Source organism: Knoellia sp. LjRoot47, assembly GCF_964253435.1.
GTDB lineage: Bacteria > Actinomycetota > Actinomycetes > Actinomycetales > Dermatophilaceae > Knoellia.
On record NZ_CAXUQS020000001.1, the window covers coordinates 1,734,628 to 2,646,167 of the forward strand.

At 71.2% G+C, this 911,540-nt stretch carries 835 protein-coding genes, 13 tRNA genes, 1 other RNA gene, 5 pseudogenes and 2 riboswitches (2 of these 856 only partly in view); of the genes and pseudogenes, 481 read left to right on the forward strand and 373 right to left on the reverse strand.

Annotated features, from left to right (window positions below; genetic code table 11):
• Together ACSQ11_RS08505 and ACSQ11_RS08510 are read left to right on the forward strand one after the other, a co-directional pair.
• A protein-coding gene (locus ACSQ11_RS08505; RefSeq protein ID WP_436004704.1) for an LCP family glycopolymer transferase crosses the window boundary here: on the forward strand, window positions 1-149 show its end. The gene continues 973 nt to the left of window position 1, outside the view; the window shows 149 of its 1,122 coding nt (coding positions 974-1,122); its start codon lies beyond the left edge, outside the window; it ends in the stop codon at window positions 147-149.
• Window positions 150-303: 154 nt separating this feature from the next.
• On the forward strand, window positions 304-993 hold the full coding sequence (locus tag ACSQ11_RS08510; RefSeq protein ID WP_436004705.1) for a transglycosylase family protein: 690 nt from the start codon (window positions 304-306) through the stop codon (window positions 991-993).
• A 3-nt stretch (window positions 994-996) separates the two neighbouring features.
• On the opposite strand, the gene ACSQ11_RS08515 is transcribed toward ACSQ11_RS08510, so the two are convergent.
• Window positions 997-1,251, reverse strand: coding sequence for an acyl-CoA-binding protein (locus ACSQ11_RS08515; protein WP_436004706.1), 255 nt, complete (start codon window positions 1,249-1,251; stop codon window positions 997-999).
• 217 nt (window positions 1,252-1,468) lie between these two features.
• On the opposite strand from ACSQ11_RS08515, the gene ACSQ11_RS08520 reads away from it, so the two are divergent.
• The 11 genes from ACSQ11_RS08520 (at window position 1,469) to ACSQ11_RS08570 (ending at window position 9,950) form a co-directional block, all read left to right on the forward strand.
• Window positions 1,469-2,749, forward strand: coding sequence for a sensor histidine kinase (locus tag ACSQ11_RS08520; protein WP_436004707.1), 1,281 nt, complete (start codon window positions 1,469-1,471; stop codon window positions 2,747-2,749).
• A gap of 248 nt (window positions 2,750-2,997) precedes the next feature.
• Complete coding sequence (locus ACSQ11_RS08525; RefSeq protein WP_436004708.1) at window positions 2,998-3,531, forward strand: TasA family protein; 534 nt, start codon at window positions 2,998-3,000, stop codon at window positions 3,529-3,531.
• 97 nt (window positions 3,532-3,628) lie between these two features.
• On the forward strand, window positions 3,629-4,195 hold the full coding sequence (locus tag ACSQ11_RS08530; protein WP_436004709.1) for a signal peptidase I: 567 nt from the start codon (window positions 3,629-3,631) through the stop codon (window positions 4,193-4,195).
• Between the two features lie 118 nt (window positions 4,196-4,313).
• Window positions 4,314-6,092 (forward strand): Ig-like domain-containing protein, encoded by a 1,779-nt coding sequence (locus ACSQ11_RS08535; protein WP_436004710.1) that lies wholly within the window; start codon window positions 4,314-4,316, stop codon window positions 6,090-6,092.
• Complete coding sequence (locus ACSQ11_RS08540; RefSeq protein ID WP_436004711.1) at window positions 6,092-6,478, forward strand: hypothetical protein; 387 nt, start codon at window positions 6,092-6,094, stop codon at window positions 6,476-6,478. The genes ACSQ11_RS08535 and ACSQ11_RS08540 overlap by 1 nt, the downstream gene beginning before the upstream one ends.
• A 2-nt stretch (window positions 6,479-6,480) precedes the next feature.
• The gene (locus ACSQ11_RS08545; RefSeq protein WP_436004712.1) at window positions 6,481-7,194 is read left to right on the forward strand and encodes a response regulator transcription factor; all 714 of its coding nucleotides are present in this window, start codon (window positions 6,481-6,483) and stop codon (window positions 7,192-7,194) included.
• Entirely contained in the window at window positions 7,187-8,035 is an 849-nt protein-coding gene (locus ACSQ11_RS08550; protein ID WP_436004713.1) for a histidine kinase dimerization/phospho-acceptor domain-containing protein, read from the forward strand. Before ACSQ11_RS08545 ends, ACSQ11_RS08550 begins: the two co-directional genes overlap by 8 nt.
• Before the next feature lie 217 nt (window positions 8,036-8,252).
• Entirely contained in the window at window positions 8,253-8,453 is a 201-nt protein-coding gene (locus ACSQ11_RS08555; protein WP_436004714.1) for a TSUP family transporter, read from the forward strand.
• 70 nt (window positions 8,454-8,523) lie between these two features.
• Window positions 8,524-8,751: a hypothetical protein gene (locus tag ACSQ11_RS08560; RefSeq protein ID WP_436004715.1), complete on the forward strand. Its 228-nt coding sequence runs from the start codon at window positions 8,524-8,526 to the stop codon at window positions 8,749-8,751.
• A gap of 504 nt (window positions 8,752-9,255) precedes the next feature.
• Window positions 9,256-9,459: an HNH endonuclease gene (locus ACSQ11_RS08565; RefSeq protein WP_436006733.1), complete on the forward strand. Its 204-nt coding sequence runs from the start codon at window positions 9,256-9,258 to the stop codon at window positions 9,457-9,459.
• 5 nt (window positions 9,460-9,464) lie between these two features.
• Window positions 9,465-9,950 carry an SMI1/KNR4 family protein gene (locus ACSQ11_RS08570; protein WP_436004716.1) on the forward strand — a complete coding sequence of 162 codons (486 nt, stop codon included), beginning with the start codon at window positions 9,465-9,467 and terminating at the stop codon, window positions 9,948-9,950.
• Here ACSQ11_RS08570 and ACSQ11_RS08575 read toward each other — a convergent pair.
• The 3 genes from ACSQ11_RS08575 to ACSQ11_RS08585 form a co-directional block, all read right to left on the reverse strand.
• A complete protein-coding gene (locus ACSQ11_RS08575) occupies window positions 9,938-10,513 on the reverse strand; it encodes a tyrosine-type recombinase/integrase (RefSeq protein WP_436004717.1) in 576 nt (191 codons plus the stop codon). The two genes, ACSQ11_RS08570 and ACSQ11_RS08575, sit on opposite strands and share 13 nt — an antisense overlap.
• Window positions 10,491-11,072, reverse strand: coding sequence for a phage integrase central domain-containing protein (locus tag ACSQ11_RS08580; protein WP_436004718.1), 582 nt, complete (start codon window positions 11,070-11,072; stop codon window positions 10,491-10,493). Before ACSQ11_RS08580 ends, ACSQ11_RS08575 begins: the two co-directional genes overlap by 23 nt.
• Window positions 11,073-11,250: 178 nt before the next feature.
• Window positions 11,251-11,323 (reverse strand) — tRNA-Thr (locus tag ACSQ11_RS08585).
• A gap of 200 nt (window positions 11,324-11,523) precedes the next feature.
• On the opposite strand from ACSQ11_RS08585, the gene ACSQ11_RS08590 reads away from it, so the two are divergent.
• Both ACSQ11_RS08590 and ACSQ11_RS08595 read left to right on the forward strand, forming a co-directional pair.
• Window positions 11,524-12,867 carry an MFS transporter gene (locus ACSQ11_RS08590; RefSeq protein ID WP_436004719.1) on the forward strand — a complete coding sequence of 448 codons (1,344 nt, stop codon included), beginning with the start codon at window positions 11,524-11,526 and terminating at the stop codon, window positions 12,865-12,867.
• An 84-nt stretch (window positions 12,868-12,951) separates the two neighbouring features.
• Window positions 12,952-13,461, forward strand: a complete 510-nt coding sequence (locus ACSQ11_RS08595) for a hypothetical protein (RefSeq protein ID WP_436004720.1) — start codon at window positions 12,952-12,954, stop codon at window positions 13,459-13,461.
• A gap of 38 nt (window positions 13,462-13,499) precedes the next feature.
• Here the strand turns inward: ACSQ11_RS08595 and ACSQ11_RS08600 are convergent, their stop codons facing one another.
• The 4 genes from ACSQ11_RS08600 to ACSQ11_RS08615 form a co-directional block, all read right to left on the reverse strand.
• Window positions 13,500-14,027: a hypothetical protein gene (locus ACSQ11_RS08600; protein ID WP_436004721.1), complete on the reverse strand. Its 528-nt coding sequence runs from the start codon at window positions 14,025-14,027 to the stop codon at window positions 13,500-13,502.
• Window positions 14,028-14,250: 223 nt separating this feature from the next.
• The gene (locus ACSQ11_RS08605) at window positions 14,251-15,417 is read right to left on the reverse strand and encodes an acyl-CoA dehydrogenase family protein (protein ID WP_436004722.1); all 1,167 of its coding nucleotides are present in this window, start codon (window positions 15,415-15,417) and stop codon (window positions 14,251-14,253) included.
• A gap of 42 nt (window positions 15,418-15,459) precedes the next feature.
• Complete coding sequence (locus ACSQ11_RS08610; RefSeq protein ID WP_436004723.1) at window positions 15,460-16,284, reverse strand: SGNH/GDSL hydrolase family protein; 825 nt, start codon at window positions 16,282-16,284, stop codon at window positions 15,460-15,462.
• Complete coding sequence (locus ACSQ11_RS08615) at window positions 16,281-16,958, reverse strand: uracil-DNA glycosylase (protein WP_436004724.1); 678 nt, start codon at window positions 16,956-16,958, stop codon at window positions 16,281-16,283. Before ACSQ11_RS08615 ends, ACSQ11_RS08610 begins: the two co-directional genes overlap by 4 nt.
• Before the next feature lie 68 nt (window positions 16,959-17,026).
• Between ACSQ11_RS08615 and ACSQ11_RS08620 the strand changes: the two genes are divergently transcribed.
• The gene (locus tag ACSQ11_RS08620; protein ID WP_436004725.1) at window positions 17,027-17,422 is read left to right on the forward strand and encodes an ArsR/SmtB family transcription factor; all 396 of its coding nucleotides are present in this window, start codon (window positions 17,027-17,029) and stop codon (window positions 17,420-17,422) included.
• Window positions 17,423-17,426: 4 nt separating this feature from the next.
• Window positions 17,427-17,921 (forward strand): SRPBCC family protein, encoded by a 495-nt coding sequence (locus ACSQ11_RS08625; protein WP_436004726.1) that lies wholly within the window; start codon window positions 17,427-17,429, stop codon window positions 17,919-17,921.
• A 112-nt stretch (window positions 17,922-18,033) separates the two neighbouring features.
• Here the strand turns inward: ACSQ11_RS08625 and ACSQ11_RS08630 are convergent, their stop codons facing one another.
• Window positions 18,034-18,393 (reverse strand): ArsR/SmtB family transcription factor, encoded by a 360-nt coding sequence (locus ACSQ11_RS08630; RefSeq protein WP_436004727.1) that lies wholly within the window; start codon window positions 18,391-18,393, stop codon window positions 18,034-18,036.
• 115 nt (window positions 18,394-18,508) lie between these two features.
• Here ACSQ11_RS08630 and ACSQ11_RS08635 point away from each other — a divergent pair, with 115 nt between their 5' ends.
• The 12 genes from ACSQ11_RS08635 to ACSQ11_RS08690 all read left to right on the forward strand — a co-directional run bounded on the left by ACSQ11_RS08635 (window position 18,509) and on the right by ACSQ11_RS08690 (window position 29,821).
• A complete protein-coding gene (locus tag ACSQ11_RS08635; RefSeq protein ID WP_436004728.1) occupies window positions 18,509-19,000 on the forward strand; it encodes an ArsI/CadI family heavy metal resistance metalloenzyme in 492 nt (163 codons plus the stop codon).
• Entirely contained in the window at window positions 18,997-20,076 is a 1,080-nt protein-coding gene (arsB, locus tag ACSQ11_RS08640) for an ACR3 family arsenite efflux transporter (RefSeq protein ID WP_436004729.1), read from the forward strand. Before ACSQ11_RS08635 ends, arsB begins: the two co-directional genes overlap by 4 nt.
• Complete coding sequence (locus ACSQ11_RS08645) at window positions 20,073-20,510, forward strand: arsenate reductase ArsC (RefSeq protein ID WP_436004730.1); 438 nt, start codon at window positions 20,073-20,075, stop codon at window positions 20,508-20,510. The genes arsB and ACSQ11_RS08645 overlap by 4 nt, the downstream gene beginning before the upstream one ends.
• Window positions 20,511-20,535: 25 nt before the next feature.
• Window positions 20,536-21,222, forward strand: coding sequence for an HAD family hydrolase (locus ACSQ11_RS08650; RefSeq protein WP_436004731.1), 687 nt, complete (start codon window positions 20,536-20,538; stop codon window positions 21,220-21,222).
• A gap of 89 nt (window positions 21,223-21,311) precedes the next feature.
• Entirely contained in the window at window positions 21,312-21,626 is a 315-nt protein-coding gene (locus ACSQ11_RS08655) for a DUF3263 domain-containing protein (protein ID WP_436004732.1), read from the forward strand.
• 3 nt (window positions 21,627-21,629) lie between these two features.
• A complete protein-coding gene (locus ACSQ11_RS08660; RefSeq protein WP_436004733.1) occupies window positions 21,630-22,094 on the forward strand; it encodes a hypothetical protein in 465 nt (154 codons plus the stop codon).
• Between the two features lie 96 nt (window positions 22,095-22,190).
• Window positions 22,191-22,859, forward strand: coding sequence for a hypothetical protein (locus tag ACSQ11_RS08665; protein WP_436004734.1), 669 nt, complete (start codon window positions 22,191-22,193; stop codon window positions 22,857-22,859).
• Window positions 22,860-23,034: 175 nt separating this feature from the next.
• Window positions 23,035-23,637, forward strand: coding sequence for a hypothetical protein (locus ACSQ11_RS08670; RefSeq protein WP_436004735.1), 603 nt, complete (start codon window positions 23,035-23,037; stop codon window positions 23,635-23,637).
• Window positions 23,638-23,762: 125 nt separating this feature from the next.
• Window positions 23,763-24,374 (forward strand): hypothetical protein, encoded by a 612-nt coding sequence (locus tag ACSQ11_RS08675; protein ID WP_436004736.1) that lies wholly within the window; start codon window positions 23,763-23,765, stop codon window positions 24,372-24,374.
• 327 nt (window positions 24,375-24,701) lie between these two features.
• Window positions 24,702-26,327, forward strand: coding sequence for a chaperonin GroEL (groL, locus tag ACSQ11_RS08680; protein WP_436004737.1), 1,626 nt, complete (start codon window positions 24,702-24,704; stop codon window positions 26,325-26,327).
• Between the two features lie 158 nt (window positions 26,328-26,485).
• Complete coding sequence (locus ACSQ11_RS08685; RefSeq protein ID WP_436004738.1) at window positions 26,486-27,268, forward strand: ABC transporter ATP-binding protein; 783 nt, start codon at window positions 26,486-26,488, stop codon at window positions 27,266-27,268.
• Between the two features lie 3 nt (window positions 27,269-27,271).
• On the forward strand, window positions 27,272-29,821 hold the full coding sequence (locus tag ACSQ11_RS08690; RefSeq protein WP_436004739.1) for an ABC transporter permease: 2,550 nt from the start codon (window positions 27,272-27,274) through the stop codon (window positions 29,819-29,821).
• A 91-nt stretch (window positions 29,822-29,912) separates the two neighbouring features.
• Here ACSQ11_RS08690 and ACSQ11_RS08695 read toward each other — a convergent pair whose 3' ends face one another.
• Window positions 29,913-30,203: a WXG100 family type VII secretion target gene (locus ACSQ11_RS08695; RefSeq protein WP_436004740.1), complete on the reverse strand. Its 291-nt coding sequence runs from the start codon at window positions 30,201-30,203 to the stop codon at window positions 29,913-29,915.
• A gap of 125 nt (window positions 30,204-30,328) precedes the next feature.
• On the opposite strand from ACSQ11_RS08695, the gene ACSQ11_RS08700 reads away from it, so the two are divergent.
• Both ACSQ11_RS08700 and ACSQ11_RS08705 read left to right on the forward strand, forming a co-directional pair.
• A complete protein-coding gene (locus ACSQ11_RS08700) occupies window positions 30,329-31,069 on the forward strand; it encodes a DUF4031 domain-containing protein (protein WP_436004741.1) in 741 nt (246 codons plus the stop codon).
• Window positions 31,070-31,272: 203 nt separating this feature from the next.
• Window positions 31,273-31,887: a DedA family protein gene (locus tag ACSQ11_RS08705; RefSeq protein WP_436004742.1), complete on the forward strand. Its 615-nt coding sequence runs from the start codon at window positions 31,273-31,275 to the stop codon at window positions 31,885-31,887.
• Between the two features lie 2 nt (window positions 31,888-31,889).
• Here the strand turns inward: ACSQ11_RS08705 and ACSQ11_RS08710 are convergent, their stop codons facing one another.
• The 8 genes from ACSQ11_RS08710 to ACSQ11_RS08745 form a co-directional block, all read right to left on the reverse strand.
• Window positions 31,890-32,537, reverse strand: coding sequence for an HD domain-containing protein (locus tag ACSQ11_RS08710; RefSeq protein ID WP_436004743.1), 648 nt, complete (start codon window positions 32,535-32,537; stop codon window positions 31,890-31,892).
• A 12-nt stretch (window positions 32,538-32,549) separates the two neighbouring features.
• Window positions 32,550-34,421, reverse strand: coding sequence for a DUF2339 domain-containing protein (locus ACSQ11_RS08715; protein WP_436004744.1), 1,872 nt, complete (start codon window positions 34,419-34,421; stop codon window positions 32,550-32,552).
• Between the two features lie 87 nt (window positions 34,422-34,508).
• Complete coding sequence (locus ACSQ11_RS08720; protein WP_436004745.1) at window positions 34,509-36,041, reverse strand: S1C family serine protease; 1,533 nt, start codon at window positions 36,039-36,041, stop codon at window positions 34,509-34,511.
• 47 nt (window positions 36,042-36,088) lie between these two features.
• A complete protein-coding gene (locus ACSQ11_RS08725) occupies window positions 36,089-37,549 on the reverse strand; it encodes an ATP-binding protein (RefSeq protein ID WP_436004746.1) in 1,461 nt (486 codons plus the stop codon).
• Between the two features lie 13 nt (window positions 37,550-37,562).
• Complete coding sequence (locus ACSQ11_RS08730; RefSeq protein ID WP_436004747.1) at window positions 37,563-38,276, reverse strand: response regulator transcription factor; 714 nt, start codon at window positions 38,274-38,276, stop codon at window positions 37,563-37,565.
• A gap of 92 nt (window positions 38,277-38,368) precedes the next feature.
• Window positions 38,369-39,001: a hypothetical protein gene (locus ACSQ11_RS08735; RefSeq protein WP_436004748.1), complete on the reverse strand. Its 633-nt coding sequence runs from the start codon at window positions 38,999-39,001 to the stop codon at window positions 38,369-38,371.
• Between the two features lie 138 nt (window positions 39,002-39,139).
• Window positions 39,140-40,780 carry a DNA repair helicase XPB gene (locus ACSQ11_RS08740; protein WP_436004749.1) on the reverse strand — a complete coding sequence of 547 codons (1,641 nt, stop codon included), beginning with the start codon at window positions 40,778-40,780 and terminating at the stop codon, window positions 39,140-39,142.
• A gap of 6 nt (window positions 40,781-40,786) precedes the next feature.
• Complete coding sequence (locus tag ACSQ11_RS08745; RefSeq protein ID WP_436004750.1) at window positions 40,787-41,533, reverse strand: hypothetical protein; 747 nt, start codon at window positions 41,531-41,533, stop codon at window positions 40,787-40,789.
• Window positions 41,534-41,618: 85 nt separating this feature from the next.
• On the opposite strand from ACSQ11_RS08745, the gene ACSQ11_RS08750 reads away from it, so the two are divergent.
• Window positions 41,619-42,560: a hydroxymethylglutaryl-CoA lyase gene (locus ACSQ11_RS08750; protein WP_436006735.1), complete on the forward strand. Its 942-nt coding sequence runs from the start codon at window positions 41,619-41,621 to the stop codon at window positions 42,558-42,560.
• Window positions 42,561-42,615: 55 nt separating this feature from the next.
• Here the strand turns inward: ACSQ11_RS08750 and ACSQ11_RS08755 are convergent, their stop codons facing one another.
• Window positions 42,616-44,901, reverse strand: a complete 2,286-nt coding sequence (locus tag ACSQ11_RS08755) for a helicase-associated domain-containing protein (protein WP_436004751.1) — start codon at window positions 44,899-44,901, stop codon at window positions 42,616-42,618.
• 44 nt (window positions 44,902-44,945) lie between these two features.
• Between ACSQ11_RS08755 and ACSQ11_RS08760 the strand changes: the two genes are divergently transcribed.
• Complete coding sequence (locus tag ACSQ11_RS08760) at window positions 44,946-45,866, forward strand: aldose 1-epimerase family protein (protein ID WP_436004752.1); 921 nt, start codon at window positions 44,946-44,948, stop codon at window positions 45,864-45,866.
• On the opposite strand, the gene ACSQ11_RS08765 is transcribed toward ACSQ11_RS08760, so the two are convergent.
• Window positions 45,853-47,118 (reverse strand): MFS transporter, encoded by a 1,266-nt coding sequence (locus tag ACSQ11_RS08765; protein ID WP_436004753.1) that lies wholly within the window; start codon window positions 47,116-47,118, stop codon window positions 45,853-45,855. The genes ACSQ11_RS08760 and ACSQ11_RS08765 overlap by 14 nt on opposite strands.
• Window positions 47,119-47,349: 231 nt before the next feature.
• Between ACSQ11_RS08765 and ACSQ11_RS08770 the strand changes: the two genes are divergently transcribed.
• From ACSQ11_RS08770 to ACSQ11_RS08780, 3 genes are read left to right on the forward strand one after another with little or no spacing between them, the layout of a single operon-like run.
• On the forward strand, window positions 47,350-47,754 hold the full coding sequence (locus ACSQ11_RS08770; RefSeq protein WP_436004754.1) for a cold-shock protein: 405 nt from the start codon (window positions 47,350-47,352) through the stop codon (window positions 47,752-47,754).
• The gene (locus tag ACSQ11_RS08775; protein ID WP_436004755.1) at window positions 47,754-48,491 is read left to right on the forward strand and encodes a DUF3027 domain-containing protein; all 738 of its coding nucleotides are present in this window, start codon (window positions 47,754-47,756) and stop codon (window positions 48,489-48,491) included. The genes ACSQ11_RS08770 and ACSQ11_RS08775 overlap by 1 nt, the downstream gene beginning before the upstream one ends.
• 9 nt (window positions 48,492-48,500) lie before the next feature.
• Window positions 48,501-48,803, forward strand: a complete 303-nt coding sequence (locus ACSQ11_RS08780; RefSeq protein ID WP_436004756.1) for a DUF2530 domain-containing protein — start codon at window positions 48,501-48,503, stop codon at window positions 48,801-48,803.
• Window positions 48,804-48,899: 96 nt separating this feature from the next.
• Here the strand turns inward: ACSQ11_RS08780 and ACSQ11_RS08785 are convergent, their stop codons facing one another.
• Window positions 48,900-50,381: an NCS2 family permease gene (locus ACSQ11_RS08785; RefSeq protein ID WP_436004757.1), complete on the reverse strand. Its 1,482-nt coding sequence runs from the start codon at window positions 50,379-50,381 to the stop codon at window positions 48,900-48,902.
• 118 nt (window positions 50,382-50,499) lie between these two features.
• Between ACSQ11_RS08785 and ACSQ11_RS08790 the strand changes: the two genes are divergently transcribed.
• Both ACSQ11_RS08790 and ACSQ11_RS08795 read left to right on the forward strand, forming a co-directional pair.
• The gene (locus ACSQ11_RS08790; RefSeq protein ID WP_436004758.1) at window positions 50,500-50,955 is read left to right on the forward strand and encodes a MarR family winged helix-turn-helix transcriptional regulator; all 456 of its coding nucleotides are present in this window, start codon (window positions 50,500-50,502) and stop codon (window positions 50,953-50,955) included.
• Window positions 50,952-52,250 (forward strand): MFS transporter, encoded by a 1,299-nt coding sequence (locus tag ACSQ11_RS08795; RefSeq protein WP_436004759.1) that lies wholly within the window; start codon window positions 50,952-50,954, stop codon window positions 52,248-52,250. The genes ACSQ11_RS08790 and ACSQ11_RS08795 overlap by 4 nt, the downstream gene beginning before the upstream one ends.
• Before the next feature lie 237 nt (window positions 52,251-52,487).
• On the opposite strand, the gene ACSQ11_RS08800 is transcribed toward ACSQ11_RS08795, so the two are convergent.
• From ACSQ11_RS08800 to ACSQ11_RS08815, 4 genes are all read right to left on the reverse strand, one after another.
• Window positions 52,488-53,807, reverse strand: coding sequence for a lytic murein transglycosylase (locus ACSQ11_RS08800; RefSeq protein WP_436004760.1), 1,320 nt, complete (start codon window positions 53,805-53,807; stop codon window positions 52,488-52,490).
• A 260-nt stretch (window positions 53,808-54,067) separates the two neighbouring features.
• Window positions 54,068-55,192: a phosphoserine transaminase gene (serC, locus tag ACSQ11_RS08805; protein WP_436004761.1), complete on the reverse strand. Its 1,125-nt coding sequence runs from the start codon at window positions 55,190-55,192 to the stop codon at window positions 54,068-54,070.
• Between the two features lie 151 nt (window positions 55,193-55,343).
• Window positions 55,344-56,498, reverse strand: coding sequence for a citrate synthase 2 (locus ACSQ11_RS08810; RefSeq protein WP_436004762.1), 1,155 nt, complete (start codon window positions 56,496-56,498; stop codon window positions 55,344-55,346).
• Between the two features lie 154 nt (window positions 56,499-56,652).
• Entirely contained in the window at window positions 56,653-57,339 is a 687-nt protein-coding gene (locus ACSQ11_RS08815) for a hypothetical protein (protein ID WP_436004763.1), read from the reverse strand.
• 30 nt (window positions 57,340-57,369) lie between these two features.
• Here ACSQ11_RS08815 and ACSQ11_RS08820 point away from each other — a divergent pair, with 30 nt between their 5' ends.
• From ACSQ11_RS08820 to ACSQ11_RS08840, 5 genes are all read left to right on the forward strand, one after another.
• Window positions 57,370-58,602: an MFS transporter gene (locus tag ACSQ11_RS08820; protein ID WP_436004764.1), complete on the forward strand. Its 1,233-nt coding sequence runs from the start codon at window positions 57,370-57,372 to the stop codon at window positions 58,600-58,602.
• A gap of 16 nt (window positions 58,603-58,618) precedes the next feature.
• Window positions 58,619-59,326 (forward strand): metal-dependent transcriptional regulator, encoded by a 708-nt coding sequence (locus ACSQ11_RS08825; RefSeq protein ID WP_436004765.1) that lies wholly within the window; start codon window positions 58,619-58,621, stop codon window positions 59,324-59,326.
• Between the two features lie 178 nt (window positions 59,327-59,504).
• Window positions 59,505-60,341 (forward strand): hypothetical protein, encoded by an 837-nt coding sequence (locus ACSQ11_RS08830; RefSeq protein ID WP_436004766.1) that lies wholly within the window; start codon window positions 59,505-59,507, stop codon window positions 60,339-60,341.
• 232 nt (window positions 60,342-60,573) lie between these two features.
• Window positions 60,574-60,724: riboswitch (cyclic di-AMP (ydaO/yuaA leader) on the forward strand.
• A gap of 2 nt (window positions 60,725-60,726) precedes the next feature.
• The gene (locus tag ACSQ11_RS08835; protein ID WP_436004767.1) at window positions 60,727-61,533 is read left to right on the forward strand and encodes a C40 family peptidase; all 807 of its coding nucleotides are present in this window, start codon (window positions 60,727-60,729) and stop codon (window positions 61,531-61,533) included.
• 101 nt (window positions 61,534-61,634) lie between these two features.
• Complete coding sequence (locus ACSQ11_RS08840; protein WP_436004768.1) at window positions 61,635-62,222, forward strand: DsbA family oxidoreductase; 588 nt, start codon at window positions 61,635-61,637, stop codon at window positions 62,220-62,222.
• 138 nt (window positions 62,223-62,360) lie between these two features.
• On the opposite strand, the gene ACSQ11_RS08845 is transcribed toward ACSQ11_RS08840, so the two are convergent.
• A tRNA-Arg gene (locus ACSQ11_RS08845) sits at window positions 62,361-62,432 on the reverse strand.
• A gap of 87 nt (window positions 62,433-62,519) precedes the next feature.
• Here ACSQ11_RS08845 and ACSQ11_RS08850 point away from each other — a divergent pair.
• A complete protein-coding gene (locus tag ACSQ11_RS08850; protein WP_436004769.1) occupies window positions 62,520-63,791 on the forward strand; it encodes an MFS transporter in 1,272 nt (423 codons plus the stop codon).
• Here the strand turns inward: ACSQ11_RS08850 and ACSQ11_RS08855 are convergent.
• Complete coding sequence (locus tag ACSQ11_RS08855; protein ID WP_436004770.1) at window positions 63,778-64,599, reverse strand: enoyl-CoA hydratase/isomerase family protein; 822 nt, start codon at window positions 64,597-64,599, stop codon at window positions 63,778-63,780. The two genes, ACSQ11_RS08850 and ACSQ11_RS08855, sit on opposite strands and share 14 nt — an antisense overlap.
• Before the next feature lie 111 nt (window positions 64,600-64,710).
• On the opposite strand from ACSQ11_RS08855, the gene ACSQ11_RS08860 reads away from it, so the two are divergent.
• Window positions 64,711-68,460, forward strand: coding sequence for an AAA domain-containing protein (locus tag ACSQ11_RS08860; RefSeq protein ID WP_436004771.1), 3,750 nt, complete (start codon window positions 64,711-64,713; stop codon window positions 68,458-68,460).
• Window positions 68,457-68,732: a hypothetical protein gene (locus tag ACSQ11_RS08865; RefSeq protein ID WP_436004772.1), complete on the forward strand. Its 276-nt coding sequence runs from the start codon at window positions 68,457-68,459 to the stop codon at window positions 68,730-68,732. Before ACSQ11_RS08860 ends, ACSQ11_RS08865 begins: the two co-directional genes overlap by 4 nt.
• A gap of 70 nt (window positions 68,733-68,802) precedes the next feature.
• Here the strand turns inward: ACSQ11_RS08865 and mscL are convergent, their stop codons facing one another.
• Together mscL and ACSQ11_RS08875 are read right to left on the reverse strand one after the other, a co-directional pair.
• A complete protein-coding gene (gene mscL, locus ACSQ11_RS08870; RefSeq protein WP_436004773.1) occupies window positions 68,803-69,171 on the reverse strand; it encodes a large conductance mechanosensitive channel protein MscL in 369 nt (122 codons plus the stop codon).
• Window positions 69,172-69,300: 129 nt separating this feature from the next.
• Window positions 69,301-69,984: an SAF domain-containing protein gene (locus ACSQ11_RS08875; protein WP_436004774.1), complete on the reverse strand. Its 684-nt coding sequence runs from the start codon at window positions 69,982-69,984 to the stop codon at window positions 69,301-69,303.
• A 133-nt stretch (window positions 69,985-70,117) separates the two neighbouring features.
• On the opposite strand from ACSQ11_RS08875, the gene ACSQ11_RS08880 reads away from it, so the two are divergent.
• Window positions 70,118-71,860, forward strand: coding sequence for a DEAD/DEAH box helicase (locus ACSQ11_RS08880; RefSeq protein WP_436004775.1), 1,743 nt, complete (start codon window positions 70,118-70,120; stop codon window positions 71,858-71,860).
• Window positions 71,861-71,888: 28 nt separating this feature from the next.
• Here the strand turns inward: ACSQ11_RS08880 and ACSQ11_RS08885 are convergent, their stop codons facing one another.
• Complete coding sequence (locus tag ACSQ11_RS08885; protein WP_436004776.1) at window positions 71,889-72,215, reverse strand: FmdB family zinc ribbon protein; 327 nt, start codon at window positions 72,213-72,215, stop codon at window positions 71,889-71,891.
• Window positions 72,216-72,391: 176 nt separating this feature from the next.
• Complete coding sequence (locus ACSQ11_RS08890; protein WP_436004777.1) at window positions 72,392-73,987, reverse strand: potassium/proton antiporter; 1,596 nt, start codon at window positions 73,985-73,987, stop codon at window positions 72,392-72,394.
• 46 nt (window positions 73,988-74,033) lie between these two features.
• Between ACSQ11_RS08890 and ACSQ11_RS08895 the strand changes: the two genes are divergently transcribed.
• On the forward strand, window positions 74,034-76,691 hold the full coding sequence (locus tag ACSQ11_RS08895; RefSeq protein WP_436004778.1) for a penicillin acylase family protein: 2,658 nt from the start codon (window positions 74,034-74,036) through the stop codon (window positions 76,689-76,691).
• 18 nt (window positions 76,692-76,709) lie between these two features.
• Here the strand turns inward: ACSQ11_RS08895 and ACSQ11_RS08900 are convergent, their stop codons facing one another.
• Window positions 76,710-77,279, reverse strand: a complete 570-nt coding sequence (locus ACSQ11_RS08900) for a 5-formyltetrahydrofolate cyclo-ligase (protein WP_436004779.1) — start codon at window positions 77,277-77,279, stop codon at window positions 76,710-76,712.
• 63 nt (window positions 77,280-77,342) lie between these two features.
• Here ACSQ11_RS08900 and ACSQ11_RS08905 point away from each other — a divergent pair, with 63 nt between their 5' ends.
• Genes ACSQ11_RS08905 through ACSQ11_RS08930 form a run of 6 tightly spaced genes read left to right on the forward strand, consistent with a single transcriptional unit; the run spans window position 77,343 to window position 82,769 of the window.
• The gene (locus ACSQ11_RS08905) at window positions 77,343-78,728 is read left to right on the forward strand and encodes a UTP--glucose-1-phosphate uridylyltransferase (protein ID WP_436004780.1); all 1,386 of its coding nucleotides are present in this window, start codon (window positions 77,343-77,345) and stop codon (window positions 78,726-78,728) included.
• Window positions 78,725-79,930, forward strand: a complete 1,206-nt coding sequence (locus ACSQ11_RS08910; protein ID WP_436004781.1) for a molybdopterin molybdotransferase MoeA — start codon at window positions 78,725-78,727, stop codon at window positions 79,928-79,930. Before ACSQ11_RS08905 ends, ACSQ11_RS08910 begins: the two co-directional genes overlap by 4 nt.
• Before the next feature lie 55 nt (window positions 79,931-79,985).
• On the forward strand, window positions 79,986-80,522 hold the full coding sequence (gene moaC / locus ACSQ11_RS08915) for a cyclic pyranopterin monophosphate synthase MoaC (RefSeq protein WP_436006737.1): 537 nt from the start codon (window positions 79,986-79,988) through the stop codon (window positions 80,520-80,522).
• Window positions 80,519-81,007, forward strand: coding sequence for a MogA/MoaB family molybdenum cofactor biosynthesis protein (locus ACSQ11_RS08920; RefSeq protein ID WP_436004782.1), 489 nt, complete (start codon window positions 80,519-80,521; stop codon window positions 81,005-81,007). Before moaC ends, ACSQ11_RS08920 begins: the two co-directional genes overlap by 4 nt.
• A complete protein-coding gene (locus ACSQ11_RS08925) occupies window positions 81,007-81,672 on the forward strand; it encodes a GNAT family N-acetyltransferase (protein WP_436004783.1) in 666 nt (221 codons plus the stop codon). Before ACSQ11_RS08920 ends, ACSQ11_RS08925 begins: the two co-directional genes overlap by 1 nt.
• A gap of 26 nt (window positions 81,673-81,698) precedes the next feature.
• Window positions 81,699-82,769, forward strand: coding sequence for a hypothetical protein (locus tag ACSQ11_RS08930; protein ID WP_436004784.1), 1,071 nt, complete (start codon window positions 81,699-81,701; stop codon window positions 82,767-82,769).
• A gap of 66 nt (window positions 82,770-82,835) precedes the next feature.
• Here the strand turns inward: ACSQ11_RS08930 and ACSQ11_RS08935 are convergent, their stop codons facing one another.
• A complete protein-coding gene (locus tag ACSQ11_RS08935; RefSeq protein WP_436004785.1) occupies window positions 82,836-84,050 on the reverse strand; it encodes an AI-2E family transporter in 1,215 nt (404 codons plus the stop codon).
• A gap of 72 nt (window positions 84,051-84,122) precedes the next feature.
• On the opposite strand from ACSQ11_RS08935, the gene ACSQ11_RS08940 reads away from it, so the two are divergent.
• The 3 genes from ACSQ11_RS08940 (at window position 84,123) to ACSQ11_RS08950 (ending at window position 85,596) form a co-directional block, all read left to right on the forward strand.
• A tRNA-Ala gene (locus tag ACSQ11_RS08940) sits at window positions 84,123-84,195 on the forward strand.
• Between the two features lie 252 nt (window positions 84,196-84,447).
• Window positions 84,448-84,630 carry a hypothetical protein gene (locus tag ACSQ11_RS08945; RefSeq protein WP_436004786.1) on the forward strand — a complete coding sequence of 61 codons (183 nt, stop codon included), beginning with the start codon at window positions 84,448-84,450 and terminating at the stop codon, window positions 84,628-84,630.
• A gap of 135 nt (window positions 84,631-84,765) precedes the next feature.
• Window positions 84,766-85,596 (forward strand): SDR family NAD(P)-dependent oxidoreductase, encoded by an 831-nt coding sequence (locus tag ACSQ11_RS08950; RefSeq protein ID WP_436004787.1) that lies wholly within the window; start codon window positions 84,766-84,768, stop codon window positions 85,594-85,596.
• On the opposite strand, the gene ACSQ11_RS08955 is transcribed toward ACSQ11_RS08950, so the two are convergent.
• Together ACSQ11_RS08955 and ACSQ11_RS08960 are read right to left on the reverse strand one after the other, a co-directional pair.
• A complete protein-coding gene (locus tag ACSQ11_RS08955; RefSeq protein ID WP_436004788.1) occupies window positions 85,593-85,901 on the reverse strand; it encodes a hypothetical protein in 309 nt (102 codons plus the stop codon). The genes ACSQ11_RS08950 and ACSQ11_RS08955 overlap by 4 nt on opposite strands.
• Before the next feature lie 33 nt (window positions 85,902-85,934).
• Window positions 85,935-86,078, reverse strand: a complete 144-nt coding sequence (locus tag ACSQ11_RS08960) for a hypothetical protein (protein WP_186827891.1) — start codon at window positions 86,076-86,078, stop codon at window positions 85,935-85,937.
• 142 nt (window positions 86,079-86,220) lie between these two features.
• Here ACSQ11_RS08960 and ACSQ11_RS08965 point away from each other — a divergent pair, with 142 nt between their 5' ends.
• Complete coding sequence (locus tag ACSQ11_RS08965; protein ID WP_436004789.1) at window positions 86,221-87,222, forward strand: YihY/virulence factor BrkB family protein; 1,002 nt, start codon at window positions 86,221-86,223, stop codon at window positions 87,220-87,222.
• An 11-nt stretch (window positions 87,223-87,233) separates the two neighbouring features.
• Here the strand turns inward: ACSQ11_RS08965 and ACSQ11_RS08970 are convergent, their stop codons facing one another.
• Both ACSQ11_RS08970 and ACSQ11_RS08975 read right to left on the reverse strand, forming a co-directional pair.
• Window positions 87,234-90,788 (reverse strand): TM0106 family RecB-like putative nuclease, encoded by a 3,555-nt coding sequence (locus ACSQ11_RS08970; protein ID WP_436004790.1) that lies wholly within the window; start codon window positions 90,786-90,788, stop codon window positions 87,234-87,236.
• Between the two features lie 43 nt (window positions 90,789-90,831).
• On the reverse strand, window positions 90,832-92,397 hold the full coding sequence (locus tag ACSQ11_RS08975) for a dolichyl-phosphate-mannose--protein mannosyltransferase (protein ID WP_436004791.1): 1,566 nt from the start codon (window positions 92,395-92,397) through the stop codon (window positions 90,832-90,834).
• A gap of 51 nt (window positions 92,398-92,448) precedes the next feature.
• Between ACSQ11_RS08975 and rsmI the strand changes: the two genes are divergently transcribed.
• Window positions 92,449-93,294 (forward strand): 16S rRNA (cytidine(1402)-2'-O)-methyltransferase, encoded by an 846-nt coding sequence (gene rsmI / locus ACSQ11_RS08980; RefSeq protein ID WP_436004792.1) that lies wholly within the window; start codon window positions 92,449-92,451, stop codon window positions 93,292-93,294.
• 111 nt (window positions 93,295-93,405) lie between these two features.
• Here the strand turns inward: rsmI and ACSQ11_RS08985 are convergent, their stop codons facing one another.
• Window positions 93,406-93,744, reverse strand: a complete 339-nt coding sequence (locus tag ACSQ11_RS08985) for a TraR/DksA family transcriptional regulator (protein WP_436004793.1) — start codon at window positions 93,742-93,744, stop codon at window positions 93,406-93,408.
• 62 nt (window positions 93,745-93,806) lie between these two features.
• Complete coding sequence (locus ACSQ11_RS08990; protein WP_436004794.1) at window positions 93,807-95,798, reverse strand: adenylyl cyclase; 1,992 nt, start codon at window positions 95,796-95,798, stop codon at window positions 93,807-93,809.
• Window positions 95,799-95,965: 167 nt separating this feature from the next.
• Between ACSQ11_RS08990 and ACSQ11_RS08995 the strand changes: the two genes are divergently transcribed.
• The 5 genes from ACSQ11_RS08995 to ACSQ11_RS09015 all read left to right on the forward strand — a co-directional run bounded on the left by ACSQ11_RS08995 (window position 95,966) and on the right by ACSQ11_RS09015 (window position 101,635).
• The gene (locus tag ACSQ11_RS08995; protein WP_436004795.1) at window positions 95,966-96,832 is read left to right on the forward strand and encodes an aldo/keto reductase; all 867 of its coding nucleotides are present in this window, start codon (window positions 95,966-95,968) and stop codon (window positions 96,830-96,832) included.
• 120 nt (window positions 96,833-96,952) lie between these two features.
• The gene (locus ACSQ11_RS09000) at window positions 96,953-97,660 is read left to right on the forward strand and encodes a succinate dehydrogenase cytochrome b subunit (RefSeq protein WP_436004796.1); all 708 of its coding nucleotides are present in this window, start codon (window positions 96,953-96,955) and stop codon (window positions 97,658-97,660) included.
• Between the two features lie 15 nt (window positions 97,661-97,675).
• Window positions 97,676-99,721, forward strand: a complete 2,046-nt coding sequence (locus ACSQ11_RS09005) for a fumarate reductase/succinate dehydrogenase flavoprotein subunit (RefSeq protein WP_436004797.1) — start codon at window positions 97,676-97,678, stop codon at window positions 99,719-99,721.
• Complete coding sequence (locus tag ACSQ11_RS09010) at window positions 99,718-100,461, forward strand: succinate dehydrogenase/fumarate reductase iron-sulfur subunit (protein WP_436004798.1); 744 nt, start codon at window positions 99,718-99,720, stop codon at window positions 100,459-100,461. Before ACSQ11_RS09005 ends, ACSQ11_RS09010 begins: the two co-directional genes overlap by 4 nt.
• 214 nt (window positions 100,462-100,675) lie before the next feature.
• Window positions 100,676-101,635, forward strand: a complete 960-nt coding sequence (locus ACSQ11_RS09015; RefSeq protein WP_436004799.1) for a hypothetical protein — start codon at window positions 100,676-100,678, stop codon at window positions 101,633-101,635.
• Window positions 101,636-101,718: 83 nt separating this feature from the next.
• On the opposite strand, the gene ACSQ11_RS09020 is transcribed toward ACSQ11_RS09015, so the two are convergent.
• Complete coding sequence (locus ACSQ11_RS09020; RefSeq protein ID WP_436004800.1) at window positions 101,719-102,492, reverse strand: CPBP family intramembrane glutamic endopeptidase; 774 nt, start codon at window positions 102,490-102,492, stop codon at window positions 101,719-101,721.
• A 48-nt stretch (window positions 102,493-102,540) separates the two neighbouring features.
• Window positions 102,541-103,158, reverse strand: coding sequence for a DUF4126 domain-containing protein (locus ACSQ11_RS09025; RefSeq protein ID WP_436004801.1), 618 nt, complete (start codon window positions 103,156-103,158; stop codon window positions 102,541-102,543).
• Between the two features lie 130 nt (window positions 103,159-103,288).
• Between ACSQ11_RS09025 and ACSQ11_RS09030 the strand changes: the two genes are divergently transcribed.
• The 5 genes from ACSQ11_RS09030 (at window position 103,289) to rsmA (ending at window position 109,261) form a co-directional block, all read left to right on the forward strand.
• Window positions 103,289-104,080, forward strand: coding sequence for a siderophore-interacting protein (locus ACSQ11_RS09030; protein ID WP_436004802.1), 792 nt, complete (start codon window positions 103,289-103,291; stop codon window positions 104,078-104,080).
• Between the two features lie 71 nt (window positions 104,081-104,151).
• The gene (gene metG / locus ACSQ11_RS09035) at window positions 104,152-105,957 is read left to right on the forward strand and encodes a methionine--tRNA ligase (RefSeq protein ID WP_436004803.1); all 1,806 of its coding nucleotides are present in this window, start codon (window positions 104,152-104,154) and stop codon (window positions 105,955-105,957) included.
• A complete protein-coding gene (locus tag ACSQ11_RS09040; protein ID WP_436004804.1) occupies window positions 105,954-106,817 on the forward strand; it encodes a TatD family hydrolase in 864 nt (287 codons plus the stop codon). The genes metG and ACSQ11_RS09040 overlap by 4 nt, the downstream gene beginning before the upstream one ends.
• A gap of 318 nt (window positions 106,818-107,135) precedes the next feature.
• Window positions 107,136-108,230, forward strand: coding sequence for a ubiquitin-like domain-containing protein (locus ACSQ11_RS09045; RefSeq protein WP_436004805.1), 1,095 nt, complete (start codon window positions 107,136-107,138; stop codon window positions 108,228-108,230).
• Window positions 108,231-108,376: 146 nt separating this feature from the next.
• Window positions 108,377-109,261: a 16S rRNA (adenine(1518)-N(6)/adenine(1519)-N(6))-dimethyltransferase RsmA gene (gene rsmA / locus ACSQ11_RS09050; protein WP_436004806.1), complete on the forward strand. Its 885-nt coding sequence runs from the start codon at window positions 108,377-108,379 to the stop codon at window positions 109,259-109,261.
• Here rsmA and ACSQ11_RS09055 read toward each other — a convergent pair.
• Window positions 109,238-110,245, reverse strand: a complete 1,008-nt coding sequence (locus ACSQ11_RS09055) for an NAD-dependent epimerase/dehydratase family protein (RefSeq protein ID WP_436004807.1) — start codon at window positions 110,243-110,245, stop codon at window positions 109,238-109,240. The genes rsmA and ACSQ11_RS09055 overlap by 24 nt on opposite strands.
• Window positions 110,246-110,340: 95 nt before the next feature.
• Between ACSQ11_RS09055 and ACSQ11_RS09060 the strand changes: the two genes are divergently transcribed.
• Entirely contained in the window at window positions 110,341-111,279 is a 939-nt protein-coding gene (locus ACSQ11_RS09060) for a 4-(cytidine 5'-diphospho)-2-C-methyl-D-erythritol kinase (RefSeq protein WP_436004808.1), read from the forward strand.
• Window positions 111,279-113,150, forward strand: a complete 1,872-nt coding sequence (locus tag ACSQ11_RS09065) for an ABC-F family ATP-binding cassette domain-containing protein (protein ID WP_436004809.1) — start codon at window positions 111,279-111,281, stop codon at window positions 113,148-113,150. The genes ACSQ11_RS09060 and ACSQ11_RS09065 overlap by 1 nt, the downstream gene beginning before the upstream one ends.
• A gap of 153 nt (window positions 113,151-113,303) precedes the next feature.
• Here ACSQ11_RS09065 and ACSQ11_RS09070 read toward each other — a convergent pair whose 3' ends face one another.
• Window positions 113,304-113,804 carry a MarR family winged helix-turn-helix transcriptional regulator gene (locus ACSQ11_RS09070; RefSeq protein WP_436004810.1) on the reverse strand — a complete coding sequence of 167 codons (501 nt, stop codon included), beginning with the start codon at window positions 113,802-113,804 and terminating at the stop codon, window positions 113,304-113,306.
• A 105-nt stretch (window positions 113,805-113,909) separates the two neighbouring features.
• Here ACSQ11_RS09070 and ACSQ11_RS09075 point away from each other — a divergent pair, with 105 nt between their 5' ends.
• Window positions 113,910-114,719, forward strand: coding sequence for a methyltransferase domain-containing protein (locus ACSQ11_RS09075; RefSeq protein WP_436004811.1), 810 nt, complete (start codon window positions 113,910-113,912; stop codon window positions 114,717-114,719).
• On the forward strand, window positions 114,719-115,105 hold the full coding sequence (locus ACSQ11_RS09080; protein ID WP_436004812.1) for a glyoxalase: 387 nt from the start codon (window positions 114,719-114,721) through the stop codon (window positions 115,103-115,105). The genes ACSQ11_RS09075 and ACSQ11_RS09080 overlap by 1 nt, the downstream gene beginning before the upstream one ends.
• Window positions 115,106-115,108: 3 nt before the next feature.
• Here the strand turns inward: ACSQ11_RS09080 and ACSQ11_RS09085 are convergent, their stop codons facing one another.
• Together ACSQ11_RS09085 and ACSQ11_RS09090 are read right to left on the reverse strand one after the other, a co-directional pair.
• Entirely contained in the window at window positions 115,109-115,984 is an 876-nt protein-coding gene (locus ACSQ11_RS09085; RefSeq protein ID WP_436004813.1) for a hypothetical protein, read from the reverse strand.
• Window positions 115,985-116,011: 27 nt separating this feature from the next.
• Window positions 116,012-116,665, reverse strand: a complete 654-nt coding sequence (locus ACSQ11_RS09090) for a TetR/AcrR family transcriptional regulator (RefSeq protein ID WP_436004814.1) — start codon at window positions 116,663-116,665, stop codon at window positions 116,012-116,014.
• 105 nt (window positions 116,666-116,770) lie between these two features.
• On the opposite strand from ACSQ11_RS09090, the gene ACSQ11_RS09095 reads away from it, so the two are divergent.
• A tRNA-Gln gene (locus ACSQ11_RS09095) sits at window positions 116,771-116,849 on the forward strand.
• 14 nt (window positions 116,850-116,863) lie between these two features.
• On the opposite strand, the gene ACSQ11_RS09100 is transcribed toward ACSQ11_RS09095, so the two are convergent.
• Both ACSQ11_RS09100 and ACSQ11_RS09105 read right to left on the reverse strand, forming a co-directional pair.
• Window positions 116,864-117,385: a dihydrofolate reductase family protein gene (locus ACSQ11_RS09100; RefSeq protein ID WP_436004815.1), complete on the reverse strand. Its 522-nt coding sequence runs from the start codon at window positions 117,383-117,385 to the stop codon at window positions 116,864-116,866.
• A gap of 57 nt (window positions 117,386-117,442) precedes the next feature.
• On the reverse strand, window positions 117,443-118,321 hold the full coding sequence (locus ACSQ11_RS09105; RefSeq protein WP_436004816.1) for a LysR family transcriptional regulator: 879 nt from the start codon (window positions 118,319-118,321) through the stop codon (window positions 117,443-117,445).
• An 82-nt stretch (window positions 118,322-118,403) separates the two neighbouring features.
• On the opposite strand from ACSQ11_RS09105, the gene ACSQ11_RS09110 reads away from it, so the two are divergent.
• The 3 genes from ACSQ11_RS09110 to ACSQ11_RS09120 all read left to right on the forward strand — a co-directional run bounded on the left by ACSQ11_RS09110 (window position 118,404) and on the right by ACSQ11_RS09120 (window position 122,204).
• On the forward strand, window positions 118,404-119,624 hold the full coding sequence (locus tag ACSQ11_RS09110; protein ID WP_436004817.1) for an MFS transporter: 1,221 nt from the start codon (window positions 118,404-118,406) through the stop codon (window positions 119,622-119,624).
• Window positions 119,625-119,769: 145 nt separating this feature from the next.
• Window positions 119,770-121,197, forward strand: a complete 1,428-nt coding sequence (gene glmU / locus ACSQ11_RS09115; RefSeq protein ID WP_436004818.1) for a bifunctional UDP-N-acetylglucosamine diphosphorylase/glucosamine-1-phosphate N-acetyltransferase GlmU — start codon at window positions 119,770-119,772, stop codon at window positions 121,195-121,197.
• Window positions 121,198-121,199: 2 nt separating this feature from the next.
• Entirely contained in the window at window positions 121,200-122,204 is a 1,005-nt protein-coding gene (locus ACSQ11_RS09120; protein ID WP_436004819.1) for a ribose-phosphate diphosphokinase, read from the forward strand.
• Between the two features lie 71 nt (window positions 122,205-122,275).
• Here ACSQ11_RS09120 and ACSQ11_RS09125 read toward each other — a convergent pair whose 3' ends face one another.
• Entirely contained in the window at window positions 122,276-122,827 is a 552-nt protein-coding gene (locus ACSQ11_RS09125) for a CGNR zinc finger domain-containing protein (RefSeq protein ID WP_436004820.1), read from the reverse strand.
• Between the two features lie 80 nt (window positions 122,828-122,907).
• Between ACSQ11_RS09125 and ACSQ11_RS09130 the strand changes: the two genes are divergently transcribed.
• The 6 genes from ACSQ11_RS09130 to ACSQ11_RS09155 all read left to right on the forward strand — a co-directional run bounded on the left by ACSQ11_RS09130 (window position 122,908) and on the right by ACSQ11_RS09155 (window position 133,652).
• Window positions 122,908-123,960 carry an EamA family transporter gene (locus ACSQ11_RS09130; RefSeq protein ID WP_436004821.1) on the forward strand — a complete coding sequence of 351 codons (1,053 nt, stop codon included), beginning with the start codon at window positions 122,908-122,910 and terminating at the stop codon, window positions 123,958-123,960.
• Window positions 123,961-124,243: 283 nt separating this feature from the next.
• Window positions 124,244-124,936, forward strand: a complete 693-nt coding sequence (locus ACSQ11_RS09135; protein WP_147062064.1) for a 50S ribosomal protein L25/general stress protein Ctc — start codon at window positions 124,244-124,246, stop codon at window positions 124,934-124,936.
• 173 nt (window positions 124,937-125,109) lie between these two features.
• On the forward strand, window positions 125,110-125,700 hold the full coding sequence (gene pth, locus ACSQ11_RS09140; RefSeq protein ID WP_436006739.1) for an aminoacyl-tRNA hydrolase: 591 nt from the start codon (window positions 125,110-125,112) through the stop codon (window positions 125,698-125,700).
• 355 nt (window positions 125,701-126,055) lie between these two features.
• Window positions 126,056-127,402 carry a sugar transferase gene (locus tag ACSQ11_RS09145; protein ID WP_436004822.1) on the forward strand — a complete coding sequence of 449 codons (1,347 nt, stop codon included), beginning with the start codon at window positions 126,056-126,058 and terminating at the stop codon, window positions 127,400-127,402.
• Window positions 127,403-127,832: 430 nt separating this feature from the next.
• On the forward strand, window positions 127,833-132,101 hold the full coding sequence (locus ACSQ11_RS09150) for a LamG-like jellyroll fold domain-containing protein (protein WP_436004823.1): 4,269 nt from the start codon (window positions 127,833-127,835) through the stop codon (window positions 132,099-132,101).
• 120 nt (window positions 132,102-132,221) lie between these two features.
• The gene (locus ACSQ11_RS09155) at window positions 132,222-133,652 is read left to right on the forward strand and encodes a polysaccharide biosynthesis tyrosine autokinase (protein ID WP_436004824.1); all 1,431 of its coding nucleotides are present in this window, start codon (window positions 132,222-132,224) and stop codon (window positions 133,650-133,652) included.
• A 58-nt stretch (window positions 133,653-133,710) separates the two neighbouring features.
• Here the strand turns inward: ACSQ11_RS09155 and ACSQ11_RS09160 are convergent, their stop codons facing one another.
• Window positions 133,711-134,946, reverse strand: a complete 1,236-nt coding sequence (locus ACSQ11_RS09160) for a glycosyl hydrolase family 28-related protein (RefSeq protein WP_436004825.1) — start codon at window positions 134,944-134,946, stop codon at window positions 133,711-133,713.
• A gap of 273 nt (window positions 134,947-135,219) precedes the next feature.
• Here ACSQ11_RS09160 and ACSQ11_RS09165 point away from each other — a divergent pair, with 273 nt between their 5' ends.
• The 3 genes from ACSQ11_RS09165 (at window position 135,220) to ACSQ11_RS09175 (ending at window position 142,331) form a co-directional block, all read left to right on the forward strand.
• The gene (locus tag ACSQ11_RS09165) at window positions 135,220-136,461 is read left to right on the forward strand and encodes a hypothetical protein (protein WP_436004826.1); all 1,242 of its coding nucleotides are present in this window, start codon (window positions 135,220-135,222) and stop codon (window positions 136,459-136,461) included.
• Between the two features lie 132 nt (window positions 136,462-136,593).
• Window positions 136,594-141,771 carry a LamG-like jellyroll fold domain-containing protein gene (locus ACSQ11_RS09170; RefSeq protein ID WP_436004827.1) on the forward strand — a complete coding sequence of 1,726 codons (5,178 nt, stop codon included), beginning with the start codon at window positions 136,594-136,596 and terminating at the stop codon, window positions 141,769-141,771.
• Complete coding sequence (locus ACSQ11_RS09175; RefSeq protein WP_436004828.1) at window positions 141,768-142,331, forward strand: hypothetical protein; 564 nt, start codon at window positions 141,768-141,770, stop codon at window positions 142,329-142,331. Before ACSQ11_RS09170 ends, ACSQ11_RS09175 begins: the two co-directional genes overlap by 4 nt.
• A 94-nt stretch (window positions 142,332-142,425) precedes the next feature.
• Here ACSQ11_RS09175 and ACSQ11_RS09180 read toward each other — a convergent pair whose 3' ends face one another.
• Genes ACSQ11_RS09180 through gmd form a run of 5 tightly spaced genes read right to left on the reverse strand, consistent with a single transcriptional unit; the run spans window position 142,426 to window position 146,039 of the window.
• A complete protein-coding gene (locus ACSQ11_RS09180) occupies window positions 142,426-142,881 on the reverse strand; it encodes an adenylyltransferase/cytidyltransferase family protein (RefSeq protein ID WP_436004829.1) in 456 nt (151 codons plus the stop codon).
• A complete protein-coding gene (locus ACSQ11_RS09185) occupies window positions 142,878-143,627 on the reverse strand; it encodes a CDP-alcohol phosphatidyltransferase family protein (RefSeq protein ID WP_436004830.1) in 750 nt (249 codons plus the stop codon). The genes ACSQ11_RS09180 and ACSQ11_RS09185 overlap by 4 nt, the downstream gene beginning before the upstream one ends.
• Entirely contained in the window at window positions 143,624-144,049 is a 426-nt protein-coding gene (locus tag ACSQ11_RS09190) for an adenylyltransferase/cytidyltransferase family protein (RefSeq protein ID WP_436004831.1), read from the reverse strand. Before ACSQ11_RS09190 ends, ACSQ11_RS09185 begins: the two co-directional genes overlap by 4 nt.
• Window positions 144,046-144,999, reverse strand: coding sequence for a GDP-L-fucose synthase family protein (locus ACSQ11_RS09195; protein ID WP_436004832.1), 954 nt, complete (start codon window positions 144,997-144,999; stop codon window positions 144,046-144,048). The genes ACSQ11_RS09190 and ACSQ11_RS09195 overlap by 4 nt, the downstream gene beginning before the upstream one ends.
• Window positions 144,996-146,039 (reverse strand): GDP-mannose 4,6-dehydratase, encoded by a 1,044-nt coding sequence (gene gmd, locus ACSQ11_RS09200; RefSeq protein WP_436004833.1) that lies wholly within the window; start codon window positions 146,037-146,039, stop codon window positions 144,996-144,998. The genes ACSQ11_RS09195 and gmd overlap by 4 nt, the downstream gene beginning before the upstream one ends.
• A gap of 52 nt (window positions 146,040-146,091) precedes the next feature.
• Here gmd and ACSQ11_RS09205 point away from each other — a divergent pair, with 52 nt between their 5' ends.
• Complete coding sequence (locus ACSQ11_RS09205; protein ID WP_436004834.1) at window positions 146,092-146,970, forward strand: glycosyltransferase family 2 protein; 879 nt, start codon at window positions 146,092-146,094, stop codon at window positions 146,968-146,970.
• Here the strand turns inward: ACSQ11_RS09205 and ACSQ11_RS09210 are convergent.
• From ACSQ11_RS09210 to ACSQ11_RS09220, 3 genes are read right to left on the reverse strand one after another with little or no spacing between them, the layout of a single operon-like run.
• Window positions 146,919-148,160 carry a glycosyltransferase family 4 protein gene (locus tag ACSQ11_RS09210; RefSeq protein WP_436004835.1) on the reverse strand — a complete coding sequence of 414 codons (1,242 nt, stop codon included), beginning with the start codon at window positions 148,158-148,160 and terminating at the stop codon, window positions 146,919-146,921. The two genes, ACSQ11_RS09205 and ACSQ11_RS09210, sit on opposite strands and share 52 nt — an antisense overlap.
• Window positions 148,157-149,305, reverse strand: a complete 1,149-nt coding sequence (locus tag ACSQ11_RS09215; protein WP_436004836.1) for a glycosyltransferase — start codon at window positions 149,303-149,305, stop codon at window positions 148,157-148,159. Before ACSQ11_RS09215 ends, ACSQ11_RS09210 begins: the two co-directional genes overlap by 4 nt.
• Window positions 149,302-149,838, reverse strand: coding sequence for a WcaF family extracellular polysaccharide biosynthesis acetyltransferase (locus tag ACSQ11_RS09220; RefSeq protein WP_436004837.1), 537 nt, complete (start codon window positions 149,836-149,838; stop codon window positions 149,302-149,304). The genes ACSQ11_RS09215 and ACSQ11_RS09220 overlap by 4 nt, the downstream gene beginning before the upstream one ends.
• Before the next feature lie 119 nt (window positions 149,839-149,957).
• Here ACSQ11_RS09220 and ACSQ11_RS09225 point away from each other — a divergent pair, with 119 nt between their 5' ends.
• The 6 genes from ACSQ11_RS09225 (at window position 149,958) to ACSQ11_RS09250 (ending at window position 157,596) form a co-directional block, all read left to right on the forward strand.
• On the forward strand, window positions 149,958-151,418 hold the full coding sequence (locus tag ACSQ11_RS09225) for a hypothetical protein (RefSeq protein WP_436004838.1): 1,461 nt from the start codon (window positions 149,958-149,960) through the stop codon (window positions 151,416-151,418).
• 11 nt (window positions 151,419-151,429) lie between these two features.
• On the forward strand, window positions 151,430-155,080 hold the full coding sequence (mfd, locus tag ACSQ11_RS09230; RefSeq protein WP_436004839.1) for a transcription-repair coupling factor: 3,651 nt from the start codon (window positions 151,430-151,432) through the stop codon (window positions 155,078-155,080).
• A gap of 14 nt (window positions 155,081-155,094) precedes the next feature.
• On the forward strand, window positions 155,095-155,610 hold the full coding sequence (locus ACSQ11_RS09235; protein ID WP_436004840.1) for a hypothetical protein: 516 nt from the start codon (window positions 155,095-155,097) through the stop codon (window positions 155,608-155,610).
• A 4-nt stretch (window positions 155,611-155,614) separates the two neighbouring features.
• The gene (locus ACSQ11_RS09240) at window positions 155,615-156,361 is read left to right on the forward strand and encodes a MazG family protein (RefSeq protein ID WP_436004841.1); all 747 of its coding nucleotides are present in this window, start codon (window positions 155,615-155,617) and stop codon (window positions 156,359-156,361) included.
• Between the two features lie 57 nt (window positions 156,362-156,418).
• Entirely contained in the window at window positions 156,419-156,958 is a 540-nt protein-coding gene (locus tag ACSQ11_RS09245) for a hypothetical protein (RefSeq protein WP_436004842.1), read from the forward strand.
• A gap of 95 nt (window positions 156,959-157,053) precedes the next feature.
• Window positions 157,054-157,596 carry a DUF3824 domain-containing protein gene (locus tag ACSQ11_RS09250; RefSeq protein ID WP_436004843.1) on the forward strand — a complete coding sequence of 181 codons (543 nt, stop codon included), beginning with the start codon at window positions 157,054-157,056 and terminating at the stop codon, window positions 157,594-157,596.
• A gap of 34 nt (window positions 157,597-157,630) precedes the next feature.
• Here the strand turns inward: ACSQ11_RS09250 and ACSQ11_RS09255 are convergent, their stop codons facing one another.
• On the reverse strand, window positions 157,631-161,803 hold the full coding sequence (locus ACSQ11_RS09255) for an nSTAND1 domain-containing NTPase (RefSeq protein ID WP_436004844.1): 4,173 nt from the start codon (window positions 161,801-161,803) through the stop codon (window positions 157,631-157,633).
• A 147-nt stretch (window positions 161,804-161,950) separates the two neighbouring features.
• Here ACSQ11_RS09255 and ACSQ11_RS09260 point away from each other — a divergent pair, with 147 nt between their 5' ends.
• The 7 genes from ACSQ11_RS09260 (at window position 161,951) to ACSQ11_RS09290 (ending at window position 168,072) form a co-directional block, all read left to right on the forward strand.
• Window positions 161,951-162,262 carry a hypothetical protein gene (locus ACSQ11_RS09260; RefSeq protein WP_436004845.1) on the forward strand — a complete coding sequence of 104 codons (312 nt, stop codon included), beginning with the start codon at window positions 161,951-161,953 and terminating at the stop codon, window positions 162,260-162,262.
• A 179-nt stretch (window positions 162,263-162,441) separates the two neighbouring features.
• Window positions 162,442-163,578 carry a PfkB family carbohydrate kinase gene (locus ACSQ11_RS09265; RefSeq protein ID WP_436004846.1) on the forward strand — a complete coding sequence of 379 codons (1,137 nt, stop codon included), beginning with the start codon at window positions 162,442-162,444 and terminating at the stop codon, window positions 163,576-163,578.
• Window positions 163,575-164,507: a pseudouridine-5'-phosphate glycosidase gene (locus ACSQ11_RS09270; protein ID WP_436004847.1), complete on the forward strand. Its 933-nt coding sequence runs from the start codon at window positions 163,575-163,577 to the stop codon at window positions 164,505-164,507. The genes ACSQ11_RS09265 and ACSQ11_RS09270 overlap by 4 nt, the downstream gene beginning before the upstream one ends.
• Before the next feature lie 208 nt (window positions 164,508-164,715).
• Window positions 164,716-166,014: a phosphopyruvate hydratase gene (eno, locus tag ACSQ11_RS09275; RefSeq protein WP_436004848.1), complete on the forward strand. Its 1,299-nt coding sequence runs from the start codon at window positions 164,716-164,718 to the stop codon at window positions 166,012-166,014.
• An 11-nt stretch (window positions 166,015-166,025) separates the two neighbouring features.
• Window positions 166,026-166,580 carry an FtsB family cell division protein gene (locus ACSQ11_RS09280; RefSeq protein ID WP_436004849.1) on the forward strand — a complete coding sequence of 185 codons (555 nt, stop codon included), beginning with the start codon at window positions 166,026-166,028 and terminating at the stop codon, window positions 166,578-166,580.
• A complete protein-coding gene (locus ACSQ11_RS09285; RefSeq protein WP_436004850.1) occupies window positions 166,577-167,125 on the forward strand; it encodes a DUF501 domain-containing protein in 549 nt (182 codons plus the stop codon). The genes ACSQ11_RS09280 and ACSQ11_RS09285 overlap by 4 nt, the downstream gene beginning before the upstream one ends.
• The gene (locus tag ACSQ11_RS09290) at window positions 167,122-168,072 is read left to right on the forward strand and encodes a Ppx/GppA phosphatase family protein (protein ID WP_436004851.1); all 951 of its coding nucleotides are present in this window, start codon (window positions 167,122-167,124) and stop codon (window positions 168,070-168,072) included. The genes ACSQ11_RS09285 and ACSQ11_RS09290 overlap by 4 nt, the downstream gene beginning before the upstream one ends.
• A gap of 20 nt (window positions 168,073-168,092) precedes the next feature.
• Here ACSQ11_RS09290 and ACSQ11_RS09295 read toward each other — a convergent pair whose 3' ends face one another.
• The gene (locus ACSQ11_RS09295; protein ID WP_436004852.1) at window positions 168,093-168,782 is read right to left on the reverse strand and encodes a TetR/AcrR family transcriptional regulator; all 690 of its coding nucleotides are present in this window, start codon (window positions 168,780-168,782) and stop codon (window positions 168,093-168,095) included.
• A 215-nt stretch (window positions 168,783-168,997) separates the two neighbouring features.
• On the opposite strand from ACSQ11_RS09295, the gene ACSQ11_RS09300 reads away from it, so the two are divergent.
• From ACSQ11_RS09300 to ACSQ11_RS09320, 5 genes are all read left to right on the forward strand, one after another.
• A complete protein-coding gene (locus ACSQ11_RS09300; RefSeq protein ID WP_147062052.1) occupies window positions 168,998-169,330 on the forward strand; it encodes a PadR family transcriptional regulator in 333 nt (110 codons plus the stop codon).
• Window positions 169,327-170,397, forward strand: coding sequence for an HAAS signaling domain-containing protein (locus ACSQ11_RS09305; RefSeq protein WP_436004853.1), 1,071 nt, complete (start codon window positions 169,327-169,329; stop codon window positions 170,395-170,397). Before ACSQ11_RS09300 ends, ACSQ11_RS09305 begins: the two co-directional genes overlap by 4 nt.
• Window positions 170,398-170,478: 81 nt before the next feature.
• Window positions 170,479-170,553: transfer RNA gene (locus ACSQ11_RS09310), tRNA-Leu, on the forward strand.
• Window positions 170,554-170,730: 177 nt separating this feature from the next.
• Complete coding sequence (locus ACSQ11_RS09315) at window positions 170,731-171,591, forward strand: Bax inhibitor-1/YccA family protein (protein ID WP_436004854.1); 861 nt, start codon at window positions 170,731-170,733, stop codon at window positions 171,589-171,591.
• A 10-nt stretch (window positions 171,592-171,601) separates the two neighbouring features.
• Window positions 171,602-171,871, forward strand: coding sequence for a hypothetical protein (locus tag ACSQ11_RS09320; protein WP_147062049.1), 270 nt, complete (start codon window positions 171,602-171,604; stop codon window positions 171,869-171,871).
• Here ACSQ11_RS09320 and ACSQ11_RS09325 read toward each other — a convergent pair.
• Complete coding sequence (locus ACSQ11_RS09325; RefSeq protein WP_436004855.1) at window positions 171,812-172,984, reverse strand: SGNH/GDSL hydrolase family protein; 1,173 nt, start codon at window positions 172,982-172,984, stop codon at window positions 171,812-171,814. The two genes, ACSQ11_RS09320 and ACSQ11_RS09325, sit on opposite strands and share 60 nt — an antisense overlap.
• Window positions 172,985-173,116: 132 nt before the next feature.
• Here ACSQ11_RS09325 and ACSQ11_RS09330 point away from each other — a divergent pair, with 132 nt between their 5' ends.
• From ACSQ11_RS09330 to ACSQ11_RS09340, 3 genes are all read left to right on the forward strand, one after another.
• Window positions 173,117-174,493 carry a cystathionine beta-synthase gene (locus tag ACSQ11_RS09330; protein WP_436004856.1) on the forward strand — a complete coding sequence of 459 codons (1,377 nt, stop codon included), beginning with the start codon at window positions 173,117-173,119 and terminating at the stop codon, window positions 174,491-174,493.
• Window positions 174,494-174,628: 135 nt separating this feature from the next.
• Window positions 174,629-176,671: an FAD-dependent oxidoreductase gene (locus ACSQ11_RS09335; protein WP_436004857.1), complete on the forward strand. Its 2,043-nt coding sequence runs from the start codon at window positions 174,629-174,631 to the stop codon at window positions 176,669-176,671.
• Between the two features lie 344 nt (window positions 176,672-177,015).
• Window positions 177,016-177,297 (forward strand): hypothetical protein, encoded by a 282-nt coding sequence (locus tag ACSQ11_RS09340; RefSeq protein WP_436004858.1) that lies wholly within the window; start codon window positions 177,016-177,018, stop codon window positions 177,295-177,297.
• A 92-nt stretch (window positions 177,298-177,389) separates the two neighbouring features.
• Here ACSQ11_RS09340 and ACSQ11_RS09345 read toward each other — a convergent pair whose 3' ends face one another.
• Together ACSQ11_RS09345 and msrA are read right to left on the reverse strand one after the other, a co-directional pair.
• Window positions 177,390-177,992, reverse strand: coding sequence for a GNAT family N-acetyltransferase (locus ACSQ11_RS09345; RefSeq protein ID WP_436004859.1), 603 nt, complete (start codon window positions 177,990-177,992; stop codon window positions 177,390-177,392).
• A 64-nt stretch (window positions 177,993-178,056) separates the two neighbouring features.
• Window positions 178,057-178,749, reverse strand: coding sequence for a peptide-methionine (S)-S-oxide reductase MsrA (gene msrA / locus ACSQ11_RS09350; RefSeq protein ID WP_436004860.1), 693 nt, complete (start codon window positions 178,747-178,749; stop codon window positions 178,057-178,059).
• Window positions 178,750-178,847: 98 nt separating this feature from the next.
• Between msrA and ACSQ11_RS09355 the strand changes: the two genes are divergently transcribed.
• Both ACSQ11_RS09355 and ACSQ11_RS09360 read left to right on the forward strand, forming a co-directional pair.
• Window positions 178,848-179,366 carry an RNA polymerase sigma factor gene (locus ACSQ11_RS09355; protein ID WP_436004861.1) on the forward strand — a complete coding sequence of 173 codons (519 nt, stop codon included), beginning with the start codon at window positions 178,848-178,850 and terminating at the stop codon, window positions 179,364-179,366.
• A complete protein-coding gene (locus ACSQ11_RS09360) occupies window positions 179,363-180,835 on the forward strand; it encodes a hypothetical protein (protein WP_436004862.1) in 1,473 nt (490 codons plus the stop codon). Before ACSQ11_RS09355 ends, ACSQ11_RS09360 begins: the two co-directional genes overlap by 4 nt.
• A gap of 75 nt (window positions 180,836-180,910) precedes the next feature.
• Here ACSQ11_RS09360 and ACSQ11_RS09365 read toward each other — a convergent pair whose 3' ends face one another.
• The gene (locus ACSQ11_RS09365) at window positions 180,911-181,186 is read right to left on the reverse strand and encodes a GlsB/YeaQ/YmgE family stress response membrane protein (protein ID WP_436004863.1); all 276 of its coding nucleotides are present in this window, start codon (window positions 181,184-181,186) and stop codon (window positions 180,911-180,913) included.
• Window positions 181,187-181,376: 190 nt separating this feature from the next.
• Between ACSQ11_RS09365 and ACSQ11_RS09370 the strand changes: the two genes are divergently transcribed.
• From ACSQ11_RS09370 to ilvA, 7 genes are all read left to right on the forward strand, one after another.
• Entirely contained in the window at window positions 181,377-182,402 is a 1,026-nt protein-coding gene (locus ACSQ11_RS09370) for a GNAT family N-acetyltransferase (protein WP_436004864.1), read from the forward strand.
• Between the two features lie 33 nt (window positions 182,403-182,435).
• Window positions 182,436-183,635, forward strand: coding sequence for a cystathionine gamma-synthase (locus ACSQ11_RS09375; protein ID WP_436004865.1), 1,200 nt, complete (start codon window positions 182,436-182,438; stop codon window positions 183,633-183,635).
• A gap of 9 nt (window positions 183,636-183,644) precedes the next feature.
• Window positions 183,645-184,955: a glutamate mutase L gene (locus ACSQ11_RS09380; RefSeq protein WP_436004866.1), complete on the forward strand. Its 1,311-nt coding sequence runs from the start codon at window positions 183,645-183,647 to the stop codon at window positions 184,953-184,955.
• A gap of 143 nt (window positions 184,956-185,098) precedes the next feature.
• Window positions 185,099-185,524 carry a VOC family protein gene (locus tag ACSQ11_RS09385; protein WP_436004867.1) on the forward strand — a complete coding sequence of 142 codons (426 nt, stop codon included), beginning with the start codon at window positions 185,099-185,101 and terminating at the stop codon, window positions 185,522-185,524.
• Complete coding sequence (locus ACSQ11_RS09390) at window positions 185,524-186,492, forward strand: ATP-binding cassette domain-containing protein (RefSeq protein WP_436004868.1); 969 nt, start codon at window positions 185,524-185,526, stop codon at window positions 186,490-186,492. The genes ACSQ11_RS09385 and ACSQ11_RS09390 overlap by 1 nt, the downstream gene beginning before the upstream one ends.
• Entirely contained in the window at window positions 186,489-187,337 is an 849-nt protein-coding gene (locus ACSQ11_RS09395) for an ABC transporter permease (protein ID WP_436004869.1), read from the forward strand. Before ACSQ11_RS09390 ends, ACSQ11_RS09395 begins: the two co-directional genes overlap by 4 nt.
• 161 nt (window positions 187,338-187,498) lie before the next feature.
• Entirely contained in the window at window positions 187,499-188,737 is a 1,239-nt protein-coding gene (gene ilvA / locus ACSQ11_RS09400; protein ID WP_436004870.1) for a threonine ammonia-lyase, read from the forward strand.
• A 174-nt stretch (window positions 188,738-188,911) separates the two neighbouring features.
• Here the strand turns inward: ilvA and greA are convergent, their stop codons facing one another.
• Entirely contained in the window at window positions 188,912-189,400 is a 489-nt protein-coding gene (greA, locus tag ACSQ11_RS09405) for a transcription elongation factor GreA (RefSeq protein WP_436004871.1), read from the reverse strand.
• Between the two features lie 323 nt (window positions 189,401-189,723).
• The gene (locus ACSQ11_RS09410) at window positions 189,724-190,086 is read right to left on the reverse strand and encodes a DUF4307 domain-containing protein (RefSeq protein ID WP_436004872.1); all 363 of its coding nucleotides are present in this window, start codon (window positions 190,084-190,086) and stop codon (window positions 189,724-189,726) included.
• A 111-nt stretch (window positions 190,087-190,197) separates the two neighbouring features.
• On the opposite strand from ACSQ11_RS09410, the gene mca reads away from it, so the two are divergent.
• Together mca and ACSQ11_RS09420 are read left to right on the forward strand one after the other, a co-directional pair.
• Window positions 190,198-191,139, forward strand: coding sequence for a mycothiol conjugate amidase Mca (gene mca / locus ACSQ11_RS09415; RefSeq protein WP_436004873.1), 942 nt, complete (start codon window positions 190,198-190,200; stop codon window positions 191,137-191,139).
• The gene (locus ACSQ11_RS09420) at window positions 191,136-191,489 is read left to right on the forward strand and encodes a hypothetical protein (protein ID WP_436004874.1); all 354 of its coding nucleotides are present in this window, start codon (window positions 191,136-191,138) and stop codon (window positions 191,487-191,489) included. The genes mca and ACSQ11_RS09420 overlap by 4 nt, the downstream gene beginning before the upstream one ends.
• On the opposite strand, the gene trhA is transcribed toward ACSQ11_RS09420, so the two are convergent.
• On the reverse strand, window positions 191,424-192,122 hold the full coding sequence (gene trhA, locus ACSQ11_RS09425; RefSeq protein ID WP_436004875.1) for a PAQR family membrane homeostasis protein TrhA: 699 nt from the start codon (window positions 192,120-192,122) through the stop codon (window positions 191,424-191,426). The two genes, ACSQ11_RS09420 and trhA, sit on opposite strands and share 66 nt — an antisense overlap.
• Before the next feature lie 91 nt (window positions 192,123-192,213).
• Here trhA and ACSQ11_RS09430 point away from each other — a divergent pair, with 91 nt between their 5' ends.
• From ACSQ11_RS09430 to ACSQ11_RS09440, 3 genes are all read left to right on the forward strand, one after another.
• A complete protein-coding gene (locus ACSQ11_RS09430; RefSeq protein WP_436004876.1) occupies window positions 192,214-192,975 on the forward strand; it encodes an isoprenyl transferase in 762 nt (253 codons plus the stop codon).
• A 442-nt stretch (window positions 192,976-193,417) separates the two neighbouring features.
• The gene (locus ACSQ11_RS09435; RefSeq protein ID WP_436006741.1) at window positions 193,418-194,707 is read left to right on the forward strand and encodes a PhoH family protein; all 1,290 of its coding nucleotides are present in this window, start codon (window positions 193,418-193,420) and stop codon (window positions 194,705-194,707) included.
• A 263-nt stretch (window positions 194,708-194,970) separates the two neighbouring features.
• Window positions 194,971-195,726 (forward strand): hypothetical protein, encoded by a 756-nt coding sequence (locus tag ACSQ11_RS09440; protein WP_436004877.1) that lies wholly within the window; start codon window positions 194,971-194,973, stop codon window positions 195,724-195,726.
• A gap of 92 nt (window positions 195,727-195,818) precedes the next feature.
• Here the strand turns inward: ACSQ11_RS09440 and coaA are convergent, their stop codons facing one another.
• Entirely contained in the window at window positions 195,819-196,787 is a 969-nt protein-coding gene (coaA, locus tag ACSQ11_RS09445) for a type I pantothenate kinase (RefSeq protein WP_436006743.1), read from the reverse strand.
• Window positions 196,788-196,893: 106 nt separating this feature from the next.
• Here coaA and glmS point away from each other — a divergent pair, with 106 nt between their 5' ends.
• From glmS to tsaD, 9 genes are all read left to right on the forward strand, one after another.
• Window positions 196,894-198,753: a glutamine--fructose-6-phosphate transaminase (isomerizing) gene (glmS, locus tag ACSQ11_RS09450; RefSeq protein ID WP_436004878.1), complete on the forward strand. Its 1,860-nt coding sequence runs from the start codon at window positions 196,894-196,896 to the stop codon at window positions 198,751-198,753.
• A gap of 30 nt (window positions 198,754-198,783) precedes the next feature.
• Window positions 198,784-199,134 carry a holo-ACP synthase gene (locus tag ACSQ11_RS09455; RefSeq protein ID WP_436004879.1) on the forward strand — a complete coding sequence of 117 codons (351 nt, stop codon included), beginning with the start codon at window positions 198,784-198,786 and terminating at the stop codon, window positions 199,132-199,134.
• Window positions 199,135-199,140: 6 nt separating this feature from the next.
• Window positions 199,141-200,631 (forward strand): bifunctional ADP-dependent NAD(P)H-hydrate dehydratase/NAD(P)H-hydrate epimerase, encoded by a 1,491-nt coding sequence (locus tag ACSQ11_RS09460; RefSeq protein ID WP_436004880.1) that lies wholly within the window; start codon window positions 199,141-199,143, stop codon window positions 200,629-200,631.
• 92 nt (window positions 200,632-200,723) lie between these two features.
• The gene (gene alr / locus ACSQ11_RS09465; protein WP_436004881.1) at window positions 200,724-201,899 is read left to right on the forward strand and encodes an alanine racemase; all 1,176 of its coding nucleotides are present in this window, start codon (window positions 200,724-200,726) and stop codon (window positions 201,897-201,899) included.
• Window positions 201,899-203,095, forward strand: coding sequence for an alpha/beta fold hydrolase (locus ACSQ11_RS09470; protein WP_436004882.1), 1,197 nt, complete (start codon window positions 201,899-201,901; stop codon window positions 203,093-203,095). Before alr ends, ACSQ11_RS09470 begins: the two co-directional genes overlap by 1 nt.
• Entirely contained in the window at window positions 203,092-203,547 is a 456-nt protein-coding gene (tsaE, locus tag ACSQ11_RS09475; protein ID WP_436004883.1) for a tRNA (adenosine(37)-N6)-threonylcarbamoyltransferase complex ATPase subunit type 1 TsaE, read from the forward strand. The genes ACSQ11_RS09470 and tsaE overlap by 4 nt, the downstream gene beginning before the upstream one ends.
• Entirely contained in the window at window positions 203,541-204,197 is a 657-nt protein-coding gene (gene tsaB / locus ACSQ11_RS09480) for a tRNA (adenosine(37)-N6)-threonylcarbamoyltransferase complex dimerization subunit type 1 TsaB (protein ID WP_436004884.1), read from the forward strand. The genes tsaE and tsaB overlap by 7 nt, the downstream gene beginning before the upstream one ends.
• A complete protein-coding gene (rimI, locus tag ACSQ11_RS09485) occupies window positions 204,194-204,658 on the forward strand; it encodes a ribosomal protein S18-alanine N-acetyltransferase (protein WP_436004885.1) in 465 nt (154 codons plus the stop codon). Before tsaB ends, rimI begins: the two co-directional genes overlap by 4 nt.
• Entirely contained in the window at window positions 204,655-205,701 is a 1,047-nt protein-coding gene (tsaD, locus tag ACSQ11_RS09490) for a tRNA (adenosine(37)-N6)-threonylcarbamoyltransferase complex transferase subunit TsaD (RefSeq protein ID WP_436004886.1), read from the forward strand. Before rimI ends, tsaD begins: the two co-directional genes overlap by 4 nt.
• Window positions 205,702-205,867: 166 nt before the next feature.
• On the opposite strand, the gene ACSQ11_RS09495 is transcribed toward tsaD, so the two are convergent.
• Both ACSQ11_RS09495 and ACSQ11_RS09500 read right to left on the reverse strand, forming a co-directional pair.
• Window positions 205,868-206,107 carry a hypothetical protein gene (locus ACSQ11_RS09495; protein WP_436004887.1) on the reverse strand — a complete coding sequence of 80 codons (240 nt, stop codon included), beginning with the start codon at window positions 206,105-206,107 and terminating at the stop codon, window positions 205,868-205,870.
• Between the two features lie 89 nt (window positions 206,108-206,196).
• A complete protein-coding gene (locus ACSQ11_RS09500; RefSeq protein WP_436004888.1) occupies window positions 206,197-206,673 on the reverse strand; it encodes a DUF6326 family protein in 477 nt (158 codons plus the stop codon).
• A 160-nt stretch (window positions 206,674-206,833) separates the two neighbouring features.
• Between ACSQ11_RS09500 and ACSQ11_RS09505 the strand changes: the two genes are divergently transcribed.
• The 4 genes from ACSQ11_RS09505 to ACSQ11_RS09520 are packed head-to-tail and all read left to right on the forward strand — an operon-like array spanning window position 206,834 to window position 209,551.
• Window positions 206,834-207,994: a sensor histidine kinase gene (locus tag ACSQ11_RS09505; RefSeq protein WP_436004889.1), complete on the forward strand. Its 1,161-nt coding sequence runs from the start codon at window positions 206,834-206,836 to the stop codon at window positions 207,992-207,994.
• On the forward strand, window positions 207,991-208,650 hold the full coding sequence (locus tag ACSQ11_RS09510) for a response regulator (protein ID WP_436004890.1): 660 nt from the start codon (window positions 207,991-207,993) through the stop codon (window positions 208,648-208,650). Before ACSQ11_RS09505 ends, ACSQ11_RS09510 begins: the two co-directional genes overlap by 4 nt.
• 38 nt (window positions 208,651-208,688) lie before the next feature.
• Entirely contained in the window at window positions 208,689-209,138 is a 450-nt protein-coding gene (locus tag ACSQ11_RS09515) for a hypothetical protein (RefSeq protein WP_436004891.1), read from the forward strand.
• Window positions 209,135-209,551 (forward strand): NUDIX domain-containing protein, encoded by a 417-nt coding sequence (locus ACSQ11_RS09520; RefSeq protein WP_436004892.1) that lies wholly within the window; start codon window positions 209,135-209,137, stop codon window positions 209,549-209,551. The genes ACSQ11_RS09515 and ACSQ11_RS09520 overlap by 4 nt, the downstream gene beginning before the upstream one ends.
• A 291-nt stretch (window positions 209,552-209,842) precedes the next feature.
• Here the strand turns inward: ACSQ11_RS09520 and ACSQ11_RS09525 are convergent, their stop codons facing one another.
• Window positions 209,843-211,132 (reverse strand): glycoside hydrolase family 3 N-terminal domain-containing protein, encoded by a 1,290-nt coding sequence (locus tag ACSQ11_RS09525; RefSeq protein ID WP_436004893.1) that lies wholly within the window; start codon window positions 211,130-211,132, stop codon window positions 209,843-209,845.
• Between the two features lie 39 nt (window positions 211,133-211,171).
• On the opposite strand from ACSQ11_RS09525, the gene ACSQ11_RS09530 reads away from it, so the two are divergent.
• Both ACSQ11_RS09530 and ACSQ11_RS09535 read left to right on the forward strand, forming a co-directional pair.
• Window positions 211,172-212,146 (forward strand): nucleoside hydrolase, encoded by a 975-nt coding sequence (locus ACSQ11_RS09530; protein WP_436004894.1) that lies wholly within the window; start codon window positions 211,172-211,174, stop codon window positions 212,144-212,146.
• Window positions 212,146-212,976: a ribokinase gene (locus ACSQ11_RS09535; RefSeq protein WP_436004895.1), complete on the forward strand. Its 831-nt coding sequence runs from the start codon at window positions 212,146-212,148 to the stop codon at window positions 212,974-212,976. The genes ACSQ11_RS09530 and ACSQ11_RS09535 overlap by 1 nt, the downstream gene beginning before the upstream one ends.
• A gap of 83 nt (window positions 212,977-213,059) precedes the next feature.
• Here ACSQ11_RS09535 and ACSQ11_RS09540 read toward each other — a convergent pair whose 3' ends face one another.
• The 3 genes from ACSQ11_RS09540 to ACSQ11_RS09550 all read right to left on the reverse strand — a co-directional run bounded on the left by ACSQ11_RS09540 (window position 213,060) and on the right by ACSQ11_RS09550 (window position 217,405).
• Entirely contained in the window at window positions 213,060-214,292 is a 1,233-nt protein-coding gene (locus tag ACSQ11_RS09540) for a THUMP-like domain-containing protein (protein WP_436004896.1), read from the reverse strand.
• Between the two features lie 62 nt (window positions 214,293-214,354).
• A complete protein-coding gene (locus ACSQ11_RS09545; RefSeq protein ID WP_436004897.1) occupies window positions 214,355-216,520 on the reverse strand; it encodes a SpoIID/LytB domain-containing protein in 2,166 nt (721 codons plus the stop codon).
• A 54-nt stretch (window positions 216,521-216,574) separates the two neighbouring features.
• Complete coding sequence (locus ACSQ11_RS09550; RefSeq protein ID WP_436004898.1) at window positions 216,575-217,405, reverse strand: GNAT family N-acetyltransferase; 831 nt, start codon at window positions 217,403-217,405, stop codon at window positions 216,575-216,577.
• Between the two features lie 311 nt (window positions 217,406-217,716).
• On the opposite strand from ACSQ11_RS09550, the gene groES reads away from it, so the two are divergent.
• Window positions 217,717-218,010: a co-chaperone GroES gene (groES, locus tag ACSQ11_RS09555; RefSeq protein ID WP_035947970.1), complete on the forward strand. Its 294-nt coding sequence runs from the start codon at window positions 217,717-217,719 to the stop codon at window positions 218,008-218,010.
• A gap of 246 nt (window positions 218,011-218,256) precedes the next feature.
• A complete protein-coding gene (gene groL / locus ACSQ11_RS09560) occupies window positions 218,257-219,870 on the forward strand; it encodes a chaperonin GroEL (RefSeq protein WP_436004899.1) in 1,614 nt (537 codons plus the stop codon).
• Window positions 219,871-220,024: 154 nt separating this feature from the next.
• On the opposite strand, the gene ACSQ11_RS09565 is transcribed toward groL (ACSQ11_RS09560), so the two are convergent.
• Window positions 220,025-225,124, reverse strand: coding sequence for a GH92 family glycosyl hydrolase (locus tag ACSQ11_RS09565; RefSeq protein WP_436004900.1), 5,100 nt, complete (start codon window positions 225,122-225,124; stop codon window positions 220,025-220,027).
• A gap of 246 nt (window positions 225,125-225,370) precedes the next feature.
• On the opposite strand from ACSQ11_RS09565, the gene ACSQ11_RS09570 reads away from it, so the two are divergent.
• The gene (locus ACSQ11_RS09570; RefSeq protein ID WP_436004901.1) at window positions 225,371-226,375 is read left to right on the forward strand and encodes a LacI family DNA-binding transcriptional regulator; all 1,005 of its coding nucleotides are present in this window, start codon (window positions 225,371-225,373) and stop codon (window positions 226,373-226,375) included.
• Window positions 226,372-227,412, forward strand: coding sequence for a class I mannose-6-phosphate isomerase (locus tag ACSQ11_RS09575; RefSeq protein ID WP_436004902.1), 1,041 nt, complete (start codon window positions 226,372-226,374; stop codon window positions 227,410-227,412). The genes ACSQ11_RS09570 and ACSQ11_RS09575 overlap by 4 nt, the downstream gene beginning before the upstream one ends.
• A gap of 15 nt (window positions 227,413-227,427) precedes the next feature.
• Here ACSQ11_RS09575 and ACSQ11_RS09580 read toward each other — a convergent pair whose 3' ends face one another.
• Window positions 227,428-227,649, reverse strand: coding sequence for an RNA-binding S4 domain-containing protein (locus ACSQ11_RS09580; RefSeq protein WP_436004903.1), 222 nt, complete (start codon window positions 227,647-227,649; stop codon window positions 227,428-227,430).
• A 44-nt stretch (window positions 227,650-227,693) separates the two neighbouring features.
• Here ACSQ11_RS09580 and ACSQ11_RS09585 point away from each other — a divergent pair, with 44 nt between their 5' ends.
• Complete coding sequence (locus tag ACSQ11_RS09585; RefSeq protein ID WP_436004904.1) at window positions 227,694-228,383, forward strand: aspartate/glutamate racemase family protein; 690 nt, start codon at window positions 227,694-227,696, stop codon at window positions 228,381-228,383.
• A 114-nt stretch (window positions 228,384-228,497) separates the two neighbouring features.
• Here ACSQ11_RS09585 and ACSQ11_RS09590 read toward each other — a convergent pair whose 3' ends face one another.
• Window positions 228,498-228,785: a WhiB family transcriptional regulator gene (locus ACSQ11_RS09590; RefSeq protein ID WP_436004905.1), complete on the reverse strand. Its 288-nt coding sequence runs from the start codon at window positions 228,783-228,785 to the stop codon at window positions 228,498-228,500.
• Window positions 228,786-229,026: 241 nt separating this feature from the next.
• Here ACSQ11_RS09590 and guaB point away from each other — a divergent pair, with 241 nt between their 5' ends.
• Together guaB and ACSQ11_RS09600 are read left to right on the forward strand one after the other, a co-directional pair.
• Window positions 229,027-230,577 (forward strand): IMP dehydrogenase, encoded by a 1,551-nt coding sequence (guaB, locus tag ACSQ11_RS09595; protein ID WP_436006745.1) that lies wholly within the window; start codon window positions 229,027-229,029, stop codon window positions 230,575-230,577.
• 48 nt (window positions 230,578-230,625) lie between these two features.
• The gene (locus ACSQ11_RS09600; protein ID WP_436004906.1) at window positions 230,626-230,790 is read left to right on the forward strand and encodes a hypothetical protein; all 165 of its coding nucleotides are present in this window, start codon (window positions 230,626-230,628) and stop codon (window positions 230,788-230,790) included.
• A gap of 3 nt (window positions 230,791-230,793) precedes the next feature.
• Here ACSQ11_RS09600 and ACSQ11_RS09605 read toward each other — a convergent pair whose 3' ends face one another.
• Both ACSQ11_RS09605 and ACSQ11_RS09610 read right to left on the reverse strand, forming a co-directional pair.
• Window positions 230,794-231,834 carry a P1 family peptidase gene (locus ACSQ11_RS09605; protein WP_436004907.1) on the reverse strand — a complete coding sequence of 347 codons (1,041 nt, stop codon included), beginning with the start codon at window positions 231,832-231,834 and terminating at the stop codon, window positions 230,794-230,796.
• Between the two features lie 103 nt (window positions 231,835-231,937).
• Window positions 231,938-233,569 carry a DHA2 family efflux MFS transporter permease subunit gene (locus tag ACSQ11_RS09610; protein ID WP_436004908.1) on the reverse strand — a complete coding sequence of 544 codons (1,632 nt, stop codon included), beginning with the start codon at window positions 233,567-233,569 and terminating at the stop codon, window positions 231,938-231,940.
• 142 nt (window positions 233,570-233,711) lie between these two features.
• Between ACSQ11_RS09610 and ACSQ11_RS09615 the strand changes: the two genes are divergently transcribed.
• The 5 genes from ACSQ11_RS09615 (at window position 233,712) to ACSQ11_RS09635 (ending at window position 240,016) form a co-directional block, all read left to right on the forward strand.
• Window positions 233,712-234,833, forward strand: coding sequence for a GuaB3 family IMP dehydrogenase-related protein (locus ACSQ11_RS09615; RefSeq protein ID WP_436004909.1), 1,122 nt, complete (start codon window positions 233,712-233,714; stop codon window positions 234,831-234,833).
• Window positions 234,834-234,919: 86 nt separating this feature from the next.
• Complete coding sequence (locus tag ACSQ11_RS09620; RefSeq protein ID WP_436004910.1) at window positions 234,920-236,512, forward strand: succinic semialdehyde dehydrogenase; 1,593 nt, start codon at window positions 234,920-234,922, stop codon at window positions 236,510-236,512.
• Window positions 236,509-238,323 (forward strand): GMC oxidoreductase, encoded by a 1,815-nt coding sequence (locus ACSQ11_RS09625; protein WP_436004911.1) that lies wholly within the window; start codon window positions 236,509-236,511, stop codon window positions 238,321-238,323. The genes ACSQ11_RS09620 and ACSQ11_RS09625 overlap by 4 nt, the downstream gene beginning before the upstream one ends.
• A 26-nt stretch (window positions 238,324-238,349) precedes the next feature.
• Window positions 238,350-239,222 (forward strand): SDR family NAD(P)-dependent oxidoreductase, encoded by an 873-nt coding sequence (locus ACSQ11_RS09630; RefSeq protein WP_436004912.1) that lies wholly within the window; start codon window positions 238,350-238,352, stop codon window positions 239,220-239,222.
• Window positions 239,219-240,016, forward strand: coding sequence for a 2-oxo acid dehydrogenase subunit E2 (locus ACSQ11_RS09635; RefSeq protein ID WP_436004913.1), 798 nt, complete (start codon window positions 239,219-239,221; stop codon window positions 240,014-240,016). The genes ACSQ11_RS09630 and ACSQ11_RS09635 overlap by 4 nt, the downstream gene beginning before the upstream one ends.
• A 107-nt stretch (window positions 240,017-240,123) precedes the next feature.
• Here ACSQ11_RS09635 and ACSQ11_RS09640 read toward each other — a convergent pair whose 3' ends face one another.
• Both ACSQ11_RS09640 and ACSQ11_RS09645 read right to left on the reverse strand, forming a co-directional pair.
• On the reverse strand, window positions 240,124-241,917 hold the full coding sequence (locus ACSQ11_RS09640) for an ABC transporter ATP-binding protein (protein WP_436004914.1): 1,794 nt from the start codon (window positions 241,915-241,917) through the stop codon (window positions 240,124-240,126).
• Window positions 241,918-241,920: 3 nt separating this feature from the next.
• Complete coding sequence (locus ACSQ11_RS09645; RefSeq protein WP_436004915.1) at window positions 241,921-243,705, reverse strand: ABC transporter transmembrane domain-containing protein; 1,785 nt, start codon at window positions 243,703-243,705, stop codon at window positions 241,921-241,923.
• A gap of 78 nt (window positions 243,706-243,783) precedes the next feature.
• On the opposite strand from ACSQ11_RS09645, the gene ACSQ11_RS09650 reads away from it, so the two are divergent.
• The 5 genes from ACSQ11_RS09650 to ACSQ11_RS09670 all read left to right on the forward strand — a co-directional run bounded on the left by ACSQ11_RS09650 (window position 243,784) and on the right by ACSQ11_RS09670 (window position 250,167).
• Complete coding sequence (locus ACSQ11_RS09650) at window positions 243,784-244,575, forward strand: SURF1 family protein (protein WP_436004916.1); 792 nt, start codon at window positions 243,784-243,786, stop codon at window positions 244,573-244,575.
• A gap of 1 nt (window position 244,576) precedes the next feature.
• Complete coding sequence (locus ACSQ11_RS09655; RefSeq protein ID WP_436006747.1) at window positions 244,577-244,951, forward strand: DUF3817 domain-containing protein; 375 nt, start codon at window positions 244,577-244,579, stop codon at window positions 244,949-244,951.
• Between the two features lie 137 nt (window positions 244,952-245,088).
• Entirely contained in the window at window positions 245,089-245,727 is a 639-nt protein-coding gene (locus ACSQ11_RS09660) for a snapalysin family zinc-dependent metalloprotease (RefSeq protein WP_436004917.1), read from the forward strand.
• A gap of 55 nt (window positions 245,728-245,782) precedes the next feature.
• Window positions 245,783-247,372 (forward strand): glutamine-hydrolyzing GMP synthase, encoded by a 1,590-nt coding sequence (gene guaA / locus ACSQ11_RS09665; RefSeq protein ID WP_436004918.1) that lies wholly within the window; start codon window positions 245,783-245,785, stop codon window positions 247,370-247,372.
• 65 nt (window positions 247,373-247,437) lie between these two features.
• The gene (locus tag ACSQ11_RS09670; RefSeq protein ID WP_436004919.1) at window positions 247,438-250,167 is read left to right on the forward strand and encodes an asparagine synthase-related protein; all 2,730 of its coding nucleotides are present in this window, start codon (window positions 247,438-247,440) and stop codon (window positions 250,165-250,167) included.
• Between the two features lie 74 nt (window positions 250,168-250,241).
• On the opposite strand, the gene ACSQ11_RS09675 is transcribed toward ACSQ11_RS09670, so the two are convergent.
• The gene (locus tag ACSQ11_RS09675) at window positions 250,242-251,288 is read right to left on the reverse strand and encodes a lysylphosphatidylglycerol synthase transmembrane domain-containing protein (protein WP_436004920.1); all 1,047 of its coding nucleotides are present in this window, start codon (window positions 251,286-251,288) and stop codon (window positions 250,242-250,244) included.
• Window positions 251,285-252,127, reverse strand: a complete 843-nt coding sequence (locus tag ACSQ11_RS09680; protein WP_436004921.1) for a PIG-L deacetylase family protein — start codon at window positions 252,125-252,127, stop codon at window positions 251,285-251,287. Before ACSQ11_RS09680 ends, ACSQ11_RS09675 begins: the two co-directional genes overlap by 4 nt.
• Window positions 252,128-252,153: 26 nt before the next feature.
• Between ACSQ11_RS09680 and ACSQ11_RS09685 the strand changes: the two genes are divergently transcribed.
• Both ACSQ11_RS09685 and ACSQ11_RS09690 read left to right on the forward strand, forming a co-directional pair.
• Window positions 252,154-253,299, forward strand: coding sequence for a glycosyltransferase family 4 protein (locus tag ACSQ11_RS09685; RefSeq protein WP_436004922.1), 1,146 nt, complete (start codon window positions 252,154-252,156; stop codon window positions 253,297-253,299).
• Window positions 253,296-253,979 carry an NUDIX hydrolase gene (locus ACSQ11_RS09690; RefSeq protein ID WP_436004923.1) on the forward strand — a complete coding sequence of 228 codons (684 nt, stop codon included), beginning with the start codon at window positions 253,296-253,298 and terminating at the stop codon, window positions 253,977-253,979. The genes ACSQ11_RS09685 and ACSQ11_RS09690 overlap by 4 nt, the downstream gene beginning before the upstream one ends.
• Window positions 253,980-253,983: 4 nt before the next feature.
• Here the strand turns inward: ACSQ11_RS09690 and ACSQ11_RS09695 are convergent, their stop codons facing one another.
• Window positions 253,984-254,427 (reverse strand): hypothetical protein, encoded by a 444-nt coding sequence (locus ACSQ11_RS09695; protein WP_436004924.1) that lies wholly within the window; start codon window positions 254,425-254,427, stop codon window positions 253,984-253,986.
• A 3-nt stretch (window positions 254,428-254,430) separates the two neighbouring features.
• A complete protein-coding gene (locus ACSQ11_RS09700; protein ID WP_436004925.1) occupies window positions 254,431-255,891 on the reverse strand; it encodes a PspC domain-containing protein in 1,461 nt (486 codons plus the stop codon).
• Window positions 255,892-256,017: 126 nt separating this feature from the next.
• On the opposite strand from ACSQ11_RS09700, the gene ACSQ11_RS09705 reads away from it, so the two are divergent.
• The 3 genes from ACSQ11_RS09705 to ACSQ11_RS09715 are packed head-to-tail and all read left to right on the forward strand — an operon-like array spanning window position 256,018 to window position 258,338.
• Window positions 256,018-257,268, forward strand: a complete 1,251-nt coding sequence (locus ACSQ11_RS09705; RefSeq protein ID WP_436004926.1) for an ATP-binding protein — start codon at window positions 256,018-256,020, stop codon at window positions 257,266-257,268.
• Complete coding sequence (locus ACSQ11_RS09710) at window positions 257,269-257,970, forward strand: LuxR C-terminal-related transcriptional regulator (protein ID WP_436004927.1); 702 nt, start codon at window positions 257,269-257,271, stop codon at window positions 257,968-257,970.
• A gap of 26 nt (window positions 257,971-257,996) precedes the next feature.
• A complete protein-coding gene (locus tag ACSQ11_RS09715) occupies window positions 257,997-258,338 on the forward strand; it encodes a hypothetical protein (RefSeq protein ID WP_436004928.1) in 342 nt (113 codons plus the stop codon).
• Between the two features lie 18 nt (window positions 258,339-258,356).
• Here the strand turns inward: ACSQ11_RS09715 and ACSQ11_RS09720 are convergent, their stop codons facing one another.
• The 9 genes from ACSQ11_RS09720 to ACSQ11_RS09760 form a co-directional block, all read right to left on the reverse strand.
• The gene (locus ACSQ11_RS09720; protein ID WP_436004929.1) at window positions 258,357-259,358 is read right to left on the reverse strand and encodes a quinone oxidoreductase family protein; all 1,002 of its coding nucleotides are present in this window, start codon (window positions 259,356-259,358) and stop codon (window positions 258,357-258,359) included.
• A 4-nt stretch (window positions 259,359-259,362) separates the two neighbouring features.
• Window positions 259,363-260,454 (reverse strand): sulfate/molybdate ABC transporter ATP-binding protein, encoded by a 1,092-nt coding sequence (locus ACSQ11_RS09725; protein ID WP_436004930.1) that lies wholly within the window; start codon window positions 260,452-260,454, stop codon window positions 259,363-259,365.
• Window positions 260,451-261,245 (reverse strand): ABC transporter permease, encoded by a 795-nt coding sequence (locus tag ACSQ11_RS09730; RefSeq protein WP_436004931.1) that lies wholly within the window; start codon window positions 261,243-261,245, stop codon window positions 260,451-260,453. The genes ACSQ11_RS09725 and ACSQ11_RS09730 overlap by 4 nt, the downstream gene beginning before the upstream one ends.
• Before the next feature lie 13 nt (window positions 261,246-261,258).
• Window positions 261,259-262,080, reverse strand: a complete 822-nt coding sequence (gene modA / locus ACSQ11_RS09735; RefSeq protein ID WP_436004932.1) for a molybdate ABC transporter substrate-binding protein — start codon at window positions 262,078-262,080, stop codon at window positions 261,259-261,261.
• Window positions 262,077-262,469, reverse strand: coding sequence for a TOBE domain-containing protein (locus tag ACSQ11_RS09740; RefSeq protein ID WP_436004933.1), 393 nt, complete (start codon window positions 262,467-262,469; stop codon window positions 262,077-262,079). Before ACSQ11_RS09740 ends, modA begins: the two co-directional genes overlap by 4 nt.
• A 39-nt stretch (window positions 262,470-262,508) precedes the next feature.
• A complete protein-coding gene (locus ACSQ11_RS09745; protein ID WP_436004934.1) occupies window positions 262,509-263,366 on the reverse strand; it encodes a uracil-DNA glycosylase in 858 nt (285 codons plus the stop codon).
• Window positions 263,363-264,352, reverse strand: coding sequence for a non-homologous end-joining DNA ligase (gene ligD, locus ACSQ11_RS09750; RefSeq protein ID WP_436004935.1), 990 nt, complete (start codon window positions 264,350-264,352; stop codon window positions 263,363-263,365). The genes ACSQ11_RS09745 and ligD overlap by 4 nt, the downstream gene beginning before the upstream one ends.
• 115 nt (window positions 264,353-264,467) lie before the next feature.
• Window positions 264,468-266,225 (reverse strand): DUF222 domain-containing protein, encoded by a 1,758-nt coding sequence (locus tag ACSQ11_RS09755; protein ID WP_436004936.1) that lies wholly within the window; start codon window positions 266,223-266,225, stop codon window positions 264,468-264,470.
• Window positions 266,226-266,305: 80 nt separating this feature from the next.
• Complete coding sequence (locus ACSQ11_RS09760; protein WP_436004937.1) at window positions 266,306-267,037, reverse strand: alpha/beta fold hydrolase; 732 nt, start codon at window positions 267,035-267,037, stop codon at window positions 266,306-266,308.
• Window positions 267,038-267,119: 82 nt separating this feature from the next.
• Here ACSQ11_RS09760 and ACSQ11_RS09765 point away from each other — a divergent pair, with 82 nt between their 5' ends.
• Together ACSQ11_RS09765 and ACSQ11_RS09770 are read left to right on the forward strand one after the other, a co-directional pair.
• Window positions 267,120-267,464, forward strand: a complete 345-nt coding sequence (locus ACSQ11_RS09765; RefSeq protein WP_436004938.1) for a PadR family transcriptional regulator — start codon at window positions 267,120-267,122, stop codon at window positions 267,462-267,464.
• Between the two features lie 2 nt (window positions 267,465-267,466).
• Window positions 267,467-268,135 (forward strand): hypothetical protein, encoded by a 669-nt coding sequence (locus ACSQ11_RS09770; RefSeq protein WP_436004939.1) that lies wholly within the window; start codon window positions 267,467-267,469, stop codon window positions 268,133-268,135.
• A gap of 39 nt (window positions 268,136-268,174) precedes the next feature.
• Here the strand turns inward: ACSQ11_RS09770 and ACSQ11_RS09775 are convergent, their stop codons facing one another.
• Complete coding sequence (locus ACSQ11_RS09775) at window positions 268,175-268,753, reverse strand: TMEM165/GDT1 family protein (RefSeq protein WP_436004940.1); 579 nt, start codon at window positions 268,751-268,753, stop codon at window positions 268,175-268,177.
• Between the two features lie 322 nt (window positions 268,754-269,075).
• Here ACSQ11_RS09775 and pcrA point away from each other — a divergent pair, with 322 nt between their 5' ends.
• The gene (pcrA, locus tag ACSQ11_RS09780; protein WP_436004941.1) at window positions 269,076-271,553 is read left to right on the forward strand and encodes a DNA helicase PcrA; all 2,478 of its coding nucleotides are present in this window, start codon (window positions 269,076-269,078) and stop codon (window positions 271,551-271,553) included.
• Window positions 271,554-271,650: 97 nt separating this feature from the next.
• Here the strand turns inward: pcrA and ACSQ11_RS09785 are convergent, their stop codons facing one another.
• Entirely contained in the window at window positions 271,651-272,436 is a 786-nt protein-coding gene (locus tag ACSQ11_RS09785) for a M23 family metallopeptidase (RefSeq protein ID WP_436004942.1), read from the reverse strand.
• A gap of 159 nt (window positions 272,437-272,595) precedes the next feature.
• Complete coding sequence (locus ACSQ11_RS09790; protein WP_436004943.1) at window positions 272,596-273,594, reverse strand: esterase/lipase family protein; 999 nt, start codon at window positions 273,592-273,594, stop codon at window positions 272,596-272,598.
• Window positions 273,595-273,764: 170 nt separating this feature from the next.
• Between ACSQ11_RS09790 and sucC the strand changes: the two genes are divergently transcribed.
• The 8 genes from sucC (at window position 273,765) to ACSQ11_RS09830 (ending at window position 280,310) form a co-directional block, all read left to right on the forward strand.
• Window positions 273,765-274,937: an ADP-forming succinate--CoA ligase subunit beta gene (gene sucC / locus ACSQ11_RS09795; protein ID WP_436004944.1), complete on the forward strand. Its 1,173-nt coding sequence runs from the start codon at window positions 273,765-273,767 to the stop codon at window positions 274,935-274,937.
• Between the two features lie 39 nt (window positions 274,938-274,976).
• Window positions 274,977-275,858, forward strand: coding sequence for a succinate--CoA ligase subunit alpha (gene sucD, locus ACSQ11_RS09800; RefSeq protein WP_436004945.1), 882 nt, complete (start codon window positions 274,977-274,979; stop codon window positions 275,856-275,858).
• Window positions 275,859-276,002: 144 nt separating this feature from the next.
• Window positions 276,003-277,256: a cell division protein PerM gene (locus tag ACSQ11_RS09805; protein ID WP_436004946.1), complete on the forward strand. Its 1,254-nt coding sequence runs from the start codon at window positions 276,003-276,005 to the stop codon at window positions 277,254-277,256.
• Window positions 277,257-277,279: 23 nt separating this feature from the next.
• Window positions 277,280-277,879, forward strand: coding sequence for a phosphoribosylglycinamide formyltransferase (gene purN, locus ACSQ11_RS09810; RefSeq protein ID WP_436004947.1), 600 nt, complete (start codon window positions 277,280-277,282; stop codon window positions 277,877-277,879).
• Window positions 277,880-277,959, forward strand: a riboswitch (ZMP/ZTP riboswitch).
• A gap of 44 nt (window positions 277,960-278,003) precedes the next feature.
• Window positions 278,004-279,641, forward strand: coding sequence for a bifunctional phosphoribosylaminoimidazolecarboxamide formyltransferase/IMP cyclohydrolase (gene purH, locus ACSQ11_RS09815; RefSeq protein WP_436004948.1), 1,638 nt, complete (start codon window positions 278,004-278,006; stop codon window positions 279,639-279,641).
• Window positions 279,642-279,729: 88 nt separating this feature from the next.
• Window positions 279,730-279,903, forward strand: a complete 174-nt coding sequence (locus ACSQ11_RS09820; RefSeq protein ID WP_436004949.1) for a hypothetical protein — start codon at window positions 279,730-279,732, stop codon at window positions 279,901-279,903.
• A gap of 10 nt (window positions 279,904-279,913) precedes the next feature.
• Window positions 279,914-280,084, forward strand: a complete 171-nt coding sequence (locus tag ACSQ11_RS09825; protein WP_436004950.1) for a hypothetical protein — start codon at window positions 279,914-279,916, stop codon at window positions 280,082-280,084.
• Between the two features lie 16 nt (window positions 280,085-280,100).
• Complete coding sequence (locus ACSQ11_RS09830) at window positions 280,101-280,310, forward strand: hypothetical protein (RefSeq protein ID WP_436004951.1); 210 nt, start codon at window positions 280,101-280,103, stop codon at window positions 280,308-280,310.
• 89 nt (window positions 280,311-280,399) lie between these two features.
• On the opposite strand, the gene ACSQ11_RS09835 is transcribed toward ACSQ11_RS09830, so the two are convergent.
• From ACSQ11_RS09835 to ACSQ11_RS09895, 13 genes are all read right to left on the reverse strand, one after another.
• A complete protein-coding gene (locus tag ACSQ11_RS09835) occupies window positions 280,400-281,548 on the reverse strand; it encodes a ring-opening amidohydrolase (RefSeq protein WP_436004952.1) in 1,149 nt (382 codons plus the stop codon).
• A 65-nt stretch (window positions 281,549-281,613) separates the two neighbouring features.
• Window positions 281,614-282,555 (reverse strand): carbamate kinase, encoded by a 942-nt coding sequence (locus ACSQ11_RS09840; RefSeq protein WP_436004953.1) that lies wholly within the window; start codon window positions 282,553-282,555, stop codon window positions 281,614-281,616.
• 167 nt (window positions 282,556-282,722) lie between these two features.
• Window positions 282,723-283,571 carry a class I SAM-dependent methyltransferase gene (locus ACSQ11_RS09845; protein ID WP_436004954.1) on the reverse strand — a complete coding sequence of 283 codons (849 nt, stop codon included), beginning with the start codon at window positions 283,569-283,571 and terminating at the stop codon, window positions 282,723-282,725.
• A gap of 149 nt (window positions 283,572-283,720) precedes the next feature.
• On the reverse strand, window positions 283,721-284,818 hold the full coding sequence (locus ACSQ11_RS09850) for an alpha/beta fold hydrolase (protein ID WP_436004955.1): 1,098 nt from the start codon (window positions 284,816-284,818) through the stop codon (window positions 283,721-283,723).
• A gap of 21 nt (window positions 284,819-284,839) precedes the next feature.
• Entirely contained in the window at window positions 284,840-286,336 is a 1,497-nt protein-coding gene (locus tag ACSQ11_RS09855) for a carboxyl transferase domain-containing protein (protein ID WP_436004956.1), read from the reverse strand.
• Window positions 286,333-287,505 (reverse strand): CaiB/BaiF CoA transferase family protein, encoded by a 1,173-nt coding sequence (locus tag ACSQ11_RS09860; protein ID WP_436004957.1) that lies wholly within the window; start codon window positions 287,503-287,505, stop codon window positions 286,333-286,335. The genes ACSQ11_RS09855 and ACSQ11_RS09860 overlap by 4 nt, the downstream gene beginning before the upstream one ends.
• Before the next feature lie 107 nt (window positions 287,506-287,612).
• Window positions 287,613-288,248 (reverse strand): HAAS signaling domain-containing protein, encoded by a 636-nt coding sequence (locus ACSQ11_RS09865; RefSeq protein WP_436004958.1) that lies wholly within the window; start codon window positions 288,246-288,248, stop codon window positions 287,613-287,615.
• On the reverse strand, window positions 288,245-288,589 hold the full coding sequence (locus tag ACSQ11_RS09870) for a PadR family transcriptional regulator (RefSeq protein WP_436004959.1): 345 nt from the start codon (window positions 288,587-288,589) through the stop codon (window positions 288,245-288,247). Before ACSQ11_RS09870 ends, ACSQ11_RS09865 begins: the two co-directional genes overlap by 4 nt.
• Before the next feature lie 55 nt (window positions 288,590-288,644).
• Window positions 288,645-289,121: a nucleoside deaminase gene (locus ACSQ11_RS09875; RefSeq protein ID WP_436004960.1), complete on the reverse strand. Its 477-nt coding sequence runs from the start codon at window positions 289,119-289,121 to the stop codon at window positions 288,645-288,647.
• Window positions 289,122-289,144: 23 nt separating this feature from the next.
• Window positions 289,145-289,654: a hypothetical protein gene (locus ACSQ11_RS09880; RefSeq protein ID WP_436004961.1), complete on the reverse strand. Its 510-nt coding sequence runs from the start codon at window positions 289,652-289,654 to the stop codon at window positions 289,145-289,147.
• A 108-nt stretch (window positions 289,655-289,762) separates the two neighbouring features.
• The gene (locus ACSQ11_RS09885) at window positions 289,763-290,605 is read right to left on the reverse strand and encodes an SDR family oxidoreductase (RefSeq protein ID WP_436004962.1); all 843 of its coding nucleotides are present in this window, start codon (window positions 290,603-290,605) and stop codon (window positions 289,763-289,765) included.
• A 7-nt stretch (window positions 290,606-290,612) separates the two neighbouring features.
• Window positions 290,613-292,592, reverse strand: a complete 1,980-nt coding sequence (locus tag ACSQ11_RS09890) for a hydantoinase B/oxoprolinase family protein (RefSeq protein ID WP_436004963.1) — start codon at window positions 292,590-292,592, stop codon at window positions 290,613-290,615.
• The gene (locus ACSQ11_RS09895; RefSeq protein ID WP_436004964.1) at window positions 292,589-294,694 is read right to left on the reverse strand and encodes a hydantoinase/oxoprolinase family protein; all 2,106 of its coding nucleotides are present in this window, start codon (window positions 294,692-294,694) and stop codon (window positions 292,589-292,591) included. The genes ACSQ11_RS09890 and ACSQ11_RS09895 overlap by 4 nt, the downstream gene beginning before the upstream one ends.
• A gap of 131 nt (window positions 294,695-294,825) precedes the next feature.
• Here ACSQ11_RS09895 and ACSQ11_RS09900 point away from each other — a divergent pair, with 131 nt between their 5' ends.
• Window positions 294,826-295,056: a hypothetical protein gene (locus tag ACSQ11_RS09900; RefSeq protein WP_436004965.1), complete on the forward strand. Its 231-nt coding sequence runs from the start codon at window positions 294,826-294,828 to the stop codon at window positions 295,054-295,056.
• Window positions 295,057-295,210: 154 nt separating this feature from the next.
• On the opposite strand, the gene ACSQ11_RS09905 is transcribed toward ACSQ11_RS09900, so the two are convergent.
• The 7 genes from ACSQ11_RS09905 to ACSQ11_RS09935 all read right to left on the reverse strand — a co-directional run bounded on the left by ACSQ11_RS09905 (window position 295,211) and on the right by ACSQ11_RS09935 (window position 303,585).
• Window positions 295,211-296,143: a carbon-nitrogen hydrolase family protein gene (locus tag ACSQ11_RS09905; protein ID WP_436004966.1), complete on the reverse strand. Its 933-nt coding sequence runs from the start codon at window positions 296,141-296,143 to the stop codon at window positions 295,211-295,213.
• Window positions 296,143-296,799: an SRPBCC family protein gene (locus ACSQ11_RS09910; protein ID WP_436004967.1), complete on the reverse strand. Its 657-nt coding sequence runs from the start codon at window positions 296,797-296,799 to the stop codon at window positions 296,143-296,145. The genes ACSQ11_RS09905 and ACSQ11_RS09910 overlap by 1 nt, the downstream gene beginning before the upstream one ends.
• Window positions 296,796-299,228, reverse strand: coding sequence for an aerobic carbon-monoxide dehydrogenase large subunit (gene cutA / locus ACSQ11_RS09915; protein WP_436004968.1), 2,433 nt, complete (start codon window positions 299,226-299,228; stop codon window positions 296,796-296,798). The genes ACSQ11_RS09910 and cutA overlap by 4 nt, the downstream gene beginning before the upstream one ends.
• Window positions 299,225-299,761, reverse strand: coding sequence for a (2Fe-2S)-binding protein (locus ACSQ11_RS09920; protein ID WP_436004969.1), 537 nt, complete (start codon window positions 299,759-299,761; stop codon window positions 299,225-299,227). Before ACSQ11_RS09920 ends, cutA begins: the two co-directional genes overlap by 4 nt.
• On the reverse strand, window positions 299,758-300,660 hold the full coding sequence (locus tag ACSQ11_RS09925; protein ID WP_436004970.1) for an FAD binding domain-containing protein: 903 nt from the start codon (window positions 300,658-300,660) through the stop codon (window positions 299,758-299,760). Before ACSQ11_RS09925 ends, ACSQ11_RS09920 begins: the two co-directional genes overlap by 4 nt.
• A 93-nt stretch (window positions 300,661-300,753) precedes the next feature.
• Window positions 300,754-302,265, reverse strand: coding sequence for a uracil-xanthine permease family protein (locus ACSQ11_RS09930; RefSeq protein WP_436004971.1), 1,512 nt, complete (start codon window positions 302,263-302,265; stop codon window positions 300,754-300,756).
• Between the two features lie 162 nt (window positions 302,266-302,427).
• Entirely contained in the window at window positions 302,428-303,585 is a 1,158-nt protein-coding gene (locus tag ACSQ11_RS09935; protein WP_436004972.1) for an ROK family transcriptional regulator, read from the reverse strand.
• A 120-nt stretch (window positions 303,586-303,705) separates the two neighbouring features.
• Here ACSQ11_RS09935 and ACSQ11_RS09940 point away from each other — a divergent pair, with 120 nt between their 5' ends.
• Window positions 303,706-304,992 carry a DUF1479 domain-containing protein gene (locus ACSQ11_RS09940; RefSeq protein WP_436004973.1) on the forward strand — a complete coding sequence of 429 codons (1,287 nt, stop codon included), beginning with the start codon at window positions 303,706-303,708 and terminating at the stop codon, window positions 304,990-304,992.
• Between the two features lie 86 nt (window positions 304,993-305,078).
• Here the strand turns inward: ACSQ11_RS09940 and ACSQ11_RS09945 are convergent, their stop codons facing one another.
• Window positions 305,079-306,407, reverse strand: a complete 1,329-nt coding sequence (locus tag ACSQ11_RS09945; RefSeq protein WP_436004974.1) for a PucR family transcriptional regulator — start codon at window positions 306,405-306,407, stop codon at window positions 305,079-305,081.
• Window positions 306,408-306,485: 78 nt separating this feature from the next.
• Between ACSQ11_RS09945 and ACSQ11_RS09950 the strand changes: the two genes are divergently transcribed.
• From ACSQ11_RS09950 to ACSQ11_RS09965, 4 genes are all read left to right on the forward strand, one after another.
• Window positions 306,486-307,181: an oxamate carbamoyltransferase subunit AllH family protein gene (locus tag ACSQ11_RS09950; protein WP_436004975.1), complete on the forward strand. Its 696-nt coding sequence runs from the start codon at window positions 306,486-306,488 to the stop codon at window positions 307,179-307,181.
• Window positions 307,178-308,674: an FdrA family protein gene (locus ACSQ11_RS09955; RefSeq protein ID WP_436004976.1), complete on the forward strand. Its 1,497-nt coding sequence runs from the start codon at window positions 307,178-307,180 to the stop codon at window positions 308,672-308,674. Before ACSQ11_RS09950 ends, ACSQ11_RS09955 begins: the two co-directional genes overlap by 4 nt.
• Window positions 308,671-310,119, forward strand: a complete 1,449-nt coding sequence (locus ACSQ11_RS09960; RefSeq protein ID WP_436004977.1) for a DUF1116 domain-containing protein — start codon at window positions 308,671-308,673, stop codon at window positions 310,117-310,119. The genes ACSQ11_RS09955 and ACSQ11_RS09960 overlap by 4 nt, the downstream gene beginning before the upstream one ends.
• A 337-nt stretch (window positions 310,120-310,456) precedes the next feature.
• The gene (locus tag ACSQ11_RS09965; protein WP_436004978.1) at window positions 310,457-311,320 is read left to right on the forward strand and encodes a bifunctional methylenetetrahydrofolate dehydrogenase/methenyltetrahydrofolate cyclohydrolase; all 864 of its coding nucleotides are present in this window, start codon (window positions 310,457-310,459) and stop codon (window positions 311,318-311,320) included.
• Window positions 311,321-311,498: 178 nt separating this feature from the next.
• Here the strand turns inward: ACSQ11_RS09965 and ACSQ11_RS09970 are convergent, their stop codons facing one another.
• From ACSQ11_RS09970 to ACSQ11_RS09985, 4 genes are all read right to left on the reverse strand, one after another.
• Window positions 311,499-312,965, reverse strand: coding sequence for a S8 family peptidase (locus tag ACSQ11_RS09970; RefSeq protein ID WP_436004979.1), 1,467 nt, complete (start codon window positions 312,963-312,965; stop codon window positions 311,499-311,501).
• Window positions 312,966-313,159: 194 nt separating this feature from the next.
• Window positions 313,160-314,203, reverse strand: a complete 1,044-nt coding sequence (locus ACSQ11_RS09975; protein ID WP_436004980.1) for a glutathione synthetase — start codon at window positions 314,201-314,203, stop codon at window positions 313,160-313,162.
• Window positions 314,200-315,369 carry a flavohemoglobin expression-modulating QEGLA motif protein gene (locus ACSQ11_RS09980; protein WP_436004981.1) on the reverse strand — a complete coding sequence of 390 codons (1,170 nt, stop codon included), beginning with the start codon at window positions 315,367-315,369 and terminating at the stop codon, window positions 314,200-314,202. The genes ACSQ11_RS09975 and ACSQ11_RS09980 overlap by 4 nt, the downstream gene beginning before the upstream one ends.
• Complete coding sequence (locus ACSQ11_RS09985; protein ID WP_436004982.1) at window positions 315,366-316,190, reverse strand: N-formylglutamate amidohydrolase; 825 nt, start codon at window positions 316,188-316,190, stop codon at window positions 315,366-315,368. The genes ACSQ11_RS09980 and ACSQ11_RS09985 overlap by 4 nt, the downstream gene beginning before the upstream one ends.
• A 92-nt stretch (window positions 316,191-316,282) precedes the next feature.
• Here ACSQ11_RS09985 and ACSQ11_RS09990 point away from each other — a divergent pair, with 92 nt between their 5' ends.
• Complete coding sequence (locus ACSQ11_RS09990) at window positions 316,283-317,140, forward strand: ceramidase domain-containing protein (protein WP_436004983.1); 858 nt, start codon at window positions 316,283-316,285, stop codon at window positions 317,138-317,140.
• Window positions 317,141-317,184: 44 nt separating this feature from the next.
• On the opposite strand, the gene ACSQ11_RS09995 is transcribed toward ACSQ11_RS09990, so the two are convergent.
• Window positions 317,185-318,174: a malate dehydrogenase gene (locus ACSQ11_RS09995; protein WP_436004984.1), complete on the reverse strand. Its 990-nt coding sequence runs from the start codon at window positions 318,172-318,174 to the stop codon at window positions 317,185-317,187.
• A gap of 96 nt (window positions 318,175-318,270) precedes the next feature.
• Here ACSQ11_RS09995 and galE point away from each other — a divergent pair, with 96 nt between their 5' ends.
• Both galE and ACSQ11_RS10005 read left to right on the forward strand, forming a co-directional pair.
• Complete coding sequence (gene galE / locus ACSQ11_RS10000; protein WP_436004985.1) at window positions 318,271-319,284, forward strand: UDP-glucose 4-epimerase GalE; 1,014 nt, start codon at window positions 318,271-318,273, stop codon at window positions 319,282-319,284.
• A gap of 119 nt (window positions 319,285-319,403) precedes the next feature.
• Window positions 319,404-319,847, forward strand: a complete 444-nt coding sequence (locus ACSQ11_RS10005; RefSeq protein ID WP_436006749.1) for an N-acetyltransferase family protein — start codon at window positions 319,404-319,406, stop codon at window positions 319,845-319,847.
• Window positions 319,848-319,946: 99 nt separating this feature from the next.
• Here the strand turns inward: ACSQ11_RS10005 and ACSQ11_RS10010 are convergent, their stop codons facing one another.
• From ACSQ11_RS10010 to aqpZ, 3 genes are all read right to left on the reverse strand, one after another.
• On the reverse strand, window positions 319,947-320,357 hold the full coding sequence (locus tag ACSQ11_RS10010) for a nitroreductase family deazaflavin-dependent oxidoreductase (RefSeq protein ID WP_436004986.1): 411 nt from the start codon (window positions 320,355-320,357) through the stop codon (window positions 319,947-319,949).
• 926 nt (window positions 320,358-321,283) lie between these two features.
• Window positions 321,284-323,494, reverse strand: a complete 2,211-nt coding sequence (locus tag ACSQ11_RS10015) for an NADP-dependent isocitrate dehydrogenase (RefSeq protein ID WP_436004987.1) — start codon at window positions 323,492-323,494, stop codon at window positions 321,284-321,286.
• A gap of 139 nt (window positions 323,495-323,633) precedes the next feature.
• Window positions 323,634-324,470, reverse strand: a complete 837-nt coding sequence (aqpZ, locus tag ACSQ11_RS10020; RefSeq protein WP_436004988.1) for an aquaporin Z — start codon at window positions 324,468-324,470, stop codon at window positions 323,634-323,636.
• Between the two features lie 85 nt (window positions 324,471-324,555).
• Between aqpZ and ACSQ11_RS10025 the strand changes: the two genes are divergently transcribed.
• Complete coding sequence (locus tag ACSQ11_RS10025; protein WP_436004989.1) at window positions 324,556-325,722, forward strand: nucleotide sugar dehydrogenase; 1,167 nt, start codon at window positions 324,556-324,558, stop codon at window positions 325,720-325,722.
• 22 nt (window positions 325,723-325,744) lie between these two features.
• Here ACSQ11_RS10025 and ACSQ11_RS10030 read toward each other — a convergent pair whose 3' ends face one another.
• The 9 genes from ACSQ11_RS10030 to ACSQ11_RS10070 all read right to left on the reverse strand — a co-directional run bounded on the left by ACSQ11_RS10030 (window position 325,745) and on the right by ACSQ11_RS10070 (window position 336,620).
• Window positions 325,745-327,133 (reverse strand): hypothetical protein, encoded by a 1,389-nt coding sequence (locus ACSQ11_RS10030; protein ID WP_436004990.1) that lies wholly within the window; start codon window positions 327,131-327,133, stop codon window positions 325,745-325,747.
• 44 nt (window positions 327,134-327,177) lie between these two features.
• Window positions 327,178-328,266: a glycosyltransferase gene (locus ACSQ11_RS10035; protein ID WP_436004991.1), complete on the reverse strand. Its 1,089-nt coding sequence runs from the start codon at window positions 328,264-328,266 to the stop codon at window positions 327,178-327,180.
• Window positions 328,267-328,324: 58 nt separating this feature from the next.
• On the reverse strand, window positions 328,325-329,803 hold the full coding sequence (locus ACSQ11_RS10040) for an O-antigen polysaccharide polymerase Wzy family protein (RefSeq protein ID WP_436004992.1): 1,479 nt from the start codon (window positions 329,801-329,803) through the stop codon (window positions 328,325-328,327).
• A complete protein-coding gene (locus tag ACSQ11_RS10045) occupies window positions 329,794-330,783 on the reverse strand; it encodes a glycosyltransferase (protein WP_436004993.1) in 990 nt (329 codons plus the stop codon). Before ACSQ11_RS10045 ends, ACSQ11_RS10040 begins: the two co-directional genes overlap by 10 nt.
• 235 nt (window positions 330,784-331,018) lie before the next feature.
• Window positions 331,019-331,612 carry a sugar transferase gene (locus ACSQ11_RS10050; protein WP_436004994.1) on the reverse strand — a complete coding sequence of 198 codons (594 nt, stop codon included), beginning with the start codon at window positions 331,610-331,612 and terminating at the stop codon, window positions 331,019-331,021.
• Entirely contained in the window at window positions 331,609-332,469 is an 861-nt protein-coding gene (locus ACSQ11_RS10055; RefSeq protein WP_436004995.1) for an NAD-dependent epimerase/dehydratase family protein, read from the reverse strand. Before ACSQ11_RS10055 ends, ACSQ11_RS10050 begins: the two co-directional genes overlap by 4 nt.
• Window positions 332,466-333,551: an ATP-grasp domain-containing protein gene (locus ACSQ11_RS10060; RefSeq protein WP_436004996.1), complete on the reverse strand. Its 1,086-nt coding sequence runs from the start codon at window positions 333,549-333,551 to the stop codon at window positions 332,466-332,468. The genes ACSQ11_RS10055 and ACSQ11_RS10060 overlap by 4 nt, the downstream gene beginning before the upstream one ends.
• Entirely contained in the window at window positions 333,548-334,792 is a 1,245-nt protein-coding gene (locus ACSQ11_RS10065) for a DegT/DnrJ/EryC1/StrS family aminotransferase (RefSeq protein WP_436004997.1), read from the reverse strand. The genes ACSQ11_RS10060 and ACSQ11_RS10065 overlap by 4 nt, the downstream gene beginning before the upstream one ends.
• 16 nt (window positions 334,793-334,808) lie before the next feature.
• Window positions 334,809-336,620, reverse strand: a complete 1,812-nt coding sequence (locus tag ACSQ11_RS10070) for a polysaccharide biosynthesis protein (protein WP_436004998.1) — start codon at window positions 336,618-336,620, stop codon at window positions 334,809-334,811.
• Between the two features lie 609 nt (window positions 336,621-337,229).
• Here ACSQ11_RS10070 and ACSQ11_RS10075 point away from each other — a divergent pair.
• The 3 genes and pseudogenes from ACSQ11_RS10075 to ACSQ11_RS10085 all read left to right on the forward strand — a co-directional run bounded on the left by ACSQ11_RS10075 (window position 337,230) and on the right by ACSQ11_RS10085 (window position 340,543).
• Window positions 337,230-338,918 carry an N-acetylmuramoyl-L-alanine amidase family protein gene (locus tag ACSQ11_RS10075; RefSeq protein WP_436004999.1) on the forward strand — a complete coding sequence of 563 codons (1,689 nt, stop codon included), beginning with the start codon at window positions 337,230-337,232 and terminating at the stop codon, window positions 338,916-338,918.
• Window positions 338,919-339,073: 155 nt separating this feature from the next.
• Window positions 339,074-339,343: pseudogene (locus ACSQ11_RS10080) on the forward strand (Wzz/FepE/Etk N-terminal domain-containing protein); the annotation flags it as partial.
• Between the two features lie 162 nt (window positions 339,344-339,505).
• Window positions 339,506-340,543, forward strand: a complete 1,038-nt coding sequence (locus ACSQ11_RS10085; RefSeq protein ID WP_436006751.1) for a polysaccharide biosynthesis tyrosine autokinase — start codon at window positions 339,506-339,508, stop codon at window positions 340,541-340,543.
• Window positions 340,544-340,677: 134 nt separating this feature from the next.
• Here the strand turns inward: ACSQ11_RS10085 and ACSQ11_RS10090 are convergent, their stop codons facing one another.
• The gene (locus ACSQ11_RS10090; RefSeq protein ID WP_436005000.1) at window positions 340,678-341,262 is read right to left on the reverse strand and encodes a low molecular weight phosphatase family protein; all 585 of its coding nucleotides are present in this window, start codon (window positions 341,260-341,262) and stop codon (window positions 340,678-340,680) included.
• Between the two features lie 95 nt (window positions 341,263-341,357).
• Here ACSQ11_RS10090 and ACSQ11_RS10095 point away from each other — a divergent pair, with 95 nt between their 5' ends.
• Window positions 341,358-342,167 (forward strand): exodeoxyribonuclease III, encoded by an 810-nt coding sequence (locus tag ACSQ11_RS10095; protein ID WP_436005001.1) that lies wholly within the window; start codon window positions 341,358-341,360, stop codon window positions 342,165-342,167.
• 1 nt (window position 342,168) lies between these two features.
• Here the strand turns inward: ACSQ11_RS10095 and galK are convergent, their stop codons facing one another.
• Entirely contained in the window at window positions 342,169-343,323 is a 1,155-nt protein-coding gene (galK, locus tag ACSQ11_RS10100) for a galactokinase (RefSeq protein ID WP_436005002.1), read from the reverse strand.
• Between the two features lie 31 nt (window positions 343,324-343,354).
• Between galK and trpS the strand changes: the two genes are divergently transcribed.
• The 3 genes from trpS to ACSQ11_RS10115 are packed head-to-tail and all read left to right on the forward strand — an operon-like array spanning window position 343,355 to window position 346,101.
• Window positions 343,355-344,389 carry a tryptophan--tRNA ligase gene (trpS, locus tag ACSQ11_RS10105; protein WP_436005003.1) on the forward strand — a complete coding sequence of 345 codons (1,035 nt, stop codon included), beginning with the start codon at window positions 343,355-343,357 and terminating at the stop codon, window positions 344,387-344,389.
• A 10-nt stretch (window positions 344,390-344,399) separates the two neighbouring features.
• Window positions 344,400-344,912 carry a 2'-5' RNA ligase family protein gene (locus ACSQ11_RS10110; RefSeq protein WP_436005004.1) on the forward strand — a complete coding sequence of 171 codons (513 nt, stop codon included), beginning with the start codon at window positions 344,400-344,402 and terminating at the stop codon, window positions 344,910-344,912.
• A 1-nt stretch (window position 344,913) separates the two neighbouring features.
• Window positions 344,914-346,101 carry a YihY/virulence factor BrkB family protein gene (locus ACSQ11_RS10115; protein ID WP_436005005.1) on the forward strand — a complete coding sequence of 396 codons (1,188 nt, stop codon included), beginning with the start codon at window positions 344,914-344,916 and terminating at the stop codon, window positions 346,099-346,101.
• Window positions 346,102-346,116: 15 nt separating this feature from the next.
• On the opposite strand, the gene rfbD is transcribed toward ACSQ11_RS10115, so the two are convergent.
• Together rfbD and rfbB are read right to left on the reverse strand one after the other, a co-directional pair.
• Window positions 346,117-346,971: a dTDP-4-dehydrorhamnose reductase gene (gene rfbD / locus ACSQ11_RS10120; RefSeq protein ID WP_436005006.1), complete on the reverse strand. Its 855-nt coding sequence runs from the start codon at window positions 346,969-346,971 to the stop codon at window positions 346,117-346,119.
• On the reverse strand, window positions 346,971-347,978 hold the full coding sequence (gene rfbB, locus ACSQ11_RS10125) for a dTDP-glucose 4,6-dehydratase (protein ID WP_436005007.1): 1,008 nt from the start codon (window positions 347,976-347,978) through the stop codon (window positions 346,971-346,973). Before rfbB ends, rfbD begins: the two co-directional genes overlap by 1 nt.
• Before the next feature lie 65 nt (window positions 347,979-348,043).
• Between rfbB and rfbA the strand changes: the two genes are divergently transcribed.
• A complete protein-coding gene (gene rfbA, locus ACSQ11_RS10130) occupies window positions 348,044-348,922 on the forward strand; it encodes a glucose-1-phosphate thymidylyltransferase RfbA (RefSeq protein WP_436005008.1) in 879 nt (292 codons plus the stop codon).
• The gene (locus ACSQ11_RS10135; protein ID WP_436005009.1) at window positions 348,922-349,521 is read left to right on the forward strand and encodes a dTDP-4-dehydrorhamnose 3,5-epimerase family protein; all 600 of its coding nucleotides are present in this window, start codon (window positions 348,922-348,924) and stop codon (window positions 349,519-349,521) included. Before rfbA ends, ACSQ11_RS10135 begins: the two co-directional genes overlap by 1 nt.
• Window positions 349,522-349,523: 2 nt before the next feature.
• Here ACSQ11_RS10135 and ACSQ11_RS10140 read toward each other — a convergent pair whose 3' ends face one another.
• The 3 genes from ACSQ11_RS10140 to manA form a co-directional block, all read right to left on the reverse strand.
• A complete protein-coding gene (locus ACSQ11_RS10140) occupies window positions 349,524-350,798 on the reverse strand; it encodes a D-alanyl-D-alanine carboxypeptidase family protein (protein WP_436005010.1) in 1,275 nt (424 codons plus the stop codon).
• Window positions 350,799-350,846: 48 nt separating this feature from the next.
• The gene (locus ACSQ11_RS10145) at window positions 350,847-352,013 is read right to left on the reverse strand and encodes a glycosyltransferase family 4 protein (RefSeq protein WP_436005011.1); all 1,167 of its coding nucleotides are present in this window, start codon (window positions 352,011-352,013) and stop codon (window positions 350,847-350,849) included.
• A 73-nt stretch (window positions 352,014-352,086) separates the two neighbouring features.
• Window positions 352,087-353,271 carry a mannose-6-phosphate isomerase, class I gene (gene manA / locus ACSQ11_RS10150; RefSeq protein WP_436005012.1) on the reverse strand — a complete coding sequence of 395 codons (1,185 nt, stop codon included), beginning with the start codon at window positions 353,269-353,271 and terminating at the stop codon, window positions 352,087-352,089.
• 102 nt (window positions 353,272-353,373) lie between these two features.
• On the opposite strand from manA, the gene ACSQ11_RS10155 reads away from it, so the two are divergent.
• A complete protein-coding gene (locus tag ACSQ11_RS10155) occupies window positions 353,374-354,459 on the forward strand; it encodes a mannose-1-phosphate guanylyltransferase (protein WP_436005013.1) in 1,086 nt (361 codons plus the stop codon).
• A 27-nt stretch (window positions 354,460-354,486) separates the two neighbouring features.
• On the opposite strand, the gene ACSQ11_RS10160 is transcribed toward ACSQ11_RS10155, so the two are convergent.
• The gene (locus ACSQ11_RS10160; RefSeq protein WP_436005014.1) at window positions 354,487-356,079 is read right to left on the reverse strand and encodes an ABC transporter permease; all 1,593 of its coding nucleotides are present in this window, start codon (window positions 356,077-356,079) and stop codon (window positions 354,487-354,489) included.
• Window positions 356,076-357,044, reverse strand: a complete 969-nt coding sequence (locus tag ACSQ11_RS10165; RefSeq protein ID WP_436005015.1) for an ABC transporter ATP-binding protein — start codon at window positions 357,042-357,044, stop codon at window positions 356,076-356,078. The genes ACSQ11_RS10160 and ACSQ11_RS10165 overlap by 4 nt, the downstream gene beginning before the upstream one ends.
• 53 nt (window positions 357,045-357,097) lie before the next feature.
• Between ACSQ11_RS10165 and ACSQ11_RS10170 the strand changes: the two genes are divergently transcribed.
• The 6 genes from ACSQ11_RS10170 to ACSQ11_RS10195 all read left to right on the forward strand — a co-directional run bounded on the left by ACSQ11_RS10170 (window position 357,098) and on the right by ACSQ11_RS10195 (window position 362,955).
• Window positions 357,098-357,622 (forward strand): GbsR/MarR family transcriptional regulator, encoded by a 525-nt coding sequence (locus tag ACSQ11_RS10170; RefSeq protein WP_436005016.1) that lies wholly within the window; start codon window positions 357,098-357,100, stop codon window positions 357,620-357,622.
• A 168-nt stretch (window positions 357,623-357,790) separates the two neighbouring features.
• Complete coding sequence (locus ACSQ11_RS10175; protein ID WP_436005017.1) at window positions 357,791-359,014, forward strand: amidohydrolase; 1,224 nt, start codon at window positions 357,791-357,793, stop codon at window positions 359,012-359,014.
• Window positions 359,007-359,405, forward strand: a complete 399-nt coding sequence (locus tag ACSQ11_RS10180) for a cytidine deaminase (protein WP_436005018.1) — start codon at window positions 359,007-359,009, stop codon at window positions 359,403-359,405. The genes ACSQ11_RS10175 and ACSQ11_RS10180 overlap by 8 nt, the downstream gene beginning before the upstream one ends.
• A gap of 60 nt (window positions 359,406-359,465) precedes the next feature.
• Complete coding sequence (locus tag ACSQ11_RS10185) at window positions 359,466-360,755, forward strand: thymidine phosphorylase (protein ID WP_436005019.1); 1,290 nt, start codon at window positions 359,466-359,468, stop codon at window positions 360,753-360,755.
• Window positions 360,755-361,873, forward strand: coding sequence for an adenosine deaminase (locus ACSQ11_RS10190; RefSeq protein WP_436005020.1), 1,119 nt, complete (start codon window positions 360,755-360,757; stop codon window positions 361,871-361,873). The genes ACSQ11_RS10185 and ACSQ11_RS10190 overlap by 1 nt, the downstream gene beginning before the upstream one ends.
• Window positions 361,874-362,040: 167 nt before the next feature.
• Complete coding sequence (locus tag ACSQ11_RS10195) at window positions 362,041-362,955, forward strand: hypothetical protein (RefSeq protein ID WP_436005021.1); 915 nt, start codon at window positions 362,041-362,043, stop codon at window positions 362,953-362,955.
• 139 nt (window positions 362,956-363,094) lie between these two features.
• Here the strand turns inward: ACSQ11_RS10195 and ACSQ11_RS10200 are convergent, their stop codons facing one another.
• Window positions 363,095-363,916 carry an RDD family protein gene (locus tag ACSQ11_RS10200; RefSeq protein ID WP_436005022.1) on the reverse strand — a complete coding sequence of 274 codons (822 nt, stop codon included), beginning with the start codon at window positions 363,914-363,916 and terminating at the stop codon, window positions 363,095-363,097.
• A gap of 53 nt (window positions 363,917-363,969) precedes the next feature.
• On the opposite strand from ACSQ11_RS10200, the gene ACSQ11_RS10205 reads away from it, so the two are divergent.
• Window positions 363,970-364,965: a stage II sporulation protein M gene (locus ACSQ11_RS10205; RefSeq protein WP_436005023.1), complete on the forward strand. Its 996-nt coding sequence runs from the start codon at window positions 363,970-363,972 to the stop codon at window positions 364,963-364,965.
• Window positions 364,966-364,969: 4 nt separating this feature from the next.
• Here the strand turns inward: ACSQ11_RS10205 and ACSQ11_RS10210 are convergent, their stop codons facing one another.
• From ACSQ11_RS10210 to ACSQ11_RS10280, 15 genes are all read right to left on the reverse strand, one after another.
• On the reverse strand, window positions 364,970-366,262 hold the full coding sequence (locus tag ACSQ11_RS10210) for a DUF58 domain-containing protein (RefSeq protein WP_436005024.1): 1,293 nt from the start codon (window positions 366,260-366,262) through the stop codon (window positions 364,970-364,972).
• Window positions 366,263-366,281: 19 nt separating this feature from the next.
• On the reverse strand, window positions 366,282-367,274 hold the full coding sequence (locus ACSQ11_RS10215; RefSeq protein WP_436005025.1) for an AAA family ATPase: 993 nt from the start codon (window positions 367,272-367,274) through the stop codon (window positions 366,282-366,284).
• On the reverse strand, window positions 367,271-368,467 hold the full coding sequence (locus ACSQ11_RS10220) for a DUF4350 domain-containing protein (protein WP_436005026.1): 1,197 nt from the start codon (window positions 368,465-368,467) through the stop codon (window positions 367,271-367,273). The genes ACSQ11_RS10215 and ACSQ11_RS10220 overlap by 4 nt, the downstream gene beginning before the upstream one ends.
• A complete protein-coding gene (locus ACSQ11_RS10225; protein WP_436005027.1) occupies window positions 368,464-369,093 on the reverse strand; it encodes a DUF4129 domain-containing protein in 630 nt (209 codons plus the stop codon). The genes ACSQ11_RS10220 and ACSQ11_RS10225 overlap by 4 nt, the downstream gene beginning before the upstream one ends.
• Window positions 369,090-370,316 (reverse strand): hypothetical protein, encoded by a 1,227-nt coding sequence (locus ACSQ11_RS10230; RefSeq protein ID WP_436005028.1) that lies wholly within the window; start codon window positions 370,314-370,316, stop codon window positions 369,090-369,092. The genes ACSQ11_RS10225 and ACSQ11_RS10230 overlap by 4 nt, the downstream gene beginning before the upstream one ends.
• Before the next feature lie 73 nt (window positions 370,317-370,389).
• Complete coding sequence (locus ACSQ11_RS10235) at window positions 370,390-372,405, reverse strand: VWA domain-containing protein (protein ID WP_436005029.1); 2,016 nt, start codon at window positions 372,403-372,405, stop codon at window positions 370,390-370,392.
• Between the two features lie 51 nt (window positions 372,406-372,456).
• On the reverse strand, window positions 372,457-373,842 hold the full coding sequence (locus ACSQ11_RS10240; protein ID WP_436005030.1) for a magnesium chelatase: 1,386 nt from the start codon (window positions 373,840-373,842) through the stop codon (window positions 372,457-372,459).
• 77 nt (window positions 373,843-373,919) lie between these two features.
• The gene (locus tag ACSQ11_RS10245; protein ID WP_436005031.1) at window positions 373,920-374,537 is read right to left on the reverse strand and encodes a uridine kinase family protein; all 618 of its coding nucleotides are present in this window, start codon (window positions 374,535-374,537) and stop codon (window positions 373,920-373,922) included.
• The gene (locus ACSQ11_RS10250; RefSeq protein WP_436005032.1) at window positions 374,534-375,448 is read right to left on the reverse strand and encodes an aldehyde dehydrogenase family protein; all 915 of its coding nucleotides are present in this window, start codon (window positions 375,446-375,448) and stop codon (window positions 374,534-374,536) included. Before ACSQ11_RS10250 ends, ACSQ11_RS10245 begins: the two co-directional genes overlap by 4 nt.
• 8 nt (window positions 375,449-375,456) lie before the next feature.
• Window positions 375,457-376,896 carry an aldehyde dehydrogenase family protein gene (locus ACSQ11_RS10255; protein ID WP_436005033.1) on the reverse strand — a complete coding sequence of 480 codons (1,440 nt, stop codon included), beginning with the start codon at window positions 376,894-376,896 and terminating at the stop codon, window positions 375,457-375,459.
• An 11-nt stretch (window positions 376,897-376,907) separates the two neighbouring features.
• Entirely contained in the window at window positions 376,908-377,918 is a 1,011-nt protein-coding gene (gene deoC, locus ACSQ11_RS10260) for a deoxyribose-phosphate aldolase (protein WP_436005034.1), read from the reverse strand.
• 219 nt (window positions 377,919-378,137) lie between these two features.
• The gene (locus ACSQ11_RS10265) at window positions 378,138-378,608 is read right to left on the reverse strand and encodes a DUF1992 domain-containing protein (RefSeq protein WP_436005035.1); all 471 of its coding nucleotides are present in this window, start codon (window positions 378,606-378,608) and stop codon (window positions 378,138-378,140) included.
• A gap of 62 nt (window positions 378,609-378,670) precedes the next feature.
• Window positions 378,671-378,946, reverse strand: a complete 276-nt coding sequence (locus tag ACSQ11_RS10270) for a hypothetical protein (protein WP_436005036.1) — start codon at window positions 378,944-378,946, stop codon at window positions 378,671-378,673.
• A gap of 25 nt (window positions 378,947-378,971) precedes the next feature.
• A complete protein-coding gene (locus ACSQ11_RS10275; protein WP_436005037.1) occupies window positions 378,972-380,681 on the reverse strand; it encodes a phospho-sugar mutase in 1,710 nt (569 codons plus the stop codon).
• Window positions 380,682-380,691: 10 nt separating this feature from the next.
• Window positions 380,692-381,540, reverse strand: coding sequence for a purine-nucleoside phosphorylase (locus tag ACSQ11_RS10280; RefSeq protein ID WP_436005038.1), 849 nt, complete (start codon window positions 381,538-381,540; stop codon window positions 380,692-380,694).
• Window positions 381,541-381,568: 28 nt separating this feature from the next.
• On the opposite strand from ACSQ11_RS10280, the gene ACSQ11_RS10285 reads away from it, so the two are divergent.
• A complete protein-coding gene (locus tag ACSQ11_RS10285; RefSeq protein WP_436005039.1) occupies window positions 381,569-382,987 on the forward strand; it encodes an NAD(P)H-quinone dehydrogenase in 1,419 nt (472 codons plus the stop codon).
• A gap of 142 nt (window positions 382,988-383,129) precedes the next feature.
• Entirely contained in the window at window positions 383,130-383,906 is a 777-nt protein-coding gene (locus ACSQ11_RS10290) for an Rv0909 family putative TA system antitoxin (RefSeq protein WP_436005040.1), read from the forward strand.
• A gap of 75 nt (window positions 383,907-383,981) precedes the next feature.
• On the opposite strand, the gene ACSQ11_RS10295 is transcribed toward ACSQ11_RS10290, so the two are convergent.
• The 3 genes from ACSQ11_RS10295 to ACSQ11_RS10305 form a co-directional block, all read right to left on the reverse strand.
• On the reverse strand, window positions 383,982-384,686 hold the full coding sequence (locus tag ACSQ11_RS10295) for a peptidylprolyl isomerase (RefSeq protein ID WP_436005041.1): 705 nt from the start codon (window positions 384,684-384,686) through the stop codon (window positions 383,982-383,984).
• Window positions 384,687-384,833: 147 nt separating this feature from the next.
• Window positions 384,834-386,606 (reverse strand): acetyl/propionyl/methylcrotonyl-CoA carboxylase subunit alpha, encoded by a 1,773-nt coding sequence (locus ACSQ11_RS10300; protein ID WP_436005042.1) that lies wholly within the window; start codon window positions 386,604-386,606, stop codon window positions 384,834-384,836.
• A gap of 80 nt (window positions 386,607-386,686) precedes the next feature.
• The gene (locus ACSQ11_RS10305) at window positions 386,687-387,190 is read right to left on the reverse strand and encodes a MarR family winged helix-turn-helix transcriptional regulator (RefSeq protein ID WP_436005043.1); all 504 of its coding nucleotides are present in this window, start codon (window positions 387,188-387,190) and stop codon (window positions 386,687-386,689) included.
• Between the two features lie 40 nt (window positions 387,191-387,230).
• Here ACSQ11_RS10305 and ACSQ11_RS10310 point away from each other — a divergent pair, with 40 nt between their 5' ends.
• On the forward strand, window positions 387,231-388,232 hold the full coding sequence (locus ACSQ11_RS10310) for a DMT family transporter (protein ID WP_436005044.1): 1,002 nt from the start codon (window positions 387,231-387,233) through the stop codon (window positions 388,230-388,232).
• Window positions 388,208-389,044, forward strand: coding sequence for an aldo/keto reductase (locus ACSQ11_RS10315; RefSeq protein ID WP_436005045.1), 837 nt, complete (start codon window positions 388,208-388,210; stop codon window positions 389,042-389,044). The genes ACSQ11_RS10310 and ACSQ11_RS10315 overlap by 25 nt, the downstream gene beginning before the upstream one ends.
• 15 nt (window positions 389,045-389,059) lie before the next feature.
• Here the strand turns inward: ACSQ11_RS10315 and ACSQ11_RS10320 are convergent, their stop codons facing one another.
• From ACSQ11_RS10320 to ACSQ11_RS10330, 3 genes are read right to left on the reverse strand one after another with little or no spacing between them, the layout of a single operon-like run.
• The gene (locus ACSQ11_RS10320) at window positions 389,060-390,520 is read right to left on the reverse strand and encodes a VWA domain-containing protein (protein WP_436005046.1); all 1,461 of its coding nucleotides are present in this window, start codon (window positions 390,518-390,520) and stop codon (window positions 389,060-389,062) included.
• A 14-nt stretch (window positions 390,521-390,534) separates the two neighbouring features.
• Window positions 390,535-391,416, reverse strand: a complete 882-nt coding sequence (locus tag ACSQ11_RS10325; RefSeq protein WP_436005047.1) for an AAA family ATPase — start codon at window positions 391,414-391,416, stop codon at window positions 390,535-390,537.
• Window positions 391,417-391,432: 16 nt separating this feature from the next.
• Window positions 391,433-393,319, reverse strand: a complete 1,887-nt coding sequence (locus ACSQ11_RS10330) for a vWA domain-containing protein (protein ID WP_436005048.1) — start codon at window positions 393,317-393,319, stop codon at window positions 391,433-391,435.
• Between the two features lie 121 nt (window positions 393,320-393,440).
• Between ACSQ11_RS10330 and ACSQ11_RS10335 the strand changes: the two genes are divergently transcribed.
• Complete coding sequence (locus ACSQ11_RS10335) at window positions 393,441-394,364, forward strand: PfkB family carbohydrate kinase (protein WP_436005049.1); 924 nt, start codon at window positions 393,441-393,443, stop codon at window positions 394,362-394,364.
• A 202-nt stretch (window positions 394,365-394,566) separates the two neighbouring features.
• On the opposite strand, the gene ACSQ11_RS10340 is transcribed toward ACSQ11_RS10335, so the two are convergent.
• The 3 genes from ACSQ11_RS10340 to ACSQ11_RS10350 all read right to left on the reverse strand — a co-directional run bounded on the left by ACSQ11_RS10340 (window position 394,567) and on the right by ACSQ11_RS10350 (window position 396,871).
• Entirely contained in the window at window positions 394,567-395,322 is a 756-nt protein-coding gene (locus ACSQ11_RS10340) for a LuxR C-terminal-related transcriptional regulator (protein ID WP_436005050.1), read from the reverse strand.
• Window positions 395,319-396,578, reverse strand: coding sequence for a hypothetical protein (locus ACSQ11_RS10345; protein WP_436005051.1), 1,260 nt, complete (start codon window positions 396,576-396,578; stop codon window positions 395,319-395,321). The genes ACSQ11_RS10340 and ACSQ11_RS10345 overlap by 4 nt, the downstream gene beginning before the upstream one ends.
• A gap of 101 nt (window positions 396,579-396,679) precedes the next feature.
• Complete coding sequence (locus ACSQ11_RS10350) at window positions 396,680-396,871, reverse strand: hypothetical protein (protein WP_436005052.1); 192 nt, start codon at window positions 396,869-396,871, stop codon at window positions 396,680-396,682.
• Between the two features lie 130 nt (window positions 396,872-397,001).
• Between ACSQ11_RS10350 and ACSQ11_RS10355 the strand changes: the two genes are divergently transcribed.
• A complete protein-coding gene (locus ACSQ11_RS10355) occupies window positions 397,002-397,454 on the forward strand; it encodes a helix-turn-helix domain-containing protein (protein ID WP_436005053.1) in 453 nt (150 codons plus the stop codon).
• Window positions 397,447-398,856 (forward strand): serine/threonine-protein kinase, encoded by a 1,410-nt coding sequence (locus ACSQ11_RS10360; protein ID WP_436005054.1) that lies wholly within the window; start codon window positions 397,447-397,449, stop codon window positions 398,854-398,856. The genes ACSQ11_RS10355 and ACSQ11_RS10360 overlap by 8 nt, the downstream gene beginning before the upstream one ends.
• A gap of 4 nt (window positions 398,857-398,860) precedes the next feature.
• Here the strand turns inward: ACSQ11_RS10360 and ACSQ11_RS10365 are convergent, their stop codons facing one another.
• Together ACSQ11_RS10365 and ACSQ11_RS10370 are read right to left on the reverse strand one after the other, a co-directional pair.
• The gene (locus ACSQ11_RS10365) at window positions 398,861-400,900 is read right to left on the reverse strand and encodes a vWA domain-containing protein (protein ID WP_436005055.1); all 2,040 of its coding nucleotides are present in this window, start codon (window positions 400,898-400,900) and stop codon (window positions 398,861-398,863) included.
• A gap of 106 nt (window positions 400,901-401,006) precedes the next feature.
• Complete coding sequence (locus tag ACSQ11_RS10370; protein WP_436005057.1) at window positions 401,007-401,414, reverse strand: MerR family transcriptional regulator; 408 nt, start codon at window positions 401,412-401,414, stop codon at window positions 401,007-401,009.
• 63 nt (window positions 401,415-401,477) lie between these two features.
• Here ACSQ11_RS10370 and ACSQ11_RS10375 point away from each other — a divergent pair, with 63 nt between their 5' ends.
• The 3 genes from ACSQ11_RS10375 to ACSQ11_RS10385 all read left to right on the forward strand — a co-directional run bounded on the left by ACSQ11_RS10375 (window position 401,478) and on the right by ACSQ11_RS10385 (window position 405,496).
• The gene (locus ACSQ11_RS10375; RefSeq protein WP_436005059.1) at window positions 401,478-402,668 is read left to right on the forward strand and encodes an acyl-CoA dehydrogenase family protein; all 1,191 of its coding nucleotides are present in this window, start codon (window positions 401,478-401,480) and stop codon (window positions 402,666-402,668) included.
• A gap of 28 nt (window positions 402,669-402,696) precedes the next feature.
• Window positions 402,697-404,280 carry an acyl-CoA carboxylase subunit beta gene (locus ACSQ11_RS10380; RefSeq protein ID WP_436005061.1) on the forward strand — a complete coding sequence of 528 codons (1,584 nt, stop codon included), beginning with the start codon at window positions 402,697-402,699 and terminating at the stop codon, window positions 404,278-404,280.
• Between the two features lie 151 nt (window positions 404,281-404,431).
• The gene (locus tag ACSQ11_RS10385; RefSeq protein WP_436005063.1) at window positions 404,432-405,496 is read left to right on the forward strand and encodes a S8 family serine peptidase; all 1,065 of its coding nucleotides are present in this window, start codon (window positions 404,432-404,434) and stop codon (window positions 405,494-405,496) included.
• Between the two features lie 68 nt (window positions 405,497-405,564).
• Here the strand turns inward: ACSQ11_RS10385 and ACSQ11_RS10390 are convergent, their stop codons facing one another.
• On the reverse strand, window positions 405,565-406,233 hold the full coding sequence (locus ACSQ11_RS10390) for a Maf family protein (protein ID WP_436005065.1): 669 nt from the start codon (window positions 406,231-406,233) through the stop codon (window positions 405,565-405,567).
• Window positions 406,234-406,310: 77 nt separating this feature from the next.
• Between ACSQ11_RS10390 and ACSQ11_RS10395 the strand changes: the two genes are divergently transcribed.
• On the forward strand, window positions 406,311-406,895 hold the full coding sequence (locus ACSQ11_RS10395) for a hypothetical protein (protein WP_436005067.1): 585 nt from the start codon (window positions 406,311-406,313) through the stop codon (window positions 406,893-406,895).
• Window positions 406,896-406,912: 17 nt separating this feature from the next.
• On the opposite strand, the gene ACSQ11_RS10400 is transcribed toward ACSQ11_RS10395, so the two are convergent.
• Window positions 406,913-408,811 carry a Na+/H+ antiporter gene (locus ACSQ11_RS10400; protein ID WP_436005069.1) on the reverse strand — a complete coding sequence of 633 codons (1,899 nt, stop codon included), beginning with the start codon at window positions 408,809-408,811 and terminating at the stop codon, window positions 406,913-406,915.
• A 132-nt stretch (window positions 408,812-408,943) separates the two neighbouring features.
• Here ACSQ11_RS10400 and ACSQ11_RS10405 point away from each other — a divergent pair, with 132 nt between their 5' ends.
• Window positions 408,944-410,221 (forward strand): lipase family protein, encoded by a 1,278-nt coding sequence (locus tag ACSQ11_RS10405; RefSeq protein ID WP_436005071.1) that lies wholly within the window; start codon window positions 408,944-408,946, stop codon window positions 410,219-410,221.
• Window positions 410,222-410,320: 99 nt separating this feature from the next.
• Here ACSQ11_RS10405 and ACSQ11_RS10410 read toward each other — a convergent pair whose 3' ends face one another.
• Window positions 410,321-412,036, reverse strand: a complete 1,716-nt coding sequence (locus ACSQ11_RS10410) for a DUF885 domain-containing protein (RefSeq protein WP_436005073.1) — start codon at window positions 412,034-412,036, stop codon at window positions 410,321-410,323.
• 132 nt (window positions 412,037-412,168) lie between these two features.
• Between ACSQ11_RS10410 and ACSQ11_RS10415 the strand changes: the two genes are divergently transcribed.
• Window positions 412,169-412,708, forward strand: coding sequence for a MaoC family dehydratase (locus ACSQ11_RS10415; protein WP_436005075.1), 540 nt, complete (start codon window positions 412,169-412,171; stop codon window positions 412,706-412,708).
• 78 nt (window positions 412,709-412,786) lie between these two features.
• On the opposite strand, the gene ACSQ11_RS10420 is transcribed toward ACSQ11_RS10415, so the two are convergent.
• Together ACSQ11_RS10420 and ACSQ11_RS10425 are read right to left on the reverse strand one after the other, a co-directional pair.
• A complete protein-coding gene (locus ACSQ11_RS10420) occupies window positions 412,787-414,103 on the reverse strand; it encodes a hypothetical protein (RefSeq protein WP_436005077.1) in 1,317 nt (438 codons plus the stop codon).
• Entirely contained in the window at window positions 414,096-414,596 is a 501-nt protein-coding gene (locus ACSQ11_RS10425) for a SigE family RNA polymerase sigma factor (RefSeq protein WP_436005079.1), read from the reverse strand. The genes ACSQ11_RS10420 and ACSQ11_RS10425 overlap by 8 nt, the downstream gene beginning before the upstream one ends.
• A gap of 116 nt (window positions 414,597-414,712) precedes the next feature.
• Between ACSQ11_RS10425 and ACSQ11_RS10430 the strand changes: the two genes are divergently transcribed.
• A complete protein-coding gene (locus ACSQ11_RS10430; protein ID WP_436005081.1) occupies window positions 414,713-415,132 on the forward strand; it encodes a VOC family protein in 420 nt (139 codons plus the stop codon).
• A gap of 3 nt (window positions 415,133-415,135) precedes the next feature.
• On the opposite strand, the gene ACSQ11_RS10435 is transcribed toward ACSQ11_RS10430, so the two are convergent.
• The 4 genes from ACSQ11_RS10435 to ACSQ11_RS10450 all read right to left on the reverse strand — a co-directional run bounded on the left by ACSQ11_RS10435 (window position 415,136) and on the right by ACSQ11_RS10450 (window position 418,178).
• Complete coding sequence (locus tag ACSQ11_RS10435; protein ID WP_436005083.1) at window positions 415,136-416,155, reverse strand: hypothetical protein; 1,020 nt, start codon at window positions 416,153-416,155, stop codon at window positions 415,136-415,138.
• On the reverse strand, window positions 416,148-416,645 hold the full coding sequence (locus ACSQ11_RS10440) for a SigE family RNA polymerase sigma factor (RefSeq protein WP_436005085.1): 498 nt from the start codon (window positions 416,643-416,645) through the stop codon (window positions 416,148-416,150). Before ACSQ11_RS10440 ends, ACSQ11_RS10435 begins: the two co-directional genes overlap by 8 nt.
• A gap of 118 nt (window positions 416,646-416,763) precedes the next feature.
• A complete protein-coding gene (locus ACSQ11_RS10445; RefSeq protein ID WP_436005087.1) occupies window positions 416,764-417,678 on the reverse strand; it encodes a hypothetical protein in 915 nt (304 codons plus the stop codon).
• Window positions 417,675-418,178, reverse strand: coding sequence for a SigE family RNA polymerase sigma factor (locus ACSQ11_RS10450; RefSeq protein ID WP_436005089.1), 504 nt, complete (start codon window positions 418,176-418,178; stop codon window positions 417,675-417,677). Before ACSQ11_RS10450 ends, ACSQ11_RS10445 begins: the two co-directional genes overlap by 4 nt.
• Window positions 418,179-418,315: 137 nt before the next feature.
• On the opposite strand from ACSQ11_RS10450, the gene ACSQ11_RS10455 reads away from it, so the two are divergent.
• The 7 genes from ACSQ11_RS10455 (at window position 418,316) to ACSQ11_RS10485 (ending at window position 423,865) form a co-directional block, all read left to right on the forward strand.
• Window positions 418,316-419,161 carry a PHP domain-containing protein gene (locus ACSQ11_RS10455; protein WP_436005090.1) on the forward strand — a complete coding sequence of 282 codons (846 nt, stop codon included), beginning with the start codon at window positions 418,316-418,318 and terminating at the stop codon, window positions 419,159-419,161.
• Window positions 419,158-420,048 carry a formyltetrahydrofolate deformylase gene (gene purU, locus ACSQ11_RS10460; protein WP_436005092.1) on the forward strand — a complete coding sequence of 297 codons (891 nt, stop codon included), beginning with the start codon at window positions 419,158-419,160 and terminating at the stop codon, window positions 420,046-420,048. Before ACSQ11_RS10455 ends, purU begins: the two co-directional genes overlap by 4 nt.
• 50 nt (window positions 420,049-420,098) lie before the next feature.
• Entirely contained in the window at window positions 420,099-420,983 is an 885-nt protein-coding gene (locus ACSQ11_RS10465; protein ID WP_436005094.1) for a RecB family exonuclease, read from the forward strand.
• A gap of 49 nt (window positions 420,984-421,032) precedes the next feature.
• Entirely contained in the window at window positions 421,033-421,416 is a 384-nt protein-coding gene (locus ACSQ11_RS10470; RefSeq protein ID WP_436005096.1) for a VOC family protein, read from the forward strand.
• A gap of 5 nt (window positions 421,417-421,421) precedes the next feature.
• Entirely contained in the window at window positions 421,422-421,889 is a 468-nt protein-coding gene (locus ACSQ11_RS10475) for a VOC family protein (RefSeq protein WP_436005098.1), read from the forward strand.
• A gap of 67 nt (window positions 421,890-421,956) precedes the next feature.
• Complete coding sequence (locus tag ACSQ11_RS10480; protein ID WP_436005100.1) at window positions 421,957-422,739, forward strand: ParA family protein; 783 nt, start codon at window positions 421,957-421,959, stop codon at window positions 422,737-422,739.
• Between the two features lie 67 nt (window positions 422,740-422,806).
• Window positions 422,807-423,865 (forward strand): NAD(P)-dependent alcohol dehydrogenase, encoded by a 1,059-nt coding sequence (locus ACSQ11_RS10485; RefSeq protein WP_436005102.1) that lies wholly within the window; start codon window positions 422,807-422,809, stop codon window positions 423,863-423,865.
• A 233-nt stretch (window positions 423,866-424,098) separates the two neighbouring features.
• Here the strand turns inward: ACSQ11_RS10485 and ACSQ11_RS10490 are convergent, their stop codons facing one another.
• Window positions 424,099-425,715: a DEAD/DEAH box helicase gene (locus tag ACSQ11_RS10490; RefSeq protein WP_436005104.1), complete on the reverse strand. Its 1,617-nt coding sequence runs from the start codon at window positions 425,713-425,715 to the stop codon at window positions 424,099-424,101.
• A gap of 197 nt (window positions 425,716-425,912) precedes the next feature.
• On the opposite strand from ACSQ11_RS10490, the gene ACSQ11_RS10495 reads away from it, so the two are divergent.
• Window positions 425,913-426,590, forward strand: a complete 678-nt coding sequence (locus ACSQ11_RS10495; protein ID WP_436005106.1) for a ferritin-like fold-containing protein — start codon at window positions 425,913-425,915, stop codon at window positions 426,588-426,590.
• 179 nt (window positions 426,591-426,769) lie between these two features.
• Here ACSQ11_RS10495 and ACSQ11_RS10500 read toward each other — a convergent pair whose 3' ends face one another.
• The 3 genes from ACSQ11_RS10500 to ACSQ11_RS10510 all read right to left on the reverse strand — a co-directional run bounded on the left by ACSQ11_RS10500 (window position 426,770) and on the right by ACSQ11_RS10510 (window position 428,160).
• The gene (locus ACSQ11_RS10500) at window positions 426,770-427,039 is read right to left on the reverse strand and encodes a GlsB/YeaQ/YmgE family stress response membrane protein (protein ID WP_436005108.1); all 270 of its coding nucleotides are present in this window, start codon (window positions 427,037-427,039) and stop codon (window positions 426,770-426,772) included.
• 173 nt (window positions 427,040-427,212) lie between these two features.
• Window positions 427,213-427,455 carry a DUF3107 domain-containing protein gene (locus tag ACSQ11_RS10505; protein ID WP_436005110.1) on the reverse strand — a complete coding sequence of 81 codons (243 nt, stop codon included), beginning with the start codon at window positions 427,453-427,455 and terminating at the stop codon, window positions 427,213-427,215.
• 63 nt (window positions 427,456-427,518) lie between these two features.
• Window positions 427,519-428,160: a TetR/AcrR family transcriptional regulator gene (locus tag ACSQ11_RS10510; RefSeq protein WP_436005112.1), complete on the reverse strand. Its 642-nt coding sequence runs from the start codon at window positions 428,158-428,160 to the stop codon at window positions 427,519-427,521.
• A gap of 123 nt (window positions 428,161-428,283) precedes the next feature.
• Here ACSQ11_RS10510 and ACSQ11_RS10515 point away from each other — a divergent pair, with 123 nt between their 5' ends.
• Genes ACSQ11_RS10515 through ACSQ11_RS10525 form a run of 3 tightly spaced genes read left to right on the forward strand, consistent with a single transcriptional unit; the run spans window position 428,284 to window position 436,046 of the window.
• Window positions 428,284-429,513 carry a ThiF family adenylyltransferase gene (locus ACSQ11_RS10515; protein ID WP_436006753.1) on the forward strand — a complete coding sequence of 410 codons (1,230 nt, stop codon included), beginning with the start codon at window positions 428,284-428,286 and terminating at the stop codon, window positions 429,511-429,513.
• A gap of 48 nt (window positions 429,514-429,561) precedes the next feature.
• Window positions 429,562-432,705, forward strand: coding sequence for an ATP-dependent helicase (locus tag ACSQ11_RS10520; protein ID WP_436005114.1), 3,144 nt, complete (start codon window positions 429,562-429,564; stop codon window positions 432,703-432,705).
• Complete coding sequence (locus ACSQ11_RS10525; protein WP_436005116.1) at window positions 432,702-436,046, forward strand: UvrD-helicase domain-containing protein; 3,345 nt, start codon at window positions 432,702-432,704, stop codon at window positions 436,044-436,046. The genes ACSQ11_RS10520 and ACSQ11_RS10525 overlap by 4 nt, the downstream gene beginning before the upstream one ends.
• Here the strand turns inward: ACSQ11_RS10525 and ACSQ11_RS10530 are convergent.
• On the reverse strand, window positions 436,012-437,511 hold the full coding sequence (locus tag ACSQ11_RS10530) for a macrolide 2'-phosphotransferase (RefSeq protein ID WP_436005118.1): 1,500 nt from the start codon (window positions 437,509-437,511) through the stop codon (window positions 436,012-436,014). The two genes, ACSQ11_RS10525 and ACSQ11_RS10530, sit on opposite strands and share 35 nt — an antisense overlap.
• A gap of 41 nt (window positions 437,512-437,552) precedes the next feature.
• Between ACSQ11_RS10530 and nudC the strand changes: the two genes are divergently transcribed.
• Window positions 437,553-438,515 (forward strand): NAD(+) diphosphatase, encoded by a 963-nt coding sequence (gene nudC / locus ACSQ11_RS10535; protein WP_436005120.1) that lies wholly within the window; start codon window positions 437,553-437,555, stop codon window positions 438,513-438,515.
• A gap of 14 nt (window positions 438,516-438,529) precedes the next feature.
• Here nudC and ACSQ11_RS10540 read toward each other — a convergent pair whose 3' ends face one another.
• Window positions 438,530-438,790, reverse strand: a complete 261-nt coding sequence (locus ACSQ11_RS10540) for a mycoredoxin (protein ID WP_436005122.1) — start codon at window positions 438,788-438,790, stop codon at window positions 438,530-438,532.
• 57 nt (window positions 438,791-438,847) lie between these two features.
• On the opposite strand from ACSQ11_RS10540, the gene ACSQ11_RS10545 reads away from it, so the two are divergent.
• The 7 genes from ACSQ11_RS10545 to ACSQ11_RS10575 all read left to right on the forward strand — a co-directional run bounded on the left by ACSQ11_RS10545 (window position 438,848) and on the right by ACSQ11_RS10575 (window position 443,921).
• Window positions 438,848-441,034, forward strand: a complete 2,187-nt coding sequence (locus ACSQ11_RS10545; protein WP_436005124.1) for an ATP-dependent DNA helicase UvrD2 — start codon at window positions 438,848-438,850, stop codon at window positions 441,032-441,034.
• A 129-nt stretch (window positions 441,035-441,163) separates the two neighbouring features.
• Complete coding sequence (locus ACSQ11_RS10550; protein WP_436005126.1) at window positions 441,164-441,388, forward strand: hypothetical protein; 225 nt, start codon at window positions 441,164-441,166, stop codon at window positions 441,386-441,388.
• 141 nt (window positions 441,389-441,529) lie between these two features.
• Window positions 441,530-441,817, forward strand: a complete 288-nt coding sequence (locus ACSQ11_RS10555; RefSeq protein WP_436005128.1) for a WhiB family transcriptional regulator — start codon at window positions 441,530-441,532, stop codon at window positions 441,815-441,817.
• Window positions 441,818-441,897: 80 nt separating this feature from the next.
• Entirely contained in the window at window positions 441,898-442,029 is a 132-nt protein-coding gene (locus ACSQ11_RS10560) for a hypothetical protein (RefSeq protein ID WP_436005130.1), read from the forward strand.
• A 362-nt stretch (window positions 442,030-442,391) separates the two neighbouring features.
• Window positions 442,392-442,889 carry a cysteine dioxygenase gene (locus tag ACSQ11_RS10565; protein WP_436005132.1) on the forward strand — a complete coding sequence of 166 codons (498 nt, stop codon included), beginning with the start codon at window positions 442,392-442,394 and terminating at the stop codon, window positions 442,887-442,889.
• Window positions 442,886-443,299, forward strand: a complete 414-nt coding sequence (locus ACSQ11_RS10570; protein WP_436005134.1) for a rhodanese-like domain-containing protein — start codon at window positions 442,886-442,888, stop codon at window positions 443,297-443,299. Before ACSQ11_RS10565 ends, ACSQ11_RS10570 begins: the two co-directional genes overlap by 4 nt.
• Window positions 443,300-443,339: 40 nt before the next feature.
• Window positions 443,340-443,921, forward strand: a complete 582-nt coding sequence (locus tag ACSQ11_RS10575; protein ID WP_436005136.1) for an HhH-GPD-type base excision DNA repair protein — start codon at window positions 443,340-443,342, stop codon at window positions 443,919-443,921.
• An 85-nt stretch (window positions 443,922-444,006) separates the two neighbouring features.
• On the opposite strand, the gene ACSQ11_RS10580 is transcribed toward ACSQ11_RS10575, so the two are convergent.
• From ACSQ11_RS10580 to ACSQ11_RS10590, 3 genes are all read right to left on the reverse strand, one after another.
• Complete coding sequence (locus ACSQ11_RS10580; protein WP_436005138.1) at window positions 444,007-445,341, reverse strand: ABC1 kinase family protein; 1,335 nt, start codon at window positions 445,339-445,341, stop codon at window positions 444,007-444,009.
• A complete protein-coding gene (locus tag ACSQ11_RS10585) occupies window positions 445,338-445,949 on the reverse strand; it encodes a hypothetical protein (RefSeq protein ID WP_436005140.1) in 612 nt (203 codons plus the stop codon). The genes ACSQ11_RS10580 and ACSQ11_RS10585 overlap by 4 nt, the downstream gene beginning before the upstream one ends.
• 139 nt (window positions 445,950-446,088) lie before the next feature.
• Window positions 446,089-446,250, reverse strand: a complete 162-nt coding sequence (locus tag ACSQ11_RS10590; RefSeq protein ID WP_009775774.1) for a DUF5679 domain-containing protein — start codon at window positions 446,248-446,250, stop codon at window positions 446,089-446,091.
• 291 nt (window positions 446,251-446,541) lie between these two features.
• Between ACSQ11_RS10590 and ACSQ11_RS10595 the strand changes: the two genes are divergently transcribed.
• The gene (locus ACSQ11_RS10595; protein WP_436005142.1) at window positions 446,542-447,087 is read left to right on the forward strand and encodes a M48 metallopeptidase family protein; all 546 of its coding nucleotides are present in this window, start codon (window positions 446,542-446,544) and stop codon (window positions 447,085-447,087) included.
• A gap of 13 nt (window positions 447,088-447,100) precedes the next feature.
• Here the strand turns inward: ACSQ11_RS10595 and ACSQ11_RS10600 are convergent, their stop codons facing one another.
• Window positions 447,101-447,763: an NUDIX hydrolase gene (locus ACSQ11_RS10600; RefSeq protein WP_436005144.1), complete on the reverse strand. Its 663-nt coding sequence runs from the start codon at window positions 447,761-447,763 to the stop codon at window positions 447,101-447,103.
• Window positions 447,760-449,202, reverse strand: coding sequence for a zinc-dependent metalloprotease (locus ACSQ11_RS10605; RefSeq protein ID WP_436005146.1), 1,443 nt, complete (start codon window positions 449,200-449,202; stop codon window positions 447,760-447,762). The genes ACSQ11_RS10600 and ACSQ11_RS10605 overlap by 4 nt, the downstream gene beginning before the upstream one ends.
• A gap of 88 nt (window positions 449,203-449,290) precedes the next feature.
• On the opposite strand from ACSQ11_RS10605, the gene ACSQ11_RS10610 reads away from it, so the two are divergent.
• Window positions 449,291-449,746 carry a molybdenum cofactor biosynthesis protein MoaE gene (locus tag ACSQ11_RS10610; RefSeq protein WP_436005148.1) on the forward strand — a complete coding sequence of 152 codons (456 nt, stop codon included), beginning with the start codon at window positions 449,291-449,293 and terminating at the stop codon, window positions 449,744-449,746.
• Complete coding sequence (locus ACSQ11_RS10615) at window positions 449,743-450,873, forward strand: YlbL family protein (RefSeq protein WP_436005150.1); 1,131 nt, start codon at window positions 449,743-449,745, stop codon at window positions 450,871-450,873. The genes ACSQ11_RS10610 and ACSQ11_RS10615 overlap by 4 nt, the downstream gene beginning before the upstream one ends.
• A gap of 18 nt (window positions 450,874-450,891) precedes the next feature.
• Here ACSQ11_RS10615 and ACSQ11_RS10620 read toward each other — a convergent pair whose 3' ends face one another.
• The gene (locus tag ACSQ11_RS10620) at window positions 450,892-451,428 is read right to left on the reverse strand and encodes a PPA1309 family protein (protein WP_436005152.1); all 537 of its coding nucleotides are present in this window, start codon (window positions 451,426-451,428) and stop codon (window positions 450,892-450,894) included.
• 92 nt (window positions 451,429-451,520) lie between these two features.
• Here ACSQ11_RS10620 and ACSQ11_RS10625 point away from each other — a divergent pair, with 92 nt between their 5' ends.
• A complete protein-coding gene (locus tag ACSQ11_RS10625; RefSeq protein WP_436005154.1) occupies window positions 451,521-454,658 on the forward strand; it encodes a UPF0182 family membrane protein in 3,138 nt (1,045 codons plus the stop codon).
• A 39-nt stretch (window positions 454,659-454,697) separates the two neighbouring features.
• Here ACSQ11_RS10625 and ACSQ11_RS10630 read toward each other — a convergent pair whose 3' ends face one another.
• A complete protein-coding gene (locus tag ACSQ11_RS10630; RefSeq protein WP_436005156.1) occupies window positions 454,698-455,753 on the reverse strand; it encodes an FUSC family protein in 1,056 nt (351 codons plus the stop codon).
• 163 nt (window positions 455,754-455,916) lie between these two features.
• Here ACSQ11_RS10630 and ACSQ11_RS10635 point away from each other — a divergent pair.
• The 4 genes from ACSQ11_RS10635 (at window position 455,917) to ACSQ11_RS10650 (ending at window position 460,215) form a co-directional block, all read left to right on the forward strand.
• Window positions 455,917-455,993 (forward strand) — tRNA-Met (locus ACSQ11_RS10635).
• Window positions 455,994-456,084: 91 nt separating this feature from the next.
• Window positions 456,085-457,494, forward strand: a complete 1,410-nt coding sequence (locus tag ACSQ11_RS10640; protein ID WP_436005158.1) for an NAD(P)/FAD-dependent oxidoreductase — start codon at window positions 456,085-456,087, stop codon at window positions 457,492-457,494.
• A gap of 79 nt (window positions 457,495-457,573) precedes the next feature.
• A complete protein-coding gene (locus tag ACSQ11_RS10645) occupies window positions 457,574-458,860 on the forward strand; it encodes a M16 family metallopeptidase (RefSeq protein ID WP_436005160.1) in 1,287 nt (428 codons plus the stop codon).
• A complete protein-coding gene (locus ACSQ11_RS10650) occupies window positions 458,857-460,215 on the forward strand; it encodes a M16 family metallopeptidase (protein ID WP_436005162.1) in 1,359 nt (452 codons plus the stop codon). Before ACSQ11_RS10645 ends, ACSQ11_RS10650 begins: the two co-directional genes overlap by 4 nt.
• 4 nt (window positions 460,216-460,219) lie before the next feature.
• On the opposite strand, the gene hisN is transcribed toward ACSQ11_RS10650, so the two are convergent.
• A complete protein-coding gene (hisN, locus tag ACSQ11_RS10655; RefSeq protein WP_436005164.1) occupies window positions 460,220-461,002 on the reverse strand; it encodes a histidinol-phosphatase in 783 nt (260 codons plus the stop codon).
• 193 nt (window positions 461,003-461,195) lie between these two features.
• On the opposite strand from hisN, the gene ACSQ11_RS10660 reads away from it, so the two are divergent.
• The 5 genes from ACSQ11_RS10660 (at window position 461,196) to ACSQ11_RS10680 (ending at window position 467,243) form a co-directional block, all read left to right on the forward strand.
• Window positions 461,196-462,851 carry a peptide ABC transporter substrate-binding protein gene (locus tag ACSQ11_RS10660; protein ID WP_436005166.1) on the forward strand — a complete coding sequence of 552 codons (1,656 nt, stop codon included), beginning with the start codon at window positions 461,196-461,198 and terminating at the stop codon, window positions 462,849-462,851.
• A gap of 282 nt (window positions 462,852-463,133) precedes the next feature.
• Window positions 463,134-464,063: an ABC transporter permease gene (locus ACSQ11_RS10665; protein WP_436005168.1), complete on the forward strand. Its 930-nt coding sequence runs from the start codon at window positions 463,134-463,136 to the stop codon at window positions 464,061-464,063.
• The gene (locus ACSQ11_RS10670; protein WP_436005170.1) at window positions 464,056-464,976 is read left to right on the forward strand and encodes an ABC transporter permease; all 921 of its coding nucleotides are present in this window, start codon (window positions 464,056-464,058) and stop codon (window positions 464,974-464,976) included. The genes ACSQ11_RS10665 and ACSQ11_RS10670 overlap by 8 nt, the downstream gene beginning before the upstream one ends.
• Window positions 464,977-464,992: 16 nt before the next feature.
• Entirely contained in the window at window positions 464,993-466,024 is a 1,032-nt protein-coding gene (locus ACSQ11_RS10675; RefSeq protein WP_436005172.1) for an ABC transporter ATP-binding protein, read from the forward strand.
• On the forward strand, window positions 466,017-467,243 hold the full coding sequence (locus tag ACSQ11_RS10680; RefSeq protein ID WP_436005174.1) for an ABC transporter ATP-binding protein: 1,227 nt from the start codon (window positions 466,017-466,019) through the stop codon (window positions 467,241-467,243). Before ACSQ11_RS10675 ends, ACSQ11_RS10680 begins: the two co-directional genes overlap by 8 nt.
• A gap of 79 nt (window positions 467,244-467,322) precedes the next feature.
• Here ACSQ11_RS10680 and rsgA read toward each other — a convergent pair whose 3' ends face one another.
• The 3 genes from rsgA to ACSQ11_RS10695 are packed head-to-tail and all read right to left on the reverse strand — an operon-like array spanning window position 467,323 to window position 470,178.
• Window positions 467,323-468,354, reverse strand: a complete 1,032-nt coding sequence (gene rsgA, locus ACSQ11_RS10685) for a ribosome small subunit-dependent GTPase A (protein WP_436005176.1) — start codon at window positions 468,352-468,354, stop codon at window positions 467,323-467,325.
• On the reverse strand, window positions 468,354-469,652 hold the full coding sequence (gene aroA, locus ACSQ11_RS10690; RefSeq protein ID WP_436005178.1) for a 3-phosphoshikimate 1-carboxyvinyltransferase: 1,299 nt from the start codon (window positions 469,650-469,652) through the stop codon (window positions 468,354-468,356). Before aroA ends, rsgA begins: the two co-directional genes overlap by 1 nt.
• Complete coding sequence (locus tag ACSQ11_RS10695) at window positions 469,639-470,178, reverse strand: DoxX family protein (protein ID WP_436005180.1); 540 nt, start codon at window positions 470,176-470,178, stop codon at window positions 469,639-469,641. Before ACSQ11_RS10695 ends, aroA begins: the two co-directional genes overlap by 14 nt.
• 106 nt (window positions 470,179-470,284) lie before the next feature.
• Here ACSQ11_RS10695 and ACSQ11_RS10700 point away from each other — a divergent pair, with 106 nt between their 5' ends.
• Window positions 470,285-471,127 (forward strand): SOS response-associated peptidase, encoded by an 843-nt coding sequence (locus ACSQ11_RS10700; protein ID WP_436005182.1) that lies wholly within the window; start codon window positions 470,285-470,287, stop codon window positions 471,125-471,127.
• Window positions 471,124-471,753: an alpha/beta hydrolase family protein gene (locus ACSQ11_RS10705; protein ID WP_436005184.1), complete on the forward strand. Its 630-nt coding sequence runs from the start codon at window positions 471,124-471,126 to the stop codon at window positions 471,751-471,753. Before ACSQ11_RS10700 ends, ACSQ11_RS10705 begins: the two co-directional genes overlap by 4 nt.
• Here ACSQ11_RS10705 and ACSQ11_RS10710 read toward each other — a convergent pair.
• Window positions 471,750-472,298, reverse strand: a complete 549-nt coding sequence (locus ACSQ11_RS10710; RefSeq protein WP_436005186.1) for a ferritin — start codon at window positions 472,296-472,298, stop codon at window positions 471,750-471,752. The two genes, ACSQ11_RS10705 and ACSQ11_RS10710, sit on opposite strands and share 4 nt — an antisense overlap.
• Before the next feature lie 159 nt (window positions 472,299-472,457).
• On the opposite strand from ACSQ11_RS10710, the gene ACSQ11_RS10715 reads away from it, so the two are divergent.
• Entirely contained in the window at window positions 472,458-473,084 is a 627-nt protein-coding gene (locus ACSQ11_RS10715) for a sigma-70 family RNA polymerase sigma factor (RefSeq protein ID WP_436005188.1), read from the forward strand.
• Window positions 473,081-473,395, forward strand: a complete 315-nt coding sequence (gene rsrA / locus ACSQ11_RS10720) for a mycothiol system anti-sigma-R factor (RefSeq protein WP_436005190.1) — start codon at window positions 473,081-473,083, stop codon at window positions 473,393-473,395. The genes ACSQ11_RS10715 and rsrA overlap by 4 nt, the downstream gene beginning before the upstream one ends.
• A 134-nt stretch (window positions 473,396-473,529) precedes the next feature.
• Here the strand turns inward: rsrA and ACSQ11_RS10725 are convergent, their stop codons facing one another.
• Complete coding sequence (locus ACSQ11_RS10725) at window positions 473,530-473,604, reverse strand: 50S ribosomal protein bL37 (RefSeq protein WP_009775747.1); 75 nt, start codon at window positions 473,602-473,604, stop codon at window positions 473,530-473,532.
• Between the two features lie 162 nt (window positions 473,605-473,766).
• On the opposite strand from ACSQ11_RS10725, the gene ACSQ11_RS10730 reads away from it, so the two are divergent.
• The 3 genes from ACSQ11_RS10730 to ACSQ11_RS10740 are packed head-to-tail and all read left to right on the forward strand — an operon-like array spanning window position 473,767 to window position 476,445.
• Entirely contained in the window at window positions 473,767-473,895 is a 129-nt protein-coding gene (locus tag ACSQ11_RS10730) for a hypothetical protein (protein WP_436005194.1), read from the forward strand.
• Window positions 473,896-473,914: 19 nt separating this feature from the next.
• On the forward strand, window positions 473,915-475,162 hold the full coding sequence (locus ACSQ11_RS10735) for an HD domain-containing protein (RefSeq protein ID WP_436005196.1): 1,248 nt from the start codon (window positions 473,915-473,917) through the stop codon (window positions 475,160-475,162).
• Entirely contained in the window at window positions 475,159-476,445 is a 1,287-nt protein-coding gene (locus ACSQ11_RS10740; protein WP_436005198.1) for an HD-GYP domain-containing protein, read from the forward strand. Before ACSQ11_RS10735 ends, ACSQ11_RS10740 begins: the two co-directional genes overlap by 4 nt.
• A gap of 78 nt (window positions 476,446-476,523) precedes the next feature.
• On the opposite strand, the gene sodN is transcribed toward ACSQ11_RS10740, so the two are convergent.
• Together sodN and ACSQ11_RS10750 are read right to left on the reverse strand one after the other, a co-directional pair.
• A complete protein-coding gene (gene sodN / locus ACSQ11_RS10745; RefSeq protein WP_436005200.1) occupies window positions 476,524-476,925 on the reverse strand; it encodes a superoxide dismutase, Ni in 402 nt (133 codons plus the stop codon).
• 57 nt (window positions 476,926-476,982) lie between these two features.
• On the reverse strand, window positions 476,983-477,351 hold the full coding sequence (locus ACSQ11_RS10750; protein ID WP_436005202.1) for a S24/S26 family peptidase: 369 nt from the start codon (window positions 477,349-477,351) through the stop codon (window positions 476,983-476,985).
• 172 nt (window positions 477,352-477,523) lie between these two features.
• On the opposite strand from ACSQ11_RS10750, the gene ACSQ11_RS10755 reads away from it, so the two are divergent.
• A complete protein-coding gene (locus tag ACSQ11_RS10755) occupies window positions 477,524-478,681 on the forward strand; it encodes an NAD(P)-dependent malic enzyme (RefSeq protein ID WP_436005204.1) in 1,158 nt (385 codons plus the stop codon).
• Between the two features lie 40 nt (window positions 478,682-478,721).
• Here the strand turns inward: ACSQ11_RS10755 and mmuM are convergent, their stop codons facing one another.
• Complete coding sequence (gene mmuM / locus ACSQ11_RS10760) at window positions 478,722-479,606, reverse strand: homocysteine S-methyltransferase (RefSeq protein WP_436005206.1); 885 nt, start codon at window positions 479,604-479,606, stop codon at window positions 478,722-478,724.
• Window positions 479,607-479,655: 49 nt separating this feature from the next.
• Here mmuM and ACSQ11_RS10765 point away from each other — a divergent pair, with 49 nt between their 5' ends.
• Window positions 479,656-480,624 (forward strand): zinc-binding dehydrogenase, encoded by a 969-nt coding sequence (locus ACSQ11_RS10765; protein WP_436005208.1) that lies wholly within the window; start codon window positions 479,656-479,658, stop codon window positions 480,622-480,624.
• Window positions 480,625-480,643: 19 nt separating this feature from the next.
• On the opposite strand, the gene ACSQ11_RS10770 is transcribed toward ACSQ11_RS10765, so the two are convergent.
• From ACSQ11_RS10770 to ACSQ11_RS10790, 5 genes are all read right to left on the reverse strand, one after another.
• Window positions 480,644-481,339 carry a GDSL-type esterase/lipase family protein gene (locus ACSQ11_RS10770; RefSeq protein ID WP_436005210.1) on the reverse strand — a complete coding sequence of 232 codons (696 nt, stop codon included), beginning with the start codon at window positions 481,337-481,339 and terminating at the stop codon, window positions 480,644-480,646.
• Between the two features lie 3 nt (window positions 481,340-481,342).
• Window positions 481,343-481,519, reverse strand: coding sequence for a DUF6104 family protein (locus ACSQ11_RS10775; protein WP_186828012.1), 177 nt, complete (start codon window positions 481,517-481,519; stop codon window positions 481,343-481,345).
• Window positions 481,520-481,592: 73 nt separating this feature from the next.
• Window positions 481,593-485,447: a multifunctional oxoglutarate decarboxylase/oxoglutarate dehydrogenase thiamine pyrophosphate-binding subunit/dihydrolipoyllysine-residue succinyltransferase subunit gene (locus ACSQ11_RS10780; protein WP_436005212.1), complete on the reverse strand. Its 3,855-nt coding sequence runs from the start codon at window positions 485,445-485,447 to the stop codon at window positions 481,593-481,595.
• Between the two features lie 247 nt (window positions 485,448-485,694).
• Window positions 485,695-486,501, reverse strand: a complete 807-nt coding sequence (locus ACSQ11_RS10785) for an ABC transporter permease (RefSeq protein ID WP_436006755.1) — start codon at window positions 486,499-486,501, stop codon at window positions 485,695-485,697.
• Window positions 486,501-487,478 (reverse strand): ABC transporter ATP-binding protein, encoded by a 978-nt coding sequence (locus ACSQ11_RS10790; RefSeq protein WP_436005214.1) that lies wholly within the window; start codon window positions 487,476-487,478, stop codon window positions 486,501-486,503. Before ACSQ11_RS10790 ends, ACSQ11_RS10785 begins: the two co-directional genes overlap by 1 nt.
• Window positions 487,479-487,649: 171 nt before the next feature.
• Between ACSQ11_RS10790 and ACSQ11_RS10795 the strand changes: the two genes are divergently transcribed.
• Both ACSQ11_RS10795 and ACSQ11_RS10800 read left to right on the forward strand, forming a co-directional pair.
• Window positions 487,650-489,005, forward strand: coding sequence for a hemolysin family protein (locus ACSQ11_RS10795; protein WP_436005216.1), 1,356 nt, complete (start codon window positions 487,650-487,652; stop codon window positions 489,003-489,005).
• Window positions 489,002-490,039, forward strand: a complete 1,038-nt coding sequence (locus ACSQ11_RS10800) for a hemolysin family protein (protein ID WP_436005217.1) — start codon at window positions 489,002-489,004, stop codon at window positions 490,037-490,039. Before ACSQ11_RS10795 ends, ACSQ11_RS10800 begins: the two co-directional genes overlap by 4 nt.
• 248 nt (window positions 490,040-490,287) lie before the next feature.
• On the opposite strand, the gene ACSQ11_RS10805 is transcribed toward ACSQ11_RS10800, so the two are convergent.
• Window positions 490,288-490,362 (reverse strand) — tRNA-Arg (locus ACSQ11_RS10805).
• Window positions 490,363-490,436: 74 nt separating this feature from the next.
• Between ACSQ11_RS10805 and ACSQ11_RS10810 the strand changes: the two genes are divergently transcribed.
• From ACSQ11_RS10810 to rho, 7 genes are all read left to right on the forward strand, one after another.
• Window positions 490,437-490,871 (forward strand): response regulator, encoded by a 435-nt coding sequence (locus tag ACSQ11_RS10810; protein WP_436005219.1) that lies wholly within the window; start codon window positions 490,437-490,439, stop codon window positions 490,869-490,871.
• Between the two features lie 9 nt (window positions 490,872-490,880).
• On the forward strand, window positions 490,881-492,527 hold the full coding sequence (gene argS / locus ACSQ11_RS10815) for an arginine--tRNA ligase (RefSeq protein ID WP_436005221.1): 1,647 nt from the start codon (window positions 490,881-490,883) through the stop codon (window positions 492,525-492,527).
• 11 nt (window positions 492,528-492,538) lie between these two features.
• On the forward strand, window positions 492,539-493,978 hold the full coding sequence (gene lysA, locus ACSQ11_RS10820; RefSeq protein WP_436005223.1) for a diaminopimelate decarboxylase: 1,440 nt from the start codon (window positions 492,539-492,541) through the stop codon (window positions 493,976-493,978).
• 38 nt (window positions 493,979-494,016) lie between these two features.
• On the forward strand, window positions 494,017-495,345 hold the full coding sequence (locus tag ACSQ11_RS10825; RefSeq protein ID WP_436006757.1) for a homoserine dehydrogenase: 1,329 nt from the start codon (window positions 494,017-494,019) through the stop codon (window positions 495,343-495,345).
• A 1-nt stretch (window position 495,346) separates the two neighbouring features.
• The gene (thrC, locus tag ACSQ11_RS10830; protein WP_436005225.1) at window positions 495,347-496,435 is read left to right on the forward strand and encodes a threonine synthase; all 1,089 of its coding nucleotides are present in this window, start codon (window positions 495,347-495,349) and stop codon (window positions 496,433-496,435) included.
• A 3-nt stretch (window positions 496,436-496,438) separates the two neighbouring features.
• A complete protein-coding gene (thrB, locus tag ACSQ11_RS10835) occupies window positions 496,439-497,371 on the forward strand; it encodes a homoserine kinase (RefSeq protein ID WP_436005227.1) in 933 nt (310 codons plus the stop codon).
• Window positions 497,372-497,625: 254 nt separating this feature from the next.
• Window positions 497,626-499,728 carry a transcription termination factor Rho gene (gene rho / locus ACSQ11_RS10840; protein WP_436005229.1) on the forward strand — a complete coding sequence of 701 codons (2,103 nt, stop codon included), beginning with the start codon at window positions 497,626-497,628 and terminating at the stop codon, window positions 499,726-499,728.
• 4 nt (window positions 499,729-499,732) lie between these two features.
• Here the strand turns inward: rho and ACSQ11_RS10845 are convergent, their stop codons facing one another.
• The 3 genes from ACSQ11_RS10845 to ACSQ11_RS10855 all read right to left on the reverse strand — a co-directional run bounded on the left by ACSQ11_RS10845 (window position 499,733) and on the right by ACSQ11_RS10855 (window position 502,448).
• Complete coding sequence (locus ACSQ11_RS10845; RefSeq protein ID WP_436005231.1) at window positions 499,733-500,326, reverse strand: N-acetyltransferase family protein; 594 nt, start codon at window positions 500,324-500,326, stop codon at window positions 499,733-499,735.
• A gap of 9 nt (window positions 500,327-500,335) precedes the next feature.
• Complete coding sequence (locus ACSQ11_RS10850; protein ID WP_436005233.1) at window positions 500,336-501,880, reverse strand: APC family permease; 1,545 nt, start codon at window positions 501,878-501,880, stop codon at window positions 500,336-500,338.
• A gap of 64 nt (window positions 501,881-501,944) precedes the next feature.
• Window positions 501,945-502,448 carry an Lrp/AsnC family transcriptional regulator gene (locus tag ACSQ11_RS10855; RefSeq protein ID WP_436005235.1) on the reverse strand — a complete coding sequence of 168 codons (504 nt, stop codon included), beginning with the start codon at window positions 502,446-502,448 and terminating at the stop codon, window positions 501,945-501,947.
• Window positions 502,449-502,560: 112 nt separating this feature from the next.
• On the opposite strand from ACSQ11_RS10855, the gene ACSQ11_RS10860 reads away from it, so the two are divergent.
• From ACSQ11_RS10860 to glyA, 7 genes are all read left to right on the forward strand, one after another.
• Window positions 502,561-503,745 carry a trans-sulfuration enzyme family protein gene (locus tag ACSQ11_RS10860; protein WP_436005237.1) on the forward strand — a complete coding sequence of 395 codons (1,185 nt, stop codon included), beginning with the start codon at window positions 502,561-502,563 and terminating at the stop codon, window positions 503,743-503,745.
• Window positions 503,746-504,073: 328 nt separating this feature from the next.
• The gene (locus tag ACSQ11_RS10865; RefSeq protein WP_436005239.1) at window positions 504,074-504,832 is read left to right on the forward strand and encodes a hypothetical protein; all 759 of its coding nucleotides are present in this window, start codon (window positions 504,074-504,076) and stop codon (window positions 504,830-504,832) included.
• Between the two features lie 243 nt (window positions 504,833-505,075).
• Window positions 505,076-505,291, forward strand: a complete 216-nt coding sequence (gene rpmE / locus ACSQ11_RS10870; RefSeq protein WP_436005241.1) for a 50S ribosomal protein L31 — start codon at window positions 505,076-505,078, stop codon at window positions 505,289-505,291.
• A 107-nt stretch (window positions 505,292-505,398) separates the two neighbouring features.
• A complete protein-coding gene (prfA, locus tag ACSQ11_RS10875) occupies window positions 505,399-506,481 on the forward strand; it encodes a peptide chain release factor 1 (protein ID WP_436005243.1) in 1,083 nt (360 codons plus the stop codon).
• On the forward strand, window positions 506,478-507,335 hold the full coding sequence (gene prmC, locus ACSQ11_RS10880; RefSeq protein ID WP_436005245.1) for a peptide chain release factor N(5)-glutamine methyltransferase: 858 nt from the start codon (window positions 506,478-506,480) through the stop codon (window positions 507,333-507,335). Before prfA ends, prmC begins: the two co-directional genes overlap by 4 nt.
• 317 nt (window positions 507,336-507,652) lie before the next feature.
• Window positions 507,653-508,438, forward strand: coding sequence for an L-threonylcarbamoyladenylate synthase (locus ACSQ11_RS10885; protein ID WP_436005247.1), 786 nt, complete (start codon window positions 507,653-507,655; stop codon window positions 508,436-508,438).
• The gene (gene glyA / locus ACSQ11_RS10890; RefSeq protein ID WP_436005249.1) at window positions 508,435-509,709 is read left to right on the forward strand and encodes a serine hydroxymethyltransferase; all 1,275 of its coding nucleotides are present in this window, start codon (window positions 508,435-508,437) and stop codon (window positions 509,707-509,709) included. The genes ACSQ11_RS10885 and glyA overlap by 4 nt, the downstream gene beginning before the upstream one ends.
• 62 nt (window positions 509,710-509,771) lie before the next feature.
• Here glyA and ACSQ11_RS10895 read toward each other — a convergent pair whose 3' ends face one another.
• Window positions 509,772-511,172, reverse strand: a complete 1,401-nt coding sequence (locus ACSQ11_RS10895; protein ID WP_436005251.1) for an exopolysaccharide biosynthesis polyprenyl glycosylphosphotransferase — start codon at window positions 511,170-511,172, stop codon at window positions 509,772-509,774.
• A 126-nt stretch (window positions 511,173-511,298) separates the two neighbouring features.
• Here ACSQ11_RS10895 and ACSQ11_RS10900 point away from each other — a divergent pair, with 126 nt between their 5' ends.
• From ACSQ11_RS10900 to ACSQ11_RS10955, 12 genes are all read left to right on the forward strand, one after another.
• Window positions 511,299-511,733, forward strand: a complete 435-nt coding sequence (locus ACSQ11_RS10900) for a hypothetical protein (protein ID WP_436005253.1) — start codon at window positions 511,299-511,301, stop codon at window positions 511,731-511,733.
• The gene (locus ACSQ11_RS10905) at window positions 511,730-512,002 is read left to right on the forward strand and encodes a hypothetical protein (protein ID WP_436005255.1); all 273 of its coding nucleotides are present in this window, start codon (window positions 511,730-511,732) and stop codon (window positions 512,000-512,002) included. Before ACSQ11_RS10900 ends, ACSQ11_RS10905 begins: the two co-directional genes overlap by 4 nt.
• A gap of 85 nt (window positions 512,003-512,087) precedes the next feature.
• Window positions 512,088-512,903, forward strand: a complete 816-nt coding sequence (gene atpB, locus ACSQ11_RS10910) for a F0F1 ATP synthase subunit A (RefSeq protein ID WP_436005257.1) — start codon at window positions 512,088-512,090, stop codon at window positions 512,901-512,903.
• Window positions 512,904-513,008: 105 nt separating this feature from the next.
• Window positions 513,009-513,224: an ATP synthase F0 subunit C gene (locus tag ACSQ11_RS10915; protein ID WP_186828029.1), complete on the forward strand. Its 216-nt coding sequence runs from the start codon at window positions 513,009-513,011 to the stop codon at window positions 513,222-513,224.
• Window positions 513,225-513,275: 51 nt separating this feature from the next.
• Entirely contained in the window at window positions 513,276-513,947 is a 672-nt protein-coding gene (locus tag ACSQ11_RS10920; RefSeq protein ID WP_436005259.1) for a F0F1 ATP synthase subunit B, read from the forward strand.
• Window positions 513,947-514,756, forward strand: coding sequence for a F0F1 ATP synthase subunit delta (locus ACSQ11_RS10925; RefSeq protein ID WP_436005261.1), 810 nt, complete (start codon window positions 513,947-513,949; stop codon window positions 514,754-514,756). The genes ACSQ11_RS10920 and ACSQ11_RS10925 overlap by 1 nt, the downstream gene beginning before the upstream one ends.
• Before the next feature lie 118 nt (window positions 514,757-514,874).
• Complete coding sequence (atpA, locus tag ACSQ11_RS10930) at window positions 514,875-516,512, forward strand: F0F1 ATP synthase subunit alpha (protein ID WP_436005263.1); 1,638 nt, start codon at window positions 514,875-514,877, stop codon at window positions 516,510-516,512.
• A 136-nt stretch (window positions 516,513-516,648) separates the two neighbouring features.
• Window positions 516,649-517,551 carry a F0F1 ATP synthase subunit gamma gene (locus ACSQ11_RS10935; protein WP_436005265.1) on the forward strand — a complete coding sequence of 301 codons (903 nt, stop codon included), beginning with the start codon at window positions 516,649-516,651 and terminating at the stop codon, window positions 517,549-517,551.
• A gap of 11 nt (window positions 517,552-517,562) precedes the next feature.
• Window positions 517,563-519,026: a F0F1 ATP synthase subunit beta gene (gene atpD, locus ACSQ11_RS10940; RefSeq protein WP_436005267.1), complete on the forward strand. Its 1,464-nt coding sequence runs from the start codon at window positions 517,563-517,565 to the stop codon at window positions 519,024-519,026.
• An 18-nt stretch (window positions 519,027-519,044) separates the two neighbouring features.
• Window positions 519,045-520,778 carry a hypothetical protein gene (locus ACSQ11_RS10945; protein ID WP_436005269.1) on the forward strand — a complete coding sequence of 578 codons (1,734 nt, stop codon included), beginning with the start codon at window positions 519,045-519,047 and terminating at the stop codon, window positions 520,776-520,778.
• A gap of 135 nt (window positions 520,779-520,913) precedes the next feature.
• A complete protein-coding gene (locus ACSQ11_RS10950; protein WP_436005271.1) occupies window positions 520,914-521,183 on the forward strand; it encodes a F0F1 ATP synthase subunit epsilon in 270 nt (89 codons plus the stop codon).
• 19 nt (window positions 521,184-521,202) lie between these two features.
• A complete protein-coding gene (locus tag ACSQ11_RS10955; RefSeq protein ID WP_436005273.1) occupies window positions 521,203-521,634 on the forward strand; it encodes a DUF2550 family protein in 432 nt (143 codons plus the stop codon).
• 15 nt (window positions 521,635-521,649) lie between these two features.
• Here the strand turns inward: ACSQ11_RS10955 and ACSQ11_RS10960 are convergent, their stop codons facing one another.
• Window positions 521,650-522,315, reverse strand: a complete 666-nt coding sequence (locus tag ACSQ11_RS10960; RefSeq protein ID WP_436005275.1) for a cob(I)yrinic acid a,c-diamide adenosyltransferase — start codon at window positions 522,313-522,315, stop codon at window positions 521,650-521,652.
• Window positions 522,316-522,428: 113 nt separating this feature from the next.
• On the opposite strand from ACSQ11_RS10960, the gene ACSQ11_RS10965 reads away from it, so the two are divergent.
• From ACSQ11_RS10965 to ACSQ11_RS10975, 3 genes are all read left to right on the forward strand, one after another.
• On the forward strand, window positions 522,429-522,791 hold the full coding sequence (locus tag ACSQ11_RS10965; protein WP_436005277.1) for an STAS domain-containing protein: 363 nt from the start codon (window positions 522,429-522,431) through the stop codon (window positions 522,789-522,791).
• Window positions 522,792-522,813: 22 nt separating this feature from the next.
• Window positions 522,814-523,860 carry an acyltransferase family protein gene (locus ACSQ11_RS10970; RefSeq protein ID WP_436005279.1) on the forward strand — a complete coding sequence of 349 codons (1,047 nt, stop codon included), beginning with the start codon at window positions 522,814-522,816 and terminating at the stop codon, window positions 523,858-523,860.
• 136 nt (window positions 523,861-523,996) lie between these two features.
• A complete protein-coding gene (locus ACSQ11_RS10975; protein ID WP_436006760.1) occupies window positions 523,997-526,015 on the forward strand; it encodes a protein meaA in 2,019 nt (672 codons plus the stop codon).
• Between the two features lie 119 nt (window positions 526,016-526,134).
• Here the strand turns inward: ACSQ11_RS10975 and ACSQ11_RS10980 are convergent, their stop codons facing one another.
• Window positions 526,135-527,448, reverse strand: coding sequence for a GNAT family N-acetyltransferase (locus ACSQ11_RS10980; RefSeq protein ID WP_436005281.1), 1,314 nt, complete (start codon window positions 527,446-527,448; stop codon window positions 526,135-526,137).
• A 98-nt stretch (window positions 527,449-527,546) separates the two neighbouring features.
• Between ACSQ11_RS10980 and ACSQ11_RS10985 the strand changes: the two genes are divergently transcribed.
• Window positions 527,547-528,170, forward strand: a complete 624-nt coding sequence (locus ACSQ11_RS10985; RefSeq protein WP_436005283.1) for a histidine phosphatase family protein — start codon at window positions 527,547-527,549, stop codon at window positions 528,168-528,170.
• Here ACSQ11_RS10985 and nucS read toward each other — a convergent pair.
• Window positions 528,167-528,862 (reverse strand): endonuclease NucS, encoded by a 696-nt coding sequence (gene nucS, locus ACSQ11_RS10990; protein WP_436005285.1) that lies wholly within the window; start codon window positions 528,860-528,862, stop codon window positions 528,167-528,169. The genes ACSQ11_RS10985 and nucS overlap by 4 nt on opposite strands.
• A 71-nt stretch (window positions 528,863-528,933) precedes the next feature.
• On the opposite strand from nucS, the gene ACSQ11_RS10995 reads away from it, so the two are divergent.
• The 7 genes from ACSQ11_RS10995 to ACSQ11_RS11025 all read left to right on the forward strand — a co-directional run bounded on the left by ACSQ11_RS10995 (window position 528,934) and on the right by ACSQ11_RS11025 (window position 537,464).
• Window positions 528,934-529,350 carry a hypothetical protein gene (locus ACSQ11_RS10995; RefSeq protein WP_436005287.1) on the forward strand — a complete coding sequence of 139 codons (417 nt, stop codon included), beginning with the start codon at window positions 528,934-528,936 and terminating at the stop codon, window positions 529,348-529,350.
• Between the two features lie 58 nt (window positions 529,351-529,408).
• Window positions 529,409-531,187, forward strand: a complete 1,779-nt coding sequence (locus ACSQ11_RS11000; RefSeq protein ID WP_436005289.1) for a 3-hydroxyacyl-CoA dehydrogenase family protein — start codon at window positions 529,409-529,411, stop codon at window positions 531,185-531,187.
• A gap of 133 nt (window positions 531,188-531,320) precedes the next feature.
• A complete protein-coding gene (locus ACSQ11_RS11005) occupies window positions 531,321-532,319 on the forward strand; it encodes a hypothetical protein (protein WP_436005291.1) in 999 nt (332 codons plus the stop codon).
• Between the two features lie 149 nt (window positions 532,320-532,468).
• Window positions 532,469-534,928 carry a GcvT family protein gene (locus ACSQ11_RS11010; protein ID WP_436005293.1) on the forward strand — a complete coding sequence of 820 codons (2,460 nt, stop codon included), beginning with the start codon at window positions 532,469-532,471 and terminating at the stop codon, window positions 534,926-534,928.
• Between the two features lie 165 nt (window positions 534,929-535,093).
• Complete coding sequence (locus tag ACSQ11_RS11015) at window positions 535,094-535,678, forward strand: hypothetical protein (RefSeq protein ID WP_436005295.1); 585 nt, start codon at window positions 535,094-535,096, stop codon at window positions 535,676-535,678.
• Between the two features lie 91 nt (window positions 535,679-535,769).
• Window positions 535,770-536,069: a hypothetical protein gene (locus ACSQ11_RS11020; RefSeq protein WP_436005297.1), complete on the forward strand. Its 300-nt coding sequence runs from the start codon at window positions 535,770-535,772 to the stop codon at window positions 536,067-536,069.
• A gap of 42 nt (window positions 536,070-536,111) precedes the next feature.
• A complete protein-coding gene (locus ACSQ11_RS11025; RefSeq protein WP_436005299.1) occupies window positions 536,112-537,464 on the forward strand; it encodes an AI-2E family transporter in 1,353 nt (450 codons plus the stop codon).
• 96 nt (window positions 537,465-537,560) lie between these two features.
• On the opposite strand, the gene ccrA is transcribed toward ACSQ11_RS11025, so the two are convergent.
• Window positions 537,561-538,901 carry a crotonyl-CoA carboxylase/reductase gene (gene ccrA, locus ACSQ11_RS11030; protein WP_436005301.1) on the reverse strand — a complete coding sequence of 447 codons (1,341 nt, stop codon included), beginning with the start codon at window positions 538,899-538,901 and terminating at the stop codon, window positions 537,561-537,563.
• Window positions 538,902-539,027: 126 nt separating this feature from the next.
• On the reverse strand, window positions 539,028-539,483 hold the full coding sequence (gene mce / locus ACSQ11_RS11035) for a methylmalonyl-CoA epimerase (RefSeq protein ID WP_436005303.1): 456 nt from the start codon (window positions 539,481-539,483) through the stop codon (window positions 539,028-539,030).
• A gap of 166 nt (window positions 539,484-539,649) precedes the next feature.
• On the opposite strand from mce, the gene ACSQ11_RS11040 reads away from it, so the two are divergent.
• The 7 genes from ACSQ11_RS11040 to ACSQ11_RS11070 all read left to right on the forward strand — a co-directional run bounded on the left by ACSQ11_RS11040 (window position 539,650) and on the right by ACSQ11_RS11070 (window position 548,800).
• A complete protein-coding gene (locus tag ACSQ11_RS11040; protein ID WP_436005305.1) occupies window positions 539,650-540,864 on the forward strand; it encodes an acetyl-CoA C-acetyltransferase in 1,215 nt (404 codons plus the stop codon).
• 34 nt (window positions 540,865-540,898) lie between these two features.
• Window positions 540,899-541,882: a methylmalonyl Co-A mutase-associated GTPase MeaB gene (gene meaB, locus ACSQ11_RS11045; protein WP_436006762.1), complete on the forward strand. Its 984-nt coding sequence runs from the start codon at window positions 540,899-540,901 to the stop codon at window positions 541,880-541,882.
• A 10-nt stretch (window positions 541,883-541,892) separates the two neighbouring features.
• Window positions 541,893-543,581, forward strand: coding sequence for an FAD-dependent oxidoreductase (locus ACSQ11_RS11050; RefSeq protein WP_436005307.1), 1,689 nt, complete (start codon window positions 541,893-541,895; stop codon window positions 543,579-543,581).
• Window positions 543,582-543,643: 62 nt separating this feature from the next.
• Window positions 543,644-543,955 carry a thiamine-binding protein gene (locus tag ACSQ11_RS11055; protein ID WP_436005309.1) on the forward strand — a complete coding sequence of 104 codons (312 nt, stop codon included), beginning with the start codon at window positions 543,644-543,646 and terminating at the stop codon, window positions 543,953-543,955.
• 132 nt (window positions 543,956-544,087) lie between these two features.
• Window positions 544,088-547,240 (forward strand): FtsX-like permease family protein, encoded by a 3,153-nt coding sequence (locus tag ACSQ11_RS11060; protein WP_436005311.1) that lies wholly within the window; start codon window positions 544,088-544,090, stop codon window positions 547,238-547,240.
• Window positions 547,237-548,091: an ABC transporter ATP-binding protein gene (locus tag ACSQ11_RS11065; RefSeq protein WP_436005314.1), complete on the forward strand. Its 855-nt coding sequence runs from the start codon at window positions 547,237-547,239 to the stop codon at window positions 548,089-548,091. Before ACSQ11_RS11060 ends, ACSQ11_RS11065 begins: the two co-directional genes overlap by 4 nt.
• A complete protein-coding gene (locus ACSQ11_RS11070; RefSeq protein ID WP_436005316.1) occupies window positions 548,075-548,800 on the forward strand; it encodes an ABC transporter ATP-binding protein in 726 nt (241 codons plus the stop codon). Before ACSQ11_RS11065 ends, ACSQ11_RS11070 begins: the two co-directional genes overlap by 17 nt.
• 10 nt (window positions 548,801-548,810) lie before the next feature.
• Here the strand turns inward: ACSQ11_RS11070 and ACSQ11_RS11075 are convergent, their stop codons facing one another.
• The gene (locus ACSQ11_RS11075) at window positions 548,811-550,154 is read right to left on the reverse strand and encodes a 6-phospho-beta-glucosidase (RefSeq protein WP_436005318.1); all 1,344 of its coding nucleotides are present in this window, start codon (window positions 550,152-550,154) and stop codon (window positions 548,811-548,813) included.
• Complete coding sequence (locus ACSQ11_RS11080; RefSeq protein ID WP_436005320.1) at window positions 550,151-550,909, reverse strand: DeoR/GlpR family DNA-binding transcription regulator; 759 nt, start codon at window positions 550,907-550,909, stop codon at window positions 550,151-550,153. The genes ACSQ11_RS11075 and ACSQ11_RS11080 overlap by 4 nt, the downstream gene beginning before the upstream one ends.
• 143 nt (window positions 550,910-551,052) lie before the next feature.
• On the opposite strand from ACSQ11_RS11080, the gene ACSQ11_RS11085 reads away from it, so the two are divergent.
• From ACSQ11_RS11085 to ACSQ11_RS11140, 12 genes are all read left to right on the forward strand, one after another.
• Window positions 551,053-552,252: a PfkB family carbohydrate kinase gene (locus ACSQ11_RS11085; RefSeq protein WP_436005322.1), complete on the forward strand. Its 1,200-nt coding sequence runs from the start codon at window positions 551,053-551,055 to the stop codon at window positions 552,250-552,252.
• Window positions 552,249-553,610: an extracellular solute-binding protein gene (locus tag ACSQ11_RS11090; protein WP_436005324.1), complete on the forward strand. Its 1,362-nt coding sequence runs from the start codon at window positions 552,249-552,251 to the stop codon at window positions 553,608-553,610. Before ACSQ11_RS11085 ends, ACSQ11_RS11090 begins: the two co-directional genes overlap by 4 nt.
• Window positions 553,610-554,566, forward strand: coding sequence for a carbohydrate ABC transporter permease (locus ACSQ11_RS11095; protein WP_436005326.1), 957 nt, complete (start codon window positions 553,610-553,612; stop codon window positions 554,564-554,566). Before ACSQ11_RS11090 ends, ACSQ11_RS11095 begins: the two co-directional genes overlap by 1 nt.
• A complete protein-coding gene (locus ACSQ11_RS11100) occupies window positions 554,566-555,369 on the forward strand; it encodes a carbohydrate ABC transporter permease (protein ID WP_436005328.1) in 804 nt (267 codons plus the stop codon). Before ACSQ11_RS11095 ends, ACSQ11_RS11100 begins: the two co-directional genes overlap by 1 nt.
• A gap of 79 nt (window positions 555,370-555,448) precedes the next feature.
• Entirely contained in the window at window positions 555,449-558,205 is a 2,757-nt protein-coding gene (locus ACSQ11_RS11105) for a sugar-binding protein (protein ID WP_436005330.1), read from the forward strand.
• Between the two features lie 25 nt (window positions 558,206-558,230).
• Window positions 558,231-558,752, forward strand: coding sequence for a MarR family winged helix-turn-helix transcriptional regulator (locus tag ACSQ11_RS11110; protein WP_436005332.1), 522 nt, complete (start codon window positions 558,231-558,233; stop codon window positions 558,750-558,752).
• 190 nt (window positions 558,753-558,942) lie between these two features.
• Window positions 558,943-559,614, forward strand: coding sequence for a hypothetical protein (locus tag ACSQ11_RS11115; RefSeq protein WP_436005334.1), 672 nt, complete (start codon window positions 558,943-558,945; stop codon window positions 559,612-559,614).
• On the forward strand, window positions 559,611-560,606 hold the full coding sequence (locus ACSQ11_RS11120; protein WP_436005336.1) for a hypothetical protein: 996 nt from the start codon (window positions 559,611-559,613) through the stop codon (window positions 560,604-560,606). The genes ACSQ11_RS11115 and ACSQ11_RS11120 overlap by 4 nt, the downstream gene beginning before the upstream one ends.
• A gap of 75 nt (window positions 560,607-560,681) precedes the next feature.
• Window positions 560,682-561,740 (forward strand): co-chaperone YbbN, encoded by a 1,059-nt coding sequence (locus ACSQ11_RS11125; RefSeq protein ID WP_436005338.1) that lies wholly within the window; start codon window positions 560,682-560,684, stop codon window positions 561,738-561,740.
• 1 nt (window position 561,741) lies between these two features.
• The gene (locus ACSQ11_RS11130; RefSeq protein ID WP_436005340.1) at window positions 561,742-562,794 is read left to right on the forward strand and encodes an alpha/beta hydrolase; all 1,053 of its coding nucleotides are present in this window, start codon (window positions 561,742-561,744) and stop codon (window positions 562,792-562,794) included.
• Between the two features lie 5 nt (window positions 562,795-562,799).
• Window positions 562,800-563,546, forward strand: coding sequence for an esterase family protein (locus ACSQ11_RS11135; RefSeq protein ID WP_436005342.1), 747 nt, complete (start codon window positions 562,800-562,802; stop codon window positions 563,544-563,546).
• Between the two features lie 63 nt (window positions 563,547-563,609).
• The gene (locus tag ACSQ11_RS11140) at window positions 563,610-564,875 is read left to right on the forward strand and encodes an ATP-grasp domain-containing protein (protein WP_436005344.1); all 1,266 of its coding nucleotides are present in this window, start codon (window positions 563,610-563,612) and stop codon (window positions 564,873-564,875) included.
• Between the two features lie 79 nt (window positions 564,876-564,954).
• Here the strand turns inward: ACSQ11_RS11140 and pgm are convergent, their stop codons facing one another.
• Genes pgm through ACSQ11_RS11165 form a run of 5 tightly spaced genes read right to left on the reverse strand, consistent with a single transcriptional unit; the run spans window position 564,955 to window position 574,243 of the window.
• A complete protein-coding gene (gene pgm / locus ACSQ11_RS11145; protein WP_436005346.1) occupies window positions 564,955-566,619 on the reverse strand; it encodes a phosphoglucomutase (alpha-D-glucose-1,6-bisphosphate-dependent) in 1,665 nt (554 codons plus the stop codon).
• A complete protein-coding gene (gene glgB / locus ACSQ11_RS11150) occupies window positions 566,616-568,985 on the reverse strand; it encodes a 1,4-alpha-glucan branching protein GlgB (protein ID WP_436005348.1) in 2,370 nt (789 codons plus the stop codon). The genes pgm and glgB overlap by 4 nt, the downstream gene beginning before the upstream one ends.
• Window positions 568,982-570,469, reverse strand: coding sequence for a maltokinase N-terminal cap-like domain-containing protein (locus tag ACSQ11_RS11155; protein WP_436005350.1), 1,488 nt, complete (start codon window positions 570,467-570,469; stop codon window positions 568,982-568,984). The genes glgB and ACSQ11_RS11155 overlap by 4 nt, the downstream gene beginning before the upstream one ends.
• The gene (treS, locus tag ACSQ11_RS11160; RefSeq protein WP_436005352.1) at window positions 570,462-572,192 is read right to left on the reverse strand and encodes a maltose alpha-D-glucosyltransferase; all 1,731 of its coding nucleotides are present in this window, start codon (window positions 572,190-572,192) and stop codon (window positions 570,462-570,464) included. Before treS ends, ACSQ11_RS11155 begins: the two co-directional genes overlap by 8 nt.
• A gap of 5 nt (window positions 572,193-572,197) precedes the next feature.
• Window positions 572,198-574,243: an alpha-1,4-glucan--maltose-1-phosphate maltosyltransferase gene (locus ACSQ11_RS11165; protein ID WP_436005354.1), complete on the reverse strand. Its 2,046-nt coding sequence runs from the start codon at window positions 574,241-574,243 to the stop codon at window positions 572,198-572,200.
• Between the two features lie 111 nt (window positions 574,244-574,354).
• On the opposite strand from ACSQ11_RS11165, the gene glgP reads away from it, so the two are divergent.
• Window positions 574,355-576,955 (forward strand): alpha-glucan family phosphorylase, encoded by a 2,601-nt coding sequence (gene glgP / locus ACSQ11_RS11170; RefSeq protein ID WP_436005356.1) that lies wholly within the window; start codon window positions 574,355-574,357, stop codon window positions 576,953-576,955.
• 110 nt (window positions 576,956-577,065) lie between these two features.
• On the opposite strand, the gene ACSQ11_RS11175 is transcribed toward glgP, so the two are convergent.
• Genes ACSQ11_RS11175 through ACSQ11_RS11185 form a run of 3 tightly spaced genes read right to left on the reverse strand, consistent with a single transcriptional unit; the run spans window position 577,066 to window position 580,952 of the window.
• Window positions 577,066-577,662 (reverse strand): hypothetical protein, encoded by a 597-nt coding sequence (locus ACSQ11_RS11175; protein ID WP_436005358.1) that lies wholly within the window; start codon window positions 577,660-577,662, stop codon window positions 577,066-577,068.
• 9 nt (window positions 577,663-577,671) lie between these two features.
• Window positions 577,672-578,685 carry a TAXI family TRAP transporter solute-binding subunit gene (locus ACSQ11_RS11180; protein ID WP_436005360.1) on the reverse strand — a complete coding sequence of 338 codons (1,014 nt, stop codon included), beginning with the start codon at window positions 578,683-578,685 and terminating at the stop codon, window positions 577,672-577,674.
• The gene (locus ACSQ11_RS11185) at window positions 578,682-580,952 is read right to left on the reverse strand and encodes a TRAP transporter permease (RefSeq protein ID WP_436005362.1); all 2,271 of its coding nucleotides are present in this window, start codon (window positions 580,950-580,952) and stop codon (window positions 578,682-578,684) included. Before ACSQ11_RS11185 ends, ACSQ11_RS11180 begins: the two co-directional genes overlap by 4 nt.
• 171 nt (window positions 580,953-581,123) lie before the next feature.
• On the opposite strand from ACSQ11_RS11185, the gene ACSQ11_RS11190 reads away from it, so the two are divergent.
• From ACSQ11_RS11190 to ACSQ11_RS11205, 4 genes are all read left to right on the forward strand, one after another.
• Window positions 581,124-581,501 (forward strand): hypothetical protein, encoded by a 378-nt coding sequence (locus ACSQ11_RS11190; protein ID WP_436005364.1) that lies wholly within the window; start codon window positions 581,124-581,126, stop codon window positions 581,499-581,501.
• A gap of 226 nt (window positions 581,502-581,727) precedes the next feature.
• Window positions 581,728-582,957: a CpaF family protein gene (locus tag ACSQ11_RS11195; RefSeq protein WP_436005366.1), complete on the forward strand. Its 1,230-nt coding sequence runs from the start codon at window positions 581,728-581,730 to the stop codon at window positions 582,955-582,957.
• A complete protein-coding gene (locus ACSQ11_RS11200) occupies window positions 582,954-583,643 on the forward strand; it encodes a type II secretion system F family protein (protein WP_436005368.1) in 690 nt (229 codons plus the stop codon). The genes ACSQ11_RS11195 and ACSQ11_RS11200 overlap by 4 nt, the downstream gene beginning before the upstream one ends.
• A gap of 25 nt (window positions 583,644-583,668) precedes the next feature.
• On the forward strand, window positions 583,669-585,168 hold the full coding sequence (locus ACSQ11_RS11205) for a recombinase family protein (protein ID WP_436005370.1): 1,500 nt from the start codon (window positions 583,669-583,671) through the stop codon (window positions 585,166-585,168).
• Window positions 585,169-585,527: 359 nt separating this feature from the next.
• Here ACSQ11_RS11205 and ACSQ11_RS11210 read toward each other — a convergent pair whose 3' ends face one another.
• The 9 genes from ACSQ11_RS11210 to ACSQ11_RS11250 form a co-directional block, all read right to left on the reverse strand.
• Window positions 585,528-586,142 carry a hypothetical protein gene (locus ACSQ11_RS11210; RefSeq protein WP_436005372.1) on the reverse strand — a complete coding sequence of 205 codons (615 nt, stop codon included), beginning with the start codon at window positions 586,140-586,142 and terminating at the stop codon, window positions 585,528-585,530.
• Window positions 586,143-586,293: 151 nt separating this feature from the next.
• Window positions 586,294-587,724, reverse strand: coding sequence for a hypothetical protein (locus ACSQ11_RS11215; protein ID WP_436005374.1), 1,431 nt, complete (start codon window positions 587,722-587,724; stop codon window positions 586,294-586,296).
• Between the two features lie 180 nt (window positions 587,725-587,904).
• Entirely contained in the window at window positions 587,905-588,123 is a 219-nt protein-coding gene (locus tag ACSQ11_RS11220; RefSeq protein WP_436005376.1) for a hypothetical protein, read from the reverse strand.
• A 1,125-nt stretch (window positions 588,124-589,248) separates the two neighbouring features.
• Complete coding sequence (locus ACSQ11_RS11225) at window positions 589,249-589,458, reverse strand: hypothetical protein (protein WP_436005377.1); 210 nt, start codon at window positions 589,456-589,458, stop codon at window positions 589,249-589,251.
• 110 nt (window positions 589,459-589,568) lie between these two features.
• Window positions 589,569-590,846, reverse strand: a complete 1,278-nt coding sequence (locus tag ACSQ11_RS11230) for a hypothetical protein (RefSeq protein ID WP_436005379.1) — start codon at window positions 590,844-590,846, stop codon at window positions 589,569-589,571.
• Window positions 590,847-590,864: 18 nt separating this feature from the next.
• Window positions 590,865-593,705, reverse strand: coding sequence for an FtsK/SpoIIIE domain-containing protein (locus ACSQ11_RS11235; RefSeq protein ID WP_436005381.1), 2,841 nt, complete (start codon window positions 593,703-593,705; stop codon window positions 590,865-590,867).
• A 97-nt stretch (window positions 593,706-593,802) separates the two neighbouring features.
• Window positions 593,803-594,627 carry a hypothetical protein gene (locus ACSQ11_RS11240; protein ID WP_436005383.1) on the reverse strand — a complete coding sequence of 275 codons (825 nt, stop codon included), beginning with the start codon at window positions 594,625-594,627 and terminating at the stop codon, window positions 593,803-593,805.
• Window positions 594,628-595,456: 829 nt separating this feature from the next.
• Window positions 595,457-596,023: a hypothetical protein gene (locus tag ACSQ11_RS11245; RefSeq protein WP_436005385.1), complete on the reverse strand. Its 567-nt coding sequence runs from the start codon at window positions 596,021-596,023 to the stop codon at window positions 595,457-595,459.
• A gap of 197 nt (window positions 596,024-596,220) precedes the next feature.
• A complete protein-coding gene (locus tag ACSQ11_RS11250; protein WP_436005387.1) occupies window positions 596,221-597,207 on the reverse strand; it encodes a tyrosine-type recombinase/integrase in 987 nt (328 codons plus the stop codon).
• Between the two features lie 199 nt (window positions 597,208-597,406).
• Between ACSQ11_RS11250 and ACSQ11_RS11255 the strand changes: the two genes are divergently transcribed.
• Window positions 597,407-597,916, forward strand: a complete 510-nt coding sequence (locus ACSQ11_RS11255) for a hypothetical protein (RefSeq protein WP_436005389.1) — start codon at window positions 597,407-597,409, stop codon at window positions 597,914-597,916.
• A 63-nt stretch (window positions 597,917-597,979) separates the two neighbouring features.
• Here ACSQ11_RS11255 and ACSQ11_RS11260 read toward each other — a convergent pair whose 3' ends face one another.
• A complete protein-coding gene (locus tag ACSQ11_RS11260; RefSeq protein WP_436005391.1) occupies window positions 597,980-598,978 on the reverse strand; it encodes a hypothetical protein in 999 nt (332 codons plus the stop codon).
• A 120-nt stretch (window positions 598,979-599,098) separates the two neighbouring features.
• Window positions 599,099-599,443, reverse strand: coding sequence for a hypothetical protein (locus ACSQ11_RS11265; protein WP_436005393.1), 345 nt, complete (start codon window positions 599,441-599,443; stop codon window positions 599,099-599,101).
• Window positions 599,444-599,676: 233 nt separating this feature from the next.
• Here ACSQ11_RS11265 and ACSQ11_RS11270 point away from each other — a divergent pair, with 233 nt between their 5' ends.
• Entirely contained in the window at window positions 599,677-601,482 is a 1,806-nt protein-coding gene (locus ACSQ11_RS11270; protein WP_436005395.1) for an SIR2 family protein, read from the forward strand.
• A gap of 47 nt (window positions 601,483-601,529) precedes the next feature.
• On the opposite strand, the gene ACSQ11_RS11275 is transcribed toward ACSQ11_RS11270, so the two are convergent.
• Window positions 601,530-601,964, reverse strand: a complete 435-nt coding sequence (locus tag ACSQ11_RS11275; protein ID WP_436005397.1) for a hypothetical protein — start codon at window positions 601,962-601,964, stop codon at window positions 601,530-601,532.
• Window positions 601,965-602,030: 66 nt separating this feature from the next.
• On the opposite strand from ACSQ11_RS11275, the gene ACSQ11_RS11280 reads away from it, so the two are divergent.
• Window positions 602,031-603,281 (forward strand): hypothetical protein, encoded by a 1,251-nt coding sequence (locus ACSQ11_RS11280; protein ID WP_436005399.1) that lies wholly within the window; start codon window positions 602,031-602,033, stop codon window positions 603,279-603,281.
• A 45-nt stretch (window positions 603,282-603,326) separates the two neighbouring features.
• Window positions 603,327-604,115 (forward strand): HNH endonuclease, encoded by a 789-nt coding sequence (locus tag ACSQ11_RS11285; protein ID WP_436005401.1) that lies wholly within the window; start codon window positions 603,327-603,329, stop codon window positions 604,113-604,115.
• Here ACSQ11_RS11285 and ACSQ11_RS11290 read toward each other — a convergent pair.
• The 13 genes from ACSQ11_RS11290 to ACSQ11_RS11350 all read right to left on the reverse strand — a co-directional run bounded on the left by ACSQ11_RS11290 (window position 604,023) and on the right by ACSQ11_RS11350 (window position 614,028).
• Window positions 604,023-605,450 (reverse strand): DNA cytosine methyltransferase, encoded by a 1,428-nt coding sequence (locus ACSQ11_RS11290; RefSeq protein WP_436005403.1) that lies wholly within the window; start codon window positions 605,448-605,450, stop codon window positions 604,023-604,025. The genes ACSQ11_RS11285 and ACSQ11_RS11290 overlap by 93 nt on opposite strands.
• A gap of 76 nt (window positions 605,451-605,526) precedes the next feature.
• Window positions 605,527-605,829 carry a hypothetical protein gene (locus tag ACSQ11_RS11295; protein ID WP_436005405.1) on the reverse strand — a complete coding sequence of 101 codons (303 nt, stop codon included), beginning with the start codon at window positions 605,827-605,829 and terminating at the stop codon, window positions 605,527-605,529.
• A gap of 12 nt (window positions 605,830-605,841) precedes the next feature.
• Window positions 605,842-606,273, reverse strand: coding sequence for a very short patch repair endonuclease (locus ACSQ11_RS11300; RefSeq protein WP_436005407.1), 432 nt, complete (start codon window positions 606,271-606,273; stop codon window positions 605,842-605,844).
• Between the two features lie 21 nt (window positions 606,274-606,294).
• On the reverse strand, window positions 606,295-606,759 hold the full coding sequence (locus ACSQ11_RS11305; RefSeq protein WP_436005409.1) for a class F sortase: 465 nt from the start codon (window positions 606,757-606,759) through the stop codon (window positions 606,295-606,297).
• A 267-nt stretch (window positions 606,760-607,026) separates the two neighbouring features.
• Complete coding sequence (locus ACSQ11_RS11310; protein ID WP_436005411.1) at window positions 607,027-608,301, reverse strand: hypothetical protein; 1,275 nt, start codon at window positions 608,299-608,301, stop codon at window positions 607,027-607,029.
• A gap of 204 nt (window positions 608,302-608,505) precedes the next feature.
• Window positions 608,506-609,810 carry a hypothetical protein gene (locus ACSQ11_RS11315; RefSeq protein ID WP_436005413.1) on the reverse strand — a complete coding sequence of 435 codons (1,305 nt, stop codon included), beginning with the start codon at window positions 609,808-609,810 and terminating at the stop codon, window positions 608,506-608,508.
• Window positions 609,807-610,253, reverse strand: a complete 447-nt coding sequence (locus ACSQ11_RS11320) for a hypothetical protein (RefSeq protein WP_436005415.1) — start codon at window positions 610,251-610,253, stop codon at window positions 609,807-609,809. The genes ACSQ11_RS11315 and ACSQ11_RS11320 overlap by 4 nt, the downstream gene beginning before the upstream one ends.
• Before the next feature lie 161 nt (window positions 610,254-610,414).
• Window positions 610,415-610,597 carry a hypothetical protein gene (locus tag ACSQ11_RS11325; protein ID WP_436005417.1) on the reverse strand — a complete coding sequence of 61 codons (183 nt, stop codon included), beginning with the start codon at window positions 610,595-610,597 and terminating at the stop codon, window positions 610,415-610,417.
• 19 nt (window positions 610,598-610,616) lie between these two features.
• A complete protein-coding gene (locus tag ACSQ11_RS11330) occupies window positions 610,617-610,949 on the reverse strand; it encodes a hypothetical protein (RefSeq protein WP_436005419.1) in 333 nt (110 codons plus the stop codon).
• 174 nt (window positions 610,950-611,123) lie between these two features.
• Window positions 611,124-611,462 carry a hypothetical protein gene (locus ACSQ11_RS11335; protein WP_436005421.1) on the reverse strand — a complete coding sequence of 113 codons (339 nt, stop codon included), beginning with the start codon at window positions 611,460-611,462 and terminating at the stop codon, window positions 611,124-611,126.
• Window positions 611,463-611,550: 88 nt separating this feature from the next.
• The gene (locus ACSQ11_RS11340; protein WP_436005423.1) at window positions 611,551-612,039 is read right to left on the reverse strand and encodes a hypothetical protein; all 489 of its coding nucleotides are present in this window, start codon (window positions 612,037-612,039) and stop codon (window positions 611,551-611,553) included.
• Between the two features lie 934 nt (window positions 612,040-612,973).
• Window positions 612,974-613,702 (reverse strand): hypothetical protein, encoded by a 729-nt coding sequence (locus tag ACSQ11_RS11345; RefSeq protein WP_436005425.1) that lies wholly within the window; start codon window positions 613,700-613,702, stop codon window positions 612,974-612,976.
• An 83-nt stretch (window positions 613,703-613,785) separates the two neighbouring features.
• Window positions 613,786-614,028, reverse strand: a complete 243-nt coding sequence (locus ACSQ11_RS11350; protein WP_436005427.1) for a hypothetical protein — start codon at window positions 614,026-614,028, stop codon at window positions 613,786-613,788.
• 151 nt (window positions 614,029-614,179) lie between these two features.
• Here ACSQ11_RS11350 and ACSQ11_RS11355 point away from each other — a divergent pair, with 151 nt between their 5' ends.
• The 5 genes from ACSQ11_RS11355 (at window position 614,180) to ACSQ11_RS11375 (ending at window position 617,838) form a co-directional block, all read left to right on the forward strand.
• On the forward strand, window positions 614,180-614,818 hold the full coding sequence (locus tag ACSQ11_RS11355; protein ID WP_436005429.1) for a DUF2637 domain-containing protein: 639 nt from the start codon (window positions 614,180-614,182) through the stop codon (window positions 614,816-614,818).
• The gene (locus ACSQ11_RS11360) at window positions 614,818-615,066 is read left to right on the forward strand and encodes a ribbon-helix-helix protein, CopG family (protein WP_436005431.1); all 249 of its coding nucleotides are present in this window, start codon (window positions 614,818-614,820) and stop codon (window positions 615,064-615,066) included. The genes ACSQ11_RS11355 and ACSQ11_RS11360 overlap by 1 nt, the downstream gene beginning before the upstream one ends.
• A complete protein-coding gene (locus tag ACSQ11_RS11365) occupies window positions 615,063-615,356 on the forward strand; it encodes a hypothetical protein (RefSeq protein WP_436005433.1) in 294 nt (97 codons plus the stop codon). Before ACSQ11_RS11360 ends, ACSQ11_RS11365 begins: the two co-directional genes overlap by 4 nt.
• 16 nt (window positions 615,357-615,372) lie before the next feature.
• Window positions 615,373-615,621 carry a hypothetical protein gene (locus ACSQ11_RS11370; RefSeq protein ID WP_436005435.1) on the forward strand — a complete coding sequence of 83 codons (249 nt, stop codon included), beginning with the start codon at window positions 615,373-615,375 and terminating at the stop codon, window positions 615,619-615,621.
• A gap of 651 nt (window positions 615,622-616,272) precedes the next feature.
• Window positions 616,273-617,838: a hypothetical protein gene (locus ACSQ11_RS11375; protein WP_436005437.1), complete on the forward strand. Its 1,566-nt coding sequence runs from the start codon at window positions 616,273-616,275 to the stop codon at window positions 617,836-617,838.
• A gap of 341 nt (window positions 617,839-618,179) precedes the next feature.
• Here the strand turns inward: ACSQ11_RS11375 and ACSQ11_RS11380 are convergent, their stop codons facing one another.
• Window positions 618,180-619,484, reverse strand: coding sequence for a DNA methyltransferase (locus tag ACSQ11_RS11380; RefSeq protein WP_436005439.1), 1,305 nt, complete (start codon window positions 619,482-619,484; stop codon window positions 618,180-618,182).
• Window positions 619,485-619,783: 299 nt separating this feature from the next.
• Between ACSQ11_RS11380 and ACSQ11_RS11385 the strand changes: the two genes are divergently transcribed.
• Window positions 619,784-620,542 carry a hypothetical protein gene (locus ACSQ11_RS11385; protein WP_436005441.1) on the forward strand — a complete coding sequence of 253 codons (759 nt, stop codon included), beginning with the start codon at window positions 619,784-619,786 and terminating at the stop codon, window positions 620,540-620,542.
• Between the two features lie 414 nt (window positions 620,543-620,956).
• Entirely contained in the window at window positions 620,957-622,264 is a 1,308-nt protein-coding gene (locus ACSQ11_RS11390; RefSeq protein WP_436005443.1) for a hypothetical protein, read from the forward strand.
• Between the two features lie 108 nt (window positions 622,265-622,372).
• Here the strand turns inward: ACSQ11_RS11390 and ACSQ11_RS11395 are convergent, their stop codons facing one another.
• Window positions 622,373-622,780, reverse strand: coding sequence for a hypothetical protein (locus ACSQ11_RS11395; protein ID WP_436005445.1), 408 nt, complete (start codon window positions 622,778-622,780; stop codon window positions 622,373-622,375).
• Between the two features lie 5 nt (window positions 622,781-622,785).
• Complete coding sequence (locus ACSQ11_RS11400) at window positions 622,786-623,598, reverse strand: hypothetical protein (protein WP_436005447.1); 813 nt, start codon at window positions 623,596-623,598, stop codon at window positions 622,786-622,788.
• Window positions 623,599-623,787: 189 nt separating this feature from the next.
• Here ACSQ11_RS11400 and ACSQ11_RS11405 point away from each other — a divergent pair.
• The 7 genes and pseudogenes from ACSQ11_RS11405 to ACSQ11_RS11435 form a co-directional block, all read left to right on the forward strand.
• Window positions 623,788-623,991, forward strand: a pseudogene (locus ACSQ11_RS11405) (type II secretion system F family protein); the annotation flags it as partial.
• Window positions 623,988-624,920 carry a type II secretion system F family protein gene (locus ACSQ11_RS11410; RefSeq protein WP_436005448.1) on the forward strand — a complete coding sequence of 311 codons (933 nt, stop codon included), beginning with the start codon at window positions 623,988-623,990 and terminating at the stop codon, window positions 624,918-624,920. The pseudogene ACSQ11_RS11405 and the gene ACSQ11_RS11410, both read left to right, overlap by 4 nt.
• Window positions 624,921-624,942: 22 nt before the next feature.
• Complete coding sequence (locus tag ACSQ11_RS11415; protein WP_436005450.1) at window positions 624,943-625,152, forward strand: hypothetical protein; 210 nt, start codon at window positions 624,943-624,945, stop codon at window positions 625,150-625,152.
• A 1-nt stretch (window position 625,153) separates the two neighbouring features.
• Entirely contained in the window at window positions 625,154-625,543 is a 390-nt protein-coding gene (locus ACSQ11_RS11420; protein WP_436005452.1) for a TadE/TadG family type IV pilus assembly protein, read from the forward strand.
• Window positions 625,540-625,992, forward strand: coding sequence for a TadE/TadG family type IV pilus assembly protein (locus ACSQ11_RS11425; RefSeq protein ID WP_436005454.1), 453 nt, complete (start codon window positions 625,540-625,542; stop codon window positions 625,990-625,992). The genes ACSQ11_RS11420 and ACSQ11_RS11425 overlap by 4 nt, the downstream gene beginning before the upstream one ends.
• Window positions 625,993-626,078: 86 nt before the next feature.
• Window positions 626,079-626,483, forward strand: coding sequence for a pilus assembly protein TadG-related protein (locus ACSQ11_RS11430; protein ID WP_436005456.1), 405 nt, complete (start codon window positions 626,079-626,081; stop codon window positions 626,481-626,483).
• A gap of 36 nt (window positions 626,484-626,519) precedes the next feature.
• Entirely contained in the window at window positions 626,520-627,188 is a 669-nt protein-coding gene (locus tag ACSQ11_RS11435; RefSeq protein WP_436005458.1) for a Pr6Pr family membrane protein, read from the forward strand.
• Here ACSQ11_RS11435 and ACSQ11_RS11440 read toward each other — a convergent pair.
• Window positions 627,168-627,851, reverse strand: a complete 684-nt coding sequence (locus ACSQ11_RS11440) for a hypothetical protein (protein ID WP_436005460.1) — start codon at window positions 627,849-627,851, stop codon at window positions 627,168-627,170. The two genes, ACSQ11_RS11435 and ACSQ11_RS11440, sit on opposite strands and share 21 nt — an antisense overlap.
• Before the next feature lie 483 nt (window positions 627,852-628,334).
• On the opposite strand from ACSQ11_RS11440, the gene prfB reads away from it, so the two are divergent.
• Both prfB and ACSQ11_RS11450 read left to right on the forward strand, forming a co-directional pair.
• Window positions 628,335-629,447: a peptide chain release factor 2 gene (gene prfB / locus ACSQ11_RS11445; RefSeq protein WP_436005462.1), complete on the forward strand. Its 1,113-nt coding sequence runs from the start codon at window positions 628,335-628,337 to the stop codon at window positions 629,445-629,447.
• 36 nt (window positions 629,448-629,483) lie between these two features.
• A complete protein-coding gene (locus ACSQ11_RS11450; RefSeq protein WP_436005464.1) occupies window positions 629,484-629,960 on the forward strand; it encodes a TY-Chap domain-containing protein in 477 nt (158 codons plus the stop codon).
• Between the two features lie 51 nt (window positions 629,961-630,011).
• Here ACSQ11_RS11450 and ACSQ11_RS11455 read toward each other — a convergent pair whose 3' ends face one another.
• Complete coding sequence (locus tag ACSQ11_RS11455; RefSeq protein WP_436005466.1) at window positions 630,012-632,099, reverse strand: cell wall-binding repeat-containing protein; 2,088 nt, start codon at window positions 632,097-632,099, stop codon at window positions 630,012-630,014.
• 310 nt (window positions 632,100-632,409) lie between these two features.
• Between ACSQ11_RS11455 and ACSQ11_RS11460 the strand changes: the two genes are divergently transcribed.
• Window positions 632,410-633,774, forward strand: coding sequence for a 3-hydroxybutyrate oligomer hydrolase family protein (locus tag ACSQ11_RS11460; RefSeq protein WP_436005468.1), 1,365 nt, complete (start codon window positions 632,410-632,412; stop codon window positions 633,772-633,774).
• Window positions 633,775-633,893: 119 nt separating this feature from the next.
• On the opposite strand, the gene ACSQ11_RS11465 is transcribed toward ACSQ11_RS11460, so the two are convergent.
• Complete coding sequence (locus tag ACSQ11_RS11465; RefSeq protein ID WP_436005470.1) at window positions 633,894-635,462, reverse strand: MDR family MFS transporter; 1,569 nt, start codon at window positions 635,460-635,462, stop codon at window positions 633,894-633,896.
• Entirely contained in the window at window positions 635,455-636,015 is a 561-nt protein-coding gene (locus ACSQ11_RS11470; RefSeq protein WP_436005472.1) for a MarR family winged helix-turn-helix transcriptional regulator, read from the reverse strand. The genes ACSQ11_RS11465 and ACSQ11_RS11470 overlap by 8 nt, the downstream gene beginning before the upstream one ends.
• A 144-nt stretch (window positions 636,016-636,159) precedes the next feature.
• On the opposite strand from ACSQ11_RS11470, the gene ftsE reads away from it, so the two are divergent.
• The 6 genes from ftsE (at window position 636,160) to ACSQ11_RS11500 (ending at window position 642,559) form a co-directional block, all read left to right on the forward strand.
• Window positions 636,160-636,957, forward strand: a complete 798-nt coding sequence (ftsE, locus tag ACSQ11_RS11475) for a cell division ATP-binding protein FtsE (RefSeq protein WP_436005474.1) — start codon at window positions 636,160-636,162, stop codon at window positions 636,955-636,957.
• Complete coding sequence (ftsX, locus tag ACSQ11_RS11480) at window positions 636,954-637,859, forward strand: permease-like cell division protein FtsX (protein WP_436005476.1); 906 nt, start codon at window positions 636,954-636,956, stop codon at window positions 637,857-637,859. Before ftsE ends, ftsX begins: the two co-directional genes overlap by 4 nt.
• 134 nt (window positions 637,860-637,993) lie before the next feature.
• On the forward strand, window positions 637,994-639,397 hold the full coding sequence (locus tag ACSQ11_RS11485; protein WP_436005478.1) for a peptidoglycan DD-metalloendopeptidase family protein: 1,404 nt from the start codon (window positions 637,994-637,996) through the stop codon (window positions 639,395-639,397).
• 100 nt (window positions 639,398-639,497) lie between these two features.
• Complete coding sequence (gene smpB / locus ACSQ11_RS11490; RefSeq protein WP_436005480.1) at window positions 639,498-639,983, forward strand: SsrA-binding protein SmpB; 486 nt, start codon at window positions 639,498-639,500, stop codon at window positions 639,981-639,983.
• Window positions 639,984-639,987: 4 nt separating this feature from the next.
• Entirely contained in the window at window positions 639,988-641,964 is a 1,977-nt protein-coding gene (locus ACSQ11_RS11495; RefSeq protein ID WP_436005482.1) for a DUF2207 domain-containing protein, read from the forward strand.
• A gap of 70 nt (window positions 641,965-642,034) precedes the next feature.
• On the forward strand, window positions 642,035-642,559 hold the full coding sequence (locus tag ACSQ11_RS11500; protein WP_436005484.1) for a type 1 glutamine amidotransferase domain-containing protein: 525 nt from the start codon (window positions 642,035-642,037) through the stop codon (window positions 642,557-642,559).
• Between the two features lie 82 nt (window positions 642,560-642,641).
• Here ACSQ11_RS11500 and ACSQ11_RS11505 read toward each other — a convergent pair whose 3' ends face one another.
• Complete coding sequence (locus tag ACSQ11_RS11505; RefSeq protein ID WP_436005486.1) at window positions 642,642-642,815, reverse strand: CsbD family protein; 174 nt, start codon at window positions 642,813-642,815, stop codon at window positions 642,642-642,644.
• Between the two features lie 76 nt (window positions 642,816-642,891).
• Window positions 642,892-646,299: a pyruvate carboxylase gene (locus tag ACSQ11_RS11510; RefSeq protein ID WP_436005488.1), complete on the reverse strand. Its 3,408-nt coding sequence runs from the start codon at window positions 646,297-646,299 to the stop codon at window positions 642,892-642,894.
• A gap of 139 nt (window positions 646,300-646,438) precedes the next feature.
• Here ACSQ11_RS11510 and ACSQ11_RS11515 point away from each other — a divergent pair, with 139 nt between their 5' ends.
• Window positions 646,439-647,341, forward strand: coding sequence for a phosphatidylinositol-specific phospholipase C/glycerophosphodiester phosphodiesterase family protein (locus ACSQ11_RS11515; RefSeq protein ID WP_436005490.1), 903 nt, complete (start codon window positions 646,439-646,441; stop codon window positions 647,339-647,341).
• Window positions 647,342-647,412: 71 nt separating this feature from the next.
• Complete coding sequence (locus ACSQ11_RS11520; protein ID WP_436005492.1) at window positions 647,413-648,132, forward strand: DsbA family oxidoreductase; 720 nt, start codon at window positions 647,413-647,415, stop codon at window positions 648,130-648,132.
• Window positions 648,133-648,173: 41 nt separating this feature from the next.
• Here ACSQ11_RS11520 and ACSQ11_RS11525 read toward each other — a convergent pair whose 3' ends face one another.
• Window positions 648,174-648,551, reverse strand: a complete 378-nt coding sequence (locus ACSQ11_RS11525; protein ID WP_436005494.1) for a winged helix-turn-helix transcriptional regulator — start codon at window positions 648,549-648,551, stop codon at window positions 648,174-648,176.
• Window positions 648,552-648,660: 109 nt separating this feature from the next.
• Here ACSQ11_RS11525 and ACSQ11_RS11530 point away from each other — a divergent pair, with 109 nt between their 5' ends.
• The 3 genes from ACSQ11_RS11530 (at window position 648,661) to ACSQ11_RS11540 (ending at window position 650,926) form a co-directional block, all read left to right on the forward strand.
• A complete protein-coding gene (locus tag ACSQ11_RS11530) occupies window positions 648,661-649,521 on the forward strand; it encodes an SDR family oxidoreductase (protein WP_436005496.1) in 861 nt (286 codons plus the stop codon).
• A 99-nt stretch (window positions 649,522-649,620) separates the two neighbouring features.
• Window positions 649,621-649,988, forward strand: a transfer-messenger RNA (tmRNA) gene (gene ssrA / locus ACSQ11_RS11535).
• 101 nt (window positions 649,989-650,089) lie between these two features.
• Window positions 650,090-650,926: a phosphatase PAP2 family protein gene (locus ACSQ11_RS11540; RefSeq protein ID WP_436005498.1), complete on the forward strand. Its 837-nt coding sequence runs from the start codon at window positions 650,090-650,092 to the stop codon at window positions 650,924-650,926.
• Here ACSQ11_RS11540 and ACSQ11_RS11545 read toward each other — a convergent pair.
• Window positions 650,883-651,545 carry a hypothetical protein gene (locus ACSQ11_RS11545; RefSeq protein ID WP_436005500.1) on the reverse strand — a complete coding sequence of 221 codons (663 nt, stop codon included), beginning with the start codon at window positions 651,543-651,545 and terminating at the stop codon, window positions 650,883-650,885. The genes ACSQ11_RS11540 and ACSQ11_RS11545 overlap by 44 nt on opposite strands.
• A complete protein-coding gene (locus ACSQ11_RS11550) occupies window positions 651,542-652,162 on the reverse strand; it encodes an SIMPL domain-containing protein (protein WP_436005502.1) in 621 nt (206 codons plus the stop codon). The genes ACSQ11_RS11545 and ACSQ11_RS11550 overlap by 4 nt, the downstream gene beginning before the upstream one ends.
• Window positions 652,163-652,272: 110 nt before the next feature.
• Here ACSQ11_RS11550 and ACSQ11_RS11555 point away from each other — a divergent pair, with 110 nt between their 5' ends.
• The 8 genes from ACSQ11_RS11555 to ACSQ11_RS11590 all read left to right on the forward strand — a co-directional run bounded on the left by ACSQ11_RS11555 (window position 652,273) and on the right by ACSQ11_RS11590 (window position 661,656).
• On the forward strand, window positions 652,273-653,679 hold the full coding sequence (locus tag ACSQ11_RS11555) for an NAD-dependent malic enzyme (protein ID WP_436005504.1): 1,407 nt from the start codon (window positions 652,273-652,275) through the stop codon (window positions 653,677-653,679).
• Entirely contained in the window at window positions 653,676-654,059 is a 384-nt protein-coding gene (locus ACSQ11_RS11560) for a VanZ family protein (protein ID WP_436005506.1), read from the forward strand. The genes ACSQ11_RS11555 and ACSQ11_RS11560 overlap by 4 nt, the downstream gene beginning before the upstream one ends.
• A gap of 264 nt (window positions 654,060-654,323) precedes the next feature.
• Window positions 654,324-656,600: a DEAD/DEAH box helicase gene (locus ACSQ11_RS11565; protein ID WP_436005508.1), complete on the forward strand. Its 2,277-nt coding sequence runs from the start codon at window positions 654,324-654,326 to the stop codon at window positions 656,598-656,600.
• Window positions 656,590-657,150, forward strand: a complete 561-nt coding sequence (locus ACSQ11_RS11570; RefSeq protein WP_436005510.1) for a YqgE/AlgH family protein — start codon at window positions 656,590-656,592, stop codon at window positions 657,148-657,150. The genes ACSQ11_RS11565 and ACSQ11_RS11570 overlap by 11 nt, the downstream gene beginning before the upstream one ends.
• 31 nt (window positions 657,151-657,181) lie before the next feature.
• On the forward strand, window positions 657,182-657,493 hold the full coding sequence (locus ACSQ11_RS11575; RefSeq protein WP_147067190.1) for a DUF3039 domain-containing protein: 312 nt from the start codon (window positions 657,182-657,184) through the stop codon (window positions 657,491-657,493).
• Window positions 657,494-657,712: 219 nt separating this feature from the next.
• Window positions 657,713-658,681, forward strand: a complete 969-nt coding sequence (locus ACSQ11_RS11580) for a zinc metalloprotease (RefSeq protein WP_436005512.1) — start codon at window positions 657,713-657,715, stop codon at window positions 658,679-658,681.
• A gap of 140 nt (window positions 658,682-658,821) precedes the next feature.
• On the forward strand, window positions 658,822-659,787 hold the full coding sequence (locus tag ACSQ11_RS11585) for a zinc metalloprotease (RefSeq protein WP_436005514.1): 966 nt from the start codon (window positions 658,822-658,824) through the stop codon (window positions 659,785-659,787).
• Window positions 659,788-659,895: 108 nt separating this feature from the next.
• Entirely contained in the window at window positions 659,896-661,656 is a 1,761-nt protein-coding gene (locus tag ACSQ11_RS11590) for a DEAD/DEAH box helicase (protein WP_436005516.1), read from the forward strand.
• Window positions 661,657-661,662: 6 nt separating this feature from the next.
• Here the strand turns inward: ACSQ11_RS11590 and ACSQ11_RS11595 are convergent, their stop codons facing one another.
• Entirely contained in the window at window positions 661,663-662,157 is a 495-nt protein-coding gene (locus ACSQ11_RS11595) for an Lrp/AsnC family transcriptional regulator (protein ID WP_436005518.1), read from the reverse strand.
• Between the two features lie 107 nt (window positions 662,158-662,264).
• Here ACSQ11_RS11595 and hppD point away from each other — a divergent pair, with 107 nt between their 5' ends.
• The 8 genes from hppD (at window position 662,265) to ACSQ11_RS11635 (ending at window position 668,432) form a co-directional block, all read left to right on the forward strand.
• Window positions 662,265-663,509 carry a 4-hydroxyphenylpyruvate dioxygenase gene (gene hppD, locus ACSQ11_RS11600; RefSeq protein ID WP_436005520.1) on the forward strand — a complete coding sequence of 415 codons (1,245 nt, stop codon included), beginning with the start codon at window positions 662,265-662,267 and terminating at the stop codon, window positions 663,507-663,509.
• A gap of 227 nt (window positions 663,510-663,736) precedes the next feature.
• Window positions 663,737-664,267 carry a histidine kinase gene (locus ACSQ11_RS11605; protein WP_436005522.1) on the forward strand — a complete coding sequence of 177 codons (531 nt, stop codon included), beginning with the start codon at window positions 663,737-663,739 and terminating at the stop codon, window positions 664,265-664,267.
• Window positions 664,268-664,308: 41 nt separating this feature from the next.
• On the forward strand, window positions 664,309-665,109 hold the full coding sequence (locus tag ACSQ11_RS11610; RefSeq protein ID WP_436005524.1) for a DUF4097 family beta strand repeat-containing protein: 801 nt from the start codon (window positions 664,309-664,311) through the stop codon (window positions 665,107-665,109).
• Window positions 665,106-665,876, forward strand: coding sequence for an ABC transporter ATP-binding protein (locus ACSQ11_RS11615; RefSeq protein WP_436005526.1), 771 nt, complete (start codon window positions 665,106-665,108; stop codon window positions 665,874-665,876). The genes ACSQ11_RS11610 and ACSQ11_RS11615 overlap by 4 nt, the downstream gene beginning before the upstream one ends.
• Entirely contained in the window at window positions 665,873-666,649 is a 777-nt protein-coding gene (locus tag ACSQ11_RS11620) for an ABC transporter permease (RefSeq protein ID WP_436005528.1), read from the forward strand. Before ACSQ11_RS11615 ends, ACSQ11_RS11620 begins: the two co-directional genes overlap by 4 nt.
• Window positions 666,650-666,728: 79 nt before the next feature.
• Entirely contained in the window at window positions 666,729-666,932 is a 204-nt protein-coding gene (locus ACSQ11_RS11625) for a DUF4177 domain-containing protein (protein ID WP_436005530.1), read from the forward strand.
• An 8-nt stretch (window positions 666,933-666,940) separates the two neighbouring features.
• Window positions 666,941-667,639 (forward strand): alpha/beta fold hydrolase, encoded by a 699-nt coding sequence (locus tag ACSQ11_RS11630; RefSeq protein ID WP_436005532.1) that lies wholly within the window; start codon window positions 666,941-666,943, stop codon window positions 667,637-667,639.
• Window positions 667,640-667,652: 13 nt separating this feature from the next.
• Entirely contained in the window at window positions 667,653-668,432 is a 780-nt protein-coding gene (locus ACSQ11_RS11635; protein WP_436005534.1) for an RDD family protein, read from the forward strand.
• A gap of 30 nt (window positions 668,433-668,462) precedes the next feature.
• Here the strand turns inward: ACSQ11_RS11635 and fahA are convergent, their stop codons facing one another.
• Together fahA and ACSQ11_RS11645 are read right to left on the reverse strand one after the other, a co-directional pair.
• Complete coding sequence (fahA, locus tag ACSQ11_RS11640; protein WP_436005536.1) at window positions 668,463-669,692, reverse strand: fumarylacetoacetase; 1,230 nt, start codon at window positions 669,690-669,692, stop codon at window positions 668,463-668,465.
• A complete protein-coding gene (locus ACSQ11_RS11645) occupies window positions 669,689-670,567 on the reverse strand; it encodes a hypothetical protein (protein WP_436005538.1) in 879 nt (292 codons plus the stop codon). Before ACSQ11_RS11645 ends, fahA begins: the two co-directional genes overlap by 4 nt.
• Window positions 670,568-670,689: 122 nt before the next feature.
• Here ACSQ11_RS11645 and ACSQ11_RS11650 point away from each other — a divergent pair, with 122 nt between their 5' ends.
• Entirely contained in the window at window positions 670,690-671,985 is a 1,296-nt protein-coding gene (locus ACSQ11_RS11650; protein ID WP_436005540.1) for a homogentisate 1,2-dioxygenase, read from the forward strand.
• 38 nt (window positions 671,986-672,023) lie between these two features.
• On the opposite strand, the gene ACSQ11_RS11655 is transcribed toward ACSQ11_RS11650, so the two are convergent.
• From ACSQ11_RS11655 to ACSQ11_RS11690, 8 genes are all read right to left on the reverse strand, one after another.
• A complete protein-coding gene (locus tag ACSQ11_RS11655; RefSeq protein WP_436005542.1) occupies window positions 672,024-673,163 on the reverse strand; it encodes a uroporphyrinogen-III synthase in 1,140 nt (379 codons plus the stop codon).
• Window positions 673,160-674,398 carry a uroporphyrinogen-III C-methyltransferase gene (cobA, locus tag ACSQ11_RS11660; RefSeq protein WP_436005544.1) on the reverse strand — a complete coding sequence of 413 codons (1,239 nt, stop codon included), beginning with the start codon at window positions 674,396-674,398 and terminating at the stop codon, window positions 673,160-673,162. The genes ACSQ11_RS11655 and cobA overlap by 4 nt, the downstream gene beginning before the upstream one ends.
• Window positions 674,395-674,793: a nitrite reductase small subunit NirD gene (nirD, locus tag ACSQ11_RS11665; RefSeq protein ID WP_436005546.1), complete on the reverse strand. Its 399-nt coding sequence runs from the start codon at window positions 674,791-674,793 to the stop codon at window positions 674,395-674,397. Before nirD ends, cobA begins: the two co-directional genes overlap by 4 nt.
• A complete protein-coding gene (gene nirB / locus ACSQ11_RS11670) occupies window positions 674,790-677,366 on the reverse strand; it encodes a nitrite reductase large subunit NirB (protein ID WP_436005548.1) in 2,577 nt (858 codons plus the stop codon). The genes nirD and nirB overlap by 4 nt, the downstream gene beginning before the upstream one ends.
• Before the next feature lie 85 nt (window positions 677,367-677,451).
• Window positions 677,452-678,912: an FAD-dependent oxidoreductase gene (locus tag ACSQ11_RS11675; protein ID WP_436005550.1), complete on the reverse strand. Its 1,461-nt coding sequence runs from the start codon at window positions 678,910-678,912 to the stop codon at window positions 677,452-677,454.
• Complete coding sequence (locus ACSQ11_RS11680; protein WP_436005552.1) at window positions 678,909-681,065, reverse strand: molybdopterin oxidoreductase family protein; 2,157 nt, start codon at window positions 681,063-681,065, stop codon at window positions 678,909-678,911. The genes ACSQ11_RS11675 and ACSQ11_RS11680 overlap by 4 nt, the downstream gene beginning before the upstream one ends.
• Window positions 681,066-681,071: 6 nt before the next feature.
• Window positions 681,072-682,433 carry an MFS transporter gene (locus ACSQ11_RS11685; protein ID WP_436005554.1) on the reverse strand — a complete coding sequence of 454 codons (1,362 nt, stop codon included), beginning with the start codon at window positions 682,431-682,433 and terminating at the stop codon, window positions 681,072-681,074.
• A gap of 104 nt (window positions 682,434-682,537) precedes the next feature.
• Complete coding sequence (locus ACSQ11_RS11690; RefSeq protein WP_436005556.1) at window positions 682,538-683,848, reverse strand: nicotinate phosphoribosyltransferase; 1,311 nt, start codon at window positions 683,846-683,848, stop codon at window positions 682,538-682,540.
• Window positions 683,849-683,872: 24 nt separating this feature from the next.
• On the opposite strand from ACSQ11_RS11690, the gene clpS reads away from it, so the two are divergent.
• From clpS to rdgB, 6 genes are all read left to right on the forward strand, one after another.
• Window positions 683,873-684,163, forward strand: coding sequence for an ATP-dependent Clp protease adapter ClpS (gene clpS, locus ACSQ11_RS11695; protein ID WP_436005558.1), 291 nt, complete (start codon window positions 683,873-683,875; stop codon window positions 684,161-684,163).
• Between the two features lie 117 nt (window positions 684,164-684,280).
• Entirely contained in the window at window positions 684,281-684,991 is a 711-nt protein-coding gene (locus ACSQ11_RS11700) for a DUF2017 family protein (protein ID WP_436005560.1), read from the forward strand.
• Between the two features lie 9 nt (window positions 684,992-685,000).
• The gene (gene murI / locus ACSQ11_RS11705; RefSeq protein ID WP_436005562.1) at window positions 685,001-685,843 is read left to right on the forward strand and encodes a glutamate racemase; all 843 of its coding nucleotides are present in this window, start codon (window positions 685,001-685,003) and stop codon (window positions 685,841-685,843) included.
• A complete protein-coding gene (locus ACSQ11_RS11710; protein ID WP_436005564.1) occupies window positions 685,840-686,631 on the forward strand; it encodes an MBL fold metallo-hydrolase in 792 nt (263 codons plus the stop codon). The genes murI and ACSQ11_RS11710 overlap by 4 nt, the downstream gene beginning before the upstream one ends.
• A gap of 10 nt (window positions 686,632-686,641) precedes the next feature.
• Complete coding sequence (rph, locus tag ACSQ11_RS11715; RefSeq protein ID WP_436005566.1) at window positions 686,642-687,403, forward strand: ribonuclease PH; 762 nt, start codon at window positions 686,642-686,644, stop codon at window positions 687,401-687,403.
• Window positions 687,400-688,035: an RdgB/HAM1 family non-canonical purine NTP pyrophosphatase gene (gene rdgB / locus ACSQ11_RS11720; RefSeq protein WP_436005568.1), complete on the forward strand. Its 636-nt coding sequence runs from the start codon at window positions 687,400-687,402 to the stop codon at window positions 688,033-688,035. The genes rph and rdgB overlap by 4 nt, the downstream gene beginning before the upstream one ends.
• A gap of 102 nt (window positions 688,036-688,137) precedes the next feature.
• On the opposite strand, the gene ACSQ11_RS11725 is transcribed toward rdgB, so the two are convergent.
• A tRNA-Leu gene (locus tag ACSQ11_RS11725) sits at window positions 688,138-688,217 on the reverse strand.
• A 634-nt stretch (window positions 688,218-688,851) separates the two neighbouring features.
• On the opposite strand from ACSQ11_RS11725, the gene bcp reads away from it, so the two are divergent.
• Together bcp and ACSQ11_RS11735 are read left to right on the forward strand one after the other, a co-directional pair.
• On the forward strand, window positions 688,852-689,328 hold the full coding sequence (bcp, locus tag ACSQ11_RS11730; protein WP_436005570.1) for a thioredoxin-dependent thiol peroxidase: 477 nt from the start codon (window positions 688,852-688,854) through the stop codon (window positions 689,326-689,328).
• Window positions 689,329-689,332: 4 nt separating this feature from the next.
• Window positions 689,333-689,584 carry a DUF3618 domain-containing protein gene (locus ACSQ11_RS11735; RefSeq protein WP_436005572.1) on the forward strand — a complete coding sequence of 84 codons (252 nt, stop codon included), beginning with the start codon at window positions 689,333-689,335 and terminating at the stop codon, window positions 689,582-689,584.
• Between the two features lie 29 nt (window positions 689,585-689,613).
• On the opposite strand, the gene ACSQ11_RS11740 is transcribed toward ACSQ11_RS11735, so the two are convergent.
• Entirely contained in the window at window positions 689,614-690,195 is a 582-nt protein-coding gene (locus tag ACSQ11_RS11740; protein ID WP_436005574.1) for a DUF305 domain-containing protein, read from the reverse strand.
• A 205-nt stretch (window positions 690,196-690,400) separates the two neighbouring features.
• Here ACSQ11_RS11740 and ACSQ11_RS11745 point away from each other — a divergent pair, with 205 nt between their 5' ends.
• On the forward strand, window positions 690,401-690,832 hold the full coding sequence (locus ACSQ11_RS11745) for an SRPBCC family protein (protein ID WP_436005576.1): 432 nt from the start codon (window positions 690,401-690,403) through the stop codon (window positions 690,830-690,832).
• A 50-nt stretch (window positions 690,833-690,882) separates the two neighbouring features.
• Here the strand turns inward: ACSQ11_RS11745 and ACSQ11_RS11750 are convergent.
• The 4 genes from ACSQ11_RS11750 to orn form a co-directional block, all read right to left on the reverse strand.
• A tRNA-Lys gene (locus tag ACSQ11_RS11750) sits at window positions 690,883-690,958 on the reverse strand.
• Between the two features lie 73 nt (window positions 690,959-691,031).
• Window positions 691,032-691,646 carry a copper resistance CopC family protein gene (locus tag ACSQ11_RS11755; RefSeq protein ID WP_436005578.1) on the reverse strand — a complete coding sequence of 205 codons (615 nt, stop codon included), beginning with the start codon at window positions 691,644-691,646 and terminating at the stop codon, window positions 691,032-691,034.
• Window positions 691,647-691,711: 65 nt separating this feature from the next.
• Window positions 691,712-691,787, reverse strand: a tRNA-His gene (locus ACSQ11_RS11760).
• A gap of 49 nt (window positions 691,788-691,836) precedes the next feature.
• On the reverse strand, window positions 691,837-692,523 hold the full coding sequence (gene orn / locus ACSQ11_RS11765) for an oligoribonuclease (RefSeq protein WP_436005580.1): 687 nt from the start codon (window positions 692,521-692,523) through the stop codon (window positions 691,837-691,839).
• Between the two features lie 38 nt (window positions 692,524-692,561).
• Here orn and ACSQ11_RS11770 point away from each other — a divergent pair, with 38 nt between their 5' ends.
• On the forward strand, window positions 692,562-693,746 hold the full coding sequence (locus ACSQ11_RS11770) for a PrsW family intramembrane metalloprotease (protein ID WP_436005582.1): 1,185 nt from the start codon (window positions 692,562-692,564) through the stop codon (window positions 693,744-693,746).
• Window positions 693,746-695,092 (forward strand): M20 metallopeptidase family protein, encoded by a 1,347-nt coding sequence (locus ACSQ11_RS11775; protein ID WP_436005583.1) that lies wholly within the window; start codon window positions 693,746-693,748, stop codon window positions 695,090-695,092. Before ACSQ11_RS11770 ends, ACSQ11_RS11775 begins: the two co-directional genes overlap by 1 nt.
• A 6-nt stretch (window positions 695,093-695,098) precedes the next feature.
• Here ACSQ11_RS11775 and ACSQ11_RS11780 read toward each other — a convergent pair whose 3' ends face one another.
• The gene (locus ACSQ11_RS11780) at window positions 695,099-695,776 is read right to left on the reverse strand and encodes a 4'-phosphopantetheinyl transferase family protein (protein WP_436005585.1); all 678 of its coding nucleotides are present in this window, start codon (window positions 695,774-695,776) and stop codon (window positions 695,099-695,101) included.
• A gap of 67 nt (window positions 695,777-695,843) precedes the next feature.
• Between ACSQ11_RS11780 and ACSQ11_RS11785 the strand changes: the two genes are divergently transcribed.
• Window positions 695,844-696,635: an alpha/beta fold hydrolase gene (locus ACSQ11_RS11785; RefSeq protein ID WP_436005587.1), complete on the forward strand. Its 792-nt coding sequence runs from the start codon at window positions 695,844-695,846 to the stop codon at window positions 696,633-696,635.
• A gap of 3 nt (window positions 696,636-696,638) precedes the next feature.
• Here ACSQ11_RS11785 and ACSQ11_RS11790 read toward each other — a convergent pair.
• A tRNA-Arg gene (locus tag ACSQ11_RS11790) sits at window positions 696,639-696,711 on the reverse strand.
• 115 nt (window positions 696,712-696,826) lie between these two features.
• Between ACSQ11_RS11790 and ACSQ11_RS11795 the strand changes: the two genes are divergently transcribed.
• The 4 genes from ACSQ11_RS11795 to ettA all read left to right on the forward strand — a co-directional run bounded on the left by ACSQ11_RS11795 (window position 696,827) and on the right by ettA (window position 702,684).
• On the forward strand, window positions 696,827-698,542 hold the full coding sequence (locus ACSQ11_RS11795) for a dynamin family protein (RefSeq protein WP_436005589.1): 1,716 nt from the start codon (window positions 696,827-696,829) through the stop codon (window positions 698,540-698,542).
• On the forward strand, window positions 698,539-700,206 hold the full coding sequence (locus tag ACSQ11_RS11800; RefSeq protein WP_436005591.1) for a GTPase: 1,668 nt from the start codon (window positions 698,539-698,541) through the stop codon (window positions 700,204-700,206). Before ACSQ11_RS11795 ends, ACSQ11_RS11800 begins: the two co-directional genes overlap by 4 nt.
• A gap of 178 nt (window positions 700,207-700,384) precedes the next feature.
• Complete coding sequence (locus ACSQ11_RS11805) at window positions 700,385-700,954, forward strand: single-stranded DNA-binding protein (RefSeq protein ID WP_436005593.1); 570 nt, start codon at window positions 700,385-700,387, stop codon at window positions 700,952-700,954.
• A 47-nt stretch (window positions 700,955-701,001) separates the two neighbouring features.
• Entirely contained in the window at window positions 701,002-702,684 is a 1,683-nt protein-coding gene (gene ettA, locus ACSQ11_RS11810) for an energy-dependent translational throttle protein EttA (protein WP_436005595.1), read from the forward strand.
• Here ettA and thpR read toward each other — a convergent pair.
• Window positions 702,671-703,255 (reverse strand): RNA 2',3'-cyclic phosphodiesterase, encoded by a 585-nt coding sequence (gene thpR / locus ACSQ11_RS11815; RefSeq protein WP_436005597.1) that lies wholly within the window; start codon window positions 703,253-703,255, stop codon window positions 702,671-702,673. The genes ettA and thpR overlap by 14 nt on opposite strands.
• A 49-nt stretch (window positions 703,256-703,304) precedes the next feature.
• Here thpR and ACSQ11_RS11820 point away from each other — a divergent pair, with 49 nt between their 5' ends.
• Window positions 703,305-704,216: an LLM class F420-dependent oxidoreductase gene (locus ACSQ11_RS11820; protein WP_436005599.1), complete on the forward strand. Its 912-nt coding sequence runs from the start codon at window positions 703,305-703,307 to the stop codon at window positions 704,214-704,216.
• Window positions 704,217-704,237: 21 nt separating this feature from the next.
• On the opposite strand, the gene ACSQ11_RS11825 is transcribed toward ACSQ11_RS11820, so the two are convergent.
• Window positions 704,238-704,978, reverse strand: a complete 741-nt coding sequence (locus ACSQ11_RS11825; protein ID WP_436005601.1) for a methyltransferase domain-containing protein — start codon at window positions 704,976-704,978, stop codon at window positions 704,238-704,240.
• Between the two features lie 11 nt (window positions 704,979-704,989).
• Window positions 704,990-705,631 (reverse strand): TetR/AcrR family transcriptional regulator, encoded by a 642-nt coding sequence (locus ACSQ11_RS11830; RefSeq protein ID WP_436005603.1) that lies wholly within the window; start codon window positions 705,629-705,631, stop codon window positions 704,990-704,992.
• A gap of 72 nt (window positions 705,632-705,703) precedes the next feature.
• Between ACSQ11_RS11830 and ACSQ11_RS11835 the strand changes: the two genes are divergently transcribed.
• Entirely contained in the window at window positions 705,704-706,855 is a 1,152-nt protein-coding gene (locus ACSQ11_RS11835) for an acyl-CoA dehydrogenase family protein (RefSeq protein ID WP_436005605.1), read from the forward strand.
• Between the two features lie 150 nt (window positions 706,856-707,005).
• On the opposite strand, the gene ACSQ11_RS11840 is transcribed toward ACSQ11_RS11835, so the two are convergent.
• From ACSQ11_RS11840 to fabG, 4 genes are all read right to left on the reverse strand, one after another.
• Window positions 707,006-707,512 (reverse strand): SRPBCC family protein, encoded by a 507-nt coding sequence (locus tag ACSQ11_RS11840; protein WP_436005607.1) that lies wholly within the window; start codon window positions 707,510-707,512, stop codon window positions 707,006-707,008.
• Entirely contained in the window at window positions 707,509-707,865 is a 357-nt protein-coding gene (locus tag ACSQ11_RS11845; protein ID WP_436005609.1) for an ArsR/SmtB family transcription factor, read from the reverse strand. Before ACSQ11_RS11845 ends, ACSQ11_RS11840 begins: the two co-directional genes overlap by 4 nt.
• A gap of 74 nt (window positions 707,866-707,939) precedes the next feature.
• The gene (locus tag ACSQ11_RS11850; protein ID WP_436005611.1) at window positions 707,940-709,061 is read right to left on the reverse strand and encodes an acyltransferase family protein; all 1,122 of its coding nucleotides are present in this window, start codon (window positions 709,059-709,061) and stop codon (window positions 707,940-707,942) included.
• The gene (gene fabG / locus ACSQ11_RS11855; RefSeq protein WP_436005613.1) at window positions 709,039-709,794 is read right to left on the reverse strand and encodes a 3-oxoacyl-ACP reductase FabG; all 756 of its coding nucleotides are present in this window, start codon (window positions 709,792-709,794) and stop codon (window positions 709,039-709,041) included. Before fabG ends, ACSQ11_RS11850 begins: the two co-directional genes overlap by 23 nt.
• A 158-nt stretch (window positions 709,795-709,952) precedes the next feature.
• Between fabG and glgX the strand changes: the two genes are divergently transcribed.
• From glgX to treZ, 3 genes are read left to right on the forward strand one after another with little or no spacing between them, the layout of a single operon-like run.
• A complete protein-coding gene (gene glgX, locus ACSQ11_RS11860) occupies window positions 709,953-712,103 on the forward strand; it encodes a glycogen debranching protein GlgX (RefSeq protein WP_436006764.1) in 2,151 nt (716 codons plus the stop codon).
• Between the two features lie 5 nt (window positions 712,104-712,108).
• Window positions 712,109-714,568 carry a malto-oligosyltrehalose synthase gene (gene treY / locus ACSQ11_RS11865; RefSeq protein ID WP_436005615.1) on the forward strand — a complete coding sequence of 820 codons (2,460 nt, stop codon included), beginning with the start codon at window positions 712,109-712,111 and terminating at the stop codon, window positions 714,566-714,568.
• The gene (treZ, locus tag ACSQ11_RS11870) at window positions 714,565-716,295 is read left to right on the forward strand and encodes a malto-oligosyltrehalose trehalohydrolase (RefSeq protein ID WP_436005617.1); all 1,731 of its coding nucleotides are present in this window, start codon (window positions 714,565-714,567) and stop codon (window positions 716,293-716,295) included. The genes treY and treZ overlap by 4 nt, the downstream gene beginning before the upstream one ends.
• Window positions 716,296-716,371: 76 nt before the next feature.
• On the opposite strand, the gene ACSQ11_RS11875 is transcribed toward treZ, so the two are convergent.
• Both ACSQ11_RS11875 and ACSQ11_RS11880 read right to left on the reverse strand, forming a co-directional pair.
• The gene (locus ACSQ11_RS11875) at window positions 716,372-717,337 is read right to left on the reverse strand and encodes an acyl-CoA thioesterase (RefSeq protein WP_436005619.1); all 966 of its coding nucleotides are present in this window, start codon (window positions 717,335-717,337) and stop codon (window positions 716,372-716,374) included.
• Window positions 717,338-717,365: 28 nt separating this feature from the next.
• On the reverse strand, window positions 717,366-718,823 hold the full coding sequence (locus ACSQ11_RS11880) for a PLP-dependent aminotransferase family protein (protein WP_436005621.1): 1,458 nt from the start codon (window positions 718,821-718,823) through the stop codon (window positions 717,366-717,368).
• A gap of 62 nt (window positions 718,824-718,885) precedes the next feature.
• Between ACSQ11_RS11880 and ACSQ11_RS11885 the strand changes: the two genes are divergently transcribed.
• Window positions 718,886-719,677: a YczE/YyaS/YitT family protein gene (locus ACSQ11_RS11885; protein WP_436005623.1), complete on the forward strand. Its 792-nt coding sequence runs from the start codon at window positions 718,886-718,888 to the stop codon at window positions 719,675-719,677.
• On the opposite strand, the gene ACSQ11_RS11890 is transcribed toward ACSQ11_RS11885, so the two are convergent.
• Window positions 719,588-721,735, reverse strand: coding sequence for a RecQ family ATP-dependent DNA helicase (locus tag ACSQ11_RS11890; protein WP_436005625.1), 2,148 nt, complete (start codon window positions 721,733-721,735; stop codon window positions 719,588-719,590). The two genes, ACSQ11_RS11885 and ACSQ11_RS11890, sit on opposite strands and share 90 nt — an antisense overlap.
• Before the next feature lie 41 nt (window positions 721,736-721,776).
• Window positions 721,777-723,168 (reverse strand): serine hydrolase domain-containing protein, encoded by a 1,392-nt coding sequence (locus ACSQ11_RS11895; RefSeq protein ID WP_436005627.1) that lies wholly within the window; start codon window positions 723,166-723,168, stop codon window positions 721,777-721,779.
• A 57-nt stretch (window positions 723,169-723,225) separates the two neighbouring features.
• Between ACSQ11_RS11895 and ACSQ11_RS11900 the strand changes: the two genes are divergently transcribed.
• On the forward strand, window positions 723,226-723,702 hold the full coding sequence (locus tag ACSQ11_RS11900; protein WP_436005629.1) for an acyl-CoA thioesterase: 477 nt from the start codon (window positions 723,226-723,228) through the stop codon (window positions 723,700-723,702).
• Window positions 723,699-724,391 (forward strand): hypothetical protein, encoded by a 693-nt coding sequence (locus tag ACSQ11_RS11905; RefSeq protein ID WP_436005631.1) that lies wholly within the window; start codon window positions 723,699-723,701, stop codon window positions 724,389-724,391. Before ACSQ11_RS11900 ends, ACSQ11_RS11905 begins: the two co-directional genes overlap by 4 nt.
• 149 nt (window positions 724,392-724,540) lie before the next feature.
• Here the strand turns inward: ACSQ11_RS11905 and ACSQ11_RS11910 are convergent, their stop codons facing one another.
• The 7 genes from ACSQ11_RS11910 to pepN all read right to left on the reverse strand — a co-directional run bounded on the left by ACSQ11_RS11910 (window position 724,541) and on the right by pepN (window position 734,487).
• Window positions 724,541-725,971 carry a DUF222 domain-containing protein gene (locus ACSQ11_RS11910; protein ID WP_436005633.1) on the reverse strand — a complete coding sequence of 477 codons (1,431 nt, stop codon included), beginning with the start codon at window positions 725,969-725,971 and terminating at the stop codon, window positions 724,541-724,543.
• A 238-nt stretch (window positions 725,972-726,209) separates the two neighbouring features.
• On the reverse strand, window positions 726,210-727,619 hold the full coding sequence (locus tag ACSQ11_RS11915) for an MFS transporter (protein ID WP_436005635.1): 1,410 nt from the start codon (window positions 727,617-727,619) through the stop codon (window positions 726,210-726,212).
• Window positions 727,620-727,710: 91 nt separating this feature from the next.
• The gene (locus ACSQ11_RS11920; RefSeq protein WP_436005637.1) at window positions 727,711-728,526 is read right to left on the reverse strand and encodes a glycerophosphodiester phosphodiesterase family protein; all 816 of its coding nucleotides are present in this window, start codon (window positions 728,524-728,526) and stop codon (window positions 727,711-727,713) included.
• 3 nt (window positions 728,527-728,529) lie between these two features.
• Complete coding sequence (locus tag ACSQ11_RS11925; protein WP_436005639.1) at window positions 728,530-730,314, reverse strand: glycoside hydrolase family 13 protein; 1,785 nt, start codon at window positions 730,312-730,314, stop codon at window positions 728,530-728,532.
• Between the two features lie 254 nt (window positions 730,315-730,568).
• Window positions 730,569-730,976 (reverse strand): globin, encoded by a 408-nt coding sequence (locus ACSQ11_RS11930; protein WP_436005641.1) that lies wholly within the window; start codon window positions 730,974-730,976, stop codon window positions 730,569-730,571.
• A complete protein-coding gene (locus tag ACSQ11_RS11935; RefSeq protein WP_436005643.1) occupies window positions 730,973-731,932 on the reverse strand; it encodes a mechanosensitive ion channel family protein in 960 nt (319 codons plus the stop codon). Before ACSQ11_RS11935 ends, ACSQ11_RS11930 begins: the two co-directional genes overlap by 4 nt.
• Complete coding sequence (pepN, locus tag ACSQ11_RS11940; protein ID WP_436005645.1) at window positions 731,929-734,487, reverse strand: aminopeptidase N; 2,559 nt, start codon at window positions 734,485-734,487, stop codon at window positions 731,929-731,931. Before pepN ends, ACSQ11_RS11935 begins: the two co-directional genes overlap by 4 nt.
• Before the next feature lie 114 nt (window positions 734,488-734,601).
• On the opposite strand from pepN, the gene ACSQ11_RS11945 reads away from it, so the two are divergent.
• From ACSQ11_RS11945 to ACSQ11_RS11955, 3 genes are all read left to right on the forward strand, one after another.
• On the forward strand, window positions 734,602-735,216 hold the full coding sequence (locus tag ACSQ11_RS11945) for a mycothiol-dependent nitroreductase Rv2466c family protein (protein WP_436005647.1): 615 nt from the start codon (window positions 734,602-734,604) through the stop codon (window positions 735,214-735,216).
• Window positions 735,217-735,274: 58 nt separating this feature from the next.
• On the forward strand, window positions 735,275-735,742 hold the full coding sequence (locus ACSQ11_RS11950) for a ribose-5-phosphate isomerase (RefSeq protein WP_436005649.1): 468 nt from the start codon (window positions 735,275-735,277) through the stop codon (window positions 735,740-735,742).
• A gap of 93 nt (window positions 735,743-735,835) precedes the next feature.
• On the forward strand, window positions 735,836-736,942 hold the full coding sequence (locus ACSQ11_RS11955; RefSeq protein WP_436005651.1) for a PP2C family protein-serine/threonine phosphatase: 1,107 nt from the start codon (window positions 735,836-735,838) through the stop codon (window positions 736,940-736,942).
• Between the two features lie 62 nt (window positions 736,943-737,004).
• Here ACSQ11_RS11955 and ACSQ11_RS11960 read toward each other — a convergent pair whose 3' ends face one another.
• From ACSQ11_RS11960 to ACSQ11_RS11975, 4 genes are read right to left on the reverse strand one after another with little or no spacing between them, the layout of a single operon-like run.
• Window positions 737,005-737,619 carry a GTP-binding protein gene (locus tag ACSQ11_RS11960; RefSeq protein WP_436005653.1) on the reverse strand — a complete coding sequence of 205 codons (615 nt, stop codon included), beginning with the start codon at window positions 737,617-737,619 and terminating at the stop codon, window positions 737,005-737,007.
• Window positions 737,600-737,983 (reverse strand): DUF742 domain-containing protein, encoded by a 384-nt coding sequence (locus tag ACSQ11_RS11965; RefSeq protein ID WP_436005655.1) that lies wholly within the window; start codon window positions 737,981-737,983, stop codon window positions 737,600-737,602. Before ACSQ11_RS11965 ends, ACSQ11_RS11960 begins: the two co-directional genes overlap by 20 nt.
• An 11-nt stretch (window positions 737,984-737,994) precedes the next feature.
• Entirely contained in the window at window positions 737,995-738,405 is a 411-nt protein-coding gene (locus ACSQ11_RS11970; protein ID WP_436005657.1) for a roadblock/LC7 domain-containing protein, read from the reverse strand.
• 1 nt (window position 738,406) lies between these two features.
• Window positions 738,407-741,415 (reverse strand): ATP-binding protein, encoded by a 3,009-nt coding sequence (locus ACSQ11_RS11975; protein WP_436005659.1) that lies wholly within the window; start codon window positions 741,413-741,415, stop codon window positions 738,407-738,409.
• A 218-nt stretch (window positions 741,416-741,633) separates the two neighbouring features.
• On the opposite strand from ACSQ11_RS11975, the gene trmB reads away from it, so the two are divergent.
• Window positions 741,634-742,320, forward strand: a complete 687-nt coding sequence (gene trmB / locus ACSQ11_RS11980; RefSeq protein ID WP_436005661.1) for a tRNA (guanosine(46)-N7)-methyltransferase TrmB — start codon at window positions 741,634-741,636, stop codon at window positions 742,318-742,320.
• Window positions 742,321-742,336: 16 nt separating this feature from the next.
• Here the strand turns inward: trmB and ACSQ11_RS11985 are convergent.
• Window positions 742,337-742,410: transfer RNA gene (locus ACSQ11_RS11985), tRNA-Pro, on the reverse strand.
• Window positions 742,411-742,534: 124 nt separating this feature from the next.
• Between ACSQ11_RS11985 and ACSQ11_RS11990 the strand changes: the two genes are divergently transcribed.
• Window positions 742,535-742,608, forward strand: a tRNA-Gly gene (locus ACSQ11_RS11990).
• A 58-nt stretch (window positions 742,609-742,666) separates the two neighbouring features.
• Here the strand turns inward: ACSQ11_RS11990 and ACSQ11_RS11995 are convergent.
• Window positions 742,667-743,611 (reverse strand): zinc metalloprotease, encoded by a 945-nt coding sequence (locus ACSQ11_RS11995; protein ID WP_436005663.1) that lies wholly within the window; start codon window positions 743,609-743,611, stop codon window positions 742,667-742,669.
• A gap of 272 nt (window positions 743,612-743,883) precedes the next feature.
• On the opposite strand from ACSQ11_RS11995, the gene tig reads away from it, so the two are divergent.
• Entirely contained in the window at window positions 743,884-745,248 is a 1,365-nt protein-coding gene (gene tig, locus ACSQ11_RS12000) for a trigger factor (RefSeq protein ID WP_436006766.1), read from the forward strand.
• Window positions 745,249-745,367: 119 nt separating this feature from the next.
• The gene (locus ACSQ11_RS12005; RefSeq protein ID WP_436005665.1) at window positions 745,368-745,835 is read left to right on the forward strand and encodes an SRPBCC family protein; all 468 of its coding nucleotides are present in this window, start codon (window positions 745,368-745,370) and stop codon (window positions 745,833-745,835) included.
• A 33-nt stretch (window positions 745,836-745,868) separates the two neighbouring features.
• On the opposite strand, the gene ACSQ11_RS12010 is transcribed toward ACSQ11_RS12005, so the two are convergent.
• A complete protein-coding gene (locus tag ACSQ11_RS12010) occupies window positions 745,869-746,933 on the reverse strand; it encodes a LacI family DNA-binding transcriptional regulator (protein WP_436005667.1) in 1,065 nt (354 codons plus the stop codon).
• 136 nt (window positions 746,934-747,069) lie between these two features.
• On the opposite strand from ACSQ11_RS12010, the gene ACSQ11_RS12015 reads away from it, so the two are divergent.
• The 3 genes from ACSQ11_RS12015 to ACSQ11_RS12025 all read left to right on the forward strand — a co-directional run bounded on the left by ACSQ11_RS12015 (window position 747,070) and on the right by ACSQ11_RS12025 (window position 749,796).
• Window positions 747,070-748,356: an MFS transporter gene (locus ACSQ11_RS12015; RefSeq protein WP_436005669.1), complete on the forward strand. Its 1,287-nt coding sequence runs from the start codon at window positions 747,070-747,072 to the stop codon at window positions 748,354-748,356.
• A 130-nt stretch (window positions 748,357-748,486) separates the two neighbouring features.
• On the forward strand, window positions 748,487-749,110 hold the full coding sequence (locus tag ACSQ11_RS12020) for an ATP-dependent Clp protease proteolytic subunit (RefSeq protein WP_436005671.1): 624 nt from the start codon (window positions 748,487-748,489) through the stop codon (window positions 749,108-749,110).
• 26 nt (window positions 749,111-749,136) lie between these two features.
• A complete protein-coding gene (locus ACSQ11_RS12025; protein WP_436005673.1) occupies window positions 749,137-749,796 on the forward strand; it encodes an ATP-dependent Clp protease proteolytic subunit in 660 nt (219 codons plus the stop codon).
• Between the two features lie 181 nt (window positions 749,797-749,977).
• On the opposite strand, the gene ACSQ11_RS12030 is transcribed toward ACSQ11_RS12025, so the two are convergent.
• The gene (locus ACSQ11_RS12030) at window positions 749,978-750,922 is read right to left on the reverse strand and encodes a hypothetical protein (RefSeq protein ID WP_436005675.1); all 945 of its coding nucleotides are present in this window, start codon (window positions 750,920-750,922) and stop codon (window positions 749,978-749,980) included.
• Window positions 750,923-751,273: 351 nt separating this feature from the next.
• Here ACSQ11_RS12030 and clpX point away from each other — a divergent pair, with 351 nt between their 5' ends.
• Together clpX and ACSQ11_RS12040 are read left to right on the forward strand one after the other, a co-directional pair.
• Window positions 751,274-752,548 carry an ATP-dependent Clp protease ATP-binding subunit ClpX gene (clpX, locus tag ACSQ11_RS12035; protein WP_436005677.1) on the forward strand — a complete coding sequence of 425 codons (1,275 nt, stop codon included), beginning with the start codon at window positions 751,274-751,276 and terminating at the stop codon, window positions 752,546-752,548.
• A gap of 75 nt (window positions 752,549-752,623) precedes the next feature.
• A complete protein-coding gene (locus ACSQ11_RS12040; RefSeq protein WP_436005679.1) occupies window positions 752,624-753,046 on the forward strand; it encodes a hemerythrin domain-containing protein in 423 nt (140 codons plus the stop codon).
• A gap of 211 nt (window positions 753,047-753,257) precedes the next feature.
• Here the strand turns inward: ACSQ11_RS12040 and ACSQ11_RS12045 are convergent, their stop codons facing one another.
• The 5 genes from ACSQ11_RS12045 to ACSQ11_RS12065 are packed head-to-tail and all read right to left on the reverse strand — an operon-like array spanning window position 753,258 to window position 757,529.
• Complete coding sequence (locus tag ACSQ11_RS12045) at window positions 753,258-753,791, reverse strand: hypothetical protein (RefSeq protein WP_436005683.1); 534 nt, start codon at window positions 753,789-753,791, stop codon at window positions 753,258-753,260.
• The gene (locus ACSQ11_RS12050; RefSeq protein WP_436005685.1) at window positions 753,788-755,257 is read right to left on the reverse strand and encodes a DUF58 domain-containing protein; all 1,470 of its coding nucleotides are present in this window, start codon (window positions 755,255-755,257) and stop codon (window positions 753,788-753,790) included. Before ACSQ11_RS12050 ends, ACSQ11_RS12045 begins: the two co-directional genes overlap by 4 nt.
• Window positions 755,254-756,249: an AAA family ATPase gene (locus ACSQ11_RS12055; protein WP_436005687.1), complete on the reverse strand. Its 996-nt coding sequence runs from the start codon at window positions 756,247-756,249 to the stop codon at window positions 755,254-755,256. The genes ACSQ11_RS12050 and ACSQ11_RS12055 overlap by 4 nt, the downstream gene beginning before the upstream one ends.
• On the reverse strand, window positions 756,250-756,747 hold the full coding sequence (locus tag ACSQ11_RS12060) for a hypothetical protein (protein WP_436005689.1): 498 nt from the start codon (window positions 756,745-756,747) through the stop codon (window positions 756,250-756,252).
• Complete coding sequence (locus ACSQ11_RS12065; protein ID WP_436005691.1) at window positions 756,744-757,529, reverse strand: DUF4129 domain-containing protein; 786 nt, start codon at window positions 757,527-757,529, stop codon at window positions 756,744-756,746. Before ACSQ11_RS12065 ends, ACSQ11_RS12060 begins: the two co-directional genes overlap by 4 nt.
• 189 nt (window positions 757,530-757,718) lie before the next feature.
• Here ACSQ11_RS12065 and ACSQ11_RS12070 point away from each other — a divergent pair, with 189 nt between their 5' ends.
• Complete coding sequence (locus ACSQ11_RS12070; RefSeq protein WP_436005693.1) at window positions 757,719-758,408, forward strand: hypothetical protein; 690 nt, start codon at window positions 757,719-757,721, stop codon at window positions 758,406-758,408.
• Here ACSQ11_RS12070 and ACSQ11_RS12075 read toward each other — a convergent pair.
• The 5 genes from ACSQ11_RS12075 to eccD all read right to left on the reverse strand — a co-directional run bounded on the left by ACSQ11_RS12075 (window position 758,397) and on the right by eccD (window position 765,842).
• The gene (locus tag ACSQ11_RS12075; protein ID WP_436005695.1) at window positions 758,397-759,095 is read right to left on the reverse strand and encodes a lysoplasmalogenase family protein; all 699 of its coding nucleotides are present in this window, start codon (window positions 759,093-759,095) and stop codon (window positions 758,397-758,399) included. The two genes, ACSQ11_RS12070 and ACSQ11_RS12075, sit on opposite strands and share 12 nt — an antisense overlap.
• Window positions 759,092-761,758: a valine--tRNA ligase gene (gene valS, locus ACSQ11_RS12080; protein ID WP_436005697.1), complete on the reverse strand. Its 2,667-nt coding sequence runs from the start codon at window positions 761,756-761,758 to the stop codon at window positions 759,092-759,094. Before valS ends, ACSQ11_RS12075 begins: the two co-directional genes overlap by 4 nt.
• A 133-nt stretch (window positions 761,759-761,891) precedes the next feature.
• Complete coding sequence (locus tag ACSQ11_RS12085; RefSeq protein ID WP_436005699.1) at window positions 761,892-763,100, reverse strand: S8 family serine peptidase; 1,209 nt, start codon at window positions 763,098-763,100, stop codon at window positions 761,892-761,894.
• Window positions 763,101-763,162: 62 nt separating this feature from the next.
• Window positions 763,163-764,503, reverse strand: coding sequence for a type VII secretion protein EccB (gene eccB / locus ACSQ11_RS12090; protein WP_436005701.1), 1,341 nt, complete (start codon window positions 764,501-764,503; stop codon window positions 763,163-763,165).
• A 7-nt stretch (window positions 764,504-764,510) separates the two neighbouring features.
• Window positions 764,511-765,842 carry a type VII secretion integral membrane protein EccD gene (eccD, locus tag ACSQ11_RS12095; RefSeq protein WP_436005703.1) on the reverse strand — a complete coding sequence of 444 codons (1,332 nt, stop codon included), beginning with the start codon at window positions 765,840-765,842 and terminating at the stop codon, window positions 764,511-764,513.
• Window positions 765,843-766,064: 222 nt separating this feature from the next.
• Here eccD and ACSQ11_RS12100 point away from each other — a divergent pair, with 222 nt between their 5' ends.
• From ACSQ11_RS12100 to ACSQ11_RS12115, 4 genes and pseudogenes are all read left to right on the forward strand, one after another.
• The gene (locus tag ACSQ11_RS12100) at window positions 766,065-766,385 is read left to right on the forward strand and encodes a WXG100 family type VII secretion target (RefSeq protein ID WP_436005705.1); all 321 of its coding nucleotides are present in this window, start codon (window positions 766,065-766,067) and stop codon (window positions 766,383-766,385) included.
• Window positions 766,385-766,678 carry a WXG100 family type VII secretion target gene (locus ACSQ11_RS12105; protein WP_436005707.1) on the forward strand — a complete coding sequence of 98 codons (294 nt, stop codon included), beginning with the start codon at window positions 766,385-766,387 and terminating at the stop codon, window positions 766,676-766,678. The genes ACSQ11_RS12100 and ACSQ11_RS12105 overlap by 1 nt, the downstream gene beginning before the upstream one ends.
• 187 nt (window positions 766,679-766,865) lie before the next feature.
• The gene (locus ACSQ11_RS12110; protein WP_436005709.1) at window positions 766,866-767,501 is read left to right on the forward strand and encodes a hypothetical protein; all 636 of its coding nucleotides are present in this window, start codon (window positions 766,866-766,868) and stop codon (window positions 767,499-767,501) included.
• Window positions 767,502-767,635: 134 nt separating this feature from the next.
• Window positions 767,636-768,448: pseudogene (locus ACSQ11_RS12115) on the forward strand (S8 family peptidase); the annotation flags it as partial.
• A 470-nt stretch (window positions 768,449-768,918) separates the two neighbouring features.
• Here the strand turns inward: ACSQ11_RS12115 and ACSQ11_RS12120 are convergent.
• Window positions 768,919-769,035: pseudogene (locus ACSQ11_RS12120) on the reverse strand (hypothetical protein); the annotation flags it as partial.
• 17 nt (window positions 769,036-769,052) lie between these two features.
• Here ACSQ11_RS12120 and ACSQ11_RS12125 point away from each other — a divergent pair.
• A complete protein-coding gene (locus tag ACSQ11_RS12125; protein WP_436005711.1) occupies window positions 769,053-770,582 on the forward strand; it encodes a hypothetical protein in 1,530 nt (509 codons plus the stop codon).
• A 93-nt stretch (window positions 770,583-770,675) separates the two neighbouring features.
• Here ACSQ11_RS12125 and ACSQ11_RS12130 read toward each other — a convergent pair whose 3' ends face one another.
• Window positions 770,676-772,280, reverse strand: a complete 1,605-nt coding sequence (locus ACSQ11_RS12130) for a hypothetical protein (protein WP_436005713.1) — start codon at window positions 772,278-772,280, stop codon at window positions 770,676-770,678.
• Between the two features lie 135 nt (window positions 772,281-772,415).
• Between ACSQ11_RS12130 and eccCa the strand changes: the two genes are divergently transcribed.
• Window positions 772,416-776,384 (forward strand): type VII secretion protein EccCa, encoded by a 3,969-nt coding sequence (eccCa, locus tag ACSQ11_RS12135; RefSeq protein WP_436005715.1) that lies wholly within the window; start codon window positions 772,416-772,418, stop codon window positions 776,382-776,384.
• Between the two features lie 80 nt (window positions 776,385-776,464).
• Complete coding sequence (locus ACSQ11_RS12140) at window positions 776,465-777,232, forward strand: lysophospholipid acyltransferase family protein (protein ID WP_436005717.1); 768 nt, start codon at window positions 776,465-776,467, stop codon at window positions 777,230-777,232.
• A gap of 107 nt (window positions 777,233-777,339) precedes the next feature.
• On the opposite strand, the gene ACSQ11_RS12145 is transcribed toward ACSQ11_RS12140, so the two are convergent.
• Genes ACSQ11_RS12145 through ACSQ11_RS12170 form a run of 6 tightly spaced genes read right to left on the reverse strand, consistent with a single transcriptional unit; the run spans window position 777,340 to window position 784,452 of the window.
• Window positions 777,340-777,879 (reverse strand): NUDIX hydrolase family protein, encoded by a 540-nt coding sequence (locus ACSQ11_RS12145; RefSeq protein ID WP_436005719.1) that lies wholly within the window; start codon window positions 777,877-777,879, stop codon window positions 777,340-777,342.
• Window positions 777,880-777,908: 29 nt separating this feature from the next.
• Window positions 777,909-778,751 (reverse strand): ECF transporter S component, encoded by an 843-nt coding sequence (locus ACSQ11_RS12150; RefSeq protein WP_436005721.1) that lies wholly within the window; start codon window positions 778,749-778,751, stop codon window positions 777,909-777,911.
• Entirely contained in the window at window positions 778,748-780,382 is a 1,635-nt protein-coding gene (locus ACSQ11_RS12155; protein ID WP_436005723.1) for an ABC transporter ATP-binding protein, read from the reverse strand. The genes ACSQ11_RS12150 and ACSQ11_RS12155 overlap by 4 nt, the downstream gene beginning before the upstream one ends.
• Window positions 780,379-781,509 (reverse strand): energy-coupling factor transporter transmembrane component T, encoded by a 1,131-nt coding sequence (locus ACSQ11_RS12160; protein WP_436005725.1) that lies wholly within the window; start codon window positions 781,507-781,509, stop codon window positions 780,379-780,381. The genes ACSQ11_RS12155 and ACSQ11_RS12160 overlap by 4 nt, the downstream gene beginning before the upstream one ends.
• A 37-nt stretch (window positions 781,510-781,546) precedes the next feature.
• The gene (locus tag ACSQ11_RS12165; protein ID WP_436005727.1) at window positions 781,547-782,461 is read right to left on the reverse strand and encodes a hypothetical protein; all 915 of its coding nucleotides are present in this window, start codon (window positions 782,459-782,461) and stop codon (window positions 781,547-781,549) included.
• A complete protein-coding gene (locus ACSQ11_RS12170) occupies window positions 782,458-784,452 on the reverse strand; it encodes a hypothetical protein (RefSeq protein WP_436005729.1) in 1,995 nt (664 codons plus the stop codon). The genes ACSQ11_RS12165 and ACSQ11_RS12170 overlap by 4 nt, the downstream gene beginning before the upstream one ends.
• Window positions 784,453-784,983: 531 nt before the next feature.
• Here ACSQ11_RS12170 and ileS point away from each other — a divergent pair.
• The 5 genes from ileS to ACSQ11_RS12195 all read left to right on the forward strand — a co-directional run bounded on the left by ileS (window position 784,984) and on the right by ACSQ11_RS12195 (window position 791,959).
• Window positions 784,984-788,367 carry an isoleucine--tRNA ligase gene (gene ileS / locus ACSQ11_RS12175; protein ID WP_436006768.1) on the forward strand — a complete coding sequence of 1,128 codons (3,384 nt, stop codon included), beginning with the start codon at window positions 784,984-784,986 and terminating at the stop codon, window positions 788,365-788,367.
• Window positions 788,368-788,501: 134 nt separating this feature from the next.
• Window positions 788,502-789,449 carry a sterol desaturase family protein gene (locus ACSQ11_RS12180; RefSeq protein WP_436005731.1) on the forward strand — a complete coding sequence of 316 codons (948 nt, stop codon included), beginning with the start codon at window positions 788,502-788,504 and terminating at the stop codon, window positions 789,447-789,449.
• Between the two features lie 17 nt (window positions 789,450-789,466).
• Entirely contained in the window at window positions 789,467-789,958 is a 492-nt protein-coding gene (locus ACSQ11_RS12185) for a helix-turn-helix domain-containing protein (RefSeq protein ID WP_436005733.1), read from the forward strand.
• Window positions 789,959-789,981: 23 nt separating this feature from the next.
• Window positions 789,982-790,425 carry a VOC family protein gene (locus ACSQ11_RS12190; protein WP_436005735.1) on the forward strand — a complete coding sequence of 148 codons (444 nt, stop codon included), beginning with the start codon at window positions 789,982-789,984 and terminating at the stop codon, window positions 790,423-790,425.
• A 133-nt stretch (window positions 790,426-790,558) separates the two neighbouring features.
• Window positions 790,559-791,959, forward strand: a complete 1,401-nt coding sequence (locus ACSQ11_RS12195) for a bifunctional folylpolyglutamate synthase/dihydrofolate synthase (RefSeq protein ID WP_436005737.1) — start codon at window positions 790,559-790,561, stop codon at window positions 791,957-791,959.
• Window positions 791,960-792,144: 185 nt separating this feature from the next.
• Here ACSQ11_RS12195 and ACSQ11_RS12200 read toward each other — a convergent pair whose 3' ends face one another.
• Window positions 792,145-792,813, reverse strand: coding sequence for a cation transporter (locus ACSQ11_RS12200; protein WP_436005739.1), 669 nt, complete (start codon window positions 792,811-792,813; stop codon window positions 792,145-792,147).
• 39 nt (window positions 792,814-792,852) lie between these two features.
• On the opposite strand from ACSQ11_RS12200, the gene ACSQ11_RS12205 reads away from it, so the two are divergent.
• The 9 genes from ACSQ11_RS12205 (at window position 792,853) to lpdA (ending at window position 802,223) form a co-directional block, all read left to right on the forward strand.
• A complete protein-coding gene (locus ACSQ11_RS12205) occupies window positions 792,853-793,119 on the forward strand; it encodes a hypothetical protein (protein ID WP_436005741.1) in 267 nt (88 codons plus the stop codon).
• Window positions 793,116-793,538, forward strand: a complete 423-nt coding sequence (locus ACSQ11_RS12210) for a DUF4233 domain-containing protein (protein WP_436005743.1) — start codon at window positions 793,116-793,118, stop codon at window positions 793,536-793,538. Before ACSQ11_RS12205 ends, ACSQ11_RS12210 begins: the two co-directional genes overlap by 4 nt.
• A gap of 10 nt (window positions 793,539-793,548) precedes the next feature.
• Window positions 793,549-793,971, forward strand: a complete 423-nt coding sequence (gene ndk, locus ACSQ11_RS12215; RefSeq protein ID WP_436005745.1) for a nucleoside-diphosphate kinase — start codon at window positions 793,549-793,551, stop codon at window positions 793,969-793,971.
• 159 nt (window positions 793,972-794,130) lie between these two features.
• Window positions 794,131-796,215: a M14 family zinc carboxypeptidase gene (locus tag ACSQ11_RS12220; protein ID WP_436005747.1), complete on the forward strand. Its 2,085-nt coding sequence runs from the start codon at window positions 794,131-794,133 to the stop codon at window positions 796,213-796,215.
• 240 nt (window positions 796,216-796,455) lie between these two features.
• Entirely contained in the window at window positions 796,456-797,466 is a 1,011-nt protein-coding gene (locus ACSQ11_RS12225) for a rod shape-determining protein (RefSeq protein ID WP_436006770.1), read from the forward strand.
• On the forward strand, window positions 797,463-798,302 hold the full coding sequence (mreC, locus tag ACSQ11_RS12230) for a rod shape-determining protein MreC (RefSeq protein WP_436005749.1): 840 nt from the start codon (window positions 797,463-797,465) through the stop codon (window positions 798,300-798,302). The genes ACSQ11_RS12225 and mreC overlap by 4 nt, the downstream gene beginning before the upstream one ends.
• Window positions 798,299-798,787: a rod shape-determining protein MreD gene (gene mreD, locus ACSQ11_RS12235; RefSeq protein ID WP_436005751.1), complete on the forward strand. Its 489-nt coding sequence runs from the start codon at window positions 798,299-798,301 to the stop codon at window positions 798,785-798,787. Before mreC ends, mreD begins: the two co-directional genes overlap by 4 nt.
• The gene (gene mrdA, locus ACSQ11_RS12240) at window positions 798,784-800,799 is read left to right on the forward strand and encodes a penicillin-binding protein 2 (protein WP_436005753.1); all 2,016 of its coding nucleotides are present in this window, start codon (window positions 798,784-798,786) and stop codon (window positions 800,797-800,799) included. Before mreD ends, mrdA begins: the two co-directional genes overlap by 4 nt.
• 26 nt (window positions 800,800-800,825) lie before the next feature.
• Complete coding sequence (gene lpdA, locus ACSQ11_RS12245) at window positions 800,826-802,223, forward strand: dihydrolipoyl dehydrogenase (RefSeq protein ID WP_436005755.1); 1,398 nt, start codon at window positions 800,826-800,828, stop codon at window positions 802,221-802,223.
• Window positions 802,224-802,350: 127 nt separating this feature from the next.
• Here the strand turns inward: lpdA and ACSQ11_RS12250 are convergent, their stop codons facing one another.
• From ACSQ11_RS12250 to ACSQ11_RS12270, 5 genes are all read right to left on the reverse strand, one after another.
• The gene (locus tag ACSQ11_RS12250; RefSeq protein WP_436005757.1) at window positions 802,351-802,746 is read right to left on the reverse strand and encodes a VOC family protein; all 396 of its coding nucleotides are present in this window, start codon (window positions 802,744-802,746) and stop codon (window positions 802,351-802,353) included.
• A gap of 133 nt (window positions 802,747-802,879) precedes the next feature.
• Window positions 802,880-803,350, reverse strand: a complete 471-nt coding sequence (locus ACSQ11_RS12255) for an SRPBCC family protein (protein ID WP_436005759.1) — start codon at window positions 803,348-803,350, stop codon at window positions 802,880-802,882.
• A complete protein-coding gene (locus ACSQ11_RS12260) occupies window positions 803,347-803,697 on the reverse strand; it encodes an ArsR/SmtB family transcription factor (RefSeq protein WP_436005761.1) in 351 nt (116 codons plus the stop codon). Before ACSQ11_RS12260 ends, ACSQ11_RS12255 begins: the two co-directional genes overlap by 4 nt.
• Window positions 803,698-803,728: 31 nt before the next feature.
• The gene (locus ACSQ11_RS12265) at window positions 803,729-805,153 is read right to left on the reverse strand and encodes a pyridoxal phosphate-dependent decarboxylase family protein (RefSeq protein ID WP_436005763.1); all 1,425 of its coding nucleotides are present in this window, start codon (window positions 805,151-805,153) and stop codon (window positions 803,729-803,731) included.
• 106 nt (window positions 805,154-805,259) lie between these two features.
• The gene (locus tag ACSQ11_RS12270; RefSeq protein ID WP_436005765.1) at window positions 805,260-805,811 is read right to left on the reverse strand and encodes a CGNR zinc finger domain-containing protein; all 552 of its coding nucleotides are present in this window, start codon (window positions 805,809-805,811) and stop codon (window positions 805,260-805,262) included.
• 107 nt (window positions 805,812-805,918) lie between these two features.
• Here ACSQ11_RS12270 and ACSQ11_RS12275 point away from each other — a divergent pair, with 107 nt between their 5' ends.
• The 4 genes from ACSQ11_RS12275 (at window position 805,919) to ACSQ11_RS12290 (ending at window position 811,721) form a co-directional block, all read left to right on the forward strand.
• Window positions 805,919-807,151 carry an MFS transporter gene (locus ACSQ11_RS12275; RefSeq protein WP_436005767.1) on the forward strand — a complete coding sequence of 411 codons (1,233 nt, stop codon included), beginning with the start codon at window positions 805,919-805,921 and terminating at the stop codon, window positions 807,149-807,151.
• Between the two features lie 59 nt (window positions 807,152-807,210).
• Entirely contained in the window at window positions 807,211-808,734 is a 1,524-nt protein-coding gene (locus ACSQ11_RS12280) for an amidohydrolase (RefSeq protein WP_436005769.1), read from the forward strand.
• Between the two features lie 158 nt (window positions 808,735-808,892).
• Window positions 808,893-809,162: a 30S ribosomal protein S15 gene (gene rpsO, locus ACSQ11_RS12285; protein WP_147066313.1), complete on the forward strand. Its 270-nt coding sequence runs from the start codon at window positions 808,893-808,895 to the stop codon at window positions 809,160-809,162.
• A gap of 165 nt (window positions 809,163-809,327) precedes the next feature.
• Entirely contained in the window at window positions 809,328-811,721 is a 2,394-nt protein-coding gene (locus ACSQ11_RS12290; RefSeq protein WP_436005771.1) for a polyribonucleotide nucleotidyltransferase, read from the forward strand.
• 85 nt (window positions 811,722-811,806) lie between these two features.
• On the opposite strand, the gene ACSQ11_RS12295 is transcribed toward ACSQ11_RS12290, so the two are convergent.
• Window positions 811,807-812,832, reverse strand: a complete 1,026-nt coding sequence (locus tag ACSQ11_RS12295) for a hypothetical protein (protein WP_436005773.1) — start codon at window positions 812,830-812,832, stop codon at window positions 811,807-811,809.
• A 185-nt stretch (window positions 812,833-813,017) separates the two neighbouring features.
• The gene (locus tag ACSQ11_RS12300) at window positions 813,018-813,158 is read right to left on the reverse strand and encodes a hypothetical protein (RefSeq protein ID WP_436005775.1); all 141 of its coding nucleotides are present in this window, start codon (window positions 813,156-813,158) and stop codon (window positions 813,018-813,020) included.
• A 198-nt stretch (window positions 813,159-813,356) separates the two neighbouring features.
• On the opposite strand from ACSQ11_RS12300, the gene dapB reads away from it, so the two are divergent.
• On the forward strand, window positions 813,357-814,100 hold the full coding sequence (dapB, locus tag ACSQ11_RS12305) for a 4-hydroxy-tetrahydrodipicolinate reductase (RefSeq protein WP_436005777.1): 744 nt from the start codon (window positions 813,357-813,359) through the stop codon (window positions 814,098-814,100).
• Here dapB and ACSQ11_RS12310 read toward each other — a convergent pair.
• The 4 genes from ACSQ11_RS12310 to ACSQ11_RS12325 are packed head-to-tail and all read right to left on the reverse strand — an operon-like array spanning window position 814,097 to window position 816,466.
• Complete coding sequence (locus ACSQ11_RS12310; RefSeq protein ID WP_436005779.1) at window positions 814,097-814,411, reverse strand: AzlD domain-containing protein; 315 nt, start codon at window positions 814,409-814,411, stop codon at window positions 814,097-814,099. The two genes, dapB and ACSQ11_RS12310, sit on opposite strands and share 4 nt — an antisense overlap.
• A complete protein-coding gene (locus tag ACSQ11_RS12315; RefSeq protein ID WP_436005781.1) occupies window positions 814,408-815,169 on the reverse strand; it encodes an AzlC family ABC transporter permease in 762 nt (253 codons plus the stop codon). The genes ACSQ11_RS12310 and ACSQ11_RS12315 overlap by 4 nt, the downstream gene beginning before the upstream one ends.
• Entirely contained in the window at window positions 815,166-815,744 is a 579-nt protein-coding gene (locus tag ACSQ11_RS12320; protein ID WP_436005783.1) for an N-acetyltransferase family protein, read from the reverse strand. The genes ACSQ11_RS12315 and ACSQ11_RS12320 overlap by 4 nt, the downstream gene beginning before the upstream one ends.
• Window positions 815,741-816,466, reverse strand: coding sequence for an enoyl-CoA hydratase-related protein (locus tag ACSQ11_RS12325; protein ID WP_436006772.1), 726 nt, complete (start codon window positions 816,464-816,466; stop codon window positions 815,741-815,743). Before ACSQ11_RS12325 ends, ACSQ11_RS12320 begins: the two co-directional genes overlap by 4 nt.
• A 36-nt stretch (window positions 816,467-816,502) precedes the next feature.
• Here ACSQ11_RS12325 and ACSQ11_RS12330 point away from each other — a divergent pair, with 36 nt between their 5' ends.
• On the forward strand, window positions 816,503-817,327 hold the full coding sequence (locus tag ACSQ11_RS12330) for an FAD-binding oxidoreductase (protein WP_436005785.1): 825 nt from the start codon (window positions 816,503-816,505) through the stop codon (window positions 817,325-817,327).
• Window positions 817,328-817,364: 37 nt separating this feature from the next.
• Here ACSQ11_RS12330 and ACSQ11_RS12335 read toward each other — a convergent pair whose 3' ends face one another.
• Window positions 817,365-817,829 carry a dihydrofolate reductase gene (locus ACSQ11_RS12335; protein WP_436005787.1) on the reverse strand — a complete coding sequence of 155 codons (465 nt, stop codon included), beginning with the start codon at window positions 817,827-817,829 and terminating at the stop codon, window positions 817,365-817,367.
• A gap of 86 nt (window positions 817,830-817,915) precedes the next feature.
• Window positions 817,916-818,707, reverse strand: coding sequence for a thymidylate synthase (locus tag ACSQ11_RS12340; RefSeq protein WP_436005789.1), 792 nt, complete (start codon window positions 818,705-818,707; stop codon window positions 817,916-817,918).
• Window positions 818,708-818,779: 72 nt separating this feature from the next.
• Between ACSQ11_RS12340 and dapA the strand changes: the two genes are divergently transcribed.
• The 3 genes from dapA to ACSQ11_RS12355 all read left to right on the forward strand — a co-directional run bounded on the left by dapA (window position 818,780) and on the right by ACSQ11_RS12355 (window position 824,280).
• Window positions 818,780-819,667 (forward strand): 4-hydroxy-tetrahydrodipicolinate synthase, encoded by an 888-nt coding sequence (dapA, locus tag ACSQ11_RS12345; protein WP_436005791.1) that lies wholly within the window; start codon window positions 818,780-818,782, stop codon window positions 819,665-819,667.
• A complete protein-coding gene (locus ACSQ11_RS12350; RefSeq protein ID WP_436005793.1) occupies window positions 819,664-821,349 on the forward strand; it encodes a ribonuclease J in 1,686 nt (561 codons plus the stop codon). The genes dapA and ACSQ11_RS12350 overlap by 4 nt, the downstream gene beginning before the upstream one ends.
• Window positions 821,350-821,550: 201 nt before the next feature.
• On the forward strand, window positions 821,551-824,280 hold the full coding sequence (locus ACSQ11_RS12355) for a DNA translocase FtsK 4TM domain-containing protein (RefSeq protein ID WP_436005795.1): 2,730 nt from the start codon (window positions 821,551-821,553) through the stop codon (window positions 824,278-824,280).
• Between the two features lie 35 nt (window positions 824,281-824,315).
• Here ACSQ11_RS12355 and ACSQ11_RS12360 read toward each other — a convergent pair whose 3' ends face one another.
• Window positions 824,316-825,437 (reverse strand): MauE/DoxX family redox-associated membrane protein, encoded by a 1,122-nt coding sequence (locus ACSQ11_RS12360; protein ID WP_436005797.1) that lies wholly within the window; start codon window positions 825,435-825,437, stop codon window positions 824,316-824,318.
• A gap of 53 nt (window positions 825,438-825,490) precedes the next feature.
• Here ACSQ11_RS12360 and ACSQ11_RS12365 point away from each other — a divergent pair, with 53 nt between their 5' ends.
• Window positions 825,491-826,198: an ion channel gene (locus ACSQ11_RS12365; protein ID WP_436005799.1), complete on the forward strand. Its 708-nt coding sequence runs from the start codon at window positions 825,491-825,493 to the stop codon at window positions 826,196-826,198.
• Window positions 826,199-826,209: 11 nt separating this feature from the next.
• On the opposite strand, the gene ACSQ11_RS12370 is transcribed toward ACSQ11_RS12365, so the two are convergent.
• Together ACSQ11_RS12370 and ACSQ11_RS12375 are read right to left on the reverse strand one after the other, a co-directional pair.
• Window positions 826,210-827,403: a dipeptidase gene (locus ACSQ11_RS12370; protein ID WP_436005801.1), complete on the reverse strand. Its 1,194-nt coding sequence runs from the start codon at window positions 827,401-827,403 to the stop codon at window positions 826,210-826,212.
• A gap of 16 nt (window positions 827,404-827,419) precedes the next feature.
• The gene (locus ACSQ11_RS12375) at window positions 827,420-828,397 is read right to left on the reverse strand and encodes a hypothetical protein (RefSeq protein ID WP_436005803.1); all 978 of its coding nucleotides are present in this window, start codon (window positions 828,395-828,397) and stop codon (window positions 827,420-827,422) included.
• A gap of 199 nt (window positions 828,398-828,596) precedes the next feature.
• On the opposite strand from ACSQ11_RS12375, the gene rimO reads away from it, so the two are divergent.
• The 5 genes from rimO to ACSQ11_RS12400 all read left to right on the forward strand — a co-directional run bounded on the left by rimO (window position 828,597) and on the right by ACSQ11_RS12400 (window position 832,137).
• A complete protein-coding gene (gene rimO / locus ACSQ11_RS12380) occupies window positions 828,597-830,024 on the forward strand; it encodes a 30S ribosomal protein S12 methylthiotransferase RimO (RefSeq protein WP_436005805.1) in 1,428 nt (475 codons plus the stop codon).
• Window positions 830,021-830,677 (forward strand): CDP-diacylglycerol--glycerol-3-phosphate 3-phosphatidyltransferase, encoded by a 657-nt coding sequence (pgsA, locus tag ACSQ11_RS12385; RefSeq protein WP_436005807.1) that lies wholly within the window; start codon window positions 830,021-830,023, stop codon window positions 830,675-830,677. The genes rimO and pgsA overlap by 4 nt, the downstream gene beginning before the upstream one ends.
• Window positions 830,674-831,147 carry a CinA family protein gene (locus tag ACSQ11_RS12390; protein ID WP_436005809.1) on the forward strand — a complete coding sequence of 158 codons (474 nt, stop codon included), beginning with the start codon at window positions 830,674-830,676 and terminating at the stop codon, window positions 831,145-831,147. Before pgsA ends, ACSQ11_RS12390 begins: the two co-directional genes overlap by 4 nt.
• Before the next feature lie 109 nt (window positions 831,148-831,256).
• Window positions 831,257-831,559 carry a helix-turn-helix domain-containing protein gene (locus ACSQ11_RS12395; protein ID WP_436005811.1) on the forward strand — a complete coding sequence of 101 codons (303 nt, stop codon included), beginning with the start codon at window positions 831,257-831,259 and terminating at the stop codon, window positions 831,557-831,559.
• Between the two features lie 11 nt (window positions 831,560-831,570).
• On the forward strand, window positions 831,571-832,137 hold the full coding sequence (locus tag ACSQ11_RS12400) for a GrpB family protein (RefSeq protein WP_436005813.1): 567 nt from the start codon (window positions 831,571-831,573) through the stop codon (window positions 832,135-832,137).
• Between the two features lie 191 nt (window positions 832,138-832,328).
• On the opposite strand, the gene ACSQ11_RS12405 is transcribed toward ACSQ11_RS12400, so the two are convergent.
• The 4 genes from ACSQ11_RS12405 to ACSQ11_RS12420 are packed head-to-tail and all read right to left on the reverse strand — an operon-like array spanning window position 832,329 to window position 839,794.
• On the reverse strand, window positions 832,329-833,195 hold the full coding sequence (locus tag ACSQ11_RS12405) for a DNA-formamidopyrimidine glycosylase family protein (protein ID WP_436005815.1): 867 nt from the start codon (window positions 833,193-833,195) through the stop codon (window positions 832,329-832,331).
• A 6-nt stretch (window positions 833,196-833,201) separates the two neighbouring features.
• The gene (locus ACSQ11_RS12410) at window positions 833,202-837,941 is read right to left on the reverse strand and encodes an ATP-dependent helicase (protein WP_436005817.1); all 4,740 of its coding nucleotides are present in this window, start codon (window positions 837,939-837,941) and stop codon (window positions 833,202-833,204) included.
• Between the two features lie 15 nt (window positions 837,942-837,956).
• Window positions 837,957-839,168, reverse strand: coding sequence for an MFS transporter (locus ACSQ11_RS12415; RefSeq protein WP_436005819.1), 1,212 nt, complete (start codon window positions 839,166-839,168; stop codon window positions 837,957-837,959).
• A 38-nt stretch (window positions 839,169-839,206) separates the two neighbouring features.
• Complete coding sequence (locus tag ACSQ11_RS12420) at window positions 839,207-839,794, reverse strand: helix-turn-helix domain-containing protein (RefSeq protein ID WP_436005821.1); 588 nt, start codon at window positions 839,792-839,794, stop codon at window positions 839,207-839,209.
• A 97-nt stretch (window positions 839,795-839,891) separates the two neighbouring features.
• On the opposite strand from ACSQ11_RS12420, the gene ACSQ11_RS12425 reads away from it, so the two are divergent.
• The gene (locus ACSQ11_RS12425; RefSeq protein ID WP_436005823.1) at window positions 839,892-840,116 is read left to right on the forward strand and encodes a DUF3046 domain-containing protein; all 225 of its coding nucleotides are present in this window, start codon (window positions 839,892-839,894) and stop codon (window positions 840,114-840,116) included.
• Window positions 840,117-840,119: 3 nt separating this feature from the next.
• Window positions 840,120-841,127, forward strand: a complete 1,008-nt coding sequence (locus tag ACSQ11_RS12430; RefSeq protein ID WP_436005825.1) for an NAD(P)H-dependent flavin oxidoreductase — start codon at window positions 840,120-840,122, stop codon at window positions 841,125-841,127.
• A gap of 44 nt (window positions 841,128-841,171) precedes the next feature.
• Here ACSQ11_RS12430 and ACSQ11_RS12435 read toward each other — a convergent pair whose 3' ends face one another.
• The gene (locus ACSQ11_RS12435; RefSeq protein WP_436005827.1) at window positions 841,172-842,068 is read right to left on the reverse strand and encodes an RNase H family protein; all 897 of its coding nucleotides are present in this window, start codon (window positions 842,066-842,068) and stop codon (window positions 841,172-841,174) included.
• Between the two features lie 35 nt (window positions 842,069-842,103).
• Between ACSQ11_RS12435 and ACSQ11_RS12440 the strand changes: the two genes are divergently transcribed.
• From ACSQ11_RS12440 to ACSQ11_RS12450, 3 genes and pseudogenes are all read left to right on the forward strand, one after another.
• Window positions 842,104-842,565 (forward strand): GNAT family N-acetyltransferase, encoded by a 462-nt coding sequence (locus tag ACSQ11_RS12440; RefSeq protein WP_436005829.1) that lies wholly within the window; start codon window positions 842,104-842,106, stop codon window positions 842,563-842,565.
• A 291-nt stretch (window positions 842,566-842,856) separates the two neighbouring features.
• Window positions 842,857-843,855, forward strand: a pseudogene (gene recA, locus ACSQ11_RS12445) (recombinase RecA); the annotation flags it as partial.
• A 74-nt stretch (window positions 843,856-843,929) separates the two neighbouring features.
• A complete protein-coding gene (locus ACSQ11_RS12450) occupies window positions 843,930-844,610 on the forward strand; it encodes a regulatory protein RecX (protein WP_436005831.1) in 681 nt (226 codons plus the stop codon).
• A gap of 126 nt (window positions 844,611-844,736) precedes the next feature.
• Here the strand turns inward: ACSQ11_RS12450 and ACSQ11_RS12455 are convergent, their stop codons facing one another.
• Entirely contained in the window at window positions 844,737-845,372 is a 636-nt protein-coding gene (locus tag ACSQ11_RS12455; RefSeq protein ID WP_436005833.1) for a YceI family protein, read from the reverse strand.
• A 286-nt stretch (window positions 845,373-845,658) separates the two neighbouring features.
• On the opposite strand from ACSQ11_RS12455, the gene ACSQ11_RS12460 reads away from it, so the two are divergent.
• Both ACSQ11_RS12460 and miaB read left to right on the forward strand, forming a co-directional pair.
• Window positions 845,659-846,630: a homocysteine S-methyltransferase family protein gene (locus ACSQ11_RS12460; RefSeq protein ID WP_436005835.1), complete on the forward strand. Its 972-nt coding sequence runs from the start codon at window positions 845,659-845,661 to the stop codon at window positions 846,628-846,630.
• Between the two features lie 25 nt (window positions 846,631-846,655).
• On the forward strand, window positions 846,656-848,173 hold the full coding sequence (miaB, locus tag ACSQ11_RS12465) for a tRNA (N6-isopentenyl adenosine(37)-C2)-methylthiotransferase MiaB (RefSeq protein ID WP_436005837.1): 1,518 nt from the start codon (window positions 846,656-846,658) through the stop codon (window positions 848,171-848,173).
• 91 nt (window positions 848,174-848,264) lie between these two features.
• Here miaB and ACSQ11_RS12470 read toward each other — a convergent pair whose 3' ends face one another.
• On the reverse strand, window positions 848,265-848,504 hold the full coding sequence (locus ACSQ11_RS12470) for an antitoxin (protein WP_436005839.1): 240 nt from the start codon (window positions 848,502-848,504) through the stop codon (window positions 848,265-848,267).
• A gap of 108 nt (window positions 848,505-848,612) precedes the next feature.
• Here ACSQ11_RS12470 and def point away from each other — a divergent pair, with 108 nt between their 5' ends.
• From def to ggt, 4 genes are all read left to right on the forward strand, one after another.
• The gene (gene def, locus ACSQ11_RS12475) at window positions 848,613-849,266 is read left to right on the forward strand and encodes a peptide deformylase (protein WP_436005841.1); all 654 of its coding nucleotides are present in this window, start codon (window positions 848,613-848,615) and stop codon (window positions 849,264-849,266) included.
• On the forward strand, window positions 849,256-850,197 hold the full coding sequence (miaA, locus tag ACSQ11_RS12480) for a tRNA (adenosine(37)-N6)-dimethylallyltransferase MiaA (protein ID WP_436005843.1): 942 nt from the start codon (window positions 849,256-849,258) through the stop codon (window positions 850,195-850,197). Before def ends, miaA begins: the two co-directional genes overlap by 11 nt.
• A gap of 1 nt (window position 850,198) precedes the next feature.
• Entirely contained in the window at window positions 850,199-851,080 is an 882-nt protein-coding gene (gene dapF / locus ACSQ11_RS12485; RefSeq protein WP_436005845.1) for a diaminopimelate epimerase, read from the forward strand.
• A gap of 166 nt (window positions 851,081-851,246) precedes the next feature.
• Complete coding sequence (gene ggt, locus ACSQ11_RS12490) at window positions 851,247-853,076, forward strand: gamma-glutamyltransferase (protein ID WP_436005847.1); 1,830 nt, start codon at window positions 851,247-851,249, stop codon at window positions 853,074-853,076.
• A 108-nt stretch (window positions 853,077-853,184) separates the two neighbouring features.
• On the opposite strand, the gene ACSQ11_RS12495 is transcribed toward ggt, so the two are convergent.
• Window positions 853,185-853,808: a class I SAM-dependent methyltransferase gene (locus tag ACSQ11_RS12495; RefSeq protein WP_436005849.1), complete on the reverse strand. Its 624-nt coding sequence runs from the start codon at window positions 853,806-853,808 to the stop codon at window positions 853,185-853,187.
• A 21-nt stretch (window positions 853,809-853,829) separates the two neighbouring features.
• Here ACSQ11_RS12495 and hflX point away from each other — a divergent pair, with 21 nt between their 5' ends.
• The 3 genes from hflX to ACSQ11_RS12510 are packed head-to-tail and all read left to right on the forward strand — an operon-like array spanning window position 853,830 to window position 856,985.
• Window positions 853,830-855,311 carry a GTPase HflX gene (hflX, locus tag ACSQ11_RS12500; RefSeq protein ID WP_436005851.1) on the forward strand — a complete coding sequence of 494 codons (1,482 nt, stop codon included), beginning with the start codon at window positions 853,830-853,832 and terminating at the stop codon, window positions 855,309-855,311.
• 3 nt (window positions 855,312-855,314) lie between these two features.
• Window positions 855,315-855,914 (forward strand): GNAT family N-acetyltransferase, encoded by a 600-nt coding sequence (locus ACSQ11_RS12505; RefSeq protein ID WP_436006774.1) that lies wholly within the window; start codon window positions 855,315-855,317, stop codon window positions 855,912-855,914.
• Window positions 855,915-855,923: 9 nt separating this feature from the next.
• On the forward strand, window positions 855,924-856,985 hold the full coding sequence (locus ACSQ11_RS12510; RefSeq protein WP_436005853.1) for a GNAT family N-acetyltransferase: 1,062 nt from the start codon (window positions 855,924-855,926) through the stop codon (window positions 856,983-856,985).
• Window positions 856,986-857,042: 57 nt separating this feature from the next.
• On the opposite strand, the gene ACSQ11_RS12515 is transcribed toward ACSQ11_RS12510, so the two are convergent.
• Both ACSQ11_RS12515 and ACSQ11_RS12520 read right to left on the reverse strand, forming a co-directional pair.
• Window positions 857,043-857,387 (reverse strand): putative quinol monooxygenase, encoded by a 345-nt coding sequence (locus ACSQ11_RS12515; RefSeq protein WP_436005855.1) that lies wholly within the window; start codon window positions 857,385-857,387, stop codon window positions 857,043-857,045.
• Between the two features lie 130 nt (window positions 857,388-857,517).
• Entirely contained in the window at window positions 857,518-857,790 is a 273-nt protein-coding gene (locus tag ACSQ11_RS12520; RefSeq protein ID WP_436005857.1) for a hypothetical protein, read from the reverse strand.
• Window positions 857,791-857,935: 145 nt separating this feature from the next.
• Here ACSQ11_RS12520 and ACSQ11_RS12525 point away from each other — a divergent pair, with 145 nt between their 5' ends.
• Window positions 857,936-858,346: a VOC family protein gene (locus ACSQ11_RS12525; protein WP_436005859.1), complete on the forward strand. Its 411-nt coding sequence runs from the start codon at window positions 857,936-857,938 to the stop codon at window positions 858,344-858,346.
• A gap of 366 nt (window positions 858,347-858,712) precedes the next feature.
• Here ACSQ11_RS12525 and ACSQ11_RS12530 read toward each other — a convergent pair whose 3' ends face one another.
• Window positions 858,713-859,495, reverse strand: a complete 783-nt coding sequence (locus tag ACSQ11_RS12530; protein ID WP_436005861.1) for an alpha/beta fold hydrolase — start codon at window positions 859,493-859,495, stop codon at window positions 858,713-858,715.
• Between the two features lie 361 nt (window positions 859,496-859,856).
• A complete protein-coding gene (locus ACSQ11_RS12535) occupies window positions 859,857-862,451 on the reverse strand; it encodes a DEAD/DEAH box helicase (RefSeq protein ID WP_436005863.1) in 2,595 nt (864 codons plus the stop codon).
• Window positions 862,452-862,589: 138 nt separating this feature from the next.
• On the opposite strand from ACSQ11_RS12535, the gene ACSQ11_RS12540 reads away from it, so the two are divergent.
• The 7 genes from ACSQ11_RS12540 to rpsT all read left to right on the forward strand — a co-directional run bounded on the left by ACSQ11_RS12540 (window position 862,590) and on the right by rpsT (window position 870,911).
• On the forward strand, window positions 862,590-863,297 hold the full coding sequence (locus ACSQ11_RS12540) for a hypothetical protein (protein WP_436005865.1): 708 nt from the start codon (window positions 862,590-862,592) through the stop codon (window positions 863,295-863,297).
• A 51-nt stretch (window positions 863,298-863,348) separates the two neighbouring features.
• Window positions 863,349-866,087, forward strand: coding sequence for an MGH1-like glycoside hydrolase domain-containing protein (locus ACSQ11_RS12545; RefSeq protein ID WP_436005867.1), 2,739 nt, complete (start codon window positions 863,349-863,351; stop codon window positions 866,085-866,087).
• Window positions 866,084-866,869 carry a glucose 1-dehydrogenase gene (locus ACSQ11_RS12550; protein WP_436005869.1) on the forward strand — a complete coding sequence of 262 codons (786 nt, stop codon included), beginning with the start codon at window positions 866,084-866,086 and terminating at the stop codon, window positions 866,867-866,869. Before ACSQ11_RS12545 ends, ACSQ11_RS12550 begins: the two co-directional genes overlap by 4 nt.
• 78 nt (window positions 866,870-866,947) lie before the next feature.
• A complete protein-coding gene (locus ACSQ11_RS12555; RefSeq protein WP_436005871.1) occupies window positions 866,948-869,224 on the forward strand; it encodes an ATP-dependent DNA helicase in 2,277 nt (758 codons plus the stop codon).
• Between the two features lies 1 nt (window position 869,225).
• Complete coding sequence (locus tag ACSQ11_RS12560; RefSeq protein ID WP_436005873.1) at window positions 869,226-869,459, forward strand: hypothetical protein; 234 nt, start codon at window positions 869,226-869,228, stop codon at window positions 869,457-869,459.
• On the forward strand, window positions 869,443-870,438 hold the full coding sequence (holA, locus tag ACSQ11_RS12565) for a DNA polymerase III subunit delta (RefSeq protein WP_436005875.1): 996 nt from the start codon (window positions 869,443-869,445) through the stop codon (window positions 870,436-870,438). The genes ACSQ11_RS12560 and holA overlap by 17 nt, the downstream gene beginning before the upstream one ends.
• Window positions 870,439-870,650: 212 nt before the next feature.
• Window positions 870,651-870,911, forward strand: a complete 261-nt coding sequence (gene rpsT / locus ACSQ11_RS12570) for a 30S ribosomal protein S20 (RefSeq protein ID WP_436005877.1) — start codon at window positions 870,651-870,653, stop codon at window positions 870,909-870,911.
• A gap of 84 nt (window positions 870,912-870,995) precedes the next feature.
• Here the strand turns inward: rpsT and ACSQ11_RS12575 are convergent, their stop codons facing one another.
• Both ACSQ11_RS12575 and ACSQ11_RS12580 read right to left on the reverse strand, forming a co-directional pair.
• Entirely contained in the window at window positions 870,996-871,772 is a 777-nt protein-coding gene (locus tag ACSQ11_RS12575; RefSeq protein WP_436005879.1) for a lysozyme, read from the reverse strand.
• 99 nt (window positions 871,773-871,871) lie between these two features.
• Window positions 871,872-872,357, reverse strand: coding sequence for a type II toxin-antitoxin system PemK/MazF family toxin (locus ACSQ11_RS12580; RefSeq protein WP_436005881.1), 486 nt, complete (start codon window positions 872,355-872,357; stop codon window positions 871,872-871,874).
• Window positions 872,358-872,528: 171 nt separating this feature from the next.
• On the opposite strand from ACSQ11_RS12580, the gene lepA reads away from it, so the two are divergent.
• The 3 genes from lepA to ACSQ11_RS12595 all read left to right on the forward strand — a co-directional run bounded on the left by lepA (window position 872,529) and on the right by ACSQ11_RS12595 (window position 875,542).
• The gene (gene lepA / locus ACSQ11_RS12585) at window positions 872,529-874,394 is read left to right on the forward strand and encodes a translation elongation factor 4 (RefSeq protein ID WP_436005883.1); all 1,866 of its coding nucleotides are present in this window, start codon (window positions 872,529-872,531) and stop codon (window positions 874,392-874,394) included.
• Window positions 874,395-874,594: 200 nt separating this feature from the next.
• On the forward strand, window positions 874,595-875,062 hold the full coding sequence (locus ACSQ11_RS12590; protein WP_436005885.1) for a hotdog fold domain-containing protein: 468 nt from the start codon (window positions 874,595-874,597) through the stop codon (window positions 875,060-875,062).
• A 36-nt stretch (window positions 875,063-875,098) separates the two neighbouring features.
• The gene (locus ACSQ11_RS12595; RefSeq protein ID WP_436005887.1) at window positions 875,099-875,542 is read left to right on the forward strand and encodes a nitroreductase family deazaflavin-dependent oxidoreductase; all 444 of its coding nucleotides are present in this window, start codon (window positions 875,099-875,101) and stop codon (window positions 875,540-875,542) included.
• Between the two features lie 7 nt (window positions 875,543-875,549).
• On the opposite strand, the gene ACSQ11_RS12600 is transcribed toward ACSQ11_RS12595, so the two are convergent.
• The 3 genes from ACSQ11_RS12600 to ACSQ11_RS12610 are packed head-to-tail and all read right to left on the reverse strand — an operon-like array spanning window position 875,550 to window position 877,870.
• A complete protein-coding gene (locus tag ACSQ11_RS12600) occupies window positions 875,550-876,116 on the reverse strand; it encodes an NUDIX hydrolase (RefSeq protein WP_436005889.1) in 567 nt (188 codons plus the stop codon).
• The gene (locus ACSQ11_RS12605; RefSeq protein ID WP_436005891.1) at window positions 876,113-876,913 is read right to left on the reverse strand and encodes a tyrosine-protein phosphatase; all 801 of its coding nucleotides are present in this window, start codon (window positions 876,911-876,913) and stop codon (window positions 876,113-876,115) included. Before ACSQ11_RS12605 ends, ACSQ11_RS12600 begins: the two co-directional genes overlap by 4 nt.
• 18 nt (window positions 876,914-876,931) lie before the next feature.
• Window positions 876,932-877,870, reverse strand: a complete 939-nt coding sequence (locus tag ACSQ11_RS12610; RefSeq protein WP_436005893.1) for an NAD(P)-binding domain-containing protein — start codon at window positions 877,868-877,870, stop codon at window positions 876,932-876,934.
• A 295-nt stretch (window positions 877,871-878,165) separates the two neighbouring features.
• Here ACSQ11_RS12610 and hemW point away from each other — a divergent pair, with 295 nt between their 5' ends.
• Together hemW and ACSQ11_RS12620 are read left to right on the forward strand one after the other, a co-directional pair.
• Window positions 878,166-879,392 carry a radical SAM family heme chaperone HemW gene (gene hemW, locus ACSQ11_RS12615; RefSeq protein WP_436005895.1) on the forward strand — a complete coding sequence of 409 codons (1,227 nt, stop codon included), beginning with the start codon at window positions 878,166-878,168 and terminating at the stop codon, window positions 879,390-879,392.
• A gap of 108 nt (window positions 879,393-879,500) precedes the next feature.
• Window positions 879,501-880,271 (forward strand): SDR family oxidoreductase, encoded by a 771-nt coding sequence (locus tag ACSQ11_RS12620; protein ID WP_436005897.1) that lies wholly within the window; start codon window positions 879,501-879,503, stop codon window positions 880,269-880,271.
• 88 nt (window positions 880,272-880,359) lie between these two features.
• On the opposite strand, the gene ACSQ11_RS12625 is transcribed toward ACSQ11_RS12620, so the two are convergent.
• Complete coding sequence (locus ACSQ11_RS12625; RefSeq protein WP_436005899.1) at window positions 880,360-880,992, reverse strand: DUF4870 domain-containing protein; 633 nt, start codon at window positions 880,990-880,992, stop codon at window positions 880,360-880,362.
• A gap of 232 nt (window positions 880,993-881,224) precedes the next feature.
• The gene (locus tag ACSQ11_RS12630) at window positions 881,225-882,103 is read right to left on the reverse strand and encodes a DUF3097 domain-containing protein (RefSeq protein WP_436005901.1); all 879 of its coding nucleotides are present in this window, start codon (window positions 882,101-882,103) and stop codon (window positions 881,225-881,227) included.
• 69 nt (window positions 882,104-882,172) lie between these two features.
• Here ACSQ11_RS12630 and hrcA point away from each other — a divergent pair, with 69 nt between their 5' ends.
• From hrcA to ACSQ11_RS12645, 3 genes are all read left to right on the forward strand, one after another.
• Window positions 882,173-883,204 carry a heat-inducible transcriptional repressor HrcA gene (gene hrcA, locus ACSQ11_RS12635; protein ID WP_436005903.1) on the forward strand — a complete coding sequence of 344 codons (1,032 nt, stop codon included), beginning with the start codon at window positions 882,173-882,175 and terminating at the stop codon, window positions 883,202-883,204.
• A 76-nt stretch (window positions 883,205-883,280) separates the two neighbouring features.
• On the forward strand, window positions 883,281-884,414 hold the full coding sequence (gene dnaJ / locus ACSQ11_RS12640; RefSeq protein ID WP_436005905.1) for a molecular chaperone DnaJ: 1,134 nt from the start codon (window positions 883,281-883,283) through the stop codon (window positions 884,412-884,414).
• A 28-nt stretch (window positions 884,415-884,442) separates the two neighbouring features.
• On the forward strand, window positions 884,443-885,186 hold the full coding sequence (locus tag ACSQ11_RS12645; protein WP_436005907.1) for a 16S rRNA (uracil(1498)-N(3))-methyltransferase: 744 nt from the start codon (window positions 884,443-884,445) through the stop codon (window positions 885,184-885,186).
• On the opposite strand, the gene ACSQ11_RS12650 is transcribed toward ACSQ11_RS12645, so the two are convergent.
• Window positions 885,187-886,272, reverse strand: coding sequence for a Gmad2 immunoglobulin-like domain-containing protein (locus ACSQ11_RS12650; RefSeq protein WP_436005909.1), 1,086 nt, complete (start codon window positions 886,270-886,272; stop codon window positions 885,187-885,189). It abuts the gene before it with no gap.
• Entirely contained in the window at window positions 886,269-886,802 is a 534-nt protein-coding gene (locus ACSQ11_RS12655; RefSeq protein WP_436005911.1) for a SigE family RNA polymerase sigma factor, read from the reverse strand. The genes ACSQ11_RS12650 and ACSQ11_RS12655 overlap by 4 nt, the downstream gene beginning before the upstream one ends.
• A 60-nt stretch (window positions 886,803-886,862) precedes the next feature.
• On the opposite strand from ACSQ11_RS12655, the gene ACSQ11_RS12660 reads away from it, so the two are divergent.
• The 7 genes from ACSQ11_RS12660 to ACSQ11_RS12690 all read left to right on the forward strand — a co-directional run bounded on the left by ACSQ11_RS12660 (window position 886,863) and on the right by ACSQ11_RS12690 (window position 894,354).
• On the forward strand, window positions 886,863-887,222 hold the full coding sequence (locus tag ACSQ11_RS12660; protein WP_436005913.1) for a histidine triad nucleotide-binding protein: 360 nt from the start codon (window positions 886,863-886,865) through the stop codon (window positions 887,220-887,222).
• A gap of 24 nt (window positions 887,223-887,246) precedes the next feature.
• Complete coding sequence (locus ACSQ11_RS12665; RefSeq protein WP_436005915.1) at window positions 887,247-888,365, forward strand: PhoH family protein; 1,119 nt, start codon at window positions 887,247-887,249, stop codon at window positions 888,363-888,365.
• Window positions 888,362-888,829: an rRNA maturation RNase YbeY gene (gene ybeY, locus ACSQ11_RS12670; protein ID WP_436005917.1), complete on the forward strand. Its 468-nt coding sequence runs from the start codon at window positions 888,362-888,364 to the stop codon at window positions 888,827-888,829. The genes ACSQ11_RS12665 and ybeY overlap by 4 nt, the downstream gene beginning before the upstream one ends.
• A gap of 51 nt (window positions 888,830-888,880) precedes the next feature.
• Window positions 888,881-890,182, forward strand: coding sequence for a hemolysin family protein (locus ACSQ11_RS12675; protein WP_436005919.1), 1,302 nt, complete (start codon window positions 888,881-888,883; stop codon window positions 890,180-890,182).
• Window positions 890,175-891,128, forward strand: a complete 954-nt coding sequence (gene era, locus ACSQ11_RS12680) for a GTPase Era (RefSeq protein ID WP_436005921.1) — start codon at window positions 890,175-890,177, stop codon at window positions 891,126-891,128. Before ACSQ11_RS12675 ends, era begins: the two co-directional genes overlap by 8 nt.
• Before the next feature lie 285 nt (window positions 891,129-891,413).
• Window positions 891,414-893,276, forward strand: coding sequence for a BCCT family transporter (locus tag ACSQ11_RS12685; RefSeq protein ID WP_436006776.1), 1,863 nt, complete (start codon window positions 891,414-891,416; stop codon window positions 893,274-893,276).
• Window positions 893,277-893,319: 43 nt separating this feature from the next.
• Complete coding sequence (locus ACSQ11_RS12690) at window positions 893,320-894,354, forward strand: aspartate-semialdehyde dehydrogenase (protein ID WP_436005923.1); 1,035 nt, start codon at window positions 893,320-893,322, stop codon at window positions 894,352-894,354.
• Window positions 894,355-894,386: 32 nt separating this feature from the next.
• Here the strand turns inward: ACSQ11_RS12690 and ACSQ11_RS12695 are convergent, their stop codons facing one another.
• Window positions 894,387-895,283, reverse strand: coding sequence for a GNAT family N-acetyltransferase (locus ACSQ11_RS12695; protein WP_436005925.1), 897 nt, complete (start codon window positions 895,281-895,283; stop codon window positions 894,387-894,389).
• A 133-nt stretch (window positions 895,284-895,416) separates the two neighbouring features.
• On the opposite strand from ACSQ11_RS12695, the gene ACSQ11_RS12700 reads away from it, so the two are divergent.
• The 4 genes from ACSQ11_RS12700 (at window position 895,417) to leuA (ending at window position 900,141) form a co-directional block, all read left to right on the forward strand.
• Complete coding sequence (locus ACSQ11_RS12700; RefSeq protein ID WP_436005927.1) at window positions 895,417-896,052, forward strand: ArsR/SmtB family transcription factor; 636 nt, start codon at window positions 895,417-895,419, stop codon at window positions 896,050-896,052.
• Complete coding sequence (locus tag ACSQ11_RS12705) at window positions 896,049-897,347, forward strand: MFS transporter (RefSeq protein WP_436005929.1); 1,299 nt, start codon at window positions 896,049-896,051, stop codon at window positions 897,345-897,347. The genes ACSQ11_RS12700 and ACSQ11_RS12705 overlap by 4 nt, the downstream gene beginning before the upstream one ends.
• Window positions 897,348-897,371: 24 nt before the next feature.
• A complete protein-coding gene (gene ddaH / locus ACSQ11_RS12710; RefSeq protein ID WP_436005931.1) occupies window positions 897,372-898,139 on the forward strand; it encodes a dimethylargininase in 768 nt (255 codons plus the stop codon).
• A 259-nt stretch (window positions 898,140-898,398) separates the two neighbouring features.
• Window positions 898,399-900,141 (forward strand): 2-isopropylmalate synthase, encoded by a 1,743-nt coding sequence (leuA, locus tag ACSQ11_RS12715; protein ID WP_436005933.1) that lies wholly within the window; start codon window positions 898,399-898,401, stop codon window positions 900,139-900,141.
• 120 nt (window positions 900,142-900,261) lie between these two features.
• On the opposite strand, the gene ACSQ11_RS12720 is transcribed toward leuA, so the two are convergent.
• From ACSQ11_RS12720 to ACSQ11_RS12730, 3 genes are all read right to left on the reverse strand, one after another.
• Window positions 900,262-903,708, reverse strand: coding sequence for a phosphodiester glycosidase family protein (locus tag ACSQ11_RS12720; RefSeq protein WP_436005935.1), 3,447 nt, complete (start codon window positions 903,706-903,708; stop codon window positions 900,262-900,264).
• 141 nt (window positions 903,709-903,849) lie between these two features.
• Window positions 903,850-904,473, reverse strand: a complete 624-nt coding sequence (locus tag ACSQ11_RS12725; RefSeq protein WP_436005937.1) for an alpha-ketoglutarate-dependent dioxygenase AlkB — start codon at window positions 904,471-904,473, stop codon at window positions 903,850-903,852.
• 65 nt (window positions 904,474-904,538) lie between these two features.
• Window positions 904,539-905,555 (reverse strand): peptidoglycan-binding protein, encoded by a 1,017-nt coding sequence (locus ACSQ11_RS12730; RefSeq protein WP_436005939.1) that lies wholly within the window; start codon window positions 905,553-905,555, stop codon window positions 904,539-904,541.
• A gap of 207 nt (window positions 905,556-905,762) precedes the next feature.
• Between ACSQ11_RS12730 and recO the strand changes: the two genes are divergently transcribed.
• Both recO and ACSQ11_RS12740 read left to right on the forward strand, forming a co-directional pair.
• Entirely contained in the window at window positions 905,763-906,488 is a 726-nt protein-coding gene (recO, locus tag ACSQ11_RS12735) for a DNA repair protein RecO (protein WP_436005941.1), read from the forward strand.
• On the forward strand, window positions 906,485-907,282 hold the full coding sequence (locus ACSQ11_RS12740) for an isoprenyl transferase (RefSeq protein ID WP_436005943.1): 798 nt from the start codon (window positions 906,485-906,487) through the stop codon (window positions 907,280-907,282). Before recO ends, ACSQ11_RS12740 begins: the two co-directional genes overlap by 4 nt.
• A gap of 96 nt (window positions 907,283-907,378) precedes the next feature.
• Here the strand turns inward: ACSQ11_RS12740 and ACSQ11_RS12745 are convergent, their stop codons facing one another.
• The 5 genes from ACSQ11_RS12745 to ACSQ11_RS12765 all read right to left on the reverse strand — a co-directional run bounded on the left by ACSQ11_RS12745 (window position 907,379) and on the right by ACSQ11_RS12765 (window position 911,055).
• Window positions 907,379-907,804, reverse strand: a complete 426-nt coding sequence (locus ACSQ11_RS12745) for a Fur family transcriptional regulator (RefSeq protein WP_436005945.1) — start codon at window positions 907,802-907,804, stop codon at window positions 907,379-907,381.
• Window positions 907,801-908,829 (reverse strand): metal ABC transporter permease, encoded by a 1,029-nt coding sequence (locus ACSQ11_RS12750; protein WP_436005947.1) that lies wholly within the window; start codon window positions 908,827-908,829, stop codon window positions 907,801-907,803. The genes ACSQ11_RS12745 and ACSQ11_RS12750 overlap by 4 nt, the downstream gene beginning before the upstream one ends.
• On the reverse strand, window positions 908,826-909,638 hold the full coding sequence (locus ACSQ11_RS12755) for a metal ABC transporter ATP-binding protein (protein ID WP_436005949.1): 813 nt from the start codon (window positions 909,636-909,638) through the stop codon (window positions 908,826-908,828). Before ACSQ11_RS12755 ends, ACSQ11_RS12750 begins: the two co-directional genes overlap by 4 nt.
• Window positions 909,635-910,594: a metal ABC transporter substrate-binding protein gene (locus ACSQ11_RS12760; protein WP_436005951.1), complete on the reverse strand. Its 960-nt coding sequence runs from the start codon at window positions 910,592-910,594 to the stop codon at window positions 909,635-909,637. The genes ACSQ11_RS12755 and ACSQ11_RS12760 overlap by 4 nt, the downstream gene beginning before the upstream one ends.
• 179 nt (window positions 910,595-910,773) lie before the next feature.
• On the reverse strand, window positions 910,774-911,055 hold the full coding sequence (locus ACSQ11_RS12765; RefSeq protein ID WP_436005953.1) for a DUF6703 family protein: 282 nt from the start codon (window positions 911,053-911,055) through the stop codon (window positions 910,774-910,776).
• 123 nt (window positions 911,056-911,178) lie between these two features.
• On the opposite strand from ACSQ11_RS12765, the gene ACSQ11_RS12770 reads away from it, so the two are divergent.
• Window positions 911,179-911,540 carry the 5' portion of a glycine--tRNA ligase gene (locus ACSQ11_RS12770; protein ID WP_436005955.1) on the forward strand. It continues 1,054 nt past the right edge of the window, so 362 of the gene's 1,416 nt are visible here — the first part of the coding sequence; its start codon is at window positions 911,179-911,181; the stop codon falls past the right edge of the window.

A 911,540-nucleotide genomic window follows, 5' to 3' on the forward strand; every position in this document is an offset into this window, starting at 1 on the left:
CGGCGGCGTTCCACAGGGTCGACCCGACCAAGGTCGGTCGCACGGTCGCGACCGGTGGCTTCGGCTGGAGCCGGGACCGCCAGTCGATCGTCATCCCCAGCGCGCAGTCACGGGCAGCCTTCGTCCGGTTCCGGTCCGGCCGGCTCTAGCTCCTCCCGTCATGTGGGTGCCGACACGCGACGCGGGGAGTTGCGTGACACGTGGGACTCAAGTTACAGTCGTGTAGTTCTGTGACTGGATTGAATTGTGTGACAGAAGTGACGTAGCGTCCTTTGTCGTCCCCTGACGCAAAGGACTTCGGTCATGCTCTTCGCCCCTGAGTTCCCCGCCCATCCGACGCGACGCCGACCGGTCCGCCGCTCGCTCGTCGGGGCCGCGCTCCTCGCCTCGACCGCCTCGGTCGCCGTCCTCGGACTGGCCACGGGTGCCGGTGCCACCGAGACGGTCTGGGACCGGGTCGCGCGCTGCGAGAGCGGTGGCAACTGGGCGATCAGCACGGGCAACGGCTACTACGGCGGGCTGCAGTTCTCGGCCTCGACCTGGACGGCGTTCGGGGGGCAGCGCTACGGGGCCACGGCGAACCTCGCGCCCAAGGCCCAGCAGATCGAGATCGCGCAGAAGGTGCTCAAGGCCCAGGGCCCCGGCGCCTGGCCCACCTGTGGCAAGCGCGCCGGGCTCACCGTCGCCAACGGGACGACCGCCGCGGTCTCGCGCTCCACGACCCGGTCGATCTTCCCCCTCGTCGTCGACGGCCAGAAGGGCCGGCTGACCCGCATCGGTGTCGAACAGTGGGTCGGCGGCACCACCGATGCCACGTGGTCGCGCTCCGACGTCAAGAAGCTCCAGGTCAAGGTGGGCTCGCAGCCCGACGGCTCGATCGGCCCGAAGACCACCAAGGCCCTTCAGGCCAAGGTGGGGGCCACCCAGGACGGCTCGTGGGGGCCGAAGACGACGGCCGCCCTCCAGCGCTACCTCAACCGCATCCTCAGCTGAGGCTCACGCGCCGGTGAGCCTCGCGACCTCGGTGACGTAGTCGGCCTCGGCCTGCTCGCGCGACGTTCCGGCCAGTGCGGACCAGGCGTCGTGCTTGGCCCGACCCACGGGGTTGGTGAAGCCGGGGCGCTTGCCCTCGACGTCTCCTGAGGTGGCCTGCTTGTAGAGGGCGTAGAGACGCAGCTTGGTGTCGTTGCCGGGGTCGTCGGCGAGGTCGCCCACGGCCTTGACGGCCTTCTCGAACTCGGTGCCAGCCATGGGCATCAGGCTAGCGGCCGGGCAGCCCGGGGTGCCCCGCCTCGTGAAGGTCTGCGGCGCCAGGGCCCGATCCGCGCGGTTCTTCGCCTTATGGCGTCCGGCGGAGGGAGCCTGTGCTGTGAAGCCTCGCGCGACACGTATATCTTCCGTGGGGGGCCCGGCGAGCGGGCGCGGCGGCGTTCTGGGAAAATGACGTCCGGATCAGGAAGGTTGGGGCATGGGGCCGACGACGAGGGAGACCTCCGCGAGCGATCGGGAGATCGAGCGTTACGGTGCCCTCAGGGACCCTGCGGGCAAGGACCTCCAAGCCATCGTCGAGCTCGCCGCCGACCACTTCGGTGTGCGCTCCGCCGCCATCAACCTCATCACGAGCGACAAGCAGCACCAGATCGCCGCAGCCGGCTTCGAGCCCTCGATCTGCGCCCGAGAGGACTCGATGTGCGCGGTCGTCGTGGACGAGCCGGAGGCGGTCGTCGTGTCCGACGCGAGTCGGGACACCCGCTTCGCCGACAACCCGTTCGTCACCGGCGTGATCGGCTCCATCCGTTTCTATGCCTCCGCACCTCTCGTGACGTCGGACGGGGTCACGTTGGGTCGGCTCTGTGTGTTCGACGACGAGCCGAGGGAGACCACGCCTGAGGAGTCGCACGCCCTCGAGGTCCTCGCCGCACGGGTCATGGACGTCCTCGAGCTCCGGCTCAGCCACCGCGAGGTCGAGCAGTCCCTCGGGGAGCTGACCCGAACCCGCGACGAGCTGCGCCGATCCAACGAGGCGCTGGCCCACTTCGCGAGCCAGGTCAGCCACGACCTGCGCAACCCGCTCATGGTGATCAGCGCCAATGCCGAGATGCTCGCGTCGGAGGCCGGCGTCGCCGACCAGCCCGAGCTCGCCGAGATGGTGCGTGAGATCAGCGACGCCGGCGACCGGATGAGCCGGCTGATCCGCAGTGTCCTGGCCCATGCCAGCGAGGGCGGCGGCTTCGCCGTCGGTCGGGTGCCGCTCGGCCCGGTCTTCGCCCAGGCCGTGAGCGACCTGCGTCCCGTCGTGGGTGCGACCGCGGCTGAGGTCGTCGTGCACGACCTGCCGCACCTGCCGGGCGACCCGGACATGCTGTATGCCGTCGCCGTGAACCTTCTCGACAACGCACTGAAGTTCACCCGGCCCGGTGTCCCGCCGCGCGTCGAGGTGCGCGCCGAGCGGCGCGGCGACGTGTGGCGGGTCGTCGTGCACGACGACGGCATCGGCATCCCCGAGCAGCACGCGGAGTCGGTGTTCCTTCCCTACGTCCGGCTGTCGGCCAGCGACCCCGACGGGCCGGACGACCCGGTCGACGGCCATGGTGTGGGCCTGTCGACGGTCAAGCGGATCGTCGAGTCCCACGGCGGCAGCGTCGGAGTCGACTCCCGGACCGGCGCGGGTGCGACGGTCTGGTTCGAGCTGCCCGCCAGCACCGCGGCTCTCGACGAGGTCGCCGGAGTGCCCGGCCGCGACGCCTGACTCCGCGGAGCCCGCAGGATCGGGTCACACGGAGATCTTCCACGTTTCGTGTGGAATCTCCGGCCGTGACCGACCCGTCGTGAAAATTCGACCGTGGGGGGTAGCGGTGGGGAAGTTCCGTCCTGTGGGCGAATTTGTGGAACTCGCGAGTAACCCGTGTGGAGAAGCCGTGGAAGTTGAATCTCTAACGTTCTTGCTATCCCACACCGGACTCGCCGGTCACACACCACCAGCCAGGAGCAGAACCCATGAGCATCGCCGCCAAGAAGGTCCTCGTCCCCCTCACCGTCCTGCTCGCCGCCGGCGCGCTGGCTGTCGGGTCCGGTGCGACCTTCAGCTCCGAGTCCAGCAACACGATCAGCTCGGTCACCTCGGGCTCGCTGACCCAGCTCAACTCCAAGAAGGACGCGGCGATCTTCAACCTCACCAACCTCAAGCCTGGTGACACCCTCAACGGCTCGGTGACGATCACGAACACCGGCACGCTGCCCGCCACCTTCTCGCTCACCGAGGTCGCGTCCACCAACGGATTCACGGATTCGAACCTCAAGCTCGTCATCAAGAACACGACGACGAGTGCGACCGTCTTCGACGGCACCTTCGGGGGGCTGGAGGATGGCAAGAAGACCGACCTCGGAGAGGTCGCCGCAAAGGCCGCCAACACCTACGTGTTCACCGTGACCCTCGACAAGGACACCCCCAACGACGACCAGGGCAAGACGGCCTCCGCCACGTACCAGTGGAGCTCGGTCCAGCTCGCTGCCACCTCCACCGACCAGTGACATCGCGGGGGCGCCGCCACCGGCGCCCCCGTCACCCCGCCGCACCCGCGGCGGCCCCGGCACCCGGACAGCCACTCGGACACGGTAGGAGCCCACCATGCAGCGTCTCGCCACGATGACGTCGCGCTTCGCGCGCACCCTCACGAACGTGTGTCTCATCGTCATCACGCTCGCGTGCACGGCATACCTGCTCCCGTCCGCCTTCGGCTACGAGCGCTACGTCATCACCGGCGGCTCGATGACCGGGTCGATCTCCAAGGGCTCGATCGCCTTCGAGAAGCGCGTCCCGGTCGACGAGCTCGCGGTCGGCGACGTCATCACCTACCTCCCGCCGAGCGCGAGCGGGGTCCCGAACCTCGTGACCCACCGCATCGTGGAGGTGGGCACCGACGCGCAGGGCGCGTCCCGCCTGCGGACCAAGGGCGACGCGAACCCCGCGGTCGACCCGTGGACCTTCTCGCTCGTCGCGACCGAGCAGCCCGTCGTCCAGTTCTCGGTGCCGAAGGTGGGCTACCTCTTCATCGCTCTCGCCGACCGCGACACGAGGATCCTCGTCATCGGGGTGCCGGCCGGCATCATCGCGCTCCTGGCCCTCGTCGAGCTCGTCAGGAACGTCGCGGGGTCCATGACCACCCGCGGCGGCGGCGTCGCGCGCACCACGTAGCAAACCGGGGAGTCGTGGGGGAGATCCTGTGGACCTCCCGTCGAGACCCCCTCCGTAGCGTTTGACCTGCACGCCACGCGTGCACCTGGCCGTCCCGACCGACCAACGAGGAGCTGCAGTGTTCGACCGCCGTTCCGCCGCGCTCCTCGTCCTCGCGCTCGCGGCCGTGATCGGGCTCAGCGCCCCCGGCTTCTCGTCGGCGGCCTACACGACGACCACGTCGAGCAGCGCGACCGTCAGCGCGGCCGCCGACTGGACGCCCCCCACCGTGACCATGGTCGCGCCGGCCTCGCCCGCGATCGACACTGTCACCCTGGCGGCGAGCGCCTCCGACGGCGAGACCGGCGTGCGCGACGTGACGATCGAGCAGCGGCTCGTGGGTGCCACCACCTGGACCACCGTGTGCACCACCGCCACGTCGCCGTACTCCTGCGCGTGGAACACCGCCGCGGTCGCCGACGGCACCTACGACCTCCGAGCCCGCGCCGTCGACCGCGCCGGCTACGCCGCGACCTCGACCTCGGTCCGGACGACCGTGGCGAACACGGCTGCGGTGGTCCTCGCATCACCGGGCTCCTTCGTGAGGAATGCCGTCCAGCTCTCCGCGAGCGTCCAGAACTCCGGCGGGCTCACCTACACGGTGCAGGTCCAGTACTCCGTCGCCGGCGCCAACTCCTGGAAGACGCTCTGCTCCAACCTCTCCTCGCCCTACACGTGCTCGTGGGCGACCACCGCCGACGCGAACGGCGCCTACGACCTGCGAGCCGTCGCGACGTCGGGTGGTTCCACCTTCACCTCGGCCGTCGTGGCCAACGTGACCGTGGACAACCTCGGCCCGACGGTGACGGTGACCGACCCCGGCACCCCGTTGCGCGGCACGAAGACCTTCGCCGCCACGGCCTCCGACGCCCATTCCGGCGTGGACCAGGTGACGATCCAGTACGCCCTCACCGGCTCCTCGACCTGGCAGACCCTGTGCACCCGTACCGCCACGCCGTACTCCTGCTCCGTCGACACCTCGACGCTGCCGGACGGCACCTACGGCTTCCGCGCCGTCGCCCGCGACCGCGCCGGCAACACCACGACGTCGTCCGTCGTGGCGAACCGGGTCGTCGACAACTCCGTCTACACGGTGTCGATGGTCGACCCCGGCACGGTGCTGTCGGGCACGGTCACCCTCTCGGCCGACACGACCTCCACCGGGCCCATCACCTCGGTGCGCATCCAGTACGCCACCACCGGCGGGTCCACGTGGACCGACGTCTGCACCGACACCACCTCGCCGTACTCCTGTGCCTGGGATACGACCAAGGTCGCCGACGGCGCCTACGACTTCCGGGCGATCCTCACCCCCGCCACGGGTGCGCCGACGACCTCCGCCGTCCTCACCGGCTCCCGGGTCGACAACGACCCGCTCCGCGGCGTCGACATCCAGGCGACGAACGGCGGGACCATCGGCAAGCTGGACTCTGGTGACCAGCTGACCTACACCTGGAGCTCCCAGCTCAACCTGGCGTCGGTCGCGAGCGGCTGGACCGGAAGCAGCCAGGCGGTCACCGTGACGGTGACCAGCGACACCCTGACCGTCTCGGGCGCCAGCGGCGGGCCGGTCAACCTCGGCTCCGTCAACCTCAACCAGGTCTACGTCAAGAACGGCAAGACGGTGACGTTCGCCGCCACCATGACGGCCGGCACCACCACCGTCGGTGGCGTGGCCCGCACGACTGTCACGGTTGTCCTCGGCAATCTCAGCTCCGGAGGCGGCGGCCTCCTCGAGACCGTCGCACAGAGCGCCGAGATGGTGTGGACACCTTCCGCTGCGGTGACCGACCTCAATGGCGGGGCCTGCTCCACGGCAGCGGTCACCGAGACCGGCGCCCTGGACAGGGACTTCTGATGGCCTGCCACACGACCCGCTACTCCACCGGCGCTGCCGCCACCACGGCCACGCTCGGGGTGCTGCTCGTCGGCGTCGCCCAAGGCCCCACCCCCGTCGACGCGATCACCGGTGCACTCGGTGCTGCCACCGCTGCTGTCGCCGTCGTGGGCCTCCTCCGTGGTCAGCGGTTCGGCGCGCGGCTCACCGCGGCGACGCTCGCCGTCGTGAGCGGCGGGCTGGCTCTCGTGCAGATGGTCCTCGGACCCCTGGGCTCGTCGCGCGCCGGCTTCTCGACGCTCGGCCTGATGGTGGCGCTCGCGAGCGTCGGCACGCTCGTCCTGCTGGACAGGGCGGCGCTGCACCGTGGCGCGCACGCCTTCTCGACCCGCATCTATGCTCGGTGACCATGGCGCACGTGCTGGTCGTGGAGGACGACGACAAGATCGCAGCCCCACTCGTGCGAACGCTTGAGCGAGAGGGCTACTCCGTCGAGCGGGTGGCTGAGGGCCTCGTCGCCGTCGAGCGGGTGCGTGAGACCGCCGTCGACCTCGTCCTGCTCGACTTGGGCCTCCCCGACATCGACGGGCTCGACGTCTGCCGCACGATTCGTGACGGCGGCTACCGCGGCGGCATCATCATCCTCACGGCGCGAGACGGTGAGCTCGACCTCGTCGTCGGGCTCGACGTGGGTGCCGACGACTACCTCGCCAAGCCCTTCGGCCTGTCGGTCCTCCTCGCGAGGGTGCGTGCGCTCTTCCGCCGCAACGGCGTCGGTCCCCAGCCCGCCCTGCCGCCCATGCCGCCCCTCGATCCGGTCGTCGCCCCGAGCGGGTTCCGCGTCGACGTGGAGGCGCGCCGGCTCTGGGTCGGCGACACCGAGCTCCAGGTGACGTCCAAGGAGTTCGACGTCGTCGCCCTGCTCGACTCGAAGCGCGGCGCGGTCATCAGCCGCGACCAGCTGATCAGCGACATCTGGGACGAGAACTGGTACGGCTCCACCAAGACCCTCGACGCGACGATCGGCCGCCTGCGGCAGAAGCTCGAGGAGGCCCACGCGCCCGCCCGGATCACCACCGTGCGCGGGGTCGGGTTCCGTCTCGAGGACACCCCCGATGCGTGAGCGGCTCATCGCCCTCTTCGTCGGGCTGACCGTCGCGGTTCTCGCGCTGTCCGGCATACCCCGTGCGTATGCCGTCGCGGACCTCGTGCACGCCAACGAGCTGAGCAAGGCGGACCGGTCGGCCGACCTCATCGCGGCCGTCATCACCGAGCGGGCGTCGACGGGCGGGGTCGTCACCGAGGTGTCCCTCGACCCGTTGGTCCAGCGTGACGAGAGCGTCGAGTACGTCACGTCGGGAGGCGCGGTGACGCGTGCCGGCACCCTGACCCAGCGCCCGTCCTCCGACGACATCTCGGTGACCCGCACGATCCCCGGCGGGGGCCGCCTCACCCTGTGGCGCTCGGGCGACGTCGTCGAGGAGAGTGTCTCGGACGCCGTGCTCCCCATGGTGCTGCTCGCGGTGGCGCTGCTGCTCGCCTCCGCCCTCGTGGGCTCCGTCCTGGCGCGGCGCCTGTCGAAGCCGTTCGCCGAGCTCGCCTCGGTCGCCGACGACATCGGCGAGGGCAGGTTCGACGTCGAGGTGCCGCACTACGCGATCCCCGAGGCCGAGGCCATCGGCGACGCCCTGCGCCGCGGCGCGAGCCGTCTCGACGAGCTCGTCGAGCGCGAGCGCTCGCTCGCGGTCAACGCCTCGCACGAGCTCCGTACCCCGATCGCCGCGCTCCGGCTCGAGCTCGAGGACCTCGCGATGTGGCCGCAGACGCCGCCAGAGGTCGCCGAGGAGCTGCGCGGCTACATCCCCGAGCTCAAGCGGCTCAGCGCCGCGGTGACGCAGTACCTCGACACGGCCCGCGACCAGCGCCGGGCCAGCAACGGCTTCGGCCCGGACCTGCCGACCTAGACCGCCGGTTCGGTGACCTGCCCGAGCGCGGCGAACCGGTCGAGCCGGGCGGCGTGCCGCTCCTCGTCGGGCGTCGCGAGCAGCGTGGCGAGCTCGTGCTCGAGCGGGTCTACGGCGGCTACTTCGGTGCGGGTTCCGGCGTGATGATGCTCGCCTCCTCGGGCTCGGGACCTCGCTCGAGTTCCGGACGCTCAACGCGCTCAAGACGTTCGCGGTCATGGTGTCCAACGTCGTCGCGACCGTGGTCTTCGTCGCGATCGCACCCGTCGACTGGCGGGCCGTCGTGGTCCTCGCCGCCGGCTCGGTGGTCGGGGGCTACGTCGGGGCACGCATCGGACGAGTCATGCCCGCGGCGTTGCTGCGCACCCTCGTGGTCCTGGCCGGGGTCACCGCTGCCGTGCTCCTGTGGGTCGGGTGAGCGCGGCTGCCCCGATGGCCCGGCTGGCGCCACGCGCACGTCGGACCGCTGTCGCGAGTACGGTCGACGGATGACGAGCGACGCCGGCACAGACGCCCACCACGACGACGCGCACGACGAGGTCCGGGACGACAGGGTGGGCCGGCGTGCGGAGCTGCTCCCCGAGGAGCAGGCGGTCGGCAGCGACGACCCGGAGGCCCAGGCCCGCGCCATCCTCGCCGAGTCGCAGGAGCGGACCGAGCACCCCGAGTCCACGCGACACGACTCCACCCAGACGCCGGATCCCGACGAGCCCTGAGGCGGTGCGGGTCCCTCGTGAGAGCTGGCGAGGGGACTTGAACCCCTAACCACCTGTTTACAAGACTTGCACCCTGCGGAACCGCAAAACCGTAGCTGACCTGCACAGACGTCGGTGGCCTTTCGGCGCGATCCCAGGCTCGTGCGATACACGTGCGATTAGCCATGACCATCCCTGCCTACGTCTGGCGCACGCATCTCATGTCTAGCCCCGACACGTGAGACGAGTTTAGGCGTCAGTGATGGCCGAGACTTGACCATCGCGGGGTGCGGGCTTTCCGCTGCGTCGCTGATGGTCGCCTACCGCGCCGGTTGGTCCCACGTTGACTCTGCGCTCGAGGCAACTCCGCCTGTCCGACAGTGAACGCCCCCCACGTAATTAGTGTGCCGCAGGTACATCCCGACCGCGTCTGCGCAGATTCTTAGAATCTGTCGAAGGTAAGGAGCGGGTAAATAGTTCGTCTGATTTTGGTCAAGATGTCAGTGACCGCCGTGGGGCTCCCGCATCCTTCTTGCGGGTCGGCACAAGCCGGAGCAGGGTGGTGGCAACCGTTCGACGGATTCCAGACTTGCAAATGAAGCCGCGGGCTTGGCCCGGACTCCAGCCGGGTACACGTGGCACCACCACCAGGATGTGGGACTGATGCAACTCATCAATAGGGACGTCCACCGCGCTACTGGTCACACCGGTGGCTTTTCGCTGAGGTGATCAGAGTGCCGAACGATTTCTTTGAGGACGACGACTACTACACGGGTCCGCCCATCGCGCAGGACCTAATCCGGCGCGCTGAAGCATCACTCGAAGTACGGCTTCCAGTCAGGTACTTGGAACTGCTCAGTGAGCGGAACGGCGGCACGCCGGTCCGGCGGTGCTACCCGACCGGGTTCGAGACGTCATGGGCCCCGGATCATTTTGAGATCTCTGGTGTGCTCGGAGTCGGAGGTGACCGCAGCATTGACTCCACAATCGGCCTGGGGAGCGCCGATCTGGTTCAAGAGTGGGGTTATCCCGACATCGGCGTGGTCATCTGTGACACGCCCTCCGGTGGGCATGACACGGTCATGCTCGACTACCGCGCGTGCGGGCCTCGTGGCGAGCCGTCCGTCGTATACGTCGACGAGGATCGAGTCCCCCAAGAAATCGCCTCCTCCTTCGAGGTCTTCGTTGCGCAGCTCACCGAATGCCCTCAAGGCGCGTGATGGTCAGGCGGTTTGCTGCATTGGTGCTCGCGATCGTCGCGGTCCTCCTTGGCGTGCCCTCGGCCGCCGGGGCCACCCCTGGCACCCAGGCACACCCGCCAACGCCTACGTCCACGGTGCCGAGCATCGCCCCACCGAGAGAGCCGGGCCAACGTCGCGCCCGTGTGCCGCAGGTTGTGAACCCTGAGGTCATCCCGTCCCGCGACCGCGCGGGCCTTGCTGAAGGCGTCGTGGAACACAGTCGGCTGCAGATGGCTCGTCCCGTCCGTGGCAGGAAACAAGAGCGACTCCTGACCTCGCGACACGAACCGGTCCAGATGCTCCTTAAGCGCCGGGACAACGTGGGGCGGGATCGACACAACCCGTCGTCCAGCCGCCGACTTTGGAGACCCGACCATGGGCTTGCCCGCGACCCACGCCACCGAGCGCTCCACACGCACAACCTTCTTCGCGAGATCGATGTCCTTGCGCCGGAGCTCCAGCACCTCGCCAATCCGCATCGCGCACCACGAGCACAGCAACGCGATGGCGCGCCGGATCTCAGGCAGGTTCGCCACGATCACCGAGAGCTCGTCGATGGACGCAGGGCGGATCTCGCGGGCGCGCGGCACCCGATGTCGCCGACCTGATCCGGCACGGGTTGGCCACGATCTCCTCGTCAGTCACGGCAGTGTTCATGATCGCCTTGAGCAGGGAGTAGGCGCGCGCGTTGACCGTCGGAGTTGCCTCGTCCAACTTCCCCCACCACGCCCGCACCGTCGCAGGTGTGATCTTCGCGAGTGCCAGGTCGCCGAAGTCGTCTAGGAGGTAACGCTGCAGCAGGTGCTCGTATCCCTCACGGGTCCGCGGCTTGAGCCGCCGGTCGCGCAGCCAAGTCTTGGCATACGCCTCGAACGAGAAGGCGTCGCCCCTGTCGCCGAGCCGGAGCTTCGGCGGCGTCCACGTGCCTGCCTGGATCATCGCCCGCTCTGCCGCCAGCCAGCCCTCCGTATCTCCCTTGTAGTCGAAGGTCCTCGGTGCGTGGTGCGTGCCCATGTCGGGTCCGTAGTAACTCGCCTGCCAACGCTTCGAGGGCAGCTTGCGCAGGTAGCCGAAACCGCGGCGGTTCGCCTTACCGGCCATCGCGCGCCGCCACGTCGAGGGCCCTCAACCGCTCGGTCGCCGGCGGCGTTCGGACGATAGATGGACGATACGAGAGTGAAACCGTGCCCTCAGATGTCCAGTCGTGTCCGCATCTCCGCTGCCCACTCATGTTGGCAAAACCGCTGGTCAGGGGCACCATCGGGCCCCTCGAGCACAGAGCTGGCGAAGAGACTCGAACTCTCAACCACCTGTTTACAAGACAGGTGCGCTACCGATTGCGCCACGCCAGCGCGCGTCGGCGAGCAGTGCGCCCCCGACGGCCTCCCGAACTTTACCCGCCGGCCCGGGTGCCGCGGCCCGATCCCGTCCGGCGGCCCGGTCAACGACGACGTCCCCGCCCCCGCACACCCGTCGCTCCGGGACGCGCGAGGTGGAGCCGCGTCGTGGACGGGGGCGGCCGGCATACCTGCGCCGTCCCTAGAATCGAGCGGTGACGCGACCCCTCCGACGACAGATCCACGACATCGGACGTCGTCGGGCTTGGGTCATCTGGGCCGTCGCGCTGTCGGTCTACACCGTTGCCGTCTTCCACCGCACCTCGCTCGGCGTCGCGGGTCTCGTCGCGGCGGAGCGCTTCGACATCACGGCGTCGCAGCTCGCGACGTTCACGGTGGTCCAGCTCGTCGTGTATGCCGGCATGCAGATCCCCGTGGGCGTCCTCCTGGACCGCTTCGGCTCGCGCCGACTCCTGCTCGTCGGGCTGGCGCTCATCTCGGTCGGACAGCTGTGGTTCGCGTTCGCCGGGAGCTTCGGGGTGGGGCTCGCGGCGCGCGTGCTGCTGGGCATGGGCGACGCGATGATCTTCACGAGCATGCTGCGCCTCGTCGCGCTGTGGTTCCGGGTCAAGCAGGCACCGGTCATCACCCAAGTCAGCGGCATGGTGGGGCAGCTCGGCGCGGTCGCCGCTGCGACCCCGCTGGCCGCCGCCCTGAGCAGGTTCGGCTGGGAGCGTTCGTTCGGCATCTCCGCCGGCGTCGGCGCGCTGCTGTCGGTCGCGCTGTTCCTCGTCGTCAAGGACTCGCCCTACACCGGCATGGCGGTCGAGAAGATCAAGGTCCGCGCGCTCGCCCGCACGCTCGGCGAGGTGTGGGGCAACCCGGGCACACAACTCGGCATGTGGATCCACTTCACCGGCCAGTTCGGCGCGACCGTCTTCACGATGCTCTGGGGCTACCCGTTTCTCGTCGAGGGACAAGGGCTGAGCAAGAACACCGCCGGCACGCTGCTCATCACGCTCACCCTGTCGGCGATGGTCGCCGGCCCGGTCGTCGGCAGCCTCACCGGACGGCTGCCCTACCGCCGCTCGCAGATCGTCCTCACGATCGTCGCAGCGATCGCGACCACCTGGGCGCTCGTCCTGCTCTGGCCCGGCCGTGCCCCGCTGCCGCTGCTCGTCCTCCTCGTCTGCGTCACCGGCTGCGGTGGCCCGGGCTCGATGGTCGGCTTCGACCTCGCCCGCAGCTTCCACCCCTCCGACCGGCTCGGGCGCGCCAGCGGCGTCATCAACATCGGTGGCTTCTTCGCCTCGCTCGTGACGATGGCGCTCGTCGGGCTCATCCTCGACGCCCGCGCTCCCGAGGGGCCCGGGAGCTACACCCTCACCGACTTCAAGGTCGCGCTGTCGGTGCAGTTCCTCCTGTGGGGGCTCGGCGCGTTCCAGATCTGGCGCTATCGCCACAAGGGGCTCGAGTTCGTCGACGAGCACCCGGGCGCGCTCGACGCCCTGCGCTCCGGCGAGACGCTCCTGCCCGGCATCTCGCGCGACCCTGACTGATCCCCGGCCGTGGCGTCGAGGCGGGAGGGTCGACAGTCGACGTACGGCCAGCGCGAGGTCTTCCGGTAGGGCGTGGCTGGTGCGATGCTGAAGGTCGAGGGGTCGACCGCAATGACGGGGGTGGCACGCATGGATTCCTCGCCCATCAACCGGCTGCTGCTGAGTGCAGGAGCAGTGCTCACGATCGTCTTCTTCACGGGGGCATGGTGGGCCGACAGGGCTGGTCGCGGATTCTGGGCCAACGCGCTCGTGGAGCTTGGCGGCGCCGCAGCCACCCTCGTCCTCATCGACCTCCTTCTGCCGCATCTGACGAGGCTGGTCGCCAAGGTGCAGTCCAGCGGAAGCGCTCGAGTCGCCAAGAGGATCGGCGACGAGCTCGCTCTCGTGGAGCCAGCCTTCGCGCTGATCATCGACACGGCGAGGGGGAGCGGTGAAGGGCATGCAGCAGCCGCCTTCTCCCGGTTTGAGAGCGCCCTTCAGGAGAAGTGGGGCCGGCGACTCACGGACGAAGAGCGCGACATGCTGCGTCGAATCGTGTCTGTTCGGCTCAGTGAGGCGGCACGCGTCTTCGAGGAACGTCGAGATGGCGGCTGAGTGATCCGTGCGTGGCCGCCGCGGCGATGTCTTGCGGCTCAGGTGGGTAAGGGCGAGAACCACGTGATGCCGACAGCGATGGCGAACAGGGCGAGCGCGAGCCCCCAGGCGAGCTGACCGCGTCTCATGTCCTCGCGAGCTCCAGCCACCCGCTGCAGGTAGCGCTCGGGTGTGGCAGCCGGACCTGCGAGCTCGGTGAGCCACGAAGGGCCGTTGGCGGCACGCACGAGCAGGAGGAGCCCGGCGAGGGCGCTCGCGATCGAGAGCCCGAGGACGATCATCAGGGCGGTCCGGGTGTCACCCGTGTACTTCATGAAGCCCTCGCCCGGCTTGATCGCCAGGCTCGCGAGGATGAGGGTGAAGGTCGCCCCGATCCCGTTTCGCCACCCGTCGGCGCGCTTGCGGACCACCTCGAGCATCGTCCTGGCCTCGTCGGCCGTGGGCTGGTAGGTGCCGTCGGCGGCGACCTCGTCCTTCGCTGTGCCTCCGCGCTCCTTGATGTCGGCACCGAGATCCGACTTGAGCCTCTCGACCGCCGCCGCGCCGTCCCTGTTCGCTGGTCCCACTCCGACCACCCCTCGTCCCCGACGGCGTCCTCGGCCGGACACCGAACGTTTCAGGCTAGCGCCGTCGACCCGGCGTGGAGAAGAGGTCGCCAACGCGTCACCCCGGCGACGCGTGTCGGTCACCGGCCGGGTCCGTCGGGCGACCTATAAAGAGGTGACCGGGCCGTGTATGAGACGGCCCGGTCTGTCGTTCCCGGACGGGGGCGGTGCGCGGCCGCGGCCGTCAGCGCAGGACGTGGCGGCTGATGACGAGCCGCTGGATCTGGTTGGTCCCCTCGAAGATCTGGGTCACCTTGGCCTCGCGGAACATCCGCTCGACGGGGAAGTCGGCGGTGTAGCCCGCCCCGCCGAGCACCTGGATCGCGTCGGTCGTCACCTTCATGGCGGCGTCGGTGGCGAGCAGCTTGGCGACCGCCGCCTCCTTCGAGAAGGGACGGCCCGCGTCCTTGAGCCGGGCGGCATACAGGTAGGCCGCACGCGCACCGGAGACCGCGGCCTCCATGTCGGCGATGACGAACGCAAGGCCTTGGTTCGACGCGATCGCGCGTCCGAACTGCTCGCGCTCCTTGGCGTACGCCGCCGCGACGTCAAGTGCGGACTGCGCGAGTCCGGTTGCAGCAGAGGCGATCCCGAGCCGACCCGCGTCAAGGGCGGACAGCGCGATGGCCATGCCCTGACCTTCGTCGCCGATGCGGTTGGCGCCGTCGACGGGCACCCCGTCGAAGATCACCTCGCGCACGGTGTCGCAGTGCAGCCCCATCTTCTTCTCCGGCGCACCGAAGGTCATGGCGTCCGACCCGGCCGGGACGATGAAGCACGAGATGCCGCGCCCGCCGTCGTCGGAGGTGCGCGCGAACGTCGTGTAGTAGTCGGCATGGCCCGCGTGGCTGATCCAGGCCTTGCGGCCCTTGATCGCGTATGCCGTCCCGCCGCCCTCGTCGGACCGCGTCGCCTTCGTCGTCATCGAGCCGACGTCGGACCCGGCGAGCGGCTCGGACAGGCAGTAGGCGCCGAGCTGGTCGCCGGAGAGCATCCCGGGCAGGAGCGCCTCCTTCTGCGCGTCCGTCCCGAACGTCGTCACGGGGTAGGCCGTGAGCGAGTGCACCGACACACCGACGGCGACGCTCATCCATGCCGACGCGATCTCCTCGACGACCTGGAGGTAGACCTCGTAGGGCTGCGCCCCGCCACCGAACTCCTCGGGGTGGGGGAGCGACAGCAGCCCGGCCCGACCCAGCGTGCGGAACACCTCGGTGGGGAAGGACTCGCCCTCGGCCGCGGCACGCTCGGCGTCGTCGACGCGCGGGCGCAGCTCCTTCGCGCAGATCTCGCGGGTGAGAGCGATGAGGTCATCACCGTCGGAGGTGGGCATGAGGCGGGTCACCGGCATACCCGCGACTGTAACGCCCGGCGAAGCGGGTCAGGACCCGCCTCAGGGACCGTCGACGAAGGGGCGCATCGGCGACAGCTCGGGGCGCTTGGGGTCGAGGTGGTCGCCGCTCGACTGGCCCTTCATCCGTCGCTGCACCCACGGCGCGAGGTGCTCGCGCGCCCATGCCGCGTGCGCCTGCAGCTCCTGACGGCGGGTCGTCGCGTCACCGGCGGGAAGCGGTGTGCGCCAGTCCTCCTCGTCGGTGGCGTGCCCCAGCGCGGTGAGCGCGGCGAGCGCCACGCGGCGGTGGCCCTCGGTCGTGAGGTGGATGCGGTCGTCGGCCCACAGGCGCCAGTCGCGCAGCGCGGGCATGCCCCAGAGGTTGAGGACGTAGCAGCCGTGCCGCTGCGCGATGGTGAAGATGTTGGCCGCGTGCACGGCGTGACGACCACGCAGGGGCTTGAGCAGCCCGGCCTCCTGCGGGTCGACCGGTGTGGCGAGCAGGACGTCGGAACCGTTCTGCCGCAACCGGATCACCGCGGCCTCGAGGGTGTCCATGAGCTGGTTGGTGTCGACGTTGGGGCGCAGCAGGTCGTTGCCGCCGCCGACCATCGAGACGAGGTCGGGCGCCATCTGCACGGCCTTGTCGAGCTGGGGGCCGACGACGTCGGCGAGCAGCCGCCCGCGCACGGCGAGGTTCGCGTAGCGGAACGGCAGGTGCTCGAGCCCGGCGAGGTCGTGCAGGGACTCGGCGAGGCGGTCGGCCCAGCCGATGTAGGCGTTGTCGTTCTCGGGGTCCGGGTCGGACATGCCCTCGGTGAACGAGTCGCCGATGGCGACATAGCTGCTCCAGACCTTGGTGGGCGCGGAGGGGATCGGGTTCACGGCAGACTCCAGTCGAGCGGTGCGGCTCCCTGCTGCTCAAGGAGGTGGTTGACCCTGCTGAACGGTCGCGACCCGAAGAATCCGGAACGCGCCGACAGGGGAGAGGGGTGTGGGCTCTCCACACACGGTATGCCGTCCAGCCGGCTGCGCAGCGACCGCGCGTCCCTGCCCCACAGAAGGGCGACGAGCGGGCCGCCCCGGGCCACGAGGGCGTCGATCGCGCAGTCGGTGACCTGCTCCCAGCCCTTGCCACGGTGGCTCGCCGAGGCGCCGGGCCGGACGGTGAGGACACGGTTGAGCAGGAGCACACCGCGCTCGGCCCACGGCGTGAGGTCGCCGGTGCTCGGTGCGGGCACGCCGAGGTCGCTCTGCAGCTCGGTGTAGATGTTGGCCAGGCTGCGCGGGATCGGCCGGACGTCCGGCGCGACGGCGAAGCTCAGCCCGATCGGGTGCCCCGGCGTGGGGTAGGGGTCCTGTCCGACGACGAGCACCCGCACGTCGTCGAGCGGCTGCTCGAACGCGCGCAGCACGTGGTCGCCGCCGGGGAGGTAGCCACGGCCGGCCGCGAGCTCCTCGCGCAGGTACGCGCCGAGCTCGGAGAGCGTGGGCTCGACGGGGGCGAGGGCCCGTGCCCACGAGGGGTGGACGAGCTCGGCGAGGGGGCGGGTGGTCATCACCTCAACCTAGCCCGGTGACCTCGACCCCTGGACAACGTACAACCGAATGGTTGTATGTTTGTCCCGTGTCCACGACCGACGAGCAGGACGACCGGGCCGACGCACTGTTCCACGCCCTCGCCGACCGGACGCGTCGCGACATCCTGCGTCGCGTCCTGGCGGGGGAGCACTCCGTGTCGGCACTCGCAGGCAGCTACGACATGAGCTTCGCCGCCGTGCAGAAGCACGTCGCGGTGCTCGAACGGGCCGGTCTCGTCACCAAGCGCCGCAGCGGGCGCGAGGCGCTCGCCAGCGGCGAGGTCGACGCGCTGCGCTCGGTCGCGTCGATGCTCACCGAGCTCGAGGCCGTGTGGCGCGGCCGCATCGGCCGGATCGACGACCTCCTCGCCGGTCTCACCGACGCCACGCACGACCCGGACACCACGCACGACCCGAACCGCCCCACCCAGGAGAAGGAGTAGGACCATGCCCGTCACCGACATCACGACCGACAGCGACGCACGCTCGATCGTCGTCACGTGCGACTTCGCAGCACCGGTCGACCGCATCTGGGAATTCTGGACCGACCCGCGCCAGCTCGAGCGCTGGTTCGGCCCGCCCGGCTACCCGCTCACCGTCACCACGCACGACCTCCGGCCGGGTGGGCGCGTCAACTACTACATGACCTCGCCCGAGGGTGAGAAGTTCGGCGGCTACTGGGACGTGCGCTCGGTCGAGCCCACGAGCCGGCTGGCCTACGCCGACGGCTTCGCCGACGCCGAGGGCAACGCCGCCGAGGGCCTGCCGCTCGGGGACACGGTCGTCGAGTTCAGCGAACACGACGGAGGCACGCGGGTGGCCTCGACGACGGTCTACGGCTCGGCCGAGGACCTGCAGAAGGTCATCGACATGGGCATGGAGGAAGGGCTGACCCAGGCGGTCGGCCAGCTCGACGAGGCCCTCGTGGCCGACGCCGCCTGACCCGCCGCAGAAGGAGCGCCGGGGGAGCCCCCGGGTGTCGGGGATCCGGGCCTGTCCGAGTTCGGATGTGCCCGGATCCCCGACACTCGACAGGGCGTCAGGCGACACCGTGTCAGACGAAGATCGAGCGCACGTCCTCGATCCGGCTCGGCACGACCCGAAACCAGGCCCAGGTGCCGCGCTTCTCGCGCTCGATGAGGCCGGCCTCGGTGAGGATCCTGAGGTGGTGGCTCACCGTCGGCTGGGCGAGTCCGACCGCCGGCGTGAGGTCGCAGACGCACGCCTCTCCGCCCTCGCTGTCGCGGATGATGCTGAGCAGCTGCAGCCGGACCGGGTCCGCGACGGCCTTGAGGAGTGCGGCGTGGGTCTCGGCCTGGTCCCGCGTCAGCCCGCCCGGCGTCGTGATGCCGCAGCACGTGGTCGTCGTGGTCGCGCTCGGTGCGCTCGCGCTCGGCGCGGTCGTCGTCGTCATGCGTGCCCTTCCCCTCGGCTGTGCGGCATGATGCGTCCAAGATATTGACGGACGTCGATATATGCGCTTTGCTCTGCATATCGACGTCCGTCAATCTATCCGAAGGGACCCGCCGATGACCACCACGTCCAGCTCCCGCGTCCAGCTCGCCCTCAACGTCACCGACCTCGAGGCGTCGATCGCGTTCTACTCGGCGATGTTCGGCGTCGAGCCGGCCAAGCGCCGCCCGGGCTACGCGAACTTCGCCGTCGCCGAGCCGCCGCTCAAGCTCGTCCTCATCGAGACGACCGACGACGTGCGCGGGTCCGGCACGGCCGGAGCGCTCAACCACCTCGGCGTCGAGGTCCCGTCCGTCGAGGGGGTCGCCGCCGCGCGCGAGCGGTTCGCCGAGGCCGGTCTGGCTGCCTTCGACGAGAACGACACGACCTGCTGCTACGCCCTCCAGGACAAGGTCTGGGTCCACGACCCCGCCGGTGCGCCGTGGGAGGTCTACACCGTCAAGGACGAGAACCCCGCGGGTGCGCGCCCCGCGACGGCGAGCCTCGAGGTCCTCGACGTCTCCGGTCGCCAGCCCGACGGCTCCGCCTGCTGCACCGCCATCGCGTGAGCGCGACCGACACCCGTCCCGAGCCCGACGTCGTGGCTCCGCGGCTCTCGACCCTCGACCGCTTCCTCCCCGTCTGGATCGGCATCGCCATGGCGGTCGGTCTCGGCCTGGGGAGGGCGGTGCCGGGTCTCGGTGACGCCTTGGGTGCCGTCGAGGTCGACGGGGTGAGCCTGCCCATCGCGATCGGGCTGCTCGTCATGATGTACCCGGTGCTGGCCAAGGTGCGCTACGACCGGCTCGACTCGGTCACCGGCGACCGGCGGATGCTCGGCGCCTCGCTCGTCCTCAACTGGGTCGTCGGCCCGGCGCTCATGTTCACCCTCGCCTGGCTGCTCCTGCCCGACCTCCCGGAGTACCGCACCGGCCTCGTCGTCGTCGGCCTCGCCCGCTGCATCGCCATGGTCATCATCTGGAACGACCTCGCCTGCGGCGACCGCGAGGCGGCCGCGGTGCTCGTCGCCCTCAACTCGCTCTTCCAGGTCGTCGCCTTCGCGGGACTCGGCTGGTTCTACCTGTCGTGGCTGCCGGGTCGACTCGGGCTCGAACAGGACTCGCTCGACATCTCGACCTGGCAGATCGCCTCGAGCGTCCTCGTGTTCCTCGGTGTCCCGCTCGTCCTGGGCTACCTCTCGCGACGGGTGGGGGAGAAGCGCTGGGGGCGGACGGCATACGAGGCCTCGTTCCTCCCACGGGTCGGGCCGTGGGCCCTCTATGGGCTGCTCTTCACGATCGTCGTGCTCTTCGCGCTGCAGGGCGACCAGGTCACGTCACGGCCCCTCGACGTCGCGCGGATCGCCCTGCCGCTGCTGGCCTACTTCGCGCTCATGTGGGGCGGCGGCCTCCTGCTCGGGCGAGCGCTCGGGCTGGGCTACGAGCGCACGACGACGCTCGCCTTCACCGCCGCCGGCAACAACTTCGAGCTCGCCATCGCCGTCGCCATCGCCACCTTCGGCGTCACCTCCGGCCAGGCCCTCGCCGGTGTCGTCGGCCCGCTCATCGAGGTGCCGGTGCTCGTCGCCCTCGTCTACGTCTCGCTCCACCTGAGGAGCCGTCTCTTCCCGAAGGAATCCGCATGACCACCGACACCGCCACCAACCGCCCCTCCGTGCTCTTCGTCTGCGTCCACAACGCCGGCCGCTCGCAGATGGCCGCCGGGTGGCTCGAGGCGCTCGGCGGCGGTCGGGTCGAGGTCCGCTCGGCCGGCAGCGCGCCCGCCGACACCGTCAACCCGGCCGCCGTCGAGGCGATGGCCGAGGTGGGCATCGACCTCGCTGCAGCCACACCCAAGGTCCTCACGACCGAGGCGGTGCAGGCCTCCGACGTCGTCATCACCATGGGGTGCGGCGACGCGTGCCCGATCTTCCCGGGCACGCGCTACGAGGACTGGGTGCTCGAGGACCCCGCGGGCAAGGGGGTCGACTCCGTCCGCCCGATCCGCGACGAGATCCGCGCGCGGGTGCTCGCGCTGCTCGACAGCCTCGGCATCGAGCCCGCCGGCGGCACCCGCTGAACCGCGGACCGGCCGTCGCGAGAGGATGGCGGGTGTGACGACACCGCGCTGGCAGACGATCTTCTTCGACCTCGACGGCACCCTCGCCAACACCATCCCGCTCATCGTGGCGAGCTACCAGCACGCCTTCCGCGAGGTGCGCGGCGAGGAGATCGACGCGATCCGGGCCAAGTCCTGGATCGGCCGCCCGCTGCTCGCCGCCCTCCTCGAGGAGGACCCCGAACGCGGTCACGACCTCGACCGCACCTACCGCGAGTGGAACCTCGCCAACACCGAGCGCCTCATCCAGCGGTATGCCGGAGTGCCCGAGATGCTCGAGAGCCTCACCTCGTCCGGTGCGAAGGTCCATGTCGTGACGAGCAAGCGTCGCGAGACGGCCCGGCTCGCGCTCGCCGGCGTCGGCATCGACCACCTCATCGACGTCGTCGGGGCGCTCGAGGACACAACGAGGCACAAGCCGGACGCCGAGCCGCTGCTCGCCGCCTCACGCGCCGTCGGCGTCGACCCCACCACCGCGGTCTATGTCGGTGACGCCACCGTCGACATCCTCGCCGCGCGCGCCGCGGGCATGCCGGGCGTCGCCGTGACCTGGGGCGCCGGTGAGCGCGACGCCCTCGAGGCGACCGGCCCGGAGACGATCGTCGACACGGTCGACGACCTCACGGCATACCTGCTCGACGGGGCTCCTGTGACTCGTGAGGCGCGTGAGTAGGCACGCCCGAGATCTGTCCAGCGGACACGCCGACCCTAATGACAGCCGTGTCATTCGACCGATAGGGTGGCACTCGCAGCCGCCGCACCATGAAGGGTCGAACCGTGAACGCCGTGCACGAAGAGCAGTCCGCAACGCCCGAGGCCGAGGGGCTGACCGATCGTGACCGCCGGATCATCGACTTCGAGCGGCAGTGGTGGAAGTACGCCGGGTCCAAGGAGTCGGCCATCAAGGAGCTCTTCGACATGAGCCCCACGCGCTACTACCAGGTGCTCAACGCCCTCATCGACAGCCCGGTCGCCCTCGCGCACGACCCGATGCTCGTCAAGCGCCTGCGCCGCCAGCGCGCGACCCGCCAGCGGGCGCGTTCGGCTCGTCGCCTCGGTCTGCAGCCGCAGGGCTGACCCGTGAGCGAGCTCGACTGGAGCACGCCGGAGGGCCTCGCGGCCATCAAGGACCACCTCGCCGCCCAGATCGAGGGCTGGCGCCCTCCCGTCGCGTATGCCGTCGGGCTCAGTCCCGCGTCGAGCTCGGTCGAGTGGGTCTTCCCCCACGTCAACGTCCCCGGTGGCCGGCACAGCCTGCCGGCGGTCGTCCTCGCGACGATCCTGGGTCACGACGGGTCGACCGCGACCCTCGACCTCACCACCTCGCAGCTCGCGGCTGCCGTCGAGTCGCTCGAGCCGGCGCAGGCCTGCACGACGCTCGACCACCCCAACCTCGCCGCCTGGGGCGAGGCGCTGGCCGAGGCTTCCTCGAACCCGGCCCGCTCGCTCGTCGCCGTCTACGTCGCCGACCTCGAGGACCCCGTGTCCTCAGAGGCCGACGGGGCCATGCGCGCGACGTTCGAGGGTCACGCCCCGACCCTGTGATCCCGTGGTCCCGCGCGGCGCGTACGACTTCGGTCTGACCGGCGCTGGACGTCCGGACGATGTGACGGCACCGCCCGGCCCGCGATCGTTGAACCCATGAGCGGGCAGACCTTCGAGATCGCGTATGCCGGTCACACCCATCGCGTGGTCGTCACCGACTCGGGGCTCGCCCGTGAGTACGTGTGGACCTGCGACGGAGTCGAGGTGGCGAGACGGCAGTCGCTCGACGACCGCGTCACGCTCACCCCGAAGTCCCCGCCGGGGTCCGAGCCCGAGACCGGGGCCCAGTCCGGTGAGATCGGGAAGATTCGCGTCCGGGCAGGCTTCACCGGGGTGCGGCGGGCGACGCTCGTCATCGCCGGCACCGAGGTCGACCTCGTGCCCGAGGCCGGTTCGGCCGCGGCGCGCAGGGAGGAGCGGGTCCGAGCGCACCCGCGCCGCCACGTCGCGCTCCACACGACGGCGGCGCTCGCGAAGGTTCTCATCCCGGTGCTGGGCATCGGGCTCGTCATCTCGTGGCTGCCGAGCATCGACCTGCCGCGCATCCCGTGGCCCGACATCGATCTGCCGTCCCTGCCCTGGCCCTCGATCGACCTGCCCTCGCTGCCCCGGCCCGACTGGGAGCTGCCGTCGTGGGTGCGCTGGGTGCTCGACAAGGTGAAGTACGTCTGGCCGGTCCTCCTCGCGTTCGGCATCGCCCAGCACGAGGTCCGACGCCGCCGCGACCAGGACCAGCGCCGGTCCGAGAACAAGGTCGAAGGCTGACGTGTTCGCGCCCCGTCTTTGGGGGTCGGAGCACGGTCGGGCCCACGGTACGCCCGGGCCCGGATGGCTTCTTCGCGGAGCACGCAACCTTGAGGGGTTCGAGAGCGTCTGAGGGGTCAGGGCCACAGGGCGTGGCCCACGACCGGCCCAGTGCCGAGAACCGGGGGACAACGTCATGTCACGCACGCTTCGCACCATCGGTGTCGTCGCTCTCACCGCCACGACCTTCACTGCCGTCGCGGCGTCGGCCCACGCCGCGCCCATCGCCACCACGCCGTTCAGCCAGACCGTCATCGGGGAGTGGCGCGTCGAGGGGACGCTGGCGGGGGCGCCGGGCAACGTCCACACCGGCTTCGTCAACCTCAGCGACGGCACAGGTCGCCTGACGGCGATGAGCGCCTACGACTGGCAGTGCCCGGACGAGACCACCTCACCCGACGAAGGCGCGTGCACGCAGGTCCGCACCACCAGTGCCACGGACTTCGAGAGCTCGCCGGACCTGGTCATCGACCGAGGGCTCCGGGCGGGTGCCGGGTCCGCCTCCGTCATCGGTGAGGTCTCGGACGGACAGGGCCCTGCAGTGCCCACCACGGTCGACGTCGCCGTCGATCTTCACGCAGCCGGCCGGCTGACGCGAGAGGTCTACGAGCAGTCCGACGAGACCGGCGGGACCTACACCGTGGTGGTGCGGCAGCGCGCGGCCATCGGCTCCGTGACCTACAACGGGGTCCGCGTCACGGGCGTGACGGGTCACGTCCTCACCCAGACCCGGCGCTGAGCGAACGAGCCACGACTCTGCTCGACGTCGGACGCAACCTCGGGAGGGCTCGTGTCGTAGTGATGGTCAGGAGCTCCGCAGGGGTGGCTCACGAACGGCCTCGTGCCGGAACCAGGGGGAACGTCATGTCTCGTATCACTGTTCGCACCATTGCCGCGGTGGGCGCCGCGGCTGCAGCATCGATGGCCATCGTCACGCCGGCTCACGCCGCCGGCGTCACCGTGTCCGAGTCGGTGGAGACCAGCTGGCACGTGGTCGGCGTCTTCGCCGGGATTCCCGGCAATGTCCACACTGGCAACATCGTCGTGACCGACGGGACGGCCCTCGACGGCAGCCCGTACACCAGCGCGTGGGTCTCCTTCGCCGACTGGCAGTGCCCCGCGGTCACCACGTCCCCGGACTCGGGGGAGTGCACCAGGATGCGCGGCACCGACAGCAACGGTGAGGACTCGGGCGCTGCGGTGACCCTCGGCCCCAAGCTCGGCGCGGCCACGGTCGACACGACCTTCGCCTCGGGCTGGAGTACGCCCACGGGCTGGGTCGCGGCCGACATCACCATCGACCTCGACCTCGTCGGGACGGGCAGGGTCGCGCGGAAGGTGGACCGGCTCGAGGCCGCGGAGGGCGGCTGGTACGTCGCGGCAACCCAGTCCCGGTCGGCGTCCGTGAGGGGCACGGTGGCCGGCGTCCCCGTCGACGGTGGTACCGCGCGCCTGGTGCGCACGACGAACCGCTGACCCGCCGCACGCCCGGCCGCTGACCACGAGGTGGCCCGACAGGAGCAGAGGTTGGCGAGCCGAGCACCGATGGGTGCTCGGCTCGTCACTTTCTGCGCGTCTCGGGCGAGCTGCCCTCGCGAGGTGGGCGGACGGCATACCGGGGCGTTTGCACTCTCCACCTGAGAGTGCCAATAATGGCGTTAGCACTCTCCGCGTGAGAGTGACAAATCCTGGCCAGACCGGTGAGGGTCGGCACGCGTGCATGACATGAGGCACGCGCGCTCGGCTCGTCCGTCGCGGGCACCATCTGGCCACCACCTTCGTCGTGTGGGAGGAACCACCCGAATGGCCAAGATCATCGCTTTTGATGAAGAGGCTCGCCGCGGTCTCGAGCGAGGAATGAACATCCTCGCCGACGCCGTCAAGGTCACCCTGGGTCCCAAGGGCCGCAACGTCGTGCTGGAGAAGAAGTGGGGCGCCCCCACGATCACCAACGACGGTGTGTCCATCGCCAAGGAGATCGAGCTCGACGACCCCTACGAGAAGATCGGCGCCGAGCTGGTCAAGGAGGTCGCCAAGAAGACCGACGACGTCGCCGGTGACGGCACGACGACGGCGACCGTCCTCGCCCAGGCACTCGTCAAGGAGGGCCTGCGCAACGTTGCCGCCGGCGCCAACCCGATGGCGCTCAAGCGCGGCATCGAGAAGGCCGTCGCGGCCGTCTCGGACGAGCTGCTCGCCAACGCCAAGGACGTCGAGACCAAGGAGCAGATCGCTGCCACCGCCTCGATCTCCGCTGCTGACCCCCAGATCGGCGAGATGATCGCCGAGGCCATGGACAAGGTCGGCAAGGAAGGCGTCATCACCGTCGAGGAGAGCAACACCTTCGGCCTCGAGCTCGAGCTCACCGAGGGCATGCGCTTCGACAAGGGCTACATCAGCCACTACTTCGTCACCGACGCCGAGCGCATGGAGACCGTCCTCGACGACCCGTACGTCCTCGTCGTCAACTCCAAGATCGGCTCGATCAAGGACCTGCTGCCCCTCCTCGAGAAGGTCATGCAGTCCGGCAAGCCGCTCCTCATCATCGCCGAGGACGTCGAGGGCGAGGCCCTGTCGACGCTCGTCGTCAACAAGATCCGTGGCACGTTCAAGTCGGTCGCCGTCAAGGCTCCCGGCTTCGGCGACCGCCGCAAGGCCATGCTGGCCGACATCGCCATCCTCACCGGTGGCCAGGTCATCTCCGAGGAGGTCGGGCTCAAGCTCGACACCGCCGAGCTCGACCTGCTCGGCAAGGCCCGCAAGGTCGTCGTCACCAAGGACGAGACGACCATCGTCGAGGGCTCGGGCGACGCCGACCAGATCCAGGGTCGCGTCAACCAGATCCGCGCCGAGATCGAGAAGTCGGACTCCGACTACGACCGCGAGAAGCTCCAGGAGCGCCTCGCCAAGCTCGCCGGCGGCGTCGCCGTCATCAAGGCGGGCGCGGCCACCGAGGTCGAGCTCAAGGAGCGCAAGCACCGCATCGAGGACGCCGTGCGCAACGCCAAGGCTGCCGTCGAGGAGGGGATCGTCGCCGGTGGTGGCGTCGCCCTGCTCCAGGCCGGCAAGGCTGCGTTCGACAAGCTCGAGCTCGAGGGTGACGAGGCGACCGGCGCCAACATCGTGCGTGTCGCGATCAGCGCCCCGCTCAAGCAGATCGCCATCAACGGCGGTCTCGAGGGTGGCGTCGTGACCGAGAAGGTGTCGAACCTCGAGTCCGGCTGGGGCCTCAACGCCGCCACTGGCGAGTACGTCGACCTCATCGCGGCCGGCATCATCGACCCGGCCAAGGTGACGCGCTCCGCGCTGCAGAACGCCGCGTCGATCGCCGCGCTGTTCCTCACGACCGAGGCCGTCATCGCCGACAAGCCCGAGAAGGCTGCGCCGGCGATGCCCGGTGGCGACGAGATGGGTGGCATGGGCTTCTGATCTCCTGATCAGGACTCCACGGCACACGCCAACACGAGGGCGGTCTCCCCACGGGGAGGCCGCCCTCCTGCGTCCCCTGTCCTGTCAGGGTTCTCTCAGGGTCGCGTCGGGGACAAACCCCCTGCCCGTATGCCGTCCGCGCGCCTAGCGTGGTCGGCATGACCACTGACCTCGCTCCCGAGCGCAGCGCCGCGACGGCACCGCCGAAGGTGGCTGCCCGCGTCACCGACCTCATCAAGACCTACGGCTCCGGCGACACCGCCGTCACGGCCCTCAAGGGTGTCAGCCTCGACATCGCCGCCGGGGAGTTCACCGCCATCATGGGCCCGTCGGGCTCGGGCAAGTCCACGCTCATGCACTGCGCGGCCGGGCTCGACTCGGTGACCCGGGGCTCGGTGCGCCTGGGTGACACCGAGCTGACCACGCTCAAGGAGAAGGACCTCACCAAGGTCCGGCGCGACCACATCGGCTTCGTGTTCCAGTCCTTCAACCTCATCCCGACGCTCAACGCTGCCGAGAACATCCTGCTCCCGCTCTCGATCGCCGGTCGCAAGCCAGACCGCGAGTGGTACGACCTCGTCATCGAGACCGTCGGCCTGCGCGACCGGCTCGGCCACCGCCCCGGTGAGCTGTCCGGAGGGCAGCAGCAGCGCGTCGCGTGCGCCCGTGCCCTCGTGAGCCGGCCCGAGATCATCTTCGCCGACGAACCGACGGGCAACCTCGACTCGACGTCCGGCGCGGAGGTGCTCGGCTTCCTGCGCCGGTCGGTGGACGACTTCGGCCAGACCATCGTCATGGTGACGCACGACCCCGGTGCAGCGAGCTGGACCGACCGCGTCGTCTTCCTCGCCGACGGCCGGATCGTCACCGAGCTCCGTCAGCCCACTCCGGAGCGGATCCTCGAGACGATGAAGAGCATCGACGCGAAGGTGCAGGGCTGACCCGTGCTCCGTGCCAGCTGGAAGAGCCTCATGGCCCGCAAGCTGCGGCTGTTCATGAGCGCCTTCGCGATCATCCTCGGAGTGGCCTTCGTCGCCGGCTCCTTCGTCTTCACCGACACCCTGGGACGCAGCTTCGACTCGATCATGAACAGCACCGTCGGCGACGTCGTCGTCCGGCCGGTGTCGGGTGAGGTCGACCTCGAGGCGCAGCCGTCGACGGCCACCGTGCCGGGCTCCCTCGTCACCGAGCTCGCCTCCACGCCCGGCGCTGCCCGTGCCGACGGCAACATCACGAACTTCGGCACCTTCGTCGTCGGCAAGAACGGCAAGCTCATCGGCGGCTTCGGCCCGCCCGGGATCGGCGCCAACTACACCGACGGCCCGGCCGCCAAGGGCCTGCAGCCGCTGAGCATCGACGTCGGCCGCTGGCCCGAGGCCGCGGGCGAGGTCGTGCTCGACGCGAAGACCGCCGACAAGGCCGGATACCTCGTCGGCGAGAAGGTCAACATCGTCAGCTCCGGCGCCCAGCCGCGCATCACGGCGAAGCTCGTCGGGATCGCGACGATGGAGGGCGGCACCGCCGGCGCGAGTCTGGCCATCTTCGACACCGCCGAGGCCCGCAAGCTCTTCATGGAGGGCAAGGACACCTACAACGACATCTGGGTCACCGCGGCCGACGGGACGAGCCAGCAGGAGCTGCGCGACGCCGTCGCGGCAAAGCTCCCCGCGGGCGTCGAGGCCGTCACCGGTGACTCGGCCGCCAAGGCGGCGGCCTCGGACATCCAGGAGGCGCTGGGCTTCATCACGACGTTCCTGCTGATCTTCGCCGGAGTGGCGCTCGTCGTCGGGTCGTTCCTCATCGTCAACACGTTCAGCATCCTCGTGGCCCAGCGGTCGCGTGAGCTCGCGCTCTTCCGCGCGCTCGGCTCGACCCGGCGCCAGGTGGCGCGGTCGGTGCTCTTCGAGGCGACCGTCATCGGGCTCGTCGGGTCGGTCGTCGGGCTGGGCCTCGGCGTCGTCATCGCCATCGGCATCCGGACCCTGTTCGGCCAGTTCGGCCTCGACCTCAGCGGCCAGTCGCTCATCATCTCGCCGCGTACCGTCATCGTCTCGCTCGTCGTCGGCCTCGTCGTCACGCTCGTGGCGGCATACCTGCCCGCCCGCAAGGCGGGCAAGGTGCCGCCGGTGGCGGCCATGCGTGACGACGCCCTCCTCGCCGAGAGCGGCATGCGCGGACGCACCATCGTCGGCACGGTGCTCACCGTCGCCGGGGCGGGGCTCCTCGGGGCCGGCCTGTTCGCCGACGTCCCCAAGCCCACCTACTGGGTCGGCGGAGGGATCCTCGGGATCGTCCTGGGCGTCGCGCTCATCAGCCCGATCGTCGGACGCCCCGTCATCGCCGGGGTCGGCTGGCTCTATCGCCGGTCCTTCGGCGCCGTCGGGCTCATGGCCCAGCAGAACGCGCAGCGCAACCCGCGCCGGACCGGTGCCACCGCGTCCGCGCTCATGATCGGCGTGACCCTCGTGTCGATGATGGCGGTCTTCGGCGCCAGCGCGAAGGCGAGCATCGACAAGGCGGTCGAGAAGGAGTTTGTCGCCGACTACGTCGTCTCGAGCGTGGTCGGCACGCCGTTCTCCACCGAGGTCACCAAGGAGCTCGCGGCCGTCCCCGGCGTCGAGGAGGTCGCGGCGTTCCGCTGGGACGCCGTCAAGTCCTCGGCCAAGGGTGAGAACAGGGGCGTCATCGGGATCGACCCGGGCCACGTCGGGGTGCTCGGCCCCACCCCGATGGTCACGGGGCGCCTCGCCGACCTCACGTCGACGACGGTGTCGATCTCGCAGGAACGGGCCACGACGGACCGGCTCCAGGTCGGCTCGAAGGTCGACCTCACCCGCGGTGGCACGACCAAGCCGTTCACGGTCGGGGCGATCCACGGCGAGTCCGCGCTCCTGTCGGCCGACTACCTCCTGAGCCTGCCGGCGCTGGAGTCGCTGGGCGGCCCGAAGACCGACTCGTTCGTCTTCGTCGCCCGTGAGCCCGGCACCGTCCCGGCCCAGGTGGGGCGCGACCTCGACCGGGCGCTCGCCGACCTGCCGGTCGTCACGGTCAAAGACCAGGGCGAGTTCGCCGACGAGCAGCGCAGCCAGATCAACCAGATGCTCTACCTCATCTACGCCCTGCTCGGCCTGGCCGTCATCATCGCCATCCTCGGCATCATCAACACCCTGGCGCTGTCGGTGATCGAGCGGACCCGCGAGATCGGGCTGCTCCGCGCCGTCGGGCTCAGCCGCCGCCAGCTCAAGCGGATGCTGCGACTCGAGTCGATCGTCATCGCCCTGCTGGGTGCGGCGCTCGGGATCGGTCTGGGGGTGGCCTTCGGGGTCGCGCTGCAGCGCTCGCTCGCCGACGACGGCATCGACGTGCTCGCGGTGCCGTGGCCCCAGCTCGTGCTCTTCGTGGCGCTGTCAGGGCTCGTCGGGATCCTCGCGGCGTGGTGGCCGGGGTGGCGGGCCTCGCGACTCGACATCCTCCGGGCGGTCACGACCGAGTGACCTGCGACTTATTGCCCCATTGGGCCCCTTCCAGCGGAGGTTCACCTTCGCTGCTCGGGCCCAATGGGGCAATAAGTCGAACGGGTGCTGCTCAGGTGAACATCCGCATGTTCTGCGCCTCGGTCTCGGCGTACTGCGCACCGGCGGCCGCGAGCACCTGACCGATCGAGTCGAGCGACGCCTGGACCTGACGCTGGGTGCCCTGCCACTGGGTGACGACCCCGTGGAACTGGGTCGCGGCCCCGCCCTTCCACGCGTCCTGGAGCGCGGTGAGCCGGGCCAGCATCTGGGCGACCTGCGCCTCGATCTCACCGGAGATGCGGGCGATGTCGCCGGAGGCCGCCGAGATGCGGTCGGTGTCGACCTGGAACTGCGTTGCCATGGTGGGTCCCCTCTGTCCTCGCCGCACCGGACGGTGCGACCTTGGGGACGACGGTAGGGAGAACCGCCGAGGACGCCGCGGAGTTGTCCACAGCCTCCGCGAGCAGCCCGGCATACGATCGCGGGGTGCTGCTCATCGACCCGCCCGCCTGGCCGGCCCACGGACGGCTGTGGTCCCACCTCGTGAGCGACACCTCGTTCGAGGAGCTGCACGACTTCGCGCAGCGTGCCGGCATCCCCAGACGGGGGTTCGAGGGGGACCACTACGACGTGCCGGAGGAGCGCTACGACGCTGTCGTCGCGGCAGGGGCGGTCCCGACCGAGGGCCGCGAGCTCCTCAGACGCCTGCAGCACAGCGGACTCCGCATCCCGAAGCGCAAGCACGAGCGCGTCGTCCTCAGCACCCCGGACGCGCCGTGGCTCCCGCCGGGTGGTCGTGCCGACGTCATCGCCTCGCGCCAGGACGACGCGCCGCCGCGCACCGTCGTCGTCCGCGCGGTGCTCCGCGACCAGCGTGGGCTCCACGTCGTCGAGCGGCCCGACGGGCGAGGGCTCGACCTGCCGACGCGACCGGTCGCCGATTGCGAGCGCGCGAGTGACGCCGTCCGTGCCCTCGGTGACGACCTGGGTGTGCGGGCCGAGCGAGCGCGGTTCCTCGGCTACGTGCGCAACGTCGTGCGTGAGCCGGACGCGGACTACCCGTGGCCGGTCCCGACGGCCTGCTTCGCGCTCTTCGTGCTCCCTGCGGCCGGTCTGCTCGGCGGTCGGTGGCTGCCCACGGGGCGGCAGCAGGGTGAGCTGGGAGAGCGGCACTGGTGGCCGCTCGTCGCCCCCGGCGCGGACGGCGTCGTGGGCCACGGTCACTGACGTCGCGGCAGGCCCCGGCCGTTCCCGGCCTCCGTCCCTGACGTCGACCCCGGCTCGCGTCCCTGAGCTCACCCGGGGCCACTCAGGGTGGCGCCGGTGCGGCACCCCATGGTGGCGGTCGAGCCGGGCGTCCACGATGGGAGGGCAGGAACACCCGCCGACCGACGTCGGGCCTGAAATGCCTGTGCCCAGGGGAGATTCGCGTGTTCGACGCCGTCAACACCCTCATCGAGCAGAACGCCGCTGCGCTCTGGCTGCTCCCGGCACTCTTCCTCCTCGCGACCTTCGACGCGCTGCTGCCTCCGGTACCGAGCGACTCGGTGGTCATCGCCCTCGCCGCGTTCGGCGCGGCCTCGGGATCGCCGCACCTGATCGCCCTCGGCGCCGTCGCGGCGGCCGGGGCATTCGTCGGTGACAACCTCACCTTCACCGTGGCGCGGCGCTCCGGTCTCACCCGCCTGAGGACCAGCCCTCGCCCGAAGCTGCGCGCGGCCTTTCTGCGTGCCGAGGCCGAGCTCGAGCGTCGCGGTGGCCTCGCCATCGTCGTTGCCCGCTACATCCCCGTCGGCAGGGTCGGCGTCAACGTCACGGCAGGAGCGGGGGCGTTCTCGCAGCGGCGGTTCGTGCTCCTGTCGGCGCTGGCCGCGACCAGCTGGGCGACCTGGTCGGTCGCCATCGGCGCGCTCGCCGGTCACTGGGTCGAGCAGAACCCGTTGCTCGGGGCCATCGGTGGCGTCGCGGTGGCCGGCGCCCTCGGGCTCGTCGTCGACCGGCTGATGTCGCGTCCCGCGCGAGCCTCCCGGGCTTCAGCGCCCTGACGTCACTGGGGTCCCGCGAGCCGGTCCAGCTCGCGCGACAGGTTGTCGCGGGCCGCCGACTCCCACAACCGTCGGGCGTGCTCGGTGCGATAGATCGTCTCCCGCTGCAGGAAGGGCCGCAGGATCGCGCTCCTGCCGGTCGCGTACGCGTCGGCGGGGACGGCGGCATACTCCCTCCGGACATCCGCGCAGTAGGTGTCGAAGCGCTCGCTCGGTGCGCCGAGGATCCACAGGTCGGCGTCGTGGAACGCCGCGTGCGGTCCGCTCGTGTCCCGGACCTCGTGCGCCTGAGACGCCTCGACCAGGGCACACGTCAGGTCGACCACGTCGCCGCCGATCCCACTGGCGGACAAGGTCGCTCGCGCCAGCTCGGAGCTGAGCCGCTCGTTGTCCGCAGGGGCCTCGACGTCGTAGACCGCGTCGTGGAACCACGCCGCGAACACGGTGGCGGCCCAGTCGGTGTCCGAGTCGACGGCTGAGGGGCGCAGCTCGGTGAGCGCAGCGAGGACCTCGTCGAGGTGGCGCAGGTCGTGGTAGCAGCGGTGAGGCTCCGCCCACCTCCGCGCGAGGTCCGCACGAAGGGAGAGGAGGCCGCGCACGTCACCCCTGACGACTCGCGCGGCCTCCTCCCACAGCTGGTCCCGCTCCATGCGGGAAGTCTCTCAGGCGGCGGCCTCCGGCGCCCGCGTGCGCTCGAGGGCCCTCGCGTATGCCGTCCCGCTGGCCAGGAGGAGCAGTCCCGTCACGATGAACGCGGCCACCCGCCACACCCCGTCCAGGGTCGCGAGGTCGAAGAGGAAGAGCTTTGCGACGCTCACCGCGGCCAGCCCGAGCCCGAGGCGGAGCGAGAGGCCCCGACGCGAGTCGGCGCGCAGCCCGTGGACCAGCAGCCAGGCCGCCGTGACCATCCACATCACGGTCGCGAGGGCGTGGCCTGCGAGGAAGCCCGCCGAGGTGGCGCCGAGGACGTCCCCGAGGAGCAGCCCGACCGAGATGACGGCCACGGCCGATGTGGCGAGTCCGGCGATGAGAGCGGCCACCCGGGTGAGCCGACGCACGCGGGCCGGGACGCCCCGGACCACGTCGACACCCCAGGCGCCGAGCGCGGCCACGCCACCTGCGAGGGCGCTGTCGAGCAGGGCGGAAGCGGCGTCGTGGTTGCGGGCCGACCAGATGTCGATGTAGGCCGTGGGGTGCGTGAGGTAGGCGACCGAGGCGACGACCGTCGTCCCCGCTGCGACCCAGAGCGTGACGCGGGAGCGCGTCGTGACGGCGGCCGCGGCATACCCGAGGGCCGTGAGGATGATGCCGGTGACGACCCAGCGCTCGGGGGCGCCGCTCGTGACGGCGAGCAGTGCGGAGACGCCCGAGACGGCGCCGAACGTCGTGGACAGCGGCGTCGGCACGGGCCCGACCGGCGAACGCGACGTCACGGCCAGCGCCACGGCGAAGGCCACGGCGACGAGGGCGAAGCCGGTCGTGCGCAGCACCTGGTCGTGGACGCCGAAGGCGGTGAGCAGCGCAACGGTCGAGACGGCCACGGTGGCGCTGCCGACGAGGTCGGTGCGGTCGTGACGGGCCGCGGAGACGGCCCCCACGACGGCGAGGAGGGCAAGGGCGCCGGCGGCGAGGATCGCGACCCGTGAGGGTGCGCCGTCGCCGACGTTCACCGCGATCCCGAGCAGGACCAGGCTGCTCGCCGGAAGGGTGCGGGCGACGGCGAGCATCGGCCACCCACGGTCCCCCCGGGCGAGCAGCGCGGCGGCCGACAGGACGACGACGAAGAGCGAGACCTCGTCGCCGAACCGCTCGGTGACGACGGGGGCCAGCAGGCTCGCGCCGAGGACGGTGACGACGGCGAGCAGCTGCCGGTCCCAGCGGCGCGCCAGGACCAGGCCGCTCACGGCGACGACGGCCGCGACGGCCAGCCCGGCGACGCGGGGGACCCAGCCGTAGACCGTGGTGACCGCGACGACGTCGAGGTAGCCCGCGGCATACCCCGTGGCCGCGATGGCGACGGGAGCGGCGCTGGAGCGGCCCAGCCCCGTCTCACGGCCGCGGACGACATGGGCGGTCACGACGAGGCCGACCGCGAGGAGGACGCCGAGGGCCACCCGCAGCTCGGGGACGAACCACCCCTGCTGCATCGCCAGTGCGAGGAGCAGGGCGACACCGATGAGGGTGACGACCGCACCGGCGAGGGCGAGGACCCGCGTCACGGCGCCCTCGCGCTGCCACCACGACGGCAGGGCAGGAGCGGCGGGGACGGGCACCTGCTGGGGCATCGCCGGTCGCGTCGGGGTCGGTGCTGCAGCGGGGGCGGTGGCCGGCGCCCGCGTGGACGGCTGGGGTGCCGTGGGAGCGGCGGGCGCCGGACCTGCCGGACGCTGGGCCCAGGACTCGGGTGTCGTGGTGGTCTGGACCTCGAGGGCCGCGCGCATCCGGGCGAGCCCGTTGCCCACGGCATACATCCGGTTCATGGCGTCGGCGAACTCGTTCTCGAGGCGCCGCACGTCCTGCAGCTGATCGCTCATGGGTACAGCGTGGGACGCGAAGTACCCCGACTCCATGAGTCGGGGTACTCAGCGGGGCACCCGGTCAGGTGGTCCTTTGGTGCGGTGTCAGCTGGCCGGCGCGGCGGCGAGGGTCGCCGAGATCTCCTGGCTCGCACCGTCACGCAGCACCGTGAGCCTCACCGTGTCGCCGACGGCGTACTCGCGGATGTGCGCCACGAGCGACTCGGCGGAGTCGACCCGCTCGTCGTTGACGGCGGTGATGACGTCGCCGGGCTTGAGTCCGGCCTTCTGCGCGGGGGTGTTCTCGGAGACGGTGCGGATCTGGGCGCCGGCGCGGGTGGCGCTGCCGTCGGAGGCGGTGCCGTCGGTCGGTGCCACGCCGAGGTAGGCGTGCTCGGCGGTGCCGTCGGCGATGAGCTGCTTCGCGATCGAGGCGGCCTCCTTGACCGGGATGGCGAAGCCGATGCCGATGTTGCCGCTCTGCGACGAGCCCGAGGACCCGAGGGACGCGATCGAGGAGTTGATGCCGACGAGCTGGCCGTCGGCGTTGACGAGGGCGCCACCGCTGTTGCCGGGGTTGATCGCCGCCGAGGTCTGGATGGCGTTGGTGACGACGGGCTCGCTGTTCGACTGCTGCTGGGGCTGCTGGCCGAACGGGTTCTGCTGCTGCGGCTGCTCCTGCGCGGCCTCGGTCGTGACGGGGCGGTTGAGGGCGCTGACGATGCCCGTCGTGACCGTGCCGGCGAGCCCGAGCGGGTTGCCGACCGCCATGACCGGGTCGCCGACCTTGAGCGCGTCGGAGTCGCCGATGGAGATGGGCTGGAGGGCCTTGGGCGCGCCCTCGATCGTCACGACCGCGAGGTCGGTCGAGGGGTCGGTGCCCTGGATCCGGCCCTTGAACGTGCGGCCGTCGGAGAGCGTCACCGTCAGCTCGTTGGCGCCGGCGACGACGTGGTTGTTGGTGAGGACGTGGCCCGAGCCGTCGATGATGACGCCGGAGCCCTCGCCGCTGTCGGTCTTGATCGCGACCACGCTCGGCGACACGGCGGAGGCCGTGTCGGTCCAGTTGGGGGCCTGCGGGTTGCTCTGCGAGACCGGCGCCGTCGAGGTGCCGCGACCCAGACTGGAGGAGGACGACGCAGAGGAGGCGGCCTGCGTGTCCTGCGACCCCAGCTGGGTCGCGGCATAGGTGCCTCCCGACGCGAGGGCGGCGGTCAGCGCAGCGACCGCGAAGAGCTCACCGACGCGGCGCCGCGGGCGCGGCTCCGGACGAGGGCCCTGCGGTGCTGCCCCGGGGGCCGGCGGAGGGGGAAAGACCGGTCCTGCGGGTTCGTGGGCGCCGTACCAGGTGGTCGGCGCGGGGTGGCCGTGGTCCGACGCGGTGCGGCCGTCCGGGGCGTGGCCCGTGCCGTATCCGCCCGGCGCGTGCCCCACCGCGGGGTGTTCGCGCGTGGCCTGCTGCGGGAGCGTCTGGGTGGTCGCGCCACCGGCGTACCCGGCGTGGGTGTCGGAGCCGGCGGAGGTGCCGGGGGTGGCGGGGGTGGGGGCGGAGGTCGAGGCGGGAGCCTCGGGAGCCTTCGGAGCCTCGGGGTTCGTGCCGGTCTGCTGTCCGGTCGTTCCGGGCTGCTGGTCGCTCATTGCGTCTCCTTCGTCGGGCTGGCACTCCTCACTCAAGTGCCCCGACATCAAGAGCCGCTGGGCCGGGCCTGTGAGGCGCCTGTGGGAATCCGCACGACGAACGTGGCGCCGCCGCCGGGGGTCTCCTGGACCCCGACACGCCCCCGGTGCGAGCTGACGATCGCAGCGACGATGGCGAGGCCGAGACCGTTGCCACCACCGGCGGTGCGGCCGCGGGACGGGTCCGCGCGGTAGAACCGTTCGAACACTCGATGCGCTGTGCCAGAAGGGATTCCGTCACCGTGGTCACGCACCTCGAGGACGCCGTCGGCGCCGTCGACGCCCACGGCCAGTTCGATGGCAGTGCCCGCTGGCGTGTGCCGGACGGCGTTGGCGACGAGGTTGGTGACGACCTGTCGCAGACGCGACTCCGACCCCCACACGACGGTGGCGTCGACGGGCCCGGCGAGGCCGGTGAGCGAGATGCGGCGCTCGGGCTCACGGGCCCGCGCATCGGCGGTCGCGTCGGCCGCGAGGACGGTGAGGTCGACCTCGCCCATCGCCGTCGTGGGCTCCTCGTCGAGCCGGGCCAGGGTGAGCAGGTCCTCGACGAGGCCGCTCATGCGACCCGACTCGGACTCGATGCGCTCCATGGCGGCGCGGGTGTCCTCGGGGTCGGAGATGGCTCCCTGCCGGTGCAGCTCGGCGTAGCCGCGCACGGTGGCGAGGGGGGTGCGCAGCTCGTGGCTGGCGTCGGCGACGAACTGGCGCATGCGGTCCTCGGATGCCTCGCGCACGGCGAACGACGACTCGATCTGGGCGAGCATGACGTTGAGGCTGCGCGACAGCGAGGTCACCTCGTCGTCGGCCGCCCGCACCGGGATGCGCCGGGTGAGGTCGCCACCGGCGATCGCGGCGGCGGTGTCTTCGATCTGGGTGAGCGGGCGGAAGGCGCGGCGGACGGCATACCACCCGAGCAGTGCCGACCCGGCGAGGACGAGGGCGCTGAGCGCTCCGGTCGTCACGAGGAGTCGCGCCACGGTCTGCTTGACCGAGCGCAGCGGCACGCCGACCGCGAACGTCGCCTCGTCCTTGCCGACGGTGCCGGCGATGAAGCGCCAGTCCATCTCGCCGTCGACGGACTGCACGGTGAACGGCTTGCCGTTGCGAACTCGTCGGTCCGTGAGCGCGAGCCGCGGCACCTCGGGGTGCATCCGCTCGGTGGTGGGGTTGACGCTCATGGTCTCGCCGTTGACGGGGAAGAGGACGAAGGCGTAGTTGGTCGGCGTCGTGTCGTCGTCGCCCTTGGTGAGGTCCGTCAACGCCTGTGTCGCAACGGGTTTGGCGACGCCCTTGAGCTCGGAGTCGACGCGGCCGAGGAGGTCGCGCTGCATGAGGTAGGCCGTCGCCAGGTTGGAGACGAGGAGCGCCGCCGCGAGGACGACGAGGACGATGGCGACGAGGCGCACACGCAGCGGCATCGCCTCGAGCCGCTTGACCACGGCCTGGGACGGAACGGTCGACGACATGAGGTGAGTGACCTCAGGTCTGCGGCGGCAGGCGCAGCACGTAGCCCACACCGCGCTTGGTGTGGATGAGCGAGGGCAGGCCCTCGGTGTCGATCTTGCGGCGCAGGTAGGAGATGTAGGACTCGACGATGCCGCTCTCGCCGCGGAAGTCGTACTCCCACACGTGGTCGAGGATCTGCGCCTTGGACAGCACCCGGTTGGGGTTGAGCATGAGGTAGCGGAGGAGCTTGAACTCCGTCGGGCTCGTCTCGATGACGCGGCCGGCGCGGCGCACCTCGTGGCTGTCCTCGTCGAGCTCGAGGTCCTCGAACCGCAGCGAGGCGCTGTCGTCGAGCTCGCCACGGGTGCGGCGCAGGACGGCCCGGATGCGCGCGACGACCTCCTCGAGGCTGAACGGCTTGGTGACGTAGTCGTCACCCCCGACGGTGAGACCCTTGATCTTGTCGTCGACCGAGTCGCGCGCGGTGACGAAGACGATCGGCACGTGGCGCCCGGACTCTCGCAGCTTGCGCGTCACGGCGAAGCCGTCCATGTCGGGCAGCATGACGTCGAGGACGCAGAGATCGGGGTGGCTCTCCTCGGCGAGCCGGACGGCGTCACCGCCGGTGGCTGCGGTGACGACCTCGAATCCGGCGAACCGCAGGGACGTGGCGAGGAGCTCGCGGATGTTGGGCTCGTCCTCGACGACGAGGAGCGTGGCCTCGGGGGCTGCTGGGTTGGCGCTCACGGGACCAGTCTCCCGCCGCTGTCTGGGAGTTCGCTGGACGTATGCCGTGTCCTCGCCCGTGCGGGTCCGTGCACGCGCGCGCCGGTCGCGGCCTAGCGGGACTGGAGGGCGTCGAGGGCGACGGCCATCGCAGCGCCGATGCGCCAGTCGATCGGGTGGCCGTCCACCGGGGGGAGCTCGACCTCGTAGACGTCTCGCAGCGCCGGCTTCTTGGTGCTGCTCATGACGACCTGGCCGTCGGGGAGCGTGAAGTCGAAGTGGAAGAGGAACGGCACCGGGATCTCACCGATGACCGGGACGAAGTCCCAGATGCGCCGCACGATGGCGATCGTGTGGTTGCGTTCCTGGCCGAGCGAGACGCGGTTCGCACCGTCGGTGAGGTGCCACGTCGAGCGCAGCAGCGACTTGCCGAAGTCCTTGCGGAACTGTCCGATCGCCCCTCCCGCAGCGTCGGTGATGTCGTAGGTCGCGCCGAGGTCCATCCGGGTGCGGGCCTTGAACCCGAACACCGGCTGGCTCTTGCCCGCGTCGGAGAAGAACGTCACCTGCTCCTTGAACGCCAGCCGCTTCTGCTCGGCGAACGCCCACAGCCCGACCTCGGTGCCGTCGGGTCCGACGCCGTGGATCTCGTAGCGGTTGACCATCATCGTGAGCTTCTGGCGGACCCGGAACCGAGTCGGCTGGGCGGTGGGCTCGGTCGGGGTGCCCTGCGGCGGCTGCGTCATGCGCGCCACTCTCACACGCTTCGCTCTCGTATGCCGTCCGCTCGCGTCGCGTGTCGGCGCGTCGGCTCAGACGAGCACCCTGTGGCGAGACGAGCACGTCTGGGTGCTCGTCTCGTCAACCGGTGATCGTCTCGAGGTCTAGTCGAGGTCGGTGGCGTCGATGATGCGGTAGGCGTAGCCCTGCTCGGCCAGGAAGCGCTGCCGGTGGGCGGCGAAGTCTGCGTCGACCGTGTCGCGGGCCACGACGGTGTAGAAGTGCGCGGTGCGGCCGTCACCCTTGGGGCGGAGCACCCGTCCGAGGCGCTGGGCCTCCTCCTGGCGCGAGCCGAACGTGCCCGACACCTGGATGGCCACGCTGGCCTCGGGGAGGTCGATGGAGAAGTTCGCGACCTTCGAGACGACGAGCAGGCTGATCTCACCGACGCGGAAGGCGTCGTAGAGGCGCTGCCGCTCCGTCACCGACGTCTCGCCGGTGATGACGTCGGCCCCGAGCCGGTGCGAGAGCTCGTCGAGCTGGTCGAGGTACTGGCCGATCACGAGCGTGGGCTCACCACGGTGGCGCGCGACGAGCTTCTCGACGACCGGGAGCTTGGAGTCCGAGCAGGAGGCGAGGCGGTAGCGGTCCTCGGGCTCCGCGACGGCATACGCCATCCGTTGTCCGTCCGGGAGCGTGACCCGGACCTCGACGCAGTCGGCGGGCGCGATGTAGCCCTGCGCCTCGATGTCCTTCCACGGCGCGTCGAACCGCTTGGGCCCGATGAGCGAGAAGACGTCGGACTCGAGGCCGTCCTCACGGACAAGGGTCGCGGTGAGCCCGAGCCGGCGCCGGGCCTGGAGGTCGGCCGTCATCCGGAAGATCGGCGCCGGGAGGAGGTGCACCTCGTCGTAGACCACGAGCCCCCAGTCGCGGGCGTCGAGCAGGTCGAGGTGCGTGTAGACGCCCTTGCGGCGCGTCGTGAGCACCTGGTAGGTCGCGATGGTGACCGGGCGGATCTCCTTGCGGGCGCCGGAGTACTCGCCGATCTCGTCCTCGGTGAGGCTCGTGCGCCGGAGCAGCTCGTCCTTCCACTGGCGCGCCGACACGGTGTTGGTCACGAGGATGAGCGTCGTCGCGGAGGCCTTGGCCATGGCACCGGCGCCGACGAGCGTCTTGCCTGCGCCGCAGGGGAGGACGACGACTCCCGAGCCGCCGTCCCAGAACCCGTCGACCGCCTGCTCCTGGTAGGGCCGCAGCGTCCAGCCCCCGCTCTGGTCGAGGCTGATGGCGTGCGCCTCGCCGTCGACGTAGCCCGCCTCGTCCTCGGCCGGCCACCCGACCTTGAGCAGCTCCTGCTTGAGGTGGCCGCGCTCGCTCGGGTGCACGACGACCGTGTCCTCGTCGAGGCGCTCCCCGATGAGTGGCTTGATCCGCTTGTGCCGCAACACCTCGGTGAGCACGGCCCGGTCGGTGGTGCGCAGGACGAGCCGCCCGTCGTCGTCCTTGGTGAGGGTGAGCCGGCCGTAGCGCGCCATCGTGTCGGCGACGTCGACGAGCAGCGCGTGCGGCACGGGGTAGCGGCTGTGCGTCACCAGGGCGTCGACGACCTGCTCGGCGTCGTGCCCGGCGGCCCGTGCGTTCCACAGGCCCAGGGGCGTGATCCGGTAGGTGTGGATGTGCTCGGGCGCCCGCTCGAGCTCGGCGAACGGTGCGATCGCCCGACGCGCCTCCGCCGACCTCGGGTGCTCGACCTCGAGGAGGAGCGTCTTGTCGCTCTGGACGATGAGTGCGCCGTCAGTCACGCGACCTCAGTACGAGTAGTCGGAGTCGTAGCTGCTGTTGCTGTCGAAGCCGCCGGCAGCACCCACCGCGATGAAGACGATGACGGCGATGATGACGAGAGCGACCGCGATGCCGAAGCCGATCCAGCCGAACTTCGTCAGGCGCCGCGCACCCACCGGATCGTCGTTGTTCTTGGTCAGGCCCATGATGCCGAGGACCAGGGAGGGGATGACGAAGATGTTGCAGCAGCTCACGAGGGCGAGTCCGGAGACGATGGTGAGGACCAGCGCGCTCGTGTTCTGCGGCGGCGGGGCGCCGTAAGCGGCCGGAGGGGCCTGCCACTGTCCGGGGGCCTGGTAGGGCGGGTAGCCGCCGGGCTGGGCCTGCGCACCGGTCGCGGCATACGGGTCGTATGCCGGCTGCTGCGGCAGGCCGTACGGGTCCGCCGGGGGCGGTGGCGGGGTCGCGGCATACGGGTTCGTCGGCTGGGCGCTCGACCCGAGGTACGGGTTGCTGTCGCCACGCGGCTGCACGGGGGGAGCGTCGTAGCCGGGGTACTGCGGGGCCGGTGGGACCGGGGGAACGGGCGCCTGCGGGGCCGCCTGGGTGTCGCCGCCCTGGGGGATGTGCTCGGTCGGCGCCGACTGCGGCTGCGGCGACTCGGGCACGGGAGGGGTCGGGTCCTGGGAGGAGGCATGGGGTGCCGTCCAGTCCGGGCTGGCCGTCGGATCCGAGTACTCCCCCTGCTGCGGGTCCTTGTCGTTCTCGCTCATGGCGACAAGGTATCCCGCCGGGCCCTCCACGCGTGCCCAGGTCCGGAGGACTCGCACGAGGTGCGTGTCAGGATGAGGCATGAGCATGCGCACTCCCCAGGTCGAGGCCGACCCGACGCTCCCGTCGGAGATCACGATCTACGAGGTCGGTGCGCGTGACGGCCTGCAGAACGAGAAGTCGGTCGTCCCCGCCGAGGTCAAGGCCGAGTTCATCCGGCGCATGGCGTCCGCGGGTCTCGCGACGATCGAGACGACGTCGTTCGTCAACCCGCAGTGGGTGCCGCAGCTCGCCGACGCCGCCGAGGTGCTCGAGCTGCTCGGCGACGAGGGTCTCGGGCCGAAGCGGCCGGTGCTCGTGCCCAACGAGCGAGGCCTCGACCGCGCCCTCGAGGCGGGGGTCGGCGCCGTCGCGATCTTCGGCAGCGCGACCGAGACCTTCGCCCGCAAGAACCTCAACCGCACCGTCGACGAGTCCATCGACATGTTCCGTCCCGTCGTCGAGCGCTCCCGGGAGGCCGGTCTCTGGGTCCGGGGCTACGTGTCGATGTGCTTCGGCGACCCGTGGGAGGGACCCGTCCCCGTGCAGCAGGTCGTCGACGTCGCCGAGCGCCTCATGGACCTCGGCTGCGACCAGCTCTCGCTCGGCGACACCATCGGCGTCGCCACCTCCGGCCACGTCGCCCATCTCCTCGATGCGCTGCAGGAGAGGGGGATCAGCCTCGACAGCACGGCCGTGCACTTCCACGACACCTACGGCCAGGCCCTGAGCAACACCCTCGTCGCACTCCGCCACGGCATCACCGTCGTCGACTCGTCCGCCGGTGGCCTCGGAGGCTGCCCCTACGCCGAGAGCGCCACCGGCAACCTCGCCACCGAGGACCTCGTCTGGGCGATGGAGGGAGCCGGGATCCGCACCGGCGTCGACCTGGAGAGCCTGCTGGCCACCAGCGCGTGGATGGCGCAGCAGCTCCGGCGTCCCTCACCCTCCGCCGTCGTCCGCGCCCTCACCCCCGCCGCCGACGACTGAGCGCCCGCGGGAACGGAGCGGAGCCGCAGGCGAAGCCGGCGACCGAAGAGACCGCTCAGTCGGCGACGACGCCGGTGATGCGGTGGACCGAGAGGGTGCGCGTGACGCCCTCGCTGGTGCCGGTGACGCGGCCACCGTCGAGGCGCTCGGGATAGAAGAGGAGCCGCTGGGTGCGGCCGACGCCGTCGGAGTAGCCCAGCCACACGGCACGGCTGTCGGCGATGGCCTCGCGGAGCACCGCCACCGAGGTCGTCGGGTCGTTGGCGGGGATCGGCGGCCCGGTGCGCCCACCGGGGGCGACAGCGGCCCGCGCCCGGGCCTCGGTCTCCGACGCGCGCAGCCCCGCGACGAGTGAGGTGATCTGGGCCTGGTCCATCGCCTGCACGAGGGCGGGATCGACCGAGCTGCGCCGCACGACACGTCGCACGGGCCGGGCCGGGACGGTGACGGTCCCGGCGGCCGACTCGGCGACGGGGGAGAAGCCCTCCTCGCGCAGCACCTCGAGGACGACGTCGGGCCGCACGGGTGAGGTGAGGACGGTCGGGGCGATCCGACGCAGCTGGAGGGCCGAGAGCGCGCGGTGGGCGAGCATGACGTCGAGACCTGCCTCGTCCTCGCTGCGGATCACCGCGCTGACGCCGCGGACCCGCACGGTGCCGTGGCGGCGGGCGGCGTCGCGCACGAGGTACTCGAGGGGCTGCGGCACAGGGGTGCTGCTCGCGTCGCGCAGGCCCGCGAGGATGTCGTCGCCGGTCCACCCCGTGTCGAGGCAGCGCCGGATCGAGTCCTCGCTGAACCGGTGCACCGTGGCGCCACCGCGAGACTCGACGTCCGCGACCATGCGCAGGAAGGCCGCGAGCGAGCCGGTGACCGGCCCGGGAGCGATAGCGGTGAGGTCGGCCTGGAGCAGCACGGCCTCGACCGGCGCAGGCAGGTGCGGGTGGATGGACTCGGCCACGCCGGTGAGATCGCCGTCCGACGCGAGCAGCGCGCGCCCGGCCCCGCTGAGCGCTCCGTGCCCGGTGACGCCGAGCCACGCGCCCTCGGCGAGCACCGCCTCGACGACGCTCTCGAGGGTTCGGGGGACGCGTCGGGGCCGTCGCCAGCGCACTGCGGCGGCGAGGTCGGTGGGCGTGGGAGCCACACCCGACGGCGCACCGGCGAGCAGGTCGAGGACGGCGCGGCGCAGCGACCGGATCGGTGGCCACTGCACGTCGGCCCCGAGGGCGTTGACCACCGAGGAGGCGTCCGTGCGCGAACCCACCCGGTGCGGCGCCCGCGTCGTCGACAGCCACGCCTGCGCGAGCCGGGCCCACCGCTCGCCGCCGGGCTCGGTCTGCCACGCGTCGTACTCCGCGGTCGGCACCCAGTGCGGGTCCACTTCCCCGTCGTCGGCGACGAGGTCGGCGATGAGGGCGAGCTCGACGAGGTATGCCGTGTGCTCCGGTGCCGTGTCGAGGCGCGTCGCCGCGGCTTTGAGGTCGCGGACCGCGAGGCCACCGGTGCGCAGGACGCGCGGCGGCGTCTGCGACCACGCGTCGAGGAGCTCGTCGAGGAGGGCCAGGACCTCGGAGGCGGCGGCGCCGGCGGCGGCGTCGACCGCGTCGACCTTGCGCTCGGGTCCGGTGACGGCCGGGGGCTCGAGCTGGACCTCACGGTGGACCCGGCCCTCACGCAGGGTCATCGCGACCTCCCGGGGGAGCGCGATCTGGTCGGCGGCGACCGCCCTCACGAGACCCTGGGTGAGCAGCCAGCGTGGGCCGTCGTCGGAGGGCCCACGGCGTCCGGGGGCGTCCTCGGCGGCCACGATGCCCACCGCCGGGCCCCAAGTGAGGCGGTCGAGGACGGCGCGAGCCCGCGGGGGTGCCTGTGCGACCGCCGCACGGATCGTCGTCTCGTCGGGGGCGTCGCCCCCGGGCAGGTCGTCGCCGCTCGGTCCGAGCCCGGCGAGGGCCTCGCCGAGGACGTCCTTGGCGGTCCGGGTCACGACGGTTCCCTCCGGGGCGCGCCACACGAGGGCGAGGCGCCACAGGTCGTCGAGCAGGCGTGTGGCGCTCGCGGCGTCGATGCCGCCGAGCAGCCGGGCGAGCTCGGCGGGCGTGACGCTGTCGCCGGCCACGGCTGCGGCCTCGAGCGCCTGGATGTGCGCGAGGTCGAGCCCGTCGACCGCGCGCAGGGTGCTGGCGCGGGTCGAGCTGCGTGACGCCAGCGCCGTGAGGTCGCTGGGTGCCGGGCGGGCGAGGTCCGGCCTCGCTGCGAGCAGCGCGGTCAGCTCCGCGTCGGAGCGTCCCCGGATGTCGTCGGCCAGGGAGCGGCTCGGGGCAGGGGAGGCAGGCGGCACTGCACCACCGTAGTCCCGGTGGGTCACGCGTAGATTCGGCTTCCATGAGCGCATCGACGCCGTCACCCACCGGCGAGCAGTGGCACCTGTCCGCCGGCTCCGACGAGCTGGTCGTGGTTGAGGTCGGCGGCGGTCTGCGCAGCTGGACGCGTGACGGGGTCGACGTGCTCGCGGGCTACGCCGCCGACGCCCCGTGCACCAGCGGCCGCGGCCAGCAGCTCATCCCGTGGCCGAACCGGATCCGCGACGGGCTCTACTCCCACGACGGCGTCGAGCACCAGCTGCCCCTCACCGAGGTCGAGCACGGCAACGCCAGCCACGGACTCGTCCGCTGGGCGCCGTGGCGCCTCGTCGAGCGCACCGAGTCCTCGCTGACCGTCGGGCACCGGCTCTTCCCCCAGCCGGGCTGGGACTGGCACCTCGAGTCGACGACGACGTATGCCGTGGGTCCCGCCGGCCTCACCGTCACCGTCCGCGTCGCGAACGTGGGGCAGGGCACGGCCCCGTTCGGCTACGGCGCCCACCCCTACGTCGCCATCGGGGACGCACCCGTCGAGGACGTCGAGGTGACCATCCCGGGTGACACGTGGGTCGAGGTCGACGAGCGGCTCATCCCCACGGCGAAGCACCCGGTCGACGGCTCGCCGTTCGACTTCCGGGCAGCGAAGGCGATCGGCACGGGGCGTCTCGACACGGCATACACGGGTCTCGAGATCGTGGACGGGCACTGGACCGTCACGGTGACCACGCCGGGTCGCGGGGCCGTCGACGTGTGGGCCGACGCGAAGGCGCTGCCCTGGGCGCAGGTGTTCTCGGGCAAGGCCGAGGCCGACCAGAGCGGCGAGCACGGCATCGCCGTCGAGCCGATGACGTGCCCGCCCGACGCCTTCCGATCCGGAGACTCGCTGCTCGAGCTCGGCCCGGGCGAGACGTGGACCGGCTCGTGGGGGATCAGCCCGCGCTGAGGCCGTTCTCGGTCGGGGTGAGTCGCCGCTCGAGGCGGACGATGGCGCCCGCCATGACGACGAGCCCCCCGATCATGGTGATGATGAAGACCGCGGACAGGTCGTGCTGGAGCAGGAATCCCGAGACGATCGGTCCGAGGATCGCGCCACCCTGGAAGGCGCCGGCGTTGACCGCGTTGGCCCGGCCACGGACGTGGTCGTCGGCCATGTCGTTGGTGATCGCCGGGATCGCGATCTGCATGAAGATCTCGCCGAGCCCGAAGACGCCCATGAAGGCGACGACCGCGACGGCCGCGAGCACCGACGGCACGAGGCCGGCGGCCGACAGGACGAGCCAGGACACGACCCACAGCGCCACCATGACGAGGAGTCCGCGGGTGCGGCGGCGACCGGTGACGGCCTTGAGCACGGTGAACTGGAGCGCCACGATGACGAGCGTGTTGATGGCGAACGCGAAGCCGATGACCTGCGTCGAGACGCCACCCACTTGGCGCGAGAACGCCGGGAAGCCGGACTCGATCTGGCCGTAGCCGATGAAGGTGCACAAGAACGTGATGAACGTCAGCCAGAGCACGGGCGGGCGCCGCAGCAGGTCGAGGTAGCCCACCGTCGGGGTGTCCGCGGAGCGCTCGGCGCGGCCCGAGACGTGGCGCAGCGGACCGAGCAGCAGCCCGATGGGCACGAGCATGCTCACCGCGTCGGCGAGGAAGATCAGCGTGAACGTCATCGGCTCACGCACGTCGACGAAGAGGCCGCCGATGACGCCACCGAGGCCGATGCCGAGGTTGACGAGGGCGAAGTTGACGCCGAAGTACTGCTGGCGCAGCGGCCCCGACACCACCGACGCGATGAGGGCGTTGAAGGCCGGCCACGAGACGCCGAAGTTGAAGCCGAGCAGCACGAAGCCCAGGACGAACGCCGGCACCGAGGTGGCGAACGCCAGGACGGCGCAGCCGAGCAGCTGGGCGGTCGTGCCGGCGAGCAGCATGCGGCGGGCGCCGATGCGGTCGGTGAGCGAGCCGCCGGGACCGGTGACACAGAGGGCGACGACGGCGATGAGGGCGAGCAGCGTGCCGGCCGTGCCGAGCGAGATGCCGCGGACCTCGTGGATGTAGATCACGGTGAACGGCAGCGTGAGCCCGCGCCCGAGGGTCTGGATGGCGACGGTCGAGAGCAGCCAGCGGCCCGGTGTCGGCAGGTCGGCCCAGAACTGTCGCAGGCTCACCTTGGGTCGCTCGGTCTCGGTGCTCACCGGGGAACTCTCCCAGCCCGGACCGACACCGCCCAAGCGACTTCTTGCGAGTTCGCAGAGTTGCGAGCGCAGCGAGCCACTCTGCGAACTCGCAAGAAGTCGCAAGGGGCAGGGAGGAGGAGCGAGAAAGGTGTGCGCGCGGCATCAGTGCTGGCAGATACGCTGTGCGAGTTAGCCCGGAGGTGCGACGACCGCACTCCGGACCACCCACAGCAGTGACAGAGGTGCCCCGTGCCGACTGGCAAGGTGAAGTTCTACGACTCCGACAAGGGGTTCGGTTTCGTCTCGACTGACGACCCCACCGAGGGCGGCGACGTCTTCGTGCCCTCGAGCGCCCTGCCCGAGGGCGTGACGTCCCTCAAGAACGGCGCCCGGGTCGAATTCGGCATCGTCGAGGGACGGCGCGGCGCGCAGGCCCTCTCGCTCCGCCTCCTCGAGCCCGCCGCGAGCGTCACCGCCAACCGCAAGGTGCGCGACCGCAAGCCCGCCGAGGAGATGGAGGTCATCGTCGAGGACCTCATCACGCTGCTCGACTCGGTGCAGAGCTCGCTGCGTCGCGGCCACTACCCGGACAAGGGCCACGGCAGCAAGGTCGCCCAGGTGCTCCGGGCCGTCGCCGACGACCTCGACGTCTGATGCCGGCCGTCAAGCCCGATCCCACCCTCAAGGGTGCGCTGGACCTCGCCCGCGAGGCCGCCGAGTCGATCGCCGAGGCCGGCACCGTCGGCGAACACCTCGGCATGGAGATGGTGCAGGACCGCGTCGCCACGCACTACTTCGCGTGCACCGCGAAGGCCTACCCCGGCTGGCGCTGGGCGATCACCGTCGCGCGCGTCCCGCGCTCGAAGGTCGTCACGGTCTCGGAGACCAACCTCGTCCCGGGTGACGGTGCGCTGTTGTCACCCGAGTGGCTCCCGTATGCCGACCGCCTGGCTCCCGGGGACATCGGTCCCGGAGACGTCACGCCCAAGATCGACGACGACCCGCTGCTCGAGGCCGGCTTCGAGGCCACGGGTGACGAGGACGTCGACCAGGTCGCGCTGCACGAGCTCGGCCTCGGCCGTCCGCGAGTGCTCTCCGCCGAGGGCCGCGAGGCCGCGGCCCAGCGCTGGTACGACGGCGACCACGGCCCGAACGCCCCGGTCGCCCAGAAGGCGCCGGCTCCGTGCTCGTCGTGCGGGTTCTTCATCCCGATGGCAGGTGCCCTGCGGTCTTTTTTCGGCGTGTGCGCCAACGCCTGGTCGCCCTCCGACGGTTCCGTCGTGAGTCTTGACCACGGCTGCGGCGCCCACTCCGAGGTCGACATGGACGCCCCCGAGCCCGAGGTCATCGCCCCACCGGTGCTCGACGACACCCAGCTCGAGCGGGTCTGAGCAGGCGCCGTGAGCGAGTCCGAGACGGGCAGCGAGCCGCGCGTGGACGGCATACCGGCTGGTGACGTGCCCGAGGGCGTGACGAGCAGCGAGGTCGAGGTCCTGCGCGCGATGCAGGTTCCGACCCAGCGGATCATCGCCATCGGGCTCGTCCTGTGGGCCGTCGCGCTCGTCGTCACGCTCGTCGTCCCCGCCCTGCACGAGGGGGACCGCTCGTGGTGGCCGTGGGGCTGCGTCGCCGGGTTCGTGCTCGGCGCGATCGGCTTCGCCTACGTCCGGCGCGGCCGCGGCAACGCCCACGACGCCGGCTGAGAGCCCGTCTCAGGGCTGCGACTTATTGCGACTTTGCAGAGCCACTCGCTGCGCTCGCAGCTCTGCAAAGTCGCAATAAGTCGGGGTGGGGCTGCGTCAGACGCCGAGGGCGGTCTTGATCGGGTCGATCGCGAAGTAGAGGACGAAGAGTCCGGCGACGAGCCACATGAGCGGGTGGATCGAGGCGGCCTTGCCCCGCACGACCTTGATGAGGACGTAGGCGACGAAGCCGGCGCCGATGCCCGCGGTGATCGAGTACGTGAACGGCATGAGCACGATGGTGAGGAACGCCGGGATGGCGATCTCGACGTCGTCCCAGTCGATCTCCTTGACCTGCTGCATCATGAGGAAGCCGACGAGGACGAGCGCCGGGACGGCCGCCTCGGACGGGACGACCTTGATGAGCGGTGCGAAGACCATCGACAGCAGGAAGAGCAGTCCCGTGACGACCGACGCCAGGCCGGTGCGCGCGCCCTCTCCGACACCCGAGGCCGACTCGATGTAGCTCGTGTTGGACGAGACGCCCGCGGCGCCACCGGCGGCGGCGGCGAGCGAGTCGACGACGAGGATGCGGTCGGTGTGCGGCGGCAGGCCGTCCTCGTCGAGGAGGTCGGCCTCGTGGCCGATGGCCGTCATCGTGCCCATGGTGTCGAAGAAGTCGGCGAGCATGAGCGTGAAGATGAGCAGCGCGGCCGAGACGATGCCGACCGACTGGAAGGAGCCGAGCAGCGAGAACTGGCCGACGGTCGAGAACGACGGGGTGTCGATGATGTCGTCCGGCAGCGTCGGGACGATGAGGCCCCAGCCGGTGGGGTTGACCTTGTCGCCCATGACCATCGGGCCGATCTTGGCGATGGCCTCGATGACGATGGCGAGCACCGTCGTCGCGGCGATGGCGATGAGGATGGCGCCACGGACCTTGCGGACCCAGAGCACGACGATGAGGACGAGGCCGGCGACGAAGACGAACGTCGGCCAGCCGCCGAGGAACCCGTCGACACCGAGCTGGACGGGCACCGTGCCCGAGGCCGTGCGGCGCACGAACCCGGCGTCGACGAACCCGATGAGCGCGATGAACAGGCCGATGCCGACCGAGATCGCGACCTTGAGCTGCTTGGGCACGGCGTGGAAGACCGCCTGGCGGAACCCGGTGAGCACAAGAACGAGGATGATGAGGCCCTCGAGGACGACGAGGCCCATGGCATCGGCCCACGTCATCTGCGACGCGACGGCGAATGCGACGAAGGCGTTGAGCCCGAGTCCGGTGGCGAGCGCGAGCGGGAAGTTCGCGACGACACCCATGAGGATCGTGAGCAGGCCGGCGACGAGCGCGGTGCCCGCGGCGATCGCTGGGAGGTTGGAGCCGTCGCCGGCGCCACCTCCGAGGAAGTCGCCGTTGACGTCCTTGGCGAACCCGAGGATGAGCGGGTTGAGCACGACGATGTAGGCCATCGTGAAGAACGTGACGACCCCGCCTCGCACCTCCCGGCCGATCGACGAGCCGCGCTCGGTGATCTTGAAGTAGCGGTCGATCGAGGTGGACCCGGTGCGCGGGTCGGCTGAGGTGGCAGTCGGCATGGCGGAACCATAGCGAGGGAGGGGGCGAGGCGGCATACGGCGTCCGCGCCAGCCGCTGCACGTCCAATGGCCGGACTCCCGGAAATACTTAGCAGACGTAATGAGTTAGGCTAAGTACATGACTGCTGACACCTCGCCCACGTATGCCGCCCTGCGGCCGTCCGCGGTGTCCGCCCTCGCCGGTGAGCTCCGGCTGGCCTGCATGCGCATCTCGCGCCGGGTCCGCTACGAGAGCACTGACCTCATCGCCCCGCACCACTTCTCGGTGATGTGCCGGCTCGAGGAGTCGCCGCGCACGCCCGGCGAGCTCGCCGAGATCGAGAAGGTCAGTGCGCCGAGCATGACCCGAACCGTCGCCGGTCTCGTCGAGCTCGGCTACGTCGAGCGGACCCCGGACCCCACCGACAAGCGACAGGTCATCGTCGCGCTCACCGCCGACGCCCGGAAGGTCCTCAAGGAGACCCGCCGACGCCGCGACCAGTGGATGTCGGTCCGCGTCGGGCACCTCGACCCCGAGGAGCAGGCGATCCTTCTGCGCGCCTCCGAGATCCTCACCAAGGTGGCCAACGAGTGAGCCCCACCTTCACCTCGTTCACCGAGCGCAACTACCGCATCTTCTATGCCGGGTCCTTCGTCTCCAACGTCGGCACCTGGATGGGCCGCGTGGCCCAGGACTGGCTCGTCCTCACCGAGCTCACCGACCACTCGAGCCAGGCGCTCGGCATCGTCACCGGCCTGCAGTTCCTGCCGTTCCTCGTCCTCGCCCCGTGGGCCGGCGCGATCGCCGACCGGTTCCCGCGGCGCCAGATCCTCCTCGTCACCCAGGGTCTGCTGCTCGTGACGAGCCTCCTGCTCGCCGGCCTCGTCCTGCTCGACGTCGCCGCGCTGTGGCAGGTCTACGCGATCGCCCTCCTCCAGGGCGTCATCACCGCCATCGACAACCCGGCCCGCCAGTCGTTCGTCTCCGAGATGGTCCCGCGCGACAAGCTCGCCAACGCGGTGGCGCTCAACAGCGCGTCGTTCAACGCCGGGCGGCTCATCGGCCCCGGCGTCGCGGGCCTCATGATCGCGGGCTACGGCACCGGCTGGACCCTCCTCGTCAACGTCGGCACGTTCGTCTTCGTGCTCGTCGCGCTCGCGCTGCTGCGCACGAGCGAGCTCATCCCGGCACCGCTCACCCGCGGCAAGGGCGCGATCCGCGAGGGCCTGCACTACGTCCGCAACCGACCCGACATCCAGGTCGTCATGCTGCTCGTGTTCGTGCTCGGCACCTTCGGCATGAACTTCCAGGTGACGACGGCCCTCATGGCCACCCAGGAGTTCGGCAAGGGCCCGACGGAGTACGGCATCCTCGGCTCGATCATGGCCATCGGCTCGCTCACCGCAGCGCTGCTCAGCGCGCGACGGGGGGAGCCGCGGCTGCGGGTCCTGCTCCTGTCGATGGCCGGCTTCACACTCGCGACCACGGCAGCGTCGCTGGCCCCGACCTACGAGCTGTTCGCGCTGGCCCTGGTCCCGACCGGGCTCAGCGCGCTCACTGCCCTCACCACGGCCAACGCCATGGTCCAGCTGCGCACCGACCCCCTCGTACGCGGCCGGGTCATGGCCCTCTACATGGCGATCTTCATGGGCGGCACGCCCATCGGCGCGCCGATCATCGGCTGGATCGGCGAGGTGTGGGGCGCGCGCTGGACCATCGCCATCGGACCGATCGCCATCGGCATCACGCTGGTCTGCGTCATGTGGTGGATTGCCCGGCAGCAGAATGTCCGCGTGAGCTACGAGTCGCAGCGCTCCCCGCGCATCACCATCGAGACCGTGCCGGTGCGCGACACCGTCACCGAGCCCGCGCCCGAGGCCGCGCGATGACCCCGGCCTTCCGTCGGCGGATGACGCTCGGCGTCCTCGCGGTCCTCGTCGTCGTGGCCGTCGTGTATGCCGTCCTCACCTGAGGCGCCGCAGCTCACCTGACGCCGCCGCGCACCTCGCGCCGGCCAGGCGCCCCGTACTCCGCGCCCCGCGCCCCGCGCACCGATCTGGCCCGACACCCCACCTGCTGGTGTCGGGCCAGACCCGATCGGGGCGCCGTCGCGCCCGACGCACGGGTTACGGGACGAGGACGACGTCCTTGTAGGGCAGGACGACGGGGATGGTGACCAGACCGACCTTGACCGAGACGGTCACGGTGTTCTTGACGGTGTCGACCTTCGCGACCTTGGTGCTCACGCCGAGGTACTGCCCGGCCGTGATCTTCACCGTGTCACCCACGGAGAAGGGGTCGGGGTCGACCGCCACCGTGGTCGAGGGGAGCGGCGTCGCCGTCACCTTGGGCAGGGGCACCGGGACCGCCGGCTTGGGTAGTGGCGCCGGCTTGGGGGCGGGGGCGGGGACTGCCGCGGTCGGCTTGGGAGCGGGCTGCGCCGGGCCGGAGGACGGCTTCGGTGCAGGTGCCGGGGCGCCCGGCTTGCTGCTCGGGGCCGTCGACGGGCGTGCGGTGGCGCCGGGCGAGGCGCTCGCCCCGGGGCCGGGCTGGGAGCCGGCGGGGGGAAGATAGGGCGAGCGCCCGGCATACCCGGGCGGCAGGGCCGTCGCAGGGACGACGGAGTGCCCGGCCCGGTAGGAGGCGGCGATGCTCGTCACCTTGGTGACGTAGTCCATCGAGTAGTTGTAGCGCAGCACGGCGCGGGTGAGGTCGCTCGGTTGGGTGAGGTCGCCCGAGCCGGAGCAGAGGTAGACGCCGGCAGCGGTCGCCGCGTCGGACATGTTCTGCGGGTCGCGCCGGCCGTCGCCGTTGCCGTCGGCCCCGACGGACTTCCACGTACCGGGGATGAACTGCATCGGCCCGACCGCGCGGTCGTAGACGACGTCGCGGTCGTAGCGACCGCCGTCGGTGTCGGTGATGCGGGCGACGCCGCTGCCGGTGAGCGGGATGCCGAAGATGCCGGGGACGGCGGTGCCGGCGGCGTCGAGCAGGTTGCGGCCCCACCGGCCGTGGTCGCTCTCGACCTTGCCGATGCCGGCGAGCAGGGCCCAGTCGATCTTGCAGCCGGGGTCGGCCTCGGCGAGGAGCCGCTCGGCCGCCTGGTAGGCCGCGAGCGCCTGGGCGGGGATGCCGCTGGCGACGCTCGACATGCCCCAGGTCTGGGGCTCGAGCGGCAGGGACTCGGGCGGGATCGACGAGTTGCCTGCGGGGAGGGCGAGCGGCGGGAGCGCGGGCAGGGCGGGGAGGGTGCTCACGCCACCGGCCTGCTGGACGGCGACGGGCGGGACGACGAGGCGGGGGCGCTCCTGCCTCTGCGGTTCGGTGGCGGCGACGGCGGCGACGCCGGTCGTGGTCACGGCGATCGCGACGACCGCTCCGGCGATGCGTCGGCCGGTCGTCGTCCGCAGTGCGTCCAGCGCGACCCGAGGTGTGGCCAGGGCCATGTCCGCTCTCCTTGATGTCACGTCGTCGTGAGCTGTGCTGCCGCAAGGTTACCCGGAAGAAACTGCGGGGAGGACCTTGCGGGTGAGGCACTCCACATCCTTCGACAGCACCGTGCGTCGCACCTGTCCCATACGACCCCGCGGCGGTGGGCGTGGACCGGACCCGGACAAGGAGAACGGCGCCGGGGCAAGGGAGGCAGACCCTTGCTCCGGCGCCGTTGTCCGGGGAACCCGTCAAGGGGTCCCTCCCCGCGGCAGCCTCAGAGGGCCGCGACGACGTGCTCGATGGAGGCGATGAGCTTGCTGACGTCCTCGGGCTCGACGGCCGGGAAGGTCGCGACGCGCAGCTGGTTGCGGCCGAGCTTGCGGTAGGGCTCGGTGTCGACGACGCCGTGCGCACGCAGCGTCTTCGCGATGACCGAGGCGTCGACGGCGTCGTCGAAGTCGATGGTCGCGACGACCTGGCTGCGGGCGGCGGGGTCGGCGACGTACGGCGAGGCGTAGTCGACCGACTCGGCCCACGCGTAGAGCCGGTCGGACGAGTCCTTGGTCCGGGCGGTGGCCCAGTCGAGGCCACCCTGCTGGTTGAGCCAGCGGACCTGCTCGTCGAGGAGCGCGAGCGTGCCGACGGCCGGGGTGTTGTAGGTCTGGTCCTTGCGGCTGTTGTCGATCGCCGTCGGGAGGCTGAAGAAGTCGGGCACCCAGCGGCCGGTCCCGGCGATCTCGTCGACGCGGGCGAGTGCGGCGGGGGAGAAGAGTGCGAGCCACAGGCCACCGTCGGCGGCGAAGCACTTCTGCGGGCCGAAGTAGTAGACGTCGGTCTCGGCGACGTCGACGGGCAGGCCGCCGGCACCGGAGGTGGCGTCGATGAGGACCAGAGCGTCGTCGGCGGCGCCCTCGACACGGCGCACGTCGGTCATGACGCCCGTGCTCGTCTCGTTGTGCGCCCACGCGTAGACGTCGATGCCGTCCTCGGCGACCGCCGTCGGGCGCGTGCCCGGGTCGCTCTTGATGATCGAGGACTCGCCGAGGAAGGGCGCGTTCGAGGTCACGGCGCCGAACTTGCTCGAGAACTCACCGAACGCGAGGTGCTGGGCGCGCTCACGGACGAGCCCGAAGGCGGCGATGTCCCAGAACGCCGTCGCCCCACCGTTGCCGAGCACGACCTCGTAGCCCTCGGGGAGCGAGAAGAGGTCGGACAGGCCGGAGCGCACCGACTTCACGAGGTTCTTGACCGGAGCCTGGCGGTGGGAGGTGCCCAGCACGGTCGTGCCGAGGGAGGCGAGGAACTCGACCTGCTCGGGGCGGACCTTCGAGGGGCCCGAGCCGAAGCGGCCGTCGGCGGGAAGGAGGTCTGAGGGGATGGTGATGGCTGCGTCAGTCACCCGGCCATCCTCCCGCAGCCGTCCCGGGCCCTCGGTGTGAGTTCACCCACCGGACTCCTGCCCGCGGACCGAGACGGTCCACGCACACGGAACGGCACGGCATACGGAAGAAGGACTCCGTATGCCGTGCCGTCGCGTCGTGCGGTGGGGCTCAGCTCTCGCGCCAGCCGGCGACCGACTCGATGCCGCGGGTGCTCTCGCCGATGTAGCGCGAGCTCGGGCGGATGAGGCGCCCGGTCTGCTTCTGCTCGAGGATGTGCGCGGCCCAGCCGGCGGTGCGCGCCGAGACGAACAGCGGCGTCATCATGTTGCCGGGGACCTCGGCGAAGTCGAGCAGCACGGCCGCCCAGTAGTCGACGTTGGTCTCCATCTTGCGCTCGGGGTGACGCTCGGCGAGCGCGGCGATGGCGGCCTTCTCGAGCTCGAGCGCCACCTCGTAGCGCGGGGCGCCGAGCCGCTTGCAGGTGTCGCGCAGGACGGCGGCGCGCGGGTCGTAGGCCCGGTAGACGCGGTGCCCGAAGCCCATGAGGCGCTCGCCGCGGTCGAGGACACCCTTGACGTATGCCGTCGCGTCACCCGTGCGCTCGACACCCTCGATCATGTGCTGGGCGCGCGAGGGGGCGCCACCGTGCAGCGGCCCCGAGAGGGCGCCGATGGCACCGGACATGCAGGCCGCGACGTCGGCGCCGGTGGAGGCGATGACCCTGGCCGTGAAGGTCGAGGCGTTCATGCCGTGCTCGGCGGCGGAGATGAAGTAGGCGTCGATGGCCTCGACGTGGGCCGGGTCGGGCTCGCCGCGCCAGCGGATCATGAAGCGCTCGACGATCGTCTTGCCCTCGTCGACGCGACTCTGCGGCACCATCGGCTTGTCCTGCCCGTGGGCGGACTGCGCGATGAACGACAGGGCCATGACGGAGGCTCGGGCGAGGTTGTCGCGGGCCTCGGCGGCGTCGATGTCGAGGAGCGGCTTGAAGCCCCAGACCGGCGCGAGCTGCGCCAGGGCCGACTGGACGTCGACCCGGATGTCGCCGGTGTGGACGGGCAGCGGGAACGGCTCGGCCGGCGGAAGTCCCGGGTCGAACTCGTTGTCCACGAGGAGCCCCCACACCTGGCCGAAGCTCACGCGCCCGACGAGGTCCTTGATGTCGACGCCGCGGTAGCGCAGCGCGCCACCCTCCTTGTCGGGCTCCGCGATCGTGGACTCGAAGGCGATGACGCCCTCCAGTCCCGGCCGGAAGTCGGGGTCGGGGGCGGCCGTCGCGGCCGTGCCTGCGGCGGTGGTGTCGGTCTCGGACTGCGCTGTCACAAGTTCCCTCGTCTCGGGGGTCTTCCGGTGTCGGGCAGCACTCATTGTGCATGCCGAACCCCGGTGCGGGTGGATCAATCTGTGGGTGGTCAGTGGCTGGTCAGGAGGTGGCCGGGGGAGTGGCCCCAGGCGATCGGGTGCGGGTCAGGGCGGGTCAGGTGGTGGGCGGGTCGATGGCGATCCACGTCTGGTCGGCCCGGGCGAGCAGCCGGCCGTCGGCGGTGAACAGGGCCGACCCGGCGTGGCGCTTGCGCCCGTCGTCGCCGCGCGACCACGACAGGACGATGTGCTCCTCACCGAGCGCCGGGGGCGTGAAGACCTGCGCGGTCATGGTTCCGAGGACCATGAGCGTCGTCGGGAACCCGGCCGCCTTGCCACCCGGACAGTCGAGCGCGGCCCAGACCTCGGGAGGCGAGTCGTCCCGGGGAGTCCAGGTCGCGGCATACGTGCTGGTGCCCTCGACCCGGCCGGAGCGCATCCGCAGGCCGGTCGGGTGGGCGGGTCCGCAGCCGTAACAGGTGGGGAAGGGGTGCTCGTCCGCCGTGAGCGCGTGGGCCTCGGCGGCGTGGGCCCGCTCGAGCGTCACCGGGTCGGGCAGTGGGCCGTCGGGGGTCGGCGCGGCCGTGGCGGTGGCGACGACGTCGTCGCCGTCCCGCAGGGTGGTCGTCTCGCCGACGTCGAGGGTGAGCTCGCGGTCCAGCGGCGGGGGGAGGCGCAGCCGCACCGAGACCGCGGGGGCGTCCTGCGTCACCGGGGTGGAGCTCGCCACGAGCCCGCTCACCCAGCCTCCGTTGCCCGACGTCGGGGGGCCGTTGTATCGACCCGGGATCACCACGTGCACGGGGACAACCTACGTGTCAGGGTGGCGAGCGTGCCTGCCGCCGAGGAGTTCTCGCTGCGCAGCATCGCCCTGCCGGCGTTCGGGCCCACGGCGGTGTGGTCGGTCGGCATCGGCGCGGCCCTGCCGGTCGTCGCCCTGAGCGCCCGCAACCTCGGCGCCAGCGTGGCGGTGGCCGCGGCGTTCGTCCTTATCGAGGGGATGGCGGCGTTCGTGTCGTCGCTGCCGGCCGGCTCGCTCGTCGCCCGGATCGGGGAGCGGCGGGCCCTCGTCGGCGCCGCCGTCGTGGACGCGCTGGGCGCCCTGCTCGCCGTCGTCGCCCAGAACCTCTGGACGCTCGGGATCGCCATCGGGCTCATGGGGACGACGGGCTCGGTCTTCCTCCTCGCGCGCCAGTCCTGGCTCACGGCGCGGGCGCCGGTGCGGCTCCGGGCTCGCGCGATGTCGACGATGGGCGGCGTGCAGCGCATCGGCCTCTTTGTCGGGCCCTTCGTCTCGGCCCCCATCATCGCCGTGTGGGGAACCCAGGCCGCGTATGCCGTCGCGGTCGTCGCGGGCCTGCTCGCCGCGGTGTGGGCGTGGTTCGGGCTGCGCGTCCCGGCCGGGGTCGACGACGCCGAGGGGCAGGGCTCTGACGGTGCGCCGACGCAGGAGCGGGTCGGCCTGCGGGACGTCGTCCGCAGCCATCGCCGCGTTCTCACGACCATCGGTCTCGGCGTGCTCGTCATCGGCGCCGCGCGCCAGGGCCGTTTCGTCATCGTGCCGCTGTGGGCCGAGTCGGTGGGGATCACCGACAGCCAGACCGCGCTGATCTTCGGCATCGCCGGGGGAGCGGAAGTGCTGCTGTTCTATCCGGCCGGCTCGGTGATGGACCGCTTCGGGAGGGTCTGGGTGGCCGTCCCGTTCCTGCTCGTGCTCGGCGTCGGGATGGTGCTGCTACCGCTGACGCACGGGTTCGCCGCGGTCGCCGCGGTGTCGACGGTCATGGGGGTCGGCAACGGGCTCGGCTCGGGCATCGTCCAGACCCTCGGCGCCGATGCGGCGCCCGTCGCGGGACGGGCGCAGTTCCTCTCCGCCTGGCGCTTCCTCTCGCTCATCGGCCAGAACGGCGCGCCCCTCCTCGTGAGCGGGGTGACGCTGCTCGCCGGGCTCGGTCCGGCATGCGTCGTCCTCGGGGTGCTCGTGCTGGGAGGTGCGCCGTGGCTCGCACGGTGGCTCCCGGCATACGACCCCCGTCGTGGGAGCGTCCCGGCCCGGGTGAGGTGAATGAGAGAATGAGCAGGTGACCGACCTCATCGACACCACGGAGATGTACCTCCGCACCGTCTTCGAGCTCGAGGAGGAGGGCATCACTCCTCTGCGGGCCCGCATCGCCGAGCGCCTCGGCCACTCCGGTCCGACCGTGTCGCAGACCGTGGCCCGGATGGAGCGCGACGGGCTGCTCGCCGTCGCGGGGGACCGCCACATCGAGCTCTCCGAGGAGGGCCGCCGCCTCGCGACGCGGGTCATGCGCAAGCACCGCATCGCCGAGCGCCTCCTCGTCGACGTCATCGGCCTCGAGTGGGAGTACGTCCACGACGAGGCCTGCCGGTGGGAGCACGTCATGTCCGACCGCGTCGAACGCAAGATCCTCGCGCTCCTCGCCGACCACGCCGAGTCGCCCTACGGCAACCCGATCCCAGGGCTCGAGGAGTTCGGCGAGGCGCTCGCGGAGGACTTCCGCACGGGCCTGTCGACCCTCGCCGAGGTCGCCGACACCGAGCCGGTCACGGTGACGGTGCGCCGCATCGGCGAGCCCGCGCAGGTCGACCACGAGGCCCTCGGCCTCATCACCGCCGCCGGCCTGCTCCCGGGCCAGCTCGCCGTCGTCCGTCGTGACGGCACCCGCGTCGTCGCCGCGCTCCAAGGTGCCGACGAGGCGACCGGTGTCTCGCTGCCCGACGACATCGCGAAGCACGTGTTCGTCGCACGTGCGGCACGTCACACCTGAGCCACTGCGGGCACGCTGAGGCGGCGTCTGGGGCGTGCTGGGCCACGCACGTGATGACGCACCGGGCCGTCACCGGCCCGGGTGCGACCCTGATCGACTGGCCGTTACCGGAATGTGACTTCACGTCCGGTCGCGGCTACGGTGGAAGAATCCCTGATCCACCGAGAGGTTCTCTTTCGTGCTTTCCCCTGACACGCGCGCCGGTCGACGCCGCGCGCAGACGACTCGTCGTCTGCCCGACCTGACCGCAGCGTTCTCCTCCCTGTCCCGCCCGACCCTCGTCAAGGGTCTCGTCGGTCTCGGCCTCGCCACGAGCGTCGCCGCAGCCGTCGCGATCCCCGTGCAGGCCTCACCCGGCCAGATCGAGCTCGGCTCCCAGACCAACGCCCTCGTGGCCCGCGACCGTGCACAGGCCGCGCAGGACACGACGTCGCGCAGCACCGCGCGCACGTCCGTCGCCGGTGGCCGCGTCGCGATGAAGGCCCCGGCCGCCGCCCAGAGCGCGGCCGTGTCGGCCGGCCCGGCCGGTGTGACCGCGGTGGCCAAGCCGAAGCCCACCCCGACACCGACCAAGACGCCCGAGAAGAAGACCGAGAGCTCGTCGGAGGAGTCGTCCTCGAGCTCGTCGGAGTCCTCGTCCTCGTCGTCGACCAAGGTCAGCGGCAGTGGTGTCTCGATGGCCTTCTACGACTGGTGCCAGGGCAAGAGCCTGGGCTCCAACGCCTCCAAGGTGTGCTCCGCGGTGCGCTCCAACTTCGGCATCGAGAACATCGGCGGGTTCCGCGCCGGCGCCGGGGACCACGGCTCCGGCAAGGCCGTCGACGTCATGGTCACCGGTTCGCGCGGCGACGCCGTGGCGCAGTGGGCGATCAACAACATGAGCGCCTACAACATCACCTACGTCATCTGGAAGCAGCGGATCTGGCTCGCCGGTGCGTCGAGCTGGCGCGCGATGGAGGACCGTGGCTCGGTCACGGCCAACCACTACGACCACGTGCACATCTCGGTCGAGTGACGTCGACGAGCGTCTGACGACGGGCGGGTGGGGCCGATGCGGCCCCACCCGCCCTCGTCGTCCTGCCGTGTCGGAGAGGCTCCGTATGCCGTCCGTGCAGGCCTCGGAAGTTCCTCGGACAACCCGCCGTGACCCAAATGTGACTTTGCCGAAAGGGTCCGGTACGGTGGCTTCGGCTCTTCCTCCCCTGGGTCGAGCTGTCACGACGGACTGCTGAGTCCTGCCACCGTCACTGACTGCAACGCAAACCGCTTGGCAGGAGCGGGGGACCCACTTCCGGGTCGACCTCCGGGTCGTCCCTTGGGGTTAAGCCAGTTCCGACTGGCCGGGCAGAACTTCTCGTCCGAACCCGACAGCTCACCCCGTAGGCATCGAGAGGTTCACCGTGGCTCACTCCACCCATGGGCGTCACCGCGCGCCCGGGCGACACAACCCCGTCGTCGAACTGTCCACGATCGCGTCGCGCGCAGGCGTGACCGGCGCCAAGGCATCCGCGGTTCTCGCAGCCTCCGGTGGCCTCGTCGCGGCGTTCGCGCTCCCGGCCTCCGCCGCGCCCGAGAAGACCGTCAAGGACGTCACGACCGCCGCGCCGGCTGCTCCCGCCGCTGCCCCGGCCGCGCCCGCGATCTCCGCCCCGGCCGCCTCCCCGACCGTCAGGGGTGCCGCTGTCGGCGCCGTCGGCGTCACGGGTGTCAAGGTCGTCGCCAAGCCCAAGCCGAAGCCGAAGCCGAAGCCCAAGCCGGTCGTCAAGGAGGAGACCCGTGAGGGTGCTCTCGTGGCCGCCAGCGAGCGCTCCTCGGACGACAAGGCCAGCCGCAGCACCTCCCGCGAGTCGATCTCGACCAGCTCGGTCAAGCAGTCCTCGAGCCAGATCGTCAACATCGCGCGGACGCTCCTCGGCATCGCCTACGTCTACGGCGGCGACGACCCCTCGGGCTTCGACTGCTCGGGCTTCACCCAGTACGTCTACCGCAAGGCCGGCATCTCCATCCCGCGTACCGCGTCCGCCCAGCAGCGTGAGGGCACCCGCGTGAGCAGCCCGCAGCCCGGCGACCTCGTCTTCTACGGCAGCCCCGCTTGGCACGTCGGCATCTTCACCGGTGGCGACATGATGATCGACTCGCCCCGCACCGGGAAGTCGACCAGCGAGCGCAACATGTTCGGCACGCCGACCGAGTTCCGCCGCTACTGAGCGACTCCGGCTGACACCTGATCGAGCGCCCCTGACCCGTACGGGTCAGGGGCGCTCGTCGTCCCGTCGGGTCCGGGTGCCGGGTGTGCTTGGGTGGAGGGATGGCTGAGCTCGTGCTGGAACTCTGGGGTGACGTGATGGACCCGTGGTCCCACGTCGCCAAGCGGCGCGTGGAGGCAGCGGTGGTGGCGTCGTCGAGACCTGCTGACATCGTCCTGGTCCACCACGTCCTCGCGAACCCGGCCGTGTCGGTCTCGGAGCTCGAGGAGGCCGCCGTGGCGGGTCGGCCCGACGGCATCGACGTCACGCTCTCCGAGGTCCCGGCCACCGACCCGACCGACGCGCACCGTCTCGTGGAGCTGGCCCACGCCCTTGGCGGGCCCGCCCTGCAGGGGGCGATGCTCGAACGCCTGCACGTCGCGGTGTTCACCGAGCAGCTCGACATCGGCGACCCGATGGTGCTGCAGCGACTCGCCGCCGAGGCGGGCCTCGACGAGCGTCGGGTCGCGGCGGTGCTGGCGTCCTCGGACCATGCCGCCGACCTCGAGTCCGACGCCTCCGCCGCACGCGACCTCGGCATCGAGAGGTCGCCGCACCTCGTCGTCGACCACCGGCTGGGTCTGGGTGGCCCGGCCGGCATCGAGGACTACCTCGCACTCATCGAGCAGGCACTGGCCGAGCAGCCCTAGGACCCCGCAGGGCGATGCAGCCCATGGAGTACGTCGACCAGGTGCCTGTCGAGGGGCGCAGCCACTCCTGCAGGCCGGCGAACCAGCGCTCCACGCCGTACCCTCGCCGCACGGGCTGGCGACGGCTGCGTCGACTTGTGCCCTCGGCAGGATTCGAACCTGCGACACCTTCTTTAGGAGAGAAGTGCTCTTCCCCTGAGCTACGAGGGCGGGGAGGCCTGATGGCCGCCGACAAGACTAGTTGACCGCCGACCGGGCGCCGTACCCGTGTCGCGGGCGGACGGCATACTTCGGCGGGTGACCGCAGCCGACGCACCGCAGACGCACGACGACCCCGTCCAGCAGCGGACCGTCGCGACGCTGTCGATGTCCCAGGTGCTCGGCGGCGTCTCGCTCGCGAGCGGGGTGGCGGTCGGCGCGCTGCTCGCCGAGCAGGTGTCGGGGTCACCGACGTATGCCGGTCTCGGCTCGACCTTCCAGGTGCTCGGCTCGGCGCTCATCGCCATCCCGATGGCCCGGCTCAGCGCGGCGCGCGGGCGTCGGCCCGGGCTGGCGCTCGGCTACGTCCTGTCGTTCGTCGGGGCGCTGGGGCTCATCGTCTCGGGCATCGTCGGCAGCTTCGCGCTGCTGCTCGTCGCGAGCCTGCTCTTCGGCGGCTCGACCGCCTCGAACAACCAGGCCAGGTATGCCGCGGCCGACCTCGCGAACCCGGCCCACCGTGGGCGCGACCTCAGCCTCGTCGTGTGGGCCACGACGATCGGCAGCGTGCTCGGACCCAACCTCGTGGGCCCGAGCGAGCCGGTGTCACGCCTGCTGGGGATCCCGCGGCTCACCGGGCCGTTCGTCTTCTCGCTCGTCGGGCTGACCTTGGCCGTCCTCGTCCTGTTCCTCAGGCTGCGGCCGGACCCGCTCGTCGAGGCCCGGCGCCGCGTGGCCGACCTCGACCCGCACGCCGCCGGCCCCACGCACGGCTCGATCGGCCGCGGTCTGCGGGTCATCGCGGCCCGGCCGCAGGCGCTGCTCGGCGTCATCACCCTCGCCCTCGGCCACGTGACGATGGTGAGCGTCATGGTCATGACGCCGCTGCACATGCGTCACGGCCATGCCGACCTCACGATCATCGGGTTCGTCATCAGCATGCACATCCTCGGGATGTTCGCCTTCTCGCCGCTCACGGGCATGGCCGTCGACCGGCTGGGCGGGCGCACCGTGGCGATGGTGGGGTCGGGCATCCTCGTCGTCGCGACGCTGCTCGCGTCCACGGCGCCGATGGGGCACTCGAACCGGCTGCTCGCCGGGCTGTTCCTGCTCGGGCTGGGCTGGTCGTGCACGCTCGTCTCCGGCTCCACCCTGCTCACGAGCGCCGTGCCGACGACCGAGCGGCCCGGCGCGCAGGGGGCGAGCGACCTCGTCATGGGGCTCGCGGCCGGCATCGGCGGCGCGCTCGCGGGGGTCGTCGTCGACCGCGCCAGCTTCCACGCCCTCGCGCTCGGTGCCCTCGTCGTCGCCGTGGCGATCGGGGTGGCGGCGCTCGTCCTGCGGGAGCGCGAGCCGGTCAGCGTCCGCTGAGGCCCGGCCAGTTCGGGGTGCGCTTCTCGGCGAACGCCGCGACACCCTCCGCACGGTCCGCGCTGAACGCCGTCGCGTGCCAGCGGGCGTCCTCGAGGTCGAGGCCCTGCGCGAGGGTGACGTCCATGCCGCCGCGCATGGCTGCCTTGGCGTTGCGCACACCCACGGGGGAGTGTGCGGCGATGACGGCGGCGAGCTCGAGCGCCGTGGCGCGGGGGTCGTCGACGACCCGGTCGACGAACCCGAGTGCGAGCGCCTCGTCGCCCCCGACCCGTCGGGCCGTGAAGATGAGGTCGGCAGCCCGCGACCAGCCGACCCGGCGCGTGAGCAGCTGGGTGCCCCCGCCGCCCGGGATGACGCCGACCGAGACCTCGGGCAGCGCGAAGGTCGACTTCGACGAGGCGACGACGAGGTCGCAGGACAGGGCGATCTCGCAGCCGCCGCCCAGCGCGTAGCCGTCGACCGCGGCGATCGCGGGCACCGGCAGGTCGAGGATCCCTCGGTATGCCGTCCGGTTGCCGGGCCGCTGCGCGCGCAGCTCGTCGTCGGTCAGGGCGTTGCGCTCCTTGAGGTCGGCGCCGACGCAGAAGGCCTTGGGGTGCGACGAGGACACGACGACGGCCCGGGCGGAGTCGTCCGAGGCGACCGACTGGGCAGCGTCGGTGAGCGCCTTGGCCATCGCCGTCGACACCGCGTTCATCGCCTCGGGCCGGTCGAGGACGAGCTCGACGACGCCGGAGTCGTGGCGCACCACCCGCACGAGGTCGGACGGGGAGGAGTCGGTCTGCGGCGCTGCATCCTGGGACATGACGCCATCCTCGCCGATCCCGTGGGCCCGCCGTCAGGTGGCCACGAACGGAGGGTCTCGCCACGAGTGGCGGCACACGGCATACGGGCGGGTCGTTGTTAGCCTGCTGAGGTGAGCGAAACCGGACCGCAGTCAGAGATCGACTCGCGGACCGAGCGGGTCCGCCACGCCGTCGCGGGCTGGACCAGGCACCTCGTGGACCTCGGTGGGCGCAACACGCTCCTGTGGTACCGCGATCTCCCGTCGGGGACCCTCGACCTCACCACGGCGCACCCCGGCGGGGTGGCGATGCTGCTCGCCGGCCGGCCCACCCGGCTGAGCGACCTGGTCCGCGAGCCGGCGGCGTTCGACGAGGCCCGGCGCCGGGCCCGGACCATCGCCGGCAAGGCGCGCGAGCTGCGCGAGGAGCGCGGGATCGACACCGGCTTCGTCGCGGTCGGGATGGCCACGTGGAGCCTCGGCCGCGCTGGCGCCGCCGCTGCCCGGCAGCCCGCGGCGCCCGTCCTGCTGCGCTCCTGCACCCTGCGTCCGACGACCCCGCAGCACGACGACTACGAGCTCGACCTCGGCGACGAGATCGAGCTCAACCCGGTGCTCGAGCACTACCTCGCGTCCGAGCAGGGGATCACGCTCGACTCCGAGCGCCTCGAGGGCCTGGCGCACACGCCCAACGGCTTCGACCCCTACCCCGCGTACGCCGCGCTGACCGAGGCCTGTGCGTCGGTGCCGGAGTTCGAGGTGGCGCCGCGGATCGTGCTCGGCACCTTCTCGTACGCCAAGCTGCCGATGGTCGCCGACCTCGCCGCCCACGGTGACGCGCTCGCGGACCATGACGTCATCGCGGCCATCGCGGGCGACCCCACGGCGCTGCGCTCGGTCCGGCACGAGCTGCCCTCGAGGGAGCCCGACGTCGTGCCCGACCCCGCGGGCGGCCTGCTCATCCTCGACGCGGACTCCTCGCAGCAGGAGGCCATCGAGGCCGCTCGCTCGGGTGCCCACCTCGTCATCCACGGTCCGCCCGGCACCGGCAAGTCGCAGACCATCGCCAACCTCGTCGCAGCCCTGGCGGCCGACGGCAAGCGGGTCCTCTTCGTCGCCGAGAAGCGGGCGGCGATCGACGCCGTCGTCGGCCGGCTCGACCGGGTGGGGCTCGGCGACCTCGTGCTCGACCTGCACGACGGGGCCCGCGGTCGCCGTCGCATCGCCGGCGAGCTGGCGGCCGCGCTGCCGGGGCGTGCCCCGCGACCGGCCGACCCGCCGAGCCGCGACGTCGACCGGCTCCGGGCCGCTGCCGCGACCCTGCGCGAGCACCGCGACGCCATGCACGACCCGCGCCACCCGTGGGGCGTCTCGGTGCACGACGTGCAGGAGGCGATCAGCGGGCTGGGTCTGGGGGACCGTCCCCCGCACTCGCGGGTCCGCATCCGGGGCGAGGCCCTCCAGTCACTGCCGCGCGAGCGCTACGAGGTGCTCACCCGCGAGCTGACCCGGGTCGCGTCCCTCGGCGCCTGGCGCACCGACCGTGGCGTCGACCCGTGGTTCGGAGCGACCGTGCGCACCCCCGAGGACGCCGTACGGGCGCGCGAGCTCGTCGAGCGCTGGTCGGGGTCAGCCGTTCCTGACGTGGGCCGGACCCTCGTCGACGTCTTCTCCGGGCTGCGGCTGCCGGACTCGACGACCGTGCGCGACTGGGGACGCATCCTCGACACCGTCGCCGAGGTGCGCGACACGCTCGAGACCTTCCGTCCGGAGATCTTCGACGTGCCGCTGGGTGAGTTCGTCGCCGCGACCGGGACGCCGGAGTACCGCGCGTCGGTCGGCGCGGACCTCGGCTGGTGGGAGCGGCGGGGGCTGCGGCGTCAGGTGCGTCGCTACGTCCGCCCGGGTCGCCCGCCCGCAGACCTGCACGCCGCCCTGCTCGCCGCGAACCAGCAGCGCAGCGCGTGGAAGGAGATGGCGGGGGCCGGTGGCCGCCCGGAGATGCCGGCCGACCTCGACCGCGCCATGGAGTCGTATGCCGGCCTGGCCGCCGACCTCGCGTGGCTCGACGAGCGGGTGCCCCGCACCGAGGAGTCGGTCCCGCTGCTCGACGTCCCGCGCGAGGAGCTCGCGGAGCGGCTGCAGTCTCTCGCTGACGCCCCCGAGCGCCTTGCCGTGGTGCCCTCGATCATCGGACCGGTCGAGTCGATGCGTGCAGCCGGGCTCGGCGCGCTGCTCGACGACCTCGCTGCACGGCGCGTCGAGGCCGACGACGTGCCCGCCGAGGCGGACTTCGTCTGGTGGAGCTCGGTGCTCGACGACATCGCCCTGCGCGACCCGCGGATCGGCGCCCACGACGGCGAGGACCTCCGCCGCACGGTCGGCGAGTTCGCCGGTGCGGACCGGGAAGTGCTGCGGCAGAACGCCTCCCGGGTGCGGGCGTCGGTGCGCGCCAACGTCGACCGGGTGCTCGCCGACTCGCCCGAGCTCGAGAGCATCGTCCGCGCAGAGGGCGCGAAGTCGCGTCGGCACCGGCCCCTGCGTGACCTGCTCCCGGTCGCGGGCGAGCTCCTCACTGCCGTCCGCCCGTGCTGGGTGATGAGCCCACTCGTCGTCGCCTCGGTCCTGCCACCGGGAGTGACCTTCGACGTCGTCGTGTTCGACGAGGCCTCGCAGATCCCGCCGGCCGAGGCGGTGTCGGCGATCTCGCGGGCCCGTCAGGTCGTGCTCGCCGGTGACGCGAAGCAGCTGCCGCCCACGTCGTTCTTCACCACGGTGAGCGACGCGGGCGAGGCCGCGCCCGACGACTCGCTCAGCGAGGGTGTGGAGTCGATCCTCGACGTCCTCGCGGCCACCCTCCCCAGCCGCCACCTGTCCTGGCACTACCGGTCGCAGGACGAGCGGCTCATCTCCTTCGCCAACGAGCACGTCTACGACGGCTCGCTCGTCACCTTCCCCGGCACCGGGTCCGCGCCGGTGCTCCGTCACGAGCTCGTCGACGGTGTCGGTGTCATGGCCGAGGGCGCCGCGAGCGTGGAGACGACGCAGGCCGAGGTCGAGCGCGTCGTGGACCTCGTCCTCGAGCACGCCCGCAGCCGGCCGGGCGAGAGCCTCGGCGTCATCGCGCTCGGGCTGGCCCACACCCAACGGATCGACGACGCCGTCCGGCGAGCGCTCCAGGGCCTCGACCCGCAGACGGCGGCCTTCTTCACCGAGGACGTCCACGAACGGTTCTTCATCAAGAACCTCGAACGCGTCCAGGGCGACGAGCGCGACGCCATCATCCTGTCCGTCGGCTACGGCAAGACCCCGCACGGCCGGGTCCTGCACCGCTTCGGACCGCTCAACGTCGAGGGCGGGGAGCGCCGCCTCAACGTCGCGATCACCCGGGCCAAGCGCAGGATGACGGTGGTCTCCTCGATCGGCGCGGACGAGCTCGACCCCAACCGGCTCAAGGCACGTGGCGCCCAGATGCTGCGCGACTTCCTCGCCCACGCCGCCTCCTCCACGGCGGCCGCCGCGACGGGCGAGCCGGCCGAGGTGGCGCCGAGCGCCCCGGTCGAGTCGGTCGTCATGGCCGAGTTCGCCCGGCGGCTGCGGGCCGGTGGCCTCGTCGTGCACGAGCGCTACGGCTCGTCCGTGGACCCTATCGACCTCGCCGTGGAGGACCCCCAGCGTCGCGGTCGACTGCTCGTCGCGGTCGAGTCCGACGGACCGGAGTATGCCGCGATGCCCAGCGCCCGCGACCGCGACCGGCTGCGTGCCGAGCACCTCTCTCGCCTCGGGTGGAAGCACGTGCGGGTGTGGACCCGGGACGCGTTCCGCGACCCGGCGCGCGACGTCGCCCGGATCCAGGCCCTGGCCGAGCGCGGGGGATCGTGACCCGGCGCAGTCGTCGCGCGTCCAGCGCCCCGCAGCGGGTCGGCTCGGACGAGGGGCTCACGTCGAGCCGCCCGGCGCTCGAGGTGTCGGATCAGGAGTCCGAGAAGGAGACGCCGAGACAGGCCGAGGCGGGCTCGAAGGTGGGCGGACGGCATACGCCGCGCAGGGCCGAGCAGACCAAGGACGACACGGACGAGGGCTGGGGCGAGCCCGGGGACGACGACGCGTCGGCCCGGTGGCTGCGGGAGAACCGTCCACCGCACTGGTCCTGACGACGCGCGACGGGGCGGCGGCCGGCAGGTGCCGACTGCCGCCCCGTGGCGGCGGTGTGGTGCTGCCCGATCAGAGCCCGGGACGCGCGCGCAGGCTGTCGCGGATCTCCTTGAGGAGCTCGGTGTTGGGGTCGACCGTCTCGGCCTCCGGCTCGTCCGGGAACAGACGCGCCTTGGCGGCCTCGTAGGGCTTGACGACGAAGAAGTAGACGACGGCCGCGAGGATGAGGAACGCCACGAGCGCCGTGATGAAGGCGCCGATCGGCAGGTCCGCCGGCTTCCACGCGCTGAAGTCGGGCTGGTCGCCGGCCTTGCCGACGATGCCCATGATGACGTCGACCATGGCCTCGACGACCTTGCCGAACGCTCCTGCGATGACGAAGGCCACGGCGAGCTCGACGAGGTTGCCCCGCATCACGAAGTCCTTGAAACCCTGCATGGGTCCGGTCCTTTCACTTGGAGTGGCACGTGCTCGGCGGACGCCGCCGAAGCGTGGACCACGCTACAAGTTGGGTCCGCCGGCCAAGGTGAACAGCATCGGGCCTTTTGCGATGCGTGACCGAGGATCTCAGGCCGTCACCACGGCGAGCACCGTCGGCGCCCCGCCGTCAGGTCGCTGACCAGCGAAGATGCGCTCGAGATCGGCCGGTTCGAGGGCCACGACGAGCCCCCGCCGCCCGTCGTCGGCCCCGGGCAACGATCCGGTGAAGGAGGCCTTTCCGGGCGTGTCGACGCCCAGGACGAGGACGTCCCGGGCCACGGCGGCCCCGCCGGTGTCGGGATACACGGTCACCCGGCGACCGGCGGACACGAGGTCGAGGGCGTGCGCGTCGGCGACGAGGAGGTGGGCGGCGACGGTCCCCGGTGGGGCACCGTCCACGGACGACCGAGGCACGAGACGGGTGGTCGTGACGACCTCCCCGGCCTCCATGCGCGAGGTGAGTCGGCGACCTACGAGCAGTCCGACGCCATCGACCGGGACCGCCGCCACCGGAGCGTCCTCACCCGTGATCTCGGCCGCCTGAAGGTCACGGGCGCTGAGCACGGTGCCGCCGTCCAGCCCCCGCGACGCGACCACCACGGACGTCGTCGCCGGTGGGGGAGGGCGCACCAGCCCCACGAGCAGCAGCGCCGCGGCCGCCGCGCACAGCCCGGCGAGGGCCCGGCGCAGGGTCCGGCGTCGCCAGCGGGCCCGTCGGGACGGGCCGAGGACCCGGGGACGGCGCAGGACGGGCAGACGCAGGTGAGGCATGCCCCGACGCTAGGAAGGACACGACGGGCAGGACAGGCGCGAGAGGCACGGTTGTGGACGAATGGCCACGCGTTGACGGCCTGTGGACGAGTGGGAGTCGCCGCCAGAGGCCTCGCGGCACTACGGTCGAGCAGTGAGCGACGACGACCCGGGCACCGAGACCACCGACCAGCCGACCTTCGCCGACCTCGGCCTCGACGAGCGGGTCGTCAAGGCGCTCCGGGACATCGGCTACGAGACCCCCTCGCCGATCCAGGCGGCGACCATCCCCGCGCTGCTCGAGGGTCGTCACGTCGTCGGTCTGGCGCAGACGGGCACGGGCAAGACGGCGGCGTTCGCCCTGCCGATCCTCAGCCGCCTCGACCTCAAGCAGAAGACGCCGCAGGCGCTCGTCCTCGCCCCCACGCGCGAGCTCGCCCTCCAGGTCTGCGAGGCCTTCGAGAGGTACGCCTCCAAGATGCCCGGCGTCCACGTCCTCCCCGTCTACGGCGGGCAGGGCTACGGCGTCCAGCTCAGCGCCCTGCGCCGCGGTGTCCACATCGTCGTCGGCACGCCCGGCCGGATCATGGACCACCTCGAGAAGGGCACGCTCGACCTGTCGGAGCTGCGTTTCCTCGTCCTCGACGAGGCCGACGAGATGCTCAAGATGGGCTTCGCCGAGGACGTCGAGACGATCCTCGCCGACACCCCGGACGACAAGCACGTCGCGCTCTTCTCGGCGACGATGCCCTCCCAGATCCGCCGGATCTCGAAGAAGTACCTCACCGACGCCCTCGAGATCACCGTCGAGCGCAAGACGACGACGGCGCCCAACATCACCCAGCGCTACCTCTTCTGCTCGTACCCGCAGAAGATCGACGCCCTGACCCGCATCCTCGAGGTCGAGAACTTCGAGGGGATGATCGTCTTCGTCCGCACCAAGAACGAGACCGAGATGCTCGCCGAGAAGCTCCGGGCCCGTGGCTTCTCCGCTGCCGCCATCAACGGCGACGTCGCCCAGGCCCAGCGCGAGCGCACCGTGGCCCAGCTCAAGGCGGCCAAGCTCGACATCCTCGTCGCGACCGACGTCGCCGCCCGTGGCCTCGACGTCGAGCGGATCAGCCACGTCGTCAACTACGACATCCCCACCGACACCGAGTCCTACGTCCACCGCATCGGCCGCACCGGGCGCGCCGGCCGCACCGGCGACGCGATCTCCTTCGTCACGCCACGGGAGAAGTACCTCCTCAAGGCGATCGAGAAGGCCACCAAGACGACGCTCACCGAGATGCAGCTGCCGTCGGTCGAGGACATCAACGCCACCCGTCTCAACCGCTTCGACGACCGGATCACGATGGCCCTGCAGTCCAGCGACCTCGACGCCTTCCGCGACGTCATCGCGCACTACGTCCGCAACCACGACGTGCCCGAGGCCGACGTCGCCGCGGCCCTCGCCATCGTCCTGCGTGGCGACGAGCCGATGCTGCTCGACCCCGAGCCGGTGCGCCCACCCCGCCGCGAACGCGACTCCGCGCGCGATCGTGACGACCGGGGGCCGCGCCGCGACCGTGACGACCGGGGCGGACGCGAGCCGAAGCGGGGACCGTCGGGTCCGATGACGACCTACCGCATCGCGGTCGGGCGGCGACAGCACGTCGAGCCGCGCCAGATCGTCGGCGCGCTCGCCAACGAGGGCGGGCTCGGTCGCCAGGACTTCGGCCGGATCGACATCCGGGCCGACCACTCGCTCGTCGAGCTGCCGGTGACACTGCCGGCGGGGGCGTGGGAGAAGCTGCGCGGCACCCGGATCTCGGGTCAGCTCATCGAGCTGCGCGAGGACCGCGGGCGTCCGGGGCGCCCGGACAGGAAGCCGCACCGCAAGGGCCCGCGGGCTTGAGCGCGGCCGCCGTCCCGCCCGGGAGAGCTCAGGCCGAGGCGGCGGACGAGGTCGTCGTCGAGGACGTGCTCGACGACGGGCTCGAGGTCGAGCCGGAGGTCGAGGTCGACGACGAGGAGCTGCTCGAACCCGACGACGTGTCGGACGACGTGCTCGCCGGCGTCGAGCTGCTCGACGACGACCGCGAGTCGGTCCGGTAGAACCCGGAGCCCTTGAAGACGACGCCGACCGAGTTGAAGACCTTGCGCAGGGACCCGCCGCACTCGGGGCAGACCGTGAGCGAGTCGTCGCTGAAGGACTGGACCGCCTCGAAGTGGTGGTCGCAGTCGCGGCACGCGTAGGCGTACGTGGGCACGGGTTCCTCCTGGCCAATGCGGGTGAGCAGGGTCAAGGATACGGAACGCGCGGACATGCTCCGGTATGCCGGCCGCCCCAGGCGCGCTCCCGGCATACCTTCCGCTCTTGCGTCCGCAGAAGTGGTCGTGTTCCCGACCACGGTCGCGGACGCTGCCGTGTGCCGGAGCGCCGGGGTCAGTCGGCGGTCGACCACCCGGCGAGGCGCCCCTGGCGGCTGACGTCGCGCAGCCGCTTCTCGACGACGGACCGGACGGCGGCGGGGGTGACGACGAGCAGCTGGTCGCCGCGCCGCAGCGGCGTCGTCTCCTTGGGGACGAACGACGCGCCCTCGCGCACGACGAGGGCGACGTTGGCCCCGGGCGGCAGCCGGAGCTCGTAGACCTGCACCCCGGCGAGCCGAGAGCGCGGACCGACCGTCACCTCGAGCAGGTGTGCCCCGATGTCGTCGAACGGCGTCGCCTCGAGGGCGAGGTCGTAGGTGTGGTGCGCGCGGTCGAGCCCGAGGCGGTGCGCCACCCACGGCAGGGTCGGCGCCTGGACGAGGGTGAACATGATGACGAGGACGAAGACGAGCTCGAAGATGCCGTCGACCCCTTCCGCCCCGGCCGTGACCGGCACGGTGGCGAGGACGACGGGGACGGCGCCGCGCAGCCCGGCCCACGCCAGGAACCCTTGGGTGCGCCAGCCGATCCCGAACGGTGTGCACGACACGAGCACCGACAGCGGCCGGGCCAGCAGCAGCAGCACGAGCCCGAGGACGAGCGCGGGGACGACCTGCTGAGGGAAACCGGCTGGGTCGGCCAGCAGGCCGAGCATGACGAAGAGCCCGATCTGCGCGAGCCACCCGAGCGCGGTCGCGAACCCCGAGACCGCGGCCCGGTGCGGCAGCCCGGTGTTGCCGAGGACGAGCGAGGCGAGGTAGCAGGCGATGAACCCCGAGGCGTGCACGACGTCGGCGGCGGCGTAGGCGAGCACCGACACCGCAACGACCCCGATGGCGAACAGTGCCGAGGATCCACCGGCGACGCGCGCCATCAGCCGGCCCCCGACCCAGCCCACGGCGAGCCCCACGACGCTGCCGACGACGAGCTCGAGGGTGATGAGCACGGCGAGAGACCACCACGAGTCGGCCCCCGTGCCCGCGGCCGACCCCGTGGCCAGCGCCGTGACGATGATGACGACGGGGGCGTCGTTGAAGCCCGACTCGGCCTCGAGCATCCCGCTGATGTGGCGGGGGAGTGGCACCTTGCGCAGCACCGCGAAGACCGCGGCGGCGTCGGTGGAGGCGAGGATGGCACCGATGATGAGGGCCGTGGTCCACGGCATCTGCAGCACGAGGTGCGCGGCCAGGGCGACGACGAGGATCGAGACGAGGGCGCCGACGGTCGCCAGGGCCGCGGCGGGCGCGAGCGAGCCACGGATCGTGTCCCACTTCGTCGTCACGCCGCCCTCGGTGAGGATGAGGACGAGGGCGGCGTAGCCGAGGACCTGGGTGAGCTCCTCGTCGGAGAAGTCGATGCCGAGCCCGCGGTTGCCGAGGACCAGCCCGATGCCGAGATAGATGAGCAGCGAGGGCAGGCCCGACCGCGTCGACAGCTTGACGGCGGCGATCGCGACGATGAGGACCGCGGCGCCGATGAGCAGCGCGATCGACAGCGCGTGGAGGTTGTCGGGCTCCGCGGTGACGACCGCCGTGGCCGCGGTGACCACGCTGTCGACGGGGGCGCCGGACGACATGCCGCTGCCCGGCATACCCGACGTCGTGATCACGGCCCGTCCTTGCAGGTGATGAGGATGACTGTCCTAGTCTCGCAGGGTGAGTCCTCTCCGCGTCGCGCGTCGCGCTGCCCTGGTCATCGGCGGCATCCTCGTCGTCGCTGCCCTCGTCCTCTCCGTCGTCGGCGTGTCCCTGGTGCGACGGTCCTTCCCCCAGACCGAGGGCGAGATCACGGTCCCTGGGCTCGCGGCCAAGGTCGACGTGCTCCGCGACGAGCGCGGCATCCCGCAGATCTACGGCGACAGCCTCACCGACATCGCCAAGGCGCAGGGCTTCGTCCACGCCCAGGACCGGTTCTTCGAGATGGACCTGCGCCGCCACGTGACGTCCGGCCGACTGTCCGAGCTCGTCGGCGAGGCCGGCCTCGAGACCGACAAGGTCGTCCGCACGATGGGCTGGCGACGCGTCGCCGAGGAGGAGCTCCCGACGCTCGACCCGCAGACCCGCACGACGCTCCAGGCGTACGCGGACGGCGTCAACGCCTACCTGCGTGGTCGCTCGCCGTCGCAGGCATCGCTCGAGTACGTCGTCCTCGGCACCAAGGTCGACAACTACCAGATCGAGAAGTGGACGCCGGCCGACTCCATCGCGTGGCTCAAGGCGATGGCGTGGGACCTGCGCGGCGACTACTCCAACGAGCTCGCCCGCGCCCGCCTCTCCACACGCGTGACCGGCGCCCAGATCGCCGACCTCTTCCCGCCCTACGACGTCGCCAACACCCCGATCCTCGCGCCCGACCAGTGGGCGCCCCGCTCGACGCCCGGCCAGGTCTCCTCGAGCATCCCCGCAGCCCTGAGGTCGTCAGCGACGCGGGCCTCGGCCCGCGAGGTCGCGGACGCGATCGGCAGCGCCTCCGCGCAGGACGCGTATGCCGCGGTGGGCCGCGCGCTCGCAGCCGTCCCCGCGCTCATGGGCCGCGGCGAGGGCATCGGCTCGAACTCGTGGGTCGTCGGGCCGCAGAAGTCGGCGACCGGCAAGCCGCTGCTCGCCAACGACCCGCACCTCGCGCCGGGAATCCCGGGCATCTGGTACCAGGTCGGGCTGCACTGCCGCGAGAAGTCCGAGCAGTGCCCGCTCGACGTCGCCGGGTTCTCGTTCTCCGGGGTGCCGGGCGTCGTCATCGGCCACAACGACAAGATCGCGTGGGGCTTCACCAACCTCGACCCCGACGTGAGCGACTTCTACCTCGAGAAGATCGACGGCAACCGGGTGCAGCGCGGCGCGACGTTCGAGCCGCTCCAGACCCGTCGTGAGGTCATCAAGGTCGCCGGCCAGCCCGACGAGACGATCACGGTGCGGTCGACCCGTCACGGCCCGATCATGTCCGACGTGCTCCCGGCGCTCGACGACGCCGGCGAACGCTCACCGGTGCCGCCCGTCGAGGGCCAGGCGACGGCGGGCCAGCAGGACTTCGCGGTCTCGATGGCCTGGACCGGGCTGCAGCCGGCCAAGACCGCCGACGCGATCTTTGCGCTCAACGTCGCGCAGGACTTCACCGAGTTCCGCCAGGCCGCCAAGCTCTTCGCGGTCCCCGCGCAGAACCTCATCTACGCCGACGTCGACGGCCACATCGGCTACCAGGCGCCGGGCCAGGTGCCGGTGCGGGTCTCGGCCTTCAAGGGTGCGCCGCCCGGCTACTGGCCGGCGCCGGGCTGGGACGAGACCTACGACTGGCAGGGGTTCGTGCCGTTCGACTCCATGCCGTACGCGCTCGACCCCGACGAGGGCTTCATCGTCACCGCCAACCAGGCCGTGACGGCGAGCCAGACACCCTTCCTCACGACCGAGTGGGACTACGGCTACCGCTCGCAGCGCATCCGTGAGCGCATCGAGTCCGCGACCGAGAACGGCGGGACGCTGACGGCGGCGAAGATGGCGTCGATCCAGATGGACTCGCGCAACCAGTTCGCGCCGACCCTCGTCAAGGCGCTGCTGGCGGTGCCGCTGGCCGGACCCGGTGACTCCGAGGACCAGGTCGCCTTCACCCGCGAGGCGCAGGACCTCCTGCGCGACTGGGACTACACGACCCCCGCCGACGGCTCGCGAGCCGGCGCGGCTGCGGCCTACTACAACGCCGTCTGGGCCAACCTGCTCCGCCTCCTCTTCGACGACGAGGTGCCCGAGGGGCTCGAGGCCGACGGCAACAGCCGGCACATGGCCGCCGTGACCCGCCTGCTCCAGAACCCCAAGAGCCCTTGGTGGGACAACCGCCAGACGCCGGGCATCACCGAGAGCCGCGACGAGATCCTGCGCCAGGCCCAGGTCGAGGCCCGCCTCGAGCTCACCCGCAAGATCGGCAAGGACCCCGACGACTGGCGCTGGGGCAAGCTGCACACCCTCGACCTCACCCACCAGGTCATGGGCGGCGACGGTGTGCCCGGCATCGTCCGGAGCATCTTCAACCGCGGCGGCTACGAGATGCCCGGCGGCTCCTCGATCGTCAACGCCAACGGCTGGCGCGCCAACCTCGGCTACGAGACGAGCTGGGCGCCGTCGATGCGGATGGTGGTCGACCTCGACTCGTTCGACCGGTCCACGTGGATCAACCAGACCGGCGCCAGCGGCCACGCCTTCAACGGCCACTACGACGACCAGACCGAGGACTGGGTCGAGGGCCGTCAGCACCCGTGGGCGTTCACCGAGAAGGCGGTCCGCGAGGCCACTGACGAAGAGCTCACGCTCGTCCCCGGCAGCTGACCGGGCAGCTGACCGGGGTCAGAGCCAGGTGGTCCCGTCAACGGTGAGCACGCCGTCGACGGGCAGGTCGTGCCCGTCACGGGGCAGCGGCGCCTCACGGGCATCCCTCAGCTCGCCCGGGTGGAGAACGACGACGACGCGTGCACCCGTGCCCCGACGCAGCAGCGCCCGGTCGTAGCTCCCGCCTCCGCGCCCCAGCCGCGTGCCGGCGGTGTCGGCCGCGAGCCCCGGCGCCAGGACGAGACCGGCGGCCGAGACGGAGTCGGGACCGAGCGGCATACGGCGTTCGTCTGCCGCGTCGCACCAGTCGAGGTCGTTGTCGGGCAACGTGACAGGGACGAGCACCCGTATGCCGTGCGTCGCGAGCGCGCTGATCGTCGCGGCCGTGGGTGGCTCGGTCCGCAGCGCCTCGTAGGCGGCGACCGTGTCGCCGCCTACGAGCCGGAGCTCGTAGACGAGGGCGCGGACCCGCTCCGCGAGGGCGGAGTCGTCGGCGTCGCGGTCGCGGGCCGCGACAATCTCGCGCCGGGCCGCCAGCAGCACCGGCCGCAGTGCCGCCTTGTCGTCGTCCACGGGTGCTGCTGCCATCGCACCAGTGTCGCCGGGGGATCGCACAGCGTCTGCACGGCTCGCTCACCTAGTGTTGCCGACATGGGCGACGACGGGCTTCGACAGGCCACTGACCTGATGCGTGAGCGAGGGGTGGACGAGCGCGCGATCGGCGCCTTCACCCGCTTCTACGGCCTGCTCGAGGCCGAGGCGACCGGCTACATCACCGAGGACTCCATCGAGCCGCTCGGCGCGGTGCAGTCGCTGGCCGACCTCGAGGTCGACGAGGACGAGCTGCCGGGGGTGCTTGCCGCGTCGGCGGTGCTCAAGCTCAACGGCGGGCTCGGCACGTCGATGGGGATCTCCGGTCCCAAGACGGCGCTGCCGGTGCGTGACGGCCTGAGCTTCCTCGACATCATCGCCAGGCAGGTGCTCGCGATCCGGGAGAAGTACGACGTCGAGCTCCCCGTCGTCTTCATGGACTCGTTCCGCACCCAGGACGAGACGCTCGAGCTGCTCGCGAAGCACCCTGGGCTCGAGGTCGAGGGCCTGCCCCTGTCGTTCCTCCAGAGCGCCGAGCCCAAGCTGCGCGCCGACGACCTCACCCCGGTCTCGTGGCCCGATGACCCCGAGCTCGAGTGGTGCCCGCCCGGGCACGGCGACGTCTACATCGCGCTCCAGTCCAGTGGTCTGCTCGACACGTTGCGGGACAGGGGCATCCGCTACCTCTTCCTCTCCAACGGCGACAACCTCGGTGCGACGTTCGACCCTCGCATCCCGGCGTGGATGGCCCGCGACGGCGTCCCCTACGTCGCCGAGGTGTGCGAGCGCACCCGCAACGACCGCAAGGGCGGCCACCTCGCGCGGCGCCGTGACGACGGCCGGATCGTGCTGCGCGACTCCGCGCAGGTCGCGCCGGGCGAGGAGGAGTACTTCGCCGACAACGAGCGCCACGAGTACTTCCACGTCAACAACCTCTGGGTCGACCTCGACGTCCTCGCCGACCAGCTCGCGCAGCGGGCCGGCGTCCTCGAGCTGCCGATCATCGTCAACAGGAAGACCGTCGACCCGACCCGCAAGGACTCGACCCCGGTCATCCAGATCGAGTCCTCGATGGGCACCGCGGTCGAGGTGTTCGAGGGGTCGCAAGCGCTCTTCGTGCCGCGCGACCGCTTCCGTCCCGTCAAGACGACGAACGAGCTGCTCCTCGTGCGCTCCGACCTCTACGAGCTCGACGACGAGAGCCGTGTCGTCTCCCTCATCGACCACGAGGAGCCGTTCATCGACCTGTCGAGCGACTTCACGTTCATCCAGGACTTCGACGCCCACTTCCCGCACGGCGTCCCCGCGATCCGCGAGGCGCACTCGCTCGTCGTCGACGGCGACGTGACCTTCGGCCGCGACGTCACGTGCGTCGGTGACGTCACCGTGCGTGCGGACTCGCCGCGGACCATCGAGGACGGCGCGCGGCTCGAGGGGGAGGTGTGAGGACGGTCGAGGAGCACCGGGCGGCGCTCGTCGGCCTCGTCTCCGCGCTGCCGCCCGTGATCGTGGGGCTGTCCGAGTCGCTCGGCCGGGTGCTCGCGGCCGACGTGGTCGCCGCAGTGGACCTCCCCGGTTTCGACAACAGCGCCATGGACGGGTATGCCGTCCGCTCGGCCGACGTCGCCGGCGCCAGTGCGGCGTCGCCGGTCGTCCTCGACGTGGACGGAGACATCGCGGCGGGGGACACCCGCCGCCACGAGCTGCGTCCCGGCGCGACGATGCGCATCATGACGGGCGCGCCGATGCCCATGGGTGCCGACGCGGTCGTACCGGTCGAGGAGAGCGACGGCGGCGTGCAGCGGGTGACCCTGATGCTGGCGGCCGAGTCGGGGCGGCACCTGCGCCGTCGTGGTGAGGACGTCCGAGCCGGAGACGTGGTGCTGCGAGCCGGCGTCCGGGTGAAACCCGGCAGGCTGGCCCTCATCGCGGCGGCCAACGTGCCCGAGGTGTCTGTGGCCGCGCGGCCCCGGGTGTCGGTCGTCTCCACCGGTGACGAGCTGGTGCTCGCGGGCTCCTCGCTCGACCACGGCCAGATCGTCGACTCCAACCGGCCCATGCTCATGGCGCTCGTCGAGGCGGCGGGTGCCGAGCTCGTCGGGTTCGGCCACGTCGGCGACGACGGGGAGGCGCTGGCCTCGATGCTCGAGCTCGGTCGGGGCGAGCCCGACCTCGTGCTCACGACCGGAGGCGTGTCGATGGGCGCCTACGACACCGTCAAGGAGGTCCTGTCCCGCACCGGCACGGTCGAGTTCACCAAGGTGGCGATGCGTCCCGGGATGCCGCAGGGCGCCGGGCTCGTCGGACCACGGCGGACGCCGATCATCACGCTCCCGGGCAACCCGGTGAGCTCCTTCGTCTCGTTCCACGTGTTCGTCGTGCCCGTGCTCCGGGCCCTGGCTGGGCTCGACCCCGAGCTCGCGATGACCGAAGCCGTTGCGGCGCAGGGATGGTCGTCCGTGCCCGGCAAGGTCGAGTTCACCCGCGTCGTGCTCGGGGGTGGTCGGGTGCGGCCCTCGGGCGGTCAGGGCTCGCACATGCTCGGCGCCCTGGCCGAGGCCACCCACCTGGCCCTGGTCGACGCAGCGACCACGAGGGTGAGCGAGGGTGACGTGGTCCACCTCCTCCCGCTCGTGGGTGAGAATTGACCTCGTGGCCACCGATGACCCGGGCTCGACCCGACAACCTCTCGCTCCACCCGAGATGCCGACTCGGGTCGAGGCCAGCATTATCGGGTCACCCAATAATGCTGACGCGGGGAAGCCGGGGGGGACGGGTCTGACCCATGTCCGGGCCGACGGCACGGCGCACATGGTCGACGTCTCGGCCAAGGCCGTCACCGCCCGCGAGGCGAGTGCCCGCGGACGGGTGCTGCTCTCTCACGCCGCGGTCGCGGCCCTGAGGGACGGGACCGTCCCCAAGGGTGACGCGCTCGCGGTCGCGCGGCTGGCCGGCATACAGGCGGTCAAGCGCACTCCGGAGCTCGTCCCGCTCGCGCACCCGGTCGCGGTCCACGCGGCCGCGGTCGACCTCGAGGTCGCCGACGACGGCGTCGACATCTCCGCCACGGTGCGCACCGCCGACCGCACGGGCATCGAGATGGAGGCGCTCACTGCGGTGGCCGTCGCCGCGCTCGCCCTCATCGACATGGTCAAGGCCGTCGACAAGCACGCCCGCATCACCGACGTCAGGGTCACCGCGAAGTCCGGCGGGCGCTCCGGCGACTGGACCGAGCAGTGAGCTCGGACCTTCGGGGGCGCCGGGCCGTCGTCGTCACCGCCTCGACCCGGGCGGCCCACGGCGTCTACCCGGACAAGGGCGGCGCGCTCATCGTCGAGACCCTGCGTGGCTGGGGTGCCGACGTCGACGACGCCACCGTCGTCCCGGACGCCGAGATCGCGTCGGCGCTCACCGCCGCGCTCGTAGCTGCGCCCGACCTCGTCCTCACGACCGGGGGCACCGGCATCAGCCCCACCGACGCGACGCCCGAGGCGACCGCGCCGCTGATCGAGCGCGAGGTCCCCGGCATCGCCGAGGCGATCCGGGCCGCCGGTGTCGCAACCGGGGTGCCGACGGCGATGCTCTCCCGCGGCCTCGCCGGGGTCGCCGGTCGCACGCTCGTCGTCAACCTGCCCGGCTCGACCGGCGGTGTGCGCGACGCCCTCGCCGTCCTCGAACCCGTGCTCGCCCACGCGCTGAGCCAGCTCGCCGGTGGTGACCACTGATGCGGTGGGGTCGCCAGCGCGAGGAGTGGTCGGTCGTCCTCACGGGCACGACCCCGACCGGCTACCCGATCCTCCTGCGACCGTTGCGCCCCGAGGACGCCGACGACTACGTGTCGGTGCGGGCGCGCAACAAGCACTGGCTCTCGCCGTGGGACGCGACCTCACCGGTCCGCGTCTCGGGTTCGCGCACCTTCGACGACGTCGTGGCGTTCTACCAGGAGGAGGCACTCGCCGGGCGGATGCTGCCGTTCGTCATCGAGGTCGGGGGTGAGCTCGTCGGGCAGGTCAACGTGAGCAACATCGTGCTCGGCTCCTTTCGCTCCTGCACGGTCGGCTACTGGGTGGCCCAGGCCGTGGCCGGACGCGGGATCGTGCCGACCGCGCTGGCGCTCGCGGCCGACCACGCGTTCGGTGTGCTCGGCCTGCACCGGGTCGAGGTCAACATCCGCCCCGAGAACGTCGCCAGCCTCGCCGTCGTGCGCAAGCTCGGCTTCCGCGACGAGGGCCTGCGACCCCGGATGCTCCACATCGACGGCGACTGGCGCGACCACCGGTCGTTCGCCCTGACGACGGAGGACCTCGACGGCGCAACGGTCATGGCCCGTCTGACCCACTCGTCACAGCAGTCACTTGGGCGACACACCGTCGAGGGTCCGACTGCCTGACCTCCCGCACGCATAACGTCGGGTTCGTGCAGCCGAGCAGCCTCATCTTCCTGGTCATCATCGGGATCTGGGCTGCCTATTTCGTCCAGTACTGGGTCCGTCGCCGCGAGCACCTCGCCACGATCCGGTCGGTCGACGCCTTCTCCGAGACGATGCGCGTCCTCCAGCTGCGCGCCCCTCTCCCGAGCGTCGACGGTGGCAGCCAGGCCCCCCGCACGTATGCCGTGAGCCCCGCCCGCGCGATGCGTCCCCAGGTGACGGTCAAGCGGGCCGAGGCCTCGACGATGCTGCGCGAGGACGTCTCGCCGACCTCGGCCTCGGCGCCGACGGCCCCGATGCCGGAGCGTCGCCGTCCCATCTCCACCCGTGAGGTCGAGCCGGAGGTCGCCACGATGCGACCGAGCCGCGCCACGCGAGGGATCGTCCTCGTCGTCGGTCTGCTCGGCACCGTCGTCTTCGGCCTCCTCGCCGCTCTCGGTGTCCTCGTCGTCTGGTCGCCGCTGGTGCCCCTCGCCATGGCCGCCGCCGGCTTCGCGTGGCTGCGCGCCGGCGTCCGGGCCGAGATCGAGGCGCGCCACGACGCCCGCCGCGAGGCGCAGCGGATGGCCCGCCGGTCCACCTCGAGCCGCCGAACCGTCGACGCAGTCGCTGCACCGATGGCGCGGACCGTCGTGTCCGAGCCGGTCATGACGCACGAGCTCGACGCCGAATCCGAGGTCGACACCGAGTCCGAGATCACCCAGCCCGGGGTCGCCGAGCGGTCCTCCAGTGCGGTCCCGTTCGACGTCTCCGCGCAGGCCGAGACCGTCGAGGCAGCTGCCGCCCAGGCCGCCGTCGAGGCCCAGCCGGTCGTCGAGCGGCCCGCCGCCCAGCAGCCGGTCGCCGAGCGAGCGGTCGAGCACGAGGTGGCCCTGCCCGAGGTCGACGAGGACGACATCCCGTTGACCTGGGACCCCCGCCCGGTGCCGCGCCCGACCTACACCATGAAGGCCAAGGCTCCCGAGCGTCCGGCGATGGCCCCGCAGGCCGAGGTGGAGCGCGAGGACGAGCACACGGCATACGACGACGTTCCGCAGCGTCGGATCAGCGGTCTCTGACCGCAGGCCCCGCACGCGACGACGCCGGCCCCGAGAATCTCGGGGCCGGCGTCGTGTCGCGATGGGCTACTTCTCCTCGTCGGCCTCCTCGACCTCCTCCTCGAGGTCCTCGGGCACCTCGCGTGAGTCGAGGAGGTGGTGCCCCACCGCGTTGAGAACCGCGACGAGCGGGACGGCGATGAGGGCGCCGATGATGCCGGCGACGACGACACCCGCGGCGATGCCGAGGATGACGGCGAGCGGGTGCACGCGCACGGCGCGGCCGAGGAGGAACGGCTGCAGCACGTGCGACTCGAGCTGCTGCACGGCGATGACGCCACCGAGCATGATGAGCGCCTTGACCGGTCCGAGGGCGACGAGGGCGAGCAGCACCGGTACCGCGCCGGAGATCGCGGCACCGATGACGGGGACGAACGCACCGAAGAAGACGAGGACCGCGACACCCGAGGCGAAGGGCACCCCGAGCACGGCGGCGACGATGCCGATGCCGAGGGCGTCGACGGCGGCGACCGCGATCGTCGCACGGGTGAACGCCGACAGCTGGCCCCAGGCGATGACGCCGGAGGAGTGGACGCGGTCGCGCGAGGTGCGCGGGAAGAGCCGGACGACCCAGGCCCAGATGCGCTCGCCGTCGTAGAGGAAGAAGAACAGCGCGAACATCGCGATGAAGAAGCCGGCGACAAGGTGCGTGAAGGTGAGGCCGGCCTGGGCCGCGGTCTCGCCGAGGTTGCCGTTGCCCGAGCTCACCTGCTCGCGCGCCCGGTCGATCCACTCGTCGACCTGGGTGTCGGTGATCCCGAACGAGTTGCGGAACCACGTGCGGACCTCGTCGATGCCCTGCCCGACCTGGTCGCTGATGTCACTGAACTGCGAGGTGAACTGCGACCCGACGAAGCTCAGCGCACCGATGGTGAAGGCGAGCGTGCCGACGACGGTGAGACCGGCGGCGGCGCCGCGCGGCAGCACCCGGGAAAGGGAGCGCACGAGCGGGTAGAGCAGGGCGGCGAGGAGCAGGGCGACGATGAGCGGCACCGTCACCTCGGAGAGGTAGGCGAACAGCCACAGCGCACCGAACAGCGCGGTCGCGACGACGATGAGCCGCCACGACCACTCGCTCGCCGTGCGGACCCCCATCGGCACCTGCCACGCCGCCGGCTGGTGGGTGGGGTCGGTGTCCTGGTTCTCGGTCGTGGGGGTTGTCGTGGGTGCTGGTGCCCCGAGTCGGGGAAGGTCCGCGGGGTCGGCCGAACCGGCCCTGCTGGACGGCATACGAAGTCGCATGGGTGTGAGCGTATGCCGCGCCGATCCCGGTTTCGTGCGTGGCGCTTCCCGGTGTTATCGTGACTGCGCTCTGGGGCTGTAGCGCAGTTGGTAGCGCGTCTCGTTCGCAATGAGAAGGTCCGGGGTTCGATTCCCCGCAGCTCCACCGGTGACAGAAGGGCCGAGTCCTCGCGACTCGGCCCTTCTGCCGTTCCCGGGTCCTTGGGCGGTGTGCCCGTGGGTCTCGCGCGACGGGAACCGACTAGTGCTTGGCTGCACCGGGCTGGGTGGGTCGGGCCGATCTCAAGATGGCCCGTGCGGGATTGGCCCTCGCGCGGCGCCCCGTGTCACGGTGAAGGGCATGATCCACCTTCCACCTCGACGGTCCACGTCCCAGAACAGGCGCGTCATCTCACGCGTGGAGGCCGCTGTCCTGTGGCTGGCCTTCGGCTACGGGGTCATCGGCGCGGTGCTGTCGATCTATGTGGCGGACGTGCACGGGCGGCAGTCGATGCTGCGTGTGGGAGCGGCCTTGGTGCTGCTTGCGGGGGTGTCGGCGGCCGGACTGTTCCGGCTGCAGGAGGTCCCGACGCGGCGCTGACCAACGCAGCGGCTCCTCCCCTGGGAGCCGAGTGATGTGCCGTGAGAAGGTGAAGGCGCGATTTCCCTGACGCTCCATCCCTTCTCGAGGGCCGAGTCTCATCAGACTCGGCCCTCTGTCGTCCCCCGAGAGGACATGCACGTGGACCCGAGGACCATCGTCATCACCGGAGCCAGCGACGGCATCGGTGCCGCGGCCGCGCGAGAGCTCACCGCGCGGGGCCACCGCGTCGTGCTCGTCGGGCGCTCCCCGGAGAAGACCCGGGCCCTCGCGGCCGAGCTGGGGGCGCCGTTCCACCTCGCCGACTACGCCGAGCTCGACCAGGTGCGCCGACTCGCGGCCGAGCTCGCGGCGGCATACCCACGGATCGACGTCCTGGCCAACAACGCCGGCGGCATCATGGGCGACCGGACGATCACCGTCGACGGGTACGAGAAGACGTTCCAGGTCAACCACCTCGCCGGGTTCCTGCTCACCACCCTGCTCCTGCCGACGCTCGTCGCGAGCGATGCCACGGTCATCCAGACGTCGTCGCGCGCGGCCCGCGCCTTCGGGAGGTTCGACATCGAGGACCTGCAGAACGAGAAGGCGTACTCGCCCCACGTGGCCTACGGCAACGGCAAGCTCGCCAACATCCTCTTCACCCGCGAGCTCGACCGTCGCTACGCCGACGAGGGCATCTCGACGGCGGCCTTCCACCCCGGGATCGTGGGTAGCAACTTCGCCAGCGACACCACCCACCCGATGCGCTTCGTCTACCACACACCGCTCATCAAGAACCTGTTCACGACGTCGTCGAGCAAGGGCGCGGAGCAGCTCGTGTGGCTGGCGGAGGGGCAGCCGGGCACGACCTGGGAGCGCGGCGAGTACTACGAGAAGCAGAAGGTCGTGGCCTCCAGCGCGCACGCCCGGGACGACGGGCTGGCCCGGCGGCTGTGGGACGAGTCCGAGCAGATGGTCGCCTAGGCGGTCTCGGTCGCGGGGTTCGCGCCGGCTGAGGGGTCCGAGCGGTTCGCACGGGCCCACGCGACGATCTCGTCTGGCCGGTTCATCGCGGTGCCGTCGTCGAGGACGAGCACCGGCACGAAGAACGAGCCGGTGAGTGCGTGCACCTCGCGGCGCACCCGGCGCTGGAGGAACCGGGGCAGGTGCTCCTGACCCCTGGCCTTGACGACCTCGGGGCGATGGCCCGCGTCGATGAGTGCCTGGTGTGCCTTGTGGCAGTCGTGGTGGTCGTTGCCACCCGTGCCCCAGCAGATGTAAAGCCTCATGGCGCCTCCTGACGCTCGCTGTCTCCGGCGGGCCTACAGGTCGAGCATCCTCGGCCGGTCGGAGTCGGCACGCACGAGGTAGCCGCAGCGCCGGCACTCACGCATGTCGAGACCCTCGCGACGGAACCGGCGCCACCGGTGCCCGCGCACCCGGCATACGAGGTCCTTGGCCCTCATGCCGGTCAGTCTCCACCCTGGCCCGACCACCGTCCATGGCCTACTGGGTCGGTGCCGGCTATGGCGAGCTGCCGAGGGCACCTCGCAGGCATCGACGCGGCTGGCGCGGTCGCGAGGCCCCCGGTGTGGTGAGATTCGTCGCGTGGGTGTCGTCGACTCGCTGGACCGGTTCCAGCGCAAGCACCGCGTCGTGGGGTACCCGCTCGCGGTCGTCTACAAGTTCTTCGACGACCAGGCGGGCTACCTCGTGGGCCTCATCGCCTACTACGCGTTCCTGTCGTTCTTTCCTCTGCTCATCATCTTCACGACGGTCCTCAGCGTCGTCCTGTCCAACTATCCCGACCTCCAGCAGCGGGTCCTGGACTCCGCGCTCTCGGAGATCCCCGTCATCGGGGCGCAGCTGGGTGAGCCGCAGTCCCTGCGCGGGAGCGCCACGGGGATCATCGTCAGCGGCATCGTCGCGCTCTACGGCGGGCTCGGTGTCGGGCAGGCGTTCCAGTACGCGATGAACTCGGTGTGGGGGGTGCCGCGCAACGCACGGCCCAACCCGTTCCACGCACGGGGCCGCAGCTTCGTCCTCCTGCTGACGATCCTGCTCTTCGTCGTCATCACGACCTCGATCACGATCCTCAGCGCCCGAGGCATCGACAGCTACCCGGTGCTCACCCGGGGCGCTGTGACCGTCGCGACGCTGCTCGGGACCGCTCTCGCGTTCGCCCTCGGGATGCGCCGAGCCGTGGCCCTCGACCTCAGCCTGCGACAGGTCGCGGTCGGTGCCATCGGGGCGGCCCTCACCTGGCAGGGGTTGCAGACCTATGGAGTGGGGTTCGTCGAACGAGCGATGAGCTCGACCTCCGCGACCAACGGCGTCTTCGGGCTCGTCATCGGTCTGTTCGCCTTCTTCCACCTCGCCGCCCTCGGCACGATCCTGTCCGCCGAGGCCGACGTTGTGCGGGCCAACGACCTCTACCCCCGCGCGCTGCTCACCCCGTTCACCGACAACGTCGACCTCACCGACGGCGACCGCCGCGCGTACGCCCAGCAGGCGCGCATCGGCAGGTTCAAGCAGTACCAGCAGATCGACGTCGACTTCGAGCGCGTCATCGACCCGCCGCCGGCCGACCCGGGGGACTCGCGGCGCTGAGACTCACGGGCTCAGCCGGCGGACCTCGCCGACGTGGCCGCCACCTGCGTCGTCGTCACCGCGCGCTCGCAGAGTCCGAGGAAGGCGCCGAGGGCGACGAGCTCGTCGGGCGTGCGCGGCGCGAAGTCCGTGAGCACGCTCGAACGCACGATGTATGCCGCGTGCTTGCCTCGTGAGACCGCCACGTTGATGCGGTTGCGCTGGAGGAGGAAGCCCATCCCGCGGGAGACGTCGGCGTGGGCGGACGCGGCCATCGACAGGATCGCGATCGGTGCCTCCTGACCCTGGAACTTGTCGACCGTGCCGACCGCGACGTCGTCGTGGCCGGCCGCCCGCAGACGAAGCTTGAGCACGCCCACCTGGCTGTTGTAGGGGGTGATGACGCAGAAGTCCTGCTGGGTCAGCGCCCGTCCGTTCGCGGCGTCCGGTTCGTCCGGAGCGGTCCACGTGCGCCCGAGGAGGTCGTCCACAAGGGCGACCACGGCATCGGCCTCCTCGGGCGAGATGTTCTTGTTGTCGCGGTGGTCGACGAGCACCTCGTGGACGCCGGGCTCGACGCCGTCGAGCGTGCGTTGCGCCGTGGCGTGGTCCTCGGAGGTGAGCTGCCCGGCATACGACAGGTGTGAGACGGCCTCCGTGAGTCTCGGGTGCATGCGCCACGTCGTCTCGAGGAAGTAGCCGAGCTCGCGCGGGAGGAGATCGTCGTCGCCGGCGAGCCAACCGAGCGCCGAGTGGTCGATCGGCTCGGCATGGGTGCCCTGCGACACCTGCGGCAACTGGGCCGGGTCGCCGAGCAGCAGGAGGCGCTGGCCCGCCATCGACACCGCGAGGGTCTTGCCCAGCGAGAACTGCCCGGCTTCGTCGATGACGACGAGGTCGAGTGAGCCGCGCTCGATCCGGTGGGTGTTGGTGAGGTCCCAGGCCGTCCCGCCCACGACGACACCGAGGCCGGCCGCTGCGCGCTCGGCGACGAACCCGGCGAGGTCGTCGGACTTCGCGAGGGCGGTCCACTCGGGGGCGTCTGCGTACTTGGGGGCCTTGCCCACCTGGGATCCGTCGACACCGGCACGGACCACGGCGTCGAGGATGTTCTCGACCGCGGCGTGCCCCTGGGAGCAGACGCCGACCTTCCAGCCCAGACCCACGAGGCGGGCGATGACCCGGGCGCCGACGTAGGTCTTGCCCGTCCCGGGCGGCCCCTGCACCGCGACGTAGGAGTCGTCCATGCCGGTCAGGGCGGCGGTGATGGCCTCGATGAAGCGGCCGTCGCCCGTGCCCGGAGTGGGAAGGGGCTCGCGGGAACGCAGGCGTGGTGGCGTGCGCAGCAGGACGTCGATGCCCGCGCGCTGGGGGAGCGTCGGGTGCCCGTGCAGGACCTCGCGTGCGAGCTCGTGCAGGGCGGCGTCGATGCTCCCCGTGCCGACGGTGCCCTTGGGGACGAAGGCCACCGGGAAGTCGTCGATCTCGGTCTTGGCGGGAGCGTTCTCGAGAATGGTGAGCCGTTGGAAGACCCTGCCAGTGTCCGCGATCTCCTCCGCGGCCTCGATGATCTCCACCCCACCGGGGCTCCTGGCGTGTGCGTTGCCCGGGAGGTGGTCCGCGGGGGGCGGGAACGCTGGCGGGGCGGAGTAGAGCGCGGCCACCTGGCCCCCGACGTCGAGCAGGGTGCCGCCGGCGGGGTCGACGCGCACGGCGTAGCGGCGCTTCGAGCCGCTGCGGGGAGTGGGCTTGTGCCACCCCTCGAGCAGCTCCGGCTCGCCCTCGATGACGGCGACGCCGCTCGAGCGCATCCAGCTCTGGACCGGGTGCTTGATCCGGTCGTAGTGCTCCCACCAGAAGGGCTTGTCCTCGCGGGCGTGGAAGAGCACCGACGCGGCAACCAGCGCGACCGCGTGGTCTCGTGGGGTGCGTTGCGCCGGCTGGACGTCCTCGACGAGAGCACGCAGGGCGGCCTCGAGCTCGAGCGCGGCGGCGCGGTCCTCACTCACCGGTTTGGGTTCCACGACCTCGACGACCTCGCCCGTCCCGCCGCCCGGGACCTGGCGCACGAGCCAGTCCCGCAGCAGGCGGGTGGAGATGCAGTCGTCCTTGTTGTACTCGGCGATCCCGTCGAGGATGTCCTTGGCGGCGTCGTAGCGCTGCTGGACGCGCGCCATCATGAACCGGTGGTACTCGACGATCGAGTCGTCACCCTTCTGCAGGTCCGCGGTGCGTGCCTGCATGTAGAGGGGCTCCAGCTTCTTGATCGAGTACGACCGCTGCGAGACCCGGATGGCTCCCCGCACGGTGGCATAGAGGTCGACGAACACGTCGTCGCGCAGGAACTGGTCGATGTCGTCCTCGCACACGGCATGCCGTGAGGCCAGCCTCTTGAGTGCCGCCGTCTCGTACGGCGCGTAGTGGTAGATGTGCAGCCCGGGCCACAGGCGGCGCCGCTCCTTGACGTAGTCGACGAACGCGATGAGCGCCTGCTTCTCCTGCGCCCGGTCGTGGGCCCAGAAGGGCAGGAAGACGTCCTCGCCGGAGTCCACCTCCACCACGCCGAAGAGGTACTCGAGGCCCCAGTCCCGTGACCCCCGCTCGGACCAGAGGGGGTCGCCCTCGAAGTCGAAGAAGAGGTCGCCCGGGCTGGCCACGGGCAGCTGGCGGATGGGCGCCTCGTCGTGGACCTCGAACGCCATGGGGGCGCGGGGGTCGTCGAGCTGGGTGAGCTGGAGCCGCGCCTGGGCGCGCAGCCTCTCGACCCGGGACTCCTGGATGCCGGGGACGTGCCCGGTCGAGGCAGCCAGGTCGTCGATCGTCGTGATGTCGGCAGCGAGGAGGTGCTTCCTCGTGCTCGGCCGCACACCCGCGACGAGCAGCAGGTCACGGTGTGCGAGCACCTCGCCCTCGCAGACCTCGCAGCGTCCGCACGCCAACCACCGCTCGTCGCCCCACCGTCCGGGCGCGTCCGTTGCGAGATGCTCGTCGATGACGCGCTGGAGCCGAGCGAGCCGGGACCGGTAGACGGGCACGATCTCGGTCAGGGGGTAGTCGCGACGGTCGTCGTTGCCGAGCACGAGCCGAGCCACGGGCGCGGTCGGGACACCGTGGTCCTGGAGCTGCGCGGCATACGCGGCGACCTGCAGCAGGGCGGGGACGTTGGCCGAACGCGCGAGCTTGGTGTCGCTGACGAGCCAGCCGTCGTCGGTGCGCTCGAGGAAGTCGGCGTAGCCGAGGACGTCACCGTCGAAGAAGGTCGCCTGGCACAGGACGGCCGCGTCGGACTCGAGTGCCGCAAGGGTCTCGCGCATGGCGGCCTCGCGGCCGGCTCGGGAGTGCTCGCCACCGGTGAGGTCGCGCACCCGACCCGGGTAGAGGGCGCCGAGCCGGATCCGCTCGAGGTTCTCGTGGGCGTTGCCCAGCTCGATGATGCGGTCCATCATGTCCGGGCGCTCCTCGTCGGGCCGGGGGGCACGCCCGAGGAGCCCGTCGAGGTCCCGGATCAGCGCGAACTCGCACTCCGACGCGGTGCGCAGGTCGTGCGGGCTGATGACGGGGCGGTCCTCGCCCGGGAAGAAGAACACCACCTCACCGTAGGCGGGAGAACTGACAGAGCCGGGGACCGACTCAGATCCAGGAGCGGAACCACATGAGGCGCAGCCAGTGGTCGTAGGGCACGACCTGCGCGGCATAGATCGGGTAGAACCACGCGAACAGCGCGATGGTCAGCAACAGATAGCCACCCACGACCAGCGCGCCGATCCGCCGTCGCTCCCTCGACGCGGACGGACCACCGAGCACCAGCCCGATGCAGAACACGATCGCGAGCACCACCCACGGCTCGAACGCCACGGTGTAGAACGCGTAGATCGTCCGCTCCTGGTACATGAACCACGGCCCGTACCCCGCGACCACCCCGGCCAGCACCGCCCCCGCACGCCAGTCGCGCCGCACGACCCAGTGGAACGCGCACACGAGCAGGGCGACGATCCCCACCCACCAGATCGAGACCGTGCCGATCGTGTGCACAGCCTGCGAGCACTGGTCGACCGTGCACTCGCCCTGCCCGCGGGTCGTCCCCTCGTAGAAGAACGACGTCGGCCGTGCCTGGATCATCCAGCCCCACGGGTTCGACGAGTACGAGTGCGGCGTCGTGAGCGTGGTGTTGAACTGCCACATGTCCTGGTGGTACTTCACCCAGTTGCGCAGCACCGCCGGCAGCCACTGGATGCCCTCGCCGGGATGGAAGGTGTTCCACTGCCGGTGGTAGCCGTTGCTCGACGCGAACCACCCCGACCACGACGCGACATAGACGACGGCGGAGGTAGCGACGAGCTGCACCGCGGCATACGGGCCGTCCTTGAACACGCCCTCGCGCCACCACGGACGGATCCCGACGGCGCGACGGGCGCCCATGTCCCAGAACACCGTCATGAGCCCGAAGACCGCGAGGAAGAACAGTCCCGACCACTTCGTCGACACGCACAGGCCGAGCGAGAGCCCCGCGAGCCAACGCCACGGGCGCGGTCCCAGCCACGGTCCCTTCGTCAGGGGTATGCCGTCCACGTCCTCCGCGTCCCGGCTCCCCGCCCACACGGCCAGCCGTTCGCGGGCCCGGTCGCGGTCGACGACGAGCGCCGCGAACCCGGCCAGCGCGAAGAACGACACGACCATGTCGAGGATGCCGGTGCGCGACATCGCGAAGTGGGTGCCCTCGACGGCGAGCAGCAGCGCCGCGATGCAGCCGAGGACGGTCGAGCCGAACAGTCGCCGCGCGACCCGTCCGAGGATGAGGATCGACAGCGTGCCGAGCGCGGCGACGGTGAAGCGCCACCCGAACGAGCTCGTCGGCCCGAACAGCCACTCGCCGGCGCCGATGAGCCACTTGCCGACCGGCGGGTGGACGACCATGTCGCCCTGGTCGCTGAAGACGTTGGTGTTGCCGGCGTTCCAGAGCTTGTCGGCGTCCTCGTTCTTGCCCTGGACGCGCAGCTCGACGCCGTGCTGGATGAGCGACCAGCCCTGCTTGACGTAGTAGGTCTCGTCGAAGACGAGCGAGTGCGGCCGGTCGAGGTGCCAGAACCGGAGGAACCCGCCGATCGCCGCGACGAGCAGCGGTCCGACCCATCCCCAGACGACGTCGGTGGGTCGGGTCCCGAGCAGGCGGGCGCGCAGCTCGTCGGTCCGGGTCACCGGCACATCGTAGGCATCACTCTTGTGCGCCGCCCGTGCAAGGATCGCGGCATGACTTCTGGCTCGGGTGAGGGTGTGCTCGTCCTGGCGGCGACGCCGATCGGCGACCCCCGCGACGCCGCGCCACGGCTCGCCGACGAGCTCGCCACCGCCGACGTCATCGCCGCCGAGGACACGCGCCGCCTGCGCCGTCTCTGCCAAGCGCTCGACGTCAACCCGACCGGGTCGGTCGTGAGCTACCACGAGCACAACGAGGCCTCCCGGACCGCGGACCTCGTCGAGAGACTTCGCTCAGGCGAGCGGGTCCTCGTCGTGACCGATGCCGGTATGCCGTCCGTCTCCGATCCCGGGTACCGCCTCGTCTCGGCCGCTGTCGGCATCGACGTCCGGGTGACCTGCGTACCCGGCCCGTCGGCGGTGCTCATGGCGCTCGCCGTGTCGGGGCTGCCGGTCGACCGGTTCTGCTTCGAGGGGTTCCTGCCGCGCAAGGGCGGCGAGCGGGTGCGGGCGCTCCGTGCGCTCGTCGACGAGCACCGGACGATGGTGTTCTTCGAGGCACCGCACCGGATCGCGAAGTCGCTCGCCGACATGGAGGCGGTCTTCGGTGGTGGGCGTCGCGCGGCGGTGTGCCGCGAGCTGACCAAGACCTACGAGGAGGTGCGTCGGGGCTCGCTCGTCGAGCTCGTCGCGTGGGCCGACGACGGCGTCAAGGGCGAGATCACCGTCGTCGTGTCGGGGGCGGACGTGGTCGTCGGTGACGTCGAGAGCCAGCTCACCGGCATCCTCGACCGGGTCGCGGCGGGGGAGCGGCTCAAGGACGTGTGCGCCGACGTCGCCTCGGCGACCGGCCTGTCCAAGAAGGCGCTCTACGACGCCGCCTTGGCCGCCCAGCGCTGAGGCCGACCGCGTCCGGACCGGTTTGTCGGGGGAGTCCTGCGTCGTCGGGGCCGAACTCGCGGCCGACGACGCGAGATGGCGGCGACAACGGCCGCCGCGGCCGCACGCAGGTCAGGGTGACGGACAGGTGACGCAGGTGCGCGCGGTGGGCCGGGCCTCGAGGCGGGCGTCGGCGATGTCGCGTCCGCACCGCTCGCAGATGCCGTAGGTGCCCTCGTCGAGACGGGCCAGTGCGGCGTCTACCTCGTCGAGGTGGCTGCGTGCTTGCTGTGCGAGGGCGTCGACCTGCGAGCGCTCGAACGCGATCGTCGCGCCTTCGGGGTCGTGCTCGTCGTCGGCGTTGCTGTCGCGCGAGGCGTCGACGATCCGGTCGAACTCGCCGGTCAGCGCCGCCAGCCGCTCGAGCGTCGCCTGTCGGTCCTGCTCGAGGACGTCGCGGATCTCCTGCATCACCTCAGGCTGTCACGCGGCCCCGACAGCCACGTGGCCCCGACACCGCCGGGGCCGCGCGCTCACGGCGCCGGGTAGTCGACGACGTAGCTCGGCTGCCCCGACCTCGTGCTGTCGACCCGGGCGCCGGTGTCGTTGACGACGTGCTCGATCGCGCCGGCGTCGAGGTTGACGGTGAGGACGTGGTGCAGCCGCACCCCGGGCCGCTCCGGCACCTCGAACCCCCGCTCGGTGACGATCGACGGGTCGTTGCGGTTGTAGACGTAGACCCCGCCGCCGTAGAGCCGGTGCCGCTGGACCGCGTCCGCGACCGTGTAGCCGGTCCAGCCGCGTGTGCCGTCAGGCCGGTTCCACTCCGCCTGCGATGGCGGGTCGTAGGGCAGCTCGTTCTGGTAGAGCACGACCTCCCCGTCCTCGCCGTTCCAGATGGTGTTGTGCTGCTGGTAGTGCTCGACGAAGAGCCCGGTCGCGTGCACCCGGTCGCCGTTGACGACGAGCCCGACCCGGCCGATGTTCGTGCGCCAGCGGTCGGTGTCGCCGCTCGCCCCGGCCGTGAACCCCTCGACGCCGTGGTCGGCCCGCCACACCCACGCGTGGTCGATGAGGACGTCGTCGGCGTCGATCCGCAGCGACACGTCCGCCTTGCCGACGTGGGGCCCACCGACGCGGAAGTAGACGTCGTTGAGGGTCGTGCTCGGTATGCCGGCCCGCGCAGAGCGTGGGACCCGCGCCCCCGTCGCGTTCTTGCCCGCCGGTCCCGGGCGGCCCACCTGCATGAGCGTGGGCGACAGCGTCGTGCCTGCGTCGATGGTGACCCCGGCGACGACGACGCCGTGCGCCTGCTTGTCGACGACGAGCGGCACCGCTCCGCGGACGGCGGTCAGCGTGGCCTGCCCCATGCCGAGCACGACGGTGTCGTCGCGCCGGATGACGAGGCTCTTGTCGACGTCGTAGATCCCGGGGGTGAGCAGCAGGTGCTTGCCACGGGAGAGCTGGCTGGCGAGCTCGGTCGCCGCGTCAGCCGGCGTCGCGACGTGGAAGGCCGAGAGGGGGAGGGTGCGCCCCGCGGCGCTGCCCGTCGTCCAGTCGGTCCCGCGCGAGCTCGTCCGGGCATCGGGCACCCGCACCTGCCACGCGCCTCGCCCGTCGACGAAGAGGAACGGCTTCTCGCGGCTGACCGAGGTGCGGTCGAGCGTGGTGTACGGCGGGTTCGGGAAGCCCTGCTCCGGGGGCGCCCCGACGGTGCCGGCGAAGACCTGGTTCCACACCCCGTTGGACCAGCTACCGATCTCGGAGTTGCGGGTGATCCACTGCTGCTGCGACCCGTTGATGACGGCGCCGGCGCGCGAGTCGGCGAGGAAGCCTCCGCTCGCGAACTGGGGACCGGCCGTGCAGTAGTCCATGAGCGAGAGGTTCCCGCCGCGGATGTCGACCCGTCGCAGCGACGACGCCTGCGAGACCGCCCAGAAGTTCGCCGACGCCCGGCACCCGTCCTGGCCGGTCCCGTTGACCTGGATCGTGAGGTTGGACATCGAGCGCCAGAAGTTGTTGAGGGCCACGCAGTAGGGCTGCGACGGCGCGTCGGCCAGGCACCGGTTGTAGACCTCGACCTTGCCGTTGATCACGGTGTCCGACGGGGAGGCCCCGAGGCCGGCGACCTCGGTGTAGTAGCCGACCTTGATCTGCAGCGGCTGGGTGGCGGTGCCGTAGGTCCCGGGCCTGAAGAGCAGGCTCCACCGGGCGCTGCCCATCTCGTCGTCGACCTGCTGCGCATGGATCGCGTCGGCCCGGGCCTGGATCTGCGCGACCGGCATCGACGGGTCGAAGACGACGACCCGCGGGCCGAGCGTCGTCGCGCCGCCGGGTGGTGCCTGCGCCAGGGCCGGAGCCGGCAGAGCCGGAGCCGAGACGCCCGGAGCAGACACTCGCGGAGCAGAGGCGGCCGCCGGGCCACCGAGCAGGGCGGTGCACAGGCCCAGCCCCGCCGCGGCCAGGAGGGCCAGAGGACGGGACCGCAGTGCGGGTCGCGAGGCGGGGGACAGGGCACCGAACATGGGCAGGCCTTTCGCGAATCGGGGCTGCGCTGCCCCGAAGTCGCCAGCATGCCAGCGCGGTGTGACCTGCGCCACACCTGGTCGACAGGCGGTCCTCACGACCCAGCGCGAGAACCCGACCGCGGCTCCCGGCCGACCTGTCGGATCCGCTGGTTAGGTTGGGAGACATGCAGACACGCACCCTCGGAGACATGCAGGTCGGCGCGATCGGCCTGGGCCTGATGACGTTCGACCAGAGCGGGAGCCAGCCGCGACAGCAGCTGATCGACACGGTGACGGCGGCGCTCGACGCCGGCGTCACGCTCTTCGACACCGCCGACGCCTACGGCCCCGGCGAGGAGAAGGGCGAGGGTGCCCAGGGCGAGAACGAGCGGCTCATCGCCTCGATCCTCGACGAGCTCGGCGTGCGCGACCGCGTCCTGCTCGCGACCAAGGGTGGTCACGTCCGCACCGACGGCGGTGGCTGGGACACCGACAGCTCCGCCGACCACCTCCGCGCCGCCGTCGACGCCAGCCTCGGCCGCCTCGGCGTCGAGCAGCTCGCGCTCTGGCAGCACCACCGGCCCGACCCGGCCGTCCCCTACGACGAGGTCATCGGCACCCTCAAGGAGATCGCCGACAGCGGCAAGGTCGCCCGCATCGGCCTCTCCAACGCCGACCCCGACCAGATCCGCGCCGCCCACACGGTGCTCGGCGAGTCCCTCGTGAGCGTCCAGAACCAGTTCAGCCCGGCCTTTCGCAGCAGTCGCCCCGAGATCGACGTCTGCGAAGAGCTCGGTCTCGCCTTCCTGCCGTGGAGCCCACTGGGTGGGCTGGGTGACGCCAAGGCGCTCGCCGACAAGTACCCCGCGTTCGCCGAGGTCGCGGGCGCCCACGGCGTGAGCGCCCAGCAGGTCGCCCTTGCGTGGGAGCTCGCCCAGTCACCTGTCGTCATCCCCATCCCCGGGGCCAAGCGTCCGCAGTCGGTCACCGACTCCGCGGCCGCTGCCGACCTCGAGCTCACCGCCGAGGAGCTGGCGCGCCTCGACGCGTGAGCCGAGCCGGACGACGGCAGGGCAACGCACGGCATACGCGTCGGTAACGTGCATATCTCACACGTGAGTTAGGCCTGCCTGAGCAGGTGACCGCTCGCAGGTCGGGGTACCTTTCGTTCCATGCCCACGACGACGCTCTCCCCGCGCGGGACCACGGCGCGGAGCACGACGATCGCGCTCAAGCTGCTCATGGCAGTGACCGGCCTGGTCTTCGTCGGATATCTCCTGCTCCACATGTACGGCAACCTCAAGGCGCTGCAGGGAGAGGAGGCGTTCAACTCCTACGCAGAGCACCTGCGGACCTTCGGTGAGCCGATGCTCCCGTACGGCGGCCTGCTCTGGATCGTGCGAGTCGTCCTCCTCGTCTCGATCGTGGGCCACGCGTATGCCGCGTACACCCTGTGGAGCCGCGCCGGCTCCGCGCGACGCACGAAGTACGCTGCGGTCAAGACCGCCGCCACCTCGAAGTGGATGCGCTGGGGCGGGACGTTCCTCCTCGTCTTCATCGTCTGGCACCTGCTGCACTTCACGATCGTCAAGATCTCGCCCAACGCCGACAAGCAAGGCATCGACGTCACCGCCAACCCCTACAAGCTCGTCGTCGCGAGCTTCGAGGTCTGGTGGATGCTGCTCATCTACATCGCGGCGATGGTCGCGCTGTTCATGCACCTCATGCACGGCGTCTACAGCGCGCAGCAGACCCTGGGCTGGACGAGCTCGCCCAAGGCGCACGCGCGGGCGAAGTCGATCGGCCTCGTCGTCGCCGCGCTCATCGTCGTCGGGTTCCTCATCCCGCCGCTGTCCATCGCATTCGGCCTGATCGACTGAAGGTGTCGCTGACCCATGACTGAGAACACCACTGGCACGGACGCCCCCACCGGCTCCAGCCCCTACGGCGGTCTCTACGCCGAGGGCTTCGCGATCGCCGACCACAAGGCGCCGGACGGCCCCATCGAGAACAAGTGGACCCGCCGCAAGTTCGAGGCCGCCCTGGTCAACCCGGCGAACCGGCGCAAGATGTCGGTCATCATCGTCGGCACCGGGCTTGCCGGTGGCGCTGCCGCCGCGACCCTCGGCGAGGCCGGCTACCACGTGAAGTCGTTCTGCTTTCAGGACTCCCCGCGCCGCGCCCACTCCATCGCCGCGCAGGGTGGCATCAACGCCGCCAAGAACTACAAGGAGGACGGCGACTCCGTCCAGCGCCTCTTCTATGACACGGTCAAGGGTGGCGACTACCGCTCGCGCGAGACCAACGTCTACCGCCTCGCCGAGGTGAGCGCGAACATCATCGACCAGTGCGTCGCGCAGGGTGTCCCGTTCGCCCGCGAGTACGGCGGCCTGCTCGACAACCGCTCCTTCGGTGGTGTCCAGGTGTCCCGCACGTTCTACGCGCGTGGGCAGACGGGCCAGCAGCTCCTCATCGGCGCCTACCAGGCCCTCGAGCGCCAGGTCGCCGCCAAGACCGTCGAGCAGTTCACCCGGCACGAGATGCTCGAGGTCATCGTCGACGGTGAGGGCGCCGAGCGCCGCGCCCGCGGCATCATCGTGCGCGACCTCGTCACCGGTGAGATCGAGACCCACCTCGCCGACGCCGTCGTGCTCGCCTCGGGTGGCTACGGCAACGTCTTCTTCCTCTCCACCAACGCGATGGGCTCCAACGTCACCGCGACGTGGCGTGCGCACCGCAAGGGCGCCTACATGGCCAACCCCTGCTACACGCAGATCCACCCGACGTGCATCCCGGTCTCGGGCGAGCACCAGTCCAAGCTCACGCTCATGTCCGAGTCGCTGCGCAACGACGGTCGCATCTGGGTGCCCAAGAACCGCGAGGACTGCGACAAGGACCCGCGCGAGATCAAGGAGGAGGACCGCGACTACTACCTGGAGCGGATCTACCCCGCCTTCGGCAACCTCGTGCCCCGCGACATCGCCTCGCGCCAGGCCAAGAACGTCTGCGACGAGGGTCGCGGCGTCGGCCCGGTCGTCGGCGACTTCCGCCGTGGCGTCTACCTCGACTTCGCCGACGCCATCGAGCGCCTCGGTCGGGACGCGGTGGAGGCCAAGTACGGCAACCTCTTCGACATGTACGCCCGGATCACGGGCGAGGACCCGTATGCCGTCCCGATGCGGATCTACCCGGCGGTGCACTACGTCATGGGCGGGCTCTGGGTCGACTACGACCTCCAGTCCTCGATCCCCGGCCTCTTCGTCACCGGTGAGGCGAACTTCTCCGACCACGGCGCCAACCGCCTCGGCGCCTCCGCCCTCATGCAGGGTCTGGCCGACGGCTACTTCGTCCTCCCCAACACGATCCGCGACTACCTCGCGACGGTCCCGAAGTCGGACCTCACCGAGGACAGCCCGGCCGTGGTCGAGGCGCGCACGTCGGTGCAGGAGCGCACCGAGCGCCTGCTCTCCATCAACGGTGAGCGCAGCGTCGACAGCTTCCACCGCGAGCTCGGCAACATCATGTGGGAGTACTGCGGCATGGAGCGCAGCGAGGAGGGCCTGCTCAAGGCCATCGACCTCATCCGCGGGCTGCGCGACGAGTTCTGGCGCAACGTGCGCGTGCTCGGTGCTGCCGACACCCTCAACCAGTCGCTCGAGAAGGCCGGCCGCGTCGCCGACTTCCTCGAGCTGGGCGAGCTCATGTGCATCGACGCCCTGCACCGTCGCGAGTCCTGCGGCGGTCACTTCCGCGCCGAGAGCCAGACCGAGGACGGCGAGGCGCTGCGTCATGACGACGAGTTCGCCTACGTCGCCGCCTGGGAGTTCACGCCGCCGAGTGGCGAGCAGGAGGGGGTCGGCGCCGGCATGGGCCAGCCCGTCCTCCACAAGGAAGACCTCGTGTACGAGTTCATCGAGCTGAAGCAGCGGAGCTACAAGTGAATCTCACCCTCAAGATCTGGCGACAGACCGGGCCGAACGACAAGGGCGGCCTCGTCACCTACCAGGTGTCCGACATCAGCCCCGACATGTCCTTCCTCGAGATGCTCGACGTCCTCAACGAGGAGCTCAACGCCAAGGGCGAGGAGCCGATCGCGTTCGACAGCGACTGTCGTGAGGGCATCTGCGGCATGTGCGGCCTCATGATCTCGGGCCACGCCCACGGTCCGGAGCGCACGACGACCTGCCAGCTGCACATGCGCTCGTTCAGCGACGGCGAGACGATCACCGTCGAGCCGTGGCGCGCCGAGGCGTTCCCGATCGTGCGCGACCTCGTCGTCGACCGTGGCGCCTTCGACCGCATCATCCAGTCCGGTGGCTACATCTCGGCCAATACCGGCGCGGCCCCGGACGCCCACGCGGCGCCCGTCCCCAAGCCCGCCGCGGACCGGGCCTTCATGGCCGCCGAGTGCATCGGGTGCGGTGCCTGCGTGGCCGCCTGCCCCAACGCCAGTGGCATGCTCTTCATGGGCGCCAAGATCACCCACCTCGGTGAGCTTCCCCAGGGCCAGCCCGAGCGCGACGCCCGCGTCGTCTCGATGGTCAACCAGCACGACCACGAGGGCTTCGGCGGCTGCACCAACATCGGCGCGTGCTCGCAGGCCTGCCCCAAGGGCATCCCGCAGGACGTCATCAGCCAGCTCAACAAGGACCTGCGCACGGCCCTCAAGCACGGCCACTGACGCAACCTCTCCACGCGGTCGCGAGCGGGCGGCATACGGGATCCCTTCCGTATGCCGCCCGCTCGCGTTCGTCGTCCACCCACCTCGTCGACGAGTCGGGCACTGTGTGACGAGTCGGGGCTTCGGCGACCCTCGACTCGTCACACCACCCCCGACTGGTGAGGCCTGGGGACAACTCGACGGCGCCGCCGGCCAGTCCTGCGATCCTCGGGAGATGCTCGGACCGCCCCGCCACCCTTGCTTCGACCCGAGCGGGTTGTCGAGGACGGCCGACCTGCGTCGGGTCGGGATCGAGCCGAGCCGTGGCGGGTGGCGACAGGTTCGCACGGGTGTCTGGCTGCCGGAGGAGAGCGCCGCGGCGCTGACCCCGGTGGACCTTCATGCCGCCCTGGTGCACGCCACGATGCGCACCCACCGGGCGGGGGAGTCCGTGACGTTCGCGGCGGAGTCGGCCGCGGCGGTCCTGGGGATTCCCCGGATCAGGGCATGGCCCGGGACGGTGCGACACCTTGTGACACGTCGGGGAGTCAGCGGGTCGTCGGTGCTCCGACCTCTGCTGGGCGCTGAGACCGGGGCCATCCGCGTGCACGGCCTGCTGGTGACGCCTCCGGCTCGTACCGTCGTCGACCTGGCGCGGTACGGCGCGCTGGAGGACGCGGTCACGGCCGCTGACTACTGCCTCCGACACGCGATGTGCACGCGTGACGACCTCGCCGCAGAACTCGCTCTCGTCCCGAGGCGAGCGCGGGGACGCGCATCGGCCGCGACGGCCGTGGCCATCGCCGACGGGTCGAGCATGTCGCCGGGCGAGAGCTTCTCGCGCGTGCTGATGTTCCGCCTCCTCATCCCGAGGCCGCGTCTGCAGGTCTCGTTCACGGACGCCGATGGCCTGATCGGTGACGTGGACTTCTGGTGGGAGGGGGCGGTGGGAGAGTTCGACGGTCGGACCAAGTACCGCATCCCGCCCGGCGCCAGCCACGAGGAGGCGGGGCGGGTGCTCTGGGCCGAGAAGAAGCGTGAGGACCGGCTTCGACGCCAGACGCAGGTGGCCCGCTGGGTGTGGGCCAACCTGCTGAGCCCGAACCAGCTGCTCGCGATCCTCGCCGACAAGGGAGTGCGGCCCGAGCGGCGGTCGACGTGGCTCGACCGGGATGACCAGTCGGGGGTTGCGTGACGAGTCGGGCCACTCGCGACCCCCGAATCGTCACAGGACCCCCGACTGGTCATCCCGGGTGACCGTAACCAGGGCCTGCGGCGTCAGAGCCAGGACAGGTGGTCCTTGAGCAGGGCGTAGCCGACGAACGCGACGACGTCGAGCACGGTGTGCGCGACGACGAGCGGCCCGACCCGCTTCGTCCTCGTGTAGAGCCACCCGAAGACCAGGCCCATGACCGCGTTGCCGACGAACCCGCCGAACCCTTGGTAGAGGTGGTACGACCCGCGGATCAGCGCTGACGACACCAGGATTCGCGACGTCGACCACCCGGCTTGCGACCACCGGGTGAAGAGGTAGCCGACCATGACGACCTCCTCGAGCACTGCGTTCTGCGCGGCGGCGAGCACGAGCACCGGCACGGCCCACCAGACGTCGGTGAGGTTCGCCGCCGCAATGGTGGTGTTGAGGTCGAGGGCGCGCGCGACGGCATACAGGCCGAGACCCGGGATGCCGATGAGCGCCGCGAGACCGAGTCCGCGCACGAGGTCTCGCGCCGGCTGGGTCCAGTCCCACCCGATCGCGAACCGCGCCCGCACGTCGCCGCGCGACAGCAGGTGCAGCGCGAGCACCACCGGCACGAGCGCCAGGGCGATGCCGACGAGCTGGTAGGCGAGGTCGAGCCACGGGCGGTCCGGCGTCACCGACGAGTTCATCGCCGTCGTCTGCGACCCGAGCGGCCTGCCGGCGGTGAGCTTGCGGACGAGCGAGAGCACGCTCCAGATCGCCGAGGCGCCGAGCGAGACACCGAGGACGAGCCACGTCTCGATGAGGAGGTCACGCCGGGTCAGTGGGCGCTGCTCGACGGGGGCCTCCATACGGCGCAGCCTATGCAGCCCGGGTGCACGCCCGCTGGGAGCCGGCTCTCAGACTCGTGGGTATGCCGTGTCCGGCCCGACCCGCGACTCGCGCCGCTTGCGCCACCTCCGGACCTTGAGCCAGAGCCAGATGAGGAGCCACGCGAGCGCGATGAGCGCGAAGATCACGAGGATCGGGATGAAGATCGCGACGAGCGACAGCCCCAGCGACGCCCCGTCCTCGGCGGTCGACACCACCGGCGCGCCCGCGCCGAGCGTTCCAGCGTTGATCGCCGGCCGGGCGGCCATCTTGCCCGAGTGCACGAGTCCCGACACGACGATGCCGAGCACGACGCCCACCCAGGGGTTGTCGCCCATCCACGTCGACTTGTCGAGGTCCTCGGCGGCGGTGGTGGCGGCGAAGATCAGCCCGCCCATGCTCGGCCGGATGAACGTCTGGATGGCGTCGTTGACCGTGTCGACCGCGGGGATCTTGTCGAGGACGAGCTCGGTGAGGAGCAGGAGCGCGCCGACGCCGATCGCCCACGGCGACTCGATCCACTCGAAGCTCGTGGGCAGCGTGATGACGTCGGTGAACCGCGCGATGAGCGCGACGATCATGAACGGGATGTAGGCGTTGAGCCCTGCCGCGGCGGACAGCCCCATGCCGGTGAGTGCGGCGATCACGTGTCGACCTCCAAGTCCGGCGGCGCACAGTGCGCGCCGTCTCAGGTCATGTCTACTCGAAAGGGGATCGCGGAACACTGAGGGGCGGCGCGGAGTTTGACCTGCCGGCCAGCCACCCGAGGAGCCCGCGTTGTCGACCCGTCTCACCGTCACCAGCACCGAGCAGCTGACCCCACGCCTGCGGAGGGTGTGGTTCCGCAGCGACGACCTTTCGGCGTTCGAGGGCAGCGACGCGACCGACCGCTACGTCAAGCTCGTCTTCCCGCGCCCCGGTGTCGCGTACCCCGAGCCGTTGGACATGCGGGCGCTGCGCGCGACGATGCCGCCGCAGGACCTGCCCGTCGTGCGGACCTACACCGCGCTCTTCCCCGACGTCGCGTACGGCACGCTGGCCATCGACTTCGTCGTCCATGGCGACGAGGGCGTGGCCGGTCCGTGGGCGGCCGCCGCGCAGCCCGGCGACACGCTGCTCGCCAACGGTCCGGGTGGGGGCTACCGTCCGGACCCGGACGCCGACTGGCACCTCCTCGCCGGCGACGAGTCGGCCATCCCCGCCATCACCGCGGCCCTGCACGCCCTGCCCGACACCGCCGTGGCGAGGGTCGTCCTGCTCGTCGACGACGTCGAGCACCGCCCCGTGCTGGCAGCGGCCTCGGGCGTCGAGGTCACGTGGGTGCACCGTGCGGACGGTGGGGACCTCGTCGAGGCCGTCCGGGCGCTCGAGTGGCGCGAGGGCCGGGTCCACGCCTTCGTCCACGGCGAGGGTGGCGCGGTCATGCACGGGATCCGCCCCTTCCTGCTGCGCGAACGCGGTCTCACCCGTGACCAGGGGTCGATCTCTGGCTACTGGCGGCTGGGCCGCACCGAGGAAGGCTTCCGCGACTGGAAGTCCGAGCTGGCCGCAGCCGAGTCCGCGACCTGACCGACGGAGCCGACCCGGGAGGGGAGCGGACGGCATACGAGCAGGGACGCCGCGCCGCCTAGGATTCAGCAGTGAGCAAAATCCTCTCTGCTGTCGCCTGGCCGTACGCCAACGGTCCGCGCCACCTGGGCCACGTGGCCGGGTTCGGTGTGCCCTCCGACGTCTTCAGCCGCTACATGCGCATGGCCGGCCACGACGTCCTCATGGTGAGCGGCAGCGACGAGCACGGCACCCCGATCCTCGTCCTCGCCGACAAGGAGGGTGTGACGCCGCAGGAGCTCGTCGACAAGAACCACGCGATCATCGCGCACGAGCTCGCCGACCTCGGCTGCTCCTACGACCTCTACACGCGCACGACGACGGCCAACCACTACTCCGTGGCGCAGGAGCTGTTCCGGCAGGTCCACGCCAACGGCTACATGATCGAGCAGACGACGCGGGGCGCGATCAGCCCGAGCACGGGCCGTACCCTGCCCGACCGCTACATCGAGGGCACCTGTCCCATCTGTGGCTACGCGGAGGCGCGCGGCGACCAGTGCGACAACTGCGGCAACCAGCTCGAGCCGACCGACCTCATCGAGCCCAAGTCCAAGATCAACGGCGAGACGCCGGAGTTCATCGAGACGCAGCACTTCTTCCTCGACCTGCCCGCGCTCGCCGACGCGCTGCAGGAGTGGCTCCAGGGCCGAGAGGCGAGCGGGACGTGGCGGCCCAACGTCATCAAGTTCAGCCTCAACATCCTCGAGGAGATCCGCCCGCGAGCGATGACCCGCGACATCGACTGGGGCATCCCGGTCCCGCTGGAGGGCTGGGAGGACCAGCAGGCCAAGCGTCTCTACGTCTGGTTCGACGCGGTCATCGGCTACCTCTCGGCATCGGTCGAGTGGGCCCGCCGCCTCGGCGAGCCCGAGCGCTGGCGCGAGTGGTGGAACGACCCCGAGGCCCTGTCCTACTACTTCATGGGCAAGGACAACATCACCTTCCACTCGCAGATCTGGCCGGCCGAGCTCCTCGCGTATGCCGGTCGCGGCGCCAAGGGTGGCGAGCCGGGGACGTTCGGCGAGCTCAACCTGCCGACCGAGGTCGTGAGCAGCGAGTACCTCACGATGGAGGGCAAGCAGTTCAGCTCGAGCCGCGGCCACGTCATCTTCATCCGCGACGTCCTCGACCGCTACGGCCCCGACCCGATCCGCTACTTCATCTGCGCCGCCGGCCCCGAGAACCAGGACAGCAACTTCACCTGGGCCGAGTTCGTCCAGCGCAACAACTCCGAGCTCGTCGCAGGCTGGGGCAACCTCGTCAACCGGACCGGAGCGATGATCGCCAAGAACTTCGGTGAGATTCCGCAGCCCGGGGCGCTGGAGCCGGTCGACGAGGCGGTGCGAGCGGCGACGCTCAAGGCGTTCGACACCGTCGGCGACCTCCTCGCGAAGCAGCGGATCAAGGCCGCCGTGGGTGAGGCCATGCGGGCCGTGGGCGACGTGAACAAGTACGTCACCGACACCGAGCCGTTCAAGCTCAAGGGCGAGGACCAGCGCGAGCGTCTGGCCACCGTGCTCCACACCCTCATCCAGTGCGTGAGCGACCTCAACACGATCCTCGCGCCGTTCCTCCCGCACGCCTCCAACCGGGTGCACGCGTTCCTCGGCGGACAGGGCGAGTTCACCCCCATGCCGGTCGTCGAGGAGGTCTCCGGGCTCGACGAGGGCGACCGGGACCGGAGCTACCCGATCATCACGGGGGAGTACACCGGCACCCCGCGCTGGGAGTCCCGGCCCGTCACGGTCGGCGCGGCCATCGCCAAGCCCACCGGGGTCTTCGTCAAGCTAGACGAGTCGGTGGTGGAGGAGGAGCTCGCGCGGCTCCAGCAGTCGTGACGCCCACCGACGCCACGACGAGGTCGAGCCGCACCGCGGTCCCCGACCTCCCCGACCCCCTGCCGATCGCGGTCGTCGACAACCACACCCACCTCGACATCGAGCGTGAGGGCGTGGCCGTCGACGTCGCCGACCTCCTGGCTCGCGCCAAGGCCGTGGGCGTCGACCGCGTGGTCCAGATCGGCTGTGACCTCCCGGCCGCCCGCCAGACCGTCGTGATGGTCGACACGTATGCCGCGATGCTCGGCGGCGTGGCCCTGCACCCCAACGAGGTGCCCGGGCTCGCTGCGAGCGGGAGTCTGGACACGGCATACGAGGAGATCGAGAGCCTCGCGAGGCACCCCCGGATCCGGGTCGTGGGGGAGACGGGTCTGGACTACTTCCGGACCGGCCCCGACGGGAAGGGCGTGCAGCAGGACAGCTTCCGCTGGCACATCGACCTGGCCAAGCGTCTCGACAAGGCGCTGCAGATCCACGACCGTGACGCCCACGCCGACGTCCTGCGCATCCTCGAGGAGGAGGGGGCACCGAGTTCGACTGTGCTGCACTGCTTTTCGGGCGACTTGCCCATGGCGCAGGAGTGCGCCGAGCGTGGCTACTACCTCTCCTTCGCGGGCACCGTGACGTTCAAGAACGCCCACGGACTGCGCGACGCGCTGAGCGTCACGCCGCTCGACCGGCTGCTCGTCGAGACCGACGCGCCCTACCTCACTCCCCACCCCCACCGGGGCGCCGTCAACGCCCCCCACCTCGTGCCGCTCACGGTGCGCGCGATGGCCGCGACGCTCGGCGTCGCGGTGCCGACGCTGTGCCAGGCGCTGTCCGAGAACTCGGAGCGGGTCTACGGCCCCTGGACCTGAGCGCACCCGTCACACGAGCCACACCAGTGACACCCGTGGTCCACGTCACCGTTACCGAAATTTGACCTTTGCGGCCGTTGTCGGGATGGTTGATGGGTTGGCCGGAGCTGGGCTTCGGGCGAAGACAGGGGCGAGGACGCTGGTTTCACCACCGAGCGCACCTCGCTCTCCTGTTGTCGGAACCCCTCCCCTGGGGGCTCCGCGGGTCCACCCCTGAGGACCTGTCGCTCGCCTCGGTGTCCGGAGAGACCGATCCCTGGAGCACTCTTGATTTCTCGTCCCCTGCGTCTTGCTGCCCAAGGTGCTGCGGCACTGACGGTGGCCGCCGGTTCCTTCGGCGTTGCCCACCTCGACAAGGCCGTCGGCCTCACCGTCGACGGGCAGTCCTCGTCCCTCCACGTCTTCGGCTCGACCGTCGGGGACGCACTCGCCAAGAAGGGGATCACCCTCGGCGAGCACGACCAGGTCGTCCCCTCGGCCAGCAGCCCGATCGAGGACGGCGACACGATCTCCGTGCGCTACGGCCGCAAGCTCACCGTGAACGTCGACGGTGTCGCCAAGGAGTACTGGACGACGGCCACGACCGTCGACGCCGCCCTGCGTGACCTCGACATCCGCGCCGGCAGCAACGCCAAGCTCTCGGCGTCGCGCTCGCAGCCGATCGGCCGCCAGGGCCTCGACCTCTCGGTCACCACGCCCAAGAAGGTCATCCTCTTCGCCGACCGCAAGCGCGTCGAGCACATCACGTCCGCCGCCACCGTCGCCGACGCCCTGCGTGAGCTCGGCGTCAAGGCCGACCAGGACGACCGCGTCTCGCCGAAGCCGGTCACGGCCCTGAAGAACGGCCTCGGCATCACCGTGCAGCGCGTGAACCAGCAGACGGTCACCAGAACCCAGGCGGTCGCCCACGCCACCACGACGAAGAAGGACGCCTCGCTCCTCGAGGGCACCCGCAAGATCGTCACCGCGGGCAAGGACGGCCTGAAGTCGGTCACCCTGCGCCGCCTGCTCGTCGACGGCAAGGTCACCACCTCCACCGTCACGAGCTCCAAGGTGCTCAAGCCCGCCGTCACCGAGGTCGTCTCGGTCGGCACCAAGGCCAAGCCGGCCGCGCCCAAGCCGTCGACCCCGGCGACCAGCGCGGGCAACACCTCCGGCGCCGGCCTCAACCTCTCGAACGCCGCGATGTGGGACCGCATCGCCGAGTGCGAGTCGAGCGGCAACTGGTCGATCAACACCGGCAACGGCTACTACGGCGGACTGCAGTTCGACTACGGCACCTGGCTCGGTGCCGGTGGTGGCGACTTCGCCCAGCGTGCCGACCTCGCGTCGCGCGCCGAGCAGATCACCGTCGCCAACCGCGTCTACGCCGACCGCGGCCTCCAGCCGTGGGGTTGCGCGCACGCAGCCTGACCGTTCAGGCACGGCCTGACCTCGTCAGGCCCACCGCCTGTCTCGTTCAGGCGCACCGCCTGACTCCGTCAGGCACACCGACTGAGGCCGGGCCGCGTATGAGGGGGCCCGGCCTCAGTGGCGCCCACGGTCGTAGGGTGGCGCCCATGTCGACGTCAGGGCTCCTCGGGGCCGCCCAGATCCGCGAGCTGGCCGCGCGCCTCGGCATCCGCCCCACGAAGACCTGGGGCCAGAACTTCGTCATCGACGCCAACACCGTCCAGCGCATCGCACGGGTGGCCGGGATCGGCGCGGACGACGTCGTCGTCGAGGTCGGGCCGGGGCTCGGCTCGCTCACCCTCGCCCTGCTGCCGGTGGCCCGCCACGTCACCGTCGTCGAGGTCGACCCCGTCCTCGCCGAGGCGCTGCCCGAGACGGTGCGCACCGTCGCTCCCGCCGTCGCCGACCGGCTCACCGTCGTGCACGCCGACGCCCTGCGCGTCGAGGAGCTGCCCGGTGACGCCCCGACGGCGCTCGTCGCGAACCTGCCCTACAACGTCTCGGTCCCGGTCGTCCTGAGCTTCCTCGAGCGGTTCGACTCGATCGAACGGATCCTCGTCATGGTCCAGCTCGAGGTCGCCGAACGCCTCGCCGCCAAGCCCGGCTCCAAGACCTACGGCGTGCCGAGCGTCAAGGCGGCCTGGTACGCCGACGTCGCGCTCGCGGGCAACGTCAGCCGTTCGGTGTTCTGGCCGGTGCCCAACGTCGACTCCGGCCTTGTGTCGCTCATCCGTCGCGACCCGCCCCGGACGTCGGCCACCCGTGAGCAGGTCTTCGCCTGCATCGACGCGGCCTTCGCCCAGCGCCGCAAGACGCTGCGGGCCGCCCTCGCCCCGTGGGCCGGTTCGCCCCAGGCGGCCGAGGCCGCGCTCGTCGCCGCCGGCATCGACCCGCGCACCCGTGGCGAGCAGCTCGACGTCCACCAGTTCGCGGCGGTCGCGAGCGCGCACGCCGCGAACGTTGGTGCGTCAGTGGCCGAGCAGCCCCAGTAGCCGTCGTTCGGTCGCGTCCGAGAGACCGCACCGTCTCGGGTTGCTCGCCTCACGCGTCTCCTCGTATGCCGCCGCGTCCCGGAGCGTCTCCGCCACCGGTCGGTGGGTGAGCCCGGCCGCTCGGGCCGCCGCGCCGGTGTGGGCACCGAACCCGCGCCACTCGGGGTCCGAGATCCACAGGGGCAGGCTGTCCTCGCCCATCCACTCCTGGACTCCCTGCTCGGCGAGCCACTCGGCCGGGGCGGTGACGAGGGGACCGGTGTGCCCACCGACGTCGCGGGCCACCGAGATCAGGCCTGCGAGGGTGTCGGGCTCGCCGACCGCGTCGACGGTCCCCGGGGTCTGCGACGCGGCGCACCGCACGAGCCACGACGCGAGGTCGCGCACGTCGACGACCGCCATGGGCAGGTCGAGGGCGTCGGGCGCGAGGACGGCGCCGTGCGCACCGACGGGGTGCGCGAAGCGCCACGGCCACCAGCCGGACCGGCCGGACCAGTCGCCCGGTCCGCCGATGAGCCCGGCGCGGGCGACGAGCGAGCGCTCGGGGCCGAAGCCGTCGAGCACGGCGGCCTCGCACGCGACCTTCGCCTCACCGTAGGTGCTCATGTCCTCCATGACGTCGCCCTCCAGCGGGGCGAGCAGCGGGACGGTCTCGTCGGTCGCGAGACCGGAGTGGACGGCATACACGTTGCCGGTCGACACGAAGACGTAGTGGTCCGCCACCGGTTCGAGACCCGCGACCGCGCGGCGGACCTGGCCCGGCTGGCGGGCGACGTCGACGACGGCGTCCCAGCGCTCGGCCACGTCGGTGACCGCGTCGAGCCCGTCGTCGGCGTCGCGGTCGGAGCGCACCCACGCCGCGCCCGCGGGGACGCCGCCCGACTCGCCGCGGGCCACGCAGGTCACGTCGTGGCCGTCGGCCACCGCCTGCTCCGCCACCGCACGTCCGAGCATCGCCGTCCCACCGAGCACGAGGAGTCGCATGCGCCCAGTGGACCCCGGGACCGGTCCGGCCGGCCACCGTGTTCGCTGAGGGCGTGGATGTCGGGGAGCCATCGAGCCATGACTAGGGTGGCCGCATGACCTCGGCCCACACGGACCCGGCGCCCGTGACGGTGCGCGTCCCCGCGAAGGTCAACCTCGAGCTCCTCGTCGGCCCGTTGCGCGACGACGGCTTCCACACGCTGTCGACGGTCTACCAGGCCGTCAACCTCCACGACGACGTCACGGTCGCGCTCGACGACGAGTGGGGGTGCAGCGTGAGCGGCCAGTACGCCGACGTCGTGCCCACCGGCTCCACCAACCTCGCCCTGCGCGCCGCCCGGCTCCTCGCCGCGGAGACGGCGATCGACACGCCCGTGCACGTGACGATCGCTAAGACGATCCCGGTGGCGGGTGGCATGGCCGGTGGCTCCGCCGACGCCGCCGCGGCCCTCGTCGCGTGCGACCGGCTCTGGGGCCTCGGGATGTCGACCGAAGAGCTCGAGGAGTATGCCGCGGAGCTCGGTTCCGACGTGCCGTTCCTCATCCGGGGTGGCACGGCGATGGGCAGCGGTCGCGGTGAGCGGCTGGCGCCGGTCCTCGCCCGCGGCAGCTACCACTGGGTCTTCGCGATCAGCGACATCGGGCTCTCGACCCCCGAGGTCTACGCCGAGTGTGACCGCCTGCGCGGTGACAGCTCGCCGCGCGCGGCCACGCCCGAACCCAACTCGCAGCTCATGAGCGCGCTGCGCACCGGCGACCCGCACGCCCTCGCCCCGCAGCTCACCAACGACCTGCAGGAGGCCGCGGTCTCGCTGCGCCCCGAGCTCGGCGAGCTGCTCACGAGCGGGATGGAGTTCGGTGCCCTCGGCGGCATCGTCTCCGGGTCGGGACCCACCGTCGCCTTCCTCGTCGAGGACGTCGAGGCCGCCATCGACCTCACGGTCGCCCTCACCGCCACCGGTGCCGCCCGCGAGGTCCGCAAGGCCATCGGGCCCGTGCACGGCGCCCACGTCATCCCCGCCCGGGTCGACTAGTGGCCGTCCTCATCTCCGTCGAGCGCGCCGCCCTCGCGCTCGGCACCGCCCAGGTGCTCGACGGCGTCTCGCTCGGCGTCTCCGGAGGCGACCGCATCGGCATCGTCGGGCGCAACGGCGGCGGCAAGACCACCCTCCTCCGCGTCATCGCCGGTGAGCGCGACGTCGACAACGGCCGCGTGGCCCGGCTCGGCGGCGCGACCGTCGGCGTCCTCGCCCAGGACGACTCGCTCGACCCGTCGGCGACGATCCGCGAGGTCGTGCTCGGCGACCGTGCCGAGCATGTCTGGGCCGGCGACGCGCGCATCCGCGACGTCCTCACCGGACTGCTCGGCGGCATCGACGCCCCCGCCGTCGGCGGGCTCGACGCGACCGTCGCCGGCAAGTCCGGTGGTGAGCGCCGCCGCCTCGGCCTGGCCAAGCTCCTCGTCGACGACCCCGACGTCCTCCTCCTCGACGAGCCGACCAACCACCTTGACGTCGAGGGCGTCGCCTGGCTCGCCGAGCACCTCGTCCGGCACCGCTCTCGCCCCGACAACGCGCTCGTCGCCATCACCCACGACCGGTGGTTCCTCGACGCCGTGGCCACCCGCACCTGGGAAGTCGTCGACGGCGAGGTCAACGGGTTCGACGGGGGCTACGCGGCATACGTGCTCGCCAAGGCCGAGCGCGAGCGGATGGCGCGGGTCACGGCCGAGCGACGCAACAACCTGCTCCGCAAGGAGCTCGCCTGGCTGCGCCGCGGAGCGCCGGCCCGCACGTCGAAGCCGAAGTTCCGGATCGACGCCGCCAACGCCCTCATCGAGGACGTGCCGCCGCTGCGCAACGACGTCGAGCTCATGGCGTTCGCGACGACCCGGCTCGGCAAGGACGTCATCGACCTCCTCGACGCGTCGGTGTCGGTGGGCGACCGCACGCTCCTCGACCACATCACGTGGCACCTCGCACCCGGCGCGCGCATCGGCATCGTCGGCGTCAACGGCTCGGGCAAGTCCACGCTCCTGCGCGCGCTCGCCGGAGAAGTGCCCCTCAGCGCTGGCAAGCGCAAGCAGGGCGTCACCGTGCGCATCGGCCACCTCACGCAGGAGGTCCGCGAGCTCGACCGCCTCGCCGACGCCCGGGTCATCGAGGCCGTCGAGGAGGTCCGCAAGGTCACCGTGCTCGCCGGCAAGGAGGTCACCGCGTCGTCGTTGGCCAAGCGCCTCGGCTTCCCCGGCCCGCGGCAGCAGACCCGCGTGCGCGACCTCTCCGGTGGCGAGCGTCGCCGGCTCCAGGTGCTGCGGATCCTCATGGACGAGCCCAACGTCCTCCTCCTCGACGAGCCCACCAACGACCTCGACATCGAGACCCTCACATCCCTCGAGGACGTCCTCGACGGTTGGGCCGGCACGCTGCTCGTCGTCTCGCACGACCGCTACCTCCTCGAGCGCATCGCCGACCAGCAGGTCGCGCTCCTCGGCGACGGGCGCGTGCGGGAGCTGCCCGGCGGCGTCGAGGAGTACCTCCGGCTCCGCGCCACGGTCACCCCCTCGTATGCCGTGTCCTCACCCACCGCTTCCCCCGCCAGTTTCGGCTCCGGCTCCGGCTCGCAACGTCAGCGTCCAGGGTCGTCGGAGCAGCCGTCGACGCCGACGCACGAACCGAGCGCGAGCCCGGCCGAGCAGCGTGAGGCGCGCAAGGTCATGGCCCGCGTCGAGAAGCAGCTGACCCGGCTCGCCCAGCGCGAGGAGCGGATCCACGCGGCGATGGCCGAGCAGGCCGCCGACCACGCCAAGGTGCTCGAGCTCAACGCCGAGCTGCGCGAGGTCGTCGACGAGCGCGAGGTCCTCGAGCTCGAGTGGCTCGAGGCCGCCGACGTCCTCGAACCCTGAGAGGCGACCACCCGGCATACCCCGATGGCTTGTGTCCGCAACCCTGGTCGGGAACCGCGCCATCCTTGCGGACGCACCCGCTCGGTGCCGGGCCTGCGTCCGCAACCGTGGTCGGGAAGCTCGCCACCACTGCGGACGCGAGCGCCTCGCGGGTCAGGGTTCGGAGCGCTCGAACGGGGTGAGCAGGAGGCGGAGCTGGTCGGCCAGGTCGGTGCGCTGGCCGTTGGGGAGGTCCGCGAGCAGCTCGCGCTCGTGCGCGAGGAGGTCGTCGAGGGCGGAGTCGACGGTCCGCATGCCTTCAGGGGTGAGGCGGACGATGACGCCGCGACGGTCACGCGGGTCCGGGTGGCGCTCGACGAACCCCCGGGCGAGCAGCCGGTCGACCCGGTTGGTCATCGTCCCGCTCGTCACGAGCGTCTGCGCCACGAGGGCGCCGGGGGAGAGCTCGTAGGGCGCGCCGGCGCGCCGCAGCGCCGACAGCACGTCGAACTCCCAGCCGTCGAGGCCGTGTTCGCTGAACGCGGCGCCGCGGGCGAGGTCGAGCCGCCGCGCGAGGCGGGAGATGCGGCTGAGGATCTCGAGCGGGGTGACGTCGAGCTCGGGACGTTCACGACGCCACGCCGAGACGATACGGTCGACGTCATCCTCGGGCATGAGGGCGACTGTACTCCCGTCAAGTATCTTGACATCAAGATAACGGCGGGCCAGAGTTGGGGACGAGCGCCGGAGCGGCCGCTCGGGACTGCAGGAGGAGCAACGATGCGCACACAGCCGAGCTGGGACCCCGCGGCATACGCCCGTTTCGACGAGCAGCGCAGCCGTCCCTTCGCGGACCTCGTCGCGCAGGTCCGCTCCGACGAGCCGTCGCTCGTCGTCGACCTCGGCTGCGGCAACGGACCGGCGACCCTCACACTCGGCGAGCTGTGGCCGGACGCGCGCATCGTCGGTGTCGACGCCGCCGAGTCCATGCTCGAGGCGGCCCGAGCGCTCGACACCGACAACCGCGTCGAGTGGGTCCAAGCGGACCTCAAGGACTGGGACCCTGCCTCGCTCGGCGAGGCCCCCGACGTCGTCATCACGAACTCGACGCTGCAATGGGTCCCCGGCCACCTCGACCTCCTGCCGACCTGGGTCGAGGCGCTCGCGCCCGGTGGCTGGCTGGCCCTCCAGGTTCCCAACAACTTCGACGCCCCGAGCCACGCGCTCATGCGCGAGACCGCGGCGACGCACCCCCGCGCCAACGAGCTGCTCGCCGCGCTCGACCTGCCCGCGGTCGGCGAGCCCAAGACCTACCTCACCTTCCTCAGCCGGCTGGGCACGAGCGTCGACGCGTGGGAGACGGTCTACTCGCACGTGCTCGACCCCGACGAGGAGTCCGAGAACCCCGTCCTCGACTGGGTGAGCAGCACCGGCCTGCGCCCGGTCCTCGACATCCTCCCGGAGGGGGAGGAGCGTGATGCGTTCCTCGAGCCGTATGCCGTGGCGCTGCGCGAGGCCTACCCGCGCAGCGAGGTCGGCGTCCTCTTCCCGTTCCGCCGCGTCTTCGCGGTCGCCCGGAAGAACGACTGATGGCCGTCGTCGGCCTGCACCACGTGCAGCTCGCCTGCCCGGCCGGCACCGAGGACCTGCTGCGCCACTTCTACGGCGTCGTGTGCGGTCTGCCCGAGATCCCGAAGCCGCCTCTCCTCGCCGCCCGCGGCGGCGTCTGGTTCGCCGCCGGCGAACAGGAGCTGCACTGCGGGGTCGAGGAAGGGTTCGCGCCGGCGCGCAAGGCCCACCCGTGCTTCGGCGTCGACGACGTGGCGGCGCTGGCCGCGGCGATCGCGGGTGCCGGTGGAGAGGTGCGTTGGAACAACGAGGTGCCGGGCGTCCAGCGGTTCCACACGGACGACCCGGTGGGCAACCGCGTCGAGTTCCAGCAGGTCGCCCCGCCGAAGCTCGACTTCACCGTCTGACGCTCACGCCTGCACAACCTCGGTCCCAGGGTTCTGGAGCTCGGTGAGCTCGGTGAGCTCGGTCGGCGTTCTGCGCCACCGGATGCCGGCGGAGTCGGTGAACTCCATCGACCACCGCGACGCACCGAAAGTGGGACGGAAGCTCGTCCCCAGGACGCGAGACCTGCCGTCGTTGAGGCTTGCGACCAACCATTCGTAGCGTTCCCGTGTGGTGCCGGCCGGCTCGCCCAGTGGTCGGCGCCGTCGGTCGTACGCCTCCCACTCGCGTCGAGCGTCGCTTCCGAAGGCACTCACGTCCGGGACGAACGGGGACGGTAGCGCGCGCCAGCTCAGCAGGAGGGGGCCGTCGGACACACTGCCGACCTGGATCCCAGAACGCAGTGCGACCTCGATGCGCTGCTCGAAGGGCCCTGCAAGCATCGTCGGCTCGAGGACCGGGATCTCGCGCACGCACGGCGCCGTGTCGACGTCGAGGGCATCGGTCGGGAGGCCCAACGGTCGCGGCAGGGATGCTGCGGGAGCGAACGCCACCAACACGTGGACGTCCTTGACCGGTTCGCCCGAACCGTTCGCGACGACGACGTACTGACGTCGGGCCTTCTCGCCGCCGTTCCAGTCCTCCTCGCGCCACAGCAGGCGGCAGGCCACGAGGCGCGCCTGTGCCTCGCGTCGCTGTGCCACCTCGACGGCGAACCGACCGCGCTCGATGCGCACCAGCTCGGCCGAGTCCCGTGCGGCCTCCGCGGCGATACGAGTGCTCTTGGCGGTGTAGCGGACGGCATACGCGGACACGAGCAGGGCCGCCGCCGTGACGAGCCCGGAGAACCAGGTCGAGACGTCTCCCCACGCCACCTCAGCCACCCATCGTGGTGCGCCCATTGGCTCAGAATAGGGGCGCGGTGCCGCTCAGGCGTGGGTGATCTGGGGCTTGGACTCGAGTCCGGTGAGGCCGTTCCACGCGAGGTTGACCAAGGCAGCGGCGACGTCACGCTTCTTGGCCTTGGGGTTCTCGAGCCACCACTGGCCGGTGAGCGCCACCATGCCGACGAGCATCTGCGCGTACATCGGTGCCTGCTTGGGGTCGAGCCCGCGGTGGGTGAACTGTGCCGCCAGCAGGTGCTCGACCTGCGACGCGACGTCCGACATGAGCGAGGCGAAGTTGCCGGTCTGCTGCCCGGGCGGCGAGTCGCGCACGAGGATCCGGAAGCCGTCGGTCGAGGTCTCGATGTAGTCGAGCAGCGCCGTCGCGGCCCGCTCGAGCAGCGCGCGCGACCCGCCCTCGGACGTCAGCGCACCCGCGATCGCCCCGAGCAGCGCCTGGATCTCGCGGTCGACGACGACGGCATACAGGCCCTCCTTGCCGCCGAAGTGCTCGTAGACGACGGGCTTCGAGACGCCCGCGACGCTCGCGATCTCCTCGACGGTCGTCGCCTCGTAGCCGCGGTTGGCGAAGAGCTGTCGGCCGATGCCGATGAGCTGCTCTCGTCGTTGGGCCCCCGTCATCCGCCCCCGCGGAGCACGCACCTTGGTCGCTGCCTGGTCTCGACTCACTCGCCCCATTGTGCCCTGCGTGGCAAGCGGTCGCTGAAGCGACGTGGGTGAGGTCCCCCACGGGGTCAACTACCCTGTGCGTCGTATGCCGTGGGCTCGCCTCGCGCGCATCGTTCCCCGGTTGGTCTGCCGGCAGGGCCCGCCTGACTTTGAATCAGGACTAGCGACGTAGGTTCGACTCCTACCCGGGGAGCAGTGGTGCCTTGCTCAGGCGTCGCGGACCACGGAGTAGCGGCCGCACATGAAGTCGCGGTTGCGGGCCACCTCCTCGAGGCGGAGCTCGACGTGACGGGGCAGGACCGGCGCCCCCGCGCCGAGGGTCACCGGGGCGTACTGCACCCACACCTCGTCGAGCAGCGCGGCGTCGTGGAACTGGCCGGCCAGGTCGCCACCGCCGACGATCCACACGTCCTTGCCGTCGGCCGTGTCCAGCATCTCGGCGTGCACCTGCTCCACGTCGGCAGTCGTGTAGGTGACCTGCTCGGACGGGGCGAAGTCGCGGTGGGTGAACACCCAGGTCGGCTTCGGCGTCCAGCCGTCGGGGTCGTGGTCGAGCAGCCACTGCCACGTGCTCGCACCCATGGCGCAGGCGCCGACGCGCGGGGCGAACGTGTCGTAGCCCATGTCCACGTCACCCGCGACGTCGCGCGAGAGCAGCCACTCGAGCGAGTGGTCGGTCGTCGCGATGAAGCCGTCGAGGGTCGAAGCCGTGTAGTAGATCGTCGCCATCTCCCCACCATCGCACCGCCCGCCGACAGGGCCCGGGTCTCGCGCCCTCAGCCGGACTCAGGACCTGAGTGCGACCGACGGCCCGACGAAGTCGAGGAAGCGAGCCGCCGGTGGCGCCAGCACCCGGTCGGTCCGCCAGGTCAGCCCGATCGTGCGCCGGGCGGCGGCGGTTGCCAGCGGGATGCCGGTCGTCCCGGTCTGGCCGGCGAACTGCTCGGGCAGCACCGCGACGCCCAGCCCGGCGGACACGAGGCCCTCGATCGTCGCGAGGTCTGCGCTCTCGAACGACACCGTCGGTGAGACCCCGGCTTCGGCCAGCAGCTCGTCGACGAGGGCGCGGTAGCCGAAGCCGGGCGGTGTCGTCACGAGCTCCTCGTCGCGCAGCGACGCGAGCGAGATCCGGCGCCGCGACTGCCATCGGTGGCCCGGCCCCACGACGACGACGAGACGCTCCCGCTGGAGCGGCAGCCACCCGAACGGCCCGTCCGGCAGCCACGAGGTGATGGCCAGCTCGACGGCGCCGGAGTCGAGGTCTCGGGTGATGTGGTGGTGCGGCTCCTGGGTGAGCAGGACCCGCACGGACGGGGCCGACGCGTGGAACTCCCGCAGCACCCGTGGCACGAGCGAGGTCGACATCGAGTCGAGGAACGCGAGCCGCACCGTCCCGCTCTCGGGGTCGAGCCGCCCGGCGAGGTCGGCCAGCACCTGGGCGTGCCGGGCGCCGATGTCGCGGGCGGCCTCGAGGACGAGCTCGCCGTCGGGCGTGAGGACGACACCGCTCGGCACCCGCTCGAACAGCCGTGTCCCGAGCTCGGCCTCGACCCGGGCAAGGGCCCGCGAGAGGGTCGGCTGGCTCACCCCGAGCGCGCCTGCGGCCTCGGTGACGTGCCCGTGCTCGGACAGGGTGACCAGCCAGCCGAGATCGCGTAGCTCCATGGGCCCATCATGCGCTCCACGCATGGCGATTCGCCATGGACGACATTGGACGTATGGAGCGCGACCGCGTCACCCTCGAGGAGTGACGCTCTCCACCAGAACCGAACCCGGCCACCGACCGGGCACGACGGGATACCGGAGGGTCGTCCTGTCGCTGTTCGCCGCGGGTGTCGCCACGTTCACGCTCATCTACGGGTCCCAGTCGCTCTTCCCCGCCCTCGCAGCCGACTTCGAGGTGTCTGCCGCCGACAGCACCCTGTCCCTCTCGCTCACGACCGGCGCGCTCGCGCTCACCCTCCTGCTCGCCGGGCCGCTGTCGGACCGCATCGGCCGCACCCGGCTCATCCACGCGAGCCTCCTCACCTCCGTCGTCGTGGCGGGCGCCTCGGCCGTCGCACCGACCTGGCCCACGTTCCTCGGTCTTCGACTCGTCCTCGGCGTGACGATCGCCGGGCTGCCCGCGGTGGCCACGGCATACCTGCGTGAGGAGCTGCACCGGGGAGCGCAGGCGCGCGCGGCAGGTCTCTACATCGGCGGCAACGCCATCGGTGGCATGACCGGACGGCTCGCGACCGGCCCCGTGGCCGACCTCTGGGGCTGGCGGTGGGCCCTCGGTGCCGTGGCCGCACTCGCCCTCGTCTGCGCCGTCGTCGTGTGGTTCGCCCTGCCTGCCTCACGCCACTTCGTGCCCCGCCCGCCCGGGCGTCGCCATGCCCTCGCCATGACCCGGCGCGCCCTGACGGACCCGGTGCTGCTCGCGCTCTACGGCATCGGGATGCTCGGCTGCGGCGCCTTCGTCGCGGTCTTCAACGCCCTCGGCTTCCGCCTCACCGGCCCCGCGTTCGGGTTGAGCCTGGGCGCTGCGAGCCTCGTCTTCCTCGTCTGTGCCTGTGGGTCCTTCGGATCCGCGGTCGCCGGGCGGCTCGCGGACCGCTTCGGGCGCCGGGCCGTCGCACCCGCCGGTGCCGCCCTCGCCCTCGCCGGGCTGGCTGTCACGCTCTCGGGCGACCTCGTCGTGGTCGTGGCCGGCATCGCGATCATGACGGCAGGCTTCTTCGTCGTCCACGGCGTCGCCAGCGGCTGGGTCCCCGTGCGCGCCCACGCCGGGGGAGTGGCCGCCGGACAGGCCGCCTCGCTCTACCTCTTCGCCTACTACCTCGGCTCCTCCCTCTTCGGGACCGCCGGCGGACATGCCTGGTCGTATGCCGGGTGGCCCGGTGTCGTGGTCCTCTCCGCCCTGCTCTTCGGCGGGGCCGGGGCGCTCAGCCTGCTCGTGCGGCGCACCCCGGCGCTGGCCACCTGAGGGACCCCGGGAAGGGGCGGGACGGCATACGGCCGACTCGTCGGTAGAGTGGCGCGGTACGCCGCCACGAACCTCGGGAGCACCGCTCGTGACCAATGCCCGGCCCGCCGCAGTCATCATCCTCGCCGCAGGCGAGGGAACCCGGATGAAGTCAGCCACCCCCAAGGTGCTGCACCGGATCGGGGGCCGCAGCCTCGTCGGGCACGCCATCGCGGCCGCCCGCGTCACCGGCCCGCAGCACCTCGCCGTCGTCGTCCGGCATGAGCGTGACCTCGTCGCCGCGCACATCGCCGAGGTCGACGCCGAGGCCACGATCGCCGACCAGGACGAGGTCAAGGGCACCGGTCGCGCGACCGAGTGCGCCCTCGACGCCCTTCCGGCCGACCTCACTGGCACGGTGCTCGTGACCTACGGTGACGTCCCCCTGCTCACCGGCGAGACCCTCGTGGACCTCGTGGCGCGCCACGAGGCGTCCGGCAGTGCCGCGACCGTCATCACGGCGCACCTCGACAACCCCCAAGGCTACGGCCGCATCGTGCGTGACCACGCCGGTCACGTCGCCGGCATCGTCGAGCAGAAGGACGCCAGCGAGGAGGAGCGCGCGATCACCGAGATCAACTCGGGGATCTACGCCTTCGACGTCGCCGTCCTGCGCGAGGCCCTCGGCCAGGTCGGCACCGACAACGCCCAGGGCGAGAAGTACCTCACCGACGTGCTCAGGATCGCCCGTGACGGCGGCCGGACCGTCGACGCCCACGTCATCGACGACCTCTGGCAGACCGAGGGCGTCAACGACCGTGTCCAGCTCGCGGCCCTCGGCAAGGAGCTCAACCGGCGCAACAACGAGCGGTGGATGCGCGAGGGCGTGACGATCGTCGACCCCGCGACGACGTGGATCGACAGCGACGTGAGCATCGGCCGCGACGCGATGATCCTCCCCGGCACCCAGCTGCTCGGCGCGACGTCGATCGGCTCCGAGGCCCGCATCGGCCCCGACACGACCCTCACCGACACCGAGGTCCACGACGGCGCCGAGGTCAAGCGCACCGAGGCCGTCCTCGCCGTCATCGGCGAGCGCGCGACCGTCGGGCCGTTCTCCTACCTCCGCCCCGGCACCGTGCTCGGGGTCAAGGGCAAGATCGGCGGCTTCGTCGAGACCAAGAACGCCCGAATCGGCGACGGCGCCAAGGTCCCGCACCTCACCTACTGCGGCGACGCGACGATCGGCGAGGGCGCCAACATCGGCGCCGGCACGATCTTCGCCAACTACGACGGAGTCGCCAAGCACCACACGACGATCGGCGCGCACTCGTTCATCGGGTCCGACACGGTCATCGTCTCGCCGGTCGACGTCGCCGACGGCGCGTACGTCGCCGCGGGCAGCGCGATCACCGCCGACATCGAGCCGGGCCAGATCGCCGTCGCCCGAGGTCGCCAGAAGAACGTCGACGGCTGGGTCGCCCGGGCCCGCGCCGGGACGAAGACCGAGACGGCGGCTCAGGCGGCCACGCAGGCGGGCACCCGGCATACGGGCGCGCTCGCGGACCGGTCCACGGACGAGGGAAAGGCCTGAGCATGAGCAAGGACGACCGGCCCAAGTCCGCCAACATCCGCAAGAAGCCCAAGAAGCAGCTGATGATCTTCAGCGGCCGCTCCCACCCGGGGCTGGCCCAGGAGGTCGCCGCGCTCATCGGCACCGAGCTCGTCCCGACGAGCGCCTACAACTTCGCCAACGGCGAGATCTACGTCCGCTACGAGGAGTCCGTCCGCGGCTCCGACGCGTTCGTCATCCAGAGCCACAGCGCGCCGCTCAACGACGCGATCATGGAGCACCTCATCATGATCGACGCCCTCAAGCGGGCCAGCGCCAAGCGCATCACGGTCGTCATGCCGTTCTACGGCTACGCCCGCCAGGACAAGAAGCACCGCGGCCGCGAGCCGATCTCGGCCCGCCTCATGGCCGACCTGTTCCGCGCGGCCGGCGCCGACCGACTCATCGCCGTCGACCTCCACACCGACCAGGTGCAGGGCTTCTTCGACGGGCCCGTCGACCACCTCATGGCGCAGCCGGTGCTGTCCGACTACGTGTCGGCGAAGTACGGCCACGAGGACCTCGCCGTCGTCTCGCCCGACGCCGGCCGCATCAAGGTCGCGGAGCAGTGGTCCAAGCGCCTGGGTGGCGTGCCGCTGGCCTTCATCCACAAGACGCGCGACATCAACCAGCCCAACCAGGCCGTCGCCAACCGCGTCGTCGGTGAGGTCAAGGGCCGCGTCTGCGTGCTCGTCGACGACATGATCGACACCGGCGGCACGATCACCAAGGCCGCCGACGCCCTCAAGGCCGACGGTGCCAAGGACGTCATCATCGCGGCGACGCACGCGATCCTCTCGCCGCCGGCGACCGAGCGGCTGCGCGACTGCGCGGCGCGGGAGGTCATCGTCACCAACACCCTGCCGATCGCCCCCGAGAACGAGTTCGAGGGGCTCACCGTCCTGTCGATCGCGCCGCTCATCAGCGCCGCGATCAAGGAGGTCTTCGAGGACGGCTCGGTGACGAGCCTCTTCGGCGGCCGCGCCTGACCCCGCCCTTCTTCGACTGATTGCGACTTCGCAGAGTTGCTTGCGACCCTCGCCACTCTGCGAAGTCGCAATCAGTCGGACTGCTGACGGGCTCTGTATGCCGCGACGTGCGCCTTGTTGGCGCACGTGCCGTCGCAGTAGCGGCGGCTGCGGTTCTTGCTGAGGTCGATGACGGCGTCGCCGCAGTCGTCCGCGGCGCAGACACGCAGGCGTTCGGTCTCGCCCGCGCGGATGAGGTCGATGATGGCCATGGCAGCCTCGACCGCCATCCGCTTGGCGATCGGGTCGTCGTCCTCGGTGGCGTGGATGTGCCAGTCGAGGTCGTCGTGGCGGACGAGCCGGGGAAGGGCCCGGTGCTCCGCGAGCAGCTCGTTGACGCCGTCGACGAGTCCCTCGACGTCGCGGCTCCACAGCTCACGCAGCCGGGGACGGAGAGCGTGGACGTCGTCGAGCTCGGCCCGGGTGCGCGGCCGGCCACCGCTCCACTCCCACGCGTCGAGGTGCGCCACGAGTGCGGCGACGGTCGGCAGCTGCTCGTCGGTGTCGTCGCCGAAACCCTCCGCAGAGTTCATCAGCGCCACGGCGTGCTGGAGCGTCAGCTCCGTGTCATATGCAAAGACCATCTTGACTCCTGACATCCGGCAGGTCTAGCGTCACGCAGGTAAGGACCAACCCGACACATTACTCCTGACGAGGTGGCATCGTGAACGCAGGCATCCAGACCCGTACGCCGCGCGCGATGTTGGTGGGGTTCCTGCTCGTCCTGCTCGCGTCGGCGACCTTCGGCTCGTCCGGCGCGTTCGCCAAGTCACTGCTCCAGGTCGGGTGGACCCCGGGCGGAGTCGTCACGTGGCGGGTCGGGTTCGCCGCGCTCGTCATGGCGCCTGTCGCCCTCTGGGCGCTGCGCGGCCGGTGGCAGCTCCTGCGCCGCAACGCCGGGCAGGTCCTCGCGTTCGGTGCGGTGGCCGTCGCCGGGTGCCAATTCGCCTACTTCAACGCCGTCGAGTCGCTGTCGGTCGCGGTGGCGCTGCTCCTCGAGTACCTCGGGGTCGTCTTCGTCGTCGGCTGGATGTGGGCCGCGCACGGGCGGCGCCCCTCGCGCCTCACCCTCGCCGGGGTCGTCCTCTCGGTCGCGGGTCTCGTCCTCGTCCTCGACGTCTTCTCCGGTGTCGAGATCTCGTGGGCCGGCGTCGTCTGGGGCCTGCTCGCGGCCGTGGGCCTGGCCACCTTCTACGTCACGTCCGGTCACGAGCACGAGGAGTCGCTCCCGCCGCTCGCCCTCGCCGGGTTCGGACTCGGTGTCGGCGCGGTGCTGCTCGTCGTGGCCAGCGCGACCGGGCTCATCGACTACGCGACCGCCCGCGAGAGTGTCGAGATCGCCGGGGCCACCGTCGCGTGGTGGGTGCCCGTCGCCGAGCTCGCGGTCGTCGCCGCCGCCATCGCCTACGGCGTCGGTGTCATCGGCACACGCCTCGTCGGCGCCACCATCGCGAGCTTCGTCGGGCTGTCCGAGGTCCTCTTCGCCGTCCTCATCGCCTGGGCCCTGCTCGGCGAGCTGCCGGGGATCGTCCAGCTCGCCGGCGGTGCGCTCATCCTCGCGGGTGTCGTGGCGGTTCGGCTGGGGGAGGCCAACGCCGACCAGGCCGACCTGCTCGGTGGTGACCCGACGGCCGCCTCCGCGGGTGACCCCGGCGCCTCCGCCGATGAGTCCGTCGTCGATCCCCTCGTCGAGCCCACCGCAGCGCACCCGCGCTGACCCCGGGACGGGGGCGGACGGCATACGCCGATTGGCCTGCCACGCACCGCTGGCCTAGACTCTCGGGGTTGCCTCGGCGAGGGACGCTGCACCGGCCAGAGCTGTTCGGGCCATGCGCGTCCGTGATCGACGCGGTGGCCGTAGATCCTGAGGTCGCAGAGACCGGATGATCCGCGGGCCAGCGCGCCTGTCCGTGCCGTGTCCCGCGTCGAGGCCGCCGCAGACGTCGACCCCCCCCACCGCCGTCACCCGATCGATTCGCCTCAAGTCACCAGGAGACACCGTGTCCAACGACACCATCAAGCTGCAGGCCGAGACCCGTACCCAGTTCGGCAAGGGCGCGGCCCGCCAGATCCGCCGCGACCACAAGATCCCCGCGGTCATGTACGGCCACGGCGCGGCCCCCGTCCACATCACGCTCGTCGGCCACGACGCGATGATGGCGCTGAAGAACCCGAACGCGCTCCTCACGATCGTCCTCGACGGTGACGAGCAGATGGCTCTCGCCAAGGACGTCCAGCGCGACCCGATCAAGCCGGTCATCGAGCACATCGACCTCGTCATCGTCCGCAAGGGCGAGAAGGTCACCGTCGACGTCCCCGTGCACCTCGAGGGCGAGGCCGCCCCCGAGACGGTCGTCAGCCTGGACCACTCGAGCCTGCAGGTCGAGGCCGAGGCCACCAACATCCCCGAGTCGGTCACCGTCTCCGTCGAGGGCCTCGAGGCCGGCACCCAGATCCTCGCCGGCGCCGTCGAGCTGCCCGCCGGTGCGACGCTCGTCACCGACGCCGAGGCGCTCGTCGTCAACGTCACCCAGCAGATCTCCGCCGAGGCTCTCGAGGCCGAGCTCGCCGAGGCCGAGGCCGAGGCCGGCATCGAGCACGAGGAGTCCGACGAGGACGCCGAGGCGACCGAGGGCGAGGCTGCCGAGGGCGAGGCGACCGAGGGCGACGAGGCGAAGTCCGAGGACGCCTGAGTCCCCACGCCTTTGCGTGACTGACGCGCATCCCGAACGGGCCCGGTCCACTGCGGACCGGGCCCGTTCGCGTCCCCGGTCCGGCTCGCTGCGTCAGCAAGGGTGGTCGAGAAGGCGACCAGCATTGCGGACGCAGGCACCCGGCATACTTGCTCGTTGTGAGTGAGACGTGGATGGTCATCGGCCTGGGCAACCCGGGACCGACGTATGCCGGCAACCGCCACAACGTCGGAGCGATGGTCATCGACGAGCTGGCCTCGCGGACGAGGAGCGCGCTGCGCGCGCACAAGGCGCGGGCGTCGGCGGCCCAGGTGCGGATCGGCACCGGGCCCGGGGGAGTGCCCGGCCCGAGCGCGGTCATCGCCGTGCCACACAGCTACATGAACGAGTCCGGTGGGCCGGTCAAGGCGCTCATGGGGTTCTTCTCGGTCGGCCCCGAGCGGCTCGTCGTCGTCCATGACGAGCTCGACATCCCCGCCGGTGACGTCCGGCTCAAGCTCGGCGGGGGCGAGGGCGGTCACAACGGGCTGCGCTCGATCTCGAAGTCGATCGGCACGCGCGACTACCTCCGGGTGCGCGTTGGCATCGGTCGCCCACCCGGTCGGCAGGACGCCGCCGACTACGTCCTCAAGGACTTCTCGACGACCGAGCGCAAGGAGCTCCCCTTCCTCCTCGGCGATGCCGCCGACGCCGTGGAGATGCTCGTCACCCAGGGGTTGCTCGACACCCAGCAGCGGTTCCACGCCCCTGCCGCCCGGAGCTGAGTGGTCCGTTCGGGCCAGGGGGTGTCATCAGTGAGACGGAGGCACTAGCCCCTTTGCGCAGATCACCCCACTGGACCGGCCTATCTTTGCGGTTTCGTGACATGTGCGCGGCGCCGCCTCCCTAACGTCCCAGACAGCGCAGCACGCGTTGATGGGAACGACCGTTTGGGGAGTCGTTGTGAAGAACCTGCGAAGTGGACGGGCCAAAGGTGCGGGAGGGGCTGCGCCACTGGACGTCGAACGCACGCCGAGGGTGGTGATCGACAGACTACGAACTGCCCCGCGCAAACCCCCCGTAATGGTCGACCCGACTCCGAACGCACGGGAGTGGCCGGCCGCCTATCGACGGCGGCTGGTGGTCAGCGACGTGTTCAGCGGAGTCATGGCGAGTGTGGTCGCCGCCATCTGGGCGCCGCCGGTGGCCCACGGCGCCAGCCTGTTCGTGCTCACCCCGATCGCCTGGGTCGCCGCCGTCGCCCTCAACCAGGGATACCTCGGGCGCAACTTGGGCCACGGCGCCGAGGAGTACTCCTCGGTCGCGCGTGCGGGTGCGGTCCTGCTCGGCGCCATCGGGCTCACGTCGTTCATGCTCACGCTGACCCCGGCCCGCAGCCACATCGTCGTCGTCGCAACGCTCGTCATCGTCTCCTCGCTCGTGATCCGCAGGGCGCTGCGGGCTTGGTTGGTGCGTCAGCGCCGCGACGGCCGCTACCGCCAGCGGACCATCGTCGTCGGGACGGTGGGGTCCGCGAGCGAACTCATCAGGGAGCTCCGTCGGTCGCCGTCGAACTTCTTCGACATCACGGGTGCCTGCGTCAGTGGTGCCGAGGACGTCACTGACGTCGACGGCGTGCCCGTGGTCGGCAACCCGAGGGACGTGGCCCTCGCTGTCGACTTCAACGACGCTGACATCGTCGCCGTGAGCGGACACCCCGGTCTGTCCGGACGGGACCTGCGAGAGCTGGCGTGGGAGCTCGAGGACCGTCAGGTGGACCTGGTCATCTCCCCGGGAATCTTCGAGGTGGCAGGGCCGCGACTCTCACTGCGTGCCGAGGCGGGGGTGTCCCTCCTTCACCTGGAGCGGCCCGGTCACACCCCCGTTCGTCTCAGGGTCAAGCGCTTGCAGGACCTCCTGCTGGCACCCGTGATCGTCGTGCTGGCCCTGCCGATCCTGTTGCTCATCGCGGCGGCGATCCGTCTCGACTCGCCCGGCCCGATCTTCTTCCGCCAGACCCGTATCGGTCAGCGCGGTCAGGAGTTCAGCATCTTCAAGTTCCGCACGATGCGGGTCGACGCCGAGGCACATCTCGCCGCTCTGGCCGCCGAGGGGCACGAGGTCAACTCGGTCCTGTTCAAGTCCAGGACGGATCCCCGGATCACGAGGGTCGGGAGGGTCCTGCGACGGTTCTCGCTGGATGAGGTCCCCCAGCTGTTCAACGTCCTGCACGGAGAGATGTCTCTCGTCGGGCCTCGTCCGGGGCTGGCCGCCGAGGTCGACAAGTACGAGCCCGATGCGATGCGTCGGCTCCGGGTGCGACCGGGCATGACGGGACTGTGGCAGGTGAGCGGCCGTTCCACCCTGGACTGGGAGCAGACGGTGCGGCTCGACCTCTGGTACGTCGACAACTGGTCGTCGATGCTCGACCTCCAGATCCTCATCCGCACGGCCCGGGCCGTCATCGGCGGCAACGGTGCGTACTGACCGCCGTCAGGGTCGGGACCGGCCGGGCGGCCACAGCCCGGTGTGCATGGTGTGGTCACGCCGTGGCCGGTCACGTGGTCACACCAGATCACGAGGCATGGGAACAACGGCGGCTTTTCGACGATCCGCGACGCGGCACCGAGTCGGCGGTCCTACGGTGATTCGGGGCGCGCCCACGCAAACCCCAACCGGACAGGGTCGCCGAGCCTGAGCTCGCGACGCCACGAGCACAACAGCCGAGCACAACAGCACAGCCGCGGGCCTGCCAAGGGCATCGTCCCGCCAGGACGACGCCACGGTGACGCCGCCACTCTCACGCACAGCCCAAGGGAGCCTGCCCATGCCACGCTCAACAGGAATCGGTACGTCGTCCTCATCCCCGACGACGCGGTTCCGACACAGCCTCGGGCGCTGGACCGCGGCGGTCACCGTGGGTCTTTTCGCGTGCGTCTCGCTGTCCGTGATCCCCGCCGTCCCTGCGGCGGCAGTCTCACCGGGAGTGGGCTTCACCGGAGACGCCCTGTCCACGTGGCAGACCGACGGCATCGTGTGGACCCTGGCCGAGGCCGGATCTCGGGTGTACGCGGGCGGTTCGTTCGCCTCCGTGCGGCCGCCGGGGGCAGCCCTGGGCACGTCAAGCCAGCCCGCCGCGAACATGGTCGTCCTCGACTCGGCCACCGGTGCCCCGACGGCCTGCCGCCTCGACTTCACCATCGGTACCGGTACGGCGACGGTGCGCTCGACGGCGGTCTCGGCCGATGGCGGCACGCTCTACGTCGGCGGCTACTTCGGTGCGGTCAACGGCATCTCGGTGAGCAACCTCGCCGCCATCGACACAGCCACCTGCACCCCTTCCGCAACGTTCCACCCCGCCGTCGCGAGCGTCGTGCGGGCGATGGCGGTGTCCGGTGACACGCTCTACCTCGCCGGCGACTTCGTGTCAGTGGGGGGGCAACCCCGTCAGTACCTCGCCGCCGTCGACGGAAGGACGGGCGCGGTCCGACCCTGGCTCGCGGATGCCGACCAGCCGGCGCGGGCCATCGCCGTGACCCCGGACGGAACGCGGGTCATCGTCGGAGGTGAGTTCAGCCAGGTACGGGGAGCCAACTCGAGGGCACTCGCCGTGCTGTCGGCCTCCGACGGGTCGCTGGTCCGGGCCTACCCCGCTCCGTTCATCCCGTCGACGTCAGCCGTCAAGGACATCGCGGTGGACGCGGCGAGCAACTCCTTCTACATCGGCGCCGAGGGCACCGGAGGTGGAGTCTTCGACGGCCGCGCCGCCTTCTCGCTCGACACGCTCGACCAGCGCTGGCGAGACACCTGCCTCGGTGCCACCCAGGCGGTCCTCGTCTTCCAAGGAGCTTTGTATGCCGGGCACCACCTCCACGACTGCCGCACCATGGGTGGGTTCCCCGACCGCGAGCGTCAGTACCTCACGGCGCAGTCGACCGCAGACGGTTCGTTCCTGGGCTGGTACCCCGACACCAACGCTGGCAACGGCGAGGGCATCGGTCCACGCGACCTCATGACGGCCACGGGGAGCGGCACTCCCCAGCTCTGGCTTGCCGGTGAGTTCACCACGGTCAACGGCAAGGCCCAGCAGTCCCTCACCCGCTTCGGGTCCACGCCCGACATCGGCTCTCCGAGTCTCCCGGTCGTCAACGTCTCCAGCCTGGCCAAGGGGACGGCGCAGGTGCACATCCAGGGAAGCCAGGACACCGACGACGCAGACCTCACCTACTCCGTGTTCCGCAACGGGGGTTCCACGCCCGTGTGGACCGGGTCCGCGAGGTCGTGGTGGTACACCCAGCCCCAGCTGACCTTCGTGGACACCGGCCTCACCCCGGGGACTACCGTCTCCTACCGCGTCAGGGCCAGCGACGGCGTGACGTCCAGCGTGCTCTCGACCGCCGTCTCCACCGTCGTGGCGGACTCCGACAACCCCTACGCGTCGGCAGTGCTCGCCGACTCACCGGAGATGTTCCTCAGGTATGACGACGTCCTCGGGACGACCTTCGCCGCCGACTCCAGCTCGGGTCGCGTCGACGGGACCTACAGCGGCGGGACCACCCGCGCCGCAGGCGCCCTGTCGGCCGGTGCAAACACGGCTCTGGGCCTCAACGGCACGTCTGCATACGCCTATACCGACGCCGTCCGAGCCGCGCCGGCCGACGTCACCGTCGAGACCTGGCTGCGGACCACGACGACGCGAGGCGGGCGGATCGTGGGCTTCAGCCAGGGCAACATGCGCCAGAGCACCACGACCGACCGACAGCTCTACATGCTCAATGACGGCCGTGTCTCTTTCGGCGTGCAGGCGCCGGCGTACACGGTCCTCACGAGTCCCAACCCTCTCAACGACGGTGCCTGGCACCACCTCGTCGGCACCCGGGGACCGGAGGGCATGGCGCTCTACGTCGACGGAGTGAGGGTCGGACTCAACGGAGTCAGCGGCTCGGTCTCCTACACGGGCTACTGGCGCGTCGGCTGGGACACCACGAGCGGCTGGCCGTCGCGTCCCACCTCTGCCTACTTCGCAGGGGAGCTGGACGAGACCGCCGCCTACACGAAGGTGCTCACGGCCGACCGCGTGGCCGCCCACTACCGCGCGTCCGGTAGGACCTTGGCCGCGGTGCCGACTCCCGCGGACGCCTACGGGCGCACCGTGTCCGGTGACGGACCTCTGCTCCAGTGGCGTCTCGACACGACCTCCGGATCGACGCTGCTCGACTCGACCGAGGCACGGCTCGATGCGACCCGCGACCCCTCCACCAGCCTCGGGGTCGCCGGTGCGCTGGCCACGGGGACCGCGCTCCGGCTCGAGGGTGGTTCGGTGGGGGCTGCGGCAGCGGTGCGCTCGACCGGGTCACCCAACGACTACACCCTCGAGACCTGGGTGCGTTCGACCAGCACACGCGGAGGCCGCTTCCTCGGGATGGGGTCGTCGCCGACGGGCACCAGCACGACCGTGGACCGGCAGCTCTACCTGCGCGACGACGGCCGGGTCTCGTTCGGCTACCTCAACGGCAACAGCCGAACGGCGGTGTCCTCGACGTCCGCGATCAACGACGGGGTGTGGCACCACGTGGTCGCCACCCGCACGGCGGGTGCCACCCGTCTCTACGTCGACGGGGCCCTGGCTGCCTCGGGCGGAACGAACACCACGTCCTCCACGACGGGATGGTGGCGCCTCGGCGGTGACCGTCTCACCTCATGGCCGAACACGCCACGCAACACCCACCTCGCGGGTGACCTCGACGAGGTCGCGGTCTACGGGAAGGCCTTGTCGGCATCGGCCGTCTTCGCCCATTACGCGACGGCCCGCCCCGCGGCCGACGCGACACCGCCGAGCGCCGTCAGCGGCCTCGCGGCCACGGTGGGCGCCAACGGCGTCACGCTCGCCTGGGACTCCGCCACCGACAACGTCGGCGTCGTGCGCTACGAGGTCTACCGGAGCAACGACCCGTCCGTGCCGTTGACCGCTGGGAACCTCATCGGCCAGCCCACGACGACGTCCTGGACCGATGAGGTCGCTCCCGGCGCTTGGAACTACCGGGTCCGTGCCGTGGACTCCGCGGGCAACGCCGGTCCGGCGAGTGCCGTGCAGTCGGTCGACACTTCGGGTCCCACCCAGGTGACGGGACTCGAACTGACGCGGACGCCCGGCGGAGTGAGCCTCTCGTGGGCCGCGGCTACCGACAACGTCGGTGTCGTGACGTATCGCGTCTACCGCACGAGCAGCCCGACGTCACCGCTGACGGCCGCAGACCTCGTCGCGGAAGGTGCGTCGACCTCGGCGACCGACACCCCGCCGCCGGCCACGTGGTCGTACCGCGTCGTGGCGGTGGACGGTGCGGGCAACGTCGGACCGGCGAGCGACCCGGTGACGCGGGACCTGGCGCCGCCCTCGGCCCCGACGGCTTTCGTGGGGTCCGCGAACGGTACGGCGATCACGCTGACGTGGGCTGCGGCCACGGACAACGAGGGAGTCGTCGGCTACGAGGTGCTGCGGTCGGCCACCCCTGACGCCGGAGTCGACGGGTCGACGGTCATCGCCACGGTGTCGACCACGACGAGCTCGGACACACCCGCGGCAGGGTCTTGGGTGTACCGGGTGAGAGCGACGGACGCAGCCGGCAACGTCGGTCCGGTCAGCCTTCCGGTGACCGTGGACAACAGTGCTCCGGAGCCCCCGACGGTGGCCACCGTGCCGGTCTCGCTCGACACGTACGTCAACCAGGGAGCACCCTCAGCCACGTACGGCACGAGCACCTCGCTGGCCTCGCGCGGCGCCACGGGCACGACGGCATACAACGCGTACCTCAACCTGACGCTGCCCGGCGCCCCCGTGGGGAAGCACCTCACCAAGGCCACGCTCAGGGTCCTGACGACCTCGCAGACGATCGCGGGCTCGGTGGACACGCACCAAGTGCGAGCGACCACGAGTGCGTGGTCGGACGCGACGACGTGGAACACGCGTCCCACGTTGGGCACGGCCGTGCTCGGTGAGCTGCGCGCCGGCACCGTGCCGTCCACGGCCTACGAGGTCTCGTTGGACGTCACGGCGATCGAACCGCTGCTCGGCGGCGACATCGGAATCGCCCTGACCAGCCAGGGGTCGGACAACCTTTGGATCGGCTCGAAGGAGGCGACCGCGAGCCAGCGCCCGACGTTGGTCCTCGAGTTCAGTAATTTCTGAGTGGTGACCGCGCACCGCCCACCGTGGCGCGTAGACTCCTCACGCCCCGGAAAGGGAGCTCGGGGGTTTGTCAGAGTCGTGCGTCCGCGCCTGCGGGCCGGTGATCCTCGGAGCCACTTCATGAGCCTGTTCGACTACGTCCGGGTCCTGCGCAAGCGCTGGGTCCTCATCGCCGTGCTCGGTCTACTCGGTGCCGGCGCCGGCGCCGTGGCGACCCAGCTCGTCGCCCCTCGCTATGAGGCCCGGGCCGAGCTGTTCGTGGGCAGCGTGGTGGATCCGGACGGCAGTCAGGGATCGGCGCTGCAGAGCTCCGAGTTCACCATGCAGCGCATCAGGTCCTATGCGCGTCTGGTCGACAGCCCCTTGGTGCTCAACCCCGTCATCGAGCAGCTCGACCTGGGCGAGTCGCGTGGGCAGCTTGCGGCCAGGACGTCGGCCTCCTCGCCACCCGACACCGTATTGCTCGTCGTGTCCGTCGAGGACGCCGACGCCGCGCGCTCCGCTGACATCACCAATGCCGTGGCCACGCAGCTGGCGAAGGTCATCCAAGCCCTGGAGAGCTCGACGAGCGGGGCCGTTCCGGTCAAGCTCACCGTGGTCCAGCCGGCGAGCACCCCGGAGTTCCCGACCCAACCACGTCCCCGCCTCAACCAGGCGCTGGGCCTGGTCGCCGGACTCACCCTGGGCCTCGTGGCGGCGGTCCTGCGCGAGGCGCTCGACACGAGCGTCCGCAGCGCGGAGGAGGTCGACGAGATCACGGGCACCGCCACCTTGGCGCGGGTCCCGTACTCGGGGAAGTTCGGCTCGACGCCCGCCATGGTGCTCATGGCCAACGAACCCCTCGCCGAGCCCTTCCGCCGGGCGCGGACCAACATCCACTTCGCTTCGGTGGACAGCCCTGTGCTCTCCTTGGCCGTCACGAGCTCGGTGGCCTCCGAGGGCAAGACGACGACGAGCCTCAACCTCGCCCTCGCCTTCGCCCAAGCCGGGTCCAGCGTCGTGCTCATCGAGGGCGACCTACGCCGTCCGATGCTGACCCCGTTGCTCCGCATGGGTGTGGGGCTCGGCCTCACCGACGTCATCGCCGGTCAGGCCACGCTTCCCGAGGTGCTGCAGGACCTCGAGGCTGGCAAGATCTCGTTCATCGGGCACGGCACCATCCCGCCCAACCCCAGTGAGCTGCTGGCTTCCAAGGCCATGTCGAAGGTGCTGGCCGACTTGCGGGACACCTTCGACGTCGTCATCGTCGACACCCCTCCGCTGCTCCCCGTCGTCGATGCCGCCGTGGTGGCCGGCGCCGTCGACGGGACGGTGCTCGTCGCGCGCTACGGCGCGGTCACCCGCCAGCAGCTGGCGCGGTCGGTGGCCAGCCTCGAGGCCGGCAACGCGCGGCTGCTCGGCACCGTGCACACCTTCGTCCCGGACCGGGAGCCGGGCTACACCTACCGTGCGCCGGTCACCGAGCTGAAGCGAAGTCGCCGCAGGGGGATCCGGTCCTGGTTCAGGCCCTGGCGGCGGGCCGGTCGGCAACCGGTCGAGGAGACTGGCTGACGGACGAGGTCGTCGAGCCCGTACCTCCTCTCGATGTCGACCCCGTCGAGGCGCGCCTTCAGCCCGCCGCCGTGTCATGGATGTCGATGCAGTCCCGAAAGGCGTACCGCGTCGGCGTCGGCGTCGAACGAAGGAAGCCCTTCGGGCCGTAGGCCACCCGGTGGTGCAGGAGCCGGGTCCCTTCATAGATCATGCGTCCTCCCGCCGCGGGCCTCGCCCCGGCGGCGACCACGTGGCTCCCGGCCAGGGCGCAGTCCCGGTAGCGCACCAGCGGCAGGCGGTTCCCACCCGTCGTGCGATAGACGTGCAAGGCATAGCCGGCGGCACTCGGGTTCTGGAGCGAGGCGACGTCCGAACAGGAGTCGAAGGTCACGCTGCCGTTCTCCCAGGCACAGTCGATGATCCGGTGGTTCGCCGCCTTGGGCTCGAAGCGCACCCCCTGGACGAGGAGACGCGCGACGGACGGGTCGCCGTTGCGGCGGGGCAGGTGGATTGCCGTGCACGGTCCGATGTCCTTGGAGGCCATGCTCCAGGACCCGCCGAGGATGTTGATGCTTCCCCCTCGGTCGAACCGGAGCATCGTGCCCTTGCGCAGCGCCATGTGGCAGTTGAGCAGCATGAAGTTGAGGAACTGGTTCTGCTGCGCGTTGTTCGCGGGAGAGGTGATACCGACCCGAAGCATCGCGTCGGTCACCGTGAAGTCCACCGACGTCGAGCAGCCGTCGAACATCCACTCCGAGTTGTTGTTGGCCTGCTGGTCCCCGTCGATGCCGATCACGCGGTCCCATGTGCCGCGCCACTCCACGCGCTCGAAGCTGATGTTCTGGTTCTGACCGGTGCCGTATGCCGGGTACCTGAGTCGGTCGTCCTCCCCGTCCCGGGACCAGAAGTACGCAAAGCGGTTGCCGGGGTTCTCGGATCGGAAGGAGAGCTCGGCGACCTTGAGGTAGCGCAGGCGAACGGCAGCGGTGAGGAGGTTGCCGGCCCTCGGGTCCTCCACCCTGGCGGCGGTCCGGTCGTAGAGGATCTCGCTCACCCGAGGGCCACAGCCCAGGATGCTCAGGCCGAAGACAGGGTCGGAACGGCCACGGGTGGGGGACCACATGAGCGTGTCGGGGCGGGTCACCCGGTAGGTACCCGGCGGGAAGAAGAGGGCGTGACTCACCACGTCGTCGCGCCGGCCCGCAAGCACGGCGGACACAGCACGCCGGATGGCCATCGTGTCGTCGGTCCGCCCGTCGCCCACCGCCCCGTGGGCGCGGACGTCGACGAACCAGGGCGGCCTCGGTGTCACGATCGTCGATGGTGTGACCGTGCTCGCCTCAGCTGTCTGGCCCCGCGAGGACGGCACGCAGGCCGTCGCACCCATCGCCAGGGCAGCGAGCGCTCCGCCGGTCACAGCGTGTCTTCTCGGGACGGCTGCGGAAGGCGGCGTGTCTGGACTATCGTCGCCGGGGGAGAAGGACGCGGGTGTTCTCATGCTCATGCGAGGCCTGCCTGTCCTCGGCCCCGAACATATGGATGACGCACGACGTCCGTCGGGGCTCGACCAGATCAGGATAGGCCGATGAGGGGACTCGCGGGGAAGCGCTTCGTCGGTCTGGTCCTGCGCGTGGGGCCGCAGCTTCTCGACCAGGCCTTGTCGAGCGTCTCCAACGTCCTGGCCGTGGTCATGGTGGCACGCGCCCTCGGCGCCGAGGGGTTCGGTCGGTTCGCGGTCGTCTTCGCGGTGCTCACCCTCGTGCTGGGCGTGTGCCGTGGCCTGCTCGGCACGCGGGTGGGATTGCAACCGACAGCGGCGGCGACTCGGATCGAAGGGGACGCGATGCTCGGCCTGGTGGTCCTCGCCGCTCCCAGCATCGTTCTCCTGGTCGCGGCGGTCGCTGTGACCCTTGTGGGCGACCTGGGGCCCATCGTCGTCGTGGTGTCGCTCGCGGCCCCGGTGGTGTGTGCTCAGGATCTGCTCAGGCACGTCGCGATCGCCGGGGGGCGCGCGTGGGTCGCCGTGGCATCCGACGGGTCTTGGTGTGCGGGACTCCTCGTGCCACTGGTGTCCGGTTGGGAGCCGGACGCCACCCGTGCGTTGGGAGCATGGCTGGTGGCAGCGGTGCTCGCCCTGGGCGTCGCGGTGGTCGGGCTGAGGCCCAGACCGTCCCTCAGGCGCGCGTCGACGTTGTGGCGTCAGCGGGTCCCGATCTCCGAGTCCGTCGCGCTCGCGTCCCTCACGGGTGCTGGCGCGGCCCTCCTCGTGACCACCGTTGCGGCAACCGTGGTCGGCCCGGCAGCCGCCGGCGCACTGCGCGGCGCCAGCACCCTCATGGGCCCGCTCAACTCTCTCTTCGCCTGGTCCGCGATCGCCCTCACGCCTGCGGTGGTTCGCCGGCCTGCAGCAGCTCGGGGACGGGCTTGCGTCCTCGCCTCGATCGGGCTCGCGGCCACGGCACTGGCGTGGTGCGCCGTCGTGCTCCTCGTCCCGGACTCCTGGGGTACGGCGCTGCTGGCCGACACGTGGGACGGGGCCCGGGCGGTGCTGGGCTGGACGTCGGTCGAGTTCGTCGCGCTTGCCGTGGGCGCCGGGGCGACGCTCGGCCTCAAGGTCGGCGGTCATGCCCGGGTGCTCACTCAACAGAAGACGGCCTATGCCATCGGTCTGGTCGCTGTCGCCACGTTGTCGGCGCTCTGGCTCGGAACGGCCGTGGCGGTGGCAGGAGCGCTTGCGCTTGCTGCCGTGACCGCGACGGGGTTCGCCTGGTGGCGACTCGCGCGCCTGTCGGACCAGGACCGTTCTCACGCTCCGGTGGCCAAGTAGCCACCCCCCATTGTGATCATGCCACGAGTGGTATTCAGGTCATTCTGTGGTAACAGGGGTCGGCGCGGGGTCCGGGGTCCTAGCGTGACCGGCGGGGTCCCACCGATCCTTCCCCTCCGTCTGGGAGTAGCAATGAGCCTGATTCGCCGCGGAATCGCCACCGTCGCCGCCGCCCTCATCGCCACGGGAGTCACGGCGGCCCTGCCGCCGACTGCCTCCGCCGCGACACCGGCGCCTCCCACGGTCACTGCAGACGTCCTTCCGACGTGGCAGACCAACGGGATCGTCTGGACGACCGCGTCGATCGGGAACACGGTCTTCGTCGGAGGGACCTTCACGTCCATCCGGCCGCCGGGATCCGCGGCGGGTTCGGGGGAGCAGGCCAGGCAGAACTTCGCCGCCTTCAACGCGACGACCGGTGCGCCGCTAGCCTGCGCGCCGTCGTTCACCAGGAGCGCGGGCGGCGCCACCGTCCGGGCGATGACGATCTCCCCCGACGGGCGCACGCTCTACGTCGGTGGTCTCTTCAACGCCGTGGGGGGCGCCTCGGGCTGGAACCAGGTCGCGGCCGTCGACATCGCCTCCTGTGCCGTGAGCACGAGCTTCCGCCCGCAGGCCAGCTCGACGGTTCGGGCTCTGGCGGCCACCGGGTCCTCGGTCTATTTCGGTGGTGACTTCGTCACGGTCAACGGTCAGGCGCGTCGCTACCTCGCCTCGGCCACGCCCGCAGGAGCGCTCACACCATGGACCGCCACGGCGGACCGCGTGGTGCGAGCCCTTCTCGTGGCCCAAGGTGGAGCCACCGTTCTCGCCGGCGGTGACTTCTTCGACGTGTCGGGGTCGCAGTCCCATGCACTCGTCGGGCTCGACGCCACGTCCGGCGCCGTGGTGCGGACCTTCGACTGGATCGAGGCGAACTCGGTCACCAAGCACCTCAGCACCGATGGCACCAACTTCTACCTGTCGGCCGAGGGCACGGGTGGTGGGGTGTTCGACGGCAAGCTCGCCGGTCGCATGTCCGATCTGAGTCAGGTCTGGGTCGACCGGTGCCTCGGTGCCACGCAGGCGACCATCCCCATGGGTGGGATCCTCTACGCCGGCCACCACCACCACAACTGCTCGTCGACGCCGGGAGGTTGGCCCGAGCTCAACAGCCGGCAGCACCTCACCGCTCACGACGTGCGTGACACCGAGATCCAGTACTGGTACCCCAACACGAACGGTGGCCTGGGGGAGCAACTCGGCCCGCGCACCCTCACGGCGACCAACGGCATCCTCTGGCTCGGTGGTGAGTTCACCCGCGTCAACGAGGTGGGGCAGCAGGGTCTGGCACGGTTCGCCTACCAGCCGGACACGGGCGCGCCGGACACCCCCGCGGTGTCCGCCAGCAGCCTGCGACCCGGCGAGGCCGTCGTGCGCTGGAGATCCTCCGTCGACCTCGACAACGAGACCCTGACCTACAACGTCTACCGCAACGGGTCGTCGACGCCCGTCTACACCGCCTCCGGCAAGTCGCACATGTGGCTGGGACGCCCGCAGATGTCCTTCCGTGACACGAACGTCACGAACGGCCAGTCGTACCAGTACCGCGTCACGGCGTCCGACGGCACGAACGTCAGCCCGCTCTCCGCGGTCGCGTCGGTGACCGTCGCCACGACGGCGTCCGCCTACGCGGGCCGCATCCTCGACGACGGGGCCACTGCCTACTGGCGACTCGGTGAGACGTCCGGCAACGTGGTCGCTGACAGCGCAGGCGACAACGGCGCAACCGCTCGGGGCGGGTACACGCGCAACGTCACTCCTGGCGCGCTCGTCAACGACACCAACCGAGCGACCTCCTTCAACGGAGTGGACGGTTTCACCTCGGGAGACAGCTACAGCCCGTCGCCGTCGGTGTACTCGGTCGAGGCCTGGTTCCGGACCAGCTCGACGTCCGGAGGCAAGATCGTCGGCTTCGGCGATGGTCGCACGGGCAACAGCGGGAACTACGACAAGCACATCTGGATGACGAACGACGGCCAGCTGCGCTTCGGTGTCTGGAACGGCCGACCCGACGTCGTCGAGAGCCGCTCCGGGCTGAACAACGACCAGTGGCACCACGTCGTCGCGTCGCAGGGGCCGTCCGGGATGGCCATGTTCGTCGACGGTGAGCTCGTCGGACGCAACACCGTGACGACCAACCAGCCCTACAGCGGAGTCTGGAAGATCGGTGGCGACAACCTCAACGGCTGGCCCACCGACGCCTCGAGCTCCTACTTCGCGGGGAGCGTCGACGAGGTCGCGGTGTACCCGAGCGTCCTGAGCACTCAGAAGGTCATCGAGCACTACACGGCGAGCGGCCGCACCCTGCCGGACGACACGGTCGCACCGGAGGCTCCTACGGGTGTCAGCGCTTCCCACCGGGGCACGCAGACGACCGTTCGATGGGTCGAGGCCGTGGACAACCGCTTCGTCGCCTCGTACCGGATCCACCGGGGCACGACGCCCGACTTCACCGTCAGCGCCTCGAACGTCGTGGCGACCTCGACGACCACCGAGTCGGTCATCACCGGCCTCCCCGAGGGGATGAACTACCTCAAGGTGGTCGCGGTCGACGGTGCGGGCAACGTCGGGCCGCCCTCGGAGGCGGCGGTGGTTCGTGTCACGGCGCCGCCGAGCGACACCTATGGCGCGGCTGTCTACGGTGACTCGCCCTCCATTTACTACCGGCTGGACGAGACGTCCGGCACCACGGCGTTCGACTCGAGCGGCAACGGACGCAACGGCACCTACGACAACGGGGTGCTCCAGGGCATGCCGGGTGCGTTGCCCGGCAACGCGGGTGCCAACTTCGACGGGGTCGACGACGGCATCCACACCAACGACACGTTCAACAACCCGAGGAACTTCAGCCTCGAGGCGTGGTTCCAGACCACGTCGAACAACGGCGGCAAGATCATCGGGTTTGGGAGCTCGCCCACCGGCGGAAGCGGCGGCTACGACCGTCACGTCTTCCTCTCCAACGACGGCCGCATGACCTTCGGCGTCTGGACCGGCTTCCCCAACACGATCAACACCGCCCAAGCCGTGAACGACGGCAAGTGGCACCACGTGGTCGCGACCCAGAGCTCGGTCACCGGGATGGCCCTCTACCTCGACGGCCGGCTCGTGGGGACCAACGGTCAGACCGAGGCCCAGGACTACACCGGATACTGGCGCGTCGGTGGTGACAACCACTGGGGTTGCTGTAGCGGGTGGCTCGCGGGCTCGATCGACGAGGTGGCGGTGTACGACCGTGCCATCCCGGCTGGCACGGTGGGCGACCACTTCCGTGCCGGCGGTGGGGACCTCCCGGTCAACACCAAGCCGGTCGCCTCGTTCACGACCAGCTGCACCACCCAGGCCTGTGTGCTCGACGGACGTGGCTCGAGCGATGCGGACGGCTCCATCGCCTCCTATGCCTGGGATCTCGGTGACGGGACCACGTCCACGGCCTCCACGGTCGACCACACCTACGCCTCACCCGGTACCCGCACGGTGACGCTCGTCGTCAAGGACGACCAGGGCGCCTCGAGCGACCCGGTGAGCCACGACGTGACGCCGTCGGCGCCGCCGACCCCCGCGGACGCCTACGGTCGCGCCGTGCAGTCCGACCGGCCAGCGACCTACTGGCGGCTCGACGACTCGACCGGTTCGACCACGGCGGACTCCGGACTCACCGGCAACCCCGGAGGGGTCAGCGAGACCGTCACGCGCGGCGTGCCCGGGATACCCGGCGCCGCGGGCAAGGCAGCCAGGACCGCGGGCACGTTCGGCAGCGGCGTCATCGCGACCCGGCCTGTCGACGACCCTCGCGTCTACTCGCTGGAGACCTGGTTCTCCACCACCACGACGGCCGGTGGCAAGCTCATCGGCTTCGGGCGCTCGAACTCCGGGGAGAGCTCCAACTACGACCGGCACGTCTGGATGCGCGACGACGGGTCGCTGGCCTTCGGCACCTACACCGGCGCCCTCAACGTCATCACCTCGGCCGCCGGTCTCAACGACGGCCAGTGGCACCACCTCGTGGCCACCCAGGGGCCCGACGGCATGAAGCTCTACGTCGACGGGACCTTGGTGGGTGCGGATCCCCAGACCGGGGCAGAGCCCTACACCGGCTACTGGCGCATCGGTGGTGACACGACGTGGGGCGGCAACTCGAGCAACTGGATCGACGCGAGCTTCGACGAGGTCGCGATCTACACGACGGTCCTGCCCGCCGCACGGGTCACGGAGCACCACCGGGTGGGCGCGGCCACCGAGCCCGTCAACGAGCTGCCCACGGCATCGTTCACCGACGACTGCACGTTCCTCGCCTGCACGCTGGACGGCTCCGGCAGCAGCGACTCGGATGGCACGGTCGTTGGCCACGCCTGGCAGGTCGAAGGCGTCGGATCGCGCAGCGGGGCGACCACCTCGGTGACGTTCCCGGCCGCAGGTTCGTACGACGTGACCCTCACCGTCACCGACGACAAGGGTGCGACGAGAGCCGTGACCAGGACGCTGACCGTGACAGCACCCCCGCCGAACGAGCCGCCGACCGCTCGCCTCACCGTGAGCTGCACCGGGATGACGTGTGCAGCGGACGGCCGGACGAGCAGTGACGGTGACGGGACGATCACGGACTACGCATGGAGCTTCGGCGACGGAGGCACCGCCACCGGTTCCACGGCCAGTCACACCTACACCGGGGCCGGGACGTTCACGGTGCGGCTCACGGTGACCGACGACGACGGCGACACCGGGACCGCGACGGCCACGGCGACGCCGACGGCCCCCGCGCCACCGCAGACCGTCTCGCTCGTCGCCACCGCGGACGGCTACGCCCACAGCGCGAACGCGTCTCTGCTGACGGGGACGCATCGGTCCATGCTCAGCGACGGGTCGCCCACGGTCACCGCCTTCACCCGGTTCGCGCTCCCGGCAGCTCCGGCAGGAACCGAACTGCTGTCGGCCACCCTGCGGGTGCGGACCGTGGGAACCACCACGGCACCGTCCGTTGACAGCCTTTCGGTCCGTTCGGCGGCGAACTCGTGGGACGAGTCCACGCTCAACTGGACGACGCGGCCGGCGACCGAGGCCGCGAGCCTCGGTTCGGTCGGGTCCCTCCCTGCCACGAACACGGCATACGAGATCACGCTCGACAAGGTGGCGATCGCTGCCCTTCTCGGACAGGACCGAAGCTTTGCCCTCGTCTCCGGCGGGGGTGACGCCGTTGAGCTCCACACCCGCGAGAGCACAACGGTGGCCGCGCGACCGACCTTGGTCCTGACGTTCGGAGTGACACCATGAGCATCAGAGTCAAAGTTCTCGCCGCAGCCGGCCTCGTGCTCCTCTCCCTGACGGCGTGCAGCGACACCGAGTCGACGGCGGCGGCACCACGGCCGGGTCCGACCTTCGACGGGGTCGTGGACCTGCCCACCCCCCGCGTGGTCCCCACGCCGAAGGCGGCCGACTGCCGGGACCGGGTGGGCGACGCGACCGGTGTCGTCGACCTCCAGGCGGTACGGGTCACGGCGGACGCCAAGAAGGGCGTCACCGTCACGTACGACTGGAAGGGAGAGACGCCCTCCATGGGACGGGCGCTGTGGGTCACCACCGCGTCGGCCGGCAAGTCCGGTGGCGCCGTGCTGCGGTGGGAGTACCGCTGGTCCAACGGCAACATGGAGACGGCGGTCGTGGACGTCGCCCAGGACCAGGAGACGCTCGTGCGAGGCACGGGTGTCGTCAAGGACGGAACCCTCACGGTGACCTTCCCCTCGGGGGTGACCGGAGGTCTCGACCCAGGGTGGGTCTACACCGCGACGGTCAATGTCGAGGGCGACGACTCGGACTCCTGCGACGCTCGCTGATCACCGCTGCCCGCAGCTGTGGCGTCACGTGGCGCCACGGCTGCGCGGCGCGGGCCGTGCGACGCGCACCGCGTCCACGGCGTCCAGTTCCGCGTCAGGCTCGGGGCCGACCGTCCTCGGGTCCGCCGAGGGTGGTGAGGATGCCGCGGATGCGTGAGCTGGAGGTGTGTTCGGTGTACGGCAGGTAGTGCACTGCGACACCCACCTCCTCGAACCGGCGCTCGAGCTCGGTCCACTTGGCCGAACCGCGCCAGTCATCCCCCTTGAAGACGACGTCGAACCTCATCTGGCTCCACGTGACCAGCTTGTCGAGGCTGACCTCGCCCACTGCGGCGTCGACGACGTCGATACTGCGGACGATCGCGAGGCGCTCCTCGAACGGGATGACGGGTCGCTTCCCCTTCTGTGCCATGCACACCTCGTCGGTCACGACACCGGCGATGAGGTAGTCGCACTGCATCCTAGCCCGGCGAAGGACGTTGAGGTGACCGATGTGGAACATGTCGTAGACCCCGGGGCTGTACCCCACGACACCCATCGCGCCGCTCACGCCTGCGTCCTCGGCGCAGCGAGGTCGTGCCGCCACCGGCGCAGGAACAGTGCCGTGAGGACCGCCTGGACGCCCAGCAGGGCCGCCCAGGTGCCGGCGAAGACCGTGGGCCAACCCCAGAGCAGGAACACCAGGCAGGTCGACCCGTAGTCGGCGGGGAGCATGAGCACCGCCCGTAACGCCGAACCGCGGCCCCACGCGCGCTCGTCGGTCGTGGTGGAAGGGGTGGCAGGGGCTCGGCGCAGCTTCTCGTGGAGGAGGCCCCCGGAGAAGGAGACCACCGCGGTCAGCTGGGCGAGGAGGGGTAGGACCAGCCATCCGGCCGCCATGTCTGCGCGGAACCAAGCGATGAGGACCGCGGCTGGCAGCAGAACGTGCTTCGCGGCGTCGAGGACATGGTCGAGCCATTCACCGGCAGGGGAACCAGCCCCTCGGAGGCGAGCCAGCTGTCCATCGGCACTGTCGAGGGCGAATCCGAGGGCCAAGAGGATGGCGACACCGATGCCCACCACGGGTGTGGGACTCGGGAGCGCGACGGCTGCCAGGGCCACTATTGTCGTCGCGAAGCTCAGCAGGCTCACGGCGTCCGGGGTCAGCCCGGTCCGGTGCGCCAGTGCGGCGAGCAGGCGCCCCGCCGGTCGGTTGACCCATCGAAGGTATGCCGGCGCGCCAACGGCCGACTTCTGCGCTCCGGACAGTCGTGCGAGGGAGTCCCGGACGCCCTCGCGTGGATGCGCCTCCGTCATCGTTCCCACTCCTCGGCGACCTCGCGGAGCAACGTGCTGCTCGTCGTCCGCGTGTAGGGGAAGTAGACGACTCGGACGCCCACCGCGGCGAACTCCTCCTCGTAGCGGTTCCAACTGTCCGAGCCCTTCCAGTCGTCGCCCACGAAGGTGACGTCGAAGCGCAGGTTGCGCCACGCCTGCATCTTGTCCAGGTCCACCTGCGGGACGACGTGGTCGACGCCCCTGATGCTCTGCACGATCTCCATCCGCTCCACGAGCGGCACCACGGGTGGACGACCCTTGAGTTCCGTCGCGAGCTCGTCGGTGCTCACCCCCACGATGAGGTAGTCGCACCCCTCGCTGGCGCGCTGGACGATGTTGAGGTGCCCGACGTGGAACAGGTCGAACACCCCCGTGGTGTAGCCGATGACCTTCCGGTTCACGTCCGCGCACCGGCGGCATGCGTGCGGTACCACGCGACCACGTCGCGGATGCCGTCGTCGAGCTCCACCGAAGGCGACCAACCAAGGCCGGCGATGAGGGTCGTGTCAAGGACCTTGCGAGGCGTCCCGTCGGGCCGGCTCGTGTCCCACTCGGTCTCCCCCTCGAAGCCGGCATGCTTCGCAACGATCTCGGCGAGCTCGGCGATCGTGAGGTCACGGCCGGTGCCGATGTTGACCTGACTGTCGCCGTCGTACTCGTCGAGGAGGTGGAGGCACGCGTCGGCCATGTCGTCGACGTGGAGCAGCTCGCGCAGCGGCGTGCCCGTGCCCCAGTTGGTCACGGACGTCCGGCCCTCGTCGACGGCCTCGACGTAGCGGCGCACCAGTGCTGGGAGGACGTGGGACTCTCCCCGGGTGAAGTTGTCTCCGGGTCCGTAGAGATTGGTGGGCATGGCGGAGATCCAGCTTCGGCCGTGCTGCCGGCGCACGGCCTGCACGTGCAGGATGCCGGCGATCTTGGCGATCGCGTAGGCATCGTTGGTCGGTTCGAGGGCACCGGTCAGGAGGTACTCCTCACGGATCGGCTGCGGTGCGAACTTCGGGTAGACGCACGACGATCCGAGGAACAGCAGCCGCTCGACGTCGTGCGCCAGAGCTGCGTCCATGACGTTGACTTGGATGCGCAGGTTCTCGGTGAGGAAGTTCACGGGCTGGGTCGCGTTGGCCAGGATCCCACCGACCTTCGCGGCCGCCAGGACGACGTGCTGAGGGCGGTGCTCGCGCACCCAGGCGAACGTTGCCTCCCGGTCTCGCAGATCCAGGTCGCCGCTCGTGGCCCCGATGATGTGCGAGAAGCCCGCGGACTCCAGGCGGCGTCGGATGGCCGACCCGGCGAGGCCCCGGTGGCCCGCGACCCACACCACCGCGTCACGGTCGAGCCGAGTCGTCATGAGGCGAGGTGCGCAGAGGGCCAGGAAGGAAGCGAGACGGCGTCGATCCACGGGCGGCCCTCGTGCTCGAGGGCCTTGACGTCCGCGTCCACCATGATCCGCACAAGCTGGTCCGGCGTGACCTCCGTCTTCCAGCCCACCGCCCGCTCGGCCTTGCCGGCGTCACCGATGAGCGCGTCGACCTCGGTCGGGCGAAGGTAGCGTTCGTCGAAGCGAACGTACTTCTCCCAGTCCAGGCCGACATGGTCGAAGGCCGTGGACACCCAGTCCCGTACCGAGCAGGGGACCCCTGTGGCCAACACGTAGTCGTCGGGCTCGTCCTGCTGAAGCATCCGCCACATGCCCTCGACGTACTCGGGGGCGTAACCCCAGTCACGCACCGCGTCGAGGTTGCCCAGGTAGACGTGGTCGTCGAGGCCAGCCTGGATGCGGGCGACCGCCCGGGTCACCTTGCGGGTCACGAACGTCTCACCACGCCGCGGGCTCTCGTGGTTGAACAGGATGCCGTTGGTCGCGTGCATCCCATAGGCCTCGCGATAGTTGCGGGTGACCCAGTACGCATAGACCTTGGCAGCGCCGTAGGGGGACCGTGGGTAGAACGGGGTGCTCTCGTCCTGCGGAGGAGGCGTCGCGCCGAACATCTCCGAGCTGGACGCCTGGTAGTAGCGGCAGTCGAGTCCGACCTGCCGGATGGCCTCGAGCAACCGGATCGTGCCCATTCCCGTGGCGTCGCCCGTGTGCTCGGGTTCGTCGAAGCTCACGCGCACGTGGGACTGGGCGCCGAGGTTGTAGACCTCGTCGGGGTGGAGCTTCGACAGGAGCGTCGCGAGCCGGGTCCCGTCCGTCAGGTCTCCGTAGTGGAGGAAGAAGCGCGCATCCTCCTCGTGGGGGTCGACGTAGAGGTGGTCCACCCGAGAGGTGTTGAAAGTCGAGGCGCGACGCACGACGCCATGGACCTCGTACCCCTTGGCAAGGAGCAGCTCCGCGAGATAGGAACCGTCTTGTCCTGTGACCCCCGTGACCAGCGCGCGCTTCACCATTCGCGCAGCGTATAGCCAGACGCGGAGCTTCCGCAGGCACTAGCGTGAACCCATGAACCAGCCGCCCGTCCCCGGACGACTGCCCATCGTCGTGGCCATTCCGACCAAGGACGAAGCCGCCAACATCGAGCTCACCGTGGCCTCGGTCCGCGATCGGTTCGAAGCCGTCGTCGTCGTCGACAGCATGAGCTCGGACGAGACGGTCGCCCTGGCCCGGGCCGCCGGAGCCGACGTGGTGGAGTACCGCTGGGACGGCGGCTACCCGAAGAAGAAGCAGTGGTGCCTCGAGAACGTCCGCACCGACATCGACTGGCTCCTCTTCCTCGACGGTGACGAGACGCCGAGCGAGGAGCTCCTCGCCGAGCTCGACCACGTCTTCGCGCGGACACCGGACTGCGCGGCATACGACATCCCCCTGCGTTACTCCTTCGCCGGGCAGACCCTTGAGCACGGCTACACGGTGGTCAAGCGCAGCCTGCTCGACCGCACCCGTTGCCACTACCCGGCGGTGGATGACCTTGAGGCGCCCGGCATGGGGGAGCAGGAGGGGCACTACCAGCCCGATGCCCCCTCGTCCCGTCGGCTCGGCGGGACGATCCTGCACGAGGACCTCGACCCGCTCAACACGTGGTTCGCAAGGCACAACCGCTACTCGGACTGGGAGGCGTGGCTCGAGGAGAACCCTCGGGTGCGCGCCCAGGTCGTGGGTCTCAAGACCCGGCAGGGCCGGCTCTTTCAGCGTATGCCGGGCAAGCCCTTGGCGTTCTTCCTCTACACCTACCTGCTGCGCGGAGGCTTCCGCGACGGCTCGGCCGGGCTCGACTACGCCTTGGCGCTGAGCTTCTACCGCTGGCAGGTCGCGGCGAAGGTCAGGGAGTCTCAGCGCCTCGCATCGCGCACGTCGACGAGCGAGCGGACCCACGTCTCGTAACCGTCCACCGCCGCCTGGCGGGAGAGCACGTCCGCCGCGTAGCGTCGTCCGGCCGCACCCATCACTTGGGCCCGCGCGGGGTCGCCGGCAAGCTGCTGCACCGCGCGGAGCAGCTCTGCGGGGCTGCCGGGTGCGACGACCACCCCGGCGCCAGAGCTCGAGATCTCGTGCGCCGTGGCGCCGTCGGGATCGACCGCGGCCACGACCGGCCGTCCCGCCCAGAAGTAGGTCGTGAGCTTGCTCGGTACGGACATCTCGCTCACTCCCGGGCGCTCGTTGACGAGAAGGATGTCGGCGTGGGCCAAGGCGGCGGCGAACGCCCCGTCCGGCAGCGGGCGGACCAGGTCGACCGCGTGGTTGCCCTGCGCCCAGCGTTCGAGCAGAGTGCGTTGGTTGCCGTCGCCGAGGAGCACGAAGCGGACTCGTGGTCCGCCGGGCCCGACCAGACCGGCGGCGTCGATGACGTTCTCGAGCCCTTGCTTGGTCCCCATGTTGCCGGCGTGCAAGACGATGACCTCGTCCTCCGCCCAGCCGAGTCGCTCCCGGGTCCACTGCGGGTCCGCCTCCTGCGACGGTGGTTCGCTCCAGTTGCGGATGACGCGGATCCGGTCGAGGGGCACGTCGAGGTCTCGGTTGATGGTTCGGGCGAACCGGTCGTGGATGACGGAGACACCGTCGGCGGCGCGGAGGAGTCCGCCCTCGAGCCGGACCACCGGCCGGGTGAGACGCCCGTCGGCGACGGCAGTCTCGGTGACGGCACGGCTGTAGATGTCCTGGACGATGATCCCCAGGGCGGGACGTCGGCGACGGGTGAGGCGCACGCTCGTCAGTGCGGCCGAGACGCCGAGCAGCGAGGGAGTCACGGCGAGGACGACGTCGGCGGGGGGCATCGGCCGGGCCAAGGAGTGCGCTGCGAACGACGCCTCCAGCGCGATCCGCGCGCCTGCCGAGCCACCTCGGACCAGGTGCCGCAGCCGCCGCACCGGCACTCCGTCCACGACCTCGTCGGAGGACAGGCCGGTGTAGCCCGGTTCCAGGCTCCAGGCCGGGTAGTGGGGGTAGCCGGTGACGACGCGCACGTTATGACCGCGTTCGGCCAGCCCCGAGGCCATCCCTGCGGTGTACCGGGCGATGCCGGTGGGTTCCGGGGCGTAGTTCAACCCGTGGATGAGGATGCGGAGCCCGCTCATGGTCGAGGTCCGGTGAGGACGGGCCGCCGGGATGTCGCCGTCGAGTAGAGCTCGAGCAGCCGGTCGACGACGACCTCCAGGGCGAAGGTGCTCGCGGCGAGCTCATGAGCCGCGGTGGAGGCGCGCTCGGCGTTATCACGCTCGAGGAGCGACAGGACCGCCGTCGCCACGGCGTCCGGCCCCTCCGCCACACATCCGGCGCCGGCGGAGGCGACCTCGCCGGAGAGTCCGTTCGTCGGACTCACGACGACGGGCGTGCCGACGCTGAGCGACTCCAGGACCGACATGGGGAAGGGCTCGTGCTCACTCGGCAGCACGTAGACGGACGCGGATGCAAGCAGGTCCATCGCGGCTTGGTGTCCGACCGGGCCGATGACGTCCACAGCAGCGTCGAGGCCGAGATGTCGCACTCTCTCGAGCGTCGGAGCGAGCTCACCGGAATCCGGCCCTGCCAGGAGAAGGCGAGCACGTGGGTGCTGGCGCAGGACCTTCGCAAACGCTTCGACGAGCATCACGGGTCGCTTGCGCGACTGGAAACGAGCCAGGTAGAGGATCCGCGGTGGTCCCTCGTCACGGCTCGGACGGGGTCCGACCGGCACGCCGTTGACGAGTCGCTCGAGCTGTCCGGCGCGGCCGGGCCCCGCGACCGCCTCCACCTCGCGTGCCTCGTGAGACGTGAGGTACGTCGTGACATCGGCTCGCCGAAGCACCGTGCGTACGGCGAGGCGATCGACGAGGCGCGCCAACGGCTTGTCGGTGCTGTCGACCATTCCGTGCGTCTGCAGGACGAGCGGGACGTCGGCGGCGACAGCCATCCGTGCGACCGGTGCCGTGACGAGGTCACGCATGAGGTGGACGTGCACGACGTCGGCGCCCCGGACCAGGGATCTCGCCTCGCGCAGGAACGACCCGGACGTGATGCCGCTGACCTCGAACCGCGGCAGGAGGTGACGGGCCCGGTGGAGGTGGGCGGGGACACCCTCTACCTGCGCGGGGAGCTCTCCATCGAAGCCGTCCGCCAGAGCGAGGATCCGGGCGTCCACGCCCCGTGACCGCAGGCCCTTGCTCAGGTTGAGTGCGACCCTGGTCGGGCCACCGAACGCATGGGTGGGCGTGTGCAGCGTCACCACGTGCAGGACCTTCATGACGCGTGCGGGATCGGTCGGGTCCCCGAGGCTGTGAGCAGGGTCTGCGGGAGCAGGTCGCGCGAGGCGACGACCCCGGCACCCACCACTGCGCCCTGACCGATCGTGACCCCTGCGAGGACGGTGGCCCGGGCCGCGACCCAACACCCGTCCTCCAAGGTCACGGGAGCGTTCGCATACCGGAAGTCGGCGCGTCGGTGATCGTGGGAGCCGGTGCACAGGAAGGCCTCCTGCGAGACGCAGACGTCGGACCCGATGCGGACCGGTTCGAGATCGAGGATCCAAGCGCCCTCGCCGATCCACGAACGGTCTCCGATGGTGAGCTTCCAGGGCCACAGGACGCGAACCCGATGCCGGATGAGGACGTTCTCGCCGATGGTGGCACCGAAGGCGCGCAGCAGCTGGACACGTACCCGGGCGGGACAGAACCACTTGATGAAGAGCAGGTTCATGACGACGAACCAAGCAGCCTGGACGAACCTCGGCCGTCCCTTGTCGTAACCGGCCGTAGTAAAGGCCTCCAAGTCCCGCACGGATCTAACATATCCACATGACGGCGCCGACCCCGGTCGATTCGAGGAACCCGGGGCCACCGAGCCCGGAGGACTCGACGACCCGGGCGCCAGCACTCCACCGACCTCCGCTGAGTCGCGTGCACCGGTGGTGGTCGGCGCTCGGAGCCGCCGGGGACGTCGTGGTGCTGTCCGGTCTGGCTGCCCTCATCCCGCTGCTCATCGCGCTGTACCCGGGGCCGGGCCGACGCGACCTCGCCCTCGCGCTCGCGCTCGCGCTCACCTGCTACTCAGGGACGCGGCTGGCGATGGTGCTGCGTGGACCCGGAGTGAGACTGCTGCAGGCGGCCTTCTGGCTGTTCACCTATGTGGCCATGGGGGTCGCCCCCCTCGCCCAGCTGGTGCTCGACCAGTACCCCACGCCGGTCCTGGGGACGAGGAGCACGGTCGCGACCGCATGTGCGTTGACGCTCGCCGGGATCGTCGCCTACGACGTGGGAACGCATGTCGCGGGCTCGACCTCTCTCGGTGCGATCGCGGAGGTCCTCGACCGGCGCCGGATCGTGCCGACGCGGTTGGTCGCTCTTGCGCTGGCCGGCATCGTTCTCGCGGCCGTCCTCGTCGTCCTGCTCGGCGGTCCGGCTGCGTTCTTCACCAGTCGCCAGGCCATCAGCGGTGGACTGCGCTCGGACTCCGGGTCCAACGCGGGCCCGGCCATCCTGCGATCGTTCGGCACCGTCCCAGTCCTCGTCGGGCTGCTCGTGACCACCCGCTGGCTCAGGCTGGACCCGGTCCGACGTAGGCAGGTGAGCGTGTGGGCGCTGTGGCTCGTGCTGCTCCTGGCCAATGCGGTCGTCAACAACCCCATCTCGAACCCGCGCTACTGGTTCCTCACGGTGGCCTTCGCCATCATGTTCGTCGCGGTGACCCCTCGCCCGCCGGTCGTGCGACTCTTCATGGTCGTCGCCGTCGGGGCTGCCATCCTGCTCTTCCCCTTCATGGACCGGTTCCGCTACTCGGACGGAGCAGGTCCGACCGTCGAGGCCTCGTCGTGGCTGGATCCGCTGACGATCAAGGACTACGACCAGATGGCGATGTTCGCCAACGCGATCTCCTATGTGGCGGAGGAAGGACACACGTGGGGGCGTCAGTTCGTTGGAGCGCTCTTCTTCTTCGTGCCGCGCTCCGTGTGGTCCGGAAAGTCGCACGACACCGGCGTCGTCCTCGGGGAGTACCTCGGGACGAACAACACCAACCTCTCGGCACCCTTGTGGACGGAGATCTGGATCGACTTCGCTCCCCTGGGGCTGATGGCCGCGTTCTTCGTCTACGGCTATCTCTCCGCGAAGGTCGACCGTGCCTTTTCGGCGTCGGTCGCCAGCCGCGATCCGATGTCGATCGCAGCGGTCGTGGTACCGGTCGTGGCGGGCTACCAGTTCATCGTGCTGCGGGGCTCGATGCTCCAGGCAACCGGTCGTCTGGCTGTCATCATCATCACGGCGTTCGTGACGTCTGTCGTGGTCGCCGTTGCGACGTCGGCGGACGGTGCCGTCGAGGGGGAGGACCCGCCACCAGGTCCACCTGTCGGTCCACCGAACTAAACTGACGGGCGATGCCCACGCTGCAACCCCTCGTCGACCAGCTCGGCGCGGCACCCCAGATCTCCTCCCTCCTCGACACCGCCACCGCCCGTGGCACGTCGTCGCTCGACGTCTCCGTGAGCGCCGGTGCCAGGCCCACCCTCATCGCCGCGGCGGTCCAGCGGCTGCGGGCCACCGCGCCCGACCGACTGCCGCTGCTCGTCGTCACCGCAACGAGCCGCGAGGCCGAGGACCTCACGGCCGCGCTCGGCTGCGTCCTCGATCCCGACGTCGTCGCCGACTTCCCCTCGTGGGAGACGTTGCCCCACGAGCGGCTCAGCCCGCGCTCCGACACCGTCGGCCGCCGTCTCGCTGTCCTGCGCCGCCTCGCCCACCCGGCCACGGTCGCCGAGGACGACGCCGCGCACGGGCCGCTGTCGGTGGTCGTCGCTCCCGTGCGGGCCGTGCTGCAGCCGATCTCCACCGGCCTCGGAGACCTCGAGCCGGTCGCGCTGCGCGCCGGTGAGGACCACGACCCCGACGCGGTCGTCGAGGGCTTGGTCAACGCCGCCTACAGCCGCACCGACCTCGTCGAGCGACGCGGCGAGTTCGCCGTCAGGGGAGGCATCCTCGACGTCTTCCCGCCGACCGAGGAGCACCCGCTCCGGGTCGAGTTCTGGGGCGACACGGTCGAGGAGATCCGCTGGTTCAAGGTCGCCGACCAGCGCTCCCTCGAGGTCGCCGAGCACGGCCTCTGGGCCCCGCCGTGCCGTGAGGTGCTGCTCACCGACACCGTGCGCGACCGCGCCGCCGCCCTCGCCGACCAGCTGCCCGGCGCTGCCGACCTGCTCCACAAGCTCGCCGCCGGCATCGCCGTCGAGGGCATGGAGTCGCTCGCACCCGCCCTCGTCGACGGCATGGAGTCGATGCTCGACAGCTTCCCCGCAGGGTCGCCCGTCGTGGCCTGCGACCCCGAGCGGGTCCGCACCCGCGCCCACGACCTCGTCGCCACGAGCCAGGAGTTCCTCGAGGCAGGCTGGGCCAACGCCGCCGCCGGCAATGCCGTCCCCATCGACCTCGAGAAGATCCTGGGGTCCGCGTCGTTCTGGTCGGTCGCCGACCTGCGTGACCACGCGCGCGACACCGAGCACCCGTGGTGGGACCTCACGCCGTTCGCCCTCGACACCGAGACCGTTGACACGACCGACGGCGAGGTGGCCGAGACCGGGACCGAGGACGCCACGGCATACCGCGGTGACATCGAGTCGGCGGCGGCCGACCTGCGGCGCTGGACCGACGACGGCTGGCGGATCCTCGTCGCCACCGACGGACAGGGCTCGGCCAAGCGCATCGTCGAGGTGCTCGGCGAGGCCGAGGTGCCCGCCCGCCTCGACGCGACCCCCGAGGCGCTCGGAGACTTCGACCCCGGCGTCGTCCACGTGACGACCGCACAGCTCGGTCGTGGGTTCGTCCACCCGGGCAGCCGGCTCGTCGTCCTCACCGAGACCGACCTCACCGGCACGCCGTCCTCCGGTCCGTCGACCAAGGACATGCGGCGGATGCCGTCCCGCCGCCGCAACCAGGTCGACCCGCTCCAGCTCAAGCCCGGCGACTTCGTCGTCCACGAGCAGCACGGAGTCGGCAAGTTCGTCGAGATGATGCAGCGCACCGTGCAGGGCGCGACCCGCGAGTACCTCGTCATCGAGTACGCCGCGTCCAAGCGAGGCCAGCCCGGCGACCGGCTCTTCGTGCCCACCGACCAGCTCGACCAGGTGACGCGCTACGTCGGCGGCGAGCAGCCCACCCTCAACAAGATGGGCGGCTCGGACTGGAAGCAGACCAAGACCAAGGCCCGCCGCTACGTCAAGCAGATCGCGGCCGAGCTCATCCAGCTCTACTCCGCCCGCATGGCGACCAAGGGGCACGCCTTCAGCCGCGACACCCCGTGGCAGCGCGAGCTCGAGGACGCCTTCGCCTACGTCGAGACGCCCGACCAGCTCAGCTCGATCGACGAGGTCAAGGCCGACATGGAGCGCGAGGTCCCGATGGACCGACTCCTCGCCGGTGACGTCGGCTACGGCAAGACCGAGATCGCCGTGCGCGCCGCGTTCAAGGCGATCCAGGACGGCAAGCAGGTCGCCGTGCTCGTGCCGACGACGCTGCTCGTCCAGCAGCACCTGCAGACCTTCACCGAGCGGTATGCGCCCTACCCCGTGACGGTCAAGGCGCTGAGCCGCTTCATCTCCAAGAAGGAGTCCGACGCCGTCATCGAGGGCCTGGCCGACGGCACCGTCGACCTCGTCATCGGCACCCACCGGCTCCTGTCCGACTCGATCAAGTTCAAGGACCTCGGGCTCGTCGTCGTCGACGAGGAGCAGCGCTTCGGCGTCGAGCACAAGGAGCAGCTCAAGTCGCTGCGCACCGCCGTCGACGTGCTCGCGATGTCCGCGACGCCGATCCCGCGCACGCTCGAGATGGCCGTGACCGGCATACGCGAGATGTCCACTCTCGCAACGCCTCCCGAGGAGCGGCACCCCGTCCTCACCTACGTCGGTGCCTACGAGGAAAAGCAGATCACCGCCGCCATCCGGCGCGAGCTGCTCCGTGAGGGGCAGGTCTTCTACATCCACAACAAGGTGTCGACGATCGAGAAGGCCGCGGCCCGCATCCGCGAGCTCGTCCCCGAGGCGCGCATCGCGGTCGCCCACGGCAAGATGGGCGAGCACAAGCTCGAGGAGGTCGTCGTCGACTTCTGGGAGAAGCGCTTCGACGTCCTCGTCTGCACGACGATCGTCGAGACCGGCCTCGACATCTCCAACGCCAACACGCTCATCGTCGAGCGGGCCGACCGCCTCGGGCTGAGCCAGCTGCACCAGCTGCGCGGCCGTGTCGGGCGTGGCCGTGAGCGGGCCTACTCCTACTTCCTCTACCCGCCCGAGGTGCCGCTCACCGAGACGGCGCACGACCGGCTCCAGACGATCGCGAGCCACACCGACCTCGGCTCGGGCATGCAGGTCGCGATGAAGGACCTCGAGATCCGCGGCGCCGGCAACCTCCTGGGCGGCGAGCAGTCGGGGCACATCGCGGGGGTCGGCTTCGACCTCTACGTCCGGCTCGTCGGCGAGGCCGTCGCGAGCTTCCGCGGCGACGCCGACGAGGAGATCGGCGAGATCAAGATCGAGCTGCCGGTCGACGCCCACCTCCCGCACGACTACGTGCCGGGGGAGAGGTTGCGGCTCGAGGCCTACAAGAAGCTCGCGACCGTCGCCGACGAGGCGGCGCTGGACGAGATCCTCGCCGAGCTCGTCGACCGCTACGGCAAGCCGCCGGAGCCGGTCAACAACCTCATCGAGGTGGCTCGTCTGCGCACCGTGGCGAGGGCCGCGGGTATCCGCGACATCTCGGTCCAGGGCAACACCGTCCGGTTCGGACCGGTCGAGCTGCGCGAGAGCCAGGAGCTGCGCCTGCAGCGCCTCTACCCGGGCTCGATCATCAAGCCCGCACTCGGCACGATCCTCGTGCCCAAGCCCATGACGGCCCGCATCGGAGGGCAGCCGCTGCGCAACCGCGACGTCCTCGAGTGGGCGGGTGCGGTGATCCGCAGTGTCGTCATGGACAATGTCGGGGTAGCAGCCACGGTGGCCACCACCGGATCCACGACCGGATCCCGGGCCACCCGTTGACGAAGGGACACCCAGTGAAGGCCGCAAAGGCTCGCACGACCGCCATCGCCCTCGCGGGCGTCCTCGCCCTGTCCGCCTGCGCGGGCACGACCTCGGCCGAGACGGCTGCGGTCGTCGACGGCCGCGTCATCACCGAGCAGCAGGTGCGCGAGGCGACCGCCCAGATCAACAGGGCGTTCAAGCCCGAGCAGCCGCTCACGGCCGCCCAGACGCTGACCCTGCTCATCCGGGCGCCCTACATCAACGAGGCCGCGGCCGCCGCCGGCCGTGCGCAGAGCGAGTCCGCGGCTCGCGCGGCGCTCAAGGACTTCCCCGAGACGCCGGCCGACTCCACCGTCGAGATCCTCCAGGCCGAGGCGAGCCTGCAGCAGGTCGACGACGCGGGTCGCCAGGCGCTCACGAAGAAGTTCGCCGAGATCCCGATGAAGATCAACCCCCGCTACGGCACCTTCGACCCGCAGCAGGCCTCGGTCGTCGCCGCCCAGCCCAACTGGATGGTCCCGGCGGCGCCCACCGCACCGGTGCAGTGACGTCGTGGGGCGGCTGAGCCTCCTCGTCACGAGCCCCCGCGTCGCGCCGGGCCTGATGTCCCGCAGTGCCTGGTATGCCGTGGAGTCGGCGTCCGTGCGCCTGTCCCGCGACCTGACCGAGCCGCTCGTCGACGCCGTCGTCGAGTCGGGGCTGTCGGTCGACGCCGTGGGCGAGGAGCTGTCGCCGCCCGAGCTGGCGCGGCTGCTCGTCGACCGGTCGCGCGAGTGCGACGTCGTCTGGCTCGGTTCGTCCGACGCCGACCCGGGGCTCACCGACGCGATCGCGTCCGAGGTGTCGCGGCTCGAGACCCCGCCCGAGGTCGAGATGGTCGTCGGCTCGTGGGACGTGCCCGGCTCGCGCCTCCTCGACGCCGTCGCCGTCATGGACCGGCTGCGCTCGCCCGGTGGCTGCCCCTGGGACGCGAAGCAGACCCACGAGTCGCTGGCGAAGTACCTCACCGAGGAGGCCGCGGAGACGGTCGAGGCGATCGAGTCGGGCGACCGGGAGCACCTCGCCGAGGAGCTCGGGGACGTGCTGCTCCAGGTGCTCTTCCACGCGCGCGTCGCCGAGGACGCGTCGGAGGCCGACGAGCGGTTCGACATCGACGACGTCGCCGGAGGGCTGGTCGCCAAGCTCGTCCGGCGCCACCCGCACGTCTTCGCCGACGGCGACGCCTCCACACCCGAGGAGGTCGAGGAGGCCTGGGCGCGGATCAAGGCGCAGGAGAAGGCCGACAGGTCGGCTCGCTGAACCCGTTCCCTCGGCCCTCGTCGTGTGCCACGGTGTGGTGATCACCGGGGAGGCCGCATGTCAGCTCAGGTTCCGCAGAGTCCGCAGGTCCCGCGGGTTCCGTCAGGGCCGGCCGGGTCGCCGGTTCCGCACTCCGTCGCTCCGGGCACGCCTCGGACGCAGAGCGCTTCGGGCTGGGCCCTCGGTCTGTCCGCCGCCGCCCTTGCCGTCTCGCTGACGGTCGCGGGGTTCCTCGTGCTGCAGATGTTCTTCGGGTTCGCGCTCGCGCCATTCGGCTGGTTCGCCTACGCGCCCGGCTCGACCGAGATCGAGATGGGTGAGCCGATACCGATGCTCAACGAGGCGTCGGTGGTCGTCGACCCGTCCGGCGGCGTCACCGGTGAGGCGGTGGCCGCGGCACTGTCGGGTTCGCTCGACCCCGACGGTGGCCGGCTCCGGTGTCGCGACGTCCGGCCGGTCGTCGCGGACGCCACGTCCGTGTGCACGCATGAGGGTCTCCCGGAGGAGAGGGTCGTCGTGCTCTTCCTGGACGGCTCGGGCCGGTTCGTGTGGACGCAGGTCCCCATCGGCTCGAACAGCTACCTGCCCCGGGACTGAGAGGGACCGGCACCGTCGGGTCACGAATCGACCGTTCGACCGACCGTGGAGCCGTCCTCGTGCGACTCTGTGCTCCCCGCACCCAGGAGCCCTCGTTGTCGCAGCAGTACCCGCCCTCCGGACAGGGACCGTATGCCGGCCCGCCGCCCTACTGGGTCCAGAGCCGGTATGCCGGCCCACCCCCGTCGGGTGCGCCCGATCCGTATGCCGGCCCGCCGGCATACGTCGGCATGTCGGCACCTCCTGCGCGAGGTGGTGGTCTCAACCCGTGGCTGGCCGGGCTCGCCGGGGCGGGGGTGGGGGCGGTGCTCACCGTGATCGCGATGACCGTGCTGCCCATGCTCTTCTTCGGACTCGTGCTCGGTGGCGGCTTCATGGGCGACGAGGGGTTCATGGGTGGTCCCCCGACCGGTCGGGTCGCCGTCGGGCCGGACGGCTCCGTGACAGGTGAGGCCCTGGCGGAAGCGCTGGTGCGGGACGACGACTTCTACTACGAGGAGGTGTCCTGCCCGGCGACGGCGAAGGTCGCCACCGACGAGACGACGATCTGCGAGGGCAACGACGGCGTCGAGGACCTGCGGATCGTCGTGGTGTTCGACGGCACCGATGGGACGTTCGCGACCGCCGACCTCTGGTGAGCAGCGACGCGGGCGGACGGCATACCGGCGCGGGTCAGTCGGCGCACACGGGGATGAACGGCCGGTTGGGCAGGTGCAGGCGCCACTCCTGCTCGGTGAGGCCACGTCCCGCCAGCCGGCACGCGGTCGCGAGCCACGACGCCGGGTCGAGGTCCCAGGTGCGGACCGACCCCGAGACCCCCGCGAAGGTGATCCGTCGCCCGTCGTCGCTGAAGCCGGGCGTGCCACCCTCGTCCACGACGACCGTCGCCTGCAGCACTCCCGTGTCGGCGTCCCAGTAGCTCAGTCGTCCCTCTTCGACGCTGGCGAAGAGCCGGCCGTCCCTGCTGTACGCGCTCGACCAGCCGACGAGCTGCGACTGGTTCGGGTTCGGTCGCCAGATCCATCGCATCGTCGCGGCGTCGACCATGCCCAGCCCGCTGTCGGTCCCGAGTGCGAGTCGCCTGCCGTCGGGGGAGGGCCAGAGGTTCTTGACCTTCGTCCCGAGGTCGGGCATGGGCCTCACGCTCCCCGACACGTAGTCGACGATCCGGTCCGGGAGGAAGACGGTGCGGTTGTCGGGGCTCAGCGCGATCGTGGGCAGCTCCCTGGGGTCCGGGCTGCCGTCGGCCTTGACGTACACCTGGATGGGGTCGCGCACCGGCTTCAGGGTCCTGGCGTCGAGCGCGTGGATGCGGCCCGTCGTCGAGCCCACGACGAGGCGGCTGCCGTCCGCCGAGAAGAAGGCGATCCCCGCACCCTCGCCGTCAGGGTCGGCCGAGAGCAGGTGCTCCGTGAGCTGGCGCCCGCTGGTGGCATCCCAGGTGCGCACCTGCGGCGACCCGCTCGTGACGTTGACCGTGGTGCCGTCGGGGTGCCACGCGAAGTCGATGAACGACCGCTGGGGCAGACCCGGCTCGATGGTCCTGCCGAGCTGCCCGGTCGCAACGGTCCGGGTCGTGAACCTCTGCCCTCCCTCGACGTAGCCGACCGCCGTTCCGTCGGGGGAGAAGCGGACCAGTGGCTCGTTCCAGTCGAGAGGTGGGGTGACGGCACCCTTGAGGAAGCGCCGGTTCCCGGTGAGGTCCCACGCCTGCAGCAGGCCGTCGAAGGTCTTGGTGTAGACGGTGGTGCCGTCCCCGCTGAAGGCCGGCTGCTCACCGGCGTTCTCCTCGACGAGGACCTCACGGGGTTCCTCTCCCGTGACGTCCCACACCACGAGGCGGTCACCCGCGGTGGCCACCCGTGTGCCATCTCGCGAGAAGGCCACCGAGGTCACCCAGCCGTAGCCGGAGAGGAAGCCCTTCGACCTGAGGGTCGCGGTGTCCACCAAGGCCACCTCGGCCCCGGCGCCGAGGGCGAGCGTGGCGCCGTCCGGAGCCACCGCGATGACGTCGGAGAGCTGGCGGACGCCGAACGCCGGCGGCAGGAGGACGCGGCTGGTGCCGGCCGGCAGCTCGGTCACGACGAACCTGTTCTCACCGGTGGACCAGACCGTCCGGCCGTCCGAGCTCGGCAGCGAGAAGTCGGTGTCCGGCAGCGCCAGGAGCCGAGGGCGTGCGGGGGCCTGCAGGTCCCAGATGGCCGTCACCGGCTCGCGGGTCCCGCCGATGTCGACCATCCGCGCAGCGAGCCTCCGGCCGTCGGCGCTGAACATCAGGGTGTTCCAGACGTTCGTGCCGGGAGGCTGGCCGCCGGGCTGGGTGCTCGCCCTTGCCCCGGACCGGTCGAGCAGCACGATCGCGGGCTGGTCTCCGTTCTCGACGTCGTCGCGCCACATCGAGACGGCAGTGAGACTGCCCTCCGCGCTCGACGCCACACCGACCCCACGGAGGCGCTCCCGTCCCGGCACCGGGCGAAGGGTGGTGCCGTCGTAGGTGGCCAGCCCCGAGGGGGAACCCATGCTGAGCAGCTCGTCGGTCGCGGGGTTGACCGCAAGGTTGAGGATGTTGTCCGTCGTGCGGGTGGAGGCGGTGAGGGCGGGTCCCCTGGCCAGCGACGCCAGCAGGGCGCTGCGGGTGTCGTAGGAGTCGTCCAGCGCCACCCCCGCGGCGGCGAGGAGGATCGACCGGTCGAGGTCGTCGGACGCCAGGGCCTCGGCGCCGAGCCGTCGCGCGTCGGCGGCTCGGGCCTGCTGCGACGCCGTCGCCGCCTCGCGGTCGGCGCGGTCGCCGCTCGCCTTGGCCACCGTGCCCAGCGCGATGGCAACGGCGAGCGCCGCGGCGGTCCCTGCAAGGCCCAGCCGGAGGCGGTTGTTGAGCCGGCGCTCGCGGCGCACCTGCTCCTTCGTCGCGCGCTGCTCCCGCTCGGCGAGCGCGTGCGAGGACTCGAGGAAGGCGAGCTCCTCCGGGGTGAGCGCGGGATGCGACCGCGCGTGCCACTCGGACGCCCGCGCCTGGCGTGTGCCGCGGTAGAGCTCGCTGTCGGGCCGGCCGAGCTCGTCCCAGCTCTGCGCGGCGACGCTGAGGTGACGCATGATCCGCAGGCCCTCGACGTCCTCGTCGAGCCAGGACCGGAGCCGTGGCCAAGCGACGGCGAGGGACTCGTGGGCGATCTCGATGGTGTCACCGTCGCTGGCCAGCAGGCGTGCCGCGACGAGCTGCTCGACCAGCTCGGAGTGCGCGGCGTCGGTGGTCACCGTCCGACGCGGCACCCGGGTGCGGACGGGGTCGCCGCCCTCGTCCGGCGAGACGAGCCGGAGCATGAGCTCGCGGACGATGTCCTGCCCCCGGGCGTCGAGCCGTCTGAAGAGCCCCTCCGCCGACTGCGCGACGGCCGCGCGCACACCCCCGGTCACGGCATACCCGTCCACGGTGAGCGTCGCGCCCTCGCGGTGGGCCCAGGTCTGGCGCAGCACGTGCGAGAGCAGGGGCAGGGCCGCCGGCTCGCCGGTGACCTCGCGCAACAGCAGGTCGACGAGGCCGGGCTCGAGTCGCAGGCCCGCCTGCGCGGCCGGGCCCTCGATGGCGCGCCGCAGGTCCTCCTCCGCCATCGGCCCGAGGAGGTAGAGCCCGGACTCCACGACCCGGGCGAGCTCGGGGTGGCTGGACAGGTCGCCCAGGCGGTCGGCGCGCATCGACACCACGAGCTGCCCCCGCCCCGACTCGGCGAACGCGACGACGGCGTCGACGAAGTCGGTGCGCTGCGGCGAGTCCGGTGGCAGCGCCAGCGCCTCCTCGCACTGGTCGACGACGAGCACGTCCTGGGGTCGCAGGTGCAGGGCGGTCAGGGTGTCGGCCGGGTGGGGACCGGGTGTCATGACGTGGACGCGGCGCCCGTCGCGCTCGAGGGCGGCCCCGACCCCGGCGCGTGCCAACGACGACTTGCCGCACCCCGAGGGCCCGAGGATGGCCACGACACCGGACTCGCCCAGGCGCCGCAGGCACGCCAGGACGTCGCTCTCCCGCCCGAAGAACGTCGACGCGTCGCCGATGTCGTAGGCGATGAGCCCCAGGTAGGGGCAGTCGGCGCTCGACGGTGACAGGTCCGCCGCGGCGACCGAGAGCTGCGGGTCCTGCCTGAGGATCGCCTGTTCCAGCTCGACCAGCTCGGGTCCGGGGTCGAGGCCGAGTTCCTCGACCAGCGTCTGCTTGGCCCGGTGCAACGTCTGCAGCGCGTCACCCTGGCGCCCCTCCTGGTACAGGGCGAGCGCCAGCAGGCCCCACCGGCGCTCACGGGTCGGCTGCTCGTGGACGAGACGGCTGACGACGGTGAGAACGTCCCGGTGATGGCCCGCGCGCAGCCCCGCCTCGGCGTGCAGGTCCTCGGCGTCGCGCCACAGCTCGAGCAGCCGCTCGGACTCGGCGCGCCCCTGCTCCCAGTCGGCCAGCTCGACGAACGGCTCGCCCCGCCACAGCTGCCGGGCTTGGCCCGTGACGAACAGGGCACGCTCGGGCTCGCCGTCGGCCAAGAGCTGCCGGGCCCGCACCAGGAGGTGCTCGAACTGCGCGTGGTCCATCTCCTCGCGGTGGAGGGTGAGGCGGTAGCCGTGCGCGGTCGTCTGGACGGACTCCGGGCCCAGCGCCTTGCGCAGCCGGGAGATGCACCCCTGGACGACCTTCTGCCAGCTGTCCGGGAGGTGGTCCCCCCACAGCGTCTCGGCCAGCGCCTGCGTGCTCAGCTCCGAACCCGGTCGCGAGGCGAGGGCGAGCAGGATCACCCGGTCTCGGGGACTCAGGGGCGTCTGTCCGTCGTCGACCTGCAGGGATCCCAGCAGCGCGATGCGCATGCCTCGACTGTGGAACCGGGCGACAGGCCCGTCAATAGCACTGATACCCGGCTGATACCGCACCGATGACCACTTGGTACCACCCCGTGCGACAACGGAGTCCGGACACCCCGTCCGACACCCCACCGGTCACGAAAGGACCACGCCATGTCGCACACGACCAGCCTCCGCCGGGCACTCACCGTCGCCGGTGCCACCGGGATCCTCGCCTTCTCGGTCGTCGGGCCCGCCAGCGCCCGCCCCGACCCCGGCAACGGCTCCCAGCAGGAGTGGAGCTGCCAGACCGACTGCTACGAGGGCGGTACCACGCCCGGCTCGGTCAGCACGGTGACGATCGACGACAACGCGCTCGAGATGCTCCAGCTCGGCGGGGGTGTCCTCGCCGGCATCGCGCTCGCCGGCGCCGGGGTTGCCCTCGTGTCGCGCCGCAGCCACCGTCACGCCGCTCACCCGGCGTGACCTGGCCGCCGTCACGCACTGACACGGAAGGGTCCGGTCCGCAGGGGGACCGGACCCTTCCGTATGCCGTGACGCCCGTCCGTCCGCCTGTCCCCGGCCGTGACCGTCCTCAGCGTGAGGCACGGCCCCACGGCACAGGACTCTTGCTTGTTCTTCCAAACTCTGCTTGTATATGCAATGTGAAACTCACGCCACAGGAGCAGGCAATCCTCGCCCAGCTCCGCGCCGACCCGCTGCTCGACGCGGCCGCGCTGGCTGACCGCCTCGGCACGACCCGGGCGTCGATGTCGGTGGCCCTGTCCAACCTCACGCGCAAGGGCGCGATCCTCGGCCGCGGCTACCTGGTGCGGGGCGAGGCCGGTGTCGTCGTCGTCGGCGGAGCGATCATGGACGTCAAGGCACGCTCGACGTCCCGACTCGACCCGGCGACGAGCAACCCCGGAACCGTGTCGACCAACCCCGGCGGCGTCGGGCGCAACATCGCTGAGAACCTCGCGCGACTGGGCACGCCCACCCACCTGGTGGCCGCCGTCGGGAGCGACTCGTTCGGTGAGGAGCTCCTCGGTCACACCCGCACCGCCGGCGTGAGCCTGGATCACGTCGTCGTCGGCACGCGACCCACCGGCACCTACCTCGCCGTCCTCGACCACGAGGGTGACCTCGCCGTCGCCGTGTCCGACATGAGCGCCACCGACAGCCTCACCGTCGCGGACGTCGAGCCGGCCAAGGCGCTCGTCCAGCACTGCGACCTCCTCGTCGTCGACGGCAACGTCCCGCTCGTCGTGGCGACCTGGCTGGCCGACCTCGCCGGCGCCGCCGGCGTCCCGGTCGTGCTGGAGCCGGTCTCCGTGGTCAAGGCGGGGCGCCTGCGACCCCTCCTCGCACCGGCTCGGCCGGTGCTCGCGGTCACCCCCAACATCGCCGAGCTCGCCGCCCTCGTTGACCGTGAGGTCGCCGACACGGTCCCCGCGATCAGCCGCGCGGCCGCCGACCTGCACGACCTCGGCGTCCGTCACGTCTGGGTGCGGCGGGGCGTTCGGGGGAGCCTGCTCTCCTCGATGGCCGCGGACGGCGCCGGTCGCCCGACGGTCAGCACCGACAGCACCATCAGCTCCGAGGTCGTCGACGTGACCGGCGCCGGCGACTCGATGACCGCCGGCTTCGTCCATGCCCTGCTGCGTGACGACGACCCGGTCGCCGCCGCCGCGTTCGGGCAGGCCACGGCCGCCCTCACGACCGAGTCCGTCCACACCGTCCGCCCCGACCTCACCGCCGCGCTCGTCTCCGGGCGCCTCACGTCACAAGGATCCGCATGAGCACCGTCACCACCACCCCGCACTCTGCCCTCGCCCTCGCACCGGAGGTCGCCGAGGCTCTCACGGCCGGCCGCCCCGTCGTCGCACTCGAGTCGACGATCATCAGCCACGGCATGCCCTACCCGCGCAACGTCGAGATGGCACGCGAGGTCGAGCAGATCGTGCGCGACGGCGGCGCCACCCCGGCGACGATCGCCGTCCTCGACGGTGTCGCCCGGATCGGTCTCTCGGCCGACGAGCTCGAGCTGCTCGCCACTCACGAGGACGTCGCCAAGGTGAGCCTGCGCGACCTCCCGCACGTCATGGCCACCAAGCGCCACGGCGCCACGACCGTCGCCTCGACCATGCGGCTGGCGGCGCTCGCCGGCATCCGCGTCTTCGTCACCGGTGGCCTGGGAGGCGTGCACCGCGGCGCCGAGGACTCCATGGACGTCTCGGCCGACCTCACCGAGCTGAGCCAGACCGACGTCGCCGTCGTCTCGGCCGGCGTGAAGTCGATCCTCGACATCGGCCGCACCCTCGAGGTCCTCGAGACGCTGGGCGTGCCTGTCGTCACGGTGGGCTCGGACGAGTTCCCGTCGTTCTACTCGCGCTCGTCGGGCTTCACCTCCCCGATGCGCAGCGACACCGTCGAGGAGCTCGCCGAGATGATGCGCATCAAGTGGGACCTCGGCCTGCGCGGGGGCCTCGCGGTGACCAACCCCGTGCCCGCCGAGGACGAGATGACGCCCGACGAGATCTCCGAGCTCATCGACCGGGCCGTCGCCGAGTGCGGCGAGCGCGGCATCATCGGCAAGGACATCACCCCGTTCCTCCTCGGCCGGATCGTCGAGCTCTCCGACGGCCGCAGCCTCGACACCAACATCGCGCTGGTGCGCCACAACGCTCGCCTCGGCGCCGCCCTCGCCGTCGCCCACGCCGCCCTCTGACGCCGGAGCCTGCGAGACGAGCAGAGCGTGCCGAGGCGAGCACCCATCGGTGCTCGCCTCGCGCATTCGTGCTCGCGTGGAACGGGGGGTGGTCGCGAACCGCAACGGACCACGCACGTATGCCGGGGGTGCGGGTCGGTCGGTCGGCCTGCGGCGGGCACGGGCTAGGCTCAGGACGACACCCCTCCGTCCCACCTCAGGAGCACCAGTGGCCAGCATCGACGCCGTCGGCGCACGCGAGATCCTTGACTCGCGAGGCAACCCCACCGTCGAGGTCGAGGTCGCCCTCGACGACGGGACCATGACCCGCGCTGCCGTGCCCAGCGGCGCCTCCACCGGCGCCTTCGAGGCAGCCGAGCGCCGTGACGGTGACAAGAACCGCTACCTCGGCAAGGGCGTCGAGAAGGCCGTCGACGCGGTCATCGACGACCTCGGCCCCAAGCTCCTCGGCTTCGAGGCGCACGACCAGCGCCTCGTCGACGCCGAGATGATCGCCATCGACGGCTCCAAGAACAAGGAGAAGGTCGGCGCCAACGCGATCCTCGGCGTGAGCCTGGCCGTCGCCAAGGCCGCCGCGGAGTCGGCAGGCCTGCCGCTGTTCCGCTACCTCGGTGGCCCCAACGCGCGCGTCCTGCCGGTGCCGATGCTCAACATTTTGAACGGTGGCTCCCACGCCGACTCCAACGTCGACATCCAGGAGTTCATGATCGCGCCGATCGGCGCCGAGACCTTCCGTGAGGCGCTGCGCTGGGGCGCCGAGGTCTACCACTCGCTCAAGGCCGTCCTCAAGGAGAAGGGCCTGTCCACGGGTCTCGGCGACGAGGGTGGGTTCGCGCCCAACCTCGAGAGCAACCGCGCCGCGCTCGACCTCATCCTCGAGGCGATCGAGAAGGCCGGCTACACCCCCGGTGAGCAGATCGCCCTCGCGCTCGACGTGGCGGCCAGCGAGTTCTACGACGAGGCCGACGGCGGGTCCTACTCCTTCGAGGGCGGCAAGAAGTCCGCCGCCGAGATGGTCGACTACTACGCCGACCTCGTCGCCTCGTACCCGCTCGTCTCCATCGAGGACCCGCTCAACGAGGACGACTGGGACGGCTGGAAGGCCATGACCGACCGCCTCGGCACCCAGGTCCAGCTCGTCGGCGACGACCTCTTCGTCACCAACCCCGAGCGCCTCGCCCGCGGCATCGAGACCGGCACCGCCAACGCGCTGCTCGTCAAGGTCAACCAGATCGGCACCCTCACCGAGACCCTCGACGCCGTCGAGATGGCCCAGCGCGCCGGGTTCCGCTGCATGATGAGCCACCGCTCCGGCGAGACCGAGGACACGACGATCGCCGACCTCGCCGTCGCCACCAACTGCGGCCAGATCAAGACCGGCGCACCGGCCCGCTCCGAGCGCGTCGCCAAGTACAACCAGCTGCTCCGCATCGAGGAGGAGCTCGACGACGCCGCCGAGTACGCCGGAGCCGCGGCCTTCCCGCGCTTCACCGCCGGCAAGGCCTGAGGCGGGAGCGGATGGCACGCGGGAGCAGCCGCGGACCCGGATCGTCACCACGACGTCCGGCATCCTCGCGACCGACCTCGCGTGCCCGTGTCACCCGCGCCACCCGCGGCGGCGGTCCGGCGAGCCCGAGCCGGGCCTCCGAGATCGCGGCGGCGAGCTGGCGCGGCCGGCTCACCGCCGCGCGGAGCAACCGCCGCACCCTGCGCCGGATCGCCCTCGGCGCCGTCGCGCTCTTCCTCGTCGTGCTCGTCGCACCCACCCTGCGGGCCTACGTGCAGCAGAAGTCCGACATCAGCGCCATGCGCGACCGGGTCGCCTCGCAGAAGGTCACGGTCGAGGAGCTCCAGGCGGAGCAAGCTCGCTGGGAGGACCCCGCCTACGTCGAGCAGCAGGCCCGTACCCGCCTCAAGTTCGTCAAGGTCGGAGAGAAGTCCTACACCGTGCTCGACCCCCAGGTGCGGCAGCCCACGGGCGCCATCGCGCACAGCACCGAGGTCCCCGGACCCTGGTACGACACCGTCTGGTCCTCGATGAAGGCGGCTGACGTGCCCGCCAACCGCCGGTGAGCGCTCCGACGGGCGCCACCCCGGACCCCACACCGGTCGCGCAGGCGGACCTCGACGCCGTGGAGCGCCAGCTCGGGAGGATCCCGCGTGGGGTCGTCGAGGTCTCGCACCGCTGCCCGTGCGGCGAGCCCGACGTCCTGCGCACCCTGCCGCGCCTGCCCGATGGCACGCCGTTCCCGACATCGTTCTACGCCACCTGCCCCCGGCTCACCGGCGCGATCAGCACCCTCGAGTCGCAGGGTGTCATGCGCGACATGACCGACCGCCTGGGCGAGGATGCCGAGCTCGCCGAGCGCTATGCCGCTGCGCACGCCGACTACCTCGCCCGCCGCGGCGGGCTCGGCCAGGTCGACGAGATCGACGGCATCAGCGCCGGGGGCATGCCCGACCGCGTCAAGTGCCTGCACGTCCTCGTCGCGCACTCGCTCTCGGTCGGCGAGGGCGTCAACCCGCTCGGCGACGAGGCCCTCGAGATGCTCCCCGACTGGTGGGCGCACCACCCGTGCACCGAGCTCGCCGAGGGCACCCCGGACGCCGGACGGTGACCCGGGTCGGCGCCGTCGACTGCGGCACGAACTCGATCCGCCTCCTCGTCGCCGACGTCGACAACTCCGGTGCGCTCACCGACGTCGTCCGTCGCACCGAGGTCGTCCGGCTCGGCTACGGCGTGGACCGCACCGGGGTCATCGACCCCGTCGCCATGGAGCGCACGCTCGCCCAGACGCGCGAGTATGCCGTCCAGTGCCGCGAGCACTCCGTCGAACGAGTGCGCTTCGTCGCCACCTCGGCCTCGCGTGACGCCCGCAACGCCGGTGAGTTCGTCGCCGGGGTCGAAAAGGCCTTTGCCGCAGCGGGATTCGACGTCTCACCCGAGGTCGTGAGCGGCGATGTTGAGGCCAACCTGTCCTTCACCGGCGCGACGGGCGACCTGGTCGCGGCGAACGTCGCCGGTCCCTACCTCGTCGTCGACCTCGGTGGCGGCTCGACCGAGCTCGTCCGTGGCACCACGTCCGTCGAGGGCGCCCGGTCGGTCGACGTCGGTTGTGTCCGCATCAGCGAGAGACACCTGCGCAGCGACCCACCGACGGCTGACGAGATCGCCGCCGCGACCCGCGACATCGCCTCGGCGCTCGACCGTGCGCAGGAGGTCGTCGACCTCGACGGCATCGTCACCGTCGTCGGCCTGGCCGGGAGCATCACGACGATCACGGCGCACGCACTGGGTCTCACGGCATACGACCCGCGACGGATCCACCTCGCGGAGCTGAGCCCGGCAGCGCACCGCGAGGCCTCGCAGAGCCTGCTTCACATGACGACGGCGGATCGCGCAGCGCTCGGCTTCATGCACCCTGGTCGCGTCGACGTCATCGGCGCCGGCGCCCTCGTGTGGCACGAGGTCCTCGGCCGGGTCCTCGAGCACTCACCGAGGGCTCAGGTCGTCACCTCGGAGCACGACATCCTCGACGGGATCGCGCTGAGCTGCGCCAGCTGACCTGCGCGGCCCGACCCGCGTCAGGTGAGGTCGACGTCCGGGACGGTCTCGGAGGTGTAGGAACGGAAGCCGTTCCACAGCACGGCCATGACGATCTCGACGGCCATGTCGAGGGTGATCTCGGGGTTGCGCAGCCGCCACGCCGCAACTCGCTCGTTGGTGGCGATCATGATCTCGGCCATGGCCTCGCGGTAGGGCATGGGGTAGGCCGCGATCTGCGGGATGTCACCGAAGCGCTCGGCGATGTCGCGAGCCTGCGCCTGGCGGATGTTCTCGATGTCCTGTCCGGCGACGACCGCCACGGCTGACTCCTGCATGTAGACCTTGAAGCTCCCGCGACGCCGCTCGAAGAACTCCATGAACGAGCGGACCCCGGCGCGGAAGTAGTCCTCGACGGGGGAGTGTGGCGGGATGCTGTCGATCGCCGCCTTCGTCGACGAGAGCAGGTCCTCGCGGGCGCGCGCGACGACGGCGACGAGGAGGTTCTCCTTGGACCCGAAGTGGTCGTAGATCACCGGCTTGGTGATGCCCGCCTCGGCGGCGATGAGCTCCATCGTCGTCTCCTGGTAGCCGTGCCCGGCGAAGACGTTCTCGGCGACGTCGAGCAGCTGGCGCTCGCGCTCGTCGCGCTTCATCCTGGGCGCGCGCGGGGTCCCCTTCGCGGGACCGCGGCGGCGGGCGGGCGATGACGGGATGTCCGTGGAGCTCATACGGGGAGGTCGTCCGATCTGGGTGCTGCGAGGGAGTGCCCGAAGCCTACCGAAGGTGACGCGCGCGACCTCTGGGTCGGGGCCTTCGGGGGCGCCTCGCGGTGGGTGACACGCGGATCGCTCGCGCGGTTGGCGCACTAATGCGTATTGCGTAGTACTGTGCACCGTGCGCCATCAGGTCGATGGGCAGAGAGAGAAGCAGGGGGTGCCCGCGGATGGACGCCACACAGCTCGTCAAGGGAGTGCTCGACCTCGCCGTGCTCGCCGTCGTCGCACGCGAGGACGGCTACGGCTACGACGTCGTGCGCCGGCTGCGGGCAGCAGGGCTCGAGGACGTCGGCGACGCCTCGGTCTACGGGACGCTGCGGCGCCTCTACAGCGCGGGGGCGCTCACGTCCTACGTCGTGCCGAGCGACGAGGGACCACACCGCAAGTACTACGGGATCAACGCGCAGGGCCGTGATGCCCTCGCCAGCCAGGGCAAGACGTGGGCCGCCTTCGCAGGGACGATGGCCGGCCTCCTCGACGAGGCAGGAGTGAAGGCATGAACGACACCATGTCGACCGAGGTCCGTGAGTACGTCACCCGGGTCCGGGCCGCCCTCTCCGACCTCCCGGTCGCGGACGTCGAGGAGTTCACCACCGGCATGGAGGCCGACCTCGCGGAGCGGCTCGCCGAGCCGGGGGAGGGCACCCTGAGCGACCGGCTGGGCAGCCCGGAGGTGTATGCCGCAGAGCTGCGTTCCGCTGCCGGCCTGCCTCCGCGCGTGGCCGGGGTCGAGCCGAGGAAGCCTGCCGGAGAACGTCTCTCGGCGACGTGGGCCCGAGTCAGCGGCCAGGTCCTCGAGGCGGCGCCGTGGATCAGTGATTTGCGACCGGTGTGGTGGTTCGTGCGCGGCGTCGCGCTCGCCGCCCTCCCGGCGGTCATCGTCGGCGGGAGCATCGTGTGGCTCGGGGCGTTCGGCGCCGTCGTCTCCGTCGCGCTCGGGCTGCTGGCGCGCCACCGCCACCTCACCGGTGGTTGGGTCGGGCCTGTGCGGGTCGTCGGCAACCTGCTCGCGGTGCTGCTCCTGCCCGTCGCCTTCCTCCTGCTCGTCGACGGCCATGACCCCTACGCCGACGAGGTCTACAGCGACGAGCCCGTGTCCGGCACGTCCGGGGTGACCAGCAACGGCGAGCAGGTGACGAACCTCTACGCCTACGACGAGACCGGTCGCCGGATCGACAAGGTCCGGTTGCTCGACCAGAACGGGCGTCCGCTCGAGGTGGGCGAGGACTTCGCCTACGCACTCCCCGACAGCCAGGAGCTCGACGCCCTGCGGGACCCGCGGACGGGTGAGCTGATGATCCCGCGCGACGTCTTCCCGCTGAGGTGGGACGACCGCACCGGCTGGGAGGGCATGGGGATGGGCGAGTGGCAGCCGCCGCTGGCGATCGCACCGCTGCCCGGTCCGGTGCCCGTCGTCCCGAACGACGGTCCCGCGAGCGCATCGCCCAGCCCCACGCCCACGCTGTCACCCACGCCGTCGCCGACGGCCCCGCAGACGTCGCCGAGCACAGGGGTCTCGGCGACACCCACCCCGACGCCGAGCCTCAGCCCGAGCCCGTCGCGGTGAGTGCTTGCGTCCGCAACCCTGCTCGCAGGGGCGACCAGAGTTGCGGACGCACGCTGGGGGTGGGCGGCATACAGTGAGCCCGCCCCCGTGGCCCAACTGGCAGAGGCAGGCGACTTAAAATCGCTCCGGGTGCGGGTTCGAGTCCCGTCGGGGGCACTCGCAGGCTCGTCCCCCCGTCAGGACCCGCCGTCGGGGGCACTGCCTCGCTCGTCCCGATGACCTCGATCGTTGTCCACAGGTGACCGTGCCACGGGAACTGTGGAGGCCCCGGCACGGTTGAATGGTGTGACGACGCCGCGCCAACGCCGTGGCGCCAGACCTACGGAGGACTCGATGGCCAGCAACCCGGCCTTCAACCGACTCGAGAAGGACGCGCAGTCCGGCTACGCCGGCTTCGGGGGGCGCGGCTCCGCGAACCCGGGCAACGTCTCGTACGCGCAGCAGGGGACGACCGACCAGTGGGGCTCGCAGCAGCAGCTCCAGGACATGTACAACTCGCCGTCCGCCGGCCCGGTCGACACCGGTCGCGTGACGATGGACGACGTCATCATGAAGACGATGGGTCTGTTCGCCCTCGTCCTCGGGGTCGGTGCGGCTGCTTGGTATGCCGCGGCCCAGAACCGGGACCTCGGGCTGCTCCTGACGATGGCCTGGGCGCCGATGTTCGCCCTCGGTCTCGTCATCGCCTTCAAGAAGACGCTCAGCGTGCCGCTCATCGTCGCGTATGCCGTCGTCGAGGGTGTGTTCGTCGGGGCGATCTCACAGTTCTTCGAGGCGCGTTGGCAGGGTGTCGTCCCGACGGCCGCGCTGGCCACGGTCGCCACCTTCACCGGCATGTTCCTGGCCTACAAGAGCGGGCTCATCAAGGTCACCGACAAGTTCCGCCGGATCGTCACGATGATGGTCTTCGGCTACGCGATCTTCGCTCTCATCAACTACCTGGTCCTGCCTCTCCTCCTCCCCAGCTCCAGTTCCGAGATCGGGTTCGTCGGCGGCACGTCGGGCATCCTCATCTCGCTCTTCGCCGTCGGTCTGGCCGCGGTGACGCTCGCGCTCGACTTCGACATGATCGACCGCGCCATCGCGACGGGTGCGCCGCAGAAGTACAGCTGGCTGCTCGCCCACGGCCTCATCGTCACGGTCGTCTGGCTCTACATCGAGTTCCTGCGCCTCTTCGCGCGGATGCGCGACTGACCAGGCGCTGATGCACCGCCTCCCCGACGACGTCTCGCGGGAGCTCGAGCGCGTGGTCCGCAGGTGGCGTGAGCTGCCCGCAGACCGCGCGCTCGCCGCGTCCCCGGCGGTGCGCGACGTCGTCCAGGACCTCGCCGACGCCACGGCAGGTCAACCCGTGCCTGACCTCGGTCCGGGCGTGCTCATCGACCAGCTGCGCGTCCTCGTGTGGGACGCAGCGTCAGCGGGGGTCCCCGAGCTCACCGAGCGGCTGGCCGACCTGCGCCGCAGCCTGCCCTGAGGCCGCCGCCCCGCCCGCGGTTGCACTCGTCCCCGACGTGGCCGACGTGCCCGACGTGCCCAACGTGCCCGACGTCGCCGCCTCCTCGGCGCCCGACGCGTCGGGCTGGGGGTCGCGGGCCGACGGCACGGCGTCATGGCGTCGCCGCAGCAGCACGGCCCACCGGCCGCGCGGTCCTCGTGCCTGGCCCCCGACCTCGGTCGGCGAGACCTCGGTCCCTGCGTCCTTGACCGCCTGCCCTGCGGCCACCGCCACCGGTCCGACACCCTCGCCGCGACGCGCCTCGGGCGCGCGGTCGGCCGTGTCGTGGCCCCAGACGCCGAGGGCGGCGCAGACCGACGGCAGCAGCGCCGCGGCGGCCCGGGCATAGCCGGCAGGGGAGGGGTGGAAGCGGTCCTCGCTGAACATCGTCTTGGGGGAGGCGGCGAACTCGTGGCCGAGCAGGTCGCCCAGCGACACCGTGCGACCGCCGGCCTCGACGACCGCGATCGTCTGGGCAGCCGCCAGGTCACGGCTCCACCGCCGGGCCAGGAGGCGCAGCGGCTGCGCCAGCGGCTCGATGGTGCCGAGATCGGGGCAGGTGCCCACGACGACCTCGGCGCCGAGGGCACGGATCCGCCGCACGGTGAGCTCGAGGTGGCGCACGGCGGTCGCCCGGTCGACGCGGTGGGTGACGTCGTTGGCGCCGACCATGACGACGACGACGTCGGGGGTGATCGACTCCAGCCCCTCGGCCAGCTGGCGCTCGAGGTCACTCGACTCGGCGCCGACGACGGCGCAGTTGGTGAGGTGGACGCGCCGCCCCATGAGGGCGCTCACCCCGCTGGCGACGATCGCGCCGACGGTCTCGTGCGGGTTGTGCGCGCCCATGCCGGCGGCGCTCGAGTCGCCGAGCACGAGGATCTCGATCGGCTCGCCGGGCCCGGCGCCGTAGGTCCCGTCGTCGTCGGGGGAGGAGTCGAAGGGAGTGCCGACGATCCGGCGTGCGAGCAGCGCCTCGCCCTTGATCACGGCGTAGCCGACCGCACCGAGAGCGGCGCTGGCCGCGGCCAGACCACCGCCCCCGTATGCCGCAGTCGCTGCGATCTTGCGTGCTCGCCGTGCGCGTCCCATGCCGTCGTGCCACCCTCCTGAAAGCGTCCCTCCACGCTAACCGACGCCGACGACGCAGGGGCGCGGACCCGGCATACCGAGGCCGTGACGTCACCGTCCGGCAACCCGCGGCGGGGATGGGAGGATGGGGGCATGAAGTATGCCGAGCACATCGTCGACCTCGTGGGCAACACCCCGCTCGTGAAGCTGAACTCCGTCACCGACGGGATCGCCGCGACCGTCCTCGCCAAGGTCGAGTACATGAACCCGGGCGGCTCCGTGAAGGACCGCATCGCCCTCAAGATGGTCGAGGCCGCCGAAGCCTCGGGCGCCCTCAAGCCGGGCGGCACCATCGTCGAGCCGACGAGCGGCAACACGGGCGTCGGACTCGCGCTCGTCGCGCAGCGCAAGGGCTACAAGTGCATCTTCGTGTGTCCCGACAAGGTGAGCGAGGACAAGCGCAACGTCCTCAAGGCCTACGGCGCCGAGGTCGTCGTCTGCCCGACCGCCGTCGCGCCGGACCACCCCGACTCGTACTACGAGACCTCGGACCGCCTCGTGCGCGAGACCGAGGGTGCGTGGAAGCCCGACCAGTACTCCAACCCCAACGGCCCCGCCTCGCACTACGAGAGCACCGGCCCCGAGATCTGGCGCGACACCGACGGCCGCCTCACCCACTTCGTCGCGGGTGTCGGCACCGGCGGCACGATCACCGGCACCGGCCGCTACCTGCTCGAGAAGAGCGCCGACCGCGAGGGTGGCCGGGTCGAGATCATCGGTGCCGACCCTGAGGGCTCGGTCTACTCCGGCGGCTCCGGTCGCCCCTACCTCGTCGAGGGCGTCGGTGAGGACTTCTGGCCGAGCGCCTACGACCCCGAGGTCGTCGACCGCATCGTCGCCGTGTCCGACGCCGACTCGTTCGACATGACCCGTCGCCTCGCCCGTGAGGAGGGCCTGCTCGTCGGTGGCTCCTGCGGCATGGCCGTCGTCGCCGCCCTCGAGGTCGCCAAGGACCTGCCCGCCGAGGCCGTCGTCGTCGTGCTCCTGCCCGACTCGGGCCGCGGCTACATGTCCAAGATCTTCAGCGACGACTGGATGAGCTCCTACGGCTTCATGGACTCCGACGCCGACGCCACCGTCGGTCAGGTGCTGCGCACCAAGAGCGGCGACCTGCCCGCCCTGGTGCACACCCACCCCAACGAGACGATCCGCGACGCCATCGAGATCCTGCGCGAGTACGGCGTCTCGCAGATGCCCGTCGTCAAGGCCGAGCCGCCCGTCATGACCGGCGAGGTTGCGGGTTCGGTGAGCGAGCGCGAGCTGCTCGAGCTGCTCTTCGTCGGCAAGGCGACGCTCCACGACTCCGTCGAGAAGCACATGGGCAAGGGCCTGCCGCTCGTCGGCGCCGGCGAGCCCGTCGCCACCGCGCGCCACGAGCTCGAGACCGCCGACGCCGTCCTCGTCATCGACGACGGCAAGCCCGTCGGCGTCCTCACCCGGGCCGACCTCCTGGGTCACCTCGTGGACTGACACCACCCAGCCACGTCGACAGGCGGGGTATGCCGGGAGCGCGAGCACCCGGCATACCCCGCCTTTGGTCCATCGAGAGCAACGACACAGCCCCGGGCGGTAGGCCCCGCACGAGCTGTTCCCTACTCTCGAGTAGTGACTGCCTTCCCGCACCTGCTCGCCTCGCTCGACCTCGGACACCTCACCCTGCCCAACCGGGTCGTCATGGGGTCGATGCACACCGGCCTCGAGGACCGGGCGCGCGACTTCCCCAAGCTCGCGGCCTTCTTCGCCGAGCGGGCGCGCGGGGGAGCCTCGCTCATCATCACCGGCGGGTTCGCGCCCAACATCGAGGGCACGCTGCTCCCGCTCGCGTCGAAGCTCACGACCCGGCGCGAGGCCCGGCAGCACCGCGTGCTCACCGAGGCGGTCCACGCGGAGGGTGGTCGGATCGCCCTCCAGCTGCTCCACGCCGGGCGCTACTCGTACACCCCGTGGTGTGTCGCGCCGTCGGCGGTCAAGAGCCCGATCTCGAAGTTCCGGCCCCGTGCCCTGTCGGCGCGCGGCGTGGAGCGCACGATCTCGGCGTTCGTCCGGTCGGCGCGGTTGGCCCGTGAGGCCGGCTACGACGGTGTCGAGGTCATGGGGTCCGAGGGCTACCTCATCAACCAGTTCCTCGCACCGCGCACCAACCAGCGCACCGACGCCTGGGGCGGGACGCCCGAGAAGCGTCGCCGTTTCGCCGTGGAGATCGTGCGACGCATCCGTGCAGAGGTGGGGGAGGACTTCCTCGTCATCTACCGGATCTCGGCGGTCGACCTCGTGCCCGAGGGCCAGACCTGGGACGAGGTCGCCGCGCTCGCCCGCGAGGTCGAGGCCGCCGGTGCCTCGGTGCTCAACCTCGGGATCGGCTGGCACGAGGCGCGCGTCCCGACGATCGTCACCTCCGTGCCCCGCGCGGCCTTCGCCTCGTATGCCGGCCGCCTCAAGTCCGAGACGTCGCTGCCGGTCATCGCGACGAACCGGATCAACATGCCCGAGGTGGCCGAGGGGATCCTCGGTGCGGGTGACGCCGACCTCGTCTCGCTGGCCCGGCCCTTCCTCGCCGACCCCGAGTGGGTGCGCAAGGCGGCGGAGTCACGCGTCGACGAGATCAACACCTGCATCGCCTGCAACCAGGCCTGCCTCGATCACACCTTCAGGAAGCAGCGCGCGACCTGCCTGCTCAACCCCCGTGCCGTCCACGAGACCGAGCTGGTGCTGGGGCCGACGCGTGCTGCGAAGCGGGTGGCCGTCGTCGGCGCCGGGCCGGCGGGTCTGGCGTGCGCGACGGCGCTGGCCGAGCGCGGGCACACCGTCGACCTCTTCGAGGGGCGCGACGACATCGGTGGGCAGTTCGCCATCGCGCAGCGCATCCCCGGCAAGGAGGAGTTCTCGGAGTCGATCCGCTACTTCCGCCGCCGGTTGGAGGTGACCGGTGTCCGGGTGCACCTCGGCCGGGTGGTGGGTGCGGACGAGCTGCGTGACGGAGGGTTCGACGAGGTCGTCGTGGCGACGGGCGTGGAGCCGCGCGTGCCGTCGATCCCGGGCGTCGACCACCCGTCGGTGATGACATACGCGGAACTGGTCCGCGGTGAGCGCGAGGCCGGTGCGCGGGTGGCCGTCGTGGGTGCCGGCGGCATCGGGGTCGACGTCTCGGAGTTCCTCACGGCGCAGCCGTCGGCGGCCCTCGACCTCGACCTGTGGCGAGCCGAGTGGGGTGTCGGCGACCCGGCGGCGTCCCGCGGCGGCCTGGCCGCGCCGGTCGTCGAGGCGCCGAAGCACGAGGTGGTCCTGCTGCAGCGCAAGGCCTCCGGTATCGGCAAGGGCCTGGGCAAGACCACCGGCTGGGTGCACCGCGCCTCGCTCAAGGCCAAGGGCGTCGAGCAGGTGACCGGTGTGTCCTACGACCTCATCGACGACGATGGCCTGCACGTGTCGTTCGCAGCGGAGGACGGGTCGGACGGCACACGCGCCTCACGCGTCATCGCCGTCGACAGCATCGTGCTCTGCGCCGGGCAGGAGTCGGTTCGGACCCTTGCCGACGAGCTCGCCGAGTCGGGTCTGCCCGTGCACGTCATCGGCGGAGCCGACGTCGCCGCAGAGGTCGACGCCAAGCGCGCGATCCGCCAGGGCACCGAGCTCGCCGCCCGCATCTGACCACCGGGTCCCACACCCGTACCGGGTTCTTTTCGCAGCGGGGGTCGCCGACCGGCCCATCTGCGCACCCTCCCGCCCGAGACGTGTCTTTGCTTCCACCCCACGACGCAAAGACACCCCCATTCGCGCCACGAGCCGACGCAAAGACACCCCCATTCGCGTCAGGGGGTGACGCAACGGGCCTGTGCTTCAGAGGTCTGGAGCAGATGGGGGTGTCTTTGCGTCGTCAGGGGGAGCAAAGACACTCCTCTGGAGGGGTACCTCCGGGAGGCCGCGTCCCGGCGTGGTGAATGGTCCGACGCGATCGGCCCGGTGGCCGGATCCGGCGTGGGACGCTGACGTCCATGACTGGGTGGTGGTGGGTCGTCGTCGTCCTTGCCGTGCTCGGCGCCGTCCTCCTGGCCGTCGGGTTCGTCCAGATGAGGAACGCCCGGCCGGAGCCTGGCATCAGGGGTGGCTTCGGCGGCCCGGCCGGCAGCTCCGACGTCGGGTCGCACCCTGGTTTCGAGGCGCCGGGTCCACGCGACCACTGGAAGGTCGGCGCCCCGCTGCGCATCGCCGGCTTCGCGGCGCTCGCCACGGCCGCGATCCTCGGTGTCGCGCTCACCATCGCCAGGGCCGTCTGACCCGGATCACGCCGGGCAGTGACCACACGTGGCGGCCATCGACAGGTCCCACACATCGCGGCGCCCATGCCGCGATCCGTAGGACCTTCTCATCAGGCGCCGCCAGCCCGCACCCAGTCGGACTCGAGCACGGCCATGAAGTGCACGTCGACCCACTCGCCGTCGAAGAGCAGCGCCTCGCGCCCCACTCCCTCGTGGACGAACCCGACCTTCTCGTAGACGTACCGCGCCCGCGGCTTGAAGTCGTAGACCTCGAGCGTGATCCGGTGGAGCCCCAGCGCGCGGAACCCGTGGTCGACGACGAGCCGCGTCGCCTCCGTCCCAAGCCCGCGGCCACGACCGGCAGCGCCGATGAGGGTCCGGAACCAGCACGCCCGGTTGTCCTCGTCCCAACCCGCGAGGACGACCTCGCCGACGACGTCGTCGCTCGCGTTGTCGACGACGGCGAGCACGAGGCGGTCGTCGGCGACGGCCCACTCGCCGTAGATCTCGCGCATCCGCTCGATCGGCATCGTCGGCGGGTCGGCCGCCTCGGCGCTCGAGTGCACCGAGCCCGTGAGCCGCGCGACCTCCGGGTCCTGACGGATGATCCTGTCGATGGCGTCGGCGTCCTCTGCGCGGATGGGACGCAGGGTCACGAGCTCGCCCACGAGCGTCGGTTTGGCCGAGAAGCCCTCGGTGGAGTCAGCGGTCACGCACGGCACTGTGCCACGCGAAGGGCGTCACGGCATACGGGACCTGCCTGAGGCGACGACAGCGTCAGGCGGGCGGGACGATGTCCGTCTGGGCCGGGAGGTTCGCGACGCCGATCGGGCAGGTGAGCCCGTTGGGGCCGTGGTTGCAGTAGCCGTTCGGGTTCTTGTGAAGGTACTGCTGGTGGTAGTCCTCGGCGTACCAGAACGTGCCGGCGTCCTTCGCGGATGCGAGCTGGGTGGTGATGTCCCCGGCCTTGACGCGCGTCAGCTCACCCTGGAAGGCCTCACGCGTCGCGCGAGCGGCAGCCTCCTGCTCCGGCGTGGTCCAGAAGATCGCGGACCGGTATGCCGTCCCGATGTCGTTGCCCTGCCGGTTCGCCGTCGTGGGGTCGTGGTTCTCCCAGAAGGCCTTGAGCAGCAGCTCGGGGGTGGTCTGCGTCGGGTCGTAGGCGACCAGGACGGACTCGGCGTGGCCGGTGCGGCCGGTGCAGGTCTCCTCGTAGGTCGGGTTCGGCGTGAACCCACCCATGTAGCCGGCCGCCGTCGTCACGACACCCGGGAGCTGCCAGAAGATGCGCTCGGCACCCCAGAAGCAGCCCATCGCGACATAGAGGACCTCCGTGCCCTCCGGCCACGGACCCTCGAGCGGCGTCCCCAGGACCTCGTGGGTCGTGGGCACCGTGAAGGGGCGGGTGTCGCGGCCGGGCAGGGCCTCGGCGGCGGTGGGCATCGTGGTCTTGGCGCGCGATCCGAACATTGCTGGAGCTCCTCCATGGCGAGCGGGTGGGGCGGGGCCTCTGGGTGCAATGCTGCCGGGGACTCAATGATTCCCGGAAAGGGTGCGTCCAAGAAGGCATGAGCGACACACAGGGGGGCGATCTCGACGCATGGCTCGACGCCGCCATGCCGAAGATCTACGGCCTCGCCTACGCACTCACCGGTGAGCGCACCGCGGCCGAGGACCTCAGCCAGGAGGCGCTCGCGACCGTCGTGCGCAAGTGGGGACGTGTCTCGCAGGCGCAGAGCTCCACGGCATACGCGCGGCAGATCGTCGTCAACACCTTCTTGAGCCAGAAGCGCAAGCGGTGGTCGCGCGAGGTCGTCTCCGACGACGTCGTGCAGGAGCTCGGCCCTGCGAGCGTCGACCACGCCGACACCGTCGTGACCCGCGATGCGCTCCTCACCGCACTGGCCGGGTTGCCGCCCCGCCAGCGAGCGGCGGTCACGCTGCGCTACTTCGAGGACCTGCCCGACGCCGCGATCGCGACGGCCATGGGCTGCTCGGTGAGCACCGTCCGGTCCACGATCCACCACGCCCTGGCCGCGCTGCGCTCCGGAGCCGCGGCCCTCGATCTCAAGGGAGTTTCGTCATGACGACCCAGCTCGAGGACCAGCTGCGCAACGTGCTGCGCGACGCGCCGGAGCCCGACTGGCACGCCTTCCGTGTCGCCGTCGACGAGCGCGCCGGTCGGCAACGACGCGCGCGTGTGCTGCGTGGCTCGCTCGGTGGGCTCGCCGCGGCCGCCGCGGTGGCCGCCATCGCGATCGGTGCCGCGAGCTCACCGCTCTTCGAGGGGGAGCGGGCCCGGCCGGCCGTCTCCGGGACCCCGGGCCCCTCTGCCTCGCCGAGCGTGGAGGTGCCGGACACGACGGCGTTCCAGCCGAAGGTCAGGCTCGCGAATGGCAGGTACACGATGCCGATGGACTTCCCGGACGTCGCACCGCGCCGCACGTCCGCACCCGAGGGGCTGACCCGGACCCGGGCGACCGGGCTGTCCGCGTTCTCGAGCCTCGCCTCCGCACCCTGCCTCACGGAGGAACAGGCCGCCCAGCCCCAGCCGTGGGGCAGCAGCGGGTGGGACTACGACGGCGTCGGGCCGCAGGGGGCGCGGCGCCAGGGCGGGCTCGAGCTCACCGGCTGGCCGGCAGGCACGGCGTCGACGGCGATGCGACAGCAGGACGAGAACTCGGGTGCGTGCGCCTTCGACACCAGGTTCACGAGGGTGGGGTGGCCCGGGCTGGACGTCACGCTCGGCAACCAGTTCGTCGTCGACGCTCCCGACGAGACGGGCGGCAAGAAGTACGCCGCCGTCCGGCGGGTCGGCGACGTCACGGTGAGTGCGTGGGCGTTCACCGAGGGCCAGGAGGCGTCGTTGTCAGCCGCACGTGAGCTCGTCGACGGCGCAGTCGCGGGTCTGCTGCGGAGCAAGGTGCTCGAGTCGCCGGTTCCGGTCGCCTACCAGTGGCCGAACGGCATGACGGAGGCGTTCCCGGACGGCACCGAGTTCGTCCTGCCCGCCATCGCACCCTCCCCGGCCACGCTCGGGCTCGGTCAGCTCGTGCAGGAGCCGGGCATGATGAGGTCCTCGATGGGGACCGTCCCCGTGTTCGGGGCCCAGGTCGGAGACCCCAGGCACCCGGGCGAGAAGACCGTTGCGGTGCGTGAAGCCGAGTACTACCTCACCGGTGCGGGCCAGGAGTCGAGTGGCGTGCAGCCGCTGACGAAACTCGTCTGGTCCTCCTTCCCCGACGGACAGAAGGCCTTCGACGAGATCGTGGCGAACCGGGGCACCGCGAGGTGGTTCAGCCGGACGCAGCGGGAACCATGGACCGGCCACGAGGCGGCGACGAGCTTCCTCGCCACGCAGGAGGACACATGGCCCGGGTCCTTCGCGAAACAGGTCGCGCTGCGGCTCGAGGGCGACGTGCTCATCTCGGTCGTCTCCCAGGCCCGGACCCAAGCCGAGGCACGGTCCATCGCGACGAGGCTCGCCGACGAGGCGGCCACCAACCTCGTTGCCTTCGGCCGGGGCCCGGACGGGCGGCCTGGCAACGGCAGGTGACCCGAAGCGGCACCCCGGCGACGACGCGGGCCCGCCCTCACGAGGAGGACGGGCCCGTCGGCGTGCGGTCGCGGGTCAGACGCGCGAGCGGTTGCCGGTCAGGGCCTTGACGCCGAAGAGCAGGAGGCAGGCTCCGGCGATGGCCGTGATGAACGTGAAGATGAGGCCGGCACCATCGGTGTCGACACCGAGCAGGCTGAGCAGCAGGCCGCCGAGGAAGGCGCCGACGATCCCGACGACGATGTTGAGCAGGATGCCCTGCTGCGCGTCCGTGTTCATGATCTTGCTGGCGATCCAGCCGGCCAGTCCGCCGATGATGATCCAGGCGATGATTCCCATGGTTCCGGGCATGTTGCGTACCTCCGTGTTGGTGCACTGTCTTCATTGCAGAGCGATCCACAGTAGGGACGCGGGTCGGCTGGATGGGTCGTAGAGGTGGCTTGACCGCAGGCGTTACCGGAACGTGTCTATGGCCGGGCGCGGTCCCGGGGCGTCCGGAATCCGGTGGCTCCGCCCGCCGCTTCCGGAGGACCATGGCGCCATGACCATAAGGATCGTCCCCGTCACGACGCTCGACCCCGCTCCGGAGCCGGCGGCGCTCGCGCGGGCCTGGAACGAGGTCTTCGTCGCAGCCACCGTCGCGACGATGGGCGACGACCACGACGCGTGGTCGATGGCGTCGCGTCGGGCCCGGGAGTCGTCGACGACGTGGAGCCACCGCTACTTGGCGGCGGTCGCGGAGGTCGACGGCGCCGACCGGGTGGTCGCAGCTGCCGAGCTCATGCTGCCGCTGCGCGACAACCTGGAGCTGGCGATGGTCGACGTCGCCGTCGACCCCGACCACCGTCGCCGCGGCGTGGGGACCCGCGCCCTCGAGCACGTCACCAACCTTGCCGTCGCGGCGGCGCGGACGACGCTCGTCGCGGAGACGGCATACCCGAACGGCGGACTGGACCACGGCGAGGGGTTCCTCGACCGCCACGGGTTCCGGGTCGGCCAGACGATGCTGCGCAACGACCTCTCCGTCGAGGTCGGCTCCGTCGAGGCCGGCTCCGACGACGAGGTGCCCGCGACACCGGGATACGTCGTCGAGACCTCGACGGACGACACCCTCGACGCGTGGCTCGAGGACCGGGCCCACCTCCAACGACGGATGAGCACCGACTCCCCGGTGGGGGACCTCGAGTTCCACGAGGAGGAGTGGGACACCGCCCGGCTGCGGGCTCAGCGCGAGACGACCCGGCAGAGCGGCCGGCGCGCGTTCGAGTCGGTGGCGCGCCACCTGGGCAGCGGGCGGCTCGTCGCGTTCACCCAGCTCCAGGTGCCGACGGCCGAACCGGTCCTCGCCTACCAGCAGGACACCCTCGTGCTCCGCGAGCACCGGGGGCACGGGCTCGGTGCGGCGGTCAAGGCCGCGAACCTCCGGGCACTGCGCACCGCGTTCCCGCAGGCGCGCACCCTGCGCACGTGGAACGCCGAGGAGAACGGCCCGATGCTCGCCGTCAACGAGGCGCTCGGCTACCGGACGACCGCGGTCCTGCGGGAGTGGCAGAAGCGGCTCGCCTGAAGCGGACGTGGGCACCCGGCATACGCTGTCCGCATGTCCGACTCGAGCAGCGACCAGACCCTCGGTTTCTCCACCCGCGCCCTCCACGCGGGGCAGGATCCGGACCCCACGACCGGCGCGGTCGTCACCCCGATCTACCAGACGTCGACCTACAAGCAGGACGGCATCGGCGGGTTCCGGGGCGGCTACGAGTACAGCCGCAGCGCCAACCCCACCCGGACCGCGCTCGAGACCGGCTTCGCCGCGCTCGAGGGGGGTGAGCGCGGGTTCGCGTTCGCCTCGGGCCTCGCCGCCGAGGACACCGTCCTGCGGGCGCTGCTCAGCCCGGGCGACCACGTCGTCGTGCCCTCCGACGCCTACGGCGGCACCTACCGGCTCTTCAACAAGGTCCTCAAGCACTGGGGAGTCGAGCACTCCATCGCCGCGATCGCCGACAACGACGCCGTGCGCGCCGCGATCCAGCCCGGCCGCACCCGCGTCGTGTGGGTCGAGACCCCGACCAACCCGATGCTCGGGATCGCCGACATCACGGCGCTCGCCGAGATCACACACGAGGCCGGCGCGCTGCTCGTCGTCGACAACACCTTCGCCTCGCCCTACCTCCAGCAGCCGCTCGCGCTCGGCGCCGACATCGTCCTGCACTCGACGACGAAGTACTGCGGGGGTCACTCCGACGTCGTCGGCGGCGCGGTCGTCGTGGCGCACGGCGTGACGGTGCCGTGGTTCGACGGCGAGTCCGCGAGCGACCGGGTCGCGTTCCACCAGAACTCGATGGGCGCCGTCGCCGGACCCTTCGACTCGTGGGTGGTCCAGCGCGGGCTCAAGACCCTCGCGATCCGCATGGAGCGCCACTGCGACAACGCCGAGAAGATCGTCGAGTTCCTCCAGGGGCACGACGGCGTCACCGCCGTGCACTACCCGGGCCTGCCCGACCACCCCGGCCACGAGGTCGCCTCGCGACAGATGAAGCGCTTCGGCGGGATGGTCGCCTTCCGCGTCAAGGGCGGCGAGGACGTCGCGGTCAAGGTGTGCGCCGAGACGCAGATCTGGACCCTCGGCGAGTCGCTCGGCGGCGTCGAGTCGCTCATCGAGCACCCGGGCCGCATGACCCACGCGTCGGTCGCCGGCACCGAGCTCGAGGTCCCCTCGGACCTCATCCGCCTCTCCGTCGGCATCGAGGACGTCGAGGACCTCATCGCCGACCTCAAGCAGGCGCTCGACCGGCTCACCTGAGTCACCGCCGTGTCGCTCGTCCTCTGCGTCGACGTCGGGTCGACGTTCACCAAGGCTGTCCTCGTCGACGTCTCGTCCGGCGCGCTCGTGGGTGCCGCGTCGTCCCCGACGACCGTCGCCACCGACGTCATGGACGGCGTCGATGCCGTATGCCGTGAGCTCGCCTCCCACGGTCCCGTCGCCGAGACGCTCGTCTGTTCGTCCGCGGGCGGCGGTCTGCGGATCGCCGTGGTCGGCTACGAGCGCGAGGTGACGTCCGAGGCCGGGCACCGGGTCGCGCTGTCGGCGGGTGGACGGGTCGTGCACGTGTCGGCCGGGCCGCTGACCGGGGAGGGCGTGCGGTCGCTCCGGGCGGCGACGCCTGACCTCGTGCTGCTTGTCGGCGGCACGGACGGCGGCAACGCGGATGTGCTGCGGCACAATGCTTCTCGGCTCGCCAACGCCCGGCTGCGCGCGCCGGTCGTCGTCGCGGGCAACGCCGAGGTCGCCGACGAGGTCGCTGCGGAGCTGGAGCGCACAGGCCGGCGTCACGTCGTCACGAGCAACGTCCTGCCGCGCATCGGGGTCATCGCGCCGGATGCCGCGAGGGCCGCGATCCGCGCGGCCTTCCTCGAGCACGTCATCGGTGGCAAGGGACTGTCGCGCGGTCGCGGCTTCACCGAGCTCGTGCGCGCCGCGACCCCCGACGCCGTCCTGCGCGGGGTCGAGCTGCTCGCCGACGTGCGCGGCGAGGACGTCGTCGTCGTCGACATCGGCGGTGCGACGACCGACGTCTACTCCGTGCTCCGGCCCCAGGGCGAGGACGCCGAGATCGAGCGCGACGTCGCCGGCTCGATGTGGCAGGAGCGCACCGTCGAGGCCGACCTGGGCATGCGCTGGAACGCGCTCGGCATCGTCGAGGCAGCGCAGCGCGAGCACCTCACGCTGTCGTCCGAGACGGTCACGTATGCCGGCCACGTCGCCTCCGCGACCGGTCACCGGGCGTCGACGCCGCAGGAGTGGTCGCAGGAGGGCGAGCTGGCGCGTGCCGCTGCGCTCGTCGCGGTGCGGCGGCACGGGCGGCCCCGCGTCGTGGGCGACCGGCCCCGTCCGCTCGCCGACGTGGGCCTGGTGCTCGGGTCCGGTGGCGTGTTCCGCCACGGGCCGGTCGAGCTCGCCGACGGGGTGCTGTCCGCGGTCGCCTCCGACCACGCGGGGGGCTGGACGGTCCCTGCGTCGGCAGCGCGAGGTGTCGACACGGCATACGTGCTCTTCGCGTGCGGTCTGCTCGCCGACGCGTACCCCGAGGCGGCCCGCGCGCTCGCCCTCACCGTCACCTGACGTCTGGCGTCCGCTCGTCCGTGGGGTTTGCCCCGGGGAGTGGTCCGGTCGGGTCGTGCCGTGCGCTCTCCACCGTCCGGTGGACCCCGGGTCCGCCGAAAAGCGGTGGGCCGCTGTCGGTGGTCGCCCCTACGCTCGGGCCCATGAGTGAAGACACCGCTCAACCGAGCGTCCGACCGATCCTCGACCTCGTGGTCCTCGACTGTCCCGATGCCCTCTCGCTCGCCCAGTTCTACGGGGAGGTCCTCGGCTGGGGCCTCGAGTCCGACTCCGACCGTGACTGGGCCACGCTCGAGCCGCCGGGTGGTGGTGTCTCCCCGGAGCGCCCCGACGGGCGCACGACGCTGGCCTTCCAGCGCATCGAGGACTGGGTGGCGCCGACCTGGCCCGGGGGCTCGCACCCGCAGCAGTTCCACCTCGACCTCGCCGTCGACGTGATCTCCGAGGCCGAGCCGTCGGTGGTCGCCGCGGGAGCCACGGTGCACGAGCACCAGCCGAGCGAGTCCGGCGGCTTCAGGGTCTACCTCGACCCGGCCGGTCACCCCTTCTGCCTGGTCGGGAGGCCGTGATGCGCGACATCGTCATCGAGGCCCGCGACCTCGTGAAGAAGTTCGGTGACTTCACCGCCGTCGACGGCGTGAGCTTCGAGGTGCCCAAGGGGTCGGTCTTCGGCCTTCTGGGTCCCAACGGCGCCGGCAAGACGACCACCGTCCGCATGATGACGACGCTCGCCGTGCCGACGAGCGGGTCGGCCAGCGTCGCCGGCCACGACGTCGTCCGCGAGCCCGAGGCCGTGCGTGCGTCGATGGGCCTCACCGCCCAGAGCGCCACGGTCGACGAGCTGCTCACCGGCCGTGAGAACCTCCGCCTCATCGGTGACCTCTACGGCCTCGACCGCCGGTTCGTGCGCAAGCGCACCGACGAGCTGCTCGAGCAGTTCTCGCTCACCGAGGCCGGCGACAAGGTCGTCAAGGAGTACTCCGGCGGCATGCGGCGGCGCATCGACCTCGCGGTGAGCCTCATCGCCCACCCGTCGGTGCTCTTCCTCGACGAGCCGACGACCGGGCTCGACCCGCGCAGCCGCGTCGAGCTCTGGGACGTCCTGCGCGACCTCGTCCGCGACGGCACGACGCTGCTGCTCACGACGCAGTACCTCGACGAGGCCGACCAGCTCGCCGACGACATCGTCGTCATCGACAAGGGGCGGATCATCGCCCAGGGCACGCCGCTCGAGCTCAAGAACCAGTCGGGTTCGGCCAGCCTCGTCGTGACCGTCTCGCGGCACGACCAGGTCCGGCAGGCGGCCGAGCTGCTGCAGGGCGTCGTCGGCGAGGTCCACGTCGACGAGGACGCCCGCAAGCTCACGGCACCCGGTGGTGACGTCGGCGCCCTGTCGCAGGTGGCGACGCGCCTCGACGACGCCTCCATCGACGTCGACGACCTCGGCATGCAGCGGCCGAGCCTCGACGACGTCTTCCTCGCCCTCACCGGCCACAAGGCCGAGGACACCAGCAACCAGGAAGAGGTGCCCGCATGAGCGCCGCCACCGATGCCATCGCCATCGACCGCACGGCGCCCAAGCCCCAGGGCGCGGGACGTCTCCGGCAGATCGTCGCCCTCGTGCGGCGCAACCTCACGCACATCAAGCGCCAGCCCGAGATGCTCACCGACGTGACGATCCAGCCGATCATGTTCGTGCTGCTCTTCGCCTACGTCTTCGGCGGCTCGATCAACATCCCCGGAGTCGACTACAAGCCGTGGCTGCTCCCCGGGATCATGGCCCAGACGATCGCGTTCAGCGCGTTCATCGTCGCCATCGGCCTCAACACCGACATCGGCAAGGGCATGGTCGACCGGCTCCGGTCGCTGCCGATCCAGCGCTCGTCGATCCTCGTGTCCCGCTCGATCGCCGCGCTCATCCACTCGAGCATCGGCGTCGCCGTCATGTCCGTCACCGGCCTCTTCATCGGCTGGCGGATCAATGAGGGTCTGCTGCGAGGGCTGCTCGCCTACGGGCTGCTGCTCCTCTTCGGGTTCGCGATGATCTGGGTCGGCATCCTCGTCGGCTCGGCGATGCGCTCGGTCGAGGCCGTCAACGGGCTGATGTTCACGACGATCTTCCCGATCACCTTCCTTTCCAACGCGTTCGCACGCACCGACGTCATGCCGTCGTGGCTGCGGACGATCGCCGAGTGGAACCCGATCAGCTCACTGGCGCAGGCGATGCGCGACAACTGGGGCATCGCCGGCCTCCCGGTGCGCGCCGACGCCCCGTGGCCGCTCCAGCACCCCGAGCTCGCGACGGTCATCTGGTCGCTCGCGATCACGGCGATCATCGCCCCGCTCGCGCTGCGCGCCTTCAACGCCCGCACCACCGACTGACCGGCTCGCCCACGCTCGGCGTGGCGCCGGCCGCTCGGGGTGGCTCTCACGGACCTCGCAGCACCCCCTCGGTGCCGCGAGGTCCGTGCGTGCGCGGTGGGGTCGTGGTGACGGGTTCGGCGGTGTCACCGGGTCGTCCGGGCGCGACTAACCTCGGCCCCATGACACCCACATCGTCGTCGGTGACGGTGGCCGAGATCCGTGCCGCCGCTGACCTGCTCTCCACCGTCATCGCTCCGACACCCATGGAGTTCAACCGGGGACTGTCCCAGCGCGTCGGCGCGGACGTCTTCCTCAAGTGCGAGAACCTCCAGCGCGCCGGGTCCTTCAAGATCCGCGGCGCCTACACGCGCATGTCCAAGCTCACCGACGACGAGAAGGCCCGCGGTGTCGTCGCGGCCAGCGCCGGCAACCACGCGCAAGGCGTCGCGCTCGCGGGCCAGATGCTCGGCATCGAGGTCAAGGTCTACATGCCGGTGCGCGCTCCCATGCCCAAGGTGCAGGCCACCAAGGCCTACGGCGCGACGATCGAGCAGGTCGGCGAGACCCTCGACGAGTCCCTCGTCCACGCCCGCGCATGGGCGCAGGAGACCGGGGCCATCCTCATCCACCCGTTCGACCACGACGACATCGTCACCGGGCAGGGCACGTGCGGGCTCGAGATCCTCGAGCAGTGCCCCGACGTCAAGACGATCGTGGTGGGCCTGGGCGGCGGCGGGCTGCTGGCCGGCATCGCCGTCGTCATGCGCGAGCTGCGGCCCGATGTGCGGATCATCGGGGTCCAGGCCGAGCAGGCCGCGGCCTACCCCGGCTCGCTCGCCGCCGGTCACCCCGTGGCCGCGGCGAAGATGCAGACGATGGCCGACGGCATCGCGGTGGGCCTGCCCGGAGACGTGACGTTCCCGATCGTGCGCGACATGGTCGACTCGGTCGAGACGGTGAGCGAGGAGGGGATCTCGCGCGCGCTGCTCTTCCTCCTCGAGCGCGCCAAGCTCGTCGTGGAGCCGGCCGGCGCGTCGGCGGCGGGCTGGCTGCTCGAGAACGCCGGGCGGAGCGACATCGAGGGCCCGGTTGTCTGCGTCCTGTCCGGCGGCAATATCGACCCGCTGCTCATGATGCGGATCATCCGGCACGGCATGGTCGCCGCCGGCCGCTACCTCCAGTTCGCGGTGCGGGTGCCCGACACCCCGGGGTCGCTCGCCGCGATCCTCGCCGACTGCGCCGGGCTGGACGCCAACATCCTCGAGATCGAGCACATTCGCACCGGCCCCCAGATCAGCGTCGACGAGGTCGAGATCGCGCTGCGCCTCGAGACCCGCGGCCCGGAGCACTGCGAGCGGGTGCTGCGCGCGATGAGCGACAAGGGCTACACGATCGTGCGCGAGTCCGTGCAGGACTGACCCGGCTCGGTCCTGCGGCGCGGCCCGACCGAGCTGTCGAGAGGAGAGAACACGCCGAGTCGGCGTCGCGCCACCGGCGTGTTCTCTCCTCTCGACCCGCCGTGACACCGGCCCGGACGCGAGAGGGCACCCACCCGAAACATGGGATGGGCGCCCTCTCGGGTGCTGCGGAGGTCAGCCGCTGTAGGGCTTCGCGTCGAGGATCTTGACCTCGATCTGCTTGCCGTTGGGGGCCTCGTAGCTCACGGTGTCGCCGGCCTTGTGGCCGTTGACCGCGGAGCCGATCGGGGACTGCTCGCTGTAGACCTGGAGGGTGCCGTCCGCGATCTCGCGCGAACCGAGGAGGAAGGTCTCCTCGTCGCCGAAGATCTCGGCGGTGACGACCATGCCCGGCTCGACGATGCCGTCGTCGGGCGGGGTCTCGCCGATGATGGCGTTCTCGAGCAGCTGGGTCAGCTGGCGGATGCGGGCCTCGTTCTTGCCCTGCTCCTCGCGCGCAGCGTGGTAGCCACCGTTCTCCTTGAGGTCGCCCTCCTCGCGCGCCGCCTCGATCTTGGCGACGATGTCGGCACGGCCGGGGCCGGAGAGCTCCTCGAGCTCGGACTTGAGGCGGTCGTACGCCTCCTGGGTCAGGTAGCTCGCCTTGACGACGGTCTCGCTCACTGAGATTCACTCCTCGGGTGCCCGTGACCGGGCGACGTGCGCCGCCTGCGTCAGGGTGGTGGTGGTCCTACGTGAAAGGGCCCGGGGCCTGAACCGTTGCTTGGTTCGGCGGGCCCCAGACCCATGGTGCAAACAACAAGGATAACAACGCGGCGTCCCAAAAGCACGTCCGTCCGGGCGCGCGTGCTGGCGCGCGAGCCCCGCTCGACCCGACTTCGTCCCGCTCGACCCGACTTCGTCCCGCTCGACCCCCGTTGCCCACCCGGGTCGAGCACCGCTTTATCGGGTCACCCGATAAAGCGGACGAGGGAGGTGACCTCGGGTCAGGGGGTGCGGACGCAGGAGGCGACGACGCCGGTCACGGCCCGGGCGCTCGTGCGCACGGACACCTCACGGTGCACCGACTTCGCCCCGGCCGGCACCTCGTCGTCCTTCGTCCCGACGCGGCCGTGGCGGACGTCCTGGGCCTCGACGGTGCAGCGGACCGCGGCGCCGTCGGGACGGTGCACGTCGTAGGCCACCCGCACCTCGGAGTCCGACACCACGTCGTACGACACGACGTCAGCGCTCAGCGCGTTCGCCGAGGCCAGCCCGAACCACACGACCGCTGCGACCATGGCGCTGATGCCGACGGCACCGACCACCCACCAACGAGCAGTGCCCGGCGCGGGGCGGGGGAGGGGCATGACGGTCCTGGTCCTGTCGACGGGGCACGCACGGGGCGCTGTGTGGGAGTGCGAGGATGGAGCCCGACCATTGTCGCCTGCGCGACTCCACGAACCCGAAGGGCCCTCGACGTGTCTGACCGCCTCCGTCTCATGTGCGTCCACGCGCACCCCGACGACGAGTCGAGCAAGGGCGCCGCGGTGATGGCGAAGTACGTCGACGAGGGGCACGACGTCCTCGTCGTCTCGTGCACCGGTGGTGAGCGCGGCGACGTCCTCAACCCCAAGCTCGCCGACGACCCGCACATCCTGCGCGACCTCGCCCAGGTCCGCCGCGACGAGATGAAGCGCGCTCGCGAGATCCTCGGCGTCGACCACACCTGGCTCGGCTTCGTCGACTCGGGGCTGCCCGAGGGCGACCCGCTGCCGCCGCTGCCCGACGGCTGCTTCGCGCTGGAGCCGCTCGAGGTGACAACCGAGGCGCTCGTGCGCGAGATCCGGCGATTCCGTCCGCACGTCATGACGACGTACGACGAGAACGGCGGCTACCCGCACCCCGACCACATCATGTGCCACGACGTCTCGATGGCGGCGTTCGAGGCGGCGGGTGACCCGACGGCATACCCGGGAGCGGGAGAGCCGTGGCAGCCGCTCAAGATCTACTACAACCAGACCTTCAGCCGCGGTCGTGTCGTCGCCTTCCACGAGGCCCTCACCGCCCTCGGTGAGGAGAGCCCGTATGCCGCGTGGCTCGAGAACTGGGACCCAGCCCGCGAGCGGACGATCACGACGCGGGTCGTGTGCGACGCCTGGTTCGAGCGGCGCGATGCCGCGCTGCTCGCGCATGCCACGCAGATCGACCCCGACGGCACCTTCTTCAAGGTCTCACGCGAGGAGCAGGCGCGAGTCTGGCCGTGGGAGGACTACGAGGCCGGGCTGTCCTACGTGCCGATCGTCGAGGGGGAGGACGACCTCTTCGCGGGCCTGCCCACCGACGTCGCCGAGGCCGACGCGCTCGCGACCTCCGGCTCGCTCACCATCGCCCACGACGGACGGAAGGCCCGCACCGCATGATCCTCGACCGACTGCTGCTCGCCGCACCGTTCGCCCCGTCGCCGACGCCGAGCCCCAGCCCCACCGACGACCTCACCCCGAGCCAGGCCGCCGCCCCCGGCGTGTGGGCGTTCGTGGCCTTCCTCTTCCTCGTCGTCTCGCTGTGGCTGCTCATGCGCAACATGAACGCGCGGCTGCGCCGGATGTCCTACAAGCAGAAGGCCGCTGAGCGCGACGCGCTCGCCGCGCAGGAGTCACAGGACGGGAAGGACGCCGACCAGGGCGCAACCGACGCGGACCCCAGCTCAGACCCGGTCGTAGAGCGCGATGGACGCGGCGATGTAGTGGGAGACGAACGCGAGGATCGTTAGCGCGTGGAAGATCTCGTGGAACCCGAACCACCGAGGTGACGGGTTCGGGCGCTTGATCCCGTAGACGAGCGCGCCGACCGTGTAGAGCACGCCACCGGCGACGACGAAGGTCACGACCGTCGTGCCCGCGTGCCGCAGCAGCGGTCCGAGGAAGAAGACGGCGACCGAGCCGAGCGCGACGTAGACCGGCACGTAGAGCCAGCGCGGCGCGTGGATCCACACGAGGCGGAAGACGACGCCGAGGATGGCCCCGGACCAGACGATCGCGAGCAGCGTGCGGCTCTGGTCACGGGGCAGCAGCAGCGCGAACGGTGTGTAGCTACCGGCGATGATGAGGAAGATGTTGGAGTGGTCGATCCGCTTCAGCGCGGTGCCCCATCGGGGCGACCAGGTGCCGCGGTGGTAGACCGCGGACATCGAGAAGAGCAGCACCGCGGTGACGGTGAAGACCGCGGCCGCCGCGCGCGCCTGCACGGTGTCACCGAGGACGACGAGGACGAGGCCGCCGATGAACGCGATCGGTGCCATCGCGAGGTGGAGCCAGCCGCGCAGCTTGGGCTTGACGGCGTCGAGAACGGCATCGACGCGCTCCTCGAGGGCATCGAACGTGCGGGTCTCGCGTGAGGTGCTCATGATCAACACAACGATACCTACGTTTGCGTAGGTTCCGGACCGGGAGCGACGTGCCCTCCGTCTCCTCTGCGCCCGGCGGTACGGTGACCGCATGGCGCTCAGCGATGTCCTCTACACGGCATACGAGCGTCGTCTGGCCAAGCACCTCGGCCCCGAGAGCGTGCCTCGACACGTCGGCGTCATGCTCGACGGCAACCGTCGCTGGGCCAAGGCGCGGGGCGCCGGGACGAGCGAGGGACACCAGGCTGGCGCCGACAACATCGCCAACCTGCTCGGATGGTGCGAGGAGGTCGGTGTCGAGGTCGTCACGCTCTGGCTGCTGTCGACCGACAACCTCAACCGCTCGGAGTCCGAGCTGCGCCCGCTCCTCGGCATCATCGAGCGCGCCGTCGACGCGCTCGCCGACGCCCGGCGCTGGCGCCTGCACGTCGTCGGTGCCCTCTCCCTCCTGCCCGAGGCCACCCGCGAGCGCCTCGAGGCGGCCGCGGCACGCACCGCCGACGTCGACGGGATGCTCGTCAACGTCGCGGTGGGCTACGGAGGCCGCCGCGAGATCGCCGACGCGGTGCGCTCGCTCCTGCTCGAGCACGCCGACCTCGGCACCTCGATCGAGGAGCTCGCCGAGATCCTCGATGTGGAACACATCGCCGAGCACCTCTACACCAAGGGCCAGCCCGACCCCGACCTCGTCATCCGCACGTCGGGGGAGCAGCGACTGGGCGGCTTCCTTCTGTGGCAGAGCGCGCACTCGGAGTTCTACTTCTGCGAGGCCTACTGGCCCGACTTCCGCAAGGTCGACTTCCTGCGCGCGCTGCGCGCGTTCGGCGAGCGCCACCGCCGCTTCGGCTCCTGAACGCCAGGGCGGGCCACCGCCGGCAGCAGCCGATCGCACGCGTCTCGCGAGCCACAGAAGCCACATATGGCCCGTCCGTCACACGGGCCCACCGCGACCTATGTGTCGCGCGGATGAACACGTCGCGACACGCCGCGAGCGTCCGTATGCCGGGTGTCCGGCAGTCGTAGCGTCACGACTGACGCACCACCCCGGTGCGTTCGGGAGGCCCATCGCATGGAGCACACCACGCTCCGGAGGAGGGACCACTCTCGGCTCCCTGCTCGTGGCAGTGGGTCGACCGGGTTCCACACCTTCGAGCCGGCGCACGACGTCAGCGTGCGCGCCTAGGAGCCCTGCCGTGGCCACGACCTCGCCCTCGCCCGTTTCCACCCCGACGACCACCGCCGGGAGTCCCCGGCGCAAGCGCGCGGCCGCCACGGCCACGGTCGCCGAACCGGCCCTGCGGACCTACGTCCTCGACACCTCGGTCCTCCTCTCCGACCCGCGGGCGATCCTGCGCTTCAAGGAGCACGAGGTCGTCCTGCCGGTCGTCGTCGTCACCGAGCTCGAGGCCAAGCGGCACCACCCGGAGCTGGGCTACTTCGCCCGCACGGCGCTGCGGCTGCTCGACGACCTGCGGATCAAGGCGGGTCGCCTCGACGCCCCCGTCGCCGTCGGTGACGTCGGTGGGACCCTGCGGGTCGAGCTCAACCACACCGATCCCTCGTCGCTGCCGGCCGGCTTCCGCCTGGGCGACAACGACACCCGGATCCTCTCCGTCGCCAAGAACCTCTCCAACGAGGGCCGCGCGGTGACGATCGTCAGCAAGGACCTGCCGATGCGGGTCAAGGCGTCGGCCTGCGGCATGGAGGCCGAGGAGTACCGCGCCGAGCTCGCCGTCGACTCCGGCTGGACCGGCATGTCCGAGGTCGAGGTGACCACCGAGGAGATGGACCACCTCTACGAGTACGGCCGCCTCGAGCACCTCGGCGCCGCCGAGATGCCGTGCCACACCGGCCTCAAGCTGCTCTCCCCGCGCGGCAGCGGCCTCGGCCGGGTCGGCGCCGACAAGCAGGTGCGCCTCGTCAAGGGCGACCGCGACGCCTTCGGGCTCCACGGCCGCAGCGCCGAGCAGCGGATCGCGCTCGACATCCTCCTCGACCCCGACATCGGCATCGTCAGCCTCGGCGGACGCGCGGGCACCGGCAAGTCGGCGCTGGCCCTCTGCGCCGGTCTCGAGGCCGTCATGGAGCGCCGGACGCAGCGCAAGGTCGTCGTCTTCCGGCCGCTCTACGCCGTCGGCGGCCAGGAGCTCGGCTACCTGCCCGGTTCCGAGTCCGAGAAGATGAACCCGTGGGGGCAGGCGGTCTTCGACACCCTCTCCGCCCTCGTGTCGCGCGAGGTCGTCGAGGAGATCCTCGACCGGGGGATGCTCGAGGTCCTGCCGCTCACCCACATCCGCGGTCGCTCGCTCCACGACGCGTTCGTCATCGTCGACGAGGCGCAGTCGCTCGAGCGCAACGTCCTGCTCACCGTCCTGTCCCGGATCGGCCAGAACTCCAAGGTCGTCATGACCCACGACGTCGCCCAGCGCGACAACCTCCGCGTCGGTCGTCACGACGGCGTCGCGGCGGTCATCGAGAAGCTCAAGGGCCACCCGCTCTTCGCCCACGTCACGCTCACCCGCAGCGAGCGCAGCCCGATCGCGGCGCTCGTGACCGACCTCCTGGAGTCCGAGGACAGCCTCTGACGCGTTCTTCACCACCCACGAACCGGTATGCCGGCCGCTCACCTCGAGCGGCCGGCATACCGGTGTCTGCGTGCACAGACGGGTGTGCGATCGTGACGGGGGTCACCTGCTCCTGACCCGTTCGCACCGTGTGCGGATGAGCACGACAGGACCTCGTGGTTTGATCACCGGGCGGGTCATCGCGTACGTTGGTCTCGATTTGGTAACGCAGCCCGACTGGATCCTCAGCCGGGCTGTTCTGCGTAGTGAGAGGAACACCTTCGATGAACAGCCGGTACCGCGGTCGCCACCGCGGGCGCCACGCGCGTCCATCCGAAGCCCCCCTGACGGTCGCGCTGGGCGTCGCCCGCCGCCCCGCCGTCACCGCCGGCATGGCCCTGGCCCTCGTGGGGACCGGAGCGGTCGGCGTGAGCGCCAACGACGCCGTCGCCGACTCCGAGCCCTTCACCCTGAGCTCGTCGGCGATGACCCAGGCCGCCATGTCGGCCCGTGAGAGCGCGACCGACAGCGCCCGGATCTCGCGTGACCGCGCCGGCGTCAACACCCAGCGCGCCGCGATCAACGCCAAGGCGCAGGCCGAGGCCGACGCCAGGGCCAAGGCCGCCGCGGCCGCCGCCAAGGTCAAGGCCGAGGCGCTCGCCAAGGCTCGCGCCGAGGCCGCCCAGAAGGCTGCCCGCGAGAAGGCGCGCGCCGCCGCGATCGCCAACGCGCAGCAGGACCCCCGCTCGGCCGCCCGTGCTCTCATGTCCGACCAGGGCTGGGGCGACGGCCAGTGGCGCTGCCTCAACCTCCTCTGGGAGGGCGAGAGCTCCTGGGACCACACCGCCGAGAACTCCTCGTCCGGCGCCTACGGCATCCCGCAGAGCCTGCCCGCGAGCAAGATGGCGAAGTTCGGCTCGGACTACCGCACCAACCCGATCACCCAGATCACGTGGGGCCTCTGGTACATCAAGCAGTCGTACGGCAACCCGTGCAACGCCTGGGACCAGTGGCAGGCCCGCTCGCCGCACTGGTACTGAGCCAACCACGCCGCCTTCGAGCGACAGCGAGACACGCGCACGCCGGACCCCACGGGTCCGGCGTTCTGCGTGTTCCGGCGCCGAGCCGCTCCTCAGAGCCGGCGGAGCCGGATGTGGGTCACGGCGTGGTCTTCGCCCTTGGAGAGTACGAGCGTGGCCCGGTCGCGGGTCGGCTCGACGTTGCGGAGCAGGTTGGGCTCGTTGATCCGCTCCCAGATGCCGGACGCCGTCTCGCGCGCCTCGGAGTCGGTCAGCGCGGCATACCGGTGGAAGTAGGACTCCGGGTCGGCGAAGGCGGTCTCGCGCAGCCGCAGGAAGCGCTCGACGTACCAGCTGCGCAGCTGGGCGACCGGGGCGTCGACGTAGACCGAGAAGTCGAAGTAGTCGGAGAGGACCTGTCGGGTCCGCTGGTCCGAGCGCACCGTCGCCGGCTGGAGGACGTTGAGGCCCTCGACGATGAGGACGTCCGGCTGGTCGACGACGATCTCCTCCCCGGGGACGATGTCGTAGGTGAGGTGCGAGTACACCGGGGCGGGCACGCGCGGCATACCCGACTTCACGTCCGCGACGAAGCGCAGCAGCGCGCGACGGTCGTAGGACTCCGGGAAGCCCTTGCGCTGCAACAGTCCTCGCGCCTCGAGCTCGGCGTTGGGGCGCAGGAAGCCGTCGGTGGTGATGAGGTCCACGCGGGGCGTCTGCGGCCAGCGGCGGAGCAGCTCGCGCAGCACGCGGGCCGTCGTCGACTTGCCGACGGCCACCGACCCCGCGATGCCGATGACGAACGGGACCTTGGCCGGGCGTTCGCCGAGGAAGTCGGTCGTCACCCGGTGCAGGCCCGCGGTGGCATTGACGTAGAAGGCGAGCAGCCGGGAGAGGGGCAGGTAGACCTGCTCGACCTCGCGCATGTCGACGCGGTCCCCGAGGCCACGCACCCGGGCGATGTCGTCAGGGGTGAGGCTCAGCGGGTGGTTGTCGCGCCGGGCGGCCCAGTCGTCCCGGGTGAAGTCGAGGTAGGGCGAGGGCAGCGGCGCGCGGGGCGCCGGCGGCTCCACCGACGCCATCTGGTCGGGCCCGGGCACGGGTACGGCGGGTGTGGCAGACACGCGGGCCATTGTGGCTCACGGCGAGCGTTCGAGGGTGGGGGAGCGAGCCATTACGCTTGCGGCCATGTGTGGAATCGTGGGATATGTCGGCAGGGCCATGGACGAGCGCGCCGAGAGCGTCGTCATGGAAGGTCTCGCCCGTCTCGAGTACCGCGGCTACGACTCGGCGGGCATCGCCCTCGTCACCGACGACGGTGTCGCCTCCGAGAAGCGCGCCGGCAAGCTCGAGAACCTGCGCGGCGCCCTCGAGGCCCGCCCGCTCGCCGCTGGCCGCACCGCCATCGGGCACACCCGCTGGGCGACCCACGGTGGCCCGACCGACGGCAACGCCCACCCGCACCGTGGTGGCGACGAGGACAAGCTCGCCCTCATCCACAACGGCATCATCGAGAACTTCCACTCGCTCAAGAAGGAGCTCCTCGCCGAGGGCGTGAGCTTCGACAGCGAGACCGACACCGAGGTCGCCGCCAAGCTCGTCGGGCGCGCGTTCGACCAGACCGGTGACCTCACCACGGCGATGCAGCAGGTCGTGGGCCGGCTCGAGGGCGCGTTCACGCTCCTCGCCGTCCACGCCGACCAGCCCGGCGTCGTCGTCGGCGCCCGCCGCAACAGCCCGCTCGTCGTCGGCCTCGGTGAGGGCGAGAACTTCCTCGGCTCCGACGTCGCCGCGTTCATCGGCTACACCCGCCACGCGCTCGAGCTCGGCCAGGACCAGATCGTCACGATCACCCCCGAGGGTCACGAGGTCATCAACTTCGACGGCTCGCCGGCCGAGGGCAAGGCCTACGAGGTCACCTGGGACGCCGCGGCCGCGGAGAAGGGTGGCTACGACACGTTCATGGAGAAGGAGATCTTCGACCAGCCGCACGCGGTCGGTGACACCCTCCTCGGTCGCACCGACGAGGACGGCCACCTCGTCCTCGACGAGCTGCGGATCAGCGAGGAGCAGCTCAAGAACGTCGACCGCATCACCGTCGTCGCCTGCGGCACCGCCGCCTACGCCGGCATGGTCGCCAAGTACGCCATCGAGCACTGGACCCGCATCCCCGTCGAGGTCTCGCTCGCCCATGAGTTCCGCTACAGCGACCCGATCGTCAACGAGCGCTCGCTCGTCGTCTCCATCAGCCAGTCCGGCGAGACGATGGACACCCTCATGGCCGTCAAGCACGCCCGCGAGCTCGGCGCCCTGACGATCTCGGTGTGCAACACGCACGGCTCGACCATCCCGCGCGAGTCCGACGCCGTCCTCTACACCCACGCCGGCCCCGAGATCGCGGTGGCCTCGACCAAGGCGTTCCTCGCCCAGATCACCGCCTGCTACGTGCTCGGCCTCTATCTCGCCCAGCTGCGTGGCGGCACCTTCGCCGACGACGCCCAGGCCGTGATGAAGGAGCTGCACGAGGTCCCCGCCAAGATCGAGGAGCTGCTCGGCACGATGGACCGGGTCCAGGAGATCGCCCGCTTCATGGCCGACACCCGCTCGGTGCTGTTCCTCGGCCGCAACGTCGGCTTCCCCATCGCCATGGAGGGTGCGCTCAAGCTCAAGGAGCTCGCCTACATCCACGCCGAGGGCTTCGCCGCCGGCGAGCTCAAGCACGGGCCGATCGCGCTCATCGACGCCGGCCAGCCGGTCTTCATCGTCGTGCCCGGACCGGACACCCCGCACGAGCTGCACAAGAAGGTCGTCTCCAACATCCAGGAGATCCGCGCCCGTGGCGCCCGCACCATCGTCATCGCGCAGGAGGGGGACGAGGACGTCGTGCCGTTCGCGGACGAGGTCATCCGTGTGCCGCGCACCTCGCCGCTGCTCCAGCCGCTGCTCACCGTCGTGCCGCTGCAGATGTTCGCCCTGCACCTCTCGACCGCCAAGGGCCTCGACGTCGACCAGCCTCGCAACCTGGCGAAGTCGGTCACGGTCGAGTGACCCGGTGCCGGTGACCAGCGGGACCCAGCGATGATCGTCGGCACCGGGATCGACGTCGTCGACATCCCGCGCTTCGCCGAGACCCTCGAGCGCACGCCGGGGCTGCGGACGCGCCTGTTCACCGAGGCCGAGCGTGACCTGCCCATGCGCTCGCTGGCGGCCCGGTTCGCCGCCAAGGAGGCGCTGGCCAAGGCCCTCGGTGCACCGGTCGGGCTGGCCTGGACCGACGTCACCGTCGAGCGCGGTGACGACGGCCGGCCGCACATCGTCATGCAGGGCACCGTGCAGGCCCGCGCCGACGAGCTCGGGGTGCGGCACATGCACGTGTCGCTGTCGCACGACGCCGGGATCGCCTCGGCCGTCGTCATCGCAGAGAGCTGAGACACCGTGATCGAGGCGTGGAGCCCCCAGGACGTGTATGCCGCCGAGGCGGCCCTCGAGGAGGAGCTCGCCTCCGGTGAGCTCATGGCGCGAGCCGTGGAGGGCCTCGCCGAGGTCGTCGCGGCGCGAGTGACGCAGCTCGACGCCGAGACGGTCATCGCTCTCGTCGGCCCCGGCAACAACGGGGCAGACGCCCTGTATGCCGTGGCGCACCTCGCGGAGGCCGGTGTCAGCTGCGCTGCGGCGCACGACCCGAGCCGGGTCCACGAGGGTGCCCTCGAGGCGGCCCGGGTTGCCGGGGTCGTGCTCGTCACCGGCGCCGAGGCCCTCGAGGACGTCGCGGAGGCCGACATCGTCCTCGACGGCATCGCCGGGCTCGGCGGACGGCCTGGACTGCCCGACGCCGCCGCCGCCTGGGTGGCCGCCATCTCCGACGACGCCCACGTCATCGCCGTCGACCTCCCCTCGGGGCAGGCCGCCGACGGCAGCGGGTTCGACCCCGACGGCGTGCTCGCCGACGAGACGGTGACCTTCTCGGTGGCCAAGCCCGTGCACCTCCTGCCGCCCACGGAGCAGGCTTGCGGGTCGCTCACGGTCGTCGACATCGGGCTGACATTCGACACCGCGCCCTCGGTCGTACGGCTGGGCTTCGACGACGTCGCCGACCTCTGGCCGGTGCCCGGACCCGACGACGACAAGTACTCGCGAGGCGTCCTCGGTGTCGTCGCCGGCGGAGAGCAGTACTCCGGCGCCGCCGTCCTGGCCGTCACGGCCGCGGTGGAGGCCGGGGCCGGCATGGTCCGCTACGTCGGGACGCCGACGCCCGAGGGCCTCGTCCGGGCTGCCGTGCCCGAGGCGGTCCACGGCGAGGGCCGCGTCCAGGCCTGGGTCGTGGGACCCGGGCTCGACGTCACGTCGACGCGTCGCGAGTCGGCGACCCAGCTCGGCGTGGCGCGCCGGGCCCTCTCGGGCGAGGAGCCGGTGCTCGTCGACGCGGGCGGCCTCGACCTCGTCGACGACGCCGTCATCGACGCGCGCCGCGACCGCCCCACGCTCCTCACCCCGCACGCGGGCGAGCTCGCGACGATGCTCACCCGGCTCGGCTCCGGGCCGCGCGCACGCTCGCGCACCCAGGTCGAGCGGGCCGCGGTCGAGGCCGAGCCGCTGCGCCATGCGCGAGCCCTCGCCGACCGGACCGGGATGACCGTGCTCCTCAAGGGCTCGACGACCCTCGTCGTGCCCGCGGACCCCGCCGAACCCGTGCGCTCGCAGGCGGACGCGCCGGCCTGGCTCGGCACCGCCGGCGCCGGGGACGTCCTCGCGGGGCTCGTGGGCACCCTCTTGGCCGCAGGGCTCGCTCCTGCCGACGCCGGCGCCCTTGGCGCCCTCGTCCACGGGGTGGCCGCGGACCGGGCCAGCGGCGGGGGTCCGCTGCGGGCACTCAACGTGGCACACGGCATACCGGGCGCTGTGGCGCACCTGCTCACCCGCCACTGAGGGGCGCCCACCTCTGCAGCGTCTGCGGATTCGGCGGCTAGAGCGACCTCTTCCGCAGACGCAGGCGGTCCCCACCTAGACTTGACCGCCTCATGACTTCGCCAGCCGCCCCCGTCTCCACCGTGCCGCCCGAGGGCGCAACGGCGTGGGTGACGATCGACCTCGACGCGATCTCCGACAACGTGCGTGAGCTCGCCCGCCGCTCGCCGGGTGCCGAGGTGATGGCCGTCGTCAAGGCCGACGCCTACGGTCACGGACTCGTCCACAGCGCCAGGGCCGCCGTCGCGGGCGGCGCCACCTGGCTCGGCGTCGCCCAGCTCGCCGAGGCGCTGCAGCTGCGCGCCGCCGGTGTCACGACGAGGGCGCTGACCTGGCTCTATGCCCCCGGCGCCGACTTCGGTGCGGCCATCGACGCCGACCTCGACCTCTCCGTCGCCGCGCCCTGGGCTCTGGACGCCGTCGCCGCGGCGGCCCGCGAGCGCGGACGCACCGCGCGCATCCATGTCAAGGTCGACACCGGGCTCGCCCGCAACGGTGCCCTCGGGCAGGGATGGACCGACCTCATCGCGGCGCTCGGCCCCGTCGTCGCCGAGGGCGCGGTCGAGGTCATCGGTGTCTGGTCGCACTTCGCCCTCGCCGACGCCCCCCAGCACCCCACGGTCCTCGCCCAGCGGGAACGCTTCGTCGAGGCCGCCGAGGAGCTGGAGCGGGCCGGCATCCGACCGCAGGTCCGTCACCTCGCGAACTCGGCGGCCGCGCTCACCAATCCCGACGCGCACTTCGACCTCGTCCGCCCGGGCCTCGCGGTCTACGGGCTCTCGCCGGTGCCCGACCTCGGTGCCCCCGAGGACTTCGGGCTGCGCGAGGCCATGCGTGTCACGGCCCGCCTCGCGCTCGTCAAGCACGCACCGGCCGGGCAGGGCGTCAGCTACGGCCACATCTACACGACGACGCAGGACACGGTCCTCGGGCTCGTGCCGCTCGGCTACGCCGACGGGATCCCGCGCCACGCCGGGTCGCTCGGACCGGTCCAGGTCGACGGGCGACGGTTCACGGTGGCCGGGCGCGTCTGCATGGACCAGTTCGTCCTCGACCTCGGACCCTCGTATGCCGGCGGTGCCGGTGACGAGGTCGTCATCCTCGGGCGCGGGGCCGACGGCGAGCCCACCGCTCAGGACTGGGCGACGGCGATCGGCACGATCAACTACGAGATCGTCACGAGGATGAGCAGCCGGCTGCCGCGGGTGCTCGTCGGGGGAGATGCGTGATGGCCGGTATCGGCAAGGCCATCGGCCTCGGTGCGGCTGCGGCTGCCGCGGCCGGTGCCGCTGCGGCGGGTCTCGCCGCTGACCGGGCCGCCGCCGAGAGGCGCCGGCTCAACAGCCTCGACCCCGCCGACGGCTTCACCCACGTCGCCGACGAGGAGCTCAAGGTCATCGCGACCGACGGGCTCAACCTCCACGTCGAGATCGACAGCCCGCGCGACCTCGACCCCGAGCTGCCGACGATCGTCCTGTCGCACGGTTTCTGCCTCAGCCTGCGCAGCTGGGTGCTGCAGCGGCGGGCGTTCGTCGAGGCCGGCTACCGCGTGGTCCTCTGGGACCAGCGCAGCCACGGCGAGTCCGAGATCTCCGACCTCGAGCACTGCACCATCGACCAGCTGGCCCACGACCTGCGTGCCGTCATCGACGCCACGTGCCCGGAGGGCCCGATCGCGCTCGTCGGCCACTCCATGGGCGGCATGACGACGATGGCCTTCGCCCGCCACAGCCCCGAGCTCGTCCGCGACCGGGTCATGGCGGTGGCGTTCATCTCGACCGCAGCCGGTGGCGAGGGCCTCACCGACCTCGGCATGGGTCCGCTCGTCGGGCGCGCCATCGGACAGGTCGGCCCTCGGCTGCTCTCCCGGCTCGCGCCCCACCAGCGCTGGCTCGCGCCGGTGCGCCGCTTCGGCCGCAACGTCGAGGGCTCGATCGTCGACCGCTTCTCCTACGACTCGCCGGTGAGCGAGGGGCTGATCCGCTTCACGTCCGACCTCATCCTCGCCACCCGGTTCGAGGTCATGGCCGCCTTCATCCCGGCGATCCAGAGCCACGACGAGCTCGAGACCCTGCACGCCCTCGTCGACAAGGAGGTCCTCGTCGTCAACGGCGAGGGCGACCTGCTCACGCCCCCGGCGCACAGCGACAAGATCGTCGACCGGCTGCCCGGCTCCGAGCACGTCGTCGTCCGCGATGCCGGTCACCTCATCATGCTGGAGCACCCCGAGGTGGTCACCGGGCAGATCCTGTCGCTGCTCCACCGGGCCGAGCTCGCGGCGGCCGCGGCGATCCCCGTCGCCGAGAAGCCACGCGTGCGGCGGGTCCTCGTCGACATCGCCAAGGGGCGGCGGGTCACCAAGGCCCGGTCCGGCGCCGGCGCTCCGGGGTCCGGATCGCGATCGCCCAGCAGGGCCACGTCGTGACGCCGAGGGTGCTCGCCACCGCCGACGACACGCGCGCCTTCGGCGAGGAGCTGGCCCGTGGTCTGCGCGCCGGTGACCTCGTCATCCTCACCGGCGGTCTGGGGGCCGGCAAGACCACGCTGACCCAGGGGCTGGCCGAAGGTCTGGGCGTACGCGGCCCGATCACCTCGCCGACGTTCGTCATCGCCCGCGTGCACCCCTCGCTCGTCGAGGGCCCCGCGCTCGTCCACGTCGACGCCTACCGCCTCGGCGGGTTCGCCGAGCTCGACGACCTCGACCTCGACGCCGACATCGAGGCCAGCGTCACCATCGTCGAGTGGGGTCACGGGCTCGCCGAGGACCTCTCCGACGACCGCCTCGAGGTCGTCCTCGACGCCGACCCCGAGACCGAGCGACGCACCGTCGTCGTCACCGGTCACGGTGACCGCTGGAAGGATGGTGTGCCGTGCTGATCCTGGCCATCGACACCTCGACCTCCGCCATCACGGTGGCGCTCCACGACGCGACCTCGGTCCTGGCGGTGGAGTCGCACCTCGACCCGCGCGCCCACACCGAGTGGGTCGCCCCGCTCATCGCCTCGTGCCTGGCCAAGGCGTCGGTCACGCCGGACGACCTCACGGCCGTCGCGGTGGGCAACGGCCCGGGGCCGTTCACCGGTCTGCGTGTCGGCATCGTCACCGGGCTGACCATGGGGCACGCGCTCGAGGTGCCGGTGCTCGGCATCGGCAGCCTCGACGTCCTCGCCGAGCAGTCCGCCGGTCTCACCGAGGGCGAACTGCTCGTCGCGTCCGACGCCCGGCGCAAGGAGGTCTACTGGGCGCGGTATGCCGTCCGTCCCGGTCGCGTCGAAGCCCTCACCGAGCCCGCGGTGGACCGGCCCGCCGACCTGCCCGACGACGTGCGCGCGCTGCCGACGGCGGGACGTGGTCCGGCGCTCTATCCCGAGCTCTTCCCCCATCCTCTGCCGGTGCTCGACGTCGACGCGGCCGTGCTCGCCCGGATCGCCGTCGAACGCACGCTCGCAGGGGTTCCGATGCCCGTGGAGCCGCTCTACCTGCGGCGCCCCGACGCACTCACGACCGCTGAGCGGGCCGCGCGATGACGACGGCCCGCGATCTGGTCTGGACCGACATCCCCGACCTCGTGCGCCTCGAGACCGAGGCCTTCCCCGACGACGCGTGGAGCGAGGGGTCCTGGTGGGGCGAGCTGGCCGGACGGCCTCGCCGTGACTACCTGGCCGTGGAGCGCGAAGGTGAGCTCGCGGCATACGGAGGCATCGACCACGGCGGACAGGTTGCCGACCTCATGACGATCGCCGTGGCACCCGGACACCGGGGGAGTGGCATCGGTGGGGAGCTGCTCACCGAGCTCGAGACGCGCGCGGCGACCGGTGGTGCCGAGGCGCTCATGCTCGAGGTGCGGGCCGACAACGAGCCGGCGCGCACGCTCTACGTCCGACGCGGCTACGACGTGCTCACGGTGCGTCGCGGCTACTACCAGCCCGGCAACGTCGACGCGCTCGTGATGCGGAAGATGTTGGGAGAGAAGGGAATTCAGGCATGAGTGCAGAGCAGCCACTGGTCCTCGGGATCGAGACCTCGTGCGACGAGACCGGTGTCGGCATCGTCCGCGGCGAGACCCTCCTCGTCGACGCGGTCGCGAGCAGCGTCGACGACCACGCACGTTTTGGCGGTGTCGTGCCCGAGGTGGCCAGCCGCGCGCACCTCGAGGAGATGGTGCCGACGATCGAGCGCGCCTGCCGCGAGGCGGGTGTCCGGCTGCGGGACCTCGACGCGGTCTCGGTGACGTCCGGACCGGGCCTCGCCGGGTCGCTCATGGTCGGCGTCGCCTCGGCCAAGGCTCTCGCGCTCTCGCTCGGCGTGCCGCTCTACGGCGTGAACCACCTCGCCTCGCACGTCGCGGTCGACATCGTCGAGCACGGTCCGCTGCCCGAGCCGACGATGGCCCTGCTCGTGTCCGGTGGGCACTCGTCCCTGCTCCTCGTCCCCGACGTCACGAGCGACATCCGCAGCCTCGGGTCGACGATCGACGACGCCGCTGGTGAGGCGTTCGACAAGGTGGCGCGGGTGCTCGGCCTGCCGTTCCCGGGCGGTCCCTACATCGACCGGGCGGCGCGCGAGGGCGACGTCGTCATCGACTTCCCCCGCGGCCTCACGACGGGGCGTGACATGGAGCGCCACCGCTTCGACTTCTCGTTCTCGGGGCTCAAGACCGCGGTGTCACGGTGGGTCCAGGCGCGCGAGGCCGCCGGCGAGCCGGTGCCCGTCAACGACGTCGCCGCGTCCTTCCAGGAGGCCGTCGTCGACGTGCTCACCCGCAAGGCCGTCCTCGCCTGTCGCGAGCAGGGTGCCCAACACCTCCAGATCGGTGGTGGCGTGGCGGCGAACTCGCGCCTGCGAGCCATGGCGCAGTCGAGGTGCGACGACGCCGGGATCGAGCTGCGGGTGCCGCGACCGGGGCTGTGCACCGACAACGGCGCGATGGTCGCCGCGCTCGGTGCGCAGATGGTGCTCAAGGGGCGCGACGCCTCGCGGCTCGACCTGCCCGCCGACTCGTCGATGCCCGTCACCCAGATCTCCGCCTGACCCTGGGCCTGGCCATCGACGTGCCAGTGCGGGCTGGACCCGACAGTCGGCCAGGGTGGGGCCCGCTCACATGTCTGCTGGCCCCAACGCGTCGCGGGCCGTCGATGAGTCATCCGTCATCGGCGGCCCGCGACCACGTCTGGGGGCGTTCCCGGTGCCCCAGGGTCTAGCGGACGCTGGTCCAGTGGAACGCGTAGACGGTTCCGTAGCCCAGGTCGCGCTTGTAGCACGACCTGGTGATCTTGGTCCACGAGCTGACGTACGTGCGCTGCTTGTCGAGGCACTGGCTGTAGGTGCCGTCGACGATGTAGATGTTGTCGCCGGCGGCCTGGGCCGGGCTCGCGAACGCCAGCGCGGACATGCCGAGAACTGCTGCGGTGGCGGCCGTTCCGAGGATGCGGTTCATGGGAGATCCTTCTGTGGTGCGGGTCGGTGGATGCCCGTCATCGTGTGCAGGTGCGCTGCGGAACCACTGCGATTCCACTGCGCATCCGCTCAGACCCGTTGTGCCGTCTGGAAGGCGGCCCGGTCCGGGCTGGCCGGCGCCGTCGCAGCGCGAGGCCAGGTCACGGCATACCTCACGATGAGCGCGAGCAGGGCGAGCTCGAGGACGACGCCGAGACCGTAGAACCACAGGTAGGACCCGCCCGCGATGTTGAACACCGTGGCAGGGACGTAGACCGCGGCGACGACGAGGTTCGTCATGCGGTTCGCCCTCGCGGGGAGCGTCATCGACAGCACGATCATGAAGATCGGGATCGAGACGAGCGTCAGGGCCGACGCCGAGAACGCCTGGGAGAGTTCGAACTCGAACACCTTGTTGTCGAGGATGTCCGTGATCGTGCCGGGAGTGTAGAAGCCGAGGATGTCGACGTAGGCGTAGAGGAATATGAAGCTCGTCCACGCTGCCGCGAGCTTGGCCTTCACCGGCATCGGTCGGTCGTCGAGGGTGGTGGGTCGGGGTGCGCTCATCGTGGGGCTCCTTGGGCCGTGAGGGTGGGTGCATCCACGGTGGCCGCGCCCGTGTGGTCGGCGCCTCGGGCTTGGGGCCGGGTTCGGGCGCCGAAGGCATGGTTCGCCTCTCGTCCTTTCGGTGGAGACGCCGTGGCAGGCCGGTCCCTAGGCTGAGCCCGTGGTCATCGCCCGGCGCTCCGTCCGGCCCGAGCGCTCCTTCTGGCAGGAGCCCCGGCCGCCCGGCGCCGCGCCCCTCGGACGACTCGACCGGTGGGGGGTGGGCGTGTTCGCGCTGGCCGCCCTGGTCGAGGGCGCCGCCCGGCCGGATCTGGCGTGGCGGTCGGTGGTGACGGTGCTCGCCCTGGTGCTGGTGCCCGCCCTGCTGTGGCGACGGGCCCGTCCGCTCGGCGCGGTGCTGGTCGGGTGGGGCGTCGTCGGGCTGCTCTCCGTCGCCCAGCTGGCCACGGGCGTCCGCGACGTCGGGCTCGTCTCGATGACGGTCGTCCTGCTCCTGCTCTTCTCCCTCGTGCGCTGGGGTTCGGGCCGGGAGGTCGTCCTGGGAGCGGCGTTCGTCATGGCCGTCGTCGTGCTGGGGATGGTTGTCGGTGCCGCTGGCTGGGCCGACGTCTTCGGCGGCACCGTCCTCCTGATGCTCGTGGTCGCCCTCGCGGCGGTGTTCCGCTACCGGGCGGACCTCGTGCGCCGCCAGCTGTCCGAGATCCGCAACGAGGAGCGGGTGGCGCTCGCGCGAGAGCTGCACGACACCGTGGCGCACCACGTCTCGGCGATCGCGGTGCAGGCGCAGGCGGGTCGGGTGGTCGCCGGCACGCAGCCGGAGAAGGCGGTCGACGTGCTGGCCGCGATCGAGTCCGAGGCGTCGCGAACGCTGGCCGAGATGCGGTCCATGGTGCGGGTCCTGCGCGAGGAGGACTCCGTGGACTACGCGCCACAGCCGGGCGTCGCTGACCTGCCCGCCTTGGCGCGGCCCGATGCGACGCCCACCGTCGAGGTTTCGCTCGACGGATCCCTGCGCGGACTGGCGCGCCCAGTGGACGCCGCGCTCTACCGGCTCGCACAGGAGTCGGTCACCAATGCCGTCCGTCACGCCCGGGGCGCGACCTGCGTCGCGATCGTCGTATGCCGTGAGAGCGACGCCGTGCGCCTCCGGGTCACCGACGACGGGGAGACCGAGCCTCGGCTCGCCGCTCCTGAGCCCGGGTTCGGCCTGCTGGGCATGGCCGAGCGCGCCCAGCTCCTCGGTGGGTCGCTCACTGCAGGGCCGGGTCCCGGGGGTGGCTGGGTGGTCGAGGCCACGCTGCCGATGGGGACCGGCTCATGAGCGTCCGGGTCGTCGTGGCCGACGACCAGGACCTCGTCCGGACCGGGCTGGTGATGATCCTCGGCGCGCAGCCCGACATCGAGGTCGTCGGGGAGGCGGCGGACGGGCTGGCTGCTCTGGAGGTGGCGCACAGGTTGCGTCCCGACGTCCTGCTCGTCGACATCCGGATGCCCGGGCTCGACGGCGTGGAGGTGACGCGGCGACTGGCCGGTCCGGATGCGAGCGAGCCGATGGCCGTCGTCGTCATCACGACCTTCGACCTCGACGAGTACGTCCTCGGCGCGCTGCGTGCCGGAGCCCGCGGTTTCCTGCTCAAGGACGCCGGGCCGGAGCTGCTCGTGCAAGCCATCCACGCAGCGGCGTGCGGGGATGCGCTCATCGCGCCCAACGTCACCCGCCGGCTGCTCGCGACCTTCGCCGACCAGTCACCTGAGCGGCCGGTCCAGCCCGTCGAGCCGATCACCGAGCGCGAGGAGGAGGTTCTCGCGCTGGTCGCCCGGGGCAGGACCAATGCCGAGATCGCCGCCGAGCTCTACGTCGGGCTGAGCACGGTCAAGACTCATGTCGCGTCGCTGATGACCAAGCTCGGTGCCCGCAACCGCGTCGAGATCGCGATGTGGGCCCACAACACCCGACGGGTCCGGGCCGGTGAGTAGCCGCGCCGGGGAGGCCCTGCGCCTGCGATGATCGGTCGATGTGCCCGGAGAGCGAGCCCGGTGACGCGGCGGCCGTCCGCCGACGACAGGCCCGCGAGAACGCCGAGTACCACGAAGCGGCTGCGGCACGGGTCGCGGAGGCCGAGGCGCTCAGGACCGCGGCGATGGTGACGACGTTCGCCGACGAGATGCGCGCGGCGGGTGTCGAACCCACTCGCCTGAGGGCGCGCCCCTACAGCGGCAGCGGGAGCCTGCGCACCGACGTCGTCGGCTGGTACGTGCGCCGGGACCGCAGCGCCGCCGTCGGTACGGACGGCCGGTGGTACGTCCTCGTCGTCGCGCCGAGCCTGCGTGGACGGCTGACGGGCGTACACCTCGAACCCACCGTCGCACCGCTCCAGGTCGGGGCCGGGGGCCGTGACGGCGACTCCATCGCCTTGGACGTCCTGCTCAGGCTGCGCCTCGATGCCGGGCACGACTTCCCGTGATCTCCGTGGTGGTGGGTGCGCTGGTTCGCGGGCCATCGGTCCTGCTTGCGTATCGGAACAGCAGCAAGCGGGCCTACCCGTCGGTGTGGGAGCTGCCTGGTGGAGTGGCGGAGACCGGCGAGTCGGAGATCGACAGCCTGACCCGGGAGCTGCGCGAGGAGCTGGGGGTGGACATCGCGGCTGACTCGGTGAGTCACCTGTGCCGTGTCACTGTTGAGCCCGAGGGCGGGGCGGCAGTCATCAGCGCCTGGCTGGTCCGCGACTGGCAGGGCACGCCCACCAACATGGCCCCAGAGGAGCACGATGCCATCCGGTGGTTCGCCATCGACGACCTGCCGCCGCCCGTCCATGTCCCCGTGCGTGCAGCCCTGCTGGATGCCATGAAGGGCAACCGTGGGTGGCTTGAGCCCTAGGTTGGCCCGATGAGGCTCCGGGACGGTCGGTCAACCTCGGTCTGACCACGCCCGAGCGCGAGGGGCGAGACACCGATCCCGACCAGGTCGAGGTCGACGTCCGGTCCACGGGCGACGGGATCATGCGCCTGTACAACGTGTGGGACTCAGGGCGGGGCCAGGGGCGGGAGTCACAACGACACACCAGCGGAATGGTGCGCGAAGCGCTGCCGGACGGGTATCGCTACCACTGCAGTGACATCAACCCGGCGCCGACATTCAGGGCGCTCGTGTTCAGTCTGGTGCGCCACGTCAGCCGCAGCTGATGAGACCCATCCGCTCCTTGAGCGCGACGACCCGCATCACCGACGTCTCGAGCTGGTTGGCGAACTCCTCGTCGGCCCGCGCCTTTGCGCCGAGTGCGTCGATCATGGCCGGCACCGACTTCGGGTCACCGGTGAGCAGGATGTCGCCGCCGGCCTCGATGTAGCGAGTAGCCCTCTCCGCAGCCGGGATCGACCGCACCGCCTTGGCGTTGATGTCGTCGGTGATGACGACGCCCTCGTAGCCGAGCTGGCCGCGGAGCAGGTCGGTGATGATCGGCTTGCTGAACATCGCCTGCGTCTTGGTCGCGTCGAGCCCGGGGTAGCGCGCCGACGACACCATGACGAGCCCGGCACCCGCCTTGACCCCGGCCGTGAACGGCGCGAGGAACGGATCGGACGGTGTCGCAACGGAATCCGTGATGCCGGTCGTGTTGAAGTCGGTGTTGTTCTCGACGCGGCCGAGGCCGGGGAAGTGCTTGACCGTCCCCATGACGCCGCCCTCGATCATGCCCTTGAGGAACGCGCTCGACGCCTTGGTCACCGTCTCCGGGTCGGAGCCGTACTGCCTCGCGTACTTGCCGATCGGCTCGTTGTTGCGACCGATGTCGGCAGGCACCGTGTCGGTGACCGGCGCGAGGTTGACGTTGATCCCGACCGCCTTGAGCTCGCCGGCCCAGCCCTTGGCCGCGGCCGTGAGCTCGCTCGCGGACATCTGCGCCTGCACCTTGGCCGACGGCACCTTCGTGAAGCCCTCGCCCCGCAGCTGCCGGACCTCCCCGCCTTCCTGGTCCGCGGCCAGGAGGAGGGGTATGCCGGCCGTCGCGGCTTCCGTGGCCTGGTCCTGCAGGTGGGCGCTCGTCTGCTCGACCCGGGCGGCACCGTCCCAGCCGCCCAGGTAGATGACGTTGCCGACGTGCTCGTCGGCGATGAGGCCGTCGAGCGCCGTGCGCGAGGCGGCGGTGTCGAACGCCACCATGACGAGCTGGCCGATGGCCTGCTCCTCCGAGAGCGAGTCGGCCTTCTGGCGCACGCACGCACTCACGTCGAGCGGCGCGCCACTCGCGGACGAGGACGGGCTGGAGCTGTCCGTCGGCGACGGCGAGGTCGTCGACCCGGTGCCGGGGCTGCTCGGGGAGCTCGCGCTCGCCGATGGCGTCGTCGAGGCCGCGTCGTCGGGGGTGGAGCCACCGCAGCCGGCGGCGAGCGCGCCGACGAGGGCCAGGGCGAGGGTCGCGCCCAGACGGGGACGAAGGACGGTCGTGGAGCGGGAAGTCACCCCCCCGACGCTACGCGACCCACGGCATACGCTCGGTCCATGCCTCTGCCCGTGATCCTCGACGTCGACACCGGAGTCGACGACGCCTGCGCCCTCATCCTCGCCGCGCTCCACCCCGAGGTGGACCTGCGCGCGGTCACCTGCGTGGGCGGCAACGCACCGCTGGCCGACGTCGTGCGCAACACCCTCACCGTGCTCGAGGCCTGCGCCTCCTCGCACGTCCCGGTCGCGCCGGGCGCCTCGAGGCCCCTGCTCGAGAAGGCCGTCGATGCGCGCCACGTGCACGGGGACGACGGCATGGCCGATCTCGGCTGGGCGCCGCCGACGACGAGCCCGGACCCGCGCCACGCCGTCGACGTGCTGCGTCAGGTCATCGACGAGGCGCACGCCACCGGGGCGCCGGTCACCCTCGTGCCGCTGGCCCCGATGACCAACATCGCCCTGCTCGCCCGCATGTACCCGGACTCGTTCGAGCGGATCGGTCGGATCGTCTTCATGGGCGGCGGCGCCATGGTGAGCAACGCGACGGCCGCAGCGGAGTTCAACGTCTTCCACGACCCCGAGGCCACCGCCGTCGTCCTCGACGCCACCGCCGAGCACGACGTCCCGGTGACGATGTACGGCCTCGACGTCTTCTACGAGCCGCGCATCGGCCTCGACGACTGCGCCGAGCTCGCCGCGCTCGACGAGCGGGGTCCCGGAGCCCTGGCTGCGGGGCTGATGCGCTTCATGAGCCACAGGTTCGACGCCGACAGCGCGACGATCGGTGACGCCGGAGCCCTGGCGATGCTGCTCGACCCCGACGCCGTGCGCACCGAGCGCCTGCCCGTGAGGGTCGAGCTCGCGGGATCGTGGACGCGCGGTCGCACCATCGTCGACACTCGCGACTGGTCCGGCGACATGGAGCACGACCCCCACGGTCTCGCCGAGGCCCAGGTCGACGTCGCGCTCGAGATCGACGGTCCCCGCATCGCGCGGCTCTGGCTCGACACGATCCGCGGAGCACACCGCTGATGGGCCGCGTCATGGTCCTCGGGTCGCTCAACGTCGACCTCGTCACCCGCGTCGAGCGGCATCCGCAGCCGGGCGAGACCCTCCTCGGCGAGGGGCTCGAGCAGCTCGCCGGAGGCAAGGGCGCCAACCAGGCGGTCGCCGCCGCGGCTGCGGGCGCCGACGTGCTCATGGTCGGGTGCGTCGGCAGCGACGCGGGCGGGACGGCATACGTCGAACGCCTGCGCCGCCTCAACGTCGACGTCTCGAGGATCCGTGTCGTCGAGGGCGAGGCGAGCGGTCACGCGCTCATCGCGGTCGACGACCGGGCCGAGAACACGATCATCGTCGTGCCCGGCGCCAACGGCCTCCTCGACGACACCGAGGTCGACGCCGTCGACCTGCTCGGCCCCGGCGACGTCCTGCTCCTCCAGCTCGAGGTGCCGCTGCCGGTCGTGTGCGCCGCCGCGAGGCGCGCCTCGCACCGCGGTGCCCGCGTCGTCGTCAACACCGCTCCGTATGCCGCCCTCCCGCCCGACGTCGTGGCGCTCGCCGACCCGGTGGTCGCCAACGAGCACGAGATGGTCGCGCTCGCGGAGTCCGGTGCCGAGCCGGCCTCGTTGCTCGTGACGTTCGGTGCCAACGGCGCGTCCTGGGACGGCACCAGCGTCCCGGCCCACTCCGTGGCCGCTGCCGACGTCTTCGACACGACCGGTGCCGGTGACGCGTTCTGCGGAGCGCTGGCGGCCGCGCTCGCGTCAGGGGCCGACCGTGAGGTGGCGCTGGAGCGGGCACTCGCCGCCGGTGCCGATGCCGTGCGGCACGCGGGCGCCCAGCGCGACCCCGCCCTCTGACGTCTGGGCTTCCTCGACTGATTGCCCCACCGGGACAACTCGCTGGCGCTCGTCGTCCCAGTGGGGCACTCAGTCGGATGGCACTAGGCGGGGGTGACGACGAGCGCCGTCGGTGCGCCGCCGACACGGGTGAGCACGACCGTCGCCTGCTCGCCGCTGCCCGCCTTGGTCCCGATCCTGAGGTCGCGGCGCAGCTGCTCGTCGTCGAGGCGGACACCACGCTTCTTGATGGTGAGCCCGGTGACGCCGTTGCTTCGCAGCCAGGCACGCAGGGTCTTGACGTGGAACGGCATGGCCTCGTGGACGGCATACCGCCGGGTGTAGGGGAGCGACACGTCGCGCGAGGTGAGGACGTAGCCCGAGCCCTCGTCGGACTCCACCCCGCTGGTGGCCCGGGTCGCGGCCCCCACGAGACCGGCCCGGATGACGGCCTTGTCGACGTCGTGCAGCCAGGCTCCGACGTCGGCCAACGACTCGGCGAGGCGGGGGATGTCGTCGGCCATCGACTCGTCGACCACGACGGGGGCGGCGTCCGGACCCATGACGCGGGCGGTGCGGCCTCGTCGCAGGACGAGCGGTCCCCACCACAGCGCACACTCGACGACGTCACCGGCCCACGACGTCCACTGCGCCTCGGTGCCGGAGGGAATCGCGGCGTGGTCGAAGCCGGGGCTGAGCTTGACGCCGGTCGCGGGCACGGCCGCGGCGACCTGCTGGACGAAGTCCCACGAGGGCGAGATGTCGTCGAGGCGGAAGGTCCGGCGCGTGCGGCCGGTGATGTCCGCGACGCCACGGGTGCGGCGGGCGGGGTCGAGCCACGCACCCACCCGGTTGCGCCCCGGGTCCACCCCGAACCGCACGTCCTCGGCCCGGCCGAGGCGGGCCCGCGAGTCCGGCCACGGGCGCAGGTTGGCGTCCGCGACGGCGGCGGTCACCGGGTCGGAGTCGACACCGCGGACCGTGACGCCGAGCGAGGACAGGGTCACGGAGTCGGCGCCGATGCCGCACCCGAGGTCGTGGACGGTCGCGAGGCTGGCCCGGCTGAAGCGGTGTGCGTGCGCGACCGCCACCTCGAGCCGGGTGGCCTGCTCGAGCCCGTCGGGCGTGAAGAGCATGTCGGCGGCGAACTCACCGAACTTCGCCGTCGCGCGGGCGCGCAGGCGCTGCTGGGTGAGGGCCGCCGCCGCGAGCTCCGGTGCGTGTCCGGCGCTGCGAAGCTGGTCCTGGAGAGTGAGGACCGACCCCTCGTTGTAGGGCGGGAGGGACCTCAACAGCTCCTGGCCATCAGGGGCAGCCAGGGCCCTCACCACGCTCACGTCCACTGGCCAACCTTCTCACCCCGAGGGGCCCGGACCCGAGTCGGCCCGGGCGCGAGGTGTCAGCTGCCGAAGGTCAGCGTCGTCCACCCGGAGCCGATGAGGATCCTCGTGCCGATGGCGCCCTTGCCGTTGCCACGGTAGGCCCAGAGCTTGCCGGTGCTGTCCCGCATGACGAGGTCGACGAAGCCGTCACCGTCGACGTCGCCCATCCCGGTGAAGCCCGAGAACGCGCCGAAGCCGGTGCCGATGGCCTTGGGGCCGAGGTAGGTGCCGGTCGGTGAGAAGCGCAGGAGGTACAGTGTGCCGACACTGTTGAAGCCCACGAGGTCGGTGCCGCCGTCGCCGTCGAAGTCACCGATCGCCTCGAGCTCACGCAGGCTGCCCCAGCCGGTGCCCTTGCTGATGCGCGGCTTCCACGTGCCCCGCCCGTTGGTCGGGTACTGCCACAGGACGCCGGCCTTGTCGCGCGCCAGGATGTCGACCGCGCCGTCGCCGTCGAGGTCCCCGGGGGCCACGACCGCGTTGAACGCGTGCCACCCGGTGCCGATCTTGGCGATGGACAGGACCTTGCCGGTGCCGTCGCCACGGCGCAGCGTCAGGGCTCCGTCGGTGGAGCGGGTGAGGATGTCGGCGCGGCCGTCACCGGAGAAGTCGCCCGGGGCGAGCACCTCGGGCGCGACAGGGACGCCGGTGGCGATGAGCGTGCGCGGCAGCCAGCCCGAGCGGCCGTTCGACGGGTAGTTCCACAGGGCGCCGGACCCGTCGCGGGCGATGACGTCCGAGAACCCGTTGCCGGCGAAGTCGGAGCCGACGCCGGAACCGACGGAGGTGAAGTACGTCGAGCGCAGCGCCATCGACGAACGGAAGGTCTCGGCATTGACCACCTGGGTGCCGCTCGTGCCCGTGAGGGTCAGGGCCGTTGCGCGGCCGCCGTACCAGGCGCCCTTGCCGTCGCGGGACAGCGTCATCGAGCGGAAGGTGCCGATCTTGGGCCAGGCCTTCTCGATCGCGCTCACCGGCATCGTGAGGTAGGACCACGTGTCGGGGGCCTCGGGGTAGACGCCGTCATACGGGTCGGCCTTGGCCACCTGGTAGGCGAGGTTCGAGGCCACGGTCTGGCCGCCGTTGGTCGAGCTGAACTCGGTGACCGCGATGGCCGTGCCGTACTTGCGGACCTGACCGGAGGTCCCCGCCACGGCGGCGTTCGAGTTCGGGTGCTCGGGGTTGGAGCTCGTCAGGCCCGGGTAGACCTGGCACGCGGTGGTGTCACAGATGTCGAAGCCGTCGGCGCTTCCCAGCCGCGCAGCGGTGTAGGACCGTGCGGCCACGGCCTGGGACTTCACGGCCTCGAGACCCCACGAGGCCGGCATCTCGGCGGGGACGACGGATCGGAGGTAGCTGTCCATGGGGACGACGTTGACGGTTCCTGGCGAGGTCGTCGCCCCGCCGCTGTAGCGCACCGTGGTGTAGGTGGAGCGCAGGCCGCCCCGGTACTGGCGGTTGCCCGACGGGGTGCGCAGCGTGAGGACCGAGCTCGCGACCGAGCCGTCGCCCACGAAGGTCAGGGCCTTGGCCGTGGCGAACGACGCACACGTCGAGGTGAAGGGTGCCCACCTCGAGGCGCCGGTCGAAGGGTTGGTGATGAAGGCGGTGAGGGTGAACCCGCCACCGAGCTTCGGCGAGGCGCGCCACCAAGAGGTGTTCGGCGTCGCGAGCAGGTCGGTGCACGTCCCGTCCGTGAGGACGAGACCGGTCTTGGCCTGGACCTCCGTGGGGAGGGTGCCCATGGCGGTGAGGCGGACACGGACCTCGGGGTTACCGACGCTCGCCGTCACGGTGCCGGGGTAGTAGAAGTCGAGGATCTGGGCGGCGGTCTTCCCCTGGCTCGCTGCCCCGCGAGCTCCCCATTGCGACATGCCGCGTCCGTGACCGAACCCACGCCCCTGCAGCCCGACCACCGGTCCGGTGACCGCCGCGGTCCGCGTCGAGGTGCCGGCGGTCGTGCCCGACGTCTGCGTCGCCAAGGAGCCGGCAGCCGGGACGAGCTCGGCGGCGGGCGTCGCGGCGGCGGGCGCAACGGCCGGCGCAACGGCCGCACCGGCGACGGGAGCGGCGCCCGGGACCCCGGTCGTGGCCGCCGCAGCGGCGGGCGTCGCGACGGCGAGCAGGGGAGCGGTCACGACAGCGGTGGCCGCGAGCGCGGCGGCGAGGGGGAACTTTTTCACGCCGTCAGCATGCCGCCCGGGGCCGGCGACGGACCGGATGTCACCCAATCGATATCAAGCTGTGTCCGCGCCCCCGCGGCTCCAGACGTACGGCGTCGTCGTCGTGACCTTGACCAGACCGCTCCGCTCGAGGATCGGGCGCGAGAACTCGGTCGAGTCGCTGTTGATCCAGCGCTTGCCGTGGGCGATCGCCGAACGGGCCCGTGCCGCCGTGAGGGCGCGGTAGATGCCTCGGCCCCGGAACTCGGGCCGCGTCGCGCCTCCCCAGACCCCCGCGAACTCCGTGCCGTCGACGGGCTCGAGCCGTCCGGCGCTCACGACCTCACCGTCGACCTCCGCCACCCACATCTCCATGTCGTCGCGGGTGCGGAGGCGGTGCAGGACCTCTTCGTCGTGGGCCGCGGCTTCCTCGGCGCTGTCGCCGAACACCTCGGCCTGCAGCGCGAGCATCCGCCGGACGTCGTCCTCGTCGGTGACCTGCCGGACGACCACGCCCTCGGGCAGGTCGACGTCGACGGCGAGCAGGGCGGCGTCGCCGACCATGACCGACTCGCTCTCCTCCGCCTCGAACCCGGCTGCCAGCAGCGCCTCGTGCAGGCCCGGCGCGTGGTCGTGCCCTCGCGTCTTCCACTCCACCTTGGCGACCTCGGGGTCGCGGCGGTAGTACTCGACGGCTGCGGCGACGAGCTCGCGGACCGAGTCCTCGGTCGCCGGCCCCGCCTCGGTGTCGAGGCTGCGGTAGGTGATGAAGCCGCGCCCGCCCAGGTACGTCGCGAGGACGAGCGGGCCGAGCTCGGTGAACGACAGTGCCGACGGCACCTCGGCCTCACGACGGAGCTGGGCGTCGTAGGCGGCGAGCAGGGCGGAGCGGTCGGCATCGGTCATGCGCAGGAGCCTCGCGGCACCGCGGGCCGGGCCGCAACCGATTTGCCGCCCCACGCGTGGAGGCCCCACGCCAGCCCACACGCCGGGCTTGCGCGAGTGCGCCCACGGCGAACACGGAGCCCGAGGTCTGGCACTCAGGTTGACCGAGTGCCAGCGCGAGCCTAGATTTGGGTCATTGGCACTCACCCTCGGTGAGTGCCAGCGCAGGCCGACCGACTCGACCCCCGCGACGGCGAGCTCGACCACCGGCCACATGGCGCACGAACTGCATCTTGTCCACCTTCGACTCATCCCAAAGGGGAGGTCACACAGTGTCGGTTTCCATCAAGCCGCTCGAGGACCGCATCGTCATCAAGTCGCTCGAGGCCGAGCAGACCACGGCGTCCGGTCTCGTCATCCCGGACACCGCGAAGGAGAAGCCCCAGGAGGGCGAGGTCCTCGCGGTCGGCCCCGGTCGCATCGACGACAACGGCAACCGCGTCCCGCTCGACGTCACCGTCGGCGACCGCGTCATCTACAGCAAGTACGGCGGCACCGAGGTCAAGCACGGCGGCCAGGAGTACCTCATCCTGAGCGCCCGCGACATCCTCGCCATCGTCGGCTGACGAGCCGCGAAGGCAACGCAGGGCGCCCAGCGCCCTGGGTCCCACGCTCTGCGTGGGCGGCCCGCAGCGGTGAGGAAGCCGACGGAAGGACTCAGTCGGCTGTCCTCATAAGAACCACCACGTATGCCGTGGGCGCACCTCCCACGGTGAGCCCACGGCATACGCGCTTCACACCCTGCTTGCGTCTGCGTGAACGGCTGCTAGAGCCACCGCCGACGCAGACGCAACGACAACAGAAGGACATTCATGGCCAAGGAACTGGAGTTCAACGACTCCGCCCGCAAGGCGCTCGAGCGGGGCGTTGACGCCCTCGCCAACGCCGTCAAGGTGACGCTCGGCCCCAAGGGCCGCAACGTCGTCATCGACAAGAAGTGGGGCGCCCCCACGATCACCAACGACGGCGTGACCATCGCGCGCGAGGTCGAGCTCGAGGACTCCTACGAGAACCTCGGCGCGCAGCTCGCCAAGGAGGTCGCGACCAAGACCAACGACGTCGCCGGTGACGGGACGACCACCGCGACCGTCCTCGCCCAGGCCATGGTCCGCGAGGGCCTGCGCAACGTCACCGCCGGTGCGGCCCCCGCCGGTCTCAAGCGCGGCATGGACAAGGCCGTCGAGGCCGTGTCCGCCAAGCTGCTCGAGACCGCTCGCGACGTCGACGGCAAGGACGAGATCGCCTCCGTCGCCTCCCTGTCCGCCCAGGACAAGGAGATCGGCGCCACCATCGCCGACGCGTTCGACAAGGTCGGCAAGGACGGCGTCATCACCGTCGAGGAGTCCTCGACCGCCGCCACCGAGCTCGAGTTCACCGAGGGCATGCAGTTCGACAAGGGCTACATCTCGCCCTACTTCGTCAGCGACCCCGAGCGCATGGAGGCCGTCCTCGAGGACGCCTACATCCTCATCAACCAGGGCAAGATCTCGGCCATCGCCGACGTCCTGCCGGTCCTCGAGAAGGTCGTGCAGTCGGGCAAGCCGCTGCTCATCATCGCCGAGGACATCGACGGGGAGGCCCTGTCGACGCTGGTCGTCAACAAGATTCGCGGCACGTTCAACGTCGCCGCCGTCAAGGCGCCCGGCTTCGGTGACCGCCGCAAGGCGATGCTCCAGGACATGGCCGTCCTCACCGGTGGCCAGGTCATCGCCGAGGAGGTCGGGCTCAAGCTCGACACCGCCGACCTCACCGTGCTCGGCCAGGCCCGTCGCGTCGTCGTCACCAAGGACAACACGACGATCATCGACGGCTCCGGCGACCACTCCGAGGTCGAGGGTCGGGTCAACCAGATCAAGGCCGAGATCGAGCGCACGGACTCCGACTGGGACCGCGAGAAGCTCCAGGAGCGCCTCGCCAAGCTCGCCGGTGGCGTCTGCGTCATCAAGGTCGGTGCCCACACCGAGGTCGAGCTCAAGGAGAAGAAGCACCGCATCGAGGACGCCATCTCGGCGACCCGCGCGGCCATCGAGGAGGGCATCGTCGCCGGTGGCGGCTCGGCTCTCATCCAGGCCGTCAAGGTCATCGACACGCTCGGCCTCGAGGGCGACGAGAAGGTCGGCGCCGCCATCGTGCAGAAGGCCGCGGCCGAGCCGCTGCGCTGGATCGCCGAGAACGCCGGTCTGCAGGGCTACGTCGCCGTCGCCAAGGTCTCCGAGCTCGAGCCGGGTCAGGGCCTCAACGCCGCGACCGGCGAGTACGAGGACCTCGTCAAGGCCGGCGTCATCGACCCGGTCAAGGTCACCCGCTCCGCCCTGCGCAACGCCGCCTCGATCGCGTCGATGGTCCTCACCACCGACACGCTCGTCGTCGACAAGAAGGAGGAGGAGCCGGCTCCCGCCGCCGGTGGCCACGGCCACTCGCACTGAGTCTTCCTCCCGCACGAAACGCGTATGCCGCGTGCCTCCCTCCGGGGACGCACGCGGCATACGCGTTTCTGCGGTTCTCCTGTGCGACTTATTGCGACTTCGCAGAGCGGCTCGCTGCGCTCACAACTCTGCGAAGTCGCAATAAGTCGGGGTGTCAGGTGACGGTGACCGCCACGGTCGCGAGGACGTCGTTGCGGCTGTCGCCGACGAGCACCCTCACGGTGTAGGTCCCGGCGGTGGCCCAGGTGTGGGTCCCGCTGAGCGTGGCCGTGCCGTCGGCCGCCACGGTGACCTTCGCGTCGGCGGTGGCGCTGCCGTCACCGAACGCGACCCGGGCGGTGTAGCCGCCCGCGGCCGGGACGCCGCCGGAGACCGTGCCGAGCGTGACCGTCGACGCGGTGCCGGACTTCGCGGTGGCGCCGGTGGCCGGGGCGACCGCGAGCGGCGTCCCGTTGTCGGCCACGGCGAACACGTGGATCCGGCCGTTGGCGTGCGGGTCGCCCGTCTGGGTCGGCAGCGTCACCGACTGCACGGTCTTGCCGGCCGGGATGGTCAGCGGCGCGGTCGCGAACAGCTTGAGGTGGCAGCCGTCCGTGCTCGTCCCGTTGAGCCGTGAGGTCATCTCCACGGCGATCGTGTTGCCGAACTTCGCCGAGCCGCACCAGTCTCCATACTGGATCTTGTATGCCGTGCTCGTCCCGTCCGTGAACGTCACCGTCCCGGTCGTGTCCTGGTCCTTCTGGGTCGCCGTGCCGATGAGGCTCAGCTTCGTGGCGCCCGGGGCGAGGCTCACGGGCAGGGCCTGCCCGGCACCGGTGGCGTTGTCGTTCTCACCGGCGGGGATCGCCGGCATCGAGAACCGCAGGTCCGTGCCGGGCACGGTGAGGAGCTTGCCGGGAGAGGCGCCCGCCGCGGTGAGGGCCGGACGCGAGACGCCCGCCTGGTCACCGTCGCAGGTGCTCTCCTCACCGGGGTTGCCGATGCACACGAGGTTGAACCCGCTGGCGTACGACGGGACGACCGCCTGGTGGACGGTCACCCCTCCGACCGCCGAGACGTCACCCTTCTTGTCCGTCACGGTGACGACCGGCTCGTAGTAGCCCGGCTCGGCGTAGGTGTGCTGGGCGCGCACGGTGTACGAGCCGAGCTCACCGGCCTTGATCTGGCCCGGGCTCGTCGTGCCGTCGCCCCAGTCGACCGAGGCGGTGTAGTCCGCGGCCGTCGAGCCCTTGCCGCCGGAGAAGGTGGCCACGACGCCGGAGACCGGCTGGCCCTCGAGCCCTTCGTCGTCGTCCGACGCGGTGACCTTGACGTCGGTGCGCTCGGCCTTGGACCCGTCGGTGAGGAACTCGACCTCGGTGAGCGTCGGGGTCCCCGCGCTGCGGGTCACGACGAGCCGGTAGGACGTGTAGGTCCCGGGCTTGTCGATCTTGAACGGACGGGTCTGCGTCCGCCAGGTGAAGGCCTCGTTGGTGCGCGTGTCGAGGGTCTTCCACTTGACCCCGTCGTTGCTGCCCTCGATCCGCCATGCCGACGGGTCGCCGGCCTGGGCGCCGTTGGTGAGCGTGTAGAACGTCGCCCGCTGGCCGATGCCGCTCAGTCCGTAGGTCACGGTGGGCGTCGGGATGGTGAACGTCGTGCCGGTGGTCGACGAGTTGTCGAACAGCGCCTGCGCGTCGCTCGACGTCGCGGTACCGAAGGCCGAGGCGGTGCCGCGGCGGGGGCCGGTGGCGTCCCGCAGCGGGGCCGGGAGGTCGTCGCCCTGGGTCAGGGACGGGGGAGCGTCCTTGGCCTTGGACCCGAAGTCGGACGGCTTGGCGCCCATGGCGAAGTCGATCGTCGTCGCCCCGGCGAGGTCGCTGTGCGCGATCGAGACACCCGAGTGCTTCTTGCCGCCGACCTTGAGGTCCTGGACGTAGATGTTCTCGTCCGAGTTGTTCGGGGCGTTGATGACGAGGTCACCTTGGGTGCGGTGGACGGTCGCCTTGGTGAACGCCGGCGACCCGACGGCCCACTGGGGCGACCCGACCTGGAGCGGGTAGATGCCGAGCGAGGAGAGGGTGTTCCAGGCCGACTGCTCGCCGTTGTCCTCGTCACCCGGGTAGCCCTGGCCGATCTCGCTGCCGACGTAGAGGCGACGCAGGATCTCGCGCACCTTCTCGGCCGTCCGGTACTGCTTGCCCGTGTAGTTGTACATGTACGGGATGTGGTGCGAGACCTGGTTGCTCATGCCGAACATGCCCATGCGGACGTCGCGCGCCTCGATGATCTCGTGGATGATGCCGCCGTAGCTGCCCGGCTTGGTGCCGGTCTCGGGGGTCGTGAAGAAGGTGTCGAGCTTCTTGGCCATCGCCTCACGGCCACCGAGGAGGTTGGCCAGGCCGTTGCCGTCCTGCGGCGCGTGGAACGCGAAGTTCCAGCCGTTGGTCTCGGTGTAGCCGTTGCCCCAGACCTCGGGGTCGTAGGACTCGGCGAAGTCACCGCCCGCGTCCCGGACCTGCAGGAAGCCGGTCTCGGGGTTGAAGTGGTTGACGTAGTCGGTCGCCCGCTTGAGGAAGTACTCGGACTCCTCCCGGAGCGTGGCCTTGCGGGCCGCCGGGACCGAGGGGTCGGTCGCGAGCTTGGCGGCCTGGTTGCCGATGCCGAAGTCGTTGACCATGCCCTCGAGGCCCCACGACACGCTCTCGTGGGTGCTCTCCGGCGTGAAGCCGAGGAAGATCGACGACGCGAGCCCCTTGCGACCGACGCCCGAGGACGGCGGCAGCACGGTGGCGTTCTTGAGCCCGGCCTCGTAGGTGCCCATCTTGTCGGGCAGCGGGACGCCCTTGACGAACGCGTCCGCGAAGGAGACGTCCGAGCTCGTGCCGGTCATGAGGTCGGCGTAGCCCGGCGAGGACCAGCGGGCGACCCAGCCGCCGTCGCGGTATTGCTGCACGAAGCCGTCGGCGATCTCGGCCGCGATCTCCGGGTAGAGGAGGGAGTAGGCCGGCCACACGGTCCGGTAGGTGTCCCAGAAGCCGTTGTTGACGTAGATCTTGCCGTCCTTGACCGCGGCGTTGGTGTTGGTCGGGGTGGCGGTGCCGGTCTTGCCGGACACCGGGCTGGCGTACTGGTAGCGCGGCGCCGAGGCGGTGCCGGTGTTCTCGAACTGGCTGTTCGGGTACAGGTTGAGCCGGTAGAGGTTCGAGTAGAGCGTGCGGATCTCGGACTCGTTGGCGCCCTCGACCTCGACGACGTTGAGTCGCTTGTCCCACATCGCCTTGGCCGCGCCCTGGACGTCGCTGAACGTGCGTCCGGCGAGCTCCAGGCCGTGGTTGGCCTTGGCCTGGTCGAGCGAGATGAACGAGGTCGCGATGCGGAGCTCGACGTCACGGTCGGTGGTCGTGTCGAACGTCGCGTAGCGCGTGCCGGTGTGGCCCGACGGCGCGGTGCCGGTGGCCTTGGCCGCACGGTCGAACACGCCGTAGACGAACATCCGGCTGCGACCCACGGACAGGCCACTGCCGTTGTCGACCCAGCCGGTCATCGTGCCGGCCGCGGGGTCGACGGTGAACGAGCCGTTGTTGTCGACGGTGTCGACGACGAGGCTGCCGCTGGGGGCCGACTGCGGGAAGGTGAAGCGCCAGACGCCACCGTGGTCCGCCGGGGCCGTCTCGGCGATGATGCCGCCGTCGAGGTGGACCCGGTAGTGGTCCGGTCGGGCGACCTCGTCCTTGTGGTCGAAGGCCAGCGCCCGGCCGCTCGCACTGCCGGTGGGGACCCCCTGCGTGATCGAGGGCATGACCGACATCTGGTTGCGGTCACCCATCCACGGCGAGGGCTCGTGCGAGATGCCCAGGCCCTGCAGGGTCGGGCGGTTCTGCGCGTTGTTGCCGGCCTGGTAGTCGTACTGCCAGGTCTGCGAGTTCGCGTTGGTCACGGGGGTGAAGAACGTGAAGCCGTTGGGTACGGCGCTGATCGGCAGGTTGTTGCCGCGCGAGAAGGAGCCGGAGGAGTTGGTCCCGCGACGGATGTCCACGGCATACGTCGGGCTCGTCCGATCCAGCGTGGCGGGGGCCGGGTCGACCTTGACGTCGTCGACCCACCCACCGAACCTCGTCTCGGCGGTCGGCTTCGCGGTGTTGTCGTAGCCGAGGAGGATCGCGTCGATGGTCTTGCCCGCGGCCTTGGTGCCGAGGTCGATCTCGACCGAGTTCCACTGGTTGGCGTAGAGGATCTTGCCCACGCCCTGGCCGTTGGGGGAGGCCGGTGTGGCGTGCATGTCGGTGGCGCCCAGGCTCGACAGGAACGTCCCGTCGGTGAAACGCAGGTCGACGGCCGTGTAGGTCGACGGGTAGGTCAGGTCACCCGAGATCATGTCCGGGAAGATCTTGTAGCTGAGCCGCGAGCGGTCGCCCACCGGCACGTCCACGTCGAAGAGCCGGTTCCACGCGAAGCCGCGTCCGGCGGCGGTGTGCGACCCGCCGTAGCGCAGCGACTTCACGCCGGTCCAGCCGACGAGCGACTTGATGTTGAAGCCGGAGCGCGGGCCGGACCCCACGGTCGAGACCATCGGCGAGGCCGTGGGCTCGCTCGGGTCGATCTCGCCGAACAGGCCCCAGTCGGCCAGCTGGACGATCGGGCCGCCGTTGTTGGCGGTGACGTCGAGGCGGTAGTAGCTGTAGTCGCCCGGGGTCGTCACGGTGAACGACTGCTTCTGCCCACGCGAGGCGAAGGCCAGACCCGTGCGTCGGTCGAGGTCGGTCCACGTCGTGCCGTCGGTGGAGCCGCGGAGCGTGACGTCCTTGGGGTCGCGCTCGGGTGCGTCGTTGCCGGAGGTGAGCGACCAGGTCAACGCGCGCTTGGGGGCGGACAGCTGGTAGCGGACCCACCCGGTCGTCGCGAACGCGAGCCACTTGGTGTCCGGGTTGGAGTCGGTGAGGTTGGAGGCGACCTCACCCGGCGGGTTCTCGGCGCTCGCGGTGATGCCGGTGACCGAGCCGAGCAGGCTGCCGTCCGCGGCAACCCCGCCGGTGACGTTCTGCTGGCGCGGGCCCGTGCCGTCGACCTCGACGGTGGAGGCCAGGGGCTGGGGCTGCCCGTCCTCGAACGAGGTCGACCACGCGCCGCCCTCGGCGGCTGCGCTCGGTGTGGCGGGCGCAGCCGGCGCCCCCGCTGGTGGTGCGGCGTAGGCACCGGCGGCTGTGGCTCCGCCCAGTGCGAGGGCGAGGGCTCCGGCTGTCAGCCCTCGTGGGACGGCGGTCGTCAGGCGCATGTTTCCTCCGGGCTCTTCGCCCACGCAGGGTCGGTCACCCTTGACCGACGTCCCTCCCGACCCTGTCGGTATGCCGTCCGCCCCGCAATGCGAGACCCCGTCCTTGTCCGGTGGAGACAGACGATCGGACAAGACCGGTGCGGGAGCGCCCGTGGCGCTCGCGCCACATTGCCCCGCCCCACGCTTTTTGGTGAGATCGACCCTGTGACAGCGTTGTCAGGGAAGCGGACATCGGCGCGGCCGACCATGGCCGACGTCGCGGCGGAGGCCCACGTCTCCGTCAAGACGGTGTCGCGGGTCGTCAACCGTGAGCCGGGGGTGCGCCGCGACACCGAGCAGCGCGTGCGTGCGGTCATCGACCGCATCGGGTTCATGCGCCACGACGGCGCCCGGATCCTGCGACAGGGCCGGACCCAGACGATCGCCCTCGTCGTCGAGGACCTCGCGAACCCGTTCTACTCCCAGATCGGCGCCGCCGTGGAGCGGGAGGCGCGCATCCGCCAGTACCAGCTCATCACGGCCTCCGCCGAGGGCTCCCCGACCCGTGAGCGCGTCGTGCTCGAGGGCCTCATCAATCGACGCGTCGACGGCCTCGTCGTCGTCCCGGCGGGGGAGCGCCCGGCCACCGACCCGACGGTCGCGGCGAGCGGCACCCCGATCGTCTACGTCGACCGCCCGGTGCGCGGCGAGCCGTGCGACACCGTCATCAGCGACAACCCCGGTGGGGTCCGCAGTGCCGTCGAACACCTCGTCGCCAACGGGCACCGGCGGATCGCCTTCCTCGGTGACGACGCGGAGTTCTGGACGGCCCGCCAGCGGCGCGAGTCCTTCGTCGCGATCCACGACGCGCTCGGCCTGCCCGGCGACACGCGGATCGCCATGGGGCCGCACACCGTCGAGACGCTCGCGACCCGGCTCGACGCGTGGTCGCGCGAACGCACCCCCATCACCGCGGTCATCACCGGCAACAACCGCGTGACGCTCAACGCGCTTCACGCGATGCGTCAGGTGGGCATCGAGATGGGACTCGTCGGCTACGACGACTTCGAGCTCGCCGACCTCATCGAGCCCGCCGTCACCGTCGTCCACCAAGACCCCACCTCGATCGGGCAGAAGGCCGTCCTCCAGCTGTTCGCACGGCTCCTCGGCGACGAGTCGCCGGCCCAGACCGTCGTCATGCCCACCCGACTCGTCGTCCGCGAGTCGGGGCGGCTCCCCGCATCGCTTCGTGCACGGAAGGCACTCCCATGACCGACACCTCCACCACCACGAAGCCGGCCGCGACCGCCACGCTGGCAGCCAACACCCCCCATCGCTTCTACCGCGGTGGTGAGCGCATCCTCGCCTTCCGCGGACTGGAGGTCCCCGAGGACTTCGACGGCTACCGTCCCGAGGACTGGGTGGGCTCCACCGCCCGCCTCTTCGCCGAGGGCGGCGGGGGAGTGACGACCCTCGAGGGTGGGGTCGAGCTCCCCGACGCGTTCGCGTCCGACGCCCGCGGCTGGTTCGGCGAGGCGCACGTCGCGCGTTTCGGCGGGGACCCCAACCTGCTCACCAAGCTGCTCGACAGCGGCGAGCGCCTGCCGGTGCACTCGCACCCGAGCCGCGAGTTCGCGGCGGCCCACCTCGACTGCGACCACGGCAAGACCGAGGCGTGGATCGTCCTCGTCGCCGAACCGGGCGCGACCGTGTGGGTCGGCTTCCGCGACGAGCTCTCCGACGACGACCTCGCCGGGCTCGTCGACGCCCAGGACGAGCGGCTCCTGGCCGCGCTCAACCCGATCGAGGTCTCCGCCGGCGACTCCGTCCTCGTCCCCGCGGGCCAGCCCCACGCCATCGGCGAGGGCGTCCTCATCCTCGAGCTCCAGGAGCCCACCGACTTCTCGGTGATGCTCGAGCACGAGCGCTTCGGTCTCGAGCTCGACCACGCCTTCCTCGGTCTCGAGCGTCCGCTCGCCCTGCGCAGCGTCGACCACGGTCCCGTCGACACGGCCCGGCTCGCCTCGCTGCGCACCCGGTGGAGCGACGTCGAGGGCTCGGGCGCAGCACTCCCCGACGAGGCGAGCGCCTTCTTCCGGGCCGAGGTCGTGCGGCCGGTGACGGGCGCCGTCACGGTCGACGCGGCATACGCCGCCGTCGTCGTGGTCCGCGGCTCCGGAACGCTCACGACGAGGCACGGGGCACGCGAGGTGCGTGAGGGCGACGTGCTGCTCGTGCCGCACAGCGCCGGTGACGTCACCGTGGGCGGGGACGTCACCCTCATCCGGTGCATGCCGCCCGCCCCCTGACGCGGACTCCGTGGATCAGCTCTCGGCAACGACCGCGAAGGTCTCGCCGGCGTAGGTGACCGTGTCGCCGGGCCGCACCTGGCGGCCGCGGCGTGTGTCGACCTCGCCGTTGACCTCGACCTCGCCGGCCTCGATGACCGCACGCGCGTCGGCGCCGTCCTCGACGACCGAGGCGAACTTGAGGAGCTGGCCGAGCCTGATGCTCTCGCCGGCGATGGGGATCTCGATGGGGGTCACGCGGCAAGGATAGGTGTCCGGCTCGGTGGCCTAGGGTGCGAGGCATGCGCATGCTGGGAGTCCTGGGCGGGATGAGCTGGACGAGCACGGAGAGCTACTACCGGCTCCTCAACCGCGGGGTGGCGGACCGGCTCGGCGGGCTGCACTCGGCCCGGCTGCTCCTGCACAGCGTCGACTTCGCACCGGTCGCCCGGGCGCAGCACGACGGCGACTGGGACGCCACCCTCGCCGTGCTCGCCGAGGCCGCGAGGGGTCTGGAGCGCGGTGGCGCCGAGGCTCTCCTGCTCGCCACCAACACGATGCACAAGCTCGCCGAGGAGCTCGAGAAGGGCTGCGGCCTGCCGCTGCTGCACATCGCGGACGCCACGGCCGACGCGATCCTCGCCGACGGTCTGGACCGGGTGGGGCTGCTCGCGACCGCCTTCACGATGGAGCAGGACTTCTACACCGGCCGGCTCGCGGGCAAGGGCCTCGACGTGCTCGTGCCCGACGAGGGACAGCGCGCCGAGGTCCACCGGATCATCTACGACGAGCTGTGCCTCGACGTCGTGCGTGACGAGTCGCGCGAGGTCTACCGCGAGGTCATCACCTCGCTGGTCGACCGAGGTGCCCGTGCGGTCATCCTCGGGTGCACCGAGATCTCACTGCTCGTCTCGCAGGAGGACAGCAGCGTCCCCCTCTACGACAGCACCCGCATCCATGCGGATGCGGGTGTGTCGTTCATGCTCGGGTGACCGGGACTTCACACCCTGATCCGGCCCGGTCACCCGGCACGATGTGCCGGGTGTCTGAGAATGTCCCTGGTCACTCCCAGTCACCCGGCGGTCGATCACTCGCGGCGAGGTCGGTCAGCTCGCGAGCTCACGTCTGTTGATGACCCGGATCCGTTCGTCCTCGGTCATGCCGCCCCACACCCCGTAGGGCTCACGGGAGGCGAGGGCGTGCTCACGGCAGCGCCGCAGCACGGGGCAGCTGTCGCACACGGCCTTGGCCCGGTCGTCACGGCTGCGACGCTGGTTGCCGCGCTCGCCCTCGGGGTGGAAGAAGACCTCGGGGCTGACCTGACGGCAGTGACCCTCGAACTGCCACTCCCAGACGTCGAGCGTCGGCTTGGGCAGTCGTGCGATGTCAGTCATGACCCCTCCTGTCCGCTGCGTACCGAGTCCTCGGCACGCTCTCGTGGCCGCACCCCTCGTGGGCACAGTCAGGCTAGGAACCAGTTGGCAAGATCCGGGTCAGTGCGGAGTAAGAAGTTGGCAAAATCAGGGCGCCGGATGCCGGTTCGGCCCTTCGGGGCCGCTGCCCTAGAATCGGTGGATGAGCCTTGGTGTCGACCGCCCCACCCACCTCGAGGCCGAAGCCGCCGCTCCGGCGCCGATGACCACCCCGCCCCCCGCGGTGAGCGCAGCGCCCGAGCTGGGCACGTCCGGCCTCCCCGCCCCCTTCGCCGAGCTCGGCCTCACCTACGACGACGTCCTGCTCCAGCCGGGCGAGACCGACGTCATCCCGAGCGAGGTCGACACGACGTCGCGGCTCACCCGTGAGATCAGCCTGCGGGTGCCGCTCATCTCTGCCGCGATGGACACCGTGACCGAGGCCCGCATGGCCATCGCCATGGCCCGCCAGGGTGGTCTCGGGATCCTGCACCGCAACCTCTCGATCGAGGACCAGGCCTACCAGGTCGACCTCGTCAAGCGGACCCAGACAGGTCGCATCTCCAACCCCGTGACGATCGGCCCCGACGCCACGCTCGAGGAGCTCGACGAGCAGTGCGGCCGCTACCGCGTCTCGGGCCTTCCGGTCGTCGACGCCGGCATGCACCTCCTCGGCATCGTCACCAACCGCGACCTGCGCTTCACCCCGGTCGCGGAGTGGGGGACGACGCTCGTGCGCGACGTCATGACCCACTCGCCGCTCATCACCGGTCGTGAGGACATCAGCCATGACGAGGCCACGAGCCTGCTGCGCCAGCACAAGCGCGAGCGCCTGCCGCTCGTCGACGGCGAGGGTCGTCTCACAGGGCTCATCACCGTCAAGGACTTCGTCAAGTCCGAGCAGTTCCCGCACGCGAGCAAGGACGGCTCCGGCCGCCTCCTCGTCGGTGCGGCCGTCGGCTACTTCGGTGAGGCCTGGCAGCGCGCCACGACCCTCATCGAGGCCGGTGTCGACGTCCTCGTCGTCGACACGGCCCACGGTCACGCGCGCCTCCTGCTCGAGATGATCGAGCGCCTCAAGAAGGACCCGGCCACCCGGCACGTCCAGATCATCGGCGGCAACATCGCCACCCGCAGCGGCGCCCAGGCGCTCATCGACGCAGGCGTCGACGGCGTCAAGGTCGGGGTCGGCCCCGGCTCGATCTGCACCACCCGTGTCGTCGCAGGTGTCGGCGTCCCGCAGGTCACCGCGATCCACAACGCCGCCCAGGCGTGCGGCCCGGCCGGCATCCCGCTCATCGGCGACGGTGGCCTCCAGTACTCCGGCGACATCGCCAAGGCGCTGGTCGCCGGCGCCGACTCCGTGATGATCGGCTCGCTCTTCGCCGGCTGCGAGGAGTCGCCCGGCGAGCTCGTCTTCATCAACGGCAAGCAGTTCAAGGCCTACCGCGGCATGGGCTCGCTCGGCGCCATGAGCTCGCGCGGCAAGAAGTCGTACTCCAAGGACCGCTACTTCCAGGCCGATGTCACGAGCGACGACCAGATCGTGCCCGAGGGCATCGAGGGGCAGGTCGCCTACCGCGGACCGGTCGGCGCCGTCGCGCACCAGCTCATCGGCGGCCTGCACCAGTCGATGTTCTACGTCGGCGCGCGCACCGTGCCGGACCTCAAGGCCAAGGGCCGCTTCGTCCGGATCACCACCGCGGGTCTCAAGGAGAGCCACCCGCACGACATCTCGGGCATCGTCGAGGCGCCGAACTACTCCTCGCGCTGAGGGTTCGTGCGTCACACTGGGTGCACCAGCGGACGCAGGAGGGCGCAGATGGCCGACACCGGGACCTCGAGGGACCTCGAGCAGAGGGTGCACGTCGACCTGCCGCGCATCACGGTCGACCAGATGACGACCTCTCAGGACGTCACGCCGCCGCCGGACCCCACGGGTGGTCAGGACGTCGACACGGAGTTCATGATCCGCCACTTCGGCTGAGCCTCAGCCGGCGGTGAGCCGGTCGCGCCACGACGACAGGGCGGCCCCTCCCTCGGCGGCGCGGTCGACGGACGTCGCGGCGAGCATCGCGTGCCCGATGGCGCGGGTGACGCAGTCGGCTGCCACTGCCTGGATCCGGACCAGGTCGAGCTCGCTCGGCGCTGCGACCTCACCCGTCGCGAGGGTGAAGATCGCGTCGCCGTCGTATGCCGTGTGCACCGGTGACAGGGCCCGCGCGAGTCCGTCGTGGCTCACCTCGGCGAGCTTGCGGCACTGCACCTTGGTCAGCGTGGCGTCCGTGGCCACGACACCGATGGTCGTGGCGGTTCCCGCGCGCAGTGCCTCGAACGCGGCGTCCTGCTCGTCCCAGTGGGCTCTCACGAGAGCCGGGTCGGGTGCGGGCACGTCGGCGAACTCGTCCGCGAGACCGGAGCGGACGGCATACAGGCTGCCGTCGGCAGCGCAGGGTGAGCCCATCGCGTTGACGACAACGAGCGCGCCGACGGTCACGCCGTCGACGACGGCGCTCGCCGTGCCGACTCCGCCGCGCAGCCCGCCGGAGCGGGCACCGGTGCCGGCGCCGACCGAGCCCTGCGCCACCGCACCGTCACGCGCCTCGCGCCAGGCCCGAGCGCCGTCCTCGGCCCCGGGCGCGTTCTCGAAGACGCCACCCCGGGCGAGGTCGAAGACGACCGCGGCAGGGACGATCGGGACCACCTGCGTGGGTTCGCCGACCGGCCAGCCCAGCCCGGCGGCATACGCCTCCCGCATGACGCCGTCCGCAGTCGCGAGGCCGAACGCGCTGCCGCCCGAGAGGACGACGGCATCGACCCGGTCGACCGAGCACGTGGGGGAGAGGAGGTCGGTCTCTCGGGTGCCGGGCGCGCCGCCGCGGACGTCGACGCCGCCGACCGCGCCCTCGGGCGGGACGACGACCGTGACGCCGGTGAGCCAGCCGGGCTCGTCGCGGGTGACGTGGCCGACGCGTACGCCACCGACGTCGGTGAGGGCGTTGTGCGGTCCGGGACGCGGTGCCTGCATCATGCCCCCAGCATGCCGACCCCAGAACGACTTATTGCCCGTGTGGGCGTCCTTGAGGGTCGGCGCGCCGACCGCTCAAGGGCCCACACGGGCAATAAGTCGAACCTCAGTGGAGGATGACCGGAGGAGCGACCTGGGCGGCGTCCTCGTCGTCGAGCAGGTGGCTCTCCTCGTGCTTGCGCGGCAGGAAGGCCGCGGAGACGAGGGTGAAGGCGACCATGATCGCGGCGACGAGGAAGGTGTCACCGAAGACCTCACCCATGTTGTGGCGCACCGCGTCGAGCAGGGCGGCCTGACCGGCGGCCGGGTCCTGGAACCTGCCGAGGATCTCGGCGACGGCCGGGAACTTCTCGAGCAGCCCGCCCACCTGCGACGGGTCGACCTTGGCGGACTCCTCACCGAACGCGCGCGCCTGCGAGACGAGGCGGTCGTTGTTGAGGCCGTTGGTGAGGACGACCGAGATGATCGCGACACCGATGGAGCTCGCGACCTGCTGGCTGATGTTGAGCAGCGTCGAACCGCGGGCCACCTGGTGCGCCGTGAGCGTCTTGATGGCCGAGGTCATGAGCGGCATCATCGTCGCGCCCATGCCGAGGCCCATGACGAAGAGCACCGGGATGAGGTAGCCCCAGTAGGACGTGTCGGCGTCGACCTGGGTCAGCGCGAACATGCCGCCGGTGATGATCGCGAGACCGAACGGCACGATCCGGCCGACCGGCATCTTGTCGGCGAGCGCGCCGGCGATCGGCATCGTCAGCATGGCGCCGATGCCCTGCGGGGCCACGAGGAGGCCGGCGTCGAGCGCGCCCTCGCCACGGACCTGCTGGAGGTAGGTCGGGACGAGGAGCAGGCCGCCGAAGAAGGCGCCCGCGAAGATGAACATCGTGATGATCGAGACGGTGAGGTTCTTGTTCTTGAACAGCCGCAGGTCGAGCAGCGGGTGCTCGGGGCGGAAGCTGTGGAACACGAACGCCACCATGAGCGCGATGCCGACGCCGGCGAAGCCGAGGACCTTGGGCGAGGCGAAGGTGCCCTCGTCGGGGATCGAGGAGACGCCGTAGAGGAACGAGGCCAGACCCGGGCTCATGAGCGCCATGCCGAGGAAGTCGAAGGACTCGGTCGGCTCGGGGTTGTCCTTGGGCAGGGCCCACGCGGCGTACGCGAGGGCGGCGACGCCCAGCGGCAGGTTGATGAGGAAGATCCAGTGCCACGACACCTTGTCGATGAGCCAGCCACCGAGGATCGGGCCACCGATCGGGCCGAGGAGCATCGGCACACCGAGGATGGCCATGAGGCGGCCCATGCGGGCGGGGCCCGCGGCGCGGGTCATGATCGTCATGCCGAGCGGCATGAGGAGGCCACCACCGAGACCCTGCACGACGCGGAAGAGGATGAGCAGGTTGATGCTCGTCGCCGCGGCGCAGAGGACGGACCCGAGGGTGAAGAGGAGCAGCGCGAGCATGTAGAGGCGCTTGGTGCCGAAGCGGTCGGCCGCCCAGCCGGTCAGCGGGATGACCGTGGCGAGGGCGAGCGTGTAGGCCGTGACCGTCCACGCGACCGTGGCGTACGGCAGCGGGTTGTCGGCACCCGTGAAGGTGACCTGGAGGTCCGGCAGCGCGACGTTGACGACCGTGATGTCGAGGATCGACATGATGGCGCCGAGGACGACGACACCCGCGATCTTGAGGACGGCACCGTCGATCTTGTCGGGGTACTCGGTGTGGGCAGGACTGGACACGGGGGAAGGACTCCTCAGAGCAATGGGTGGTGTGGTCGGCTCCATTGCCGGCGCGCGGGAACACCCGCACCGAGCATTGTGCTCCGCCCCCAACCTTCGACGCCAGTCCGTTATTCCTCGGGCGCGTGGGTAGGCTCCGGGGGTGAACGAGATCGAGATCGGACGTGGCAAGCGGGCCAGGCGCGCGTACTCCTTCGACGACATCGCCGTGGTGCCGTCGCGCCGCACGCGCGACCCCGAGGAGGTCTCGGTGGGGTGGCAGATCGACGCCTACCACTTCGACCTGCCGGTCATCGGAGCCCCGATGGACTCGGTGATGTCCCCCGAGACGGCGGTGGCGTTCGGCAAGCATGGCGGTCTGCCCGTGCTCGACCTCGAGGGCCTGTGGACCCGCTACGAGGACCCGGCGCCGCTGCTCGCCGAGATCGCCACGCTCGAGCCGGCGCTCGCGACCGCGCGGATGCAGGAGATCTACCAGGCCGACATCGTCCCCGAGCTCATCGTCGAGCGGCTGCGCGCGATCCGTGACGCCGGTGTCACCGTCGCCGGCGCGCTCACCCCGCAGCGCACCCAGCAGCTCTGGAAGACCGTCGTGGACGCGGGTGTCGACCTCTTCGTCATCAGGGGCACGACGGTCTCGGCCGAGCACGTGTCGAGCCGGGCCGAGCCGCTCAACCTCAAGCGCTTCATCTACGAGCTCGACGTGCCCGTCATCGTCGGTGGCGCGGCGTCGTACTCCGCCGCGCTGCACCTCATGCGCACCGGCGCGGCCGGCGTGCTCGTCGGCTTCGGTGGTGGTGCCGCGCACACGACGCGTCGCACGCTCGGGATCCACGCGCCGATGGCCTCGGCGATTGCCGACGTCGCTGCCGCCCGCCGCGACTACCTCGACGAGAGCGGCGGCCGCTACGTCCACGTCATCGCCGACGGCGGTGTCGGCACGAGCGGCGACATCGTCAAGGCCGTCGCCTGCGGTGCCGACGCCGTGATGCTCGGCGCAGCCCTCGCCCGGGCCACCGAGGCGCCGGGCCGCGGCTTCCACTGGGGCCCCGAGGCGCACCACTCCGAGCTGCCGCGCGGCGAGCGCGTCGAGGTCGGCGCCGTGGCCTCGCTCGAGGAGGTCCTGTTCGGCCCGAGCAAGGTGGCCGACGGCACGACCAACCTCGTCGGTGCCCTGCGCCGCGCCATGGCCACGACCGGCTACACCGAGCTCAAGGACTTCCAGCGGGTCGAGGTCGTCGTCGCGCCCTACGAGGGCGGCTGACCCGGCCCGTTCCTGAACGCGGGGGTGGGGCGCAGGTCTCACCGTCGTCCCTGTTCTGCGGGCCGCGCGGAGGTTACTCTGGGGTAATGGCCGACGTCATCGCAGACCCGGAGCTGGACCCCACCGCCACGTATGCCGTGGACCCGAGCCGCGCACGCAGGCTCGCCTCCCGCGTCGTCGCGAGTCCCGGGGCGGAGCAGCACGTGAGCCACACGCCGATGACCGGTGCGCCCCTCGCCTCGCTGCCCGTCTCGTCGCCGCAGGACGTCTCGGTCGCCGTCGCGACGGCCCGGGTGGCCCAGCGCGCCTGGTCCCGCACCAGCCTGTCGCAGCGGGCCAAGATCCTGCTTCGCTTCCACGACCTCGTGCTGGACCACCAGGTCGAGCTCCTCGACCTCATCCAGCTCGAGAGCGGCAAGACGCGCCACGACGCCTTCGCCGAGATCGCCGACACGGCCAACACCGCACGCCACTACGCCCGGCGCGCCCCGTCCTACCTCAAGGACGAGCACCCCATGGGGGTCTTCCCGCTGCTGACCCAGACGGTGGTGAGCCACCTCCCCAAGGGCGTCGTCGGCATCGTCTCGCCGTGGAACTTCCCGCTCATCCTCGCGATCACCGACGCCCTCCCGGCCCTCATGGCCGGCAACGCCGTCGTGCTACGCCCTGACCAGCAGACGTCGCTCACGGCGCTCGCGGCCCACGAGCTGCTCGTCGAGGCTGGGCTGCCCGAAGGTGTGCTCCAGGTCGTGCTCGGACCGGGGTCCACCACTGGTCAGGCGGTCGTCGACCAGGCCGACTACGTCTGCTACACCGGCTCCACTCCCACCGGCCGCACCGTCGGCGTGGCCGCTGCGCAGCGCCTCGTCGGCTTCAGCCTCGAGCTCGGCGGCAAGAACTCGATGTACGTCGCGGCCGACGCGGACGTCTCCAAGGCCGTGTCGGGTGCGCTCCGCGCCTGCTTCAACGGTGCCGGGCAGGTCTGCATCAGCGCCGAGCGCTTGCTCGTCCACCGCGACGTCCACGCGGAGTTCGTCACGTCGTTCGTCGAGGCGGTTGAGGAGATGCGGCTCAGCACCGCGCTCGAGTACGGGCCCGACATGGGCTCCCTCGTCGGGCAGGCCCAGCTCGACACCGTGACCCGGCACGTCGACGACGCGCGGGCCAAGGGTGCCATCGTGCTCGCCGGTGGTCGCGCTCGGCCCGACATCGGCCCGTTCGTCTACGAGCCCACCGTGCTCACCGGGGTCACCGCCGAGATGGAGTGCCGCGACGGCGAGACGTTCGGGCCGGTCGTGTCGCTCTACGAGGTCGACTCCGACGAGCAGGCCATCGAGCTTGCCAACGACACCGAGTACGGCCTCAACGCGTCGGTGTGGAGCCGCGACGTGCGCCGCGCCCGCCGGATCGCCTCGCGCATCCGCACCGGCACGGTGAACATCAACGACGGCTTCATCCCCGCGTGGGCGAGCACCGGCGCGCCGATGGGTGGCATGAAGGCCTCGGGGATCGGCCGGCGCCACGGTCGCGAGGGCATCCTCAAGTACACCGAGAGCCAGAACGTCACCGCGCAGCACGGTCTCGCCCCGCTGGCGACGATCCCCGGCGTCTCGCAGGAGACCTACACCAAGGGGCTCACTCTTGCGCTGCGCGCCATGAAGGGCGTGGGGCTGCGGTGACGCGGACCGACCCCGACGTCGGCAGCCCTGCACCCTCCGAGGCTCCGGCCGTCGATCGTGACGTCGACGTCGACGTCGTCGTCATCGGGACCGGGTTCGGCGGTGCGGTGGCCGCCCTGCGACTGGCCGAGAAGGGCTACACGGTGCACATGCTCGAGGCGGGTCGCCGGTTCGAGGACGAGGACTTCGCGCGCACCTCGTGGGACCTGCGCAACTACCTCTGGGCGCCGGCCCTCGGCTGCTACGGGATTCAGCGGATCCACCGGCTGCCCGACGTCATGATCCTCGCGGGTGCCGGGGTGGGTGGCGGCTCACTCAACTACGCCAACACGCTCTACGTGCCGCCCCCGGCGTTCTTCCGCGACCAGCAGTGGGGCCACATCACCGACTGGGCCGACGAGCTGGCGCCGCACTACGAGACCGCGTCGGCGATGCTCGGGGTCGTCGAGAACCCGTGCGAGGGCCCGGTCGAGCAGATCTGGCGCGAGGCCGCCGCCGACATGGGGGTGCCCGAGAGCTTCCGCAAGGCGCCCGTCGGCGTCTTCTTCGGAGAGCCGGGCGTCGAGGTCGAGGACCCGTACTTCGGTGGCGCCGGGCCGCGACGCACCGGCTGCGTCGAGTGCGGCAACTGCATGGTCGGCTGTCGCCACGGGGCCAAGAACACGTTGCGCAAGAACTACCTCCACCTCGCCGAGGCCCTCGGTGTCGTCATCGAGCCGATGCGCACGGTGACCCGGCTGGGAGTCGTGCCGGGAAGCGACGGTGCGGACCCGGCATACGGGAACGGCGGAGCCGTCCACCGGGTGCTGCACGAGCGCACCGGACCGGTCCGCGGCCGGGACGCGCGGGTCATCACCGCGCGGCACGTCGTCGTCGCCGGCGGCACCTGGGGAACGCAGTCGCTGCTCCACGCGATGCGCGACGAGGGTGAGCTGCCGCGGATCTCGGAGCGCCTCGGCCACCTCACGCGCACCAACAGCGAGGCGTTGCTCGGCGCGATGACGCAGCACCCACAGCCCGAGGCCGGACTCGCCGAGGGAGTCGCCATCACGGCGTCGTTCCACCCGGACGAGCACACGCACGTCGAGAACGTGCGCTACGGGCCGGGCTCCAACGCGATGGGGCTGCTCACGACCCTCATGGTGCCCGGCGAGACGAGGTGGCCGCGCCCGGTGCAGTTCCTCATCGAGCTGGCTCGCGAGCCACAGGCGCTGCTCAGGCAGTTCCCGATGACGACGCGGTGGAGCGAGCGCACGATCATCGGGCTGGTCATGCAGTCGCGCGACAACTCGCTGCGGGTGTCGGGCCGGCGTGGGCTGTTCGGCCGACGGCGGCTCACCTCGCAGCAGGGCCACGGCGATCCGAACCCGACCTACATCAAGGAGGGCCACGACTCCATGCGAGCCGTGGCGCAGCGGCTCCGGGAGGTGACCGGCGACTACACCGTGGCCGGTGGGACCTGGGGTGAGGTGTTCGACGTGCCCCTCACCGCGCACTTCCTCGGTGGCGTGGCGATCAGCGAGAGCCCGACGAGCGGTGTCATCGACCCCTACCACCGCCTCTGGGGCCACCCGGACATCTCCGTCGTCGACGGGTCCGCGGTCTCGGCCAACCTCGGGGTCAACCCGTCGCTGACGATCACCGCGCAGGCGGAGCGGGCGATGTCGCTGTGGCCCAACAAGGGTGATGCCGACCAGCGCCCCGCGCAGGGTGAGGACTACCGACGGCTCGACCCGGTGCCCGCGGCCCACCCCGCCGTGCCCGAGGTGCGCCGGGTCGATCTCGGTATGCCGGCGCTGCAGACGGTCTGAGCGCTGCGGTCCCGCAGACTGTGACGGTGCGACTCTCCGGCAGACATGTCCTCCTCACCGGCGCGACCGGCTCCCTCGGTCGACCCCTGGCCCGTGAGCTGGCCCGCCGCGGAGCCCGGGTCACCGTGGTCGCCCGCGGGCTCGGGCCACTGCTCGAGCTCGCCGACGAGGTCAGGGGACATGCCGTCCCGGCGGACCTCACCGACCTCGCGTCGCTGCCCGACGTCGTGGCCGCCGCCGTGGCGGAGCAGGGACAGGTGGACGTGCTCGTGCACAACGCCGGGGTCGAGGCGGTCGGGCCCTTCGCGCACGCCGGTACGGGTGACGTCGAGCGGACGGTTGCCCTCAACATCGCCGCTCCGCTCGAGCTGACGCGGCTGGTCCTGCCCGCGATGATCGCCCGCGACAGCGGGTCCGTCGTGGCGATGTCCTCCCTGTCCGCGGTCGCCACCTTCCCCGGCCTGTCGCTCTACGGCGCCACGAAGGCCGCCCTGTCGGCGTCGATGGCCGGGCTGCGGCTCGAGCTGCGCGGCACGCGAGTGCGGACGCTGACCGTCGAGATCGGCCCGGTGGCCTCGTCGATGATGGACCGGATCGTCGAGGACCCGACGTCGGCAGCGGCCTTCGCGAGGGCGCGCCGCACCCGGGTCCTGCATGACCTCGAGCCGGCCGACGTGGCCAGGTCCGTCGTCGCGGCCATCGAGGCAGGGCGCCCCCGTCTCACCCTGCCGAGGCGGGCGGCAGCGCTCGCCGGGCTGTCGCACGCACCACGAGCCGTCGTCCGCGCGGCCCTCACCGGGGTCGCGCACGTCACGCACGCCGCGCCCGCCGCGCCCATTGCACTCGTCGCGCCCGCCGATCCCGTCGCCCGGCCCGCGTCCGACGGGACGACGGGATGAGCCCGCGCAGCGTGCGCCGCAAGATCGCCGTCGCGACCTGGCGCGCGCCCTCGGAGGGCCGGATCTCGGCGCGGGTCGAGGTCGACGTGTCGGCCGTGCTCGACCACGTCGACCGGCTGCGGTCCGAGCACGGGGTCCGGGTGACCCTGACCCACGTCGTCGGCGCCGCCCTCGGACGGGCCATGCGCGAGGTGCCCGAGGCCAGGGCGCGGGTGGTGTTCGGGCGGATCGTCCCGATCGAGGACTGCACGGTCGCCTTCGCGGTCGACATCGACGACGGCGCCGATCTGGCACCCGTGCGCGTCCACGACGTCGACCGCCTCACCACCGCGGAGGTCGCCCGAGCCGTTGAGAAGGGTGCGCGCGACCTTCGTGCCGGTGAGGATCGCGCGTTCCGTCGGTCGAGCACGATCCTGCGAGCGCTCCCCGTCGCGGCCATGCGCCCGGCCGTGGGGCTGGCGAGCGTGGTGACCGGCGGCCTGGGTCGCGGCTTCGTCGGGCAGCCCGGACGGCCCCTCGGGACGGCCTTCGTCTCCAACGTCGGAAGCCTCGGGCTCGACGAGGCGCACCTGGCCGCGGTGCCTTTCGCGCGCGTGCCCGTCTATCTCGCGGTCGGCGCCGTGCGGGACCGTCCCGTGGTCGTCGACGGCGAGGTCGTCGTCCGTCCCACGGTCGTCCTCGTCGCAACCGCCGACCACCGGATCGTCGACGGCGTCCACGCGGGGATGCTTCAGAGGGCGCTGCTGCGTCATCTGTCGGACCCGGCCGGCATGGACGTGCCCGCGCGTCCCTGAGGTTCGCCTGCCCTCCCAGAGCGTGGGACCCGGTCCCTCAGTCCGCCCACGCAGAGCGTGGGACCCGATCCCTCAGTCCGCTCACGCAGAGCGTGGGACCCGGTCCCTCAGTCCTCGTCTCTCCACGCGCGCCACAGCGCGGCGTACGCGCCGTCTCGCGCGATGAGCTCGTCGTGGGTGCCGAGCTCGGTGATCCGGCCGTCCTCGACGACACAGACCCGGTCGGCGTCGTATGCCGTGTGCAGCCGGTGCGCGACCGCGACGACGGTGCGGCCCTGCGTCACCGCCGCGAGCGAGCGCTCGAGGTGGCGCGCGGCGCGAGGGTCGAGCAGCGAGGTCGCCTCGTCGAGGACGAGGGTGTGCGGGTCGGCCAGGACGAGCCGGGCGAGGGCGAGCTGCTGCGCCTGGGCCTCGGTGAGGACGTGCCCACCCGAGCCCACGGTGGTGTCGAGACCGTCGGGCAGTGCCCGGACCCAGCCGGCCGCGTCGACCGCGTCGAGCGCGGCATACACGTCGTCGTCGGAGGCGGACGGGCGCGGGAGGCGGAGGTTCTCACCCACGGTGCCGACGAAGACGTGGTGCTCCTGGGTCACGAGCGCGACCTCCCCGCGCAACGTGGGCAGGGTGAGATCGACGAGCGGGACGCCACCGACGGTGACGCGGCCCGTGCGGGGGCCGTCGATGCCGGCCATGAGCCGGCCGAGCGTCGACTTGCCGGCGCCGGACGGCCCGACGATCGCGAGCCGCTCACCGGGTCGCAGGGTCAGTGAGACACCGTGGAGGACGTCGCGCCCCTCGCGGTAGGAGTAGCGGACGTCCTCGACCTCGATCGTCTCGCCGAGCGGCTCCTCGCCGGTGGCGACGCGGTCGGGTGGCACCTCGCCGACACCGAGGACACGCGACAGCGAGGTCGCGGCGAACTGGATCTCGTCGAGCCAGCTGATGAGGTCGCCGAGAGGGTCGAGCATCTGCTGGATGTAGAGGGTGACCGCGGTGGCGGCGCCGATCGAGATGTGGCCGTTCCAGGCGAGCCAGCCGCCCCAGAGCACGGACACGGCGATGGGGAGGAAGAAGCCGATCTCCAGCCACGGGAACCATCGCAGCCGCAGCCCGACGCCGACCCGCTCGGCACGACCCGCCTCGTCGAGCGCGTCGTCGAACCGGGCGGCGCGCTCGGACGAGAGCCCGAGGTTGTCCATGGTGCGCAGACCGTCGATGGTCTCGGCGCCGACGGAGTTGAGCCGGGCATAGCTCGCGTGCTCCCAGAGGTAGACCCGACCGGCGCGCCTGAGGTACCAGCGGCTCGAGGGGACGTGGACGAGCAGCGGCGTGAGGAGCGCCAGGGCCGCGAGCGGCGAGGTGATGACGGCGGCGACGACCGTGGCGGTGACCGTCATGACGGACACGACGATCGCCGGGATCCCGAACCGGATGACGTGGGTCATCGCGTCGATGTCGTTGGTCGTGCGGGCGACGAGGTCGCCGGTGCCCGCGCGCTCGAGCGTCGACAGGGGCAGGCGGACGGCGTCGCGCACGAAGTCCTCACGCAGACGCGCGAACACGTGCTCGGACAGGATGAACGCCGCCCGGCGGGCGAGCCAGGTGAGCACGGTCTGGGCGAGGATCGCGGCGACGAGCACGGCGATGAGGAGGTCGATCCGACGCAGGCTGGCGGCGCGGGTCCCGGAGCGGGTGACCTCCTCGACGACCTGCCCGACGACCCACGGGCCGACGAGCCCGACGAGCGCGGCGAGGCCGTGGAGGGCGAGGACCCAGAGGAGTGGGCGCCGGTGGTCGCGCAGCAGGACCCGCGTGTGGGCGACGACGGTCTGGCGGCTCGCGATGGGCAGCGAACGCTTGGCGTGGTCGGTCTCGCCGATCTGGGTGAGGATCGGGGTCATCGGTCAGTCGTCCTCTCCGCGCAGGACGATGCGCCGGTATGCCGGGTGGTTGCGGACGAGGTCGCGGTGCGATCCCTGCGTCGTGACGATGCCGCCCTCGACGACGAGGACACGGTCCGCCCGGTCGAGCACGAGAGGGCTCGCCGTGACCACGACGGTCGTGGAACCGTTGCGGTGCTTGGGGATCCGCTCGGCGATGCGCGCCTCGGTGTGCGCGTCGACGGCGCTCGTCGGCTCGACGAGGACGAGGACCTCGGGGTCGCGCAGGAGGGCGCGTGCGAGCGCGAGGCGCTGGCGCTGGCCGCCGGAGAGCGATCGGCCGCGCTCCTCGAGCTCGCCGTCGAGCCCGCCGTCGATCGACTCGATGGCGTCCATCGCGTCGGCCGTGTGGAGGGCAGCGAGGAGGGCGTCGTCGTCGGGGGCACCGTCCGGGTCGGTCGTCTCGCCGCCGAGCTCGCGACGCACCGGCCCGCTGAACAGGTGCGGGTCCGACTGCGACACGACGATGGTGCGGCGGACGAGCTCGATCGGCACGTCGTCGATGGCGACGCCGCCCAGGGTGACCCCGTGGCGTCCCGCGACGGTGCGCCCGAGGCGCGCCGCGATGGTGGCGGTTTCCTCGGGGTTCGCCGACACGATCGCCGTGAGGCGTCCCGCCTCGATCCGCACGCCCGATGCCGGGTCGACGAGGTCGCCGACCGCCAGCGCCGACCCGGAACCGGGAGCGGCGCCGGCGTCAGCGCCCGCGTCGGCGCTCGCGGCGGAGGCAGCGGCGGAGCCCGGGTGGTCGGGCTCGGCGACGAGGATCGCGACGAGGCGCCGCGCCATGACCCGCGAGGTGATGAGCTTGTTGACGAACTCGGTCGCCGTCCGCAGCGGCATCGTGAGGAAGGCCGTGTAGCCGTAGAACGCGACGAGCTGACCGGGCGAGATGTCACCGGCGACGGCGAGGTGCGCTCCGAGTCCGGTGACGACCACGACGAACACCCCGGGCAGGAGCACCTGCGACGCGTCGAGCAGCGCCTGCACGCCCGACAACCGCACGCCGGCAGCGCGCACGCGACCGGACTGGCCGGCATACCGGCTCAGGAAGGTCTCCTCACCGCCGACCCCGCGCAGCACGCGCAGCCCCGAGACGGTGTCGGCGCCGAGCGCGGTGAGCTCGCCCGACTCCGCGCGCTGGGCCTCCTGGCGCTTCTGGAGCGGGCGCATGACGAAGGCGAGCGAGGCGAGCAGCAGCGGGCCACCGATGAGCATGACGAGCCCGAGCAGCACCGAGCCGTTGAGCAGGATGACCGACACGACGACGAAGCTCGCGATGGCGCCGGTGAACCGGGCCGACACGTCGAAGACCTGTCCGACCTTCCAGAAGTCGTTGGCGAAGGCCGTGAGCACCTCGCCGGCGGGCCGGTCGCGGGTCAGGGCCGGACCGGCGCGACGGACCGCGCGCTCGGTGACGATCGCCGAGCGGAACGCCGCGAAGAGCCAGTTGCGCACGGCGAACCAGTGGCGCAGGTTGGTCGTGGCGGCGCTGACCAGACCCATGCCGAGGATGACGCCGGACCAGAGGAGCAGCGCGCGGCCGTCGCGCGCGACGAGCCCCTCGTCGATGGCCTTGCCGATGGCGGCCGGCACGAGGGCGATCGACAGCATCCACGGGATGCCGAACGCGGCACCGCCGACGACGGTGCGCCACTGCCGCCGCACCAGCCAGAGCAGGAGGCGGTCGGCGTCTTTCGGGGGAGTGGCATCGGCCTCGAGGGCGTAGGGCCAGGGTGTCGTCGGCATCTCGCCTCCCACGGTAGGAGTCGGCACCGACGTCGAGCCACCGAGTTTCCGCTCAGGGCACCGGTTTAGGCTCGAGAGGTGCTCCGGACCGCGATCAAGCCACGCAACCTCGCGCTGCTCGCGGTCGCCGTCCTCGTCGTCATCGCCTTCATCCAGCTGGGTCGCTGGCAGCTCGGTGTCGCCGAGGACGAGGCGCTGAAGGAGTCCCTGGCCAAGGCCCGCTCGCAGCAGCCGGTCGCGGTCGAGACGGTGCTGCAGCCGCACTCCGAGTTCCCCGGCGTCCTCAGCACGCGCCCGGTGTCGGCGACCGGTGAGTTCGGCACCGACCAGGTCGTCGTGGCCAACCGGCGGCTCGACGGCCGGATCGGCTACTGGGTCGTCGCGCCGCTCCGGGTCGAGGCGAGCGGGGCGACCCTGCCGGTGCTCCGCGGCTTCGTCACCTCGCCCACGGACCTGCCGCCGGTCCCGTCCGGGACCGTCACCGTCACGGGTGGGCTGGCTCCACCCGAGTCCCCGTATGCCGGCGAGTCACCTCCGCAGGGCCAGCTCGGCTCGGTCGACACCTCCGTCCTCGTCGGGCGGTGGCCCGGCGACCTCTACAACGCCTTCGTCTTCCAGCAGGGGGAGTCGCCCGCCGCGGCGCCGTCCTCGCTCGGCACGATGGAGCGGGTGCCCACGCCGTCGGGTGAGACGGGCTTCAAGTGGCGCAACGCGGCATACGCGCTGCAGTGGTGGGCGTTCGCGGGGTTCGCGCTCTACATGTGGTGGCGCATCGTGCGCGACGAGGGCCGCGAGGACGCCGCGGCCCGCAAGGGCGGGGCCGCTGCCGCCGGGACCGGGCGCGGCGGCGACAATGGTGGGCGTGAGTGACATGAGCGACGTGGACCAGGGCACGACCAGCGACCGGGGCGCCATCCGGGACGAGAGTGCGGCGCGCAAGGCGCTGACCTTCTTCAAGGTCATGGCCTTCGTCGTCGGTGTCGGGCTGCTCGTGCTCGTCGTCGAGATGGTGCTCGAGTACGCCACCTCGATGAGCGGTGAGCAGAACCCGCTCAAGTGGTGGCCGCAGCCGCACGGCTTCATCTACATGGTCTACCTCGTCGCCACGGCCAACCTCGGCTTCAAGGTGGGGTGGTCGCTGCCGCGGATGGTCGGCGTCATGCTCGCCGGCTGCGTGCCGTTCCTGTCGTTCTGGGTGGAGCGGCAGGTGGCCCGCGAGGTCGAGGGACGTCTGGGCTCCCGTTGACCAACTTGACGAAGCGCTGACCGGACCAACGGACTCTTGACCTCCCACGGGGAGGCTGTTGGCGGACCGACGCCTAGACAGGAAGGGTGCCCCGACCACGACGGGCACCGACCAGTCAAGGAATGAGGAACCATCCGATGGCACTTCGCCGATCCCTCGCCGCTGCACTCGTCACCCTCGCAGGTGCGGCTGCGCTGACCAGCGCCCCCACCGGGGCCGTCGCCGCACCCGACCACGACGGGAGCCGCGGCGTCGCGGCATACACCAAGGGTTCGCTCGACCCGAAGATCCAGGCGGCGCTCGAGAAGCAGCTCGCCGAGGCCAAGAAGCAGGCCGCCCGCGAGGACGCGTCCGGGGCGAAGCAGAACCGGACCGCGGCCTACGTCATCTACTACGACGACTCGCAGGCACCGAGCTTCGACTCGCTCATCGACCAGAACGCCGCCATCTGGAACGCCCGGGTGAGCAACGTCCAGCTCGTCGAGCGCGACGGCGCGGCCGGCGCCCTCAAGTACTACGAGGGCAACGACTCGCGCGGCTCGTACTACTACGGCAGCGGCAACGGCGACGGCTACGTCTTCATGGACTACTCGCAGGCCAACACCTACGCGCCGCTGCGGATCGTCACGCACGAGACCGGGCACGCGCTCGGCCTCCCGGACCGCTACACGCAGCCGTGCAGCAAGCTCATGTCCGGTGGCGGCCCCGGCCCGTCGTGCACCAACCCGTACCCGGACTCGGTCGAGGCCTCCGAGGTCAACACCCTCTGGCGCTGACCCCCGACCACCGGCGGCCCACGGCGTGAAGTGCGCCGCGGGCCGCCGGTAGCCTGTGCGTGTGAGCGAGACCCCCCACCTGTCCGACCGTCCCGTCCTCGTCGTCGACTTCGGCGCCCAGTACGCCCAGCTCATCGCGCGGCGGGTGCGTGAGGCCAACGTCTTCAGCGAGGTCGTCCCGTCGACGATGCCGGCGAGCGAGATGCTCGCCAAGGAGCCGGCGGCGATCATCCTGTCCGGCGGCCCGAGCTCGGTCTACGAGGAGGGCGCACCCAGCCTCGACCCCGCACTGCTCGACGCCGGGGTGCCGGTGTTCGGCATGTGCTACGGCTTCCAGGCGATGGTCCAGGCCCTCGGCGGCACGGTCGAGCACACGGGGCTGGGGGAGTACGGCTCGACGCCGGCGCAGATCTCCGACACCGACTCGACCCTCTTCAACGGCCAGCCCTCCGACCAGTCGGTGTGGATGAGCCACGGTGACGCGGCGACCGCTGCTCCCGACGGCATGCGGGTGACCGCGGCCACGTCCGGCGCCCCCGTCGCAGCCTTCGAGGACGACGAGCGCCGGCTCTACGGCGTGCAGTGGCACCCCGAGGTCATGCACTCGACCTTCGGCCAGCGGGTCCTCGAGAACTTCCTCCTGCGCGGGGCCGGGCTCTCGGGCGACTGGACGGCGCACAACGTCGTCGAGGCCCTCGTCGAGCAGGTCAAGGAGACCGTCGGCGACAAGCGCGTGCTCTGCGCCCTGTCCGGTGGGGTCGACTCCTCCGTCGCCGCCGCCCTCGTGCAGCGCGCCGTGGGCGACCAGCTCACCTGCGTCTTCGTCGACCACGGACTCCTGCGCTCCGGCGAGGCCGAGCAGGTCGAGAAGGAGTTCGTCGCCGCCACCGGCGTGGACCTCGTCGTCGTCGACGCCCGGGAGCAGTTCCTCGGTGCGCTCGCCGGAGTCTCGGACCCCGAGGAGAAGCGCAAGATCATCGGCCGCGAGTTCATCCGCGTCTTCGAGCAGGCTGCCCGCGACGTCGTCGGGTCGGCCGAGCGAGACGGTCACCCGGTCGAGTTCCTCGTCCAGGGCACCCTCTACCCGGACGTCGTCGAGTCCGGCGGCGGCACGGGCACGGCCAACATCAAGTCGCACCACAACGTCGGCGGCCTGCCCGACGACCTCCAGTTCACGCTCATCGAACCGCTGCGCCTGCTGTTCAAGGATGAGGTGCGCCAGGTCGGTCTCGAGCTCGGCGTGCCCGAGGGCATCGTCTGGCGCCAGCCGTTCCCGGGGCCCGGCCTCGGCATCCGTATCGTCGGCGAGGTCACTGCGGAGCGGCTCGAGATCCTGCGCGCCGCCGACCAGATCGCCCGCCACGAGCTGTCCGCTGCCGGTCTCGACCGCGAGATCTGGCAGTGCCCGGTCGTGCTCCTCGCCGACGTCCGCTCGGTCGGCGTCCAGGGCGACGGCCGCACCTACGGCCATCCCGTCGTGCTCCGTCCGGTCTCGTCCGAGGACGCCATGACGGCCGACTGGACGCGCGTGCCCTACGAGGTGCTCGCCAAGATCTCGACCCGCATCACCAACGAGGTGCGCGAGGTCAACCGGGTCGTGCTCGACGTCACGAGCAAGCCGCCGGGCACCATCGAGTGGGAGTGAGGGCCCCGGCCCGACTCGTGGCAGGCTTGACCGGAACCCCGAAGCAGAACTGAGGTCCCCAACGCATGTGTGGCATTGCCGGCTACTACGGCCTGAGCGCGGACGAGGCGCTCCTGAGCTCGATGAACGACGTCCAGCTGCACCGCGGACCCGATGGCGAGGGCATCTTCGTCGACGGTCCCTGCGGCCTCGCGCACCGGCGACTGTCCATCATCGACGTCGCTCACGGCCAGCAGCCGATGGCCACCGCGGACGGTCGCTACTCGATCGCCTACAACGGCGAGGTCTACAACTACCTCGACCTGCGGGCCGAGCTCGAAGGCCTGGGTCGCACGTTCGAGACCGACAGCGACACCGAGGTCGTCCTCCAGGCGTTCGCGCAGTGGGGCGGCGAGGCGTTCGACCGCTTCAACGGGATGTTCGGCCTCGCCATCTGGGACCGTGACGAGCAGCGGCTCACCCTCGCGCGCGACCACTTCGGCATCAAGCCCGTCTACGTATGCCGGGTGCCGGCTCCCGCTGCTCCTCTTGCGTCTGCGGATGGGGTCGCTAGAACCACCGAATCCGCAGACGCTGGGGGTGGTCAGGGCGAGGCGCTGCTGTTCGCGAGCGAGATCCGCCCGATCCTCGCCAGCGGCCTCTACGAGAAGAAGCCCAACGAGCGCTCGATCTACCGCTACCTGCGGTTCCGCGCCCACGAGGACGGCACCGAGACGTTCTTCGACGGCATCGAGCGGCTCCAGCCGGGAGAGATGCTCGAGGCGGACGCCGACGGCATACGTCGCACGATGTTCACGCGCCTGCGCGAGGAGCTCGCGGAGCTGGCCAAGGAGCAGCGCCCCTACGACGAGGCGGCTGCCGCGGAGTACAAGGAGCGGTTCATCGAGGCCGTGCGCCTCCGGCTCCAGTCCGAGGTGCCGGTCGGGACCTCGCTCTCCGGCGGGCTCGACAGCTCGGCCGTCGCCGTCATCATCAACCAGCTCATCAACGAGGGCGACGAGCGGACCGAGTCGGTCGGCGTGCAGCAGAACACCTTCAGCGCCGTCTTTCCGAACTCGATCAACGACGAGGAGAAGTACGTCGACGAGGTCCTCGAGATCTGCGAGGGGCACGTCGACGGCCACAAGATCCTGCCCAAGCCCGAGGACTTCAAGGCCGACCTGCGCGACTTCATCCGCACGCAGGAGGAGCCGCTCATCTCCAGCGGTCCCTACGCCCAGTTCCAGGTCATGCGCGAGGCGACCAAGCACGTCACCGTCCTCCTCGACGGCCAGGGCGCCGACGAGATGATGGCCGGCTACATCCCCTACTACGCCGTCTACCTTCGCCAGCTGCGTGCCCAGGGCGCCAAGGCGGCTGCGGCCGAGCTGAGCAAGTCCCTCGATGTGCTCTTCCGACTCGGGCGGTTCCGGGTCAAGGCCAAGCTCAAGGGCCGCAAGGACGTGTCGGTGACGTCGCTGCTCAAGCGCGACTTCACCTCGCGCTACACCGACGAGCGCTTCCCGGTCGAGCAGTCCAACCTCAAGAAGCGCCTCATCGAGGACCTGTTCCACAACAGCCTCCCGAGCCTGCTGCGCTACGAGGACAAGAACACGATGCGCTTCAGCCTCGAGGGGCGCGTGCCGTTCCTCGACAAGGAGGTCGTGAAGTTCATCTTCAGCCTCACCGACGAGGCGATCATCAAGGACGGCTGGAACAAGCGCATCCTGCGTGACGCCACCCGTGGCCTGCTGCCGGAGTCGATCAACCGCCGTCGCAACAAGATCGGGTTCACGACGCCGCAGTCCGAGTGGTTCATGCGGCTCAAGAACCACTTCTACTCGGTCTTCCTCAGCGAGTCGTTCGCCAACCGGCCGTACTTCGAGCAGACCGAGGTCCTGCACGCCTTCGAGGGCTGGATCAAGGGCAGCAACAACGCCGACACGATGATGTTCTGGCGCCTCATCAACCTCGAGCTGTGGCTCCAGGAGTACTTCGACGAGGCGCCGCAGGTCGACAAGGCGGTGGCCCAGGCCGCGCCCAAGGCCGACGTCGAGCCCAATGCGGGCAAGTCCCTCGACATCACGACGGCGCGTGGCGAGACGGTCCGTCGCTACCCGCTGCGCACCGAGCTCTTCGCTGCCGACGACGACCTCGACGCCAAGGTGCTGCCGCGCATCGACGAGTTCTTCGAGGCCCTGCCCGCCGCCGGCCCGGAGCACGGCGCTGCCACCCGGGGTCGCTGGTATCTCTTCATCTCCGAGAAGATCATCGCCATCACCCAGGGCCGGTCCTACTTCATCTGGGACATCAAGGTCGGCAAGCCGGCGCGGGTGCTGTCCAAGTACGTCACGCGCACCCCTGCCGGCATCGGTCTCGGGTCGCCCTTCACGATGCAGCTCGCCATCGAGGAGGCCGGGCTTCCCCGCGTCCTGTATGCCGCTGCCGGCGGTGCCGTGGGCAAGGTCCTGGGTCGCAAGGGGCTCTTCTACGAGCTCGTCGGCAACGACATCGCGGCCATCGACGGCCCGACCGAGTACAGCGCGTACCCGTCCAACGTATCCGCCAAGCTCGCGCCCAAGGACCCCGACCGGGTGGCCGCACGCCTCTCGGCCGCGATCCGCGACCGGGTGCCCGCGGCATACCGGGAGACGTTCGCCGGCACGATCGTCATGGACGCCAACGACATCGGTCGCAACGTCCTCGGCAGCGACGTCCCGGGCGACAAGGCGCGGTTCGAGGAGATGTTCGCCGACAACCCGCTCGGTCAGGGCAGCGAGCAGACCCCGATGGCGCTCGTCTTCATCCAGGACTGACCCCGCACGTCCCACTGATTGCCCCACCGTGAGGCGACCCGCCTCACGGTGGGGCAATCAGTTGCCGTGGGTCGTTAGGGGGTGACGGCCTTTGCGGGCTCGTCCTCGCCGGAGGCCCCCTTGACGCGCGGGCTGAGCGACCACGCGAGCCAGCCGAGCGCGCCCAGCGGCACCTCCATGAGGTGGGTGAAGATCGAGAAGAGGATGACGCCCGTGGCCGCCGCGGCCGGTGGCGCTCCCCAGCCGACGAGGGCGAGGACCGTCGCGGACTCGGTGACGCCGACACCTCCGGGCGTGATGCCGACGGCGGTGAGCAGGCGTCCGATCGCGAACGCCGCGAAGAGGATGCCCAGGGGCAGCGCGACGTCGAGCGAGTTCATGATGAGGACGAAGAGCAGGTAGTAGAAGCCGAAGAAGCCGACCATCCCGAGGGTCATCTGGACCCACCCGGTGCGCACGACTTCGCTGATCCGGCCACGCATGTCCTGCACGAGGGCGTCGATGCTCATGGTCCTCTTGCGCCGCCTGAAGAGCGGCCCCAGCACGCGGTCGAGCCCCCGACCGATCGTCTGGGCGGCGCTCTCGCTGACGAGGATCGCGACGAACGCACCGAAGATCGCCAGGCCGGAGATCGTGGCTCCCCACGCGAACCGCGTCAGTGACGTGGGCAGCCCGTCGTTGCCGACCCAGAGCATGACGATGGCGATGATCGGCAGCGCGATCCGAGCGAGGGTGTTCCAGACTCCCGTGACGATCGCCGAGGTCGACACGTCGCGGTTCGAGAAACCCCACGAGCGCAGGATCGTGTAGGTGGCGGCGAGCCCGACCGCGCCACCACCGGGCAGGAGGTTGCTCACCGACGAGCCGCAGATGTTGACGATGAACGCGCGCCAGTGGCTCAGACCGGGCAGCGAGCCGGTGAACGTGAACGTGTAGCAGCCCAGCCCCACGAGCACGAGCCCGAGGAAGCCGAGCGCCTGCATGGCCGACACGGCCTGCAGGTGCGCGAACACCTCGGACCACGTCGTCTTGGCGAAGCGCGGGAACCCCCAGCCGAGCAGGGCGACGGCGAGCGCCAGCCCCACCACCGCCCGCAGGACCTGCTTGGTGCGCGTACTCACGAGAGCCCCTCGAAGATGTCGGTGCGTATGCCGTCCGCGCCCCCGCGCGGCCGGCTCGGGTCGCGGAACCACTCCCGACCGAAGACGAGGTCGTAGAGCGGCCGCGGGATGCGCAGGAACGCGGCGAGCGTGCGGTCGCCGCTCTGCGACCCGTCGTTGGAGGCCTGCGACGCATGCGCCCGCATGGAGGCGCGCTTGGCCGGGATCTGGCGTCGGACGTCGATCCGGTGGGTGATGTCGGCCCGGGCGGTGAAGGCCCGCTCGAAGCTCGTGGGGTCGAACTCCTCCGGGAAGCGGTAGACCCGCCCCACGAGCCGGATCGCCCGCGCGATGGTGTCGCGGGGGACGGTCGCCTCGAGCACGCGGGGCGTTCCGGCGATCTCGGCCGCACGTGCGCCGACCTCGTGCACCCGCACGTGGTCGCGGTGGCCGTAGCCGCCCGCTGCGTCGTAGGTGAGGAGCACGTCCGCCTGCTCGTCGGCGAGGACCGCGGCGAGCCGCGCGGCGGCCTCCTCCACGGGGGCGCGGCAGAATCGCACCCGGTCGGGCGGGTCCTCCGGGACGGGGCCGTCGTGCCCCGAGTCGGCGTAGCCCAGCCACTCGACGCGGTCCACGCCGAGGGAGTCCGCGGACCGGCGGGCCTCGTCCAGGCGCACGGCGGACAGGTCCCCGCCCTCACGGAAGTCGTCGGAGGCGAGGCCCAGGGCGCCGTCGGTGGCGACCACGAGGACGACGCGGTGCCCCTGCGCTGCAGCCTTGGCCATGGTGCCGGAGGTGAGGAGGGCCTCGTCGTCGGGGTGGGCGTGGAAGGCCACGAGCGTGCGAGTCATCGCGTCCATCCTGACGCATGGCAGGGTGGACGCTCGTGAGGATCGCCCTTTTGTCGGACTGCTACCTGCCCCGCCTCGGCGGGATCGAGGTGCAGGTGCACGACCTCGCGCACCGGCTGGCCGCGGCCGGGCACGAGGTCGAGGTCGTCACGGCCACCGCCGGCGAGACCCGCACGCACACGACGACGACCGCCGGTGGCGTCACGGTGCACCGCCTGCCGCTGCCCGTGCCGGGCTCGCCCCCGGTCAACCCGTTCGTCAAGGACGAGGTACGCGACCTGCTCACCACCGGCGGCTTCGACGTCGCGCACGCCCACATGGGCGTGGTGAGCCCCTTCGCGACCGACCTCGTCGGCGTCGCCCTCGGCGCGGGTATCCCGGTCGCCGCGACCTGGCACTGTGTCATCGCCCGCAGCGCGCCGGTCTTCCGGCTGCTCGGTCACGCGCGCCGCTGGCACGACGCCGGCGTGGCGCTGTCCGCCGTGTCGTCGATGGCCGCCGAACGGGTCGCGCAGATCGCCGGTGGCGCCGACGTCCACGTGCTCGGCAACGGCATCGACGTCGACCACTGGCAGCCACCGCGGACCCTCGGCGTCGACCGTCCTGACGACGGTGTGGTGCGGGTGGTCAGCGCGATGCGCTTCGTCCGGCGCAAGCGACCCGGGGCACTCGTCGAGGTGCTGCGCGAGGCCCGCGCCCGGCTCGACGCGTTCGCGCCCGAGGTCCGCCTCGAGGCCCACCTCGTCGGCGACGGACCCCAGCGCAGGCTCGTCCGTGCGCAGCTCGACCGGCGCGGCGTCGACTGGGTGCACACACCGGGTCGCCTCACCCGCGACGCGCTGCGCGACCTGCACTGGCGCAGCGACGCCTACCTCACGACCGCTCGGCTCGAGGCGTTCGGCATCGCCGCCCTCGAGGCGCGCACCGCCGGGCTCGCGGTCCTGGCGCACGCTGGCACCGGGGTGGACGACTTCGTGCGCGACGGGCGCGAGGGGGTGCTCCGCTCCTCCGACGCGGGGCTCGCAACCGCCCTCGCCGAGCTCGCCTCGCGTCCCGACGAGCTGGCCCGACTGCGTCACCACAACCTCACCACGGCGCCGGAGCAGTCGTGGGAGCGCGGCGTCGAGGCCACCCTCGACGAGTACTCCCGCGCGCAGCGTCTCCACGGGAGCACGTCGTGATCTCGATCGTCGCCCTGAGCGAGGGACGCGAGGTCGAGCGGTTCGCCCTCGGGCACGGTCACGACCCCGCGGCCGAGCTGGCCGGCCGGGGATGGGTGGGCTCGCCGCTGTCCGCCGCGAGGAGCTCGCCCGACGACCTCGAGATCCGGTATGCCGTGCAGCGCCTCGACGTCGACGCGGCCCGCGCGGCCGGCCCGGTCGTACCGCGCGACGACGACCTCGCGGAGGACGACGTCGCGAATGCCGTTCCGTACCAACGCATCGCGGCGTATGCCGTCGTGCGCAGCTCGCGTGGGGTGCTCATGACCGAGCTGTCCGAGCGCACCAACGCCGCCGGTCTCTGGAACCTGCCAGGAGGTGGGCTCGACCCCGGCGAGGAGCCGAGCGACGCGGTCGTCCGCGAGGTGCACGAGGAGACCGGGCAGCGCGTGTCGGACGTCCGGCTGCTCACCGTCATGACCCGGCACTGGGTGGGGCGCGCGCCGAGTGGCCGGGTCGAGGACTTCCACGCGGTCCGGCTGTTCCACACGGCGGTGTGCGCCGACCCCAGCGATCCCGTGGTGCTCGACGTGGGCGGCTCGACCTCGGCAGCACGGTGGGTGGACGAGACCGAGCTCGCGAGCCTGCCGCTCGCGAGCTCGGTCCCGGACGCACTCGCCGTCGCCGGCGGTGCTGCGTGAGTCCTCAGCCCCTGTACCGCTGACCACGCAGACCCGCCAGTCCGAGGACGACGAGCAGGACGCCGCTGCCGACGACGGCGACGGGTCCGACGACACCCCAGGGGATGTCGAGATCGGTGGCCTGCGCGAGAAGCACCGCGATGACGGTGAGCAGGCCGAGGAGGCCGACGACCGAGGTGGTCGGGGCCGGGCCGGACTTGTACTCGGGCACGACCGTGGTGCCCTGGTAGGGCGCGTACTGCGCCGTGGGGGAGGAGACCGTCGGGCCGGCCCCCGAGGTCGGGCGCTCGCTGGTCGCGTCCTCCGCTGACGTGGCCACGGTCGGCGTGGCCTCGGTGGTCCCGGCGTCGAGCGCCGTGGCGTCGGTGCCCGTGGATCGCCCCGCGGTCGACCTGTCCGACTCGTCGAGGAGGGTCTCGATGCGGGTGGTGTCGTCGTGCTGGCTCATTGCTCAGCCCTCCTGGATGGTGATTTGGCCGACGGTGATATCGGCGCGGACGATGACGTCGGGAGCGCCCGAGCCGACGCTGAGGCTCAGCGTCTCGCTGGGGCCGTCGTTGCCGCCGTCGTCGCGGTCGGAGATGCCCTCGGGCAGGTCGCCGACGACGCGGACCTCGCCGAACTCGGCCTTGGCCCGGATCTGGGCGCTGGCGCCGGAGGGCACGATGATCGTCATCTCGCCGGCACCCTGTTCGATGTCGAGCTCCTGCGGGGCGACGGTGGGATCGGGAAGCGTCGCGGACGGGCCACCGCTCGGGACTGGTGCGGCCAGCGAGGCGAAGAGTGGTCGCAGGTCGATGGTCGCCCGTCCGACGCTGTGGTCGAAGTGCTGGGTCGTCGTCGAGATCGAGGGCGTCCAGGTGCGCACCCCGCGGTCGCCCTCCCAGTTGCCCTCGACGATGCCGGCCGTGCCGACACCGACGCCGAGGATCATCACGAGGATCGCCGAGAGGATGCTCCGGCGGCCGGTGAGACCGATGATCATCGTGGCCAAGGAGGCCGCACCGAGGGCGAGGACTCCACCGAACAGCTCACGCGAGCCGGGGAAGCCGACCGGGCCGTCGAGCATGAGCCCGGCGCCGTAGCCGACGACCGCGAGCCCGAGGACGAGCGCGAAGCCGGCCATGCCGGCGGTCCGGCGACGAGGCCGCGGCGGGGGAGGAGGGGCGAGCGGAAGGTGGGCCCGCGGGGGGACGGGAGGCGCCGGCGGCGGCTGCCACCCCTGCGAGGCAGGTGCGTCGGCCCACGCCGTCCCGGTGCCACCCATGCTCGGCGCCATGGGAGGCGCGGCGGGGGCGGCGGGTGAGCTCGCGGCATACGACGTCCCGGCTTGTGTCGTCCCGGCGTGCGGGGTCGCGGCGTAGGGGGTTCCGGCGTAGGGGGTTCCGGCGTACGACGCGGTCTGCTCCGTGCTCCCACCGGGGCCGGCGGCGGACTGCCACGCGGACGTGGAGCCCTTGCCCTGCTCGTGCCGCCAGAACAGCCAGCCGACGATCGCGAGCGGGATGACACCCCAGCCGATGAGGAAGCCGTTGTCGCCGAAGACGATCGCGGCGATGACGAGCAGGACGATGACGGAGATGATGATCGCTCCGCTGGCGTCGCTGCCGTCGCGGCGCTCGATGGCGTCACGCGCCATGATCCGGCCGCCGTCGTCGGGCATGAGCAGCCACAGGACGAGGTAGGCGACGATCCCGAACCCGCCGAAGAGGGTGAGCGCGATGAACGCGGCCCGGATGAGCACCGGGTCGACGTCCACGCGCCGGGCGATGCCGGAGCTGACGCCGGCGAACCACTGGCGGGAGCGGTCGCGGCGGAGCCCGGTGGAGGTGATGTCGTCCCAGAACTTGCTGCCCTGCGGGCGACCCTGGGACTCGGCGCCGGTCTGCGCCTGGTGCGGTGTCTGCGTCATGTCATCAACAGTGGCCGACCGGACGGGCTCCTGCCATGAGGGTCGACCCTGACGACCCCCTGAGGGGACCCCCACGACACCCCGGCAGGGGTCACCACCACGGCGATCGTGCGTCAGGATGGTGGTGTGCCCACACCGTACGAGCGCGTCGCGCAGCCCGCGGACCTCCCCACCCCGGGGCGTCCGCCGCTGACCCGACCCGTGTCCGGCCGCTGGGTCGGTGGCGTGTGCGCCGGCATCGCGGACCACCTCGACGTCAGTCTGCGGTGGGTGCACCTCGTCTTCGTCGTCCTCGCCGTCCTCGGCCCGGGCATCCCCATCTATCTCTTCCTCTGGGCCGTGACCCCGTCGAGCGACACTGCCGGCGAGCGCCGCGACCCCGGCGCGCTGCGTGCCGTCACCGGTCTCGGGGAGTCACGGTGGGGGATGTTCGTCGCGGCCGGTGGCCTCCTCGTCCTCGTCGGTGCGGTCGTGGGGCTCCAGCTGGCCGGGGTCGACGTGCGGGCCGGCGTGCTCCTGCCGCTGCTCCTCATCGCCGCCGGGGTCACCGTCGCGTGGTCGCACCTCGACGACGCGGAGCGCACCAAGTGGCTCGGCACCCAGCAGCAGGACCGCGGGATGCTGTGGCTGCGGCTCGGCCTCGGCATCGTCGTGGCCGTGATCGGCATCCTCGTCCTGACGATCCGTGGCGGCTCCCTAGCCGAGATGGGCGACGCGCTGCTCGCCACGCTCGCCGTCCTCGTGGGCGCTGCCCTCATCGCCGCGCCGTGGGTGGTCCGGCTGTGGCGCGACTACCGCGAGGAGCAGGAGGTCGCCGCCCGCGCCAACGAGCGCGCCGACATCGCCGCCCACCTCCACGACTCCGTGCTCCAGACGCTCGCCCTGATCCAGCGCCGTTCGCACGACCCGGCCTCCGTGACCCAGCTCGCGCGTGCCCAGGAGCGCGAGCTGCGCTCGTGGCTGTATGCCGGCCCCGCCGGTTCCGACGAGACCCTCGCCTCCGCGGTCACCGCGGCCGCCCACGACGTCGAGGACCACGGCGGCGTCGTCATCGACCTCGTCGTCACCGGCGACCGCCCCCTCGAGGAGCACGGCACGGCCCTGGCCCGGGCGATGCGTGAGGCGATGCTCAACGCGACGCGGCACGGGAAGCCGCCGGTGACGGCATACGTCGAGATCGGCCCGACCGGTGTCGAGGCCTACGTACGAGACCGGGGCGAGGGCTTCGAGCTCGACGACATCCCGGAGGACCGGCTCGGGGTCAGGGCCTCGATCCTCGGCAGGATGGAACGACACGGCGGGACCGCACGGGTCCGGCGCCGTGAGGACGGAACCGAGGTGGAGCTCACGCTGCCGCCTCTCGAAGGAGACGACTAGATGTCCACGCAGCCGAACCAGGCCAAGGGTCCCGTCCGGATCGTCCTCGTCGACGACCACCGGATGTTCCGGACGGGTGTGCGCAGCGAGCTCGCCGAGGAGGCCGGCGCGAGCATCGAGATCGTCGGCGAGGCGCCCGACGTCGAGGCCGCCGTCAAGGTCATCCGCGATACGCGTCCCGATGTCGTCCTGCTCGACGTCCACCTCCCCGGTGGCACCGGCAAGGGCGGGGTCGACGTCATCAACGGCTGCTACGGCGTCGAGTCCGCGGCGGGCGCGCCCGTGCGCTTCCTCGCGCTGTCGGTGTCGGACGCCGCCGAGGACGTCATCGCGGTCATCCGCACCGGCGCTCGCGGCTACGTCACCAAGACGATCACGGCGCGCGACCTCGGCACGGCGATCCGCCGGGTGGCCGACGGCGATGCGGTCTTCTCACCCCGGCTCGCGGGGTTCGTCCTCGACGCCTTCGGCGCGGCCGCCGGTGAGATCGCCGAGGTCGACGAGGAGCTCGACCGGCTGTCGGCGCGAGAGCGCGAGGTCATGCGGCTCATCGCGCGCGGCTACCAGTACAAGGAGGTCGCCAAGGAGCTCTTCATCTCGGTGAAGACCGTCGAGACCCACGTCTCGTCGGTGCTCCGCAAGCTCCAGCTGTCGTCCCGCCACGAGCTCACGGCGTGGGCGATGGGGCGGCGTCTCGTCTGACCGAGGCGCCCGGATAGCCTCCCGGCATGGATGCCCTCAAGATCGTCTTCGTCGTGCTCCACCTGCTCGGCCTGCTCGCCATCGTCGGCAGCGTCGTCGTCCGGCGAGGCGTCCCGACACCGGCGCTCGTGTGGGGCGCCCGCGCGCAGATCGTCACGGGCCTGGTCCTCGTGGGGATCAACGAGACCGGTGACGGGGACGTCAACCACACCAAGATCGCCGTCAAGCTCCTCGTCGCGCTCGCCGTGGCCGCCTGCGCCGAGATCGCCGCCGGTCGTGAGCGTCGCGGTCAGGGCAACCCGAACCTCGTCCACGCCGCCGGCGCGCTCGCAGTGCTCAACACGCTCGTCGCGGTGCTCTGGAACTGAGGCCCTCATCCCTTCGGATCAGGGGACGAGGACGAGCTTGCCCTGGGTGCGCCGTCCCTCGAGATCGGCGTATGCCGTCCGCGCGTCCTCGAGCGGGTAGCGCCCACCGATCGTGATCTCGACGTCGCCGGACTCGATCCAGTCGAAGAGCTCGGTCGTGCGGGCCCGCAGCTCGTCGGGGGTCGCGATGTAGGCGCCGAGGCTCGGACGGGTCACGAAGAGCGAACCCAGCTTGTTGAGGCGCTGGAGGTCGAAGGGCGGGACCTGGCCGCTCGCGCCGCCGTAGAGCACCATGAGCCCGCGCGGCTTGAGCGAGGCCAGCGACGCCTCGAAGGTGTCCTTGCCGACGCCGTCGTAGACCACGTCGACGCCGACGCCGTCGGTGAGGTCGCGGACGGCGGCGGCGACATCGTCGACCTGGCTGTAGTCGATGAGCTCGTCGGCGCCGCGCGAGCGTGCCGTCTCGAGCTTCTCGGGGGACCCGGCCGTGGCGATGACCCGGCCGCCGCGCTTCTTGACCATCTGGGTGAGCAGCTGGCCGACGCCGCCGGCGGCGGCATGGACGAGGGCCACGGTGCCCTGCTGGACGGCATACGTGCTCGTCGAGAGGTAGTGCGCGGTGAGGCCCTGGAGCATCGCGGCGGCAGCGGTCTCGAGGTCGACGCCCGGCGGGACGTGGACGAGGTTCTTGGTGTCGACGGGGGCGTAGGCCTGCGAGGAGCCGAGGCCCTGGCCCCACGCGACGCGGTCGCCGACGACGAAGTTGCTCACGCCGTCGCCGACCTGCACGACCTCGCCGGCGCCCTCGCTGCCCGACACGAACGGCGTGGGGATCGGGTAGACGCCTTCGCGTTGGTAGGTGTCGATGAAGTTGACCCCGGCGGCCGCGACCCGCACGAGCACCTGGTCGACGCCGGGCTCGGGCAGTGGCTGGTCACGGACCTCGAGGACGTCGCCACCCCCGTTGCGGGTCACGACGAGGGCGGGGGCGGACTCGGGCAGGGAGGAACCAGACGTCATCACCTCAGGCTAGCGACGTGGATCGGGCCGGGTGCAGGTGGACCTCGGTGGCCTTGACCGAGAGCACGACGCGCGAGCCACGGGCCAGGCCGAGGTCGGCGACGGCGGGCGGGGTGATGTCGGCGCTGAGGAGGTCGGTGCGGACGCGGACGAGCTGACCATGGGGCTCGAGGTCGGTCACCGTCGCGTCGAGGCTGTTGCGGGGGCTGCCGTGCGGGGTGTCGAGGTGGACGCCGACCGCGGAGGGGGCGACGACGGCTGCCGCGGGGGAGCCGTCCTCGAGCGCGGTCTCGGCGATGCCGTGGAGGAGGCGACCGTCCGGCATACGGAGGTGGCCGCCGCTCGCGACGCCGCGCACGAGGTTGAGGCCGGCGAAGCGCGCGCCGAAGTCGCTCGTCGGCCGGCTGAGGACGCGGCTCGTCTCTCCCTCCTCGACGATCCGACCCGCATGCATGACGGCGACGCGGTCCGCGAGCAGCGCGGCGTCGAGGACGTCGTGGGTCACGACGAGCGTCGTGCGGTCCTGCGTGACGCGTCGCAGGAGGTCGCGCACGTCGGGAGCGGCCTCGACGTCGAGCGCGGACAGGGGCTCGTCGACGAGGAGCACCGCGGGCTCGGTGGCGAGGGCGCGCGCGACGGCGACCCTCTGCGCCTGGCCGCCGGAGAGCTCGCGCGGACGACGACGCGCGTATGCCGTCATCCCCACCTCCTCGAGCCAGTGCGCCGCCCGCTCGGTGGCGGTCCGCCGGTCGGCACCGCTCGCGCGCGGGCCGAAGGCGACGTTGTCGAGGGCGCTGAGGTGGGGGAAGAGCCGGGCGTCCTGGGCGAGGAGCGCGATGTGGCGGTCGTGCGGCGGGACCCAGGTGCGGCCGGCGGCGTCGGAGAGCGTGCGGTCGCCGAGGGTGACGGTGCCGCGGTCGGGTCGCAGGAGACCGGCGGCCACAGCGAGGACCGTCGACTTCCCGGCCCCGTTGGGGCCGAGCAGCGCGACAGTCTCGCCCTCGTTGACGTGGAGGTCGACGGCGACGTCGCGGGAGTCGACGGTGACGTCGACGTGGAGCGGGCGCAGTGCGGTGCTCGGTTGGGTGGGTGTCACTGGACCCCTCCGGCGAGGGAGTCGCGGCGGGCGCGGGTGAGGCCGATGACGAGGACGGCGACGGCGACGAGGACGAGGCTCAGGGCGACCGCGGCCCGCGGGTCGCCCTCGCGCTGGAGGTAGATCTCGAGCGGCAGGGTGCGCGTCGTGCCCTGGAGGCTGCCGGCGAAGGTGATCGTCGCGCCGAACTCGCCGAGGCAGCGGGCGAACGCGAGGATCGAGCCGGAGACGAGGCCCGGGAGCGCCAGCGGGATCGTCACCCGGCGGAACGTCGTCGTCGGGCCGGCGCCGAGGGTCGCGGCGACGTCCTCGTAGCGCGTGCCGACCGTGCGGAGCGCGCCCTCGAGGCTGAGGACGAGGAACGGCATCGCGACGAAGGTCTGCGCGATGACGACGGCCGTGGTGGAGAACGCGACCTGCAGACCGAGGACGTCGAGCGTCTCGCCGAGCAGCCCACGCCGCCCGAACGCCTGGAGCAGCGCGATGCCGCCGACGACCGGGGGGATGACCAGGGGGACGAGGACGAGCGAGCGCAGGAGCGTGGCGGCCGACCCGGTGGTCCGGGCGAGGACGACGGCGAGGGGGATGCCGAGGACCAGGCACAGCAGGGTGCTCACGACGGCCGTGCGCAGGCTGAGCAGGAGGGCGTCGGTCGAGGCGTCCGTCGTCACGAGCGACCCGAAGCTGCCCCAGTCGACGCTCAGCGCCATGGCGACGATCGGCAACCCGACGAAGAGCGTGCCGAGGGCGGCCGGCAGGAGCAGCCAGCGGGGGACGAGGGGCGGGGTCACGGCGCAGAGGGCGTCAGGGTGCGGTGAAGCCGGCGTCGGCGAGGATCTCGAGACCTTCGCTGCCGCTGACGACCCCGACGAACTCCCGGGCGAGCGTCACGTCGGTGGCGGCCTTGAGCGTGCCGATCGGGTAGACGTTGACGGCCGACGTGGCCTCGGGGAAGTCGATGCCGGTGACCTCGTCGCCGGCACCCGCGACGTCGGTGACGTAGACGAGCCCGGCGTCGGCCTCGCCCGAACGCACCTTGCCGAGGACGTCGGTCACCGACTGCTCCTCGCTCACGGGTGTGATGTCGATGCCGGCGGCCTTCTCGACGTCCGCGCTCGCGGCACCGCAGGGCACGGCAGGGGCGCAGAGGACGACCTTCGTGCCCGGCTTGGCGAGGTCGGCGAGGCCGGTCACCTTGGCCGGGTTGTCGGCAGGGACGACGATCTGCAGGGTGTTGGAGACGAAGGGCTCGGGGTCGCCCGCGACGAGGTCGTCGGCGACGGCCTTGGCCATCGTGGACTCGTTCGCGGTGGCGAGGACGTCGGCGGGGGCGCCCTCGGACAGCTGCGCCACGAGGCCCGACGAGCCGCCGAAGCTGAAGCGCACCGTGACGCCCGGGTGGGTGTCCTCGAAGAGGCCGCCGATCTCCTCGAACGGCTTCTGCAGCGAGGCCGCGGCGAACACCGTGAGGGTGCGCGCTGTCGTCGGGGTCGCGCTGCCGCCGCTGCGCGGCTCGACCTCCCCGCGGTCGGCGCCGTTGTCGCCGCCGCCGCACCCGGCGAGCGCGAGCAGAACGGCACTCGCGCCGGCAGCGGCGGCCGCGCGGACGGCATACGCGGCCTTCACGGCGTCTCCACGATGACGGACGTCGACTTCACGACGGCCACGGCGACCGAACCCGGCTCGAGCCCCAGCTCTCGGACGGCTTCGGACGACATGAGGGAGACGACGCGGAACGGGCCGCACTGCAGCTCGACCTGCGCCATGACTGTGTCCATGGTGATGGCGGTGACGAGACCGACGAAGCGGTTGCGGGCCGAGCGGCCGACGCTCGACGGGTCGGCGACCGAATGCGCCTGCTCGCGGGCCAGGAGAGCCACGGCGTGGCCGTCGACGACCTTGCGGCCGGCGTCGTCGGTGGTCGCGTCGAGGGCCCCGCTGTCGACCCAGCGCCGGACGGTGTCGTCACTGACGCCGAGGAACATCGCGGCCTCGGACAGGCGCATGTGCGGCATGAAGGCAACTATAGACCCGCAGATGCGGGCTCGTGGGCCTCAGGCCCGCAGACTGGTGAGCACCTCGTCGAGCATGGTGGGGGTGAGGCGTCCGGTGTAGGTGTTGTGCGGGCTCACGTGGTAGCAGCCGACGAGCCTCACCGGGTGGCCCGTGGAGGTGTGCAGGACGACCTCGGCGCCGTGGGCGAACTTGGGGCGCGGGCGGGGCACGTCCCAGCCGAGGCTCGTGGCTGCAGCGAGCACGCCGCGCCAGCCGATCTCGCCGAGCGTCATGACGACACGGAGGCGGTCGCCGAGCAGCTCGACGTCGCGGCCGAGCCAGGTCGCGCAGGTCGAGCGCTCGGCCGGGGTGGGCGCGTTCGCGGGCGGCGCGCACCTCACGGCGGCGACGATCCGTATGCCGTGCAGCGCGAGGCCGTCGCCGGCGCCGACGGAGGTGGGCTGGTTCGCGTAGCCGGTGCGGTGCAGGGCGGCGTAGAGGAAGTCCCCGGAGGCGTCGCCGGTGAACATGCGGCCGGTGCGGTTGGTGCCGTTGGCGGCCGGTGCGAGGCCGACGATGAGGGTGTCGGCGTCGGGGTCGCCGAAGCTCGGTCCGGGTCGGCCCCAGTAGGGCTGGGCGGCGAAGGACGCCCGACGGTCCTGTCTCGCAACGGTTTCGCGCCAGTCGACGAGCCTCGGGCAGGCGCGGCAGACGGAGACGCGGGCGTCGAGGTCGGCGAGCGTGTGGGCCCCGGCGGCGAAGGTGGTGACGTCGTCGGTGGTGCGGGCCACGGGTGTGGTGGCATCGGCCGGGTCGTGCGGCCAGCCGGTGCCCGGTGGGACGGGGGAGAGGAACGGGTCGTGCGTGATCGGGTGCGCGTCGGGGCCGACGCGCACCACTCCGTCGTCCGCTGTCATGGCTTCGTGTCGTCGTCCTCGGGCTCCGGCGGGGTGTCGGCACCCTCGCGCTCGTCGCGGTCGGCCCACTCGAGCAGCGGCGCGATGTCGAAGACGGCCTTGTCGATGTCGGCGTGGAGGTCGCCAAGGGACCCGAAGCGCTCCGGCACGGTGGCGATCGTGCAGTCCTGGGGCTCGACGTCGTCGACCTCGTCCCAGCGGATCGGGGTCGAGACGGTGCCGATCGGGTTGCCGCGCACCGAGTACGCGCTCGCAATGGTGTGGTCGCGCGCGTTCTGGTTGTAGTCGACGAAGACCGCCTCGGGATCGCGGTCCTTGCGCCACCACGTCGTCGTCACGTCCTCGGGCGCGCGGCGCTCGACCTCGCGGGCGAAGGCGAGGGCGGCGCGACGGACGTCCTTGAAGCCGTGGTCGGGCGCGATGCGGACATAGACGTGGAGCCCGTGTCCGCCGCTCGTCTTGGGCCACCCGGTGGCGCCGAGCTCGTCGAGCACCTCGTGGGCGACGTGGGCGACGCGACGGACCCGGTCGAACGGCGCGTCCGGCATCGGGTCGAGGTCGATCCGCCACTCGTCGGGCTTCTCGGTGTCGGCGCGGCGGCTGTTCCACGGGTGGAACTCGACGGTGCTCATCTGCACGGCCCAGACGACGTGGGCGAGGTCGGTCGGGCAGAGCTCGTCCGCGTGGAGCCCGTAGCGCGGGAAGTGCAGCCGCACCGTCTCCAGCCACGGTGGCGCTCCACGCGGCACGCGCTTCTGGTGGACCTTGGTGCCGTCGACCCCGTCGGGGAAGCGGTGCAGCATCGTCGGCCGCTCGCGCAGGGCGCCCACGATCCCGTCGCCGACGGAGATGTAGTAGTTCGCGAGGTCGAGCTTGGTCTCGCCGCGCTCGGAGAAGTAGACGCGCTCCGGGCTGGACAGCTTGATCTCGTGGCCGGCGACGTCGAGGATCACCGGTTCGCCGAACTCACCCTTGCGAGAGGCCATGCACGACACCGTATGCCGTCCGCCTCCCGATCCGGGGCGCCTTGCGTCGTCGGTGGGTCGACGTCGTGAGGCGGTGGGCCTTTGGCGGTGGGTGGGCGGCGGGTGGTGGCGGTGGTCAGAAGGGGATTGCCTCGGGGTCGGGCTTGGCGCGGGTGGACCGGTGGGGCGTGTCGAGGGTGAGGGTGTGGTGGCGGCCGGTGGTGTGGTGGGTCAGGTGTCCTGGTGTGGAGTCGGTGCGGGGCAGTGGTCCGGTGAGGAGGTGGCCGCGGGCGTCCCAGACCTTGGGTCGGGTGCGCGGCGTCAGGGGGATGGCTTCGTGGTCGAGGAGGGCGGCGAGCTCGTCCTCGAAGGTGGCGGGCGCTGGTGTGGTGGGTGCGGTCGTGGGGGTGTTGCCGGGCGTGGTGTTGCCGGGCGCGGTGGGGTGGGGCGCGCTGGGGTGGGTGGCGGTGGCGAGGTGGAGGTGGTCCACGGGCCAGGTGGTGGATGCGTGTGCGGTGGGGTCGTGCCAGGTGACGCGTCCGTCAGGGTGCAGGTGCACGGTCCAGCCGGGTCGTTGCTTGATGCGGTGGTGGTGTCGGCACAGGGCGATGAGGTTGCTCGGGCTGGTGGGTCCGGTGGGCCAGGGTCGGACGTGGTCGAGGTCGCACTGCCTGGCGGGGGTGGAGCAGCCGGGGAAGCGGCATCCGCCGTCGCGCAGCCGCACGAGGCGGGCCATGCCGTCGGGGATCCGGTAGGCGGGGGTGGGTTCCTCGGCGCGGCGCGACCGTGCGGGTCGGGTACGTCCGGTGGCGAGCGCTTCGGGCACGTCCCCGGCGACCAGGGCGCCGGTGTCGGGGTCGCAGACCAGTTCGCGGTCGCGTCGCGTCGCCTTCTCGGTCGAGGTGGTGGCGTCGTCGACCCAGGCTCGAGGGACGAAGGTGGTGCCGGGGGCGCCAAGTCCGCCGACTTCCATCAGTCCGTCGGTGCAGGAGGGCGCGGCCAGTCCAGCGTCTGCGTCGCTTCCACCGGCGCTTCCGGCGGTGGCGTCGGCGGGCCGCCCTGCATCGTCGCGTGCGGTCTGGGTCATCGAGGCGGAGCCGGGGTCGTCGGCTGCGCGGGTGGTGTGGACGACGACGGCGACGTCGCAGTGGTCCAGGACGAGCTCCATGAGGGCGTCGGCGCGGGCGAGCTCGAGGGTGGGTGCGGTGCCGTCGCGGACCTTGCGGCGGGCGAGCTCGGTGATCGCGGCCCAGGCGGTGCGGGACTGCTCGACGAGGAACTCGCCGCGCCAGGCGTCGGTGCCGTGGCTGCCGGTGCGTCGGGTCAGTCCGCGTCGGGAGCGTTCGTCGTCGGCGTGGGCGGCCACGGCTTCGGGGTCGATGATCGCGGCGGCACGCGCCAGCAGCTGGCGCAGCGGTCCGACGGTGAGCCCGGCCCAGCGTGGCGCGACCAGGCCGACGACAGCGGCCGCGGACTCCGGGGACAGGAACTCGGTCTCCTCGGTCACGGCCGCGGCGCGTCGTTCGTCGAGGTCACCGCACGCCATCGCATCGACCACGGCCGGGGTGCGGGTCAGCTGGTCAATCGCCTGGCTCACCCGCCGCGACGCGACATGGACCGACACCCCCATCCGGGGTGCGGCGAGCTCGGGTGCGTCCATCCGCTGGTAGCCCACCCCGTGGTGGACCTCGACCGTGGTGCCGTCCTCCTGCAGGTGCGGCTCACGCGCCGACAGGTGCGCCAGCGCGAGTGCCTGCCGTGCCGACGCGGCGTCCTTGTCGCGCTGCGCGGCCTCGATGACGTCGAGGAGCTCTTCGGTGGTCAGCCCCGCGACCTCACCTCGCAGCACGGCATGCCGGCCCTCGTGGGCGGCAGACGCGGAGGTGGCTTCCATGAAGCAACCTTACCCGAACACATGTTCGATAACAAGAGTTGTCCACACGAACTCGGTTCTGCCACAGGCGAACACGCGAGTCAGCGAGGAGGCGGGGAGTCTACGTGCAAGGGGAACCCTGCGGCCGTCGCGATCGCTGCGGCGAGCTCGGCCGGCTTGGACCACATCGGCCAGTGGCCGGTCGGCAGATCGACGAGCTCCAGCCGCCGGAACTCGGTGAGCCCACGGAGGAACGGGGCGCCCTGGGCGGCATACACCGTGTAGTCCGAGGACGGGAACGCCGTGCAGATGACCGTCCCGGGGACGTCGAGTCGGGCGTCGTTGCGCAGGACGACGGGTTCGCGGACCGTCGCGCCCGGCTGGGGGACGGCGCGGTCGCGGAAGGTCTGGAGCTGCGCGTCGGTGAGGTCGCGCATCGACCCGTCCTCGAGCTCCGCGTCGTAGACGGCGGCGAGCGGGAGACTGTCGTCGTCGAGCTCGGCGTTTATCGCGTAGCCGTCGGCGACGGGGGCGGTGTCGACGTAGACCACGTGGTCCACGAGGGTCGGGTCACGGTCGAGGACGACGGTCCCGGGCACCGCGGCCCCGCTGTGGACGACGAGGACCCGGCGCGCAGCCTGCGGGTCGAGTGCTGCGACGATGGCGTCGGCCTGCTGGTCCACGGTTGCGCTGGGGTCCGGCGACGTCTCGGAGAGGCCGGGAAGGGTGAGGGCATCCACGGCGAAACCCCTGTCGCGCAGTCGAGGGGCCACCTCGTCCCACGCCCAGGCGCCGAGCCAGAAGCCGGGAACGAGGACGATCTGGGTGTTCATGTCCCCACTTTGGCACCGGGACTCGACGTCGTGCGCGTCCAGCTAGTTGACATACCCAACTAGGTTGCAGAACCATCTAGCCATGGGGCGTCGCACCGTGCGGGAGGACAGGCAGAGCCAGTGGCTCAAGGGCGTCCTCGACCTCGCCGTGCTCGCGGCACTCTCGCGGGAGACATCGGCCTACGGCTACACGCTCATGGCCTCGCTCGCCGACCTCGGCTTCGACGGGATCAAGGGCGGCACGATCTACCCGCTCCTCGGCCGGCTCGAGGACGATGGGCTCGTCAAGAGCGAGTGGGTGACGGGTGAGGCGGGGCCGGCGCGCAAGTACTTCTGGCTCACCGCCGCCGGACGGGCCGAGCTCGACGCCGGCCGCGACGGCTGGCGCACCTTCTCGTCGTCGATGACCAAGGCACTGGAGGGGTGAAGATGTCGACATCGCAGTGGCACTACAGCCAAGCTCTCGCGGAACAGCTCCGCATCAACGGCGTCGATGAGCCCAAGGTGCGTGAGATCGTCGCGCAGGTCGAGTCGCATGTCGCTTCGACGGGTGAGGACCCGGTCGACGCCTTCGGGCAGCCCGTCACGTATGCCGCTCAGTGGCAGCCGTTGTCGCCGTTGTGGTGGGTGCGGCGAGTCGGCGTGGCGGGCATCGTGAGCGTCGGGGTCTTCTGTGTCGTCATGGCGGTCGTCAAGGGTGGTCCGTGGACCGCTGCCGTCACGATCGACCTCAGCGATGTCGTCACCCTCGCGACGCTGTTCGTCCTCCTCGCGATCCTGCCGTGGACGAGCGAGCTCTGGCTGAGCCGCCGGCGCGGGGCCAACCTCGGAGAGCGCCACCCGCCGTCCGACTGGCCGGTTCGCTGCGCGTCATCGACGGTCGCCATCCTCGGTGTCACGGCCTTCGCCTGGCTCAGCGATGGTTCCGAGTCCACGATCCTGCAGGTCGCTCGGTGGCACCTGGCTGTCGTCGGCCTGATCGGAATGAGCCTCATGTTCGCGGCCCCGGCTCACCCCGGCGACCCTGCCCGTCCGGTCGACGCTCCATGGGCGCCACACCGCACCTGGCGAACTCGGCTGCGCCGGCTCCTGCCGTGAGGCCGAACCAAGGGGCGGAGCCGGCGCCACCGAACAGCGTCAGCGCGAGGTGATGCCCTCGATGATGAGGATGACGCCGAACACGACGAACGCGAGCGTCGCGCCGTACTTGATCGCCTTCTCGGGCAGCTTCTTGCCGAGCAGCGCGCCGGCACCGATGGCGAGCGCGTCGGCCAGGACCATGCCGAGCGTGGAGCCGATCCACGTGCCGAACCAACCCTCCTGCGTGGCGAGGGTGATCGTGGCGAGCATCGTCTTGTCGCCGAGCTCGGCGAGGAAGAACGCGACGCCCACGGCGAGCACGGCGGCGCCGGTGCTGCGACGGGCCTTGTCGGCCTCGTCCTCGGTGAGCTCGTCACCGCGCAGCGTCCACGCCGCGAACGCGAGGAACGCGATACCGGCGACGATCGAGATGAGCCACTGGTAGCCCTCGAAGCTCGTCCCCACCCATGCGCCGATGCCGACGGACAGCAGGTGGACGATCGCGGTGGCGGCGGTGATGCCGATGAGTACCTGTTTGACGCTGTAGCGGGTGGCGAACGTCATCGCCATGAGCTGGCTCTTGTCACCCAGCTCCGCCACGAAGATCACGGCGGTGCTCAGCAGGAATGCGTACATGGGGGTCTCGGTCTCCTTGTCGCCCGGCCGAGGTTGTCCCGGGGGACGTCCCTTCGACCAGGCACGTCCGGTCAAAGGGTCGTGGTACTGGTCGAAAGTCTCGTCCGCCACCTCGAGGTGGCCCACCGCACCGGACCCGGAGGTCAGTGTGTCGACGCGGTTGTTGGGGACTACTCCCTTTCGCGCTCACAGCCTAACCGGGCGGCCGTCGCTTCCCCAATCGTCCGTATGCCGGCCGCCCACCCGGGCGCCCGCCGCGCGGTGAGTCCGGCCCCGGGACGGGTCTGCGGTGTGGGCGCCACGACGTAGGGTTGGACCCGAGATGAGCACCCTTTTCGACGGCATGGACTTCGGTTCGCCCGACTCCGCCAAGGCCCCGCAGACCGACCCCGCCACGCACGACAGCGCGCACGCCGCGCTCGTCAACGAGGCAGGCGTCCCGTCGTGGGCGGTCTCGGACGAGTCCGGCGAGGCGCCCGCCGCCGCGCCCGCCTGGGGCGGTCGCACCACGGACCCCGACGAGCTGCTCGAGGGCCTCAACGAGGAGCAGCGCGAGGCGGTCCTGCACGCCGGAAGCCCGCTGCTCATCATCGCCGGCGCCGGCTCGGGCAAGACCCGCGTGCTCACCCACCGCATCGCCCACCTGCTCGCCGCCCGCGGCGTCCAGCCGGGCCAGGTCCTCGCGATCACCTTCACCAACAAGGCCGCGGCCGAGATGCGCGAGCGGGTCGCCGACCTCGTCGGCCCGCGCGCCAAGGCGATGTGGGTCATGACGTTCCACAGCGCCTGCGTGCGCATCCTGCGCCGCGAGGCCGACAAGGTCGGCATGAAGTCGACCTTCTCGATCTACGACGCCGCCGACAGCCAGCGCCTCATGTCGATGGTCATCCGCGACATGGACCTCGACCCCAAGCGCTACAACCCCCGCACCTTCAGCCACCAGGTCTCCAACCTCAAGAACGAGCTCGTCGACGAGGAGACGTATGCCGCCCGCGTGGGCGGGGAGCCCAGCGCCGAGAACCCGGGTGGCACCCACACCGAGCGGCTCCTCGCTGAGGCCTACACGGCATACCAACGTCGTCTGCGGCAGGCGAACGCGCTCGACTTCGACGACATCATCATGCTCACGGTCCACATGTTCCAGGCGTTCCCCGACGTCGCGGAGCACTACCGGCGGCGGTTCCGGCACGTCATGGTCGACGAGTACCAGGACACCAACCACGCGCAGTACCAGCTCATCCGCGAGCTCGTCGGTCACGAGGGCAAGAGGTCCGAGCACTCCGTCGAGCCCAGCGAGCTCGTCGTCGTCGGTGATGCCGACCAGTCGATCTACGCCTTCCGCGGCGCGACGATCCGCAACATCGTCGAGTTCGAGGAGGACTACCCCGACGCGCGCACGATCCTGCTCGAGCGCAACTACCGCTCGACCCAGACGATCCTCACCGCCGCCAACGCCGTCATCTCGCGCAACGAGTCGCGCCGCAAGAAGAACCTCTGGACCGACTCCGGCGCGGGCGCCCAGATCATCGGCTACGTCGGCGACAACGAGCACGACGAGGCGTCGTTCGTCGCGCGCAGCATCGACAAGCTCGGTGACGAGCACGGGACCAAGCCCGGCGACGTCGCCGTCTTCTACCGCACCAACGCGCAGTCGCGTGCCCTCGAGGAGGTCTTCGTCCGGGTCGGACTGCCCTACAAGGTCGTGGGCGGCACCCGGTTCTACGAGCGACGCGAGGTCAAGGACGCGCTCGCCTACCTGCGCGTGCTCTCCAACCCCGCCGACACGGTCAACCTGCGTCGCATCCTCAACGTGCCCAAGCGCGGCATCGGCGACCGCGCCGAGGCTGTCGTCGCCGCCCTCGCCGAGCGCGAGCGCATCTCCTTCGTCGAGGCCCTCGGCCGCCCCGAGGACGCCCCCGGCATCGCGACCCGCTCGGTGACCTCGATCAAGGCGTTCACCGCGCTCCTCGAGGACCTCGGCACGGTCCGCGACGACGACGAGGCCGGGGTGTCCGACCTCCTCGAGGCCATCGTCGAGAAGTCCGGCTACCTCGCCGAGCTGCGGGCCAGCCACGACCCGCAGGACGAGACCCGGATCGAGAACCTCGCCGAGCTCGTCGCCGTCGCCCGCGAGTTCGACGAGGCCCGGGCCGAGACGGGTGAGGTCAACAGCCTCGAGGACTTCCTCGAGCGCGTGTCGCTCGTCGCCGACGCCGACGAGATCCCCGACTCCGCCGAGGCCGAGGAGCAGGGTGTCGTCACGCTCATGACGCTGCACACGGCCAAGGGCCTGGAGTTCCCCGTCGTCTTCCTCACCGGCATGGAGGACGGCACCTTCCCGCACCTGCGTTCGCTCGGCGACCCCAAGGAGCTCGAGGAGGAGCGGCGGCTCGCCTACGTCGGCATCACCCGCGCCCGCGAGCGGCTCCACCTGTCGCGTGCGGCGGTGCGATCGGCGTGGGGTGCGCCGCAGTACAACCCGCCGAGCCGGTTCCTCGACGAGATCCCGGCCGACCTGCTCAGCTGGGAGCGCGAGCTCAGCGGCGCCGCCGCCATCGGTCACCGCGGCCAGCGGCCGGCCGTCGCCTCGCTCGCCGCACGCCCGGGCGTGCGGTCACCGGGCAACCGGCCGATCATCCCGCTCGCCGCCGGCGACAAGGTCACCCACGACGCCTTCGGCCTGGGTTCGGTGGTGCGCACGATGGGCGAGGGTGACAAGACCCAGGCAGAGGTCGACTTCGGTGGCGACACCGGGGTCAAGCGCTTCCTCCTGCGCTTCGCCCCGCTCGAGAAGCTCTGACGAGCCGGCCCCGCGGCGGCATACGCGAGCAGGAACGCCGAAGGGCGGCACCCGGGGTGGGTGCCGCCCTTCTGGCGCGTCCTGCTGGAGCCTCAGCTCACTGCAGGCCCTTGTCCCGCAGCCACGGGCCGGGGTTGACCGGGCCGCCGCCGTCGGGGTGGATCTCGAGGTGCAGGTGCGGGCCGGTGGAGCGACCGGTGTTGCCGCTGCGACCGACGATGTCACCGGGCATGACCTTCTCGCCGACGTGCGAGGAGAAGCTGTCCATGTGGGCGTAGTAGGACTCGGTGCCGTCCCAGTACTTGATGCGGACGAGGTTGCCCATGTTGCCGTGGCGACCGACGAAGACGACCTCCCCGCGCGACATCGCGCGCAGCGGGGTCCCCGTGGCGGTGCCGAAGTCGTTGCCCCAGTGCATACGTCCCCAGCGCATGCCGTAGCCGGACGTGAACTGGGCACCCTCGATGGGGCTGACCCAGCGCTTGCCCTCTCGCTCCATCTTCGCCTCGGCGGCGGCGAGCGCGGCGGCCTTGGCCTTCGCGGCCGCGGCGACGCGGGCGTTGTTGCGGGCGACGCGCTTCTTCTCCGTCGCGCGGCCCTGGATGGCGGCGGTCTGGATCGCGATCTGCTGGCGACGCGTCGAGAGGTCGGCCTGCTCGGCGACCTCCGTGGCGGCCTGCTCACGGGCCGTCTGCGCCTGTGCAGCGGTCAGGTCCAGCGTCAGCGGGGCCGACTCGGCGACGGATGCGCCGGTGGCCGTGACGACCAGCGCCGCGGCAGCGGCACTGGGCAGGACGAAACCGGGGTGCAGGGCGCGCGGGACTCGACTCGTCGCAGGTTTGCGATGCCGGCCACGGTGACGCCCCTCGTAGGGGTGACTCAAGGCAGGGATACCTCACGTGCAGGGGACACGGGAGCGTCAACCGTACCGTGACCTGACCGTTATCCAAAGCCGGGTGTGGAAATCGGGGAGCGAGGAAACGGCGCGGACGACGCGTTTCCCGCGTCCCACCTCGATGTTCACGTCACGGTGTGACGCGCGTCACTTCCCCGAAGACGCCGTATGCCGTCCGCTCCCGCTACGTGTCGCGGACCGCGAGCCCTCGGTGGACCGACCGCGGGGAGCGAGCGGGGTGACGCCCGGGGTCACGGTCGCACCCTCGGGGTCGAGCTCCGCCAGCGCCGTCGAGATGCCGTGGACAACGTCGCCGACGATCGCCAGCGAGATGTGCCCGACGCCGTGCAGGCGGATGTTGCGCACGGAGAGGTCCGGGTGGCGCAGCGCGCCGCTGCCCTGCGGGACGATGACGAGGTCGCTGTCGGACCAGTAGCAGATGAAGCGCGTCGTGCACTGCGGCGCCGGCTCGTCGAGCTCGCGGATGAGGCCGCTGCCGGGGCGCATTTGGCCGATGAGCCGGGTGGGTGCGGCGTAGGCGGCGTACGTGCCCTGGTGGGGCGTGCCGAGCGTGACGAGCGTGTGCACGCGCTCGTCGCCGCCGAGGCGGGTCACGTAGTAGCGGGCGATGAGGCCGCCGAGGCTGTGTCCGACGATGTGGATCTTCTCGTAGCCGGTCTCGGCGACGATCGCCTCGATCTCCTCGCCCAGCTGGGCGGCGGCGGTGCGCACGTCGGCGGTGAAGGGCGAGTAGTTCATCGCGTAGATCGAGCCGAAGCCGCGGCGGGTCAGGCCGCGCCGGAGGAGCGTGAAGATCGACCGGTTGTCGATGAGGCCGTGGACGAGCAGGATCGGCGTCCCCGCGGCCTCGACGTTGGAGATGAGGAGTCCGCGCTGCACGGGCGCGAGGTGCTCGATCCGGTAGGGATGGCGGCCGTCGGCACGCTCCTGGAAGATCCCGAGCGGGTACGTCGCGAGGTGCGTCGTCATCCACGCACCCTCGATCGCCATCCCGACCATGGCCCGTGGGGTGAGCAGCGGCCCCAGTCCGCGGGCCGCCGACGAGGCGCTGCCCAGGGCGCGACGGGCACGGCCCATCACAGTCGTCCGCGGCTCCGCGGGGTGCATCCACATCGAGGCATCCATGGTTTCCTCACCGTATAGCGCCATCGGCGGCCCTGTGGTTGTCGTGAGGATCACGCTTCGCGACGTGTCCGGATCGAGACCCGCGGACGAGGACCCCGTCGTCGCGGCGCTAGTCTCGTCCCGGACAAACCAGTGGTCACCCAATGACACGTGAGGACGGGAACGAATCCGTGGACCTTTTCGAGTACCAGGCACGAGATGTGTTCGAGAAGCACGGTGTACCCGTGCTGGCAGGCGCGGTGGCCACCACCGCGGCGGAGGCTCGAGCAGCCGCCGAGGCCATCGGCCCCAAGAGTGGCGGGGTCACCGTCGTCAAGGCGCAGGTCAAGACCGGCGGGCGCGGCAAGGCCGGTGGCGTCAAGGTCGCCAAGTCGGCTGACGAGGCCGAGCAGCTGGCCGGCGAGATCCTCGGCATGGACATCAAGGGCCACACGGTCCACCAGGTGATGATCGCCCAGGGCGCGCAGATCGACGAGGAGTACTACTTCTCCGTCCTGCTCGACCGGACCAACCGCACCTACCTTGCGATGTGCAGCAAGGAGGGCGGCATGGAGATCGAGCAGCTCGCCGTCGAGCGTCCCGAGGCCCTCGCCCGCATCGCCGTCGACCCCAACGTCGGCATCGACACCGCCAAGGCGCAGGAGATCGTCGATGCGGCCGGCTTCGACGCCGAGACCGGCGCCAAGATCGTGCCCGTCCTCGAGAAGCTGTGGGTCGTCTACCGCGACGAGGACGCGACGCTCGTCGAGGTCAACCCGCTCGTGCGCACCAACGACGGCGACATCGTCGCCCTCGACGGCAAGGTCACCCTCGACGAGAACGCGGAGTTCCGTCACGAGGACCACGCGGCGCTCGAGGACAAGGCCGCGGCCGACCCGCTCGAGGCCAAGGCCAAGGCCAAGGGCCTCAACTACGTCAAGCTCGACGGCCAGGTCGGCATCATCGGCAACGGCGCGGGGCTCGTCATGAGCACGCTCGACGTCGTCGCCTACGCCGGTGAGGCGCACGGCGTGAAGCCCGCGAACTTCCTCGACATCGGTGGCGGCGCCAACGCGCAGGTCATGGCCGACGGCCTCGACGTCATCCTCGGCGACGAGCAGGTCCGCTCCGTCTTCGTCAACGTCTTCGGTGGCATCACCGCCTGCGACGAGGTCGCCAACGGCATCAAGGGTGCGCTCGAGATCCTCGGCGACCACGCCACCAAGCCCCTCGTCGTCCGCCTCGACGGCAACAACGTCGACCAGGGCCGGGCCATCCTCAACGAGCTGGACCACCCGCTCGTGACCCAGGTCGACACGATGGACGGCGCCGCGGCCAAGGCCGCCGAGCTGGCTGCCAACTGACCGCCCGACGGCTGACGAACCCCTAGGAAGCGCACACACATGTCTATCTACCTCAACGCTGACAGCAAGATCATCGTGCAGGGCATGACCGGCGGCATGGGCTCCAAGCACACCGCCCTCATGCTCGACGCCGGCTCCAACATCGTCGGTGGCGTCAACGCCCGCAAGGCCGGCACCACCGCCGAGATCGGCGGCAAGGAGCTGCCCGTCTTCGGCTCGGTCAAGGAGGCCATGGAGGCCACGGGCGCCAACGTCTCGGTCGCCTTCGTGCCGCCGCAGTTCGCCAAGGACGCCGCGATCGAGGCCATCGACGCCGAGATCCCGCTCCTCGTCGTCATCACCGAGGGCATCCCGGTCAAGGACACCGCCGAGTTCTTCAACTACTCGATCGGCAAGAAGACCCGGATCATCGGTCCGAACTGCCCCGGCATCATCACGCCGGAGGAGTCGCTCGCCGGCATCACGCCGCACACGATCGCGGGCAAGGGCCCCATCGGCCTCGTCTCGAAGTCGGGCACCCTGACCTACCAGATGATGTACGAGCTGCGTGACTACGGCTTCACGACCGCCATCGGCATCGGCGGCGACCCGGTCATCGGCACGACGCACATCGACGCCCTCGAGGCGTTCGAGGCCGACCCCGAGACCAAGGCGATCGTCATGATCGGCGAGATCGGTGGCGACGCCGAGGAGCGCGCCGCGGCCTACATCAAGGAGCACGTCACGAAGCCGGTCGTCGGCTACGTCGCCGGGTTCACCGCGCCCGAGGGCAAGACCATGGGCCACGCCGGCGCCATCGTCTCCGGCTCGTCGGGCACCGCGCAGGCCAAGAAGGAGGCCCTCGAGGCCGCCGGCGTCAAGGTCGGCAAGACGCCGTCCGAGACGGCCGACCTCATGCGCGAGATCATGAAGAGTCTCTGAGCTGCGGGTCTCTGACCAGAGCGTTCGCGAGCGGGCGGCATACCGAGAAGTCTTTCGGTATGCCGCCCGCTCGCGTTCCCGGGTCTGCTCGCCTCGGCGTGTGCGCCGGGATCCGGATGGGTGCTCGGGGGAGACTGGGCCACGATGACCGTTCTGGAGATGCTTCGTGGTGTGCGCCCCTCCGCCGACGCGGACGACGCGGGCGGCGCCCCGTCGCAGGCCCCCTCGTGGCTGCCCCTGCCGGTGCGCGACGTCCTCGTGGGCGTCGCGACCGGCGTCCTCTCGCTCCTCGTCGTCGTCGTCCCCACCCTGCTCGGCTGGCTGCTCGACCCGCGCCCCGGCGGCTCGCTGGCCGAGCCGCTCGGTGCCGGCTCGTCGCTGTGGCTGCTCGTCCAGGGAGCGCACCTCGGGGCAGACGCGACCCGCGTGGCCTTCGTGCCGCTCGCGCTCGGGGCGCTCGCGGTCTGGCTGGCCTCCCGCGGCGCCGGTCGGGCCCTCGAGACCGCCGATGCCGATGACGAGTTCTTCGCCGAGCTGCTGCCCCGCTCGGTGACGGCCACCGCTGCTCGCTGGTGGCTCGGGTATGCCGTCGCCCTCGGCCTCGCGTCCGCCCTCACCCTCGTGGGGTCGCTGCCGCTGCGCTGGCTCAGCCTGCCCGTCCCGGTCGTCGTCGTCCCGCTGGTCGCGCTCGTGCTCGCCGTCCGGCGGCTGTCGCGCGAGGCGGACGTGCTCGGTCCCCGCTTCGACGTCCTCGTCCCGCCGGAGACGGCCCGGCGTGCCGGCGGAGCTGCGGCGCGGGGCCTCGCCCTGCTGCTCGGTCTCGCCACGGCGACCGTCCTCGGTGCGGTGGTCGTGCGCTGGGACGCCGTCTCCGGCCTGCAGGCGGAGGTGGGCGCGGGCTTCCTCGGGAGCCTCCTCCTCGTGGCCGCCCAGGCCGCCGCCCTGCCCAACCTGGCCCTCTGGGTCGTCGCCCTGCTCGCGGGGCCGGGCTTCTCGGTCGTCGACGGTGCCCACACCTCGCTCGCCGGCTCGGCGAGCGGGCTCATGCCGCTCGTGCCCGTGCTCGGCGCCATGCCCGAGCCGGGGCCGTGGCCGTGGTTCACGCGGCTGCTCGTCGTCGTCCCCGTGCTCGTCGGCGCCTACATCGGACGGCGCTCCCTCGCCGCGGTGGCCCGGCTGTCGTCGCTGCGCACCAAGGCGTCGGTGGCGGCGTTCGCGTGCGTGCTCGTCGCGGCGGCCGTCGGACTGCTCGACGGGATCGGGGGTGGCTCGCTCGGCGCCTACCGGCTCTCCGACATCGGGGCGCACGCCCTGGGGACGTCGCTCGCCGTCGGCGGCGAGCTCCTCCTCGGTGCCCTCGGCGTCGTGGCGTGGGACGCCTGGCGCCTGCGCCGCTGAGCACGCACGCGCCAGTCGATAGGGTGCTCGACGTGACTGAACCCGCCGGCATCGTCGTCCTCGTCTCGGGCTCGGGCACGTTGCTCCAGGCACTCCTCGACGCGAGTCTCGACCCGGCATACGGGGTTCGGATCCTTGCCGTGGGAGCGGACCGCGACGACATCGAGGGGCTGCGCCGGGCGGAGCGAGCGGGGATCGAGACGTTCGTGTGCCGGGTGCGCGACTACGACGACCGGGGTGCGTGGGACGAGGCGCTGGCTGCCGAGATCGCCTCTCGCGCACCGGACTTCGTCGTCACGGCTGGCTTCATGAAGATCCTCGGGCCGGCGACGTTGGGTGACCGGACGATCCTCAACACCCACCCCGCGCTGCTGCCGAGCTTCCCCGGCGCGCACGCCGTGCGGGACGCGCTCGCGCACGGGGTCAAGGTCACGGGGACGACGGCGCACCTCGTGGACGCCGGCGTCGACACCGGCCCGATCCTCGCCCAGCGAGCCGTCGAGGTCCTCGACGACGACACCGAGGAGACGCTGCACGAGCGGATCAAGGTGCACGAGCGCGAGCTGCTCGTCGAGCTCGTCGGCCGGATGGGCCGGGACCGGGACGCCGCGCCGGGCCGTTAGGATCGGGGGGACGACTGGCGCAGGTGGACCACCACCGGGGAGTCACACATGGGACCGCATCGCCCGCCTGGGTGCACCCGCTGAGCACGACCGCACCCCCAACGCCGCGATTGGAGCCACCACCATGGCCGTTTCCGTCAGCACGCCCGGTCCGACCCAGGACCTCCGCCCCGTCCGCCGGGCGCTCGTCAGCGTCTTCGACAAGACCGGGCTCGAGGACCTCGCCCGTGGGCTGCACGGGGCCGGCGTCGCGATCGTGTCCACGGGTGGCTCGGCCGCCCTCATCGAGGGGCTCGGCATCCCGGTGACCGAGGTCGCCGACCTCACCGGCTTCCCCGAGTGTCTCGAGGGGAGGGTCAAGACCCTGCACCCGCTCGTGCACGCCGGCATCCTCGCCGACACCCGCAAGCCCGACCACGTCGAGCAGCTCGGTGAGCTCGGTGTCGAGCCCTTCGACCTCGTCGTCGTCAACCTCTATCCGTTCGCCGACACCGTGGCCTCGGGCGCCGGCGCCGACGACGTCGTCGAGAACATCGACATCGGCGGCCCGACCATGGTCCGTGCCGCGGCCAAGAACCACCCGAGCGTGGCCGTGGTCGTCGACCCGACGGCATACGACGAGGTCCTGGAGGCCGTGCACGGAGGCGGGTTCACCTTCGAGCAGCGCAAGGCGCTTGCCGCGAAGGCGTTCGTGCACACGGCGACCTACGACGTGCACGTGGCGTCGTGGATGGGCAACGCCTACACCGACACCAGCGAGGGTTCCGGCTTCCCGCAGTGGGCCGGCGCGACGTGGACGAAGTCGGCGGTGCTGCGCTACGGCGAGAACCCGCACCAGAGCGCTGCGCTCTATGCCCACGGCTTCGCGCCCGAGCCGGGTCTGGCGCAGGCGAAGCAGCTCCACGGCAAGGAGATGTCCTACAACAACTACGTCGATGCCGACGCCGCCGTGCGTGCCGCGTACGACCACGGCGACCAGCCCACGGTCGCGATCATCAAGCACGCCAATCCGTGCGGGATCGCGGTCGGCGCCGATGTCGCCGACGCCCACCGACGGGCGCACGCGTGCGACCCGGTCTCGGCGTTCGGCGGGATCATCGCGACCAACCGCACCGTGACCGTCGAGATGGCCCGCACCGTCGCCGACATCTTCACCGAGGTCGTCGTTGCGCCCGGGTTCGACGACGACGCGCTCGAAGTGCTCACGGCGAAGAAGAACATCCGCCTCCTCGAGGCGGCGGCGCCCGCGCGCGGGGAAGCCGAGATCCGGCCGATCTCCGGCGGTCTGCTCATGCAGCACCGCGACACCGTGGACGCGGTCGTCACCGACGAGTCGGGTGCGGTCGTCGGTGGCGACGACGCGGCGAACTGGCGGCTCGTCTCCGGTGAGGCGGCCGACGACGCGACACTGGCCGACCTGCAGTTCGCGTGGCGCTCGGTGCGCGCGGTGAAGTCCAACGCGATCCTCCTCGCCTCCGACGGAGCCTCCGTCGGCATCGGGATGGGCCAGGTCAACCGGGTGGACTCCTGCCACCTCGCGGTGTCGCGGGCGAACTCGGGCGAGGTCGAGCGGGCCCGGGGCGCGGTGGCGGCGTCGGACGCGTTCTTCCCGTTCGCCGACGGGCTGCAGGTGCTCCTCGACGCCGGTGTCCGCGCGGTCGTCGCGCCGGGTGGCTCGATGCGCGACCCCGAGGTGATCGAGGCTGCGACGGCTGCCGGCGTGACGATGTACTTCACCGGGACGCGCCACTTCGCGCACTGACCCCGAGGAGGGCTTGCCAGCCGGGCGCGGCCGCTGGATATTGGTCGTGTCAGTCGCAGGATCTCCCGTCGGGAGAGGGGAAGCTGCCATGTCGGTGGACCTCGTCGTCCAAGGTGTTCTCGCTCTGCTCCTCACGCTCATCGCCGTGGCATTCGTCGTGCTCGTCGTCGAGATCGTGGGCGACCGCAGGATGCTGCGCCGGCTCGCCTCGCAGGAGGTCGTCGAGCCCGGTGGGTCGGGGAGTGGTGCGGTCAGGGAGTGAGGAGAGGGACATGTTCTGGACCCTCGCAGGCGTCGTGCTGCTCGCCGTGCTCGTCGGGGCCTGGGTCTACGACCGGAGGTTCGGGATGGACCTGTCCCACCGTGACGCGGGGCGGCTCAACCAGGCGCAGGGCGACGGTGACGTGAGTCGGTTCAACAACGGGGGCAGCTCGGGGTTCTGAGGAAGGGAAGGGTTCGATGCTCTGGCTCTGGGGAACGATCGCGGTGGTGCTGGCCCTCGTCTTCGTCGGCGCGTGGTTCTACGACCGCCGTCACACGGGCGGCTCGGAGTTCGGCGGGGACCTCATGACCCGGCGGCACGAGATGGACGCCCGCAACGACACACGCGCCTACGGCGGCGGGGGCGTCGGTGGGTTCGGCGGTGGCTTCGGCGACGGCGGGACCTGACACCACGAGACACGCGATGAGGGTCCGGAGGCGATACCGCCTCCGGACCCTCATCGCGTCCCCTCACGGGGAGCAGCACGTGCCGAGCGTCAGACGGTCGGCGCTCCCGGAGCGGCGTAGCCGGTGGGCTCGCCCTCGCCGAGGTCGACGATCGCGGCCACGGGGCCACCGCCGTCGGGGCCCTGGTGGGCCGCTGACACCGACACGAACACGGCCGGGTCGCCGGTCACCGAGGCGGTGACGCCACCGACGGCGGACTTGATCTGACGGTGCCAGTGCACGTCAGAGTCGTCGAGCATGGCGTTGCGGCGACCCCGGACCTGGCCGTCCTGGCTGACCTCGCACTTGAGGAACACGTTGACGAGACGGCCCTTGAGGTCGCTCGTGTGGGCGCGCTCGGGCAGCTCGAGGCCGGCGTCCTTGATGGCCTCCCAGATGCCGTCGGCGTCGAGGGCGTCACGCATGACCGAGTGACCGATGCGGTAGCGGCCACCGACACCGCGGGCGTTGCCCACGACGACGACCTGCGCCTGGTCGAGCTCGACGCCGGAGGAGCACGACGCCACCGACGAGAAGAGCGAGCGGTTCTCCATGACGTCGGCGTCGGTGGGCATCTCGATCTCGCCGAGGGCGACGGCGATGCCGAGGCCGGTCGTGCCGTTGGAGAGGTCCATCGACTCGTGGGTGTGGTGCGTCCACACCTTCTGGCCGCGCGACTCGGCGTCACGGATCGTGTGGATCGTCAGCAGCGGGGTCTTGGTCTGGACGTAGTGCACGTCCTTGGGGTCGGTGATGCCGGCGCGCTCCATGGCGACCTTCACGGCGTCGGCGACCTTGGAGATCATCCCGGTGTAGCCGATCTCCTCGGGCTTGATGGCCTCGCTCATGGCGAAGCCGACGGTGAGCCGCAGGTCGTCGGTCTTCTCGGCCTTGTCCTCGGGCACGGTGGCGAAGATCGTCGCGTGGGGGCTGATGATGCCGTCGGTGCCGCCGGACCAGACGATCGGGACCTGCTTGACCTGGTCGGCCGGGGCGCCCTTCTCGACGAGCACCTCGCGGAAGGCGCGGTCGGCGATGATCCGGGTGTAGTCGTTGACGCCGCCGTTGCCCTCGGTCTTGCCGATGATGGCGATGACGCGGCTCGCCTCCATCACGCCGTCGTCGATGAGCTTCGCGAGCTCGGAGGCGTCGGAGACGCTGTGGATCGGTACCTTGCGGACCTCGATGGCTTCTGGCACGACGTGACCTTTCTGGATGCGGAACCGCTGCGGGACAGTGGAACTGGGTGGGAAACTCGGGTGGTTCAGTCTTCGGGGGTGGTGTCGATGACGGTGCCGAACTCGCTCTCGACCGCATCGGTGATGTGCTCGAGGGACGTGATGATGCTGCGCCCCCCACTCTCGGCGAAGCGCAGTGCCGCGTCGACCTTGGGACCCATCGACCCCGACGCGAACTGGCCGTCGGCGGCATACGCCTGCATCTGCGCGAGCGAGGTGAGGCCCAGCGGTCGCTCGTCCGGGGTGCCGTAGTCGACCATCGCGTGGTCGACGTCGGTGGCGATGATGAGGATGTCGCAGCCGAGCTCCTGCGCGAGCAGTGCCGCGGTGAGGTCCTTGTCGATGACCGCCTCGACGCCGCGCAGGCTGCCGTCCTCCTCGCGGACGACCGGGATGCCGCCGCCGCCGGCGGCGACGACGACGTGGCCCGACTCGACGAGGGCGCGGATGGCGCCGAGGTCGAGGATCTCGCGGGGTTCCGGCGAGGCGACGACTCGCCGCCAGCCCTTGTCGCCGCGGTCCTCCCACTGCTGACCGTGGTCGATCATCTGCTGGGCCTGGTCGGCCGGCAGGTAGCGACCGATCGGCTTGGTGGGCGACTGGAAGTGGGGGTCGTCGGCTGCGACCCGGGTGCGGGTGACGAGGGCCGCAACCGGACGGGCGACACCGCGACGGGCGAGCGCGGGCTCGAGCGCGTCGAGGATGGTGAAGCCGATCGTCCCCTGCGTCTGCGCGCCGCACCAGTCGAGCGGCACCGGCGGGACGACGTGGGCGGCGACCTCGTTCTTGACGAGCAGGTTGCCCACCTGGGGTCCGTTGCCGTGGGTGAGCACGACCTCGTGGCCGGCCCCGACGAGCTCGGCGACGTGCTGCATCGCCTCGGTGATGGCGCGAACCTGGTCGGCCGGGTGAGCCGTCCCGTCGGGCGACGTCATGGCGTTGCCGCCGAGTGCCACGAGTACGCGCACCGACCCACCTCCTGCTCGGGGAGGCACACCACGTCGGTATGCCGTTGCGGCGAGCCTAGGGAGGGGGCCGGGTGCGAGCGTTGGCATGACCTGACAGGCGAGGCGGCTCCGTTTGTCAGGTGTGACGGTGCTGGAGCCGCCCCGCGTGGTCAGGGTGCGGGCGGGGGTCAGGTTCGGGTGGCGGTGAGCAGGAGGTACTCCCAGTCGAGGACCGTGCGGTCGGTGCCGCGGTCGAACCGCTCGGCGAGCGCGCGCAGGTCGGCGTCGAGCGCGGCAACGCGCTCGGGGTCGTCGGCGATGTGGCGGTAGACCGCGATCGTCGGTCCGTAGTTCGCCTTGAAGAAGTCGACGAAGTGCTGCGGCGTCGCGAACTGGTCGACGACGAGGTCCTGCTGGACGGCGCTGTCGATGGTGGCGCGGTCGCCGAAGAGCTCGCGCACGTGGTCCACATGACCCCACAGCGGAGGCGGCTGGGCACCGGGAGGCGGCGGGGGAGCGTAGGGCTTCATCGTCGCGAACATCTGGCCGATGAACCCCTCGGGCGTCCAGCTGAGCAGGCCGATCGTGCCGCCGGGACGGACCACGCGCACGAGGTGGTCGGCGACGGCCTGGTGGTGCGGCGCGAACATCACGCCGACGCACGAGACGACGGTGTCGAACTCGCCGTCGTCGCAGGGAAGGTCCTCGGCGTCGGCGACCTTCCAGGTGAGCGTGAGGCCCTCGGCCTCGGCGGCCTCCCGGCCGCGGTCGAGCAGCTCGGGGGTGAGGTCGGTGGCGACGACGTCGGCGCCGGTGCGGGCCGCAGGGATCGCGACGTTGCCGGAGCCGGCCGCGACGTCGTGGACCCGCTGCCCCGGGCCGATCCTCGCGGCCTCGACGAGGACGGGTCCGAGCGGCGCGATGATCTCGCTCGCCACGGCTGCGTAGTTGCCGAGCGCCCACATCGCGCGGTGTGTGGCCTTGAGGGCGGCGTCGTCGGTGGTGGTGGTCGTGCTGGTGCTGGTGCTGGTGCTCATGCGGTGCTCCTGGGCTGGGTCGCGGATCTGGTGCTTCCCAACGTAGGAACGGGCCCGGGGTCACCACATCGGCACGTGCACGCAGACGCCAGGCGCTCGCGAGGCGTGCGCTGACGGCATACGCGTATGCCGTGATGCGCTCTCCCGGGTCAGGTCGCAGTGAGCAGGCGGGCGACGGCTGCGGTGCGTGCGGACTTCCCGTGCAGGTCGAGCTTGGCGTAGACGTTGCTGAGGTGGCGTTCGACGGTTCGGGTGCTGAGGACGAGCTGGGCAGCGATCTCCTCGTTGTCGAGGCCACGAGCGGCCAGGGAGAGGATCTCGCGCTCGCGTGCGGACAGCGCCTCGAGCGAGGCGCCGTCGGAGGGCGCCGGCGCGGGGACGCCGTCGCCCCGGATGGGTTCGTTGAGGAAGCGCCGCAGCTCGGCCCGGAACACCGACCATGCCGGCTCGTCCTCGAGGACGATGTGGTTGTCGCTCTCGAGGCAGACGAGGCGGGCACCGTCGATGTGGCTCGCGAGGTAGCGGGCCTCGGAGAAGTCGTTCATCCGGTCACCGCGCGAGTGGATAACGAGAGTGGGGACGTCGAGGGAGTCCAAGAGGTGAGAGGAGTCGGCGGACAGCCGCTGCCTGCGCGAGCTGCGCGCGGTGTCCGCGTCGGTGGACACGCGCTGGAGCTCGTCGAGCCAGGTGTGCTGCTCCTCGGTGGCGTTCGGGATCATGAGCGAGGTGAAGACCCGGCGGAACCCGGAGTCGGGGCGGGCCCAGCCGACCTTGATGAGCGCGTCGAGGGTGTCGTTGAGCTCGGACTCGGTGGCATCTTTGTCCTGCTGCCCCGAGTAGCTGCCGTAGAAGGCGAGCCGCGACACCCGCTCGGGATGCGCGGCGGCGTAGGCGATCGCGACCGGCCCGCCCTGCGCCATCGCGAGCAGGTCGAACCGCTCGTGGCCGGCGTCCTCGACGACCGCCTCGAGGTCGGCGAGCCGCAGCTCGAGCGAGTGGTCCTGCACCCCGCGGTCGGACAGGCCGTGACCGCGCTCGTCGAAGCGGATGACCGTGCGGTAGCGGCCCCACTCGTGGAGGTAGTGCCGCCACACGGGGGAGACCCAGTCGTGCTGGAGGTGGCTCAGCCAGCAGGAGTCGACGAGGAGCGGCGGACCGTGTCCGTGCACGGCATACGCGATCTGCACCCCGTCGGCGGAGCGACAGAAGCGGATCTCTTGCCGTGGCGTGGGTCCGTCATCGACCACGCCTCATCGTAGGACGGTGGCTCAGCCGAGGCGGCGGTATCGGGAGTGCCGGTCATCGAGCCGCTGCGCGCGGTCGCGGTCGCCGAGGTCGGCGAGCTCGTGCCGGATGGCCTGGGCCATGCGGCGGCAGAAGGCCTCCGGCTCGTCGGACGCGTCCGGGTGCTCGGCGACGATGCGGTCGACGATTCCGTCCTCGAGGAGGTCGAGCGAGCGGACGCGCTGGCGCTCGGCGAGCTCCGGTGCACGGTCGGGAGTGCGGTAGAGGATCGCCGACGCACCCTCGGGCGGCAGAGGCGACAGCCACGAGTGCTGGGCGCTGATGACGCGGTCGGCGGGCATGAGCGCGAGGGCGCCACCGCCGGTGCCCTGGCCCAGCAGCACGCAGACGGTCGGGACCTCGAGGACGACGAGCTCGGAGAGGCAGCGGGCGATCTCACCGGCCATGCCACCTTCCTCGGCCTCCTTCGACAGCGCGGCGCCGGCGGTGTCGATGATGGAGACCAGTGGCAGGTCGAGCTCGGTGGCGAGCTTCATCCCGCGCCGGGCGACGCGCAGGCCGGACGGGCCGAGCGGCGCCTCGGTCTGCTCGCCGCGACGGTCCTGACCAAGGACGACACACGGTGTGCCCTCGAAGCGGGCAAGGGCGAGGAACAGTGAACGGTCCCACTCTCCGGCACCTGTGCCGAAAAGGGGCAGCACGTCGGTGGCGCCGAGCTTGAGCAGGGCACGGACCCCCGGTCGGGCGGCGTTGCGTGAGCGCAGGATCGAGTCCCAGGCGGGCACGTCGTCCAACGGCTCCTTGGGCACCTCCGGTGCCGGGGTGGAGTCGTGCGGCGCGAGCACGAGGTCGAGGAAGCGAGCGGCCGTGGCGGTGAGCAGCTCGACCGGGAGCACGGCGTCGAGCAGACCGTGGGCGAAGAGGTTCTCGGCGGTCTGCACGTCGTCGGGGAACGGCTGGCCGTAGAGCGCCTCGTAGACGCGGGCGCCGAGGAAGCCGATCGTCGCGCCGGGCTCGCCGACGGTGACGTGACCGAGCGAGCCCCACGAGGCGAACACGCCGCCGGTCGTGGGGTGGCGCAGGTAGGTGATGTAGGGCAGGTGCTCGCGCTTGTAGGCCGCGACGGCCGCCGAGATCTTCACCATCGTGACGAACGCCGGGGTGCCCTCCTGCATGCGCGTGCCACCGGAGGCGGGTGCGGCGAAGAGGGGGAGACGCTCGCGGGTGGCGCGCTCGAAGGCGAGAACGATCCGTTCGGCTGCCGCCACGCCGATCGAGCCGGCGAGGAACTTGAACTCACCCGCGATGACGGCGACCCGGTGACCGCCGATCCGCCCCTCGCCGGTGACGATGGACTCGTCGGTGCCGGCCTTCTCGGCAGCGGCGGCGAGCTCGACGGCATACGGGCTGCCCTCCTGAGCCACGGCGAGAGGTGCGTCGTCCCAGCTCTGCCACGTGCCGTCGTCGAGGACCGCCGCGATGAGCTCGCTGGACGTGGGACGTGCCGGCTTGTCGCTCATGCCGGGTCCTCCTCGGCGAGCCACGCCCGCACGCTGTCGTTGTGCTGGCCGAGGGTCGGCGGGGCGAGGTGGGTCTCGCGGCCACCGGCAAAGGCGTTGTCGTCCAACCGGATCGGCGGTCCGGGGATCTCGATCGAGCCGAGCACCGGGTGGTCGACATCGAGGACGAGACCCTGCGAGCGGGTCTGGTCCCAGTCGTAGACGCGGTCGATGGTGCGCACCTCGCCGGCCGGGATCCCGAGCTCGTCGAGCCGGGGGAGGAGGTCGTCGAGCCGCCACGTCGCGAACGCCTCGTTGAGAGCGGCGGTCACCCGGTCGCGTCCCGCCGCGCGCTCGCGGTTGGTCGCCATCCCGGGTGTCGCCGGGTCGATGCCGAAGGCGGTGGCGAGCTTGACCCACAGCGACTCGCTGCCGCATGCGACCTGGACGTCGCCGTCGGCGCAGTGGAAGAGCCCGTAGGGGGACAGGGCCGGGTGGTGGTTGCCCTGCGCGTGCCCGACGTGGCCGGCGACCGTGTAGGCCGTGCCCTGGAACGCGTGCGCGCCGACGACCGCGGCGAGCAGCGAGGTGCGCACGACCCGGCCGGTGCCGGTGGTGTTGCGCTCGTGGAGGGCGGAGACGACGCCGTACGCGCCGTACATCCCGGCGAGCAGGTCGCCGATCGGCACGCCCACGCGCTGCGGAGAGTCGGCGTCGGGTCCGGTGACGGACATGAGCCCGGCCTCGCCCTGGGCGATCTGGTCGTAGCCCGCGCGCCCACCCTGCGGACCGTCGTGACCGAAGCCGCTGATCGCGAGCACGACGAGACGGGGGTTGAGCTCGTGGAGCCGGTCGTTGCCGAAGCCGAGGCGGTCCATGACCCCCGGACGGAAGTTCTCGATGAGGACGTCGGCGCGCTGGACGAGCCGGGTGAGCACGTCGCGCCCGTCGTCGGACTTGAGGTCGAGGGTGATCGACTCCTTGTTGCGGTTGGCGCTGAGGAAGTACGTCGAGATCGGGTCGTCCTCGGGCCCGACGAAGGGCGGTCCCCAGCCCCGCGTGTCGTCACCGGTGGGCGACTCGACCTTGATGACGCGAGCACCCATGTCGCCCAGCATCATCGCGGCGTGCGGGCCGGCGAGGGCTCGGGACAGGTCGACGACGGTGATGTCCTGCAGCGGTCCGGTCATGCCCCGAGCCTAGGTAGCGGGGGTGCTCTCGTGATCGGGCAGGTCGTGGCAAGACGGACGCCGCCGGGTGTCACCTTCTGCCAATTACCGCGTCGTATGCCGTCCGCTCACCTCGGCCCGCCGCGTCGCCCAGCCGCGCGCACCAGACGGACGAGCACACGGACGGCGATCCCCAGTGCGAGGCCCGACACTGCCGGAGAGAGGACCGAGATGTCGGCCAGCCCTGCTGCGGAGAGTGCCGCGAGCGTCACGGGATAGAGCAGGAGCGAGCGGAACTTGTCGGCAGAAGCCCAGACCTCCGCCATGGATGTGAGCACCACCAGGCAGAGCCACGGGAGCAGGAAGAGCATGCCCGTGAAGACGAGCTCGGAGGCATGCGGCGCCATGGAACCGGACCCCAGCCAGCGCAGGAGCGTCAACAACGTCAGCAGGGCCAGGCCGGCACCGTTGAGGAAGCAGGCGACGTGAGCCAGCCACGGCGACGGGCGCGGTCGCGGAGACGGGACGACAACGGTCGTGGGGCGGACGGCATACGCCTCGTCGGCGACGGACTGGGGCGAGCCGAGGCCGGCCAGCGCCCGGCGGACGTCGTCCTCGGACGCGTCAGGGGGCAGGCTCGCGTCGAGGTGCTCGTGGACGCCGGCAAGGACCTCGGCACGCTCGCCGGGGTCGACCCCGTGCAGCATGAGCTCGAGGTCGCGCAGCCAGGCGGTCACGAGCGGGTGCGTGGTGGCTGGAGTCATGCTGTGTCCCCCTGGAGAGCAGAGTCGACGGCGTCGCGGAAGGGCTTCCACGTGCGCGTGAAGGCGGCGAGCGCATCGCGGCCGCCGGGGGTGAGCGAGTAGTAGCGGCGGGGCGGGCCCTCAGCCGACTCCTGCCACGTCGTGTCGACGAGGCCTGCCTTGCGCAGCCTGGCGAGGAGTGGGTAGAGCGTGCCCTCGCCGGACATGAGGACGCCGTCAACGGTGAGGCGTCGGGCGATGTCGAGGCCGTACAGCTCGGCGTCGCGCAGCATCGCGAGCACGCAGTACTCCAGCGCACCGCGCCGGAGGTGCGTCAGGATGGCGTCGTCGCCGGGTACCATGCGACACAAGATAGCGCATCCGACGGTGTCTCGGCAGATCCTGCGGCGGGTGGCGTCAGTACTCCGTGCGGTCGGCCGTGCGCGCCCACGCGTCGAAGGGCTCCTGTGCTCGCGGCGTCGGCACGTGCAGGCGCTGCAACGGCCAGGCCCCGGGGTCGGGCGTCGGGTCGAGGAGCCCGTGGAAGGCCGCGTCGTCGAACCCGGCACCGGCGGCTGCATGCCGGTCCGCCGCATGGACGACGGCGTCCACGCGGGCCCAGAGGGCGGCCGAGAGGCAGAGCGGGCAGGGCTCGCACGAGGCGTAGACCGTGGCCCCGTCGAGCGAGAAGTCCCCAACGGTGCGGCAGGCCTCACGGATCGCGACGACCTCGGCGTGGGCGGTCGGGTCGAGGCTGGCGGTGACGCGGTTGGCTCCCTCTCCGACGACGGCGCCATCGCGCACCACGACCGCTCCGAACGGGCCGCCGCCGTTGGCGACGTTGACGATGGCGAGGTCGACGGCACGGTCGAGGAAGCGCTGGTGGTCGGTCACCGCCTCATGGTGCCACCGGGTGCTCAGATGCCGGCGCGCGAGTCGGACCCGGGCTCGGTCTCGGCGTGCGTCATGAACTCCCAGACGAGCCAGTGGGCGAGCGCGACGAGCAGGATGAGCAGCGTCGCCTCCGCCTGCAGCGGGGTGATCCCGAGCGGCTCGACGATCTCGGGCGCGACGCCGAGGACGGCGATGACGAAGTAGATGGCCGCGGCGATCCACCGGTGCCGGGCGAAGAGCCCCGAGTCCCCGTCGGCTCGTGACCGCTGGAGCAGCCGCAGGGTCGACCAGCACCCGATGAGGGCGACGACGACGAAGCTCACGCGCCACACCACGGGGTTCTCGGTCCCGCCGACTTGGGCGAAGAGTCCCATGAGGGCGGGCAGGAGGAACGCGAGGTAGATGCCGCCTGCGTCGCGCCGACCGTGCTCGGTGCGCAGCCACGCCTCGTGCTTCTGGACGACGGTCCACCACAGCCCGACCAGGGTGAAGCACGTCGCTGAGAACAGCGCATAGAACGTCGACACATCCATGAGGACCTCCCGCTGCGGACTCCGTCCACGCTAGCGCCGCCCTCGTCACACGCCTAGGCCTTGTCGGGTGTTCGGCGGGGCCCCGACGAGGCTTCGATGGGGCGTGTGTCAGGCGGTGACCGCGTCGCGCAGCACGTCGGTCCAGGTGCGCGGCTCACGACCGAGCAGGCCCCGCAGGGTCGCGGGATCGCCGACGAGGCCGTCGCGGTCGTAGGACCGGAACATCGCGAGCAGTTCCTCACGAGCCTGCTCCGGCAGCGACGCACCGGGTCCACTCGCCCACGCATCGCGGTCGAGCTCGACCGCCTCGACCGTGCGACCCAGAACATCGCCCGCACGGGCTGCGAGGTCCCGCACGCTCAGCACCTCGGGGCCGGCGAGGTCGTGGGTCGCCCCCTCGTGCCCCTCCTGCGTGAGCACGAGGGCCGCCACCTCGGCCACGTCGTCGAGGTCGACGTTCGTGAACGCCGAGTCGAGCGAGTAGGGGACGACCATCCGTCCCGAGAGAGCGGCGTCGACGAGGTTCTGGTGGTACGCCGCCGGACGCAGGACGGTGGTCGTCGCGATCGTCGACCGGACGACCTGCTCCGCCTCGGCCTTGCGCAGGTGGTGCGGCATCGACGCGTCGTCGGGGTGGAGCACCGAGTGGAACGCGAAGCGCGAGATCCCCTCTGCCGCAGCGGCTTCCGCCACCCGCCGGGCGATACCCACCTCGTCCGGGTGGACGTTGGGCGCCAAGTGGTAGACCGCGTCCACCCCCGCCACGGCGACCGGAAGGCCGGTGCCCGACAGCAGGTCGAGAGGGACGACGTGGACGGACGGGCCGGCATACACCGGACTGGTCGACCCGGGACGGACGGCAGCCCGCACGGTGACCGCACGCGCCAGCAGCGCGCGCGTCACGGCGCGGCCGGTCTTGCCGGCCGCGCCGATGACGAGCACCTCGGTCATGGACCGGTCACATCCAGTCGTACTCGCTCGCCGTGGCACCGTCGGCCAGCTGGGCATAGCCCGGTCCGCGGTCGAAGAACGGCTCGTCCGAACGCTGCTCACGCATCTGCGCGCGCAGCGACTCGCTCGCCTCGACGTCGACGCTCACGTCGTCCTTGTCGCCCGTGGCGACGACGCCGTATGCCGTCCGCGCACCCTCGAAGGACACCTTGCCCCAGCGCAGGTCGCGCTCGACCTCGTCGAGGGGGCGCTCGAGCGGGTCGCCCCAGCCGCCACCACCGGTGGTGCGGATGCGGATGACCTGCCCGGCCTTGACCGGCTCGGCGTCGGCGAGGGCGTCGACGACGCGCTCGTCGGGCCCGCCGACGTCGATGGTGACGTGGAACGGCATACCGGCCTTGCCGCCCTTGACGCCCCAGCAGGCGAGGATCGAGCGGTCGGCGATGGACATGAAGTTCGCGTCCTGGAGCATCCGGATGTGCTTCTCGTAGCCGAGGCCACCGCGGTAGCGGCCGGCGCCACCGGAGTCCACGGCGAGGCCGAGGCGCTCGACGATGAACGGGAAGCGCGACTCGGTGAACTCGGTCGGGAGGTTCCGCGAGTCCGGGACGACGTGGATGGTGTCCTCGCCGTCGGCGTAGTAGCGACCGCCGGAGCCGCCGCCGAGCACCTCACGCATGAGGTAGTCGTTGCCGTCGCGGTCCTTGCCGTAGACGCCGGTGTAGCGGATCGTCTCCTGGTCGGCCGGCATCTTGCCGTCGACGGCCTTGGCGACGACGCCGCCGAGGACACCGAGCAGGCGCAGGATGACGAACGTGCGGGCGTTGGTGGGCGCCGGGTAGATCGGGGTGAGCAGCGTGCCCTTCTCGGGGAAGCGCATCTCGATGAGCGGCACGATGCCCTCGTTGACGTCGAGCTCGGCCATGCGCTCGGGGGTGTCGGCGAGGTTGCGCAGGATCGGGGCGAGCCACTTCTTGAGGAAGTTGCCGCCGACGTAGTCGCCGCAGTGGTTGATGGGGCCCTTGGCCTGCTTCGCCGTGCCGGTGAAGTCGACGATGAGCCGGGCGCCACCGGGGAAGTTGGTCTCCGGGTCGGCGGGGGCATCGTCGACCTTGGTGAGCGTGATCCGCTGCGTGTGCAGCATCGGCTCGTCGACGCCGTCGTGCTCGGCGTAGTCCTCCCAGACGTAGGTGCCCGCAGGGATCTTCGACAGGATCTCGCGACGGTAGGTCTCCGTCGTGCTGTCGAGGATCGCGTCGAACGCCGCCTCGACGCTGTCGCGGCCGTAGCGCGCGAACAGGTCGGAGAGCCGGCGCGCACCCATGAGGCACGCGGAGCACTCGGCGTCGAGGTCGGCGGCGAGGCTGTCGGGCATGCGCGAGTTGCGGGTCATGATCCGCAGCGCCGCCTTGTTGGGCACGCCCGCGTCCCACAGCTTGATGGGCGGGACCGACAGGCCCTCCTCGAAGACCGACTGCGCGCCACTGGGCATGGACCCGGGGCAGGCGCCGCCGATGTCGTCGTGGTGGCCGAAGGCCTGGACGAACGCGACGACCTCGCCGTCGTGGAAGACGGGGACGGTGACGCAGAGGTCCGGGAGGTGGCCGATGCCGCCCTCGGACTCGTAGACGTCGTTGTGGAAGAAGACGTCGCCCTCGCGCATCTCCTCGAGCGGGAAGTCCCGGGCGATCGGGTGGACGAGCGCGGAGTACGAGCGGCCGGTGAGCTTGCGCAGCTGGCGGTCGTGGATGCCGGCGCGGAAGTCGTGGGCGTCGCGGATCATGGGGGAGCGCGAGGTGCGGGCGATCGAGGTCTCGACCTCCATCTCGACGCTCGCCAGGGTGCCCTGGACGATCTCGACGAGGATCGGGTCGACGGTGCTGCCGGGCTCGGTGAGCCGCTTGCCGTGCTCGTATGCCGTGGGCAGGCCGGCCGGGTTCACCGGTGCACCTGTCGCTCCCTGGGGCGCAGCGGTCGTGGTGCTCACTTGTCCTCCTTGGTGATGACGAGGTTGCCGTAGGTGTCGACGCGGACGACGAAGCCGGGGTGGACGGGCACCGTGGAGCCGAACTCCTCGATGATCGCCGGGCCGGTGATGGTGTCGCCGACGGCGAGGTCGGGGCGCCACCAGACTCCGGTCTCGACGTAGCCGTCCTCGGCGTCGAAGCAGACCTCACGGGTGGAGCGACGGGCGCGGTCCTCGACCGAGCCGGCGTCCTCGGCGACGGGGGCCAGCTCCTGCAGCTCGGGACGTGTGATCGGGCCGACGCCGGTGACTCGCAGGTTGACCCACTCGACCTGCTGGGTCGGGTCGCCTCGGAAGTCGTAGCCGTAGAGCTGGCGGTGCTCGTCGTGGAACGCCTCGGCGACGCGTCCGGCGTACGCCTCGTCGATCACGGCGTCGGTGGGCGCCGTGACCCGGACCTCGTAGGCCTGGCCGAAGTAGCGCAGGTCGACGGTGCGGGTGAACTGGTGCTCCTCCGCGGCGAAGCCCTCCTTGGCGAGCGCGGCGGCGGCCCGCTCGGTGAGCGAGGAGAAGGTCTTCTCGATCGCCGCGTGGTCGAGAGCCGCCTGCTTGGCGACCTGCGTCTGCACGTAGTCGTTCTTGACGTCGACGGTGAGCAGGCCGAAGGCGCTGACGTTGCCCGGGTTCGGCGGGACGACGACACCGGCGAGGTCGAGGATGTCGACGAGGCGGCAGGCCAGCAGCGAGCCGGAGCCACCGAAGGTCGTGAGCATGAAGTCGCGGACGTCGAGACCCCGCTTGACGCTCACCTGGCGCAGGGCGTTGGCCTGGTTCCACGCGGAGATCTCGAGGATGCCCGTGGCGCAGCGCTCGAAGTCGAGGCCGAGGCGCTCGGCGAGGGCCTGCACCCCCGTGCGCGCCGCCTCCACGTCGAGCGGGATCTCGCCACCGAGGAGGTGCGGGGGGATGCGGCCGAGGGTGACGTGCGCGTCGGTGATCGTCGGCTCGGTGCCGCCCTTGCCGTAGCAGAGCGGACCCGGGTCTGCGCCGGCCGAGTGCGGGCCGACCTTGAGGGCGCCCTCGGGCGAGACCCAGGCGATCGAGCCGCCACCGGCGCCGACGGTGACGACGTCGATCATGGGGATCTTGCTCGGGTAGGCGCCGACGGTGCCCTCGGTCGTCAGGGTCGGCTCGCCGTCGAGGACGACGGAGACGTCGGTCGAGGTGCCGCCACCGTCGCAGGTGAGGATCTTGTCGAAGCCGGCCTTCTGCGCGATGAGGGCGGCGCCGAGCGCGCCGGCGGCGGGGCCGGACATCGTCGTCGTGATCGGCTGGTGCACGACCTCGTCCGCGGAGAGGACGCCGCCGTTGGACTTCATGATGTAGAAGGGGATCTCGCGCCCCGAGCCCTTGGTGAAGCCGTCGAGCCGTTCGTGGATGTTGGTGACGTAGCGGCTGACGTTGGGCTTGACCGCGGCGTCGACGAGGGTGGTCATCGAGCGCTCGTACTCGCGGTACTCGCGCAGCACCTCGCTCGAGATCGACACGATCGCCTCGGGGTGCTCCTCGCGCAGGATCTCGCGCATCCGCAGCTCGTGCTCGTCGTTGGCGTAGGAGTGCAGGAAGCACACACCGATCGTCGTGATGCCCTGCTCCTTGAACCAGCGGGCCGCGGCGACGGCGCTCTCCTCGTCGAACGGGCGGATCTCGTTGCCCTCGAAGTCGAAGCGGCCACCGACCGTGCGGACCGACTCGGCGGGGACGATGCGCGCGGGCTTGACCCAGAAGTAGGAGTTGCCGTAGCCGTCGGGCACGGCCTGGCGGGCGATCTCGAGCATGAACTCGTAGCCCTCGGTCGTGATGAACCCGAGCTGCTCGACCTTGCCCTCGAGGAGCTTGTTGGTCGCGACCGTCGTGCCGTGGCAGACGGCGGTGATGTCGTCACCGCTCGCGTCCATGAGCCCGAGCACCTTGTCGATGCCGTTGATGAACCCGTCTGCGGGGTTGCTCGGGGTGCTGGGGGTCTTCGTCGTGACGAGATCCCCCGAGTCCTCGTCGAAGGCCACCACGTCCGTGAACGTGCCGCCCGTGTCGATCCCGATCCTGATGCGTCGCTGAGCCATGTCAGAGATTCAAGCGGGGTATGCCGGGTGGTCGCCTTGTCAATCTGTGCCAACGGATCGGGGATATCGCCTCAGAACCCGCCAACCGGCTCCCGGCATTCCGGGAGCTGCCGGCATACGAGGGTGTGGAGGTGGACCTGCACGGGTCGACCGGTATCGGGTGCACGGACACCGTGCAGGCGGACGGCCCGGCGGCTTTCGTCGCGCACTACGAGAAGGCGATGGCCGACTCGGGGTGGACCGTGGCGCGTGACGGGTCGGGGGTCTTCGGGCGCAGCGACGTGGGCGGTCTGCGCTTCGACCCGCTCGAGGGCAACAGCGTCGGGGTCTACGCGCTGTCGCCCGACGAGTACGGCGGCTGAGCGCTCCCGGGCGGCACCGGGGCCGGCAAGTCCCACCGTCGGGTCCGGACTGCTCGCGCACGTCGATCTCGCGCAGGCACGCCGACATGGCGACGTGGTGCTGCGAGATCGACGTGCCGCCGCGTGGTGGACCCGACGGTCGAGAGGGGCGAGGTCAGTCGCCCTCGGGCTTGTGGTCGGGACGCGGGCCGCCGTGCGGGAACGACGTCTTCGCCGGCGACTCGAGCTCCTCGCGGTGGCCGCGGATGAGGTCGAGGTTGCGGTCGCGCAGGTGGTCGAAGCCTTGGCTGATGTTCGAGCCCGGAGTGAGCGATGACAGCGCGGTCTCGGGGTCGAGCCGGGCCGACACCCAGCCCTCGTGCGACGCGGCCTTGGCCACGATGGTCGCGTTGGGGGTGACGATGTGGCTGTTGCCGAAGTAGATGACGCCCGCCGGGTCGATGCCGGTGGCGTTGGCGCCGATGACGAAGACATGGTTGTCGTAGGCCCGGGCCCGCGAGGTCAGCTCCCAGATGTCGGCGGAGCGGAGCAGGGCCGACGGCCGGCAGATGATCTCGGCACCCTGGACGGCCTGGATGCGCGACAGCTCGGGGTAGTCGCCGTCGAAGCAGATGATCATGCCGATGCGGCCAAGAGCGGTGTCGGACACCGTGACCGTGTCACCGGGGGTGACCCAGCCGCCGCCGGAGACGGCCTCGGTGCAGAACGGGTGCGTCTTGCGGTAGACGCCGAGCAGCGAGCCGTCGGTGTCGACGAGGATCGACGCGTTGTAGACGGTGCCGCGCTCCGGGCCGCGCTCGTAGGTGCCGACGCAGAGGACGATCCCGAGCTCCTTGGCGAGGTCCTGGAACGGCTGCGACATGGCGCCGGGCAGCTCGCTCACGAGGTCCCAGAGCTGCTCGACCGAGCAGTCCGGCGTGAAGCCGGTCGTCGCCGACTCGGGCAGCACGACGAGCTCGGCACCGGTCTCGGCGACGCAGCGTCGCACGAAGTCGAGGCACCGCTCGATGTTGGCCTCGACGACCTGGGGGGTGAGCGACCCGCGGACGGGCGCCACCTGGATCGCAGCAGCAGTGAACGGACGCATCAGCGACCTCCGATGAGCCAGCCGACGACGACGCCGGCAAGGGCGACGCCCGCTCCGAAGAGGGCGCCCTGGACAAAACCTGATCCGGAACCGCCGGCCGCAGCGGAAGCCGCGGAGCCGGCATACACACCGGTCTGCGGTGCGCCGACGGGAGCGACGGCGTCGCCGGGAGCAGCGCCCGCACCGACCGCGGCGGGTGCGGCGCCAGCGGGACGCTCGCCCGCGATGTCGCGGTCGAGGGCGGTGAACATCTGGCCGGCCATCTTGCGGGCGACGCCGGCGAGCATGCGCTGTCCGACACCGCCGATGGGTCCGCCGACGATGGCGTCGGCCTCGTAGGAGATGGCCGTGCCGCCGCCCTCACCCGGAGCGAGCGAGACGTCGACGGTCGTCGCGATCGTGCCCGGGGCACCGGCGCCCTCGGCCTTCATCGTGAAGGCGGTCGGCTCGGTGACGTCGGTGATCGCGACCTCGCCGTCGTAGGAGCCCTTGATGGCCGCGACGCCCGCCATGACGGTCATCGCGTAGCGGCCGGGGGAGAGCTCGCGCAGCGACTGGCAACCGGGGATGCAGCGGGCGAGCACGGCGGGGTCGTGGACGGCGGTCCACACCTGCTCGGGGGAGGCGGCCATGGTGGCAGTGCCGGAGATCTTCATGCGGACTCCTGGGTGGGGGTCGTGTTGGTCGGGGTGCTGCTCGGGGACTCTGCGGCGGCGGCGTGCTCGCGACGCAGGTCCCACAGCTCGGTCGGGCTGATGGGCATCGAGCGGATCGGGAAGCCCTCGGCGTCCTCGATCGCCGAGGCGATGACGGCGGTGACGGGAATGGTGCCGGCCTCGCCAGCACCCTTGATCCCCAGCGGGTTGAGCGGCGAGGGCGTCTCGAGGTGGTCGGTCTCGATGTGCGGGACCTCGGAGGCGTAGGGGATGAGGAAGTCCATGAACGAGGCGTTGAGCAGCTGCCCGGTCTCGTCGTAGGCCATCCGCTCGTACAGCGCGCCGCCGACTCCCTGCGCGACGCCGCCGTGGACCTGGCCCTCGACGATCATCGGGTTGACGACGGTGCCGCAGTCGTGGATGACGCAGTAGCGCAGGATGGTGATCTCGGCGGTGACGGGGTCGGTCTCGACGATGGCCGCGTGCATGCCGTTGGCGAACGTCGCCTGGGTCGGCGAGTAGAAGTCCTTGCCCTCGAGGCCCGGTTCGTCGTCGTCGGCGACCGGGGGCTTGTCCATGTCGAAGGCTCCGGCGAACTGCGTTGCGGCCTTGGCGGACTCGTCGAAGGCGTAGCGCAACGGGTTCGACATCACGGCCACCGTCGACAGCGCGATGGACGCGTGTGGCGCTCCCTTGACGCTGATCGTGCCGTCCTCGATCTGGAGGTCGGCCTCGCTCACCTCGAGCGCGTCGGCGGCGATCCGCAGGGCCTTGGCCCGCACCGCGCGAGCCGCGAGGGCCACGGCGTTGCCCGACATCACGGCGCCGCGCGACGCGAACGTCCCCACGGCATACGGCATCCGCCTCGTGTCACCGGTGGTGACGTGGACGTCGTCGATCGAGACGCCGAGCTCGTCGGCGACGATCTGGGCGAGGATCGTCTGGTGACCCTGCCCCTGGGTGGTGAGGCCGGTGGCGACGTTGACCCGTCCGCTCGTCTCGACGTGCACGTGCCCGCCCTCGTAGGGGCCGACGCCGGTGCCCTCGACGTAGCAGCCGATGCCGAGCCCGACCTTGCGTCCCTCGGCCTCCGCCTGCTCCCGGTATGCCGTGAAGTCGTCCCAGCCCACGAGCGCCTTGAGCTTGGCGAGGGAGGCGGGGAAGTCTCCGGAGTCGTACTTGAGCGGTCGGCCGTCCTGGAAGAGCAGGCCCTGGTCGTAGGGCATCTCCTCGGGCTGGATGAAGTTGCGGGAGCGGACCTCGGTGCGGTCGATGCCGAGCTCGGCGGCGATGGCATCCATGGTCCGCTCCATCGCGAAGCAGCCCTGAGGGCGGCCGGCGCCCCGATAGGGCGTCACGAGAACGGTGTTGGTGTACATCGACCAGAACTCGACGCGGTAGTTCTGCGGCTTGTAGGGACCGAGCAGCTGGGTCGCGGTGATGATCGGGACGATGACGCCGTAGGGGAGGTAGGCGCCGTTGTCGTGCCAGAACTTCACGTCGAGTGCCAGGAGGCGTCCGTCGTCGTCGAAGCCGACGGTGACCTGCTGGAGCTGGCCGCGCTCGTGGGCGCTGGAGGTGAAGTGCTCCCGTCGGTCCTCGGTCCACTTGACGTCGTGGTCGAGCTTGCGCGCGGCCCACGGGATGAGCACCTCCTCCGGCCACGGGTGCATGATCTTGACGCCGAAGCCGCCGCCGACGTCGGGCGCGATGCACTCGACCTGCGCGAGGGGGAGCTGGAGCTTGGCGGCGACGGCCGCGCGCACACCGGTCGTGGTCTGGGTGGACGAGTGGATGCGCATCCGCTGCTCGTCGCTGTCCCAGTGCGCGTGGACGCCCTTGCCCTCCATCGGCATGCAGGCGCTGCGCTCGATCTCGAGGTCGAGGGTGAGGGTGCGAGGTGCCTCGGCCATCGCGGCCTCGACGTTGCCCACCTCCTGGAGCAGGTGTGCCGCAACGTTGCCCGGCGCGTCGTCGTGGACGAGCTGCTCACCGTCACGCGACTTCTCGAGCCCGACGACGGGGGGCAGGAACTCGTAGCTGACGACGATCCGCTGGGCGGCGTCCTCGGCGAGGTAGCGGTCGCGCGCAACGACCATGACGATGGCCTCGCCCACGTGGTTGACGTCGTCCTTGGCGAGGGCGTGGCCGGTGCGGCCGGCGACGATGCTCGGGTGGGGGATAAGCAGTGGCAGCCGGTCACCGGCAGGCCCGTCGAGGTCCTCGTGGGTGTAGACGGCGATGACGCCGTCCACCTCGAGCGCGCCGTCGACGTCGATGTCGGTGATGCGAGCGTGGGCGTGCGGGCTGCGGACGAACGCGACCTCGTATGCCGTGTGCCCCAGGTCGTCGAGGTAGCGCCCGTTGCCGGTGACGAGGCGCGGGTCCTCCTTGCGTTGGACGGGGGCGCCGAACTGGCGGGTGGTCACGCGCGCTCACCCGCCTCGGTGGTGCTGCTCGTGGAACGCTCGCGCTTGATCTCGGCGGCGCGGACGACGGCCTTGCAGATGTTCTGGTAGCCGGTGCAGCGACAGAGGTTGCCCGAGATCGCCTCGCGGGCCTCGTCGAGCGTGGGGTCGGGGTTCTCCTCGATGAAGGCGGAGATCGTCGTGACGAATCCCGGTGTGCAGAAGCCGCACTGGAGCCCGTGGCACTCGACGAACGCCTGCTGCACCGGACCCATGGCCTCCTGCGTGCCGAGTCCCTCGACGGTGGTGAGCTCGTGCTCCTGGGCCGAGACGGCGAACATCAGGCACGAGCGCATCGGGTCGCCGTCGACGAGGACGGTGCAGGCGCCGCAGACGCCGTGCTCGCAGCCGACGTGGGTGCCGGTGAGGCGCAGGTCGTGGCGCAGGAAGTCGGAGAGCAGCCGGCGGGGCTCGACGGCGCGGGTGTGCTCGACGCCGTTGACCCGCAGCGTCACGTCCACGAGGGCGGGTGCGGTCTGGTCGGTGTCGGTCATGCGTGTCCCTCGGTCGTGGTGGTCGCCGTCTCGGTGGTCGTGGCTGCAGTGGTCAGCGCGCGTCTCGTGAGCTCGACGGCGAGGGCCCGGCGGTAGTCGCTGCTCGCGTGGATGTCGGCCTCGGGTGCGATGCCCGCCTGGACGAGCTCCTCGACGCCATTCCAGCTCGTGGTCGAGACCGGCTGTCCCGCAACGGCCTCGGACAGGTCGAGCACGACAGGGATGTCGGTGACGGACACGTATGCCGCCCGCGCCGTGCGCACGACCGCATCCGTCCCCTCGCCCTCCAGCTCGACGGCGACGCCGAGCCCGGCGAGTGCGTAGTCGCCGTGGCGCCGGGCGGACTCGAGGAACGCCGTGAGCGTGCCGGGGGTGAAGCGTCCGAAGCGCACGGCCTCGAGGATCTCGTCGGCCTCGAGCACGGTCTGGAGCGGACCCTCGAAGAACTCGGACGCCGCGATCTCGCGCCGACCTCGCGGGCCGATGGCCTCGATGACGGCGTCGGTGAGGACGGCGATCGACGGCATCTCGCCGGCCGCGTCGGCGTGGGCGATGGAACCGACGGTGGTGCCGCGGTTGCGGATCGCCGGGTGGGCCACGTTGCGGAGCGCCTGACGCAGAAGGGGGAGGACGGCATACGCCTCGTCGTGCTTCTCGAGCTGCGCGTGCCGCACGGTGGCGCCGACCCGGACGTGGGTGTCGGTGACCGTGACGGTGCCGAGCCCGTCGACCCGGTTGATGTCGACGAGGTGCGCCGGCTGGGCCAGGCGCATGTTGAGGACGGGGATGAGGCTCTGGCCCCCGGCGAGGACCTTGCCGTCGTGCCCCACCTCGCCGAGGACCGTGACGGCCTCGTCGAGCGTGCGGGGGGAGTGGTGCACGAACGGTGCCGGTTTCACCTGTGGGCTCCTTGCCTGCTGGTCGTGCTGTGCGTTCTGCGGGAATGGCGCCGCCCCGCCCGAAGTCGTCCCCGGGCGGGGCGGCGGCGAGTCTCAGGGCCTGCGGTCGCGGTCCTGGTCGCGCCGGCCCGGGTCGCCCGGGTAGCCCGACTGGTAGAGGTCGTCGATGCCGTCCTCGTCACCGTAGACGCGGTCACCGGTGGTGATCGCGGTGCCCCCGGCGGCGCCGTGGCCGTCGGCGCGGTGGCGCAGGTCGGCCGGTGCGATGGATCGGGCGAGGTGGAAGGCGCCGATGGCGACGATGGTGCCGAGCGCGATGCCGCTCAGGGTGAAGTCCTCGCTGAACTTCATCTTGACGTCGCCGATGCCGATGACGATGCCGGCCGCGACCGGGACGAGGTTGATCGGGTTCGCGAAGTCGACGCCGTTCTCCTTCCAGATCTTGGCGCCGAGCAGGCCGATCATGCCGTAGAGCACGACCGTGATGCCGCCGAGGACGCCACCGGGGACGGAGGCGACGAGCGCGCCGAACTTGGGCGAGAGGCCGAAGAGGATCGCGACGATCGCGGCGACGTAGTAGGCAGCGGTCGAGTAGACGCGGGTCGCGGCCATGACACCGATGTTCTCGGCGTAGGTCGTCGTCGGCGAGCCACCCACGGACGAGGCGAGGACCGTGCCGACGCCGTCGGCAGCGATCGCGCGGCCCATGTCCTTGTCGAGGTTGTGGCCGGTCATCTCGGCGACGGCCTTGACGTGGCCGGTGTTCTCGGCGATGAGCGCGATGACGGCGGGCAGGACGAGGAGGATCGCGGCGGTGGAGAAGCTCGGGGCGTGCCAGCCGACGACCTCGGTGCCGTCGGCGTTGAAGATCGTCTTGGCCGGGAAGCCGAACCAGGCGGCGTCACCGATGCCCGACGTGTTCCAGCGGAAGTGGTCGGTCGCCTCGGTGGCGCCACCGAGGACGGAGTTGATCTGACCCACCGTCTTGTCGAGGATCCACGAGAGCAGCGTGCCGAAGATCAGCGCGAGGAAGATCGCGACGCGGCTGATGAAGCCCTTGAAGGCCACGGCGCAGACGATCGTGAAGAGCATCGTCAGCAGGGCGACCCACTGGTCCTGCGGCCAGTAGATGTTGGCCACGACGGGCGCGAGGTTGAAGCCGATGAGCATGACGACGGCGCCGGTGACGACGGGAGGCAGCACCTTGTGCAGCACCCCGGAACCGACGAAGTGGATCGCGACGCCGACGAGCGCGAGGACGAGTCCGGCGACGAGGATCGCGCCGGTGACCTCCGCGGAGTCACCGCCCTGGGCACGGATGGCTGCGACACCACCGACGAAGGCGGCGGACGTGCCGAGGTAGCTCGGGACGCGGCCCTGGACGATGAGCAGGAACGCGATGGTCGCGATACCGCTCATCATGATCGCCAGCTGGGGGTTGAGACCCATGACCAGCGGGAAGACGAAGGTGGCGCCGAACATCGCGACCACGTGCTGTGCGCCGAGGCCGACGGTGCGGCCCCAGTCGAGACGCTCGTCGGGCGCGACGACGTCATCGAGCCCGAGCGTGCCCTCCTTGACCTTCCAACCAAGACCAAGAGCCATGTGTGCCTACTTTCGTCAGCGGACGGCGTGCAGGGGTCACGTCGTCGTGGTGATGAGGACGCTAGTTGTGCGGTCCTCCGGGACATTCGTCAATCTCTGACAGGGGAGCCCGCGGACCGTTGGCAACTCGGGGTGGCCCGTGTCACACGGCTGTCATACGCGTCATGTTGACACGGCGCCCGGCTGCGCGGACCACGTTGCGAGCAACTCGCCGAGCGCGTGGATCCGGGCTCCGGTGAGGGGGGCGTCGTCGGTGATGGCGGCGCGCTCGACGGTGGTGGCGACGCCTTCCGCCGTCGCGAGCGCTGTGGTCACCGCCTCGACGATCCGGGTATGCCGTCCCCAGCGTCCGCTGAGTACGACCAGCTCCGGGTCGAGCAGGTAGGCGTGGGCCACGGCGACCTCGGCGACGGCGGCGGCGAGGCGGCGCGCGTGACCGACGTCGCCGTCGAGGTCCTCGAGCAGCGACTCGACGTCGACGGCCTTGCTGTCGTCGCGGAGGTAGCCGAGCGAGGCGAGGCACTCCATGAGGGTGCCGCTGGGTGCGCGGGTGGCGCCGTGGGTGTCGCGGTTCGGCACGGACGTGCGGGAGTAGGCGATCTCGCCGGCGAGCCCGCGGGCGCCGTGGAGGGGGCGGCCTCCTGCCCACATCGCGGCGCCCATGCCCTCGTCGAGGTAGAGGTGGAGGACGTCGTCGACACCGGCCGCGACGCCCTGGGTGTGTTCGGCGAGGAGCGCCCAGCTGACGTCGTTGTCGACGATGGGAGTGACGGGGACCACCGGCGCGAGGAGCCGTACGGGGTCGAGCTCGCCGACGAGGAACGGGCTCTCGGGCAGCTCGACGACGCGGCCGGTGCGCCGGTCGACCGGGTCCGCGACGGACACGGTGACCACCCGGATCGGGCCGGGGGAGTCGGATGTGAGCGCCCGGCATACGGCGGTCAGGGCGCGGCCGAGGGAGCCCGGGGTGACCGGGGCGGAGAGGGAACGGCGACGCGTGGCGAGGACCCGGCCGTCGAGGGCGACGACCTCCCCGACGACGCCCTCGGGCCCGGCCTGGACGGCGAGGGCGCACCCGGCCGCGTCGTTGACGGTGAGGTAGGTGCCCGCGCGACCGCGGCCCCCCGAGGTGCGCTCGCCCTCGACGACGACGCCGGCCTCGAGCAGCCGGGCGACGCTCTGCGACACGGTCGGCTTGGAGAGACCGGTCGCCGTGGCGGCGGCGGCGCGGGTGAGCTGGCCCGCGTCGGCGACGGCGGCGAGGACGTGCCGGTCGCTGAGGGAGCGGAGCAGGTCGAGCGAGGGGAGGTCGACGGTCACGGACCAGCCTTTCGTTAGGACTCCTTGCAAACTAGCAGAGGGTGGCGCTACGCTCGGCGCACGAGTTTCCAGTCAGGACTCCTAACAAACCCCAACCCGAGCGAGAAGGAGTGGTCGAGGATGACCGCCAACGTCGAGGTCCAGCCGCTTCCGCACTGGGAGACCAAGCCCGAGGACGTCACCGGCGCCACCGTCGAGATCAAGCGGGCGCTCAAGGAGCGCATCGCCCGGAGCGGTCGGACCGTCGAGGAGGTCTTCGCCGACCTCGAGGCCCGCATCGCCCGACGCGTCGAGGCGATCCAAGCCGAGCGCGAGGCCGGCGAGCAGGTCTGGCCGGTCATCGACTTCGCCGACATCGAGGCCGGGACCGTGCCGCCCGAGCTCGTCGCGAAGGTCAAGGAGCGTGGGTGCGCCGTCGTCCGCGGCACCTTCCCGCACGAGCAAGCGCTCCAGTGGGACCGCGACATCGTCGACTACACGACGCGCAACGAGTTCTTCGAGAAGTACACCGGGCCGGCCGACGACTTCTTCGCGAGCGTCGAGAGCACGCCGGAGATCTACCCCATCTACTGGTCGCAGCCGCAGATGGAGGCCCGCCAGAGCCCGCGAATGGCTGCGGTGCAGGGCTTCCTCAACAGCCAGTGGACGTTCGAGTCGCAGGGTCGGCAGTGGTTCGACCCGAACCGCGACTCGCTCTACCCCGACCGCATCCGCCGCCGCCCCCCGGGCACCGACTCGGCGGGGTTGGGCACGCACCTCGACACCGGCAGCATCGACCTCTACATGACGCAGGGCTACCAAGACGTCTTCCGTCACGTGTTCTCGGGCGACGTCGAGAGCTATGACCCGTGGGACGCGGCGCACCGGACCGAAGCCGTGAACTACCCGGCGTCGACGATGTGCTCGGCGTTCCGCACCTTCCAGGGCTGGACGGCGCTGTCCGACATGGGCCATGACCAGGGCGTCCTCCACACCGTGCCGATCCCCGAGGCGATGGCCTATCTCATGCTGCGTCCGCTGCTCGACGACGTCGCCGACGACGAGCTCTGCGGCATCGCGCACAACCAGACGTTCCCGATCTCGTGGAAGTGGCACCCGCTCCTCATGGAGGCCGTCTCGGGCATCCCGGACGTGCAGGCCGGCGACACCGTGTGGTGGCACTGCGACCTCATCCACTCGGTGGCCGAGGTGGAGGACCAGGTGGGCTGGGGCAACGTCATGTACATCCCGGCCGCGCCGTGGTGCCCCCGCAACGAGGCGTATGCCGGCTCCGTCCGCGAGGCCTTCCTCACCGGGTCCAGCCCGAGCGACTTCCCCGAGGAGCACTACGAGCGCGACTGGGAGGGCCGCTTCCAGCCCGAGCAGCTCAACGAGATCGGTCGCCGCGGCCTCGGCCTCACCGACTGACCCGTCGAGACGAGCACCAATGCGTGAGGCGAGCACCCCTCGGTGCTCGCCTCACGCATTCCTGCTCGTCTCGTGCCCCGGGCGTCTCAGACGCCGCGCATCTGGCGGATCCGCAGCGCGAGCGCCAGCGTGAGGCGCAGCTGTGGGTCGGTCGTGAAGGGGCCGAGCATCTGCTCGAGCTTGGCGATGCGGTAGCGCAGCGTGTTGTAGTGGAAGAACAGGATGCGCGCCGTCTCGGCGACGTTGAGGTTGGTGTCGAGCAGCACCTGGAGCGTCTGGCGGAGGTCGGCGTACGACGACTGGTCGTCCGTGGCCAGCTCACCGAGTGCCTCGTCGACGAACGCGCGCAGGTCCGCCGAGTCGGGGATGAGCGACAGCAGCCGATAGATGCCCAGCGCGTCGAAGTGCATCACCGCGGCCTCGCCCTGCATCTGCCGGCCGACCGCGACGGCACGCAGCGCCTCGGAGTACGCGCGGGGGATGTCGGCGACGGAGTCCAGTGGACGTGAGACCCCGGTCGAGAACGACCGACGCCCGCCTCCGCCGTCGCCACTGACGACCTTGATCATCTCGCCGACCGACCGCATCACGGTCTCCTGCTCACCCTCACCGCCGCAGGGCGCGGGCATGAGCGCCACGACCTCCTGCGAGAACCCCGCCACGGGAGCCTTGGGGTCGCGGGTCCGCACGGCCTGCACCCAGGCCCGGACGAACCTCTCCTGCAACGAGCGCACCTCGTCGCTGGCGCGTGAGGTGTGGGAGTCGTCCTCGTCGGTCTCGGCGACGACGACGACCATCCGCCGGTCGAGGTCCCAGCCGAGCGAGGCGGCATGGGCGACCGCCTCGACGGGGCCGCCGCCGCGGCCGACAAGGATGTCGCGCAGGAACTCCGCGCGGTACTTGCCCTCGACGGCCGACACCGCCTGCTCCTTGGTGATGGCGAGCGCGGCCACGGTCGCGGCGCGCTCGAGCCCGTGCACGTCGGTGGTGCCGAGGTGCCGCCCGGGGGTGAACACGGCGAGCAGCCCGTGGTCCGACGTCCCGGCCACGATGCGCACGAGGGTCCGTTCGGACTTCACGTCGCCCGGCTCGCGCTCACCCACCGGCTCGTCCTCGACGATGAGCCGCCCGGTCCGGTCGAAGCAGTCGAGCGCGAGGACGGCGGCGACGTCGTCCTCGGAGCCAGCGGTCGTCGTCACCCGCCCGTCCGTCGTGGTCACGAGGGCCACGCCGGTGAAGAGCTCGACGAGCGACTCGCAGAGGTCACCGAGGGAACCCCCACGCAGCACGGTCTGCACGAGGATCCGGTTGACCTCGTCCTCACGGCGCAGCAGCTCGGCCTGGTGATCGACGACGCGACGCAGCGACTCGACCGTCGTGGCGTCCTCGACGGTTCCCGGGCCATCCGATGGCAACTGCTGGGCCTGAGACGCCAGATCGTTGGCAACTTTTACCATCCGGCCAGAGTAGCCCGGCTGACTAGCGTCCTAGGGGTGCATCCCAGAATCCCGGCCGCGGCCTCTCCGCTCACGCAGGGACTCGTCACGGGGACGCGCCGCCCCGCCGTCGTGCTCGCGGCCTTCCCGACCGCGCTCTACCTCGGCCTGCCCGGCCACTCGTCCGTGCTGCCCGTCGTCACGAGCGACGCACTCATCCTGCCCACGGCCATCCGCCTCCCGACCCCCGGTCCGCGTGACTGGGGCGTCCGCGCCGGTGACGTCGTGACGGTCGGGGGATACGTCGTCTCGCTGCCGAACCACGGCATACGGGCCGTGCGGTCGTGGCGACCGCGCCACGTCGCGACCGGAGCGCCGCGTCGCGAGGCGTTCGACTGGGCTCCGCTGCTCGCCGAGGTCGGTCGCGGCGAGGGGCTCACCCCGCGCTCGGACGACGTCCTCTGCGGCGCGCTCCTCGCGGCTCGCGCCCTCGGCCTCGCGCTGCCGGACGCGCTCCCGCTCGAGCGCACCACCAGCCTGTCGGCGTCACTCCTCGTCGCCGCGAAGGCCGGGTATGCCGTGTCCTGCGTCGTCGACCACGTCACCGATGCGGTGGCCGGCGTCGTCGACCTCGAGCTCTCGCGTCAGCGCGTCCTCGAGATCGGCCACACGTCCGGCGAGGGACTCCTCGCCGGTGTCGACCTCGCCCTCAACCTCGTCAACAGCCCTCTGCCGGAAGGAATCCCGTCGTGAGCATCACCCACGTCGATGTGCGCCGAGGCGCCTACCACGACTCCGTGACCCTGCTCCAGGTGTCACGCACCGTCGCCGACGTCGACGGCGTCGAGGCCGCCCAGGTCGCCATGGCCACCGAGCTCAACGTGGAGGTGCTGGCCGGCATGGGCTTCGACGTGCCCGACGGTGCCGGGGCCAACGACCTCGTCGTCGCCGTCCGCGCAGCCGACGACGCAGGTGTCGCCGCCGGCATCGCTGCCGCCGAGGCCGCCCTCTCCGCGAAGTCGGCTCCGAGCAGCGGCGGCTTCGGTGACGCGCCGCCCCCGCGCACCACCGCTGCCGCTGTTCGTGCCGGTGGTGCGGACATCGCGCTCATCTCGGTGCCGGGGCGCTACGCCGCGACCGAGGCGCTCGACGCCATCGGCGCCGGGGCGTCCGTGATGCTCTTCTCGGACAACGTGTCCGTCGAGGACGAGGTCATGCTCAAGGACGCGGCGGCCGCCGCCGACGTCCTCGTCATGGGCCCCGACTGCGGCACGGCCGTCGTGGGGGGAGTGGCGCTCGGTTTCGCCAACGTCGTCACCGCCGGACCGGTCGGCATGGTGGCCGCGTCGGGCACGGGCGCGCAGCAGATCATGTGCCTGCTCGACGCCGCCGGTGTGGGGATCTCGCACTGCCTCGGTGTCGGTGGCCGCGACCTCAAGACCGCGGTCGGCGCCCGCTCCACCCGCCAGGCACTCGCGGCCCTCGCCGCCGACCCGGCGACGACCTCGATCGTCGTCGTCTCCAAGCCGCCGGACGAGGAGGTCCTCGCCGACCTCGAGACGTATGCCGCAGGGCTGGGTGTCCCGGTCCGCTGGGCGACGCTCGGGTCGGGCCGCCCTGACCTGACCTCCGCGGTCGAGGCGGTGCTCGAGGCCGAGGGTCGCGACGTGCCGAAGTGGCCGAGCTGGGTGGCCGACGGGGACCCCGAGGTGGGGTCGGTCACCGGCAGCCTGCGCGGGCTCTTCTGCGGTGGCACCCTCGCCGACGACGCGATGCTGCTCGCCGCCGATGCGCTCGGCGACATCCGCTCGAACATCCCGCTGCGCGACGACCTCGCGCTCGGGTCGGACATGAGGGACGACGGTCACCTCGTCATCGACTTCGGCGACGACGGCCTCACCCAGGGTCGGGCCCACCCGATGATCGACCCGACGCTGCGCATGGAGCGGATTGCGGCCGAGGCCGTCGACCCGACCTGTGGCGTGCTGCTGCTCGACCTCGTGCTCGGCTTCGGCGCCCACCAGGACCCGGCCGGTGAGCTCGCCGACGCGATCCGTGCCGCCAAGGAAGCCGCACGCGGTGCCGGGCGCGAGCTGCCCGTCGTCGTGTCGGTCACCGGCACCGAGTCCGACCCGCAGGGCCTCACCCGCACCGGCGAGACGCTCGCCGCCGCCGGCGCCTCCGTCTTCCTGTCCAACCGCGATGCCACCCGGCACGCCCTGTCCTTCCTGGGGAGCACCCGATGACCTCGACCACCTCCGCCACCCCCGCTGCGTCGGGCGCCACACCGCTGCGCGGACTGTTGTCGGTCGAGTCGCCGGCCGTCGCGACCGCCGGTGTCGGCCTGTTCGCCGACGCCCTGCGTGGTCAGGCGGTCTCCGTCGCCGAGGCCGACTGGCAGCCGCCGATGCCCGGCACCGAGGCCGACCTCGCCCGCGTCATGGCGGACGCGCGGCGTGCGGAAGCCAACGCGACGGCATACGCGCGTCTGGTCGCCTCGACGGCCGAGCTGTGCGACGTCAAGCAGGCCAAGGACGCGCTCGGACTCGAGCGCGGGACGTTCCTGCACGCCGGGCCGCCCATCGACTGGGAGCGGGCGTCGGGTCCGCTGCGCGGGGCGTTCATCGGCGCGGTGCTCTTCGAGGGCCTGGCCGACAACGCCGAGGAGGCCGAGAAGAAGCTGGCCGCGGGCGAGTTCACGTTCGAGCCGTGCCACCACCGCGACGCCGTCGGCCCGATGGCGGGTGTGGTGTCGCCGTCGATGTGGATGTACGGCCTGCGCGACGAGGTCCACGACGCATGGTCGTGGTGCTCGCTCAACGAGGGCCTGGGCAAGGTGCTGCGCTACGGCGCGTACGGGCCCGAGGTCGTCGACCGCCTGCACTGGATGACCGACGTGCTCGGCCCGATCCTCCAGCAGTCGGTGCGCGCGACGGGTCCGTTCGACATCAAGTCGATCCTTGCCCAGATGCTCCAGATGGGCGATGAGGGCCACAACCGCAACCGCGCCGGCTCGCTCATGCTCCTGCGCGAGCTGCTCCCGGGGATGATCACGGCCGACGCGTCCTCGAACGACATTGCTGAGGCGGTGCGCTTCTCGGGTGCCAACGAGCACTTCTTCCTCAACCTCGGTATGCCGGCCTGCAAGCTCGCGACGATGGCGGCGCACGGGATCCCGGGCTCGTCGCTCGTGACGACGATGGCGCGCAACGGGACGGACTTCGGGATCCGGGTGTCCGGCACCGGCGACGAGTGGTTCACCGGTCCGGCCAACACGCCGCAGGGGCTCTTCCTCGGTGACTACGGGCCGGACGACGCGAACCCCGACATCGGTGACTCGGCGATCACGGAGACGGCCGGCATCGGCGGGTTCGCGATGGCGGCGGCGCCGGCGATCGTGAAGTTCGTCGGTGGTGACGTACCGTTCGCGCTGCGGGCAACGCAGACGATGTACGAGATCACGCTGGGGGAGCACCCGATGTTCCAGGTGCCGATCCTCGACTTCCGCGGGACGCCGACCGGCGTCGACGTCGTCTCGGTCGTGCGGACCGGGATCCTGCCGCAGATCAACACCGGCATGGCGGGGCGCGTGGCGGGCACCGGGCAGGTGGGCGCCGGACTGGTCAACCCGCCCGTTGAGTGCTTCCCCGCGGCGCTCGCCGCGCTCGGTCGCGCGGTCCCCAGCGCGTAGGGAGCATCGCCCGGTCCGCGCCGCGAGGCGCGGTAGGGGTAGGTCGGGAAGCCCGCCCCAGAGGTACCTCGCCAGAGGAGTGTCTTTGCTCCCGCTGGCGACGCACAGACACCCCCATCTGCTCCACGTCGTGACGCGAAGGCCCGTTGCGTCAGCCGGCGGGAGCGAATGGGGGTGTCTGTGCTGCGGCTGGTGACGCGAAGGCCCGTTGCGTCAGCCGGCGGGAGCGAATGGGGGTGTCTGTGCGTCGTGGGGTGGAGCAAAGACACTCCTCGGGCGGGGTGATGGTGGGGTGGCGCTTCCCGGGAGGGGACGCGGCTCTGGGAGGATGGCGGCCGTGACGGCTCAGATACTCGACGGCAAGGCGATCCTCGCGACCATCAAGGAGGAGCTGCGCGGCCGCGTGGCCGTCCTCGCCGAGCACGGCATCACTCCCGGCCTCGGCACGGTGCTCGTGGGCGACGACCCGGGGAGCACCTGGTACGTCGGCGCCAAGCACAAGGACTGCGCCGACATCGGACTGTCGAGCATCCGGCGTGACCTCCCGGCGGACTCCTCGCTCGATGACGTCCTCGGCGTCGTGCGCGAGCTCAACGCCGACCCCGCCTGCACCGGCTTCCTCGTCCAGCAGCCCACCGGCCTCGACGAGAACCGCATCCTCGCCGAGGTCGACCCGGCCAAGGACGTCGACGGACTGCATCCGACCAACCTCGGCTGGCTCGTCCTCGGCCAGGAAGCGCCCCTGCCCTGCACCCCGGTGGGCGTCGTCGAGCTGCTCCGTCGCTACGAGGTGCCGATCGCCGGCGCCCGCGTGGTCGTCGTCGGTCGCGGCATCACGGTCGGCCGCCCCCTGTCCCTCATCCTCACCCGTCGCTCCGAGAACGCCACCGTCGTCCAGTGCCACACCGGCACGGTCGACCTCGCCGCCGAGGTGCGCCGCGCCGACATCGTCGTCGCGGCGGCAGGCGTCCCCGGCCTCATCACCGGTTCGATGGTCAAGCCCGGTGCCGCCGTGCTCGACGTGGGCGTGAGCCGCGTCGTCGAGGACGGCAAGTCGGTCATCGCCGGCGACGTCGCCCCCGACGTCGCCGAGGTCGCCGGCTGGGTCAGCCCCAACCCGGGCGGCGTCGGCCCGATGACCCGCGCGATGCTCCTCACCAATGTCGTCGAGATCGCGGAGAAGCAGGCCGGCCTGCGCTGACCGCCCGCCTGCCCTGACCAGCCGGCGCGGCGCAGCAGCCGGCGCGGCGCAGCAGCGCACCGAACGTGCACGAGGCCCGTGTCCCCCAGGGAGGGGACACGGGCCTCGTCGTCCAGCGGTGAATCAGCGGTGAACCATCAGTGGGTCAGCCGTGGGCCGGCTGCCCGGGAGACGAGCGTCACGGAGTGACGGCGTCCAGGGCGTCGACCATGCCGGCGCCGTAGTAGCCGGCACCCTTGGCGCCGCCCTCACAGGTGGCGTCGTTCACGCCGTCGCGGTTCGCGTCGTAGAACTCGGGGCAGGCCAGGGAGTCGGCCTCGCGCTCGAGGGTCTTGACGGCCTGCTTGGCGTTGAGACCGGTCTCCGTGCCACGCAGCAGCGCAACGACACCGGCCACGTGCGGACCAGCCATCGAGGTGCCCTGCTTGTAGCCCCAGCCACCACCGACGACGGTCGACAGGATGCGGCCGTTCTTGTCGGGGGTGTCGGCGACGACGCGCGAGTCACCACCGGGAGCGGTGACGTCGATGACGCCCCGGCCCCAGTTGGAGTAGTAGGACTTCACGGCCGTCGGGCCGACCGACGAGACGGCGACGGTGTTGCCGAGCTCGACCGGCATGTCGTAGCAGTGCTGGTCGGTGTCACGCGGCTGCGGCTCGGGCGTGTTGTTGGGGCTGCCCATGTCGGTGATCGGCTTGGACAGGTCCCAGGCCGAGTTGCCGGCCGAGGCCACGTTGACGACGTTCTTCTTCTCGCTGTACTTCAGCGCGCGCTCGACGGCGAGGATCGCGGCCTTCTCGTCGAGGTTGGACTTGCACCACAGCGCGTACGGGTCGATGTAGTACGAGTTGTTGGTGACCTCCATGCCCTTCTCAGCCGCCCAGATGAAGCCACAGATGGCGTACTCGGGGTAGATGTAGCCGGCGTCCTCGACGACCTTGACCGAGGCGAGCTTGACGTTGGGCGCGACACCGACGATGCCGACACCGTTGCGGGCCGCGGCGATCGTGCCGGCCACGTGCGTGCCGTGGTCGGACGTCGTGGGCTGCCACTTCGTCGGGCTGGTGTTGGGGACACCGCGGTCGGTGCAGTCGACCGACTGCGACGCGTCGACGTTGGCGGCGAGGTCGGGGTGGTCGGCCTCGATGCCGGAGTCGAGCACGCCGACGGTGATGGCGCGGTTGCCGTCGGTCTTGAGGTGGGCCTTGTCCGCACCGATCTGGCGCATGTCCCACTGGTTGGCGTTGAGGGGCTCCTTGGTGTCGTCGCCGCCGGAGGTGCCCGGTCCGAGACCCTTGACCGTGCCGTCGGGAACGATCGTCGACGCCGGCTCGTAGGCCTGCATCGCGCGGGAGGGGCCCGCAGCGACGATGCCCTTGGCCTGGCGGGCCTGGTCGTCGAAGGTGTCGTCGGTGGCGCTCGCGATGACGATGCCGATCTGCGGCCACTCCTGCACGACGGTCCCACCGGCTGCCTTGACGGCGGCGACGGCCTTGTCGGTCCCGGTGCCACCCTGGGCCACGATGAACGACGTCTTGCCGATCGGGGCTGCCCCCGCGGGAGACGACGTCATCGCGGTGGCGGACACGGCACACGTCGCGGTGGCGGCGATGGCTGCGGCCTTGCGCACGAAGGTCGAGTTCACGTTTTCCTCCTGGTTGTGGGCCGCCTCATCGCGACCCACCACGAGACCCTGCCAGTGGCTCAGGACCGAAGTCCATAGTTCTCACAGATTTTTCTGCGATTCCCGCACGCGCCGTCGATGCATGAGGTATGCCGGCCGCCCGCCTCGACGAGGAGGCGGGCGAACGGCATACGCGAGGGTGTGAAAGAGGGTTCTCAGAGGGTGGCGAGGCGCAGGTTCGTCAGCTCGTCCGGGTAGTGGCGCTTGATGGCGAGCTTGCGCTCGAGGTCCGCGATGATCGGCGGGGCGTAGTCGTGGCCGTAGAGGTTCTGGCACGAGCCGAGCCCGCCCGGGCTGAAGACGTTGACCTCCATGAGCTTGTCGCCGACGATGTCGAGCCCGACGAGAAACATCCCGTCGGCGACGAGCTTCGGACGGACCGCCTCGACGAGCTCGAGCATCTCGTCGGTGATCGCGACCTTGCTCGCCTTGCCGCCGGCCGACATATTGCTGCGCAGGTCTTCGCCGCTGCTCTTGCGGCGGAACGCGGCGACGCGGCCGTCCACCTCGAGCGGCCGCCCGTTCATGACGAACATGCGGACGTCGCCGTCCTCGGCGGCGGGGAGGTACTCCTGGGCGACGACGTAGCCGTCGCGGGCGATCGCCTCGATGATCTGGCTGAGGTTGGGCGACTCGTCGCTGTTGACGAGGAAGACGCCGCTGCCGCCCGAGCCCTGGAGCGGCTTGAGCACGGCGCGGCCGCCGAGGTCGGAGATGAACGACGCGATGCGGTCCTCGTCGCGCGAGATGAGCGTCTGCGGCCGCACCGCCTCGGGGAAGTGCTGGAAGTAGGCCTTGGACAGCGCCTGGGCGAGGTTGGTCGGGTCGTTGACGACGAGGACCCCGGAGGCGGCGAAGAGCTCGCCGAACGCGACCGCCGCGGTGTTGGCCCACGGCCGGTCCTCGGCGTCCTCGGCGGGGTCGTTGCGCAGCATGACGACGTCGAACTCTCCCAGCGGGAGTCGCTCCTCGACGTCGGGCTTCTGCACGTCGCCGAGGTAGCGCTCGAGGGAGCGGTAGCTCTTGGCCTTGCCACCACGGGCCCGGGCCGTGAGCGACCCGTCGGGTTCGTAGGCGAAGTCGCCAATGCCCATGAGATAGGCCTCGTGACCCATCTGCGTGGCCGCGAGGGCGAGCCGTGTCGTCGTGTAGACGGGCTTCTCGCTGAGGACGTCGTTGACGACGAATCCGATCTTCATGCTGCTCCTTCGATGAGGCCCGCCACGTCGTCGGCCTGGTCGGCCGCGGCGGCGAGCCGGGTCTGTGCGGCGGCGTCCTCGAGGTAGCGAGGACGCAGCCGTGGTGGGTTGAGCACGCCTCGGTCGTCGAGGTCGCGGATGAGTGGCAGGTCCTCGAGCGAGAACTTGCCGAGCCAGAGCAGGTCGAGCTCGCCCCCGTCCCGCAGGTGCACGAGGAGCTCGACGAGGCCGCGCAGGTAGATCGCGTCCTTGCTCAGCCCGCCCGACCGGTAGGCGCGCATCGTCGTGGTGAAGGCGCTGTTCTCGGGGAAGCCCTCGTCGACGAGCGCCCGCCACGCCTCGACGAAGCCGGCGCCCGAGTGCATGCGGTGGACGGTGAGCACGCGGGCGGCGAGCTGGCGCAGGCGGAACGGCGTGAGCTGGCCGCAGCCGATCTCCGCGAGGACGGCGAGGCCCTCCTGGGTCTCGTCGTAGCCGGCCAGGCCCGAGCCGAGGACACGCACCGGTTGGGCGGCGCCGTTGACCTGGGTGACGAGGTGCGTGCCGACCTCGTGCTGGATGAGGGCGTTGGCCCGCGAGACCTGGACGGCGGAGTCGGTGTCGATGAGCAGGGTGTTGCCGCTCACCATGACGCCGTTGACGTCGTCGCGCATCTCGGCGTGGATGTCGATCTCGGGGTCGATCTCGCGGTAGTGGTCGATCTCGGCCTGCGCGAGGGCGAGGAACGCGGGGGCGTCGAGGCTCTCACCCGGACCCTCGCTGCGGTGGACCCGCTCGAGGATGCTCTCGGCCTGGGCCTGCAGCTCCGGCGAGGCCGCGCCGTAGAGCTGGATGCTCAGGGCGCTGAAGTCGTCGGTGTCGCGGGCCTTGAGCATCTCGATCTGGAGGGCGAGCTCACGGTGCTTGGCGCGCAGCAGGTGTCCGAGCGTGGGGTCCCCGACGGAGGCGACGTCGATGTTGTCGAGCGCCTTGGCCAGCACGTCGGGGGAGACCTCGAGGGGCCGATAGGTGAAGTCGGGCTCGGTGGCGCGGCCCTCGGCGAACTCCTGCCGGACGGCGTCGGCGTTGACCGGCGTGACGTCGAGGAGGAACTGCATACTGCCCGCGGTCTGGGCGAGGGTGTGGTCGATCGCGAGGTCGGCGACCGACAGCTCTGCGCGGCTCATCCTCGCGTGGTCGGGGCCGAGGCACCGGTGGTCGCGGCGAGCGCGCGCAGCACGGGGTCGACGGTCTGGCCCAACGCCTGCGCCAGCGTCGCGATCCGCGCCCGGTCCGGCTGCCCGGTCCACTCGTCCATGTAGGTCTTCTTGAACTCGAGCGCGAGGGCGACGCCGTGGTCCGGGTAGCGGTCGTGGACCCACGCGCAGAGGTGGGCGCCCTTGAACCGGACGTTCTCGCGCACGTCGATCTCGCCCCCGGCCGTCTGCGTGCCGCCGAGCGTCGTCATGAACGTGTCGACGACGTCGCCCCAGCGGTCGCGGTCGAGGGAGCCGGTGCCGACGTTGACCTCGGGGTTGTCCTCACCCGGGGCGTCCGGCTGGTCGGCGCCGTCGCGGCGGTGGTTGTAGGAGTGCACGTCGTAGAGGACGAACGGCCCTCGCTCGGCCACGGCGTCGAGGCGCTCGCCGAGCGCGGCGTAGAAGCCGTCGTGGGTCTCCAGCGACCGCTCGGTCACGTCCGCGGGCAGAGGTGTCTCGCGCCAGACGTCGAGCCCCCAGCAGTCGTCGGGCGACCGGTAGACCGCACCGTCGCGGTCGCGGTTGAGGTCGACCTCGAAGCGCGACCGGTGGACGACGACCCGGGCGGGGCACTGCGCCCCGATCGCGTCGGTGAAGGGGTCCTCCTCGCGCAGCCGCGTGGCCTCGTCGAGCACCATGAGCCCCGCGGTCTCGTCACGCAGGTCGTGTCCGGTGTGGATGGCCGTGGCGACGAGCTGGCCGGACCAGTCCCCGTCGAAGGAGAAGGCATCGTTGCTGGTGAGGGGCATCCGTCCTGTCTACCCGACGCACCGTCGCGCGCCGGACACTGGCTCTGACCAACTTCGATCTGGTGCAACGGCACCACGGTTATCGTGACGCCGTGGCGGGCCGGAGCGGGGTGCAGGCGCAGGAGCGGACGACGCAGGCGCCCGACCGCCGCCCGCTGCTCGTCGCCGGCGCCACCGCGGCAGCCTCGCTCGCCCTCGTCCTCGCCGCCGTGCGCTGGGGCTGGCTCGGGCCCGACGTCGGTCGCGGCGACGGCTTCTGCGAGGCCGCGCGCGACGGGTGGATCCGTCAGCCGGCCAACACGTGGAGCAACCTCGGCTTCGTCGCCGCGGGTCTCGCCGTCGCCGCGCAAGCCGCCCACCGTCACCGGCTCGGCCTCACCCTCGGCGCCCACCCGGGGCTGGCCACGGCGTTCGCCGCGCTCGTCGTCCTCCTCGGGCCGGGCAGCATGGCGATGCACGCCACCCAGAGCGACCTCGGCGGCCACCTCGACCTGCTGAGCATGTTCCTCGTGTCGGGGTTCGCGCTCGCCTACGCCCTCGTGCGCTTCGTGCGGCGCGGACCTGCGCTCTTCGCGGTCGTCTTCGTCGCCGCCGTCGTCGCTGGGATGGCGGTCCACCTGCGCGGCGGCGACGTGCCCGTCCTCGGCCACATCGGCAACGCCGCCTTCGCCGTCGAGCTGTGGGTCGCCATCGGGCTCGAGGTGGCGCTGTCGCGCCGCGTCGAGGCCAGGCAGGACCGCGCCTGGGCCCTCGCCTCCGTCCTCACCCTCGGCGTCGCCTTCGCGATCTGGACGACCGGCATGCGCGGTCACGCCTGGTGCCGGCCGGACTCGCTGCTCCAGCAGCACGGCGCGTGGCACCTGCTCTGCGCCGCGGCGGCATACCTGCTCTTCCGCCACTACGCGGCCGAGCGGCCCCGAGAAGGCGAGCACCCGGCATACCGTCCTTGAATCGGAGGTATGCCGGGTGCTCGGCTCGCGCTGTCGCGCTCGGCTCAGATGAGGCCCAGGCCCTTGACGGCGTCGCGCTCCTCTGCGAGCTCGGCCACGGAGGCGTCGATCTTGCCGCGGGAGAAGTCGTCGATGTCGAGGCCCTGGACGATGCTCCACTGGCCGTCCTTGACGGTGACGGGGAAGGAGCTGATGAGCCCCTCCTCGACGCCGTAGGAGCCGTCGGAGCGCACGGCCATCGAGACCCAGTCGCCTTCGGCGGTGCCCTCGACCCAGGTGCGGGCGTGGTCGATGGTCGCGCTCGCGGCGGAGGCGGCCGAGGACGCACCGCGCGCCTCGATGATGGCGGCGCCGCGCTTGGCGACGGTAGGGATGAAGGTGCCGGCCAGCCACTCCTGGTCACCGACGGCCTCTGCGGCGTTGCGACCGCCGACCTCGGCGTGGAAGAGGTCGGGGTACTGGGTGGCGGAGTGGTTGCCCCAGATCGTCATCCGCTTGATCTCGGTCACCGGGACGCCGAGCTTGGCCGCGAGCTGGCTGATCGCGCGGTTGTGGTCGAGGCGGGTCAGCGCCGAGAACTGCGACGTGGGGATGTCGGGGGCGTTGCTCATCGCGATGAGGGCGTTGGTGTTGGCCGGGTTGCCGGTGACGGTGATGTGCACGTCGTCGGCGGCGACCTTGTTGAGGGCCTTGCCCTGCGGGGCGAAGATGCCGCCGTTGGCCTCGAGGAGGTCACCGCGCTCCATGCCCGGGCCGCGGGGGCGCGCGCCGACGAGGAGGGCGTGGTTGACGCCGTCGAACACCTTCTCCGCGTCGTCGCCGATCTCGACCTTGGCGAGCGTCGGGAACGCGCAGTCGTCGAGCTCCATGACGACGCCCTCGAGGGACTTCAGGGCCGGGGTGATCTCGAGCAGTCGCAGCTCGACGGGGGTGTCGGGGCCGAGCAGGGCGCCGGACGCGATGCGGAACAGCAGGCTGTAGCCGATCTGACCGGCAGCGCCGGTGACGGCCACCTTGACGGGGGTCGGGCTCACGATGAGTACCTCTTCATACGGGGACGAGGGTGGTCGCTCGTGACGCTATCAGCGCCCGCACAGGGTCGGTGCAGAGCCCGGCCCTAGGCTGGGGGCATGCACGTTCTCGTCTCCGGGGGAGCCGGCTACATCGGCTCGCACACCGTCGTCCAGCTCGTCGCGGCAGGCCATGAGGTCACCGTCGTCGACTCCTTCGCCAACGCGAAGCCGTCCGTGGTCGGGCGCATCGAGGCGCTCACCGGGCAGCCGCTCGACGTGCGGTCCTTCGACCTCACCGACCGCGACAAGACCGAGGCGACGTTCGTCGACACCCAGATCGACGCGGTCATCCACTTCGCCGGGTTCAAGGCGGTCGGGCAGAGCGTCTCCGAGCCGCTGGCCTACTACGAGAACAACCTCGACACGACCCTGTCGCTGCTGCGGGCGATGGACCGGCACGGCGTGCGCACCCTCGTCTTCTCGAGCTCGGCGACGGTCTACGGCGCGACGCCGGTCGTGCCGATGACCGAGGAGGCGCCCACGTCGGCGACCAACCCCTACGGCTGGACCAAGGTCATGAACGAGCAGGTCCTGCGCGACATGGCCGTGGCCGACCCGACGTGGCGGATCGCGCTGCTGCGCTACTTCAACCCGGTCGGCGCCCACCGCAGCGGCACGATGGGTGAGGACCCGAGCGACGTGCCCAACAACCTCATGCCCTACCTCGCGCAGGTGGCGGTCGGACGCCGCGAGAAGCTCTCGATCTACGGAGGCGATTACCCGACCCCCGACGGGACCGGTGTGCGCGACTACATCCACGTCGACGACCTCGCCGCCGGGCACGTCGCCGCGCTGCACCGGCTCGCATCGACCGACACCCCGCTCAACACGTGGAACCTCGGCACCGGTCACGGCACCTCCGTCCTCGAGATGCTCCACGCCTTCGAGCGTGCGGTGGGCCGCGAGCTCCCGCACGAGATCGTCGACCGGCGCCCGGGTGACATCGCCGAGTCCTACGCCGACCCGACCAAGGCCGAGGCCGACCTCGGCTGGCGCGCGACCCGCACGATTGACGACATGTGCGAGGACACTTGGCGCTGGCAGAGCAGCAACCCGAGCGGCTACCCGTGAGCGACGCCCGCGCCGACTCCGACGCCGGCCACGACGACGGCCTGCTTGCGTCAGTGCGCAGGGTCGCCAGAGCAGCCGTCGGCGCTGACGCGACGCCGGGGCGGCAGGGACACGGGCAGGTGAAGGTGCGGCCGGCGACGCGTCACGACGTGCCCGCCATCGTCGCGCTGCTCGCCGACGACCCGCTGGGAGCCGCGCGCGAGGACCTCAGCGACCCGGCGGCATACCTCACGGCCTTCGACGCGATCGACGCCGACCCGGCGCACGCGCTCGTCGTCCTGGACGACGACGGCGAGGTCGTGGGGACGCTCCAGCTCACCATCCTCCCCGGGCTGTCGCGGCACGGGTCGACGCGGGCGCTCATCGAAGCGGTGCGCGTGGCCAGCAGCCACCGTGGGCAGCGGCTCGGCGAGCTGCTCGTCGGCTGGGCAGCGGACGAGGCCCGCCGCCGCGGCGCCGTCATCCTCCAGCTCACGACCGACGCGACCCGGGTGGACGCGCAGCGGTTCTACGAGCGGCTCGGGTTCGTCGGGAGCCACGTGGGGATGAAGCTGCCTCTCTGAGCGCCGCGCTGCTCCGGTGCTCCGGTGCCGCACATTCGGTGTCGGACATCCGGGGCCAAGCATCCCTCCGAGACCCCGGATCGCCGACACCTGAGTGGCTCAGCCGGCGCGGCGCAGCCTCAGCACGGGCATGACGCGGTCGGTCTTCTTCTCGTACTCCCCGAACCCGGGCGCCTCGGCGACGATGGCCGGCCACACCTCGGCGCGCTCCTCCGGCGAGAGCACCTCCGCGTCGACCTCGAACGTCTCGGTGCCGACCTCGACCTCGAAGTGCGGGTTGGCCCGGATGTTGTGGAACCAGTCAGGGTTGTCGGGCGCGCCGCCCTTGGACGCGATGACGAGCATCGACCCGTCGTCCTGCGGGAAGTAGCGCAGCGGCGAGACCCGCACCGTCCCCGTCCTCGCACCGATGTGGTGAACGAGGATCATCGGTGCGCCCTGGAACGGCCCGCCGACCCGGCCCTCGTTGGCCCGAAACTCCTCGATGACGCTCGTGTTCCAGTCGCTCATGACCCGACGCTACGTCCGATCCCGAGAAACGGGTATGCCGTGCGCCGAGCGAGCGTGCGCGTCGTCTAGCTGCGGAGCCGGGGTGACCCGATGGGTGTATGAGCGGCTCGGCTTGGTGGACGGCCATGGGGGCATGGAGCTTCTGTGGTGAATGCTTCGCGCAGGCGAAGTTGCTCCATACGCTCCGCGGTTGGCGACGAAGACCCAGAATGGCCCGGTGAGCACCAAACTTATCGTCGCAGGCTTTGTGGGAGTGGCCATAGTTGCCGGGTCGACCGCAGGGGTGGGTAGCTATTTGGCGACCAAATCCAGTATGCCGACGAGCGCTAGTTCGCCGCCCAGAGCCGCAGCGTCGACCTCGGAAACTGCGGCACCAGCCGCGACAGTGGAAACTCCGTCCACCTCATCTTCCCCGCTCCAAGTACCCCCCTCGGTCTCGACCCCGACGCCCACCTCCGAAGTGGCTTCACCACGGTCATCCCCACAATCTCAGATGCCTGTGCCAACGAAGACACCAAAGACCACCCCCAAGCCAGCGCGCACGACCCCCAAGCCGATCCGCACGACACCGCAAGCAGAGGTGTGCGTTCCAGATCCCACGTGGTCTGCCCGACAGGAGCGAAACCGAATCGCTCGCGAAGCGCAGACGCACAACTACAACGTCGAGATCAACATGGCGATCAACAGGGGAGATATGGACGAGGCCACTAGGTTGCAGGACGAGTTCAGTGCACTGCAGCAGAGTTGGGCCGAGGATGACGCACTGGATCCACAACCGAAGTGTTGACGTGGCGTGGTACCGCCCGGGACACGAGGCGTGTTCAGTGTTGACCTCGGCGATGCACACGTAGGCCAGACACTGCACGTCGGCCGTCCCACCACTCGAGGTGATAGGACGGCCGACGTCACGATGTGGCTGATGCTGGTCAGCGCAGCGCTGCAAGCGCCTCGTTGAAGGTCGACGACGGGCGCATCACGGCCGTGGTCTTCTCGGCGTCCGGGCGGTAGTAGCCGCCGATGTCGGCCGGCGAGCCCTGGACGGCGAGCAGCTCGTCGTTGATCTTCTGCTCGTCGCGCGTGAGCGACTCCGCGACGCCGGAGAACGCGGACGCGAGCTCGGCGTCGTCGGTCTGCTTGGCGAGCTCCTGCGCCCAGTAGAGGGTGAGGTAGAAGTGGCTGCCGCGGTTGTCGATCTGGCCGACCTTGCGCGCCGGGCCCTTGTTCTCCTGGAGGAGGGTCTCGGTGGCGCGGTCGAGGGTCTCGGCGAGGACGCGGGCCTTGGCGTTGTCGGTCGAGTCCGCGAGGTGGCGGAACGACTCGGCGAGGGCCATGAACTCGCCCAGGCTGTCCCAGCGCAGGTAGTTCTCCTGGACGAGCTGCTGGACGTGCTTGGGCGCGGAGCCACCGGCGCCGGTCTCGAAGAGGCCGCCACCGTTCATGAGCGGCACGACGGAGAGCATCTTGGCGGAGGTGCCGAGCTCGAGGATGGGGAAGAGGTCGGTGTTGTAGTCGCGCAGGACGTTGCCGGTGACCGAGATGGTGTCCTCGCCGCGGCGGATGCGCTCGATGGAGACCTTCGTCGCCTCGACCGGGGACTTGATCGAGATGTCGAGACCGTCGGTGTCCTCGTCCGCGAGGTAGGTCGTGACCTTGGCGATGAGGTTGGCGTCGTGGGCGCGGTTTTCGTCGAGCCAGAAGATCGCGGGCGTCTGCGAGGCGCGGGCCCGGGTCACGGCGAGCTTGACCCAGTCGCGGATCGGGGCGTCCTTGGTCTGGCACGCGCGCCAGATGTCACCGGCGTTGACCTCGTGCTCGAGGAGGATGTCACCGGCGGCGTTGACGACCTGCACGCGGCCGGCCTCGGCGAGCTCGAAGGTCTTGTCGTGCGAGCCGTACTCCTCGGCCTTCTGCGCCATGAGCCCGACGTTGGGGACCGAGCCCATCGTCGTCGGGTCGAAGGCGCCGTGGGCGCGGCAGTCGTCGATGACGGCCTGGTAGACCCCGGCGTAGGAGCTGTCGGGGACGACGGCCAGCGTGTCGGCCTCCTCGCCGTCCGGGCCCCACATGTGGCCCGACGTGCGGATCATCGCCGGCATCGACGCGTCGATGATGACGTCGCTCGGGACGTGCAGGTTGGTGATGCCCTTGTCGGAGTTGACCATGGCCAGCTCGGGACCGGCGGCGAGACCGGCCTCGATGTCGGCCTTGATCTCGTCACCGTTGTCGAGCGAGGAGAGGCCGTCGAGGATGGCACCGAGACCGTTGTTGGGGGAGAGGCCGGCGGCCTCGAGGGCGGCGCCGTGCTTCTCGAAGACCTCGGGCAGGAACGCGCGCACGACGTGGCCGAAGATGATCGGGTCCGAGACCTTCATCATCGTCGCCTTGAGGTGGACGCTGAAGAGGACGCCGTCGGCCTTCGCCTTGGCCACCTGCTCCTTGAGGAAGGCGTCGAGCGCGGCGGCCCGCATGACGGTGGCGTCGACGACCTCACCCTCGAGGACCTTGAGGCCGTCCTTGAGCACGGTCGTGCCCGAGTCGGTGACGAGCTGGATCGTCAGGGTGTCGGCCTGGTCGAGGACGACCGACTTCTCGTTGCTCGCGAAGTCGTCGTGACCCATCGTCGCGACGTTGGTCTTGCTGTCGGCGCTCCAGGCACCCATCGAGTGCGGGTGCGCCTTGGCGTAGTTCTTCACCGAGGCGGGGGCGCGGCGGTCGGAGTTGCCCTCGCGCAGGACCGGGTTGACGGCGCTGCCCTTGACCGAGTCGTAGCGGGCCTTGGCGTCGCGCTCGGCGTCGGTCGTCGGCTCGTCGACGTAGGCCGGGAGGTCGAAGCCCTGACCCTGGAGCTCCTTGATCGCGGCTTTGAGCTGCGGCACAGAGGCGCTGATGTTGGGCAGCTTGATGATGTTGGCCTCGGGCGTCTTGGCCAGGTCACCGAGCTCGGCGAGCGCGTCCGCGGTCTTCTGGTCGTCGGGCAGCCGGTCCGCGAAGGCGGCCAGGATGCGCGCCGCGACGGAGATGTCGCGCGTCTCGACGTCGACGCCGGCGGTGGAGGCGAAGGCCTCGATCACCGGGAGGAAGGAGTAGGTCGCGAGGAGAGGTGCCTCGTCGGTGAGGGTGTAGATGATCTTGGCCATGGGCCGAAATCTACCGAACGCCCGATCAGGCCCTGTACGCCGTCCGCGCACCATCGACTGATTGCGACTCATTGCGACTTCGCAGAGTCACTCGCTGCGCTCGCGACTCTGCGAAGTCGCAATGAGTCGATCGTCGATCTCAGACAGTGGCGCGGGGGGCGTCGGGGTCGACGCCGTCGGGGACGACGACGTCCTCGGCCCGGACCTGGCCGGTGATGTCGCGGTCGCGGCGGTCGACGCCGGTGATGAGGTGGAAGGTCGCGCCGGCGATGGCGGCGCCGATGACCGGCGCGAGCCAGAACAGCCACAGCTGCCCCGGGGCGCCGTTGCCGTTGAAGAACGCGACCGCCGTCGAGCGGGCCGGGTTGACCGAGGTGTTGGAGATCGGGATGGAGATGAGGTGGATGAGCGTGAGGCACAGGCCGATCGCGAGCGGGGCGAAGCCGGTCGGGGCGCTTTCGCGGGTGACGCCGAGGATGACGTAGACGAAGAACATCGTCAGCAGCACCTCGGCGCACAGGACGGCGAACATCGAGTAGCCGCCGGGGGAGTGCTCGGCGAAGCCGTTGGCCGCGAGGTTGCCGGTGGGGACGAAGCCGTCGCGCCCGCGGGCGATGGCCCACAGCGCGCCGCCGGCGGCGAGGCCACCGAGGACCTGCGCGACGACGTAGCCGGGTACGTCCTTCCACTCGAAGCGCTTGGCGATGGTGATGCCGATCGTCACGGCCGGGTTGAAGTGCGCTCCGGAGACGTGCCCCACGGCATACGCCATCGTCACGACCGTGAGACCGAAGGCGAGCGCGACGCCGAGGAAGCCGATCCCGAGGTGCGTCGGGGCGCCCGAGCCGAGCGTGGGCGTCGAGAGGAAGCCGGCGGCGAAGATCGCCGAGCCACACCCACCGAAGACGAGCCAGAACGTGCCGACGAACTCCGCGAGCAGGCGCTTCGACATCTCAGGGATCAGCATGGCGCCCATTGTGGCCCAAACGGCGGGGCGGGAGGGTGATGCGGCGGAGGCACCGCACCGTGTCGGTCCGAGGGCTCCCCGGTAGGTTGGCGGCGTGAAGATCTCCGTGGTGGGCCTGGGTTATGTCGGCCTCTCCAACGCCGTCGTCCTCGCCCAGCACCACGACGTCGTCGCGGTCGACCTCAACCCGGCGCGTGTCGACCAGGTCAACCGGCGCGAGTCGCCGCTCGTCGACCCCGAGCTCGAGGACTACCTGGCGCACCGCGAGCTGTCGCTCACCGCGACGACCTCGGCCGACGAGGCGCTGCCCGGGTCGGACTACGTCATCGTCGCGACCCCCACCGACTACGATCCGGACCGCGATTTCTTCGACACGTCGTCGGTCGAGTCGGTCATCGCGTCGGTGGCCGCGCTCGCGCCGGACGCCACCGTCGTCGTGAAGTCCACGGTGCCGGTGGGGTTCACGGAACGGATGCGGACGGCATACGCCGGTCTCGACGTCGTCTTCTCGCCCGAGTTCCTGCGTGAGGGACGCGCGCTGCACGACAACCTGCACCCGAGCCGGGTCGTCATCGGTGGGTCCAGCGACGCGGCACGACGCTTCGGCGAGATGCTCGTCGAGGGCGCGCTCGACGAGGACGTCCCCGTCCTGCAGACGGAGCCGACCGAGGCCGAGGCGATCAAGCTCTTCGCCAACACGTTCCTCGCGATGCGGGTCGCCTACTTCAATGAGCTCGACACGTATGCCGTGTCGCACGGTCTCGACACCCGCGCGATCATCGACGGGGTCGGGCTGGACCCGCGGATCGGTTCGCACTACAACAACCCGTCCTTCGGCTACGGCGGCTACTGCCTGCCCAAGGACACGCGCCAGCTGCTCGCGAACTACGACCAGGTGCCGCAGAACCTCATCCGGGCGATCGTCGACTCCAACACGACGCGCAAGGACTTCATCGCCGCCGACATCCTGCGGCGCAAGCCGCAGGTCGTCGGGATGTACCGCCTCATCATGAAGGCCGGCTCGGACAACTTCAGGGTGTCGAGCATCCAGGGGATCATGAAGCGGATCAAGGCCAAGGGCATCGAGGTCGTGCTCTACGAGCCGGCGCTCGAGGACGACCGCTTCTACAACTCCGAGGTGATCCGCGACCTCGAGGAGTTCAAGTCACGCTCGGACGTCATCGTGGCCAATCGGCTGAGCGAGAACCTCGACGACGTGGCTGACAAGGTCTACACCCGCGACCTCTTCGGCCGGGACTGACGGGCCCGCGCAACCTACGCGCTCACGCGTGCCGCTGAGGTCCTGCCGCAGCCGAGGCGCTCCGAAGTGCTGTCGCCAAGGAGTTCCGTTGCCACCACAGATACCCAGCCCAGGCCAGACCTGCAGGCAGCCACACCCATGGCTGCAGGGTGCCGCTCGAGGCGACGAGGAACAGCACGATGACGACGAGCTCCGCCGCTGACTCGCGGTACCGGTTCAGACCCAGGTGTCGCTGCGTGACTAGCTCCAGAAGGAGTGTGCGAACGATGACGACCACCGTCAGTGAGAGCACCAGCCCCAGTGGGCTCTGGAGCACGCTGACGGCGACCCATGACAGAGCTGCGGCAAGCAGCAGGCATGCGACATTTACAACCGTCAGGACACGTTCGCGGCGCAGAGCCTGAAGAAAGGGGATCGCGAAGAGCCTCGTTCTGCTCTCGAACACCACGAGGGGCATGAGTGCCGCGATGTACGCGGGGAGGTCCCTGAAGTCGGGCAGCCACTGACTAACGAATACGGCCATGGGGAGGTAGCAGATGAGAGCGAGGACGAGTACTGGTGCAACCCGGTTCAGCCCTGTCGAGTAGATGGAGCGGTAGGAGTTCGGGTCGCGTCGTCGAATACTCGGAAGAATCAGGAGACTGATGGGCGTCAGCACGGTGAGCAAGGTGTTCTGCAGAGAGAAGGCGAGCGAGATCTCTCCGAAGACCGCCACCCCGAACCCTCGCTCGGCCGCGAAACGGGAGACTCCCGTCACGAGAACAGTCGCCAGGGCTGCGAGGTTGACGTAGAGGCCGCCGCGCAGTGACTCCAGGATCTCGCGTCGATCTCGCGACCATGGCTCTGGCCGGACGGCGACGACGGACCAAGTCCGATGAAGGGTATAGACCAGTCCGACGACGCGCCCGGCGACATCCGTCCACAGAAGCAGTTCGAAGCTTCGGTGGTCGGTCACCAGCACACCCCCGGCAAGGGTCACGTGGACCAATCGCTCGATGACCGTCGACCGCGCGTATAGAGCGACGACGTTGGCTGCTTGGTACACGAAGGTGATGAGTGACCGGACCAGGTAGAACCACGTCGACAGGCACGCGAGCATGATGACCAAGGCTGTGGCCGGGTCCTTGACGGCGAGGGTGGCAAAGGTCGCGATCCCCCCGAGTGCGATCGTGGCCAGGACTGCGAGTGCCCGGAGGTGGCCCGACACCATGCGTCCGGGAATCTCGGTCAAACGGATGCCGCTCAGCCGCAGGAAGAGGCCGTCTGCGAGCCCGAAGCTGAGGTAGCCGAGGTAGGTGGCGTAGAACAAGTACAGCTGATAGTGACCGTAGTCCTCGCGTGAGATGAACTTCGGCAGAACCAGCATGAGGCCGGCGAGCAGCGCGCTGGCGCCGATGGTGCCCCCGAGCATGTGCAGCGCGTTTCGAGCAAACTGTCCCGGAAGAGGTAGCCTCATCAGCTCTGACGGGCCCGTCCGGCACCCGCAGCCCGATCGAACAACGTGATCAGGCCGGCGCGAAGGGTGGTGCTGTCGAACCGGGTACCGGCAAGGGGCGACTCTCCCTCGATCCGATGATACGCAGCTCCGGTGACCCGCTCGATGACGTCTGCCCACTCTGCCTGCGGCGCGTCGAGGGGTAGGAATGTTACGGTCCCAGTCGCGTCGCACTCACGTGAGACCCGGTCCGAGACCACGGACGGCAAGGACGCAGCTTGAGCCTCGAGAATCGCGTAGGGAAGGCCTTCGAAGAGGGAAGGCAGAACCGCCACGTCGGCTGCCTGCAACAGGTCTGGCACATCGGACCGACGACCCAAGAATTGGATCCGCTCGGCCAATCCGGCTGAACGGGCGAGAGCTTCGGTCGCGGACCGAAGCTCGCCATCCCCGACGAGCAGCGCATGCACATCCACGCCGCGGTCCGAGAGCTCGCTCACCACGTCGATGACCAGTCGGTGGTTCTTCTCCGGTCCGAAGCGAGCCACGTGAGCGATCACGGTTGCCGACGGCGGGACTCCCAGCTCTTTACGCATGGCCGTGCGGCGAGCGGAGTCGTGGACGAAGGGAGCCAGGCTGAAGGCATTCGGGATGACCTCGAAAGAGGAGCTTCCGTAGAACCAGCGGCCGGCTTCCGCGGAGCACGCAAAGCGAAGGTTGGCGTGGATGCGGAGGAGCCGCTGGTTGACGGGGTGCAGCCAGCCGGCCACGAACGTCCCCATGTTCCGGGTGGAGTGGCTGTGGACGATGCGGACAGGCACGCCGCGCCGGTGAGCGTTCACTGTGGGGGCCAGGGTGTTCAGCACGCTCTGGTGGCTCCAGACCACGTCGAAGGCGGTCGTGCGGAAGAGTCGGCGCACGTCGGCGTAGTGGCGCACAGGATGCCGTCCGCGCGCGGCCACGTGGACGACTCGCCCGCCGGACGAGAGGATCTCTTCCTCGTACGCGATTTTCGCGCGGTCGGCAAGGAACCAGCACTCGTAGTCGTCGAGCAGCGCGCGGAAGGCGCCGAGGATAAAGGACTCCTTCCCGCCAGGGTTCTCTGTCATCCCGACGAAGAGGAGCCTCGGCCTGCGCCCGTTGAGGGCCTCAACAGTGGGGTGGGGATCAGGGATGGGCTGCACGCCGTCGCCTTGTCTGTCGAAGATGTTGTCGGTCGCTCGGACTGGCCGCTCGTACCACATAGACGGTCGCCGCCAAGAGAGGGAGCGCCACCAGGCTGGGGATGGACAGCGGGTCCACCAAGGGCTGGACGTAGCTGCCCCTAGGAACGAAAAGCGCACCTTTAAGGAGCATGAGAGTCGCGAAGGTCGCTAGGAACCCGCCGGCGAGCGTCCGAGTGGCACGTGTGAGGAGAATCCCGTAGACCGCTGATCCCACGAAGATGCCGATGGCTCCGAAGTCGACCAGGAGCTCGGCGATGTAGCTCGACCCGTAACCCACGCCCCGGACGTAGTCGTAAGGGGCGATGAGGTAGCTGATCGTGTGTGCGTACTGGTGTCCCTCGATGGCCCGTTCCGCACTCTGGCCCTGCAGCCTGGGTGCTTGGGATCCCGTCGCCAGGGCGATGGCTTTCTGGGCTGACTCGATCATGGGCCCGAAGGAGTACCACCGACCCTCTGGGACGACTGAAGAGTACTCATAGCCCGAGGCGACGACCCGGACGCTCACTCCCTGAGAGCGCAGGAAGTCCAGAACGGGTGCGAGGTATCCACTAGCCGATGCCGTGAGCCGCCCGCGCTGTGAACCCACCGCATTCATCACAGCCAGGGCGAACGGCATGAGTGCGAGCATGCCCACCACGCGCCAGCGCGTGAACCACCTTTCGTCATAGGTGAGCTGGCGGTGGTACAGATACATGGTTACGAGGCCGACGCTGAGAATGAACTCTGACCGGACCAGGGTGATGAGGCTGAAGGCTCCGACGAGTACGTAGGCGCCACAGGACACGAGTGCGCCTCGCTTCGACGGACGCGCTGCCAGATAGGCGAAGAACGAGATGTGGAAGAGGGCCTCCGCCACGCGAAGGTAGCCCGGGGCAGCGGCCGCGGTGAGGCGTCCTTCGAAGAACCCCAAGCTCGAGATGATTCGTGCGGCGGACCACATGGTGTACAGCTGAAGGGGAATGGTGAGGACGAAGAGGAATGCTGCTGCCTTGCGGATGGCCGGCATCGTCGGGGAGTCGGACGGGGTCGAGGATGGCGCCGGGGCGCCGGTCACGAACCATCCGAGGAGGAGTCCGGAGAGACCCAGGAACAGTGCCGTGTTCGTCTGGACCAGCGCCTCTTCACTCGCGATGTCTGTACCGAGCACTCCGCCCGCGTTCGGTGGCGTGCCAAAGGTGGCGTTGATCGCCTGTCGGCTGATCAGAAAGAGGACGAAGCAGACGACGAACGCCAGCAGGGGAAAGGCGCGCCGGCGGTCGAGCCAGGCCACGAAGCCCACCACCGTTGCGAGGAGCAGGGTCGCATAGGTCGTCAGGACGGCTGACTCTGTCCAAATGCCCGCGCCGAGAAGGACAAGGGATGCCGCAACGCCCCAGACAGTCGAGAGCGTGGTCCCAACCGGACCGGCTCCTACCTGCACAACGCCCTCAGCTCAGACGCGAACGCTCTGTAGAGCAGGTCGCCGTCAGCCGTGTGGGCCCACCTGCCCCGTGCTTCCTCGCGGTGCAGTTCGTACTCGCGAGGCGACGCGTCAAGGATCCTTGTCTCCAGGCGCTCGGCCAGTTGTGCAGCACCGGCGTCGGCTGGAAGTAGCCAGTCAGTTAGGTCTGGTCCCAGCAGTTCGGCGGTTCCACCGACATCCGTCGCGATGGGAGGGACACCGCAAGCCATTGCCTCCATGACCGACACCGGTACCCCTTCGCTCGTGGACATGTTGACGAAGGCCGTTGGTCGCAGCTCCTGGTAGACCTTGAAAATGCGACGGTTCGGGACATAGCCGAGGAAACTCACATGCTCGGCATTTTCGTAGCGGCTGCGCAGCGAGGAGGCATAGCCTGAGGCGCCGGAACCCACGTGTGTCCACCTCACGTCATGACCCCGGTCACGAAGCAGTTGCACGGCTTCCCCGACCAGGTCAAGTCGCTTCAGGGGGCGGATCATCGAGCATGTGACGATGGTGGCGGGCTTCTGACGACCCGCCACCGCCCCGTTCGGAGGGGGCGTCCCAAGCCGTCTGGTGGAGACCTTCGTGGCTGCGTGCGGATACGTGGTGGTGAGATACCTCGTCGCGGCGTCAGAGACAGGGTGGACGCTGGTCACCTCTTCCAAGAGGGCACGCCGCTGTGGCAGGTACTTCACGGGGGATGCGTGGACATTCACGTCGTAACCGTGAGCCCGCGAGACCAGCGGGCTCTGCCATCCACGTCGAGCTCGCAGATCAGCGGCGACCCGGGCGCACAGGTAGAACCAGTACGCGTAGATGACATCGGGTTGCCTTGAGGAGAAGTGCTCACCCAAGGCTTCGTCGATGGCACGAGTCACGGCCTCGGACCTGCCCAAGAAGTAGGTCTCGTATGCCAGATGGAGCGGGTTCGAGGTCTCTCGGAGGCCGAGACTCAAGCGGCGCGTGCCTCGAGCCACCAGGCTCGGCAACGACCGTCGGTGATCGGGTAGAGGCGCCCTGATCACGGTGACGTTGGAAGGGACCTCGCGAGGTGCCTCAGTGGACGTCTGCATGCACGGAACAACGACGATTTCGTCGAACTCCGATGCAAGGTGGCGAAGCTCGAGCTCGAGATACTCCTCTCCGGTACCGAAGGGGAAACGGTTGGTCAGCAGCAGAAGACTGCGAGGGCTAGCCATTGCGGTGCAACCCCTGTTGCGACTGAACGCGCAGCAGGGTCTTCGCAAGTATGGACACGTCGAGTCGGAATGATCGAGAGTCGACGTACCTGGCGTCGTTCGTGAACCGCTCGGAGATCTCCGCGGAGTTGCGGTTGAGGACCTGGTCGAGGCCGGTGATCCCAGGACGTACCTCGAATCGTCGCAGCGCCGTGTCGTCGTAACGGTTCTGATTCCCGGTCGGGCTCGGTCGAGGACCGACGAAGCTCATCTCACCTCGGAGGACGTTGACGATCTGCGGCAGCTCGTCCAGCGAGGTCTTGCGAAGGAACGCGCCGAATGCCGTCACGCGTGCGTCGCTCGGAGAGTTGTAGGTGCTCCCATCGGCATTTCGAATGTCCGGAGCGCCGACGCTCATGCTGCGGAACTTCCACATCGTGAACTCGGCCATGTCCTTGCCGAGTCGGGTGGACTTGTAGAGGGCGGGTCCGCCGTCTCGTCGGATGACGGGGACGGCGACGGCCGCCACCAGCCCCAGCACAGGTAGGCCCACGAGGGCCAAGGAGATGTCCACGGCCCTTTTTCCGTGCCGGTGGTAGAACGTCATCGTTGCCTCCTGCGGCGGGCGATGTCGACGAGAGCCTGCCGAACGTCGTAGGACGGGTGGTAACCCAGACGGTCCTTGGCCAGGCTGATGTCGAGCTCGGTGCCGCCTTCGCCGCCGCATGCGGTGTCCATCCGATTGACGTGGGTGTCCGCCCCGAAGGCCGCGGCTGCGGCTTCGGCGAACTCGCCAAGTGACACGGGGGAACCCGAACCGATGTTGAGTACGCCTGTGACGTCTGGACGGGCGAGCGCAGAGCAGAAGGCGTCGCTGACATCAGCGACATAGACCAGGTCGCGACGGCGATCCGAATCGCCCGTCACCGTGATCGGGAGACCCGCCTCGGCCTGGCGGATGAAGGCATTGACCGCGTAGTCGTTCTCTTCGTCCGCGGCGAAGACGTGGCCGAGCCGGAGCGAGAGCGTGCTCAGTCTCCCTTCGCCCAGGAGGCGGGTGACCTGTTCTTCGACGTGCTTGCTGAGCCCGTACGCGGTCGCCGGCCGAACGGAGTCGTCTTCGCTCCACGGGCCGGTTCCGGAGTACACCGCGATCGAGCTCGCCCCGAGAAACCGGCTCGCACCCACGGCGACCGCGGCCTCGACCAGGTTCTGCGTCGTCGCAAGACCGGGGAACCACGGATCCAACCGCGAGCTGGGCTCGCGCCGCCAGGCCAGATGGATCACAGCCTCGACGCCGGACAGGATGTCGACCAAATGGGGCATCGTGTAATTCGTCTCCACGACACCCTGCCGCCCGCCCTGGGGGCGTCCCAGAACCAGCACCTCGTGCCCGGTATGCCGTAGGCCGGCCACAACCTCCCGACCTACGACACCGGATCCTCCGCTGACGGCGATCTTCATGCGGTTCGCGGTGCGATGAGGTAGCCGATCTTCTCGTAACGCCCGTTGATCGTGCGAACGGTCTCGCCCGGCGCGTAGTAGGGCGTAACGCGGGAATCGTCATACTCCGCGACGGAGCCCGGGACCTGACACGTGAAGTCGATGTCCCATGTTCCCTGGCTTCGTGCCGAGATGTCGCTCGGTGGGGTGCCGTCGATGAGGTGCGACCAGGTCAGATCGAGAAGATCCACACCGTAGGACGCCCGGACAAGCTTCCACAGGTGACAGCCGTCGAGCCGTGGGGAGATCTCAATCAACTTGGCCCCGTGTCGGGTGACCTTGGCCTGCGCGTAGACCGGACCGTCGGTGATCCCCAGCAGCGTCGCTGCCTCGTTCACCATCGTCGCCACATCGGAGGCAGCCTGCTCCCCGATCGCGGAAGCGGGCATGGTGTGCCCGCTCACGAGACCGATGTGCTCCGGCCACACGTGCCGGTCACTCACCGCGTTGAAGACCGGGCGCCCGGCCACCAGATAGCTGTTGACCGAGACCTCCGGCCCCTCCAGCCATTCCTCGACGATTGCCGTCTGGGTCCTCGAAGCCTCCTGCGCTCTCACGAGCGCGGCCCCGAGGTCATTGTCGTCGACACGGGTGATGCCTCGCTGGCCCTGCGAGTCAGCGGGCTTGACGATCACGGAACCCGCGACAGAGGGCTGGGGGTCATTCGGGCCGACGCGGGCGTACCACGGATTCCCTCGGAACGCGCTCTCGGCCAGCATCGCTCGCATCAATGTCTTGTTGTTGCACGCCGTTGCCACGGCCTCGCCCACGAGATGCGGGAGGCCGAAGGTCTCGCCGACCCATCCCACGACGGGCATGGCAACATCCGAGCCCACCGAGTACACGACGTCGATCTGTTGGGATGTCAGATAGTCAACCAAGCGGTCGCGATCCGTGAAGGAGAAGTCCGCCCGCGCGTCTGCGAGAGCCGAGGCGGGGCCGGGGTCAGCAGCGCAGACATGCACCGACTCTCCACGGCGCTGCGCTGCGGCGACGGCATCAGCCTGAACGGCCGCGGCGCCCAATACGAGTACGCGTTTCATGAACGGCTCATCTCCTCGAGCAGCATGAGCCCGACCCGGTCGATGTCCTCGTCGGTGAGAAGCGTGTGGAGCGGCAGGGTGATCTCGCGTTCGAAGGCTGCGACTGCGTGCGGAGTGCTGACCGGCGACCAACCGAGATTGCGGTATGCCGTCATCAGTGTCAGGGGCTTGTAGTGGACATTCGTTGCGACGCCCCTGTCGGCCAACCTAAGGATGATTCCGTCGCGCCGTTCCTGGTTCGGCTCGGGGAGAAAGGCCATGGCCAGGTGGGCCGAGGACACTCCCTCGGAGAAGTGGTCCATCAACCGAAGGTCAGTCGACGCGAACATCTCGGCGTAGCGCCGCAGCATGTCGCGTCGTCGATGCAGCATGTCAGATAGCCGGCCGAGCTGTGAGACGCCCAGCGCCGCTTGGACGTCGGTCATGTTGGCCTTCTGCGCGAGATCGAGGATGTCGTAGTCCCACGACCCGCCCTTGCTCTTCGACAGCGCATCCTTGGTCTGTCCGTGGAGGCTGTCGCGACGCACTGTCCGGTACAGGTCGTCCGACTCGAATCCCATGTCCTCAGCGCGGCGCCACGTAATGGCGCCACCCTCGGCCGTGGCCAAGTTCTTCACGGCGTGGAAGGAGTAGCACGTGAAGTCGGCCAAGGAGCCAACCGGTTGCCCGTCAGGCCCGATGGCACCCACCGAGTGCGCTGCATCCGCGACCACCGCAATCCGGCCCAAGGCTTCCTGTGCTTCGCCGGCTGGACGGAAGTCGCTCCGTCGGGCTTCGACGGCCTCGAAGATGGGCCGGTAAGGGGCAGGGATACCCGCGAGGTCGACGGCGATAACCGCCTTGGTCCTTGAGGTGATCGCCCCAACGACCTGTTCGGCAGTCAGGTGGGGGGTGGGTCCCGGGGTATCCACGAGCACGGCTCGGGCGCCGACGTGATGGACCACGCTCGCCGACGCGGTGTACGTGTAGGCCGGGACGATGACCTCGTCGCCCGGTCCGACACCGAGGACACGGAGTGCGGCGGCCATGGCGGCTGTGGCGGAAGCCATGGCCACGCAGTCCGACGTACCCGACAGCTGGGCCAACTCGATCTCGAACTCCCGAGTGCGCGGCCCGGTGGTGATCCATCCGGAGCGCAGGACGTCCGCGACCGCGTCGATGTCCTCTTCGCGGATGTCCGGCGGAGAGAAGGCGATAGGTTTCAACTTTGGCATCCATTCAAGAACGATGGTCTGGGGCACCTTCTACTGGAGTGGTTTACGGTCCCGACTGGCGCGACGAATCTGCCATGACGTCTGAATCTGCATCGGTGCCGGCTCCGCTCTCGCGAGCCATCCAACGCAGTGTTTCCAGGGGAAGCTGGGTGGGCGCCTTCAGCAGCTCGTCAGCCGAGATAGCGGGGACGGCCACGTGGCTCACCAGCGGGTGAGGAGATCGCTGAAGCTGCTCGCCGTCGGCGAACAATTCCTCGCTCATCTTTTCGCCACCGCGCAAGCCGGTGTACACGATCTCGACATCCTGCCTGCCGGAAAGCTCGATCAGAGTCTTCGCAACCTCGAGAATCTTGACCGGTTCGCCCATCTCCAGGACCATAACCTCACCGTCGCGGCCGATGGCGGCGGCCTGCAGAACCAACTGACACGCTTCAGGAATGAGCATGAAGTAGCGCTCCACGTCAGGATGCGTCACGGTCACCGGGCCACCCTGTTCGATCTGGGCTGTGAACGCCGCGATGACCGAGCCTCGCGACCCTAAGACGTTGCCGAAGCGAACGCTCACATAGACGCCTTGGTCGAAGGACGCAAAGCCTGCGGTGAGTCGCTCGGCGATGCGCTTGCTGTAACCCAGCACGGACCGGGGGTTCGCCGCCTTGTCGGTGGAGATGTTGACGAAGATCTGCACGCCGGCGTCGTGCGCGGCGGCGAGGACGTTGCGCGTTCCGAGGACGTTGGTCTGCCATGCTTCCAGTGGGAACAGCTCGAGAAGGGTGAGGTGCTTCAGAGCCGCTGCATGGAACACGACCTCCGGTTGCTCCTCCTCGAAGATGCGGCTGAGAGCCTCTCGGTCACGGATGTCGCACAGAGCGAGCGTGCCGTCATCGAGAAGGGCCCTGCCCGTCAGGCTCATCTGTGTGCTGTGGAGGGCAGACTCGTCGCGATCTAGCAGGATCATCTTGGCGGGCCCGAACTTGGCGATCTGTCGCGCCAACTCGGATCCGATCGAGCCGCCTGCTCCGGTGACCAGGACGCGTTTGCCTGTGATCGACTGTGAGATCGAGGCAGCATCCATCGTGATGCGTTGGCGTCCCAGAAGATCCTCCAGGTTGAGCTGACGAAGGTCAGCACCGCGTGGGGGTCCCAGCAGACGTGACGCGGGGGGGAGCACCAGGAGCTCGAGACCCAGCTCCCGTGCGAGATCACGGATCTCCCGCATCCGATCCGCGGGGAGTGATGGCATTGCGACCGCGAGCGTTGTCGCCTTGGTGCGACCGACGAGGTCCGCAATCTTGTCGGACCCACCGGTGACCCGAAGACCCTCCAACGGCATTCGTTTCTTGCGCGGATCGTCATCGACGACGGCGACAGGCACGAATTTGCCGTCGGACGTGACGTCGCGGGACAGGGCTCGAAGGAGTTGGCGACCCCCTTCACCTGCGCCGTAGACGATGACGGGGACGTCGCCCTCGCCGAGGTCTGGAACGCCCCAGCGATAGGAACGCACGATGAATCGAAGCGCGAACATGCCGACGAGGGCAATGACTGGCGCGACCAGGGGGAGACTGCGGGGAACGGTGAAAAGGTCGCTGAAGACTCGAAGCGAGACGAGTAGGCCTCCCACGATCAACACGCTCGCCGCCACTTGGGCGGTCTCCTCGAACGAACCACGACGATGGTCGAACCACAGGATGTCCAGCGCCAGACTGATCAGCACTTGCGCGGCCGTTGCAAGCAGGGCGAAGACGACCACTGGCTGCTGAATTGCCAGGTCGGCGTCGAGGTCGAAACGGAGCCAAGCGGCCGTGATGGTGGCGGCGAGGACAATGAAGCCGTCGACGACGGCCCATCCCAACTGAGCAGCGACTTCTCGGCGAATGAGGGAGGACGGCGCGTGCACAGCGGTGCCTTCGTGAGTCGGTGGGGGCCTGAGAGTCGGGCGTGGGGAGCATGGCCCCCCGGATGACCCCGATCAGACTAGTTGATGTCGGTGGTGTCCTAAGACACAGGTCCTACGCGATCCTTCGAGGCCTAGTTCTGGCTGGCCGCGTCTCCTTGGGCGGTCGGGACGGCCCACCCCTTGGGCCGCCGTCGGCTCACGAGGTGGTTTGCGTGTGCCTGGAATGCCAGCGGAACGCCATGCCTGGTCCTCACGGCGGGACCGCAGGGGAGCAGGCGCTGGTCGCGGCCTAGTGCATGGGGGTCGTCAGATCTCGCCGCGCGCTTTTCCCTGTGTCCCGTTAAGTTGAAGAGGCTGAGTCGTATCGCCCCGTGATCCACGGGCTCCTCTGTTGGGAACCGAGAGAAGAAGGTCGGTCTCATGTCGCGTGCACGTTCAATTCGCCAGACGGTTGGAGCGGTCATCGCTTGCGGACTCGTAGCCAGCGTATGGGGGAGCCAGCCTGCCAATGCTGAACCCACAGTCTTCGTGTACAAGCGTGTTGTTGTCCCCGAGACGCACAGCATGCCCATGAAGCGTGTTGAGAATTCTGCGAGCGCGGTGGCGCAGATGAACAGCCTCATTGACGACTGGATCGAGAATCGTTCCAAGTTCAAGTACGGAGCCGCTCAAAATCTGTTCAAATACGGTTCGCGACCGACGACCGACGCCGCCGGACTCTACGACATCGACTGTTCGTCCTTTCTTCAGGCCGTTTTGGAAGGCATCAAGTACGCGACGAGCCTTTACACCCCCTCCGCAGCGTCGAACTATTCCGATCTCGGCACGACCATGCCCTTCTCCACGCTGACGGAGCCGAATCACACCATCAACCGCCGGATGCTTTCGAGCACTTTGGGAGAGTGGGCCTACAATCGAGGTTACTGGTTCGCCGCTCGACCCGACTTTTCGAACGTCAAGGTCGGGGATGCATTGTTCTGGCATGCCTACCCGAAGGTGGACTCGGCGGGCGCGCCGATCTGGAAGCAGGTGAGCCACACCGCTTTCGTGACGAAGATCTTGTCCGATGGCTACTTCGAGGTCGCAGATGCAACCGAGGTCACCAGCGCCGGGATGAACCTCATAAGTCGCCGAACGCTGCATGCCACCGACCTGCACCGTTATCAGGTCTACTCAGCGGCACGGTTTCCCTTGGACCTGATGTGGTCCTGGGGGGACAGCGCGTCCAAGTCGGCCGTTACTCTCGGCTGGAGCTATGAAGCAGCAGCCAGCCGATGGGCGTTCCTCACCTCGAGCACGAGCAGGCATCGAGACGGGTGGTTCGATATCGACGGGAAGCGCTACTACTTCGACTCCGAGGGCTACGCAGTGTTCGGGCAGGTCTCGATTGGTGGGTCGACTTACTACATCGACCAGAATCTTGGGTCAATCTCCGAGGCCGCGTGGGAAGACGTGCTGACCGAGCGAGACAAGCACTTCGGTGAAGCCTCGAAGGTGTACGACCACTTCACGCCCGAGACGCGCGGGTGGCAGAAGATTAACGGATCGTGGTTCTACTTCATTCCGAGTTCGGGCTTCATGGTCCGAGATGGCTGGCAGTCCATATATGAGCCGCCCCTTGGTCGTTCGAGCTGGAACTACTGCAAACACAACGGGCAGTGCATCGACCAGCTGTACAAGGAGAACGCCATGACATTCATGTCGATAGCGGGTCCGGCGGACTACGCCCGAGGTTGGTATACCGTCGACGGTTTCACTCGGTACTTTCGGGAAACGACGACGGCCTCGATGGCAGAGGGCTTCCAGCAAATCGACGGGAATTGGTACTACCTTCGCCAAACGACGGGAACGAAGGCTTATGGCTGGCAGTATGTCGACGGAAAGTGGCGCTATCTCGATCCGTCGACCGGCGTGCTGAAACTGGCGGGCGTGCACTTCATCGTCGACTCCTATGACGCGGTCACGTGGTCCAGCGGAACTGGCTACTACTCCGTCGAGCAGTTCATCACGGCTCCGGACGGCAAGAAGTACGTCACGGTCCCGGGTCCGGGGAAATACGTAACCGGTTATCGAAACATCGGCGGGTCTTGGTATTACTTCGGAACCGATGGCGCCATGGTCACGGGGTGGCATTACTCAGACGGGACATGGCATTACTATCGGACGAGCGGCACGTCGGCTTTGGGCAATCAGTACATAGACGGCCGGTGGTACTACTTCGCCAGTTATAACGTGGGAGTAGCTACGCGTTGACGGGTGTAGCCAGAGGTGGTCATAAGCCTCCATGGGCGGGGCGCCGCTGACCTTTCTGACGGTGCGCGGCGCCCCCGCCGTGCGCGACCGATCGCCAGGAAGAGCGAATGCCGGCTGGCCGGTATGGTGGGCGCGGCCGGAACGCGCCGGTCGTGATGACGTTAGGAACCCGCTTGGACCCCATCGCCTATGTGCAGATTCTGCGGCGTCGCTGGCGGACCTTCTTGGCGGTGGCCCTGGCTGTGCTCGCCGTCGCCGCGTCAGTCACGCTGCTCGCGACGCCTTCCTACACCTCGAGCACCCAGTTCTTCGTGTCCACGGCGGATACTGCGAACGGCAGTCAACTTGCACAGGGCGGCACCTTCACCCAGCAGCGAGTCAAGTCCTACAGCGAGTTGCTGAAATCGCCGAAGCTCCTTGACCCAGTGATCTCGAAGGCTGGGGTGGACACGACGCCGGGGGCGCTCGCGGACCACATCTCCGCAACCACTCCTCCGGACACGGTTCTGATCGACGTGACGGTGACCGACACGGATGCCACCGTCGCGCGAGACATTGCCCAGGCTGTAGCCGATGTCTTCCCGACCGTGGTGACCGATCTCGAGCGCGTCAATCCTGCGTCAGACAGCCCGGTCAAGGTCACCCTCCTGCGGGAGCCGACGACCGCCACCAGCCCAGTGAGCCCCCGTCCCGCACGCAACCTGGCACTCGGCCTCGTCCTCGGCCTGCTCGCAGGGTTCGGAGCCGCGGTGGTCAAGCAGCTCCTCGACACCAAGCTGCGCACCAAGGAGGACGTCGAGGCCATGACCGAGGCCGTCGTCCTCGGCGGGATCCCGTTCGACGCCGACGCCGAGAAGCACCCCCTCATCATCCAGGCGGACCCGTTGGCGGGGCGCGCCGAGGCGTTCCGGGCGCTGCGCACCAACCTGCAGTTCGTCGACGCCGCCAACCACCCCCGCGTCATCGTCGTCACCTCGTCGATCGCCGGTGAGGGCAAGTCGAGCACCACGGCCAACCTCGCGCTCGCCATGGCCGAGTCGGGTGCCAGCGTCTGCGTCATCGAGGGCGACCTGCGTCGCCCCCGGCTGCTCGCCTACCTCGGCCTCGAGGGCTCCATCGGTCTCACCGACGTGCTCATCGGCCGCTACGAGCTCGACGACGTGCTGCAGCCGTTCGGGGCGCACTCGCTCACCGTGCTCGGTGCCGGCGCGTCGCCGCCCAACCCGAGCGAGCTGCTCGGCTCGACGTCGATGCGCAACACCCTCGAGGAGCTGCGCCGACGCTACGACTACGTCCTCATCGACGGCGCGCCCGTCCTGCCGGTGACCGACTCGACCGTGCTCACCCGCCTCGCCGACGGCGCGATCATCGTGGCCGGCAGCGGCGTCGTCACCAAGGACCAGTTCGACCACGCGCTCGAGACCTTCGAGACGGTCAACGGCACCGTGCTCGGCATCGTGCTCAACCGCATCCCGCGCCAGGCGCGTGGCGGCTACTACGACTACCGCTACGAGTACCGCCCCGAGGGTCAGTCCGCGCCGAAGCGGAGCGACTCCACCCGTCGGCGCCGCAAGGGCAACGACGAGACGACGACACGCCCGCGCAAGGACCTCGTCGGCAGCTGACCCGCTGCTCCACGCACCACACGCACGACACGCACGACACAGAAGAGCGCCCCCGGCACGTGCCGGGGGCGCTCTTCTCTTCTGGTCCAGCGGGGTTGTCGTTCCGGGCGTGTCGCGCCGCGGACGAGGGGGCGTCAGCCGCGCAGGGCGGCGACCACGGCGGGCAGCGAGGAGGAGATCTCGGTGACCATCTGGTCGAACACCTCGGGGTCGCGACGGAAGGGGTCGACGATCCCGGACTGCTCGGGCAGGCGCGGGTGGACGATGCCGCGCTTGCTGATCGCCGCGGCAGCGACCTTGGCCACCCGGTTGTGGCCCGGGGCGGCCGCGATCTCCTCGGGCGTCACGGCGGCGAGCAGGTCGCCGAGGTCGTGCAGGGCGAACGAGTAGCGCAACGCCCGCGGGTGGAGTGGCACGACCTCGGAGAGGTGCTCGCGGGTGGCGCCGATGACGAGGTCCGAGGCCGCCACGATCTCGCGGGTGATCTGGCGGGCGGCGAAGCCTTCGGCGTTGGCTCCCACGGCGACGAGGCGACGCGCCGACTCGGGGTCGACCGGGGATCCCACGAGGGCTCCGGTGCCGGCGCTCGACACCGCGATCCCCGTCCCCGACAGCTCGTGGGCCAGGACCCGCTCGATGTAGGGGGACCGGCAGATGTTGCCCGTGCACACCACGAGGATGCGGCCATTCGTCGTCTGATGGTCGCTCTCGAACGTCATGGTCACAGCCTAAGCGGGCGTCCTGAACGACGACTGTGAGCCCCGGCATTCGGACGCCTGACCTGCGGCTTCGCGAGCTCGCCTAGGCTTGGTCGGTGCGTCTCATCTCGGCCAACGTCAACGGCATCCGTGCCGCAGCCCGTCGGGGAGGGCTGGACTGGCTCCTCGCCCAGCACGCCGACGTCATCACGCTGCAGGAGGTGCGGGCGAGCGACGACCAGCTCGCCAAGGTGCTCGCCGACGCAGGCTTCGGCGACTGGCACGTCATCTCGGCCCCCGGCCGCACCAAGGGCCACGCGGGCGTCGCCGTCCTCACCCGACAGCCCCCGCTGCGCACGAGCACCGACATCGGTACGGTCGAGTTCACCGACGCCGGCCGCTGGGTCGAGGTCGACGTGCGCGGCCCCGCCGGTCCTGTCACCGTCATCTCGACCTACGTCCACACCGGCGAGGCGCGCACCCCGCGCCAGGACGAGAAGCTGCGCTTCCTCGACGCGGTCGGCTCGCGGCTCGAGGCCCTCACGGCGGACGACGGGTATGCCGTCCTCACCGGTGACCTCAACATCTGCCACTCCGCGCACGACCTCAAGAACTGGAAGGGCAACGTCGGCAAGTCCGGGTTCCTCCCCGAGGAGCAGGCCCACCTCGACCGGTGGGTCGCCGAGCACGGCTGGGTCGACGTCCACCGCACCCTGCACGGCCCCGGGCCCGGGCCCTACACGTGGTGGTCGTGGCGCGGCAAGGCGTTCGACAACGACGCCGGCTGGCGCATCGACTACCAGTTCGCCAGTGCCCCGCTCGCGCGGCTGGCGACGCGCGCCGAGGTCGGCCGCGCGGCGGCATACGACCAGCGGTGGAGCGACCACGCGGCTCTCACCGTGGACTACGCGATCACGCTGGGGTGATCTAATCGCGTTGTGCGGGGCCCGACGCGGTGACCGCGAACGACACCGGCGCGGTGAGCCGGGCCTGCGCGAAGGCCTCCTCGATCGCGCTCGACAGCCGGTCGACGTCGTCGGCCCGGACGAGCGAGATCGCCGACCCGCCGAAGCCGCCGCCGGTCATGCGCGCACCGAAGGCGCCCTGCGCCACGGCCGTGTCGACGACGAGGTCGAGCTCGGTGCAGGAGACCTCGTAGTCGTCGCGCAGCGACTCGTGCGAGGCGACGAACAGGCGACCCACCTCGTCGAGGTCACCGTCGCGCAGCGCGTCGACGACCGCGTCGACGCGGTCGATCTCGGTGACGACGTGTCGGGTGCGCCGACGCAGCTCGTCGTCGGGGAGCGCGTCCAGGGTCTCGTCGAGCGGTCGGCCGACGACGTCGCGCAGGAACTCGACGCCCAGCAGGTCGGCCGCCTTCTCACAGGAGTCGCGCCGGGCGCCGTACTGTCCGTCGGCCAGCGCGTGGCTCGCCCGGGTGTCGGTGACGAGCAGGACGACGCCGTGCGCCTCGAGGTCGAACGGCACCTGCGACGTCGCTCCGTCACGGCAGTCGAGCCGCAGCGCGTGCGCCGGCGTGCAGTGCATCGCGGCAGCCTGGTCCATCCCTCCGGTCGGTGCGCCGGCGACATCGTTCTCGGCGCGCTGGCACGCGGTTGCCAGCGCCTCGCGTCCTTCCGCCGACTCCATCAGGCCCAGCCCGAACAGGTCCGAAGCCGCGGCGGCCACCGAGCACTCCAGCGCGGCCGAGCTCGACAGGCCCGCCCCGAGGGGCACCCGGCCGTCGACGAGCACGTCGAGGCCGCGGACGGCATACCCGGCTTCTCGAAGGGCCCAGAGGACACCCGCGACGTATGCCGTCCACCCGCTCGGTTGCCCGGCCGCCACCTCGTCGATGCGCACCTCGACGGACGACTCCTCCTGGAGCGAGGCGATCCGCAGGACGTCGTCGTCGCGCGCCGAGGCCGCGCACGAGGTGCGGTGGGGGAGCGCGATGGGCAGGGCGAGGCCGCCGTTGTAGTCGGTGTGCTCGCCGATGAGGTTGACCCGACCGGGCGCCGACCACACGCCGTCGGGGGCGTGACCGTAGAGGGCGGCGAAGGTCTCCGGGAGGCGCGGCACGCTGCGAGTCTAGGTGGGGCCACCTGACACAATGACGCGCATGTCCGCACCCGTGACCCCTCAGGCGGCTCCCCGGATCCTCTCCGGGATGCAGCCCACCAGCGACTCGCTCCACCTCGGCAACTACCTCGGGGCGCTGGTCAACTGGGTGAAGCTGCAGGACGAGTTCGACGCCTACTACTTCGTGGCCGACCTCCACGCCCTCACCGTCCCGACCGACCCGGCGGTGCTGCGCGACCGCACCCGCAAGACCGCGGCGCAGTTCATCGCCGGCGGCGTGGACCCCGAGCGCTCGGCGGTGTTCTGCCAGAGCCACATCACCGAGCACGCCGAGCTCGGCTGGGTCATGAACTGCCTCACCGCCGACGGCGAGGCCCGCCGGATGACGCAGTTCAAGGACAAGACGGCCAAGGGGCAGAACGCCAACGTCGGGCTGCTCACCTACCCGATGCTCATGGCCGCCGACATCCTCATGTACGACGCGGCGTTCGTCCCCGTCGGTGAGGACCAGCGCCAGCACCTCGAGATCACCCGCGACCTCGCGACCCGCTTCAACACGCGCTTCGGCGAGGCGCTCGTCGTCCCCGAGCCCTACATCGTCAAGGGCGCGGCCAAGATCCAGGACCTCCAGGAGCCGACGGCCAAGATGAGCAAGACCGGCTCGTCGCCCAAGGGCCTCATCGACCTCATGCAGGACCCCGCCAAGATCGCCAAGAACATCAGGTCCGCCGTCACCGACACCGAGGCCGAGATCCGCTACGACGTCGACGCCAAGCCGGGTGTCTCCAACCTCCTCGTCATCCACTCGATCCTCTCGGGCACACCGGTTCCCGAGCTCGAGGCGGCGTTCGCGGGGCGCGGCTACGGCGATCTCAAGAAGGAGGTCGCCGACGTCGTCGTGGCCGCGGTCGAGCCCTTCCAGGCGCGGATGCACGAGCTGCTCGACGACCCGGCCGAGCTCGACCGGATCCTCGCGTCCGGGGCCGAGCGCGCTCGCGTCGTGGCGCAGAAGACGATGTCACGCGTGCGGGAGCACGTCGGCCTGCTGCCCGCTGCTGCCCGCTAGGGTCGAACGCATGCCCACGCATGGAGTGGCCATCACCGTGCCGGAACCCTTCGGCGCGGCCCTGCAGGACGCCCGGGAGCGCTTCGGTGACCCGCTGGCGCGGTTCATCCCGCCGCACATCACCCTGCTGCCGCCGACCGAGATCGACGAGCCGTCGCTCGAGGCGTTCGAGACGCACCTCGAGGTCGTGGCGCAGGCGCACGCGCCGTTCCGGATGGCCCTGTCCGGGACGGGGACGTTCCGTCCGCTGTCGCCCGTGGTCTTCGTCCAGGTCTCGGCCGGCATCTCGCAGTGCGAATTGCTGGAGACCGCCGTGCGCAGCGGACCGGTCGAGCGCAGCCTCGAGTTCAACTACCACCCGCACGTCACCATCGCCCACCACCTCGACGAGTACCGGCTCGACGTCGCGTTCGACGGGCTCGCCGACTTCCGGTGCAGCTTCGAGGTGACGTCGTTCGAGCTGTTCCACCAGACCGACGACGGCGTGTGGCGTCCGCTGTCCACCTACGCACTGAAGGGCTGACATGGACCGCCTCAAGGCGATCTGGGCCAGTGTCCAGCGAACCCGCCTCTGGCACGCGTGGAAGCGCTACGGCGACTCCCGCGGCAACCTCCTGGCCGGCGGCATCGCCTACTTCGCCTTCTTCTCGCTCTTCCCGGTGCTGGCGCTGGCCTTCACGGTCTTCGGCGTGCTGCTGCAGGACAACCAGCAGTGGCTCGACCAGATCCGGGACTACCTGAACGCGACCCTGCCCGGGTTCATCAAGGACGGTGACACGGGCCTCATCCCGCTCGAGACGCCCGGAGACGGTGCCCTGACGATCACCGGTCTCGTCGGTCTCGCCGGCCTGTTGTATGCCGGCCTCGGCTGGCTGGGTGCCCTGCGCGACGGCATCCGCACGATCTTCGGGGCCGAGGGTGAGCCGGGCAACGCCGTGACCAACAAGCTGCGCGACCTCGGCGTCCTCGTCGTGCTGGGCCTGGCGATCGTCGTCTCCGCCGCCGTGACCGGCGTGGCCAGCGCGCTCACGGGCTGGATCGCCGAGGCCATCGGCCTGGGCGGGCAGCAGTGGCTGCTGCGCGCCATCGCCCTCGTCATCGGCGCCGCGCTCGACGCTCTCGTCGTCCTCGTCATGCTCCGCCTGCTGTCCGGCGTCGACGTCCCGTGGCGGGGCCTCGTCGGTGGCGCCGTCGTCGGCGGCATCGGTCTCACGCTGCTCAAGGTCCTCGGCACGAGCCTCATCGCCGGCACGACCAACAACCCGCTCTTCGCCTCGATCGCCCTCGTGGTCGGCCTGCTGGCGTGGCTCAACTTCATGTCGCGGATCATCCTGCTCGCCGCCGCGTGGAGCGCGAACTCGCTCGAGGCCGGCGGACTCGCCGACCTCAGTGAGGGGCAGCGCAGCAAGCTCGCCGAGGGGCCGGCCCTGCCGGTCTCGGCGTCGCTCGACCCGACCGTGCCCGACCCGGTGTGGCTCGGTGTCCCGCCGGAGCCACAGCGAGGGGCGGGTCACGCCGAGGAGGGGCGCACGACGGTGGGCGCGGGCTCCGCGGTCGGGGGCGGCCGGCATACGGACCGGGTCGTCGCCCCGCGCCCGACGCGCGCGGACGACCGGGTCAACCTCGCGATCGGCGCAGCCCTGGGGGCCTCGGCCGCCGCCGGACTGGGGCTGGCCGCACAAGTGCGGCGCCGCGCCACCGGCCGCCGCTGACCTCGACCGCCCCGCTCAGCCCGCCGGGAAGAGGTGCGCGGCGGCGCGACGCAGGCCGTCGCGCCAGTCGGGCAGGGCGTGCAGCCCCTCGCTCGCCCAGCGTTCGTGACCGAGGACGGAGTATGCCGGCCGGGGCGCGGGTCGGGGGAACGCCTCCGTCGTCGTCGGGTTGACCCTCGTGGGGTCCAGACCCAGCTCGTCGAAGATCGCCCGCGCGAACCCGAACCACGTCGTCTCGCCGCCGCTCGTGCCGTGCCAGAGGCCGCCGGGTGCGTCGGCCTCGACGAGGCGGATGATCGCGTCGGCGAGGTCCATCGTCCAGGTCGGCTGGCCACGCTGGTCGTCGACCACGGACAGGGTCTCGCGTTCGCCGGCGAGCCGAGCCATCGTCGTCGCGAAGTTGGAACCCCCAGCGCCGTACAGCCAGGCCGTCCGCACGACGAGCGCGCCCGGGCAGTGGGAGAGGACGGCCCATTCGCCGGCCGCCTTGGTGCGGCCGTAGGCCGAGCGGGGAGCGATCGGCGCGTCCACGGCATACGGGCTCGTGGCGTCACCCGAGAAGACGTAGTCGGTCGAGACGTGGACCATCCGGGCGCCGCTGCGCGCGCAGGCGGCAGCGATGTTCGCAGCGCCGACCGCATTGACGGCAAAGGCCTCGGACTCATGTGCCTCCGCGTGGTCGACGGCAGTCCACGCGGCGAGGTTGGCGACGACGTCCTGACCGTCGACGGCCTCCCGACAGGCCTCGGCGTCGGTGACGTCGAGGTCGGCGCGGCGCAGGGCGCTCACCTCGTGGCCGGACTTCTCGAGCAACGGGACGAGGTCGTGGGCCAGCATCCCGGCTGCCCCGGTGACGACCCAGCGAGCCATCAGCGCGACAGGACGGACTGCGTCAGCGCGTACTTGCGCTCGGTCGCGTCCTTCATGGGACGCCACCAGTCCTCGTGTTGCCGGTACCACGCGATGGTCGCGGCCAGGCCCTCGCGGAAGCTGGGGTACTCGGGGGACCACCCCAGCTCCGTGCGAAGCCGGCTCGAGTCGATCGCGTAGCGGCGGTCGTGGCCCGCGCGGTCGGTGACGTGGTCGTAGTCGTCGGCGCCCTGGCCCATGAGCTCGAGGATGTCGTGGACCACGGTCCTGTTGTCGACCTCGCCGTCCGCGCCGATGAGGTAGGTCTCACCGATCTCGCCCTTGTCGATGATCGTCCAGACGGCGCGGTTGTGGTCGTCGACGTGGATCCAGTCGCGGACATTGAGGCCATCGCCGTAGAGCTTCGGGCGGACACCGTCGAGGACGTTGGTGATCTGCCGGGGGATGAACTTCTCGACGTGCTGGCGCGGGCCGTAGTTGTTGGAGCAGTTCGAGATCGTCGCGTCCACACGGAACGAACGCACCCAGGCCCGCACGAGCAGGTCGCTGGCCCCCTTGGTGGACGAGTAGGGGCTCGACGGGTTGTAGGGCGTGGCCTCGGTGAACCGCGCCGGGTCGTCGAGCTCGAGGTCGCCGTAGACCTCGTCGGTGGAGATGTGGTGCAGGCGACGGCCGTGGCGCCGCACCGCCTCGAGAAGCGTGTAGGTGCCGACGACGTTGGTGTGCACGAAGGGCCACGGCTCCGAGAGCGAGTTGTCGTTGTGCGACTCGGCCGCGAAGTGCACGACGAGGTCGCACTGCGAGACCAGCCGGTCGACGAGGTCGGCGTCAGTGATGTCACCGCGCACGATCTCGGCCCGGTCCTCCACACCGGCGAGCGACGCCCTCGAGCCGGCGTACGTCATGGCATCGAGGACGGTGATCTCCACCTCCGGCCGCGTGGCGAGGGTGAGGTGGACGAAGTTGGAGCCGATGAAGCCGGCACCGCCGGTGACCAGTACACGCATCTTGGCAGGCTAGCGAGTTCTGCGAACCGCTCAGGACGGTTCGCAGACTCTCGTAGGGTTGCCGCATGAAGGGGATCATCCTGGCGGGGGGCTCCGGGACACGGCTGCACCCGATCACCCGTGCCATCAGCAAGCAGCTCATGCCGGTCTACGACAAGCCGATGGTCTACTACCCGCTGTCGACGCTGATGATGGCCGGGATCCGCGAGGTGCTCGTCATCACGGCGCCGCAGGACCTCGACCAGTTCGAGCGCCTTCTCGGCGACGGCAGCGAGTGGGGCATCGAGATTTCGTATGCCGTGCAACCCAGTCCCGACGGCCTGGCGCAGGCGTTCATCATCGGCGAGGAATTCATCGGTTCGGACTCGGTCGCCCTCGTCCTCGGAGACAACATCTTCTACGGCACCGGTCTGGGTCGCTCGCTCGAGGGCCTCAACGGGCTGCGCGGCGGCCACGTCTTCGCGCACCACGTACGCAACCCGACGGCATACGGCGTCGTGGAGTTCGATGCCGACGGCAGGGTGCTCTCCATCGAGGAGAAGCCCACGGAGCCGAAGTCCAACTACGCGGTCCCGGGCCTGTACTTCTACGACAACGACGTCATCCAGATCGCCAAGAACCTCACGCCCAGCGCGCGTGGCGAGCTCGAGATCACTGCCGTCAACGACGCCTACCTCCAACGTGGTGACCTCGCCGTCACCGTCCTGCCACGAGGCACCGCGTGGTTCGACACCGGCACCTTCGAGGGCCTCATGGACGCGAGCCAGTTCGTCGCCGTCATCGAGGCTCGGCAGGGGACCAAGATCGGCTGCGTCGAGGAGATCGCCTGGCGGGCCGGGTGGATCGACGACGACCACTTCGCCGGACTGGGCGACGCGCTGGCCAAGAGCGGCTACGGCGGCTACCTCCACGCCTGTCTCGATCAGGGCAAGGAGCTGCCCTGATGGAGATCGAGCCGCTGGCCGTCGAAGGGGCGTTCGTCGTGACGCCTCGGCAGATCGCCGACGAGCGGGGAAGATTCCTCGAGTCCTTCCGTGGTGACCTCTTGGCGGAGCACCTCGGGCACCGTCCCGACGTCGTGCAGACCAACGTCTCCGTGTCCGCCGCGGGGACGGTCCGGGGCATCCATTTTGCCGACATCCCGCCGGGTCAGGGCAAGTACGTCACCGCGATGACCGGCGCCCTCGTGGACTACGTCGTGGACCTGCGCGTCGGCTCGCCCACCTTCGGGCAGTGGGACTCCGTGCTCCTCGACACCGTCGACCGGCGTGCCGTGTGGATCAGCGAGGGTCTCGGCCACGCGTTCCACGCGCTGGAGGACGACACCACCGCGATGTATCTCTGCACGGCGACCTACAACCCCACGGGCGAGCACGGCATACATCCGCTCGATCCCGAGGTCGGCCTCGACCTGCCCGCGGGCCTCGCGGCGACGCTGTCACCCAAGGACCAGGCCGCCCCCACGCTCGCCGAGGCGAGCCGCTCGGGACTGCTGCCGACGTATGCCGCGTGGCAGGCGCACATGGCAGCCCTCCGGGACTGAGGTCAGCGGCGGCGTCGCTCGCGTCCGCGGCGCCGGCTCACGAGGAGCAGCCCGACGAGGGCCGCCCCACCGGCCAGCGGCAGCAGCGACGGCGTCACCGCACCGTTGGACGAGGTGAAGGCGGCGGCCATCGAGGTGGGGCTGTCCTCGTCGCTGCGCTTCGAGTCGCCCATTGCGCCGTCCTGGGGTGCGTCCGGTGCGTCAGGAGCGGCCGGCGCAGCCAGCGGCTCGGGGACCTCTCCGCGCTCGACGAGCCGGCCGATCGGGGTGACCTGGTCACCGTGTGCGAAGGCCCAGTCGAGCAGCGAGGCGGCGGGGCGCCAGCTGCTGCCGGTGCCGTACATCTCGGTGACGAGGTAGGTCTTGCCGCCTCGGCGGGCGGCGCCGATGAAGGTGCGGTGCGCCGCCTTGGTGAAGCCGTTCTTGACGCCGATGGTGCCGGGGTAGTTCCACAGCAGTCGGTTGTGGTTGCCGATCGCGTAGGAAGGGCGGGCGCGGCCGGCGACGGCGCGCCCCGGGAACCTCGACGCCTTCGTCGTCGCGATCCGTACGTAGTCGGGGTTGGCGATGGCGGCCCGTCCGATGAGGGCGAGGTCGTAGGCGCTGCTCTGCTGGCCGGGCGCGTCGAGACCGCTCGGGTCGACGACGACGGTGTCGTGGGCGCCGAGCTCGTCGGCGAGCTCTCCCAGCTCGTCCACCGTCGAGGGGACGCCGCCGTTGAGCGCCGCGAGACCGTAGGCCGCGTCGTTGCCGGACGACATGATGAGCGCCTCGAAGAGCTGCTTGGCGGTGTAGGTCTGGCCCGCGACCATGCCGACACGCGTGCCCTCGGCGTTGGACTCCGTGGCCGTGGCGGTGAGCACCGCGGTCGGGGCGATGCGGGGCAGGAGGTGGATCGCGGTGAGCGCCTTGAGCGTGCTCGCCGGGAGCAGCGGGGCGTGCGGGTTGCGGGCAGCGAGGACCTCGCCGGTGTCGGCGTCGGCGATGAGCCAGGCCACGTCGCTCATGGCGGGCGGCGCGGGGACGCCGCGCGGGGCGTCGAGCAGGACGGTGTCCATCGGCGCCAGCCCGGGCCCGCCGATGCTCTGGGTGGGGTCGAGGCGGCGCGTCACCGGCGGCAGGGTCGGGCTGGGGGAGGCGGTCGGGGACGCGGTCGCCCCGGGTCGCGCGGTGGCGGCCGGCGTGGGCGTCGGGGTCGCGATGGCGGTCGGTGCAGCGCCGACGAGGGCGGCCGTGGCCAGGGCCGCGGCTCCGACGGCGATCGTGCCACTGCGCATCGAGGCTCCTCTCGTCCGGCCCGCCTCCGGTGGAGGGCCCCGAAGAGGTTACGCGACGCGCAGGGTGCGGGAGCGTCGCGCCGTGTCGTAGTGCCCGACGAGCTGCTCGGTGAGGCTCTCCCACGAGCGGCCGCGCACGGCGAGCTCGGCGTCGTGCCCCAGGGTGCTGCGCCACGTCGCGTCACCCACGAGCGCGTCGACGTGGTCGTGGAGCGAGCCGGGCGTGTCGGGGTCGAAGAGGAGCCCGGTGCGGCCGTGCTCGACGATGTCGAGCGGGCCACCCCGGGCCGGCGCCACGACGGGCAGCCCGACCGCTGCCGCCTCCTGCAGGGTCTGCCCGAAGGTCTCGCGGGTGCCGGTGTGCACGAAGACGTCGAACGCGGCATACGCGCGGGCGAGGTCGTGACCCGAGCGTCGGCCGAGGAAGACGGGGGAGCGGTTGGGGCGGCCCGGCATCGAGGCGACCGCCTCGGTGAGCCGGGCGCCGACGTGCGCGCGGCTGGGTCCGTCGCCGACGATGACGAGGCGCGTCCCGGGGATCTGCGCGACCTCGGTGAGGCGCCAGAGCTCCTTCTCGGGAGCGAGGCGTCCGACGTAGCCGAGGAGCACCTCCCCGCTCGGGGCGAGCGCCCGGCGCAGCTCGGCCGTGCCCGGGTCGGTGCGCCACACCGGTGAGAACAGGCCGGTGTCCACGCCGCGGGCCCACAGGTCGGTGCGCGGGACGCCGTGGCGCCGCAGCTCGTCGAGCGTCGGGTTCGAAGGGGCGAGGGTGAGGTCGGCGTGCGCGTGCATCCGGCGGATCCATCGCCAGGCAGCGCTGGCGGCGCTCGCCCCGACACGGCCGGGACCGTGCTGCTGCAGATAGCTCGGCATGTCGGTCTGGTAGATCGCGACGGCCGGGGTGCGGGTGCGGTCGGCCAGCTGGAGCGCACGGGCGCCGAGGACCAACGGCGACGCGGCGTGGATGACGTCGGGCTCGAAGTCCTCGAGCGCGTGCCGCAGCGCGGGTGTCGGGACGCCGGTGGGGAACTGCCGCACGGTGAACGACGGCAGGCCCCGCACCGCGAACCCCTCGAACGTTGCCGGTGCCGGGCCGGGGGCGAGGATGAGGGCCTCGTGACCGAGGGCGCGCAGCGACTGGGCCACCCGGCACACGCTCGTCGTCACGCCGTTGAGCGTCGGGAGGAACGACTCGGTGACCATCGCGACTCGCATGCGTCCACGGTCCCGAGGGCGGATGGTGCGACGGCGGCGCCGCGAGGTGTGTCAGGTGAGCAGCAGGTGAACGTCAGACCGTCGGAAGCGTGACGAGGTAGACCTCGCCGCTGCCGGTGGCTACGACGTCGTGGTCGCGGGCGGAGAGGTAGGCCGCCTGCACCGGACCGAGCTCGAGCGAACCGGTGGGGCCGGCGAGGAGCACGTCTCCGTGGAGGCAGAACACGAGTCGAGGTGTCCTGTCGCCGGGAAGCAGGAGGCGCGTGGGCCGGTGAAGGTGGCGAAGGGCGAATCTGTCGGAGCTGCTGGGGAAGTGGTCCGTGGCAGGTAGGGCAGGGTCCCGATGGGCTCGACCCACGAAGCCGTCGGCCCCAGGGTCGACGATGCGGAGCAGCTCGGGGATGTTGATCTCCTTCTTGGTGAGCCCTGCCCTCACGACGTTGTCGGAGTTGGCCAGCACCTCAATGCCGAGCCCGCTGACGTAGGAGTGCAGGACGCCCGCGGGCACGTCGATGTAGTCGCCCGGCTCGAGGACGTGGTGATACATGAGCAGGAGCACGGCCAGGCCGATGTCGTCCGGGTGGTCCTCGGCAACGCGGACCACTGCCGCGCAGTGGTGCCCATCGGGATCGGCGCTGGCGGACAAACGCACGCAGGCGGCCACGAGCTCGCGCACGAAGCTCGCCTGCTCGTGCGCCGGGACGGCCAGGATGTCGGCAAGGAGGGCGTGGGCCGGATCGGGTGTCCCGACGGCATCCTCGACCAGCCTACTGAAACGCGGGACGCGCAGTCTGTGGGCCAGCGCGCATGTCTCATCGATGGTGCGCATCCCGACGAAGACCCGAAACGGCGAGATTGCGACCAGCATCTCGGGCTTGGCCCAGTCGTCGACGTACGTCGCGTCCTCGTAGCCTGTGGCCCGATCGCGCATGCGGATCTCGCGAGCCTGCTCAGCGGTCGGGTGCGCCTGGATCGAGATGGCCCGCCCGGGCGCGAGGACCTTGAGGAGGAACGGCAGCCGACCCTCGTATGCCGTGCAGCACTCGGCGCCCATCTCACCCTCGGGGTCGGCCCGGATGACGTCGGCGAGCGTCGTGGCCACGCCGTCGCGGGTCAGGCTGCAGGGCCCGCTCTCGTGGGCTCCCATCCACAGCTCGGACTCGGGCTCGGCGCTCGGGATGGGGCGGCCCTGGAGGCTGGCGATCGAGACGTGCGACCCCCAGGCGTCGGTGAAGAGCACCGGCTCCAGCTGGTCCATCGCTCGTCCTCCCGCCCGTGGCACGTGTCCGCCCAGCCCATCTGCGGGTGGCGTGGTCCAAGGATCATAAATGGGGGTCCCGCGTTGGTTAGCCTGATTGGCATGTCAGCGATCCCGGGCTTCTGGGCCGTCATCCCTGCGGGCGGGGCGGGTACCCGTCTGTGGCCGCTGTCCCGGGCGGGCCACCCCAAGTTCCTGCACGACCTGACCGGGTCGGGCCGCAGCCTGCTGCAGGAGACCCTCGACCGGGTCTCGCCCTTGGCGGGCGAGAGCGTCGTCGTCGTCACCGGCGCCGCCCACGTCGACGCCGTCCGTGAGCAGCTCCCGTCGCTCGGTGCCGGGGCGCTCGTCGCCGAGCCGGCGCCCCGGGACTCGATGGCGGCGATCGGTCTGGCGGCGGCCATCGTCGAGGCCCGCGACCCCGAGGCGGTCATCGGGTCGTTCGCCGCCGACCACGTCATCCCCGACGCCGAGGCGTTCCGCGCGTGCGTCGTCGAGGCCGCAGAGGTGGCGCGCGACGGTCGCCTCGTGACCATCGGGATCGAGCCGACTCACCCGTCGACGGGGTTCGGCTACATCCAGATGGGGCGTGCCCTGAGCGGCTCGACGACCGCGCGCCGGGTCCGCCAGTTCGTCGAGAAGCCCGATGCGCGGCGGGCCGCGGCGTATCTCTCCACCGGTGAGTTCCGGTGGAACGCAGGGATGTTCGTCGTGCGTGCCGCGACGCTGCTCGACCTGCTGCACCGCTGGCACCCGGAGCTCGCCTCGGGGTTGCGGGCGATCGCCGCCGACCCCTCGCGGTTGGAGGAGATCTGGCCGACCCTCGAGAAGATCGCGATCGACCACGCCGTCGCCGAGCCCGCCGCCGACATCGGGGTCGTGGCCGTCGTGCCCGGCGACTTCGCGTGGGACGACATCGGCGACTTCGCCAGCCTCGCGGCCCTCCTGCCCGAGCCCGGTGAGGGTGAGGGGCTGCGGGTGCTCGGCGACGCGTCGCTCGTGCATGCGGTCGACTCGACTGGCCTCGTCTCGCCGCGCGGTGGACGCCCGGTGGCCGTGGTCGGTCTCGACGACGTCGTCGTCATCGACTCCGGTGACGCGGTGCTCGTGACGACGCTCCAGCGCGCCCAGGACGTCAAGCGGATCGTCGAGCAGCTCAAGGAGCAGGGCCGCACTGACCTCACCTGACCGCCTGCCGCAGGTCCTCCGCTGGGGTCAGGCGGCGTCGCGGACGCGGTATGCCGCGAAGGCCAGTCCCGTCGTCACGACGGCGACCGCGCAGAGCACGACCGTCGGCAGCGCTGTGACGTCGCCGCCGGGCAGCTGCGGCACGTGCGCGAACGGCGAGACGTCGATGAGCCACTGCGGCAGACCGACCGTCGCCCCCAGCTCCCCGAGCCCGAACGCCACGGCGAGCGCTCCCCATGCGACGGCCGAGGCGTGGTGCGGCACCGCGGCCGCGGCGAGGACGGCGATCGCCACCATGACGAGGACCGCGGGGACGCGGACGAGCGCAGCGGCGAGCATCGGCACGAGACCCGGCGCCTCGCCCTGGCCGCTCGACGTCACGGCGACGGCGAGGCCGATGGCGACGAGGAGCGCGACCGGGAGGGCGACGGCATACAGGGTGTGGGCGCCGAGCCACGACCGCCGCGAGGTCGCGGTCGCGAGGACCGGTTCGCCCCGGCCGGCGCGTTCCTCGGAGGCGAGCCGCAGGGCGACCGAGATCCCGGCAGCCGCGGCGGCGACGGCGGCGAAGGCGAGCTCGGTGGAGAGATAGATGTCGGTGATCGTCCCGGCGCTGCCGCCGAGCTTGGTGAGCATGTCGACGATGGCCGGGTCGGACGCCATGTCGGCCACCGACGCGACGAGCCCGCCGAGGACGATGCCGAGCACGACGAAGGCGATGAGCCAGCCGAGTGCAGCAGGGCGGGCCAACCGGCCGACGAGACCGAGCGGGGTGCCGAGCCCGTCGCGCGCCCGGTCGGGACCGGGGCGGGGGGCGATGAGGCCCGAGCCGACGTCACGACGGTCGAGGAGCGAGAACGCGAGGGCGACGAGCACGGCGGTGAGGGCCAGCGCGAGACCGAGGACCCAGATCCGGTTGTCGCCGTAGGCGGCCACCTTGGACGACCAGCCGAGCGGGCTCGCCCACGACAGCACGGACACGGAGCCACCGGCGGTGTCGCCCACGGCGCGGAGCAGGAACATCGCACCGAGGACGCCGAGCGCGATCCCGGCGCACGCCCGGGCGCTCGTCGTGAGCTGTGCGGCGACGGCGGTGACCCCGACCATCGCCAGTCCGGCGACCACCCAGGCGACGCCGAGGGCGATGGAGCCGAGGGGGTCGAGGCCGAGGGCGACGAGCCCGACGGTGGACAGGGCCCCGGCGCCGACGACGGCCGCGGTGGCGAGCGTCATCGCCGCCGCGAGGGGAGCGCGGCGCCCGACGACGGCGGCGCCGACGAGCTCGAGCCGGCCGACCTCCTCCTCGACGCGCGTGTGACGGCGCACCACGGCATACGCGAGCAGCCCGACGAAGACCGCACCCATGAGCACTGTCTTGAACACCGAGAGGGCGTCGCGGTTCTCGGCGCCGACCGGGCCGTACATCGCGACGACCGACGGGTTGGCGAGGACGCTGCCGAGTCCCGCGCGAGCCTCGGCGTCGGTCGGGTAGAGGTCGATGGTGGCCTGGGCCGAACCGACCGACAGCGCGGTGAGGGCGAGCAGGCTGACGGGGATGAGGACCCGGTCGCGCCGCCATGCCAGGCGGAGGAGGGTGCCGGTTCCGGTGAGGGTGCTCATCGGACCTGCGCATCCTCGCTGCTGGGGGTGGTCGGGCTGGTCGCGCCGGTGGGGCTGGTCGCGCCGGTGGCGCCGGTCGGGCCGTAGTGCGCGAGGAAGAGGTCCTCGAGGCTCGCCGGCTCGCAGGTGAGGGTGACGAGCCCCAGGCGGTCGAGCCGGCTCACCGCCTCGCCGACATGGGCCGCGTCGACCGACAGCTGGACGTCGGTGCCCGTCGCGTCGACATGGACGTCTTCGACACCAGGCCACGTCGAGATGTCCTGTCCCGCAGGCGTTCTCACGATCGCGTGCACCGTCGACCGCGAGAGGTGGCGCAGCTCGGTGAGCGAGCCGGACTCGACGACGCGGCCGGCGCGCACGATGCTCACCCGCTCGCAGGCGCGCTCGACCTCGCTGAGGATGTGGCTCGAGAGGAGCACGGAGTGGCCCCGCAGCCGCGCCGCGTGCAGCTCGTCCTGGAACACCCGCTCCATGAGGGGGTCGAGGCCCGACGTCGGCTCGTCGAGGATGAGCAGGGGAGCGTCGGAGGCCAGGGCGGCGACGAGGGCGACCTTCTGCCGGTTGCCCTTGGAGTAGGAGCGCGCCTTCTTGGTCGGGTCGAGCTCGAAGCGCTCGACGAGGTCGCGTCGGCGCCGCTCGTCGAGCCCGCCGCGCAGCCGCGCGAGGACGTCGATGGTCTCGCCGCCGGTGAGGTTGGGCCACAGGGCGACGTCGCCGGGGACGTAGGCCACCCGCCGGTGCAGGTCGGTCGCGTCCGTCCAGGCGTCCCGTCCGAAGAGCCGGGCCTGCCCGGAGTCGGCACGCATCAGCCCGAGGAGGATGCGCACGGTCGTGGACTTGCCCGAGCCGTTCGGTCCGAGGAAGCCGTGCACCTCGCCCTCGGCGACGGTGAGGGCGAGGCCGTCGAGGGCGACGGTGCTGCCGAACGTCTTGCGCAGGTCCTGGGTCTCGATGACGCTGTCCACGACCCCGAGCGTACGCCTGTTTCACAAATTCGTGAATGCTCTAAACTTCCGGTATGCCGTCCCGCCCCGCCGCCGCTGCCCGTGCGCATCTTGCGGGCTCCCGGGGAGGTCCCCAGGTCACGCACCGTGAGTCGCACGCCATCGTCGAGCGGCTCGGTGCGGCCCTGTCGACCGCGGGCTTCCCGCCCATGCCCTCACGGGTCTTCGCCGCGCTCCTCGTCGACGAGGACGGGCGGATGACCTCGGCCGAGCTCACCGAGGAGCTGTCGGTGAGCCCGGCGGCGGTGTCCGGGGCGGTCCGCTACCTCACCCACGTCGGCCTGCTGCGTCGTGAGCGTGAGCGGGGTGGACGGCGTGATGTCTTCGTCGTCCTCGACGACGCGTTCCACGGGGCGCTCACCAACACCGACCAGACCTACGCCGGGATGATCCAGGCCCTCGCCGACGGGGTCGAGCACCTCGGCGCGGGGTCGACGGCGGGGGCGCGGCTGCAGCTGTCGCGTGAGTTCCTCGAGTTCGTCACCGACGAGATGAGCGGCATCATCGACCGCTGGGAGGCCTACAAGGCAGCCCGCTGACCGCCGACCCCGTGCCGCCCCCGCCGCCGCGCCACCCCCGCCGCGCAGCCGCCGTGCCGCCCCCCGCACTGGCAACGTCTGCGTCAAGGGTCGTTCTAGCAGCCGTTGCCGCCGACGTTGCGGATGGGGAGTGGGCGTGAACCACGCGCAAGTAGCATGGGTGCTCCCATGACTGACACCCTCACCGCCCTCGGCGCCAGCGTCGCGTCGGTACTCCCTGAGCTCGTCGAGATCCGCCGGGACCTGCACGCCCACCCGGAGCTCTCGCGTCAGGAGACGCGCACCACGGGGATCGTCGCTGCCCGCCTCGAGCAGGCGGGCATCCGCGTCCGCCGGCTGTCGGGCACCGGACTGGTCGCCGACCTCGGAGCCGACTCGCCGGCATACCGGGTCGCCCTGCGCGCCGACATGGACGCCCTCCCGGTGCAGGAGCAGACCGGTCTGCCGTTCGCCTCGGTGACCGACGGCGTCACGCACGCGTGTGGCCACGACGTCCACGTCACCGCGCTCCTCGGTGCGCTGCTCGCGCTCAAGGAGCAGGAGCAGGCGCTCCTCGAGCGCGGCACGGCCGTCCGCGCGATCTTCCAGGCTGCCGAGGAGGTCATCCCCGGTGGCGCGCTCGAGGCGATCGCCGACGGCGTCATGGAGGGGGTCGACGCGATCTTCGCCGTGCACTGCGACCCCTCGCTCGACGTCGGCCAGGTGGGTCTGCGCGAGGGCCCGATCACGGCGGCCTGCGACCACCTGCGCGTCCACCTCTCCGGTCGCGGCGGGCACACGTCGCGTCCGCAGCTCACCGAGGACCTCACCTACGCGCTCGCCAAGGTCGTCACCGACGTCCCGGCGGCCCTGTCGCGCCGCCTCGACCCGCGCGCCGGCGCCGCCCTCGTCTGGGGCACGGTCCGCGCGGGCACGGCGAGCAACGTCATCCCGAGCACGGGGGAGTGCAGCGGCACCCTGCGGATGCTCGACGCCAACGCCTGGCTGTCGGTCGGGCCGCTGCTCGACGAGATCGTCCAGGGCGTCGTCGCGCCCTACGGCGTCGAGGCCCGGCTCGAGCGGGTCAAGGGCGTGCCGCCGGTCGTCAACCAGGCCGACGCCATCGACGCGCTGCGCTTCGCCTGCCTCGGCACCGGGCTCCAGATCGCGCCGACCGTGCAGTCGCTCGGCGGTGAGGACTACTCCTGGTACCTCGCGCACGCACCCGGTGCGATGGCGCGGCTCGGCACGCGCACACCCGGTGGTCGGACCTACGACCTGCACCAGGGCGACGTCGTCGTCGACGAGGACTCGATCGGTTGTGGCGCACGGCTGCTCGCGTCGGTGGTCGTCGCTCACACGGTCAAGGCCGGGGGAGACATCATCGACATCGAGGGGGCCACTCATGAGTGACGTCGACTGGGATGCGTTGCGCGACAGGGCGATCGAGATGACGAAGCGTGCCTACGCGCCCTACTCGAACTACCGTGTCGGCGTCGCCGGGCTCACCGACGACGGTCGGGTCGTCGCCGGGTGCAACGTCGAGAACGCCGGCTACGGCGTCACGCTGTGCGCCGAGTGCGGCATGGTCTCCGAGCTGCACGCCACCGGCGGTGGCCTGCTCGTCGCGGTCTACTGCGTCGACGGCCGGGGCGAGGCGCTCATGCCGTGCGGACGCTGCCGTCAGCTCCTGTGGGAGAACGGCGGTGCGGCCTGCCGGATCATGACGCCCGAGGGCATCCAGACGATGGAGCAGGTGCTGCCGCAGGCGTTCGGACCGGACAACCTGGCCCAGCGTCCCTGACCCGTCGGGCGCCTGCCGGAGCCGTCGTGGCGCGGTCGCGCCGGGTGACATGATGGCGCCATGAGCGAGAGTCACGACGCCGTCGACGTCATCACCACCAAGCGCGACAAGCGAGAGCTGAGCGACGACCAGATCCGCTGGGTCATCGACGCCTACACCCGCGGCGCCGTCGCCGACGAGCAGATGAGCGCGCTCGCGATGGCCGTCCTGCTCAACGGGATGAACCGGCGTGAGATCGCGACGTGGACGGCGGCGATGATCGCCAGCGGCGAGCGGATGGACTTCTCGTCGCTGTCGCGCCCGACCGCCGACAAGCACTCGACCGGCGGGGTCGGCGACAAGATCACCCTGCCGCTCGCGCCGCTCGTCGCCGTCTTCGACGTCGCCGTCCCGCAGCTCTCCGGACGCGGCCTCGGTCACACCGGTGGCACCCTCGACAAGCTCGAGTCGATCCCCGGCTGGCGTGCCGACCTCACCAACGAGGCCATGCTCGCCCAGCTCGACGACGTCGGCGCCGTCATCTGCGCCGCCGGCACCGGCCTCGCGCCCGCCGACAAGAAGCTCTACGCCCTGCGCGACGTCACCGGCACGGTCGAGGCGATCCCGCTCATCGCCAGCTCGATCATGAGCAAGAAGATCGCCGAGGGCACCGGCGCGCTCGTCCTCGACGTCAAGGTCGGTTCCGGCGCGTTCATGAAGAACCGCGAGGACGCCACCGAGCTGGCCCGCACGATGGTCGAGCTCGGCACCGACGCCGGGGTCAACACCGTCGCGCTCCTCACCAACATGCAGACGCCGCTGGGTCTCACCGCCGGCAACGCGCTCGAGGTCCGGGAGTCGGTCGAGGTCCTCGCCGGCGGCGGCCCCGAGGACGTCGTCGAGCTCACCGTCGCCCTGGCGCAGGAGATGCTCAAGGCGGCCGGTCGCGACGGCGACGACGTCGCCGCCGCCCTCAAGGACGGCCGGGCCATGGACGCGTGGCGCCGGATGATCGCGGCGCAGGGCGGCGACCCCGACGCCGAGCTCCCCACCGCCAAGCACACCGAGGAGATCCTCGCGCCGGCTGACGGCGTCCTCACCCAGCTCGACGCCTATGCCGTCGGCGTCGCCGCCTGGCGCCTCGGCGCGGGGCGGGCGCGCAAGGAGGACCCGGTGCAGGCCGGTGCCGGCATCGAGCTGCACGCCAAGCCCGGCGCGGTCTTGCGTGGCGGAGAGAAGCTCATGACGCTCCACACGGACACGCCGGAGAAGTTCGAGCGGGCCAAGGAGGCGCTCGAGGGTGGCTTCACCATCGCCCCGGAGGGCTCACGCCCCGACCTCCTGCCGCTCGTCATCGACCGGATCTCCTGATGACCGACACCACCGACACCACCGACACCACCGCGGCCGTGCCCGCGGACATCGTCGCCCGCGCCCCCAAGGCGCTGCTCCACGACCACCTCGACGGCGGTCTGCGGCCCCAGACGATCATCGACCTCGCCGGGGAGTCCGGCTACGACGGGCTGCCGGCGGACGACGCCGAGGCGCTCGGGGCGTGGTTCCGCGACAGCGCCGACTCGGGCTCCCTCGTGCGCTACCTCGAGACGTTCAGCCACACCGTCGCGGTGATGCAGACCCCCGACCAGCTGCGCCGTGTCGCCCGCGAGTGTGCGCTCGACCTGGCCGCCGACGGCGTCGTCTACGCCGAGTCGCGCTTCGCCCCCGAGCTGCACGTCGAGGGCGGGCTCGACCTGCCCGAGGTCGTCGAGGCAGTGCTCGCTGGTTTGCGCGAGGGCGAGGAGGAGGCGGCGGCCGCCGGGACCCCGATCCGCATGGTCTCCCTGCTCACCGCGATGCGCCACGCCGCCAAGAGCGACGAGATCGCTCAGCTCGCGGTGCGCTACCGCGACCGGGGCGTGGGCGGGTTCGACATCGCCGGCGCCGAAGCGGGCTTCCCGCCCAGCCGTCACCTCTCGGCCTTCGAGTACCTCCGCCGCGAGAACGCCCACTTCACCATCCACGCCGGCGAGGCCTTCGGTCTGCCGAGCATCTGGGAGGCCATCCAGTGGTGCGGCGCCGACCGGCTCGGCCACGGCGTCCGCATCATCGACGACATCAGGAGCGAGGGTGACTCGCACACCCTCGGTCGGCTCGCGGCATACGTGCGGGACTGCCGGATCCCGCTCGAGATGTGCCCGACCTCCAACCTCCAGACCGGAGCGGCGGAGTCGATCTCGGAGCACCCGATCACGCTCCTCAAGGACCTGCGCTTCCGCGTGACGATCAACACCGACAACCGGCTCATGTCGGGCACGTCGATGTCGCGCGAGATGCAGCTCCTCGTCGACGACGCCGGGTGGACCCTCGACGACCTGCGCTGGGCGACGATCAACGCGATGAAGTCGGCGTTCATCCCGTTCGACGAGCGGCTCGCGATCATCGAACGGGTCGTCAAGCCGGGGTATGCCGCGTTGTCGGCTGCGACCTGACCCCTTGCGTCTGCGGATTCGGCGGTTCTAGCCGCCGGATCCGCAGACGCAAGAACGCCGTGAGGTATGCCGTCCGGCCGTCCACAGGTTGCCCGATCGCCTTGCGTCGTCCACAGGTGGCGCGCACCCGGGTACCGGGGAAGGGCTGGCTGATCGAGCGTGGGTGGATGCCGATCCGCCGCCCCCGTCCAGACCTGGCCGACGACCTCGAGGTGACCGCGGGAGTCCTCCCTTCTGCGGCCCTTCGCCGTTCGGGGGTGACGAGGGGGTTGAAGAGGGCGATGGTCGACGGCGGTCGCTGGAGGGCGGTGCCCGGCAAGGGGATCGTCGTGCCGGGCGGTCGCGCCGACGAGGCCCGGTGGCGCGAGGCGCTGATGAGGGTGGGTCCGCAGGCTCGGCTCGGTGGGGTGACGGCCCTCGAGGTCGACGGACTGCGTGGGTTCGCCGAGCCGTGGATCCACATCTGGGTGCCGAAGGGGTTCGAGAAGCAGCGGGTCCCCGAAGTCCGGCTCCACGAGACCCGGAGGTGGACTGAGGCGGACGCCGCCGGCAGCGGTGTGCCGCGCTCCAACCGCGCAGTGTCGACCGTGCAGGCGGCCCTGTGGTCCGTCACTCTGCGGCAGGCGGCACTGTGCCTCGTCATGCCGATCCAGCAGCGAATCGTCCCGGCGGAGCAGGTCGCGGTCGAGCTCGACCGCATCGCCCGACACCGCTTCCGCACACCGTTGCAGGCCGTGTTGCGTGACATCCGGCTCGGTGTCGAGTCGCTCAACGAGCTCGACTTCACCGTCGAGTGCCGCCGACGAGGTCTGCCCGAGCCCCACCGCCAGGTGCTGCGACGGCTCTCGCACGGGCGTGCCGTCCTCGACGTCGTGTGGGAGGACTACGCCGTCGTGGTCGAGGTCAATGGTGCGGGTCACCACGCCCTGGACGTCGCGATGCGCGACGAGGTGCGGATCACTGACCTTCAGGCACAGGGCAACGCGGTGATTCCCGTCTCCGTGCTCACGCTCCGGTGTCACCCCGACGCGCTGTTCGACGCTCTCGCCAACCTCCTGCGCAGTCGCGGCTGGCCCGGCTGACCCCAGTGCGTCTGCGGAAACGGTGGTTCTAGCAACCGAAGCCGCAGACGCAATGAGGGCTGCTGGGATGCCGACTTCCTGCGTCTGCGGAAACGGCGGTTCTAGCAACCGAAGGCGCAGACGCAAGGAGGGCGGTGCGTCAGCCCAGCGGGTCGGGCGGGAGGAGGCGGTGCGCTCGCGCCGCCTCGGAGTGCAGCCGGTCGAGGTCGCGCCGGCGACGCTCGGCGAGCACGGCCCGCAGCACCCACTCGGGGTGGACCCCGGCGGGCGGCGGCGGGGACACGTGCCGCAGCACCTGTGCTGACAGGTCCTGCCCGAGGTGCGCGCGGGCCTGCGGCGTGAGGCTGCCGGTGCGGGTGAGGAACTGGCGCACCCCGATGGTGAGCGCGGCGGGCATCGGTCCGATGTCGGTGGCGCGCACCCAGTACTCGAGTGCCGGGGGCGCCTCGGGCGGGCTCGTCACCTGCAGCTTGTGCCGCAGCGACATCGCATAGGTCCCGGCCGCCATGTCACCCAGGCGCTTGGCCCGCGGGTGGATCACGGCCGCGACGACGGCCGGCGCACCCTGCAGGAGATAGAACTCGACGAACCCGACGAGGTGACGGATCACGCTGTGCCGCACCGTGATCGGGCCGCCGTCATCGCGCACGACACGCAGGCCGAGGGCGTACTTGCCGGGGCTGCGTCCCTTGGTGACGACCTCGAAGAGCACCGGCAGGATCACCGTGAGGCCGACGACGAGCACGAGGACGGCCGCCTGGGCAACGGCGTCCGACATCGACCCGACGAGCATGCCGACGGCAAAGACCGCCGCGACGGCGAGCACGAAGGTGATGACGAGGTCGATGAGCCGGGCGGCGACGCGACTGAGGACGCTGGCCACCGGCACCTCGACGGACACGCCCTCGCCCGTGACGACGTCGTCGCCGGCATAGGTGCGGTAGCCCCCGTCGATGCTCATGGACGGAAGGCTAACCTCCGACCGCGCGAGCGCGAGCGACATAGAGTGACGCCGTGGACCTCGACGCCTTCATCGCCACCCACTTGGGTCAGTGGCGTCGGCTCGAGGAGCTCGTCGGTCGGCACCGCCTCACCGGCGCGGAGTCGGACGAGCTGCTCGACCTCTACCAGCGGGTGAGCACGCACCTCTCCGTCGTGCGGTCGTCCAGCCCCGACCCCTCGCTCGTGAGCTACCTGTCCGCGCTCCTGGCGCGGGCACGGCATACGGCAACAGGGTCCCGGGCCACGACGTGGCGGGACGGGGCACGGTTCTTCACCCAGACGTTCCCGGCCGCGCTCTACCGCACGCGCTGGTGGTGGCTCGCCACGACGGCGGGCAGTGTGCTGCTGGCGCTCGTCGTGGGGGCGTGGGCGGTGCGGCACCCCGAGGTGTTCACCCAGCAGATGACGCAGGCCGAGATCGACGCCTACGTCGGGACCGACTTCGAGAACTACTACTCCGAGTACCCGCACCACGAGTTCGCGACGCTCGTGTGGACCAACAACGCGTGGGTGGCGGCGCAGTGCATCGCCCTGGGCGTGCTCGGACTGCCCGTGCTGTGGGTGCTGGCGCAGAACGTCATCAACGTCGGGATCGCCGGCGCGCTCATGGTGAGCCACGACCGCGGGTCGCTCTTCTTCGGGCTGATCCTCCCGCACGGGCTGCTCGAGCTCACCGCGATCTTCGTCGCCGCCGCCGTCGGACTCCGGCTGTTCTGGTCGTGGATCGAGCCCGGCCCTCGAAGCCGGCTCGACTCGCTCGCGGCCGAGGGGCGCACCGCTGCGGGCGTGGCGCTGGGGCTCGTCGTCGTGCTGTTCGTCAGTGGCGGCATCGAGGGTTTCGTCACCCCGTCCGGTCTGCCGACGTGGGCCCGCATCCTCATCGGCGTCGCCGCCGAGTCGCTGTTCTTCGCCTACGTCTTCGTCGTCGGGCGGCGGGCGGTCCGCGAGGGCGCCACCGGCGACGTCGCCGAGAGCGACCGAGGCGCCACCGCCCCCATCGCCGCCTGAGGGGTCAGAGCAGACCCTGGCGCTTGAGGGCCAGGTAATGGTCGACCAGCGCCAGCGGCAGCCGGTCGGGTGTCTCGTCGAGCACCTCCACCCCGAGCGAGCGGAACGCTCCGGCCGTGCGCGCGCGCAGCCCGACGGTGCGCTCGGCCGCGGCGGCGGCATACACGTCGGTCGCGCTGTCGCGACCCCGACGCATCCGGTCGACGGCCGGGTCGGCGACCGAGGCCACGACAACCCGGTGCCGGGCGGCAAGAGCCGGGAGCACGGGCAGCAGCCCCTCCTCGAGCGCCGAGGACTCGAGCGGCGTGATGAGGACGACGAGCGCCCGCTGCGTCCCGACCCGCGCCACCTCGGCAGCGAGGAGCCTCCAATCGGCCTCGATGAGCCTGGCGTCGACCGGCGCGAGCTCGGAGATCGCGCCGTGCAGGACGCCGACGCGGTCGTGGCCGGAGACGTGCGCCCGTACCTCGCGGTCGCCGGCGATGACGTGGATCCGGTCGCGGGCGTGCCCGGCGATGGCGGTGAGGAAGAGGGCCGCGTCCATGCCCGAGTCGAGCCTCGGAGCGTCGTCGATGCGGCCGGCGCTCGTGCGTGACGTGTCGAGCACGATGATGATGCGCCGGTGCTGCTCGGGCTGCCAGGTACGCACGACGAGGTCGCGGCGACGGGCGGTCGCGCGCCAGTCGATCGAGCGGACGTCGTCGCCCTCGACGTAGTCGCGCAGCGAGTCGAACTCCGTGCCCTGCCCCCGCGTCCGCATGGCCGCACGTCCGTCGAGCTGGCGGAGCACGGCGAGCCGGCTGGGGATGTGCCGACGCGAGGGGAAGGCGTGCAGGACCCGCAGCCGACCGGGGACCTCGACCGACGCCTGGCGGGCGGCGACACCGAGCGGGCCGCGCAGCCGCAACGTCACCCGGTCGGCGTGGCGGTCACCGCGGCGGGTGGGGGTGAGCGTCGTGGTGAGGCGAGTGCGTTCGCCGCCGGGGAGACGCAGCGTATGCCGTGTCAGCTCCGCTCCCGCTGACGGCGGCCAGGCGTCGCGCAGCACCCCGCGGACCGAGCGCGAGCCGGGGTTGGTGACGAGGAGCGACGTCCTCACCGACTCGCCGAGCCGCACCGACGCCGGCAGCTCGCGCTCGAGCTGGAGCGACCTCGGCCGAGCCGCGAGCAGCACGTCCACTGCAACGACCATCCCGCACAGCAGCAGCCACAGCCACACCGTCGAGGCGGCGGGTCGGAGCACCACCGGGACGATGCCCAGGAGGACGAGCCAGAGGGCTCTCGGGGTCAGTGCCATCGGGACGGGTACCGGCGGCTCAGCGGGGGACGGGGACGGAGCCCAGCGCGCTGTCGAGGACGGCGGACACGTCGACACCCTCGAGCTCGGCCTCGGGCCGCAGCGACAGGCGGTGGGCCAGCGTGGCGTGCGCGAGGGCCTTGACGTCGTCGGGTGTGACGTAGCCACGTCCGTTGAGCCAGGCCCACGCCCGAGCCGTGGACATGAGGGCGGTCGCACCACGGGGGCTCACCCCGAGCGAGAGCGACGGCGAGTGCCGGGTGGCGCGCGCGATGTCGACGACATAGGCCGCGACGTCGTCGCTGACCTCGACCTGCCGGACCGCCTGCGCGCCGGCCTCGAGGTCGGCGGCCGAGGCGACGGCGTGGAGCCCGGCGGCGCCGAGGTCGCGCGGGTCGAACCCGTCGGCGTGACGCCGGAGCACGGCGACCTCGTCGTCGCGCGGCGGCAGCGGCAGGGTCACCTTGAGCAGGAAGCGGTCGAGCTGGGCCTCGGGGAGCGGGTAGGTGCCTTCGTACTCGACGGGGTTCTGGGTGGCGGCGACCATGAACGGCGACGGCAGCGGGTGGGGCTGGCCGTCGACGCTGACCTGGCGCTCCTCCATGGCCTCGAGCAGCGCCGACTGCGTCTTGGGAGGCGTCCGGTTGATCTCGTCGGCGAGCAGGATGTTGGTGAAGACCGGGCCCTGGCGGAAGGTGAAGTCGCTCGTGCGCGCGTCGAAGACGAGCGAGCCGGTGAGGTCGCCCGGCATGAGGTCGGGCGTGAACTGGACCCGCTTGGTCTGCACGTCGAGGGCCTGCGACAGCGACCGGACGAGCAGCGTCTTGGCGACGCCGGGCACGCCCTCGAGCAGGATGTGACCCCGGCAGAGCAGCGCGACGAGCAGCCCGGTGACGGCGGCGTCCTGACCGACGACGGCCTTGGCGACCTCGGCGCGCACGCGGAGCAGGGCGTCGCGTGCCTCTGGCGCCGTGGCCTGGGGGGCGGAGGTGCGGGTGGGGTTCTCGGTCATGGGCGGTGTGCCTTCTCCTCGAGGTCGGACAGGTCCTGGGCGAGCCGCACGAGAGCGGCGTCGTCGGTGGGATGGGGGCCGGAGACGAGGTCGAGGACCTCGCTCACAGGACGACCGGTGGCAGCCGAGATGGCCCGGGCGACGGTCTCGACGGAGTCGCCCCGCCGCAGGCCCAGGCGGGAGCGGAGGCGGTCGAGCGTGGCGAGCCGCAGCACGGTGGCGGCGCGTGGCCGGTCCTGTGCGCGGCGGTAGAGGCGGCCTCGGCTCTCGGTCGTCTCGACGGCGCGCACGACGACGGGCAGGGGCTCCGGCACGAGGCGTCCGAGCCGGCGACCGCGGACGAGAGCGAGGACGACGAGCGAGAAGCCGACGAGGGCCAGCGACGGGGTGAACCACGCCGGCAGCAGCGACCCGTCCTCGACGTCCTCGGAGTCCGCGAGGTCGGTGACGTCGGGCTGGTACCAGAGCAGCCGCGGGGAGCCGCCGAGCAGCCGGAGCGCGATCGCCGCGTTGTGCTCCTGCGTGATCTGACCGTTGGTGAAGCCGGTGGTCGTGCCGATCACGGTCATCGGCGGGTGCGCGGGGCTGGACGGCAGCTCGATGAGGCCGGCGCCGTGGTCGCCGGACCCGTCGTCGCCCCCGTCGTCACCCGACCCGCTCGTCAGGGTGAGCGGGAAGCACACCTTGGCGCCCGTGGTCCCGCTGCCGGGCTCGTAGCGCGCGTCGATCCCGACGAGCGAGTCGCCCTCGTCGACGGTGCCGATGTCGCACCTGCTCTCGACCCGGACGTCGGCGCCGATGGGCAGCGCCGTGGCGTCGGCGCGCAGGGCCCGCAGCTGTCCGGTCGACGGCGACAGCACGACGAGCCTCTCGACCCCGAGCGTCTCCTGCCGCAGCGTCGTCGCCGCGGCCGTGCCGAGGTTGCTCGTGTTGGCGATGACCACCGTGGTCTCCTCGTCGACCTCGGCCAACGCGTCACGCACGTCGTCGACAGAGGTGAAGGTCTCGACGTCGACGCCGTTGTCCTCGAGGACGGCGACGAGGGCGGCCGCGCCGGTCGGCCCCACGCCCTCGGGGTCCATCGCGTCACCCGGGGGCGTTGTGGCGATGGCGATCGCGGCGAGGGCGCCGACGCCGAGCAGGATGGCCAGCGCCCACAGCCCGGTGCGCCGCCACCTCGACAGGGCGGTCACCGCTGCGTCCCGATCGGAGTGAGCCGGGGACGGGCGCGACCCAGGCGCTCGTCGAGGTCGAGGACGGCGCGGCCGTCGGACTCAGCCGCCCGGTCGTGGCCGTAGCGCACCGCGTCGAACCGGTCGGCCGCCGCCCGGACCCCGCCGGTCTCGTCGGGGAAGGCCTTCGACAGCTCGAGGGACGCCTCGTGGGCGGTGCGACCGGGCAGGTCGTCGAGCACGGTCCGCTCCACCGACGCCGCGACGATCGCGCGGTAGCCGTCGAGCACGACCGTGTCCCAGTCGCCCTGTCTCGCAGCGTTGCTCGCGCGAAGCCTGTATGCCGTCGCGTCCACTCCGCGCTCGTCGAGGACTCCGCGGTCGGTCGCCGACCGGCGGGCACGGGCCTCGGGTCGGAGCAGCACCACGACCACGAGCGCGATGAGGGCGAGGGCGACGAGGACCACGACGACGAACACCCAGGACGGGAGGCCGGGGCCACTCGTGTCCAGGAGCCCGAGCAGCCACTCACGGAAGCGGTCCCAGAGGCTGGGCTCGACGGCATACCGAGGCTTGGAGAGCTCGTCCTGGAGCAGGCGCCGGCCCTCGCTCCGCGTGGGGTCGAGAGGTGGCGTGTCCAGGATCATGCGGTGGCGCGGGACCAGGGCGGTGCCGCCGTGCCCTGCGCTGTCTGGACGAGCTGGACGTCGAGTCCCTCGCGGCGGATGCGCGAGTCGACGTAGAGGAGGGCGTCGAGCCCGGCGGTGATCGGGGTCGTGATGGCGCCGCCGATGATGCCGCTCACGCCGGTGACGACGGCCTGCCAGACGTACATCTGGTCGAGTGGGATGCCGGTGAAGGCGAGGGCGAACGCGATGATCGCGAGCGGCGAGGTGATGAGCGAGCCGACGATGCCGATCATGATCGAGGCGAGAAGCCGGATGCCGAGCAGGCGCCAGAAACCGGAGCCTGACGTGAGTTGCCACGACCGGGCGAAGGCGCGACCGACGCCGAGGTTCTCGAGGATCACCGACGACGTGACGAAGGCCAGCCGGGTCCACAGGAAGAGGGTCGCCGGGACGGCGAGCACGAGCGCGAGCAGCAGGAGGCCGAAGCCCGCGGCGATCGTGCCGTCGCTGCCGCTCGTGCCTCCGCCGATGAGCAGCACGAGGGGGATGGCCATGATGAGCGCCAGCGTGCCGATGATGGCCAGCGAGGTGAGCACGGTCGCGCCGGCGAGCGCCCAGATGCGCGAGATCGTGCCGCGCCAGGTCTCGCCGGCGGTGACCTTGCGGCCGAGGACGGCCTGCCCGATGACGTAGGCGAGGAACCCGGCGAGGAGGATCGCGGAGAACCACGACCCGATCGAGGGGACCATCGAGCCGAGCGTGCCGACGAGCCCGGCGGTGTCGTTGCTCACCGACTCCTCGAGGGTGATCGAGCGCTCCTGGCTCGACACCCACGCGCCGAGCGCGGTGAAGGGCACGAGGAACACCGTCGAGGTGAGGGCGGCGAGCCCCACGGTCGCCCCGACGTTGCCGCGGACGGCGCGGAACACGCCACCGAAGAGGTCGTTCAGCGTCAGCGGGCGCAGCGGGATGATCCCGGGGCGGAAGTCGGCGTAGCGCGGCAGCTGCTGTGGCGTGAGGTAGGGCGGCTGCTGCGGGACCTGCTGGGGCGCGGGCGGGTACTGCTGCTGGTGCGGCGGGTACTGCTGGGGCGCGGGCGGGGACTGCTGCGACGCCGGGGCGCCGGGATAGCCGCCGGGAGCGGCAGGCGGGCCGGGCGGAGGACCGGGGTGGCCGGCATACGGGTCCTGCTCGGGACGTCGGGAAGCGCTTCCCGGTGCGGACCAACCCTGGTCGCTCATGTGCGTGTGCCTCCCCGTGGCGCTGACTGGTCTGAACCCTAACCGAGGCGCGGTCCCGGTCGAGGGCACCTCGTCACACCCAGAAGCCGCGTCCGCCGTTCCAGTCGCCGAAGTGGTCGCGGTAGGACGTGCCCGGGCCGCGCGACCCGAGGTAGGAGCCGACGACGGCCGCGCCCAGGTCGTCGAGCTCGGGGCTCACCATCCGCCCGCCGACCCGCCGCGCCATCGACTCGATGAAGCGGGCGAGGCCGGGGTCCTCGCCGAGCCGGAAGAACGTCACCTGCGCCCCGAGCCGTGCCGAGCCGTCGAGCTCGCGCACCGAGTGGGCGATGGTGACCGGGTCGGGTGGGTACGAGAACCACACCTCGCCGTCGGGTTCGAGGTGGGCGGTGGGCTCACCGTCGGTGACGACGAGCAGCACCGGCTGCGCGTTGGGGTGCTTGCGGAAGAAGCGGTTGGCCAGGAGCAGGGCATGGTGGAGGTTCGTGCCCTTGGCCCACCTGGCGTCGAGGGCGGTGAGCTGCTCGATCTCCATGACCTCGGCGTGCCGGCCGAAGCCGATGAGCTCGAGGTGGTCGCCGCGGAAGCGCGAGCGGATGAGCTGGTGCAGGGCCAGTGCGGTGCGCTTCATCGGCACCCAGCGGCCGTCCATCGCCATCGAGAACGACGTGTCGACGAGCAGTGCCACGGCAGCCTGGGTGCGGGCCTCGGTCTCGACGACCTCGACGTCGTCGATGGTGATCCGCAGGGGGGAGCCACCACCGTCACGCAGGACGGCGTTGGTGATGGTGCGCGGCACGTCCCAGGGCTCCGTGCCGCCGAACTCCCAGCGCCGGGTGGCGCCGGAGGGCTCGCCGGCGAGCCCGGTCGTGCGTGACTCGCGGGCTCCGGCGCGTCCGCTCATCCGGTCGGCGACGTCACGCAGGAGGGCCTTGCCGAGCTGTCGCATCGCCTTGGGGGAGAGGCGGAGCTCACCGTCGGAGCCGCGCTTGAGGTAGCCGCTGTCGCGCAGCGCCCGCTCGAGCTCCTGGAGGGCGCGGGCGTCGACGACGGCCTCGTCGCCGAGCTGGCGGGCGAGGGCGTCGAGGTCGATGTCGTCGAGCCGGGCCCCGCCGTAGGACTGCGAGAGCTGGTCGGAGAGCGCGTCGAGCTGGGCGAGGTCCTGCAGGGCGCCGGTGCCGTCGCCGAGACCGAGCCCCTCGCCGCCCTCGAAGCTCTCCGAGCCCGACCAGTCCTCACCCGGGCGCAGCGACTGCAGGTTGCCGTCCATCCGGGCGAGCTGCTCCACGAGACCGGGCGACCCGAACGCCTGCTGGGACAGCTCCGCGAGCTCGGCCCGCTGCTCCGGTGTCATCGACGCCAGCATCCGCTGGGCCGCCGCGGCCCGCTGGGCGAGGGCGTCGACGAGCTCGTCGACGGTGGCGGGGTTCTCGGGGAACCAGTCGCCGTGCTTGGCCATGAACTGCTCGAAGGCGCGGTCGACCTCGGCCCTTGATTCGGGTGAGCCGTCGGACTGCTGGTGCTTCTCGAGGAGGTCGTTGAGGTCGGAGAGCATCTCCTGCACCGCCGCGCGGTCCTCGTCGGTGGCGCCCTCGAGCGCCTGCTTCATGCCGGCGAACCGCTGATCGAGCAGCTCGCGCCCGAGGAGGTCCTTGATCTGCTCGTAGGCCTCGCGGGCGTCGGTGCTCTGCCAGTCGTAGGACGAGAGCTCGGTGACTGCGGCCGCGGTCGACTCCGGCAGCGCCCCGAGCTGGAGCTCGCGGAAGGCGCGGTCGTCGTCGTCCATCGTGATGTCGCGAGCGAGCTGTCCGCGCTCGGCGGTGACCGCCTTGTCGAGCAGCTCGCGCACCTGGCGCATCGTCCCGCCGAGGTCGTGGCGTTCGAGGATCTCGCGGCGGCGCTCGGCGAGCCGGCGAGCGAGGTCGTCGAGCCCGCGCTGGTCGGCCCCGCCGCGGCGGAGGAACTCGCTCATCGCGCGCTCGGGGGAGTAGCCCGCCATGACGTCCTGCCCGATGGCGTCGAGCGCCTCGGCGAGGTCGACGGGCGGCGCGAGCGGGTCCCCGCCGTCGTACCTGCGGTAGCGGTTCATCGCGACCCGGCTGGGTCCGCGGACCCAGCCGACCCGGCATACGAAGGCAGCTCAGCCATAGACGGTCTCCCCGCGCCCCGTCTCCTTGCCGATCCTGCGGGCGAGGAACAGGCCCTCGAGGGCCAGCTCGATGGCGCCGGCACGTGACCCGTCGTCGGTGGCGCCGAGGCGGTCGGTGATCTGGTCGTAGACGTCGGACTCCCCGAGCACCGGCAGCCCGGCGAGGAAGTCACGGGCGCTGACCCGTGCCCCGGTCGTGACGATCGCGCCGTCCTCGATGGCCTCGACCAGCAGCCGGAGGTCGACACCGCCGAGGTGGGCGCGCACCGTCTCGGCGATCGCCGTGCGGAGCAGGTGCGTGAGGATCTCGGTCTCGCGCCCCTCCTCGCCGGTCTCGAACTCGATCTTGCCGCCGAGGACCTCGACGGCGGTCTCGAGGTCGACGACGCGGGCGACGGGGGTCTCCTCGCCCTGCGTGGTGGCGCGGTGGAGCGCCGCCGCAGCGATGGTCTCGGCACCGGCGATGGCGAACCGCGCGCTCACGCCCGAGCGCTGGTCGACGCTCGACGACTCGCGCAGGGCCCGCGTGAAGCGGGCGAGCACCTCGAGCAGGTGGTCCGGGACGTCGGCGACGAGATCGGCCTCCTGCGCGATGACCGCGATCTCCTCCGTGACCTCGTGCGGGTAGTGGGTGCGGATCTCGGCACCGAAGCGGTCCTTGAGCGGGGTGATGATCCGGCCGCGGTTGGTGTAGTCCTCGGGGTTGGCGCTCGCGACGACGAGCACGTCGAGCGGCAGCCGCAGGACGTAGCCGCGGATCTGGATGTCGCGCTCCTCCATGACGTTGAGCATCGCGACCTGGATCCGCTCGGCGAGGTCGGGCAGCTCGTTGATCGCGACGATGCCGCGGTGGCTGCGGGGGATGAGCCCGAAGTGGATCGTCTCGGGATCACCGAGGCTGCGTCCCTCGGCGACCTTCATCGGGTCGACGTCGCCGATGAGGTCGGCGACGCTCGTGTCGGGGGTCGCGAGCTTCTCGGCGTAGCGCTCCTCGCGGTGGCGCCACGTCACGGGCAGGTCGTCGCCGAGCTCGGCCGCCCGCCGGATCGACGCCGGGGTGATCGGCTCGAACGGGTCCTCGCCGAGCTCCGAGCCCTCGATGACGGGGGTCCACTCGTCGAGCAATCCGACGAGCGCGCGCAGCAGGCGGGTCTTGCCCTGGCCGCGCTCACCGAGCAGGACGACGTCGTGGCCGGCGAGCAGCGCCCGCTCGACCTGCGGGATCACCGAGTCGGAGAACCCGTGCAGACCCGGCCACGGGTCCTCGCCGGCGCGGAGCTTCGCGAGCAGGTTGTCGCGGATCTCCTGACGCAGGCGCTTGGGCTGGTGGCCGGCTGCGCGCAGCTGGCCGACGGTCCGGGGCTCAGGTGCAGTCACCCCTCCACGCTAACCCCGCGTGCAAGGACCTCCACAGGCCTTGTCCGTATGCCGTCCCGTCACCGACGCGGACAGGCTCAGGCGTGCGCGTGGCTGAGGCGCGCCTCGACGTCCTTGGCCCGGGCGGACTCGGCACCGAGCGCCACCTGGCGCGCCACCACGGTGGGCTCGGCGCGCATCAGGGCGAGTCCGCGCCGGACGAGCACCATCGGCGGCTTGCGGCGCTCCTTGAGGTCGCGGGCGAGCCGACGGACGAACGTGACGAACGGGCGGTGGTGGATGCACCACGCGCTGTGCAGGACACCGGCCGACCGGAGCTCCTCGACGACCTCGGCCGCGAAGATCCCCTCGGCCAGCACCAGCTCGCCGGGCGCCACGGTCACCGTGGTCGAGCCCACGGCCCGGCTCTGCGACAGGTCGTAGACCGGCGTGAGGGTCGAGCCCGTGTCGACGAGCTCGCAGAGCGCGGCCACGGCAGCTGCCTCGTCCCACGAGTCCGGGTGGTCCCAGTCGATGATCCCGAGCTCCTCGCTGCGCGGCATCGACGGGTCGTCGAGGTCGCGGTAGAAGTCGTCGAGTCGCACGATCGGCCACCCGTGTGTGTGGTGCAGCCGTTCGGCCAGACGCGACTTGCCGGCACCGCTGGGCCCGGCGAGGACGACGACGCGCGCTCGACCGGTGTGCTCCGCGGTCACCGGCCCTTGGGGTGCCAGACCGTCTTGGTCTCGAGGAAGGCGGTGAGTCGGGACAGGTCGGGCGTCGCGGTCCAGTCGGGCTCGACCGCCTCGGCGCCGTTGCCGCCGGGGCGCAGGACGCGCTTGAGGTTGTCGGCGCTGGCCTCCTCGAGGGCGGCCCAGTCGACGCCCTCGGCACCCGCGGCGCCGGCGAGGTCGATGGCGTTGACGTCGCGGTGGCTCGCCAGCCAGGGGGCGATCTCGGCGGCCCGCCCGCTGATGATGTTGACGACGCCACCGGGCACGTCCGACGTCGCGAGGCACTCGGCGAGCGTGATCGCCGGCAGCGGGCGCTCGGCGCTGGTCACGACGACGACGGCGTTGCCAGAGACGATGACCGGCGCGATGACCGAGACGAGGCCGAGGAGGCTTGACTCCTGCGGCGCGAGGACGGCGACGACGCCGGTCGGCTCGGACGCCGAGATGTTGAAGTACGGGCCCGCGACGGGGTTGAGCCCACCGAGGATCTGGACGTACTTGTCGGACCACCCGGCATACCAGACCCAGCGGTCGATCGCCTGCGAGACAACGGCTTCGGCCGCCGCGGCGGTGAGGCCCTCGGCGTCACGGACCTCCTGCACGAGCTGCGGACGACGCGACTCCATGACCTCGGCGACGCGGTAGAGGACCTGACCGCGGTTGTATGCCGTGGCGCTCGCCCAGCCGGGCTGCGCGGCGCGCGCGGCGGTCACCGCGTCGCGGGCGTCCTTGCGCGAACCCTGCGCCGCGTTGGCGAGGAACCGCGGGGTGGCGCCGGCGCGAGCGCGGCCGGACGGCGCGGCATACACCTCGTAGGAACGACCGCTCTCGCTGCGGGGGAACTTGCCCCCGATGTAGAGCTTGTAGGTCTTCTTGACGTCGACGCGACTCATGGTCGGGCTCACGCTCCGGTCTTGACGTAGGGCTCGAGACCGTGGCGACCGCCCTCGCGGCCGTATCCGGACTCCTTGTATCCACCGAACGGGCTCGTCGGGTCGAACTGGTTGAACGTGTTGGCCCACACGACACCGGCCTTGAGCTGGTCGGCCATCCAGAGGATGCGCGAACCCTTCTCGGTCCAGATGCCCGCGGACAGGCCGTAGGGGGTGTTGTTGGCCTTGGCGACGGCCTCCTGCGGCGTGCGGAAGGTCAGCACGGACAGGACCGGGCCGAAGATCTCCTCCTGCGCGATGCGGTGCGTCTGCGTGACACCGGTGAACACCGTTGGCCTGAACCAGAATCCCTTGCTCGGGAGCTCGCAGCCGTTGTCCCAGCGGGTCGCGCCCTCGCCCTCGCCGGCGTCGGTGAGCGCGACGATCCGGTCGAGCTGTGCGCGGCTGTTGATCGCGCCGACGTCGGTGTTCTTGTCGAGCGGGTCGCCGACGCGCAGGGTCTCGAGGCGGCGCTTAAGGCGACGCTCGACCTCGCCGGCGATCGACTCCTGCACGAGCAGGCGTGAGCCGGCGCAGCAGACGTGGCCCTGGTTGAAGAAGATGCCGTTGACGATGCCCTCGACGGCCTGGTCGATGGGGGCGTCGTCGAAGACGATGTTGGCGGCCTTGCCACCGAGCTCGAGCGTGGCCTTCTTGCGGGTGCCGGCGATCGCGCGGGCGATCATCTTGCCGACGCCGGTCGAGCCGGTGAACGCGAGCTTGTCGATGCCGGGGTGGTCGACGATCGCCTGACCGGTCGGGCCGGCGCCGGTGACGATGTTGACGACGCCCGGGGGCAGGTCGGCCTGCTGGCACACCTCGGCGAAGAGCAGGGCGGTGAGCGGCGTGGTCTCGGCCGGCTTGAGGACGACGGTGTTGCCGGTGGCCAGGGCCGGGGCGATCTTCCACGCGAGCATGAGCATCGGGAAGTTCCACGGGATGATCTGGCCGACCACGCCGTGCGGGCGCGGGTTGGTACCGAGCGAGGCGAACTCGAGCTTGTCGGCCCAGCCCGCGTTGTAGAAGAAGTGGGCCGCGGCGAGCGGGATGTCGATGTCCCGGCTCTCCTTGATCGGCTTGCCGTTGTCGAGGCTCTCGAGGACGGCGAACTCGCGCGCGCGCTCCTGGAGGATGCGGGCGATGCGGTAGAGGTACTTGCCGCGGTCGGTGCCGCTCATCCGCGACCAGACCCGCGTGTATGCCGTCCGCGCCGCCTTGACGGCCGCGTCGACGTCGGCCTCGGAGGCGTCGGAGACCTCGGCGAGGACCTCCTCGGTGGCCGGGCTGATCGACTTGAAGGCGGTGCCGCTGCCGTCGACGAACTCGCCGTTGATGAACAGGCCGTAGCTGCTCTGGAGGTCGACGACGGCCCGGGACTCGGGGGCCGGTGCGTACTCGAAGCGTGACATCAGGGGGTCCTTCAGTAGGCCGTGGAGGGGGAGTCGTCGGCGATGTAGTTGGCGCCGGAGTATGCGCCGGTCGTCATCCGCTGACGCTGCAGGAGGAGGTCGTTGAGCAGGCTGCTCGCGCCGAAGCGGAACCACTGGTTGTCGAGCCAGTCGTCGCCGGCGATCTCGCTCACCGTGACGAGGAACTTCAAGGCGTCCTTGCTCGTCTTGATGCCACCGGCCGGCTTGACGCCGATCATCTCGCCGGTGAGGTCGCGCCAGTCGCGGACCGCCTCGAGCATGATCAGGGTGACGGGGAGGGTGGCGGCGGGCTGGATCTTGCCGGTGCTCGTCTTGATGAAGTCGCCACCGGCGAGCATCGACAGCCAGCTGGCGCGGCGGACGTTGTCGTAGGTCACGAGCTCGCCGGTCTCCATGATGACCTTGAGGCGTGCGTCGCCGCACGCCTGCTTGACCTCGGCGATCTGGTTGAACACGGTGAGGTAGTCGCCGCTGAGGAAGGCGCCACGGTCGATGACCATGTCGATCTCGTCGGCGCCGGCCTTGACCGCGTCCTTGGTGTCGGCGAGCTTGACCGCCATGCTCGCGCGGCCGCTCGGGAAGGCGGTGGCGACGGCGGCGACCTTGACGCCGCTGGCGCCCAGGGCCTCCTTGGCCGTCTCGACCATGTCGCCGTAGACGCAGACCGCCGCAGGACGGGGCGTCGACAGGTCGCTCGGGTCGGGAAGCAGCGCCTTGGCGGCGAGCCCGCGGACGCGTCCCGGGGTGTCGGCGCCCTCGAGCGTCGTGAGGTCGATCATCGAGATGGCGAGGTCGATGGCCCACTGCTTGCTCGTGGTCTTGATCGACCGGGTGCCGAGCCCGGCGGCGCGGGCCTCGCAGCCGACCTGGTCGACGCCGGGAAGCCCGTGCAGCCAGCGGGTCAGTGCCTGGTTGGTCAGGCGCGAGACGCCGAGCAGGTCGCGGGCGCGAGACGTGGCGTCGACCGCAGGGGTGACGGGGGTGTCAGTGGTGGTGCTCACCCCCGGAGTCTACCGGCGGGGTCGAGGGCCTCCTACCGCGCGAAACCGCCACACGGCACCGGCTCTGGTGCCCCACACGTTGCGTCAGCGTCTTCGGTGGCTAGAGCCGCCGTTCTCGCTGACGCAACGAAGGGGGCGGGTGCTTGCGTCTGCGGCTTCGGTTGCTAGAAGCACCGTTTCCGCAGACGCAAGGGAGGTGGTGTCCGATAGTCGGCGGACTCAGCGGCGCCAGAGCCGCCACCAGCGGCGGCCGCGGGTCAGGCCGGGGCGGGTCTCCTCGGGTGGGGTCGGGGGCTCGAGCGTCGCGCGCAGGGCCCGCCACTGCTCGACCATCTCCTCCACGTCGACGGTCGGTGCCCACACCGGCGACGCCTTCCCGATCACCGGCCGGCGGCGGTCGTCGATCACGCGTGCGTTGTAGTCACGCAGCACCTCGCGCACGCCCTCCTCGGACCGGACGTCGAGCAGGGACTCGGGGAACGACGCCCGCTCGCGCCGCAGGAGCATCACCGGCGGCAGGGCGTCGGAGGCGTCGAGGCCCTCGCGCTCCATCATCCTCTTGACCCACCAGTCCGGATCCGGGTCGTCGAGCCCGCTCAGGGGCTTGCCGGTGCCGGGCAGGTCGTCGAACTCGCCCCTCTCCTGCGCCTCGCGGATCTGCTTCTCGACCCAGGACTCGTGAAAGGCCATGGCGCCATTGTGCGACGGGACGCCTCACGGCGGCGGGTGTGAAGCGCGTCGGTCGAGGAATGTCAGGCGTCGATGTCCCGGTCCTTCGACGACGCGAGCACGCTCTGTCCGAAGGCCCACCAGAAGCCGGTGGCCACGCCAGGGATCGCGATCGTCCAGTTCGGCACGGCGTCGACGTTTCCGGCAACGACCGCCCAGATGGTGAGCACGGCGGTAAGGAGCCAGGCGATGGTGAGGTGGCGCTGCTGCATGAGGTGTCTCCGGATGTCGGTGAAGTGGTCACCACCGATCCTCCCCGCCGGTCGCGCACGCGTGATCCGCCATCCGGCGGATGCCACCCGTGACGAGTGTCATGGGTGGAACTCAGGGGGTCGTCGCGGCCTCGAGGTCGCCACGGATCGCGGCGAGGCGCTCGGCGGCACGCGTCCGCGCACCGGCGAGGTCGTCACCCTCGACGGCCTCGATCACCTCGAGGTAGACCTTGAGCTTCGGCTCGGTCCCGGACGGTCGGACGATGACCCGCGACTCGTCGGCGAGGAACCAGCGCAGACCCTCAGTGGGCGGCAGGCCGCCGTCACCGGCGGCCAGGTCGTCGAGGCGTGAGACCTCCACTCCCGCAACCTCGGTCAGCGGCTCGGCACGCAGACGGCCCATGACCCTGTCGATGAGCGAGAGGTCCTCGACACGCACCGAGAACGAGTCGGTCGCGTGCACCCCGTGCTCGACGGCCAGCTCGTCGAGGCGGTCCGGGATGGACCGGCCCTGCGCCTTGAGCGACGCCGCGATCTCGGCGACGACGAGGGCTGCGGACACCCCGTCCTTGTCCCGCACCTGCTCCGGGTCGACGCAGTAGCCGAGCGCCTCCTCGTAGCCGTAGCGCAGGCCCGGCACCCGTGAGATCCACTTGAACCCGGTGAGCGTCTCCTCGTGGGCGACCCCACGGGCGCGGCACACGGTAGCGAGCATCCGCGACGACACGATCGAGTTGGCGAACACCGCACCCTCGGACACGCCCCGGTCGAGCAGGTGTGCCCCGAGCAGGACCCCGACCTCGTCGCCACGGAGCATCCGCCAGCCACCCGGCCCGGGGACGGCGACGGCACAGCGGTCCGCGTCGGGGTCGTTGGCGATGACGACGTCGGGGCCGGTCTGCTCCGCCAGGTCGAGGGCGGCGTCCATCGCGCCCGGCTCCTCGGGGTTCGGGAACGAGACCGTCGGGAACATCGGGTCCGGCTGCGCCTGGCTGGGCACCGGCAGGGGCGCGGCGTAGCCGGCCGCCTCGAACGCCCGCGCCACCGTCTCCGAGCCGACGCCGTGCAGCGCGGTGTGGACGACGACGAGGTCGCGCGGCGAGTCGGTGGCGACGACGTGGACGACCTGCGACAGGTAGCTCTCGAGCACCTCGTCGTCGAGCGTGTCCCACCCGTCGTCGGGGCGCGGCACGTCGGCGACGCGGTCGACTCGCGCGATCTCGGCCGCGATCTCGGTGTCGGACGGCGACACGATCTGCGAGCCGTCCCCGAGGTAGACCTTGTAGCCGTTGTCCTGCGGCGGGTTGTGGCTCGCCGTCACCATGACGCCCGCGTCGGCGCCGAGGTGCCGGATCGCGTACGCGAGAACAGGTGTGGGCAGCGGCCGCGGCAGGATGACGGCCCGGCCACCGGCGCCGACGACGACCGCGGCGGTGTCGCGCGCGAAGACGTCGGAGTTGGTCCGTGCGTCGAACCCGATGACGACGAACGGGTCGTGGTCCTTCTTCTTGAGGTATGCCGTGAGGCCGGCTGCCGCTCGGATCACGACGACGCGGTTCATCCGGTTCGGGCCGGCCCCGAGTGCCCCACGCAGACCGGCGGTGCCGAACTCGAGCATCCCGGCGAACCGGTCTCCGAGGTCGGTGAGCGCCGCGTCATCCCCGCCGTTGGCGGCGTCGAGCACCGACTGGAGCTCGGCGCGGGTCTGCTCGTCGGGGTCGTCGGCCAGCCATGCCTGGGCTGCCTCGAGCAGCTCGGACTGCTCGGCGGTCGAGCCGGAAGGTGAGGTGTCCGCGGACTCGTGGCGGCCGGCATACGTCATGGCGTGTCCCTCAGATCTTCGCCACGACGGCGGCGAGGAGGCGACCACAGCGCTCGGCGGCCGCCTTGCCGGCCTCGAGGACCTCTTCGTGGTTGAGCGGGGTCTTGGAGATGCCGGCCGCGGGGTTGGTCACGAGCGAGATGCCGAGGACGTCCATGCCGCTCTGGCGCGCGGCGATCGCCTCGAGCGAGGTCGACATGCCGACAAGGTCGCCGCCGAGGACCTTGGCCATCTGCACCTCGGCCGGGGTCTCGTAGTGGGGGCCGCGGAACTGGACGTAGACGCCCTCCTGGAGGTCGGCGTCCACCTCTCGGGCGAGGTCGCGCAGGCGCGGGGTGTAGACGTCGGTGAGGTCGACGAAGTTCGCGCCCTCGATGGGGGAGTGAGCGGTGAGGTTGATGTGGTCGCGGATGAGAACCGGGGTCCCGGGGAGCCACTCCTCGTGCAGGCCACCGCAGCCGTTGGTGAGGACGATGGTGCGGCAGCCGAGCGCCGCCGCGGTGCGGACGCCGTGGACGACGGCGCGGACGCCGCGGCCCTCGTAGAAGTGCGTGCGGGTGCCGTAGACCAGCGCGCGACGGCCGGTGTCGCCGATCGCGACCGAACGCATCGTGCCCGAGTGGCCCGCGACCGCGGCCTTGCCGAAGCCGGGCACGTCGGTGTTGCCGATCTCGGTGAGCGTCTCGCCGACGAGGTCGCCGGTCTGGCCCCAGCCGGACCCGAGGACGAGTGCCACGTCGTGGCTCTCGACGCTGGTGCGCTCGCGGATCACGGCCGCTGCGGCCTCCGCCACGGCGAAGGGGTCGGTCGCCGGGTCGGCGAGGTCGAGCGGGGGCTGGGCGGCGGCGTTGTCGGTCACGCGAGCAGGGTATCGGCAGCGTGGTTGGATGGTCCGCGTGAATGCGCGAACGACTCGAGTGGTCATCCTCGGCGGTGGGCCGGGTGGATACGAGGCGGCTCTCGTCGCAGCACACCTCGGGGGAGAGGTGACGATCGTCGACCGCGACGGGCTCGGTGGCGCGGCCGTCCTCACCGACTGCGTCCCGTCCAAGACGCTCATCTCCACGGCCGACTACATGTCCGAGTTCGAGACCGCGGCCGACCTCGGCGTCCACCTCGAGGACGGCGAGGGCGACGAGGTGAGCGACGCCAAGGCCGAGCTCGCCGAGGTGAACGCGCGGGTCAAGGACCTCGCCGCGGCGCAGAGCCGCGACATCACCGACCGCGTCGAGGAGGTCGGCGTCCGCATCGTCCCCGGCACCGGTCGACTCGTGTCGCCGTCCAAGGTCGAGGCGACCCTCGCCGACGGGGGCACCGAGGTGCTCGACGCCGACGTCGTCCTCATCGCCACGGGTGCGACGCCCCGGGTCATGGACACCGCGCAGCCCGACGGCGAGCGGATCCTCACCTGGCAGCAGATCTACGAGCTCGACGAGCTGCCCGAGCGCCTCGTCGTCGTCGGCTCCGGCGTCACGGGTGCCGAGCTCGCGCAGGCCTACCTCGGGCTCGGCTCCGACGTCGTCCTGGTGTCCTCACGCGACCGGGTGCTCCCCGGCGAGGACCCCGACGCCGCGACGGTCATCGAGGACGTCTTCAAGCGCCGCGGCATGGAGGTCCTCGGTCGCTCGCGCATGGCCGGTGTCGAGCGTCGCGGTGACGGGGTCGTCGTCCGCCTCGTCGACGGTCGCGAGGTCGAGGGCTCGCACGCCCTCCTCGCCGTCGGGTCGATCCCCCAGACCGCGGGCATGGGCCTGGAGGAGGTTGGCGTCGAGCTCACCGAGTCGGGGCACATCGCCGTCGACCGCGTCTCCCGCACGTCCGTGAGGGGCGTGTATGCCGCGGGCGACTGCACCGGGGTCCTGCCCCTCGCGTCCGTGGCCGCGATGCAGGGCCGGATCGCGATGTCGCACGCGCTCGGCGACGCGGTCGCCCCGCTCAACCTCGGCGTGGTGTCGGCCAACATCTTCACCGACCCCGAGATCGCGACGGTCGGCATCTCGCAGAAGGCCGTCGACGACGGCACCGTCGACTGCGATGTCGTCACGCTCCCGCTCTCGCGCAACCCGCGAGCCAAGATGTCGGGCATCCACGACGGCTTCGTCAAGCTGTTCGCGCAGAAGGGTTCTGGCGCCCTCATCGGTGGCGTCGTCGTCGCCCCCCGCGCCTCCGAGCTGATCTTCCCCGTGACGCTCGCCGTGCACCACCGCCTCAACGTCGACCAGGTGGCCAACACCTTCACGGTCTACCCGTCGCTGTCCGGGTCGATCGCCGAGGCGGCGCGCCGCCTCCACTCGACGCTCGGCTGACCCGGTTCGACGGGCTGCGAGCGGAGGTCGACGCGGTGATGCGGCCCGACCCTCGGCCATCGGCGCCCAAGACCCACAGCGCCCCCACCCGTGGCTAGTTTGGAAATCATCCGAACCGTCCACGCAGTGGGAGTGATGCCCGATGAGTGACCAGAAGCGACCGATCAGCGGCGACGAGGCCATCAACAAGGCCAAGGAGTACGCCAAGGACAACCCGGACAGCGCCCGCAGCGCCATCGACAAGGTCGAGGACTTCCTCGACTCCAAGACCGGTGGCAAGTTCTCCGGGATGATCGACAAGGGTGGCGACCTCGTCGAGAAGGGCCTGGGGATCCCGAGCAACGAGGGAGGCACGCTGCCGTCCGAGCCGGGCACGGCCCCGCCGGCCGACCCCGGGGCTCCACCGGCGGACCCGGGCTCCACCCCCACGACGCCGACCACGCCCACCACGCCGACGCCGCCGTCCGAGCCCGCGCCACCGACGACGCCCGCCGAGCCGGCGCCCACGACGCCCACCGAGCCGACGTCCCCGTCGCAGCCGCAGCAGCCCTCCGAGGTGCCCGTCCCGAACCCGTCGCCGGGCACCGGTGACCCCCAGCCGCAACAGGACCCGACGGCTCCGTCGGACTCGACGGACACGACGGCCCCGCCGTCGACGATCCCGGGCGAGGGCGCCGAGCAGGTGCCCGAGCCCTCGTTCCCGCCCGCGGACACGCAGTCCGGGTCGCCCGGCGCTCCGAGCCCCGGGTCGCCCAGCCCCGGCGAGGGTGGCGGGCTGCCCGAGGGCGGCTCGACCCAGCAGGGCGACCCGGGCTCGACCACCGCTCCCGGCGGCAGCCAGCCGGCCGACGGGGGCCAGCAGATCGACCTCGGTCAGGACGACGTCTCCGGTGGCGGGGGCGCTCCGCCCACCCGATGACCCGCGCGAGGTGACGCGCGAACGCCCCGTGCGCCGGACGGCATACGGGGCGTTCGCGTTGTGCGAGAGGGGCGTTCAGCCGCGCTGGCCGACGACGCGCACGTCCGTGATCCAGACCGGTGACGCGGGCGGGCCGTCCTGGTCGGGGTCGGCGATGCCGGCCGCGACGATGGCGTCGAGCGCCTCGTAGCCGCTGACGAGGTGCCCCATGACGGTGTAGTTGGGGGAGATGTTGGCGAAGCTGTGGACGACGAAGAACTCGCTGCCGTTGGTCCCCGGCCCCTGGTTGCCCATGGCGATCGTGCCGCGCGGGTAGGTCAGTGACGGGTTCACCTCGTCGTCGAACTCGTAGCCGGGGCCGCCCTCCTCCTGCCGATAGATGTCGCCGCACTGGAGCACGCCGAGCCGGGCGGTGTTCGTGAGGCGGAAGCACTGGCTCATGTCGTAGAAGTCGGCCTTGGCGAGGTGGGCCAGGCTGCCGACCGCGCACGGTGCGAGCTCGCGGTCGAGGCGGAAGACCATCGGGCCGTAGTTCGTCGAGACGCGGACCTCGACGGTGCCGTGAGACTTCTGCTTCGCCTTGGGGATCGTCACCGGGCGCGCGGCGGGCCGGTCCGGCGTGGGCCGGAACTCGCAGGTCGCCGGCTGCTTGCCGCGCTCCGAGCTCGCGTATGCCGTCCCGCCCGGGACCGCGGTGAGCGCGAGGAGGGCACCCGCTGCGGCCGTCGTGGCCAGGGCGCGTCGGAGGTACGTCGAGAGGGTGCTCGGATGCGTTCTCATCCCTCGAACGTAGCGACGCGGCGCCGGTCCCGCTCGGTGAGCGAGGGCCGGCGCCGCGTCGGTGGTGCGTGCGGTGTGCGCGGGTGGTGCGGGGTGCGCGGGTGGTGCGGTGTGTGCGGGTGGTGCGGTGTGTGCGGGTGGTGCGGGTCAGGCGTCCTTGATCTCGCAGAGCACCTGACCGTTGGTCACGGTCGCGCCCACCTCGGCGGACAGGCCGCTCACCGTGCCGGCCTTGTGGGCGGTGATGGGCTGCTCCATCTTCATCGCCTCGAGCACGACGATGAGGTCGCCCTCGGCCACCTCGGCGCCGTCCTCGACGTTGATCTTGACGATGGTGCCCTGCATCGGCGCGGCGAGGGAGTCCCCGGACGCGGCGGCGCCGGCCTTGCTGCCACCGGAGCGCTTGGGCGCCTTCTTCTTGGCCGCGGCGCCACCGCCGCCGCCGAGCGAGAGGCCCGCGGGCAGGACGACCTCGAGGCGGCGTCCGCCGACCTCGACGGTCACGCGCTGGCGCTCGCCAGCCTCCTCGTCGGCGCTCGCGGCATCGCCGGCGAACGGGGCGATCTGGTTGTCGAACTCGGTCTCGATCCAGCGGGTGTGCACGGTGAACGGCTCGTCACCCTCGGGTGCGAACGCCGGGTCGCTCACGACGGCCTGGTGGAAGGGCAGGACCGTCGGCATGCCCTCGACCTCGAGCTCGGCGAGCGCGCGGCGCGAGCGCTCGAGGGCCTGGTGGCGGGTACGGCCGGTGACGATGAGCTTGGCGATCATCGAGTCGAACGCGCCTGCCACGGTGTCGCCCTCGACGATGCCGGCGTCCCAGCGGACACCGGGTCCCTGGGGGACGACCATGCGCGAGACCGTGCCGGGTGCGGGCATGAAGTTGCGGCCGGCGTCCTCGCCGTTGATGCGGAACTCGAACGAGTGCGCGCGCGGCGCCGGGTCGTCGAAGCCGAGCTCCTCGCCGTCGGCGATGCGGAACTGCTCGCGGACGAGGTCGATGCCGGTGACCTCCTCGGTGACCGGGTGCTCGACCTGGAGGCGGGTGTTGACCTCGAGGAAGCTGATCGTGCCGTCCTTGGCGACGAGGTACTCGCAGGTGCCGGCACCGACGTAGCCGGCCTCGCGCAGGATCGCCTTGGAGGCGCGGACGAGCTCGGCGTTCTGCTCGTCGGTGAGGAACGGCGCGGGGGCCTCCTCGACGAGCTTCTGGTTGCGGCGCTGGAGCGAGCAGTCGCGGGTCGAGACGACCACGACGTTGCCGTGCTGGTCGGCGAGGCACTGGGTCTCGACGTGTCGGGGCTTGTCGAGGAACTTCTCGACGAGGCACTCGCCGCGACCGAAGGCGGTGACGGCCTCGCGGACGGCGGACTCGTAGAGGTCGGGGATCTCCTCGAGCGTGTGGGCGACCTTGAGGCCGCGACCGCCACCGCCGTAGACCGCCTTGATGGCAATCGGGAGACCGAACTCCTTGGCCAGCGCGACGACCTCGTCGGCGTCCTTGACCGGGTCCTTGGTGCCGGGGGCGAGCGGGGCGTCGGCCTTGACGGCGATGTGCTTGGCCTTGGCCTTGTCGCCGAGTGCGTCGATGGCCTCGGGGCCCGGGCCGATCCAGGTGAGCCCGGCGTCGATGACGGCCTGGGCGAACTCGGCGTTCTCGGCGAGGAAGCCGTAGCCGGGGTGGACGGCGTCGGCGCCGGCCTCCTTGGCGACCTCGATCAGCTTGTCCTGGAGGAGGTAGGAGTCGGCAGGGGTCGTGCCACCGAGGGCGTAGGCCTCGTCGGCCACCTTGACGTGCAGCGCGTCACGGTCGGGCTCGGCGTAGACGGCGACGGAGCCGATGCCGGAGTCCTTGCAGGCGCGGGCGATACGGACGGCGATCTCGCCGCGGTTGGCGATGAGGACTTTGCTGATGGCCATGACCGGGACTGTAGTGGGTCGGCGCAGCAGTCGCTTTCGAAGGTCTCGCGGGGTCGGTCACACCCGCCCGGCGCCCGGGGTCAGACGTCGAGGGAGCGCGCGAGGGCGAGCAGGCCACGCTCGAGACCCGCACGTTCGGCGGGTGAGAGGACCTCGAGCAGGCGCGCCTCGTTGGCCATGTGGGCGGTGAACGCCGTGTCGATGAGGTCGCGGCCCTTCGCCGTGAGCGCGACGAGACGGGACCGGCCGTCGCTGTCGCTCGGGCGGCGTTCGACGAGGCCGAGGGTGACGAGGCGATCCACCCGTTTGGTGACGGCACCGCTCGTGACGACGGTCTGCTCGGACAGGTCCGACGGCGTGAGCGCGCAGTCGCCACCCTGCCGGCGCAGCGTGGCGAGGACGTCGAACTCGCCCTCGCCGAGGCCGTGCTCGGCATAGACCCGCACGAGCTCGGTCGTCAGCGCTGCAGCGACGCGGTGCAGTCGGCCGATGACGAGGAACGGCGTCGGGTCGAGGTCGGGCCGCTCGGTTCGCCACTGCTCGACGATCTGGGCGGCGCGGTCCGGAGGGTGCTGATCGGGCATGGGGTGGAATATACCTTCCTCGGAAGGTATTGTGTCTTCCGTGGAAACTATTTCTGGGAAGAAGCTCGGCGGGCTCGCGCTCGTCGCCGTCACCGCGATCGCCCCGGTCGTCTGGGGATCGACGTATGCCGTGACGCACCTCTTCCTCCCCGCCGACCGCCCGCTCTTCGCCGGGGTCATGCGGATCCTGCCCGTCGGCCTGCTCCTCCTGCTCTGGCACCGCCGGCTCCCGCGCGGGTCCTGGTGGTGGCGCTCCGCGGTCCTCGGCACGCTGACGATGGGGCTGTTCGTCGCCCTGCTCTTCGTCGCCGCCACCCGGCTGCCGAGCGGCCTCGGAGCGACGATGACCGCCATCGCCCCGATGGTGACGATGCTGCTGGCATGGTCGATCCTGCGGGAGCGGGCGACGACGGCGACGGTCGTGGCGTCCGTCGTCGGAGCGCTCGGCGTGGTCCTGCTCGTGCTCCAGGGCGATGGTGCGGGCCACGTCGACCTCGTCGGGCTCCTCGCCTCGGTCGGCGCCGTCACCTCCGCGAGCGCCGGCTTCGTCCTCACCAAGCGGTGGAGCGTGGACGAGCGCGTGCTCGTCGTCACCACCTGGCAGCTCGTCGCGGGTGGGCTCGCGCTCCTGCCGTTCGCGCTCCTCGTCGAGGGGCCGCCGCCAGCCCTGCCGCTGTCGGGCTGGTTGGCGCTGGCCTACCTCGGCATCATCGGCTCCGGCGTCGCCTACGTCGCGTGGTTCAAGGGGCTGGCGTCCATGAGTGCCGGCGCCGTCGCCGTCATCGGACTGCTCAACCCCGTCTCGGGCACCGTCCTGGGCGTCGTGCTCCTCGGCGAACCCTTCGGACCGGTGCACCTGCTCGGGCTCTCACTCGTCCTCGGCAGCGTCGTGCTCGCCCAGCCCCAGGCCCGCCGCCTCCTTGCGTCTGCGCCTTCGGCGGCTCTAGCGACCGGATCCGCAGACGCTGGGGGTGGCGGGCGGACACGAGAGGTGGGCACCCGGCATACGGTGGACGCATGCCCATCAACGACATCACCCTGACGTCCGGTACGCAGCAGATCACGATCCCGCAGGTCGGCTTCGGCGTGTGGCAGGTCCCCGACGACGAGGTCGACGCCGCGGTGCTGGCGGCCCTCGAGACCGGCTACCGGCACATCGACACGGCCAAGCTCTACAACAACGAGTCCGGCGTCGGCCGGGCGCTCGCGGCGACCGACGTGCCGCGCGACGAGATCTTCGTGACGACCAAGGTGTGGCCGAGCGAGTACGGCGCGCAGGAGACGACCGACTCGTTCAACGCCTCGATGGACCGGCTCGGGCTCGAGACGCTCGACCTGTTCCTCCTGCACTGGCCGTTCCCGCAGGAGGACCGCTACGTCGACGCGTGGAAGGCGCTCCAGGCGCTGCGTGACGCCGGGCGGGTGCGCGCCGTCGGCGTCTGCAACTTCCACGTCGACCACCTGCAGCGGCTGTTCGACGAGACGGGGGAGTGGCCGGCGATCAACCAGATCGAGCTCCACCCCTACCTTCAGCAGCGCGAGGTGGCCGAGTTCAACGCCGAGCACGGCATCGTCACCGAGGCCTGGAGCCCGCTCGCCTCGGGCCAGCAGGTGCTCGACGACCCGGTCATCGGAGGCATCGCGCAGCGGCTCGGCGCGACCCCGGCACAGGTCGTCATCGCGTGGCACATCGCCCGCGGGTTCGTCGTCCTGCCGAAGTCGGTGACGCCGTCGCGCATCACCGAGAACTTCGCCGCCGCCGAGCTCGCGCTGAGCGAGGACGACATGGCGCAGATCGCCGCCCTCGACCGCGGCTTCCGCACCGGCCCGAACCCGGACGAGTTCAACGGCTGACCGCCCTGTGTGCGGTCAGACGGGGAGGAGGCGGGACACGAACTCCCTGAGCTGGGCGATGTTGCGGCACTCGTGCATGTCGACGATCTCGCTGTAGCGCAGCGCCACCGAGTCGCCGCTGCCCCACATGCGCGCGGGCTCGGGGTTGAGCCAGGAGACGTGGCGGGCACGCGAGGCGATCTCGCGGAGCATGTCGAACTGCGGGTCGGTGTGGTTGGAACGGCCGTCGCCGAGGATGAGCACGGCGGAGCGGTGGCCGATGACGTCGAGGTGGTGCTCGACGACGTCGGCGAAGACGGCGCCGTAGTCGCTGTTGCGGTGCCAGCGGGTCATCCGCGACAGGTCGTCGAAGGCGTGGCTGAGGTCGCTGCCCGGAGCCGCGCCGATGACGTCGTCGGTGAGGTCGTCGACCCGGTTGACGAACCCGAGGATGCGCACCCGCCGGAACTGCGCCGCGAGCGCCTGGACGAGCAGGATCGTGAACCGCGAGAAGCCCGCGACCGACGACGACAGGTCGCACAGGATGACGACGTCCGGGCGGTGCGGGCTCGCGTGCTGGAGAGCAGGACGGATCGGTATGCCGCCCGTGCTGAGTGAGCGTCGCAGCGTGCGCCGGATGTCGATGGAGCCGCGCGAGGCGCGTCGTCGCCGGGCCGCGAGCCGCGTCGCCAGCTTGCGGGAGAGCGGCTGGATGGCGCCGCGGAGCTCGTCGAGCTCGGCGGGCCCGGCGAGGAGGAAGGGCGTCTGCTCGGCGGGTGGGCGGACGGCATACCGGCTGATCCGGTCGGCGCCGCGCGCCTCGGCGTTGCGTCGGCGCGTCTCCGTCTCGACGCGGCGCCGGAACGCCGCGACACCGGTGCGCAGCTCGTCCCGCGTGAAGCGGGAGGCGAAGCCTGCGCCTCCCGCCGGCCCGCTCACGCCCGCGCCGGCACCACCCGACCCGCCGCTGCCGTCACCGGAACCACCGGGAGCGTCGACAGCGGCGTCCTGCATCCGGGCGAGCGCGCCGGCGATGGCCGTCTGGGGAGCGAGGGTGTCGAGCGCCCGTTGCGCCGAGAACGACCCGGTGGTCGCGGCGTTGGCCAGTGCGCCGAGCTCGGCGACGACGCGTGCGGCGAGCTCGTCGAGGGCGCGCTCGTCACCGGCGGCCAGGGCACGAGCCAGCTCGTCGCGCAGCTCGGCCGCGCGGGCCCGCCGCTCCGGGAGGGTGGCCGGTGGCGCGTCCGCCGAGATGCCGGCTCGGTCGCCGAGGGCAGCGGGGAACCACACGTCGTAGAGGTCGTCGAAGACCTGTCGCTGCCCGGCACGGCGCAGGAAGGCGGCCGCGAGCCCCTCGCGCAGGCGCTCGCGGTCGTCGAGCCCGAGGACGTGGGCGGCCGCCCCGGCGTCGACCACCTCGCTCGTCCCGACGACGACGCCGTGACCGCGCAAAGCGCGGGCGAAGCCGACGAGCCGGGAGTCGAGTGCGGTGGACACGGCCGGGTCCCGGGTCAGCTCGCCGGCAGGTCGAGGGCGACGGCGGCCCGCTCGATGTCGTCCTGGTGCTTGAGGAGGACGCCGAGGTTGTCGCGCACGAGCTCGGCGCTGAGGTCGCCGTCCTGCGTGGCGCCGAGGGCGATGAGCGTGCGCGCCCAGTCGACCGTCTCGGCGACCGACGGCGCCTTGCGCAGCCGCAGCTCGCGCAGGCGCTGGACGAGTCGCACCACCGAGGCGACGAGCGCGTCGTCGAGACCGGGGGCGCGCAGGGTCACGATGCGCTGCTCGAGGTCGGCGCTCGGGTAGTCGATGTGGAGGAAGAGGCAGCGGCGGCGCAGCGCCTCGGACAGCTCGCGCGTGGCGTTCGAGGTGAGGACGACGAACGGCCGGTGCGTCGCGGTGATCGTCCCGAGCTCGGGCACCGTCACCTGGAAGTCGCCGAGGATCTCGAGGAGGAGGCCCTCGATCTCGACGTCGGCCTTGTCGAGCTCGTCGACGAGCAGGACGACCGGCTCGTCACTGCGGATCGCCGCGAGCAGGGGTCGGGGGAGGAGGAACTCGTCGCTGAAGATGTTGTCCCGCAACGCATCCCACCCGTCGGCGGAGTCGCGCTCGGCGGTGATGCGCAGGAGCTGCTTGGCGTGGTTCCACTCGTAGAGAGCCCGTGACTCGTCGACGCCCTCGTAGCACTGGAGCCGGATCAGCCTGGCGCCCGTGGCGGCCGCGACCGCCTTGGCGAGCTCGGTCTTGCCGACACCGGCCGGGCCCTCGACGAGCAGCGGCTTGCCCAGCCGGTCGGCGAGGAACGTTGTCGTCGCGATCGCGTCGGACGCGAGATAGCCGGTCTCACCCAGCCGGTCGCGGGCGTCGTCGATCGAGTCGAAGCGAGGAGTCACCTCGCCATCCTGACACTCAGGACGTCGACGGCTTCCCCTGGGCTCCCTGTCGCGTCCGGACGATCCGGTATGCCGTCCCACCGGCTCCCAGGAGCGCCACCGCTCCCAGCCCGACCCAGAGCAGCAGGCTCGAGCCTTCGTCGCCGTCCTGGGAGTCACGTGCGACCATGCTCGGCTGCGGCGATGTCGACGGCTGCCCCGACGGCGATGCGCCGGGCGAGGTGGACGCGCTCGGTGCGGTCGCGGCATACGACGGCTCGCCGGAGGCGGTGCCCTCGACGGTGACGGTGAACGTCATCGGCACGGCCGAGGCGTTGCCTCCCTTGTCGCGGGGGACCGCGATGCTGACGAAGTGGTCGCCGGCGAGGTCGGTCGAGATGCCGACGACGTCGCGGTTGCGGTAGCGCACCTCGCGGCTCACCTGGCTCGTCGGCTTGTCGGCCCCGAAGGTCCCGCTGGACAGGCCCACCTCCCCGACGACCCTGCGGTCGGGGGCGTAGATGACGGGGTTGTAGTGGACGAGCCGGCGGACGCCGTCGGTCACCGAGCCCGGCGTCGGGAGGACGGAGAGGGCGATGTGCTGTCCCCACGAGACCGGGACCCGGTAGAAGATCGTCTCGCCCGGCACGAAGGTCTCGGTCCAGGTCCCGGGGGTGATCCTGGGTGCGGACGAGAAGCTCACGCCGCCGACGACGGGCTTCGCGCGGCCCGCCGCAGGGGCGGGCCGGGTGGCCTGCGAGCGGTCGGCCTCCGGGAGGGCGTCGGCGTCCGTGACGGGCGGCTCCTCCATGACGAGGATCTCGACGGGCTGGGGCGTCGGGGCGCCCGCGGTGCGGTCGAGGCTGAGGGTGAGGCTGGGCGCGGTGGCGCACTCGTCGGCCCGGACGTTCTCGACGGACGAGGTGCCCGCGACCCGCAGGGTCCGCGTGACGAGGTGCTGGAAGTCGCTCGTGCCGATCCGGTTGGCCGGTCCGTTGTCGCAGGTGCCGTCCGCGCTCTCGACGCGCATCTGCACGGTCTCGTCGTTGTTTCCCGTCTCGGAGTAGCCGGGCCGCATCGTCATGGCGACGCGCAGCGTCGAGCCCGGGATCGTCCGGCGCAGCGCGTAGTGGCGCCGGCCCTCGCCAGTGGTGAGGGTGTCGGTGTACTGGCCCGCGGCGATCTCCGGGGCCCCTGTGGCGGCCGCGGTGCCGACGACCGGGACGCCGCTCACCGTGAACGGTCTGAGGGCGCGTTGGCTGAGCTTGCTCAGCGAGGTGGCGAGCTGGTCGGCGTCCTTGGCGTCGAAGTAGGTGCCGTTGCCGGCGCCGGCGATGCACTGGAGCTGGGCGCGTGCCTTGGCGTCGACGCCGAAGCCGACGGTGTCGATCTGGAGGTTGATGCCGGCTGCGGTGAGCTTCCTGACGACGGGGCAGGGGTCGGGGACGCAGGACTCCTCGCCGTCGGAGACGAGGACGATGTTGCGCTTGCCCTCGGTGCCGAGGTCCTTCATCGACTCCTCGAGCGAGTGGGCGATGGGGGTCTCACCCAGGGCCGAGACGGCGGCGATCGTGGACGTCAGCCTCGGCTTGTCCACCGCGACGATGGGTGCGACGAGCCGGGTGTCGGCGCAGGCCGCGGGGGTGGGCCTGCCCTTGCCGTCGACCGTGGCGCCGTAGACCCGCAGCCCCACCTGGGCCGTGGCCGGGAGCGCGCCGACCACTCCGGTGAGGGCCTTCTTGGCGGCCTCGATCTTGGTGAGCCCGCTCGGGTCCTCGGCCTTCATCGACCCGGACGCGTCGAGCACGAGCAGCAGCCTGCCGGGCACGGGCTCGTCGGCAATGCCCGCGGCGCGAGCGTCGGTGGCGATCAGCCCGGACAGCCCGGTGACCGCGGCCAGGACCAGCGTCGTGATGGTGCGCATGTGTCGTCCTCCCCCTGCGATGTCGAACGCCACGACCCTAGCGTTTGCAATCGCAAACGGGCAACCCGAGCCCCGGGGAGGACTCCCCGGGAACGAGACTCCACGGCATACGCTGCGGTCCATGTCTCCCCGGGTGATCCACACCGCGCAGGCGCTCGTCGACGTCGTCGTCGACGTCCCGGCGCTGCCGCGTCGCGGTGGCAACGTCATGGCGCCGCCACCCCACGAGTACGCCGGGGGAGCGGTCAACATCCTCCTCGCCGCCGCGCGCCAGGGAGCCGAGTGCGTCCATGCCGGGGCCACGGGGACGGGACCGCACGGTGACCTCGTGCGGTCCGCGCTGGAGGCGGAGGGCGTCGTCGTCTCCAGCCCGGTCGTCCCCGACCTCGACACCGGTATCTGCGTCGTCATGCTCGAGCCGACCGCCGAGCGCACGTTCGTCACCACCCAGGCCGCCGAGCGCGTCATCAGCGTCGAGTCGCTGCAGACCTCGCAGCCGGCGGCTGGTGACCTCGTCTGCGTGAGTGGCTACAGCCTCACGGGTACGACGCGAGATCCGTTGCTGCAGTGGCTCGCTGGGCTCCCCGAGGACGTCGAGGTCGTGCTCGACCCGGGTGCGATCTTCGCCGAGCTCGACGACGACATCCGCTCACGGATGCTCGCGCTGACGACCGTCTGGACCGGCAACGCCGAGGAGAGCGAGGCACTCACCGGCGAGTCCGACATCGTCCGCGCCGCCGCACTCTGCACCGAGCACCTCCCAGACGGAGCCGTCGCGATCGTCCGCGACGGCCCCGAGGGGTGCGCCGTCCACGCCGACGGGGAGACGACCGACCTCGACGGCTACCCGCAGAAGCCGGTCGACACCAACGGGGCCGGCGACACCCACACCGGCGTGCTCGTGGCCTGCCGGGCCGCCGGCACCGGCTGGGTCGAGGCCGCACGGCGCGCCAACGCCGGAGGTGCGATCAAGGTCACCCGGCGCGGCCCGGCCACGGCGCCGACGTCAGGCGAGATCGACGACTTCCTCGCCGAGCGCGCCTGACGCGGCGTCAGGGCGCTTCCTCCAGCGCATCCACGGACGGACTGACGCGTCGTCGTGCGCAGGGTCGATCACCGATCAGTGTCCAGCCTGAACACCTATAGGTGATCGACGCCGTCAGGCACCCCTGCGCCGTGCCGATCGGCCGAGCGGGAGCAGAAGCCGCCAGGCGTCGCGGTGACGTGGCAGCCGGTATGCCGTCCGCTCACCTCGTCGGACGCAGGCGCCACCACGGTTCGGCCCGGCGCTCGGCCACCGCCGGCGCCGTCGGCACCTCGGCAGGGCGTGCCGCACCTGCCCCGGTAGGCCCTGCGGGAGCCGGCCAGTACTCGAGCAGGTCGCCGGGCCCGAGCCCCAGCGCGTGCTCGAGCTCGGCGGGCACGACCCGCTGGAAGTGCTCCGAGACGCTGCGGCTCACCTCGGCCCAGTAGCCGCGCAGGGTTGACTCCGACAGGTGGAGCTGGGTGCTCATCTCGGCATAGGTGAGACCGCGGGCACGACCGGCGAGAACCTGGCGCTGGCGCTCGGACAGGATCGTCAGGCTGTTGCGGCGGACGAGCACCTCGACGAGCCCGATGACCGAGGGCGGCACGACGACCTCACCGTCAGCGACGGCCGTGATGACCTCCTCGGCGCGTGCGGTGGGCGCCGACTTCGAGACGACCCCGCTCGCGCCGGCCGCGAGGCAGGCCGCGAGGACGAACCGTCGCTCCTCCTGGCTGAAGACGCAGACCCGGTATCCCGCGGCGACGGCCGCGCGGATCGCCGCGACGCCCTGCCTAACGTCGGGCTGGCTCGCGTTGCTGAGGTGCAGGTCGAGCACGAGGGCGTCGGCCACCGGCCTCGCGGCCAGCATCGCCTCGATCGTCGACCAGCCGCCCGCGAACCGCAGCCCCGGCATGAGCGCCGGCAGCGACTCGCGAATCACGGTGGCGTCGTCGACGACCGCGACCGTCCTCATCGGGCGGCCTCGTCGGACATCCGCAGGCACGGACCGGTCAGGGTCACCGTGGTGCCGACCCCGGGGGTCGACGAGATGGTCACGTCCATCCCACGGCGACGCATCTCACCCACGACGACCTGACGCAGGCCGACGCCCATCGAGGCGGCGCTGACCTCGAAGCCGACGCCGTCGTCGTGCAGCGTGACCACCCACATCTGGGTCCCACCATCACCGGCCGGTGGCGCGTCGGCGTGCACGACGACGGACTCGGCGTCGGCGTGGTCGCGCACGTTGAGCAGGAGGCTGGCGAGCGCCTGGTCGAGCGCGGCGGCCTGCGCCGCGTCGATGTGGGCGCCCTCGGCGAGGTCGACGTTGAGCTGCATCGGGAGGTCGAGGAAGCGGTCGCACGTGGCACTGACGACGGCGCGCAGGGCGACGCCCCCGGAGCCGGAGCCCGGCCCGGGCTCCGTGGCCCCTCGACCCTGGAGGTAGGAGCGCATCCGGACCGACTCGAGCTGGGCCTCCTTCTGGAGGAAGCCGCGGGTCTCGTCGTCGATGGTGGGGTCACTGAGCATGCGAATCACCGCCGCTCCGTTGTGGATCGCGAGCTGGGCCCGGCGTTCCTCCTCGCGGCGGCCGAGCTCGGTGGCTTCGGCACGTGCCTGGTCGCCGTCCTGCGCGACCCGCCGGAAGTAGCCGAGGATGAGCCGTCCGACGCTCGGCAGGACGAGGAGCGTGAGGACGTTCGCGATGATCGTCGTGGCCGTGTCGGCGTCCCAGGCCGGTGCCGCGAAGACGAGGCTCGCCGCACACGCCGCGACCACGCCGCACACCCACTGCCACCGGGGCATGAGTACGCCGGCCCCGGTCGCGAGCACCGCGAGCAGGTGGGCGGGGAACGGTGCGATCCACGACCCCACGAGGAACGCGTCGGTCACGGTGAGCGAGCCCAGCAGCATGAGGGCGATCGCCAGCGAGAGGTCGAGCGTGAAGCCGCGCGGGCTCAGCGGGCCTCCCCGCCGGAACACCACGAAGCTCACGACGAGACTGCTCGCCGCAGCGGCACCCCAGCACACGGCATACAGGCCGGGTCGCGGCGAGATCGAGACGGCCTGCACGAGTCCCGGGACCATCTGGACGAGCGTCCCGAGCCGGATGCCGATGATGAGCAGCGCCACGGCGTGGTCGGTGCCACGGGCCGTGCTCGGGAGCCGGCCGGCGTAGTCCGCCCACCGGCTCGCGGAGCCGCGCACCGGCCCTCGTGTCGTCCCCACCCGTCAGATCTTGCCGCACCGACCCAGTCTGGGTCGTGGGCGAAGGCGCCGACACCCACGAAAACGCGGAACGGCGGCGGGGCTCTCGTGAGGCTGCGGGGTCAGCTCGGGTGGCCCTCGGACTCGGCCTGCTCGTCGGCAGCCGCGGCGTCGGCCTCGGCGCTCGCGGCCTCGAGGGCGGCACCGGCCCGTCGGCGGTCGAGGAGGAACTTGCCCAGCCCGGCGGCGACGACGGCCGTCACCGTGCCCGACATGATCCAGGCGAAGGCGGACGGTTCGTCCGAGCGGTCCATGGGCACTCCTCGTCGTGGCTTCCGGCCCCGGGGTGGGGCGTCCATGGCTCACGGTGCTCGACGGTGAGGCCGGGGTCAAGGAGGCTCTCGGCGGCCGGCCCGGGCTCGGGCCCACACCTAGGATGCTCGGGTGACGACGACCGACAACCTCGAGCAGCAGCGGGCCCTCTACGGCGCCCCGCTCTCGGAGCTGGGCGCGACCGTGCGCGAGGCCCTCGGGCTCACGCAGGGGCGGCTGGCCGAAGTGCTCGGCCTGTCGGCGCCGATGCTGTCGCAGCTGCTCAGCGGTCAGCGGGTCAAGATCGGCAACCCGGCTGTCGTGCACCGTCTCCAGCTCCTGCTCGACCTGTCGGCGGACGCCTCCGAGCTCTCGAACGAGGAGCTCGGCGCGCGGCTCGCCGCCATCCGGGAGGAGCAGTCGACCCTCACCGGCTCCTCGACCGACGACGTCGCGCTCGTCCGCTCCCTCGCCGCCTCCGCGACGACGGCGCAGCTCCGCGCGGTCGCCGCCGAGGCGGACCGCCTCGGTGCGCGACGTCTCTCCGATCTGCTGGGACGCGCCTCCGAGGTCGCGCATGGGTGAGGTCTTCGCCGGTCGCTACGAGCTCCTCGACCCTCTCGGCGAGGGTGGCATGGGTACCGTGTGGCGGGTCTGGGACGCCCGCGAGGAACGCCTCGTCGCGGCCAAGGTGCTGCGCCAGTCCGACGCCGTCTCGCTGCTGAGGTTCGTGCGCGAACAGGCGTTCCGGGTCGTGCACCCGCACGTGCTCACGCCGCTGTCGTGGGCCGGCGAGGACGACCGCGTCCTCTTCACGATGCCGGTCGTCGAGGGTGGCTCGGTCGCGTCCCTCATCGGCGACCACGGCGCCCTGCCACCCCTGCTCGTCGCCGAGGTCCTCCGCCAGCTCTCGAGCGCGCTCGGAGCCGTGCACGACGCCGGGATCCTGCACCGCGACGTCAAGCCGGCCAACGTCCTGCTGGCGGCCACGGGCACGGAGCGCCCCCACATCTTCCTCACCGACTTCGGCATCGCCATCGAGCTCGACGGGGTCCGTCTCACCCAGACCGGTCAGTGGTCGGGCACCCCCAGCTACACCGCGCCGGAGTCGCAGACCGGGGCCGAGCCGGATCCCACTGCCGACCTGTATGCCGTGGGGCAGGTCGGTGTCGCGATGCTCACCGGTGAGCGGCCCTCGGCTGCTCCGACGCGTCCCGAGGGGACGCCGGACGTGCTCTGGGACCTGCTGCTCGACCTCACGCGTCTCGACCCGGGTGAGCGGCCGGCCTGCGCGGCCGAGGTCACGCGGCGGCTCGCGGTGCCGGAGCTCGACTGGCGCGAGGGTGCGATGGGCGACGTCGAGGTACTGCGCCACGTCGCCGAACCGTCGGCGGGGGTGGCACAGCTGAGCGCGAGGGCGGAGGACCTCACCCGGGTGCGGCAGGACCCGACCCCACCTTGTCCGCCTGTCGGTGACGGACGTGGCGACGCGACCGTGACGCCGGGTCGGCCGGACGCTGCGACCCTGGGCTCGTCAGCAGTGTCGAGCGGTCAGCCAGCGTCCGCCGAGTCGAATTCGCCTGTGCCACAGGACAGGCCACGTGCGAACGGGCGTTCCGCCAAGGTCTTCGCGGTGGCAGCGGTTGCCGCTGCCGTGCTCACCGCCGTGGTCGTCTGGTCGCCCTGGTCCGGTGAGGGTGAAGGGCCGTCGAGCCGTCCGACCCCGACGTCGGGGCAGGCCTCGCCGTCCACCACCGACCCGACGCCGACCGTCACCAACGCGTCCCCCACCCCGACGCCGACCTCGACTCCGTCGGCGACCCGGGGCTCGGTCGGGGTCGGCACGGTGGTCGTCGCCGTGGGGCAGCCCTGCCAGTTCAACGACGTCGGCGTCCGCGAGGAGACCGTCTCGGGTGAGGCCGTGGTCTGCCAGCGGCGAGCCGACGGCACCTATGCCTGGGACACGCCGCCGGGTGAGGCGCCCTGACGCGCTAGGGGCGCGGATCGCCGACGGCCGGCTGGTCGTCACGCGACCCGGGTGAGGCGGCGGTGCTCCGGCGCCTCAGCACCCCAGCCGTGACCGCACCGAGCGCGACGAGGGCGACCAGGCCCGCACCGACCCAGACGAGCGGGGAGGGACCGTCGTCGTCCGAGGTCGCCCCTGTCGTCGTCGCAGCGTCCGCCGAGGACGGCGAGGACGACGGGGAGCTGCTCGGGGAGGCGGTGGGCGACGCGGTTGGTGAGGCGGCGACGTCGGGGGAGGGGCCGGCATACGTCGGGGTGCCGGTGACCGACCCCTCGACGGCGACCCGGATGCGGACGGTGACGGGAGCAGCGCTGTCCTCGCCGGCCTTCTCGGCCGAGCGCTGGATGGCGAAGTAGTAGTAGCCGGGTCCGGTGACCTGGCGCAGCGGCACGAAGGAGTAGGGCCCGTTGCCGAACGCGGTGCGGTTGTTGTAGCGGATCTGCGGGGTGTACTCGCCGATCATCACGGGCGAGCCCGACGGGCCGAGCGAGCCGCCGTTGTCCGGGTCCGAGCCCGAGGTGCGCGTCAGCGGGTAGCGCCACGGGTTCCACGCGCCGACGTTGAACTGCGTGTAGGACGTCGAGCCCAGCTCGAGCTTCTGCCCCGGGGTCGGCGCGTCGACGGTGAAGGCGAGGCGCTGCCCGAAGTCGCCGCGCACGCGGTAGTAGATCTGCTCGTCGGGGAGGATGACGTCCGAGTACGTGCCCGGGGTGAGCGTGAGCGCATCGGAGAAACCGCCACCGCCGGTGACGGGCCGACCCGCACCCTGGGCCGGGGCCACGAGTGGGGGGACAGCGGTCGGCTCGACGGCCGGCGGCAGGGAGGCGGAGTCGGTCACGGACGGCTCCTCGACGAGGAGGACCTCGGCCGGCGTGGCGCCGGGGGCCCCCTTGGACCGGGCGACCTGGACGACGAGGTCGGTCGCGGTGTGGCACGGGTCCTTGTCGTCGGCGTCCTCGGGTCCCAGGACGCGCACGGCCGTGACGACCGAGCCGGTGCCACCGAAGCGGATCCCCGACTGCCGCTGGCACTCGCGGCCGGTGGGCAGGGTGACGACGACCCGCATCGCCTCGCTGTTGTAGGCGTCCGGGGTGGGGCCGGGGCGCGTCGTCACCGAGAGCAGGGTGGTCGACCCTGCCGCCCGCGTCACGCGGTAGTAGCGCGCTGCCTCGTCCGCCACGAACGAGTCGGTGTACTGGCCCGGCGTGAGGGTGGGTGCGCTCTCTGCCGTGGGCGTCGCCTTCACCGGCGTCCCGCTCACGGTGAAGGGTCGCAGCGCGCGCTGGCTGAGCTTGGACAGCGAGGTGGTGAGCTGGTCGGCGTTGCGCGCGTCGTAGTAGGTGCCGTTGCCGGCATTGGCGATGCACTGCAGCTGCTGCCTGGCCCTGGCGTCGACACCGAAGCCGACGGTGTCGATCTGGAGGTCGATGCCGGCGCCGGTGAGCTTCTTGACCACGGGGCAGGGGTCGGGGACGCACGACTCCTCGCCGTCGGACACGAGGACGATGTTGCGCTTTCCGGTCGCGCCGAGGTCGGTCATCGCCGCGGTGAGCGAGCCCGCGATCGGCGTCTCACCGAGCGCCCTGACGGCAGCGATGCTCGACGTGAGCCCCGCCTTGTCGAGGGGGCCGATGGGGGAGACGAGCCGGGTGTCGGCACAGGCGGCGGGCGTCGGCTTGCCCTTGCCGTCGACGGTGGCGCCGTAGACACGCAGCCCGACCTGGGCGCTGTCGGGGAGGGCGCCCACGACGCCGGTGAGGGCCTTCTTGGCGGCCTCGATCTTGGTGAGACCGGACGGGTCCTTGGCCTTCATCGACCCGGAGGCGTCGAGCATGAGGAGCAGCTTCCCGGGCACCGGCTCGTCCGCGGAGGCCGTCGCGGGTGTCGCCGCCGTCACGGTCACCCCGGCCGTCTGGGCCATCGCGACGCCCCCTCCACAGACGAGCCCCATGACGGCGCCGGCGACGGCGACGGTGGCGACGAGTGTGCGACTCCTGGAACGCATGACTGGGATCCCCTCGTGCGACGATGTTTGCGATAGCAAACCTAGCCGTCCCATGCGGCCGATGCCATCCTCCCCGATGGGGAGCACTCCCCGTCGCGGCGCGGCCTCATCGTGTCCGGTCGAGGTCCTCGCGGCAGCGCTGCTCGAAGCGACCCAGCTCGGCCAGGGCGTCGTCGAGGTCGCGGCGCCGCTGCTCGAGGTCGGCGCGGCGCTCGTCGATCTGGGCCAGGACGTACTCGAGCTGGCTGCGACGGCCCCGGGGTGCGTCGTAGAGGTCGATGATCGTGCGGATCTCCTCGAGCGGGAAGCCGAGCCGCTTGCCGCGCAGGATGAGGCCGAGTCGGGTCCGGTCGCGACGGTGGTAGATCCGGGTCGTGCCGCGACGTTCGGGCGTGATGAGGCCGAGCTCTTCATAGTGCCGCACGGTCCGGTGGGTGACGTCGAACTCCTCGGCGACCTCGCGGATCGTCCAGGTCTGCTCGGTGCCCACAGGGGCCTCGGTCCGGGTTGCCACGGTCGGGAGTATTGCTTTACGTTGACGTCAACGTCAAGACCTGACCGCCCCGAGAGGACACCGATGTTCGAGCTCAGCCAGGACCACGAGGACTTCCGCAAGGTCGTGCGCGACTTCGCCGAGCGCGAGGTCGAGCCGCACGTCGCGCAGTGGGACCGGGACTCGCACTTCCCGACCGACCTCGTGCCCAAGATGGGTGACCTCGGCCTGTTCGGGCTCGTCGTCCCCGAAGAGTTCGGCGGCAGCCTCGACCCCGAAGAGGGCGGTGCGTTCACGAGCCTCTGCGTCGCCATCGAGGAGCTCGGCCGCGTCGACCAGTCGATCGGCATCACGCTGAGCGCGGGCGTGGGCCTGGGCATCAACCCGATCCTCAGCTACGGCACCGACGAGCAGAAGCAGCAGTGGCTGCCCGACCTCGTCGCCGGCCGTGCGCTCGCGGGCTTCGGCCTCACCGAGCCCGACGCCGGCTCCGACGCCGGTGCCACCCGCACCAAGGCCGTCCGTGACGGCGACGAGTGGGTCGTCGACGGCGCCAAGGCGTTCATCACCAACTCCGGCACCGACATGACCTCGGTCGTCACCGTGACTGCCCGCACCGGCACCGACGACAAGGGTCGGCCCGAGATCAGCGCGATCATGATCCCCACTGGCACACCGGGATTCACCGTCGAGGAGCCCTACCACAAGCTCGGCTGGCACATCTCCGACACCCACGGCCTCAGCTTCGCCGGCGCGCGCGTCCCGGCCACCAACCTCCTCGGCGAGCAGGGGAGCGGCTTCAAGCAGTTCCTCAAGACCCTCGACGACGGCCGCATCGCCATCTCCGCCCTCGCGCTGGGACTCATCGAGCGGATGCTCGCCGAGAGCACGGCATACGCGTCGTCCCGCACGGCGTTCGGCAAGCCGATCGCGGTCAACCAGGGCATCTCGTTCCAGCTCGCCGACCTCGCCGTCATGGCCGAGACGAGCCGTGTGCTGACCTACAAGGCCGCGTGGCTCAAGGACGAGCACGACGCCGGTCGCCGCTCGGTCGCCGAGGTCAAGAAGGCCGCGGCGATCGCCAAGCTCTATACGAGCGAGGCCGCGGTCTCGGCGACCCGGATCGCCACCCAGGTGTTCGGCGGCAACGGCTTCATGGAGGAGTACCCCGTCGCCCGCTTCTACCGCGACGCCAAGATCCTCGAGATCGGCGAGGGCACGAGCGAGGTGCAGCGGATGGTCATCGCACGCCACCTCGGTCTCCCGACCGCCTGACCGTCCGCCGCACTGAGAGAGTGAGCCCATGCCGGTGAGCGACCAGTCGCATCAGTCCTCGTCCAGCGACCCCCGCGTCGCCGACGTCCGCGCCCGTCTCGAGGCGGCCCACGCCGCGTCGGCGTCGGCTCCCGACAAGGCCGCGGCCAAGCTTGCGGCGCAGGGCAAGCTCTATGTCCGCGACCGGATCGCGCTGCTCGTCGACGAGGGCAGCTTCGTCGAGGACGGCCGCTACGCCAACGCTCTCGCGACCGGTCTCCCGGCGGACGGCGTCGTCACCGGTCGCGGCACGGTCGACGGCCGGCCCGTGATCGTCATCGCCAACGACCCGACGGTCAAGGCCGGGTCCTGGGGCGCCCGCACGGTCGAGAAGATCGTGCGCGCCACCGAGATGGCGCTGCGCGAGGAGCTGCCGGTCTTCTGGTTCGTCGACTCCGCAGGCGCCCGCATCACCGACCAGGTCGAGATGTTCCCCGGGCGCCGCGGTGCCGGGCGGATCTTCCACAACCAGGTCGCCCTCTCGGGCAAGGTCCCACAGATCTGCTGCCTCTTCGGCCCGTCGGCCGCCGGCGGCGCCTACATCCCGAGCTTCACCGACCTGCTCATCATGGTCGAGGGCAACGCGTCGATGTACCTCGGCAGCCCGCGCATGGCCGAGATGGTCGTGGGCGAGAAGGTCTCGCTCGAGGAGATGGGCGGCGCGCGCATGCACTGCACTGTCTCGGGCGTCGGCGACATCCTCGCCTCCGACGACGCCGAGGCCATCGAGCTCGCCCGCCTCTACTTCTCCTACATGCCGCAGAACTGGCGCTCACCCCTGCCGTCGTATGCCGTGGAGCAGCCGAGCGCGCCCCTCACCCGGGCGTCGGTCCCGGAGCGCGAGAGCCAGCCCTTCGACGTCCATGAGGTCATCGACGGCCTCGTCGACGACGACAGCTTCTTCGAGATCAAGTCGCTCTTCGCCCCCGAGCTCGTCATCGGGCTCGGCCGAATGGACGGCGAGACCGTCGGCATCGTCGCCAACAACTCGATGGTCAAGGGCGGCGTGCTCTTCACCGACAGCGCCGACAAGGCTGCCCGGTTCATCTGGCTGTGCGACGCGTACTCGATCCCGCTCGTCTACCTCGCCGACGTCCCCGGCTTCATGATCGGCTCCGAGGTCGAGCGCGGCGGCATCATCCGGCACGGCGCCAAGATGGTGTCGGCCGTCTCCTCGGCAACCGTGCCGCAGCTCTGCGTCGTCGTCCGCAAGGCCTACGGCGCCGGGCTCTATGCCATGGGTGGGCCCGGTTTCGGCCCCGACGCGACGATCGCGCTGCCGACCGCGCGCATCGCCGTCATGGGGCCCGAGGCGGCCGTCAACGCGGTCTACGCCAACAAGATCGCCGAGGTCGAGGCGGCCGAGGGCGTCGAGGCACGGGACGCGTTCGTCGCCGCCCGGCGCGCCGAGTACGAGGAGGACGTCGACCTCGAACGCCTCGCCGCCGACCTCGTCATCGACCACGTCGTCGAGCCCGAGGACCTGCGTGACGAGCTCGTGCGAAGGCTGCGCTATGCCGCGCACCGGGACCGTGCGTTCGCGACCAAGCGACGCGGCATACCGCCGGTCTGAGGCCCATCGCGGGGCCTCGGTGAGGGGAGGTGTGGCGGTCGTCACTGTGACATTGCCCGCGTCCCCGAGCCCCCACCGCATTGGTTTCTCTGGGTAGCCTCGAAAGGTCCAGGCCTCACCGTCGAGGCCGAAACCAGCGAAAGGTTCCCTGATGCGCGCACTCCGCCGCACCACCGCCCTGGCGGGAGTCCTCGGACTCGCCGCATTCGTCGCCACCGCAGCCCCGGCCAGCGCAGCCACGAACGACCCGCTGCGAGGGAAGCAGTGGGGCCTCACCCAGGTCCGCGCCGAGCAGGCCTGGCCCACCACGCGTGGAGCCGGCGCCACCATCGCCGTCGTCGACACCGGTGTCGACCTGAACCACCCCGACCTCGCCGCCAAGCTCGTCCCCGGCGCGACCTTCGTCGGGTGCACCGGCGGCGCGACCGTCTGCAGCGATGGCAACTGGAAGGGCGTCGACGGCGTCGGCCAGGACGTCGACGCGCACGGCACCCACGTCTCCGGCATCGCCGCCGCCATCACGGACAACGGCACCGGCGTCGCCGGTGTGGCCCCCGACGCGAGCATCATGCCGATCAAGGTCCTCGAGGACGGCTCGGGCAACACGGCCGACATCGCGCGCGGCATCCGCTGGGCGGCCGACCACGGCGCCGACGTCGTCAACCTCTCGCTCGGCTCGCTGCCGGGCACCCAGGTCCTCTCGATCGTCGGTCTCGACAACGAGGTCGAGGACGCCATCGCCTACGCCCGCACCAAGGGCGCCGTCTCGGTGATCGCCGCCGGCAACACCTCGACCATCGCCTGCACGAGCCCCGGCTTCTCGAGCTCGGGCATCTGCGTCGGCTCCACCGACAAGAACGAGCTGCACTCGGCCTTCTCGGAGCTGCCGATCAAGCCCGACCTCAAGGTCGTGTCCGCCCCGGGTGGCTTCGCCTTCGGTGGCTGCGACGACGACGTGTGGTCGACCGTCCCGACCGAGGCGCCCAGTGGCTGCGGTGTCGCGGGCTACGACGCCTTCGCCGGCACCTCGATGGCGACGCCGCACGTCGCCGGCGTGGCCGCGCTGCTCCTCGCGCAGGGCCGCACGGTCGACCAGACCGAGAAGGCGATCCTCACGACCGCGCGCACGCCGGTCCTCGGCCTGCGCGGCCAGTTCAGCCCGCTCTACGGCTACGGCGTCGTCGACGCCCAGGCTGCCGTCGCCGCCGCGCGCTGAGGCACGCACGCAGGTATGCCGTGGCGCGAGGGGGCGTCACGGCATACCTCTGCGTCGTGCGAGGCGCGTCAGGGCCTGCGCAGCTGGTGCCACGCGACGCCGAGCTCCCCGAGGAGCTCGCGCAGCAGCGGGAGCGAGACCCCGACGACGTTGGACGGGTCACCCTCGATCGCCGTGACGTAGGCCGCGCCCAGCCCGTCGAGGGTGAACGCCCCGGCCACCCGAAGGGGTTCGCCGGTGGCGACGTAGGCAGCGATCTCGTCGTCGGTGAGGTCGGCGAAGTGCACCGTCGTCGAGGCGGTCGCGCCGAGGCTGCCCGACGTCCCACCCTCCTCGGGGTCCCGGTCGTCGATCACCCAGTGGCCGGTGTGCAGGACGCCGGAGCTGCCGCGCATGCGACGCCACCGGTCGGTCGCCTCCGTCTCGTCCGCCGGCTTGCCGTGGACCTCGCCGTCGAGCTCGAGCACCGAGTCGCAACCCAGGACGAGTGCCTCGACCTCATCAGCGTCGACCCGGGACCGGGCGACCGACTCGGCTTTGGCACGCGCAAGCAGCAGCGCGACGTCGGCGGGTTCGAGCCGGCCGTGCACGGCCTCTGCCGCGGCCACGGCGGCGTCCTCGTCGACCTCGCTGACCTGCACGAACGGCTCGACTCCAGCCGCGCGCAGCGTTGCGAGCCGCGCCGGCGAGGCCGAGGCGAGCACGAGGAGAGGCGTCGGTGAAATGGTCTCTGGCACGCAGACACCGTAAGGTGTCGGGCGTTTGTGAGGCTGACCGACAGGTCATGTCCGATCGACGACAAGGAAGTTCCCCCATGCGCCCGATGACACGACGGGACCGTTCTCACGGCCTCGCCACGACACGACGGCTCATCATCGCCGGCGCGGCGCTCGTGCTCGTCGGCTCCGCCGCCGAGCTCCAGCAGGCCATCGACGACGGGTCCACCCGGCCCTCTCAGGTCGAGGCCGCCGACGCGCCGCTCGGACCGACGAGCCCGGCCGGTCCGGCGAGTCCCACGGCCTCCGCTGGTGCCGCGAGCCCCGCACAGGGAGGCGCGTCGACCTCGGGCGGGTCGACGCCCGAGGCCACGGAACCCGGCACGACCGCTCCGTCCATGACCCCCGCGACCCCCGAGGCCGTCGAGAGCACGGCGAGCGAGCCGACGGCCTCGCGCACCGCGGCTGCCTCGAGGTCCGCGCGCCGGGCGTCGCCGTCCACCAGCGCACCGTCGACCACCAGCCCCACCGGGACGCCGGCTCCCTCGCCGACGACGCAGTCGCCGAGCCCGGCTCCGTCGAGCCCCTCGCCGACACCGTCTCCCTCCGACGACGAGGACGACTCGGTGCTCGGCAACCTCCTCGGCCTCTTCGGCAACAGCGGGCACCGCACCGGTTCCTGAGCCGGTGCGCTGACGCCTCAGCCCAGCGCGCCGTCCACGAAGCACCAGCGCCACGCCTCGCCCGGCTCCAGCGAGCGCATGACCGGGTGCTGCGTCGCGTCGAAGTGCTTGCTCGCGTGCTGACCCTGTGAGGAGTCGCAGCACCCGACGTTGCCGCAGCGGGTGCAGATCCGCAGGTGCACCCACGTCATGCCCTCGCGCAGGCAGTCGACGCACCCCTCAGAGCTGGTGGGGACGGCGCAGTCGGGCTCGGACTCCAGGTGCTCGCACGCCGTGGCCACCTGGTCGGGGGCGCGCAGGTCGGCCTCGCGCAGCCGCGCCGCCTTCGCCGTCGTCCAGGACAGGGCGGCCTCCTCGGCGTCGAGCTGGTTCATCACGCCGGAGAGGATCTCGTGGTCGACCTCGTCCTCGTCGCGGATGCGGAGCAGCTCGCCGCGCTCGGCCTCGAGCATGATCGTGCGCAAGCGCCGGCGGGCCTCGCTCGGGGTCTCGTCGTCCCGCGGCCCCAGGGTGCCGAGCCGCTCCCAGATGCGGTTGACACGCAGCTCGGCGTTGCCCCGCAGGTCCTCGGCGACGTCGGGGTCCACCCGCTCGGCCGCGTCGAGCGCCCGCAGCCCGGCGCCCGTCGTCGCCCGGAGCACGGTGGCCTCCTGCAGGGCGTCCTCGCGGGGGTCCGGTCCGCGCACGTCGAGCGCTCGCGCGAGTGCCGGGAGGGTCGAGGACTGCAGCGCCAGGGTGCCGACGGTGACGATGAGGGCGATGAGCACGAGCGTTGGCCGGGCGTCGGTCGTCTCGGGCAGGGTGAGCGCGGCCGCGAGCGTCACCACGCCGCGCATGCCCGCCCACGACGTGACCCCGGTGCTCGGCGCGTCGATGGGGGCGCGCTCGGCCGAGCCGAACCGTGCGGTGACCCACGTGAACGGGAAGATCCACAGTGGGCGCAGCAGGAGTACCGCCACCAGCACGACGAGCCCGACGAGTGCCGCGCGCCCGAGGGAGATCTCGCTCGCCCGCACGTCCGTGACGAGGCGCGACAGCTGGAGCCCGATGAGCAGGAAGACGGTGTTCTCGAGCAGGAAGGTGATGCTCGCCCAGTTGACCCGCTCGCTGAGCCGGGACGCGGCCGACTGCAGCACCGGTGCCTTGTGGGCCAGCATGAGGCCGGTCGTCACGACGGCGAGCACGCCGCTGGCTCCGAGGAGCTCGGCGGGAAGGTAGGACAGGAACGGCGCCGTGAACGACAGCGCGGTGTCGGAGGCAGCCTCGGTGAGGTGCTTGCGGATGACGCCGATGAGGACGAAGACGACCCAGCCGACACCGAAGCCCCCGACGACCGCGAGCCCGAAGTCGCGAGCCACCGAACCCACCGAGACGGCGCCGTGCGAGGCGAAGCCGTGGTGCGAGGTCGCCAGCCCGGCCGCGGCGATGGCGGTGCGGAGCGTGACCAGCGCCGTCGCATCGTTGAGCAGCGACTCGCCCTCGAGGATCGTCGTCACCCGCCGGGGCAGGCCGATGCCGCGGGCCACGGCGGTCGCGGCGACGGCGTCCGGGGGAGCGACGATCGCACCGAGGGCCACGGCGACGGCGAACGGGATCGGCAGCAGCCACCACGCGATGAGCGCGACACCGAACGTCGTGAAGAGGACGAGCCCCACCGACAGCCCGAGGATCGCTCCCCGGTTCGCGCGGATGTCGACGAGCGACGTCCCGCGGGCCGCGGCATACAGCAGGGGTGGGAGGAGCCCGAGGAGGACGACGTCGGGGTCGAGCGAGACGTCCGGCACGAACGGGAGCACCGACGCGACGAGCCCGACGAGCAGCAGGGCGATCGGTGAGGGGAGTCCGAACGGGGCGCACAGCCGCGCGACGACGATGACCGTCACGGCGATGGCGACGAGGGTGAGGGCGAGGGTCACCGCCACATTGTCCGTGCCGTCGGGCCCGAGAGCGAACGTCGTCCGGAAGCGCATCTGTTGCGACCCCGGTTACTCCTCGGTAGGTTCGGCTCACCGCGTCGTGCACCATCCCCATCGAACGCAAGGCTGACAATGACGTCACGCACCTTCCGCCGGCTCCTCGTCCCGCTCGCAGCGCTCGGCCTGGTGGCCGCCGTCGCGGCCCCCGCCTCCGCCGGCCCCGACTCGGTGCCCGGCACGGCCGGCGCCACCACGGTCACCGGAACGGCCGAGCCGGCGCGCCCGGCCTTCTACGAACCGCCGGCCCTCCTCCCGTCGACACCGGGCACGCTCATCCGCACCGAGCCGGCGACGTTCTTCCTCGACCCGCTCGGGCTAGGCGGTCTCGGGCTCACCGCGACCCGCGTCATGTACGCGTCGAAGGACCGTATGGGCCGCAGCATCGCCGTCACCGGCACCGTCTTCGAGCCCAAGGCGCCCTGGGTCGGGATCGGCTCGCGACCGCTCATCAGCTATGCCGTCGGCACGCAGGGGATGGGCGACCGGTGCGCCCCGTCGCGCCAGATGTCCGAGACGCTCACCGAGTACGAGCACTACCTGCTCAAGGGCTACCTCGTGCGCGGCTACGCCGTGGCGCTCACCGACTACCAGGGGCTCGGCACACCGGGCACGCACACCTACGTCAACCGGGTGGCCCAGGCGCGGGCCGTGCTCGACATCGCGCGGGCCGCGATCCGCCGCCCCGGCACGGCGCTCACCTCGACGACACCCATCGGGCTCTACGGCTACTCCCAGGGCGGCGGGGCGACCGCGGCCGCCGCCGAGCTGGCGCCGACCTACGCCCCCGAGCTCCGGGTCAAGGGTGCGCTCGCCGGTGCGCCACCGGCCGACCTCAAACCCGTCGCCGCGAACCTCGACGGCAGCCTCTACGCCGAGTTCCTCAACTTCGCGCTGCTCGGGCTCGCCGCCGGCTATGGCGTGGACCTCGACGACTACCTCAACGACCGGGGCCGCGCGGTCGCGGCGGCCACCGAGAACCACTGTGTCTTCGACCTCGCCTCGTCGGCGTTCCAGAGGTCGAGCACGCTGACCAAGGACGGCCGGCCGCTGACCGCCTACCTCGCCGAGGAGCCCTTCGCCTCGATCGTCGCCGACAACCGGATCGGCCGGGTCAAGCCGACGGTGCCGGTGCTCATCTCGCACTCGGGCCTCGACGACGTCATCCCGTATGCCGTCGGCCGCCAGCTCGCCAAGGACTGGTGCGCGAAGGGCGCCAACGTGCGGCTCTCGACCAACGTCGTCCCGCTCCACGTGGGTGGCGTGGCGCCGTCGTCGGCCGAGAGCTATGCGTTCTTCGAGGCCCGCTTCGCCGGCCTCCCGCAGGTCAGCGGGTGCTGGGCGATCTGGTGAGCTCGCTTGTGCGACACCGCACCTGACCCACGAAGGTCTGCCGTCCGCTCGAGGTGAGCGGACGGCATACCTTCGTGTTCTGCTGTGCGAGAACGGAGCTCAGCGGCGCATGGCCTCGACGAGCACGTCGAGGCCGACGGAGCCGACGTCGAGCGCGCGCCGGTGGAAGGCCTTGGGGTCGAACGAGTCGCCCTCTGCCGCAGCGGTCTCGTCGCGCAGCTGCATCCAGATGCGCTCGCCGATCTTGTAGCTGGGGGCCTGTCCCGGCCAGCCGAGGTAGCGGTCGAGCTCGAAGCGCAGCGACGCCTCGTCGTTGTTGGCGTGGGCGCTGAGGAACTCCCACGCCTTGTCGTAGGTCCACTCGCCGCCACCGACCTCGGCCGGCGCCTCGAAGCCGCAGTGGATGCCGATGTCGAGCACCACCCGGGCGGCGCGGAGTGACTGCGCGTCGAGGAAGCCGAGGTAGTTGCCCGGGTCCTCCATGAAGCCGAGCTCGACCATGAGCCGTTCGGCGTAGAGGGCCCAGCCCTCGCCGTGCCCGCTCACCCAGCAGAGCATCCGGCGCCACCGGTTGAGCAGCTCGGCACGGTAGGTCGTCTGAGCGACCTGGAGGTGGTGGCCGGGGACGCCCTCGTGGTAGACCGTGCTCAGCTCGGCCCACGTGCCGAACGTCTCGACGCCCTTGGGCACCGACCACCACATGCGGCCCGGGCGGGTGAAGTCCTCGCTGGGGCCGGTGTAGTAGATGCCGCCGGTGTGGGTCGGGGCGATCCGGCACTCGATGGTGCGGACCGGGCCCGGGATGTCGAAGTGGGTGCCGTCGAGGAGGTCCATGACCTCGTCGGCCTTGGTCTGCATCCACGCCTGGAGGGCGTCGGTGCCGACGAGGCGATAGGCCGGGTCCTCACCGAGGTGGGCCATCGCCTCCTTCACGCTCGACCCCGGCAGGATCCGCTCGGCGGTCCGGCGCATCTCGGCGTCGAGGCGCGCGGTCTCCTCCTGGCCCCACGCGTAGGTCTCCTCGAGGTCGACCGTCGCCCCGAGGAAGTGACGGCTCGCGAGCTGGTAGTGCTCGCGGCCGACGGCGTCCTCCTCGCGAGCCCGGGGCAGGAGCTCGTCGGCGAGGAAGGTCCTGACCGTGGCGTACGCGTCGGCGGCGCGGCGACCCGCGGCGTCGAGGTCGGCGGCGAGGGCTTCGGGCAGTGGCTGGCCGTCCGAGGTACGGGCCCCGCCGGTGAACGTCGCGAAGAAGCCCTCGTCGCCGACGAGGTCGCGGCACTGCGCCATGCACGACTCGACCTGGCGGCGGGCCGAGATGCGCGTCGGGTCGGCGTCGACCGACGCCAGCAGCGAACCCTGCCACTGCTCGAGGGCGCGGGGCAGCGCGCCGAGGCGGCGGGTCACCGTCGCCCACTGCTCCTGCGTGTCGGTCGGCATGAGGTCGAAGACGTCGCGCACCGACTGCATCGGCGAGGCGATGACGTTGAGGTCGCACTGGTCGAGCCCGGCCTCGTGGATGTCGACGTCGAGCTGGAGCCGCTCACGCATCGCGGCCACGGTCACCCGGTCGATGTCGTCCACGGGCTCGGCCGTCTCGAGCCGGGCGAGGGTCGCGCGGGCGAGGTCGGCCCGGGCGCGGTAGCCGGCGGGGGAGAAGTCGTCGAGCTCGTCCTGGCGCACGTCCACGCCGAGGTAGGTCGCCTCGATCGGGCTGCTCTCCATGACGGAGTCGAAGTGCTGCTCGGCGATCGCGTCGACGGCGGTCGGGGTCCGGTGGGTCGTGGAGGTGTCGGTCACCGGGCGAACGCTACCCATGCCCGCTCGCCCCTGTCCTCCGCCTTCTCGTGCGGCCCGTCCGGAGCCCTGCTCCGCATCGGGCGCGGGCTGTGAGGGAACGCACGCGGCAGACCCGCGCGGAGACCGGTGGTGGCAGGCGAGGATGGGCGCATGCAGTTCGGACGCAGCTACGAAGAGTTCGAGGTCGGAGCGACCTACAAGCACTGGCCCGGCAAGACGGTCACCGAGTTCGACGACCACATGTTCTGCCTGTTGACCATGAACCACCACCCGCTCCACCTCGACAGCCACTACGCCGAGGAGACGACGCAGTTCGGCAAGAACGTCGTCGTGGGCAACTACGTCTACTCGATCCTGCTCGGCATGAGCGTCCCCGACGTCTCGGGCAAGGCGATCGCCAACCTCGAGATCGAGAGCCTGCGCCACGTCGCGCCGACCTTCCACGGCGACACCCTCTATGGCGAGACGCGCGTGCTCGACAAGTGGGAGAGCAGCTCCAAGGACGACCGCGGCGTCGTGCACGTCGAGACCATCGGCTACAACCAGGACGGCAAGGTCGTCTGCATCTTCCGCCGCAAGGTCATGGTCCCCAAGGACAACTACCTGCAGGCGCGCGGCGGCGAGCAGCCCGGCCGCCCCACCCCGCAGCCCGACAAGAACTGGCCCGGCCCCGAGGCGACGCAGGGCTGAGTCTCCCTCTCGCGCAACGCAAGCGGACGGCATACCGAGAAATCCCGGTATGCCGTCCGCTTCCGTTCCCGGGTCGGGTCACCCCGCGCTGAGGGGTGCCAGGCTCGGGGTGACGATGCCGTCCGGCGTGCACACCTTCGCCCGCAGGTCCAGCGACCGGTTGGTGTCCGGCAGGGGCTGCAGCTGCAGGGTCCAGCCACTGCCGAGCGCGACGTCGGTCGCGTCAGCGAGGGTCGGGCGGCTCGTGAGCTCGGTACCGGAGAAGTCGATGTCGCAGACGTCGTGCCCGGTGGGGAGGAAGAACGCGGCCACGAGCCGGTCGCCCGCGTGGACGAAGTCCCAGAAGGCCGCGGTCGGGACCTCCGGCACGTCGACCTCGAGGAGGACACCGGCAGTGGGATCGGTCGAGCTCGCGGGACCCTCGGTCACGCCCTCGCCGGTGCACCCGGCGCCCGGGTGGGCCCGGACCTCGACGGAGACGTCGGTCGTGCCGAGGTAGTCGGGGACGGTGTGCCTGGCCCAGGTCCGGGCCGAGTCCTGCGCCGTGCCGAGCTCGTCGAGGTCGCACGTCTTCTGCACTCCGGGGCCGGCGGGTGTTGCCCCGAGGCTGTGGTCGGAGATCTGGGGCAGGTCGCGAGCGACGACCCGGTCGCCGTCGCAGATGTCGACGGTGCCGCTCGTGGCGGCCGCGTTGAGCATCGAGGGGTCGATGGGCTGGACCACGACGTCCCAGTCGCCGCGGCGGACGGTGACGCCGTCGGGGAGCGTGCTGGCGAAGGAGTACCCGCACGGGCGCTGGCCCTGGGGCAGGAGGAGCACGGCGGCGTTCGCGACGGTCCACGCGGCGCTCGTGGGGCGCTGGGTGAGCCCGAGGCTGAGCTCCGTCGTGTCGCCGTCCTCCGACTGGGCCAGGACGTTGCTGGTGCAGCCCCCCGAGAGGATCTCGGCCGTCACGTTCACGGCGCCCCCGCTCGGCAGCGTGCCGGGAGCAGAGGCCGTGAGCCACGGGGTCCGGGTCACCGAGGTGTCGTCGGGGAAGCACCGGCCGCTCGCGGCCGACGTCGCCGACGCTGCGGGGGTGACCGACGGGGACGTCGAGGGTGAGGCCGACAGGGACCCCGACAGCGGCGAACCGCCTGCGGGGGCCACGGACGCGTTCGGTGTGCCCGGCAGCGCCAGCGCGAGCGCGGTCGCGGCGGCGGCGAGCCCGACGACGCCACCCCCGGCGGCGGTGAGGCGCCGACGGAGCCGGATCCGACGACCGGTGCGGAAGGTCGCGTCGAGGTCGTAGCGGAGCTCGGGGCCGGGTGCGCGGACGAGCAGGTCGTGGACGTCGTGGACGTCGTGGACGTCGTGGACGTCGTGGGTGTCGTGGTGGCGGCCGGGGTCAGACATGGTGGCCCTCCTTGAGGTCCTGGGCGGCGAGCGACTCGCGGAGCCGGGCGAGGCCGCGGGAGGCGCTGCTCTTGACGGTGCCGACGCTGACGTCGAGGAGGTCGGCGACCTCGGCCTCGCTCAGCCCGGCGTAGTGGCGCATGACCACGACCTGGCGCTCCCGGGTGGGGAGGGTGGCGAGCAGCGCGACGATGGAGCCGGTGTCCTCGGGCTCGCGGTCGTGGTGCGTCTGCTCGGGCAGGTCGCCGACCGTGGTCTCGCGCCGGCGCCGTCGGTGCGTGTCGATGTGGTCGTTGAGGATGCACCGCCGTGCGTAGGCCATGGGCTGCCGTTCGCGCAGCCAGCCCCAGCGGACATAGAGCTTGACCATCGCCGACTGCACCAGGTCCTCGGCCTGCGTCGCGTCGCCGCAGATGAGCCATGCGGTCCGGAGTAACCGCGGGGTCGCCCCCGTCGCGAACTCCGCGAACTCGTCGTCGTGCCTGCCTGCCATCTCACCCCCGTTCTCTCGCGTCATCATTGCCCCCCTACGACGGAGCAGCCCGGCCAAAGGTTGAGTGTCGGGAATCCGGTGGCCGCGACCGGTCGCGCGGTGCGAGGGTGGCGGCCATGACCTCACGCATCTCGCACACGTCCGTCGACTCGCGCAACGCCCACGACCAGTCCCACTGGTGGAGCGAGGTGCTCGGCTGGTCGCAGGACCCGAAGGACCCGAACCTCCCCGGTCACGAGGAGTGCATGATCTTCAGCCCTGACGGCCGGCAGCGGGTGCTGTTCATCGAGGTCCCCGAGGGCAAGACCGTCAAGAACCGCCTCCACCTCGACCTCACCCCGACCGACCGCACCCGCGACGAGGAGGTCGAGCGACTGCTGGCCCACGGTGCGACCCTCCACCAGGACCTGCGTGACCTGCCGGGACGTCCGGCCGGCTCGGGCTGGGTGACGCTGCTCGACCCCGAGGGCAACGAGTTCTGCATCCTGCGCAGCGAGTCCGAGCGTCCGGACCCGTACGCGCACCTCGTCGTCTGAGGCCTACTTCACAGCGTCCGTATGCCGGGTGCCCGCCTTGTCGGTCCACGTCACGGACGTGACCCGCGGACCTTGGCTGGCCCCGGGCGCGGTGGCGTCCGCGAATGCGACAACCTCACCGGAGCCGGCGAGCAGCTCGGTGAAGACTGCGGAGTGGTAGTCCTCGTCCGCCCAGAGGAAGGTGACGTCGCGCGCTCCAGCAGGCAGGAGCGTCACCGAGCGCCAGGTCCACCCGCCGCCCTTCTCTGCCTTCTGTCCGTAGCCCATCGTGGTCGTCGCGTCGTCGCCCACCGGCTTGGTCGAGCCGCCATCGGGCGTGAAGACCCCCATGTGCCGGGCGTCTCGATCGACCCAGAACGTGTCCGTGCCTGCCAGCTTAGCGCTCTGGAGGCGTTGCCCCGTGGCCGACCGGACGACACCGTCGCCCTTGTCGTTCATCCACGTCACCCCGGCATACCTGTCGGTGTCCGTCGGCTCATCGAACCTCAACGCGATCGCCTGGTAGTCCGTGCCGGGGAGCAGCTGGTTGTCCTGCTCGATCCCGCCGAGGGCGTCGTTGGTGAGGACGAGGAACTTCGCCGCCGAGGCCGGGGCCGTACCGAGCATGACTCCCTCGGCGCCCGAGCCGGTCCCCATCGAGACGACGGTCGCGTCGGCGCTCGACCCCGCGAGCTGCTGCCGTGACGTGCCCGAGCCCTTGTAGAACATGACGTTCGGCTGGTCGGCCGGGGCGCCCGGACGCACCTCGACGGACCAGTCGCCGTCGAACAGGGCGGCGGACACGCGCCGGCCGGCGTCGACGGAGGTCGAAGGTCCGGCTGGCAGCGCCTCCCCGCCGAGGCCGGAGCCGAGGGTGGTGAAGGCGATCGCGGCGGCGGCAACCGCGGCACCGGCGCCGAGTCCGGCCCGGCGCAGGTTGCGGCGGCGCAGGCGACGACGGCCGCCGGTGTGCACGGCGTTCTCGTCGACGGAGAGGGCGGGCGACGGGGGAGCGGCGAGGAGCTCGAGGATCGGGTCAGACATGACGGTCTCCTTCGGGGACGAGCAGGGCACGCAGGCGGGCGAGGCCACGAGAGGTCGACGACTTGACCGTCCCGGTGCCGATGTGGAGGACGTCGGCGGTCTCGCGCTCGGAGAGGCCGACGTGATGGCGCAGCACGACGCACTGGCGCTCGCGGACGGGGAGCTCGCCGAGGGCCACTGTGAGGTGGTCGGCGAGGACGACCTGGTCCGAGCGGTCGGACTGTGCGGTCTCGGGGACCTCGTCGGTGAGGCGCTCGCGCCAGCCACGGCGGTGGCTGTCGGTGTGGAGGTTGACGAGGACCCGTCGGGCGTAGTTGTGGGTCCCACCCGCCTCGATGCGCGGCCACGCGACGTAGACGCGCTCGAGGGTCTCCTGCACGAGGTCCTCGGCGCTGCTCGCGCCGCCGGTGAGCAGCCACGCCAACCGCAGCAGCCGTGGGGAGCTCGACCGCATGAACTCGTCGAACGACCCGTCATCCCGCTTGCTCACGACACCACCTCTTCTCCATCACCATCGAACCGGACGCCCTAGGTACGGGCGTCCGGTCCGAAAGGTTGTCACGCGCAGCGAGGAATCGTGGTCGACGCGACGACAGCGACATCGCCGGTCAGGACGGACGCGCCGCCGTGTCTCCGTCGAGGGTGACCGTCGACCCGTCCTGCAGCCGGAGCTCCAACGACTCCGGGGCGAGCGGCGCAGCCATGGCGACAGCGCGCGGCATCGAGATGACGGAGAACCCCACCGACCAGTCCTCGCCGGGGACCGGCAGCTCGAACACGCCCATCGCCTCACCGGTCACGGGCTCGCCGCTCTCGGCGACGACGTCGGCGACCCGCCACGTCGTGACGAGCACGGTGTTGTCCTCGCTCACGATGAACAGCGACCGCGCGTCGGGCCGGCCGCTCTCGATCGCCATGTGGGCCACGATTCTGGGCCCGTCCGACTCGAGCATGCCGGCGAACGTCCGCTCGCCCGACGCGGAGGCCCCTCCCTGCTGGACCAGCTGCATCCTGAACGTGGTCTGGCCGATGCGCTGTGGCGCGGACCACTCGGAGGCCGTGGGGGTCGGCGTGCTCGTCGGGGAGACGGCGGGCGTCGGCTTCGACCCGGTGGACCTCGTGGGCGTGGGGGTGCTCGACGGCTCGGGCTCCCCGGTGCGGGTCGGTGTGGCGGTCGGGGTCGCGGTCGGGGTCACGACGGCGGTGGGTGTGGCCGTCGGGCCGGCGGTGACCGAGGCGGACGGAGTCACCGTCGGGGTGATCTCCGGTGTGGGTGTCGTCGTCGGCGTGGGCAGCGCGGGCAAGGCGTCGCCGTCGCCGGGGCGGGGCGCGAGGATCCCGATCGTGCCCGCGACGACGAGGGTGGCGGCGGCAGCACCGGCGGCGGTGAGGACGCGGCGGCGCACGACGACGCGGCGGCCACGGGCGACGACAGCGCCGCCGGGGACGCCCAGGTCGATCGGAGCGCCGGACGCGGCGCCACGCAGCCGGCTGCGGAGCTGGTCGTCGATGTCGGGGGTCATCGCTGGCTCCCTTCGGGAGAGGGGTGGGCTGTTCGGAGGGTGGCGAGGCCACGGGAGGCGCCGGACTTCACCGCGCCGACGGAGATGCCGAGCACGTCGGCGGTCTGGGCCTCGGAGAGGTCCTGGTAGTAGCGCAGGACGACGATCCGGCGCTGCTGCGCGGGGAGCAGGTCGAGCAGCCGCAGGATCTCGTCACGGTGCTCGACGGCGGAGTCGGGACGCAGCGCCAGCTCGGGCACGTCGCCGACGACCTCGCGCGAGGTCCTGCGCCAGGTGTCCGTCTTGTGGTTGACGAGGACCCGTCGGGCGAACGCGAGGGCGGAGTCGCGCCGCACCCTGGGCCACGCGGCATACGTCTTGACGAACGCCGCCTGGACGAGCTCCTGCGACCGCTCGGTCGAGCCGGTGAGCAGCCACGCCGTGCGCAGCAGCGACGGCGTCGCGTCGGTCATGAACGCCGTGAACGCGGCGTCGCGTTCGGCCTTGGACTCCCGTCCCATGTGTCCCCCTCGTCGTGGTCCCACCCAGCACTACGGGGGTGTGCCGCAGAAGGTTGCCTCGTCGTGCCAGCTGGCACGCGCTGCCACGTCGGCGCCGGCTCCCCTCGGCCGGCGCGCGGCCCGCCTAGGGTAAGCCCGTGAGGATCGACCTGCACACGCACTCGACCGCGAGCGACGGCACCCAGAGCCCGACCGAGCTCGTCGCCGAGGCCCGGGCTGCGCGGATCGGCATGATCGCCCTCACCGACCACGACACCACCGCGGGCTGGGAGGAGGCAGTCGGCGCCGCCGTGCAGCACGGGGTCCGGCTCGTGCGGGGCATCGAGATCTCGTGCAGCCGCGACCACCGCAGCATCCACCTGCTGGGCTACCTGCCCAACCCCGACGACCCGCGCCTCGTCATCGAGCTGGCCCGGGCCCGCGACAGCCGGGTGACCCGGATGGACCGGATGATCGAGCGGATGGCCGCTGACGGCATACCGGTGTCCGTCGAGGAGGTCCGCGCCCAGGTGGCGCCCGGCGCGACGCTCGGCCGGCCCCACCTCGCCGACGCACTCGTGGCCAACGGTGTCGTCACGGACCGGGACGAGGCGTTCCGCGACCTGCTCCACGACCGCAGCCGCTACTACGTCGGGCACTACGCCCCGGACCCCACAGCCGCGATCCGACTCGTGCGGGGCGCCGGGGGAGTGCCGGTCCTCGCGCACCCGTTCGCGATGCGCGGTGCGACGGTCTCGGACGAGCTCGTGGCCGAGCTCGCCGCCGCAGGGCTGGCCGGCATCGAGGCCCACCACCGCGACCACGAGCCGGCCGACGTCGAGCGTGCCGTCCGCCTGGCGCAGCGGCACGACCTCGTCGTCACGGGCAGCAGCGACTACCACGGCGCAGGCAAGCTCAACCGTCTCGGCGAGCGCACCACCGAGCCGCGCGAGTGGTCACGTATCGTCGAGCAGTCCTCAGGCGTGAAGGTGGTGGAACCGTGACCGATGCCGTGACTCGGCGCATCAACATCGAGGACGAGGGTGACCTCGTCCTCACGCTGTCGTGCCCCGACCGCCCGGGCATCGTCGCGGCGGTGAGCCAGCACCTCTTCGAGCGGCAGGCCAACATCGAGGAGAGCCAGCAGTTCAGCGACCACCGCACCGGTCTCTACTTCATGCGCGTGCGGTTCGCCACCGGGCAGGCCGAGCTCGACGTGGACCGGTGGCGCGGTGAGTTCGCCTCCGTCGCAACGGAGTTCGACATGACGTGGGAGATGCGGCCCGCCGCGACGGCATACCGGACTCTCGTCATGGTGAGCCGGTTCGGCCACGTCCTCAACGACCTCCTCTTCCGCTGGAAGTCCGGTCAGGTCAACGCCGACATCGTCGGGATCGTGAGCAACCACACCGACCTCGAGCCGATGGCGCGCTCCTACGGCATCCCGTTCCACCACATCCCGGTGACCAAGGAGACCAAGGCCGAGGCGGAGGCGCAGCTGCGCGAGCTCGTCGCCGAGCACGACGTCGAGCTCATCACGCTCGCCCGCTACATGCAGGTGCTCAGCGACGACCTCTGCCGGGACCTCGGCGGACGGGTCATCAACATCCACCACTCGTTCCTGCCGAGCTTCAAGGGCGCCAAGCCCTACCACCAGGCCTACGCGCGCGGCGTCAAGGTCATCGGAGCCACGGCGCACTACGTCACGGCCGACCTCGACGAGGGTCCGATCATCGAGCAGGACATCCACCGGGTCGACCACCGGATGGACGCCGAGGACCTCGTCGCCGCCGGCGAGGAGGTCGAGTCGCGGGTCTTCGCCCGCGCCGTGAGGTGGCACTGCGAGAGTCGGGTCATCCTCAACGGCGACCGCACGGTCGTCTTCAGCTGACCTGTGGACGACTCGGTGGGCGTGTCGGCGCGGCTGGCTAGGTTGGCGTCGTGACGCAGGTGGGTGCCGGGCGACCGGTCCAGACGGAGTTCGCGGGCATGCCGCCGAGGCTGTATGCCGCGAGCCCCTCACGCCTGCTCGCCCTCGTCGACTGCCCGCGCCGCTACCGCATGCAGTACCTCGACCGGCCCCGGCCCGAACAGCGACCCCAACGGGCGCACACGTCGTTCGGGCTCGCGGTGCACAACGCCCTGCGTGACTGGTGGGACCTGCCGCGCGACCGGCGCACGGCGTCCGCGGGCCGTGAGCTCGTGCGCGAGTCGTGGATCGACGTCGGCTTCCGCGACCCCGAGCAGTCCTCGCAGTGGCGCCGCCGCGCCCAGGAGCACGTCACGGCCTACCTCGCGGGGGTCGACCCCGACGACCACCCCACCGGCATCGAGCGCACGGTGTCGTTCGTCAGCGGGGCGCTGCGGGTCACCGGCCGCATCGACCGGCTCGACGACCGCGACGGTGAGCTCGTCGTCGTCGACTACAAGACGAGCCAGAAGCCGCTCGGCGAGGCCGACGCCCGCACGTCCCTCCCGATGGCCCTGTATGCCGCAGCCGTCTGGAAGATGTTCCGTCGTCCCTGCCTGCGGGTCGAGCTCCACCACGTGACCTCGGGCGAGGTCGTCGAGCACACCCACACACCCGAGTCCCTGACCCGCAAGGTCGACGAGGCCAAGTCCATCGCGCGCGACGCCCAGCGCGCGGACGCCGACTTCGCCGAGCGCGGGGTCGAGTCCACGCTCTTCCCGCCGGTGGTCGGCCCGCTGTGCACGTGGTGCGACTTCCGTGCGCACTGCCCCGAGGGCCAGACGGCGGGGCCGGAGAAGTCCGGGTGGGCGGCGCTCGAGCCCGCCGAGGTCCCCCGCGCGGTCGAGGTCGACTGATCCTCGCCGCGGGTCGCCGTGTGTCGGCGCCGGGTGCAAGGGTGGGCCCATGATCGTCGATCACATCGGAATCACCTGCGCCGACCTCGAGGCCTCCAAGCGCTTCTACGACACCGTCCTCGCGACGCTCGGCCATCGCCGGGTGCTCGACGTCGAGGTGGCGGTCGGCTACGGCGCCAATAGCCCCGACTTCTGGATCGCGCAGCCGGAGGTCGAGTCCGACAACCGGGAGTCGCACCTCGCGTTCACCGCGTCGGGCGTCGAGGCGGTCCACGCCTTCCACGCGGCGGCGACGGGCCTCGGTGCCGAGACGCTGCACGAGCCCCGGCTCTGGCCGGAGTACCACCCGGGCTACTACGCCGTCTTCGTGCGCGACCCCGACGGCAACAACGTCGAGGCCGTCTTCCACGGCGCGGCGCCGGCGGGGGAGTGAGGGTCATGGAGCAGCGCGTCTCGTTCATCACGCTGGCCGTCGCGGACCTCGCCGCGTCGCACCGCTTCTACGCCGAGGGCCTGGGGTGGGCCCCGGAGTTCTTCGACGCCGAGGAGGTGCTCATGTTCCGGGCGGGTCCCCAGACGGTGCTCTCGCTCTGGGACCGGGCGCACTTCGAGGCCGAGGTCGGTGCTCCGGCGCAGACCGGGCCCGGGGTCGTGCCGATCACGCTGAGCCACAACGTGCACGAGCGCGGCCAGGTCGGCGACGTCCTCGCCGACGCCAGGGCCGCGGGTGCCAGCGAGGTCTCCGACGGCGTCGAGCGCGAGTGGGGCGGCTACACCGGCTACTTCGCCGACCCCGACGGCTTCCGGTGGGAGGTCGCGTGGAACCCCGGCCCCGTCGGCCGGCTCGTCCTGCCACCCGTGTCCGACACCACCCGACGGGTGGACACGGGGACCGACGCGGGCTGAGAGACTGGGGCGCGGGTCTCACGCTCTGCGTGGGCCGGCATACCGACTCTTCTCGCTAGGACCCCACGTGCCCCCTCGCAAGCGCGCCACCGGCGCCACGATCCTCGCCGTCGCCAACCAGAAGGGTGGCGTCGCCAAGACCACCTCGGTCGCCTCGCTCGGTGCGGCGTTCGCCGAGCTCGGTAAGCGCGTGCTGCTCGTCGACCTCGACGCGCAGGCCTGCCTGACGTTCAGTCTCGGTGTCGACCCCGACGAGGTCGAGGAGTCGATCCACCACGTCCTGCTCGGCCAGGTGGAGATCGGCGACGTCATCGTCGAGTGCGAGGACGGGGTCCACCTCGTCCCCAGCTCGATCGACCTCGCCGGAACCGAGGCCGTGCTGCTGGGGCGCCCGGCCCGCGAGTACGTCTTGCAGACCGCGCTCGAGCCGATCCGCAAGGACTACGACGTCATCCTCGTCGACTGCTCGCCGAGCCTCGGGGTGCTCACGCTCAACGCGCTCACCGCGGCGAGCGGCCTCATCATCCCCATGCCGTGCGAGATGCTCAGCCATCGCGGCGTCGGCCAGCTGCTCGACACCGTCGCCGACGTCAAGCGCTTCCTCAACAAGAAGCTCAAGGTCGTCGGCATCCTCCCCACCCTCTTCGACGGTCGCAGCAACCACGCCCAGGAGGTGCTCTCCGACGTCGGCGAGCGCTACGGGCTGCCGGTGCTCTCGCCGCCGATCCCGCGCACCGTGAGGTTCGCCGAGGCCCCCGCGGTCGGTCGCTCGATCCTCGCGACGTCACGCACCTCTAAGGGCGCCCGCGCCTACCGCGACGTCGCCACGAGCCTGCTGCCGCAGCTCTAGCCGACGGCGCCGAGGAGGCCTCTTCGCCCGGTCGGGAGCACGTCTTCCACGGGGTTACGGTGGAGACATGCCCACCACCACACGAGCTCTGTCCGTCCCCTCCGCCGGCGCTCCCTTCGAGGCCGTGGACCTCGAGCGCCGCGACCTGCGCGACGACGACGTCCGCATCGACGTCGCCTTCGCCGGCATCTGTCACAGCGACATCCACACCGTCCGCGACGAGTGGGGTGCCGCGCACTACCCGATCGTCACCGGCCACGAGATCGCCGGTACCGTGAGCGCCGTCGGCGACGGCGTCACGAAGTACAAGGTCGGCGACCGGGTCGGCGTCGGCTGCCTCGTCGACTCCTGCACCGAGTGCGAGAACTGCAAGAACGGCCAGGAGATGTTCTGCTCCAACGGCTCGGTCGGCACCTACAACAGCCAGAACTACGACGGCGAGTGGGCCGCCGGCGGCTACAGCCAGCAGATCGTCGTCACCGAGCGCATGGTCCTGCGCATCCCCGAGGGCATCGAGCTCGACGAGGCCGCGCCGTTGCTCTGCGCCGGCATCACGACGTACTCGCCGCTGCGCCGCTGGGGCGCCGGCCCGGGCAAGAAGGTCGCCGTCGTCGGCGTGGGTGGGCTCGGCCACATGGCCGTCAAGCTCGCTGCCGCGATGGGCGCCGAGGTCTCGACGCTCTCGCGCTCGTCCGCGAAGGCTGACGACGCCAAGGCGCTCGGCTCGAGCAACCACATCGCCACGAGCGACGAGGACGCGATGAAGGCCGCCAAGGGCAGCTTCGACCTCATCATCAACACGGTGAGCGCCGACCTCGACATGGAGACCTACGTCCGGCTGCTGCGCCCCAACGGCGCGCTCGTCAACGTCGGCCTGCCGCCGAACAAGCTTGCCGTCAACCCGGGCAGCCTCATCGGCGGCAACAAGGTGCTCACCGGCAGCAACATCGGCGGCATCGGCGAGACCCAGGAGATGCTCGACTTCTGCGCCGAGCACGGCATCGGCGCGACCATCGAGACGCTCGACGCGAGCGACACGACGACGGTCGACGCGGCATACGACGAGGTCGTGGCGGGCAAGGTCCGCTACCGCTACGTCATCGACACCTCGACCATCCCCGCCTGACCGACCCCCGCGACCGTCGGGTCCGGCTCGCGCCGCCACGTCGATCTCGCGGCGCACTGTCGTCGTGGCGGCATGCCGCTGCCAGATCGACGTGCCCGTGCAGGGTGGACCCGACGGTCGACCTGGCCGCAGGCGCAGCAGACACGAGGCCCGTCCCGCACACTGCGGGACGGGCCTCGTGTCGTCCGGGGTGGAGGACCGTATGCCGGCCGCCCACCCGAGCTCGGACCGAGTCAGTCGGTGGAGGCCGCCGGCTTGCCGCCGCGGGTGCGACGACGGCTGCGGCTGCGGCGCGGGGCGCTCGAGCCCTCGGTGCCCTCGCCCGACGTGCTGTGTGCCTCGCCGTCACGCGAGCCCCTGGCCCGGTCACCGTCACGCGCGCCACGGCCACGGCCGCCGTCACGCGCACCGCCGTCACGCGAACCACCGTCGCGCGAACCGCGACCACCGGCCGGGCGACGACCGCTGGACTTGCCGGTCTCACCGAGGTCCTCGAGCGTCTCGGCGTCGAGGCCGGCGCGGGTCTGCGCCGACTTGGGCAGGCGACCCTTGGCCTCGCGCGGGATGTCCATCTGCTCGTAGAAGTGGTCCGAGGAGGAGTAGGTCTCCTCCGGGTCCGGGATGCCGAGGTCGAGGGCCTTGTTGATCATCGTCCAGCGGTGCAGGTCGTCCCAGTCGACGAAGGTCACGGCGATGCCGGTCTGGCCGGCGCGACCGGTGCGGCCGATGCGGTGGACGTAGGTCTTCTCGTCCTCGGGGCACTGGTAGTTGATGACGTGGGTGACGTTCTCGACGTCGATGCCGCGGGCGGCGACGTCGGTGGCGACGAGGACGTCGACCTTGCCCGAGCGGAACGCGCGCAGCGCCTGCTCGCGCGCGCCCTGGCCGAGGTCGCCGTGGATGGACGCGGCGGCGAAGCCACGCTCGACGAGGTCGTCGGCCACCTTGGCGGCGGTGCGCTTGGTGCGGCTGAAGACGATCGTCAGGCCCCGGCCGTTGGCCTGGAGCATGCGGGCGAGCATCTCGACCTTGTCCATGGCGTGCGCGCGGAAGACATGCTGGGTGATGGCCTTGACCGTCTGCGAGGTGTCACCCTCGCCCTCCTGCATGGCGCGGATGTGAGTCGGCTGCGTCATGTAGCGACGGGCCAGCGCGACGACCGCGCCCGGCATCGTCGCCGAGAAGAGCATCGTCTGGCGGGCCGGGGAGGTCATCGCGAGGAGCTTCTCGACGTCGGGGAGGAAGCCGAGGTCGAGCATCTCGTCGGCCTCGTCGAGGACGACCGTCTTGGCCCGCGACAGGTCGAGGTGGCCCTGCTTGGCGAGGTCGATGAGACGACCCGGCGTGCCGACGACGACCTCGACGCCCTTCTGGAGGGCCTCGATCTGCGGCTCGTAGGCGCGGCCGCCGTAGACGGTGAGGACGCGGATGCCGCGGGTCTTGCCGGCACGCTCGAGGTCGGCGGCCACCTGCACGGCCAGCTCGCGGGTCGGGGCGACGGCGAGGGCCTGCGGCTTGCCCTGGTGGGCGAAGCCCTCCCAGGCGTCGTCGCCACGGGCGATGACCTTGTTGAGCAGCGGGATGCCGAAGCCGAGGGTCTTGCCCGTGCCGGTCTTGGCCTGGCCGATGATGTCGTGCCCGGAGAGCGCGACCGGCAGGGTCATCGCCTGGATCGGGAACGGCGTCGTGATGCCGTGGCCGGCGAGGGCCGACACGATGTCGGGGTGGATCGGGAAGTCGGCGAAGGTCTGCTCGACCGCCGTCGCCTGCTTGGTCGCCTCGATGGCGGCCTCGTCGGGGATGGCCTCCGCCGTCGCGGGGTCGGCAGGGATCGTCTGGCTGTCAGTCATGGGAACTCTCTGATCGGCGGCATCACGCGCGGACTGCTCGTCGCCGCTGTGGCGGGCCGATCGGAGGTCTTCGGGCGGGCGCTCTCGTGAGGCCCTCACACTGATGTTCGTCGTGCCGACCGGGCACCGTGGACCTTCGCAGCCTACCGTGCGTATGCCGTCCGCCCCGCCACCGCGGGATCGCTAGGCTGCGCGGCATGGAGACGAACCCGCCCGAGGGCCTGGACGACCCGGCATACCGCGCTGCCGTCGTGGACCTGCTCGGGGTGCTCGCCTACGGCGAGCTCACCGCCTGCATCCGGATGGCGACCGACTCCGACCTCGCCCCGTCGCTGCGGATCAAGGCGCAGATGGCCGGCTTCGCCTCGACCGAGTACCGGCAGTACGAGCTGCTCGTCGCGCGCCTCGACGACCTCGGGGTCGACGCCGAGGTGGCGATGCAGCCGTTCGTCGCGCCGTTCTCCGCGTTCCACGACCGCACGAAGCCCAAGAGCTGGGTCGAGGGCCTCGTCAAGGCCTACGTCGGCGACGGCATCGCGAAGGACTTCTACCGCGAGATGGGCTCGTTCGTCGACCAGCGCACGCGCGACGTCATGGACCACGCCCTCGACGACGCGGGCACCGGCGAGTTCATCGTCGGCGTCGTGCGCGACACCCTCAAGACCGACCCGACGGCCAAGGGGCGGCTCAGCCTCTGGGGTCGGCGGCTGCTCGGTGAGGCGCTGAGCCAGGGCCAGTCCGTCGCCGTCGAGCGCGACGCCCTGACCGGCCTGCTCGTGGGGGGTGGCGCCGACCTCACCGAGATCGGGCAGATGTTCACCCGGCTCACCGACAGGCACAGCGAGCGCATGGCCCGGCTCGGCCTCACCGCCTGACGCTCCGGGTCTCGCTTCGGTGAGGGGGCGGGTCGCTCATGAGATGGCGATACGCGCTCAGTCGCTCCTTCGTCACGAACGCGCGCATCGCCATCTCATGAGCTCGGCTCCCGAACACCACGAAGGCCCCGACCGTCTGGCGGTCGGGGCCTTCGCTGTGTCTGTCAGCAGGCGGGGTGTCAGACCTGCTTGCGGCCGGTGGCCATGCCGTAGCCCACGATGAGCAGGGCGGCGACGACGATGCCGGCGAGGAACGGGATGAACTCGAACCCGCCGTTGCCGTTGTTGTAGCCCAGCTGGTAGACGAGCCAGGATCCGATGAGCGAGCCGAGGATTCCGAGGATCACGGTCACCAGGACCGAGATGCTCTGACGTCCCGGAAGGACGAGTCGAGCCAACGCTCCGATGATGGCACCGACGATGATGGCGCCGATGATGGTTCCGATCACGGGAACCGCTCCTTTCTGGCCCTGTCGGGCACGAGGTCGGCCACCGGAATGGTGGCCTTGAACGCTTCGAGCCTATGCCACAAAACGCTCTGCGAACGGGGCGCGAGCAGGCCCTTTTTCCTCGTGCTGCCGGTGTCATCGCAGCAGGTCAGCGCGGCTTTCGCCGCGGGCGGTCACTCGGTGTGGTCGGGGCGGATCTGGCCGAAGCCGACCCGGCTCTTCTCGGACTCGCCGACCTGCACCCACCCCAGCGCACGGCCGGGGACGAGGACCTGTCGGCCCTTGGTGTCGGTGAGCCGGAGCACCCCTCCGTCGACGAGCGCGGCGTCGATCGCCTGCGCGACCTCGTCGGCGGATGCGTCGGTCTCGAGTGCGATCTCGCGTGCGACGTTCTGCACGCCGATGTTGACCTCCACGGTCTGCTTCCCTTCGGTTCGTGGTGGTCGCGCGGCAGAGGCCGCGGACCTGTTCACGAGAGGCTAACCGTGCGCGGCCTCCGAACGTTCCCCGCCCGTGCGGGGCAGCGAGCCGATGCCTCGCCAGGCGAGGGCGCTCACGAGGGCGCAGGCGTCGTCGCGCGCGAGGTCGGACTCGGCGGCGAGCCAGTGGCGCGCGGTGATCTGGGCCATGCCGGCGAGCCCGACCCCGAGGAGCATCGCCTGCTCGTCGGGGATGCCGGAGTCCTCGGCGATGACGTCGGCGATCGCCTCGGCGCAGGACAGCTCGAGGCTGTCGAGCCGGGCCCGGACCTGCGGGACGCTCGTGAGGTCGGACTCGAAGACCATCCGGAAGGCAGCGCCCTCGCGCGAGACGAAGTCGTAGTAGGCGCTGATCGTCGCCGCGACGCGGTCCTTGTTGTCCTCGGTGGGGCGGGCGAGCGCCTCCCGCACGAGCTGCTCGAGCGTGTCGCAGTGCTGGTCGAGGAGGGCGAGGTAGAGCTCGAGCTTGCCGGGGAAGTGCTGGTAGAGCACGGGCTTGGAGACGCCGGCGTGCTCGGCGATGTCGTCCATGGCCGCGGCGTGGTAGCCGCGCTCGACGAAGACCGCCTGTGCTGCCTCGAGGAGCTGGGCGCGCCGCTCGGATCGGGGCATCCGCTGGCCGCGGGGAGTGCTCGGGTCCATGACATTCCTGTCTGACGTGTCGTTCTCCTGTGGTCCGCGTCATCGTACGGTCCGCGAAGGGCCCCGAGGAGCCATCGACGTATCGTGACCTGTGTGGACGCCTCCGGCGGGCCGAGCGCCCGTATGCCGCTCGCTCCCGTCGGCGAGGAGCTCTCACCTGCCGACCGGACGCGCTTCGCCCGCCACGTCATCCTCCCGGGGGTCGGCGCGCAGGGACAGCGCCGGCTGAGGTCGGCCCGGGTCCTCGTCGTGGGTGCCGGCGGGCTGGGCTCGCCGGTGCTCCTCTACCTCGCGGCAGCCGGCGTCGGCCGTCTCACCGTGGTCGACGACGACGTCGTCGAGGCGACGAACCTCCAACGCCAGGTGGTGCACGGCGTCGCCGACGTCGGGCGCGCCAAGGTCGACTCCGCCGTGCAGGCCCTCGCGCTCCTCGCGCCCGAGGTCGAGGTGCGGCCGGTCTCGCAGCGGCTCGTCGCCGACAACGTGCTCGACCTCGTCGCCGACCACGACGTCGTCGTCGACGGCGCCGACAACTTCCCGACCCGCTACCTCGTCGGCGACGCGTGCGCCCGGCTCGGCGTGCCGCACGTCTGGGGCTCGGTCTACCAGCACGACGCGCAGGTGAGCGTCTGGTGGTCCGGAGTGGGGCCCTGCTACCGCTGCGTCTTCCCGACGCCCCCACCGCCGGGTGCGGTGCCCTCGTGCTCGACCGGGGGAGTGCTCGGCGCGAGCGTGGGGGCGGTGGGGTCGGTCATGGCCGAGGAGGTCGTCAAGCTCCTCGTCGGTGGCGGGGAGCCGCTCATCGGTCGACTGCTCCTCCACGACGCCTGGCGCCAGGAGTGGAGCACGATCGCCGTCGCGGCCGACCCGGACTGCGTCGTCTGCGGCACCGGCGCCGACCCCTTGCGTCCGCTGGGGATCGACGCGGACTCCACGTCGACGGGATCGCCGGACGCTGCCTTCGACGGGTCCGGCTCGGGCCCGGGCGACGGAGCGGGCACCAGCGCTCCGGGGCTGCCGTCCATCTCGGTGGGCGACCTCGCACGACGCCTCAGCGCCCGCGAGTCCGGGTCGGACGCCTTCGTGCTCGTCGACGTCCGCGAACCCGGCGAGCGCGAGGTCGTCGTCATCCCGGGCGCGGTGGCGGTGCCGCTGGGTGAGGTTCGTGCACGCGGGGCGGAGGCGCTCGCGGACGCCGCGGACGGCATACCCGTGCTCGTGCACTGCAAGACCGGCGCGCGCTCCGCGGAGGCCGTGGAGCGTCTCCGGGCCGACGGGGTCGACGCCGTCGACGTCACCGGTGGGGTCCTCGCGTGGGTGCGCGACGTCGACCCGAGCCAGCCGACCTACTGAGTCCGAGGGCAGCACGCGGGTGTCGGTCGGACGTGATGGGATTCCGTGGTGCTGACCCTGCGACGAGCCGCGACGACCGAGGTCGCGGTCCCGGACCTCGACCCCGTGCAGCAGTCCGTCGTCGACTGGCGCGGGAGCGGCGTGCTGCGCGTGCTCGGCGCGCCCGGCACGGGCAAGTCGACGGTGGCCGTCGAGCTCGTGGCGGCCCAGGTCCGTGACGGGCTCAGGCCGGAGCAGTGCCTCGTGCTCGCCGCGTCGAGGCGTGGCGCGGCCCGGCTGCGCGACCGGGTGACCGCACGAGTCGGGGGCACCTCGACCGAGCCGCTCGCGCGGACCTTCCCGTCGTTCGGGTTCGGTGTGCTGCGGGCGTCCGCCGCGCTCGCGGGCGACGCGCCTCCCCGGCTCCTCAGCGGTCCCGAGCAGGACGTCGTGCTCCGCGAGCTGCTCGCCGGTCACGCCAGCGGTGAGACGCCGGGGCCGCGGTGGCCCGAGCGGGTGCGCCTCGCGCTGCCGACGCGTGCGTTCCGCGCCGAGCTGCGCGACCTGCTCATGCGCACCGTCGAGCTCGGCCTCGACGCCGACGAGCTCGAGCGCCTCGGACTCGAGCACGAGCGCGACGAGTGGGTGGCCGGCGCCGAGCTCCTTCGCGAGTACGACGAGGTCACCGCCCTCCTCACCCCGGGTGCCTTCGACCCGGCGCTCATCCTCGGTGCGGCCGCGGGGGCGCTCGACGAGGACACCGACCTCGCCGACTCGGTGACCGGGGCCCTGCGCCTCGTCGTCGTCGACGACGCGCAGGAGATGACCCCGGCGGCCCTGAGGCTGCTCGAGGTCCTCAGGCGGGTCGCACCGGCCGCGGGGATCGTCCTGCTCGGCGACCCCGACAGCGCCACCCAGACGTTCCGCGGAGGCGACCCGGCGCTGCTGGCGCGCGAGTGGGCGGTGCTCGGCGACGGCCCGACCGTGGTCCTTCCACGCAGCCACCGCCTGCCCGAGCGGTTGCTCGAGGTGACCGGCGCCGTCGCCGGCCACGTCGGCGTTCTCGGTGACGCCTCGCACCGTCGGGTCGACCCCACCGGCGCGGGTGGGGACGTCGAGGTCCACCTCCTGCGCTCGGCGAGCCAGGAGGCCGGGTTCGTCGCCTCGCGGCTGCGTGCGGCGCACCTCCTCGACGACGTGCCCTGGGGCGACATGGCGGTCGTCGTACGTGGACAGGCCCGCAGCGCCGCCCTCCGGCGCGCCCTCCAGTCGGCGGGTGTTCCGGTGAGCGCGGCCGAGGCCGAGCTGCCGGTGCGTGACGAACCGGCCGTGCGACCGCTGCTCGCGCTGCTCCAGATCGTCATCGATCTCGGGCTCGGCCGCACCGAGGAGGTCCCGGTCGACGTCGCGCTCGACGTCCTCGTGTCCCCGCTCGGGGCGGCCGACCCGGTCGAGCTGCGGCGGCTGCGACGCACCCTGCGGCGCGACGAGCTCGATGCCGGAGGTGCGCGCACGAGCGACGAGCTGCTGGCCGAGGTCCTGCTGCGCCCGGCGGTGCACGACCGCCTCGGCAGCGAGGGCCGGTCGGTGCAGCGGGTGGGCCGGATGATCCTCGCCGGGCTGGCGGCGTGCGCCACGCCCGACGGCACGTGGGTCGCCGGGACGAGTGCCGAGGCGATCCTCTGGGCGATGTGGGACGCCTCGCGGCTCGCGGGGCCGTGGCGCGAGTCCGCGCTGGCCGGAGGAGCGGCCGGGGCGCGCGCCGACCGTGACCTCGATGCCGTCCTCGCCATCCTGCGGGCGGCCGCGACCTTCGGTGAGCGGCTGCCCGGCTCCTCGCCCGAGGCCTTCCTCGAGCACGTCCTCGGCCAGGACGTGCCGGGCGACACCCTGGCGGCCCGCGCGCCCGCCGGAGACACGGTCTCGCTCCTCACTCCTCAGGCCGCCGCCGGCCGTGAGTGGCCGCTCGTCGTCGTCGCCGGCGTCCAGGAGGGCAGCTGGCCCGACCTGCGGCTGCGCGGGTCGCTGCTCGGGTCCACCGACCTCGTCGACGTGGTGCGCGGGCGCGCCGGCGGTCACCGGGCGGCGCTCGCGGCGGTGCGCCACGACGAGACCCGCCTCTTCCACGTCGCCGTGTCGCGAGCCACCCGCGAGCTGCTCGTCACCGCGGTCCGCAGCGAGGACGAGCAGCCCTCGCCCTACCTCGAGGTGGTCTCACCCCTTCCCGACGACGCCGAGCGCCGCGAGCTGAGCGACTGGGCCCGGCCGATGACCCTCCCGTCGCTCGTCGGTGCGCTCCGCCGCGACATCGTGTCCGACGAGGCCCCCCGACGAGGAGCCGCGATCACCGCGCTGGCCCGGCTGGCGCGCGAGGGCGTCCCGGGTGCCGACCCCGCGTCGTGGTGGGTGCTTCACGGGATCTCCGACGACCGGCCGCGCCGAGGTCCCGACGACGTCGTACGGGTCAGGCCCTCGACGATCGACGCCTTCGGCTCCTGCCAGCTCAAGTGGGCGCTCACCACGGCGGGCGGCGACGGGCCGATGATCGGTCAGCGCGACGTCGGCACCCTGATCCACGAGATCGCCGCCGAGGGCGACGCGGACGCCGCCACGATGCGCGGGCTCCTCGACGAGCGATGGGCGCGGCTCGGCCTGCCCGCCGGATGGTCCACCGACCTCAAGCGACGCGAGGCCGGGCGGATGCTCGACCGCCTCGCCCGGTTCTTCGGTGAGAACACCGCGGCCGGCTGGCGCCGTCTCGCCGCCGAGGAGTCGATGAGGGTCGAGCTCGGCCGGGTGCAGCTCCGGGGCAGCGTCGACCGCCTCGACGTCGACCCCCACGGAGCCGTCCGGGTCATCGACTACAAGACCGGGTCCAGCAAGCCCAAGGCCGACGACGTGCCGCGGCACGCCCAGCTCGGCGCCTACCAGCTCGCCGTCACGACCGGCGCCTTCGGGCACCTCGGGGTCGAGCCGACGTCGGGCGGGGCGGCCCTGCTGCACCTCGGCAAGGCCGCCAACCAGAAGACGACGATCCAGGTGCAGCCACCGCTGTCGCGCGACGAGGACCCGGGCTGGGCCGAGGAGCTCGTGCGCGAGACCGGCGAGGCCATGGCCGGTGCGACCTTCACGGCGACCCCGAGCGACGACGTCTGCCGGACCTGCCCGGTGCGGAGCTCGTGCCCGGCCCAGCCCGAGGGGAGGGCCCTGTGACCGTGTCCGCCGTGGGTGCGCGCTACTCCGCTGCCGACGTCTCGAGCGCCATCGGCCTGCCGCACCTGCCGACCCCCGAGCAGACGGCGGTGATCGAGGCGCCGCTCAAGCCGCTGCTCGTCATCGCGGGAGCCGGTTCGGGCAAGACCGAGACGATGGCTGCACGCGTGGTGTGGCTCGTTGCCAACGGGTTCGTCCAGCCCGACGAAGTCCTCGGCCTCACCTTCACCCGCAAGGCCGCGACCGAGCTCGCCGACCGCATCGGCAGCCGTCTCGCCCAGCTGCGCCGGGTCGGACTCTGGACCCCCGCCGACGACGACGGGGCACCCTCGCTCGGTGCCGACGTGAGCGTGTCGACATACCATTCGTATGCCGGCCGCCTCGTCCGCGAGCACGGCCTGCGGCTGGGCTACGAGGCCGACACCCGGCTGCTCTCCGAGGCGGCTGCGTGGCAGACCGCCCACGAGGCGGTGGCGCGCTACGACGGCCCGATGGACGGGGTCGAGAAGGCCGAGTCCACGGTCACCGCGGCAGTCGTCGACCTCGCCGGTGAGATGGCCGAGCACCTCCAGAGTCCCGAGTCCGTTGCGGCACACCTCGACCGGGTCATCGCCCACCTCGACGGCACGGAGCGCGGCGACACCCGCAAGAAGGCGCACCCGGCGAGGGCGGAGCTCGACAACCTGCGGCTCCGGCGTGCGGTGGTGCCGATCGTCGAGGACTACGCACGGCTCAAGCGCTCCCGCGATGCGATGGACTTCGCCGACCAGATGGCGCTCGCCGCACGGCTCGCGATGACCTTCGACGACATCGGGGCGATCGAGCGGGCACGTCACCGGGTCGTCCTGCTCGACGAGTTCCAGGACACGTCCGAGGCGCAGCTCGCGCTGCTCAAGTCGCTCTACGTCGCCCCGGGCGAGACGTCCGCCGTCACTGCAGTCGGGGACCCGCACCAGTCGATCTACGGATGGCGCGGGGCGAGCGCGACGACGCTGACCCGGTTCGCCGAGGAGTTCGCCGACCCCGACCCCGCCGAGAAGCGCGACCTCTCGACGAGCTGGCGCAACGACTCGGCCATCCTCGACGTCGCCAACCATCTGGCGCGCCCGCTCCGTGACACCTCCCGCGTCCCGGTCGAGCCGCTGTCGGCACGGCCCGGTGCGGGGAGGGGGTCCGTCGAGGCCTCGCGGCTGCTCACCTCGGCGGACGAGGCCGACCACGTCGCCCGGTGGCTGGCGGCGCAGCGGGCACGCGGTCAGGTCAGCGCTGCCGTGCTCTGCCGCAAGCGGGCCGAGTTCGCCACCGTGACGGCAGCGCTCGAGGACCACGACATCCCGCACGAGGTCGTGGGACTCGGTGGGCTGCTGCTCACCCCCGAGGTCGAGGACGTCGTCGCCCTCCTCCACGTCGTCCAGGACCCGGCGCGGGGCGACCACCTCGTCCGGCTGCTCTCGGGGCCGATGATGCGGCTCGGCATCGCCGACCTCGACGCGCTGGCTGCGTGGTCGCGCGACCAGCAGCACCGGCGCGGTGGGTCGGTGGCGCGCCACGAGAGGGACCTCGCCCCCGATGCGGCCGACGCGCCGAGCATCGTCGAGGCCCTCGACTCGCTGCCGCCCGACGGCTGGGTGGGCCCCGAGGGCGAGCGCCTCTCCGAGATCGCCGCGACCCGTCTCGCCGGCCTCGGCGCCACGGTGCAACGGCTGCGGGGGCTGACGTTCCTGCCCCTCGCCGACCTGGTGATCGAGGCCGAGAAGGCGCTCGGCCTCGACATCGAGGTGCTCGCGCGGCCCAACTACACCCCGACGGCCGCCCGGGCCCACCTCGACGCCTTCGGCGACGTCGCGGCCCAGTTCGCGATGAGCGCCGACCGGGCCACACTCGGTGGCTTCCTCGACTGGGTCAAGGCAGCGATCGACGAGGAGCGGGGGCTCGACCGCGGCTATGCCGACGCCACACCCAACGCCGTGCAGGTCATGACGATCCACGCGGCCAAGGGTCTCGAGTGGGACGTCGTCGCCGTCCCCGGACTCGTCGAGAGCACCTTTCCCGCCCACAACCTCCACACCTCCGCGTTCAAGGGCGGGGAGTGGGTCATCTCCTCGCCCAAGGACAAGGGGTGGCTGGCGGGCTTGCAGGACGGCGGGCTGCCCTACGAGCTACGCGGCGACCGCGACGGTCTTCCCGACCTCGGGTGGCGCAGCGCGGACGGGTGGGACGACCTCGCCCAGCGCCTCGAGGACTTCGCCGTCGCCGGTGGCAGGCACGCGATCGCCGAGGAGCGACGTCTCGCCTACGTCGCGGCGACCCGGGCCCGCCACGCGCTGCTGCTCACGTCGAGCGTGTGGAGCCGGCCCAAGACCCCGCGGGTCACCTCACGCTTCCTCGAGGAGGTCCTCGAGGTCGCCGAGCCCGGTGGTCCCGCCGGCGAGGAGGGCGATGGTCCCGGTGCCGGGCGCGGAGGTGCGGGTTCGGTGCGCCGTGGCGTGTGGGTGGAGCTGCCCGAGCCGCCCGACGACGGCACCACCCTCGTCAAGCCGGGGACCGAGGAGGGGGCGGAGTTCTGCTGGCCGGTCGACCACCTCGAGCACCGCCGGCGCCGCGCGCTTCCCGCCGCTCAGGCGGTCCGTGACGCGATGCCGTCGCTGGAGGACTCCGCCCCCGACGGTCCCTGGGGTCGGGAGCTCCGCGTGCTGCTCGCCGAGAGGGCGGCACGGGCCAGTCGTCACGCCGACGTCGTGCACCTCCCGTCGCACCTGTCGACATCGTCCCTCGTCGCGTTCGCCACCGACCCCGAGCGGTTCGCCTCCGAGCTGCGCCGCCCGATGCCGTCCGCCCCGGCCGCGGCGGCCCGGCGCGGCACGGCCTTCCACGCGTGGGTCGAGGAGCACTACGCGCGGGCCGCCATCGTCGACATCTTCGAGCTGCCGGGCAGCGCCGACGACGACCCCGTGTCGGACGACGAGCTGCCGGCGATGCGCGAGCGCTTCCTCGCCAGTCCGTGGGCCTCCCGGCAGCCGGCCGAGATCGAGACCTCGCTCGAGACCGTCGTCGACGGCGTCGCGATCCGCGGGCGCGTCGACGCCGTCTTCGCCGACATCGAGGGCGCCGACTGGGTCATCGTCGACTGGAAGACCGGGAGCAGGCCGACCGGGGAGGTGGCGCGAGTGCGCGCACTCCAGCTCGCGGCATACCGGATCGCCTGGGCGCGCCTGCGCGGTCTGGACGCGGAGCGGGTGCGAGGGGCGTTCTACTACGCGGGGACAGGTGAGACCGTCTGGCCCGAGCTCGTCGGCGAGGCCGAGCTCAGCGCTCTGCTGCGGGAGGTGCCGGCCGGCTGACGTCACCCTCGTCGTCGGTCTCGACCCTCGGTCGCTCCGAGGCGGGGAACGAGCGGGGGGTCCAGCTCACCTCGTCGTCGGCCTCCTCGTCGGACTGGTGCCAGCGGGCCACGGGCTCAGCGGTGGTGGCGTCGTCGGGCTCCGGATCGTGCTCGGTCGCAACGGGCTCGGCGTCGTCGTCGGTCTCGCGCTCGAGGGTGTCGGCCTCGTCCTCGCCGGCGACCTCGGCCTCGTCGCTCTCGTCCCCGTTGCCCTCGGAGTCGTGGGAGTCGCCCGTGACGTGGCTGGTGCGGGGGGCGTCGTCGACGCGCAGCTCGAACACGTCCGCGTCCACCAGCGCGGGTGCCGCGCCCGCGTCCCCGCTCGTCGTCCCACTCGCACTGGTGGTCCCACTCGCACTCGTGCTCGACCCCGCGGGCTCGAACTCGACCTCGACGTCCTCGTCGTCGTCCTCCTCCGCCACGACCGGCGGGGGAGTCGCACGCCCTCGCAGCGCCACGGGGGTGAGCGAGCTGGGGCGGTAGTCGTCGTCGGCGTCCTCGGCGTGCACCTCGTCGTCGAGCCGGCGCAGCCTGCTCGAGAAGCCCTCGACCGCGTCCGAGTCGCCTCGGGCGTCGGCGCGCATGAGGTCGGCGAGGATGCCGAGCTCGGCCGCGAGGCGGGCGCGCACGAGCAGGTTGCCGTCGGGGCGCTCGACGCGGGCGTGCGCGTAGGCCTCGAGGACCGTCTCGAGGGCCGCGGGGTCGGCCTCGTCGACGAGCGCCGCGAAGTCGTCGGCGGGGTCGGCGACCTTGGCGTCCTCCCAGCCCGTGAGGCCGCGGATCCGGCCGGTCGAGGCGTCGCTGTCGTCCTCGAAGACCGCGAGGACCTGGTCACCGGTGAGGTCGCCGTGGACGCACGTCGGCGCGAAGCGCCACAGCGCGACGTCCTCGAGCGCGTGCTCCCACCGGGCGAGCAGCGCCGTCGGGACGCGTCCGGACTCTGCGGCACGGTCGAGCTCGGTGAGCCGCCGACGGCGGTAGGAGTCGGTGTCGTAGGTCGGCATGCCTGCCTCGTCGAAGAGGCGGACGTCGGTGTTGTGCAGAGCGGCGAGCGCACGGCCCAGCTCGGCGGCGGGCCCCGGCCCCGGCGGCAGCTCGTCGAACGCGAGGTTCTGTCCGGGCAGGAAGGCGTAGATCATCGCGCGGCCACCACCCTTGAGCTCGACGAACCCCTTGGGCGACGGGATGGAGAACGGGAGCCGCCGCGCGAGCATCTGCAGCAGCGGGACGGTGAGGTCCATGCGGGCACCCGCGGCCTCGCTGCGCGGAGCACGCACGACCCAGCGACGGTGCTCGCTGTCTTGGACGAACGCGACGTCGTAGTCCTGGTCCGGGACGCTCGGCAGGGCCTCGACACTCACCGGGTCCAGGCCCGGGACGGCAGCGCTGGCCAGGGCGGCTAGGAAGGTCGGGGTGCGTTCCACCCGTTCACCGTATGCCGTGAGCGCACCCTAGGGTGGTCAACGTGGCCCGAGTAGCAACGAGTCTTCCGTCCCTGGCCCTCTCGCGTGGGGGCCTCGACCGCCACAGCGAGCTGCGGACCGAGCCCGGTCTGCTCCACGTCCTCCTCGACGACCCGGCCACGCGGGTGCTCGAGCTGGTGGACGGCCGCGCCGTCGTCACCGAGGCTCCGGACGGTCGGGTGGGGCTGGCCTATCGCGCGCCCGAGGCCGCCGACCACGACCGGTTCACTGCCTACCTCGGGCACGACGGCCCGACCGGCGGGACGGCATACGTGCTCTCGGTCGCCGACGAGACGAGCGCGGCGGGCGGTGCGACGGGCGGCGTCGACACGCCGCAGCGGCAAGGGCTGCGTGGCGTCGGTGCGCAGCTCGACGACCTCGACGCGGGCGTGCTCACCACGGCCACGGGACTGGCCAACTGGCACCGGCGCCACGGCTACTGCCCGCTGTGCGGCACCCCGACGACGCCGGCGCAGTCGGGCTGGATCAGGGTGTGCCCCGCCGACGGGAGCGAGCACTACCCCCGCACCGACCCGGCGGTGATCATGTCGGTCGTCGACGAGCGCGACCGGCTCCTGCTGGCCCGCGGTGTCGGCTTCGCACCGCACGGCATGTCGGTGCTCGCGGGGTTCGTCGAACCCGGTGAGAGCCTGTCGGCCGCCGTGGCCCGTGAGGTCCACGAGGAGGTCGGGGTGCGTGTCACCGACGTCACCTACCTCGGTGACCAGCCGTGGCCGTTCCCCTCGTCGCTGATGATCGGCTTCACCGCGCGGGCGGTCTCGACCGAGCTGGTGCTTCAGCAGGACGAGATCGAGGAGGCGCGCTGGTTCGAGCGCGAGGAGCTGGCCCGCGCCGTCGCCGACGGGTCGCTGCGCATCTCGAGCCGGATCTCGATCGCCCGCCGGCTCATCGAGCACTGGTACGGCGAGGAGATCGACGCCCCCGAGGCGACCCTGCGCGGCTGACGCCGCCGAGGGAGTCAGGCGCCGAGGCGCTGCTTGACCTCGCCGATCGACGGGTTCGTCGCCGCCGACCCGTCCGGGAAGACGACGGTCGGGACGGTCTGGTTGCCACCGTTGACCTGCATGACGTAGACCGCCGCGTCCTCGTCGCGTTCGATGTCGACGACGTCGTAGGCGATGCCCTCACGGTCCATCTGCGACGAGAGGCGGCGGCAGTAGCCGCACCAGCTCGTCGAGTACATCGTCACGGTGCCGGCGGCGGGGGTCGGGGTGCTCATGGCGCTCCTGTGGAAGGCGGGGTCGGGCGGTCGGGCCCGACACCTAGGATCGCACCGATGTCCTCCCTGCCCGCACACCCGTCCGCCGACGCGGTCCTCGACGGCCTCGACCCGCAGCAGCGCGAGGTCGCGGCCAACCCGACCGGCCCCATGGTCGTCCTCGCCGGTGCCGGCACGGGCAAGACCCGCGCGATCACCCACCGCATCGCGTATGCCGTCCTCTCCGGGGCGCAGCAGCCGCAGCGCACGCTCGCGGTCACCTTCACGGCCAGGGCCGCGGGTGAGATGAGGACCCGGCTGCGCGACCTCGGCGTCGGTGGTGTGCAGGCGCGGACCTTCCACGCGGCCGCGCTGCGCCAGCTGCACTACTTCTGGCCGCAGGCGATCGGCGGCGCGGCGCCCGAGGTCATGCCGCACAAGGCCGGCGCCGTCGCCGAGGCCGCGGGCCGGCTGCGGATGCGCTTCGACCGCACGGGGATCCGCGACCTCGCGGCCGAGGTCGAGTGGGCCAAGGTCAGCATGCTCACCTCCGAGACCTACGCGACGGCGGCGCGCACCGCTGGCCGGGAGGCACCCGGCCTCGACCTCACGGCGATGGCGCGGGTGCTCGCGGCCTACGAGGAGGTCAAGGCCGAGCGCGGGGTGATCGACTTCGAGGACGTCCTCCTCGTCCTCGTCGGCATCCTCGAGGAGAACGACACGGTCGCCCGGGCGGTGCGTGAGCAGTACCGCAGCTTCGTCGTCGACGAGTACCAGGACGTCAACGCCCTCCAGCAGCGGCTCCTCGACCTCTGGCTGGCCGACCGCAAGGACATCTGCGTCGTGGGCGACCCGGCCCAGACGATCTACTCGTTCACGGGCGCCTCGCCGGCGCACCTCCTCGGGTTCCGGTCGCGCCACCCCCAGGCCCGGCAGGTCGAGCTCGTGCGCAACTACCGGTCGACGCCCGAGATCGTCGGCCTCGCCAACCTCGTGCTGCGCTCCCCGAGTGGGGGGCGGCGCAGCGGCTCGGTCGTCCTCGAGGCCCAGCGCCAGGGTGGCCCCGCGCCGACGCTCGCCCACCACGACGACGACCCGGCGGAGGCGGCGGCCGTCGCCGGCCAGATCGCCGACCTCGTCGCCGCCGGCACCTCGCCGGCCGACATCGCCGTGCTCTTCCGCACCAACGGGCAGTCCGAGGTCGTCGAGTCGGCGCTCGCGGACCGCGGCATCCCCTACCTCGTCCGCGGCGGGGAGCGGTTCTTCCAGCGCAAGGAGGTCCGCGACGCCGTGGTCCTCATGCGTGGCGCCGCGCGCTCCGACGACGGCTCGGTGACCCTGCCCGAGCTCGTGCGCGACGTGCTCCTCGGGGCCGGCTGGTCGCGCGAGGTCCCCGTCGTCGGAGGAGCCGCACGCGAACGGTGGGAGTCGCTCGCCGCCCTGGCCGCGCTCGCCGACGACCTCTACGCCGCCGACGGCGAGGCCCGCATGCCCGCGTTCGTGCGTGAGCTCGACGAGCGCATGTCGGCCCAGCACGCCCCGTCGGTGCAGGGCGTCACGCTCGCGTCGTTGCACGCCGCCAAGGGGCTCGAGTGGGGGACGGTCTTCCTCATCGGCTGCTCCGACGGCTACCTCCCCATCACGATGGCCGACACCCCCGAGGCGATCGAGGAGGAGCGCCGTCTGCTCTACGTCGGTGTGACCCGCGCCCGCGACCGTCTCGTGCTCTCGTGGTCGGGCGCCCGCACCCCCGGCGCCCGGGCGACGCGTCGGCCCTCCCGCTTCCTCGACGGCACGGCGAGCATCCTCGGCGAGGGCGCCCGCTCGCAGCCCAAGCGCTCGACGCGCGTCGGCGGCTCCGGAGGCAAGGCAGCCAAGGTCGCTCGCCGGAGCACCTGCCGCACGTGCGGCAAGGACCTCGAGACCGCGGGGGAGCGGACCGTGGGGCGCTGCTCGACCTGCCCGGCGACCTACGACGAGGCCCTGTTCGAGAACCTGCGCGAGTGGCGACTCGCGACGGCACGAGCAGCGAGCGTGCCGGCATACGTCGTCTTCACCGACGCGACGCTCACGGCCATCGCCGAGCAGGCGCCGGACGACGTGGCCGCGCTGTCGTCGATCAGCGGCGTCGGCCAGCGCAAGCTCGACCTCTACGCCGCGCAGGTGCTGGCGATCCTGGGTGGCGCGACACCCGAGTCCGTCGTCGAATCCGCGACAATTTTTTCCGACGAATCCGGCTCTGCCGCAACGGATTCGGGCGCCTGATGCGACGCCCCCACAAAACATCTCGTTAATTCCGTTGCACGCCGTCTCGCCGACCCCCTAGCCTGATCTCACACAGCACGACGACCGTCGTGCCGCCGCAGCACCAGAGCAGTGAGGAGGGTTGGCCGCATGGAGACCACGAAGAGCATCGCAACGGACTACGCCGTTCCGTTCCGCACGCGTGAGCACCAGGGCGCTCTGCCGACCCTCGCGCCCATCAGCGTTCCGGTCCAGGGGATCAGTGTGTCCGCTGCCGGCATGGGCGCCCCGAAGGGCGCCGGTGTCCGCGCCGATGCCGCCTTCGACCTCACCACGGGTGTTCTGTCCGCCTCCTGCCAGGCGTCGCCGCTGTAGTCCAGCAGCGACTGGCCTCCAGGCCGCGGAACCCACCCGGGATCCGCGGCCTTTTTCGTTGTCCGTCGATCCGCAGACCATCACACAACCGACGCAACACAACCCCCACCCCGACCGGGTGGGAGAAGGAGGTGACACCCCGTGCAGCTGACCGACCTCATCGACGCACAGGAGTGCACTGCAGAACTCGGTGACTCCGTGCCCTGTCGCGAGAACGACGCGGAGATCTGGTTCGCCGACACCCCCGCCGGAGTCGAGTTCGCCAAGGCCCTCTGCGGGACCTGCCCCATCAAGGCCGCCTGCCTCGCGGGTGCCCTCGACCGGCAGGAGCCGTGGGGCGTCTGGGGCGGCGAGCTCTTCGAGCAGGGAGTCGTCATTCCCCGCAAGCGGCCCCGCGGCCGCCCGCGCAAGGAGACCGTCGCCGCATGACCGGCACCTCGCGCCTCGCGCTCGACACCGTCGAGCGCCACCCGACCTCATGACCACCCACCTGGATCCTTGGAGGAACCATGTACCGCAGGCGAATGCAGCAGGTTCGTCGCACCCTGCACGAGCGCAACGTGCACGAAGCACAGCGCAAGGCGCAGATGCACCTCGAGCGCGAGCGGATGCTCGCCGAGGTCCGCATGATCGTGCGATGACCGACCAGGATCGGCGCCGCTCCCACGCCGGGGGCGGCGCCGTTCCATGTCCGGCGACGTGCCGTCCCCGCGCGGACGGCCGGGTATCCCGTCCTCGTGCGGACGCGCGCCTATGCCGTCCGCTGCCCACTCCCTGAGACGTCCCCCTCTCGCGGTGGACCGGTCGGGGACACCGTGGTTCGCTCTTGCCATGTCGTCGACCGCAGCCGCCCGGATCCTCCCGGTCATGCCCGCTGCCGTCATGTGCTGTCGCTGTTGCCGCTGACGCGTTCCCCGCTCGCCGCACCGCCTCGCCGCACAGCCTCCCGGTCGCCCTCGTGGCTCGACCTCCTCACTGACGACACCCTTCTCGAAAGAGTCCCATGACCCTCGCGCGTCCCACCTCCACCCTCCCCGGCGTCAACACCTTCACGCCCGTCCAGCTGCTCCGCGTCGCTCGACTGTTCGCCGCCGACCCCGAGCTGCCCGACCTCCTCCCGGCCCGTGCCGAGGACCCGGGTGGCCGGCGCTGGCACCAGCTCGCCGAGACCCACCACCTCCAGCTCTGGGTCATCGAATGGCCCCCCCGCGCCAGCACGGGCTTTCACGACCACGGAGGCTCGCGCGGCGCGTTCACGGTCGTCCGCGGCTCGCTCACCGAGCGCCAGGTGGTCCACGGTGCCCTCCACGAGCGCGTCCTGGGTGAGGGGGAGGGCCGCGCCTTCGGTGCCAACCACCTGCACGACGTCGTCAACACCGGCGAGGTCGCCGCGCTGAGCGTGCACGCCTACTCGCCGCGCCTGGACCAGATGACCCACTACGACCTCGTCGACGGCGCCCTCGTGCCGTCAGGAGTCGAGCAGCGCGGAGTCGGCTGGTGAGCGGCACCGGGATCGAGGAGCAGCTCCAACAGGCCCGCGACCGACTCGACCGTCTCTCGGCGCGTGAGGCCTGGCGCGAGGTCAGGTCCGGCGCCGCCTGGCTGGTCGACATCCGCCCCGCCGCGCAGCGCGCCGAGGAGGGCGAAGTCGCCCCCGGCCTCGCCCCGCTCGTCGTCGAGCGCAACGTCCTCGAGTGGCGCTTCGACCCGCGACAGGACGCGGTTCTGCCGGGGGTCGACTTCGACACCCGCGTCATCGTCCTCTGCCAGGAGGGCTACACCTCGAGCCTGGCGGCGGACGCCCTCCGCTCGCTGGGGCTCGAGAGGGCGACCGACGTCGTCGGCGGGTTCGCCGCCTGGCGCGGCCAGGGCCTGCCCGTCGCGCGCACGAGCGAGCTGCTTCGGGCCTGACCACCGCGGCCGTGGTCCGGGGCCGTCCTAGGCTGGGCCCATGCCCACGCTGACGATCGCCCAGGACCCGGCCGCCGACAAGGTGCTCAGCGAGGACCCGTTCGCCCTGCTCACCGGGATGCTGCTCGACCAGCAGTTCCCGATGGAGCGGGCCTTCGCCGGCCCGGCCAAGGTCCTCGAGCGCTTCGGCACCCTCGACGTTTCCGAGATCGCCGCCGCCGAGCCCGAGGCCTTCGCCGACCTCTGCGCGACCCCGCCCGCCGTGCACCGTTACGGCCGGTCGATGGCGGCGCGCATCCAGGCGCTGGCCACCGTCGTGCGCGACGAGTACGCCGGTGACGCCAGCCGCATCTGGACCGACGCCGCCACCGGCGCCGAGCTGTTCGGCCGGGTCACGAAGCTGCCGGGCTTCGGCGAGCAGAAGGCCAAGATCTTCGTCGCGCTGCTGGCCAAGCAGCTCGACGTCCGCCCCGACGGCTGGGAGGAGGCGGCGGGTGCCTACTCCGAGACCGGCAGCTTCCGCTCGGTGGCCGACGTCGTCGACGCGGAGTCGCTCCAGAAGGTTCGCGACTTCAAGAAGTCGGCCAAGGCCGCCGCCAAGGCCGCCGCCGCGAAGGACTGAGCCACCCCACGGGGTCGGGGAGCGCGGGCGAGCCGCGCAGCGCGACCCGGCGGGACGGCATACACGCAGGAGGTATGCCGTCCGCTCACCGAGCCGGCGGGAGCGCGTCCTCGTCGATGCCGGGGACGTGCGCGAGGACGAGCTCGCGCATGGGCACCCGACCGCCGATCTGGCACAGCACGCCGATGCACCCGAGCCACACCCGGTGGATGAGGAGGTACTCGGGCGGCAGGTTGAACCGCAGCCCGACGAGGAACTCCTCGCGTCGCGGGTCCTGGATCGTGCCGGACACCGACCGCAGCCAGCTCCGGCTGAAGGTGAAGCTCTCGTGCTCGAGGGGCTCGACGAAGGTCTGCAGGTAGTGCAGCAGCGCGGTGTCGGAGACCTCGACCCCCGGGCGGATGAAGCCCTCGCGCCGCAGGACCGCACCGAGCGCCGCCTCGTCGCCGGCCAGCGTCTGCGTGATGAGCTCGCCCATCGAGCTCGGCATGCCGTCGGGCAGGCGGTTGACCGCGCCGAAGTCGAGGACACCGAGGCGCCCGTCGGGGGTGATCCGGAAGTTGCCGGGGTGCGGGTCGGCGTGGAGCAGACGTGCCCGGTTGGGGCCGCGCAGGAGGAACTCGAGGTAGAGCCCGGCGGCCTCGTCGCGCTCGGCCGGCGTGCCGTCGGCGATGACCTGCGAGAGCGGCCTGCCGTCGACCCACTCCGAGACGATGACCTGCGAGGAGTAGGCGAGGACGTCGGGCACGAAGACGTCGTCGTCGTCGCGGAACGCCCTTGCGAAGACCTTCTGGTAGCCGGCCTCGAGGGCGTAGTCGAGCTCCTCGCTCATGCGGGCCTTGACCTCGTCGAGGATCGGCCCCATGGCGATGCCGGGCACCATGGCGCCGGCGAGCCGGGCGACCCGCGACAGCTGGTTGATGTCGGACAGCAGGGCCTCGCCGGCGCCGGGGTACTGCACTTTGACCGCGACCGGGCGGCCGTCACGCCACACGGCGCGGTGCACCTGGCCGATCGACGCGGCGGCGACGGGCCGGTCCTCGAAGGACTGGAACTTCGCGGTGCGCCAGCGCGGTCCGAGCTGCTCGGCGAGGATCGCGTGGACGCGCTCGACCGGCATGGGCGGGGCCGCGTCCTGGAGCTTGGTGAGGGTGGCGCGGTAGGGGCCGGCAAGCTCCTCGGGCATCGCCGCCTCCATCACCGACAGCGCCTGCCCGAACTTCATCGCGCCGCCCTTGAGCTCACCGAGCACGGCGAAGAGCTGCTCGGCCGTGCGCGCCTGGAGCTCGGCGGCGATGGCTTCCGCCGGTGCACCGCCGACCCTGCGGCCCAGTCCCACGGCCGCGCGCCCGGCATGACCCAGCGGCAGGCCGACGAGCTTGGCCGTGCGCGCGAGGGAGCGTCGGGGGATGTCACTCACCCCGCCATTGTGTCGTGACCTCCTGACAGGTGTGCCGGCACTCCCGCAGACGGGCACACGGGGCACATCGGGTGGCGCTCCCAGTGGCGGTGCGTGACGGTCGGTCCGTCGACCTCGATCTCGGTGGAGACCCCGACGAGCCGGCTCGCCCCGGCGACCTGGGCGAGCACGACCGTGGCGGTGACGGCAGCGGTGAGGACGCCCAGCCCGCCGGCGGGGAGGGCGACGGGGTCGAGCGCGAGGCGGCTGCTCGGCAGCGCCCCGACGGCATCGAGGTCGTGGGCGACGAGGGCGTGGCAGCGCCAGCAGGCGCCGAGGCCGGGGACGACGAGAGGGCCGATCGTGCTCACGTGGCCGTCGCACGTCACCGGCAGGTGCGGGACGCCGGCCCGGTGCCACGGGCTCGCCGCCTCGACGGTCACCGTCGACCCGGCCACGAGCACGACGGCTGCAGGCCGGTCGCGTGGGCTCGTCGACATCAGGGCCTCCGCGGCGTCGGCGGCGAAGGGCCCGCCCTGCACGCGGGTGGCACCGGCGAGGCGGAGCTGGCGGCTGATCTCCTCGGGGAGACCGCCGCGGCCGTCCACGACGACGAGCGGGTGTGGCATCGGTGCCTCCGGGATCGGGTGGTGCCGCCAATCTGGCACACCCGCGGGGCGCCGCCTCCGCGTCATCCACAGGCCCTCGGACGCACCGCGGCCCCCGGTGGTGAGCCGGGGGCCGCTGGGAACGAGAGGGCTGGGGCGCTCAGGCCTTGCCGAGGATGCGGTTGAGGTTCGTGCCGCACACGGGGCACTTGCCCTTGGCCATGCGGCGGCCGTTGTCGGAGACGACGACGTTGCCCTCGGCCTCGCGCTTCTCCTTGCACTTCACGCAGTAGAACTCGCCCTTGTAGGTCTCGTCAGCCATTGCAACTCCTTGGTCGTGGTGCCGCGGATGAGCGGCGATGACCGTTTCACCCTAGACCGCGGGAGCACGCGTTCGTGCTCAGCCACGCGTGCCTGCACCGCGTGGCGCGGGGGGTTCTGTGCGCGCCGATCGCCCCATGCTTCACGTGCGCACCACGAGCCCCACTGGCCCCATTCGGCGGGTCGTCGTGCCTCTCCAGCCTCTCACCGCGCCGTGTCGACGGGCGCACCGGGTGCTCCGCCCACCGCGCGCCACCCACCCGTTGTCGGGCGTCTGGCCTACCGTTGAGGGGTGAGCACCGAGGACGTCGAGGTCCGGCGCAGTCACCGTCGCCGCCGCACCGTGAGTGCGCGCCGCGAGGGCGACCGTGTCGTCGTGCTCATCCCGGCCTCGATGTCCCGCGCCGAGGAGCGCGTCTGGGTCGCCCGCATGGTCGACCGGCTCGAGGCGGGGGAGCGGCGTCGCCGACCGAGCGACGACGGCCTCATGGCCCGCGCCACCGAGCTCTCCGAGCGCTACCTCGGCGGCCACGCCCGCCCGCGCTCGATCCGGTGGGTCACCAACCAGCGTTCGCGGTGGGGCAGCTGCACCCCGTCTGACGGCTCCATCCGGCTCTCCGACCGGCTCCAGGGCATGCCGACCTATGTCGTCGACTACGTCATCCTCCACGAGCTCGCCCACCTGCTCGTCGGTGGCCACAACCGCGACTTCTGGACCCTGCTGCGCTCCTACCCCAAGCTCGAGCGCGCCCGCGGGTTCCTCGACGGGGTGGCGCTGGCCAAGGGTCTCGACCTGGCCGACGATGACGACGACGTCGTCGAGGACGCCTCCGCCTGAGCCGCCATGGGGCTCACAAGCCCAGGGCCCGCCGGGTCGCCCCGACGAGGGCCGAGAGCTCGGTGCGCGTGCCCTGCGGCAGCGCCGTGGTCGGCCACCACGCGACGTCGAGGGACTCCTCGCTCGTCACGGGCACCGTCTCCCGGTCGAGCACCGCGGCGAACCGCACGTCGAGGTGCCCCCGGCACCAGCCGAAGTCACCGACCAGCTCGTGCTGGTCGAGCTGCACGACGACGGGCGCGGGCGTGACGGACGCGACCCCGGACTCCTCGCGACCCTCGCGGGTCGCGGCGGCGAGCAGGCTCTCGTCAGTGGTCTCGAGGTGGCCGCCGAACTGGAACCACTGCCTCGCCCGACGGTGGTGGGTGAGGAGCACGTGGCCCGCGTCGGGCGTGATGACGAGACAGCTCGCCGTGAGGTGCTCGCGTGGGCCCGCCTTCGCGACCCCGTCCGGATGCCGCTCGAGATGCGCGAGGTATGCCGTCCGCAACCGCTCCTGCGCGGCGTCGGGTGCGCTCCAGGCACGCAGGACCCGGGTGGCGTCGGCGTGGAGATGGGCGAACGCCCCCGCCACGTCGACCTCGAGGTCTGCTGCCTGAGCCGACGCGTGGGTCGGTGACGGGCCGGTCGGTGACTGCTCGGTCGGTGACTGCTCGGTCGGGGAGGGACCGGTCACCGGGCGGACGGGTCGTCGGGCGTCGAGCCCTCGGTGGGGCCCTCGCCGGAGTCGCCCCGCAGCAACGCGGAGAGCTCGGCGTCGAAGTCGTCGCCGCTCGCGCTCGAGCGCTGTCGCTCGACGTAGCCGAGCGGGTCGTCGAGGTCGGCGGCGTCGGGAGCGACGTCGGGGTGGGCCCAGGCCGCGTCGCGCGCCTCGGCTCCACCTGAGGCCTCCAAGGCCGCGAAGAGGTTGGCGGCGTCACGGAGACGTCGGGGTCGCAGCTCGAGCCCGACCAGTGCGGCGAAGGTCTTCTCGGCCGGACCGCCGCTGGCGCGGCGACGGCGGATCGCCTCACCGAGGGCCTCGGCCTGGGGCAGGTGCGGCGAGACGGCGGCGGCCGCGACGACGTCGACCCAGCCCTCGATGAGGGCGAGCAGCGTCTCGAGCCGCGACAGCGCGGCCTTCTGGGCGGCGGACTGCTGGGGGGCGAAGAGCCGTCCGGCGAGGGCCTGCTGCATCGCCTCGACGTCGGTCGGGTCGATCGAACGCAGACCCTCCTCGATGGCATCGGTGTCGATCGTCGTGTCCCGCGCGTAGTCGCGGACCGCGGCGAGGACCTGCGGGCCGAGCCACGGGACCGCGTGGAACAGGCGGGTGCGGGCGCTCTCGCGCACCGCGAGGTGGAGCCGTGCCTGCGGCTCGTCGATCTCGAGGCCGGCGGCGAACGCGGCGATCGCGCCAGGCATGAGCACGACGTCGGGGGCGGGGACGAGCGGGAGCGAGACCTCTCCGCCGGTGAGGACCTCGCCGGCGAGGGCACCGACGGCCTGACCGAGCTGGACGGAGAACATCGAGCCCTGCATGCGGCGCAGCATCGGCGCCATCTGGCCCATCATCGCCGCGGGGTTGGTGCCGGGCGGGACGAGGCCCTCGGGCAGGCCGCCCTCACCGAGCTGACCGAGCTGCTTGGTCATCGCGGCACCCATGGCGTCCCCGACGCCGACGGCGATGGGGTCGACGAGGTCGCGCCACACCGGCATCGTCGCCTCGACCCACTCGGAGCGGCTCCAGGCCCGGCCGACGAGACCGGAGTGGTCGAGGTCGGTCACCGCGTCGAGCCAGAGGTTCGCGACGTCGACCGCCTCACGGGCGTCGCTCGACACCGCGGTCGCGACCGACGGGTCACCCTCGGCGGCGACCGTCTTGCGGGCGATGTCGGTGGCCACGCTGACGTCGACCGAGCCACTCTCGTCGGCGCCGGCGAACATCGCCTGCACCTGACCGGCGACCATCTGGAGCATCTGCGGGTCGACGTCGTCGAGCCCCATGTTGCGCATCATCTCGACCATCTGGGGGTCCAGGTCCGCACCTCCCGTGAGGCCGCGAAGGACCTGCTCCAGCTCCGGCGGGAGGCCCTGCTCCTCGGGCTCGTCGGGGCGGTCGTGCGAATCGGTCACTGAGGGTCTCCTCGGGCGGCGGTGCGATGATGTGGTCTCATCAGTACCCAACCACGGATGGTCCGCGGATAGTTCCGAGGAGGAGCGCGTGCAGCACGACCTCACGAGCGTCCCGGCCGTGCCCGGCACCGTCGCCCTCGCCGAGATCCGCGAGGCCCCGCTCTCGGTCGACGAGGTGCTCGCGAGCGTCCAGGACCCGACCTGCGGTGGCATCACCGTGTTCGTCGGCGTCGTGCGTGACCACGACCGCGGGCAGGAGGTCTCCTCGCTGGACTACACCGTCCACCCGACGGCCGCCGACCGGTTGCGCGAGGTGAGTGAGGACGTCGCGGCGCGCTCCGGCGCCGTCCGGCTCGGCGCGCTCCACCGCGCCGGCCACCTCGAGATCGGTGACGTCGCCGTCGTGGTCGCGGCGTCCGCCGCCCACCGCGACGCCGCCTTCGCGGCCTGCCGCGACCTCATCGACACACTCAAGGCCGAGGTCCCGATCTGGAAGCACCAGCAGCTGGGCGACGGCGGCACCGAGTGGGTCGGGCTGCCGTGAGCACTCCCGACCCGACCGCCTCCGCGGGCGGCGCCGGCTCGTCCGCGCCCCACGACCTCGACGCCGCCTCCGGCACGAACCCGTATGCCGTGAGCCGCCGCAGTGGCGGGCTCCTGTCGTCGCTGTTCCTCGTCATCGTCATCGCTGCCGGGCTGTCGTTCATCCCCCTGCCCTACGTGATCTTCCAGCCGGGCCCGATCACCAACACCCTCGGCACGCTCGACGGCAAGGAGATCATCCAGGTCAAGGGAGCCACGGCATACCCCGCCAAGGGCGCACTCGACTTCACGACCGTGCGGGTGACCGGCGGACCGGGCGTGCGGGTCAACCTCTTCGAGCTCGCCGAGGCCGCACTGCGCCCCGACTACGAGATCTACAAGCGCGAGGAGATCTACCCGACCGAGACGACCCGCGAGCAGATCCAGCAGGAGAACGCCGCCGAGATGGTCGACTCGCAGGAGGTCGCGGCAGCGATCGCGCTCCGCGAGACCGGCCGGACCGTCCCGGAGCGGGTCGTCGTCTCCGCCCTTCCCGAGGGATCGCCCGCCAAGGGCGTGCTCGAGCCCGGTGACGAGATCCTGTCCGTCGCCGGGACCGCGACGCCGGATGCCAAGGCGGTCCAGGCCGCGGTGCAGGCGCAGAAGGCCGGTGCCCCGGTCGCGATCGTCGTGCGTCGCGACGGCACCCAGAAGACCGTGTCGGTGACGACCCGCGACGTCCAGGGCAGGACGGTCGTCGGTGTCTCGCTCGGCCGCGACTACGACCTCCCGGTCGACGTCACCATCACGGCCGGGGGAGTGGGCGGTCCGTCCGCGGGCACGATGTTCACCCTCGCCGTCTACGACCTGCTGACGCCCGGTGACCTCACCGGCGGCAAGCGCATCGCGGGCACGGGGACGATGGAGCCCGACGAGTCGGTGGGACCCATCGGCGGCATCCGGCAGAAGCTGGCGGGTGCGCGCAACGGCGGCGCCGACTACTTCCTCGCCCCCGCCGACAACTGCGACGAGGTCGTCGGGCACGTCCCCGACGGGCTCGAGGTCGTCAGGATCGGCTCCTTCGACGACGCGCTCGGTGCGGTCAAGGCGATCGCGGCCGACGACGTGGCGTCGCTGCCCCGCTGCTGACGCTGACCGCGCCTGCGGTCAGTCGCTGAAGGTCGACCGCAGGGCGGCGACCAGCCCGGGTGCGATGTCGGACCCGGTGGCGACCCGGTCGTCGCGGTCGTGCTCGCGCTGGCGCAGCAGGCAGATACTCCGGCCGTCACGAGTGACGGCCGCGAGGAGCCGCACGTCACGGCGGTCCGGGTGCTCGGCGAGGGCGGCGACGGCGGCGTCGCGGTCCTGGGGCAGGTCGCGCTCCGCCTCCGGTGGGACGACGAGGCGCTCGACGACGATGGCGCAGCCGAGCACCGTGTCGGGCCACGCGATCTGACCGAGCAGCGACTCGATCGACTCGTTCTCGGGCAGGTCCTCCTGCTCGATCGCGGTGAGTGCACCGTCGACCTGGTCCGAGACCGTGAGCCCTGCGGCGAGCTGCGGCTCGCGGGTGAGCAGGTCGGCCGTCGAGACCAGGGCGAAGAGCCGCGGCGGCTGGTCCCATCCCCCGGAGGCGACGTGGCGCTCGGTGTCGAGGGCGGCGAGGGACAGCGGTTCGGTCACGGGCTGCGAGGCGGAGGTCACGGGCCCATCCTCGCGCACACATGTCGGGAAGATAGGGTCACCCTTCAGCCCGGGTCCGCTCGGGGAGTTCACGGACCTGGAGTGAGCGAACAGTGAGCCGGCCAGAGTGGTTCGACGGTATCGACCCCGACGACGCAGACAAGCAGTCCGGGGGGTCAGGTCCGCGTGATCCGGGCGGACCCGCCCGCGGTCCCGGTGCCGGGGGTGGAGCAGGAGCCGGCGGCAACGTCCGGCGTCCCGGTCGGCCCGGCGGCCCGGGTGTGCCGCCGAGGAGGGGACCGCTCGGCACGACCCTGGCGATCCTCGCCGGGCTCGCGATCCTCGCCCTCATGGCGGCGGGCGTCCTCACCGACGTGTGGTGGTACGACTCCGTCGGCTTCCGCAGCGTCTTCCTCACCCAGCTCGGCACCCGCGTGCTGCTGTTCGTGGCCGCCTTCGTCATCACCGCCGGCGCGGTCGCCGCGAGCCTCATCGTCGCCTACCGCTCCCGGCCGCGGCGCATCCTGCCGTCCCCGTCGGCGCAGGTGCTCGACCAGTACCGCCAGGTTCTCGACCCGCTGCGCCGCCTCGCGACGATCGTCGTGCCGTCCGTGCTCGGGCTGCTCGCGGGCGCGGCGGCGATGGGCGCCTGGCGCACGTTCCTTCTCTGGCGCAACGCGGTGCCGTTCGGCACCAAGGACCCCCAGTTCGGGCTCGACGTGGGCTTCTTCGTCTTCACGCTGCCGTGGCTGCGCTTCCTCGTGAGCTTCTTCACGGTCGTCCTGCTGCTGGCGCTGCTCGCTGCGGCGTTCACCCACTACGTCTACGGCGGGCTCCAGCTGCCCGGACGCGGCGAGACCACGCGCGCGGCGTTCATCCAGGTCGCGACGCTGGCCTCCCTGCTCGCCCTCGTGCGCGCCGCCGCCTACTGGCTCGACCGCTACAGCCTCACCACGAGCGAGTCCAAGCTCATCACCGGCATCACCTACACCGATGCCAATGCGGTACTCCCGATCAAGGCGATCCTCGCGGTCGCGACGGTGATGTGCGCCGGCTTCTTCATCGCGTCGATCTGGACCCGGAGCTGGCGCCTGCCGCTCATCGGGGTCGGTCTGCTCACCGTGCTCTCCGTCGTCGCCGGCGGCCTCTACCCAGCCGCGGTCCAGTCGCTCAAGGTGCGCCCGTCGGAGAAGTCGCTCGAGGCCCAGTACATCCAGCGCAACATCGACGCCACCCGCGCGGCCTTCGGCATCGACGGCATCAAGAAGACGCCCTACTCCGCCACGACCGACGCCGAGCCCGGGCAGCTGCGCGAGGACGCCGAGACCATCCCCGGCATCCGGCTCGTCGACCCCAACGTCGTCTCGCCGACCTTCCGTCAGTTCGAGGGCCTGCGCCAGTACTACGCCTTCCCCGACATCCTCGACGTCGACCGCTACTCGATCGACGGCAAGAAGAGCGACTCGGTCGTCGCCGTGCGTGAGCTCAACCTCGCGGGCGTCCCCGAGAACCAGCGCAACTGGCTCAACGACCACACCGTCTACACCCACGGCTTCGGCTTCATCGGTGCCTACGGCAACAAGCGCACGAGCGAGGGCGACCCCCAGTTCTTCTCGAGCGGCTTCTCCACCAAGGGCCCGATGGGCGTCGACTACGAGCCGCGCATCTACTTCGGCGAGGAGTCGCCGAGCTACTCCATCGTCGGCGCCCCCAACGGCGCCAAGCCGCGCGAGTTCGACTTCCCGGACGACCGAGGCGAGGGCGGCCAGGCCAACAACACCTACGAGGGCTCCGGCGGTGTGGCCATCGGGTCCTTCGCCCGCAAGCTCGCGTATGCCGTGAAGTACCGCGAGCCGAAGTTCCTCCTCTCCGACGCGGTCAACTCCGACTCGCGGCTGCTCGACCACCGCAGCCCGCGCGAGCGCGTCGAGCGCGTCGCCCCGTGGCTCACGGTCGACGGCAACGCCTACCCCGCCGTCGTCGACGGCCGGGTCAAGTGGATCGTCGACGCCTACACGACCACCGCCCGCTACCCCAACAGCCGCCTCACCGACCTCGCCGAGGCCACCTCGGACTCGGTGAGCGAACGCTCGTCGAGCGTCGTCGTCGCCGGCGCCGGTCAGGTCAACTACATCCGCAACTCGGTCAAGGCCACCGTTGACGCCTACGACGGCCAGGTCAAGCTCTACGGCTGGGACACCAAGGACCCGATCCTCAAGGCCTGGAGCAAGGCGTTCCCCGGCGCGGTCTCCCCGATGTCGGAGATGTCGGCCCAGCTCATGAGCCACGTCCGCTACCCGCAGGACCTGTTCAAGGTCCAGCGCCAGCTGCTCTCGAGCTACCACGTCACGGACGCCAACTCCTTCTACGGCGGTGGCGACTTCTGGCGGGTCCCCAAGGACCCGACGCACGCGACCCAGGACCAGCCGGTCTACTACCAGTCGCTGGCGATGCCGGACCAGCCCGGGCCGGCGTTCTCGCTCACGACGACGTTCATCCCGTCGGGCTCGGGCCGAGAGATCCTGCGCGGGTTCCTCGCGGTCGACTCCGACGCCGGAGGTACGGCGGGCAAGCCGGCCGAGTCCTACGGGTCGATGCGCCTGCTCGAGCTGCCACGCAACTCCGCCGTCGACGGGCCGGGTCAGGTGCAGAACCAGATCGAGGTCAGCACGGCTCGCTCGCAGAGTCCCAGCGAACCGCTCAACCTCAGCCAGTTCATCGCCCAGAACCGCCAGTCGGGCAAGCAGCTGACCTACGGCAACCTGCTCACGCTGCCGGTGGGAGAGGGCCTGCTCTACGTCCAGCCGATGTATGTCCAGGCCTCACGTGAGGGCGGGTCGTTCCCGCAGAACAAGGCGACCGTCGCGGTCTTCGGCAAGCGGATCGCCTGGGGCGAGACGCTCGACCAGGCGCTCGACGGCCTGTTCGGTGGCAACTCCGGTGCCAGTGCCGGCGACAGCGGCACCGACTCCGGTGGTACGCCGACGTCTGGTGGGCCGACCCCGACCGACCAGACGCCCAGCGCCCAGCTGGCCGAGGTCATCAAGGACATCGAGGCGGCGAACGCCGCGGGTCAGGCGGCCCTCAAGAAGGGTGACTTCGCGGCCTACGGCGAGGCCCAGAAGGACCTCCAGGCCGCGATCGCCCGCGCGGCCGCGATCAGCCCGCAGCTCGTGACGCCGGCTCCCGGTGCCTCCGCCTCGCCGAGCCCCACGGCGACTCCCACGCCGAGCCCTTCGGCCTCACCCTGACCCGACGGGTCGACCCGCGCAACAGCGAGACCGCCGCGTTCACCACTGGTGGGCGCGGCGGTTCTCGATCGCGAGGAGGGCGACGGCCACGACCGCTCCGATGACCGTCTCGACGCCCCGGTCGAGGACGAGCGCCGGCGCGGACTGTGACGCTCCCAGCTGGCCCATGAGCAGTGCCATGGGCGTGATGAAGAGCAGGGCGAGGCCGTAGTTGCGGCCGACGAGGAGCTCGGTGACGACCTGGAGCACGACGACGACGAGCACGAGCGGGACCGGGTCCAGCCCGAGGAGCAGCAGCGGGATGCTCGTGAGGAGGCCGAGGACGGTCCCGGCGATGCGGTGACCCGCGCGCAGCGCCTGGTGGGCCCGGCCCCGCACGCTCAGCGGCGCCGCCGCCGCGACCATCGCCCACCACGAGTGCCCGAGCCCGGCCGTGGTCGCGACCGCTCCCGCGACACCGACCGCCACCATGTAGCGCAACGGGTCGGGACCGCGGGGCGAGCGGAGCCGGGCCCGGGGTTGGGGCACGGTCCGGGTCACGACGGCGCCGATGTTGCCGACGACGAGCGCGAAGGCAGCGCTCGCGGCCGCGACCGCAAAGGCGATGGGGACGTCCGACCACGTGGCGTGCGTCGCCGCGACGGTGCCGAACGCGAAGATGAGGAACAGCGGACCCGAGGGGTGCCAGTCGAGGACGGTCGACAGCAGCGACCCCACGCCGGCCACCCCGACCGCCGCGAGCACGAGCACCCACGGACCGGCGCCGGACGCCGCGAAGGCAGCACCCAGTCCGACGCACGTCACCAGCGCGAGGCCGGCGGTCGCCTGCATGACCGCGCGTGGGACGTGGACGTGGTTGCGCCCGTAGAGCGAGGTGAACGCGCCGAACGCGGCATACACCGCCCAGGGCGTGCGGCCGAGCGCGATGACCGTGAGCAGGGGCACGGCGACGCTGAGCCCGGCCCGCAGGGCGACGCGGTGCGAGCCCGGCGGCACCGGGTTGAGCCGGAGGAGGTCGCGCACCCCGAAGTCGAGGGTCGGGGGACGTGAGGTCGGCGACGACGCCCTGCTGCCACCGGTCCACATGCCCGCCATCGTCCCACCGTCCCGCGGGCGGCGAGCGGGTCGGTGGGGGGAGCGCGGGGGGTCGTGGGTCGACGTCACGGCCCACCGGCGCGGGCTCGACCCACCGGATTTGGTCCTCGCGTCGGTGTCCCGTAACCTAGAACCACCGAGCGGCCGCAAGGTCCTCACTCGTCGCGGGGTGGAGCAGCTCGGTAGCTCGCCGGGCTCATAACCCGGAGGTCGCAGGTTCAAATCCTGCCCCCGCTACCAACCGACAACGGCGGGTCGTCACTGACGGCCCGCCGTTCGTCGTTTTTCCGGCAGGGTGGAGGTCACCCGGCCAGCCACGAGGAGGCACAGCATGACCACGCACCGCGTCGTCGTCATCGGTTCGGGCTTCGGCGGGCTCTTCGGCACGCAGGCCCTGCGTCGCCGCAAGGACGTCGAGGTCACTCTCGTCGCCAAGACGACCCACCACCTGTTCCAGCCGCTGCTCTACCAGGTGGCGACCGGCATCCTCTCCGAGGGCGGCATCTCGCCGAGCACTCGCGAGATCCTCGCCCGCCAGAAGAACGCGCGCGTCATCCTCGGCACCGTCACCGACATCGACCTCGAGGCCAAGACCGTGACCAGCGAGGTGCTCGGCCGCGAGACCGTGACGCCGTTCGACACGCTCCTCGTCGCCGCCGGCGCCGGTCAGTCCTACTTCGGCAACGACCAGTTCGCCGAGTACGCCCCGGGCATGAAGAGCATCGACGACGCCCTCGAGCTGCGCGGCCGCATCTTCGGCTCGTTCGAGTGGGCAGAGCTCGCCACGTCGCCGGCCGAGCGCGACCGCTACCTCACCTTCGTCGTCGTCGGCGCCGGTCCCACCGGTGTCGAGATGGCCGGCCAGATCGCCGAGCTCGCCCACCGCACCCTCAAGCGCGACTTCCGCGCCATCGACACCCGTCAGGCGCGCATCGTGCTGCTCGACGCCGCCCCCCAGGTGCTGCCCTCGTTCGGTGACCGGCTCGGTGGCGCGGCCCGCAACCGCCTCACCACGATGGGCGTCGAGGTCGAGCTCGGCACCAAGGTCGTCGGCGTCGACTCCACCGGCATCGACATCGAGAAGGCCGACGGGACCCGCGACCGCATCGAGGCCGCGACCAAGGTCTGGGCCGCCGGAGTCCAGGGCTCCGAGCTGGGCGCCATGCTCGCCGCGCAGTCCGACGCCGAGCTCGACCGCGCCGGTCGCGTCCTCGTCAACCCCGACCTCACCCTCCCCGGTCGCCCCGACGTCTACGTCGTCGGCGACATGGCCTCCCTCGACGGCCTCCCCGGCGTCGCACAGGTCGCGATCCAGGGCGCCCGCTACGCCGCCAAGCACCTCAAGGCGCGGCTCGACGGCAAGCCCGCGCCCGAGAAGTTCTCGTACTTCGACAAGGGTTCGATGGCGACGATCTCGCGGTTCAGCGCCGTGGCGAGCGTCGGCAAGCTGCGGTTCTCGGGCTTCCTTGCCTGGGTGCTGTGGCTCGCGATCCACATCGTCTACCTCATCGGCTTCAAGCAGCGGATCACCACGCTCCTGCACTGGATGGTGAGCTTCATCGGCCGTGGCCGCTCCGAGCGCACCGTGACCGCACAGCAGATCCTCGCGCGCAACATCATCCGCAACATCCCGCCCGAGGACCTGCCTAAGCTGCCGGTCGTCGAGACCGACCACCTGCCGACGCCGAGCTCGAGCGCGTCCGCGAGCACGACGGCGGCCGAGGCCGAGCACGCGAGCTGACCGGCCGGCATACCCGCGGGTCGTCCACGTCCCACGCCGGACACGGATCGGGCGCGCCCACGCCACGTAGGGTGGCGCCATGCCGCTCGACTACCCGGTCCACGAGCGCACCCTCCCCAACGGGCTGCGCGTCGTCGTCTCACCGGATCCCAGCGTCCCCAACGTCACGGTCAACATCTGGGTGGGAGTCGGGTCGCGCCACGAGGCACCCGGTCGCACGGGGTTCGCGCACCTCTTCGAGCACCTCATGTTCCAGGGCTCGGCCCACGTCGCGAGCGGCGAGCACTTCGAGGCGCTCATGGCACAGGGCGGGCGGCTCAACGCGACGACGTGGTTCGACCGCACCAACTACTTCGAGACGGTGCCCAAGGGTGCGCTCGAGCTCGCCCTCTGGCTCGAGGCGGACCGGCACGGGCACCTGCTCGACGCGGTGAACCAGGCCAACCTCGACAACCAGCGTGACGTGGTCAAGGAGGAGAAGCGCCAGCGCTACGACAACCAGCCCTACGGCAACGCGCTCATCGACGTCTACGCCGCGACGTTCCCGGAGGGGCACCCGTACCACCACCCGACGATCGGCTCGATGGAGGACCTCGACGCCGCGAGCCTCGACGACGTCCATGCGTTCTTCCGGAGCCACTACGCGCCGGACAACACCGTCCTCACGCTGTGCGGCGACGTCACACCGCACGACGGGTTCGCCCTCGTGGAGCGCTATTTCGGCGCGATCGAGTCGAGCGGGGAGCCCCGGCGCGGACCGGTCGAGGCGCTCGCTCCGCTCACCGAGCCCGTGCGCGTCGAGCGCCGCGAGGACGTGCCCAACGACCGCCTCCACGTCGCCTTCCGGCTGCCCGTCGACGAGACCCCCGAGTTCGACGCGGTGAGCCTCGCCCTCGACGCCCTCGGTGGCCTGGCGTCGTCGCGCCTCGTCCGCCGGCTCGTGCGCAAGGAGCAGACCGCCCTCGGCGCCCACGCCACGTCGTGGGGCTTCGTCGACGGGGTGTCCCTGGGGTTCTTCGTCCTCGACATCGCCGACGAGGCCGACACCGACGCCGTCGAGCAGGCGCTCGTCGAGGAGCTCGATCGGTTCGCGGTCGAGGGACCGACCGAGGCCGAGATGGACGCCGCCCTCGCCCAGGCCGAACGCGGCTGGCTGTCGGTGCTGGCGAGCCAGGAGGAGCGCGCCGACGCGCTCTCGCACTACGCCTCGCTCCACGGTGACCCGAACCTCGTCAACACCCACCTCGACCGGCTGCGTGCCGTGACCCCGGAGCAGGTGCGGTCCGCGGCCGCGACCTGGCTGCGTCCCGAGAGCCGAGCCGTGGTCGCCTACCGCGCCCATGTCGCGAGCGAGGAGGTCGCATGAGCACCACCGCCGCAGCCCGTCCCGAGGTGGCACCCCCCGAGCCGTGGACCTTCCCGATGCCGCAGGAGTCGGTGACGGAGAACGGGATCCGACTTCTCTCGTATGCCGTCCCCGGCCAGTACGTCGTCTCGGTCCGCCTCGTCGTGCCGCTCTCCCTCACCGACGAGCCCGCCGACCGTGAAGGGGTCGCCGCGATGACGGCACGACTCCTCGACGAGGGCACCGCCGAGCACTCGAGCGAGGAGTTCGCCGAGCTCATGGAGCGCACCGGCATGGTGCTCGGGGCCGCTGTGACCGACGGCGCGCTGAGCGTGGATGTCGATGTGCCGCAACGATTCCTGCCGCAGGCGTTGGACCTGCTGAGACAGGCCCTCTCCGAGCCCGCCTTCCCCGAGGCCGAGGTGCGCCGCATCCTGCGGAGCCGGCTCGCCGAGATCGAGCAGGAGCGCGCCTCCGCGCCCCACCGTGCGGCCCGCGAGCTCACCGCCAACCTGTGGGCGCCCAGCGAGCGCGCCTCCAGGCCCGCGGCAGGCACGCCCACGACGATCTCCGCGATGAGTCGGGACGACGTCGTCGCCTTCCACCGCACCCACATCGGTCCGCGCGGAGCCACCCTCGTCGTCGCCGGGGACCTGGACGGGATCGATGTCGCCGAGGTCGTGGCGACCGGGCTCGGCGGCTGGGCCAACCCGGACCACGTGCCGGCCACCCCCGCCCGGCCCCCGGTGCCCGCCGGGGGAGAGGCCCGCGTGGTGCTCGTCGACCGGCCCGGCTCGGTCCAGAGCGAGCTGTCGGTCGCCGTTCCCGGTCCGGACCGGTCCGTGGAGAGCGGGTGGGCGCCCTACCCCGTCCTCAGCTTCATTGTCGGTGGCTCCCCGAGCGCGCGCGTCGACGCCGTGCTCCGCGAGGACAAGGGCTACACGTACGGCATCCGCGCCGCCTTCCGTCCGCGGGCCCGCGGTGGGTCGTTCGTCACCGCGGGGTCGGTGCGTGCCGACGCGACGGTCGACGCCCTGAGGTTGCTCGTCGAGATCCTCGAGAAGGCACGAGAAGGCTTCTCGGACAGCGAGATCCGCAGCGGGGTGGACTACGTCGTCCAGACCGCACCGGGTCGCTACGCGACGGCGGACGCCGTGGCGGACGAGGCCTCCGCGCTCGCCATCGAGGGCCTCCCGCTCGACTTCCAGACGCAGACCCTCGCCGCGATGCGCGAGCTCGACGACGCGAGGCTCACCACGGCATACGCAGACGTCGTGACGGGGGAGTGGGTCGTCATCGTCGTCGGCGACGCGGCGAGCCTGCGCGAGGACATCGAGGGCCTCGGCCTCGGACCGGTGACGGTGGTCCCGGCCTGAGGCCCTAGAGGCCGATGCGGGACAGGACCTCGTCGTGGAGAAGGCCGTTGGTCGCCACGGCGTTGCCGCCGAAGGGGCCGTCCTCGCCCTTGAGCGACGTGAAGCGTCCTCCGGCCTCGGTGACGATCGGCACGAGCGCGACCATGTCGTGCAGGCCGAGCTCCGGCTCGGCCGCGATGTCGACGGCACCTTCGGCGAGGAGCATGTAGGACCAGAAGTCGCCGAACGCACGCTCGCGCCAGCAGTCCCGCGCGAGGTCGAGCACCGCCTCCTGGCGACCCACAGCCTCCCACGAGGTCGCCGAGCTGTAGGACAACGAGGCGTCGCCGAGTGAAGACACCTGCGAGACCGAGATGCGCTTGGCCGACGTGAGGCTGCGGCCGGCCCAGGCGCCACTGCCCTGTGCGGCCCACCACCTGCGGTTGAGGGCGGGCGCGGCGACGAGGCCGAGGACGGGCTGTCCTGCGTCGATGAGCCCGATGAGGGTGGCCCAGACCGGCACGCCGCGCACGAAGTTGTGGGTCCCGTCGATCGGGTCGATGACCCACTGGCGCGGACCGTGGCCCGTCGGCTCCATCTCCTCGCCGATCACGGCGTCCCGTGGGCGGGTCCGCTTGAGCTGCGAACGCACGAGCTCCTCGGCGCTGCGGTCGGCGTCGCTCACGAGCGTGAGGTCGGGTTTGGACTCCACCCGGAGGTCCTCGGCGCGGAAGCGTGAGACCGTCACCCGCTCGACGGCGTCGGCGAGGACATGGGCAAGTCGCAGGTCGTCGTCGTAGGTCGGCACGCCCGTCACCGTAGCCCCTCGCAAGGGTCACAATCGGGTCTCGTGTCGGTCACGCCCGTTCCGCGCGTCGCCGATCTGGTCTTACATGGGGTCCGCGTGCCTCACGGTGCGCGGGGGCCACCCGACCGGGACCGGCTCTCACTTGATGTCCGTTTCCTTTCCCTGGGACGGATCGACACGTAGGAGGACATCCATGCGAGGAACCACTCGCACGGTGGCCGTTGCCGGCATCTCGGCGGCAGCGCTGCTGCTCGCAGGTTGTGGCGGCGGCGGCGATGAGGGCGGCGACACGACCGACTCCGCAGCGAAGGCCGGCGGTGCGATCACCGTCCGTGGCTGCAACCCCGAGAACCCCCTGATCGCGGGCAACACGTCCGAGACGTGTGGCGGCAACGTGCTCGACGTCATCACGGCCAAGCTCGTGAAGTACAACGTCGACACCGCTGCTCCCGAGAACGACATCGCCGAGTCGATCGAGACCTCGGACAACCAGAACTTCACGGTCAAGCTGAAGAAGGACTACAAGTTCCACGACGGCACCGTCGTCAAGGCCAAGAACTTCGTCGACGCCTGGAACTACACGGCCTACGGCCCCAACGCCCAGCTCGGCTCCTACTTCTTCGAGCCGGTCGAGGGCTACGCGGACCTCCAGTCCGAGGACCCGGACGGCGACGGCCCGCAGAAGGCCCCGACGCCCAAGGCCAAGGAGATGACCGGCCTCAAGGTCGTCGACGACACCACGTTCACGATCAAGACCACCGAGAAGGTCGCAAACCTCCCGGTGCGCCTCGGCTACACGGCGTTCTCGCCCCAGCCCGACGCGTTCTTCACGGACCCGAAGACCTTCGGTGACAAGCCGATCGCCGCCGGCCCCTACAAGGTCGACGCGTGGACCAAGAACTCCGAGATCAAGCTCTCCAAGTTCGCCGACTACAGCGGCGACAAGAAGGGCAACCTCGACAACATCACGTTCAAGATCTACCAGGACAGCAACGCGGCCTACGCCGACGTCCAGGCCAACCAACTCGACGTGACCGACGAGGTCCCGGCCAGCGCCCAGATCGACGACAAGTACAAGACCGACCTTCCGGACCGCAACCTCCAGAAGCCGGTCGGCGTCATCCAGACGATCACCACGGCCCCGGCCAAGGTGGACCCGAACTACGGTCCCGAGGTCCGCAAGGCCATCTCCATGGCGATCAACCGCGAGGCCATCATCAAGGCCATCTTCAACGGCTCGCGTGAGCCCGCGACCGGCTGGGTCTCCCCGGTCGTCGACGGCTACAAGGCCGACGTCTGTGGCGAGTTCTGCAAGTACGACCCGGCCAAGGCCAAGGAGCAGCTCGCCAAGGCGGGTGGCTTCAAGGGCGGCAAGATGACCCTCTCCTACAACGCTGACGCGTCGCACAAGGAGTGGACCGAGGCCACCTGCAACAGCATCAAGCAGGCTCTCGGTGTCGACTGTGTCGCCACCCCCGTGGTCGACTTCTCCACCTTCCGGACCCAGATCCACGACCGGAAGATGAAGGGCATGTTCCGCACCGGTTGGCAGATGGACTACCCGTCGATCGAGAACTTCCTCGCGCCGCTCTACGGCACGGGCGCCTCGTCCAACGACGGTGACTTCTCCGACCCGGCGTTCGACGCCAAGCTCAAGGAGGCCGCTGCGGCCACCGACGCTGCCGAGTCGAACAAGCTCTACCAGGAGGCCGAGGCGATCGTCGCCAAGGACATGGCGACCATCCCGCTGTGGTACTCCACGGCCACCTTCGGTTGGTCGGACAAGGTCACCAACGTCAAGTCCACGCCGTTCGGTGTCCCGGACTACGCGGGTATCTCGCTGAAGTGACCCCAGCGCGTCGGGTGAGCACCTGACCCGACATCAGCAGGCTGTCGGCCTGCCGGCACTCGCCGGCAGGCCGACAGCATGCCGGGGGTACATTTCCCCCACGGGGCACGAGACCCCGAACCGGAGCCCCAGCTCGCCCGGCGCCCTTCGATCCGTCAGGTAAGTTGCTGTACCGGCCAGGCCCACAAAGCCGTCCACAACTCTTCTCGAGACGCGCGTACGCCGTCTCGCCGTGCCCCTCCGCCACCGCGGACCGGGCCGACAGTGACCTCAGGAGGTGACATGGGCAAGTACATCGTCAGGCGACTGCTGCAGATGATCCCGGTGGTCCTGGGAGCAACCTTCATCATCTTCGCCATGGTCTTCGCCCTGCCCGGAGACCCGACCGCCGGCAAGTGTGGCGAGCGGCCTTGTTCGCCCGAGTACGTGGCGAAGTTCAAGGAGGAGCACAACCTCAACGACCCGCTGCCCGTGCAGTACGGCAAGTACCTCGGCAAGTTCGTCCAGGGCGACCTCGGCACGAACTACTACGGGATCCCGGTCAAGGAGGACCTCGCCAAGCGCTACACGATCACCGGTCGTCTCGCCCTCATGGCGATCGCCTTCGAGGCGATCATCGGCATCCTCGCCGGTGTCCTCGCCGGTGTGCGCAAGGGAAGGTTCATCGACAACCTCGTCACCGTGAGCACGCTGTTCGTCATCTCCATCCCGGTCTTCGTCATCGGTGTGCTCCTGCAGTACCTCTTCGGCATCAAGTGGGGCATCTTCCCTGCGACCGTCCCGAGCCTCGAGGCCTCGACGTGGTCGCTCGTGCTCCCGGCCTTTGTCCTCGGGTCGCTGTCCATCGCCTACGTCGCGCGCCTCACGAGGACCAACCTCGTCGAGAACCTGCGCGCCGACTACGTGCGCACGGCCGCGGCCAAGGGTCTGACGAAGTCCCGCGCCGTCGGCGTGCACACCCTGCGCAACTCGCTCATCCCCGTCGTCACCTTCATCGGCGCCGACTTCGGTGGGCTCCTTGGTGGAGCGATCGTGACCGAGCGCATCTTCAACATCCAGGGAGTGGGTGGCTACATCTGGAAGGGCATCAACTCCCGCGACGGTGTCGCCGTCGTCTCCGCGGTGACCGTGCTCGTCATCGTCTACCTGCTCGTCAACCTGCTCGTCGACCTTCTCTACGGCGTGCTCGACCCGAGGATCAGCCATGACTGACTCCCTTGCCGTCAGCGTCCAGCCCGCAGCCGGCGACGACGTGGGCGAGGCCCGTTCGCTCGCCCAGGACGCCTGGCGCTCGCTCCGCAAGAACAAGATGTTCTGGATCTCCGTGGTCCTCATCGCCCTGTTCGTGCTCATGGCGGTCTGGCCCTCGCTGTTCACCAAGACCGACCCGACCTTCGGCGACATCAACAACGTGCGCCAGACCCCCAACGCCAACGCGTGGTTCGGCACCGACACCCAGGGCTACGACATCTTCGCCCGCACCATCTACGGTGCCCGGGCCTCGATCATCGTCGGCATCCTCACGTCGCTGGCCACCCTGCTCGTCGGTGGTGCGATCGGCATCATCGCCGGCTTCTACGGCGGCTGGATCGACGCGCTCGTCTCGCGCATCACGGACATCTTCTTCGCCATCCCGCTGCTCCTCGGCGGCATCCTCTTCATGGCGAGCTTCCCCAACAAGGCCGACACGCCCTACTTCCTCATCGTCGGCAAGGTCGTCCTCACCCTGACGATCTTCGGGTGGCCCTCGATCGCGCGCCTCATGCGTTCGAGCGTCCTGCAGGTCAAGCCCAACGAGTACGTCCTCGCGGCACGTGCTCTCGGCGCGAGCCCGTGGCGGATCATCCGGTCGCACATCCTCCCCAACGCGCTGGCCCCGGCGATCGTCGTCTCGACGATCAACCTCGGTGCGTTCATCGTGGCGGAGGCGACCCTGTCCTTCCTCGGCATCGGCCTCACGCCGCCGGCGATCTCGTGGGGCGTGGCGATCAGCGACGCCCTCGTGGCCGTCCGGACGTACCCGCACATCCTTCTCTTCCCCAGTCTGTTCCTCAGCCTCGCGGTCCTGGCGTTCATCCTGCTCGGCGACGCCGTGCGTGACGCCTTCGACCCGAAGTCTCGATGAGCAGGAGGAGCAACCAGTGACCACCACCACCAAGTCAGTGGCGCCCGCATCGGACTACAAGCCCGACGCCGACGGACGCCTCCTCGAGGTAGACGACCTCTACGTCGAGTTCCACACCGCCGAGGGTGTCGCCAAGGCGATCAACGGCGTCTCCTTCGACCTGCACCAGGGCGAGACGCTCGCGATCCTGGGCGAGTCCGGCTCGGGCAAGTCCGTGACGGCGCAGGCCATCATGGGCATCCTCGACATGCCGCCGGCGGTCATCCCCTCTGGGGCGATCCGCTACTGCGGCCAGGACCTGCTCACGATGCCCGAGGAGCAGCGGCGCAAGGCGCGTGGCCCGGAGATCTCGATGATCTTCCAGGACGCGCTGAGCTCGCTCAACCCGACCTTCCCGGTCGGCTGGCAGATCGGCGAGATGTTCCGGCAGCACCGGGGCATGAACAAGTCCGACGCCTACGCGCAGGCCGTCCGCCTCATGGAGCGCGTCGCCATCCCCGGCGCCAAGGACCGGGTGAAGAACTACCCGCACCAGTTCTCCGGCGGCATGCGCCAGCGCATCATGATCGCGATGGCGATCGCGCTCGACCCGGCGGTGCTCATCGCCGACGAGCCGACCACCGCCCTCGACGTCACCGTCCAGGCGCAGATCATGGCCCTGCTCGCTGAGCTCCAGGAGGAGCGTCAGATGGGCCTCATCCTCATCACCCACGACCTCGGCGTCGTGGCCGACGTCGCCGACCGTGCATCCGTCATGTATGCCGGCCGCATCGTCGCGCAGGCGGGGATCGAGGACCTCTACGCCCGCCCGGCCCACCCCTACACGCGCGGTCTGCTCGAGTCCATCCCGCGGCTCGACCAGAAGGGCCAGACGCTCGCCGCCATCGGTGGGCTCCCGCCGAACCTCACCCGGATCCCGGCGGGCTGCGCCTTCAACCCGCGCTGCCGCATGGCCCAGGACGTCTGCCGCACCGACGTGCCGGCCCTGCGCCACATCGCCAACCAGGACTCCGCCTGCCACTTCGCCGAGGAGGTCCTCAATGGCTGACGTCATTCTCAAGGCTGACAACCTCTACAAGCACTACCCCATCAAGGGTGGTGTGCTCCGCACGACGACCGGTCATGTCAAGGCCGTCGACGGCGTCTCGTTCGAGCTCCAGCGGGGTGAGACCCTCGGCATCGTCGGCGAGTCCGGCTGTGGCAAGTCGACCCTGGGCCGCGTGCTCATGCGTCTCGAGGAGCCGACGTCGGGCACCGTGAACTTCGACGGTGTCGACATGTACTCGCAGAGCGGATCGGCGATGCGCAAGCTGCGTCGCGACATCCAGATCGTGTTCCAGGACCCCTACACGTCGCTCAACCCGCGCAAGACGGTCGGCGACATCATCGGGGAGCCCTTCGAGATCCACACCGACGTCGTCCCCAAGGGCGGTCGTAAGAAGGGCGTCCAGGAGCTCCTGGAGATGGTCGGTCTCAACCCCGAGCACATCAACCGCTACCCGCACCAGTTCTCCGGCGGCCAGCGCCAGCGCATCGGCATCGCCCGAGGCATCGCGCTGCGACCCAAGGTCCTGATCTGCGACGAGCCGGTCTCCGCGCTCGACGTCTCGGTCCAGGCACAGGTCATCAACCTCATGGAGAAGCTGCAGGACGAGCTCGGCCTGTCCTACATCTTCATCGCGCACGACCTCTCGGTCGTTCGGCACATCTCCGACCGCGTCGGTGTCATGTACCTCGGGCGCATGGTCGAGCTCGGCACCGAGGAGCAGATCTACCAGCGTCCGACCCACCCCTACACGCAGGCCCTGCTGTCGGCGGTGCCGGTACCGGACCCGCTCATGCGTGGCAAGCGCGAGCAGATCGTGCTCTCGGGTGACGTGCCCTCGCCGGCGAACCCGCCGTCGGGCTGCCGCTTCCACACGCGCTGCTTCAAGGCGCAGGACCGCTGCAAGGTCGACGACCCCGAGCTCATCGACCGTCCCGACGGCGTGGGCGAGCACCGCTCGGCCTGCCTGTTCGCCGAGCCGCGTGTCATCGTCGAGACTGTCGACGTGTCCGACGTCGAGGTGGACACGCGCTTCGCCAGCACCGAGGTGGTCGACCTCGACACCTTCGCCGAGGCCGACGACCTGCTCCCCGCCGACGCGGCCAGCGTGGCGCAGAGCTCGCAGGTCGTGGGTGAGACCGAGGGTCCGCTGGACCGCCCGGCCGACACCCACCGGCTCATCGACGACGAGCCGACGGAGCAGCGCGACCCGCGCATCTGACGCGGCGCCGCCTCCACGGCACGCACGGCGAGGGCCCGGACGGAATCTTCCGTCCGGGCCCTCGTCGTGCGTGCAGGGGTCAGTCGCCCTTCTCGGGCGTCCTCGTGCGGAGCAGGCGCCGGAGCGACTCGAGCCGCGAGGCCCCTGCCGGTCCGGCGTGACCGCCGGCCACCCAGTCGTCGAGGGCGCACTCCTCCTCGTCGTGGGTGCAGCCGCGGGGGCACTCGTCGGTACCGGCCTCGAGGTCGGGGAAGTGCGTGATGATGCGTTCGGGGTCGACGTGCGCGAGGCCGAACGAGCGGATGCCCGGGGTGTCGATGACCCAGCCGTCACCGTCCGGAAGCCGCAGCGCCACCGCGGACGTGCTCGTATGCCGTCCGCGCCCGGTCACGTCGTTGACCACGCCCGTCGCGCGGTAGGCGCCCGGGACGAGGGCGTTGACGAGGGTCGACTTGCCCACGCCCGAGTGGCCGACGAGCACGCTGACCCGCCCGCGCAGCGCGTCGCGGAGCGCGTCGAGACCGTCGGTGCCGTCGCTGCCCGAGGTGGCCGTGACGACCGCAGGGACCTCGAGCGGGGCGTAGTTCTCGAGGAACGGTCCGGAGTCGGCCAGGTCTGCCTTGGTCAGCGCGAGCAGCGGCGCCATGCCGGCGTCGTAGGCGGCGACCAGGCACCGGTCGATGAGCCGGGGCCGCGGCTCGGGGTTGGCGAGGGCAGAGACGACGACGAGCTGGTCGGCGTTGGAGACGATGACCCGCTCGACGGGGTCGGTGTCGTCGGCCGTGCGTCGCAAGAGGGTCCGGCGAGGCTCGACGCGCACGATCCGGGCCAGGGCGTCAGGGCTGCCGGACACGTCCCCGACCAGCGCGACGTCGTCACCGACGACGATGCCCTTGCGGCCGAGCTCCCGGGCGCGCATGGCGATGACGACCCGTTCGTCGTCGAGCCCGTCGCCGACGAGCACGGTGTAGCGGCCGCGGTCGACGCCGGTCACCATGGCGGGCACGGCGTCGAGGTGCGCCGGGCGGTCCTTGGAGCGGGGGCGGGAGCCCCGCTTGTTGGGCCGGATCCGGGCGTCGGACTCGTCGTAGTCGCTCGTCGAGCGGGCCATCAGGCGGTGCGCCCCTGGGCCGAGCGCTCGTGGAGCATGCCCGACCACAGGTCCGTGAAGGTGGGCAGGGTCTTGGCGACGGTGCCCGGGTCCTCGATGACGAGTCCCGGCACCGCGAGTCCGAGGACGGCGCCGGCCATGACCATGCGGTGGTCGGCGTAGGTGGAGAAGCGACCGGGGGAGAGGGGGCGCGGCACGATGCGGAGGCCGTCGTCGGTCTCGGAGACCTCCGCGCCCAGCGCGCCGAGCTCGCGGGCGAGGGCGGCGAGCCGGTCGGTCTCGTGGCCCCGGATGTGCGCGACCCCGCGGATGACGGTCGGCCCGTCGGCCAACGCCGCGAGGGCGGCGACGACCGGGGTGAGCTCGCTCGCGTCGTGGAGGTCGAGGTCGACACCGGTGAAGCCGTCGGCCGCGCTGACGGTGAGCCCGTCACGGGCGAGGACGACGTCGGCGCCCATCTCGTCGAGGATGTCGCGGATGTCGTCGCCGGCCTGCGTCGTGTGCTGCGGCCACCCGGGCACGTGCACCCGCCCATGGGTGACGAGGGCGGCAGCGAGGAAGGGCGCGGCGTTGGACAGGTCGGGCTCGACCTGGACGTCGAGGGGGTTGAGCGGGCCGGGCTCGACGCGCCAGACGTCGGTCTCGGTGTCGTCCACGTCGGCCCCGGCGTCACGCAGGGCCTCGACGGTCATCGCGATGTGCGGCTGGCTGGGCACGGGTGCGCCTTGGTGGCTGATCGTCACGCCCTGCTCGTAGTGCGCTCCGGAGAGGAGCAGCGCCGAGACGAACTGTGACGACGCCGACGCGTCGAGCGTGACCTCCCCGCCGCGCACCACACCGGAGCCACGGATGACGAACGGCAGGGTGCCCCTGTCCTCGTCCCTCACGTCGACGCCGAGGGCCCGCAGGGCCTCGAGGGCTGGGCCCATCGGCCGGGTGCGGGCGTGCGGGTCGCCGTCGAAGGCGACGTCGTCGCGAGCGAGGGCGGCGAGCGGCGGGACGAACCGCATCACCGTGCCGGCGAGGCCGCAGTCGATCGTCGAGTCCCCGCCCGTGCTGCCGGGGGTGACGAGCCAGTCGTCGGCGTCGACGTCCTCGACACCGACCCCGAGGGATCGCAGCGCCTGTGCCATGAGCAGGGTGTCGCGCGACCGCAAGGGCGCCCGCAGCCGGGAGAGGCCCCCCGCGCGAGCGGCGAGGACGAGGAAGCGGTTGGTCAGCGACTTGCTGCCGGGGAGCTCGACGGTGGCGTCGACCGGTCCCTCGGCGGCCGGGCAGGTCCAGTCAGGTGAGGGCATTCTGTGCCTGGGCCGCCTTGAGTCGGGCTTCGCGCCGGGCCGCCTTGGCGGCGTGCCGGGCCTCTCGCTTGGTCGTGTGCACGGTGCGCTGCGCGCTCGCGCCAGCCTTGCGCGCGCGGTAGGCCAGGCTCGGGCGACCGTCGGTGTCGACGGCCGCGAGCAGCAGGCCGCCGAGCAGGCCGAGGTTCTTGAGGAACTGCACGCGCTGCTGGCTGCGCTTCTGCGGGTCGGACTCGTTCCAGAACGGGTGTGCCGCGAGCGTCGTCGGCACGAGCGTGCCGGCGAGCACGGTGGAGGCGATGCGGGGGAGGTGACCCGTCGCGAGCAGCGCGCCGCCGCCGACCATCGCGACGCCGTTGGCGCGCACGAGGAGCTCGGGGTCGTCGGGCAGACCCACCTTGGGTGCCTGGTCGAGGACGGGCCGGGCGGCCTTGGCCTTGGCGCCGGGGTGCTTGAGCTGGTCGAGACCTCCGACGACGAACATGGCAGCAAGCATGGGACGGGCAACACGACGCACGAGGGACATGCGTCCTCCTCACGGGTCGGGACGGATCGTGGACCTGTTCCTACCGTAGTTGGTGCTCACGGCTCCGTGTCGTCCGCGTGTCAGCGCCCCTGCGTAGATTGGGCGCATGTGCGGGCGCTACGCGGCCACGGCCAACCCTGACGAGCTGACCCTTGAGTTCGAGGTCGACGACGACCGCACGACCGAGCCCACCCGCAGCGTGCTCGTCAACCCGCAGTCGCCGCCGGCCGGCACCCCCGACCACAACATGGCCCCCACCAAGCAGGCGCCCGTCGTGCTCACCCGGGCCCCACGTGGCAACGACGACGCCCCACCTGCCCGCCAGCTCCGGCTCCTCACCTGGGGCCTGGTGCCGAGCTGGTCCAAGGATCCCAAGGCTGGGGTGCGGATGATCAATGCCCGTGCGGAGTCGGTGCTCGACAAACCGGCCTACGCTAAGGCTGCCGCGCGTCGACGCTGTCTCGTGCCGGGTCGGGGCTGGTACGAGTGGCAGGTCTCACCGACCGCGACCGACGCCAAGGGCAAGCCGCTCAAGCAGCCCTTCTTCACTGCACGCGACGACGGCACGAGCTGTGCTTTCGCCGGCCTCTACGAGTTCTGGCGCGACCCGGCGGTCGCCGACAACGACGACCCAGCCGCGTGGCTCACGACCTTCACGATCATCACGACCGAGGCCGAGCCCGGTCTCGACCGCATCCACGACCGCCAGCCCCTCGTGCTCGACCGCGAGCAGTGGGCCGACTGGCTCGACCCCGGGCTCACCGACCTCGGCCACGTCGGCGAGCTCCTCGCCGCGCGAGCACCCGGTCGCTTCACGGCATACCCCGTCTCGCGGGCCGTGAGCAGCAACCGGTCCAACGGGCCCCAGCTCCTCGACCCCCTCCCCGAGTCCGAGCTGCACGGTGTCGTCGACCCGATGACCGGCGAGATCCTCGGCGGCACGACGTGAGCACCCGTCTCGTCGAGGTCGAGACACCCCTCGGCCCGGCGCACGCGCACGTCGACCGACCGGTTCACGCCCGGGGCACTGTCGTGCTCACCCATGGGGCCAGCGGCCGGCTCACCGGGGCCGACCTCCTCGCGGTGCGCGACGGACTCGTCGCCTCCGGGTGGGCGGTCGCGTTCGTCCAGCAGGCGTGGGGCGTCGCAGGACGCCGTATGCCGCCGCGTCCCGTCCCGCAGGACGAGGCCTGGCTGCCGGTGGTCGAGTCGCTGCGCACCGGCCGTGGCCGACTCCCGGGACCCCTCGTCCTGTCGGGCAAGAGCAACGGTGCGCGGGTGGCCTGCCGCACGGCGTCCGACCTCGGGGCCGACGGTGTCCTGTGCCTGTCCTTCCCGCTGCACCCGCCGGGGCGGCCCGAGGTCTCCCGGGCCGACGAGCTGCGGCTGCCCGTCGGGGCCGGCATCCCGTTGCACGTGGTGCAGGGGGAGAAGGACCCCTTCGGCACCCCGGGTGAGGTGCGCGCGGAGCTGGACGACCCGGCATACGTCACCGCGGTCAAGGGCGAGCACACGATCAGGGCGACGGGTCCGCTCGTCGAGGCGGCGCGGGCGTTCGTCGAGACGCTCGACTAGCCGGCGCTGAGCATGCCGCCGGCCGCCTCGGGCGCAGAGGCGTCGTCCGGGTCCTCCTGCGGCTCGCGGGCGAGGTGCTCCTCGACCTGAAACCAGTCGTCCCCCGCGCGCTCGGTGATCGTGAGGAGGGTCTTCATCGAGGAGACCTCCTCGACCTGCTCCTTGAGGAACCACAGCATGAACTGCTCGCTCAGCACGTCGCCCTCGGCCCGAGCCGCCCGGAAGAGCGCCTCGCACTGCTCGGTGACCTTCTGCTCCTGCGCGTAGGCGAGGGCGATCGGCTCGGCGGGCTTGGCGAACTCGTTGCGGACGGCGTCGACGCCCGGGATCTCGACGCTCCAGTCACGGTCGAGCATGTAGCGGACCATCATCATCGCGTGGTTGCGCTCCTCGACGCTCTGGGCGTAGAAGCGCTCGGCGAGGCGCGGCAGGTCGAGGTCGTCGAACCAGACGGCGATCGCGATGTACTGCTGGCTGGCGGTGAACTCGTGGCGGACCTGCTCACCGAGGAGCGTGACGAAGGAGGACTCGGACGACGTGAACATGCGCAAACGCTACAGGCGGGGAATGGCGCCGTCCCCACGCCTGTTGACTCCTGCGATCAGGCACCGCGACCCGGTGGTGCCCAGCTGCGTTCGAGAGGTGTGCCCGTGCTGGTCCTGCACACGACGTCCCCCGCCGAGACGGGTCTAGGCTGGAGTGCGATGACGACACCACAGACGACCTCCGACGAGACGACCGTCGACGTGGCCTCCGAGACCCCCGCCGAGCGCCAGGCGCGCTTCGAGGCCGAGGCCCTGCCCCTTCTCGATCAGCTCTACGCCGCGGCGCTGCGCACGACGCGCAACCCTGCGGATGCGGAGGACCTGCTCCAGGAGACCTACGCCAAGGCGTTCGCGGCGTTCCACCAGTACCGCCCCGGCACCAACCTGCGCGCGTGGATGTACCGGATCCTCACCAACACCTACATCAACACGTACCGCAAGAAGCAGCGCGAGCCCCAGCAGTCCGACGCGGCGGACGTCGAGGACTACCAGCTGGTGCGCGCCGAGTCGCACACGAGCTCGGGCCTGAAGTCCGCCGAGGCGGAGGCGCTGGACCACCTGCCCGACTCCGAGATCAAGCGGGCGCTGCAGGACCTGCCGGAGGACTTCCGGATGGCGGTCTACCTCGCCGACGTCGAGGGGTTCGCCTACAAGGAGATCGCCGAGATCATGGGGACGCCGATCGGCACCGTCATGTCCCGTCTCCACCGCGGTCGCCGCCAGCTCCGCGAGATGTTGACCGAGTATGCCGCGGAGCGCGGCTTCGGCAAGGAGGTCTCGTCATGAACGAGATGCACGAAGGACACGCGACCGGGACGTCGCAGACGCCAGAGGCGCACGTCGAGTCGCACGCGGAGTGTTCGGAGGTCCTGCACCGGATCTACGAGTACCTCGACGGCGAGATGCAGCCAGCCGACGTGGCCCGGGTCGCCCAGCACCTCGAGGCGTGCGGTCCCTGCCTGAGCGAGCACGACCTCGACCGCGCGGTCAAGGCAGCGGTGCGGCGCTCGAACGCCCAGGAGCAGGCCTGCCCGGACTCCGTGCGCGTGCAGATCCTCCAGCGCATCACCATGGTGCGGCTCGAGCTGGACGGCTGAGCCGCGCCGCTGCGCGACGGGCGGGGGAGCCGTGCCCGCGCGGCGAGAACGCCTGAGCCGCGCGCGACACGCCCGACATGACGAAGGGACGACCACCAACGGTGGTCGTCCCTTCGTCGTCTGCTGCGCAGTGCTCAGGCGTTGGGCTTGCGGCCGTGGTTGGCCTTGTTGCCCTTGCGCGAGCGGCGCTTGCGGGCGCGCTTGCTCATGGGAACTCCTCGAGATCGGGGTGCAACGGTGACCAGGTGCCCTGCAGCGTGCCGGGGCAACGCAGATCACTTGTCCAATTCATTGTCGCACACGTTGAAACCGTGAAAGGATGAGCCCGTCTTCTTCCGGCTTCCCTGGTCGGATCAGAGAAAGGTCTCCTCATGCGCACTCTTCGCATCCTCGCCTCCGCCGTCGCGCTCGCCGCGCTCGCTTCCGTCGGCGCCAGCGCCGCCCAGGCCGAGGCCGCGCCCTCGCGTCCCATCATCCAGCTTGATGGCTGGCAGTGGTAGGCATCTGCCCCATCGGGTGATGCCGGAGTCTCCGACTCCGTTATTTGTGCGCTACGGCACGCCGACCTACATCGGCGTCACCGTTCTTCTTGCGGGGGGACTGGCCGTGGGCTGCCACCAGCGATACGGGTGGCCCTCGGACTGGCCCGCACTGGGTCTGCTCGCCTTCATCGGAGCCCTGACCTGGTGGTTGCCGTCGACGTCGAGTGACGGCCTGAGCCACTTCACCGCCGACAACGTCGTCGTCCTGGCCGCGATCCCCATCGTCGGTCCGGTCGGTGCCGGTGTCGTCGGCCTCGTCATGGCGGCGCTGACCCGTCGGCGCATCCCGGCGTACCGTCGCGCGTTCAACATGGCGATGGCGTCGTCGTCGGCCATGGTCGGAGGTCTGGCCTACGACCTGGCTGGTGGGTCGTTCACGGTCGCCGAGCTCCACGGGGCCGTGCCGCTCATCCTCCATGTCGGCCTGCCCATCGTCGTCGCTGACGCCGCCAACCTGCTCGCGAACGCCGTGCTCGTCGCCGGGGTCATCAGGCTGTCCGCCGGGGTGCCGTTGCGCCTCCAGCTCGCCGACATGCTCCAGAGCTCGGGGCTGACCCAGTTCGCCTACGGCATCGTCGCGTTCGTCGTCGTCATCATGTGGCTCCCGGGAGACCTCGGGCCCGTGGCGGTCCTCATCGGTCTCGCACCGCTCGCCGGCGCCCGCTGGGCGCTCCTGCAGTACGGCGAGGAGCGCGAGGCCCGCGAGCGTGCGCTCGGTGCCCTCGTCGCGGCGATCGAGACCCGCGCCCCTGAGCTCGAAGGCCACAGCGCGCGCGTCTCGTCGATGGCCGGTGTCATGGCCCAGGAGCTCGGGCTGCGCCCCAAGGAAGTCGCCGACGTGCGCACCGCCGGGCTGCTCCACGACCTCGGCACCGTCGTCGTCGCCCCCGGGCAGGAGGGACTCGACCACCAACGCAGCGCAGTGCTGCGCGGCGCGGCGATGCTCCAGGACCTGCCATTCCTCGCCGGCGCCTCCGCCGTCATGGAGCAGGTCGCGTACGCGGCGCCCGACGTGCCCGCGTCGACGCTCTCCGCCGAGGTCGTCCGGGTCGCCGACGACTTCGACCTGCTCCTTCTGGGCGAGGACATCGGCCCGTCCGAGGCGCTCGAGCGGCTGCGCCAGCGACCGTCCTCCGTCGACGGCGAACGCGTCCTCGCCGCACTCGGCAGGGCCCTGCGAGCTCGTGACGAGGCCGCTGCCCCGGGTCCGATGGTGACCACGTGACCCGTCGGCACCGCACCGAGACCCTCGTGCTCGGCCTCGCCGCGCTGACCCTGCTGTGGTCGCTCGTCGAGGCCGGCGACGACCTCGTCCCGAGCGTCCAACGGCACCCCGGGATCATCGGGGCCTTCCTCGTCGTCATCATGGTCGGCGAGCTCTTCCGGGTCGTGATGCCGTCCGGACGGATCGCGGCCCCGGTGGCCACCGGCGCCGGGATCGCCCTGTCGCTCCTCGGCCCGGTCTACGGTCTGGCGGTCTTCGACGTCCCCGCCGGTGTGGTGACGCTCGTCGTCGCGACGTCCCTGGGGCTGGCTCTCGTGCTGCGGGCCCTGCTCGGCCGCCCCGCCCAGTGGTACCTCGTGGCCGCGCGCACCGTCGGCGTGGCGATCACGGCGACCCTCATGCGGGTCGGTGTCGTCGACGGGCAAGGGGTCTGGGCCTGGCAGCTCGACACCGAGCGCGAGGCGTGGCTCATCGCGCTCGTCATGATGGCTGCCGCGGCCGCGGGGATCTTTGCCGACCTCGTCCTCACCGGGCTAGTCCAGGCGGAGCGGTGGGAGCTCCCGGCCGCCAGCACGCTGCGCGACGAGCTGGGGGAGGCGCAGGCGTTGACCTTCGGTGTCCTCGCCGCCGGTCCGCTCGTGGCGTTCCTCGCCCCGGTCATCGGCCTGCTCGCCCTGCCGCTCGGGCTGCTCCCCATGGTGCTCACCTATGTCGCCGTGCGCCGCTACGCCACCAACCGTGCGACCTACCGCCAGACGATCGCCGCGCTGTCGCGGCTCACGGAGGCCGCCGGCTACACGCCGGCCGGTCACGCGTCGAGGGTCGCCGAACGGTCGGTCGCCATCGCCCGCTCGATGGGGCTGCACGCCGACCAGATCCAGGAGCTCGAGTACGCCGCGCTGCTGCACGACCTCGGCCAGGTCGGACTGCGCGCCCCGATCCCGGACGGCGCCACCGTCCTCGCCGCCCCCGACGACCAGCGTCGCATCGCGTCCGAGGGTGCCCGGATCGTGCGTCGCACCGAGGTGCTCGACGACGTGGCCGACCTCATGGAGCGCCAGACGACGCCGTTCCGCCACGTGCGCGAGTGGGGCGAGGAGGTGCCGCTGGCGAGCCGGATCATCAAGGTGGCCAACGCCTACGACGACTTCTCGCACGGGCGCACCGACGGCGTCTCCGTCGACGCGGCCCTCGAGCGCATCCACCTCGGTCTCGGCTACGAGTACGACCCCGAGGTCGTCGAGGCCCTCATCCGGACGAACCCGGTGCCGGGCGCGCGCTGACCCGGTCCCGCTCCGCCCACGCGAATGACGCAGGGCCCCGACGCCATGCGTCGGGGCCCTGCGTCGTGACGTCGTGCGTCAGGCCTTCTTGGTCTCCTTGAAGATCGCGTCGATCTCGTCGATCTTCGCGAGGAGCTCGTCGGCCTTGGCCGCGTCGAGCTCACCCTTGGTGCCCGAGGCGCCGGCCAGCTTGGTCGCCTCGTTGATGAGCGTGTGCAGGTTCGGGAACTTCTCGAAGTGCGGCGGCTTGAAGTAGTCGGTCCACAGCACCCAGAGGTGCTCCTTGACAAGCTGCGAGCGCTGCTCCTTGATGAGGATGGCGCGCGTGCGGAAGTCGGGGTCGTCGTTGTCGGCCACCTTGGCGATGATCGCCTTGATCGACTCCGCCTCGATGCGTGCTTGGGCGGGGTCGTAGACGCCGCAGGGCAGGTCGCAGTGGGCGCTGACGTCGGTGACGCTGAAGAGGGTGGGCAGGCGCATGAACGGTCCCTTTCGTTGGGCGGTGGGTCGGCCACCGTCCAACCTACAACCCACGACTCAGGAACGACCGGGCGTATGCCGTCCGCGTATCCACCGTGGTCGGGGCCGCAGTCGAGCCAGGACGACCGCGGCCACGTCGGTGTCGTCGAGCGACCCGACGTCGAAGGACGTCACGCCCTCGCGGGGGTTGTCCGAGTCGAGCCACCAGCGTGAGCGGTCGTCGGGGTCGCGACCGGCCAGCCGCTTGACCGACAGCGGGCGTGGAGTGCCGTCGGGCTCGTCGGGGAGCCGGACGACCGCGACGTCACCGACGTGGGCCGCGGCACCCCAGAGCGACAGGAGGAGGTCACCCTCGTGCAGGGTCGGCTCCATCGACCTGCCGGTGACCCGGAGCAGCCGCGGTCGGGGGACGGGGGAGCCTCGCACGGGCCGATTGTGGCATTCCGCACGTGTCGAGCCACTGACGCGGCCGCGGGACGCGTGCGAGGATGGCCGGGCGCGGCACACCTCCCGCCCCTCGCCGTCCCCCACCGGGGACGAGGCTCGACCCGCCGACCCGCGTCGGCGCGGCACCTGTCTTCTCGTTGGGAGTTTCCTCATGTCTGCGTCCCCGTCGTACCCGAGCTTCGACTTCGAGGGTCCGGTGTTCCGCGCCCACGAGGGCGGCAAGCTCGGCGTACACGCCACGCAGCCGCTGCGGGACCGCGACGACCTCTCGCTGCTCTACACCCCCGGCGTCGCCGACGTGTGCCGGGCCATCGCCGAGGACCCGTCCCTGTCGGCGCGCTACACCGCCCGCCGCAACACCGTCGCGGTCGTCACCGATGGCACCGCGGTGCTGGGGCTCGGCGACATCGGCCCGCTCGCGGCCATGCCGGTCATGGAGGGCAAGGCGATCCTGTTCAAGCACTTCGGCGAGATCGACGCCGTCCCCGTGTGCATGGAGACGGGGAGCGTCGACGAGATCGTCGAGGCGGTCGCCCGGATCGCGCCGTCCTACGGCGGCATCAACCTCGAGGACATCTCGGCGCCCCGGTGCTTCGAGATCGAGGCCCGGCTCAAGGAGCGCCTCGACATCCCCGTGTTCCACGACGACCAGCACGGCACCGCCATCGTCGTGCTCGCCGGCCTCCTCAACGCCGCCAGGGTCGTCGGTCGGTCCCTGACGGACCTGCGCGTGGTCGTCGCGGGCGCCGGCGCGGCCGGGGTCGCAGTGACCGGCCTGCTCCAGCGTGCCGGGGTGCGCGACGTCGTCGTGTGCGACTCGCGCGGGATCATCTCGCCGTCCCGAGCCGACCTCACCGGGCACAAGCACCGGCTCGCGGCCTCCACCAACCCTCGCGGTCTGAGTGGCACCCTCGCCACGGCGCTCGTCGACGCCGACGTCTACGTCGGTGTCTCGGGTGGCACGGTGCCCGAGGCAGACGTCGCCCGGATGGCGGCGGGCTCCATCATCTTCGCGCTCGCCAACCCCGACCCCGAGGTCCACCCGGACGTCGCGCACCGCCACGCGGCGGTCGTGGCCACCGGGCGCTCGGACTTCCCGAACCAGATCAACAACGTGCTCGCCTTCCCCGGCATCTTCCGGGGCGCGCTCGACTCCGGCGCGACCCAGATCACCGAGGCCATGAAGATCGCGGCCGCCGAGGCGATCGCGGCGATGGTGCCCGAGCCGAGCGCCGCCGAGATCGTGCCGAGCGTCTTCGCACCCGGGGTGGCCGACGCCGTCGCGGCCGCGGTGGCGCGGCTCGCCTGAGAGACCTGCCGAGCCGGGTGCCGGCGACTCGACTGCCGGCTCAGCTGCGGACGGCGTCCGCGATGGCGCGGACGCCGTCCGCAGCGATGCCGCAGCACCCTCCGACGAGCGCGGCGCCCTGGTCCCTCCAACCGCGGACCGTGGAGGCCTCGAACTCGGACGAGCCCTCGGTGGTCCAGCTCTGGGTGGCCGCGTCGTAGACCGCACCGGCGTTCGGGTAGACCACGAACGGGACGCGGGGCCGCGCCGAGGCCAGGAGCTCCTCGACGTGGCGGGGCGCCGTGCAGTTCACCCCGACCGCGACCGCGGCGTCGCCCACGACGTCGACGGCCTCGGCGAATGGTGCGCCGCCGTTGACGCGTCCGCCCGAGGTGGCCGAGTAGGTCACCCAGTACGGCAGGTCCGGCGCGAGCTCACGCAGCAGGTCGACGACGACCTCGGCCTCCGCCAGCTCCGGGATCGTCTCCACGGCGACGAGGTCCGGGCCGGCGGCGACGAGGGTCTCGAGCCGGCGGGCGTGGAAGTCCCTGAGCCGGGCGCGCTCGACGTCGGGGTATCCGGTGTACTCCGAACCGTCCGCGAGGTGCGCACCCCAGGGCCCCACCGACGCTGCGACGAGCGCTCGCTCGCCGGCCGCCTCGCGAGCCAGCCGCACCGAGGAGGCGAGGTCCTCGTCGCACTGCTCGGCGGTCAGGCCGGCGGCGAGGTAGCCCGCATGGCTCGCCTGGTACGACGCGGTGATGACGACGTCGGCGCCGGCGTCCACGAAGCCCCGGTGCGCCGCGACGAGCTCGCTCGGGGCCTCGCGCAGCAGGCGGGCAGACCAGAGCAGTCCCGAGAGGTCGTGCCCGCGCTGCTCGAGGGCGGTCGACAGGCCGCCGTCGAGGACCACGGTGCCGGCGTCGATGCGGTCGGAGATGGTCATGGCCACATCGTCGCACCGCTGTCGCAAACCGCTGGATAGGGTCGAACCCATGCTCGCCGCCTACGCCGTGTCACAGTCCGCAGACGACCCGCTGTCCGGTCTCGAGGTGGGGGAGCGTCCTGACCCCGAGCCGCGTGACGGCTGGGTCGTCGTCGACCTCAAGACCTGCGCCCTCAACCACCACGACGTCTGGTCGCTGCGTGGTGTGGGTCTGCCTGCCGACCGGTTGCCCATGGTCCTGGGCTGCGACGGAGCCGGTGTCGACCCGGACGGCAACGAGGTGCTCGTCCACGCCGTCGTCCCCTCGGACGGGTGGCAGGGCGACGAGACGCTCGACCCGCGGCGCACGCTGCTCTCCGAGCTCCACGACGGAACCCTCGCGACCAAGGTCGCTGTCCCGCGCGCCAACCTCGTCCCCAAGCCGGCCGAGCTGAGCTGGGAGCAGGCGGCCTGCCTTCCGACCGCGTGGCTCACGGCATACCGGATGCTCTTCACGAACGCAGGGGTGCAGCCCGGAGGCACGGTCCTCGTCCACGGGGCTGCCGGCGGTGTCGCGACGGCGCTCGTCCAGCTCGGCTCGGCCGCGGGGCTGCGCGTCTGGGTGACGAGCCGCGACGAGGCCAAGGGTGAGCAGGCGGTGGCGCTCGGTGCCGACCGGGCGTTCGGCTCGGGGGAGCGCCTGCCCGAGCGCGTCGACGCCGTGATGGAGACCGTGGGCGCCGCGACGTGGTCACACTCGGTCAACTCGCTGCGTCCCGGCGGGACGATCGTCATCTCGGGAGCGACGTCGGGTGACGCGCCGGCGAAGGCCGAGCTCACCAAGATCTTCTTCAAGCAGCTGCGGGTCGTCGGCTCGACGATGGGGACGCGAGACGAGCTCCAGCGGCTCGCGTCGTTCGTCGTCGCGAGCGGGATCGAGCCGCTGGTCGACTCGGTCGTGCCGCTGGCGAACGCGCGTGAGGGCTTCGCCCGGATGGTCGAGGGTCAGGTGACCGGCAAGGTCGTCTTCACGACGTGACCCGTGGGGGCTCCGGCCCTCAGATCTGGAGCCACTCGTTCCAGCCGTTGTGCAGCACGAGCCACGCGATGAGGCCGTAGCCCGCCTGCCCGGGGTGGTGCCCGTCGCGGCCGGCCGCCAGCTCGGAGCGCCACTGGTCGTGGCCGAGCAGCGGGCGGAAGCAGTCGACGAACGGCACCGAGCGACGCGCGCACACGTCGGCCTGGGCCTCGACGAGCACCGCGAGCTTGTCGTTGAAGGCCGCGTCGCTGCTCGGTGGCGGGCTCACGACGAACGCCGAGACACCGTTGCTGGCCGCCTCGTCGAGGATGTTGGCGAGGTTGAGGCGGTGCCGCGCGAGGGTCACACCTGCCGCGATGTCGTTGGCGCCCACCGAGACGACGAGGCGCCGCTCGCCGCGGTCCTTCCAGCGCGGCGGGCACTCGGTGTGCCAGCGAGCGAGGACGTCACCGCTCGTCTGGCCGCGGACGCCCAGGTTGTATGCCGTGAGCTCGAGGTCGGGGTGCGACGTGCGTCCCACGACGCGTGTCACCCAACCCTGGCCCTTGGGGTCACCGACCCCGGCGACCATCGAGGCCCCCATGAAGACGATGGCGACGTCGCGCGGGCCCTCGCTCGGCACCGCGAACGCGGCGCTCGGGCGGAACTGGAGGTCGGCGCCGTCGTGCTCGTCGTGGTCCGCGGGGCTGCCGGGGAGGGTGTGGTCGTTGCTCATCGGTCAGTCGTCCTCGTCGTCGAGCCGGGCCAGCCACGTGGCGAGCCGCTCGACGGGGGTCTCGAAGTCGGGGTTGAGGTCCACGAAGGTGCGCAGCTGTTCGGCGAGCCAGGCGAGGGTGACCTCTTCGTCCCCCCGACGCGACTCGAGCTCCTCGATCCCTCGGTCGGTGAAGTACACGTCGAAACCCTAACGCGCAGGAGCGGCCCCGTCCGTGAGGACGGGGCCGCTGGGGGCGTGCTGTGTCAGTCGGTCAGCGGGTGAAGGCTGCCGCGACGAGCTCGGCCTGCTCGGCCTGGTGCTTCTTGGTCGATCCGGTGGCCGGGGACGCCGATGCCTTGCGCGAGAGGACGCGCAGCGGACGCTGCACCCCGAGCTCGGCCAGGGCACCGGGCAGGTTGAGCGCGAGGAAGGGCCACGCACCCTGGTTCTGCGGTTCGTCCTGGACGACGACGAGCTCGGCCTCGGGGTACTTCGCCAGCTCGTCGGCGAGCTCCTGGGCCGGGAGCGGGTAGTACTGCTCCAGGCGCAGGATCGCCGTGCTCGTGTCGCCGCGCTTGGTGCGCTCGGCCTCGAGCTCGTGGACCGCCTTGCCGGCGGCGAGGAGCACGCGGTCGACGGTGCCGCTCGTCGCGCCCTCGCGGTCGGGCAGGACGGGACGGAACGTGCCGGTGGTGAAGTCCTCGGGCATGCTCGACGCGGCCTTGAGGCGCAGCATCGACTTCGGGGTGAAGACGATGAGCGGGCGGCGCGGACGGGCGTAGGCCTGGCGGCGCAGCAGGTGGAAGTACGACGCCGGCGTCGACGGGTAGGCGACGGTCATGTTGTCCTCGGCGCACATCTGCAGGAAGCGCTCGATGCGGGCCGACGAGTGGTCGGGCCCCTGTCCCTCGTAGCCGTGGGGGAGCAGCAGGACGACCGACGAGCGCTGGCCCCACTTCTGCTCGGAACTGCTGATGAACTCGTCGATGATCGTCTGGGCGCCGTTGAAGAAGTCGCCGAACTGCGCCTCCCACAGGACGAGCGCGTCGGGTCGCTCCACCGAGTAGCCGTACTCGAAGCCCATCGCCGCGAACTCCGAGAGCAGCGAGTCGTAGACCCAGAACCGGCCCTGGCCCTCGCCGAGGTAGAGCAGCGGCGTCCACTCGAGCGCGGTGCTCTTGTCGATGAGGACGGCGTGGCGCTGCACGAACGTGCCACGGCGGCTGTCCTGCCCGGCGAGTCGGACGGGGGTGCCGTCCTTGAGCAGCGAGCCGAAGGCGAGGAGCTCGCCGGTGGCCCAGTCGATGCCGCCCTGGCTGATGCTCGCCACGCGCTTCTCGAGCATCTGCTGGAGCTTGGGGTGGACGGTGAAGCCCTGCGGGGGGTTGGCGAAGACCTCGCCGATCGCCTTGAGCTCCTCGGGGGAGATCGCCGTCTCGGTCGCGGAGCCGGTCGTGGCGTCGGTCGTCTGTGCCGTGGGCGGCTCGAGACCCGTGTGGCCCTCGACGTCGGTGCCGGTGTAGTTGTCGTCGGCGGCCCTGGCGGCCTCCGCGTCGTTGGCCTTGAGGGCCTCCTTGGTCTCGACGAAGACCCGCTCGAGCTGCTGCTGGTAGTCGCGCAGCGCGGCCTCGGCGTCCTCGACCGTGATGTCACCGCGGCCGATGAGCGACTCGGTGTAGAGCTTGCGGACGCTGCGCTTGGCCTCGATGAGGTTGTACATGAGCGGCTGCGTCATCGACGGGTCGTCGCCCTCGTTGTGGCCGCGACGGCGGTAGCAGACCATGTCGATGACGACGTCCTTGGCGAACTCCTTGCGGAACTCGTAGGCGAGCTCGGCGACGCGCACGCACGCCTCCGGGTCGTCACCGTTGACGTGGAAGATCGGGGCCTGGATCATCCGGGCGACGTCGGTGGAGTACGTCGACGACCGCGACGAGCTCGGCGAGGTGGTGAAGCCGACCTGGTTGTTGATGACGACGTGCACGGTGCCGCCGGTGCGGTAGCCGCGCAGCTGCGAGAGGTTGAGCGTCTCGGCGACGACACCCTGTCCGGCGAACGCCGCGTCACCGTGGAGGAGGACGGGCAGGACGGTGAAGTCCTCGCCGGCGAGGTTGAGCCGGTCCTGCTTGGCGCGCACGATGCCCTCGAGCACCGGGTTCACCGCCTCGAGGTGCGAGGGGTTGGCCGCGAGGTAGACCTTGGTCGTCGCGCCGCCCTCGGCGGTGAAGGTGCCCTCGGTGCCGAGGTGGTACTTGACGTCGCCAGAGCCCTGGACGGACTTGGGGTCCTGCTTGCCCTCGAACTCACGGAAGATCTGGCCGTAGGACTTGCCCGCGATGTTGGCGAGGACGTTGAGGCGGCCGCGGTGCGGCATGCCGATGCAGACCTCGTCGAGGTCGTCCTCCGCGGCACGCGACAGGACGCGGTCGAGCAGGGCGATGACCGACTCGCCACCCTCGAGGGAGAAGCGCTTCTGGCCGACGAACTTGGTCTGCAGGAACGTCTCGAACGCCTCTGCCGCGTTGAGCTTGCGCAGGATCCGCAGCTGCTCCTCGCGGGTCGTCTTGGCGTAGCCGACCTCGATCTTGGACTGGATCCACTCGCGCTGCTCGGGGTCCTGGATGTGCATGTACTCGACGCCGATGCTGCGGCAGTAGCTGTCGCGCAGGATGCCGAGGATCTTGCGGAGCTTGAGGAACGGCTCGCCGCCGAACCCGCCCGTGGCGAAGAACCGGTCGAGGTCCCACAGCGTCAGGCCGTGGCTCGTGACGTCGAGGTCCTGGTGGCGGCGCTGCTTGTACTCGAGCGGGTCGGTGTCGGCCATGAGGTGGCCGCGCACGCGGTAGGCGTGGATGAGCTCCTGGACGCGAGACACCTTGTTGATGTCGTCGTCGTGCGAGGCCGAGATGTCCTGGACCCAGCGCACCGGCTCGTAGGGGATGCGCAGGCTCTCGAAGATCTCGTCGTAGAAGCCGTTGGCACCGAGCAGGAGCTGGTGGATGACGCGGAGGAACTCACCGGACTGCGCACCCTGGATGATGCGGTGGTCGTAGGTGCTCGTCAGCGTGAGGATCTTGGACACGGCGTTGCGGTTGAGCGTCTCGTCGCTCGCGCCCTGCCACTCGGCGGGGTAGTCCATCGCGCCGACGCCGATGATCGCGCCCTGACCCGCCATGAGGCGGGGGACCGAGTGCACGGTGCCGATGCCGCCGGGGTTGGTCAGCGAGATCGAGGTGCCCTGGAAGTCCTCGACGGTGAGCTTGCCGCCGCGGGCCTTCTTGACCATCTCCTCGTATGCCGTCCAGAAGTGCGCGAAGTCCATCGTCTCCGCCGCCTTGATCGACGGGACGAGGAGCTGGCGGCTGCCGTCGGGCTTCTCGAGGTCGATGGCGAGGCCGAAGTTCACGTGGGCCGGGGTGATGAGGACCGGCTTGCCCTTGTCGTCGGTGCTGAAGCCGGCGTTCATGGCCGGCATCGCGCCGAGGGCCTTGACGACGGCGTAGCCGATGAGGTGGGTGAAGCTCACCTTGCCGCCGCGCGAGCGGGCGAGGTGGTTGTTGATGACGATGCGGTTGTCGACGAGCAGCTTGGCGGGCACGGCGCGCACCGACGTCGCGGTCGGGACCGCGAGCGAGGCCTCCATGTTGGTCACCACGCGGGCGCTGGCGCCGCGGATGGGGGTGGTCTCGGGGGCGTTGACCGCGCCCTCGCTCTTGGTGGGGGCGGCGTCACGCGGCTTGGGCGCCTCGGCCGGCTTCTCGGTGGTGGCGGCCTCGGCCTTGGGTGCCTCGCTCTTGGGCGCCTCCGCCTTGGGGGCCGCGGTCTTGGCGGGCTGCGCCTGGGGTGCCTCGCTCGCGGGGGCCTGCGACCTGGGTGCCTCGGCCTGGGGGGCGGGCGCGGCCTTCGCTGCCGGTGCGGGGGCGCTCGCGGCGGGGGCGGTGGTCGCGGTGTTGCCGTTGTCCTTGCCGGACTGGCCGGTCGCCGGGTCATAGTCCGCGAAGAACTCCCACCACGCCCTGTCGACCGAGTTCTTGTCCTTCTTGTACTGCTCGAAGAGCTCGTCCACCAGCCATTCGTTGGGTCCGAATGCGGTCAGGGGGTCGCTCGAAGCGGGCTGGTCAGGCACGGCGTATACGCCTCTTTCTGCGTGTCGACATCGACGTTCACGTGTCCGCCAAGCCTATCTCTCCGTCGCGTGCGCGCGAGGGTGGGTCCACGGCCGCGCCGAGCACGTCGTCGCAGGCCACGACGCGACGAGAACGAGCCGGTCCGACGTGGGGTGCGCCCACGGCATACCGGCTCGTTCCTTCCTTGCCCCACCGCGGGGGAGACCGGCCCCTGAACCCGGTCCCCGCACCCGCGGTGAGGAGGTCCTAGGAGATGTCCTGCCGCACGGTCCGCCACGTGCCGATGGCGCTGAGGACGCCGGCGTAGGCGGCGAGCACCAGGGCGGCGGCCCACCACGCAAGTGGCTGGACGGCGTTGTCGCCGCCCTGCGTCACGCCGCTCACCATGGCGCTCGTGGCCTGGCCGGGCATGAACTTCGCGATGTGCTCCTGGCCGAAGTCCCAGAAGGTCAGGGCGAAGCTGGCGAGCGGCTCGATGACCTGGGCCACGCCGACCGCGATGAGGAGCGCGGCCACCTGGTTGGGGATGAGGATGCCGACGCCGAGCCCGATGAGGGCCCACAGGCCGAGCACGAGCAGGCTCAGGGCCAGCGCCCGGAGGACCTCAGCGCTGGGGAAGGGGTCGAACCCACGCGCCTGGAGCACGATCGCCCCGGCCACGACCGAGCCGACGAGCGAGATGAGGCCGTAGATCGCGCCGATGCCGAGCAGCGCCACGATCTTGGCCGCCATGACCCGCCCCCGCTTCGGCGTGGACAGGAAGGTGCTCGTGACGGTCTTGTGGCGGTACTCGGAGCCGATCTGCATGATGCCGATGACGAGGGTGAGCGTGTAGCCGATCGTCAGCCCCGAGGTGTAGACGCTGTTGGCGACCTGCAGCGGGCTGCCCGTCGGCTGGCCCGCCGCGATCGACTCCGGGGTGGGCGGGATGGTCAGGAGGAACCCGAAGAGCACCGCGAAGGCCGCGGCGCAGAGGAACATGCCGATGGCCATGCCCCACCAGAGGCGGGTGGTGAAGAACTTGAGGAACTCCGACTTGACGACCGCGAGCATCACTCGTTGGCTCCTTCCTGGCCGGAGACGGCATCGGCCTCGACCGGCACGGCGCCGTCCCCGAGGTTGCGGTTGGTGCCCTCGGTGAGCTCGAAGTAGAGCGCCTCGAGGTCGGCTTTGCGGTCGCGCAGCTCCCAGACCGGGAGGCCCGCGCGCAGGGCGACGTCACCGACGAGTCGCTTGTCGGTGGTCTCGGCGATGAGCTCGCCGTCGGTGCCGGGCGAGCTCATGACGTCGGCGACCCTCAGGGCGCCGGCGAGCTGCTCGGGGTCGGAGGTGCGCACGATCGTCGAGGGCGCGCCGCGCAGCTCGGCCATCGCGCCCTCCCGGACGAGGCGGCCGTTGGCGATGATGACGACGTCGTCGACGGTCTGCTCGACCTCCTGGAGGAGGTGGCTCGAGACGAGGATCGTCTTGCCCTGGGTGCTGAGGTGACGCAGGAACCCGCGCAGCCAGCGGATGCCCTCGGGGTCGAGGCCGTTGGACGGCTCGTCGAGGATGAGGACCCGGGGGTCGCCGAGCAGGGCCGCGGCGAGGCCGAGGCGTTGGCGCATGCCCATGGAGTACTCACCCGCGCGCTTGCGCGCAGCAGCCGGTATGCCGGTGAGCTCGAGGAGCTCGTCGACGCGGCTCACGGGGTGGCCGCCCGCGGCGGCGAGGACCCGGAGGTGGTCGCGACCGCTGCGGCCGGGGTGGAAGTTCGTCGCCTCGAGCGCCGAGCCGACCATCGACTGGGGGTGCTCGAGGTCGCCGTAGGCGCGACCGTCGATCGTGGCCGTGCCCGCGCTGGCGTGGACGAGCCCCAGCAGCATGCGCAGGGTGGTCGTCTTGCCGGCGCCGTTGGGTCCGAGGAAGCCGGTGATCCGGCCGGGCTCGACGCTGAAGGTCAGCCGGTCGACGGCGGTGAACGTGCCGAACGTCTTGGTGAGGTCGCGCACCTCGATGCGCGCGCCCGTCGTGGACGCAGCCGTGGTCATCGAGATCCACCCCCCGTGGTCTGGTGTGAGGCCATGCCCCGAGTCTGTCAGCCTCTCCCGACGTGAGGGTCAACCGCGTGGTGGAGGCGAGTCCCTCCAGAGGATGAACCGCGGGTCCGGGGAGCCGGCGAGGTCCCCGTTCGCGCAGGGCTTCCCTAGGATGGCTCCACTATGACCGAGTGGTTACTCGTCCTCGCCGGCATCGCGCTGACGCTGGGGACCGCCCTGTTCGTCGCTGCCGAGTTCGCGCTCGTCGCCCTGGACCGTCCCTCGGTCGAGAAGGCCGTCGAGCGCGGTGACACGCGGGCCCGCACCGTGCTCTCGTCGCTGCGCAGCCTCTCGACCCAGCTCTCCGCCTCGCAGGTGGGGATCACCCTCACCACGCTGGTGCTGGGCTTCCTCGCCAACCCCTCGATCGGCGCGCTGCTGCGTGGCCCGCTCGAGTCGGCCGGGCTCGGCGAGCCGCTGGCGTCCCGCGTCGGCTCGGTCCTCGCCATGGTCCTCGCCACCGTCTTCTCGATGATCGTCGGCGAGATGGTCCCCAAGACCCTCGCCATCTCGACGCCGCTCGCGACGGCCAAGGTCGTCGCCGCGCCCGTGCGGTGGTTCGCGCTCGCGTTCCGGCCGATGATCCTCGTGCTCAATGGCGCCGCCAACTCGGCGCTGCGCGCGATGGGGGTCGAGCCCCAGGAGGAGCTGTCCGCCGCGCGCAGCCCCGCCGAGCTGGCCTCGCTCGTCCGCACCTCCGCCGAGGCCGGGACCCTCGACCTCGGCACCGCCCGCCTCGTCACCGCCTCGCTCGGCTTCGGCGCGCAGACCGCGGCCGACGTCATGACCCCCCGCTCGCGCGCCACGGCGATCGACCGGGGTGCCTCCGCCCGCGAGTGCGTCGAGCTCGCCCGCCAGACCGGACACTCGCGCTTCCCCGTCATCGACGACGACTGGGACGACGTCGACGGCGTCGTCCACGTCAAGAAAGCCATCGCCGTCCCGCACGAGCGACGCGACGACGTCCCGGTGTCCGCGCTCATGACCCCGCCGCTCGTCGTCCCGGAGACGATCCGGCTCGACCCGCTCCTCATCCACCTGCGCGACAGCGGTCAGCAGTTCGCCATCGTCGTCGACGAGTACGGCGGCACCTCGGGCGTCGTCACGCTCGAGGACCTCGTCGAGGAGATCGTCGGCGAGGTGTCCGACGAGCACGACCGCAGCCAGACGACCGGACGCCAGCAGGCCGACGGCTCCTGGACCGTCCCCGGCCTCTGGAGGCCCGACGAGGTCAAGAGGCGCACCGGCATCGACATCCCCGAGGGGCCGGCATACGAGACCGTCGCGGGCTTCGTGATGTCCGAGCTCGGCCGCGTCCCCGCGGTCGGCGAGGTCGTCGAGCTCCCCGGCTGGCGGATCACGGTGGTCGACATGGAGGGCCGCCGGGTGGACCGGCTGCGCTTCGCGCCCGTGCCCGTCCCGGTCGAGGGTGATGCGACCACGCCGCACGCCGACGAGGACGAGGGGGCGCCGGCATGAGCGTCGGAACCATCCTCATCACCGTCGTCCTGCTCCTCGCCAACGCGTTCTTCGTCGGCGCCGAGTTCGCGGCCATGTCGGCCCGGCGCAGCCAGCTCGAGCCGCTCGCAGAGGAGGGGAGCAAGGGTGCGCGAACGGCGCTCGACGCCATGTCGCGCACCGGGATCCTGCTCGCGACCGCCCAGCTCGGCATCACGGTCTGCTCGGTCCTCCTCGGCGCGGTCTCGGAGTCGGCGCTGCACCACGCCCTCGTCGGTCCCGTCGAGGCGGTGGGCGCACCCGAGGCGCTCGCGGACGTCCTCGCCCTGGTCCTCGCCCTCCTCGTGGTCGTGTTCCTCCACGTCGTCGTCGGCGAGATGATCCCGAAGAACATCTCCATCGCCACGCCGGAGCGGGCCGCGATCGCCCTCGTGCCGGCGCTCGTCGTCGTCTCGCGCATCGTCAGGCCCGTCATCGCCGCCATGGACTGGGTGTCCAAGCTGCTCGTGCGGGCGCTCGGTGTCGACCCCAAGGACGAGCTCGCGTCGGCGTTCACCGCGGAGGAGGTCGCCCAGATCGTCTCCGAGTCGCACAAGGAGGGACTCGTCGAGGCGGAGCAGTACGGCCTGCTCGGCGCGGCCCTCGAGTTCAGCGACAAGGACGCGCGCGACGTCGGCGTCCCGCTCGAGGAGCTCGTCACCGTCGGGCTCGAGACCACGCCCGACGAGATCGAGCGGCTCGTCGCCCGTCACGGCTTCTCCCGCTACCCGGTCGCCGGCCGCGACGGGACGCTCACCGGCTACCTCCACCTCAAGGACGTGCTCTTCGCCGGCGAGGACGAGCGGCTCCAGCCGGTGCCGGCCAAGCGCATCCGTCGGATGGCCAACGTGCGACGTGACGACGAGGTCGAGTCGGTGCTCGCGACGATGCAGCGCACGGGGTCGCACCTGGCGCGGGTCGTGGCCGACGACGGCGAGGTGCTCGGTGTCGTCTTCCTCGAGGACGTCATCGAGGAGCTCGTCGGCGAGGTGACCGACTCGTCCCAACGCGGCTGACGGGCTGTGGTCCGGCACGGCACGGGCCTGCGGCCCTGAACCCGACCCGACTGCGTCGGGCGACCTCGCGGTGCCCCCGCCGGGGGCACGCGAAAGGCCGGTGTACTGACGCTCCGCGCCATTCACCGGCCTTCTCCGCGTGCCCCCGCCGGCGCTCTCACTGCGTTCGAGGCGCCTGTTGCTTCTGCCGTGGGCACCAACGACGAAAGACCTGGAACGCGCTTCGCGCAATCCAGGTCTTTCGTCGTTGGTGCCCCCGGCAGGATTCGAACCTGCGCTCCCGCCTCCGGAGGGCGGTGCTCTATCCCCTGAGCTACGGGGGCTCAACATGTCCGAATGATGACGATGCGGACCGTTTGTGGGGCGTGAGGGAGGGTAGCAGCCTAGAGTTCCCACCATGGAATCAGGGCAGATTGCCGTGGCGGTGACGCCGCCACCCCTGGTTCTCGTGTGCGACGACATCGACTCGATCCGCGACATCATCCGCATCAACCTCGAGCTCGAGGGCTTCGACGTCCTCGAGGCCGTCGACGGTCACGAGGCGATGAGCCGGCTCATCGACCCCTCCGCGCGGGTGCCCGACGTCATCCTCCTCGACGCGCAGACCCCACGCCGCGACGGCTGGTGGGCCATCGCCGCGATCCGGTCGCACCCGCGCCTCGCCCACGTCCCGACCGTGCTCGTCACGGCGTCGACGACGGCTCACGACCGCAGCGAGGCGGCGCTCGCCGGGTTCGACGCGTTCGTCGCCAAGCCGTTCGACCCGGTCGAGCTCGTCGAGGTCGTCTCACGCCTCGCGACCGACGGCAGGCCCGCAGCACCCGGCCAATAGACTTCGGGGGTGACTCCCGAAGAACTCTCGTCCGCGATCCGGGCTGCCCTGCTCGAGGCCACTGCCGCCGGTGACTTCACCGCCGAGATCCCCGCAGAGGTGCGTGTCGAGCGACCGAGGAACCGCGACCACGGCGACTGGTCGACCAACATCGCGCTCCAGCTGGCCAAGCCCGCCGGTATGCCGCCGCGCGAGCTCGCGACCTCCCTCGCCTCGCGTCTCGGGCAGGTCGAGGGCATCGCAGCGGTCGACGTCGCCGGACCGGGCTTCCTCAACATCGCCCTCGACACGGCCAGCGCGGGCGAGCTGGCCCGAAGCATCGTCGAGAGCGGGACGGCATACGGGCACAACGACTCCGAGGCCGGGCACACGATCAACCTCGAGTTCATCTCGGCCAACCCCACAGGGCCGCTGCACATCGGCCACACGCGCTGGGCCGCGCTCGGCGACTCGATGCGCCGTCTCCTCACCGCGTCGGGCGCGGACGTCACTGCCGAGTACTACATCAACGACGCCGGCGCCCAGATGGACAAGTTCGCCCTGAGCGTCCTCGCCGCGGCCAAGGGTCAGCCGACCCCCGAGGGCGGCTACCCGGGCGCCTACATCGGTGAGCTCGCCGCCGCAGTCGTCGAGCAGCGTCCCGACGTGCTCGACCTCCCCGAGGACGAGGCCGTCGCGGTCACCCGCCCGCTGGCCTACGAGGCGCAGCTCGCCGAGATCCGGGCGACGCTCGAGCGGTTCGGTGTCTTCTTCGACGTCTGGTTCTCCGAGAACGAGCTCCACGAGGGCGGCGCGGTCGAGAAGGCCGTCGAGCGGCTGCGCGAGCAGGGTCACGTCTTCGACGAGGGCGGTGCGGTGTGGCTGCGCACGACCGACTTCACCGACGACAAGGACCGCGTGCTCATCCGGGCCAACGGCGAGCCGACCTACTTCGCCGCCGACGCTGCCTACTACCTGAGCAAGAAGGACCGCGGCTTCACCGAGAAGATCTACCTCCTCGGCGCCGACCACCACGGCTACATCAACCGGCTCAAGGCGATCGCGTCCGCGGCCGGTGACGACGCCGAGGTCAACATCGACGTCCGCATCGGCCAGCTGGTCAACCTCAACGGCGCCAAGCTGTCGAAGCGGGCGGGCAACATCATCGAACTCAACGACCTGCTCAACTGGATCGGCAGCGATGCCGTCCGCTACTCGCTGGCGCGCTACCCGGCGGACAGCCCGCTGAGCCTGGACGGCGAGGAGCTGCGCAAGCAGACCAACGACAACCCGGTCTTCTACGTCCAGTACGCCCACGCCCGCACCGCCAACGTCGCGCGGCTCGCAGGGGAGGACGGCGTGCGCCGCGAGGACGGGTTCGACCCTTCCCTGCTCGCCGACCCCACCGAGGCGACGCTGCTGGCGACGCTCGGCGACTTCCCCCGGGTCGTCGCCCAGGCCGCGCACCTGCGCGAACCGCACCGGGTCGCCCGCTACCTCGAGGACCTCGCCGGCCGCTACCACAAGTGGTACGACACCTGCCGGGTCCGGCCGATGAACGCCGAGGAGGAGGTCACCGACCTCCACCGGACCCGCCTGTGGCTCAACGACGCCACCCGCCAGGTGCTCGCCAACGGCCTCGACCTGCTCGGCGTCAGCGCGCCCGAGCGGATGTGAGGTCCTGACCGATGCGTTCGCACGAGGCCGGTGCGCTCCACGCCGAGGGCTACGGCGGCCCGCCGCTGTACCTGCCCTACCCCGACGACGTCATGGCGCTGCTCCCGCAGCTCTGGCCGGAGTCCGTGTGCCGTGACGACGAGGGCCGCCTGCAGGTCGCCGGAGTCGACGTGGTGAGCATCGCGCGCGAGTTCGGGACGGCGGCATACGTCGTGGACGAAGGCGACTTCCGCGCGCGGGCGAGCGCGTTCCGCGACGAGTTCGCGGCACCGTTCGAGACGGTCTGCGGTGGTGCCGACGTCTACTACGCGGGCAAGGCGTTCCTCTGCACGTCGGTGGCGCGATGGGTTGCGGAGGAGGGACTTTCGCTCGATGTCTGCAGCGGCGGCGAGCTCGCCGTGGCTCAGCGTGCCGGCTTCCCGGCGCAGCGCATCGGATTCCACGGCAACAACAAGTCGCTCGACGAGATCCGCGCGGCCCTCGACTACGGCGTCGGGCGGATCGTCGTCGACTCGTTCGTCGAGATCGAGCGGGTCGCCGAGCTCGCCGCCGAGCGCGACGTCGTGGCTCCCGTGATGATCCGCGTGACCGTCGGCGTCGAGGCGCACACGCACGAGTTCATCGCCACCGGTCACGAGGACCAGAAGTTCGGCTTCAGCCTCGCCGGTGGCCAGGCCCTCGAGGCGGCCAGGGCCGTCCTCGCCCGCGACTCGCTCGACCTGCGCGGGCTGCACTCGCACATCGGCAGCCAGATCTTCGACACCGGTGGCTTCGAGATGAGCGCCCGGCGTCTCATCGGCCTGCACGCGCTCATCGCCGACGAGCTCGGACACGATTGCCCCGAGATGGACCTCGGCGGCGGCTTCGGCATGGCCTACACGTCGCAGCACACGCCCATGTCGCCCGCCGAGCTCGGGGAGCAGCTGGCCGACATCGTCGGACGCGAGTTCAAGGCGATCGGCGACGGCGACCTCTCCCGCGTGCCGAGGGTGTCGATCGAGCCGGGCCGCGCGATCGTCGGGCCGTCGACGTTCACGCTCTACGAGGTCGGCACCGTCAAGGAGGTCGCGCTGGGCGACACCCATGCCCGCACCTACATCTCGGTCGACGGCGGCATGAGCGACAACGTGCGGCCGGCGCTCTACGAGGCCGACTACTCCTGCACCCTGGCCAACCGCAGCTCCGACGCGGCGCCCATGCTGGCCCGGGTCGTCGGCAAGCACTGCGAGAGCGGCGACATCGTCGTGCAGGACGAGTGGCTCCCGGCTGACACCGGACCGGGCGATCTCATCGCCGTCCCGGGGACCGGCGCCTACTGCCGGGCGCTGTCCAGCCAGTACAACCACACCCCTCGTCCGCCGGTGCTCGCGGTCCGAGACGGCCTGGCACGGGTCATCGTGCGCCGTGAGACCATCGACGACCTGCTCGCGCTCGACGTCGGGGAGCTGTGATGTCGAGCCCCACGCCTGCTGAGGAGAACCCCACCGAGATGGCTGCCACCGGGTCCGACGCGCCCACCCTCAAGGTCGCGCTCCTCGGGTGCGGTGTCGTGGGATCCTCCGTCGCCACGATGCTCGTCACCAACGGCGACGACCTCGCCGCCCGCGTCGGGGCCCGGCTCGAGCTCATCGGCATCGCCGTCCGCCGTCCCGACCGCCCGCGCCCCGACGTCCCCGTCGACCCGGCCCTGTTCACCGCGGACGCCGACACCCTCGTGCGCAGCGCCGACATCGTCATCGAGGTCATCGGCGGCATCGACCCGGCCCGCGGACTCATCCTCACTGCGATGGAGCACGGAGCCTCGGTCGTCACCGCCAACAAGGCACTCCTGGCCGAGGACGGACCGACCCTGTACGCCGCGGCCGCCGAGCACGGCGTCGACCTCTACTACGAGGCCGCGGTCGCCGGCGCCATCCCGATCGTTCGGCCCATGCGTGAGTCGCTCGTCGGCGACGACGTCGTGAGGGTGCTCGGCATCGTCAACGGCACGACCAACTTCGTCCTCGACAAGATGGACACCACCGGTGCGGGCTTCGCCGAGACGGTCGAGCAGGCGCAGGCGCTCGGCTACGCCGAGGCGGACCCCACTGCCGACGTCGAGGGCTTCGACGCCGCGGCCAAGGCGGCGATCCTCGCGTCCCTGGCCTTCCACACCCGGGTCGCCAGCGGCGACGTCCACCGCGAGGGCATCACCGAGGTCACGGCCGCCGACGTCCAGGCCGCACGCGACATGGACGCCGTGGTCAAGCTGCTCGCGATCTGCGAGCTCCAGCGTGACGACGCCGGCGTCCCGAGCGGCGTCACCGTCCGCGTGCACCCGGCGATGATCCACCGCAGCCACCCGCTCGCCTCGGTCCGCGACGCCTACAACGCCGTCTTCGTCGAGGCGTCCGCAGCCGGCGAGCTCATGTTCTACGGCAAGGGAGCGGGGGGCGACCCCACGTCCTCGGCCGTCCTCGGTGACGTCGTCGCGGTCGCCCGCCACCGCCTCGCCGGTGGCCACGGCCCGGTCGAGTCCGCCTACGCCGACCTGCCCGTCGTCCCCATGGGTCACGCGTCGACGAGGTACCACATCAGCCTCGCCGTGGCCGACCGCCCGGGCGTCCTCGCGCAGGTCGCCTCGGCGTTCGCCGACCACGACGTGTCGATCGAGACCGTACGCCAGCGCGTGCTGGGCGAGGGCGACGACTCGCGAGCCTCGCTCGTCATCGTCACCCACCGTGCCCCCGACTCGGCGCTGGCCGCGACGGTCGAGGCGCTCGCGGGTCTCGAGACCGTCGACGAGGTCGTCTCGTGGATGCGCGTGGAAGGAGCCTGACGTGGCACACCAGTGGCGCGGAGTGATCCGTGAGTATGCCGACCGCCTGCCGATGCTGGCCGGCTCACCTGTCGTGACCCTGCACGAGGGCGGCACGCCGCTCATCCAGGCCGAGCACCTCTCCGAGCTCGTCGGGGCCAACGTCCTCGTCAAGTACGAAGGGCTCAACCCGACGGCGTCGTTCAAGGACCGCGGCATGACCGCGGCGATCTCGTACGCCAAGGGGCGCGGCGCCAAGGCCGTCATCTGCGCGAGCACCGGCAACACCAGCGCAAGTGCGGCTGCCTACGCGACCAAGGCCGGCATGACCTGCGCGGTGCTCGTGCCCGAGGGCAAGATCGCGATGGGCAAGCTCAGCCAGGCGATCGCCCACGGCGCGACGCTCATCCAGGTCGACGGCAACTTCGACAACTGCCTCACCGTCGCCCGCAAGCTCGCCGAGGTCCACCCGGTCGAGCTCGTGAACTCGGTCAACCCGGCCCGCATCGAGGGGCAGAAGACCGCGGCGTTCGAGGTCGTCGACGCCCTGGGCGACGCCCCCGACATCCACGTCCTGCCCGTCGGCAACGCCGGCAACATCACCGCGTACTGGCGCGGCTACACCGAGTACGCCACCGACGCCGAAGGGCTGCCCGCGGTCGCCACCCGGACCCCGCAGATGTGGGGCTTCCAGGCGGCCGGTGCGGCACCGATCGTCCTCGGCCACCCGGTCGACGACCCCGAGACCATCGCGACCGCGATCCGCATCGGCAACCCCGCCTCGTGGCGGCAGGCCGAGGCCGCCCGCGACGAGTCGGGCGGTCGGATCGAGTCGGTCACCGACGAGCAGATCCTCGCCGCCCACCGGCTGCTGTCCTCGACCGAGGGCATCTTCGTCGAGCCGGGCTCGGCCGCGAGCATCGCCGGTCTCGTCCAGGCGAGCGAGCGTGGCGAGGTCCCCGCCGACGCCACGATCGTGTGCACCGTCACCGGCCACGGGCTCAAGGACCCCCAATGGGCGCTGCGCACCGCGGACGGGTCTGAGGTCGAGCCGGTCCGGGTCGGTGCCGAGGCACGTGCCGTCGCCGAGGTCCTCGGCTTCGAGGGCTGAGCGTTGGGGGAGTGGCAGCCCGGAGCGTCGGTCACCGTCCGGGTGCCGGCGAGCAGCGCCAACCTTGGTCCGGGCTTCGACTCCGTCGGCATGGCCCTGGGTGTCTGGGATCGTTGCCGCGCAACGCTGCTCGACTCCACCGACCTCGAGATCCACGTCTTGGGTGAGGGAGCGGGTGGTGTGCCCACTGACGCGACCCACCTCGTCCACCGCAGCCTCGTCCACGCCTTCGAGGACCTGGGCGAGGAGGCGCCGCCCGGTCTCCGGCTCGAGTGCGTCAACGCCGTGCCACACGGCCGCGGCCTGGGTTCGTCCGCGACGGCCATCGTCACGGGGATCGCTCTCGCCCACGCTCTGCGGGCGGTGCGCGACGGGCGCAGCGCCGACGACATCGATCTCGAGGCCGTCAACGACCTCGCTGCGCGGCTCGAGGGTCATCCCGACAACTCGTCGGCGAGCGTCTTCGGGGGTGTGACGCTGTCATGGTCGGACGACCCCGCCACGGGGACCACCACCCTCCGCCTCGCCCCGCACCCCGACGTCGTGCCGGTGGTCTTCACCCCCGGCACCCAGCTGTCCACCGCGACGGCCCGCGCCGTCCTGCCCGCGCAGGTCCGGCTCGCCGACGCGGCCGCGAACTCGGCGCGCGCCGCGCTGCTCGTCCACGCGCTCACGGTGGCGCCCCAGCACCTCCTCGACGCGACCCGCGAGTGGCTCCACCAGGAGCCGCGGCGCCCGTCGTACCCCGCCTCCATGGCGCTCGTCGACTCGCTCCGGGCGGAGGGGCACGCTGCTGTGGTCTCGGGCGCCGGACCCAGCGTCCTCGTCCTCGCCACGACCGCCACGGCCGACGCGGTGAGCACCGCGGGAGGCGACGCGTGGCGGGTGCTGCGACCCGGCATACCGGGCCGCGGTGTGGGCCTCGAGAGCGCCTGACCGGCCGCTCGGTCGTCCTACCACCCCGTGGTATGCCGTGGTGTTACTGTGGTGGCGCGGTCGCAGTTGATGCCGGAGGGGTTCTGATCTCACCGATGCCTACCGCGACTCGCATCCTCCACCTTGGGCCGGTCGTGCCGTGCCACTCGCCGATGTCGGCAGGCCCCGTGGATCCAGTCCGCCAGGTCCCTGGCACCCACTTTCGGCCCCTGCCCCGCGTGGCTCGGGCCCACTGACGAGGGGAAGGATCCTTCGTGACAGACACCACCACTCTTGAGGCGTCGTCGGCATCCGGGCAGGGCCCGCGCCGATCGGGCTCGCTGACGGCCATGCGCCTCGCGGAGCTCCAGGGGCTCGCCTCGAGCATGGGCATCACCGGCACGGCCAAGATGCGCAAGGGCGACCTCGTCGCCGCGATCAAGTCGCGCCAGAACGGTGACAGCGGCCCGGTCGCCGCCGCGGCCGCGGCCGAGGAGCAGCCCCGCCGCTCGCGCCGTGCCTCGTCGTCCGGCCAGACCACGCCGCGAGCCGAGACGCCCGACGCGACGCAGGCAGCCGCTGCCGACACGCCGGAGGCCGACGGCTCCGCCGCGCAGGAGCGCCCCGAGCGCACCCGCCGAGGCCGCGACGCCGATGCCGCGGGCCGGTCCAAGGACACGCGAGAGTCCCGTGAGACCGAGTCCGAGCAGCGGACCTCCGACCGCGGCGAGCGCACGCAGTTCAAGGACGACCGCGGTGACCGTGGCGACCGCGCGGCCCGCAGCCAGGACGCGGACGAGCCGGCCCAGCGCGCCGACCGCACCGAGCGCAACGACCGTGCGGACCGCAACGACCGTGCGGACCGCAACGACGGCGGCGACCGCAACGACCGTGCGGACCGCACCGAGCGCAACGACCGCGGCGACCGCAACGACCGTGCGGACCGCAACGACCGCAACGACCGCGGCGACCGCAACGACCGTGCGGACCGCAACGACCGCAACGACCGCGGCGACCGCAACGACCGCGGCGAGGCCCAGCAGCACGACCAGCAGGGCCAGGACGGCGACGACGACGAGGGTGGCCGCAGCGGTCGCCGCCGTCGCAACCGCAACCGCAACCGCGACAAGCGCCGCAACCCCGCCCAGGGCGGCACGGAGACCTCGACCGAGAACGAGCCCCAGATCCACGAGGACGACGTGCTCGTCCCCGTCGCCGGCATCCTCGACATCCTCGACAACTACGCGTTCGTGCGGACGTCGGGCTACCTCCCGGGCGACAACGACGTCTACGTGCCGCTCGGCATGGTCAAGCGCAACGGGCTGCGCAAGGGCGACGCCGTCGTCGGCGCGACCAAGGCCCCGCGCGAGGGCGAGGAGCCGCAGCAGCAGAGCGTCGGCTCGCGCAACAGCCGCCAGAAGTACACGCCGCTGGCCCGCCTCGACACCATCAACGGCATGAGCTCCGACGACGCGCGCACGCGTGCCGAGTTCGGCAAGCTCACGCCGCTCTACCCGCAGGACCGCCTGCGCCTCGAGACCGACGCGGCGAACCTCACGACCCGGATCATCGACCTCGTCGCGCCGATCGGCAAGGGCCAGCGCGGCCTCATCGTCGCCCCGGCCAAGGCCGGCAAGACGATGGTCATGCAGGCGATCGCCAACGCGATCACCACCAACAACCCCGAGGTCCACCTCATGGTCGTGCTCGTGGACGAGCGCCCCGAGGAGGTCACCGACATGCAGCGCGCGGTCAAGGGTGAGGTCATCGCCTCGACCTTCGACCGTCCGGCCGAGGACCACACCACGGTCGCCGAGCTGTCGATCGAGCGCGCCAAGCGTCTGGTCGAGATGGGGCACGACGTCGTCGTGCTCCTCGACTCGATCACCAAGCTCGGTCGCGCCTACAACCTCGCCGCCCCGGCGAGTGGCCGCATCCTCTCCGGTGGCGTCGACTCCGCCGCGCTCTACCCGCCGAAGAAGTTCTTCGGCGCCGCGCGCAACATCGAGAACGGTGGCTCGCTCACCATCCTCGCGACCGCGCTCGTCGAGACCGGGTCGCGCATGGACGAGGTGATCTTCGAGGAGTTCAAGGGCACCGGCAACATGGAGCTCAAGCTCGACCGTGGGCTGTCCAACCGCCGGATCTTCCCGGCCGTGGACATCAACAACTCGGGCACCCGCCGCGAGGAGATCCTCCTCGCGCCGGAGGAGCTCAAGATCATGTGGAAGCTGCGCCGCGTCCTCGCCGCGCTCGACAGCCAGCAGGGCATCGAGCTGCTGCTCGACCGGCTCCGCAAGAGCAAGACGAACTACGAGTTCCTCAAGCAGGTCCAGCAGACCAGCTCGAACAAGCTCGAGGACGACAGCGACGACTGAGCGTTCACGTCACCACCACGAGGCGGTCTCCCGGTCCGGGAGGCCGCCTCGCGGCATACGGAGGGCGCAGAGGAACGACGGCGTATGCCGGCCCGTGCGGTGCAGGGGACCCGCGCTCACCTCCCGCGGTCGTCCGGCAGCCTGCGCATGGTCGGGAACGCCGACTCCGTGAAGCCATGGAGCGGTAGATGACGGCGCCGCCGGCGGTGGCGGCGAGGTCGACACGGTCCGCGCCGGCGTCCTGTTCGAGCCAGCGGACGAGCTCGGTCATGACCGCCCGTGCGAAGCCGCGCCCGCGGGCGTGGGGGAGGGTGGCGACGTTGGAGACGAAGCCGAGGCGGCCGTGCGGGAGGGTCGGCGCCGGGATGGCGGGCAGCACCTCGGCGAGACCACCGGCGAGCACCTGGCCCTCCTCCTCGACGACGAGGACCAGCGTCTGCTCGTCGTCGACCTTCGCGGTGAACCACGCTCGTGCGGCCTCACGCCACGTCGGGTCGGCGAGGGCGGCCGGGGGTGTGCCCATCGCCTCGAACATGAGCACCCGCAGGCGCATGCAGTCGTCGATGTCGTCCGCGGTGGCGCGTCTGGGGCGGGGCATGCGGTGACGCTAGTCCAGCGTGGGCGCGCCCTTCGCGTCCGTGTCGGCGGCCAGGTCGTGGCGTCGGCCGTAGCCAGTGGCGACGAGGTTGCCGGGGGCGAGGTTGGAGTGGCGTCGGCCGTAGGCGAAGTAGATGACGAGGCCGATTGCGAGCCACGCCAGGAAGCGCAGCCAGGTGCCGACGGCGAGGCTCGCCATGAGACCGACGCAGCTCAGCGCCGAGACGATCGGCAGCAGGGGGACTGCCGGCGTCCGGAAGGGGCGCTCGAGCCGGGGCTTGGTCCGGCGCAGCACGGCGACGGCGATCGAGACGACGAGGAACGCGAAGAGCGTCCCGATGCTCACCATCTCGGCGAGGGTGTGGAGCGGGACGAACGCGGCGAGCAGGCAGACGACGGCGGTCGTCGCGACCGTGATCCGCAGCGGGGTGTGGAAGCGCGGGGACACCTGGCCGATCGACGCCGGCAGCAGTCCGTCGCGGCACAGGGCGTAGCCGATCCGGCCCATCGCGACGATGTCGACGAGAATCACCGAGCTCAGCCCGGCGACGGCGGCGATGCCGATGAGGACCGAGGCCCAGCCCATGCCGACCTGGTCGAAGGCGTCCGAGATGGGGGCGCCTTCGCTCAGGCCGGAGTACTTGACCATGCCCGTGATGACGAGGCACACGGCGAGGTAGAGGAAGGTGCAGATGAGCAGCGTGCCGATGAGGCCGCGTGGCATGTCCTTGGCCGGGTCCTTGGTCTCCTCGCCGAGGTTGGCGACGGCCTCGAAGCCGCTGTAGGCGAAGAACACGATGGCCGCGGCGACGAAGACCCCGGTGACGCCGAACGCGGTCGGGGTGGCGCCGGTGACCCACTGCCAGAACGGCTGCTCGAGACCGGTGGTCTGGAGGTCCTCGGAGAGCGGCTGCGACGGCGGGATGAACGGTGAGAGGTTGGCCAGCTTGACGAAGAAGATGCCGACGACGATGACGAAGAGGCAGACCGACACCTTGATGGCGACGAGGGCGTTGGTGACCCACTTCGACTCGCGGATGCCGACGGCGGCGACGACGCCGAGGACGAGCGCGATGCCGAGCGCGCCGAGGTTGACGCTCGACTCCTCACCGAAGAACGTCGTCGGCAGTGAGAACGCCTCCTGGAGGTAGCCCGACCATCCGCGGGCGACCACCGCGGCGCCGAGCGCGAACTCGAGGATGAGGTCCCACGCGATGATCCACGCGAAGATCTCGCCGATCGTCGTGTAGGCGTAGGTGTAGGAGCTGCCGGCCGTCGGGACAGCTGCCGCCAGCTCGGCGTAGCAGAGGGCTGCCAGCAGGCTGACGACGCCGGCGATGACGAACGACAGGACGATGCCTGGCCCCGCGTAGTTCTTGGCGCCCGTGCCGGTGAGCGTGAAGATGCCCGTCCCGATGACGATGCCGATGCCGAACCCCATGAGGTCCTTGGCGGTGAGGTTCTTGCTCAGCCCGGCATGGCCCTCGGCCACGTCGTCACCCTGACGAAGGACGGTCTCGACGTCCTTCGTCCTCACGATGCTCGTGTCGTCCATCTCGTCACAGTAGGACTGCGCCCGCCATCCCGCGCGGCGAGGAAAAGCGAGGGTCACATGCTGGTCAGGGCAGGGTCGGACGGGCGTGGCTGCGGAAGATCAGCGACGTCTGGACGTGCGAGACTCCGGGCCGGCTGGAGATGTTGTCGAGCACGAAGTCGCGCAGCTGGTCGGGGGACTCGGCGCTCACGTGCACGAGGAAGTCGTCGGCGCCGCTGATGTTGAGCGCCGACAGCACACCGGGCAGCTGCGCCATCTCCTCGCCGAACGCGTCGACCTGCTCGCGGTCGTGCCCGCCGAGGCGGATCGCGACGACGGCCTGCAGGGGTCGGCCGATCCTCGCGGGGTCGACGCTGGCGTGGATGCCGGTGACGACGCCTCGTTCCCGCAGCGAGCGGACGCGCCCGACGCAGGTGGACTCGGCGATGCCGACGGCCCGCGCGAGCGCGGCGTTGGAGATGCGCCCGTCGGCGACGAGGGCCGAGACGATGGCGCGGTCGACCTCGTCGAGGACGGGCGGCACGTGGGGGGCGGGCCCGGGGGTGAGGGGGTGAGGATCCTTCGGCACGGGTCCACCGTAGCGCCCCGGATCCCGTGGATCATGGCAGCCGACGCGCCTGTGCGACGGCGATCCACGGAACTGTTGTCGCACGGCGCGGATCCTGCGGAGCATGGACCACATGACGACACCGCTGTCGACCACGGACCCCTCGACCACCGCCGTCCATGCCGGACGCGAGGACCTCAGGGCCCTGGGCCTGCACGTCCCGCTCATCGACCTGGCCACGACGTACCCGATGCCGACGATCGAGGCGGGCGGGACGGCATACGACACGATCGGTGCGGGGGAGCGGCCCGACGGTCACGCGACGCTCGTCTACCAGCGGCTGTGGAACCCCGGCGTCGACCGGTTCGAGCGGGCCGTGGCGGCGCTCGAGGCGACGGAGTCGGCGGTGGCGTTCGCCTCGGGCATGGCGGCGTTGACCGCGACCCTGCTCGCAGCGGTGTCGGCGGGGACGCCACACGTCGTCGCCGTGCGACCGCTCTACGGCGGGTCGGACCACCTGCTCGCGACCGGACTGCTCGGCACCGAGGTCACGTGGGCCACGCCGACGACGGTCGCCGAGTCGCTGCGCCCCGACACCGGGCTCGTCCTCCTCGAGACCCCGGCCAACCCCTCGCTCGACCTCGTCGACATCGCCGCCGTCGTGGCGCAGGCCGGCGGCGTGCCCGTCGTCGTCGACAACACCTTCGCGACGCCGGTCCTCCAGCAGCCCGCGCTGCACGGCGCGACGCTCGTGCTGCACTCGGCGACGAAGTTCATGGGCGGGCACGGCGACGTCATGGGTGGCGTCGTCGCGACCGACCACGAGTGGACGGCCCGGCTCCGCCAGGTCCGCGCCATCACCGGTGCGGTGCTGCACCCGCTCGCGGCCTACGAGCTGCACCGCGGCCTGCAGACCCTGCCCGTGCGGGTCCGCGCGCAGCAGGAGTCGGCGGGCGTCGTGGCGCGCTGGCTGGCGGAGCGGTGCGAGGTGTCGCGAGTGCACTACCCGGGACTCGAGGGCTGTGACGCGGCCGGTCTGGTCGGCTCCCAGATGACCGGACCCGGAGCGGTGCTCGCCTTCCGTCTCGAGGGTGGGTATGCCGTCGCCTCGGCCCTGCTCGAACGTCTCGAGCTGCTCACCCACGCCGTCTCGCTGGGCGGCGTCGACAGCCTCATCCAGCACCCGGCGAGCCTGACCCACCGGTTCGTCGTGGCCGACGCGCGACCCGATGCCGACCTGCTCCGGCTCTCGGTCGGGCTGGAGTCCGTCGACGACATCCTCGCCGACCTCGACAAGGCCTTCGCCAACCTCCCCTGACCTCGGTGGGGGTGGGCGTGAGTGCCAAGGGCGTCGGATGTGACGCCCTCGGCACTCGTCGACGCGAGCGTCCACAGCCGCCGATGGCCCAAGTGGCTGTCCACAGTCGAGGCCACGACCCCTCGCCGTGGCGCTGGCGATGCCCCGGAGTCCAAGCATGGCGGGTCCGGACACACGAGAACGCAGGGCGATAGCACTGCGCCTCGCCGACGACCACGACGGCGTGGTGCACCGCGCGGAGCTCCGTCGCGCCGGGATCGATCGTGCGGCGGTGCGCACCGAGGTGCGAGCCGGCCGATGGATGGCTCATGGTCGGCACACGGTGTCGGTGAGCACGACCCCGCTCACCGGCCGGGCCCGGTGGTGGCATGCGGTCTGGGAGTCCGGTTCGGGCGCGGCGCTGGACGGAGCCGCCGCGTTGGCGGCCTCGGGCCTTCGCGGCTTCACCTCACGGGCGTTCGACGTGTCCCAGCCGCGGAACAACCGCCATCACTCGGTGGCCGGAGTGCGGCTGCACCGGCGGACGGTGATGCCCTCGCTGGTGGGCGCCGGCGTGCCGAGAGTGGTGCCGGACGTGGCTGCGGTGAACGCCGCACTGTGGTGCAGGAGCGACCGTGAGGCCGCGCTGGTCCTGTGTCTCGTGGTGCAGCAGCGGCTGACGACGGCCCCGCGGCTGCTCGCGGCGTGGCGTGGCGCTCGCGTCGGCGGCCCGCGTCGGACGTTCCTCGATGAGGCTGTCGGGGACTTGTGCGACGGTGCCCAGGCGCTGGGCGAGCTCGACTTCGCCACGATGTGCAGGAGGAGCGGCCTCCCGCCACCGACCCGACAGGTCGTGCGTCACGGGCCGGACGGACGGGTCTACCTCGACGCCGCATGGGAGGAGGTCGGTCTCGTGGTCGAGATCGACGGAGGCCACCACCAGTGGGCACTCAACCCCGTCGAGGACGCCCTGCGTCAGAACGACGTCGTGGTGGGAGGTGAGGTCATGCTGCGGATTCCGCTGCTCGGGCTCCGGCTGGAGGCCAAGCGTTTCCTGCGCCAGGTCGCCGTGGCGTACGCGTTGCTCTCGGGGCGCCGCACCGCGTGAGTGCCGAGCGAGTCACCCGTGCCGCCTCTGGCACTCGCCGAAGGCGTGGCCGGGGAATGCCGGGGCGGGGATCGCCGTTTAGGGGAACGTGTGCCTGCTCTGGCACACTTGATCGCTGGACCGGTTCACGGCACGAACGCGTTTCCTGAGCATCGCCCTCACGAGCGGATGCAGGCGGGGCGCTACAGGGTTTGCACCACAGTGGTGGGCCCGCCGACCCGGAGACATCCAAGGAGAAGAATCGTGAAGAAGGACATCCACCCGAACTACGCGGAGACGACCGTCACCTGCACCTGTGGCGCGACGTTCCAGACGCGCAGCACGGCGCCCAACGGCCAGATCCACGCTGAGGTCTGCAGCCAGTGCCACCCGTTCTACACGGGCAAGCAGAAGATCCTCGACACCGGTGGTCGCGTCGCCCGCTTCCAGGCGCGCTACGGCAAGAAGGCCGACGCGTAGCACCCCCGATGCGCCGACCCGTCGATCCAGCAGTGGATCCGGGTCGGCGCATTCGTGTCTGCACCCCCTGATCCCCGCCGACCACCGCACGTGACGAGAGGTCCCCGATGTTCGAGTCCGCCGCCGCCCTCGCGCAGGAGCACGCCCAGCTCGAGCGCGAGATGGGCGACCCGGCCGTGGCCACCGACCCGGACCGTCTGCGTGAGGTCAACAAGAGGTATGCCGCGCTGGGACCGACGGTGACGGCATACACCGCGTGGTTGGCCGCGACCGACGACCTGACCACCGCGCGCGAACTCGCCACCGAGGACGCGGGCTTCGCCGCGGAGGTGCCGGGTCTCGAGACGGCGGTCGACGAGGCCGCGGACCGGTTGCGGCGCCTGCTCATCCCGCGCGACCCGGACGACGACCGTGACGTCATCCTCGAGGTCAAGGCGGGGGAGGGCGGCGACGAGTCCGCGCTGTTCGCCGGCGACCTGCTCCGCATGTACCTCCGTTACGCCGAGCAGCGCGGCTGGCGCACCGAGGTGCTCGACTCGACCGAGACCGACCTCGGCGGCTACAAGGACGTCCAGGTGAGCGTCAAGGCGCGGGGGAACCCGCAGCCGGGCGAGGGACCGTGGGCGCGCCTCAAGTACGAAGGCGGGGTGCACCGCGTGCAGCGGGTCCCCGTCACCGAGACGCAGGGCCGCATCCACACGAGCGCCGCGGGTGTCTGGGTCATGCCCGAGGCCGAGGAGGTCGAGGTCGAGATCCACGCCAACGACCTGCGCATCGACGTCTTCCGCTCGTCCGGCCCCGGTGGCCAGAGCGTCAACACGACGGACTCGGCGGTGCGCATCACGCACCTGCCCACAGGCACCGTCGTCTCCTGCCAGAACGAGAAGTCCCAGCTCCAGAACCGCGAGGCGGCGATGCGCGTCCTGCGTGCGCGGCTGCACCAGATGGCGGTCGACGAGGCCAACGCCGCGAGCGCCGACATCCGCGCCAGCCAGGTGCGCACCGTCGACCGCAGCGAGCGGATCCGCACCTACAACTTCCCCGAGAACCGCGTGAGCGACCACCGCACCGGCTTCAAGGCGCACAACCTCGACACCGTGCTCGGCGGGGAGCTCGACGCCGTGGTCGAGTCGGCGATGGCGGCCGACGAAGCGGCGCGGCTCTCGGCGCTCGGCGAGGCCCCCGAGTGAGCGAGCTGCGCGACGCCGTCCGGGCGGCCACGCGCCAGCTGGCCGATGCCGGTGTCGGCTCACCCGAGCACGACGCCGTCGCGCTCGCGGCCCACGCCCTCGGCGTCGACGCCTCCGAGGTGAGGCGGCTCATGATCCTCGGTGGTCCCGTCCCTGCGAGGTATGCCGGCCTCGTCGCCGAGCGCGCGAGTCGCGTCCCGCTGCAGCACCTCACCGGACGGGCCTGGTTCCGAGGGCTCGAGCTCGAGGTGGGTCCCGGGGTGTTCGTGCCGCGGCCCGAGACCGAGGTCGTCACGGGCTGGGCCATCGACGCGGCCCGGGCCTGTGTCGACACCGGCATCGACTCGCCGATCGTCGTCGACCTCTGCTCGGGGTCGGGCGCCATCGCGTTCTCCGTCAAGGCCGAGCTGCCGCAGTCGCAGGTCGTCGCCGTCGAGGTCAGCGACCTTGCGGTGGCGTGGGCGGCGCGCAACCGGGACCGTCTCGACCTCGACGTCGAGATCGTGCAGGAGGATGCCGTGACCGCCCTCGACGACCTCTTCGAGGTCGACGTCGTCGTGTCGAACCCGCCCTACATCCCCACCGTCGCCGTCCCCGTCGACCCCGAGGTGCGCGACCACGACCCGCACGTCGCGCTCTACGGCGGCAGCGAGGACGGCCTCGCGATCCCTCGGCTCGTCGCCGCTCGGGCGGCCGGTCTGCTGCGCACCGGTGGCGTCCTCGTCATGGAGCACGCCGACAGCCAGGGTGAGACCCTTCCTGCGGCGCTGCGGGCCAGCGGGTCGTGGAGCTCGGTCGAGGACCGGCTCGACCTCACCGGTCGTCCGCGCGCGACGGTGGCCGTCCGCGCCTGAGCTCACTGCGACACCCCGACACGACTGTGGCCCCCACCCGGAACCGGGTGGGGGCCACACGCATTCGGCCTCGTCAGAGGATGTACATCAGCAGAACGATGATCAAAAGAACACCGACGATCGTCCAGATCAGTCCGGAACCACGCATGCGTTGCACCTCACTTCACATAGACAGGGACGAAACGGTCCGACCCTACGCAGGCGGGCACCCGGAGCGGGACTTTGGCGTCGACCAATTTCGCCGCGTCGCCGCAGGTCAGTGCGGTGACCGGGTGCCCGCGGTCCAGGCGCTCGACCGCCGGTCCTAGGCTGCTCCCATGAGTCCGGTCTTCGACTGCACGACACCCGAAGGACGTCAGGACGGCATCGCCAAGGCGACCGCCGGAGTGCGCCAGGGGGACCTCGTCGTCCTGCCCACCGACACGCTCTACGGCATCGGCGCCGATGCCTTCTCGCCGGACGCCGTCCAGCGCCTCCTCGACGCCAAGGGCCGTGGGCGCGAGATGCCTCCGCCGGTCCTGGTCGCCGACGTGCGGACGATCGACGGGCTCGCGACCGACGTGCCGGCATACGCCCGAGCGCTCATCGAGCGCTACTGGCCGGGACCGCTCACCCTCGTCCTCAAGGCCCAGCCCTCGCTCATGTGGGACCTCGGCGACACCGGCGGCACGGTGGCGGTGCGCATGCCCGACCACGACGTGGCGCTCGAGCTCCTCAAGGAGGTCGGCCCGATGGCGGTGAGCAGCGCCAACCGCACCGGGCACCCGGCCTCCCGCACCGTCATCGACGCCGCCACCCAGCTCGGGGCGTCGGTCGAGTTCTATCTCGACGGTGGTCCCGTCACCGGCGGGCTGCCCTCGACGATCGTCGACTGCACCCGCCCCGAGCCCACCATCCTGCGACGCGGCGCGATCGACGCGGACGAGATCCTGGCCCTCGCGGCCGAGCACCTAGAGTTGCCGACACCCACGTCGGACGACGCCTCGTCGGACGAGCCCGAGCCGGACGCGCCCACGCCGGCAGAGACCCAGCCCGAGACGGACGTGCCGACGTCCGCACCGGACGAGCCAGCACCCAGCACCCGAGGAGAGCAGCAGCCATGAGTGAGACGTTCTACGGTTCCGACTTCGGGGCCCTCGAGGCCTTCGACCCCGAGATCGCGGGTGTCCTCGTCTCCGAGCTCGACCGGCTCCGCGGCGGGCTCCAGCTCATCGCGAGCGAGAACATGTCGTCGCCGGCGGTGCTCACCTCGCTCGGCTCGACGCTGTCCAACAAGTACGCCGAGGGCTACCCGGGCCGCCGCTACTACGGCGGCTGCTCCGAGGTCGACAAGGCCGAGTCGCTCGCCATCGAGCGCGCCAAGGCCCTCTTCGACGCCGAGCACGCCAACGTCCAGCCGCACTCGGGTGCGAGCGCCAACGCCGCGGTCTACGGCGCCTTCATGTCGCCCGGAGACACCATCCTCGCGATGAGCCTCCCGCACGGTGGCCACCTCACCCACGGCACGAAGATGTCGTTTTCGGGCAAGTGGTTCAACGCCGTCCACTACGGCGTCGACAAGGACACCGAGGACATCGACTACGCCGAGGTCGAGCGCCTCGCCAAGGAGCACCGACCCAAGGTCATCCTCGCCGGTGGCTCCGCGATCCCGCGCCTCATCGACTTCGAGTTCTTCCGCCGCCTGGCCGACGAGGTCGGGGCGATCTTCTGGGTCGACGCCGCCCACTTCATCGGTCTCGTCGCCGGCAAGGCCATCCCGAGCCCGGTGCCGCACGCCGACGTCGTGAGCTTCACGACCCATAAGGTGCTTCGCGGCCCGCGCTCCGGCGCGATCGTCTGCAAGGAGGAGCACAAGGCGGCGATCGACAAGGCCGTCTTCCCGATGATGCAGGGCGGCCCGCAGATGCACACCATCGCGGCCAAGGCGACCAACTTCAAGGAGTGCGCGACGCCGGAGTACCAGGCCTACGCCAAGCAGGTCATCGCCAACGCGAAGGTGCTCGCCGAGACGCTGGGGGACAAGGGCATCCGCCCGACCACCGGGGGCACGGACACCCACCTGTCGCTGCACGACCTCCAGCCGGTCCTCGTCACCGGCGTCGACGCCGAGGCGCGCTGCGACGCAGCCGGCATCACGCTCAACAAGAACGCCATCCCGTTCGACCCGCAGAAGCCCAACATCGCGAGCGGCATCCGCGTGGGCACCCCGTGCGTCACGACGCAGGGGATGGGCGAGGACGAGATGCGCACCATCGCCGGGCTCATCGCGCGCGCGGTCGTCGACGGCGACGCGGACCCCGAGCACCAGGTCTCCCGGGAGGTGCGCGCCGAGGTGACCGACCTCGTGACGCGTTTCCCGGCATACCCTCGCTGACCACATTCGACTGATTGCCCTGCTGGGACACCTCGCTGGCGCTCACCGTCCCAGCAGGGCAATCAGTCGATGCGCTTGGCTCGGCGGCTGCGGCGCTCGCGCTCGTCCTCGGCCTGTTCGGCGGCCTCCTGCTCGAGGGCGGCGGCCTCCTCGGCCGACGGGCGCGCCTTGGGCTTGGCCCCCGACGCCGAGAGCACGGTCCACACGCTCCGCCCGAGGACCTCGAGGTCGAGCAGCGGCGACATGTGCTTGAGGTAGTAGAAGTCGTAGGAGAGCTTCTCGATCGTCTCCTCCTCGGACGCGGCGTACCCGTGGCGCACCTGCGCCCACCCGGTGATACCCGGCCGCACGAGGTGGCGCTGGTCGTAGAACGGGATGGCGTCGCGGTACTTGTCGACGAACCCGACCTGCTCGGGGCGCGGACCGATGAGCGACAGCTCACCGCGTAGCACGTTGAAGAACTGCGGCAGCTCGTCGAGGCGGACGCTGCGCAGGAACCGGCCCAGGGGAGTGATGCGCGGGTCGTCGCCGGTGGCCTGGCGAGCACCGTGGGCCTCGGCGTCCGCGCGCATCGTCCGGAACTTGAAGAGCTCGACGAGCTCGCCACGCCGGCCCACCCGCACCTGGCGGAAGATCACCGGGGTGCCGTCGACGACGCGCACGAGCAGGGCGACGAGCGCGACGACCGGCATCCACACGGGGATGGTGAGGACGACGAGCACGAGGTCCACGGCGTGCTTGAGCGGCAGGAAGGGCAGCTTGCGCAGCAGCGAGGTCTCGATCTCCCAGCCCTCGGACAGGTGCCCCAGCGGCACCCGACCGGTGTGCTCCTCGTAGACCTCGTTGAGCGGGCGCACCTCGCGCCCGGCGACCGAGGTCGCCGAGACGTAGGCGGTCACCTCGCGCGACCAACGCGCGCTGAGGTCGACGGTGAGGACGGTGTCCGGAGGCGGGGCCGAGAGCGGCCCGCTCGCCTCGGGGTCGATGACGCCGACGACGCTGATGTGGGGCGTCTCGTCGAGCTCCTGCACGATCGAGTGGGCCGACGTGACGATGACGAGCCGCTCGGTCCACGGCCGCAGTCGCAGCACGAGCCGGAGCAGGAGGACGAGGACGATCCAGATCGCGAGCGTCGTGAAGAGGTGCGGACGCGAGTAGTACGGGCGGACGAGCACGATCATCGCGGTGATCGCGAAGAAGGTGAAGAGCGCGCCGAGCGCCCCACGCGCGTAGGTCGGCCGGGGCGGTCCCTGGGGGAGGACGGCCGCGACGAGGGCGTCGCCGAGCACGGCGCTGACGACCGCGATGAGGAAGATCTGGGTCAGTCCCCGGCCCTGCGTCTGGGCGAGGACGGAGGCGCTGAAGGGGTGGTCGCCGAAGCGCATGGCGGCCGCGATCCCGAAGGCCACGACGAGGAGTGCGGCGTCGGCGCAGACCATGCCGACCAGGAGCCGCTGTCTCATGGCGGGAAGTGTATTCGGCTGCGGGGGTGCGAGCCGGGACGCCCCTCGGCGTCGGCCAGTTGGCCTTGCCCGAACGCTTGTGATAGTTTTCACAAGCCCCGGAACGACCTCGATGGAGAGCTCCCAGTGACTTCGAACCCCGCGCCACGGACCCCGGTCCGGATGATGCTGCGAGGTGCTCTCGTCCCCGGGATGGTGGCGCTTCCCGTCCTCGCAGCAGCCTTCTGGGCGTATGCCGGCGAGCAGGCAGCGCTGTCGGCCCTCGCGGGTGCCGGGCTGGTGCTCGTCGTCCTCACCGTGGGCCTGCTCGGCATCACCGCCGTGGTCATGGGACCCGCCGCCACGTCGATGGCCGGCGCCGGTGTCGTCTACCTCGGCCAGCTCATCATCGTCGTGGCCGCGGTGCTCGCGCTGCGCGGCGCCGACTGGCTCGACGGGCGGCCGTTCGCCCTGTCCGCCATCGCGCAGACCGTCCTCATGCAGGTCGGGCAGATCGTCGGCTACGCCCGTGCCCGCCACGAGATCGCCCCCGGCTCGCTCGACCGCGGAGGTGCCGCATGAGTGAGGAGCGCAGGATCCCCAAGGGCGTCGAGGGCCACGAGCCGTTCGCCAAGTGGCACGACGACCCCGAGCTCCCCAGCGCCACCGCCCGGGCCGACGCGCTCGGTGCGACCGTCATCGCCTACCTGCTCACCGGCCCTGCCGTCTTCGGCGCCATCGGCTGGGGAGTCGACCGACTTCTCGGCACCGGATTCGTCGTCGTGCTCGGGATCCTGGGCGGGATGGCCCTGTCGCTGTACACCATCTGGCTCCGGTACGGTACGACGTGACGCCCCTGACCATCGGCCGCAAGCGACTCGCGGTGGAGCCGCGACTGCAGGGTGCCGCCATCACCATGAACGAGGAGACCCACCTGTGATCCTGACTGCGCTCGCTGCAGGGACCACGACCGCCGTCGTCACCGCCGAGGGTGGCGAGGGGTTCGAGACCCCGACGCCCGACATCTTCTGGCTCCCGCTGATCGGTGAGGGCGACTGGGCCATCACCGAGCAGATGGTCTGGGGTGGCGTCTCCGTCCTCATCCTCAGCGTCGTCATGGTGGCGCTCTCCAAGAACGCCGCGGTCGTCCCGTCCAAGGGCCAGTGGTTCATGGAGGGCTTCTACAACTTCGCGCGCAACGGCGTCGCCCGCGACATGATCGGGACCAAGCACTTCCTCAAGTTCGTCCCGCTCCTGTTCAGCCTCTTCTCGCTGATCCTGCTCAACAACTGGTTCGGCATCATCCCCCCGGTGATGAACCCGACGATGGGCCGCATCGGCTTCCCGATCGCCCTGGTCCTCGTGGTCTACGTCGTCTACCACTGGGTCGGCATCAAGCGGATGGGCCTCAAGGGCTACTTCGCGCACATGGTCCCCGACGGGCTGCCCGGCTGGATCAGGCCGTTCATCATGCTGCTCGAGATCATCACGTACTTCATCACGCGGCCGCTCACGCTGGCCCTGCGACTCTTCGGCAACATGTTCGCCGGCCACATGCTCATCGTGCTCTTCGTGAGCGCCGGCGCCTACTTCCTCACGCAGGACGTCCTGTTCAAGCTGCTCTCCGTGCCGACCTTCGTCATGGCGGCCGTGATGTTCATCTTCGAGGCGCTGGTCCAGTTCCTCCAGGCCTACGTCTTCGTCCTGCTCTCGGCGAGCTACATCGCCGGCGCTCTCGCCGACGACCACTGAGTCGCGGCGACCCCCCAGACTGTTCCACCCACAACTTCATAGCTCGACCCAGATCCTCCTTCGCGGCACACGGCCGTGGAGGACCCCCAGAAACACGAAAGAGGAATCATCGTGGAAGGCAACCTCTCGCTCGTCGGTTACGGCCTCGCGACCATCGGCCCGGCCATCGCCGTCGGCCTGATCTTCGCCGCCTACATCAACGGTGTGGCCCGTCAGCCCGAGGCCCGCAACCTCCTGCAGCCGATCGCCATCCTCGGCTTCGCGCTCGCTGAGGCGCTCGCGATCTTCGCGCTGGTGCTCTACTTCGTCAAGGGCGCCTGACCGCCGATCCCGGCAAACCCCCGATCCGGCACGAAGCACTAGGAGCACCCCGTGCAGTTCACCGCCACCGCATCGTCGGTCGCGTCCCTGGCGACCGCCGAGGGCGCCAAGATGCCCCTCATCCCGCACATCCCCGAGCTGATCTTCGGCCTCGTGATGATCGGGGTCCTCTACTGGGTGGTGTCGACCAAGGTCGTCCCCAACCTGGAGAAGGCCTACGAGGAGCGTCGCGCTGCCATCGAAGGCGGCATGGAGCAGGCCGAGGAGGCCCAGGCCCAGGCCCAGGCCGCCAAGCAGCAGTACGAAGCCCAGCTGCACGAGGCCCGCACCGAGGCCAACGCCATCCGTGAGGAGGCGCGCGCCGAGGGTGCCTCGATCGTCACCGAGATGCGCGACAAGGCACAGGCGGAGGCAAGCCGGATCACCGAGTCGGCCAAGCGTCAGATCGAGGCCGAGCGCCAGCAGGCCGTGGTCTCGCTCCGCTCCGAGGTCGGCACGCTCTCGACGACCCTCGCCAGCCGCATCGTCGGCGAGTCCCTCGAGGACGAGGTCCGCCAGAAGGGCATGATCGACCGCTTCCTCGCGGAGCTCGAGAGCGGCGCCGTCCGTCCCGAGAAGGTCGGCGCGACCACGGCCCCGGCGGCCGCACCCTCCGAGGGTGAGCAGCCGGCGCAGGGTCAGCTCGACCTCGGGACCGACAACCCCTCGGGGCGGGACGCCTGATGGCTGGCTCGTCCCGCGCGGCACGGGCGGCGGCCGACACGGCCCTCGCCGGTGCCCTCGACGGTGTCGACCGCGCCGCGCTGTCCGAGGAGCTGTTCTCGATCGCGTCAGCGATCGAGGGCAACATCGGGCTGCGCCGCGCGTTCGCGGACCCGTCGCGAGAGGGGTCGGCCAAGCGTGACCTGGCCGAGCGCCTCTTCGGCGGCAAGGTGAGCGAGCCGGCCAACAACGTCCTCGGCGAGGTCGTCGCGCAGCGCTGGTCCTCCGAGGGCGACCTCGGGGACGCGTTCGAGGCCCTGGCCGTCCGTGCGCTGCTCGCCAGCGCCGAGAAGGCCGGCCGCATCGACGACGTCGAGAACCAGCTGTTCCGGTTCGAGCGGATCGTCGCGGCCGACTCCGGTCTGCGCGACATGCTGTCGAGCCGCAACACCGACGCCGAGGGCAAGGCCGGCGTCGTGCGCCGGCTGCTCGAGGGCAAGGCGGCGCCCGAGACCGTGCGTCTCGTGGAGCAGGCGGTCCTCGTGCCCCGTGGCCGTCGTCTCGACCGCGTGCTCGAGTCCTACCTCAAGCTGGCGGCGGACCGTCGCGAGGAGCTCACCGCCCTCGTGACCGTTGCCGTCGCGCTCGACGAGCGCCAGCAGTCGCGGCTCAAGTCGGCCCTGCGCTCGATCTACGGCAAGCCGGTCAACCTGCAGACCGTGCTCGACCAGAGCGTCGTCGGTGGCATCCGCGTGCAGGTCGGCGACGAGGTCGTCGACGGCACGGTCGTGCGCCGCCTCGACGCGGTGCGTCGCGACCTCGCGGGCTGAGCCCACGGGCCGGCTGCACACGGCACACGCAGCACCTTCCCGACCACACCTGAAGAGCACGACTTAACCCACACACTTCGGCCCCACCGGGGGCTGGTAACCGAGGAGAAGAGATCACATGACGGAGCTCTCGATCCGTCCGGAGGAGATCCGGGACGCGCTGGACACCTACGTCCAGTCCTACGAGCCCGGCGCGGCTTCCCGCGAAGAGGTCGGCCGCGTCATCGACGCCGGTGACGGCATCGCCCACGTCGAGGGTCTGCCCTCGGCCATGACCAACGAGCTGCTCGAGTTCGAGGACGGCACGCTGGGCCTGGCCCTCAACCTCGACGTCCACGACATCGGTGTCGTCATCCTCGGTGACTTCTCCAAGATCGAGGAGGGCCAGCAGGTCAAGCGCACCGGAGAGGTCCTCTCCGTTCCCGTCGGTGACGGCTACCTCGGTCGCGTCGTCGACCCGCTCGGCACCCCGATCGACGGCCTCGGCGACATCGCGAGCGACGAGCGCCGCGCGCTCGAGCTCCAGGCACCGTCCGTGGTCCAGCGCAAGTCGGTCCACGAGCCGCTCCAGACCGGACTCAAGGCCGTCGACGCCATGACGCCGATCGGCCGTGGCCAGCGCCAGCTCATCATCGGTGACCGCCAGACCGGCAAGACCACGGTCGCGGTCGACACGATCATCAACCAGAAGGAGTTCTGGGAGACGGGCGACCCGCAGAAGCAGGTGCGTTGCATCTACGTCGCCATCGGCCAGAAGGGCTCGACCATCGCGTCGGTCCGCGCCACCCTCGAGGAGGCGGGCGCGATGGAGTACACCACCATCGTCGCTGCCCCCGCGTCCGACAGCGCCGGCTTCAAGTACCTCGCCCCCTACACCGGCTCGGCCATCGGCCAGCACTGGATGTACCAGGGCAAGCACGTCCTCATCGTCTTCGACGACCTGTCCAAGCAGGCCGAGGCCTACCGCGCCGTGTCGCTCCTCCTGCGCCGCCCGCCGGGCCGCGAGGCCTACCCGGGTGACGTCTTCTACCTGCACTCCCGTCTGCTCGAGCGTTGCGCCAAGCTCAACGACGAGCTCGGTGCGGGCTCGATGACCGGCCTGCCGATCATCGAGACCAAGGCCGGTGACGTGTCGGCCTACATCCCGACCAACGTCATCTCCATCACCGACGGCCAGATCTACCTCCAGGCCGACCTGTTCAACTCCAACGTCCGCCCCGCGGTCGACGTGGGTGTCTCGGTCTCCCGCGTTGGTGGCGCTGCGCAGACCAAGGCCATGAAGTCGGTCTCCGGTCGACTCAAGCTCGACCTCGCCCAGTTCCGTGCGCTCGAGGCCTTCGCGATGTTCGCCTCCGACCTCGACCCGGCGTCCAAGGCCCAGCTCGCCAAGGGTGCTCGCCTCGTCGAGCTCCTCAAGCAGTCGCAGTCGGCGCCGTTCCCCATGGAGGAGCAGGTCGTCTCCGTGTGGGCCGGCACCACGGGCCAGCTCGACGACGTCGCGGTGGAGGACATCCGCCGCTTCGAGTCCGAGTTCCTCGACCACCTGCGTCGCAGCAAGGGCGACCTCCTCGCGGCCATCCGCGAGACGGGCAAGTTCGAGGAGTCCACCGAGGAGGCCCTCAAGGCCGAGATCGACTCCTTCAAGAAGGGCTTCGAGCCCTCCAACAAGGAGAACGTCCCGGTCGGGGACGAGGCCGAGAGCGGCGACGACGCCCTCGACTCCGCCCAGGAGCAGATCGTCAAGCAGAAGCGCTGACCCGTATGCCGGGTGGTCACCTCGGTGACCGCCCGGCACGGCAGGCCGGTCGTCGTGAGGCGACTGCACGGCATACGCCGTGACGATCCAGACCACAGACTCAGGCAGCACCAGAAACCACGAAAGGCGGAAACCTATGGGAGCGCAGATCCGGGAGTACCGGCAGCGCATCCGCTCCGTCAGCGCGACGAAGAAGATCACGCGGGCCATGGAGCTCATGGCCGCCGCTCGCGTCGTCAAGGCCCAGCAGGCCGTGCGCGAGTCGACCCCCTACGCGCGCGCCATCACGCGTGCGGTGTCGGCGGTCGCGACCTTCTCCAACGAGGAGCACGTCCTCACGACCGAGAAGGAGAAGGTGACCCGCGCCGCGGTCGTCATCATCACCTCGGACCGTGGACTCGCCGGCGCCTACAGCTCGTCGGTCCTCAAGGAGTCCGAGCGCCTCATCGCGCGTCTGCGCGACGAGGGCAAGGAGGCCGTCCCGTACCTCCTCGGTCGCAAGGCCGTCGGCTACTACTCCTTCCGTGGACGTGAGTTCGCCGCCGACTGGACCGGTGACTCCGAGAAGCCGGCGTTCGAGCGGGCCCGTGAGATCGGGATCCGCCTGGTCGACGACTTCCTCAAGGACACCGAGGCCGAGGGTGGTGTCGACGAGGTGCACATCGTCTACTCGCGCTTCGTGTCGATGGTGACCCAGGAGCCCGAGGTCATCCGTCTGCTGCCGCTCGAGATCGTCGAGGGCACCGAGCCCCCCGCCGAGGGTGAGCTCTTCCCGCTCTACGAGTTCGAGCCCACCGTCGAGGAGGTCCTCGACGCCCTGCTCCCCAAGTACGTCAACTCGCGCCTGTTCAACGCGATGCTCCAGGCCGCGGCCTCCGAGCTCGCGGCGCGCCAGCGGGCGATGAAGTCCGCGACGGACAACGCCGAGGAGCTCGTCAAGAAGTACACCCGGCTGGCCAACCAGGCCCGTCAGGCGGAGATCACCCAAGAGATCAGCGAAATCGTCGGTGGCGCCAGCGCCCTGGCCGAGAGCAAGTGAGAGAGATACCCATGACTGCCACTGTCAGTGACAACACTGCGTACGTCGCACCGGAGCCCGGCGGCATCGGCCGGGTCTCGCGCATCATCGGCCCGGTCGTCGACATCGAGTTCCCCGCGGACGCGATGCCCGAGCAGTACAACCTGCTCACGACCAGCGTCCAGCTCGGCGGCGAGGACAAGAACCTCAACCTCGAGGTCGCCCAGCACATCGGCGACAACATGGTCCGCGCCATCTCGCTCCAGCCGACCGACGGCCTCGTCCGCGGCGCCAAGGTCCAGGACACGGGCGGCCCGATCACCGTGCCCGTGGGCGACGCGACCCTCGGCCACGTCTTCAACGCCACGGGTGACGTCCTCGACCTCGCCGAGGGCGAGACCCTCGAGGTGACCGAGCGCTGGGGCATCCACCGCAAGGCCCCGGCCTTCGACCAGCTCGAGCCGAAGACCCAGATGTTCGAGACCGGCATCAAGGTCATCGACCTCCTCACCCCCTACGTCCAGGGTGGCAAGATCGGCCTGTTCGGCGGTGCCGGTGTCGGCAAGACCGTCCTCATCCAGGAGATGATCGCCCGCGTCGCCCGCGACCACGGTGGTGTCTCGACGTTCGCCGGTGTCGGTGAGCGCACCCGTGAGGGCAACGACCTCATGGCGGAGATGGAGGAGGCCGGCGTCCTCGGCCAGACCGCCCTCGTGTTCGGCCAGATGGACGAGCCGCCGGGCACGCGTCTGCGCGTCGCCCTCTCGGCCCTCACCATGGCCGAGTACTTCCGTGACGTCCAGAAGCAGGACGTGCTCCTCTTCATCGACAACATCTTCCGCTTCACGCAGGCCGGTTCCGAGGTCTCCACCCTCCTCGGCCGTATGCCGTCCGCCGTGGGCTACCAGCCCACCCTCGCCGACGAGATGGGTGTGCTCCAGGAGCGCATCACCTCGACGCGTGGTCACTCGATCACCTCGATGCAGGCGATCTACGTGCCGGCCGACGACTACACCGACCCGGCCCCGGCCACGACGTTCGCGCACCTCGACGCGACGACCGAGCTCTCGCGTGAGATCGCCTCGCTCGGTATCTACCCGGCCGTGGACCCGCTGACCTCGACGTCGCGCATCCTCGACCGTCGCTACATCAGCGGTGACCACTACGACACCGCGGTGCGCGTCAAGCAGATCCTCCAGCGCAACAAGGAGCTGCAGGACATCATCGCGATCCTCGGTATCGACGAGCTCTCCGAAGAGGACAAGATCCTCGTCAACCGCGCCCGTCGCATCCAGCGCTTCCTGTCGCAGAACACCTACGTCGCCAAGCAGTTCACCGGCATCGAGGGCTCGACGGTCCCGCTGGCCGACACGATCGAGGCCTTCACCAAGATCGCGGACGGCGACTTCGACCACTTCCCCGAGCAGGCGTTCTTCATGTGCGGTGGCCTCGACGACGTCGAGCGCCAGGCCGCGGAGATCCAGAAGAACCTCTGACCTGAACCTCTGACCCACGTGAAGGTCGGTTGGCGACCGCCGAGCACCCTGCGTGCTCGGCGGTCGTCGCATGTCCGGGGTGGGGCTGTCGCGCTGGTCGTACTCGTCGTCGTCCTGCGGACGGCATACGGCTTCGACCTCGGTGACGGTGCGCACCACGTTGAGCTGGCCCAACGCGTCGCTGCGGGGGACGTGCCGTTCCGCGACGAGATGAACGTGCAGGTGCTCGGCGCCCTGCCGCTCGCGCCCTTCGTCTGGGTCTGGCAGCTCGCGTTCGGCAGCACCGGCGTGGTGCTCGCCGCGCGGCTGTGGTTCGTCCTCGTTGCGGCCCTCGTCGGGTGGGTGGCCCACCGGCTCCTGCGTGACCACGTCACCGGCGGGCTCGCCGGGGTCGCGGTGCTGCTCGCGCTGGTGCCGCAGCCCTACGACCTGGTGTCGATGTCCTACAACACGGCTCCGGGGCTCCTCCTGCTGCTGGCGTGCGCCGCCGGCACCTCGACCGTGCTCGTGCCCCGGACGCGGCGCAGCCTCATGTGCGGTGCCGCCGCGGCGGCGGCCGCACTCGTCAACCCCCTGGCCGTGGTGGGCTCGCTGCTCACCCTGCTCGTCGTCGTCGCGCTGTCGCGACGGTGGGCGACGGTGAAGTGGGTGGGCGTGGGTGCGGCCTTCACGTCCGTGGTGGGTCTGGTCCTGCTCACCGGCTTCGGGTTCGGTGCGCTGGGGGAGACGCTCGCCTTCACGAGCGAGTACCAGGAGCTGCGGACCCCGCCGGGCGAACGCCTGCGCTTCGCCCTGGAGTTCTACGGCTCCCTGCTCGCCAGTCCCTGGGTCATCGCCGGCGGGGTGTGCGGCGTGGCTGCCCTCGTGCCGCGGCTCGGCCTGCCGGTGCGGCGAGGGCTCGCCTGCCTCGCGGTCGTCCTCGTCGGCGTCGTCGCGCTGCGTGTCGCGAACCCCGACGACGGGCTGCCGAAGTCCGGCATGACCTCCGGGGTGCTCGCGGTCGTCCTCGTCGCCCTGGTCCTCGTGCCCGCCGTCCTCGTGGCGGTCGTCCGCCGGGACCGCGTCGCCGGGGTGCTCCTCCTCACCGGCGTCCTGCCCTTCGTCGTGCAGGCGCCGGTCCTCGCCGCGGCCACCTCCTCGTCGCCCGTGTGGGGCGTCCCGGCGGCGGCCGCGGCCCCCGCCGTGCTCGCCGTCGCGGTCACGCTGGGCCGGGCACTCGGGACGTTCGGTCCGAGGTGGCTGGCGCTCGTCGTCGTCCTCGTGGCGACGGCCCACACACTGCAGCCCTACCGCGACGCCCCGTTCTGGGAGGCGCGACTGCGCACGAGCGGTCCGCTCGCCGGGCTGTTGACCGGGGACTCGGTGGCGCGGGAGTCGGCCTCCCTCGAGGCCGCGATCCAGTCCTGCCAGCGCCCGGGTGAGGGCCTGCTCGCCTACGGCGCGCCCGCGGCATACCTCTTCTCCGACGGTCCCGTGGACTCCAACATCATCTGGCTCTCGACCTTCGCGCAGGCCAACGAGCGGACGGTGTCGTGGATCGAGCGGACCGGGAGGGAGCCCGACTGCGTCGTCGTCCACTCCGGCAGCGCGACGCGGGCCCCCTCGGGGAAGTGGTCGACGCGGCAGGGGGACCCCGACCCGCTGCTCGACTGGGTGTCCCGGCACTTCCACCTCGTCGAGGGTGACCACGGCAGGTACGTCGTGCTGCGCCGGGACGACGCGGACGCCGACCTCGCCAGCCTCACCCGATGAGGATGTCGGTGCCCGTGCAGGCCTCGGTCAGGCCTCGGTCAGGCCTTTGGCCGCGCCTCTGACCGGGGGCGTGACGTGGCACCGTCCCGGGGGCACTAAAGTAGCCATCACCACACATACATGGAGGACGTCATCGTGAGCACCCTGCAGGTTGAACTCGTCGCCGCGGACCGCAAGGTCTGGGAGGGCGAGGCGAGCCAGGTGAGTGCCCGCTCCATCGAGGGCGAGCTCGGCATCATGCCCGGCCACACGCCCATCCTCGGCGTGCTCGTCGAGGGTGAGGTCAAGATCCACGGTGAGGGCGGGGTCCGCAGCGCGACGATCGACGGTGGCTTCCTCTCTGTGGACCACGACCGGGTCACGATCCTCGCCGAGGCCGTCGACGCCTCCGGCCTCAAGGGCTGACCAGGGGCCTGGTCGCGACATGACTCCGATCGTCGCCGTCGAGCTGGTGCTCGCGGTGGCGCTCGCCCTCATCGTGGCGTTCATCGTCTACGTCTGGCTCCGGCGGCGCTGGATCGCCGGGGGCAAACCGCTCATGCTCTGCGCGATCAGCGCGGGGGAGCGGAGCCGGTGGCGGCTCGGTCTGGCCCGCATCTCGGGTGACCGGCTCGACTGGTTCTCGGTCGTCGGACCCTCGCCCCGGCCGGCCCACTCGTGGGTCCGGCACGACCTCGACCTCGGGGCGCCGCACCGGCTCGGCGACGCCGTGCCCGGGCTCCCGCCCGACGCCGTGAGTGTCACCGGGCGGTCGATGTCGCAGGACTACGACCTCGCGATGAGCCCGGCGGCCTACACCGCCGTGCGCGCGTGGCTCGAGAGCTCGCCGCCGGGCTACAACGTCAACGTGGCCTGACCGGAGTTCGTCGCCTCAGTCGTCGTCGGTCGTCGGGTCGTCCCCGGCGATGTCCGTCCGACTCCTGTCGGGAGCCTCCGCGCGGCCACCCCCGGGCTGCCACAGGACGTCGCCGCCCGCATCGAGGTTGGCGACGCGCGCGAGGATGAAGAGCAGGTCCGAGAGCCGGTTGAGGTATGCCGCGGTCGTCGGGTTGACGCCTCCCTCGCCCTTGGCGGTCCCCACCTCCGTGCCGTGCGCCTCGATCGCAGCCCACGTGGCGCGCTCGGCCCGTCGCACGACCGTCGTGGCCTGGTGGAGGTGGGCGGCAGCCACCGTGCCGCCGGGCAGGATGAACGAGCGGAGCTTGTCGAGCCGGGCGTTCTGGGTGTCGCAGTCGGCCTCCAGCTCGTCGATCCACTCGGCCTGCACGCGCAGCGGCGGGTACTCGGGGTTCTCGAGCAGGGGCGTGCTGAGGTCGGCGCCGACGTCGAAGAGGTCGTTCTGGACGCGCGTGAGGATGGCGCGGACATCGTCGCCCAGGGTCCCCGTCGCGAGGACGACGCCGATGACGGCGTTGGCCTCGTTGACATCGGCGTAGGCCTCCAGCCGGGGGTCCGTCTTGGCAGTGCGGCTGAAGTCGCCGAGCGCCGTCGTGCCGTCGTCACCGGTGCGGGTGTAGATGCGCGTGAGGTTGACCATGGGGCCGAGCCTGCCAGATGGCCTCGCCGGTCCCTTTGCCGACTCTTTACCGCAGCCATGCCCGGACCGGGGTGACCCTCACGTTCAATGGAGGCCGACGAAGGGAGGCGAGCGTGGATCACCGTGGACACACGATCGTCACGCTGGACGAGCACCACGACGGGGCCGGCCACCACGTGGCGCTGCGCGGGCGTCTCGACTTCCACACCGTCCCGGACCTGCGCATGGTCCTGCACCGCATCGTCGACGACGGGACCGACGACCTCCTGCTCGACCTCGCCGAGTGCGAGATCGGCGACGCGACCGGCTTCGGCGTCCTCGTCGAGTGCCTGCGCCGCGCGCGCCGCGGTTCGCGCACGTTCTGCATCGTCGACGCCGACGACCGCACCCACCGGTTGCTGCGCCGGGCCCGGATGAGCCACGTCGTCGGGCAGCCCGAGCCCGCCGGGTCCGTGGTCACGCCGGTCGCCGGTTGAGGCTCTCTGCCACGCTGTCCTGGTGACGACCTCGACGACCGCGCTCGCGGCGCCCCGCCGCGTCCTGGGTCTCGATGCCGCGCGCGGGGTGGCGGTCGTCGCGATGGTCATCGCGCACGCGCTCCCGTTCATCAGCAGCCGGGTCCCGCAGGACGTGCTCTTCGTCCTGCTCCAGGTCAACGACCTGGCCTCGCCGCTGTTCGCCCTCGTCATGGGCGCGGCGGCCGGGCTGGTCTTCCCGGGGACGTCGGCCTCGCGCGGGATCGTCCGGGCCGCCGTCCGCGGACTGGCGCTCATCGCCCTCGGTGTCGGGCTCGAGCGGCTCGACCACTGGGTCGCGGTGATCCTGCACGTCCTCGGGCTGCTCGTCATCGTCGGCACGCCCCTGCTGGTGCTCGGGTCGCGGTGGCTGCTCGGCCTCGCGGCCGTCCTGTGGCTCGCGGGGCCGTCCGTCATCGGGGCCGTGACGCGCGCCGCCGGTGGCGTGCCGGGCGGTGCCACCCCGACCGCCGGCTGGGCCGGCAACCCGCTCGTCGAGTGGCTCGTCCTCAACACCCACTACCGGGTGCTCACCCTGCTGCCGCTCTTCCTCATCGGCGCGGTCCTCGCTCGGCGTGGCCTCGACGACGAGCGGGCGTCGTGGTGGTGCCTCATGGGCGGCCTCGCGATGCTCTGGGCGAGCTTCGCCGCCGACCTGCTCGGGTTCCCGGTCGTCTTCTCCGGTGACCACCCCGACCAGGTGCAGGAGAACGGGCTGGCGCTCGCGGCATACGGACTCGTCATGGCGACTGCGATCGCCGGTGCGCGGCACGGGAGCCGGCCCACGGTGCTCGGACCGCTCGCCCTCGTCGGCACGGTCGCGCTGTCGCTCTACGTCGTGCACGTCGCGCTGCTCGTGCCCGTGATCCCGGCCTTCCCGGACGGCGGGTGGCTGCCCTTCACCGCGTTCGTCGTCGTCAGCGTGGGTGCCGCCTGGGCCTGGGCACGCTTCGTCGGCCGGGGTCCGGTGGAGGTCCTGCTCGACCGGGTCTCGCCCGCACGACGCCCGCGCATCCGCGTCCCGGCGTGAGCACTCTCACCGCCTGAGACCCTGTCTCGACTGGTGACCCGCCGGTAGCGTCGAGCGCATGTCCGACGAGCCCTCTGCCGAGGCGGCGCCCGCCGCAGCCGCCCCCGCGCGTCCCGAGCGCGACCGCCCCTGGGTCATGCGCACGTATGCCGGCCACTCCAGTGCCGCTGCATCGAACGCGCTCTACCGGCGCAACCTCGACAAGGGCCAGACCGGGCTCTCGGTGGCCTTCGACCTGCCGACGCAGACGGGCTACGACCCCGACCACGTCCTCGCCCGGGGCGAGGTCGGCAAGGTCGGCGTGCCGATCTCGCACATCGGCGACATGAAGGCGCTGTTCGACGAGATCCCACTCGGGCAGATGAACACCTCGATGACGATCAACGCCACGGCGATGTGGCTGCTCGCGATGTACCAGGTCGCGGCCGAGGACCAGGCCGAGGCTGCGGGTGAGGACCCGGCGACCGTCGTCAAGGCGCTCGCCGGCACGACCCAGAACGACATCATCAAGGAGTACCTGTCGCGCGGGACCTACGTCTTCGCGCCGGCGCCGTCGCTGCGGCTCATCACGGACATGGTGAGCTACACCGTCGCCGAGATCCCGAAGTGGAACCCGATCAACATCTGCAGCTACCACCTGCAGGAGGCGGGCGCGACGCCCGTGCAGGAGATCGCCTACGCGATGTCGACGGCGATCGCCGTCCTCGACGCGGTGCGCGACGCCGGCCAGGTGCCGCCGGAGCGGTTCGGTGAGGTCGTCGCCCGGATCTCCTTCTTCGTCAACGCCGGAGTCCGGTTCGTCGAGGAGATGTGCAAGATGCGCGCCTTCGTCGAGCTGTGGGACGAGTTGACCCGCGAGCGCTACGGCGTCACCGACGCCAAGCAGCGCCGCTTCCGCTACGGCGTGCAGGTGAACTCGCTCGGTCTCACCGAGGCCCAGCCCGAGAACAACGTCCAGCGCATCGTCCTCGAGATGCTCGCCGTCACGCTGTCGAAGGATGCCCGTGCCCGGGCCGTCCAGCTGCCCGCGTGGAACGAGGCGCTCGGCCTCCCGCGTCCGTGGGACCAGCAGTGGTCGCTGCGGATGCAGCAGGTGCTGGCCTTCGAGTCCGACCTGCTCGAGTACGACGACCTCTTCGCCGGGTCGACCGTCGTCGAGGCCAAGGTCGCCGAGCTCGTCGCGGGGGCCAAGGCAGAGATCGACCGCGTGCAGGAGATGGGCGGCGCCGTCGCCGCCGTCGAGAGCGGCTACATGAAGTCGGCCCTCGTGGCCTCGCACGCGCTGCGGCGCCAGCGGATCGAGGCCGGCGAGGACGTCATCGTCGGTGTCAACAAGTTCGAGACGACCGAGCCCAACCCGCTCACCGCCGACCTCGACACCGCCATCCAGACGGTCGACGCCGGAGTCGAGGAGGCGGCGGCCGCCGCCGTTCGCCGGTGGCGCGAGCAGCGCGATGCCGACCCGCAGCGACGTGACCGGGCCGCTGCCGCCCTGGCCCGCCTGCGCGAGGCCGCCGCGACCGACGAGAACCTCATGGAGGCCTCGATCGAGTGCGCGCGCGCCGAGGTGACGACGGGGGAGTGGGCGCAGGCGCTGCGCGACGTCTTCGGCGAGTTCCGGGCGCCCACCGGGGTCACGGGCTCGGTCGGGCTCACCGGTGGCGCCGCGGGCGCCGAGCTCGCCGCCGTGCGGGAACGGGTCGGTGCCCTGCGCGACGAGCTGGGCGAGACCCTGCGCGTCCTCGTCGGCAAGCCCGGCCTCGACGGCCACTCCAACGGCGCCGAGCAGATCGCGGTACGCGCCCGTGACGCCGGGTTCGAGGTGATCTACCAGGGCATCAGGCTGACGCCCGAGCAGATCGTCGCCGCCGCCGTGTCCGAGGACGTCCACCTCGTCGGCATCTCGATCCTGTCCGGCTCGCACATGGAGCTCGTGCCCGAGGTCCTGGAGCGGCTGCGCGACGCGGGCGCCGGCGACATCCCCGTCATCGTTGGCGGGATCATCCCCGAGTCCGACGCGGCTCGCCTCAAGTCACTCGGGGTCGCCGAGGTCTTCACGCCGAAGGACTTCGGGCTCAACGACATCATGAGCAGGTTCGTCGACGTCATCCGCGAGTCACGGCATACGGAGACCGCGAAGCCAACCCCGGTCTGACCGGTCCGACCTGCCCGCAACCGCGTCGGGCGTGCCACTGCGGGTGGGAAGAGTGCACTGTGGGCGGCGACAGTTCCGCTCCGCAGTGCACGGAACCCACTTCGGGCGGGAATGGTGGGTCAGAAGTGGGTCGCGCAGCGGGGCTCGGGCCCACCGTCCGTCATCGCGGCGAAGCGCTCCAGCGCCTCCGGTGACCCGGCGACCCGCCCGGCGTCCACGAGGGCCGGGACCCGCACGCCGCCGAGGTAGAGCGAGCCGAGCGTCTCGACGTCGAGCTCCACGTCGGCCCTCTCGTCCGCGTCGTCGGCGACCGGGGTGTCCGGGGTGGCCGGGGTGACCGTCGCCCGGCCGTCGGCGACGCCCACGGTGAACGCCCCGTCGGCATGGCCCAGCGGGTCGTGGACGCGCACGACGAGAACGTCGTCGGCGAACCACGGGCGCGCCTCGAGCGCGGCCACGACGTCGAGCACCCGGACCCACACGTGGTCGGGGCGCTGCCGCACCGTGAGCACGCGCTGGTCGACGAGAGCGAGCGGGAGCGGGGCGAGGTTCGGTGTCGTGGCGACGGCGACGTCGGCGAGGTCGATGTCGGCGACGAACTGCCACAGGGCGATCCGCGCCTGCGGCGTCACACCGATGAGGTCGCGCACACGGACCTCGTAGGAGTCGTCGACCTCCTTGACGGCCCACACGACGAAGCCGTCGGGCTCGCCGTCGGCGTCGAGACGCACCGCGATGCGCTGCGCGCGGTCGTCGCTCTGCGCCTCCCAGTCGTAGCCGCGCAGCCAGGTCTCGTAGTAGGACGGCCGCTCCAGGCTGCCCCGGGTCACCTCGTGGAAGCGCTCGTATGCCGTGCGCATCGCCTCCCAGCCCGACGCCGGGTCGACGAGAACGACCCGTCCCCCGTCGGCGACGGGTGCGCGCAGCCGGAACTTCGCGGACGTGTCGATGCGCACCGCCTGCTCGGTCGTCGCCACACCGAACCCGAACCGCTGGTAGATCGCGCCCTCGGACGCGGTGAGCACGGCGACCGGCCGTCCGTCTCGAGCGGCCTCGTCGAGGTGCTCGGTCATGAGCCGGCGCATGATCCCGCGACGCCGGTGCGTCGGTGAGACCGTGACGTCGGTGATCATCCGGACGACGAGCATCGCCGCGCCGGTGTTGAGGTGCTTGTCGAAGAAGCCGAAGGTCGCCACCGGGACGGGCCCCGCGAGGGGGAGGTCCGCCCGTTCCCACACCCCGCGCAGCACCGCCTTCTCGGCGCGCTGGACCGCGAGCCACTTCTCGAAGTAGTCGTCACTCGGGGACTGCTCGTGGAACGAGCGGAGCATCGCCTCGGTCCAGCCCTTCACCCGCGCCCGGGCCGGCTCGCCGGTGTCGTCGAGGTCGAGGGTGTCGATGTGGAGGTCGTCGGTACGGGGGTCGGTGCTCACGCACGACAGCCAAGCAGGGTCGCGAAGCCGCTGTCGACCGGATTCGGGGGCGGACGGCATACGGGCGGATCTCCGGGACCACATGGGATGGTGGAGGCGTGAGCGATCTGCAGTGTGCCGCAACCCTGCTCGTGGCGCGCCACGGCGACGCCGACTACCCCCACGCCCGGGTGCTGTCCGACGACGGGGGCTGGCTCACCGACAAGGGCAGGGCGCAGGTGCAGGCACTCGCGACGTCGCTGGCGGGACGACGGGTCGCCGCCGTCTACACCAGCCCTCTGCAGCGTGCCGTCGAGACGGGGGTCATCGCCGCGGACGAGCTCGGAGTGACGTCACGGGTCGTGCGCGGGCTCGAGGAGTTCTCGGTGGGCGCGCTCGCGGGCCGCGACCACGACGACCCCGAGCTGCTCGGTGTCTTCGAGGCGTGGAAGGCCGGGCACCTCGGCACGTTCATTCCCGGTGGCGAGAGCGGCGAGCAGGTCCTCGAGCGCTACCGCGAGGCCCTGGGGGAGATCGCCGATCTGCACCGCGGCGAGACTGCGCTCGTCATCAGCCACGGCGGGGTCATGTCGTTCGCGCTGCCGCGGATGGGGCGCAACGTGCGCAGCGACCTCGCCGCGCAGATGTTCCTGCCCAACTGCGCCGTCGCCGAGATCGCGATCGACGCCGACGACGTGAGCGTCGTGTCGTGGCCGGGGAGTGCCGACCGCTCGGTGGTCTAGAAGAGCCGGTGCTCGCTGTTGTCGATGCCCTTGAGGTCGTCGTAGTCGAGGACGACGCAGCGTATGCCGCGGTCCTCTGCGAGCGTGCGCGCCTGCGGCTTGATCTGCTGGGCCGCGAAGATGCCGGTGACCGGGGCGAGGTGCGGGTCGCGGTTCATGAGCTCGAGGTAGCGGGTGAGCTGCTCGACACCGTCGATCTCGCCGCGTCGCTTGATCTCGACGGCGACGGTGGCACCCGAGGCGTCCTTGCAGAGGATGTCGACCGGGCCGATCGGCGTCATGTACTCGCGGCGGGTCAGGGTCCAGCCGTCACCGAGCGTGGTGATGTGCTCGGCGAGGAGCTTCTGGAGGTGGGCCTCGACACCGTCCTTGACGAGCCCGGGGTCGACGCCGAGCTCGTGGCTGGTGTCGCTGTGGACCTCGTGCAGGCGCACCCGGAGGCGGTCCTCGGACTTGGCGTGCTGGACGACCCACACGGCTGTCACGCCGTCGGCGACCTCGGTCTCGTCGGGCTCGACCTCCGCCATCGCGCACGGCGGCGACATCCAGTTGAGCGGCTTGTAGGAGCCGCCGTCGGAGTGGATGAGCACGGAGCCGTCGGCCTTGACCATGAGCAACCGGGTCGCGAGCGGCAGGTGGGCCGTCAGGCGCCCGTCGTAGTCGACACTGCACGTCGCAATCACCACTCGCACCGGGTCACCCTAACGGCAGGGTTGCCCTCGCCACACCAGCGGCGCAGGCTCGAGGGCAGAGGTGAGCGCCCGTGACCTACCTGCCCGTCTACGCAGCAGTGACCGCCCGGGTGGTCCTCGCCCTCGACGCCGCGTGGGCCGTGCTCAGGTACGCCACCAGCGGACAGGCGCCCCGGCCCTACAACGCCGTGACCGACCGCGTCGAGGCGTGGCGCGACGACCGGCGACCGCGGCCGGAGCCCGTGCCGGTACCCGTCCTCGCCGCGCAGCTCCGCCGGCTGTCCGACCAGGTCCAGCGGATCTCCGACAGTGACCGTCCGGCCAAGGCCCTGCACCTCAGGGCGGCTCTGCTCGCCTATGACGACGGCCTGCTGCGGGCCTGCAGCGAGCTGGGCGTGCGGCCGCCGGCCGGGGCGAGCCGCGGGATGAGCCGCGAGCAGCGCTTCTCGACGGAGTCGGCCCTGCTCGCCTCGGGCTTCGCCTGGTGAGGACTCTCACGCCCGGTGGCGGTCCCCACGGCAGACGGGGTCTGGGAGACTTCCGACCATGTCACGCGAGTTCACCAGGGTAGGCGTCATCGGACTGGGCACCATGGGTGCCGGCATCGTGGAGGTGTTCGCGCGCAACGGGATCGACGTCGTCGCCGTCGACGCCGACGACGCGGCGGTCGAGCGTGGACGCTCGTTCCTCGCCAAGTCGACGGGGCGCGCCCTCGACCGCGGCAAGATCGACCAGGCCGCCCACGACGCCCTCCACGCGCACGTCACCTACGCGACCGGGTTCGACGCCCTCGCCGACTGCCAGCTCGTCGTCGAGGCCGTCCCGGAGCACCTCGACCTCAAGAAGGAGATCTTCGCCGAGCTCGACGGGATCGTCGCCAAGGACGCCATCCTCGCGACGAACACCTCCTCGCTCCCGGTCACGGAGATCGCGGCCTCGACGAGCACCCCGATGCGCGTCGTCGGCATGCACTTCTTCAACCCGGCGCCGGTCCTCCAGTTCGTCGAGGTCATCCGCACCGTCATCACCGCCGACGACGTCTTCGAGGACGTCAAGGCGCTCGCGGAGCGGCTCGGCAAGAAGCCGGTCATCGTCGGTGACAAGGCCGGGTTCATCGCCAACGCCCTGCTCTTCGGCTACCTCAACCACGCGGTGTCGATGTTCGAGAGCCGCTACGCCACGCGCGAGGACATCGACGCCGCGATGAAGCTCGGCTGCGGCTACCCGATGGGACCGCTCGCCCTGCTCGACCTCATTGGTCTCGACACGGCATACGAGATCCTCGACACGATGTACAAGCAGGGGCGCGACCGGCTCCACGCACCGAGCCCGATCATCAAGCAGATGGTGTCCGCGGGGCTCAAGGGCCGCAAGACGGGACGCGGCTTCTACACGTACGCCGCGGCCGGCTCGCCCGAGGTCGTCGCGGACGCGCACACGCCTACCGAGGGCCACGGCGAGGGTGTCACGCTGCGCGAGGTGAGCTCGGTCGGCGTCGTCGGTTCGGGCACCATGGCGACCGGAATCATCGAGGTCTTCGCCAAGGCGGGCAAGCAGGTCACCTACGTCGCGCGCACCGAGGAGCGGCTCACCGGTGTCCGCACCGCCATCGAGAAGTCGCAGGCGCGCGCGGTCGAGAAGGGCCGGGCCACCCAAAACGAGGCCGACGCCCTCCTCGCGCGCCTCCACCCGTCCACGTCGCGCTCCGACCTCGCCGAGGTCGACCTCGTCGTCGAGGCGATCGCCGAGGACCTCGAGATCAAGCAGGAGCTCTTCGCCGAGCTCGACAAGATCTGCAAGCCCGGCGCCATCCTCGCCACGACGACCTCGTCGCTGCCGATCATCGACTGCGCCAAGGTGACCTCGCGTCCCGAGGACGTCGTCGGGATGCACTTCTTCAACCCGGCCCAGGTCATGAAGCTCGTCGAGGTCGTGCACACCGTGTCGACCGGCGACGACGTTGTCGCGACCGTGCAGGAGCTGTGCCGCGAGATCGGCAAGCACCCGGTGACCTGCGGCGACCGCTCGGGCTTCATCGTCAACGCGCTCCTCTTCCCCTACCTCAACGACGCCATCAAGATGCTCTCGGCCAACTACGCCAGCGCCGACGACATCGACACGGCGATGAAGACCGGTTGTGGGCTGCCGATGGGTCCGTTCGAGCTGCTCGACGTCGTCGGGCTCGACGTGTCGCTCGCCATCGAGCGCGAGCTCTACATCGAGTTCCGCGAGCCGGGCTACGCCCCCGCGCCGCTGCTCGAACACCTCGTGACGGCGGGCTACCTCGGGCGCAAGACGGGGCGCGGCTTCCGCACCTACGCCTGACCGCACGGCGCAGCACCACGTCGAGATCGGGCGGACGGCATGTTCGCCGACCGGAATCGTGCCGTCTGCCCGATCTCGACGCGCCTGTGGATGACGGCCCGGGCGGATCGGCGGCCTGCGACAGGCTGGACGCATGCCCGCGCGCCGTCCGCTCCTCACCGGCCCCACCTTGCTCAGCGACGCACGCGCCCGAGGGCTGAGCACATCGCAGTGGCGCCGCCCCCATCTCGTCCGGGTCACGCAGGAGGTGCGCTCTGCCACGCCTCTGGAGGGTCTGGCCGAGACCTGCGCCGCCTTCCGCCTCGCATTGCCGGACGACGTCGTCTTCAGCCACCTCACGGCCGCCCGGTTGCTCGGGCTGCCGCTCCCACGCTGGACATCGGAGGTGGTCGAGCTCGACGTCATGCGGGACTCCGCCCGGCCGCCGGTGGAGCGCGCGGGGTGTCGCGGCCACCGCGGTCTCGAGAGCCGCGATGTCGTCCTCGCAGCTGGACTGCCCGTCACCGGTCTCGCCGACACGTGGGTCGACCTCGCCGCAGTGGGCACGCCTCGGTCCCTCCCGGTCGATGACCTCGTCGTCGTCACCGACGCCGTCCTCATGGCCCTGGCCGAGCGGGTCGTCGTGCGGCCGGGGGAGGAGGAGTGGCAGGCCGTCGCCCGGCACCACCTGGAGCGGGAGGGCGGTGCCCGTCCCGATCGCCGCGAGGTGCTGGCAGAGGCGCTGTCGCGTCGCACCAGTCCGCGCGGCGCGCGACGGCTGCGCGAGGCCCTGCACCTCGCCCGGGTCGGGGCAAGGTCGCCGATGGAGACCGTGACCCGGCTGCTCGTCTTGCGTGGCGGGCTGCCCGAGCCCGAGCTCAACGGTGCCGTCTTCGGTGCCGGGGGGTGGATCCTCGAGGGTGACCTCGTCTGGCGTGACCAGCGCGTCGTCGCGGAGTACCAGGGCGAGCACCATGGCGGACGCCGCCAGCGCAGCCATGACGTCGCCCGGCGCAGCCTGGCCGAGGACGAGGGCTGGACCGTCGTCGAGATCTGGGCGGAGGACGTGTTCCAGCGCCACCGACGGATCGCTCTGCTGCGGCGTCTCGGTCACCACCTCGGGGTCGACCCGGACGGGCTGAGGCTCGCCTGATCTGCGTGTGCGACGTCGAGATCTGGCAGACGGCAGGCTTCGGGGTCCGATCCGTGCAGGCTGCCCGATCTCGGTGCGCCCTGATCGTCCACCGGGCCCCCCACCAGCTCGTATGCCGTCCGCCCACCTCGCATGGGTAGCCTCCGCGTGTGAGTGCAGCGCAGCAGCTTCCGGCCCGGGCGCGCGTCGTCATCATCGGCGGCGGCGTCATCGGCACCTCGATCGCCTACCACCTCGCACACGAGGGGGTCACCGACGTCGTGCTCGTCGAGCGGGACCGCCTCACGAGCGGGACGACGTGGCACGCCGCCGGGCTCATGACCTGCTTAGGCACGACGAGCGAGACGCTGACGAACGTCCGGCTGTACTCCCGGGACCTCTTCGCCCGCCTCGAGGCCGAGACCGGGCTGTCGACAGGCTTCCGCCCGGTCGGGCTCGTCGAGGCGGTGGGGGACACCGACCGTCTCGAGGAGTACCGGCGCGTCGCCGCGTTCCAGCGTCGGCTCGGGCTCGAGGTCGACGAGATCGGCACCCGCGAGATGGCCGACCTCTTCCCGCACGCCGACATGGACGGCCTCCTCGCCGGCTTCCACGTCCCCGGTGACGGTCGGGTCAACCCGGTCGACCTCACGATGTCGCTGGCCCGCGGCGCGCGCAACCTCGGCGTGCGCATCGTCGAGGGCGTGACCGTGGGCGACGTCGTCACCCGCACCGACGGCGCCCTGCCTCGCGTCACCGGGGTGCGCACCAGTGTTGGGGACATCGAGTGCGAGACGGTCGTCAACTGTGCCGGGATGTGGGCGCGCCAGCTGGGGGAGCGGCACGGCGTCGTCATCCCCAACCAGGCGGCGGAGCACTACTACCTCATCACCGACACGATCCCCGGTCTGGACCCCGACGGGCCGGTCTTCGAGGATCCCGCCCGCTACGGCTACTACCGCGAGGAGGGCGGCGGCATGATGGTCGGTCTCTTCGAGCCGGAGGCGGCCGCGTGGAGCCTCGACGGCATACCGGAGGACTTCTCGTTCGGCACCCTGCCGCCGGACTGGGAGCGGATGGCGCCGGCCCTCGAGACCGCGATGTCGCGCGTCCCGGTGACGCTCGACGCGGGCGTGCGGACCTTCTTCTGCGGGCCGGAGTCGTTCACGCCCGACCGGCTCCCGGCGGTCGGCGAGGCGCCCGGGTTGCAGGGCTACTTCGTCGCCGCGGGCCTCAACTCGGTCGGCATCCTCAGCAGCGGTGGCCTCGGACGCCTTGTCGCGCAGTGGATCTCGAGCGGTCGCCCCGACGTCGACGTCACGGGCATCGACGTCGCCCGCTTCATGCCGCACCAGCTGCACCGCGACTACCGCCGCGACCGCGTCACCGAGGTCCTCGGCAAGACCTATGCCGCGCACACCCCCGGCATCGAGCTGCTCACCGGCCGCGGCACCTTCGTCTCACCCGTCCATGACGAGATGGTCGCCGCCGGCGCGCGGCTCAAGGACGTCTCCGGCTGGGAGAGCGCCGACTGGTATGCCGGTGACGGCCGCACGCCGAGCGTCACCCCGTCGTGGGGACGCCGGCCGTGGTTCGAGCGCTGGGGGGCCGAGCACCGGGCGGTGCGCGAGAGCGTCGGCCTCATCGACATGTCGTTCATGGCGACGTTCCGGGTGACTGGAGCCGACGCGGGCGCCGTGCTCGAGCGGGTCAGCGCGGGGCACGTCGACGGCGACGTCGACCGGATCACCTACACCCAGTGGCTCGGGCCGGACGGTGGCATCGAGGCCGACCTCACCGTGACCAAGCGCGGGGAGGGCGACTTCCTCGTCGTCGCGTCCGACACCGCGCACGGCCACACGCTCGCCTGGCTCAACCGCCAGATCGGTGAGGCCGACGTCGCCGTCGAGGACGTCACCGAGGCGACCGGCCAGCTCAACGTGCAGGGCCCGCGCTCGCGCGAGGTGCTCGCCGCCCTCACCGACGCCGACCTCTCGAACGAGGCCTTTCCCTTCCGGAGCGCCCGCACGATCACCCTCGCCGGCGTCGAGCTGCTCTGCGTGCGCATCACCTACGTCGGCGAGCTCGGCTACGAGCTGTACCTCCCGCGAGAGGACGCCGCCACGGTCTGGAGGGCGCTGCGCGAGGAGGGCACGGCATACGGGCTGGTGCCGGTGGGCCTGCGTGCGCTCGGGTCGTTGCGGCTCGAGAAGGCGTACCGCGACTACGGACACGACATCGACAACACCGACACGGTGCAGATGGCCGGGCTCGGTTTCGCCGTCGACCTCGACACCGAGTTCGTCGGGCGCGAGGCGGTGCTCGCGGAGCGCGAGATGCCGCGCCACGACAAGCTCGTCCAGGTGCTGCTCACCGACCCCGAGCCGCTGATGTTCGGGGCAGAAGTGGTGTGGCGCAACGGTGTTGCCGTGGGCGACGTCCGTTCGGCGTCCTACGGCTGGACGCTCGGTGGCGCGGTCGGTCTCGCTGCGGTCACCGGCGAGGGTCCGGTCACGAAGGCCTGGCTCGACGACGGGGAGTGGGAGGTCGACGTCGCCGGGACGCGCGTGCCTGCGACGGTGTCGATCCGCCCGATGTACGACCCGACGAGCGCGCGCGTGAAGGCCTGACGGCCTCTCGTGCACGTCGCGCAGCCGTGTGACGCGGATCTCGTTGAACCGTCCCGTACCCGGGACCATGGTCCCTGATGCCCGACCCCCTCTGCACGCGAAAGTGGTTGTGCCAGACAGGCACACACCACCAGGGGCGAGAGCCCAGAAGAGGTCAGGACCACCATGCGACGACGCACCTTGGATGCACTGCTCACGACGGGCGGCCTGATCGTCGCCATCGTCCTGTTGGTGGCAGGCGGGCTCCTCACCTGGGCCAACAACTTCGTGGGCGACAACGTCCGCACCCAGCTCGCGGCGCAGAACATCTACTTCCCCGAGAAGGGCAGTGACCAGCTCAACGACCCGGCGGTCAAGCCCTTCCTCGAGAAGTACGCCGGCCAGCAGCTCCTCACCGGCGACCAGGCCAAGGCCTACGCCGACCACTACATCAAGGTCCACCTCGAGGAGTCGACCGGTGGCAAGACCTACTCGGAGCTGAGCACCATCTCGCGCGCCAACCCGGACGACGAGAAGGCCGCCGGCCTCGTCCAGCTCGCCTTCCGCGGTGAGACCCTGCGCGGCCTGCTCCTCAACGCCTACGCCTTCGGGACCATGGGCAAGATCGCGATGTACGCCGCCTGGGCCAGCTTCGCCGGCGCCCTCGGGATGCTCGTGCTGAGCCTGCTCGGCTTCCTGCACCTCCGGCGGGTCCCCGTCGAGGAGGAGGTCGGCGCGACCCGTCGCACCCCCGCGGTCGCCACCGCCTGACGCAGTCACGACCGGACGGTCCCGCAGCTCCCACCGGCTGCGGGACCGTCCCCGTGTGCGTGGACGGTGGGCACCGCGCGAGACTGGTGCCATGCCCCGCTCCAACCGACGCCGCCGGGACGACGTGCCGCTCGCGCTCGGGCGTCTCGGTCGCGGGATGACGACGACCGAGTCGTATGCCGGCCAGCGCTGGACCGTCCGTCGGCTCACCGGGGAGTCCTCCGACCGGACCTATCTCTGCCCCGGGTGCGAGCAGGACATCCACCCCGGGACGCCGCACGTCGTGGCGTGGCCCGAGGAGGGCGTCGGTGGCGTGGGTGACCGGCGGCACTGGCACACCGGGTGCTGGGCCGCCCGTGAGCGTCGCCATCCGCCCGGCGCGTACCGCTGAGCTGCGGGTGGGCGCCGTCTAGGGTGACGGCGTGGAGGCGACGTGAACCTGACCTGGGGCAAGAACTCCGTGCGCAGCTGGCGGGCGTACCGCACCCGCCAGCGTGCCGCGCTGCGCGAGAGCAACCGCATCCACCACGAGGACGAGCACCTCGAGCGCAGCCTGCTCGCCGACCTGCTCGGCGCTGACGGCGTCGAGCAGGAGCCGGGACCGGTCGACGGCGGCGAGGGTTCACCCCCGGACAGCGACGCTGGTGGCGCGAGCGCGAGCGCGAGCGCGGGCTCGGCCGCGGCCCCGCCCGCGACCGCGACGGCGGCGTCGACCGGGACCACCCAGTTCGGGGAGATGGGCCGACCGATCAACCGGCACTCGCCGTTCTACCTCGGCTTCGTCGGCGCGCTCGGCGCCCTCCTCGCCATCGGCCTCTGGCACTCGCTCGGTCGCATCGCCACGACGCTGACGATCCTCGTCGTCGCCCTCTTCCTCACGCTCGCGCTCAACCCCATCGTCGAGTGGCTCGGCCGTCGCGGGATGCGGCGCTCGCTCTCGGTCGGCCTCGTCTTCGTCGGCCTCATCGTCGTCTTCACCCTGCTCGGTCTCCTCGTCTTCCCGCCGGTCATCACCCAGGGCGGCGAGCTCGTCCAGCAGGCCCCCAACTACGTCGACCGGATCCTCAACGCGAGCTGGGTGCAGGAGCTCGACAAGAACTACGACGTCGTCGACAAGATCCAGGAGGAGTTCAACAAGCGGCTCACCGACGAGACGTTCATCGGCTCGGTCCTCGGTGGAGTGCTCGGCGCCGGTCGCGCCGTCGTCAACGGCGTGTTCCAGACCTTCACGATCCTCATCCTCACGCTCTACTTCCTCGCCTCGCTGCCCAAGATGAAGCGCGTCGCCTACTCGATGGTCCCCGCCAGCCGCCGCAACCGCATCGCGCAGCTCAGCGAGGAGATCATGCGGCGCACCGGGTCCTACGCCATCGGCCAGGTCGCGATCGCGACGGTCAACGCGGTGCTGAGCTACGTGATGATGAGCCTGCTGGGCATCCCGTATGCCGCGGTGCTCGCCGTGCTCGTCGGCTTCCTCGGCCTCATCCCCATGGTGGGTGCCACGCTCGGCGCCGCGCTCGTCTGCCTCGTCGCGTTCTTCGACGAGCCGCGCTCCGCTCTCATCGCCGGCATCTACTACTTGGTCTACCAGCAGATCGAGAACTACGTCATCGCCCCGCGGATCATGCAGCGCACGGTGTCGGTGCCCGGCGCCGTCACCGTCGTCGCCGCGCTCGCGGGTGGGACGTTGCTCGGGGTCCTCGGAGCGCTCCTCGCCATCCCGGTTGCTGCGGCTGCTCTGCTGCTCGTGGACGAGGTACTCGTTCCGCGCCAGCGCCACCAGTAACCGACCGAACGACTTATTGCCCCAGTGGGACACACGGTCGGCGGCTCAGGCCGCCGACCGTGTGTCCCACTGGGCAATAAGTCGGGGTGGGAGGGGTCAGGCGTCGCGGAAGCGGTTGATCTCGGTCTCGAAGCGGGCGCGCTTCTCGGGGTCGGAGACGCCGAGGCCCGGTTCGGGGGAGAGGGTGAGGACGCCGACCTTGCCCTGGTGAGCGTTCTTGTGGACGTCGAGGGCGGCCTGGCCGACCTCGTCCATCGTGTAGGTCTTCGACAGGGTCGGGTGGATGAGGCCGCGGTCGATGAGGGCGTTGGCCTCCCACGCCTCGCGGTAGTTCGCGAAGTGCGAGGAGAGGATGTTCTTGAGGTTCATCCAGAGGTAGCGGTTGTCGTACTCGTGCATGTAGCCCGAGGTCGAGGCGCAGGTGACGATGGTGCCGCCCTTGCGTGCGACGTAGACGCTGGCGCCGAAGGTCTCGCGGCCCGGGTGCTCGAAGACGATGTCGACGTCGTGGCCACCGGTGAGCTCGCGGATCTTCTTGCCCAGACGCTGCCACTCCTTGGGGTCCTGGGCGGTGTTGTCGTCGTTCCAGAACCGGTAGCCCTCGGCGTTGCGGTCGATGATGAGCTCGGCGCCCATGTCGCGGCAAATCTGGGCCTTCTCGGGCGAGGAGACGACGCAGATGGGGGTGGCGCCGGCGGCGAGCGCCATCTGGGTCGCGTAGGAGCCGAGGCCACCGGAGGCGCCCCAGATGAGGACGCGGTCACCGAGCTTGAGCGCGGCGCCGTTCTTGGAGATGAGCTGCCGGTATGCCGTGCTGTTCACGAGACCGGGCGAGGCCGCCTCCTCCCACGAGAGGTGGGTGGGCTTGGGCATGAGCTGGTTGGCCTTGACGATGGCAAGCTCGGCGAGACCGCCGAAGTTCGTCTCGAAGCCCCAGATGCGCTGCTGCGGGTCGAGCATCGTGTCGTTGTGGCCGTCCGCGTCCTCGAGCTCGACGCTGAGGCAGTGGGCGACGACCTCCTGGCCCGGCTTCCACTTGCCGACGCCGGGGCCGGTGCGGAGCACGACGCCGGCGAGGTCGGAGCCGACGACGTGGTAGGGCAGGTCGTGGCGCTTGGCGTACTCGGAAGTGCGCCCGTAGCGCTCGAGGAAGCCGAACGTCGAGACCGGCTCGAAGATCGAGGTCCACACGGTGTTGTAGTTGATCGCGCTGGCCATGACGGCAACGAGCGCCTCACCCGGGGCAAGCTCGGGCACCGGCACGTCGTCGACGTGCAGCGACTTGCGCGGGTCCTTGTCGCGGGACGCGAGCCCCTCGAACATGTCGACCTCGTCCTTGTGCACGGTCACCGCACGGTAGGTCTGCGGGATGGAGAGGTTCGCGTAGGTCTCCTCGGTGCGGTCCCCGCTGAGGATGGCGTCGCGGATCTGGTCCATGGGTCGTCGTGCTCCTTGGGTCGTGTGTGCGAAGGGCGGGCGGTGTGCGCTGGAACGGGCAATCAGTGGGTGGGGCCGGCGCTGGATCTGGCAGTCAGTGGGTGGGGCCGGCGCTGGAACGGGCAGTCAGTGGGGGTGGGCGGCGGGCTCGACGAGCTCGACGAGGATGCCGCCGGCGTCCTTGGGGTGGATGAAGTTCACCCGGCTGTCGGAGGTGCCGCGCTTGGGCTCGTCGTAGAGCAGACGCAGGCCGCGCTCGCGCAGGGTCGCGCTCACGGCGTCGATGTCCTCGACCCGGTAGGCGACCTGCTGCACGCCCGGGCCGGAGCGATCGAGGAACTTGGCGATCGTCGACTCGGGGGACAGGGGCGCGAGCAGCTGCACGTGCGAGCCGGAGTCACCGACAGCCATCATCGCCTCGCGGACGCCCTGCTCCTCGTTGACCTCCTCGTGCGCGAGGGTCATCCCGTAGGTGTCGCGGTAGAACGCGATCGCCTCGTCGAGGTCCCGCACCGCGACGCCGACGTGGTCGATCGCCGTGAAGAGCCCGGCGACCGCCGCGTGCCCGTGTGTCTCGCTCATGGAGGGGAGCCTAGGGAGGCGAGCGCACGGCATACAGGTGTTGCGGGTGTGGTGATGGACACCTACGGGACATCGGTCACAGCGGGGGTGGGGCCGCGAAGCCGCAGGAACTAGCATCGGAGACGAACTGGGCGACCAGCCCGACACCGACGTTGGAGGATCCGCAGTGAGCACCGCCTCGACCCCGAACACCGACCCCACTGTCATCGTCGCGGGAGCCCGCACCCCGATGGGACGGATGAGCGGGAGCCTCAAGGGCTTCAGTGGCTCGGACCTCGGCGGCTTCGCCATCAAGGGCGCTCTGGAGAAGTCCGGGGTCAAGCCCGAGGACGTCGACTACGTCATCATGGGCCAGGTCCTCACGGCCGGCGAGGGGCAGATCCCCGCCCGCCAGGCCGCGGTCAAGGCTGGCATCCCGATGAGCGTCCCGGCCCTCACCGTCAACAAGGTCTGCCTGTCGGGTCTCGACGCCATCGCGCTCGCCGACCAGCTCGTGCGCGCGGGCGAGTTCGACGTCGTCGTCGCCGGTGGCCAGGAGTCGATGACCAACGCGCCGCACCTGCTGCCCAAGAGCCGCGACGGCTACAAGTACGGCGACGTCACTCTTCAGGACTCGATGGCCTTCGACGGCCTCTACGACATCCTCACGAATCAGGCGATGGGCTCGCTCACCGAGGCCAACAACGTCGACGCGAGCGCCTTCACCCGCGAGGAGCAGGACGCCTTCGCCGCCCGCAGCCACCAGAACGCCGCCAAGGCCTGGAAGGACGGCTACTTCGACGACGAGGTCGTCCCCGTCTCGATCCCGCAGCGCAAGGGTGACCCGGTCGAGTTCAAGGAGGACGAGGGCATCCGCGCCGACACGACGACGGAGTCGCTGTCGAAGCTGCGCCCGGCGTTCGCCAAGGACGGCACGATCACCGCCGGCTCCGCGTCGCAGATCTCCGACGGCGCCTGCGCCGTCGTGGTCATGAAGAAGTCGCGCGCCGAGGAGCTCGGCCTCACCTGGCTCGCCGAGATCGGCGCCCACGGCGTCGTGGCCGGCCCGGACTCCAGCCTGCAGAGCCAGCCGGCCAACGCCATCAAGAAGGCCTGCGACCGCGCCGGCATCGCGCCGGCCGACCTCGACGTCGTCGAGATCAACGAGGCGTTCGCCGCTGTGGGTCTGGCCTCGACCAAGGAGCTCGGCATCGACGCCGACCGGGTCAACCCCAACGGTGGCGCCATCGCGGTCGGGCACCCGCTCGGCATGTCCGGCGCCCGCGTCGTCCTCACGCTCGCCCTCGAGCTCAAGCGCCGCGGTGGCGGCACCGGTGCCGCGGCCCTTTGCGGCGGCGGCGGCCAGGGTGACGCGCTCATCCTCACCGTCCCCTCGAGCTGACGGCCCGAGCCCTCCGGCTCCCGAGGTCCGCGCGATCGCCCCGACGCCCCGACCCGTCGACGTCCCCTCCCTCGTCTCCGACGCGAGGGAGGGGCGTTCGCGTGCGGTGGCGCGGCTCATCTCTCTCGTCGAGGACGGCCACCCGGCCCTGCCCGAGGTCATGGCGGCCCTCGCGCCCCACGCCGGCTCCGCCCACGTCGTCGGCCTCACCGGTTCGCCCGGGGTCGGCAAGTCCACGACGACCGCCGCGCTCATCACCGCGCTGCGTGCCCGTGACCAGCGGGTCGCGGTCCTCGCGGTCGACCCGTCGTCGCCGTTCTCGGGGGGCGCCCTGCTCGGTGACCGCATCCGGATGGAGCAGCACGCGACCGACCCGGGCGTCTTCATCCGCTCGGTCGCGTCCCGTGGGCACCTCGGTGGGCTCTCCTTCGCCACGCCCCAGGCGCTGCGCGTCCTCGACGCCGCAGGCTTCGACGTGGTCCTCCTCGAGACGGTGGGGGTCGGCCAGTCCGAGGTCGAGGTCGCCGCTCGCGCGGACACGACCGTCGTCATCGTCGCGCCGGGCATGGGCGACGGCATCCAGGCCGCGAAGGCCGGCATCCTCGAGGTGGGCGACGTCTTCGTCGTCAACAAGGCCGACCGCGACGGTGCCGACGACACGGTGCGCGACCTGCGCCACATGATCCAGCTCGGCAACCGGGAACGGTCGGTCGACTGGCGGACCCCGGTGGTGAGGACCGTCGCAAGCCGGGCGGACGGCATACCGGACCTGCTGGAAGCCCTTGACGCACACCGCAGCTGGCTCGAGGAGTCGGGCACGCTCGCGGCGCGGCGCAGCCAGCGCGCGCGGTCCGAGATCGAGGCGATCGTCCTGGCCGACCTGCGCCGCCGGCTCGGCGGGGACGGTGGTCTCGTCCCGGACGAGCTGGCCTCGGCCGTCGCCTCCGGGACGACCGACGTGTATGCCGCCGCGCACCAGGTCCTCGGAGCAGTGACGGCACGCCCCGAGCCCCAGTAGCGTGACGCGGGTGACTCCACCCGGCACGCGCCCCACTCCCGTCATCCTCGTCCTCGGCGCCGAGTACCGGCAGGCGATGGTCGACGTGCTCGCACAGCGGTACGCCGCGGAGTACGAGATCGTCGCCCCGACCTCGATGGAGGAGGCGATCGAGGTGCTCGGCGAGCTCAAGACCGGGAGCCGCCCCGTGGCCCTCGCGGCGTGCGAGTTCTTTGCCGGTGGGGAGAAGGCGACCCACCTGCTCGCGAAGTTCCAGAAGTTCATGCCGAGCGCCCGGCGCCTCGTCTACGTGCCGGTGGAGCGGTTCCGCGGCTCGGTGGCCCAGCTGCGCGAGAGCCTCGCCGAGGGCCGGCTCGACCTCTACCTCATGCTGCCGCAGGGGGCCCGGGACGAGGAGTTCCACACCGCGATCTCCGAGACCCTGTCGGACTGGGCGCAGTCGGTGAGCTACTCCGAGATCGACGGCACCCGGATCATCGCGGACGGTCCCTCGCCCGACCTGAGCCGGATCCGCGACTTCCTCGACCGGATGGGCCTGCCCAACACGGTGCACGCACCCGACAGCCCGGCCGGTGTCGCGGCCCTCGCGGCGGCCGGTCCGGCGGCGAGGATGCCGCTGCTCCAGGCGCCGAACGACGACTACCTGCTGTCGAACCCCTCGAACGCCGACCTCGGCGCCGTGCTGTACGGCCGGCCGACCGACATCGGGGAGGACGCGGTCTGCGACCTCGTCATCGTCGGCGCCGGACCGGCCGGTCTGGGCGCGGCGGTCTACGCGGCGTCGGAGGGCCTCGACACGCTCATCATCGACCAGGGCCCCATCGGCGGGCAGGCGGGCACGAGCTCGATGATCCGCAACTACCTCGGCTTCCCCCGCGGGATCTCGGGGATGCGGCTGGCGCAGCGGGCGCGGTCGCAGGCGGTGCGGTTCGGGGCGCGCTTCCTCGCCGGGCAGGAGGTCACGGCGCTGCGGATCGGCGCCGGGCCCGACGGCTGCCACGTCGTCGAGCTCGGGGGCGACAGCGTGCGCGGTCGCGCGGTGCTCATCGCCACGGGCGTCGACTACCGACGGCTGGGTGTCGACACGCTCGAGGGGCTGCTGGGTCGTGGGGTCAACTACGGCGCGGCGGCGAGCACGTCGCGCGAGGTGAAGCACAAGCAGGTCTACGTCGTCGGGGGCGGCAACAGTGCCGGACAGGCGGCCGTGCACCTCTCGCGCTTCGCCAGCCACGTGACGATCCTCGTGCGCCGCGAAGGACTGGCAGCGACGATGTCGAGCTATCTCATCCGCGAGATCGAGGGCAACCCGCGCATCACCGTGCGCCCGCGCACCGTCGTCACCGACGGCGGCGGCGAGGGCCACCTCGAGTGGCTCACTCTGAGCGACGTCGACTCGGGCGCCGAGGAGCGGGTCGAGGCCGCCGGGCTCTACCTCCTGCTGGGCGCGCAGCCGACCTGCCACTGGCTTCCGGGCGAGGTCGCGCGGGACGACCTCGGCTTCGTCCTCTCGGGCGCCGACACCCCGTGGCAGTCCTGGCAGGGCGGGCGGCCCCCAGCGCCCTATGCGACGACCGTGCCGGGCGTGTTCGTCGCCGGCGACATCAGGTGCGGTTCGATGAAGCGGGTCGCGTCGGCGAGTGGCGAGGGTGCCGGCGTGGTCCCGCTCGTCCACGCCTTCCTGTCTCCCGAGGCCGGCTGAGCCGAGCGGGCCGGCGCACGCCGGCGGCGCGTGAGGTGGGCGGACGGCATACGGTATGGCCCATGCTCGTCGCCTTCTCCGTCTCCCCGTCCGTGTCCGACGACCAGGGCGGGGTGACCGGTCCCGTCGCCGAGGCCGTGCGCATCGTGCGCGAGAGCGGTCTGCCGCACCGCACCGACGCGATGTTCACGACCATCGAGGGGGAGTGGGACGAGTGCATGGCCGTCGTCAAGGCATGTGTCGACGCGCTCGCCGCCCACGGGCCGCGGGTGGGTCTCGTGCTCAAGGCGGACATCCGCCCCGGGCGCACCGGTGAGCTCGAGGGCAAGCTCGAGCGGCTCGAGGCGACGATCGCGGAGCAGTCGCAGGCCTGACCCCGACGAGGGCGCGCGGAAAGAAGTTTCGAAAACGTCACAGTTGTCGTGAGTCCGGCTCCATCCCGCCGGGCGGGTCTAGCGTGATCGGGACCGTCGTACGCCACGCCTGACTCCGGGGGGACCCAACGCATGTGGAAGGCGATCCGCTATCGCGGTGGGCAGTCCCTCGTCCTCGTCCTCATCTCGGCGCTCGTGGCGTCGTGCGCGGCGTTCGCCCCGCTCTTCTCGCGCTCCATCGACCAGGCGCTGCTCCGGGCGACGCTCGGGCGGCTCGAGGCCGCCGACCTCAAGCTCGGTCTCCTCGCGACGCGCACCCAGGACCCCGAGCTCAGCGCGAACGCTGTCGAGGAGGAGATGCCGCGCACGCTGGACCAGTGGTACCTCCCCGGCGTGTCGATGACCACCGCGAGCACCGAGGTCGTCCCGACGAAGGGCCGCAAGCCCTCTCCCGTGCGGCTCGTCGCGCGTGACGAGGTCTGCGACCACCTCACGCTGAGCGCGGGCGCGTGCCCGGCCGACGAGGAGGACCTCCTCGTGTCCGCCGCCGACGCCAAGGCCTGGGGGTGGAAGGTCGGGACCGCGTTCGTCCTGCGGGACAACGACGGACGAGCCCGAACGTTCGTCGCTTCCGGGATCTACACGGCGAAGGCCGACCCGGACTACTGGCTGCGCACCGAGGTCCAGGGCAAGTCCGGCCAGATCATCGAGTACGGCGACCTCGTGCCGGGCATCGACGACTTCATCGTCGCGCCGGCGGGGCTCGCCCAGGGCTGGCCGAACGCGCAGCTCTCGGTGGACTACCGCCTCAGGACCTCGAGCATCACGCTCGACTCGCTCGCCGCGGCCGGCAAGGCGGTCGGCGAGCTGCGACCCGCGAGCCTGGCCACCGTCGACAGCCCGTTGCCCGAGATCGCGGTGCAGGTCGAGAACGGCAAGGGCCTCGTGCGCCAGCTCGTGCCGCTGCTCATCGCCCAGCTCGTCGCGGTGGCCCTGGCCGTCCTCGTCCTCGTCGCCGGTGCGGCGGTGGCCCAGCGCCGACCCGAGATCGCCGTGTCGCGGCTGCGCGGCCGCAGCCGTGACGCGAGCCGACGCCTCGTCATTGCCGAGCTCGGGCTCACCGTCCTGCTCGGGCTGCCGCTCGGGGTGCTCCTCGCCGTGGGGCTCAGCGAGCTGGTCCGCCGGGTCGTCCTGCCGCCGGGCGTGCCGTTCGAGCTCGGGTGGCAGGTGCCGCTGGCCGCAGCCGCTGCCGGCCTCGCCTCGCTCGCGGTCGTGTATGCCGCCGCGCGGCCGGTCCTGCGCGAACCGATCGCCTCATTGCTGCGGAGCGTCCCGCCCGCGACGACCTCGCGAAGCCTGCGCGTCGGCGACATCATCCTCGTCGTCCTCGCCGCGGTGGGTGTCCTCGGCATCGTCACCGGCCAGATCACCGGGCCCATGGCCATCCTCACGCCGACCTTCCTCGCGCTGGCCGCCGGAGCGCTGCTGGGCGTCCTCGTCGTCGTGCTCGCGACCCGTCTCGGACGGCGTGCCCTCGACGGGGGCCGGCTCGGCTCGGGTCTGGCCGGGCTCGCCATCGCGCGTCGCCCCACGACCCGGCACGTGCTGCTCGTCGTCACCGCTGTGTCCGCGCTCGTCGTCTTCGCCGCCAACGCCGTCTCCGTGGCGGACCGCAACCGGGAGAACCGGGCCAAGGTGACCGTCGGCGCCTTCGCCGCCCTGCGCACCGGGTCGAAGGACCCGACGGCCGTGGCCCGGGTCGTCGACCGGCTGCCCGCCGGCCAGCGCGAGCACGCGATGCCCGTGGGCTTCGTGACCCAGCGCGACCCCGACTCGACGACGACGCTCGCGGCCCGCCCCGACCAGCTCAGGCGCATCGCGTGGGCACCGCCGGCGCAGGTGCCGCTCGACCTCGGCGCGCTGGCCCTGCCGGACCAGGCGCCCGTCCTGCTCGACGGCGCCCGGATCACCGCGCGACTCGCGTTCGAGACCACCCCGATCGGCTTCGGCTTCGGTCCGGTCCCCGACGGCGTCCCCGCGGCGGAGTGGAAGCCCGGACCCGTCGACGCCGAGCCGCTGCGCGTGGGCATCACCGTCACGACACCCGCCGGCGAGGTCCTGACCCGCGACATCGCGACCCTGCCCTTCGCGGGCAAGGGCACCCGGGCAGTCAACGCACCCGTCCTCTGCCCCACGGGGTGCCGCCTCCAGTCCGTCTGGGTCCAGCTGGCCCAGGGGCAGGCGCTCGATGCCGTTCAGGGGTCGGTGGACCTCTCGGGGTTCGCCGTCGACGGCAAGACCCTCGACATCGACGACCCCTCGGGCTGGCTCGCACCCCGCGGGGAGGCCCAGTCCCCGAGCGGCGGGGCAGGCACGGTGATCGACCCCGCGACGGGCATGCCCATGGAGATCCAGGGGGAGGTCGCCGACACGGTCACTCTCGACAGGGCCGTGGCCGGCGGTCTGCGCCTCGCGTTCTACAACACCGGTCGCAACGCAGCCGTGAGCCGGGCCGATGCCCCCGAGATCGTGCCGGCCCTGCTGTCGGGCAGGGTCCCGTCGGGCGGGACGGCGGAGCAGTTCGACATCCAGAGCCTCGCCGGTCGCACCACCCGCGCGGCCGCCGAGCAGCGCGTCCCCGCACTGCCGTTCGTCGCCAACCGGGGCGCGCTCGTCAACCTCGACCTCATGCTCCGGATCGGCGGGCGGCTACCGGCGACCGGCTCGATGGAGGTCTGGATCGACGACGGCTTCCCGGGTGGGGTTGCCGGCGCCGAGAAGGCCCTCAAGGACAAGGGTCTCGAGGTGCTCTCGACGAGGTCGATGGCCGAGAGCAAGCGACTCCTCGACGAGTCCGCGACCGGGTGGGGCCTCCTGCTCGGCCTGTTCACGGCCGTGCTCTCCCTCCTGCTCGCCGCCGTCATGCTCGTCGTCGTGGCGATGACGACCGGACGCGTGGTGACACGGGACATCGCAGCCCTGCGCGTCGCCGGGGTGTCGGGCCGAGACCTGCGCCGGGCGACGGTGCGCGAGGCGATCGTGCCGGTGCTCCTCGCAGCGGTCGTCGGTGCCGCCTGCGGTGTTGCCGGAGCCGTCCTCGCGATGCCCCTCATCCCGCTGTTCGACACCCCCGCAGCCGTGCCGGCGCTCGACCTCGCACCGTCGTGGCTCGTCATGGCTCTCGCCTGGGTCGCCACCGTCATCGTGCTCGTCGCCGTCTCCTCGCTGCTCGCCCTGCGGTCCTCGAGCCATGGCGACATCGACCGGCTGAGGGAGGCCTGGTGACCGGACTGCCCGTGCTGACCGCGGGGCTCGTGCACATCTATCGCGCCGAGCACCACGACGTCGCCGCCCTCGCCGGGGTGGACCTCTCGGTCCAGGCCGGCGAGATGCTCGCCCTGCTCGGGCCGTCGGGCGCCGGCAAGTCGACGCTGCTCACCCTCTTCGGTGGGCTCCTGCGTCCGAGCGCCGGCAGGATCCGGATCGGTGACCACGAGCTGTCGCGGATGTCCGAGCCAGACCTCGACGCGCTGCGTGGACGCGAGGTCGGCATCGTCCTGCAGGGCGCGTCGCGCAACCTCATCCCGCACAAGACCATGCGCGAGAACGTCACCTTCGTCCAGGGCTCGCGCCGAGCCCGCGCCCACCAGGCCGTCCCCGTCGACGAGGTCCTCGAGCTCGTCGGTCTGCGCGAGCGCGCCGACCTGCCGCTGACCTCGCTCACTCCCGGTGAGCTCCAGCGGGGAGCCCTCGCCGTGGCGGTGTCGACCCGACCCGGTCTGCTTCTCGGAGACGAGCCGACGAGCCAGCTCGACCACGAGGCGCGCGACCAGGTGCTCCAGACGCTCAGCGACATCAACGCTGCGTGGGGCACGACGATCATCGTCGTGACCCACGACCCCGAGGTCGCCGCGCGTATGCCGCGCACGGTCACCATCCGGGACGGCCGGGTGGGCGCCGAGGGTCGTCAGGGTGAGGAGTTCGCCGTCGTCTCGGCCGACGGGTCCGTGCCGCTGCCGCCGCACGTGCTCGCCAGCCTCACCCCCGGCACGCTCGTGCGTCTCGTCGAGTCGGAGCAGGGATGGACCCTCGTCAAGGACGAGGTCGAGGAGGAGCGCGATGGGCAAGCACTCTGAGCACCGGCACCTGCTGGGCCGTTCGCACGCTCCCGGGTCGAGGGGTGGGACCGCGTCCGACGGGGCCGACGGCAGCCGCGGGGTCGCCGTCCGGGGCATCGGCGTGACCTACGGGGAGGTCCGAGCCCTGAGAGGGGTCTCGCTCACCGCCCTGCCGGGGCAGTTCGTCGCCGTCACCGGGCACTCGGGGGCAGGCAAGACCTCCCTCATCAACGCCATCGCGGGCATCGTGCCGCTGGCCGCGGGCGAGGTCGACCTCGGTCAGGGTGCCGCGGTGAAGCGTGACCCCCGGGCCGTCGCGATCATCCCGCAGGGCAACGGACTGGCGAGCGTGCTCACGGCATACGAGAACGTCCTGGCACCGCTGCGCGCGCGCGGCCACGACCCCACGGACGCCGCCGAGCGGGCCAACGCAGCGCTCGCGGCCGTGGGTCTCGGCGAGTCGGGCACCCATCTCATCGAGGAGCTGAGCGGCGGTCAGCAGCAGCGCGCCGCGGTGGCCCGCGGGCTCGCCATCGGTGCGACCGTGCTCCTCGCCGACGAGCCGACGAGCGAGCTCGACCACGACAACCGCGAGCGGGTCCTCGACCTCATGCGGGCGCAGGCCGACGCCGGAGCGGTCGTCATCATGGCGACGCACGACCCCGAGGCCGCTGCCCGCGCCGACGCCGTCGTCGAGCTCGACGACGGCGAGGTCGTCAGCTCCTGAGCCCGTTCGCTCAGGGGCGGGTGAGCAGCTCGGCGATGCCCGGGTGGGCCCGGCGGTAGCCCTCGAGGAGCGCTCGGGCCGTCGAGACCGAGTCGACGAGCGGGTGCAGGGCGAACGCCTTGAGCGCCGCGGTCTCCGACCTCGTCGTCGCGGCCTCGATGACGAGCCGCTCGACGGCCTTGACCTCCTGCATGAGGCCAAGCATGTGCCCCTCCACCGGGGCGAGAGGCTGGGGCGTGGGACCGTCGCGGTCGACGACGCACGGGATCTCGACGACGGCGCCGTCCGGCATACCTGGCAGGGCGCCGTCACCACGGACGTTGAGGATCATCGAGGACCGTTCGCCGCGGCTGATCGCCGCCATGATCGCGAGGGCGACGCCCTCGTAGCCGCCGCCGGAGACGTCGGCATCGTCGCGCTCCTCGTCCTCCGCCCGCGCCTCCTTCATGTAGGTGGCGTCCCGCTGCTCGCGCACGCGGTGCCACTCCGCAGCCGCGTCGGTGGGGGAGGAGGCGACCGAGGCGTAGAACGCGTCCTGCTGCTCGCGCAGGAACTCGCCGCGCGTCTGCGGCGCCGCGAGGATCGAGGACCGCGCCTCGCGCGAGAAGTAGTAGTAGTAGAGGTACTCGTTGGGGATGGCGCCCAGGGCGGCGAGCCACTCGGGTCCGAAGAGGCGACCCTCCTCCAGGGTCTCGAGCGCGGCGGGGTCGGCGAGCAGGCGGGGGAGGTGGTCGACGCCGTCGACGCGCAGGCCCCTGAGCCAGCCGAGGTGGTTGAGCCCGACGTAGTCGATCTCGGTCGCGGCAGGGTCGAGGTCGAGGGCGCCGATCGCCCTGCGCGCCAGGGCGATCGGGGAGTCGCAGATGCCGATGACCCGGTCGCCGAGCACCGCCTGCATCGCCTCGGTGACGATGCCGGCCGGGTTGGTGAAGTTGATGAACCACGCGTCCGGTGCGACCTCGCGGGTGCGCCGGGCGATGTCGAGGGCGACCGGGACGGTGCGAAGGGCGTAGGCGAGCCCCCCGGGGCCGGTCGTCTCCTGGCCGAGCACGCCGAGGTCGAGGGCGACCCGCTCGTCCCGGGTGCGGCCCTCGAGACCGCCGACCCGGATCGCCGAGAAGACGAAGTCGGCACCGCGCAGCGCGTCGTCGAGGTCGGTGGTCGTCGTCACGGTGGGCGCGTTCGCGTGGCCCGCGCCGAGCTGGTCGAGGACGAGCGCCATTGCGGTGAGCCGCTGTTCGTCACGGTCGTGCAGCACGACCTCGGTCACCCGCTGCTCGGAGTCGTCTCGCAGCAGGGCCCCGTGCACCAGCGGCACCCGGAAGCCACCGCCGCCGAGGATCGTCAGCTTCACGTGATGTCCACCTCCACGCCGCGCTCGCGGCACTCGTCGAGAATGAGCTCGTCGGCACCGGCGGTGGTGACGAGGACGTCGACCTGGTCGACCCGGCAGACGCGCAGGGTCCCGGACCCGGGGATCTTGTGGCCGTCGGCGACGACGACGACCTCGCGCGCCGCCGCGATGAGGGCTCGCTTGACCGGCACCTCGACGAACGTCGAGTCCATGACCTGACCGCCGCTCGCGATGCCGCTCGTCCCGATGAACGCTCGGTCGACACCGATCTGGTGCACGGCGTCCTCGGTCAGGACGCCGACGAGCGAGTGGTAGGACCGGCGGACCATCCCGCCGAGGAGGATGAGCTCGACCGCGTCGTCGTCGCGCAAGGCGTCGAGTACGGCGAGGCTGTTGGTGACGACGGTGATGGCGCGGCCGCGGAGCTCCTGGGCGACGCGCGCCGTCGTCGTGCCGATGTCGAGGGCGACGACCTCGCCGTTACGCACCCGGCGGGCGGCTGCGACCGCGACCCGTGCCTTGGCCTCGGCGTCGGCTCGGGCCACGGCGTCGAAGGGCCGGAGCGTGTCCGGGTCGGAGGCCGCGACGGCGGCGCCGCCGTGCACCCGGGTCAGGACACCGGCCCGGTCGAGCTGGTGCAGGTCGCGGCGGATCGTCGAAGGGCTCACGTCGAGCGCGCTCGACAGCTCGCTCACAGAGACGCTGCCGCCCTCGCGCACCCGAGCGAGGATCTCGCTCTGCCGCTGCACCTTCACGTGAGGCAAGGTACCAAGAGTGAGCATTTTCAGCCATGGGTGCGCAGTGAGGGAGGCCATCGAGCACGACCTGTGGTCACGAAACGCGCAGAAACGCGCACTCGGGTCTTGCGGTCCAGCCGCTGACGGGCCACGATGACGAGGTGCCGCTGGACCAGACGTACGACCCGCTCGCCTCGCTGAGGCGTGCCGACGACCCCGAGATCGACGTCTTCGTGCAGGGCACGGTCTTCCTCGACATCATCTTCACCGGGCTTCAGGCGATGCCCAAGAGCGGCACCGAGGTGTGGGCCGAGGGGATGGGGTCCTGCCCCGGCGGGATCGCCAACCTCGGCGTCGCCGCCTCGCGACTCGGGCTCAACACCTCCCTCGGCGCGGCGTTCGGCGACGACGACTACGGCGAGTTCTGCTGGCGCTCCCTCGAGGAGCAGGAGGGCATCGACCTCTCGCGCTCACGCCGCTATCCGCACTGGCACACCCCGGTGACGGTCTCGGTCTCCGTGCACGGCGACCGCCGGATGATCACCCACGGGCACACGGCGCCGGAGTCGGCGACCGACATGATCGGGTCCGTCCCGCGGGCCCGCTCGGTCCTGCTGGACCTCGACGCCGAGCGTCCACTCGGTCAGGGCCACCCCGAGCGCGAGTGGGCCGACCGGGCGGCGGCCGGTGGCGCGCTGCTCTTCGCCGACGTCGGCTGGGACCCGTCCGGCGAGTGGTCCGCCGACGTCCTCACCCAGCTCGAGGAGTGCCACGCCTTCATGCCCAACGCCGTCGAGGCGATGGCCTACACCCGTACGGACTCGGCCCACGACGCGCTCTACGCCCTCGCCGACCTCGTCCCGCTCGCCGTCGTCACCAACGGTCGCGACGGGGCCGTCGCCATCGACTCCGGCACCGGTGAGGAGGCCGTCGTGCCGGCGCTGCGGGTCGAGGCGATCGACCCCACGGGCGCCGGTGACGTCTTCGACGCGGGGATGCTCGTCGGGACGCTCGCCGGGTGGCCACTGCTCGACCGGATGAACTTCGCCACCTTGTGCTCGAGCCTCGCGGTGCAGGAGTTCGGCGGTTCGCTCGCCGCGCCCGGCTGGGGTGACATCACCGACTGGTGGCAGCGTGTGCGTCGCCAGCCGACGTCCAACGCCGCTGCCCGCTCGGTGCAGCGCCGGTTCGCCTTCCTCGACGACCTCGTCGCGGACGTCCCGGTGGGCGCGGTGCGTCGCGCTGCTGCGACGATCGCCAAGCTGTCCGACGCCCAGGCCGCCGGCTCCGACCCGGGGCCGCCCCCGACGCCCCTCCCCGACGCTCCCGTCCCCACCTCGCAGCCCAAGGAGACCCCATGAACCGCACCCGCACCACGCTGGTCGCACTCGTCGCCGGCGCGGGCCTCGCGCTCAGTGCGTGTGCCCCCGGCGGATCCGACGCAGGCTCCGACGACGCCGCGTCGCCGGCGCCCGACGCCGTCAAGACCGACGCCGCCTCGCTCGGCGACGTCACCCTCACCGTCTGGGACCAAGAGGTGCGCGGTGGACAGGAGAAGCAGATGTCCACCCTCAACGCCGAGTTCCAGAAGAAGTACCCCAACATCAAGATCAAGCGCGTGTCGCGCTCGTTCGACGACCTCGTCAAGACGCTGCGCCTCGCCCTCACCGGCGCCGACGCGCCGGACGTGGTGCAGGCCAACAACACCCGCTCGCAGATGGGGGAGTTCGTCAAGGCCGGGCAGCTCGTCAACCTCGACCCCTACGCCACGGCATACGGCTGGGACAAGCGCTACCCGCAGTCGGTCCGCAACGTCGCGTCGTACTCGACCGACGGCAAGACCTTCGGCTCCGGGTCGCTCTATGGCATGCCGCAGGTCGGCGAGGTCGTCGGCATCTTCTACAACGACGCCAAGCTCAAGACGCTGGGGATCAACCCGCCCAAGACGTGGGCCGACTTCGACGCGGCGCTCGCCACGGCGAAGTCCAAGGGCGAGGTCCCGCTCGTCCTGGGCAACCTCGAGAAGTGGCCCGCCGGCCACGTGTTCGGCGTCGTCCAGGGCCGCTTCACCAAGGCCGAGGACATCCGCAAGCTCGGCTTCGGCCAGACCGGCGGCAACTGGGTGACCCCCGAGAACACCAAGGCCGCGCAGACGCTCGTGGACTGGGTGGACAAGGGCTACTTCAACGCCGGCTTCAACGGCCAGGACTACGACCCCGCGTGGCAGGGCTTCACCAAGGGCCAGGGCCTGTTCCTCATCGCCGGCTCGTGGCTGCAGGCCGACCTCTCCGCGGCGATGAAGACCGACGTGAAGTTCATGCTCCCGCCGGCGCCCGAGGCCGGTGGCACGCCGGTGACGACGGGTGGCTCCGGTCTGCCGTTCGCGATCACGCAGAAGGCCAAGAACAAGGACGCCGCCGCGGCATACGTCAACTTCATCACGAGCCCCGAGGCGATGAAGGTCCTCGCCGACAACGGCAACCTGCCCGTCGTCGAGACGGCCGAGCAGAAGGCTCCCGACGCGCTCGGCACCGACGTATTCACGGCGTTCGGCACCGTGTCCAAGGACGACGGGCTCGTGCCCTACCTCGACTGGGCGACGCCGACGATGGGTGACACCCTCGGTGCGACGCTCCAGGACCTCCTCGCCAAGAAGGCCACTCCGGAGAAGGCCCTCGAGGCGCTGCAGAAGGACTACGGCGACTTCACCGGCAAGTGATGGCGGTCCGCACCCGCCCGGCCGACGCACGCCCTGCGAGGCGGACCCGTCCGGCCGACCCACGCCCGTCGGGGCGCGTGCTCGGCCCGCCGGGGGAGCCGCGAAGGATCGGCTACCTCTACGTCCTTCCGGCCTTCCTCGTGTATGCCGTGTTCGCCCTCTACCCGCTGCTGCGGGCCGTCCACCTCTCGCTCTTCGAGTGGGACGGCCTCACGGTCGGCACGTGGGCGGGGCTGTCGAACTACCAGGAGGTGCTCTCCGACGAACGGCTCCGAGCGTCGTTCGGGCACGCGCTCGTGCTCATGGCCTTCTTCGCCCTGATACCGCTGGTCGTCGGACTCGTGCTCGCGTCCGTGCTGCACCGGGCGAGTGTGCGCGGGCTCGGGTTCTTCCGGACGGTCGTGTTCCTGCCGCAGGTCGTCGCCATGGTCGTCATCGCCGTGGCGTGGCGGCGGATCTACGCCCCCGACGGCACGATCAACTCGGTGCTCACGGCTGTCGGGCTCGAGTCGTGGACGCGGGGTTGGCTGGGGGAGTACGCCTTCGCGCTGCCCGCCGTCGGCCTCATCGGGACGTGGTTCGAGAGCGGCCTGGTCACCGTGCTGCTCCTCGCCGGCATGGGACGGATCCCGCGCGAGCTCTACGAGGCGGCCCGGCTCGACGGCGCGGGCGCGGTGCGCGAGTTCTTCGCGGTGACGCTGCCGTCGGTGCGCGGTGAGATCGCCGTCGCCCTGACGCTCACCGTCATCGCCGCGCTCAAGACGTTCGACCTCATCTACATGACGACGTCCGGCGGACCCGGTCACCAGACGACCGTGCCGAGCTACGAGGTCTACCGGCAGGCGTTCGAGATCGGGCAGGTCGGGCTCGCCTGCACCATCGGTGTCTGCCTCACGGTCGTCATCTTCGCGATCAGCTTCGTCATCACCCGTGTCGGCGACAGGGTGGCCGACTGATGCGCGTCTCGACGTCCGAGCGGACGATGAACTACGTCATCCTCGTGGCCTTCGCGGTCTTCGCGATCTATCCGGTGCTGAGCATCGTCGTCGCCGGCCTCCAGCCCGACGCCGAGGCGCAGGGCGGTCTGGGCAACCTCGCCCAGGCGTGGGAGATCGGCCGGTTCGGCAGCTACCTGCGGACCAGCCTGCTCGTGTCGACGTTCGTCGTCGCGGTGAGCACGGTGCTGTCGGTGCTCGCGGGCTTCGCCCTCGGGACGATGCGCTTCCGCGGCGCCGACGCGATCTTCTACCTCATGCTCATCGGCATCATGATGCCCGCCGAGGCGATCGTCGTCCCGCTCTTCTTCGACCTGCGCGCGGTCGGGCTCACCGACACCTTCTGGGCGATCGCGTTGCCGCAGGTGGCGCAGTCGGTGGCGTTCGGGACGTTCTGGCTGCGGGCGGCGTTCCGGTCGAGCTCGCGCTCGATCGTCGAGGCCGCACGGCTCGACGGCGCCTCGACGAGCCGCATCCTGTGGCAGGTGCTCGTGCCGCTGGCGCGACCGGCCATCGTCACGCTCGTCGTCCTGACGTTCATGTGGACCTGGAACGAGTTCCTCATCCCGCTCGTCATGGTCCCCACCAACGAGGCCCTGCGCACCGCGCCGCTCGGGCTCGGCTTCTTCTCCGGCCAGTACACCCAGGGCTACGCCCTCCTCGCGGCCGGGGCGACGATCGTGGCGCTGCCCGTCGTCATCGTCTACCTCTTCCTGCAACGGCACTTCATCGCCGGGATGCTCGAGGGGGCGGTCAAGGACTGAGACCTGTCGTCGCCCCCACAGCGCTCGCGAGGACGACGTCTCCAGCACGACTCGCGGGCGCACCGGATGGGGAGAACACATGTCACTCGTTCCACGGACCCGAGGGGTCGCGGCCCTCGCGGTCGCCACGGCCCTCGCACTACCCGCAGCCACGGCCCTGGCCGGCCCGGCCGCCGCCACGCCGCGGCCACCGGACGCGACGACGTCCGCCGGCCCACCCACCGACCTCGACGCGATGTTCATCGGCGCCCACCCGGACGACGAGGCCGGGACGCTCTCGACCTTCGGGCAGTGGGGCACCGACCACGACGTGTCGACCGGCGTCATCACCATCACCCGCGGTGAGGGCGGAGGCAACGCGGTCGGTCCCGAGGAGGGCCCCGCGCTCGGCCTCATCCGCGAGCGCGAGGAGCGCAGTGCGGTGGCCAAGGCCGGCATCACCGACGTCTACAACCTCGACGAGGTCGACTTCTACTACACGGTGAGCGAGCCGCTCACCGCGCAGGTGTGGGACCGCGACGAGACCCTGGCCAAGACGGTGCGCATCCTGCGCCAGACCCGGCCCGAGGTCCTCGTGACGATGAACCCGGCGCCGTCGCCGGGTCAGCACGGCAACCACCAGGAGGCCGCGCGGATCGCGATCGAGGCCTACTACGCCGCCGGCGACGCGACACGCTTCCCGGAGCAGATCACCAAGGAAGGGCTCAAGCCCTTCTCGCCCGACCGGATCCTCATGCGCGCCGCCAACGGCACCGGGGCCAACGGCCCGGGTTGCGCCAAGGCGTTCGTCGCGGCGGACCCGAGCCAGACGGTCTACGGCGTCTGGGGCGGGACACCCGCACCCGGCGGCCGGACGTGGGCCGCGGTGGAGCGCGACGCCCAGCGCGTCTACGCCTCGCAGGGCTGGGCGGGCTTCCCCGACGTGTCGACCGACCCCGCCCAGCTCGGGTGCGACTACCTCACCCTCGTCGACTCACGGACCCCTCTGCCGCAGTGGGGCACCGACGCGGCGTACACCAACCACGCACCCCTCGACGGGTCCCTCGTCGCGCTGCCCGGTGGTCTGCCGCTCGGCAGCGGGATGACGGTCGACGCCGACCGCTACCGCGTCCTGCCGGGAGTCCCGTTCACCGTCACGGTCGGCGCGACCGCTCCCCGCACGGGTGCACTCAAGGGCGCGACCGCCCGGCTCGAGGTGCCCGCCGGGTGGACGGTCACCGGCAACGGCGCACTCGGTGCGCTCCAGCCCGGTCGGAGTGCCACGGCACGGTTCGTCGTCACTCCGGCGGCCGGCGCGGCGATCGGCACCCAGACCCGGGTCAAGGCGTTCGTCCAGACGGCGTCCGGCACGGGCTACCAGGACGAGCCCGTGCTCGTGAGCGCACCGGTCACCGCCACCCAGCAGCTCCTGCCGCAGGTCGCGCAGTTCCACCAGTGGACCGACGAGGTGGGCGCGGAGGCGCTCGCGGACATCGTCCGGCCGGTGCTCACGCTCGCCTCCGGTGGCAGCCGACCGGTCTCCGTCACGGTGACGAACCACAGCGCGACGGTCCAGTCCGGCGTCGTGACCCCGCGCCCGCCGGCCGGCTTCACGATGACCCCGGCGTCCGCGGCATACAGCGGCCTTGCTCCCGGAGCCACGACGACGGTGGGCTTCACCGCCACGAACACCGACACCTCGCTCAAGACCGCGGTCGAGGGCGGCGTGGCCGGCGACTACCTCTACACGATCGAAGCCACGAGCAGCGGTGCCACCGGGACGACGCAGCAGGCGTTCGAGCTCGTGCCGACCGCGACGGTCCCGCAGGCGGCCACCGCACCGACCGTGGACGGTGTCGTCTCGCCCGGGGAGTATGCCGGCCCGGTCCTCGACGTGGGCCGTCGCTGGGAGGGTGAGGCCTGCACCTCGGCCACCGACTGCTCGGCCACCGCACAGGTGACTTGGCGCGACGACACGCTCTTCGTCGCCGTGACGGTCAAGGACGACGTCAAGGGCACGCCGCTCGCGACCAGTGACTGCAAGCGGCACTGGCGCACGGACTCGGTCGAGATTGCGATCGACCCGCGCGGCACGTCCGAGAACACGTCGACGACGTTCAAGGCGGCGATCCTGCCGTGGACGGCCGAGGGCGGCCCCTGCTACCTGCGGGACGCCGACGCCCACCAGGGCGACGGCCCGACGACGGCGCCCGGGATGAAGGTGGCCTCGAAGGTCACCGAGCCCTACACGGGCTACGTCGTCGAGACCTCGATCCCGATGTCGCTCCTGCCGAGCGCCGTCGACCCGGCGCACATGGGGCTCAACGTCCTGCCCTACGACTCCGACACCCAGGACCGGACCGGACAGACCCGGATCGGCTGGTCGGTGTGGGGTGGCGTGCAGGGCGACCCCTACCGCTGGGGCGACGTGCGGCTGGAGGGCTACGTGCCTCCGGCCGGGCGTCCGACGACGCCGAGCGCCCCGGTCATCCCGACCGAGGCACTGCAGTCGGTGGACTCACCGCAGTCGGTCGAGCAGGCCGTCCGCACCAACGTCGCGCTCGCGGGGCGGCCGTCCTCCTCCGCGGGGGAGCGTGCCTGGGTCGACAAGGCCAAGGTCCGCGGCGACATCGTCGAGGTCCGGCTCCGGGTCGAGGACGCGGGCACGGCGCACATCGTCGTGCGCGACGGCGCCGGGATCGCCGGCCGTCTCGTCACGCCGGTGAGCGGCTCGCGCTCCGGGCTCGCCACCGTGCGGGTCCCGCTGACGCGGGCGCTCGGCTCCGGTGCCTCGGTCTCGGTGGGCTGGGACGACGGGGCAGGAGGGACGTTCTCGTCGGTGGCGACACCGAAGTGAGGTGACGGGCGGCTAGCGTGCTCCTGTGCCCAAGGACCTCAGGCTGCCCTTCGACCCCATCGCCCGCGCCGGTGAGCTCTGGCGCGCGCGATGGGGCGAGGGCAGCCGCTCCGGGCCGATGGTCACGGCGACGTCGATCATGAGGGTGCAGCAGCTGCTCATCACCGAGTTCGACGCCATCGCCGGTCGGCACGGGCTGACGTTCGCGCGCTACGAGGCGCTCGTCCTCCTCGCCTTCAGCCGCGAGGGGCGGCTGTCGATGGGCCGGATCGGGGAGCGCCTCATGGTGCATCCCACGAGCGCGACCAACATCGTCCAGCGCCTCGTGGCCCAAGGCTTCGTCGAGCGCGTGCCGAACCCGCAGGACCGGCGCGGTGCGATCGCTGTGATCACCGACACCGGCCGCGCCGCCATGGAGGCGACGACGGCGGACCTCGAGGCCGCCGACTTCGGGCTCGGCATGCTCACCGCGCAGCAGCAGGAGGACGTGTTCTCCCTGCTCAGGGGCGTGCGCGTGGCCGCCGGCGACTTCGTCGACCCCGCCTGACCCGGCGGACGCGGACGGCGCCGTGCGCGCCGGTCGAGAGGCCGGCTCACCCCGTCGCGACCCGTGGGACGGGGGTTTTCGGGGGTCGCGCGATTTGGCTCCGGCCACCTCCGTTTGTCATGGTTGAGGGAAGTCCGTGACCGAAATGAGACATTTCGGCTCGTCCCTGATCCGAACCAAAGGACCTCGCATGCCCACGCTCGCCAAGCGGGCCGTCGGTGGCATCCTCGCCCTCCTGGGCCTGCTGCTCACCGTCATCGGCCTCTGGTACGCCATCCACCTCGGTGGTGGCGGAACCGCGACCTTCAGCTCGAAGCCCGCCGGTGCCAACCCGGTCCTCGTGCCCCAGACCGTCCTCAACCGCGTCGACGGCGTCGTCAAGGTCACGGCGACCCCGAAGGCCGGTGGCGCCGTCTGGCTCGCCGCGGCCACCCCCTCGGACGCCAAGGCCGTGCTCGGCAGGACGGCCCACACCACCGTCACCGGTGTGAGCACCCGCCCGTGGCAGCTCGAGAGCGAGTCGACCGGCACCGGTCAGGCCCCGGAGCTCGCGGGCACCGACGTCTGGCGCAACACCGAGACCGGCGACGGTGCGGTGTCGATGACGATCGAGCAGGCCAACGCCCCCGAGACCGTCATCGCGCAGGCCACCAAGGGTGAGCTCGACCGGGTCGACGTGACCTGGGAGCGCAAGTCGTGGTTCGTCCAGTCGGTCATCGCCGCGCTCGTCGGGCTCTTCCTGCTCCTCAGCGGAGGCAGCCTCCTGTGGACCTCCCGCCCGTCACGTCCCGCCACCCATGAGACCACCCCGACGTCGGACACGGCCGTCCTTCCCGCGAGGTCCGAGGAGGAGTCCGCATGAACCGCCGCACCCTCACCACGTCCGTCGCCGCCCTGGCCTCCGCCGTGGCCCTGACCGGCTGCGGGATCGGCAACGCCGTCGTCGGCGTGCACGACGCCCCGGCTGAGCGCAGCAACGTCGCACCGCTCAACGTCGACGGCGCCGAGAACGTCGCCAGCCGGGTCCTCGACGCCGCCGTGGCCGCGCGCGCCGCCAAGGGCGCCGAGGCAGCCAAGGCGCAGGGCGCCGTGCTCGCCGACGCTGCGCTCGCCCAGGCGCAGGCCGCCACCAAGCTCGGCACCGTGGCCGCATCGGACCCGCTGCAGTCCAAGAGCGACCCGCAGGTCGTCGCCGTCTCACAGGGCTCGAAGTGGCCGCGCGCCATGCTCGTCGGCACCCTCGACGAGGCCAGCCGAACCCAGACGCTGCACGTCCTCATGTCCAAGGCCGCATCGGACCCGTTCAAGGTCTATGCCTCGGTCCCGATGCTCCCCGGCACCAGCGTCCCGGCGTTGGGTGACCTGGCCACCGGCACCCCGCTCGTGGCCCCCACCGATGCGGCCGGCGCCCCTCTCGCTCCGAACCAGTCGCTCGCCGCGTATGCCGCTGCGCTGGCCTACCCCAAGCCCGTCGCCAGCAAGGCGGTTGCGACCAAGGACGCCTACGCCACCGCGCTGCGCACCTCGGCCGCCGCCCAGGTGAAGTCGCTGGGCAAGCTGGCCACCTTCACCCAGGCGCACACGCCGAACCCGAAGTTCACCATCGCCTTCCGTCTCGCCGACGGCGGCACGGTGACCTTCGGCCAGCTCGCCCGCCGCGACGTCATCGCGACGAGCCCCGCCGCCAAGGAGCTCGTCATCCCGGGCACCTACAGCAAGCTCGTGGGCAAGACCAAGGCGAAGAAGAGCCTCACCATCACCAGCCTCGAGAACGTCGTCATGGTCGTGCCCGCCAAGGGCGCCGCCACGACCGTCGGGGCCGACGAGCAGATGGTGTCCGCGACCGCGGAGTGACCCCTGCCCGAAGGAGTCGACCCGACTTCGCGCCCGGGGCGCGGGGTCGGGTCGCCCTTTGAGAGAATCCCTGTCATGAGCAGCACCCCCACCCCTCCCTCCGGCGCCCGCGGCGCCATCGATCTGTCCGCGCTCGGCGGCCGTCCTCCGGCGGGAGGCCAGGCGCCGGGCCCGGGTGCAGGTCAGCCCGCGGGCGCTCAGCCGACGGGTCCGGCGGGTCCAGCGACGGGTCCGGTGGCCAGTCAGGCGGCCGGTCAGGCGGCCGGTCAGCCCGGCGGCCTGCCCGAAGGGCTGCTCGTCCAGGTGACCGACGCCACCTTCTCCGAGGTGATGAACCGGACCCTCACCGTCCCGGCCGTGCTCGTCCTGTGGTCCTCCGCCCACGAGCAGACCGTGGGCCTCGCCGAGCGCGTCGCCGCCGTCGCCGCGCGGCTCGAGGGGCGCGTGTTCGTCGTCTCCGCCGACGTCCAGACCTCACCGGGCATCCTCCAGGCGTTCCAGCAGGTCATCGTCCAGGCCTTCGGCCAGCTCACCGTGCCGGTGACGTTCGGCCTGCTCCAGGGCCAGCCGGTGCCGCTCTTCCCCGGCATCCCGCAGGACGACGAGATCGGCCAGGTGCTCGACCAGCTCGCCCAGGCCGCCGTCCAGAACGGCATCACCGGCCGCGTCGACCTCGGACCGACGCCTGGGTCCGCCGACGGCGACGACGAGATGCCCCCGCTCCCGCCGCTCATTCAGGAGGCCTACGACGCGATCGACCGCGGTGACCTCGAGGCTGCGGCCACGGCATACGAGAAGGCCCTCGCGGCCGACCCCAAGGACCACGAGGCCGAGCTCGGTCTCGCCCAGGTCCGCCTCATGCAGCGCACCGACGGCGTGGACGCCCAGGCCGTGCGCGCTGCCGCCGCGGCGGCCCCCGAGGACGTCGACGCGCAGATCGCCGTCGCCGACCTCGACGTCCTCGGCGGGCACGTCGCCGACGCCTTCACCCGGCTCATCGACACCGTCCGCGCCACCGAGGGCGACGAGCGCGACAGGGCCCGCACCCACCTGCTCGACCTCTTCAACGTGGTCGGCAACCACGACGAGCGCGTGCGCAAGGGTCGCACCGCACTCATGAACGCCCTGTTCTGAGGTGCCGCCCAAGCTGCTCGACGACCACGTCCGCTTCCGCTACCCCGCGAGCGGCGAGGTCGTCGCGGTCATGCTCGACTGCGACCCGGTCATCCCGGGCGCACGCGACCTCACTCTCGTCGACGACCACTGGGAGCTGGCCCTGCCGCGCCCCGGGCTGCAGCGCATCGAGTACCGCTTCACCCTGACCCGCAGCCTCCCGACCGGCCTCGCCATGGAGACCGTGCTCGACCCGGACAATCCGGTGACCGTCGAGACCGCGTTCGGCTCGCGATCCGTGATGGAGATGCCCGGGTATGCCGTCCCGTCCTGGCTGTCCGCCCCCGCGGTCGCGGGTGGGTTCACCGCGATGACGCTCGAGGGCGAGACCGCCGACGACGTGCCGGTGACCGTGTGGGCGCCGGAGGGCACCGAGGGACAGGCACTCCCGTTGCTGCTCGTCCACGACGGGCCCGAGTACGACCAGCTCGCGTCGATCACGCAGTACTCCGCGGCCATGATCGCGTCCGGTGAGCTGCCACCACACCGGCTGGCGCTGGCCCACCCCGTCCTGCGCGACGCGTGGTACTCCGGGTCGCCGAAGTACCTGAGGACCATTGCGGGACAGGGCATCTCGCGTCTTGCCGAGGAGGCGCCGATCGCTGGCCCCGTCGTCGTCATGGGCGCCAGCCTCGGCGGCCTCACCGCGCTGCTCGTCGCCCTGCTCGACGTCGCGGAGATCGGCGGGGTGTTCTCTCAGTCGGGCTCGTTCTTCCAGGCGAGGCACGACGGCCAGGAGAGCTCCTACAAGTACTTCGGCCGGATCTCGCGCCGGGTGCAGGAGATCATCGACACCCGTCAGGCCAGCCGCCCGATCCGGGTCGGCATGACCTGCGGGGGGCTCGAGGAGAACGCCGCCAACAACCGCGACATGGCCGCGGCGCTGCGCCGGGCCGGTCATGACGTCTCGCACACCGAGGTCGCCGACCTGCACAACTACACCGCGTGGCGCGATGCCCTCGACCCGCACCTCACCGAAGTGTTGCGCGACCTGTGGGGGGACGCGCAAGGATAGGGCGTATGCCGCACGCAGAGGTCCGACTCCCGGTGCCCGGCCACGACGCCGAGCTCACGGTGGTGCGACACGGCCACTGGGGTCGGCCGCTGCTCGCCTTCCCCAGCGAGGGGGGCAGCGCCCAGGACTTCGAGGGCAACGGCCTGCTCGACGCGGTGCGCGACCTCGTCGATGCCGGGCGGGTGAGCATCTTCGCGGTCGACTCGATCGACGGCTTCACGTGGTCCGACACGTCCGTCCCGACGGACGAGCGCGCCGCCCGCCACGGGGTCTACCAGGCGTGGCTCGACCAGGCGGTGGTGCCGTGGATCGCGGGGGAGACCGGTGGCGAGCCCGACCTCATCACGTTCGGCGTCTCTCTCGGGGCGTACCACGCGGTGCAGTTCGCGTTCCAGCGCGCCGACGTCGCAACCTTGGCCATGGGCTTTTCGGGCAACTACGACCCGACGACGTGGAACTCGTGGGGCGACCTCGGTGACGCGACCTACTTCGCCAACCCCGCGGCATACGTCGCGGGCCTCCACGGTGACCACCTCGAGTGGCTCCGGTCGCGGCTCTCGGTGCTCCTCGTCGTCGGCGAGGGGCCCTTCGAGGTGTCACCGACGCAGTCGCTGCCGCAGACCCGCGCCTTCGCGGACGTGTTGTCGCGCAGCGGGATCCGTCACGAGCTCGACGTGTGGGGGCACGACAGCGCCCACGACTGGCCGTGGTGGCGCCGCCAGCTCGCGCACCACCTGCCCCGCTTCGTCTGACCCGTCTCGTTCCGACCAGCTCGACCGTCCGGACCACCGCAGCACCCAACGAAGGGACCGCACATGGCACCGAAGACCGACCACCTCATCGGGCTCCTGCTCGGGGCGGAGGACGACTGGCCGACCGCCTTCGAGGCGTTGGCGAGGCGGCTCGGCGTGGTTCGGACGGCTGACGGTGCGGACCACCGGGTGAGCTCGGAGCGGCTGACGATCGAGCCGTTCAACCTGCGCGACCGCCCCCGCCACGACCTCGTCATCGACCGGCTGGCGCACTGGTACTACCACCCCCGTGAGTGGCTCAAGAAGGTCTCGCTCATGGACGACGTCTACCTGCTCAACAGCCCGTTCACGTTCCAGTCGATGGAGAAGCACTCGGCCTACTGCGCGCTCATGCGACTCGGGATGCACGTGCCCGACACGGTGCTCGTGCCGTACAAGAACCCCGTCGACAACGCGCGCTGGGCCTACACCTCGAGCCGCTACAACAAGGGCTTCGACCTCGACGCCATCGCCGACGAGCTCGGCTACCCGATGTTCATGAAGCCCTTCGACGGCGGCGCGTGGCGCGGGGTCTCGATGATCAAGGACCGCGAGGCGCTGCACCACGCCTACGACGACTCCGGCGAGATGCTCATGCACCTCCAGAAGGCCGTCGACGGGTTCGAGGTCTTCGCCCGCGCGCTCACCATCGGGCCCGAGACGATGACGATGAAGTTCCAGCCCGACGAGCCCATGCACAACCGGTATGCCGTCGAGCACGGCTTCCTCGCCGAGGAGACCGGTCGTGAGGCGGTCACCATCGCCCAGACCGTCAACGCCTTCTTCCGGTGGGAGTTCAACTCCTGCGAGATGCTCGTGCGCGACGGCGTCGTCTACCCGATCGACTACGCCAACGCCTGTCCCGACGTCGCGGTCACGTCGCTGCACTACTACTTCCCGTGGGCGATGAAGGCGCTGCTCCGCTGGTCGGTGTTCTGCACGGTGACCGGGCGCAAGGCACGCACCCAGGTCGACACCGACCCGTGGTTCGCGATCGCCGACGACGAGGCGCTGGACTACCAGGCCAAGCTCACGGCATACCAAGGTCTTGCTGACGACCACTTCGAGACCGAGCGCTACCAGGAGTTCTGCGCCACGTCGCTGCCGCACGTCGACGAGATGGTGCACGAGTGGGTCGGCTCCGACGAGTTCCGCAAGCTGCTGCAGACGACGATTCACCAGACCTACCCGACGCACGAGTGGGAGAAGTTCGAGGGGCACTTCGGAGGCCTCCTCGGCATGTGGCTCAGCGACGAGCAGCACCGTCTGGGGTCGGTCGCCGACTCCTGACGTCCCGACACGAGCAGAAGTGCCCGAGACGAGCCCATGTGGAGACTCGTCTCGGGCACTTCTGCTCGTCTGGTGAGGGTCAGGTGCCGAGGGCGGCGCCGACGACCTCCTTGGCCTCGGCCTGCACCTGGGCGAGATGCTCCTCGCCCTTGAAGCTCTCGGCGTAGATCTTGTAGACGTCCTCGGTGCCGCTCGGTCGGGCGGCGAACCAGGCCGACTCGGTGACGACCTTGAGCCCGCCGATGGCCGCGCCGTTGCCGGGTGCCTCGGTGAGCTTGGCCGTGATGGCCTCTCCCGCAAGGCTTTCGGCTGCGACGGCGTCTGGAGTGAGGGCGCCAAGCTTCGCCTTCTGCTCGCGGTTCGCAGGGGCGTCGATACGGGCGTATGCCGGCGTGCCGTGCTTCGCGGTCAGTTCGGCGTAGTGCTCGCTCGGGCTCTTGCCGGTCGCGGCGAGGATCTCGGAGGCGAGCAGCGCGAGGATGATGCCGTCCTTGTCGGTCGTCCACACCGACCCGTCCATGCGCAGGAACGACGCACCCGCCGACTCCTCGCCACCGAACGGGCCGGAACCGTCGAGCAGGCCCGGCACGAACCACTTGAACCCGACCGGCACCTCGACGAGGCGCCGGCCGAGGTCCTCGGCGACGCGGTCGATCATCGAGCTCGACACGAGCGTCTTGCCGATGAACCCGTCGTCGCGCCACTGCGGCCGCGCGCCGCCGTAGAGGTACTGGATCGCGACGGCGAGGTAGTGGTTGGGGTTCATCAGCCCGGCGTCGGGCGTGACGATGCCGTGCCGGTCCGAGTCCGCGTCGTTGCCGGTGGCGATGTCGTACTCGTCCTTGCGAGTGATGAGCGAGGCCATCGCGCTGGGGGAGGAACAGTCCATGCGGATCTTGCCGTCCCAGTCGAGCGTCATGAAGCGCCACGTCGCGTCGACGAGCGGGTTGACCACCGTGAGGTCGAGGCCGTGACGGTCGGCGATCGCGCCCCAGTAGTCGACGGCCGCGCCACCGAGGGGGTCGGCGCCGATCCGGATGCCCGCGTCCTTGATCCGCGCGATGTCGACGACCGAGGGCAGGTCGTCGACGTAGGTCCCCATGAAGTCGTATGCCGTCGCGCCGGCACGGGCTCGCGAGAACGGGATGCGCTTGACGTCCTTGAGCCCGCTCTTGATCAGCTCGTTGGCGCGGGCGGCGATGACCTTGGTGGCGTCGGAGTCGGCTGGCCCGCCGTGCGGCGGGTTGTACTTGAAGCCACCGTCGCTCGGCGGGTTGTGCGACGGCGTGACGACGATGCCGTCCGCGAGACCGGCACCGGACGGCATACCGTCGACTCCGGTGACCTTACCGCGGTTGGCGACGAGGATCGCGTGCGACACGGCCGGGGTGGGGGTGTAGCGGTCGGCCGAGTCGACGAGCACGGTGACGTCGTTGGCGCCGAGCACCTCGAGTGCCGAGACCCACGCCGGCTCCGAGAGGCCATGGGTGTCGCGGCCGAGGAAGAGCGGTCCGTCGAAGCCCTGCTCGCGCCGGTAGTCCACGATCGCCTGCGTCGTCGCGAGGATGTGGTCCTCGTTGAACGCCGTGTTGAGCGAGGACCCGCGGTGGCCCGACGTCCCGAACGCGACCTGCTGGTCGATGTCGTCGGGGTCGGGCCTGAGCGCGTAGTACGACGTGACGAGGTGCGGCACGTCGACAAGGTCGGAGGGCTGGGCCGGCTGTCCGGCGCGGGAGTCACTCATCGTTCGTCCTCCTTGGGAGTGGAGCTCGTGGTGCCGGTGACCGGCCTCGCCACCGCCGGGTCCACCGCGGCCGGCTCCGGCGCCTCGACGGGCGGCGTCTCCGTGACCGGTGGTGCGGTGTCGACCGGTCCGGTGTCCTCCTGGGCGTCCGCGGCCTGGGGCGCCTCGCCGGCGACGACCGGTGCGAGATAGATGGCGGTGAGGCCGGCCAGCCGCACGGTGACGTGGAAGGGCTGGTTGTTCCAGGGCTCCTCGACGGCGTTGAGGACGAGGTCGGCCTGGCTCGGCGTGCCGTGCTGGTCGTAGCCGCTCGTGTCGAGCACGACCCGCCACTGCCCACCCGAGGGCACCCCGACGCGCAGCCACTCCTTGGAGTCCCCACCGAAGTTCACGACGCACGCCACGACGTCGCCGCCCTGGCGCGACGGCTCCGAGAAGCGCACGAACGAGTAGGTGTTGCCGGTGTTGTCGTCGGCGTCGAGCCACTCGAACCCCGCGGGCTGGCTGTCGAGCGCCCACAGCGCCGGGTGCTCGCGGTAGACCCGGTTGAGCTCCTTGACGAGGTTGTGCACGCGGTAGTGCGCCGGCTGGTCGAGGAGCCACCAGTCGAGCGACTTCCCGTCGGCCCACTCGCTCGGCTGGGCGAACTCGCACCCCATGAAGAGCAGCGTCTTGCCGGGGTGCGCCCACATGTAGGCGAGGAAGGCTCGCACGGTGGCGAGCTGGTCGGTGCGGTTGCCCGGCGCCTTGTTGACCAGCGATCCCTTGCCGTGGACCACCTCGTCATGGCTGATCGGCAGGACGTAGTTCTCGCTGAACGCGTACATGAGCGCGAACGTCAGCAGCCCGTGGTGGTGCTGACGGTTGTAGGGGTTCTCGCCGAGGTAGCGCAGCGAGTCGTTCATCCACCCCATGTTCCACTTCAGCCCGAAGCCGAGCCCGCCCTCGCTCGTCGCCTTGGTGACGCCGGGCCACGACGTCGACTCCTCGGCGATCGTCACGATGCCGGGGACCCGCTTGTATGCCGTGGCGTTGGTCTCCTGGAGCAGGCCGATGGCCTCGAGGTGCTCGCGCCCGCCGTGGACGTTGGGCAGCCACTCGCCGTCCTTGCGCGAGTAGTCGAGGTAGAGCATCGATGCGACGGCGTCGACGCGCAGCCCGTCGATGTGGAACTCCTCGAGCCAGTAGAGCGCGTTGGCGACGAGGAAGTTGCGGACCTCGAGCCGGCCGAAGTCGAAGATGTGCGTGCCCCAGTCGGGCTGGTCGCCGCGCCGGGGGTCCGGGTGCTCGTAGAGCGGCAGCCCGTCGAAGCGGGCCAGGGCCCACTCGTCGCGCGGGAAGTGGCCGGGCACCCAGTCGAGGATGACGCCGATGCCGGCCTGGTGCAGGGCGTCGACGAGGTACTTGAACTCGTCGGGCGTCCCGAACCTGGACGTCGGGGCGTAGTAGCCGGTGACCTGGTAGCCCCACGACGGCCCGTAGGGGTGCTCCATCACGGGGAGGAACTCGACGTGGGTGAACCCGAGGTCGGTGACGTAGTTGACGAGGTGCTCGGCGAGCTCGCGGTAGGTCAGGCCCTGCCGCCAGGAGCCGAGGTGCACCTCGTAGACGCTCATCGGGCCGCTGTGCGGGTTGGTCTTCGCGCGGGCGTCCATCCACGACGAGTCCGACCACGCGTGCCGGGTCTCGTCGACGACCGAGCCGGTGCGCGGCGGCACCTCGGTGCGCCGCGCCATCGGGTCGGCCTTGGTGCGCACGATGTCGTCGGCGCCGCGGATCTCGTACTTGTAGACCGCGCCCTCGGTGACGTCGGGGATGAACAGCTCCCACACGCCGCTGGCGCCGATGAGCCGCATCGGGTGGACGTGGCCGTCCCAGCCGTTGAAGTCGCCGACGACGCGCACCGCCTTGGCGCGCGGGGCCCACACGGCGAACGACGTGCCGCGCACGGTCCCGAGGGGACCGGGGTACTCGTGCACGCGTGCACCGAGGACGGTCCAGAGCTGCTCGTGCCGGCCCTCGCCGACGAGGTGCAGGTCGATCTCGCCGAGGGTGGGCGCGAACCGGTAGGGGTCGTCCTGGACGTGCTCGTAGCCGTCGCCCCAGTCCACGAGCAGGCGGTAGTCCATGGTCTCGGTCGTGCCGCGGCGCACAGCGGTCCAGACGCCCTCGGCCTCGTGCTCGAGGGGGAGCACCTCGCCGTCGGCGAACCGCACGCGCACCGACGCGGCCATCGGGCGCATCGCGCGCACGCGCAGCCCGTCGGCCTCGAGGTGCTGTCCGAGCAGGTCGTGCGGCTGCTGGTGCCGCCCGTGGATGAGGGCGTTGATCGCACCGCTGACTTCGTGGGCGGGGGTCGGGGTCACGGGGTGTCCTCCTGGGGTGCGGTTGCGGTGGTCGAGAGGTGCTCGAACCCCGAGGCCAGCCGCTCGACGGCGGCGAGCGGGATGTCGACCCACGACGGTCGGTTGCGGACTTCGTAGACGACTTCGTACATCGCCTTGTCGAGCTCGAACGCGGCGAGGAGCGCGCCCCTGCTGCGGGGGTCCTCACCGGCGGTGGCGGCGTAGCCGTCGAGGAACGCCCGCTGCGAGTTCGCCACCCAGTCGCGGGCGGAGCCCCCGGTGGAGTGCTCGACGGCGCCGCCGGCGTAGTCGAAGCTGCGCAGCATGCCTGCGATGTCGCGGATCCACTGGTCGGGCTGGTTGCGCTCGGAGAGCGGCCGCAGCGGCTCGCCCTCGAAGTCGAGCAGGACCCAGCCGCCGTCTGGCGTGTGGAGCACCTGACCGAGGTGGTAGTCACCGTGGATACGTTGCAGCGCAGGCCAGTCCGCGTTCTCGGCGGCGTCGAGGATCGCCGACACGGCGTCCTCGTGGTCGTGCAGCGCACCGACCTCGGCAGCAGCAGCGGCGTAGCGGGCTCGCATCCCGTCGAGGATCTCGCGGACGACCTCGGGGCTCGTCGGCGTGGCGCCGAGCGCCTCGGCGAGCGTCGCATGGACCTCGGCCGTCGCCTCGCCGAGGGCGCGGGCGGGACCGCTGAAGTCCTCGCCCGCGCGCACCGCCGCGGAGGCGACGCGCCACGCGTCCTCGACGCCCGGCAGGAACTCCTGCGCGAAGGCGAAGTGCCCGTATGCCGTGTGCTCACCCTCCGCGGACGGCTCACTCGAGGCGTCGGGCTCGGGCCACTGCCCGGCGACGGAGCCGACGACGGCGGGAACGCGGATGCACCCGGCCTCGCGCAGGGCCGACTGGAGGACGACGTCGGGGTTTGCGCCGGTCGAGAGCATGCGGAAGACCTTGACGATGACCGGCACGGGCGCGCCGGAGGTGTCCTCGCAGTCGAGGATGACCGATGTGTTGGACTGCTCGCCCGACAGCACGCGCGAGCCCACGACCCGCACCTCGCGTGACCACGCGGCGCCGGGAGTCGCGACGACCGTGTCGTCGGTCGCGTCGCTGGCGGCCGACGACTCGGCACGCACCCGGCCCTGGACGAGCTCGAGGAGCTGTGCGGCATACACCGGGTCGTGCGGCGCGTCGTAGACCCAGCGGGGTCCGAGGACCGAGTGCTCCATCGTCCCGACGAGCGCGTGCTCGGCACCCTCGAGCGGGGCGCCGCGGTAGGTGAGCGGCACCTGGTAGACGACCGGCACGGGTCCCGACGAGTCCGAGACGACGAGCACCTCGACGCCGACCTCGCCGGCCGGGTCGCCGAGTCTCCACGACGCGAGGCGACGGACGACCGGGGACGTGCCCTTGGCGGCATACCAGCGCTGTGAGCCCATCCACGACGCGACGAGCTCCACCTTGGTCGGCGTGATCGTGGCTCCCTTGTGGATCTCAGCCACGGCCCTGCGCCTCCGAACGGCTCTCCTGACCGACGCGGAGCCAGAAGAAGTCGCGGCTGCCCATCGTGATCGTCACGCGGCCGTCGGCGGCGATCCAGGGGAAGTTCGCGCCACCGAAGAGGTCGAACAGCTCCTTCTCGCCCATCTCCTGCGGGAGCTGGATCGTCGCGGCCTGCGGCTTGTCCGAGAGGTTGTTGATGCAGAGCACCGTCTCGCCCGGGTGGTCGCGGTCGCCGCCCCACGAGCGGGTGAAGGCGAGGATCGACTCGTTGTCGGTGGGGGAGATGGTGAAGTCGCCGAGGCCGAAGGCGGGGTGGAGCCGGCGGACGCCGAGCATGCCGCGGATCCAGTGCAGCAGCGAGTGGCCCGTGGCCATCTGGGCCTCGACGTTGACGCCGTTGTAGTGGTAGACGAGCGAGCTGATGACGGGCAGGTAGAGCTTGCCCGGGTCGGCCGCGGAGAAGCCCGAGTTGCGGTCGGGCGTCCACTGCATCGGGGTGCGGACGGCGTCGCGGTCGTTGAGCCAGATGTTGTCGCCCATGCCGATCTCGTCGCCGTAGTACAGGCACGGCGAGCCGGGCAGCGAGAGCACGAGCGCGTGGATGAGCTCGATCTCGGGGCGGCTGTTGTCGAGCAGGGGAGCGAGCCGGCGTCGGATGCCGACGTTGGCGCGCATGCGTGGGTCGGGGGCGTACCAGCCGTACATCGCGGCGCGCTGCTCCGGGGTCACCATCTCGAGGGTGAGCTCGTCGTGGTTGCGCAGGAAGGTGCCCCACTGGGTGCCGGCCGGGATCGGCGGCGTCTCGGCGAGCACGTCGATGATCGGCTGCGCCCGCTGCTCGCGCAGCGAGTAGTAGAGCATCGGCATGACCGGGAAGTGGAAGCACATCTGGCACTCGGGGTCGTCCTCGGTGCCGAAGTAGTCGACGACGTCGGCCGGGGGCTGGTTGGCCTCGGCGAGCAGGATCCGGCCGGGGTACTCCTCGTCGACCATGCGGCGGAGCTTGGCGAGGAACTCGTGGGTCTTCGGGTGGTTCTCGCCGTTGTGCCCCTCCTCCTCGTAGAGGTAGGGCACGGCGTCGAGCCGGAAGCCGTCGATGCCCATGTCCATCCAGAAGCGGACGACCTCGAACATCGCGTCGTGGACGGCCGGGTTCTCGAAGTTGAGGTCCGGCTGGTGCCCGAAGAAGCGGTGCCAGAAGAACTGCCGCCGGATCGGGTCGAAGGTCCAGTTCGACGTCTCGGTGTCGATGAAGATGATGCGGGCGTCGGTGTACTTGTCGTCGGTGTCGGACCACACGTAGAAGTCGCCGTAGGGCCCCTCGGGGTCGCTGCGCGAGGCCTGGAACCACGGGTGCTGGTCGCTCGTGTGGTTCATGACGAAGTCGGTGATGATCCGGATGCCGCGGGCGTGTGCCTCGGTGATGAGCTGCTGGAACTCCGGCAGCGTGCCGAACTCGGGCAGGACCTGCGTGTAGTCGGCGATGTCGTAGCCGCCGTCGCGCAGCGGGCTGGCGTAGAACGGCGGCAGCCAGAGGCAGTCGACGCCGAGCCACTGGAGGTAGTCGAGCCGGTTGATGACGCCTTGGAAGTCGCCGGCGCCGGAGCCGTTCGAGTCACCGAACGCCCGGACGAGGACCTCGTAGAAGACAGCCGTCTTGAACCACTCGGGGTCGTGCTTGAGCCCCGGCTGGTGGAGTCCGAGTCCTTGCGTCGCCGTCACGTTTCTCAGTACCTCTTCAGCTCGATGATGTGGACCGGCTCGTGGTCCGGCCCGAGGTGGACCATCGTCTCGCGCACGAAGTCCCACCACTGGTCGGTGATGAGGTCGTGCGCGCGGAAGCCCTCGTCGGGGTGGAGCCCGAGGGAGGGCATGTCGAAGACGACGCGGCTCCAGCGGGTGCTGTGCGGGTCGAGGTTGGCGATGACGATGACGACGTCCTCGTGTTCCGGGGTGCCTCTCTCCTCGTCGGCCGGCACGACCCGTCGCTTGCTGAACGCCATGATGTTCTCGTCGTCGACGTGGTGGAACGTGATGTTGCGCAGCCAGTGCAGGGCCGGGTGCGCCCGCCGGATCTCGTTGAGCCGGCGGAGGTACCACGCGAGCGACTGGCCCTCCTTGGCGCCGCCGGGCTCGTAGTCCTCCCAGTGCCGGTTCTTGTACTGGTACTTCTCGTTGTCGATCTGCTCCTCGACGCCGGGCCGGGCGACGTTCTCCATGAGCTCGTAGCCGGCGTAGATGCCGTAGGTCGGCACAAGCGTGCCGGCCAGCGCCGCGCGCAGCTTCCACGCGGCCGGCCCGCCGAACTGCATGTAGGGCGTGAGGATGTCGTGCGTCGTCGGCCAGAAGCTGGGCCGCATGTAGTGCGCCGTCTCGGTGGCGAGCTCCTCGACGTACTCCTGGAGCTCGGGCTTGGTGTTGCGCCAGGCGTAGTAGGTGTAGCTCTGCTGGAAGCCGACCTTGGCGAGCGAGCGCATCATCGCCGGCTTCGTGAACGCCTCGCTGAGCCAGATGATCTCGGGGTGGTCGTGGGCGACGTCCTGGATGAGCCACTGCCAGAACTCGACCGGCTTGGTGTGCGGGTTGTCGACGCGGAACAGCGTGACGCCGTGGTCGATCCAGACCTGGATCACCCGGCGCATCTCGGCGTAGGCGCCGGCCGGGTCGTTGTCGAAGCTCAGCGGGTAGATGTCCTGGTATTTCTTCGGCGGGTTCTCGGCGAACGCGATCGTGCCGTCGGCGCGGGTGGTGAACCACTCCGGGTGCTCGGTGACCCACGGGTGGTCGGGCGAGCACTGGAGCGCGATGTCCATCGCGACCTCGAGCCCGAGGCGGCGGGCCTCGGCGACGAAGAAGTCGAAGTCCTCGAACGTGCCGAGGTCGGGGTGGATGGCGTCGTGCCCGCCGTCGGGGGAGCCGATGGCGTAGGGCACGCCGGGGTCGTCGGGCCCGGCGTCGAGCGTGTTGTTGGGACCCTTCTTGGCCGCCGAGCCGATCGGGTGGATCGGGGTGATGTAGATGACGTCGAAGCCCATGCCGGCAACGGCGGTGAGCCGCTTCGCCGCCGTGCGCAGCGTGCCCGAGCGCCAGCGGTGCGTCTCCTCGTCGTAGACCGCGCCCTCGCTGCGGGGGAAGAACTCGTACCAGGCGCCGGTCAGTGCGAGCTCGCGCTCGACGAGCAGCGGGTATGCCGTGCTCGCGCTCAGCATGTCGCGCACCGGGGTGCCGGTGAGCTCCTCGTGGACCGGTCCGTGGGTCACGGCCGAGAGCCGTACCTGTGGCGGGCGGGTGTCGTCGGTGAGCGCGGTGAGCCCGGTGAGGACGACCTCGCGCCCCTCGGCGGTCCGGCCCTCGCTCTCGGCGGCCCGCTCGAGGAGCAGCGCGCCCTCGGCGAGCATGAGGTCGGTGTCGACGTCGGCCTGGATCTTGATGGTCGCGTCGTGCTCCCAGGTGCCGAACGGGTCCGACCATCCCTCGACGCGGAATGTCCACATGCCGGGACGATCCGCGGAGACGACGGCCTCCCACTCGTTGAGACCGGGGTTGGTGCAGACCATCGGCGAGAGGTGGTCGACGCCGTCCGGGTCGGTGAGGACGACCGAGGCTCCGACGGCGTCGTGGCCCTCGCGCAGGACCGTCGCCGTGACGAGGAACTGCTCTCCCACCACGGACTTCGTGGGTCGGGAGCCTGCGTCGACGAGGGGTGCCACGTCGAGGACGGGGATGCGGCCGATGGGGGACTGGGGAGGAGTGCTCAGCGGCGTTGCGGTCACACGCCGACGCTATCGTCCCGGCGCCCTCGGGCACGAGTTGTGGACACGGTCGGAGACAGGTGGGCGGAAACGTTTCCGCCACGCCGGTGCGTGACCCTAGGATGCACCCTCGTGAAGGCCATCCGTCGCTTCAGCGTCCGCCCCGTCCTCCCCGCCCGCATCGCCCCCCTCGGCGACCTGGCGATGAACCTGCGCTGGAGCTGGCACCCGCCGCTGCGCGACCTCTTCGAGAGCATCAACCCCGAGAGGTGGGCCTCCGTCGGGGCCGACCCGGTGGCGCTGCTGTCCGCGACGACGGTCGAGGAGCTCGACGCGCTCGCGGCCGACGACGCCTTCGTCGCGCGGGTCGAGGAGGCCAAGCAGGGCCTCGACCGCTACCTCAGCGACGACCGCTGGTACCAGCAGTGGTCGGCCGAGCAGGGTGATGCCGGCGCGCCGTCGGCCATCGCCTACTTCAGCCCCGAGTACGGCATCGCCGCCGCGCTCCCGCAGTACTCCGGCGGGCTCGGCATCCTCGCCGGCGACCACCTCAAGTCGGCCTCCGACATCGGTGTGCCGATCGTCGGCGTCGGACTGTTCTACAAGACCGGCTACTTCCGCCAGAGCTTCAACCGCGACGGCTGGCAGCAGGAGGACTACCCCGTCCTCGACCCCGACGGTCTGCCGCTGTCGCTCCTGCGCGAGGAGGACGGCACCCCGTGCACGATCGTCCTGCACCTGCCGGGCGGCCGCGAGCTGCGTGCCCAGGTGTGGCGTGCCCAGGTCGGCCGCGTCCCGCTCCTGCTCCTCGACTCCGACGTCACCGGCAACGACGACGCCGCGCGCGCCGTGACCGAGCGCCTCTACGGCGGCGGCGGCGAGCAGCGGCTCCAGCAGGAGATGCTGCTCGGCATCGGTGGCGTGCGGGCCCTGCGCCTGTGGTCGCGCCTCACCGGCGCCCCCACGCCCGACGTCTACCACTCCAACGAGGGCCACGCCGGCTTCCTCGCAGTCGAGCGGATCAGCGAGCTCGTCACCAGCGCCGGGCTCTCCTTCGACGAGGCCCTCGAGGCCGTCCGCGCCGCCACCGTGTTCACGACGCACACGCCGGTGCCCGCGGGCATCGACCGCTTCGAGCGCCGCCTCATCGAGATCTACTTCGGCGGCGACCTCGCCCCGGCCGGTGTGCCGCTGGACCGGCTCCTCGCGCTCGGCGCCGAGACCTACGACGGCGGCGACGCGTCCGTGTTCAACATGGCCGTCCTCGGGCTGCGCATCGCGCAGCGCGCCAACGGCGTCTCCAAGCTCCACGGCGTCGTGAGCCGCGACATGTTCGACGGCCTCTGGCCGGGCTTCGACGCCGACGAGGTGCCGATCACGAGCATCACCAACGGTGTCCACGGCCCGACCTGGGTCGACCGCAAGGTCTACGAGCTGGCCGACCGCCACTCCGACACGGTCAACATCGACACCACGGTCCTCGACAGCACCGACTCGTGGAAGGCCATGGCCGACCTGCCCCGCGACGAGGTCTGGGCGACCAAGCGTGAGCTGCGCGAGCAGCTCGTGCAGGAAGCCCGGGCCCGCATGCGCGCCTCGTGGATCAAGCGCGGCGCCTCGTCGGCCGAGCTCGGCTGGACCGACCAGATCCTCGACCCCGACATCCTCACCATCGGGTTCGCCCGCCGGGTGCCGACCTACAAGCGGCTCACGCTCATGCTGCGTGACCCCGCGCGCCTCAAGAAGCTGCTGCTCGACCCCGAGCGCCCGATACAGATCGTCATCGCCGGCAAGTCGCACCCGGCCGACGAGACGGGCAAGCAGCTCATCCAGCAGATGATCAAGTTCACGGACGACCCCGAGGTGCGCCACCGCATCGCGTTCCTCCCGAACTACGACATCGCCATGGCCCAGCACCTCTACCCGGGATGCGACGTCTGGCTCAACAACCCGCTGCGGCCCTTCGAGGCGTCGGGCACCTCCGGCATGAAGGCCGCCCTCAACGGCGCGCTCAACCTCTCCATCCTCGACGGCTGGTGGGACGAGTGGTTCGACGGCAACAACGGCTGGGCCATCCCCACCGCCGACGGCGTCGAGGACCCCGAGCGTCGCGACGACATCGAGGCCAACGCGCTCTACGACCTCATCGAGAACCAGGTCGCCCCGCGCTTCTACGACGTCGACGAGGACAAGCTCCCGCAGAACTGGCTGGCGATGGTCATGCACACCGTCTCCACGCTCGGGCCCAAGGTCCGCGCGAGCCGCATGGTGCGCGAGTACACCGAGCGCCTCTACGTCCCCGCGGCCCGTTCCGGCTGGGCGATGAGCCACGACGACCACGCCGGCGCGCGCGACCTCGCGGCATACGGGACGAAGGTCAAGGCCGCGTGGTCCAAGGTGAGCGTCGACCACGTCGAGTCCTCGGGCCTGGGTGACAGCCCCGAGATCGGCGAGACGCTGCACGTCAACGCCTACGTCTCGCTCGACGGGCTCGACCCGGCCGACGTCGAGGTGCAGGTCGCCCACGGCCGCACCAACCACCGCGGTGACGAGCTGCACGACGTGACGACGCTGCCGCTGCAGTTCGAGGAGAGCTACGAGCAGGGCCGGCACAAGTTCTCCGGCGAGCTCGTCCTCAAGACGAGCGGAGCGTTCGGCTACACCGTGCGCATCGTCCCCAAGCACGCCGGCATCGCCACCCCGGCGAGCCTCGGCCTGGTCGCCACCGCCTGACGCCACAGCTTTTGCTCCCCATGCGGGAACGTTGAGGGTCCGGAGGGAACATGTCCCTCCGGACCCTCAACCTTTCCTCCGTATGCCGTCCGCCCCCGACCGCGCCGACCTCACCAGATGAAGCGGGGCGCCATCCACACGACGAAGCCGACGACGACGGGCAGCGCCAACGCCGCGGTGCCGTGACTCTGGAGCGGCTCGTGCTCGACCCACGAACCGGTCGCACGTCGCATCCGGACGCCTGCGAGGACCATCCCGGCACCGAGGGACATGCCGAGGATCCCCAGGCCGGCACGCTGCAGCACGCCGTAGGCGCCGACGCCGGTCGTCCCGATCCGGCGGCCGTCGGTCTCGATGCCGACGACGTCACCGTCGGGCTGCGAGAGCATGACGACGTCGGTCGCCCCGGACTCGTCGAGGGCGTCGGAGTCGTCGTCGGGCAGGTCGACCCGGACGGGACGCCCACCAGACGGCTGGAGGACCCACCGGTCGCCGGCGGTCCGACGCTGGTAGCGCGGCCCGTCGACCGTGACGTCCTCGCGGACGAGGCACATGCCCTCGGGCGTGGGGCCGCACGCCGTGCCGTCGTCGTGCACGCCACCCCAGCGGGCCGACGCGACGCCGTTGAGTGCGGTGAGCAGCCCGACCAGCAGCACCACGACCCCGAGGGGGAGCAGCACCACCGGCCGGGCGAACACCGTGCCCATGGACCAGGGTCAGCCGAGCTCGTCCAGCGCCTTCAGCGACCCCGGGTGCAGCTCGACCGGGTCGGCCTCCTTGGCCGTCGCCGGGTCGAGGTCCTTGGCCGCCGGGTGGACCTTCTCGAGGTCGGCCTTCTTGTCGAAGATGAGCTTGGTCAGCGCGCACGCGTTGCCCTCGCTCATGTCCGAGCGGACGAGCAGCAGGTTGGGGACGACGATCGTCTTTGCGTCCGCCGCGGTCTTGTAGGTCGCGGACGGGATGACGTCCTCGGCGTAGACCGGGTTGACCTCCTTGAGCTTGGGCAGCAGGGGAGTGATGTCGATGAACTGCACCTGGTCGCCCATCGACGTCATGAGGTCGGTGATGCCACCGGTGGGCAGGCCGCCGGACCACACCAGCCCGTCGATGCTGCCGTCCTTCATGCCGTCGACGGTCTTGGTGAGGTCGAGCCGCTGCGCCTTGACGTCCTTAGCGGGGTCGAGACCCGCGGCCTGGATGAGCCGGTTGGCGATGACCTCCGTGCCGGACTTCGGCGAGCCGGTGGAGATCCGCTTGCCCCTGAAGTCCTCGACCTTGGTGATGCCCGACTTCTTGGACACGACGACCTGGGTGTAGTTCGAGTAGATGCGGGCGAGCGCCTTGACGTCGGCCTTCTTGCCCTCGAACGCCCCCTTGCCGGTCACCGCGTCGGCGGCGGTGTCGGCGAGGGAGAAGGCGATGTCGTACTTCTTGTCGACGAGCTGCTGGATGTTCTGCACGGACGCACCGGTCTCGGCAGCCGTCGCCTTGAGGTCCGTGTTCGTGCTGATGACCTGCGCGAGTCCACCACCGAGCGCGTAGTAGACGCCGGTGCTGTTGCCCGTCGCGATGGTGATCTGGCCGGCGCTCGCGGTGCAGGAGTCGCCGCCGGAACCCCCGCTCGCGGCAGTGTCGCTCGTGCGGTCCTGCTTGCCGCCGCACGCCGTGAGGGCGAGCACCGCCGTGGCGGCCAGCGCGATGACGGATGTGCGAACTCTGGTGCGGCTCATGCGTTTTCCTCCAGTGGTGTGGTCCGTGCGTCAGTCGTGGGTGTATGCCGGCCGCCCGCCTTCGTCAACCATGCAAGGGCCACCGCGGCGGCGAGGAAGACGAGGCCGGCGCCGATCGAGAACGGCTGCAGGTAGAGCAGGAGCCCGGCGGCGGGCACGCAGAGCGCACGCACGACGGGCTTGGCCGGGCCGAAGAGCCAGCCGCCCGTGACGACCGCCAGGGCGGCGACGGCGAGCATCGAGACGACGGTCGTCCACACGATCGACAGCGCGTCGCCCTGCATGAGCAGGTGCGAGCCGTTGTCGGTGATGACGAACGCGAGCGGCGCGAGGAACGCGGGGAGCGTGTACTTCCACGCGTTCCACATCGTCTTGATCGCGTCACCGCCGGTGAGGGCCGACGCCGCGACGGCGGCCAGCGCGGTTGGCGGCGACACCTCGGAGAGGACGGCGTAGTAGAAGATGAACATCGCCGTCTCGGGTGCGCTCACGCCGAGCGTCTGGAGAGCCGGGCCGATGACGACCCACGCGATGATGAACGACGCGGTGACCGGTACGGCGAGGCCGAGGATGGCGATGGAGACGGCCGCGAACACGGCGGTGAGGACGAGCACGCCCGTGGGGTTGCTCGTGACCGCCTGCGCCGCCGAGACGAGCATCGAAGCCAGCGACTGGCCGATGCCGGTCTTGACGATGACCGAGGTGATGATGCCGGCCGCGGCGCACACCGACGCGACGGGCAGGACCGAACGCACACCCATGGCGAGACCGCGATAGAGCTCCACGGCATACCTGCGCAGTGCCTCCGGGAGCGGACGCCGCTCGGCGTCCGGGTCGAGCGGGTCCCGGCCCGAGACGACGCGCTCGACGAGACCGAAGAGGGCTGCCACACCGGTGGCGTAGACGACGGCCTTGAACGGCGGGATCCCCAGCGCGAGGAAGCCGACGATGACGAACAGCGACAGGAAGTGGTAGCCGAAGCGCAGGAGCAGCTGGCGGGCGCTGCGGGTGGCGAGGTGGACCTCGCGGGCGCCGAACTTCCGGGCGTCCATCTCGACGGCGAGGATGATGCCGAGGTAGTACAGGACCGTCGGGATCGTCGCCCAGAGCAGGACCTGGAGGTAGTTGACGCCGATGTACTCGGCGATGATGAACGCCGCGGCACCGAGGGTCGGCGGCGACAGGATCGCGCCGATGCCGGCCGCGGCGAGCATGCCGCCGGCGGCCTCGCGGGGGTAGCCGGCCTTCTTGAGGATCGGCCACGACACCGAGCCCAGGCTCACCGCGGTGGCCGTGCCCGAGCCCGAGACGGTGCCGAGGAGGAAGCCGCTGAGCGCGACGGTGCGGCCGGGCGCCGACGAGCTCTTGCGGAACGCCGCGAACGACACGTCGATGAAGAAGCGGCTCGCGCCGGTGGCCTCGAGGACGGCGCCGTAGATCGTGAAGAGCACGATGTAGGTCGCGGCGACGTCGAGCGGGATGCCGAAGAAGCCGGACGCGTCGTTGTAGAGGCCGTTGATGATGTCGCCGAAGTTCATGCCCGCGTGGCTGATCGACCACGAGACCGGCAGGAACCCGCCGTAGTAGGCGAACGCGAGGAAGACCGCGCAGACGATCGGCAGGACGAGGCCGGTGGTGCGGCGCGTCGCCTCGATGACGAGGAGCAGGAGCAGGGTGCCCATGAGGACGTCGACGGTGCCGAGCGAGCCCTGCCGGTCGAGGAAGGCGTTGAAGCCGCCACCGCCGTCGCCGATGGTCAGCGGCTGGACCGGATAGATACAGACGACGAACGCGACCGCCGTGAGGACCCAGTCGAGGACGCCGGGGTTGTCGTCGCCCTGGCTGCCGTCCGCCGCGATGCCTTCGGCGTTCGGTTCTCCGTCGGGTATGCCGTCGCGCTGGGTCGCGCGAGCCCTGCGTCGCCGCGTGGCGCGGTAGCAGACGAAGACCAGTGGCAGGACGGCGGCGAGGAAGAGGATGAGGTAGTACTGGCCGCCCTGCTGCAGCGGCGAGAACACCTGGTAGAGCACGAACACCGAGACCGCGAAACACACGGCGGTGAGGACGCGGTCGAGGCCGGGGGAGAGGCGACGGCCGGGGCGCTCCTCGTCGTACTCGCCGATGAGCTCCTCGACGCTCGCGGTCTGCTCTGGAGTGCGCTCGTGCTTGTGGTCCTGCGTGCGCTCAAGCGTGTGGTCGACGGGGTCCGGAGGGCCCGTCCGCTCGACGTCGTCGCCGGACCGCGTGACCTCCGTTGGTCGACCCATGGCGACCAACCTAGCCAGTCGGTGGCCCGTTCGGGTGGGACGCGGATGGCCCTCTCTGGCGGACCGGTGGGCCGTTCGGGGTCGAACACAGCACGAAAGTCGCTGTGCCGCAGGAGAATGGGGCCATTGGTCCCTGCTGCCTTCGTGGTGGGACGGCACAGGCTGGGACCGATGAGAGGGAGTGTCGCGATGGAGTGGGACCTGGGGTTGAAGGGGCTGGTCGTCCTTGCCGCCATCGCGCTCGGCTTCGGTGTCGTCGCGGGTGCCGCCGTGGGCCAGGGCGTGCGACGCCGGGTGCGGGCGGTGGTGGTGGCGACCGCCGCGTGCTTCGGCGTGGGTGCGCTCACGAGCGAGGTGCTGTTCGGCTGGGCGACGGCGGACGAGATGCAGCCCAACGTCGACGGGCTGTCGCGGGACGAGGTGCTGCTGTCGAGCGTGCTCACCACCGGGCTCGTCGTGCTGGTCCTGCACACGGTCGCCCGTCGGTCGGCCCACGAGAGGGCACGCCGCGAGCGGCGCATGAGGGCGGTCCGGGCCGCTCGTCGCTGAGGGTCGGTGCTGCGGCGCCGCGGTGAGGGCGGCGTCCGAGTGGTGGCCTCGGGCGGCGCTGGTTACCCTCAGGTCAGGGATGTGTTCGGGGGCCTGTGGAGAACTCTGCGGTCGGTCGTGGCGTTCCTGCTTGCATGACGGTGTCGGGGACGCCGACACGAGGAGCACGAGACCAGCGCGCCACCCGGGGAGGTGAGCGCGTGCAGCGAAGGGGGAGGGGACCCGGATGGATGCCGTGCGCACGGTCGAGGCCGAGGTCCGCGAGCTGATCCGTCGCTCGGGGCTCGACCCCGCTCGCGACCCCAAGGCGGTGCAGCGGCTCGTGCGGGACGCCGTCGCCGACTACGACCAGCGCTCGATGCACGGTGGCATGCCCGTCCTCACCGACGTGACCCAGGCCGAGAAGTCGGTGTGGGACACCGTCGCCGGCTTCGGGCCGCTCCAGCAGTACTTCGACGACCCGACGGTCGAGGAGATCTGGATCAACGAGCCGACCCGTGTGTTCATCGCGCGCGGTGGCGTGCCCGAGCTCACGACCACACTGCTCACGAGCGACGAGGTCCGCGACCTCGTCGAGCGGATGCTCAAGTCGTCCGGACGCCGTGTCGACCTCTCGAGCCCGTTCGTCGACGCCGTCCTCCCCGACGGCTCACGGCTCCACGTCGTCATCCCCGACATCACCCGCGAGCACTGGCACGTCAACGTCCGCAAGTTCATCGTCAAGGCCGACAACCTCGACGACCTGGTCCGGCTCGGCACGATGACCCGGCAGGCCGCGACCTTCCTCGAGGCTGCCGTCGCCTCGGGGCTCAACGTCCTCGTCGCCGGCGGGACCCAGGCCGGCAAGACGACGATGCTCAACTGTCTGGCCGCGGCCATCCCGGCACGCGAGCGGGTCGTGACCTGCGAAGAGGTCTTCGAGCTCAAGATCCCCCTGCGCGACGTCGCATCGATGCAGTGCCGCCAGCCCTCCCTCGAAGGCACCGGCGAGGTGCCCCTGCGTCGCCTCGTCAAAGAGGCGCTGCGCATGCGCCCCTCACGGGTCATCGTCGGCGAGGTCCGTCAGGCCGAGAGCCTCGACCTGCTCATCGCCCTCAACAGCGGACTGCCGGGCATGTGCACGATCCACGCCAACAGCGCGCGCGAGGCCATCACCAAGATGTGCACGCTGCCGCTGCTCGCGGGTGAGAACGTCGGCTCCCGGTTCGTCGTACCGACCGTCGCCGGCTCGATCGACATCGTCATCCACGCGGCCCTGGAGCGTGACGGCACGCGGCGGGTCCGCGAGATCGCCGCCGTCCCCGGCCGGGTCGAGGGCGACGTCGTGGAGATCGCCGACCTCTTCGTCCAGCGCGGTGGCGAGCTCGTGCGCGCCGACGGCTACCCGCCGCATCGCGACCGCTTCGAGCGGGCCGGCTACGACCTTCCCGCGCTGCTGGCCCAGAGGCCGACGTGACGGGTATCGTCCTCGGCCTCCTCTTCGGCACCGGACTGTTCTGCATCTGGTGGAGCTTCTGGGAGCGCGAGGCGGACCCGGAGCGCCAGCAGGAGCCACCGCTGCTCGTACGCCGCCTCCGTGACGACCTGGTCCAGGCCGGCTACCCCACCCTGTCTCCCCGCACCCTCCTCGTCGGGTGCTCGGCCGCGTTCCTGCTCGTCTTCCTCTTCGTGTATGCCGTCGTCGGCGTCCCCGCGATCGCCTTCTGCTTCGCGGTGATGGCCGCATGGGGTCCGTACGCCCTCGTGCGGATGCGGGCCCGTCGCCGTCGCAACCGGCTGCGCGACCTCTGGCCAGATGCCGTGGACAACATCACCTCGGCCGTGCGGGCGGGGATGTCGTTGCCCGAGGCCGTGTCGCAGCTGGGCCTGCGCGGTCCGGAGGAGCTGCGGCCGGCCTTCCAGGCCTTCGCCCAGGACTACCGGATCACCGGTCGGTTCCACGACTGCCTCGACCGCCTCAAGGAGCGCCTCAGCGACCCGGTGGGCGACCGCCTCATCGAGTCCCTGCGGATCGCGCGAGACGTGGGTGGCAGCGACCTCGGCCGCCTGCTGCGGACGCTGTCGGTGTTCCTGCGCGAGGACTCCCGGACCCGGGCCGAGCTGGAGACCCGCCAGTCCTGGACCGTGAGTACCGTCCAATAGATAGGTGGGTAGTAGATTCCCCGGTATGCCGTCGCTATCCTCGCCGCCCTCGATCCGAGCGTCTCGTCGTGCGGCCCGTCAGCGGCAGCCTCAGTCGGAAGGACCGCCGCGGGCAGCGATTTACGTACGTATCTCGGACGACCGTGAAGGGGCCGGGCTGGGCGTGGAGCGGCAGGAAGTCGACTGTCGACTGCTCGCCGTCGAGCGGGGCTGGCAGGTGCTGGAACCGGCGTACGTGGATGACGACAGATCCGCCTACAGGACGGGCGCCAGGCGTGAGAACTACGAGCGACTGCTAGAGGACATCGAAGCGCGGCTGGTTGACGTCGTCGCTGTCTGGCACACCGACCGGCTCCACCGGTCGCCGCGCGAACTAGAGGACGTGATCGACCTCGCGGACGAGACCGGCGTAACCATCCACTCGGTCAAAGCGGGACACATCGACCTGTCAACACCGGCAGGGCGTGCGGTCGCCCGGACGCTCGTGGCGTGGGCGCGATACGAGTCGGAGCACAAGGCGGAGCGGATCCAGCGGAAACATCAAGAACTCGCGGAGGCAGGCAAACCGTCCGGCTCGATGCTGTCTTACGGTTTCAACGCCGATGGCACGATCAACGAAGTTCAGGCTGAGGTCATCCGCGAACTAGCGCAGCGGGCGCTCGATGGCGAGAGCCTGAGGTCGATGGTGCGGTCTCTGACAGAGTCGGGAGTGCCCACCCAACGCGGAGGCACTTGGCGGTCGGGCACTTTGCGACAGATCCTGACGGCGGCCCGCCTGTCGGGGCAGCGGGAGTGGACGCCTCGGAGCACGGGGACGCGCGGGTACGGGATGGGCGAGATCGTCGCTAAGGGCACGTGGGACGCAATAATTAGCCCGGAGCAGACAGAGGCGCTGCGGCGCCTGTTCGGCGACGAGGAGCGCCGGACCTCACGTCCGGCGGAACATCTGCTCTCCGGCGGAATTCTCCGGTGTGGCAGGTGTGGAGGGTCGATGAACTCGCACGCGGATAAGAAGTCCGGCAGGACGTACGCGTGCATCAAAACGCCAGGATCGTCGAAATGCGGTGGCATCTCAGTACGGGCCGAACCCGTGGACGAACTCGTAGTCACGTACCTGTTCGACAGGTTAGATGGTCTGGATCTCGCTGCTGGTGAACCGCCTGAGGACGTACCGACAGAAGAGGTTCGTGAGGCGATCCGGGCAGACCGGGAGCGTCTGATTGACCTGGGGAATGAGAAGGACGACGGGCTAATCGGGCGCGCAGAGTACGAGAGGCGTCGTACACGCATCGAGGACCGGGTTGCGACGAACGTGACGAGATTGACGTCTCGGAGCACGTCGAACGTGCTGACTCTGGTACCGAAGGACCGCGCTGGAATCGAGGCTGCGTGGGCTGATTGGGTCCTCGACCAGCGCCGACGCGTCCTCGGAGCCGTGATGGAACGAGTCGTAGTGCATCCCGCTACCCGACGGGGCTACCCGAAGTTCGACCCGAGTCGCGTTGAGCCCGTCTACCGCGTGTGACCAAGGGCCTGGGACGCGGTTAGGCCGCGCGGCCGAGTACTGACCGACCCCGGGACCGCTTCGCGCTCCCCAGAGGGTTGTCGATTCGACGGATCAGGGCGATCGTCACCGGGTCCTGGAGTTTCGTTGGGACGCCCTGCGCTGCGCACAGGGTGACGTTTCGGCGAGCCACGTAGTCGCGGATGGTCTCGCCGGGCTGGATGGCGGTGTCGTTGTGTATCACTCGTCCGCTATCGGCGGGCTCTACGGACAGGGTGACCTCGGAGCAGGACAGGTCGTTTCGGACGGGTGGGACGGGTCGGAGACGCGACGGGCGATCAGGAGCCAGCACCTGCGGCTATATCTCGGCCCGCCACCCTTCACAAGCAGCGCGCGTGAAGGGTGGCAGAGGTTTCGATGTTCCCCTCCGCGTCGAGCCAGTCGTCGGTTTCGACGTACCACCCGACCTGGCCGTGCCACGTGATCCGTACCGCGGTGAGGTTCGGCATTGCCCACGCGTCGACCTGATAGTCGGCGAGGTGCTCTGTCGCGGCGTGCGCGCTGACGACTCCGGTGAGCCACAGACTCATTGGTATAGCGGTGCGTCGACGCTTGGTAGACAGCCGCTCGGGGATCGCGCCCTGGGCCTGAAGTTGGTCGCACCACTGCTCCGAGACGAGGTACCTGTCGCCGGGGGCGTCCCGGTCGAGGGCGGACCATTCGCGTGGGGCTGTGTGGAGGTCGAGCCACGGCAGGCCGTCAGCGGTACCCGCCCGGGTCCAGTAGCAGCCGCCAGGTGGGCACCCGAACGCGTCTCGGGTCTCGTCGTGATCGAAGCCGCACCCGCAGCCGAGGTGGACGGACACCGTCGGCGCAGAGGTCGCGAGCGTCTCGGAGAGGAGGCGAGGCTTCAGTGGACTGCCAAGCGCCCGTAGCAGTGCCAGGGACTCGGCTCCTGAGACGGAAGGAGTTGTGATGGGTGGCTGGCTGGTCATTCGGTCTCCTCTGAGAGTGAATGTCTTCTGTCGACTGGGGTTATCGGCGCGCTGTACGGACAGGGTGACCCGCGAGCAGGACAGGTCGTCGCTGACGGATGGGTCGGACGGGGTCGTGGTGGTACGTGGCTGGGTGGGGCTGACCGTCGGGTCACCACGCGTGGGCGTAGTACGCAGGGTCACGGCGGGCCTCCTGCGCCTCGAAGACGGCCCGTTCGTGCGCGGCTTTCCGGGTGATCGGCGTGGGGGCTGGCGCCATCCAGACGGCCCCAGGACGCTCTCGATTGGTCGGGACGGCCCCGTTGGTCATTGCAGCGCTGAGACGGGCGCTGGTGACGGCGTACAGCGACAGCGCGCCTGCCATCGTGTCCGCGGTGAGAGCGGCAGCGAGACCGTGCGCGGTCCAGCCGCTCTGGCGGGCTTTGAGCAGTCGAGACCGAAGCCGCCCAGCGTCAGAGAAGGTCAGTGGGATTCGGGCGTGCGCATCAGGGATGTGTCGAGCATTTGCGATGACGAGAGCCATCCACGCGTCGTCGTTCAGGCTGGTCTCGGAGCCCGCCGAGTACATCTCGGTCATCAGCCTGTCTGAGACGTCATCCCGGTCAAGGGTGACGGCGGCTCGGATGATGTCGAGGTCAATGACTCGGTCCGCCTCCTCGTCGTGGGCTTGGGTCGGTTGGGTGGTGCCGGGCGCGTAGGCGCGCACGCGGGGGGAGGCGTCCTTGGGCTTGGAGCGTTCTTGGGTATTGGAAGTACCTGGTACAACCCATCCGGGATTTGTCAGTTGGCCGACTCCGGGATTTGTCACTTGGCCGACTCCGGCATTTGTCACCTGGACAGGCCCCGACAGGCCGTCTGCTAACAAATCCCGGAGGCTGGCTCGATGCCCGATGACCTGTGTGGGTAGGGCATCCCACGAGATCGTGATCCGGTTCGGCGCCTGCCGCCACGTTCCGTCCTCGGCTTGTACGGTGCGCGGTTCCGATCGCATCCACCCGCCGGGGGCTGACCGACCCCAGTAGTCCTCGCGCGCGTCGCCGCGAGACAGCCCGGGACCCAGGATGACTTCGAGACCGAGACGGTAGTCGGACGTCGAGAGGCGGGCAGCCTTCGCAATGACAGTCGCACGTAGGTCGGGGGTGCGGCCAACCTGCCCGTCCCGACCGTGATCAGTGAAGTTCAGGATGGCGAGGAGGCTGCGCATTGCCGCACCGGTGTCGCTGCGACCCCACCTTGGGGGGCACTGGGGATCATCTATCTCCCAGAGGAGCGCGACAGGAATGTCGAACCGAGACCGGGCGGGCACGGGGTGTACCCGCACGACTTTGGGCGCGCCCTTCTCTGAGCGCATCGTGACCGTGAGGAGCCCTGCCGCAGCGAGATGATCGGTGCGGCGCAGCACCGTGCGCTCATCCGCGCCAGTACGGCGAGCAGCGCGCACTCGGTTGATCGTGTGCACGTTGGACTTGTTGTCTGTGGCGTCCCGGTAGTGGGCGTAGAGGACGATGTCCGGCCCAGTAAGGCGGGGGCTGTTGCTCGCGCTGCCGCGTCCTTTCGCCAAGCACTTGGGGAGCCAGAGCATCCGGTGATTCTTGGCGTGCACGGGGGCGAGGTTCTCGTTCTCCGGTCGGTCGTTCAGGTCTGACGGCGGGCTGCCGATAGTGGTTGTTGTAGAGGTCATCTCTCTGCACTCCTGGTTGAGGTCGCGGGCTTGTCACCCGCAGGGCCCCGGCGCCGACCGTTCAGCGGCGCCGGGGTCTTCTCACGTGTTGTTGGGGTTGGTGGCCGCTGCGGTGAGGGCGAGGTCGCGGACGTGGGTGGTGAGGCCGACACCGGCGGGCAGGGACGCCGCCAGTACGGACATTTCGGCGTCGGTGAGTCTCAAGTGCACTCGGTGGTGGCGGACGCGGTCGAGCGGCCACGGGGCTGGGCCGCGGGCGCCGGGCTTGCGGGCTGGGGCGGAGGTCTGGTTGTCGGTCACGGTGTGGTCCTAACGAGGGAACGGTTTCTTCGGTCACCTGGGTTATCGGCAGCCCGACGCGGCACCTGTACCGCCAAGTTGCACGAGTTACGAGCGGTCCTCGGACGCGATGACCGGGCACGCACGCGACCCGGTCATCGCGAGGGGGTGGACCGGGCCGCCTTACGGATCGTGGACCGGGCTCGTAAGTGAAACCGATGGTCGCTGGGGGTCCCAGGGAGGAAGACGGGTGCACCGGACGCCAAGGTGAGTCGAACGTGCCCGCGGGCGGTCAGGCGGACCTCGCTCACGCCGACCTCACGATCCGCCCATTCGACCAGTGCCCTCACGGCCGGTTTGAGCCTGAGCCCGTGCAGGCCCGTCACCAATCTTCGCCGATCTCGTGGCTGATGATTTTGGACATCGTGGCGTCCTCCTGGGTTGGGTTGTCAGTCGCCCTGCCGGTTCGACAGGACTTCTGCTGCCACCGCTGACGGCGGCGCAGCAGGTCGAGGGTGCGCGGACAACCGGACAGGTCGTTTCGGACGGAGCGGACGGGAGTCGCAGGGGACAGCCGCTACGAGAGCGTGTGACCCGGCGGCGCGGCGAAGGCGGGCGCCCGTGTTACACGTGACACGCGTGTCGGGGGAGCGGGATCGGCTGTGTCACACCCGATCCCTACCGTCACCTGGATGCGCGCGAGTGACGAGAGGATGTGCTCGGGCTGCGCCAGGCGCCGCGCGAGAGTGGTGGTCGCGGCCGGAGGGCGGCCGGGTGGCCCGGATGTCGTCGCCGTGTGCGAGCCGTGCTGGACGGGGGCGCTAGCCGTGCTGACCGCGCACGGCATTCCGGCTGAGGTGGTCGCGACCGGCTGGTCGTCGATCGGCCGCGCCCGCCCCGTCCGGTAGTAGCGGGTCTCCTCGCGCGGACGGGGCTGAGGTGACCCACGTGGGTCACCTCAGCCCCGGGTTTGTCCACACCCCGGGCGTCGGAGCACTCCCTGTCCACAGATGTGGACTGACAGCCGCGGGGAGTGGCGGCTGATGTCACGATCGCTGGACCGGGCCGTGCTCACCCAGTCCCGCGTTGGCGGGGTGGTACAGGAAGGGCAGCCCGGCCCGGTCCCCTCACCGTGGCTCCAGCCTCCTACCGGACGGGGTCGCCTCCCGGTGCGGTGGCGCGGATGGCGTCGGGCTCCCACAGGCGCTCCGGGACGCCATCACCGCGCACCCACGCAGCCCACCCGCCAGTCCACGTGCGCTGCCACGCCCACAACTCGCCCGAGACCCAAACGCCGTCGGCGAGGACCTCAACCGGGACCTCCTGGCCGACCGGCTTGATGCGCAACCCAGACATCTGCCGAACCGTACGTGCTGTCCCCGACACCCGTCCGGAACCGATCCGTCCCGCCCCCGCGACACCCTGCAGACACCAGCGTTGGGCCATCTCTCCCGCAGGGACAGGCACTACGCGATTTCGTCCTCGTCATCCTTAGCACGTTCCTGCGCAGCACGAAGGACCGACGTCATCAGCATCGTGGCAATCAAGGCGTTGCCCGGCGTGTAGTGGGTGGCGTCCGCGTTGTGGAACGTCACGTGCCGGGACAATGCCTCCGGCGGCGGGGTGCCGTCGGTGACGTACCAAGAGGCGAAGAAGCGGGCGATCGGTGCCAGCGCGGCGCGAACCCGCAGGTCGACGAGCGAAATGAGGTCAAGGTCCGCGACAACAATCTGGGAGATGCGCTTGTAACCGCCCACACCCTCCATCAGGCGGCAGATGACCGTGTCGGTCACAGCAACAGCCAAAGCCTGGGCGGACTCATCGTGTCCCTCTCTCATCGCACGTAGCGCCGCATCGGCCAACGGGCGCTGGCCCGCCAGCGAGTCGTGATCAACGTCGGTCAGGACCTGACCGCAATCGTCTAGCACCTCGGAGCGATGGCGAAGGAGTACCTGCACACGTGCGCCGCGGTCAGGAGCGGCGATTACCTCATCGAGGATGTCGGCCCTCGGTACCCAGACGCACGGAAGGCCGTCCTCCGACACGATCTGAAGGATCGCGCTCTCGTCGACCCCTGCACTCCAGTTCTCCGGGAGCCATCGTCGGATCCGCTCGACCAACGCCGAGGTGTTGACCCCACGGAGGACATTGCCCAGGTAACTCGACCAGTCAACTGAGGGCAAGGTCGCCTTGTGCATCTCGGCCACGCGCCGGAGGGTGTCGGCGCCGAGGCTGATCTTGGTCGCGTCGATGGCGCCGAGGTTGGCCTTGTGCATCTCGGCCACGCGCCGGAGGGTGTCGGCGCCGAGGCTGATCTTGGTCGCGTCGATGGCGCCGAGGTTGGCCTTGTGCATCTCGGCCACACGCCGCAGGACATCGGTGTTCAGCCGCAACTTCGCCGCGTCGATGGCGCCGAAGTTGGCCTTCTGCATCTCGGCCACGCGCCGGAGGGTGTCGGCGCCGAGGCTGATCTTGGTCGCGTCGATGGCGCCGAGGTTGGCCTTGTGCATCTCGGCCACACGCCGCAGGACATCGGTGTTCAGCCGCAACTTCGCCGCGTCGATGGCGCCGAAGTTGGCCTTCTGCATCTCGGCCACGCTCCGCAGGACATCGGTGTTCAGCCGCAACTTCGCCGCGTCGATCGCGGGGAGGTGGCGGCTCGGCCGTTGCTTGCGGGAACCCGGAGATCCCGGCTCGGCATCGTGGTCACGTTCGTCGCCCCGGGTCCCCTCATCGTCTGGCACACCGGCAGAGTATCCGGGTCAAGCGGTGAGCCAGTCCGGCTCGTTGCTGCCCACAGGCTGCTCAACGTCACCCAAGACGTCCTGTGCCGTGAGGGTGATCTTGTCCTCCAGCGTGAGCGATGCGCCGGATCGGCGGAGTTCCTGCATCCGCAGCGACTGACGCGCGAGCGCTTCATCGACAAGGTCGCGAATCGAGCGGGCATTACCCCAGTCACGAGAGTCGAGGTCTTGCTCAGCGATGAGAGCCGGAATGGCTGCCGCAGCGTCCGAGTCCAAGCGCCTCCGCGTGGCGTCGACCCGCGCGGCGTAGATCTGCTCCAACTCGGCAGGGCTGTACGCGGGGAACGGCACCCGGTGCCGGAATCGGGAGCCCAGACCGCTGTTGCTCGCGAGTAGTTCCTCCATCTCGTCCGAGTAACCCGCCAGAACGATGCACAGACGGTCCCGGTCATTCTCAGCGCGGACGAGGATTGCTTCCATCGCTTCTTGACCGAAGTCCGACCCACCGCGACCTGCCAACGCGTACGCCTCATCGACGAAGAGCACGCCATCCATTGCAGCGTCGGCGGCGTCGTGGGTGTTGGGTCCCGTCCAACCGATGTAGGAGTCCACGAGGTCAGCGCGGGTCGTCTCGATGACGTGCCCCGACCTCAGTGCTCCCGCATCCCGAAGCAGCGAGCCAAGAATGCGAGCGAACGTCGTCTTTCCGGTCCCAGGAGGTCCGACGAACACGTAGTTGCCCGGCGCGACCTCATCATCTGACAACCCGTGCTGAGCGAGGTCAGCCTCGTGTTCGACGCGTGCGCGAATGCGCCGAAGAACGTCCTTGGTCGCTTCAAGGCCGATCATTGCCTCCAGCGCGGCCTGGGCCTCTCCCGGGGCCAGCGGCTCCTTCCGCTTCTCAGCGAAGTCCTTCTTGGCCCGCTGGTGCGAGTTCTTGTTGTTGGTCTCGGGGGATGCTTCATCCTCGCTGTCCGGTCCGTCGCCGTGGTGTGCGACGTCGCGGCGGGTGGTCGCCTGCGGCGCGGGCCCGGCAGGGCGCACGTACTCCGATAACTGGCGTGGGACGTCCGGGACGACCGGAACCTCCAAGTCCGCCTCATCGAGATCGACCACGACGGGCGCGATCTCGGCCCCACCGACCCGGAGATACCGGTCCAGATCAGCCTCCAGGTTGATGTACGCGACCTGCACCTCCGCCTGAGGCACCCGAATCGACCGGGCTACAGCGCGGCCAGGGACGCCCGGCGTCGCGACGACATCGGTCAGGCCGATCATCGTTCGCTCGATGTGTTCGCTGCCGCCCTGGAGGATCTTGAAGGCGAGGTTGTTCTGGTACTCGCCGTCGAGCACGGCCCGGTCAGCGCGCTGCGCAGCGAGGATCAAGTGAACGCCTGCCGCACGTCCGAGCCGCAGAATCGAGCCGATCGCCGCACTCGCTCGCTCCTTCGTGGCGTTGACCTCTTTCGCCTCGTCGCTGCGGCCCTTCATTGGGGCGAGAAGTTCAACGGCCTCGTCCACGACGACGAGCAGTCGCGGCGGGCGGTCGTCGGGGAGCGAGTCAATGTGGTTGACCCCAGCCGCCGTCAGGGCCTCGTAGCGGCGCTTCATCTCGTCGGCTGCGGCAACGAGCGCGTCGGCGTGGTCGTCCAGTTCGGTTGTGACCCGGATGACCCCAGGCCGTCCGACCCACTGGGAGAACTCGACCTGCTTGGGGTCGATGAGGACGAGGCGCCACCCAGCCAGTGCCAACTGAGCCATCGCAAGTTGGACGGTCTGGCTCTTGCCGGACCCGGTCGTGCCGACGGCGATCCCGTGCGGCTCGACCCGAAGGTCCCAAGTGAAGTCGAAACTCTCACCGTTGATGACGCCGACGGACCCTGGCGCGTGTTCGTGCGCACGGCCAGCGAGAGCACGTCCGATCCAAACACGCGTGCCGTCCACAGCAGCGCGGCCGTCGTACCGCAGAGACTGCGGGAGAGGAGTAGTCCGACGGACCAGCACCCCCCGCGCTGCAGTGCCGCCCGCCGTGAACGCAGCAGCGTACGTGCCCCACTCGGTCATCCGCGCACGAATCTCGCTCTCGATCGTCTCCTGCGCAGCCGCGGTCGACTGAGGCGGGATCGGCAGCCAGACGGTCTCCGGGCGCCCGTCCGCCACGGTGAGAGACGAGATCGGTGCCCGGTGAGCCTCAGCACGCAGATGCGTCCACGCGCCGCCAGACATCACACCCGCGAGTGTGCGCTCAACAGCCTCGGTCAGTCGTCCGTCAAGCACGGCAGCGGGGATGCGTGGGGCGATCACAGGAGCGACCAAAAACATCACAACGGTGATCAGGCCAGCCATCGGCATCCCTGTGTACGCCAGGAGGGCAGCAGCGACCGGCGTGATCGCCAGCGTGCCCACCAGCGCGCGACGTCGATCCGCAGCAGCAGCAACGGCCGCGCGATACAACCATCCGGTCACGCCCGGAGTCGGGTGCATCGCCACGAGCCGCCGCCCCACGCCCACGAGCAACGCGATCGAGCCGACGGTGCCAGCAGCCACGCCAACGAGTGTCGACACAGTCGGGGTGGCCGGTGTGAGAACGAGCGTGGAGACCGCGGTGATGAGCGCGAGCAGGTCAGCGGCCCAGACGCGCTCACGACGTGGCGCCACCGCTGTGGATGCGTCGTAGGTGGTCAACCACTGGACGGCGGCGAGCGCCGCCGCCCAGAGGAGGGCGTAGTAGCCGAGCGCGGTATCGAACAGGTGGAGGGCGTCTCCGACGACGTACGCGGCGACGCACGCAGCGGCTGGGTAGGCCCACCGCGTCCAGGTGGTGGCGCGGCGGGTTCTGGTACGGCGGCGTGTGGCCATCGGGTACTCCCAGGAGGTAGGTCGAGAGGTGTCTCCCTACCTATCGGCGGCCGCGGCGCGCGCCTGAACCCCCTGCGGGACAGGGGATGCCGACAGGTTAGGCAGCGCGGGAGGCGGTGTAAGCCGTCGCGACGCGTTCGGCTGTCGCGGGTGCGAGGTCGGCGGGCCGGGGCACCGTGGCGACCGCGGTACGCGCGGCGACGAGCACGTGCGCGCTCGTGATCGGCGGCACCTGTGATGCGAGGAGCGTCGAGATCGCGGCGAAAAGCGCTGCACGGTACGTCGGCCCGTCCACCGGTGCCGCGGCAGGGGTCGGTGGGGCGGTCACGACGTCCACACCTGTCGACGGGGCGGGGACCGTCGGCGCCCCAGGGGACACCGCTGCTACGACGCTGGGGATGAGCGTGACTTGCCACGCGGCCTGTTCGAGCACCCGTGAGCCACCCCGCGGATGGCGCTGTGGCGACAGTTTCACCCACTCACGCGGACGGGATCCGACGAGGACCTCGGGCAGCACCTGGCCGTCGTGGTCCTCGTCTGCGGGAGTCACCGCGACAGGCTGGACACCTGACACGGTGAGAGCCGCGAGAATCCCGCCGCTGATGAGGGCGCGCTGGTGGTCGGCGATGACGGCCGGGACCGAGGACGTTGCCGCACGGCGCGACTGGCGTCGCGTACCGGTGGTCCCCTGACGGGCGCGGACAATGCCTGGGAGAGGCGCAGCGACGACGTACCGGACCGCGTGAGCGGCAATGCTGTGGTCCCGGAGCGCGTCACCGATCGACACGACGACACGCCCTGCGAGGTGCGCCAGCCCTGCCGGGTCATCTCGCAGGTGCTCGCCCGTGTGCGACCCGGCGACGTGCTCCGCCGCGACAGTGAACGCCTCGACGACGGCACCGGTCGTGTCGGTCAGGCACACACCAACAGCGCGCGAGTCTACCGCGACACCAGCCGTGTACGTCATCGCGCGCTCCGACGCCGGATCCGGGACAGGCCGCTGGTGAGGCGGGCTGGGAATCGGCGGGTGCTGGGGAGCCAGAGCAGGACCAGTCCGATCTCGATCGCTGCGACGACGGGCAGTACAACCGTGCGGGGGATGACCGGAGTCGGCCGGGGGGTCGCAGGCTCGTCGGCCGTGTCGATCTCGGCCGCGTCAGCGTCAGGCTCGGACGGGGCCGATGGGGAGACTGACGGTGACGCAGCCGTCGTCGCCTGTCGCGCGCACTGTGCTGTGAGAGCGCGCCCGTCCGCCGTGGACAGGCCCGCACCGGTCGACGTCGGCGACGCCACACCCGCATCCCGCAGGACGTCACGGAGGACCGCCTGTCGAACCGACGCCGCGGACTCGGAGTCGGCGGGCACGTGGCCGTGGACCCAGACAGGTCGGTCGTCCAGCAGCGACTCCGTGTCCTCGTAGTCGCCGGTTGCCGCGGACGTGTTCGAGCCGGTGTCGATCCAGTACCACCGGACCGTGTCAGCGTCACCAGCCCGCGCGGTTACACCCGTAACGGGTGCCACCTGCGCGTACGCCCACGCAATGGAAGCGGGGAGGGCGGCAGGGGTCACCAGCGACGACTGCACACCCCAGGTGACGTCGGACCGGCACGGCGTGCGCGGTGCTGGCTCCGCGGCATCAGCACGCCCAGCGACGACGGTCGTCAGCGCGAGAGCGACGCTGACGACTCCGAATGCGATGAGGATGCGTGTTCCCCAACTGGCTCGATGGCGGGTGCGGCCACGGGCGCGCATCACGCGCCACCCAGGCCGCCGCCGGACCCGCCAGAGCCGGTCGGCGTCTCAGTCACGGTGTCGGCGGTGATCTCGTCGCCGATGACGTGGACGTGTGTCACGGTCGATGCCGTGCCGCTGGTGAATCCGACGCGAGACGCGGTCACGACGTAGGGCGCGAGCGACGGGTCGCTGGCGGGGAGCCCGATCGTGAGCGACCCGGAGTCCGACGTCGGGATGACGGTCACGCTAGCGCCGTTGACTCGGACCGTGAACGGGTCGCCAGTGTGTGGACGGTTGCCACCGCCGCCCCACGAGACGACGCGACTCGCTCCGTCCGCCGGAGCCAGGGGAGTGCCGGGCCGGAGCATCACAGGACCGTCGGCGACGATCACAGCGTCAGTGGTGGGCGCGTGCGTCCGCGCGGTCTCGGGGGCGCTGGCGTCGTTGGGCACGGTGCTGCAACCGGCCGCTGCGAGGGTCGCGAGGACGGCGAGGGTCGCGGTCGCGGCGATCGAGGCGGTGCGGGCTCCGCTGACGGACGGGTTCCTGTCGGCCGCGCGGGCGAGACTGTGGTTGGTGCGCATTTTCGGGCTCCTGAGGCTGGTGGCTCAGGTCTGTCTGAGCCGGTCAGGAGAGATCATCGGCAGCCGCCGACCGCCTCTTGAGGGCGTGACGGTACCGACAGGGGACACGCCGCTACGGGTGTCACACGCGTCGAACGTCAGGCCCGCCCCGCGGTGTTACGTGCGACACGAGACCGGGGACCGGGCGTGGGGCCGGGTTACAGGCCGAGGTGCCCCGACGCGGGATCAGCCCAGCGCCCCGAGTCGTCGTACCCACGCAGGACGGTCACTGACCTCCACCGTCCAACTCGCGCGATCTCCCTCTCAGCCACGCCGTTTGCGTACGCCGACGTCGCGAACCCTCGCCGGAGCGAGTGTGGGGAGAGCCGGTCGACCGGGACGTCCGCAAGGGCGGCGGCGCGAGCGAGGACCCGGGCGACGGACCGTGTCGTCAGCCGTGTAGACCCGACCGTCCCGTTTTTCCCGACGGGCCGGAACAGGGGACCGCAGGTGATCCCTGCGGTCCCAACCCACGCCGTCACGGCAGCGACAGGGCACGTTCCCGACCGGGTCCCGGGAGCAAGTGCCAGCGTCTCCCCAGCACCCTCCTGGTCCGTCTTCGAGTGCCGGATGCGGACGTCGAGGCCACCCCCACGCGTCGCAGGGGTGATGTCGTCCACGTCGAGCCAGATCAGGTCGGACGCGCGCAGGCCCAGCGAGTAGCCGAGCAGCAGCAGCGCGCGGTCCCGTGTCCCACCGGGGGAGTCCGGGAGGTCCTCGACGAGCGCGCGAACCGTGGCCGTGTCGAGAGCCCGCGCTTTCCGTGGCCGATGGCCAGCGTGGACAGCGGCCCGGCGCACGCCCCGCATTACCCGGCGTATGCCTTCGTGCTCCGACGGTGGCGCGTGCCCGGCCACCCGGTGCGCGTCGGAGATCCCCGACAGGCGGCGAGCGACCGTCACCGGGGACGCGCCGCTATCGGCCAGCCCGGTCAGATACGCGACAACGTGCAGCGGGTCCGCAGGCAGCGGGTGCACCCCGCGCCCTCGGCACCACGCCTCCCACGACCGAATGTCCGACGCGTACGCCCGACGCGTCGCCTCGGCCCGCGACGCGTCCGCGTACCGAGCCACCCGCTCCACGTCCCCAGCGAGCACGAGCCCGCCCGCATCCTCCGGCACAACCGCCACCGCGTCAGAGACCACGTCCCCACCCCTCCCCAAACCGCTTGCACGGCAACGGATTCCGGGCCTGATATTGGGTCCGGGAAATGGAGACTAACGGACCCAACCGACAGCCCACCGGCACGCGGTGAGGGACGCCGGGAACCTCAAGAGACGGCGGGGAGAGGTCGATAGAGAACGGGTCGCCGGTCGCCGACCGGCACCAACCCAGGAGGCGCCGATGCCTGCACCCACCGAACCCAACACCATCGACCCCCGCGTGCGCACCGCACTCGACACTGCTGCCCGCGCGGTACTGCTCGCCGCGACCACAGCGGCCCTCGCCATCGTCTACATCCTCCACGGCCGCTACGTGGCTCCCCACGTCTTGAGTGCACTCGACTGGATGCACCGATTCGACGTCGGGTACGTGCTCTGGCTCGGCATCGCCGCAGTCTTCGCCGCGGGCTGGCTCGCAGCCACGCCCACTGACCCTGAGGCGGATGCTGACGCTTCCGAGACGGGACCTGACCAGCCACGGCCCCACCTTCTCCGCTGGGTGGCTGCGTACGTGGTCGGCACACCCATCGGTCTCGTGGTGTCGTGGCCGACGACTCTCGCCATCGCCGAGCCCTTGGACGCAACCGCCGTCTGCGATAACGCTGTGTGGGTCGCGGGTTCGCTTGCGCTGTTCCTCTTTGGGCCGATGTTGGCGGACCATCTGTCGGCGCGCGACCGCGTCCAGGTCTGAGATCGGGCAACGGCAACACAAGGCGGGCTCCAACCGGTCTCGGTTGGAGCCCTCCCTGTGTTCTCAGGCCACGCGGGCAGCAGGACTCGCGGCGCACGTGGCACAGCCGCCGTGTCCGCGTGCCTCAACCATCGTGTCGGTGTGGGCACTGATGACCGGGAGCGTCGGGGCGCACGTCGTGATCCGTCGGGACAGCCCAGCGTCCTGCACGGTCAGGATCGTGTGTTCGGACCCGTCCGTCGTCACGACGCGGTCTCCGACCTGGAGGTCGGACAGGTAGGTCGGGCCCGTCGGCCCGGCCGATTCAATGACGTGGAGCGTGTCCGCCGCGTAGTGCCAGCCAGGGGCCCGGCCATCGAGGTGGGCGTCGCCGGTCGGAAGACCAACGACGGCGCGGTCAAACGCGTCGAAGCCCGCAGCGTCGAGGACCTCCGCCGGGGTGTTGCCCGTGCGTCCAGTGACCAGGTGCTGCGTTTCGCCAGTGCTGGACACGCGGGAGGTGACCCGGTACGCGAGGTACGCAGCACCGTCACGTGCCCCACGAACCGGGTTGTACATCAGGCCGACACCGTACGCGCGGTCCCGCCCGTAGTCGTGACCGTCGTGCGACACAACAGTGCGCCAGTTGTCCACGTTTTTGATGCGCGCGTTTGACCCGTCAGCGCCACGTACCTGTCGAAGCAGTGACCCGGTGTTGTTGGCCCGGAATACCGCGTGACATTCCGTGTCGCTGGGGTGTTCCGGGTGCGCGACGGCCACTGCGTGCGCGTCGCGAACTGTCGTCGCGTACACCGGATCGACGGGGTCCCACGCGTCAGCGACGACCGCCAGGTGGTGGGTGCTCAGGCGAGCGAGGTTCTCCGCAGTGAGTCTGTGCGGCGGCACCCGATCGTCGCGCTCGTCTTCGCCGTCAACGTCGTCGAACGCCGCGTCGACGACCTTGCGTCGCGTCCACACACCGTGCCGCCCGTTGCACCGGCGACCGCCGCCCTCTGCCATCGCTCTACACATCTGAGTCCTCCCGATACGGACTTGAAATTCCGGGTGGCCGAGGCTGACCACCACACTTTCCGTATCGGCCGTCCCCAGGCCACTCTTGACCGCGCGGCCCCACCGATCGCAGTCAGGAACGCCTCACCCGCCTCTGCGACCGGGTGAGGCATTCCTGTCCGACTCGGTGCCTCAGGCGGAGTGCCCGAGGGCGCGTCGCTCACTCGCGGTTAGCCACTCGGTGACGGCCCCGATTCCGGAAGAAACCCGCGCGGCGAGGATCCAGCCCGCGTCGGTCAGGGTCATCCGGAATGCCGCCCAAGAGCCGTCCTCGTGGTGCAGAACACCCACGGCCGTCCGGCCATCCTCGGCGACCCAGTGCTCGGCGACCCTCCACCCTTCCGGGGACCACTCGATCACGGTGCCGTCCTCAAGCCGCACGTCCCGGCGCACGATCGCCCCGGTCCACTCCGTGCCGGTCCACGCGGTCGTGAGCAGAACGTCGTCGGCCCACCCTGCGCGCTTGGGTGCGTACACCCCACGTGTCGCATTGACTTGGACCGGCCGCCTCCGACCATCGCACCGTCGGCCTCCGTCAGCCTTGCTCTTGCACATCTTGTCTCCCACGCTTCGGAGCCCTGGACGGGACTCGGTAGGTAGATATCGGCGTCAGCGAGGAAGGCCTGAACGAAGGAGACGAAATCGACGAGTTCGGGCCAGGCGTTCTAGCGATGAGCCTCAGCACATTCGCGCGGCGCTACTGTCAGCGGATGAGTCTCACCGCGAATCCCTTGGACGCCCGAGTAACCCTGGCAACCAGCATTCAGGCACAGCCGGGCGTATACGCGCTCCTGATCGGGTCCGGGGTATCCACTGGGGCCGGGATCCCCACGGGTTGGGGAGTGGTTCAAGAACTTGTTAGGCGTCTCGCCACAGCGGCGGACCCAGATTCACCGACCGCTGGCGACGTCGCTGCCGAAGATCCCGAGGGATGGTGGTCGGAGCACGGGGACGGCCAAGCCTTGGGATACTCGAACCTGCTCGCAGCAATGGCTTCGACCAAGGCGGCGCGTAGAGACCTCCTCGCAGAGTTCTTTGAACCCACAGATGAGGATCTTGAGGCAGGGCTCAAGATGCCCACGGATGCACATCGAGCAATCGCACAACTTGTCAAGCGTGGCGCGGTAAAAGTAGTCCTGACGACAAACTTCGACCGGCTCTTGGAACGTGCTTTGGAAGAGGTCGGTGTTTCGCCGCAGGTCATCGCAAGGCCCGAAGCGGTCGCCGGTGCAACACCCCTGAGTCACGCCACGGCCACGATCGTCAAACTGCACGGTGACTACGCCGACCTTGAGATGCGGAACACCGTCGACGAACTGGCGACCTACCCCGAGCAGTGGAATCGACTCCTCGACCGGGTTTGCGACGAGTACGGACTTCTCATCTCCGGTTGGTCCGCCGACTGGGATGAAGCGTTGGTTGCCGCCCTCGAACGCCAGCCCTCGCGCCGGTACCCAATGTTTTGGGACTCGCGAAGCAGCAAGGGAGAAGTGGCAAGGCGGGTCCTGGCGATGCATCGCGGCCACGTGGTCGAGGCCCCCGACGCCAACGACCTGTTCTCAGGTCTCGCAGCACGCCTCGACGCACTGGATCGCTTGGCGGAACCACCACTCACGACGGCGATGGCGGTCGCCCGCCTCAAACGGCTCCTTCTCGACGAGAGCAAGCGAATAGATCTGCACGATCTGGTAGCAGGGGTTGCCCAAGGAGCGCTGGATGCGGGTTCCAACCTCTCGACGACCTTCACAACTCTGGACGGCGACGGCTTACAGCGTCATCACGACGAACTGATCGAGACGACGAAACCCCTCCTTGCACTCATCTGTACTGGAGCCTTTCACGACCGCGACGGACTCCACGACGACCTGTGGATCGGCACAGTCGAACGGCTGATGAGCGCCAAGACTTTGCCACAGGGGACGTACCACAGCGGGGCGTGGAACCTTCGCCACCTGCCAGCGCTCCTCGTCTGGCGCGCCCTGGGTTTGATCGCTGTTGCCAGGAATGACGACGACTTCCTTGTCCGGCTTTTCGACGCACCAACTTGGCCGGACCCTTTTGATGGCAAGCGTCGCAAACCGGCCCTCAAAGTGTTAGACGACTACGCCGTTCTCAGCCCGGACACCATCAACACGTTCCCCCGCTGGAACGCCCAAAAGTGGCTTTACCCCATCAGCCATTTCCTGACCGACAGTCTCCGCGAACCGCTTCGCCTGTTCGTTGTCGATGATGATGAGTACAAGTGGCTCACGGAGCGGTACGAGTACCGTCGGGCTGTGGCCCAGTGGTTGAAGGGTGACAACCCGGACTGGATCCGTGTCACGCCTGGGGAGTTCATCGGTGAATGGCAATGGGAGCACGACGGTGGCCCCCGCACGGAGTCAGATTTTCTGGCATCAAGGCGCGCAGACAGCGTGGTTAGTCCCTGGGACTCTGGGATTGAAGCGAAAGGAGGCTTGGATGCCGTCGTGTCTAACCTCCGTCCAGCGCTCAAGGAAATGCGGCGCTGGGGCTGAGCGACGCGGCGGCCCGCCTCGACCGCTCGACGCAGGGTGGGTGGACGCTAGGCCGTCGATATCGAGACCAGCGGCGTGAGGTCCTCCGGTGCGGCCAAGAGCCATAGGCCGTCGGGGAACCGGACCTCCCGTGTTGTCCTAGTGACTGACTCAAGGACGTTGACTTCGAGGTACGGCTGTCCGTAGTGGGCGAGGGACTCGGCGTCGTGGCACGAGTCCCCGCGGTAGATGCCGAGTCCCTGTTCGGAGTGCCGGAGTACCCGGCTGTTACCAGGCTCGATCGGGATCTCGATGCCGTCCTGGAACACGATCACGCCGCGTTCGAGGTCCACGCGACGGATGAGATACCAGGGACCGCCCGGGGTGTCGATTTCAGTGATCAGGTCGCCAGGAGTAAGCGCCACGACTGCGCAAGAGTGAGCCACGTGGTCGACCGTACGCAGCGCGTCCGACACCGGCCTGAACGGGCAGAAGGTCGACACGCGTGCCTCTTCCTCGGAGTTGGACGGTTCGGCTGTAGGTTCGCTCGCGACGGGAGGACCACCACGATGGCAGTAGACGACGATCGGCGACAGACCGCGGGGCGACGCCGCGAACTCATCATCGAGACCTTCTCCCGTGAACTCGACACCAACGTCACGGGCAGTGCTGCTGGCCGTCTCCGCGACCTGTTCGCCACCCACTCCGAGCGTCACCTGATCGTCTCCGGCGACATCGACGGCCTCGCATCGGCAGCGATGCTCGCACGGTCCGCACCCCCTGGCTGGCGAGCAATAGCCCTCGTCGTGAAATCCGGCGATGTCCTCCTTCACCCTGACTTCGTCGACGGCACTGACCTGTCCAAGTGCTTCGGTGTCGATGTCTACTCGACCTACATCGACAACGTTTCCAACCACGTCGCACTTTGGGGCGACAAGCGGCCCGGTAGTAGCGCCGAGGGTCTGGCCATCGCTCAGGCGTACGACACTGAGGTCAAGGAACGCGCCAAGACGACTCTTCTCGCGACCCCGTCTTTGTGGGCTGGGATCCAGGGCAGCCAGTCACGCGCAGACGTCCCTGCCTCGGCCGGGTACCGGTACCCCCTCGGAACAGTTCACGTCCTTCTCGCTCTCCTTGAGGCGGTCGATCGGAGCCCCCGCCTGTTCGACCGTGAGTACCTTCCGTGGCTCCTTGCCAACTGTGACGGCGGGTTGAAAACGATCCGGGACTACCCACACAACGTCCCCTTGTGGTGGTCATCGCTGGCGGCTGCCGTCGGACCCGCAACGCTCTCCGAGTCGCTCTACCAAACTGCTGCTCGGCAAGCGCCGATCGCCTTCGTCGACACCGTCAACCGACTCCGAGCAGAGAGCCACCTTGTGGACGGCGCTCCTGCGCAGCACCTCAACGACGACTGGAATCTGCGAGCCCAGTCCGTTGAAGCGATCACGGCCGTGACGAAATGGATCTCCTCCCTGAGCGGCTGGCCAGATCCGTTTCTGGGTGGCAGTGCCGGGCTCAAGGACTGGAAACTAGTGCCGCTGCACCGCCGCGGTCGCCTGCTCACGAAACTCCCTGATGCCGCAACGATGCCCGAACGTCTCGAACTCTTCCGCGCGCACTTCCGTGCCTCTCTCGACGCGGTCCACACGAACTTCGCCTACTTCGACGGACAGCAACGACTGAATTGGGTAGCGCCGTGGGTCAATGCAAGCCACCCGAGTCTTCCGGCGATCCCTCCGGCTCTCCAACCGGACCAGAACCTGTTCAGCGGGGACGTCGATGTCGCGAACGCGGATGACAAAGACATCGTGATCTGACCTCGCCTCCCAACTCGGCAGGCGTGCGACGGATAGCCTGCGGACGTGAGCAAGGTCTACGGGGTGGAGTTCCCAGAACGTGCCCTGATGTCCGTGATCTCAGACCTGCTCGGCATCGACCACTACACCACCGCCCGAGGTTCAACGGTGCGGACCGACTTCCTGGTCGGTGTCGGACGGGGCCTGGGCCTCTCAGATGCGTCGCTCCTAGGGATCGCCAAGGACGACCTCCTGGCCCGTGTCGTGGAGGCGGCCACCAAAGAGCCGATGGACGCCACGCTCTACTCACCCGGCGCCACCGTGACCAACCGGGCGTTGCAGGTCATCGCAGACGGGATCATTGCCCACGGCGTCCCAGGCCGCCCGACAGCCCCTGACGTGGAGTCGCAGACGCTCGACACTGGTATCGAAGAGTTGGAGTTCGACCCCGCCGAGGTCGCCGACGAGCGAGACAGGCGACTCATCGAGATGGCCGTCCGTCAGGGCCAGGACAAGTTCCGGCTCGCCCTGCTGACCGCCTACGGCGGCCGGTGCGCACTCACGGACTACGACGCGGTCGACGGCCTTCAAGGGGCCCACATCTACCCCTACCGAGGACCAGAGACGAACCGCGTCACGAACGGCCTGCTGCTAAGGGCAGACGTTCACATCCTGTTCGACCGCGGAGGCATCGCGATCGACGAGTCGTCGTACGACGTCCTCGTCCGGCCGACCCTCACGGTCACGCGCTACGGGCAGGAACTAGACGGACGCCGTCTGCGGCTTCCGCACCGCCGCGCTGACCGGCCCTCCACTGCTGCGCTCCGGTCCCACCGGGAGTGGGCTGGCCTCTAGCGGAGTGACCAGAGCGTCATCCGGGTTCTCAGGGGCAGCGAGCACCGCCTCCGCGAGTTCGGGAGCACGGTCCCCGATGACCTCGATGTCGCGGAGAACGTGCTGCCGCAGCACGTAGTACGCGGCGCCGACATTGACGCCATTACCCATCTGCTTGTACGACGCGGGGTCGGCTTGGAGCACGGGCTCACCCTCAGGGATGGCCTGCTTGAACTCGAACCAGTCAGGGAGCCCTTGCAGACGTGCGGCCTCGCGCGGAGTGATCCGGCGGCCGCGAGAGCCGACGATGCTGGTCTGCGTGATCGCTACGAGAGCGGGCACGTAGGTCGGCCGCTTCGCGCGGATACCGGAGGGCCGGAAGTGCATCACGGTGTCGGTCAGCGACGTCGGGTCCTGGGCTTGCCACTCGAACTTGCGACGTGACGGCGGGAAGTTCTGAATCTTCGGAAGCCAAGCGTTCAGCACCTCGCGGTGCTGCTCGTAGAACGCGGCGTTCTTGCGCAGGAAGTTCGCCTTCCACGCAGGCGTGCCGGGAGCGATATCGAGATCGCTGGGCGAGACGAAATGGTCGGCCCAGATCGGGAAGCCAGGAAGACGGCCACCGTCGAGGCGGTCCACGATCACGTCGATGAACTCGTCCCAGACCTGAACCCACTCGGCCTCAGCGTCGGTCAGGCGGTACGCGTCGAGGTTCTCGATCTCGTCATCGTCCTGGAGGGGCAGGTGCTTCGCGAGGTCCCACGACTGCGGGTCCCAGCCTTCGACCGCGGTAGGGGTGACGAGAGGCTCCACGTCCTGCTTGGCCGCGTCGACGCCAACGTAGGTCGCGGTGATGAACACTCGCTCGCGCACCTGAGGACGCCCGCCCAGGGCCGGGGGGAGCAGGTGAGGCGAGAAGACCTGCGAACGCTCGCTGACCCGGTACCCGAGTTGCCTGAGCGTCTTGATGATGACTTCCCACTCGTGGGCGTGGCGCGGTCCGGCCAGGTTCCGCACATTCTCCAGCAGGACGACCGTCGGCTGCCGCTCTTCGATGATGCGAGCGATGTTCCAGAAGAGGGTGCCGCGCGCCTCGTCCATCCCTCGCTGGTAGCCCGACTTTGAGAACGGCTGACAGGGGAATCCGGCGGCGAGAACGTCGTGGGGAGGGACGTCCATCCGGGACTCGGTGAGGGGGACGATGTCGCCCTTCACCTTTCCGCCCCAGTTGTGCTCGTAGACGCGGCTCGCGGCAAGGTCGATCTCGCTCGCCATCCAACACTGGCCGCCCATTGCACCCATCGCTGCGTGGAAGCCGCCGATGCCTGCGAAGAGGTCAATGTAGGAGAACGCCACGGTGTGACTGTAGTGCCTCGCTGGCGCGGCCGGAGGCGCGCCACGCCGAACAAACGTTCGACTGCGGGGTCCGGGTTCAGATGGGCTTCGAGGACCTCGGCGTCCAGTGGATGACCGGCAGGTCCACGGCGTCCCACAGTGCGCGAACAGTCGGCAAGAACGACGGCTCATCCTCACTTGGCCAGCGCATCAGCAGGCCGTAGATCGTGCCGCGTCCCTCACCTGAGACAGCCTTCCCGGAGAACCGGTCCCGCTCCAGCATCTCGCTCATCGTCTCGCTCGGGCGCGACCCGTCGTCCAGTCGGTACCTGACCGCCAGACGCCGCTCAACGTCGGCGCGGTGGCGCGCCGGTACACGGTCGATGTCAACGTGGATCACAGACGGATCGTGTCACGCGCCGCCGACACGGTTAGGTGCGGACAGAACCCTCCGAGCGGCTTCGTCCGCGTCCGCCCTGACTTCGCACTCCCACACCCGGACGACCGTCCAATCAAGGTCCTCGGCAAGCGCCGTGGACCTCTCATCTCGCTCACGGTTGCGGCGCATCTTGTCGGCCCAGAGGTCCGCGTTCGGTCCAGTCCAAGGCGTCTGGCGGCCGTGGACAGGGCAGCCGTGCCAGAAGCACCCGTCGACGAACACAGCGATGCGTCGGCCAGGTAGGACGAAGTCCGGCGTGCAACCTTTCGCGAGACGTCGATGGAGCCGGAACCGGCCTCCGAGCGCGTGCACCGCCTTCCGAAGCACCAGTTCGGGGGACGTGTTGACGCGACGTCGCCCGGACAGGTGTGCACCGGCGGTCGTGCTCACCCAGTTCGTGGCCACCGTCTGACCGTAGCCCGCGTGTTAGTCGATGGCGTCGGCGTAGACCAGCACGTTGTCCCGATGATGCCCGTCCGTCCTCTTCGGCCCGCCGCACGTGACGATCACGAGCCGGTGGCCCCCGTCCGCGCGGGTGATGTCGGTGGGGAGTCCGGTCTTCGGGACCTGGCGAATGGCGGTGACGCGGTAGGTGGTCCGTCCGGTCGCGGTGTCGAGGGTGACGGTTTGGCCGGGCTTGGCTGCGGCGAGGTTCCAGAGGGCTCCTCGGCGTCCGCGGGTTCCGTTGACGTGACCCGCGATAAGGGCGGTCCCCTCGGGCGCACCAGCCGCGGCGGTGTAGCGGTCCCAGCCGACAGTCGAGACGCGCTCCGGGACGTCGAGTTCGCCAGTGCTGGACACGCCCACGGTGACGATCTGAGCGTCGATGCTGAGGTCCGGGATGCGCAGCCGCGTCGGTGTACCCGCCGTTCCCGTCGGCGCGGCAGCCACGGCAGTCGGCGGCTTTGGCGTCGCTGTTGGAACCGAGGGCGCTGCTGGCGTAGGCGCGCCCGTAACGGTCACCCCAGGCGGGGACGTCTTCGGAAGCGAGCCGTCTGTCGGCGCCGTAACGGCAGGTCCCCGAGCGGGAAAGGTCTGCGCGGAGACCGCGGGTGGTTGAGGTGTCGGGGTCAGCGCGTAGACGCCCGCGCCAGCCCCGGCCGCGACCGCCGCCGTCACGGCGACGGTCGCGAACTTTCGAGCGAGGGCACGCATCGCTCAGCCGTCCAGAGTCATTCGGCGACGACGCGCCAGGCCAGCGCCCGCTACGGCGAAGAGCGCGGACACCGCTCCGGCCGGAGCAGCCGAGCGCGTCGGTCCACCGTGGGCAACGTCCGCGCCAATGTGGGTGACCCGGTGCACCGGAGGTCCCTCGATCGGCAACGCAGGGCCGGGCTTGGTCGGCTCGGGCTTGGTCGGCTCGGGCCTCGTGGGCTCGGGCTTCGTGGGCTCCGGCGTCGTCGGTCGAGGCGTGGTCGGGTCCGGAGTCGTCGGGCCTGGGATACCCATCTCCGCAGGTGCGGTCAGCGCCACCCGATGAGTGATGGTCTCGTCACCGTCCGCGGCGCCCAAGGACACCGTGAGCGGCGCCCCTGCCGTCAGGTGGCCCACGTGCACGACCTTGGAGTCTCCACGGGCGACGGTAACGGTCTCGGTGCCGACAGTCGCAGTGACGTCGAGCGGGTTGCGAGGGTCACTGGAGAGGGTGACGTCGATGTCCCCGTTGTCTGCGCGAGCGATCGTCGGGGTCGGCCAGGCGACGACTGTGACCGGAACCGGCGTCAGCATCACGACGTCGTTTCCGGGGTGGTGGACCGACCCGGTGACCGACCTCCCCGGCTGTGACGGTGTGATATCCACGCTGCACGTCGCTGCGGACCAAGGGTCGATGGCGGGGCACTCCTCACCGTCGATGCCCCAGGTGTCCGAAGACGCGACCGGGTTCGGGTTGTGGCGGGTCCAGGTCACACGGGTCGAGTCGCCGACTGCAATGAGGGCCGGGCTCGCGTTCAGCGACTGGGTGGTCATCGGCCGCTGTTCGGCTCGAAGAGTCGACTGGACACTCCCGAGAGGGCTCGGGGAGCCGGTGCCGATCCCACGTGCGAGATAGAGGGTGACGTTGTCCGCGTACGTGCCGTAGAGACGCCCCGGGACGCTGCAGGAGAGGTCACCGCCTGCCGGGAGTGTGCCGCACATCGTGAATTGGCCGCCGGACGGGTCGAGGGCGAGGGCGATGCCCGTGACAGGAGCGGTGTCGGTTGAGCGGAGCGTGACCGTGATGTCTGTCCAGGGCGACGTCGCGTCGACGACGTGCGGGACGGTCGCAGTGATCGTCGGGGTCAGGGTGATCGGGCGTGAGTTCCCCACCTCGGTGGTGTCCACGATCGTGATGACCTCTGGAGGAGTGTCAGCGGCCCGAGCGGCGCTGGCGGGCAGTAGCGAGACGGCGACGGCGGCAATGGCGGCCGCGGAGGCGAGGGTGCGTGTACGCATTTTCGGGTGCTCCTGGGAGGGCTCTGGTGTCGGGGCTGTTCGTGAGATATCGGCGGGCACGGACGTGTCCTTGAGGTCGGTATCTCCTGACCGGAGGGGTCCTAACGAGCGCTGGCCCAAGTCGGCCGAGGCGCACAAGCGAGGGCGGTCGCCCGGAGTTCCGGATGACCGCCCTCTGGTGTGGCAGTTCGAGTGCGCGGCGCGTCAGTCCACCGCGCCTGCCGCCCGCCGTCGTACGAGCACGGCACCAGCAGCGGCGGATATGAGGGCGGCAACCCCGGCCGGGCCGACGGGCCGATGCGGTCCACCACCGCCGACGTCGGCACTGATGGACGTGACGCGGTGCACCGGCGTCTCCGACTTCTTCGGCTCCTTCGGCGTCTCGCACGCGCCGCGCGCGAACGAGCCAGCCGGACGAGCGACCCAGCCGTCCTCCCATTCGAGCCCGTTGCACGTCCACGACAGCGTGCCCCGCGACACGTCGTCAGTCACGATCACCGGTGCAGCGCACACGTCCGCGACGCCATCCTCACGGATGATGCACGCGCGGGAAGTCGCCAGGATCTCCGCGGAGTACCGGCCCAGGACCGCGTTGGCTGGGATGACGCCACCGATCGAGGTCGCGTCTCCGACACGCGGGTCGGCCTGCGTGTACACCCGAGACGTAAGCAGGTCGGCCGCGTCGGTCGCGCGCACCGTGCCTGTGTGAGCCGCGTTCCGGACGGTCAGGGCGCTCGTTTCCCGCTCCTGCACGGCAGCCGGAAGGTCGCACACCGCTCGCTGTCCTCCGGCGAGGGTCGCGTTCCGGTAGTCGGACAGGGCGCGTCGGGTCGGTGCGGCACCGTCACGAGCAGGGAGGGTGACCGCGATCGTGGACGTGTTCACGCACGTCTCCGGGCCCGTGATCCCAGACGCGGTTGCGGTGCACTCGCCGAGCACGGCGCCGTCGTTGAGGTCGCCGTCGCACTCGGCGCCGCCGTACGCCGGTGCATCCGCGTCTACTGCGTGGCGGACCGCATTCGTGGTCCGACCGTTCACGAACCCCGTGTGCGTCACGGTCTGTCCGTCACCGGCTGTGACCTCAGCCAGCGCGAAGAGGGTGGACGCACCGGCAGTTGCGGAGAGCCGTACACCGGTCGCGGTGACGGAACCGTCGCCAGCGACCGGGACAGTGGTCTCGTCGTGGCCGACAACGGCGAGCGTTGCGGCGACGTAGCGGGCGCCGGTCGGAGCAGGCAGCCGGAGAGTGATACCAGCGCGTCCCTCTGCCTTGCTCGTGGGGACGACATCGAGCCGCGTCCAGTACCGAGACCCGGCGGTGTCCGTGGACGGTGCGATCGGTGCGCCGTTGTCCGGGGTCGTCGACAGGAGCCCGTCATCGGCCACCGCAGCCGCAGCCGAGTAAGCGATGACGGGAACGGGTGCCGCGGAAGCCGGGGCGACACCAGACGTCGACACGGCGACCAGCGCCGCAACCGCGACGAGGACACGCGCTGCCACGGCGCTCATCGAGTGCCGTCCAGTTCCGCGCGCTCAGCCGCAGTCAGGTAGCGCGTGTCCGGGCGAACCGTCGCGAAAAACCGGTCGACCCGTCGGGCTGCCCGGCCGTCCCCTCCCGCACGCGCTTTGTGGTCTGCGTCGAGCCGGTCGAGACCCGCAACGATGAGCGCGGTGACGACACCAACGCGGGTCCAGTCGACGCGCTCGGCGACGATCTCGTCGATCCGGTCAAGGACGTGCACTGGGGCCATCAGCGGCAGGACAGCACGGTCGGGGTCGTAGTCACGCGTGAGGCGTGCGTCCGGTCGAACGAGTGGCCGCCACGTGGTCGGCTTGTCGAGCCGCGACTCGATGAGCGCGGAAGCGAAGTTCGCGAGCGGCAGCGGGGTGCCTTGCTCCCTCCAGAACCGGGCGTCGTGTCGCGCGCGGGTCGCGTGGACGCGGCCCATCACGGTGCGGGGGAGCGTGGGTCCGGCGTACCGGTACCCGTCTGGTGTGCGAGTCATTCGGGTCGCCCCTTTCAGGCGAGGAGATGTCTGTTCACCAGACATCGGCACTAGGAGGACCCGACCTGAGCGCCCTCAACCTCCCACCTGCCCACCGGCGATCACCGTTATCGGCAGCGGCCGCCCGTGACGTACGACGACCCGGACGCCGCCGCGTCAAGACACGCGCTAAAACGCGCGACCCCGGCGTTCGCCGGAGTGACAAGGTGCTCCTGCGCCTGCCCGTAGACGACGAGCGCCAGCACGGCGGTCAGCGCCCAGCAGAACAGCCGCTGCGTCAGGCTCTCCATCTCACAATCTCCTTCAGATTCAGGCGATGGCGCTGTTGAGCGCGTGGACAAGGAGGGACCCGACGCCTGCGCTCGACACGAACGCGGCGACGATGCCTGCGGTCCCGTAGCGGGCGCGTGCGCCAGTGCGGTGGGCGGTGTTCCCGACCACCGGGCGCTCCGGGGTGACCTGCCCGACGAACGGCGCCGGAGCGGTCAGCCACCCGTCGGCGAGGTCGAGGTCGGCCATTGCGAGGTCGCGCCGGTACGCGTCCCAGCGCGCGTCGGCGGCGAGGACCTCGGGCGAGTCGAAGAAGCGCAGCGCCTCAGCGGCGGTCCGGTGGGCGGTGGGGCGAGTGGCGATGGCGGTCATTTCGGGCTCCTGGCTGTGTCGGGTGGTGCTGTCGTGATCGGTCTCTATCGACCGGTCTCTCCTGTCCTAACGACTGCCGTTCGGTGCTGGTCTGGAGCGGTGTGGAGGGCACAGAGAAAGGCCCGGAGAGCGGGTGGTGTCCCCGCGCTCCGGGCCCTCGACGGGGACCCGCTCCTACGGCGCGACGTCTGTCTGCCGCGCGGCGTGCGTCAGCACCGCCGTCCAACCCTCGTCCTGCGACGCCATCGCGGCCGCGTGCTCCTCGGAGAGCCGCACCTCCATCTGCCAGTGCGGGTCCGAGACCTCTGCCGGAGCGGACTCCAGGTCCGGAATCGTGTTCGTGCCAGGCAGGATCTCCGACACGAGCGCCGAGCAGGCGGGACACCAGATTGCCCAACCGTTCGGCTCAAAGCCCCAGAAGTTTGCGTCGAGAAAGCACAGCACGGACCGGTCCCCGGTGAACGGGTCTACGCGGACGGGGACGAGGTAGCCGCCGTGGGTCGGTTCGGTCACGTGAACCTCCAGTGAAGAGTGCGGTGTCGTCCCTTCAGCATCCACGGAAGGTCCGACATCGCGGCCACGTCGTGGCAAGGGGCCCGGCTTAGTTCGTGAGCCGGGCGCGAGTGGCGGTGATGACGAGCGGGTCGGACTCGCAGTAGCCGATGGCGCGGACCGTGCCAGGGCGCGATCCCAGCGTGATCGCGCCGGTTTTCGTGTTGATGGATGTGATGACAGGGACGGTCGTGCGCCAGTCGGCGTCGACCTTGTAGTCGAGCCACGTCTTGGTGGGTCCCCCTGCGGGGTTTGACGCGGCCTGCCACGCGTGTGCCCAGGGCGTGTTGACGAGCCCGGCCCGGGTCTGCCCGACGTCGGCAACGAAGGGCTGGACGTTGAGCGGCTTACCGTCGCGCCACGGCGACCCGGTGCGCCGGAGCGTCGTTGTCGACGAGTGAACCTTGGCGGCGCCGGTGAGGCGCGGCTTCGGCCACGTGACCTTCCACGTACGGCCGTCGTCAATCAGGTGCCCAGCAGCGCCGGTGCCGCCCTTGCGCGTGACCGTCTTCCGAGTTGCCGGGTCAGTCCACGCCATCGTCGGAGCGCCCTTCACTGCACACGTGACCATCGACGGGCCCGTGCTCGGGCAGTCACGGGACGTGAACGTGTACGACCCGCCACCCGGGAGCGTGTAGTCCCATCCAGTGATCGTGCCGCGACACGACGTCTGCGCGCGGGCGGTCGCCGGGCTGACTGTGTACGGCGCGGACCACCGACCATCCAACGCCGGAGCGGGAACGCGACCGGTTCGCGGGTCCACCGTCGTGTAGATCCTGACGAGACCGCTGACAACCTGCGTTGAGGCGGCCGCGGAGTACCGCGCCCAGGTCAACAGGGGCGTGTTGATGGATAGCGAGTACGTCCCACCGCACGCATTGAGAGCGCGTGACTTGCCGAACGTGGTCGTCTGAGACGCCATCTTTACGCGCCCGTTGAGGTCCCAGATGGGCGAGTCCTGACGGGTGATCGTCGCTGACAGTGACACCGGGCACACCCACGTCTCGCGGCGGTACCGCGGCGGGAACAGGCACCGCGTCTTCAACGAGGCAGGGACGGCGCGAGTGACGATCCCGGCCTCGCCTGCCGTCGAGTAGAAGTCACGGACACGGTAGGACCACGTGACGCCGACCGCTGACTGTCCTTGAGGGTCGCGGCCGCACCCGGCGAACCGGCCAGCGGCCCCGGGGACGCCCGGCAGCCTCGTCGGGTTCGTCTTCCAGTACGTCCCCGAGATCGTGTACGGGACCGAGACGCCACCACCGCCTCCACTGCCTCCGCCGTCGCTCCGAGGCGGAGGCACCGTCCCGCCAGGAGGAGTCGGGGGGTGAGAGCCAGTGCCTGTCCCGATGCCGATACCGCCTCCGTCTCCGTCACCGGCGTGAGCCGGGGCGACGGAGACGGTCAGGGCAGCCGTGCCGACCGTGACGGCGGTGAGGACTGCCGCGAGGGCGCGGCCGGTACGCATCAGATCACCGGGTCCGGGTCGTGAGCCAGCCGGATACGAGCCAGCCGTCTCCGACAGGGACGAGAGCGAGCGTCACGTCGGTGTGCCGGGTAGCGGGCCCGTCAGCCGTCGAGTACGTGGCCGTGACCGGCACGCGGACCGTGAGCGCGGTGTTGGTGTCGTCAGCCTGGAGGCCTACGGCAGCGGGACCGTATTGGGGCCCGCGAGCGAGACCTGTCGGGACGACTCGACGTCCGCCGTCCACGACGAGCGTGCCAGCGTGCGCACCGGTCGCCACGGTCGGAACGAGACCGCCAGCGATGTTGTCCGGGTCTCCCTTGTCGGCCTCGGCGGCGAGGCGCGCCCACCGCTCTGGCGTGAGCAGTGGCCTGACCGGCTCGTAGTTGCTTTCCGGGTTCGCACCGGTCAGCGTGTCCTGCACGCCGAGCGCGATGTCCAGAGCGCGGTACGCGGCGGCGACTCCGTCCTTCCACGACGGCGCCTGGCCGCCAGGGAACGCGGCCTGCACGGCGGCAGGAACGTCGTCCGTGGGCACGGTCGTGGGAGAGGGGTTTGCTGTCGGCGACGGGGCGGTCGACACAACAGGTGTCGTTGGAGTGGTCCCCGTGGTGACCGACGCGCTGGGAGTGGGCGACTCGGGAATGTCGCCGCCACTGCACGCGGACAGCGACACGGCCGCTGTCAACGCCAGCACGGCGAGGCCTGTGCGGGTGGCCAGGGAGGTCGAGTTCATTGGGTGCTCCTACGAGAGGTTGAGGTCCATCTGTTGTCGGTCGCGGACTCTCGCGACCTTGAGTCCCTAACGGGACGGTCGGTTCAGCGCCGCGGGCGGGCTTCCGGGGCCAGCCGGAGCACCCACCCGCCCGGATCGCACGGCAGCGTCACGGCTGACGCATCCGTGTCGCCGACCGTGATCGTGGCCTCCGCGGAGTCCGCGTCCAGTCGCAGGACCCGGTGCCACACCAGCCCGGACCCGTCGCTGATCCAGTCGACGCCGGGTTCCAGGCCCGCGACCCGGACCTCCTCGAATGCCGGGCTCGGCACGATGATCCGCCCCATTCCACTCAACCCCTCGATGTCAGTAACCGATACTAGTATCAGTATAAGCATCGGCAGCCGACATCACGTTCTGGAGGAACCAGTGACCACCACCAGTAAGAGCGCGTCCCCTCAACCGTCCGCTCTCACACCCACCGCCGAGGCCGTCATCGTGCGAGCCCTCATCGGCGTCTTCGCCGTCCTCGTCATCGCATCAGCGGTGCTGTCCAGTACCGGCCTGCACGCACTCGGCGTTCGCGCAGGAGTGGACCCAGTGCTCGCGTGGTTGGTACCTGTGGCGTGTGACGGCCTGATCGCGGCCGGGCTCCTTGCTGGCCTCTACGGCACCCTGTCGCGCACCGGAACCGGTTACGCGTGGGCACTCGTGACCGTCGGTACGGCAATGTCCGTCGCTGGGAACGTCGCCGCCGCACCCGAGGGCATCACTCCACGGCTCGTGCACGCCGGAGCGCCCGTCGTGCTCGCGCTCAGCCTTGAAGCAGTCCTAGGCCCGATTCGGGCGCGTGCTGGACTCCCCGCCCGTCGAACCCGCAAGAGCACGCCAGCCCCGTCGTCCACACCGGCGGCGCCGGTGGCCGCTTCACCTCAGCCCGTAGCATCGACGACGACCCAGACCAGGAAGTCCGCGGAATCGCGGCCTGCGCGCGCGGGGTCGAAGGCCGCTGCTGTGCGTGCTCTCCTCGCACAGGACCCCACGATCCCCGTGCCCGAACTCGTCGACCGGACGGGGATCGACCGTAGTGAGGCGCGCAGGATCCGGACAAAGATGCAGATGGAGGTGACGGTCTGATGGCCACGACGAAGAAGAAGGCCAGTGCCGGTAGGGATGGTGCCCCGAAGGTGAGGCAGACGATCCTCCGCCTGCCGGAGGACCTCGCCGCCCAGGTCGACGACATCGCCGAGACCACCGGGGCGTCCCGGAACGCCGTCATCGCTGCAGCCGTCGAACACGCTCTGGCTGGCAACCTGGCGTGGACGGCCGGAGTTCAGGACGGGCGCCGCACCCGCTGGGAACGCGACAAGGCGGACCGGCCGTGAGCGCAGACCTCGACCCGCGCACACAGCAAGCCGCGACCGTCCTGCTCGCCGTCGGCCACGCCGCTGTTCAGGACGGCGACTGGTCCACATCTGTGGACGTCGCCAACCGCCTCGTCGTGATGCTGAGCGGCACATCGGCGGCCAGCGCGGCACACACGTACCGGGACATCCTCGTGTCGATCCAACACCGCCGGGCCGAACCCGCCCCCGTCAGCGACACCGACGCCAACACTCACGCCGACGAACTCCTCACCGCGTGGATGCACCTCCGCGGCGCCCTCCTCCCGTAGCCACCGGAGACCCCAGATGACTCACGAGAACACCCACGCCGTCGACGCCGGGTCGAACGCGAACACCTTCACGCGGCTGGCACCGCACCCCACGGACGGCCCGAGCGCCCGCGCCCTCGCTGCAGGTTGCGTCATCCTCGCCGGGATCGCCTTCGCCATCCTCAACACCCTCGGGCCGACCCTCCCCGACCACGTCACCGGGCCCAAGCCACTGCCGCTGCCCTCGTCGCTGGTTTACGACACCCCCGGCCAAACCGCTCCGTAGGCAGGAGCATCGGGGAACTCACCCACCCTCTGTGTTCCCTCCTGTGTTGGGGGCGGGGGGCTTCGGTCGGGGAGGGTCTCCGAGGGGTGGGGGCTTCGAGGGTTTCCCGGAGTACAGGTGAGTCCCCTCCTGCGCTGCGGGAGGGCGTGGCGTGAGGGGTGGGATGCGGTCGAGCAGGCCGGTGGCCCGGGTGCCCCGTTGGCGAGCGAGGGGGTCACGCGCATCAGGGGAACAGGGCTGGGGCCGCGGGGACCGCTGGGTGCCTCCGTCGACTCCGTCGACTTCGGCACCCAGCGCGCCGCCCTTGAGGCCCCAGCCCAAAACGCCCGGAATGCTGCGCTCACCCCTCACGCCTGCCCCCGGGGAACCCCTAACGACACCCGGGTCGCCGACCCCGCATCCCACCCCTCACGCGCACACCATCGCAGCCGAGAAGGGGTCCACCCGGGAACCCCGGGGAAACCCCCGGTCACCCCGCCCCCGGAGCCCCGCCACGACGGAAACCCCCGCCCCTCAAGCGAGGGGAACACCCCCCGGTCTCCGGCATCTTGAATGCCGAAGGTGTCGGACGACGTGCCCACCTGCGGCGAGTCTGTCCAACGCTGGAACGCCTTGGGGCATCCTGAGCGGAACATACGGAGGGGGCATCGCGTGCGCATCGGTTTCGGACGTCGCAGAGAGGCGCAGGTGGAGCCTGGATCGGTCGACCTCAGCGGCGACTTGGACGTGGCCTTGCGTCTGATGGCTTCCTCGGAGGAGTGGCGTCTCCGGACCGTCGAGCAGATATCCGTGGACACGGCTCGGTTCGCGACCCGTCACCGCTCGCTGATGGTGGAACCGCTTCAAGGCGTCATCGGTGTCGATGGCGCGCGAGTACAACAGGCTCGCGTTGCTCTCCCCATTGAGCGCCTGCCCAAAGCGCCCCTGCTTGGCTACGACGTGACCGTAGACGGACACCCCGCGTACGTGGTACCTCGTGGGGCCACCGCCGAGATCGAGGCGGCCCACGTGATCCGGCTTGCAGAGGATGAAGGCGTTGGGACGACCGAGGGGGTTGCCGAGTTCATCAAGGCCATCGCCGAGTTCACGCCATACCCGTGGGTGCGGGTGAGGCGCCGTCACGTCTTCTTCCGGCGGGCACTTCTCGTCTATCTGCAAGAGGGGCTCGCCCTCCTCAGCCCGGCGCAACCGTCGCAGCAGTCACGAACCGACCGTGCGAGGGAGTGGCTGGAGTCAGCGATCGTCGTGCCATTTGCCCTCTGGCTGCTGAAGAGGTTCCCAGGACTGCGCGGCCGGTATCCGTGGACCCCCAGGGCGCCCCGAACGCCTTTCGCATTGTCTCCGCGTCAGGTCAAAGACCTTCGTACGCAGTCCGGCACTATCGGCGGCATCCTCCGCTCCGCCTTGGGAGAGGGCCAGAGCCGAACATCGTCAGCCGACAACCCATTGCTGGCCGTGCCCCTTCTCGCACAGACCGACCACATCTCGCAATGGTCCGATATTCCGAAGGCCGTACACGCGCTGCACACGTTCGTCGAGGACTTGGCGAGGCAGGTTTCCCATCCGCGGGAGTCGGCCGCGCTTGTTGCGTTGGCTGACTTTGGGCGCCGCTGGGAGACGGTTGTCTACTGTGACGTCCCGCTTGACCGGCCGTTCGTTGTCACGTCGCAGCGACAAGTTCCCGTCCGAGTTGCGAAGTGGGGATCTTGGGTTCGACAGCCTGTCGAGATCAGGGACGCGCGCAGCAACCACATCGTGATTCGGGTCAGGGACGAAGCGGCAGAGATCGCCAGGGCAGAACTGCGGGGCTTGGACGATGAGCGGCTAGAACACACGCTGCTCAACGGCTTGGCCCGGTCATCGGAGCACTACGCCCTCTACTCGTCCGAACCCGACCGCGACCGCCGCGGGACCATCAACATTCGACTCAAGGTGGCCCGCAGCATTCGATTCTCTGCGACGGTCATCCACGTGATCACCTGGGTCTCGGTCGGAATCACCGCCTACCTCGGTTTCCGTCACAGCCTGGACTCATCAGCGCTGGCGGTAGTGGTCGTACCCACCACCTTCGGTGCCGCGCTCGTGCTGACCCGAGAGCGGACGTCGCTGGCGCGTCGGCTCCAGTGGGTGACCCGCTGGGGAACCCCGCTGGCGGTTCTCGCGCTGTGGGTAGTAGTGGCCTGGCTCTACTTGGGCCACTACGTAGGAAGCAAGTGATGATGGACATTGTCAGTCCCTCGCGCCACACTCACGTCAGGACCGAACCGGATAGTGGAGGCCCAAATGGCTAGAAGCAGCACGCGTCGTGAGCGCAGCAGCCAGCCCCAGCGCGCGGTGCGGACCTCGAAGTCCATCGCGCTTTGGACCACACGCACAACCTCCTCAGGGCGCTTCACAGCCGCCAAGCAGTCCGGAGACGTACTCCGTGGTGCCCGCAAGGACGACTGACCGGAACCCGCGTCCGTCCCGCGCTCCGTTGGGTCTCCAACGCAGTCACCCAGGTGCGGGTCGAAGTGGTACTCCGGATCGCGGAGATCCAACCCCTTGGCTAAGCCCTGCTACGCGGGTGCGAGCCGTTCGAGAGTGAGATGGACCGCTGCCGGGTTGTGGTCGCCGGTGATTGCACGACGACCTGTCTGAACTGCGGCGGCCGCCGTCGTGCCTGATCCGGAGTAGGGGTCCACAACCAAGTCGCCCGGCTTGGTGAGCGTGGTGATGATCTGCTCGGCCTCGCCTTGCGCTTGCTCCCACGCGTGGCCGCTGGCTTTCGCCCGCCCGGGTCCTCGGATGACGTCGAGGGTCCACGGCGGCAGGTTCACGCCTCCGGGCTGCCGGTACACGAGCAGCGGTTTCCACGCAGTGCCGAGTCCGCGCTGGCGGACCTGTCCGACGCCGGAGGAGGCGTCGCCGAGGACCGCGTACGTCCACCAGTACGTCAGCCGTCGGCCGAGCGCTGTGATCGCATCGGGAAGGTGCATCTGCCCGGAGTAGGCGACGAGAAGGCCGCCGGGTCGCAGCCAGACGGAGGCCATTTCTGCGAGGTCCTCGAATGTCCCGGCAGCCATCCCGGCCGCGGTGTAGTCAGGGTCGGTCAGGATCAGGTCGGCGGTGCCGGGGTCGACGGGTAGGTCGCGAATATCGCAGTGGGCGACTGTTGCACGGTCGCCAACGGTTGTCACTGGGGCGACGTGTTGGGCGGCGTCCCGTCGGTGTTGGGATGCGGCGTCGCGGACGAGCCGTTCGGCACGCCGGAGATCGACGGGTCGCCCGGGTGCCCTGTCACCGAGCGTGGCGAGAGCGTCACGGGCGCGCGCCTCTTCGGCTCGCGTGGTGACGAACACGGACGTGGGGCGTCGCCGCGCCGGGTAGGACTTTCCGTCGGCGCCAGTGACTCGCGGGATCACAGGTGACCCGGACGGTTCACCTGTCGGCTCGTCGGGGACCGCTCCAAGGATTCGCGCGACCGTTGACTGGGAAACGCCGGTCGCGGCTGACAGTCGACGCGTCGACCAGCCAGTCGCGTCACTGAGAGCGAGCACGGCTGCGCGCCGCTGTGACGCGGTCAGGTGTCGCCGGTGCGTGTTCACGGCCAGCCGGTGAGCGATGCGCTCCTGGGCGGTCAGGCCACTGCGGACGACGCGTGGGTAGGAGGTGATGCCCAACTCTCGCGCGGCCCGGAGGCGTTCGGTGCCGTCGAGGACCTCGCCGTCCTCGGTGATCTCGACGGGGACGAGGACGCCTCGCTCCCGGATGTCGTCGAGGAGCGCTTGGTACTCCCTGTCGGACAACGGGGAGAGTACGTGCGCCGTGGCAGTGACAGTGGCACTCGTGGACGGGAGTGGCGTCGCAGGCAGAGCAGTCACGGTCGTGAGTGTGCCCGAGCAGGGGACCGCCGCTATCGCGGACGCGCCGGGCAAGGAAAGAGGCTCCCCGCCCAGTAGGGCTGGGAGCCTCCGCCGGGCGCGTCCTTGGAAGGGGAGACTTGGCGGTCCGGGTGATGTCTGCGGTTCAGTCCCTGGCAGGGGAGACTTGGTGATTGAAGAGCCGCAACCTGTCAAGATCGGCGCCCGGACCATCGCTCTTGAGCGGACCGGCAGGATCCACGCGGTTTGACCGGCGGTTTCGGAGACCCGGAGGTCTTGGCGTTCCTAGACTCGCGCCCGTGGCGCACCTTCGAAGCAGAGTGGCGATGACAGCCGTTGTCGTGTTCGCACTAGCCGGATGCGGCGGTGATGGCGACCCAGCCGCGGCTCCGACGCCGACCCTGCAAAAGTCCTCGTCCAAGCCGGTGACGACACCGACCGCGACACCGACGCCGACGCTGACGACCGCTAAGCCCACGCCCACGAGTCGACCGGCCGCTGATCGTGCCAAGACCGCCGTGCTTGTCGATGGGGACCTCCCCGATCGCGGGTGGGATCAGGACCGTGACGCGGACCCTGAGGGGAGCGGTGATCAGCGGTCCGATCGCCCGGCGTGTGTCCATCAGTCGCGGGCGCTGCTTACGCCGAAGCCGGTCGCTGATCAAGCGCGTGGGTGGGTCACTACGGTCCCTAAGGGCTCGGAGTACCTCACGTCACGGGTGCTGGTGTACCGGTCTCCGGCAGAGGCGGCAGTCGCGCTGAGCGCGTACCGGAAGGCGGTGGCCGCGTGCACGCGCTGGAAGTCCGGCGGTGTAGACGAGTACGCCTTTGCGGAGAAACAGGTCACGTCTGGCGGTGCGAGCAGCGTGGTCCGGCGGTCGACTACGTCAGCGATCGGCTTCCCGGAGGTACCGCCGGGAACGACAGTGACCGTGGCAAAGGTCAGCGGAGACGCCATCGCCGTGGTAACTGGCACCTGGGGTACCGGCGACCGCGGAGTCAACTCGCAAGCCGACCTTGAACGTCTGGCGACGGTGAGTGTGGGCCGGGCCAAGTAGCACCGGGAGCGTGGCCTGAGTCAATGTGGAGCCCGAAGCGGGCACAAAATTCGGGGGACGAGCCAAGTCTGACCCTAGCCAACGCGGGCCTGGGGTGTCGTACGCCCGCTATTAGGACGGGTGTCGTGGGGCCGAACGATCCAGGGTTAGCCACCCCCACCTCGGTTTGTCGGTCAAGTTGGGCGAATCGTCAAACGCCGGGGCAAAGTCTCTGATAGACACCACCTCGTCACATTCGGGGAGTTGTCATTGAGGGGTGCAGTTTTGCGCGCTGGGATTGTTGGGACGGCGCTGACCGCCGGTCTGCTTTTGGCTGGATGCGGCACAGGAAGCCCGGGTGGACCTTCGCCAGAAGGCGCGGTCGCTCCAGAAGTCGTGGCACTCCAGACGGCACCCGCCACACCGATGTCTACCGTGTCGTCGATCACCGACGCGTTCAGGTCGTCAGTGGAGATCTCGCCTGCTGCGACGGGAAAGTTCAGCGCCACCGACGTCGAGGACGCGACGCGGTGGCTCGGTGGCTATCTCGCCGAGGCGCACGCCGACCGGGATTGGCTCTGCTCCACCAGCAAGGACAGCCCGACCGAGGTGTTCGGGCCGGGTCTGTCCGAGTGGCTGGCAACCAAAGACGGCAAGAGGCAGTTGACCGGCTCCTTGGAACCGCGCTTGAACGGCGGAAAGCCCTGTAAGTGGGCTGCGCCAGGCGTCGTGATCGGTTCCCAAAGCGTCAAGCCTGTTCTTGACCCGGACTATCCCGATGACTTGCTCGACCTTGAGTACAAGGGACAGTTTGGGTACCGGCTCACCGGGGCCTCGGGCTTCGAGACGCTCCAAGCGGGCGACTTCCGGGCTGTCTACAAGTTGACCCGGAAGGGGAGCGGCTGGGAGATCTGGGCGATCGGCCAGAACAACTACTGGGGAGGGCTCGGGTGGCCGGACGGCCTTGACATCCCGGACGGCTACGGCGCAAACGCCGACCGCTCGCCCGTAAAGGGTGCGACTCCCACGGCCTGGTCTGAGGTCTCAGCGTCACTGAAGGCCACGCGTAAGGTCGCAGGCGCAGACTGGCAGTCGGTTCATACGTTCGCCACGGACTCGTCTGGGAAGAAGGGCCAAAGCAGCGGGGCCGGGACCATCTCACCCAAGGGTGGTTTCGCAGACTTGCGGTTCGACGGCAAAGACAGGGAGATCTTCTTCGATGGGGGACGGCTAGACCTCAGCCCGGCTGACGGCGCATTGCTCGCGAGAGTCGGCGAGGCCGTGCCAAAGAAGGCCACGTGGACCAGTTTCGACCCGACGCGAAGTCACGCCGTCTTCACGTCAGCAACGGACACGAACCCGTTCGTGCAACTGGCGTTGCTCGATCACGTGACGTCGGCAGCAGGTGCCGAATGCACGCCGGAGCAAGCAAAGTCGGGCGGCGTTAAGTGCTACGTCGCGCGAGTCGCCGCCACGAACGCTGCCTATTCAGATGGTCTCGCCACCCGGCTCGGCTGGTCATTGCTGGCCAGTCACCAGTTCGTCAGTGACGTCCACGTCGCCGTCAACGCGAAGGGACAACTCGTCTCGACCACGCGCGCGACGAGCCCACCCAGCCAGTCCGTTGTCCCGGGCTCCGTGACAGGCACTCTCAGAAACCTTCGTGACCAGGCTCCTGCAATGCCTGAGCGGCCCAACGACGATGCCATCGCGAAGGAGGGCACGTTCTACGTGGCGCAGTGACTGGCTTCCCTAGAGTGCCGCGTTCCTAGCACGACGGACCCTCAACCAAGTGTGGTTGGGGGTCCTTCGTATTGGCGCCGAGCGAGTTCCTGGCCCGGACTTGAGCGGTCAGGCGTAGAGGTCGCTGTCGGGCCAGATGCAGGCGGTGCGCCGTCGGCCGTCCACGTTGTAGGCGACGTGTTCGATGACGAGGGGAAGGTGCCCGTGTCGCGAGAGGGCGTGGGTGCCGTCTGGGCGGCCGGTGATGCGGACGCCTCGGTAAACCACAGATGCGCCAGAAGGGACGCGCTTGGCTCGGCGGAGCAGCCGGTTTGCGCGCCAGGCCGAGCCAGCCAATGCGATAAGGGCGGCGTCCCCAAACGCCCAGTCCCAGGACGTGGGTGCAGCAGCCCACATCGCGTGCAGGTCATCCCAAGGCGTGGCGGCACCGGGCGTGCCCGGCACGATCGTCATTGCGGTCATCAGGTCCTCATCGTCGATCTCGGTATTGCTCTGGGTATCGGCAGCCGGTGCCACGGTCCTCACGCCACCCTCAGACTCGGCTGACGGCCGTACCACCGAGCGAGGTAGTCACGGTCATCGCGCAAGAGCGAGGCGGCCACACCGGGCTCCTCGTGCGGGCCGAGAACGCGGAGACTACGGGTGAGGCGGTGGCTTCGCTCCACCCATCGTGCGGCGGCTCGCTGTCCAACGTCCCACGCAGCAACAAGGTCCTTCGCGCCGGTCTGGGACAAGTCCTCGCCGTCGAGCCACCCGTCCGGGTAGATCCCATCCGGGAACAGATCCGGCCGAAGGACGGGCTCGACCAAGGGTGCCGGGTAGTAGTCAGCGAGCCGCCCGGATCCACCGAACTCGCGCGACCAGCCCGTGTCCGCGTTGAACGGGATCGTCACGACACGAGCGCGTCGGTCGAACTTCATCCACACCCCGACTGCGAGGGCGTGGGCGCCGAACGTCGAGCCGTACTCGATGACGGTGACAGGCTTTCCGCGTCGCCGGTTCGGGTGGTTAATCTTCTCGACAGTCTGAATGAACGGGGTTGCGTCGTCGGGGATGACAACGCCGCGCTGTGCCCACCAAGCAACGGCCTGGTCGCGCCAGGGCTTGTGGTTCAGCGCCTTGTCGATCACATCGACGATCGCGTCGCCGTACCCGAACTCGGGCGAGACTGGCACAGCCCACTTCCCATTGGCCGCGTGCGGTTCGTCGTTCAGCAAGACGGTTCCGGCGACGTACGCGTCGCCGATGCCGACGATGACGGCGGTGCGGCGGCTGCCGGTGTCGACGCTGATGCGTGGCGGGAGGTTGTCGTTGAGGGTCGAGCGGTTGGCCATCTCGGGCTCCTTGTCAGGGATTCCTGGTGCGCCGGTGTTCCGGTACGAGGTGTTCCTGACGGATGTCGGTCTCTACCGACCTCGGCTTGAGCCGAGAGGTGCCCGGACCAGCACAAGGAGCGATCCTCGGCGTGTGCGGGATCTGCATCGCAAGCCTTTGACCTGCGGGTTTACTACCCACTTACTGGATGGACGGTGAGCGCGGCACGCCTGGCCGTCGCCGCACCGTGGATCGTCCTGGCGATGCTGTCGACCCGGCCCGAGTCGGTGCAGGCCTACTCGTCGACGACCGGGGCGATGGTGCTCCTCGCCGGCGCCGTCCTCACCGCGGTGGCCTACTGGCTCATGGTGCGCATCGGGCGGCTCCCCGAAGACGAGCGGGTCCTGCGGTGAGCACGCTCGCCCGCTCCGGCGCCGTCCTCGGGCTGCTCGCAGGTCTGGGCCTTCTCCTCGTCTGGCTCGGGCTTCCGCGCCACCGGCGTGCGGGGCTGTCGGACCGGGTCCTGCCCTACCTCACGGACACGCCGCGACCCTCGAACCTCCTCGCAGGCGACCCTCCACGCTCAGGAGTGTTCGCGACGCTCTTCGCACCGGTCCTCGGTGAGCTCGGGCGACACGTCGAGCGGGTCATGGGTGGCGCGGCGTCCGTGCGCCAGCGGTTGCTCCGCGCCGGACTGCAGCCCGACCTCGACCGATTCCGGGCCCAGCAGGTGATCTGGGGCATCACCGGTGGGGCCGGGATGCTCGCGCTGGGCACGCTCGCAGCGGTGACCCGGGGCTCCAGCCCCGTGCTCGTCCTCCTGCTCACCGGCATCGGGGTCATCTCGGGGGTGGCCGGGGCCGACTGGTTCCTCAGCCACCGGGCCACGAAGCGTGAGCAGCGGATGCTCGCCGAGTTCCCCACCGTGGCCGAGCTGCTCGCGCTCGCGGTCGGGGCGGGTGAGGGTGCGGTGGGTGCGCTGGAGCGGGTGTGCCGGCTCTCGCACGGGGCGCTGTCCGACGAGCTGCGGCGCTGTCTCGCGGACGCGCGCGCCGGCGCCAGCCTCCCGGTCGCCCTGCACGGGCTCGCCGACCGCACCGGGCTGATGAGCCTCACCCGCTTCGTCGACGGCATCGTCATCGCCGTCGAACGTGGCACCCCGCTCGCGGACGTCCTGAGGGCACAGGCCCAGGACGTGCGCGAGGAGGGCCGCCGCCTCGTCATGGAGGCCGGCGGCAAGAAGGAGATCGCCATGATGGTGCCGGTCGTCTTCCTGGTGCTCCCCGTGACCGTCCTCTTTGCCGTCTACCCCGGCTTCTCGTTCCTCAACTTCACGATGTGACACCTTCCGAAAGGCACGACCCATGCACACGATCACCCGATCCCTCGTCCGGGCGCAGCTCTCCGCCCTCGACCTCGCCGACAGCGCCGGCCGCCGTCGTGAGCGCGGCGACGTCCCCGGCTGGGTGCTCATCACCCTGATGACCGCCGGGCTCGTCGCGGTGATCTGGACGGTCGCCGAGGACCAGCTCCAAGCACTGTTCAACCGCGCCATGAGCAGCGTCGGCCGCTGACGTGTCAGCGCTCGTCCGACGGGACGAGCGTGGGTCGGCCGTGGCGGAGTTCGTCATGGTCTCGGGGCTCGTCGTGCTGCTCTTCATGACGGTGTTCCAGCTCGGGCTCGTCCTCCACATCCGCAACACCCTCATCTCGTGCGCGAGCGAGGGTGCGCGGCTCGGCGCCCGGGCCGACGCGGAGCCGGGTATGGGAGCCGTGCGCGCACGAGAGCTCATCTCCGCGTCGTTGGCCGACAGCTATGCCGACGACGTGAGCGTCGGGACCGGCACGGTCGGGGGAGTGCAGGTCGTCGAGGTGCGGGTCCGCGCGCCGTTCCCGGTGCTCGGCCTGTTCGGCCCCGACGGCCGGCTGGACGTCACCGGCCGCGCCTTCCTGGAGAGCCAGTGAGCTGGCGCGCGCGCCTGGCGCGTGCACGCAGCGAGGAGGGGAGCGCGATCGTCGAGTTCGTCTTCCTCGGCGTTCTCATGCTCGTTCCGCTCGTCTACCTCGTCATGACGCTCGGCCGGATCCAGGCCGGCTCGTATGCCGTGACCACCGCCGCCCGTGAGGCCGGCCGGGCGTTCGTCACGGCGGAGGCGGACCAGGACGCCGGGGCGCGGGCACGAGCCGCCTCCGAGGTCGCGTTCGCCGACCAAGGATTCGGCGGGATGGGTTCGCTGACGATCGGTTGCTCGACGTCTCCCTGCCTCACGCCAGACGCACGGGTCGAGACGACGACCAGGGTGGCGGTGCCGTTGCCCCTCATCCCGTCCTTCGCCCGCGACGTGGTGCCGCTCGAGATCCCGCTCACCGCCAGCCACCTGTCGACGGTCGACCGGTTCCGGAGTGCGCCGTGACGCGCGTCGTGGCTCGTCTCGGGGGCCTCGTGGAGCGAGTCCGCCTGCGGCACAGCGGTGCCCAGCGTGACGAGGAGGGGCGAGTCATGCTGCTCGTTCTCGTCTTCACGATGGTGTGCACCCTGCTCATCACCGGCGTCATCGCCGTGACCTCCGTGCACCTGTCCCGGATGAAGCTGCTCGACGCCGCCGACGGAGCGGCACTGGCAGCCGCCAACGCGCTCGACGACACGGCATACCGAGGGGGAGTGGGGGAGGCGGTCCCGCTGAGCGACGCCACGGTCCAGCAGGCAGCCGCGGACTACGTCGGCCGGCGCTCCAAGCCTGCGTCGATGAGTTCGTGGGGACTGGGCAGCGGCACGGGCACGCCGGACGGTCAGGTCGCGGTGGTGCGCATGTCGTGCGTCGCCGACGTGCCACTCGTCGGCTGGCTGCTCGGCGAGGGCGTGACCATCAACGTCACCTCCAGGGCGCGCGCCGACCTCCAATAGCGCGGTTTCACGGCCCCCTCGCGCCATGATGAGCCCGTGGACACCGCGCGGATGGCCCGCTCCTGGCACTTCCTCACCGCTGTCGTGACCTGGGCGGCCCTGCTCCTCCAACTCGTCCTCGTCGTCAAGGGCAGCGTCGTGCTCGACGACGCGGCACCCCCCGCACTGGGGACGCGGCTGATCCGCTTCATCTCCTACTTCACGATCCTCACCAACCTGCTCGTCGCGCTCACGACGACGACCCTCGCGGCCGGGCAGGACCGCTTCCCGACGTGGTGGCGCGTCCTGCGGCTCAACGCCATCGTCGGCATCGCCGTGACCGGGCTCGTGCACTGGTTCCTGCTACGCCCGCTGCTCGACCTCGACGGCGCCGACTGGGCCGCCGACAAGCTGCTCCACGTCGTCGTCCCGCTCCTCGCGATCGTCGGCTGGGTCGCGTTCGGCCCACGCGGCAAGGCCGAGAGCGGGCTGCTCTGGCTCTCACTCGTCTATCCGCTCGGGTGGCTCGCGTACACGCTCGTGCGCGGAGCCGTCGCTGACTGGTACCCCTACCCGTTCCTCGACGTCTCGGAGCGGGGCTACCCCAAGTCGCTGCTCGCGTGTGCCGGTGTCGCCGTGCTCCTGCTCGTGCTCACGAGGGGTGCGATGGTGCTCGACCGAGGGCTGCCGAGCGGGGCTGGTCGCTCAGCGCCTCGAGACCGCTGACGTACTGCCCCACGCCGCGGCGTTCGGCGAGGAGACCACGCGGTACTCAGCGGCGGTGGCTCGCCGGTAGGTCATGGTGACCGTGCCTGCGCTGCTCAGCGTCCTGGTGGCCACACCGCTCCACTTGCCCGTTGCCAGCTTCACCTGGAACTGGACGGTCGTGTACGGGTTCGACCGCCACTCCCCGAAAGAGGAGTAGCGCTTCCCGGTCGCTCGGAGGGTCACGGTCGACCCGGACCGAGAGGTGGACAGGCCGGTCTTGGAGCCGAAGCGAATGTCGACTGAATCCGTCCCTCCGAACAGCTCGTTGTAGTCCGTGTCGTAGGCGAGCTCGATGGACGCCTGCTGCCGGCCGGGCCGAAGCTGCCAGTCGTAGATCCGGAACCTCCCGGAGCGCACACCGTCGGAGAGGAACTGCGAGTCCACGGACTCACGCGTCGCGTAGTGCTCGAGTCCGACGATGGCGTCGCTCAATGAGCCCGCGGCCGGTCCACCGATCGTGAAGGGCACCCACTCGTAGGCCTGGTCGACCACCACTTGGGTCGGGACGACGTTGACCGTCAGGTCCGTCGACGCGGACGCGTGCGGTGCTGCCACGGCCGTGGCGAGGGCAAGGATCGACGAGCAGGCGAGCGCGCTGGCGGCGCGGCCGGAGACAGACATGGTTCCCCCGTGGTGGTTTCCGCTGGTGGGCACACCGTACGTGTCAGATCGGACGCGCGGACACGATTCGAAATGTTGCCCCGGCAGGGCGCGATGATGCTCGACCGACGGCTCCCATCACCCCGACGTGACCCGTTCGGATCATCGAGAAATGACCCGCCGAACCCGAAGGTAGTTTGCCGTTTCCGCTGGTGGGGGACCGGCCCGAGGGGGAACACTCGACGGGAAGCACCCACGCCGGAATGACTGACACGGCGACCAGGGAGACGGCGGCGCGGCCAAGGAGACCCGCGCGGTCGTCGTCGCCGATCGGGACGTTCGGGCGGTTCACGAAAGGGCCAGGGACCTTCTCGCGAACAGGCCGGGGCGGGTGGCCCACAGGGAGGGCCACCCGCCCCGCTACGTCGTGAGCCGGCGGTCGGCTGACGTCCACGGGCCGCGCGCGGTGAGCGGACGGCATACGGGCACGTAGTCTTGGCTCTCGTGGCCACCGACTTCCAGCAAGAGATCAAGGACCTGCGCACGACGATGACCTCCGTGCGCGAGGTCACCGACCTGTCCGCGCTCGAGGCGCAGATCAGCGACCTCGAGACCCAGGTCGCCGCGCCCGATCTCTGGGACGACCAGGAGAAGGCCCAGGCCGTCACCTCCGCGCTCTCTCGTGCCAAGGCCGAGCACGAGCGGGTCACCGGCATGGACGCCCGCGTCGACGACCTCGAGGCCCTCGTCGAGATGGGCCAGGAGGAGAACGACGCCGAGACCCTCGCCGAGGCCGAGAAGGAGCTCGTCAAGGTCAAGAAGGCCGTCGGCGAGCTCGAGGTCCGCACCCTGCTCAGCGGTGAGTGGGACGAGCGCGAGGCCGTCGTGACGATCCGCTCCGGCGCCGGTGGCGTCGACGCCGCGGACTTCGCCGAGATGCTCATGCGCATGTACCTCCGCTGGGCCGAGCGCCACGGCTACCCGACCAAGGTCATGGACACGTCCTACGCCGAGGAAGCCGGCATCAAGTCCGCGACCTTCGAGGTCAACGTGCCCTACGCTTTCGGCAACCTCTCGGTCGAGGGCGGCACCCACCGCCTCGTGCGGATCAGCCCCTTCGACAACCAGGGCCGCCGCCAGACGAGCTTCGCCGCGGTCGAGGTCATCCCGCTCATCGAGCAGACCGACTCCATCGAGATCCCCGAGAACGAGCTCAAGATCGACGTCTTCCGCTCCTCGGGCCCAGGTGGTCAGTCGGTCAACACGACCGACTCCGCCGTGCGCATGACGCACATCCCCACGGGGACCGTCGTGTCGATGCAGAACGAGAAGTCGCAGATCCAGAACCGCGCCGCCGCCCTGCGCGTCATGCAGTCGCGCCTCCTCCTCATCAAACGGGCCGAGGAGGCCGCGGTCAAGAAGGAGATGGCCGGCGACGTCAAGGCGAGCTGGGGCGACCAGATGCGCTCCTACGTCCTCAACCCGTACCAGATGGTCAAGGACCTCCGCACCGAGTACGAGACCGGCAACCCGAGCGCGGTCTTCGACGGCGACATCGACGGCTTCATCGAGGCCGGCATCCGCTGGCAGATCGCCGAGCGCAAGGCCGAGGACTGAGTCCCGTTGAGCGACAGCGGACCGAAGGACACGACCATGACGTATGCCGTCGAGTTGCCTCCCGGGGGACCGGCCGACTGGAGTGCGTGGTCGCGTGACCTCGCGGCCCGGATCCGGTCGCTCGGCGACGGCGAGGGCGTGACGGTCACGGTGTCGGAGTTCCCCCGGCCGCACCTCGTGCGCAAGGCACGGTTCTTCGGGGTCATCCCGGCCCGCTACGAGGACATGGCTCCCTGGGTCCGCGTGCGACGCGACGAGGACCACGCCGTCTGCGAGCTCATCGGCAGTGAGGAGTTCGGCGGCGAGTTCTTCTTCAGCCCCGACGAGGAGTCCAGGCTCGCGGAGATCGGCTGGCGCGAGCCCGGGCCGATCTCGATGGAGGAGCGGGTCTGGAACCGGTGGTACCCCGACGACGTGAGCGAGACGGCATACCTCGGCAAGGACGACGCCCTCGCCGCCGCCGACCTCGTGACCCGCACCCTGCGCGACGTCATCTACGCCGCCGAGAACTGAGCCGATCCCGCGGGCGTCGGGAGGGTCGGACGCCCGCGGGATCGTGTGGCGTCAGCGGGTGTCAGGGCCGTAGTACACGGTCTGTCGACCGGCGACCGCGACGGCCGTGGTGACGGCCGACTCGGGCACCGAGGCGGCGCCTCCGAAGGTGAGGACGGCGTCCGCCGACGAGCGGATCCTCCGGATGTGCTCGCGCGTGGCCGGGTGCAGCGACGTCCCCCCGTTGAGCAGGATCGGCTGTCCTATGAGCGCCATGGCGGCCCCGCCGGAGACGGCGTCGGGCCAGTTGCGTCCGTCGGCGATGCCCACGGTCGAGGACGGACTGAAGAAGAAGTCGGCGACGTTGGCGGCGACGCGGTAGCGGTCTGCGCCCGAGATGACCTCACGCTGCTCGAAGGGGTAGCCCTCGACGGAGCGACCACCCGTGCCGCCGATGCCGTAGGCCTTGCCGTCGGCCGCGATGACCTCGTCGACGTAGGCCTTGGTGACCGCCGGGAGGGTCGAGCCGTTGGAGAGCACCACCGGGGCCTGGCGAGTGACCGCGGCGGGGCCGGCTGCGAGGGCGTCGGCGAACGCCGACCCGGCGGCGACCATCACGGTGTCGGCGTGCGAACCCCTCAGCTGGTCCATCCTGCGGGCGATGTTGACCGACACCTCGTAGCGGTTGGCTCCGCCGAGCCTCACGACCGGATGGCCGAGCTGGCGGAGCTGGTTCTCGACGGCGGTCGAGACCGAGGCGGGGCCGCCGGTGACGTAGATCGTGGCTCCCGTGGCGAGGACTCGGTCGAGCTCGCTGCCCACACCTGCCGAGAGGGCCGACTGCGAGGTCAGCAGGACCGGGCCGTTGAACTCACCGGCCAGTGGCGTGCTCGAGAGCGCATCGGCCTCGGCCTGGTCGCCCGCGACGACGGCGAGGTTCGCCGTGCCGTCGTCGAAGAAGGCCATGGAGGTGTTGATGGCCACGGCACGCCGGTTCGCACCAGCGATTCGCAACGAGGCGGCTGCTGGCGTCGCCGGTGCCCAGGAGAGGTGGGCGACGGTGGGGTTCGCCCCAAGGCTCGTGAGGGGGAAGGTCCTCTCCGTGGCGGTCGACACGTCGAAGGTCCCGCTCGGCCCAGCACTGATGACACCGAGCGTGGTCACGGAATTCGGGTCGGACGAGCGCTTCACATAGGCGATCTGGCTCCCGGAGGGCGACAACGTGGGGTTGACGGGCCAGTTGTCAGCGTTCGTCGAAGGGCTCGCGGCCACCGGGCCGCGCCCGTCGGCGTGGTCGACATAGATCCGTCGGTCCGTGGGGTCGGGCGTCGAGAGGTCGAGCCCGTCGAAGGCGAGGTAGGTGGTCGCGTCCTCGTTCGCGAGGCTGTCGCCCGGTGCCAGAGCCACGGACACCTGCCGCGGCTGGTACTGCTCCAGGCCCAGGGACTCGAAGTCGCCCACGACGTCGGAGCCCTCGGGGGAGTGGACGGCGTCGGAGTCGAGTGTGGCGACGTAGCCGTTGCCGCTCACGAGGAGGTCGTTGTGCGGTGTCACCACCGGTTCGGCGATCGTGCGGTTGGTCGACTCCTCGCCGTGGACGCGCTGTTTGCCGGCGGGGGACGCGAAACCGATACCCTCCCCGCCGGGTCCGTCTCCCGGGTTGAGGGAGTGGTACGTGACGTCTCCCATCGGACTCCACTGGCCCCGGTCGGCGGACTCGCCGAAGAACCCCGCCCCGATGACGGGATACGTCCCGTCCTCGTGGGCGAAGTCGACGTAGGTGTCGACGATGACCGGCGGCTCCTCACCGGGATTGACGAGCCTCGTGCGCAGCGTCGAGATGCGATCCCCCGCGGGGCCGACCGACACGTCGTGGGCCGCTTCGGCGCCAATGCGCGGCATGGGGCGGGAGGCGCCGGTGATGGGGTTGAGGACGACGGAGGAAGGGAAGCCTTCCACCCAGATCTCTCCGTCGAACGCTGCGGCCTCGCGTGCGCCGGAGGCACCCGCGTCAGAGCCCGGTGCCCCCGGCCGACCGGCGACGACGGTCTTGGCCCGCAGCCGCTGCTCAGATGCCTGCGCCCTCTTCTGGAGCGAGTCCCAGCTCGTGGAGGCGGCGCGCTCCACCCTTGGTGGAGCGGCCGTGGCGGGTGCGGTCATCGCCCCCAGGGCGACGAGTGACGACACTCCCGCCAACGCGGTCGGACGGAACCAGGCAGAACGCACGGCAGACCCCCATTGTCAGCACCCTCGGTGGCGGAAGGTTACCGCTGGGGGTCCGCGAGTGGAAGGTTCCTCCGAATCCGGGCTCACCGCTCGGGCGCGTGAGCGGACGACACCTTCGAGCGGCACGAGCACACACGAAGCCCTCGCGGAGTGGGCCCGCGGCACATGGGAGCCGTGGCGCACCGCGAGGATGCTGGCCCCCATGCGCCCGACAACGATGTCTCCTCGCACAGTCCTGGTGGCCGTGGCCGCCCTCGCCATGACGGCCTCGCTCACGGTGGCCGCCCCTCAGGCCTCGGCCGACCGCCAGTCCGATAAGCCCGGCGGCGGGCACTGCGCCCGCCAGTCCAAGATCACGGTGCCCGGCGCCGAGATGCAGAAGACCGCCTGCCTCGACGACCTCACGACCGCGGGCACCGTGGCCTCCGGCCACACCAAGGCGGCGGACTACGCCGGCCTCCACACGCCCGGCACGGTCAACCCGACCGGTGTCCCCGGCATACAGGTCGACGGCTACTTCCCCGACACGTCCACGACGAACACCAACAACAGCTGGAACCACGACAGCCAGTTCGTCATTCGCATCCCTGACGACTGGAACGGCGGCCTCGTCGTCACCGGCGCACCGGGCAACCGCACGCAGTACGCGAACGACTTCATCTGGTCCGACTGGGTCCTCGCGCAGGGCTACGCCTTCGCCAGCACCGACAAGGGCAACATCGGCGTGAATTTCTTCGACGACGGCTCGGCGCCGGGCGGCAGTGTGCGCGAATGGAACTCGCGCGTCACCGAGCTCACGGTCGCGACCAAGAAGGTGCTGCAGCAGGTGCGCGCGAGCAAGCCGAAGCACACGTGGATGGCCGGCATCTCCAACGGTGGCTACCTCGTTCGCTGGCAGCTCGAGAACCGCCCCGACCTCTACGACGGTGGCCTCGACTGGGAGGGCACGCTCTTCCGTGCCGACGGACCGAACCTGCTCACCTACCTGCCGACCGCCCTCAAGCACTACCCCTCGTATGCCGCGACCGGCAGTTCTGCGGCCCACGACGCGATGATCGCGGCCGGGTTCGCACCCGGCAGCGAGTTCCTCTGGCCCTTCCACCACCAGGTCTACTGGGACCTCACGCAGCGGATCTACCGCGAGGAGTTCGACCCGGGCTTCGACGGCGACACCAAGGGGGGAACTCCCTACTGCGCCAGCGGTACCCCGCAGTGCGACGCGGACTACGACTACGCCAGCCGGCCGCAGTCGGTCAAGGACGCGATCCGCTCGGTCGAGCTCACCGGCAAGATCCGCAAGCCGCTCATCACCGTCCACGGCACGATGGACACGCTGCTGCCGATCGGCACCGACTCCGACGTCTACGACCGGCTCATCGACGACGCCGGCGCGGGCGCGATGCACCGCTTCTACCGCGTGGCCGACGGCACCCACACCGACGCACTGGTGCCGGCGTTCCCGGACCGTCTCCGCCCGCTCCTGCCGTGTGCACGCTCCGGCTTCGACGCCCTCACGGCGTGGGTCCAGGACGGCACCGCGCCGCCCGCCGACGCCACCGTGCCGCGCCCGGCGTCCGGCGACCTGCTCAACACCTGCACCCTCTCCTGACGTCCCTGAACAACTGATTGCCCCTTCGTGAGGTCTGGGGGACCGGAACCGGTCCCCGGTTCCTCGCGAAGGGGCAATCAGTTGGGGGTTGTGTGCGGGGTGGTCGCTGGGTCGGGCAATCAGTCGATGGGCTGCTCGAGGCTGAGCGGGTCCTTCTCGTCGTGCTTGGCCACGGTGGTGCGCAGCTCCGTGTGCGGCATGAGCGCGATCGCGACGAGCGTGACGATCGCGACGCCCGCGGCGATGAGGAAGATGTAGCCCGTGCTGTCGCCGTAGGCGTGGCGCACGATCGAGAGCACCGGCTCGGGGAGCGCACCGAGGTCGAGGGTGCCGCTGCCGCCACCGTCGGCCGGGACGGGGATCTTCGCGGCCTGCAGGCCCGAGGCGATGTGGTCGCCGACCCGGCTCGTGAGGATGGCGCCGAGGACGGCGATGCCGACGGTGCCACCGAGCGATCGGAAGAAGCTGACGACACCGCTCGCGGCGCCGATGTCGCGCAGGTCGACGGTGTTCTGGACGACGAGCACGAGGTTCTGCATGAGCGTGCCCTGGCCCAGACCCATGAGGATCATGTAGGCCGAGAGGTGCCAGATCGGGGTCGTGTGGTCGGTCGGGCCCATGAGCGCGAGCCCGGCGATGAGGACGACCGTGCCGACGAGCATGTACGGCTTCCAGATCCCGGTGCGGGTGATGAGCTGGCCGGAGACCGTCGCGCCGACCATGCTGCCGAGGATGAGCGGGAGCATGAGCAGCCCGGCCTCGGTGGGGGAGAAGCCCTGCGCGACCTGGAAGTACTGGCTGAGGAAGACCGAGGTGCCGAACTGGGCGATGCCGACCGCGATGCTCGCGAGGATCGCCAGGGTGGTCGTCCGCTCGAGGAGGATCTTCGGCGGGATGAGGGGCTCGGGGTGGCTGCGCTCGACGAGGATCAGGGCGACGACGGCCAGAGCGGTGGGGACGAGGAACCAGACGGTCTCCATCGAGGCCCAGTCGAAGCTGCGACCCGCGAACGAGACCCAGACGAGCGGCAGGCTGGCCGCGATCGAGATGAGCAGGGCGCCCCACCAGTCGATGCGGACCTCACGGCGCACCTGCTCGAGGTGGAGGAACTTCTGGAGCATGGCGAGCCCGACCAGCGAGATCGGCACCGCGGCCCAGAAGCACCAGCGCCACCCGACGCTGTCGACGAGCAGCCCGCCGAGCAGAGGTCCGGAGACCGTGGCGACGGCCATGACCGCGGCCATGTAGCCGCTGTAGCGACCGCGCTCACGTGGCGGGATGATCGAGCCCATGATGGCCTGCGCGAGGGCCATGAGTCCGCCGACGCCGAGGCCCTGCAGCGAGCGGGCGCCGAGGAGCTGGGGGACGTTCTGGGCGAAGCCGGCCGCGAGCGAGCCGAGCAGGAAGAGCACGCCCGAGACCTGGACGAGGAGCTTCTTGTCGAAGAGGTCCGAGAGCTTGGACCAGATCGGGCTCGAGACGGTCATCGCCAGCAGGGTCGTCGTGACGACCCACGTGTAGGAGGTCTGGCTGCCCTGGAGGTCGCCGATGATCGTCGGCAGGGCCGTGCTGACGATCGTCGAGCTGACCATCGCCACGAAGAGCATGGAGAGCAGGCCGGTGAGGACCTCCAGCACCTCCTTGTGCGTGAGGGTCGGCTCTCGGGTGAGTACTGCGGTGTCAGACATTCAGGTCAGGTCCTTGGAGTCGGTGCGTGTCGTGGTGTCGGGGTGAGTCGGTGGGGTCGGCCCGGTGGGCCGGGTCGGCCCGGTGGGTCCCCCCGGCGCCACCGAGCGCCGGGATGATGTGGTCGGAGATCTCGTCGAGCACCTGCGCCGCGCGCAGCGCGGTGTCGCCGTCCCAGTCGGTGAACTGCTCGCGCATCCCGCTGACATAGGTGCGGCGCAGTGCGGCGAGGCGTGCCCGTCCCTCGTCGGTGATGCTGACCAGCTCGGCGCGACCGTCGCTGGGGTCCTTGCGGCGGACGACGAGATCCTCGGCGCCGAGCGAGACGAGCTGGCGGCTGATGACGGAGGCGCCGACGTGCAGCTGCTCAGCGATGAAGCCCGAGCGCACCTCCCCGTGGTCCTCGAGGACCTTGAGGATCGTGATGTCGGTGGACTTCAGGCCCCCGGGCAGCTGCAACCAGAGGTGCGAGGTGGCGCGCAGCGACCGCGTCAGCCGGAAGAGGCTGGTGGCGAACTGCTCGAACTCCGCGCCCCCGGGAGATTGCTTGACCATGTCAACTATTAAACGCCTGTTGGTTGCATCAAGCAACTTCATGGGGGCACACGCCGTCGAGCCCCCGGTTGCGAGGTCGTCACAGAGGCGGAACCTATGCTCCTTGTGCATCCCGCCCCCGAGCCGTGAGGCCTGCCTCCAGCGATGATTCGCTTCGACAACGTCACCAAGGTCTATCCGAGGTCGACCCGCCCGGCGCTCGACGACGTCAACGTCAACGTCGAGCGCGGCGAGTTCGTCTTCGTCGTCGGGCCGTCCGGCTCCGGCAAGTCCACGATGCTCCGCCTCGCGCTCCGTGAGGAGCGGGCGACGGCGGGCATGGTGCTCGTCGCCGGGCAGGACCTCGGCTCGCTGTCGGCGCGCAAGGTCCCGCGCTTCCGCCGCGAGATCGGCGCGGTGTTCCAGGACTTCCGCCTGCTCCCGGGCAAGACCGTCGACCAGAACGTCGCCTTCGCGCTTCAGGTCATCGGCAAGCCGTCCTCGGCGATCCGCCAGCTCGTGCCCGAGACGCTCGAGATGGTCGGGCTCGAGGGCAAGGGCAAGCGGCTCCCGCACCAGCTCTCCGGCGGTGAGCAGCAGCGCGTGGCCATCGCCCGCGCGGTCGTCAACAAGCCGCAGATCCTGCTGTGCGACGAGCCCACCGGAAACCTCGACCCCAAGATCAGCCTCGACATCGTCCGCCTGCTCGACCGGATCAACCGCACCGGGACGACCGTCGTCATGGCCACCCACGACGCCGACACCGTCAACCAGCTGCGCCGCCGCGTCGTGCAGCTCGACGAGGGCCACGTCGTCCGCGACGAGGAGCACGGCACCTACCTCGCACCCGTCGGCTCGGCGACGTCGTCGCCGGCGGCTGACCCGGACGCGGTCGAGGACGTCGAGGTGGCGGAGGAGATCGGCGACCTCGATCCCGAGCGCTTCGGAGGGGAGGACCGATGAGGGCCGGCTTCATCGCGGGCGAGGTCTGGTCGGGGCTGCGCCGCAACCTGTCGATGGCCCTGTCGGTCATCCTCGTGACGATGGTGTCGATGTTCCTGCTCGGGCTCGGGCTGCTCGCCCAGCGCCAGGCCGACACGATGAAGGGCTACTGGTACGACCGCATCCAGGTCTCGATCTACCTCTGCACCGACAATTCGCTCCAGCCCAACTGCCAGGGCCAGGCCGCGACCGATGCCCAGCAGCAGAGCATCGAGAGCCAGCTCGAGTCGATGCCCGAGGTCAAGGAGGTCTTCCACGAGTCCGAGGAGGAGGCCTTCGACCGCTTCAAGGAGCAGTTCCGCAACAGCCCGATCACCGGCAACGTCCAGCTCGGCGACATCCCACAGAGCTTCCGCGTCCAGCTCAGCGACCCGACGAAGTATGCCGTCGTCACGAGTCAGTTCGAACGCGCGCCGGGCGTCGCGAGCGTCCAGGACCAGGAGAAGGTGCTCAAGCGCTTCTTCCAGATCATCAACTGGATCACCGGGTTCTCCGTCTTCCTCGCCGGCCTCATGGTCATCTGCGCGGCCCTGCTCATGGCGACGACGATCCGGCAGGCGGCCTTCATCAGACGCCGCGAGATCGGCATCATGCGGCTCGTCGGTGCCTCGAACTGGACGATCCGTATGCCGTTCATCATCGAGATGCTCGTCGTCGCGGCGATGGGAGTCGCCCTCGCGGTCGGCATGCTCTGGGTCGGGCTGCGCCTCATCTTCAACGCCGGCTTCAACCAGGTGGTGCTCAACAAGGCGCTCATCGGGGCCAACGACGTCTGGGCGCTCACCCCATGGCTCTTCGGCGGTGTCATCCTCATCGCGGTGCTCACCAGCGTCGTCACCCTGCGGCGCTACCTCCGCGTCTGAGGTCGGGCGCCTCCCGGCCGTCCCGGCACCGCGGGGGAGGGCCGACGACGGATCAGGTCGTGCTGGCCCTTTCGGACACGGCATTCGTCCGAAATGTTCCCAAACTGGGGTGACTCGTGTTACCAATGGTGATCATGAGGCGAACCCCTGCGCCCCGAAACGCCTCCGTGCGTCGCGCCGTCGGCATGTCTGCCGCCCTGCTCTGCTCGCTCGCGCTCGTCGCACCCGTGTCCGCCCACCCCGGCGCCGACCCGGACCCCAGCAAGCAGAAGAAGCACGTCGACGCGCAGATCGACAAGCTGCGCGACGACCTCGCCGACACCAACGCCCAGCTCGCGAGCGCCTACATCGCGCTGCGCACCACGCAGGGCAGGCTCCCGGGCGCCCAGTCGGCCCTGACCCAGGCAGAGGCCGCCGCCTCCCGCGCGCAGACCGCCAACGCCATCGCCGCCCAGGAGCTCGAGGTCGCGCAGGCCAACGAGACCAAGGCGCAGGACGAGCTCGCCGCGACCACCAAGGAGATCCGCGACAGCCGTGGCCAGGTGGCCCAGTTCGCCGCGCAGATCTACCAGGAGCAGGGCTTCGGCGAGCTCGACATGGCGATGACGTCGACCTCGCCGCAGCAGTTCGCCGACCGGATCGCCCTCATCGGCACCGTCATGGACCCGCAGGGCCAGTCGATGGTCAAGCTCGCGACCGCCAAGGCGAGCCAGACCGCGCAGGAGGACCACCTCTCCGCGTTGCGCGCCGACTCCGAGCAGGCCAAGCGCAAGGCCGAGGCGACGCTCGCCGCGGCCAACACCGCCCGCGACAAGGCCACCGCCGCCAAGGCCGCGCTCGACGCCCTCGCCGTGCAGCAGACCCAGCAGGCCGCGGCCGTCAGGGCCCAGTCCGTCGCCGAGAACGCCCGCCTCGCCGCAGCCCAGGTCGAGTCCGCGCGCCTCAGCGGGGTCATCAAGGCCCGTGCTGCCGCGGCCCTGCGCGCCGCCAAGATCCGCGCCGCCGCCAACCGCAAGGCCAAGGCCGAGGCGGCTGCCCGCGCGGCTCGCAACAAGAAGAAGCAGCAGCAGAGCAGCGGTTCCAGCGGATCGAGCAGCTCGGGGAGCTCCTCGGGTGGGTCCTCCGGCGGCAGCTCGTCGAGCGGCGGCCCGCTGAGCGCCCCGACGACGCTGGGCTGGATCAGCTCCGAGTACGGCATGCGCTTCCACCCCATCCAGCACCGCTGGAAGCTGCACAGCGGCCGTGACTACGCCGCCCCCTGTGGGACGCCGATCCACGCGGCCGCGGCCGGCACGATCATCGAGTCGGGCTACAACACCGGCTACGGCAACCGCGTCATCGTCGACCACGGCGTCATCGGCGGGGTCCACCTCACGACGACCTACAACCACCTCCAGCGCATCAAGACCCACAGCGGACGCGTCGCGCGGGGCACGGTCGTGGGCTACGAGGGCACGACCGGCAACTCCAACGGCTGCCACCTGCACTTCGAGGTCTACGAGGACGGCAACTTCGTCGACCCGCGCAACTACCTCTGAGCAGGCGAGTCCGCGGGCACAGGTGGTGCCGCGCAAACACGGGCGCGCGGACGGCATACGCTGTCGTAGCGTGTCGCACTGACTCGAGGAGGTGAGCGCGATGGCCAAGGGTGCCAAGACCAAGAACGACGACGGCCGCAAGGTCGTCGCGAGCAACCGCAAGGCTCGCCACGACTACCTCGTCCTCGACACCTTCGAGGCCGGTCTCGTGCTCATGGGGACCGAGGTCAAGGCCCTGCGCATGGGGCGCGCCAGCCTCGTCGACGGCTGGGCGAGCTTCACCGGCGACGAGCTCTGGCTCGAGGGCGTCCACATCCCCGAGTACGTCTCGGGCACCTGGACCAACCACACGCCGCGACGCCGCCGCAAGCTCCTGCTCCACCGCAAGGAGCTCACCAAGATCCTGCAGGCGACCCGCGAGAGCGGCCACACGATCGTCCCGCTCCAGCTGTACTTCAAGGACGGCCGGGCCAAGGTCGAGATCGCGATCGCCAAGGGCAAGAAGGAGTACGACAAGCGCCACGCGTTGCGTGAGCGCCAGGATCGTCGTGAGACCGAGCGCGCGCTCGGCGCACACAGGGGGTAGTTGCGTGAGGGGTCGGCTTCGGAGCTGGATGGCGGGTCTCGCCGCTTCCGCGTGCATCGCGATCCCGGTCGGAGCGGCCCTCGCGGCCCCTGTCGCCTCGGCCTCGCCCGCGTCACCGCCGTCGTTGGCCGGCTTCGTGCCGATGGACGACGACGCCGCCTCCTTCAACGTCCTGTATGCCGTGCAGCAGGACGGGTCGATGCGCGTCACCCAGCGCATCCGCTGGGACTTCCCGGAAGGGGAGGAGCGCCACGGCATCTACCGGACGATCCAGACCCGCGCCGGCTACCAGAACTCAACGACGCAGTACCGCCACTACGAGCTGTCCGACGTCGAGGTGACCTCGCCGACGGGCGCGCCGACCGACACCGACATCTCCGACTTCGGCGCCTACGAGCAGGTCCGGATCGGCAGCGCCGACGAGACCGTCGAGGGCGTGCAGGAGTACGTCCTCACCTACACCCTCGCCCACGTCATCAACGACATCGGCGACGGCACCGCGGAGCTCTACTACAACCACATCGACCCCTCGAACGAGTACGTCTACCGCAACGTCACCGCGGACGTCACCGGGCCGGTGCCCGCCACGCAGGTCGCCTGCTACTACGGCGCCCTGCAGGAGGACACGAAGTGCACCGGCACCGCGGGCGCGAGGTCGAGCTTCCAGGTCCCCGACATCTCGCCAGGACAGGGCGCGACGATCGTCGTCTCGTGGCCGCGGGACGCCTTCGGTGACCTCACCCCCGACCTGCGCGAGACCGGCGACGACGGCAGCTTCGGCGGTGGCTACGACCCCGGGCCCTCGCTCTCGCCGACCCAGTCGAGCTATCTCGGCGCGGCCCTCGCCGGTGGCGGCGTGCTGCTGCCGCTCCTCGCCGGTGGGCTCATGGGGCTGCTCGTGTGGACCCGCGGTCGCGACGAGGTCTATGCCGGGCTGACGCCGGGTCTCAGCCCGGGAGCGGGGGAGAGCGCCCCCGTGGTGCGGGGCAAGGCGCCGACGGTCGCGGTCCAGTTCAACCCGCCGCCGGGCGTCCAGCCGGGCATGGTCGGCACGATCATGGACGAGAAGGCCGACGTCGTCGACGTCACCGCGACCCTCATCGACCTCGCCGTGCGCGGCCACCTCACGATCACCAACGAGGAGCGCGGACGCTTCCGCAGCGACGACTGGCTGCTGCGGCGCCAGACGCCTCCCGGCGGCGGCGCCGCCCTGGCGCCCTACGAGCAGCGCCTGCTCGACGGGGTCTTCGCCAAGGGCAACGAGACCCGGCTCTCCGAGCTCAAGAACACCTTCGCCGGCACCCTCAAGCAGGTGCAGGCGATGATGTACACCGAGTCCGTGCAGCGGCACTGGTTCCGTCGCTCGCCCGATGCCCAGCGGGCCGGGTGGGTCGGCTTCGGCATCACGCTCATGGCGCTCGGCGGGTTCGCGCTGTTCTTCGGGACCGCAGGGCTCGGCTCGCTCGGCGGCGGCGCCCTCGTGGCCAAGGGCTGGGTCTTCGGGATCGGCCTCATCGTCACCGGGATCATCGTCCAGCTCCTTGGCCGACGCATGGCGTCGCGCACCGCGGAGGGGAGTGCGGTCCTCGCCCAGTCGCAGGGCTTCGAGCGCTACATCGCCACGGCCGAGGCCAACCAGATCCGGTGGGAGGAGGCGCAGGACGTCTTCTCGAAGTTCCTGCCCTACGCCATCGTCTTCGGCCTCGCCGACCGATGGGCCGCGGTGTTCGAGGAGGTCGCGGCTGCGGCCGCAGCCGCGGGCCAGAGCATCGCCGCGCCGGTCTGGTACGCCGGGCCGATCACCGGCTGGAACTTCGGCCACGTGGCCTCGAGCATGGACTCGTTCTCGACCCAGGCCGCTGGTACGTTCGTGTCGACCCCGGGCTCGTCCGGTGGCTCCGGCCTGGGCGGTGGTGGGTTCAGCGGCGGGGGCGGGTTCTCCGGCGGTGGTGGCGGCGGGGGTGGCGGCGGGTCCTGGTGACTCGTCGCGGCCTCTCCTCACCCCCCAAGGGAGGTGGCCGTTTCCCTCAAAGCGTGATGGTGTGGTGACCATGACCAAGAAGATCGCATTCCTGACCGCACCCGAGGGCATCGAACGGGTCGAGCTGACCGACCCGTGGGACTCCATCACCGGGGCGGGCCACGCCGCCACCCTGCTCAGCACCGAGTCCGGCACGGTCCAGACCTTCGACCACCTCGACAAGGCGGAGACGCGTCCCGTCGACGGGCTCGTCAAGGAGGCCTCGGTGGACGACTACGACGCGCTTGTGCTCCCCGGCGGCGTCGCCAACCCCGACGCCCTGCGCATGGACGAGGACGCGGTCGCGTTCGTCAAGGCGTTCGTCGAGTCGGGCAAGCCCGTCGCCGCCATCTGCCACGCACCGTGGACGCTCGTGGAGGCCGGGGTGCTCGAGGGCCGCACGCTCGCCTCGTGGCCGAGCCTGCAGACCGACATCCGCAACGCCGGCGGCACCTGGAAGGACGAGGAGGTCGTGGTCGACGGCAACCTCATCACCAGCCGCAACCCCGACGACATCCCCGCGTTCACCAAGGCGCTGCTCGACGCCGTCGGCTGACCGAGCCCTCACCGGCCACGGACACGACGAGGGCCGGCCCCCTCCCTGTGGGGCCGGCCCTGCCGTATGCCGTGCGTGCGGCTCAGTTCTTGAACGCGTCCTTGACGTTCTCGCCGGCCTGCTTGATGTTGCCCTCGGTCTGCTGGGCCTTGCCCTCGGCCTCGAGGCGCTCGTTGTCGGTGGCGTCACCGACCTGCTCCTTGCCCTCGCCGACGACCTTGTCCTTCATGTTCTCGATCTTGTCTCCGATGCCCATGGTGAATCTCCTTGGTTGAGCGGATGGTGATCTGCATCCATGAAGTGCGCCGCGTCTTGACGCCGTGGATGCTCTTTCACACTAGACCTTTGAGGACGATCAGAAGGTCTCCGCCTTCGACCTGTTGGTGGCCACCGACCGCGAGGCGTTCGACGGTGCCGGAGCTCGGTGCGGTGATGTTGGCCTCCATCTTCATCGCCTCGATGGTCGCGACCACGGCTCCGGCCTCGACGGTGTCGCCCTCGGCGACCGCCGGGGTCACGACACCGGCGAAAGGGGCGGGCACGTGGGTCGGGTTGCCGGGCTCCGCCTTCTCCGCGGCCTTGACGTCGACCTGAACGGCGTTGTCCCGCACCGTGATCGGCCGGAACTGGCCGTTGAGCGTGCACATGACGGTGCGCATGCCCTTGGCGTCCGCGTCGCCGACCGAGGAGACGGCGAGGAGCAGCCGCTTGCCCGCCTCGATCTCGACCTCGTACTCGCGCGAGGGGTCGAGACCGTGGAGGAACTCGACCGTACCGAGCACGGAGAGGTCCCCGAACCGCTCCCTCGACGAGAGGTAGTCCTTGGTCGGGCCCGGGAAGAGGAGCTCGTTGAGCGTCGCCCGTGGGGAGGAGTCGAGGGCCGCCTCCTGCTCGGCGGTGAGCTCGGTGACGCGCGGCTTGCCCTTGCGGCCCTGGAGGGCCTTGGTCCGGAACGGCTCGGGCCAGCCGCCCGGCGGGTCGCCGAGCTCGCCCTCGAGGAAGCCGATGACCGAGTCGGGGATGTCGTAGCGGGTCGGGTTCTCCTCGAAGTCCGCCGGATCCGCCCCGGCACCGACGAGCGCCAGGGCCAGGTCGCCGACGACCTTGCTGCTCGGCGTCACCTTGACGATGTTGCCGAGGATCCGGTTGGCGGCGGCATAGGTGTCCTCGATGTCCTCGAACCGGTCGCCGAGGCCGAGTGCGATCGCCTGCTGGCGCAGGTTGGAGAGCTGGCCTCCGGGGATCTCGTGGAAGTAGACCCGGCCGGTGGGGGAGGGCAGCCCGGACTCGAAGGGGGCATAGAGCTGGCGCACGGCCTCCCAGTAGGGCTCGAGCGCGAAGACGTGGTCGATGTCGAGCCCGGTTGGACGGTCGGTGCCGTCGGTGGCCGCGACGAGCGCAGACAGCGACGGCTGGCTGGTCGTGCCGGCCATGGCCGCGCAGGCGGCGTCGACGGCATCCACCCCGGCGTCGATGGCGGCGAGCAGCGTGCCGACCTGGCCGCCCGCGGTGTCGTGGGTGTGCAGGTGCACGGGCAGGTCGAACCGCTCACGCAGCGCGGTGACGAGGGTGCGGGCAGCAGGGGCGCGCAACAGACCGGCCATGTCCTTGATCGCGAGCACGTGGGCGCCCGTGTCGACGATCTCCTCGGCGAGGCGCAGGTAGTAGTCGAGGGTGTAGAGCTTCTCGCCGGGGTCGCTGAGGTTGCCGGTGTAGCAGAGCGCGACCTCGGCGACCGCGGTGCCGGTGTCGAGCACCGCCTCGACGGCGGGCCGCATCTGGCTCACGTCGTTGAGCGAGTCGAAGATGCGGAAGATGTCGAGACCGGAGCGGGCCGCCTCGTGCACGAAGGCGTCGGTGACCTTGGTCGGGTAGGGCGTGTAGCCGACCGTGTTGCGGCCGCGGAGCAGCATCTGGAGCGGGATGTTGGGCATCGCCTCGCGCAGGAGGGAGAGGCGCTCCCACGGGTCCTCGCTGAGGAAGCGGAGCGCGACGTCGTAGGTCGCGCCGCCCCAGGCCTCCATCGAGAGCAGCTCGGGCGTCAGGCGCGACACGTGCCCGGCGACGTGGAGCAGGTCCCGGGTGCGCATCCGGGTGGCGAGCAGCGACTGGTGGGCGTCGCGGAAGGTCGTGTCGGTGACCGCCACCTTGGCCCGGGCACGCAGCTGGCGCGCGAACTCGGCCGGGCCCACGCGCTGGAGCAGGTCGCGTGAGCCGGGCGGCACCGGGGTGTCGAGGTCGAGCGCCGGCAGCTTGGCGCGCGGCCTGACGCTCGTGCGCGCCGGGCCGTGGGGCTGGTTGACGGTGACGTCGGCGAGATAGGTGAGCAGCTTGGTGCCGCGGTCGGCCGGGGTGCGGGCGGTGAGCAGCTCGGGTCGCTGGTCGATGAACGACGTCGTCGCCTGGCCGGCCTGGAAGACCGGGTCGGCCAGGACGCCCTGGAGGAAGCGGATGTTGGTGGAGACGCCACGGATCCGGAACTCCGCCAAGGCCCGTCGCGCGCGCCGGACGGCCATCGGGAAGTCGCGACCGCGGCAGGTGAGCTTGACGAGCATCGAGTCGAAGTGGGCCGAGACCCGCGCCCCGACGAAGACCGTGCCGCCGTCGAGCCGGACGCCGCCACCGCCCGCCGAGCGGTAGACCGTGATGGTGCCGGCGTCGGGGCGGAACCCGTTGGCGGGGTCCTCGGTGGTGATCCGGCACTGGAGCGCGAACCCCCGCAGCCGGATGTCCTCCTGGCGCAGGTCGAGGTCCTCGAACGTCTCGCCGGACGCGATCCGCATCTGGGAGACGACGAGGTCGATGTCGGTGACCTCCTCGGTCACGGTGTGCTCGACCTGGATCCGCGGGTTCATCTCGATGAAGACGTAGCGCCCGTCGGTGCCCAGCAGGAACTCGACGGTGCCCGCGTTGACGTAGCCGATCTCACGCGCGAAGCGCACGGCGTCGGCGCACATGCGGTCGCGGGTGTCCGCGTCGAGGTTGGGGGCGGGGGCGATCTCGACGACCTTCTGGTGCCGACGCTGGAGCGAGCAGTCGCGCTCATACAGATGAAGGACGCCGCTGCTCCCTCCCGTGGTCCCCTCGGACCCGTCGCTGAGGATCTGCACCTCGATGTGGCGCGGGTCGAGGACGGCCTCCTCGATGTAGAGGGTCGGGTCACCGAACGCGGCGTCCGCCTCGCGCTGGGCTGCCTCGAGCGCGTCGCGCAGCGTGCTGGGGTCGTCGACGCGCCGCATCCCGCGGCCCCCGCCACCGGACACGGCCTTGACGAAGCACGGGAAGCCGATGTCGGTCGCGGCGGCCTCGAGCGCGTCGAGGTCGGTGCCCGCCTCGGACCCGCGCAGGGTCGGCAGCCCGGCAGCCTTCGCGGCCGCGATGGCCTTGGCCTTGTTGCCGGTGAGGTGGAGAACCTCGGCCGGGGGACCGATGAAGGTGATGCCGTGGGCGGCGCACTCCTCGGCGAGCAGCGGGTTCTCGGAGAGGAAGCCGTAGCCGGGATAGATCGCGTCGGCACCACACTCGACCGCGACGCGGACGATGTTCTCGTGGTCGAGGTAGGCGCGGACCGGGTGGCCCTCCTCCCCGATCTGGTACGACTCGTCGGCCTTGAGGCGGTGCTCGGAGTTGCGGTCCTCGTGGGGGAAGACCGCGACCGTCTTCGCGCCGAGCTCGGTGGCGGCGCGGAACGCCCGGACGGCGATCTCACCTCGGTTGGCGACAAGGACCTTGCGGAACACGGCATACCTCCGGGAAGGGGGGTGAACGGTCTCCCGAAAGCGTAGTGATCGCCCAGTCAGTGAGACCGAAAGACCACAGTACGGACGCGTTCACCTGCTCGACGCGCGCGATCCACCACCTCGCGGGAGGGTGGAGCACATGACTCGTATGCCGTTCGCCCGCCTTCTCGTCGCCGCCACCGCCGCCGTCGGGGCCGTCCTTGTCGGCCCGGCGGCCCTGCCCACGGCCGGCGGCGCCCCGCTGACGTCGGGGGCCGTGAGCTCCCCGTCGCACGCCTCGGTGCAGCCGTTGGAACGGGCGCACGCCCACAACGACTACGAGCACGAGCGACCGTTGCTCGACGCGCTCGACCACGGGTTCACCTCGGCCGAAGCCGACGTCTGGCTCGTCGACGGTGAGCTCTACATCGGGCACGACGGCCCGGACCCGGCGCGCACGCTGCGCGACACCTACCTCGCACCCCTCGCGCAGCTCTTCCGCGAGAACGGCGGCGCCATCCACCGCCAGTGGCGTGAGCCCTTTCGTCTGCTCATCGACGTCAAGAGCGAGGGCACGGCGGCCTGGCCGGTCATCGAGCGGGAGCTCGCGGCGTACCCGCAGCTCTTCACGGCATACAAGGGAGGCAAGGTCCACGAGCGCGCGGTGACCGCCGTGATCTCCGGCAACCGCGACCTCGTCGCGATGCAGGCCGCCTCGAAGCGGTTCTCGTTCTACGACGGACGGATGGGCGACCTCGGTGGGCCACTGCCGGCGAGCGTCGTGCCGCTCATCAGTGACAACTGGACCAAGCACTTCACCTGGCAGGGTGTCGGGGCGATGCCCGAGGCCGAGCGCGCGAAGTTGCACACCATCGTCGCGACCGCGCATGCCCGCGGGCAGCAGGTGCGCTTCTGGGCGACGCCCGACGTGGCGGGCCCGGCCCGGGAGGCGGTGTGGCGCGAGCTCGTCGCCGCCGACGTCGACGTCCTCAACACCGACGACCTCCCCGGGCTCCAGCGCTTCCTGCTCGCCGAGGACCCGGCCGAGCAGCACGCCGCCTGAGCCACTCCGGCACGCCTGAGGCGCCGGGGCGCCGGGGGAAGAAGCGCCACGGGCAGATGGTTGAAGCGTCCATGAACGTTGACATCTGGTCCGACATCGCCTGCCCGTGGTGCTTCATCGGCAAGCGGCGCTTCGAGTCCGCGCTCGCGGGGTTCGCCCACGCCGACGAGGTCGAGGTGACCTGGCACAGCTACCAGCTCGACCCCTCGCTGCCCGATCACTACGACGGCACCGAGCTCGACTACCTCGCCGGGCGCAAGGGGATGGCGCGGGAGCAGGTGAGCGAGATGTTCGAGCACGTGGCGGCCACGGCGGCGCAGGAGGGGCTCGACTACGACTTCGAGCGGCTCGTCGTCGCCAACAGCCGCACCGCGCACGAGCTGCTGCACCTCGCCAAGGAGCACGGCGTGGCCGATGCGGTCAAGGAGGCCCTGCTCTCGGCGCACTTCGAGCACGGCGAGGACATCGGCGACCGTGACACCCTCGTGCGGATCGGTGTCGCCGCGGGGCTCGACGCCACCGTCACCATCGAGGCGCTCCAGACGCACCGCTACGCCGACGCCGTGCAGGCCGACATCTCCGAGGCGCACTCCTTGGGGATCCAGGGCGTGCCGTTCTTCGTCATCGACCGCACGTACGGCGTCTCCGGTGCGCAGCCGGTCGAGCTCTTCACGCAGGCGCTGACGCAGGCCTGGAGCGAGGCCCACCCGCTGACGATGGTGACCTCGACCGGCGACCGCACCGGCTCCGCCGACGACGTGGCCTGCGGTCCGGACGGTTGCGCCGTCTGACCGGCTTCACCTCTCGGGGCGAGCGTGCGGCGCTCAGGCGCTCAGGCCGAGGCGGCGTCCTCGAGGATGTCGGGGGCGTTGTCGACGACCCACACCATGAGCGGGTTGAGCAGCGCCGCGAGCTCGAGACCGCGCGGGGTGAGTGAGTACTCGACGTGCGGCGGCACCACGGGGCGTGCGTCCCGCAGGACGAAGCCGTCGGCGACGAGGGTGCGCAGGGTCTGGGCGAGCATCTTCTCGCTCACGCCCTCCGCCCGGCGGCGCAGCTCGCTCCACCGCTGCGGCTCGCCGTCGCCGAGGGAGAGCAGGACGAGCAGGCCCCACTTGCTCATGACGTGGTCGAGGACCGTGCGGCTCGGGCAGCCCGCGGCGAACACCGCGTCAGGGAAGCGCTCGTCCAGGGGGGTGCTCACCTTCATGTAGGTACCTTACTTCAAAGTGGGTACTAACTCTCGGGAAGTATGCCGTGGGCCCGCTCGTTCTCCGGGTGTCAGCGCTTCGTCGCCCACCTCCGAAAGGCCTCACCCCATGACCTCCATCCTCGTCACCGGCGCCACCGGACACCTCGGTCGGCTCGTCATCGACGCCCTCCTCGCCCGCGGTGTCGCCCCGGCTGACGTCGTCGCGCTCGTGCGCGACGAGGCGAAGGCGAGCGACCTCGCCGCCCGCGGGGTCGACGTGCGCGTCGGCACCTTCGAGGACCCGGCCTCCCTCGACGCCGCCCTCGCCGGCGTGGACCGGCTGCTCTTCATCTCGGGCTCCGAGGTCGGCCGGCGGGTCGCCCAGCACCAGAACGTCATCGACGCCGCGGTCCGTGCCGGGGTCGAGCTCGTCGCCTACACGAGCATCGTGCGCGCCGACACCTCGACGCTCGGCCTCGCCGACGAGCACCGCGCCACCGAGCAGGCGCTCGCCGCCTCCGGTCTGCCGCACGCCCTGCTCCGCAACTCCTGGTACGTCGAGAACTACACCGCGCAGGTGTCGCAGCACCTCGAGCACGGCGCCGTCCTCGGTGCCGCGGGCGAGGGCCGGGTCAGCGCCGCCACGCGCGAGGACTTCGCCGAGGCGGCGGCCGTCGTCGTCACGAGCGAGGACCAGGCGGGCCAGGTCTACGAGCTCGGCGGTGACACGCCGTTCACGCTCGCCGAGTACGCCGCCGAGCTCTCCGAGCAGTCGGGCACCCCGGTGGCCTACCGCGACCTCTCCGTCGACGACTACGCCGCTGCGCTCGTCGGCGCCGGTCTGCCGGAGGGCTACGCCCGCGCGCTCGCGACGAGCGACGACGGCCTCAAGCACGGCGAGCTGCTCGTCGAGACGGGCGACCTGTCGCGCCTCCTCGGGCGCCCGACGACCTCGCTCGCCGACGCCCTGCGCGGCGCTCTCGCCTGACCCCCTCGATGGGGCGGTCCCGGAAATGATTCGGGGTCGCCCCACGTTGGCAGGTAGAGTTCCAACCACAACTCAACAGCGTGGGATGAGCCCCCTCACGGGGGTGATCGGTTTCGACATTGGTCGGCGGATCAAGGGAAGCGGGTCGAGGATGCACGGTCATCTCGTCAACGCTCCGTGCAAACCAATAGGTGCCAACTCCAAGCGCACCGACTTCGCCCTCGCCGCCTGAGCGAGCCTCGAAGTCCGTCAGCCTGAGGTAGTTCTCGACTCAGTGTCTGGCGTCAGCTAGAGAACTTGCTGCGTCACCCTTGTCGGGGGGTGGCGCGGGACTCCAATCCGACTGGGCCTGTCAGGGAACGTGTGCGTGCGAGCCCTGGGGCCGAGAAACTCCACAGCGCACTGCACCCGGAGAAGCCTTGGTTTCCCGTCAGTGGACGCGGGTTCGATTCCCGCCACCTCCACCACCGTGGTCATCCCACCAAACGACCTCACCCGGTCGGTCGGCGCGAGCCGACCGACCGGGTGCTGTCGTTCCTGCGCACAGAGCGGTGTGTGACGATCTCGTATGCCGTCCGCCGAGTCCCAGCGCACCTCGCCCCCCGAGGACGAGCGGATCGGTGACCGCGACCTCGCCGAGTGGCGCACCGACAGTGGCCGGTTCGTCGTCCGTGCGGCGGTGGCCGGGGCTGCGCTCATCGGGCGCTTGGGCCGGTGGTCGCTCGCCAACCTCGCGCTCGTCCTCACGGTCGGCGTCGGTCTCGGCCTCGTCTGGGGCTTCGCCGAGGTGTCGGCCGAGGTCTACGAGAACGTCGTCGACCGCGACGGCATCTCGGTCATCGACCAGCCCGTGCTCGACGCCGCGGTGCAGATGCGCACGCCCGGGTGGTCGACGTTCGTCACCGGCTTCACCGACCTCGGCGGGACCATCGGGATGCCCGTCATCGCGCTGCTCGCGACCATCGGGCTGGCGATCGCGTGGCGCGGCTGGACGCCGGTCGTCCTCATGGGCATCGCCGCCGCCGGTTCGATCGCCATCACGGTCACCGGCAAGGACCTCGCCGGGAGGGCCCGCCCCCCTCAGTCGCTGGCGGTGCCGCCCTACGAGACCTCTGCGAGCTTCCCCTCGGGGCACACGCTCAACGCGACCGTGGTCCTGGGGCTCACGGCATACCTGCTCGTCATCTGGCTGCGGAAGAAGCGGTGGCGCACGGTGGTCGTCGTCGTGCTCGGCCTGCTCGTCGTCGCGATGGGGCTCTCACGTGTCTATCTCGGCCACCACTGGCTCACCGACGTCATCGCGGGCTGGGCGATCGGGCTCGGCTGGCTCGCGAGCGTCATCACGGGTCACCGGGTCAAGCTCACCCTGGACCGGCGGCGTCCGACGGCCTCTCGGGACGCGTGACCGCGGCGATGTCGAGGGCCCAGGCGTCGCCGTCGGGCCGGAAGCCGAGCTTCTCGTAGTAGGCGCCCACCATCGCGTCGGGGGTGCGCACGGTCCGCCAGCCGTGACCGGCGAAGAGACCGCTGTGCCGCCAGACGAACTCGCCGGGCGTGAAGTCGCGGTAGCGCTCCGTGACGTAGTCGAGCTCGATCTGGCCCACACCGGCGCCGGCGTCGCGGACGACGACGACACCGACCGTCTCGTGGCCGTGGAGGACGAGGTAGGCGAACCGCGACGCCGACTCGGTGACGCCGCTGAAGCCCGGGTTGAACTTCGCGATGTCAGCGCCCTCCACCGCGAGGAAGTGCTGGAAGTAGGCGTCGTCCTCCTCGACCTCGATGACCGCGAAGGCGCTCGCGTCGTCCTTCTCGCGGAGCATCTTGGCGATGAACCAGAGGTTGATCGCGGCGAGGACGACGTTCATGGCGACCATGGGCCAGACGCCGATGAGCGCGTTGAAGACGGTGAGGATGCCGCAGGCAATGGTGTTGAGGACACGCAACCGCAGGATCCGGGCCTGGAGCAGTGAGAAGACGAGCAGGGCCGACCCGAACCAGCCGAGGGCGTCGAGCCAGCTCATGCCAGCCCCCAGCGGACGGTCACGGTGCTCGTGATGGCGCGGGTGCCTGCTTCGACGGGCATGGAGCCGGCGAGGGCGTCCGCGGACCGCGCGAACATCGGACGTGGAGTACCGGTCTCGGGCACGCCCTCGCGGATCATGAGGACCGGGCCGAGGGTGACGCCGGCGAGCCGGGCGTACTGCGTGGCGCGGGCGTGGGCGTCCTCGAAGGCGGCCTGACGAGAGGCCTCGACGGCCTCGGGAGTCTGTTCCGCGGTCATCTCGATGCCGTCGACCCCCAGCGCGTCACCGGCCGCACCCGCGAGCGCCTGCAGGACGTCACCGACCCGGGACGTGTCCCGGATCGTGAGCCGGAACGCCTGGTATGCCGTGTAGCCGACGACCTTGCGGCCCTCGGTGTCGTGGCGCGGGTGGATCCCGACGTCCTCGGTCCGCCGGTCCGGGCCCTCGACGCCGTGGTCGGCGGCAGCCTGGAGGGCGGCGGCGGTCCGGTTCGAGGACTCGGTGAGTGCGCTCGCCACGTCACGGGCCTCGCACTGGACCCGGGCGCGCAGGATGACGAGGTCGGGGACGACGTGGTGCGCACCGTGCCCGGTGACTTCGACGTGCTCGCTCATGGGGGCAACTGTAGGTCCGTCGCGCAGAGAGCCGCGCCGGTGCGCGGGCTCCGGTCCCGCGTGGCGGGCCGATTGTCGCGAACTCGCGAGTAGCAGGTTGAATCTCCCCCATGGCCCTTCCCTCCGCCGCGAACTCCGTCACCGTCCGTCTCGTCGTCCCGGCCCGAGCCACCGCAGTCAGCGAGCTCACCGGTGTCGTGGAGGAGGCCGGGGGAGTCGTCACCGGGCTCGACGTCACTGCCTCGGGCCACGACGCGGTCCGCATCGACGTGACCCTCATGACCCGCGACCCCGAGCACGCCGACGAGGTCGTCGCGCGGATGCGCACGGTCCCCGGCGTCGAGATCGGCAAGGTCTCGGACCGCACCTTCCTCATGCACCTCGGCGGCAAGCTGCGGATCGAGTCCAAGGTGCCGATCCGCAACCGCGACGACCTCTCGCTGATCTACACCCCGGGTGTCGCGCGGGTCTGCCTCGCGATCGCCGAGAACCCCGAGGACGCCCGCCGCCTCACCATCAAGCGCAACACGGTCGCCGTGGTGACCGACGGCACCGCCGTCCTCGGTCTGGGTGACATCGGGCCCCTCGCCGCCATGCCGGTGATGGAGGGCAAGGCCGCGCTCTTCAAGCGGTTCGCCGACATCGACGCCTTCCCGATCTGCCTCGACACGACCGACACCGAGGAGATCATCACGGCGGTCAAGGCGATCTCGCCGGTCTTCGCCGGCATCAACCTCGAGGACATCTCGGCGCCGCGGTGCTTCGAGATCGAGGCGCGGCTGCGGGCCGAGCTCGACATCCCCGTCTTCCACGACGACCAGCACGGCACCGCGATCGTCGCGCTCGCCGCGATGCGCAACGCCCTCGCGGTCGTGGGCAAGCGGCTCGAGGACGTCAAGCTCGTCATGAGCGGCGCCGGCGCGGCCGGGACGGCCATCCTCAAGCTCATGTTGTTCGCCGGCGCCCGCAACGTCGTCGTCGCCGACATGCACGGCGTGATCCACAAGGGCCGCGAGGACGTCTGCTCGGGCGAGCACCCCAACCACGAGTGGATCGCCGAGCACACCAACCCCGACGACTTCACCGGCACGCTCGCCGAGGCGCTCGCGGGTGCGGACGTGTTCCTCGGTGTCTCCGCTCCCAACATCCTCACGGGTGACGACATCGCGACGATGGCCGACGACGCCGTCGTCTTCGCCATGGCCAACCCGACCCCCGAGGTCGACCCGGTCGAGGCCGCGAAGCACGCCACGGTCGTGGCGACCGGCCGGTCCGACTTCGCGAACCAGATCAACAACGTCCTCGTCTTCCCCGGCGTCTTCCGGGGCCTGCTCGACTCCGGCTCCAAGGTGCTCACTCCGGCCGTCCTGCTCGCCGCCGCCGAGGCGCTCGCCGGGGTCGTCAAGGAGGACGAGCGCAACGCGACCTACATCATCCCGAGCGTGTTCCACCCCGACGTGGCGGAGGTCGTCGCCGCGGCCGTGGCCAAGGCGGCCACGTCCGAACCCACCGCGTGAGCGAGGCGCTCCGGCGCCGTCGCTCGCTCGTGCCCGCGGCGCTCGCGCTGCTGCTGCAGCTCGTCGTGCTCTACGCGCCGTCGGCCGGGGGAGTGGCGCCGTTCCCGTACTTCGACAAGCTCGTGCACCTCACCGTCTTCGCCTTGCCCGTGCTCTTCGCCGTGCTCGCGCGGCTCCCGGTCGTACCGGTGGCCGTGGTCATGGCGCTGCACGCACCGGTGAGCGAGGTGGTCCAGGCCACGGTGCTGCCACAGCGTTCAGGCGACCCGTGGGACGCGGTGGCCGACGTCACCGGCGTCCTGCTCGGGGTGCTCGTCGCCCGCTACGTGGGCAGCGTCCGCAGTCCTGGTCGGGAAGCCGACCACCGTCGCGGACGCTGACGCCGCGCTTGGGAGGCCGGGCTGAGGGCGCTGGCCAGCGTCCGCGACCCTGGTCGGGAACGCGACCACCGTTGCGGACGCGGCGAGTGCCGCAGGTGCTGCGGGCGCCGCTCGCGTGGTTGGGGCCGTACGTCGAGCGCTGGTAAACTGGCTCCTTGCGCCACGTCCGGCGCCGCGTTCCAGCCCGTTGAATCTCGTTGACACAGAAGTCGTCGTGGAGGGCCGTAGACGCCACCACCACCGACTCGGATCGAGTGATTCACCATGCCCAAGAAGCCTTCCCCCGGCGGCAAGAAGCCGCGCTGGACCTCCTCGCAGAAGGCGAGTGCGAAGTCCAAGGGACCCAAGAAGTCGCACCACCGCGGACAGCCCGAGGGCCCTCGCACCAAGGCGCCGCGCTCGGAGCGCAGCCCGCGCTGGAGCGACGAGGACCGTGCGGACCGCGGCCGGCCCGCCCGACGTACCGACCGCGCCGCCGCAGGCCGGGACGACCGCGCCGAGTCGCGTGGGCAACGTCGTGACGACCGCGGTGAGAGCCGCGGGTTCCAGAAGCGTGATGACCGCAATGACTCGCGTGGCGGCTACCAGCGCCGTGACGACCGCCCGGCATATGGCCAGCGCCGCGACGACCGCGGTGAGAGCCGTGGGTTCCAGCGCCGTGACGACGTTGGCGAGCGGCCGGCATACGGCCAGCGTCGTGATGACCGTGGTGACTCGCGCGGCGGCTACCAGGGTCGCGAGGACCGTGGCGAGAGCCGCGGGTTCCAGCGCCGCGACGACCGCCGTGAGCGGCCGGCATACGGCCAGCGTCGTGACGACCGTGGTGACTCGCGCGGCGGCTACCAGGGTCGCGAGGACCGTGGCGAGAGCCGCGGGTTCCAGCGCCGCGACGACCGCGGTGAGCGGCCGGCATACGGGCAGCGCCGTGACGACCGCGGCAGCCGGCCGGCACACGGCGAGCGCCGCGACGGCCGCCCGTCGTTCCGCCGCGACGACGACCGCCCCGCCCGTCGGGTCGCCGACCCGGTGCGCCGCGACCGGCACGAGGGCCGCCACTACGACGAGCGTCGGCACGACCTGCCCGAGCAGCCCCGCACCTTCGAGGAGGCCGAGGCCGAGCGCGCCCAGGCCGACACCTGGGTGAAGTACGAGTCGAAGAGCAAGGGTGGTCCCGCGGCCGTCACCGAGGACAACGGCTTCGCGGCCCTGTCGCTCGACCCCCGCCTCGTCGAGCGGCTCGCTCGTGACGGCATCACCGAGCCCTTCCCGATCCAGGCCGCGACGATCCCCGACGCCCTGGGCGGTCGCGACGTCCTCGGTCGCGGCCAGACCGGCTCGGGCAAGACGCTCGCCTTCGGCCTGCCGACGATCACCCGTCTCGCCGACGGCACGAAGCCGGCGAGCAAGCGTCCGCGCTCGCTCATCCTCGTGCCGACGCGTGAGCTCGCCATGCAGGTGAGCGACGCCCTCGAGCCGCTCGTCCACGTGACCGGCCTGCGCCACAAGCTCGTCGCCGGCGGCCTGTCCTACGAGCCGCAGATCAAGGCGCTCGCCAAGGGCATCGACATCCTCGTCGCCACGCCCGGTCGCCTCGCCGACCTCCACGAGCGCGGCGCCGTCGAGTTCGACGACGTCCAGGTCACCATCCTCGACGAGGCCGACCACATGGCCGAGATGGGCTTCATGGCGGAGGTCACCGAGATCCTCGACCGGATCCCGACCGGCGGCCAGCGCCTGCTCTTCTCGGCGACGCTCGACCGGGGCATCGACCAGCTCGTCGAGCGCTACCTCACCGACCCGGTGACGCACTCGACCGAGGACGCGCAGGCGAGCGTGTCGACGATGAGCCACCACATCATGCTCATCGACCCCAACAACAAGAAGCAGCTCACCGCCGAGCTCGCCGCCCGCGACGGCCGCACCGTGGTCTTCGTGCGCACGCAGCTCGGCGCCGACCGCGTCGCGCGCGAGCTGCGCGAGCGGGGTGTCCTCGCCGCCGCCATCCACGGTGGTCTGTCGCAGAACCTGCGCAACCGGGCGCTCGGCGCCTTCCGTGACGGTTCGCTGCCGGTGCTCGTCGCGACCGACGTCGCCGCGCGCGGCATCCACGTCGACGACATCGGCCTGGTCCTCCAGGCCGACCCGCCGGCCGACCACAAGGACTACCTGCACCGCGCCGGGCGCACGGCTCGGGCGGGGGAGCGGGGCACCGTCGTGACCTTCGCCCTGCCGCACCAGAAGCGCACCATGGCCCGGCTCGCCGAGGCCGCCGGTCTCGACGTCGAGCCGGTCCGCGTCCGCCCCGGTGACGAGCACGTCGAGAAGGCCGGTGGCCGCGCGCCGTCCGGCGTCCCCGTCGCCGACGAGGTCTGGAAGCCCCTGCTCGAGGCCAAGCCGCAGCAGCGCGGCCGCCGTCCGGGTGGTCCGCCCCGTCGCTTCCAGGGGGCCTCACGGGGTCACCAGGGTGGCGGCCGCGGCGCCGGCCGTGGTGGCGAGCGACGTGGTCAGGGTGGCCGTGCAGAATGGAAGCGTGACCGCTGATCGCACGACGGGCCGGCTGCTCGTCTCGACGCCGCAGCTCGACGACGGGCTGTTCCACCGCAGCGTGATCCTCATGCTCCAGCACGACGACAACGGCGCCCAGGGCGTGGTGCTCAACAAGCCCCTGGGCGCCGAGGTCGACTCGGTGCTGCCCGGCTGGGGCGAGCACATCGCCGCACCGCAGACCCTCTTCCAGGGCGGGCCGGTGCAGCTCGACTCGGCGCTCGGCCTCGTCATGGTGTCCAACGACGAGGACCTGCCTCCGGGCAGCCAGCGCCTCTTCGGCTCGGTCGCGATCATCGACCTCGACACCCCGCCGCTGCTCGTCATGCCCGAGGTGGGCGGACTGCGGATCTTCGCGGGGTATGCCGGGTGGTCCAGCGGGCAGCTCGAGTCGGAGCTCGACCGGGGCTCGTGGATGGTGCTCGACTCCCTTCCCGGTGACCTGCTCACGGCGGACCCGGAACGACTCTGGGAGCAGGTCCTCCTGCGTCAGGGCAACGAGATCGCCTTCGTCGCCTACTACCCCTCGGACCCCGAGCTCAACTGACCCGGGGCCCGGGGCGACGTAGGCTGGCGGGGTGAGTGACCCGCAGCCTCCCGCCCTTGACCCGAGCTCCCCGCAGCAGGAGCCCTCGGGCCCCTCGACGCGCACGGCCGTCCTCGAGCGCGAGGAGACCGTCCCCCAGGTGCAGGAGCCGGGGGACCACGAGCGCTTCTCGCACTACGTGCGCAAGGAGAAGATCCTCGAGTCGGCCCTGTCCGGCGAGCCCGTGACGGCCCTGTGCGGCAAGGTCTGGATCCCCGGCCGCGACCCCAAGAAGTTCCCGGTCTGCCCCACGTGCAAGGAGATCTACGAGGGCCTGCGGGCGCCCCAGGACGGCGACGACTGACACGTCGCGGCAGGCGGCGACGGCGGCCTGCGAGCGGGTCGGAAGCGGGTCGGAAGCGGTCCGCGAGGCGGTCCGCGACCGGGGGCGGACGGCATACGCGGCTTTGCCAAACGTTGACCGACTCCGGGGGAACTGCGGGTATCGGGGCCCGTTTCGGCGTGGCTAGGTTCGAAGAACCCGAACCTCACAGAGGTTTGTGCGAACCGAAAGGGACCCCACATGTCTGTTCGTCCAGTGCGACCCCTCGCGATCCTCGCGGCGACCGTGCTCACCGCGGCCGGCCTCGGCTTCGGCGCCGGCAGCGCGTCGGCCGTGACCACGGCCGGTGACCGCGGCGTCGCCGCCGAGTGCGCCACCGACGCAGCGTCCGACTCCGTCGTCGCCGGTCGCAGCCCGCGAGCCAAGGACCCGCACGACGTCTCGCCGGCCCAGGCCAAGGCGATGGAGACCCAGCTCGACAAGGCCCTCGCCGACAAGGGCATGTCCCGCACCTCGTCCGGCCAGGCCCGCAAGCCCGGCGGCGGCGCGGCCTTCGCGGCGACGACGATCAAGGTCAACTGGCACACGATCACCGACGGCACCAAGGGCCAGCTCAGCGCGAGCGAGATCAACAGCCAGATCAGCGTCCTCAACAGCGCCTACTCCGGCACCGGCTTCTCGTTCGTCCTCAACAGCACGACGACGACCAACAACGCCACCTGGTACAACGGGCTCGACCACGGCAGCAGCGCGGAGCGCTCGATGAAGACCGCGCTGCGCACCGGCACCAAGGCCGACCTCAACATCTACACCGCCGACCTCGCGGGCGGCCTGCTCGGCTGGGCGACGTTCCCCAAGAAGACGCTCGACACGATGGACGGCGTCGTCATCCTCGACGAGAGCCTGCCCGGTGGGACGGCCTCGCCCTACAACCTCGGTGACACGGCGACGCACGAGGTCGGCCACTGGCTGAACCTCTACCACACCTTCCAGGGCGGCTGCTCCGACACCGCGGGCGACTACGTGAGCGACACCCCGGCCGAGGCGAGCCCCGCCTCGGGCTGCCCCACGGGTCGCGACACCTGCACCCTGCCGGGCCTGGACCCGATCAAGAACTTCATGGACTACACGACCGACCAGTGCATGGACCACTTCTCGACCGGTCAGACGTCGCGCATGCAGTCGGCCTGGGTGGCCTACCGGGGCTGACCCCGGCACCCTCCCGCAGCACGGATGACGTCAGGGCCCCGCACCAAAGTGTGCGGGGCCCTGACGGCTGTCCTCGGCACGGTCTAGATTGCCTCCCAAGGCGGAGCCAGCAGGGGTCCCGCGCAGGGAGGGAACCGCTCATGTCCACACGCCACCGTCGTCTCGTCCCGATCCTCGCCGCAGCCCTCCTGGGCGCCGCATCCGTGGGGGTGGGCGCGTCGACCGCACAGGCGCTCACGACCGCCGGTGACGGCCCGTCGGTGGAGTGCGCCGCGCCGAGCGCAGCCGAGGCTCTGGCTGCGGGGCGCGGCACGCGGGCGCGTGACCCGCACCAGCTGACGACGGCGCAGTCCGCCGTCCGCGAGCAGGCCCTGGCGTCGTCCCTGCGGGCCAAGGGCGCCGCCACCGGGTCGACCGCCAAGGCGCGGACCGCCGTGGGCCGCACGATGTTCGCCCCGACGGTCATCAAGGTGCGCTGGCACACCATCACCAACGGCTCCCGGGGCGCGATCAGTACCAACGACATCAACCGCCAGATTAGCGTCCTCAACGGGGCGTATGCCGGGTCCGGCTTCTCGTTCCAGCTCACGAGCATCTCGACGACCAACAACGGCGCCTGGTACTCCGGCCTCGCCTACGGCGGGGCTGCGGAGAAGGCGATGAAGAACGCGCTGCACATCGGCGGCAAGGCCGACCTCAACATCTACACCGCCGATCTCGGCGGGGACCTCCTGGGCTGGGCGACCTTCCCCAAGACGACCGTGGACAAGCAGGACGGCGTGGTGCTGCTCGACGAGAGCCTGCCCGGCGGGACGGCCGCTCCCTACAACCTGGGAGACACGGCGACCCACGAGGTCGGGCACTGGCTCAACCTCTACCACACGTTCCAGGGCGGCTGCTCGCGCGTCGGCGACCGCGTGAGCGACACCCCGCCCGAGGCGAGCCCCGCCTCCGGCTGCCCGGTGGGCCGCGACACCTGCACCCTGCCCGGTCTCGATCCGGTGAAGAACTTCATGGACTACACCGTCGACTCGTGCATGAACCACTTCACCGCGGGGCAGCGCACCCGCATGCAGAACTCGTGGGTGGCCTTCCGGGCCTCCTGATCCGGGGCGCGTCCAGCGCCTGACGGGCACAGCACACTTCCGCGGTGCAGCCGGTCAGGCGGACCCCCGGCATGTCGTCGTCCGAACCTCGTTAACCTTGCGGAGCCGATGAGTACCTCTGCCGCCAGCCACCTGAGTCCCGCCTTCCCGGAGCGGGCCGCGTGGGGTACCGCCGCGAAGCTGCGCGCCTGGCAGCAGGAGGCGCTCACGGCATACCTCGAGTCCGAGAGCAAGGACTTCCTCGCGGTCGCGACACCCGGCGCCGGCAAGACGACCTACGCGCTGAGGATCGCCACGGAGCTCCTCGAGAGCGGTGAGGTCTCGGCCATCACCGTCATCGCGCCGACCGAGCACCTCAAGACGCAGTGGTCCGAGGCGGCCGCCCGCGTCGGCATCCAGCTGGACCCGAAGTTCTCGAACTCGACCGCCGTGCACTCGCACGAGTACGACGGCGTCGCGCTGACCTACGCGCAGGTGGCGTCGCGCCCCGACCTGCACCGGCGGCGCACGGAGTCGACGCCGACGCTCGTCATCCTCGACGAGATCCACCACGGCGGTGACTCGCGCAGCTGGGGCGACGCGATCCGCGACGCGTTCACGCCGGCGGTGCGACGCCTCGCGTTGACGGGTACGCCGTTCCGCTCGGACACGAGCCCGATCCCGTTCGTGCGCTACGAGATGGACGAGGCCGGGATCCTCCGCTCCGCGTCCGACTACACCTACGGGTATGCCGCCGCGTTGCGTGACGCGGTCGTGCGTCCCGTGCTCTTCCTCGCGTACGGCGGGGCGATGCGTTGGCGCACCAAGGCCGGCGACGAGATCGCCGCACGGCTGGGCGAGCCGATGACCAAGGACCAGGTGGCGCACGCCTGGCGCACGGCGCTCGACCCCAAGGGGGAGTGGGTCCCGTCGGTGCTCGCGGCGGCCGACAAGCGCCTCACCGAGGTCCGGCGTCACGTCCCCGACGCCGGCGGACTCGTCATCGCCACCAACCAGACGACCGCACGTGCGTACGCCCGCATCCTCGAGTCGCTCTGCGGCCAGAAGACCACGGTCGTGCTCTCCGACGACGCCGGGTCGAGCGCCCGGATCGAGGAGTTCTCGGCCGGGGACTCCCGGTGGATGGTCGCCGTCCGCATGGTCTCCGAGGGCGTCGACGTGCCCCGGCTGTGCGTCGGCGTCTATGCCACGTCGACGTCGACGCCGCTGTTCTTCGCGCAGGCCGTGGGCCGCTTCGTGCGGGCCCGCAAGCGCGGTGAGACCGCGTCGGTGTTCCTCCCGTCGGTGCCGGTCATCCTCGAGCACGCCGCGACCATGGAGGTCGAGCGCGACCACGCCCTCAATCGCAAGAGCGACGCGGAGGCCGAGGCCTCGATGTGGGCCGAGGAGGAGGGTCTCATCGCGGCGGCCAACCGCACCGAGAAGACCATGGGTCTGGAGGAGGAGAGCTTCGAGGCCCTCGAGTCCGACGCGCACTTCGACCATGTCCTCTTCGACGCGCAGCAGTTCGGGCTGCACGCCGACGTCGGCTCGGACGAGGAGCAGGACTACCTCGGTCTGCCGGGCCTGCTCGAGCCGGACCAGGTCTCTGCGCTGCTCCATGAGCGCCAGGCCAAGCAGTCCGCGGTGCCGGGGCGCAAGCAGCGCACAGCCGAGGCGCCGCTCTCGGCGCACCGTGCCCTCGCCGCCCAGCGCAAGGAGCTCAACAAGCTCGTCGCGGCCTATGCCAAGAAGACCGGGGCGCCGCACGCCAACGTGCACATGGAGCTGCGCCGCGCGTGCGGTGGGCCAGAGCTCGCAGCCGCCTCGTCGGACCAGGTGTCGGCGCGCATCGACAAGGTCCGACTCTGGTTCGTCGGGCGCCGCTGACTGAGGTCAGGAGGCGGCGCCGCGTTCGGCGGCGGCGGTGACCAGCGGCCCCGTGCGGTGGTCGAGGTGGGTCACGAGGCACATCGAGGTGTTGGCGCGCAGCACGTGCACGTCGTCGATGATCTCGTCGATGACCCGCCCGAGGTCGGCGTTGTCGCGGGCCACGATGCGCACGATGAGGTCGCCGGCCCCGGTGGTCGAGTGGATCTCGAGGACCTCCGGGATCGCGGCGAGGTGAGCCACCACCGGCTCGTGACCCTGGCGCTGGCGGATCTCGAGGGTGCAGAACGCCGTGACCGGGTAGCCCAGCGCTGCCGGGTCCACCTGCGGCCCCATCGACGAGATGATGCCGCGGTCCTGGAGCCGGTCGAGGCGGGCCTGCACCGTGCCGCGGGCCACCCCGAGCTGGCGCGAGGCGCCGAGCACACCGACCGACGGGTGCTCGGTGAACAGGGTGATGAGGCGGGCGTCCAGGGCGTCGATGCCATCGGGTCGGATCATGGGCACAGTGTCACCCCGAACCCCCGATACCGGCAACATCATGCGCAGACTGTGCAGCGCGGCGGCATACCGTTGCACATCCTGCGCGGATCAGCGAACCTGCACGCATGACCGACACGACGACTGCAACGCCGCAGGACACGCACATCGACCTCACCCAGCAGGAGCGCGAGGCGGACCTCAACATCCACGAGCTCAAGCGCCTCGTGGGCCTCGTCGAGTACGACGAGACCAAGGACCCGTTCCCCGTCACCGGCTGGGACGCCATCGTCTTCGTCGTCGGCAACGCGACGCAGGCCGCGCAGTACTACCAGAACGTCTGGGGCATGGAGCTCGTCGGCTACTCCGGCCCCGAGAACGGCAACCGCGACCACAAGGCGTTCGTCCTCAAGTCGGGCTCGATCCGCTTCGTCCTCAAGGGCGCGGTCAGCCCCGACAGCCCGCTCATCGCCCACCACGCCAAGCACGGTGACGGCGTCGTCGACATCTCGCTCGAGGTGCCCGACGTCGACAAGTGCATCGCCCAGGCCAAGGCCGCCGGCGCGCGCGTCGTCCAGGAGCCCGAGACGGTGTCCGACGAGCACGGCTCGGTGCGCGTCGGTGCGATCGCGACCTACGGTGAGACCCGTCACACGCTCGTGCAGCGGACGGTCGACGGCCAGACGTATGCCGGCCCCTACCTTCCGGGCTACGTCGCCAAGGTCTCGACCTTCGTCAAGCGCGACGGCGCCCCCAAGCGTCTCTTCCAGGCCCTCGACCACATCGTCGGCAACGTCGAGCTCGGCAAGATGGACGAGTGGGTCTCGTTCTACAACCGCGTCATGGGCTTCGTGAACATGGCCGAGTTCATCGGTGACGACATCGCCACCGACTACTCCGCGCTCATGTCCAAGGTTGTCGCCAACGGCAACCACCGCGTGAAGTTCCCGCTCAACGAGCCCGCGATCGCGAAGAAGAAGAGCCAGATCGACGAGTACCTCGAGTTCTACAACGGCCCCGGCGCCCAGCACCTCGCGCTCGCGACGAACGACATCCTGCGGACCGTCGACGAGCTCCGCAAGGAGGGTGTCGAGTTCCTCGACACCCCGGACGCCTACTACGACGACCCGGAGATGCGCGAGCGCATCGGCGAGGTCCGTGTCCCGATCGAGGAGCTCAAGGCCCGCAAGATCCTCGTCGACCGTGACGAGGACGGCTACCTCCTCCAGATCTTCACCAAGCCGCTCGGCGACCGTCCGACGGTCTTTTTCGAGATCATCGAGCGCCACGGCTCGCTCGGCTTCGGCAAGGGCAACTTCAAGGCGCTCTTCGAGTCCATCGAGCGCGAGCAGGACAAGCGCGGCAACCTCTGACGGTTCCGCTCCGCGAAGGCGGGGTATGCCGGGTGCTCAGCACCTGCGCACACCCCGCCTTCGTCGCCTCTCCCCGCGCTGCTTGATCAGGTCACCCGAGAAGGGGGGCTCGACCCCGGTTGGCACCAGGGGTGAAGCGACACATTCTCGGCGCCCCGAGATTGTCGTGGCACGCGGTGGCGTCACATTTGTTGACAGTGACGTCAACGTGATGTCACCATGACGTCATGGAACTCACCTCCTATGTCGACTCGCTCCAGCGCGAGCTCGCCGTCGCTGCCGCCGCGGGTGGCCCCGAGGCCGAGGCGCTCGCCGAGCGCCTCACCGCCCCACTCGACTCGGCCGTCCGGCTGACCCTGCAGGAGGCGGTCGTCGACGCCGCCGCCGAGATCACGCTCGCCCTCGCGCCGGGCTCCGTCGACGTGCGCCTCGCCGGGCGGGGGCTCGCCTTCGTGGTTACCCCGCCGGCGACCCAGTCCCCGGCGCCGGTGACGTCCCCCGTGGCGTCACCCGCCGACGGTGGCGACGACGGCAACGAGGGCGGCACCTCGCGGATCACCTTCCGGCCCTCCGACCGGCTCAAGGCCGACATCGAGGCCGCCGCAGAGCGTGAGGGCCTGTCGGTCAACGCCTTCCTCGTCCGGATGCTCACCCTGGCCGTGCGCCGCAGCGGTCCGGCCGAGGGCGCCTCGCGCGCCGCGACCGCGCCGGTGCCCACGCCCAAGGGCGGCCAGCAGCTGTCCGGCTGGGCCCGGTGAGCGTCGCCATGACCGTCCTTCCCGACTCCCAGGAGAGCACCGTGACCACCTTCGACACCCCCGGTCCGATCCGTGCACGGGTGCGCCTCCACGCCGGTGGTGTGCGCGTCGTCGCCTCCGGCACCGAGCACACCGTCGTCACCGTGACGCCGTCGCGGCCCGACCGGGCCAACGACGTCGACGCCGCCCAGCGCACCGTGGTCACCCTCGTCGACGGCGTGCTCGACGTCGCGGCACCCCGCGAGCGCGGGCTCGGCCTCGTTTGGCGACCGTCGTCGGTCGAGGTGCTCGTCGAGCTCCCGTCCGACTCGCACGTCGACGCCGAGACGAGCGCCGGCGACCTCGAGGCCACCGGCCGACTCGGCGAGTGCGTGCTGCGGACCTCGGCCGGCAACGTGCGGGCCGACGAGGCCTCGCGGGCCCGCCTGCGCACCTCCGCCGGCAACGTCGACGTGCGGCGGTCCACCCATGAGGCCGACCTCAGTACCAGTGCCGGCAACGTCACGCTCGGTGACGCCGCCGGTCGCAGCGTGCTGCGGACCAGCTCGGGTGACATCACCGTGGGCCGCAGCGCGGGACGTCTCGACGCGCGGACGGCATACGGGCAGATGCGGGTCGACTCCGTCAGCGAGGGCGAGATCCGCCTCGCGACCGGCTACGGCACCATCGACGTCGGCGTCCTCGACGGCACCGCCGTGCGTCTCGACGTGAGCTCGGACCACGGTCAGGTGCGTAGCGAGCTGGCGCCGACCCCCGGGCGTCCCGAGGACGCCGAGCGGGTCGCGACCGTGTCGGCGAGGACGACCTACGGCTCCGTCACGATCAGGAAGGCGCTGTCGTGAGCACGGCCATCAGCGTGCGCGACGTGCGCAAGTCCTTCGGCGAGCTCGAGGTGCTGCGCGGAGTCGACCTCGACGTCGAGCGGGGGAGCATCGTCGCGCTCCTCGGCAGCAACGGCGCGGGCAAGACCACCCTGGTGCGCATCCTCTCGACGCTGCTTCGCGCGGACTCCGGGGAGGCGCGGGTCGACGGTCTCGACGTCGCGGCCGACGCCGACCGGGTGCGCGCCGCGATCAGCCTCACCGGCCAGTTCGCCGCCGTGGACGGGGTGCTCACCGGTCGAGAGAATCTCGCCCTCATCGCCCGGCTGCGTCACCTCGACGATCCGGAGCGGATCGCCGACGGGCTGCTCGAGCGGTTCTCGCTCGCCGACGCGGGCGACCGTCGCGTGGCCACGTGGTCGGGCGGGATGCGTCGTCGGCTCGACATCGCCATGAGCCTCATCGGCGACCCGGGCGTGATCTTCCTCGACGAGCCCACGACAGGTCTGGATCCGGAGGGCCGGATCGAGGTGTGGGACGCGTTCAAGCAGGTCGCCGCGCAGGGGACGACCGTGCTGCTCACCACGCAGTACCTCGACGAGGCAGAACACCTCGCCGACCGGATCGCGATCCTCCACCAGGGCCGGATCCTCGTCCACGGCACCCTGTCCGAGCTCAAGGCGCTGCTGCCGCCCGCCGAGGTCGAGTACGTCGAGAAGCAGCCGAGCCTCGAGGACGTCTTCCTCGCCGTCGTCGGCGCCACCCATCCCCGAGAGGAGTCACGATGAACGCCCACTTCGTCGCCGACACCGCAGCGCTCCTGCGCCGGTCGCTGCGCCACATCGCACGCAGCCCCGACACGATCATCACGACCGCGATCATGCCGATCATGATGATGTTGCTCTTCGTCTACGTGCTCGGGGGAGCGATCCGGACCGGGGCCGGGTCGTACGTCAACTACCTCCTGCCCGGCATCCTCGTCATCACGATCGCCTCGGGCATCTCCTACACCGCGTTCCGCCTCTTCACCGACATGCAGGGAGGGATGGTCGAGCGGTTCCGGTCGATGCCCATCTCGCGCTCGTCGGTCCTGTGGGCGCACGTCCTCACGTCGCTCGTCGCCAACCTCATCTCCCTCGCGGTCGTCGTCCTCGTCGGGCTGGCGATGGGATTCCGTTCCGGTGCAGGGCCGCTCGCGTGGGTCGCCGTCCTCGGCATCCTCACGCTGCTGACGCTGGCACTCACATGGGTCGCGGTCGTCCCGGGGCTCATCGCGAAGACCGTCGACGGCGCGAGCGCGTTCGGCTATCCGCTGATCTTCCTGCCGTTCGTCAGCTCGGCGTTCGTCCCCACCGAGAGCATGCCCGGCCCGGTGCGCGCCTTCGCCGAGCACCAGCCGGTCACCGTCATCGTCGACGTCATCCGCCGACTCTTCACCGAGCAACCCGTCGGCGGTGACGTCTGGGTCGCGGTCGCCTGGTGCGTCGGCATCCTCGTCGTCGCCTGGGCCGTGGCGGTGCGCCTCTACCGCGGGAGCGTGGCGGCGCCCGCGCCGGCTTGACCCGACTGCGCCGGCGGCTCGGCCGCCCTACAGCGCGACGTGTGCCGCACGGCCCTGCTGTGCGGCATACGCTCGTCGCATGGGATACGAGTACAAGGTCGTGCAGATCCGTGAGGGGCTCATCGGCGGCAAGATGTCGTCCGGCAAGCTCGAGTCGGTCCTCAACGAGTGGGCCGCCAAGGGGTGGCAGCTCAAGCAGATCACCTCGGTGGAGGTGAAGGGGCGGATCGGTCCCGGCGGGGTCGAGGGTGTCCTCGTGACGTTCGAGCGTCAGGTCGGCTGACGACGTCCGTGGAGGTCGGCACCGTCCTCGTCCTGCCGAGCCCGCTCGTCGGGTCCGGGGCGTATGCCGTTCTCGCACAGGCGTTCCGGGACGCGGAGGTCTCCGCCGAGGTGGCCGAACCGCCGGGCGGACTGACGTCCGGTGGCGAGGTGCTGCGTGCCTTCGCGGCGGTGGCCGAGCGGGAACGCCCCGACGTCGTCGTGGCCCACAGCAACGCGGGACTCGTGGCACCAGCGGTGGCGGACGGCATACCCCTCGTCTTCGTCGATGCGGCGCTGCCGGCGGGTGAGGGGGAGTCGCCCATGGCGCCGCCGGCGATGCTCGGCCACCTCGCGGCGCTGGCCGACGGCCATGGGGTCCTGCCGCCGTGGACGCAGTGGTGGGACGAGGAGGACGTCGCACCGCTCTTCCCCGACGCGAGGGCGCGGGCCGCGGTGGAGGCGAGCGAGCCGAGGCTGCCGTTGGGCTACTTCCGCACGACCGTGCCGTCTCCCAAGGGATGGGAACGCGGGCCGCGCGCCTACCTCGCCTTCGGCGCGACGTATGCCGTCGAGCTGGCTCGAGCGCGTCGGCTCGGCTGGCCGACGGGCGAGGTCGAGGGCGCCCGTCACCTGCACTTCCTCCACGACCCGGCCGGGGTGGCACGTGCGGTGGTCGAGCTCGCCCAGGGTCTCACTGGCGGTGGGGGAGCGGCCAGACCGGTGTGACATCCTGCGGGGCATGAGCATGCCGAGCGGTCCCGGGTGGTACGAGAACCCCGACAACCCCGAGGAGCTGCGCTACTTCGACGGCATCCTGTGGACGGCCAACACGACGCCGCTGCGCACCCGTCGCCCCCAGCCGCCGACCGCACCGGTGACCCCGCCGGCGCCCCAGGGACGGCCCGAGGGGTGGGGGCCCCAGCCCCATCAACAGCACCTGCAGCACCAGCGCCCGGGAGTGCCTATGCCGGCGACGGGGTTGCCCGCCGGCATCGAGCTCGCGCCCTACGGACTGCGGGTCGTCGCCTACCTCATCGACACGATCGTCGTCAGCTTCGTGGCGATCGTGGCAGGAGGCTGGTTCCTCTGGAAGGCGATCGAGCCGATCGTCGACCGGCTCGACACGGCGATGACGTCGGGCGACGTCCAGGCCGTGACCGCCGCGCTCGGCGAGGCCCGGTTCGGCTACCTCGCAGCGTTCCTCGGCGTCCAGCTCGTGCTGTTCCTCGTCTATCACGTCGTCTGCCTCACGCGGTGGGGCGCGACGCCCGGCAAGCAGCTCGTCGGCATCAGCGTGCGCCGCCTCGACCGTCCCGGCCCGCTCGACACCGACACCGCGATCCGGCGCACCGGCTTCCAAGCGGTCGCTCAGGCATTCGGCAACGTGCCCTACCTGTCGCTGCTCGGCACCATCGCACTCGTCATGGACCTCGTCTGGCCGATCGCCGACACGCGGCGACAGGCCCTCCACGACAAGATTGCGACGACGATCGTCATCAAGGGCCGCACCCAGCGCTGAACCGGTCAGCGCTGGGCCACCCGGCGCGAGTCAGCGCGCGGGCCGGATGGTGCCCGTGCACTCGCCGAGCGAGATCGTCGTGCCGCCCGGGCCGGGCGCCGTCGCACGCAGCACCACCGTGTCGCCGTCCTCGAGGAACGTCCGCTCGGTGCCGTCGTCCAGCGTCACCGGCTCCTGGCCGCTCCACGACAGCTCGAGGAACGACCCGCGCTGGTCCTTCTCGGGACCGGAGATCGTCCCGGACCCGAAGAGGTCGCCGTTGCGCAGCGTCGCCCCGTTGACCGTCATGTGTGCGACCATCTGCGCGGGCGACCAGTAGAGCGAGCGGTAGGGCGGACGCGAGACCACGGTGCCGTTCCACTCGACCTCGTAGGTGATGTCGAGCCCGTATGCCGTCCCCGCTCCGTCGTCGGTCGTCTCACCCCGGAGGTAGGGCAGGGGAGTGGGGTCGGTCTGCCCGGGCAGTGGCACGCGGGCGCTCCGGAGGGCATCGGTCGTGACGACCCACGGCGAGATCGTCGTGGCGAACGACTTGCCGAGGAACGGGCCGAGCGGGACGTACTCCCACGCCTGGAGGTCGCGCGCGCTCCAGTCGTTGAGCAGCACCACGCCGAAGAGGTGCTCGTCCGCATCCGCCACGGAGACAGGCGAACCCAGCTCGGTCGCGCCACCGACGACGAAGCCGAGCTCGGCCTCGATGTCGAGCCGGACGCTCGGCCCGAAGACGGGCGTGGACTCGGTCGGGGGCTTGCGCTGACCGCTCGGGCGCACGATGTCGGTGCCCGAGACGACGACGGTGCCGGAGCGCCCGTGGTAGCCGATCGGCAGGTGCTTCCAGTTCGGGGTGAGCGGCTCGGAGTCGGGCCGGAAGATCTTCCCCACGTTGGTCGCGTGGTGCTCGCTCGCGTAGAAGTCGACGTAGTCCGCGACCTCGATCGGCAGGTGCATCGTCACCGCGTCGACGGCGAGGAGGTGGGGGTCGACGCAGTCGCGGCGTGACGGGTTCGTGAGGACCTCGGTGACCCACTCGCGCGCGGCCGTCCACGCCGGACGCCCCTGCGCGAGGAAGGCGTTGAGCGACGGCTCGAGCCACACGGCATACGACTCCATGCCGGCCTGCTCGGCGCACGGGCCGAGGTCGAGGACGTGGTCGCCGATCCGCGTGCCGACGCGGCGTGCGCCGCCGTCGGTCGAGAAGACGCCGTAGGGGAGATTGTCGATGCCGAAGGGGTGGTCGGCGGGGACGTCGAGCCAGGTCATGAGGGGTTCTCCTCGTCGAGGGGGTGGTCGAGGTCGTCGAGATCCAGGAGGCCGAGCGCGTCGAGCTCACCGATCGGGTCGGTGACCTCGCAGCACCCGTATGCCGTGAGCAGGCTCCGCACGCGCGTCACCGCCGCGTCGTCGAGGTCGAGGACAGCGTTGGTGAGCAGGTCCGGGTTGCGCTGTGCGAGAACGGATTCGACCGCAGCGAGCGCCCCGTCGTGGGAGGCGCAGTGCACCGCCAGCAGCACGTTGAGCACGCCGTGCTGCGGGTCTCCGTCGTGATCGGCGCGGACGGCGTGGTGGAGGCCGCCGGTGAGCTTGAACGGCACACCGAGCCGCGCGCAGTCGTGGACGAACCTCCCGAGCTCGGCCTCGTCAGGCCACTCCCACGTCGGGGTCGCGCCGGTGCGGAACTTCGCCTGGACGACGTGGCCGGCCTCGTCGACCCCGGCGCGCACGTCCTCGAGGGCGCGGTCCCGGTCGGCGCCGCGGGGGATCTCGAGGGTCAGGGGGAGGTCGCCGACCGGCAGGTCGCGCCAACCGGGGAACCAGCCGAGCTCGGCCCCGACGGCGCTCGACCCGGACAGGCGCTCGAGGGCGTCGACGACGACCGATGGGTCGACACCGGGGCGGGCGATGAGCCCGACCTGCAGGGGCTGGGCGTCCCCGTCCCCGTCACCGTCTCCCACCTCGTCCACGAGGGCGACCACGTCGGAGGCCGGGACGAGCAGCGGACCGACGAGGCCGGCATACGCGGCTGTGCGGTGACCCCGGTGGCGCTCGACGGCGACGTCGAGCGGGGCATTGCCCGGAGGGAAGACGGCGGCGTCGTCGATGAGCCCTGCGAGCAGGGCGGGGGGCGCCGTTGACATGCCGGACACGCTACTAGGCTGGCGACAGCGACTTCGCGACGCGGCGTCCGACCGACGCCGCGACGCATCGCCACAGGACGTTTCGACACAGCGACGTTTCGAACACAGTGAGGTGGAGAGCAGTGGCGCACTACCAGTCGATGGGCAGCATCCCGCCCAAACGGCACACGCAGCACCGGCGACCGGCGGGCCGTGGCAAGCAGGGCGAGCTCTACTACGAGGAGCTCATGGGCGAGGAGGGCTTCTCGTCCGACTCGTCACTGCTCTACCACCGCAACATCCCCTCGACGATCGTCGACGCCCGCACGTGGGAGATGGGCGACCTCTCGACGACGCCCAACCACCCGCTCAAGCCGCTGCACCTCCAGCCGCACAACCTCTTCCCCGACGCGAAGACGATCAAGAGCACCGACGTCGTCACCGGTCGCCGGCTCCTGCTCGGCAACGGTGACGTCCGAATCTCGTATGCCGTGGCCGGCGCCACCAGCCCGTGGTACCGCAACGGCATCGGCGACGAGTGCGTCTACATCGAGCGCGGCGCGGCCCGGGTCGAGACCGTGTTCGGGGCGTTCGATGTCGCCCAGGGCGACTACATCATCATCCCGAGGGCGACGACGCACCGCTGGATCCCCAAGGTCTCGCGCAAGGAGCCGCTGCGGGCGTACGCCATCGAGGGCAACAGCCACATCGCGCCGCCGAAGCGCTACCTCAGCAAGTACGGCCAGCTCCTCGAGCACAGCCCCTACTGCGAGCGCGACCTGCGGATGCCGCAGGGTCCGCTGCTCGCCGAGGACATCGGGGAGAAGGCCGACGCGGAGTCCGAGGTCTACATCAAGCACCGCGGCTCAGGCCCGGCGAGCTCCGGCGGGATCGTCGGCACCGTGCACACGCTGCCGTTCCACCCGCTCGACGTCGTCGGCTGGGACGGCTGTCTCTATCCCTACGTCTTCAACGTGCGCGACTACGAGCCCATCACCGGCCGGGTGCACCAGCCGCCGCCCGCGCACCAGGTGTGGGAGGGCTGGAACTTCGTCGTGTGCAACTTCGTGCCGCGCAAGGTCGACTACCACCCGCTGTCGATTCCCGTGCCGTACTACCACTCCAACGTCGACTCCGACGAGGTCATGTTCTACGTCGAGGGCGACTACGAGGCGCGCAAGGGCTCCGGCATCGGGCAGGGCTCGATGTCACTGCACCCGGGCGGCCACCCCCACGGCCCGCAGCCCGGCGCCTCGGAGGCCTCGATTGGTGCGGAATACTTCGACGAGCTCGCGGTCATGGTCGACACGTTCCGTCCGCTCGACCTCGGTGAGGGCGGGCTGGCCTGTGACGACGGCAAGTACCACCTCAGCTGGAGCGGTGGCCGTGGTGCACGCGGCGCGTCGGCCGGTTCCGGTGAGGTGCACAGCATCGACTGACCGTTCGGGTCGTCCCACGGCACGACCCGAACAGGCAGTCAGTCGGGGGTCCGGGCGAGGGCCAGCCGGTAGCCGCGCTTGACCACGGTCTGGACGAGAGCGCGCCCACCGGCGTCGCGCAGCCGGCCGACCGCGACCTCGGCGGCGTGCGGATCCGTGGACTCACCGGGCAGGACGCGCAGGACGTCGGCCCGCGACACGACGTCGCCACCGGCGTCGACGAGGAGGCGCAGCACTCCGAGCCCGCTCGGTGAGAGCGGAAGGACGTGGCCGTCGAGCAGGGCGACCGTACGGCGGACCTGGAGGTGACCGGTCGCCGTGGCGACGGCAGTGGACTGTGCGGCCTCGTAGTGGTGCACCAGCCTGCGCACCAGAGCGCCGAGACGTCCTCGGTCGGGGACGAGCGGCTCGATCCCCCTCTCCTGCAGGGGCAGGGCGGTCACGGGACCCACCGCGGCCGCCACGAGGCAGCCCGAACGGTGCCGGTCCACGATCCCGTCGAGCGCACCCTCGGCATCCGCGGCGGCGAGCCAGGCATGGGCACCGGGCGCCGACGTGAAGACGACGGCGTCGATCTCCCCGGCTGCTGCGTCCCGCACCGACGCGGCCAGGGCCACGGGGTCCGGCGTGGGCCCCCAGCGATAGACGACGAGGCTCGCGACGTCGGCCCCCGCCGCCGCGAGCTCGGTGTCGAGCCCGTCCGCTCCGGCGCCGTGGTGCTGGACGGCGATCCGCAGTCCGGCGACGCCCTCGTCGAGGAGCAGCTCGAGGATCTCGGCAGAGGTCTCGGACTCGGCGACCCAGTCGGCCGTGAGGCCCGCGGCCTGGATCGCACCACGTGCCTTCGGCCCGCGGGCCACGATTCGGGCCCGACCGAGGACGTCGAGCAGCTCGTCCGCGTGGCCGGCGGCGTCGGCCGCCTCGATCCAGCCACGCAGCCCGATCCCGGTGGTCACCACGACGACGTCGGGCGGGGAGTCGATGAGCTGCTTGGTGGCGAGCACGAGCTCCTCGTCGTGCTCGTGGGGGACGATGGTCAGCGCGGGAGCGTGGCGCACGGTCGCTCCGCGGCGACTCAGCGCCGACGCCAGCTCGCTCGAGCGGCGGTCCGCCGTCACGAGGACGACGCACCCGGCCATGACCTGGCCGAGCGTCGGCTGCGGGCGGGATGCGGTCATGCAGGCACCCCCGTGGGCGCGGGCGTGGTGGGTGCCAGCAGGCAGGGGTCGGCCACACGGCCGACGACGATGACGGCGGGTGCGCGCACCCCCGCGCGGGCGGCCACGTCGGCCACCTCGGCCAGGGGAGCGGTGGTGACCCGCTGCCGCTGCGTCGTCGCGTCCTCGACGACGGCCACGGGGAGGTCGGCGGCAGCGCCCGCTGCCCGCAGGTCGCGCACGTGCTCGGCGAGGCGGCGCACTCCCATGAGGACGACGAGCGTCGCGCTCTCCGCAGCGACCGCTGCCAGGGCGTGCCGGTCGATCCGCTCGTGGCCGTGGACGACGTGGACCGCACCGACCGTGCCGCGGTGCGTGAGCGGTATGCCGGCCGCTCCCGGCGCGCTGAGCGCGCTGCTGACGCCGGGGACGACCTCGACGTCGACACCGGCCTCGCGACAGGCGAGCACCTCCTCGCCCCCGCGCCCGTAGACGAAGGGGTCGCCCCCCTTGAGCCGGACGACGGTGCGGCCCCGTCGTGCCTGCTCGACGAGGATCCGGTTGATCTCGGACTGCGGCACGAGGTGGTGTCCCGCCGTCTTGCCGACGTCGATGACCTCGACGTCGAGTGGCAGGGTGCGCAGCAGGCCGGTCGGACCGAGCCGGTCGGTGACGACGACATCGGCCTGGGCCAGGGCCTGACGACCACGCACGGTGATGAGGTCCTCGGCCCCTGGGCCACCGCCGACGAGCAGCACGCGTCCGGCCGCGCCGGGCACCGCACGCCGCGTCCGCAGGTCGAGTTGCGCGGTCTGCAAGTGCACCACGAGGGCGTTGCGGACGGCGACCGCCCGCCCCGGGTCAGGCCGGCCTGTCGACACGACACCGACCCGCAGGCCCGCGTGCTCGGTCACGGCCGGGTTGCGAGCCGTACCGTGCTCGGCCGCGCCGGCGCACACGCTGAAGACCCTCTCTGCGGTGGCCCGGGCGCACAGGTCCCGGTCGACGGCCGAGTCGCCAGTGGCGGCGACGACGAACCACGTCCCGGCGACGTCGTCCGGGGTGACCTCACGCCGGCTCCACGTCACGGCGGCGTCGTCGACGAGGTCGAGCATGGCCTCGCACGTCACCGGGGTGACGACGTGCACGAGCGCCCCGTCGGCGACGAGGGCGGCCGCCTTGGCTGCGGCCACCGGCCCGCCGCCGGCCACGAGCACGGGTCGGCCCACGAGGTCCACCCCGAGCAGGGTCGTCATGTCGCGTCCCACTCGTCAGGCTCGGGTCGGGCCAGGTGCACGACGTCGTCGCGCACCTCGACCGCCCACGTGCGCAGCGCCTGCGGCTCCTTGCCGACGGCGTCGAGGCACTCCCCGGTGCGAAGGTCGAACACCTGCTTGTACATCGGGGAGGCGACCGTCGGTGCCTCGCCGCGGGTGCCGACGATGCCTCGCGACATGACATGGGCTCCCGAGAACGGGTCCAGCTGCTGCACGGCAAACACGTCGTCGCGGTGGGTGCGGAAGAGCGCGACCTGCTCACCGCCCACGAGCGCGGCCGAGCCGCGCTCCGGTGACAGGTCCTCGAGGCGGCACACGCGGATCCAGGCGGCGAGGGCCAGCGTGGGCTCCTGCGTCGCGACGTCGGTGGTCATCGGCGAACCTCCAGGGTCGTGCCGGCGATGAGCACGCCACCGGCGCGCTCGTCGGGGGTGGCGGGCCGGGCCTGGCCGCGCTCGGACACGTAGGCGAGGGAGTCGTCGACGGCGTCCGGTGCGTTGACGAACGACCCGAAGCGCCGCAGCGTGTCGGGGTCGGCGAGGGCGGCTGCCCACTCGTCCTCGTAGCCGTCGACGTGGCCGCTCATCGCGGCGTCGAGGTCGGCGCCGATCCCGAGGCTGTCGTCGATGACGACGGAGCGGATGGACTCCAGGCCGCCCTCGTGGTCCTCGACCCAGGCCGCGGTGCGCTGGAGGCGGTCGGCCGTGCGGACGTAGTACATGAGGAACCGGTCGATCGTCCGCACCAGGGTCTCGGTGTCGAGGTCCTCGGCGAGCAGCTGGGCGTGCCTCGGGGTGAAGCCGCCGTTGCCACCGACATAGACGTTCCACCCGTTGTCCGTCGCGATGACCCCGACGTCCTTGCCGCGGGCCTCGGCGCACTCCCGCGCGCACCCCGAGACGCCGAGCTTGATCTTGTGCGGCGAACGGAGGCCGCGGTAGCGCAGCTCGAGGGCGATCGCGAGCCCGACCGAGTCCTGCACGCCGTAGCGGCACCACGTCGACCCGACGCAGGACTTCACCGTGCGCAGCGACTTGCCGTAGGCGTGCCCGGACTCGAACCCGTTGTCCACCAGCCGTTTCCAGATCTGCGGCAGCTGGTCCATCCGCGCGCCGAAGAGGTCGATCCGCTGGCCACCGGTGATCTTGGTGTAGAGCCCGAAGTCCTTGGCGACCTCACCGATGACGATGAGGCCCTCGGGCGTGATCTCGCCTCCGGGGATGCGGGGGACCACGGAGTAGGAGCCGTCCTTCTGGAGGTTGGCCATGACGTGGTCGTTGGTGTCCTGCAGCGCTGCCCGCTCGCCCTCGAGGATGTGGCCGGTGCCGAGGGAGGCGAGGATCGAGCCGATGACCGGCTTGCAGATGTCGCAGCCACGGCCGCGACCGTGCGCCGCGACGATCTCGCTGAAGGTCGTGAGGCCCTGCACCCGGACGACGTCGAAGAGCTGCGCCCGCGTCAGGTCGAAGTGCTCACACAGCGCGTTGCTCACCTCGACCCCGGAATTCTCGAGCTCGGTCGTCACGAGGCGCTTGACCAGGGGCAGGCAGGAGCCGCAGCTCGTCCCGGCCAGGGTGCACGCCTTGACGCCGGCGAGGTCGGTGCACCCGCCCTCGGTCACGGCACAGCGGATCGCGCCCGAGGTGACGTTGTTGCAGGAGCAGACCGTCGCGTCGTCGGGGAGCTCGCCGACCGGTGCCGGACCCGCGCCTTCGGGAAGCAGGTATGCCGCAGGGTCGCCTCCCAGCTCCCGGCCCACCATCGGGCGGAGCGCGGCGTAGGCGCTGGCGTCGCCGACGAGGATGCCGCCGCGCAGGGTCCGGGCGTCGTCGCTCATGACGAGCTTCTTGTAGACGCCGGCGACGGGGTCGGAGATGACGACCTCGAGTCCGCCCGGCTCCTGCGCGAACGCGTCACCGAAGCTCGCGACGTCGACCCCGAGGAGCTTGAGCTTGGTCGACAGGTCGGCGCCGGGGAACGTGCCGCCGCCTCCGAGCAGCCGGTCCGCGACGATCTCGGCCATCGTGTAGCCGGGGGCGACGAGTCCGAGGCAGCGACCACCGATGTTGGCCACCTCGCCGATCGCCCAGACAGCGGGATCGGCTGTGGCACAGGCTTCGTCGACGACCACCCCTCCGCGCTCGCCCACCTCGAGACCGCAGTCCCGGGCGAGCTCGTCGCGTGGCCGGACACCGACGGCGAAGATCACCACGTCGACGTGGAGGGCAGGACCCTCACCGAACTCCATCCGCGAGACCGTGCCGCGGTCGCCGACGATCTTCGACGTGGCGGTGGAGGTCCGGACCGTCACACCGAGCGCCTCGATGAGCCGCTTGAGTGCGGCGCCACCACCATCGTCCACCTGCAGGGGCATGAGCCGGGGCGCGAACTCCACGACGGTCGACTCGACCTCCAGCGCGGTGAGTGCGCCGGCGGCCTCGAGGCCGAGCAGGCCGCCGCCGACGACAGCGCCGCGAACCGGCCGGTCGAGCTCAGCGCGGCGCTTCTCGACGAACGCGCGCAGGTCGGCGACGTCGTCGATGGTGCGGTAGACGAACGCCCCGCGGAGGTCCTTCCCGGGGACCGGGGGCACGGCGGCATACGAGCCGGTCGCCAGGACGAGCGCGTCGTAGGCGAGGACGGCACCGCCACTGGTCGTGACGGTCCTGGCCTCGCGGTCGACCGACTCGGCCCGGACGCCGCGACGGAGGGTGACGAGCGGGTCGTCCCAGAGCTCCTGGCCACCGAGCGCGAGGTCCTCGGGGTGGCGGCCGGTGAAGTACGACGTCAGGGCGACGCGGTCGTAGGGGGCTCGGGGCTCCTCGCAGAGCAGCGTGACCGACCACTGCCCGGCCTCGTCTCGGGCGCGGAGGGCGTCGATGAGCCGGCGGGCGACCATGCCGCCGCCGACGACGACGAGGTGCTGGGTGGGTTGGTCCTTGAGCATGTGCGGGACGCTACGGACGGGCGGTTTCGGGACTGTGGTTCGACTGTTTCACCTGCGTAAAACGGTTCTCACACCTCGTGACCGGTCACGGAGAGGTCGCCGTCGCCGGGGCACGGCTTCCCAGCCAGTCGAGGAGGTCGCAGACCTCGGCCTTGCACCCGCCGCAGCCCGTCGTCGCCCGCGTGGCGGCGGCCACCTCCGCCACGGAGCGGGAGCCGCACGCGTGTGCCTGGCCGATCTCGGCCTTGGTGACGCCGTTGCAGCGACACACCGTGGCGTCGTCGGGGAGCGACTCGGGCGAGGCCGACACCACCGGCACCGGCGCGAGGGCCGTGAGCAGGAGGTGGGCGGGGTCGCGCGGCACGGGGGTGCGACGGGTGTAGGCGGCGACGAGGTCCGCGGCGACCTGGCCCGCGCCGATGCACGTGGCGCCGACGAGACGCTCGCCGGACACGACGACCTCGACGTGCCGACCGGCCGCGGGGTCGGAGAGGCTGAGCGTGCGGTGCGAGGGGTCGTCGGGGCGCAGGCCGCCGCAGACGCCCATGGTCACGACGTCGAGCCCGTGGGCCTTGACCCGGACGACGTCGCTGCTGCCGCCGGTCGGGCGGCTGCGCGATGACGTGCCGGTGAGCCGCTCGGCGAGCTCGCGAGCCTGGTCCCAGCCCTGGGCGACGAGGCCCATGGCACCCGAGGGCGGCTGGGCACAGTCACCGATGGCGAAGATGCGCTGGTCCGCGGTGGCGGCCGCGTCGTCGACGAGGATGCCGCGTTCGCAAGGGAGCCCGGCAGAGGCGGCGAGGGCTGCGTTGGCGATGGTGCCCGTGGCGACGACGAGGAGGTCGGACTCGACGACGTCGCCGTCCGTGAGGCGTATGCCGCTGAGTCGCCCGTCCGCGACGATCGCCGCCTGTGCGCCCACCCCGATCCTCGGGTGGATGCCGACCTCGGGCATGGCGCTGGCGAGCACGCTGCTGGCCGAGCCGTCGAGCTGGCGCTCCATGAGGGCATCGGCCGGGTGGACGATCGTCACGGCGCACCCGCGCTGGGCGAGCCCGCTGGCGGCCTCGATCCCGAGGACGCCGGCGCCGAGCACGACGGCCCGTCGGGAGTTGAGCGTGGCGGCGATGATCTCGCGGGCGTCGTCGATGCTGCGTAGGGCGTGCACGCCGACGGGCAGCCGTCCGTCGCCCGCGTCGAGTCCGGCCAGCGGCGGGATACGGGCCTCGGCCCCCGTGGCGAGGACGAGCTGGTCGTAGCGGTGGCGGCTCCCGTCGGTCGTGGTGACGACACGGTCCTCACGGTCGATGGCGGCGGCCGCGGTGCCGCGCAGCACGGTGAGCCGCGGGTGCTGCGGCGTCGGCAGGGTGAGCGAGGTGAGGTCGTGACGGCCCGCGACGACCTCGCTGAGCAGGACGCGGTTGTAGGGCTCGCAGCCCTCGGCACCGATGACGGTGACGTCGTACTTGCCGGCGAGGTCGCGGGCGAGGAGGTCCTCGACGAACCGCGACCCGACCATGCCGTTGCCGATGACGACGAGTCTCATGCGGGGACCTCCGTGTCGCTGCGGTGTCGGGGCGGGTCCTGGGTGGGCTGGGGGTCGGCCCGGCACACGCTCACGGCGCAGACCTTGAACTCGGGCATCCCCGAGACCGGGTCGGTGGCGTCGTTGGTGACCCGGTTGACGCTGGCGTCCCCGGCCCAGTGGAACGGCATGAAGACCGTGTCGGGTCGGACCCGGTCGGTGACCCGGGCGGGCGCGGTCACCGTCCCTCTGGCACTGGTGAGCGTGACGTCGTCGCCTGAGGTGATGTCGTGACGGTCCGCGAGGACGGGATGGATCTCGACGAACGCCTCGGGGGAGGCGACGACGAGCTCGTCGACGCGCCGGGTCTGGGCGCCCGACTGGTAGTGCTGGAGTACGCGTCCCGTGACGAGGTGGACGGGTGCGTCGGAGCGCACGTCGTCGTCGGGGCCGTGGTCGTCGACGGCGACGAACCGGGCCCGCCCGTCCACCGTCGGGAACGTGTCGAGGAACAGGCGTGGCGTCCCGGGGTGCGGCTCGCCGTCGGTCGCCGGGCAGGGCCAGAACAGGTCGGGCTCGGCGTCGAGGCGTGCGTGGCTGAGTCCGCTGTAGTCGGCGCGGCCGCCCGCGCTGGCCCTCGCGAGCTCGTCGAACACGAGCGCGGCGTCGGTGTCCCAGGTGCCGGGGGAGCCCAGGCGGGTGGCGAGCTCGCGCCACACCCAGAGCTCCGAGCGTGCTCCGTCGGGTGCGTCGACAGCCCTGCGGCGACGGAGGACCCGGCCCTCGAGCGAGGTCATCGTGCCCTCCTCCTCGGCCCACTGGAGCACGGGCAGCACGACGTCGGCGCGCTGGGCGGTCTCGGACGGGACGACGTCGCAGACGACGAGCAGGTCGAGGGCGTCGAGCCGCTCGCCGACGTGGCGTGAGTTCGGCGTCGACACCCGGAGGTTGGCGCCGTGGACGAGCATTGCCTTGGGCCCGTCCTCGCGGCCGAGCGAGTCCAGTAGCTCGACGGCGGGCTTGCCCTTGCCGGGGATGACCTCCCGGGCCACACCCCACACGGCGGCGACATGGGCCCGTGCCTCCGGGTCGTCGATCATCCGGTAGCCCGGGAGTTGGTCGGACTTCTGCCCGTGCTCGCGCCCGCCCTGCCCGTTGCCCTGACCGGTGACCGCTCCGTAGCCCGAGCCGACGCGACCCGGCAGCCCGAGGGCGAGCGCCAGGTTGATCGCGGCGTTGACGGCCGCCGTGCCCTGCGTGGACTGCTCGACGCCGCGACCCGTGAGGACGTAGGCACCGGCCCCGCCTCGCGAGGGGCTGGCCACCGCCAGCAGGCGCGCGGTCTCGCGCAGCCGGCCCGCCGGGACACCCGCGACCTGCTCCACGCGCTCGGGCCACCACGCCGCCGCGAGGCGGCGCGCGTCCTCGACTCCCGTCGTGCGAGAAGCGATGTATGCCGTGTCGTCCAGACCCTCCGCGAAGACCACGTGCAGCAGCCCGAGCAGCACGACGAGGTCGGTGCCGGGAACCGGCTGGAGGTGCACGCCCGCACCGTCGTCGGTGAGCGTGGCGGTGGTGCTCACCCGCGGGTCGACGACGACGAGACCTCCGGCCGCACGGGCCCCTGAGAGGTGCGCGACGGCGGGAGGCATCGTCTCGGCCAGGTTGCTCCCGAGCAGGAGCACGGCCTGGGCGCCACCGACGTCGGTGAGGGGGAAGGGCAGGCCACGGTCGACGCCGAGCGACCGATTGGCGGCAGCCGCGGCGCTGCTCATGCAGAAACGGCCGTTGTAGTCGATGTTGGCCGTGCCGAGGGCGATCCGGGCGAACTTGCCCAGCTGGTACGCCTTCTCGTTCGTGAGCCCGCCACCACCGAACACGGCGACGGCGTCGGCTCCGTGCGCTGCGCGAATCTCGCTGAGCCGCAGCGCAACCAGGTCGAGTGCGGCCTCCCACGAGGTGGGCTCGAGCTCGCCGGACGCGCCACGGACCAGTGGGGTCGTGAGCCGGTCCGGCGCCCTGAGCACCGAGGCGCTCGTCCAGCCCTTCTGGCACAGACCTCCGCGGTTGGTCGGGAAGTCACGACCCGCGACGCCCACGCCGGAGGGTCCCGGCGTGAGCGTCTGGGCGCACTGCAGCGCGCAGTAGGGGCAGTGCGTGGCGACGTCGGTCATCGAGGCTCAGATCGTCTCCGAGGCGAGCGCCGAACCACGACGCTGGTACACGGCATACGTCGTCAGGCCCATGAGCACATAGGCGACGACGAAGACGAGCAGCGCCGGCACGAGCGAGCCGTAGGCATCCTTGGCCATGGCGAAGCCGCGGGGGATGAAGAAGCCGCCGTAGGCGCCGACCGCGCCGGCGATGCCGATGCAGCCGGCGGCCGCCTTGCGCGCAGTGGGCAGCGCCTCCGGCGACACTCCCGCGCGGAAGACCGCGGGGATCATCCGGTAGGTCGCGCCGTTGCCGATACCGGCGGCGGTGAACAGGACGAGGAACGCGCCGAAGAACAGCGGGAAGCTCGCGGACCGCAGCCCTTCGACCGCGGCCAACGCCCCGACGGCCAGGAGGCCGAACGACCCGATCGTGACGCGCGCCCCACCGAACCGGTCCGCGACCATCCCGCCGAGCGGGCGGGCGAGCGCCCCGACGAGTGCGCCGACGAAGGCCAGACCCAGGGGTGCCGTCGGGAACTGGCTCTTGAGCAGGGTCGGGAACGCACCGGCATACCCGATGAAGGAGCCGAAGGTGCCGATGTAGAGGAACGAGATGACCCACGTGTGGGGGTTCCTCGTCGCGAGGGCAAACGAACGGTAGTCGGCCTTGATGCCGGCGAGGTTGTCCATCCAGCGCCAGGCCGCGAACGCGGACAGCAGGGCGAGGGGGACGAAGACCAGACCGGCACGCTCGAGATGGACGCCGGCGCCGATCGCGATGATCGCGGGGACCACCATCTGCACGACACCGGTGCCGAGATTGCCGCCAGCGGCATTGAGCCCCAGCGCTTTTCCCTTCTCCGCCTCGGGGAAGAAGAACGAGATGTTCGTCATCGACGAGGCGAAGTTGCCGCCGCCGAAGCCGGCCAGTGCGGCGCACAGCAGGAGCGCGCCGAACGACGTCTCCGGACGAGTGACGACGAAGGCCAGCGCGGACGCGGGCAGGACGAGCAGCAGCGACGAGATGACCGTCCAGTTGCGGCCGCCGAACGCCGGCACCGCGAACGTGTAGGGGATGCGGATCGTGGCGCCGACGAGGCTCGGCACCGCGATGAGCCAGAACTGCTGGTCGAGGGTGAGGTCGAACCCGGCCGCCGGCAGCAGCGGTACGACGACCGACCACAACGCCCAGACGCAGAAGCCGAGGAACTCGGCGAGGACCGAGAAGGTGAGGTTGCGGCGCGCGACGCTGCGGCCGGTGGACTGCCAGAAGCCGGCGTCCTCGGGGTCCCAGTGCTCGATCCAGCGACCGCCACGGGTGCGAGGCCGGGGCGGGACGAGGGTGGTCTGGCGCGCCGTGTCCTCCGGCGTCGTCGTGGTTTCCATGGCAGGAGACCCTGTCGGGACGGTGTTTCAGGCCCCGTCGATGCGAGTAAACCGTCCGTAACACTCAACGCACAGCAGCAGTGGTGGCGCTGTGAGAAGTCGGCTCAGACGTAGGTCGTCGGGATCGCCGGCTCGCCCCGGCTGAGCTGGTGCGCCGACCGGGGCAGCTCGGCCATCGACGCCTCGTGTCGGTCTCGGGCGCCCTCAAGCGTGGCGTGAGCGGCGCCGACGAGCTCGCCACCGAGCACGTAGTCGACGAGCAGCGTGCGGTCGTCGCCGTCGTCGACGGGCGGCTCGCCGATCCCGATGACCTCGGCCTCGGCCGTGCCGCGCTCGTTGCGGCGGCGCAGCGCGAACTTGCGGCCGCCCACCGACGTCTTGTCCTTGCTCGCCTTGGCGACGCCGACCAGCTCGCCGGAGTCGTCGGTGCGGGCGACGAGCTTGTAGACCATGCCCGCCGTCGGCGCACCGGACCCGGTGACGAGCTGCGTTCCCACGCCGTAGGCGTCGACCGGGCCGGCCGCGAGCCCCGCGATGGCGAACTCGTCGAGGTCGGACGTCACGACGATCCGGGTCTTCGTCGCGCCGAGCGAGTCGAGCTGCTCGCGCACCTCACGCGCCTGCACGAGCAGGTCGCCGCTGTCGAGTCGCACCGCACCGAGCTCCGGGCCGGCCACCTCGACCGCGATCTCGACGGCACGCTGCACGTCGTAGGTGTCGACGAGCAACGTCGTCCCCACGCCGAGCGCCTCGACCTGCGCGGCGAACGCCTCGCGCTCGTCGTCGTGCAACAGGGTGAAGGCGTGCGCGGCGGTTCCCGCCGTGGGCACGTCCCAGCGGCGGCCCGCCTCGAGGTTCGAGGTCGTCGCGAACCCCGCGATGTATGCCGCCCGCGCAGCCGCGACGGCGGCCTCCTCGTGCGTGCGGCGTGAGCCCATCTCGATGCACGGGCGGGTGCCGGCGGCGCCGGTCATGCGGGACGCGGCGCTCGCGATCGCGCTGTCGTGGTTGAGGATCGAGAGCACGAGCGTCTCGAGGACGACACCGTGCGCGAAGTCCGACTCGACCACGAGCACCGGGGAACCTGGGAAGTAGGCCTCGCCCTCGGCATACCCGCGGATGTCGCCCTCGAAGCGGTAGCCCGCGAGGAAGTCCAGCGTCTCGTCGTCGACGACCCGGCGCTCGCGGAGTGCGGCGATCTCGTCGTCGCCGAAGCGGAAGCGCTCGATCGCGTCGAGGAGGCGGCCGGTGCCGGCGACGACGCCGTAGCGCCGGCCATCGGGCAGCCGGCGGGCGAACGTCTCGAAGACGCACTGCCGTGACGCGGCGCCGGACCGCAGTGCGGCCTGGACCATGGTCAGCTCGTAGTGGTCGGTGAGGAGCGCGGCGCAGGGAGCGGGGGAGGAGGGGCTCACCCACGGCACCCTATTGTGGGAGCCGTGTCCATCGCGCCCGTGCAGGAGGAGATCACCTCCTCCGACTCGCTCACCGAGCCCGACGTCCCGTGGATCACGCTCGTGTGGAACGACCCGGTCAACCTCATGTCCTACGTGACCTATGTGTTCCAGACGTACTTCGGCTACGACCGGGCCAAGGCCGAGAAGCTCATGATGGACGTGCACACCAAGGGTCGTGCCGTCGTCTCCCACGGGCCGCGCGAGAAGATGGAGATCGACACCGAGGCGCTGCAGGGTTATGGGCTGTGGGCCACGTTCCAGAAGGACGACTGATGGTCCGTCGCGAAGTCCCCACGAGCAAGGTGGAGACCACCAGGCAGAAGGACGACTGATGGTCCGTCGCGAAGTCCCCACGAGCAAGGTGGAGACCACCAGGCAGAAGGACGACTGATGGCGCGCGCGTTCGCCCGCAAGAAGAAGGGTGGTCAGGTCCGCTACACGGCGAAGCTCGATGCCGTGGAGCGTGCGGTCGTCGCCGGTCTCATGGAGCAGGTCCACGACCTCGTGGCCCCCGAGCCCGAACCGGCTCCCAGCGCCGATGCGGCTGCGGCACAGGGTGATTCGCTCGGCGAGGGGAACCCCGTCGACGACTTCGACGCCATCGTCTCGGGCCTGGGTGGTCTGGGCATGGGCGTCTCGGTGTCGGCCGAGGACCAGGTGCCGGACGACCGCCCCGTGCCGAGCGACGCGCGCTCGTTCGGCGACCGCGATCCGGCGCTCGAGCGGCTGCTGCCCGCGGGCAACCGCGCCGACGACCAGGCTTCTGCGGAGTTTCGCCGCCTGACCGAGCACGGACTGCGCACCCGCAAGGCGCGACACCTCGCCTCCGCGATCGCGGCGCTCCGGGCACCCGGCACCGGCGTCGAGCTCGACGAGCGCACCGCTGTCGACATGGTCGTGGCGCTCACCGACGTCCGGCTCGTGCTCGGCGAACGGCTCGGCCTGCGTGAGGACGCCGACGTCGACCGGCTCGAGGAGGAGCTGGCCGAGATGGACGAGGACGACCCCCGGCTGCACGCGATGTCGGTCTACGACTTCCTCACCTGGCTTCAGGAGACGCTCGCCACGGCGATGCTCCCGGGTGACACCCCCACCGCATAACCTTGCACGGTGGCTGACTCACCCATCGGGATCTTCGACTCCGGCTACGGCGGCCTCACGGTCGCCCGTGCCGTGATCGACCAGCTCCCGCACGAGTCGGTCGCCTACCTCGGTGACACCGCCCGCACTCCCTACGGCCCTCGCCCGATCGCCGAGACGCGGGCGTTCGCGCTGGAGTGCCTCGACCGACTCGTCGACCACGGTGTCAAGGCGCTCGTCATCGCGTGCAACACCGCCAGCGCCGCCGTCCTGCACGACGCGCGCGAGCGTTACGACGTGCCGGTGGTCGAGGTCATCCGTCCTGCCGTCCGACGGGCCGTGGGCGCGACGCGTACCGGCCGGATCGGTGTCATCTCCACGGTGGGCACGCACCAGTCGCGTGCCTACCTCGACGCGTTCGCCGCGGCGCCCCATCTCACGGTGACGAGCGGCGCGGCGCCACGCTTCGTCGACTTCGTCGAGTCGGGCGTGACGAGCGGCGAGGAGCTGCGGGAGGTCGCCCGTGACTACCTCGCACCGTTCCAGGAGCAGGACGTCGACACCCTCATCCTCGGGTGCACGCACTACCCGTTGCTCGCGGGCGTCATCTCCTACGTCATGGGTCCCGACGTCACCCTCGTGTCCTCGGCCGAGGAGACGGCCAAGGAGCTCTACCGCGTGCTCGCCGACCTCGACCAGCTGCGGCGCGACGACGCACCACCGCCCCAGCACGGCTTCACGACGACGGGTGACCCCGAGGTGTTCCGGCGCCTGGCGCTGCGGTTCCTCGGTCTGGGCTCCGACGTCGGCCACGTCTTCACGTCGCCGGTCGACCTGTCCTCACTCGCCGCGCCCCACGGGGTGGTCGCGTGAAGGTCACCGTCATCGGATGCAGCGGGTCCTTCGCCGGCCCGGACTCTGCGGCGTCGAGCTACCTCGTCAGCGCCGAGGCCGACGGCCGCACCTGGAACGTCCTGCTCGACCTCGGCTCGGGGGCGCTCGGACCGTTGCAACGACACGTCGCCCCGGCCGACCTCGACACGGTCTTCCTCACCCACCTGCACCCGGACCACTGCGCCGACCTCTGCGGCCTCTACGTCGCGCACACCTACGCGCCCGACGGCCCGCCCGGCCGACGGCTCCCCGTCTGGGGGCCTCGTGGCACCGCGTCACGCGTCTCGCTGATGTACCACGGGCTCGAGGACGGCGGCATGGACAAGGTCTTCTCGTTCGGTCGGCTCGAGGACGGCGTCGCCGTCGAGGTCGGTCCCCTCACCATCACTCCGTATGCCGTCCACCACCCGGTCGAGGCGTTCGGCTTCCGCGTCGAGGCCGACGGCGCCGTCCTGGCCTACACCGGTGACACCGACGCGTGCGACAACCTCGCTCCGCTCATGGCGGGCGCCGACCTCGTGCTCGCCGACTCGGCCTTCGTCGACGGGCGCGACGAGGTCCGCGGCATCCACCTCACCGCCAGCCGCGCGGCGCAGGCCGCGGCGGGGGCCGGGGGAGTGCAGCGGCTCGTCCTCACCCACATGCCGTCCTGGAACGACGCGGAGGTGTGCCGGGCGCAGGCCGAGCCGTACTGGCCCGGCGTCGAGGTGGCCGAGCCCGACGCGGTCTACGACCTCGGCTCACCCCCGGAGCGCCGCGACGTCTAGCCTGCTCGGTGTGACTTCATCGACGCGACACGACGGCCGCAGCCCCGAGGACCTCCGCGAGGTCCGCATCACCCGCAACTGGCTCGACCACGCCGAGGGCAGCGTCCTCGTCGAGTTCGGCAAGACCCGCGTGCTGTGCGCCGCCTCGTTCACCGAGGGCGTCCCGCGCTGGCTCAAGGGCAAGGGCACCGGGTGGGTCACCTCCGAGTACGAGATGCTGCCGCGCTCGACCAACACCCGCTCCGACCGTGAGTCGCGCAAGGGCAAGGTCGGTGGCCGCACCCATGAGATCTCGCGCCTCATCGGGCGGGCGCTGCGCGCTGTCATCGACACGAAGGCCCTCGGCGAGAACACGATCGTCATCGACTGCGACGTCCTCCAAGCTGACGGCGGCACCCGCACCGCGTCGATCACCGGCGCCTACGTCGCGCTCGTCGATGCCATCGAGGACGCGCGCGCCAAGGGCCTCATCGCCAAGAACGCCTCGCCCCTCGTCGACTCCATCGCCGCCGTGAGCGTCGGTGTGGTCGCCGGGCAGCCGGTGCTCGACCTCGACTATCCCGAGGACTCCACCGCCGACACCGACATGAACGTCGTCATGACCGGCTCAGGTCGCTACGTCGAGGTGCAGGGCACCGCCGAGGGTGCGGACGCCGCGTTCGACCGCGACCGCCTCAACGCCCTGCTCGACCTCGCCGCACTCGGGTGTGCGGCGCTCACCGAGGCGCAGCAGCAAGCCCTCGCCACGACCCCGAGGGAGCGCCAGCGGTGACCCGCCTCGTCCTCGCCACCCAGAACGAGCACAAGGTCCACGAGCTGCGGCAGATCCTCGCCGACCTCGCCGACGAGATCGGGCTCGAGGTCGTCGGTGCCTCCGACTTCCCCGACGCCCCGGACGTGGTCGAGAGCGAGGTGACGTTCGAGGGCAACGCCCGCCTCAAGGCGGTGGCTGTCGCGAAGGTGACCGGCCTGCCCAGCGTCGCTGACGACTCGGGTCTGGCCGTCGACGTCCTCGGCGGCTCGCCCGGCGTCTTCTCCGCCCGGTGGTCGGGCTCGCACGCCGGCGCCGACGCGGCCCGGGCCGAGCGCGACCGCGCCAACCTCGGTCTCCTGCTCGAGCAGATCGGCGACGTGCCCGACGAGCACCGGACGGCATCGTTCGTCTGCGCCGCCGTGCTCGCCATGCCCGACGGATCGGTCGAGTCGGTGGAGGGTCGCGTCACCGGCACGATCCGTCGCGACCCGGTCGGGGACAACGGTTTCGGCTACGACCCGATCTTCGTGCCCGACGGCGACACCCGCTCGCTGGCCGAGTACACCGACGTCGAGAAGAACGCCATCTCGCACCGGGGCCGGGCCTTCCGGGCCATGGTGCCGATCCTGCGCGAGCGCCTCCGCAGCTAGCGTGCGAGGGGGTGGTGCCCGTGCCGTCTCGTCAGACGCACGGCCGGTGGGCGAAGCAGATTCGTGGAGGTCGCGGGGAAACTGCCCGGAGGCCACTCTGGGTGCCAGAGGGGGGACTCGAACCCCCACGCCGAAGCACGGCATCCTAAGTGCCGCGTGTCTACCAATTCCACCACTCTGGCCAGTGGCTGCGCGTGACAGCCGTGCCAGATGCTAGTCGCCCGCATCGGCGCCGCGTGACCGCCATCCTTTGCTCTTGCCTGCGAAGTTGGGCGTCTGAGAGTGACAGTTCGGGCACAGGAAGCGAAGGTTGTCCGGGCGATTGTTGTGGAAGTCGCCGTCAACATGGTCAACGTGCAGCGTGAGCGGTTGACCACACCACACTCCGGCGTTTCCGCAGAGCGCACAGATCCAGGGGCGCCCGATCGCCAGGAGAGCACGTTTGAGGTGGTGTGGCTTCCTTCGCAGGGCGCCTACAGGGATCGGCGCAAAGATCTCATCGGGCGTGAGCATGACTTGAGGCTTGGCATGCCGCCGTCGTGTGAAGTGGGAGGTGTCGATGCCGAAAGCCCTGATTCGACGTGCAACGTGTGCCTGCGTCCCGCCCGCCTGTGCCAGCCCGAGCCGCCTCAGGACATCCGCATACGAATCCGCCTCAGCAACAACCGGTGCCAAGAGTTCCCGCGTGTATCTCGCCCGCCCCATTGAATGAGGCTAGGCATCGGCACAGACAGGAGACTTCGAGTCCCGCCTCGCGCACTGGCTGTCGGTGTCTCGCTGATAGTTTGGCGAGAGCCGACCAACGAGGAGAACCGCGTGACCGACCGACTTGCTCCGGGCGACACCGCACCGGACTTCACCCTGAGCACCGACACGGGTGAGAGCGTGACGCTCTCGGACCTGCGCGGCGGCAAGGTCATCGTCTACTTCTACCCGGCGGCCATGACGCCCGGGTGCACCAAGCAGGCGTGCGACTTCAGCGAGTCCCTCGAGTCACTCAAGAGCGACGGCTACACGGTCCTCGGCATCTCGCCCGACAAGCCGGAGAAGCTCGCGAAGTTCCGCGACAAGGAGCACCTCTCGCTCACCCTGCTCTCCGACGCCGACAAGGCCGTCATGACCGCGTGGGGCGCCTTCGGGGAGAAGAAGCTCTATGGCAAGGTCGTGCAGGGCGTGATCCGGTCCACCGTCGTCGTCGACGAGGACGGCAAGGTCGAGCACGCCTTTTACAACGTCAAGGCCACTGGACACGTCGCGAAGCTGCGTCGCGACCTCGGACTGAGTGAGGACTGATTCGATGAGCTCCATCTCCGCCCTCGAGGCCGACATCGCCGAGCGCCGCGTGCGCCTGGCCCGCACCCTCGACGAGATCACCGCCAAGGCCACCCCGTCGGCCATCGCCAAGCGCGAGGTCGAGAAGGCCAAGGCGCGCTTCGCCGACGCCACGACGACCCCGGAGGGTGACCTGCGCGTCGAGCGCGTCGCCGCCGCCGTGGCCGTCGTCGCGGTCATCGTCGCCCTCAAGGTCCTGCGGCGGCGCCGGCGCTGATTCGCCACCGCTGGTGAGGGCGAACGCCGTCACCTGCCGTACATCATCGAGCCACGCTCGCCGAACCACGCCCACTGCCACGCGCGCATCCGAGCGATCTCCGCGCGTTGGTCGGCGCTGACCCGGCGGGCAAGGTCGGCGACCTCCCGGTGCACCGCGGCGAGTCCTGTCAGGAGCCGCTGCGACATCATGACGGCCACCATGTGGTGACCGACCATGTCGTCGAGGAACGCGCGGTCGAGTGCGTCGCCGTCGAGACCGCTCAGGTCGCGCATCATCGGCCGGTATGCCGTGTCCTCGGCCGTGTCGGGCCACCACCGGTCGAGCCATCCGCGCATCTGCTCGACCTGCGCCGACTGTGAAGCGACGATGTCCTCGCCGAGCCGGCGCATCTCGGGTCGCTCCGAGCGCGCGAGCTCCCGGGCCGCGCGAATCGCCTCCTCGTGGTGCGGCACCATCTCGGCGAGGTAGGACGGTTCGGAGGAGGATGTCGCCATCACCGCGTGGGCACCGTGCATCGTCCTGGTGTCCGGGGATCGCTGGACGACGCAGCCGGACAGGATCGACACGAAGGCCAGGACCGTCACCACGATCGCTGTGCGACGACGCATGACGCGCACCTCCTCGGGGAGCTCCTGGGTCCACGCTGCTCCGGCCAGGTCCCGACGCACAGGGGCCTTGGTCCCTGCTCGCCCAGCCCATCGACACGCGCGGTCAGAGGGCCGTTTCGCTGGCCGCGACGGGTGGTTGTGGGTGCGGGGATGCGATCACTAGCCTGCTGGCCATGGGACGCACCCGGGCGGGTGGCTGATCGAGATGAGGTTCGATCTCGTCACCCGGGCATCACCGGATCAGGTCCGTGAGGCGATGACCGACTTCACGGACCGTCGCCTCGCGATCTGGAGCACCACGCTCGACGCCAATGTCTACGAGCTCATGGACGAGGGGGACACATGGGCCGTGGCTCGCGAGGGGTCGCCACACTCCCCGTTCTGGGTCATCGTTCGCTACGACTGGTCCGACCCCCGAGTGGTCCGGTGGACGGAGCTGGAGACGAACCACGGGGCGCCCGGAGAAGGGTTCATGCGTGTCGAGCCCGCCGCCGCGGGAGGCAGCCGTGTGCACGTCGAATGGGACACCCACCCGGTCCGCCTGCGCGACAAGGTCTCCATGTTCGTGTTGCACCACACGATGAACCCGGTCATCTCGTGGATGTGGCGACGGTCGCTCGACCGGTTCGCCACGTGAGCTCCGACGATGCGAAGAGCCCCGCACGGCGGACCGTGCGGGGCTCTGTCTGGTGCGCCATCAGGGACTCGAACCCCGAACCCGCTGATTAAGAGTCAGCTGCTCTGCCAATTGAGCTAATGGCGCGCGAGGAGAGACATTAGCAGCGGTCGTGCCCGGTTGCGAAATCGGCTGCCTTGCCCTCGTCACCACCGCGAAGTCACGCGGAGTTGCGGCTCCTCAGCATCGCGATCGTGGCCCCTCCGAGGGCAGCCAGGACGCCTGCGCCGAGGACGAACCAGACGAAAGTGGGCGGGCCGCCGGAGGCTGCGGTGTCGGCGTCGCCGGCGACGTTCGTCTGGCTCGGCGACGGGCTCGCCGGGGTGCTCGCCGACGCGCTGGGAGAGGCAGCGGACGTGGACGGCGTGGCGCTGGGTGCGGCCGTGGGGGAGGCCTGGGCGTCGCCCTCGACGGTGAACGTCGCCGACCCCGAGATCGGGTGCGAGTCGGCGCTCACCACGCGGTAGGTCACCTTGTAGGTACCGGCCGAGATCGGCTCGGTCACGGGTGCCGTGACCACCGCACCCTGCGCGGCCGCGTCCTGTCCGGCGACGACCGTCCCCTCGCCGTCCGTGACGCGCACGGTGACGAACTCCGGGTTGACGTCCTCGTTGAAAGTGAGGACGACCTCCGTAGGAGAGGCCGGGACCGATGCTCCGTCCTTGGGTGTGATCGAGAGCAGCCGCGAGTGCGCGTTCGCGGGCAGGACGCCGACGAACAGGCCCACGAGGGCGGTGAGGATGACCAGGGAGAGTCCGCGGACGGTGAGGCGCATGCCCCCAGTCTCACAAACGTCCCAGAGCATGACGAAAGCCCCTGCTCTGCAGGGGCTTTCGACCTTGGGGTGAGTGACGGGGCTTGAACCCGCGGCCCCCGCGACCACAACGCGGTGCTCTACCAGCTGAGCTACACCCACCAAGGTGACTGTCACGGCATACGAACGAGTTCGTCCGTGGCAGCGCGGACTATCGTACCTGCTCCTCGGGGGTGCTCCCCACCACGTCCGCGACCGCCCCGGATGCCGGGCTGGAGTGGTCGACGACGTGCTCGGCCGCGAGCGCACGGAGCTCCTCGCTCGACCGGCCGGGGGGCTCGACGAAGACGGCGGAGCGGTAGTAGCGCAGCTCGGCGATCGACTCGCGGATGTCGGCCAGGGCACGGTGCCCGCCGGACTTCTCGGGGGCGGCGAAGTAGGCACGCGGGTACCAGCGGCGCGAGAGCTCCTTGATCGAGGAGACGTCGATGACGCGGTAGTGCAGGTGCTGCTCGAGCTCGGGCATGTCGCGCGCGAGGAAGCCGCGGTCGGTGCCGACGGTGTTGCCGCCGAGGGGGGCCTTGCGCGGCTCCGGAACCCACTCGCGGACGTAGTCGAGGACGCGCTGCTGGGCCTCCTCCATCGACACGCCACCTGCGAGCTCGTCGATGAGGCCCGACGTCGTGTGCATCTCGCGGACGAAGTCGCCCATCTGCGCCAAGGCCTCGTCGCTCGGCCGGATGACGACGTCGACACCCTCGCCGAGGACGTTGAGCTCGTAGTCGGTGACGAGGGCCGCGACCTCCACGAGCGCGTCGTTGTCGAGGGAAAGCCCGGTCATCTCGCAGTCGATCCAGACGATGCGGTCGGTGAGGGCTCGGTCAGGCGTCGATGACATGGGTCCCAGCCTAGGTCGAAGCACTAGGCTCGTCGTCCATGAGTGGGGACCAGGCCGTCGACGCCAACGCCACCGTCCCTCCGCCTCCGGAGGGCAGCCGCATCGCCGGTGCGCACCGTGGGAGATCGGTCATCCGCCGCTGGGTCATCGTCGGTGTCGCGACGGTCGGCTTCGGTCTCGCGGCCCTCGCCGTCGCCAGTGCCATCGGGGCGGCCGCCGGTGTGAGCGCCAGTCTTCTGGGCTTCGTCGTGGCGATGATCCCGGTCGGCATCGTCGTCCCCACGTTCATGTGGCTGGACCGGTTCGAGGCCGAGCCCACCCGCTACCTCGTGCGCGCCTTCCTGTGGGGCGCGCTCATCGCCGTGCTCATCGCGATGACCCTCAACACGGCCGGACAGCTCGTGCTCTGGGGATCCGTCCCGGAGGAGGAGTCCCTCGCCCTCACCGCCGTGTTCGTCGCGCCGTTCGTCGAGGAGGCTGCGAAGGGGCTGTTCGTGCTCCTCGTGTGGCGTCTCGCCAAGCGCGAGTTCGACGGCATCACCGACGGCATGGTCTATGCCGGAGTCACCGCTGCCGGGTTCGCGTTCACCGAGAACATCCAGTACCTCGCGATCGCCTGGGTCGAGCACGGGCAGGAGGGGCTGACCGCAACCTTCGTCGGCCGCTGCCTGCTGTCGCCGTTCGCACACCCGATGTTCACGATCTGCACCGGCATCGGCATCGGCGTCGCCGCGATGTCGCGACGCGGGATCGTCAAGGTCCTCGCGCCGCTTGCCGGCTTCGTGCTGGCCGTCATCGCGCACGCCCTGTGGAACCTCGCGGCCGTGAGCGGGGGAGAGGGCCTCATCGCGGTCTACCTCCTCGTCCAGGTCCCGCTGTTCCTCGCCTTCCTCGGGTTCGTCGTGTGGGTCCGCCGCCGCGAGGGCCGCCTCATCGGACAGTTCCTCACCGCCTACGCCGACGCCGGCTGGCTCTCACCCGCGGAGGTGTCGATGCTCGCCTCGATGCCCAAGCGTCGTGAGGCCCGTCAGTGGGCGCGGGCCAACGGTGGACGACAGGCCCTGCGGTCGATGGAGGACTTCCAGGACGCCGCGAGCGAGCTGGCGCTGCTGCGTCGGCGCATGCACCACTCCGCCGCCGACGCCCGAGCGCTCACCGACGAACGGGAGCTGCTCGGGATCCTCGTGCGTCGTCGTCGCGAGTTCGCAGGACAGGTGCTCTGATGACGCCGTCCACGCCGGCCGCCCCGTCCACGTCGACCGCGCCGACCACGCCGACCACGCCGACCACGTCGGCCGCCCCGGGCTCGTCGGCCGCGTCGAACACCCGCCGTCTGGCCGAGGCGATCGCGCCCGAGCTCGTCGATCTCCGCCACGACCTCCACCGCCACCCCGAGCTCGGCAACGACCTGCCCCGGACCCAGCGCGCGGTGCTCGACGCGCTCGAAGGCCTCGACCTCGAGATCACCACCGGTCGCGAGGTGAGCAGCGTCGTCGCGGTCCTGCGTGGCCGGGGCGGCCGAGGCGGCTCGCCCGACCGCCACGACGACGGTGGCTCCGCCTCCGCGCGTCCGGTCGTCCTCCTTCGCGGCGACATGGACGGCCTGCCCGTCACCGAGGCCACCGGGCTCGACTTCGCGTCGGAGGAGCCCGGGCGGATGCACGCCTGCGGCCACGACCTGCACACCGCCGGGCTCGTCGGAGCCGCACGGATCCTGCACGAGCTGCGCGACGACCTCACGGGTGACGTCGTCTTCATGTTTCAGCCCGGCGAGGAGGGCCCCGGAGGGGCCGAGCCGATGCTGCGCGAAGGACTTCTCGACGCGGCCGGCCGACGGGTCGACGCGGCATACGCGATCCATGTGTATGCCGCAGAACGTCCCCGAGGCGTGTGGTTCGGACGTCCTGGACCGCAGATGGCCGCGGCGGACGAGGTCGTCATCACGGTGCAGGGCAAGGGTGGTCACGGTTCGCAGCCGCAGTACGCCCTCGACCCGGTGCCGGTCGCGTGCGAACTCGTGCTGGCCCTGCAGACGATGGTGACCCGGCGCTTCGACGCGTTCGACCCGGTGGTCGTCACGGTCGGAAGGATCGCGTCGGGCACCGTCAACAACGTCATTCCCGACGAGGCCGTCATCGAGGCGACGCTGCGGACGTTCTCCGCCGAGCACCGCGAGCGCGCGCACACCGAGATCCGGCGGGTCGCCGAGCACGTCACCGCGGCGCACGGCCTCACGGCGACGGTCGACATCGGCAACGGCTACCCCGTCACCGTCAACGACGCCGACGAGTTCGCTTTCGCGCAGGCCACCGTCGTCGACCTCTTCGGCGTGGACCGCTGGTCCGACATGCCGCTGCCGGAGGCCGGTGCCGAGGACATGGCGTTCGTGCTCGAGGAGGTGCCCGGTGCCTACCTCAACGTCGGTGCGTGCACCGTCGACGACCACACGACCGCGGAGGACAACCACTCGCCGCGGGCGGCATACGACGACTCGGTCCTGCCCGACATCGCGGCGCTGCTGGCCGAGCTCGCGCTGCGGCGGACCGCAGCCGGCGTCCAGGACCGCTGAATCGGGTCAGCCCCGCTGCACCCGCAGGCTGATGGGGTGGCTCGTGAGGACGGCGACCGCTGCGCGGTGGTCATCGCGGCCGACGTCGATGTCGCTCACCTGGGTCGGGCCGGGCGGGTGCTCGGCGGCCTTCCACTCGAGGAGGGCGGCCGGGCTGTCGGGGGAGGTCACGACGACCTGGCTCGGGTCGACGACGAGCCCGTGGCCGGTGGCCTTGAGGATCGCCTCCTTGCGGGCCCACATGCGGGCCCGCGCCGCGAGGAGGACGTCGCCGGTGAGGCCCTCGAGGTGGACGGCCTCGGTGTCGTCGAGCGTCACCGACCCGAACCCGTCGAAGTCGGCCGACTCGAGGTCCTCGACGTCGACACCCACCTCGCCGAGGTTGGTCACGACGGCGACCGCCATGTGCTCGCCGTAGGACACCGACACGTGGAGGTCGCGCATGCCGGTGACGTGCGGCTTGCCGTGGCGGTCGGTGCCGCAGGTGGCGCACCGCTTCTCGAACTCGAGCCGCCGCGGGTCCACGCCCGTCTCGTCGGCCACCAGTCGGCGGAGCAGGGCGTGGGCGGTGATGAAGGGGTTGGGGTTGGCGCGGCGCTGGACGCGCTCGAGCTCGCCGGCGTCGAGCAGATCGCGCAGACGCGGGTCGTCGCTCACCTGTGTGGTGCGGATCACGACGGACATGACCCGATCATGTCATTCTCCGTCTGGCGCTGATCCGATCGTGGCGCCACGGGGTACCTTCGCCACCGTGGAGCGCGTCGAGGTCAACGGGCTGGAGGTCGCTTACGAGAGGGTCGGATCCGGACCTCCGCTGGTGCTCGTGCACGGTGCGGCTCTCGACTCGCGCAGCTGGCGCCCCCAGCTGGCGGCCCTGGACGACGAGCTCACCGTGGTGGCGTGGGACGAGCCGGGTGTGGGCCGCTCGTCGGCGGGGCCGGACGGCTTCGACCTGGCCGGGTTCGCCGATGCGCTCGCGGCCGTCGTGACCGACCTCGGCCTCGGGCCGGCCCACCTGGCGGGGTTGTCGTGGGGCGGGACCGTCGTGCTCGAGTGCTGGCGACGCCATCCCGACCTCGTCGCGACGCTCATCCTCATGGACACGTATGCCGGGTGGTCCGGTTCTCTCCCAGCGGACGAGGTGGCACGTCGCGTCGAGGGCGTCCGGCAGATGGTGGAGGCAGGTGGCGAGGACTTCGACCCCACGCTGCCCGGGCTGTTCGGGAGCGACCCGTCGGACGAGGTGGTGGCACTCATGGAGGAGATGGCAGCCGAGGTGCGGCCCGAGACCTTGGCCCTCGAGCTGGGGATCATGGCGGCGACCGACCTCGGGGACGTGCTCCCTCGGGTCGATGTGCCGACCCTGCTCGTGTGGGGCGAGCTCGACGCCCGCTCGACGCTCGAGGTGGCCCGCCGGTTCGAGGCGGACATCGTCGGGTCCGAGCTCGTCGTGATCGAGGGGGCCGGTCACCTGAGCAACCTCGAGCAGCCCGACCTCGTCAACGCGGCGATCCGCGACTTCTGCCGTCGCCACACGGTCTGAGGGCGCCCCCGGCAGGACTCGAACCTGCGACCCAGTCATTAGAAGTGACTCGCTCTATCCGCTGAGCTACGGGGGCCGAACTGCGGTGCAGTCTAGTGAGACGACACCTGCTGCCTGTCCGCGTGCCGAAACACGTGTGACGCGGCGGCACGTCGGCGTGCGGCTGCTCACCGTTTCGTTAGGCTGAGGCAGTGACGACATCCGAGGCCACCCACGCGAGCGAGCTCGTGGAGGCCGTGACCGGACTGCGTGACGTCGTCGCCGCGTCGGTCCTTCCGCTGAGCACGCCGGGACAGGCCGAGGGCCAGACCGTCCGGCGCGAGCTCCTCCAGCAGCTCGACGACTACGTCCTCCCGCGCCTGCGCTCGCTCGACGCACCGCTCCTCGCCGTCGTCGGCGGCTCGACCGGCGCCGGCAAGTCGACCCTCGTGAACTCCATCGTCGGGGCCGAGGTGAGCCGCTCCGGCGTGCTCCGCCCGACGACGACGAGCCCGGTCCTCGTGCACCACCCACAGGACAAGCGGTGGTTCGCCGACCAACGCATCCTGCCGAGCCTCGCTCGCGTCACGGGCGGTCCGGGTGAGGAGTCGCAGCCGGGCACCGTGCGCCTCGTCGAGTCCGAGAGCCTGCCGCCGGGCATGGCCCTGCTCGATGCCCCCGACATCGACTCCGTCGTCCAGGCCAACCGCGAGCTCGCCAACCAGCTCCTCGCCGCGGCCGACCTCTGGCTCTTCGTCACGACAGCCGCCCGCTACGCCGACGCCGTCCCCTGGGACCTCCTGCGCACCGCCGCCGAGCGTGGCACCGCCGTCGCCATCGTCCTCGACCGCATCGCGCCCGAGACGATCGACGAGATCCGGCCCCACCTCGCCGGCATGCTCCGAGAGCAGGGCCTCCCGACCGCACCGATCTTCACCGTCCCCGAGTCGACGCTCTCTCCCGAGGGCTTCCTCGGCACCGACGCGATGGGTCGCCTCCGTGCCTGGCTCGACGCGCTCGCCAGCGACGCCCGTGCCCGCGCCGTCGTCGTGAGCCAGACCCTCAAGGGCGCGATGGGCTCGCTCTCGGGCCGCACCGCCGCGCTGGTGCAGGCCTCGACCGAGCAGGACGACGCCGCGCGGAGCCTCGTGGCCGCGGCGAAGGACAACTACGCCCACGCCACCGACGGCGTCAAGGACGGCATGACCGACGGGACCCTGCTCCGCGGTGAGGTCCTCGCGCGCTGGCAGGAGTTCGTCGGGACCGGCGAGTTCTTCCGCCAGATCGAGACCACGCTGTCCAAGTGGCGCGACCGTGTCACTGCGGCGATCAAGGGCCAGCCGGCTCCCGCGGAGGACCTCGGCGAGGCACTCCAGTCCGGCGTCGCCAACCTGCTCGTGTCCCACGCCTCGGCGGCAGCCGCAGACACCGCTCGTGAGTGGCGTCGACTGCCGGGCGGGGAGTCGCTGGTCACGTCCTACCCCGAGCTCGCCAAGCCCTCCGCCGACCTCGTCCCGCGCGTCGAGGCCTTGGTGCGCGAGTGGCAGGGCGAGGTCTTCGACATCGTGCGGAGCGAGGGCGGCAACCGGCGGACCAATGCGAGGATCGCGGCATACGGCGTCAATGCCATCGGCCTGTTCCTCATGCTCGTGTCGTTCGCCGCGACGGGCGGCCTCACCGGCGCCGAGGTCGGGATCGCGGGTGGCACCTCGGTGCTCGCCCAGCGCGTCCTCGAGGCCATCTTCGGCGACCAGGCCGTCCGCGAGATGGCCGCCAAGGCGCGCAAGAGCCTTCTCACCCGCGTCGAGGACCTGTATGCCGTCGAGCAGGCTCGGTATGCCGATGCGGTCACGTCCCTGGGCGAGACCGCCGGTCAGTCGGCCGCACTCGACTCCGCTGCTGCCCGCGTCCGCGAGGAGGCTGCATGAGCCCGCTGCGGATGGGTGGCGCCAAGGTCAGCAGCGTCACCGCCGAGGCGCTCACCGCTGCCTCCGGGTCGCTGGGAGCCGCACTGACCAGTGGTGGGGACCAGCTCCCCGAAGCGCAGGTGCAGCGTGCCCGCGGTGTCGTGACCAAGGTCGCGGAGCGCACGGCGCTCGTCGGCGGGCACACGGTCGTCGCCCTCGCCGGTGCCACCGGGAGCGGCAAGTCCTCCCTCTTCAACGCCCTGGTCGGCGGCGACGTGGCGACGGTCGGCGCCCGCCGGCCCACCACCTCGAAGCCCACGGCCGCCATCTGGGGCGACGAGCCCGCCGGGCCGCTCCTCGACTGGCTCGACGTGGTGAGTCGTCACCACGTCCCGGGTGACTCGAAGGTCGAGGGCACCGTCGGCTCGCTCGACGGTCTCGTCCTTCTGGACCTGCCCGACTTCGACTCGCGCGAGACCGCGCACCGGGCCGAGGCCGAGCGCGTCCTCAACCTCGTCGACGTCTTCGTCTGGGTGACCGACCCGCAGAAGTACGCCGACGCGCGCCTGCACGACGACTACGTCGCGGCCCTGTCGACACACGATGCCGTGACGATCGTCGTGCTCAACCAGGTCGACCGGCTGTCCGACGCCGACGTCGAGCGCTGCGTCAGCGACCTCAAGCGCCTCATGGGGCGCGACGGCATGCCCGACGCCACGGTCATCCCCACCTCGGCGCGTTCGGGGCGCGGGCTGGACGTCCTCGGCCAGCGGCTGAGCAACGCCGTGTCCGGCGCGAACGCCGCGCGCACCCGACTGGGCGCGGACGTGCGCCAGGCGACCGCTGGGCTGCGCACCGCCGTCGCCGACTCCGAGCCGGCCGTCAAGGCCAAGGGCGAGGGCGAGCTCGTCGACGCGCTCGCCCGCGCGGCAGGCGTGCCCACCGTGGTCAACGCGGTCGAGCGTGACTACCGGATGCAGGCGGTCGACCGCACGGGGTGGCCGTTCACCCGCTGGGTGCAGCGCCTCCGGCCGCGACCCCTGCGCCGGCTGCGGCTCGACGATGGCCGTGGGTCGGTCACGGTGAGCGACGCCGACGTCCGCTCGGTGCTCGGCCGCTCCTCGCTGCCGCCGCCCACCCCGGCCGCTCGCGCGGCCGTCGACCTCGCGACCCGCCGCCTCGCGGACCGCGCCGGCTCCGCGCTGCCGACCCTGTGGGGCGACGCGGTCGACGCCGCGGCCACGCCGCCGGGTCACGCCATGGCAGACGCGCTCGACCAGGCCGTCATCTCGACCTCGCTGCGCTCGCGGACGCCCGTGTGGTGGCGCGCCGTGGGGGTCGCCCAGCTCCTGCTCGCCCTCGTCGCCGTGGCCGGTCTCGTGTGGCTCCTCGTGCTCATGCTGCTCGGCTGGCTCCAGTTCCCGAGCATCGAGACGCCGATGTGGGGCCCGCTGCCGTGGCCGTTCGTCCTGCTCGTGGGCGGGCTGCTGGCCGGTCTTCTCCTCGCGATGGTCTCTCGCTTCCTCGCCGGGATCGGGGCGCGGCGTCGCGCCACCGTCATCAACGGGCGACTGCGGGACTCGATCGCGACGGTCGCCGACGAACGGATCCTCGCTCCGGTGGCCGCCGTCCTCGAGCGCCACCGCGAGACGCGTCAGCACCTCGAGGCCGCGGCCAAGGTCTGACCCTCCGACGGCACCGTCGTCGAGGAGTCGGTCGTGGCGTCGACTTGTCCACAGGTGTGGTGGGTCGGCGTCGTCGTCCACAGGTGGCGCCGGTGACCGTTGCCGCGGACCCCGCTGGAGCCGAACTCTGGTCGCAGTGCACCGCACGAGCGGAGCCCGAGCAGAAGAGGTTTCAGTCATGCAGGACAGCACCATCACGGTCCAGGGCCGGGTCGCCAGCGACCCGGAGATGAAGGTCTCCAAGAACAACAAGCCCTTCACGAGCTTCCGCGTCGCCGCCACACCACGGCGCCAGGTGACCGGGGCGCCGGGCACCTACGAGGACGGCGAGACGTCGTGGTTCACGGTCTTCGCCTGGGGCAACCTCGGCGCCAACGTCCTCCGCTCGATCGAGAAGGGACAGCCCGTCGTCGTCCACGGCCGGCTGTCGGCACGCGAGTTCAAGCGCGACGACGGCTCGATGGGCACGTCGGTGAGCATCGTCGCCCATGGCGTCGGGCACGACCTCAGCTGGGGCCAGACGGCCTACGAGAAGGTGTCGAAGCCCTCCTACGGCACCGGCGACCGGCTCGACGACGCGCTGCAGACCCTGCACTCCGAGTCCGAGGGCTACGGGGACCCGCAGCGCGACGACTACCTCCTGGCCGAGCGCCCGACCGAGCGCCCGACCGAGGACCGGGCCGAGGGCCAGACCGACGACGCCGGGGCGAGCGCGACCGGCCCACTCGTCGAGGAGCCCGCCGCCTGAGGGCGAACCGATTCGGGGATGGGGCGGGCAGTCGTTAGCCTTGCCCCATGCCCGAGTTCATCTATGTCATGTCGCGCGCCCGCAAGGCCCACGGCGACAAGGTCATCCTCGACGATGTCACCCTGTCGTTCCTGCCCGGCGCCAAGATCGGCGTCGTCGGCCCCAACGGTGCCGGCAAGTCGTCCGTGCTCAAGATCATGGCCGGCCTCGACCAGCCGTCCAACGGCGAGGCGCGGCTGACCCCGGGCTACAGCGTCGGCATCCTCATGCAGGAGCCCGAGCTCAACGAGTCCAAGACCGTCCTCGGCAACGTCGAGGAGGGCGCGGGCGAGATCAAGGCCAAGCTCGACCGCTACAACGCCATCTCCGAGGAGATGGGTGAGCCGGACGCCGACTTCGACGCCCTCATGACCGAGATGGGCAAGCTCCAGGAGGAGATCGACGCCGCCGACGCCTGGGACCTCGACTCCCAGCTCGAGCAGGCGATGGACGCCCTGCGGTGCCCGCCGCCGGACGCCGACGTCACCGTCCTCTCCGGTGGTGAGCGCCGCCGCGTCGCCCTCTGCAAGCTGCTCCTGCAGAAGCCGGACCTGCTCCTGCTCGACGAGCCCACCAACCACCTCGACGCCGAGTCGGTGCTGTGGCTCGAGCAGCACCTCGCGGGCTACCACGGTGCCGTCGTCGCCGTGACACACGACCGCTACTTCATGGACAACGTCGCGCAGTGGATCCTCGAGCTCGACCGCGGCCGGGCCTACCCCTACGAGGGCAACTACTCGACCTACCTCGAGAAGAAGCAGGCGCGTCTGGAGGTCCAGGGCAAGAAGGACGCCAAGCTCAGCAAGCGCCTCAAGGAGGAGCTCGAGTGGGTCCGCTCCAACGCCAAGGCCCGCCAGACCAAGTCCAAGGCGCGCCTCGCCCGCTACGAGGAGATGGCGGCTGAGGCCGACCGCACCCGCAAGCTCGACTTCGAGGAGATCCAGATCCCGCCGGGCCCGCGCCTCGGCAGCAAGGTCATCGAGGTCAAGGACCTCAAGAAGGGCTTCGGCGACCGCGTCCTCATCGACGGCCTGTCGTTCTCGCTGCCGCGCAACGGCATCGTCGGTGTCATCGGCGCCAACGGTGTGGGCAAGACGACCCTGTTCAAGACCATCGTCGGTCTCGAGCCCGCCGACGGCGGCCTCGTCGACATCGGTGACACGGTCAAGATCTCCTACGTCGACCAGAGCCGCGGCGGCCTCGACCCCAACAAGAACCTCTGGGAGACCGTCTCCGGCGGCCACGACTACATCCAGGTCGGCAACGTCGAGATCCCCTCGCGCGCCTACGTCTCGCAGTTCGGCTTCAAGGGGCCGGACCAGCAGAAGAAGGCCGGCGTCCTCTCCGGTGGCGAGCGCAACCGCCTCAACCTCGCGCTCACTCTCAAGGAGGGTGGCAACCTGCTGCTCCTCGACGAGCCGACCAACGACCTCGACGTCGAGACGCTCGGCTCCCTCGAGAACGCCTTGCTCGAGTTCCCGGGCTGCGCCGTGGTCATCAGTCACGACCGGTGGTTCCTCGACCGGGTCGCGACGCACATCCTCGCCTACGAGGGCACCGACGAGAACCCGGCGAACTGGTACTGGTTCGAGGGCAACTTCGAGGCCTACGAGGCCAACAAGATCGAGCGCCTCGGCGAGGACGCGGCCCGTCCGCACCGCGTGACCTACCGCAAGCTCACCCGCGACTGACGTTCGCACCGAGGGGGCAGACCGCTACGGGTTCGTAGTGCGGTCTGCCCCTTCGCTCTCCCCGGTGGGACACGAAGACGGTGACCTCGTCCGCGACCCATGGCGGGCCGGCATACGCGTCCATGACCCGCAGCCAGTGCGTCGCCTCGAACGGCCGACGCACCCGGGCGAGGGTGAGGTGCGGTCGGTAGTCGCCGCCTGCCGGTGAGGCGCCGACGCTTCCGCAGGCGCGGCGCACCCCGAGCGCGAGCGACTCGAGGTCGGTGAGTCCGCTGGGCGACTCCGAGCGGACGTCCATCCACACCACTCGTGCCTCGGCGGGGTTCGGGAAGGTCCCGGCACCGCTGAGCCGCAACGGGATCGGCGCGTGCTCGCCCGCGACCCGGGCCACGTCGTCCACGACGTCGTCGACGAGGCCTTCGGGGACGTCGGCCATGAAGGCCAGCGTCACGTGCCAGAGGTGGGACGGCGTCCAGCGCAGGTCGGAGTGGACGTCCCGGCGGGGCTCGACGAACGCCTCCAGGTCGGCGTGGGCGTCGGCGGGCGGCACGACGGCGGCGAAGATGCGCACCGGGACATTGTGCTTGCTTCTCGCGAGGAGGCGTGCGCAGGATCGGGGCATGCGCTGTGGACTGCAGGTCTCCTACTTCTCCTGGCCGGGCGCCCCGACGTCGATCGGCCCCACCTTCCGCCGGGTCGCCCAGAACGCCGAGGGTGCCGGCATGTCCTCGCTCTGGGTCATGGACCACTTCTTCCAGATCTCGATGATCGGCCCACCCGAGCTCGACATGCTCGAGGGCTACTCCGCCCTGGCCTTCGCCGCGGCCGCGACCGAGCGGATCGAGCTCGCGACGCTCGTCACGGGCGTGACCTACCGTCACCCCGGGCTGCTCGCCAAGACGGTCACGACGCTCGACGTGCTGAGCGGCGGGCGGGCATGGCTCGGCATCGGTGCCGCGTGGAACGAAGAGGAGCACCGTGGGCTCGGTGTCCCGTATCCCGCTGTGGCAGAACGCTTCGAGCGACTCGAGGAGACGCTCCAGATCGCACGACAGATGTTCGACGGCGACGACAGCCCGTATGCCGGCCGCCACTACTCGCTCGAACGTCCCCTCAACGTCCCCGCGCCGTTGCGCCGCGTACCCATCCTCATCGGGGGGAGCGGACCGAAGAAGACGCTGCGGCTCGTCGCGAAGTACGCCGACGCGTGCAACCTCTTCGACGCCGGGCCGGAGGCGATGGCCTCGCGCCTGGCGATCCTGCGCGGCCACTGCGACGACGTCGGCCGCGACCCGCGCGAGATCGAGGTGACGGCGCTGTCGCGGCTCAGCCTCGGCACCTCGGGCGCCAAGGCACCGTCCGGCGAGACGATGCAGTCGGTGGACGAGGCGGTCGACCGCTACGGCCGCCTCGCCGAGGTCGGCCTCGACCACCTCATCCTCGGGATGGGCAACGACACGGACGACACGGCATACGAGCTCGTCGCGGAGCTGGTGCGCCAGCTCGAGCCGGTCCAGGCGGGCACGTGGTGACGTCCACGTCCCGGGTCCGGGTCAGCGCGGGCCGCTGACCTTCGTCGCCGCGACGAAGACGGAGCTGCCGAAGGGCAGGTCGAGGCGACGGCGCAGCAGCGCCTCGTCGACCCGGGTGGCGGCGAGGAGGGCGTGGTGCAGGGTCCTGGGCACCTGGGGCACCTCGACGACGTCGACCGCGCTCGTGTGCTTGCGGTCCTTGAGGCGGCGGGCTATGCGCTCGGCGACGAAGCCGGGGAAGACCGACGTGAAGCCGTAGGTCGCCCGCTCCACGCGGAAGCCGGCGCGCTCGACCGCGGCCACCGCGCGCTTCCTCGTGTAGCGCCGGTGGTGCCCGTTGGCGACGTCGAAGTCGGTCCACGCCCACTGGTAGGCCGGTACCGCCATGAGGAACGTGCCACCGGGCTGCAGGACGCGCGCCACCTCGGCCAGGGCATCAGCCTCGGGATCGCAGTGCTCGATGACGTCGAAGGCCGACACCATGTCGAAGCTCGCGTCGGCGAAGGGCAGCGACAGGGCCGACCCGCAGACACCGTTGGTGCCCAGTCCGCGGGGGTCGATGTCGAGCGAGGCGAGGTGGCGGGTGCCGTCGTGCAGCCAGCCGGCGCTCGGACCGTCGGCGCTGCCGATGTCGAGCACGGTGGTGCGGCCGGCGGCGTACGAGCTGAGGGCGGCGTGCAGCAGGTCTGTGCGCGCGACGTACCACCAGTAGTCGGGCTGTGCGATCGACGGGGAGCCCCCGTGTCCTCCGGCGTCGGTCATGGTGCGCAAGCCTAACGGCGAGCGACGAGCCTCATCGCGAGGTGGCCGTTGGTGCGCGCGATGTCGTCGGGCGTGCGGCGGATCTCGGGGGAGTACCAGCGCGCGACGTCCACCGCCATCGACAGCAGGGCGAGGGCGGTGCTGGGGATGTCGTCGACCTCGAAGTCGCCGGACTCGACGCCGTCCTTGAGGACGCCACGCACGACCTTGTCGATCTCGCGTCGCAGCGCCAGGACCTCGTCGCGGTGCTCAGGTGTCAGGTGGCGGAACTCGTACTGGACGATCCGGCCGAGCTGGTGGTGCTCGGCGTGCCACCGCGAGAACCCGGCGATGATCGAGCGGAGGGCCTCGGGCGGGGACCCGGCGGCCCGGGCGGCCTCGACGAGCTGGTCGCGCGCCGTCTGGTGGCCGCGGCGGCTCAGCTGGAAGAGAAGGTCCTCCTTGGAGCTGAAGTGCACGTAGACGCCGGCGGGGGAGAGCCCGGCCCGCGAGGCGATGTCGCGGGTCGTCGTCGCGTGGAAGCCCTTGTCCGCGAAGGCGTCGGCGGCGGCCATCATGAGCCGCACCGCCGTGGCACCCGCGGTGTCCCCGGAGTCCTCGAGCGTGGCGAGGATGCTCTGCTCCGACCGTGGAGCGCCTGTGGTGGCAGACATGTTGACAGCATGCCTGACCCGCGTGAGACTAAGCAAGCGCTTAGTCATTCGTAGTTCCGTCGAGGAGAAGCCATGCCCCGCAACCTGTACGACGACGACCACCTCGCCTTCCGCGACTCGGTCCAGGAGTTCGTCGAACGCACCCTCAAGCCGCGTGCCGACCAGATGCTCGAGGCCAAGAGCATCGACCGCGACATCTGGCTTGAGGCGGGCAAGCAGGGCCTGCTCGGCCTCGACATCCCGGAGGAGTTCGGTGGCGCCGGCGCGGGGGACTACCGCTTCAACGCCATCTCGGCCGAGGTCATCTCGGGCTTCAACGCCGCGACCTCGTCGTGCTTCGGGATCCACAGCGACGTCTGCCCGCCCTACATCGTCGACCTCGGCACCGAGGAGCAGAAGCAGCGCTGGCTCCCGCCCATGGCCGCCGGCGAGAAGATCTGCGCCATCGCCATGACCGAGCCGGGCGGCGGCTCCGACCTCGCCGCCCTCAAGACGACTGCTGTCCGCGCCGAGGACGGCGATGGCTGGGTCCTCAACGGCTCCAAGACCTTTATCACCAACGGCTACCAGGCCGACCTCGTCATCGTGGCCGCCCGCACCGACCCGAGCAAGGGCGCCAAGGGCATCTCGCTGCTCATGGTCGAGGACGGCATGGAGGGCTTCAGCCGCGGCCGCAAGCTCGACAAGGTGGGCCAGGAGGAGTCCGACACCGCCGAGCTCTTCTTCGAGAACGTCCGCGTCCCCGCCGAGAACCTCATCGGCGAGGAGGGCATGGGCTTCATCGCGATGATGCAGCGCCTCCCGCAGGAGCGCGTCGGCGCCGCCGTCTCCAACGTCGCGCACGCCAAGGCGATCCTCGAGGAGACCATCGAGTACGCCAAGGAGCGCAAGGCCTTCGGCCAGCCCATCGGTGCCTTCCAGCACAACAAGTTCAAGATCGCCGAGCTCGTCACCTCGATCGAGGTGGCCGAGGCCTACGTCGACGACTGCGTCGCCGCCCACGCCAAGGGTGAGCTCACGGCCGTCGACGCCGCCAAGGCCAAGTGGTGGAGCGCGCAGGTCCAGAACGACGTCCTCGACGAGTGCGTCCAGCTGCACGGTGGCTACGGCTTCATGAACGAGTACCGCGTGGCCCGCGCCTGGCGCGACGCCCGCGTGACGAAGATCTGGGCCGGCTCGAACGAGATCATGAAGGAGCTCATCGGCCGCGACCTCGGCTTCTGAGCCGTGTGACGCCGCCCGTCCGCGCAGCGTCCGCAATCTTGGTCGAGAAGGTGACCACATCTGCGGACGCAGCCCGCCGGCATACCGCAACGTCCGCAACCGTGGTCGTGATCTCGACCATGGTTGCGGACGTTGTCGTATGCCGTGGGGTCAGCCGGCGGTGGTGAGCTCGGCGAGGACGTCGTCGATGGCGTCGTACGACGACTGCAGGCCGTGCTCCATGCCCGAGTCGATGACGGCCTGGACGGTCTCGGGAGAGTCGTAGGTGATGACCGCACGCAGCGTGGTCTTCCCGTCCTCCTCGGTGTAGGTGGTGTCGATGACCGAGTAGGGGCTGTCGATGTTGTCGAAGCGCTCGGTGTGGACGATGTGCCCGGGCCGGTCGATCGACCGGTAGTGGCCCGAGAAGGAGACCTCTTCGCCGCTCGAGTCGGCGCGCTGGGCGAAGTGCCAGGCGCCGCCCTCGCGGAGGTCGACCTCGCAGACGGTCATGGTGCCGTGGCCGGCACCCCACCAGCGACGGATGTGCTCGGGGTTGGTCATGGCCTCGAAGACGAGGTCGGCGGGGGCGGTGAAGGTTCGGGTGATGACCATCTCCGAACCGGAGGCGGTGACGGTGGCGCGCTCGTGGGCGCCCGTGGCGGCGGTGGTGCTCATGACGGGTTCTCCTTCGTGGTGCCCTCGGTCGAGGGCGGCTGGATGGTGGCGAGGTAGTCGCCGAGGTGGTCGAGCTGCTGCTCCCAGTGCTTGCGGTAGAGCTCGAGCCACGACGTCGCGTCCTCCAGGGGCGCGACCGAGATGCGGCAGTGGCGCCGCTGCCCATCCCGGCTCTTGGTGACCAGCCCGGCCTTCTCGAGGACCGTGAGGTGCTTCGAGATGGCGGGCAGGGACATGTCGAACGGCTCGGCCAGCTCGCCGACCGTGGCGTCGCCGGACGAGAGCCGGGCCAGGATGGCCCGTCTCGTCGGGTCGGCGAGGGCGGCGAACGTGGTGCTGAGCGGATCGGCCATGAGACTTAACATAGAGGTTAATTAACCAACCCGTCAAGAACAAGATCAACAGTCGAGCGGCAGGGGAGGGACGGTCAGGCTCGGGTCGGGAGCTGGAAGAGCCACGGCGCGTGCAGCCGTCGGCCCAGCCACCACAGGCCGAGCGGCCCGAGCACGCCGGCGACGGACCCGACGACCATGTGGACGGTGAGGTCCGTGACGTCAGCGACGGTGAGGAGCTTGCGGGCCATGTCGGTGAGGACGATGTGCGCGAGGAAGATCTCGAGCGAGCGCTCGCCGAGGAACGCCAGCGGCCGTCCCACCGCGCACCGGCCGATGCTCCCCGACAGGGCGAAGACGCCGAGGCACAGTGCGATGGAGGTCGGGACGCCCCAGGCGAGGGCCCAGAGGGTGCGCGGTCCCATCCACGACGTCGGGGGCATCGGGTCGGTCAACCAGAGCGCGGCCGCTCCGGCACCGACCCCGACGAGCGCGACCCACCGTGCGTGTGCTGAGCGGGTCAGGGCGGCCACCCGCTCGCGCCCGGCGAGCAGGCCGAACCACACGAACGCGAGGAGTGCAAGGCCCTCCATGAACACCCACGGACCGGTCCAGCCCCAGACGAGCAAGGAGCCCACGGCGACGACGACCGACGACAGGACCGCCCGCGCGCGGCTGCTCCACGGCCGCACGAGTGCACCCGCCACGGTGACGAGGACGAGGAACCCCAGCCACCACAACGGCCCGTCGGCGACGAGCAGGGCGTGCAGCCGGTCGCCGACGAACCCGTCCCAGCGTCCGGCCACGACCTCCGGCTCGACGGCGTCGACGCCCTCCTCCGCTGCCTGGGCCGCCACGTCGGTGAAGCGGCGGGTGATGCCGAAGAGGACGGTCCACACGGCATACAGGTAGGCGAAGAGAGCGACCCGGGAGCGGAGGTAGGCACGAGGCCCGTGCTTGTCGACACCCGGTCGAAGGAAGACGCCGAGCAGCACGGCGAAGATCGTGAGGTGCCACGCGTAGAACCCGTCGTCCACCTCGAGCACGACCGGGGACGTGCGCGGCACGAGGTCTGCCGCGGCGAGTCCGCGCAGGACGTGACCCACGACGATGGCGAGGATCGCGATGCCGCGGGCGACGTCGAAGGCACGGTCCCGTGCGGGCGCGGCCCCTCGCGCCTGCGCGTCCTCGCGCTCAGTCGAGGGGGCCTCCGGCAACGTAGATCACCTGGCCCGAGACGAAGCCCGCCTCCTCCGAGCAGAGGAACGAGATCGTCGCGGCGATGTCCTCGGGCTGGCCGACGCGCCCGACAGGGGTCTGCTTCGCGGCCCCGGCGAGGAAGTCCTCGAACGACACGCCCATTCGCTCGGCGGTGGCTGCGGTCATGTCGGTCTGGATGAAGCCCGGGGCCACGGCGTTGGCGGTGACACCGAACTTGCCGAGCTCGATGGCGAGTGTCTTGGTGAAGCCCTGGAGCCCGGCCTTGGCCGCCGAGTAGTTCGCCTGCCCGCGGTTGCCCTGGGCCGAGGACGACGAGAGGTTGACGATGCGGCCGAACTTCTCGGCGGTCATGTGTGCCTGGCAGGCGCGGGACATGAGGAATGCGCCGCGCAGGTGGACGTTGATGACCGAGTCCCAGTCGGACTCGGTCATCTTGAAGATGAGGTTGTCGCGGATGATGCCGGCGTTGTTGACGAGCACCACCGGAGGCCCGAGCTCGTCGGCCACCCGCGCCACGCCGGCCTCGACCTGCTCCGCGTCGGAGACGTCCACGCCCACGCCGATCGCCGACCCGCCGGCCTCACGGATGGAAGCGGCGACCGCCTCGCAGGCCGCCTCGTCGAGATCGAGGACCGCGACGGCATACCCGTCCTTCGCGAGGCGTCGAGCGGTCGCCGCGCCGATCCCGCGGGCGGCTCCGGTGACGACGGCGGTGCGATTCTGGGTCACTGGTGGTCCTTCGGGTGCGGGGGAGTTGGGTAGGTTAGGCGTCCTGCGCGAACGATACCCAGCCAGCCCGACCGGCCCGGCGTTCCCGCCACGCGGGCCGCCGTCGTCCCCGTGAGGAGTGCACACGCTTGACCCAGAACACGACGAAAGAGGCGGCCTTGGAAATCTGGCCCGGATCGGCATACCCGCTCGGCGCGACCTACGACGGCAGTGGGGTCAACTTCGCGCTCTTCAGCGAGGTCGCCGAGGAGATCGAGCTCTGCCTCATCGACGACGACGGGGTCGAGGTGCGCATCGAGATGCCGGAGGTCGACCACTTCGTCTGGCACGCCTACATTCCCGGGCTCCAGCCGGGGCAGCGCTACGGCTACCGCGTGCACGGGCCCTACGACCCCGACCACGGGCACCGGTGCGACCCGAGCAAGCTCCTGCTCGACCCCTACGCCAAGGCGATCGAGGGGCAGGTGAGCAACGACCAGTCGCTCTTCTCCTACGACTTCCTCGAGCCGACCGAGCGCAACACCGACGACTCCCTCGGCAAGACGATGCTCAGCGTCGTCATCAACCCCTACTTCGACTGGGGCCACGACCGGCCGCCGCGTCACGAGTACCACGACACCGTGATCTACGAGGCGCACGTCAAGGGCCTGACGATGACGCACCCGGACCTGCCCGAGGAGATCCGGGGCACCTACGCCGCGATCGGGCACCCCGTGATCATCGACCACCTCAAGGAGCTCGGCATCAACGCCATCGAGCTCATGCCGGTGCACCAGTTCGTCCAGGACACCTCACTGCAGGCCAAGGGCCTGACGAACTACTGGGGCTACAACACCATCGGCTTCCTCGCGCCGCACAACTCCTACGCACAGGGCCAGCGCGGGCAGCAGGTCACCGAGTTCAAGGCCATGGTCAAGGCGCTGCACGAGGCCGACATCGAGGTCATCCTCGACGTCGTCTACAACCACACCGCCGAGGGCAACGAGTTCGGCCCGACGATCTGCTTCCGCGGCATCGACAACGCGAGCTACTACCGCCTCGTCGACGACAACAAGCAGCACTACTACGACACGACGGGCACCGGCAACAGCCTGCTCATGCGCAACCCGCACGTCCTCCAGCTCATCATGGACTCGCTGCGCTACTGGGTCACCGAGATGCACGTCGACGGCTTCCGGTTCGATCTCGCGGCCACCCTCGCCCGCCAGTTCCACGAGGTCGACAAGCTCTCGGCCTTCTTCGACATCATCCAGCAGGACCCGGTGATCTCCCAGGTCAAGCTCATCGCCGAGCCGTGGGACGTCGGCGACGGTGGCTACCAGGTCGGCAACTTCCCGCCGCTGTGGACCGAGTGGAACGGCAAGTACCGCGACACCGTGCGCGACTTCTGGCGTGGTGTGCCGGCGACGCTGGGTGAGTTCGCCTCTCGCATCACAGGCTCGAGCGACCTCTACGAGCACAGCGGCCGCAAGCCCATCGCCTCGATCAACTTCATCACCGCCCACGACGGCTTCACGCTGCGCGACCTCGTCTCCTACAACGACAAGCACAACGAGGCCAACGGCGAGGACGGCAACGACGGCGAGGGCCACAACCGTTCGTGGAACCACGGTGTCGAGGGGCCGACCGACGACCCCGAGATCCGCGAGCTCCGGCAGAGGCAGCTCCGCAACTTCCTCACGACACTGCTGCTCTCGCAGGGCGTGCCGATGATCAGCCACGGCGACGAGATCGGGCGCACGCAGGACGGCAACAACAACGTCTACTGCCAGGACAACGAGCTGGCTTGGGTCGACTGGGACCTCGACGAGGACCAGGTGCGGCTGCTCGAGTTCACCAAGGCCGTGGTGCGCCTGCGCCAGAGCCACCCGGTGTTCAAGCGCCGCCGCTTCTTCGCCGGCTCGGCCGACCACGGTGGCCAGTCGACGCTGGGCGACATCTACTGGCTGCAGCCCTCCGGCGAGCCCATGGACGAGTTCGGCTGGGACGGCGACGCCCTACAGATCGCCATGTGGCTCAACGGCGGTGCCATCCACGAGCCGGACACCCGTGGGCAGATGATCACCGACGACGACTTCCTCGTCCTGTTCAACGCCGACGCCGAGGAGCAGCAGTTCACCATCCCCTCCTCGACGTGGGGAGAGCGCTGGCTCACCGAGATCGACACGTGTGCCGAGATCGTCGACCCGGGTTGGCGCGACGCCGGCTCGCAGGTCGTCGTCGGTGCCCGTGCGGTCGTCGTCCTGCGCAGCCCCCGCGAGGCCCCGACCCACACGGCGGGGGCGGCCACCTCCGAACGGCCGTCCTGATGGGTATGCCGGCTGCTCCCGTCGTCGTCGGCGCCTCCGGCCGCGCCGTGCCCACCTCGACCTACCGCCTCCAGGTCCACGGCGGGTTCGGGTTCGACGCGGCGGCGGCGCAGACGGCATACATCGCCTCACTGGGGGTCTCGCACCTCTATCTGTCACCGGTCCTTCAGCCGGCACCCGGGTCGACGCACGGCTACGACGTCGTCGACCACGGCCGCCTCAACGAGGAGGCGGGCGGCCGGGAGGCGTTCGACCGGCTCGTGCTCGCCGCGCACGCGGCGGGCCTCGGGATCGTCGTCGACGTCGTGCCGAACCACATGACGGTGCCCGACGTGACGTGGCGCAACGCCGCGCTGTGGTCGCTGCTGCGCGAGGGCCGTGAGTCGGCGGCGGCGCGGTGGTTCGACATCGACTGGGACGTCGAGGACGATCGTGTGCTCATGCCTGTCCTCGGGTCGTCGCTGGACGAGGTGCTCGCGGCGGGCGAGCTGACGGTGGCGCGCAACGGCGGAGCGGCTGGCGACGAAACCGTGCTGCGCTACTACGACCACGAGTATCCCGTGGCGCCGGGGACCGAGCGGTTGCCGATCACGGATCTTGTTGCGGCACAGCACTATCGGCTGACCTTCTGGCGTGACGGAGCGACGGAGCTCAACTACCGGCGGTTCTTCGACGTCACGACCCTCAAGGCGGTCCGGGTCGAGGACCCGCAGGTGTTCGAGGCAACGCATGCGCTGCTGCTCTCGCTCCATCGCGACGGGGCGATCGACGGGTTCCGGATCGACCACCCCGACGGCCTGGCGGACCCCGGGGGCTACCTCGCCCGGCTCGCCGACCAGACCGGCGACGCGTGGGTCGTCGCCGAAAAGATCCTCGAGGGCGAGGAGCAGCTGCCGGAGGCGTGGCGCTGCGCGGGTACGACGGGCTACGACACGTTGCTGCGGGTGCAGCAGGCGCTCACGTCGTCAGCCGGCGACGAGGTGCTCGACCGGGTGTGGGCCGAGCACGCGCCGGCCGGGCGCGGGGCGCTCGAGGACGTCGTCCTCGAGTCCAAGCAGCTCGTCGTCGAGACGGTCCAGGCGGCGGAGGTCAACCGGCTCCTGCGCCTGGTTCACCGCTGCCACGACGGACTGCACCCGGACCTCGCGCGCGAGGCCCTCTGTGCGTTGCTGGCGGCGATGGACCGCTATCGCGCCTACGTGGTGCCGGGGGCAGCGCTCGAACCCGAGCAGATGGCGGTCCTCGACGGCGCGGCCGAGCGAGCCCGTGGTCTGTTGCGGGCCGCCGCGCACCCCGACCTTGACCTGATCGTGGCGCTGGCCCGAGGCGAGGCGCCCGAGGGGGCTGATCGGACCCTGGTCGACGACTTCGTCGTGCGGTTCCAGCAGACGTGTGGACCGGTCATGGCCAAGGGGATCGAGGACACCGCCTTCTATCGCTGGTTCCGCCTCACCGGTGCGAACGAGGTCGGTGGGCACCCCTCGCACCTGTCGATCAGCGCAGACGCGTTCCACGAGTTCGAGTCGCGTCAGCTGGCCACGTGGCCGACGACGATGACCACCCTCACGACGCACGACACCAAGCGCTCGGAAGACGTGCGCGCACGGCTCATAACTCTCGCCGAGTCGGCCCAGGAGTGGGCGGAGTGGGTCCACGAGGCGTCCGATCTTGCTGCGGCACACCGGTCCTCCCTCGTGGACCCGGCGACCGAGTACCTCGTGTGGCAGACCGTCCTCGGAGCGTGGCCGATCGTCCCCGAGCGCATCGAGGCCTACGTCCTCAAGGCTGTGCGCGAGGCCAAGGACCACACGGCGTGGGTCGACGGCGACGCCGACTACGAGACGGCGGTCGTCGGCTTCGCCCGAGCGGTGGTCGCCGACGCGGCGCTCGCCCGTCACGTCGAGACCTGGCTCTCGCTGCACGCGGCGTCGGTGCGCGCCAACGTTCTCGGGCAGAAGCTGCTCCAGCTCGTGGCCGTGGGGGTGCCCGACGTCTACCAAGGAGCCGAGCTCCAGGCCCTCACCCTCGTCGACCCCGACAACCGTGGAGCCGTCGACTACACCGAGCGCACCGCCCGGCTGGCGCGTCTCGACGACGGAGAGCGTCCGCGTGACCTCGACGACGAGAAGCTGCTCGTCACGACCACGGCCCTGCGGGCACGCCGCGAGCGGCCGGAGGTCTTCGTCGGTGCCGGTTCGACCTACGACCCCGTCGCCACCACCTCGTCGCACGCGCTGGCGCTGGCCCGTGGCGACGCCTCCGGTCCGCAGGTCGTGGCCGTCGTCACGCGGGAGGCCGACCGGCTGGTGGCGAGCGGTGGGTTCGGTGACGCGACGGTGTCGTTGCCCGAGGGGAAGTGGAGGAACCTGTTGTCCCAGAGCGCATCCGGAGAGTTCAGTTCAGAGGCCTCGTTGGGAAGCGTCCTCGCCGACCTTCCTGTCGCACTCCTCGTGAGGCAGCCGTGATCGAGGTCTGGGCGCCCGAGGCGCGGACCGTCGAGATCGTCGTCGGAGCCCCCGGCGAGCGAGCCGAGCGCGCGCCGATGGTGCGCGACGACCGGGGCTGGTGGCGCTGGGAGGGTGAGCACACGGCATACGAGGTCCTCGACTACGCCTTCGTGCTCGACGGCGAGGAGCCCGCGCTGCCCGACCCGAGGAGCGCGTGGCAGCCGCACGGCGTCGACGGGCCGAGCCGCACCTTCGACCCGAGCGCCCACGAGTGGCGGGACGCGGGTTGGCGCGGACCGCGCGACGGCGCCGGCACGCTCGGCGGGGTCGTCTACGAGTGCCACATCGGGACGTTCACGAGTGAGGGCACGTTCGACGCCGCGGTCGAGCGCCTCGACCACCTCGTCGACCTCGGTGTCGACGTCGTCGAGATCCTCCCCGTGGCCGCCATACCCGGTCGTTGGGGCTGGGGTTACGACGGTGTGGACCTGTATGCCGTCCACCACGCCCTCGGCGGTCCCGCCGCCTTCCAGCGGTTCGTCGACGCCTGCCACACGAGGGGCCTCGGGGTCTGCCTCGACGTCGTCTACAACCACCTCGGGCCGAGCGGCAACTACCTCGGACGGTTCGGGCCGTACTTCACGCAGTCGCACATGACGCCGTGGGGTCCGGCGGTCAACCTCGACGCTCCCGGGTCGGACGAGGTGCGCTCCTTCATCGTCGAGAACGCGTTGCGGTGGCTGCGCGACTTCCACGTCGACGCGCTGCGGCTCGATGCCGTCCATGCCCTCGTCGACGAGGGCGAGCGGCACCTGCTCGTCGAGCTCTCCGACGCCGTGGCCGACCTGTCGCGGGAGCTGGGACGACCGCTCGACCTCATCGCCGAGAGCGACCTCAACGACACGGCTATGGTCACGCCGACGGCGCATGGCGGCTTCGGGATGACGGCGCAGTGGGCCGACGACGTCCACCACGGGCTGCACGTCGCGCTCACGGGCGAGGCGCAGGGCTACTACGAGGACTTCGCCGGCGGCACGCGCACGCTGCCCAACGGTGGGCCGCTCGACGTGCTCGCCAAGGTGCTCACCCGCGGGTTCCTCCACGACGGCACGTGGTCGACCTTCCGCGGACGCGAGTGGGGGCAGCCGGTCGACGTCGACGCCCTCGACGGCCGACGGCTCGTGACCTACCTCCAGACCCACGACCAGGTCGGCAACCGCGCGACCGGTGACCGGATCTCGGCGTCGCTCACTCCGGGCCGCGTGGCGATCGGCGCCGCGCTCTACCTGCTCGGTCCCGGCACGCCGATGGTCTTCATGGGTGAGGAGTTCGCGGCGTCGACACCGTGGCAGTTCTTCACCGACTTCACCGACGAGGGCATGGCCGAGGCGGTGCGAGCGGGTCGTCGCGCCGAGTTCGCCGCCCACGGCTGGTCCGCGTCGGAGGTGCCCGACCCCCAGTCGCGCTCGACCCGCGACGCGAGTGTGCTGCGATGGGACGAGGTTGCCTCCGAGCCGCACGCCTCGCTGCTCGACTGGTACCGCCGGCTCATCGCCCTCCGACGTGAGGTGGTGGGCTCCGGGGAGACCCGGTTCGCCGACGTCACCTGCACGGTCGCGGACGGTGGCGACACCTTCGTCATGGAGCACCGGGGCATGGAGGTCCACGCCGACCTCGCGCACGACACGGTGACGGTCACGACGACCGGCGCGGCCGGCCTACCGGAACCGCTGCACTTCCCCTGACCCCGCTCGACTGATTGCCCGACTGGGACACCTCGCTGCGCTCGGCGTCCCAGTCGGGCAATCAGTCGGGCGCAGTTCAGTCGCGGACGCGGAGCATGCCCTCCTGGGCGGTCGAGGCGACGAGGGTGCCGTCGGCGGCGAACATCCGGCCGATCGACAGGCCGCGGCCACCCTGGGCCGAGGGTGACTGCTGGGCATAGAGGAGCCAGTCGTCGGCGCGGGCCGGGCGGTGGAACCACATCGCGTGGTCGAGGCTGGCGACGTTGAGACCGCCACCGACCCACTGCCGGCCGTGGCGTCGCAGCACCGGCTCCAGCAGGGCGTAGTCGGACGCGTAGGCGAGGACGGCGGAGTGGAGCAGCGGGTCGTCCGGCAGACGGCCGACGGCGCGGGTCCACACGCTCTGGTGCGCGACCTGCTCCTCACCGGGGGCGAGGAAGAGGTGTCCCTCGACGTGCCGCTGCTCGATCGCACGGTCGGCGACATGCTTGGCGCTCGGGTGGTCGATGCCGCCGAAGACGTCGCTCAGCGACTGCAGACCTTCGGGTCCGGGCACGTCGGGCATCTCGTCCTGGTGGTCGAGACCGCCGGCGTGCTCCTGGAACGAGCAGCTCATCGACAGGATGGGCTTGCCGTTCTGGATCGCGTGGGCGCGACGCGTCGAGAACGAGCGCCCGTCACGCATCCGCTCGACGGCGAAGGTGATCGGCTGCGTGTCGTCACCGGGCCGCATGAAGTAGGCGTGCAGCGAGTGGATCGGACGCGGTGTGCCGCTCTCGCCGACCCCGACCGTGCGACCGCACGCGACCACGCCCTGCGCGAGGACCTGGCCGCCGAAGACGCGGCCGTGCGGCATCTTCTGGCTCTGCCCGCGGAAGAGGGTCATCTCCTCGGCGAACGTCATCGGGGTGGGGTTCTCCGCCGTCCCGTCACCGACGGACGCGGTGACGTTGATGTCGGCGCGACCGACCTCCTCGAGGTCGAGCACCGCGAGCAGCTCGGCCAGCGCGGGCGGGGTGGGGTCGGCGGCGGGATCGTTCACAGGCGTCACCCTAACGACGACCGGCGGCTCAGGCGACGAGCGGTCCGCGAGGGTGCGGGGAACGCCGGCCGCGGCTCGCAGCGGTGCCGTCGGCCACGCGGGCCAGCGCCCAAGCGAGGCGGTCGACGGCCTCGGTGAGCTCTGCGGGCGTCAGCACGTAGGGGAGCCGGATCCACCGGTCGAGCCCACCGGCCGCCGCGAACCGCGGCCCGCTCGCGAAGAGCAGCCCCTCGTCCTCGGCGGCGAGCGTCACCTGCAGCGCGACGGGCTCGGGGAGCTCCACCCACAGCGACAGTCCGCCACGCGGTGTGACGAACCGCAGCTGCGGGCACCTCGTCCGCAGCGCCTCGGCCAGCGCGTCGCGTGACTCGACGAGCTGACGTCGTCGCTCCTGGGTGATACCGGGGGAGGCCCGCATGAGGTGCAGCAGCACGAGCTGGTCGATGACCGGGGCGCCGATGTCGAGTGGCACCCGCGCCGAGTGCAGTGACTCGTGGAGGTGCTTCGGTGTGCGGATCCAACCGATGCGCAGCCCGCCCCAGTGCGACTTCGAGGCGCTGCCGATCGAGACCGTGTCGGCGTGGTGGGCGCCGAACGGCAGCGGCATCGGGCCCTCGTGGTCGAGCCCGAGCTCCACGACCGTCTCGTCGACGATGGCCGTGATTCGGCTCTGCCGCAACGCTTGTGCGACGAGAGCGCGCTGTTCGTCGGACATGAGGTTGCCGGTCGGGTTGTGGAAGTCAGGCAGGAGGAAGGCCGCCCGCGCACCCGACGCACGGATCGTCGAGGTCATCGTCGGGACGTCCCAGCCGGTCGGCTCGACCGGCACGGCCGCGATGCGCGCCCGGAGCTGGCCCAACGTCGGGAAGATGTTGGGGTAGGTCGGCGTCTCCATGAGCACCGTGTCGCCGGGGGAGAGCAGGGCCCGCGCGGCGATGGCGGTCCCGACGACGGCGCCGGTCGTCACGAAGACCTCGTCCGCGGTCGTGGGCAGCCCGCGCTGCGTGTAGTGCGCGGCGATGACCTCGCGCAGCTCCGGCACCCCGTCGACGAGGTAGCCGGTGCCGCACAGGTAGTCCGGCGACGCCGCGATCGCTGCCTCCGCCGCCTGGGTCATCCCGGCAGGCGCCCTTTGGGCGGCGCAGGTGAGGTCGATCGTCCCCTCGGGCACGTCGGGCGACAGGTGCAGGCCGGTGTCCCGCCGCACCACGCCCTGCGGCAGGCTGGCGACGCTCCCCGAGCCACGACGCGAGGTGAGGTAGCCGCGGTCGCGCAGCACGGCATACGCGCTGCTCACCGTCGTGCGGCTCAGCCCGAGCGCGCCGGTGAGGTCGCGTTCGCTGGGCAGGCGCGTCCCGACGGCGATCCGGCCGTCGGCGATGAGCAGGCGGAGCGCGTCCGCGACGAGCTGGTATGCCGGCCCGTCACCTCGCGTGGGTCCGATGAGGTCCGCGGTGCGCGCGGCGGAGAGCACGGGTGCAGCCATGGGGCCACTGTCGCACAAGTGGCCATGGAATCGAAGGCCAATCGTGGTCGATGATGGTCCGCATGAGCCCGATCCAGACCCTGCGCCGCGGGGCCGCCCGACGTGTCGACCTCGTCCCGATGACCCCGATGGAGCAGCTGCGTGCCGGCTCCACGGTGCGCCGCGTGAGCCAGCTGCTCGTCGGGCTCTGGCTCTACGGCACGGCGATGGCGATGTTCATCCGGGCCGAGCTGGGGCTCGACCCGTGGGACGTCTTCCATTACGGCGTGCAGGACAAGGTCGGGTGGAGCTTCGGGACGGTCGTCATCGTCGTCGGCATCCTCGTGCTGCTGCTCTGGATCCCGCTGCGCCAGTGGCCCGGGCTGGGGACGATCGCCAACGTCTTCGTCATCGGCATCGCCACGGACGTCATGCTGTCGGTCGTCGAGACCCCGGACGCGCTGTGGCTGCGGGTGACCATGCTGCTCGGCGGGATCGTCGTCAACGGTCTCGGGGGAGCGCTCTACATCGGCAGCCAGTACGGCCCGGGTCCCCGCGACGGGCTCATGACCGGCCTCGCCCGCAGGACGGGTCTGTCGATCCGGCTCATCCGCACCGGTCTCGAGGTCACCGTGCTCGTCATCGGCTGGCTGCTCGGTGGCGTCGTCGGCGTCGGGACGGTGCTCTATGCGCTGCTCATCGGCCCCGCGGTCCAGGCGTTCCTGCCGCTCGTCACGGTGCGGGTCACCCCGCCGGCGCGTCCGGCGCGCGGGGAGTCCGACCACTCAGCCATCGACGGCCAGGGCGAACGGCAGGACGCCGTCGACACCCGCGCGGCGGAGCTCGCGACCAGCGACGGTGAGCGTCCAGCGTGAGCTGACGAGGTCGTCGACGAGCAGGACCGGACCACGCACGCCGGCCAGGGTCGCCGCGAGCTCGGGACCGACGACGAGCCGCTCCCAGACGCCCGCGAGGCGGAAGGCGCTGTTGCCACCCGGCTCACCTGTGGGGCCGCCGTGCTCGAGGTCGAGGGTGCCGAGGAACGGCAGCCGGCCGATCTCGGCGAGGCCGTGGGCGAGGGACTGGACGAGCTGCGGGTGCGACCGTGACGGGACCGCGACGATCCCGGCCGGGCGCTCATTCCAGCCCCAGCCGGCGAGGACGCCGACGCAGGCCCGGAGCAGCTCGGGTGTGGCCGGCGCGTCCTCGCGCAGGACGTCGCGCAGGCGCTGGCCCCACCCGAGGTCGCTGAGCCGGGCGAGCGCACGCCCGGGGGACAGCGCCTCGTCGGCCGCGATCTTGCCCTTGACCGGGACACCCAGCCGGTCCATGCCGGTGGGCCACTGCGCGCGCGCGTCGAGGTCGACGCCGACCCGGGCGAGCCGCTCGCGGGCCGCACCGATGACGGTGTCGGGGACGTCGGTGGCGAACCACGGCCCGGCGCAGCTGTCGCAGCGGCCGCAGGGCACGGCCGTCGCGTCGTCGAGGGTGCGCTGGAGGAAGGCCATCCGGCACTCGGTCGTGCGCTCGTAGTCGAGCATGAGCTGCTGCTCGTCGGTGCGGGACTGTGCCACCCGGCCGTAGCGCTCGGCGTCGTAGGTCCACGGCTGACCCGTCGCGGTCCAGCCGCCCTGCACGCGGGCGACGGCGCCGTCGACGTCGAGCACCTTGAGCAGGAGCTCGAGCCGGGTGCGCCGGACGTCGACGATCGTCTCGATGGCGGCGGTCGACAGGGGGCGGCCGGCCTCGGCGAGGGCGTGCAGGACGGCGTCGGCCTGCTCCTGGCGCGGCATCGACACGGACGCGAAGTAGCGCCAGATGTCCTTGTCCTCGGGACCGGGCAGGAGCAGCACGTCGGCGCGCTCTGTGGCGCGACCGGCACGGCCCACTTGCTGGTAGTAGGCGACCGGAGACGACGGTGCCCCGAGGTGGACGACGAACCCGAGGTCCGGCTTGTCGAACCCCATCCCCAGGGCGGAGGTCGCGACGAGCGCCTTGACCTCGTTGTCGCGCAGGGCGGCCTCGAGGCGCTCGCGATCGGCGGGGTCGGTGCGGCCGGTGTAGGAGGCCACACGGTGTCCGGCGTCGGACAGTGCCGACGCCACCTCCTCGGCGGCGGCGACGGTGAGCGCATAGACGATGCCGCTGCCCGGGAGCTCGTCGAGGTGGGCAAGGAGCCAGCCCAGCCGCTGCTCGGGCGACATCGACGACAGCACGCCGAGCCGGAGCGAGTCGCGCGCGAGCCCACCACGCACCGTGAGCACGTCACGCCCACCGACACCCAGCTGCTCGACGACGTCGGTGACGACGCGCTGGTTGGCGGTCGCCGTCGTCGCGAGGACCGGCACGTCCTGCGGGAGCTCGGTGAGCAGGTCACGGATCCGCCGGTAGTCGGGCCGGAAGTCGTGGCCCCAGTCGGAGACGCAGTGGGCCTCGTCGACGACGAGGAGGCCGCAGCGGCGCGCGAGGTCGGGCAGCTGCTCGTCGCGGAAGCGCGGGTTGTTGAGGCGCTCAGGGCTCACGAGGAGCACGTCGACGGTGTCGTTGGCGAGGGCCTGGCGGACCTCGTCCCAGTCCTGCGCGTTGGCCGAGTTCATCGTCACGGCGTGTATGCCGGCCCGCTCGGCCGCCGCGATCTGGTCGCGCATGAGGGCGAGGAGCGGGGAGATGATGACCGTCGGCCCGGCGCCCTGCGCCCGACGCAGCGCGGTGGCGACGAAGTAGACGGCTGACTTGCCCCACCCCGTGCGCTGGACGACGAGCACCCGGCTGCGGTCGGAGACCAGCGCCGTGACGGCCTCGAGCTGGCCGTCGCGGAAGTCGACGTCGTCACGTCCGACGAGCCGCCGCAGGGCAGCCGTGGCCTCCCCGGCCACGTCGGAGGGTGCGCCGGCCGGGGTCGGCGCGCTGACGGCATACGTCACGTTCGTCATGGTGACCCCACCGTAGGCGGCGCGCCCGACAGGCCCGTCCGTCAGGTCCAGCCCCGCTCGTCGACGCCCCCGGGGACGTCGGCCTCGGGGTCGTAGGGCGTGCGGGTGAAGCGGAACGTCGCGAGGTCGAGGTGCGACACGGTCCCGTCCTCGCGACGGACGACCCGCAGCGGCTCGCCGGTGTAGTAGCCGTCGAGCCCGACCCACTCGTCGTCCATGACGCGCGCGAAGCGGGAGCCGCGGCCCGTGCCGGGCTCGCCGAGGACGAGGTGCTCACCGACGAAGCGCGCGGTCTCGACCGCAGGGCCCCAGTGCCACATGCCGGCGAGCTCGAGGACGTCGCTGGACCCCGAGGCGACCCACGGGGTGACCGCCGCCGGCTCGAGCTCGCGCAGCGTCCGCAGGAGCTCCTTGGGCAGGTCCCTGAGCGCCTTGCTCGCCGTCGTGTTGGTGAAGAGGACGACCCCGTCCCCGGCCGCACCGACCGGGCCGCCGGAGTTGCCCCCGCTGGCGTCGAGGTGGACGCGCTGCATCGCGAGGAAGCCGGGCATCGAGCCACCGTGTCCGGCGGAACGGGCGCCGTCGACGTTCCAGACCTGCCACCCGAGACCGTGCGAGCCCAGCCACGGCTGCCCCGGCTCGTCGACGACGTGGTGCGGTTCGACCATCTCGGCGAGGGTCTCGCGCGACAGGACGTCACCGACGTGCCCGCCGAGGAGGGCGGCCCACCGCGAGAGGTCGCCGACGGTCGTCCAGAGCTGTCCCGCGGGGGCCATGGCGCCCGCGTCGTGCTCCGGCTCGGGGAGCAGTACGTCGGCGAACGGGTGCACCGCGAACCCCTGTGCCGCAGCGCCGCTGGGCCGCAGCGTCGTCCGGGTCATGCCCAGCGGTTCGAGCAGCTCGTCGCGCACGACATCGAACCACGGACGCTCGCGGACCACCTCGAGGAGGCGACCGAGGGCGGCATACCCCGTGTTGGAGTAGTGGAAGCGGCGGCCGGATCGGAACCGGGTGCCGACGCCAGAGCCGACGAGGTCGTCCCAGTCGCCGCCCGGGGTGCGCTCCCACCACGCGCCGCCGGTCTCGGCCTGGACGCCCCCGGAGTGGGTGAGGAGCTGTTCGAGGGTGACGTCGTCGAGGGCGCTGCCGGGGACGTGCCTGCCGAAGCGGTCGGTGAGGTCGAGGCGGCCCTCGTCGCGCAGGCGCATCACCGCGACCGCGACGAACGTCTTGGTGATCGAGCCCATCCGGAACTGCGTGTCGGAGTCGACCGGCGCCCCACTCGCGCGGCCGTCCACGGTGCCCACCGCACCGGACCAGACGAGCTCGCCACCGCGGACGAGGCCGGCGGCGACGGACGGCAGCCGGTGGTCACGCTGGCCGGTGGCGAGGAGGTGGTCGAGGCGGGCGTGCGTCGTGGGGGAGAGCGGCATCCGTCCACCCTAGGACCGCGGTCGCCAGCGGGTCGCCGGGGCTGGGAGACTGGGCGCATGTCCGTGGCCGATCCCGCTCCCGAGCCCACTGTGCGCCCCTACCGGACCCAGGTGCCTCTGCGCTGGTCCGACATGGACGCCTACGGCCACGTCAACAACGTGCAGTACCTCCGGCTCCTCGAGGACGCGCGCGTCATCGGCTTCCGCGAGTGGTTCGGCGAGGAGCGCTCGCTGCTCGACACGGGCGTCATCGTGTCGCGCCACGAGATCGAGTACGTCGCACCGCTGACCCACCGGCACGCCCCCATCGAGGTCGACATGTGGGTCACGCGGGTGCATGGGGCCGGGTTCGACCTCGGCTACGTCGTGCGCGATCCCGAGTCCATGGGCGAACGCGTGTATGCCGTCGCCGAGACCGGGATCGTCGTCTACGACTTCGCGACGTCCCGGCCGCGTCGACTCGGGGCGGACGAACGCGCCGTGCTCGACGGGCACCTCGGCGGTCCGGTCGCGTTCCGCTGGTCGCGCCGGTGACTGCTGCTGTGGTCTCCGAACTGGTTCTCGCCGATGCGGAGTCCCTCCAGGACCTCGGCCGGTATGCCGCCCGCGCCCGGGCGCTCGACGCCGACGGTGCCGTGCGGCTCCAGGCCGTTGGGCCGGTGTTGGCGTCGTGGGTGGGAGTGCTGCCGGGGTCGGGGTTGATGGGGACGGGGACGACAGTCGGGCTGCGGACGTCGGCGCTCGCGGTGCCTGCCGAGCTCGACGTCGTCGTGCCGTTGGCTGCGGTGTCGGATCGCGTTGCCCGTCCCGGGGAGCGGGCGGTGCTGCCGGTGCCGCCGATGACGGTGTCGGCGGCGTGGGCTGCGGTCTCGCCGCCCCGGTCCGGCTGGCAGGTCGTCGGGTCGGTGGGCTCGGAGGCGCTGCAGCGCGTGGCGTCCGAGGGGATCGCCGAGGTGGCTGACGGGACTCCGGACGGTGCGGGTTCGGCTGCGGTGGCGACACTGCGTGAACGTGTCTGGGGCCGGATGGTCTCGGCTGTCGATGGGGCAGACGTGCGAGAGGCGGGCACCGGCTCGCAGGGTGGAGCGGCGTATCCGGCCGCGCTCGCGTTCGCGGCCTACGCGTTGGGCTTCCTCACGCTCGGTGGCGAGTCGACGCTCGCGACCAACGGGCGCTGGACTCGCCTCACGACACAGGCAGGGCACGCACTCACGCGTCGCTGACTCCTGGCCAGGAAGCCAATGCCGGCGCGTGGCCAGACGTGGCTCCAGGCACGGAACCGGTGGTGTTGTCGAGGCGGCGTGGGTGCAGGCCGTCCCCCGCACGTGGCTGTGACCCCGTGGCCTGTGTGGTGTCGGGGTGTGGGGCGGGGTCATGGTCGGGGCCAGGTGGTGTCGTCTCCGGAGATGCGTTGGTCTGGTGTGGTGTCGGGTGGGGTCGTGGTGGGGTGGGCGTGGCCCGGTGCGGTGGCGTGGTGGGTGAGGGCGGTGTCGTAGGAGCCGCGGGTGAGGTCCCAGGTGACGTTCTGCCGGCCTTGGGGGTCGGTGGTGACGTGTCCGTGGAGGCGTCGCGAGTGCACGACGGTGTGATGGCGTTGGCACAGCAGGGCGGCGTTGGACAGGTCCGAAGGTCCGTCGTCGGCCCAGTGGATGAGGTGGTGGGCGTCGGTCCAGGCGGCGGGGGCGTCGCATCGAGGGTAGGTGCAGTGCCGGTCGCGGAGCCAGAGGCGTTTGATCTGGGCGGGGGTGAAGAGGCGGGTGGCGCGGCCGAGGTCGACGACCTCACCGTGGGAGCCCAGGACGGTGGGGATGATGGTGGCGTCGCAGGCCCAGCGTCGGACGGTGTCGGGAGTGACGAGGTCGCCGCTGGTGAGCGCCCCGAGCAGTGTCCCGGCGCCGGGCACTGCCAACCCTTGGTCGGTGTGCGCTGCTCCGGTGCGTGTCCCCCCGTGGTGGGTCCGAAGGTCGGCGAGGGCGATGCCGACGAACACCTGCGCCTTGGTCGAGGACCAGCTGCTGTCGCCGGCGGTGAGGGCGCGGCCGATGACGGCGAGGAGCGCGTCGGCGCGGCGTTGTTCGGTGGGGCGTTCGTCGGGTTCGCCGTCGGGGCCGGGGGTGGGTGCCGCGTGGGGCCCGATGGCGGCTTCGAGCAGGGCGCGGCCATCGCGGCTGAGGCGCAGGAGGTACTCGTACAGGCCGGGGGCGATCTCTTTGCCGGCGGTCAGGGACGCGCCTGCGCGGGCTCTGTCCTCGGTGTCGTCGAACGCGTCCGCGATGCCGTAGGCGGCCAGCAGCTGTTCACGCAGTTGACGGACGGTGCGGGCGTCGTGTCGTTCGCCCAGGGTCATCAGGCCCTTCCACACGGTGTCGACGGCGTCGGGGCACAGGTGGGGTTTGAGCAGGCGCATCTCCTTGAGCGCGACCTGCGCGGTGCCGATGCTGACCCGTCCGGTGACGACGGCCTCACGCAGGATGTGGTGGCTGCTCTGGCGACAGGCCTGGGCGACGTCGACGACGCGTGTGGCGCCGGCGACGGCGTAGCGGCGGTGGTGCGCGACGACCCATTCGCGTGGGGTCTGTGGGGGTGAGGCGCAGCCGGGTTCGCCGCGTTCGATGGCCTCGAGGACCACCGCGACTTCGGCGCCCTCTCCGGCGGCGGACAGCTCGCCGAGCGCTTCGAGGCCGGTAGCGAGCTCGCTGCCGGTGGCCTGCCACAGCACGGATGGGAGCGCGGCTGCGGCCTCACGGGCTGCGTGCAGGCGTTGCACGCACTCCGTGTAGGTCAGCTCCGTCGCTGTGGTCATGGATCGAACCTACGGGGTGGCACTGACAGTCGATCGGTGGCGAAATGGGCTGTGGCGCAACGTTATTCGACGCTGTGCATGCTGGAGGCCTCTGCTGTCACAGCAGGCTCAGGTGTTGCGCTTCGGGTGGGAAAGTCCCGCCCGAAAATGCATGGACACACATCGAGCCCAACCCGCCAGGGGCAGCGGCGGCTCGTGGTGCGTGGGTCCGGGACAATGTCGTCAGTGAGCGCCGCACTCAGGTGCGGATGCGACGCCCGGCCACGACAACGAGGGTTGCGACTGCAGCCGTCCCCAGCCACATCGCGACGAACGCTGGCACGTCCTCACCCGCCCGCGTGTGCAGGGCGGCGAAGACCGCACCCGTCGCCGCGATGCCGATGACCGACCCGAGCACGTCTGCCAGCTGGAGCGACGACGACGCCGACCCGTGGTCGGCCGGGGGAGTGAGCGACAGCGCCAGCACCGAGAGGCTCGCCGTCGCCATACCCATCCCCAGCCCCGCGACGGCCAACGGCAGAGCGACCAGCCACGGCCACCATCCCGCCCAGGTCACGAGCACGACACCGGCCAGCCCCAGAGCCAGCGTCCCGCCGCCCAGGCTCACCAGCCGGTCACGCCGCGCGGCGAACGAGTCGCGCCCCTGGATCCACGACCCGAGCGACCAGCCGATCGAGCCGATCGCAAGGAGGGACCCCGCCTGGGCCAACGACAGCCCACGCTCACCGGTGAGCATGAGCGGGATGTAGGTGATCGTCCCGAAGAACGCGCACGGGAGGAAAAACCGGCTGAGCATCACCGAGGGCAGCCCTCGCCGCATCGCGAACGTCCCGGAGGGCAGCAGCAGAGGCGCACAGACCGCCACACCTGCCAGCCCGAGCAGTCCCGTCACGACCTGCGGCGACCACGCCAGCTCGAGCTCGTGCGTGCCCCACTGCATGACACCGGCCGAGACCGCGATGCCCAGCCCCAGCCACGCCGCACGGACGTGTGACCGGTGGTCGCGGCTCGACGCCTCGACCACGGCGTCGGCAGCGCGGATCTGCCCTCGGCGCACGAGCAGCACGACGAGCGCGAGCGCCACGGGGACGACGACGATCCAGAACACCCAGCGCCACGACCACGTGCTGGTGACCCACCCGGCAAGCACCGGACCGATGAGCGAGGGCAGCACCCACGCGGCGCTGATGACGCTGAAGACCCTGGGCCGCAACGCCTCCGGGAAGGCGCGACCGATGACGACGAACCCGGCGACGAACGTCAGCCCGGCGCCCAGCCCGGCCACGGCCCGCCCACCGAGGAACACCGAGAACTCCGTCGACGCGCCGCAGATCCCACACCCCAGGGCGAAGAGCACTTGCCCGCTGAGCAGCGAAGGCAGCGACCCCGATCGGTCGCACCACACCCCGGCGAGCACGATCCCGAGGAGCTGGGTCGTGAGCATGATGGAGAACGCGAGCCCGTAGGAGCGGACCGCGTCGAGCTCGACGGCGACCTCGGGCATGGCGGTCGACACGGCCATCGACTCGAACGCGATGACGGAGATGAGGGCGACGATCGCGAGGGTGAGCGCGGCGAACTCGGCGCTGAACACCCCTCCGGCGCTGCGCTGCTCGACCCATGCCTGCGCCGTACCCCGTGAGCTCACGCGGCCACGCTACGCGAGGCCGTCGGCCGTACGGCCGGCCACCTCGCCCGCCCCGCAGCCAGCCGCCGAGAGACCCGCCCTGAGAGCCGGCTCAGGCCGCGGGGTCCAGCGGGTGACCGCGCTCGGCGAGAACGTCACGCAGGACGTGGATGTGGTCGGTGACGATGCCGTCGATCCCCAGGTCGAGCAGCCGGTGCATCTCGGGCGCGTCCTCCTCGCTCCACGGGTGGAACCACACGTGCACCTGCTTGCCCAGCCGGTGGGCCACCCGCACGAGTCCCGGTGTCACGAGCGTCAGCTCGCGACCACGCATCCGGTGCGCCACGGGGATCTGGAGCACCGGTGCCGACGTGTGCAGCCACCGCGACAGCATGCCCGGCGCGTAGCGCAGCAGCCCTGTCCCGACCTGCCCCGCCGCGGTCGCGAGACCCGGCCCCAGCGCCCGTCGCGCCGCACGCACCCGACGCTCGCTGAACGACCCGATGCACACCCGGTCGAGCGCGTCGTGGTGTCGGATCGTCTCGACCGTCGGAGCCAGTGCCGTGTCGGCCTTGATGTCGATGTTGAGCCGCGTCGTCGGGAACTCCTCGAGCAGCTCGGTGAGCAGCGGCACGGCGTCGGTGCCGTTGATGCGCGCCTCGCGCACCGCGGCATACGGGAGGTCGACGATGGCGCCCTCGATGTCGGTGACCCGGTCGAGGTGCGTGTCGTGGAAGGCGACGAGCTCACCGTCGGATGTCGCGTGGACGTCCGTCTCGAGGTAGCGGTAGCCCATCGCGACGGCCTCGCGGAACGCGCGCATCGTGTTCTCGAGACCGACGTTCGGCTCGTATGCCGCGCCACCACGGTGCGCCATCGCGATCGGTCCGTCGGTGTCGAAGTAGGCGAAGTCGCCCGCCCGCGCCACGGCTCAGATCCTCGCCCACACGGCGACGTCGGTCGGCACCCGCCCGTCCGCACCCAGCGGTTCCGAGCTCAGGACGACCTCGGCACCCGAGGGCAGCGCCACCGGCTCCGCGCCCAGGTTGACGAGCACCAGCGTGCGACGCGAGCCATCACCCGCGGCGTTGACGACCGCCACGACGTCGCCGCCGGCGAGCTCGTGCCACGCCGCCGAGCCCAGCCCGAGCCGGTCGGCCCGACGCACCGACAGCAGCGACCGGTAGAGCTCGAGCGTCGAGCCCTCGACACCCTCCTGCTGGTCCACGGCATACGAGCCGTAGGAGTCCGGCTGCGGGAGCCAGGTCGCGTCCGAGGGCCCGAACCCCAGGCTCGGCGCGTCCCGCTTCCACGGCATCGGCACGCGACAGCCGTCGCGACCGGTCTCCTTGCCCTCGGTGCGGTGGAAGGTCGGGTCCTGGCGGAACTCGTCGGGCATGTCGGTCGACTCGGGCAGTCCGAGCTCCTCGCCCTGGTAGACGTAGGAGCTGCCGGGCAGGCCGAGCATGAGCATCGTCGCGGCCCGCGCCCGCTTGAGACCGAGCTCGGCGTTGGGCTGGGCCTGGTCGGCGGCAATGCCGTTGGGGCGGGGGAGCGACTGGTCGAGGCCGAGCCGGGAGGCGTGCCGGACGACGTCGTGGTTGGAGAGCACCCAGGTCGTCGGCGCACCGACGTGGTCGTTCTCGCGGAACGACGTCGTGATGACCTCGCGCAGCCGCTCGGCGTCCCAGTGGGTGTCGAGGAAGTCGAAGTTGAACGCCTGGTGCATCTCGTCGCTGCGGACGTACTGCGCCAGCCGGCTCTCGGGCTTGACCCACGCCTCGGCGCAGAGGATGCGGTCAGGGGCCGGCTGCGCGTCGAGCACCGAGCGCCAGCGGCGGTAGATGTCGTGCACGCCGTCCTGGTCCCACATCGGCGGGCGCGGCCCGTCACCCGTCTCGTGGATCCGAGCGGACTCCTCGTCGCTCACCGGGAGAGCCGCCTCGGCACTCGAGTCGGACGCGTCGAGCATCTGGAGAGGTCCGTCCCAGTCGGGCAGGCCGTCCTCCTTGACGAGGCCGTGCGCCACGTCGACCCGGAAGCCGTCGACGCCGCGGTCGCACCAGAACTCGAGGATCGAGGCGAACTCGTCGCCGACCTCGGGGTTGTTCCAGTCGTAGTCGGGCTGGGTCGTGTCGAAGATGTGGAGGTACCACTCGCCGGGCGTCCCGTCGGCCTCGGTGACCCGCGTCCAGCCGTCACCGCCGAAGACGGACGGCCAGTTGTTGGGCGGCTCCTCGCCGTTGTCGCCCTTGCCCTCGCGGAAGATGTACCGACCCCGCTCAGGGCTCCCCGGACCCGCCGCCAGCGCCGCCTTGAACCACTCGTGCTCGCTCGAGGAGTGGTTGGGGACGAGGTCGACCAGGACCTTGAGGCCGAGGTCGTGCGCGGTCCCGATGAGTGCGTCGGCATCGCCCAGCGAGCCGAAGACGGGGTCGATGTCGCGGTAGTCGGCGACGTCGTAGCCCGCGTCGTTCATCGGCGAGACGTAGAACGGCGACAGCCAGATCGCGTCGACGCCGAGGTCGCGCAGGTAGGGCAGGCGCGCCGTGATGCCGGGCAGGTCACCGATGCCGTCACCGTCGGAGTCGGCCCACGACCGCGGGTAGATCTGGTAGATCACCGCGTCGCGCCACCACGGCGCATCAGCCGGGTCGGCGTCGTGCAGGGGAGTCAGGGCAGAGGCGGCAGGAGTGCTCTGGGTCACCCGACCCATCGTTGCGTATGCCGTCCGCCCCACCAACTCGTAGCCCTCGCCTTCTCACGCCCGTTGCGTCCGCAAAGGTGGTCGGAAAGGTGACCAGGGTTGCGGACGCAACGGGCCGGCATACCGGTGCGTCCGCAAAGGTGGTCGGAAAGGTGACCAGGGTTGCGGACGCAACAGGCCGGCATACCGGTGCGTCCGCAAGGGTGGTTGGAAAGGTGACCAGGGTTGCGGACGCAACCAGCCGGCGACCGGGCGCCCACGCGTCAGAGGGTGGGGCGGCCCTCGGGCGCCGCCGCAGCGCCCTCGTCGGTGTTGACGAGCATGTGCGCGGCCCGCATGAAGTAGTCGCGCATCGCCTCGGCGTGGGCCTCGTCGAGGTCGAGCGTGTCCATCGCCGCGAGCATGTGGCGCATCCAGCGGTCGCGCATGTCGAGCGTCACGGGGAAGGGCGCGTGCCGCATGCGCAGCCGCGGATGCCCGCGCTCCTGGCTGTAGGCGTTCGGCCCGCCGAAGTACTGCTCGAGGAACATCCGCAGACGGCGCTCCGCCGGACCGAGGTCCTCCTCGGGGTAGAGCGCGCGCAGCGGCTCGTCCTCGGCGACGCCGCGATAGAACTCGTGCACGAGTTTCTCGAACGTCGGTGCACCCCCGACCTCGTCGTAGAAGCTCACGGCTTGGCCCCCGAACCGGGGCCGGCAGCGCCGCCGAACCCGCCGTAGCCGAACGGCCCGACCGGGGGTGCCTTGATCCCGGCGCCGTCGATGGCCGACTTGAGCCGCTGGCGCAGCTCGCGCTGCACCTCGGCCTTTGCGCCGGGTGAGGTCTCGGCGAGGACGCGGATCGTCAGGGTCTGACCGGTGATCGACTCCACGCCGGCGACGGTCGGCTCGTCGAGCAGGCGGTCCTCCCACGCGGGGTCGGCGGCCATCCGCTCACCAGCCTCGCGCAGCACACCGGTGACCCGCGCGACGTCCTCGTCGTAGGCGACGGGCACGTCGACGATGGCGGTGGCCCGGTGCTGGCTGAGGTTGCCGATGCGGATGACCTCGCCGTTGCGGACGTACCAGGTGACGCCGTCGGCGTCGCGCAGCCGCGTCACGCGCAGCGAGACCTCCTCGACGGTTCCGACGGCCTCGCCGGTGTCGATGACGTCACCGACGCCGTACTGGTCCTCGAGGATCATGAACACGCCCGAGAGGAAGTCCTTGACGAGGCTCTGCGCGCCGAAGCCGAGCGCCACGCCACCGACGCCCGCCGAGGCGAGCAGCGGACCGAGCGGGATGCCCACGAGGTCCATGACGGTGAGGCCGGCGATGAGCCCGACGACGAACGTCACGACGCTGCGCAGGAGCGACCCGAGGGTCGCCGTGCGCTGCTGGTGGCGGGCCCGGGCGAGCCCGCTCGCCTGCGCCCAGACCCGACCGGCCCGCGAGCCGTCGGAGTCCTCGTGGCGCGTGCTCGTGCGCTCGGTCATCGTGCGCACCGTGCGGGTGATGAGCCGGTGGAGCAGCCACCTGATGACGACCGCGAACACGATCGTCAGCAGGATCCGCAGGCCGTCGGTGAGCAGCCAGTCCTGGATCCGCTCCGCGGTCAGCCAGGTCGTCCTGAGGTCGAGATCGGTCATGCCTGTGCGTCACGCTCCTGGGCGGCGAGGGCGCGCGTGATCGGGTCACGGTTCTCGGACACGAGGCGGCGCAGCGCGTCGGGCGCGTCCGGGTGGGAGTCGAGCCAGGCCTGGGTCGCGTCGCGCAGCTCCGCGCTGGCGAGCCCGCGCGGGTAGAAGCCGGCGACGATCGACTCGATGAGGGCCATCGACCCCTTGTCCTGCACGGTGTCGAGCACCTCGTGGTAGCGCGCGACGAACGGCTCGAGGGCCGCGACGTCGCCGAGGCGACCGAAGCCGAGGCCGTAGGCGTCGACGATCGAGTTCGACAGCCCGTCCTCGGTGACGGCGGCCTTCCACGCCGCCTCCTTGGCCTGCGCCGTGGGGACCGAGGCCCGCGCACGGGCGGCGCGCTCCTGGCCGGTGGCGGTCGGGTCGCGGTCGAGCTCGGCCTCGATCTCGCCGTCCTCGAGGGCGTTGGCGCCCGCGAGGCCGGTGAGCAGGGTCCAGCGCATGTCGGTGTCGAGGGCCAGCCCGTCGAGCGACTCGCTGCCGTCGAGCAGACCCCGCAGGTATGCCGTGTCGTCACCGGTCGTGGTCATGCCGGCTGCCGCCGTGACGAGCTGGAGCTGGGCGTCGCTGCCGGGCTCGGCCGCCTTGGCGATCTCCCAGAGACGCGCGAGCGTCGCGCGCCGCGTCTCGTCGCGGTTCTCGGGGGCGGTGTAGAGGTTGACCGCCGTGGCGAGCTGCGCGAACAGCGTGCGCAGCAGGGTCGAGTCGGTCTCGCCCGGCAGCACCTCGAGCACGAGCTCGGCGAAGGTGCGCGCGCTCATCTCGGCGTCGCGGGTCATGTCCCACGCCGACGCGAGGACGAGCGACTTGGGCAGCGAGCTCTCGAAGCCGCGGACGTGCTCGATCGCGGTCGACATCGAGCGCTCGTCGAGCCGCAGCTTGGCGTAGGTGAGGTCGTCGTCGTTGACGAGCACGAGGTCGGGCTGGGACCGGCCGATGAGCTCGGGGACCTCGGTCCGCTCGCCGGTGAGGTCGATCTCGAGGCGGCCGGTGCGCACGAGCCGCGAGCCGGCCGCGCCGCCCAGCTCGACGGCATACAGGCCGATGGCGAGGCGGTGGGGGCGGATCGTCTCGAAGCCCTTGGCGTAGGTCTGCTCGATGACGGCGCTGGAGATGCGGCCGCGGTCGTCGACCTCGATGACGGGGCGCAGAGTGTTGACGCCGGCGGTCTCGAGCCACGCCTTGCTCCACGTGCGCAGGTCACGGCCCGAGGTCGCCTCGAGCTCGTCGAGGAGGTCGTCGAGCGTGGTGTTGCCCCACTGGTGCTTGGCGAAGTAGGCGCGCAGGCCGTCGCGGAACGGCTCGCGACCGACGTAAGCGACGAGCTGCTTGAGGACGGAGGCGCCCTTGGCGTAGGTGATGCCGTCGAAGTTGACCTCGACGTCCTCGAGGTCGCGGATCGGCGCGACGATCGGGTGGGTCGACGAGAGCTGGTCCTGGCGGTAGGCCCAGTCCTTCTCGTGCGTCCCGAAGGTGGTCCACGCCTCGGTCCACTCGGTCGCCTCGGCCTGGCACGTCGTCGACGCCCACTCGGCGAAGGACTCGTTGAGCCAGAGGTCGTTCCACCACTTCATCGTCACGAGGTTGCCGAACCACATGTGCGCGAGCTCGTGGAGCACGGTGAGGGCGCGGCGCTCGACGATGGCGTCGGTGACCTTGGACCGGAAGACGTACATCTCGTTGAACGTCACGCAGCCGGCGTTCTCCATGGCGCCCATGTTGTATTCCGGCGTGAAGATCTGGTCGTATTTCTCGAACGGGTAGGGCTGGTCGAACTCGGCCTCGAAGAACTCGAACCCGCGCTTGGTGAGGTCGAAGAGGTTGTCCGCGTCGAGGAACTGCGTGAGCGACTTGCGGCAGAAGATGCCGAGGGGGATCTCGCCCTTGCGGCTCGTCAGGGTGTCGCGCACGACGTCGTACGGGCCGGCGACGAGCGCGGTGATGTAGCTCGAGATCGGCTGCGTCGGCGCGAAGACCCACGTGGCGACGCCGTCGCGGTCGGTCGCGCTCGGCTCGGGCGTGGGGGAGTTGGAGAGCACCTGCCAGTGGCTCGGCGCCGTCACCGTGAACGAGAAGCGCGCCTTGAGGTCGGGCTGCTCGAAGACGGGGTACATGCGGCGGCTGTCGGGCACCTCGAACTGGCTGTAGAGGTAGACCTCGCCGTCGACCGGGTCGACGAAGCGGTGCAGGCCCTCGCCGGTGTTCATGTAGCGACCGGTGGCCTCGATCCGCAGCTCGTTGTGGGCCGCCAGCCCACCGATGGCGATCCGGGACCCGTCGTATGCCGTCTCGACCACCTCGCCGTTGAGCGTCACCTTCTCGACGGACTCGCCGAGGAAGTCGACGAAGGTCGAGGCGCCCTCGGTGGCGTCGAAGGCGATGGTGCTCGTCGTCGCGAACGTCGTCTCGGACGTCGTGAGGTCGAGCTCGACGGCGTACGCGTCCGCCGAGACGAGCGCTGCGCGCTCCTGCGCCTCGACGCGGGTCAGGTTCTTGCCGGGCACGGGGGAGCCTCCTGGGTCTGCAGGGAAGGAAGGTCGGGGCGTTCTGCGGTCCCGTCATCCTCGCACGGGGACGCGACGTCCCTGCGTGGGTCCGCGGGTGGCACGATGTGGCGCATGAGCGACGAGCAGCGTCACACCGCCGACTTCTGGTTCGACCCGCTGTGCCCCTGGGCCTGGATGACGTCCAGGTGGATGGGCGAGGTCCAGCAGGTCCGTCCCGTCGACGTCACCTGGCACCCCTTCAGCCTCGCGGTCCTCAACGAGGGCCGCGACCTGCCCGAGGAGTACCGCGCGCTCATGGACCGAGGCTGGGGCCCGGCCCGTGTCGTCACCGCCGCGCGCGAGCTGCACGGTCAGGAGGTCGTCAAGCCGCTCTACGACGCCATCGGCACCGCGATCCACCCCGGCGGCACCGAGGACTACGACGAGGCCATCAAGGCCGGGCTCGAGCAGGCCGGTCTGCCCGCGGAGCTCGCGACGTACGCCCACACCGACGAGTACGACGAGCAGATGCGCGCCTCGACCCAGCAGGCCCTCGACCTCGTCGGCGACGACGTGGGCACCCCTGTCGTCGCCGTCGACGGCACCGCGTTCTTCGGCCCCGTCGTCACCCCCGCCCCCAAGGGCGAGGACGCCGGGAAGCTCTGGGACGGCGCCGTCCTCGTGGCGAGCACGCCGGGCTTCTTCGAGATCAAGCGCAGCCGCACCGCCGGCCCCCAGTTCGACTGAGCCCTCAGGCCCCACCACCTTTCGACCAACGACGTTCGACCAGGGAGCACCACCAGACATGCGCGTTCACATCGGCGGCGACCACGCGGCATACGACCTCCAGCAGGACCTCATCGCCTTCCTCGAGGCCGAGGGCCACAAGGTGACCAACCACGGACCGTTCGACCTCGACCCGCAGGACGACTACCCGGTGTTCGTGCTCCGCGCGGCCGAGGCCGTCGCGGCCGACGGTGACTCGCTCGGCATCGTCCTCGGCGGCTCGGGCAACGGCGAGCAGATGGCCGCCAACAAGGTCGCCGGTGTGCGCGCCGCGCTCTGCTACAACGACGAGCTGGCCCAGCTGGCGCGCGAGCACAACGACGCCCGCGTCATCTCGATCGGGGGGCGGATGAACTCGGTCGTCGAGGCCCGCTCGATGGTGCGGACCTTCCTCGAGACCCCGTTCTCGGGCGAGGAGCGCCACCAGCGACGGATCGACATGGTCTCGACCTACGAGAGCACGAAAGCACTGCCTGACCTGCAGTGATTCACGAGGTTGTCAATTTCCGGAGCACTCTTGCCAAGGAGTACCCGTCGGTTACGCTGACCTGAGCAGTTCCCAGGACAGGAGTACCGACTGGTGGCTACGGACGTCACCGTCCTCGTGCGCCGACGACCACTGACGGTCGCTCGGCGCTTCCGGACGTACGCCCTCGACGGCCATCGCCGCGACTGGGTCGTCTTCGGCATCTACGGCGTGGCAGCGGGCGCGCTCATCGCCACCATCCTCACCTTCCCCGGGCGCTTCCCGACCGTGACGGTCGCCCCGCTCATCCTGCTGAGCGGTCTCTACCTCGCGACCCGCCACCTCGTGGCGATCTATGTCGTCCTCGCCCTCGGGCTGGCCCTCGCGGTGCCCAAGCTGCCGACGTCCGCGTCGACCAAGGCCGTCATGCTCACCGCCTTCGGGGCGCTCATGGTGATGATGCTTGTCGTCTCGGCGTCGCGCTTCCGCGTGGGGTCGGTCGGGTTCCACAGCGAGAACCTCCTCGTCGACCTGCGTGACCGCCTCGCCCGGTCGGCGAACCTGCCCACCCTGCCGCAGGGGTGGACCGCCGAGTCGGCCGTCCTCTCCGCCCACGGCGAGGGATTCTCCGGGGACTTCATGGTCATCGGCGACACCCTCGGCGGCCGGCACCTCGAGGTCGCGCTCGTCGACGTGAGCGGCAAGGGCCGCGAGGCCGGCACCCGTTCGCTCCTGCTGTCGGGAGCCCTGAGCGCGCTGCTCGGCGCACTGGCCCCGAGCGCCTTCCTCGTCGCGGCCAACAGCTACCTCGTCCGTCAGGGATGGGACGAGGGCTTCGCCACGGCGGTCCACCTCGACCTCAACCTCGACACGGGCGACTACTCGATCGGCAACGCCGGCCACCCGGCTCCCGTGCGCTGGTCCAACGGTGCCGGCAGCTGGCAGGTGCTCGAGGGCGTACGCGGCCCGGTGCTCGGTGTGATGGAGGGCGCGAGCTTCCCCCGTGCCCGCGGCAACCTCGCGGTCGGTGACGCGCTGATGTTCTATTCCGACGGCGTCATCGAGTCCCGCCGGCACGACCTGTCCGAGGGCACCGACCGCATGCTCGGCGCCGCCGCCACTGCCATGATTCGGCGCGACTCGGTCGTCGAAGCCGTTGTCTCGCAGGCGCGTTCGGGAGAGGCGGACGACCGTGCGGTCTTCGTCATCCAGCGTCGCTGACCCACTCCGGCGTCGCTGACCCACCCCGACGGCGCTGACCCACTCCGGCAGGTGTGGGTCCGTCAGTGTGCGGCGGTGACGGGCATCCCGGTGAGCCGCTCGAGCGCGTACTCGGTGACCCTCACGAGCGCGGTCTTGACCGAGCCGCGGTCGCGGGCGTCGATGGTGATCACCGGGGTGGTCGCGGGCAGCGCCAGGGCGTCGCGGACGTCGTCGACGGGGAAGCGCTGCGTGCCGTCGAACTCGTTGACGGCGACGATGAACGGCAGCTGCTTGGCCTCGAAGTAGTCGATCGCCGCGAACGCCTCGTCGAGCCGCTCGGTGTCGACGAGCACCACGGCGCCGATCGCGCCCCGGATGAGGTCGTCCCACATGAACCAGAACCGGCGCTGGCCCGGGGTGCCGAAGAGGTAGAGCACGAGGTCGTCGCCCAGGGTGATGCGACCGAAGTCCATGGCGACGGTGGTCGTCGACTTCATCGGCGTGGCGGCGAGGTCGTCGACGTGGCTCGACTCGTTGGTCACGAGCGCCTCGGTGCGCAGCGGGACGATCTCGGACACGGCGCCGACCAGGGTGGTCTTGCCGACACCGAAACCACCGGCGACGACGATCTTCGTCGAGGCGGCGCCCGTGGAACGTGGGGAGGGGGCGACGTCCCTAGATGGCGCGAAGTCCACGGAGGGTCCTTTCGATGAGGTCCTGACGCACGTCAGGACTGGAGGCGTCGGTGAGGGTCGTCGCGGCGACCTTGAGGTGGCCCTGCTCGACGAGGTCGCCGAGGAGGACCCGGACGACGCCGAGGGGGAGGCCGACGCTTGCGGAGATCTCGGCGACCGAGGTGCGCTCGGCGCAGGCCGTGACGATCTGGCCGGCGCGGTCGTGCTCGAACCACTCCCGCTCCGCAGCGCTCGGCATCTGCTCGATGATCGCCTCGACGGGCAGGTCGATCGACGCACGGGTGCGTCCTGCGGTGAGGGTGTACGGCCGGACGATGCGCGCCGTGGAGACGTGCTGCTCGTCGTCGTCGTGGTGGGGGGACATCGAGGTGGTCCTCAGGAGATCCGCGCGCCGCGGGCCTCGGCCTCGACCATCGGGCCGACGCGCTGCACGAGCAGGGCCATCTCGTAGCCGACCTGGCCGATGTCGGCGGTGGCCGACGTGAGCACGGCGAGGTGCGAGCCGTTGCCGACGCTCATGAGGAGCAGGAACCCCTGCTCCATCTCGATGACCGTCTGGAGCACCATGCCGCCGTCGAAGAGCTGGGCGGCCCCGGTGGCGAGGCTCGCCAGGCCCGAGGACACGGCGGCCATCTGCTCGGCCCGGTCGCCCGGGAGCCGGGCGCTGCCGGCGACGAGCAGGCCGTCGGCCGAGACGAGGATGGCGTGCGTCGCGCCGGCGACGTCGTCGACGAACCTCGAGACGACCCAGTCGAGGTTGCGGCGCTCCTGGGCGTGGTCGGACATGTCAGTTCTCCTCGTCGAGCAGGGTGGATCCGCCGGCGTCGGCAGGGGTGGGGACCTGGCGGCGGGCGCGCTGGACACCCGCGCGGTGCCGGTTGAGCTGGCGTCGGATGGCCTCGGGGTCGCGGGCCACGGGGGCAGGGCCACTCGTGCCGGCCTGGCCGGGCACGAGGGTCGAGCCGGGGCGACGCATCGGGAGGCCGCTGGCGGACACGCCCGCCGGCTCGGCCACCACGGCCCGCTCCGCGGCCTGCCACCCCTCGTCGATCGCGCTGGACGCCCAGGGCAGGTCGCCCTCGCCGCCCTCGCTGAGCCAGCTCGAGGTGAGCTGGCGGAAGATCGGCGTCTCCGACACCGAGGCCGGGTCGAGGTCGCGGATCGAGCGCAGGTCGCGCGAGGCGATCGGGAAGACCGGTGCCGACTCCGCCTGCGTGGGCTGCGTCGTGGCCGGCTCGACCTGCCGCTGGGGAAGCCGCTGGGGCAGTCGCGTCGGCAGTCGGGTGGGTTCGTCGTCCGAGCGCTGCGACCCCTCGTCGGACGCAGTCTCGTATGCCGTCGCCTCACCGCGCGATGCACGCTGCGGTCGGGCGTCGTCGAGCGAGGCGACGGTGGCCGTCCGGACAGCGGGCGTCTCGGCCACTGGGGACTCTGCCACGGGGGCCTCGACCGCCGGCTCCTTCACGCGGGGCGCGTCGACGCGACGGGGCTCCTCGGAGGGCGCCCCCGCCTCGGCGACGACCGGGGCCCCCGGACGCACCACAGGGCTCTCCTCCGAGCCAGGGCCTGATGGGGCAGCGGGCGCGGCAGGCGCGGCCGGTGCGGCACCGAGACCGTTGCCGGACCCTGCGCCCGTGGCGCCCGGTCGACGGCGCGGCAGGCCGGGGGACTCCTCAGCCCTGGGCGCGGACTCCTCGGCCTTGGGGACCGACGTGGGGCTCATCGTCGACCAGGCCGCGATGAGGTCGTGGCCGGACGCCGGGCCCGAGGGCCGGACGGCGGCGGGCAGGTTGGGCACGGCCGTGAGCGTCGGGACGCGGGGCCGGTTCGATGAGGCCGGGTCGGCTGTCGCGCCGACACTCTCTGTGGCGTCCTCGCCGTCCGCGCCGTTGGCCCCGACCTCGGCGACGGGAGCGGCGAGCAGCTCCGCCGCGGACGGCATACCCGGCTCCTCGAGCGCGTCGCGCTCGGAGGCGAGCACCGACGACGGGAGGAACACCGAGACGACCGTGCCCGTGGACTCCGGGTTCTGGCGGATGCGCACGGTGACCTGGTGGCGGATGGCGAGCTGGCCGACGACGTAGAGACCCATGCGCCGGGCGGTCTCGGTGGTGACCTCGCCGCCGGTGATGAGAGCGTCATTGGCGGCCTGCATGGCGTCGAGGGGCATGCCGAGTCCGTTGTCGACGACCTCGACGAGCGTGCCGCCGTCGATGCCGCGGGCGATGGCCACGACGACGGTGCTGTCCGGCGGGGAGTACGACAGGGCGTTGTCGATGAGCTCGGCGAAGAGGTGCACGAGGTTGGGCACCGCGGCGGAGGAGACCACGAGGTCGCTCGCTGCGACCTCGACCCGCTGGTAGTCCTGCACCTCGGAGGTGGCAGCCCGCAGAACGTCGCCGAGGGCGAGGTCCTCACCGGTCACGCCGCGTGGCGCCGCGCCGGCGAGGACGAGGAGGCTCTCGCCGTTCCGGCGGATGCGGGCGGCGAGGTGGTCGAGGCGGAACAGGCTCTCGAGACGGCGCGGGTCGTCCTCGTCGCGCTCGAGGTTCTCGATGAGGCCGAGCTGCTGGTTGATGAGGGACGTGCTGCGACGCGAGAGGGTCTCGAACATCGCGCTGACCTGGCCACGCAGGCGGGCCTGCTCGGTCGCGAGCTGGATGGCCTCGGTGTGGAGGACGTCGACGGCCCGCGCGAGCTGGCCGACCTCCTCGGCGGTGTGGACCGGCAGGGGAGTGACCGGGTCGGGGTCCTGGCCCGCGCGGATCTTCTCGAGCGCGGTGGGCAGACGCTCGCTGGCGACCTCGAGGGCGCCCAGACGCACCCGCTTGATGGGCTCGAGGAGCATGCGCGCCACGGCGAGGGCGAGCAGGACTGCGGCGACGAGGAGGCCGATGGTGGCGACGGAGTCGCGGATCGCGGTCGCCCGGGCGTCGTCGGCCTTGGCGCGCATCGCGGAGAGGACCTGGTCGTTGATCCTGTTGGCCAGCGTCGTGTAGAGGGCGCCGGTGTCCGCGGCACGCGCCAGGCCGGTGGTGCCGTCGGCCACGGCCTGCGCGGAGGAGAGGCGGAGCTCGTTGCCGGAGGCGAAGGCGTCGACGAAGGTGTCCTGGGCGCCGAGGGTGCTCGAGAGGGCGGCGATGGCGGTCGCCTCCTCGCCGATGGCGTTGCCGAGCGCCAGCGGGTCGACCTTGGTGCCCTCCTTCGGGAGGGTCGTGAGGAGGCGCTGCTCGGTCAGGGCGACCTGTCCGGCGAGGATGTCGCGCACCGTGGTGAGACGGGTGTCGGACGTGGCACCGGCGAACTGGTTGAGGACGACGGTGACGTGCCCGACGGCGTCGGAGAGCTGGCTCGAGAGGGTCTCGACGGGGGTGTCGGCGGTGGCGTCGCGCAGCGGCTGGGCCGACTCGAGGGCCTGGTCGAGGCTGCCGGCCTGCTCGTCGGTGAGGCCGGCCGAGCGCATCGCCCGGCGCAACGCGGTGACGTTGGTGTCGAACGTCGTGCGAGCCCGCTCCACCGCGCCGTCGTCGGTGCCGCGACCGGCGATCGCCGCGGCGGCGGCGCTGTCGACCATGCGCACCGCAGGCTTGAGGACGCTGACCCGGGACTCGAGCCGGCTGAAGTTCTGGGCGTCGCTCGTCGCGCTCGCGACCCGCAGCCCGCCGAAGGTCGCGGCCAGCAGCATCGGGATGGCCAGGGCCAGCGCGAGCTTGCGCCGCAGGGACCACTCCTCGATGGCGTACCAGGGGATGTCGTCCGGTCGCCGGACCTCCTCGATCGCCTTCGCTCCACTCACGGGGGTTTCCCTTTCCAGGCTCTTCTCCTCGCGTCCCGTGAGGAGCCACGGAGCGGTGCGAGCGCCCCGGTGCGCCGCCGGATGCGGAGCGTGAGGGGCTGATCAATTCGGGCTAGTGCCACACCCGCAGGGGGACGGTAGCAGCACGACATCCGTGATTTTGGCCCTTCGGACAAACTGCCGTCGGACGTGCCTCACGTCGCCGTTAGCCTCGTGCCGTGTCACCGTCACGCTCGGCCCTCGACCACACCCCGCGCCACGGTGTGCGGACCTTCACGCCCCGCTGGCGCACGTCGCCGCTGACGGCCGAACGGATGGAGCGGCTGCTTCCTCGGCACACGGTCCCCGGGGAGGGAGTGCTCGACCCGCAGGCCTGGTTCGGCCGCTCGGCGCCGGTCGTCCTCGAGATCGGCTCGGGCCACGGGGCGGCGGCAGTCGCCTACGCCGACGCGCACCCCGAGCACGACCTGCTGGCCGTGGAGGTCCACGTGCCCGGTGTGGCGCGGATGCTCGCCGCCGCCGAGCCGCTCGGCCTGACGAACCTCTGGGTCGAGCGCGGCGACGCGATGCCGCTGCTCACCGACCGCGTCCCCAGCGGCTCGCTCGCGGCCGTGCACCTGTTCTTCCCCGACCCGTGGCCCAAGGCCAAGCACGCCAAGCGACGCTTCGTGCAGCAGCACACGCTCACCCTGCTCGCCGACCGGCTCGCTCCCGGTGGCGTCCTGCGCATCGCCACCGACCATGCCGTGTATGCCGCCCACGTCCGTGAGCAGGTGGCGCACCACGCCCGCTGGGACGTCGTCGAGGGGGAGCGGCCCGACTGGCGGCCCAAGGACGGGTTCGAGGCCAAGGGCCTGGCGGCCGGGCGCACCGTGGCCGAGTTCGCCCTCACCCCTCGCGCCTGAGATCGGCTGGGACCTGTCGGGGTAGCCAGATTCGAACTGGCGACCTTCCGCTCCCAAAGCGGACGCGCTACCAAGCTGCGCCATACCCCGTCGCACCTCGTGGTCACGGCGCGCCGACACGGGACATGACGTCCCGATTTCGGTTCCCGCGGAGGCGGCCACTAGGCTAACCCCTGCTCCGAGCCGGACGGTCTACGCCGTCCACGACGAGCGCGCGGGCGTAGCTCAATGGTAGAGCCCCAGTCTTCCAAACTGACTACGCGGGTTCGATTCCCGTCGCCCGCTCCAGACCGAGGTATGCCGTCCGCTCACTCGAGCGGACGGCATACCTCTTTCTCGTGGGGCGTCAGGCGCGGAAGGCGAGCCAGGCGTCGCTCATCCGCTCGGCCTGTCCACGCGTGAACATGTTCATGCAGGAGTCCTGCGTGTAGTCCATGAAGTTGTGGATCGGGTCGAGCCCGGGTGCGGTGCAGGTGTCGGCCCCGACCGGGCAGTCGAACTGCGGCTGGGCCTCGCGCGGGGTGTCCGCGACGTAGTCGCCGGAGGCGGAGCAGCCGTGGGCGAACGTGTGCTCGAGCATGAGCCAGTGGCCGACCTCGTGGGTGAGGGTGTCGCCGAGCGAGTACTTGCCGGCGGTGCCGCCCGGCATCGACTCGTCGAGCATGACGACGCCGTCGATGAAGTCGCGGCCGTTGTTGTAGCCCTTGGGGAAGTAGGCCCAGCCGAGGAGACCGTCACCGATGTCCGCCACGTAGACGTTGAGCGTGCGCGAGTTGCCCTCGTAGAGAGCTGCCTTCATGTCGCGCTCGACCTTGCCGGGCGTGACGGTGTTCCAGACCGGGTTGACCGTGAACGTCGTCTTGGTGAGGTTGAAGCGGAAGGGGGTGTCGGACGCGTCGGCGGCGGTCTTGCCGGAGTACGAGTCGTTGAGCACCTTCATCTGCGCGGCGATCATCGTGTTCATGCGGGTCGTCGCGGCCGGGCTGAGCTGCTCCTTGGACACGACGTGGAAGATCGTCGGGATCTGCACCGACCCGGCGGCCATGAGCGGGCGGTCCTTGATGACGCCGTACGCGTTGGCCTCGTTCTTGCTGTAGAGCTCGGGCTCCTTGGCGTTCTTCGCGGTGTCGCGCACGCGGGCGGCCGAGGTGGCGCCGGCGCCCGGGTCGCACGCTGCGACGGCAGGCGAGGGGGTGCCGGCTGCGCTCACGCTGGCCGGTGCCGACACCGCGAAGGTGGAGGCGGCGAGGGCGAGCACGCCGAGCGCGGGGCGGATGAGACGTCGTGACATGGGGGTCTCCTCATGGGCTGCGGGCCGGGTCCGGCCACTCGCAGGAACGTACTCCCGCTCGGGCGCCTGTGGGGGCCGAAGGTGGCGACGATTCGGCGCGCGGTGTCAGGGCCGTTAGCATGGGGAGGAGTTGGATCTCGTTCGATGTGCCATGCGCTGCGTGCGCATGACCGCGCCGTCCCGGCGACGGAGTCGCACACCGATCCGCGATCGCATCCGCGGGCTCCGAGCCCGCACAGACCACTGATCCCAACACGTGTGGAGTGCCTGAAGTGAAGAGTGCCGTCGAGACCCTCAGCCCGACCCGGGTCAAGCTCATCGTGGAGGTGCCCTTCGACGAGCTGAAGCCCGACCTGGACAAGGCGTACCAGACGATCGGCAGCCAGATCCAGATCCCCGGCTTCCGCAAGGGCAAGGTCCCCTCGCGCATCATCGACCAGCGCGTCGGTCGTGGCGCCGTCGTGCAGGAGGCCGTCAACGAAGCCCTCCCGCGCTTCTTCGCCGAGGCCGTCGACGCCGAGGGCGTCAAGGCGATCGGTCAGCCCGAGGTCGACGTCACCGCCGTGCCGCTCGAGGACGGCCAGGACTTCGAGTTCACCGTCGAGACCGACGTGCGTCCCGAGATCGAGCTCCCCGAGCTCGAGGGCATCGCCGTCGAGGTCGACGAGGTCAAGGCCTCGGACGAGGACATCGAGGAGCGCCTCACCGACCTGCGCCAGCGCTTCGGCACCCTCTCCACCGTCGAGCGCGGCGTCGAGAGCGGCGACGTCCTGTCCATCGACCTCTCGGCCGTCATCGACGGCGAGGAGATCGACAGCGTCGAGGGCGTGACCTACGAGGTCGGCTCCGGCAACATGCTCGAGGGCCTCGACGACGCCGTGACCGGCGCCAAGGCCGGCGACACCGTGACCTTCACCGCCCCGCTCGCCGGTGGCGACAAGGAGGGCCAGGACGCCGAGTGCACCGTCACCGTCCAGTCCGTCAAGGTCCGTGAGCTCCCCGAGCTCGATGACGACTTCGCCCAGCTCGCCTCGCAGTTCGACACCCTCGCCGAGCTCCGTGAGGACGTCGTCAAGCAGGCCGAGCAGGCCAAGAAGTTCGAGCAGGGCGTCCAGGCCCGCGACAAGGTCCTCGAGCACCTCCTCGACTCGGTCGAGGTCCCCGTGCCCGACGGCATCGTCGAGGCCGAGGTCAACAGCCACCTCGAGGGCGAGGACCGCCTCGAGGACGACACCCACCGCGCCGAGGTCGACGAGAGCACCCGCAAGGCGCTCAAGGGCCAGTTCCTCCTCGACGCCCTCGCCGAGAAGCTCGAGATCTCGGTCGAGCAGCCCGAGCTCATCGAGTACCTCATCATGAGCGCGCAGCAGTACGGCATGGACCCGAACCAGTTCGCCCAGGCGATCGACCAGCAGGGCCAGGTCCCCGCGATGGTCCAGGAAGTCGCGCGTCGCAAGGCGCTCGCGGCCGTCCTCGAGAAGGCCGTCGTCACCGACACGGCAGGCAACTCGATCGACCTCAACGAGCTCGTGCCCCAGGCCGAGACGGTCGACCCCGAGCTCGAGGCCGACGACGACGCCGAGGCCCTCGAGACCGAGGCCGCCGACGCCGAGACCGAGGAGACCGCGAAGGCCTGACGCCTTCGACGCGAACCACGACGTATGCCGTGTGCCCACCACGAGGTGGGCGCGCGGCATACGTGCGTCTGGTGTCCGGCAGGTTGCGGTCCGCGCCGATCCGTGATGAGGGTGGAGGCATGAGCGACGACAAGCAGATCACCGTGACCCGCACGATCGATGCGCCCGCCAGTGAGGTCTTCGACGTGCTGAGCAACCCGCAGCGCCACCAGGAGCTCGACGGCTCCGGCTTCGTCCGGTCCGTCGAGCAGGCCGACCGGATCCAGAAGGTCGGCGACGTGTTCACGATGAACATGTCAGGCGACCACATGGGCGGGGACTACCAGACCGACAACCACGTCACGGGCTACGACTCCAACGCGCTCCTCGCGTGGCAGACGGCCCCGGCCGGGACGAACCCGCCCGGGTGGGAGTGGGTGTGGCGCCTCGAGCAACAGGGGCCGGACCAGACGCTCGTGACCCACACCTACGACTGGTCCAAGGTCACCGACAAGGACCTGCTCCAGAAGGTGTCGTTCCCGCTCGTGACCGAGCACCAGCTCGAGGACACGCTCGGTCGTCTCGCCGAGGCCTCGTCGGGCTCCTGACCCTGTGGTGGTGAGCCCGGGCTGCTGAGCGGCTCAACCTGCGGGCGGTGGCGCGGTCGTGTCGCCGACCCGCAGGTGCACCTCGAACGGCGTGCTCGCGGGGGACTCGCCCGCGAGAGCCCGGCGGGTGATGGCACCGAGCAGTCGACCCTTGGCCTCGCCGGACTGCACGACCGTCGTGAGCCGGGCGTCCAGCCAGGGCAGGTCGACGCCGTCGAACCCGGTCACCGACACGTCCTCGGGGACGCGCATGCCGAGCGCCTCCGCGGCGCGGACGACCCCGGCGGCGAGGAGGTCGGACTGCGCGACGACCCCGGTGGGGCGGTCCTGCGGCACGACGTCGAGGAGCAGGCGGCCGGCCACCTCGCCCTGGACGACGTCGGCACGTTCGGTCTCGACGACCGCGCCCTGCGGTGCCGTGTCCAGGAAGCCGAGAGCGCGTTCTCGCGCATCGGCGTAGACGGCGCCGTCGATGTCGTCGCGACCGACGCGGTGCGTGGGCCGCGGTGCGCCGAGGGGCATCGTCACGTGGGCGAGCCGGGTGTGGCCGAGGTCGACGAGGTGGCGGGTGGCGCAGGCCGAGGCGCCGTGCTCGTCGATGACGACGTGGATGACCTCGTCGCGCAGCGGCGCGCCGGCGCCGACGAGGGGGACGCCGCGGGCCACGAGGTGGTCGACGAGCGGGCTCTCGTCGCGTCCGCACAGCGGGAAGATCGCGGCGTCGACGGCGTGGCCGGCGAGCGCGTTGTCGGGGGAGTCGGCGTGGTCGGCCATGAGCAGCATGCTCGTCCCCATCGAGTCGAGCTCCTGGGCGAGGCCGTCGAGGACGGTGAGGGCGAAGGGGTCGCGGAAGGCGTCGAGCAGGCGCTCCTCGACGATGACGGCGACCGTGCCCGACCGTCCCTGGCGCAGCGAGCTGGCGAGCGGGTCGGGTCCGGCGTAGCCGAGGTGGGTCGCGGCCGCACGCACCCGGTCGGCGGTGTCCGGCGCGACCGGGCCCCGACCGCTGAAGACGAGCGAGGCGGTGCTCGTCGCGACGCCGGCCCGGTCGGCGACGTCACGCAGCGTCACCTTGCGGGTTTGACGTGGACGGGTCATGGACGAGAGACTATCGAATCGATTCGACCCGCGGCAAGGTGACCTGTCGCCGCCGGCACCGCTGCCGCCGAACCCGTGACACCCGCCCGACCCGCAGCCCCCGTACCGCTCCACCTCGATGCGAGAGAACCGCACCATGACCACCACCGCCCTGCCTCGCGAGCGCGTCGTCGCCGCCCGCACCGCCGTCTTCGTCGTCTTCGCCCTGGCCGGCATCGCCTTCGCCACGTGGGCGTCGCGGATCGCCGACGCCAAGGCGGGCCTCGACCTCTCGGCGGGCCAGCTCGGCGCCACGCTCTTCGCGATGTCGGCGGGCTCGATGCTCGCCATGCCGTCGACGGGCCGCATCGCCGAGCGCTACGGCGTCGTCTCGACGATCCGCGTGGGGATGCTCATCGGGATCGTCGGCTTCGGCGTCGTCGGCGCCGGGGTCGACCTCGCCGAGTCCCGCCTCGTCGTCGCCGCCGGCCTGTTCCTCATCGGCTCCGGCGTCGGCGTGTGGGACGTCGCGATGAACCTCGAGGGCGCCTCCGTGGAACGGCTCCTCGGCAAGACGGTCATGCCCCAGTTCCACGCCGCCTTCAGCGGTGGCACGGTCGTGTCCGCCCTCATCGGGTCCGGCATGTCGTGGGCCTCGGTCCCGCTCCTGCCGCACCTGCTCGGCTCGGCGCTGCTCGTCACGGTCGGCGGCTTCGTGGCGATGCGCGCCTTCCTGCCGCGCGAGGTCGAGGACGCCGAGCACGAGAAGGACAAGGCCGCCGAGGCGGAGGCGCGCGCCGAGGGCGCCGAGCGCGCCGACGGCACGGCGTCCGCCGCGAGCCCCGCACGTTCGGCGTGGCTCGAGCCGCGCACCCTCCTCATCGGCCTCGTCGTGCTCGTCGCCGCCTTCACCGAGGGCACCGCCAACGACTGGCTCGCCGTCGCCTTCGTCGAGGGCCACGACCTGCCCACCTGGGCCGGGGTGCTCGCGTTCGCGACGTTCCTGTCCTTCATGACGATCGGGCGCCTCCTCGGCACGCGTTGGCTCGACACGTACGGGCGCGTCCCCGTGCTGCGTGCGACGTTCGTCCTCGCGGTCCTGGGCTCGCTCCTCGTGATCTTCGGCAGTGACTGGATGGCCTTCATCGGTGCCGCCGTCTGGGGTGTCGGCGTCTCCCTCGGGTTCCCGGTCGGCCTCAGCGCCAGCGCAGACGACGCGAAGCGCGCCCCGGCCCGCATGTCGGTCGTGGCGACCATCGGCTACTTCGCCTTCATCGCCGGCCCGCCCGCGCTGGGCTTCCTCGGCGACCACGTCGGCGTGCTCCGCAGCCTGCTCGCCGTCGGCACGATGGCCCTGCTCGTCCAGCTCATCCTCGAGAGCGTGCGCGAGCCGGCGACGGCGGCGACGACCGCCGAGGCGGAGCCGGCGCGCGGTCGCGGCTGAGCGGCATACCCCGTCCGTCCGGGCATTGTGCTCAGGGCGAACAACGCCCGGGGGCGGGAGTGTCCCGGCGGACGTGCGCGTTAGGGTCAGCGAAAGGCACGACCCCACGATCACGGCAGGAGCGACCAGCGTGAGCAGCAACGAGATCGTCGCAGCCGGTCCGGGCGACAAGCTCGGCCTCGACGACAGCATCTACAACCGCCTCCTCAAGGAGCGGATCATCTTCCTCGGCTCCGAGGTGCGCGACGAGAACGCCAACGCGATCTGCGCGCAGATGCTCCTCCTCGCCGCCGAGGACTCCGACAAGGACATCTGGCTCTACATCAACAGCCCCGGTGGCTCGGTGACCGCCGGCATGGCGATCTTCGACACCATGCAGTGGGTCCCCAACGACGTCGCCACGGTCGCGATGGGCATGGCCGCCTCGATGGGGCAGTTCCTGCTCTCCGCGGGCACCCCGGGCAAGCGCTACGCCACCCCGCACGCCCGCGTCATGATGCACCAGCCCTCCGGCGGCATCGGCGGCACGGCGTCCGACATCAAGATCCAGGCCGAGCAGCTGCTCCACATCAAGAAGCAGATGGCCGAGCTCATCGCCGAGCACACCGGCCAGACGCCCGAGCAGATCGAGGCCGACTCCGACCGCGACCGCTGGTTCACGGCGAGCGAGGCCAAGGAGTACGGCTTCGTCGACCACGTCTTCTCGCGCGCCGACCAGGCCGGTCCCTCGTCCGACAACCCGGTCACCGACTGACCCGGCGACCAGGAGAGATCACTGACATGAACGCCAACCACCTCACCCCGCAGGGCCGCCTCGGTGTGCCTGCTCCGTCGAGCCGCTACATCCTGCCGCAGTTCGAGGAGCGCACCTCCTACGGCATGAAGCGGACCGACCCCTACACCAAGCTCTTCGAGGACCGCATCATCTTCCTCGGCGTGCAGGTCGACGACGCCTCGGCCGACGACATCATCGCCCAGCTCATCGTGCTCGAGTCCCAGGACCCGGACCGCGACGTGCTCATGTACATCAACAGCCCCGGCGGCTCGTTCACGGCGATGACCGCGATCTACGACACGATGCAGTACATCCGGCCCGACGTGCAGACGTTCGTCGTCGGCCAGGCTGCATCGGCCGCCGCGGTGCTCCTCGGCGCCGGTGCGCCGGGCAAGCGCTACGCGCTGCCGAACTCCCGGGTGCTCATCCACCAGCCGGCGATCGAGGGCACGGGCGGCATGGCCTCCGACCTCGAGATCCACGCCAACGAGGTGCTCCGCATGCGCGAGTGGCTCGAGGACACCATCGCCAAGCACGCGGGGCGCGACGTCGAGCTCGTCCGCAAGGACATCGAGCGCGACAAGATCCTCTCCGCGGCCGACGCCAAGGAGTACGGCCTCATCGACGAGGTCCTCGTCTCCCGCAAGGCGGCTCTCGAGAGCTGACCGCTCGCTCCACACGCGCATCAGGTATGCCGTCCGCTCACCCGAGCGGGCGGCATACCTGCGTCTGGGGCACCAGCTCGCGGGCTGGCGGCCGTCGCGGTTGTCGGGGGCACCCTGCGTCCTCGGGCCCAGATGTTGACCCGACTCTGCGAGATGGTGGCGACAACTTCGGGGTCGATGCTCAGGCGCCGAGGTCGAACCACACGTTGCGCCGCTCGGGGGTGATCCCGACCTGGGCAAGGATGGCCGCGAGGCGGTACTTCTGCACCGCCTCCGCCCACACCCACCGCGCGACGCGGGCCTGCCGCCGTAGCCGGTCCTCGCGCTTCTTCTCGGCCCAGACGATGCGCTCGACGTCCTGTGGCCTGCCACCAGGCGGCACCCGGTACTTGAGCCGGCCGTCGAACTCGCCGACGGCGCCGGTCCAGCCGAAGTCGGTGTCGCCGATGTGCCCCTGGTCGTCGTGGTAGGCCACCTGCAGCTCTGGGCGAGGGAGTCGGAGCACGAACATCTGAACCCGCGAGAGGCTCTCGCCGGGAGTCATGCTGCGACCGTCGGCGAGCTCTGCCATGAGGGCGGCGGCGCCCCGTCCGTGCCCGCGAGCGGGTACGGACGCCGCCTCGTCGAGGAGTTCGGCCCGGGTGCAGAGACCATGGCGGAGTGCGTGGTCGGCGGCGGTGACGGCGTCGTGCATCGTGCCCGTCCGGGCGAGGTCGACGACGGTTCGGGCCACGGGAGTGACGAGGAGTCCATCGACCTCTGCCGGCTCTGTCTCGCTCCCGAGGAAGGGTCGCAGGACCTGGGCTCCGCTGACACCTCGGCGCGTCACGAGGTGGTGGACGTGCGCCGGCCAGGGCGTGATGCGGGGGAGCCCCCACAGTGCGGCCGCGGCCTCGCGTGCGAACACGAGCTCGCCCGGTCCTCGGCGCGTGAGTGCGGACGCGTGAACGAGCGCGGCGTGCCGGTGCAGCGTGTCCATCGTCGCGAACGCGTCAGCCCGCACCCAGACCCCGTGCCTCACTTGGTGCCACGAGCCGCGGGTCGGCTCGATGCCGAGGCGCCGCAGGTCGGCCGCGTGGTGCAGGCACGTGGGGTCGAAGGCCGCGTGGGCGGGTGGTCCGAGCATCGCCCCAGCGTGGCAGCGGACCGTGTGCGGGCCGTCGGGTTCTCCACAGGTATGGCGTCTGTCGGGCCCTGCCTGCGCTGTCGGCCCAGAATTCTCCGGCGACGACGCGAGATGGCCCCGACAATGGTGCAGGTCATCGATGAGGCGAGGGTTCGACGACCCCGGTCGGCGGGGCTGACGGCGGTGGGTGGGTGGCGTTCTGCCGAGAGCGGACAAGCGCGACTCACCCCGTGTCGGAGGCGTTGAATGGGTTGCGTCGACGCGCTCTCGAAGTAGTGTCGGTGACGTCGCAGCAGCCCGACCCCGGGTCGTGCCAGCGGCACCAGTCGTCAAGCGAAGGGACCGGACCCAGTGGCACGAGTCGGAGAGACCAGCGACCTGCTGAAGTGCTCCTTCTGCGGCAAGTCCCAGAAGCAGGTCAAGAAGCTCATCGCCGGACCCGCGGTCTACATCTGCGACGAGTGCATCGAGCTCTGCAACGAGATCATCGAGGAGGAGCTCGCCGAGTCCTCCGAGCTCGGTGGGCTCGACGAGCTCCCCAAGCCCCGCGAGATCTTCGAGTTCCTCCAGCAGTACATCATCGGGCAGGACGTCGCCAAGAAGTCGCTGGCCGTCGCCGTCTACAACCACTACAAGCGCATCCAGGCGGGCGACACCATCGGCAAGAAGGACGCCGACCACGTCGACATCTCCAAGTCCAACATCCTGCTCATCGGGCCGACGGGCTGCGGCAAGACCTACCTCGCGCAGACCCTCGCCAAGATGCTCAACGTCCCCTTCGCCATCGCCGACGCGACGGCCCTGACCGAGGCCGGCTACGTCGGCGAGGACGTCGAGAACATCCTCCTCAAGCTCATCCAGGCCGCTGACTACGACGTCAAAAAGGCCGAGACGGGGATCATCTACATCGACGAGGTCGACAAGATCGCCCGCAAGTCCGAGAACCCGAGCATCACGCGCGACGTGTCGGGTGAGGGCGTCCAGCAGGCGCTCCTCAAGATCCTCGAGGGCACGACCGCGAGCGTTCCGCCGCAGGGTGGCCGCAAGCACCCGCACCAGGAGTTCATCCAGATCGACACGACCAACGTGCTCTTCATCGTCGGCGGCGCCTTCGCCGGCCTCGAGAAGCTCATCGAGTCGCGCAACGGCAAGAAGGGCCTGGGCTTCGGCTCCGAGCTGCACACGCCCAAGGACCTCGCCGAGTCGATCCACGAGGTCATGCCCGAGGACCTCATGAAGTTCGGGCTCATCCCCGAGTTCATCGGACGCCTCCCCGTCATCACGACGGTCTCGCCGCTCGACACCAGCGCGCTCGTGCAGATCCTCACCGAGCCGCGCAACGCCCTCATCAAGCAGTACCAGAAGATGTTCCGCATCGACGGCGTCGAGCTCGAGTTCACCGACGAGGCCATCGAGGCCGTTGCCGAGCAGGCACTCGCCCGCGGCACCGGCGCCCGCGGACTGCGAGCGATCATGGAGGAGGTCCTCCTCCCCGTGATGTTCGACGTGCCGAGCGACGACGAGATCACCAAGGTCGTCGTCACCGACGAGGTCGTCCGCAAGAACGTCCTGCCGACCGTCGTGCGTCGCGACGCCGGGCCCAAGCGCCGGAAGCGCACCGCCTGAGTCCGCGGCAGCCCGACCCGGACGCCGACCCGGACGCCGACCGGGTCCGTGCCTGGTCGGCGGAGATGCGGTCGGGTGCACGACCGGCTGCGTCGTGCCCTCTTGCTCGCCCGCGAGGCGGTCGACTCCGGCGACGGCACGAACGCGATCGCGGCCGACCTGCTGATGCACTGCCACGGGTTCTGCGCCGCCCTCGACGGCCACCACCGCAGTGAGGACTCCGGCCTCTTCCCGCAGATCGCCGCGGCCCGACCCGACCTCGCGCCCGTGCTCGCCCGCCTGAGCCAGGACCACAGCATGATGAGCCACCTCATCGGGGAGTTCGAGCACGCACTCTCCTCGACCTCGGACCGCGAGACGCTCCACGCGCACCTCGACGGGTTGGACGCGATCGTCGAGAGCCACTTCGGCTACGAGGAGCGCTCGCTCCTCTCAGTCCTCGACGAGGTCCCCCTCGCGCTCGACCGGCAGCAGGCCTTTGGCGCGATCGCGGACTGACAGACCACCGCGTCGGTATGCCGGCCGACCCAGACCGTGGCGGCCGCGCCCATCCCGCACGCCCGGGTTCACCTCGACTCGCCCCGCAGCCGTCCGCCCACCTCGCGCGACCGGACTCACCGGACTCGCGCCGCGGCCGTTCGCCCACTTCGCGCGACCGGACTCACCAGGACGTGCGCCGCGGCCGTCGGCCCACGTCGCGCGACCGGACTCACCGGGAGTCGCGCCGCTCCGGAGGGCCCGCGACCGAGAGCCAGAGCGCCAGCCCGAGTAGGGCGAGGGCGGCGACCGCGGCATACGTCACGACGGAGTCGCCCGCGGGCCGGGACGCTGTCTGCGACATGAGCAACGCCCAGACGGGGAGCGAGAGACCCAGGACCGCCAGACCTCGCCGGACCCACCGCTCGACGCTCGCCCGCGGCACGGGCGCGCTCGGCGGGAGGGCGGACGACAACGATGCGGACAGGTGGATCGTCAGCAGTCCGACCGCAACGACGAGGGTGAGGACCCAGTCGCCCACCCCCTCGGGGACGGTGTTGCTCATGAGCCAGTGCAGACCGTGCAGGGTGACGAGCAGCGCCGTGAGCCGCGACCCGGGGTCGAGCACGACGAACGGGGTGAGCGCGACGAGGACGGCTGCCGCGACGAGCGACCCCAGCGGGCCGACGACCACGGTGAGCACCGCCAGCGCGACGGAGACCACGCCGATGACGGCGCGCAGCGCGTTCTGCGACGGGGACCTCAACGCGTCACCACCCTCGGGGAGCGGCGCTGGCGGGCGATGTCGCGCATGACGAGGTCGAGGGTTCCGGGTCCCACCCACGGGACGATGGGGACGCCGCTGAGCCGCGTGCGCGACACCTCGCGCTCACGTTCGAGGAGCCGGAGCCGCCACGCCAGACGCGCCGAGGCGGAGGCCGAGCGCTCGGGCACGAGCCCGGCGAGCTGCTCGTCGGTGAGGTCGCCCGTCGCCATCGTGCGGGGCAGGGTGTCGACGACGATCGTCGAGGTGCCGCGGCGGGCCAGCTGTGCGGCGTGCGCGAGGACCTGGACCGAGACGGCCGGGGTGAGGAAGACGACGAGGGTTCCCGCCGACACGGGGTGCAGCAGCTGGCCGCGCAGGCGCTTCTCGTCGACGACACCTCCGTCGGCGACCCGCACCCGGGCCAGGACGTCGAGGACGCGGCGCAGCTGGTTGGTGCCGAGGCCCGGGGTGAGCCGCGGGCTCTGGTGCGCACCGAGCACCTGCACGCCGACCCGGTCGCCCGCGCGCAGGTAGTGCTCGGCCACGGCCGCCGCCGCGCGTACGCCGTTGTCGAGGCTGCTGCCCTCGCCGTCGAAGCCGCTGCTGCGCCCGAGGTCCTGCATGGCGTCGACGAGCAGGAGGATCTCGCTGTCCTCGTCGGCATAGGTCGTCGTGACGTGCAGCTCGCCCGTGCGGACCGACACCGGCCAGTGGATGCGTCGGAGCCGGTCGCCGAAGCGGAAGGCACGCACGTCGGCGAGCTCGCTGCCGTCACCTTGGTGGCGCGAGCGGCTGCGGCCCACGAGCCCGTCGGGATCGGGCGCGGGGGTGCGCGCCGAGAAGGCCTCGGGGAGCGGGACGGTGGGCACGAGGGGTGCGTGGACCGGTCCGGGCTCCCAGACGTGCGCGCCGAACGCGCTGCCCACCGCGCAGGTGGCCGGCCCCAGTCGGCGCAGGCCCCAGCGGGTGCTCTGGAGGAAGACGTCGAGCCGCACGCGGCCCCCACGGACCTCGCCCACGGCCACGGCCTGACTGGTCGGCGTGTAGCGGGTGAACTCCGTCTCGGTGACGGAGAGCCCGACCTCCTCGACGCCTGGCCCGGGCGCGACCGAGGCCGTCCACGCCGTGGTCTGGCCCTCGCGCAGGACCGAGTGACGCAACCACGCGTGGACGACGGGAGTCACCACGGGTCGTCTCACGTGCGCCCAGACGGCCACGACGGCGAGCGGGGTCCCGAGGGCGATCGCATCGGGACGGCGCATCACCGCCCCGACGCCGAGCAGCAGCAGGCTCACGACGATCGCGCGGGTGTGCGCCGGGGTGGGTCGCCAGCGCGCCGACAGCACGCTGGCCTCGGGCTCCTCCGACACCGCGGTCCCGTCGCCGGGGGAGTCGGTGCCGACAGCAGCATCACCGCGGGTGTCGGTCCCGGCAGCAGCGTCGGCGGGGGAGTCGGTGCTGCTCACGGACCCTCGTACCCGGTGCGCCTCTCGCCCTCGGTCGGCGAGGGCGTCGGCACCGACGACAGGATCGAGCTGACCACGCTCTCGGCGGTGACGTCGTTGATCCACAGCTCGGGTCGCACCGTGACGCGGTGGTCGAGGGCGGCGTGCGCCACGGCCTTGACGTCCTCGGGGGTGACGTAGTCACGACCGCGGATCACGGCATACGCGCGGCTGGCGAGCATGAGCGCGAGGGAACCGCGGGGGGAGGCGCCGAGGACGAGGCTCGCGTGCGAGCGGGTCGTGGCGGCGAGGCGCACGCAGTAGCGGCCCACGCTCTCGTCGACGGTCACGGTCTCGACGGCCCGCTGCATCGCGACGAACCCGGCGGCGTCGGTGACCGCGGGGACGGTCTGCGACTCCTCACGGCGGTCGATGCGGCGGCGCAGGACCTCCCACTCGTCGGCGCCGCTCGGGTAGCCGAACGACACCCTGAGCAGGAACCGGTCGAGCTGGGCCTCGGGGAGGGGGTAGGTGCCTTCGTACTCGACCGGGTTCGCCGTCGCGAGCACGTGGAAGGGGCGCTCGAGGGCGAAGGTCTCGCCCTCGACGGTGATCTGGCCTTCCTGCATCGCCTCGAGCAGTGCGGCCTGCGTCTTGGGCGGGGTGCGGTTGATCTCGTCGGCGAGCAGCAGCTGGGTGAACAGCGGCCCGCGGCGGAAGACGAACTCGTGCGTGCGCTGGTCGTAGATGAACGCGCCGGTGAGGTCGCTCGGCAGCAGGTCCGGGGTGAACTGTGCCCGCGCGAAGTCGATCCCCAGCGCCTGCGCGAAGGAGCGCGCGGCGAGCGTCTTGCCGAGGCCCGGGAAGTCCTCCATGAGGACGTGCCCCCCGGACAGCAGCCCGGCGAGGACGAGCTCGAGACTCTCCCGCTTGCCGACGACGGCCCGCTCGACGGCGGACAGGATCTGGGCGGAGAGGGCTCCGACCTCGCGCAGGGTGGGGGTGTCGCTCACTCAGTTCTCCTCGAGTGTCGTGATGAACGATGCGAGCTCGTCGGTGGTCACCGGCCGAGGTGTCGCGGAGGTCAGGTATGCCGTGAGCCCGGGTCCCAGCGCGGCTCTCGTGGGCTCGTGGTCCAGGGTGGTCGAAAGGCCCTGCGAGGTGAGCCGGGCCTCGGCGGCCGAGCGCACCAGTGCCCGGACGTCGGCGCGCGCGCCTTCGTCGCCGGCGAGCGCTGCGTCGATGGTGCGCGAAAGCGAGGTGACCCGCCGGTCGCTGCCTCGGACGCGCTCGGGCGCACCGGCGCTCGTCGTCCACTCGACCTCCCGGTGCGAGCGGAACAGCCAGATCGCCAGCGCAGCGACGACGAGCAGGAGGCCGGTCGAGGCGACGAGCAGGAGCGGCCGGTCGAGCGCGGGGAGCACGCTCACGACGAGTCCGAGCACCGCCGCGACCGCGACGCCCGTGGCGATCTCGTGACCACGCACGAGGGTGGCCAGGTGCTGCCTCATCGCCGTGGGCTCCCCGGACCGCCCGAGCTCCCGGAGCTCCCGGAGCGTCCCGAGCTGCCCGTGCCTCCCGGGCGCGCGGGGCCGGCCGGGATCCCACCCATGGCCAGCAGCGGGCGGGTCAGCTCGTCACGCACCGTCCGCAGCGCCTCGCGGGCGGCGCTCCGGTGCGTCTCACCGATCGGGTGGGTGGAGAAGCGGGCCTCACGGTAGAGCGCCGCGAGCCGCGAGATCGCCGCGCGGTCGACGTCGTAGCCCTCGAGCACGGCGGCGACGAGCTCGGTGGGCGTGCGGGTCAGGTCGTCGTCGATGCCGACCTCGACGGCGGTGCGTTCGAGGGCGAGCCAGGCGTTGATCACCGCCTCGCTCGAGCTCCCGCGGTCGAGCTGTGCCTCGCTCTCCCGGACACCGGCGAGGAGGACGTCGGGGAGCACCGGCGCCTCGACGTCGTCCTTGGGGGTGACGGGGTCGCGACGAAGCCGTCGGAGCACGGCGCGCACGACGAGCGCGACGACGACGGCGACGATGACGACGAGCAGGACCCGCAGCGTCCACGCCACGACGTTGGCGACGAGCTCGTTGTCCTCGATGGTCCGCGACCTCTCACCGGTGGGGTTGCGCGCGTCACCGGTGTCGGGCTCGACGAGCTCACCGAACTCCTCGTCGGTCGGTGGGCTCAGGACGGGCGTCGTGAACGCAGCGATGGGCCCGGCGCCGGACACCCAGGCCGCGAGCAGGAGGGTGGCGGCAGTGCCTGCCGTCCATGCCCACTCGCGTCGCCCCATGGGAGGTGAGCCTATGCCTCCGACCTCGGTCCGGGGTGGAGAACCCCGGGTCGCACCGCCCGCCACGCGCTCTCGCACGACGTCGCGCCACGCGTCCCACAACCCGCTCGGCACACCGGCGGTCGCGCGCTGGAGGCAGTCCGGCCAAGGGGGTGGCGGAGCGGGGGCGCGACGGGCGAGGATGGCGACGTGGCCACACCCTTTCGACTCCGTGCGGGCGACACCGGTCCGGTGCAGCAGTCGCCGGTGACGTGCGGCTCGGCCTGCCTCACCGTCGCCCGGATGCTCGTCGACCCCGTCTTCGCCAGCTGGGTGCGCACCGGAAGCCCCAACCCGCCGGGGTCACCGTCGGGGGACACGGAGGCGGAGCGGTTCGCGGCATACGAACGGGTCGTCATGCGGCGTACGAACGGTCTGTTCGCCGGTCCGAGCCGGGTCAACGTGCCGTGGCCGCGCGCCCTGGGCACGCCGCCGTGGGGAGCCAAGCGCGAGCTCGAGTACGGCGCGGCCACCACGGGCACGCTCTACGACGTGGACGCGCTGCGACCGTTGTCGCCCGCGAGTCTGCGCACCGCCTTCGAGCGGCTCCTCGACGTCGTGGCCGAGGGGGAGCCCGGGCTGCTCTATGTCGGCAACGCCACGCTGCCGCGCCACGTCGTCCTCGTCCTGCCCGGTGACGGCGACCACCTGCTCGACGTCTACGACCCCGGCACCGGCCGCGTGGGTCACCTCCGGCGCGACACCGTCGTCGAGCGCCGCATCGGCCTCAGCGGCTGGGACGTCCCGTGGTTCGTCGTCCAGCCCACCGGTCACCGACGGATCCGGACCTGGGCCACGGAGCGATCGATGGGCGGCGTACGGGCTCCGTCAAACGCGTGACGCGTCGCGACGCATCACCCCGAGGGTGAGGAGCAGCAGCGCCGACAGGTAGGTCGCCATGACCCAGAAGCCGCTCCGGGGCAGCTCGACGGCGGGCACGAACTCGCCGATCGCGAGCAGGCCGTCGGAGACGAGGAAGAGCACGCCGCCGACGAGCGCGAGTCGGTCGATGCCCGCGGCGAGCAGCGCCATGAGGGCCAGCGCCACGGCGTACACCGCGATGCCCACGGTGAGGACACCCGCCCGTGGGGCGCACGCGACGACCATGACGACGGCGACCGCGCCATAGAGCCAGGCGGCACGAGTGGTGAGGAGCGACGTCCGGCGCCACGGCCAGAAGCCCGCGACGAACACGACGTGCGCGACGAGGAACGACAGCATGAGGACGACGAAGGCCATCGAGTCCGGGACGTGGTCGGGGGCCGTGTCACCGACCCAGGACCACGCGAGCCCGCCGGCCGTGAACCGGGCCAGCCGCGAACGCAGCCGCGTCTGCACCGTGAGCGCGACGAGAAGCCCCGGGACCGCGAGCGACTGGGTGGCGTCGGCGAGCGGCGCGTTGCCCGTCAGCTGGCCCGCGAGGTGGAGGACACCGACCACGCCGTATGCCGCGAGCGCGGCTGCCGCTGTCGCCTCCAGGTGCAGCCGTCGCGCCGACACCGGCGTCGTCGGTGTCCCCGGAGTCACTGCTGCGGCTTCGGCTTCTCCACCGGGATGAGCTCGACGTCGCTCGCGCCCCAGCCGTCGGCGGGGACGAGGTCGAGCGAGCCGGTGATCTTGCCGGCGGCGCGCAGGTCGCCCTCGCCCGCGCGCACGTGCGCCAGCAGCGCTTCCGGGCCACCGAGCGTGATGCGCGCGACCTCGGCCCGCATCGACAGCTTGGCCTCGGACTTGCTCTTGCGCACCGTCGCGAGGGCCGAACCCACGGCGGCCAGCATGGCGGGGTCGACGCTGTCGTCGGCGGCAGCGACCTCGTCGGCGGTCGGCCACGACGTCACGTGGACCGAGCCGTCGTGCCACCACGACCACGCCTCCTCGGTGACGTAGGGGAGGAACGGCGCGAGCAGGCGCAGGACGACGTCGAGCGCGATCCGCAGCGTGGCCCGGGCTGAGGCGGCCTCGGCGTCACCCTGCGAGCCGTAGGCGCGGTCCTTGACGAGCTCGAGGTAGTCGTCGCAGAAGGTCCAGAAGAAGGTCTCGGTGACCTCGAGCGAGCGCGTGTAGTCCCACGACTCGAACCCTGCGGTCGCCTTCTCGACGACCTCGCGCAGACCGGCGAGGAGCGCCCGGTCGAGCGGGTTGGTCACCTGCGTGGCGAGGTCCCCCGCCACCTCACCGAACGACAGGGCGAACTTCGAGGCGTTGAGGACCTTGATGGCGAGGCGGCGGCCGACCTTCATCTGGCCCACGTCGTAGGCGGCGTCGGTGCCGAGGCGACCCGAGGCCGCCCAGTAGCGCACGGCGTCGGCGGAGTGCTCGCGCAGGACGTCCTCGGGCGTGACGACGTTGCCCTTGGACTTGCTCATCTTCTTGCGGTCCGGGTCGAGGATCCAGCCGCTGATCGCGGCGTTGGTCCACGGCACCGTGCCGTGCTCGAAGTACGCGCGCACGACGGTCGCGAAGAGCCAGGTGCGGATGATGTCGTGGCCCTGCGGGCGCACGTCCATCGGGAAGACCTTGTCGAAGACCGGGTCGGTCGTCACCGAGCCGGACTCGTCGACGCTGCGCCAGCCCGCGGCGATCTGCGGGGAGAGCGACGAGGTCGCCCACGTGTCGAGGACGTCGGGGTCGCCGGTGAAGCCGCGGGCCTGACCGCGCTGCGACTCGTCGTAGCCCTCGGGTGCCTGCGACACCGGGTCGATCGGCAGCGACTCCTCGGACGGGACGATGGGGGAGTCCCACACCGGCTCGCCGTCGGCGTCGAGGGGGTACCAGACGGGGATCGGCACGCCGAAGAAGCGCTGGCGCGAGACGAGCCAGTCGCCGTTGAGCCCGGCCACCCAGTTGGCGTAGCGGGCCTGCATGAACGACGGGTGGAAGTCGATCGACTGACCCTGCCCGATGAGCTTGGCGTTGAGGTCGGCGTCGCGGCCACCGTTGCGGATGTACCACTGGCGCGAGGTGACGATCTCGAGCGGCTTCTCGCCGCGCTCGTAGAAGTTCGCCTTGCGCTGCGTGGCCTTGGGCTCGCCGTCGAGGTCGCCGGACTCGCGCAGCGCCGCCACGACGAGCTCGCGCGCCGAGTGCACCGTCTTGCCGGCGAGCTCGCCGAACAGCTCGGCGCCGGGGCCACCGGCGATCCACTCCGGTGTCTCGGCCTGGACGCGGCCCTGGCGGGTGATGACCGAGCGCGTGGGGAGCTGCAGCTCGCGCCACCAGATGACGTCGGTGAGGTCACCGAACGTGCAGCACATGAGGATGCCGGAGCCCTTGTCGATCTCGGCCAGCGGGTGCGCCACGACCGGGACCTCGACCCCGAACAACGGCGAGCGGACCGTGGAACCGAACAGGCCGGCATACCGCTCGTCGTCCGGGTGGGCGATGAGCGCGACGACCGACGGGATGAGCTCGGGGCGCGTCGTCTCGATGTAGACGGGCTCGGCCGGGCCGCCCTTGCCCGCAGGGTGGAACGCGACGCGGTGGAAGGCACCGGGGTAGTCGCGTGCCTCGAGCTCGGCCTGCGCGACGGCCGTCTGGAACGTCACGTCCCAGAGCCCGGGGGCCTCGGCCTGGTAGGCCTCGCCGCGGGCCAGGTTGCGCAGGAACGCCTGCTGCGCGGTGGCGCGCGAGTGGTCGTCGATCGTGCGGTAGGAGATGTCCCAGTCGAAGGACTGCCCGAGCCGACGGAAGAGCGACTCGAAGGCCTTCTCGTCCTCGACGGTCAGCTCGTCGCAGAGCTCGATGAAGTTCTGGCGCGAGATCGGCATGGCGTCGCCGGCGCGCAGGCTCTTGGCGTCACCGCGGTGGGGCGGCACGAAGTCGGGGTCGTGCGGGAGCGAGGCGTCGCCACGCACGCCGTAGAAGTTCTGCACGCGCTTCTCGGTCGGCAGACCGTTGTCGTCCCACCCGATCGGGTAGAAGACGTTGAAGCCGGCCATCCGCTTGTAGCGCGCCATGCAGTCGGTGTGGGTGTAGGAGAAGACGTGACCCATGTGCAGGCTGCCCGACGCGGTCGGCGGGGGCGTGTCGATCGAGAAGACCTGCGAGCGCTCCCCGGCCAGGGCGGCGTCACGGTCGAACGCGTAGGTGTCCTGCTGCGCCCATACCTGTCCCCACTTGTCCTCGAGGCCGTCCAGCGAGGGGCGCTCCGGAATCGTGGCAGCGCGAGACGAGGTGAGGTCAGCAGACATGCGCGCGATTCTCCCAGAACGCCGAGCGCCGACCCAATCGGGTTCCCCGCTCCCGTATGCCGGCCGCCCGCCGAGCGTAGAACCCGCGCCCGCGCAGCGTTGTCGGCGAGCCGGGGAGCGTGGCGGGACCGCGTCAGGAGCCCTGCGGCTGGCGCAGCATGCGGGTCATGCCGAGTGCGAGGACGGCCGCGCCGACACCGAGGAGGAGCCAGAGGACGGCGCCACGGTCGGGCGCTCGTGGGTCCGGCGCCGGTGTGAGGTCGATCCTCGAGACCGCCGGGGGCGGAGTCGGACGGGCCACGCCGCCCGGTGCCACGGGACCGGCGACGCTCTCGTCGAGAACGGTGGTCATCGCCTCGTAGGGCTGGACGACGCCCCAGCCGGCGACGTCGTTGCGCACGGTCCGAGAGCCCCGGGACGCGGTCGCCTCGAGCCGGTGGGCGATGACGGCGGGAGAGGCCTGGGGCAGCCGTTGGCGCAGGAGGGCGGCGGCGCCGGCGACGTAGGCGGTGGCATAGCTGCTCGACTGCTGCTCCTGCGAGAACACGCAGTCGCCCCACGAGCGGAACGTGGAGACGACGTTGTCACCGGGCGCGGCCAGGTCGACCTGCGGGCCCCGGATGGAGTTGGGGGTGACGACGTCGGCGCCGTTGGTCGCGGCAACCCCGATGACGCCGGGGTAGGCCGCCGGGTAGCGCAGCCCGTCCTTGGCGTCGGCGGCCTGCTCGCGGTTGCCACCGGAGGCGACGACGACGACCCCGGCCTTGACCGCTGCGGCCACGGCGGCCCGCAGGTCGGCGCGGTTGGCCGTCGTCGACAGGGACAGGTTGATGACGTCGGCGCCGGCGGACACGGCCCAGGCGATGCCCGGTGCCAGGTTGGCCGAGCGCTGCTGCTCCTCGTCGCCGCCGTTCTCACCACCGGTGATCTTGACGGGGAGGATCGTCGCGCCGGGGGCGATGCCGACCACCCCGGACTTCTCGCCGATGTCGCGTGCGGCGATGGCACCGGCGATGGCGGTGCCGTGACCCGACTCGTCGGTCGTGGCCGGGCCGCCCACGAAGCTCTTGCCGGTGAGGACCGAGCCCTTGGGGAAGTGGACGTTGTTGGCCGCGACACCGGAGTCGACGACGGCCACGACGACCCCCTTGCCGGTGGACAGGGACCACGCCTTGGCGGCCCCGAGGCGGGCGACGGCCGGTGGGGCCTCCGGCACGAACCGGGTGACACCCTCGGTGCACTCGCGGGCCTCCGCGTGGGCGGGGGTATTCCCCACGGGGGCGACGACGCTGCCCGCGACGAGCGCGACGGCGCCGGTCGCGGTCAGGACGCGACGGCGCATCACCACGCGTCGGGGGCTTTCCACGCGGTCCGCCGCGGGCCGGGGCTTCAGGGAGCGGTGCGTCACGACGCGGCGGCCACGGTGGTCTGGGCCGCCTCGACGCTGAGCTCGGGCCCGGTGCGGAAGAGCTCGGACCACGCCTGGGGGACGGGTGCGACGTCCTCGGGTCGGTAGCCGAGACGCTCGAGGAGGTCGGGCGTGGACGCGTCGATCGCGTAGGAGGTGCCCGTCTGGTCGATCGCGAGAAGCGGTCCCGCTCCGCTCGACCCGGCGCCGACTGCGCGCACCAGGGCGCCGGTGCCCAGGTCGACGGTCGTCTTGGTACCGGACGCCTCGGGCCGCAGCGAGGTCGACGTCGAGAGCTCGACCTCGGGCGCGGCGCCGCGCGCGGTGGTGAGCGTGGCGCACGGTGCCTCCGCGACGGGCGTCGGCAGCGCCGAGGGCCAGTCCGGGGGAGCGAGCCGCTGCGGCCGGACCTCGAGCTGGGTGACCTGGGCGGGGGTGACCGGGAGGTCCTTGGTAGTGCTGCCCGACCCGAGCCGGTAGAGGGCGTGCGCCAGGTCGGGGAGCGGCTCGAGCTCTCCGGCGGCGTTGACGAGGTAGCGGCGGGCATCCTGTCCCGCGTTGGCGACGGCGAGCACGGAGCCAACAGTCGCGCCGGGCGGCAGACCCGGCGAGGGCTTGCCGAACTCGGGCAGCGTGAGCTTGTCCATAGTCGGGCCGAGGGCGAAGAGGTTGGTCCAGACGGCGGGAGCGGCCTGCGGCGGGCTCCCGTCGAGGCCGAGCGCGAGCATGACGGCGGAGAGGTTCTGTGCCGGGACGGGGTAGCGCATGCCGCCCGCGATGACGAAGGTCTCCCGGCCCGTGGTGACCACGGTGGCCCCGTCGGTCGCGGTGGCGCTCTTGGCCGAGGCGCCGACGGCGGTCGTCACGCCGCCCTCGGAGCCGAGGCACGACACCCAGCCGCTGTTGGTGAGGGCGTCCGGCGGGGTGAGCGAGTCGGGTGCGCCGAGGATGCCGATCGTGGCGCCGCGCTTCTGCTTGGCCAGCTTGTCGTCGGCGACGGTGATGACCTCGAAGCTGTTGGCCGGGATGAGCAGCCGGGCGCTCGTCGTGTTGAGGACGGGGTGCAGGGTCTCCTTGATGGAGACGTAGCGCGCGCCGCTGGTCTTGGCGATGACGAGCTTGTTGTCACCCCAGTTCTGCGGCAGCGACCCCTTGAGCCAGCCGAACGCCATGCTGCCGATGACGAGGACGACCGTGAGGGCGAGACCGCCGATGACCGCCTTCATCGGGCGGTGCGGCTCCACCTCGCGGCCGCCCGGGCTGCCGCTGACGAAGGCGGTGGTGAGCCGGCGCTTGCTGAACGACTGGGCCTCGACGAGGTCCTTCTTGGTGGCCACGGCGCGCTCAGAGGAGTCCGACGGCAAGGGCCGCCAGCGGGAAGAGGGCGACGAGGGCGACACCCTCGATGGCGTCGGCGACGCGTCCGAGCTGGACCCGGGTGCGGGGCAGGACGAGCGCCAGGGCGACGACGACCGCGGCGGCACCGGCCAGCCCGAGGGCCAGCAGGGGGCGCCAGTCGGGGTGCGTCTGCGCCGCAGAGACGGAGGCGACGGCGAGGCCGGTGATGCCACCGATCATCGCGATGAGGACCGTGACCCGGGTGCGGCTGTGCCGCGTGCGGAGCAGGGTCGCGACGAACCCGACGAACGTGAGCATCGCGCCCGAGGCGCCGGCGGCGACGAGCTGCGGGGTGCACAGGATCATCACGGCGGCGCTGGCGACGCCCAGCGCGACGATGAGCTCGTGGCCGGCAGCGACCTGGCGGCGCACCTCGTCGCGCTCGACCTCGGGCACGTCCTCGAAGATCTCGAGGTCGGTCTTGGGCGGGTGCGTCGTGAGCCGGCTGGTCGAGATGCCGACCCAGGGCAGGACGTTGCCGACGAGGGCCGCGACGATGAAGACCGCAGCGGCGACGGTGGTCAGGCTCCACCCGACGTAGTGGCTCAGCGCGCCGAGCGCGATCATCGCCAGCCCGACGGCGGCAGTCGCACCGACGAGCAGCTGGTGGCGGGTGACGGCCACCGCGCCGAGGACACCGACGACGGCGACTCCGGCGCCGGCATACAGCAGGCCCTCGCCCCACAGAGCGGCGTCGGGGACGGCCGCGAAACCGGAGACACCGGCATACACGACCGCGGTGAGCGCGAGCGCGACTGCGGCAGAAGGCTGTTTGCGGACGTGGGCGAGCACGGCCGATGCGCCGACGAGGAGAAGCGCGCACACGCCGGCGAGGGCCGCGATGAGGATGCCGCTGTCGCGCGCGGTGAAGAGCGCGTATGCCGCGGCGAGGAAGAGGACGACCGACGCACCCACCGCGGTGCCCGCGCTGTTGGCCGCGGTCCACGGGGTGAACTGGGTCTCGACGAGGTCCGCGACCGCCTCGACGACGTCGTCATAGACCTTGTCGCCGTCGGCCCGGTTGGGTTCGAGGGCCAGGACCGAACCGTCCTCGATGCCCTGTGCCGCAAGGCTTCTGTCGCTCTCGACCTGTGAGCCGTCGGCGCGCAGCAGGCGGTAGCCGAGGCTGGCGGAGTGGGGCTCCAGCACGCCCAGCTCACGGGCGAGGTCCGGGATGATCTCGGCGACCGGGATCGACCCCGGGATGCCGAGGTCGGCGCGTCGGGTCCCCGACGACACGGACAGCCGAACGAGCGACGCAGCCGTGCTCTGGCTCACGAGTGTTCCTCCCCGATGGTGCATGACTTCTGGTTCCCGCACCGCAGCGCCGGACGACCCGAGCATAGACGGGGAGTTCTCCCCATTGGCCGAGGGCAATCACCACCGTATGGTCTTCCCTGTCAGGACTTCGGGGGATCGACTTCGGCCGGGGTCCAACCACCATGAGTGGTCGGGAGGACCACCGCTAGGTCCCTAGGACCAGGAGAGAAGGGAAGTGACATGGGAAGCCAGAATTTCAAGGTTGGCGCAGGTTCCATCGGCAAGAGCGCCCAGATCGTCGACCAGGCGCGGACGGACCTCAAGCAGAAGCTCAGCACGCTGCAGGGGCAGATGGAGCAGGTGAAGGCGCACTGGGAGGGTGCAGGCGCCGGCGCGTTCCAGAACGTGCAGGTGGCGTGGACGACCCAGGCGCAGGACCTGGTCGACATCCTCGACCACTTCCGCGAGAACCTCGTCAGCAACGACAAGCAGTACACGGCGGATGACCAGATGTCGTCCGACCTGCTCAGCAAGTACAGCTCGCAGATGGGGGGCAAGTGATGAGTGGCCAGAACATCAAGGTCGGCAGTGGCGGCCTCGACACCCTGATCGGCGACATGGTCAAGGGCGTCAACGACCTCAAGACCAAGGTCTCCGACATGGAGAGCGACCTCCGTCCGCACATGGGCGAGTGGGAAGCCGGCGCCAAGGGCGCCTTCGAAGAGGTCAAGAAGAAGTGGGGCACCGAGGTCCAGGACCTCAACGAGCTGCTTCTCGACATCAAGAAGGCCGTCGAGCAGTCCAAGGAGGCCTACCTCGCCGGTGAGCTCCGCAACAAGAACAGCTGGTCCTGACCTCCAGGTCATGACGTGATCTCGTGCCGGCACCCCATCGCGGGGTGCCGGCACGGACCGCGTCGGGGAGAGTGCCCCGGCACCACCGCGACCGCGGGGACAGCGTCACCGCACAGCACCACCGCAGCACAGCAGCAGCGCAGCACCGCAGCACCGCACACGAGAACGTTCAGGGGAGGAACCAGCCGTGTCAGGCGAGAACGAGGTCGAGTACCCGACCGAGACGATGACCACCTTGGCCAACACCAAGCAGACCAAGTGGGACACGGACGCCACCGAGGGCGTCAAGAAGATCCGCGACGCGCTCGCGGACAAGAGCACCTTCGGCGACCTCCCCGTCCTCGCCTCCTACGGCTCGGTGTTCGAGGAGGTCCGCACGATCTACCTCGAGACGATGCGCGGCGCCAAGGCCGACCTCGAGGCCGTGGCCCAGGGGATCCGCACGTCCGCCCAGCAGATGAAGGACCGAGACGACCAGGCCGGCGCGGCCTTCGTCGAGCTGTGGCAGCGCTGGGAGAACGGGCCGCTCGAGAGCACGCGCAACCACGAGACCGCCTCGTCGACCGAGTCCGCCCAGACCGCGGCCGAGACGGCCGACGCCGCGGAGAACCCGCCGCCGACCGGCGAGGGCGATGGCACGGGCGCACCGGAGGGCGGCGAGGTCCCGGCCGAGAACCCGGACACCGAGTCCGAGGGCGAGATGCCGGCCGGTGACACGACACCGGCGACCGGTGGGCCGGTGAGCACGACCTACGGGCCCACCTCCGGCGGCCCCACGTCCGGTCCCACCGTCTTCCAGACCCAGCCGCCCTACCTTCCGTGACCATGGCCCCGCGTCCGCTCCGGCGACGCGCCGTCGCTGCCGCCGTCGCATCGGCGGTCGCCTTGGTGGCGCTCGTCGGCGTGCCCGCCGCGCAGGCGGACCGGCTCGACGACGGGCAGTGGTGGCGGACCGCGATGGGCGTCGACGAGCTCAACCGCACGGGCGCCGGGCAGGGGGTGACGGTCGCCGTCATCGACGGGCCGATCGACGCGAGCGTCCCCGAGCTCAAGGGTCGGGTCGCCTCGTCGACCACCCAGTGCATCACCAAGGACGGCGGCCGACAGTCCGCCGGCGCCAAGGGCGCGGCTGCCGACCACGCGACGAGCATGGCCTCGTTCATCGTCGGCAGCGGCAAGGGCACGGCCACCGGTGGCCGCGGCATCGCAGGGATCGCGCCGAAGGCGACGCTGCGCCACTACGCCGTGCTCTACGCCGACACCACCGACGGCGGCCGGGACGGCTGCCGTCTCGACGTCTCGGGCCTCGACCAGTCGGGCAAGGCCACGGCCGAGGCCATTCGTCAGGCCGTCAAGGACGGCGCGAAGGTGCTGAGCATCAGCCTGTCCGTGGACTACGACTCCGAGCTCGTCGGCGCGCTGCTCGATGCCTACAAAGCCGGCGCGATCGTCGTGGCATCCACCAACAACGACACCAAGAACGTCTACTGGCCCGGGATCGGCAACGGCGTCGTCACCGTGACCCACGTCGACGAGAAAGGCAACCTCGACTCGAGCGCGCTGCGCAAGAGCCCCCTGCTGGACTTCGCCGCCCCGGGGAGCAAGGTCGCCTCCGGGGGCTCGGGCTCGTCCGGGTGGCGCAGCGACGTCATCGCCGACGGAGCTTCGCAGGCCACGGCGATCACCGCCGGTGGGCTCGCGGCCGTCTGGTCGGCGCACCCCGGCGCCACCGGCAACCAGATCCTCCAGGCGGCGCGCCAGGCCGTGGGTGTGCGGGCCAAGAACGGCAAGTTCTTCACGTGGTTCCGGCGAATCGGGAGCGATCTGCCGGTGGGGACGGGCAAGACCGAGTCGTACGGCTTCGGGATCTTCTCCCCGGCGGACGCCGTGAAGCTCGACGTCGAGTCGCTCCCCGACACCAACCCGATGGTGGTGGACCGGGGCGTCGTCGAGCCCACGGCGGAGCAGATCGCCGCAGCGACCGGTGCCGCAACCTCCCCGAGCGCCTCGGCCAGCCCTTCGGCGGGCGCCTCCAGCGCTGCCTCGTCCCAGGCCTCGCCCGCTGCCACCACCGACGCGGCAGGTCCCGCGGACTCCGCCCAGGACGACGACGGGTCGGTGCTGCCCTGGCTGCTCGCCGGTCTGGCCGCCCTCGTCGTCCTCGCGGCCGTCGTCCTCGCACTGCGGCGCGCGACGGGCCGTCGAAGCGGCACGAGTGCAGCCAGCGCGACCAGCGCGACCAACGCGGCCGGCGCCGACGGCGCCGACGGGGACGCGCAGCCCACGCCCGACTCCCGGGCCCAGGACACCCACGACACCCATGACAGGACGGCGGCGACGGATGGGGTCGCCGCCACGACGAAGGAGCACAGCAATGGCGTTGATCGCTGACGGCGGTGGGGGCGGCCCCACGCTCGACCCCAAGGCCAAGCACTTCGAGCGCGAGCTCTTCAAGGTCTTCTCGACGAGCACGTCGACCATCTGGTTGACGCAGGAGGACTGGCGGGGGGCCAAGACCCAGCTCGAGGACCTCGCCAAGGACGTCCAGCAGGTCAGGACCGAGCTGCAGACGCCGGGCGACGGGGGTGCCGGGTGGCAGGGTCCCGCGGCCGAGGCCGCCCTCGCGAGCCTCGAGAAGCTCAGCACCACCCTCGACGGGCACGCCGCCAAGATCGGTGACGTCGACACGAGCCTCGGGCAGGTCTACCAGGCGATCAGCGACGCCAAGGCCGGGTGGTACTCCGACGTCGCGAGCATCTCGACCTACGTCGACCCGAGCGACCACATGCGTCTGCCCGCGCCCTACCTGCCGACGCCGGAGAACAAGGCCCAGTACAGCGTCCCCGACGCCGACGCGGCAGCTGCTGCCGAGGACGCCAAGTGGGAGCAGCGCAACCAGGCGGCCAAGAAGGTCCTCGAACAGCTCGGCAGCGACACGCAGACCGCCACCGGCAAGATGCCGATCGAGACCAAGACGAAGTCGGAGACGCCCTACAGCAGCAACGGGCCCGGTCCGAGCACGAACTACCCGACCCGCACCTCGACGCCGTCGGGGGGCGGCGGTGGGTACCAGATCGGCGGGCCCACCGGCCCCGGATTCACGATCGGCCCCACTGACCCCGGTGGCGACCCCGACGACGACCCGACCCCGATCCCGAACCCGGAGCAGCCCGAGGAGATCACCATCGGTGACCCCGAGGGCCCGGACCCGGACCCGACCTACGTCGACCCGATCAGCTCCGACGGTGACGTCACCGGCACGACCGGCGGCCCCACCGGCACGACGAGCGGCTCCTCCACCTACAACGGCGGTGGCGGCGGTGGCGGCATGGGTGTCGGCGGCATCGCAGCAGGTGGCATCGGCACCGGCGCCGCCGGTCTCGGTGGTCTGCTCGGTGCGCGCGGTGGAGGCATGTTCGGTGCCCGTGGTGGCGGCGTCATGCCGGCCGGAGGCGCCCAGGGCCGAGGCACCGGTGCCGGCGCTCGTGGCGGCACGTCGTTCCGCCCGGGTGGGGCGGCCGGTACCGCTGGACGAGGCGGACAGGTCATCCCCGGCGGCGGTCAGGGTCGGGGCTCCGCCGCGGGACGCGCGTCGTCCGTCAAGGGTGCGAGCGGCTCGGGTCGCTACGGCGTCCCCAAGCTCGACAGCAAGGGCGGCGTCGCCGCCGGGTCCGGCCAGGGCGCCAAGGGCGGCGCGCGCAGTGGCGCCGGCGCCAACGGACGCGGCTCTGCCGCACGCGGATCCGGCCGCAACGGCGCCACCGGGGCTGCCGGTGCAGCCGGTGGCCGTGGCTCACGCAAGGGCGACAAGGACCAGAACCAGGACGTCGACAACCTCACCCACGAGGACGAGGAGACCTGGTACGACGGCACCGAGGAGTCCAGCCCTCAGGTCTGGCAGTAGCCGCACCCGCACCACCAGCACGACGGTGCGACCCGCGCCCCCGCACGAAGCACGAAGCATGAAGCACGAAGCAGGACCAGCCGGCGGATGGCCTCAGCCCGAGGTCATCCGCCGGATCGCTTCCACGCCCCCGGCGGCCACGATGCCCAGCGGAAGCGACAGCGCCACGGTCGTCGTCTCGATGGCGTCGGCGAACCGGGACATCCGCGTGGAGCGGTAGCCGCGCACGATCGCCGAGGAGCTGAGCACGCTCACCCAGGCGATGGCCGTCGCCACGAGGAAGAGCACGAGCGTGGCGCCCGACCATCCCGTCGCGAGGAGGGCGTAGGCCGCTGCGAGGAGCAGCGACGCGCACGCCGCCAGCATGCTGTAGCGGGGGAGCCGGTCGCGCACCGACCGCGACTGGTAGCCGCAGGCCAGGGCGGCGCCCACGAGCAGGGCGACGGTGCCCCACCGGGTCACGGCGTCGCCGGGGCCCGAGCCGACGAGCAGCCACCCGCCGACGGCCGTCGTGAGCGACAGGTATGCCGTGCCGATCGCGACGATCTCGCGGGCCGCGTCGAAGCGGGCGCGCATGTCGCCGCGGGTGATCCGCTTGCGCCGCCCGAGCCCACGCTCGCGCACCGACCAGATGGTCGTCGAGAGCCGCTCGGTGTCGACGAGCTGGTTGGCGTCGACGGTGAGGCTGGTCGTCGGGAGCAGTCGCATGAGCAGCGGCCCGAGGCCGGTGACGATGGCGGCGATCGACGGGCCGGGCCAGTCGAGGACGGTGCCGAGGCCGACGAGCAGGCCCATGCCACCGATCGCGGACAGCACCGTGCGGTCGCCGGGGGAGTCGACGCGCACCCGTGAGCGGGTGATCGCCAGCGCGAGCACGGCGACGGCACACCCGACGACGACGGCGACGGACTCGCGCCCGGGGGAGTTGGGCAGGGGAAGGGTGAGGCCGGCCGCCAGACCGAGGGCGGGGGCGGTGGCGGCCGCGGCGAACCGGTGCGACCGGTCGCTGCTCAAGGCGGCAAGACCGATGGCGCCGACGGCGAGGAGCCCGGCCGCCACGGTGGGCATCCACGACGACGTCAGGCCCCAGACGGCGAAGCCCCCGGGGTCGCGACCGGTGCTGCGCGCGAGCGTCCAGCCCGCGACGAGGCTGACGACCGCGCCCAGTGCGGCGGAGAGCCAGATGAGCTGGGACGCGACCGACGGGACCGGAGCGGCCGTGGGTGTCCGGCGGACCTCGCGCACGACGGTGAGTCCCGGCCGTGGCCCGGTGACCTCGGGTGCGGGCGTCGGGGCCGGCTCACCCCGCCGCCGGGTCGACTCGTCGACCTCGGAGCGCTTCGGCTGGGGCTCGGGCTCGTCACGGTGGCGGCCACCGGATCCGGCAGGCGCGCTGGAGCGGGCGCCGCCGGCACTGCGTCCGCGGTCGAGGTTGAGGATGTCGCGGGTCACCGCGTGGGTCGTCACGGGGACGACGCTGAGGATCGACCCGGTCGGCACGGTCTCGTCGAAGGAGTCGTGCGGCCCGAGGACCCGACCGCTCGGGGTGGCGATGGCGTGGGGGTTGGCCCGCGAGGCGATGCCGAGGACCGACAGGACGTCCGTGACCCGGGCGCCGTGAGGCACGACGAGGTCGTAGCGGCGCCCACCCGCGGTGAGGCTGATCTGGAGCCCCGCGGACGTGTCGGTGCCCGGCATACCGTCCCCCTCTTCTCCCAAGTCCCGTTCATCACGAAGAATAGGCCGCGGGGGAGCACCGTGGTGCGCCACCTCCATCCTGCCTGCGCGCCGTATAGGTTGGCCCAGGCATCAGCACACTCGGGGAGGGAACTCGTGACCGCGACAGTCGGAGGCACGCGCCAGGAGGCGCCGGCCGTCCCGTCGGGACGGATCGTCCTGCAGCCGCCACCGGAGATCACCCCCGCCGAGGGACTGAGCAACGTCCTCATGCAGGCGGTGCCGATGCTCGGCAGCGTCGGCTCGATGGGCTTCGTCGCGCTGTCGCAGCCGGGTCCGCGCGGCATCATCGGTGCCGGCATGTTCCTCGTCGCCTCGCTGGGCTTCGTCTTCGCCAGTGGGGTGCGCCAGCGCCAGCAGCACACGACCGAGGTCATCTCCAACCGCCGCGAGTACCTCGCCTACCTCGCCGAGGTGCGCGGCACCGTGCGCGACGCGGCGGCCAAACAGCGTGAGGCGGGGCTGTGGAACTACCCGGCGCCGGCCTCGCTGCCGCTGCTCGCCGAGGAGAAGAGCCGGGTCTGGGAGCGCCTGCCCAAGGACGACGACTTCCTCCACGTGCGCATGGGCACGACCTCGCAGCCGCTGTGCCTCACCCTCGAGCCGGCCGAGACGCCGCCGCTGGCACAGCTCGACCCGGTCGCGGCCTCCGGTCTGCACCGTCTGCTCACGACCCACCGCGTGCAGCACGGCCTGCCGGCATCGGTGTCGCTGACCGCCTGGGCGCGGGTCCAGGTCACCGGCGAGGCCGGTCCGGCGCGCGCCCTCGCCCGCTCGCTCGTCGTCAACGCGGCCGTCATGCACTCGCCCGACACGCTCGTCGTCGCCGCCCTCGTCGGTCCAGATGCCCGCGAGGAGTGGGACTGGCTCAAGTGGCTGCCGCACGCGCTCAGTCCCCGTGAGCGCGACGCGATCGGGCCGATGCGTCTCGTCGCCGAGTCCGTCGACGAGCTGCTCGAGCTCCTCCCCGACGACGTCACCGACCGGCCCCGCTTCGGCCCCAGCGCGCAGCCTCCGACGCCGCACGTCGTCGTCATCGTCGACGGCGCGCGACTGCCGCGGCACAACCCGCTCGTCACCGAGGACGGCGTGCTCGGCGTCACCGTCCTCGACCTTCCCGAGCAGTGGGGCGAGCTCGACTCGACGACGACCCTGCGGCTCGCGGTCGACGCTGCGCGGCAGGGTATGCCGTCCGCCCAGGTCCCGTTCGAGATCCTCAGCCTGAGCCGTGGCGGCGCCAAGGGCCTCGCCGACCAGATGAGCGTCACCGAGGCCGAGGCGGCCGCCCGCCGTCTCGCCCCGATGTTCGTCAGCGGTGAGGTCGAGGTGCGCGACGCGCTCACGAGCAGCACCGAGCTCGTCGACCTCCTCGGCCTCGGCGACGTCCGCGACTTCGACCCGGCGACCGCGTGGCGGCCCCGGCTCCAGCGCGACCGGTTGCGCGTCCCCATCGGGGTCGGCGGCAGCGGCCAGGTCGTCGCCCTCGACATCAAGGAGTCCGCCCAGCAGGGCATGGGCCCGCACGGCCTCGTCATCGGCGCCACCGGCTCGGGCAAGTCCGAGCTCCTGCGCACCCTCGTGCTCGCGCTCGCGATGACGCACTCGTCCGAGCAGCTCAACTTCGTCCTCGTCGACTTCAAGGGTGGTGCGACGTTCGCGGGCATGGCCGACATGCCGCACGTCTCGGCCGTCATCACCAACCTCGGCCAGGAGCTCACCCTCGTCGAGCGCATGCAGGACGCACTGCAGGGAGAGATGACCCGCCGCCAGGAGCTCCTGCGCTCGGCCGGCAACTTCGCCAACGTCACCGACTACGAGAAGGCGCGGGCGGGTGGGGCCGACCTGGAGCCGCTCCCGGCGCTGCTCATCGTCGCCGACGAGTTCTCCGAGCTGCTCTCGGCCAAGCCCGAGTTCGCCGACCTGTTCGTCGCCATCGGCCGCCTCGGCCGATCGCTGTCGATGCACCTGCTCCTCTCCTCGCAGCGCCTCGAGGAGGGCAGGCTCCGTGGCCTCGAGTCGCACCTGTCCTACCGGATCGGTCTGCGCACGTTCTCGGCCGGCGAGTCCCGCACGGTCATCGGTGTGCCGGACGCGTACGAGCTGCCGCCCGTGCCCGGTCTGGGCTACCTCAAGCCCGACCAGACGACACTGCTCAAGTTCAAGGCCGCCTACGTCTCCGGACCGCCGAAGGGCCGTCGGCGCCGCTCGACCGCCGGCACGGGTGGCTCGGCGATGCAGGTCCTGCCGTTCACCTCGACCAAGGCCGTCTCGGCGCTCCAGCGCGTCGAGGAGGCGCCGGTCGCGAGCAACGAGCCCGAGGAGACGCGCGCGGTGTTCGACATCGCCGTGGCCCGCATGAAGGGCAAGGGCCGTCCCGCCCACCAGGTGTGGCTGCCGCCCCTCGACGTCCCGAACTCCCTCGACCAGCTCCTCGGCGACCTCACCACGGACCCCCAGCTCGGGCTCGTCAGCCGCCGCTGGCGCGACCGGGGCAGCTACGTCTTCCCGATGGGCATCGTCGACCGGCCGCTCGAGCAGCGCCGTGAGATGTTCGCGCTCAACCTCGGTGGGGCCGCCGGGCACGTGGCGGTCGTCGGTGGACCGCGCACCGGGCGCAGCACCTTCGCGCGCACGCTGGTCAGCTCGATCTCGCTGACGACGACGCCGCTCGAGACGCAGTTCTACATCCTCGACTTCGGTGGCGGCACGTTCACGCCGTTCGCCGGCCTGCCGCACGTCGCGGGCGTCGCCAACCGCAACGAGCCCGACGTCGTGCGCCGTACGGTCGCCGAGATCAGCGGCATCATCGACAAGCGCGAGGCCTACTTCCGGGCGCAGGGCATCGACTCGATCGAGACCTACCGCCGCCGCCGCGCCGAGGGCCGGGCCGACGACGGCTACGGCGACGTCTTCCTCGTCGTCGACGGCTGGCCCACGATCCGCGCGGAGTTCGACGAGCTCGAGCAGGCGATCAGCGGCATCGCCGGCCGGGGCCTCACCTTCGGCATCCACGTCGTCATCACCACGTCGCGCTGGATGGACTTCCGCATGCAGATCCGCGACGTCCTCGGCACCCGGGTCGAGCTCGGCCTCGGTGACCCCGGCGACTCCGAGATCGACCGCCGGGTCGCGGCCAACGTGCCCAAGGGCCGTCCGGGTCGAGGTATCACGACGACGAAGCACCACTTCCTCGCCGGCATACCCCGCGTCGACGGCTCGGGACGGGTCGACGACCTCGGTGAGGGCGTCGACGACATGGTCGCCAAGGTCGCGGCTGCGTGGAAGGGCCCGCGTGGTCCCAAGCTCCGGCTGCTCCCCGAGCAGATCACCCTCGAGGCGATCCGGACCCAGGCCGGCCCAGGCGACAAGCGAGTCCTGCTCGGCATCGACGAGAACAACCTCGAGCCGGTGGGCGTCGACGTCTCGGAGGAGTCGCACCTCTACCTCTTCGGTGACTCCGACTCGGGCAAGTCGGCGATGCTGCGCGGCTACGCCAGCGAGATCGCCCGCCTCTACACCCCAGACCAGGCCAAGCTGTTCGTCGTGGACTACCGCCGGGCTCTGCTCGGCGAGCTGCCGGCGGACCACGTCGCCGAGTACATGACGACCGAGGAGCAGGTGACCGCCGAGATGGAAGGCCTCACCGCCTTCCTCCGCACCCGCCTCCCCGGTCCGGACGTGACGCCGGAGCAGCTGCGGTCACGTTCGTGGTGGTCGGGCTCTGAGGCGTTCATCCTCGTCGACGACTACGACCTCGTCGTGACGTCCGCCGGGTCGCCGCTGCGCCCGCTCGTGCCGCTGCTCGCGCAGGCCACCGACGTCGGCCTGCACCTCGTCGTCACCCGCCGCTCCGGTGGTGCGTCGCGAGCGAGCTACGAGCCCGTCCTCCAGGCCCTGCGTGACCTCGCGAGCCCCGGCATCCAGCTGAGCACGCCGCCCGACGAGGGCGCCCTCGTCGGCAACGTGCGCGGCTCGCTGCAGCCGGCCGGACGTGGTCGCCTCGTGACCCGCGACAACGGCAACCAGGTCGTCCAGCTCGCCTGGCACCCCGCCAAGCACAGCTGACCGGATGACGCCGCGCGGCGTGCGCGGCGTCACCCCGCCGCGCTTTCCGGCGCAACCTACGGACCCGTAGGCTGCGGTCCATGGAACCCGTGTACAGCTCGGTCATCACCACCGCCCGTGGCGTCTTCGCCGCCCAGGGGATCAGCTTCCGGATCGAGGGTGAGGACCACGTCCCCACCACCGGTGGTGCTGTCATGGCGATCAACCACACGGGCTACTTCGACTTCACGTATGCCGGCCTCGCGGCTCGTCGTTCCGGTCGCCTCGTGCGCTTCATGGCGAAGAAGTCGATCTTCTCGCACCGCGTCGCCGGCCCGCTCATGCGCGGGATGCACCACATCCCCGTCGACCGTCGCGACGGCCGCGCCTCGTTCATGCGCGCCGTCCAGGCGGTCAAGGACGGCGAGATCGTCGGGGTCTTCCCCGAGGCCACGATGTCGCGCTCGTTCGAGCTCAAGGAGTTCAAGCCCGGCGCCGTCCGGATGGCGCAGGAGGCCGGTGTGCCGATCCTGCCGACGACCATCTGGGGCTCGCAGCGCGTGTGGACCAAGGACCTCCCCAAGCACCTCGGCCGTCACCGCATCCCGATCTCGATCGTCGTGGGCGAGCCGTTCCACGTCTCGCCCGACGACAACCGCAACGAGGCCACCGTGCGCCTGCAGGCCGTCATGGAGGCGCAGCTGCACGCCCAGCAGGAGGCCTACCCGCCCCTCACCGGTGACGACCTCGTCTACCTCCCCGCCCGGCTCGGTGGCACGGCCCCGACGCCCGAGGAGGCCGCGGCCCAGGACAACGCCGACATGACGCGCACCACCGACAAGTTCAACAAGCGCCGCAGCAAGTCCTGACGCCGCGCCCAGCACACCGTCGCCGTCACCCGGCCAGTCCCACCCGACGCCGTGACGGGTGGGGTGCGTGGGGTGTGTAGTGCGAGTGGTGCGGGTGGGGCTTGGGGTCAGACGGGGTGGCCGAGGTGGCTGAGCGCTTGGCGGAGCAGGACGCCGTGCCCGCGCTCCATCTCGGCGAGCACTCCGGGATCGAGGGCCTCGTCGGGGGTGAGCCAGGCGAGGTCGAGGGCGTCCTGCTGGGGTGCGCAGTCGCCGGAGACGGGCACGACGAACGCAAGCGACACGGCGTGCTGGCGCGGGTCGTGGAAGGGCGTGACACCGGGGGTGGGGAAGTACTCCGCCACGGTGAAGGGCACCGGTGACGTGGGGACGCGAGGGAGCGCCATCGGGCCGAGGTCCTTCTCGAGGTGCCGGAGCAGAGCGTCGCGCACGCGCTCGTGGTAGAGCACGCGCCCGGAGACGAGCTCGCGCCGGATCCGGCCGTCCTCGGACGCGCGGAGCAGCAGGCCCACGGCGGTCACGGCACCGCGCTCGTCCACCCGCACGGGCACGGCGTCGACGTAGAGGATCGGCAGCCGCTCGCGGGCGCTGTCGAGCTCCTCACGGCTCAGCCAGGCGGGGGTGTTGTCGAGTTCGAGGGGACCCATGGGCGCGATTGTGCCAAAGCGCCGACGGCTCAGGTCGGCGGGCTCGCGGGCGTGAACTCGACGGGCGCCTCGAAGGCGGCCTTGCGGGCCGCGCGGCGCAGGGTGCGCAGGACGACGCCGCCGGTGAGGCTCACGAGGACGATGTTGGTCAAGGCACGACCGAGGTCCCAGCCCAGCGACGTGGCGAACGAGAACACGAGGAAGCGCTGGAGGTTCTCGACGACCGGAGCGCCGGCGACGAACGAGAGCGCGTTGTCGAGGCCGGTCGTGAACGGCCAGAACATGAGGTTGAGCGCGATCCCGTAGAGCAGCCCGGACACCGCGCCGTAGGCCGCGAGCAGGACGATCTCGGCACGCCCCCGCATCGCCGGGAGCAAGCCGGCGCCGAGCCCGACCCACGCGGCCCCGAGCATCTGGAACGGCAGCCAGGGCCCCACTCCACCGGTGATGAGGGCCGAGGCGAAGAGCGTTGTCGCGCCGAGCACGAAGCCGAACCCGGCCCCGAACACCCGGCCGCCCAGCACGAGCAGGAAGAACACCGTCTCGAGCCCGGCGGTGCCCGCCCCGAGCGGTCGGAGCGCGGCGCCCACGGCCGAGAGGACGCCGAGCATGGCGATCGCCTTGACGTCGAGGCCGCCCTCGGACACTTCCGCCAGCACCACCGCGAGCAGCAGCGGCATGAGCAGCGAGAAGACGAGCGGGGCGTCGGTCGAGTGCGCGAACGCGGTGCCGGGGTCGACGAGCAGCGGCCACGCGAAGGCGATGACGCCCGCGAGGCTCACCGCGACGATGGCCGCGGCCGACCGGGGTTTGAGCCGGATCGCCCGGGTGCGCTCGGAGCGCTCCACGACGGACGGGGCGTTGGCGGTCATGACGGCTGCCCCACGGCATACCGGACGTCGTCGACGGTGAGCCACGGCTGGGGTGAGGTGATCTTGGCGACCTGTGGTGCGAAGGCGGGGCTCGAGACGACGACGTCAGCGGTCGGTCCGTCGGCGACGACCTCACCGGCCGCCATGACGACGACGCGGTCGGCGGTCTCGGCGACGAACTCGACGTCGTGCGTCGAGACCACGACGCAGCGGCCGCGGGCCGTGAGGTCGTGCAGGGCGCCGCGCAGGGCTGCCTTGCCGGCGTAGTCGAGACCGCGGGTGGGCTCATCGAGGAGGAGGACCGGCGGGTCGGCGGTGAGCTGCACGGCGAGGACGACGGCGAGGCGCTGCCCCTCGGACAGGTCACGGGGGTGGCGGTCGTCCGGTATGCCGGGTGCGAGCCTCTCGAGGAGCGCTCGGCAGGTGCCGGGCTCGCGTTCGCTCTCGGAGTCGGACTGGCGGCACTCGGCGCCGACGGTGTCGAGGTAGAGCAGGTCGGCGGCCGACTGGGGGACGAGCCCGACGTGCCGGCGGCGCCGGGCGGCGTCCAGGTCGCGCATGTCGGCCACGGCGCCACCGTCGTCGTCGCGGCGGGTCACCGCACCGGACCGCATCGGTCCCGAACCCTGCATTGCCCAGAGCAGCGACGACTTGCCGGCGCCGTTGCGACCCATGAGAGCCGTGACCTCGCCGCCGCGCAGCGCGAGGTCCACGTCGGCGACGGCCACGACGGCGTCGTGAGTGACGACGACACCGCGCGCGTCGAGAAGGACGGGTCCGGTGGCGGGCGCCTCGGGGCGCGGCGGTGTCGCCAGTGCCCGCCACGCGGACGCGCGCCGCCGGGCGTCGCGGACGGACAGGGGAAGCGGCGACCAGCCGGCCCAGCGACCCAGCTCGACGACAGGTGGAGCAACGTCCGCGGTGGTCATGACCTCGGCCGGATCGCCCTGTGCGACAACGCCATCGGCGCCGACATGGACGATGGTGTCGGCGTACTGGAGGACCCTCTCGATGCGGTGCTCGGCCACGACGACGGTCACCGCCAGGTCGTGGACGAGCCGGGTGATCGTCGCGAGGACGTCCTCGGCTCCGGTGGGGTCGAGGGCCGAGGTCGGCTCGTCGAGGACGAGGACCTTGGGGTGGGTCGTCAGCACCGAGCCGATGGCGACGCGCTGCTGCTGGCCCCCGGAGAGCTCGCGGAGCGCCGCGCCGCGCAGGTCGGCGATCCCGAGGACGTCGAGGGTCTCCTCGACCCGCTTGCGCATGGTGGAGGCGCTGAGGCCGAGCTGCTCCATGCCGTAGGCGAGCTCCTCCTCGACGGTGTCGGTGACGAAGCCGGCGAGGGGGTCCTGCCCGACGACGCCGACGAGGTCGGCGAGGTCGCGCGGGCGGTGGTCACGGGTGTCACGGCCGTGGATGCGGACGTGACCGGCGAGCGAGCCTCCGGTGAAGTGGGGGACGTGCCCCGTCATCGTGCCGAGGAGGGTGGACTTGCCCGACCCGGTGCGTCCGACGACGAGCACGAGCTCGCCCTCGTCGATGCGGAGCGTGACGTCGCGCAGCACGGGTGCCGTGGAGTCCTCGAACCGCACCGACACGCGGTCGAGCTCGATGGCGGGCGGCTGGGTCATGAGGCACCTCCCACGGTGGCGGGTGTGCGGGCCACCGACGGGCCACGGGTCGCGGGCGGCGGGGGCTCGGGGGTGAGGAACGCCGGCAGCGCGGCCAGGAGAAGCCCGGCGACCGCGACGAGGGGGAGAGCCGGGACCTCGAGGGGGTCGACCGGCATACCGAGAGCGTCTGCGTTCGAGCGCATGACGACCTGGACGGCTACCGCGGCAGCGGCGCCGGAGGCGACCGTGAGCCACTCCGCCCACCGCCACGGGTCCGGCCGGTAGGTCGACCGGGCGTTGGCCGCCCCGCCGAGCCAGATGCCGGTGAGCGACAGCCCGACGCCGAGGGCGAGCGCGGGTGCGCCCAGCCACCCGGGCGTGGTCGCGTCGAGGACGCCGTAGATGCCGACGGCACTGGCGAGCAGCCCGCCGAGGGTGCAGGCAGCGGTGAGCAGCCGCTGGCCGGAGGTCACGACCTCGCGCCGGCCGTAGCCCCGCGAGTCCATGGCGGAGGCAAGCAGCAGCGAACGGTCGAGCGTGTCCTCGAGGACCGGCAGCGCCACCCGGGGGAGCGCCCGGATGCCGCGTGCGGTGTCACCGCGCAGGGCCCGGGCCTTCATGACACGCTGCACGCTGTCGGCCAACTGGGGTGCGACGGTGATCGTCACGACGACCGCCGACCCGATCTCGCTCAGCGCGCCCGGGAGGGTGCGCAGGAGCCGCTTGGGGTTGGCCAGGGCGTTCGCGGCGCCGATGCAGGCGATCATCACGGCGAGGCGCAGGCCTTCGGTGACCGCCGAGACGAGGCCGTCGAGCCGGACGTCACCGAGGAGGTTGATGCCAGCGGCCCATGAGGGCAGCGACACCTCGGGCAACGGGAGGAGGACGACATCGCCGAACTTGAGGCCGACGAGCACGTGGAGCACGGCCCGCACCGTGACGATGAACGCGCCGAGCCAGAGGTAGAGGCGGAACGAGCGGGCCCACGGCGAGGAGCCCCGCCGGGACATCACGACGAGGGCGGCCACGCCGAGCCCCGTGAGCAGGAGGAACGGGTTGGTCACGCTGCTCACCGCGACGGCGAGCCCGATGGCCCAGCCCCACCACGCCATCGGGTGCACCGAACGAGGGAGGGCTGGGCTCATGGGGACATCCTGCAGGGGTGCGCGACCGGGGCGGGTCTCACCCGAGGCTGCGTCGGCGCACGGCGACGGCCGCCACCGCGGCGGCGACACCGGCGAGCAGCGCGCCCCCACCGATGAGTCGACCGGCGCCGGAGCTGCCGGTGTCCTGCTCGGGCGCGGCCCGCACGTCGTCCTGCGCCGCCTCGGGAGAGGGCGTTTCAGACGCGAGGATCGACGCCGACGGGCTGGGCGTCGAGGCACTAGGCGCCGAGGCACTGGGTGAGGGGCCGGCCGGACGGCTGGCCGAGGGGCTCGGCGTCGCGCCGGGCCCGGCGGGGGTGGACGCCGTGGGGCCGGCGGCGCCCGGGCTGCGCGCCGGAGCCGGAGCGGCCGACGAGGTCCCACGCTTCGTCGTGGTCCCGGTGGTGGGCCGTGGAGCCGAGGTCGTGCGCCGGGGCGTGCTCGTCGGCTTCGGTGTGGCGGTCGTGGGCTTCGGCGCCGCGGTGGTCGGCTTCGGTGCCGACACCGTGGCCGGTGCCGTGCTCGGTGCGGTGCCCGAGCCGAAGCGGAAGCCGACCGACGATCCTGGCTTGGGGTTCCAGCCCTTGATCCCGACCTGGCTGTAGGTCCAGGAGCCACCGTTGGGCGCGTGCCAGAAGGACCAGTAGGCGCTCGCGGGCGGCATGTTGATGCACGGGTCCGACGCCGGGGCGCCGTCGATCCGGCAGAGCGCGTCGGGGAAGCGCTGGACCGCCTTGAGCGAGAAGCCCGCGGCCTGCAGGGCCCCCCACGCCGAGCTGGGGTCACCGCTCGCGCAGCGGACCTGCGTGCCGTTGGGGCCCTGCACGACGACGGTCACACCGTTGGTGCTCGAGCAGGCCGCAGCCTGGGACGGCGCGGCCGCCCCGACGAGGCCTGCCCCGCCGAGGGCAGCTGCCGCAGCGGCGGAGAGGAGCCGTCGACGCAACCTCATGCGTGCACCCCTCGACGGCGCGACACGAGGACGAAGCCACCGCCGAGCAGCAGGAGCAGGGTGGCCACGGCCAGCGCCGGCCAGATGGCCGCACCGGTGTAGGCCAGACCCTGGCCCGGGTCGCCCGCGGCGTCGTCGGAGCCGGAGCCCGAGCCGGCGCCGTTGTCACCGTTGCCGCCCGCACCGGGCGTCCCCGTGGTGGCCGACGGGTTCGTCGAGCCGGACGGGGTTCCCGTGCCGGGCGCGGTCGCCGTCGGGGTGGGCGTGCCGGGCGTCGTCGGTGCCGCGGCCGTGACGAGGGTGTCGAAGCCGGGGAGGCCGAAGGCGAGCATGGCCTGCGGGGTGGCCCGCTCCCACTGGTCGGTGCCCGTCGCCGGGCCGGTGGTGAAGGCCTCGGTGGAGTAGGCGATGGCGCCGACGTTGGACACGGCGGCGTTGGTCGCGGGGAGGACCTGGAGGCCGGCGACCCACGCGCGACCCTTGGTGACGGCGCTCTCGGCCGTCGCGGAGCCGGGGTGCTCGGCGAGGTAGGCGCCCAAGGCCTGGACGGCCAGACCCGTGGAGTTCGAGTTCACCGTCGTCGTGAAGCCGTCGTTGGGCCAGCCGCCGCCGCTCGTGGCGGTGTCGGTGAGGTAGCCCACGGCGCGGGTGACGTTGCTGTCGGGGACGTCGACGCCGGAGCGCTCGGCGGCGAGCATGGCCTGCAGGCCCATGGCGGTGGCGTCGACCCCGACCGAGTCGGTGGCGTCGGCGCAGGGCTTGGCGCCGTGGCCGAGCCGGAACCCGCCCGAGGGGCACTGCTGGGTGAGCATCGCGTCGAGGACCGGGGTCTCGAGGAGGTCGGCGCGAGCGAGCGCGAGCACGGCGAGGGTCTGGCCGAAGCCGTATGCCGGCCCGTCACCGAGGTCGAGCACCTGACCCTTGTCGTTGATCTTGGACTGCAGGGTCTTGGCGACGTCGAGCCCCGCGACGTCGTGGACGTCGCCGCGCACGGACTCGGCGGCGAGCATGGCCTTGGCGGCGGACGGGCCGTCGACGTAGTGCGTGCCCTCCCACTCGAAGTCGACCCACTCGGGGATCTGCTTGGCGATCGAGGCCCACACGCCCGAGATCTTCGGGTTGCTCGGGTCCTCGGCCACGAGGGCGAGCAGCATGTCGATCATGAGGCCGGGGTTGATGCCACCGGACTGGAGGTCGTAGGTGCCGTCGGGCTGGACCGAGCGGGACAGCAGCCACTGCGAGGCGAGGTCGGCGCGACCCGGGCCGGCGGGAGCCGTGGGCGTGGGGCCGGGCGTCGTCGCGGTCGGGGTGGGCGTGCTCGACGGGGTGCTCGTCGGCGTCGTGGTGGGCACGCGGGGGGCCGGGGCGTCGTTGACGTTGTCGACGAGGGAGAGGGCCACGAAGGTCCCGGTCGGCGCGGGCGTCTCGTGCGCCCCGGTCTCGGCCTGCTTCCAGCCGGCGTCGGTGCCGGTCCAGAAGGACCACCAGACGCCGGTCCAGGCGTCGCACGGGTTCGTCGAGGGGGCGCCGTCGACCTGGCAGATCTGCGGGCCGAAGCTCGTGGACTTGGTGAGGACGTCCCAGCCGGCGTCGGCGAAGGTCTGCAGCGAGTTCGTCGAGGAGTAGGCCGAGCCCCCGGTCGTCGACGTCACGCAGCGCGCGACGGCGGGGTCGCTGCCCTGGAGGTCGAGGACCGCCGTGACGCCCTCGACGTCGGCCGCGCAGGCGCCCGCGTCCCACGTGGTGCCGGGCGCGGCGGGCAGCCCGGCCGCGGCGCTGGGCGCTGCCGAGCTCGAGGAGGACGACGTGGACGGCGTCGCCGACGGCGTGGAGGTCGCGGCCGACGGGGTCGTCGTGGCCGTGCTGCTCGCGGAGGTGGTCGCGCTGGGAGCCGGCGCGGTCTCGGCGACGGCAGCGGCCGGCATACCGAGGACGAGGGAAGCCAGCGCGAGCGGCGCGACGACGCGCAGGCGTGCGGGGGAGCGGTGCATGTGGGGGACAGCCTTCCTGAGCGGTTCGTGACGAACGCCCGACCGGCCACAGTGGCTGTCCGGGCTCCGTCCCGTGACCTCGACGGGTGATGTGGAGCCGCTCGCGTCTGCGGGGCAGTCCGGCTCGCCACCCTCGCGGGTGGCCTACGGTTGCGGGTCAGCGCCGGACTTGGACCGGCTTCCCCCCGCGGACGCGGTTGGTGCCGCCGAGTGCTCGGCGACCGCCCCACTGTAGCGCCATCCTGGGTGCTCCCTGACAGCCGCTAGACTTCGGTCACAGGCGTTCGAGCCGTCATCAGCGGCGAGCCTCCGGAAGAACGGCGTGACCCTCGCGAGGGGGTCGTGCCCACTAGAACCGGACGCGTGGGTCACGTCACGACCTGGAGCAAGAGCGGTCGTATGCCGTGGACCCACGTGGGTGCGCGGCTGCGGCAAGCGAGGTGGTACCGCGGAGGGAGCCGGCCGGCATACGGCAGGAGGCCTTTCGTCCTCGTCCAGACGACGACGCGACGACCCGCAGGAGCCCTCGACATGACCTACCCCAAGGTCTCGACCGCCAGCACCCACGAGCCCGGTGCCGCCCTCGGCGTACCCTCCGCAGGCGTGTCACCGAGCCCGCGGTTCCCCGAGATCGAGGAGCGGATCCTCGCCCACTGGGAGGCCGACGACACCTTCCGTGCTTCGGTCGAGCAGCGCGAGGCAGGCAAGGACGGCGAGAACGAGTTCGTCTTCTACGACGGCCCGCCGTTCGCCAACGGGCTGCCGCACTACGGCCACCTGCTCACCGGCTACGTCAAGGACCTCGTGCCGCGCTATCAGACGATGCGCGGCCGCCGGGTCGAGCGCCGCTTCGGCTGGGACACCCACGGCCTGCCGGCCGAGCTCGAGGTCATGCGGATGAAGGGGATCAAGACCACCGACGAGATCCGCGAGCTCGGCATCGAGGCGTTCAACGACGCCTGCCGCCAGTCGGTCATGGTCTACACCGACGAGTGGCGCGAGTACGTCACCCGCCAGGCGCGCTGGGTCGACTTCGACCACGACTACCGCACGATGAACCCCGACTTCATGGAGTCGGTCATCTGGGCGTTCAAGTCGCTGTACGACAAGGGCTGGATCTACGAGGGCTTCCGCGTCCTGCCCTACTGCTGGAACGACGAGACGCCGCTGTCCAACCACGAGCTCCGGATGGACGACGAGGTCTACCAGATGCGCCAGGACCCGGCGGTCACCGTCGGCTACCTGCTCGACTCGACGGGTGCCGACCCGGTGCTCGACGGCGCGCACCTCCTCGTCTGGACGACGACGCCGTGGACCCTGCCGAGCAACCTCGCGGCGATGGTCGGCTCCGACATCGACTACGTCGTCGTCGAGGCGCCGGTGCCGGGGACGGACGCGTCGGCGCGGTACGTCCTCGCGGAGGCGCGCCTCGGGCACTACGCCCGCGAGCTGGGGGACGAGCCGACGGTGCTGGGCCGCTACCGCGGTGCGGACCTCGTGGGCCGCACCTACACCCCGCCGTTCTCGTACTACGCCGGCCACGAGAACGCGTTCCGGATCGTCGCGGCCGACGACGCCGTGACGACGACCGACGGCACCGGCGTCGTCCACACGGCCGGCGCGTTCGGCGAGGTCGACAAGGAGGTCACCGACCGCGAGGGCATCGAGGCCGTCATGCCCGTCGGCAAGGACGGCCGCTTCACCGCGCCGGTCGACGACTACGACGGTGTGCAGGTCTTCGACGCCAACGCGCTCATCATCGACCACCTGCGCGGCGCCACCCGCGGCGAGGGCCCGACCGGCTCGGTGACGCCCGGGACGATCCTGCTGCGCCGCGAGACCTACGACCACTCCTACCCGCACTGCTGGCGCTGCCGCGAGCCCCTCATCTACAAGGGCGTCTCGTCGTGGTTCGTCGAGGTCACGGCGTTCAAGGACCGGATGGTCGAGCTCAACCAGGACATCACCTGGGTGCCCGGGCACGTCAAGGACGGCCAGTTCGGCAAGTGGCTCGAGAACGCCCGCGACTGGTCGATCACCCGCAACCGCTTCTGGGGCAGCCCGGTGCCGGTGTGGAAGTCGGACGACCCGGCCTACCCGCGCCTCGACGTCTACGGCTCGTTCGAGGAGCTCGAGCGCGACTTCGGCGACCTGCCGCGCGACCGTGACGGGAACCCCGACCTGCACCGCCCGTTCGTCGACGAGCTGACCCGGCCCAACCCCGACGACCCGCGTCCCGAGGGGCAGCGCTCGACGATGCGCCGGGTCGAGGACGTCCTCGACGTGTGGTTCGACTCGGGCTCGATGTCCTACGCCCAGGTCCACTACCCGTTCGAGAACGGCGACTGGTTCGAGCACCACTTCCCGGGCGACTTCATCGTCGAGTACATCGGGCAGACGCGCGGCTGGTTCTACACGATGCACGTGCTCGCCACCGCGCTCTTCGACCGTCCCGCGTTCAGCTCGTGCATCAGCCACGGCATCGTCCTCGGCAACGACGGCCAGAAGATGAGCAAGTCGCTGCGCAACTACCCCGACGTGCGCGAGGTCTTCGACCGCGACGGCGCCGACGCGATGCGCTGGTTCCTCATGTCGTCGCCGATCCTGCGTGGCGGCAACCTCGTCGTCACCGAGGAGGCCATCCGCGAGGGCGTGCGCCAGGTCCAGATCCCGCTGTGGAACAGCTGGTACTTCTTCACCCTCTACGCCAACGCCTTCGGCGGCGGTTCCGGTTCGGACGGCGGTGAGGGACAGGGGTATGCCGCGCAGTGGTCGACCGCGTCCACCGCACCTCTCGACCGCTACCTGCTCGCCAAGCTGCGCCAGCTCGTCGAGACGACGACCGCCCAGCTCGACGGCCTCGACGTCGCCGGTGCCTGCGACTCGATCCGCGGCTTCGTCGACGTGCTCACCAACTGGTACATCCGCCGGTCGCGGGAACGCTTCTGGGACACCGGTTCCGGTGAGGGTGCGGATTCCGGCGCCGACGCGCGCGCGGCGTTCGACACGCTCTACACGACGCTCGAGGTGCTGACCCGCGTCACCGCGCCGCTGCTGCCGCTGGTCTCCGAGGAGATCTGGCGGGGGCTCACCGGCGAGCGCTCGGTGCACCTCGCCGACTGGCCGTCCGCCGAGGACCTCCCCTCCGACGACGAGCTCGTCGCCCGGATGGACCAGGCGCGGGCGATCTGCTCGGTCGCGTCGTCGCTGCGCAAGTCCGAGAGGCTGCGCGTGCGCCTGCCGCTGCGCGACCTCACGGTCGTCGTGCCCGGCGCTGCCGGTCTCACCGACTTCGCCGGGATCGTCGCCGACGAGGTCAACGTCCGCCAGGTCTCGCTGCTCGACCTCGACGCCGTCGGCGACAGCGACTTCGGCGTCACCCAGAGGCTCACGGTCAACGCGCGCGTCGCCGGACCCCGACTCGGTCGTGAGGTGCAGACCGCGATCAAGGGCTCGAAGTCGGGCGACTGGACCGTGGCCGAGGACGGCACCGTCGTCAGTGGCGGGCTCGAGCTCGTCGAGGGCGAGTACTCGCTCGAGACGGTCGTCTCCGGCGGCGACGCCGGGTCGCGCGCGACCGCGGTGCTGCCGGGCGGTGGGTTCGTCGTCCTCGACACCGAGGTCACGCCCGAGCTGGCCGCCGAGGGGCTGGCCCGCGACGTCATCCGCGCCGTCCAGCAGGCCCGCCGAGAGGCCGGCTTGGACGTGAGCGACCGCATCTCGCTCACCGTGACGGGGTCGCAGGCGGTCTGGGAGGCGACGGTCGCCCACCAGGCGCTCATCGTCGACGAAACGCTCGCGACGCAGTTCGGCTCGGCGCCCTCGATCGACGCGCTGCCGCTCGGCGACGGCGTGAGCACCGCCGACCTCAGCGACGGCGAGCAGGCGCGGATCCTCGTCAAGAAGCTCGCCTGACCGGCATACGGGCAACTGATTGCCCCACGACGAGGCGCCTTGCTGCGCTCGGCCCTCGTCGTGGGGCAATCAGTTGCGGGTGGGTGACGGGGGTCATGGCGGGCTGAACCTACGCGTCAGTAGGGTCGCCGCTCATGGACTCACCCTGGGCGATCATGAGCGACCCGACGCACGACCCGGTCCTCTTCGCCGTGCCGTTCTTCGCGCTGTTCATCGTGCTCGAGCTGCTCGCGATCCGCTTCCTCGACGACGACCACGACGACGACCTCCTCGACGGTGCCGACGCCCACGACGGCGGGACCCGGGCGCGCATGGGTTACTCGGCGCCCGACACCGCGGCCAACCTCGCGAGCGGTGTCGGCTCGGTCGTCATCAACCTCGGGGCGCGGTTCGCGGCGCTCGTCCTCTACTTCGCGCTGTGGTCGGTGGCGCCGTGGCAGATGGACGCCTCGAACCCGTGGACCTGGGTGTTCACGCTGCTCGCCGTCGACCTGCTCTGGTACGCCTATCACCGCGCCAGCCACCGCGTCCGGATCCTCTGGGCGGCACACCAGGCCCATCACTCGTCGGTGTACTTCAACTACTCGGTGGCGCTGCGGCAGAAGTGGAACCCGTGGGGTGAGCTGCTCTTCTGGACGCCGCTCCCGCTGCTCGGCGTGCCGCCGTGGATGATCTTCTTCGCGTTCTCGCTCAACCTCATCTACCAGTTCTGGGTGCACACCGAGACGATCCCCAAGCTCTGGGCGCCGGTCGAGTACGTCCTCAACACCCCGAGCCACCACCGCGTGCACCACGCCAGCCAGAAGCAGTACCTCGACCGCAACTACGGCGGCATCCTCATCGTCTGGGACCGGCTGTTCGGGACCTACGCCGAGGAGCACGACGTTCCGGTCTACGGGCTCACGGTGCCGGTGACGACGCACAACCCGCTCCGCCTCCAGTACGGCGAGTTCCTGGCGGCGTTCCGCGACGTGCGCCGGGCGCGGTCGTGGCGCGAGCGCGCCGGCTACCTCTTCGCGCCGCCCGGGTGGAAGCCGGGGGAGCCGACGCTGCCGCCGGAGTCCGAGGTCGTCACCCGCTGAGCGCCTAGGGTGACGGCGTGCCCGAGCCCGTGTCGCAGATCCCGCCGGTGCGTCGCGTCCCCGGTGACGTCCTCGTGCACCTGCGCCGGGCCAGGGACCACATCGACCGCCACTTCGCGGATGAGCTCGATCTCGACGAGCTCGCGACCACGGCGCGTCTGAGCAAGTTCCACTTCCTCCGCTCCTTCGCGACCGTCTACGGCATCACCCCGCTGGCCTACCTCGGCGAGCGCCGGGTCGAGCGCGCCCAGGACCTGCTGCGCACGAGCAACCTCACCGTGACCGAGGTCTGCCACGCCGTCGGCTACTCAAGCCTCGGCTCGTTCTCGAGCCGGTTCCGCGGGATCGTCGGCGAGACCCCCAGCGCCTTCCAGAAGAGGTATGCCGTCCGCGGCGCCCCTCGCATCCCGGGCTGCTGGGTCTTCATGTCGGGCCTCGTCGAGAGGCGGGCCGACCCGGTGACGGGGGCGGACGGCATACGAAGCAATCCGGGAGAAGCGCCGCGCTGAGGTGACCTCGTAGCGTCGCTCGCATGATCACCAACGTCAGTCTCGTGTCCGTCTGGGTCAAGGATCTCGACGAGTCCCTCGCCTTCTACACCGACGTCCTCGGCTTCGCCGCCGGCGACGACATCGTCCTCGGGGAGGACTTCCGGTGGGTCACCGTGACCCACCCGTCGCAGCCCGAGCTGCACCTCCACCTCACGACGCCGAGCAGGCCCCTGTCCGACGACCTCATCGCCGCGATGCAGCGGGCGCAGCTCGAGGGCGGCCTGCCGGGCGTCGGCCTGCACGTCGACGACTGCCGGAAGACGGTGGAGGACCTCAAGGCCAAGGGGGTGGAGTTCCTCCAGGACGCCGAGGACCGGCCCTACGGCGTCGAGGCGCTCATGCGCGACAACTCGGGCAACTGGATGGTGCTCGTCGAGCCCCGCGAGTACACGCCCGAGGACTTCGAGGGCGCCTCCTTCGACTGACGCACGACTGATGGCCCGTTCCGGGGCTTCCAGCCCCGCCGGCCCTTCATGGAAGGCGCTGATTGCGCAGGAGCGACGCCAGAGGGGTCGGAATGCCCCTCCGCCGTCGCTCCTGCGCAGTCAGTCCGGGAGAATGGGACGCATGGCACCGGCTCCCGACTCGTCCCAGCGCGAGGCTGCACGCACCCTCGAGATCATGAAGCGGCTGCGGGAGGTCGAGGAGTCGATCCTCGCCCGGGCGCCCGAGCACGACCTCGAGCCCTCGCTCGACCGCATCCGCGCCGTCATGGAGCTGGCCGGCGACCCGCAGCGCACCTTCCCGGTCATCCACCTCACCGGCACCAACGGCAAGACGACGACGGCCCGGGTCGTCGAGTCCCTCCTGCGCGAGATGGGGCTCAAGACAGGGCGATTCACCTCGCCGCACCTCCACACGATGCTCGAGCGGATCGCCATCGGCGGTCGCAACATCGAGGCCGAGAAGTTCCTCGCCGCCTACGACGAGGTCATAAACCTCATCGACATCGTCGACGCGAGGTCCACGGCCGAGGGCGAGCCGAGGATGACGTACTTCGAGGTCCTCGTCGCCGTCGCCTATGCCGCATTCGCCGACGCTCCCGTCGACGTCGCCATCGTCGAGGTCGGCATGGGCGGCAGCTGGGACGCGACCAACGTCGCCGACGGTGTCGTCTCGGTCATCACGCCGATCGCGCTCGACCACCAGCACTTCCTCGGCAACACCGAGACAGACATCGCCCTCGAGAAGTCCGGGATCATCAAGGCCGACGGCATCGCCATCTCGGCTGCGCAGGCCGACCCGGCCGTCGCGACCATCCTGCGCGAGCGGGCCGAGGAGGTCGGGGCGCAGATCGCGGTCGAGGGGGAGCAGTTCGGCATCGAGGGCGCAGACGTCGCCGTCGGGGGCCAGTCGCTCACCGTGCGCGGGCTGGCCGCGACCTACGAGGACCTCTTCCTGCCCTTCCACGGCACCCACATGGCGCAGAACGCCGCCGTCGCGATCGCGGCCGTCGAGGCGTTCCTCGGCGGCGGCGAGCAGCAACTCGACCTCGACGTCCTCAAGGCCGGGCTGGCCGCGGCCACGTCGCCGGGCCGGCTCGAGGTCGTGCGCCGCAGCCCCACCGTCCTCGTCGACGCCGCCCACAACCCCGCGGGCGCCCGCGCGCTGCGCGACGGGCTCGAGGAGGCTTTCACCTTCACCACGCTCGTCGGCGTCGTCGCGATCCTCAAGGACAAGGACGCCACCGAGATGCTCGAGATCCTCGAGCCCGTCCTCGACGAGGTCATCGTCACGCGCACCACGTCGCCCAGGGCGATGCGCCCGAACGACCTCGGCGAGATCGCCAAGGGTGTGTTCGGTGACTCCCGCGTGACGGTCGTCGACGACCTGCCCGACGCCCTCGACCGTGCTGCCGGAATCGCCGACGAGGCCGGCGTGGGCGGAGGCGTGCTCGCCACCGGATCGGTCATCACCGCTGCCGAGGTGCGCATGCTGCTCGGTGTCACCGACGCCTGATCGGACCCGGCTTGCGCGGCACTCGTCCACGACGCCCACTGGTCCGCAAGGCGTGCCAGTCCACAGTCCCGGGACGACGGAGCGCAGCACGGTGTGCGACAAGGGTCGATCACCAATAGGTGTCCGGGCTGAACATTTATTGGTGATCGACCCTTCGCGACACCCACACGAGCCGGCCCCCGCGCTCAGTCGATGTCCTCACCGGCGAGGGCCTTGGCGGCGAGGTGCTCCTCGCTCGCGACCTCCCACACCTCGGCCGCGGCGTGCACCCCGAGTGCGACGATGCCGAGGCCGAGCAGGAGGTCCGGCCACCCCGACCCGGTGAGGGCGGTGACGACCCCCATGGCGATGATCGCGACGTTGATCAGCACGTCGTTGCGCGCCGAGAGGTAGGCCGCACGCGACAGGCTCCCGCCGTCGCTGCGTGCCCGGGCGAGCAGCCACGCGCACAGCCCGTTGACGAGCGCGGCCGATCCGGCCGTCACGACGAGCCACCCGACGTGCGGTGGTGCCGGGTCGCCCCATTTCTGGACGGCCTGCCACACCGCTGCGGCCGCGGGCACGAGCAGGATCCCGGCCATGACCTTCCCGGCGAGGGCCCGGTGCCGCACGCCCCAGCCGAGGGCGAGCGCGATGAGGAGGTTGATCGCCGTGTCCTCGAGGAAGTCGACGCTGTCCGCGAACAGCGCCACCGACCCGATCGCCAGCGCCACCGCCACCTCGACGAAGAACCACGCGAGGTTCAGCCCGGCGACGGTGAGCACGACCCGGCGCAGCGGGCCGACCTCGAGCAACCGGTGCGGCGGAGGAGGCGAGGACGAGGGTGGCTCTGCCGGACCGGCGGGAAGGGGCACCCGTCCATCCAACCAGCGCACGCGGCATACCCTCGTGCCATGACTGCGATCACGAGGCTGCTCATCATCGTCGCCGTGGCGGTGCTCGTGTTCTGGCTCGTGACCCGGCTGCGCAACAGCACCCGCCGCGACCGAGTGAGCTTCCGCCCGGTCGAGGACCTCCCGCTCGAGGTGCAGCAGTCGATCGACCACGCGCTCGCCCACGACAAGAAGGTCACCGCCATCAAGCTGTACCGCCGGGCCACCAAGGCGCCGCTCGACGCCGCCAAGGCCGCCATCGACGTGCGTGAGTGGAAGCGCGGATGAGCCGCATCCCGTTCACCGGCACCCTCGGGAAGTTCACCTGGCGGATGCTCGCGATGGTCCTCGGCAGCCAGGGCCTCGTCATCCTGCTCGGCGCGCTCCTGGCCCGCAGCACCGCCCTCGCCGAGGGCGCCGACAACGCCCACACCCTGCTCTGGCTGGGCGTCGGCCTGGCTGTCCTGTCGTTCGTCGCGGCGGGCATGATGCGCCGTCCGTTCGGGCTCCCGCTCGGCTGGCTCATCCAGGCCCTCACCTGGGTCAGCGCGATCGTCGTCCCGGCGATGATCGGCGTCGGCCTCGTCTTCACCGGCCTGTGGCTGCTCTGTCTCGTCAAGGGCCAGCAGGTCGACGCCATGGTGGCGGCCCGCGAGTCCGGGGCGGCGGAGGCGACCGGCCCCACCGACGCCGAGGCCGCTCGCTAGGCTGGCCCGCGTGACTTCCGAACGCTCGCTCGTCCTCGTCAAGCCTGATGGCTACGCCCGCGGTCTCTCGGGGGAGGTGCTGCGCCGCATCGAGGCCAAGGGATACACCCTGGTCGCGCTGGCCGTGACCACGCCCGACCGCGAGCGCCTCGCCGCCCACTACGCCGAGCACGAGGGCAAGCCGTTCTACGAGCCCCTCCTCGACTTCATGTCGTCGGGCCCCGTGACCGCCGCGGTCATCGAGGGCCAGGGGTGCATCCCCGGCTTCCGCTCGCTCGCCGGCGCCACCAACCCGACCGAGGCCGCGCCGGGAAGCATCCGCGGCGACCTCGGTCGCGACTGGGGCGAGAAGGTCCAGAAGAACATCGTCCACGGCTCCGACTCGCCCGAGTCGGCCGCGCGCGAGATCGGCATCTGGTTCCCCGAGCTCTGACCCCACGCACGAACGCAGGTATGCCGGCCGCCCCTGGCGCGGCCGGCATACCTGCGTCCGGGGGCCCTGAAAATGTCGCCGAGCGAACTCGCCGGTAGCGCCCTAGGTTGAGGACCGCGCGGACAACGGCGTCCGCGCATCCCTGACGAAGGAGCCAGCATGAGGATCACTCGAGTCGGGCCGGGGGTGGTCTCGGCGGTCGCGCTGGTGGCCGCCGGCCTCGCGGGTGCAGGTGTCGCGGCTGCGGCGCCACAGCCCAACGCACAGGACGACAAGGTCCAGATCGTCACCGTGCACGCCGTCACCCAGAAGGAGCGCTCGGCCGTCGACGCCCTCGGCCTCGACACCACCGAGCACGCCGACGAGCACGGCGTCGACGTCGTCCTGCACGGTGCGGCCGACGTCGCGAAGCTCCGGGCCGCGGGCAAGAAGTGGACCGTCAAGGTGGCCGACCTCGCCGCCGTCGAGCGCGCGAACGCCAAGAAGGACAAGGCCTACGCCGCGAGCGTGGCGGCGTCGCAGCTGCCCAGCGGCCGCACGAGCTATCGCACCCTCGCCGACTACAACGCCGAGATGGCCGCGCTCGCCAAGAAGTACCCGACCAAGGTCAAGCCGCTCACGCTCGCGAACCCGTCGGTGCTCGGCAAGCCGATCAACGGCATCGAAATCACCGACGGCGCGGCCAACACCGCCGACGGCAAGCCGGTCTTCCTCATGATGGGCGCGCACCACGCGCGCGAGTGGCCGTCGTCGGAGCACTCGATGGAGTTCGCCTACGACCTCCTCGAGAGCGGCGATGCCCGCAACGCCGGCATCCTCAAGGGCGTGCGCACGATCGTCGTGCCGGTCGTCAACGTCGACGGCTTCCAGATCTCGCGCTCGGCCGCCCCGCTCGGCGACTTCAGCACCTTCGACTACGAGATGAAGCGCAAGAACTGCTCGATCAGCACGAAGACGCCGGCGCAGTACACGACCGGCACGTGCGACAACAACCTCGCCGGGCGGCTGCGTGGCACCGACCCCAACCGCAACTACCCGGGCTTCTGGGGTGGCCCGGGCGCGTCGTTCACGTGGAGCAGCGACACCTACCGCGGTGACGGTCCCGGCTCCGAGCCCGAGGTCGACGCCGTGCGCAAGCTCATCAGCAGCCGCCAGGTGACGACGCTCATCACCAACCACACCTACAGCAACCTCGTCCTGCGCCCGCCGTCGCTGGCCTCGACCGGGTTCAGCCCCGACGAGATCCAGTACCGCGCGCTCGGTGCGGACTTCGCCTCGCACAACGCCTACTCCAACATCCCGTCGTTCGGTCTCTACGACACGTCCGGGTCGGTCGAGGACTGGAGCTACTGGAACACCGGTGGCTACGGCTTCACCTTCGAGATCGGCACCGAGGGCTTCCACCCGCCGTACGAGACGGGGGTCGTCGCCGAGTACGCCGGCCTTGCACCCGCCGCGGGCGCCGGCAAGGGTGGCAACCGCGAGGCCTACTACCGGGCCGCGGCCGCCGCGATGGACAAGGCCATGCACTCGACGATCACCGGCAAGGCGCCGGCGAACACGACGCTCTCGGTCCGCAAGACCTACCAGGGCATGACCTCGCCCGTCATCCAGCCGGGTGGCACGACGAGCGCGCCGATCCCGTACACGGACGTGCTCACCTCGTCGCTGGCCGGCAAGGGTGGCTCGTTCTCGTGGGCGGTCAACCCGTCGACCCGGCCGCTCGTCGTCGGTCGCTACGGCCGTGACCCGGTGGCCCCGACGGCACCGAGCCAGACCATCGTCAACCCCGCGGGCGTGCCGGCAGTGACCCAGTCGGAGTTCTCCAACGTCACGATCCAGGGGCTCCCGGCCTACGACAACGGCAAGGTCGTCTTCACCTTCAGCTGGCCAGGTGGCACCGCGGTCGACTGGGACTTCTACATCTACGACGCAGCCGGCAACCAGGTCGCGTCGGCGGCGACGGCCGACAACCCGGAGACGGCCACCGCGCTCGACCCGGTCCCCGGCGGCTACCGCATCGAGGCGAACAACTACGACGGCGGCTCCACCTCGACCGACTGGTCGGGGACCATGTCGTTCCTGCCGCCCGATCCGGCGATCGTCACCGGCGTCAAGGAGGCCTGGAACCTCACCTGCACCAACAAGCAGGGCAAGGTCCTGTCGACCCGCAGCGTCATCGTCGACCGCGGCCAGTCCGTGGACGTCGGCAACCCCTGCAACCGCGGCAAGAACCCCCGCTGACCCGGACCTCACCCCTTCGTGGGTGAGCCCCACCCCAGGTATGCCGTCCGCGCACCGCCCACGCAGAGCGTGGGACCCGGCGCGGACGGCATACCTCTGCCCGCTGGGCCTTGCGTCCGCACAGGTGGCCGCGATGCCGACCACTGTTGCGGACGCAAGCGGGCGGGGAGGGCGTGTTGGGTCGGGGCGGCGAGCGGGTCCGCGCGTAGCATCGCGAGCGTGGCTGGACTGAACCGGTGGATGGGCGGGCGCGACCTCGCCATCGACCTCGGGACGGCCAACACCGTGATCTACGAGCGGGGGCGCGGGGTCGTCCTCGACGAGCCGTCGGTCGTGGCCGTGCGGGCGGGGACCTCGCAGCTCCTCGCCGCCGGGCACCGGGCCAAGGAGATGCTCGGTCGCACCCCCGACTCCGTGACCGCGGTGCGGCCGCTGCGTGACGGGGTCATCTCCGACGCCGACGTCACCGAGCGGATGCTGCGCTGGTTCGTCGACCAGGTCTCGCCGTCACGGATCCTGCGGCCGCGCATGGTCGTGTGCGTCCCCAGCGACATCACGAGCGTGGAGCGACGCGCACTCGAGGACTCGACGCTCCGCTCGGGTGCCCGCCGCGTCCACGTCATCGAGGAGCCCATGGCCGCGGCGATCGGCGCAGGCCTCCCGATCGAGGAGACGATGGCCTCGATGGTCGTCGACCTCGGCGGCGGCACGACCAACGTCGCGGTCATCAGCCTCGGCGGCATCGTCACGAGCCGCTCGATCCGCACCGGCGGCGACGAGGTCGACGAGGCGATCATCGCCCACGTGAAGTCCGAGTACTCCCTGCTCCTCGGTGAGCGCAGCGCCGAGCAGATCAAGGTCGCCGTCGGCTCGGCGTTCCCGATGCGCGAGGAGCTGAGCGAGCGGGTCCGCGGACGCGACCTCGTCACCGGGCTGCCGAAGACCGTGTCGATCTCGTCGGTCGAGGTGCGGCGCGCCATCGAGGCGCCGGTCCTGCAGATGGTCGAGCTCGCCCGGGCCGTCCTCGACGTGTGCCCGCCCGAGCTCGCCGGCGACATCCTCGACCGCGGGGTGACGCTCACCGGCGGGGGAGCGCTGCTGCGCGGCCTCGCCGAGCGGATGCACCACGAGCTCGGCGTGCCGGTCTCCATCGCCGACGACCCGCTGCGCGCGGTGGCGCGCGGCGCCGGGCGCTGCGTCGACGAGTTCGACACGCTGCACCGCGTCCTCGTCGACAACCGCCGGCTGTGAGGGGCGACGCGCCCGACCGCAGGCGGCGACGCCTCGTCGCGCTCGCGGTGCTCGTGACCTGTGCCCTCCTGCTCGTCGACCTCGTGGGTGGGCCGGGACTCGGGCTGCTGCGCCGCGGTGCGGCCACCGTGCTCGGACCGCTCGAGCGCGTGCTCGCGCCCTCGGGCCGGGCGGGCGAGGATCAACTGCGCCGCGAGAACGAGGACCTCCAGAACGCCCTGCGGCAGTCCGAGGTGGCCGGGGCAGAGTCCGCCGAGCTGTCGGCGCTGCTGTCGTCCCCGTCGACCGCCGGTGCGCGCGTCGTACCGGCCCGGGTCGTCGGGGTCGCCGCCCCCGGGCCGCAGGGCGTCGTCCGGCTCACCATCGACGTCGGCAGCCGCGACGGCATCGACGTCGACCGCACCGTCGTCGCGTCCGGGGGGCTCGTCGGGAGGGTCGCCTCGGTGGCCCCATGGACGAGCGACGTGCTCGTCCTCGGCGGACCCGACGTCGTGGTGGGAGCGCGGGTCGGAACGGCCGGCGCGCTCGCGACCGTCGGCGGGTCCACGGTCGCGGCCACCGACCGCACCCAGGGGGAGCTCGGGCTCGCCCTCGTCCAGACCGGCGCGCTCGCCGTCGGCGACGAGGTCCGCACGCTCGGAAGCGTCGACGGTCGCCCCTTCGTCCCCGGCGTGCTCGTCGGGCGGGTCACCGCCGTCGAGCCCCAGCGGGGCCGGCTCGCACCGTCGGGCACCGTCGCACCGGCGGTCGACGTGAGCACCCTGTCCGTCGTCGGGGTGCTCCTCAGCGCCCCGCGCGCGACCTCCCGCCCGGCCGTCACCGGGGGTGCGAAGTGACGCCCGCAGGCGCGCTGGCCCGCGCCGTCCTGCTGCTCCTCGGCGGCGTCCTCGGCGTGACCCTGGCCGCACGCCACCTCTCGCCGCTGCCCGACCTCGTGCTCGTCGTCGTCGCCTCCGCCGCGCTGCGCGCCGGGCCGCGGGTGGGCCTGCTCACCGGCCTCGTCGGCGGCTGGATCCTCGACCTCCTGCCGCCGGGATCCGCGGTCCTCGGCACCCAGGCCCTCCTGTATGCCGGGTGCGGACTCTGCATCGGCGCGCTCCGCCGACCCGGGCCGGTCCCCGTGGTCTGGGTGGTGCTCGTCATTGCCGGGGTCGCCGGTGGTCTCGAGGCGGTTCGGGCCGTGCTGGCCCTCGCGCAGGGCGTGCCCGTCGACGTGCTGTCGTCGGTGCTGCGCGTCGTCGCGACGGCCACCGTCGGGCTCGTGGTCGTGCCGCTCGTCAGCGCCGTCGAACGCCGCTCTGAACGGCGGCGGTTCGCGTGACCGACGTCGGGCTGCGCCCACGGGACGGGTCCGGCCACGAGGGCCGGTTCGTCGCGGTGGCCGCGGTCGTGGGACTGCTCTTCGTCGTGCTGTTCGGGCGGCTCGCCCAGGTTCAGCTCACCGAGCACTCGGACTACACGGCGGCCGCCGCGCAGCTCAACACCCGCGAGATCGTGGTGCCCGCGGTGCGTGGCCGGATCCTCGACCGGGCCGGTCGGGCGCTCGCCGACAACACGTCGGTCACCGTCGTCACCCTCGAACGTCGGGTCGTCGCCGAGAGCGACGACGGGGCCCGCGGCCTGCTGGCCCGGGTGGCCAAGGTCGTCGGACGGCCCGTCGAGGACCTCGTGGCCCGCACCACGCTCTGTGGCGAAGAGGGTGCGGCGCCGGCGCCCGCCTGTTGGGCGGGGTCGCCGCAGGTGCCCATCCCCGTGGTGAGCGGCGTGGACCCGCAACGCGCGCTGAGCCTGGTCGAGCGACCGGGCGAGTTCCCCGGCGTGGCCGTCGAGGCGCTGCCGGTGCGTCGGTATCCGGCGCCGCTGGGCGTCAACGCCGCTCACGTGCTGGGCTACCTCGGGCGTGCCACCGAGAAGGAGGTGTCGGCGTCCTCGGGCGCCGTGACCGCCGACGACCTCGTGGGGCGTGCCGGGCTCGAGCAGCAGTACGACACGGCCCTGCGCGGGACCCCGGGTCGCACCGTCGTCTCGGTCGACCCGCGTGGGCTCGTCACCGGCGTCGTGTCCCGGGTCGACCCCGTGCCCGGCCGCGACCTCGTCACGAGCATCGACGCCGGCGTGCAGGCGGCCACCGAGAAGGCGCTCGCCCGCGAGATGGCCGCGGCCCGCAAGCGGGGGCTCCCGGCGGACTCGGGTGGCGCCGTCGTCCTCGACGTCTCCACGGGTCAGGTCGTGGCCTCGGCGAGCGCCCCGACCTACGACCCCAACGTCTGGACCGGAGGCATCTCGGCGAAGCAGTACGCCGCGCTCACCGCACCCGGCGCAGGGACGCCGTTGCTGTCACGGGTCACCGGCTCGGCGATGGCCCCGGCCTCCACGCTCAAGGCGCTGAGCGTCCCTGCCGCCGTGGCCGCCGGCAACTCGCTCACCCGCACCTACGAGTGCGGCTCGGCCTACCGGATCGGCAACCGGTCCTTCCGCAACTTCGAGTCCCGCGGCTACGGCCCGATCACCTTCCACCGGGCCCTCGAGGTGTCGTGCGACACCGTCTTCTACGACGTGGCCTACCGGTCGTGGCTCGCGCTCGGTGGGCTGCGTGGCAGCGACGCCAGGGACCCGTTCATCAGGACCGTCCAGGACTTCGGACTCGGCGCCCGGACCGGCATCGACCTGCCGTCGGAGAGCGCCGGTCGCATCCCCGACAGGACGTGGAAGCGCCAGGTCTGGGAGGACACCAAGGACGAGACGTGCAAGCGAGCGAAGTCCGGCTACCCGGAGGTCGCGCGCGAGGACCGGGCGCGGGCGGCATACCTCACCGCTCTTGCGAGGGAGAACTGCGAGAGCGGCGCCCAGTTCCGTGCGGGCGACGCCGCGAACTTCTCGATCGGACAGGGGGACGTCGCGACGACCCCGCTCCAGATGGGGGTGGCCTACGCCGCGATCGCCAACGGGGGAGTGGTCCGCGCCCCGCGCGTCGGAGTCCGTGTGGTCGACCCCGTCTCGGGTGCGGCCGAGGCGGTGGCGCCGGGGGCGTCACACCGTGCGGCCCTGCGTCCCGACGTCGGCGCCTACGTCCGGTCGGGCCTGAGGGCCGTCGTCGTGAGCGGCACCGGCGCACCGACGTTCAAGGGCATGGCGGCCGACTGGCCCGTGTCGGGCAAGACCGGGACGGCGGAGGTCTTCGGCCGCTCCGACACGTCGTGGTTCCTGTCCTACGCACCCACCACCAGACCGCGGTATGCCGTGTCCGTCGCGGTGAGCCAGGGAGGTCACGGCAGCGAGACGGCGGCGCCGATCGCCCGCTCGATCCACGAGGCCCTCCGCGTCATGAGGTGATCGGGGCGCCCACTAGGCTTTGCTGCATGGCTGACTTCGATCTCGTTGTTCTCGGTGCCGGTCCCGGTGGCTACGTCGCGGCGATCCGCGCCTCGCAGCTCGGGCTCAAGGTGGCCGTCGTGGAATCCAAGTACTGGGGCGGTGTCTGCCTCAACGTCGGGTGCATCCCGTCCAAGGCCCTCATCAAGAACGCCGAGCTGGCGCACACCCTCCAGCACGACAAGGCGAAGTTCGGCATCGAGGGCGACGCGACGATGTCCTACGGCCCGACCCACAAGCGCTCTCGCCAGGTCTCGGCCGGCATCGTCAAGGGTGTCCACTTCCTCATGAAGAAGAACAAGATCGAGGAGATCGACGGCTGGGGCACGCTCACCAGCCCGACGTCGATGGACGTCGCGCTCAACTCCGGCGAGAAGCGCACCGTCTCGTTCGACAAGCTCATCATCGCGGCCGGCGCCGTGACGCGGATGCTGCCCGGCATGCAGGTCTCCAAGAACGTCGTGACCTACGAGGAGCAGATCCTCACCGAGGACCTCCCCGGCTCGATCGTCATCGCCGGCTCGGGCGCCATCGGCGTCGAGTTCGCCTACGTCATGAAGAACTTCGGCGTCGACGTCACCATCGTCGAGTTCCTCGACCGCATGGTGCCCACCGAGGACGCCGACGTCTCCAAGGAGCTGCTCAAGCACTACAAGAAGCTCGGCGTCAAGGTCATGCTCTCGACCAAGGTCGACGGCGTCGAGGACACCGGCTCGGGCGTCAAGGTCACCGTCTCGCCGGCGGCCGGAGGCGACGTGCAGGTCCTCGAGGCCGACAAGTTCCTCTCGGCGATCGGCTTCGCCCCGCGCACGGAGGGCTATGGCCTCGAGGCGATCGGCGTCAAGGTCAGCGACCGCGGCGCCATCGAGATCGACGAGTACTGCCGCACCAACGTCGACAACGTCTACGCCATCGGTGACTGCACCGCCAAGATGATGCTCGCGCACGTCGCCGAGGCCCAGGGTGTCGTCGCCGCGGAGCACATGGCCGGCGCCGAGACGATGCCGGTCGAGTACGACTTCATCCCGCGGGCGACCTACTGCCACCCGCAGATCGGCTCGTTCGGCTACTCCGAGGCCCAGGCCAAGGACAAGGGCTACGACGTCAAGACGGCGACGTTCCCGTTCAGCGCCAACGGCAAGGCGATGGGGCTCGGCGACGCCGTCGGGTTCGTCAAGATCGTCGCCGACGCGAAGCACAACGAAATCCTCGGCGCGCACATGATCGGCCCCGACGTCACCGAGCTCCTCCCGGTCCTCACCCTCGCGCAGAAGTGGGACCTGACCGCGGACGAGGTCGCGCGCAACGTCTTCGCGCACCCGACGCTCTCCGAGTCGGTCAAGGAGGCCATCGAGGGCATCGCGGGTCACATGATCAACCTCTGAGACGCCAGCGGCCCTGTGCCGCAGCCGTTTCCGGTATGCCGGCCGCCCACCTGGGCGGCCGGCACACCGCGTTCTGCGGGCACCGTCGTGACGGTCGGCTCCGGCGCTGGGGTGCCGGTTGGCCGCGTCAGCCCATGCCGGTGCCGAGGTTGAGGATGTTGCCGTCGGGGTCCTGGAACCAGACGCTGCGGAACGAGTCGTCTCCCATGTTCATCGTCGCGACGCCGTCGTCCCACTGCGTGTCGGGCATGTCGTAGGTCTCGAAGCTCACGCCCTTGGACCGCAGGTCGGAGATCTGCGTGTCGAAGGCGTCCGCGGGGACCTCCATCATCATCGCCGTCGCCTTGTTGGTGCCGGCGTACTCGGACTCGTAGACGAACAGGCCGCTCGAGCCGGCGTTGTAGGCCACGCCGCCGGGCATGTCGCGTCCGGGAGTCAGGCCCAGGACGCCCTCGTAGAACTCACGTGCCCGGCCGAGGTCCTTGACGGCCAGGGTCGGGACGGGGGTGTGGTCACCGATCATCGCTGCTCCACGGGCGGACCGGACGACCCTCGCGCGGTCGGCCCACTGTCGAGCGTAGGGACGTGCGGGCCGGTGCGCCATGGGTCGATCCGGCCTGCCCGGAGCGGTCACGGGACCAGCCCGTCGGGTGGGCCTAGGCGCCCCCGGCGGCCTCGGGCTCGCGGGCCCTCGCCGGAAGCGGCGACCCCGTCTCGAGCAGCGTCTTGAGCGAGTCGATGATCCACACCCAGCCGTCCCGGACGTTGTCGGCCGTGAGCGGGCTCTGCTCGAGAGCGCTGTGGGTCAGCCGGAGGTGGGTCAGGCGGTCGCCCACCGCCGTGAGCTCCCACGTCACCCGGCTCGGTGGCTCGGCGGCGAGGTCGTCGTCGTAGACAGGGTGCCACGTGTGGACGAGCCGGTGGGGCGGGGTGACCTCCTCGACGATGCCGTCGATCGCGACGCGTCCGTCCGGGAGGCTCGTGTGGAACGGCTCACCGGCGACCGGCGGGGACTCCCAGTGGGTGGCGTGGAAGTACTGACGGGTCGCCTCGGGGTCGGTGAGGGCCCGCCACACCTCCTCGACCTCGGCGCGGATGTGGATCTGGTAGACGTGTTGGGCGGTCATGGTTGCTTCCTGTCGGACGGTGTCTCGTGCAGGCTCTCCGCGGCGGCCCTGACGTCGAGCATGGCGCGGGTGAACGGTTGCGCGTACTTGCCGACCCATCGGTCGGCGATCTGCGCGATGGGGACGGGGTTGAGGTGGTGGTGCTTCTCGCGGCCGACCCGTTCGGTGCTCACGAGGTCGGCGTCGGCCAGGACGGCCAGGTGCTTCATCACCGCAAACCTCGTGACGTCGGGGAAGAGGGCGACGAGCTCGCCGACGGTCTGCCCGTCGGTCTCGAAGAGCGCGTCGAGCAGCGCGCGCCGGGTCGGGTCGGCCAGCGCACGGAAGACGGTCTGTTCTGCGTCCACGGACCCATTGTGTGACCAAAAGGTCACATGCTCAAGAGGGGCTGACGACGCTCCGGTATGCCGTGAGGACCGCCTCTGCGCTCCGGCTCACCTCGAGCTCGTCGGTCTCGGTGCCGATGACCGAGAAGCGCATGGCCTCGCGCCCGCGCCACGACGAGCCGCCGACGAAGCAGACGCCGTCGTGCCGGATGCGGGCGATGGTCTCGCGGGTCACGTGGTCGCCCTCGGTGTCGCCGCGGTCCGCGCCGAAGCGGACGAGCACCTGGTTGAGGCAGACGTCGTTGAGCACCTCGATGCCCGGCTCGGGGCGCAGCCGGTCGGCGACGACCCGGGCGCAGGTGCAGTGCCGGTCGACCATCTCCTCGATGCCGTCGCGCCCCAACGTGCGGATCATGGCCCAGGTGGCGAAGCCGCGGGCGCGGCGGGACAGCTCGGGGACGAAGTGCGAGGGATCCCGGTCGCCAGCCTCCGACGTCGGGAGGTAGCTCGCCGCGATCGTCATGGCGCGCTGGTGCGACTCGCGGTCGCGGACGACGACGTAGCCGCAGTCGTACGGCGTCTGCAGCCACTTGTGACCGTCGACGGCCCACGAGTCCGCGGCGTCGACACCGTCGGTGAGGGACCTGGTGCGTCGCGATGCGCGGGCCCACAGGCCGAAGGCGCCGTCGACGTGAACCCACGCCCCGGCCTCGTGGGCCGCGGGCACGAGGGTGGCGAAGTCGTCGAAGGCGCCGGTGTTGAGCTGTCCCGCCTGGAGGACGGCGATGGCCGGCCCGTCGACGCCGGACAGTGCCTCGAGCGCGCTCTCGGTGACGATTCGCCCCTGCTCGTCCACGGCGAGCCGGACGACGCGGTCGCGACCGAGGCCGAGGAGCTGCAGCGCGGCATACGCGGTCGCGTGCGCCTCGGCGCCGATGAGCACCGTCACGGGTGGGGCGCCGAACAGCCCGTCGGCCTCGACGTCCCAGCCGACGTCACGCAGCACCCCGCTGCGGGCGGCGGCGAGCGCGGTGAAGTTCGCCATCGTCGCGCCGGTGACGAACCCGAGCGACGCCTCGCGGGGCAGGTCGAGCAGCTCGAGCAGCCAGCCGGCGGCCACCGTCTCGGCGGCCGACGCCGCCGGCGAGGCCTCGTGGTTGCCGGCGTTCTGGCCCCAGGCGCTCGTGAGCCAGTCGGCGGCGACGCCGGCGGGGTGGGAGCCCCCGATGACCCAGCCGAAGAAGCGTGGGCCCGTCGGGGTCATCAGGCCCGGGTCGGCGAGGCGCACGAGGTCGCCGAGCACCGCTTCGGGGTCGGAGCCGGTCTCGGGTAGGGGAGCGGAGAAACCGCGCAGTGAGGCGGCGTAGTCGTCCTGGGGTGCGGCGGCCCGGTCGCGCACGTCGTGGCGGAACGCGATGGCCGCCTCGCACGCCCGGCGCCAGAGCGGTGCGATGTCCTCGGGACGGGTCCTCGCCATGCCTCCTGAGCATCCTCCGGCGGTGGCGGGTCCGCCACCGGTTCGGTGAGGGCGGTTCGGTGGGGGTGGGGCGCGTCAGCGGTCGGGCGCCGACGGGCGTGACGGGTCAGGGGGTGGAGCGTGCGCGGTAGGCCGCGGTCTTGGTCCGGTTCTGGCACGAGGTGGAGCAGAAGCGCCGGCTGCCGTTGCGGGAGGTGTCGAGGTAGACGACGTCGCAGCGTTCGGCCTCGCAGGTCCCGAGCCGTCCGGCCCAGCTGCTGCCGAGCGCGAGGGCGAGCCCGGTCGCGCACCCCGCGGCCCAGCCGACCGCGAGGCTGTCGTCGGCGCCGTGGAAGTGGACCTGCCACGCGCCATCGCGCTGGTCGAGCTGAGGCCGGGCCCCGGTGGCGAGCAGCATCGGGTTGAGGAGTGATGCGGCTGTGTCGAGGTCGTCGGCGGCCGCTGCCTCGAAGACCTGCCGCAGGTCATGGGCGCGCGACACGAGGAGCTCGGCGTCGGCCCGGGTCACGCGCGGGACGCGTCCGCCGTCACGTGCGAGCGCGGCCGCCGTGGCCGCGATCCGGTCCTCCGACGTCGTGGGCGGGACGTGCTCCACGCCGCGGGCGTAGTCGCCGGTGTGGGCGTTGACGAGCCGCGCCGCGACGTCGACCAGCGCCACCAAGTGACTGTCGAAGTCCACTTGACCAGTCACCTCCGTCCCTTTAGGTTGGCGTGGTCGGCGTGACCGACAAAGTCTGATTGACCAGTGACAGGAGCCTAGCGCACATGACCCCGCAGCAGACCACGGTCGGGCCGCAGGGCCACCGCGCACGACGATCCGCACGCCGCCCCCTGCCCCGGACCGTCCACGTCCTCGTGGCGGCGCGGGCGGTCAACCGGCTCGGCGCGTTCACCCTGCCGTTCCTCGCGGTGACGCTCGTCGAGCAGCTGGGCGCCTCGGTGACCGTCGCCGGGTGGGTGCTCGCCGGCTTCGGGCTGGCGACGATCCCGTCACGCCTCCTCGGCGGACGCCTCAGCGACCGGTTCGGGGCCAGGGCCACGATCACCCTGGGGCTGTGCGGGACCGCCGTGGCCCAGCTCGGCGTCGCCGCGTCCTCCTCCCTGGGGCAGGCGGTGGTCGCCGCGGTCGTCCTGGGTCTCGTCTTCGAGGTCTACGAGCCCGCGAGCCAGTCCCTCGTCGCCGACGTCACGCCGGCCGACCAGCGTCCCGCTGCCTACGGCCTGCTCGCCGCGGCGATGGCAGCGGCAGGCATGGGCGCCGGACTGGTCGCGGCCGCGCTGGCGCGGGTCGACCTGCGCTGGCTCTTCGTCGTGGACGCGCTGACCTGCCTGGCGTGCGCCGCCGTCGTCCTCGCCCTGCTGCCGGGGCGGTCACTCGCGCCGGTGCCGAACCCTCGGGGCAGCACGCGGGGGAGGAGCCCCTGGCGCGACCCACGGCTGCTCGCGATGCTCGGCGCCGGGACGGCCTTCGCCGTGACCTATCTGCAGATCACCATCGCCCTGCCGCTGACCCTCAGCTCTCGCGGGCTCGAGCCGGCCCTCCTCGGGCTGCTCCTCACCGTGTCGGCGGCCACTCTCACAGCCGGACAGCCGCTGCTGCGGCGCACGGTGCTCGGGCGTGACCCCTTCGTGGCGATGGCGGTGGGGTACGCGATCCTCGGCGCAGGCCTGCTCGCCAACGGTTTCGCGACCACGACCTGGTCCTTCGTCGCGGCGACGGTCGTGTGGAGCATCGGCGACCTGCTGCTCCTCGGGCACGCGTGGTCGCTCGTCGCCGCCCTCGCGCCCGACGGCTCACGGGGCCGCTACCTCGCGGCCCACGGCCTGAGCTGGGGCATCGCCGCAGTGGGCGCCCCCCTCGTCGGCACCCAGCTGCTCGAGCGCTTCGGGCCGACGACGACGTGGGTCGCCATCGCGGCAGTGGCCGCAGCCCTCTCGCTGCTCCAGCCATGGTTGCGGGTGACGTTCCGGCGCCTCGAAGCGGCTCCTTCCGGGTGAGCCCGAACCGCCCGACCCCCTCGCGGGGAAGGATCGCCGCCCAGACCTAGGATCGCCGGGTGAGCTCGTTGGTGATCCGTCAGGCCCGTGTCGTCCCCGTCGGGGGAGTGGCCGCCCCCACAGGTCCGGTGGACCTCCGGATCGTCGGCGACCGGGTCGTCGAGGTGGCCCCGACGCTGCGACCACACGCCGACGACGAGGTCCTCGACGCCGAAGGGCGCTGGCTGTTGCCGGGCCTCTGGGACCAACACGTCCACCTCGGCCAGTGGGCCGCCAACTCCTCACGGCTCGACCTGTCGTCGACCACGAGCCCTGACGAGGCCACGCGGCTCGTCGCGGCCGAGGTCGGGGCCCGCGCCGGGGGAGCGCCCGGCACCGTCGTCCAGGGGTTCGGCCACCGCACCGCCGGCTGGGAGCGCCAGCCGACCGTCGCCGAGCTCGACGCGGTGAGCGGCGACCTCCCCGTCGTCCTCATCAGCGGCGACGCCCACCACGGCTGGCTCAACTCCGCAGCCCTCCGCCTTCTCGACGTGCCACCGCGCGAGGGCGTCGTCGAGGAGAACGACTGGTTCCCCGTCTTCGCCCGCCTCGACGAGGTGACGCAGACTGCGGAGAGCAAGCGGACGGCATACGCCAAGGTCCTCGACACGGCCGTGCGGCGAGGTGTCGTGGGCATCCGCGAGATGGAGTGGGCCGACAACGCGACCGAGTGGGCCGAGCGGTCGAACTCCGGTCTCGACGTGCTCCGCGTCCGGACCGCGACGTATGCCGTCGGGCTGGCCGAGACGATCGCCGCCGGCCGCCGCAGCGGTGACGTCCTCGACGAGGCCGGGCTCGTGACGATGGGGCCGCTCAAGATCATCAGCGATGGCTCGCTCAACACGCGTACGGCCTTCTGCCACGACCCCTACGTCGGCTCCGACGAGCTCGAGCACCCACGGGGCAGGCCCAACAACTCACCCGAGGAGCTCGCCGAGCTGCTCGCCACGGCGACCGCCCACGGGCTCGACGTCGCCGTCCACGCCATCGGCGACGCTGCTGTGGGGATCGCGCTCGATGCCTTCTCCCGCACCGGTGCCCGTGGCTCGATCGAGCACGCACAGCTCGTCGCGACGGACGACGTGGAGCGCATGGCGCGGCTCGGCGTCGTCGCCAGCGTCCAGCCGGCCCACCTGCTCGACGACCGGGACGTCACGCACCAGTGCTGGCCCGACCGCGCCGACCGGTGCTTCCCGCTGCGCTCGATGCTCGATGCCGGCGTGCGCCTGGCGATGGGCTCCGACGCACCCGTCGCGCCGCTCGACCCGTGGGAGGCCATGGCCGCCGCCGTGCACCGCACCGGCGACGAGCGCGAGGAGTGGAACGGCGCCGAGGCACTCACGGTGGAGCAGGCGCTCGCCGGCAGCGTCGACGGCGCCACGACGGTGGGGGTGGGCAGCCTCGCCGACCTCGTGCTCCTCGACGGCGACCCCCTGGCCGGCCCAGACCGGGGTCCGGACGCCGCGGCACGGCTGCGTTCGGCTCGGGTCGACTGCACGATCGTGGGTGGCCGGATGCCCGGGTCCCCGCGCGCTGGCCGGTGACGCGATCCGGACGCCCGATGCGGTCGTCGGCCGATTAGGGGGGCGGGGAGCCCCGCTGCTAGCCTTGTCCCGCCGTGAGAATCGGCCGCGGATCCATAGAGCCCCGGTGAACCAGCCCGGGAGCGCCGCGCAACCGTACGAGAAGGAGTCAGTCGCCCATGCCTTTGGACGCAGACGTCAAGCAGAAGATCATGTCCGAGTACGCCACGACCGAGGGCGACACCGGCTCCCCCGAGGTCCAGATCGCGCTCCTCACCCAGCGCATCCTCGACCTCACCGAGCACAGCCGTGAGCACAAGCACGACCACCACAGCCGTCGTGGCCTGCTGCTCCTCGTCGGCCGCCGCCGTCGCCTGCTCCGCTACCTCGAGAGCATCGACATCGAGCGCTACCGCTCGCTGATCAAGCGCCTCGGCCTGCGTCGCTGACGCCCCCGATTTCCGTCGGAGCGGCTCTCCACTCCTGGAGGGCCGCTCTTTCGGATGTGTAGGACCACAACTTCACAGCGACACCAGCACCCAGCACCACCAGAAGACCGCCCGTGCACAACGACGATGCACGAGGTTCGTTGGACTGACAGAAAAGGAGGACCCATGGAGGGTCCTGAGATCACTTTCGCCGAAGCCACCATCGACAACGGCTCGTTCGGCACCCGCACCGTCCGGTTCGAGACCGGGCGCCTGGCCAAGCAGGCCGGCGGCGCAGTCGCCGCATACCTGGACGAGGACACGATGCTCCTGTCCACCACCACTGCCGGGAAGTCCCCTCGCGAGGGTTTCGACTTCTTTCCCCTGACGGTCGACGTCGAAGAGCGCATGTATGCCGCGGGCAAGATCCCCGGTTCGTTCTTCCGTCGTGAGGGCCGCCCGTCCACCGAGGCGATCCTCACCTGCCGTCTCATCGACCGCCCGCTGCGCCCGACCTTCACGAAGGGTCTGCGCAACGAGGTCCAGGTCGTCATCTCGGTCCTGGCGCTCAACCCCGACGCGCAGTACGACGTGCTCGCGATCAACGCCGCGTCCGCCTCGACGCAGATCTCCGGTCTGCCGTTCTCGGGCCCGATCGGCGCCACGCGCCTGTCGCTCATCGACGGCCAGTGGGTCGCGTTCCCGCAGTTCTCCGACATCGAGCGCTCGACCTTCGACATGGTCGTCGCCGGCCGTGTCGCGGGAGACGACGTCGCGATCATGATGGTCGAGGCCGAGGCCACCGACAACACCTGGAACCTCGTCAAGAACGAGGGCAAGACGGCCCCCACCGAGGAGATCGTCGCCGAGGGCCTCGAGGCCTCCAAGAAGTTCATCAAGGTGCTGTGCGAGGCACAGGCCGAGCTCGCCGCCAAGGCTGCCAAGCCGATCCAGGAGTTCCCGATCTTCCTCGACTACGAGGACGACGCCTACGCCGCCGTCGAGTCGCACGTCACGGCCGACGCCGCCGCTGCGCTGCAGATCGCGGGCAAGCAGGAGCGCGAGGACCGTCTCGACGAGATCAAGGACTCCATGAAGGAGGCCCTCGCGGGTCAGTTCGAGGGTCGCGAGAAGGAGCTGTCTGCCGCCTACCGGTCCGTGCAGAAGAAGCTCATCCGTGAGCGCATCATCAAGGACAAGGTCCGCATCGACGGCCGTGGCCTCGCCGACATCCGCGCGCTCAGCGCCGAGGTCGAGGTCCTGCCGCGCGTGCACGGCTCGGCGATCTTCGAGCGCGGCGAGACCCAGATCATGGGTGTCACCACGCTCAACATGCTCCGCATGGAGCAGCAGCTCGACACGCTGTCGCCGGTGACGCGCAAGCGCTACATGCACAACTACAACTTCCCGCCCTACTCGACCGGTGAGACCGGTCGCGTCGGTTCGCCGAAGCGTCGCGAGATCGGCCACGGAGCGCTCGCCGAGCGTGCGCTCATGCCGGTCCTGCCGACCCGCGAGGAGTTCCCCTACGCGATCCGCCAGGTGTCCGAGGCTCTCGGCTCCAACGGCTCGACGTCCATGGGCTCGGTCTGCGCCTCGACCCTGTCGCTGCTCAACGCCGGTGTGCCGCTGCGCGCCCCGGTCGCGGGCATCGCGATGGGCCTCGTCACCGCCGAGGTCGACGGTGAGACGCAGTACGCCGCGCTCACCGACATCCTCGGTGCCGAGGACGCGTTCGGCGACATGGACTTCAAGGTCGCCGGCACCCGCGAGTTCGTCACGGCCATCCAGCTCGACACCAAGCTCGACGGCATCCCCGCCGACGTGCTCGGTGGCGCGCTCACGCAGGCCCGCGAGGCCCGCCTCCACATCCTCGACGTCATGAACGAGGCCATCGACGCGCCCGACGAGATGAGCCCCTTCGCTCCTCGCGTCATCGCGGTGACGGTCCCCGTCGACAAGATCGGTGAGGTCATCGGCCCGAAGGGCAAGATGATCAACCAGATCCAGGACGACACCGGCGCCCAGATCTCCATCGAGGACGACGGCACGATCTACATCGGTGCGACCGACGGCCCCTCGGCCGAGGCTGCGCGTGCGGCGATCAACGCGATCGCCAACCCGCAGATGCCCGAGATCGGCGAGCGCTTCCTGGGCACCGTCGTCAAGACGACGACCTTCGGCGCGTTCATCTCCCTGCTTCCCGGCAAGGACGGTCTGCTCCACATCTCCGAGGTGCGCAAGCTCGTCGGTGGCAAGCGGATCGACGCCGTCGAGGACGTCCTCGCGGTGGGCCAGAAGGTCCAGGTCGAGCTCAAGGAGATCGACCCGCGCGGCAAGCTCTCGCTGGCCGCCGTCCTCGCCGAGGGTGAGGGTGACGCGCAGGCTCCGGCCTCCGACGACGCCCCCGCCGAGGACGCGGACGTCGACTCCGACGAGTCCGGCGACTCGGGCGACGACGCGACCGACTCCACCGAGGGTGGCGAGGAGCGTGGCGAGCGTCGCCAGCGCAGCCGCCGTCGCGGTGGCCGTGGTCGTGGCCAGCGCTCGGACGCGGGAGACGCCTCCGGCGACGAGTGAGTCCACGTCCTCCGGGACACGTGACGGGGCGGCACACCTTCATGGTGTGTCGCCCCGTCGGCGTTCCGGCGTCCGGTGGCGAGCCCTATGCGCCACCCTCGAGCGGGATCCCGGCGGAGTCGGCACCCAGCACGCTGAGCCCACCTTTCGCGTCGAGCAGGGCGACGACGGTCAGACCGTTCCGGAGGCGGATCTGGGTGGCGTACTCGCTCGACTGCCCCGTCGCCTCGAGGTAGCTGTCGTGCAACCGACGTGTGTCGAAGTACTCGCCCGGTGGGGCATCGTGAACGGTCTCGGCCACGAGGTCGAGGAGGGCGAGGGCGCCACCGTCCTCGACGGCCACAGCGTGGATGGATCCCCGAGGAGCCAGCTGGTCCTTCTGGGGAGACCAGAGGCGGTACTCGGTGCGCCCCGCGGCAGGTGTCGCGAGGGCCTTGGCCTCGGCGGCGAGGTCACCCGTCACCCAAGGGCCCTTCCCGGCGTTGAGCTGCGTCACGAGCTCGTCGGCGCGGGCCGCGAGGGTGGTTCTCGCCGCGGGCAGCAGCGTCGCGGCGCGCCCCGCACCGCGAGCCCCTGGGAGGGTGGCGCCCCGGTGTGTCGCTGTCGATGCCATGAGCCACGGGCTGCCCTCGTCCTGTTGGGTCAGGGCAGCGACGACGGAGGTGACGCGCCCACCGGTCGTCCGGTCGAGGTCGAGGATGGCGAGGCGTGGAAAGGACTCGTGGGCGGGCGCGAAGACCGTTCGCACGGTGTGAGCGGACGTCGTCGTCCTCCTGTTGCCCTCCACCTTGCGGACGGCAGTGTCGAGCCGGTTGCGGGCATACAGGATTCCCGTGTCAGCCTTCGACCACGGCACGGGATCGAACGCCCTCACCGATGCGGTGAGGGCGGCGTTGCGCCTGCTGTCGTAGTCATCGACCACGGTCTCCGCCTGCTGAGCGGTCATCGTCGCCTCGGCCCGGGTGTCGGCAGGCTTCTCCGACGTGGACCCCACACCTGCGCAGGCGGTGAGGGCAGACATGAGCGTGACGACCAGGGCTGCGGCCGAGATGGTCCTGAGCCGGCTGACGAGGTGCGGACGCTGACCGGTGCGTCGTCCTGGGCGCGGCACGGCATGCATCGTCACGAGAACCTCCATGGTTGCGGGGTCCCCCTGAACCCCTGTCCGATGGAGTGTGTCAGTTTGCCGCCAGTGCCGCGTCGCGTCATCCACAGGCTCGACCGCCGCCCGCGCGTGCACTCCCGAGAAACGCGAAGGACCCGCCCACGTGGGGCGGGTCCATCGCTGTTCGGGTCTCAGGCGGTGCGGCGCACGCGCTGGACGACTGCCGGTGCGCTCCAGCGCATCTCCATCCGGGTGCGACCGTCGACGGTCACCGGCACCCAGCGCATCGTCAGGCAGGCCGGACCCGTGGCGGTCGTGGCGACCTTCTTCATGGGTGTCTCCCTCCGCAGGCCTGATGGTGACGGACGCCCCCGGCGTCGTTCACCTTGTGTTCACCCCATGGTAGCCCAAAGGTGAACAGAAGGTGAACGAGACCCGCCGACCCGACCACGACACACCCCAACGTCCCGCCTCACCCATCGCAGCCCACGCCTTCAGGACCCCGACCCACCGGTGGCTAGAGTTCAGGCGTGAGCAACACCAAGGTCTCGGTCATCGGTGCATCCGGTCGCATGGGCTCGGAGGTGTGCCGAGCGGTGGAGGCCGCCGACGGCCTCGAGCTCGTCGGGCGGTTCGACGTCGGTGACGACCTCGGCGACCTGGCCGGGGCCGAGGTCGCCGTCGAGTTCTCGGTCCCGCACGCCTCCGCCGACAACGTCGCGCACTGCGTCGACCGCGGCGTCCACGTCGTCGTCGGCACGACCGGCTGGGACGACGCGAAGCTCGCCGACCTGCGCACCCGGCTCGCCGACCACCCCGAGGTCGGGGTGCTCGTCGCCCCCAACTTCGCGATCGGTGCCGTCCTCATGATGGCGTTCGCGAGCAAGGCCGCCGAGTTCTACGAGTCGGCCGAGGTCATCGAGCTGCACCACCCCGACAAGGTCGACGCGCCTTCGGGCACGGCCGCCCGCACCGCGGAGCTCATCGGTGCCGCGCGCGAGCAGGCGGGCCTCGCCGACGTGCCCGACGCGACCACGCACGACCCGGACGGGGCACGCGGAGCGCGAGCGCACGGCATACCGGTGCACTCCGTCCGCCTCCGTGGCCTCGTCGCGCACCAGGAGGTCCTCTTCGGGCAGACCGGCGAGATGCTCACCATCCGGCACGACTCGTTCGACCGCGTGTCGTTCATGCCCGGCGTCGTCGCCGCCGTCCGCAAGGTGGGGGAGCACCCCGGCCTCACGGTCGGGCTCGAGCACTACCTCGGGATCTAGGCCCAGCCGAGGGCGCGCAGGCCGGCTGCCACGGCGGCCGCCCCGATGACGACGACGAGGAAGTTCGCGCGCAGCAGGAGCAGCACGACGGCCGCACCCACGGCGGCCAGTCGCGCGTCGACGTGGAGCGAACCACCGTCGCCGCCGAACGTCTGGATCGCCACGAGCCCGGACAACAGGGCCACGGGCAGCAGGGTGAGCACCCGGCTGCGCTTCGGGCCCTCGACCCACGACTCGGGCACGAGGTAGCCCGCGAGCTTCGTCGCGTAGGCCAGCCCGGAGGCGAGGAGCACGACGGTCCACGTGGTCATGACTCGTCCACCTCGGACCGGCGCTCGTGCCGGCCGCCACCCGAGAGCCCGACGACGACCGCGGCCACGACGGTGAGGATCACGGGCACCCCGACCGGGAGTACCGGGGAGGTCAGCAACGCGATCGTGACGGCCAGCACCATCGTCGCGGCGGCATCGCGGCTGCGCAGCCGTGGCCACAGCAGTGCGGTGAACGCGGCCGCGGCAGCCGCGTCGAGGCCCCACTGCTCCGGGTCGCCGAGGGCGTTGCCGACCAAGGCGCCGAGCAACGTCATGAGGTTCCAGCACACGAACACCGCGACGCCCGTGACGAAGAAGCCGAGCTTGCCGGCCCGCCGGTCCTCGCGACCGACCGCGACCGCCGTCGACTCGTCGATGGTGAGGTGCGCTGCCCACAGCCGCCGCAGGCCGCCGACGTCGAGGATGCGGGAGGTCTGGAGGGCGTAGAGCCCGTTGCGCACGCCGAGCAGGGTCGAGGTCGCGACGGCCGCGGACCCGGTGCCACCGGCGCCGAGGATGCCGACGAGCGCGAACTGCGAGCCCCCGCTGAAGAGCAGCACCGACAGCGCCATCGTCTGCAGGATGCTCAGCCCGGACGCGACTCCGAGCGCGCCGAAGCTGATGCCGTACGCGCCCGTCGCCAGGCCGATCGACAGCGAATGCCGCACGACCGCCCTGCGCGTGTGGTGCTCCAAGGGTGCGTATGCCGTGCCGTCACCTGCCGCTGCCCCCGCGCCCTCGGCGGCCGCGTCGCTCACCCCGGCTCGTCCGTCGCGAGCGAGGCGACGAGGCGGACCTCCCGCAGGGTGGAGCCGTCGGGGGAGACGACGCGGTCGCGCCAGGCACCGTCGGGGCCGAGCCCGGAGTCGACGAGGAAGGCGCGGGTGGCCTCGTCGTCGGCGAGGACCCAGATCGCGACGTCCTCGGCGCCGGCGCCGCGCAGCGTGTCGACGCAGGCGTTGAGCAGGCGGGACCCGTGGCCGAGGCGGCGGGCTCCGGGGTGAACCCCGATCGCGGTGACCTCGCCGAGCGCCGGCCCGGCGTCGGCGTCCTGGCTCGGGCCGATCGCGGCAAAGCCGACGACCTGCTCGCCGGCGCGGGCGACGAGGAGGCGGTGCACGCCCTCCGGGGGGTTCTCGAGCGACTGGCGCCACGCCTTCGCGAAGGCCGGGGCCTCGAAGACCGCGACGACCTCGTCAGGGACGCGGCCGGCATACGCCTGGGTCCAGACCGCGGCCTGGACGACTCCGACGGCCGGGGCGTCGGTCGGCTTCGCGACGCGGACGCTCGCGTCGGCGACGGGCCCGGGCTCGTGGGAGTGGTCGTGGCTCATCGGCCCTGGAACTCCGGGGTGCGTCGTTCACGGAAGGCCGAGCGACCCTCGCTGAGGTCGTCGCTCGACCAGGCGGTCGCGAAGGCGGCCTCGTAGCGGGCGACCTCGGAGTGGTCGCCGCCGTGCGTGTCGAAGCCGAGCTTGGACCCGGCCTGGGTCAGTGGTGCGAGGTCGACGGCCCGGCGGGCGAGCTCGAGGGCGGCGTCGAGGTCGCCGCGGACCTGGGTGAAGCCGAGCCGCCATGCGTCGTCGGAGGTGAGGACGGCGCCGGTGAGGACCATGTGCCGTGCCGCGCCCTCGCCCCAGAAGCGGGTGACCCGCTCGAGCGTCCAGTGGTTGACCATGAGGCCGAGCTTGGCGACGGGCAGGGCGAATGCCGCGCCGTCGGCGACGACCCGGAGGTCGCAGGCCACGGCGAGCTGCATGCCCAGGCCCATGCAGGAGCCCGAGACCGCCGCGACGGTCGTGATCGGGGCCTGCGACAGCCGCGCGAGAACCTCGGCGAGGCGGTCGGTGAAGCTGACGTCCTCGAGCTCGGTGAGGTCCGCGCCCGCGCAGAAGTGGCCCTCGGAACCGGTGATGACGAGCGCACGGGACTCGGCGACAGCGGTGGCGATGGCGGCGTCGAGCTCGTCGAGGGCGTCGTGGTTGAGCGCGTTGCGCCGCTCCGGACGGTCGAGGGTGAGCACGGTGACCCGGTCGGTGGTGCGTGAGGAAATCATCACGCGGTCGAGCCTAACGGGACGGCGTTTGTGAGGATGGAGGGCGTGTCCCTGCTGCGCCGTCCCTCGAAGCCGCACCCGACCTTCCGGCCGCTGGCCGTGGCCGAGGTGGACCCGGTGGCCGAGCACGCCGTCTCGATCGGGTTCGACGTGAGCGAGATGCCGGGCTTCCTGAACTACCGGGCGGGCCAGTACGTCACGCTGCGCGCGCTCGTCGGCGGCGAGGACGTACGCCAGTCCTACTCGATCTGGGTGCCTCCGAGCCGCGCCCGCCGCGAGGGCGTCATCCGGGTCGCCGCCGCCGCCGTGCAGGGCGGGCGCATGTCGCCCTGGCTCGCCAACGAGGTCGGGGTCGGCGAGGTCATGGGTGTGCTGCCCCCGCTCGGGGAGTTCGTCCTCGACGAGGCCGACGGCCCACGGCACCACGTCGGCATCGTCGGCGGGTCGGGCATCACGCCGGTGCTCGCGATCGCCGCCGCCGCGCTCGAGCAGCACCCCGAGTCGAGTGTCGACCTCGTCGTCGCCAACCGCACCCGCGACTCGACCGTGCTCGGGCGCGAGGTGGCCGAGCTCGCGGAGGCGTCCGGCGGCCGGCTGCGCGTGGAGCACGTGCTGAGCCGGGAGCGCGTCGACGGTGTGCGGCACGGGCGCATCGACCCGCTGGTCATCCGCAGCGTCCTCGCCGACGTGGGCGGGCTCGAGGGTGTCGACGACTGGTGGCTCTGCGGACCCGAGGGCCTCATCGCCGACGTCGAGGCGTGGCTCGGGGGAGAGGGCGTCGAGCCGGCCCACATCCACCGCGAGCGGTTCACCTCGACGGGTCCGGTCGACCCGCGCAAACCGACACCGTCCGGCGACTGAACGGCATACGCCCGCAGAACGGCGGACGCGGGCTGGGTCAGCGCTCGTAGGTCACCCAGGCGAACCCGTCGCGCTGCTCGCGCGAGGTCTCGCGCCACGTGGCGGGGTCGATCTCGGGGAAGCGCACGTCGCCCTCGGGCTCCTGGTCGACCTCGGTGATGAGCAGCCGCTGCGCGAAGGGCATCGCCTGCGCGTAGATCTCGCCACCGCCGGCGACGAACACCTCACCGACGGGGCCGGCGAGCCCGAGCGCGTCGTCGAGCGAGTGCACGGTCTCGACGTCGGCGTGCTGCCAGTCGGCCTGCCGCGTGATGACGATGGTGCGGCGCCCCGGCAGGGCGCGCCCGATCGAGTCGAACGTCTTGCGGCCCATGACCATCGCGTGCCCCATCGTCGTCCGCTTGAAGAACGCGAAGTCCTCGGGCAGGTGCCACGGCATGTCGTTGTCGGAGCCGATGACGCCGTTGCGCCCGACCGCTGCGATGAGGGTCACCTGGGTCATGGGGCTCACCCTAGGGGCGCGGGCGACCACGACGCGAGGGTATGCCGGCCGCGCACCGTGGGCGCGCGGCATGCGTCCGCCGTGGTTCAGACCGCGATCGGTGCCTTGATCGCCGGGTGCGGGTCGTAGCCGACGAGCTCGAAGTCGCCGAGGTCGTAGTCGTCGATGGCCGCCTTGCGCGTGATGTGCATCGTCGGGAGCGGGCGCGGCTCGCGGGTGAGCTGGAGGCGCGCCTGCTCGAGGTGGTTGGAGTAGAGGTGCGCGTCGCCGAGGGTGTGGACGAACTCGCCGGGCTCGAGGTCGGTGAGCTGGGCGACCATCATCGTGAGCAGGGCGTACGAGGCGATGTTGAACGGCACGCCGAGGAAGACGTCGGCCGAGCGCTGGTAGAGCTGGCAGGAGAGCCGCCCGTCGGCGACGTAGAACTGGAACATCGCGTGGCACGGAGGCAGCGCCATGTCGTCGACGTCGGCGACGTTCCACGCGCTGACGATGTGTCGGCGGCTGTCGGGGTTGGTGCGGATCGAGGCGATGACCTTGGCGATCTGGTCGACCTGGCGCCCGTCGGGGGTGGGCCAGGAGCGCCACTGGTGGCCGTAGACCGGGCCGAGGTCGCCGTGCTCGTCGGCCCACTCGTCCCAGATGGAGATGCCGCGCTCCTGGAGCCAGCGGACGTTGGTGTCGCCGCGCAGGAACCACAGCAGCTCGCCGATGATCGACTTGAGGTGCAGCTTCTTCGTCGTGACGACGGGGAAGCCCTCGGACAGGTCGAACCGCATCTGGTGGCCGAAGACCGAGCGCGTGCCGGTGCCGGTGCGGTCGGACTTCTCGACTCCCTCGTCGAGGATGCGGTCGAGGAGGTCGAGGTACTGGCGCATGGCGAGAGCGTAGCCGCGGGTGCCGACGCCGCCGCGGACGGCGCTCCGTGCGCAGCGACTACCCTGAGGGCCATGACGACGAACCCCTTCGGCCGGGTCATCACGGCCATGGTCACACCCATGCGCCCCGACGGATCCGTGGACGAGGCCGGGTTGCGCGCCGTGGTCGAGCACCTCATCGCCAGCGGGCACGACGGGATCGTCGTCAACGGCACGACGGGGGAGTCGGCCACCCTCACCGACGACGAGAGCATCGACGCGGTGCGCATCGCGGTCGAGGTCGCCGCGGGCCGGGTCGCGGTCACCGCCGGCGTCGGCTCGAACTCCACCGACCACAGCATCGAGATGGCCGCCCGCGCGGTCGAGGTCGGCGCCGATGCGCTCCTGCTCGTCTCGCCGTACTACAACAAGCCGACGCAGGCCGGTCTCGTCGCCCACTGCCGCGCGGTCGCGGACTCGACCGAGCTGCCGATCATGCTCTACGACATCCCCGGACGCACCGGTGTGGCCTTCAGCACCGAGACCCTCCTCGAGCTCGCGGCCCACCCGCGCATCCTCGCGGTGAAGGACGCCAAGGCCGACCTCTGGGCGTCGACGCACGTCATGGCGTCGACCGACCTGCTGTGGTTCAGCGGCGACGACGTCCTCACCCTCGCCCACCTCGCCCAGGGGGCGGTCGGCTGCGTCTCCGTCGTCGGTCACGTCGCCGGCCGTGAGTATGCCGCGATGCTTGCAGCCGTGGACGGGGGAGACCTCGCGACGGCCCGTGAGATCCACCGGCGCCTCGTCCCCGTCGTCGACGCCATCATGACGCCGTCGCAGGGAGCGATCATGGCCAAGGCCGCGCTCGCGGAGCTCGGTGTCATCGAGTCCGCCTTCGTGCGGCTCCCTCTCGTCGAGTCACCGCCAGAGCACCTCGAGGCGCTCCGCAAGGGCCTGTCGGAAGCAGGTCTGCGATGAGCCACCCGCACCCCGAGCTCTCGCTTCCCCGACCGCTCAAGGACGGTGGCGTCCGCGTCGTCGCCCTCGGCGGTCTCGGCGAGGTCGGCCGCAACATGGCGGTCATCGAGCACCAGGGGCAGCTGCTCGTCATCGACTGCGGTGTCCTCTTCCCCGACGACCACCACCCGGGCATCGACCTCATCCTCCCGGACTTCAGCTACATCAAGGACCGGCTCGACGACATCCAGGCGATCGTGCTCACCCACGGTCACGAGGACCACATCGGAGCCGTGCCCTTCCTCCTCCGCCTCAAGCCGGACATCCCGCTCGTCGGCTCGCAGCTCACGCTGGCCCTCATCGAGGCCAAGCTCAAGGAGCACCGGATCAAGCCGTACACGCTCTCCGTCAAGGAGGGCGACCGTGAGAGCCTCGGCGTCTTCGACTGCGAGTTCGTCGCCGTCAACCACTCGATCCCCGATGCGCTCGCGGTGTTCGTCCGGACCTCGGGCGGCACCTTGCTGCACACCGGCGACTTCAAGATGGACCAGCTGCCGCTCGACGGTCGCCTCACCGACCTGCGCGCGTTCGCCCGCCTCGGCGAGGAGGGGGTCGACCTCTTCCTCACCGACTCCACCAACGCCGAGGTCCCCGGCTTCACGACCCCCGAGAAGGACATCGCCCCGGCGATCGACCGCGTCTTCCGCGACGCCAAGCGGCGGATCATCGTCGCCTGCTTCTCCTCGCACGTGCACCGCGTCCAGCAGGTGCTCGACGCCGCCGAGAAGTCCGGGCGCAAGGTCGCCATGGTCGGTCGCTCGATGGTCCGCAACATGGGGATCGCCGCCGACCTCGGCTACCTCCACGTGCCCGACGGCATCCTCGTCGACTTCAAGAAGCTCGGCGACCTGCCCGACAACAAGGTCACGCTCATCTGCACCGGGTCGCAGGGCGAGCCGATGGCCGCGCTCTCCCGGATGGCCAACCGCGACCACCAGATCGAGGTCGGCAAGGGCGACACCGTGCTCATGGCCTCGTCGCTCATCCCCGGCAACGAGAACGCCGTCTATCGCGTCATCAACGGCCTCATGCGGCTCGGCGCCGACGTCGTCCACAAGGGCAACGCCAAGGTGCACGTCTCCGGCCACGCCAGCGCCGGCGAGCTCCTCTACTGCTACAACATCGTCAAGCCCCGCAACGTCATGCCGGTGCACGGTGAGTGGCGGCACCTGAGGGCCAACGCCGACCTCGCCCTCGCGACCGGCGTGCACCCCCGCGGCGTCGTCGTCGTCGAGGACGGTGTCGTCGTCGACCTCGTCAACGGCAAGGTCAAGGTCGCCGGGGCCGTCGAGTGCGGCTACGTCTACGTCGACGGCTCCTCCGTGGGCGAGGCCGACGAGACGCTGCTCAAGGACCGGCGCATCCTGCGTGACGAGGGCTTCGTCTCGGTCATCGTCGTCATGGACTCCTCGACCGGCAAGATCGTCGCCGGGCCCGAGATCACGGCCCGGGGCTTCGTCGAGGACGACGTGGTCTTCGACGACGTCATGCCGCAGCTGACGCGGGCCCTCGACGACGCCACCGCCCAGGGCGTCACCGACACCTACCAGCTCGAGCAGGTCATGCGCCGCACGGTCGGTGGCTGGGTCGGCCGCAAGATCCGCCGCCGCCCGATGATCATCCCCGTCGTCATCGAAGCCTGACGGCTTCGGTGACTCCGTGGGCCCGCCCGTCGTCATCGAAGCCTGACGGCTTCGGTGACTCCGTGGGCCAGCCCGTCGTCATCGGCGCAAACCCACCAGCCCCACCAGCCCCACCAATCCCATCCGACAATGTTGCCCCCCCGAGGGGCTGGGGCGCGTGTGCTGCGTGTGAATGGTGGGACTGTGGCCTAGGGTGCGACCATGGCCTCCCGTTCGACGACCCCTGCGCGTTCCCGCACGGCATCCTCGCGTCCGGCGAACCGCCGGGCCCCGGCCCGCACGACGACCCGCAAGAAGGCGCCGGCCAAGGGCGGCACGCCCATGCCGGTCGCCGCCGTCCGGGGCGCCTGGATGGGTCTGGCCCACGTCGCGGGTGGCACCGCCCGCAAGGTCTCGCACGCCGGTCAGGACCTCGAGCCCGAGCACCGTCGCGACGGGGCCGGGCTGACCCTCATCGCCCTCGCCGTCGTCGTCGCCGCCCGTGAGTGGTGGGGACTCGCCGGCCTGGTCGGTGACGCGACCCATGCCGTCGTCGCCGGGACCTTCGGCCGGGTCGGCTATGCCCTGCCCATCGTCCTGCTCCTCTTCGGTCTGCACCTCTGGCGCACCCCGCGCGAGCACCCCGCGACCAACCGGATGACCATCGGCACCGCGATCCTCGCGTTCGCGTCCTGCGGCATCGCCCACGTCGCCGCCGGCATCCCCGAGCCGCCCGCCGGCGCCGACGGCATGCGCGCGGCCGGTGGCATCATCGGCTTCCTCGCGTCGAGCCCGCTCGAGGCCGCCGTCTCGATCTACGGCACCATCCCGCTGCTCATCCTCATCGGCATCTTCGGCTTCCTCGTGCTCACGGCCACGCCGGTGCACGAGATCCCCGACCGTCTCGACCAGCTGCGGGCCACGCTCCTGGGGCACCCGGCATACGCAGACGAGGACGCCACCGAGGAGGTGCCGGTCAAGAAGCCGCGCCGGTCGCGTGCCAAGAGCGACGAGCCGATGGTCGGCGACGAGGCCTACGAGCAGGCGGCGATCGTCGACTACGAGGACAGCAAGGGCCGCAAGTCGCGGCGCGTCCCGCCGCCGCCCGCCGACCTCGACGAGGGCGGCCCGCGCCCGGGAGAGAAGCGCCCCACCGCACCCGGTGTCCTCGCGCCCGCGGCCAAGGCGGTCGCCGAGCCGGTCAAGCTCGAGGCCCCGCCCACGACACCGTTGCCGCAGCGCGTCGAGCAGCTCTCGCTCGCCGGCGACATCACCTACACGCTCCCCGACAACGCCGCGCTCAAGCAGGGCGCGCCGCACAAGGAGCGCTCCGAGGCCAACGACCGCGTCGTCGAGTCGCTCACCACCGTCCTCGACGAGTTCGGCATCGATGCCCAGGTCACGGGGTTCACGCGCGGCCCGACGGTCACCCGCTACATCGTCGAGCTCGGCCCCGGCGTCAAGGTCGAACGCGTCACCGCGCTCTCCAAGAACATCGCGTATGCCGTCGCCTCGGCCGACGTGCGCATCCTCAGCCCGATCCCGGGCAAGTCGGCGATCGGCATCGAGATCCCCAACCCGGACAAGGAGATGGTCTGCCTCGGCGACGTCCTGCGCAGCCGGGTCGCGCGCGACAACCACCACCCGATGGTCATGGGTGTCGGCAAGGACGTCGAGGGCGGCTACGTCATCGCCAACCTCGCCAAGATGCCGCACCTCCTCGTCGCCGGCGCCACCGGCTCGGGCAAGTCGTCCTTCGTCAACTCGATGATCACCTCGGTGCTCATGCGCTCGACGCCCGACGAGGTCCGCATGGTGCTCGTGGACCCCAAGCGGGTCGAGCTCACGGCATACGAAGGCATCCCGCACCTCATCACGCCGATCATCACGAACCCCAAGAAGGCCGCCGAGGCCCTGCAGTGGGTCGTGCGCGAGATGGACGCGCGCTACGACGACCTCGCCGCCTACGGCTACAAGCACGTCGACGACTTCAACAAGGCGGTGAAGTCCGGCAAGGTGCAGCCGCTGCCGGGCTCGGAGCGGGTCATCCACCCCTACCCCTACCTCCTCGTCGTCGTCGACGAGCTCGCCGACCTCATGATGGTCGCCCCGCGCGACGTCGAGGAGTCGATCGTCCGCATCACCCAGCTCGCGCGCGCCGCCGGCATCCACCTCGTGCTCGCGACCCAGCGCCCGTCGGTCGACGTCGTCACCGGCCTCATCAAGGCCAACGTGCCGAGCCGCATGGCGTTCGCGACGTCGTCGCTCGCCGACAGCCGTGTCGTCCTCGACCAGCCCGGCGCCGAGAAGCTGCTGGGTCAGGGTGACGGCCTCTTCCTGCCCATGGGTGCGAGCAAGCCGATGCGCGTCCAGGGCGCGTGGGTCACCGAGTCCGAGATCCAGGAGATCGTCGGGCACGTCACCGGCCAGCTCAAGCCGACCTACCGCGAGGACGTCACCGTCGCCGCGGCCAAGAAGCAGATCGACGACGACATCGGCGACGACCTCGACCTGCTGCTGCAGGCGACCGAGCTCGTCGTGACGACGCAGTTCGGTTCGACCTCGATGCTCCAGCGCAAGCTGCGCGTCGGGTTCGCCAAGGCCGGTCGCCTCATGGACCTGCTCGAGTCCCGCGGCGTCGTGGGCCCCTCCGAGGGCTCGAAGGCGCGCGACGTGCTCGTGCGCCCCGACGACCTGCCGACGACGCTTGCGCTCATGCGGGGCGAGGACGTCCCCGAGATCGACGGTGCGTTCGACAACGAGGCGACCGACGCCCTCGAGGACGACGCTCCGGCGCAGGCGTCGGGAGACGCAGTGCCGCAGCCCGTCTCGCACGACCGCTACGGCTCGGACGCGGTCGCCGACGACCTCGCCCGGCGCCCGCAGGTGCAGGCGTGGGACGACGACGAGGACGACAGCGAGGACGCCTGGGAGCTCACCGGCCGCCGGTGAGCCGCGAGGTCACCGGTGCCGGGTGGGCCGCGAGGTCACCGCTCGGCGGTGAGCTGGCCCTCGTCGCTGAGCCGGCCCTCGTCCATGAGCCGGTCCTGCGGCGGCAACGCCTCCGCGAGCACCTCCTGCACCTCGTCGAGGAAGTCGAGCACCTCGTCGTACCCCGACGCCGGTCCGCCGGCGAGGTGGCCGTCGATGCCGAGGAGCACGGCGCTCGGTGACGCGGGGAGCCCGAGTGCCTCCCACGCCAGACCGGCGTGGTCGACCAGCGTCCCCGCCGGAGGGGTGCCGAGCGAGTCGACGAGCGGGATGGAGAAGACGAGGCGCACGTCGACGAGCTCGAACCGCGCGTCCCACGACTCCACCTGCCCCATCGCCACCCGGGTGGACTCGCAGTAGCAGTCGACGAGCACGAGCAGCTGGGCCCGCTGCGCCGAGAGCTCGTGCAGCGTCACCGGACCGCTCGCCGGGTCGTGGAGGACCACCCGCGGGATGGGCGTGCGCACGTAGCCGTCGGGGTCCGCGGCGTCGTCCACGTGCCGGTGCCCATGGTCGTGCGCGTGCTCGTGGCCGCCCTCGTGAGCGGCCGAGTGACCCGTTGACGCGGAGGTTGGCGACATCATCGTGCCTTCAGCCGACGAACCGGCCAGCACGAGCCCGGTCGCCGCGCACGCCAGGGCGCCGAGCGCCAGCCACCACCAGTCACCGGCAGCAGCGTCGCCCAGCAGCGACCACACGGTGCGCCCGGACAGCGCGAGGGCGACGGCCCCGGCGGCGGCGAGGACGAGGAGCGTGTTGCGCAGCAGGGTCCGTCCGCTGATCTGGTGCTCACCCGCCTGCCCGAAGCAACCGCACGACGGGCGCGGGTGGATGGTCAGGCCGCGGGCGATGAGCGCCCAGTAGACGAGCATGAGGCCGAGGCAGCCCGCGGCGGCGAGGCCGAACGCCGGCGCCCACGGCAGGAGGAGCCCCGCGGCCAGCGCCAGCTCGATCCCGGGGATGGCCCGCGCCAGGGGCACCGGGAGGATCCGGTCGGACAGCCGGAGGTTGCGCACGATGCTGCGCAGCGACTCGCCCTTGCCGAGCTTGCTGACGGCGCTGAAGGTGAGCACCCCGGCGAGGACGAGGGGCGGTACGACCCACGCGACGTGGTGCATGTCGTCATCCTAGGTCGGCGTCGCCCCACCGTCCGGCGCTTAGAGTGACGCCCATGGAGACGACCCTGTGGGACGACCTGCGCGAGCCGCCGACCCGCGCCCAACGGTGGCGGGCCGTGCTCCGCAAGCAGCCGTCGGCGTTCCTCCTCGGGGTGCAGCTCGTCGTCATCATCCTGCTCCCGTGGCTTCAGGACCTCGAGTACGGCCGCGTCGCCCTCACCGTCCTCAGCCTCTGCGCGCTCACCATCGCGGTGTTCACCGTCCGCAGCACCCCCGCGCTCACCTGGCTCTCGGTGGGCCTGGGCCTGCCCGCCGGAGTGCTCGAGATCTGGTCCTCGATCTCGACGGACAGCACCCTCATCGTGGCGCTGGCGCACACGGCCCTGTCGCTCTTCTACTTCTACACGGCATACGGGCTCGTCTCCTACATGTTCGAGGACGCCTGGGTGACCAAGGACGAGCTGTTCGCCGTCGGCGCCGCGTTCACCGTCCTCCTCTTCGCGTTCGCCTACCTCTTCCTCGCGGTGCAGGAGATGTGGCCGGGGTCGTTCATCGGACACGGCGGCGGAGACAAGCGGACGTTCCTCGAGCTGCTCTACTTCTCGGGCGCCAACCTCACGAGCGTCGGCCTGTCCGACGTCCTGCCCGTCGGCGCGCAGGCCCGCGCGGTGTCGATCATCGAGCAGCTCGGCGGTGTCATGTACGTCGCGATGGTGATCTCGCGCCTCGTCGCGCTCACCGTCATGCGCAACCAGCGCTGACGGCGGGTTGGTCAGGGGGCGACGTCCCCGTCGAGGTCCTCGATCCGGGCGATGCTCGGTCCCCGGGTCGCCGACAGCTCGGCCGACGTCGCCTCGACGCCCTCGAGGACGCGGAGCGCGTTGCTCCACGTGAGCCGGCCGAGGTCGTCGTCGGACCAGCCCCGGTCGGCGAGGGCCTGAAGCAGCCGCGGGTAGCCCGACACGTCGTCGAGCCCGGTCGGCAGCTGACCCACGCCGTCGTAGTCGCCGCCGAGCCCGATGTGCTGGACACCCGCGACCTCGCGCACGTGCTCGACGTGCGCCACGACGTCGTCGATCGTGGCGCCCGGCTGCGGGTGGGCCTCGCGGTACCGCTTGAGGAAGGCGCTGTATGCCGTGTGGTCGGCCCAGTGGACGTCTTCCGCCGCCGCGGCGTCGGCCGCCTCGAGGTCCCACTCGCGCACGGCGGGCGAGATGAACTTCGGGACGAAGGTGACCATGCAGAGCCCGCCGTTGTCGGCGAGCGTGGCGAGGACGTCGTCGGGGACGTTGCGTGGGTGATCGCACACGGCGCGGGCCGACGAGTGCGAGAACATCACCGGCGCGGCCGTCGTCGCGAGGGCGTCGCGCATCGTGTCCGCGGAGACGTGGGAGAGGTCGACGACCATCCCGACCCGGTTCATCTCACGCACGACCTCGTGGCCGAACGCAGAGAGGCCGCCGAGCACGGGCTCGTCGGTCGCGGAGTCGGCCCAGGGGACGTTGTCGTTGTGGGTCAGGGTCATGTACCTGACCCCGAGCAGGTGGAGCATCCGCAGCGCGCCGAGCGAGCTGTCGATGCTGTGGCCGCCCTCGGCGCCCATGAGGGAGGCGATGCGGCCCTCCGCCCGGGCGGCCCGCACGTCGGCCGCGCTGACCGCGAGAGCCAGCTCACCGGCATACCGACTCGTGAGGTTCCGGACGAAGTCGATCTGCTCGAGCGTGGCGGTGACGGCCCGCTCGCCGGCCCACTTGGCGTCGACGTAGACCGACCAGAACTGGGCCCCCATGCCACCGAGGCGCATCCGCGGGATGTCGGTGTGGGTCGAGGTGACCGCGCGTGCGATGTCGAGGCGGTCGAGGTCATACGCGACCTGCTCGCGAGCCGCCCACGGGAGGTCGTTGTGACCGTCCCAGACGGGGTGGCTCGCGAGCAGGTCGGTGATGCGCTGGGGCGTCGAAGTCATCGCCCCAACCTAGGGGTCAGCCCCGCTTGGCGCGCTTGGCGACGCGAGCGGCGATCTTCTTGGCCTTGGCGACGCGGGTGCCTGCGGCGGAGCGGCCGTTCTTGGCGAGCTCGTAGCCGGACCAGTCGTTGCGGACGCCGGTGACGCTCACCGAGACCGTGCCGTTGGCCGCGCCACCGGCGACGGAGACGACGTTGGTGGACGGGTCGACGGTGACCCACACGTTCGGCATGGCGCCGGAGTTGGCCGCGACGAGGGCGACCGCGTCGGTGAAGTCGACGTCGTCGGTCGTCGGACCGGTGAGGTCCCACGTGCCCGCGCCGGAGGCGTTGAGCGGCAGCTGGGCGCTGTAGGTGACCTGGGGGCCGATCGCGGACGTCGCGCCGAAGAGGATCCCGCCATTGGCCGTCTCGACCACCTCGTGACCCTCGATGAGGTAGACGTCGCCGATGGAGACCGCCGCCGGGACGCCGACCGGCGAGATGGCCGCGATGGCCACGCCGTTGCCGCCGTCGGCCCAGACGCCACCGCCGCCGCCCTCGCCCGAGTCGGTGCCCGAGAGGTTGGTCGCGTCGACCGCGAACCGGTCGAGGTTGTTGGTCGTGACGAGGAGACCGGTGTTGTTGACACCGTTGGCGTTGATCGCCGCGCCGGTGCCGGCGGTGGTGGCGGAGTTGGACGACACCGAGGCGAAGCGGGCGGCGCCGCTGGTGGTGGTGGCGAGGCCGTTGCCCTTGGGGGAGACGAAGTAGCCCGCAGCCCCAGCGCCGTTGTTGCGGATGGTGACGGTGGTCGCGGTGCCGCTCGTCGTGATCAGGGTGCCGGCGCTGCCGGGGAGGTTGGTGCGCCCCTGGAGGACGGGCTGGCCGGCCGCGGCCTGCGCGGACGAGGCGCCGGTGACGCTCACGGCGGTGGCGGCGGTGGCGGCGGCGCCGACCGCGCCGAACCGGATCGCGGACCGACGGTCGAGGGCGGAGTTGACCTTCTTGGACATGTGGTGGGCCCCTTGGTGCAGAGAGTGGAGGTGACGAAGAGTCGGGCCGAGTATCCATGCTCTGACCTGCGGTGCATAGAGTTTTCGGCAATTTTCGTGGGGAGGTTCATCCGGGCCCGCCGGGCACGTGCCCACCGGGTCTCGCGCCACGGCCGTGGCGGCGACGGAGGACCCCTCGCGCGCAACTAGAGTGGGGGTCATGCCCGCGCCCGAGACGACCTCCCGTTCGGTGGCAGTGGTGACGCTCGGGTGCACCCGCAACGACGTCGACTCCGAGGAGCTCGCCGGCCGGCTCGCCGCCGGCGGCTGGACCCTCGTCGACGACGCCGCCGAAGCCGACGTCGCCGTCGTCAACACCTGCGGCTTCGTCGAGCAGGCCAAGAAGGACTCCATCGACAGCCTGCTCGAGGCGTCGTCGCTCAAGGAGCACGGGCGCACCCAGAAGGTCGTGGCCGTCGGGTGCCTCGCCGAGCGCTACGGGCAGACGCTCGCCGACGAGCTGCCCGAGGCCGACGCCGTGCTCGGGTTCGACTCCTACGCCGACATGTCGACGCACCTGCGCACGATCCTCGACGGTGGCAGCGTCCCCAGCCACGTCCCGAGCGACCGTCGCAAGCTCCTGCCGCTCTCACCCGCGACCCGCCAGGACGCCTCCGCAGAGGTCGCGCTGCCCGGCCACGCCGCGCCTCGTGCTCGGCTCGACACCGGCCCGTGGGCGCCGCTCAAGATCGCGTCGGGGTGCGACCGACGCTGCGCCTTCTGCGCCATCCCGATGTTCCGCGGCTCGTTCGTCTCGCGGCGCCCCACCGACGTCCTCGACGAGGCCCGCTGGCTCGCCGGGCAGGGGGTGCGCGAGCTGTTCCTCGTGAGCGAGAACTCGACCTCCTACGGCAAGGACCTCGGCGACCTCGCGCTCATGGACGCGCTGCTGCCCGAGCTCGCCGGCCTCGACGGCATCGAGCGAGTCCGCGTCTCCTACCTTCAGCCGGCCGAGGTGCGACCCGGGCTGCTCGACGCCATGGTCGCCGTCCCCGAGGTCATGCCGTGGTTCGACCTGTCGTTCCAGCACGCCTCGGCCCCGTTGCTGCGCCGCATGCGCCGGTTCGGTGGGACCGAGAGCTTCCTCGGGCTCATCGAGGACGTCCGCCGCCGCTCGCCCCTCGCGGGCATCCGCAGCAACGTCATCGTCGGCTTCCCCGGTGAGACCGAGGCCGAGGTCGACGAGCTGGCCGCGTTCCTCACCGCCGCGCGGCTCGACGTCGTCGGCGTCTTCGGCTACTCCGACGAGGACGGCACCGAAGGTGAGCTCCTGCCCGACAAGGTCGTGCCCGAGGCCATCGCCGAGCGCGTCGCGCGGATCACCGACCTCGTCGAGGAGCTGACCTCGCAGCGTGCCGAGGACCGCATCGGCGAGCAGGTGCGCGTGCTCGTCGAGGAGGTCGTCACCGACGGTTCCGTCACAGCCGACGGGGCCGGCGACGCGCACGTCGTCGGTCGCGCCGAGCACCAGGGGCCTGACGTCGACGGCACGACCCGCGTCCTCGGAGTCACCGCACGGGTGGGGGAGACCGTGCTCGCCACGGTCGTGGGCACCGAGGGCATCGACCTCGTCGCGGAACCGTCATGAGCGAGCGGCCCTCGCCGGTCGCGCGCATCGCGCCCAGTGCATGGAACATCGCCAACGGGCTGACGATCCTGCGCCTGCTCCTCGTGCCCGTCTTCGGCTGGCTCCTGCTCTGGGACGACGGGCACCAGGCGGGCGTCCGCTGGTGGGCCTTCGCCGTCTTCGCCGTCGCGATGGTCACGGACCGGATCGACGGTGACATCGCGCGCAGCCGCGGGCTCATCACCGACTTCGGCAAGGTTGCCGACCCCATCGCCGACAAGGCGCTCGTGACGATGGCACTCGTGGGGCTGTCGATGATCGGCGACATCCCGTGGTGGATCACCGTCGTCATCATCGTGCGCGAGTGGGGCATCACGGCGATGCGCTTCTGGGTGATCCGGCACGGCGTGATGGCGGCCGGTCGCGGTGGCAAGGTCAAGACCCTGCTCCAGGCGCTGGCGCTCGGGTTCTTCGTCATCCCGCGCTTCTCGCTCCCGGCCAGCGGCGCTCTCGACGCCGTCGCCTGGGTCACGCTCGTCGCGGCCCTCGTCGTCACGGTCGTCACCGGCATCGACTACGCGGTCGACGCCTTCCGGCTGCGCCGGACGAGCCCCCGCGCCCTGGCCAAGAGGGCCGCACGGGCCGCCGCGAGCGACGACTCCCTCGAGCCGTGAGCACGGCCGACAGGCTCGTCGCAGCGCTCGTCGAGCGCGGCCTCACCGTCGCCACGGCGGAGTCGCTCACCGGTGGCCTCGTCTGCGCCGCCCTGACCTCCGTCGCCGGGTCGTCACGCACCGTGCGCGGCGGTGTCGTCACTTACGCGACCGACCTCAAGGCCGACCTCCTCGGCGTGGACCCGGAACGCCTGGCGGCGGTCGGTCCCGTCGACGCCGAGGTCGCCCTGCAGATGGCTCGCGGCGCGGCGCGCCTCCTCGGCGCCGACGTCGGCCTCTCGACGACCGGGGTCGCCGGTCCCGGACCCGCGGACGGTATGCCGGCCGGCACGGTCTTCGTCGCGGCCCACGGCCCGTGGCCGGGCGGTATCCAGAGCCGGAGGCTGGACCTGCCCGGCGACCGGGCGGACGTGCGAGAGGCGTCCGTCGCCGCGGTGCTCGACCTCCTCGAGGAGCTCCTGCACGCGTGAGCGCCACCACGGGGAATACCCCGGGTCGGGGAAGTCTTCGACGAGAGGACGCCCTCGCGATGTAGCGTGGAGTCCGACGACCACCGCAACCACGAAGGGAGGCCCGATCATGATCCTGCTGCGACACGAGCTCGGTGAGGCACTGCGCGAGCGGCGGCAGCTCCAGGGCCGCACCCTTCGTGACGTCGCTGCGACGGCGTCGGTCTCCCTCGGCTACCTCAGCGAGATCGAGCGCGGCGTCAAGGAGGCCTCGTCCGAGCTCCTCGCCGCGATCTGCCTCGCACTCGACGTGCCGCTGTCCGTCGTCCTCGACGACGTGAGCCGACGCGCCGCGCACATGGAGTCGCTCAGCGCCCCCGTCTCGCTGCCGGTGGCCGGACGCTCCGAGGACGTCTCCGCCTCTGCGGCCTGACGGGCCGCCTCGTGTCCGCTGAGTACGTCGGGGGACGTGCCGCGCCGTGGTCGGTACCCGTCGTGCTCCACGAGCCCGACCCCGACTGGCCCAGGCGTTACGAGCGCGACGCTGCGCAGGTGCGAGAGGCGCTCGGTGACGTCGCGCTCGCCGTCGACCACGTCGGCTCCACGTCGGTCCCGGGGCTGCCCGCCAAGCCGGTCATCGACATCCTGCTGCAGGTGCCCGACCCGGCGGACGAGGACGCGTATGTCCCGGAGCTGGTCGGGCTGGGCTACTGGCTGCAGATCCGCGAGCCGGACTGGCTCGAGCACCGCGTGCTCTACCAACGCGTCGAACGTGGCAACCCCCACGACATCAACCTCCACGTCCTCGCCCCCGACAGCGGACGCGAGGAGGTCGAGCGGCTGCTGGGGCTGCGCGACTGGCTGCGCTCGCACGACGAGGACCGGGACCGCTACGCGGCGGAGAAGCGCCGCCTCGCAGCCCGGCGGTGGCGCTACGTCCAGGAGTACGCCGACGCGAAGTCCGGTGTCATCGAGGAGATTCTCGCGAAGGTCGCCCAGTCATCGCGCTAGGCACGGGCCAGTCGCGGACCTGGGGCTCGCGTCGGTGACGGTGCGCCCGGCGCACAGCATGGCCACCGGCGCAGAGCATGGCGAGCGGCGCAGAGCATGGTGAGCGGCGCAGCGATGGGGACGCCGTGCGGCAGCCTGTGCGCCGGTGACGCCCCCGAGGGTCGATCGGACGCCAACGGCGCCAAGGGAGCTCAGGCGCGCCGATAGGGGTTGGTCCGGCCTCCGGCTGAGCCGAGCGGGCGCTGGCGCCGACCGTCGTCGTGGGGCGCGAGGCCGCCCTGGCAGGTCGGGCAGTAGAACATCGTCCGCTCGCGTCCGGCGGGACCGATCATCGACACCCGGATGGTGTCGCCGCACCGGCGGCAGGGACGCCCCGACCGGGCGTGGACGTAGTGCTCCTCGCCCTTGCGTCGCACGCCGGTGCTGGACTGGACGGCGTGGTGGCGGGAGACGTCGAGCAGGCGCGCGACCCTCGAGATGAGCGGCTCGACACGTTCACGGCCGAGCTCGGCGGCGGGCGTCCACGGGCCGAGGCGTTCGAGGAAGAGCGACTCCGAGGCCCACAGGGTGCCCACCCCGGCCAGCACGCGCTGGTCGAGCAGGGCGGCGCCGACCACCGTCCCCGAGGCGAGGAGCCGGGCCGCGGCCTCGTCGGGGTCCCAGTCGGGGCCGAGGACGTCCGGGCCGAGGTGGCCGACGACCCGGTCCTCGTGCTGTGTGGGGATCGCCTCGAGCAGGCCGAGGCGCAGACCGAGCGCTGACCACGTCTGCGTCCCGACAGCGGCCCGCAGGTCGGCGCGGCGCAGCCACGTCGGGGTGGTCTCGGGTCGCTCCACCCGCCACTGACCCTCCATCTTGAGGTGGGAGTGGATCGTCACGCCCGAGTCGACACGGTGCAGCAGGTGCTTGCCGCGGCTGACCACCTCGGTCGTGCGGCTCCCGCGCAGGTCGAGGGTGGCGATCTCGGGGAAGCGGAAGTCGCTCAGCGTGATGACCTCGCCGGCCAGGGCCCGGTGCAGGCGGTCGGCCGAGCGCCAGACCGTGTCGCCCTCAGGCACGGCGGGTCACCGGCGCAGCCGCAGCCCGCGCGGCGTCGCGTGGAACCCCGCCTGCGCCAGCGCGTCGACGAGCGGGTGTCCCGAGCCGAGCAGCGCGCCGCCGTCGGCCTTCTCGACGGTGAGCCGGCCCAGCGCACCCTCGCGCACGGCGAGGGCAAGGGCGTCAGCGGCGGACTGCAGGCTGGCGGGGTCGTCGGTCCACGACAGGAGCGTCTTGCCGCCGCGCTCGACGTAGAGGACGAGATCGCCGTCGACGAGCACGACGAGCGCGCCGGCCTTGCGCCCGGGCTGGTGGCCCTTGCGGCTCGTGGACTCGGCCTCGTCGGCGGACGGGCTCACCGGCCGGTCCGGCCACGGCAGGGCAGCACCGTAGGCGTTGGCGGGGTCGGTGGCGGCGAGGACGAGCGCGGGCTGCGCACTCGCGTCAGGAGCGGAGCCGAGGGTGCGTGCTCCGGCTCTGAGGCGGTCGATGGCTCCCGTGGTGGCGAACTGGGCGGCACCGAGCGACTCGACGAAGTAGCCCCGTCGGACCCGGCCCGACTCCTCGGCCGCGGCCAGCACGCGGTAGACCGCGGCGAAGCTCCCGGGCACGTCCTCGGCGACGACGCTGCCGCGGGTGAGGACGCCATAGCGGTCCTGCAGGATCTCGGCGGTCGCCAGCGTCCGGACCGTCGTGTCGGTCTCGACCTCCGGCAGCAGGGACCAGCGGCCGGCCGCGGTGCCCGGCGCCGAGCGGGCCACCGGGACCGACCGTGACCCCCGGCGGCCGCCGAGCGTGCCGAGCGAACCGGCGCGGCCGGCATACCTCGTCGAGCGGGGGCCGGTCGAGGAGCGCTTGTGGGCAGTGCGGCCGCCGGCGAGGAGGGCGCGGACCGGCGCGAACGTGTCGCCCGAGACGTGCCCGGACCACACGAGGGACCAGAGGTCGTCGAGGACCTCGGTGTCGGAGCCGTCGACGGCGTCGGCGAGACCGCGGAAGAAGTAGGCACCGCCACGCGCGAGGACGTCGAGGATCGCCCGGGCACGGTCACCGAGCTCGGTGTCGTCGGGGGCCGTCATCGTGAGGTGCGCGGTGTCGGCGAGGTGCAGCGAGACCCAGCCGTCGTCACCCGGTAGCGACCCGTGGCCACGCCACACGACCTCGCCGACGCTCATGAGCTCGTCGAGCATGCCGGGGGAGTAGCCGGCGACCCGGGCGGGAAGGACAAGGGTCTCGAGCGCGCTCGCGGGCAGGACCGCGCCGGCCAGCTGCTCGACGGCGCGGATGAGCCCCTCGCGCCCGCGCAGACCACCGCCGACCGACTGCCACTGCGGGAGGAACCGCGCCAGCTCGACGGCGGCCACCGGCTCGACCTCGGCACGCAGGGCCGCGAGCGAGCGGCGGCGCAACGTCCGCAGGACCTCGGCGTCGCAGTAGTCGAGGCCGTGCGCGCCGCCACCGCTCTCGGTGGGCAGGAGCTCGCCCTCGACGACCCGACCGGCGGAGACGAGGCGTCGCAGGGCGTCGAGCGCGACGGCCGGTCCGACGCCCCACCACTGCGCCACCGCCGAGACGGGGAAGGGGGCGTGCGTGCGGGCGTAGCGGGCGACGAGGTCACCGAGCGGGTCGGGCACGGGGTCGAGGAAGGTCTGTGGCACGCCGACCGGCAGGGAAACGCCGAGGGCGTCGCGCAGCCGGGACGCGTCCTCGATGGCGGCCCAGCGCTCCTCGCCGGCGACCCGGACCCGGATCACCCGGCGAGCCCCCTCGAGGTCGACGAGCCAGGAACCGATGTCGCGCACGGTCGCGCCCTCGCGGGTCCGTCGCTCGATCTCGGGCAGCGACAGGGGACCGAGGGTGCGGAGCAGATCGGCGACGTCCTCGCCGTCGCGGCACCGGCGCTCCTCGGCGAGACGCTGCAGCTCGGACTCGGTCCGGGCGACGGCCTCGGGGTCGAGCAGGTCGCGCAGCGACAGGCCCTCGCCCCGGCCCAACAGCTCGGCGAGCAGGGTGGGGTCGAGCGAGAGGGCGGCAGCGCGCTTCTCGGCCAGCGGCGAGTCGCCCTCGTAGAGGAACTGGGCGACGTATCCGAACATGAGCGAGCGCGCGAACGGCGAGGGCTGGGTCGACTCGACGTCGACGAGCGTCACCTCGCGCGAGGCGATCGACGACATGAGCGCCGTGAGACCCGGCACGTCGAAGACGTCCTGCACGCACTCGCGCACGGTCTCGAGGACGATCGGGAACGAGGCGTACTGGCTGGCCACCTCGAGCAGCTGGGCGGCCCGCTGGCGCTGCTGCCAGAGCGGCTGGCGTCGGTCGGGTCGGCGGCGGGGGAGCAGCAGGGCGCGTGAGGCGCACTCGCGGAAGCGCGCGGCGAAGAGGGCGGACCCGCCGATCTCACCGGTGACGAGGTCGTGGACGTCGTCGGGCTCGAGGCGGACGAGGTCGAGGAGCTCGGCGGCGGCACCACGCCCGCTCGACCCCTCGCCGTCGAGCTCGAGGTCGGGCAGCCGGAAGACGATGCCGTCGTCGCCGTGCATCGCCTGGACGTCGACGCCGAACCGCTCGCGCATCCGCGCGGAGACGCACAGGGCCCACGGTGCGTGGACCTGCCCGCCGAAGGGGCTGTGCACCGCCACCCGCCAGTCGCCGATCTCGTCGCGGAACCGCTCGACGACGATGGTCCGGTCGTCGGGCACGTGACCCGTGGCGGCCCGCTGCTCCTCGAGGTAGGCGACGAGGTTGTCGGTGGCCCACTCGTCGAGCCCGGCCTCGGAGACGCGGGCCCGGGCCTGCTTCGGCGTCGACGCGGCGACCTCGCGCACGAACGCGCCGACGGCCTTGCCCAGCTCGGCGGGACGGCCGAGCTGGTCGCCCTTCCAGAACGGGAGCTTGCCGGGCTGGCCCGGTGCCGGGGTGACGAGGACCCGGTCGTGGGTGATGTCCTCGATCCGCCACGTCGACGTGCCGAGGGTGAAGACATCACCGACACGCGACTCGTAGACCATCTCCTCGTCGAGCTCGCCCACCCGGCGACCGGTGCCCTCCCCGGTCGCGAGGAACACGGCATACAGGCCGCGGTCCGGGATCGTGCCGCCGGAGGTGACGGCGAGGCGCTGGGCGCCCGGGCGACCCGAGAGCACGCCGGTGACGCGGTCCCAGACGATGCGCGGGCGCAGCTCGGCGAACTCGTCGCTCGGGTAGCGACCCGACAGCATGTCGAGCACCGACTCGAGGATCGAGCGGGGGAGCGAGGCGAACGGCGCCGCCCGGCGGACGACCTGCTCGACGTCGTCGACGGTCCAGTCGTCGAGCGCGGTCATGGCGACGACCTGCTGGGCGAGGACGTCGACCGGGTTGGCGGGCACGTGCAGCGACTCGATCGCCCCGGCGCGCATGCGCTCGACGACGACGGCGGTCTGGACGAGGTCGCCGCGGAACTTCGGGAAGAGCACCCCGCGCGAGACCGCTCCGACCTGGTGGCCGGCACGCCCGACGCGCTGCAGCCCGCTGGCCACCGACGGCGGCGACTCGACCTGGACGACGAGGTCGACGGCGCCCATGTCGATGCCGAGCTCGAGGCTCGACGTCGCGACGACGGCGGGCAGCCGCCCGGCCTTGAGGTCCTCCTCGATGACCTGTCGGTGCTCCTTGCTCACCGAGCCGTGGTGCGCCCGCGCGAGGACCGGTGGCGCACCCGAGGACGTGCCCGCCTGCGCCATCATCTGCGCGGGGGTCCGGACCGAGCCGGTATGCCGGCCGCCCCCGTCCGCGTCGCCCTCACCGTCGTCGCCGGCCTCCGTCCGGGCCGCCTCGGCCGCTGCCGTGACGCGCTCGTCCCAGATCTCGTTGAGCCGCGAGGTGAGCCGCTCGGCCAGGCGCCGGGAGTTGGCGAAGACGAGCGTGGACCGGTGCGCGGCGACGAGGTCGACGATGCGCTCCTCGACGTGCGGCCAGATCGACGCGCGACGCTCGGCGCCGGACGCCGGACCGCTGAGGTCGTCCTCGATGACCTCGCCGAGGGAGGACATGTCGGCGATGGGGACGACGACGTCGAGGTCCCACTCCTTGGTCGACGGCGGCCGCACGACGTCGACCGGGCGCCCGCCCGCGAGGTAGCGGGCCACCTCGTCGACCGGCTCGACCGTCGCCGACAGCCCGATGCGCTGGGCAGGGGTCTCGAGCAGGGCGTCGAGCCGCTCGAGCGAGAGCGCGAGGTGCGCGCCACGCTTGGTCCCGGCGACGGCGTGCACCTCGTCGAGGATGACCGTCTCGACGCCACGCAGCGCCTCGCGCGCCTGCGAGGTGAGGATGAGGAAGAGCGACTCGGGGGTCGTGATGAGGATGTCGCTCGGGGTGCGGGCGAACGCGCGGCGCTCGTTGGCGGGGGTGTCGCCGCTGCGGACCGACACGGTGATGTCGGGCTGCGCCTGTCCGAGCCGGGTGGCGGCGTGGCCGATGCCGACGAGCGGGCTGCGCAGGTTGCGCTCGACGTCGACGGCGAGGGCCTTCATCGGCGAGACGTAGAGGACACGGCACCGCTTGAGCCGCTCCTCGGGCACGGGTTCGGTGCCGAGGCGGTCGAGCGCCCAGAGGAAGGCCGACAGCGTCTTGCCCGAGCCCGTCGGCGCCACGACGAGGGCGTGGTGTCCCGAGCTGATCGCCTCCCACGCGCCCGCCTGGGCGGCCGTGGGCGCGCTGAAGGAGTCCCGGAACCACGTGGCCGTGGCCGGGGAGAAGCGCTCGAGGACGTCGGCTGTCATGAGAGGGTCAGCCTCTCACTCGCGTCCGACACCGGTCCGTGCTCGATCCATCTCCCGCCACTCCGGGCGCAGGCCGGGGACCACCGTCGACGCGAGGTAGGCCGCACCCGCGACGCCCAGCGCCGGTGACGCCCCGAGCGCGGTCACGGCGACGCCGCCGACGACACCGCCGACCGGGAGGCCCGCCCAGGCCACGGCGTCGGCCAGCGAGCCCACGCGCCCGACGAGGTGGCGGGGCACCCGCTCGAAGAACAGGGCGTTGACCGTCGGATTGACGAAGCCGGCACCCAGACCGGCGACGACGTTGGCCGCGAGGATGAGCCACAGCGGGGCACCGAGCGCGAGGGCGAGGTAGCGCGGAGGGCCCGACACCGCGAACCCCGTGAGGAAGGCGGTGCGCCGGCTGAAGCTGCCCGACATCGTCGTGGCGACGACGCTGGCGAGGACCGCCGCGCCGCCGTAGAGGACGCCGACGAGCCCGACGAGGCTGGCGTCGTAGCCGTGGTCGAACGCCCACTTGGGGAGCATGACCCCGACGTAGGCGGCCTCGAGCAGGTTGGTCACGGCGATCATGCCGAGGATGCTGCGCAGCAGGCTGTCGCCGCGCAGGTAGTCCACGCCCGCGCGGAGCTGGGCGACGTAGGTGCCGGGGTCCTCGGAGTGCTCGGCCCGCAGGTGGGGCACGAACGCGGCCACGACGACGGCGCTGAGGAACGACGCGGCCGCGGTGACGGTGACGGTCTGGGCCGCACCGAAGGCGGTGACGAGCAGGCCGCCCACACCGGCGCCGAGGAGCCCGCTCGCGCGGTCGATGGTGCTGTCGAGGCCGGTGATCCGTTCGACGGGCATGTCGACGGTCTCGGCGACCCCCGGGATCATCGCGTTGCGGGCGCCGTCACCGGGTCCGCGCACCGCGCCCGCGAGGGCCACGAGAGCGAGCAGGAGCGGCAGCCGGTCCGGGAGCGCGAGCTGCCCCGCGGCATACAGGATCGGGATGAGGACGAGGAACGCTCCACTGAGGAGGTCGCCGACGACGCTGATCCGGCGAGGGCCGTAGCGGTCGACCAGCGGTCCGCCGAGCGCCTTCGAGATGACGTAGGGCGCCATCTCGGCGGTGAGGACGAGACCGGCGTAGGCAGCCGACTTGGTCTCGCTGAGGACCAGCCACGGCAGCGCGATGGTCGCGATGCGGGTACCCGCGATCGACACGCCCGACGCGAGGAGCATGCCGTGGAGACTGCGCCGCGAGGGGCGCGCGGATGCGGTCACTCCGTGGGCATCCCGGGAGCGCGGAAGACCTCGAGGTTGACCGAGACGGGACGGGCGTCGTCGGGGGCGTCGGTCGTGCCCTGGTGCGGGCGGTAGGAGCGGATGAGGCTGGTGAGCTCGGTGATGAGCCCGGCGGCCTCGTCGGCGGTGAGGCGCAGGGTGAAGTTGCTGAACGTGCCGGCGTCCTCCCACTCCGGCGGGAGGGTGGCGATCTCGGCGATCGCGCGCTGCGCGGCGTCGGCGTAGCCCGCGGCGACGGCGGACAGGTAGGCCGCGGAGGTCTCGCTGTCGGCGTCGTGGGTGTCGAAGTAGGTGCGGGCGTGCGCGGCGCGCCACCACCGGTCGCGGGCGTTGCCCATCTCGGTCGCCTCGACGACGAACCCGGCGATGGCGAGCTGGCGCACGTGGTAGCTCGTCGCTCCCGTGTTGACCCCGAGGTGCTCCGCGAGGCGCGACGCCGTGGCCGGTCCGTGCAGGCGCAGCGCGCTGAGGATCCGGGGGCGGAGGGGGTGCGTGAGGGCCTTGAGGGTCGTCGCGTCGAGGACGAGATCCCGCCTCGGGTCCGGCTCCAGTGCTCGCGACATGACGATGACCTTACAAAGGAAGTTCTGGAATCGCAGTATAGAGGCGGCCAGTCGCCGACGGCAGGGCCCAACCGGGCGGTGTGACACACTCGCGGCCATGCGGATCAGCCACTTCTGGACGCTGATGAACGACGAGTTCGGCGAGGCCTACGCACCCACCCTGGCGCGTGACCACGTCCTCGGAGTCCTCGGCGGGCGCAGCGTCGCCCAGGCGCTCGAGGACGGCATGCACCCGCGCCTCGTGTGGCTCGCCCTGTGCGACGACATGGACGTCCCGCAGGAGCGCCGGCTCGGCCGGGACGACCCCGCCCGGCACGGCTGACCCGTGACCCTCCTCGACCGTCGGCTGGTCCTCGCGCCCATGGCCGGAGGGCCGAGCACGGTCGAGCTCGCGGCCGCCGTCACGGCCGCCGGTGGCTTCGGGTTCCTCGCCGGCGCCTACCTCGCCCCCGACCGGCTCAGGGACGACATCGTCCTCCTGCGCTCGGCGGTAGGGGGAGCGCCGTTCGGCGTCAACCTCTTCGCGCCCTCGCCCTACGAGCCGGGGAGCGCGTCCCGCGTCCTCGAGTACGCCACCCGGCTCCAGCCACTCGCCGACAAGGCGGGGGTGGCACTGGGTGAGGCGATCCACGACGACGACTCCTTCGACGCCAAGATCGAGGTCGTCATCGCGGAGCGGCCGGCGGTCGTCTCCTTCGCCTTCGCGTGGCCACCGGCCGACGTCGTGGACCGGATCAAGGCCGCAGGCATCGAGGTGTGGGTGACGCTCAACGACGCGAGCGAGACGGCGTGGGCCGACGAGCTCGGCGTCGATGCCGTCGTGGCCCAGGGCTGGGAGGCAGGTGGCCACCGGGGCGGTCCGGTCGACACCGGGCACCCCCAGGCGCCGACCCGCGCGCTCCTGCAGGCCATCCGCAGGCTCACCGCGCTGCCGGTCGTCGCGGCCGGTGGGGTGGGCGACGGCGCGCACGTCGCCGCACTGCTCGACGCCGGCGCCCACGCGGTCGCCTGCGGCACCGCGTTCCTCGGCGCCACCGAGGCGGGGACGGCCGAGGTGCACCGCCACGAGCTCACCAGCCGGTCCGAGACCGTCGTCACCCGCGCCTTCACCGGCCGCAGCGCCCGCGCGCTCGTGACGTCGTGGACCGAGGTGTTCACCGAGGTCGCGCCCGCGGCCTACCCGCAGGTACACCACCTCACCGCGCCTCTGCGTCGGCACGGCAAGGCGACCGGGCAGCCCGACCTCGTGCACCTCTGGGCGGGCACCGGCCACCGCAGCGTCCGGCGGGCGCCGGCGGCCGAGATCGTCGTCGACCTGCTCTCGCGGACCTGACCTCTCGGACCTGACCTCTCGGACTGACCCGCGGGGTCCCGGGCTCAGGCCTCGGCGGTGCCCTGGTGGAAGAGCTGCTGCCAGTGCCCCTTGTCGCGCACCCACAGCGACGAACGCAGCGTCGAGCCGGAGTCCGTCACCGAGCGCCAGGTGAGGAGCTGCGCGTCCGGGCCGACCGGCATACAGGCGATGACGTCGAGGGAGGTCTCCTGCTCGAGCGGACCGATCTCGTCGAGGATCTCCTCGCGCGACCACAGCCGACCGGAGCGGCCCACCTCGGACCACTGCGGGTGGAGCAGCGCCGCGACGGCGGCCGGGTCGGACCGCACCTCGTCGGCGAGCAGCGAGCGCTCGAGGGCGATGACCGTCTCGGCGTCGTCGGCGGGGGAGTCGTCGGCGAGCTCCGAGAAGAGGTCGGGCTCGGGCGCCGCCGGAGCGTTCGTCGTCGGGGCGGGAAGACCGGGGGTCTCACTGTCGCGGCCGGCCCACCCGGGGCCGGGGTCGGGTGCACCGCCCTTCTGGTATGCCGTGGCCGCGCCGTTCGCGAGCCTGTCCGCCTCCTCGTTGAGGGCGTGACCGGAGTGGCCCTTGACCCACTCGAAGCGGACCCGGCGCCCGGTCATGGCGGCATCGAGCGCCTTCATGATCTCGACGTTGAGGACCGGCTTGCCGTCGCCCTTCTTCCACCCCTTGCGCTTCCACCCGGGCATCCACTGGGTGACGGAGTTGATGACGTACTTGCTGTCGCAGTAGACGACGAGGTCGTCGTCGGTGCCCGCCGTCTGCTGGAGCAGGTCGAGGACGGCCGTGAGCTCGCCCTGGTTGTTGGTGCCGTGGGGCCAGCCGCCGGCTGCCCAGTGCTCCGCGTCGACGTACCAGGCCCAGCCCGCAGGTCCGGGGTTGCCGAGGGCCGAGCCGTCCGCTGCCGCAATGATCGTCACGGCGCAGGAGTCTGCCAGTTGCCTAGGGTGGGCCCGTGGACCAGCCGGACGACGACCTTCGCGCGCAGCGCTTCACCGACCTCGATCCCGTTGTGGCGTACCGGTTGTGGGCGCTGCGCTCGCGGGTGTTCGTCATCGAGCAGGAGGCGCTCTACCTCGACCTCGACGGTCGCGACACCGAACCGGGGACGTGGCACCTGTGGTGCGCCGACGGCGACGGCGCGCCCGTCGCGACGCTGCGGGTCCTCGACGACGGCCACGGTGTGTGGCGGGTGGGCCGGGTCGCGACGGACGCCGCCCACCGGGGTCGTGGGCTGGCCGGACGCCTCATGTGTGGGGTACTCGAGCGGTGGGGGAGCGAGCCGGTCGTCCTCGACGCGCAGGTCTACCTGAGGGACTGGTATGCCGGGTTCGGCTTCGTCGAGTCCGGTCCGGTCTTCGAGGACGAGGACGGCATGCCGCACGTCCCGATGCGTCGCGAGGGCACGGCCGGCTGAGCGGCGGTCAGTCGCGCGGCAGGTGCACGGGGGCACGCGCAAGGCTGCGCGAAGAGCTGCGTCGAGGTGCGCGGCGTGTCGTTGCCGCCCTCCCGCCGTCGAACACGTGTTCGTCTAGTGTTGTCCACAGGTCGCCGGACCCTCAGCACCCGTCCACAGCCTCCACGGCAGCTGCAGACGGCTGTCGGTGCGACGACCTAGCGTCTGACCCGAGATCGCGACGAGACCGACCGCGGACACGGGTCGCCGGCGGGCGCGCACATCGAACGACACAGGAAGAGCAGGTGCGACATGGCTGCAGCAGCCGTCACCAACGACCGCGCGAAGTCCCTGGGAGTGGTCCTCGGGCAGATCGAGAAGCAGCACGGCAAGGGTGCGGTCATGCGCCTCGGCGACGACGTGCGACCGCCCATCGAGGTCATCCCCACGGGGTCCATCGCCCTCGACGTCGCGCTCGGCATCGGCGGGCTGCCCCGCGGCCGTGTCGTCGAGGTCTACGGCCCCGAGAGCTCGGGCAAGACGACCGTCGCCCTGCACGCGGTGGCCAACGCCCAGCGCGCCGGCGGCATCGCTGCCTTCATCGACGCCGAGCACGCCCTCGACCCGGAGTACGCCGCGAAGCTCGGCGTCGACACCGACAACCTGCTCGTCTCGCAGCCCGACACTGGTGAGCAGGCGCTCGAGATCGCCGACATGCTCATCCGGTCCGGCGCCCTCGACATCATCGTCATCGACTCCGTCGCCGCGCTCGTGCCCCGTGCCGAGATCGAGGGTGAGATGGGTGACAGCCACGTCGGTCTCCAGGCCCGCCTCATGAGCCAGGCCCTGCGCAAGATCACCGGTGCCCTCAACAACACCGGCACGACGGCGATCTTCATCAACCAGCTTCGCGAGAAGATCGGCGTGATGTTCGGCTCGCCCGAGACCACGACCGGTGGCAAGGCGCTCAAGTTCTACGCATCGGTGCGTCTCGACGTGCGCCGCATCGAGACGCTCAAGGACGGCACCGACCCCGTCGGCAACCGCACCCGCGTCAAGGTCGTCAAGAACAAGGTCTCGCCGCCGTTCAAGCAGGCCGAGTTCGACATCCTCTACGGGCAGGGCATCTCCCGCGAGGGTGGCCTCATCGACATGGGTGTCGACCAGGGCTTCGTCCGCAAGGCCGGTGCCTGGTACACCTACGACGGCGACCAGCTCGGGCAGGGCAAGGAGAACGCCCGCAACTTCCTCAAGGACAACCCGGACCTCGCCGACGAGCTCGAGAAGCGCATCAAGGAGAAGCTCGGCATCGGTCCGCAGGTCGACAAGCCGCTCGAGGTCGTGCCCGAGGTCCCGGTCGACTTCTGAGCCGGGACAGACGACGTATGCCGTCTCCGGACGCCTGGTCCTCGTCGTCCCCGCCGCCCCAGTGGGCGGCGGGGACGACGCCCGGCACTGACGACCTCAGGGCCGCCGTCGACCGGCACGTGACGACGGTCCCGTCCGGGGGCGAGCGGGCGCAGCGGTCCCGCAGACGCCGCGCCGGGCCACCCCCGCCGGACGCGGCGACCGAGGGAGTCGAGCCCGACGCCCACGACGTCGCCCGCCAGATCGTCCTGCGACAGCTGACCAACGCGCCCAAGTCGCGCGCCCAGCTCGAGCAGGCGCTCGCCCGCAAGGGCTGCGACCCGGCCGTGGCCGCCACCGTGCTCGACCGCATGGAGGAGGTCGGTCTCGTCGACGACGAGGCCTATGCCGGGATGCTCGTGCGGTCTCAGCAGGCCGGCAGGGGGCTCGCCCGACGCGCCCTCGCCCAGACCTTGCGGCAGAAGGGCGTGAGCGACGAGGTCGCCGAGTCCGTCCTCGACGAGGTGGACCCTGCCGACGAGGAGGAGCGGGCGCGCGAGCTCGTCGTCAAACGGCTGCGTCGCCTCCACGGGCTCGACGCCACGGTCCAGACCCGGCGCCTCGCCGGTCTGCTCGCGCGCAAGGGCTACCCGTCGGAGGTGTCGATGCGGGTCATCCGTGAGGCGATCGCCGACGCCGACGAGCACCGCCGCGACTGAGCCCGCCGAGACGTGGTCGGCCCGCGAGGCTCGCCGGGCAGAAGCCGTGGCGATCAGGGCCCACCGGGACACGACGAAGGGCGAGGACCATGTGGTCCTCGCCCTTCGCGTGTGTCGTGTGTCAGGTCAGGCAGTGGCCGGGACCTGGGCGATCGCCGAGATGTCGAACTCGAGCTTGACCTTCTCGCTCACGAGGACGCCACCGGTCTCGAGCGCGGCGTTGAAGTTGAGGTTCCAGTCGCCACGGTCGATCGTCGTCGCACCCTCGAAGCCGATGCGGGTGTTGCCGTACGGGTCCTTGGCCGAGCCGGTCTCCTCGAAGTCGATCGTCACGGGCTTGGTGACACCGTTGATCGTGAGGTCGCCGGTGATGGCCCACTCGTCGCCCTGACGCGCGACGTCGGTCGACGTGAAGGTGATGGTGGGGTGGTTCTCGATGTCGAAGAAGTCGGGGGTCTTGAGGTGACCGTCGCGCTGCTCGTTGCCCGTGGTGACCGAGGCGGCCGAGATCGTGACGGCGACCTTGGAGGCGGCCGGGTTGACGGTGTCGACGTGGGCGGTGCCCTCGAACTCCTCGAAGCTGCCGCGGACCTTGGTGACCATCGCGTGGCGGGCCGAGAAGCCCAGGCGCGAGTGGCTCGGGTCGAGGGCGTAGTCGCCGGCGATGTCGGAGACGAAGCTGCTCGTCGGCTCGACCGCGGCAGCGGGGGCCGGGGCGGCGACGGAGGCGGAGGTCTTGGCGGAGCGGTTGAACAGGCCCATGAGAGTTCCTTCGTGTGGAGTAGTTGTACCTTCAACAAATAGAGTGCCGGACTTTGGTTGTCTTGTCAAGTATTTGCCCGCGGCGCGAGCGATTGCGGTTTGGCGAGGCGGCTGATCGGTCATCGATCGGGTGTGCCCAGGCGGGCCATGGAGGAGGCGGCCGGGACCACCCCCGAGCACCAGTGCGGCTGACGTCGCCGGGTCTGGTGGACGAGCGGTCGTGACGGGCACTCTGGACCCGGGACGGGCGGACCCGTCACGCGGAGGGAGAAGAGAGGCAGACCCGATGGGCGATGGCGATGTGGCGGCTCCCGCGACGGTGGGGTCGGGAGCCGGTCCTCGGTGGGTCACCGACGGCGGCCTCGAGACCGACCTGATCTTCAACCACGGCGTCGACCTGCCGCACTTCGCGGCCTACCCGCTGCTCGACACCCCGGAGGGTCGGGCACTGCTCACCGACTACTACACCGGCTACGCCGAGGTGGCGAGGCGGGCGGGTGCCAGCCTCCTGCTCGAGACCCCCACCTGGCGGGCGAACCCGGACTGGGTGGCCAAGCTCGGTGGCGACTCCGACGAGGTGCACCGGGTCAACCTCGAGAGCGTCGTGTTCCTCGCCGCACTCGGCGAGTCCCTGCTCGCCTCCGGCGCCCTCCCGGCAGGCCGGCACGACTACGGCAGCTTCCGGGTGAGCGGGGCGATCGGCCCACGCGGTGACGGCTACGTGCCCGGTGAGGCGGCGTCCGCCGACGAGTTCGCTGCCTACCACCTGCCCCAAGTCGTGGCCTTCGCCGACAGCGGGGCCGGACGCGTCGCGGCATACACGCTCACGACGGTCTCCGAGGCGGTGGGCGTGGTCCACGCGGCCCGGACCCAGACGCTCGACGTCGCGGTGTCGTTCACGGTGGAGACCGACGGACGACTGCCCGACGGCACCCCGCTCGGCGAGGCCGTGGCCGAGCTCTGGGAGCAGGGGGTCCCCGACGAGCTGCTCGTCAACTGCGCCCACCCGAGCCACGTGGCCGGCGCCCTCGACGGGGACGACTCGTGGACCGCACGTGTGACGGGGCTTCGGGTCAACGCCTCCCGGCAGTCGCACGCCGAGCTCGATGCGGCCGAGGTCCTCGACGAGGGCGACATCCCGGACCTCGTGCGCGAGCACGACGCGCTCGCGGCCCGGCTGCCCCACCTCGACGTCGTCGGCGGGTGCTGCGGGACGGACGTCCGTCACGTCGCCGCCCTGTGGGGCGTGGACGCCTGACCCAGGACGTACCCTTGACGGCGTCATGACTGAGCTGAAGACCTACGACGTGCGCACGCACGGCTGCCAGATGAACGTCCACGACTCCGAGCGGCTCGCGGGCCTGCTCGAGACGGCCGGCTACGTCGACCTCGCGAGTGTCCCGACGGGGGAGCGCCCGGCCACCGCCGACGTCGTCGTCTTCAACACGTGCGCCGTCCGCGAGAACGCCGACAACAAGCTCTACGGCAACCTCGGTCAGCTCCGCCCCGCCAAGACCGCGAACCCCGACATGCAGATCGCGGTCGGCGGCTGCATGGCGCAGAAGGACCGCGCGACCATCGTCAAGCGGGCGCCGTGGGTCGACGTCGTCTTCGGCACCCACAACATCGGCAGCCTGCCCGCCCTGCTCGACCGCGCCCGCCACAACAAGCGCGCCGAGGTCGAGATCCTCGAGTCGCTCGAGACGTTCCCGTCGACCCTGCCGACCCGGCGTGATTCCGCGTATGCCGCTTGGGTCTCGATCTCGGTCGGCTGCAACAACACCTGCACGTTCTGCATCGTGCCGAGCCTGCGCGGCAAGGAGACCGACCGTCGACCCGGCGAGATCCTCGCCGAGATCCAGGCCCTCGTCGACCAGGGCGTCGTCGAGATCACCCTGCTCGGCCAGAACGTCAACACCTACGGCGTCGAGTTCGGCGACCGGCTCGCGTTCGGCAAGCTGCTCCGCGCCTGCGGCGAGATCGAGGGCCTCGAGCGGGTGCGCTTCACCAGCCCCCACCCGGCAGCGTTCACCGACGACGTCATCACGGCGATGGCGGAGACGCCCAACGTCATGCCGAGCCTGCACATGCCGCTCCAGTCCGGCTCGGACAAGGTCCTCAAGGACATGCGCCGGTCCTACCGCAGCGCGAAGTTCCTCGGCATCATCGACCGCGTCCGCGAGCAGATCCCCGAGGCGGCGATCACGACCGACCTCATCGTCGGCTTCCCCGGCGAGACCGAGGAGGACTTCGCCGAGACCCTGCGCGTCGTCGAGGAGTCGCGCTTCTCGAGCGCGTTCACGTTCCAGTACTCCATCCGCCCCGGTACGCCCGCGGCGACGATGGCGGACCAGGTGCCCAAGCCCGTCGTCCAGGAACGCTTCGAGCGGCTCGTCGCCCTCCAGGACGAGCTGTCGTGGGCCGAGAACCGCGCGATCGAGGGCCGCACCGTCGAGGTGCTCGTCGCACCGTTCGAGGGCCGCAAGGACACCGAGACCTCCCGCATGAGCGGTCGCGCCAAGGACAACCGCCTCGTGCACTTCTCAGTCCCCGAGGGTGGGGACCGGCCGCGCCCGGGCGACGTGGTGAGCGTCGATGTCACCTATGGCGCGCCGCACCACCTCGTCGCCGACGGTGCGTTGCACGGCGGGACGTATGCCGTGCGTCGCACCTCCGGTGGTGACGCGTGGGAGTCGCTCCAGGACGCGCCCGTCCCCGGCAAGCCCTCGGTGAGCCTCGGGATGCCCTCGATCGGCAAGCCCGCCGCCGCGCCGGTGAGCGCTCCCGCCTGCGGTAGCTGACCGGCATACCGGCTCCAGGGGGCACCGCCGACTGCTCCTGACACGCGAAGGCCCCACCACGCTCCCGTGGTGGGGCCTTTGCGTGCGGGGGTCAGGCGGGAGGCGGAGGCGGTGTCGCCTCGTCGCCCTGCTCGCCGATCCGGTCGTCCAGGAAGTCGCGGCCCTGGGCCACCCTGTCGGCGTCGACGCCCCTGCTCTCGGCGACGTCGCCGGCCCGGTCGAGACCCTGGTCGCTGTACTCCTCGACCTTGTCGGAGTGCTCGGCGGCCAGGTCGCCGGCCTTGTCGCTGTGCTCCGCGATGAAGTCCTTCGCCTTGTCGAACATGCTCATGGTTGCTCCTCACGTCTCGGGACAGGGACAGCTCCACTGTCCCGCACCCGGGCCGTTCGTGCACCCGGAGGGGCAGGGCAACTCCGGCGATCTGAGAGAATCGGGACCATGACGATCCGCCCCATCACCATCACTGGCGAGCCGGTGCTCCACCGCCGGGCCGAGCCGGTCGAGGTCATCGACGACGGCATCCGCGAGCTCGTGGCCGACATGTACGAGACGATGGACGCCGCCCGCGGCGTCGGTCTCGCGGCGCCGCAGGTCGGTGTCGGGCTGCGGATCTTCACGTGGCAGATGGACAACCACGACGGCGTCCCTGCACGTGGCGTCGTCATCAACCCGTTCGTCACCGCGACCAAGCCGCCGGTCGGCGACCCCGACCCGCACGAGGAGTCCGAGGGCTGCCTGTCGGTGCCGGGGGAGTCCTTCCCGCTGCGGCGCGGCGAGAGCGCGACGCTCACCGGCCTCGACCTCGACGGCAACGAGATCTCCTACACCGTGACCGGCTGGTTCGCCCGGATGTTCCAGCACGAGTACGACCACCTCAACGGCTTCCTCTACGTCGACCGGCTCCAGGGCAAGTGGGCCCGCAAGGCCAAGAAGGCCGTGAAGTCGCACGAGTGGGGCAAGCCGGGACTCACCTGGATGCCGGGGCAGGACCGTGACCCGTTCGGTCACGACGACGTCGACGAGGACGAGTTCGAGGCAGAGGGCGGGCACTCCGAGGAGCGCACCCGGTCCGAGGACGAGCTTGCCCGCTGACGGTTCAGGCGCGAGCCAGCTCGTCGTCGCCGTCGTCGGACCCACCGCGAGCGGCAAGTCCGAGCTCGCCCTGCGCATCGCCGAGGAGGTCGGCGGCGAGGTCGTGAGCGCCGACGCCATGCAGCTCTACCGCGGCATGGACATCGGCACCGCCAAGCTCACCATCGACGAGCGCAGAGGCATCCCGCACCACCAGATCGATGTCCTCGACGTCACCGACGAGGCGACGATCGCGCGCTACCAGGTCGAGGCCCGCGCCTCCATCGACGACATCCGCGGTCGCGGCCTGCACCCCGTCGTCGCGGGCGGGTCCGGCCTCTACGTCCGGGCCGCCCTCGACCACCTCGACATCCCGCCGACGGACCCCGACGTGCGCGCCCGACTGGAGTCCGAGGCGCAGGAGCGTGGTGGTGACGCGCTGTATGCCGTCCTCACCGAGCGCGATCCCGTTGCGGCACAGGCGATCGAGCCCCGCAACGTCCGACGTGTCATTCGCGCGCTCGAGGTCATGGAGATCACCGGCCGGCCGTTCAGCGCCTCCATGCCCGAGAGGCGCCACGTGCACCCGACGGTCACCGTCGGTTTGCGCCCGCCACGCGACGTCCTCGACGAGCGCATCGACCGCCGGGTCGAGCAGATGTGGCGTGACGGCCTCGTTGACGAGGTCCGCGGACTGGTGGCGCACGGCATACGGGAGGGTCGGACGGCATCACGGGCGCTGGGCTACGCGCAGGCGCTCGCCGAGGTCGACGGCACGATGAGCACCGGCGACGCGCAGGCCGAGACGGCGCAGCTGACCCGTCGCTACGCGCGCCGCCAGGAGTCGTGGTTCCGGCCCGACCCGCGGACGTGGTGGGTCGACCCGACGGCCGAGGGCGCGCTCGACGAAGCGCTCGCCCATGTCGGGCGCGCCATCGCGGACAATGGCTGACATGGGTACCATCGAGGGACTGCGGTTCACCAAGGGGCACGGCACCGAGAACGACTTCGTCGTCGTCGGCGACGTCGACGCGACCCTGGACCTCGACGCGGACCTCACGCGCCGGCTGGCCGACCGGCATGCCGGGGTGGGTGGCGACGGCGTCATCCGCGTCGTGCCGACCGCCGCCGCCACCGACGAGTCGGTGCGGGCGATGGCCGACCGGGCGCCGTGGTTCATGGACTACCGCAACGCCGACGGCTCGGTCGCCGAGATGTGTGGCAACGGCACCCGGGTCTTCGCGGCCTACCTGCGTCGTGAAGGGCTCGAGACCTCGGACGAGTTCGAGATCGCGACGCGTGCGGGCATCAAGGGCATCCGGTTCGAGGGCGACGTCGTCGCGACCAACATGGGCCGGTGGCGCCTGCCCGAGGAGGCCAAGGCGCGGGCCGACGGCTTCGACGCCCTCGTCCACGTCGTCGGGCACAGCGATCCGTGGTCGGCGCTCTCGGTCGACATGGGCAACCCCCACACCGTCGTCGCGCTGCCCGAGGGTGTCGACCTCGAGGGCCTCGACCTGCTGCACGTCCCCGAGGTCCGCCCCGTGCCGGCACACGGCACCAACGTCGAGTTCGTCCGGATCGTCGGGCCCGCGCACATCGCGATGCGGGTACACGAGCGCGGCGTGGGGGAGACGCGCTCGTGCGGCACGGGTGTCTGCGCCGCCGCGCTGGCGACGAGCTTCTGGGCCGGTGAGGCCGAGCCGACCGAGGACTGGACCGTCGACGTGCCTGGCGGTCGCCTCCGGGTGCGCGCCCTGCCGCACCACGAGGTCGAGCTCGCCGGGCCGGCGGCGCTCGTCGCCGACGGCACGGTCGACCTCTCCATCCTCTGACCCTCCACGCTCTGACGAGTCCGACGAGCGAGTCGAGGTGGCACGACACGCCGCCGAGCCGGGTCGTGCGCGGCGCGTCGTGCTATCTCGACGAACGACGGCCATGCGTCTGGCGCCCGCTGACGCTCGACATGCGGTACCCGCGGGTCACTCCTAGCGTCGAGACATGAGAACTCCCGCAACGGTCCTCGCCCTCGTCACGGCAGGCGGAGTGGCGGCAGCGCTCGCGCTCCCGGCCAGCGCCGCCCCGCAGGCGCCACCCGACCGCACCGGCCCACCGCCGGTGGGCCACGAGCTGCCCAAGGTGCCCGTCATGACCGGCGGCGGGGGAGCGGTCGCATCCGTCGACCCGGTCGCCTCGCAGGTCGGCATCGACGTGCTCAGGCGCGGCGGCAACGCGGCCGACGCCGCGGTCGCCACTGCTGCCGCGGTCGCAGCCGTCGAGCCCTACTCGTCGGGCATCGGCGGTGGCGGGTTCTTCGTCCACTACGACGCGCGCAGCAAGAAGGTCACCACGATCGACGGGCGTGAGACGGCGCCGGCGACCTTCCACGAGAAGGTGTTCCTGCGGTCCGACGGCACACCGATGGACTTCAACACGGTCGTGAACTCCGGTCTCTCCGTGGGGGTTCCGGGCACCCCGGCGACGTGGGAGGCGGCACTGCGAAGCCACGGCACGATGAGCCTCAACCGGGTGCTCAAGCCTGCGGAGGAGATCGCGCGGAAGGGCTTCGTCGTCGATGAGACGTTCCACCAGGACACGCTCGACAACGCCACACGGTTCGCGCTGTTCCCCGCGACGGCCGCGATCTACCTGCCCGGCGGGTCGCCCGTCCCCGTGGGTGGCATCCAGCGCAACCCCGACCTCGCCAAGGCCTACCGCGAGCTGCGAACCCACGGCACCAAGGCGCTCTACACCGGGCGCATGGGCCGTGACCTCGTCAAGGAGGTCCGCAATCCCTCGACGGCGCCGGGCGTCACCGTCCCCAAGGGGCAGCTCACGACGGCGGACGTCGCGGCATACACGGTCCGCCGCAAGGCGCCGACGCACTCCGAGCACAAGGGGTTCGACGTCTACGGCATGGACACCCCGAGCAGCGGCGGCATCGCGGTCTCGCAGATCCTCAACCTCCTCGAGTCCTTCGAGCAGCGCACCGGGCGCACGGTCAAGGAGCTCTCGGAGGCCGAGTACCTCCACTGGTTCAGCGAGGCGTCCGCGATGGCGTTCGCCGACCGCAACCGCTGGGTCGGTGACGTCCCGGGGGTGCCCACGCGCGAGCTGACCAGCCAGGCGTTCGCCGACGAGCGGGCCTGCCTCTTCGACCCGAACCGAGCACAGCTGCGACCGATCCCGTTCGGCTCGCCCGACGGCTCGTATGCCGCGTGCTCCCGCGGCGGGACGACGCGCCTCCCGCACGACGGTCAGTCCACGACCTCGCTCACCGTCGCCGACAGGTGGGGCGACGTCGTCACGTACACGCTGACGATCGAGCAGTACGGCGGCTCCGGCATCGTCGTCCCGGGCTGGGGGTTCCTGCTCAACAACGAGCTCACCGACTTCAACTTCGCGCCGCTCGCGCCGGGCGTGCCCGACCCCAACCTTCCGGGTCCGGGCAAGCGACCCCGCAGCTCGATGGCACCGTCGATCGTTCTCAAGGGCGGCAAGCCGTACCTCACGGCGGGCAGCCCGGGCGGCGCCACGATCATCACCACCGTGGCCCAGGTCGTCGCGGGGGTCGTCGACCGGGGCCTGCCCGTCGGTGACGCCGTGGCGGTCCCGCGCCTCTCCTCGCGCAACGGTACGGAGGAGGCCGAGGACGCGATCTTCACGACCGCGATCGGCGCGGAGCTCCGCGCCAAGGGGCACGTGCTGAGGCAGCGACCCGTCATCGGCAACGCCACCGCGATCCGCAGCCTGTCGCCCTCGCGCTGGACGGCAGCAGCCGAGCCGGTGCGTCGCGGGGGCGGATCGGCGATGGTGGTCCACCCGCGCTGAGCCACTCAGCAAGGCGAACGTGCACTGCGCAGCACGTCCTCGGTGCTGCGCAGTGCACCTATCCCACTCCGGGTGGCGGGCCCCACGCTCTGCGTGGGCGAAGGGAGGTCAGGCGGAGCGGACCTCGAGGACGCGGAAGCCCTTGCTCGACGCGAGGCGCGCGCACGGCATACGCAGGTCTGCCTCGATCCAGCGCTTAAGGCTGTCGGAGCCGAGGTTCTTCTGGACGACGAGGTAGGCCACGCCGCCCGGCGCCAGCCGTGGCAGCCAGAGCCGCAGCAGCTCGTGCAGCGCGGCCTTGCCGATCCGGATCGGCGGGTTGGACCAGATGAGGTCGTATGCCGTCCCCGCGTCGACCGCGTCGGGCGTCGTGGCGCGCACGTGGTCCAGACCGAGGGCCTGCGCGTTGCGCTGGGTGAGGTCGACGCTGCGCTCGTTGACGTCGACGGCGACGACATCGGCGTGAGGGGAGAGCATGCCCAGGGTGAGTGCGATGGGTCCCCAGCCGCAGCCGAGGTCGAGGAACCGGCCCGAGGGCGGGGGAGCCGGGACCTCGTCGAAGAGGACTGCCGTGCCCTTGTCGAGCCCGCCGGGGCTGAAGATGCCGGGGGCGACCTCGACACTCACTCGCCGGCCGGCCAGGGTGACGTCGAGCGACCGGCGCTCGTCCGGGGTGGCCGGGTGGGCGGTGAAGTAGTGCTCGCGCGAATCCGTTCGCCCCGAGTCGGTCATAGGTGAGACCCTAGACGGAACATGACTGCACGACATGACTACCTTTCCGGCAGGGCCGCGGCCCTCTCCGACGACGCCTTCGACGACGACGGTTTCCTGGCCGAGGGCGACGACGACGAGTCGGCACCCTCGGCGCTCTACGACGGTGACCAGCTCGACCGCGAGGAGCGCGCGGCGCTGCGCCGCGTCGCCGGCCTCTCCACCGAGCTCGAGGACGTCACCGAGGTCGAGTACCGCCAGCTCCGCCTCGAGCGCGTCGTCCTCGCGAGCGTCTGGTCTGAGGGCACCCTCGTCGACGCCGAGAACTCGCTGCGCGAGCTCGCGGCGCTCGCCGAGACCGCCGGCGCGCAGGTCCTCGAGGGCCTGATCCAGCGCCGCCAGAAGCCCGACACCGCGACCTACCTCGGCAAGGGCAAGGCGCAGGAGCTGCGGGACGTCGTCGTGGCCGAGGGCGCGGACACCGTCATCTGCGACACCGAGCTCGCCCCCTCGCAGCGCCGTGCGCTCGAGGACGTCGTCAAGGTCAAGGTCATCGACCGCACCGCCCTCATCCTCGACATCTTCGCCCAGCACGCCAAGAGCCGTGAGGGCAAGGCGCAGGTCGAGCTCGCCCAGCTCCAGTACCTCCTGCCGCGGCTGCGTGGCTGGGGTGAGTCGATGTCGCGCCAGGCCGGTGGCCAGGCCGCGGGTGGTCAGGGCATGGGCTCGCGCGGTCCCGGTGAGACCAAGATCGAGCTCGACCGCCGACGCATCAACACGCGCGTCGCCAAGCTCAAGCGCGACATCGCGGGCATGAAGACCCACCGCGACACCAAGCGTGGCAGCCGCCGCGCCAACGGCATCCCGAGCGTGGCCATCGCCGGCTACACCAACGCCGGCAAGTCGTCGATCCTCAACCGGCTCACCGGTGCCGGCGTGCTCGTGCAGAACCAGCTCTTCGCCACCCTCGACCCGACCGTGCGTCGCAGCGAGACCCCGGACGGGCGCGAGTTCACCTTCGCCGACACCGTCGGGTTCGTCCGCCAGCTGCCGCACCAGCTCGTCGAGGCGTTCCGCTCGACGCTCGAGGAGGTGGCCGACTCCGACCTCCTGCTCCACGTCGTCGACGGCTCGCACCCGGACCCCGAGGGCCAGATCTCCGCGGTGCGCGCGGTGCTCGCCGACGTCGACGCGACCGACGTCAAGGAGATCATCGTCGTCAACAAGGCCGACATCGCCGACCCCGAGGTCGTCGACCGGTTGCTGCGCCACGAGAAGCACGCCGTCGCCGTCTCGGCCCGTACCGGCGCCGGGCTCGACGAGCTGCGGGCGCTCATCGCCGACGAGCTCCCGAGCCCGGACATCGACATCGAGGTGCTCCTGCCCTACGGACGGGGCGACCTCGTGAGCCGGATCCACGACGAGGGCGAGATCCTCGCGAGCGAGCACGTCGGCGAGGGCACGCGCGTCACCGCCCGCGTCAACGCCGACCTCGCGGCCGAGCTCACGGCATACCGCTCCTGAGTGATGGCGGACGTCGAGGTGGACGACGCGTTCCTGCGCACCCCAACGCTCCCCACCCGGCGGCTGCGCCTGCGTCCCGTCGTCGCGGGTGACGCCGACGCCATCTACGACCTGCTGAGCGACGCCCACGTCCTTCGCTACTGGGACGAGCCGCCGTGGACCGACCGCACATCGGCGACGCGGTTCGTCGAGCGCAGTGATGCCCTGGCTCGGTCCGGCAGTGGCGTCCGGCTGGTCGTCGAAAGGCGACAGGACGGGCGCTTCCTCGGCTGGCTCAGCCTCGCTGGTTGGAACCCCGACTTCCGCAGCGCCTCCTTGGGCTTCGTCTACACCGAGGAGAGCTGGGGGCGCGGACACGCGACCGAAGCCGCCCGTGCCCTGCTGGAGTGGGGCTTCGCCACCTGGGACCTCAACCGTGTGCAGGCCGAGGCCGACACCCGCAACGTCGCCTGCGGCAGGGTTCTCGAGAAACTTGGCTTCGTGCGGGAGGGGACGCTGCGCGAGGACTGCGTCGTCAACGGCGTCGTGTCCGACTCGTGGGTGTACGGGCTGTTGCGCCGCGACGTGGAGGCCTCGTCCAGTATTGCGAAGAGTTCGCAATAGGATGGCGGTATGCCGTCCCCGAACGTCGTCGAGACCGCCCGCCTGATCCTTCGGCCGCCGACCGAGGCGGACCGCGACGCGTGGGTGCGCCTGCACCGGGACGCCCGGACGTACTGGCACGCGCCGCACGCGATGTCGCAGAGCGACGCCGACGCCGCGGCCTTCCTCGAGCGGACGCTGGCGCACTGGGAGGAGCACGGGTTCGGCTTCTGGATGGCGCAGGACCGGGAGACCGGCGAGGTGGTCGGGGTGTGCGGCCTCAAGGACACCGAGGGTGTCTTCCTCAACCTCTACTACCGGCTGGTCTTCGCCGGGCTCGGTCACGGGCTGGGCCGGGAGATGTCCCGGGCGTCCGCGGCGCATGCGCTCGAGTTCCTGCCCGCCCTGCCGGTGCGCGCCCTCGTCAAGGAGGTCAACACCCCGTCGTTGCGGACGGCGCTCGGCACGGGATTCGAGCGTGTGGGCACCAGAGTGCTCCACGACGACCTGCCAGATGAGCCGCCGTCGACGGTGTTCGAGGCGCCGCGGGTCGAGGCCGTGACGGCGTTCGACGCGGCCACGCGTGAGCAGGTCCTCGACCTCTGGGTGCGCACCAACGATGCGGGCGGGTCCGTGGGTTTCCTCCCCGGCGCCGCGCGCGAACGGGTCGACGCCGCCCTCACCGAGCACGAGACCTCGATGTCGTCCGGGTCCACGGTCGCCGTGCTGCTCCGCTCCTCGGCCGACGACCGAGTGGTCGGCACGTCGTTCCTCGTGCAGGGGTCGAACCCGCTGCTCGACCACACCCGCACGGTCTACCGGGTCATGACCGATCCCGACCGTCGCGGCCAGAACCTCGGCCGCCTCCTCATGGCCGCCACCCATCGCGTCGCGCGCGAGGCCGGGGTCGAGATCCTCACCCTGGGCGTGCGCAGCGGCAGCGGGCTGTCACGGTTCTATGCGGGCAGCGGCTACACCGAGTCGGGACGGGTGCTCGGCGCCATCCGGGTCGCCCCCGGCGACGAGCGCGACGACATCATTCTCACCCGCCGCCTCGACGACCGCACCCTGACCCCCGACGCCCGCGGCTGAGGGCGTCGCAGTCGCTCCTCGTCGCGACGGGGTGCAAGGGTTGGAATCGAGTCAGGATCAGCTGGGTGGCGGCCGCTCGGTGTCGGCCGTCAGGTTGGCGATGCCGGTTGCGGTCACCAGGCGCAGTCGCTGGACGTCGATGCTCGTGACGTAGTCCTCGACACGGTCCAGGAAGTATCGGGTCGTGGTCTGCGACTCGTGCTCGGCGAGGGCCTCTTCGCTGGTGTAGAGCTCGTAGAAGATGCGGACGTCGGGCTCACCGTCGAGCGTGTGCACCGCGTAGGCCAATGTGCGGGGCTCGTTGTCGGCGATACCCGCCACCGTGTCGCGCATCAGTGCGTCGAAGGCCTCGGCCCGGCCGGGCCTGAGCGCGAACCGGACCACCAAGCCGAACTGGGACATGCGCACCTCCTCGGTAAAAGTTGACTCTCCCACGCCGCTGCACTGCGAACACGCTTTGGACGGGGACCGGCAAGCGGGGAGCGGAAATTGGCGTTGAGAGCACCCGCGCGATCCGCGGCATGTCCCGGAGTCAGCTGGGGGAGCCTGTCTTCCTTCGTGCTTGGGCAGCAAGGTGGCGAAGCCGGCGGCGGAACTGGGATCGGAAGCGTCGTTGCTCGGTCTCATTGAGAACGAATTGTGGGTCGGCAGCCGCTTCGTAGTACTCGACCTCGACCGGGTCGTCCGCACCGTCGGACTCAACCAACGCAGCCAGGTCCTTCTTCGAAGGCGGACCATCGGCAAGCTCGCCCACCCACGCCGACTTCGGCGACTCCGGTTGCTCCACAGCGTCATGATGGCTCATACATTTCCCCGTGACTGCACGATCGGGCGGCTCGTGCAGTCCTCGCGTGCCGGGTCGTCGAACCGGACGACCGGTGCCGTCGTGCCGGCGGCTTCAGCCCTCCAACCCACACCCTCGATGGGGATGAGCCCTCTATCGTCGGTCCATGACCACTCGGCTGAACCCCTACCTGAGCTTCGCGGGTGATGCCTCGGCCGCGCTGGTGTTCTACCAGGGCGTGTTCGGCGGCGATCTCACGATCAACCACTTCGGCGACTTCGGTACCGACGACCACGGCATTGGCGACCAGGTCATGCACGGCCAGCTGGAAACGGCGTTTGGCCTCACACTGATGGCCGCCGACATGCTGCCGGACGAGACGTTTCGCCCCGGGAACAACCTCGCGGTCAGCCTCAGCGGGGACGATACCGAGGAACTGCGCGGCTACTGGCAGGCGCTGTCGGACGGAGGGTCCGTGACGGTCGAGCTGGCCACCCAGCCGTGGGGCGACGAGTTCGGGACGTGCGTCGACCGGTTCGGGACCTCGTGGCTGGTCAACATCGCTGGGGGTGGCTGACCTACCCGATCCGCGCTGCGCCAGGTCGGTCTGGCTGTCCGTCCGTACCGCAGCTCGCGTTGCCGCGGCCGGCGGCAGTCCTCTTGCGCTCAAACCTCGTCACCGGCCGCTCGGCCCAGCGATCGACCACGTCAAGACCGCACCGCAGGTGTGCCGTCAGAGGCACGACCGGCGGCAGTAGTGTGCGCCCGATCGCGCGTAGAGCGGCAGATCCGGTCGAGCCGCGGCAGAACTCAGTTGGCACGCGACGCGGCGGTGAGCCACGCCCCATTCATCCTCGGCTCGCGAGCCCGATCAGCACGTCGCATCGGTGGATGTGAGGCGTGGGCGGCAGGTGCTGTGGTCGGCTGGGGAGACCAGCCGGGCTCAACCAGTTCTGTCCAGGATCAGGCGGGTCGCTTCGTGCGGTGCGTCCCATTGTGGGAAGTGGCCGCACCGCTCGAACCAGTGCAGCACCGCGTCGGGGAACAGCTCCGCCGCACGTGCGGCCTGTCTCGGCACGGTCACCAGGTCACGACGCCCCCACCCGATCGTGACCCGGCCAGGCGCTGTGCCTGCCGGGGCGCCCTGTTGCTTGGGGCCTTTGGTCAGGGCATCCAAGGCGGCGCCGGTCGATGGGGAGTCGGCCAGCCCGCTCACATCCGGCAGCACGGTCTCGGGCGAGAGCGCCCAGGGTCGCGCTGACAGCTGTGCGAGAAGCAGCGTCCTGCCCACCGGGGTGGCCAGCAGTGACGGCAGCCTGTCTCGGACTGCGCGGACCAGAGCAATCGACGGCCGTAGTGTGGCGCCGAAGACGGCGAGTTCGCGGTCGCTCCAAAAGCCGCCTGGATCCAGAGCCACGGTGTCGCCGCCGACTCCTCGTCGTGCCAGCTCGAGCACCATTCGGCCGCCCATCGACTGGCCAGCGGTGGCGAGGCCGTCCAGCCCCTCTTCGCGGATGAAGTTCGCGACGGAGTCGGTCAGGGTGGCGATCGAGACCTCGCCGGTCAAGGGTGGCGTTTCTCCAAACCCAGGTAGGTCGACGGCGATGACCTCACGGTGCTCGGCCAGTTCGTTGATGATCGGGGTCCAGGATCGCCACCCTGCGCCGAGACCGTGCACGAGCAACAGCGGACTGCCACTTCCGCGTCTCACGTGGTTCAACGTCATGCCGCGACGCTAGTTCACGCGCCCGCGCGTCGGCGCCTTGACGAGGCTCCGTTCCACGCTGAGCCCGCCGCGAACAGCATCAGCGACGGCTGACCTCACGATCACCGACACCCAGTCACGATCGGGGCTTCCCTGACATCGGCACGAACTCGCGGACCGGGGCGCCGTGGCCAGCGCGTCCATGCGGGCGGTGTGACGCCGCTCGAGGGCCAGCGCTCATCGGCAGTTCAGGACGTTCAATTTAGAGAGGAAATCACACGCCTCCAGTGGCCCACCGACGGCGGTCCCCGGCCCGCGGTGGAGACGCTCCGAAGCAACTTGGGTGCCCTATCACTCGCAACGTCCGGGTCCTCGCGATGGCTCAGAGGCGGCGCAGGGCGGTGGCGGCGATGACGAGCTCCCCGGCGGCGTCACTCGCGTCGAGATCGACCACGGCCTCGATGACCCAGTCGCGGTCGTCGGCCGGGTCCGCCAGCACCTGACGGACCCGCCAGATGCGGTGCTCGGTGTCGTCGTCGAGGCCCGGCACGACATCGCGCGCAGGCGTGACCTGAAGCAGCGAGGGGCCTCGGGCGTCGGCGTCAGTGCCGATGGTGCCGTGCTCGTCCCAGTAGGCCCCCAGCGCGGTGTCCCACGCGTCGAGGTCCATGACACGCGACCGACCGTCCTCGGGCACGGCGGCGGAGTCAGCCTCGAGCCGGGCCAACGCCTCGATGTCGTCACGCTCGGCGAGCTCGACCCGTCGCCACATGGCCTGGCGCACCATCGCGCGAAAAGCCCTGTCGTTGGCCGTGATCGGGCGCGGCGGGGGTGGGGCATCACCGTGGGCAGCGGCCGCGTTGCGCACCGACTCGGGGTCGGTGAGGGCGGCCCACTCGTCGATGAGGGAGGAGTCGGTCTGGCGGATCGTCTCGCCCAGCCACTCGATGAGGGTGTCGAGCTCCTCGCCGCGGTGCACCTCGGGCACGGTCTGGCGCAGCGTCCGGTAGGCGTCGGAGAGGTAGCGCAGCACGACACCCTCGGAGCGGGTGAGCCCGTAGCGGCGGATGAGGTCGCCGAAGCTCATCGCCTGCTCCCACATCTCGCGCACGATGCTCTTGGGGTCCAAGGCCTCGTCCGGCAGCCACGGGTGCGTCTGCCGGTAGGTCTCGTAGGCCGGCTCGAGCATGTCGAGAAGCGGCCGCGGCCAGGTGATCTCCTCGACGATGGCGGTGCGCTCGTCGTACTCGACACCCTCGGCCTTGAGCTCGGCGATCCGCTCGCCCCGTGCCGCCCACTGCTGCGCGCGGAGCACGGGTCGTGGCGAGTCGAGGACGGCCTCGACGACCGAGACGACGTCGAGGGCGTGGGTGGGGGAGTCGGGGTCGAGGAGGTCGAGCGCGGCAAGGGCGAAGTGTGCGAGCGGCTGGTTGAGCGCGAAGTCGGCGGGCAGGTCCACGGTGAGCTCAACGGTGCGCCCGTCGGCGGCAGGCTCGGGCAGGCGCACGACCACCCCGGAGTCGAGGAGCGACCGCCCCAGCCGGATCGCCCGTCGGGCCAGCTTGGCCTGACCGACCAGGGACTCGTGGTTGTCGCGGACGAGCCGGCTCACCGCGGCCACGGGGTCGCCCGGCCGGGCGATGAGGTTGAGGACCATTGCGTTGTCGATCCGCATCTTCGACGTGAGGGCCTCGGGCTCGCTCGCGACGAGCTTGTCGAAGGTCTGCTCGGTCCACACGATCGAGCCCTCGGGCGGCTTGCGGCGCTGGACCTTGCGGAGCTTCTTGGGGTCGTCGCCGGCCTTGGCGATGTTGCGCTCGTTCTCGATGACGTGCGGCGGCGCCTGGACGATGACCGACCCGCTCGTGTCGAACCCGGCGCGCCCGGCACGCCCGGCGATCTGGTGGAACTCCCGCGACCTGAAGACCCGGTCCCGCTGCCCGTCGAATTTCGCGAGCCCGGTGAACAGCACCGTGCGGATGGGGACGTTGATGCCGACGCCGAGGGTGTCCGTGCCGGCGATGACCTTGAGCAGTCCGGCCTGCGCGAGCTGCTCGACGATCCGTCGGTAGCGGGGGAGCAGCCCGGCGTGGTGCACGCCGATGCCGCGCCGCAGCAGCCCGGACAGAGTCTTGCCGAAGCCGGCGGCGAACCGCACCGGCGCGAGCCGCTCGGCGATGGCGGTCTTCTCCTCAGGCGTGAGCAGCTTGAGGGTGATGAGGGAGGCAGCATGCTCGGCGGCGAGCTGCTGGGTCGGGTGCACGACGTAGACCGGCGCCTGGTGGGTGGTGACGATCTCCTCGACCATCTCGGCGAGCGGCGTGAGCGACCATGTGAACGAGAGCGGGACAGGGCGCTCGGCGGTGGTCACGAGCGCGACCTCGCGGCCCGTGCGGCGCTCGAGGTCCTCGCTGATCGTCCTCATGTCGCCGAGCGTGGCCGACATGAGAAGGAACTGGGCCTGCGGCAGCTCGAGCAGCGGCACCTGCCAGGCCCAGCCACGCTGGCCGTCGGCGTAGTAGTGGAACTCGTCCATGACGACGAGCCCGACGTCGGCCGAGGAGCCCTCTCGCAGAGCGATGTTGGCGAGCACCTCGGCCGTGCAGCAGATGATCGGCGCGTCCGCGTTGACGGCGGCGTCACCGGTGAGCAACCCGACGTTCTCCGCGCCGAAGACGTCGCACAGCGCGAAGAACTTCTCGTTGACGAGTGCCTTGATCGGCGCCGTGTAGAACGACACACGGTCGCCGGCGAGGGCGGCGAAGTGCGCCGCGACCCCGACCAGCGACTTTCCGGACCCGGTGGGGGTGGCCAGCACGACGTTGCGCCCCGACACCACCTCGATGACGGCCTCGTCCTGGTGGGGGTACAACGCGATCCCGGACTCCTCCGCCCACGCCGAGAACACGGCATACAGGGTGTCGGGATCGGTGGTGACGGAGGTCAGGGCGCGCTCGGCCAGCGGGTGGGAGGTCATCGTGCTGCATCCTCCCACCTCGCGCGGGCCATCCCCGGTTGCCCGGGTCGTCGGGACCGCTGCCCCTGTCGGTCGGGACGCCGGGCGGGACACGCTGCGGAGCGACACAGCACCTCGACCACGAAAGGACGGTGCGCCATGCGGGACCTCCGCAACAACCCCGACCGGATCCGCCGATGGACGACCGGGGGCGTCCTCTGCCTCTCGGCGCTCTTCATGATCGTCGCCGTTCTCGTCGACCCCGGGACCTGGGGCGACGACCGGGAGGTCGTGAGCTACCAGGACAACCCCGCCCTCGCGCAGCTCCAGTCCGCGCTCTACCACTGGGGCTACCTGCTCATGGCGGTCGCCGTCCTCGGCCTCGCCCACTTCACCCGCCGCCGGGCGGTCCTCGCCGGGCACGTCGCCGCTGGAGTGGCCGCGATCGGCTGGATCAACCTCTCCGCACTGCTGCTCACCGACCCGGTCAACTGGTGGTTCGGTGCGCAGTACCCGCCCGAGGAGGCCGAGCGGCTCACCAACGAGGTCCTCGAGATCCCGGGCGTCATCGTCGGGTTCATGATCCCCGGCCCGCTCCTCGCCCTCGGCGGCACGGTGGCCCTCCTCGTCGTCCTGTGGCGGGCCGGCTTCGTCCGCGTGTGGGTCCCGCTCCTCTTCGCCACGTGGGTCGTGGGCAGCTTCACCGTGCCCTACGGTCCCGCCGCGATCCCTCTGTGGCTCGCCGGCACGGGTTCGCTCGCCTTCCTCGGCCAGCGCATCCTGCGGATGAGCGACAGCGTGTATGCCGCCCACGCCCGTGCCGCCGTCGCGGCGCCTGCCGAGGAGCTCGCCTCCACCCGGGCCTGAGGGCCCGGCGCCATCGCCCCCACCTCGGCACCCGCGTGCCACAGTGGGGGCATGACGTCGGTCGAGCCCGAGGAACGACCACGGACCGAGGAGCACGGGCGGCTCGAGCACTCACCCGACGACGGCGACCCGTGGCGCGCCTGGGGTCCCTACGTCTCGGGACGTCAGTGGGGGACCGTCCGCGAGGACTACTCCGCCGATGGTGACGCCTGGTCGTTCTTCCCGTTCGACCACGCCCATGCCCGCGCCTACCGCTGGGGCGAGGACGGCATCGCCGGGATCTGCGACCGCTACGGCTTCCTCAACCTCGCCGTCGCGATGTGGAACCGTCACGACGACCGGCTCAAGGAGCGCTACTTCGGCCTCACCAACGGCGAGGGCAACCACGGCGAGGACGCCAAGGAGTACTGGTGGCACCTCGACGCCACCCCCACGCACAGCTGGGCGAAGCACCTCTACCGCTACCCGCAGGCCGCCTTCCCGTATGCCGTCCTGCGCGAGACGAACGCGTCGCGCGGCCACGACGACCCCGAGTTCCAGCTCGTCGACACCGGTGTGCTCGAGGACGACCGGTTCTTCGACGTGGTCACGACCCACGCCAAGGCCTCACCCGGAGACATCCTCATGACGATCGAGGCCACGAACCACGGACCGGAGCCGGCGCCTCTGGACCTCGTGCCGCAGCTGTGGTTCCGCAACACGTGGGCGTGGGGTCGGGACGACCGGACACCCGGCATCGAGGTCGTCGCCGACGCGCCACCGGGACGCGTCGCGCTCCGCGCGACCCACGCTCACCTCGGGGTCGTCGAGCTCCACGCGGAGGGCGCGCCCGAGGTCCTCGTGTGCGACAACGAGACGCACGTCGAGGCGGTGTTCGGCGAGGGCGAGAGCCGCAGTGCGCACCCCAAGGACGCCGTCGACCGGGCCGTGGTCCACGGTGACCCGAGCCTGCTCGCCACCGATGGACGTGGCACCAAGGTGGCCCTGCGATACTCCTTCGCCGAGGTCGCGCCGGGGGAGACCGTCCGGGTCCGGCTGCGGCTGCTCGACGACGCTTGGGCCGAGGGCAGCCGAGGCGACTCCGACTTGCCTGCGGTCCCGCGCGGGGGTGAGCCGTTCGGCCAGGGCTTCGACGACGTGGTCACGACGCGACGCCGGGAGGCCGACGCGTTCTACGCCGAGGTGGTCCCCGAGGACGTCGGCGACGAGGAGCGTCTCGTGGCCAGACGTGCCTTCGCCGGCCTCAACTGGAGCAAGCAGCTCTACCGCTACGACGTGCGCGAGTGGCTCGAGGGCGACCCGGCCGGACCGCCGCCACCGGACTCACGCCGCGACCGTGAGCCGCAGGGCCGCAACACGTCGTGGACCCACCTCGCGCTCGCCGACGTCATCTCGATGCCGGACGAGTGGGAGTACCCGTGGTTCGCCGCGTGGGACCTCGCCTTCCACACCGTCGCCCTCGCACACATCGACCCTGCGTTCGCCAAGAACCAGCTGCTGCTCATGTGTCGCGAGTGGAGCCAGCACCCCAACGGTCAGCTGCCGGCATACGAATGGCAGTTCGGTGACGTCAACCCGCCGGTCCACGCGTGGGCGGCCTGGCAGGTCTACGTCCTCGACGGCGCGCGCGACCACGGCTTCCTCGTGCGGGTGTTCACCAAGCTGCTCTTCAACTTCTCGTGGTGGCTCAACCGCAAGGACTCCGACGGGTCCAACCTCTTCGAGGGCGGCTTCCTCGGCATGGACAACATCAGCGTCTTCGACCGGTCGCGCGAGGTGCCGTCGGGGTGGCGGCTCGAGCAGTCCGACGCGACGAGCTGGATGGCGTTCACCTGCCTGCAGATGCTGCGGATCGCACTGGAGCTGAGCCGGGTGGACCGGTCCTGGGACGGGCTCGCGACGACCTTCCTCGAGCACTTCTTCTCGATCGCCGAGGCGATGGAGACGTTCGGCACCCAGGGCGTCTCGCTCTGGGACGACGAGGACGAGTTCTTCTACGACGTCCTCGTCGACGAGCACGACCAGGGGTCGCCCGTCCGCGTTCGGTCGCTCGTCGGGCTGCTGCCCCTCATCGCCGTCGCCAACGTCCCGGCGTGGGCGTTCGACGAGCTCGGTGACTTCACGTCGCGGCTGCGGTGGCTGCAGGACCGTCGGCCCGACCTCACCGACTCCCTGCTGCACAGCCAGGACGGCGAGGTCGTCCACAACAGCCTCACGCCGGTGGTCCGCAACCGGCTCGAGGCGATCCTGCGGCGGCTGTTCGACGAGGGCGAGTTCCTCTCGCCTCATGGGATCCGGTCGCTCTCGGCGGCCTACCGCGGCGGCGCCGACATCGACGCGGGTGGCACCTCGGTGCACATCGAGTACGACCCGGGCGAGTCGACGACCGGGATGTTCGGCGGCAACTCCAACTGGCGTGGGCCCGTGTGGTTCCCGACCAACGTGCTCATCCTCGACGCGTTGCTCGTCCTCGCCGACGGCGCAGACGGCGACGTCCGTGTCGAGTTCCCCACCGGGTCCGGGCGTGAGGTGGCGCTCGAGGAGGCTGCCATCGGGCTGCGCGAGCGCCTCATCTCGCTCTTCCTTCCCGGCGAGGACGGTCGACGTCCGGGCACGCCACGGGAGTACCCCGGCGGCGACCTCTGGGACGTCCACCCGACGTTCAGCGAGCACTTCAACGGCGACACCGGGGTCGGCCTCGGCGCGTCCCACCAGACCGGCTGGACGGCCCTCGTCGCCCACCTCGTCTGCACCCCACCCGAGACCCTCCGCGAGGAGATGGATACATGAGCACGCCTGTCGCACAGCACCGCCCGCTCGAGGGGAAGGTGGTTCTCGTCACCGGTGGCAACTCCGGGATCGGCGAGGGCATCGTCCGCGAAGCCGCATCTCAGGGGGCCAAGGTCGTCATCGACTACGTGTCGGACCCCGAGGCGACCGACGCGATCGTCGCCGACATCACCAAGGCCGGGGGAGAGGCCGTGGGCTGCCAGGCCGACGTCTCGAAGGTCGACGATCTCCGTCGTCTCGTGGACACCGCCGTCGAGAGGTTCGGGCGCCTCGACGTCATGGTCAACAACGCCGGTGTCGAGTTCGGCGAGACGCTCACGACGCTCACCGAGGAGAAGTACGACCTCCTCATGGGCATCAACCTCAGGGGGGCGGTCTTCGGGACGCAGCTCGCCGCCGAGCAGATGAGGCGTCAGGGCGACGGCGGGGTCGTCGTCAACATCACCTCCACCCACGAGGACTGGCCCATGCCGAGCGACCTCGCCTACTGCATCTCCAAGGGCGGCATGCGGATGCTCACGCGCACCGCCGGCGTCGAGCTGGGCCCGGACCGGATCCGGGTGGTGGGCGTCGGCCCGGGCGCCATCGACACCCCGATCAACGACGACGACACCCCCGAGGAGACCAGGGCGCTCGAGGCCGCCGTGCCACTGGGATACATCGGGACGCCGACGGAGATGGGCAAGGTCGTGTGCTGGGCAGCGAGCGACGCCGCGTCCTACGTCACGGCGACGACGATCATGGCCGACGGCGGGCTCATGCAGAAGCCCGGCGCCGTCTGACCCGCCCTCGGCTCACCGACGCACCGGGGCTGTGGAGGGTCGGACCGCGGCGTCGGTGCGACGGCATAGGCTGACGCGGTGCCGACCCTCGACGACCTCCTCGCAGCCGCCGTCAGCGGGGTCAAGGGCAGCGAGCGCCCCGGCCAGGTGTCGATGGCCAAGGCCGTGGCGCACGCGATCGACAGCGACGAGCACCTCCTCGTCCAGGCCGGCACCGGCACCGGCAAGTCCCTCGCCTACCTCGTCCCGGCCGTGCAGCACGCGGTCGACGCCGGCAAGCCCGCGGTCGTCGCCACCGCGACGCTCGCCCTGCAGGCGCAGATCGTCGACCGCGACATGCCCCGGGTCGCCGACGCGCTCGCGCCGCTGCTCGGTCGTCGCCCGACCTACGCCATCGTCAAGGGTCGCCGCAACTACCTCTGCGCCCACAAGCTCGAGGGAGGCTTCCCCGACGACGAGGAGGGCCTGTTCGGCGTCGGCGAGGTCGACAAGCAGGCCGGCCGTCTCGGCCAGGAGGTCGTCCGCCTGCGCGAGTGGGCCGGCGAGACCGAGTCGGGCGACCGCGACGAGCTCGTTCCCGGTGTCTCCGAGCGGGCGTGGCGACAGGTCTCGGTGAGCGCGCACGAGTGCCTCGGCAGCAAGTGCCCGATGGTCGCCGAGTGCTTCGTGGAGCGCTCCCGCGAGGCGGCCAAGAGCGTCGACGTCATCGTCACCAACCACTCGTTCATGGCGATCGACGCGTTCGAGGGCCGGCAGATGCTGCCCGAGCACGACGTGCTCGTCGTCGACGAGGCCCACGAGCTGGTCGACCGCGTCACGGCGACGATCACCGACGAAGTGACGCCCGGGATGGCCCGCCTCGCCGCCAAGCGTGCTGGCCGGCAGGCGGACTCGAGCGAGACGGTCGACGACGCGGGCACGTTCCTCGAGTCGGTCCTCGACGAGATCCCCGAGGGCCGCCTCACCGGCATACCCGACAACCTCGCGCTCGCGCTGGCCCGGCTGCGCGACACGACGCGACAGGTGCAGACCGAGCTCAAGCCGGCCCAGGGCCAGGAGGTCGACGGCTCACGTCAGGTCGCCCGGGCCGCGATCGACGAGCTCCACGAGAACGCCTCCCGCGTCCTCGAGGAGCGCGAGCTCGACGTCGTCTGGGTGAGCAAGGACCCGCGGCGGGGCAGCGTCCTGCGGGTCGCGCCGATGAGCGTGTCGATGCTCGTGCGCGACAAGATCTTCGAGGAGCGCACGGTCGTGCTCACCTCCGCCACCCTCGAGCTCGGCGGCACCTTCGACGCCGTCGCCGGCACGATCGGCCTGCGCGGCGAGGGTGCGCCGACGTGGACCGGCCTCGACGTCGGCAGCCCCTTCGACTACCCGCAGCAGGGCATCGCCTACGTCGCCAAGCACCTCCCGCCACCGGGCCGCGACGGCGCCTCGCCCGAGACCATGGACGAGATCGAGACCCTCGTCCGGGCTGCCGGCGGGCGCACGCTCGGCCTCTTCTCGTCGATGCGTGCCGCACGCGCCGCGACCGACGAGATGCGCGAGCGGCTCAAGGACCTCGACGGCGAGATCGCCGTCCTCTGCCAGGGCGAGGACCAGATCTCCACCCTCGTCCGGCAGTTCGCCCGCGACCCGCGCACCTGCCTGTTCGGGACGCTCAGCCTCTGGCAGGGCGTCGACGTCCCCGGGTCGAGCTGCCAGCTCGTCATCATCGACCGCATCCCGTTCCCGCGGCCCGACGACCCGCTCGCCTCGGCACGCTCGCAGGCGATCGCGCGGATGGGCGGCAACGGGTTCATGGCCGTCTCGGCCACCCACGCGGCGCTGCGGCTCGCGCAGGGCGCGGGCCGGCTCATCCGTCGCGGCGACGACCGTGGCGTGGTCGCCTTCCTCGACTCGCGGATGATGAGTGCCCGGTATGCCGGCTTCCTCCAGCGTTCGCTCCCTCCCTTCTGGCCGACGTCCGACCGCGACCTCGTCCTCAACGCGCTCAAGCGGCTCGACGCCACGGCACCGCCACCGCTCGACGTGGCCGACCCCGCCCTGCGCGGCCTCACCGGCGCGGTCAAGGGCACGACGATGGGTGACGCCGAGGTCAAGGGGGAGGTCGACGCGACCGACACCCGGCCGGTGGCGACCGCCCCACCGGCGGCCCCGTCCGCGCGCACGGCCGTGACTCAGGGGCACCCGTGGACCGACGAGGAGGACGAGGAGCTCCGCGACGGGGTCGAGCTCGGGCTCGACGTCGAGGAGCTGAGCGAGTCGCTGGAGCTGCCCGCCGAAGTCATCGCCGCGCGCCTGGCCGGTCTCGGTCTCGAGGCCGGCACCGGCTCCACCCTGAGCCTGGACTGACATGGGCTCCCCTGACGGCAGTCGACCGCACCGTCCCTGGGTCCGGGGCGCGCTGCGGTCCCTCGGCGTCGTCGTGGTCGTCGTCGCCGTGGTCGTGGCGGTCCTCGTCGCGAGGTGGATGGATGCCGGGCCGTGGTTTCCCTCCGGTGGTGACGGCAGCATGGTGACGGGCGCGGCTGCGCCGAGGGCAACGGTCGCCGTCGCACCCGCGTGGCAGAGTGACCGCCGTGAGTGATCTCGTCGAGGTGCAGCGTCGGGTGCCGCCGCTCGTCCTCATCGCCGGGCCCGAGCAGGTCCTCGCCGAGCGGGGCCTGACAGAGGTGCTCCAGTCCGTGCGCGAGCGGACGCCCGACGTCGAGGTCATCCGGCTCCACGCCAGCACCTACGAGCCCGGCGAGCTCACCGTGCACGCCAGCCCGTCCCTCTTCGGCGGCGACAAGGCCGTCGTCGTCCACGACCTCGACGAGGCGACCGACGAGCTCCAGCAGGACCTCCTCGCCTACCTCGCCGCCCCACCCGACGACGTCACGCTCGTCGTCGTGCACAAGGGCGGCAACCGCGGCAAGAAGGTCCTCGACACCCTCAAGAAGTCCAGGGCCCGCCTCATCGACGCCCCCGCCATCAAGACCGACCGCGACAAGGCGGACTTTGCGATGAACGAGTTCCGGCGAGCCAAGCGACGAGCGACGGGCGAGGCCGTGCAGGCGCTCGTCGAGGCCATCGGCAAGGACCTGCGCGAGCTCGCCTCGGCCTGTCAGCAGCTCATCGCCGACACGACCGGCGTCGTCGACGAGCAGGTCGTCATGACCTACCACGGCGGCAAGGTCGAGGCGACCGGGTTCAAGGTCGCCGACGCCGCTGTCGCGGGTGACGCCGGCGAGGCCTTGCGCCTCCTCCGGCACGCGATCGCGGTGGGCGTCGACCCGGTCCCGATCGTCGCGGTGCTCGCCCAGCAGCTGCGTCAGCTCATCAAGGTCGGCTCGGCCGGTCGTGGACGCTCCGCCGACCTCGCGCGTGACCTCGGGATGGCTCCGTGGCAGGTCGACAAGGCCCGCCGCTCGCTCCAGGGCTGGACCGCCGAGGCACTGGCCCGGTCGTTGCGCGCCGTCGCCGCCGCCGACTTCGAGGTCAAGGGCGGCGGCCGCGACCCCGTCTACGCCGTCGAGCGAGCGGTCCTCACGATCACCCGCGAGAAGGCCGAGGGCGACCGCTGACCGGCGGGGGAGTGCACGGCATACGGGGGCGTTTCGGCGTTTTGCCAGTGCCAGCCTGCCGCTGGTAGATTTGCTCCTTGCGTGCGCGCTCAGGTCGTGCGCGTACGTAGATCCATCCAGAGCGGTTCAGCAAGGGTGTCCCCACTCCCGGTCCCGAGCCGCATCTGCCGCCCTCTCACGGCAACCACCGACCTCCCAGAAAGAATCTCTTCGTGGCAAACATCAAGTCCCAGCTCAAGCGCATCAAGACCAACAAGGTCGCGACCGAGCGCAACAAGGCCGTCAAGTCCGACGTCCGCACCGCGGTCCGCAAGTTCCGCGAGGCCGCTGACGCCGGCAAGGTCGACGAGGCCAAGGACGCGCTCAAGCTCGCGTCCAAGAAGCTCGACAAGGCCGTCAGCAAGGGCGTTCTGCACAAGAACAACGCGGCCAACAAGAAGTCGGCCATGGCCAAGAAGGCCGCCGGCCTCTGAGCCAGCGACATCGCGGTCGATGACCGCACGCACGAGGGCCCGTCACCATCTCGGTGACGGGCCCTCGTGCGTGTGCGGGCGGCGTCAGCCCAGCGCGAGCGCCTTGAGCCGGGTGAGGTCGCCGTTGAAGACGTTCTTGTCCAGCGGGCTGTCGGTGTACTGCCAGAACGTGGAGTAGCCCCATCCCGCGGGCAGGGTCCCCGCAGAGGTGCTGTAGCGGGCGATCCACAACGGGTTGGTCTGCGAGAAGCTGCTCGTGTTGCCCGTGCACTGGCTCCACCAGTCGGTCGTCGTGTAGATCACGGCGTCGCGTCCGGTGCGCGCCTTGTATCGGGTGGTGAACGCCGAGATCCAGCTCCGCATGCCGGCCTGCGTCAGCCCGTAGCAGGTGGCTCCGTAGGGGTTGTACTCGATGTCGAGCACGCCCGGCAGCGTCCTGCCGTCGCGCGACCACCCGCCGCCGTTGTTGACGAACCAGTCGGCCTGGGCCGTCCCCGTCGAGCTGGCCGGCAGCCCGAAGTGGTAGGCGCCGCGGATCATGCCGACGTTGTAGGAGCCGTTGTACTGCTGCGCGAAGTACGGGTTCTTGTAGGTCGTCCCCTCGGTCGCCTTGACGTAGGCGAACTTCATGCCCTGCCCCCACCACGAGGCCCAGTCGACGTTGCCCTGGTGGGACGACACGTCCATCCCGTTCGTCTGCGCGACGGCCGCGGTGGCCGCGGTCGCGCTCGACGTGGCGGGCGCGGGGGTGCGCTGCTGCGCCGGTCCGGTCTTCGCGGTGGCGGTCTGGCCCGCCAGTGGGACGAGGGCGAGGGCGGTCACGGCCGCGAGGCCGGCGAACCGTCGGGGGAACCTGCTCATGAGCACTCCTTGGGTCGGCGCTCGGGAGCCCGGGCGGAGCTTCAGCCAAGGCGGCGCCCGCACCCGCCGCAACCGGAGCAGAGGTTCTTGGCGAACCTTTTACCCTCTGCGGAAGATGTTCACGAGACGGTCGAGCGCGGAGGGTCGTGCGGATTTCGCCGGGACGTCGCGCTGCGGGTGGGGATGGGCCGCGTGGGCGGCGACGACCTCGTCCCACCTCGCCCGGTCGAGCACAGCCCCCTCACGCCGCACGGTCGCGGGGTCGATCCGCACGACGCGGTTGACCCGGACCTCCGACGGGCGACCCCTGCCGTCCCAGCCACCGACGCCGACGTCGACCCAGTACCGGCCGGCCCTGGCCTCCTGCTGCTCGTCGCGGTCGTGGTCCTTGCTCGTGAGCTGCATCCCGAGCAGCCACCGGCCGTCGCGTCCGACGACGAGGACGGGGCGGTCCTTGCCCCGGCTCGCGTCCTCCTCGTACGGCACGTGTGCCCACACGACCTCGCCCGGGTCCGGCTCGCCGTCGGCCTCGGGGGAGTAGTCGGGGTCGAGGGGACCGTCGTAGTCGCCGGGATAGCTCGCCATGCCGGTCACGCTACGCGGCACGGACCGCGACACCGGTATGCCGTGGCGCACCACGGCATACCGGCTCGGTTCGGGAGGTGGCCGGCGGAGGACGGCGCGGTTCGGCGCGACGGCGCGGCCATGGGAGACTGTGCCGACTCCCTGCCCGCACTTCCCGAGGACCTATCGACCGTGTCTCCCCGCGCCCGCACCGTGCTGCAGCCGCACGCCACGCCGCCGGAGGCGATCCGCAACTTCTGCATCATCGCCCACATCGACCACGGCAAGTCCACCCTCGCCGACCGGATGCTCCAGATCACCGGTGTCGTCGACGAGCGGGCGATGCGTGCGCAGTACCTCGACCGCATGGACATCGAGCGCGAGCGCGGCATCACGATCAAGAGCCAGGCCGTCCGCATGCCGTGGGAGGTCGCCGGCGAGACGGGCAAGCCGGTGAGCCACATCCTCAACATGATCGACACCCCGGGCCACGTCGACTTCACCTACGAGGTCTCGCGCTCGCTCGCCGCCTGCGAGGGCGCCGTGCTCCTCGTCGACGCCGCGCAGGGGATCGAGGCGCAGACGCTCGCCAACCTCTACCTCGCGATGGAGAACGAGCTCACGATCATCCCGGTGCTCAACAAGATCGACCTGCCGGCCGCGCAGCCCGAGAAGTACGCCGAGGAGCTCGCGGGCCTCATCGGCTGCGAGCCCGAGGACTGCTTCCGCGTCTCCGGCAAGACCGGCGTCGGCGTCGAGCCGCTGCTCGACGAGATCGTCCGGCAGATCCCGGCGCCCGTCGGCGACCCCGACGCCCCCGCGCGCGCGATGATCTTCGACTCGGTCTACGACACCTACCGCGGGGTCGTCACCTACGTCCGCGTCGTCGACGGCAACCTCAACCCGCGCGAGAAGATCATCATGATGTCGACGCGGGCCTCGCACGAGCTGCTCGAGATCGGCGTCATCAGCCCCGAGCCGATGCCGGGCAAGGGACTCGGCGTCGGCGAGGTCGGCTACCTCATCACCGGGGTCAAGGACGTGCGCCAGTCCCGTGTCGGTGACACCGTCACCAACGAGCGCAAGCCCGCCGCGACCGACCTCGGCGGCTACCGCGACCCCAAGCCGATGGTCTTCTCCGGTCTCTACCCGATCGACGGCTCGGACTACCCTGTCCTGCGCGACGCCCTCGACAAGCTCAAGCTCAACGACGCGGCCCTCGTCTACGAGCCCGAGACGTCGGCGGCCCTGGGCTTCGGCTTCCGGTGCGGCTTCCTCGGTCTGCTCCACCTCGAGATCGTCCGCGAGCGGCTCGAGCGCGAGTTCGACCTCGACCTCATCTCGACCCAGCCCAACGTCGTCTACGACGTCACGATGGACGACGGCACGCACATCGAGGTGACCAACCCGAGCGAGTTCCCCTACGGCAAGGTCGCGGAGGTGCGAGAGCCGGTCGTCAAGGCCACCATCCTCGCGCCGAGCGAGTTCATCGGCGCCATCATGGAGCTCTGCCAGGGCAAGCGCGGCCAGCTGCTCGGCATGGACTACCTGTCCGAGGAACGCGTGGAGATGCGCTACACGCTGCCCCTCGCCGAGATCGTCTTCGACTTCTTCGACCAGCTGAAGTCGCGGACCCGCGGCTACGCCTCGCTCGACTACCAGGAGTCCGGTGACCAGGCGGCCGACCTCGTCAAGGTCGACATCCTGCTCCAGGGCGAGAACGTCGACGCCTTCAGCTCGATCGTCCACAAGGACAAGGCGTACGCCTACGGCAACCTCATGGCCGGCAAGCTCAAGGAGCTCATCCCGCGCCAGCAGTTCGAGGTGCCGATCCAGGCCGCCATCGGCGCTCGGGTCATCGCCCGCGAGAACATCCGCGCCATCCGCAAGGACGTCCTCGCCAAGTGCTACGGCGGTGACATCAGCCGCAAGCGCAAGCTGCTCGAGAAGCAGAAGGCCGGCAAGAAGCGGATGAAGAACATCGGCACCGTCGAGGTCCCGCCGGAGGCCTTCATCGCCGCCCTGTCGTCCGACGCCGCCGAACCCAAGAAGAAGTAGCCGCGCCGTCTGCCGGGTGCTTGCGTCCGCAGAGGTGGTCGGGTTCTCGACCGAGGTTGCGGACGCAGCCCGTATGCCGGGTGCTTGCGTCCGCAGAGGTGGTCGGGTTCTCGACCGAGGTTGCGGACGCAGGCGCGGCGACGGGGTGAGGGAAACCACGGAGGGGGCACGGCCGGCATACCGGGAAGTAACATCGGCGTATGCCGGAGACCTTCGCCCTGTACCGCACGCTCACCTCCCTGCCCCTGGGCCGGTCGGCCTTCTCGTTCCTGTTCGCGCAGAAGGCGCCGTACTTCTGGACCGTGCGCCCGCAGGTCCGTGAGGTCCGCGAGAACCACGCCGAGCTGACGATCCGCAAGCGGCGGGCGGTGCAGAACCACATCGGCACGGTCCACGCGATCGCCGTGTGCAACGGGCTCGAGGCGGCCATGGGCCTGCTCGCCGAGGCGACGACACCGCCCGGACGGCGCTGGATCCCCAAGGGCATGGAGGTCGCCTACACCGCGAAGTCGACGACCGACCTGCTGTGCACCGCCGATACCGACCCGGCCGACTGGGCCGAGCCCGGAGACGTTCCGGTGCGGGTTCGGGCGATCCGCGAGGACGGCACCGTCGTCGTCGAGGGCGTCATCACGATCTACGTGAGCGACAAGAAGAAGTCGGCCTGACGAAATGGCAGGGCCCGGTGTGATGTTGTGGGGAACATGACCACGATCACCGGAACGTACGTCCCGAGCCCGAGCGCCTGGGTCCGCAAGCAGGTCGAGACGATCGAGGAGACCGGCACCACGGGCTCCGTCGACATCCAGGGCAGGCCGGTCGTGCTGCTCACGATGAACGGCGTGACCGGCTCGGTGCGCAAGGTCCCGCTCATGCGGGTCGAGCACGACGGCGTGTATGCCGCGGTCGCGAGCAAGGGTGGGGCGCCTGACCACCCCAAGTGGTATGCCAACCTGCGCAAGAACCCGGTGCTGGAGGTCCAAGACGGTGAGCGGACGTGGATCGCCCGTGCGCGTGAGATCGACGGCGCCGAGCGGGAGGCGTGGTGGGAGCGGTGTGTCGCGGCGTTCCCGAACTACGCGGAGTACCAGACCAAGACCGACCGGCTCATCCCGGTCTTCGTGCTCGAGCCCGTCGACGCCGCCTGACGGTCCCTCAGGCCGGCGCCACCGTCGACTCGTCGACGTCCCCGAGGGCGAGCGGCGCTTCGGCGACGGCGGTGTCGTCGGCGGTGACCCGGTCGAGGATCGCGAGCAGGTCGCGCGGCCAGATCTCCTCGGTCGTGCCCCCGAGCTCGGTCCGGGTCCACCAGTGGTGGGCGGTCATCGTCGCGAGCTCGACCTCGGTGTGCCCGGCCGTCGACACCTCGAACCCGTCGCACCGCACGAACCAGAACTGCTCGTCCTGGGTGGTGACGACGTCGCTGTAGCCGTGGACGACGACGCGTTCGGCGAGCGGTCCGACGAGCTCGTCCTCGGTGATCGCGAGGCCGGTCTCCTCGGCGACCTCTCGGACGGCGGCCTGCAGGTCGGTCTCGCCGGGGTCGACACCACCACCGGGGGTGATCCAGAAGACAGGGACCGGCGTGAGGCCGGGGTCGCTGTCGCGGAAGAGCAGGATCCGGTCTTCACGGTCCACGAGCAGCACGCGCATCGCGCGGCGACGGTTGCGCGGACGCTCGTCGGGGTCCGGCGCGCCGAGGACCGGGAGCGCCCCCGTCACGTCGTGAGCCGCTCGCGGAGGCGGTCGATGTCGCCAGTCGTCCAGCCCTGCTCCGTGAGCCAGCCGGTGGCGCCGCCGAACTCGCTCTGCACCGTGTCGAGGATGGTCTGCATCGTCTCGGGACGGGGCCGCTGGTCGTCGACGCTCTGCTGCCGCAGCGCGGTGCCGTAGAGGTCGCGGGGCATGAGCCGGGCGATGATCTGCTCGATCCGCTCGCCGGTGAGGGCGTAGTCCTCGATGATGACGTCGTGGGGGACCCCGGCCGCGTCGAGCGCGAGGGCGACGACGGTGCCGGTGCGGTCCTTGCCCGCGGCGCAGTGGACCACGGTGGCGCCGGAGCTGCGTGAGACGACGTCGAGCGCGGCCGAGATCGAGTCCGGCCGGGTCGAGAGGTAGCCGAGATAGTGCTCGGACCAGAACTGGGCATCGCGTTCGGGGCGGGTCGAGTGCTGGGGCACGGCGAGGGCCTGCTCGGCCGTCACGGCCCGCCCGTCGCCGAAGAGCGAGTGGTGGTGGTGGGTGAGCGACTCGACGTGCCACAGCGGACCGGGTCCCTCGGTGCTCACCTCGGTGTCGCTGCGCAGGTCGACGATGTCGCTCACGCCGAGGACGTCGACGACGTGGCGCACGTCGGCCGGGCTGAGGTCCTGGAGGTTGTCCGAGCGGAGAAGTCGGCGCGGCTGCACCACGCCCCCGTCGCGTGTCGGCAGCCCTCCGGAGTCGCGCATGTTGACGACCCCCTCGAGGTCGACCCAGCGCTCGGTGGCGGACACGTCGGACCTGCGGTCATCGCTCACGCCGCCATCGTAGGTCCCTCAGATGTCGACGACCTGCCCAGTGTCGGTGGCCTCGGCCCGGTCGGCGACGGCGCTCGCCACGACGAGGTCGCAGATGCCGGTGCCGAGGTTCGAGATGACGAGCCGCCCCTCGGGACGGGATGCGTGGAGCAGGTGTCCGGTCCAGGCGGTGGCCGCGGGGTAGCCGTCGAGCTTGCCGCGCACCTCGCGCACGGCGGTGAACTGCACCGGGTCGTCGGACGCGAGGACGGCCGTGTCGGCGAGGGCTGCGTCCACCGAGCTCGCGTAGTCGATGGGCAGCAGGAGGGCGTCCTCGCGAGGCCACGTCTGCGGGATCGCCATGTCGGTGAGCCCGATGGACAGACCGGTGATCACGACGTCCGCGTCGCGGACCGCAGCCTCCCGCGAGGGCGAGGCAACGACGCGTATGCCGGGTGCGACCTTCCCGGTCTCGTGCGCGAGCGCGTCGACCGCCTCGTGTCGCCGGGCCCAGACCCGGACCTCCTCGTGGCCGAGTGCCTCGAGGATGCGCAGGTGCGAGGCGGCCTGGACGCCTGCGCCGAGGAAGGCGATGGTGGCGTTCGGGGGAGCGAGGGCCCGCACGCAGGCGCCCGTCACCGCTGCGGTGCGGACCGCGGTGAGCTCGGCCGCGGGAAGGAGGGCGGACGGCATACCCGTCGTGCCGTCGTTGACGACCATGACGCCCGTCGCGGTCGGTAGACCGCGGACCGGGTTGTCGGGCACGAGGCTGATCCACTTGCAGCCCAACAGGTTTCGCTCCGGATAGGCCGCGGGCATCGCGTTGGCGAACATGCCGGGGGAGGTGCGCACGGTCGGCTTGGGCGGGACGTCTGCACGGCCCTCGGCCAGCGCGGTGAGCGCGTCGGCGACGAGGTCGACCACCTCGACGAGAGGGGGGAGGCAGGCCCGGACGTCGGCGTCGGTGAGGATGCGCACGGTCGCCAACCTATCGGGGCAAAGGTGAGGGCCTCGGAAAGTATGAGTTTCCGAGGCCCTCGACAGATCAAGAACCGAAGTTCTTTCTCTGACGCTCTCACCGAGGTGAGTGCGTACGGATATTTCTAGTCGAGCCACCGGTGGCGCACAAGAGGTTCGACGCGAATTGCCCGAACTTTCTTTGGGTGGGCGGCGTGTCACGCTGGACACGCCGCTCGTGGGGCGTCGGCGGTGGTCGCGGCTGGCGCAGGGCCGGTGCCCGGGAGTCCCCGGCGGGGGTGGGAGGATCTGCGGCATGCCCCGACTGCCCGACGGCGACCCCGCGCCCGCGACCGGGGAGCTGCCGACGACGGTGCTCGAGGGTCTTGGTGCGCGCCCCTTCGGCATCTACCTGCACGTGCCGTTCTGCCGGGTGCGGTGCGGATACTGCGACTTCAACACCTACACGCTGACCGAGCTCGGGCCCGGTGCGAGCACGTCGACCTTCGCGGACACGGCGCTGGCCGAGCTCGACCTGGCACGCTCGGTGCTCGGCGAGCGTGCGCCTCGCGTCGACACGGTGTTCGTCGGCGGCGGGACGCCCACGATGCTGCCGGCGGCCGACCTCGTGAGGGTCGTGGACGGCATACGGGAGCGGTTCGGACTCGCCGACGACGTCGAGGTGACGACCGAGGCCAACCCGGACTCGGTGACCCCCGAGTCCCTGCGCGAGCTTGCCGACGGTGGGTTCACGCGGATCTCGCTCGGCATGCAGTCGGCGGTGCCGCACGTCCTCGCGACCCTCGACCGGACCCACGAGCCCGCCGGGGTGGGGCGCGCGGTCGACGCGGCACGGGACGCAGGCCTCGTGACGAGCGTCGACCTCATCTACGGCACGCCGGGCGAGTCGCTCGATGACTGGCGCCGCTCGCTCGACGCCGCGGTTTTTCTTGCGCCCGAGCACATCTCGGCCTATGCCCTCGTGGTCGAGGAGGGCACGAAGCTCGCGGCCCAGGTGCGTCGCGGTGAGGTCGAGCGGCCGGACGACGACGACGAGGCGACGAAGTACGAGCTCGCGGAGGAGGTCCTCGGCGCCGCAGGGTTCGGGTGGTACGAGGTGAGCAACTGGACCCGCACGCCGGCCGGGCGCTGCCGCCACAACGACGGCTACTGGACCGGCGCCGACTGGTGGGGCGTGGGTCCCGGGGCGCACAGTCACGTCGGCGGCGTGCGGTGGTGGAACGTCAAGCACCCCAGGGCGTATGCCGGCCGCCTCACCTCGGGCGAGTCCCCGGCTGCCGGGCGGGAGACGCTGACCGAGGAGCAGGTCCGCGACGAGCAGGTGCTGCTCGGGGTGCGGGTGCGCGACGGACTCGTCGTCGACGACCTCGACGAGGTCGGGCGACGTGCCGTGGCCGGGCTGGTGGCTGACGGGCTCGTCGACGGGGTGGCTGCGGTGCGCGACCGCCGGGTGGTGCTCACCCTGCGTGGACGGCTGCTCGCCGACACCGTCGTCCGCCGGCTCCTCGGCGTCGACACCTGACCGAAAAGGCTCGCGAGCCGATGTTGCGCTCCCGGGCCCCTTCAACGCGGCTCGCGACGGTACAACCGGCTCGCCAGCCGGTCGTACCGCACTCGTAGGGTGGCCCGCATGACTGCTGCGACGCACGCCCGACGGCTCGAGGGCCGCACCGCCATCGTCACCGGAGCGAGCCGAGGGATCGGTCTGGGCATCGCCGAACGTCTCGTCGCGGAGGGCGCCCGGGTCTGCATCACGGCGCGCAAGCAGGACGCCCTCGACTCCGCCGTCGAGTCACTCGGCGGAGCGGACGTCGCGATGGCCGTCGCGGGTCGCGCCGACGACCCGGCCCACCAGGACGAGGTGCTGGCCGCGGTGGCCGAGAGGTTCGGCCCCGTGGACCTGCTCGTCAACAACACCGGGATCAACCCGGCATACGGGCGGCTCGTCGACCTCGACCTCGACGCGGCCCGCAAGATCGTCGAGGTCAACTGCATCGCGGCGCTGTCGTGGATCCAGAAGGCCGTGGCGGGCGGGCTCGAGGAGCGCGGCGGAGCGATCGTCAACGTCTCGTCGGTCGCGGGCGTTCGGCCGGCGCCGGGCATCGGCTTCTACGGCGCGAGCAAGGCCATGCTCACCCACCTCACCGAGGAGCTGGCGGTCGAGCTCGGGCCGACGGTGCGCGTCAACGCCGTCGCGCCGGCCGTCGTCAAGACGCAGTTCGCGACCGCGCTCTACGAGGGGCGCGAGGAGAAGGTCGCCGCCGGCTACCCGCTCGGCCGGCTGGGTGTGCCCGAGGACATCGCCGGGGTCGTGGCGTTCCTGCTCTCGGACGACGCCGCGTGGATGACCGGACAGCTCGTCGTCGTCGACGGCGGACTCCTCCTCAAGGGCGGCGTCTGACCCGCAGCCCCCAACAACTGATTGCCCCACGGCGCGCGCCGTGGGGCAATCAGTTGCGGATGGCCGGAAGGTCAGGCGGGCACTGCGCTCAGCTGACGAACCGCGGGGTCAGCGGCGGCGACCACTGCTGGCCCTCGTTGGCGCGCAGGGCTCCGATGATGTGGAGGACGAACGCGATCGCGAGCGCGATGAAGTACGTGGCGAACCCGACGAGCACGAGCATGAGCGGGAAGCTGATGAGCAGCACGATGCCGGTCATGATCTGGATGTTGAGCGAGTTCGCGGCGTGCTGCCGGACGAAGTCGCCGCGGTCCTTGTACATCACGTAGATGACGAGCGACCCGACGAAGCCGAGCAGGCCGGCGCTGAGGACCATCGCGATGAGCGGGATGACGTGGGCGAACATGCCCCACTGCCGCTGCTGCGCGGGGTCGAGGACCTGCTGCCCGTATGCCGTGGCCGGGGCGGGGTGGCCCTGTCCCGGCTGCTGGTAGCCCTGCTGCTGGTAGGCGGGCTGTGGGTAGGGCTGCGCCGGCGGCGTGTGCACGTGACCCGGCTGCGGGTTCTCGGGCTGGGAATGCGCGGGCGGGGGCGGCGGGGGAGTCGAGCCCTGTATCGAGGAGGGCGCCGGGGGCGGTGGTGGCGTCGACGGATCGGCCGTCGAGGTGGACTGCGGGTCCTGCGGCTGTCCCTCGAACTCCGGGTTCGGAGTGGTGGTCATGGTGTCCTCCTTCAGGGGACGGGGTGCTGTCATCCAGTCAAACCCATCCGAACGCCGTTTGATCCCCACTTCGGGGTGCGGTCAGGGTGCGCTCAGGGGCGACCCTGCCGCGGAAGGTGGGCGAACGGCATACCTCGTCGTGAAAGCCCGCAGCGTCCGCAAGGGTGGTCGGGAAGGTGACCACTTCCGCGGACGCACGCACAGGGCAACGCGGGCAGCGCGAGACGACGGGTCAGGCGTCGGGAGCGGTGACGAAGTCGATGAGCTCCTCGACCCGGCCGAGCAGGGAGGGCTCGAGGTCGGCGTAGGAGCGCACGGTGCCGAGGATCTGCTTCCACGCGCGCGCGATGTCGGCCTGGTCGTCGTGGGGCCACCCGAGGTGGGCGCAGATGCCGTGCTTCCACGAGATGCCGCGCGGGATGACCGGCCACTGCGACATCCCCAGCCGCTCAGGGCGGACCGACTGCCACACGTCGACGTAGGGGTGGCCCACGATGAGCACGTGCGGGGCGTACGGCTGCAGCCGTGAGGCCGACTCGACGACCCGCGTCTCCTTCGTGCCGGTGACGAGGTGGTCGACGAGGACGCCCATGCGCTTGCCCGGACCCGGCCGGAAGTCGCGGATCGCGGCCTCGAGGTCGTCGACGCCGTCGAGCGGCTCGACGACGACACCCTCGACCCGCAGGTCGTGGCCCCAGACCTTCTCGACGAGCTCGGCGTCGTGGGTGCCCTCGACGAAGATCCGCGAGGCGCTCGCGACCCTGGCGGGTGCGTGGGCGACGGCCCGTGACCCGCTCGCGGTGCGCGAGGCGGCCTGACGGGCGGCGGAGAGCTGCGCCGAGCTGGCCGCGGTCGGCCTGGTCAGCGTGACGGGGCGGCCGTCGACGTGGAACCCCGGCCCGAGCGGGAACGCCTTCGTGCGGCCCCGACGGTCCTCGAGGTGGACGACCTGGATGCCACCGGCCTTCTCGACGCGGACGACGGCACCGACCCAGCCGGTCTCGACGTCCTCGACGACGACACCCATCTCGGCGGCGAGGGGGGTGGATCGGCCGCCGCGCGGCGCCTTCCAGTCCCCGGAGAGCACGTCCTGCCCGTAGCGATCAGTCACGTGCGCGAGGGTAGACGTAGAATTGGCACTCACCAAGCATGAGTGCCAGCGCGGAAGGAGGTGTCGCACATGAGTGAGGACCGTCGGCTCGCGGTGCTGCGGGCGATCGTCCAGGACTACGTCGAGACGTCCGAACCGGTGGGCTCCAAGGCCCTCCTGGAGCGCCACTCCCTCGGCGTCTCCGCAGCAACCGTGCGCAACGACATGGCCGTCCTCGAGGAGGAGGGGCTCATCGCGGCCCCGCACACGAGCGCGGGCCGCATCCCCACGGACGCCGGCTACCGGCTCTTCGTCGACCGGCTCAGCACGCTCAAGCCACTGAGCGGTGCCGAGCGACGCGCCATCAGCACGCTGCTCGACGGGGCCATCGACCTCGACGACGTCGTCGACCGCACCGTGCGGCTGCTCGCGTCGCTGACCCGTCAGGTCGCCGTCGTCCAGTACCCGTCGCTCACCCGCTCGTCGGTCCGCCACATCGAGCTCGTGCCCCTCGGCGCCTCGCGGCTGCTCGTCGTCCTCATCACGACGACCGGCCGCGTCGAGCAGCGTGTCCTCGAGACCGGCATGGACCTCGCCGACCCGGCGACCGAGCGGATGCTGTCCTCGCTGCGGTCCGACGTCAACGGCGCGACGGTCGGCAAGACGCTGGCCGACGCCGCCGGCGGGCTCGGCGAGCTGCCGACCCAGGTCGACCCCGGTGCGCGTGGCCTGCTCGCCGCCATCGCCGCCGAGCTCACCGAGGTGCTCGTCGAGCAGCGCGAGGAGCGGGTCGTCATGGCCGGCACCTCCAACCTCGTGCGTGCCGGCGAGGACTTCCCGAGCTCCATCGGGCCGGTCCTCGAGGCCCTCGAGGAGCACGTGGTCCTCCTCAAGCTCCTCGGTACGGTGACCGAGCAGGGTTCGGCCGTCGCCGTCCGGATCGGTGCCGAGAACCCGTATGCCGGCTTGCACACCACGTCGCTCGTCACCTCGGGCTACGGCACGGGGTCCGACCTCGTGGCCGGTCTCGGTGTCGTCGGCCCGACGCGCATGGACTACCCGACGACGATGGCCGCGGTGCGTGCCGTCGCGACCTACGTCAGCCGGATCCTCGCGGAATGACCGGGTCGTCCCCGGCCTTGCACCTCCAGCCGCATTCCCTGAACCGAACAGCCCCCAGCGAAGGACGTCCTCCGAAGTGAACGACTACTACGCCGACCTCGGCGTGGCCCGTGACGCATCCGCCGACGACATCAAGAAGGCCTATCGCCGCGCGGCCCGCAAGCTGCACCCCGACGTCAACTCCGGCCCCGAGGCCGAGGAGCAGTTCAAGAGGGTCTCCCAGGCCTACGACGTGCTCTCCGACGCCGAGAAGAAGCGCAGCTACGACATGGGCGCCGACCCCTATTCCGGTGCCGGTGCGGCCGGCTTCGGACAGGGCTTCTCGTTCAGCGACGTCATGGACGCCTTCTTCGGCGCCGGCGCCGGTGCGGCGCAGGGGCGCGGCCCCCGCTCGCGCCAGTCGCGGGGACAGGACGCGCTCGTGCGCCTCGACCTCGACCTCGTCGACGCGGTCTTCGGCGCCGAGAAGGAGCTGACGATCGACACCGCCGAGGGCTGTGGCACCTGCCACGGCGCCGGCACCCAGCCCGGCACGGGCACCCGCACCTGTGACGTCTGCCAGGGGCAGGGTCAGGTCCAGAGCGTGCAGCGCAGCTTCCTCGGCCAGGTCATGACCTCCCGGCCGTGCGTCAACTGCCAGGCGACGGGCCAGGTCATCGAGGCACCCTGCTACGAGTGCTCCGGCGACGGCCGCGTCCGCACTCGTCGCACCCTGACCATCCGTGTCCCCGCGGGCGTCGACACCGGCACCCGGATCCAGCTCGCCGGCGAGGGCGAGGTCGGCCCCGGCGCCGGCCCGTCCGGCGACCTCTACGTCGAGGTGGCCGTCCGCCGCGACCAGCGGTTCCAGCGCCAGGGCGACGACCTCCACGCGACGGTCGAGCTGCCGATGACGGCGGCCGCGCTCGGTGCGTCGATCCCGTTCGAGACCTTCGACGGCGAGCAGGAGCTCGACATCCGCGCCGGTACCCAGTCCGGTGAGCAGATCCTGCTGCGTGGCCTCGGTGTCACGCACCTGCGTGGCTCGGGTCGCGGCGACATCATCGTCCACGCGATGGTGGCGACGCCGACGCGGCTCAACGCCGAGCAGGAGGAGCTCCTCCGGCGCCTGGCCACCCTGCGCGACGAGGAGAAGCCCACCGGCCACATCGCCAACCCGGCGGACGGCTCGATCTTCGGCAAGCTGCGCGACGCCTTCAAGGCCCGCTGATGCCGGGAGTGGGGGAGGGGAACGGGCGATGAGCCTGGCGCTCTACCTCGTGGCCGCCGGCAGCCTCGACGCGACGAGCCCCGGCGACGTCATCGTGCTCGACGGTCCCGAGGGCCGGCACGCGGTCACGGTCCGGCGCACCCAGCCGGGGGAGCGCCTGCGCCTCGCCGACGGCGCCGGACGCGTCGTCACCGGCGAGGTCGAGTCCGTCGAGCGCGCCGAGCTGTCGCTGCGGGTCGACACGGTCGACGTCGAGCCCGAGCCCGCACCCCGCTTCGTCCTCGTCCAGGCCCTCGCCAAGGGTGACCGCGACGACCAGGCCATCGAGGCTGCGACCGAGCTCGGCGTCGACGAGGTCGTGCCGTGGCAGGCCGGGCGCAGCATCGTCCAGTGGCGCGGCGAGCGCGGTGACAAGGCGTGGCGCAAGTGGGACGCGGTGCTCGTCGCGGCGACCAAGCAGTCACGCCGCCCGCGCCGTCCGCACCTGGCCCCGGTGGTGACCACGACGGCACTGGCCGCGCGGATCGCCGCCGGTGGCACGGCATACGTGCTGCACGAGGACGCCGACGCACCCCTGGCCACCCAAGAGCTGCCGGCCGACGGCGAGGTCCTCCTGGTCGTCGGGCCGGAGGGCGGAATCTCGCCAGAGGAGCTCGACGCGTTCCGGGCGGCTGGGGCCCACCCGGTGCGACTCGGAGAGACTGTCCTGCGGTCCTCCAGCGCGGGACCCGCGGCGCTCGCGGTCCTCAGCGCCGCCGCCCGCTGGCGCTGATCACCGGACGTCGAAGCCCACGATCCGCTCGGCAAGCGGCGAGCCGTCCTTCGGTGACGACGTGAACGCACGGAAGGTCCACGACCCGGCGTCGAGCCGGCCGAGGTCGACGGCGAACGTCCCGCGCCCCGGCGCGCCGACCGAGGCCGTCGTGAACCCGCGGCGCACGACGCGGTCACCCGACCGGAGCTCCCACTCGACGTTCGCCTCGAACGCCACCGCCTGCCCACGCACGGTCACGGGCCGTGACACGCTCACCGATGCACCCGGCGCGGGGCTGTCGACCCAGAGGTCGCAGAGGAACTCCGGGGGCGTGCCGGCGCGGGTCCAGGTGCGCGAGGGGTCGAGGAGCCCGAAGAGGCGTTGCCCACCGGGCGCGCGGACGGTCACCGGCAGGTCCCCACGGCCGACGGCCGCCTGCGCCGTCCACACCAGCGCCGTGACCGCCAGCTCGGCTGCCCGGGCGTCGGGTGCGGGCGCTCCGGGGCCGATGAGGTCGATCGTGATCCGCGCGCCCTTCACGACCACCCTGTCCACGGCTACTCCGCTCCACGGATCTGCCTGCGCATCCGTGCTCCGGATCGCCTCCACCACCGCGAGGGTCGCCCGGTCCGACTCGGTGGCGTCCTTGGGCAGGGCCAGCGTCGAGAACTCGCGGACGAGCCCGCGGCGGGCCTGCTCACCCCCGTTGCTGCCCACGACGTAGATCCCCAGCGTCGCCGACACCGTCCCGGTCGGAGAGCTGGTCGCCGAGGGAGAGGCCGACGAGGACGGGCTCGTCGAGGGGGTGGGGGATGACGGGGACGCCGTCGGGCTCGGTGCGGAGGTCGTCGGCTGAGGGGTGGCGGGCAGCGTGCCGTCGTCCCCGTTCGGGCGGGCGGCCCAGACGATCCCCCCGACCAGCGCGGCGGTGGCGGCGACCGCGGCCACCGTCCACCAGCGCCGGCTCCCCGTGGCGTGCTCGGGACCAGAGGCCTCCCGGAGGATGGCGTCGAGACGCGAGGACGGACGGACCTCACGGGCACGCTCGGACAGGGCCGCCCGCAGCTCGCGCTCGGTCCGCGACTGCTCGTCGTACGTCGTCATGGCCGCGCCTCCATCTGGGTCCGCAGCGCGGCGAGGCCGCGGTGCGCGTGGGCCTTGACCGACCCCGGGGCGATGCCGAGGGCGTCGGCGATCTGGGCCTCGCTGAGGTCGAGGTAGTAGCGGAGCACGAGCACCTCTCGTTGTCGCGCCGGGAGCGACTGGAGCCTCCCGAACAGGTCCGCCGACCCCACGGCCGCAACCGCCGCGTCCTCGGCGCTGACGGCGCTGAGCCGTCGCTGCTCGGGACGGATCGAGTCGAGGTATCGCTGCTCGACCTTGTGGTGCCGGAGCGCGGACCGTGCACCGTTGACGACGCACTGCCGCAGGTATGCCGCGCCGCTGGCTCCCGTGACGTCGTCCCACTTCCGGTGGAGCGACACGAAGGCCTCCTGGGCGATCTCCTCGGCGAGCAGGTCGTCGTGGACGAAGAGCCAGGCGAGGCGGACCATGGGAGCCCAGTGGACGGCATACAGGCTCGACACGCCGTCGTCAGCGGCGGCGCGCGATGCAGCGTCACGTCGTGAGCCCACGAAGGTCATTGTCACGCCGGGGAGACGCCCAGGTGGTCCGATCGGTTTACTGTCGAGGGCATGAGCGACGCGCCTGCCGACACGGACTGCCTCTTCTGCCGGATCGTCGCCGGGGAGATCCCGGCCGAGGTCGTCGGGGAGAGCGGGCACAGCCTCGCCTTCCGTGACGTGAACCCGCAGGCCCCCACCCACGTCCTCGTCGTGCCCCGCCGACACGTCGCCAACGCCGGGGAGTTCGCCGAGGCCTCCGCCGACGAGCTCGCCGACGTCACGCTCCTCGCACGCACCGTCGCGCAGGCGGAGGGGCTGGGCGGTGACTACCGGCTCGTGTTCAACACCGGCGCCGGAGCGGGCCAGAGCGTCTTCCACGCGCACCTGCACCTGCTGGGCGGGCGGGCAATGAAATGGCCTCCGGGCTGAGCCGAACCGTAGACTCGTGGTGACATGACAGACGCACCGCATACCCCCACCTCCGACCAGACGCCGGCGCACACCCCGGTCCACACCGTCACGATCCCCGGGGACGTGTCGATGGTGGCCCTGCTGGGACCTCGCGACGAGCTGCTCCGCACGATGGAGCGCCAGTTCCCGCTGACCGTGATCCACGTGCGCGGCAACGAGTTCCACATCTCCGGTCCGAGCGCCGAGGTCGCGCTGGTCGAGCGGGTCATCGACGAGCTGCTCGCGGTTCTCGACGGTGGGCAGTCGCTCAACCGGGACTCCGTCGAGCGCTCGATCGGCATGCTCCGCGCGCAGACCACCGAGCGCCCCGCCGACGTCCTCACGATGAACATCGTGTCGTCGCGGGGACGCACCATCCGGCCCAAGACGCTGGGCCAAAAGCGCTACGTCGACGCGATCGACGAGCACACGATCACCTTCGGCATCGGCCCCGCCGGCACCGGCAAGACCTATCTCGCGATGGCCAAGGCCGTCGCCGCCCTCCAGGCCAAGCAGGTCAACCGGATCATCCTCACCCGTCCGGCCGTCGAGGCGGGGGAGCGGCTCGGCTTCCTGCCGGGCACGCTCAACGACAAGATCGACCCCTACCTGCGCCCGCTCTACGACGCGCTGCACGACATGGTCGACCCCGACTCGATCCCGCGGCTCATGGCGGCCGGGACCATCGAGGTCGCCCCGCTCGCGTTCATGCGTGGCCGGTCGATCAACGACTCGTTCGTCATCCTCGATGAGGCGCAGAACACCACGCCCGAGCAGATGAAGATGTTCCTCACCCGCCTCGGGTTCGGCTCGCGCATGGTCGTCACGGGTGACGTCACGCAGGTCGACCTCCCCGGTGGCACGCAGAGCGGCCTCAGGGTCGTCCGCGACATCCTCGAGAGCATCGAGGACGTGCACTTCGCCGAGCTCAGCGCCCAGGACGTCGTCCGCCACCGGCTCGTCGGCGAGATCGTCGATGCCTATGGCCGCTGGGACGCCACGCACCAGTCGCGTGCGGCGGGGTCCACCCGCAGCGGCGGCGCTCGTCCGGCCCGTCGCCCCGCGAAGGCCAGCCACGACGCCGGCGACGTCGCCCCCGAGGCGACGGGGGACCAGGCATGAGCATCGACGTCCTCAACGAGACCGACTACGCCCTCGACGAGCTCGAGCTCGTCGCCTGCGCCCGCTACGTCATGGGCGAGATGAAGGTCCACCCGCAGGCCGACCTCTGCCTGCGCCTCGTCGACGAGGCAGCCATGGAGACCCTCCACGTGCAGTGGATGGACCTCCCGGGGCCCACCGACGTCATGAGCTTCCCGATGGACGAGCTGCGGCCGGGTCGCGACGGCGACGACCCCGAGGAGGGCGTGCTCGGCGACATCGTGCTCTGCCCCAGCGTCGCGGAGAAGCAGGCGGCGACCGCCGGCCACGCCACCGAGGAGGAGCTGCTCCTCCTCACGACACACGGCATCCTCCACCTCCTCGGCTACGACCACGCCGAGCCCGAGGAGGAGAAGGAGATGTTCGAGCTGCAGCGCCAGCTCCTCCTGACCTTCCTCGCGACGAGGGGCCGGAACGGTGCCTGACCCAGCCAGTCCCGGCGCCCTCGCGGTGTCGGGGACCGTGGCGGTGCAGCGATGACGCGACTCGTCGTCCTCACCGTCGTCGGCGTGATCCTGTCCTTCCTCCTGTCGGCGGCCGAGGCCGCGCTGCACCGCATCTCGCGGGTGCGCGCCCAGGAGCTGCTCGACGAGGGACGGCCCGGGTCGCAGTCGCTCGCCACGGTCGTCGGTGACAGCGCGGCATACCTGTCGGTCCTGTCGTTCGTCCGGGTCATCGCCGAGATGACCACGGCCGTCCTCGTGACGACCGCGGTCTACCGGGTCGTCGACGGCACGTGGAAGCCGCTCCTCATCGCCATCGCGGTCCTCGCGTTCGTCTCGTTCGCACTCGTCGGTGTCTCGCCCCGCACACTCGGCGGGCAGCATGCTGCGCGGGTGTCGCTCGTGGCCGCCCCCGTGGCCATCTGGCTGCGCCGGGTGCTCGGACCGCTCGCTCGCCTGCTCGTGCTGCTGGCCAACGCGGTGACACCCGGGCGGGGATACCGCGACGGACCCTTCGACAGCGAGTCCGAGCTGCGCGACCTCGTCGACCTCGCGGGGGAGTCCGCGCTCATCGAGGCGGGCGAGCGGCAGATGATCCACTCCGTCTTCGAGCTGGGCGACACGCTCGCGCGCGAGGTCATGGTCCCGCGCACGGACATGGTGACGATCGACAGCGACCGCGTGGCCCGTCAGGCGATGAACCTCTTCCTGCGCAGCGGCTACTCGCGCATCCCGGTGACGGGTGAGGACTCCGACGACGTGCTCGGCCTGCTCTACTTCAAGGACGTGGTGCGGCGCGTGACGGCCGACCCGGCGAGTGCGAACACTCCGGTCGCCGACTTCATGCGGCCCATGCCGTTCATCCCCGAGTCCAAACCGGTCGACGCGCTGCTGCGCGAGATGCAGCGCGACCAGACGCACTTCGCGCTCGTCGTCGACGAGTGGGGCGGCACCGCCGGGCTCGTGACGATCGAGGACATCATCGAGGAGATCGTCGGCGAGATCGCGGACGAGTACGACCGCGAGACGCCCGACCTCGAGGACCTCGGCGACGGACGCTGGCGGGTCGACGCGACGATGGACATCGACGACCTCGCCGAGGAGCTCGGCGTGACGATCGACGAGGACGAGGTCGACACGGTCGGGGGTCTCATCGGCAAGACGATCGGGCGGGTCCCGATCCTCGGTTCGACCTGCGAGGTCGCCGGGCTCCGGCTCACCGCCGAGCGCATGGCCGGTCGCCGTCACCGCATCGCCACCGTGATCGTCGAACGCGTCACCGCCACCCCGCACGACATGATGGAACCAGCCGAGACCGGGAGCACCCATGACTGACGACGCCGCCGCCGATCCCGGCGCGAGCACCGACCAGCCGTATGCCGCAGGCTTCGCCTGCCTCGTGGGGCGCCCCAACGCGGGCAAGTCGACGCTGACCAACGCCCTCGTCGGCGAGAAGGTCGCGATCACGTCGAGCAAGCCTCAGACGACCCGGCACACGATCCGCGGGATCGTCACGTCGCCGACGAGCCAGATCGTCCTCGTCGACACCCCCGGCCTGCACAAGCCGCGCACGCTGCTCGGCGAGCGGCTCAACGACCTCGTGCGCGAGACCTTGCTCGACGTCGACGTCGTGGGCTTCTGCCTCCCCGCCGACCAGCGCATCGGGCCCGGCGACCAGTTCATCGCCCGTGAGCTCGCCGAGCTGAGGCAGGCCAAGCGCACCCCGGTCGTCGCGCTCGCGACGAAGTCCGACAAGGTCGACCGCCAGCGCCTCGCCGAGCACCTCATCGCCATCGACCAGCTCGGCGAGTGGGCCGAGATCGTCCCCTGCTCGGCGACCCGGGGCGACCAGGTCGACACCGTCGCCGCCGTGCTCGCGAAGTACCTCCCGCCGTCACCGGGACCGCTCTACCCCGACGACGTCCTCACCGACGAGCCCGAGGTCGTCATGATCGCCGAGCTCGTGCGCGAGGCGGCGCTCGAGGGCGTGCGCGACGAGCTGCCGCACTCGCTGGCCGTCGTCGTCGAGGAGATGGTTCCCCGCCCCGACCGGCCCGAGGGCAAGCCGCTCATGGACGTGCGCGTCAACGTCTTCGTCGAGCGCTCGTCGCAGAAGGCGATCATCATCGGGCGCGGTGGCTCGCGCCTGCGCGACGTCGGGTCGACGGCGCGGGAGGGGATCGAGAAGCTGCTCGGGCAGCGCGTCCACCTCGACCTCCACGTCAAGATCGCCAAGGACTGGCAGCGCGACCCCAAGCAGCTCCAGCGGCTGGGGTTCTGAGGCTTCGTCGCCCGGCATTCGCAGCGCCGTCGGAGGTTCATCGCAGGGCTCATCGACGGGCGTCACAGGTCCGCAACGGCCATCCGTGAGTGGCCCCCACGTCCTCGTCACACCATCGTCACCACGTGTCCCGGTTTGCTACCGCGGGGTCACCTTCGGCATGGTTGTGGGGTTGCACGCGAGCGTGCAACCGACCTGAAGCACACGGCATACGCGCCGCAGACGAGACTGACGAGAACACGAAGGAGCGGCGTTCGCGCCGAATCACCTGTGACCACGAAACTGATGAAGACCGGCCCGACCGCACCGGGGGACGCCGCGGGAGAGCGCACCGTCCTCGACGGACCGCTGCACGACGAACCCCCGCACCCCGCTCTCGACCACGAGGTCGAGGAGCACGCTGCCGAGGAACCCCAGAAGCTCGACAAGGTCGTGTTCGGCGTCACCGCCGCCATCGCCATCGGCTTCGTCGTGTGGGGCTTCGTCAGCACCGAGACCCTCGGCTCCGCCTCCGCCTCCGGGCTCGGCTGGGTCGTCCACAACATGGGGTGGCTCTTCGCGCTCGTCGCGTCCGGCTTCGTCGTGTTCGTCATCTGGCTGGCCGCCAGCAAGTTCGGACGCATCCCGCTGGGCCGCGACGACGAGCAGCCCGAGTTCCGCACCGTCTCGTGGATCGCGATGATGTTCTCCGCGGGCATGGGCATCGGCCTGATGTTCTACGGCGTCTCGGAGCCGGTGTCGCACTTCGTCACCCCGCCCCCGGGCACGGGTGCGGCGGGCAACCCCGAGGCCGTCCAGACGGCGATGGCGACCACCCTCTTCCACTGGACGCTGCACCCGTGGGCGATCTACGCCGTCGTCGGGCTCGCGGTGGCCTACGGCGTGTTCCGCCGCGGTCGCTCGCTGCTCATCAGCTCGGCGTTCGCGCCGCTGCTCGGTGAGCGTCGCGCCGCCGGCCCCGCCGGTCGCATCATCGACATGCTCGCGATCTTCGCGACGCTCTTCGGCTCGGCCGCCTCGCTCGGCCTCGGCGCCCTGCAGATCGGCTCCGGCCTCGAGATCGTCGCCGGTCTCGACAGCACGGGCAACGGCATCCTCGTCGCGATCATCACGGTCCTGACGCTGTGCTTCATCCTGTCCGCGGTCTCGGGTGTCTCCAAGGGCATCCAGTGGCTGTCCAACACCAACATGGTGCTGGCCGTCGTGCTCGCCGTCTTCGTCTTCGTCGTCGGCCCGACCGTCTTCATCCTCAACCTGGTGCCGACCGCGATCGGCAGCTACTTCCAGGACCTGGCGATGATGTCGGCCCGCACCGACGCCGCCGGTGGCGACGCCATGCAGACCTGGCTCTCGGGCTGGACGATCTTCTACTGGGCCTGGTGGGTCTCGTGGACCCCGTTCGTCGGCATGTTCATCGCCCGCATCTCGCGTGGCCGCACCATCCGTCAGTTCGTCACCGGTGTCCTGCTCGTGCCGAGTCTCGTCTCGCTCGTGTGGTTCGCGATCTTCGGTGGCGCGGGCATCTTCACGCAGCGCTCCGGCACCGACCTCGCCGGCGCCGAGACGCCCGAGGCGACGCTCTTCGGCATGCTCGACACGATGCCGTGGGCGACCGTGACGTCGATCCTCGTCATGCTCCTCGTCGCGATCTTCTTCGTGTCGGGCGCCGACGCCGCCTCGATCGTCATGGGCACGCTCTCCGAGCGCGGCACCCTCGTACCGAGCCGTCCGACGGTGATCTTCTGGGGCGCGGCCACCGGTGCCGTCGCAGCCGTGATGCTCGTCGTCGGTGGCGCCGATGCGTTGTCGGGCCTGCAGAACATCACGATCGTCGCGGCACTGCCCTTCCTCCTCGTGATGGTCGGTCTCGCGTTCTCGCTCGTCAAGGACCTGTCGAACGACCCGCTCGTCGTCCGTCGTGCGTATGCCGTCGCTGCCGTCGAGCAGGCGGTCGTCGCCGGTGTGACCGAGCACGGCGACGACTTCACCCTGACGTTCGAGGAGGCCGCGCCCGGTGAGGGTGTCGGCGAGCTCGTCAGCCTGCCCGGCTCGTCGTCCAACGGCTCCAACGGGTCGAGCGACAAGACCGCCGACGACAGGGCCGACCACGTCGACGAGGAGTCCGTCCAGCCGGCGCCCACGTCCTGATCGCCTGACGCACCCGACTCGCATGGCTCCTACACTTGGGGCCATGCGAGTCGGTGTCTTCGGTGCGACCGGTCAGGTCGGAAATGTCATGCGCGCCCTCCTCGAGGAGCGCGACTTCCCCGTCGAGGAGATGAGGTACTTCGCCTCCGCCCGGTCCGCCGGCACGACGCTGCCGTGGAAGGACACCGAGGTCACCGTCGAGGACACCGCCACCGCGGACTTCAGCGGTCTCGACATCGCGCTGTTCTCCAACGGCGGCTCGACCTCCAAGGAGTGGGCGCCCCGCGTGGCCGCGGCGGGCGCGACCGTCATCGACAACTCGTCGGCGTGGCGCAAGGACCCCGACGTCCCGCTCGTCGTCGCCGAGGTCAACCCCGACGACCTCGACACCATCCCCAAGGGGATCGTCGCCAACCCGAACTGCACGACGATGGCCGCGATGCCGGTGCTCAAGCCGCTGCACGACGTCGCCGGTCTCGTCCGGCTGACGGTCGCGTCGTACCAAGCCGTCTCCGGCTCGGGCGGCAAGGGCGTCCAGGAGCTCGACGGCCAGCTCAGGGGTGCGTATGCCGCGGGCTCGCCCGCCGATCTCGCGCTCGACGGCCGTGCCGTCGAGGTGCCTGCGCCGAACGTGTATGCCGTGCCCGTCGGCTTCAACGTCATCCCGCTCGCCGGCTCGGTCGTCGACGACGGCTCGCTCGAGACCGACGAGGAGCAGAAGCTCCGCAACGAGTCGCGCAAGATCCTCCACGTGCCCGACCTGCGTGTCTCCGGCACCTGCGTGCGCGTGCCCGTCTTCACGGGGCACTCGCTGGCGATTCACGCCGAGTTCGCCGACGACATCTCACCCGAGCGCGCCCTCGAGCTGCTCGGCAAGGCGCCGGGCGTCGTCGTGACCGACGTGCCCAACCCGCTCGACGCGGCCGGCCGTGACGAGGTCTTCGTCGGACGCGTGCGGGCCGACCAGTCCGCGCCCGAGGGCAAGGGGCTGGTGCTCTTCGTCGTCGGCGACAACCTCCGCAAGGGCGCGGCCCTCAACGCCGTGCAGGTCGCCGAGGAGCTGCTCAAGCGTCGCTGAGGTCGCTGACCCCGATCCGCCGGTCCATTCGGTCAGAGGTCGGTCATCCAGTGCCGCCACGTCTGCGTGACGTGCATGCCGACGTGCTCGTAGAGGCCGAGCGCCCCCGTGCGTGAGTCGGTCGACAGCTCGCTGACGGTGGCCCCGTGCTCGCGCGCGCGGGCGAACGCGTCTGCGAGGAGGGCTCGGGCCAGGCCGAGTCCGCGCTGGTCGGAGCGCACCGCGATGGCATCGACGTAGCCGGTCGCCCCGGCGAGGATCGTGTAGCAGACCCCGACGTCGGTGCCCTCGGCGTCGGTGACGAACCGGATCTGCCACGGCTCGAACCCCGGGCGCAGTGGTCCGCGCGGTGCCCAGTCCTCGTAGCTGGAGGGCTCGCGGCCCGGCCACTCGTTGAAGGCGTCCTCGATGAGCCGGAAGGCGATTCGGCCGTCCTCACCCCCGCCGAACTCGCGCAGCGCGTAGCCGTGGGGGAGCGGCTGGGGCTCGATCGTCGCGTCGGGCGGGAGCTGGAGGACCCACGACGTCCAGCCCTCGCGGTAGCCGCGCCCCCGGAAGAACTCTTCGGCCCCGCTGCCTCCCGGGACGGTCTGGCCGACGAGGGTCGAGCCGGTCGAGCGGGCGCAGTCCTCGACCCACTGCGCCAGCCAGGTGCCGAGACCGCGACCGCGGTGCTCCGGGTGGACCCCTGCATCCGCCCGGCGCCCCTTGAAGACCTCGCCGGCCGCGACGAGCCGGTCGCCGTCCCACAGCCCGACGCTCTGCGTCGTGAGGTCGAAGCTGCTGCGCGCCCAGTCGCCCTGGATGTCCTCGAGCTCGATGGCGGCCTCGCCGGCGTCGACGCGCTCGGTCGCCGCGACGAGGTCGCACACCGCCTGGGCGTCGTCGAGGGTGTGGGGTCGCGCGGTGAGTCCGTCGGGGAGGGGCATGAACCGAGAGTGCCCGAGGGCAGGACCGGTTGTCCCCGAATTATCGCTCTCACCCACGGGGTGGCGGCGACCTACAGATCGTGAGAGAGTTCTTTCGAGAGAGTTCTCTCATATATCGGTGGAGGAGCGCGTCGTGACCAATCCCTACGGCGACATCGAGCTCACCCCGCGGAGCATCCGGGCGCTGGCGCACCCTGTGCGGCTGGCCATCCTCAGCCGGCTCCAGGGCGACGGCCCGAGCACGGCGACCGCCCTCGCGCCACTCGTCGGGGCGACACCCTCGGTGACGAGCTGGCACCTGCGCCACCTTGCCGAGCACGGGCTCGTGCGGGACGCCGTTGTCGAGTCCGACGGGCGGCAGCGGTGGTGGGAGGCGGTCGGCAGGGGTTTCCGGTTCACACCGGCCGACGACCCCGCCGGGCAGGACGCGGCAAGCCTGCTGTCGCGCGTGATGTTCGACCAGGCCGCGGGGCTGCCGGACGCCTGGGCCCGCGACACCGAGCCCCTGCTCGAGACCGAGTGGCGTCGCTCTGCCGGACTGTCCAACACGTCCATCGTCGCGACGGCCGACGAGCTCGCCGAGATCGAGGCCGCGATCGAGGTGCTGCTCTCGCCGTACGTGCTCCGCAAGGAAGACGACGAGCCGACGCCGGGGGCCCGTCGGGTCCGGCTGCTGCGCTACGTCCTGCCCTCAGCGGTCGACGAGGACGTCGAGGACACCGCCGGGCGCGCCTCCATGGACGCGGACGGTGCGGGGGAGAGGCCGTGAGCGGCGCAGCTGGGCGGACACCGCTCTGGCGGGACCGCCGGTTCGCGACCTACTGGGCCGGACAGGGCATCTCGCAGTTCGGTGACCGGATCACCGGGCTCGCCCTGCCGTTCATCGCCGTCACCACGCTGCACGCCAGCGCCCCCACGGTCGGTCTGCTCACCGCCGCGGTCTGGGCCCCGAACATCCTGTCGCTGTTCGTCGGGTCGTGGGTGGACCACCAGCCGCGCAAGAGGGGGCTGCTCATCGTGGCCGACGTCCTGCGCGCCGTCGTCCTGCTCAGCCTCCCGGTCGCGCACTGGCTCGGCATGGTGACGATGGCCCAGCTCGTCGTCGTCGCGCTGCTCGCGGGACTCGGGCAGGTGCTCTACCAGACGGCATACCCGAGCTTCTTCGTCGCGCTCGTGCGCCGCGACCAGTTCGTCGAGGCCAACGGTCTCCTCAGCTCGACGAGGTCGCTGTCGTTCGTCGCCGGCCCCGCGGTGGCCGGTGGTCTCATCCAGGTGCTCACCGCACCCGTCGCCCTCGTCGTCGACGCGGTGTCGTTCCTCCTCTCGGCCTTGCTCCTGCGGTTCGTCCGCGTCGAGGACCGACCCGTCGAGCCGGCGGACACGAGCCTGCTCGCCCGCTCGCGCGACGGGGTGCTGCTCGTGTTCCGACACCCGTACCTGCGGGCGTCACTGGCGTGCGTCACCACGATCAACTTCTTCAACTTCGTCGCGGCCGCCCTGCTCATCCTCTTCGCCAGCCGCGAGCTCGGCCTCGGCGCCGGCAGCATCGGGCTGGCCCTGGGCATCGGCGCGACGGGTGGTCTCCTCGGAGCCGTGCTCGCCGGCCGGGTCACGCGCTGGCTCGGGGTCGGCACGACCATCGCGGTCGGCGCCGTGCTCTTCTCGGCGCCGTTCGCGGCGCTACCGCTGGCCGATGGCCCACCCTGGGTGCGGATGGCGGTCCTCGGCCTCGTCGAGTTCGTCTCCGCGTTCGGCGTCATGCTGCTCGACGTCCCGCTCAACGCGCTGCAGACAGCGGTGACCCCGGATGCCGTGCGCAGCAGGGTGGTCGGCGCCTTCAGCACCATCAACTACGGCATCCGTCCGGTGGGCGCCGTCCTCGGCGGCTTCCTCGGCGAGTGGATCGGGGTCGGCACGACCATGGTGGTGTCGGCGGTCGGTGGGAGCCTCGCTGTCCTGTGGCTGCTCGGCTCGCCCATCCTGCGGACCAGGACGATCGAGGAGCTCGACGACAGCACGACCCACGTCGCCGGGCGCCTGCCTGAGACGGCCCCCGGCGCCTGAGGTCGGACGCATAGGGTCGGGCCCGTGACTCGTCGAACCGCCCTCGTCCGCCGCCCGGGTCCCCGTCTCGCCGACGGGCTCGTCACCCACCTCGAGAAGTCGGTCATCGACCTCGACCTGGCGATGCAGCAGTGGGAGGCGTATGCCGCCTGCCTGCGGTCCGCGGGCTGGGAGACCGTCGAGGTGCCCGCGGCCGACGACTGCCCCGACGCGGTGTTCATCGAGGACGCGGTCGTCGTCGCCGGCGACCTGGCCGTCCTGACCAATCCCGGTGCGGCAGAGCGCAAGCCGGAGGTCGCCGCCGTCGAGGGGGTCGTGCGCGACCTCGGCTACCGCGTCGAGCGCCTCGCCGACCCCGGCACGCTCGACGGGGGAGACGTGCTCAAGGTGGGGGACACGGCATACGTCGGGTTGGGCGGTCGCACCAACGGCGCCGGCATCCAGCAGCTGGCGACGCACCTCGCCACCGTCGGGATGCGCACGCAGGCCGTCACGGTCGAGCGCGCGCTGCACCTCAAGTCCGCCGTCACGGCGCTCCCCGACGGCACCGTCATCGGCTGGGACCCGGTCGTCGACTGGCCGGGGGCGTTCCCGGCGTACGAGGGCATGCCCGAGGAGGGCGGCGCGCACGTCGTGCTGCTCGACGACTCGACGCTGCTCATGGCGGCGAGTGCGCCGCGCACCGCGGAGCTGCTGCGCGGGCGCGGGCACGACGTCGTCACCGTCGACATCAGCGAGTTCGAGAAGCTCGAGGGCTGCGTCACCTGCCTTTCGGTCCGCTGCCGCGGCTGACCCCCGACACCCCCCCGCCCCCCAGTTGCGTCTGCGGAAACGGCTGCTAGAGCAACCGTTGCCGCAGACGCAGCGAGCGCGACGTGCCCACAGTGCGGACCGGAGGCTGACGCGAAGGTGGGCGGACGGCATACTCGGTCTCGTGCGTCCCACGCGACTCCTCCTTCTCTGCCGCGGCGAGGCCTGAATCGGCCCTCCTCGTCGCGGAGCTCGCTGTGCCCCGGCTGAGCACGTGACGAGAAGTGAGTAGAGGAACCAGATGATCTCCCCCCAGCAGACCAGTGGGATGCCGGCGACGAAGTACCTGCCCTTCCATGAGCAGATCACCGTGCGGCTGCCCGACCGCACGTGGCCCGACCAGGTCATGTCCAAGGCGCCGCGGTGGTGCGCCGTCGACCTGCGCGACGGCAACCAGGCGCTCATCGACCCCATGGACTCCGAACGCAAGATGCGGATGTTCAAGCTCCTCGTGAAGATGGGCTACAAGGAGATCGAGGTCGGCTTCCCGAGCGCGAGCCAGACCGACTTCGACTTCTGCCGCGAGCTCATCGACGGCGGGCACATCCCCGACGACGTGACGATCCAGGTGCTCACCCAGTGCCGCGACCACCTCGTCGAGCGGACCTTCGACGCGATCCGCGGCAGCAAGCAGGCGATCGTCCACTTCTACAACTCCACCTCGGTGCTCCAGCGGCGCGTGGTCTTCGACCTGCCGAAGGAGGGCATCATCGACATCGCGCTCCAGGGGGCGCGGCTGTGCAAGAAGCTCGAGGAGACGATCCCCGAGACGACCGTCTACTACGAGTACTCGCCGGAGTCCTACACGGGCACCGAGCTCGAGTTCGCCGTGCGCGTCTGCAACGAGGTCATCGCCGTCATCGACCCGACGCCGGACCACAAGATGATCATCAACCTGCCGGCAACGGTCGAGATGGCCACGCCCAACGTCTACGCCGACTCGATCGAGTGGATGATCCGCCACCTCGACCGGCGTGAGTCGGTCGTCGTGAGCCTGCACCCGCACAACGACCGCGGTGAGGGTGTCGCGGCGGCCGAGCTCGGCTACCTTGCCGGCGCCGACCGGATCGAGGGCTGCCTCTTCGGCAACGGCGAGCGCACCGGCAACGTCTGCCTCGTCACCCTCGGCATGAACCTCTACAGCCAGGGCATCGACCCGCAGGTCGACTTCTCCGACATGGCCGAGATCCGGCGCACCGTCGAGTACTGCAACCAGCTGCCGGTGCACGAGCGCCACCCGTGGGGCGGCGACCTCGTCTACACGGCCTTCTCCGGGTCCCACCAGGACGCCATCAAGAAGGGTTTCGAGGACATGGAGTGCCGCGGGCGCGCCGCCGGCAAGACCGTCGACGAGCTCGACTGGGGCGTGCCCTACCTCCCGATCGACCCGCACGACATCGGGCGCTCCTACGAGGCGGTCGTCCGCGTCAACAGCCAGTCGGGTAAGGGCGGATCGGCCTACCTGCTCAAGGCCGAGCACGGCCTCGACCTGCCGCGCCGGCTCCAGGTGGAGTTCAGTCAGGTCGTCCAGCGCCGGGCCGACGAGCAGGGCGGCGAGGTCACGGCCAAGGAGCTGTGGTCGATCTTCCGCGACGAGTACCTCCCGGCGAAGCCCGGTAAGCGCAACGACTGGGGTCGGTTCACGCCGGTGAGCCACACCCTCGTCAGCGCCGGCGACGGCCGCGACCACATCACCGCGGTCATGCTCGACGGCGGTCACGAGATCACCGTCGACGGGTTCGGCAACGGCCCGATCGCGGCGTTCATCGACGCGCTGTCGACACTCGACGTCGACGTCCGGGTGCTCGACTACTCCGAGCACGCGCTGTCCTCCGGTGGCGACGCGAAGGCCGCGGCCTACGTCGAGTGCGCCGTGGGCGACCGGGTGCTGTGGGGCATCGGCATGCACTCCTCGATCGTGCGCGCCTCGCTCACTGCGGTGCTCTCGGCGGTCAACCGCGCCGAGCGCGACGACGCCGCCTGACCCGGTCGCTCGGCCCCGCCGGACCGTCGAGACGCCGTCGTCGGCTCGATCCGTGGAGATCTCCACGAATCGAGCCGACGACGGCGTTCGGAACGGGCACGACGTCGTATGCCGTCCGGCTCAGCCGACCGTGACCGTCTCGGTCCGGCTCACGCCGTTGACGACGACGGTCAGGGAGCCGGTGCCCGGGCGCAGCCCGGTGACCTTGCCGGAGGCGGGGTCGAAGGCTGCGACCGCGCTGCCCGGTGGGTTGCCCGGTCCGACGTGGACGCCGTCGCCGGACCAGGCCGCGCTCACCGGGTAGGCGAGGGGGAAGGATCGCGTCCCCTGGGTGAGCGTCGTCGCCACGGTGGTGCTGGCGCCCACGGCGACTGGTGGTGCCGACAGCGAGAGCTCGTCGACGTGCGGGCGGATCTGGACCCGGGCCCACGGGTGCGGGCCGGGGTCGGCCGGATCGACCCGGAACAGGCGCGGCGCCGGGGTGGCGGGCGCCTCGGGGTCGATGCGGACCGTGGTCCAGCCGGAGAACCCGCCCTCGTCCGGTGAAGTGGATGGCGCCTTGCCGGAGTTGCCGTTGACGACGTAAGGGACCGAGTCGACCCGCCCCGCCGAGAACGCCCCGACATGGCCACCGACGAAGAGCGCGCCCTTGCCGGTGCGCATCCTGAAGTCGGAGAGCCAGCCCTCGACGGTCTCGGCCTCGACGCGGTCGGTCATCTGCGAGCCCTTGACCGGGCTGGGGTCTCGCGGAGGGTGGTGCCAGCCGACGACGACCCCGCGCACCGCGTCGTCGCGCTCGGCGTCGTCGAGGGCGGAGCGCAGCATCTGCCACTGGTCGAAGCCGCCGCCGCGCAACGTGCCGGTCGAGGAGTCGAGCAGGACGAAGCGCGTGCCCTTGTGGACGAAGCTGTGGTGGGTCTCGCCGAAGACGGCGCTGAAGTTGCTCGTCGACCCGGGCCCGTAGATCTCGTGGTTGCCGGGGAGGTAGTACCAGCGCAGGCCCTTGGCGGTGAGCTCCTCGTCGATGACCTTCCTGGCGAGCGCGAAGTCCGCGGGGTAGCCGGTGTCCACGAGGTCACCGGTGATGACGACGAAGTCCGGGCGGCTGGCGACGATCTCGCGCATCGTGCGCCGCACCGCGGGGACGAGTGACTGGTTGTCGGCGGTGAACTGCCCGTCGGACATCACGGCATACGTGAACTGCTCACCCGTCGTGCTGAGCGCCGTGTGCTGCTGGACCACCGGGTCCTGGGCGACAGGGGACGCGGGTGCGGTGACGGGCGGCGCGGTCTTGACGGTGAGGTCGTCGAACACGACAGCGCCGGTGTAGGAGCGTGCGGCGCCGGTCTCGATGGTGGCGACGAAGTTGAGCGTGACGGGCCCGGGCAGCGTCTGGGGCACGGGCACCTCCATGTACTTCCAGCCGGTCCACGTGACGTACGGGCCGTAGAGCGAGGCCGCCTTGCCCTGACCGTCGCTGATGCCGAACGACGTCCACGCACCCTTGCCGTCGCCGAGCACCCACACGCCGAGGGCGAGCGGCTGCCCCTGAGTGATCGTGATGGGCGTCGGGGGCCGCGCGTAGCCGACCCGGGTCGCCGTCGACTGGGTGAAGTCGTACGTCATCTTCAGCCCGGTGCCGGCCTCACGCCCGGGGGCCGGCTCGACCGACCCGGCGGCGCGAGCCTGGGTGAAGCGCCATGTCGCCGCCTCGTCGAAGGTGCTCAGCGTCGTGCTCACCGAGCCGATGGCGACCGGGACGTGCGTCACGACGCCCTTGGCCGTGGCCTTGACCACGAGCGCGCCGGTGGTGACCCCCGGCTTGACCCTGACGGTGAAGTCGACGCCGTCTCCGGTGACGCTCACGAGCGAGTCGTCGAGGTCCAGCGTGACGTCGCCGGCCTCGAGCGGGGTCTCGAACCCGTTGGCGTCCGCGCCGATGATGCGGAACGTCGCGGGCTGCGCCGGGTCGAGAATCGACACCTTGTCGACGCTCGGACGGGTGCGCTGCAGCGGTCCCAGGACGGTGAGACCGAGGGACTTCTTGACCGCGCCGATCTGGGCCGTGACCCTGGTGGTGCCGGGTGCGCTGGGCTTGACGAGACCCGTCGCCGAGACCGTGGCCGCGTTCGTCGCCCGGTATGCCGGCGTCGCGGCGACCGGAGCGTACGTCTCGTCGTGCCCGAGGCCGGTGAGCTGCCGGGTGAACCCGGGGAAGACGCGGAGCAGGGCGGGGTTCTCCTCGTCGGAGGTCGTGACGAGCCGCAGGCCGCGGACCTGGCCCGATCCGGCATCGGCGAAGAGGCCGATGCCGTCGGGCACCGGTCGCAGGCCACCGTCGGAGGGCTGGTTCTCGACGTCGAGGTCGTCCTCGCCGGCCTCGCGGGCGAGCATCGTCGAGGACCCGCCGCCGTCGAGGTTGATGGCGTCGTCGGCGCCGACCTCCTTGAGGAAGGCACCGGTCTCGGCGTAGGTCATGCCCCGCGAGTCGGCCATCCGGCCGTCGACGGTGAGCAGGAACATCGTCGAGCCGTCGGCGTCGAAGCCGACCGCGGTGCGGGGGTGGATCGCGGTGTCGCCCTGCGGGAGGACGGCTCCGTCCTCGAGCAGCATGGTGTTGCCCGAGATGGCCATGGCGAGGTTGGCGCCGTCGTTGCGCAGCGAGTAGTCCAGCGCGACCTTGTCGCCCACGCCCAGCAAGGCGAGACGGTCGGCACCGGTGCCGCGCCCGACGAGCGCGAGCTGCGTCGGGGCGAGCTGCCCCTGCCCTGCCGCGGAGGCGACGGACTCGACGACGCCGTCGCGGACGACCACCTCGCGGACCTTGGTCGCCCCACCGGTCACGCGCGAGCGAGTGTAGTCACCCCAGGCCGGGGTGAAGGCGGTGACGCCGTTCGCCGGGATGGCCGACTGGTTGAGCCCGTCGAGCGTCGTGCTCGTGCCGTCGAACGACACCGTGCCCTGGAGGAACATCGAGCTGATCCGGCCGAGGCCGTCGGCCCCGATGCCGACAGCGCGGTTGTGGCCCGGGTTGGGGCCCTTGACGACGGTGCCGTCGAGCTGCTTGGCGCCGCCCTGTGGAGCGTTGGAGTTGTTGATGTCGAAGTAGTCACCGTTGACCGCGGCGACGGTCCGCCGCGGGTCGGCGAACTCGGTGAGCGGACGAGCGGAGGCGACCTTGCCGGCGTTGATGTAGTCCGGCTTGACCGACCCCGCGGCGAGGTCGACCTTGAGGAGGTCGCCGCGCATGAAGCCGCCGGCGTCGAGCCACTCGAACGACCGCAGGGACACCGCCGGGGCCACGGGGCGCGTCACGTCGCTGAGCCACAGGCGGTTCGCGGTCTGGACCGCGGTCGGCGCGAGGACCCTGGGCTCGGTGAGGTCGGAGCTGGCGGCCGATACCCGGCCGGTCGACGGGTCGGCGCCACTGGTGACCGGGGCGGTGCCGGTGGCGTCCGGACCCACGGGCGCGGCGTGCGCGGACGGGGCGGCGACGACGAGCGGGAGCGCGGCGAACGCCACGACGGCCGTGTGCCGCAGGCGTGACGAGAGCGAGGGCGGTGTCATGCCCCCGATCCCACCCGACCCCGATGACGTAGGAACAATTGTGCGGCCAACGCTAGGCAAACGTGACTTGTTCACACGACGATGGTGACACGCACTGCCCGGTCGCGCTCGTCGAGCGGACCAGCGCCTGTCGTCGACGGGTCAGCGGATCCCGCGCGGCCGGAACTGGATCGAGATCCGTGGCCCGACCGGCTTGCTCGTCTTGGGGATCGCGTGGTCCCAAGTGCGCTGGCACGAGCCGCCCATGACGACGAGGTCACCGTGCCCCAGGGAGAAGCCCATCGACGAGCCGCCGCCGCGCGGTCGCAGCATGAGGGAGCGGGCCGAGCCGACCGAGAGGATCGCGACCATGGTGTCCATGTCGCGGGCGCGGCCGACCCGGTCGCCGTGCCACGCGACCGAGTCACGTCCGTCCCGGTAGAGGCACATCCCGGCGGAGACGAAGGGCTCACCGAGCTCACCGGCATACCTGCGGGACAACGCTTCTCGCGCCGCGACCAGGGTGGGGTGGGGGAGCGGCTCGCCCTCCTCGTAGAACTTGAGGAGGCGCGGGACGTCGACGACGCGTTCGTACATCTCCCGGCGCTCGGCCTTCCACGGCACCTCGTGGTGAAGGGCGTCGAAGAGGAGGTCGGCCCCGGCCAGCCATGCCGGCTGGTAGTCCACCCAGGCACCCCGGGACAGCGTGGTCCGCGCCGGCGCCAGCGGGCCGAGCTCGATGGCGTCGCCGGTGTCGAAGAGCGAGTGCTGCAGGACCGCGTCCATGTCGCCGAGACTAGCGCAGATCGAACACCTGTTCTAGTCCCGACAGCACGCCGCGTGTCGCCCCGTCAGATCGTGAGCTTGGCCCAGGTCTGTGCCCCGACGACCCCGTCGGCCAGCAGGCCGCGCGACGTCTGGAACGCCTTGGCCTTCGACGCCGTGGTGGCGCCGAAGACCCCGTCGGCCGTGAGCGAGTAACCACGCGCCGTGAGCGCCTTCTGCGCGGCGACGACGGCCTGGCCGGAGGAACCGTTCTGCACCGTGACGACGAGCGCCACCCACGTCTTCGGTCCGACGACCCCGTCGGCGAGCAGGCTGCGAGAGGACTGGAACGCTTTGACGCGGCTCACCGTCACCGACCCGAACACCCCGTCGACGGTGAGCGACTGGCCGCGGGCTCGCAGCAGGTGCTGGATTGCCGTGACGCGGAAGCCGCTGGCGCCGGATTGCACGGTCGACCACGCGGTCGTGGGCGCCGGGGTGGTGCCGCCGATCTTGGCCACGAGGGGCGCGATCCTCGAGTCTCCGGGACGCACGTTGATCTCGAAGTGCATCTCGTCCTTGCGACCCGAGTAGTCGCCGCCCCAGCGCACGACACCGTTGCAGGAGCTCAGGATCGATCGGATCCGGCTCACCTGCGTCGCCGAGAACGTCCCCGACGAGCCCAGCGGGTGGCGCGGCGCGTTGACGTCGATCGCCGTGCCCGAGGCGTGGTTCGACAGGCTCGTGCTCCCGGAGATGACGCGGTAGTTGTAGCCCCAGTTGCCGGGCGTCACGAGCGCCTCGACCTCGCTGTGGAAGCGACGGGCGACGTAGCCGAGGATCGTGTGGACCTGACCGCCGCGCACCCCGGAGGGGAAGGCGTGACCCGCCACGGTGAGTCCGGTGATGCCGATCGCGCTCGGGCTGCTGCTCGCGGGCCAGCCGTTCTGCGAGGTCGCGGCACGTGCCGCCCCGGCGCCCGCGACGACGAGCCCCCCGCCGAGGAGGAGGCCTCCTGCTCCACGCACCAGCGCCCGCCGGCCCACGTCGGGTGCGGTGGCCCGCACGTCGGACGGTCCCTGCTGGTCGTGCTGCTCGCACATGGTGCTTCCCCTCGGTCGGTTCGTGGAACGGCCTCTGCCGCCACCGAAACTAGGAGGGCCGTGCAGGGAGGTACATGGGGAGCGCTACCCCTCGTCCCCGGTGGCGGGCCCGCACGGATCGGTGTATGCCCGGCGTGACCGGGAGGGGGAGCGGTGCGGGACGGCACGGCATACGAGGAATGTCGCAGGCTCGGGGGACAATGAGGCGTGCCGCTCTACCGTGACCAGGGGATCGTGCTGCGCACCCACAAGCTGGGTGAGGCAGACCGCATCATCACCGTGCTCACGCGCAGCCTCGGCAAGGTCCGCACGGTCGGCAAGGGCGTGCGCCGGACGAAGTCACGGTTCGGCGCCCGGCTCGAGCCGGGGATGCTCGTCGACCTCCAGTGCTACGAGGGGCGCAACCTCGACACCGTGACCCAGGCCGAGACGCTCGAGTCGTGGGGCGACGTGTGCGCGCGCGACTACGACGCGTGGACCGCCGCCAACGCCGTCCTCGAGACGTGCGACCGCCTCACCGAGGAGCGCGAGCCCGCGCTCCAGCAGTACCTCCTCGTCACCGGCGCGATGCGCTCGCTCGCCGGCAAGGAGCACGATCCCAACCTCGTCCTCGACGCCTACCTCCTGCGCGCGCTCGCGGTCGCGGGCTGGGCGCCGAGCTTCCACGACTGCGCGAAGTGCGGCGCCGAGGGACCGCACCGCGCGTTCCACATCGTCTCCGGTGGCGCCGTGTGCTCCGTATGCCGTCCGCCCGGCTCGAGTGCCCCCGCGCCGGAGACGCTCCGGTTGCTCGCGGCCCTGCTCGCCGGCGACTGGATAATCGCCGACTCGTCCGACGTGCGGCACCGCCGTGAGGGCAGCGGCCTGACGACGGCGTTCCTGCAGTGGCACCTCGAACGCGGGGTGCGCTCGCTCCGTATGGTGGAGCGGTGACGAGCCGCCCCTTCCCGCACCCGAGCGGCGCCCAGCCCCCGGCAGTCCCGGCGCAGCAGGTCCCCGGCCACGTCGCCATCGTCATGGACGGCAACGGGCGCTGGGCCAACCAACGCGGGCTGCCCCGCACCAAGGGCCACGAGGCCGGCGAGGGCGCCCTGCTCGACGTCGTCGCCGGGGCGGTCGAGGCGGGCGTGACGCACCTGTCCGCCTATGCCTTCTCGACGGAGAACTGGCGCCGCTCGCCCGACGAGGTCCGCTTCCTCATGGGGTTCAACCGCGACGTCATCCGTCGCCGCCGCGACCAGCTCCACGAGTGGGGCGTGCGGATGCGCTGGGTCGGCCGACGTCCACGGCTGTGGAGCTCGGTCATCAAGGAGCTCGAGATCGCCCAGGAGCTCACCCAGCACAACACCGGGCTCACGCTCTACTTCTGCGTGAACTACGGCGGCCGAGCCGAGCTCGGTGACGCCGCTCGGGCGATGGCCGAGGACGTGGCGCGGGGTCGGCTCAAACCACGCAACGTCGACGAGAAGGCGCTCGCGCGCTACCTCCCCGAGCCCGACATGCCCGACGTCGACCTGTTCGTCCGCAGCTCGGGGGAGCAGCGCACGAGCAACTTCCTGCTGTGGCAGAGCGCGTACGCCGAGATGGTCTTCCTCGACACACTCTGGCCCGACTTCGACCGCCGCGACCTGTGGCGGGCGATCGAGATCTATGCCGACCGCGACCGCCGCTACGGCGGCGCCGTCGACGCTGCGGCTGCGGGGCCCGAGACCGCCACCGACGCCTGAGCAACCGCCGGCCAAGCCTTTCGACTGATTGCGACTTCGCAGAGTTGCTCGCTGGGCTCACAACTCTGCGAAGTCGCAATCAGTCGGGGCTGCTCGTCAGTGGGAGGTGCAGGTGCCGAACAGCTCGATGGTGTGGGTGACGTCGCTGAACCCGTTCTGCCGAGCCACTTCCGCGGCCCACGTCTCCACGGCCGGGCCCTCGACCTCGACAGTGCGACCGCACTCGCGGCAGACGAGGTGGTGGTGGTGGGCCTCGGTGCCGCACGAGCGGTAGACGCACTCGCCGTCGTCGGTGCGCAGGACGTCGACGTCACCGTCGGAGGCCATGGCCTGGAGGTTGCGGTAGACCGTCGCCAGGCCGACCGAGTCGCCGCGCTCCTGGAGCCTGGCGTGCAGGTCCTGCGCCGAGAGGAACTGCGAGGTCGTTGACATGAGCTCGGCGAGGGCGGCCCGCTGCCGGGTGGGCCGGCGGCTCGCGCCAGCCGACGCCTGGTCGGCGGGGTGGGTGGGGTGGGTGGTCATCGGGCGACCTCCTCGGTCGGCTGCTGGTCTCCGGGACGCTCGGCCCCGCTCTCGTGCGCGTGGCCGTCGTGCTCGTCGTAGTGGTCCCGGTGCGGTGCGTGCCGGTGGCCGTCGTGGAGGTAGTCGACGTGCCCGTCGTGCTCGATCGCCGGGTGCCCGCACGTGGGTCCGTGCTCGTGGTCGTGCCGCTCGGCCCGCTCGTGCGCGGCGCGCCGGGCCCGGGTCACGACGCCGGCGAGGACGCTCGTGACGAGGAAGGTCGCGATGGCGAGCAGCACGATGGTGCCGCCGGACGGTGTCTCCGCATAGAACGAGACGACCACGCCGCCGACGCTCGACAGGATGCCGATGACCGAGGCGGCGAGCAGGCTGCTCCGGAAGCTGCGCGCGACGAGCTGCGCGGTCGCGTTGGGGATGATCATGAGCGCGGTGATGAGCAGCAGCCCGACGACCCGCATCGAGACGACGACCGTCACCGCGGTGAGCACGGACAGGGCGATGTTGTAGCCCATGACCGGCATGCCGGCGGCCCGCGCGAACTCCTCGTCGTTGGCGACCGCGAAGAAGCGGTGCCGCAGCGACCAGGTCACCGCGACGACGACGACGGCGAGCGCGGCGAACACGGCGATGTCGGTGCGGCTCGTCGTGAGAATGGCGCCGAAGAGGTAGCCGGTGAGGTTGCCGGGCGAGGTGGCGCTCGACTTCGAGATGAGGACGACGCCGAGCGCGATGCCGCCGTAGAACATCACGGCGAGGGCGATGTCACCGCTCGTACGACCCGCGGCCCGGATGAGCTCGACACCGACGGCGGCGGCCACCGCGGCGACCAGCGCGGTGAACACCGGCATCGAGCCGGTGAGGATGCCGATGGCGACACCGGCGAGGGCGACGTGTCCGATGCCGTCACCGATGAGCGACATGCGCCGCTGCACGAGGAAGGCGCCGACGAGGGGCGCGGCGAGGCCGACGAGCACGGCGGCGACGAGCGCCTGGCGCATGAAGTCGAGGGAGAGCAGGTCGCTCATGGGCGCACCTCGCGCGTGGGAAGGGGGTCGGTGACGATGCCGGCGAGCCCCGGTGGGTGGACGGCGTCGGTGGGGGACTCGTGGTGGTGCGCGTCTCCGGCCTCGTGGCCGCGGTGGCCTCTGGCCCACGCCGTCGGCGCCCCGTCGAAGTCGACGTGCCCGGCGTCCATGCAGACGATCCGGGTCACGACGTCGCGCAGTGCCGCCAGCTCGTGCGTGACGATGAGCATCGACGTACCCCGAGCCGCGAGAACGGACAGCACCTCGGCGAGGACAGCCTGGTTGGCGGCGTCGACGCCGGCCGTCGGCTCGTCCATGACGAGGAGGTCGGGGCCGGCCGCGAGGGCCCGGGCAATGAGGACGCGGCGCTGCTGGCCGCCGCTCAGGGTGGCGACGTCCTCGCGCTCGCGGTCGCGCAGGCCGACGGCGTCGAGGGCCTCGTCGACGGCGCGCGCGTCCTCGCTGCCCGACGGTCGCCAGAACGGCCGCAGCGGCAGTCGCCCGACCTCGACGACCTCGCGAACGGTAGCGCGCACGGAGGACGACAGCGAGTGGCGCTGGGGGACGTAGCCGATGCGCGGCTTGTCCCGGAAGCGCGCCAGCGGTGTCCCGAAAAGGGCGACCTCGCCACCGAGGTGGTCCGACAGCCCGAGCAACCCCTTGACGAGGGTGGACTTGCCCGAGCCGTTGGGGCCGAGCAGCGCGATCACCTCGCCGCGTCCCTGGGTGAGGGTCACGCCCTCGACGACCGCACGGTCGGCGTACCCGAAGGACGCCGACCGCAGCGAGATGAGCGGGGTGTCGGTCATGAGCAGTCCAGGCCCTTCCGGAGCGCGGTGAGGTTGGTCCGCATGATCTCGAAGTAGTCGCTCCCGGCGGAAGCCTTGCTCAGCCCCTCGATCGGGTCGAGCACGGCCACGGTGGCGCCGGACTCCTTGGCGATGGTCTCGGTGAGGTCCCGGCTCACGAGCGGCTCGGCGTAGATCGTTGTGACCTTGTGCTCGCGCACGTGCTCGACGATGTCCTTCATCGTCGCGGCGTTGGGCTCGGCGTCGGGGGACAGGCCCGAAACACCCGATTGGTGCAGGTCGTAGCGGTCCGCGAGGTAGGCGAACGCCACGTGCCCCGTCACGAGATCGCGGGTGGTGCAGGTCTTGAGACCGGTCGCGAACTCACTGTCGAGCGTGGTCAGCTCCGCGACCATCGTCTCGGCATTCGCTCGGTATGCCGTCGCGCCGGCCGGGTCGACCGTCGCCAGCTTCTCGGCGACGGCCTCGACAGCCTTGGCGTAGCGGGTCGGGTCGAGCCAGAAGTGGGGGTCCACCGCGGCCTCGTCGCCGTGCTCCTCGTGGTCGTCGCCCTCACCGTGGTCGTGGCCGTGACCGTCGTCGGTGGCCGCGATGCTGAGGTCGACCTCGGTCGCGACGTCGAGGGCCTTGGCCTCGTCGACCTGCGAGCCGACCGCGTCGTCGACGGCGGGCTGGAAGCCCTTCTCGTAGACGACGAGCGAGGAGCGGCCGAGGTCGGCGACGTCGCGCGGGGTGAGCTCGACGTCGTGCGGCTCCGCGCCCGGCTTGGTGAGTGACGTGACGTCGACACGGTCGCCGCCGACCCGCTCCGCGGCATACGCGAGGGGGTAGAAGGCTGCGACGACCGGCAGTGCGCCCGGCTTCGTGGACCTCGTCGAGTCCGCCTCCGAGCTGCCCCCGCATCCGGCGAGGGCGAGGGCTCCGAGGAGTGGGACGACGAGGAGGGAATGCTTCATGACAACCATTCTCAACTCATATGAGAATCATTGTCAACACGCCCCGAGTGAGTGCCCCTGGGCGAGAGGTCGATGCGCTCCGCCCTCGTCCAGGGGCAATCAGACGAACGGTGGCGCCTCGCGGTGGGGCAATCAGACGAACGGTGACGCCTCGCGGTGGGGCAATCAGTTGTGAGGCGTCAGCGGGGGAGGGCCTGGGTGATCGTGATCGCGAGCGCGATGGCCACGACGGCGATCCGCATGAGGCGCTCGGGGGTGGTGAGCCGGGGCCAACCGAGGACGAGCAGCCAGCTGAGGAAGAGCGTCACCACCGCGAGCAGCACCCAGCCCCAGCCGGGGATGAGGGCGCCGGCCACCATGAGCGCCAGCACGGCGAGGAACGGCACGGCGCGGGGGAGCGAGGCGATCGACCGCAGGACGGGCGCGCTCGCGTTCTCGAGGGATTCGCGAAGGGGTGACACGAGCGTGCAGCCTACGGGAGCGGACGGCATACCCGATCTCGCCCCCGGACGCCTCGCGCGGACCGCAGCGGCCGGGTGAAACCGGTGCGAGGGGACCCCCGCGCGGACAGTAACCTTGCGCGCATGGCCAAGGAGACCTCCACCGTCGATACCGTCGTCAACCTCTGCAAGCGCCGGGGCTTCGTCTTCCCCAGCGGGGAGATCTACGGCGGTACCCGCTCGGCGTGGGACTACGGGCCGCTCGGGGTCGAGCTCAAGGAGAACATCCGCCGCCAGTGGTGGAAGTCCGTCGTCACCGGTCGTGACGACGTCGTCGGCCTCGACTCCTCGATCATCCTGCCGCGCGAGACGTGGGTCGCGTCCGGCCACGTCGGCACCTTCACCGACCCGCTCACCGAGTGCCTCAGCTGCCACAAGCGCTTCCGCGTCGACCACATGCAGGAGGCGATCGCGGACAAGCAGAACAAGCGTGCCGCCGCCGACGC

Bases quoted from the DNA above. Each gene is read 5' to 3' on its own strand.
- smpB (WP_436005480.1), top strand. From the start codon at position 639,498: ATGGCCAAGGGTGCCAAGACCAAGAACGACGACGGCCGCAAGGTCGTC.
- ACSQ11_RS12620 (WP_436005897.1), top strand. From the start codon at position 879,501: ATGACTGCTGCGACGCACGCCCGACGGCTCGAGGGCCGCACCGCCATC.
- ACSQ11_RS11455 (WP_436005466.1), bottom strand. From the start codon at position 632,099: ATGACCGCACCCGCCACGGCCGCTCCACCAAGGGTGGAGCGCGCCGCC.
- ACSQ11_RS10290 (WP_436005040.1), top strand. From the start codon at position 383,130: ATGAGTGACCAGAAGCGACCGATCAGCGGCGACGAGGCCATCAACAAG.
- ACSQ11_RS12760 (WP_436005951.1), bottom strand. From the start codon at position 910,594: ATGAAGCATTCCCTCCTCGTCGTCCCACTCCTCGGAGCCCTCGCCCTC.
- ACSQ11_RS12170 (WP_436005729.1), bottom strand. From the start codon at position 784,452: ATGCACCGCTCCCCCGCACGCCTGCGCGTCGTCGCGCCGCTCGCGCTG.
- ACSQ11_RS11135 (WP_436005342.1), top strand. From the start codon at position 562,800: ATGCCGCACGCAGAGGTCCGACTCCCGGTGCCCGGCCACGACGCCGAG.
- ACSQ11_RS10210 (WP_436005024.1), bottom strand. From the start codon at position 366,262: ATGGCACTGACCCCGAGAGCCCTCTGGCTCGTCCTCCTGGGCATCGTC.
- ACSQ11_RS10715 (WP_436005188.1), top strand. From the start codon at position 472,458: ATGACGACACCACAGACGACCTCCGACGAGACGACCGTCGACGTGGCC.
- ftsX (WP_436005476.1), top strand. From the start codon at position 636,954: ATGAGGGCCGGCTTCATCGCGGGCGAGGTCTGGTCGGGGCTGCGCCGC.
- ACSQ11_RS09790 (WP_436004943.1), bottom strand. From the start codon at position 273,594: ATGGATGCCTCGATGTGGATGCACCCCGCGGAGCCGCGGACGACTGTG.
- ACSQ11_RS10110 (WP_436005004.1), top strand. From the start codon at position 344,400: ATGCCCACGCATGGAGTGGCCATCACCGTGCCGGAACCCTTCGGCGCG.
- ACSQ11_RS12145 (WP_436005719.1), bottom strand. From the start codon at position 777,879: ATGGGTCCCCTCGAACTCGACAACACCCCCGCCTGGCTGAGCCGTGAG.
- msrA (WP_436004860.1), bottom strand. From the start codon at position 178,749: ATGTTCGGATCGCGCGCCAAGACCACGATGCCCACCGCCGCCGAGGCC.
- ACSQ11_RS11530 (WP_436005496.1), top strand. From the start codon at position 648,661: ATGACCTCCATCCTCGTCACCGGCGCCACCGGACACCTCGGTCGGCTC.
- ACSQ11_RS09120 (WP_436004819.1), top strand. From the start codon at position 121,200: ATGAGCAAGGACGACCGGCCCAAGTCCGCCAACATCCGCAAGAAGCCC.
- ACSQ11_RS12160 (WP_436005725.1), bottom strand. From the start codon at position 781,509: ATGAGCCCAGCCCTCCCTCGTTCGGTGCACCCGATGGCGTGGTGGGGC.
- ACSQ11_RS12330 (WP_436005785.1), top strand. From the start codon at position 816,503: ATGGAGGGCGTGTCCCTGCTGCGCCGTCCCTCGAAGCCGCACCCGACC.
- ACSQ11_RS12005 (WP_436005665.1), top strand. From the start codon at position 745,368: ATGAGCGACGACAAGCAGATCACCGTGACCCGCACGATCGATGCGCCC.
- ettA (WP_436005595.1), top strand. From the start codon at position 701,002: ATGCCCGAGTTCATCTATGTCATGTCGCGCGCCCGCAAGGCCCACGGC.
- ACSQ11_RS08595 (WP_436004720.1), top strand. From the start codon at position 12,952: ATGCTGAAGGTCGAGGGGTCGACCGCAATGACGGGGGTGGCACGCATG.
- ACSQ11_RS10190 (WP_436005020.1), top strand. From the start codon at position 360,755: ATGACCGACACCACCGACACCACCGACACCACCGCGGCCGTGCCCGCG.
- ACSQ11_RS10660 (WP_436005166.1), top strand. From the start codon at position 461,196: ATGCGAGGAACCACTCGCACGGTGGCCGTTGCCGGCATCTCGGCGGCA.
- ACSQ11_RS12100 (WP_436005705.1), top strand. From the start codon at position 766,065: ATGGGAAGCCAGAATTTCAAGGTTGGCGCAGGTTCCATCGGCAAGAGC.
- ACSQ11_RS10885 (WP_436005247.1), top strand. From the start codon at position 507,653: ATGAGTCCGGTCTTCGACTGCACGACACCCGAAGGACGTCAGGACGGC.
- pgsA (WP_436005807.1), top strand. From the start codon at position 830,021: ATGAGCGAGCGGCCCTCGCCGGTCGCGCGCATCGCGCCCAGTGCATGG.
- ACSQ11_RS10315 (WP_436005045.1), top strand. From the start codon at position 388,208: ATGCCCATCAACGACATCACCCTGACGTCCGGTACGCAGCAGATCACG.
- ACSQ11_RS12460 (WP_436005835.1), top strand. From the start codon at position 845,659: ATGGGCGATGGCGATGTGGCGGCTCCCGCGACGGTGGGGTCGGGAGCC.
- ACSQ11_RS08950 (WP_436004787.1), top strand. From the start codon at position 84,766: ATGCACGTGGACCCGAGGACCATCGTCATCACCGGAGCCAGCGACGGC.
- ACSQ11_RS11755 (WP_436005578.1), bottom strand. From the start codon at position 691,646: ATGCGCCTCACCGTCCGCGGACTCTCCCTGGTCATCCTCACCGCCCTC.
- ACSQ11_RS10430 (WP_436005081.1), top strand. From the start codon at position 414,713: ATGACCTCACGCATCTCGCACACGTCCGTCGACTCGCGCAACGCCCAC.
- ACSQ11_RS10895 (WP_436005251.1), bottom strand. From the start codon at position 511,172: ATGAGACAGCGGCTCCTGGTCGGCATGGTCTGCGCCGACGCCGCACTC.
- ACSQ11_RS10075 (WP_436004999.1), top strand. From the start codon at position 337,230: ATGCCCATGAAGCGTGTTGAGAATTCTGCGAGCGCGGTGGCGCAGATG.
- ACSQ11_RS09980 (WP_436004981.1), bottom strand. From the start codon at position 315,369: ATGAGCCGCGCAGAGCTGTCGGTCGCCGACCTCGCGATCGACCACACC.
- ACSQ11_RS11590 (WP_436005516.1), top strand. From the start codon at position 659,896: ATGAGTACCTCTGCCGCCAGCCACCTGAGTCCCGCCTTCCCGGAGCGG.
- rimI (WP_436004885.1), top strand. From the start codon at position 204,194: ATGACGACGGCCCGCGATCTGGTCTGGACCGACATCCCCGACCTCGTG.
- ACSQ11_RS11115 (WP_436005334.1), top strand. From the start codon at position 558,943: ATGCCCACGCTCGCCAAGCGGGCCGTCGGTGGCATCCTCGCCCTCCTG.
- ACSQ11_RS08580 (WP_436004718.1), bottom strand. From the start codon at position 11,072: ATGGCCGGTAAGGCGAACCGCCGCGGTTTCGGCTACCTGCGCAAGCTG.
- ACSQ11_RS12520 (WP_436005857.1), bottom strand. From the start codon at position 857,790: ATGAGCCATCATGACGCTGTGGAGCAACCGGAGTCGCCGAAGTCGGCG.
- ACSQ11_RS12130 (WP_436005713.1), bottom strand. From the start codon at position 772,280: ATGCCGGGCACCGACACGTCCGCGGGGCTCCAGATCAGCCTCACCGCG.
- ACSQ11_RS08840 (WP_436004768.1), top strand. From the start codon at position 61,635: ATGGCTGAGCTCGTGCTGGAACTCTGGGGTGACGTGATGGACCCGTGG.
- ACSQ11_RS11430 (WP_436005456.1), top strand. From the start codon at position 626,079: ATGCTGCTCGTTCTCGTCTTCACGATGGTGTGCACCCTGCTCATCACC.
- ACSQ11_RS09390 (WP_436004868.1), top strand. From the start codon at position 185,524: ATGCGCGACATCGTCATCGAGGCCCGCGACCTCGTGAAGAAGTTCGGT.
- ACSQ11_RS12275 (WP_436005767.1), top strand. From the start codon at position 805,919: ATGACCCCGCAGCAGACCACGGTCGGGCCGCAGGGCCACCGCGCACGA.
- ACSQ11_RS12550 (WP_436005869.1), top strand. From the start codon at position 866,084: ATGAGCACGCCTGTCGCACAGCACCGCCCGCTCGAGGGGAAGGTGGTT.
- ACSQ11_RS12355 (WP_436005795.1), top strand. From the start codon at position 821,551: ATGGCCTCCCGTTCGACGACCCCTGCGCGTTCCCGCACGGCATCCTCG.
- ACSQ11_RS09280 (WP_436004849.1), top strand. From the start codon at position 166,026: ATGGCACGCGGGAGCAGCCGCGGACCCGGATCGTCACCACGACGTCCG.
- ACSQ11_RS09655 (WP_436006747.1), top strand. From the start codon at position 244,577: ATGAGCGACGTGGACCAGGGCACGACCAGCGACCGGGGCGCCATCCGG.
- ACSQ11_RS11945 (WP_436005647.1), top strand. From the start codon at position 734,602: ATGAGCGACGAGCAGCGTCACACCGCCGACTTCTGGTTCGACCCGCTG.
- ACSQ11_RS10975 (WP_436006760.1), top strand. From the start codon at position 523,997: ATGCGCACGTATGCCGGCCACTCCAGTGCCGCTGCATCGAACGCGCTC.
- ACSQ11_RS12410 (WP_436005817.1), bottom strand. From the start codon at position 837,941: ATGACAGCCGACGTCCTCGAGCGCTTCTCCCCGGCCACGGCCACGTGG.
- ACSQ11_RS08735 (WP_436004748.1), bottom strand. From the start codon at position 39,001: ATGACGCAGCCGCCGCAGGGCACCCCGACCGAGCCCACCGCCCAGCCG.
- ACSQ11_RS08655 (WP_436004732.1), top strand. From the start codon at position 21,312: ATGAAGGGTCGAACCGTGAACGCCGTGCACGAAGAGCAGTCCGCAACG.
- ACSQ11_RS10810 (WP_436005219.1), top strand. From the start codon at position 490,437: ATGGAATCAGGGCAGATTGCCGTGGCGGTGACGCCGCCACCCCTGGTT.
- ACSQ11_RS09175 (WP_436004828.1), top strand. From the start codon at position 141,768: ATGAGCATCAGAGTCAAAGTTCTCGCCGCAGCCGGCCTCGTGCTCCTC.
- ACSQ11_RS10330 (WP_436005048.1), bottom strand. From the start codon at position 393,319: ATGCGCACCATCACGACGCTGGTCCTGGCCGCGGTCACCGGGCTGTCC.
- ACSQ11_RS11995 (WP_436005663.1), bottom strand. From the start codon at position 743,611: ATGTCACGACGTCTCATCCGCCCCGCGCTCGGCGTGCTCGCCCTCGCC.
- ACSQ11_RS10195 (WP_436005021.1), top strand. From the start codon at position 362,041: ATGCCGATCCGCCGCCCCCGTCCAGACCTGGCCGACGACCTCGAGGTG.
- ACSQ11_RS09185 (WP_436004830.1), bottom strand. From the start codon at position 143,627: ATGACGGAGGCGCATCCACGCGAGGGCGTCCGGGACTCCCTCGCACGA.
- ACSQ11_RS09830 (WP_436004951.1), top strand. From the start codon at position 280,101: ATGCTCTGGCTCTGGGGAACGATCGCGGTGGTGCTGGCCCTCGTCTTC.
- ACSQ11_RS12470 (WP_436005839.1), bottom strand. From the start codon at position 848,504: ATGAGCATGTTCGACAAGGCGAAGGACTTCATCGCGGAGCACAGCGAC.
- ACSQ11_RS12195 (WP_436005737.1), top strand. From the start codon at position 790,559: ATGGGACGCATGGCACCGGCTCCCGACTCGTCCCAGCGCGAGGCTGCA.
- ACSQ11_RS08605 (WP_436004722.1), bottom strand. From the start codon at position 15,417: ATGCCGGTGACCCGCCTCATGCCCACCTCCGACGGTGATGACCTCATC.
- ACSQ11_RS10160 (WP_436005014.1), bottom strand. From the start codon at position 356,079: ATGAGCACCCTCACCGGAACCGGCACCCTCCTCCGCCTGGCATGGCGG.
- ACSQ11_RS10645 (WP_436005160.1), top strand. From the start codon at position 457,574: ATGCCGCTCGACTACCCGGTCCACGAGCGCACCCTCCCCAACGGGCTG.
- gmd (WP_436004833.1), bottom strand. From the start codon at position 146,039: ATGGTGAAGCGCGCGCTGGTCACGGGGGTCACAGGACAAGACGGTTCC.
- ACSQ11_RS09320 (WP_147062049.1), top strand. From the start codon at position 171,602: ATGCACCGCCTCCCCGACGACGTCTCGCGGGAGCTCGAGCGCGTGGTC.
- ACSQ11_RS12155 (WP_436005723.1), bottom strand. From the start codon at position 780,382: ATGACCCAGCCGCCCGCCATCGAGCTCGACCGCGTGTCGGTGCGGTTC.
- ACSQ11_RS12190 (WP_436005735.1), top strand. From the start codon at position 789,982: ATGATCACCAACGTCAGTCTCGTGTCCGTCTGGGTCAAGGATCTCGAC.
- ACSQ11_RS08635 (WP_436004728.1), top strand. From the start codon at position 18,509: ATGACCACCACGTCCAGCTCCCGCGTCCAGCTCGCCCTCAACGTCACC.
- ACSQ11_RS11140 (WP_436005344.1), top strand. From the start codon at position 563,610: ATGGCACCGAAGACCGACCACCTCATCGGGCTCCTGCTCGGGGCGGAG.
- ACSQ11_RS11330 (WP_436005419.1), bottom strand. From the start codon at position 610,949: ATGACCGCCATCGCCACTCGCCCCACCGCCCACCGGACCGCCGCTGAG.
- ACSQ11_RS08520 (WP_436004707.1), top strand. From the start codon at position 1,469: ATGGGGCCGACGACGAGGGAGACCTCCGCGAGCGATCGGGAGATCGAG.
- ACSQ11_RS11835 (WP_436005605.1), top strand. From the start codon at position 705,704: ATGCCCCGCAACCTGTACGACGACGACCACCTCGCCTTCCGCGACTCG.
- ACSQ11_RS10145 (WP_436005011.1), bottom strand. From the start codon at position 352,013: ATGCGAGTCGCGATGGTCACCGAGTCGTTCCTCCCGACGCTCAACGGC.
- ACSQ11_RS11645 (WP_436005538.1), bottom strand. From the start codon at position 670,567: ATGTCAACGGCGCCCCCCGCCCTGCTCGCAGGGCTCATCGACGACGCC.
- ACSQ11_RS10175 (WP_436005017.1), top strand. From the start codon at position 357,791: ATGACTGACACCCTCACCGCCCTCGGCGCCAGCGTCGCGTCGGTACTC.
- ACSQ11_RS12675 (WP_436005919.1), top strand. From the start codon at position 888,881: ATGACGCGACTCGTCGTCCTCACCGTCGTCGGCGTGATCCTGTCCTTC.
- ACSQ11_RS09125 (WP_436004820.1), bottom strand. From the start codon at position 122,827: ATGGTCTTTGCATATGACACGGAGCTGACGCTCCAGCACGCCGTGGCG.
- dapA (WP_436005791.1), top strand. From the start codon at position 818,780: ATGACGACGAACCCCTTCGGCCGGGTCATCACGGCCATGGTCACACCC.
- ACSQ11_RS09535 (WP_436004895.1), top strand. From the start codon at position 212,146: ATGGGCCGCGTCATGGTCCTCGGGTCGCTCAACGTCGACCTCGTCACC.
- ACSQ11_RS10265 (WP_436005035.1), bottom strand. From the start codon at position 378,608: ATGGCCTTTCACGAGTCCTGGGTCGAGAAGCAGATCCGCGAGGCGCAG.
- guaB (WP_436006745.1), top strand. From the start codon at position 229,027: ATGACCACCCCGCCCCCCGCGGTGAGCGCAGCGCCCGAGCTGGGCACG.
- ACSQ11_RS12140 (WP_436005717.1), top strand. From the start codon at position 776,465: ATGGAACCCGTGTACAGCTCGGTCATCACCACCGCCCGTGGCGTCTTC.
- ACSQ11_RS09000 (WP_436004796.1), top strand. From the start codon at position 96,953: ATGCCCACGACGACGCTCTCCCCGCGCGGGACCACGGCGCGGAGCACG.
- aroA (WP_436005178.1), bottom strand. From the start codon at position 469,652: ATGCCCTCACCTGACTGGACCTGCCCGGCCGCCGAGGGACCGGTCGAC.
- ACSQ11_RS10305 (WP_436005043.1), bottom strand. From the start codon at position 387,190: ATGCCCGATCAGCACCCTCCGGACCGCGCCGCCCAGATCGTCGAGCAG.
- ftsE (WP_436005474.1), top strand. From the start codon at position 636,160: ATGATTCGCTTCGACAACGTCACCAAGGTCTATCCGAGGTCGACCCGC.
- ACSQ11_RS12525 (WP_436005859.1), top strand. From the start codon at position 857,936: ATGACCACTCGGCTGAACCCCTACCTGAGCTTCGCGGGTGATGCCTCG.
- ACSQ11_RS11505 (WP_436005486.1), bottom strand. From the start codon at position 642,815: ATGGGCATCGGAGACAAGATCGAGAACATGAAGGACAAGGTCGTCGGC.
- ACSQ11_RS08525 (WP_436004708.1), top strand. From the start codon at position 2,998: ATGAGCATCGCCGCCAAGAAGGTCCTCGTCCCCCTCACCGTCCTGCTC.
- ACSQ11_RS10185 (WP_436005019.1), top strand. From the start codon at position 359,466: ATGAGCGAGAGTCACGACGCCGTCGACGTCATCACCACCAAGCGCGAC.
- ACSQ11_RS08515 (WP_436004706.1), bottom strand. From the start codon at position 1,251: ATGGCTGGCACCGAGTTCGAGAAGGCCGTCAAGGCCGTGGGCGACCTC.
- ACSQ11_RS10490 (WP_436005104.1), bottom strand. From the start codon at position 425,715: ATGACTGACAGCCAGACGATCCCTGCCGACCCCGCGACGGCGGAGGCC.
- ACSQ11_RS09085 (WP_436004813.1), bottom strand. From the start codon at position 115,984: ATGGGCGCACCACGATGGGTGGCTGAGGTGGCGTGGGGAGACGTCTCG.
- ACSQ11_RS11325 (WP_436005417.1), bottom strand. From the start codon at position 610,597: ATGGAGAGCCTGACGCAGCGGCTGTTCTGCTGGGCGCTGACCGCCGTG.
- ACSQ11_RS09635 (WP_436004913.1), top strand. From the start codon at position 239,219: ATGAGCCCGCGCAGCGTGCGCCGCAAGATCGCCGTCGCGACCTGGCGC.
- ACSQ11_RS10435 (WP_436005083.1), bottom strand. From the start codon at position 416,155: ATGTCTGACCCGATCCTCGAGCTCCTCGCCGCTCCCCCGTCGCCCGCC.
- ACSQ11_RS09410 (WP_436004872.1), bottom strand. From the start codon at position 190,086: ATGCCCCTCCCCCGCCCCGCGCCGGGCACTGCTCGTTGGTGGGTGGTC.
- ACSQ11_RS11830 (WP_436005603.1), bottom strand. From the start codon at position 705,631: ATGTCTGCCACCACAGGCGCTCCACGGTCGGAGCAGAGCATCCTCGCC.
- ACSQ11_RS08545 (WP_436004712.1), top strand. From the start codon at position 6,481: ATGGCGCACGTGCTGGTCGTGGAGGACGACGACAAGATCGCAGCCCCA.
- ACSQ11_RS11485 (WP_436005478.1), top strand. From the start codon at position 637,994: ATGAGGCGAACCCCTGCGCCCCGAAACGCCTCCGTGCGTCGCGCCGTC.
- orn (WP_436005580.1), bottom strand. From the start codon at position 692,523: ATGTCATCGACGCCTGACCGAGCCCTCACCGACCGCATCGTCTGGATC.
- ACSQ11_RS09080 (WP_436004812.1), top strand. From the start codon at position 114,719: ATGGCCGTCGTCGGCCTGCACCACGTGCAGCTCGCCTGCCCGGCCGGC.
- ACSQ11_RS08925 (WP_436004783.1), top strand. From the start codon at position 81,007: ATGCGGTGGGGTCGCCAGCGCGAGGAGTGGTCGGTCGTCCTCACGGGC.
- ACSQ11_RS09940 (WP_436004973.1), top strand. From the start codon at position 303,706: ATGACCGCCAACGTCGAGGTCCAGCCGCTTCCGCACTGGGAGACCAAG.
- ACSQ11_RS09825 (WP_436004950.1), top strand. From the start codon at position 279,914: ATGTTCTGGACCCTCGCAGGCGTCGTGCTGCTCGCCGTGCTCGTCGGG.
- ACSQ11_RS09420 (WP_436004874.1), top strand. From the start codon at position 191,136: ATGATCCTCGACCGACTGCTGCTCGCCGCACCGTTCGCCCCGTCGCCG.
- ACSQ11_RS12685 (WP_436006776.1), top strand. From the start codon at position 891,414: ATGAAGACCGGCCCGACCGCACCGGGGGACGCCGCGGGAGAGCGCACC.
- ACSQ11_RS09660 (WP_436004917.1), top strand. From the start codon at position 245,089: ATGGCACTTCGCCGATCCCTCGCCGCTGCACTCGTCACCCTCGCAGGT.
- ACSQ11_RS12010 (WP_436005667.1), bottom strand. From the start codon at position 746,933: ATGACCCGTCCACGTCAAACCCGCAAGGTGACGCTGCGTGACGTCGCC.
- ACSQ11_RS08725 (WP_436004746.1), bottom strand. From the start codon at position 37,549: ATGTCGTCGACCGTTCCGTCCCAGGCCGTGGTCAAGCGGCTCGAGGCG.
- ACSQ11_RS10050 (WP_436004994.1), bottom strand. From the start codon at position 331,612: ATGACGTTCTACCACCGGCACGGAAAAAGGGCCGTGGACATCTCCTTG.
- ACSQ11_RS10420 (WP_436005077.1), bottom strand. From the start codon at position 414,103: ATGTCTGACCCCGGCCGCCACCACGACACCCACGACGTCCACGACGTC.
- ACSQ11_RS09910 (WP_436004967.1), bottom strand. From the start codon at position 296,799: ATGAAGATCTCCGGCACTGCCACCATGGCCGCCTCCCCCGAGCAGGTG.
- ACSQ11_RS09670 (WP_436004919.1), top strand. From the start codon at position 247,438: ATGTGTGGCATTGCCGGCTACTACGGCCTGAGCGCGGACGAGGCGCTC.
- ACSQ11_RS10560 (WP_436005130.1), top strand. From the start codon at position 441,898: ATGTACCGCAGGCGAATGCAGCAGGTTCGTCGCACCCTGCACGAGCGC.
- ACSQ11_RS10540 (WP_436005122.1), bottom strand. From the start codon at position 438,790: ATGAGCACCCCGACCCCCGCCGCCGGCACCGTGACGATGTACTCGACG.
- sodN (WP_436005200.1), bottom strand. From the start codon at position 476,925: ATGCGCCTGCCCACCCTCTTCAGCGTCACCGACGTCAGCGCCCACTGC.
- atpD (WP_436005267.1), top strand. From the start codon at position 517,563: ATGACTGCCACTGTCAGTGACAACACTGCGTACGTCGCACCGGAGCCC.
- ACSQ11_RS11315 (WP_436005413.1), bottom strand. From the start codon at position 609,810: ATGAGCGCCGTGGCAGCGCGTGTCCTCGTCGCGGTTGCGGCGCTGGTC.
- ACSQ11_RS12015 (WP_436005669.1), top strand. From the start codon at position 747,070: ATGACCACCACCGCCCTGCCTCGCGAGCGCGTCGTCGCCGCCCGCACC.
- ACSQ11_RS09245 (WP_436004842.1), top strand. From the start codon at position 156,419: ATGTCAGCTCAGGTTCCGCAGAGTCCGCAGGTCCCGCGGGTTCCGTCA.
- ACSQ11_RS12725 (WP_436005937.1), bottom strand. From the start codon at position 904,473: ATGGACGCGGTCCTGCAGCACTCGCTCTTCGACACCGGCGACGCCATC.
- ACSQ11_RS08990 (WP_436004794.1), bottom strand. From the start codon at position 95,798: ATGTTCGGTGCCCTGTCCCCCGCCTCGCGACCCGCACTGCGGTCCCGT.
- ACSQ11_RS09385 (WP_436004867.1), top strand. From the start codon at position 185,099: ATGAGTGAAGACACCGCTCAACCGAGCGTCCGACCGATCCTCGACCTC.
- ACSQ11_RS11555 (WP_436005504.1), top strand. From the start codon at position 652,273: ATGGCCCTTCCCTCCGCCGCGAACTCCGTCACCGTCCGTCTCGTCGTC.
- ACSQ11_RS10425 (WP_436005079.1), bottom strand. From the start codon at position 414,596: ATGGCAGGCAGGCACGACGACGAGTTCGCGGAGTTCGCGACGGGGGCG.
- ACSQ11_RS09370 (WP_436004864.1), top strand. From the start codon at position 181,377: ATGACCATAAGGATCGTCCCCGTCACGACGCTCGACCCCGCTCCGGAG.
- rsmA (WP_436004806.1), top strand. From the start codon at position 108,377: ATGTCGACGTCAGGGCTCCTCGGGGCCGCCCAGATCCGCGAGCTGGCC.
- ACSQ11_RS09960 (WP_436004977.1), top strand. From the start codon at position 308,671: ATGACCTCGACCACCTCCGCCACCCCCGCTGCGTCGGGCGCCACACCG.
- ggt (WP_436005847.1), top strand. From the start codon at position 851,247: ATGAGAACTCCCGCAACGGTCCTCGCCCTCGTCACGGCAGGCGGAGTG.
- ACSQ11_RS11965 (WP_436005655.1), bottom strand. From the start codon at position 737,983: ATGTCCCCCCACCACGACGACGACGAGCAGCACGTCTCCACGGCGCGC.
- ACSQ11_RS11360 (WP_436005431.1), top strand. From the start codon at position 614,818: ATGGCCACGACGAAGAAGAAGGCCAGTGCCGGTAGGGATGGTGCCCCG.
- ACSQ11_RS10700 (WP_436005182.1), top strand. From the start codon at position 470,285: ATGTGCGGGCGCTACGCGGCCACGGCCAACCCTGACGAGCTGACCCTT.
- ACSQ11_RS10215 (WP_436005025.1), bottom strand. From the start codon at position 367,274: ATGACCGAGAACCCCACCCGCACCTCCGCCCCCCAGGCCACGGCGCCA.
- ACSQ11_RS12395 (WP_436005811.1), top strand. From the start codon at position 831,257: ATGATCCTGCTGCGACACGAGCTCGGTGAGGCACTGCGCGAGCGGCGG.
- ACSQ11_RS12625 (WP_436005899.1), bottom strand. From the start codon at position 880,992: ATGACCACCACTCCGAACCCGGAGTTCGAGGGACAGCCGCAGGACCCG.
- ACSQ11_RS11740 (WP_436005574.1), bottom strand. From the start codon at position 690,195: ATGCGTCGTCGCACAGCGATCGTGGTGACGGTCCTGGCCTTCGTGTCG.
- ACSQ11_RS09020 (WP_436004800.1), bottom strand. From the start codon at position 102,492: ATGGAGGCCCCCGTCGAGCAGCGCCCACTGACCCGGCGTGACCTCCTC.
- ACSQ11_RS10665 (WP_436005168.1), top strand. From the start codon at position 463,134: ATGGGCAAGTACATCGTCAGGCGACTGCTGCAGATGATCCCGGTGGTC.
- ACSQ11_RS09330 (WP_436004856.1), top strand. From the start codon at position 173,117: ATGAAGTATGCCGAGCACATCGTCGACCTCGTGGGCAACACCCCGCTC.
- mfd (WP_436004839.1), top strand. From the start codon at position 151,430: ATGCCCACGCTGCAACCCCTCGTCGACCAGCTCGGCGCGGCACCCCAG.
- ACSQ11_RS10785 (WP_436006755.1), bottom strand. From the start codon at position 486,501: ATGCTCGCGGTCGTCAAGTCGGAGTTCCTCAAGTTCTTCACCACCCGC.
- ACSQ11_RS11625 (WP_436005530.1), top strand. From the start codon at position 666,729: ATGGGATACGAGTACAAGGTCGTGCAGATCCGTGAGGGGCTCATCGGC.
- ACSQ11_RS10180 (WP_436005018.1), top strand. From the start codon at position 359,007: ATGAGTGACGTCGACTGGGATGCGTTGCGCGACAGGGCGATCGAGATG.
- mscL (WP_436004773.1), bottom strand. From the start codon at position 69,171: ATGCAGGGTTTCAAGGACTTCGTGATGCGGGGCAACCTCGTCGAGCTC.
- sucD (WP_436004945.1), top strand. From the start codon at position 274,977: ATGTCTATCTACCTCAACGCTGACAGCAAGATCATCGTGCAGGGCATG.
- ACSQ11_RS09315 (WP_436004854.1), top strand. From the start codon at position 170,731: ATGGCCAGCAACCCGGCCTTCAACCGACTCGAGAAGGACGCGCAGTCC.
- ACSQ11_RS11515 (WP_436005490.1), top strand. From the start codon at position 646,439: ATGACTCGTATGCCGTTCGCCCGCCTTCTCGTCGCCGCCACCGCCGCC.
- ACSQ11_RS09360 (WP_436004862.1), top strand. From the start codon at position 179,363: ATGACGACCCAGCTCGAGGACCAGCTGCGCAACGTGCTGCGCGACGCG.
- ACSQ11_RS10155 (WP_436005013.1), top strand. From the start codon at position 353,374: ATGTCAGCGATCCCGGGCTTCTGGGCCGTCATCCCTGCGGGCGGGGCG.
- ACSQ11_RS12150 (WP_436005721.1), bottom strand. From the start codon at position 778,751: ATGACCGCCAACGCCCCGTCCGTCGTGGAGCGCTCCGAGCGCACCCGG.
- ACSQ11_RS09680 (WP_436004921.1), bottom strand. From the start codon at position 252,127: ATGGACGCGATGACTCGCACGCTCGTGGCCTTCCACGCCCACCCCGAC.
- ACSQ11_RS11185 (WP_436005362.1), bottom strand. From the start codon at position 580,952: ATGGGTCGACCAACGGAGGTCACGCGGTCCGGCGACGACGTCGAGCGG.
- ACSQ11_RS08955 (WP_436004788.1), bottom strand. From the start codon at position 85,901: ATGAGGCTTTACATCTGCTGGGGCACGGGTGGCAACGACCACCACGAC.
- ACSQ11_RS11635 (WP_436005534.1), top strand. From the start codon at position 667,653: ATGAGCATGCCGAGCGGTCCCGGGTGGTACGAGAACCCCGACAACCCC.
- ACSQ11_RS11735 (WP_436005572.1), top strand. From the start codon at position 689,333: ATGAGCTCCATCTCCGCCCTCGAGGCCGACATCGCCGAGCGCCGCGTG.
- ACSQ11_RS09895 (WP_436004964.1), bottom strand. From the start codon at position 294,694: ATGGCTCAGCGACGCATCAGGATCGGGATCGACACGGGCGGCACGTTC.
- ACSQ11_RS10670 (WP_436005170.1), top strand. From the start codon at position 464,056: ATGACTGACTCCCTTGCCGTCAGCGTCCAGCCCGCAGCCGGCGACGAC.
- ACSQ11_RS12310 (WP_436005779.1), bottom strand. From the start codon at position 814,411: ATGACCACGTGGACCGTCGTGCTCCTCGCCTCCGGGCTGGCCTACGCG.
- ACSQ11_RS11565 (WP_436005508.1), top strand. From the start codon at position 654,324: ATGCCCAAGAAGCCTTCCCCCGGCGGCAAGAAGCCGCGCTGGACCTCC.
- ACSQ11_RS12590 (WP_436005885.1), top strand. From the start codon at position 874,595: ATGCCGGAGACCTTCGCCCTGTACCGCACGCTCACCTCCCTGCCCCTG.
- ACSQ11_RS08935 (WP_436004785.1), bottom strand. From the start codon at position 84,050: ATGCGACTTCGTATGCCGTCCAGCAGGGCCGGTTCGGCCGACCCCGCG.
- ACSQ11_RS10755 (WP_436005204.1), top strand. From the start codon at position 477,524: ATGTCTGCGTCCCCGTCGTACCCGAGCTTCGACTTCGAGGGTCCGGTG.
- ACSQ11_RS11700 (WP_436005560.1), top strand. From the start codon at position 684,281: ATGGCGCGCGCGTTCGCCCGCAAGAAGAAGGGTGGTCAGGTCCGCTAC.
- ACSQ11_RS09985 (WP_436004982.1), bottom strand. From the start codon at position 316,190: ATGCCCCTCACCAGCAACGATGCCTTCTCCTTCGACGGGGACTGGTCC.
- ACSQ11_RS10340 (WP_436005050.1), bottom strand. From the start codon at position 395,322: ATGAGGACGGTCGCGGTCGTCGACGACGCCACCGTGATTCGCGAGTCG.
- ACSQ11_RS10565 (WP_436005132.1), top strand. From the start codon at position 442,392: ATGACCCTCGCGCGTCCCACCTCCACCCTCCCCGGCGTCAACACCTTC.
- ACSQ11_RS11195 (WP_436005366.1), top strand. From the start codon at position 581,728: ATGGATGCCGTGCGCACGGTCGAGGCCGAGGTCCGCGAGCTGATCCGT.
- manA (WP_436005012.1), bottom strand. From the start codon at position 353,271: ATGGACCAGCTGGAGCCGGTGCTCTTCACCGACGCCTGGGGGTCGCAC.
- ACSQ11_RS11880 (WP_436005621.1), bottom strand. From the start codon at position 718,823: ATGGCTGCACCCGTGCTCTCCGCCGCGCGCACCGCGGACCTCATCGGA.
- ACSQ11_RS09355 (WP_436004861.1), top strand. From the start codon at position 178,848: ATGAGCGACACACAGGGGGGCGATCTCGACGCATGGCTCGACGCCGCC.
- ACSQ11_RS11550 (WP_436005502.1), bottom strand. From the start codon at position 652,162: ATGAGCGAGCACGTCGAAGTCACCGGGCACGGTGCGCACCACGTCGTC.
- ACSQ11_RS09060 (WP_436004808.1), top strand. From the start codon at position 110,341: ATGACCTCGGCCCACACGGACCCGGCGCCCGTGACGGTGCGCGTCCCC.
- ACSQ11_RS09055 (WP_436004807.1), bottom strand. From the start codon at position 110,245: ATGCGACTCCTCGTGCTCGGTGGGACGGCGATGCTCGGACGTGCGGTG.
- ACSQ11_RS11800 (WP_436005591.1), top strand. From the start codon at position 698,539: ATGAGCCCGCTGCGGATGGGTGGCGCCAAGGTCAGCAGCGTCACCGCC.
- ACSQ11_RS09440 (WP_436004877.1), top strand. From the start codon at position 194,971: ATGAACAGCCGGTACCGCGGTCGCCACCGCGGGCGCCACGCGCGTCCA.
- ACSQ11_RS11540 (WP_436005498.1), top strand. From the start codon at position 650,090: ATGCCGTCCGCCGAGTCCCAGCGCACCTCGCCCCCCGAGGACGAGCGG.
- ACSQ11_RS11545 (WP_436005500.1), bottom strand. From the start codon at position 651,545: ATGAGCTGGCTCGACGCCCTCGGCTGGTTCGGGTCGGCCCTGCTCGTC.
- ACSQ11_RS10415 (WP_436005075.1), top strand. From the start codon at position 412,169: ATGCAGTTCGGACGCAGCTACGAAGAGTTCGAGGTCGGAGCGACCTAC.
- ACSQ11_RS11580 (WP_436005512.1), top strand. From the start codon at position 657,713: ATGTCTGTTCGTCCAGTGCGACCCCTCGCGATCCTCGCGGCGACCGTG.
- ACSQ11_RS11970 (WP_436005657.1), bottom strand. From the start codon at position 738,405: ATGTCCGACCACGCCCAGGAGCGCCGCAACCTCGACTGGGTCGTCTCG.
- rfbB (WP_436005007.1), bottom strand. From the start codon at position 347,978: ATGCGTGTACTGGTCACCGGCGGTGCCGGCTTCATCGGCTCCAACTTC.
- ACSQ11_RS11845 (WP_436005609.1), bottom strand. From the start codon at position 707,865: ATGGCCGATCCGCTCAGCACCACGTTCGCCGCCCTCGCCGACCCGACG.
- ACSQ11_RS10650 (WP_436005162.1), top strand. From the start codon at position 458,857: ATGAGCACCACCGCCGCAGCCCGTCCCGAGGTGGCACCCCCCGAGCCG.
- ACSQ11_RS11400 (WP_436005447.1), bottom strand. From the start codon at position 623,598: ATGGCCAACCGCTCGACCCTCAACGACAACCTCCCGCCACGCATCAGC.
- ACSQ11_RS12220 (WP_436005747.1), top strand. From the start codon at position 794,131: ATGAGGATCACTCGAGTCGGGCCGGGGGTGGTCTCGGCGGTCGCGCTG.
- ACSQ11_RS08800 (WP_436004760.1), bottom strand. From the start codon at position 53,807: ATGGCCCTGGCCACACCTCGGGTCGCGCTGGACGCACTGCGGACGACG.
- ACSQ11_RS11100 (WP_436005328.1), top strand. From the start codon at position 554,566: ATGCGCGTCTCGACGTCCGAGCGGACGATGAACTACGTCATCCTCGTG.
- prfA (WP_436005243.1), top strand. From the start codon at position 505,399: ATGTTCGAGTCCGCCGCCGCCCTCGCGCAGGAGCACGCCCAGCTCGAG.
- ACSQ11_RS11685 (WP_436005554.1), bottom strand. From the start codon at position 682,433: ATGGAAACCACGACGACGCCGGAGGACACGGCGCGCCAGACCACCCTC.
- ACSQ11_RS09070 (WP_436004810.1), bottom strand. From the start codon at position 113,804: ATGCCCGAGGATGACGTCGACCGTATCGTCTCGGCGTGGCGTCGTGAA.
- ACSQ11_RS12025 (WP_436005673.1), top strand. From the start codon at position 749,137: ATGAACGCCAACCACCTCACCCCGCAGGGCCGCCTCGGTGTGCCTGCT.
- ACSQ11_RS08775 (WP_436004755.1), top strand. From the start codon at position 47,754: ATGCCGGCCGTCAAGCCCGATCCCACCCTCAAGGGTGCGCTGGACCTC.
- ACSQ11_RS09585 (WP_436004904.1), top strand. From the start codon at position 227,694: ATGCGCATGCTGGGAGTCCTGGGCGGGATGAGCTGGACGAGCACGGAG.
- ACSQ11_RS10410 (WP_436005073.1), bottom strand. From the start codon at position 412,036: ATGGGTAGCGTTCGCCCGGTGACCGACACCTCCACGACCCACCGGACC.
- tsaD (WP_436004886.1), top strand. From the start codon at position 204,655: ATGAGTGCAGAGCAGCCACTGGTCCTCGGGATCGAGACCTCGTGCGAC.
- ACSQ11_RS11340 (WP_436005423.1), bottom strand. From the start codon at position 612,039: ATGGCGTGGACTGACCCGGCAACTCGGAAGACGGTCACGCGCAAGGGC.
- ACSQ11_RS09510 (WP_436004890.1), top strand. From the start codon at position 207,991: ATGAGCGTCCGGGTCGTCGTGGCCGACGACCAGGACCTCGTCCGGACC.
- ACSQ11_RS09325 (WP_436004855.1), bottom strand. From the start codon at position 172,984: ATGGGACGCGCACGGCGAGCACGCAAGATCGCAGCGACTGCGGCATAC.
- ACSQ11_RS11000 (WP_436005289.1), top strand. From the start codon at position 529,409: ATGTCACGCGAGTTCACCAGGGTAGGCGTCATCGGACTGGGCACCATG.
- ACSQ11_RS10360 (WP_436005054.1), top strand. From the start codon at position 397,447: ATGGGTGAGGTCTTCGCCGGTCGCTACGAGCTCCTCGACCCTCTCGGC.
- ACSQ11_RS11925 (WP_436005639.1), bottom strand. From the start codon at position 730,314: ATGGGTCGGGTGACCCAGAGCACTCCTGCCGCCTCTGCCCTGACTCCC.
- ACSQ11_RS10470 (WP_436005096.1), top strand. From the start codon at position 421,033: ATGATCGTCGATCACATCGGAATCACCTGCGCCGACCTCGAGGCCTCC.
- ACSQ11_RS12750 (WP_436005947.1), bottom strand. From the start codon at position 908,829: ATGAGCGACCTGCTCTCCCTCGACTTCATGCGCCAGGCGCTCGTCGCC.
- ACSQ11_RS11620 (WP_436005528.1), top strand. From the start codon at position 665,873: ATGAACGCCCACTTCGTCGCCGACACCGCAGCGCTCCTGCGCCGGTCG.
- ACSQ11_RS10585 (WP_436005140.1), bottom strand. From the start codon at position 445,949: ATGCCACACCCGCTCGTCGTCGTGGACGGCCGCGGCGGTCTCCCCGAG.
- ACSQ11_RS09165 (WP_436004826.1), top strand. From the start codon at position 135,220: ATGAGGGGACTCGCGGGGAAGCGCTTCGTCGGTCTGGTCCTGCGCGTG.
- ACSQ11_RS11020 (WP_436005297.1), top strand. From the start codon at position 535,770: ATGCCCCGCTCCAACCGACGCCGCCGGGACGACGTGCCGCTCGCGCTC.
- ACSQ11_RS11595 (WP_436005518.1), bottom strand. From the start codon at position 662,157: ATGATCCGACCCGATGGCATCGACGCCCTGGACGCCCGCCTCATCACC.
- ACSQ11_RS11370 (WP_436005435.1), top strand. From the start codon at position 615,373: ATGACTCACGAGAACACCCACGCCGTCGACGCCGGGTCGAACGCGAAC.
- ACSQ11_RS09770 (WP_436004939.1), top strand. From the start codon at position 267,467: ATGTCGACATCGCAGTGGCACTACAGCCAAGCTCTCGCGGAACAGCTC.
- ACSQ11_RS10115 (WP_436005005.1), top strand. From the start codon at position 344,914: ATGGACCGCCTCAAGGCGATCTGGGCCAGTGTCCAGCGAACCCGCCTC.
- ACSQ11_RS11070 (WP_436005316.1), top strand. From the start codon at position 548,075: ATGGGCAAGCACTCTGAGCACCGGCACCTGCTGGGCCGTTCGCACGCT.
- ACSQ11_RS08875 (WP_436004774.1), bottom strand. From the start codon at position 69,984: ATGCCTCACCTGCGTCTGCCCGTCCTGCGCCGTCCCCGGGTCCTCGGC.
- ACSQ11_RS11910 (WP_436005633.1), bottom strand. From the start codon at position 725,971: ATGACCACAGCGACGGAGCTGACCTACACGGAGTGCGTGCAACGCCTG.
- ACSQ11_RS12690 (WP_436005923.1), top strand. From the start codon at position 893,320: ATGCGAGTCGGTGTCTTCGGTGCGACCGGTCAGGTCGGAAATGTCATG.
- hemW (WP_436005895.1), top strand. From the start codon at position 878,166: ATGCCCCGACTGCCCGACGGCGACCCCGCGCCCGCGACCGGGGAGCTG.
- ACSQ11_RS09700 (WP_436004925.1), bottom strand. From the start codon at position 255,891: ATGACGCAGACACCGCACCAGGCGCAGACCGGCGCCGAGTCCCAGGGT.
- ACSQ11_RS12165 (WP_436005727.1), bottom strand. From the start codon at position 782,461: ATGAGGTTGCGTCGACGGCTCCTCTCCGCCGCTGCGGCAGCTGCCCTC.
- ACSQ11_RS09565 (WP_436004900.1), bottom strand. From the start codon at position 225,124: ATGCGCCTGACGACCGCCGTCCCACGAGGGCTGACAGCCGGAGCCCTC.
- ACSQ11_RS09260 (WP_436004845.1), top strand. From the start codon at position 161,951: ATGTCGCACACGACCAGCCTCCGCCGGGCACTCACCGTCGCCGGTGCC.
- ACSQ11_RS10955 (WP_436005273.1), top strand. From the start codon at position 521,203: ATGACTCCGATCGTCGCCGTCGAGCTGGTGCTCGCGGTGGCGCTCGCC.
- ACSQ11_RS09640 (WP_436004914.1), bottom strand. From the start codon at position 241,917: ATGACCCCGATCCTCACCCAGATCGGCGAGACCGACCACGCCAAGCGT.
- ACSQ11_RS08760 (WP_436004752.1), top strand. From the start codon at position 44,946: ATGAGCGCATCGACGCCGTCACCCACCGGCGAGCAGTGGCACCTGTCC.
- ACSQ11_RS10055 (WP_436004995.1), bottom strand. From the start codon at position 332,469: ATGAAGATCGCCGTCAGCGGAGGATCCGGTGTCGTAGGTCGGGAGGTT.
- ACSQ11_RS08510 (WP_436004705.1), top strand. From the start codon at position 304: ATGCTCTTCGCCCCTGAGTTCCCCGCCCATCCGACGCGACGCCGACCG.
- ACSQ11_RS10375 (WP_436005059.1), top strand. From the start codon at position 401,478: ATGTTCGAGCTCAGCCAGGACCACGAGGACTTCCGCAAGGTCGTGCGC.
- ACSQ11_RS10825 (WP_436006757.1), top strand. From the start codon at position 494,017: ATGGCTGCCACCGGGTCCGACGCGCCCACCCTCAAGGTCGCGCTCCTC.
- ACSQ11_RS11935 (WP_436005643.1), bottom strand. From the start codon at position 731,932: ATGACCGATCTCGACCTCAGGACGACCTGGCTGACCGCGGAGCGGATC.
- ACSQ11_RS11225 (WP_436005377.1), bottom strand. From the start codon at position 589,458: ATGTCTGGGTTGCGCATCAAGCCGGTCGGCCAGGAGGTCCCGGTTGAG.
- ACSQ11_RS11255 (WP_436005389.1), top strand. From the start codon at position 597,407: ATGCCTGCACCCACCGAACCCAACACCATCGACCCCCGCGTGCGCACC.
- ACSQ11_RS09975 (WP_436004980.1), bottom strand. From the start codon at position 314,203: ATGAAGATCGGATTCGTCGTCAACGACGTCCTCAGCGAGAAGCCCGTC.
- ACSQ11_RS09710 (WP_436004927.1), top strand. From the start codon at position 257,269: ATGTCCACGCAGCCGAACCAGGCCAAGGGTCCCGTCCGGATCGTCCTC.
- ACSQ11_RS11215 (WP_436005374.1), bottom strand. From the start codon at position 587,724: ATGCTCTGGCTCCCCAAGTGCTTGGCGAAAGGACGCGGCAGCGCGAGC.
- ACSQ11_RS09455 (WP_436004879.1), top strand. From the start codon at position 198,784: ATGATCGTCGGCACCGGGATCGACGTCGTCGACATCCCGCGCTTCGCC.
- ACSQ11_RS12360 (WP_436005797.1), bottom strand. From the start codon at position 825,437: ATGCACCACGTCGCGTGGGTCGTACCGCCCCTCGTCCTCGCCGGGGTG.
- ACSQ11_RS08685 (WP_436004738.1), top strand. From the start codon at position 26,486: ATGACCACTGACCTCGCTCCCGAGCGCAGCGCCGCGACGGCACCGCCG.
- ACSQ11_RS12210 (WP_436005743.1), top strand. From the start codon at position 793,116: ATGAGCCGCATCCCGTTCACCGGCACCCTCGGGAAGTTCACCTGGCGG.
- pcrA (WP_436004941.1), top strand. From the start codon at position 269,076: ATGAGCACCCTTTTCGACGGCATGGACTTCGGTTCGCCCGACTCCGCC.
- ACSQ11_RS09015 (WP_436004799.1), top strand. From the start codon at position 100,676: ATGCTCGGACCGCCCCGCCACCCTTGCTTCGACCCGAGCGGGTTGTCG.
- ACSQ11_RS11175 (WP_436005358.1), bottom strand. From the start codon at position 577,662: ATGGGCACGGTGTTCGCCCGGCCGGTGGTGCTGCTCCCCCTCGGGGTC.
- ACSQ11_RS10035 (WP_436004991.1), bottom strand. From the start codon at position 328,266: ATGACAGAGAACCCTGGCGGGAAGGAGTCCTTTATCCTCGGCGCCTTC.
- ACSQ11_RS12340 (WP_436005789.1), bottom strand. From the start codon at position 818,707: ATGCGCCAGTACCTCGACCTCCTCGACCGCATCCTCGACGAGGGAGTC.
- ACSQ11_RS09295 (WP_436004852.1), bottom strand. From the start codon at position 168,782: ATGAGCTCCACGGACATCCCGTCATCGCCCGCCCGCCGCCGCGGTCCC.
- galE (WP_436004985.1), top strand. From the start codon at position 318,271: ATGCACGTTCTCGTCTCCGGGGGAGCCGGCTACATCGGCTCGCACACC.
- ACSQ11_RS11210 (WP_436005372.1), bottom strand. From the start codon at position 586,142: ATGACCAGCCAGCCACCCATCACAACTCCTTCCGTCTCAGGAGCCGAG.
- ACSQ11_RS11095 (WP_436005326.1), top strand. From the start codon at position 553,610: ATGGCGGTCCGCACCCGCCCGGCCGACGCACGCCCTGCGAGGCGGACC.
- ACSQ11_RS11775 (WP_436005583.1), top strand. From the start codon at position 693,746: ATGACGCCGTCCACGCCGGCCGCCCCGTCCACGTCGACCGCGCCGACC.
- ACSQ11_RS12720 (WP_436005935.1), bottom strand. From the start codon at position 903,708: ATGACACCGCCCTCGCTCTCGTCACGCCTGCGGCACACGGCCGTCGTG.
- ACSQ11_RS12495 (WP_436005849.1), bottom strand. From the start codon at position 853,808: ATGACCGACTCGGGGCGAACGGATTCGCGCGAGCACTACTTCACCGCC.
- ACSQ11_RS11840 (WP_436005607.1), bottom strand. From the start codon at position 707,512: ATGAGCACCACCGCCGCCACGGGCGCCCACGAGCGCGCCACCGTCACC.
- ACSQ11_RS08720 (WP_436004745.1), bottom strand. From the start codon at position 36,041: ATGAGCGACCAGCAGCCCGGAACGACCGGACAGCAGACCGGCACGAAC.
- rpsO (WP_147066313.1), top strand. From the start codon at position 808,893: ATGCCTTTGGACGCAGACGTCAAGCAGAAGATCATGTCCGAGTACGCC.
- ACSQ11_RS12350 (WP_436005793.1), top strand. From the start codon at position 819,664: ATGAGCCACCCGCACCCCGAGCTCTCGCTTCCCCGACCGCTCAAGGAC.
- ACSQ11_RS10475 (WP_436005098.1), top strand. From the start codon at position 421,422: ATGGAGCAGCGCGTCTCGTTCATCACGCTGGCCGTCGCGGACCTCGCC.
- ACSQ11_RS12255 (WP_436005759.1), bottom strand. From the start codon at position 803,350: ATGACCGCCCAACACGTCTACCAGATCCACATCCGCGCCGAGGTCGAG.
- ACSQ11_RS10515 (WP_436006753.1), top strand. From the start codon at position 428,284: ATGCCGCTCGCTCCCGTCGGCGAGGAGCTCTCACCTGCCGACCGGACG.
- ACSQ11_RS09590 (WP_436004905.1), bottom strand. From the start codon at position 228,785: ATGACTGACATCGCACGACTGCCCAAGCCGACGCTCGACGTCTGGGAG.
- ACSQ11_RS10235 (WP_436005029.1), bottom strand. From the start codon at position 372,405: ATGAACCGCTACCGCAGGTACGACGGCGGGGACCCGCTCGCGCCGCCC.
- ACSQ11_RS08625 (WP_436004726.1), top strand. From the start codon at position 17,427: ATGCCCGTCACCGACATCACGACCGACAGCGACGCACGCTCGATCGTC.
- ACSQ11_RS08960 (WP_186827891.1), bottom strand. From the start codon at position 86,078: ATGAGGGCCAAGGACCTCGTATGCCGGGTGCGCGGGCACCGGTGGCGC.
- ACSQ11_RS08995 (WP_436004795.1), top strand. From the start codon at position 95,966: ATGCAGACACGCACCCTCGGAGACATGCAGGTCGGCGCGATCGGCCTG.
- ACSQ11_RS11745 (WP_436005576.1), top strand. From the start codon at position 690,401: ATGAGGTTCGATCTCGTCACCCGGGCATCACCGGATCAGGTCCGTGAG.
- ACSQ11_RS09740 (WP_436004933.1), bottom strand. From the start codon at position 262,469: ATGCCGCACATGCGCCTGTCCGAGGCCGCGATGTTCCTCGGCGTCAGT.
- ACSQ11_RS10200 (WP_436005022.1), bottom strand. From the start codon at position 363,916: ATGAGCATCGACGGGGGCTACCGCACCTATGCCGGCGACGACGTCGTC.
- ACSQ11_RS08745 (WP_436004750.1), bottom strand. From the start codon at position 41,533: ATGAGCGAGAACGACAAGGACCCGCAGCAGGGGGAGTACTCGGATCCG.
- ACSQ11_RS09270 (WP_436004847.1), top strand. From the start codon at position 163,575: ATGAGCACCGTCACCACCACCCCGCACTCTGCCCTCGCCCTCGCACCG.
- ACSQ11_RS11500 (WP_436005484.1), top strand. From the start codon at position 642,035: ATGACCAAGAAGATCGCATTCCTGACCGCACCCGAGGGCATCGAACGG.
- pth (WP_436006739.1), top strand. From the start codon at position 125,110: ATGGTCATCGGCCTGGGCAACCCGGGACCGACGTATGCCGGCAACCGC.
- miaB (WP_436005837.1), top strand. From the start codon at position 846,656: ATGACTGAGCTGAAGACCTACGACGTGCGCACGCACGGCTGCCAGATG.
- ACSQ11_RS11120 (WP_436005336.1), top strand. From the start codon at position 559,611: ATGAACCGCCGCACCCTCACCACGTCCGTCGCCGCCCTGGCCTCCGCC.
- ACSQ11_RS12325 (WP_436006772.1), bottom strand. From the start codon at position 816,466: ATGATTTCCTCACGCACCACCGACCGGGTCACCGTGCTCACCCTCGAC.
- ACSQ11_RS09605 (WP_436004907.1), bottom strand. From the start codon at position 231,834: ATGATGCAGGCACCGCGTCCCGGACCGCACAACGCCCTCACCGACGTC.
- ACSQ11_RS11780 (WP_436005585.1), bottom strand. From the start codon at position 695,776: ATGTCCGTCGTGATCCGCACCACACAGGTGAGCGACGACCCGCGTCTG.
- ACSQ11_RS10550 (WP_436005126.1), top strand. From the start codon at position 441,164: ATGGAGACCACGAAGAGCATCGCAACGGACTACGCCGTTCCGTTCCGC.
- glyA (WP_436005249.1), top strand. From the start codon at position 508,435: ATGAGTGAGACGTTCTACGGTTCCGACTTCGGGGCCCTCGAGGCCTTC.
- ACSQ11_RS10800 (WP_436005217.1), top strand. From the start codon at position 489,002: ATGAGCGTCGGAACCATCCTCATCACCGTCGTCCTGCTCCTCGCCAAC.
- ACSQ11_RS09755 (WP_436004936.1), bottom strand. From the start codon at position 266,225: ATGGAAGCCACCTCCGCGTCTGCCGCCCACGAGGGCCGGCATGCCGTG.
- ACSQ11_RS12415 (WP_436005819.1), bottom strand. From the start codon at position 839,168: ATGCTCCTCGCGTCGGGCGTGTCGATCGCGGGTACCCGCATCGCGACC.
- ACSQ11_RS12375 (WP_436005803.1), bottom strand. From the start codon at position 828,397: ATGTCCAAGAAGGTCAACTCCGCCCTCGACCGTCGGTCCGCGATCCGG.
- ACSQ11_RS11310 (WP_436005411.1), bottom strand. From the start codon at position 608,301: ATGCGTACACGCACCCTCGCCTCCGCGGCCGCCATTGCCGCCGTCGCC.
- ACSQ11_RS09880 (WP_436004961.1), bottom strand. From the start codon at position 289,654: ATGGATGTGTCGACGTTCTATGCGCTGTTCTCAGCGACGTGCTTCACC.
- atpA (WP_436005263.1), top strand. From the start codon at position 514,875: ATGACGGAGCTCTCGATCCGTCCGGAGGAGATCCGGGACGCGCTGGAC.
- ACSQ11_RS10015 (WP_436004987.1), bottom strand. From the start codon at position 323,494: ATGGCCAAGATCATCTACACCCTCACCGACGAGGCACCTCTCCTCGCG.
- ACSQ11_RS11950 (WP_436005649.1), top strand. From the start codon at position 735,275: ATGCGCGTTCACATCGGCGGCGACCACGCGGCATACGACCTCCAGCAG.
- ACSQ11_RS10730 (WP_436005194.1), top strand. From the start codon at position 473,767: ATGCGCACTCTTCGCATCCTCGCCTCCGCCGTCGCGCTCGCCGCGCTC.
- treY (WP_436005615.1), top strand. From the start codon at position 712,109: ATGCCGGCTGCTCCCGTCGTCGTCGGCGCCTCCGGCCGCGCCGTGCCC.
- dapF (WP_436005845.1), top strand. From the start codon at position 850,199: ATGGGTACCATCGAGGGACTGCGGTTCACCAAGGGGCACGGCACCGAG.
- ACSQ11_RS09820 (WP_436004949.1), top strand. From the start codon at position 279,730: ATGTCGGTGGACCTCGTCGTCCAAGGTGTTCTCGCTCTGCTCCTCACG.
- ACSQ11_RS08675 (WP_436004736.1), top strand. From the start codon at position 23,763: ATGTCTCGTATCACTGTTCGCACCATTGCCGCGGTGGGCGCCGCGGCT.
- ACSQ11_RS11245 (WP_436005385.1), bottom strand. From the start codon at position 596,023: ATGCGCACCAACCACAGTCTCGCCCGCGCGGCCGACAGGAACCCGTCC.
- ACSQ11_RS09865 (WP_436004958.1), bottom strand. From the start codon at position 288,248: ATGACTCCAGCCACCACGCACCCGCTCGTGACCGCCTGGCTGCGCGAC.
- mce (WP_436005303.1), bottom strand. From the start codon at position 539,483: ATGAGCGAGACACACGGGCACGCGGCGGTCGCCGGGCTCTTCACGGCG.
- ACSQ11_RS08540 (WP_436004711.1), top strand. From the start codon at position 6,092: ATGGCCTGCCACACGACCCGCTACTCCACCGGCGCTGCCGCCACCACG.
- ACSQ11_RS11005 (WP_436005291.1), top strand. From the start codon at position 531,321: ATGCCCGCGCGCCGTCCGCTCCTCACCGGCCCCACCTTGCTCAGCGAC.
- rfbD (WP_436005006.1), bottom strand. From the start codon at position 346,971: ATGGCTCGCTGGGTCGTCACCGGGGCAGCCGGGATGCTGGCCCACGAC.
- ACSQ11_RS10250 (WP_436005032.1), bottom strand. From the start codon at position 375,448: ATGAGTCGCGTCGACGTCAAGAAGACCTACAAGCTCTACATCGGGGGC.
- ACSQ11_RS09155 (WP_436004824.1), top strand. From the start codon at position 132,222: ATGAGCCTGTTCGACTACGTCCGGGTCCTGCGCAAGCGCTGGGTCCTC.
- ACSQ11_RS12510 (WP_436005853.1), top strand. From the start codon at position 855,924: ATGCCGTCCCCGAACGTCGTCGAGACCGCCCGCCTGATCCTTCGGCCG.
- ACSQ11_RS12455 (WP_436005833.1), bottom strand. From the start codon at position 845,372: ATGGGCCTGTTCAACCGCTCCGCCAAGACCTCCGCCTCCGTCGCCGCC.
- ACSQ11_RS12755 (WP_436005949.1), bottom strand. From the start codon at position 909,638: ATGACCGACACCCCGCTCATCTCGCTGCGGTCGGCGTCCTTCGGGTAC.
- ACSQ11_RS08670 (WP_436004735.1), top strand. From the start codon at position 23,035: ATGTCACGCACGCTTCGCACCATCGGTGTCGTCGCTCTCACCGCCACG.
- ACSQ11_RS12365 (WP_436005799.1), top strand. From the start codon at position 825,491: ATGGAGACGACCCTGTGGGACGACCTGCGCGAGCCGCCGACCCGCGCC.
- ACSQ11_RS09470 (WP_436004882.1), top strand. From the start codon at position 201,899: ATGGCCGGTATCGGCAAGGCCATCGGCCTCGGTGCGGCTGCGGCTGCC.
- ACSQ11_RS10795 (WP_436005216.1), top strand. From the start codon at position 487,650: ATGACCGAGTGGTTACTCGTCCTCGCCGGCATCGCGCTGACGCTGGGG.
- ACSQ11_RS10695 (WP_436005180.1), bottom strand. From the start codon at position 470,178: ATGTCCCTCGTGCGTCGTGTTGCCCGTCCCATGCTTGCTGCCATGTTC.
- ACSQ11_RS11525 (WP_436005494.1), bottom strand. From the start codon at position 648,551: ATGAAGGTGAGCACCCCCCTGGACGAGCGCTTCCCTGACGCGGTGTTC.
- ACSQ11_RS10450 (WP_436005089.1), bottom strand. From the start codon at position 418,178: ATGGGACGGGAGTCCAAGGCCGAACGCGACGCCGCGTTCACGGCGTTC.
- def (WP_436005841.1), top strand. From the start codon at position 848,613: ATGACGATCCGCCCCATCACCATCACTGGCGAGCCGGTGCTCCACCGC.
- ACSQ11_RS12450 (WP_436005831.1), top strand. From the start codon at position 843,930: ATGCCGTCTCCGGACGCCTGGTCCTCGTCGTCCCCGCCGCCCCAGTGG.
- ACSQ11_RS12225 (WP_436006770.1), top strand. From the start codon at position 796,456: ATGGGCGGGCGCGACCTCGCCATCGACCTCGGGACGGCCAACACCGTG.
- ACSQ11_RS11820 (WP_436005599.1), top strand. From the start codon at position 703,305: ATGCGCTGTGGACTGCAGGTCTCCTACTTCTCCTGGCCGGGCGCCCCG.
- ACSQ11_RS12540 (WP_436005865.1), top strand. From the start codon at position 862,590: ATGCGGGACCTCCGCAACAACCCCGACCGGATCCGCCGATGGACGACC.
- ACSQ11_RS09570 (WP_436004901.1), top strand. From the start codon at position 225,371: ATGGCCGACGTCGCGGCGGAGGCCCACGTCTCCGTCAAGACGGTGTCG.
- ACSQ11_RS12425 (WP_436005823.1), top strand. From the start codon at position 839,892: ATGCGGATCAGCCACTTCTGGACGCTGATGAACGACGAGTTCGGCGAG.
- ACSQ11_RS10295 (WP_436005041.1), bottom strand. From the start codon at position 384,686: ATGAGAACGCATCCGAGCACCCTCTCGACGTACCTCCGACGCGCCCTG.
- ACSQ11_RS11675 (WP_436005550.1), bottom strand. From the start codon at position 678,912: ATGAGACTCGTCGTCATCGGCAACGGCATGGTCGGGTCGCGGTTCGTC.
- ACSQ11_RS08665 (WP_436004734.1), top strand. From the start codon at position 22,191: ATGAGCGGGCAGACCTTCGAGATCGCGTATGCCGGTCACACCCATCGC.
- rsgA (WP_436005176.1), bottom strand. From the start codon at position 468,354: ATGGCCCGCTCGACGAGCGACTACGACGAGTCCGACGCCCGGATCCGG.
- ACSQ11_RS10640 (WP_436005158.1), top strand. From the start codon at position 456,085: ATGACCACGCACCGCGTCGTCGTCATCGGTTCGGGCTTCGGCGGGCTC.
- hppD (WP_436005520.1), top strand. From the start codon at position 662,265: ATGACCGACACGACGACTGCAACGCCGCAGGACACGCACATCGACCTC.
- ACSQ11_RS12595 (WP_436005887.1), top strand. From the start codon at position 875,099: ATGACCACGATCACCGGAACGTACGTCCCGAGCCCGAGCGCCTGGGTC.
- ACSQ11_RS11450 (WP_436005464.1), top strand. From the start codon at position 629,484: ATGACGTATGCCGTCGAGTTGCCTCCCGGGGGACCGGCCGACTGGAGT.
- ACSQ11_RS10300 (WP_436005042.1), bottom strand. From the start codon at position 386,606: ATGGCCATCAGCAAAGTCCTCATCGCCAACCGCGGCGAGATCGCCGTC.
- groL (WP_436004737.1), top strand. From the start codon at position 24,702: ATGGCCAAGATCATCGCTTTTGATGAAGAGGCTCGCCGCGGTCTCGAG.
- ACSQ11_RS09195 (WP_436004832.1), bottom strand. From the start codon at position 144,999: ATGACGACTCGGCTCGACCGTGACGCGGTGGTGTGGGTCGCGGGCCAC.
- leuA (WP_436005933.1), top strand. From the start codon at position 898,399: ATGATCTCCCCCCAGCAGACCAGTGGGATGCCGGCGACGAAGTACCTG.
- rfbA (WP_436005008.1), top strand. From the start codon at position 348,044: ATGAAGGGGATCATCCTGGCGGGGGGCTCCGGGACACGGCTGCACCCG.
- ACSQ11_RS09550 (WP_436004898.1), bottom strand. From the start codon at position 217,405: ATGACCGATGCCGACCGCTCCGCCCTGCTCGCCGCCTACGACGCCCAG.
- ACSQ11_RS09805 (WP_436004946.1), top strand. From the start codon at position 276,003: ATGACCGTTCTGGAGATGCTTCGTGGTGTGCGCCCCTCCGCCGACGCG.
- ACSQ11_RS09745 (WP_436004934.1), bottom strand. From the start codon at position 263,366: ATGACAGCGGACGACGGAGTGGTGCGCGTCGGCCCCGACGCGCACCCG.
- ACSQ11_RS09620 (WP_436004910.1), top strand. From the start codon at position 234,920: ATGGCCGACGTCATCGCAGACCCGGAGCTGGACCCCACCGCCACGTAT.
- ACSQ11_RS12335 (WP_436005787.1), bottom strand. From the start codon at position 817,829: ATGACCCAGGTGACCCTCATCGCAGCGGTCGGGCGCAACGGCGTCATC.
- ACSQ11_RS09575 (WP_436004902.1), top strand. From the start codon at position 226,372: ATGACCGACACCTCCACCACCACGAAGCCGGCCGCGACCGCCACGCTG.
- ACSQ11_RS12535 (WP_436005863.1), bottom strand. From the start codon at position 862,451: ATGACCTCCCACCCGCTGGCCGAGCGCGCCCTGACCTCCGTCACCACC.
- rsmI (WP_436004792.1), top strand. From the start codon at position 92,449: ATGACTTCTGGCTCGGGTGAGGGTGTGCTCGTCCTGGCGGCGACGCCG.
- ACSQ11_RS10845 (WP_436005231.1), bottom strand. From the start codon at position 500,326: ATGCCCCGCCCCAGACGCGCCACCGCGGACGACATCGACGACTGCATG.
- hrcA (WP_436005903.1), top strand. From the start codon at position 882,173: ATGAGTGAGGACCGTCGGCTCGCGGTGCTGCGGGCGATCGTCCAGGAC.
- ACSQ11_RS09210 (WP_436004835.1), bottom strand. From the start codon at position 148,160: ATGAGCGGGCTCCGCATCCTCATCCACGGGTTGAACTACGCCCCGGAA.
- ACSQ11_RS09090 (WP_436004814.1), bottom strand. From the start codon at position 116,665: ATGGGGCGAGTGAGTCGAGACCAGGCAGCGACCAAGGTGCGTGCTCCG.
- ACSQ11_RS09300 (WP_147062052.1), top strand. From the start codon at position 168,998: ATGGACGCCACACAGCTCGTCAAGGGAGTGCTCGACCTCGCCGTGCTC.
- rsrA (WP_436005190.1), top strand. From the start codon at position 473,081: ATGAACGAGATGCACGAAGGACACGCGACCGGGACGTCGCAGACGCCA.
- ybeY (WP_436005917.1), top strand. From the start codon at position 888,362: ATGAGCATCGACGTCCTCAACGAGACCGACTACGCCCTCGACGAGCTC.
- ACSQ11_RS10575 (WP_436005136.1), top strand. From the start codon at position 443,340: ATGCCCACGCTGACGATCGCCCAGGACCCGGCCGCCGACAAGGTGCTC.
- ACSQ11_RS09775 (WP_436004940.1), bottom strand. From the start codon at position 268,753: ATGTACGCATTCCTGCTGAGCACCGCCGTGATCTTCGTGGCGGAGCTG.
- ACSQ11_RS12545 (WP_436005867.1), top strand. From the start codon at position 863,349: ATGACGTCGGTCGAGCCCGAGGAACGACCACGGACCGAGGAGCACGGG.
- ACSQ11_RS10765 (WP_436005208.1), top strand. From the start codon at position 479,656: ATGCTCGCCGCCTACGCCGTGTCACAGTCCGCAGACGACCCGCTGTCC.
- ACSQ11_RS10060 (WP_436004996.1), bottom strand. From the start codon at position 333,551: ATGAAACGCGTACTCGTATTGGGCGCCGCGGCCGTTCAGGCTGATGCC.
- ileS (WP_436006768.1), top strand. From the start codon at position 784,984: ATGACCTACCCCAAGGTCTCGACCGCCAGCACCCACGAGCCCGGTGCC.
- ACSQ11_RS09870 (WP_436004959.1), bottom strand. From the start codon at position 288,589: ATGGTACCCGGCGACGACGCCATCCTGACGCACCTCCGGCGCGGTGCG.
- ACSQ11_RS08710 (WP_436004743.1), bottom strand. From the start codon at position 32,537: ATGGAGCGGGACCAGCTGTGGGAGGAGGCCGCGCGAGTCGTCAGGGGT.
- ACSQ11_RS11015 (WP_436005295.1), top strand. From the start codon at position 535,094: ATGCGACGACGCACCTTGGATGCACTGCTCACGACGGGCGGCCTGATC.
- ACSQ11_RS11350 (WP_436005427.1), bottom strand. From the start codon at position 614,028: ATGGGGCGGATCATCGTGCCGAGCCCGGCATTCGAGGAGGTCCGGGTC.
- ACSQ11_RS12560 (WP_436005873.1), top strand. From the start codon at position 869,226: ATGGGCTCCCCTGACGGCAGTCGACCGCACCGTCCCTGGGTCCGGGGC.
- ACSQ11_RS10230 (WP_436005028.1), bottom strand. From the start codon at position 370,316: ATGAGCGACCAGGGTTGGTCCGCACCGGGAAGCGCTTCCCGACGTCCC.
- ACSQ11_RS12105 (WP_436005707.1), top strand. From the start codon at position 766,385: ATGAGTGGCCAGAACATCAAGGTCGGCAGTGGCGGCCTCGACACCCTG.
- ACSQ11_RS12580 (WP_436005881.1), bottom strand. From the start codon at position 872,357: ATGGCGAGCTATCCCGGCGACTACGACGGTCCCCTCGACCCCGACTAC.
- ACSQ11_RS11605 (WP_436005522.1), top strand. From the start codon at position 663,737: ATGGAACTCACCTCCTATGTCGACTCGCTCCAGCGCGAGCTCGCCGTC.
- ACSQ11_RS09170 (WP_436004827.1), top strand. From the start codon at position 136,594: ATGAGCCTGATTCGCCGCGGAATCGCCACCGTCGCCGCCGCCCTCATC.
- ACSQ11_RS09340 (WP_436004858.1), top strand. From the start codon at position 177,016: ATGACTGGGTGGTGGTGGGTCGTCGTCGTCCTTGCCGTGCTCGGCGCC.
- ACSQ11_RS08695 (WP_436004740.1), bottom strand. From the start codon at position 30,203: ATGGCAACGCAGTTCCAGGTCGACACCGACCGCATCTCGGCGGCCTCC.
- ACSQ11_RS10405 (WP_436005071.1), top strand. From the start codon at position 408,944: ATGACGTCACGCACCTTCCGCCGGCTCCTCGTCCCGCTCGCAGCGCTC.
- hflX (WP_436005851.1), top strand. From the start codon at position 853,830: ATGACTGCACGACATGACTACCTTTCCGGCAGGGCCGCGGCCCTCTCC.
- ACSQ11_RS12250 (WP_436005757.1), bottom strand. From the start codon at position 802,746: ATGATCGGTGACCACACCCCCGTCCCGACCCTGGCCGTCAAGGACCTC.
- ACSQ11_RS12030 (WP_436005675.1), bottom strand. From the start codon at position 750,922: ATGCTCGGACCACCCGCCCACGCGGCCTTCGACCCCACGTGCCTGCAC.
- ACSQ11_RS11655 (WP_436005542.1), bottom strand. From the start codon at position 673,163: ATGACCGCATCCCGCCCGCAGCCGACGCTCGGCCAGGTCATGGCCGGG.
- lysA (WP_436005223.1), top strand. From the start codon at position 492,539: ATGCGTTCGCACGAGGCCGGTGCGCTCCACGCCGAGGGCTACGGCGGC.
- ccrA (WP_436005301.1), bottom strand. From the start codon at position 538,901: ATGGACCAGATCCGCGACGCCATCCTCAGCGGGGACCGCACCGAGGAG.
- ACSQ11_RS08790 (WP_436004758.1), top strand. From the start codon at position 50,500: ATGACTGCTGACACCTCGCCCACGTATGCCGCCCTGCGGCCGTCCGCG.
- ACSQ11_RS12320 (WP_436005783.1), bottom strand. From the start codon at position 815,744: ATGAGCCACGACCACTCCCACGAGCCCGGGCCCGTCGCCGACGCGAGC.
- ACSQ11_RS11680 (WP_436005552.1), bottom strand. From the start codon at position 681,065: ATGACCGACGTCGCCACGCACTGCCCCTACTGCGCGCTGCAGTGCGCC.
- ACSQ11_RS10090 (WP_436005000.1), bottom strand. From the start codon at position 341,262: ATGACGTTCGAGAGCGACCATCAGACGACGAATGGCCGCATCCTCGTG.
- pgm (WP_436005346.1), bottom strand. From the start codon at position 566,619: ATGAGTGACTCCCGCGCCGGACAGCCGGCCCAGCCCTCCGACCTTGTC.
- ACSQ11_RS12530 (WP_436005861.1), bottom strand. From the start codon at position 859,495: ATGACGTTGAACCACGTGAGACGCGGAAGTGGCAGTCCGCTGTTGCTC.
- ACSQ11_RS10710 (WP_436005186.1), bottom strand. From the start codon at position 472,298: ATGTTCACGTCGTCCGAGTCCTCCTTCGTCACGCTCCTCGGTGAGCAG.
- ACSQ11_RS09005 (WP_436004797.1), top strand. From the start codon at position 97,676: ATGACTGAGAACACCACTGGCACGGACGCCCCCACCGGCTCCAGCCCC.
- ACSQ11_RS08715 (WP_436004744.1), bottom strand. From the start codon at position 34,421: ATGAGCGATCAGCTGCAGGACGTGCGGCGCCTCGAGAACGAGTTCGCC.
- ACSQ11_RS12060 (WP_436005689.1), bottom strand. From the start codon at position 756,747: ATGAGGCAGCACCTGGCCACCCTCGTGCGTGGTCACGAGATCGCCACG.
- ACSQ11_RS08550 (WP_436004713.1), top strand. From the start codon at position 7,187: ATGCGTGAGCGGCTCATCGCCCTCTTCGTCGGGCTGACCGTCGCGGTT.
- mmuM (WP_436005206.1), bottom strand. From the start codon at position 479,606: ATGACCATCTCCGACCGCATCGACGCCGGCACCGTGGTCCTCGACGGC.
- ACSQ11_RS11345 (WP_436005425.1), bottom strand. From the start codon at position 613,702: ATGAACTCGACCTCCCTGGCCACCCGCACAGGCCTCGCCGTGCTGGCG.
- ACSQ11_RS09715 (WP_436004928.1), top strand. From the start codon at position 257,997: ATGGATGCCCTCAAGATCGTCTTCGTCGTGCTCCACCTGCTCGGCCTG.
- ligD (WP_436004935.1), bottom strand. From the start codon at position 264,352: ATGGCCTCTCGCAAGGGTGAGTTCGGCGAACCGGTGATCCTCGACGTC.
- aqpZ (WP_436004988.1), bottom strand. From the start codon at position 324,470: ATGGGCGCCATGCTGATCCCTGAGATGTCGAAGCGCCTGCTCGCGGAG.
- ACSQ11_RS10590 (WP_009775774.1), bottom strand. From the start codon at position 446,250: ATGGCTGACGAGACCTACAAGGGCGAGTTCTACTGCGTGAAGTGCAAG.
- ACSQ11_RS09205 (WP_436004834.1), top strand. From the start codon at position 146,092: ATGAACCAGCCGCCCGTCCCCGGACGACTGCCCATCGTCGTGGCCATT.
- ACSQ11_RS09600 (WP_436004906.1), top strand. From the start codon at position 230,626: ATGGCCGACACCGGGACCTCGAGGGACCTCGAGCAGAGGGTGCACGTC.
- ACSQ11_RS11415 (WP_436005450.1), top strand. From the start codon at position 624,943: ATGCACACGATCACCCGATCCCTCGTCCGGGCGCAGCTCTCCGCCCTC.
- ACSQ11_RS12370 (WP_436005801.1), bottom strand. From the start codon at position 827,403: ATGACTTCGACGCCCCAGCGCATCACCGACCTGCTCGCGAGCCACCCC.
- ACSQ11_RS09305 (WP_436004853.1), top strand. From the start codon at position 169,327: ATGAACGACACCATGTCGACCGAGGTCCGTGAGTACGTCACCCGGGTC.
- ACSQ11_RS11125 (WP_436005338.1), top strand. From the start codon at position 560,682: ATGAGCAGCACCCCCACCCCTCCCTCCGGCGCCCGCGGCGCCATCGAT.
- ACSQ11_RS10630 (WP_436005156.1), bottom strand. From the start codon at position 455,753: ATGGCGGGCATGTGGACCGGTGGCAGCAGGGCGTCGTCGCCGACCTCA.
- ACSQ11_RS11105 (WP_436005330.1), top strand. From the start codon at position 555,449: ATGTCACTCGTTCCACGGACCCGAGGGGTCGCGGCCCTCGCGGTCGCC.
- glmU (WP_436004818.1), top strand. From the start codon at position 119,770: ATGAAGTCAGCCACCCCCAAGGTGCTGCACCGGATCGGGGGCCGCAGC.
- moaC (WP_436006737.1), top strand. From the start codon at position 79,986: ATGCCGACTCGGGTCGAGGCCAGCATTATCGGGTCACCCAATAATGCT.
- ACSQ11_RS10395 (WP_436005067.1), top strand. From the start codon at position 406,311: ATGCGCCCGATGACACGACGGGACCGTTCTCACGGCCTCGCCACGACA.
- ACSQ11_RS09375 (WP_436004865.1), top strand. From the start codon at position 182,436: ATGTCCGACTCGAGCAGCGACCAGACCCTCGGTTTCTCCACCCGCGCC.
- ACSQ11_RS11205 (WP_436005370.1), top strand. From the start codon at position 583,669: ATGCCGTCGCTATCCTCGCCGCCCTCGATCCGAGCGTCTCGTCGTGCG.
- ACSQ11_RS09395 (WP_436004869.1), top strand. From the start codon at position 186,489: ATGAGCGCCGCCACCGATGCCATCGCCATCGACCGCACGGCGCCCAAG.
- ACSQ11_RS08785 (WP_436004757.1), bottom strand. From the start codon at position 50,381: ATGCCGACTGCCACCTCAGCCGACCCGCGCACCGGGTCCACCTCGATC.
- ACSQ11_RS09765 (WP_436004938.1), top strand. From the start codon at position 267,120: ATGGGGCGTCGCACCGTGCGGGAGGACAGGCAGAGCCAGTGGCTCAAG.
- ACSQ11_RS10285 (WP_436005039.1), top strand. From the start codon at position 381,569: ATGGTCCGCGTGAATGCGCGAACGACTCGAGTGGTCATCCTCGGCGGT.
- nirB (WP_436005548.1), bottom strand. From the start codon at position 677,366: ATGCTCAAGGACCAACCCACCCAGCACCTCGTCGTCGTCGGCGGCGGC.
- cobA (WP_436005544.1), bottom strand. From the start codon at position 674,398: ATGACGACCCTGCTCGGGGTGGACCTCGTGGGCCGACCCGTGCTCGTG.
- ACSQ11_RS08855 (WP_436004770.1), bottom strand. From the start codon at position 64,599: ATGTCCCAGGATGCAGCGCCGCAGACCGACTCCTCCCCGTCCGACCTC.
- ACSQ11_RS12205 (WP_436005741.1), top strand. From the start codon at position 792,853: ATGACTGCGATCACGAGGCTGCTCATCATCGTCGCCGTGGCGGTGCTC.
- ACSQ11_RS12065 (WP_436005691.1), bottom strand. From the start codon at position 757,529: ATGGGGCGACGCGAGTGGGCATGGACGGCAGGCACTGCCGCCACCCTC.
- ACSQ11_RS11895 (WP_436005627.1), bottom strand. From the start codon at position 723,168: ATGCCGCTCTCCCCCACGACGCACGCCCGCCTCGACCACCTCCTCGCC.
- ACSQ11_RS10850 (WP_436005233.1), bottom strand. From the start codon at position 501,880: ATGGACGACACGAGCATCGTGAGGACGAAGGACGTCGAGACCGTCCTT.
- ACSQ11_RS12420 (WP_436005821.1), bottom strand. From the start codon at position 839,794: ATGTCGCGAGCACTGGAGCCGGACCCGAGGCGGGATCTCGTCCTCGAC.
- purH (WP_436004948.1), top strand. From the start codon at position 278,004: ATGGCCGTTTCCGTCAGCACGCCCGGTCCGACCCAGGACCTCCGCCCC.
- ACSQ11_RS12180 (WP_436005731.1), top strand. From the start codon at position 788,502: ATGGACTCACCCTGGGCGATCATGAGCGACCCGACGCACGACCCGGTC.
- rimO (WP_436005805.1), top strand. From the start codon at position 828,597: ATGCCCGCGCCCGAGACGACCTCCCGTTCGGTGGCAGTGGTGACGCTC.
- ACSQ11_RS09760 (WP_436004937.1), bottom strand. From the start codon at position 267,037: ATGAACACCCAGATCGTCCTCGTTCCCGGCTTCTGGCTCGGCGCCTGG.
- ACSQ11_RS08645 (WP_436004730.1), top strand. From the start codon at position 20,073: ATGACCACCGACACCGCCACCAACCGCCCCTCCGTGCTCTTCGTCTGC.
- ilvA (WP_436004870.1), top strand. From the start codon at position 187,499: ATGACACCCACATCGTCGTCGGTGACGGTGGCCGAGATCCGTGCCGCC.
- ACSQ11_RS10680 (WP_436005174.1), top strand. From the start codon at position 466,017: ATGGCTGACGTCATTCTCAAGGCTGACAACCTCTACAAGCACTACCCC.
- groL (WP_436004899.1), top strand. From the start codon at position 218,257: ATGGCCAAGGAACTGGAGTTCAACGACTCCGCCCGCAAGGCGCTCGAG.
- ACSQ11_RS08630 (WP_436004727.1), bottom strand. From the start codon at position 18,393: ATGACGACGACGACCGCGCCGAGCGCGAGCGCACCGAGCGCGACCACG.
- ACSQ11_RS12730 (WP_436005939.1), bottom strand. From the start codon at position 905,555: ATGTGCGAGCAGCACGACCAGCAGGGACCGTCCGACGTGCGGGCCACC.
- fahA (WP_436005536.1), bottom strand. From the start codon at position 669,692: ATGACCTGGCTCGACGTCCCCGCCGACCACCCCTTCGGCATCGACAAT.
- era (WP_436005921.1), top strand. From the start codon at position 890,175: ATGACTGACGACGCCGCCGCCGATCCCGGCGCGAGCACCGACCAGCCG.
- ACSQ11_RS11585 (WP_436005514.1), top strand. From the start codon at position 658,822: ATGTCCACACGCCACCGTCGTCTCGTCCCGATCCTCGCCGCAGCCCTC.
- ACSQ11_RS09645 (WP_436004915.1), bottom strand. From the start codon at position 243,705: ATGCCGACGACACCCTGGCCCTACGCCCTCGAGGCCGATGCCACTCCC.
- ACSQ11_RS12265 (WP_436005763.1), bottom strand. From the start codon at position 805,153: ATGGCGAGGACCCGTCCCGAGGACATCGCACCGCTCTGGCGCCGGGCG.
- ACSQ11_RS11770 (WP_436005582.1), top strand. From the start codon at position 692,562: ATGAGTGGGGACCAGGCCGTCGACGCCAACGCCACCGTCCCTCCGCCT.
- ACSQ11_RS10735 (WP_436005196.1), top strand. From the start codon at position 473,915: ATGCCGGAGTCTCCGACTCCGTTATTTGTGCGCTACGGCACGCCGACC.
- ACSQ11_RS11060 (WP_436005311.1), top strand. From the start codon at position 544,088: ATGTGGAAGGCGATCCGCTATCGCGGTGGGCAGTCCCTCGTCCTCGTC.
- ACSQ11_RS11280 (WP_436005399.1), top strand. From the start codon at position 602,031: ATGGCAGTAGACGACGATCGGCGACAGACCGCGGGGCGACGCCGCGAA.
- ACSQ11_RS09930 (WP_436004971.1), bottom strand. From the start codon at position 302,265: ATGGCTCTTGGTCTTGGTTGGAAGGTCAAGGAGGGCACGCTCGGGCTC.
- trhA (WP_436004875.1), bottom strand. From the start codon at position 192,122: ATGAGCACCTCACGCGAGACCCGCACGTTCGATGCCCTCGAGGAGCGC.
- ACSQ11_RS12125 (WP_436005711.1), top strand. From the start codon at position 769,053: ATGGCGTTGATCGCTGACGGCGGTGGGGGCGGCCCCACGCTCGACCCC.
- ACSQ11_RS09430 (WP_436004876.1), top strand. From the start codon at position 192,214: ATGGCGCTCAGCGATGTCCTCTACACGGCATACGAGCGTCGTCTGGCC.
- ACSQ11_RS10170 (WP_436005016.1), top strand. From the start codon at position 357,098: ATGCCGTCCCGCCCCGCCGCCGCTGCCCGTGCGCATCTTGCGGGCTCC.
- ACSQ11_RS10275 (WP_436005037.1), bottom strand. From the start codon at position 380,681: ATGACGTATGCCGGCCGCCACGAGTCCGCGGACACCTCACCTTCCGGC.
- ACSQ11_RS10545 (WP_436005124.1), top strand. From the start codon at position 438,848: ATGTCCTCCCTGCCCGCACACCCGTCCGCCGACGCGGTCCTCGACGGC.
- ACSQ11_RS10960 (WP_436005275.1), bottom strand. From the start codon at position 522,315: ATGGTCAACCTCACGCGCATCTACACCCGCACCGGTGACGACGGCACG.
- ACSQ11_RS12745 (WP_436005945.1), bottom strand. From the start codon at position 907,804: ATGACCACCCACCCCACCCACCCCGCCGACCAGGCGTCGGCTGGCGCG.
- ACSQ11_RS08985 (WP_436004793.1), bottom strand. From the start codon at position 93,744: ATGCAGGAGATCCGCGACGTCCTCGAGCAGGACCGACAGGCGACGCTC.
- ACSQ11_RS11270 (WP_436005395.1), top strand. From the start codon at position 599,677: ATGAGTCTCACCGCGAATCCCTTGGACGCCCGAGTAACCCTGGCAACC.
- ACSQ11_RS09855 (WP_436004956.1), bottom strand. From the start codon at position 286,336: ATGAGCGACAAGCCGGCACGTCCCACGTCCAGCGAGCTCATCGCGGCG.
- ACSQ11_RS10925 (WP_436005261.1), top strand. From the start codon at position 513,947: ATGGCTGGCTCGTCCCGCGCGGCACGGGCGGCGGCCGACACGGCCCTC.
- ACSQ11_RS12505 (WP_436006774.1), top strand. From the start codon at position 855,315: ATGGCGGACGTCGAGGTGGACGACGCGTTCCTGCGCACCCCAACGCTC.
- ACSQ11_RS09075 (WP_436004811.1), top strand. From the start codon at position 113,910: ATGCGCACACAGCCGAGCTGGGACCCCGCGGCATACGCCCGTTTCGAC.
- ACSQ11_RS11885 (WP_436005623.1), top strand. From the start codon at position 718,886: ATGAGCCCGATCCAGACCCTGCGCCGCGGGGCCGCCCGACGTGTCGAC.
- ACSQ11_RS12515 (WP_436005855.1), bottom strand. From the start codon at position 857,387: ATGTCCCAGTTCGGCTTGGTGGTCCGGTTCGCGCTCAGGCCCGGCCGG.
- ACSQ11_RS09255 (WP_436004844.1), bottom strand. From the start codon at position 161,803: ATGCGCATCGCGCTGCTGGGATCCCTGCAGGTCGACGACGGACAGACG.
- ACSQ11_RS09845 (WP_436004954.1), bottom strand. From the start codon at position 283,571: ATGAGCACCAGCACCAGCACCAGCACGACCACCACCACCGACGACGCC.
- ACSQ11_RS10905 (WP_436005255.1), top strand. From the start codon at position 511,730: ATGAGTGAGGAGCGCAGGATCCCCAAGGGCGTCGAGGGCCACGAGCCG.
- ACSQ11_RS09905 (WP_436004966.1), bottom strand. From the start codon at position 296,143: ATGCGTCCGTTCACTGCTGCTGCGATCCAGGTGGCGCCCGTCCGCGGG.
- ACSQ11_RS08650 (WP_436004731.1), top strand. From the start codon at position 20,536: ATGGCGGGTGTGACGACACCGCGCTGGCAGACGATCTTCTTCGACCTC.
- ACSQ11_RS10790 (WP_436005214.1), bottom strand. From the start codon at position 487,478: ATGACCACGGCTGCGTCCACGACGGGCGCGCGCATCGAGGTGCGCGAC.
- ACSQ11_RS10140 (WP_436005010.1), bottom strand. From the start codon at position 350,798: ATGCGCAGTGGCACGATCGCCGTCGGAGCCGCGGCCCTGGCCACGGCC.
- ACSQ11_RS12660 (WP_436005913.1), top strand. From the start codon at position 886,863: ATGAGCGACGCGCCTGCCGACACGGACTGCCTCTTCTGCCGGATCGTC.
- ACSQ11_RS09500 (WP_436004888.1), bottom strand. From the start codon at position 206,673: ATGAGCGCACCCCGACCCACCACCCTCGACGACCGACCGATGCCGGTG.
- ACSQ11_RS11900 (WP_436005629.1), top strand. From the start codon at position 723,226: ATGTCCGTGGCCGATCCCGCTCCCGAGCCCACTGTGCGCCCCTACCGG.
- ACSQ11_RS12085 (WP_436005699.1), bottom strand. From the start codon at position 763,100: ATGCGCCGTCGCGTCCTGACCGCGACCGGCGCCGTCGCGCTCGTCGCG.
- ACSQ11_RS11055 (WP_436005309.1), top strand. From the start codon at position 543,644: ATGCTCGTCGCCTTCTCCGTCTCCCCGTCCGTGTCCGACGACCAGGGC.
- ACSQ11_RS09720 (WP_436004929.1), bottom strand. From the start codon at position 259,358: ATGACGTCTGGTTCCTCCCTGCCCGAGTCCGCCCCCGCCCTCGTCGTG.
- ACSQ11_RS09530 (WP_436004894.1), top strand. From the start codon at position 211,172: ATGCCTCTGCCCGTGATCCTCGACGTCGACACCGGAGTCGACGACGCC.
- ACSQ11_RS08750 (WP_436006735.1), top strand. From the start codon at position 41,619: ATGCGCACTCCCCAGGTCGAGGCCGACCCGACGCTCCCGTCGGAGATC.
- ACSQ11_RS10350 (WP_436005052.1), bottom strand. From the start codon at position 396,871: ATGGACCGCTCGGACGAACCGTCCGCCTTCGCCTGGATCATGTCGGGC.
- ACSQ11_RS12650 (WP_436005909.1), bottom strand. From the start codon at position 886,272: ATGACGACGTACGACGAGCAGTCGCGGACCGAGCGCGAGCTGCGGGCG.
- ACSQ11_RS08555 (WP_436004714.1), top strand. From the start codon at position 8,253: ATGGTGTCCAACGTCGTCGCGACCGTGGTCTTCGTCGCGATCGCACCC.
- ACSQ11_RS10135 (WP_436005009.1), top strand. From the start codon at position 348,922: ATGGAGATCGAGCCGCTGGCCGTCGAAGGGGCGTTCGTCGTGACGCCT.
- trpS (WP_436005003.1), top strand. From the start codon at position 343,355: ATGACGCGCATGTCCGCACCCGTGACCCCTCAGGCGGCTCCCCGGATC.
- ACSQ11_RS08900 (WP_436004779.1), bottom strand. From the start codon at position 77,279: ATGGCAGCAGCACCCGTGGACGACGACAAGGCGGCACTGCGGCCGGTG.
- ACSQ11_RS08905 (WP_436004780.1), top strand. From the start codon at position 77,343: ATGGGCGACGACGGGCTTCGACAGGCCACTGACCTGATGCGTGAGCGA.
- ACSQ11_RS10335 (WP_436005049.1), top strand. From the start codon at position 393,441: ATGTCTCCCCGGGTGATCCACACCGCGCAGGCGCTCGTCGACGTCGTC.
- ACSQ11_RS11440 (WP_436005460.1), bottom strand. From the start codon at position 627,851: ATGTCTGTCTCCGGCCGCGCCGCCAGCGCGCTCGCCTGCTCGTCGATC.
- ACSQ11_RS11890 (WP_436005625.1), bottom strand. From the start codon at position 721,735: ATGACGAACGTGACGTATGCCGTCAGCGCGCCGACCCCGGCCGGCGCA.
- ACSQ11_RS11825 (WP_436005601.1), bottom strand. From the start codon at position 704,978: ATGACCGACGCCGGAGGACACGGGGGCTCCCCGTCGATCGCACAGCCC.
- ACSQ11_RS11090 (WP_436005324.1), top strand. From the start codon at position 552,249: ATGAACCGCACCCGCACCACGCTGGTCGCACTCGTCGCCGGCGCGGGC.
- ACSQ11_RS11465 (WP_436005470.1), bottom strand. From the start codon at position 635,462: ATGTCTGACACCGCAGTACTCACCCGAGAGCCGACCCTCACGCACAAG.
- ACSQ11_RS08560 (WP_436004715.1), top strand. From the start codon at position 8,524: ATGACGAGCGACGCCGGCACAGACGCCCACCACGACGACGCGCACGAC.
- ACSQ11_RS09215 (WP_436004836.1), bottom strand. From the start codon at position 149,305: ATGAAGGTCCTGCACGTGGTGACGCTGCACACGCCCACCCATGCGTTC.
- glmS (WP_436004878.1), top strand. From the start codon at position 196,894: ATGTGTGGAATCGTGGGATATGTCGGCAGGGCCATGGACGAGCGCGCC.
- ACSQ11_RS10770 (WP_436005210.1), bottom strand. From the start codon at position 481,339: ATGAGCAACGACCACACCCTCCCCGGCAGCCCCGCGGACCACGACGAG.
- ACSQ11_RS09515 (WP_436004891.1), top strand. From the start codon at position 208,689: ATGTGCCCGGAGAGCGAGCCCGGTGACGCGGCGGCCGTCCGCCGACGA.
- ACSQ11_RS10445 (WP_436005087.1), bottom strand. From the start codon at position 417,678: ATGACCCCCGACATCGACGACCAGCTCCGCAGCCGGCTGCGTGGCGCC.
- ACSQ11_RS11520 (WP_436005492.1), top strand. From the start codon at position 647,413: ATGAACGTTGACATCTGGTCCGACATCGCCTGCCCGTGGTGCTTCATC.
- ACSQ11_RS09860 (WP_436004957.1), bottom strand. From the start codon at position 287,505: ATGACCGGACCGCTGCAGGACATCACCGTCGTCGACCTGTCCCGAGCC.
- ACSQ11_RS09100 (WP_436004815.1), bottom strand. From the start codon at position 117,385: ATGGCGACGATCTACTACACGGCTTCGACCCTCGACGGCTTCATCGCG.
- ACSQ11_RS10385 (WP_436005063.1), top strand. From the start codon at position 404,432: ATGCGCGCACTCCGCCGCACCACCGCCCTGGCGGGAGTCCTCGGACTC.
- ACSQ11_RS09695 (WP_436004924.1), bottom strand. From the start codon at position 254,427: ATGAGCCAGCACGACGACACCACCCGCATCGAGACCCTCCTCGACGAG.
- ACSQ11_RS09495 (WP_436004887.1), bottom strand. From the start codon at position 206,107: ATGAACCGCATCCTCGGAACGGCCGCCACCGCAGCAGTTCTCGGCATG.
- ACSQ11_RS08615 (WP_436004724.1), bottom strand. From the start codon at position 16,958: ATGACCACCCGCCCCCTCGCCGAGCTCGTCCACCCCTCGTGGGCACGG.
- ACSQ11_RS11235 (WP_436005381.1), bottom strand. From the start codon at position 593,705: ATGGCCACACGCCGCCGTACCAGAACCCGCCGCGCCACCACCTGGACG.
- ACSQ11_RS10225 (WP_436005027.1), bottom strand. From the start codon at position 369,093: ATGATCCTGGACACGCCACCTCTCGACCCCACGCGGAGCGAGGGCCGG.
- ACSQ11_RS10495 (WP_436005106.1), top strand. From the start codon at position 425,913: ATGGAGACGAACCCGCCCGAGGGCCTGGACGACCCGGCATACCGCGCT.
- ACSQ11_RS10365 (WP_436005055.1), bottom strand. From the start codon at position 400,900: ATGCGTTCCAGGAGTCGCACACTCGTCGCCACCGTCGCCGTCGCCGGC.
- coaA (WP_436006743.1), bottom strand. From the start codon at position 196,787: ATGGCGTCGGTGGAGCCGCCGGCGCCCCGCGCGCCGCTGCCCTCGCCC.
- ACSQ11_RS12645 (WP_436005907.1), top strand. From the start codon at position 884,443: ATGAGCCTGGCGCTCTACCTCGTGGCCGCCGGCAGCCTCGACGCGACG.
- lpdA (WP_436005755.1), top strand. From the start codon at position 800,826: ATGGCTGACTTCGATCTCGTTGTTCTCGGTGCCGGTCCCGGTGGCTAC.
- ACSQ11_RS10935 (WP_436005265.1), top strand. From the start codon at position 516,649: ATGGGAGCGCAGATCCGGGAGTACCGGCAGCGCATCCGCTCCGTCAGC.
- valS (WP_436005697.1), bottom strand. From the start codon at position 761,758: ATGTCTGCTGACCTCACCTCGTCTCGCGCTGCCACGATTCCGGAGCGC.
- ACSQ11_RS10010 (WP_436004986.1), bottom strand. From the start codon at position 320,357: ATGAGCGACTGGAACACGAGCGTCATCGAGGAGTTTCGGGCCAACGAG.
- ACSQ11_RS09885 (WP_436004962.1), bottom strand. From the start codon at position 290,605: ATGACCGAGGTGCTCGTCATCGGCGCGGCCGGCAAGACCGGCCGCGCC.
- ACSQ11_RS12695 (WP_436005925.1), bottom strand. From the start codon at position 895,283: ATGCCCCTCCCCGACGGACTCACCGCGCGACCCCACACCCTCGACGAC.
- ACSQ11_RS09920 (WP_436004969.1), bottom strand. From the start codon at position 299,761: ATGACCGACACCGACCAGACCGCACCCGCCCTCGTGGACGTGACGCTG.
- ACSQ11_RS12665 (WP_436005915.1), top strand. From the start codon at position 887,247: ATGACAGACGCACCGCATACCCCCACCTCCGACCAGACGCCGGCGCAC.
- ACSQ11_RS10860 (WP_436005237.1), top strand. From the start codon at position 502,561: ATGACGACACCGCTGTCGACCACGGACCCCTCGACCACCGCCGTCCAT.
- ACSQ11_RS12575 (WP_436005879.1), bottom strand. From the start codon at position 871,772: ATGAGCAGGTTCCCCCGACGGTTCGCCGGCCTCGCGGCCGTGACCGCC.
- ACSQ11_RS11190 (WP_436005364.1), top strand. From the start codon at position 581,124: ATGAGAGGGAGTGTCGCGATGGAGTGGGACCTGGGGTTGAAGGGGCTG.
- ACSQ11_RS12300 (WP_436005775.1), bottom strand. From the start codon at position 813,158: ATGAAGAAGGTCGCCACGACCGCCACGGGTCCGGCCTGCCTGACGATG.
- ACSQ11_RS11180 (WP_436005360.1), bottom strand. From the start codon at position 578,685: ATGAGCCGCACCAGAGTTCGCACATCCGTCATCGCGCTGGCCGCCACG.
- ACSQ11_RS10255 (WP_436005033.1), bottom strand. From the start codon at position 376,896: ATGTCACGCTTCGAGTACGCACCGGCCCCCGAGTCCCGGGCCGTCGTC.
- ACSQ11_RS10485 (WP_436005102.1), top strand. From the start codon at position 422,807: ATGCCCACCACCACACGAGCTCTGTCCGTCCCCTCCGCCGGCGCTCCC.
- ACSQ11_RS09365 (WP_436004863.1), bottom strand. From the start codon at position 181,186: ATGCCCGGAACCATGGGAATCATCGCCTGGATCATCATCGGCGGACTG.
- ACSQ11_RS10030 (WP_436004990.1), bottom strand. From the start codon at position 327,133: ATGCTCGGGGGCACCATCGGCGCCAGCGCGCTGCTCGCCGGCCTCATG.
- alr (WP_436004881.1), top strand. From the start codon at position 200,724: ATGACTTCGCCAGCCGCCCCCGTCTCCACCGTGCCGCCCGAGGGCGCA.
- ACSQ11_RS11805 (WP_436005593.1), top strand. From the start codon at position 700,385: ATGCAGGACAGCACCATCACGGTCCAGGGCCGGGTCGCCAGCGACCCG.
- ACSQ11_RS10510 (WP_436005112.1), bottom strand. From the start codon at position 428,160: ATGGACCCGAGCACTCCCCGCGGCCAGCGGATGCCCCGATCCGAGCGG.
- ACSQ11_RS09105 (WP_436004816.1), bottom strand. From the start codon at position 118,321: ATGGAGCTACGCGATCTCGGCTGGCTGGTCACCCTGTCCGAGCACGGG.
- nirD (WP_436005546.1), bottom strand. From the start codon at position 674,793: ATGACCACCGACGTCGCGACGCAGGAGCCCACGCTGGCCCTCGCCGCC.
- ACSQ11_RS10380 (WP_436005061.1), top strand. From the start codon at position 402,697: ATGCCGGTGAGCGACCAGTCGCATCAGTCCTCGTCCAGCGACCCCCGC.
- ACSQ11_RS08530 (WP_436004709.1), top strand. From the start codon at position 3,629: ATGCAGCGTCTCGCCACGATGACGTCGCGCTTCGCGCGCACCCTCACG.
- ACSQ11_RS12290 (WP_436005771.1), top strand. From the start codon at position 809,328: ATGGAGGGTCCTGAGATCACTTTCGCCGAAGCCACCATCGACAACGGC.
- ACSQ11_RS11470 (WP_436005472.1), bottom strand. From the start codon at position 636,015: ATGGTCAAGCAATCTCCCGGGGGCGCGGAGTTCGAGCAGTTCGCCACC.